General features: G+C 66.7%; 801 protein-coding genes, 11 tRNA genes, 1 other RNA gene, 9 pseudogenes and 2 riboswitches (2 of these 824 cut by a window edge). Of the genes and pseudogenes, 475 read left to right on the top strand and 347 right to left on the bottom strand.

What is annotated here, in order from left to right; translation table 11 throughout:
- From OG716_RS33310 to OG716_RS33295, 4 genes are all read right to left on the bottom strand, one after another.
- Positions 1–375: the 5' portion of an acetyl/propionyl/methylcrotonyl-CoA carboxylase subunit alpha gene (locus OG716_RS33310; RefSeq protein WP_405134376.1), read on the bottom strand. It extends 1,620 nt beyond the left edge of the window; only the first 375 of its 1,995 coding nucleotides appear in the window; it begins with the start codon at positions 373–375; the stop codon falls past the left edge of the window.
- Positions 376–383: 8 nt separating this feature from the next.
- On the bottom strand, positions 384–1,988 hold the full coding sequence (locus OG716_RS33305; RefSeq protein WP_327142622.1) for a carboxyl transferase domain-containing protein: 1,605 nt from the start codon (positions 1,986–1,988) through the stop codon (positions 384–386).
- Positions 1,985–3,133: an acyl-CoA dehydrogenase family protein gene (locus OG716_RS33300; RefSeq protein ID WP_355130768.1), complete on the bottom strand. Its 1,149-nt coding sequence runs from the start codon at positions 3,131–3,133 to the stop codon at positions 1,985–1,987. The genes OG716_RS33305 and OG716_RS33300 overlap by 4 nt, the downstream gene beginning before the upstream one ends.
- A gap of 79 nt (positions 3,134–3,212) precedes the next feature.
- Positions 3,213–4,928 carry an acyclic terpene utilization AtuA family protein gene (locus OG716_RS33295; protein WP_405134375.1) on the bottom strand — a complete coding sequence of 572 codons (1,716 nt, stop codon included), beginning with the start codon at positions 4,926–4,928 and terminating at the stop codon, positions 3,213–3,215.
- Between the two features lie 154 nt (positions 4,929–5,082).
- Here OG716_RS33295 and OG716_RS33290 point away from each other — a divergent pair, with 154 nt between their 5' ends.
- On the top strand, positions 5,083–5,238 hold the full coding sequence (locus OG716_RS33290) for a hypothetical protein (RefSeq protein WP_405134374.1): 156 nt from the start codon (positions 5,083–5,085) through the stop codon (positions 5,236–5,238).
- An 11-nt stretch (positions 5,239–5,249) separates the two neighbouring features.
- Here OG716_RS33290 and OG716_RS33285 read toward each other — a convergent pair whose 3' ends face one another.
- The 6 genes from OG716_RS33285 to thiO form a co-directional block, all read right to left on the bottom strand.
- On the bottom strand, positions 5,250–6,017 hold the full coding sequence (locus OG716_RS33285) for an adenylate/guanylate cyclase domain-containing protein (protein WP_405140084.1): 768 nt from the start codon (positions 6,015–6,017) through the stop codon (positions 5,250–5,252).
- Between the two features lie 567 nt (positions 6,018–6,584).
- A complete protein-coding gene (locus OG716_RS33280) occupies positions 6,585–7,343 on the bottom strand; it encodes an ABC transporter permease (protein ID WP_405134373.1) in 759 nt (252 codons plus the stop codon).
- A complete protein-coding gene (locus tag OG716_RS33275; RefSeq protein ID WP_405134372.1) occupies positions 7,343–8,287 on the bottom strand; it encodes an ABC transporter ATP-binding protein in 945 nt (314 codons plus the stop codon). Before OG716_RS33275 ends, OG716_RS33280 begins: the two co-directional genes overlap by 1 nt.
- Before the next feature lie 143 nt (positions 8,288–8,430).
- The gene (locus tag OG716_RS33270) at positions 8,431–9,195 is read right to left on the bottom strand and encodes a thiazole synthase (protein WP_405134371.1); all 765 of its coding nucleotides are present in this window, start codon (positions 9,193–9,195) and stop codon (positions 8,431–8,433) included.
- Entirely contained in the window at positions 9,188–9,400 is a 213-nt protein-coding gene (gene thiS / locus OG716_RS33265) for a sulfur carrier protein ThiS (protein ID WP_405134370.1), read from the bottom strand. The genes OG716_RS33270 and thiS overlap by 8 nt, the downstream gene beginning before the upstream one ends.
- A complete protein-coding gene (gene thiO / locus OG716_RS33260; RefSeq protein ID WP_405134369.1) occupies positions 9,397–10,515 on the bottom strand; it encodes a glycine oxidase ThiO in 1,119 nt (372 codons plus the stop codon). Before thiO ends, thiS begins: the two co-directional genes overlap by 4 nt.
- Before the next feature lie 137 nt (positions 10,516–10,652).
- Between thiO and thiE the strand changes: the two genes are divergently transcribed.
- A complete protein-coding gene (gene thiE / locus OG716_RS33255) occupies positions 10,653–11,357 on the top strand; it encodes a thiamine phosphate synthase (RefSeq protein ID WP_405134368.1) in 705 nt (234 codons plus the stop codon).
- Positions 11,358–11,457: 100 nt separating this feature from the next.
- Here the strand turns inward: thiE and OG716_RS33250 are convergent, their stop codons facing one another.
- Both OG716_RS33250 and OG716_RS33245 read right to left on the bottom strand, forming a co-directional pair.
- Positions 11,458–13,686 (bottom strand): molybdopterin-dependent oxidoreductase, encoded by a 2,229-nt coding sequence (locus tag OG716_RS33250; protein WP_405134367.1) that lies wholly within the window; start codon positions 13,684–13,686, stop codon positions 11,458–11,460.
- 3 nt (positions 13,687–13,689) lie between these two features.
- Positions 13,690–14,364 (bottom strand): NUDIX domain-containing protein, encoded by a 675-nt coding sequence (locus tag OG716_RS33245; RefSeq protein WP_405134366.1) that lies wholly within the window; start codon positions 14,362–14,364, stop codon positions 13,690–13,692.
- Between the two features lie 134 nt (positions 14,365–14,498).
- Here OG716_RS33245 and OG716_RS33240 point away from each other — a divergent pair, with 134 nt between their 5' ends.
- The 3 genes from OG716_RS33240 to OG716_RS33230 all read left to right on the top strand — a co-directional run bounded on the left by OG716_RS33240 (position 14,499) and on the right by OG716_RS33230 (position 19,274).
- Positions 14,499–15,830, top strand: coding sequence for a hypothetical protein (locus tag OG716_RS33240; protein ID WP_405134365.1), 1,332 nt, complete (start codon positions 14,499–14,501; stop codon positions 15,828–15,830).
- Positions 15,827–16,846: a glutamate ABC transporter substrate-binding protein gene (locus OG716_RS33235; RefSeq protein WP_405134364.1), complete on the top strand. Its 1,020-nt coding sequence runs from the start codon at positions 15,827–15,829 to the stop codon at positions 16,844–16,846. Before OG716_RS33240 ends, OG716_RS33235 begins: the two co-directional genes overlap by 4 nt.
- Before the next feature lie 127 nt (positions 16,847–16,973).
- Entirely contained in the window at positions 16,974–19,274 is a 2,301-nt protein-coding gene (locus OG716_RS33230) for a tetratricopeptide repeat protein (protein ID WP_405140082.1), read from the top strand.
- Positions 19,275–19,480: 206 nt separating this feature from the next.
- On the opposite strand, the gene OG716_RS33225 is transcribed toward OG716_RS33230, so the two are convergent.
- Complete coding sequence (locus tag OG716_RS33225; RefSeq protein ID WP_405134363.1) at positions 19,481–20,677, bottom strand: acetate kinase; 1,197 nt, start codon at positions 20,675–20,677, stop codon at positions 19,481–19,483.
- Positions 20,674–22,755, bottom strand: coding sequence for a phosphate acetyltransferase (gene pta / locus OG716_RS33220; protein ID WP_405134362.1), 2,082 nt, complete (start codon positions 22,753–22,755; stop codon positions 20,674–20,676). The genes OG716_RS33225 and pta overlap by 4 nt, the downstream gene beginning before the upstream one ends.
- Before the next feature lie 140 nt (positions 22,756–22,895).
- Here pta and OG716_RS33215 point away from each other — a divergent pair, with 140 nt between their 5' ends.
- The gene (locus tag OG716_RS33215) at positions 22,896–24,800 is read left to right on the top strand and encodes an ABC transporter ATP-binding protein/permease (RefSeq protein ID WP_405134361.1); all 1,905 of its coding nucleotides are present in this window, start codon (positions 22,896–22,898) and stop codon (positions 24,798–24,800) included.
- An 81-nt stretch (positions 24,801–24,881) separates the two neighbouring features.
- Here OG716_RS33215 and fgd read toward each other — a convergent pair whose 3' ends face one another.
- Positions 24,882–25,892 carry a glucose-6-phosphate dehydrogenase (coenzyme-F420) gene (gene fgd / locus OG716_RS33210; RefSeq protein WP_405134360.1) on the bottom strand — a complete coding sequence of 337 codons (1,011 nt, stop codon included), beginning with the start codon at positions 25,890–25,892 and terminating at the stop codon, positions 24,882–24,884.
- A gap of 298 nt (positions 25,893–26,190) precedes the next feature.
- Between fgd and OG716_RS33205 the strand changes: the two genes are divergently transcribed.
- The gene (locus OG716_RS33205; RefSeq protein WP_405140080.1) at positions 26,191–26,949 is read left to right on the top strand and encodes an HAD-IIA family hydrolase; all 759 of its coding nucleotides are present in this window, start codon (positions 26,191–26,193) and stop codon (positions 26,947–26,949) included.
- A 283-nt stretch (positions 26,950–27,232) separates the two neighbouring features.
- Here the strand turns inward: OG716_RS33205 and OG716_RS33200 are convergent, their stop codons facing one another.
- From OG716_RS33200 to OG716_RS33180, 5 genes are all read right to left on the bottom strand, one after another.
- Entirely contained in the window at positions 27,233–27,676 is a 444-nt protein-coding gene (locus OG716_RS33200) for a MarR family winged helix-turn-helix transcriptional regulator (RefSeq protein WP_405134359.1), read from the bottom strand.
- A gap of 46 nt (positions 27,677–27,722) precedes the next feature.
- Positions 27,723–28,367, bottom strand: a complete 645-nt coding sequence (locus OG716_RS33195; protein WP_405134358.1) for a type 1 glutamine amidotransferase family protein — start codon at positions 28,365–28,367, stop codon at positions 27,723–27,725.
- Between the two features lie 103 nt (positions 28,368–28,470).
- On the bottom strand, positions 28,471–29,685 hold the full coding sequence (locus OG716_RS33190) for an O-succinylhomoserine sulfhydrylase (protein ID WP_355130693.1): 1,215 nt from the start codon (positions 29,683–29,685) through the stop codon (positions 28,471–28,473).
- Between the two features lie 78 nt (positions 29,686–29,763).
- Positions 29,764–30,186: a rhodanese-like domain-containing protein gene (locus OG716_RS33185; RefSeq protein ID WP_327142644.1), complete on the bottom strand. Its 423-nt coding sequence runs from the start codon at positions 30,184–30,186 to the stop codon at positions 29,764–29,766.
- 14 nt (positions 30,187–30,200) lie between these two features.
- Positions 30,201–30,316: riboswitch (SAM riboswitch) on the bottom strand.
- Between the two features lie 180 nt (positions 30,317–30,496).
- Positions 30,497–30,931: a hypothetical protein gene (locus OG716_RS33180; RefSeq protein WP_405134357.1), complete on the bottom strand. Its 435-nt coding sequence runs from the start codon at positions 30,929–30,931 to the stop codon at positions 30,497–30,499.
- A gap of 285 nt (positions 30,932–31,216) precedes the next feature.
- On the opposite strand from OG716_RS33180, the gene OG716_RS33175 reads away from it, so the two are divergent.
- The 5 genes from OG716_RS33175 to OG716_RS33155 all read left to right on the top strand — a co-directional run bounded on the left by OG716_RS33175 (position 31,217) and on the right by OG716_RS33155 (position 36,156).
- A complete protein-coding gene (locus tag OG716_RS33175; RefSeq protein WP_405134356.1) occupies positions 31,217–32,674 on the top strand; it encodes an FAD-dependent oxidoreductase in 1,458 nt (485 codons plus the stop codon).
- Positions 32,675–32,750: 76 nt separating this feature from the next.
- Positions 32,751–33,617, top strand: a complete 867-nt coding sequence (locus OG716_RS33170) for an amidohydrolase family protein (RefSeq protein ID WP_405134355.1) — start codon at positions 32,751–32,753, stop codon at positions 33,615–33,617.
- A 189-nt stretch (positions 33,618–33,806) separates the two neighbouring features.
- Entirely contained in the window at positions 33,807–34,016 is a 210-nt protein-coding gene (locus OG716_RS33165; RefSeq protein ID WP_405134354.1) for a hypothetical protein, read from the top strand.
- Positions 34,017–34,161: 145 nt separating this feature from the next.
- The gene (locus OG716_RS33160; RefSeq protein ID WP_405134353.1) at positions 34,162–35,259 is read left to right on the top strand and encodes a CaiB/BaiF CoA transferase family protein; all 1,098 of its coding nucleotides are present in this window, start codon (positions 34,162–34,164) and stop codon (positions 35,257–35,259) included.
- A 246-nt stretch (positions 35,260–35,505) separates the two neighbouring features.
- Complete coding sequence (locus OG716_RS33155; protein ID WP_405134352.1) at positions 35,506–36,156, top strand: hypothetical protein; 651 nt, start codon at positions 35,506–35,508, stop codon at positions 36,154–36,156.
- A gap of 397 nt (positions 36,157–36,553) precedes the next feature.
- Here OG716_RS33155 and OG716_RS33150 read toward each other — a convergent pair whose 3' ends face one another.
- Positions 36,554–37,096 carry a YceI family protein gene (locus OG716_RS33150; protein ID WP_355130681.1) on the bottom strand — a complete coding sequence of 181 codons (543 nt, stop codon included), beginning with the start codon at positions 37,094–37,096 and terminating at the stop codon, positions 36,554–36,556.
- A gap of 101 nt (positions 37,097–37,197) precedes the next feature.
- Between OG716_RS33150 and OG716_RS33145 the strand changes: the two genes are divergently transcribed.
- The 3 genes from OG716_RS33145 to OG716_RS33135 all read left to right on the top strand — a co-directional run bounded on the left by OG716_RS33145 (position 37,198) and on the right by OG716_RS33135 (position 42,263).
- A complete protein-coding gene (locus OG716_RS33145; RefSeq protein ID WP_405134351.1) occupies positions 37,198–38,019 on the top strand; it encodes a helix-turn-helix transcriptional regulator in 822 nt (273 codons plus the stop codon).
- Positions 38,020–38,084: 65 nt separating this feature from the next.
- Positions 38,085–40,709, top strand: a complete 2,625-nt coding sequence (locus tag OG716_RS33140) for a LuxR C-terminal-related transcriptional regulator (protein ID WP_405134350.1) — start codon at positions 38,085–38,087, stop codon at positions 40,707–40,709.
- Between the two features lie 513 nt (positions 40,710–41,222).
- A complete protein-coding gene (locus tag OG716_RS33135) occupies positions 41,223–42,263 on the top strand; it encodes a hypothetical protein (protein WP_405134349.1) in 1,041 nt (346 codons plus the stop codon).
- Between the two features lie 295 nt (positions 42,264–42,558).
- Here the strand turns inward: OG716_RS33135 and OG716_RS33130 are convergent, their stop codons facing one another.
- A complete protein-coding gene (locus tag OG716_RS33130; RefSeq protein WP_405134348.1) occupies positions 42,559–43,119 on the bottom strand; it encodes a methylated-DNA--[protein]-cysteine S-methyltransferase in 561 nt (186 codons plus the stop codon).
- 53 nt (positions 43,120–43,172) lie between these two features.
- Entirely contained in the window at positions 43,173–43,475 is a 303-nt protein-coding gene (locus tag OG716_RS33125) for a hypothetical protein (protein ID WP_405134347.1), read from the bottom strand.
- Between the two features lie 61 nt (positions 43,476–43,536).
- On the opposite strand from OG716_RS33125, the gene OG716_RS33120 reads away from it, so the two are divergent.
- Positions 43,537–45,033, top strand: coding sequence for a PLP-dependent aminotransferase family protein (locus tag OG716_RS33120; protein WP_405134346.1), 1,497 nt, complete (start codon positions 43,537–43,539; stop codon positions 45,031–45,033).
- A gap of 250 nt (positions 45,034–45,283) precedes the next feature.
- On the opposite strand, the gene OG716_RS33115 is transcribed toward OG716_RS33120, so the two are convergent.
- Positions 45,284–46,573 (bottom strand): adenylosuccinate synthase, encoded by a 1,290-nt coding sequence (locus OG716_RS33115; protein WP_405134345.1) that lies wholly within the window; start codon positions 46,571–46,573, stop codon positions 45,284–45,286.
- A gap of 360 nt (positions 46,574–46,933) precedes the next feature.
- Between OG716_RS33115 and OG716_RS33110 the strand changes: the two genes are divergently transcribed.
- Together OG716_RS33110 and OG716_RS33105 are read left to right on the top strand one after the other, a co-directional pair.
- Positions 46,934–47,593, top strand: coding sequence for a hypothetical protein (locus tag OG716_RS33110; RefSeq protein ID WP_355130666.1), 660 nt, complete (start codon positions 46,934–46,936; stop codon positions 47,591–47,593).
- A gap of 41 nt (positions 47,594–47,634) precedes the next feature.
- Positions 47,635–48,417: a site-2 protease family protein gene (locus OG716_RS33105; protein ID WP_405134344.1), complete on the top strand. Its 783-nt coding sequence runs from the start codon at positions 47,635–47,637 to the stop codon at positions 48,415–48,417.
- On the opposite strand, the gene OG716_RS33100 is transcribed toward OG716_RS33105, so the two are convergent.
- A complete protein-coding gene (locus OG716_RS33100; protein WP_405140078.1) occupies positions 48,414–49,508 on the bottom strand; it encodes an FUSC family protein in 1,095 nt (364 codons plus the stop codon). The two genes, OG716_RS33105 and OG716_RS33100, sit on opposite strands and share 4 nt — an antisense overlap.
- Positions 49,509–49,569: 61 nt before the next feature.
- On the bottom strand, positions 49,570–50,004 hold the full coding sequence (locus tag OG716_RS33095; RefSeq protein ID WP_355130663.1) for a DUF3151 domain-containing protein: 435 nt from the start codon (positions 50,002–50,004) through the stop codon (positions 49,570–49,572).
- A gap of 2,346 nt (positions 50,005–52,350) precedes the next feature.
- On the opposite strand from OG716_RS33095, the gene OG716_RS33090 reads away from it, so the two are divergent.
- Both OG716_RS33090 and OG716_RS33085 read left to right on the top strand, forming a co-directional pair.
- Positions 52,351–52,836: a hypothetical protein gene (locus tag OG716_RS33090; protein WP_405134343.1), complete on the top strand. Its 486-nt coding sequence runs from the start codon at positions 52,351–52,353 to the stop codon at positions 52,834–52,836.
- Between the two features lie 243 nt (positions 52,837–53,079).
- Positions 53,080–54,156 (top strand): fused (3R)-hydroxyacyl-ACP dehydratase subunits HadA/HadB, encoded by a 1,077-nt coding sequence (locus OG716_RS33085; RefSeq protein ID WP_405134342.1) that lies wholly within the window; start codon positions 53,080–53,082, stop codon positions 54,154–54,156.
- A gap of 229 nt (positions 54,157–54,385) precedes the next feature.
- On the opposite strand, the gene OG716_RS33080 is transcribed toward OG716_RS33085, so the two are convergent.
- The gene (locus OG716_RS33080) at positions 54,386–55,852 is read right to left on the bottom strand and encodes a DUF4185 domain-containing protein (protein ID WP_405134341.1); all 1,467 of its coding nucleotides are present in this window, start codon (positions 55,850–55,852) and stop codon (positions 54,386–54,388) included.
- Positions 55,853–56,029: 177 nt separating this feature from the next.
- On the opposite strand from OG716_RS33080, the gene OG716_RS33075 reads away from it, so the two are divergent.
- Positions 56,030–56,308: a hypothetical protein gene (locus OG716_RS33075; RefSeq protein WP_405134340.1), complete on the top strand. Its 279-nt coding sequence runs from the start codon at positions 56,030–56,032 to the stop codon at positions 56,306–56,308.
- Positions 56,309–56,315: 7 nt separating this feature from the next.
- On the opposite strand, the gene OG716_RS33070 is transcribed toward OG716_RS33075, so the two are convergent.
- Together OG716_RS33070 and fbaA are read right to left on the bottom strand one after the other, a co-directional pair.
- On the bottom strand, positions 56,316–57,434 hold the full coding sequence (locus tag OG716_RS33070; RefSeq protein ID WP_405134339.1) for a BTAD domain-containing putative transcriptional regulator: 1,119 nt from the start codon (positions 57,432–57,434) through the stop codon (positions 56,316–56,318).
- Positions 57,435–57,555: 121 nt separating this feature from the next.
- Positions 57,556–58,593, bottom strand: a complete 1,038-nt coding sequence (gene fbaA / locus OG716_RS33065; RefSeq protein ID WP_355130653.1) for a class II fructose-bisphosphate aldolase — start codon at positions 58,591–58,593, stop codon at positions 57,556–57,558.
- Between the two features lie 174 nt (positions 58,594–58,767).
- Here fbaA and OG716_RS33060 point away from each other — a divergent pair, with 174 nt between their 5' ends.
- Together OG716_RS33060 and OG716_RS33055 are read left to right on the top strand one after the other, a co-directional pair.
- Entirely contained in the window at positions 58,768–59,457 is a 690-nt protein-coding gene (locus tag OG716_RS33060) for a VTT domain-containing protein (protein WP_327146308.1), read from the top strand.
- Positions 59,458–59,464: 7 nt separating this feature from the next.
- Positions 59,465–60,175 carry a DedA family protein gene (locus tag OG716_RS33055; RefSeq protein ID WP_355130651.1) on the top strand — a complete coding sequence of 237 codons (711 nt, stop codon included), beginning with the start codon at positions 59,465–59,467 and terminating at the stop codon, positions 60,173–60,175.
- A gap of 51 nt (positions 60,176–60,226) precedes the next feature.
- On the opposite strand, the gene OG716_RS33050 is transcribed toward OG716_RS33055, so the two are convergent.
- The 3 genes from OG716_RS33050 to OG716_RS33040 are packed head-to-tail and all read right to left on the bottom strand — an operon-like array spanning position 60,227 to position 62,469.
- Entirely contained in the window at positions 60,227–61,369 is a 1,143-nt protein-coding gene (locus OG716_RS33050; protein ID WP_405134338.1) for a glycoside hydrolase family 76 protein, read from the bottom strand.
- A 45-nt stretch (positions 61,370–61,414) separates the two neighbouring features.
- Positions 61,415–62,098 carry an RNA methyltransferase gene (locus OG716_RS33045; protein WP_355130647.1) on the bottom strand — a complete coding sequence of 228 codons (684 nt, stop codon included), beginning with the start codon at positions 62,096–62,098 and terminating at the stop codon, positions 61,415–61,417.
- 44 nt (positions 62,099–62,142) lie between these two features.
- Positions 62,143–62,469: a DUF4190 domain-containing protein gene (locus OG716_RS33040; RefSeq protein WP_355130645.1), complete on the bottom strand. Its 327-nt coding sequence runs from the start codon at positions 62,467–62,469 to the stop codon at positions 62,143–62,145.
- Positions 62,470–62,533: 64 nt separating this feature from the next.
- Here OG716_RS33040 and OG716_RS33035 point away from each other — a divergent pair, with 64 nt between their 5' ends.
- From OG716_RS33035 to OG716_RS33005, 7 genes and pseudogenes are all read left to right on the top strand, one after another.
- Positions 62,534–63,100 (top strand): histidine kinase dimerization/phosphoacceptor domain-containing protein, encoded by a 567-nt coding sequence (locus OG716_RS33035; RefSeq protein ID WP_405134337.1) that lies wholly within the window; start codon positions 62,534–62,536, stop codon positions 63,098–63,100.
- Positions 63,013–63,354 carry a sensor histidine kinase gene (locus OG716_RS33030; protein WP_405134336.1) on the top strand — a complete coding sequence of 114 codons (342 nt, stop codon included), beginning with the start codon at positions 63,013–63,015 and terminating at the stop codon, positions 63,352–63,354. Before OG716_RS33035 ends, OG716_RS33030 begins: the two co-directional genes overlap by 88 nt.
- A 193-nt stretch (positions 63,355–63,547) precedes the next feature.
- A pseudogene (locus OG716_RS33025) lies at positions 63,548–64,176 on the top strand (LuxR C-terminal-related transcriptional regulator).
- Positions 64,177–64,255: 79 nt separating this feature from the next.
- Positions 64,256–64,834 (top strand): Uma2 family endonuclease, encoded by a 579-nt coding sequence (locus OG716_RS33020; RefSeq protein WP_405134335.1) that lies wholly within the window; start codon positions 64,256–64,258, stop codon positions 64,832–64,834.
- Positions 64,835–65,005: 171 nt separating this feature from the next.
- A complete protein-coding gene (locus tag OG716_RS33015) occupies positions 65,006–65,452 on the top strand; it encodes a hypothetical protein (RefSeq protein WP_355130639.1) in 447 nt (148 codons plus the stop codon).
- 166 nt (positions 65,453–65,618) lie between these two features.
- The gene (locus tag OG716_RS33010; RefSeq protein WP_405134334.1) at positions 65,619–66,968 is read left to right on the top strand and encodes a purine-cytosine permease family protein; all 1,350 of its coding nucleotides are present in this window, start codon (positions 65,619–65,621) and stop codon (positions 66,966–66,968) included.
- Positions 66,955–68,076, top strand: a complete 1,122-nt coding sequence (locus OG716_RS33005) for a phosphotransferase enzyme family protein (protein WP_405134333.1) — start codon at positions 66,955–66,957, stop codon at positions 68,074–68,076. The genes OG716_RS33010 and OG716_RS33005 overlap by 14 nt, the downstream gene beginning before the upstream one ends.
- 232 nt (positions 68,077–68,308) lie before the next feature.
- Here the strand turns inward: OG716_RS33005 and OG716_RS33000 are convergent, their stop codons facing one another.
- The 7 genes from OG716_RS33000 to clpB all read right to left on the bottom strand — a co-directional run bounded on the left by OG716_RS33000 (position 68,309) and on the right by clpB (position 76,602).
- Complete coding sequence (locus tag OG716_RS33000) at positions 68,309–68,995, bottom strand: lysoplasmalogenase (protein WP_405134332.1); 687 nt, start codon at positions 68,993–68,995, stop codon at positions 68,309–68,311.
- Positions 68,996–69,009: 14 nt separating this feature from the next.
- Positions 69,010–70,068, bottom strand: coding sequence for a beta-ketoacyl-ACP synthase III (locus OG716_RS32995; protein ID WP_355130631.1), 1,059 nt, complete (start codon positions 70,066–70,068; stop codon positions 69,010–69,012).
- 86 nt (positions 70,069–70,154) lie between these two features.
- Positions 70,155–70,700 carry an orotate phosphoribosyltransferase gene (gene pyrE, locus OG716_RS32990; protein WP_297623653.1) on the bottom strand — a complete coding sequence of 182 codons (546 nt, stop codon included), beginning with the start codon at positions 70,698–70,700 and terminating at the stop codon, positions 70,155–70,157.
- Positions 70,701–70,708: 8 nt separating this feature from the next.
- A complete protein-coding gene (locus OG716_RS32985; RefSeq protein WP_405134331.1) occupies positions 70,709–71,509 on the bottom strand; it encodes an SDR family NAD(P)-dependent oxidoreductase in 801 nt (266 codons plus the stop codon).
- Between the two features lie 180 nt (positions 71,510–71,689).
- Positions 71,690–72,811, bottom strand: coding sequence for a hypothetical protein (locus tag OG716_RS32980; RefSeq protein ID WP_405134330.1), 1,122 nt, complete (start codon positions 72,809–72,811; stop codon positions 71,690–71,692).
- Between the two features lie 59 nt (positions 72,812–72,870).
- Positions 72,871–73,740, bottom strand: coding sequence for a DUF5666 domain-containing protein (locus OG716_RS32975; protein WP_405134329.1), 870 nt, complete (start codon positions 73,738–73,740; stop codon positions 72,871–72,873).
- 306 nt (positions 73,741–74,046) lie between these two features.
- Complete coding sequence (gene clpB, locus OG716_RS32970; protein WP_405134328.1) at positions 74,047–76,602, bottom strand: ATP-dependent chaperone ClpB; 2,556 nt, start codon at positions 76,600–76,602, stop codon at positions 74,047–74,049.
- Positions 76,603–76,880: 278 nt separating this feature from the next.
- Here clpB and OG716_RS32965 point away from each other — a divergent pair, with 278 nt between their 5' ends.
- From OG716_RS32965 to OG716_RS32955, 3 genes are all read left to right on the top strand, one after another.
- Entirely contained in the window at positions 76,881–77,858 is a 978-nt protein-coding gene (locus tag OG716_RS32965; RefSeq protein ID WP_405134327.1) for an NADP-dependent oxidoreductase, read from the top strand.
- A gap of 153 nt (positions 77,859–78,011) precedes the next feature.
- Entirely contained in the window at positions 78,012–79,172 is a 1,161-nt protein-coding gene (locus OG716_RS32960; RefSeq protein ID WP_327142682.1) for an FAD-binding oxidoreductase, read from the top strand.
- A gap of 70 nt (positions 79,173–79,242) precedes the next feature.
- Positions 79,243–80,028 (top strand): FAD-binding oxidoreductase, encoded by a 786-nt coding sequence (locus OG716_RS32955; RefSeq protein ID WP_405140076.1) that lies wholly within the window; start codon positions 79,243–79,245, stop codon positions 80,026–80,028.
- 102 nt (positions 80,029–80,130) lie between these two features.
- Here the strand turns inward: OG716_RS32955 and OG716_RS32950 are convergent, their stop codons facing one another.
- The 7 genes from OG716_RS32950 to OG716_RS32920 all read right to left on the bottom strand — a co-directional run bounded on the left by OG716_RS32950 (position 80,131) and on the right by OG716_RS32920 (position 88,030).
- Complete coding sequence (locus tag OG716_RS32950) at positions 80,131–81,300, bottom strand: globin domain-containing protein (protein ID WP_405134326.1); 1,170 nt, start codon at positions 81,298–81,300, stop codon at positions 80,131–80,133.
- Positions 81,301–81,826: 526 nt separating this feature from the next.
- Complete coding sequence (locus OG716_RS32945) at positions 81,827–82,219, bottom strand: heat shock protein transcriptional repressor HspR (protein WP_327142684.1); 393 nt, start codon at positions 82,217–82,219, stop codon at positions 81,827–81,829.
- A complete protein-coding gene (gene dnaJ / locus OG716_RS32940; RefSeq protein ID WP_355130617.1) occupies positions 82,219–83,403 on the bottom strand; it encodes a molecular chaperone DnaJ in 1,185 nt (394 codons plus the stop codon). The genes OG716_RS32945 and dnaJ overlap by 1 nt, the downstream gene beginning before the upstream one ends.
- An 84-nt stretch (positions 83,404–83,487) precedes the next feature.
- The gene (gene grpE / locus OG716_RS32935) at positions 83,488–84,096 is read right to left on the bottom strand and encodes a nucleotide exchange factor GrpE (protein ID WP_405134325.1); all 609 of its coding nucleotides are present in this window, start codon (positions 84,094–84,096) and stop codon (positions 83,488–83,490) included.
- The gene (dnaK, locus tag OG716_RS32930; protein WP_405134324.1) at positions 84,093–85,931 is read right to left on the bottom strand and encodes a molecular chaperone DnaK; all 1,839 of its coding nucleotides are present in this window, start codon (positions 85,929–85,931) and stop codon (positions 84,093–84,095) included. The genes grpE and dnaK overlap by 4 nt, the downstream gene beginning before the upstream one ends.
- 231 nt (positions 85,932–86,162) lie before the next feature.
- Positions 86,163–86,930: a DUF1707 domain-containing protein gene (locus OG716_RS32925; protein WP_405134323.1), complete on the bottom strand. Its 768-nt coding sequence runs from the start codon at positions 86,928–86,930 to the stop codon at positions 86,163–86,165.
- 8 nt (positions 86,931–86,938) lie between these two features.
- The gene (locus tag OG716_RS32920) at positions 86,939–88,030 is read right to left on the bottom strand and encodes a DUF1707 domain-containing protein (RefSeq protein WP_405134322.1); all 1,092 of its coding nucleotides are present in this window, start codon (positions 88,028–88,030) and stop codon (positions 86,939–86,941) included.
- 282 nt (positions 88,031–88,312) lie between these two features.
- Here OG716_RS32920 and OG716_RS32915 point away from each other — a divergent pair, with 282 nt between their 5' ends.
- Positions 88,313–88,906 (top strand): LLM class flavin-dependent oxidoreductase, encoded by a 594-nt coding sequence (locus OG716_RS32915; protein ID WP_405134321.1) that lies wholly within the window; start codon positions 88,313–88,315, stop codon positions 88,904–88,906.
- 105 nt (positions 88,907–89,011) lie between these two features.
- Here the strand turns inward: OG716_RS32915 and OG716_RS32910 are convergent, their stop codons facing one another.
- Entirely contained in the window at positions 89,012–89,524 is a 513-nt protein-coding gene (locus OG716_RS32910; protein ID WP_405134320.1) for a MarR family winged helix-turn-helix transcriptional regulator, read from the bottom strand.
- A gap of 113 nt (positions 89,525–89,637) precedes the next feature.
- On the opposite strand from OG716_RS32910, the gene OG716_RS32905 reads away from it, so the two are divergent.
- Positions 89,638–91,320, top strand: a complete 1,683-nt coding sequence (locus tag OG716_RS32905) for an MFS transporter (protein WP_405134319.1) — start codon at positions 89,638–89,640, stop codon at positions 91,318–91,320.
- A 117-nt stretch (positions 91,321–91,437) separates the two neighbouring features.
- Complete coding sequence (locus OG716_RS32900; protein WP_405134318.1) at positions 91,438–92,598, top strand: zinc-binding dehydrogenase; 1,161 nt, start codon at positions 91,438–91,440, stop codon at positions 92,596–92,598.
- Positions 92,599–92,748: 150 nt separating this feature from the next.
- Here the strand turns inward: OG716_RS32900 and OG716_RS32895 are convergent, their stop codons facing one another.
- From OG716_RS32895 to OG716_RS32885, 3 genes are all read right to left on the bottom strand, one after another.
- Positions 92,749–94,326, bottom strand: a complete 1,578-nt coding sequence (locus tag OG716_RS32895) for a dynamin family protein (RefSeq protein WP_405134317.1) — start codon at positions 94,324–94,326, stop codon at positions 92,749–92,751.
- 329 nt (positions 94,327–94,655) lie between these two features.
- A complete protein-coding gene (locus tag OG716_RS32890) occupies positions 94,656–96,494 on the bottom strand; it encodes a dynamin family protein (protein WP_405134316.1) in 1,839 nt (612 codons plus the stop codon).
- Positions 96,495–96,585: 91 nt separating this feature from the next.
- Positions 96,586–99,417, bottom strand: a complete 2,832-nt coding sequence (locus tag OG716_RS32885; protein ID WP_405134315.1) for an IniB N-terminal domain-containing protein — start codon at positions 99,415–99,417, stop codon at positions 96,586–96,588.
- 316 nt (positions 99,418–99,733) lie between these two features.
- Between OG716_RS32885 and OG716_RS32880 the strand changes: the two genes are divergently transcribed.
- The 6 genes from OG716_RS32880 to OG716_RS32855 all read left to right on the top strand — a co-directional run bounded on the left by OG716_RS32880 (position 99,734) and on the right by OG716_RS32855 (position 110,388).
- On the top strand, positions 99,734–101,506 hold the full coding sequence (locus tag OG716_RS32880) for an Hsp70 family protein (RefSeq protein WP_405134314.1): 1,773 nt from the start codon (positions 99,734–99,736) through the stop codon (positions 101,504–101,506).
- 14 nt (positions 101,507–101,520) lie between these two features.
- Positions 101,521–104,994: a LuxR C-terminal-related transcriptional regulator gene (locus tag OG716_RS32875; protein ID WP_405134313.1), complete on the top strand. Its 3,474-nt coding sequence runs from the start codon at positions 101,521–101,523 to the stop codon at positions 104,992–104,994.
- A gap of 46 nt (positions 104,995–105,040) precedes the next feature.
- Entirely contained in the window at positions 105,041–106,180 is a 1,140-nt protein-coding gene (locus OG716_RS32870) for a hypothetical protein (RefSeq protein ID WP_405134312.1), read from the top strand.
- Between the two features lie 104 nt (positions 106,181–106,284).
- Complete coding sequence (locus OG716_RS32865) at positions 106,285–107,643, top strand: S1 family peptidase (RefSeq protein ID WP_355130581.1); 1,359 nt, start codon at positions 106,285–106,287, stop codon at positions 107,641–107,643.
- A gap of 293 nt (positions 107,644–107,936) precedes the next feature.
- Positions 107,937–109,289, top strand: a complete 1,353-nt coding sequence (locus tag OG716_RS32860; protein ID WP_405134311.1) for a S1 family peptidase — start codon at positions 107,937–107,939, stop codon at positions 109,287–109,289.
- A 262-nt stretch (positions 109,290–109,551) separates the two neighbouring features.
- On the top strand, positions 109,552–110,388 hold the full coding sequence (locus OG716_RS32855; RefSeq protein WP_405134310.1) for an NRDE family protein: 837 nt from the start codon (positions 109,552–109,554) through the stop codon (positions 110,386–110,388).
- Between the two features lie 87 nt (positions 110,389–110,475).
- Here the strand turns inward: OG716_RS32855 and OG716_RS32850 are convergent, their stop codons facing one another.
- Entirely contained in the window at positions 110,476–111,213 is a 738-nt protein-coding gene (locus OG716_RS32850; RefSeq protein ID WP_355130575.1) for a hypothetical protein, read from the bottom strand.
- Between the two features lie 388 nt (positions 111,214–111,601).
- Between OG716_RS32850 and OG716_RS32845 the strand changes: the two genes are divergently transcribed.
- Positions 111,602–114,832 carry a (Fe-S)-binding protein gene (locus OG716_RS32845; RefSeq protein ID WP_405134309.1) on the top strand — a complete coding sequence of 1,077 codons (3,231 nt, stop codon included), beginning with the start codon at positions 111,602–111,604 and terminating at the stop codon, positions 114,830–114,832.
- A gap of 599 nt (positions 114,833–115,431) precedes the next feature.
- Complete coding sequence (locus OG716_RS32840) at positions 115,432–116,196, top strand: copper homeostasis protein CutC (protein WP_355124894.1); 765 nt, start codon at positions 115,432–115,434, stop codon at positions 116,194–116,196.
- A gap of 522 nt (positions 116,197–116,718) precedes the next feature.
- Here OG716_RS32840 and OG716_RS32835 read toward each other — a convergent pair.
- From OG716_RS32835 to OG716_RS32825, 3 genes and pseudogenes are all read right to left on the bottom strand, one after another.
- A pseudogene (locus tag OG716_RS32835) lies at positions 116,719–118,020 on the bottom strand (YibE/F family protein); the annotation flags it as partial.
- A 536-nt stretch (positions 118,021–118,556) separates the two neighbouring features.
- On the bottom strand, positions 118,557–119,816 hold the full coding sequence (locus OG716_RS32830) for a pyridoxal phosphate-dependent aminotransferase (protein WP_405140074.1): 1,260 nt from the start codon (positions 119,814–119,816) through the stop codon (positions 118,557–118,559).
- Between the two features lie 28 nt (positions 119,817–119,844).
- Positions 119,845–121,287, bottom strand: coding sequence for an XRE family transcriptional regulator (locus OG716_RS32825; protein WP_405134308.1), 1,443 nt, complete (start codon positions 121,285–121,287; stop codon positions 119,845–119,847).
- Between the two features lie 253 nt (positions 121,288–121,540).
- Here OG716_RS32825 and OG716_RS32820 point away from each other — a divergent pair, with 253 nt between their 5' ends.
- Positions 121,541–121,990 (top strand): hypothetical protein, encoded by a 450-nt coding sequence (locus OG716_RS32820; protein WP_355124896.1) that lies wholly within the window; start codon positions 121,541–121,543, stop codon positions 121,988–121,990.
- A gap of 187 nt (positions 121,991–122,177) precedes the next feature.
- Here OG716_RS32820 and OG716_RS32815 read toward each other — a convergent pair whose 3' ends face one another.
- Positions 122,178–123,551, bottom strand: a complete 1,374-nt coding sequence (locus OG716_RS32815) for an Hsp70 family protein (RefSeq protein WP_405134307.1) — start codon at positions 123,549–123,551, stop codon at positions 122,178–122,180.
- Between the two features lie 339 nt (positions 123,552–123,890).
- Between OG716_RS32815 and OG716_RS32810 the strand changes: the two genes are divergently transcribed.
- Positions 123,891–124,424 carry a YdcF family protein gene (locus OG716_RS32810; protein WP_405134306.1) on the top strand — a complete coding sequence of 178 codons (534 nt, stop codon included), beginning with the start codon at positions 123,891–123,893 and terminating at the stop codon, positions 124,422–124,424.
- Positions 124,425–124,434: 10 nt separating this feature from the next.
- On the opposite strand, the gene dcd is transcribed toward OG716_RS32810, so the two are convergent.
- Positions 124,435–125,007: a dCTP deaminase gene (dcd, locus tag OG716_RS32805; protein ID WP_355124902.1), complete on the bottom strand. Its 573-nt coding sequence runs from the start codon at positions 125,005–125,007 to the stop codon at positions 124,435–124,437.
- Between the two features lie 90 nt (positions 125,008–125,097).
- Positions 125,098–126,879, bottom strand: coding sequence for a cytochrome c oxidase subunit I (gene ctaD / locus OG716_RS32800; protein ID WP_355124904.1), 1,782 nt, complete (start codon positions 126,877–126,879; stop codon positions 125,098–125,100).
- Between the two features lie 332 nt (positions 126,880–127,211).
- Between ctaD and OG716_RS32795 the strand changes: the two genes are divergently transcribed.
- Positions 127,212–127,285: transfer RNA gene (locus OG716_RS32795), tRNA-Gly, on the top strand.
- Between the two features lie 68 nt (positions 127,286–127,353).
- Here OG716_RS32795 and OG716_RS32790 read toward each other — a convergent pair.
- The 3 genes from OG716_RS32790 to OG716_RS32780 form a co-directional block, all read right to left on the bottom strand.
- Positions 127,354–127,665 (bottom strand): hypothetical protein, encoded by a 312-nt coding sequence (locus tag OG716_RS32790; RefSeq protein ID WP_355124906.1) that lies wholly within the window; start codon positions 127,663–127,665, stop codon positions 127,354–127,356.
- A 70-nt stretch (positions 127,666–127,735) separates the two neighbouring features.
- Positions 127,736–128,032: a hypothetical protein gene (locus OG716_RS32785; protein WP_355124908.1), complete on the bottom strand. Its 297-nt coding sequence runs from the start codon at positions 128,030–128,032 to the stop codon at positions 127,736–127,738.
- Entirely contained in the window at positions 128,019–128,243 is a 225-nt protein-coding gene (locus OG716_RS32780) for a hypothetical protein (RefSeq protein WP_355124910.1), read from the bottom strand. The genes OG716_RS32785 and OG716_RS32780 overlap by 14 nt, the downstream gene beginning before the upstream one ends.
- 123 nt (positions 128,244–128,366) lie before the next feature.
- On the opposite strand from OG716_RS32780, the gene OG716_RS32775 reads away from it, so the two are divergent.
- Together OG716_RS32775 and OG716_RS32770 are read left to right on the top strand one after the other, a co-directional pair.
- Positions 128,367–129,146, top strand: a complete 780-nt coding sequence (locus OG716_RS32775; RefSeq protein ID WP_405134305.1) for an alpha/beta fold hydrolase — start codon at positions 128,367–128,369, stop codon at positions 129,144–129,146.
- 54 nt (positions 129,147–129,200) lie between these two features.
- Positions 129,201–129,959: a crotonase/enoyl-CoA hydratase family protein gene (locus OG716_RS32770; protein ID WP_405134304.1), complete on the top strand. Its 759-nt coding sequence runs from the start codon at positions 129,201–129,203 to the stop codon at positions 129,957–129,959.
- Positions 129,960–130,010: 51 nt separating this feature from the next.
- Here the strand turns inward: OG716_RS32770 and OG716_RS32765 are convergent, their stop codons facing one another.
- Positions 130,011–130,199: a hypothetical protein gene (locus tag OG716_RS32765; RefSeq protein ID WP_405134303.1), complete on the bottom strand. Its 189-nt coding sequence runs from the start codon at positions 130,197–130,199 to the stop codon at positions 130,011–130,013.
- Between the two features lie 98 nt (positions 130,200–130,297).
- Here OG716_RS32765 and OG716_RS32760 point away from each other — a divergent pair, with 98 nt between their 5' ends.
- From OG716_RS32760 to OG716_RS32750, 3 genes are all read left to right on the top strand, one after another.
- On the top strand, positions 130,298–130,546 hold the full coding sequence (locus OG716_RS32760) for a helix-turn-helix domain-containing protein (protein WP_405134302.1): 249 nt from the start codon (positions 130,298–130,300) through the stop codon (positions 130,544–130,546).
- A gap of 276 nt (positions 130,547–130,822) precedes the next feature.
- Positions 130,823–131,932, top strand: coding sequence for a DUF4185 domain-containing protein (locus OG716_RS32755; protein WP_405134301.1), 1,110 nt, complete (start codon positions 130,823–130,825; stop codon positions 131,930–131,932).
- Positions 131,933–132,072: 140 nt separating this feature from the next.
- A complete protein-coding gene (locus tag OG716_RS32750; protein WP_405134300.1) occupies positions 132,073–132,774 on the top strand; it encodes a class I SAM-dependent methyltransferase in 702 nt (233 codons plus the stop codon).
- 82 nt (positions 132,775–132,856) lie between these two features.
- Here OG716_RS32750 and OG716_RS32745 read toward each other — a convergent pair whose 3' ends face one another.
- Complete coding sequence (locus tag OG716_RS32745; protein ID WP_405134299.1) at positions 132,857–133,462, bottom strand: alpha/beta family hydrolase; 606 nt, start codon at positions 133,460–133,462, stop codon at positions 132,857–132,859.
- Positions 133,463–133,820: 358 nt separating this feature from the next.
- Here OG716_RS32745 and OG716_RS32740 point away from each other — a divergent pair, with 358 nt between their 5' ends.
- Positions 133,821–135,683 carry an acyl-CoA dehydrogenase gene (locus OG716_RS32740; RefSeq protein ID WP_405134298.1) on the top strand — a complete coding sequence of 621 codons (1,863 nt, stop codon included), beginning with the start codon at positions 133,821–133,823 and terminating at the stop codon, positions 135,681–135,683.
- A gap of 163 nt (positions 135,684–135,846) precedes the next feature.
- A complete protein-coding gene (locus OG716_RS32735; protein ID WP_405134297.1) occupies positions 135,847–136,248 on the top strand; it encodes a VOC family protein in 402 nt (133 codons plus the stop codon).
- 1 nt (position 136,249) lies between these two features.
- On the opposite strand, the gene OG716_RS32730 is transcribed toward OG716_RS32735, so the two are convergent.
- A complete protein-coding gene (locus OG716_RS32730) occupies positions 136,250–137,914 on the bottom strand; it encodes a VanW family protein (protein WP_405134296.1) in 1,665 nt (554 codons plus the stop codon).
- Positions 137,915–138,189: 275 nt separating this feature from the next.
- Here OG716_RS32730 and gnd point away from each other — a divergent pair, with 275 nt between their 5' ends.
- Entirely contained in the window at positions 138,190–139,218 is a 1,029-nt protein-coding gene (gene gnd / locus OG716_RS32725) for a phosphogluconate dehydrogenase (NAD(+)-dependent, decarboxylating) (RefSeq protein ID WP_405134295.1), read from the top strand.
- A gap of 166 nt (positions 139,219–139,384) precedes the next feature.
- Here gnd and OG716_RS32720 read toward each other — a convergent pair whose 3' ends face one another.
- The 3 genes from OG716_RS32720 to OG716_RS32710 form a co-directional block, all read right to left on the bottom strand.
- Positions 139,385–140,710, bottom strand: a complete 1,326-nt coding sequence (locus OG716_RS32720; protein WP_405134294.1) for a lipase family protein — start codon at positions 140,708–140,710, stop codon at positions 139,385–139,387.
- A gap of 2 nt (positions 140,711–140,712) precedes the next feature.
- The gene (locus OG716_RS32715; protein ID WP_405134293.1) at positions 140,713–142,017 is read right to left on the bottom strand and encodes a hypothetical protein; all 1,305 of its coding nucleotides are present in this window, start codon (positions 142,015–142,017) and stop codon (positions 140,713–140,715) included.
- 300 nt (positions 142,018–142,317) lie between these two features.
- Positions 142,318–143,655: a lipase family protein gene (locus OG716_RS32710; protein ID WP_405134292.1), complete on the bottom strand. Its 1,338-nt coding sequence runs from the start codon at positions 143,653–143,655 to the stop codon at positions 142,318–142,320.
- 190 nt (positions 143,656–143,845) lie between these two features.
- Between OG716_RS32710 and OG716_RS32705 the strand changes: the two genes are divergently transcribed.
- The 3 genes from OG716_RS32705 to OG716_RS32695 all read left to right on the top strand — a co-directional run bounded on the left by OG716_RS32705 (position 143,846) and on the right by OG716_RS32695 (position 147,376).
- Positions 143,846–145,009, top strand: coding sequence for a glycoside hydrolase family 3 N-terminal domain-containing protein (locus tag OG716_RS32705; RefSeq protein ID WP_405134291.1), 1,164 nt, complete (start codon positions 143,846–143,848; stop codon positions 145,007–145,009).
- A gap of 98 nt (positions 145,010–145,107) precedes the next feature.
- Positions 145,108–145,716 carry a TetR/AcrR family transcriptional regulator gene (locus tag OG716_RS32700; RefSeq protein WP_405134290.1) on the top strand — a complete coding sequence of 203 codons (609 nt, stop codon included), beginning with the start codon at positions 145,108–145,110 and terminating at the stop codon, positions 145,714–145,716.
- Between the two features lie 97 nt (positions 145,717–145,813).
- On the top strand, positions 145,814–147,376 hold the full coding sequence (locus OG716_RS32695; protein ID WP_405134289.1) for a DUF5685 family protein: 1,563 nt from the start codon (positions 145,814–145,816) through the stop codon (positions 147,374–147,376).
- A 299-nt stretch (positions 147,377–147,675) separates the two neighbouring features.
- Here OG716_RS32695 and OG716_RS32690 read toward each other — a convergent pair whose 3' ends face one another.
- Entirely contained in the window at positions 147,676–148,545 is an 870-nt protein-coding gene (locus OG716_RS32690; protein WP_405134288.1) for a MaoC family dehydratase, read from the bottom strand.
- A complete protein-coding gene (locus tag OG716_RS32685; protein WP_355124942.1) occupies positions 148,542–149,900 on the bottom strand; it encodes a 3-oxoacyl-ACP reductase in 1,359 nt (452 codons plus the stop codon). Before OG716_RS32685 ends, OG716_RS32690 begins: the two co-directional genes overlap by 4 nt.
- A gap of 192 nt (positions 149,901–150,092) precedes the next feature.
- On the opposite strand from OG716_RS32685, the gene OG716_RS32680 reads away from it, so the two are divergent.
- Complete coding sequence (locus tag OG716_RS32680; protein ID WP_405134287.1) at positions 150,093–151,436, top strand: acetyl-CoA C-acetyltransferase; 1,344 nt, start codon at positions 150,093–150,095, stop codon at positions 151,434–151,436.
- 130 nt (positions 151,437–151,566) lie between these two features.
- Here OG716_RS32680 and OG716_RS32675 read toward each other — a convergent pair whose 3' ends face one another.
- Together OG716_RS32675 and OG716_RS32670 are read right to left on the bottom strand one after the other, a co-directional pair.
- Positions 151,567–152,733: an ADP-ribosylglycohydrolase family protein gene (locus OG716_RS32675; RefSeq protein WP_405134286.1), complete on the bottom strand. Its 1,167-nt coding sequence runs from the start codon at positions 152,731–152,733 to the stop codon at positions 151,567–151,569.
- 6 nt (positions 152,734–152,739) lie between these two features.
- Complete coding sequence (locus OG716_RS32670; protein WP_355124948.1) at positions 152,740–153,180, bottom strand: hypothetical protein; 441 nt, start codon at positions 153,178–153,180, stop codon at positions 152,740–152,742.
- A 214-nt stretch (positions 153,181–153,394) separates the two neighbouring features.
- On the opposite strand from OG716_RS32670, the gene OG716_RS32665 reads away from it, so the two are divergent.
- From OG716_RS32665 to OG716_RS32650, 4 genes are all read left to right on the top strand, one after another.
- Positions 153,395–153,880: a universal stress protein gene (locus tag OG716_RS32665; protein ID WP_405134285.1), complete on the top strand. Its 486-nt coding sequence runs from the start codon at positions 153,395–153,397 to the stop codon at positions 153,878–153,880.
- Between the two features lie 108 nt (positions 153,881–153,988).
- Complete coding sequence (locus OG716_RS32660) at positions 153,989–155,080, top strand: isochorismate synthase MenF (protein WP_405134284.1); 1,092 nt, start codon at positions 153,989–153,991, stop codon at positions 155,078–155,080.
- 261 nt (positions 155,081–155,341) lie between these two features.
- Positions 155,342–155,512: a DUF2613 domain-containing protein gene (locus OG716_RS32655; RefSeq protein ID WP_297628719.1), complete on the top strand. Its 171-nt coding sequence runs from the start codon at positions 155,342–155,344 to the stop codon at positions 155,510–155,512.
- Between the two features lie 4 nt (positions 155,513–155,516).
- Positions 155,517–160,397: an alpha-(1->3)-arabinofuranosyltransferase gene (locus tag OG716_RS32650; RefSeq protein WP_405140072.1), complete on the top strand. Its 4,881-nt coding sequence runs from the start codon at positions 155,517–155,519 to the stop codon at positions 160,395–160,397.
- Positions 160,398–160,399: 2 nt separating this feature from the next.
- On the opposite strand, the gene OG716_RS32645 is transcribed toward OG716_RS32650, so the two are convergent.
- Complete coding sequence (locus OG716_RS32645; RefSeq protein WP_405134283.1) at positions 160,400–161,593, bottom strand: acyltransferase family protein; 1,194 nt, start codon at positions 161,591–161,593, stop codon at positions 160,400–160,402.
- Between the two features lie 188 nt (positions 161,594–161,781).
- Here OG716_RS32645 and OG716_RS32640 point away from each other — a divergent pair, with 188 nt between their 5' ends.
- The 3 genes from OG716_RS32640 (at position 161,782) to OG716_RS32630 (ending at position 166,933) form a co-directional block, all read left to right on the top strand.
- Positions 161,782–163,002, top strand: coding sequence for a DUF3068 domain-containing protein (locus OG716_RS32640; protein WP_405134282.1), 1,221 nt, complete (start codon positions 161,782–161,784; stop codon positions 163,000–163,002).
- A 364-nt stretch (positions 163,003–163,366) separates the two neighbouring features.
- Complete coding sequence (locus OG716_RS32635) at positions 163,367–164,797, top strand: polysaccharide biosynthesis protein (protein WP_405140070.1); 1,431 nt, start codon at positions 163,367–163,369, stop codon at positions 164,795–164,797.
- Between the two features lie 9 nt (positions 164,798–164,806).
- The gene (locus OG716_RS32630; RefSeq protein WP_405134281.1) at positions 164,807–166,933 is read left to right on the top strand and encodes a hypothetical protein; all 2,127 of its coding nucleotides are present in this window, start codon (positions 164,807–164,809) and stop codon (positions 166,931–166,933) included.
- A 61-nt stretch (positions 166,934–166,994) separates the two neighbouring features.
- Here OG716_RS32630 and OG716_RS32625 read toward each other — a convergent pair whose 3' ends face one another.
- A complete protein-coding gene (locus OG716_RS32625; RefSeq protein ID WP_405134280.1) occupies positions 166,995–168,173 on the bottom strand; it encodes a glycosyltransferase family 4 protein in 1,179 nt (392 codons plus the stop codon).
- Between the two features lie 328 nt (positions 168,174–168,501).
- Here OG716_RS32625 and OG716_RS32620 point away from each other — a divergent pair, with 328 nt between their 5' ends.
- Positions 168,502–169,326, top strand: coding sequence for a methyltransferase domain-containing protein (locus OG716_RS32620; RefSeq protein WP_405134279.1), 825 nt, complete (start codon positions 168,502–168,504; stop codon positions 169,324–169,326).
- On the opposite strand, the gene OG716_RS32615 is transcribed toward OG716_RS32620, so the two are convergent.
- Together OG716_RS32615 and OG716_RS32610 are read right to left on the bottom strand one after the other, a co-directional pair.
- Positions 169,288–169,590, bottom strand: coding sequence for a hypothetical protein (locus OG716_RS32615; protein WP_327142741.1), 303 nt, complete (start codon positions 169,588–169,590; stop codon positions 169,288–169,290). The genes OG716_RS32620 and OG716_RS32615 overlap by 39 nt on opposite strands.
- Positions 169,591–169,793: 203 nt before the next feature.
- Positions 169,794–169,997, bottom strand: coding sequence for a hypothetical protein (locus tag OG716_RS32610; RefSeq protein ID WP_355124966.1), 204 nt, complete (start codon positions 169,995–169,997; stop codon positions 169,794–169,796).
- 349 nt (positions 169,998–170,346) lie between these two features.
- Here OG716_RS32610 and OG716_RS32605 point away from each other — a divergent pair, with 349 nt between their 5' ends.
- Positions 170,347–171,780, top strand: a complete 1,434-nt coding sequence (locus OG716_RS32605; RefSeq protein ID WP_355124968.1) for an aldehyde dehydrogenase — start codon at positions 170,347–170,349, stop codon at positions 171,778–171,780.
- A 237-nt stretch (positions 171,781–172,017) separates the two neighbouring features.
- On the opposite strand, the gene OG716_RS32600 is transcribed toward OG716_RS32605, so the two are convergent.
- The 3 genes from OG716_RS32600 to OG716_RS32590 all read right to left on the bottom strand — a co-directional run bounded on the left by OG716_RS32600 (position 172,018) and on the right by OG716_RS32590 (position 176,832).
- The gene (locus OG716_RS32600) at positions 172,018–173,844 is read right to left on the bottom strand and encodes a phosphoenolpyruvate carboxykinase (GTP) (RefSeq protein WP_327142744.1); all 1,827 of its coding nucleotides are present in this window, start codon (positions 173,842–173,844) and stop codon (positions 172,018–172,020) included.
- Positions 173,845–174,066: 222 nt separating this feature from the next.
- Positions 174,067–175,620 (bottom strand): hypothetical protein, encoded by a 1,554-nt coding sequence (locus OG716_RS32595; protein ID WP_405134278.1) that lies wholly within the window; start codon positions 175,618–175,620, stop codon positions 174,067–174,069.
- Positions 175,621–176,115: 495 nt separating this feature from the next.
- Positions 176,116–176,832, bottom strand: coding sequence for a hypothetical protein (locus OG716_RS32590; protein ID WP_405134277.1), 717 nt, complete (start codon positions 176,830–176,832; stop codon positions 176,116–176,118).
- Between the two features lie 248 nt (positions 176,833–177,080).
- Between OG716_RS32590 and OG716_RS32585 the strand changes: the two genes are divergently transcribed.
- Genes OG716_RS32585 through OG716_RS32570 form a run of 4 tightly spaced genes read left to right on the top strand, consistent with a single transcriptional unit; the run spans position 177,081 to position 183,302 of the window.
- Entirely contained in the window at positions 177,081–178,499 is a 1,419-nt protein-coding gene (locus OG716_RS32585) for a lipase family protein (protein ID WP_405134276.1), read from the top strand.
- A 59-nt stretch (positions 178,500–178,558) separates the two neighbouring features.
- Entirely contained in the window at positions 178,559–179,461 is a 903-nt protein-coding gene (trmB, locus tag OG716_RS32580; RefSeq protein WP_405134275.1) for a tRNA (guanosine(46)-N7)-methyltransferase TrmB, read from the top strand.
- Positions 179,458–180,204 carry an NYN domain-containing protein gene (locus OG716_RS32575; protein WP_355124978.1) on the top strand — a complete coding sequence of 249 codons (747 nt, stop codon included), beginning with the start codon at positions 179,458–179,460 and terminating at the stop codon, positions 180,202–180,204. Before trmB ends, OG716_RS32575 begins: the two co-directional genes overlap by 4 nt.
- Positions 180,204–183,302, top strand: coding sequence for an MMPL family transporter (locus tag OG716_RS32570; protein ID WP_405134274.1), 3,099 nt, complete (start codon positions 180,204–180,206; stop codon positions 183,300–183,302). The genes OG716_RS32575 and OG716_RS32570 overlap by 1 nt, the downstream gene beginning before the upstream one ends.
- A gap of 88 nt (positions 183,303–183,390) precedes the next feature.
- Here OG716_RS32570 and OG716_RS32565 read toward each other — a convergent pair whose 3' ends face one another.
- A complete protein-coding gene (locus OG716_RS32565) occupies positions 183,391–185,028 on the bottom strand; it encodes a DUF2339 domain-containing protein (protein ID WP_405134273.1) in 1,638 nt (545 codons plus the stop codon).
- A gap of 759 nt (positions 185,029–185,787) precedes the next feature.
- On the opposite strand from OG716_RS32565, the gene OG716_RS32560 reads away from it, so the two are divergent.
- Both OG716_RS32560 and OG716_RS32555 read left to right on the top strand, forming a co-directional pair.
- The gene (locus OG716_RS32560; RefSeq protein ID WP_405134272.1) at positions 185,788–185,985 is read left to right on the top strand and encodes a type II toxin-antitoxin system VapB family antitoxin; all 198 of its coding nucleotides are present in this window, start codon (positions 185,788–185,790) and stop codon (positions 185,983–185,985) included.
- Complete coding sequence (locus tag OG716_RS32555; RefSeq protein WP_405134271.1) at positions 185,975–186,394, top strand: PIN domain nuclease; 420 nt, start codon at positions 185,975–185,977, stop codon at positions 186,392–186,394. Before OG716_RS32560 ends, OG716_RS32555 begins: the two co-directional genes overlap by 11 nt.
- Here OG716_RS32555 and OG716_RS32550 read toward each other — a convergent pair.
- The 5 genes from OG716_RS32550 to OG716_RS32530 all read right to left on the bottom strand — a co-directional run bounded on the left by OG716_RS32550 (position 186,382) and on the right by OG716_RS32530 (position 191,199).
- The gene (locus OG716_RS32550) at positions 186,382–187,203 is read right to left on the bottom strand and encodes an alpha/beta fold hydrolase (protein WP_405134270.1); all 822 of its coding nucleotides are present in this window, start codon (positions 187,201–187,203) and stop codon (positions 186,382–186,384) included. The genes OG716_RS32555 and OG716_RS32550 overlap by 13 nt on opposite strands.
- Before the next feature lie 57 nt (positions 187,204–187,260).
- Complete coding sequence (locus tag OG716_RS32545) at positions 187,261–187,923, bottom strand: DUF1707 domain-containing protein (RefSeq protein WP_405140068.1); 663 nt, start codon at positions 187,921–187,923, stop codon at positions 187,261–187,263.
- Between the two features lie 245 nt (positions 187,924–188,168).
- The gene (locus tag OG716_RS32540; protein ID WP_405134269.1) at positions 188,169–188,840 is read right to left on the bottom strand and encodes a response regulator; all 672 of its coding nucleotides are present in this window, start codon (positions 188,838–188,840) and stop codon (positions 188,169–188,171) included.
- A gap of 48 nt (positions 188,841–188,888) precedes the next feature.
- The gene (macS, locus tag OG716_RS32535) at positions 188,889–190,097 is read right to left on the bottom strand and encodes a MacS family sensor histidine kinase (protein WP_405134268.1); all 1,209 of its coding nucleotides are present in this window, start codon (positions 190,095–190,097) and stop codon (positions 188,889–188,891) included.
- Entirely contained in the window at positions 190,054–191,199 is a 1,146-nt protein-coding gene (locus OG716_RS32530; protein WP_405140066.1) for an AI-2E family transporter, read from the bottom strand. The genes macS and OG716_RS32530 overlap by 44 nt, the downstream gene beginning before the upstream one ends.
- Before the next feature lie 435 nt (positions 191,200–191,634).
- Here OG716_RS32530 and OG716_RS32525 point away from each other — a divergent pair, with 435 nt between their 5' ends.
- The 3 genes from OG716_RS32525 to OG716_RS32515 all read left to right on the top strand — a co-directional run bounded on the left by OG716_RS32525 (position 191,635) and on the right by OG716_RS32515 (position 194,752).
- The gene (locus tag OG716_RS32525) at positions 191,635–193,152 is read left to right on the top strand and encodes an adenylate/guanylate cyclase domain-containing protein (RefSeq protein WP_405140064.1); all 1,518 of its coding nucleotides are present in this window, start codon (positions 191,635–191,637) and stop codon (positions 193,150–193,152) included.
- 4 nt (positions 193,153–193,156) lie between these two features.
- A complete protein-coding gene (locus OG716_RS32520; RefSeq protein ID WP_405134267.1) occupies positions 193,157–194,293 on the top strand; it encodes a YbhN family protein in 1,137 nt (378 codons plus the stop codon).
- A 75-nt stretch (positions 194,294–194,368) separates the two neighbouring features.
- The gene (locus tag OG716_RS32515; RefSeq protein ID WP_405134266.1) at positions 194,369–194,752 is read left to right on the top strand and encodes a DUF3054 domain-containing protein; all 384 of its coding nucleotides are present in this window, start codon (positions 194,369–194,371) and stop codon (positions 194,750–194,752) included.
- On the opposite strand, the gene OG716_RS32510 is transcribed toward OG716_RS32515, so the two are convergent.
- The gene (locus OG716_RS32510; RefSeq protein ID WP_405134265.1) at positions 194,749–196,425 is read right to left on the bottom strand and encodes an NTF2-like N-terminal transpeptidase domain-containing protein; all 1,677 of its coding nucleotides are present in this window, start codon (positions 196,423–196,425) and stop codon (positions 194,749–194,751) included. The genes OG716_RS32515 and OG716_RS32510 overlap by 4 nt on opposite strands.
- Positions 196,426–196,763: 338 nt before the next feature.
- Between OG716_RS32510 and OG716_RS32505 the strand changes: the two genes are divergently transcribed.
- From OG716_RS32505 to OG716_RS32485, 5 genes are all read left to right on the top strand, one after another.
- Complete coding sequence (locus OG716_RS32505; protein WP_355124995.1) at positions 196,764–197,348, top strand: hypothetical protein; 585 nt, start codon at positions 196,764–196,766, stop codon at positions 197,346–197,348.
- Between the two features lie 78 nt (positions 197,349–197,426).
- Positions 197,427–197,906, top strand: a complete 480-nt coding sequence (aroQ, locus tag OG716_RS32500) for a type II 3-dehydroquinate dehydratase (RefSeq protein ID WP_405134264.1) — start codon at positions 197,427–197,429, stop codon at positions 197,904–197,906.
- A 202-nt stretch (positions 197,907–198,108) separates the two neighbouring features.
- Positions 198,109–199,038: an ABC transporter ATP-binding protein gene (locus OG716_RS32495; protein WP_405134263.1), complete on the top strand. Its 930-nt coding sequence runs from the start codon at positions 198,109–198,111 to the stop codon at positions 199,036–199,038.
- Positions 199,035–199,886 (top strand): ABC transporter permease, encoded by an 852-nt coding sequence (locus OG716_RS32490; protein ID WP_405134262.1) that lies wholly within the window; start codon positions 199,035–199,037, stop codon positions 199,884–199,886. Before OG716_RS32495 ends, OG716_RS32490 begins: the two co-directional genes overlap by 4 nt.
- Positions 199,876–200,112, top strand: a complete 237-nt coding sequence (locus OG716_RS32485) for a helix-turn-helix transcriptional regulator (RefSeq protein ID WP_355125002.1) — start codon at positions 199,876–199,878, stop codon at positions 200,110–200,112. Before OG716_RS32490 ends, OG716_RS32485 begins: the two co-directional genes overlap by 11 nt.
- Before the next feature lie 62 nt (positions 200,113–200,174).
- Here the strand turns inward: OG716_RS32485 and OG716_RS32480 are convergent, their stop codons facing one another.
- On the bottom strand, positions 200,175–201,296 hold the full coding sequence (locus OG716_RS32480; protein ID WP_405134261.1) for a glycerate kinase: 1,122 nt from the start codon (positions 201,294–201,296) through the stop codon (positions 200,175–200,177).
- A 97-nt stretch (positions 201,297–201,393) separates the two neighbouring features.
- Here OG716_RS32480 and OG716_RS32475 point away from each other — a divergent pair, with 97 nt between their 5' ends.
- Positions 201,394–201,726 (top strand): GNAT family N-acetyltransferase, encoded by a 333-nt coding sequence (locus tag OG716_RS32475; RefSeq protein WP_327142773.1) that lies wholly within the window; start codon positions 201,394–201,396, stop codon positions 201,724–201,726.
- Positions 201,727–201,761: 35 nt separating this feature from the next.
- Here the strand turns inward: OG716_RS32475 and OG716_RS32470 are convergent, their stop codons facing one another.
- The gene (locus tag OG716_RS32470; RefSeq protein ID WP_405134260.1) at positions 201,762–202,523 is read right to left on the bottom strand and encodes a lysophospholipid acyltransferase family protein; all 762 of its coding nucleotides are present in this window, start codon (positions 202,521–202,523) and stop codon (positions 201,762–201,764) included.
- 85 nt (positions 202,524–202,608) lie between these two features.
- Between OG716_RS32470 and OG716_RS32465 the strand changes: the two genes are divergently transcribed.
- From OG716_RS32465 to OG716_RS32455, 3 genes are all read left to right on the top strand, one after another.
- Positions 202,609–203,223: a YqgE/AlgH family protein gene (locus tag OG716_RS32465; RefSeq protein WP_405134259.1), complete on the top strand. Its 615-nt coding sequence runs from the start codon at positions 202,609–202,611 to the stop codon at positions 203,221–203,223.
- Between the two features lie 174 nt (positions 203,224–203,397).
- Positions 203,398–203,883, top strand: coding sequence for a sigma-70 family RNA polymerase sigma factor (locus tag OG716_RS32460; protein WP_405134258.1), 486 nt, complete (start codon positions 203,398–203,400; stop codon positions 203,881–203,883).
- A complete protein-coding gene (locus OG716_RS32455) occupies positions 203,880–204,593 on the top strand; it encodes a zf-HC2 domain-containing protein (protein WP_405134257.1) in 714 nt (237 codons plus the stop codon). Before OG716_RS32460 ends, OG716_RS32455 begins: the two co-directional genes overlap by 4 nt.
- Positions 204,594–204,757: 164 nt before the next feature.
- Here the strand turns inward: OG716_RS32455 and OG716_RS32450 are convergent, their stop codons facing one another.
- From OG716_RS32450 to OG716_RS32440, 3 genes are all read right to left on the bottom strand, one after another.
- The gene (locus OG716_RS32450; protein ID WP_405134256.1) at positions 204,758–205,528 is read right to left on the bottom strand and encodes an ABC transporter permease; all 771 of its coding nucleotides are present in this window, start codon (positions 205,526–205,528) and stop codon (positions 204,758–204,760) included.
- Complete coding sequence (locus OG716_RS32445; protein WP_405134255.1) at positions 205,525–206,484, bottom strand: ATP-binding cassette domain-containing protein; 960 nt, start codon at positions 206,482–206,484, stop codon at positions 205,525–205,527. The genes OG716_RS32450 and OG716_RS32445 overlap by 4 nt, the downstream gene beginning before the upstream one ends.
- Before the next feature lie 140 nt (positions 206,485–206,624).
- Positions 206,625–207,140 (bottom strand): EXLDI protein, encoded by a 516-nt coding sequence (locus OG716_RS32440; RefSeq protein WP_405134254.1) that lies wholly within the window; start codon positions 207,138–207,140, stop codon positions 206,625–206,627.
- Between the two features lie 187 nt (positions 207,141–207,327).
- Between OG716_RS32440 and OG716_RS32435 the strand changes: the two genes are divergently transcribed.
- Genes OG716_RS32435 through OG716_RS32420 form a run of 4 tightly spaced genes read left to right on the top strand, consistent with a single transcriptional unit; the run spans position 207,328 to position 211,962 of the window.
- Positions 207,328–209,148 (top strand): thiamine pyrophosphate-binding protein, encoded by a 1,821-nt coding sequence (locus OG716_RS32435; RefSeq protein ID WP_405134253.1) that lies wholly within the window; start codon positions 207,328–207,330, stop codon positions 209,146–209,148.
- A 2-nt stretch (positions 209,149–209,150) separates the two neighbouring features.
- Positions 209,151–209,810: an SRPBCC family protein gene (locus OG716_RS32430; RefSeq protein WP_355125024.1), complete on the top strand. Its 660-nt coding sequence runs from the start codon at positions 209,151–209,153 to the stop codon at positions 209,808–209,810.
- 11 nt (positions 209,811–209,821) lie between these two features.
- Positions 209,822–210,865 carry a 3-oxoacyl-ACP synthase III family protein gene (locus OG716_RS32425; protein ID WP_405134252.1) on the top strand — a complete coding sequence of 348 codons (1,044 nt, stop codon included), beginning with the start codon at positions 209,822–209,824 and terminating at the stop codon, positions 210,863–210,865.
- The gene (locus OG716_RS32420; RefSeq protein WP_405134251.1) at positions 210,862–211,962 is read left to right on the top strand and encodes an aminotransferase class I/II-fold pyridoxal phosphate-dependent enzyme; all 1,101 of its coding nucleotides are present in this window, start codon (positions 210,862–210,864) and stop codon (positions 211,960–211,962) included. Before OG716_RS32425 ends, OG716_RS32420 begins: the two co-directional genes overlap by 4 nt.
- Here OG716_RS32420 and OG716_RS32415 read toward each other — a convergent pair.
- Positions 211,916–212,884 carry a bile acid:sodium symporter family protein gene (locus OG716_RS32415; RefSeq protein ID WP_355125030.1) on the bottom strand — a complete coding sequence of 323 codons (969 nt, stop codon included), beginning with the start codon at positions 212,882–212,884 and terminating at the stop codon, positions 211,916–211,918. The two genes, OG716_RS32420 and OG716_RS32415, sit on opposite strands and share 47 nt — an antisense overlap.
- A gap of 140 nt (positions 212,885–213,024) precedes the next feature.
- On the opposite strand from OG716_RS32415, the gene OG716_RS32410 reads away from it, so the two are divergent.
- The 3 genes from OG716_RS32410 (at position 213,025) to OG716_RS32400 (ending at position 214,233) form a co-directional block, all read left to right on the top strand.
- Positions 213,025–213,420, top strand: coding sequence for a DUF4345 domain-containing protein (locus tag OG716_RS32410; RefSeq protein ID WP_405134250.1), 396 nt, complete (start codon positions 213,025–213,027; stop codon positions 213,418–213,420).
- Positions 213,421–213,493: 73 nt separating this feature from the next.
- Positions 213,494–213,790 carry a hypothetical protein gene (locus OG716_RS32405; RefSeq protein ID WP_405134249.1) on the top strand — a complete coding sequence of 99 codons (297 nt, stop codon included), beginning with the start codon at positions 213,494–213,496 and terminating at the stop codon, positions 213,788–213,790.
- A 14-nt stretch (positions 213,791–213,804) separates the two neighbouring features.
- Positions 213,805–214,233: a GNAT family N-acetyltransferase gene (locus OG716_RS32400; RefSeq protein ID WP_405134248.1), complete on the top strand. Its 429-nt coding sequence runs from the start codon at positions 213,805–213,807 to the stop codon at positions 214,231–214,233.
- Between the two features lie 7 nt (positions 214,234–214,240).
- Here the strand turns inward: OG716_RS32400 and OG716_RS32395 are convergent, their stop codons facing one another.
- Complete coding sequence (locus OG716_RS32395; RefSeq protein WP_355125044.1) at positions 214,241–214,651, bottom strand: SdpI family protein; 411 nt, start codon at positions 214,649–214,651, stop codon at positions 214,241–214,243.
- Between the two features lie 248 nt (positions 214,652–214,899).
- On the opposite strand from OG716_RS32395, the gene leuS reads away from it, so the two are divergent.
- Positions 214,900–217,803 carry a leucine--tRNA ligase gene (gene leuS, locus OG716_RS32390; RefSeq protein WP_405134247.1) on the top strand — a complete coding sequence of 968 codons (2,904 nt, stop codon included), beginning with the start codon at positions 214,900–214,902 and terminating at the stop codon, positions 217,801–217,803.
- Positions 217,804–218,019: 216 nt separating this feature from the next.
- On the opposite strand, the gene OG716_RS32385 is transcribed toward leuS, so the two are convergent.
- From OG716_RS32385 to OG716_RS32375, 3 genes are all read right to left on the bottom strand, one after another.
- Positions 218,020–218,817: a polysaccharide deacetylase family protein gene (locus OG716_RS32385; RefSeq protein WP_405134246.1), complete on the bottom strand. Its 798-nt coding sequence runs from the start codon at positions 218,815–218,817 to the stop codon at positions 218,020–218,022.
- 70 nt (positions 218,818–218,887) lie between these two features.
- Positions 218,888–219,697 (bottom strand): polysaccharide deacetylase family protein, encoded by an 810-nt coding sequence (locus OG716_RS32380; RefSeq protein ID WP_405134245.1) that lies wholly within the window; start codon positions 219,695–219,697, stop codon positions 218,888–218,890.
- A gap of 136 nt (positions 219,698–219,833) precedes the next feature.
- Positions 219,834–220,538 (bottom strand): SDR family oxidoreductase, encoded by a 705-nt coding sequence (locus OG716_RS32375; RefSeq protein ID WP_405134244.1) that lies wholly within the window; start codon positions 220,536–220,538, stop codon positions 219,834–219,836.
- 208 nt (positions 220,539–220,746) lie between these two features.
- Between OG716_RS32375 and OG716_RS32370 the strand changes: the two genes are divergently transcribed.
- Both OG716_RS32370 and OG716_RS32365 read left to right on the top strand, forming a co-directional pair.
- Entirely contained in the window at positions 220,747–222,087 is a 1,341-nt protein-coding gene (locus OG716_RS32370) for an MGH1-like glycoside hydrolase domain-containing protein (RefSeq protein ID WP_355125050.1), read from the top strand.
- 79 nt (positions 222,088–222,166) lie between these two features.
- Positions 222,167–222,895, top strand: a complete 729-nt coding sequence (locus tag OG716_RS32365) for a glycoside hydrolase family 25 protein (protein ID WP_405134243.1) — start codon at positions 222,167–222,169, stop codon at positions 222,893–222,895.
- Between the two features lie 36 nt (positions 222,896–222,931).
- Here the strand turns inward: OG716_RS32365 and OG716_RS32360 are convergent, their stop codons facing one another.
- The 3 genes from OG716_RS32360 to OG716_RS32350 all read right to left on the bottom strand — a co-directional run bounded on the left by OG716_RS32360 (position 222,932) and on the right by OG716_RS32350 (position 226,581).
- Entirely contained in the window at positions 222,932–223,657 is a 726-nt protein-coding gene (locus OG716_RS32360; protein WP_405134242.1) for an amino acid ABC transporter ATP-binding protein, read from the bottom strand.
- A complete protein-coding gene (locus tag OG716_RS32355) occupies positions 223,654–225,435 on the bottom strand; it encodes an ABC transporter substrate-binding protein/permease (RefSeq protein WP_405134241.1) in 1,782 nt (593 codons plus the stop codon). Before OG716_RS32355 ends, OG716_RS32360 begins: the two co-directional genes overlap by 4 nt.
- A gap of 351 nt (positions 225,436–225,786) precedes the next feature.
- Positions 225,787–226,581: an LLM class F420-dependent oxidoreductase gene (locus OG716_RS32350; RefSeq protein WP_405134240.1), complete on the bottom strand. Its 795-nt coding sequence runs from the start codon at positions 226,579–226,581 to the stop codon at positions 225,787–225,789.
- Between the two features lie 276 nt (positions 226,582–226,857).
- Between OG716_RS32350 and OG716_RS32345 the strand changes: the two genes are divergently transcribed.
- Positions 226,858–227,928, top strand: a complete 1,071-nt coding sequence (locus OG716_RS32345; protein ID WP_405134239.1) for an ABC transporter ATP-binding protein — start codon at positions 226,858–226,860, stop codon at positions 227,926–227,928.
- A 31-nt stretch (positions 227,929–227,959) separates the two neighbouring features.
- Here OG716_RS32345 and OG716_RS32340 read toward each other — a convergent pair whose 3' ends face one another.
- Positions 227,960–228,451, bottom strand: a complete 492-nt coding sequence (locus tag OG716_RS32340; protein WP_405134238.1) for a winged helix-turn-helix transcriptional regulator — start codon at positions 228,449–228,451, stop codon at positions 227,960–227,962.
- Positions 228,452–228,547: 96 nt separating this feature from the next.
- Between OG716_RS32340 and OG716_RS32335 the strand changes: the two genes are divergently transcribed.
- Together OG716_RS32335 and OG716_RS32330 are read left to right on the top strand one after the other, a co-directional pair.
- Entirely contained in the window at positions 228,548–229,717 is a 1,170-nt protein-coding gene (locus tag OG716_RS32335; protein WP_405134237.1) for a thiolase family protein, read from the top strand.
- 150 nt (positions 229,718–229,867) lie between these two features.
- On the top strand, positions 229,868–230,506 hold the full coding sequence (locus OG716_RS32330) for a Uma2 family endonuclease (protein ID WP_405134236.1): 639 nt from the start codon (positions 229,868–229,870) through the stop codon (positions 230,504–230,506).
- Position 230,507: 1 nt separating this feature from the next.
- On the opposite strand, the gene OG716_RS32325 is transcribed toward OG716_RS32330, so the two are convergent.
- Together OG716_RS32325 and OG716_RS32320 are read right to left on the bottom strand one after the other, a co-directional pair.
- Positions 230,508–230,843 carry a hypothetical protein gene (locus OG716_RS32325; protein WP_405134235.1) on the bottom strand — a complete coding sequence of 112 codons (336 nt, stop codon included), beginning with the start codon at positions 230,841–230,843 and terminating at the stop codon, positions 230,508–230,510.
- Positions 230,844–230,865: 22 nt separating this feature from the next.
- Positions 230,866–231,219, bottom strand: coding sequence for a hypothetical protein (locus OG716_RS32320; RefSeq protein ID WP_405134234.1), 354 nt, complete (start codon positions 231,217–231,219; stop codon positions 230,866–230,868).
- 573 nt (positions 231,220–231,792) lie between these two features.
- Here OG716_RS32320 and OG716_RS32315 point away from each other — a divergent pair.
- Complete coding sequence (locus OG716_RS32315; RefSeq protein ID WP_405134233.1) at positions 231,793–232,776, top strand: o-succinylbenzoate synthase; 984 nt, start codon at positions 231,793–231,795, stop codon at positions 232,774–232,776.
- 18 nt (positions 232,777–232,794) lie between these two features.
- Here the strand turns inward: OG716_RS32315 and OG716_RS32310 are convergent, their stop codons facing one another.
- Both OG716_RS32310 and OG716_RS32305 read right to left on the bottom strand, forming a co-directional pair.
- A complete protein-coding gene (locus OG716_RS32310) occupies positions 232,795–233,313 on the bottom strand; it encodes a TIGR04338 family metallohydrolase (RefSeq protein ID WP_405134232.1) in 519 nt (172 codons plus the stop codon).
- A gap of 39 nt (positions 233,314–233,352) precedes the next feature.
- Complete coding sequence (locus OG716_RS32305) at positions 233,353–234,180, bottom strand: DUF2786 domain-containing protein (RefSeq protein WP_405134231.1); 828 nt, start codon at positions 234,178–234,180, stop codon at positions 233,353–233,355.
- A gap of 215 nt (positions 234,181–234,395) precedes the next feature.
- On the opposite strand from OG716_RS32305, the gene OG716_RS32300 reads away from it, so the two are divergent.
- The 6 genes from OG716_RS32300 to OG716_RS32275 all read left to right on the top strand — a co-directional run bounded on the left by OG716_RS32300 (position 234,396) and on the right by OG716_RS32275 (position 241,057).
- On the top strand, positions 234,396–235,697 hold the full coding sequence (locus OG716_RS32300; RefSeq protein ID WP_405134230.1) for an ABC transporter substrate-binding protein: 1,302 nt from the start codon (positions 234,396–234,398) through the stop codon (positions 235,695–235,697).
- Positions 235,698–235,802: 105 nt separating this feature from the next.
- Positions 235,803–236,777: a carbohydrate ABC transporter permease gene (locus OG716_RS32295; protein WP_405140062.1), complete on the top strand. Its 975-nt coding sequence runs from the start codon at positions 235,803–235,805 to the stop codon at positions 236,775–236,777.
- On the top strand, positions 236,777–237,676 hold the full coding sequence (locus OG716_RS32290; RefSeq protein WP_405134229.1) for a carbohydrate ABC transporter permease: 900 nt from the start codon (positions 236,777–236,779) through the stop codon (positions 237,674–237,676). The genes OG716_RS32295 and OG716_RS32290 overlap by 1 nt, the downstream gene beginning before the upstream one ends.
- Before the next feature lie 109 nt (positions 237,677–237,785).
- Positions 237,786–240,005 carry a transglycosylase domain-containing protein gene (locus OG716_RS32285; protein ID WP_405134228.1) on the top strand — a complete coding sequence of 740 codons (2,220 nt, stop codon included), beginning with the start codon at positions 237,786–237,788 and terminating at the stop codon, positions 240,003–240,005.
- Positions 240,006–240,170: 165 nt separating this feature from the next.
- Positions 240,171–240,626 (top strand): GyrI-like domain-containing protein, encoded by a 456-nt coding sequence (locus tag OG716_RS32280; protein WP_355125079.1) that lies wholly within the window; start codon positions 240,171–240,173, stop codon positions 240,624–240,626.
- 5 nt (positions 240,627–240,631) lie between these two features.
- Complete coding sequence (locus tag OG716_RS32275) at positions 240,632–241,057, top strand: GyrI-like domain-containing protein (protein ID WP_355125081.1); 426 nt, start codon at positions 240,632–240,634, stop codon at positions 241,055–241,057.
- 281 nt (positions 241,058–241,338) lie between these two features.
- Here the strand turns inward: OG716_RS32275 and OG716_RS32270 are convergent, their stop codons facing one another.
- Both OG716_RS32270 and OG716_RS32265 read right to left on the bottom strand, forming a co-directional pair.
- On the bottom strand, positions 241,339–242,439 hold the full coding sequence (locus OG716_RS32270) for an inositol-3-phosphate synthase (RefSeq protein ID WP_355125083.1): 1,101 nt from the start codon (positions 242,437–242,439) through the stop codon (positions 241,339–241,341).
- Positions 242,432–242,989 carry a PadR family transcriptional regulator gene (locus tag OG716_RS32265; RefSeq protein WP_297623837.1) on the bottom strand — a complete coding sequence of 186 codons (558 nt, stop codon included), beginning with the start codon at positions 242,987–242,989 and terminating at the stop codon, positions 242,432–242,434. Before OG716_RS32265 ends, OG716_RS32270 begins: the two co-directional genes overlap by 8 nt.
- Positions 242,990–243,163: 174 nt before the next feature.
- On the opposite strand from OG716_RS32265, the gene OG716_RS32260 reads away from it, so the two are divergent.
- From OG716_RS32260 to OG716_RS32250, 3 genes are all read left to right on the top strand, one after another.
- The gene (locus OG716_RS32260) at positions 243,164–243,574 is read left to right on the top strand and encodes a DUF5318 domain-containing protein (protein WP_405134227.1); all 411 of its coding nucleotides are present in this window, start codon (positions 243,164–243,166) and stop codon (positions 243,572–243,574) included.
- 737 nt (positions 243,575–244,311) lie between these two features.
- The gene (locus tag OG716_RS32255; RefSeq protein WP_405140060.1) at positions 244,312–246,504 is read left to right on the top strand and encodes a transglycosylase domain-containing protein; all 2,193 of its coding nucleotides are present in this window, start codon (positions 244,312–244,314) and stop codon (positions 246,502–246,504) included.
- A gap of 72 nt (positions 246,505–246,576) precedes the next feature.
- Complete coding sequence (locus tag OG716_RS32250; RefSeq protein ID WP_405140058.1) at positions 246,577–248,154, top strand: glycosyltransferase family 87 protein; 1,578 nt, start codon at positions 246,577–246,579, stop codon at positions 248,152–248,154.
- Positions 248,155–248,221: 67 nt separating this feature from the next.
- On the opposite strand, the gene OG716_RS32245 is transcribed toward OG716_RS32250, so the two are convergent.
- Complete coding sequence (locus tag OG716_RS32245; RefSeq protein ID WP_405134226.1) at positions 248,222–249,661, bottom strand: TerD family protein; 1,440 nt, start codon at positions 249,659–249,661, stop codon at positions 248,222–248,224.
- 491 nt (positions 249,662–250,152) lie between these two features.
- Between OG716_RS32245 and OG716_RS32240 the strand changes: the two genes are divergently transcribed.
- The 6 genes from OG716_RS32240 to OG716_RS32215 all read left to right on the top strand — a co-directional run bounded on the left by OG716_RS32240 (position 250,153) and on the right by OG716_RS32215 (position 255,044).
- The gene (locus OG716_RS32240; protein WP_355125089.1) at positions 250,153–250,887 is read left to right on the top strand and encodes a hypothetical protein; all 735 of its coding nucleotides are present in this window, start codon (positions 250,153–250,155) and stop codon (positions 250,885–250,887) included.
- Positions 250,888–251,002: 115 nt separating this feature from the next.
- On the top strand, positions 251,003–252,004 hold the full coding sequence (dhaK, locus tag OG716_RS32235) for a dihydroxyacetone kinase subunit DhaK (protein WP_405134225.1): 1,002 nt from the start codon (positions 251,003–251,005) through the stop codon (positions 252,002–252,004).
- Positions 252,004–252,621, top strand: coding sequence for a dihydroxyacetone kinase subunit DhaL (dhaL, locus tag OG716_RS32230; RefSeq protein WP_405134224.1), 618 nt, complete (start codon positions 252,004–252,006; stop codon positions 252,619–252,621). The genes dhaK and dhaL overlap by 1 nt, the downstream gene beginning before the upstream one ends.
- Positions 252,618–253,358 (top strand): dihydroxyacetone kinase phosphoryl donor subunit DhaM, encoded by a 741-nt coding sequence (gene dhaM / locus OG716_RS32225; RefSeq protein ID WP_405134223.1) that lies wholly within the window; start codon positions 252,618–252,620, stop codon positions 253,356–253,358. Before dhaL ends, dhaM begins: the two co-directional genes overlap by 4 nt.
- A gap of 131 nt (positions 253,359–253,489) precedes the next feature.
- On the top strand, positions 253,490–254,242 hold the full coding sequence (locus OG716_RS32220) for an isocitrate lyase/phosphoenolpyruvate mutase family protein (protein WP_405134222.1): 753 nt from the start codon (positions 253,490–253,492) through the stop codon (positions 254,240–254,242).
- Between the two features lie 298 nt (positions 254,243–254,540).
- Positions 254,541–255,044 (top strand): hypothetical protein, encoded by a 504-nt coding sequence (locus OG716_RS32215; protein WP_405134221.1) that lies wholly within the window; start codon positions 254,541–254,543, stop codon positions 255,042–255,044.
- A 328-nt stretch (positions 255,045–255,372) separates the two neighbouring features.
- Here the strand turns inward: OG716_RS32215 and OG716_RS32210 are convergent, their stop codons facing one another.
- Positions 255,373–255,951 carry a TetR/AcrR family transcriptional regulator gene (locus OG716_RS32210; RefSeq protein ID WP_405134220.1) on the bottom strand — a complete coding sequence of 193 codons (579 nt, stop codon included), beginning with the start codon at positions 255,949–255,951 and terminating at the stop codon, positions 255,373–255,375.
- A 163-nt stretch (positions 255,952–256,114) separates the two neighbouring features.
- Here OG716_RS32210 and OG716_RS32205 point away from each other — a divergent pair, with 163 nt between their 5' ends.
- From OG716_RS32205 to OG716_RS32195, 3 genes are read left to right on the top strand one after another with little or no spacing between them, the layout of a single operon-like run.
- The gene (locus OG716_RS32205) at positions 256,115–256,534 is read left to right on the top strand and encodes a VOC family protein (RefSeq protein ID WP_405134219.1); all 420 of its coding nucleotides are present in this window, start codon (positions 256,115–256,117) and stop codon (positions 256,532–256,534) included.
- A gap of 38 nt (positions 256,535–256,572) precedes the next feature.
- Complete coding sequence (locus OG716_RS32200; protein WP_405134218.1) at positions 256,573–257,085, top strand: GNAT family N-acetyltransferase; 513 nt, start codon at positions 256,573–256,575, stop codon at positions 257,083–257,085.
- Positions 257,086–257,122: 37 nt separating this feature from the next.
- Complete coding sequence (locus OG716_RS32195; RefSeq protein WP_405134217.1) at positions 257,123–257,524, top strand: VOC family protein; 402 nt, start codon at positions 257,123–257,125, stop codon at positions 257,522–257,524.
- Between the two features lie 345 nt (positions 257,525–257,869).
- Here the strand turns inward: OG716_RS32195 and OG716_RS32190 are convergent, their stop codons facing one another.
- From OG716_RS32190 to OG716_RS32175, 4 genes are all read right to left on the bottom strand, one after another.
- Entirely contained in the window at positions 257,870–258,658 is a 789-nt protein-coding gene (locus OG716_RS32190; RefSeq protein ID WP_405140056.1) for an HAD family hydrolase, read from the bottom strand.
- Positions 258,659–258,714: 56 nt separating this feature from the next.
- The gene (locus tag OG716_RS32185; protein ID WP_405134216.1) at positions 258,715–261,198 is read right to left on the bottom strand and encodes a phosphoribosyltransferase; all 2,484 of its coding nucleotides are present in this window, start codon (positions 261,196–261,198) and stop codon (positions 258,715–258,717) included.
- On the bottom strand, positions 261,195–262,352 hold the full coding sequence (locus OG716_RS32180) for an HpcH/HpaI aldolase/citrate lyase family protein (protein ID WP_405140054.1): 1,158 nt from the start codon (positions 262,350–262,352) through the stop codon (positions 261,195–261,197). The genes OG716_RS32185 and OG716_RS32180 overlap by 4 nt, the downstream gene beginning before the upstream one ends.
- Positions 262,353–262,445: 93 nt before the next feature.
- A complete protein-coding gene (locus OG716_RS32175) occupies positions 262,446–263,648 on the bottom strand; it encodes a hypothetical protein (protein ID WP_405134215.1) in 1,203 nt (400 codons plus the stop codon).
- Between the two features lie 223 nt (positions 263,649–263,871).
- Here OG716_RS32175 and OG716_RS32170 point away from each other — a divergent pair, with 223 nt between their 5' ends.
- Both OG716_RS32170 and OG716_RS32165 read left to right on the top strand, forming a co-directional pair.
- Positions 263,872–264,447 (top strand): TerD family protein, encoded by a 576-nt coding sequence (locus tag OG716_RS32170; protein WP_405134214.1) that lies wholly within the window; start codon positions 263,872–263,874, stop codon positions 264,445–264,447.
- 183 nt (positions 264,448–264,630) lie between these two features.
- On the top strand, positions 264,631–265,740 hold the full coding sequence (locus tag OG716_RS32165; protein ID WP_405134213.1) for a DUF475 domain-containing protein: 1,110 nt from the start codon (positions 264,631–264,633) through the stop codon (positions 265,738–265,740).
- 21 nt (positions 265,741–265,761) lie between these two features.
- Here OG716_RS32165 and OG716_RS32160 read toward each other — a convergent pair whose 3' ends face one another.
- Both OG716_RS32160 and OG716_RS32155 read right to left on the bottom strand, forming a co-directional pair.
- A complete protein-coding gene (locus OG716_RS32160; RefSeq protein WP_405134212.1) occupies positions 265,762–266,724 on the bottom strand; it encodes a DUF389 domain-containing protein in 963 nt (320 codons plus the stop codon).
- 123 nt (positions 266,725–266,847) lie between these two features.
- Positions 266,848–267,909, bottom strand: a complete 1,062-nt coding sequence (locus OG716_RS32155; RefSeq protein WP_405134211.1) for an EamA family transporter — start codon at positions 267,907–267,909, stop codon at positions 266,848–266,850.
- 83 nt (positions 267,910–267,992) lie between these two features.
- On the opposite strand from OG716_RS32155, the gene OG716_RS32150 reads away from it, so the two are divergent.
- Positions 267,993–268,550 (top strand): CGNR zinc finger domain-containing protein, encoded by a 558-nt coding sequence (locus OG716_RS32150; RefSeq protein ID WP_405134210.1) that lies wholly within the window; start codon positions 267,993–267,995, stop codon positions 268,548–268,550.
- Here the strand turns inward: OG716_RS32150 and OG716_RS32145 are convergent.
- Entirely contained in the window at positions 268,547–269,881 is a 1,335-nt protein-coding gene (locus OG716_RS32145) for a hypothetical protein (RefSeq protein ID WP_405140052.1), read from the bottom strand. The two genes, OG716_RS32150 and OG716_RS32145, sit on opposite strands and share 4 nt — an antisense overlap.
- Before the next feature lie 283 nt (positions 269,882–270,164).
- Here OG716_RS32145 and rpsF point away from each other — a divergent pair, with 283 nt between their 5' ends.
- The 7 genes from rpsF (at position 270,165) to OG716_RS32110 (ending at position 275,801) form a co-directional block, all read left to right on the top strand.
- On the top strand, positions 270,165–270,455 hold the full coding sequence (gene rpsF / locus OG716_RS32140) for a 30S ribosomal protein S6 (protein ID WP_297614012.1): 291 nt from the start codon (positions 270,165–270,167) through the stop codon (positions 270,453–270,455).
- 107 nt (positions 270,456–270,562) lie between these two features.
- Positions 270,563–271,144, top strand: a complete 582-nt coding sequence (locus OG716_RS32135; protein WP_405134209.1) for a single-stranded DNA-binding protein — start codon at positions 270,563–270,565, stop codon at positions 271,142–271,144.
- Between the two features lie 54 nt (positions 271,145–271,198).
- Complete coding sequence (gene rpsR / locus OG716_RS32130; RefSeq protein WP_297614015.1) at positions 271,199–271,450, top strand: 30S ribosomal protein S18; 252 nt, start codon at positions 271,199–271,201, stop codon at positions 271,448–271,450.
- Between the two features lie 17 nt (positions 271,451–271,467).
- A complete protein-coding gene (rplI, locus tag OG716_RS32125; RefSeq protein ID WP_327142835.1) occupies positions 271,468–271,923 on the top strand; it encodes a 50S ribosomal protein L9 in 456 nt (151 codons plus the stop codon).
- Between the two features lie 624 nt (positions 271,924–272,547).
- Positions 272,548–273,942 (top strand): replicative DNA helicase, encoded by a 1,395-nt coding sequence (dnaB, locus tag OG716_RS32120; protein ID WP_405134208.1) that lies wholly within the window; start codon positions 272,548–272,550, stop codon positions 273,940–273,942.
- Between the two features lie 100 nt (positions 273,943–274,042).
- Positions 274,043–275,062: a GlxA family transcriptional regulator gene (locus tag OG716_RS32115; RefSeq protein WP_405134207.1), complete on the top strand. Its 1,020-nt coding sequence runs from the start codon at positions 274,043–274,045 to the stop codon at positions 275,060–275,062.
- Positions 275,063–275,183: 121 nt separating this feature from the next.
- A complete protein-coding gene (locus OG716_RS32110) occupies positions 275,184–275,801 on the top strand; it encodes an isochorismatase family protein (protein ID WP_405134206.1) in 618 nt (205 codons plus the stop codon).
- A 6-nt stretch (positions 275,802–275,807) separates the two neighbouring features.
- Here OG716_RS32110 and OG716_RS32105 read toward each other — a convergent pair whose 3' ends face one another.
- Positions 275,808–276,797: an alpha/beta hydrolase gene (locus tag OG716_RS32105; RefSeq protein ID WP_405134205.1), complete on the bottom strand. Its 990-nt coding sequence runs from the start codon at positions 276,795–276,797 to the stop codon at positions 275,808–275,810.
- 276 nt (positions 276,798–277,073) lie between these two features.
- Entirely contained in the window at positions 277,074–278,822 is a 1,749-nt protein-coding gene (locus tag OG716_RS32100; RefSeq protein ID WP_405134204.1) for a penicillin-binding transpeptidase domain-containing protein, read from the bottom strand.
- 119 nt (positions 278,823–278,941) lie between these two features.
- Here OG716_RS32100 and OG716_RS32095 point away from each other — a divergent pair, with 119 nt between their 5' ends.
- The 5 genes from OG716_RS32095 (at position 278,942) to OG716_RS32075 (ending at position 285,806) form a co-directional block, all read left to right on the top strand.
- The gene (locus OG716_RS32095; protein ID WP_405134203.1) at positions 278,942–280,849 is read left to right on the top strand and encodes a DUF6301 family protein; all 1,908 of its coding nucleotides are present in this window, start codon (positions 278,942–278,944) and stop codon (positions 280,847–280,849) included.
- A 22-nt stretch (positions 280,850–280,871) separates the two neighbouring features.
- Positions 280,872–281,510 (top strand): class I SAM-dependent methyltransferase, encoded by a 639-nt coding sequence (locus OG716_RS32090; protein WP_405134202.1) that lies wholly within the window; start codon positions 280,872–280,874, stop codon positions 281,508–281,510.
- A gap of 67 nt (positions 281,511–281,577) precedes the next feature.
- Positions 281,578–282,480, top strand: a complete 903-nt coding sequence (locus OG716_RS32085) for an NADP-dependent oxidoreductase (protein WP_405134201.1) — start codon at positions 281,578–281,580, stop codon at positions 282,478–282,480.
- A gap of 87 nt (positions 282,481–282,567) precedes the next feature.
- Complete coding sequence (locus tag OG716_RS32080) at positions 282,568–284,103, top strand: FAD-binding protein (RefSeq protein ID WP_405134200.1); 1,536 nt, start codon at positions 282,568–282,570, stop codon at positions 284,101–284,103.
- Between the two features lie 107 nt (positions 284,104–284,210).
- Entirely contained in the window at positions 284,211–285,806 is a 1,596-nt protein-coding gene (locus OG716_RS32075) for a phytoene desaturase family protein (RefSeq protein ID WP_405134199.1), read from the top strand.
- A gap of 6 nt (positions 285,807–285,812) precedes the next feature.
- Here the strand turns inward: OG716_RS32075 and OG716_RS32070 are convergent, their stop codons facing one another.
- Entirely contained in the window at positions 285,813–286,721 is a 909-nt protein-coding gene (locus tag OG716_RS32070) for a LysR family transcriptional regulator (RefSeq protein WP_405134198.1), read from the bottom strand.
- A 15-nt stretch (positions 286,722–286,736) separates the two neighbouring features.
- Positions 286,737–287,657, bottom strand: a complete 921-nt coding sequence (locus tag OG716_RS32065) for a LysR family transcriptional regulator (protein WP_297614043.1) — start codon at positions 287,655–287,657, stop codon at positions 286,737–286,739.
- A 278-nt stretch (positions 287,658–287,935) separates the two neighbouring features.
- Between OG716_RS32065 and OG716_RS32060 the strand changes: the two genes are divergently transcribed.
- Positions 287,936–289,399 (top strand): threonine/serine exporter ThrE family protein, encoded by a 1,464-nt coding sequence (locus OG716_RS32060; RefSeq protein ID WP_405134197.1) that lies wholly within the window; start codon positions 287,936–287,938, stop codon positions 289,397–289,399.
- Here OG716_RS32060 and OG716_RS32055 read toward each other — a convergent pair.
- On the bottom strand, positions 289,376–290,002 hold the full coding sequence (locus OG716_RS32055; protein ID WP_405134196.1) for a GDSL-type esterase/lipase family protein: 627 nt from the start codon (positions 290,000–290,002) through the stop codon (positions 289,376–289,378). The two genes, OG716_RS32060 and OG716_RS32055, sit on opposite strands and share 24 nt — an antisense overlap.
- Positions 290,003–290,196: 194 nt before the next feature.
- Between OG716_RS32055 and OG716_RS32050 the strand changes: the two genes are divergently transcribed.
- Complete coding sequence (locus OG716_RS32050; RefSeq protein ID WP_405134195.1) at positions 290,197–292,695, top strand: YbhN family protein; 2,499 nt, start codon at positions 290,197–290,199, stop codon at positions 292,693–292,695.
- 73 nt (positions 292,696–292,768) lie between these two features.
- On the opposite strand, the gene fadD5 is transcribed toward OG716_RS32050, so the two are convergent.
- Positions 292,769–294,328, bottom strand: coding sequence for a fatty-acid--CoA ligase FadD5 (fadD5, locus tag OG716_RS32045; RefSeq protein ID WP_405134194.1), 1,560 nt, complete (start codon positions 294,326–294,328; stop codon positions 292,769–292,771).
- Positions 294,329–294,729: 401 nt separating this feature from the next.
- On the opposite strand from fadD5, the gene OG716_RS32040 reads away from it, so the two are divergent.
- On the top strand, positions 294,730–295,701 hold the full coding sequence (locus tag OG716_RS32040; protein ID WP_405134193.1) for an NAD(P)H-dependent flavin oxidoreductase: 972 nt from the start codon (positions 294,730–294,732) through the stop codon (positions 295,699–295,701).
- 232 nt (positions 295,702–295,933) lie between these two features.
- Positions 295,934–296,107: a type II toxin-antitoxin system VapB family antitoxin gene (locus OG716_RS32035; protein ID WP_405134192.1), complete on the top strand. Its 174-nt coding sequence runs from the start codon at positions 295,934–295,936 to the stop codon at positions 296,105–296,107.
- Here the strand turns inward: OG716_RS32035 and OG716_RS32030 are convergent.
- Positions 296,080–297,057, bottom strand: coding sequence for an MBL fold metallo-hydrolase (locus tag OG716_RS32030; RefSeq protein WP_405134191.1), 978 nt, complete (start codon positions 297,055–297,057; stop codon positions 296,080–296,082). The genes OG716_RS32035 and OG716_RS32030 overlap by 28 nt on opposite strands.
- 119 nt (positions 297,058–297,176) lie before the next feature.
- Here OG716_RS32030 and OG716_RS32025 point away from each other — a divergent pair, with 119 nt between their 5' ends.
- From OG716_RS32025 to OG716_RS32015, 3 genes are read left to right on the top strand one after another with little or no spacing between them, the layout of a single operon-like run.
- A complete protein-coding gene (locus OG716_RS32025) occupies positions 297,177–299,918 on the top strand; it encodes an acyltransferase domain-containing protein (RefSeq protein WP_405134190.1) in 2,742 nt (913 codons plus the stop codon).
- Between the two features lie 30 nt (positions 299,919–299,948).
- Entirely contained in the window at positions 299,949–300,326 is a 378-nt protein-coding gene (locus OG716_RS32020) for a hypothetical protein (RefSeq protein WP_355125844.1), read from the top strand.
- Between the two features lie 26 nt (positions 300,327–300,352).
- The gene (locus OG716_RS32015) at positions 300,353–301,546 is read left to right on the top strand and encodes a cation:proton antiporter (RefSeq protein ID WP_405140050.1); all 1,194 of its coding nucleotides are present in this window, start codon (positions 300,353–300,355) and stop codon (positions 301,544–301,546) included.
- Here OG716_RS32015 and OG716_RS32010 read toward each other — a convergent pair.
- The 3 genes from OG716_RS32010 to OG716_RS32000 form a co-directional block, all read right to left on the bottom strand.
- Positions 301,543–301,935 carry an RNA-binding S4 domain-containing protein gene (locus tag OG716_RS32010; RefSeq protein ID WP_405134189.1) on the bottom strand — a complete coding sequence of 131 codons (393 nt, stop codon included), beginning with the start codon at positions 301,933–301,935 and terminating at the stop codon, positions 301,543–301,545. The two genes, OG716_RS32015 and OG716_RS32010, sit on opposite strands and share 4 nt — an antisense overlap.
- Before the next feature lie 16 nt (positions 301,936–301,951).
- Complete coding sequence (locus OG716_RS32005) at positions 301,952–302,548, bottom strand: NlpC/P60 family protein (RefSeq protein ID WP_327142861.1); 597 nt, start codon at positions 302,546–302,548, stop codon at positions 301,952–301,954.
- Between the two features lie 372 nt (positions 302,549–302,920).
- The gene (locus OG716_RS32000) at positions 302,921–303,172 is read right to left on the bottom strand and encodes a hypothetical protein (protein ID WP_327142862.1); all 252 of its coding nucleotides are present in this window, start codon (positions 303,170–303,172) and stop codon (positions 302,921–302,923) included.
- Between the two features lie 270 nt (positions 303,173–303,442).
- Here OG716_RS32000 and OG716_RS31995 point away from each other — a divergent pair, with 270 nt between their 5' ends.
- The 4 genes from OG716_RS31995 (at position 303,443) to OG716_RS31980 (ending at position 308,397) form a co-directional block, all read left to right on the top strand.
- Positions 303,443–304,627, top strand: a complete 1,185-nt coding sequence (locus OG716_RS31995; RefSeq protein ID WP_327142863.1) for an AAA family ATPase — start codon at positions 303,443–303,445, stop codon at positions 304,625–304,627.
- Positions 304,628–304,776: 149 nt separating this feature from the next.
- Positions 304,777–306,732, top strand: a complete 1,956-nt coding sequence (locus tag OG716_RS31990) for an acyl-CoA dehydrogenase family protein (RefSeq protein WP_405134188.1) — start codon at positions 304,777–304,779, stop codon at positions 306,730–306,732.
- A 254-nt stretch (positions 306,733–306,986) separates the two neighbouring features.
- Complete coding sequence (locus tag OG716_RS31985) at positions 306,987–307,982, top strand: alpha/beta fold hydrolase (protein WP_405134187.1); 996 nt, start codon at positions 306,987–306,989, stop codon at positions 307,980–307,982.
- A 124-nt stretch (positions 307,983–308,106) separates the two neighbouring features.
- Entirely contained in the window at positions 308,107–308,397 is a 291-nt protein-coding gene (locus OG716_RS31980) for a hypothetical protein (protein WP_327142866.1), read from the top strand.
- Between the two features lie 64 nt (positions 308,398–308,461).
- Here OG716_RS31980 and OG716_RS31975 read toward each other — a convergent pair whose 3' ends face one another.
- Positions 308,462–309,772, bottom strand: coding sequence for an acetyl-CoA acetyltransferase (locus OG716_RS31975; RefSeq protein ID WP_405140048.1), 1,311 nt, complete (start codon positions 309,770–309,772; stop codon positions 308,462–308,464).
- A 374-nt stretch (positions 309,773–310,146) separates the two neighbouring features.
- Between OG716_RS31975 and OG716_RS31970 the strand changes: the two genes are divergently transcribed.
- Genes OG716_RS31970 through OG716_RS31960 form a run of 3 tightly spaced genes read left to right on the top strand, consistent with a single transcriptional unit; the run spans position 310,147 to position 313,706 of the window.
- Positions 310,147–310,980 (top strand): hypothetical protein, encoded by an 834-nt coding sequence (locus OG716_RS31970; RefSeq protein WP_405134186.1) that lies wholly within the window; start codon positions 310,147–310,149, stop codon positions 310,978–310,980.
- A 48-nt stretch (positions 310,981–311,028) separates the two neighbouring features.
- Positions 311,029–312,957, top strand: coding sequence for a fumarate reductase/succinate dehydrogenase flavoprotein subunit (locus OG716_RS31965; RefSeq protein WP_405134185.1), 1,929 nt, complete (start codon positions 311,029–311,031; stop codon positions 312,955–312,957).
- Positions 312,958–312,959: 2 nt separating this feature from the next.
- Positions 312,960–313,706: a succinate dehydrogenase/fumarate reductase iron-sulfur subunit gene (locus tag OG716_RS31960; protein ID WP_405134184.1), complete on the top strand. Its 747-nt coding sequence runs from the start codon at positions 312,960–312,962 to the stop codon at positions 313,704–313,706.
- A 105-nt stretch (positions 313,707–313,811) separates the two neighbouring features.
- Here OG716_RS31960 and OG716_RS31955 read toward each other — a convergent pair whose 3' ends face one another.
- The 3 genes from OG716_RS31955 to OG716_RS31945 form a co-directional block, all read right to left on the bottom strand.
- Complete coding sequence (locus OG716_RS31955; RefSeq protein ID WP_405134183.1) at positions 313,812–313,967, bottom strand: hypothetical protein; 156 nt, start codon at positions 313,965–313,967, stop codon at positions 313,812–313,814.
- A 160-nt stretch (positions 313,968–314,127) separates the two neighbouring features.
- On the bottom strand, positions 314,128–314,334 hold the full coding sequence (locus OG716_RS31950) for a DUF397 domain-containing protein (protein ID WP_405134182.1): 207 nt from the start codon (positions 314,332–314,334) through the stop codon (positions 314,128–314,130).
- A 70-nt stretch (positions 314,335–314,404) separates the two neighbouring features.
- On the bottom strand, positions 314,405–315,292 hold the full coding sequence (locus OG716_RS31945; protein WP_405134181.1) for a helix-turn-helix domain-containing protein: 888 nt from the start codon (positions 315,290–315,292) through the stop codon (positions 314,405–314,407).
- A gap of 392 nt (positions 315,293–315,684) precedes the next feature.
- Here OG716_RS31945 and OG716_RS31940 point away from each other — a divergent pair, with 392 nt between their 5' ends.
- The 3 genes from OG716_RS31940 (at position 315,685) to OG716_RS31930 (ending at position 317,611) form a co-directional block, all read left to right on the top strand.
- A complete protein-coding gene (locus tag OG716_RS31940; protein WP_327142876.1) occupies positions 315,685–315,888 on the top strand; it encodes a hypothetical protein in 204 nt (67 codons plus the stop codon).
- 437 nt (positions 315,889–316,325) lie between these two features.
- Positions 316,326–316,748 (top strand): GNAT family N-acetyltransferase, encoded by a 423-nt coding sequence (locus OG716_RS31935; protein ID WP_405134180.1) that lies wholly within the window; start codon positions 316,326–316,328, stop codon positions 316,746–316,748.
- Complete coding sequence (locus tag OG716_RS31930) at positions 316,745–317,611, top strand: hypothetical protein (protein WP_405134179.1); 867 nt, start codon at positions 316,745–316,747, stop codon at positions 317,609–317,611. The genes OG716_RS31935 and OG716_RS31930 overlap by 4 nt, the downstream gene beginning before the upstream one ends.
- A gap of 9 nt (positions 317,612–317,620) precedes the next feature.
- Here OG716_RS31930 and OG716_RS31925 read toward each other — a convergent pair whose 3' ends face one another.
- Genes OG716_RS31925 through OG716_RS31910 form a run of 4 tightly spaced genes read right to left on the bottom strand, consistent with a single transcriptional unit; the run spans position 317,621 to position 322,430 of the window.
- The gene (locus OG716_RS31925) at positions 317,621–318,604 is read right to left on the bottom strand and encodes an SCO2521 family protein (RefSeq protein WP_405134178.1); all 984 of its coding nucleotides are present in this window, start codon (positions 318,602–318,604) and stop codon (positions 317,621–317,623) included.
- Positions 318,605–318,614: 10 nt separating this feature from the next.
- Complete coding sequence (locus OG716_RS31920) at positions 318,615–319,631, bottom strand: SCO2522 family protein (RefSeq protein ID WP_405134177.1); 1,017 nt, start codon at positions 319,629–319,631, stop codon at positions 318,615–318,617.
- Complete coding sequence (locus OG716_RS31915; protein ID WP_327142881.1) at positions 319,628–320,551, bottom strand: SCO2523 family variant P-loop protein; 924 nt, start codon at positions 320,549–320,551, stop codon at positions 319,628–319,630. Before OG716_RS31915 ends, OG716_RS31920 begins: the two co-directional genes overlap by 4 nt.
- Position 320,552: 1 nt before the next feature.
- The gene (locus OG716_RS31910; protein WP_355125189.1) at positions 320,553–322,430 is read right to left on the bottom strand and encodes an SCO2524 family protein; all 1,878 of its coding nucleotides are present in this window, start codon (positions 322,428–322,430) and stop codon (positions 320,553–320,555) included.
- A 287-nt stretch (positions 322,431–322,717) separates the two neighbouring features.
- On the opposite strand from OG716_RS31910, the gene OG716_RS31905 reads away from it, so the two are divergent.
- Genes OG716_RS31905 through OG716_RS31895 form a run of 3 tightly spaced genes read left to right on the top strand, consistent with a single transcriptional unit; the run spans position 322,718 to position 325,684 of the window.
- Positions 322,718–323,584, top strand: coding sequence for a carbohydrate ABC transporter permease (locus tag OG716_RS31905; protein ID WP_405134176.1), 867 nt, complete (start codon positions 322,718–322,720; stop codon positions 323,582–323,584).
- Entirely contained in the window at positions 323,574–324,407 is an 834-nt protein-coding gene (locus tag OG716_RS31900) for a carbohydrate ABC transporter permease (protein ID WP_405134175.1), read from the top strand. Before OG716_RS31905 ends, OG716_RS31900 begins: the two co-directional genes overlap by 11 nt.
- Positions 324,404–325,684, top strand: coding sequence for an ABC transporter substrate-binding protein (locus tag OG716_RS31895; RefSeq protein ID WP_405134174.1), 1,281 nt, complete (start codon positions 324,404–324,406; stop codon positions 325,682–325,684). Before OG716_RS31900 ends, OG716_RS31895 begins: the two co-directional genes overlap by 4 nt.
- 1 nt (position 325,685) lies before the next feature.
- Here the strand turns inward: OG716_RS31895 and OG716_RS31890 are convergent, their stop codons facing one another.
- Together OG716_RS31890 and OG716_RS31885 are read right to left on the bottom strand one after the other, a co-directional pair.
- Positions 325,686–326,663 carry a DNA-3-methyladenine glycosylase family protein gene (locus OG716_RS31890; RefSeq protein WP_405140046.1) on the bottom strand — a complete coding sequence of 326 codons (978 nt, stop codon included), beginning with the start codon at positions 326,661–326,663 and terminating at the stop codon, positions 325,686–325,688.
- Between the two features lie 59 nt (positions 326,664–326,722).
- Positions 326,723–329,707, bottom strand: coding sequence for an FAD-binding and (Fe-S)-binding domain-containing protein (locus tag OG716_RS31885; RefSeq protein ID WP_405134173.1), 2,985 nt, complete (start codon positions 329,705–329,707; stop codon positions 326,723–326,725).
- Positions 329,708–330,296: 589 nt separating this feature from the next.
- Here OG716_RS31885 and OG716_RS31880 point away from each other — a divergent pair.
- From OG716_RS31880 to OG716_RS31860, 5 genes are all read left to right on the top strand, one after another.
- A complete protein-coding gene (locus tag OG716_RS31880; protein ID WP_405134172.1) occupies positions 330,297–332,177 on the top strand; it encodes an ABC transporter ATP-binding protein in 1,881 nt (626 codons plus the stop codon).
- 125 nt (positions 332,178–332,302) lie between these two features.
- Complete coding sequence (locus OG716_RS31875) at positions 332,303–333,286, top strand: methyltransferase (protein WP_405134171.1); 984 nt, start codon at positions 332,303–332,305, stop codon at positions 333,284–333,286.
- A 257-nt stretch (positions 333,287–333,543) separates the two neighbouring features.
- Positions 333,544–334,032 carry a hypothetical protein gene (locus OG716_RS31870; RefSeq protein ID WP_405134170.1) on the top strand — a complete coding sequence of 163 codons (489 nt, stop codon included), beginning with the start codon at positions 333,544–333,546 and terminating at the stop codon, positions 334,030–334,032.
- A 21-nt stretch (positions 334,033–334,053) separates the two neighbouring features.
- Positions 334,054–335,124, top strand: coding sequence for a DNA polymerase IV (locus OG716_RS31865; RefSeq protein ID WP_405134169.1), 1,071 nt, complete (start codon positions 334,054–334,056; stop codon positions 335,122–335,124).
- Positions 335,125–335,233: 109 nt separating this feature from the next.
- Positions 335,234–336,016 carry an enoyl-CoA hydratase/isomerase family protein gene (locus tag OG716_RS31860; protein WP_405134168.1) on the top strand — a complete coding sequence of 261 codons (783 nt, stop codon included), beginning with the start codon at positions 335,234–335,236 and terminating at the stop codon, positions 336,014–336,016.
- 19 nt (positions 336,017–336,035) lie between these two features.
- Here the strand turns inward: OG716_RS31860 and OG716_RS31855 are convergent, their stop codons facing one another.
- A complete protein-coding gene (locus OG716_RS31855; RefSeq protein WP_405134167.1) occupies positions 336,036–336,857 on the bottom strand; it encodes an alpha/beta fold hydrolase in 822 nt (273 codons plus the stop codon).
- A gap of 154 nt (positions 336,858–337,011) precedes the next feature.
- Between OG716_RS31855 and OG716_RS31850 the strand changes: the two genes are divergently transcribed.
- Positions 337,012–338,004: an acryloyl-CoA reductase gene (locus OG716_RS31850; RefSeq protein ID WP_405134166.1), complete on the top strand. Its 993-nt coding sequence runs from the start codon at positions 337,012–337,014 to the stop codon at positions 338,002–338,004.
- Here the strand turns inward: OG716_RS31850 and OG716_RS31845 are convergent.
- Positions 338,001–338,702 carry an endonuclease/exonuclease/phosphatase family protein gene (locus OG716_RS31845; protein ID WP_405134165.1) on the bottom strand — a complete coding sequence of 234 codons (702 nt, stop codon included), beginning with the start codon at positions 338,700–338,702 and terminating at the stop codon, positions 338,001–338,003. The genes OG716_RS31850 and OG716_RS31845 overlap by 4 nt on opposite strands.
- A 103-nt stretch (positions 338,703–338,805) precedes the next feature.
- Complete coding sequence (gene lon, locus OG716_RS31840; RefSeq protein ID WP_405140044.1) at positions 338,806–341,214, bottom strand: endopeptidase La; 2,409 nt, start codon at positions 341,212–341,214, stop codon at positions 338,806–338,808.
- A gap of 227 nt (positions 341,215–341,441) precedes the next feature.
- Here lon and OG716_RS31835 point away from each other — a divergent pair, with 227 nt between their 5' ends.
- The 3 genes from OG716_RS31835 to OG716_RS31825 all read left to right on the top strand — a co-directional run bounded on the left by OG716_RS31835 (position 341,442) and on the right by OG716_RS31825 (position 343,876).
- Positions 341,442–341,909: a MarR family winged helix-turn-helix transcriptional regulator gene (locus OG716_RS31835; protein WP_405134164.1), complete on the top strand. Its 468-nt coding sequence runs from the start codon at positions 341,442–341,444 to the stop codon at positions 341,907–341,909.
- Between the two features lie 96 nt (positions 341,910–342,005).
- Entirely contained in the window at positions 342,006–343,316 is a 1,311-nt protein-coding gene (locus tag OG716_RS31830; protein ID WP_405134163.1) for an FAD-dependent oxidoreductase, read from the top strand.
- Between the two features lie 95 nt (positions 343,317–343,411).
- On the top strand, positions 343,412–343,876 hold the full coding sequence (locus OG716_RS31825; protein ID WP_405134162.1) for a hypothetical protein: 465 nt from the start codon (positions 343,412–343,414) through the stop codon (positions 343,874–343,876).
- A gap of 19 nt (positions 343,877–343,895) precedes the next feature.
- On the opposite strand, the gene OG716_RS31820 is transcribed toward OG716_RS31825, so the two are convergent.
- Entirely contained in the window at positions 343,896–344,366 is a 471-nt protein-coding gene (locus OG716_RS31820; protein ID WP_405140042.1) for a MarR family winged helix-turn-helix transcriptional regulator, read from the bottom strand.
- 131 nt (positions 344,367–344,497) lie between these two features.
- On the opposite strand from OG716_RS31820, the gene OG716_RS31815 reads away from it, so the two are divergent.
- The 4 genes from OG716_RS31815 (at position 344,498) to OG716_RS31800 (ending at position 348,290) form a co-directional block, all read left to right on the top strand.
- Positions 344,498–345,346, top strand: a complete 849-nt coding sequence (locus OG716_RS31815) for an alpha/beta hydrolase (RefSeq protein WP_355125223.1) — start codon at positions 344,498–344,500, stop codon at positions 345,344–345,346.
- On the top strand, positions 345,346–345,918 hold the full coding sequence (locus OG716_RS31810) for a TetR/AcrR family transcriptional regulator (RefSeq protein ID WP_405134161.1): 573 nt from the start codon (positions 345,346–345,348) through the stop codon (positions 345,916–345,918). Before OG716_RS31815 ends, OG716_RS31810 begins: the two co-directional genes overlap by 1 nt.
- 78 nt (positions 345,919–345,996) lie before the next feature.
- The gene (locus OG716_RS31805) at positions 345,997–346,857 is read left to right on the top strand and encodes an alpha/beta fold hydrolase (protein ID WP_405134160.1); all 861 of its coding nucleotides are present in this window, start codon (positions 345,997–345,999) and stop codon (positions 346,855–346,857) included.
- A gap of 425 nt (positions 346,858–347,282) precedes the next feature.
- A complete protein-coding gene (locus OG716_RS31800) occupies positions 347,283–348,290 on the top strand; it encodes a zinc-binding dehydrogenase (RefSeq protein ID WP_405134159.1) in 1,008 nt (335 codons plus the stop codon).
- A 64-nt stretch (positions 348,291–348,354) separates the two neighbouring features.
- Here OG716_RS31800 and OG716_RS31795 read toward each other — a convergent pair whose 3' ends face one another.
- A complete protein-coding gene (locus OG716_RS31795; protein ID WP_405134158.1) occupies positions 348,355–348,642 on the bottom strand; it encodes a hypothetical protein in 288 nt (95 codons plus the stop codon).
- A 341-nt stretch (positions 348,643–348,983) separates the two neighbouring features.
- Here OG716_RS31795 and OG716_RS31790 point away from each other — a divergent pair, with 341 nt between their 5' ends.
- The 6 genes from OG716_RS31790 (at position 348,984) to OG716_RS31765 (ending at position 354,982) form a co-directional block, all read left to right on the top strand.
- Positions 348,984–350,339 carry a hypothetical protein gene (locus OG716_RS31790; protein ID WP_405134157.1) on the top strand — a complete coding sequence of 452 codons (1,356 nt, stop codon included), beginning with the start codon at positions 348,984–348,986 and terminating at the stop codon, positions 350,337–350,339.
- A gap of 121 nt (positions 350,340–350,460) precedes the next feature.
- Positions 350,461–351,252 (top strand): TIGR03084 family metal-binding protein, encoded by a 792-nt coding sequence (locus OG716_RS31785; protein ID WP_405134156.1) that lies wholly within the window; start codon positions 350,461–350,463, stop codon positions 351,250–351,252.
- A gap of 355 nt (positions 351,253–351,607) precedes the next feature.
- Positions 351,608–352,426: a hypothetical protein gene (locus OG716_RS31780; RefSeq protein WP_405134155.1), complete on the top strand. Its 819-nt coding sequence runs from the start codon at positions 351,608–351,610 to the stop codon at positions 352,424–352,426.
- An 11-nt stretch (positions 352,427–352,437) separates the two neighbouring features.
- Positions 352,438–353,622 carry an L-2-hydroxyglutarate oxidase gene (gene lhgO, locus OG716_RS31775; protein ID WP_405134154.1) on the top strand — a complete coding sequence of 395 codons (1,185 nt, stop codon included), beginning with the start codon at positions 352,438–352,440 and terminating at the stop codon, positions 353,620–353,622.
- A gap of 126 nt (positions 353,623–353,748) precedes the next feature.
- Entirely contained in the window at positions 353,749–354,303 is a 555-nt protein-coding gene (locus OG716_RS31770) for an SRPBCC family protein (protein ID WP_405134153.1), read from the top strand.
- Between the two features lie 10 nt (positions 354,304–354,313).
- Positions 354,314–354,982 carry an RNase H family protein gene (locus tag OG716_RS31765; protein ID WP_405134152.1) on the top strand — a complete coding sequence of 223 codons (669 nt, stop codon included), beginning with the start codon at positions 354,314–354,316 and terminating at the stop codon, positions 354,980–354,982.
- A gap of 134 nt (positions 354,983–355,116) precedes the next feature.
- On the opposite strand, the gene OG716_RS31760 is transcribed toward OG716_RS31765, so the two are convergent.
- The 9 genes from OG716_RS31760 to OG716_RS31720 all read right to left on the bottom strand — a co-directional run bounded on the left by OG716_RS31760 (position 355,117) and on the right by OG716_RS31720 (position 364,845).
- Positions 355,117–356,043, bottom strand: a complete 927-nt coding sequence (locus OG716_RS31760) for a hypothetical protein (RefSeq protein ID WP_405134151.1) — start codon at positions 356,041–356,043, stop codon at positions 355,117–355,119.
- Between the two features lie 138 nt (positions 356,044–356,181).
- A complete protein-coding gene (locus OG716_RS31755; protein WP_405134150.1) occupies positions 356,182–357,354 on the bottom strand; it encodes an MlaD family protein in 1,173 nt (390 codons plus the stop codon).
- Positions 357,351–358,463, bottom strand: coding sequence for an MCE family protein (locus OG716_RS31750; protein WP_405134149.1), 1,113 nt, complete (start codon positions 358,461–358,463; stop codon positions 357,351–357,353). The genes OG716_RS31755 and OG716_RS31750 overlap by 4 nt, the downstream gene beginning before the upstream one ends.
- Positions 358,460–359,554 carry an MlaD family protein gene (locus tag OG716_RS31745; protein WP_405134148.1) on the bottom strand — a complete coding sequence of 365 codons (1,095 nt, stop codon included), beginning with the start codon at positions 359,552–359,554 and terminating at the stop codon, positions 358,460–358,462. Before OG716_RS31745 ends, OG716_RS31750 begins: the two co-directional genes overlap by 4 nt.
- Complete coding sequence (locus tag OG716_RS31740; protein ID WP_405134147.1) at positions 359,551–360,546, bottom strand: MCE family protein; 996 nt, start codon at positions 360,544–360,546, stop codon at positions 359,551–359,553. The genes OG716_RS31745 and OG716_RS31740 overlap by 4 nt, the downstream gene beginning before the upstream one ends.
- Positions 360,543–361,577: an MCE family protein gene (locus OG716_RS31735; RefSeq protein WP_405134146.1), complete on the bottom strand. Its 1,035-nt coding sequence runs from the start codon at positions 361,575–361,577 to the stop codon at positions 360,543–360,545. Before OG716_RS31735 ends, OG716_RS31740 begins: the two co-directional genes overlap by 4 nt.
- A complete protein-coding gene (locus OG716_RS31730) occupies positions 361,574–363,094 on the bottom strand; it encodes an MCE family protein (RefSeq protein ID WP_405134145.1) in 1,521 nt (506 codons plus the stop codon). Before OG716_RS31730 ends, OG716_RS31735 begins: the two co-directional genes overlap by 4 nt.
- A 12-nt stretch (positions 363,095–363,106) precedes the next feature.
- Positions 363,107–363,970, bottom strand: a complete 864-nt coding sequence (locus OG716_RS31725; RefSeq protein ID WP_327142917.1) for an ABC transporter permease — start codon at positions 363,968–363,970, stop codon at positions 363,107–363,109.
- Positions 363,971–363,975: 5 nt separating this feature from the next.
- Positions 363,976–364,845 (bottom strand): MlaE family ABC transporter permease, encoded by an 870-nt coding sequence (locus OG716_RS31720; RefSeq protein WP_405134144.1) that lies wholly within the window; start codon positions 364,843–364,845, stop codon positions 363,976–363,978.
- 454 nt (positions 364,846–365,299) lie between these two features.
- Here OG716_RS31720 and OG716_RS31715 point away from each other — a divergent pair, with 454 nt between their 5' ends.
- Positions 365,300–365,965, top strand: a complete 666-nt coding sequence (locus OG716_RS31715; RefSeq protein ID WP_355125260.1) for a serine protease — start codon at positions 365,300–365,302, stop codon at positions 365,963–365,965.
- A gap of 199 nt (positions 365,966–366,164) precedes the next feature.
- On the opposite strand, the gene OG716_RS31710 is transcribed toward OG716_RS31715, so the two are convergent.
- Positions 366,165–366,812, bottom strand: a complete 648-nt coding sequence (locus tag OG716_RS31710) for a hypothetical protein (protein ID WP_405134143.1) — start codon at positions 366,810–366,812, stop codon at positions 366,165–366,167.
- A gap of 136 nt (positions 366,813–366,948) precedes the next feature.
- On the opposite strand from OG716_RS31710, the gene OG716_RS31705 reads away from it, so the two are divergent.
- On the top strand, positions 366,949–368,331 hold the full coding sequence (locus OG716_RS31705; RefSeq protein ID WP_405134142.1) for a cytochrome P450: 1,383 nt from the start codon (positions 366,949–366,951) through the stop codon (positions 368,329–368,331).
- 296 nt (positions 368,332–368,627) lie between these two features.
- Entirely contained in the window at positions 368,628–369,524 is an 897-nt protein-coding gene (locus OG716_RS31700) for an Ig-like domain-containing protein (RefSeq protein ID WP_405134141.1), read from the top strand.
- Between the two features lie 244 nt (positions 369,525–369,768).
- Here OG716_RS31700 and OG716_RS31695 read toward each other — a convergent pair whose 3' ends face one another.
- Both OG716_RS31695 and OG716_RS31690 read right to left on the bottom strand, forming a co-directional pair.
- Entirely contained in the window at positions 369,769–371,007 is a 1,239-nt protein-coding gene (locus OG716_RS31695) for an FAD-dependent monooxygenase (RefSeq protein ID WP_405134140.1), read from the bottom strand.
- Positions 371,008–371,144: 137 nt separating this feature from the next.
- Positions 371,145–374,948, bottom strand: a complete 3,804-nt coding sequence (locus tag OG716_RS31690) for a BTAD domain-containing putative transcriptional regulator (RefSeq protein WP_405134139.1) — start codon at positions 374,946–374,948, stop codon at positions 371,145–371,147.
- A gap of 382 nt (positions 374,949–375,330) precedes the next feature.
- Between OG716_RS31690 and OG716_RS31685 the strand changes: the two genes are divergently transcribed.
- From OG716_RS31685 to OG716_RS31665, 5 genes are all read left to right on the top strand, one after another.
- The gene (locus OG716_RS31685) at positions 375,331–376,260 is read left to right on the top strand and encodes a carbohydrate ABC transporter permease (RefSeq protein ID WP_405134138.1); all 930 of its coding nucleotides are present in this window, start codon (positions 375,331–375,333) and stop codon (positions 376,258–376,260) included.
- 68 nt (positions 376,261–376,328) lie between these two features.
- Entirely contained in the window at positions 376,329–377,120 is a 792-nt protein-coding gene (locus OG716_RS31680) for a carbohydrate ABC transporter permease (protein WP_405140040.1), read from the top strand.
- Between the two features lie 49 nt (positions 377,121–377,169).
- Positions 377,170–378,489: an ABC transporter substrate-binding protein gene (locus tag OG716_RS31675; protein ID WP_405140038.1), complete on the top strand. Its 1,320-nt coding sequence runs from the start codon at positions 377,170–377,172 to the stop codon at positions 378,487–378,489.
- A gap of 21 nt (positions 378,490–378,510) precedes the next feature.
- Positions 378,511–379,590, top strand: a complete 1,080-nt coding sequence (locus tag OG716_RS31670; RefSeq protein WP_405134137.1) for an ABC transporter ATP-binding protein — start codon at positions 378,511–378,513, stop codon at positions 379,588–379,590.
- Between the two features lie 83 nt (positions 379,591–379,673).
- A complete protein-coding gene (locus tag OG716_RS31665; protein WP_405134136.1) occupies positions 379,674–381,161 on the top strand; it encodes a DUF222 domain-containing protein in 1,488 nt (495 codons plus the stop codon).
- 952 nt (positions 381,162–382,113) lie between these two features.
- Here the strand turns inward: OG716_RS31665 and OG716_RS31660 are convergent.
- From OG716_RS31660 to OG716_RS31645, 4 genes are all read right to left on the bottom strand, one after another.
- Positions 382,114–382,638, bottom strand: coding sequence for an AAA family ATPase (locus OG716_RS31660; RefSeq protein ID WP_405134135.1), 525 nt, complete (start codon positions 382,636–382,638; stop codon positions 382,114–382,116).
- Positions 382,635–384,617 carry a M13 family metallopeptidase gene (locus OG716_RS31655; RefSeq protein WP_405134134.1) on the bottom strand — a complete coding sequence of 661 codons (1,983 nt, stop codon included), beginning with the start codon at positions 384,615–384,617 and terminating at the stop codon, positions 382,635–382,637. Before OG716_RS31655 ends, OG716_RS31660 begins: the two co-directional genes overlap by 4 nt.
- Positions 384,618–384,832: 215 nt before the next feature.
- Positions 384,833–385,237, bottom strand: a complete 405-nt coding sequence (locus OG716_RS31650) for a DUF397 domain-containing protein (RefSeq protein WP_405134133.1) — start codon at positions 385,235–385,237, stop codon at positions 384,833–384,835.
- 7 nt (positions 385,238–385,244) lie between these two features.
- Positions 385,245–386,096 (bottom strand): Scr1 family TA system antitoxin-like transcriptional regulator, encoded by an 852-nt coding sequence (locus OG716_RS31645; RefSeq protein ID WP_405134132.1) that lies wholly within the window; start codon positions 386,094–386,096, stop codon positions 385,245–385,247.
- Between the two features lie 89 nt (positions 386,097–386,185).
- Between OG716_RS31645 and OG716_RS31640 the strand changes: the two genes are divergently transcribed.
- Positions 386,186–386,659, top strand: coding sequence for a hypothetical protein (locus OG716_RS31640; protein WP_405134131.1), 474 nt, complete (start codon positions 386,186–386,188; stop codon positions 386,657–386,659).
- 27 nt (positions 386,660–386,686) lie between these two features.
- Here the strand turns inward: OG716_RS31640 and OG716_RS31635 are convergent, their stop codons facing one another.
- Together OG716_RS31635 and OG716_RS31630 are read right to left on the bottom strand one after the other, a co-directional pair.
- Positions 386,687–387,190, bottom strand: a complete 504-nt coding sequence (locus tag OG716_RS31635) for a DUF4190 domain-containing protein (RefSeq protein WP_405134130.1) — start codon at positions 387,188–387,190, stop codon at positions 386,687–386,689.
- Between the two features lie 98 nt (positions 387,191–387,288).
- Positions 387,289–388,068: a pirin family protein gene (locus tag OG716_RS31630; protein WP_405134129.1), complete on the bottom strand. Its 780-nt coding sequence runs from the start codon at positions 388,066–388,068 to the stop codon at positions 387,289–387,291.
- Positions 388,069–388,294: 226 nt separating this feature from the next.
- On the opposite strand from OG716_RS31630, the gene OG716_RS31625 reads away from it, so the two are divergent.
- The 3 genes from OG716_RS31625 to OG716_RS31615 all read left to right on the top strand — a co-directional run bounded on the left by OG716_RS31625 (position 388,295) and on the right by OG716_RS31615 (position 391,990).
- Positions 388,295–388,765, top strand: a complete 471-nt coding sequence (locus tag OG716_RS31625; protein WP_327142934.1) for an NUDIX domain-containing protein — start codon at positions 388,295–388,297, stop codon at positions 388,763–388,765.
- 212 nt (positions 388,766–388,977) lie between these two features.
- A complete protein-coding gene (locus OG716_RS31620) occupies positions 388,978–390,306 on the top strand; it encodes an MFS transporter (protein ID WP_405134128.1) in 1,329 nt (442 codons plus the stop codon).
- Positions 390,307–390,382: 76 nt separating this feature from the next.
- The gene (locus tag OG716_RS31615) at positions 390,383–391,990 is read left to right on the top strand and encodes a DUF4185 domain-containing protein (protein WP_405134127.1); all 1,608 of its coding nucleotides are present in this window, start codon (positions 390,383–390,385) and stop codon (positions 391,988–391,990) included.
- Here the strand turns inward: OG716_RS31615 and OG716_RS31610 are convergent.
- From OG716_RS31610 to OG716_RS31600, 3 genes are all read right to left on the bottom strand, one after another.
- Entirely contained in the window at positions 391,968–392,840 is an 873-nt protein-coding gene (locus OG716_RS31610) for a biotin-dependent carboxyltransferase family protein (protein WP_405134126.1), read from the bottom strand. The genes OG716_RS31615 and OG716_RS31610 overlap by 23 nt on opposite strands.
- Before the next feature lie 118 nt (positions 392,841–392,958).
- Positions 392,959–393,684 (bottom strand): allophanate hydrolase subunit 1, encoded by a 726-nt coding sequence (locus OG716_RS31605; RefSeq protein ID WP_405134125.1) that lies wholly within the window; start codon positions 393,682–393,684, stop codon positions 392,959–392,961.
- A gap of 377 nt (positions 393,685–394,061) precedes the next feature.
- Entirely contained in the window at positions 394,062–394,814 is a 753-nt protein-coding gene (locus OG716_RS31600; RefSeq protein WP_405134124.1) for a LamB/YcsF family protein, read from the bottom strand.
- A gap of 78 nt (positions 394,815–394,892) precedes the next feature.
- Here OG716_RS31600 and OG716_RS31595 point away from each other — a divergent pair, with 78 nt between their 5' ends.
- Positions 394,893–395,720: a hypothetical protein gene (locus tag OG716_RS31595; RefSeq protein ID WP_405134123.1), complete on the top strand. Its 828-nt coding sequence runs from the start codon at positions 394,893–394,895 to the stop codon at positions 395,718–395,720.
- Positions 395,721–395,765: 45 nt separating this feature from the next.
- Here OG716_RS31595 and OG716_RS31590 read toward each other — a convergent pair whose 3' ends face one another.
- A complete protein-coding gene (locus OG716_RS31590) occupies positions 395,766–397,229 on the bottom strand; it encodes a CCA tRNA nucleotidyltransferase (protein WP_405134122.1) in 1,464 nt (487 codons plus the stop codon).
- Positions 397,230–397,383: 154 nt separating this feature from the next.
- Here OG716_RS31590 and OG716_RS31585 point away from each other — a divergent pair, with 154 nt between their 5' ends.
- The 8 genes from OG716_RS31585 to OG716_RS31550 all read left to right on the top strand — a co-directional run bounded on the left by OG716_RS31585 (position 397,384) and on the right by OG716_RS31550 (position 409,608).
- Positions 397,384–398,004, top strand: coding sequence for an NUDIX hydrolase (locus OG716_RS31585; RefSeq protein ID WP_405134121.1), 621 nt, complete (start codon positions 397,384–397,386; stop codon positions 398,002–398,004).
- Positions 398,001–400,535, top strand: a complete 2,535-nt coding sequence (locus tag OG716_RS31580; RefSeq protein WP_405134120.1) for a DUF6049 family protein — start codon at positions 398,001–398,003, stop codon at positions 400,533–400,535. The genes OG716_RS31585 and OG716_RS31580 overlap by 4 nt, the downstream gene beginning before the upstream one ends.
- Positions 400,536–401,086: 551 nt before the next feature.
- Positions 401,087–404,950, top strand: coding sequence for a murein biosynthesis integral membrane protein MurJ (gene murJ / locus OG716_RS31575; protein WP_405140036.1), 3,864 nt, complete (start codon positions 401,087–401,089; stop codon positions 404,948–404,950).
- 169 nt (positions 404,951–405,119) lie between these two features.
- Entirely contained in the window at positions 405,120–405,746 is a 627-nt protein-coding gene (sigM, locus tag OG716_RS31570; RefSeq protein ID WP_355125310.1) for an RNA polymerase sigma factor SigM, read from the top strand.
- A 106-nt stretch (positions 405,747–405,852) separates the two neighbouring features.
- Positions 405,853–406,776, top strand: a complete 924-nt coding sequence (locus OG716_RS31565) for a hypothetical protein (RefSeq protein ID WP_405134119.1) — start codon at positions 405,853–405,855, stop codon at positions 406,774–406,776.
- A 142-nt stretch (positions 406,777–406,918) separates the two neighbouring features.
- A complete protein-coding gene (gene trxB / locus OG716_RS31560; protein ID WP_405134118.1) occupies positions 406,919–407,917 on the top strand; it encodes a thioredoxin-disulfide reductase in 999 nt (332 codons plus the stop codon).
- Positions 407,918–407,928: 11 nt separating this feature from the next.
- Positions 407,929–408,267 carry a thioredoxin gene (gene trxA / locus OG716_RS31555; protein WP_355125316.1) on the top strand — a complete coding sequence of 113 codons (339 nt, stop codon included), beginning with the start codon at positions 407,929–407,931 and terminating at the stop codon, positions 408,265–408,267.
- Positions 408,268–408,411: 144 nt separating this feature from the next.
- Positions 408,412–409,608 carry an N-acetylmuramoyl-L-alanine amidase gene (locus OG716_RS31550; RefSeq protein ID WP_327142948.1) on the top strand — a complete coding sequence of 399 codons (1,197 nt, stop codon included), beginning with the start codon at positions 408,412–408,414 and terminating at the stop codon, positions 409,606–409,608.
- Between the two features lie 74 nt (positions 409,609–409,682).
- Here the strand turns inward: OG716_RS31550 and OG716_RS31545 are convergent, their stop codons facing one another.
- The 10 genes from OG716_RS31545 to rpmH all read right to left on the bottom strand — a co-directional run bounded on the left by OG716_RS31545 (position 409,683) and on the right by rpmH (position 417,209).
- A complete protein-coding gene (locus OG716_RS31545; protein WP_327142949.1) occupies positions 409,683–410,411 on the bottom strand; it encodes a GNAT family N-acetyltransferase in 729 nt (242 codons plus the stop codon).
- 217 nt (positions 410,412–410,628) lie between these two features.
- Positions 410,629–411,645: a ParB/RepB/Spo0J family partition protein gene (locus OG716_RS31540; RefSeq protein WP_355125319.1), complete on the bottom strand. Its 1,017-nt coding sequence runs from the start codon at positions 411,643–411,645 to the stop codon at positions 410,629–410,631.
- Positions 411,646–411,690: 45 nt separating this feature from the next.
- Positions 411,691–412,659, bottom strand: coding sequence for a ParA family protein (locus OG716_RS31535; RefSeq protein ID WP_405140034.1), 969 nt, complete (start codon positions 412,657–412,659; stop codon positions 411,691–411,693).
- 485 nt (positions 412,660–413,144) lie between these two features.
- Positions 413,145–413,567, bottom strand: a complete 423-nt coding sequence (locus OG716_RS31530) for a hypothetical protein (protein ID WP_405134117.1) — start codon at positions 413,565–413,567, stop codon at positions 413,145–413,147.
- A gap of 94 nt (positions 413,568–413,661) precedes the next feature.
- Entirely contained in the window at positions 413,662–414,381 is a 720-nt protein-coding gene (rsmG, locus tag OG716_RS31525; protein ID WP_405134116.1) for a 16S rRNA (guanine(527)-N(7))-methyltransferase RsmG, read from the bottom strand.
- 100 nt (positions 414,382–414,481) lie between these two features.
- On the bottom strand, positions 414,482–415,057 hold the full coding sequence (locus OG716_RS31520) for a protein jag (protein WP_327142953.1): 576 nt from the start codon (positions 415,055–415,057) through the stop codon (positions 414,482–414,484).
- A gap of 47 nt (positions 415,058–415,104) precedes the next feature.
- On the bottom strand, positions 415,105–416,199 hold the full coding sequence (gene yidC / locus OG716_RS31515; protein WP_355125323.1) for a membrane protein insertase YidC: 1,095 nt from the start codon (positions 416,197–416,199) through the stop codon (positions 415,105–415,107).
- 4 nt (positions 416,200–416,203) lie between these two features.
- On the bottom strand, positions 416,204–416,530 hold the full coding sequence (gene yidD / locus OG716_RS31510) for a membrane protein insertion efficiency factor YidD (protein ID WP_355125325.1): 327 nt from the start codon (positions 416,528–416,530) through the stop codon (positions 416,204–416,206).
- On the bottom strand, positions 416,527–416,931 hold the full coding sequence (gene rnpA, locus OG716_RS31505; RefSeq protein WP_405134115.1) for a ribonuclease P protein component: 405 nt from the start codon (positions 416,929–416,931) through the stop codon (positions 416,527–416,529). Before rnpA ends, yidD begins: the two co-directional genes overlap by 4 nt.
- Positions 416,932–417,065: 134 nt before the next feature.
- Entirely contained in the window at positions 417,066–417,209 is a 144-nt protein-coding gene (gene rpmH / locus OG716_RS31500; protein WP_297610748.1) for a 50S ribosomal protein L34, read from the bottom strand.
- A gap of 571 nt (positions 417,210–417,780) precedes the next feature.
- Here rpmH and dnaA point away from each other — a divergent pair.
- From dnaA to OG716_RS31435, 13 genes are all read left to right on the top strand, one after another.
- A complete protein-coding gene (dnaA, locus tag OG716_RS31495; protein WP_405134114.1) occupies positions 417,781–419,703 on the top strand; it encodes a chromosomal replication initiator protein DnaA in 1,923 nt (640 codons plus the stop codon).
- Positions 419,704–420,516: 813 nt separating this feature from the next.
- Complete coding sequence (gene dnaN, locus OG716_RS31490) at positions 420,517–421,686, top strand: DNA polymerase III subunit beta (protein WP_327142957.1); 1,170 nt, start codon at positions 420,517–420,519, stop codon at positions 421,684–421,686.
- A gap of 145 nt (positions 421,687–421,831) precedes the next feature.
- The gene (gene recF / locus OG716_RS31485) at positions 421,832–423,004 is read left to right on the top strand and encodes a DNA replication/repair protein RecF (protein ID WP_405134113.1); all 1,173 of its coding nucleotides are present in this window, start codon (positions 421,832–421,834) and stop codon (positions 423,002–423,004) included.
- Positions 423,005–423,153: 149 nt separating this feature from the next.
- Positions 423,154–423,756 carry a DUF721 family protein gene (locus OG716_RS31480; RefSeq protein ID WP_405134112.1) on the top strand — a complete coding sequence of 201 codons (603 nt, stop codon included), beginning with the start codon at positions 423,154–423,156 and terminating at the stop codon, positions 423,754–423,756.
- A 442-nt stretch (positions 423,757–424,198) separates the two neighbouring features.
- A complete protein-coding gene (gene gyrB / locus OG716_RS31475) occupies positions 424,199–426,232 on the top strand; it encodes a DNA topoisomerase (ATP-hydrolyzing) subunit B (RefSeq protein WP_355125336.1) in 2,034 nt (677 codons plus the stop codon).
- Positions 426,233–426,317: 85 nt separating this feature from the next.
- A complete protein-coding gene (gene gyrA / locus OG716_RS31470; RefSeq protein WP_405134111.1) occupies positions 426,318–428,831 on the top strand; it encodes a DNA gyrase subunit A in 2,514 nt (837 codons plus the stop codon).
- 161 nt (positions 428,832–428,992) lie between these two features.
- Positions 428,993–429,829, top strand: a complete 837-nt coding sequence (locus OG716_RS31465; protein WP_405134110.1) for a DUF3566 domain-containing protein — start codon at positions 428,993–428,995, stop codon at positions 429,827–429,829.
- A gap of 169 nt (positions 429,830–429,998) precedes the next feature.
- Positions 429,999–430,072: transfer RNA gene (locus tag OG716_RS31460), tRNA-Ile, on the top strand.
- Positions 430,073–430,101: 29 nt separating this feature from the next.
- Positions 430,102–430,209, top strand: a complete 108-nt coding sequence (locus tag OG716_RS31455) for a DLW-39 family protein (RefSeq protein ID WP_355125342.1) — start codon at positions 430,102–430,104, stop codon at positions 430,207–430,209.
- 39 nt (positions 430,210–430,248) lie between these two features.
- A tRNA-Ala gene (locus OG716_RS31450) sits at positions 430,249–430,321 on the top strand.
- A 67-nt stretch (positions 430,322–430,388) separates the two neighbouring features.
- The gene (locus OG716_RS31445) at positions 430,389–431,414 is read left to right on the top strand and encodes an adenylate/guanylate cyclase domain-containing protein (RefSeq protein WP_405134109.1); all 1,026 of its coding nucleotides are present in this window, start codon (positions 430,389–430,391) and stop codon (positions 431,412–431,414) included.
- Positions 431,415–431,927: 513 nt separating this feature from the next.
- Entirely contained in the window at positions 431,928–432,920 is a 993-nt protein-coding gene (locus tag OG716_RS31440) for an ATP-binding cassette domain-containing protein (protein WP_355125346.1), read from the top strand.
- Positions 432,917–433,762 (top strand): ABC transporter permease, encoded by an 846-nt coding sequence (locus tag OG716_RS31435; RefSeq protein ID WP_405134108.1) that lies wholly within the window; start codon positions 432,917–432,919, stop codon positions 433,760–433,762. The genes OG716_RS31440 and OG716_RS31435 overlap by 4 nt, the downstream gene beginning before the upstream one ends.
- Before the next feature lie 263 nt (positions 433,763–434,025).
- Here the strand turns inward: OG716_RS31435 and glmS are convergent, their stop codons facing one another.
- Positions 434,026–435,864: a glutamine--fructose-6-phosphate transaminase (isomerizing) gene (gene glmS / locus OG716_RS31430; protein ID WP_405134107.1), complete on the bottom strand. Its 1,839-nt coding sequence runs from the start codon at positions 435,862–435,864 to the stop codon at positions 434,026–434,028.
- Between the two features lie 56 nt (positions 435,865–435,920).
- Positions 435,921–436,190: a hypothetical protein gene (locus tag OG716_RS31425; RefSeq protein ID WP_355125350.1), complete on the bottom strand. Its 270-nt coding sequence runs from the start codon at positions 436,188–436,190 to the stop codon at positions 435,921–435,923.
- Positions 436,191–436,442: 252 nt separating this feature from the next.
- On the opposite strand from OG716_RS31425, the gene OG716_RS31420 reads away from it, so the two are divergent.
- Positions 436,443–436,970 carry a peptidylprolyl isomerase gene (locus OG716_RS31420; protein ID WP_355125352.1) on the top strand — a complete coding sequence of 176 codons (528 nt, stop codon included), beginning with the start codon at positions 436,443–436,445 and terminating at the stop codon, positions 436,968–436,970.
- 28 nt (positions 436,971–436,998) lie between these two features.
- Positions 436,999–437,868 carry a rhomboid family intramembrane serine protease gene (locus OG716_RS31415; RefSeq protein ID WP_405134106.1) on the top strand — a complete coding sequence of 290 codons (870 nt, stop codon included), beginning with the start codon at positions 436,999–437,001 and terminating at the stop codon, positions 437,866–437,868.
- A 40-nt stretch (positions 437,869–437,908) separates the two neighbouring features.
- Here the strand turns inward: OG716_RS31415 and OG716_RS31410 are convergent, their stop codons facing one another.
- Together OG716_RS31410 and crgA are read right to left on the bottom strand one after the other, a co-directional pair.
- The gene (locus OG716_RS31410; RefSeq protein ID WP_405134105.1) at positions 437,909–438,346 is read right to left on the bottom strand and encodes a PH domain-containing protein; all 438 of its coding nucleotides are present in this window, start codon (positions 438,344–438,346) and stop codon (positions 437,909–437,911) included.
- Positions 438,347–438,419: 73 nt separating this feature from the next.
- A complete protein-coding gene (gene crgA / locus OG716_RS31405) occupies positions 438,420–438,686 on the bottom strand; it encodes a cell division protein CrgA (protein ID WP_405134104.1) in 267 nt (88 codons plus the stop codon).
- 218 nt (positions 438,687–438,904) lie between these two features.
- On the opposite strand from crgA, the gene OG716_RS31400 reads away from it, so the two are divergent.
- From OG716_RS31400 to OG716_RS31390, 3 genes are read left to right on the top strand one after another with little or no spacing between them, the layout of a single operon-like run.
- Positions 438,905–439,543, top strand: a complete 639-nt coding sequence (locus tag OG716_RS31400) for an aminodeoxychorismate/anthranilate synthase component II (protein WP_405134103.1) — start codon at positions 438,905–438,907, stop codon at positions 439,541–439,543.
- A gap of 48 nt (positions 439,544–439,591) precedes the next feature.
- Positions 439,592–440,284 (top strand): RibD family protein, encoded by a 693-nt coding sequence (locus OG716_RS31395; RefSeq protein WP_405134102.1) that lies wholly within the window; start codon positions 439,592–439,594, stop codon positions 440,282–440,284.
- Complete coding sequence (locus OG716_RS31390; protein ID WP_405134101.1) at positions 440,274–440,732, top strand: dCMP deaminase; 459 nt, start codon at positions 440,274–440,276, stop codon at positions 440,730–440,732. Before OG716_RS31395 ends, OG716_RS31390 begins: the two co-directional genes overlap by 11 nt.
- A gap of 47 nt (positions 440,733–440,779) precedes the next feature.
- Here OG716_RS31390 and pknB read toward each other — a convergent pair whose 3' ends face one another.
- The 7 genes from pknB to OG716_RS31355 all read right to left on the bottom strand — a co-directional run bounded on the left by pknB (position 440,780) and on the right by OG716_RS31355 (position 450,881).
- Entirely contained in the window at positions 440,780–442,702 is a 1,923-nt protein-coding gene (gene pknB, locus OG716_RS31385; RefSeq protein WP_405134100.1) for a Stk1 family PASTA domain-containing Ser/Thr kinase, read from the bottom strand.
- Positions 442,699–444,300, bottom strand: coding sequence for a serine/threonine-protein kinase (locus OG716_RS31380; protein WP_405134099.1), 1,602 nt, complete (start codon positions 444,298–444,300; stop codon positions 442,699–442,701). Before OG716_RS31380 ends, pknB begins: the two co-directional genes overlap by 4 nt.
- Positions 444,301–444,334: 34 nt before the next feature.
- The gene (locus OG716_RS31375; RefSeq protein WP_355125367.1) at positions 444,335–445,804 is read right to left on the bottom strand and encodes a penicillin-binding protein 2; all 1,470 of its coding nucleotides are present in this window, start codon (positions 445,802–445,804) and stop codon (positions 444,335–444,337) included.
- Entirely contained in the window at positions 445,801–447,270 is a 1,470-nt protein-coding gene (locus OG716_RS31370; RefSeq protein ID WP_355125369.1) for an FtsW/RodA/SpoVE family cell cycle protein, read from the bottom strand. The genes OG716_RS31375 and OG716_RS31370 overlap by 4 nt, the downstream gene beginning before the upstream one ends.
- Positions 447,270–448,745: a PP2C family protein-serine/threonine phosphatase gene (locus OG716_RS31365; RefSeq protein ID WP_405134098.1), complete on the bottom strand. Its 1,476-nt coding sequence runs from the start codon at positions 448,743–448,745 to the stop codon at positions 447,270–447,272. The genes OG716_RS31370 and OG716_RS31365 overlap by 1 nt, the downstream gene beginning before the upstream one ends.
- A complete protein-coding gene (locus OG716_RS31360) occupies positions 448,742–449,209 on the bottom strand; it encodes an FHA domain-containing protein (protein ID WP_327142981.1) in 468 nt (155 codons plus the stop codon). Before OG716_RS31360 ends, OG716_RS31365 begins: the two co-directional genes overlap by 4 nt.
- 205 nt (positions 449,210–449,414) lie before the next feature.
- The gene (locus OG716_RS31355; RefSeq protein WP_405134097.1) at positions 449,415–450,881 is read right to left on the bottom strand and encodes an FhaA domain-containing protein; all 1,467 of its coding nucleotides are present in this window, start codon (positions 450,879–450,881) and stop codon (positions 449,415–449,417) included.
- 254 nt (positions 450,882–451,135) lie between these two features.
- Here OG716_RS31355 and OG716_RS31350 point away from each other — a divergent pair.
- Positions 451,136–451,218 (top strand) — tRNA-Leu (locus OG716_RS31350).
- 686 nt (positions 451,219–451,904) lie between these two features.
- Here the strand turns inward: OG716_RS31350 and OG716_RS31345 are convergent.
- Positions 451,905–453,002, bottom strand: coding sequence for a stage II sporulation protein M (locus tag OG716_RS31345; RefSeq protein ID WP_405134096.1), 1,098 nt, complete (start codon positions 453,000–453,002; stop codon positions 451,905–451,907).
- Between the two features lie 59 nt (positions 453,003–453,061).
- Between OG716_RS31345 and OG716_RS31340 the strand changes: the two genes are divergently transcribed.
- Complete coding sequence (locus tag OG716_RS31340; protein ID WP_405134095.1) at positions 453,062–453,841, top strand: RDD family protein; 780 nt, start codon at positions 453,062–453,064, stop codon at positions 453,839–453,841.
- Between the two features lie 51 nt (positions 453,842–453,892).
- Here OG716_RS31340 and OG716_RS31335 read toward each other — a convergent pair whose 3' ends face one another.
- From OG716_RS31335 to OG716_RS31315, 5 genes are read right to left on the bottom strand one after another with little or no spacing between them, the layout of a single operon-like run.
- Positions 453,893–455,188 (bottom strand): DUF58 domain-containing protein, encoded by a 1,296-nt coding sequence (locus OG716_RS31335; RefSeq protein WP_405134094.1) that lies wholly within the window; start codon positions 455,186–455,188, stop codon positions 453,893–453,895.
- Between the two features lie 3 nt (positions 455,189–455,191).
- Positions 455,192–456,217, bottom strand: a complete 1,026-nt coding sequence (locus OG716_RS31330) for an AAA family ATPase (RefSeq protein WP_405134093.1) — start codon at positions 456,215–456,217, stop codon at positions 455,192–455,194.
- Entirely contained in the window at positions 456,193–457,263 is a 1,071-nt protein-coding gene (locus OG716_RS31325; RefSeq protein ID WP_405134092.1) for a DUF4129 domain-containing protein, read from the bottom strand. The genes OG716_RS31330 and OG716_RS31325 overlap by 25 nt, the downstream gene beginning before the upstream one ends.
- Entirely contained in the window at positions 457,260–458,132 is an 873-nt protein-coding gene (locus tag OG716_RS31320; RefSeq protein WP_405134091.1) for a hypothetical protein, read from the bottom strand. Before OG716_RS31320 ends, OG716_RS31325 begins: the two co-directional genes overlap by 4 nt.
- Before the next feature lie 37 nt (positions 458,133–458,169).
- On the bottom strand, positions 458,170–458,766 hold the full coding sequence (locus tag OG716_RS31315) for a TetR/AcrR family transcriptional regulator (RefSeq protein ID WP_405134090.1): 597 nt from the start codon (positions 458,764–458,766) through the stop codon (positions 458,170–458,172).
- 79 nt (positions 458,767–458,845) lie between these two features.
- Between OG716_RS31315 and OG716_RS31310 the strand changes: the two genes are divergently transcribed.
- Positions 458,846–460,609 (top strand): MFS transporter, encoded by a 1,764-nt coding sequence (locus OG716_RS31310; RefSeq protein WP_405134089.1) that lies wholly within the window; start codon positions 458,846–458,848, stop codon positions 460,607–460,609.
- A gap of 126 nt (positions 460,610–460,735) precedes the next feature.
- Here OG716_RS31310 and OG716_RS31305 read toward each other — a convergent pair whose 3' ends face one another.
- Positions 460,736–462,553 carry a DUF4407 domain-containing protein gene (locus tag OG716_RS31305; RefSeq protein ID WP_405134088.1) on the bottom strand — a complete coding sequence of 606 codons (1,818 nt, stop codon included), beginning with the start codon at positions 462,551–462,553 and terminating at the stop codon, positions 460,736–460,738.
- Between the two features lie 849 nt (positions 462,554–463,402).
- Here OG716_RS31305 and gltB point away from each other — a divergent pair.
- Entirely contained in the window at positions 463,403–468,076 is a 4,674-nt protein-coding gene (gltB, locus tag OG716_RS31300) for a glutamate synthase large subunit (RefSeq protein ID WP_405134087.1), read from the top strand.
- Positions 468,077–468,213: 137 nt separating this feature from the next.
- Positions 468,214–469,683, top strand: coding sequence for a glutamate synthase subunit beta (locus OG716_RS31295; RefSeq protein ID WP_405134086.1), 1,470 nt, complete (start codon positions 468,214–468,216; stop codon positions 469,681–469,683).
- A gap of 172 nt (positions 469,684–469,855) precedes the next feature.
- Here the strand turns inward: OG716_RS31295 and OG716_RS31290 are convergent, their stop codons facing one another.
- Both OG716_RS31290 and OG716_RS31285 read right to left on the bottom strand, forming a co-directional pair.
- Positions 469,856–470,026: a hypothetical protein gene (locus OG716_RS31290; protein ID WP_405134085.1), complete on the bottom strand. Its 171-nt coding sequence runs from the start codon at positions 470,024–470,026 to the stop codon at positions 469,856–469,858.
- A 56-nt stretch (positions 470,027–470,082) separates the two neighbouring features.
- Positions 470,083–470,334, bottom strand: a pseudogene (locus OG716_RS31285) (glycosidase); the annotation flags it as partial.
- Between the two features lie 463 nt (positions 470,335–470,797).
- Between OG716_RS31285 and OG716_RS31280 the strand changes: the two are divergent.
- Positions 470,798–471,643 (top strand): cutinase family protein, encoded by an 846-nt coding sequence (locus tag OG716_RS31280; protein ID WP_405134084.1) that lies wholly within the window; start codon positions 470,798–470,800, stop codon positions 471,641–471,643.
- Between the two features lie 125 nt (positions 471,644–471,768).
- On the opposite strand, the gene OG716_RS31275 is transcribed toward OG716_RS31280, so the two are convergent.
- The 3 genes from OG716_RS31275 to lysX form a co-directional block, all read right to left on the bottom strand.
- A complete protein-coding gene (locus tag OG716_RS31275; RefSeq protein ID WP_405134083.1) occupies positions 471,769–472,089 on the bottom strand; it encodes a hypothetical protein in 321 nt (106 codons plus the stop codon).
- Positions 472,090–472,200: 111 nt separating this feature from the next.
- Positions 472,201–472,818 (bottom strand): histidine phosphatase family protein, encoded by a 618-nt coding sequence (locus OG716_RS31270; RefSeq protein WP_405134082.1) that lies wholly within the window; start codon positions 472,816–472,818, stop codon positions 472,201–472,203.
- 126 nt (positions 472,819–472,944) lie between these two features.
- A complete protein-coding gene (lysX, locus tag OG716_RS31265) occupies positions 472,945–476,274 on the bottom strand; it encodes a bifunctional lysylphosphatidylglycerol synthetase/lysine--tRNA ligase LysX (RefSeq protein ID WP_405134081.1) in 3,330 nt (1,109 codons plus the stop codon).
- Between the two features lie 131 nt (positions 476,275–476,405).
- On the opposite strand from lysX, the gene OG716_RS31260 reads away from it, so the two are divergent.
- A complete protein-coding gene (locus OG716_RS31260) occupies positions 476,406–476,633 on the top strand; it encodes an RNA-binding S4 domain-containing protein (protein ID WP_327142998.1) in 228 nt (75 codons plus the stop codon).
- A gap of 143 nt (positions 476,634–476,776) precedes the next feature.
- Here the strand turns inward: OG716_RS31260 and rraA are convergent, their stop codons facing one another.
- Together rraA and OG716_RS31250 are read right to left on the bottom strand one after the other, a co-directional pair.
- Positions 476,777–477,283, bottom strand: coding sequence for a ribonuclease E activity regulator RraA (gene rraA / locus OG716_RS31255; protein WP_405134080.1), 507 nt, complete (start codon positions 477,281–477,283; stop codon positions 476,777–476,779).
- Positions 477,284–477,287: 4 nt separating this feature from the next.
- Complete coding sequence (locus OG716_RS31250; RefSeq protein ID WP_405134079.1) at positions 477,288–477,794, bottom strand: nitroreductase/quinone reductase family protein; 507 nt, start codon at positions 477,792–477,794, stop codon at positions 477,288–477,290.
- A 317-nt stretch (positions 477,795–478,111) separates the two neighbouring features.
- Between OG716_RS31250 and OG716_RS31245 the strand changes: the two genes are divergently transcribed.
- Complete coding sequence (locus OG716_RS31245) at positions 478,112–478,468, top strand: hypothetical protein (protein ID WP_405134078.1); 357 nt, start codon at positions 478,112–478,114, stop codon at positions 478,466–478,468.
- On the opposite strand, the gene OG716_RS31240 is transcribed toward OG716_RS31245, so the two are convergent.
- From OG716_RS31240 to OG716_RS31205, 8 genes are all read right to left on the bottom strand, one after another.
- Positions 478,443–478,934 (bottom strand): DUF1707 domain-containing protein, encoded by a 492-nt coding sequence (locus OG716_RS31240; protein WP_405134077.1) that lies wholly within the window; start codon positions 478,932–478,934, stop codon positions 478,443–478,445. The genes OG716_RS31245 and OG716_RS31240 overlap by 26 nt on opposite strands.
- A gap of 102 nt (positions 478,935–479,036) precedes the next feature.
- Positions 479,037–479,417, bottom strand: coding sequence for a DUF5313 family protein (locus OG716_RS31235; RefSeq protein WP_405134076.1), 381 nt, complete (start codon positions 479,415–479,417; stop codon positions 479,037–479,039).
- Between the two features lie 94 nt (positions 479,418–479,511).
- Positions 479,512–479,973, bottom strand: a complete 462-nt coding sequence (locus OG716_RS31230) for an SRPBCC family protein (protein WP_405134075.1) — start codon at positions 479,971–479,973, stop codon at positions 479,512–479,514.
- A gap of 78 nt (positions 479,974–480,051) precedes the next feature.
- A complete protein-coding gene (locus OG716_RS31225; protein ID WP_405134074.1) occupies positions 480,052–481,020 on the bottom strand; it encodes a copper resistance D family protein in 969 nt (322 codons plus the stop codon).
- Positions 481,017–481,553, bottom strand: a complete 537-nt coding sequence (locus OG716_RS31220; RefSeq protein WP_405134073.1) for a copper resistance protein CopC — start codon at positions 481,551–481,553, stop codon at positions 481,017–481,019. The genes OG716_RS31225 and OG716_RS31220 overlap by 4 nt, the downstream gene beginning before the upstream one ends.
- A complete protein-coding gene (locus OG716_RS31215) occupies positions 481,550–482,200 on the bottom strand; it encodes a YcnI family protein (RefSeq protein WP_405134072.1) in 651 nt (216 codons plus the stop codon). Before OG716_RS31215 ends, OG716_RS31220 begins: the two co-directional genes overlap by 4 nt.
- A 47-nt stretch (positions 482,201–482,247) precedes the next feature.
- Positions 482,248–482,718 (bottom strand): hypothetical protein, encoded by a 471-nt coding sequence (locus OG716_RS31210; protein WP_405134071.1) that lies wholly within the window; start codon positions 482,716–482,718, stop codon positions 482,248–482,250.
- Positions 482,719–482,776: 58 nt separating this feature from the next.
- Positions 482,777–483,418 carry a DUF6474 family protein gene (locus tag OG716_RS31205; RefSeq protein WP_405134070.1) on the bottom strand — a complete coding sequence of 214 codons (642 nt, stop codon included), beginning with the start codon at positions 483,416–483,418 and terminating at the stop codon, positions 482,777–482,779.
- A 403-nt stretch (positions 483,419–483,821) separates the two neighbouring features.
- Here OG716_RS31205 and OG716_RS31200 point away from each other — a divergent pair, with 403 nt between their 5' ends.
- The 3 genes from OG716_RS31200 (at position 483,822) to OG716_RS31190 (ending at position 487,970) form a co-directional block, all read left to right on the top strand.
- Complete coding sequence (locus OG716_RS31200) at positions 483,822–485,471, top strand: TM0106 family RecB-like putative nuclease (protein ID WP_405134069.1); 1,650 nt, start codon at positions 483,822–483,824, stop codon at positions 485,469–485,471.
- Complete coding sequence (htpG, locus tag OG716_RS31195) at positions 485,468–487,420, top strand: molecular chaperone HtpG (protein ID WP_405134068.1); 1,953 nt, start codon at positions 485,468–485,470, stop codon at positions 487,418–487,420. The genes OG716_RS31200 and htpG overlap by 4 nt, the downstream gene beginning before the upstream one ends.
- Before the next feature lie 349 nt (positions 487,421–487,769).
- Positions 487,770–487,970, top strand: coding sequence for a cold-shock protein (locus OG716_RS31190; protein ID WP_405140032.1), 201 nt, complete (start codon positions 487,770–487,772; stop codon positions 487,968–487,970).
- A 230-nt stretch (positions 487,971–488,200) separates the two neighbouring features.
- Here OG716_RS31190 and OG716_RS31185 read toward each other — a convergent pair whose 3' ends face one another.
- Positions 488,201–488,968: an SDR family NAD(P)-dependent oxidoreductase gene (locus OG716_RS31185; RefSeq protein ID WP_297611074.1), complete on the bottom strand. Its 768-nt coding sequence runs from the start codon at positions 488,966–488,968 to the stop codon at positions 488,201–488,203.
- A 341-nt stretch (positions 488,969–489,309) separates the two neighbouring features.
- On the opposite strand from OG716_RS31185, the gene OG716_RS31180 reads away from it, so the two are divergent.
- Both OG716_RS31180 and OG716_RS31175 read left to right on the top strand, forming a co-directional pair.
- The gene (locus tag OG716_RS31180) at positions 489,310–490,221 is read left to right on the top strand and encodes an SDR family NAD(P)-dependent oxidoreductase (RefSeq protein WP_405134067.1); all 912 of its coding nucleotides are present in this window, start codon (positions 489,310–489,312) and stop codon (positions 490,219–490,221) included.
- Positions 490,222–490,249: 28 nt separating this feature from the next.
- Entirely contained in the window at positions 490,250–490,900 is a 651-nt protein-coding gene (locus OG716_RS31175; protein WP_405134066.1) for a TetR/AcrR family transcriptional regulator, read from the top strand.
- Position 490,901: 1 nt separating this feature from the next.
- Here the strand turns inward: OG716_RS31175 and OG716_RS31170 are convergent, their stop codons facing one another.
- The 4 genes from OG716_RS31170 to OG716_RS31155 all read right to left on the bottom strand — a co-directional run bounded on the left by OG716_RS31170 (position 490,902) and on the right by OG716_RS31155 (position 494,591).
- A complete protein-coding gene (locus OG716_RS31170) occupies positions 490,902–491,642 on the bottom strand; it encodes a TMEM165/GDT1 family protein (RefSeq protein WP_405134065.1) in 741 nt (246 codons plus the stop codon).
- A gap of 319 nt (positions 491,643–491,961) precedes the next feature.
- Entirely contained in the window at positions 491,962–492,498 is a 537-nt protein-coding gene (locus OG716_RS31165) for a peptidase (RefSeq protein WP_327143015.1), read from the bottom strand.
- Between the two features lie 568 nt (positions 492,499–493,066).
- The gene (locus tag OG716_RS31160; RefSeq protein ID WP_297611090.1) at positions 493,067–493,690 is read right to left on the bottom strand and encodes a superoxide dismutase; all 624 of its coding nucleotides are present in this window, start codon (positions 493,688–493,690) and stop codon (positions 493,067–493,069) included.
- 289 nt (positions 493,691–493,979) lie between these two features.
- The gene (locus tag OG716_RS31155; RefSeq protein WP_355125434.1) at positions 493,980–494,591 is read right to left on the bottom strand and encodes a hypothetical protein; all 612 of its coding nucleotides are present in this window, start codon (positions 494,589–494,591) and stop codon (positions 493,980–493,982) included.
- Between the two features lie 368 nt (positions 494,592–494,959).
- Here OG716_RS31155 and OG716_RS31150 point away from each other — a divergent pair, with 368 nt between their 5' ends.
- The 4 genes from OG716_RS31150 (at position 494,960) to OG716_RS31135 (ending at position 498,392) form a co-directional block, all read left to right on the top strand.
- Complete coding sequence (locus OG716_RS31150) at positions 494,960–495,331, top strand: rhodanese-like domain-containing protein (RefSeq protein ID WP_405134064.1); 372 nt, start codon at positions 494,960–494,962, stop codon at positions 495,329–495,331.
- Positions 495,332–495,363: 32 nt separating this feature from the next.
- The gene (locus OG716_RS31145) at positions 495,364–496,482 is read left to right on the top strand and encodes a DUF4328 domain-containing protein (RefSeq protein ID WP_405134063.1); all 1,119 of its coding nucleotides are present in this window, start codon (positions 495,364–495,366) and stop codon (positions 496,480–496,482) included.
- Positions 496,479–497,246, top strand: a complete 768-nt coding sequence (locus OG716_RS31140) for a glycerophosphodiester phosphodiesterase (protein ID WP_355125440.1) — start codon at positions 496,479–496,481, stop codon at positions 497,244–497,246. The genes OG716_RS31145 and OG716_RS31140 overlap by 4 nt, the downstream gene beginning before the upstream one ends.
- 231 nt (positions 497,247–497,477) lie before the next feature.
- The gene (locus OG716_RS31135) at positions 497,478–498,392 is read left to right on the top strand and encodes a DUF5926 family protein (RefSeq protein WP_405134062.1); all 915 of its coding nucleotides are present in this window, start codon (positions 497,478–497,480) and stop codon (positions 498,390–498,392) included.
- Positions 498,393–498,516: 124 nt separating this feature from the next.
- Here the strand turns inward: OG716_RS31135 and OG716_RS31130 are convergent, their stop codons facing one another.
- The 4 genes from OG716_RS31130 to OG716_RS31115 form a co-directional block, all read right to left on the bottom strand.
- Positions 498,517–499,065, bottom strand: a complete 549-nt coding sequence (locus OG716_RS31130) for a ferritin (RefSeq protein ID WP_405134061.1) — start codon at positions 499,063–499,065, stop codon at positions 498,517–498,519.
- Between the two features lie 92 nt (positions 499,066–499,157).
- On the bottom strand, positions 499,158–500,543 hold the full coding sequence (locus OG716_RS31125) for an LCP family protein (protein WP_405134060.1): 1,386 nt from the start codon (positions 500,541–500,543) through the stop codon (positions 499,158–499,160).
- A 49-nt stretch (positions 500,544–500,592) separates the two neighbouring features.
- Positions 500,593–501,387: a CPBP family intramembrane glutamic endopeptidase gene (locus tag OG716_RS31120; protein WP_405134059.1), complete on the bottom strand. Its 795-nt coding sequence runs from the start codon at positions 501,385–501,387 to the stop codon at positions 500,593–500,595.
- Between the two features lie 34 nt (positions 501,388–501,421).
- Positions 501,422–502,192: a DUF2470 domain-containing protein gene (locus OG716_RS31115; RefSeq protein ID WP_405134058.1), complete on the bottom strand. Its 771-nt coding sequence runs from the start codon at positions 502,190–502,192 to the stop codon at positions 501,422–501,424.
- An 83-nt stretch (positions 502,193–502,275) separates the two neighbouring features.
- Between OG716_RS31115 and OG716_RS31110 the strand changes: the two genes are divergently transcribed.
- The 3 genes from OG716_RS31110 to OG716_RS31100 all read left to right on the top strand — a co-directional run bounded on the left by OG716_RS31110 (position 502,276) and on the right by OG716_RS31100 (position 504,424).
- Entirely contained in the window at positions 502,276–502,701 is a 426-nt protein-coding gene (locus OG716_RS31110) for a hypothetical protein (protein WP_405134057.1), read from the top strand.
- Between the two features lie 146 nt (positions 502,702–502,847).
- Positions 502,848–503,765 carry a prephenate dehydratase gene (gene pheA / locus OG716_RS31105; protein ID WP_405134056.1) on the top strand — a complete coding sequence of 306 codons (918 nt, stop codon included), beginning with the start codon at positions 502,848–502,850 and terminating at the stop codon, positions 503,763–503,765.
- Positions 503,762–504,424, top strand: coding sequence for a histidine phosphatase family protein (locus tag OG716_RS31100; protein ID WP_405134055.1), 663 nt, complete (start codon positions 503,762–503,764; stop codon positions 504,422–504,424). The genes pheA and OG716_RS31100 overlap by 4 nt, the downstream gene beginning before the upstream one ends.
- Positions 504,425–504,610: 186 nt before the next feature.
- On the opposite strand, the gene OG716_RS31095 is transcribed toward OG716_RS31100, so the two are convergent.
- From OG716_RS31095 to OG716_RS31070, 6 genes are all read right to left on the bottom strand, one after another.
- Complete coding sequence (locus OG716_RS31095) at positions 504,611–505,438, bottom strand: ESX secretion-associated protein EspG (RefSeq protein WP_405134054.1); 828 nt, start codon at positions 505,436–505,438, stop codon at positions 504,611–504,613.
- A complete protein-coding gene (locus OG716_RS31090) occupies positions 505,435–506,622 on the bottom strand; it encodes a PPE domain-containing protein (RefSeq protein ID WP_405134053.1) in 1,188 nt (395 codons plus the stop codon). The genes OG716_RS31095 and OG716_RS31090 overlap by 4 nt, the downstream gene beginning before the upstream one ends.
- Before the next feature lie 15 nt (positions 506,623–506,637).
- Positions 506,638–506,949, bottom strand: coding sequence for a PE family protein (locus OG716_RS31085; RefSeq protein ID WP_355125458.1), 312 nt, complete (start codon positions 506,947–506,949; stop codon positions 506,638–506,640).
- A gap of 100 nt (positions 506,950–507,049) precedes the next feature.
- Positions 507,050–507,403 (bottom strand): metallopeptidase family protein, encoded by a 354-nt coding sequence (locus OG716_RS31080; RefSeq protein WP_327143042.1) that lies wholly within the window; start codon positions 507,401–507,403, stop codon positions 507,050–507,052.
- A 10-nt stretch (positions 507,404–507,413) separates the two neighbouring features.
- A complete protein-coding gene (locus OG716_RS31075; protein WP_405134052.1) occupies positions 507,414–508,457 on the bottom strand; it encodes a septum formation family protein in 1,044 nt (347 codons plus the stop codon).
- A gap of 412 nt (positions 508,458–508,869) precedes the next feature.
- Positions 508,870–510,459 (bottom strand): GMC family oxidoreductase, encoded by a 1,590-nt coding sequence (locus OG716_RS31070; protein WP_405134051.1) that lies wholly within the window; start codon positions 510,457–510,459, stop codon positions 508,870–508,872.
- A gap of 978 nt (positions 510,460–511,437) precedes the next feature.
- Here OG716_RS31070 and serS point away from each other — a divergent pair.
- From serS to OG716_RS31055, 3 genes are all read left to right on the top strand, one after another.
- Complete coding sequence (gene serS / locus OG716_RS31065; protein ID WP_355125464.1) at positions 511,438–512,700, top strand: serine--tRNA ligase; 1,263 nt, start codon at positions 511,438–511,440, stop codon at positions 512,698–512,700.
- A 206-nt stretch (positions 512,701–512,906) separates the two neighbouring features.
- The gene (locus tag OG716_RS31060) at positions 512,907–514,775 is read left to right on the top strand and encodes a putative bifunctional diguanylate cyclase/phosphodiesterase (protein WP_405134050.1); all 1,869 of its coding nucleotides are present in this window, start codon (positions 512,907–512,909) and stop codon (positions 514,773–514,775) included.
- Between the two features lie 147 nt (positions 514,776–514,922).
- Positions 514,923–516,365, top strand: a complete 1,443-nt coding sequence (locus OG716_RS31055; RefSeq protein WP_405134049.1) for an MFS transporter — start codon at positions 514,923–514,925, stop codon at positions 516,363–516,365.
- Here the strand turns inward: OG716_RS31055 and OG716_RS31050 are convergent.
- The 3 genes from OG716_RS31050 to OG716_RS31040 all read right to left on the bottom strand — a co-directional run bounded on the left by OG716_RS31050 (position 516,330) and on the right by OG716_RS31040 (position 517,775).
- The gene (locus OG716_RS31050) at positions 516,330–517,037 is read right to left on the bottom strand and encodes a hypothetical protein (protein WP_405134048.1); all 708 of its coding nucleotides are present in this window, start codon (positions 517,035–517,037) and stop codon (positions 516,330–516,332) included. The genes OG716_RS31055 and OG716_RS31050 overlap by 36 nt on opposite strands.
- 82 nt (positions 517,038–517,119) lie before the next feature.
- Complete coding sequence (locus OG716_RS31045) at positions 517,120–517,554, bottom strand: PIN domain-containing protein (protein WP_405134047.1); 435 nt, start codon at positions 517,552–517,554, stop codon at positions 517,120–517,122.
- Positions 517,551–517,775 carry a type II toxin-antitoxin system VapB family antitoxin gene (locus tag OG716_RS31040; protein WP_405134046.1) on the bottom strand — a complete coding sequence of 75 codons (225 nt, stop codon included), beginning with the start codon at positions 517,773–517,775 and terminating at the stop codon, positions 517,551–517,553. Before OG716_RS31040 ends, OG716_RS31045 begins: the two co-directional genes overlap by 4 nt.
- A gap of 62 nt (positions 517,776–517,837) precedes the next feature.
- Here OG716_RS31040 and OG716_RS31035 point away from each other — a divergent pair, with 62 nt between their 5' ends.
- The 3 genes from OG716_RS31035 (at position 517,838) to OG716_RS31025 (ending at position 520,422) form a co-directional block, all read left to right on the top strand.
- Positions 517,838–518,785: a DMT family transporter gene (locus OG716_RS31035; RefSeq protein WP_405134045.1), complete on the top strand. Its 948-nt coding sequence runs from the start codon at positions 517,838–517,840 to the stop codon at positions 518,783–518,785.
- 97 nt (positions 518,786–518,882) lie between these two features.
- Positions 518,883–519,914, top strand: a complete 1,032-nt coding sequence (locus tag OG716_RS31030) for a MauE/DoxX family redox-associated membrane protein (RefSeq protein WP_405134044.1) — start codon at positions 518,883–518,885, stop codon at positions 519,912–519,914.
- A 154-nt stretch (positions 519,915–520,068) separates the two neighbouring features.
- Positions 520,069–520,422 carry a calmodulin gene (locus tag OG716_RS31025; protein WP_405134043.1) on the top strand — a complete coding sequence of 118 codons (354 nt, stop codon included), beginning with the start codon at positions 520,069–520,071 and terminating at the stop codon, positions 520,420–520,422.
- 58 nt (positions 520,423–520,480) lie between these two features.
- Here the strand turns inward: OG716_RS31025 and OG716_RS31020 are convergent, their stop codons facing one another.
- Together OG716_RS31020 and OG716_RS31015 are read right to left on the bottom strand one after the other, a co-directional pair.
- Complete coding sequence (locus OG716_RS31020; RefSeq protein ID WP_405134042.1) at positions 520,481–522,031, bottom strand: Rieske 2Fe-2S domain-containing protein; 1,551 nt, start codon at positions 522,029–522,031, stop codon at positions 520,481–520,483.
- A 44-nt stretch (positions 522,032–522,075) separates the two neighbouring features.
- The gene (locus tag OG716_RS31015; RefSeq protein ID WP_405134041.1) at positions 522,076–522,654 is read right to left on the bottom strand and encodes a hypothetical protein; all 579 of its coding nucleotides are present in this window, start codon (positions 522,652–522,654) and stop codon (positions 522,076–522,078) included.
- 80 nt (positions 522,655–522,734) lie between these two features.
- Between OG716_RS31015 and OG716_RS31010 the strand changes: the two genes are divergently transcribed.
- On the top strand, positions 522,735–523,484 hold the full coding sequence (locus OG716_RS31010; protein ID WP_405134040.1) for a lysophospholipid acyltransferase family protein: 750 nt from the start codon (positions 522,735–522,737) through the stop codon (positions 523,482–523,484).
- Positions 523,485–523,628: 144 nt separating this feature from the next.
- Here the strand turns inward: OG716_RS31010 and OG716_RS31005 are convergent, their stop codons facing one another.
- Entirely contained in the window at positions 523,629–524,978 is a 1,350-nt protein-coding gene (locus tag OG716_RS31005) for an ammonium transporter (protein WP_405134039.1), read from the bottom strand.
- Between the two features lie 214 nt (positions 524,979–525,192).
- On the opposite strand from OG716_RS31005, the gene OG716_RS31000 reads away from it, so the two are divergent.
- The 6 genes from OG716_RS31000 (at position 525,193) to OG716_RS30975 (ending at position 532,552) form a co-directional block, all read left to right on the top strand.
- Positions 525,193–526,524: an FAD-dependent oxidoreductase gene (locus OG716_RS31000; RefSeq protein WP_405134038.1), complete on the top strand. Its 1,332-nt coding sequence runs from the start codon at positions 525,193–525,195 to the stop codon at positions 526,522–526,524.
- Between the two features lie 40 nt (positions 526,525–526,564).
- Positions 526,565–527,905: a type III glutamate--ammonia ligase gene (gene glnT / locus OG716_RS30995; protein WP_405134037.1), complete on the top strand. Its 1,341-nt coding sequence runs from the start codon at positions 526,565–526,567 to the stop codon at positions 527,903–527,905.
- A 34-nt stretch (positions 527,906–527,939) separates the two neighbouring features.
- Positions 527,940–528,848 (top strand): glutamine amidotransferase family protein, encoded by a 909-nt coding sequence (locus OG716_RS30990; protein ID WP_405134036.1) that lies wholly within the window; start codon positions 527,940–527,942, stop codon positions 528,846–528,848.
- Positions 528,833–529,528, top strand: a complete 696-nt coding sequence (locus tag OG716_RS30985) for a protein glxC (protein ID WP_405134035.1) — start codon at positions 528,833–528,835, stop codon at positions 529,526–529,528. The genes OG716_RS30990 and OG716_RS30985 overlap by 16 nt, the downstream gene beginning before the upstream one ends.
- 199 nt (positions 529,529–529,727) lie before the next feature.
- Positions 529,728–531,047 (top strand): FMN-binding glutamate synthase family protein, encoded by a 1,320-nt coding sequence (locus OG716_RS30980; RefSeq protein WP_405134034.1) that lies wholly within the window; start codon positions 529,728–529,730, stop codon positions 531,045–531,047.
- A gap of 224 nt (positions 531,048–531,271) precedes the next feature.
- On the top strand, positions 531,272–532,552 hold the full coding sequence (locus OG716_RS30975) for an allantoate amidohydrolase (RefSeq protein ID WP_405140030.1): 1,281 nt from the start codon (positions 531,272–531,274) through the stop codon (positions 532,550–532,552).
- Positions 532,553–532,623: 71 nt separating this feature from the next.
- Here OG716_RS30975 and OG716_RS30970 read toward each other — a convergent pair whose 3' ends face one another.
- The 5 genes from OG716_RS30970 to OG716_RS30950 form a co-directional block, all read right to left on the bottom strand.
- The gene (locus OG716_RS30970; RefSeq protein WP_327143061.1) at positions 532,624–533,283 is read right to left on the bottom strand and encodes an XRE family transcriptional regulator; all 660 of its coding nucleotides are present in this window, start codon (positions 533,281–533,283) and stop codon (positions 532,624–532,626) included.
- Between the two features lie 732 nt (positions 533,284–534,015).
- On the bottom strand, positions 534,016–535,698 hold the full coding sequence (locus OG716_RS30965; protein ID WP_405134033.1) for an ABC transporter family substrate-binding protein: 1,683 nt from the start codon (positions 535,696–535,698) through the stop codon (positions 534,016–534,018).
- Positions 535,699–535,741: 43 nt separating this feature from the next.
- Positions 535,742–537,607 (bottom strand): dipeptide ABC transporter ATP-binding protein, encoded by a 1,866-nt coding sequence (locus OG716_RS30960; protein ID WP_405134032.1) that lies wholly within the window; start codon positions 537,605–537,607, stop codon positions 535,742–535,744.
- On the bottom strand, positions 537,604–538,551 hold the full coding sequence (locus OG716_RS30955; protein ID WP_405134031.1) for an ABC transporter permease: 948 nt from the start codon (positions 538,549–538,551) through the stop codon (positions 537,604–537,606). The genes OG716_RS30960 and OG716_RS30955 overlap by 4 nt, the downstream gene beginning before the upstream one ends.
- The gene (locus OG716_RS30950; RefSeq protein ID WP_405134030.1) at positions 538,551–539,525 is read right to left on the bottom strand and encodes an ABC transporter permease; all 975 of its coding nucleotides are present in this window, start codon (positions 539,523–539,525) and stop codon (positions 538,551–538,553) included. Before OG716_RS30950 ends, OG716_RS30955 begins: the two co-directional genes overlap by 1 nt.
- A 233-nt stretch (positions 539,526–539,758) precedes the next feature.
- On the opposite strand from OG716_RS30950, the gene OG716_RS30945 reads away from it, so the two are divergent.
- The gene (locus tag OG716_RS30945) at positions 539,759–540,559 is read left to right on the top strand and encodes an HAD family hydrolase (protein ID WP_327146340.1); all 801 of its coding nucleotides are present in this window, start codon (positions 539,759–539,761) and stop codon (positions 540,557–540,559) included.
- A gap of 64 nt (positions 540,560–540,623) precedes the next feature.
- Here OG716_RS30945 and OG716_RS30940 read toward each other — a convergent pair whose 3' ends face one another.
- Complete coding sequence (locus OG716_RS30940) at positions 540,624–542,714, bottom strand: N-acetylmuramoyl-L-alanine amidase (protein WP_405134029.1); 2,091 nt, start codon at positions 542,712–542,714, stop codon at positions 540,624–540,626.
- A 316-nt stretch (positions 542,715–543,030) separates the two neighbouring features.
- Between OG716_RS30940 and OG716_RS30935 the strand changes: the two genes are divergently transcribed.
- Together OG716_RS30935 and OG716_RS30930 are read left to right on the top strand one after the other, a co-directional pair.
- Entirely contained in the window at positions 543,031–544,374 is a 1,344-nt protein-coding gene (locus tag OG716_RS30935; protein WP_405134028.1) for a SpoIID/LytB domain-containing protein, read from the top strand.
- Positions 544,375–545,071: 697 nt separating this feature from the next.
- Entirely contained in the window at positions 545,072–545,329 is a 258-nt protein-coding gene (locus tag OG716_RS30930; RefSeq protein WP_405140292.1) for a hypothetical protein, read from the top strand.
- Here OG716_RS30930 and OG716_RS30925 read toward each other — a convergent pair.
- Positions 545,252–545,509, bottom strand: a complete 258-nt coding sequence (locus tag OG716_RS30925; protein WP_366914468.1) for a helix-turn-helix transcriptional regulator — start codon at positions 545,507–545,509, stop codon at positions 545,252–545,254. The genes OG716_RS30930 and OG716_RS30925 overlap by 78 nt on opposite strands.
- A 119-nt stretch (positions 545,510–545,628) precedes the next feature.
- Here OG716_RS30925 and OG716_RS30920 point away from each other — a divergent pair, with 119 nt between their 5' ends.
- From OG716_RS30920 to OG716_RS30765, 32 genes are all read left to right on the top strand, one after another.
- A complete protein-coding gene (locus OG716_RS30920; protein WP_405134027.1) occupies positions 545,629–546,033 on the top strand; it encodes a hypothetical protein in 405 nt (134 codons plus the stop codon).
- The gene (locus OG716_RS30915; RefSeq protein ID WP_405134026.1) at positions 546,033–546,773 is read left to right on the top strand and encodes a hypothetical protein; all 741 of its coding nucleotides are present in this window, start codon (positions 546,033–546,035) and stop codon (positions 546,771–546,773) included. Before OG716_RS30920 ends, OG716_RS30915 begins: the two co-directional genes overlap by 1 nt.
- A gap of 1,061 nt (positions 546,774–547,834) precedes the next feature.
- Positions 547,835–548,599, top strand: a complete 765-nt coding sequence (locus tag OG716_RS30910; protein ID WP_405134025.1) for a PE-PPE domain-containing protein — start codon at positions 547,835–547,837, stop codon at positions 548,597–548,599.
- A gap of 148 nt (positions 548,600–548,747) precedes the next feature.
- A complete protein-coding gene (locus OG716_RS30905) occupies positions 548,748–548,882 on the top strand; it encodes a hypothetical protein (protein ID WP_405134024.1) in 135 nt (44 codons plus the stop codon).
- The gene (locus OG716_RS30900) at positions 548,879–549,322 is read left to right on the top strand and encodes a hypothetical protein (RefSeq protein ID WP_405134023.1); all 444 of its coding nucleotides are present in this window, start codon (positions 548,879–548,881) and stop codon (positions 549,320–549,322) included. Before OG716_RS30905 ends, OG716_RS30900 begins: the two co-directional genes overlap by 4 nt.
- A gap of 56 nt (positions 549,323–549,378) precedes the next feature.
- Positions 549,379–550,323: a hypothetical protein gene (locus tag OG716_RS30895; protein WP_405134022.1), complete on the top strand. Its 945-nt coding sequence runs from the start codon at positions 549,379–549,381 to the stop codon at positions 550,321–550,323.
- A 101-nt stretch (positions 550,324–550,424) separates the two neighbouring features.
- Complete coding sequence (locus OG716_RS30890; RefSeq protein ID WP_405134021.1) at positions 550,425–550,595, top strand: hypothetical protein; 171 nt, start codon at positions 550,425–550,427, stop codon at positions 550,593–550,595.
- A 35-nt stretch (positions 550,596–550,630) separates the two neighbouring features.
- Entirely contained in the window at positions 550,631–550,975 is a 345-nt protein-coding gene (locus tag OG716_RS30885) for a hypothetical protein (protein WP_405134020.1), read from the top strand.
- Between the two features lie 167 nt (positions 550,976–551,142).
- The gene (locus OG716_RS30880) at positions 551,143–551,436 is read left to right on the top strand and encodes a hypothetical protein (protein WP_405134019.1); all 294 of its coding nucleotides are present in this window, start codon (positions 551,143–551,145) and stop codon (positions 551,434–551,436) included.
- 110 nt (positions 551,437–551,546) lie between these two features.
- Positions 551,547–552,485, top strand: coding sequence for a DUF6301 family protein (locus OG716_RS30875; protein ID WP_405134018.1), 939 nt, complete (start codon positions 551,547–551,549; stop codon positions 552,483–552,485).
- 1,172 nt (positions 552,486–553,657) lie between these two features.
- A complete protein-coding gene (locus tag OG716_RS30870) occupies positions 553,658–555,670 on the top strand; it encodes a hypothetical protein (protein WP_405134017.1) in 2,013 nt (670 codons plus the stop codon).
- Between the two features lie 66 nt (positions 555,671–555,736).
- Positions 555,737–557,290: a hypothetical protein gene (locus tag OG716_RS30865; RefSeq protein WP_405134016.1), complete on the top strand. Its 1,554-nt coding sequence runs from the start codon at positions 555,737–555,739 to the stop codon at positions 557,288–557,290.
- 72 nt (positions 557,291–557,362) lie between these two features.
- Entirely contained in the window at positions 557,363–558,934 is a 1,572-nt protein-coding gene (locus OG716_RS30860) for a hypothetical protein (protein ID WP_405134015.1), read from the top strand.
- Between the two features lie 30 nt (positions 558,935–558,964).
- On the top strand, positions 558,965–560,539 hold the full coding sequence (locus OG716_RS30855) for a hypothetical protein (RefSeq protein ID WP_405134014.1): 1,575 nt from the start codon (positions 558,965–558,967) through the stop codon (positions 560,537–560,539).
- A gap of 77 nt (positions 560,540–560,616) precedes the next feature.
- Positions 560,617–560,946 (top strand): hypothetical protein, encoded by a 330-nt coding sequence (locus OG716_RS30850; protein WP_405134013.1) that lies wholly within the window; start codon positions 560,617–560,619, stop codon positions 560,944–560,946.
- A 50-nt stretch (positions 560,947–560,996) separates the two neighbouring features.
- The gene (locus OG716_RS30845) at positions 560,997–561,482 is read left to right on the top strand and encodes a hypothetical protein (protein WP_405134012.1); all 486 of its coding nucleotides are present in this window, start codon (positions 560,997–560,999) and stop codon (positions 561,480–561,482) included.
- Between the two features lie 63 nt (positions 561,483–561,545).
- A complete protein-coding gene (locus OG716_RS30840) occupies positions 561,546–562,052 on the top strand; it encodes a hypothetical protein (RefSeq protein WP_405134011.1) in 507 nt (168 codons plus the stop codon).
- 249 nt (positions 562,053–562,301) lie between these two features.
- Positions 562,302–564,068, top strand: coding sequence for a hypothetical protein (locus tag OG716_RS30835; RefSeq protein ID WP_405134010.1), 1,767 nt, complete (start codon positions 562,302–562,304; stop codon positions 564,066–564,068).
- A gap of 28 nt (positions 564,069–564,096) precedes the next feature.
- Positions 564,097–564,486 carry a hypothetical protein gene (locus OG716_RS30830; protein WP_405134009.1) on the top strand — a complete coding sequence of 130 codons (390 nt, stop codon included), beginning with the start codon at positions 564,097–564,099 and terminating at the stop codon, positions 564,484–564,486.
- A 46-nt stretch (positions 564,487–564,532) separates the two neighbouring features.
- Positions 564,533–565,429 carry a phage tail protein gene (locus tag OG716_RS30825; RefSeq protein ID WP_405134008.1) on the top strand — a complete coding sequence of 299 codons (897 nt, stop codon included), beginning with the start codon at positions 564,533–564,535 and terminating at the stop codon, positions 565,427–565,429.
- A gap of 5 nt (positions 565,430–565,434) precedes the next feature.
- The gene (locus OG716_RS30820) at positions 565,435–567,111 is read left to right on the top strand and encodes a phage tail protein (RefSeq protein ID WP_405134007.1); all 1,677 of its coding nucleotides are present in this window, start codon (positions 565,435–565,437) and stop codon (positions 567,109–567,111) included.
- Positions 567,112–567,132: 21 nt separating this feature from the next.
- Positions 567,133–567,564 carry a DUF2744 domain-containing protein gene (locus OG716_RS30815; RefSeq protein WP_405134006.1) on the top strand — a complete coding sequence of 144 codons (432 nt, stop codon included), beginning with the start codon at positions 567,133–567,135 and terminating at the stop codon, positions 567,562–567,564.
- Positions 567,561–569,072, top strand: a complete 1,512-nt coding sequence (locus OG716_RS30810; RefSeq protein ID WP_405134005.1) for a hypothetical protein — start codon at positions 567,561–567,563, stop codon at positions 569,070–569,072. Before OG716_RS30815 ends, OG716_RS30810 begins: the two co-directional genes overlap by 4 nt.
- Positions 569,073–569,086: 14 nt before the next feature.
- On the top strand, positions 569,087–570,358 hold the full coding sequence (locus OG716_RS30805) for a hypothetical protein (protein WP_405134004.1): 1,272 nt from the start codon (positions 569,087–569,089) through the stop codon (positions 570,356–570,358).
- A complete protein-coding gene (locus tag OG716_RS30800) occupies positions 570,358–570,954 on the top strand; it encodes a hypothetical protein (protein WP_405134003.1) in 597 nt (198 codons plus the stop codon). The genes OG716_RS30805 and OG716_RS30800 overlap by 1 nt, the downstream gene beginning before the upstream one ends.
- A 15-nt stretch (positions 570,955–570,969) precedes the next feature.
- Positions 570,970–571,242, top strand: a complete 273-nt coding sequence (locus OG716_RS30795; RefSeq protein ID WP_405134002.1) for a hypothetical protein — start codon at positions 570,970–570,972, stop codon at positions 571,240–571,242.
- Positions 571,239–572,072 carry a glycoside hydrolase family 25 protein gene (locus OG716_RS30790; RefSeq protein WP_405134001.1) on the top strand — a complete coding sequence of 278 codons (834 nt, stop codon included), beginning with the start codon at positions 571,239–571,241 and terminating at the stop codon, positions 572,070–572,072. The genes OG716_RS30795 and OG716_RS30790 overlap by 4 nt, the downstream gene beginning before the upstream one ends.
- On the top strand, positions 572,069–572,347 hold the full coding sequence (locus tag OG716_RS30785) for a hypothetical protein (protein WP_405134000.1): 279 nt from the start codon (positions 572,069–572,071) through the stop codon (positions 572,345–572,347). The genes OG716_RS30790 and OG716_RS30785 overlap by 4 nt, the downstream gene beginning before the upstream one ends.
- On the top strand, positions 572,347–572,745 hold the full coding sequence (locus OG716_RS30780) for a hypothetical protein (RefSeq protein WP_405133999.1): 399 nt from the start codon (positions 572,347–572,349) through the stop codon (positions 572,743–572,745). The genes OG716_RS30785 and OG716_RS30780 overlap by 1 nt, the downstream gene beginning before the upstream one ends.
- Entirely contained in the window at positions 572,742–573,077 is a 336-nt protein-coding gene (locus OG716_RS30775; protein ID WP_405133998.1) for a hypothetical protein, read from the top strand. The genes OG716_RS30780 and OG716_RS30775 overlap by 4 nt, the downstream gene beginning before the upstream one ends.
- Positions 573,078–573,159: 82 nt before the next feature.
- Positions 573,160–573,522, top strand: a complete 363-nt coding sequence (locus OG716_RS30770) for a hypothetical protein (RefSeq protein ID WP_405133997.1) — start codon at positions 573,160–573,162, stop codon at positions 573,520–573,522.
- 433 nt (positions 573,523–573,955) lie between these two features.
- Positions 573,956–574,573: a hypothetical protein gene (locus OG716_RS30765; RefSeq protein ID WP_405133996.1), complete on the top strand. Its 618-nt coding sequence runs from the start codon at positions 573,956–573,958 to the stop codon at positions 574,571–574,573.
- Between the two features lie 40 nt (positions 574,574–574,613).
- Here the strand turns inward: OG716_RS30765 and OG716_RS30760 are convergent, their stop codons facing one another.
- The 3 genes from OG716_RS30760 to OG716_RS30750 all read right to left on the bottom strand — a co-directional run bounded on the left by OG716_RS30760 (position 574,614) and on the right by OG716_RS30750 (position 576,401).
- Positions 574,614–575,348, bottom strand: a complete 735-nt coding sequence (locus OG716_RS30760; protein ID WP_405133995.1) for a helix-turn-helix domain-containing protein — start codon at positions 575,346–575,348, stop codon at positions 574,614–574,616.
- Between the two features lie 175 nt (positions 575,349–575,523).
- Positions 575,524–575,808, bottom strand: coding sequence for a hypothetical protein (locus tag OG716_RS30755; RefSeq protein WP_405133994.1), 285 nt, complete (start codon positions 575,806–575,808; stop codon positions 575,524–575,526).
- Positions 575,809–575,900: 92 nt separating this feature from the next.
- Positions 575,901–576,401: a MarR family winged helix-turn-helix transcriptional regulator gene (locus tag OG716_RS30750; protein ID WP_405133993.1), complete on the bottom strand. Its 501-nt coding sequence runs from the start codon at positions 576,399–576,401 to the stop codon at positions 575,901–575,903.
- A gap of 101 nt (positions 576,402–576,502) precedes the next feature.
- Between OG716_RS30750 and OG716_RS30745 the strand changes: the two genes are divergently transcribed.
- A complete protein-coding gene (locus OG716_RS30745) occupies positions 576,503–577,429 on the top strand; it encodes an EamA family transporter (protein WP_405133992.1) in 927 nt (308 codons plus the stop codon).
- A gap of 106 nt (positions 577,430–577,535) precedes the next feature.
- A complete protein-coding gene (locus tag OG716_RS30740; protein WP_405133991.1) occupies positions 577,536–578,174 on the top strand; it encodes an NAD(P)-dependent oxidoreductase in 639 nt (212 codons plus the stop codon).
- 105 nt (positions 578,175–578,279) lie between these two features.
- Here the strand turns inward: OG716_RS30740 and OG716_RS30735 are convergent, their stop codons facing one another.
- Positions 578,280–579,011 carry a S1 family peptidase gene (locus tag OG716_RS30735; protein ID WP_355125516.1) on the bottom strand — a complete coding sequence of 244 codons (732 nt, stop codon included), beginning with the start codon at positions 579,009–579,011 and terminating at the stop codon, positions 578,280–578,282.
- A gap of 258 nt (positions 579,012–579,269) precedes the next feature.
- Between OG716_RS30735 and OG716_RS30730 the strand changes: the two genes are divergently transcribed.
- Genes OG716_RS30730 through OG716_RS30720 form a run of 3 tightly spaced genes read left to right on the top strand, consistent with a single transcriptional unit; the run spans position 579,270 to position 580,596 of the window.
- Positions 579,270–580,025: a MerR family transcriptional regulator gene (locus OG716_RS30730; RefSeq protein WP_405133990.1), complete on the top strand. Its 756-nt coding sequence runs from the start codon at positions 579,270–579,272 to the stop codon at positions 580,023–580,025.
- A gap of 41 nt (positions 580,026–580,066) precedes the next feature.
- Complete coding sequence (locus tag OG716_RS30725) at positions 580,067–580,336, top strand: type II toxin-antitoxin system Phd/YefM family antitoxin (RefSeq protein ID WP_405133989.1); 270 nt, start codon at positions 580,067–580,069, stop codon at positions 580,334–580,336.
- Positions 580,333–580,596: a type II toxin-antitoxin system RelE/ParE family toxin gene (locus OG716_RS30720; RefSeq protein ID WP_405133988.1), complete on the top strand. Its 264-nt coding sequence runs from the start codon at positions 580,333–580,335 to the stop codon at positions 580,594–580,596. Before OG716_RS30725 ends, OG716_RS30720 begins: the two co-directional genes overlap by 4 nt.
- A gap of 95 nt (positions 580,597–580,691) precedes the next feature.
- Here the strand turns inward: OG716_RS30720 and OG716_RS30715 are convergent, their stop codons facing one another.
- On the bottom strand, positions 580,692–581,918 hold the full coding sequence (locus OG716_RS30715; RefSeq protein WP_405133987.1) for a hypothetical protein: 1,227 nt from the start codon (positions 581,916–581,918) through the stop codon (positions 580,692–580,694).
- Positions 581,919–582,190: 272 nt separating this feature from the next.
- Here OG716_RS30715 and glf point away from each other — a divergent pair, with 272 nt between their 5' ends.
- The 19 genes and pseudogenes from glf (at position 582,191) to OG716_RS30620 (ending at position 611,649) form a co-directional block, all read left to right on the top strand.
- Complete coding sequence (glf, locus tag OG716_RS30710) at positions 582,191–583,387, top strand: UDP-galactopyranose mutase (protein WP_405133986.1); 1,197 nt, start codon at positions 582,191–582,193, stop codon at positions 583,385–583,387.
- A gap of 23 nt (positions 583,388–583,410) precedes the next feature.
- Positions 583,411–585,354, top strand: a complete 1,944-nt coding sequence (locus tag OG716_RS30705; protein WP_405140028.1) for a glycosyltransferase — start codon at positions 583,411–583,413, stop codon at positions 585,352–585,354.
- Complete coding sequence (locus OG716_RS30700) at positions 585,351–585,929, top strand: phosphatase PAP2 family protein (protein ID WP_405133985.1); 579 nt, start codon at positions 585,351–585,353, stop codon at positions 585,927–585,929. Before OG716_RS30705 ends, OG716_RS30700 begins: the two co-directional genes overlap by 4 nt.
- A gap of 29 nt (positions 585,930–585,958) precedes the next feature.
- Positions 585,959–586,906, top strand: a complete 948-nt coding sequence (locus OG716_RS30695; protein WP_405133984.1) for a decaprenyl-phosphate phosphoribosyltransferase — start codon at positions 585,959–585,961, stop codon at positions 586,904–586,906.
- A 46-nt stretch (positions 586,907–586,952) separates the two neighbouring features.
- Positions 586,953–588,923 carry a flagellar motor control protein ZomB gene (gene zomB / locus OG716_RS30690; RefSeq protein ID WP_405140026.1) on the top strand — a complete coding sequence of 657 codons (1,971 nt, stop codon included), beginning with the start codon at positions 586,953–586,955 and terminating at the stop codon, positions 588,921–588,923.
- A gap of 306 nt (positions 588,924–589,229) precedes the next feature.
- Positions 589,230–590,279 (top strand): alpha/beta hydrolase, encoded by a 1,050-nt coding sequence (locus tag OG716_RS30685; protein ID WP_405140024.1) that lies wholly within the window; start codon positions 589,230–589,232, stop codon positions 590,277–590,279.
- 230 nt (positions 590,280–590,509) lie between these two features.
- Complete coding sequence (locus OG716_RS30680) at positions 590,510–591,595, top strand: alpha/beta hydrolase (RefSeq protein WP_405133983.1); 1,086 nt, start codon at positions 590,510–590,512, stop codon at positions 591,593–591,595.
- Positions 591,596–591,812: 217 nt separating this feature from the next.
- Positions 591,813–592,835 (top strand): alpha/beta hydrolase, encoded by a 1,023-nt coding sequence (locus tag OG716_RS30675; protein ID WP_405133982.1) that lies wholly within the window; start codon positions 591,813–591,815, stop codon positions 592,833–592,835.
- A gap of 190 nt (positions 592,836–593,025) precedes the next feature.
- Positions 593,026–594,003, top strand: coding sequence for an alpha/beta hydrolase (locus OG716_RS30670; protein ID WP_405133981.1), 978 nt, complete (start codon positions 593,026–593,028; stop codon positions 594,001–594,003).
- Between the two features lie 291 nt (positions 594,004–594,294).
- Positions 594,295–595,302, top strand: a complete 1,008-nt coding sequence (locus tag OG716_RS30665) for an alpha/beta hydrolase (RefSeq protein WP_405140022.1) — start codon at positions 594,295–594,297, stop codon at positions 595,300–595,302.
- Between the two features lie 90 nt (positions 595,303–595,392).
- A pseudogene (locus OG716_RS30660) lies at positions 595,393–596,730 on the top strand (alpha/beta hydrolase-fold protein); the annotation flags it as partial.
- Between the two features lie 326 nt (positions 596,731–597,056).
- The gene (locus tag OG716_RS30655) at positions 597,057–598,091 is read left to right on the top strand and encodes an alpha/beta hydrolase (RefSeq protein WP_405140020.1); all 1,035 of its coding nucleotides are present in this window, start codon (positions 597,057–597,059) and stop codon (positions 598,089–598,091) included.
- A 165-nt stretch (positions 598,092–598,256) separates the two neighbouring features.
- Positions 598,257–600,260 carry an alpha/beta hydrolase-fold protein gene (locus OG716_RS30650; protein WP_405133980.1) on the top strand — a complete coding sequence of 668 codons (2,004 nt, stop codon included), beginning with the start codon at positions 598,257–598,259 and terminating at the stop codon, positions 600,258–600,260.
- A gap of 217 nt (positions 600,261–600,477) precedes the next feature.
- Entirely contained in the window at positions 600,478–601,008 is a 531-nt protein-coding gene (locus OG716_RS30645) for a DUF732 domain-containing protein (protein ID WP_355125545.1), read from the top strand.
- On the top strand, positions 601,005–601,979 hold the full coding sequence (locus OG716_RS30640) for a cutinase family protein (protein WP_405133979.1): 975 nt from the start codon (positions 601,005–601,007) through the stop codon (positions 601,977–601,979). Before OG716_RS30645 ends, OG716_RS30640 begins: the two co-directional genes overlap by 4 nt.
- 495 nt (positions 601,980–602,474) lie before the next feature.
- A complete protein-coding gene (gene fadD32 / locus OG716_RS30635) occupies positions 602,475–604,397 on the top strand; it encodes a long-chain-fatty-acid--AMP ligase FadD32 (RefSeq protein ID WP_405133978.1) in 1,923 nt (640 codons plus the stop codon).
- A 136-nt stretch (positions 604,398–604,533) separates the two neighbouring features.
- A complete protein-coding gene (gene pks13, locus OG716_RS30630) occupies positions 604,534–609,753 on the top strand; it encodes a polyketide synthase Pks13 (protein WP_405133977.1) in 5,220 nt (1,739 codons plus the stop codon).
- A 56-nt stretch (positions 609,754–609,809) separates the two neighbouring features.
- Complete coding sequence (locus OG716_RS30625; RefSeq protein WP_405133976.1) at positions 609,810–611,354, top strand: acyl-CoA carboxylase subunit beta; 1,545 nt, start codon at positions 609,810–609,812, stop codon at positions 611,352–611,354.
- 94 nt (positions 611,355–611,448) lie between these two features.
- Positions 611,449–611,649, top strand: a complete 201-nt coding sequence (locus tag OG716_RS30620; protein ID WP_405133975.1) for a DUF5988 family protein — start codon at positions 611,449–611,451, stop codon at positions 611,647–611,649.
- Positions 611,650–611,668: 19 nt separating this feature from the next.
- On the opposite strand, the gene OG716_RS30615 is transcribed toward OG716_RS30620, so the two are convergent.
- From OG716_RS30615 to OG716_RS30605, 3 genes are all read right to left on the bottom strand, one after another.
- Complete coding sequence (locus OG716_RS30615; RefSeq protein WP_405133974.1) at positions 611,669–612,439, bottom strand: alpha/beta fold hydrolase; 771 nt, start codon at positions 612,437–612,439, stop codon at positions 611,669–611,671.
- A 165-nt stretch (positions 612,440–612,604) separates the two neighbouring features.
- The gene (locus tag OG716_RS30610; RefSeq protein ID WP_405133973.1) at positions 612,605–615,934 is read right to left on the bottom strand and encodes an arabinosyltransferase domain-containing protein; all 3,330 of its coding nucleotides are present in this window, start codon (positions 615,932–615,934) and stop codon (positions 612,605–612,607) included.
- Between the two features lie 294 nt (positions 615,935–616,228).
- The gene (locus OG716_RS30605; protein ID WP_405140018.1) at positions 616,229–619,492 is read right to left on the bottom strand and encodes an arabinosyltransferase domain-containing protein; all 3,264 of its coding nucleotides are present in this window, start codon (positions 619,490–619,492) and stop codon (positions 616,229–616,231) included.
- A gap of 340 nt (positions 619,493–619,832) precedes the next feature.
- Between OG716_RS30605 and OG716_RS30600 the strand changes: the two genes are divergently transcribed.
- Positions 619,833–621,371 carry a serine/threonine-protein kinase gene (locus OG716_RS30600; protein ID WP_405133972.1) on the top strand — a complete coding sequence of 513 codons (1,539 nt, stop codon included), beginning with the start codon at positions 619,833–619,835 and terminating at the stop codon, positions 621,369–621,371.
- 46 nt (positions 621,372–621,417) lie between these two features.
- Here the strand turns inward: OG716_RS30600 and OG716_RS30595 are convergent, their stop codons facing one another.
- Positions 621,418–623,385 carry a glycosyl transferase gene (locus OG716_RS30595; protein WP_405133971.1) on the bottom strand — a complete coding sequence of 656 codons (1,968 nt, stop codon included), beginning with the start codon at positions 623,383–623,385 and terminating at the stop codon, positions 621,418–621,420.
- Positions 623,386–623,590: 205 nt separating this feature from the next.
- Positions 623,591–625,549 carry a galactan 5-O-arabinofuranosyltransferase gene (locus tag OG716_RS30590; protein ID WP_405133970.1) on the bottom strand — a complete coding sequence of 653 codons (1,959 nt, stop codon included), beginning with the start codon at positions 625,547–625,549 and terminating at the stop codon, positions 623,591–623,593.
- A gap of 117 nt (positions 625,550–625,666) precedes the next feature.
- On the opposite strand from OG716_RS30590, the gene OG716_RS30585 reads away from it, so the two are divergent.
- Genes OG716_RS30585 through OG716_RS30575 form a run of 3 tightly spaced genes read left to right on the top strand, consistent with a single transcriptional unit; the run spans position 625,667 to position 626,341 of the window.
- Positions 625,667–625,885 (top strand): hypothetical protein, encoded by a 219-nt coding sequence (locus tag OG716_RS30585; RefSeq protein WP_405133969.1) that lies wholly within the window; start codon positions 625,667–625,669, stop codon positions 625,883–625,885.
- Complete coding sequence (locus tag OG716_RS30580; protein WP_405133968.1) at positions 625,882–626,181, top strand: hypothetical protein; 300 nt, start codon at positions 625,882–625,884, stop codon at positions 626,179–626,181. Before OG716_RS30585 ends, OG716_RS30580 begins: the two co-directional genes overlap by 4 nt.
- A 19-nt stretch (positions 626,182–626,200) precedes the next feature.
- Complete coding sequence (locus OG716_RS30575) at positions 626,201–626,341, top strand: hypothetical protein (protein ID WP_405133967.1); 141 nt, start codon at positions 626,201–626,203, stop codon at positions 626,339–626,341.
- A gap of 66 nt (positions 626,342–626,407) precedes the next feature.
- Here the strand turns inward: OG716_RS30575 and OG716_RS30570 are convergent, their stop codons facing one another.
- Together OG716_RS30570 and OG716_RS30565 are read right to left on the bottom strand one after the other, a co-directional pair.
- Entirely contained in the window at positions 626,408–627,169 is a 762-nt protein-coding gene (locus tag OG716_RS30570) for a decaprenylphospho-beta-D-erythro-pentofuranosid-2-ulose 2-reductase (RefSeq protein WP_405133966.1), read from the bottom strand.
- On the bottom strand, positions 627,166–628,644 hold the full coding sequence (locus OG716_RS30565) for an FAD-binding protein (RefSeq protein WP_405133965.1): 1,479 nt from the start codon (positions 628,642–628,644) through the stop codon (positions 627,166–627,168). Before OG716_RS30565 ends, OG716_RS30570 begins: the two co-directional genes overlap by 4 nt.
- An 86-nt stretch (positions 628,645–628,730) precedes the next feature.
- Here OG716_RS30565 and OG716_RS30560 point away from each other — a divergent pair, with 86 nt between their 5' ends.
- Positions 628,731–629,186 carry a GtrA family protein gene (locus OG716_RS30560; RefSeq protein WP_405133964.1) on the top strand — a complete coding sequence of 152 codons (456 nt, stop codon included), beginning with the start codon at positions 628,731–628,733 and terminating at the stop codon, positions 629,184–629,186.
- A 55-nt stretch (positions 629,187–629,241) separates the two neighbouring features.
- Here OG716_RS30560 and OG716_RS30555 read toward each other — a convergent pair whose 3' ends face one another.
- From OG716_RS30555 to OG716_RS30545, 3 genes are all read right to left on the bottom strand, one after another.
- Positions 629,242–629,865, bottom strand: a complete 624-nt coding sequence (locus tag OG716_RS30555; RefSeq protein ID WP_355125567.1) for a pyridoxamine 5'-phosphate oxidase family protein — start codon at positions 629,863–629,865, stop codon at positions 629,242–629,244.
- A 365-nt stretch (positions 629,866–630,230) separates the two neighbouring features.
- Positions 630,231–632,570 (bottom strand): molybdopterin-dependent oxidoreductase, encoded by a 2,340-nt coding sequence (locus tag OG716_RS30550; RefSeq protein ID WP_405133963.1) that lies wholly within the window; start codon positions 632,568–632,570, stop codon positions 630,231–630,233.
- A 458-nt stretch (positions 632,571–633,028) separates the two neighbouring features.
- Entirely contained in the window at positions 633,029–633,511 is a 483-nt protein-coding gene (locus OG716_RS30545; RefSeq protein WP_405133962.1) for a hypothetical protein, read from the bottom strand.
- A 351-nt stretch (positions 633,512–633,862) separates the two neighbouring features.
- Between OG716_RS30545 and OG716_RS30540 the strand changes: the two genes are divergently transcribed.
- Positions 633,863–634,447 carry a DUF4282 domain-containing protein gene (locus OG716_RS30540; protein ID WP_405133961.1) on the top strand — a complete coding sequence of 195 codons (585 nt, stop codon included), beginning with the start codon at positions 633,863–633,865 and terminating at the stop codon, positions 634,445–634,447.
- A gap of 40 nt (positions 634,448–634,487) precedes the next feature.
- Positions 634,488–635,360, top strand: a complete 873-nt coding sequence (locus OG716_RS30535; RefSeq protein ID WP_405133960.1) for a helix-turn-helix domain-containing protein — start codon at positions 634,488–634,490, stop codon at positions 635,358–635,360.
- A 157-nt stretch (positions 635,361–635,517) separates the two neighbouring features.
- Here OG716_RS30535 and OG716_RS30530 read toward each other — a convergent pair whose 3' ends face one another.
- The gene (locus OG716_RS30530) at positions 635,518–635,916 is read right to left on the bottom strand and encodes a MarR family transcriptional regulator (RefSeq protein WP_405133959.1); all 399 of its coding nucleotides are present in this window, start codon (positions 635,914–635,916) and stop codon (positions 635,518–635,520) included.
- Positions 635,917–636,003: 87 nt separating this feature from the next.
- Here OG716_RS30530 and OG716_RS30525 point away from each other — a divergent pair, with 87 nt between their 5' ends.
- Positions 636,004–637,473 (top strand): MFS transporter, encoded by a 1,470-nt coding sequence (locus OG716_RS30525; protein WP_405133958.1) that lies wholly within the window; start codon positions 636,004–636,006, stop codon positions 637,471–637,473.
- 117 nt (positions 637,474–637,590) lie between these two features.
- On the opposite strand, the gene OG716_RS30520 is transcribed toward OG716_RS30525, so the two are convergent.
- The 3 genes from OG716_RS30520 to rfbA all read right to left on the bottom strand — a co-directional run bounded on the left by OG716_RS30520 (position 637,591) and on the right by rfbA (position 641,565).
- A complete protein-coding gene (locus OG716_RS30520; protein WP_405133957.1) occupies positions 637,591–640,005 on the bottom strand; it encodes an MDR family MFS transporter in 2,415 nt (804 codons plus the stop codon).
- 118 nt (positions 640,006–640,123) lie between these two features.
- Positions 640,124–640,690, bottom strand: a complete 567-nt coding sequence (locus OG716_RS30515) for a dTDP-4-dehydrorhamnose 3,5-epimerase family protein (RefSeq protein WP_405140016.1) — start codon at positions 640,688–640,690, stop codon at positions 640,124–640,126.
- Positions 640,691–640,692: 2 nt separating this feature from the next.
- Positions 640,693–641,565 (bottom strand): glucose-1-phosphate thymidylyltransferase RfbA, encoded by an 873-nt coding sequence (gene rfbA / locus OG716_RS30510; RefSeq protein WP_405133956.1) that lies wholly within the window; start codon positions 641,563–641,565, stop codon positions 640,693–640,695.
- Between the two features lie 244 nt (positions 641,566–641,809).
- Here rfbA and OG716_RS30505 point away from each other — a divergent pair, with 244 nt between their 5' ends.
- Positions 641,810–642,805 carry an alpha/beta hydrolase gene (locus OG716_RS30505; RefSeq protein WP_405133955.1) on the top strand — a complete coding sequence of 332 codons (996 nt, stop codon included), beginning with the start codon at positions 641,810–641,812 and terminating at the stop codon, positions 642,803–642,805.
- Between the two features lie 80 nt (positions 642,806–642,885).
- Here the strand turns inward: OG716_RS30505 and OG716_RS30500 are convergent, their stop codons facing one another.
- On the bottom strand, positions 642,886–643,602 hold the full coding sequence (locus tag OG716_RS30500; protein ID WP_405133954.1) for a hypothetical protein: 717 nt from the start codon (positions 643,600–643,602) through the stop codon (positions 642,886–642,888).
- A 433-nt stretch (positions 643,603–644,035) separates the two neighbouring features.
- Here OG716_RS30500 and rfbB point away from each other — a divergent pair, with 433 nt between their 5' ends.
- Positions 644,036–645,040: a dTDP-glucose 4,6-dehydratase gene (rfbB, locus tag OG716_RS30495; protein WP_405133953.1), complete on the top strand. Its 1,005-nt coding sequence runs from the start codon at positions 644,036–644,038 to the stop codon at positions 645,038–645,040.
- A gap of 14 nt (positions 645,041–645,054) precedes the next feature.
- On the opposite strand, the gene OG716_RS30490 is transcribed toward rfbB, so the two are convergent.
- The 3 genes from OG716_RS30490 to OG716_RS30480 all read right to left on the bottom strand — a co-directional run bounded on the left by OG716_RS30490 (position 645,055) and on the right by OG716_RS30480 (position 649,004).
- On the bottom strand, positions 645,055–646,152 hold the full coding sequence (locus OG716_RS30490; RefSeq protein ID WP_405133952.1) for a hypothetical protein: 1,098 nt from the start codon (positions 646,150–646,152) through the stop codon (positions 645,055–645,057).
- A 21-nt stretch (positions 646,153–646,173) separates the two neighbouring features.
- Positions 646,174–647,922, bottom strand: coding sequence for a DUF2142 domain-containing protein (locus OG716_RS30485; protein WP_405133951.1), 1,749 nt, complete (start codon positions 647,920–647,922; stop codon positions 646,174–646,176).
- Between the two features lie 107 nt (positions 647,923–648,029).
- On the bottom strand, positions 648,030–649,004 hold the full coding sequence (locus tag OG716_RS30480) for a glycosyltransferase (RefSeq protein ID WP_405133950.1): 975 nt from the start codon (positions 649,002–649,004) through the stop codon (positions 648,030–648,032).
- Between the two features lie 79 nt (positions 649,005–649,083).
- Here OG716_RS30480 and OG716_RS30475 point away from each other — a divergent pair, with 79 nt between their 5' ends.
- Complete coding sequence (locus OG716_RS30475; protein WP_405133949.1) at positions 649,084–649,575, top strand: GtrA family protein; 492 nt, start codon at positions 649,084–649,086, stop codon at positions 649,573–649,575.
- A gap of 380 nt (positions 649,576–649,955) precedes the next feature.
- Positions 649,956–651,857, top strand: coding sequence for a glycosyltransferase (locus OG716_RS30470; RefSeq protein ID WP_405140014.1), 1,902 nt, complete (start codon positions 649,956–649,958; stop codon positions 651,855–651,857).
- Between the two features lie 350 nt (positions 651,858–652,207).
- Here the strand turns inward: OG716_RS30470 and OG716_RS30465 are convergent, their stop codons facing one another.
- A complete protein-coding gene (locus OG716_RS30465; RefSeq protein WP_405133948.1) occupies positions 652,208–652,798 on the bottom strand; it encodes a TetR/AcrR family transcriptional regulator in 591 nt (196 codons plus the stop codon).
- A 21-nt stretch (positions 652,799–652,819) separates the two neighbouring features.
- Between OG716_RS30465 and OG716_RS30460 the strand changes: the two genes are divergently transcribed.
- Together OG716_RS30460 and OG716_RS30455 are read left to right on the top strand one after the other, a co-directional pair.
- Positions 652,820–653,200: a hypothetical protein gene (locus tag OG716_RS30460; protein ID WP_405133947.1), complete on the top strand. Its 381-nt coding sequence runs from the start codon at positions 652,820–652,822 to the stop codon at positions 653,198–653,200.
- On the top strand, positions 653,197–653,748 hold the full coding sequence (locus OG716_RS30455) for a hypothetical protein (RefSeq protein WP_405133946.1): 552 nt from the start codon (positions 653,197–653,199) through the stop codon (positions 653,746–653,748). The genes OG716_RS30460 and OG716_RS30455 overlap by 4 nt, the downstream gene beginning before the upstream one ends.
- A gap of 186 nt (positions 653,749–653,934) precedes the next feature.
- On the opposite strand, the gene OG716_RS30450 is transcribed toward OG716_RS30455, so the two are convergent.
- Positions 653,935–654,783, bottom strand: a complete 849-nt coding sequence (locus OG716_RS30450; protein ID WP_355125598.1) for an NAD(P)-dependent oxidoreductase — start codon at positions 654,781–654,783, stop codon at positions 653,935–653,937.
- Positions 654,784–655,106: 323 nt separating this feature from the next.
- Between OG716_RS30450 and OG716_RS30445 the strand changes: the two genes are divergently transcribed.
- Both OG716_RS30445 and OG716_RS30440 read left to right on the top strand, forming a co-directional pair.
- Positions 655,107–656,291, top strand: coding sequence for a serine hydrolase domain-containing protein (locus OG716_RS30445; RefSeq protein WP_405133945.1), 1,185 nt, complete (start codon positions 655,107–655,109; stop codon positions 656,289–656,291).
- 11 nt (positions 656,292–656,302) lie between these two features.
- On the top strand, positions 656,303–657,832 hold the full coding sequence (locus OG716_RS30440) for an alpha/beta fold hydrolase (RefSeq protein WP_405133944.1): 1,530 nt from the start codon (positions 656,303–656,305) through the stop codon (positions 657,830–657,832).
- 222 nt (positions 657,833–658,054) lie between these two features.
- On the opposite strand, the gene rsgA is transcribed toward OG716_RS30440, so the two are convergent.
- The 5 genes from rsgA to OG716_RS30415 all read right to left on the bottom strand — a co-directional run bounded on the left by rsgA (position 658,055) and on the right by OG716_RS30415 (position 662,827).
- A complete protein-coding gene (gene rsgA, locus OG716_RS30435; RefSeq protein WP_405133943.1) occupies positions 658,055–659,200 on the bottom strand; it encodes a ribosome small subunit-dependent GTPase A in 1,146 nt (381 codons plus the stop codon).
- Between the two features lie 257 nt (positions 659,201–659,457).
- On the bottom strand, positions 659,458–660,435 hold the full coding sequence (locus OG716_RS30430) for a glycosyltransferase (RefSeq protein WP_405133942.1): 978 nt from the start codon (positions 660,433–660,435) through the stop codon (positions 659,458–659,460).
- On the bottom strand, positions 660,432–661,247 hold the full coding sequence (locus tag OG716_RS30425; protein WP_405133941.1) for an ABC transporter ATP-binding protein: 816 nt from the start codon (positions 661,245–661,247) through the stop codon (positions 660,432–660,434). The genes OG716_RS30430 and OG716_RS30425 overlap by 4 nt, the downstream gene beginning before the upstream one ends.
- A gap of 7 nt (positions 661,248–661,254) precedes the next feature.
- Positions 661,255–662,079, bottom strand: a complete 825-nt coding sequence (locus OG716_RS30420) for an ABC transporter permease (protein WP_405133940.1) — start codon at positions 662,077–662,079, stop codon at positions 661,255–661,257.
- Between the two features lie 163 nt (positions 662,080–662,242).
- A complete protein-coding gene (locus OG716_RS30415) occupies positions 662,243–662,827 on the bottom strand; it encodes a bacterial proteasome activator family protein (protein WP_405133939.1) in 585 nt (194 codons plus the stop codon).
- A 101-nt stretch (positions 662,828–662,928) separates the two neighbouring features.
- Between OG716_RS30415 and OG716_RS30410 the strand changes: the two genes are divergently transcribed.
- A complete protein-coding gene (locus tag OG716_RS30410) occupies positions 662,929–664,134 on the top strand; it encodes a cysteine desulfurase-like protein (protein ID WP_405133938.1) in 1,206 nt (401 codons plus the stop codon).
- Between the two features lie 16 nt (positions 664,135–664,150).
- Here the strand turns inward: OG716_RS30410 and OG716_RS30405 are convergent, their stop codons facing one another.
- Entirely contained in the window at positions 664,151–665,137 is a 987-nt protein-coding gene (locus tag OG716_RS30405) for an NAD(P)H-quinone oxidoreductase (protein WP_405133937.1), read from the bottom strand.
- Positions 665,138–665,456: 319 nt separating this feature from the next.
- Here OG716_RS30405 and OG716_RS30400 point away from each other — a divergent pair, with 319 nt between their 5' ends.
- The 4 genes from OG716_RS30400 (at position 665,457) to OG716_RS30385 (ending at position 668,532) form a co-directional block, all read left to right on the top strand.
- A complete protein-coding gene (locus OG716_RS30400; RefSeq protein WP_405133936.1) occupies positions 665,457–666,635 on the top strand; it encodes a lactate 2-monooxygenase in 1,179 nt (392 codons plus the stop codon).
- An 87-nt stretch (positions 666,636–666,722) separates the two neighbouring features.
- Positions 666,723–667,211: a MarR family winged helix-turn-helix transcriptional regulator gene (locus tag OG716_RS30395; RefSeq protein WP_405133935.1), complete on the top strand. Its 489-nt coding sequence runs from the start codon at positions 666,723–666,725 to the stop codon at positions 667,209–667,211.
- Between the two features lie 34 nt (positions 667,212–667,245).
- Positions 667,246–667,330, top strand: a tRNA-Ser gene (locus OG716_RS30390).
- A gap of 149 nt (positions 667,331–667,479) precedes the next feature.
- Positions 667,480–668,532, top strand: coding sequence for an alpha/beta hydrolase (locus OG716_RS30385; protein ID WP_405133934.1), 1,053 nt, complete (start codon positions 667,480–667,482; stop codon positions 668,530–668,532).
- A gap of 67 nt (positions 668,533–668,599) precedes the next feature.
- Here OG716_RS30385 and hisC read toward each other — a convergent pair whose 3' ends face one another.
- Positions 668,600–669,673, bottom strand: a complete 1,074-nt coding sequence (gene hisC / locus OG716_RS30380) for a histidinol-phosphate transaminase (RefSeq protein ID WP_405133933.1) — start codon at positions 669,671–669,673, stop codon at positions 668,600–668,602.
- A 123-nt stretch (positions 669,674–669,796) separates the two neighbouring features.
- Between hisC and OG716_RS30375 the strand changes: the two genes are divergently transcribed.
- The 3 genes from OG716_RS30375 (at position 669,797) to OG716_RS30365 (ending at position 670,795) form a co-directional block, all read left to right on the top strand.
- Positions 669,797–670,486, top strand: coding sequence for a dienelactone hydrolase family protein (locus OG716_RS30375; RefSeq protein ID WP_405133932.1), 690 nt, complete (start codon positions 669,797–669,799; stop codon positions 670,484–670,486).
- Positions 670,487–670,574: 88 nt separating this feature from the next.
- Positions 670,575–670,664: transfer RNA gene (locus OG716_RS30370), tRNA-Ser, on the top strand.
- A gap of 58 nt (positions 670,665–670,722) precedes the next feature.
- Positions 670,723–670,795 (top strand) — tRNA-Arg (locus tag OG716_RS30365).
- 191 nt (positions 670,796–670,986) lie between these two features.
- On the opposite strand, the gene OG716_RS30360 is transcribed toward OG716_RS30365, so the two are convergent.
- From OG716_RS30360 to OG716_RS30340, 5 genes are all read right to left on the bottom strand, one after another.
- Positions 670,987–671,502, bottom strand: coding sequence for a hypothetical protein (locus OG716_RS30360; RefSeq protein ID WP_405133931.1), 516 nt, complete (start codon positions 671,500–671,502; stop codon positions 670,987–670,989).
- A 269-nt stretch (positions 671,503–671,771) separates the two neighbouring features.
- Positions 671,772–672,491, bottom strand: a complete 720-nt coding sequence (locus OG716_RS30355) for a maleylpyruvate isomerase family mycothiol-dependent enzyme (protein ID WP_405133930.1) — start codon at positions 672,489–672,491, stop codon at positions 671,772–671,774.
- A 9-nt stretch (positions 672,492–672,500) separates the two neighbouring features.
- On the bottom strand, positions 672,501–673,226 hold the full coding sequence (locus OG716_RS30350; protein WP_405133929.1) for a DUF998 domain-containing protein: 726 nt from the start codon (positions 673,224–673,226) through the stop codon (positions 672,501–672,503).
- A gap of 110 nt (positions 673,227–673,336) precedes the next feature.
- On the bottom strand, positions 673,337–673,762 hold the full coding sequence (locus OG716_RS30345; protein ID WP_405133928.1) for a very short patch repair endonuclease: 426 nt from the start codon (positions 673,760–673,762) through the stop codon (positions 673,337–673,339).
- 77 nt (positions 673,763–673,839) lie between these two features.
- The gene (locus tag OG716_RS30340; protein WP_355125877.1) at positions 673,840–674,982 is read right to left on the bottom strand and encodes a DNA (cytosine-5-)-methyltransferase; all 1,143 of its coding nucleotides are present in this window, start codon (positions 674,980–674,982) and stop codon (positions 673,840–673,842) included.
- 440 nt (positions 674,983–675,422) lie between these two features.
- Here OG716_RS30340 and OG716_RS30335 point away from each other — a divergent pair, with 440 nt between their 5' ends.
- On the top strand, positions 675,423–676,025 hold the full coding sequence (locus tag OG716_RS30335) for a putative glycolipid-binding domain-containing protein (protein ID WP_405133927.1): 603 nt from the start codon (positions 675,423–675,425) through the stop codon (positions 676,023–676,025).
- A 72-nt stretch (positions 676,026–676,097) separates the two neighbouring features.
- Here the strand turns inward: OG716_RS30335 and OG716_RS30330 are convergent, their stop codons facing one another.
- A complete protein-coding gene (locus OG716_RS30330) occupies positions 676,098–677,048 on the bottom strand; it encodes a prephenate dehydrogenase (RefSeq protein ID WP_405133926.1) in 951 nt (316 codons plus the stop codon).
- A gap of 58 nt (positions 677,049–677,106) precedes the next feature.
- Here OG716_RS30330 and OG716_RS30325 point away from each other — a divergent pair, with 58 nt between their 5' ends.
- From OG716_RS30325 to OG716_RS30315, 3 genes are all read left to right on the top strand, one after another.
- Positions 677,107–677,646, top strand: coding sequence for a tRNA adenosine deaminase-associated protein (locus tag OG716_RS30325; RefSeq protein ID WP_297609877.1), 540 nt, complete (start codon positions 677,107–677,109; stop codon positions 677,644–677,646).
- A 125-nt stretch (positions 677,647–677,771) separates the two neighbouring features.
- The gene (locus tag OG716_RS30320; protein ID WP_405140012.1) at positions 677,772–678,209 is read left to right on the top strand and encodes a nucleoside deaminase; all 438 of its coding nucleotides are present in this window, start codon (positions 677,772–677,774) and stop codon (positions 678,207–678,209) included.
- Positions 678,210–678,263: 54 nt separating this feature from the next.
- Positions 678,264–678,351, top strand: a tRNA-Ser gene (locus OG716_RS30315).
- A 126-nt stretch (positions 678,352–678,477) separates the two neighbouring features.
- Here OG716_RS30315 and OG716_RS30310 read toward each other — a convergent pair.
- Positions 678,478–680,808, bottom strand: a complete 2,331-nt coding sequence (locus tag OG716_RS30310; RefSeq protein WP_405133925.1) for an MMPL family transporter — start codon at positions 680,806–680,808, stop codon at positions 678,478–678,480.
- Positions 680,809–681,030: 222 nt separating this feature from the next.
- Between OG716_RS30310 and OG716_RS30305 the strand changes: the two genes are divergently transcribed.
- The 5 genes from OG716_RS30305 (at position 681,031) to tgt (ending at position 687,456) form a co-directional block, all read left to right on the top strand.
- The gene (locus OG716_RS30305) at positions 681,031–681,618 is read left to right on the top strand and encodes a TetR/AcrR family transcriptional regulator (protein ID WP_405133924.1); all 588 of its coding nucleotides are present in this window, start codon (positions 681,031–681,033) and stop codon (positions 681,616–681,618) included.
- A 156-nt stretch (positions 681,619–681,774) separates the two neighbouring features.
- Positions 681,775–682,290: an Rrf2 family transcriptional regulator gene (locus tag OG716_RS30300; protein ID WP_327143164.1), complete on the top strand. Its 516-nt coding sequence runs from the start codon at positions 681,775–681,777 to the stop codon at positions 682,288–682,290.
- 76 nt (positions 682,291–682,366) lie between these two features.
- Entirely contained in the window at positions 682,367–684,100 is a 1,734-nt protein-coding gene (locus OG716_RS30295) for an ABC transporter ATP-binding protein (RefSeq protein WP_405133923.1), read from the top strand.
- Positions 684,097–686,040: an ABC transporter ATP-binding protein gene (locus OG716_RS30290; RefSeq protein ID WP_405133922.1), complete on the top strand. Its 1,944-nt coding sequence runs from the start codon at positions 684,097–684,099 to the stop codon at positions 686,038–686,040. Before OG716_RS30295 ends, OG716_RS30290 begins: the two co-directional genes overlap by 4 nt.
- A 165-nt stretch (positions 686,041–686,205) precedes the next feature.
- A complete protein-coding gene (gene tgt, locus OG716_RS30285; protein ID WP_405133921.1) occupies positions 686,206–687,456 on the top strand; it encodes a tRNA guanosine(34) transglycosylase Tgt in 1,251 nt (416 codons plus the stop codon).
- A gap of 48 nt (positions 687,457–687,504) precedes the next feature.
- Here tgt and OG716_RS30280 read toward each other — a convergent pair whose 3' ends face one another.
- Entirely contained in the window at positions 687,505–688,275 is a 771-nt protein-coding gene (locus OG716_RS30280; protein WP_405133920.1) for a queuosine precursor transporter, read from the bottom strand.
- Positions 688,276–688,339: 64 nt separating this feature from the next.
- Between OG716_RS30280 and OG716_RS30275 the strand changes: the two genes are divergently transcribed.
- Positions 688,340–688,945 carry a DUF4190 domain-containing protein gene (locus tag OG716_RS30275; protein WP_405133919.1) on the top strand — a complete coding sequence of 202 codons (606 nt, stop codon included), beginning with the start codon at positions 688,340–688,342 and terminating at the stop codon, positions 688,943–688,945.
- A gap of 102 nt (positions 688,946–689,047) precedes the next feature.
- On the opposite strand, the gene OG716_RS30270 is transcribed toward OG716_RS30275, so the two are convergent.
- The 3 genes from OG716_RS30270 to OG716_RS30260 all read right to left on the bottom strand — a co-directional run bounded on the left by OG716_RS30270 (position 689,048) and on the right by OG716_RS30260 (position 691,392).
- On the bottom strand, positions 689,048–689,824 hold the full coding sequence (locus OG716_RS30270) for an RDD family protein (protein WP_405133918.1): 777 nt from the start codon (positions 689,822–689,824) through the stop codon (positions 689,048–689,050).
- 52 nt (positions 689,825–689,876) lie between these two features.
- Complete coding sequence (gene gluQRS, locus OG716_RS30265; RefSeq protein WP_405133917.1) at positions 689,877–690,791, bottom strand: tRNA glutamyl-Q(34) synthetase GluQRS; 915 nt, start codon at positions 690,789–690,791, stop codon at positions 689,877–689,879.
- 106 nt (positions 690,792–690,897) lie between these two features.
- Positions 690,898–691,392 (bottom strand): DUF309 domain-containing protein, encoded by a 495-nt coding sequence (locus OG716_RS30260; RefSeq protein WP_405133916.1) that lies wholly within the window; start codon positions 691,390–691,392, stop codon positions 690,898–690,900.
- A 393-nt stretch (positions 691,393–691,785) separates the two neighbouring features.
- Between OG716_RS30260 and OG716_RS30255 the strand changes: the two genes are divergently transcribed.
- Positions 691,786–691,995 carry a DUF397 domain-containing protein gene (locus tag OG716_RS30255; RefSeq protein WP_327143173.1) on the top strand — a complete coding sequence of 70 codons (210 nt, stop codon included), beginning with the start codon at positions 691,786–691,788 and terminating at the stop codon, positions 691,993–691,995.
- A 95-nt stretch (positions 691,996–692,090) separates the two neighbouring features.
- Here the strand turns inward: OG716_RS30255 and OG716_RS30250 are convergent, their stop codons facing one another.
- The gene (locus OG716_RS30250) at positions 692,091–693,713 is read right to left on the bottom strand and encodes a cytochrome bc complex cytochrome b subunit (protein WP_405133915.1); all 1,623 of its coding nucleotides are present in this window, start codon (positions 693,711–693,713) and stop codon (positions 692,091–692,093) included.
- Positions 693,714–693,810: 97 nt separating this feature from the next.
- Here OG716_RS30250 and OG716_RS30245 point away from each other — a divergent pair, with 97 nt between their 5' ends.
- A complete protein-coding gene (locus tag OG716_RS30245) occupies positions 693,811–695,466 on the top strand; it encodes a hypothetical protein (RefSeq protein ID WP_405133914.1) in 1,656 nt (551 codons plus the stop codon).
- A gap of 195 nt (positions 695,467–695,661) precedes the next feature.
- On the opposite strand, the gene OG716_RS30240 is transcribed toward OG716_RS30245, so the two are convergent.
- Positions 695,662–695,746 (bottom strand) — tRNA-Ser (locus OG716_RS30240).
- A 74-nt stretch (positions 695,747–695,820) separates the two neighbouring features.
- Entirely contained in the window at positions 695,821–696,834 is a 1,014-nt protein-coding gene (locus OG716_RS30235; protein ID WP_405133913.1) for a hypothetical protein, read from the bottom strand.
- A 100-nt stretch (positions 696,835–696,934) separates the two neighbouring features.
- On the opposite strand from OG716_RS30235, the gene ffs reads away from it, so the two are divergent.
- Together ffs and OG716_RS30225 are read left to right on the top strand one after the other, a co-directional pair.
- Positions 696,935–697,029: signal recognition particle sRNA small type (gene ffs, locus OG716_RS30230), an RNA gene on the top strand.
- A 131-nt stretch (positions 697,030–697,160) separates the two neighbouring features.
- Positions 697,161–698,462 carry an aminotransferase class I/II-fold pyridoxal phosphate-dependent enzyme gene (locus OG716_RS30225; RefSeq protein WP_405133912.1) on the top strand — a complete coding sequence of 434 codons (1,302 nt, stop codon included), beginning with the start codon at positions 697,161–697,163 and terminating at the stop codon, positions 698,460–698,462.
- Between the two features lie 187 nt (positions 698,463–698,649).
- On the opposite strand, the gene OG716_RS30220 is transcribed toward OG716_RS30225, so the two are convergent.
- Positions 698,650–699,492 carry a methyltransferase domain-containing protein gene (locus OG716_RS30220; protein WP_405140010.1) on the bottom strand — a complete coding sequence of 281 codons (843 nt, stop codon included), beginning with the start codon at positions 699,490–699,492 and terminating at the stop codon, positions 698,650–698,652.
- Positions 699,493–699,600: 108 nt separating this feature from the next.
- On the opposite strand from OG716_RS30220, the gene OG716_RS30215 reads away from it, so the two are divergent.
- The 5 genes and pseudogenes from OG716_RS30215 (at position 699,601) to OG716_RS30195 (ending at position 702,330) form a co-directional block, all read left to right on the top strand.
- Positions 699,601–700,179, top strand: a complete 579-nt coding sequence (locus tag OG716_RS30215) for an HhH-GPD-type base excision DNA repair protein (protein ID WP_405133911.1) — start codon at positions 699,601–699,603, stop codon at positions 700,177–700,179.
- A 165-nt stretch (positions 700,180–700,344) separates the two neighbouring features.
- Positions 700,345–701,052: a hypothetical protein gene (locus OG716_RS30210; protein WP_405133910.1), complete on the top strand. Its 708-nt coding sequence runs from the start codon at positions 700,345–700,347 to the stop codon at positions 701,050–701,052.
- A gap of 117 nt (positions 701,053–701,169) precedes the next feature.
- Positions 701,170–701,313: a hypothetical protein gene (locus OG716_RS30205; RefSeq protein ID WP_405133909.1), complete on the top strand. Its 144-nt coding sequence runs from the start codon at positions 701,170–701,172 to the stop codon at positions 701,311–701,313.
- Between the two features lie 155 nt (positions 701,314–701,468).
- A pseudogene (locus OG716_RS30200) lies at positions 701,469–701,885 on the top strand (LLM class flavin-dependent oxidoreductase); the annotation flags it as partial.
- Positions 701,886–702,090: 205 nt separating this feature from the next.
- Positions 702,091–702,330: a hypothetical protein gene (locus OG716_RS30195; RefSeq protein WP_405133908.1), complete on the top strand. Its 240-nt coding sequence runs from the start codon at positions 702,091–702,093 to the stop codon at positions 702,328–702,330.
- Positions 702,331–702,462: 132 nt separating this feature from the next.
- On the opposite strand, the gene OG716_RS30190 is transcribed toward OG716_RS30195, so the two are convergent.
- A complete protein-coding gene (locus OG716_RS30190; protein ID WP_405133907.1) occupies positions 702,463–703,737 on the bottom strand; it encodes an ROK family protein in 1,275 nt (424 codons plus the stop codon).
- A gap of 486 nt (positions 703,738–704,223) precedes the next feature.
- On the opposite strand from OG716_RS30190, the gene OG716_RS30185 reads away from it, so the two are divergent.
- Positions 704,224–704,469: a HEAT repeat domain-containing protein gene (locus OG716_RS30185; protein WP_405140008.1), complete on the top strand. Its 246-nt coding sequence runs from the start codon at positions 704,224–704,226 to the stop codon at positions 704,467–704,469.
- Positions 704,470–704,526: 57 nt separating this feature from the next.
- Here OG716_RS30185 and OG716_RS30180 read toward each other — a convergent pair whose 3' ends face one another.
- Positions 704,527–706,113 (bottom strand): DUF2207 family protein, encoded by a 1,587-nt coding sequence (locus tag OG716_RS30180; protein ID WP_405133906.1) that lies wholly within the window; start codon positions 706,111–706,113, stop codon positions 704,527–704,529.
- A 355-nt stretch (positions 706,114–706,468) separates the two neighbouring features.
- On the opposite strand from OG716_RS30180, the gene OG716_RS30175 reads away from it, so the two are divergent.
- A complete protein-coding gene (locus OG716_RS30175) occupies positions 706,469–707,431 on the top strand; it encodes a neutral zinc metallopeptidase (RefSeq protein ID WP_405133905.1) in 963 nt (320 codons plus the stop codon).
- Positions 707,432–707,601: 170 nt separating this feature from the next.
- On the opposite strand, the gene OG716_RS30170 is transcribed toward OG716_RS30175, so the two are convergent.
- Both OG716_RS30170 and OG716_RS30165 read right to left on the bottom strand, forming a co-directional pair.
- Complete coding sequence (locus OG716_RS30170; protein WP_405133904.1) at positions 707,602–708,894, bottom strand: ammonium transporter; 1,293 nt, start codon at positions 708,892–708,894, stop codon at positions 707,602–707,604.
- Positions 708,895–708,999: 105 nt separating this feature from the next.
- Entirely contained in the window at positions 709,000–709,833 is an 834-nt protein-coding gene (locus OG716_RS30165; protein WP_355125701.1) for a hypothetical protein, read from the bottom strand.
- A 515-nt stretch (positions 709,834–710,348) separates the two neighbouring features.
- Between OG716_RS30165 and OG716_RS30160 the strand changes: the two are divergent.
- The 5 genes and pseudogenes from OG716_RS30160 to OG716_RS30140 form a co-directional block, all read left to right on the top strand.
- Positions 710,349–711,944: pseudogene (locus OG716_RS30160) on the top strand (DNA polymerase III subunit gamma and tau); the annotation flags it as partial.
- Positions 711,945–714,259: 2,315 nt separating this feature from the next.
- Positions 714,260–715,471, top strand: coding sequence for an acetyl-CoA C-acetyltransferase (locus OG716_RS30155; RefSeq protein ID WP_327143203.1), 1,212 nt, complete (start codon positions 714,260–714,262; stop codon positions 715,469–715,471).
- A 35-nt stretch (positions 715,472–715,506) separates the two neighbouring features.
- A complete protein-coding gene (locus OG716_RS30150; RefSeq protein WP_405133903.1) occupies positions 715,507–717,660 on the top strand; it encodes a 3-hydroxyacyl-CoA dehydrogenase NAD-binding domain-containing protein in 2,154 nt (717 codons plus the stop codon).
- 247 nt (positions 717,661–717,907) lie between these two features.
- Positions 717,908–721,528, top strand: a complete 3,621-nt coding sequence (locus tag OG716_RS30145; protein ID WP_405133902.1) for a protein kinase domain-containing protein — start codon at positions 717,908–717,910, stop codon at positions 721,526–721,528.
- 181 nt (positions 721,529–721,709) lie between these two features.
- A complete protein-coding gene (locus OG716_RS30140; protein ID WP_405133901.1) occupies positions 721,710–723,173 on the top strand; it encodes an alpha/beta hydrolase-fold protein in 1,464 nt (487 codons plus the stop codon).
- Positions 723,174–723,187: 14 nt separating this feature from the next.
- Here OG716_RS30140 and OG716_RS30135 read toward each other — a convergent pair whose 3' ends face one another.
- Entirely contained in the window at positions 723,188–724,504 is a 1,317-nt protein-coding gene (locus OG716_RS30135; RefSeq protein ID WP_405133900.1) for a class I SAM-dependent methyltransferase, read from the bottom strand.
- Positions 724,501–725,955: an FAD-binding oxidoreductase gene (locus tag OG716_RS30130; RefSeq protein WP_405140006.1), complete on the bottom strand. Its 1,455-nt coding sequence runs from the start codon at positions 725,953–725,955 to the stop codon at positions 724,501–724,503. Before OG716_RS30130 ends, OG716_RS30135 begins: the two co-directional genes overlap by 4 nt.
- A 323-nt stretch (positions 725,956–726,278) precedes the next feature.
- On the opposite strand from OG716_RS30130, the gene OG716_RS30125 reads away from it, so the two are divergent.
- Positions 726,279–726,713: an SRPBCC family protein gene (locus OG716_RS30125; RefSeq protein ID WP_405133899.1), complete on the top strand. Its 435-nt coding sequence runs from the start codon at positions 726,279–726,281 to the stop codon at positions 726,711–726,713.
- Positions 726,714–726,752: 39 nt separating this feature from the next.
- On the opposite strand, the gene OG716_RS30120 is transcribed toward OG716_RS30125, so the two are convergent.
- Together OG716_RS30120 and OG716_RS30115 are read right to left on the bottom strand one after the other, a co-directional pair.
- Positions 726,753–727,115: a VOC family protein gene (locus tag OG716_RS30120; RefSeq protein WP_405133898.1), complete on the bottom strand. Its 363-nt coding sequence runs from the start codon at positions 727,113–727,115 to the stop codon at positions 726,753–726,755.
- Positions 727,116–727,130: 15 nt separating this feature from the next.
- The gene (locus OG716_RS30115) at positions 727,131–727,991 is read right to left on the bottom strand and encodes a MerR family transcriptional regulator (RefSeq protein WP_405133897.1); all 861 of its coding nucleotides are present in this window, start codon (positions 727,989–727,991) and stop codon (positions 727,131–727,133) included.
- A gap of 116 nt (positions 727,992–728,107) precedes the next feature.
- Between OG716_RS30115 and OG716_RS30110 the strand changes: the two genes are divergently transcribed.
- Entirely contained in the window at positions 728,108–728,443 is a 336-nt protein-coding gene (locus OG716_RS30110; protein ID WP_327143211.1) for a YbaB/EbfC family nucleoid-associated protein, read from the top strand.
- A gap of 56 nt (positions 728,444–728,499) precedes the next feature.
- A complete protein-coding gene (gene recR, locus OG716_RS30105; RefSeq protein WP_327143212.1) occupies positions 728,500–729,108 on the top strand; it encodes a recombination mediator RecR in 609 nt (202 codons plus the stop codon).
- Positions 729,109–729,203: 95 nt separating this feature from the next.
- Here the strand turns inward: recR and OG716_RS30100 are convergent, their stop codons facing one another.
- The 3 genes from OG716_RS30100 to OG716_RS30090 form a co-directional block, all read right to left on the bottom strand.
- Entirely contained in the window at positions 729,204–729,395 is a 192-nt protein-coding gene (locus OG716_RS30100) for a hypothetical protein (protein WP_355125717.1), read from the bottom strand.
- A 211-nt stretch (positions 729,396–729,606) separates the two neighbouring features.
- Positions 729,607–730,248, bottom strand: coding sequence for a hypothetical protein (locus OG716_RS30095; protein WP_405133896.1), 642 nt, complete (start codon positions 730,246–730,248; stop codon positions 729,607–729,609).
- A gap of 76 nt (positions 730,249–730,324) precedes the next feature.
- Entirely contained in the window at positions 730,325–730,549 is a 225-nt protein-coding gene (locus OG716_RS30090) for a hypothetical protein (protein ID WP_405133895.1), read from the bottom strand.
- A 128-nt stretch (positions 730,550–730,677) separates the two neighbouring features.
- Here OG716_RS30090 and OG716_RS30085 point away from each other — a divergent pair, with 128 nt between their 5' ends.
- The 6 genes from OG716_RS30085 (at position 730,678) to OG716_RS30060 (ending at position 743,672) form a co-directional block, all read left to right on the top strand.
- On the top strand, positions 730,678–734,517 hold the full coding sequence (locus OG716_RS30085; RefSeq protein WP_405133894.1) for a transglutaminase family protein: 3,840 nt from the start codon (positions 730,678–730,680) through the stop codon (positions 734,515–734,517).
- A 23-nt stretch (positions 734,518–734,540) separates the two neighbouring features.
- Complete coding sequence (locus tag OG716_RS30080; protein WP_405133893.1) at positions 734,541–737,639, top strand: circularly permuted type 2 ATP-grasp protein; 3,099 nt, start codon at positions 734,541–734,543, stop codon at positions 737,637–737,639.
- A complete protein-coding gene (locus tag OG716_RS30075) occupies positions 737,636–738,517 on the top strand; it encodes a transglutaminase N-terminal domain-containing protein (protein ID WP_405133892.1) in 882 nt (293 codons plus the stop codon). The genes OG716_RS30080 and OG716_RS30075 overlap by 4 nt, the downstream gene beginning before the upstream one ends.
- Positions 738,518–738,520: 3 nt before the next feature.
- On the top strand, positions 738,521–739,543 hold the full coding sequence (locus OG716_RS30070; protein WP_405133891.1) for a putative zinc-binding metallopeptidase: 1,023 nt from the start codon (positions 738,521–738,523) through the stop codon (positions 739,541–739,543).
- Positions 739,544–739,718: 175 nt separating this feature from the next.
- Positions 739,719–741,521: a 2-isopropylmalate synthase gene (leuA, locus tag OG716_RS30065; RefSeq protein WP_405133890.1), complete on the top strand. Its 1,803-nt coding sequence runs from the start codon at positions 739,719–739,721 to the stop codon at positions 741,519–741,521.
- 330 nt (positions 741,522–741,851) lie between these two features.
- On the top strand, positions 741,852–743,672 hold the full coding sequence (locus OG716_RS30060) for an AAA family ATPase (protein WP_405133889.1): 1,821 nt from the start codon (positions 741,852–741,854) through the stop codon (positions 743,670–743,672).
- Positions 743,673–743,941: 269 nt separating this feature from the next.
- On the opposite strand, the gene OG716_RS30055 is transcribed toward OG716_RS30060, so the two are convergent.
- Positions 743,942–744,931 carry an LLM class F420-dependent oxidoreductase gene (locus tag OG716_RS30055; protein ID WP_405133888.1) on the bottom strand — a complete coding sequence of 330 codons (990 nt, stop codon included), beginning with the start codon at positions 744,929–744,931 and terminating at the stop codon, positions 743,942–743,944.
- A gap of 165 nt (positions 744,932–745,096) precedes the next feature.
- Positions 745,097–746,008, bottom strand: a complete 912-nt coding sequence (locus tag OG716_RS30050; RefSeq protein ID WP_405140004.1) for a LysR family transcriptional regulator — start codon at positions 746,006–746,008, stop codon at positions 745,097–745,099.
- A gap of 564 nt (positions 746,009–746,572) precedes the next feature.
- Between OG716_RS30050 and OG716_RS30045 the strand changes: the two genes are divergently transcribed.
- The 7 genes from OG716_RS30045 (at position 746,573) to OG716_RS30015 (ending at position 755,087) form a co-directional block, all read left to right on the top strand.
- Complete coding sequence (locus OG716_RS30045) at positions 746,573–747,529, top strand: EamA family transporter (RefSeq protein WP_405133887.1); 957 nt, start codon at positions 746,573–746,575, stop codon at positions 747,527–747,529.
- 115 nt (positions 747,530–747,644) lie between these two features.
- Positions 747,645–749,411 carry an FAD-dependent oxidoreductase gene (locus OG716_RS30040; protein ID WP_405133886.1) on the top strand — a complete coding sequence of 589 codons (1,767 nt, stop codon included), beginning with the start codon at positions 747,645–747,647 and terminating at the stop codon, positions 749,409–749,411.
- A 56-nt stretch (positions 749,412–749,467) separates the two neighbouring features.
- Complete coding sequence (locus OG716_RS30035) at positions 749,468–750,088, top strand: pyridoxamine 5'-phosphate oxidase family protein (protein ID WP_405133885.1); 621 nt, start codon at positions 749,468–749,470, stop codon at positions 750,086–750,088.
- A 152-nt stretch (positions 750,089–750,240) separates the two neighbouring features.
- Entirely contained in the window at positions 750,241–751,488 is a 1,248-nt protein-coding gene (locus OG716_RS30030; protein WP_355125741.1) for a MurT ligase domain-containing protein, read from the top strand.
- Positions 751,485–752,195 carry a glutamine amidotransferase gene (locus OG716_RS30025; RefSeq protein WP_355125743.1) on the top strand — a complete coding sequence of 237 codons (711 nt, stop codon included), beginning with the start codon at positions 751,485–751,487 and terminating at the stop codon, positions 752,193–752,195. The genes OG716_RS30030 and OG716_RS30025 overlap by 4 nt, the downstream gene beginning before the upstream one ends.
- A gap of 395 nt (positions 752,196–752,590) precedes the next feature.
- The gene (locus OG716_RS30020; RefSeq protein ID WP_405133884.1) at positions 752,591–754,219 is read left to right on the top strand and encodes a GMC oxidoreductase; all 1,629 of its coding nucleotides are present in this window, start codon (positions 752,591–752,593) and stop codon (positions 754,217–754,219) included.
- A gap of 85 nt (positions 754,220–754,304) precedes the next feature.
- A complete protein-coding gene (locus OG716_RS30015) occupies positions 754,305–755,087 on the top strand; it encodes an ion transporter (RefSeq protein ID WP_405133883.1) in 783 nt (260 codons plus the stop codon).
- A 39-nt stretch (positions 755,088–755,126) separates the two neighbouring features.
- Here OG716_RS30015 and OG716_RS30010 read toward each other — a convergent pair whose 3' ends face one another.
- From OG716_RS30010 to OG716_RS29995, 4 genes are all read right to left on the bottom strand, one after another.
- Entirely contained in the window at positions 755,127–756,332 is a 1,206-nt protein-coding gene (locus OG716_RS30010) for a low temperature requirement protein A (RefSeq protein ID WP_405133882.1), read from the bottom strand.
- Between the two features lie 227 nt (positions 756,333–756,559).
- On the bottom strand, positions 756,560–757,120 hold the full coding sequence (locus OG716_RS30005; RefSeq protein WP_355125751.1) for an SRPBCC family protein: 561 nt from the start codon (positions 757,118–757,120) through the stop codon (positions 756,560–756,562).
- A 170-nt stretch (positions 757,121–757,290) separates the two neighbouring features.
- Positions 757,291–757,485, bottom strand: coding sequence for a hypothetical protein (locus tag OG716_RS30000; protein ID WP_405133881.1), 195 nt, complete (start codon positions 757,483–757,485; stop codon positions 757,291–757,293).
- Positions 757,486–757,513: 28 nt separating this feature from the next.
- Positions 757,514–757,975: a MarR family winged helix-turn-helix transcriptional regulator gene (locus OG716_RS29995; RefSeq protein WP_405133880.1), complete on the bottom strand. Its 462-nt coding sequence runs from the start codon at positions 757,973–757,975 to the stop codon at positions 757,514–757,516.
- 101 nt (positions 757,976–758,076) lie between these two features.
- Here OG716_RS29995 and OG716_RS29990 point away from each other — a divergent pair.
- The 3 genes and pseudogenes from OG716_RS29990 to OG716_RS29980 form a co-directional block, all read left to right on the top strand.
- Positions 758,077–758,505 (top strand): annotated as a pseudogene (locus OG716_RS29990) (SgcJ/EcaC family oxidoreductase); the annotation flags it as partial.
- A gap of 109 nt (positions 758,506–758,614) precedes the next feature.
- Positions 758,615–759,880: an aspartate kinase gene (locus OG716_RS29985; RefSeq protein WP_405133879.1), complete on the top strand. Its 1,266-nt coding sequence runs from the start codon at positions 758,615–758,617 to the stop codon at positions 759,878–759,880.
- Between the two features lie 3 nt (positions 759,881–759,883).
- The gene (locus OG716_RS29980) at positions 759,884–760,918 is read left to right on the top strand and encodes an aspartate-semialdehyde dehydrogenase (RefSeq protein ID WP_355125759.1); all 1,035 of its coding nucleotides are present in this window, start codon (positions 759,884–759,886) and stop codon (positions 760,916–760,918) included.
- A 67-nt stretch (positions 760,919–760,985) separates the two neighbouring features.
- On the opposite strand, the gene OG716_RS29975 is transcribed toward OG716_RS29980, so the two are convergent.
- A complete protein-coding gene (locus OG716_RS29975; protein WP_355125761.1) occupies positions 760,986–761,207 on the bottom strand; it encodes a hypothetical protein in 222 nt (73 codons plus the stop codon).
- Between the two features lie 234 nt (positions 761,208–761,441).
- Between OG716_RS29975 and OG716_RS29970 the strand changes: the two genes are divergently transcribed.
- Positions 761,442–762,680, top strand: a complete 1,239-nt coding sequence (locus OG716_RS29970; RefSeq protein WP_405133878.1) for a helix-turn-helix domain-containing protein — start codon at positions 761,442–761,444, stop codon at positions 762,678–762,680.
- A 95-nt stretch (positions 762,681–762,775) separates the two neighbouring features.
- On the opposite strand, the gene OG716_RS29965 is transcribed toward OG716_RS29970, so the two are convergent.
- Positions 762,776–764,128: a serine hydrolase domain-containing protein gene (locus OG716_RS29965; protein WP_405133877.1), complete on the bottom strand. Its 1,353-nt coding sequence runs from the start codon at positions 764,126–764,128 to the stop codon at positions 762,776–762,778.
- A 528-nt stretch (positions 764,129–764,656) separates the two neighbouring features.
- Here OG716_RS29965 and OG716_RS29960 point away from each other — a divergent pair.
- The 6 genes from OG716_RS29960 to OG716_RS29935 all read left to right on the top strand — a co-directional run bounded on the left by OG716_RS29960 (position 764,657) and on the right by OG716_RS29935 (position 771,122).
- Complete coding sequence (locus OG716_RS29960; RefSeq protein WP_405133876.1) at positions 764,657–765,943, top strand: AAA family ATPase; 1,287 nt, start codon at positions 764,657–764,659, stop codon at positions 765,941–765,943.
- Positions 765,940–766,926 (top strand): tetratricopeptide repeat protein, encoded by a 987-nt coding sequence (locus OG716_RS29955; RefSeq protein ID WP_405133875.1) that lies wholly within the window; start codon positions 765,940–765,942, stop codon positions 766,924–766,926. The genes OG716_RS29960 and OG716_RS29955 overlap by 4 nt, the downstream gene beginning before the upstream one ends.
- 126 nt (positions 766,927–767,052) lie before the next feature.
- The gene (locus OG716_RS29950; protein WP_405133874.1) at positions 767,053–768,084 is read left to right on the top strand and encodes a tetratricopeptide repeat protein; all 1,032 of its coding nucleotides are present in this window, start codon (positions 767,053–767,055) and stop codon (positions 768,082–768,084) included.
- 53 nt (positions 768,085–768,137) lie between these two features.
- Positions 768,138–769,121 carry an Acg family FMN-binding oxidoreductase gene (locus tag OG716_RS29945; protein ID WP_405133873.1) on the top strand — a complete coding sequence of 328 codons (984 nt, stop codon included), beginning with the start codon at positions 768,138–768,140 and terminating at the stop codon, positions 769,119–769,121.
- An 88-nt stretch (positions 769,122–769,209) separates the two neighbouring features.
- Positions 769,210–769,638, top strand: coding sequence for a Fur family transcriptional regulator (locus OG716_RS29940; protein WP_405133872.1), 429 nt, complete (start codon positions 769,210–769,212; stop codon positions 769,636–769,638).
- A 20-nt stretch (positions 769,639–769,658) separates the two neighbouring features.
- The gene (locus OG716_RS29935) at positions 769,659–771,122 is read left to right on the top strand and encodes a catalase (protein ID WP_405133871.1); all 1,464 of its coding nucleotides are present in this window, start codon (positions 769,659–769,661) and stop codon (positions 771,120–771,122) included.
- A gap of 89 nt (positions 771,123–771,211) precedes the next feature.
- Here OG716_RS29935 and OG716_RS29930 read toward each other — a convergent pair whose 3' ends face one another.
- Positions 771,212–771,829, bottom strand: coding sequence for a TetR/AcrR family transcriptional regulator (locus OG716_RS29930; protein ID WP_405133870.1), 618 nt, complete (start codon positions 771,827–771,829; stop codon positions 771,212–771,214).
- A gap of 120 nt (positions 771,830–771,949) precedes the next feature.
- Here OG716_RS29930 and OG716_RS29925 point away from each other — a divergent pair, with 120 nt between their 5' ends.
- From OG716_RS29925 to OG716_RS29915, 3 genes are all read left to right on the top strand, one after another.
- Entirely contained in the window at positions 771,950–772,690 is a 741-nt protein-coding gene (locus OG716_RS29925) for an SDR family oxidoreductase (protein ID WP_405133869.1), read from the top strand.
- Between the two features lie 162 nt (positions 772,691–772,852).
- Complete coding sequence (locus OG716_RS29920) at positions 772,853–774,136, top strand: low temperature requirement protein A (protein ID WP_405133868.1); 1,284 nt, start codon at positions 772,853–772,855, stop codon at positions 774,134–774,136.
- Positions 774,133–774,633 carry a hypothetical protein gene (locus OG716_RS29915; RefSeq protein ID WP_405133867.1) on the top strand — a complete coding sequence of 167 codons (501 nt, stop codon included), beginning with the start codon at positions 774,133–774,135 and terminating at the stop codon, positions 774,631–774,633. The genes OG716_RS29920 and OG716_RS29915 overlap by 4 nt, the downstream gene beginning before the upstream one ends.
- A 114-nt stretch (positions 774,634–774,747) precedes the next feature.
- Here the strand turns inward: OG716_RS29915 and OG716_RS29910 are convergent, their stop codons facing one another.
- Both OG716_RS29910 and OG716_RS29905 read right to left on the bottom strand, forming a co-directional pair.
- On the bottom strand, positions 774,748–775,773 hold the full coding sequence (locus OG716_RS29910) for a phosphotransferase family protein (RefSeq protein WP_405133866.1): 1,026 nt from the start codon (positions 775,771–775,773) through the stop codon (positions 774,748–774,750).
- 2 nt (positions 775,774–775,775) lie between these two features.
- Entirely contained in the window at positions 775,776–776,891 is a 1,116-nt protein-coding gene (locus OG716_RS29905) for a hypothetical protein (RefSeq protein WP_405133865.1), read from the bottom strand.
- Between the two features lie 129 nt (positions 776,892–777,020).
- On the opposite strand from OG716_RS29905, the gene OG716_RS29900 reads away from it, so the two are divergent.
- Complete coding sequence (locus OG716_RS29900; protein ID WP_405133864.1) at positions 777,021–777,629, top strand: TetR/AcrR family transcriptional regulator; 609 nt, start codon at positions 777,021–777,023, stop codon at positions 777,627–777,629.
- A gap of 423 nt (positions 777,630–778,052) precedes the next feature.
- Here OG716_RS29900 and OG716_RS29895 read toward each other — a convergent pair whose 3' ends face one another.
- From OG716_RS29895 to OG716_RS29885, 3 genes are read right to left on the bottom strand one after another with little or no spacing between them, the layout of a single operon-like run.
- A complete protein-coding gene (locus tag OG716_RS29895; RefSeq protein ID WP_405133863.1) occupies positions 778,053–779,375 on the bottom strand; it encodes an LUD domain-containing protein in 1,323 nt (440 codons plus the stop codon).
- 18 nt (positions 779,376–779,393) lie between these two features.
- The gene (locus tag OG716_RS29890; protein ID WP_405133862.1) at positions 779,394–779,663 is read right to left on the bottom strand and encodes a hypothetical protein; all 270 of its coding nucleotides are present in this window, start codon (positions 779,661–779,663) and stop codon (positions 779,394–779,396) included.
- Complete coding sequence (locus tag OG716_RS29885) at positions 779,660–780,547, bottom strand: nitrate/nitrite transporter (protein WP_405133861.1); 888 nt, start codon at positions 780,545–780,547, stop codon at positions 779,660–779,662. Before OG716_RS29885 ends, OG716_RS29890 begins: the two co-directional genes overlap by 4 nt.
- 127 nt (positions 780,548–780,674) lie before the next feature.
- On the opposite strand from OG716_RS29885, the gene OG716_RS29880 reads away from it, so the two are divergent.
- Positions 780,675–782,294, top strand: coding sequence for a PKD domain-containing protein (locus tag OG716_RS29880; RefSeq protein WP_405133860.1), 1,620 nt, complete (start codon positions 780,675–780,677; stop codon positions 782,292–782,294).
- Positions 782,295–782,375: 81 nt separating this feature from the next.
- Here the strand turns inward: OG716_RS29880 and OG716_RS29875 are convergent, their stop codons facing one another.
- A complete protein-coding gene (locus OG716_RS29875; RefSeq protein ID WP_405133859.1) occupies positions 782,376–784,013 on the bottom strand; it encodes a GMC family oxidoreductase in 1,638 nt (545 codons plus the stop codon).
- Between the two features lie 294 nt (positions 784,014–784,307).
- Here OG716_RS29875 and OG716_RS29870 point away from each other — a divergent pair, with 294 nt between their 5' ends.
- Both OG716_RS29870 and OG716_RS29865 read left to right on the top strand, forming a co-directional pair.
- Complete coding sequence (locus OG716_RS29870; protein WP_405133858.1) at positions 784,308–785,540, top strand: cytochrome P450; 1,233 nt, start codon at positions 784,308–784,310, stop codon at positions 785,538–785,540.
- Between the two features lie 103 nt (positions 785,541–785,643).
- A complete protein-coding gene (locus OG716_RS29865; protein ID WP_405140002.1) occupies positions 785,644–786,108 on the top strand; it encodes a glutathione peroxidase in 465 nt (154 codons plus the stop codon).
- Positions 786,109–786,244: 136 nt separating this feature from the next.
- Here the strand turns inward: OG716_RS29865 and OG716_RS29860 are convergent, their stop codons facing one another.
- On the bottom strand, positions 786,245–787,597 hold the full coding sequence (locus OG716_RS29860; protein ID WP_405133857.1) for a cytochrome P450: 1,353 nt from the start codon (positions 787,595–787,597) through the stop codon (positions 786,245–786,247).
- Positions 787,598–787,639: 42 nt separating this feature from the next.
- Entirely contained in the window at positions 787,640–788,251 is a 612-nt protein-coding gene (locus tag OG716_RS29855; RefSeq protein WP_405140000.1) for a TetR/AcrR family transcriptional regulator, read from the bottom strand.
- Positions 788,252–788,369: 118 nt separating this feature from the next.
- Here OG716_RS29855 and OG716_RS29850 point away from each other — a divergent pair, with 118 nt between their 5' ends.
- Positions 788,370–789,023 (top strand): class I SAM-dependent methyltransferase, encoded by a 654-nt coding sequence (locus OG716_RS29850; RefSeq protein ID WP_405133856.1) that lies wholly within the window; start codon positions 788,370–788,372, stop codon positions 789,021–789,023.
- 153 nt (positions 789,024–789,176) lie between these two features.
- The gene (locus OG716_RS29845; RefSeq protein ID WP_405133855.1) at positions 789,177–790,685 is read left to right on the top strand and encodes a DUF222 domain-containing protein; all 1,509 of its coding nucleotides are present in this window, start codon (positions 789,177–789,179) and stop codon (positions 790,683–790,685) included.
- A gap of 526 nt (positions 790,686–791,211) precedes the next feature.
- Here the strand turns inward: OG716_RS29845 and OG716_RS29840 are convergent.
- From OG716_RS29840 to OG716_RS29810, 7 genes and pseudogenes are all read right to left on the bottom strand, one after another.
- Positions 791,212–792,282, bottom strand: coding sequence for a prenyltransferase (locus OG716_RS29840; protein ID WP_405133854.1), 1,071 nt, complete (start codon positions 792,280–792,282; stop codon positions 791,212–791,214).
- Positions 792,269–793,000 carry a class I SAM-dependent methyltransferase gene (locus OG716_RS29835; protein WP_355130038.1) on the bottom strand — a complete coding sequence of 244 codons (732 nt, stop codon included), beginning with the start codon at positions 792,998–793,000 and terminating at the stop codon, positions 792,269–792,271. Before OG716_RS29835 ends, OG716_RS29840 begins: the two co-directional genes overlap by 14 nt.
- The gene (locus tag OG716_RS29830; RefSeq protein WP_405133853.1) at positions 792,994–794,259 is read right to left on the bottom strand and encodes a glycosyltransferase family 4 protein; all 1,266 of its coding nucleotides are present in this window, start codon (positions 794,257–794,259) and stop codon (positions 792,994–792,996) included. The genes OG716_RS29835 and OG716_RS29830 overlap by 7 nt, the downstream gene beginning before the upstream one ends.
- A 119-nt stretch (positions 794,260–794,378) precedes the next feature.
- Entirely contained in the window at positions 794,379–795,236 is an 858-nt protein-coding gene (locus OG716_RS29825) for an LLM class F420-dependent oxidoreductase (RefSeq protein WP_405139998.1), read from the bottom strand.
- A gap of 17 nt (positions 795,237–795,253) precedes the next feature.
- On the bottom strand, positions 795,254–796,726 hold the full coding sequence (locus tag OG716_RS29820; protein WP_405133852.1) for an FAD-dependent oxidoreductase: 1,473 nt from the start codon (positions 796,724–796,726) through the stop codon (positions 795,254–795,256).
- A 31-nt stretch (positions 796,727–796,757) separates the two neighbouring features.
- A complete protein-coding gene (locus OG716_RS29815) occupies positions 796,758–797,117 on the bottom strand; it encodes a carboxymuconolactone decarboxylase family protein (RefSeq protein ID WP_355130044.1) in 360 nt (119 codons plus the stop codon).
- A 52-nt stretch (positions 797,118–797,169) separates the two neighbouring features.
- Positions 797,170–797,544 (bottom strand): annotated as a pseudogene (locus OG716_RS29810) (NAD(P)-dependent oxidoreductase); the annotation flags it as partial.
- 274 nt (positions 797,545–797,818) lie between these two features.
- Here OG716_RS29810 and OG716_RS29805 point away from each other — a divergent pair.
- The 9 genes from OG716_RS29805 to OG716_RS29765 all read left to right on the top strand — a co-directional run bounded on the left by OG716_RS29805 (position 797,819) and on the right by OG716_RS29765 (position 807,019).
- Positions 797,819–799,021, top strand: coding sequence for a cytochrome P450 (locus tag OG716_RS29805; protein ID WP_405133851.1), 1,203 nt, complete (start codon positions 797,819–797,821; stop codon positions 799,019–799,021).
- Positions 799,021–799,827, top strand: a complete 807-nt coding sequence (locus OG716_RS29800) for an SDR family oxidoreductase (protein WP_405133850.1) — start codon at positions 799,021–799,023, stop codon at positions 799,825–799,827. The genes OG716_RS29805 and OG716_RS29800 overlap by 1 nt, the downstream gene beginning before the upstream one ends.
- Positions 799,828–800,031, top strand: a complete 204-nt coding sequence (locus tag OG716_RS29795; protein WP_405133849.1) for a ferredoxin — start codon at positions 799,828–799,830, stop codon at positions 800,029–800,031. It begins immediately after the preceding gene.
- Positions 800,032–800,041: 10 nt separating this feature from the next.
- Entirely contained in the window at positions 800,042–800,590 is a 549-nt protein-coding gene (locus OG716_RS29790) for a nuclear transport factor 2 family protein (RefSeq protein WP_355130054.1), read from the top strand.
- A complete protein-coding gene (locus OG716_RS29785; RefSeq protein WP_405133848.1) occupies positions 800,584–801,840 on the top strand; it encodes a hypothetical protein in 1,257 nt (418 codons plus the stop codon). The genes OG716_RS29790 and OG716_RS29785 overlap by 7 nt, the downstream gene beginning before the upstream one ends.
- Positions 801,841–801,866: 26 nt before the next feature.
- Positions 801,867–803,471: an acyl-CoA synthetase gene (locus OG716_RS29780; protein WP_405133847.1), complete on the top strand. Its 1,605-nt coding sequence runs from the start codon at positions 801,867–801,869 to the stop codon at positions 803,469–803,471.
- 96 nt (positions 803,472–803,567) lie between these two features.
- A complete protein-coding gene (locus OG716_RS29775) occupies positions 803,568–804,278 on the top strand; it encodes an acetoacetate decarboxylase family protein (protein ID WP_405133846.1) in 711 nt (236 codons plus the stop codon).
- On the top strand, positions 804,275–805,045 hold the full coding sequence (locus OG716_RS29770) for an SDR family NAD(P)-dependent oxidoreductase (RefSeq protein ID WP_405133845.1): 771 nt from the start codon (positions 804,275–804,277) through the stop codon (positions 805,043–805,045). Before OG716_RS29775 ends, OG716_RS29770 begins: the two co-directional genes overlap by 4 nt.
- Positions 805,046–805,237: 192 nt before the next feature.
- Positions 805,238–807,019, top strand: coding sequence for an ABC transporter ATP-binding protein (locus tag OG716_RS29765; RefSeq protein WP_405133844.1), 1,782 nt, complete (start codon positions 805,238–805,240; stop codon positions 807,017–807,019).
- Positions 807,020–807,068: 49 nt separating this feature from the next.
- Here OG716_RS29765 and OG716_RS29760 read toward each other — a convergent pair whose 3' ends face one another.
- Positions 807,069–807,890 carry a crotonase/enoyl-CoA hydratase family protein gene (locus OG716_RS29760; RefSeq protein WP_405133843.1) on the bottom strand — a complete coding sequence of 274 codons (822 nt, stop codon included), beginning with the start codon at positions 807,888–807,890 and terminating at the stop codon, positions 807,069–807,071.
- 126 nt (positions 807,891–808,016) lie between these two features.
- Here OG716_RS29760 and OG716_RS29755 point away from each other — a divergent pair, with 126 nt between their 5' ends.
- A complete protein-coding gene (locus OG716_RS29755) occupies positions 808,017–809,621 on the top strand; it encodes a succinic semialdehyde dehydrogenase (protein WP_405133842.1) in 1,605 nt (534 codons plus the stop codon).
- A gap of 293 nt (positions 809,622–809,914) precedes the next feature.
- On the opposite strand, the gene OG716_RS29750 is transcribed toward OG716_RS29755, so the two are convergent.
- Positions 809,915–810,544, bottom strand: coding sequence for a YbhB/YbcL family Raf kinase inhibitor-like protein (locus tag OG716_RS29750; RefSeq protein WP_405133841.1), 630 nt, complete (start codon positions 810,542–810,544; stop codon positions 809,915–809,917).
- A gap of 121 nt (positions 810,545–810,665) precedes the next feature.
- On the opposite strand from OG716_RS29750, the gene OG716_RS29745 reads away from it, so the two are divergent.
- Positions 810,666–811,526 (top strand): helix-turn-helix transcriptional regulator, encoded by an 861-nt coding sequence (locus OG716_RS29745; RefSeq protein ID WP_405133840.1) that lies wholly within the window; start codon positions 810,666–810,668, stop codon positions 811,524–811,526.
- 63 nt (positions 811,527–811,589) lie between these two features.
- Here OG716_RS29745 and OG716_RS29740 read toward each other — a convergent pair.
- The 3 genes from OG716_RS29740 to OG716_RS29730 all read right to left on the bottom strand — a co-directional run bounded on the left by OG716_RS29740 (position 811,590) and on the right by OG716_RS29730 (position 813,872).
- Positions 811,590–811,663, bottom strand: a tRNA-Pro gene (locus OG716_RS29740).
- Between the two features lie 96 nt (positions 811,664–811,759).
- Positions 811,760–812,857 carry a hypothetical protein gene (locus OG716_RS29735; protein WP_405133839.1) on the bottom strand — a complete coding sequence of 366 codons (1,098 nt, stop codon included), beginning with the start codon at positions 812,855–812,857 and terminating at the stop codon, positions 811,760–811,762.
- A gap of 52 nt (positions 812,858–812,909) precedes the next feature.
- Positions 812,910–813,872, bottom strand: a complete 963-nt coding sequence (locus OG716_RS29730) for a metallophosphoesterase (protein WP_327143280.1) — start codon at positions 813,870–813,872, stop codon at positions 812,910–812,912.
- Positions 813,873–813,941: 69 nt separating this feature from the next.
- Here OG716_RS29730 and OG716_RS29725 point away from each other — a divergent pair, with 69 nt between their 5' ends.
- Positions 813,942–814,406 carry a GatB/YqeY domain-containing protein gene (locus OG716_RS29725; RefSeq protein ID WP_327143281.1) on the top strand — a complete coding sequence of 155 codons (465 nt, stop codon included), beginning with the start codon at positions 813,942–813,944 and terminating at the stop codon, positions 814,404–814,406.
- A gap of 286 nt (positions 814,407–814,692) precedes the next feature.
- Here the strand turns inward: OG716_RS29725 and OG716_RS29720 are convergent, their stop codons facing one another.
- Entirely contained in the window at positions 814,693–817,068 is a 2,376-nt protein-coding gene (locus tag OG716_RS29720; protein ID WP_405133838.1) for a penicillin-binding protein, read from the bottom strand.
- A 300-nt stretch (positions 817,069–817,368) separates the two neighbouring features.
- Here OG716_RS29720 and OG716_RS29715 point away from each other — a divergent pair, with 300 nt between their 5' ends.
- Positions 817,369–817,692, top strand: coding sequence for a WhiB family transcriptional regulator (locus tag OG716_RS29715; RefSeq protein WP_297628127.1), 324 nt, complete (start codon positions 817,369–817,371; stop codon positions 817,690–817,692).
- 131 nt (positions 817,693–817,823) lie between these two features.
- Here OG716_RS29715 and OG716_RS29710 read toward each other — a convergent pair whose 3' ends face one another.
- Both OG716_RS29710 and OG716_RS29705 read right to left on the bottom strand, forming a co-directional pair.
- Positions 817,824–818,993, bottom strand: a complete 1,170-nt coding sequence (locus OG716_RS29710) for an ArsA family ATPase (protein WP_355130078.1) — start codon at positions 818,991–818,993, stop codon at positions 817,824–817,826.
- Positions 818,994–818,995: 2 nt separating this feature from the next.
- Positions 818,996–820,018 carry an ArsA-related P-loop ATPase gene (locus OG716_RS29705; RefSeq protein ID WP_405133837.1) on the bottom strand — a complete coding sequence of 341 codons (1,023 nt, stop codon included), beginning with the start codon at positions 820,016–820,018 and terminating at the stop codon, positions 818,996–818,998.
- Positions 820,019–820,188: 170 nt separating this feature from the next.
- On the opposite strand from OG716_RS29705, the gene OG716_RS29700 reads away from it, so the two are divergent.
- From OG716_RS29700 to OG716_RS29690, 3 genes are all read left to right on the top strand, one after another.
- Positions 820,189–820,353, top strand: a complete 165-nt coding sequence (locus OG716_RS29700) for a DUF4177 domain-containing protein (protein WP_297628122.1) — start codon at positions 820,189–820,191, stop codon at positions 820,351–820,353.
- Positions 820,353–820,826 carry a RidA family protein gene (locus tag OG716_RS29695; RefSeq protein WP_405133836.1) on the top strand — a complete coding sequence of 158 codons (474 nt, stop codon included), beginning with the start codon at positions 820,353–820,355 and terminating at the stop codon, positions 820,824–820,826. Before OG716_RS29700 ends, OG716_RS29695 begins: the two co-directional genes overlap by 1 nt.
- A gap of 179 nt (positions 820,827–821,005) precedes the next feature.
- Positions 821,006–821,815: an MBL fold metallo-hydrolase gene (locus OG716_RS29690; protein ID WP_405133835.1), complete on the top strand. Its 810-nt coding sequence runs from the start codon at positions 821,006–821,008 to the stop codon at positions 821,813–821,815.
- A 230-nt stretch (positions 821,816–822,045) separates the two neighbouring features.
- On the opposite strand, the gene OG716_RS29685 is transcribed toward OG716_RS29690, so the two are convergent.
- Positions 822,046–822,720, bottom strand: a complete 675-nt coding sequence (locus OG716_RS29685) for a Crp/Fnr family transcriptional regulator (protein ID WP_019044571.1) — start codon at positions 822,718–822,720, stop codon at positions 822,046–822,048.
- Between the two features lie 283 nt (positions 822,721–823,003).
- Positions 823,004–823,246 carry a hypothetical protein gene (locus OG716_RS29680; RefSeq protein ID WP_327143288.1) on the bottom strand — a complete coding sequence of 81 codons (243 nt, stop codon included), beginning with the start codon at positions 823,244–823,246 and terminating at the stop codon, positions 823,004–823,006.
- Between the two features lie 226 nt (positions 823,247–823,472).
- On the opposite strand from OG716_RS29680, the gene nth reads away from it, so the two are divergent.
- From nth to OG716_RS29660, 4 genes are all read left to right on the top strand, one after another.
- Positions 823,473–824,252 carry an endonuclease III gene (gene nth / locus OG716_RS29675; RefSeq protein ID WP_405139996.1) on the top strand — a complete coding sequence of 260 codons (780 nt, stop codon included), beginning with the start codon at positions 823,473–823,475 and terminating at the stop codon, positions 824,250–824,252.
- A 257-nt stretch (positions 824,253–824,509) separates the two neighbouring features.
- Positions 824,510–825,106 (top strand): TlpA family protein disulfide reductase, encoded by a 597-nt coding sequence (locus OG716_RS29670; protein ID WP_405139994.1) that lies wholly within the window; start codon positions 824,510–824,512, stop codon positions 825,104–825,106.
- A gap of 171 nt (positions 825,107–825,277) precedes the next feature.
- Entirely contained in the window at positions 825,278–826,006 is a 729-nt protein-coding gene (locus tag OG716_RS29665; RefSeq protein WP_405133834.1) for an NUDIX hydrolase, read from the top strand.
- Positions 826,003–827,196, top strand: a complete 1,194-nt coding sequence (locus OG716_RS29660) for a MarP family serine protease (protein ID WP_405133832.1) — start codon at positions 826,003–826,005, stop codon at positions 827,194–827,196. The genes OG716_RS29665 and OG716_RS29660 overlap by 4 nt, the downstream gene beginning before the upstream one ends.
- Positions 827,197–827,259: 63 nt before the next feature.
- On the opposite strand, the gene OG716_RS29655 is transcribed toward OG716_RS29660, so the two are convergent.
- From OG716_RS29655 to acs, 4 genes are all read right to left on the bottom strand, one after another.
- Positions 827,260–828,219 carry an alpha/beta fold hydrolase gene (locus OG716_RS29655; RefSeq protein ID WP_405133831.1) on the bottom strand — a complete coding sequence of 320 codons (960 nt, stop codon included), beginning with the start codon at positions 828,217–828,219 and terminating at the stop codon, positions 827,260–827,262.
- 21 nt (positions 828,220–828,240) lie between these two features.
- On the bottom strand, positions 828,241–828,756 hold the full coding sequence (locus tag OG716_RS29650) for a phage holin family protein (protein ID WP_327143293.1): 516 nt from the start codon (positions 828,754–828,756) through the stop codon (positions 828,241–828,243).
- A 41-nt stretch (positions 828,757–828,797) separates the two neighbouring features.
- Positions 828,798–830,024: a Na+/H+ antiporter NhaA gene (gene nhaA, locus OG716_RS29645; protein WP_405133830.1), complete on the bottom strand. Its 1,227-nt coding sequence runs from the start codon at positions 830,022–830,024 to the stop codon at positions 828,798–828,800.
- A 602-nt stretch (positions 830,025–830,626) separates the two neighbouring features.
- Complete coding sequence (acs, locus tag OG716_RS29640) at positions 830,627–832,573, bottom strand: acetate--CoA ligase (protein WP_405133829.1); 1,947 nt, start codon at positions 832,571–832,573, stop codon at positions 830,627–830,629.
- A gap of 358 nt (positions 832,574–832,931) precedes the next feature.
- On the opposite strand from acs, the gene OG716_RS29635 reads away from it, so the two are divergent.
- The 5 genes from OG716_RS29635 to OG716_RS29615 all read left to right on the top strand — a co-directional run bounded on the left by OG716_RS29635 (position 832,932) and on the right by OG716_RS29615 (position 838,994).
- Positions 832,932–834,443 (top strand): ABC transporter substrate-binding protein, encoded by a 1,512-nt coding sequence (locus OG716_RS29635; protein WP_405139992.1) that lies wholly within the window; start codon positions 832,932–832,934, stop codon positions 834,441–834,443.
- Positions 834,444–834,489: 46 nt separating this feature from the next.
- On the top strand, positions 834,490–835,416 hold the full coding sequence (locus OG716_RS29630; RefSeq protein WP_405133828.1) for an ABC transporter permease: 927 nt from the start codon (positions 834,490–834,492) through the stop codon (positions 835,414–835,416).
- Between the two features lie 10 nt (positions 835,417–835,426).
- Positions 835,427–836,386 carry an ABC transporter permease gene (locus OG716_RS29625; protein ID WP_405133827.1) on the top strand — a complete coding sequence of 320 codons (960 nt, stop codon included), beginning with the start codon at positions 835,427–835,429 and terminating at the stop codon, positions 836,384–836,386.
- Entirely contained in the window at positions 836,383–838,053 is a 1,671-nt protein-coding gene (locus OG716_RS29620) for a dipeptide ABC transporter ATP-binding protein (protein ID WP_405133826.1), read from the top strand. The genes OG716_RS29625 and OG716_RS29620 overlap by 4 nt, the downstream gene beginning before the upstream one ends.
- Before the next feature lie 194 nt (positions 838,054–838,247).
- Positions 838,248–838,994, top strand: a complete 747-nt coding sequence (locus OG716_RS29615) for an oxidoreductase (RefSeq protein WP_405133825.1) — start codon at positions 838,248–838,250, stop codon at positions 838,992–838,994.
- A 417-nt stretch (positions 838,995–839,411) separates the two neighbouring features.
- Here OG716_RS29615 and OG716_RS29610 read toward each other — a convergent pair whose 3' ends face one another.
- Positions 839,412–840,221, bottom strand: coding sequence for an HAD-IB family hydrolase (locus OG716_RS29610; protein ID WP_327146363.1), 810 nt, complete (start codon positions 840,219–840,221; stop codon positions 839,412–839,414).
- A 374-nt stretch (positions 840,222–840,595) separates the two neighbouring features.
- On the opposite strand from OG716_RS29610, the gene ssd reads away from it, so the two are divergent.
- The 8 genes from ssd to OG716_RS29570 all read left to right on the top strand — a co-directional run bounded on the left by ssd (position 840,596) and on the right by OG716_RS29570 (position 846,692).
- Positions 840,596–841,753 (top strand): septum site-determining protein Ssd, encoded by a 1,158-nt coding sequence (gene ssd / locus OG716_RS29605; RefSeq protein ID WP_405133824.1) that lies wholly within the window; start codon positions 840,596–840,598, stop codon positions 841,751–841,753.
- A gap of 433 nt (positions 841,754–842,186) precedes the next feature.
- Positions 842,187–843,371: a TadA family conjugal transfer-associated ATPase gene (locus OG716_RS29600; RefSeq protein ID WP_355130106.1), complete on the top strand. Its 1,185-nt coding sequence runs from the start codon at positions 842,187–842,189 to the stop codon at positions 843,369–843,371.
- Positions 843,368–843,490 (top strand): hypothetical protein, encoded by a 123-nt coding sequence (locus OG716_RS29595; protein WP_405133823.1) that lies wholly within the window; start codon positions 843,368–843,370, stop codon positions 843,488–843,490. Before OG716_RS29600 ends, OG716_RS29595 begins: the two co-directional genes overlap by 4 nt.
- A gap of 763 nt (positions 843,491–844,253) precedes the next feature.
- Positions 844,254–845,066: a type II secretion system F family protein gene (locus tag OG716_RS29590; RefSeq protein ID WP_405133822.1), complete on the top strand. Its 813-nt coding sequence runs from the start codon at positions 844,254–844,256 to the stop codon at positions 845,064–845,066.
- Complete coding sequence (locus OG716_RS29585) at positions 845,063–845,659, top strand: type II secretion system F family protein (protein ID WP_405133821.1); 597 nt, start codon at positions 845,063–845,065, stop codon at positions 845,657–845,659. The genes OG716_RS29590 and OG716_RS29585 overlap by 4 nt, the downstream gene beginning before the upstream one ends.
- Positions 845,660–845,695: 36 nt before the next feature.
- A complete protein-coding gene (locus OG716_RS29580) occupies positions 845,696–845,929 on the top strand; it encodes a DUF4244 domain-containing protein (protein ID WP_405139990.1) in 234 nt (77 codons plus the stop codon).
- 56 nt (positions 845,930–845,985) lie between these two features.
- A complete protein-coding gene (locus tag OG716_RS29575; protein ID WP_405133820.1) occupies positions 845,986–846,300 on the top strand; it encodes a TadE family type IV pilus minor pilin in 315 nt (104 codons plus the stop codon).
- Positions 846,297–846,692 (top strand): Rv3654c family TadE-like protein, encoded by a 396-nt coding sequence (locus OG716_RS29570; protein ID WP_405133819.1) that lies wholly within the window; start codon positions 846,297–846,299, stop codon positions 846,690–846,692. The genes OG716_RS29575 and OG716_RS29570 overlap by 4 nt, the downstream gene beginning before the upstream one ends.
- Before the next feature lie 401 nt (positions 846,693–847,093).
- Here OG716_RS29570 and OG716_RS29565 read toward each other — a convergent pair whose 3' ends face one another.
- Entirely contained in the window at positions 847,094–849,490 is a 2,397-nt protein-coding gene (locus OG716_RS29565; protein WP_405133818.1) for a DEAD/DEAH box helicase, read from the bottom strand.
- 436 nt (positions 849,491–849,926) lie between these two features.
- Here OG716_RS29565 and OG716_RS29560 point away from each other — a divergent pair, with 436 nt between their 5' ends.
- The 5 genes from OG716_RS29560 (at position 849,927) to OG716_RS29540 (ending at position 855,378) form a co-directional block, all read left to right on the top strand.
- Positions 849,927–850,133, top strand: a complete 207-nt coding sequence (locus tag OG716_RS29560) for a cold-shock protein (protein ID WP_297626431.1) — start codon at positions 849,927–849,929, stop codon at positions 850,131–850,133.
- Between the two features lie 253 nt (positions 850,134–850,386).
- Positions 850,387–853,323: a type I DNA topoisomerase gene (gene topA, locus OG716_RS29555; protein ID WP_405133817.1), complete on the top strand. Its 2,937-nt coding sequence runs from the start codon at positions 850,387–850,389 to the stop codon at positions 853,321–853,323.
- 141 nt (positions 853,324–853,464) lie between these two features.
- On the top strand, positions 853,465–853,971 hold the full coding sequence (locus OG716_RS29550) for a DinB family protein (RefSeq protein WP_405133816.1): 507 nt from the start codon (positions 853,465–853,467) through the stop codon (positions 853,969–853,971).
- 21 nt (positions 853,972–853,992) lie between these two features.
- Positions 853,993–855,240, top strand: a complete 1,248-nt coding sequence (locus tag OG716_RS29545) for a DNA polymerase III subunit delta' (RefSeq protein WP_405133815.1) — start codon at positions 853,993–853,995, stop codon at positions 855,238–855,240.
- A 62-nt stretch (positions 855,241–855,302) separates the two neighbouring features.
- Positions 855,303–855,378: transfer RNA gene (locus tag OG716_RS29540), tRNA-Thr, on the top strand.
- 53 nt (positions 855,379–855,431) lie between these two features.
- Here OG716_RS29540 and OG716_RS29535 read toward each other — a convergent pair.
- On the bottom strand, positions 855,432–856,064 hold the full coding sequence (locus OG716_RS29535) for a TetR family transcriptional regulator (RefSeq protein WP_405133814.1): 633 nt from the start codon (positions 856,062–856,064) through the stop codon (positions 855,432–855,434).
- Positions 856,065–856,194: 130 nt separating this feature from the next.
- On the opposite strand from OG716_RS29535, the gene OG716_RS29530 reads away from it, so the two are divergent.
- Both OG716_RS29530 and OG716_RS29525 read left to right on the top strand, forming a co-directional pair.
- Entirely contained in the window at positions 856,195–856,635 is a 441-nt protein-coding gene (locus tag OG716_RS29530; RefSeq protein ID WP_405133813.1) for a hypothetical protein, read from the top strand.
- 215 nt (positions 856,636–856,850) lie between these two features.
- Positions 856,851–858,254 carry a pyridoxal-phosphate dependent enzyme gene (locus tag OG716_RS29525; protein ID WP_405133812.1) on the top strand — a complete coding sequence of 468 codons (1,404 nt, stop codon included), beginning with the start codon at positions 856,851–856,853 and terminating at the stop codon, positions 858,252–858,254.
- 44 nt (positions 858,255–858,298) lie between these two features.
- On the opposite strand, the gene OG716_RS29520 is transcribed toward OG716_RS29525, so the two are convergent.
- Together OG716_RS29520 and OG716_RS29515 are read right to left on the bottom strand one after the other, a co-directional pair.
- Positions 858,299–859,363 carry a diacylglycerol kinase gene (locus tag OG716_RS29520; protein WP_355130131.1) on the bottom strand — a complete coding sequence of 355 codons (1,065 nt, stop codon included), beginning with the start codon at positions 859,361–859,363 and terminating at the stop codon, positions 858,299–858,301.
- A 13-nt stretch (positions 859,364–859,376) separates the two neighbouring features.
- Positions 859,377–860,165 (bottom strand): SDR family oxidoreductase, encoded by a 789-nt coding sequence (locus OG716_RS29515; RefSeq protein ID WP_327143314.1) that lies wholly within the window; start codon positions 860,163–860,165, stop codon positions 859,377–859,379.
- A 116-nt stretch (positions 860,166–860,281) separates the two neighbouring features.
- Between OG716_RS29515 and OG716_RS29510 the strand changes: the two genes are divergently transcribed.
- Entirely contained in the window at positions 860,282–860,908 is a 627-nt protein-coding gene (locus OG716_RS29510; RefSeq protein WP_405133811.1) for a TetR family transcriptional regulator, read from the top strand.
- Between the two features lie 70 nt (positions 860,909–860,978).
- Here the strand turns inward: OG716_RS29510 and OG716_RS29505 are convergent, their stop codons facing one another.
- Entirely contained in the window at positions 860,979–861,935 is a 957-nt protein-coding gene (locus OG716_RS29505) for a hypothetical protein (RefSeq protein ID WP_405133810.1), read from the bottom strand.
- 191 nt (positions 861,936–862,126) lie between these two features.
- On the opposite strand from OG716_RS29505, the gene OG716_RS29500 reads away from it, so the two are divergent.
- Together OG716_RS29500 and OG716_RS29495 are read left to right on the top strand one after the other, a co-directional pair.
- A complete protein-coding gene (locus tag OG716_RS29500) occupies positions 862,127–862,567 on the top strand; it encodes a DUF2752 domain-containing protein (protein ID WP_405139988.1) in 441 nt (146 codons plus the stop codon).
- Between the two features lie 90 nt (positions 862,568–862,657).
- Positions 862,658–862,843, top strand: a complete 186-nt coding sequence (locus OG716_RS29495) for a hypothetical protein (RefSeq protein WP_405133809.1) — start codon at positions 862,658–862,660, stop codon at positions 862,841–862,843.
- 120 nt (positions 862,844–862,963) lie between these two features.
- Here the strand turns inward: OG716_RS29495 and OG716_RS29490 are convergent, their stop codons facing one another.
- Positions 862,964–864,277 (bottom strand): aminotransferase class V-fold PLP-dependent enzyme, encoded by a 1,314-nt coding sequence (locus OG716_RS29490; protein ID WP_405133808.1) that lies wholly within the window; start codon positions 864,275–864,277, stop codon positions 862,964–862,966.
- 52 nt (positions 864,278–864,329) lie between these two features.
- Positions 864,330–864,443, bottom strand: a riboswitch (SAM riboswitch).
- Positions 864,444–864,624: 181 nt separating this feature from the next.
- On the opposite strand from OG716_RS29490, the gene OG716_RS29485 reads away from it, so the two are divergent.
- Positions 864,625–865,281 (top strand): heme oxygenase (biliverdin-producing), encoded by a 657-nt coding sequence (locus OG716_RS29485; RefSeq protein ID WP_405133807.1) that lies wholly within the window; start codon positions 864,625–864,627, stop codon positions 865,279–865,281.
- A 128-nt stretch (positions 865,282–865,409) separates the two neighbouring features.
- Entirely contained in the window at positions 865,410–866,045 is a 636-nt protein-coding gene (locus tag OG716_RS29480) for a LysE family translocator (RefSeq protein WP_355130145.1), read from the top strand.
- A 33-nt stretch (positions 866,046–866,078) separates the two neighbouring features.
- On the opposite strand, the gene OG716_RS29475 is transcribed toward OG716_RS29480, so the two are convergent.
- The 3 genes from OG716_RS29475 to OG716_RS29465 all read right to left on the bottom strand — a co-directional run bounded on the left by OG716_RS29475 (position 866,079) and on the right by OG716_RS29465 (position 867,603).
- Entirely contained in the window at positions 866,079–866,543 is a 465-nt protein-coding gene (locus OG716_RS29475) for a flavin reductase family protein (protein WP_355130272.1), read from the bottom strand.
- A gap of 226 nt (positions 866,544–866,769) precedes the next feature.
- Entirely contained in the window at positions 866,770–867,243 is a 474-nt protein-coding gene (locus OG716_RS29470; protein WP_355130147.1) for a YbaK/EbsC family protein, read from the bottom strand.
- A 39-nt stretch (positions 867,244–867,282) separates the two neighbouring features.
- Positions 867,283–867,603, bottom strand: a complete 321-nt coding sequence (locus tag OG716_RS29465; protein ID WP_405133806.1) for a 2-oxo-4-hydroxy-4-carboxy-5-ureidoimidazoline decarboxylase — start codon at positions 867,601–867,603, stop codon at positions 867,283–867,285.
- Between the two features lie 144 nt (positions 867,604–867,747).
- On the opposite strand from OG716_RS29465, the gene OG716_RS29460 reads away from it, so the two are divergent.
- Positions 867,748–868,569, top strand: coding sequence for a crotonase/enoyl-CoA hydratase family protein (locus tag OG716_RS29460; RefSeq protein ID WP_405133805.1), 822 nt, complete (start codon positions 867,748–867,750; stop codon positions 868,567–868,569).
- Between the two features lie 219 nt (positions 868,570–868,788).
- On the top strand, positions 868,789–870,459 hold the full coding sequence (locus OG716_RS29455; RefSeq protein WP_405133804.1) for an MDR family MFS transporter: 1,671 nt from the start codon (positions 868,789–868,791) through the stop codon (positions 870,457–870,459).
- Positions 870,460–870,540: 81 nt separating this feature from the next.
- On the opposite strand, the gene ppa is transcribed toward OG716_RS29455, so the two are convergent.
- Positions 870,541–871,032: an inorganic diphosphatase gene (gene ppa, locus OG716_RS29450; RefSeq protein ID WP_405133803.1), complete on the bottom strand. Its 492-nt coding sequence runs from the start codon at positions 871,030–871,032 to the stop codon at positions 870,541–870,543.
- 175 nt (positions 871,033–871,207) lie between these two features.
- Here ppa and dacB point away from each other — a divergent pair, with 175 nt between their 5' ends.
- From dacB to OG716_RS29425, 5 genes are all read left to right on the top strand, one after another.
- A complete protein-coding gene (dacB, locus tag OG716_RS29445) occupies positions 871,208–872,641 on the top strand; it encodes a D-alanyl-D-alanine carboxypeptidase/D-alanyl-D-alanine-endopeptidase (RefSeq protein ID WP_405139986.1) in 1,434 nt (477 codons plus the stop codon).
- A gap of 13 nt (positions 872,642–872,654) precedes the next feature.
- The gene (locus tag OG716_RS29440; protein ID WP_405133802.1) at positions 872,655–873,785 is read left to right on the top strand and encodes a zinc-dependent metalloprotease; all 1,131 of its coding nucleotides are present in this window, start codon (positions 872,655–872,657) and stop codon (positions 873,783–873,785) included.
- Between the two features lie 226 nt (positions 873,786–874,011).
- A complete protein-coding gene (tilS, locus tag OG716_RS29435; RefSeq protein WP_405139984.1) occupies positions 874,012–874,974 on the top strand; it encodes a tRNA lysidine(34) synthetase TilS in 963 nt (320 codons plus the stop codon).
- 16 nt (positions 874,975–874,990) lie between these two features.
- Positions 874,991–875,545, top strand: a complete 555-nt coding sequence (hpt, locus tag OG716_RS29430; protein WP_327143328.1) for a hypoxanthine phosphoribosyltransferase — start codon at positions 874,991–874,993, stop codon at positions 875,543–875,545.
- A 405-nt stretch (positions 875,546–875,950) separates the two neighbouring features.
- Positions 875,951–876,841 carry a LysR family transcriptional regulator gene (locus tag OG716_RS29425; protein ID WP_405133801.1) on the top strand — a complete coding sequence of 297 codons (891 nt, stop codon included), beginning with the start codon at positions 875,951–875,953 and terminating at the stop codon, positions 876,839–876,841.
- Between the two features lie 232 nt (positions 876,842–877,073).
- Here the strand turns inward: OG716_RS29425 and OG716_RS29420 are convergent, their stop codons facing one another.
- Positions 877,074–878,732: an amidase gene (locus OG716_RS29420; protein WP_405133800.1), complete on the bottom strand. Its 1,659-nt coding sequence runs from the start codon at positions 878,730–878,732 to the stop codon at positions 877,074–877,076.
- Between the two features lie 759 nt (positions 878,733–879,491).
- Between OG716_RS29420 and OG716_RS29415 the strand changes: the two genes are divergently transcribed.
- From OG716_RS29415 to OG716_RS29405, 3 genes are read left to right on the top strand one after another with little or no spacing between them, the layout of a single operon-like run.
- On the top strand, positions 879,492–881,558 hold the full coding sequence (locus OG716_RS29415) for a serine/threonine-protein kinase (protein ID WP_405139982.1): 2,067 nt from the start codon (positions 879,492–879,494) through the stop codon (positions 881,556–881,558).
- Positions 881,555–884,086: a serine/threonine protein kinase gene (locus OG716_RS29410; protein WP_405133799.1), complete on the top strand. Its 2,532-nt coding sequence runs from the start codon at positions 881,555–881,557 to the stop codon at positions 884,084–884,086. Before OG716_RS29415 ends, OG716_RS29410 begins: the two co-directional genes overlap by 4 nt.
- Positions 884,087–884,105: 19 nt before the next feature.
- Complete coding sequence (locus OG716_RS29405; RefSeq protein ID WP_405133798.1) at positions 884,106–884,789, top strand: nucleoside/nucleotide kinase family protein; 684 nt, start codon at positions 884,106–884,108, stop codon at positions 884,787–884,789.
- Here the strand turns inward: OG716_RS29405 and OG716_RS29400 are convergent.
- On the bottom strand, positions 884,786–885,658 hold the full coding sequence (locus tag OG716_RS29400; protein ID WP_405133797.1) for a PfkB family carbohydrate kinase: 873 nt from the start codon (positions 885,656–885,658) through the stop codon (positions 884,786–884,788). The two genes, OG716_RS29405 and OG716_RS29400, sit on opposite strands and share 4 nt — an antisense overlap.
- 51 nt (positions 885,659–885,709) lie before the next feature.
- On the opposite strand from OG716_RS29400, the gene OG716_RS29395 reads away from it, so the two are divergent.
- Positions 885,710–887,113: a TerD family protein gene (locus OG716_RS29395; protein WP_405133796.1), complete on the top strand. Its 1,404-nt coding sequence runs from the start codon at positions 885,710–885,712 to the stop codon at positions 887,111–887,113.
- Between the two features lie 69 nt (positions 887,114–887,182).
- On the opposite strand, the gene OG716_RS29390 is transcribed toward OG716_RS29395, so the two are convergent.
- Both OG716_RS29390 and OG716_RS29385 read right to left on the bottom strand, forming a co-directional pair.
- A complete protein-coding gene (locus OG716_RS29390; RefSeq protein WP_405133795.1) occupies positions 887,183–888,022 on the bottom strand; it encodes an SDR family oxidoreductase in 840 nt (279 codons plus the stop codon).
- Positions 888,019–889,668, bottom strand: a complete 1,650-nt coding sequence (locus tag OG716_RS29385) for an aldehyde dehydrogenase family protein (protein ID WP_405133794.1) — start codon at positions 889,666–889,668, stop codon at positions 888,019–888,021. The genes OG716_RS29390 and OG716_RS29385 overlap by 4 nt, the downstream gene beginning before the upstream one ends.
- 174 nt (positions 889,669–889,842) lie before the next feature.
- Here OG716_RS29385 and OG716_RS29380 point away from each other — a divergent pair, with 174 nt between their 5' ends.
- Positions 889,843–891,087: a PucR family transcriptional regulator gene (locus OG716_RS29380; RefSeq protein ID WP_405133793.1), complete on the top strand. Its 1,245-nt coding sequence runs from the start codon at positions 889,843–889,845 to the stop codon at positions 891,085–891,087.
- A 6-nt stretch (positions 891,088–891,093) separates the two neighbouring features.
- Here OG716_RS29380 and OG716_RS29375 read toward each other — a convergent pair whose 3' ends face one another.
- Positions 891,094–891,369 carry a DUF2277 domain-containing protein gene (locus OG716_RS29375; protein WP_405133792.1) on the bottom strand — a complete coding sequence of 92 codons (276 nt, stop codon included), beginning with the start codon at positions 891,367–891,369 and terminating at the stop codon, positions 891,094–891,096.
- Positions 891,370–891,794: 425 nt separating this feature from the next.
- Here OG716_RS29375 and OG716_RS29370 point away from each other — a divergent pair, with 425 nt between their 5' ends.
- Positions 891,795–892,637 carry a DUF1266 domain-containing protein gene (locus OG716_RS29370; RefSeq protein ID WP_327143340.1) on the top strand — a complete coding sequence of 281 codons (843 nt, stop codon included), beginning with the start codon at positions 891,795–891,797 and terminating at the stop codon, positions 892,635–892,637.
- Positions 892,638–892,781: 144 nt separating this feature from the next.
- On the opposite strand, the gene OG716_RS29365 is transcribed toward OG716_RS29370, so the two are convergent.
- Positions 892,782–893,711, bottom strand: coding sequence for a hypothetical protein (locus OG716_RS29365; protein WP_355130179.1), 930 nt, complete (start codon positions 893,709–893,711; stop codon positions 892,782–892,784).
- Positions 893,712–894,016: 305 nt separating this feature from the next.
- Between OG716_RS29365 and ftsH the strand changes: the two genes are divergently transcribed.
- From ftsH to OG716_RS29255, 22 genes are all read left to right on the top strand, one after another.
- Positions 894,017–896,392 carry an ATP-dependent zinc metalloprotease FtsH gene (ftsH, locus tag OG716_RS29360; RefSeq protein WP_327143342.1) on the top strand — a complete coding sequence of 792 codons (2,376 nt, stop codon included), beginning with the start codon at positions 894,017–894,019 and terminating at the stop codon, positions 896,390–896,392.
- A gap of 134 nt (positions 896,393–896,526) precedes the next feature.
- Complete coding sequence (gene folE, locus OG716_RS29355) at positions 896,527–897,147, top strand: GTP cyclohydrolase I FolE (protein ID WP_327143343.1); 621 nt, start codon at positions 896,527–896,529, stop codon at positions 897,145–897,147.
- A gap of 269 nt (positions 897,148–897,416) precedes the next feature.
- Positions 897,417–898,313, top strand: a complete 897-nt coding sequence (folP, locus tag OG716_RS29350; protein WP_405139980.1) for a dihydropteroate synthase — start codon at positions 897,417–897,419, stop codon at positions 898,311–898,313.
- Positions 898,310–898,699, top strand: a complete 390-nt coding sequence (folB, locus tag OG716_RS29345) for a dihydroneopterin aldolase (protein ID WP_405133791.1) — start codon at positions 898,310–898,312, stop codon at positions 898,697–898,699. The genes folP and folB overlap by 4 nt, the downstream gene beginning before the upstream one ends.
- A 2-nt stretch (positions 898,700–898,701) precedes the next feature.
- Positions 898,702–899,238, top strand: coding sequence for a 2-amino-4-hydroxy-6-hydroxymethyldihydropteridine diphosphokinase (gene folK, locus OG716_RS29340; RefSeq protein WP_327143345.1), 537 nt, complete (start codon positions 898,702–898,704; stop codon positions 899,236–899,238).
- A complete protein-coding gene (locus OG716_RS29335; protein ID WP_355130185.1) occupies positions 899,235–899,705 on the top strand; it encodes a DUF3180 domain-containing protein in 471 nt (156 codons plus the stop codon). The genes folK and OG716_RS29335 overlap by 4 nt, the downstream gene beginning before the upstream one ends.
- A gap of 198 nt (positions 899,706–899,903) precedes the next feature.
- The gene (locus OG716_RS29330) at positions 899,904–901,025 is read left to right on the top strand and encodes a DUF6779 domain-containing protein (RefSeq protein WP_405133790.1); all 1,122 of its coding nucleotides are present in this window, start codon (positions 899,904–899,906) and stop codon (positions 901,023–901,025) included.
- A 114-nt stretch (positions 901,026–901,139) separates the two neighbouring features.
- A complete protein-coding gene (locus tag OG716_RS29325; RefSeq protein ID WP_405133789.1) occupies positions 901,140–902,144 on the top strand; it encodes a Rossmann-like and DUF2520 domain-containing protein in 1,005 nt (334 codons plus the stop codon).
- Positions 902,144–903,070, top strand: coding sequence for a pantoate--beta-alanine ligase (gene panC, locus OG716_RS29320; RefSeq protein ID WP_405133788.1), 927 nt, complete (start codon positions 902,144–902,146; stop codon positions 903,068–903,070). Before OG716_RS29325 ends, panC begins: the two co-directional genes overlap by 1 nt.
- 12 nt (positions 903,071–903,082) lie before the next feature.
- Positions 903,083–903,505 carry an aspartate 1-decarboxylase gene (gene panD / locus OG716_RS29315; RefSeq protein WP_327143350.1) on the top strand — a complete coding sequence of 141 codons (423 nt, stop codon included), beginning with the start codon at positions 903,083–903,085 and terminating at the stop codon, positions 903,503–903,505.
- A 20-nt stretch (positions 903,506–903,525) separates the two neighbouring features.
- Entirely contained in the window at positions 903,526–904,320 is a 795-nt protein-coding gene (locus tag OG716_RS29310; protein ID WP_355130193.1) for a type III pantothenate kinase, read from the top strand.
- Positions 904,321–904,533: 213 nt separating this feature from the next.
- Positions 904,534–905,154 (top strand): cysteine dioxygenase, encoded by a 621-nt coding sequence (locus OG716_RS29305; RefSeq protein ID WP_405133787.1) that lies wholly within the window; start codon positions 904,534–904,536, stop codon positions 905,152–905,154.
- Positions 905,154–905,585 carry a rhodanese-like domain-containing protein gene (locus OG716_RS29300; RefSeq protein WP_405133786.1) on the top strand — a complete coding sequence of 144 codons (432 nt, stop codon included), beginning with the start codon at positions 905,154–905,156 and terminating at the stop codon, positions 905,583–905,585. Before OG716_RS29305 ends, OG716_RS29300 begins: the two co-directional genes overlap by 1 nt.
- A gap of 159 nt (positions 905,586–905,744) precedes the next feature.
- Positions 905,745–907,211 (top strand): lysine--tRNA ligase, encoded by a 1,467-nt coding sequence (lysS, locus tag OG716_RS29295; RefSeq protein WP_405139978.1) that lies wholly within the window; start codon positions 905,745–905,747, stop codon positions 907,209–907,211.
- A 118-nt stretch (positions 907,212–907,329) separates the two neighbouring features.
- Positions 907,330–907,695 carry an Lsr2 family protein gene (locus OG716_RS29290; RefSeq protein ID WP_327143353.1) on the top strand — a complete coding sequence of 122 codons (366 nt, stop codon included), beginning with the start codon at positions 907,330–907,332 and terminating at the stop codon, positions 907,693–907,695.
- 196 nt (positions 907,696–907,891) lie between these two features.
- Complete coding sequence (locus tag OG716_RS29285) at positions 907,892–908,515, top strand: FHA domain-containing protein (RefSeq protein ID WP_297607717.1); 624 nt, start codon at positions 907,892–907,894, stop codon at positions 908,513–908,515.
- 191 nt (positions 908,516–908,706) lie between these two features.
- The gene (locus OG716_RS29280; protein WP_405133785.1) at positions 908,707–909,417 is read left to right on the top strand and encodes an anthrone oxygenase family protein; all 711 of its coding nucleotides are present in this window, start codon (positions 908,707–908,709) and stop codon (positions 909,415–909,417) included.
- Between the two features lie 171 nt (positions 909,418–909,588).
- Positions 909,589–910,545, top strand: a complete 957-nt coding sequence (locus OG716_RS29275; RefSeq protein ID WP_405133784.1) for an esterase/lipase family protein — start codon at positions 909,589–909,591, stop codon at positions 910,543–910,545.
- 249 nt (positions 910,546–910,794) lie between these two features.
- Positions 910,795–913,347, top strand: a complete 2,553-nt coding sequence (locus OG716_RS29270; RefSeq protein ID WP_355130201.1) for an ATP-dependent Clp protease ATP-binding subunit — start codon at positions 910,795–910,797, stop codon at positions 913,345–913,347.
- 171 nt (positions 913,348–913,518) lie between these two features.
- Complete coding sequence (locus OG716_RS29265; RefSeq protein ID WP_405133783.1) at positions 913,519–914,406, top strand: phytanoyl-CoA dioxygenase family protein; 888 nt, start codon at positions 913,519–913,521, stop codon at positions 914,404–914,406.
- A 16-nt stretch (positions 914,407–914,422) separates the two neighbouring features.
- Entirely contained in the window at positions 914,423–914,674 is a 252-nt protein-coding gene (locus OG716_RS29260; RefSeq protein ID WP_405133782.1) for a hypothetical protein, read from the top strand.
- Complete coding sequence (locus OG716_RS29255; RefSeq protein ID WP_405133781.1) at positions 914,652–915,020, top strand: hypothetical protein; 369 nt, start codon at positions 914,652–914,654, stop codon at positions 915,018–915,020. Before OG716_RS29260 ends, OG716_RS29255 begins: the two co-directional genes overlap by 23 nt.
- Positions 915,021–915,090: 70 nt before the next feature.
- Here OG716_RS29255 and OG716_RS29250 read toward each other — a convergent pair.
- Both OG716_RS29250 and OG716_RS29245 read right to left on the bottom strand, forming a co-directional pair.
- Positions 915,091–915,709 (bottom strand): annotated as a pseudogene (locus tag OG716_RS29250) (response regulator).
- Positions 915,710–915,827: 118 nt separating this feature from the next.
- Positions 915,828–917,045: a sensor histidine kinase gene (locus tag OG716_RS29245; protein ID WP_405133780.1), complete on the bottom strand. Its 1,218-nt coding sequence runs from the start codon at positions 917,043–917,045 to the stop codon at positions 915,828–915,830.
- Positions 917,046–917,170: 125 nt separating this feature from the next.
- Here OG716_RS29245 and OG716_RS29240 point away from each other — a divergent pair, with 125 nt between their 5' ends.
- The 4 genes from OG716_RS29240 (at position 917,171) to OG716_RS29225 (ending at position 919,968) form a co-directional block, all read left to right on the top strand.
- On the top strand, positions 917,171–918,067 hold the full coding sequence (locus OG716_RS29240) for an ABC transporter ATP-binding protein (protein ID WP_405133779.1): 897 nt from the start codon (positions 917,171–917,173) through the stop codon (positions 918,065–918,067).
- On the top strand, positions 918,064–918,912 hold the full coding sequence (locus OG716_RS29235; RefSeq protein WP_405133778.1) for an ABC transporter permease subunit: 849 nt from the start codon (positions 918,064–918,066) through the stop codon (positions 918,910–918,912). Before OG716_RS29240 ends, OG716_RS29235 begins: the two co-directional genes overlap by 4 nt.
- A gap of 69 nt (positions 918,913–918,981) precedes the next feature.
- Entirely contained in the window at positions 918,982–919,428 is a 447-nt protein-coding gene (locus OG716_RS29230; protein WP_405133777.1) for an SRPBCC domain-containing protein, read from the top strand.
- A 96-nt stretch (positions 919,429–919,524) separates the two neighbouring features.
- A complete protein-coding gene (locus OG716_RS29225) occupies positions 919,525–919,968 on the top strand; it encodes an OsmC family peroxiredoxin (protein WP_405133776.1) in 444 nt (147 codons plus the stop codon).
- 98 nt (positions 919,969–920,066) lie between these two features.
- Here OG716_RS29225 and OG716_RS29220 read toward each other — a convergent pair whose 3' ends face one another.
- Entirely contained in the window at positions 920,067–920,378 is a 312-nt protein-coding gene (locus tag OG716_RS29220; RefSeq protein ID WP_355130217.1) for an antibiotic biosynthesis monooxygenase, read from the bottom strand.
- 42 nt (positions 920,379–920,420) lie between these two features.
- Here OG716_RS29220 and OG716_RS29215 point away from each other — a divergent pair, with 42 nt between their 5' ends.
- From OG716_RS29215 to OG716_RS29205, 3 genes are all read left to right on the top strand, one after another.
- The gene (locus tag OG716_RS29215) at positions 920,421–921,164 is read left to right on the top strand and encodes an alpha/beta fold hydrolase (RefSeq protein WP_405133775.1); all 744 of its coding nucleotides are present in this window, start codon (positions 920,421–920,423) and stop codon (positions 921,162–921,164) included.
- 78 nt (positions 921,165–921,242) lie between these two features.
- On the top strand, positions 921,243–922,412 hold the full coding sequence (locus OG716_RS29210) for an acyl-CoA dehydrogenase family protein (RefSeq protein ID WP_405133774.1): 1,170 nt from the start codon (positions 921,243–921,245) through the stop codon (positions 922,410–922,412).
- Positions 922,413–922,627: 215 nt separating this feature from the next.
- Positions 922,628–922,746 carry the start of an enoyl-CoA hydratase/isomerase family protein gene (locus OG716_RS29205; RefSeq protein WP_405133773.1) on the top strand. 694 nt of this gene lie beyond the right edge of the window, so only the first 119 of its 813 coding nucleotides appear in the window; its start codon is at positions 922,628–922,630; its stop codon lies off the right edge, out of view.

The following is a 922,746-nucleotide window of genomic DNA, read 5'->3' as shown; positions in this document are numbered from 1 at the left end:
GTCGATCATCTTCTTGGACTCGACCTTGGAGCCCATCTGCTCGATGGCCTCGACCGGCGGCCCGATCCAGGTCAGGCCCGCGTCCAGGACTGCGCGCGCGAATTCGGCGTTCTCCGAAAGGAATCCGTAGCCGGGGTGAATGGCGTCGGCTCCCGCTGCCCGGGCGGCTTCGATGATCAGATCGCCGCGCAGGTAGGTCTCGGCCGGGGTGTTGCCCGGCAGCCGGATGGCCGCATCGGCTTCGGCCACATGCGGTGCGGCGGCATCGGCGTCCGAATACACCGCGGTGGTGGCGATTCCCATGCGACGGCAGGTGGCGAATACTCGGCGCGCGATCTCACCACGATTGGCGACCAGAACGTTCGTAATGTCCATAACCGCACTCACATTCGGAAGACGCCGAAGCCCTCGGCGCCCTTGATCGGGGCATTGTGGATGGCGGACAAGGCCATTCCCAATACCGTGCGGGTATCGCGGGGGTCGATGACGCCGTCGTCGTAGAGGCGGCCCGACATGAACATGGGTAGCGATTCGGCCTCGATCTGCGCCTCGATCATGGCGCGGATACCGGCATCGGCGGCCTCGTCGAACGGAATGCCGCGCGCCTCATTGGCGGCCCGGCCGACGATGGAGATGACACCGGCCAGCTGCGCACCGCCCATGACGGCGGATTTCGCACTGGGCCAGGCGAAGACGAAGCGCGGATCGTAGGCGCGACCGCACATGCCGTAGTGGCCCGCGCCGTAGGACGCGCCCATGAGCAGCGAAATATGCGGCACCTTGGAGTTGGACACCGCATTGATCATCATCGCGCCGTGCTTGATGATGCCCTTCTGCTCGTACTCCTTGCCGACCATGTAGCCGGTGGTGTTGTGCAGAAACAGCAGCGGGGTGTTCTTCTGATTGGCCAGCTGGATGAACTGCGCCGCCTTCTGCGCCTCCTCCGAGAAGAGCACGCCGCGGGCATTGGCCAGAATGCCGACCGGATAACCGTGCAGCTCAGCCCATCCCGTGACGAGGCTGGAGCCGTAGAGCGGCTTGAACTCGTCGAAATCGGAACCGTCCACCACGCGGGCGATGACCTCGCGGGGGTCGAACGGGATCTTGAGGTCGCCCGGCACGATGCCGACCAGCTCCTCCTGGCTGTACAGCGGTTCGATCACCTCGGTGATCGCGCGCGGGGCCGGGCCCTTCTTCTCCCAGTTCAACCGGCGGATGATCGAGCGACCGAGGCGAATCGCGTCCTGCTCGTCGACGGCCAGGTAGTCCGCCAAACCCGAGACGCGAGCGTGCATTTCGGCGCCGCCCAGCGATTCGTCGTCGGACTCCTCACCGGTGGCCATCTTCACCAGCGGCGGACCACCGAGGAATACCTTGGAGCGATCCTTGATCATCACGGTGTAGTCGGACATGCCGGGGATGTACGCGCCACCGGCGGTCGAATTGCCGAAAACCAGTGCGATGGTGGGGATTCCGGCCGCCGATAACCGGGTCAGGTCGCGGAACATCCGGCCGCCCGGGACGAAGACCTCTTTCTGCGTGGGCAGATCCGCGCCACCGGACTCCACCAGGCCGATGACCGGCAGGCGGTTCTCCAGCGCGATATCGTTCATGCGCAGGTTCTTCCGCAGCGTCCACGGATTCGAGGTGCCGCCGCGCACGGTCGGATCGGGCGCCACGATCATGCATTCGACGCCTTCGACAATGCCGATGCCCGCGATGACGCTGGCGCCGACATGGAAATCGCTGCCCCACGCGGCGAGCGGCGCCAGCTCCAGGAACGGCGAATCCTCATCGAGCAGCAGTTCGATGCGCTCGCGCGCGGTCAGCTTGCCGCGCTTGCGATGCCGCGCCATCTTGTCCGGCCCGCCGCCGGCGATGTTCTTCTCGTACTCGGCCTCGACCTCGTCGAGTTTGGCCGTCATCGCCTCGGCGGCGGCCTGATAGTCCGCCGACTTCGGGTCTACGGAGGTGCGCAGAATACTCAAGACTGGAACCCCAATCGCTTTGCCGCCAGGGCGGTCAGGATCTCGTTGGTGCCGCCGCCGATGCCGAGAATGCGCACGTCCCGGTACTGGCGCTCGACTTCGGACTCACGCATGTAGCCGAGCCCGCCGAACAGCTGCACGGCCTGGTGGGCCACCCATTCGGCCGTCTCCACCGCGGTGTTCTTGGCGAAGCACACCTCGGCGATCAGATCGGTCTCACCGCTCGCGGCCCGCTCGGCCACATGCCGGGAGTACACCCGGGCCACATCGATGCGGCGGGCCATCTCCGACAGCGTGTTCTGCACGGCCTGGCGGCTGATGAGCGGGCGGCCGAAGGTCTCGCGGTCGCGGCACCAGGCCAGGGTGAGGTCCAGGCAGCGCTGCGCGTGCGCGTAGGACTGGGTGGCCAGGCCGACCCGCTCGCTCACGAAAGCATTGGCGATCTGGGCGAATCCGGAGTTTTCCGGGCCGACCAGATTCGAGACCGGTACGCGCACATCCACATACGACAGTTCCGCCGTGTCGGAGCAGAGCCAGCCCATCTTGTCCAGCTTGCGGCTGACGGTGAATCCGGGCGTGCCCTTTTCCACCACGAGCAGCGAAACCCCTGCCGCGCCTTTGCCTCCCGTGCGCACGGCCGTCACCACATAGTCGGCGCGCACGCCGGAGGTGATGAAGGTCTTCGCGCCGTTGACAATGAACTCGTCGCCGTCGCGGACCGCACTGGTGGTGAGGTGCCCGACATCGGAGCCGCCGCCGGGCTCGGTAATGGCCAGCGAGCCGATCAGCTCGCCCGCGAGGGTCGGCTTCACCCAGCGCTCGATGTGCTCGGCATTGCCCGAGGCGATAATGTGCGGCACCGCGATACCGCAGGTGAACAGCGAGGCGAACAGGCCGCCCGAGCCACCGGCGTAGTGCATTTCCTCGCATACGATCGCCGCGTCGATGGGATCGCCGCTGGCACCGCCCGCGGACTCCGGGAACTGGATGCCGAGCAGGCCCAGCGCACCGGCCTTCTTGTGCAGCTCACGCGGGAGCAGACCGTCCCGCTCCCAGTCGTTCAGGTACGGCAGCACCTCGCGCTCGGTGAATCCGCGCACGGTGGCGCGCAATTCGCGCCGCTCGGGCGTCTCCCACTGGTTCACGTAGGTCATGCTGTGTCCTTTCGGCATGCTCGGGGGCCCTGCGTGGTTACGCAGGCTGCCTCCTTCGGGCCCTGACCGCTCATGCCAGAAGCTCCACAGGTATCTCGATGTGCCGGGCTCGCAGCCATTCCCCGAGCCCCTTGGCCTGCGGATCGAAGCGCGCCTGATAGGCCACACCCGCGCCGAGCAGGCCCTCGACAATGAAATTGATCGCGCGCAGATTCGGCAGTACGTGCCGGGTGATGGGCATTTTCGCGGTTTCCGGCAGCAGCAGGCGCAGCTCGTCGACGGTGAGCGCGTGCACCAGCCAGCGCCACTGCTCGTCGGTGCGCACCCAGACGCCGATATTGGCATTGCCGCCCTTGTCGCCACTGCGCGCCAGCGCGAGGGTGCCGAGCGGCACGCGGCGGGTCTCGCCCTGCGGAAGTAGCTGCGGCAGTGCCGGTTCCGGAACCTCGGCCAGTTCCAGGGTCTCCCCCGCCGGGGCGATGTCCACCGTGCTGCCGTCGGGCAGCGTCGCGAGGTGCGGAACGTCCTTCGCATCCACGTATCCGGGGCTGAACACGCCGTAGGGCGAGCCATTGCCGGGCAGTGTGGTCAGCGAGAAGCCCGCATAGCTGGCCAGCGCCAATTCCACTGCCACGGCGGAGAATCCGCGGCCGACCTTGTTCGGGTCCGGATCGCGCACCACGCAGCGCAGCAACGCGCTGGCCTGCTCCTCGGTCTCGGCATCGGGGCGGTCCAGGCGCGCGAGCGTCCAGTCCAGCTCCGCCGGGCGCACCGGCAGCCAGGCTTCCAGCTGCCGCTGCACCAGTTCGACCTTCGCCTCGATATCGAGGCCGGTGAGAATGAATTCCATCTCGTTGCGGAAACCGCCGATGGTGTTGAGCGACACCTTGGTTCGCGGCGGCGGCGCTTCACCCCGCACACCGCTGATGAGGACCCGATCCGGTCCCTCCTGCGTGAGCGCGATGCTGTCGAGCCGGGTGGTCACATCCGGTCCGGCGTAGCGCGCGCTCTGGATCTCGTACATGAGCTGCGCTTCCACCGTGTCCACGGTGACCGCGCCGCCGGTGCCCGCGTGCTTGGTGATCACCGTGCTGCCGTCACGGCGCACCTCGGCGATCGGGAAGCCCGGGCGCATCAGATCGGCGATCTCGGTGAAGAAGGCGAAATTGCCTCCGGTGGCCTGTGTTCCGCACTCGATGACGTGTCCGGCCACCACAGCTCCGGCCAGCGCGTCGTAATCCCTGCGCTGCCAGCCGAAGTGCGCGGCGGCGGGACCGACGACCAGGGCGGCGTCGGTGACACGCCCCGTCACCACAATGTCCGCGCCCGCGTTCAGGCATTCGGCGATGCCCCAGGCGCCCAGGTACGCATTGGCCGTCAGCGGCGCCCCCAACCCCAGCTCCGCGGCGCGCGGCAGCAGATCGTCACCGGACACGTACGCGACTTTCGGTGCCAGCCCGAGCTTTTCGGCGGCCTCCCGCACCCGCTGCGCCAGCCCCGCCGGGTTCAACCCACCGGCATTGGCCACAATGCGCACACCCGATTCGAGGGCCGACCCGAGGCTGTTCTCCAGCTGCCGCACAAAGGTCTTGGCATAACCCAGGTTCGCGTCCTTCATACGATCGCGCCCCAGGATCAGCATGGTGAGCTCGGCGAGATAGTCGCCGGTGAGCACATCCAGCTCCCCGCCCTCGAGCATCTCGCGCATAGCGCTCATCCGGTCCCCGTAGAAGCCGGAGCAGTTGCCGATCCGAATGAGCTCCGGATCATCGCCGAGCTGACTCATTACTGGGCCTCCCTGTGCACACCGCGTTCGCGCAGCCTCTTCGCCGCGGTCGCTTACAGGGTCACATCGCCCCAGAAAAAAATCAAGCCTGCGTGCTTGTTAATTGCCGATACCGCCGCACCCGGGAGCCGAGTCACCAGGCAAACTGGGTCGGGTGTCCTCAGATGTCAGCGTAATCGTGCTGCTTGCCCTGGCCGGGTTTCTGCTCGGCGGGGCCTATTCGACCTGGAAGACCCTGCGCCCGCTCGCCATCGCACTCGGCGTGGCCGGGATGCTGGCGGTGGCGGGCGCGATCCTCTACGTGATTTAGCTAATAATTAGCTACTCGGCGTCGAGCCGGAAGATGCGCAGATCCTCGGGCACGCCGCTGAGAGGAGCCGCGAAGAAGCTGCGGCGATAGGGCTTCACACCGAAGCCCAGCTCCTCGAGCGTCTCGTCGTGCAGGGAGTCCAGGGTGGCCGCCGACAGCATGGTGTTGCCGTTTCCACCGGCCTCCATGACCCGTGCGGCGATCGTGACGTCGAGGCCCAGCCAATCCCCGCCGATCTCGCGCGGGGTGCCCGTGTGCAGGCCCATCCGCATCTGCGGGCGGTAGCCGCCGACGGTCACGCCGGTCAGGTTCTCCTTGGCCGCCACCGCGGCCCGTACGGCCCGGTCGGCGGACGGGAAGACGGCCATCAGACCGTCGCCCATGCGCTTGATGACCGTGCCGCCGCGATCGGCGATGGGCGGCTCGATGGCCTTGGCGACCCGGCGCAGCAGCTCCAGGGTCTGTTCGTCGCCGGCGGTCAGGGACCAGCTGGAGAAGGCCACCAGATCGGTGAACATGATGGTGATCTCCTGCGTGCCGCGACCCTTGCCGACCCGTTCCAGCATGGCCTGCCAGACCTGCAGCGCACCCAGCCCCAATTCGCGTGCGGCGCTGGGCGAATCACCGACCAGCTTGTCCGCGGCGCGGGCCACCGCCCGCGCGCCGCCGGGACCGGACACCGACAGCGGATCGCCGAAGGCGGGATCACCGGGCAGGTTCTCGCGGGCCTTGCGGATCGCGCCGATGAGGTCGCCGCGCGCATTGGCGGCGGAGACCAGTCCCGACAGCTGACCGGGGAAACGGCGGCGACCGGGAGCGGCGTCGGATTCCTCGCTGTCGTCGACCGTTTCGGTCGGGACCAGCGGGATCACCAGGTCGGGGTCGATACGGGGGGCACGCGCATCACGCGCGCGAGCACCGTTCGCCTCACGCGACCGGTTGCGATCGGTGCCCAATCCTTCCGAACGGGAGGCGTCGGATGCGCGTTCGCCGTCGTCGGAGGGTCGCTCGCTCACGCCCAGAGCGTATCTCAGGGCTTGATCTCCGGATGGATGAATGATTGCCACCTGCACACCTTCCGATCGGTCTGAGCGGCCACATCGTTGGGCCCGCCGATGTATGGAGTGTTTTGGTTGCTGGAACGATGCTACCGACGCGTGGTTTGGATAGCCAGGCGAGTGGGTAGCGGAGCGATAGTTTTCACACACTGTTCTTCTGCGCACATGACTCTTCTGCGCACATGACTCTTCTGCGCACATGACATCGGCCCGATACGGAACCAGTCCGTATCGGGCCGATGATCGCCGCCGAACCGGGCAGTGGCCGGCGGCATCCCCGGGCAGGGTCTATGCGTCGCGCTTGTTCACCATGAACAATGCCGCGCCGAAAATGATCGCGACGAAGGCCGCGAAGTACAGCAGGCTCCCCCACGGGCCCCAGTGCCAATCGGTGCTACCGCCATCCGATACCGAATAGAAGTGCGATGCGTTGGCGAAGGGCATGAACGCGCCCACATTGCGGCCGAAACTGCCGAAAGCACTCAGCAGCGACTCGATCACGGTGGGCCACAGGATGATCAGCGAAATGGCGGCGGCCGTCTGCCGGACCAGGACGCCGATACCGACCGCGAGCAGCACGGCGAGGAAGGCGTAGATGGCCGGGCCGTAGATCGCCCGCGCATTGGCCGAGGTCGAGAGTTCCAGCGCGGAACCGCCGCTGGAACCGGTGATGATCTTGGCCAGGCCGAAGGCCAGCAGGGTCAGCACCCCGATGAGCACCGCGCCGTACACACCGATCATGAGCGCCTTGGTGGTGAGCACCTTGTCGCGCTTCGGGGTGGCCAGGAAGGTGGATTTGATGGTGCCGAAACGGTATTCACTGGTCACCGCCAGCGACGCCAGAATCATCAGCACCAGCACGCCGAAGCCGCTCACGCCGCCGACGACGTTCGTCACGCTCAGCGGCGGCGAGTCGGCCTTCGGGTTGCGATTGACCGCCGCGATCAGCGCGGCGAAGCCCAGGCCCAGCGCCACGATAATGGCCGAGCACCACCACGGTGACCGGGTCGAGGTGAGCTTGATACGTTCCGCTGCGAGCACGCCCATCAGAGCGCCCCTCCCATCACCTGGTCGAAACCTTCGCCGTGGTATTCCACCGCGCTGCCTGTCATCCGCATGAACGCCTCCTCCAGCGAGGCGCGCTGCGGCGACAGCTCGTAGAGCGTGATGTCGTTGGCGCCGGCCAGTTTTCCGACCGCGTCGGAGGTGACGCCGGTGACGATCAGGGCGGCGCCGGCGGCGTCCGCGCCCTCCTCGCGCACCGTCATACCGCCCGAGGTGAGCACGCTGCGCAACTGATCCAGCTGCGGACTACGCACGCGCACAGAGTGTTCCGAGGCGCGTTCGATGAAATCCTTGGTGGAGACGTCGGCCATGAGCTTGCCGCGGCCGATCACGATGAGCTGTTCGGCGGTCTGCGCCATTTCCGACAGCAGATGGCTCGACACCATCACGGTGCGGCCCTCGCTCGCCAGCCGCTGCATGAAACGCCGAATCCACAGAATGCCTTCGGGATCCAGGCCGTTCACCGGCTCGTCGAACAGCAGCACCTTCGGATCACCGAGCAGTGCGCCGGCCAGGCCGAGCCGCTGCGACATGCCGAGCGAGAAACCGCCCGCATTGCGATTGGCGACCTCCGAGAGACCGACCAGCCGCAGCACCTCCTCCACCCGGGAGGCGGGAATGTCATTGGATGCCGCCATCCAGCGCAGATGCGCACGCGCCGAACGGTTCGGATGCACCCACTTGGCATCGAGCAGCGCGCCGACCTCTTCCAGCGGGCGCTTCAGAGCTCGATACGGCTTACCGTTGACGAGCGCCGTACCGGACGTCGGTTCGTCCAACCCCAGAATCATCCGCATGGTGGTCGACTTGCCCGCCCCGTTCGGGCCGAGAAAGCCGGTCACCAGTCCCGGACGCACGGTGAACGTCAGATCCGACACCGCGACGGTCTGCCCGTAGTGTTTGGTCAGGCCCCTCAGTTCGATCATGACGCCCAGTCTTCCCGAAGATGCGGCCGGGCACTATCGACCCGAGGTCGCGCGTCGCATCCCCCTCGAGGATGACCTGGTCCCGAGCTCCCCCGAGGATCATCCCCCTGGAGGGGGAGCTGCTGCAACGCAATTTCGAACGGTCATACCGCGGGCGAGGACGCCTGGGCCCAGAAGCGCTTCGGAATGCGGCCCGCCTCCCTCGCGAGCAGGCCGCCCTGCACGGCATGGGCCATGGCGGCGGCCATCAGCGCGGGCCGGCGGGCCCGGGTGACGGCCGTGGCCAGCAGCACCGCGGAACAGCCCAGTTCCATGGCCAGCGCGGCATCGCTGGCGGTGCCGATGCCCGCGTCCAGAATGACCGGGACGCCCGCGGCGGCGACGATCATCTCGATATTGTGCGGATTGCCGATGCCCAGGCCGGTGCCGATGGGCGAGCCCAGCGGCATGACGGCGGCGCAGCCGATGTCCTCGAGCCGGCGGGCCAGCACCGGATCGTCGGTGGTGTAGGGCAGCACCGTGAAACCGTCGTCCACCAATTGCTCTGCGGCACTGACCAGTTCGATCGCGTCCGGGAGCAGGGTGCGCTCGTCGGCGATGACCTCGAGCTTCACCCAGTCGGTGTCGAGGGCCTCGCGGCCGAGCTGCGCGGTGAGCACGGCCTCGGCGGCTGTGCGGCAGCCCGCGGTATTGGGCAGCGGCGCGATATCCAACCGCTTCAGCAGATCCAGCACCCCGGTGCCGCCGGCGGCGTCCACCCGGCGCATGGCGACCGTGGTCAGTTCGGTGCCCGAGGCGATGAGCGCCTCCTCCAGCACCGTGAGGTTCTCGGCCCCGCCGGTACCCATGATCAGGCGGGAGCCGAACTCGCGGCCCGCGATCACCAGCGGTCCGATCGGGCTAGCCACCCTGCACCGCCGTCAAAACCTCGATCTCCCAGCCGCGTTCGACCTGCTGATCCCAATTCGATTTGGGGAACAGCGCGCCGTCCACCGCCACCGCGACACCCTGGGACGGCAGGTTCAGGTGTTCCAATAGCTCACGCACAGTGAGCGACTCGGCGAACGAGTGGTCCTCACCGTTCACGGTGACGCCGATCGGGATAGCGGTCATCGAATTCCTCCTGGAGAAATCGGGGCATCGGTGCGGGCAGGCCGGATATCGGCCAGGACGGTACGGGCGAAGCGACCGGGGTCGGCGGGCGCGGCCTCGGGCAGTTCGGTATCGGCGAGCAGGGCGAGCACCGCGTCGGCGGTGACGGGCGTACCCAGAATTCCATTGCGGCCGTGGCCGGTCGCGGCGATCACCCGATTGTCCAGGTATCCGATCAGGGGGACGCTGTCCGGTGATCCAGGACGGGAACCCGCTGCGGCTTCGGCGAATTCGTATTCGCCGATGCCCGGAAGAATCGCCTCGGCATCGGTGATGAGGTCGCGGACGCCGGCGACCGTCACGGCGGTGTCGAAGCCCTGCTCGTATTGGGTTGCGCCCAAGACGATTCCGTCAGCGCGCGGGACCAGGTAGATGGGGCGGCCGTGCACGCGCGCCCGGATCACGCCCTGCGGCGGAACGGGTGCGCTGGGCCGGCGGCGCAGGCGCAGGATCTCACCCTTCACCGGGCGCACCGGCAGGCCCGGCCACAGTGCCGCGGCGGCAGCGCCCGCGGCGAGCACGATCCGATCGTGCGGGAGATTCTCCAGGGCCGTCACCTGCTCGGCGCGAAATTCGACCCCGGCGGCGAGGGAGGCCTCGTGCAGGGCGGTCACCAGGGCGCGATTGTCCACGGCCGGTTCGGAAGTCGCCAGCAGTCCGGCGCGGACCGTGCGGGCCAGGCCGGGTTCGGCCGCACGGACACCGGCCCGATCCAGCAGTTGCAGTGCATGCCCGCGGGCATTGACCCAGTCGGCGATGGTGCGCAGATCAGCCGCGTCGGCGGCGTCGAGGGCGACGGTGAGGGTGCGGGTCGCGGTGAACAGATCCGCACCCGTGCGGGCTCGCAGACGGGCCGCGAAATCGGGCCAGCGGGCGAGCGAGGCGGCCCCGAATTCGAGGGCGCCGTCCTCACCCGGCCAGCCCTCGGAGAGCGGGGCGAGCATGCCGCCGGCGACCCAGGAGGCTCCCGTCCCCTGCGCCGGGTCCAGCAGGGTGACCGTCCAGCCCGATTCGGCGGCCCGCCAGGCCACCGAGAGCCCGATCACACCTCCGCCGACGACGGCCAGGGTCCGCATCTTGTTCCACCTCACTACCCGGACAAACCGGGAACTGCAATTGCATCTGTAAGCACAGCTGATGTAAACGCCTGTTCACGCGCAATAGACCGCGAGGCATTCCACATGCCCACGGTAGCGCGACTACGGTCTGAAACGTGCAGCCCTCCCACCCTGGCCGCCCTGCGGCACCGCGCGAACGTCTGGCCGACGCGCGCCTGTATTTGTGCACCGACGCGCGGCGGGAAAAGGGCGATCTGGCCGCCTTCGCCGATGCGGCCCTCGCGGGCGGTGTCGACATCATCCAGCTACGCGACAAGGGTTCGCCCGGGGAGCAGCAGTTCGGCTCCCTCGAGGCCAAGGCCGAACTCGGCGTCCTCGCCGAACTGAAGGCGGCCGCCCGCCGCCACGGGGCGCTCCTCGCCGTGAACGATCGCGCCGATATCGCCCTCGCCGCCGGCGCCGATGTACTGCACCTGGGCCAGGGCGATCTCCCGCCCTTCTACGCCCGCAGAATTCTCGGCCCGGATGTGGTGATCGGGCGCTCCACCCACAATCGCGCCCAGGCCGGGCTCGCGGGGGTCGACGAACATATCGACTACTTCGCCACCGGCCCGGTGTACGCGACTCCGACCAAGCCTGGACGCCAGCCCGCGGGGCTGGACCTCGTGCGCTCCACGGCCGAATCGCACACCACCCGCCCGTGGTTCGCCATCGGCGGCATCGACGATGTGCGACTGCCCGAGGTGCTCGCCGCCGGTGCGACCCGCATCGTGGTGGTGCGCGCCATTACCGCCGCCGCCAACCCCGAGGCCGCCGCCCGCGCCCTGAAACAGCGCATTCTGGACAACCTCGACCGCTGAGAGCCACCCCGTCGTCCCAGCATGGCTTCGGCCGGGACCGTGGTGGATCAGCCGCTCGCTGTGGATTCCGGCCGGAAGCACGCCGGAATGACGGGCGAATTCAGCCGGCCGGCAATGGGTCCAGGCGGATCGGGACGCCGTTGAGATTGGACATGCCCGCGAGGCGTTCGACATCCGCGATATCGGACGACATCAGGTCGTTGACATTGGCGCCGCCCGCGGCGTTCGCGCGCTGCCAGCCGCCGCTGTGCCCCCAGCCGTGCGGGATGGCCACCGTGCCCTCCGTCATATCCTCGGTGAGGCGGGCCGTCACTTCGATCGAACCGTGCGCGGAGCTGACCCGGCAGCGGACGCCCTCCGAGATACCGGCCACGGCAGCATCTTTCGGGTTGATGCGGGCCGCATGGGTGCGATCGCCGCGCATGAGCAGCTCGGAATTGTGCATCCAGGAGTTGTGGGATTTCAGCTCGCGCATGCCGATGACGCGCAGCGGATAGACCGGGTCTACCTCCGGGGTTTCGAGGCCGTGGAGTTCCGCGAGAATCTCCCCCGGGGCCAAGTTGACCCGTTTATCTTTGTGCTGCACCACTTCTCGTAGCACGCCGGTGGTGACGGCATCGGCGAGCACCACGCCGCGCGGGTGGCGGCGCAGCATGCGGAGGCTCAGGCCACCGCGGCGCAGGCCGAACAGATCGCCGTACGGACCCGTGCGAATGGCGAGGTCGGCCAGCACCTTCGGAGTGGGCCGGACATTGCGGCCGCCGGGCAGACCGCGCAGGCGGCTCAGCAGGCCACCGGCGGCCTCGGGGCCGATCACGAAGGGCTGCACGCCGATTCGGGTGGCAATATCGTCGATGATGCGCCATTCCTCGCGGGCCTCGCCGTACGGCTCCAGGACCCGCTCGGTGTACTGGGTGTACGGGGTGGGCGACAGCGCCGTGAAGGGCAGCGGAAGATCATCGCGCTCCAGGAACGTGGTGGCGGGCAGGATGTAGTCCGCCATTCGATTGGTCTCGTTCATGTAGAGGTCGATCGAGACGAACAGGTCGAGTTGCGCCAGGGCGGAGAACAATTCGCGGCCATTGGGGACCGAGGACACCGGATTGCCTGCCGAGGTGAACAGCGCGCGCAGCTGACCCGGGCCCGGAGTGGTGATCTCCTGGGCCATGACGGCGGCCGGGAAGGTGCCCAGCACATCTGGGAAATCGCCTATGCGGGAACGGTTCTTGCCGTAGCCGATGAGGCCGAGGCGGGCATTGAGCTTGGAGACGGCCACCAGTTCCTTTCCGAATACCGAGCCGCCGGGGGCATCCAGATTGCCGGTCACCAGGGCCAGCGCATCGATGAGGAAGGCGACCAGGGTGGCGTGGCGGCCCAGACAGGTGCCGGTGCGGCCGTAGACGGCGGCGCTGCCGGCGCGGGCCAGATCGCGGGCCAGCGCGCGCACCCGATCCGGTTCCAAGCCGGTCACGACGGCGGTCGCCTCCGGTGTGAATCGGCTGACGGCATCGCGTAATTCGCGCACCCCGGCGGCTTGGCGGCGCAGCGCCTGCACATCGGCCAGGCCCTCCGCGAAAATGACCTGCAGCAGCGCGGCGAGCAGCCAGGCATCACTGTCCGGCCGCACACCGACGTGCTCGAACAGGCGCGCGGTCTCCGTCCGGCGCGGATCGACGACCACGACCCGGCCGCCGCGCTTGGTGATCGCGGTGAGCTTCTCCCGGATTCGCGGCATGCTCATCGCACTGCCGTGTGAGACAACGGGATTCGCGCCGAGCATGAGCAGGAAATCGGTGCGCTCCAGATCCGGGACGGGCACCGAGGTGAGCGAGCCGTACAACAGCTCACTGGCGACGAAGCGATTGTTGATGTCCTGCGAGCCCGCCGAATACATATGCCGCAGACCGGCGGCCAGCTGAAAACCGACCAGCCACAGCGTATGTGAATAGGAGAACGACGACGGATTACCGAAATACCAACCGAGACTTTCCCGTCCGTGCGCGCTGATGATCGCGCGCAGCCGGGCGCCGATATCATCGAGCGCCTCCGCCCACGAGACGCGCTCGAAACCGGCGGTACCCGAGTCACCGCCCGCCGCAGTTGATGCACGGCCCGAATCGCCGGTGATCCGCCGCAGCGGATACAGCACCCGATCCGGATCGTTCTGAATCTCGGTGAACGCGATGCCCTTCGGGCACGCATTGCCCAGCGATAGCGGGTGCTCCTTATCGGCGCGCAACCGCACCAGTTTCCCGTCCTCGACGGTGGCGATCAGCCCGCAGAGCGGTTCGCAGATCCGGCAGTACGTGGGAATCTCACGCTGGGTCACGTCTCAAGACAACACCTGGGCGAGCGTGAGGAACAACACATTTCCGGCCATATCGGCCGCATCGGGGCTCGGCTCGGCCGCACCGATCCGCGCGGTGCGGGCATCGCCGTCGCCGCCCGAGCACAGCCACAGGAACTCCGCATCGGACAGTTCCAGGGTGCGTGGCAATGCGGCCGCCACCGCCGCCGGATCGTCCAGTCCGTCCAGGCTCACCCGGGTCGGGGTGGCGCGCAGCAGCGGCCAGGCGGCCGCGAAACCGGGATGCAGCGGCCGCGCGTCCACCTCGTCCTCCGGCACCCACGCCAATTCCGTGGATTCGAGATTGGCCTGGGTGCGCAATTGGGTGAGCGCGTCGGCGATGACCGTGGTGTACGTCCAGCCGCTGTCCGCGACGGCGGTGACCCGGGAGGCCCGCACCCGGATGGATCCGGCGGTGATGCCCGCCTCCTCCTCGGCCTCGCGGACCGCGGCGTGCACGGTGGTCTCGTGGCTGTCGCGCGCGCCGCCGGGCAGCGCCCAGGTGCCGCCCTGATGACTCCAGGCGGCCCGATGCTGCAGCAGCACCGCCGATCCCCCGTCCACGAGCGGTGCGCGCAGCAACAGTCCGGCAGCTCCGAAGCGTCCCCACTGACGGGTGCCATCGGGGCTCTCGGCCCAGCCGTCGCCGTCACCACGCATACTTCGCAATCCCATCCTCGGACCGCGCCGCGATGACTGCCGGGTGTTCCCGCGTCACGGCACAGGTACGTCCACAATAAGCTCATTCGACAGCATCAAGTCGATCGTCCGGTTTCGGTCAGTGGGAGGTGAACATGGCTCGCAACGAGGAGTTGCGGCTCGACGAGCTGTCGCCGCGGGCCGCCGCCGCCGCCGTCCGGGAGCGGTTCTCGAAGACCGATATGCGGACGTTCGCGCACTCCTCACCGGCGAAATTGATCGCGGTGGGGCTGGTGCTGCTGGGCATGTGCGTGGCCGCCGGGGTGGTCACCGCCACCGCGGTCAACCATCGCCAGCACGCGCTCGACGTGCTTTTGGATCAGTCCGAGCCGGATGCCTATTCGGCGCAGCGGCTCTACACCTCGCTGTCGGTGGCGGACGCTTCGGCCGGCACCGCGTTCATCTCCGGCGGGCTGGAACCGAAACCGGTGCGGGACAGGTACAACCAGGCCATCGGCGAGGCGGCGGCGGAGCTGGTGACGCAGTCCGATCGCAGCGGCGGGGATACCGACACCGATCTGCGCTCCGGGATAGCCACCGGATTGCCCGTATACAGCGGACTGGTGGAGACGGCCCGCACCGACAATCGCAACAGCCTGCCCGTCGGCGCGGCGTATCTGAGCGAGGCGTCCAACCTCATGCAGTCGACCATGCTGCCCATGGCGCAGGAACTGCAGGAGCATCGCTCGGCCGCCATCGCCGCGACCCAGCACCATCATGTGCAGCCGCCGTGGTCGGCGATCATCCTGCCGCTACTGGCGGTCGCGGCCCTGGTCACGGCGCAGCTGTTCCTGTTCCGGCGCTGGAATCGGGTGCTCAATCCGGGACTGCTGCTGGCCACCGCCATCATGGTGGCGCTGCTGGGCTGGACGGTGCTGGCGGGCGTCATCTCCGCGGTCTCCACCACCCATTCCCGCGACGACGGCAGCGTCCCCACCGCGGCGCTCACCGAGAGCCGCATTCTCGCGCAGCAGGCCCGCGCCGCCGAAACCCTGAAGCTGGTGCGCCGCGATACCAGCGCCGAATACGACAACACCTTCGACCAGGCCACCACTAAACTGAGCGGCATTCTGGCCGGTTATTCGAAGGACGCACCTGGCGCGAGCGAGGTGAAGACCGCGAGCGACGCCCTGAGTCATTGGCGCGCCGCGCATCAGCGCATGAACGACGCGCTCTCGCGCGGCGACTTCATCGGCGCGGGCGCGGTCGCCACCGGACCCGGCGCGAACGAGGCCACCGCCCAGGTGGACACCCTCGACCACGCACTCGGCGACGGCATCACCGACACCCGGAACACCCTGCGCACCAATGCCTCCCATGCCGCCCGCACCCTCGATCTGCTGGCGCCCGGCGCGCTGGTGCTGAGCACCGCGGCGGCCGTGCTGGTGGCAGCCGGACTGTGGCCGCGCCTGCGGGAGTACCGATGAGCCGGCGGCGCGCACCGTTCGACAGCCGCCGAGCTGCCCGGGCCACCTGGCGACCGGCGGTGGCCGTGCTGACCCTCTGCACGGTCGCACTGACCTCGGCCTGCGCCGACAGTTCCACTCCCGCAACGCAATTGCCGCGGATACCCAGCTATGTCGAACCGCCGATGCCCTCGGGCGCCACGGTCGCACCGGCCAATGCGGCCGCGCCACCGGCGCAGGTGAACTGCGGTGACCCGACCGCCAGCCTGCGGCCGACCGGCGCTCGGACCGGACCCGATCTCGACGCCATCCGCAATCGGGGGCGACTACTGGTCGGGCTCGATCCGGGCAGCAATCTGTTCAGCTTCCGCGATCCGACCACCGGGGCGCTGGCCGGATTCGATGTGGATATCGCCAGGGAGGTGGCGCGGGATCTGCTCGGCAATCCCGATCTCGTCGAATTCCGCATTCTCGGTTCCGCCGAGCGGGAACGCGCGCTGCAGGAGCACACCGTCGATGTCGTGGTGAAGACCATGACCATCAATTGCGACCGGCGGCAGCGGGTTACGTTCTCCACCTCCTATCTGCAGGCGCATCAGCGGGTGCTGACCGTGCGCGATTCCGGCATCACCGGGCTCGCGGATCTGGCGGGCAAACGGGTGTGCGTGGTGCCCGGCACCACCTCCATCGACCTGGTCCGCAGTCAGCAGCCCGCCGCCTCCATCGTCACCGTGCCCAGCTGGGCCGACTGCCTGGTGGTGCTGCAGCAGCGCCAGGCCGATGCCATCAGCACCGATGACACCCTGCTCGCCGGACTGTCCGAACAGGATCCGCAGACCGAGGTGGTCGGCCCCGACCTCAGCACCGAGCAGTACGGCATCGGCATCTCCAAGGGCTCCGACGATCTGGTCCGCGCCGTCAATGCGACGCTGGAGCGCATTCGCGGTGACGGCACCTGGAACCGCAGCTATCAGCGCTGGCTCGCCGGCGAACTCGGCGATGCCGCGATCCCGCCGCCGCCCAGGTATCAGGATTGATATGAGCGACCCGAACGATATCGGTGAGCCGACCCATTTCGCGCAGCACGCGGGTGCGGAGGCGCCGCCGACCCAGGCCACCGAGCGCATCGAGGAGGGGCACCCGGTCACCCAGGCCACCGAGAACATGAACGGCGCGCCGACCCGTTCCACCGAGCGGTTCGGCGAGGACGGCGCGGTCGCGCCGTCGGAGCCGGAAGCAGTTGCGGTGGAGGGCGTTTCCCCGGGTTCCGGTCTCGGCGGACCCGAACGCGAGGGCCGGACCCCGACTCGGCCGTCGCAGCGCACGGCGCGGATGTCGCGGCAGCGGCCGGTGGTACGGCGGCTCGGGGCCGGACTGGTCCCCATTCCGGCGGTCGCGCCGGTGGATCCGGAACAGGCGGTGCTCGTCGATCCGGAGGTGTCCGAGGGTCGCCGATTCTGCTGGCGCTGCGGCAAACCCGTGGGTCGGGCGACCGCGGCACATCCCGCGCACGCCGCGGGCACATGTGAAACCTGCGGTGCGCCTTATGATTTCCGGCCGTCACTGCATCAGGGTGATGTGGTGGCGGGCCAGTACGAGATCCAGGGCTGTATCGCACACGGCGGCCTGGGCTGGATCTATCTCGCCATCGACCGCAATGTCAGCGACCGGTGGGTGGTGCTCAAGGGCCTGCTGCACTCCGGCGATGCCGAGGCGCAGGCGGTGGCGGTCGCCGAACGACAGTTCCTGGCCGAGGTGGCGCATCCGAGCATTGTGAAGATCCACAATTTCGTGGAGCATCCGGGGCCGGACGGCTCCCCCATCGGCTACATCGTCATGGAGTACGTGGGCGGGCACTCGCTGCGCGATATGCTCGATCAGCATGTGCGGCCCGAGCGCATGCCGGTGGCCGAGGCCATTGCCTATGTGCTGGAAATCCTTCCGGCACTGGAGTATCTGCACTCCGGCGGGCTGGCCTACAACGATCTCAAACCCGACAATGTCATGGTCACCTCCGAGCGGGTGGAACTCATCGACCTGGGTGCGGTGGCGCAGTTCGAGGCGTACGGAAACCTGTACGGCACCAGGGGTTATCAGGCCCCGGAGGTCGCGCAGACCGGGCCGACCGCAGCCTCCGACATCTATACGGTGGGCCGCACGCTGGCCGTGCTCACGCTGAATCTGCCGATGGAGAAGGGCGCCTACGTCGACGGCATCCCGAACCCGCAGGATCAGCCGGTGCTGGCCCGGCACGAGTTCTTCCACCGGCTGCTGCTGCGCGCCACCGATCCGGACCCGGACCGCCGATTCGGATCGGCCCGGCTGCTCGGCAGTCAGCTCATGGGCGTGCTGCGGGAAATCCTCGCCGTCGAACTCGGCAATGAGCATCCGCAGCTGTCCACGCTGTTCAGCCCGCCCCGCACCAGTTTCGGGACCGGGGAGTTCGTCGCGCAGACCGACGGCATCATCGACGGCATCGCCCGCAGCACACTGCTGCGCCCGCGCGATGTGGTGGCCGCGCTGCCGGTGCCGATCATCGATCCCGCCGACCCGTCCGCACCGCTGCTGGCGGGCGCGGCGCATCCGGAACCCCGGCACGCGCTGGACGAACTGCGGCATTCGCGCCAGCGCGCGGCGTCCGAACCCGCCGGTGCGCCGGACACTTTCGAGATGGAGGTGACGCTGGCCGAGGCCCGCGCGCATCTCGATCTGTTCGAGCCCGCCGCCGCCCGCCTGGTGCTGGAACGCCTCACCGGCACCCCGGACGCCGCGGACTGGCGCACCGACTGGTATCTCGGCATGACCGAACTGCTGGAACAGGATTTCGAGCGCGCCTTCGCGCACTTCGACTCGGTGCTGCAGGCCGTTCCGGGCGAGATCGCACCCAAGCTGGCCCTGGCCGCGACCGCGGAACTCACACTCCAGCACTGGGATTCACCCGATCCGGAGGAGTGGCGCGCCTACGCCGAGAACTACTACGCCACCGTCTGGCGCACCGACCGGGGTGTGGTGAGCGCCGCCTTCGGCCTGGCCCGGCAACTCGCGGCCGCCGGTGATATCAGCGCGGCGGTGCACGCCCTCGACGAGGTGCCACCCGCCTCCCGGCACTATGCCGAAGCGCGCATGACCGCCGTGCTCATGCTGTTGACCTCGGCTCCCGTCGGGAAACTCGACGAAGGCACCCTGTATGTGGCCGCCGCCCGGGTGCAGGCGCTGCCCGCCGGTGAAAGCCGCGCGGCGCAGCTGCGAGTCCTGGTACTGGGCACCGCGCTGGGCTGGCTGCAGGCCGGTCGCATTCCGAAGACCTCGGATGCCGAGGTCTTCGGCGCACCGTTCACCGAACGAGAACTGCGGCGCGGCATAGAGACCGGCCTGCGCGGCATCGCCCGCTCCGCGCCCGGCCGTACGCACCGCTACGCGCTGGTGGATCTCGCCAATGCGGTGCGCGCCAAATCCTGGTTCTGACAGGGGGACCGGAAGGTTCCCGTGCCGCGCCGCGGTGACCCTCGGGGCAGCCGAGGTGTCCGGCGGTTCTGGCGAGGGAGGTCAGTTCCTACCGCAGCTGTGCGTGTGCGACACGGGTTCCGGTGGCGCCGGAGGAACCGGATCCGAGTGCCACTCTGTCAGCGGGATCGTGAGGATTGTATGAAGCTCAGAGGATTGTATGAAGCTCAGCCGACCAGGCGGGCGGCTGCGCGGGCGATGGCCAGTTCCTCGTTCGTCGGCACCACCAGCACCGCCACCTCGGCGCCCTCGGGTGAGATGTACCGGGCGGAGCGGTCTTTCGCGGTATTGCGCTCCGGATCGACCGTGATGCCGAAGCGCTCGAGGTCTGCCAGGGCCGCCGCGCGCACCTTCGCATCGTTCTCACCGACACCGGCGGTGAAGGTGATGGCGTCCACGCGGCCCAGTTCCACCAGGTACGCGCCGATATAGCGGCGCAGGCGATGGATGTAGACATCGAAGGCGAGTCGCGCTGCGGCATCACCGGTTTCGATGAGGCGGCCGAGTTCGCGGAAGTCGTTCACCCCCGAGAGGCCCTTGATACCGGATTGCCGGTTGAGCAGGGCGTCCACATCGTCGACATCCATGTCGGCGGTGCGGATCAGGTGGAAGATGATGCCGGGATCGAGATCGCCCGAGCGGGTGCCCATGACCAGGCCCTCGAGCGGAGTCAGGCCCATGGTGGTGTCGACGGCCTTACCGCCGCGAATGGCGGAGGCGGAAGCGCCGTTACCCAGGTGCAGCACAATCTGATTGAGCTCGCCGCGGTCGCGGCCGAGGAATTCCGCGACCTGACCCGAGACGTACTCGTGCGAGGTGCCGTGGAAGCCGTAGCGCCGCACACCATGCGCGGCAGCGACTTTCGCATCGATGGCATAGGTCTTGGCCGCGGCGGGCAGGCCGTGGAAGAACGCGGTGTCGAACACCGCCACCTGCGGCACGTCCGGCAGCAGCTTGCGGGCGCTCTCGATGCCGACCACATTGGCCGGATTATGCAGCGGCGCAAGGGAAGACAGGTCGGAGATCGCCTCCACCACCTCATCGGTGATGAGCGTCGGCTCGTAGAACACCTCGCCGCCGTGCACCACCCGGTGGCCGACCGCGCGCAGGCCCTCTTCGGCCAGATCATGCCCGCTCTCGGCGAAGATGTCGAATACCAGCCGGAGTCCGGCGGCGTGATCGCCCACTTCCCCGTCGTGCTCGAAAGTCTTTCCGTCACTCTGGTGTTCGATGGTGGGCGAGCCCGCGGCGACCGGTTCGCCGATGCGCTGCACCACACCGGAGGCGACGACATCAGCCGATTCCGGGTCCAGCAGCTGGTATTTGATGGACGAGGATCCCGAATTGATCACCAGGACCTTCACAGTGCCTCCTGCTGGGCCTGAATCGCGGTGATGGCAACGGTATTGACGATGTCGGCGACCAGCGCGCCGCGCGAGAGGTCGTTGACCGGCTTGCGCAGACCCTGCAGCACCGGGCCGATGGCCACCGCGCCCGCGCTGCGCTGCACCGCCTTGTAGGTGTTGTTGCCGGTATTGAGGTCCGGGAAGATGAAGACCGTCGCCTGCCCGGCCACCGCCGAATCCGGCAGTTTGGTGCGCGCCACGGTCGGTTCGATGGCGGCGTCGTACTGAATCGGGCCCTCCACCAGCAACTCCGGTGAGCGCTCGTGCACCAGCTTGGTCGCGGTGCGCACCTTCTCCACATCGGCGCCGGAGCCGGATTCACCGGTCGAGTACGACAGCATGGCCACCCGCGGCTCGATGCCGAACTGGGCGGCGGTCTTCGCCGAGGAGATGGCGATATCGGCCAGCTGATCCGAGGTCGGATCCGGCACCACCGCGCAGTCCCCGTAGGCCAGCACCCGGTCCGCCAGGCACATGAGGAACACGCTCGACACCGTGGAGACGCCGGGTGTGGTCTTGATGATCTCGAACGCCGGGCGAATGGTGTGCGCGGTGGTGTGCGCGGCGCCGGACACCATGCCGTCCGCGACGCCCATATGCACCATCATGGTGCCGAAATACGAGATATCGGCCAGGTATTCGCGGGCGCGGTCCACCGTCATACCCTTGTGCGCGCGCAGCCGGGTGTACTCCTCGGCGAATTCGTCACGCAGCGGACAGGTCAGCGGATCGAGCACCTCGGCGGCCTCGATATCCACCCCGAGTTCGGCGGCGCGATTACGCACGGCGGTCTCGTCACCGAGGATGGTGAGGTCGGCGATCTTGCGCTGCAGCACCCGGCCGGCGGCGCGCAGAATGCGGTCGTCGTCGCCCTCCGGCAGCACGATGCGCTTGCGGTCGGCGCGGGCGCGCTCGATCAGCTGGTACTCGAACATCTGCGGGGTGGTGACATCCGGGATGGGAATCTCGATCTGCTGCAACAACTCCCGGGCATTCACCCGCTCCTCCATGAGCGCGAGCGCGGTGTCCACCTTGCGGATGCTGGACAGCGACACCCGGCCCCGGGTGCGAGCGGCGGCCTTGGCGGTGGCGAAGGTGCCCAGCGCGGTCGAGAGGATCGGCAGCTTCGGCTTCAAACCCGCCATCAGGCGTGCGATGGACGGCGCGGGCTGCATATCGCCGTTCATGATGATGCCGGCCAGCGACGGAAAACCTTCCGCCTCATGGGCATTCACCAGCGCCAGCAATACGTCCGAACGATCGCCGGGCGTGATGACGGCGACGCCGTCGGTGAGCCGCTCCAGAATGTGCTCGATCGTCATGCCGCCGATGATCACGTCCAGCGCTTCGCGCTGCAGCAATTCCGGGTCGCCGCTGTACATTTCGCCGTCGATGGCATGGCACAGCTCGTCCATGGTGGGCGCCTGCAGCAGCGGCACCTCCGGCAGCGTCCAGGACGGCACCGCGGCCGCCTGGCGCAGCGCCTCGGTATCGGCCTCCAGCTGATCGGGTTCGCAGCGGTTGGCGATCACCGCGACCAGCTTGGCGTGCTCGGCCACCAGCTCGTTCCGGCACAGCTCCACCAGCTGCATCAGCTCCGCGGTCGTGCGTTCGGCGCCGCGCACCACGAGCAGTACCGGCGCACCGAGATTCACCGCGATGCGGGCATTGAAGCGCAGCTCGCTGGGGCTGGCGACATCGGTGTAATCGCTGCCGAGGATGAGCACGGCATCACACTGCTTGGCCATGGCGTGATAGCGCATGACGATCTCGCTGATCGCCCCGTCCGGATCCTCGTGCACCTGTTCATAGGTCACGCCGATGGACTGGTCGTAGTCGTCGTCCGCAGTGGAATGCTCGAGCAGCAACTCGAGGATGTAATCCCGCTCGGTCGCCGACCGCGTGATGGGGCGGAACACGCCCACGCGCGGGGTGGTGGCGGCCAGTGCCTGCAGCACCCCCAGCGCCACGGTCGATTTGCCCGTGTCGCCCTCGGGCGACGCGATGTACACACTCGAGACCGGTGCCGCAGTCATGAGCGAGAGCCTACCGACCGTTATGTGCGGATCCGCGCGTGCACGGGAGAACAAGTGCCGCGTGCCACACCGGAGACCGCGTTGCACGCCGTTAACCGGTTGACACGAGATTCCCAGCAACTGCCACTACGCTGCCGCGCATGGTAGGCGCTTCCGGTCTCGATTGGGGACACGAGCTTTTCAACAGCCTGTGGTGGATCGCGAAGGGATTCGTCATCACCTCGGCGATCTTCCTGGTGGCCGTCGCAGCGATCATCAGGTTCACCGGCTGGGGCCGGATGTTCTGGCGGATCACCGGCGACTACTTCAAGGGCCGCCAAAGCCTGCCCGGCTGGGGACTATTGGCGCTGGTGATGGTTTTCGCGGTGTACACCGTGCGTATCAACGTACTGCTCACCTACTGGTCCAATGACATGTACACCGCGCTGCAGCTCGGGGTACAGGCGCTGGTCGAGCACGACACCGCGGGCAACGACCACGCCAAAACCCTTTTCTGGCAAAGCATGATCGTGTTCGGCGTGCTCGCCTCCATCTACATCGTCATGGGCACCATGGTCGGCTACTGGGTGCAGAACGCCTTCCAGATCCACTGGTGGAAATGGCTGAACACGCAGAATCTCGATGACTGGCTGGGCGGCAAGGCCTACTACCGCAACCGATTCATCGACAGCACCATCGACAATGCCGACCAGCGTATTCAGCAAGACGTGCAGGACTTCGTGAACGGCTCGTTCGCGCTCAGTTTCGGCGGGAATGTGGGCCCGTACGGGGTGCCCGGCAACGGCGTGGTCGGCAGCGGGCTCACCGTGGTGTCGTTCACGCCGATCCTGTGGGGCCTGTCCCGCCCACTGAACGTCCTCGGTGTGCACGTGCCCCGGGACCTGGTCTTCTCGGCTGTCATTTGGATCGCGCTGTCCAGCGTCGTCGCCTTCAAGATCGGTAACCCACTGGTCAAGCTGAACTTCTGGTTCCAACGCCGCACGGCCGACTACCGCTTCGGGCTGGTGCGTTTGCGCGAGAACGCCGAGAACATCGCCTTCTACCACGGTGAGCGAGAAGAACGCGCCGGCCTCGACACTCGATTCGGAGCCGTCATCGAGAACACCTGGGCACGAATATTCCGGCTGGTGAAGTTCTACGGCTGGATCGGTGTCTCCAACCAAGCGACGGCCCTGTTCGTACCGCTGCTCGTAGGCCCGAGGGTACTGGCAGGAACTGCCACCCTCGGCACGTTGACCCAGGCGAGCAGGGCTTTCGATCAGCTGCAGACCGCGCTGTCGATGCCACAGAGCTCGTATGACGCATTCACCTACGTTCGGGCCACTCTGACTCGCCTCGACGGCCTGCGTGATGCCGACGAAAAGGCCCGGGAACTGCCGGTCATCGGCATCGGTGCGGTGCTCGACGGCCTCGAATTGAAAGACGTACAGGTCAGCAAGCCGGACGGAACGCCGCTCATCATCGACCTGTCCCTCCGGCTCACGCCCGGCGATGCCTTGGTCATCAAGGGCGATTCCGGTGTCGGAAAGACCACGCTGCTGCGCAGCATCGGCGAATTGTGGCCCTACACAGAGGGATCCGTACGCCGGCCCGTGGGAGACGACACCTTGTTCCTGTCCCAGCGGCCGTATCTGCCGCTCGGCAACTTGCGCACGGTCATCACCTACCCGGCCCCGGCCGACACGGTCGACGACACAGCCCTGCGGGAAACCCTGATCAAGGTTAATCTCGGCCACCTGGCGGACCGGCTCGACGAGGACGACAACTGGGGCAACACGCTCTCCCCCGGTGAGCAGCAGCGCATCGCGTTCGCGCGAATCCTGTTGCTGCAGCCCAAACTGGCCTTCCTCGACGAGGCCACCTCAGCCGTCGACGAGGGTCTGGAATACACGCTCTACCACTTGGTGCGAACCGAGGCGCCGAATACCGTGCTGGTCAGCGTCGCGCACCGCAGCACGGTGGACCGGCATCACAATCAGCGGCTCGACATCACCGGCGGCGGCGGATGGGAGCTCACGCCATTGGACGCACCGGTACCGGCCTGAAAGCCGTTCCGGCGCAGTGATACCCGGTACGGCGCGCGGTCGCGAGGCGACCGCGCGCCGGCCGTTTTACCGCTCGTGCGATCAGGCCAGGGCGCGCAGGCGGGGGCCCAGGTCGCGCTTGAACAGGTCCAGGAAGCGGAGCTGATCGTGGCCAGGGGCGTGGAAGACCAGGTGGTTGAGGCCCGCGTCCAGGTAGGGCTTGATGAGTTCGACGGCCTGGTCCGGATCGCTGGCCACGATCCAGCGCTTGGCGATCTGCTCGATCGGCAGCGCGTCGGCGGCGGCCTCCATCTCGATCGGATCGGTAATGGAGTGCTTCTGCTCGGGCGTCAGGGACAGCGGCGCCCAGAAGCGCGTATTCTCCAGCGCCAGTGCGGGATCGGTGTCATAGGAGATCTTGATCTCGATCATGCGGTCGATATCCTCGACCGTGCGGCCGACCTTCGCGGCGCCCTCGGCGACGGCGGGCATGAGCTTCTCGGTGTACAGGTCCATGCCCTTGCCCGAGGTGCAGATGAAACCGTCACCGGCGCGGCCGGCGTACCGGGCCACCAGTGGGCCGCCCGCGGCGATGTAGACCGGTATGCCGCCCTTGGGCACGTCGTAGATCGAGGCGCCGACGGTGTTGTAGTACTCGCCCTCGAAGTCGACGCGGTCACCCGTCCACAGGGCGCGCATGAGATCCACCGACTCGCGCAGCCGCGCGAAACGCTCCTTGAACTCCGGCCATTCACCCTTGTAGCCGGTGGCGATCTCATTGAGCGCCTCACCGGAACCCACACCCAGCATGATGCGATCCGGGTACAGGCAGCCCATGGTCGCGAACGCCTGCGCGATCACCGCCGGGTTGTAGCGGAAGGTCGGGGTCAGCACCGAGGTGCCCAGCTGAATGCGCTCGGTGCGCTCACCGGTCGCGGCCATCCAGGCCAGCGAGAACGGGGCGTGCCCGCCATTGTGCCGCCAGGGCTGGAAATGATCGCTCACCGTGGCGCTGTCGAGGCCGTGCTCCTCGGCCGCCACCGCGATCTCCACCAGTTCCCGGGGGCCGAACTGCTCCGCCGACGCCTTGTATCCGAGCTTGAGATCCTTCACCGCGCCACTCCTGTCGCCTTGCTGCGCTTGGTTTGTGCGGGCCAACCTCCCGCCGGTCACGCTGTTGATCGCTGCACGTGGCCCGTTTCGACCATAGTGTCCTGCTTCGGGCGCCTACCGCTGGGCTCACCTCCGGGTTCGCGGCCCGTCTCGTTCTGGACTGACGGAGCGGGGGAGGGAAGCGGAGGAGGGAAGAACGAGACTTCGGGGGCCGCGGACAGCCGTAGCGAAGCGGAGGCAAATTAGACTGAGCCCCGTGACCTCAAACGACGAACCGATCCTGTCCTATCTGACCGACATGGACGGCGTTCTCGTGCACGAGAACCACATGGTGCCCGGCGCCGACCAGTTCCTCGCCGAACTGCGTGACAATGAGATCCCGTTCCTGGTGTTGACCAACAACTCCATCTACACCGCGCGCGATCTGCAGGCCCGGCTGCAGCACACCGGTCTCGACATTCCGATCGAATCCATCTGGACCTCGGCGCTCGCCACCGCGACCTTCCTGCGCGATCAGCGGCCGAACGGAACCGCCTATGTCGTAGGCGAATCCGGGCTCACCACCGCGCTGCACGAAATCGGCTACGTACTCACCGACAGCGAACCGGACTACGTGGTGCTCGGCGAGACGCGCACCTACTCGTTCGAGGCCATCACCACCGCCATCCGGCTGATATCGGCGGGCGCGCGCTTCATCGCCACCAATCCGGACGCCACCGGCCCCTCCCGCGAGGGCATTCTGCCCGCCACCGGTTCGGTCGCCGCCCTGATCACCCGCGCCACCGGCAAAGAGCCCTACTACGTGGGCAAACCCAACCCGCTCATGATGCGTTCGGCGCTGCGCCGCATCGACGCGCACTCGCAGTCCACCGTCATGATCGGCGACCGCATGGACACCGATGTGATCTCCGGACTGGAAGCCGGGCTGCGCACCATCCTGGTCACCACCGGCATCTCCACCCACTCCACCGTCGAGCAGTACCCCTACCGCCCGACCGCCATCCTGCACTCCGTTGCAGACCTGGTCGGCAAGACCAAGGACCCGTTCGCACCCTGAGATCCGTCGTCATCCGCCGCGCCTGGGCCGGGATCCACAGCGGCCGTACGGATTTCGACCAAAGCATGCCGGGATGGCGGGTCCGCCTCCGCCCGCCGGACCCAGGGGATCTCCCTCCGCCCGCCGGACCCAGGAAATCCCCTCCGCCCGCCGGACCCAGGGAATCCCCCTCCACGGGCCCGACGGGGATCCATAGCCACCCGTCCGATCGGGGCGAACCATCTCCACCAGGCCGACCCGGGCGAACCATCTCCACGGCCTGACCGGGGGATTCGCTTCCGGTTCAGTCGGTTTCGAAGGAATCGAGCGCGGCCGACAAGGTCGTGAGCGATTCGACGATTCGGGTGAACTGTTCGACGCCCAGCTGGGCGGTGAGGCGGGCGGCCAATTTGGCGTGCTGCGGGCCGATGCGGCGCACCGCCTCGTGACCGGCCTCCGTGATGGCGACCAGTTTGGCGCGACGGTGCGCCGGGTTGGTGCGGTATTCGGCAAAACCCTTGTCCACCAGTAGATCCGCTATGCGCTGGACGCTCTGGCGGGTGATACCCATCTCGCGGGCAATGCCCGCGACCGGCAGCGGCTCGTGCAGTACCGCACCCAGGACCTGCCACCAGGCGGCGGTGATATCGGCCGGACGCGCCAATTCCTCTGCAATGGTGAGGAATTGGCCGTTGAGCTTGAACGAGGTGATGGCGGCGGTACTGAATAGCGCCTGCTCGGGATTCATTCCGCCTCCTGTCCGCCCGGACCGGGCGCTGCGGGGGAATTCTCCCTCACAGTGCCGCCGGATTCGCTGCCCGACTCTGTTCGTACTCGGCGAGCGCGAAGAAGGCAGCCGGCTCATTGTGCGCGTAGAGGCGGTACCACGCGTCGAGCACCTGCGGTTCGAAGATATCGAGGCGCTCGAAGATCGCACGGGCGAAGTCGACCGGCATGGTGCCGCTGGCGGTGATGAGATCACCGGCGGTCACCGCGGGTTCGTGGACGAAGCCGTCGCCGCCCGAATACCCGCTCATGGCAAGATATTCGGCCGCATTGCTGGTGTGCGGACGAGCATCCAGCATTCCGGCGGTCGCCAGCCCGAAGGTCGCGCCGCAGATGGCGGCCACCGGCACACCGGCGGCGAGGAATTCTCCCGCCTTGTCGGAGAAGGCCTTCAATTCGCCGGCCTCCCAGGTCGCCGACCCCGGCAGGATCAGCATGGCGCTGTCGGCGGGGTCTAATTCGTCGAGAGCGATATCGGGAGTCACCCGCAGGCCACCCATCGAAACGACGGCATCCGCGGTGGGGCCGACGGTCCGGATCTGCCAGGCGCCCGGTTCGCGATGCCACAGCGCGCGATTGATGTGCGCGGTGGTGTGCCCGACCTCCCAGTCGGAGAAGGTGTCGTAAACGGCCAGGTGCACTGCCTTCGCCATGACAGCATTCTGTCATAATTGACAGCATACTGTCAATGGATGCGACGTCCGGAAACGACAAAGGGCCGGAACCGTCGATGACGGTTCCGGCCCCGGTTGCCGATCAGCTCAGGGCGTTACCCAGATCGTTCAGCAGATCCTCGACATCCTCGAGACCGATCGAGATACGGACCACGCCATCCGTAATGCCGATGGCCGCACGGCCTTCCGGCCCCATCGCCCGATGGGTGGTGGTGGCGGGATGCGTGATCAGCGTCTTCGAATCGCCGAGGTTATTGGAGATGTCGATGATGCGCAGGCCGTTGAGCACCTCGAACGCCCGCTTCTTGGCCTCCTCCGGCAGCGCCTTCAGCTCGAAGGTCACCACCGTGCCGCCGCCGGACATCTGCTTCCTGGCCAGCTCGTACTGCGGATGGGACGGCAGGAACGGGTATTTCACCCACGACACCGCCGGATGCTGCTCCAGGAATTCGGCGATCCGCAGCGCGGACTCGGTGGACTGGCGCACGCGCAGCGGCATGGTCTCCAGACCCTTGAGCAGCGTCCAGGCATTGAACGGGCTCAGAGCCGGACCGGTATGGCGCATAAGGTTTTTCACCGGACCGTCGATGTACTCGTGCGAACCCAGAATCGCGCCGCCGAGCACCCGGCCCTGGCCGTCGATGTGCTTGGTGCCGGAGTACACCAGCACATCCGCGCCGAGATCGAAGCCCTTCTGCAGCAGCGGAGTGGCAAAGACGTTGTCCAGCACCACCTGTGCGCCCGCGGCATGCGCGAGATCGCAGACCGCGCGCACATCCACCAGCGTCTGCATGGGGTTGGACGGGGTCTCGAAGAAGACGGCCTGGGTCGGCACCGAGAGCGCCTCTTCCCACTGCGCCAGATCCTCGCCGTCGACGAAGACGGTCTCCACACCCCAGCGCGGCAGGATCTCATTGGCCACCACGAAGCAGGAACCGAAGAGACTGCGGGCGGCGACCAGGCGGTCACCCGCGCCGAGCAGCGCACCCAGTGCGGTGAAGACCGCGGACATGCCACTGGCGGTGGCGAAACACGCTTCGGCGCCGTCGAGCAGGCGCAAGCGCTCCTCGAACATGGCGACCGTCGGATTGCCGTAGCGCGAGTAGACGAAATGCTTGATATCGCCGGTGAACGCGGCCTCGGCGGCCTCGGCGCTCTCGTAGACGAAGCCCGAATTCAGGAACAGCGCCTCGGAGGTCTCATCGAAACCGGAGCGGCGCAAGCCACCTCGCACGCCGAGCGTGGACGGGCCGACGCCCTCGGGAAGCGGTCGCTCGAACGAACCACCGGTGATCATGACTGCCTCCAATCGATACAGCCCCATCGGCGCGCCCTCATGACTGCCTCCAATCGATACAGCCCCATCGGCGCGCCCTCATGACTGCCTCCACGGCAGCCCATCGGCGCGCCAGCCCTCGCTGCCGCGGTGTCCCTGCGCGTCGAGCGCGCCTTCGAAACCCTCGAGGACATTGAAGGCCGGTGCGAGCCCGATGCCCGTCGCCGCCGTCGCCGCACCGATGGAGCGCTGGCCGGAGCGACAGATGAAGATCACCGGCGCTTCCGAATCCGGCTCACGATCGGCGAGCGCCTGCTTCAACTGGTCCACGAACCGGGCATTGCGCGTGCCGGTGGCGTCGACCCATTCGATCAGCGCGGTCGGCCGCCCGATGCCACTGGTATCGGGGACGCCGACAAAGCGCCACTCGGCTTCGGTGCGCACATCCACCAGCACCGCATTCGGATTGTCCCGCAACAGTTCCCACGCCTGCTTCGGCGTCAGGTCACCCGCGTAACTCATATCGACCTCCTGTGAATCCGCACTTGCCGCACCGTTGCCCGATGCGCGGCCAGGTCGTCACCCGGAGCACCCCGCCGCGGAGGAGGGTTGCCGATCAGCGAGCCGGGGCTTCGCGCTGATACTCATGACCTGGGTTGAGATTGCCGAAAATCATGCCCCCCTGTCAAACTCTGTTTAATTTGCCTCCGCTCCGCTCCGGCGGGTTCGCGGGCCTGTTACCTGGGTCTTCCCTCCTCCGCTCCTCCGCTTCGCTCCCCCGCTCCGGCAGTCCAGACCCAGGCGGGCCGCGAACTTGGGGCTGGTGAGGACCTCAGGAATTGCAGACCAGCCAGGTCGTATCTGCGCGGGTGAAGTTCCAGGTGGCGGTCGTATCGTGGCTGTCGGCGCGGAAGGTGACCGCGGCGGTCGCGCGATCGCCGTCGATTTTCGGGTCGGCGAGCCCCACGATGTCGAGTTTCGGGCCGCCCTCGACCGCGGTTTTCAGCGGCGAGCGGTTGTCGTCGAAGCCCTTGCACACCACGGTCGGATCGAGTGCGCCACCCGCGCTGCGGGATTGGATGAAATTGCGAGCGGCGACGGCCAGCTGGCCGGAATCTGTGAGATTCTTCTCAGCCGGCGACATCAGGGTGGCGATCACGATCCCGATAACCACCAGCACCAGGATGCCGGCCGCCAACAGGAACGGAAGCATGCTCCTGGCCTCGGCCTGATCGATCGGAACCGCCTGGTCATCGACGTCGCTCATGGGTAGATCATGCCCGTCGCGCCGGAGCGCGCGATCCGCCGCACCGGTCAGCGAACGCGATGGGCATTCGTACAGTTCACCGCACCGGCGCGGGCGGGGTGTTCCTTCCACCGATAGAATCAGCACAATTTCCCTGAACGAGCGGGAATAGCGGTACCAGGCAGCAACGCTGCAGCTTCGGGGATCCAACGAAGGCACCCGGGGCGAGGGCGTCAACTTAGCCTAAGCTAAGAACGACGGCTGAGACTTGACGACAGATAGTTCCAACCAAAGGTGCGCGTGAGAATGACCGAACAGAGTGCAGCGACCGATACGCAGTCCGGGACGGTGTCCGACTCGCACCACGGTGCGGCGGCCCGCCCGCTCCGCATTGCGATCGTGGGCGCCGGTCCGGCCGGAATCTACGCCGCCGACGCGTTGATGAAGTCCGACGCCCCCACAGGTTTCGGCGGAGTGAGCATCGACCTCTACGAGCGGATGCCCGCACCGTTCGGTCTGATCCGCTACGGCGTCGCCCCCGACCACCCGCGCATCAAGGGCATCATCACCGCCCTGCACAAGGTGCTCGACAAGGAGCAGGTCCGCCTGCTCGGCAATATCGACTACGGCGTCGACATCACCCTGGAAGACCTGCAGCGCTTCTACGACGCGGTCATCTTCTCCACCGGCGCCAATGCCGACCGCGCGCTCGAGGTCCCGGGCATCGAGCTCGAGGGCAGCTTCGGCGCCGCCGACTTCGTCTCCTGGTACGACGGGCATCCGGATGTGCCGCGCACCTGGCCATTGGACGCCGAAAAGGTTGCCGTGCTGGGCGTCGGCAATGTGGCCCTGGATGTGGCGCGCGTGCTCGCCAAGACCGGCGACGAACTGCTCCCCACCGAGATCCCGCCGAACGTGTACGCGGGCCTGAAGGAGAACAAGGCGCTCGAGGTGCACGTCTTCGGACGTCGCGGCCCCGCGCAGGCCAAGTTCACCCCGCTCGAGCTACGCGAACTGGACCACTCCCCGACCATCGAGGTCATCGTCGACCCCGAGGACATCGACTACGACGAGGGTTCAGAGGCCGCACGCCGGCACTCGAAGCAGGTCGACATGATCTGCAACACCCTCGAGCAGTGGGCCATTCGCGATGTGGGCGACCGCCCGCACAAGCTGTTCCTGCACTTCTTCGAGAGCCCCGCCGAGATCCTCGGTGACGCCGACGGCAAGGTCATCGGCCTGCGCACCGAGCGCACCGCGCTCGACGGCACCGGAAACGTCAAGGGCTCCGGCACTTTCAAGGACTTCGACGTCCAGGCGGTGTACCGCGCGGTCGGCTACCTGTCGCAGAACATTCCGGCCCTGCCGTTCGACGACCAGGCCGGCACCGTCCCCAACGAGGCCGGGCGCGTCCTGCTCGACGAGGATGCCGACGGCGCGGCGCGCTTCATGCCGCAGACCTACGTCACCGGTTGGATCAAGCGCGGCCCGGTCGGCCTCATCGGCCACACCAAGGGCGACGCGAACGAGACCATCGCCTGCCTGCTCGACGACGCCGCCGGTTTCACCCCGGCTGCCGAGCCGGAGCTGGACGCGGTGACCTCGTTCCTCGAGAACAAGGGCGTCCCCTTCACCACCTGGGCCGGCTGGTACCGCCTGGACGCGCACGAGCGCGCCCTGGGCGAACCGGAAGGCCGCGAGCGGGTGAAGGTTGTCGAGCGCGAGGACATGATTCGCGCGAGCGAGCCGGACAAGGTTTCCTGATAGCCCTGACCTGGCTGAATCCGCCAGGTGGACAAGGTCTTCCGCACTTGTCACCGTTGTGAGGCATGCTGATCACGTGTTCGATGCCCATCTCCACATCTTCGACCCGCGGTTCCCGCTGGCCGAGAACGAGGGCTACCTGCCCGACCCGTACACCATTGCCGACTATCGGCGGCGCATGCAGCGCTTCGATATCGACAGTGGCGCGGTGGTCGCCGGTTCCTTCCAGGGCAACGAGCACACCTTTCTCCGGGCCGCCCTCGCCGAATTGGGCGAGGGCTGGGTCGGCGTCGCGAATCTGAGCGAGGACGCCACCGACGAGGAGATCATCGAGCTGGACCGCGCCGGCGTGCGCGCGATCCGGTTCAATTTCAAGCGCGCGGGCGGCGATATCGTCGGGCTCACCATGCTGGCGCTGCGGGCCTATGAGCTGGTCGGCTGGCATGTGGAGCTGTATATCGACGGGTCCATGCTCGGATCGCTGGAACCGGTCATCACCAAACTGCCGACGCTGTCCATCGACCACCTCGGCATGTCCGACGACTGCCTGCCGTACCTGCTGAATCTTGTCGATCGCGGGGCGAAGGTGAAAGCGTCCGGATTCGGCCGCGTCTCGATGAATGTGGGCGCCGCGCTGCGCCGGATTCACGCGGTGAATCCGGAGGCGCTCATGTTCGGCTCCGATCTGCCCGGCACCCGCGCCGGGCGGCCGTTCCTGGACCGGGATATCAAGGTGATCGCCGATGCGGTCGGTGCCGACCTGCACCGGGTGCTGGAAGACAATGCGCGCGCCTTCTACCGGCTGCCCGCCAAGGAACCCCGCTTCGCGGATCCGGCGCCGACGCTGCCGCTGTTCACCCCGCAATCGCCGACGCTGCGCCTGCACCGCTCCGAACTGCCCCCGCCGCCGGACACCATGCCGCTGCCCAAAATCGAGCGCTAGCGGCCGCCTCGCCACCCGGCATGCTCCGGTCCGGATCCACACCCGGGGGCTTGCCGCGGCAACACACCCTCGCGTTATTGTCATACCGTCAACACCGGTGTTGTGAGCCGGTGCGCACTGGATCGACGATGAACCGAGGTAGGTCGTGAGCACTCCGCCGGGCGGCCGTTCCTGGACCGGGATATCAAGGTGATCGCCGATGCGGTCGGTGCCGACCTGCACCGGGTGCTGGAAGACAATGCGCGCGCCTTCTACCGGCTGCCCGCCAAGGAACCCCGCTTCGCGGATCCGGCGCCGACGCTGCCGCTGTTCACCCCGCAATCGCCGACGCTGCGCCTGCACCGCTCCGAACTGCCCCCGCCGCCGGACACCATGCCGCTGCCCAAAATCGAGCGCTAGCGGCCGCCTCGCCACCCGGCATGCTCCGGTCCGGATCCACACCCGGGGGCTTGCCGCGGCAACACACCCTCGCGTTATTGTCATACCGTCAACACCGGTGTTGTGAGCCGGTGCGCACTGGATCGACGATGAACCGAGGTAGGTCGTGAGCACTCCATCCACCGCCAAGCAGGGCCCGCTCGCGGGCGTCCGGGTTGTTGAACTGGCCGGGATCGGCCCCGGTCCGCATGCGGCGCTGCTGCTCGCGGATCTCGGCGCGGACGTGGTCCGGGTGCAGCGGCCGAACCAGTTCCCCGGACTCATGGAGCGGCCGCAGTGGCGCGGCCGCACCATCGTCGAGGCGAATCTCAAGGATCCGGCCGATATCGAGAAGGTGCTCGGGCTCGTCGAGAAGGCCGATGTGCTCATCGAGGGCTTCCGGCCGGGCGTCACCGAGCGCATGGGCCTGGGTCCCGATGCGGCGCTCGCGCGCAATCCGCGCCTCGTCTACGGCCGCATGACCGGCTGGGGTCAGGACGGGCCGATGGCCGATCGCGCCGGGCACGACATCAACTACATCTCGCTGACCGGTGTGCTGAATGCCATCGGCCGCAAGGGCGAACGCCCGGTGCCGCCGCTGAACATGGTGGGCGACTTCGGCGGCGGCTCCATGTTCCTGGTCTTCGGCATTCTGGCCGCGCTGGTGGAACGGCAGAACTCCGGCAGGGGTCAGGTCATCGACTCCGCCATGATCGATGGGGCGCTTGCCCTTTCGCACATGATCTGGGGCATGAAGGGCATGGGCCTGTGGTCCGATGAGCGCGGCACCAACCTGCTCGACACCGGCATGGCCTTCTACGACACCTACGAGACCTCCGACGGCAAGTACATGGCGGTCGGCTGCATCGAACCGCAGTTCTACGCCGAGATGCTGAAGGGCCTGGAGATCGATCCGGAGGGCCTGCCCTACCAGATCGACCCCAACGGCCAGGACCAGCTGCGCAAGCTGTTCACCGAGAAGTTCAAGACCAAGACCCGCGACGAGTGGTGGGCCATCTTCGAGCACACCGACGCCTGCACCACCCCCGTGCTGACCTTCACCGAGGCGGAACAGAATCCGCACATCGTGGCCCGCTCGGGACTCATCGAGATCGACGGCGTCGTGCAGCACGCACCCGCGCCCCGCTTCTCCCGCACACCGGGCGGCATCCCGACCCCGCCGCCGAACGAGGGCACCCCGATCGAAAGCGTCTGGGCAGACTAGCTTTTCGAATCAAGTCACACCGAACACGCAGCGGCGGTACCCAATTGGGTATCGTCGCTGTGCATGCGAAGCCTGCTAACCCAGGCCCACCTCGTCATCCCGGAACGACGAGGGCGATAGCCGATTCGCATGATTCAGAGCAGGATTCGGCACAGATCACAGGCCCTGATCCGGCATTCAGCTTGAGTATCTGGATTGCCAACCGATAGCGTCGGAGCCCTCTGCAAAACTTACTCGGGGGTAATTTTGTTCTCACGTCGTTCGACGCTGCTCGCCGGTCGCACCGCGGCCGTTCTCTCCATGCCTGTCGCCGTCGCGGTCATGTGCGCCGGTATGGCACAGGCCGCACCGATCGATCGGGCGATCAGCGCGCCCGCCGCGGTATCCGCACCGCTGCCGGTGCAGCCGATTTCCGCCGCACCGATTGCCGCCGCACCGATTGCCGCCCAGCCGGTTCCGGCCGCGCCGGTCGACGCGCCCGGCCCGGATCCGGCGAAGGTCGGTAATGCCGCGCTGGGCGGGGCGGGGATCGGCGCACTCGCAGCGGGAGTCCCGGCAGGCGTTATCGGCGCTGCCGGAGGTGCCGTCGCGGGAGGCGTGGTCGGCGCGGGCGTCGGATTCCTCGTCGGCATCGGCGCGCCCGCGGCCGGGCTGCTGGCAACTGCCGCCGTCGGCTGCGCCACCACCGGCTGCCTGATCGATGTGCCGGTGTTCGTGGCCGGGCTGGCCGCCGAGGCCGCCGGTGCGGCGGGCGGCATTGCCGTCGGCGCGGCACTCGGCGCGGTCGCCGGCGGTGCGCTCGGCGCGGCCGCCCTGGGCCTGCCCGCCGCAGCGGTGGGCGCGGGCATCGGCGCCGCGGTGGGCGCCGGAGCCGGCGCGGCCGGAGTCACCCCGTAATCACCACGGCCGGGGTCACTCCGTAATCACAACCGGTAGCCATCCCCGGCCGAAGTCGGCTCCGGGCGAAGTCACCTCCGGGCGAAGTCACCTCCGGGCGAAGTCGTCGCCGGAGTCGCCTCCGGCCGAGGTCGTCACCGGGCGAAGTCGCCTCCGGCCGAGGTCGTCACCGGGCGAAGTCGCCTCCGGCCGAAGTCGTCACCGGGCGAAGTCGCCTCCGGCCGAAGTCGTCACCGGGCGAAGTCGCCTTCGGCCGAAGTCACCTCCGGGCCAAGTCGTCGCCGGAGCCGCCTCCGGCCGAGGTCGTCACCAACAGCCTGCGACCCCCGGACAGAATCCAGCGGCGGCACCCGAATGGGTGCCGCCGCTTGGCATTTCGCTGTTTACGCCGAAGGGATCAGGCGGACGGCTCGACGAGCTGGATGTCGAGCTCGATGGCGATCTTGTCGCCGAGCATGGCGGTGGGGAGGCCGGCGGCGATATTGAACTCGCTGCGCTTGATGGTGCCGGTGGCATTGAAGCCGGCGTGCTGCTTCTGGTCGCCGGGGTGGACCTGAACGCCGCCCCATTCGACGTCGAGGGTGACGGGCTTGGTCACATTGCCGAGGGTGACCTCGCCGGTGACCTCGAACTCGGCGGCGACGGCGACCGGCTCGGTGACCTTGAAGTGCAGCGTGCTCAGGTTCGCGGTGTCGAGGATGTCGGCGCTGCGGACGTGGCCGTCACGCTGCTCGTTGCCGGTGTCGAAGGAGTCGAGGTAGATGGTGGCCTCGATGACGGCCTTGCCGGCATCGTCGGCGACGAAGCTGGTCTCGAACTTGTTGAAACGGCCGCGGACCTTGGAGATTCCCAGGTGGCGGGCGGTGAAGTTGACCGAGGAGTGGGCGGTATCCAGGGTCCAGGAGCCGGGGGCGATCACGGTCTGCTCAGAAGTCGTCATACCGGAAGCCTAACCGGACTTCAGTCCGGATATCCACACCGTCCTGATCCTGGCATTGGCAGGGCGGGGCTAACGGGACCAGGACAGGGCACCATGGAGGAGTGTCCCGATCCGAATTCGCCGAGTTTCTCATTGCGCGGCGCGCGCAACTGCAGCCCGAAGAGGTCGGCCTGCCTTCCGGCCGGCGTCGTCGCACGCCAGGACTGCGCCGTGAGGAGGTCGCCGCGCTAGCCGGGGTGAGCGCAGACTATCTGGCCCGCCTCGAGCAGGGCCGGGATACCAATCCCTCCACCTCAGTCCTGGGCGCGCTCGCGGATGCGCTGCGGCTCAATGAAGTCGAACGGCATCACTTCGGCAGGCTCGCCCTGGGCATGGAGCAGAAGGAGACCTGCCCCACCGCCGGCCAGGCCGGCGAACAGGTCTCCGAGACGCTGCGCGCGGTCATCGACTCCATGCACCCCACACCGGCCTTCGTCCTCGGGCGCTGGATGGATCTGCTGGCCTGGAATCCGTCCTGGCGTGATTTCGCCGAACCTCTCGGCCTGTTCGACGAATCCGCAGGCGGCAATTTCGCGAACTATCTCTTCGCGCACCCCGACGCGCAGCGCTATTTCAGCAATTGGTCCGATGCCGCCGATATAGCCGCCTCCGCACTGCGCAATGCGCAGACCCGATTCACCGATGACCGCAGTCTCGAAGCGCGGATCACCGCCCTGCAGCGCTATGGGGAATTCGATCGCCGCTGGCGGGAACACCGGGTTATCGACCATCGCAGCCGGGTGCTGCTCATCGAACATCCGCTGCGCGGGCACGTCGAGGTGGAAATCGAAACCCTCGACCCGGCCGCCGACCTGAGCATCCAGGTGTGGCTGGTCGATCGCCGCAAGGTGCAGGCGCCCGGATTGCGGCTGGTCAACGAATAAATCTCGGCATTGTGGGCCCGTTCGTTCCCCCCGCTCACCAAGGGCGGGCGAACTACAGTTGACCTATGGCTCGGAATTGGCCGATGGTCGAACGCGAGAACGAGCTCGAAACGATCACGTCCGCGCTGACCGGCACTGATTTCGTCGGAGCGGTCCTCACCGGAGACGCGGGGGTCGGCAAAACCACGCTGGCCCGGCTGGCCACGGCCGCGGTGAACGGCAGTGCCGGGAATATTCGCTGGGTCGCGGGGACCGAATCCGCGCGCAGCATTCCGCTCGGTGTGTTCGCGCATATGGTCGGCGTGTACACCGCGCACGATCCGGTGACCTTCATGGCGGCCGCGCGGGAGGCGCTGCTCGCGGACGGGCACACCATCATCGGCGTCGACGACGCCCACCTGCTCGATCAGCTGTCCGCCACCCTGCTGCTGCAGCTCGCCATCGACAAGGCCGCGCACATTGTGGCGACCGTGCGCAGCGGGGTGCCGGTGCCGGATGCGGTGACCTCGCTGTGGAAGGACGGGCATCTGCTGCGCATCGATCTGTCGCCGTTCAGTCAGCGACAGAGCGTGGAGCTGGTCGAGAATATGCTCGGCGGGCAGCTGGAGGGCTTCACCGCCAATCTCATGTGGGAATCCTCCGGCGGGAACGCGCTGTTCCTGCGGCATCTGGTCGAGGGCGCGCTGGAGGCGGGCACGCTGCGGCAGGTCAAGGGCGTGTGGCAGTTGCGCGGGCGGGCGGCCGTCACCTCGGAATTGGCTGCGCTGCTGGAGGATCGGGTGGAGCAGCTGCCCGAATCGGTGCTGCGGGTGCTGGAGCTGCTCACCTTCTGTGAGCCGATCGACCTGGATGTGCTGGCCGAACTCGCCGGCGAGGAAGCCGTGGAGACCGCCGAATCACGCGGTGTCATAAGGATTGTCGAGCACGGCAGGCAACTGCTGGTGCGGTACAACCATCCGCTGTTCGGCGAGGTGATCCGGCGGCGGCTCGGCATCGCCTCGGCGCGACGATTGCGCGGGCGGCTGTACACGTCGCTGCGGGAACGGCCCATCAATTCCGCTCCCGACCGCATCCGGCTCGCCGAATTGGCTTTGGACAGTGACAAATCCGCCGATCTCGAGCTGTTCGAGGCCGCGGCCGCCGATGCCATCGGGTTGGCGAATCTGCCTCTGGGAGAACGGTTCGCGCGGGCTGCGGTGGAGCGGCGCGGTGGTGTCGAGGCCGCCGATCTGCTGGCGCGCGCACTGCTGTGGCAGGGGCATCGCATAGAGGCCGAGCGCACACTCGCGGTCTTCGATCCGGATCAGCTGAACGAGGTGCAGCTGGCCCGCTGGGGCAGTACCCGCGTCTCGAATCTGCTGTGGTCCATGGGCGATGCCGATCGCGCGGACGAAGTGCTGGACTCGGTGCGCAGCCGGGCGAAGCATCCCAAGATCGTGGCGACGCTGGACGGGCTCGCCTCCGCGTGCGCGGTCAATGAGAACAAGCTCGACGAGGCTTTCGCGCTGGCCGAACCCGTCATGGCCGCCGAGGACGCGCCGCCGTGGGCGGTCTGGTGGGCGGCCTTCGGCGGCGGACTCGCCCTGGCGCTCATGGGGCGTGGTGATGCCGCCCGGCAATACGCGCAGCGCGGGCATGCCATCGAATCGCATATCGACGGGCTCAATCGGTTCATGTCCGCGCACGCGGAAGTGCTGGCGCTCACCTTCACCGGGGATCTGGATGCCGCAAGGCGTTGTGCCAGTAGCCCTTACACCTATTCCTCGCCCGGCCAGTACCTCGCCTGGGGCATGACGAAGATCCTGCAGGGCACCGTCGATGTGGCGCAGGGCAGGTTCCCGCAGGGCATCGACAATCTCGAACAGGCGCTCGCCGCGCTCACCACCGAGGGCGCGGCCGCCTGGATGTTCCCCGCGAGACTTCGTCTGGCCGAGGCGTATTCGGCGGTGGGGCGCGCCGCCGACGCGTCCGAATCCATTGCGGCCGCCATCGAGCGCGGCGGGCGGCACAGTGCCGTGTACGAACCGATGCTGGAGATCGCCAAGGCCTGGCAGGCCGGCGCCGAGGGCACCGTGACCCCCGCGATCCGGCTGGCGCTCGGTGCGGCCGATGCGGCGGCGCGCTCACATCAGCACGCCATCGAGGCCATGGCGCTGCACACCGCGGCCCGCTTCGGTGATCATTCGGTGGCGGGCCGGCTCGCGGATCTGGCTGCTCGGGTGGATGGGCGGCTGGTGCAGGTCCAGTCCCGGCACGCGGTGGCGGTCGCGGCGCACGACGGGGCCGGGTTGGACACTGCCGCAGCCGAATTCGAGGAGATCGGGGTGCTGCTGTCGGCGGCCGACGCCGCCGCGCAGGCCGCGTCCGCACACGAGCGCGCGGGTGATCGCCGCCGGCTGCTGGAATCCGCGGCCACCGCCAACCGGCTCGCCGCCGCGTGCGGCGGGGCCAGTACGCCCGCGCTGCGGCAGTCCGCGCAGCCGTTGCCGCTCACTTCGCGGGAACGGGAGATCGCGAACCTGGTTGCCGCCGGGCTGTCCAATCGGCAGATCGCCGATCGGCTCACCGTCTCGGTACGCACCGTGGAGGGTCACCTCTATCGCGCCTGCATCAAGCTCGACGTCACCGATCGGGAGGCGCTGGCCGAGCTCATGCGTGGCAGGTCATCTGTGGGCAAACCGGAAAGCTGACCAGTACAGCGCCCGCGAAAAGCTTCTACCAGCGTTTGTGGGATTTGTCTCGCTGCATGACGTCATCGATCGGATCGATTGATTCCGATCTGGAATTACTGGTTTCTCATCAGCTACCATCCCCCGCGAAGGTGACCGAGCCCGGTCTCCGGGTGACGGTTCCAATCTGATGAGGGTGGTGTTTCGGCATGAGTCGTAGGCAGCGGATCTTGCGACTGAGCTTCCCATTCCCTCGCCCGGGCCAGAGTCCGGCAAGCCCCTCGGGAACGTATGGCGCGGACGCTTCGGCATCGCCGCAATCATCGGGTCCGCTCTGCGACCGGTGGCGGGTGCGGTTTCGACCCTGACTCCGGCGGCCGATCGCGACTCGCGCAGGCGAGGGGGTGCGAAGTTCCGGAGCCGGGTACAGCGGCGATCGGCGGCGCGCACCATCGAATCGGATGGGGCGGGAAGTCGATGTGCGCATTGATCAACAGATGTAGGTCCGATTACTGATGAGGGTGGTGATCCGGCGTGACTCGTCGGAATTTCGATAGGAAGACCGGCGCGGCACGGCGCGCGATGATGGTGGGCACGCTTCCGCTCGCCCTCGCCGTGGCGTGCTCGAGTGCCACCGAACCGCAGAGCGCCGCACCGTCGAGTAGCGCCAACGGCACCGTCACCGGGCCGTCGAGCACCTCGCAGACACCGGGCGGGGCACAGGCTCCTGGCGTCGCGCAGTCCCCTGGTGCGCAATCGCGCGGTGAGGGCTTAGCGCAGTCGCCCGGAAACGGTGCGACCGCACCACAATTCGCCAATCCGCGCACCGCGCAGCCTGGCGTGGCCGCACCCGCCACCAGTGCCGACCGCCTGGAATCCCGCCCCGGACCGATCCAGCCCGGCGTCACCACCGTGCCCCAGCCCGCCGCACCGGGCGCGAGCGGCGGCACCAGCGCGAATTACGCTGTCCCGCCGAACTTCCGCGCCATCCCCCAGCCCGAGGCCGCCCCCGCCATCAACTGGCAGGAACTGCACGCGCCCACCGTCGTCACCCCCGTGGCCCCCATCGCACCCCCGCCCCGCACCCTGCGCCTGGGCAACTTCACCACCACCGCCCCGGATCAACTCCCCGACAACATCCTGAACCCGGTGAACACCACCGCGGCCACCGCCGAAGCCGCCATCGCCACCGGCTTCAACTCCATCGGCATCAACCCCACCCGCTCCGACCGCATCGCCGGCGGCACTCTCGCCGGCGTAGCCGCGGGCGCCACCCTAGGCGCAATCGGCCTCGGAGTCCCCGGCGCGATCGCCGGTGCGGTACCTGGAGCAGCGGTCGGCGCCGTGGTCGGAGGATTGGTAGGAGCCGGACTCGGCACCATCGGAGCCACTGTCCTGCCCTGGACCGCACCGATCGACATCCCCGGCGGCACCATCGGCGGCGCACTGATCGGCGCAGGCGTCGGTGCAGCAGCAGGAGCCGCGATCGTCGGCATCCCCGCAGCCGTGGTCGGCGGCGTCGCCGTTGGTGCCGTGGGCGGCGCAGCCGGCGGCTTTGTCGGCGGAGCTTTCTAGCCACATACAGCGCAAACCAGAGCGCCTGTGCCATGCGGATCCGCATGGCACAGGCGCTCTTTCCTGCTGTCGGCTAGCCCCGCCATTCGAATGTACTTGGGGCGAGCGCTCTTTCATGATCAACAGGCTCTGACGGAGAGGCAGTGCGGGGTGTTGCCGCCGTCAGAGCCCTCTCGGTGGATTATGCGGAGTCACATGGCGCTGACTTGTCGGGCGTAGCTGATCTGGTGCATGACCATGGGGAAGGTTTTCTCGTCCCGAATCGTGGAATCCGCCGGGTGTTCGGCGGGCGAGATCAGAAGAGGGTGGGTTCGCCGAAGCCTGGGGTGCGCTCGATTTCGAGTAGGCGCTGTTTGGTGTCCAGGCCACCGGGAGCGGAGAAGCCGTGCAGGGCGTGGTCGGCGGCCAGCACGCGGTGACAGGGGATGATCAGGGGGATGGGGTTGCGGCCCAGGGATTGGCCTACGGCCTGGGCGCTACCGGGGGCGCCGATGCGGTGCGCGATATCGCCGTAGCTCAGGGTGTGGCCGGGGTCGATGGCGCGGGCCACGGCGTAGACGGCGCGGTCGAAATCGTTGAAAAGACTGGTATCCAGCGGGATCCAGTGCAGGTCGTCGAGATCACCGGCGAGGTGGGCGCGGATTTTCTCGATGACCGCGGCGATATCGGGAGTGGGCGCGGCTTCCCGGACATCGAAGGTGCGGTGGCGGCGCAGGATGTACGCGAGCGTGGCCGCGGGATCGGCCCCGGGGAGGGCGAAGCGCAGCACTCCGGCGGCGCTCCAGGCGAGGGCGCAGGTACCGATGGCGGTGTCGAAGAGCGCCGCCGAGGCGAGCGGGCGGTCGGGTTGCGACATAGAGCCAGTGTGCACCGAGGTACCGACAAGTCCAGTTATATCAGTCCAGTTCTCTAGAACTGGACCGACTCTCCACGGCACGGGATATTCGCGAGATCAGGGCGGGTCGGCGCACGGCGGCGAACACGGCGCACCGGACGTTCGGATTCGAGGACATCCTGATGCGCGGCCGCTGCGGAGAGGTCGGAGTATTGCCGTGCCCCTTCATATTCCGCGACCGACCAGTCTGACATCGGCGCATGCGGGCGGTACCGCTCCAGCAGCACGCCCCAGCGCTCGTCCGGCTTGGGAGCGAATCGGTAGACGATCCCGGCAAAAGCCGCGACTACCAGCAGGGAGGCGAGCATTGCGATCATCACCCCATAGTGGTCCGGTCTGGACTTGAAGAAAATATCCAGTACCCGGATACTGGCCTTTATGGCGATACGAGTGATCGGCGCGGCCAGCCTTACCCGCGACCTGGGCCGGTGGCGGCACGACGAACCCGGCGCCGCCCCGGCAACCGACAGCAGGCGCACCACCCGGCCCGCGTATGTCGCGCTGGCCGAGAGCGTCCGGCTGCTCATTCACGACGGCCGCGCGCCGCTGGGCGTGGCCCTCCCCAGCGAACGCGATCTGGCCACCAGCCTGCGCGTCAGCCGCACCACCGTCACCTCCGCGTACTCGCTGCTGCGCGAGCACGGTTATCTGATCAGCAGGCAGGGTTCGCGCAGCACGGTGGCGCTGCCGCCGACGGTGGTGCACGACGGCACCAAACCGGCGCGCAGCCTGCTCGCCATGATGGCGCAGCCGGAGCTGCCGACCATCGATATGACATATGCCGCCATGTCCGCTCCGGTGGAGATGATGGATGCGTACACCACTGCGCTGCAAGGACTTCCGACGTATCTCGGAACGCACGGCATGGACCCGGTCGGCATGCTCATGCTGCGCGAGGCGCTGGCCCGGCGGTACACCGAGCGCGGGCTGCCCACCGATCCCGATCAGATTCTGGTCACCCTCGGCGCGCAGCACGGATTGCGGCTACTGCTGAATGTGCTCACCACTCCGGCCGAGCGGGTGCTCATCGATCACCCCAGCTATCCCAATGCCATCGAGGCCATTCGCGATGTGGGCGCGCGGCCGGTGCCCGTGCCGCTGCGCCCGGACGGCTGGGATCTGGACGGAATCCGCAGTGCCGCAAGGCAAACCGCGGCGAGCATCGCGTACCTGGTGCCGGATTACCACAATCCCACCGGACTGCTGCTGTCCGCCGAGGGCCGCGCCGAGCTGGCGGCGATCGCCCGCGAAACCCGCATGACGGTGATCGTCGACGAATCGATGGTGGATCTGCACCTCACCGATGACGAAATCATGCCTCCGGTAGCGGCATTCGCACGCGGCTCGGAGATCGTGACCATCGGCTCGGCCTCGAAGTCCTTCTGGGGCGGCCTGCGCGTCGGCTGGGTGCGCGCCAGCCAATCCCTCATCACCAAACTCCTCGGCACCCGCTCCACCATGGACCTCGGCACGCCCGTCATGGACCAGCTGGCCACCGTCCACCTGCTCCAGCACGCCGACGAAATCCTCACCGTCCGAAGGCAACAGCTCCGCTCCCGCCGCGCGACCCTCCTGGACGCCCTGGCCGAGGACCTCCCCGACTGGCGCGTCTCCCCCGGCGCGGGTGGCATGTCCCTCTGGGCCCAACTCCCCGCCCCCGTCTCCACCGCCCTGGCCGCCACCGCCCCCAACCACGGCGTCCTCCTCGCCGCGGGCCCCCGCTTCGGCGTCCAAGGCGCCTTCGAACGCTTCCTCCGCCTCCCGTTCACCCACGAGGAAGCCGACATCCGAATCGGCGTCAAGTGCCTGGCAGCCGCCTACAACTCACTGACCCCCCACGCCATCGAACCCCTGACCCCGATGACCTGCTACTGATAAAGCCCGCACTCCCCACAGCCGAAAACCCAGCAGGACCCTCCCCGCACTCGCACATCGAGATCGGTTCACCGAGTGGGCTCTCACGGTGGCGACACGCCGTCGAGGCTCACCACCGGAGCCCACTCGTGAGACCGGAGACGGGAGGCCGCTGAATCGGGAGCGTTGCCGCGCCTGAAATGGGTCGCCCCCGCGGCGTTTTCACGCGGCGGGGGCGAAAAGCGTTCGGGGAGAGCTACTCCCGCGGGGCTTATCCCAAGATGTCGTGACGGACGATGGTCTGGTCGCGACCCGGGCCTACGCCGATGCAGGACATGCGGGCGCCGGACAGTTCCTCCAAGCGCAGGACGTAGGCCTGGGCGTTGGGGGGTAGTTCTTCGAAGGTGCGGGCGCCGGAGATGTCTTCCCACCAGCCGGGCATTTCCTCGTAGATGGGCTTGGCGTGGTGGAAATCGGTTTGCGTGGTGGGCATTTGCTCGACGCGCTCGCCGTCGACCTCGTAGGCCACGCAGATCGGGATGGTGTCCAGGCTGGAGAGGACGTCCAGCTTGGTGAGGAAGTAGTCGGTGATGCCGTTGACGCGGGTGGCGTAGCGGGCGATCACGGCGTCGAACCAGCCGGTGCGGCGGGCGCGGCCGGTGGTGACGCCGACCTCGCCGCCGGTCTTGGCCAGGTACACGCCGGACTCGTCGAAGAGTTCGGTCGGGAAGGGGCCGGAGCCGACGCGGGTGGTGTACGCCTTCAGGATGCCGAGCACGGTCTCGATCTTGTTGGGGCCGATGCCCGAACCGACCGCCGCGCCGCCCGAGGTCGGGTTGGAGGAGGTGACGTACGGGTAGGTGCCGTGGTCGACATCCAGCAGGGTGCCCTGCGAGCCTTCCAGCAGCACGATCTCGCCGCCCTCGATGGCCTGGTTCAGCAGCAGGCGGGTGTCGGCGATGCGGTGCTTGAAGCCTTCGGCCTTCTCGAGCACCTCGTCGACCACCTGCTGCGGGTCGAGCGCGCGGCGGTTGTAGATCTTCACCAGCACCTGGTTCTTGAATTCCAGTGCGGCCTCGACCTTCTGGGTGAGGATCTTCTCGTCCAGCACATCGGCCACGCGGACGCCGACGCGGGCGACCTTGTCCTGGTAGCAGGGGCCGATGCCGCGGCCGGTGGTGCCGATCTTCTTGTTGCCGAGGAAGCGTTCGGTGACCTTATCGATGGCCACGTGGTACGGCATGATCAGGTGCGCGTCGGCCGACAGCAGCAGGCGGGAGGTGTCCACGCCGCGCTGTTCCAGGCCCGCGAGTTCGTCGAGCAGCACGCCCGGATCGACCACCACGCCGTTGCCGATGACGTTGGTCACACCCGGGGTGAGGATGCCGGAGGGAATCAGGTGCAGTGCGAAGTTGTCGCCATTGGGCAGCACCACGGTGTGACCCGCGTTATTACCGCCCTGGTACCGCACTACCCACTGGACACGGCCACCGAGCAGATCGGTCGCTTTGCCCTTGCCCTCGTCGCCCCACTGGGCGCCGATCAGCACGATTGCCGGCATTAGGAGTCTCCTACGGGTTCGACGCGCAGCACCGGTGATGCTGCAGCTACCCGCCGTCAGAAGGCGGTGGCCGGACGCACAGTCTAATAGATGGCTCTGTTTGATTTGCCTCCGCTTCGCTACGGCGGGTTCGTGGCCCTGGGAGTCTCGTTCTTCCCACCCTCCGCTCCTCCGCTGCGCTCCCCCGCTCCACTCGGTCCAGAACGAGACGGGCCACGAACCATGGGGGTGAGGTGCGACGTGCGGGCGAGGCGAGGGCACTTCAACAGGGCTATTGTGACTGTGGAGGTGGACCCGCAGGGGTGCGCGAGAGTTCAGCGAGGCGATGGTGTTGTCAGGTCAGAGGAGGGTGTACGGCAGTTGAGTACCCATGTTCTCCGCTGCGACGGCGCACCGGTACCGATCGCTCTCGCCTCTCTCCCCCTCACCCAGACTTCGGCGATTCCGGACACCACGGTGCTGGACGAGCTGCTGCCCGTCATGGCCGCCGACAGTCTCCCCCGCTTGATCGTGCTCGGTGAGGACGCCGGCCTGGCCGCCGTGCTGACCCACCTGATGCGCACCGAGCGGCTCGGCGTCGAGATCGGTTACGTACCCGTGGACCGCACCTACGGCTCCCGGGCCTACGAGACCGGCACCGGCAGCGCCGCCGCCAAACGCGCGCTCGACGGCAAGCCGCAGGAGACCCCGCTGATTCGCGACGACACCGGCAAGGTGCTCATCGGCCGCGCCACCCTCGTCGCCGAGGACGGCGGCAAGCTGGAAGGCGAAGCGTACGTGGACGACACGCGGCTCTTCACCGGAAAGGTCGCCGCCCTGCTGGTCTCCCCCACACTGGAGCTGCCCGGCCTGCACGCGAGCGTGCACCGCGGATTGCGGAAGAAGCGCTGGGTGGAAGGCCGGGCCATGCAGCTCGGCACCCGCGGCGCCATCGTCACCCGCGACGGCATCACCACCGATAAGCCGGTGCGGCGCTCCACTTTCTACCGGCATCACGAACCGTGGTTGCTGGTCCGCTGACCTGCTCCCGGTGGCGCACCGGGTCTCATACAAGGAGTCCGATGAGCTCTCCCCGCGCGCTCGGCCGAACCCCGGGGGCCGTGCGGCCGAGCCCGATCTTCCTGCTGGTCATCGCGATTGCCGTGGCGGGCGGCGTGGTGGCGTGGATTTCCGATCTGCTCTCGCGCCAGGCCCAGTTCGGCGTTTTCGTCATGGTGGTGGCGGGCTGGATCGTCTCGCTCTGCCTGCACGAGTTCGCGCACGCGTATGTGGCGTGGCGGGCCGGGGACCGGGATGTGGAATTGCGTGGGTATCTCACGCTGAATCCGCTGAAATACAGTCATCCGCTGCTGTCGATCGGGTTGCCGATCCTATTCATCGCCATCGGCGGGTTCGCGCTGCCAGGTGGTGCGGTGTACGTGAATTCGGGGGCCTTCGACGCCCGGACGCAGCGGACCGTGAGCGGTGCGGGTCCGGCGGTCAATGCCGCGTGCGCGATCGCGCTGCTGATCATCGTGCGGCTGTGGGGCAGTTCGTCCTCGCACGCCGCGTTCTGGTTCGGCCTGAGTTACCTTGCGTTCCTGCAGATCATGGCGACCGTGCTGAATCTGATCCCGGTGCCCGGCACGGACGGTTACGGGATTCTGGAGCCGTCGCTGAGCTATGAGACGCGGCGGTCGATGGATCAGATCAAGCCGTACGGACTCTTGATCCTGATCGCGCTGCTGTTCGTGCCGCAGATCAATATCGCGTTCTTCGACGGCATTCGCGCGCTGTTCGGCCTGTCGGGCGTGCCGTCGATCTGGTCGAGCTGGGGCGGATCGCTGACGCGCTTCTGGACCTAATCGATCGGCGTCACATAGGGATTCGGCACGGTCGGCGGCAGCAGGGCGATGGACGAGAGCCTGCGCATACCGCACACCTGCATGAGATCGACCAGGATCGAACGGATCTGAGCGAACACCACGTGCGCGGAAATGCCCGCGCCCTCGACCATGTCCTTGGTGGCGCCCTTGGCGACCGTGCGCAGGACGCGGGTGGCCTCCGCGGCATCGGGTTGTTCGCCGGGATCGGCGAGGACCATTTCGCGGACCACCTCCACGGCTTTGCCGAGCTGCTCCACCTCGAGGGTCAGGCTCGGGTTGAGGACCTCGTCGTCACGCACGAGAGACAGTGCGCGGCGCAGCAATACACGGGTATTGCGGACGGCATTGTCGATCGGGTCCGCGGTGTCCTGAATGCGCTCCAGGCGGGCGCGCGAATTCCAGTACAGCGGTGAGATTCTGCTGATCTCCCGGCCGCCCGCGAGAGTGCTGCGCAGGGTGTCGAGGCGAGTCTGGGTGCCGCGCACCGCCTCCAGCGCCGCCTTGATCTTGTCGGCGTCGTGCTCCAGCAGTCCGTCCGCGGCATCGGTGAGCGCCTTGCCCATGACACCGAGGATGTCGGCCGCCTGCTGTCTGGCCCGGCGCACCGGATGCAGCGGGATCGCCGCCACCACGACAATGCCGACCATGCCGCCGACCAGGGCATCCACAATGCGGAAATGCGAAGCTCCGCTGTGCGGCGGGATCAGGGTGGCGACCAGCACCGCCGAGGACGCCGCCTGCATGGTGATGACCGGTCCGCCGTCCAGGAACACCGCCGCGCACATGGCGAAGATCACCAGCAGTGAGATCTGCCAGACGCCGGTGCCGAAGTAGGAGACGAACAGGTCGCCGATGCCGATGCCGACGGACACACCGGCGATCAACTCGACCGCCCGGCGCAGACGGGCGCCGAACGACACACCGATCGAGATCATGGCGGCCATGGGCGCGAAAAACGGTTGTGGGTGACCGATTACCTTATGTGCGATGAACCAGGCCAGGCCCGCCCCGACCGCGCACTGCACGATCGGCAGCAGCGAGAGACGAACCCGGGCGGCGGCGGTGCGCATGCGTGCCACACCGCTGTCCTTGGCGGCGTCGAAGGTGGTGCCCAGGCCACTGGTCAAAGTGTCAGTCGAGCCCGAGTTCGCCCGCGGCGCGCGGGTCGCAATCCTCGAGCAGGTCCAGGCAGCGGGCGTATTCGTCGTTCTCACCGATGGTGCGGGCGGCCTTGGCCAGCACCGCGACCGCACGCAGGAAACCCTGGTTGGGTTCGTGGCTCCACGGCACCGGGCCGAAGCCCTTCCAGCCATTGCGGCGCAACAGGTCCAGGCCGCGGTGGTAGCCGGTGCGGGCGAAGGCGTAGGCCGCCAGCGTGTCGGCGTTCACCTCGCCGGCGCCGGCGATGAGAGCGGCCTCGGCGAGGTACGCCCAGGCAATGGAGGCCGTCGGATGCGCGGCTGCGACCAGCACCGGATCCTGGTTCTCCAGCAGCGCTTCCTCCGCATCCGAGTTTTCCGGGAGGAGTACCGGTTGCGGTCCGAGCAGATCACCGAAGGACGTCATGCCGATCATTCTGCACCGACCATCGAAATGCTCAGTAGGCTGACCGTCGAATCACAGTTCCGCCGAAGCGAGGGGTAGCGCGTGTCCGACTCGAACGACGACCAGCAGCCACAGGACCCTGCCCGCCCGGCAGCCCCGGGCACGGGCGCCGAACAGGACACTCCCCAGGCGCCGGCCGGCAAGCAGCCGGCCGCTTCGTCGAACCCGGCACCGACCGCCGCCACCGAAATCATCCGCACCCGCGGCGTCGCCCCCTCCCCCCTGCCCCCGACCCCGCGGGGCAAATCCAACTTCGCCACCATCAAGTACGAACCGGCCGAAGGCCCCACCACCCGCATCCCCACCACCCCCCACGCGGGCACAACCCCGCCGAGCGGCCCGGGCCGGGGCGGCAACCCCGCCGCGCCGAGTAGTCCGGCCCCGCAAGGTGGTTCGACCCCGGGCGGCAACGCCGGGTCGGCGAGCGGTCCCACCCGGCAGGGCAGCCCCGACCCTCGGGGTGGCGCTGCCGCACAAGGTGGTTCGATTCCGCAGCGCGGCTCTGCCTCCCAGGGTGGCAACGCCGGGTCGGCGAGTAGCCCGGCGTTGCAGGGCGGCCCCGGCTCACAGGCTGATTCCGCGCGGCAAGGTAGCGGACCATCGCAGAGCGGCTTTGCCGCACAAGGTAGTTCGATCCCCCAGCGCGGCGCGACCCCGCAGGGTGGCAACGCAGGGTCGGCAAGCGGTCCCGCCCAGCAGGGCGGCCCCGGCTCACAGGGTGGCCCCGCAGCACAGGGTGATCCCGCGCGGCAGGACGGCGGTCCTTCGCAGAGTGGCTTTGCCGCACAGCGTGGCTCGGTTCCGCAGGGTGGCAACCCGGCGTCGGCGAGTGGTCCCACGTCGCAGGGCGGCCCGAGCTCGCAGGCTGATTCCGCACGGCAGGGTGGCCCGGCTTCGCGGAGTGACTCTGCCGCACAAGGTGGTTCGGCTTCGCAGGGCGGCTCGGCGGCGCAGCGGAGCAACCCCGCATCGGTAAATGGTCCGACGGCGCAGGGCGGCCAGGCTTCGCAGGGCGGCGGGCAGCAGGGGGCTTCGCAGGTTTTCGGGGCGCGGCAGGTTGGGCGGTCGACTCCGCCGGCGGGGCCGGGGAATCCGCCTCCGTCTGCGGATGTCACTACGCAGTTCAAAGTTGTTCAACGGCAGGATGCGCCGGCCGGATCGGCGCGCGGTGCGGGTGGGCAGGCGAATAGTGCCGCCGGACGGGCGGATAGCGCTGGCGTGGCCGGGAAGTCGGCGGCTGCGGCGGCGGGCGCGGCGGCTGGAGCAGCTGGGCGGGGTCCTTCGGATGCGCCCGGTGATGACCGAAAGCAAGCTGCGGGCGGTCAGTCCGATACCGCGGCCACCGGTTCCGGGGGGAATGCCGGTGATGGGCAGGGTGGCTCGCGTGGCGATGTCGCCGGCGCTGGGACGCAGGGCGGGCGTGATTCCAGCCAGGCGGGTGGCGCGGCGGGCGAGGTAGCTCAACCGGCTGCGGCGGCGCAGGGCGGTGCGTCAGGAGCGGGCGGGACCGGTGATGGTGCGCCGGGGTCCGGCGATGCGAAGGGCACGGGGCCGGACGGGGCTGCCGGCTCGGATGGCACGGGCGGGAATGCCGGGGGCGGTGCGGATTCGGGGGCGGCGGATTCGGAAACCGTTGCGCTGTCGAAGGTTCCGGATGGGTCCGGGGACGCCACTACACTGCTGCCGATTGTTACGGGCGAGCAGGCTACCGAGAAGATTCGGGTTTCGGGGCCGCAGGGGCGGGCGGTGAGCAAGCCGCCGGCGTCACCGCGCTTGAATGCGGGGCCGCGCAATGTCGGTCCGCGCGGGAATGCGCCGGAGCAGGTGGGTGGGGTCGAGGAGACGCGGCCTTCGCCGCCGCCGCGGCCGAATGCGCCGCGCCAACCGGCCAGTGCGCCTTCGCCTGCCGATATGCAGCCGACCATGCCCGCGCATCCGGTTCGCGGACCGCGTGCCGTTCCGCCGGGCCCGCAGCGGGTCGGGGCGGGCGCACCGCAGGGTCCGAACGGACCTCAGGGATCCGGCGGACCGCAGGGCCCCAGTGCACTGCAAGGCCCGAACGGACCTCAGGGTCCCGGCGCACCCCAAGGTCCGAACGGACCCAAGGGTGCTGGTCCAGTTCAAGGTCCGAATGGACCTCAGGGCCTCGGCGGACCTCAAAGTCCGAACGGACCTCAGAGCCCGGGTGGACCTCGAGGTCACGGTGGCGGCAAGGGCGCGCAGGGTCCCGGTGGCGGCCAGCAGGGCGCTGCGGGTGTTCAGGGGCCAGGACAGGACGCGACTCGGGTCATTGCCGCGCCGCAGCGGGTGCCTGCTGCCGGTGAAGCGGCTGAGCCCGCGGCGGCCGGTGGCGGGTCCAAGAAGCGGGTCTGGATTATCGCCGCGGCGGCCGTGGCGGTGCTCGTGGTGATCGGCGTGGTGATCGCGGTGGCGAAGGGTTCGTCCGACAATTCGCCGGACTCGCAGGTCACGGCGTCGATTTCGACGTACACGGCGGGGCTGGCGGCCGGTGATCTGGACAAGCTGCGCGGTATCACCTGCGGCACGCAGCACGACTTCTACCAGAATATTTCGGCGGATCAGTTCGCAGGGGTGTACCGAACGTCGAAGGAGCAGAAGAGCATTCCGGTGGTGAAGAGCGTGGACGCCGTCAAGATCACCGGAGATTCCGCGATCGCGCAGGCCACGGTGTACACCGAGGCGGATCCGGCAAAAACGTCATCGCGCACGTTCAACCTGCAGCACACCACCGACGGCTGGAAAGTCTGCGATCCAGCCAACACTCCACACTGATCTGCTAACGCTCCACATCGACCCGCAGATGTTCCCTGTGGGCGGGTGACGCATTCGCGCACCTGCGCGCGATGAACATCACAAACACCTGGTCAGCAGACCAACACGCCGGTAACATAGCGCGGATTGTCTGGGCCAGCCATGACGGCACGTCGGCGCATGCGCGGCTTCGGCCGTCGGCTGCGCTGACACCGATCCGCCACCGGCCCACCAGGTTTCGAACTTTGCAGGGAGCTGAACACCATGCCGGAGACGGCCGAGGCGCTAGCCGCCACCACCGCCACCGATCTGGTCGGACGGCACTTCCGCGTCCGCGATCACTATGACGTGGGCCGTGAGAAGGTCCGCGAATTCGCGCGCGCCGTACGAAATGATCACCCCGCCCATCACAGGGAAGACGACGCCCTCGCGATCGGCTACGCCGGTCTGATCGCCTCACCGACCTTCGCCTCGGTGATCGGCGCCGCCACCACCCGCGCACTGATCGGCACCGTGCTCACCGAGTACGACGTCTCGCAGTTCCTGCAGACCGATCAGACCTTCGAGTACCACCGCCCGATTCTGGCCGGTGACCTGCTGTCGGTGGATGTGGGCATCGAGCAGATCCGCTCCTACGGCGACAATGACTTCATCACCGTCAAGGTGACGCTGACCGACGCCGACGCCCTGCCGGTGCTGGTGGCGACCACCACCATCGTGGCCCGCCGCGGCGTGGAGATCGATCCGGCGAGCGCGGAGACGGTGATCGGAGTGGTCATGCACGGCCACGTCCCCGACGACTCCGGCGCCACCGATCCGGCCGGGCTCATCCTGCTCGCGCCGGAGGAGGTCACCGATTTCCGTGACCCCGCCCCGGCCCGCCCGGTGCACACCACACCCACCGCCGCGACCCTGGTGGCCGGGACCGAGCTGCCCGCCGCCAAGATGCCCGTCACCCGTGGCGATCTGGTGAACTACGCCGGAGTTTCCGGCGACCCCAACCCGATTCACTTCAGCGACGCCGCCGCCCGCCTGGTCGGCCTGCCGACCGTGGTGGCGCACGGCATGCTCACCATGGGCCTGACCGCGAGCTACCTGGTGTCCTGGCTGGGCGATCCGGCCGCCCTCTCCAAGTTCAGCGTGCGCTTCTCCGGCTTCGTCCCGGTCGAGCAGACCGCACCCACCTTCGTGGAGTTCACCGGCAAGGTGAAGTCCGTGAACGCCGAAACAGGTTCCGCCACCATCGTTCTCGGCGCCAACTCGGACGGCAAGAAGCTCTTCGGCCGAGCAATCGCCGACGTCCGACTGAGCCGCCTCCCCGAAACTTCAACGCACAGCTGAGAGCCGTTCACCGCAGGCACGCGTGCTTGCGGTCGGGTACTGAGCCGCCTCCCCGAAACTTCAACGCACAGCTGAGAGCCGTTCACCGCAGGCACGCGTGCTTGCGGTCGGGGTGCCGAAACCATTTCGGTCGTACCCGAGGAGTTACCCCGAACCTCCGAGATCAGTTGTCACGGTTGAGAAAGCGGCGGGCGCCACCTACTGCGCCGCCCGCCTGCTGCCGTTCGCCTCACTCCAGGGTGACGTGCATCAGGTAGACGTTGTAGTCGCTCCAGGTGGACATGGTGAAGTAGAGGTCTTTGCCGGTGGACCAGGGGTGGATGAAACCGCCGTAGAGTTCCGGGAATTGGAGGGCGCTGACGGTGGCGGTGCTGTCGGACCAGACGCCCTGGGGTGAATCCGATTCGCGCACAACGAGAGACGCCTTGGCGGTGTCCAGGTAGCTCATCTGCCAGACCTTGCGATCGGCGTCGTAGCGGACCGACAGTTCGCCGGCGGGTGCGTCGACAATCGGTGTGGCAGCGGCGTATCCGCCGACCGGCGTCCACTGGCCGTCGCGCCAGTACTGGTAGGCGGTGGTGTTGAGGACCTGGTCCTTGGGCACCCGGGCCAGCCCGACCGATCCGAGCCGGGTATTGGGCGTGCCGAACATGTAGACGAAATCGCCCTGCGGCACCATGGCCGCCACCTGGAAGTTGGAGACGCCGAAGATATTGTCCCACTTGGCGTGTGGGTCTTTTGTCCAGGTTTCGCCGTGATCGTCGGAGTAGGCGAGACCGCCGTAGTTGGTGTACCAGGTGCCCGGAATGCTGTTCCAGGTGCGAATGGACATATAGCTCATGTACTGCCGATCACCGATGGCGAAGCCCGAGGTCGGGATGGTGGTGATCTCGATATTGTCCATTTTGCGGCTGCTCAGCAGTTCGCTGGCGTGGCAGCGGTCGTCGGTGACCATGCGGTCGAAGACCACCCCGTCGGCGAGATTGCGATTGGTGCTGAAGGCCAGCAGATTACTGCGCCAGTCCTCACCCATACCGCCCGGCGGATGGAAGTCGCGGCCCACGGTGTCACCGAAGGCGACGGCGACTTCCCCGGGCGCGCTCTCCCACATGATGCCGAGGTCGGTGCCCTGCACCTGCCAGCGCTTATCGGTGCGATTGACCGAATCGGCTCCGGTCAGCTTGGCGACCTCGTGCACGTCCGACACCTGCGGCGCGGGCCGGGCCGGGGACTGCGCCGCGGCCTCGATGCTCGGGAACACCGGATCGGGGCCTGGCGGCACCGCGGGCGGATTCGGGTCGGGGAAGGCGAAATTGAACGGCTGCGGATGAATGATGAGCCGCGGAATCCCCAGCTGCTCAGCCGGACCGGGCGGCGGCACCGGCTGATCGGTGAGATCCGGGCACGGATTGATGCACGGATCCGTGGGCAGCTCCATTTTGACCCGCTTGGTGCTCTCCACCGCGGGCCCGGGATCCACCGTGACCACCGGATACGAGACCGGCACCTCCACGGTTTTGGGCACCAGCGATTCATGCGCTGGTTTCGGGTCGGTGTGGCACGCCCCGATACCGGGAATCGTCGCTACCGCACCGGGTTCCGCCGGAGCGGCCACGGCGATCGACGGGTTCGCGGACACCAGCACACCAGCCCCGAACACCACCGCTCCCACCGCGGCCAGCAGCCGCTCGGCCATGCACACAACCTCTCGCCAATTCGGGCCCACCGGACACATCCGGCCGCAGACCCTACCCGCCGCCCCCGGCGAACGACCGGCACTCGCCCAAGATCGATCGAATCGATATCCAGCGGATCGCCGCGCGGATAAATACGAACCGAAACCAACTGGGCAGCAGCGTAATACAGTGGGGTCGTGTACGTGGAGGACGTAACCCTGACCGGGCCGATCAGCGTGGAACTGGCCGAGGAACTCGCTCAGCTCACCAGCTGCCATACCTCGCACATCATTCTGACCTGCAAAGAACGCCGGCTGTTCGTCGGCATGCTGCCGCTGTGCCTCGACGATCTGGAGCTATGCGCGGGCGACACCATCACCGTCACCGTGAGCGGCGGCTACCGGCCACCCGATATGGAAGATCGGCAGGCGCTGCGGGAAACGGTGGATCTGCTGGCCAAAGCCGGGGCCGCCTGACCGCCCGTCAGCGCGTGGCTTGAAAGATGAAGACAGTAGCGCCGATCCGGATGGCGTCACCGTCGGCGAGCACCGCGGCACTCTCGATGGCCGCCTCGTTGATGTACACCCCGTTCGCCGAATGCAGATCCTTGATGAGCAATCCGGCCCGGCTGGGCGTGATGTGCGCGTGGTACCGGCTGGCCTTGGGATCGTCCAGCACCAGATCATTGTCGGTCATCCGGCCGATCTTCATACCGCCCACCGCAATGGGCAGCACCCGGCCCTCCGCGGTGAGCAACTGGCCCGCCCGCACCGCCCGCGGCATTTCGGTGACCGTCTCGGTCATGGCCTTGGCCAACCGCTCGACCTCGGCGATCTGCCCGGTCAGCAAGGGTTCCTGCCGCAGCACCTGCTGTTCCAGCGCCACCAGCGCCGGACCCGGATCGATGCCGAGCTCATCGGAGAGCACACCGCGCACCCGCCGGCAGGCCTCCAGTGCGTCGGCCTGCCGGCCCGATAGGTACAGCGCCGTGATCAGCTGCGCCCACAGCGGTTCCCGCAGCGGATGCGCATTGGTCATGGACACCAGCTCGCCGACCACCGATGAGGCTCGCCCACAGGCAATTTCGGCATCGACCCGGGCGGAAGCGACCAGCAGCCGCTCCTCATCCATTGCGGTGGCGAAACTTTCGGCGAAGGACAGCCCCGGCAGATCGTCCAGCGCGCGCCCGGTCCACTCGGCCAGGGCCGCCGCGTACAGCCGCGCCGCGCCCTCGTGATCGCCCGCATTGGCGGCCTCGGTACCGGACCGGCGAATGCTCTCGAAACGCCCGATATCGCAATCCTCATCGGGGATTTCGAGCCGGTACCCGGAAGATTCGGTGCGCAGCACGGCGGCCGGATCGATGCCCGCATTGCGGAGCGTCTTCCGGATATTCGAGACGAACACCTGCAGGCTGGCCTGATAGGAGTCCGGCGGTTCGTCGTTCCAGACGATATCGGCCAGGGCCTGCGAGGACACCGCCCGCCGCCGGTTCACCGTCAATGCCGCCAGCAGTGCGCGCGGCTTCGGGCCGCCGACCAGTACCGGCCGGCCGCCGACCAGCACTTGCACAGGTCCGAGGACCCGCACATCGAGAATCATTGCGCTGCACCTCGTATTACAAGCGAGCCGCCGCGGCGGCCGGTTCGGCCGGAGACCGAACGGCTACCGCGGCACGCTCTGCTCACCTGGCCGGAGTTTTCTCCGGCCTCGGGTTTCAACCTTACTTGGCGCTGATGGAGCGACCGGCCGACTTCAGGTCGTTGGCGGCCTCGAAAACGCGTGCGGCCATAGAGGACTCCGCCTTTTTGAGGTAGCTGCGCGGGTCGTAGACCTTCTTGTTGCCGACCTCACCGTCGATCTTCAGCACGCCGTCGTAGTTGGCGAACATATGCCCGGCCAGCGGGCGGGTGAAGGCGTACTGGGTGTCGGTGTCGACGTTCATCTTCACCACGCCGTAGCGCAGCGAATCCTCGATCTCCGACTTCAGCGAGCCGCTGCCGCCGTGGAAGACGAAGTCGAACGGCTGCGCGTCGGGGCCCAGACCCAGCTTGGCGGCCGCGACCCGCTGGCCCTCGGCCAGCACCTCGGGCTTGAGCACCACATTGCCGGGCTTGTACACACCGTGCACATTGCCGAAGGTGGCGGCGAGCAGGTACTTGCCGTTCTCGCCGGCGCCGAGCGCGTCGATGGTCTTCTGGAAATCCTCGGGGGAGGTGTAGAGCTTCTCGTTGATCTCGGCCTCTACGCCGTCCTCTTCACCGCCGACGACGCCGATCTCGACCTCGAGAATGATGTTGGCCGCGTGGCACTGCTTGAGCAGCTCCTTCGCGATCTCCAGGTTCTCGTCGATCGGAATCGCCGAACCGTCCCACATGTGCGACTGGAACAGCGGGTTCTGCCCGGCCTTCACACGCTCGGCCGAAATGGCAAGCAGCGGGCGGACGAAGGTGTCCAGCTTGTCCTTCGGGCAGTGGTCGGTGTGCAGCGCGATGGTGATGTCGTACTCAGCCGCGATCACATGCGCGAACTCGGCGAGCGCGACCGCGCCGGTCACCATGCTCTTCACACCCAGGCCGGAACCGAATTCGGCGCCGCCGGTGGAGAACTGGATGATGCCGTCACTGCCCGCGTCGGCGAAACCCTTGATCGCGGCATTGATCGTCTCGGACGAGGTGCAGTTGATCGCGGGGAACGCGAAGGAGTTCTCCTTGGCCCGAGCAATCATCTCGGCGTAGATCTCCGGAGTCGCGATGGGCACAATGACCTCCGTAGTGGTGTGCTGTGTACAACAAATTCTGTCAGGCGACACCCTAGGGCAGTCGTGTTTCGCCATAAGCGGTGCCCTGGAAGCGAACCACCTGAGAGCACGCTGTGCGACATTCTGTGGCAGACCGCATTCACCGGTAGGGTGGTCGCCGTGACCTTGCTGGCCTTGTCAGATGCCGTGACGACCAACGCCGCCCTGCCCGCGATTCTCGATCCCATGCATCTCCTAACGGATACCTGGATGAAGCACGCGGTGCTCCCGGCGATCTTGGTGATTGTTTTCATCGAGACAGGGCTGCTGTTCCCGATCCTGCCGGGCGACTCGCTGTTGTTCACTGGCGGTCTGCTGTCCGCGCAGTCGAATCCGCCGGTCAATTTCTGGGTGCTGCTGTTCTCGGTCATCGTGATCGCGTTTCTCGGCGACCAGTCCGGTTACTGGATAGGCAGGGCCATCGGCCCCGCGCTGTTCCAGAAGGAGGACAGTCGCTTCTTCAAGAAGCGGTATGTCACCGAGACCCACGAATTCTTCGAGAAGCACGGGCCGAAGACCATCATCCTGGCCCGCTTCGTGCCCATCGTGCGCACGTTCATGCCGGTGCTGGCCGGTGTCTCGAAGATGGAGTACCGCAAGTTCGTCACCTTCGACATCGTCGGCGCGATCCTCTGGGGTGGCGGCGTCACCGTGCTCGGCTACTTCCTGGGCAATGTCGAATTCATCCGTAAGAACGTTGAGGCCATCTTCCTGCTCATCGTGCTCGTCTCGATCCTGCCGGGCATCGTCACCGTGGTGAAGAACCTGCGCAATCGTGGCGCGGCGCCGGAGCTGGCCGCCACGTCGAACGAGCCGACGCACTGAGCCATCGGTGTCGACCACCCCACTAACCCTCGCGCTCAGCGGCTTCGGACCGCTCGAGACGGCCGGGCCGGTGCTGGTGTGGACTGTCGTCCTCACCTTCGTTTTCCTGGAGTGCGCGTTCATCATCGGGCTGTTCCTGCCCGGGGATTCGATGCTCATCACCGCCGGTGTCGTGCTGGCCTCGCAGGCCAGCGGCCAATTGCACATCTGGGCGCTGGCGGGCGGAACCATGATCGCCGCGGTCGCGGGCAATCAGGTCGGCTATGTGGTCGGACAGCGCACCGGGCATCACCTGGTGGCGCGCAAGAACGGCAAATACATCAATACCCGGAATCTCGGGCGGGTGGCCGAACTACTGCACCGGCACGGGTTCCTGGCCGTGCTGGTGGCGCGCTGGATTCCGTGGGTGCGCACGCTGTGCCCCATGGTCGCCGGGGCCGCGGAGATGGATCACCGCAAGTACACCATCGCCTCCACCATCGGCGCGATCATCTGGGCGCCGGTGCTGCTACTGGTCGGCTACTACGCCGGCAGCTTCCTGGAGCAGGTGTCCTGGCTGATGCCCGCCGTGATCGGGACGCTCGTGGTGGGCTTGATTCTGGGCACCCTGGTCGGCGTACGCCAGTACCGGGCCGAAATGTCACGGCCGGTCGAGGATTTCGACCTCGACAGCGAATGCGAAACCGTGCCGCCCGAGGTGCGGCGGAAGAATATCTGACGTTCCGCTGTTGATCCCGGCCGAAGGCATGCCGGGATGACGGGGTTCGAGTCAGAGTCCGGCAGCCGAGACGGTGTGCGCCGCCTCCATGAGCTTCCAGCCCGAAAGCTGAACGGACAGATCGCGTTCGGGGGTGCGCGAGGCGGAGACCGATCCCCCTTCGAAGCGCCCCGCACCCGATACCGCGGGTAGTCGGGCGGGTAATCGCCAGTCCGGGCCGAAGAGCGGATCGCCCTCCACCTCCAGGCGGTTCTCCCAGGCGGCCGTCGCGGAATCGCGCACTATGGCAGCCGCGGTGCGGCGCGCGTTGACCTGCGCGCTGTCCTCACCGGGCAGCATCACCGCCATGAGCGCCAGGTAGCGCACGAGAATGCCGTTGAACAGGCCGCCGTCCCCGCCACCGCCGCCGATGACCACACCGCCGCCGACCATATGCTCCTCGATCGCGGCGAGCAGGCGCACGGCCCGCTCGACATGCCGGGGCTCCCCGGTGTGCACGGCGAGTTCGGTTTCCAGGCCCAGCACCACGCCCTGGCAGTAGCTGTAGACGGGATGTTCGACCTCACCGGACGGCAGATGGACGCCGTCGAAGATGAGACCGGTTTCCTTGTCGCGCAGGGTGTTGTCGAGCCAGTCGGAGATCTCCTGGGCGCGGGCGTAGCGGCCGAGCCGGGCCATCGCAATACCGACCGGACCGTTCGCGGGGGCATTGAAGAAATCGGAGTTCTTGCGCCACGGCACCGCGCCGAACTCCGGCTCGAACCCGTTGTACAGCTCCTTGTCCAGCGCGATCAGCGCACCCCGGACCTCGGTGACCTGCTGGGTGCGCTCGGCACGCTCCAAAGAGATTGTCAGCCAGGCCATATCGTCGTAGTAGTTATTGGTCCAGCCGGAGAGATTGCGCATCCGCATACCGCGGGCGATCGACCAGATCCGGCGCTGCCGCACCGGTGTCGGCGCCCGATTCGCCGCATCCACCGCGCAGTCCACCAGATGCGCCTGCCACCAGTAGTGCCAGTTCGCGAAGCCGCGTTCGCGTTTGGTCGCGGGCCACCCCACCACCCCGAGCGCCGTTCCCGGCACCGCCCACAGCGTTCTCAGATGCCGCGAAACGATCGCCGACTCGGCCAGATCGGCACGCTCCGACCAGAGCGCAGCGGTCGGCTCGATATTGCGCCCGGTCCGCGAAGTCATAGGACAAATAGTGCCAGCCGCACGCCCGGTTTCGTGGCTGATTTGTTACCAGGCGTGTGACAGATCCGCATGCTCTCTGATCCAGGCATGCATGGCGATGCCCGCGGCCACACCCGCATTGATGCTCCGGGTGGAGCCGAACTGGGCGATCGACACGGTCAGGACGGCGGCGTCACGCGCGGCATCGGTGACGCCCGGGCCCTCCTGGCCGAAGAGCAGCAGGCAATCGCGAGGCAGCCGAGCGGTTTCCAGCGGGACCGAACCGGGAACATTGTCGACCGCGACCACGGTCAGGCCCTCGGCCGCGGCGAACTTCAGCAGTTCGGCGGTATCGGCGTGATGGTGGATGTGCTGGTAGCGGTCGGTGACCATGGCGCCGCGGCGGTTCCAGCGCTTGCGGCCGACAATGTGCACGGCGGCCGCGCCGAAGGCATTGGCGGTGCGCACGACCGTGCCGATATTCGCATCGTGACCGAAGTTCTCGATGGCCACGTGGAAGGGATGCCGGCGGCTGTCGATATCGGCGATGATGGCCTCGCGGGCCCAATAGCGGTAGGCGTCCACCACATTGCGGCGGTCGCCGTGTGCGAGCAATTCCGGGTCCAGGCGCGGATCGTCCGGCGGTTCGGTGCCGTACTCCTCGCGCCACGGCCCGACCCCGTGCGGATGCTCACCCCATTCGGTCGGACCGGGGGCGAGCGATTCGTCGGCAGTCGGGCTGGAACTCACCTGCGTCATCGTAATGACAGGTCAGGGCGCACCGACCCGGCCGGTCAGTGGCTGTTGATGATGGCGAACAGAATGATCCCGCCGTAGACCAGGATCGCCAGGCCGAGGATCACGGTCGCGACGATCCCGCAGATCATTCCGGCCAGCAGATTGCCGCTCCCACCCAGCATGCCGCCCGAAAGCTGCACCTCCCGGCGGGCCTTGGCGCCCATCACCCACGCGACCGGGCCGAGCAGCATGGGGACCAGGCACAGGAACCCGCCGACCAGGCTGATGATCCCGAGCACCATGACCGTCGTCGCCTGCGGATGGTCCGGCGGCCGGATGGGGTAACCGGGATAACCCTGGTAGCCGTAAGGCGGATAGCTCACAGCACCATGGTATTTCGCCCTATCCCGGAACGACGATTCATGCCGGAGCGCGACAAATCGCACGATGGTCGTGCTGGCCACACCCCGTATCGACGGGTCTGCTCGCTCGTGCTCGGTACCGTCTGCCAGCCACGATGAGATACGAGCGAAACGGCAGCCGTCCACACTATCGTGCTCGATATGCTGCACCGGTTGCTGGGGCAGTGGCTGCTCACGCCCACCGCCCGCGACCGCCGGCTGGTCGAACTGCAGGAGAGTCGACGATTCCGCGGTCGACGATTCCGCCGCCACCCTGCGCCGGTTGGAACGCGATCTGCACGACGGCACCCAGGCGCGACTGGTCAGCATTGCCATGATGCTCGGCCGCGCCGAGGAGCGGCTGACCACCGGCGGCGACGCCGGTGAACTCATCGCCCAGGCCCGCACCGGTTCCAAGGAGGCGCTGACCGAACTGCGCGAACTGGTGCGCGGCATCCACCGCCCGCACTGGATCTGGGACTGGAGGCCGCCCTGGAAACCCTGGCCGCCCGGTGCGCGATACCGGTGGAACTGCGGGTGCTGCTGCGCCCCAGCCCCGCCATCAAGGCCATCGCCTACTTCTGGGTGGCCGAACTGCTCACCAATGTGGTGAAACACGCTGGCGCGAAACGCATCTGGGTGGCGGTCCGGCCCACCGGCACGGACGCCCTGATGGTGAGCGTGCGCGACAACGGCCAGGGCGGTGCGCTGCAACCGGCGATCGGCGACGGCGAAACCGCTGTCGCGGGCGGGCTTTCGGGCCTGGCCGCCCGCGCCCGATCCGTCGACGGCACCCCGACGGTGGACAGCCCGAGCGGCGGCCCCACGGTCGTGACGCTGGTCCTGCCCCTGGCGGGCCCGCAGTGACAGCGACCGCACACGGCAGGGCGTTCGCTGCTCCTCTGGGAATGCCGGCCACTCGGCCGGCGTCAATGGAACGAGCGGACTGCCGCGCCGAGGCGATAGCCCGGCAGCGCGTTCGGGTCGCGGATGGCGCCCAACGTCCGAGTGCGGCATGAACGGCACCCCGAGCGGCGGCGGAAGCGGCGGGCCCGCGCGGCTGCGGGTGGTGATCGCCGAGGACAATGGGATTCTGCGCGATGGGCTGACCGCGCTGCTCACCGAGCGTGGTCAGGCGGTGGGTGATGCGGACGGGCTGGCGGCGGCCGTGGGTGAGCACCGTCCCGATGTGGCGGTGGTGGATGTGCGCATGCCGCCGAGCTTCACCGACGAGGGTTGCTGGCGGCCCTCGCGCTGCGCCGCGGTCATCCCGAGATCGGGGTGCTGGTCTTCTCGCAGTGGATCGAAACCCGCTATGCCACCGAACTTCTCGCCTCCGGAGCGGGCGGGGTGGGCTATCTGCTCAAGGATCGGGTGGCCGATATCGGTGATTTCGTGGATGCCCTGCAGCAGGTCGCGACCGGCGGCACCGCACTCGATCCGGAGGTGGTGAGCCGGCTGATGGGTGCGGCCCGGCAACAGGATTCGCTGGCCAGGCTCACACCGCGCGAGCGGGAGGTGCTGGAGCTGATGGCGCAGGGCCTGTCCAATTCCGCGCTGGCGCAGGCGCTCACGGTGACCGAACGAGCGGTGGAGAAGCACATGGGCAATATCTTCACCAAACTGGAGTTGCCGCCGTCGGATCTGCATCACCGGCGGGTGCTGGCGGTTCTGCGATTGAAGGGTTGAAACGTCGCTGCGGGGTTGCCGAGCGTGAAAGACTGACGGAATGCGTCGGTCGAGTCCTGCGGTAGCGCTGGCGGAAACAATGAAAGCTGTTGAGTCCTGGCCTGATCACCTGTTGACGCTGGCCGAATGGTCGGCGTTCCCCGAGGAACAGCGCGGGCGCTGCCGCGAACTGGTGGACGGGGTGCTGGTACTTGCGCCGCAACCGCCCCGCCATCAGCTGGCGGTGTGGCGGCTGGCGGCCCAGTTGGAACCCGCGCTACCCAGGCGGGTCGCGGCACTGGCCCGCATCGAATTGGTCATCGAGCAGGCGCATCCGGCGACCGTCCGAGTGCCGGACGTGCTGGTGGTGGGCGGTGCGGCGGGCGCGGCACATGCCACCCGGGTACTGCCCCCGGATGTATTGGCGGCCATCGAGATCGTCTCGCCGGGCTCGCGCCGCACCGATCGGGTCATGAAATTCGCGGAGTACGCGCAATGCGGTATCGAGCACTACTGGCTGCTCGATACCGAAGGGTCGGTGCGACTGTCCACGCACCGGCTGCGCGACGGCCGCTACGAACCGACCGGTGAGTACTCGGGACAGGTGACCCTCGAACTGGACGGCATCACCCTCCCCCTCGACCTGGACGCGCTTACCGCACTGCGCACAACGGCCTGAACCACACTCCACGCACCGGCCCGAACCACACTCCGCGCACCGGCCCGAACCACACTCCGCGCACCGGCCCGATCTGCACTTCGCGCACCGGCCTGACCTCGCCCGATCCGCTACGCGGACGGAAATTCGGGACTATTCTGGAGTCCCGGAAGCCGTGGTTGGAGGGTCTCGATGGACCACGCGCGTATTTTTCGCACTGTGCTCGGCGTGACGGCCGCATATGTCGTCTCACTCTGCATCTGGCTGGCCTGGCTCGAGCCACTGACTCCGCCCGGCACCGTACCGCTGCAGATAGTTGTGCTCGTCGGCCTGTTCGGCACGTTCCTCGGCCTCGGAATGCTGCTGGCGCAGCAGCCCTCTCGCCAGGATCGGCGGCTCAAACGCTACGGCCTGGAGGGCTGGGCGACCATCGAGGGCGTGCACCCGCTCAGTCGCACCGATCACTGCACCGAGCTCACCGCACTCGATCTGGAACTGGTGGTGCCGGGGTCGGAGACCTATCACGGCAGCATCGTCTTCGACGTCGAACCGGTGGTGCAGCCGAGAATCGCAGTGGGCGGCATACTTTCGATCCGCGTCGATCCGCGCAACCGCGACCGCATCATGCTGTGCCTGTGACAGCGACCGAGCGGTGGCGCTGAGGACGGTGTGGATCCCGGCCGAAAGCACGCCGGGATGACGAGCGGGACAGCGGGCGGGCCAGGGCCGGATGGCGGGCGGTGTCCCGCCCGCGAGGGCGGCTAGCTGCCCGTTTTGCCCGACCCGCCCCGTAGCATCACTGGTCATGACCACCGCTACACCGCCCGACCGCCAGGAAGCGCCGCTGCTGCTCGATACCGAGCCGCCGCGCACGCTGAGCTTCAGTGACCAGGCGGCCTTCTGGCTGAATCTCGGCGTCAGCCTCATCGGGTTCAGCGGTGCGGCCTACGTCCTGTTCCCCACCGGACATCCGCCGCTGCCGATCGCGGGCGCGTTGCTGGCCACCCTGGTGGGCACCGTGGCCGGTATCGCCATGGTCGCCGGCACCGGAGCGGTCGGCACCCGAACCGGCGCGCCCGCCATGGCGGTACTGCGCGGACTCTTCGGCACCAAGCTCTCCTACCTGCCGACGGCCGCCAATATCGTGCAGTGCATCGGCTGGGGCGTGTACGAACTCACCGTCATCGCGCTCGGTGTTTCGGCGCTCACCCACGATCATGTTCCGCACGCACTGGTGATCGTGGCAGGGGGCGTGCTCTCCACCGTCATGGCCATCTGGCCGTTGCGAGTTATGCACATCCTGCGCAAGTACGTGGCTGTGGCGGTAGGCATCGCGCTCATCTACTTCACGATTCAGCTACTGCGGCAACCGATTCCGGCGGTCACGGGCACCAGCTGGAGCGGATTCTTCCCGGCTGTGGACACCACGCTCGCGGTATCGGTATCATTCGTGCCGCTGGCCGCCGACTACACCCGGCACTCGCGCTCGGCGCGTACCGCTGCCGGAGCCACCGTGCTCGGCTACTCGGTGGCGCAGTTCTGGTGCTATCTGCTCGGCATTCTGGCCATTCTGCAGGCGGGCGGCGATGCCACCCGCATCTTCGACACCTTCCTCGGCGTCACGGCGGGCTGGGCCTTCTTCGCGGTGCTGGTGTTGCGGGAGGCTGATCAGTCCTTCGCGAACGTGTACTCGACCGCCATGTCCATCCAGAACCTGCTGCCACGGGTGGACCGCCGCCTGCTGACCCTCGGTGTCGGCGTGGTCGTCACGCTGCTGGCGCTGCCGGTGCACGACTTCAGCAGCTACGCCAATTTCCTCTACCTGATCGGGTCGGTCTTCGTGCCTCTGAGCGCGGTGCTGATCGTCGACTACTTCTTCGGCAGCGGACGCCACGGCTGGAATCTCGCTCAGGACGCTCCCACCCGCCCGCTCATGCTGCTGCCGTGGATCTGCGGATTCGTGGTCTATCAGCTCTGCAATCCGGGCTCCATCGACTGGTGGGTGAACTTCTGGACCAAGGTGCAGGATGGCATCGGCTTCCATCCCGGTTGGTGGTCCTCGGCCTCCCTGTTCTCCTGGCTGGTTGCCGCCGCGGTGACCGCCGTTCTTGTTGTGGCACAGCGGCGGAGGGCACCGGCCGATGGCAGGGTCTGATTCCGCAGCGGGTGAGCGTGTCTTCGGGATGGGGTCGGATCCGCTGGTCGCACCCGACTGGCCGCCGCTGACCCAGCCCGAGATCATGACCCTCCTCGATGCGGACGCCGTCATCGAATGGCGCAGTCCCCGACCACTTTCCGCCACCGCGCAGGTCCGCGCCGCCAGCGGCCTCGTGGTCATCGTCAAGCGGCTACCGCGGAGCCTACGTGACGCGGCAGCGCTCGCCGAGGAGCACGGCTTCATGAATCACCTGCGGGAGAACGGAATTCCGATCCCGCGAGTGCTACTCACCCGCGAAATGGGCGAATTCGTCTACGAGGTACAGGAACTGGGGATCGGCGACGATCTGTACCGGGGAACGTTCACCTGGTCGCCCTATCAATCCCTGGCGCAGGCCGAATCCGCCGGGCGCATGCTGGCCCGAGTGCACCTGGCCGCACTCGGATACGACGCTCCGGCGCGGCCGCCCCGCCCCCTGCTGGGGAGCTTCACGGTCTTCTCCTCCCTCGATCCGATCGCGGCCGTCGAAAAACTGGCCGCCGCCCGCCCCGCGCTCACCGCATTCCTGGACACACGCGACTGGCGCGCCGACGTGGAGCGCCTCCACCTCCCGTTCCACGCCCGCCTCCACCCGCTACTGGACGGCCTATCCCCCAGGTGGACCCACAATGACTGGCACGGCACCAACCTGCTCTGGCAGTACGAAACCCCCTCCACCGTCATAGATTTCGGCCTCTGCGACCGCACCACCGCCATCCACGACGTCGCCATCGCCCTCGAGCGCTGCGCCGTCGACTGGATCTCCCTGCGCAATGGCGGCCCCGCACGCATCCAAGTCGACCAGGTGGACGCCCTGCTCCACGGCTACGAATCGATCCGCCCCCTCACCAGCGCCGAATCCCGCGCCCTCCCAGCACTGCTCCCCCTGGTCCACGCCGAATACGAACTCTCCGAAATCGACTACTTCCTCAGCGTGATCCCCACCGGCAACCCCGCCAACGCCGAAATCGCCTACCACCACTACTTCCTCGGCCACACCGAGTGGTGGACGACCGAAGGCACAGCCCTCCTCACCCACCTCCGCCACCGCCCCGCAACCCGCTAACCCCACCAAACAGCCCCCCAGTCGCACAGCCCCTACCGGCGCTGTGCGACACCTACACGAGCCGTTCCGCACAGGTACGCGCTGCGCGATACGCACTCGCGCTGCCGGGTATGTACGCACACCGTCCAGTGGATGCGGGCGCTACCGAACAGTGCCCGTCTCAATCGAACAGCCTCATTAGACGCTGTTCGTGCGGGTACGCGCTGTTCGGTGCGGAGGAAGCCGGGCCCGCTCAGTGATGGGCGCGGGGGTCGGCGAGGAGGTATTGGGCGGCGGCGTAGGTGGTGAGGATGACGCCCTCGGTGATATGGCGGGAGCGGGTGCTGCGGGCGAAGATCTTGCGCAGCACTATGAGGCCGTCGGAGATGGTGAAGAGAAGAGCGCCGAGGCCGAGGCGGGTGCGGGGGTCGCGTCCCGGGATGTTCAGGCCTGCAATGCTTTTCGCGCCGGTGGCGAGGCCGGGGTCGCCTGCCAGGGTGGCGGCGGCGCCGAGAGTGGCTCCGTAGGCGGTGAGCGGGAGGGCGACCGTGGGGGCTTTGACGCGCATGAGGGCGGCGGCGCCCAGCCAGGCGGCGAGGCGAGGCGCGGCGATTTGGGGACGGGGGCGGGCGCCGCGACGCCACCACAGCCAGGAGTAGGCCGACTGCATGAGCGCGAAAGACGAAGCGCCCGCGATCAATCGGCGATCGTCGTCCGGTGCGATGAGCAGGATGTCGCCGACCGTCGCCGCGGCGAGGGCGCCGAGCAGCACGGTGCGGTCCGCCGGGTCGAGGCCGTCGTCATTGATGGCGACATCCGCCGCCAGCAGCGGCATCAGCAAAGGCTTTGCGGCCCACTGGAGTTTGTCGCGGCCGGTGACGGCGCCGAACACCGTCACGGCGGCGGCGCCGGCGAACGCGGCTCGGAATGGCCTGGGCATCAGCGGATCTCGGCTCAGAAGCTGGCTTCGGCCGGGGCGGGGGGCAGTACGGCGACCTGGCCGGCGTAGGACAGGCCCGCGCCGAAACCGAGCAGCAGTGCGAGCTGCCCGCCCTTGGCCTTACCGGTCACCAGCATCTCCTCGATGGCGAGGGGAACCGACGCCGCCGAGGTATTGCCGGTGTTCTCGATGTCATTGGCCATGGGCAGATCGTCTGGCAGCCCGAGGTTCTTGCGCATGAGCTCGTTGATCCGGGCATTGGCCTGATGCGGAACGAACACCTCGATGTCCTCCTTGGCCACACCCGACAGCTCGATGGCGCTGGAGAGCGCGCGCGGCAGCGTGACCGCGGCCCAGCGGAAAACCTTGGGGCCCTCCATATGCAGCGACATGCGCCCGATGGGCTCGACCTCGGGATCGGTACCCTGCATGGCCTGCGCCTTGTTCATGTACGCGAGGAAGTCCACGTCCTGGGAGATGGCCTCGGCGTTCTCGCCGTCGCTGCCCCACACCGTCGGGGAGATGCCGTTCTCCTCGCTCGGGCCGATCACAACCGCGCCTGCGCCGTCGCCGAAGATCATGGCGGTGCCGCGATCGGTCGGGTCGAGGCCGACGGTCATGGTCTCGGCGCCGATGACGAGAATGTATTCGGCCGAGCCCGAACGGATCATGTCCGTCGCCACCCCGAGGCCGTAGCAGAAGCCACCGCAGCCGGAGACCAGGTCGAAGGCCGGGATACCGTTCATGCCCAGGTCGGAAGCGACACTCGGCGCGCCGTGCGGGGTGAGTTTGAGCCAGCTGGAGGTGCACAGCACCAGGGCGCCGATCTTGGACCGATCGATGCCGGTGTTCTTCAGCGCGCGTTCGCCCGCCGCCACCGACATCGATCGAATCGTCTCGTCGCCACTGATCCAGCGCCGGTTGTGAATGCCGGTGCGGTCGAAGATCCACTCGGGAGTGGAGTCGAGCCGCTCGCACACCTCAGCATTGCTGACGATGCGCTCGGGGCGATAGGCACCGATGCCGAGCATCGCAACATTCTGATGACCCTTGTTGATTGCAATGCTCACCACAGGTGACTCACACGACCCTTCACAACAGCAGTTCGACAACGTTGTCGGACAGAAAACCAGCACTCAGGCTAACCCAGGGCACCGAATCAGCCCAGAGCCAGATCCTTCAGCCCGAGAATGGACCGATACTCCAGCCCTTCAGCCGCGATCACGCCATCGGCCCCGGTTTCCCGGTCCACGACAGTCGCAACACCGACCACAATGGCACCGGCGTCACGCAGTGCGCGCACCGCGGTGACCGGCGAGTTACCGGTGGTCGTGGTGTCCTCCACCACCAGTACGCGCTTGCCCACGATGTCGGGCCCCTCGATCTGCCGCTGCATGCCGTGCGTCTTGGCGGCCTTGCGGACCACGAACGCATTGACGGGCCGGCCCGGTGCGTGCAGCACCGCTGCCGCTACCGGATCCGCACCCATGGTGAGCCCGCCGACAGCCTCGAAATCCCAGTCCGCCACGAGCTCACGCAGCAGTTTGCCGATGAGCGGCGCCGCCTCGTGGTGCAGGGTGGCGCGCCGCAGGTCCACGTAGTAGTCGGCTTCCTTGCCCGAGGACAGGGTGACCTTGCCGTGCACGACAGCGAGTGCGCGCACCAGTTCGGCCAGTCTGTCCCGGTCGGTCGTCGTTACCTGCATTGCTGTGTCTATGTCCTTCCGCGTGCGTTGAAAAGGCCACGATTCAGGCGGGTCACCAGGGACCGCGGGATCAGTCCGGCGACCGCGGCGATCGCTTTGTACTGCGCGCCGGGCACGCTGATCACCCGGTTCTTCTCCAGATCGGCCAGTGAGCCCGCCACCACCTCGTCCACGGTCAGCCACAGGGGTCGCGGCAGCGAGCCCATATCGATTCCGGCCCGTTCGTGGAATTCGGTGCGGACGAACCCCGGGCACAATGCCTGCACCCGGACTCCGGTCCCGGCCAGCCCGCCTGCCAGCCCTTGCGAGAAGGATACGACGTACGCCTTGGAGGCCGAATAGGTCGAACCCCTACCGGGTATCAGACCGGCCATGCTGGCCAGATTCACCACCGTGCCGTCAGCGGCGTGCACCATGGACGGCACCGCCGCCCTGGTCAATTGCACGACCGTGGTGACGTTCACATCCAATTGCGCCTGCAGGGCGTCCGGCGCCAGCGTCCAGAACTCACCGGACAGATCGAATCCCGCATTGTTGACCAGGAATTGGACGCCCTCACCCAGCCGGGCGGCCACCCGATCCCGATCCGCCGCGAGCGCCAGGTCGGCGGGCAGCACCTGTGCGCGCGCCCCGAATCGCACCTCGACATCGTGGGCGAGTGTCGCGAGCCGCGCTTGGTCCCGCGCCACCAGCACCAGGTCGTAGCCGAGGGCCGCGAGCCGCAGCGCGTACGCCTGACCGATACCGGACGTCGGCCCGGTGACCAAGGCCACGGGGCGATGCGCACCGGGCAAACGCGCGGCGCTCATCGCGGCGTCATCTACATGAGCATCAGGAGAGCTCTCGGTCATCGACAACCCGTCACTCGCACGATATGGGCACGGTCGGCGATGACCGGGACTGCGGACCCATTGTGGTCCCTCGCGGCTCTCCGCGCGGCGAATACACGCACGAAAACGCCCCGGTCTTGCAGACCGGGGCGTGGCGACTCACCGGGGAGCGGGTCCCTGGAACGGCCGGAAGCCGGGATGGAAGGGGCCGCCGGGCGGGGCGCTGCGGCCCTGATCCTTGCGCCAGCCCTCTTCGGGCTCTTCGTCCGGAAGGTCTTCGGAGTCGTCCTCGTGCCAGCCGCCGGATTCGGCGTCGTGCCAGTCGTCGTCGCCGACCAGGGGGCGGCGGGGCCGGCCCTCGGCGTCCTCGTCGGACCACTCGCCCTCGGCCTCGGGCGCGGGTGGCCAGTTGCGGCGCGGGCGATTACGCGGATCCGGCACGACTTTCAGTGCGGGACGCCAGTTCTCGGACTCGGACTCGGATTCCTCGCCGGCGATATCGTTCAGCAGCGGGCTGTAATCGTCCTCGTCGTCCGGTTCTCCGGCACGCGCCGGGCGGGCGGCGGGGCGGTCGTAATCGCCGTCCTCGTCGTAACCGTCGTAGTCCTCGTCCTCCGGAACCGGATGCGAGCGACCGGGTTCCGGCAGTTCGTCGCGACCGCGCTCGGAGCTGATGACCGGCGGCAGCACGTGCAGCAGCCCGGACAGCCGCAGCACCGCGTCGATGGCCATCTCCCAGTCCTTGGACACGGAGGCCACATGCAGCATGCCGAGGGTCCAGTTTCCCTCACTCCACAGCTGCTGCACGGTATCGGGCAGCGATTCGATGAACGCCACCATGCGCTGGTCCACGGCATGCCTGGCGATATCCGGATTCGTGGCGAACACGACCCGATCACCAATGGCGCCGAGGAGTTCCAGATCGTGGTCCTTGGGCGGTGCGGCCGTCTTCAGGCGCAGGTCGATATCGATGTCCGAGCCGATCTGCCGGCGCACCGCGACCAGGGTGGCGGCATCCTCCAGATCGAAGAGCACGAACTTCTCGCCCTTGCGGTTGCCGGACACCACATCCACCGCGGACAGGTAGCCGAGCTTGGCGAGCGCACCGCGCCGCCAGGTGGAGGCCAGCGCCGGTTCCACCGAGACATAGGTGTAGCCCTGGGATTTCGCCCAGACCTGTCGCACATGTCCCGTGCGCTGCCGTTGCAGCCGATCGAAATAGAGCAGCACGATCGCACCCACCAGCGCGATCGCCGCCAACCCGAACCATATAGCCGTCATCGCCGCCTACCCTATCCAGCCGGGCGGGTGTGTGCCCGGTACGCCTGCACCCTTATAAGTCACCGAGGTCCACCCGGCAGCGATGTGCTGATGATGATCTTGGCCTGAACGGATCCGTCGGCGTTCTTGTCGCCCTGCACCATCACCATCTCGCCCACGGGTAGATCCGCCACCTTGGTACTGCTCAGCGAAATCACCTGCGTCCGTTCATCGGTGTGCACGGTCACCGTAGTGCCGGACAGGGAGGTCATGGTCAGGGTGGTGCCGTCATTGCTCGCGATGGTGCCCATATTCGCGCCGAGCTGGTCGATATCGCCGAGGCCGGGGATGGTCGGGACACCGCTCGGCGGCGACTGCGCGGAGGTGTTGCCGGGGAAGCCCGGGATCGCGAATCCGGTCGTTCGGGTGGTGGTGGCCGAAGCGGCACTGTCGGATGAATCCTTGTGCGCCAGTAGCACTCCCACCACCACGCCAACCAGTGCGACCAGCGCGAACGCGGCGATGCCGAGGCCGATCCAGAGGTTGGTCCGCGAGGGTGGTGGCGGTGGCCCAGGCTGCTGCGGGAACCCTGCCGGTTGATACCCGCCCCCGGGCCCACCGGGTCCGCCCGGATACCCGGGCGCGGCGTACTGGGCAGTCGGCCCGTAACTCATGCCTCCGGGGTTGCCCGGCGTCGGCCCGTAGCCGGACACCGGCGGATAGGCGGCGGTCGGCGGATACTCGCCACCGCCCTCGTAGCCACCCCACTGCGGGTCGTGCGGTGGCAGCACCCGGGTGGCCTCCGGCCCCTGCTGCTGCGCGAAATATTCGGTCGGCGAGACTTCCGAAGGCTGCCCCGCCTGCCCGGCGCCGGACCCGACCTTCTCGGTCGGACCATCCACCGGCTCAGGTTCGGGCCGCCGCGACCACGGATCGCTCGGACTAGTCATGACCTCCAGACTAGGGTGCGAAACCCACAACAGCCGCGAACTCGTGGGCTGTGAAATTTCTGGCTGTGCTTCGGGCGGGCGGGTGCTGTGTTTAATTTGCCCTCCGCTTCGCTCCGGGCGGGTCGTGGCCCTGTTACCCGGGTCTTCCCTCCTCCGCTCCTCCGCTTCGCTCCCCCGCTCCGTCAGTCCAGACCCGGGCGGGCCACGACCTTGGAGCAGATGTTGTTTGGGGGCTCGGCGTTTCGAGAGATGGGCCGTGGCCCCGAGGACTGGTGTCTCGGGGCCACGGGCTGTTGGGGGGCTGGGTCAGCGGCCGACGATGAGGGAGTCTCCGTCTGGGGTGACGTTGACCTTCACGGTGTCACCGTCCTGGACCTCGCCCGCGAGCAATTCCTTGGCGAGGGTGTCGCCGATGGACTGCTGGATGAGGCGGCGCAGTGGGCGGGCACCGTAGGCCGGGTCGTAGCCGCGGACCGCGAGCCAGAAGCGGGCCGAATCGGAGACCTCCAGAGTGAGCCGGCGCTGGGCGAGCCGCTTCTGGAGCTGGTTCAGCTGGATGCCGACGATCTCCTCCAGCTGCTCCTCGTCGAGCGGATGGAACATGACCACATCGTCGAGCCGGTTCAGGAACTCCGGCTTGAACGCCGCGCGCACGGCATTCATGACCATCTCGTGCGAGCCGCCCGCACCCAGGTTGGAGGTGAGGATGAGGATCGTGTTCCGGAAGTCGACCGTGCGACCCTGGCTGTCGGTGAGCCGGCCTTCGTCGAGCACCTGCAGCAGGATGTCGAAGACGTCCGGGTGCGCCTTCTCGATCTCGTCGAAGAGCACCACCGAGTACGGCCGCCGTCGCACCGCTTCGGTCAGCTGACCACCCTGGTCGTAGCCGACGTATCCGGGCGGGGCGCCGACCAGGCGAGCCACCGAATGCTTCTCGCTGTACTCGCTCATATCGATGCGGATCATGGCCCGCTCGTCGTCGAACAGGAAATCGGCCAGGGCCTTTGCCAATTCGGTCTTGCCGACGCCGGTGGGTCCGACGAACATGAACGATCCGGTCGGCCGATTCGGGTCGGCGACCCCGGCCCGGGCCCGGCGCACCGCATCGGAGACGGCCTGCACGGGCTCGGTCTGACCGATGACCCGGTGGCGCAGCTCGTCTTCCATGCGGAGCAGCTTCTGGGTCTCGCCCTCCAGCATGCGGCCCACGGGGATTCCGGTCCACGCCGACACCACCTCGGCGATATCGTCGGGCCCGACCTCCTCCTTGAGCATGACGTCACCGTCGGAGGCGCCCTTGGCCTTGGCCTCGGCCTCGCCGAGTTCCTTCTCCAGCTTGGGGATTCGCCCGTAGCGGAGTTCGGCGGCCTTGCCCAGATCGCCGTCACGCTCGGCGCGCTCGGATTCCCCGCGCAGTGCCTCCAGCTCCTCCTTGAGCCCACTCACCGAATCGATGGCCTGCTTCTCGTTCTGCCAGCGGGTCATCAATTGGTTGAGTTGCTCACGGTCGTCGGCCAATTCGGAACGCAGCTTCTCCAGGCGCTGCTTGGAGGCTTCGTCGGTCTCCTTGGCGAGCGCGACCTCCTCGATCTCGAGGCGCCGCACCGCCCGCTCGACCTGATCGATTTCCACCGGGCGGGAATCGATCTCCATGCGCAGCCGGGACGAGGCCTCGTCGATCAGATCGATGGCCTTGTCCGGCAGGAACCGGGAGGTGATGTAGCGGTCCGACAGCGTGGCCGCGGCGACCAGCGCGGAGTCGGTGATGCGGACGTGGTGGTGATTCTCGTAGCGCTCCTTGAGCCCGCGCAGAATGCCGACGGTGTCCTCCACCGAGGGTTCACCGACGAACACCTGCTGGAAGCGGCGTTCCAGGGCCGGATCCTTCTCGATGTGCTGGCGGAATTCGTCGAGCGTGGTCGCGCCGACGAGCCGCAGTTCGCCGCGCGCCAGCATGGGCTTGATCATATTGCCCGCGTCCATGGCGGATTCACCGGTCGCGCCCGCACCGACAATGGTGTGCAGCTCGTCGATGAACGTGATGATCTGTCCCGCACTGGATTTGATCTCTTCCAGCACGGCCTTGAGCCGCTCCTCGAATTCACCGCGGTACTTCGCGCCGGCGACCATGGCGCCGAGGTCCAGCGAGACGAGCTTCTTACCGCGCAGCGACTCCGGCACGTCACCGGCGATGATGCGCTGCGCGAGGCCCTCCACGATGGCGGTCTTGCCCACGCCGGGTTCTCCGATGAGCACCGGATTGTTCTTGGTGCGCCGCGACAGCACCTGCACGACGCGCCGAATCTCGGTGTCGCGCCCGATGACCGGGTCCAGTTTGCCCTCGCGGGCGGCGGCGGTCAGGTCGGTGGAGTACTTCTCCAGCGCCTGGTAGCTGCCCTCGGGATCGGCGGTGGTGACCCGGGTGTTGCCGCGCACGGTGGTGAACGCCTCACGCAGTGCGTCGGCGGTGGCCCCGTACTTCAGCAGCAGCTGCGAGACATCGGAGTCACCGGCGGCGAGGCCGACCATGAGGTGTTCGGTGGAGACGTATTCGTCGCCCATTTCGGTGGCGAGCCGCTGGGCGGCCGTGATGGCGGCGAGCGCCTCCCGGCCGAGTTGCGGCTGAGTGGTCGCTCCGGAGGCGCGGGGCAGCCGGTCGACAATGTCCTGGGCCTCGCGCCGGACCGTTGCGGGATCGACTGCGACGGCCTTCAACAGGGGTGCGGCGATGCCGTCGGTCTGATCCAGCAACGCCACCAGCAAGTGTGCCGGACGAATTTCCGGATTTCCCGCGGCGGAGGCCGCCTGCAGAGCGGCGGTCAGAGCCGCCTGAGTCTTGGTGGTGGGATTGAACGAGTCCACGTTCACCTTCCTGCTAGGCATTTATTCGATGCAGCACTTATTCGATGCAGCGCTTACTGGATCCAACGCGACAAGAGTTGAGTCTGTTCCGCTCAAGTCTGCAAAATTTTCGGCGCAACCGAAAGAGTCGAAGGTCATCGTTCACGCTACGCGCCACGACCAAGACCGAAAGGCCTGAATCGCGGAGTTCTCGGAGGTGAGCCGCTTACGATGGTCCGGGTTCGTTGACGCATCACCCGCTCACCGCAAGCTCGGACATCCGAACGAATGGAGCAGCAATGCGCGCGATCGTGGTTCGTGAGTTCGGCGGCCGTCCCGAGGCCACGGATATGCCCACCCCCGAGGCCGGGCCCGGCACCCTGAAGATCGAACTCGAGGCCGCGGGCGTCAACCCCTTCGACAAACGCATCATCGACGGTTTCCTGGATGGCAAACTGCCGCATGACTTTCCGCTCATCCCGGGCGTGGACGGCGCGGGCCGGGTGGTGGCCATGGGCGCGGGCGTGAACGATTTCGAGATCGGCGACCGGGTGGTCGGCAAATTCCTCATCCCGCCGGTCGGGCACGGCACCTTCGCCGAATTCATCGTGGTCCCGCGCGAGAGCACCCTCGCCAAGGTCCCGGACGAGATCACCTCGATCCAGGCCGCCGCACTGCCCACCGCGGGCCTGACCGCCCTCGATCTGATCAAGTCCGCCGCGGTCACCTCCGCGCAGCACGTGCTGATCGTCGGCGCGGCGGGCGGTGTCGGCTCCTTCCTGGTGCAGCTGGCCGCCCTGGCCGGCGCGCACGTCATTGCCACCGCCCGCCCCGACGACACCGATCGGATGATCCGGCTGGGCGCGACCGAGGTGGTCGACTACGGCCGCATCACTGTCACCGACTCCCCCACCCACCCGGAGGACTCGCAGCTTTCGGTCGCCGATTCGGTGCGCACCAGCAGTCCGGGCGGTGTGGATGTGCTGTTCGATCTGGTGAGCCCGCCCACGGTCTTCTCCGGCAATGCGAGCCTGGTCAAGACCGGCGGCACCGCCCTGTCCACCATCGGGTCCGCCGACGAGGCGGATCTGAAGGCGCGCGGCATCAAGGGCGGCAATTTCGAATCCACCGGGGGCGCAACAGAATTGCGGGAATTGCTGCGTCATGTGGGCAATGGCGATCTGGTGGTGCCGATCGACAACACGCCTCCACTGGAGGCGGCGCCCGATGTGATCGGCGCCTCAGGCGCGCGCGGCAAGACGGTGCTGGTCATCTGAACTGCGCGTTTCTTTTCCCCCGAGGCGGCTGTCAAATCGAGCAGCCTCCGCTATATCCGTGCGACCACCGTTTTTTCAGGGATACTTGACGCGGAGGACGGCCTGGAACCAGGTGCGTCCGGTGTAGTAGCAAGGAAAGGAAAGCTCGACGTCGTGGATGCGCGTTCAGCAGCGCTGGTCCGCGCAAACTTCCGGACAGTCGTCGCGGCCCCTCAGGGCGCCGAACGACTTATCAGCGCGTTCTACGGTCACCTCTTCGCGGAGATCCCCGCCCTGCGGGAACTGTTCCCCACGGCGATGGATATGCAGCCCAAGCGGCTGATGACGGCCATTCAGTACGTGCTCGACAATCTGGAGGACTGGGACCGCGCACAGCGTTTCCTGGAACAACTCGCGCGTGACCATCGCAAATATGGAGTAGAAGCAGCGCATTACGACATTGCCGGTCGTGCGCTGCTCTCCGCGTTCCGCTCCTACAACGGAGTGGCGAACTGGAGCCGGCAGCTGGAGGCGGGATGGCGGGACATCACCATTCTGATCTCGGCGTCGATGGCCATAGGAGCCAATTCCGATAAGTCGCAACCCTATTGGGAGGCGACGGTGGTCGGCCACCGCCGGGTGGTCGACGATCTGGCCATCGTGCGGCTGCAATCGGATACGCCGATCCCCTATCAGGCGGGCCAGTACGTACCGGTGGCGATTCCGCAGCGGCCGAAGATGTGGCGATACCTGTCCCCCGCCATTCCCACCAATCCGTACGGTGAGATCGAATTCCACGTCCGCAAGGTGCGCACCGGCTGGGTGAGCCCGGCCATCATCAATGAGACCAAGGTCGGCGATCGCTGGATGATCGCCTCCCCGCTGGGCGGTCTGCACGTGGATCTGCGCAGTCGCCGCGATGTGCTCATGATCAGCTCGGGCACCGGTATCGCGCCGATCCGCGCACAGCTGATCGAGATGGGCCGCCGCGGTATCAATCCGCGGGTGCACCTGTTCATGGGCGGGCGCTATCCCTGCGATCTGTACGACGTCGAGAACATGTGGCAGCTCTCGCAGAGCAATCCGTGGTTGACGGTGATTCCGGTCTGCGAGAACGAGACCAATCCGTGGTGGCATCCGTACGCGCCCGCCGATCCGCCGTTCGGTATGCACCGGCGGCTGATCGGTAATCTGGGTGCGGTGGTGGCCAGCTTCGGCGCATGGGCGGATCGGCAGATCCAGATCGCCGGTTCGGCGCGCATGATCGCCGATACCAAGCGGGCACTGCTCGCGGTGGGCACCCCGGAGTCGGCCATCGCCTGCGATCCGGTGTGAGCGGGCCCCGGCCGCCGATCGGGGCGAATATGGTTGCAGTGCAAGGTGTGTGGATGATCAGGAGAATGCGGTGACCCTCGGCCCGGACGATACCGGCCCCATCAGGATCGGCGAGACCGCCGAGTGGACGGCCACGGTGGTCGGCGCGCACCGCCTGCGCGAGGATCTCGCGGTGGTCCGGCTGATCGGCGAATTCGTACCCTTCGCGCCCGGCCAGTCGGTGGAGGTGCGCACGCCGCAGCACCCGAATATGGTGCGCCGCCTCTATCCCGCGCTGCCGCCCTCGCTCGACGGCAAGCTGGAATTCCACATCCGCACCGTCCCCGGCGGCTGGTGCAGCGGTTCCCTGGTCTCGGACACCCGGACCGGTGACGAATGGCGCATCAGCGCACCCGCCGGTTGGCTGGCCGTGGACGAGGCGGCCACCGAGGTGGTCATGCTCGCCGACAGTGTCGGACTGGCCCCCATGCGCGCACTACTGCTGGACATTTCGCGTCGCGAGACGCCGCCGCGCACCCATCTGTTCGTGGCCGGCAGATACCCTCGCGACCTCTACGCCGACGATATGCTGCACCTGATGGCCAATGAACTACCTTGGCTCACAGTGCTTCCCGTGGTGCTGGACGAAGACAATCCGGACTGGACCGACCACTGGTACGAAGCCTGCCGGGTGGATATCGGATTCGAGCCGGAGGAGTTGCTGCCCGGCACCCTGGCGGAGATCGTCACCCGCTTCGCACCGCTGGACCATCAGCACATCGTGGTGTGCGGCAATACCGCTGCCGTGCATTCGGCTGTGGAACGGCTCGTCGCTACCGGGACGGCTCCGGAAGCCATTCGCTACGAAGGGTTTTGAGCCGCTCGCACGGCCGTGAACGTTCGGTACCCGCACCGAACGTTTGGTACCCCGCACCGCTGCCCGAAGACCGACAGCGGCGCGGGGGCTTGGGGGCCCGCGTCAGAACAGCGGGTCGTGGCGGATGTTCTCGGTGGAGGTACCCGCCGCCATGAGACGGAACTTGGTGGTCTGCACCATCGAGGGCGACCCGACGATCTGCACGTCGCGATCCTCCCAGGACCCGAAACCGGCGACTATCTTGCCGATCTGGCCGACCCGGCGCGGTTGCAGACCCGGATGTTCCTGAGGCTCACTGGAATTGGTGAGCTGCCACCAGGGATTCTCATCGCTCTCGGTGACCGGGGTGACGGTGAGCCACTTGTTGGCCAGCGCGAGCTGACTGAGAATTTCGAGGTCGTAGAGGTCGCAGGGGTAGTGACCGCCCACGAACAGATCGACCTTCGGATTGGACCGGCGCTGCGTCATGGCCATGAGTTGTGCACGGAGCGGGGCGATTCCGGTGCCGCAGGCGATCATCAGCATTTTGCGGCGGGTATTGCGCGGGACGCCGAGTCCGCCGAGCGATGATCCGATCAGCCAGTGTTCGCCGACCTTGGTGTGGCCGACCATGGCCGGGCTGACCCAGCCGCCGGTGACGCCGCGCACATGGAATTCGATCTCGCCGCCGGCATTGGCGGGGATGGCCGGGGAGAGATACCGCCACATCCGCGGGCGGGACGGGATCTGCACACTCATGTACTGCCCGGCCGCGTACTGCATCGGCTGATCCAGCTTGAGGCGCACGATGGCGAGATTGCGCAGTACCTCACGATGTTCGATGACGGTGCCGGTCCACACCGGCGGGGCGCTTTCCTTCTCGGCCGCGCCCATCATGGTGCCGGCGATGACGCCGAGCCCCTCGTCCCAGGCGCTGTCGACCTCATCGGTCCACATCTCGGTACCCGCGTAGGCCTGCATGGCCGTCTTCAGGGATTTGCCCACGGCCGCATAGTGTTCGGGCACCACCCCGTATTTGCGGTGGTCGCGGCCGAGCTGAGCGAGGAAGGGCAGCAACTTGTCCGGCTCCTCCAGCCGGTCGACCACATAGGCGATCGCTTTCACCAACCTGTCGCGCTGGGCATCCAGCGCGGCGGGGAAGAAATCCCGCACTTGGGGATACTCCGTGAAGAGAATGGCGTAGAACGAACGAGCGAGCTTTTCAGGGCCACCGTCTTCCGCAGCAACCGACTTGAACGTCGTTCTAATCAATGCGACGGTCCGCGAATCCATTTGTGTCACAACCCCATTTCGCACTCGAACACAGCCCGGGCCGGTGAGTGCAGTGCTGCGGGACACTCGACAGCTGCCGTTGCTGAGCAAGTGTAGGCGAGGTTTGCCAGCAACGGAACGGGACGTTTCAACTATGTGCCTGTAATTCCCTAAAAACGAACAAGCAACAAGCAAACTGCCCGGAAAACAGACTGTTCAACTGGGAATCACCGTGGGACACGGGGTTTCACACGTCGAATCTGGGACATTCGTTTTGCAAGACTCAGAAAAGGAGCGATCCTCCCGCAACCTCGATGGCTACCGAAAGGCGTTGCGATATAAGGACAAAACTCTCAATCGGAAGATATTAGCAACCGGCCGGTCTGTATTTAATACTCCACCAGAGTTATCCACAATCTTTCACTTACACAAGGAAACTCAGCACATTGCCTGCAACAAAGAAAAACAGCGCCCCGATCACGGGACGCTGTTCCTTCTCTCCGGGGCCCGGGGACATGGTCCCCGGAAATCCCTCACACCGCACCGGTCAGGTGCGGCGGTGACGCGGTTGCCACACGACCAGCGCCGTACTGCGCTGCGGCGGACTCAGATCCGGGCGGTAGCCCGACCGGAGCCTGTCCACTTCGGCGCCCAGTTCGGCAACTCGCTGCTGCAGCTGCTCGACCTGATTGGTGAGTTCGATGATCCGTTTGATGCCCGCCAGGTTGACGCCCTCGTCCTGGGACAGCCGCTGCACCTCGCGGAGCAACTGCACATCCCGGTCCGAGTAGCGCCGGCCGCCGCCCGAAGTACGTTGCGGCGACACCAGACCCAGCCGGTCATAGGTACGCAGCGTCTGGGCGTGCATGCCCGCCAGCTGCGCAGCCACCGAGATCAGGAAGTACTGGGCCTCGGCGGCCTGTTTCGGATCGGGATTCATCACGCACCTGCCCAGCCGGCTCGTGGATCGAAACCACTGGTCTTCTCCGCCTCCGCATAGCGCCGCAGCGCCTCGGTGGCCTCGTCGTCCAGTTTCTGCGGAATCGCGACCTTGACGGTCACGAGCAGATCACCCGCGACGCCGTCGCGCTTGGGCACACCGCGTCCGCGCACGCGCAGGGTACGGCCGTCGGCGGTGCCCGGGGGCACCTTGACGCCGACGCGTCCCTCCAGCGTGGGCACGGAAACCGTTGTCCCCAGCACCAGTTCGCTGTAACTGACCGGCAGCACCAGGGTCAGGTCGTCGCCATTGCGGCCGAAGACCTTGTCCTGGCTGACGTGCACGGCGACGAAGAGGTCACCGGGCGGCGCACCGCGCAGTCCCGCTTCGCCCTGGCCCGCCAACCGGATTCGCTGACCATCACGCACCCCCGGGGGAATGCGCACGGTGATGGTCCGGGTCCGGTTCTGGATACCGCTGCCATGGCAGTCGACGCACGGGTCGTCGATGATCGACCCGGTGCCCCGGCAGTCCTCACACGGCTCGCTGAATCCGAACGCACCCTGATTCCGGCTGACCACTCCGGATCCGTTGCAGTGCGGGCAGACCCGCGGGCTGGTGCCCGGCTTGGCGCCACTGCCGTGGCAGGTGGTGCAGGCCGCCGGACTGGTCATGCGCAGCGGAACCGTCACACCCTGGGCGGCCTCGCGGAAGCCCAGTGTCGTCTCGGTTTCCACATCGCTGCCGCGCCGAGGGCGCGAGGAGGTGCGGGTCCCGCCGCGATTGAACAGTCCGCCGAGCAGATCGCCCAGCCCACCGTCGCCCGCGCCGGCTCCGGCCGTCTGCCCGCCGAAGATATCGCCCAGGTTGAAGTCGCCGGAGAATCCGCCGGGCTGGCCGTAGCCACCACCACCGCCGGGCGAGAAGCCGCCGCGGCCGAAACCGCCGTTGGCGAAGAGCTTTCGCGCCTCGTCGTACTCCTTGCGCTTCTCCGGATCGGACAGCACGGCATGCGCCTCGCTGACGACCTTGAACCGCTCCTCCGCCTTGGCGTCACCCGGGTTCTTGTCCGGATGCAGATCACGGGCGAGCTTGCGGTACGCCTTCTTGATCTCTTCCTGGGTCGCGCCGGAGGCGATACCCAGCTCCTTGTAGAAGTCCTTTTCGAGCCACTCCCGGTTCACCGGGCATCTCCTCCTTCCAGATTCCTCGAGGTCGGCATCCCGTATGGGACCGACGTGGTGGCCCCATACGGGGCCGCCACCGTATTAGGCGCCAGCGGCATCGGGGCCGGCGTTCGTCGAATCCGATGCGGCCGAGCCGTTCAGATCTGCCACCCCGTCGGTGACGCCGACCAGCGCGTGGCGCAGGACGCGGTCGCCGAAGCGGTAACCCTTGCGCATGACCATGCCGATCACCGGGTCGTGCCCGGAGCCCTCGTGCTGCACGGCCTCGTGCAGGGTCGGGTCGAAAGGCTCGCCCTCCGAACCGAAGTCCTCGAGGCCCTGCTTCTGCAGGGCGGTGACCAGTTTGTCGGCAACGGACTTGAGCGGTCCGTTGTCCAGGTCGCCGTGTGCGCGGGCGCGGTCGAGATCGTCGAGCACGGCCAGCAGTTCGCTGACGACCGTCGCCTTGGCATTGTCGATGGTGGCCTTGCGGTCCCGTTCGACGCGGCGGCGGTAGTTGGCGTATTCGGCGGTGAGCCGCTGCAGATCGTTGGTGCGCTCGGCGAGCTCGGCGGTGATGGTGTCGGCGAGCGAATCCTCGCTCATGGCAACATCATCCGCGGCCGAGGCCGAGGCGAATCCGTCCGCCGCGGCCGGGCCGCCCTCACCCGAGACCGTGATCGGTTCTTGTTCCGGGTTCGGGTTCGTCACTTCTTCTCCGGCTCCTCGACGACCTCGGCGTCGACGACGGTGTCATCGGCGTCGGGCGCGCTCGAGCCATTGCTCGAGGCGGCCTGATCCGCGGCACTGGCGTCGTAGATGGCCTGGCCCAGCGCCTGCGACTCGGTCGCGAGCTTCTCCACCGCGGTCTTGATGGCCGCGATATCGGTGCCCTCGAGCGCCTTGTTGGCCTCGGCGATAGCCTCCTCGACCTTGGTCTTGATTTCGGCCGGGACCTTGTCCTCGTTGTCCTTGATGAACTTCTCGGTCTGGTGCACCAGCGATTCGGCCTGGTTGCGGGTCTCGGCCTCTTCGCGACGGGCCTTGTCCTCCGAAGCGTGCGCCTCGGCGTCCTTGACCATGCGATCGATCTCCTCCTTGGACAGGCCGGAGCCGTCCTGGATCTTGATCGTGTTCTCCTTGCCGGTGCCCTTGTCCTTGGCCGTCACGTGCACGATGCCGTTGGCGTCGATGTCGAAGATGACCTCGATCTGCGGCACGCCACGCGGGGCCGGCGGGATGCCGGTCAGCTCGAAGGATCCGAGCAGCTTGTTGTGCGAAGCGATTTCGCGCTCACCCTGGAAGACCTGGATCTGCACGGACGGCTGATTGTCATCGGCCGTGGTGAAGGTCTCGGACCGCTTGGTCGGGATGGTGGTGTTGCGCTCGATGAGCTTGGTCATCACGCCACCCTTGGTCTCGATACCCAGCGACAGCGGGGTGACATCGAGCAGCAGGACGTCCTTGACCTCACCCTTGAGCACACCGGCCTGCAGGGCGGCGCCGACGGCGACGACCTCGTCCGGGTTCACGCCCTTATTGGGCTCACGGCCGCCGGTCAGTTCCTTGACCAGCTCCGAGACGGCGGGCATACGGGTCGAACCACCCACGAGCACAACGTGATCGATATCGGCGACGGCGATGCCGGCGTCCTTGATGACCGACTGGAACGGCTTGCGGGTGCGGTCCAGCAGATCGGAGGTGATCTTCTGGAACTCGGCGCGGGTCAGCTGCTCGTCGAGGAACAGCGGGTTCTTGTCCGCGTCGACCGTGATGTAGGGCAGGTTGATCGAGGTCGACTGCGAGGACGACAGTTCGATCTTGGCCTTCTCCGCGGCCTCACGCAGGCGCTGCATGGCCATCTTGTCCTTGGTCAGGTCGATGCCCGAGGACGCCTTGAACTTGTCGACCAGCCAGGTCACGATGCGCTCGTCCCAGTCGTCGCCACCGAGGTGGTTGTCGCCGGAGGTCGCACGGACCTCGACGACACCCTCACCGATGTCGAGCAGGGAGACGTCGAAGGTGCCGCCACCGAGGTCGAAGACCAGGATGGACTGTTCCTTGTCGCCCTTGTCCAGGCCGTACGCCAGCGCGGCCGCGGTGGGCTCGTTGACGATGCGCAGGACGTTCAGGCCCGCGATCTGGCCGGCCTCCTTGGTGGCCTGGCGCTGCGCGTCCTCGAAGTAGGCGGGGACGGTGATGACCGCGTCGGTGATCTCCTCACCGAGGTAGGCCTCGGCGTCGCGCTTCAGCTTCATCAGCGTGCGCGCGGAAATCTCCTGCGGCGTGTACTTCTTGCCGTCGATCTCCACGGACCAGTCCTCGCCCATGTGGCGCTTGACGGACCGGATGGTGCGGTCGACGTTGGTGACCGCCTGGTTCTTCGCGGGCTGACCCACGAGAACTTCGCCGTTCTTCGCGAAAGCGACGATCGACGGAGTAGTGCGCGAGCCCTCGGAGTTGGCGACGACTACCGGCTCACCGCCTTCGAGAACGGCGATGACCGAGTTCGTGGTCCCGAGGTCGATACCGACCGCACGAGCCATGGTGATTCCTCCTGATTGACGTACCGATGTGTCCTAGCGGCGGGATCTTGCCCCGAATCGGAGCAGGATCCTCAGCAACACTGAGCGTGGTCGGCTCAATCCTGCACCGGTTGTCCGTCTGGTGCAAGTTGAACTTGAGTCGGCCTCGCTCAACCTTGTCTGAACTGCACCAACGAGCGACTCATGACATCTATTCCAGGGAGCGCGGAAAATCTTCGAACAAAATCGAGATTACTGCGGCGGGTAGACGGCGATCGGCTCGCCCTGCGGCGAAACCTGCAGGTAGCCGGTCTTCGAGCCGTTCACGATATAGATGCTGATCTGCGGATCCTCGCCGGTCTTGTGCTCGATACCTATGTGCGTCACCGCACGGCCGGGCATGGACAGCGTCTGCGGCGCACCCGCGATCAGGCCCGCCAGCTTCGGCAGATCGATCGCGGCCAGGTCGATCGAATCAGTGCCGCTCATCCGAGTGGAGTCGGACATGGAGTCGAATCCGCCGTCATAGCGGATGCGGTCGGCGCGATCGGTCTGCCCGACCCGCCGATCCACCACCACATAGGCGGGAAACAGCGTGACCTCGTCGGCAATGGTGTCGCCGTAGTGATTCCGGTATGCCGCAATGAAACTCGCGAGACCGGCACCGGTGGTCGCGTCCGGCATGACCGGTTTCGACACGGTGACGCGGGCGAGGCAGCCGCCCAGCGCACCGGCCAGCAGCGCCACCGTCAGCGCACCGGCCGCGATCTTCCACCGCAGCGCGAGGTTTCGCCGTTGCGGTTGCAGCAGTGGGGTGCCGACCAGATTGCGGGGAATCTGCAGGTCCGCGATGAGCGAGTCCAGGTCCCCGAAGGTCCGGGCCCGCATGGCCGCCGCCATCCGCTGCGCATGCTCGGCCTCGGTCAATTCACCTTGGGCGCGGGCATTGTCGAGTAGTGCACAGGCATCCACACGATCGGAGTCGCGGGCGCGCATTCCCTGGTTCCGATTCTCGGCCATGTATCGCCCTATCCGCTGAACGGGGAAGATCGTGTGACGACGCCCGCGGGAGTCGCCTGGAGGTAGCCGCTCTCGCTCGCCTTGTTGCCCACGTAGATTCGCACGAACGGCGCGGATCCGCCGCCGCGCATCGACGGCACGTCCTCTGATCCGAACATGAGGTAGGTGACGGTGGCCTGATCGACCTTCAAAGTAGTGAGCGCTGTGCTGATCAACTGTTCGAGCACCGCCACATCGACTGTGCCCAAATCGAAGACGGGGGTGTCCACCTTGCGGGTGGTGGGCCCGCCTTTCAACTCGAAGCCGCCCCGGTAGTTGTATTCGACCTGACGGTTCGGCTGGCCCTGCACCTGCCGCTTCAGACTGCCGTAGCCGCCGAAAAGGTCGAGGTCGTCGACGATGACATCACCGAACTTGGCGCGATACAGGTCACGGAAGACGGTAAATCCTTCCGCGGTAATGAGATTCGGCATCGGCACCACCACCGGCTGGACCACGCCGAGCGGCGCGACCGGCGCACCCGCCGGAATATCCGGCGGCTGATCCACCGCCGCGAATCCGGCCGCGAACATCGCCGCGCACGCCGCGAGCACTGCCCAGCCGAAGACCTTGCGCCGCTGCGTCTTCGGCGGCTGTGCCACGGCGGGCGCATCGTCGGGCCGCTGCAGATCCGAGGTCAGGTCGGCCAGCTCACCCAAAGTCGTTGCTTCCCCGGCGAGTTCGATGAGCGCCCGATGATCGGCCTCGTTCAGCTGCCCGTCGGCCAGCGCCGCGTCCAGGAGCAGGGCCGTCGCCGCACGATCACTGTCCCGTGCCCGAGTCCGGGTCGGATACCGGCTCAGCTCCGCCGGTTTCGCGGGCGTGGCCGTCGGCGGCGCCTCGTTCCGCCCGGGTTGCAAATCCCCCACCAGCTGCGCGAGCTCCGCGATCGTCTGCGCGGCCTGAGCCCGCCGCGACCTCTGGTCGTACTCGTCCGCCCCCAGCTGCCCTTCCTCATAGGCGGCATCGAGGCGGGCGCGCGTATCCACCCGATCCACATCCCGAGCCCGCATTCGCCCGGCGCTCGCAAACCCCGACGCATCGGACGACCTCGCACTCACCCCCCGAAGAGTAGCGGCCCCTCCCTCGACTAGCCGGACGAAGCGGACATACCCAAGGGTTCTCCGGGTGCGGACCGGCAGGTGCACACCACTTCCGGGGCGCGGCGGCCGCTCGGTTCCACCCACCGAATGCGGCGGAGGAGGTGGGACTTCAATCGGGAGCTGCATCTAACGCCTTCACCAGCTGTCATAGCGGTCAGACACGCTGGCAAATCGGGCATTCCGGGCATCGCTCCCCGGGCAGCCGAAGATCCTCTCGGCGTCGCACGCGAAGGAGGCGGGATGGATATTCGATTCGGCATTTCGATCCCGCCCACCGCGGCGGCGCTGGAGGACGTCCTCGATATGGCGAAGGCCGCCGAGGACGAGGGGCTGGATCTGGTGGGGATTCAGGATCATCCGTATGCGGCGGAGTTCGGGGACACCTTCGCGGCGCTCGGGGCCTGTTTGAGCGCGACCACGCGGATCAGTGTCTATCCGGGGGTCGCGAATATGCCGCTGCGGCGGCCTTCGATGCTGGCCAAGCAGGCCGCCACGTTCGATCTGCTGAGCGGCGGGCGGTTCGAACTCGGGGTCGGGGCGGGCGCTTTCGAGGACGGTGTGGCCGCCATGGGCGGGCCGGCGCTCGCCGGGCGGGCGGCGCTGCGGGCGCTCGAGGAGGGGATCGAGATCATTCGCGCCGCCTGGAGACCCGGGCGGCTGGTCTCGGTGCAGGGCGATGAATACACGGTGCAGGGCATCGCGGGCGGGCCCGCGCCGGCGCACCGGATCGGCATCTGGATCGGGGCCATGGGGCCGCACGCCCTCGACCTGGTGGGCCGGGTTGCCGACGGATGGGTTGCACCGCTGCCGAATTGGCTGCCCTGGGAACGGTGAGGAACGAGTCGAGTACGTCGATGCGGGCCATGAGGGCTGTCCTTCCGGGTGAATTTTGCCTTCACCCGGTTGGACACCGGCCGCGGGCCGCTGCGACCGGCAACGTCAGCGACCTGCGTCACATCCAGAATCATCGGGTCGTTCGGTAGTGAATCCCGGATGGATGCCGGGCAGCAGACCACTTCCGGCCGCCGCCTTCTGCAGCAGAACCAGCAGTGTCGCCCGTTCCGCGGCATCGAGCTCCGAGGTGATCTCCCGCTCCAGCCCGGCAGCGATTTCCGCTCCGCGCGCGAGCATTTCGCGACCGGCGGGCAGCAGGTACACCGCGTGCGCACGCCTATCGGTCGGATGTTTGCGGCGTTCGGCGAGCCCGCGTTTCTCCAGATCGTCGACGAGCCCGACCATCACATTGCGGTGGATGCCGAGCGCTTCGGACAACTGCTGCTGTGAGCGCCCGCCACCGGCCTCGAGGATGCGCAGCATGCCGAACTGCTGCGGCTTGATGCCGAGCGGAGCCAGCAGGTCGGTGAACCGGTAGGCCGAATGCGTACCCAATTGCCCCAGCAGGAAGGGGATGGAGTCGGCGAGCAGCACGTGGCGCGGATCGGCGTCGGTCACGCCGGAATTCTACATGCGAGCACTGATCCTGATTGCCATCTTGTGTGATAATCACTTCAAGTGCATAGTTTGAAGAGTCGTATCACCGCCCACCCAGTCGAAGAGAGCTCGCCGTGGAATCCGACACCATCCCCACCACCCTCGATCCACGCCGGTGGATCGCCTTCGCCGTCGTGCTGGCCGCCGGGTTCATGGACCTGCTCGATGTGACCATCGTCAATGTCGCGGTGCCCAGCATCCAGAAGGATCTGGGCGCCGAGTACGCGCAGATCGAATGGATCATCGCCGCCTACGTCCTGGCCTTCGCGGCAGTGCTGATCACCGGCGGCCGCCTCGGTGACATCTACGGCCGCAAACGCATGTTCCTGCTCGGCATGACCGGATTCACGCTGGCTTCGGCCGCCGGCGGACTGGCCTCCGACCCGGCCATGCTCATCACCTCACGATTCGTGCAGGGCGCCATGGCCGGACTGATGGTGCCGCAGATCCTCGCCATCATTCGCGTCACCTTCCCGAAAGAGGAGCGCACCAAGGCGATTGCCATCTACAGCGGCGTCGGCGGTTCCGCCTCCGCGGTCGGCCTGGCACTGGGCGGACTGCTGGTGCAGTGGAATGTGCTCGATCTGGGCTGGCGGCCGATCTTCCTGGTGAACATCCCGATCGGCATTCTCGCGCTGGCCGCCGCCGCGGTCGTCATGCGGGATTCGCGCTCGCCGCAGCCGCCGCGCCTGGACATCATCGGGATGGTGCTGGCCGTGTCCGCGGTGGTACTGCTGGTGTACCCGCTCACCGAAGGTCGCCGACTGGATTGGCCCACTTGGACTTTCGTGCTGATCGGCGCGTCCGCGGTCACCTTCACGGCCTTCGTGCTCTACGAGCGGTGGCGCTCGCGCACCGTCGGCTCCCCGCTCATCGACCTCGAGCTGTTCCGGTCCCGGGCCTTCACCGCCGGCCTGGCGAGCTGGCTGCTGTTCTGGATCGGCTTCGGCGGGTTCTTCCTCATCTGGACCCTGTTCATGCAGGCCGGACTCGGCTGGTCACCCATGCGAGCCGGATTGACCTCGGTCTTCTTCGCGGTCGGTGCGGGCATCGGCGCCGGAACCTCGGTGAGTCTGCTGGCCCCGCGCTTCGGGCGCTGGGTGCTCATGGGCGGCGGGCTCGTCACGGCGGCCGGATTCGGGTTGTACGGCTGGATGGCCGCGCACTACGGTTCGGATTTCGCGTCCTGGCAGATGGTCCTGCCGCTCATCATCACCGGCACCGGATTCGGCATTGTGGTCGCGCCGACCATCGATATGCTGCTCGGCCAGATTCCCGATGGGGAGGCCGGAGCGGCCTCGGGGTTGCTCAATACCGGCCAGCAGCTGGGGATGGCGCTGGGCGTGGCGCTGGTCGGGATCGTGTTCTTCACACAGCTCGATCATGATTCCGGGCGCGGTGTGGACGCGGTCGCGGCGCAGACCCGCACGGAGTTGAGTGCGGCCGGGCTGCCCGGGCCCGCACAGGATCAGATACTCGCCAATTTCCGTGCCTGCGTGCAGGATCGGTCCGCCGAGGTCGATCCGTCGGTCGTGCCCGGCAGCTGCCGGAGCACCGGGGGCGACCCGGCCATGGACGTCACGCTGGCCCAGGCGGGCAAGGAGGCCACGGCCGTCAATTTCGCGCGCACCTTCGACCACACGCTGGAGTGGGGCATCGGCATCATGGTGCTGGTCTGCCTCGGATTCGCGGCACTGCCCAAGGACACCAAGCTGGAAGTCCACGAGTTGGTGGACGACGAATTGGTGCAGGTCTGATCTATCCACAACTGTCCACAGCCTCGGTGCACACCGGTGCTGTGGACAATTGTGCTTTCCACAGCACGCCGGGCGCGGAAGAATCCGACTGACAATGTCTTTCGACGGGAGTCAGCCATGCGCGCGGTCACGGTAACCAAGGGCGAATTCCGAGTACAGGAGCTGCCCGCTCCCACTCCCGGTCCCGGGCAGGTGCTGGTGAACGTACTGCGGTGCGGCATCTGCGGCTCCGACCTGCACGCCCGGGTGCACTGCGACGAACTCGCCGATATGGCCGCCGCCACCGGCTACCAGCACTTCATGCGCTCGGACCAGAGCGTGGTGATGGGGCACGAATTCTCCGGCGAGGTCGTAGATTACGGCTCGGGCACCCGGCGGCGATGGAAGCCGGGCACGCCGGTGGTGTCGCTGCCCATTCTGCGGACCGGACGCACACCCCACCTCACGGGGCTGTCCGTCGACGCGCCCGGCGGGTATGCCGAACAGGTGCTGGTGCAGGAATCGATGACCTTCCCGATTCCGAACGGGCTCTCCGCCGAGCATGCGGCGCTCACCGAACCGATGGCCGTCGCCTGGCACGCCGTGCGCAAGGGGCGTGTCGGCAAGGGGCAGACCGCGTTCGTCATCGGTTGCGGGCCTATCGGTCTCGCGGTCATCACCATGTTGAAGGCGTCCGGTGTCGCACTGGTCATCGCCAGCGATTTCTCCCCGCGCCGCCGGGAACTCGCCGCCGCCTGCGGAGCGGATGTGGTGGTCGACCCAGGCGTCGACTCACCCTGGACCGCCTCACCGAAGAAGTCGCGCATCACCGGTGCCGGCGACATTCTCAACCTCGGGTTCGACGCCATGGAGCGGCTGCGCCGGATTCCGAATCTGCCCTGGTGGTACGTATTCCGGGCCGCGCACACCCTCGACAAGGGGCCCGCCGGGCCGGTCATCTTCGAATGTGTCGGCGTGCCGGGCATGCTCGACCAGATCCTGACGGCCGCACCGCCGATGTCCCGCATCGTGGTGGTCGGCGTGTGTATGGAGTCGGATCGCATCCATCCGGCCACCGCCATCAACAAGGAAATCGAACTGCGCTTCGTCCTCGGCTACGACCCCGGCGAATTCCGCGACACCCTGCACATGATCGCCGACGGCAAAGTCGACCCCTCCCCCCTCATCACCGGCACCGTCGGCCTGGACGGCGTCGACCCCGCCTACACCACCCTCGCCTCCCCCGACCACCACGCCAAAATCCTCATCGACCCGGCCAGCACCGCCACCACCCTCTGACCGAGCCCACCGACCCACATATTTCCTCACCTGCCGCGCACGCAATCTGTGGCGATCTACTGCGCGACAACATAATTCGTGCGCACCGACTGACCTCGTGCGCGGGCGGGCGCGCCTCTGACTTCGACCGGGCTGGTGGGCGGGAACGCCTCAGTTGTGTGGCGGAGGGATTCGGGCGAAGGGGGTGGTGGGGGGCTCGTGGAGGATTTCCAGGAGGCCCTCGGCGCTGCGGGAGGCGGTCAGGCAGGCATTGACCATGGATTGGTCGGCCAGGGGGTGGCGGGCTCGGGTGCGCCATTTGTGGACTGCGGTCAGGGCCTGCTCGCGCTGCGTGTGGATATCGGTGTGCGGGGGCAGGCCGAGGCGGCGGTGGGGGGCCACGCCTATGCCGCCGATCAGGCGGTGCAGTTCCGCGAGATCAGTTGGGGTCAGGGGTAATTCGTCGGTGCGCAGATGGCCCAGCAACCGGAGTTCGGCGAAGCCGTGTACATCGGAGAGCAGGGTCTTCACCCGGGGCAGCAGGGCATCGGCCTCGGTACCGGGGTTGGCGACGAGGATGCGCGCCAGGGCGGTCAGTGCGGAGTGCGCCTTCAATTCCTCTGCACGCTGGGCGAATTGCACATCCAGGACGGTGCGGAGTTCATCGAGACCGCTGCGAGCGGTGAGTTCGGCTGCCAGCGAGGCGGAGTCGCGTACACCGAGGCGAATCAAAGTGACGGCCAGGCGAATACCGAACAAGCCGAAGCGCGCCGCCAGGTGGGCGCGCAAGTCCGGCGGTACCGGCAGCGGCAGATCCGGGCGGGCGAATCGGTCGGCCGACAGCAGGGCGGCGCTCACCTCGTCCACCGGCGCGGCGGCCAATGCCTCGAATGCCGCGTACTCGCGCTGCCGCAGGGTGGCCGCGGCGAAGGCCAGCAGACCCGCGACCGGAATCACCGACTGGCACAGCCCGGTTCGCTCCAATTCGCCCGCGAATCGCGAGGCCACATCGCGCGCGGAATGCAGTGCGTCGATGCGTCCCGCACCGATCTCATCCGCGCGCGACACCACGCCGATCACCCCGAGCGGTCCGCCGGCTCCGGTGCCGGCGCCGATCTGTTCGAGGAAATCCACGTCGGCGGTGTCGAGCCGGCGCAGCAGATAGACGACCGCATCCGCGCCGGGCAGAGCAACGCCGGTCCCGCCGGGAGTGAGCAGCCGCGAGGTGCGCGCCGATACGTCCCGCGACAGGGACGAGATTCCGGGAGTGTCGATAATCGTGGTCTGCGCCAATTCCGCGGACGGCCACTCCACCGCCAGGTGGTCGACCTCACGCGCACCACCCGCATTCCAGCGCAGCGCCGCCAGATCGAAGGTCAGCCCGTGCGCACCCGGCAGCCCCTCCGCGCTCCGGCCGCGGCGCACCACCACATCGGCGTGCGAGCCCTCCGGCGAATACGCGGTGACGCGCGGGGCCGCGCCGTGCCGGTACCAGGTCACCAGGCGCGTGCACTCGGTCGCGTCGGTAGGTGCGATATCCTGCCCCACCAGCGCATTCAACAGCGTCGACTTGCCCGCCTTGAGCTGGCCGGCCAGAGCGATCCGCAGCGGCTCGTCCAGCCGCCGCGCACATTCCTCGAGCTGCCCGCGCACGCGTCCGCGGTCGGCAAAGGACCGCCGGGCCGCCGCCAGCAGTCCCCGCGTCTCACCCCCCACCCCGTATCCGGGCCCGCCCACATCAAATCTCATAGCGCTCCAGACCCGAACCACACACCGCACACATCGCCAACCTTTCGCCCCAACCCCGCCCGGTGTTAGCAACACACCAGTTCCGGGAGTGTGCGACCCGGCAGATTCCCGTCATCCAGGCGCGCTTTCGGCCAGGATCCACAACCATGTGGCTGCACCGACCTGATGGATCCGGGCCAGAAACTGCCGGGATCGCGGGCGGCGCGTGCTGTGGCAGATCCGCGGCCGGCCAGCGGCCGTAGGCCAGAGCAGCGGTGCGGCAAGCCGGCCGCCATAGGCCGGGGCAGCGGTGCGGCAAGTCATGGCAGTGGTGCAGCAAGCCCGGTCGTTCAGGCGGGCGGCGGTAGGGCGGGCGGGCTCGGGGCGGGGGTGAGGGTGGCGGCGCGGCGGCGGAGGTCGGCTACGGCGTGCAGGCGGCGTTCCAGGAGGGCGGTGCGGTTGGCTCGGGCGGTGGATTCGAGGGTGGCGGCCTCCTGGGCGGCGCGGAGGGATTCGTCTAGGGAGCGGAGGGTGCGTTCGGCGATCGCGGTGAAGTGGTCGCGAAGCAGACGGTGGATGCGGTGCAGGCGGTCCTTGGTCTCCTTGGCGGTGTGGAAGGCGACGTCGTCCAGGTAGCGGCGCACGGCGAGCTTGGCATCGGCGCGGCGTTTGGCCAGGCGCGCCTGCTTGTCGTCGCGGAAGGCTTTGCTGCCGAGGAGCAGTCCGGCGCCCAGGGACAGCGGGTTGACCAGGGACAGGCCCGCGAGCGTGCCGACCAGGCCGGCCATGACCACGCCGCCGTACGATCCGCGCACGCCGACCAGAAGTTTGTGGCCGAGGCCGAGGTCCGGTTCCAGATCCGAGAGCGTGCAGGAGCCTGCGCGAGAAGCGTCGCCGTCCAAGGTTTCTCGCACATCGGGCAGGTCGACCGCGCCCAGTTCGGTGAAGTGGGCGGAGACCTGTTCGGCCAGCCGCACCGCCCGTGTGCGCGTCCACAGCAGATTGTCGCCGACAGCGGTGCCGACGGTGCCGGTCAGCCACTCCTCCATGCGCTCCCAGTGCCGCCCCGGATCATGCTCGTCGATCCAGTCCTCGGCGGTGCGGGAGATATTCCGCAGCCGATTGCGCAGGTCATGATCGACATCGCCGACCAGATCGGTGATTCCGTCGCCGAGCGTCTGCTGCCAGACGGAGGTCTTGCGATGCAATTGCTCGGCAGCTGTTCTCGCGGACTGCAATTCGCGAACCGCGGCGGCGCCGCGTTCCGGATCACGCAGCGCCACCAGTTCACTGCCGAGGGCGAGAGCCAAATGCTCTGTGGCGGAATTGATATCGAGTGCCACCGCGCGCCGCACCGCCGCCTGATCACGGGCGACCACATGATCCCGCAGGAAGCCGAAGACCCCGCCGAACCCGGATTCACGCCCGAGTTGCTCATCCTGCAGACGCAGCGCATGGGCGCGCAGCACCGAGGACACCGGCAGCATGGGCACATCGATTCCCGCACGGCTCAGGTGATTTCGATTCGCTTCGAACACCTGCCGCCAGTGCGGATACAGATCGATCTTGGTGAGCAGCACCGCGACGGCCGGGCACAGCTCTCGCACCTGTCGCAGGAATTCGACCTCCGGATCGGTGAGCTCGGTGGATGCGTCGGTGAGCACCAGCACCGCATCCGCCGTCGGCACCGCGCCGAGCACTCCCGCCACACCACTGCCGCCGTGCGCACCAAGCGCGGGTGTATCGACCACCACGATTCCATCGGCCAGCAGCCGATTCGGCACCTCGATCTCCAGGCGTAATACCGCCCGCCCCTGCGCATGCGGTGACCGCGCACCGACGGCGCCGATCTCCTCGACGGGCACCGCCAACCGGGAGACCTCCCCGTCCTGGGCGCCCGCGACCACCAGCTCCGCCCGCGCCGTCTCCCCGAACGCCAATACGGTTGTCACCGTGGTCGTCGCATCGTCGGCCACCGGGCAGATATCCAGATTGATCAGGGCGTTCACGAACTGGCTGCGCCCCTGATTCCCCAACCCGCACACCACGATCCGCCGCCGGGGGTCACGCACCCGCCCCGCCACCGTCTCCAGCTGCGCGACCAGATCCCCGCGCTCAGACCCCTCCGCCACCGCTATGGTTTCGGACAGTATCGACAGCAACGGATCAACCGCCACGATCCCGGTCATCGCAGTCCTCGCACATCTTTTCTCCGAGGCCGCATCCCGTCAGAGATGCGGCCTACCGCCAATACTCGCCCGGCACCGGGCTGCACCGCACTCACGAGTGCAGCATGTCCCCGATGATGTCCCCACCCGGATGCGTCCCCGGATCGATCCCGCCGTGCACCCCGCCATCCCCGAACAATCCCGCATCCGTACCCCCCGCATGCACCCCTTCTCCGAACGCATTCGAAACATCCAGCCCCGCCCAAGGATTCAACCCCGTCCCCACCCCGACCTCAGTTCCGCCCACACCATGCGCCCCCGCATCGATCCCACTCCCCACCTGAGCCCCCACCCCGCCCACACCCTGCGCACCGACATCCACACCGGTCCCCAACCCACCGGAAACCCCGGCCCCCAATTCATTCCCGGCATGCGCCCCCGCACCAACCGCAGAGTCAACCCCGCCCGTAAGCCCCGCCCCCACCTGCGAACCACCGTGCAGAGCGGAATCCACGCCGGAGTTGAGCCCCGCACCGACCCCACCGGCAGTCTGCGCGCCGACATCGATGCCACTGGTCAGCCCGGTCTCGAGACCAGCGCCAACCTGCGAACCACCGTGCAGCGCCGTATCCAAACCGGAGTTGAGCCCCGCACCGACACCGCCGGCGGTCTGCGCACCGATATCCACACCCGTCCCCAGCCCACCGGAAAGCCCAGCAGACAGGTCATTTCCGGCATGCAAGCCGGAACCGACGGCCGAATTGAGCCCCGCCCCGAGGCCACCGGCAGTCTGCGCACCTGCATCGATCCCGGTATTCAGACCGGCACCGAGCTGAGTTCCGCCCCCGACACCCGCGTTCGCTGCCCCGGAAAGCCCTGTCTCCAAACCACTTCCGATCTGCGCACCTGCCCCCGCACCGGTCGCCAAACCACCGGAAAGCCCCGTATTCAGCTCACTCCCGAGCTGGGCACCCAGACCGGTCGCACCGTTCACCGCACCATTCAGGCCGGTCTCCAAACCACCTCCGAGCCCCGCACCGGCGCCGACTGTGGAATCGATACCGCTGGAAAGCCCTGCGCCGAGGTCACTTCCGAGGTGCGCACCGAGATCGGTCGCACCATCGGCCGCACCATTCAGGCCGGTCTGCAGGCCGCCGCCAAGCCCCGCACCGGCCTGCGCACCCGCACCGATCGCAGAATCGATACCTCCGGAAAGCCCCGTGTTGAGCTCGCTCCCGAGCTGGGCACCGAGGCCGGTCGCGCCATTCACCGCACCATTCAGGCCGGTCTGCAGGCCGCCGCCAAGCCCCGCACCGGCCTGCGCACCCGCACCGATCGCAGAATCGATACCTCCGGAAAGCCCCGTGTTGAGCTCGCTCCCGAGCTGGGCACCGAGGCCGGTCGCGCCATTCACCGCACCATTCAGACCGGTCTCCAAACCACCTCCGAGCCCCGCACCGGCCTGCGCACCCGCACCGATCGCAGAATCGATACCTCCGGAAAGCCCCGTGTTGAGCTCGCTCCCGAGCTGGGCACCGAGGCCGGTCGCGCCATTCACCGCACCATTCAGACCGGTCTCCAAACCACCTCCGAGCCCCGCACCGGCCTGCGCACCCGCACCGATCGCAGAATCGATACCTCCGGAAAGCCCCGTGTTGAGCTCGCTCCCGAGCTGGGCACCGAGGCCGGTCGCGCCATTCACCGCACCATTCAGACCGGTCTCCAAACCACCTCCGAGCCCCGCACCGGCCTGCGCACCCGCACCGATCGCGGAATCGATACCTCCGGAAAGCCCCGTGTTGAGGTCACTTCCGAGGTGCGCGCCGAGGTCGGTCGCGCCGTTCAGTGCGCCGTTGAGGCCGGCCTGGAGGCCGCCGCCCGCGCCGAGGGCCGTGTTCAGGCCGCCGGAGAGGTTGGCTCCGAGGTCCGCGGCTGCGCCGGTGCCTGCGTTCACCGCACCGGCCAGGCCCGTTGCGAGGCTGCCTCCTACGCCAGCTGCGGTGGTTGCCGCGCCGGAGAGGGTCGCGCCGAGATCGGTGGCAGCGGCGGTGCCCGCATTGACTGCGCCGGAGAGGTTGGCTCCCAGGTCGGTGGCGGCGCCGAGGTTGACGGCTGCGCCGAGGGCGGAGGTGAGGTTGGTTTCGAGGCCGGCGGCGGTGTCGAGGGCGCCGGTGAGGCCGGTGGTGAGGGTGGCTCCGGCTTGGCCGAGGGCGTCGGCCGCGCCTTGGATTCCGGCGGTCAGGCCGGCTCCGGCGGAGAGGCCGCCGGTGAGGGCCGAGGTGAGGTCGGCGGCGGCTCGGGCGCCGAGGACGCCGGAGAGGTTGGCTTCCAGGCCGGTTGCGGCGTTGGCCGCACCGTCGAGGCCGGCGGAGAGGCCGGCGCCGAGGGTGGAGGCGGCACCGGCCAGGGCGCCGATTCCGGAGGAGAGGCCGAGTTCGAGGCCGGTGCCGGCGTCGCCGTTGAAGCAGACCTCGGTTCCGGTCGCAGTGGCCGTGCCGATGTTCACCGTGGCGCCGGTCGTCCCCGCCGCGACCGTGCCGGTGTTCACCCCTACCGCACCATTGAGACCCACGGCACCGTTCAGCCCGCTGGCACCGTTCAGCCCGGCGGCACCATTGAGCCCACCCGCACCATTCAACCCGGCGGCACCAGTGAGCCCACCGGACCCGTTCAGCCCGAGGCCCCCGTTCCCTCCGAGGTTCCCGTTGAGCCCGGCGCCGGTGTCGGCCCCGGCCCCGGCGGCGCAGATCGCGGACAGCTGCGAACCTCCCGCTACCAGGGCGGATTCGGCCACCATCGGCGCGACGGCGGTGATGTCCTCCGGTGTCACCGACCCGAGCCCGGCGTCGGCCAGCGACTGCGCGGGGTTGGTGCAGTAGTTCGCGGCGGCTTCGTGATCCCGCAGCAGGTTGAGGATGAACTCGAGAATTGCATTGGGGCTCATGGCGAATCGTCTCCTGGGTGGGCGGGTCCGGCTGACCCGCACTGTTCGAATTGCTTTTCACGCTAGGAACCCGACCCGTTACGCCGTAACGGGGTGAACTCCCCCCGTTTCGCGTGTCCCCTCGGTAGGGGGTTGCTGACGATTAGGGGAATTTCCCCGGAATCGCGCGGGAAACGGTAACGGCGGTCCCCCAGCAACCGACAGGTCCCATGGGTCATCCGGCCCGCACCAGAGCCTTTCGCACATTTCGGACGTAACAGCTTTCGGCCAGCACGCGAATCACCCGACGCGTGTTTCGATCGACAGGGGATCTCGAATGAGTCAGGGGATGGCGCTCGGCATTACTGTCGGGACGTCCAATACGGTTGCCGTGACGACTTCGGGGGGACAGCGCAGACTGCATATCCGGCCGAGCATGATCGGCGCGGAGCATGAACTTCCGGAAAGTTTCCTGTCCAGGGTCGGAGACCCGGTGGATATCCGGATGCGAGACGGATCCGCTGTGCGCGCAGCGGATCTCGTGGCCGCGGCGATCGGCCGGGCGGTGGACGATTCCGGCCTCGCCGCGGCCATGGTGGCCTGCTATCCGGCCTGGTGGTCACAACACACAGTGGAAGTACAGCGCGCGGCGCTCACCGCCGCCGGACTCGACAGTGTGGCCCTCGTACCGGAACCCGCCGCCGCCATGCGCTGGCTGCAGGAGGTGCACGAATCCACCCACGACGGCGCCATGATCGTGTACGACCTGGGTGCAACGGGTTTGACCGTTTCGGTGGCGCGCACCGGCGCACTGTCCGGTCTGCTCGGCGAGCCGGTGCGGTCGACCGCCGTGGCGGGCGCCGAATTCGACCTCCTGACCATGCGATACGCCCTGGGACTCGCCATGGGCGAAACAGATTTCGATCCCTTCGATCCGCTGGTCGAACAGGAACTCGCAGAACTGCGGGTGCGCTGCAAAACCGCGAAAGAAGCGCTCTCCAAACAAACGGCGACCGTGATTCCGGTCCGCATGCCCGGCCAGGACCCGATCGATGTCCGCCTGGTGCGTGATGAGGCCGAAGATCTCTACCGGGGCCCGCTGGTTGCCTCCATCGACCTGGTCCACGAGGCCGTGCGCCGCGCCGGACTGACCGCCGCCGAGGTGGACGGCATCCTGCTCACCGGCGGTGGGGCGGCCATCCCGCTGGTCACCGAATTGCTCTCCACCGAGTTCGGCGTCCCGGTGGCGGCCGCGGCCGACCCGGCTCACCTCAGTGCGCACGGCGCGGCATTGCTGGCCGCCGATCTGCTGGCCGACACCACCGACACCGAAGCGCATCCGGCCATCGCACCTCTGGTGCATCGCGATGATCACGACGGCGGCGGTGCCCGGACTCCTGCGGTCGAACGTGGAAATACCCAGCGCGACATGGCTACTCGACTCGATGACCCGCGCAGCATGCAGATCGCCGCGATCGACGATCGGTCCGGCGGCGCCGTCGAACCCGCTGGCGCCGTGAGCACAGGCGATGGCGCCGGAAGCACTGTGGCAGCGGCGATTCCACCGCTACCCGAGCTACCCGACGAGGCGCCGCGCACCGGTTTCGCACACTGGCGCAGAGTCGCGGTGATCGGCGCGGTGGCCATCGCGGTGGCCGCTCTCGCCACCGGAACCCTGGCCATGGGTACCGGTGCACAGTCCGCGCCCTCGAATTCCACTGCGCCGCAGGCGCCCACGACTTCGGTCGTCGCACCGAATCCGTCTGCTGCCCCGGTGAATGCCGGTGGGCAGGCGGCAAATACCGGCGGGCAGACGATACCGGTCACGCATGCGGGGGCTCCGGCACCCGCGGGCGCTCCCGCCCAGCCGGGCACGACGGCAGCGGCTCCGAACGCGGCGGCTCCGGCGACACCCGGAGCACCCGCGGCCCCGGCGGCACCGGAGCAGGCGAATTCTCCCGCGCCCCAAACAGTTCCGGCCGCACCCCAGCCGCAACTGCCGACTGTTCCGCAGCCCGTGATCACCCAGCCGACGGTCCAGGTCCCCGATCTGGGCCAGCTCGGTAAGGCAGTTCCCACGGTGCCGACCATTCCGCATATCGGTGGCTGAGAGTTGGTTCTCCCGTGATAGGCAATACCCCCGTCGCACTGGATTCCCTGCCGTGCACGCGAGAGATCTTCCGGGAGTTGGATTCCGATGATCCCGCTCCCCTGCTGTACCTGATTCGCGGGCGCTCCGGCACCGGCAAGTCAACCCTGCTCACCGCCATCCGCAATCGCCTCCGCGCCCGCGGCATCCAGCTGATCGAGGCCGCCGCAATCACCTCGGCAGACCCCGCATCGGCACGTCACGCCCCTCTTCGTCCCGGTGCCTCCGCCGAGCCGATCGCGGGCGCGCGGCAGCAGAGCCGCGCCGATTCCGGCACCCGAGCTGACGCGGTTGCAATGCAGCAGGCCCGCAGCGGTTCCGATACCCCGACCGACTCGGTCGCGGGAGCAATGCACCAAGCGCGCAGCGGTTCCGAAGTCCGGGCGGACTCGGTTACGGACGCAATACAGCAGGCCCGCAGCGGTTCCGAAGCCCCGGCGGACTCGATTGCGGACGCAACACAGCAGGCCCGCAGCGGTTCCGAAGTCCGGGCGGACTCGATTGCGGACGCAATACAGCAGGCCCGCAGCGGTTCCGAAGCCCCGGCGGACTCGGTTACGGACGCAACACAGCAGGCCCGCAGCGGTTCCGAAGCCCCGGCGGACTCGGTTACGGACGCAACACAGCAGGCCCGCAGCGGTTCTGGGGCGGCGGCCCGAACCCGGGTCGCCGTGGTGGTCGACGATGCGCACGGTTTGAGTCCGGCGGAGTTCGACAGGCTGTGTGCCGTCGCCGAATCCGGCGCCTGCACCGTCGTGATCGCGACGCTGCCCAGACCGCACGACGCCCGACTGCGAGCCCTGGCCGAGCTGGTGGCGCGGCGCGGGCGGGTGGTCGATCTGCGGGCCCTCGGTGCGACCGAGATCGCCCCCTTCGCACGCGAACTCGGCATGATGGTGCCGCGCGGCCTGGCGCAGCACATCCACCGCCAGACCGCCGGAATCCACGGCGGCGTGGTGGCGGCGCTGACCGCGGCCTGCGCCACCCGGTTGGACGCGGGTCTCACCGCGGTCGACGATGCCGTCGCCGCCTGGGCGCGCGGCCGGCTGGACGACGCCGATCCGGACCTGCTGGACACCTTCGTGGTGGCCGCCATCGGCGCGGGCCTGGATACCGCCGAACTCGCCGAGGTACTGGACGTAACCCCAACGGCCGCACAGGATCTGGTGGATCGCGCCCGCAGCAGCGCACTGGTCACCGATGCCGATCTCCTGCTGACCCCTGCCATCGCACCGCTGCGCACCCTGGTCGGCGACCGCCGGCTGCTCGCCGTGCAGCGCAGACTTCTGCGGGCCCGGCTGGACGCCGGCCTGCTGCGCGATCACACCGCCCTCCTGCTGGCCGAATCCGGCGTCCGCGACCCCCGCCTGGCCGAATTCCTCTGCGCCACAGCCGAGAAAGCGGGTGACGAAGCCGTCCGCCACTACGCCGCCGCGGCGACGGCCGGCGCCGATCTCGATGCCATCGCCCTGCGCTGGGCCGATGCCGCCGCCCGCACCGGCGACTGCGACACCGCCCTCCGCCTCGCCGAACCCGTCCTGGCTCGCCCGCATGCCGCGGCCGCGGAACTCGCTGCCGCGGTGCGTATCTGCGCTGGCGTCTGGACCCGCCGCGGTCTCGCCAATCGGGCCGCGCAGCTCTACACCTGGCTCGGCGCGGACCGAGTCGGCGCGGACTGGGCGGTAGCCGCCACCGTCCTGTATCTCGCGGGTCACGCGCCCACCGCCCGCGCCATGTCCACCTGCTCCGCAAACTGGCCGCCCACCGAAGCCACCGCCCGCACCGCCCTCATCGCCGAGGCCCTGTCCGGTTCAGTCGAAACCCTGCCACCCCCGGCATATTTCACAGCAGACCCCACCAACCGCACCCATTTGCCTCCCACCGACGCCACCCTGTTCGCTCCAGCGTCGCACCTGCCCGCCGCCGGATTCGGCGCAACGTCGCATCTGCCCGTCACCGTCAGCACCGGATTCGGCCGAGCGTCACACCTGCCCACCGCCGATACCACCGGATTCGGCCCAGCGTCAGACTCTTCCACCGCCGACGGATCCCGATTCGGCGCTGCGTCATATCTGCCCACCGCCGACGCATCCCGATTCGGCGCAACATCACACCCACACACCGCCGACGCCACCGGATTCGGCGCTGCGTCGAACCAACCCACCGCCGACGGCGCCCGAGGCGCGGCCGGTCGGGTGGCCGAAGGCGGGGAGTGTGCGCCGCTTACCGGATCTGCGCGATTGAGCGCGATGACGCACGGTCCGTCCGAACTCGCTCCGGTCCCAGCGCGTTTCACGACCCGCGCGGGTGAGGCGGGGCGGAGTGCGGCGGTTGCCGCCGCGTCCGCACTGATTCATGCGGCGCATTCGGGGGTGGCGCCCACGGAGAACGGCGGGGATCGATTCCTGCCGTGCTCGGCGGTGTCGATTGCCACACTGCTGTGCCTGTCCATGGGCGAACCCCGGCGGGCGGCGGACGCCTTGCGCGGCGCCGGCCACGATCCGCAGAGCCTGGTGCTCGGCGCGTGGGTCGCCATGCTGGGCGGGGACGAGCAGTCCGCGGCCACCATGGTCGCCGGACTGGACCTGGCCGCACTGGATTCCCGGGACCGGCTGCTGGCGCACGGCGTCATCATCGGATTGGCCAGGCGCAGCGGCGATCACACGGCCCTGACCCTGGCTTGGCAGCAGGCCTACCCGCTGTTCGACGAGGTGAGCGCGGACCTGCTGGCACTGCTGCCGATCGGCGAATTGTGGCTTGCCGGAATCCGATTGCGCGATGAGGGCCGGATGACAGCCCTGGTCGACGCGGCCGGAGAACTGCTGCGCGGCCTGGGCGATCCGCCCGCCTGGTCGAATGCCTTCCACTGGTACGCGATTCAGGCCGCCATCGCCCACGAGAGCCCGAACGACCTGGTGCCGCACGCGCATCGGCTCAAGGCCGCCGCCGAATCCGGCGATCCGCAGGCCGCCGCACTGGCGGACGCGGGCCGCACCTGGGTGCTGGTGCTGCGCGGTCAGGTGGAGCGCAGCCAGGTGGAGGCGGCGGTCGGCCGCCTGGCCGGACTCGGCCTGATCTGGGATGCCGCGCGCCTCGCCAGCGAGGCCGCCCTGGCCGCCGGCGACCCGGTCACCGCGACCGCCCTGCTCAAGCTGGCCCGGACCCTGCGCACCCGGGCGCGCCCGCCGGAGGTGCGCGCACCGGCTCCGGCCGCCCCGCCGCCACGCCCGGAACCGCGCACCGATACGGTCCTGAGTGAACGCGAGCGAGAGGTCGCGGAGCTCGTACTGCTCGGCCTGACCTACCGGGAAATCGGGGCTCGCCTCTATATCTCCGCGAAAACCGTCGAGCATCACGTCGCCCGGATACGGCGTCGGATCGGTGCGAGTTCGCGTTCGGAGTTATTGTCAATGCTCCGCGCCATGGGTCACGGTTCACTCCTCGTATGACCACGGCGCGGAGGAAATCCAGGACGCACCGAGTGAGGTAACCACGATGGCCACAGGGGTGGGCCTGCGGATAGCCGACGACGAATCCGTCGTGGCCGTCGTCACGGGCGATGACGCGACACTCCCGGTGCACTACATCGTGCGCGAGTCGATCCTGCACATGGCCGATGACGGTGATGCGGTGCTCGGCGGCGATCCGCCGGAGGGCCCGTCGAATTCGATCCGCGGATTCGTGAGCGCCGTCGGCGATCCGGCGGGTATGCCGGTCGACGAGGGCGAGGCGTACCGCGCCGAAGACCTGATGGCCACCGCCGCCTTCTGCCTGATCAATCTGGCCGCCGATCATCTGAACGGCCCGGCCGAGTTCTATGCCACCCATCCGACGGGGTGGCCGGAGGAGAACGTCCAGGCCCTGCGCGAGGCCCTGGACTATCTGGGCCTGAAGTCGGTGGTGCTGGTCAGCGAACGCGATCTGCCCCAGCCGGACGCCGACGACACCGGAAAGTCGTTCGCACACAATGCCGCTCGCGCCGCACTGGCCGCGGTGCTGGCGACCCCCGCCGGTCTGACCCCGCCCGATCCCACCGCGAGCACCCAGAATGCCGCCGACGTCACCGATATCCTGCCCGCGCTGTCCGCGCCCGAGCCGCTGGCGCAGGCGTATTCGGCGGCCTTCCCGGCGGCCACAACCGTCGATTCCGCGGTCGGTCCGATCACCGCCGAGCAGCCGATCGTGCAGCTGCCGAAGCAGCGCGCCAATCGCGGTCCGTACATGATCGCCGCGGCCACGGCCATTATCGGGTTGCTCCTGGGTGGCCTCGGAGTGGCGGCGGTGTTGCGTCCGGACGATTCCCCGCCGGGCCCGCCGCGCGGTGAGGTGGCCAATCAGCCGGCGGCGACCGCGGGCGCGGTACCGCCGCTGCTACCGCCGAGTCCCGGGCCGTCGGCGGCCGTGGTGCCGGCGCCCGCCGATTCGTATGACGTCCCGACCACGACGGATCCGCCCAGCACCACGGTCCCGCCGCCAACCACCACCGAACCACCACCGCCGACCACCACGGTTCGGCCCACCACACCACCCACTACGCGGGGCTATCCGCCGTATTACACGTACCCGCCGGTGCCCACCTGGCAGCTGCCGACGGCTCCGGTGTTCCAGGACCCCTGGCCACAGAGTCCGTACTGATTTAGTAGAGACCTTCTGTGGTTTGTACCCTAAAGTGGTGCGCTGACCGATGTTCCGCAAAGTAACCGGATTGTCGGTCTGCTGGTGCACTACGAAGGGACTCCATGCGCAAGTTCATGGCGCGCCGCGCCACGGTCCGAGCTGCAACCATCACGTTCGCTTCGACCGTCCTAGTCGGAACCTTGTTCGCATCGATTCCCGCCGGCGCCGAGCCGGCCGATCAACTCGCCGCCGACAAGCTGCCTGCCGAACTGGTGCAGGCGATTTCGCGCGATCTGAAGATGACGCCGTCCGAATATCTGGACCGCGCCGCCAAGGCTCAGCAATTGCGGGACTACGCAACGGAATTCCGCACTCAACGCCCCGACGAGTTCGCGGGCGCCTGGATGGGCACCGACGGTAAGCCGGTCCTCGCGGTCACCTCCCTCGACGCGGCCAAGGTGGTCGCCGCCGACGGTTACCAGACCCGGCTGGCCCCGATCAGCGCCGACAATCTCGAGGGTTCGGTGGATCAGCTGAACCACTGGATCACCAGCCTGCCGCGGGAAATCTCCGGCGCCATCAACTCGGTGGCAATCGATTTCCTCAACAGCCAACTGGTACTGAGTGTTGCGAACACTCCGGCCGGACATCTGCTGAATCTGCCGACCCTGATCGCGAATATCAAGGTGGTGCTGTCACCGGACAGCGGCGGCCCGGTCGAGCGGCGCCCGATGGGTGGTGACACCTATATCAGTGCCCCCACCTCGCTCAATGATTCGGCGTTGACGACCGTGGATGTCTGCTCGTTCGGATTCAACAGTGTCGATTCCTCCGGCAATGCGCTGAACATCAGTGCCGGGCACTGCAATCCGAATATCGGCAAGGACAATCAGCAGGCCGATGTCTACCTGCCGAATGTTCACAATCTGACCGCCAGCCCGCAGCTGGGCAGCTTCGTGCGCTCACAGCTGGGTGGCGGCAATGCCCTCGACTACTCGGTGATCAAGCTGAACGACTCCGCGGTGAAGGCGGGCATGGATCAGCCGTCGGTGCGCGGAGCCAACGGCACCACGCTCACCATTACCGGTGTGGCCGACCCGATCACCGGCGCGCCGGTCTGCAAGTCGGGCCAATCCTCCACGTTCACTTGTGGTTTCGTCGTGGCCGATCGGGTCGAAACGCAGCTGTACACCTCGGAGGGCCAGTCCAAGACGGTGCGCGGTTTCGCCAGCAGCGCCTGCACCCTCGGCGGTGACAGCGGTGGCGCGATCGTGTCGGGCACCATGGCGCTCGGCATCACCAGCGGCTCGAATGCCGCCGACGCGCCGAATTGCAACGAGGCCAATACCCAGCTGGCGCAGTACGGTGGAACCGCGAGCCTGGGCATTCCGATCCGCGCGATTCTCACCGATATCGACGCGAATTCCGGCGGCGGTCTCGGCAGCGGCATTCAGGTGCGTTCACGCTCCAACACGAACTGAATCTGAACTCTTCACAAACACAACAAAACAAACAAGTCAGGCCGCGAATCCCCCAGTGGTTCGCGGCCCGTCTCGTTCTGGACCGAGTGGAGCGGGGGAGCGAAGCGGAGGAGCGGAGGAGCGGAGGGAGGGAAGAACGAGACTCCCAGGGCCGCGAACCCGCCGGAGCGAAGCGGAGGCAAAAGACCCGGAGCGAAGCGGAGGCAAAAAGACACAGCGAAGCGGAGGGCAAATTGAACACCGCGCGCGGCAATAAGTAGGCATAACGGGCTGGAGCCCATATAGTCGGCGTCATGCTCCTGCCACGTATGCGCTATTCCTCGCTGCCCGTGGGCCGCAGGCCACGGTCCCTCGTCCGATCCGCCGCGATCGCAGCCGCCGCGCTGCTGGTCGCCGGACCGATGGCGGCAAGCGCACACGCAGACCCCGCCGCTCCCTCGGCTCCGGCCGGCCCGGCACTGCCCGCGGAACTGATCACCGCGATCACCCGCGACCTCAAGATCTCGCCCCAGGAATATCTGGACCGCGCGGCCCTCGGCCAGAAGGTGGCCGCCTTCTCCGCCACCGCGCAGCGCCAGTTCCCGCAGGTGTTCGCCGGCTCCTGGCTGGACGAGAACGGCAAGGCCGTCGTGGCACTGGCCAACGGCGACGGCATCGACGGCGCCCGCAAGGCCGTCTCGGACGCCGGTTTCACAGCCAAGGACGTCGCCAAGAGCGAGACCACACTGCGCGGCGAGAAGAACGCCTTCCAGAAGTGGCTGGAGGGTCAGCCCGATACGGTCGCCAAGGCCGTGCGCGGTGTGGCCATCAACACCATGAACAACAGCATCGCGGTGCGGGTCGACCAGGCCGGTCTGGCACTGCCCAGTTTCGTCGATCCGGCGCAGGTCATCGTGATGGCCGTGCCGCCGACGGGTGGCGAGGACGCCACTGTCCCGCAGGCCGATCCGGTCGCCGGAACGGGCGGCGGCCCCCTGGCCGCCGGCGACTCCTACGCCTCGGTGGCCGGCCGCATGTCGCTGCGCTGCTCGCTGGGCTTCAACGGTGACCTCAATGGCGCTGTCGTGAATATCACTGCGGGACACTGCGATCCGAACATCCCGGCGGCCGGTGGCGCGAACGCTCCCGGCGTGTACGAACTGGCCGCGGGCGATCACATCGGCAACCAGCTCGGCTCCTTCCAGAAGTCGATCCTGGCCGCGCAGGACTACTCGATCGTCTCGATCAACGATCAGTCCCGTGACCGCTTCAGCAACAACCTGGTTCGTGTCCCCGGCGCGGCGCCGGTCGCCATCACCGGTGTGGCCGATCCGGTTGTCGGCGCGCCCGTCTGCAAGTCGGGTTCGCGCACCGGCTTCAGCTGCGGCGTGGTGAACGCCGTCGACCAGACCGTCCAGGTCGGCGACCACCAGCAGACCGAGAGCTTCTCCGCCAATATCTGCGCCCTCCCCGGCGACAGCGGCGGCCCGATCGTCACCGGCACCCTGGCCCTGGGCATCTCCAGCGCGTCCTCGGTCGCCGACTACCCGATCTGCGAGATCCCCAACCTCATCGGCCTGATCACGGGCAATGCCCCGCAGCTGTTCGCGCAGCCGATCAGCACCGTGCTCTCCGACAACCCCGGATTGCGCGTCCGCACAAGCTGATTTGCCCTCCGCTTCGCTCCGGGCGGGTTCTTGGCCCTGTTACCCGGATCTTCCCTCCTCCGCTCCTCCGCTTCGCTCCCCCGCTCCGTCAGTCCAGACCCGGGCCGGCCACGAACTCGGAGTTGGCTGATCAGGAGTGAGCTGATATCGGCCCTCACCTCTGGTGGGGGCCGAATGTCTTTGGCGAACAGGCGGTGTTCAGGCAGGGTTTGGCATGACTGGGCCGTGTGCCAGGCCTCCGCTGATCAGTCATGCTGGATGTATGTGTTTGGTGTTGCTCGGGTGGCGGGCGCATCCGGAGTATCGGTTGATCGTCGCCGCCAATCGGGACGAGTTCTTCACGCGTCCAACGGAATCGCTGCGCTGGTGGGACGAGGTGCCCGGATTGCTGGCGGGGCGGGACCTGGGCGCCGCGGGCCCGGTGCCGGGCACCTGGCTGGGCCTGGCCCGGGAATCGCATCGATTCGCCACGGTGACCAATGTGCGCGGGGTGAACGAGAAGCGCGCCGAGGCACGCTCACGAGGCGCGCTGCTGCTGGATTTCCTGCGGGGCGAGGCGGATTCGGAGAAATTCGTGCGCGGCGTCGCGGCCGCCTCGGACGAATACAACGGTTTCAATCTCGTTGTGTCCGATCTGGAAACGCTGTGGTGGTACGGCAATCGCGGCGAGCAGGGTCCGCGCGAACTGACTCCCGGCTTCCACGGCCTGTCCAATGGCGCGCTCGCCGCATCCCTGGAGACCGGCGGTGAAATCCGCACCGGCACGGGCGCCCCGGCGTGGCCGAAGGTCCGGGAAGGGGTGCTGAGCTTGCGCAGGGTCGTCGAAAACGATCCCGGCGAGGTGTCGGCCTACCTCGGGGTGCTGGCGGACCGCACACGGGCCGCGGACGCGGAGCTACCGGACACCGGCATCGGCAAACTCGGTGAGCGCGTGGCCTCGTCGCGTTTCGTCAACCATCCGCTGCACGGAACCCGGTGCAGCACCGTGCTGCTGGTGCGCGAGGACGGGCGCTTCGAGATGACCGAGCGCACCTTCGCGCGCTTCGGCCGCCGCAAGGGCACGGTGTCCTTCCACGGCCGGCTCGAACTGCCCGACTGAGAAGACACGCCCGGGGATTACCCTGCCCCGGAAACACGACCGGCCCGCCCCGACGAAGCGGGCGGGCCGAACCGAGCGGTGGGCGAATTACTTACCGGAGGCCCACTGGGTGGTGCCATCGGGCGCCTGCATCGTGTTGATGAGGTCGATACCGGTGGCGAGCAGCGCCGGGCCACCCACGGCGATGGTGCCGAGGATGCCGCCGATGCCGGCGCCCGCGAGCAGGCCGGGGACGCAGGCGGCGACGATGGTGACGATGCAGCCGATGATCGCGCCGACGGCAGTGCCGACGAAGCCGCCGATGGCGGTGGCGATACCGAACTTGCTGGAGAAGTCATTCATCGCGCGCTGGTTTTCCATCGGCGAGGCGATGGGCTGGGCAGCGGCGACCGGAGCGACCGCGACCGGCTGGGTGCTGATCTGCGCATCGGCCGGCTTGGTCGGCACGACCTCGAGGACCTTGCCGTCCTCCTTGACGTCGGCCGTGGCCGGAACCTTGGTGCCCGCGACGTCGAACTGCAGCGGGAAGGAGATCACAGTCGCCCCCTGAACGTCCTTGACGTTCACGACCGTCTGCTTCGGGTCTTCGGGCGTAGCGCCATCCTGCTGAGTGAGCTCGAAGGTCCCGTTCTTCAACGTGGACACGACGGTCTTACCGTCCACCTGCTTGCCATCGACGATGTGGCTGTCGACGAGCTTGGTGGAGTACGAGATCCCCGCGGGCTGAGCCGGTGCCGGAGCATCGTCGGCATGGGCAACGGTCATCCCCGTGGTCATTGCGCCGATGACCAAGGCAGCCGCCGCAGTGGTGCTGCGAAACTTCATTCGGTTTTTCCAATCCTTCATCAGGTTCGATCCATCGTCCGCACCTTCGCCACGCGAGGCCCTGGCTTCCCTCGGGCCCTGCCACGCGCTAACGGCAAACACTCCCCGAGCATGTGAAGATGCGCACAGACGTCGGACGGAGTGATCTTAATCGAAGGTTTGCCGGTTAGCGAGATTCCTGCTGCCCCCAAGAACTGTGTCTTTACTGTGACGTTCGAAGTAAGCCTGCCCTTTGTTATGCGTGCGATTTGCCGGGATTTACGGTGTGGGAACACGCTGGACAGTTAAGTTACCGACGGGTAACTTACTGTTCGTTAGGATACGAGCCAACCGAGGCGGACCAGGCCGTCCCCGGAGCGCTTGTTGAACCGGTCAGAAAGGTCGCGACATGAATGCCCTGACAGTGACACTGGGCACGATTGGAGCGGTGCTCACCATCTTCTGTTGGGCATCGCTCATCGGTGGCGCGCGAAGTATCGTGCGCACCATCATGGTCGGCCAGTCCGCACCGGATCGGTGGCGGCCGTTCTTGCCGCGCCTGAAAACCATGCTGATCGAGTTCCTCGCGCATACGCGGATGAACAAGTTCCGCACGGTCGGCTGGGCGCACTGGCTGGTCATGATCGGCTTCCTCGCGGGCTTCATCCTCTGGTTCGAGGCCTACGGTCAGGTCTTCGACCCCGAATTCCACTGGCCCATCGTCGGCGCCTGGGGCATCTACCACCTGGTGGACGAGATCCTCGGCATCGGAACGGTCGTCGGCATCGTCACGCTGATCACCATCCGCCAGCTGAACCACCCGCGCCGGCCGGAGCGGCTCTCACGCTTCAGCGGTTCCAAGTTCGCGCCCGCCTACGTCATCGAGGCCATCGTCCTCATCGAGGGCCTGGGCATGATCTTCGTGAAGGCCGGCAAGATCGCCACCTACGGCGAATCCCACACCTGGAGTGATTTCTTCACCCAGGAGGTCGCCAAGTTGCTGCCCGCGAACGTCACCATGGTGTCGATCTTCGCGTTCATCAAGCTCATGTCCGGCGCCATGTTCCTGCTGCTCGTCGGCCGCAACATCACCTGGGGCGTTGCGTGGCACCGTTTCTCGGCGTTCTTCAATATCTACTTCAAGCGTGAGGCCGACGGCACCGTCGCGCTCGGCGCGCTGAAGCCCATGATGTCGCAGGGCAAGCCGATCGATATGGAGACCGCCGACCCCGACAACGACACCTTCGGTGTCGGCAAGTTCGAGGACTTCTCCTGGAAGGACATCCTCGACGTCACCACCTGCACCGAGTGTGGTCGCTGCCAATCCCAGTGCCCCGCTTGGAATACCGGCAAGCCGTTGTCGCCGAAGCTGCTGATCATGTCGCTGCGTGACCACGGCTACGCCAAGGCCCCGTACCTGCTGGCCGGTGGCCGCAAGGATATGAGCGGCGACGAGATCGGTCTCGTCGATGCCGAGGGCACGCCGAATGAGGTTGCGCTGTCGAAGATTTCGGCCGAGGCGCGGGCGGAGGCGGAGCGGCCGCTGGTCGGTGGTGCGGAGGTCAACGGCATCATCGATCCGGAAGTGTTGTGGTCGTGCACCAGTTGTGGTGCGTGTGTGGAGCAGTGCCCGGTCGATATCGAGCATGTCGATCACATTATCGATATGCGCCGCTACCAGGTGTTGATCGAGTCGGACTTCCCGTCCGAGCTGGCGGGGTTGTTCAAGAATTTGGAGAACAAGGGCAATCCGTGGGGGCAGAACTCCAAGGACCGCCTGAACTGGATTTCCGAGGTCGATTTCGAGATCCCGGTCTATGGCAAGGACGCTGATTCCTTCGACGGGTACGAGTACCTGTTCTGGGTCGGTTGCGCCGGTGCGTACGAAGACCGCGCGAAGAAGACCACCAAGGCCGTCGCGGAACTGCTTGCGACCGCGGGGGTGAAGTTCATGGTGCTGGGTCAGGAAGAGACCTGTACCGGTGACTCGGCGCGGCGGGCGGGTAACGAGTTCTTGTTCCAGCAGTTGGCGATGCAGAACATCGCGGTGCTGGATGGGGTGTTCGAGGGGGTGGAGGCGTCGAAGAAGAAGATCGTCGTCACCTGTGCGCATTGCTTCAACGCTTTGAACAACGAGTACCCGCAGGTGGGTGGCTCCTATGAGGTGGTGCACCACACGCAGTTGCTGAACCGGTTGGTGCGGAGCAAGAATTTGGTGCCGGTGTCGCCGGTCGCGAAGAACGTCACTTATCACGACCCGTGCTATCTGGGTCGGCACAACAAGATCTACGACGCCCCGCGTGAGTTGATGGAAGCCTCGGGTTCGACCTTGGTCGAGATGCCGCGGCATGGTGAGCGTTCCATGTGCTGTGGTGCCGGTGGTGCGCGGATGTGGATGGAAGAGAATCTGGGCAAGCGCATCAACGTCGACCGGGTCGATGAGGCCCTGGATACGTTGAAGGGTGGTAACGAGCCGTCGTTGATCGCGACCGGTTGCCCGTTCTGCCGGGTCATGCTGACCGATGGTGTGACCGCTCGTAAGGACGGTGGCGAGGTCGGTCAGGGTGTCGAGGTCGTGGATGTCGCGCAGTTGATGCTGGACTCGATCACCCGGGTCGAGGGTTCGGTGCTGACGGAGAATCTGAAGGTGGTGCAGCAGCCCAAGGTCGAGGAGCCGGAACCGGTTTCCGAACCCGAGCCGGTCGCCGAGGCCGTCGTCGAAGAGGCCGCGGCCGAGCCCAAGGCCGCTCCGGCCGCGGGCAAGGGCCTGGGCATGAAGGGTCCGGCGAAGGCACCCGGCGGCAAGGGTCTGGGCATGAAGGGCGGCCTCGAGGCCCCCGGTGCCAAGGGCGCCGCTCCGGCCGCCGAAACCGCCGCTCCGGCAGAAGCTTCCACCGAAGCCACTGCCGCCCCGGCCGCACCCGCCAAGGGCCTCGCCATGAAGGGCCCGGCCAAGGCACCCGGCGGCAAGGGCCTCGCAATGAAGGGCCCCGCGAAAGCTCCCGGCGCGAAGGCTGCCGCTCCGGCCGCACCCGCCGCTGAAACCGCCGCTCCCGCAGCGGCTTCCACCGAGGCCACCGCCGCACCCGCCGCACCCGTCAAGGGCCTGGCAATGAAGGGTCCGGCGAAAGCTCCCGGCAAGGGCCTCGCCATGAAGGGCTCCGGCAAGGCTCCGGGCGCCAAGCCCGCCGCCGCACCGGCCGCTGCGGAAGCCTCCGCGGCCGCAACCGCTCCGGCGGAAGCCGCTGCGGCACCGGCAGAATCGGCTCCGGCCACTCCGGCCCCCGACGCTCCGGCGGAATCGGGCACGGCTGCTCCGGCAGCGGCCGCCGAGGCCAAGCCGTCCATCGCCCCCAAGGGCCTGGCCATGAAGTCCGGCCTCAAGCGCCCCGGCCCGAAGGCCCCCGGCGCTAAGGCCCCGGCCGCCGAACCGGCAGCTCCCGCCGAACCGGCAGCGGCCGAACCGGCCCCCGAAGCTCCGGCTCCCACCGAGCCGTCCGCACCGGAGACCAACGGCACCAAGGAAAACGGCTCCGAAGGCAATGGCAGCAAGGACAGTGGCGCAGCCACCCCGCCGGCCGCCAAGCCGGGCGGCCTCGGCTTCAAGTCCGGCCTGAAGGCCCCGGGCAAGAAGAGCTGACCAGCCAGCACTGACACGGGCGCGCTACCCACCGGGTAGCGCGCCCGTCTCGTACTCCCCCGACCGCACAGCCCGCGTCGGGATCACACAGCACACGCAAGGACCGTGCCGTTCGGACACGCGCTGCGCCGTCGCGGCACGCGCTGTCCCACCGGCCCGGGCGACGGAGATCCTCCGGTACCTCGACCACACAGCCCGCATCGGGATCACACAGCACACGCAAGGACCGTGCCGTTCGGACACGCGCTGCGCCGTCGCGGCACGCGCTGTCCCACCGGCCCGGGCGACGGAGATCCTCCGGTACCTCGACCACACAGCCCGCATCGGATTCGCACCAACACACGCACGGGCTGTTCCATCCCGACACGCGCTGTGTCGTTGTGGTCCGCGTTGTTCCGCTGCACCGCTCGGCCTCGGGCAAAGCGTTGATTCGGGTGGAAGCGCGGCAGTGGTTCAGGCGCAGGGATTTACGTTCGCTCGATCGCGGGGGTGCGGGGTCGGGGAGATGGGGTGGGCCGAAGATGAATAGCGGGTTGCGAAGATCGAATCTGCTAATGCTTAGCAAACATTGGGGACGATCTTCGACCATACTTCGAGGTATGACGGAAGCGCGGGCGGTTCGGGTCGAGATCGGGGTGGAGTCGCTCGCGGGGGTGCGTATCGCGGACGCGGCGGGAGCGGCGCGGGTCGAATTGTGCACCGGGTTGTCGGTGGGTGGGCTGACGCCCAATGCGGCATTGGTGGAGGCAGCGGTGGGGGCCGCGGAGAATGTCCAGGTGCATGTGCTGATTCGGCCGCGGCCCGGGGACTTCCGGTACTCCGCCGAGGAGGTCGCGCTCATGCGCGCCGATATCGAGTTGGTGCGCCGACTGGGCGCGCACGGGGTGGTCATCGGCGTACTGGACGAACACGGGCATGTGGATGCCGAAGCGAATGCCGGGCTACTGGCCGCCGCCGAGGGCATGGAGGTCACCTGTCATCGCGCGTTCGATGTGTGCGCGGATCCGTACGACGGATTCGACCAACTGCTGGAACTCGGCTTCACCCGGCTACTGACTTCGGGCCGCCAGGTGTCGGTGCTCGACGGCGCGGCGCTCATCACCCGGCTGGTCACCCTGGCCGACGGCCGCATCGAGGTGATGGCCTGCGGTGGCCTGCGCGCCGACAATGCCCGCCGGGTGATCGAGCTGACCGGGGTCCGGGATCTGCATGCGGCCGTACGGATTCCGGTGCCCGCCCTGCCGCAGCCGGACAGCACCGAGGTGTCGTTCGAGGAGATCGGCGTGCCACGCGGCTCCGATCACTTCGCGACCGACGCCGACGGAGTCGCCGCGCTCTGTGAGGCGGCACGCCTCACCGTATAACCGTGCCGGACCACGGTGCGGCCGTTCCCGGCTCACCATGTGACCGCGTCCGGCTCACCGCGCAGGCATGCCCCTACTCACTGTGCAGGCAGGCCTACTCATAACGCAGGCCCTACTCACAGCGTGAACGTCACTCCAGCCTCACCGCATGGGAAAGGCACTCCAGCAAATGTGGTTGTCGCACAACCCTCATGGCTTGGAGTGCCGGCCGCGTGGTGGTTGCCGCGGCTTGGTGGGCCACGGGGAATTGGGCTCCGCCTGGTGCGGCGGCGTATTCGCCTGTTCCGCAGCGGCTCTCAGCGACCACGGCGCGGGCGGGTCGGCTTGCTCCTGCACTCGATCGACCGGTCCGGTCACCGGACGGAATGTCTGTGTCGGCGGCTGCTCACCTCGGTACGGCGGCGAACTCACCGCGGGGTTTTGTCGTGCACCCCGGGCTGTCGGAATCGGTTGTGAGTCTTCGGCCACCGGCACCTGCCGGGCCGCGCCGGTCCGTTCCGGACGGGGTGGGCGCGCGGATCGGCGCGGACGATTGGGACCCCCGGCGCGCGGGCGCACGGGCTGCTTGCCACCGAACGGCCGAGCCAGGATCACCGCGATGGCCGTGGTCAACGGCACGGACAGCGCGAGCGCGATACCGCCGACCGCGGAACGCGCGATCTCGATGCCGACGGCATCACCGGTGAGCACGTCCCGAATGGAGCGCCCGGCGACACTGAACAGCAGCAGCAGCGGGAGCGCGCCACCGGCGTAGGCGAGCACCAGGGTGTAGACGGTACTGGCGATGTGATCCCGGCCGACCCGCATGGCGGCCGCGAAAATGCCGCGCCGGGTGGCCTTCTCATCGAGCGCCGCCAACTCGAAAGCGGCCGAGGCCTGGGTGATGGTCACATCGTTGAGCACACCGAGCGAGCCGATGATGAAGCCCGCCAGCAGCAGCCCGGTAATGCTGACATGCTGCAGATACGTGGCGACATTGCTGTTCTGTTCCTCCGACAGGCCCGTCAGATGTGTCATCTTCAGTGCGAGCCAAGACAGTACGGCCGCCAGCACCATCGAGGTGAGGGTGCCGAGCAGCGCGGAACTGGTCCGCAGATTCACCCCGTGCGCGAGATACAGCACCGAATACAGAATGAGCGCGCCCGCCACCAGCGCCACCGGAATCGCCGGTTTCCCGTCCAGCAGCGCGGGCAACATGAAGATCACCAGGACGGCGAAGGCGAAGAGCAATCCGATCAGCGCCCGCAGCCCCCGCCAGCGCGCGACCACAATGATCACCAGCGCGAAGGCCCCGACAATGATACTGAGCGGCAACCCGCGCGAGTAGTCGTCGAACGAGTACATATTCGTCTGCGGAGGATCGCTCGGCTTGGCATCACCCGGCTTCGGGCTCTGCCGCACAATGCGCATGTGATCGCCGACCCGCAGATCCGGTTGCCCTGGGCCGGGGGCGATTTCGAAGAGCGTGAGACTGCCCTTGTCCGGCCCGGAGTCGATGGTGACAATGCTGCGCTGGCAGGTGTACCCGGTGGTGATGGGCGCCAGCGGCTTCTCATCGAACGGCTTGCCCTGCGACGGACTGCCGCACGCCCCGAGATTCTGCGAGATGACGGTGCCCGCTTCGGTCTGCAGCGCCCCGCCGCCCTGATTTTGCATCGGCAACGGGATATCCACATGCTGGCTGCTGGGCCACAGCCAGAATGCCCCGGCCACGACCATAATGCCGATGAATGTCAGCAGCCCGATGACCACACGCGCGGCGCTGGCGCCGATGGCGATGGGTCCGGAGTGGTCGTGATGGTGATGATGATGGTGATCGCTCACCCGCGCGAGCCTAAACGAGAACCGTTTCCGAAGCGCGAACGGTAGCCGGGAACCCTCACCAGAGCAGCAGGTGGATTCGAACAGACCGGAGACTTCACAACCGCAACAACTGATTTCGCAAGATCGGGGTAGCTCCTGGGGTACCCCCGAAACACAACCGGGCCGCCACTGCGAGCCCGGTTGCCAAGTCCCCCCGCACCAAAATCCCGGCAAAAGTTCCGGGGAGGCGGGTATGGGGGGCGGCGGAGAGCAGGGGGATGTCTCCGCCGCCCGGGGATCGGCGGCCCAGGGGGGGTAGGCCGGCCAATCCAGGGCTGGACGTCCCAGGGGGGGTAGGAGGTCCAGCCGGGGCACCTGAGTGCCAAGGCCTACTGTACACAAAAGACCGTTCTTTGCGCTAGCTAAGTCTCTAAAAACCCAACTTTTTCGTACTAGCGGTTTGTTTTCGACCGTGTCACACCCACGCCATTGGACAAACGCCCAGTTCGGCCGGATTCCACGCCCGGAAACCGGGGGCGCGACCCCCGAATCCCCTACTACTGCCGATAACTCGCGAGGAAATTGCCGAAGCGCTCGATCGCTACGGACAGATCCCGCGCCCACGGCAAAGTCACGATCCGCAGGTGGTCGTGATGCGGCCAGTTGAACCCGGTGCCCTGCACCATGAGGATCTTCTCCTGCAGCAGCAGATCCAGCACCAGCTTCGAATCATCGCGGATGGCATGCACTTCCGGATCCAGCCGCGGGAACGCGTACAGCGCGCCCTGGGGCTTCACACAGGAGACACCCGGAATCGTATTGAGCTTCTCCCACGCCACATCGCGCTGCTCCAGCAGTCGCCCGCCGGGCAGGATGAGATCCTCGATGCTCTGATGTCCGCCCAGCGCCACCTGAATGGCATGCTGCGCGGGCACATTCGGGCACAGCCGGGACGAGGCCAGCAGCGAGATGCCCTCCAGGAAGCCGGCGGCATGATCGGCCGGCCCGGTGATCACCAGCCAGCCGGAGCGATAACCCGCGACCCGGTACGCCTTCGACAAGCCGTTGAAGGTCAGGCACAGCAGATCGGGCGCCAGCGAGGCCAGCGAGATGTGCTTGGCATCGTCGTAGAGGATCTTGTCGTAGATCTCGTCGGCCAGCAGCAGCAGTTGATGCTTGCGCGCCAGATCCACGATCTGCTGCAGCACCTCCGCCGAGTACACCGCACCCGTCGGATTGTTCGGGTTGATCACCACGATGGCCTTGGTCTTATCGGTGATCTTGGCTTCCATATCGGCGATATCCGGCTGCCAGCCATTGGATTCGTCGCACAGATAGTGCACCGGCGTGCCGCCCGCGAGGCTGGTCATGGCCGTCCACAGCGGATAGTCCGGCGCGGGCAGCAGCACCTCGTCGCCATTGTCGAGCAGCGCCTGCATGGTGATGGTGATCAGCTCGGAGACGCCGTTGCCCAGGTACACGTCGTCGACGTCGAATTCCGGGAAGCCGGGCACCAGCTCGTAGCGGGTCACGATGGCCCGCCGGGCCGGCAGTATGCCCTTGGACTCCGAATATCCCTGCGCGTGCGGCAGCGCGGCGATCATGTCGCGCATGATCACATCCGGCGCCTCGAATCCGAAGGGCGCGGGATTGCCGATATTCAGCTTCAGGATGCGGTGGCCCTCCGCTTCCAGCCGGGCCGCGTGCGCGTGGACCGGACCCCGGATCTCGTAGACCACGTTCTGCAGCTTGGTGGACTGCTCCAGGACGCGCGGGGACCGATGCGGTAGGTGACTGGAAGGACTCACCCGTCCAATGGTGCCATCCGTGCGCAACCAGCTTTTTTCACCGCGCGCTATCGGGCGGCAGCATGCCCTTGGCGGCGGTGGTCCCGCAGAACTCCTCGATGCTCTCGTCCAGGTCGCGGGCCTGGACAGCCTCCCGGAACTCCGGGCGGGTGAGCCGCTGCCGCAGCCCGGTGAGCCGCTCCTCCAATTGCGCGATGCGCTTGTCCTCCTCGAGCCGCAGCACCGGCCGCAGTGCGTCGGCGGCGCCGTCGAGGCTGCCGTTGATCAGATGCGCGGCGGCGCTGTCCACCCGGGCCAGCGATTCCGCGCCGTAGGAGCGCTGTTCGGTGGGACCGTTCGAGTACAGCTCGATGGCGCGGTGGGTGGCCTCCAGCGCGGGCTGGGCCTGACCGAGGTGGATATAGGTCGCCCCGGCGTAGTAGTGGCTCTTGGGCTGATTGAAACCGAACACCCCGCCGACCTCGTCGTGCAGCGTGTCACTGGAACTGCCGTCGCGGGCAGTGTCCGCCGCGCGAATGCAGCGTTCCGCGTCCGCGACGCTGCCCAGCCGCGACCAGATGCGCGCCTCGATATTGTGCAGCCGCACCCGCGAGGTCGCCGATTCGGCGTACTGCTGCCCGCTCTGCGCCAGCAGCACCGCCCGCCGCGGCCGCTCCGACCAGTATTCGATGAGCGCCTGCATGCCGCGGGTCCACGCCCGTAATCCGTTGTGCTCACACAACTCCGCGTAAGCCCAAGCGGCCCTGGCCTGTTCACCGGCGGCATCGACATAGCCGAGATCGGTACTGGCATTGGCGAGCAGACCGGACAACGTGCCCGCGAGCAGGTACAGGTGACCGGTATCGGACGGTCGCTGATGGCCTTCCAGCAGGCGGTAGACGCGGCGGCGCACCCGCAGCATCTCCACCATCATCGGCACCGGCGGTACATGCACATACTCATTGGCTATGCGCGTGACGTCGGCGTCGAGCTGCTCCAGCACGGTTGCTCCCACATTGGTGCCCTCCGCCCTCCCGGCATGCTCGCTTGCTTCGTGGGCAGCCGCCATGATCAGATCCCTCTCCGAAATCGCCGCTAACGCATCGCCTCTCATCGCACCCGCATCGACGAGTGCCAGCAAATCCGCGTCGCTGGAATAACTGGCTTGCGCCGGAATGCCCTGCCCTGCTTGGGCACTGCCCTGCCCTGCTTGGGCACTGCCCTGCCCTGCTTGGGCACTGCCCTGCCCTGCTTGGGCACTGCCTTGCCCGACATGGGCACTGCCCTGGCGCGCGTCGAAACCGGGTACGGGGCGGTCGCTCGAGGGCTGGTCGATCAGATCCGCGAACCGCGCCCGCACCACATCGTCGGACCTGGCAAGAGATGTATCGAGGGCAGCCTGATTGACGGGACGGGGATGCACCCGATCCCCCCCGGCCTCCCACTTGGAGATCAGGCGTTCGTGCACACCCAGATGCGCCGCGAATTCCCGGATACTCATCCGTTTGGCATCGCGGAGCGCACGGGCCTCTCTACCTGACCACTGCCGGACCACGGTGTCATCCCTTCCGAACGAACTCCGATCTCCAGGGTACGAGTGGATCGTGACCTCGGCCACATGCGAGATCTAGCTGGTATCAGTCGCTTACGCGCTGGTAGCAGTGGCAGTAGTAGGGCAGCGCAAGGAGGGTGTGCGGGCCTTCCCACCCCGGCGGGCGCCCGCGACCCTGGAATGGAAGGCAAGGAGACAGGTGGTGAACGCCGACAAACTGAGAACGGTGCAGGACTGGGTAGCGTATTACCGGCACGAGTTCGGGCTACCGGTCGCCGAGCGCGGCGGGTTCGTCATGCTGCCCGTCACCGCCAAGGTCGGCATTGTGCACGTCCCCCTCACGCGGGCCGAAAAGCTGCGCGGCGCACTGCAACAGCACCGCCACACCGGTCCGATGCTGGCCCGGCAGATTCGCTGGAGCTTTCTCACCGAACCCGATTCCCGCCCCGGCGATCAGGTCATGAATGTGCTCGATCGCCTCGATATCGGCATACCCGCCATCGGCAGCGCCGTCATGCTCCCCACCGGACTCGGCCGCTGGACGCGCGAGGGCTGTCACTGGGTGGTGCCGCCCGCCAAAGACCTTCAACTCCCACCCCTGTCGATGCTCATCACGACAGCTCTGGCGGTGGGAAATGGAAGCGAGGACTGAACGCAGCCGGTCCTCGCACCGGCGCTGGCGGCGCCGGACCCACCGAGTCCGCCCCCTTTTCTGGCAGTCGACGGGGCGGACTCGGGGGGTAAATCTCGGCGGAATTCGACTGGCGCACCGGAAGATTCCGGGAACCGCACAATTACGACACAACGCCAGACAAGCTCAGTGCTCACCTCGGCGTGATTCAGCGGTGACTGATTCCCGGCTGAGCAGGGACGGCGGCAGGCGCGGGGAACAGCGGCGGCAGCGTGGGCACCACCACTGGCGGCAGGCCGGGGATGATCGTGAAGGTATTGGGGCCCGGCGCCGGCGGGGGCGCATCGGTGGTGGTCGTTTCCTGACGCTGCGGCGGCGCGGCCAGTTGTTCATTGGTCGCATCGGTGGTGGGCGCCACGCTGGTCGGCACGCTCGCCGACGACTGGGTGGTGGTGGGCGCGGCCGAACTGGTCGCGGCATCCGAACTCTGCGAATCATGTTCCAGGACTTGCGGCCCCCAGCCCAGGGAGACGCCGATGGCGGAGACCACCACGAGCGCGCCGACCGCTACGCCGGCCATGCTGATCTCCCGGCGGCGGCTGATCTTCTCCACCGCACCGGTACTGGTGAGCAGTGCCGTGGTCGCATCCGGCGGCAGGATGGACGAATTCTCGAACGCGGCCGCGAACGGCGCGGGCGCGGGCCGCGGCTGCACCGGGCGGGCCATGATGGCCGCGCCCCGGGAGGCGACCGTGCCCGGATTGGCGGGCACCAGCACCGGCACGCCCAGCCAACGCCGCAAAACCCGTGCCACCAGCGGAATCTGGGCGCAACCACCGATGACGGCGACGGCCTGCACCTGCTGCTCGGAGCGCTGGATGACATCCCGGGTCATACGCGCCGAGGATTCGACGGCCAGCATGATCAGGGCTTCGAAGTTCTCCTGGGACAGCAGCACCAGACCTTCGGTGGAAGGCAGTGCGACCGCGCTGTTCTCGGAGAGCTGCTCTTTGGCGGTGCGGCAGAGCGCATCCAGCGCGGCCAGACCCGAGGCGTCCGGCGGATGCGCGATGCGCCCGGAGGCGATCTGCTGTTCGCGGATCAGCGAATCCAGGTAGTCGCCACTGATATCGCTGGTGCGCTCGCTGAAGCACACCTGGCGGGTGGCGGTGTCGACCACGGTGACCGATAGGCCGGAGGCGCCGAGATCGTAGATCGCGACGGTGCCGAAACCCTGCAGGTCACCGGAGTATTCGAGAAACTCCAGTGCCGCAACGACATCCGGGACCAGCTCGTAATTGGTGAATTGGCGGCGCGCCAGCTCGGCGCGAATCGCGCGGGCGGTCTGCTCGTCGCGATAGGCCACGGCGGTGGCGCTGACGCGCGGATCCGCCGCCAGCACAGCGCCGATGGCGTCGGCGACCAGTTCCTCGGTGCGCCGTTCGCCGACCGGAATGGCCTGGAGATCGAAGGCATCGACCGGATTCGGGCGCAGTGCGCCGCGCTCGGCGGAATTCCCGGCATGTGGGCGTGCGACGCGCACTGCGCCGGCCCCCACCGACACTCCCAGTACCGAACTCATCTGCTGCCCATCTCGTTTCCACCCGCACGGAGTTTCCACGCTCACCGACCTGCGAGCGGGCCCACCCTGCCGCCTGCCGGCGTCGCGATACATTACGGTTGGGTCACTGTACCTGTCGTCGCCACCTTACGAGATAGCGAGCCGTACGTACACCCACTAGCCCGGACACTGGGCGGCATCATCACGCCACGTCCGAATCCCGGTGTGGCCCAGTCACGCTGACACGGTCCGGCAATAGGGTGGATGACCAGGTCTTCCATTCGGAATCAGCGCCGTGGGCGACGGGCCGGGCACAACGGTTGACTATGACATTCCCCAGCGCCGCCTAGCATCGGCGGAGTGCGCACACGCCGCCGGGCAGTGGCAGTCGCGGTCCTGCTGACCGTGGTGGCGGTGGTCGCCGCGCTGTGGCCGGTTTACGTGCGCCCGCAACTCGATATGCCGATGCGGGCCGACGCCATTCTGGTGCTCGGCGGGGCGCACGACGGCCGCGAAGAGCTGGGCCTGCGCCTGGCACACGAGGGTTTCGCGCCCCGGGTGCTCATCTCCGATCCGTATCGGAACAGCGGCCTGATCAATCGGATCTGCCACGGCGGCTACAGCTTCCGGGTCGAGTGCTTCGACCCGAATCCGCGCACCACCCGTGGCGAAGGCCGGTATCTGGCGCTGCGGGCCCGTCAAGAAGGCTGGCATCGTGTCATCGTGGTGACCTTCACGCCGCATATCTCCCGGGCCCGCTACATCCTCGGAAAGTGCTGGGGCGGCGAGGTTCTGATGCTGGATTCGCATCCGTCGATCGGTGTGCTGCGGTGGTCCTACCAGTACGTATACCAATCCGCGGGCTATGCGAAGGCCGTCTTCGAGGACTGCTGACGGCCTGAACTCAGCGCTCCAGCGGGAAATTCAGGTAGGCGCGCGACGGGGTCGGACCGCGCTGGTTCTGGTACTTGGAGCCGGCTGCCGCACTGCCGTACGGGTTCTCGGCCGGGCTGCTCAGCCGGAACAGGCAGAGCTGGCCGATCTTCATACCCGGCCACAGGGTGATCGGCAGATTCGCCACATTCGAGAGTTCGAGGGTGATGTGCCCGGTGAAGCCCGGATCGATGAATCCGGCGGTGGAGTGGGTGAGCAGGCCGAGGCGGCCGAGGCTGGACTTGCCCTCCAGGCGGCCGGCCAGATCGTCGGGCAGGCTGACCACCTCGAGGGTGGAGCCGAGCACGAACTCACCCGGATGCAGCACGAACGGCTCATCCTTGCCGGGTTCGACCAGCGTGGTCAGCTCGTCCTGCCGCTGCGCCGGATCGATATGGGTGTAGCGGGTGTTGTTGAAGACCCGGAACATGCCGTCCAGTCGCACGTCGATACTCGACGGCTGCACCAGCTTGTCGTCGAACGGGTCGAGCCCGAGACGCCCATTGGCGAGTTCCTTGCGGATGTCGCGATCGGAAAGCAGCACGCCAAGAGCGTAGTGGGTCCCCGATCGCGCCCCGACGCCCGGCCGCTCCCCGGGCGTGGAGCACCCGATCAGTGGTCGGTCACCGCGTCATCAGCTGTCGGTCACCACGTCCGCGGGGCCCGAGCCGCCGTCCTCGATCGCGGGGGCCGCCGCCACCGCCACCACCTCGTGTTTACGCAGCGACCAGCCCGCGTGCGCCTCGGCACGCATGCGCTCGACCATGTGCGGATAGTGCAGCTCGAATGCCGGACGCTCCGAACGGATTCGGGGTAGCTCGTAGAAGTTGTGCCGCGGTGGCGGGCAGGTGGTGGCCCACTCCAGCGAATTGCCGTAACCCCAGGGATCGTCCACGGTGACCACTTCGCCGTAGCGGTAGCTCTTGAAGACGTTCCACACGAACGTGATCATCGACAGCCCGAGCACAAACGAGCCGACCGTGGAAATGGTGTTCAGGGTGGTGAATCCGTCACTCGGCAGATAGTCCGCGTACCGGCGCGGCATGCCCTCGTTGCCCAGCCAGTGCTGCACCAGGAAGGTGAGGTGGAAGCCGAAGAACGTGGTCCAGAAGTGCAGCTTGCCCAGCCGCTCGTCCATCATGCGGCCGGTGATCTTCGGGAACCAGAAGTAGATGCCCGCGAAGGTGGCGAACACGATGGTCCCGAACAGCACGTAGTGGAAGTGCGCGACCACGAAATAGGTGTCGGAGACATGGAAGTCGACCGGCGGGCTGGCCAGGATGACACCGGACAGACCGCCGAACAGGAAGGTCACCAGGAAGCCGAGCGACCACAGCATCGGTGTTTCGAAGGTCAGTTGCCCGCGCCACATGGTGCCGATCCAGTTGAAGAACTTCACACCGGTCGGCACCGCGATCAAGAACGTCATGAACGAAAAGAACGGCAGCAGAACCGATCCCGTCGCGTACATGTGATGCGCCCACACCGCCACCGACAGCGCGCCGATCGACAGTGTCGCGTAGATCAGCGTCGTATAACCGAACAGCGGCTTGCGGCTGAACACCGGGAAGATCTCCGTCACGATCCCGAAGAACGGCAGCGCGACGATGTACACCTCGGGATGGCCGAAGTACCAGAACAAATGCTGATACAGAATGGCCCCGCCATTGGCCGGATCGTAGATGTGCGCACCCAGATGCCTGTCCACGGCCAGCGCCAGCACCGCCGCGGTGAGAATCGGAAAGGCCAGCAGCACAAGCACACTCGTCACCAGGATGTTCCAGGTGAAGATGGGCATCCGGAACATGGTCATGCCCGGGCAGCGCAGGCAGATCACCGTGGTGATCATATTGACGGCACCGAGAATGGTGCCGACGCCCGAGAGCGCCACACCCATGATCCACAGATCGGCGCCCACGCCCGGCGAGTGGATGATGTCGCTCAGCGGGGTGTACGCGGTCCAGCCGAAATCGGCGGCCCCACCCGGTGTGATGAATCCGGCCGTGGCCATGGTCGCGCCGAACAGATACAGCCAGTAGCTCAGTGCGTTAAGGCGCGGGAAGGCCACATCCGGTGCGCCGATCTGCAGCGGCAGCACCGCATTGGCGAATCCGAACACGATCGGCGTCGCATAGAACAGCAACATGATGGTGCCGTGCATGGTGAACAGCTGATTGAACTGCTCGGGTGAGAGGAACTGCAGCCCCGGCCGCGCCAGCTCCGCCCGCATGAGCAGCGCCATCAGGCCGCCGATCAGGAAGAACGACAGGGCCGTGAACAGGTACATGATCCCGAGCACCTTGGGATCGGTGGTCGTGATCGCCTTCCACAGGAAGGACCCCTTGGGCCCCATTCGGCGCGGATACGCCCGCGCGGCTTCGACTTGCGGGATATCCCGCGACGGCACCGTGGTCATGCGTCACCCCCGAGCAGGAAGCACCGACGCACGAGTCAGCAAACGGTCGGCGCAACCAAAGTTCCTGTGGTGGACAGGCTTTCGACCCTCGGGACAGTCTACGACCGGCTCCGTACAAAACCTCACGGTTCGCGGAAAGAACTCACGAAGATCGGCGCGCCGCCCCCGACACGGCGGAGGACTCACAGGGAAGATTCCCGGCCCGACTCCTCGACATACGCCGCACAGCCCCGGGACCAGGCGTAATGGTGAAAGAGTTGCGTCGCGTCAGCCCCGGTCTGATAGAGTCGCGATCGCGTTGAGGAGCACTGCTCAGGTAGTGTTCGAGCATTGCCGATGTAGTTCAATGGTAGAACTTCTGCTTCCCAAGCAGATGGCGCGGGTTCGATTCCCGTCATCGGCTCCATACGAAGAGGCCCTCCGGTCAGCGAAATGCTGTGGGGGGCCTTTTTCGTTGTGCCGCAGGCGGTTTCCCTACTTCATGCAGCTGGCGACGATATTGTTCGCGGCGGTGCGGGCCTTGTCGGCGTCGGCGGTGCTCATACCGAGCGATTCGGCATCGGTCCCGGCCCCGCTCTTGCTGTCGGTCTTCATCATCAGGCGCAGCCCGTCCTGCGAAATCCCCTGGTCGATAAACATCTTCGCGGCGCAGTCGGCCGCCTTCGCATCCAGGCCGCCCTTCTGCAGCGAGGCGGCGAGCTGATCGTGGGTGACTGCCGGCGCACTGTCGCCGCCGCTGCTACACGCGGCCAGCAGTGGCAGCGCGATAAGCGCGGCGGCGATCATCGAAATACGCACTGAATTCCTCAATTCTCACGAAGGACGTCTCACGAAGGACGGTTCGGCCGGAACGATCTCACAGATCCATGGCCGCGCGCAGCGCTGTGTCGATTCGCTCCGCGGTCTCGCTGTCCACCGCGTCGATCCGCTCGGCGAGCCAATCCCGGTAGATACGACCGAGATTGCCCGCGTGCACCCAGCCGTGGCCGGGAATCGGCACCGCGAGAATGTCGAGCGGATCGGCGTCCATCACCTCCGCGGCGATCAGCCACGGGCGCGCGGACTCATTGATGCCGTCACTGCTGATGAGAAGAATATTGCGCACCCGCGCGGAGCCGTGCGGGTGATAGACCCAGAGTTCACCCCTGCGCACGCAACTCCTTCTCGGCGGTGGCCAGTTCGCTTTCGTCGGCGGCGGCGAGCTGTATCGGATCCATGACCGGGCCGCAGCCGGTGCGCACTGCTTCGCGGCGCGCGGCGCGGGATATCCAGGCGGAGGGCGATATACCCGCGCGGGCCGCGGCCTGCTCGGCATAAGCCCAGGACGCCTCATCCAGAGAGAGAGTCACCTTACGGGTTGCCATACCTTTTATCGTACCCCCGGAATTCGGTGATTTCCCCGGTTCCACCAGCCCGTACCCGTGTTGGCAACCCGTCAACGACTGTTAGGGTGAGGTCGGCAACAGCATCTCGGCGGGGAGTCGGTCATGACCAAGTTGAACCATCACCGGTCCGGTAGCGGCGACCCGCTGGTCCTCGTCCACGGCGTCGGCAGTCGCTGGCAGGTATGGGAGCCGATCATCGGCACGCTCGCCGAATCCTTCGACGTGATCGCGGTGGATCTCCCCGGCTTCGGCCGTAGCGAGCCTCTGCCCAACACCACCGTCTCCACCCTCGCCGACGCGCTCGTCGACTTCCTCGCTGCCGAGGGCATCGAAAACCCGCACCTGGCAGGCAATTCCATGGGCGGCGGCATTGTCCTGGACCTCGCCGCGCGCGGACTGGCCCGCTCGGTCACCGCCTACTCCCCCATCGCCTTCTGGGATACCGCCGGCCGAATCTGGTGCCAGCAGTCGCTGGGCCGCGCCAAGACGCTCACCAAGGTGCTGGGTTCGGCGGTCCCGGCCATCCTCGGCAATCCGGCTGGCCGCACCACCTTCCTGAGCCTGATCTTCGGCAAGCCGTGGGCGGTGGACCCGCAGGTCTGCGTCGATACCGTCGAGGGCATGCTCGGCGCGCAGGGCTTCGATGCCGCGCTGGCCTCGTTCACCGGCTTCCGCCTCCCCGACCGGACGGCGCTGGAGAGCATCCCGATCACCATCGCGTGGGGCAGCCGTGACATTCTGCTCACGTACGCCACCCAGGCACGACGCGCCCGGGAGGTACTGCCCGGAGCTCGGCATGTCACGCTGCACGGCAGCGGCCACACGCCGTTCTACGACGATCCGGCGGGCTGCGCCCGGCTGCTGCTGGACCAGCTGGCATGAGAACCGGGTTCGGGGCCGCGCCCCGAACCCCCGATAGGCCCGTGAGGAAAGACCGTGAGCAATAACGTCTCCCTGCGTTTCGAAGGCAACCGCGCCTACGTCGCCCTCGATCGGCCGGACAAGCACAACGGCCTCACCATCGAGATGCTCCGCGAGCTGGCACAGGTCGCACGAATCATCGAGCGCCGCAAGGATATTCGCGCGGTCATCCTGTCGGGCAACGGTCCCAGCTTCTCCTCCGGGCTGGATATCGCCAAGGCCATGGGCGATCCGCTCGCCATCATCCGCGCGTTCGTGCCGCTGCCGTGGACCGGCACCAATGTCTTCCAGGAGGCGTGCTGGGCGTGGCGGCGGCTGCCGCAGCCGGTGATCGCCGTGGTGCACGGCCGCTGCTACGGCGGTGGCCTGCAATTGGCGCTCGCCGCCGACTTCCGTTTTGTCACACCGGATTCCGAATTCTCGGTGATGGAGGCCAAGCACGGCCTCATCCCGGATATGACCGGCGCGGCCACCCTGTCCCGTCTCATCGGCATCGATCAGGCGCTCCTGCTCACCATGACCGCCGATCCGGTCGACGCCGCCTACGCCGAGCGCATCGGCCTGGTCACCGAGGTGAGCGCCGACCCGCTGGCCGCCGCCGAAAAGCTCGCCGATCGCATTGCCGCCCGCCCGGCGCACGCGGTCGCGAGCGCCAAGAAGCTCTTCGACCGCACCTGGACGGCATCGGTGCGCCGCACGCTCGCCGTCGAACGCGCCACCCAGCTGCCGCTGATCATCCGGCAGGCGCTGAACAGAGGCTCGAAGTCCGAGTAGGCCACAGGTTTTCGGCCACCGGACTGCGGCGCCACTCGACTCCGGCGCGTGTCAGACCGCGGCGACGGCGGTGACGGTCTCGGCGATCACCGCATCGATCGGGGTGGCGGACAGTCCGAAGGTGCGCTCGGCGGCGGTGACCAGAGCCGCGCCGATCGGCGGAAATTCGGCGGGCCACCGGTTGTAGGGCGGCCAGGTGGTGTTGATGAGACTCGCGGCCCCGCGCGCCAATTCGGTCATGCGCTCGGAGTCGGTGGTGTCACCGACGGCCAGTTCGATACCGGGATGGTCGGGATTGGGCGCTGCAGCGCCTCGACCAGCGACCTACCCTGCGCGACTTGGCCGCCCACGCCCATGTGAGCACCCGCACCCGCCGTTTCCGCGAGGAGACGAGCGCCAGCCCGCTGCAGTGGCTGCTGCACCAGCGCATCGATCGGGCCCGGGAGCTGCTGGAGGCGACCGGACTGCCCATCGAGGAGGTGGCCCGGCGCGCGGGTCTGGGCACCGCCGAATCGCTGCGGCTGCATCTGGCGCGGCGCAATGGACTTTCGCCCAGCGCCTATCGGACGTCCTTCAGTCGCCGGTAACCGATTGTCGAGTGACTGTCCCGAAGACCGGGCACAGGACGTAGGGTGGCCTCGAATGTGCGACACAGTGCCCCTGATCGTGCGGCCGACCCCCGAATCGTGGTACCACTTTATGAACGTAAGCCAATTCACGGCAAACAATTCGATCGGGCGCCCCGTAAGCCCCAGTTCCGCTGTTAGCATTTTCACACTTTGCCAGCGAGTCGAACGCATTGTGCGGCCCGTCACATATGTTGTGGTCCGCTCATCTTCGGCGAGAACCGGAGGACCCACGCTTTGAACAAGACCGCCCCCCTCCTGCTGTCCGCCATCGCAGGTGCTACGGCCTTGATCCTTACCGTGACCGGACCAGCCGCGGCCAACCCCAATGCCATCAATCCCATCCCGGTGCTCAACGGCACCAACGGCCTGCCCAATCTCCCCGGGCGCACCAAGGCCGTCTTCCAGGTGACCGGGATGCAGAGCCCCAACAACACGCAGAACTACAACGTGCTGGGCACCGATCTCGGCATCATGTGGGACAACGGCAACGGGGAAATGCTCACCACCTTCGGTGATACGGCCGGACTCGGGTTCCCCAATCTCCTGGCCGGCAGCATGTGGGCCTGGCGGTCCAACATCCTGGTGCGCTCGCACACCCGGAACCCGGCCAACGGCATCTTCTTCGACAGCGTGGTGCGCGACGTCTTCGGCCAGGCCCGGGATCTCATTCCCAGCCCCAAGATTCCGTTCCTGGAGATCAGCCGCATCCCCACCGCCGCGATCTCGGTCGGCAATACCCAGTTCATGAGCCTCATGTCGGTGAAGAGCTGGGATGACGTGGGCCAGTGGACCACCAACTACTCCGGCCTCGCCGCCTCCGGCGACAATGGCGAGACCTGGGCCGAACTGCCCGCGACTCGCCGTCCCGACGACGGCGGCAATGGCAACTTCCAGATGAACTCGTTCGTAAAGAACGGCGGATTCGTCTACGAGTACGGCACCCCGTCCGGGCGCAACCATGCGGCATACGTCGCGCGCGTGCCGGAGGCCCAGATCGGCGATCTCGGCGCCTACGAATACTGGTGTGGCGACCAGTGGAAGAAGGGCGACGTCGACGGCGCCACCCCGGTGATCGGCGGCGGTGTCGCCGAAATGTCGGTGCAGTGGAACGACTATCTCGGGCAATACATCATGCTCACCACGGATCCGTGGAATTCGGTCGTCATGTACCGGGCGCCCAGTCCGGAGGGCCCGTGGAGTCCGCCCGAGGTGCTCATCGATACGCGCGAACTCCCGACCGCGTACGCGCCCTCGATCTTCCCGTACCAGACCGGCCGTGACCTGTACTTCCTCACGACCGTGCACAGCCAGTACAACGTGATTCTGATGCACACCACGCTGTAGCGCAGCGTCCGGCTCGGAAGCTCGGCCCCGAACACGCAAGCGTGTTCGGGGCCGAGGTCCGTAAGGGGCGATCGCCCGAAGACGAAGAGCTCACATCGCGACCGAATCCAGTGGTTGCGGCTGCTCATAGACTCGATGGCATGGATGCCGCCGCGTGGGACGAGTACTACAGCCGCACCGAATTGGTGTGGGGCGCACCGCCCGACGATACGGTCGTCGAGCAGGTGTTCGGCCTGGAGCGGCGGCTGCCGCCCGGCCCTTTCGGCGTCGGTGAGCAGCGGCCGGAATTGCCGCGCGTGCTGGACCTCGGCTGCGGGGAGGGCCGCAACGCCCTCTGGCTGGCAACGCACGGCTGGCAGGTGGATGCCGTCGACTATTCGCAGGCCGGCATCGACAAGGGCCGCACGGTGGCCGCCCGCCTGTCCCGTTCGGTGCGCGGCCGCATCCGCTGGCGCCACGCCGACGTGACCGAATTGGATCCGACCGAATTCCCCGGCCCCTACGAGCTCGTTCTGATGGCCTTCCTGCACCTGCCCGCGGACGATCGCCGGGCCCTGCTGCTGTGCGCCGCCGATCTGCTCGCGCCCGAGGGCACCCTGCTAGTCCTGGGCAATGACAGTCTCAATCTCACGGAAGGGTATGGCGGGGAACAGAATCCGGCCCTGCTCTTCACCCCGAACGATATCGCCGCCGAACTCGGCCCGGCCGGCGACGATATCCGCATCCGCGTGGCCGACCGCGTGCACCAGCCCACCGAGGAGCGCGACGCCATCAACGCGCTGGTCGTGGCCCACAAAACCGCCCCCGTCCCGCCCGGGGAACAGCCCGCGATCGAAGCCTGACCACCCAATCGACCGGGCAGCCGATATCCCGATCGCACAACCCTCGTGAGCTGTTCGATTCGGACTCGCGCTGTTCGACGGGTCAGGGAGCGGACCAGCGTTCGAGCCAGGGAGTGACGGTGGCGGCGATTTCTTCGAAGCCGGCGCGGTAGGAGTGCGCTTGCCCGGGGATGATGTGGACTTCCGCGGCGTCGGCGGGATCGGGGATGCCGAAAGGGTCTCGGGCGCCGTTGATTACGACTACCCCGATCGGGCTGGGGGCGAGCAGTTCCTCGCGCCGCGACTTCTCCGGCTTGCCGGGGGGATGCAGTGGGAACGACAGCGCGACCACCCCGCGCGCCTCGACCGTGCGCGCCGTCCGGCAGGCGACGCGGGCGCCATTGCTGCGCCCGCCCTGAATGAGCGGTACACCGCGAAACTTCTTGCGCAGCAGGGCGATGATCTCCACCCAGGCCGCGTCCTGAACATCGGCTCTGCCCGGCGCACGGCGACCCGCCACCCGGTACGGCTGCGTCACCAGGACCACCGCGCCGCCCAGCTCCAGCGCCGAATCACGCACCACGAGCAGATCTTTCGCATCGGTTCCGCCGCCGGATCCGTGGGTCAGCACCAGCAGGAACGCGGGCGGCTTCCGGCTCGGCCGCGCGATATCGACCTCCGCCGGTCCGGCACTCGTCTCGATGCGCACAGCACACGCTAACCAGCGATCCGGCCCACACCCGTGCGGCACACCGCCGCATGGTTCCGGTCGAGACCATCGTCGTCCGGCGGGCTCGATATCTGCGCCTGTTGGACGCTGTAAAGCACACCCTTGACGAGCACTTACGTGCTCACCGCCGATCCGCCCCGAATGTGCGCATGAGCGGCGCGGGTGCTTCTGGTCACATTGCGCGGGATCATCTTGGCGGGACCCTTACCCGTGGGTAACATGGCACTTAAGTTACCCGTCAGTAGAACTGCTGTTTTACGGTGTCTATCGAGGGCCTAACGGGCGGGAACGGGCAAACCGAACCGCACCCATCTCAACGGAGAGTGAGTCGACGACCATGGGTCACTACAAAGCCAACGTGCGCGACCTCGAGTTCAACCTCTTCGAGGTACTCGGCCTGGGCAGCCTGCTGGACAGCGGCGCCTACGGAGACCTCGACACCGATACCGCGCGCGAAATGCTCGCCGAGGTCAAGCGTCTGGCCGAGGGCCCGCTCGCTGACTCGTTCGTCGACGGCGACCGCAACCCGCCGACCTTCGATCCCGAGACGCACACCGTCACCCTCCCCGACTCCTTCAAGAAGTCCTACCGCGCCCTCGAAGACGGCGAGTGGGCCAAGGTCGGCGTCCGCGAGGAGCTCGGTGGCCTCGGCGCCCCCAGCGCCCTCACCTGGGCACTCGGCGAAATGATCCTCGGCGCCAACCCGCCGGCTCAGATGTACGCCGCCGGTGCGGGTTTCGCGCAGGTCTTCTACAACAACGGCACCGATGAGCAGAAGAAGTGGGCTCAGAAGATCGCCGACCGCAACTGGGGCGCCACCATGGTGCTGACCGAGCCCGACGCGGGCTCCGATGTCGGCGCCGGTCGCACCAAGGCCGTGCAGCAGGAAGACGGCACCTGGCACATCGAGGGCGTCAAGCGCTTCATCACCTCGGGCGACTCCGACGACCTGTTCGAGAACATCATGCACCTGGTGCTGGCTCGCCCCGAGGGCGCCGGACCGGGCACCAAGGGCCTGTCGCTGTTCTACGTGCCGAAGTTCCACTTCGATTTCGACACCGACACTCTCGGTGAGCGCAACGGCGTGTTCGTCACCAATGTCGAGCACAAGATGGGCATCAAGGTTTCTGCCACCTGTGAGGTCACCTTCGGCGGCCACGGCGTGCCCGCCAAGGGCTGGCTGGTGGGCGAGGTCCACAACGGCATCGCGCAGATGTTCGACGTCATCGAGAACGCTCGAATGATGGTGGGCACCAAGGCCATCGCCACCCTGTCGACCGGTTACCTGAATGCGCTGGAGTACGCCAAGATCCGCGTCCAGGGCGCCGACCTGACCCAGATGACCGATAAGGCCGCCCCGCGCGTCACCATCACGCACCACCCGGATGTGCGTCGCTCGCTGGCCACCCAGAAGGCTTACGCCGAGGGCCTGCGCGCCATCTACCTCTACACCGCCGCGCACCAGAACGAGGATGTCGCGCAGCTGGTTTCGGGCGCCGACAAGGAACTGGCGTTCCGCGTCAACGATCTGCTGCTGCCGATCGTCAAGGGTGTCGGCTCCGAGCGGGCCTACCAGTACCTGACCGAATCGCTGCAGACCTTCGGTGGCTCCGGCTTCCTGCAGGACTACCCGATCGAGCAGTACATCCGCGACGCCAAGATCGACTCGCTGTACGAGGGCACCACCGCCATCCAGGCGCAGGACTTCTTCTTCCGCAAGATCGCCCGCGACCGCGGTGTGGCGCTGGCGCACGTGGCCGGCCAGGTGCAGAAGTTCATCGAGCGTGAGGGTGGCAACGGCCGCCTGAAGGCCGAGCGCAAGCTGCTCGCCACCGCCCTCGAGGATGTGCAGGCCATGGCCGCCACCCTGACCGGGCACCTGATGGGCGCCCAGCAGGACCCGAAGGAGCTCTACAAGGTCGGCCTGGGCAGCGTCCGGTTCCTGATGTCGGTCGGCGATCTGCTCATCGGCTGGCAGCTGCTGCAGCAGGCCGAGGTCGCCATCAAGGCCCTGGACAGTGCCGTTACGAGCGACCCGCAAGCAGTCGCAAGCGGCGGCTCCAGCGCGGCGTTCTACACCGGCAAGATCGCGACCGCGCAGTTCTTCGCGCGCAATGTGCTGCCGGAGCTGACCGCCACTCGCACCGTGCTGTCGAACCTCGACAACGACATCATGGAGCTGGACGAGGCCGCGTTCTAAGAACGCGCACACCACTTTCCATACCGGAAAACACAGAGCGGCCCGGATTACCCGGGCCGCTCTGCTGTTTCCGGAGCAGCTCGGAAATTTGCCGGTTTCGTCGGGTAGATCACCACGAAATGCCCTGTGCCGTAGCCGCATTGCCGGAGTAATGTCCGAAGGTATGGGACTTTCGGTGGAACGTTTCGATCACATCGTCCTCAATTGCCGCGACGTCGCGGCCACCGCCGCCTGGTACGAACAGGTGCTCGGAATGCGGGTCGAGAAGTTCGGCCCGCGCGGCCGCACCGCACTGGCCTTCGGCACTCAGAAGATCAATCTGAGACCGCTCGGCGCACTCGATCTGGACCCGGAATGGACCACCGGCGCGGTCGAAGCGGCCGGGTCCGAAGACCTCTGCTTCATCACCACCGTCACGCCGGAACAGGTGCGCGCACACCTGATTTCGTGCGGTATCGAGATCACCAACGGGCCGGTGACCAAGATCGGCGCGCTCGGCGAGATGGTGTCGCACTACTGCCGCGACCTCGACGGGAATCTCATAGAGATCGCCGTCTATCCCTGATCTACTCGCATGTGACGACCGGAATGGGGTCGTACTTCACCGTGCGCGTATGACGGTAGATCTCTTTGCCGGTATCGGCCGCGCGGATCACCCGGGTATCGGAGGTGGTGAAGCCCGGTGCGCCGTCGGAGGGGATGCAGTTCTTGCCCTTGGGGAGGGCGACCGTCTTGGGTTCGGTCGGTTTGGTGCGATTACCGGTGATCGATTCGACCTCAACGGTTTTGGTGCTCCACATGCGGACCGTCAGCTCGGAGTCGCCCGCGAGGGTTTCGATGTAGACGCCGTAGGGGGTGTTGTTGCGGAATTTCAGGTCGATGGCGCCGTCGAAGACGGTGGCCTCGCGGGCGGCGGGATAGCGCGAGATGTAGTAACTGTGCTCGGTGTGGCCCGCATCCTCGAGACCGGCGAAATACGCGGCGTTGTAGAGCGTGGTGGCGAACTGGCTGATACCGCCGCCGACCGCCACATCGGGCCGGCCGTTATTGATGATGCCGGACTCCACATAGCCCTGTGCGACGCCACGGGTACCGGTGAAGTCATTGAGCGAGAAGGTATCTCCGGGCCGCACCAGCGCACCGTCCACCTTGCGCGCCACCGTGCGGATATTCACACCCGAGGGGCCGCTGAAGCCGCCGGTGGTGAACGAACCGATCACCTGGGCGACGCCGAGCTTCTCGGCATCCGCAGTGGTCAGCCCGGGTTGCGCCGGTTGGTAAACGACAGCTTTCGACCGGTCGCCGGGCGCAGCCAGCAGTGTGGGTAGCCCTTCGAAGGTCTTGTCCCAGTTGATGGTTTCGCCGACCACCGCGGGCACAACGGACGCGCGGCTGCCGGACAGCGCGAAGGTCGCGTCCTTCGGCTCCACCTCGGTGGATTTCAACTGCGGAGCGAGCGCGCCGGTCAGGGCCGCCCCGTCGTACGAGAGGGCCAGTCCGCCTTGGTCGTTCGGATGGAAGGAAAGCACGGCGGCGAGCTGCGCCGGCTCCAGCACGGCATTGCCGCCTTTGCCGGTGAAGGTGACCGGGGCGCGCACCGCGGGCTGCGCGATCTCGCGCATCGCCTGGTCGACGGCCTCCGCGCGCACTCGCGCGCGGGTCTCGGTGACGGGCAGATCCAGGACCGAACCGTCGGCCCAATGGTCCACCAGCACGGTGCGAGCGGCGGCCACATCGAGTACGCGCCCGGGCACGGGCCGCACCGGCGCCGGTCTGCCCTGGTCGAAGACGATGCCGCCTTCGACGGGCTGCCGGTCGTGTGCGCGCAGGGCGTTCAACTGCCGGTTCAGCGCGCCGTCCCCGATCATGGTGGCGGGCTCCACCTTTCGGGTACCGAAGAACGACCACACTCGGATGAAGGGGTTCACGGGCTGGCCGCCGATGCGATCCCAGGTCTCGTCCCAGTCCAGCGTCAGACCGGCGTCGTGCGGCACCAGATCGGTCCGGAAGTCACCGATCGTGACCGTGAGTGGTTGTACGGCACGCGGATTCAAGATCGTTTCCAGCCGGGTCTGCGCCTGCGACCGATCCTGTCCGCCGATATCGACTCCGGCAACCTGCACCCCGCGCGGCACATGTCCGGACGACAGCGACCAGTCCACAGCGAAGGCGATACCGCCTGCGGCAATCAGCACACCTGCAGCAATACCGACCCGGCTGGCTGTGAACACGAAGATCCTTCCAGATGAGGGAATAGCTACTTTCTCGCAACTTAGAATAAGGACAAAAAGAAGCTCCGTGCGGTTGCCGGGTCGGGGGTCTGGCAACAGCACGGAGCCACCCCGTCTATCGACGCCTGCTCATAGGCGTTACATACCTGACGCACAAGACCGGAAAAAATTCTCGGCAACCTCGACTGGGACAATCGAGACATAGCCACAGCGCCATGACACAGCCACGCAGAGCTCGGGGCAGACCGGGGCTCGGGACGACTCCAGGAGACGAGATGCAACTCGGAATGATCGGGCTCGGCCGGATGGGTGGCAATATCGTCCGCCGCATCGTCCGGGACGGACACACGGCCGTCGGCTTCGAGCGCCACAGCGCGCAGATCGACGGACTCACCGCCGAGCTCGGCGACAGCTTCGCCGGCACCACGGAGCTGCCCAAGTTCATCGCCATGCTGGAGGCCCCGCGCGCCGTATGGGTGATGATCCCGGCGGGGGCGACCGGCGCGGTCATCGACCAGCTCGCCGAACTGCTGGAACCCGGCGACATCATCATCGACGGCGGCAACAGCCGGTACCACGAGGACATCAAGCGCGCGAAGGCGTTGCAGCCCAAGGGCATTCACTATGTCGATATCGGCACCTCGGGCGGTGTCTTCGGCCTGGAGCGCGGTTTCTGCCTGATGATCGGCGGTGAGGACACCATCGTCGCCCACCTCGAACCGCTGCTGCAGTCCATCGCCCCCGGTGTCGCCGCCGCGCCGCGCACCCCCGGCCGCACCGGCGCACCGTCCACCGCCGAGGAGGGCTACCTGCACTGCGGCCCGGCCGGTGCCGGTCACTTCGTGAAGATGGTGCACAACGGCATCGAATACGGCGCCATGGCCGCGTATTCCGAGGGCATGAACATCCTGCACAAGGCGAATGTCGGCAATCAGCAGGACCTGGAGCATTCGGCCGAGGTCACGCCGCTGGAGAATCCCGAGTTCTATCGGTACGACATCGATATCCCCGAGGTCACCGAGGTGTGGCGGCGCGGTTCGGTGGTCGCCTCCTGGCTGCTCGACCTCACCGCCGCCGCCCTCTACGCCGATCCCAACCTGGATTCGTTCGGCGGCCGGGTCTCCGATTCCGGTGAGGGCCGCTGGACGGTCGACGCCGCCATCGACGAGGGCGTGCCCGCGCCGGTGCTGTCCGCGGCGCTGTTCCAGCGCTTCTCCTCGCGCGGTGAATCGCTCTACTCCGACAAGGTGCTCTCGGCCATGCGCCAGGCCTTCGGCGGGCACCACGAACTGCCGAAGCAGTAGTTCACGAGCAGTGGCTCCCGGCCTGAGACCGGGAGCCACTGTCTATTCGGTTCGCGCTCGGCGTCAGAAGCCGAGGGCCTGCGCTGCCATTTTCGCGACCGCGAGCGGTCCGAAGGTGAGCAGGTAGACCACGCCATCCACGATTGCCATCATCGGTGCACCACTCTCAGTCGAAATTGCTGTCGATCCAGTCGATGGTCTGCATGCCGAACAGGTCGACACCCCATCCGTACATATCGGTGATGAAGCGCTCCATGCTGCAGTCCGTGGGCGCGTAGGTGACATCGGTGCCCTGCGAGCGATAGGTATCGGCCAGGTCGCGAGAGTCCTTGGCGGGCACCAGCGACATGGGCGAATCATCCTTGGCGCAGGAGGAGATCATGATCTTCGACTTCGGTGTTCCATTGCGCCCCAGCACATTGTTCTGGAAGGCGCGCTGGAAATCCGGTTCGTCGGCGGGATTGCGCCCGGAGTTGAACAGCGCCTCCATCGGCACGAAGGGCAGGCCGAAGTAGGCCGGGACCTGGCACTGCGTGCGATAGAAATTCGCGAGCGCCTGTCCGGCCGGATTGAGCTTGGCGTTCACCTGCATCTCCGGGTACCACGGCTCGAGTCCGAGCAGGGTCGCCAGGGCGAAACCGGATCCGACCGAACCGCTGGTGACGCGCATGAAGTTGGCCGGATCGACCACCATGCCCTCGAGCACGGTCGATTTGATGTCCAGTTCCGGCGCGTACTTCGGGGCCATCTCGGCCGAGAAGGCCGCTCCGACACCGCCTCCGGCGATTCCGAACATGCCGATCTGGGTGTTGTCGCTCAGACCCGCCTCGGGCAGGCGCAAAGCCGCACGCGCGCCGTCCAATTGGGCGTGCCCGGCATAGCTGCCGACAAAGACGCCGTGCGGATTGCGATCCGCGTCATTGCCGACATCGGAGATCATCACCGCGTAGCCCTTGTCGAACATGAGTGCCAGCGGGCCCAGCGCGGACCACGACGAACCGTCCAGCGGCGCGCCACCGGTCCACTGGGTGCTCGGATGGCACGACCAGCCGACGCTGTCATTGGCCTCCTGATAGGAGATCAGGCGACGTTCCGAGGCGGGCTTGCCGTCCTTCGGGATCATCAGGATGCCGGTGCTGATGACCGGGGTGACACCGTCGGGCGCCGTGGTCACGTACATCAGTTTGTGGGCGTCGACGGTGCGCGGCTTCACCCCGAGGAACATCACGTCCACCGGCTTGGACTTCAGAATCGTGCCGGGTTGCTCCGCACCGGTGAGCGAAGGCTCCTGGTAGAAGGGATCATTCGCGAGCAGTGCCTCGAATTTCTCTTCCGGCGAGGCATTTTCGGCGGTGTCGAGGGTGCCGACCACAAAACCGTTGAAGATCCGGTCGGGTCCGGGCACCGGATTGACGGGATCGGCCGCCGCGGTGGCGATCCCGGTGAGCATGAGCGCCACGGCCAGCAGCGGCGCGGGCAATTTGAAACGCATGACTAACGTACCGCCGCTTCCACATTCGTCGAGTTGGTGTTCGAGGGGGCCGCATCCAACGGGGTCACCTGGAGGTCCCGCGCCGCGGACTCGAGCAGCTGCGGAATGTTCAGCAGCGGGCGATGCGATTCCATCTGCACCTCGTACGGCGTGTTCATGGTGGCCTCCAGTGCGGGCCAATTGTTCTCGACCTGATACCGGTACTTGGGCAGCAACTCGGTGGTGATGTAGTCCCAGCGTGAGTCCAGGACCGCCCAATTCCAGTCCGGCAGCGGCAGTGTCAGCAGGGCGCCGCGACCGTCGGCCCCGGTGAACGGGATGCGCACCGGGTGGAATTCGCGCGGCGGAGTGACGCCGGCGACGGACGGCGAACCGGCCGCACCGCTGGCATAGGTGATCGCCTCGCCGACATCGCCCTTGTAGGAACGCACTTCGTCCCACTGGCGGCCGATGGCCCACTGCTGTTCGCGGCGCAGCAGCACACCGTTGCCGGTGGCAATGCGGTCGCCGTCGCCGGAGGCGACATCACGCCAGGCGCCCAGAATGTCGTCGCCGAACAGGCCGGCGGCGCGGAACTCCTCCAGCGCCGGCAGCCCCGCGGTGACGTAGGCGTCGTGCATGGGCATCAGGTCCGAGAAGATGTTCTTCTGCATCACCAGGATCATCCCGATGATGTAGCGCACATCGTCGGGCGTGATGTTCGGACCGGCGGCGGCCAGTGCGCGCAGACCGCTGGGCAGCTGGGCCACCGCGGCCGGTCCGGCGGCCTGCTGCACCGCACCCATGACCGAGCGGGCCGATTCGGAAAGTCCCGGCAGGCCATAGATATCGGAGCCCATGAGCTCGAAATCGATGAGCCCGCCACCGAAGTCGGCGCCGACCTGGCCGCCCATTCCGGCCCACTGCAATTCGCGATGCGCGAGCTGCAGGTCCTCGTAGTAGCGGTAGGACTTGATCAGATTCTCGCGATTGGCCTGCACGCCGGTGCGCGGATTCCACGCGGCCAAATCGATTCCGGCCTTGCCGGTCGCGTCGACCAGCCAGTACTGGTACAGCAGGGCGGCATACCGCGCCGGCGAAATGCCTTGGGCGCGAGCCTCGTCCAGCAATCGGCCGAGCTCGTCGTGGTCATAGGGCAGGGCCGCATTGACGCCGCCCGGCGCCTGGGACGCATCCCGGTTGGTCAACGGCAGGTCGAGATAGCGGTCGACCTCGCTCGCGGTGGCGGGCCCGGCACTCGCGAGCCCGAGCCCGATCGCCACGGCCACGCCCAGCGCGGCCGTGCGCAACAACGCACTCATTCGCATTTTGATCCGGTTCTCCCTCGTTTTTCGCCGGACCGGATCGACCACCATGGGTAGCCAAAACGATGCTCGATGCCGAGGCACGACGGTTTTCGATGCCTTCACACCCGCCGGTACCGGACAGCGCCCCACCGCTCCGATCGACCAACAGGCAGACATACGCAGCTGACACCACCCGTCAGACGTATGGACGGCACGCTACTAGCAGTCGGGGGTGTGAAGGAAATTCTCAGATGTGTTGATCGCCACACGTTTGCTAGAAATAGCTGTTTACCTGGGGTTTACCTGAAAAACACCGGAGCGTCAGTCGAACTGACTGTCGAGCCAGTCGACGGTCTGCATGCCCATCAGGTCGGTGCCCCAGCCGTAGAGGTCGGTGAGCATCTTGACCATGCTGCAATCGGTCGGCGCATAGGTCACGTCGGTGCCCTGAGATCGATAGGACGTCACCAGATCCCGCGAATCCTGCGCCGGTACCAGAGACATGAACGAATCGTCCGCGACACAGGAGGTGATGAGCACCTTCGATTTCGGCGCTCCGGAGACACCCAGGATGTTGTCGTCGAAGGCGCGCTGGAAATCCGGCTCGTCGGCCGGGCTCTTACCGCTGGTGAACAGGGCGGAAAGCGGCAGCATCGGCGTTCCGAAATAGGCCGGCGACTGGCACTGGGTGCGGAAGAAGTCGGCGAGCGCGCGGCCGGCCGGATTCAACTTCGCATTGATGTTCATCTCCGGATACCACGGCTCCAGGCCGAGCAGCGTGGCCAGCGCGAATCCGGAGCCGACCGAACCGTCGGCGACCCGAATGAAGTTGCGCGGCTTCACCACCATGCCCTCGAGCACCGTCGACCGGATATCGAGTTCCGGGGCATACACCGGCTGCAGCTCCGCGGCCATGGCCGCACCCACACCACCACCGGCAATGCCGAACAGCGCGGTCGGAGCCTGCGGATTCAATTGCGCCGGAGCGTAGGACAGTGCGGCGCGCGCACCGTCGAGCTGCGCGTGCGCGGCGAACTTCCCGGCGAAAACACCGTGCGGATTCGGGTCGGCGTCATTGCCGACATCGGAGATCATCACCGCGTGACCCTTGCCGAACATCAGCGCCAGCGGTCCCAGCGCCGACTGCGAGGCGCCGTCGATCGGATCCCCGCCGGTCCACTGGGTGCTGGGGTGACAGGACCCGCCGACACTGTCATTGGCCTCCTGGTAAGAGATCAATTTCTTGTCCGCGTTGGGCTTTCCGTCCTGCGGGATCATCAGGATGCCGGTGCTGAGGACCGGGGTGACGCCGTCGATCCCGGTGGTCACGTACATGAGTTTGTAGGCCTCGACATGCGCGGGCTTGAAGCCCGTGTACAGCACACTGACCTGTTTGGCCTTGACCACGGTGCCGGGCTTTTCGCTACCGGTCAGCGACGGTTCCTGATAGAACGGATCGTCCGCGCGCAACCCCTCGAAAATCTCGCCCGGCGAGCCGAAGCCGCCGTCCCGGAGCGAGCCGACAACGAATCCGTTGAAGACCTGGCCGAGTCCCGGCGTCTGCGGCGGCGGGGGTTCTGCTGCGGCAGAAGGGATTCCGAGGACCAGCGCGGCCACCGCGACGATCGGAGCGGCGCCTGTCCAACGCGTGCGCGACATTCCACCAAAGAACATCGTGAATTCAGCCTTCCTCAATCTTTCGAGCGGGCAGGGTGATTGCTAGAACATAGCTGCAAAGTCAACAGTGTCGGCGACCGGCCGCCCACGCGGGGCACGCGACGCGCCGCAGACAGTCGCAACACGTGTCCGCGATAGGCAGTGGCCGCGACGGTCGCTACCGTCGGGGGTCATGCGCAACCTTCCGGTTCTCGTACTGGCTATGTCCGCCGTCGTGCTGACCGCATGTTCGGGCGGCAGCTCCGCCCCCTCGACCCAATCGTCATCGACCACAACGGGATCCAGCGGCAGCACCACACCGCCGTCCACCACGCCGGCGCCACAGGACTGCAATGCCGCGTATCTGGGGCAGTTCACGCAGCGCCAGAAGCTCGCACAGCTGCTCACCGTGGGTGTCACCGGCGAGGCCGATGCCGAGAATGTGGTGCGCACCGAGCAGGTCGGCGGCGTCTTCGTCGGCGGCTGGACCGATAAGGCGCTGCTGGCCCAGGACCAGATCGCGAAGGTGCAGGCCGCCTCGCGCATCCCGGTGATGGTCACCATCGACGAAGAGGGCGGCCGGGTTTCGCGGGTGAAGGACCTGATCGGCGCGGCGCCCTCCGCGCGCGAGATCGCGAAGACCATGAGCGTCGACGATTTCTACACCTTCAGCCTCGACCGCGCGAAAAAGCTGAAGGCACTGGGCGTCACCGTGGATTTCGCGCCCGATACCGATGTGAGCAGCCAGCCCGATGATTCGGTCATCGGCGACCGCTCCTTCTCCGATGATCCGAATGTGGTGGCGCAGTACGCGGGAACGTTCATTCGCGCGCTGCACGATGCCGGCGTGGGCACCGTCATGAAGCATTTCCCGGGTCACGGTTCGGGCTCCGGCGACTCGCACACCGGCGCGGTGCGCACCCCGCCGCTGGATCAGATGCAGACCTCGGATCTGGTGCCGTTCCGCAAGCTGATCGACTCCGGGTCGGCGGTCATGGTCGGGCACCTGGATGTGCCCGGGCTGACCGAGCCGAATGTCCCCGCCAGCATCAGCAAGGAGGCGATGGCGCTGCTGCGCCAGGGCACCGGGTACGGCGCGGACCCCTTCGACGGGGTGATCTTCACCGATGATCTGGGCGGTATGGCGGCCATCACGGCCCGTATGAGCATCGAGGACGCGGTCGAGGCCGCGCTGGTCGCGGGGGCCGACAATGCCCTGTGGATCACCACGGACGCGGTATCGAAGGTGCTGGACCGGCTGGTCGACGCGGTACAGAGTGGCCGCCTGCCGGGAAGCCAGGTGGATGCATCGGTGCTTCGCATGGCAAAGTTCAAGGGCACCGCTCCACACTGCTGAGCGCCACAGTGGCGAATCACCGGCAATTCGCACTCGCGGAACTTACCTTGGAGTAAGATAGGAGCTTCGACGTGTATTAGCACGGTCTAGGAGAGTGGATGGCAGGCGGAACGAAGCGGCTTCCACGCGCGGTACGTGAGCAACAGATGCTCGACGCCGCCGTGGAGGTCTTCTCGCGCAAGGGTTACCACGACACCTCCATGGATGCCATCGCCGCCGAGGCGAAGATCTCCAAGCCCATGCTGTACCTGTACTACGGCTCCAAGGACGAGCTCTTCCGGGCGTGCATCCACCGGGAGAGCATGCGGTTCATCGAGGCGGTGGCGGTAGCGGGCAACCCCAAGCTCACCCCGCACGAGCAGCTGCGGGCAGGCCTGGAGGCCTTCCTGTCCTATGTCGACCAGAATCGCCTGTCCTGGCAGGTCCTCTACCGGCAGGCACTCGGCCAGCAACCCTTCGCCTCGGAGATCTCCAACAGCCGGGACCGGGTCATAGAGCTCACCGCGAAACTGCTCGAGTCCAGCGCCAAGTACGCCGAACCCGGCACCAACTTCGAGGTCGTCTCGGTGGCGGTCATCGGCGCGGGCGAGGCCATCGCCGACCGGGTCGCCAGCGGCACCGTCGATATGGCCCAGGCCGTGGACCTGCTCGACACGCTTGCCTGGCGTGGTCTGTCCGGTAAGAAGAAGGAAATCCAGGAGGCGTAGCCCGCCTCGCCTTGCAACCCTTGTCAACGACTGCCACAGTCACTCGGATTGTGTTGTAGGACGGTCGGTTCGAAACGACCGGGGACGGGGACGCAGGTTGTTCGGGTTACTCACACCGTGTGCGCACGGTGCGGCGAAGTACGGCATCGAATCCACCGGCTGGCAAACCCAGATGTGCGGGCTCTGCCTGGGATTGCGGGACGGGCACGGTCAGCTGGCGCGGGCCGCGACCAATACCGATGCCATCGTGCTCGGCATGCTCACCGAGGCGCAGCAGCCGCAGCCCGCCGCCCGCACCACGGCGGGTCCGTGCCCACTGCGCGGTATGCGGCGCGCGAGCGTCGCCCCGGCCGATTCCCCCGGCGTCCAGCTCGCCGCCACCGCCTCACTGCTGTTGGGCGCGGCCAAGATTCGCGATCATCTCGACGATGGCGATACCGGCCGCATGCCGGGGCGACCGCTCGCCCGCGTCTCCGATCGGTGGCGCGGCCGAGCCCGGACCGCGGCGGCGCCGATCGGCTTGGATATCGAATCCCTCATCGCCGCAATCGAATCCCAGGGTCGACTGGAAGCCGCCGCCGCAAGTTGTCCACAATCATCCACAGCCGCCGGGCGCCGGGAACGGCTGGACAGCCTGACCGCGCCGACTCAGCTGTGCGCGGGAGAACTGTTCGCGCACACCGCGATTCTGGCGGGTCGGCCCGAGAACGCCGAGGCACTGCGCGAGGCCGGTTTGCACTTCGGCCGCATCGCGCACCTCGCCGATGCCATCGAGGACATCGAGGCGGACCGCGCGGCAGGCAGATTCAATCCACTCACAGCCACCGGTACAACTGTGGATGAAGCGCATGCCCTACTGCGCGAATCGAATTCACTCCTGAAGGCGGCACTGAAACGGGCCGCCCTGGAACGTGTAGCCACCGTCCGCTGGATGCTACTCGACCCGCTCAGCAGCGTAATCCGCAAGCTGGGCAAGGATTCCGGCGTAATCCACACCTGCACCACCCACACCTGCCGCACCACCCACACCGCGAAATCCGCTGCGCCCCTCCCCTATCCACACTATTCACCCAGCCTCAGTTATCCACAGGACCCAAACTATCCACAGGGCCCCGCGTACCCCCAAAGCCCTGGTCAACCTGGACCTGGCTATCCCCAACAACCCGGTTATCCACAAAGACCCGTCAGCCCGAACCCCGGCTACCCCGCCCCCGGCTATGACGGCCCCCCATACCCGAATCCGGTTTACCCGGCACCCGGCTACTCCGACCCCGCGTATTTCGGCGGCTCCGTGTATCCCGGTGGCCCGGGAGAGTCCGGTGCGCCCAACGGTCCGGGTGGTCCCAACGGTCCGGGTGGCCCCGGAGACCCTTGGGGTCCGGGTGGCCCCGGGGGCCCGCAAGGTCCCGGAGGTCCCGGCAGTCCTGGCTACCAGCCGCCGCAGCGGAACGGGCTGTGGCTCGGGCTCGGGGTTGTCTGCCTGCAGTACTGCACCTGCTATGCCTGCTGCGCGGAGCACACGAGCCCGTGCAGCGGCGAGCGCAAGAAGAGCTGGGTCGATCGCGGGTGCTGCGATAATTGCGACCCCGGCTGCGATGGTTGCTGCGACTGCTGCAACTGCTGTGATTGCGACTGCTGCGACTGCGATTGCGGCTGCTGAACGCAGCGGCCGCTGAACGTAAAAGCCGCGCGCCGATTCGCGGACCGGATGTAGAAACCCCTGCGTGGCGACATACGGTTGCGAATCGGTGCGCGGCTCTCGCCCCTCCCGTGGGGGCCACGCCGTCGAACGGCCCGACATTACCTGTGGTTGCCGGGCGCTGTGGTGGTTCGGGAACCACCGGATCAGCGCGACCCCTGGTCTTCAGTTGTACTGTCTCGAACTTGCCACGACCTGCTTACCCGTGTGGCCTCGGTGCGCCACCGTCGCGGCGGTGACGCCATGCTACGCCGAGCGGTTCAGCGAATGGTGGCGGTGAGGTGCGGGAAACCCTTCTTCGGGTTCTTGAGCGCCAGATCCCAGCCGCCTGCCACCTGGTCGGTGTAGACGTTGACCGTCGACGGCAGGAAGATCGGCTTACCGAATTTCACCGCGTAGGTGGTCTTTTCGGGGATCCGGCCCTCGATATTGCCGAGGATGTTCGCCGCCGACCACATGCCGTGCGCGATGGGCTTCGGGAATCCGAAGGCCTTGGCGCCCAGGGCGGAGGTGTGGATCGGATTGTGGTCACCGGAGGCCGCCGCGTACCGGGTGATCGTCTTCTGATCGACCCGGATGGTGCGGAACGGCGGCGGCGGCACCTCGTCCGGCTTGGGCTCGGGCTTGGGCCCGCCCGAGAGCGAGGTGCGCTGCTGGTGCAGGAAGGTGGTGACCTGCCGCCACACCAGCTCCCGGCCCACACTCACCTCGGTGACCGCGTCCACGAGCAGGCCCTTGGGGTGCTCGCGCAGGTTCTCGATATGGGTCTCGAAATCCAGTGGCTCGGCGACCGAGATCTCCCGGGTCCGCTCGATCACGTTCTCCGCGTGCACCGCGCCGACCGCCACGAACGGGAAGTCGCGAGCGACGACCAGCTGCATGGCGAGCGGGAAGCTGAGCACGAACGGGTAGGTCAGCGGCAGCGAATCGCTGAACCGCAGCCCGGTCGCCCGGCAGTACGCCGCCAGGTGATCGGGATCGACCTTGAAGCCCTCGAGCCGGACAGTCCGGTCGGGCACGGTGGACTTGCGGGCCGACAGCCCGGGCACCGGCACCGCGCCGAGCGCGGCCTTCACGAACAGACTGGTGTTCTTCGGCGCCTCGGTGAGCTTGATGGTCTGGCTCATCATGCTCCGATCAGGCTCTGGCCGCAGACGCGAACGATATTGCCGCTCACCGCATTCGACGCCGGGGAGGCGAAGTAGGCGATGGTCTCGGCGACGTCGACGGTCTGGCCGCCCTGCAGCAGCGAGCTCATCAGGCGGCCGGCCTCACGGGTGGCGAGCGGGATGGCGGCGGTCATGGCGGTCTCGATGAAGCCCGGCGCCACGGCGTTGATGGTGATGCCCTTCTCCGCCAGCTTCGGCGCCTCGGCGTTCACCATGCCGATGACACCGGCCTTGGAGGTGCCGTAGTTGGTCTGGCCGCGGTTGCCCGCGACACCGGCGATGGAGGACACGTCGATGACGCGGCCACCGGACTTGAGCGCGCCCGCGGCCACCAGGCCCTCGGTAATGCGGTGCGGCGCAGCCAGGTTCACATTGATGACCGAGTTCCAGCGGCCCTCGTCCATATTCGCGAGCAGCTTGTCGCGGGTGATGCCGGCATTGTGCACGATGATGTCGATGCCGCCGAAGCGCTCGGTGGCGAAGGCGGCCAGCTTCTCGGCGGCGTCGGGGGAGGTGACGTCGAGCGCGAGCGCGGTGCCGCCGACCTTGTTGGCGGTATCGGACAGCGCCTCACCGGCGGCCGGGATATCGGCCACGATGACGGTGGCGCCGTCGCGAGCGAACACCTCCGCGATCGTCGCGCCGATGCCGCGCGCGGCGCCGGTGACCACGGCGACCTTGCCCGCGAGGGGCTTGTCCCAGCTGGCCGGCGCGGTGGAGTCGTCCTTGCCGACGCGGAAGACCTGGCCGTCGACGAAGGCCGACTTGGCCGAAAGAATAAAGCGCAGCGTCGATTCCAGGCCGGTGGCGGTGGCGGCGGCCTCCGGGTGCAGGTACACCAGGTTGCCGGTGGAGCCGCGCAGCAGTTCCTTGGCGATCGAGCGGCTGAAGCCCTCGAGGGCGCGCTGCGCGATCTGCTCGTCGACGGTCGCGGTCAGCTCGGGCGTGGTGCCGATGACCAGGACGCGGCCGGACGCGCCGAGGCTGCGCAGGGCGGGCTGGTAGAACTCGAACAGCTGCTGCAGCTCCTCGATGCTGCGAATGCCGGTGGCGTCGAAGACCAGCGCGCCGAGCTTGACGCCCGGGGTGACGGAATCAGCGAAGTCGTAGTCCGACAGCAGGTTTCGCGCGGCGTCGGCGACGCGGCCCTTACCGCCCAGCAGCACCGCACCGGCGAGCGCGGGCTGACCGGCGACATAGCGGCGCAGGTTCTCCGGCTGCGGCAGGCCCAGCTTGCCCGCGAGGAACGCGCCGGGCGCGGAGTGGATGAACGATCCGTACAGGTTGGGAGCGCCCTTGCTCTTGCTGGCTGCCACTGTTCCTACCTTCTCTGTCTCGGGATTGTCCGTCTCGTACGTCCCGGCCCGGAGCGGTTTCGGCCACAGACGGGGGTACGGTGTCGACAAATGAACTTACTCCAGAGTAAGTTTAATGTAAACCGATCGCCGCCGGTCCCGCGGGATCGATGCGAGTACGGAAATCCACCCGACGAGACACTGGAGACTCGAGTGACCACCAAAGCCCGTTCGGCGAAGCCCGCGGCGCAGCCCGCGGACAGGACAGCCAAGACCGCCAAGCAGGCCAAGCCTGTTGCAATCCTCGGCGGCAACCGGATTCCGTTCGCCCGTTCCGACGGCAAGTACGCACACGCCTCCAACCAGGATATGTTCACCGCCGCGCTGAACGGCCTGGTCAGCCGGTTCGGGCTGCAGGGCGAACGCCTCGGCATGGTGGTCGGCGGCGCCGTCCTCAAGCGTGTCGGCGAGCACGGCATGATCCGCGAGAGCGTGCTCGGCTCCACCCTGTCTCCGTACACCCCGGCCCACGATCTGCAGCTCGCCTGCGGCACCGGCCTGCAGGCCATCCAGACCGTGGCCGACGGAATCGCGCTGGGCCGCTTCGAGGCCGGCATCGGCGGCGGCACCGACACCACCTCCGATGCGCCCATCGGCGTGAGCGAGAGCATGCGCGAGTGGATGCTCGACGCCAACCGCGCCAAGAACAACAAGGACTACGCCAAGCTGGTCGGCCGCCTGCGCCCGTCCATGGTCGGCATCGAGATCCCGCGCAATGCCGAACCGCGCACCGGACTTTCGATGGGCGAGCACGCCGCCATCACCGCCAAGGAATTCGGTATCGCCCGGGAGGCCCAGGACGAGCTGGCCTACCTGTCGCACCGGAATATGGCCGCCGCCTACGACCGTGGCTTCTTCGACGATCTCATCACCCCGTTCCTCGGACTGACCCGCGACGACAACCTGCGTCCCGGCTCGACCATCGAGAAGCTGTCGACCCTGAAGCCGGTCTTCGGCGTCAAGGCGGGCGATGCCACCATGACCGCGGGCAACTCCACGCCGCTGACCGACGGCGCCTCCGCGGTACTGCTCTCCAGCGACGAGTGGGCCGCCGCGCACAAGCTGTCGCCGCTGGCCTACCTGGTCGACTCCGAGGTCGCCGCGGTCGATTACATCCACGGACCGGACGGGCTGCTCATGGCCCCGACCTACGCGGTGCCGCGCATGCTGGCCCGTAACGGCCTGACGCTGCAGGACTTCGACTACTACGAGATCCACGAGGCCTTCGCCTCCGTGGTGCTGGCCACCCTGCAGGGCTGGGAGTCGGACCAGTACTGCAAGGAGCGTCTGGGCCTGGACGGCGCGCTGGGTTCCATCGACCGCGGCAAGCTGAACGTGAACGGCTCCTCGCTCGCGGCGGGCCACCCGTTCGCCGCGACCGGCGGCCGCATCATCGCCGCCACCGCCAAGCAGCTGGCCGAGAAGGGTGGCGGCCGCGCGCTGGTCTCCATCTGCGCCGCCGGCGGTCAGGGCGTTGTCGCCATCGTGGAGCGCTAGTCAGCACTTCGGCTCCCGTACAGGAGCTTTCGCGCCGCTAGACCGGTGTGGGTGATCGAGGGCGGTGCCCGGTTCAGGACGACGAACCGGTGCACCGCCCTCGTGTTTCAGGGGATGCCGCCCTCGTGTTTCAGGGGATCAGGTGCAGGGTGCGGGTGGCCAGTTCGGAGATGCGGGTGGCGGTATGACCGGCCACCGCACTGCGCAGAGTGTCCCCCAGCGGTGCGGTCCACTGCTCCGGGATACGGGCGGTGCCGGTGAGGATTCCGGCCACCGAGCCCGCTGTCGCGCCGTTCGAGTCGGCGTCCCAGCCCGATTCCAGGGTCAGCGTGACGGTGCTGGTGAAATCACCGGCACCCCAGAGCAATCCGGCGGCGATGAGGCAGGCGTTCCCGATCGCATGGAATGGGTTGTAGTGGCCGTCGCGGGTGCGAATCCGGTCCACCGCCTGCTCCCAGGTGCGACCCTGCGCACGGTCCTCGACGACCTTCGAAAGCTCCACCGCGAGACGGGACTTCGCGGGAATCACCGCACCCGCCCGCGCCAGCGCCTCGCCGGGATCACCGGCGGTGAAGGCCGCCGCGATCAGGGCCGCCGCCCACATGGCGGCCCACAGGCCGTTGCCGGTGTGCGATACCGAGGCATCACGCGCGGCCAGTGCGGCCGCGCGAATCGGTGCGCCCGGGCTGGTGTAACCGTAGATATCGGCGCGCATGAGCGCACCTGCCCACTCACGGTAGGGATTTCGATGCGTGGCGGTCTCCGGCGGGGCGAAACCGTCGATGAGATTGCGGTAGGCGACCCGTTCGGCGGTATAGGTCCGCAGGAAGGGCAGGCGTTCGAGCCAGAGCGCGCAGACGTCGTCGGCCATGAAATCCGCGCCGTACTGCTCCAGCAGATACAGGCCCAGCACGGTGTAGTCCAGGGGCTTGGTCTGCGCGCCGACTGCGCAGCGGCCCAGCCAGCCGCCGTGAATCCGGTCGAACAGTTCGGCGTGGGCCAGGTCGGCGAGCGGGAAGTGCGCTGCCGAATCACGCTGCGCGCCTGGACCATCGGCGTCGGACGGTTGATCGTCCCATTCGGTGAACGGCCAATCGGCCAGTCGCGGTGCGGATTCGATGCGGTCGAGCAATCGCCAGCACGCGGCTTCCAGCGGCCGGTCCGATTGCGCGAGGTCGTGCACCTCCTCGTCGAACTCCGCTACCGCATAACCGGATTCGATGCGCTGACACCATTCGTAGTAGAGCAGGGCGCGGGGATCGGCCTCATGGTGACCGAACGCTTCGATGGCAGGCACCGCAGGTCACAGCACCGCTCGGGCGGCGTCCAGCACCTCCGATAGCAGCGGTAGCGATTCATCGCGCTCAGGTGCGCGCGCCCACCAGCGCCCCTCATGGGTGTGACGGCCCAATCCCGTGGGCAGGATGACATTACTGCGGTGCGGTCCGATATCCACGCTGTTGCGCTCCAACTGTTCGAGGCATTCTTCGGAGGGGTAACCATCGAACATCGCCAGGAAGGTGCGGCGCGGCGGACGGTCGCGCACCAGCACCGGGCCGGGCACGCCGCGCAGCATCAATTCGTCGAGTAGCAAGGCGCCCAACGGTTCCGGGGTATTGAGGGCCGCGATCGTATCCACCAGCGGCAGTACCACGAACCCGGGTGTGGTCACGTGCACATGCGGCAACCCGAACAGGGAGCGATACACACTCGCCCATTCCTGTGGGGTCGTCAGCTCGTCCAACCGCACAATCCACCCCTCGTCCGGGCTCTGCTCCAACGACGGCGATGTCGGTTATCAGTGAAAACCGAGCCCGTGCATCCCACCACCGATTTGGGTGAATCGTTCGCAAACTGTGGAGTACTCGCGACGTGCCCGGCGTCGCCAAGTCAGTGTACGAGCAGAATCACCGGGTAGCCTCCCAGTAGAGACAGGCATTCCCACCAGGAGGTTTGTCATGCCCTGCGATCTGATGCTGATCGCCTACGACGGATCCGAGAATGCGCGCCGCGCGGTCGAATACGCCGGTCGCTTCCTCGCCGCCGACCGAGCCGTGGTGCTCACCGCCTGGGAGCCCATGGCGCGCCAGGCCGCCCGGCTCTCCGGACTGTCGGGGGTGGTGCAGCCCGAGTGGATGCCCGACGACGAGATCGAGGACATCGCCTTCGCGGACGCCAAGAACATCAACTCCGAGGGCGTGCGGCTGGCGAAACTCGCCGGACTCAATGCCGAGGCGCGGACCGTCGAGTGCACCACCACCATCTGGAACGGCATTGTCGAGGTGGCCGACGAGCTCGATGTGGACATCATCGTGGCGGGCACCCGCGGAGCTACCGGAATCCGGGCGCTGCTGCACTCCAGCGTGGCCGACTCGGTGCTCAAACATTGCCATCGGCCGGTGCTGATGGTGCCACCGGGACGTGAGCCGGAACCAAAACCTTGAGCGCACAACAACACTGGTCAGACGGTGTGGCGAAGACCATGCCGCGAGTCTGAGATCTGCGTCGCTCTGCGGTTTCGGCTCCGGCGGCGCGGACTATGGTCGGAAGCCATGGACGGATTTCTGCTCGCGACGCCCGCCGGCGTGGTACGCGCCACCGGAACCCGCATCGCCTTCGACGACGCGGGCGCCGCGGCGGCGGCGCTGCGGGCCGGTGACGTGGAGCTGATCGTCGGCGCGCTGCCGTTCGATCCGCGTCGCCGGACCGCGCTGAGCGCGCCCGCGCAGGCCGTCCGCACCGCGGGGCCATGGCGACCGGCCGCGCTGCCCGTACTGCCGCAGGTGCGGGTCGTCTCCGAAATGCCCAGTGCCGCAGAACATGTGGCACGAGTGACGAAACTCGTCGAACAGCTCAACGATCCCGGGCAGCCGCTGCGCAAGGTGGTACTGGCACGCTCCCTGCTCGCCGAGGCCGATGCGCCGCTGGAGCCGGAGGTGGTCGCCGCACACCTGGTGACCCGGCATCCGCGTGCGAATGTCTACGCCGTCGACCTCACACCCGCCGGACGGCCCGGCGATACGCTGCTCGGCGCCACGCCCGAGGTGCTGGTGGCACGGCACGGCCGCACCGTCACCCTGAAACCGCTGGCCGGCACGCTGCCGCGGCTCGCCGATCCCGACGCCGACGCCGCACAGGCGCGAGAACTGCTGGCCAGCAGCAAGAATCGCGATGAGCACGCCTATGTCATCGACTGGATCCGGGAACAGCTCACGCCGGTATGCGGTGAACTCGACATCCCCGACGGGCCCGAACTGCTGCAGACGCCCGAGGTATGGCATCTGGCCACACCCATCACGGCGGAACTGCGCGATCCCGAAATCACCGCCCTCGATCTGGCCGTCCTGCTGCACCCCACCCCCGCCGTCTGCGGTACCCCCACCGATCTCGCGCTCGACGCCATCGCAGACCTCGAAGGCGACCGCGGTTTCTACGGCGGCGCGGTCGGCTGGTGCGATGCCCGCGGCGACGGAGAATGGGTGGTCGCCATCCGCTGCGCCGAACTCTCCGCCGACGGCCGCTCACTGCGCGCCTTCGGCGGCGGCGGCATCGTCGCGGCCTCCGACCCGCAGGCCGAACTGGCCGAAACCACCGCCAAACTGCGCACCTTCCTCAACGGGTTGCAGTGCGCGGTGCCGGAGTAACAAACGGCCGTCGTTCGGCCACAAGTGGGTTCACGCCCCGAGCCGATCCCGCCCCGGCACTCCAGCATCACCCGCCCCAAGTTCGTGGCCCGGCTCGGTCTGGACTGAGTGGAGCGGGGGAGCGAAGCGGAGGAGCGGAGGGAGGGAAGACCGAGCTAACAGGGCCGCGAACCCGCCCGAAGCGAAGCGAAGGGCCAAAGACAGAGCCCACCTGCTAGGTTTGCTCGAGTTACGCATGCGTCGATGTATGGGAGTACCGCGATGAAGTTTGCCGTCCCTGGTGTAGCGAGCGCTGCCGGCGGAGCCTTGATCGGGCTGGCTGCGGTCCTGGTCATCACAATGGCTGCGTCGCAGGACAAGCGCCCGGACATCGACCGGAGCGGCGACGCCGGCTCATCGCTGCTCAACAACGTTGATTACGGCGCGCGCTGACCGGCTGACCTCCGATCCTGCCGCCGCGACCGGTCCGTTCGGAGACCGGTCGCCGAATATCGAACCGCTGGGCCGCCGCTGGCTGCTCGGCACCATTGTCGCCGCCTTCCTGCTGACCTTCCTGCAGGCACCGGGCCGCACCGTCGCCGACACCAAATACGACCTGGCCCAGAATCCGCTCGGCTTCCTCACCCGCGCCGCGCACCTGTGGAGTAGCCAGGCCCCGATGGGTCAGGTGCAGAACCAGGCCTACGGATACTTCTTCCCGCACGGCGCCTTCTTCTCCCTCGGCCATTTACTCGGCCTGCCCGCCTGGATCACCCAGCGCATCTGGTGGGCCCTGCTGCTGCTCGCCGGCTTCTGGGGCATCATCCGCCTCTGCGAGGCCCTCGGCATCGGCAGCCGCGGCTCCCGCCTCATCGCCGCCATCGCCTTCGCCCTCTCCCCCCGCGTCCTCACCACCCTCGGCTCCATCTCCTCCGAAACCCTCCCGATGATGTTGGCGCCCTGGGTCTTGCTCGCCCCGGCCGCGCTGGGCGCCGCAGTCACCCGCCGGCGCACCTCCGACCACGCTGAAAGCGATTCAGCGCCAAGCGGCCTCGCAGCAGCGGCACACCGAACGTGGAGCACGATCACCCGCGCCACGGACAGCGAGCGCGACGCGGCCCGCAGCGAAAATGGCTCAGCACCGAGCGGCCTCGCTGCCAGGGCACGCCGGATCCGGCACGACGTCATCGACCGGAAGCCGGACGCGAATGCTCAGCCCGACCGGCCACACCGTCCCGGCGCCCTGAACAGCATCGAAGCTGCCAACCAGTCGGCAGCTCTCGGAGGCGACTGGTCGCCGGACCGCCCGGACCCTGCAATACGGAAGCCGAGTGCGGCCGATATGAGCGGCGCACCGAGCCACGATTCCGCAGCTGATCCGGCGGCCGGTGCGGACGTCCCGGTGTCCGATGGTGGTCGGGCGCTGCGCTGGTGGCGCAAGTTCCTGGCCGGTGGGAGTGCGGGGTTGCGGGGGGCGGCTACTCCGGCCGGTAGCGCAATGGCGTTGGCGCTCATGGGGTCTGTGAATGCGGTGGCTACGGCGGCGGCTTTTTTGCCGGCTGCGCTGTGGTGGGTGTCGTATCGGCCCGATCGGGCGTGGTGGCGGTTTACACGGGCGTGGATTCCGATGTTGGTGCTGGCCACTTTCTGGTGGGTGGTGCCACTGCTGTTGCTGGGCAAGGTGAGTCCGCCGTTCCTGGACTTCATCGAATCGTCCGGGGTGACCACGCAGTGGGCGTCGCTCGGGGAGGTGCTGCGGGGGACCGACAGTTGGACGCCGTTCGTTTCACCGGAGCGAATCGCGGGTGCGGTGCTGGTGACGCAGCCCGCCGCGGTGCTGGCCACCGGGCTGCTGGCGGCCGCGGGTATCGCGGGGCTGGCCATGCGGTCCATGCCGAGCCGAGGGCGGCTCGTACTGATTCTGGGTGTGGGACTGGTGGGCATCTGCGCCGGTTACGCCGGGGATCTGGGCGGGCCGTTCGCGGAGCAGGTGCGGACCTTCCTCGACTCCGGCGGGGCGCCGCTGCGCAATGTGCACAAGCTGGAGCCGCTCATCCGGCTGCCGCTCGTGCTCGGGCTGGCGCATCTGCTGAGCCGGGTGCCACTGCCCGCCTCGGTGCCGATGCCGGTGTGGCGCAGGGCATTCGCGCATCCCGAACGCGACCGGATGGTGGCGGTCGGCGCGCTGATCCTGACGGCGCTGGCACTGTCGACGTCACTGGCCTGGACCGGGAAACTGGCGCCCAGCGGCGCGTACGAGAAGGTGCCGGGCTACTGGCAGCAGACGGCGGATTGGCTGGCGCACAACGCCTCCGACACCCGTGCACTGGTGGTGCCGGGAGCGCCATTCGCCAGCCAGATATGGGGCCTGACACGCGACGAACCGCTGCAGGCCCTGGCGAGCACGCCCTGGGCAGTCCGAGATTCGGTGCCGCTCAACCCACCCGGCGCGATTCGGGCGATGGATTCGGTGCAGCGGCTCATTGCCGACGGGCGGCCGTCGGCGGGGCTGGCGGCGACGCTCACCGATCAGGGCATCGGAATCCTGGTGCTGCGCAATGATCTCGACCCGGAGACCTCGCGTTCCACCCGCCCCATGCTCGCGCACCGTGCCATCGAAGGCTCACCGGGACTGAGCAAGATCGCGGAATTCGGCGATCCGATCGAGACCGGGCATGTGGACGGGCTGGTCGCGGACGCGGATCTGCGACCCCGCTATCCGGCCATCGAGATCTACCGCGTCGCGGGTAAGGCACTCGGCACACCGGCCGAACTGCGCAGCGGAGTCGGCGCGCCCGGTTCGTTCCCGGGCGCGTACACAGTTCCGCTGGACAGTGTGCCGGTGGTGCAGGGCGGGCCGGAGGCGCTGGAACGATTGCGCCGCAATCCCGCAACGCCCAGCGGGCCGACCCTGCTGGCCGCCGATGCGGCGCGAGCGGGCCTGCCGGCGGATGCGGTCACGATCACCGACACACCGATGGATCGGGAAACCGACTTCGGGCGCGTCGACAATCACAATTCGGCATTGCGCGCGCCGGGAGATCCCCGGCGCACCCACAATCTAGTGCCCGACTATCCGGTACCCGGTGCGCCGCTGGTGGAGGGCGAATGGTCCGGCGCGACCATCACGGTCTCCAGTTCCGCGGCCGATGCCACCCAGCTGGGCGGGGCCGCACCCGGCAGTTCCACCGCCGCGGTCGTCGACGGAGATCCGTCCACAGCCTGGATCAGCAATGGCACCGAACATGCACTGGGCCAATGGCTTCGACTGGATCTGGACAAGCCCGTCAACTCGGCCGTACTCCATGTGACCACCAGCGGCGCCGCCATCGGCAGCCCCGTGAAGTGGCTGGAGGTGGCTACCGCCAAAGGCACCGTCGCCGCGCGCATCAGCGAACCCGGGGTGCCGGTGCCGGTCGCACTGCCGCCCGGTAAGACCGACTGGGTCAAGATCACCGCCGCCAGCACCGAGAACGGCAGCAGCGGTGGGCAATTCGGTATCAGCGAACTGAGTCTCGACGATTACGCCGACCGGGATGATCCGGCCACCGTGGATATCCGGCATCGCACCGTCCTGCCGGCCACACCCGCCGGTGCGCAGGTGCAGGGCTGGGATCTGGGCCAGGAATTCCCCGGCCGCAGTTCCTGTTTCGACTCGCCCGATCGGGTGCGCTGCAGTAAGGCACTGGCACTGTCCGCCGAGGAGCCGGGCGTGTTCGAGCGCACCCTGAATGTGCCGCAACCCCTCACCGTGGCACCGGATCTGCTCGTGCGCGCACGCCCCGGACCGGCCCTGGAAAACCTGCTCACCGATCACGACCGTCCCGCCGCGCACGGTCAGGCCGATGTCGCCGACCCGCGCGGCTCCGCCCTCGCCGCCACCGACGGCGATCCGCGCACCAGTTGGACCGCGCCGGAAACCACGGTTCGCGAAAAAACCGGCGGCAAACCCACACTCACCATCGATCTGCCCGAGCCCACCCTGGTGACGGGCCTGGAAGTGGCGCCCGCCCTGGGCGACCTACCCGCCCACCCGACCGCCCTCTCGGTGAACCTCGGCGACGGTCCCCAGGTCCGCACCGTCGACCCCGCCTCCGGCGTCACCACCCGCATAGAACTGCACCCGCACGTCACCGACCGCATCGAACTCAGCATCCAGTCCTGGGACCCCGTACTCGACCAAACCGCACTGGGTTTCGCGCAGGAACAACCCCCCGGCCTAGCCGAAGTGACCGTCCTGGGCCCCGACTACCCCGCCCCCGCACCCCCCGACCGCCTCATCACCATCGACTGCGACCACGGCCCGACCCTCGCCGCCGCCGGCCGCCTCCTGCACACCACGATCACCGGCACCGCCGCCGAATTACGCTCCGGCGCACCGATTCCCGCCAAGATCTGCACCACCGACAGCACCGCACCCGGCGACAGCAGCACCGGACCACACGGCAATCACGTTCCGAACGGCGACTCCACCGATCCCAATGGCGACTCGAGCGGCACCGCAACCACATTCGATCTGCCGAACGGCCGCATCGACGTCACCGTCGCCCCGACCGATCTGTTCAGCGTCGATGAGCTGCGCTTGAACCGAACCGCATCAGCTGCGGACGCCCAGGCGACTGCCGCCGGTACAGCGGCACCCGGCAGCCCTGCGGCCCAGGCAGATCCAGCCGCCGGTGGAGCACCATCGAGCCGCGAGGCGAAAACCGCATCGGCAGGCGGCATCGCGGGTACCGCATCGGCTGGAGTGCATGCACCTGCGGGGACTCGGCTGCTGGTGCTGCCGCTGAGCACGAATGTCGGCTGGCGGGCGGTGACGGCCGATGGCCACGAGTTGAAGCCGGTGGTGATCGACGGGTGGCAGCAGGCGTGGCTGGTGCCGCCGGGGACCACGGGGCCGGTCACCGTCGAGTTCCCGGCCGATCGGTGGTATCGGGTTGCGATCTTCGGCGGATTGCTGCTCTTGATTCCCCTTGTGGTGCTGGCATTTCGGAGCGCCCGCAGGCCGGTCCGTGACGACGGGCCCGCGCCGCGGACGTGGCGCAGTCGTACCGTGGGCGCGGCCGGGCTGGCCGTCGCGGCGGGGCTGATCGCCGGTCCGACCGGAATCGTGCTCACCGCACTGGGATTGGTCGCGGCGTACTTCCGGCCGCGCGACTGGTCGCGTGCACTCGTCGCGATCGCCTTTGCGGGGACGGCGATTTCCGCTGCCGCGCTCTCCACCGGTCCGTGGCGTTCACCCGAGGGGTACATGGGCGCCTCGCTGTGGGTGCAGTTCCCCGCACTCGTAGCGATTGTGGCCCTGGGTCTTTCCGCGCTGCCGTCGCGCCGCGACTGAATTCAGCCGACGCGGCGGCGCATCCACTGCCGCACCGGCTCCTCGACGAGCGCGAAACTGGCGGCGGCCAGGGGCAGGGTGAACGCCAGGGTCAGCAGATAGACCAGCACGAAATGCCCGCGGAACGGAATGATGCCGAAGACCGGGAAGACGATCGACAGTACGGCCAGGTGCCAGATGAAGATGCCGTACGACCAGCGGCCGAGGGTGGCGGCGGTGCGGCTCTCCAGCCAGCGATGCCGAATATCGGGCCGTAGCACCAGCGGTGCCAGCAGGCTGAATCCGATGACCGCCCCCAGCAGCGTCTTCATGACGTACTGCCAGGGTTCCCCGTGCTTCAACCCCTCCGGACCACCCAGATCGGTCGCGGCCAGCAGCATGGCGGCCACCGCCAGCGGCCACATCAGCCGGCGATTACCGGCGATCCGCCGCCAGTGCGGCGCCTCGAGATCGGTGAGCTCGGCCAGCAGCATCCCCATGGCGAACCACGGCAGATATCCCGGCAGCCAGTTGTCGGCGTGAATGGCATCCGGCGTCGGGACCGGTATGAAATTCCAGCCGAGGAAGACGAGGGCCAGCCCGAGCACCGCGGGCACCCGCCACCGCGCGCGCGTCCCGCGCATCCACACCATGGCGAGGGCCAGCAGCGGCAGCACGACATAGAAGGCCACCTCCACCGACAGACTCCACATCTGAGTGAGCCCGTCGGTGAGGGTGTAGGGCACGAAGACCTGCGTCAATGCGAGGTTGGACAGCCACACCCGCAGTCCCGCGGTATGCGCCGCGTTCGGCAGCAGAATCAGTACCGTGCACACCACGACCCAGTAGGCGGGCAGGATGCGGGCGGCGCGATGCAGGAGATATCGACCCGCCGGAGGCGAAGCGCCGAGCCAGCGGGCGGCCGCGGCATGCGGACGCCACAGCAGGAATCCGGAGAGCACGAAGAAGACGGCGACCGCCATATCGAACCGCTCGAGCACCCGTCCGATCACCGGATAGCCGGCGGCGCCGGTCTGGAACGCCACATGGGTGAGCATGACGCCGAGGGCCGCGAGCGCCCGCATGCCTTCCAGCGCGGGCACGAAAATGCCGGGGCGGCGGACGGATCGGGCATCGAGGTCCGCACTCGCCTCGGGTGAGGCGGCCGCCCGGACCGGCGGAACCGGTTCGGAGGGCGGGTGCAGAGTCGCTGTCATCGTGTCCAGTTTGCCTTGTCGCATGGATGTGTGATCACCCCGTGTTTGACTTCCGGCCGTTTCGCGATATTTTCCCGCCTCGGCGAGACTCTTCCGGGCCCTGGACTGTTAGTGTCGGGGCTCACGAGTGCTGTGCGGCGACCACAGTACTAATCGGAATGACCTGTTCGACGACGAGGAGAACCTGCATGGCACTGAGTGCCGGTACCAGAAGGACGGTGGCCTGCCTGCTCGTGGGGCTGGGTGCATTGCTGCTCGTCGCCGCGATCATGATCCCCACCTACACGGTGAGCCGTCTCGCGAAAACCCCGCTTGACCTGGAGATCACGACCGTCGCGACCAATGTCCCAGGAGCGCCCAGCGAAGTCCTCGACTCCAAGTCGCTGACCTCGCCGACCGGTGCGGCCAAGGTCGACACCAACGTTCCGCTGTTCTCACAGCGCTTCCTCACCGTCGAAGATCCGTCGGACGCCTCGGAAATGACCATTCAGGCCGGTCAGACCCTGCGGCGCACGGATAAGCAGGGCGACACCGGACTGCTGACCGCCCTCGTCGACCGCGTCACCATCGATCGCAAGAACGGCATGCCCGTCGATGCCGTCGACGGCGGCCCCAACGGCTCGATCGCCGCGACCGTCGACAAGAAGGGTGCGGCAGTCATGGAACCGGTGCAGCACACCGGACTGCAGTACCGCTTCCCGATCGGCACCGAGAAGAAGACGTACCCGTACTTCGACGTCAATGTGCGCAAGACCTTCGACATCAATTTCGTCGAAGAGACCGAGATCAATGACATGAAGGTCTACCACTTCCAGCAGACCATCCCGGTCACCGATCTCTCCACCGTCGTCAACTCCCCCACCAACAAGCTCGCGCTGCCCGCCGAGAAGTGGGGCGTGGACGGCGGCGACACCCCGATCACCATGACCCGCTTCTACACCGACACGCGTGACGTGTGGGTGGAGCCGAAGACCGGCACGGTCATCAAGGGTGGCGAGCAGATCCACCAGTTCTACGCCCGCGATGCCGCCAAGCCCGAGGTCACCGTCCTCAACGCGCACCTGGTCTTCGATGAGAACACCATCGAATCGCAGATCTCCGTGGCCAAGACGAATATCGACAAGCTGTCGCTCTACGGCCGCACCCTGCCGATCGTGTTCGGCATCCTCGGCGCCATCGCCCTGATCGCCGGCCTGGTCATCGGCCTGCTCGGCGGCAATGGCAACGGCGGCACCCCCGTCCGCCGCGTCTCACCCGCCGCCGGTGGTCCGGCTCCCGGTGGTCCGGCGCCCGGCGCCACGTTCCCCTCGAGCCCCCCGCAGGGCCGAGTGGACCATTTCGCCGACGCCCCGACCCAGCAGATCGACATCAGCAAGACACAACAGATCGACATGGACAAGAATCCCTGATCGGATTCCGTCCCAGCGGCCCCGCACCTGCGAAAGGTGCGGGGCCGCTCCCGTTTCCAACCTCGGCGCGCATCCCCGCACTCCGCTGCCGGAGGTCCCACTCGACCGCACGGCCCGCATCCGAACCTCACAGCAACTACCAGGTGTGCGGCACGGACGCGGGCTGTGCGGTTACCCGAGGGTGAGGTGCCGGCGGGTCGGGTGCGGTGTTGTGACTCCGGCGAGGCAGTGCCTTTCGGGCGCGAGGTGGATGTGGAACGGGGTGGGAGGGAAGCGGCGGGAAGGGGGTGGGAGCATTGCGGGCGTGTCCGTTGTACGTCGTCTACCCGTGGTCGCGGACCTGACGTTGGTGACGGCCGGGGCGATGACGGCGAATGTGGCGGGGTATCTGCTGCAGTTGCTGGCCAGTCGGTGGCTGGGGGTCACGGGGTACAGCTCGTTCGCGAGTCTGCTCGCGGTGCAGCTGCTGTGCGCGGTGCCGGCCTTGGCTTTACAGAACGTGGTGGCGCGCGAGATCGTGCGCGGGGCGAGTACGGCGGCGGTGCGGGGGCTGGCGCTGCGATGCGCGGGACTGGTCGCGGTGGTGGCCGTGCCGCTGGTTCCCCTGGTGAGTGCGGTGCTGTCGGTAAGCTTCGCGGCCTCGGCCGCCGCGCTGTGCGCCGCGCCCGTGCTGGTACTGCTCTCCGGTGAGCAGGGGATATTGCAGGGGCGCAGCCGATTCCGCGAGTTGGCTATTGTGCTCGGCGGGGCCGGAATGGCGCGGGTGACACCGGCGGTGGTGGTGCTCGCGGCGGGCGGGGCGACTACGGCCGCACTCTGGGCCGCAGCGGCCGGAATCGCCGTCGCGGCACTCGGTGCCCGCCGGATGACGGACATCACCGAGACTCGCACTGCGGATTTCGTGCGGACCATCGCTCCCGCACCCAGCGGTGGAGCAACGTCCAGCACAGCGGTTTTCGACGGTGCAGCCACGTCCAACGCACCGGTACTCGACATTGCGGGTGCCTCCGGCTCACCAGTTCGCGAAAGTGTGCCGACCTCTGACTCCCCCGTCCTCGAGGGTGCGGGAGCTACTGGTGTGGCGGGTCTCGACGGTGGCGCGGCCGTTCTCGATCCGGCTGAGGCTCGAGGTCGGGTGGGTCTCGCGGGGCGGGTGCGGGGGTATGTAGGTGGAGTCAGCCCGGTGTTCCGGGCGGTGCAGGTGCAGGCGGCGCTGATGGCGCTGTCGTCGGCGGATTTGATTGTGTCGCGAATCGTGCTCAGCGAGAGCGATGCTGGGCGGTACGCACTGGGTGCCATTGCCGCGAAGATCGCGTTCTGGCTGCCGCAGGCGGTGGGGGTGGTGCTGTACCCGCGGATGGCGCAGCCGCAGCATTCCGCGCGGGCCGTGCGGTCGGCGCTCGCCGTATTGGTGGGGGTCGGGGCGGTGGCGGTGGCGGGTGCGGCGGTGGCGGCGCCGCTCGCGCCGATGCTCGCCGGGCACGACTACGCGCCGGTGCAGGGACTGCTGTGGATGTTCGCGCTCAATGGTGCATTGCTCGCGGTGCTGCAGGGTGCGCTGCTGTCCGCCATCGCGGCGGATCGGACGGCTCCGGCCGCCATCACCTGGCTGGGTCTGGCGGTGGGCGTGGGCGTCATGCTGACCTGCACGCATTCGGTGTCGAGCTTGATCATGGTCGCGACAGCCGCGTCCGCGGTCACCACCCTCGTCATTACGATCCTCGCCTTGCGCACCGCGCGGGAAGCGGGCGAAAGGGCTTCGAGCGTCCCCGGTTTCGGTGCGAGCGGCGCATAGGGTGCCGGTGTGAGTGTGCGGGGCCGCGAGCGGCGGTGGGCCGGGCTGGTGCCCGCCGGGTACAGCCTGGCGCTGGCGCTGCTGGTACTCGGGCCGCTGCTGGGCCCGGGATATCTGCTGCTCCGCGATGCCGTCAGCACCCCGCGCTCATACCTCACCGATTCGGCGCTGGGGCTCGGTGACGCCGCGCCGCGCGCCGTCCCCCAGGACGCGCTCATAGCCACCCTCTCCCCGTTCATCGACGGCGGCCTGATCGTCAAAGTCATCCTGCTGGCGGCACTTTGGCTCGCCGGCTGGGGCGCCGCCACCCTCGCCCGCGACCTGCTCCGCGTCTCCACCGCCCCCCAACTGGTGGCCGCCACCCTCGCCATCTGGAACCCCTACGTCGCCGAACGCCTCCTGCAGGGCCACTGGAGCCTCCTTACCGGCTACGCCGCCCTCCCCTGGATCGCCCTCCTGGCCACCCGATTACGCGCCGCCGCGGTCGTACCCGCGGCGGTCGGGGCGGCAATCGACGCAGCCAGGCCTGCCGGCCCGCCGATTGTGGTGCCAGGTGCGCCCGCCGTCACCGAATGTACCGATGCAGACTCGCGCACTAGGCCCCGATCCGCGACCTCGGGTGCGGCGCGGATCTGCGGTCTCTCTTCTCGCCGATGCGTCACCTGGGCTGCGCTCGGGGGATGGCTGGCGGCTGCGGGACTGACGCCGACCGGCTCATTGTTGGCCGGGTGTATGGCATTCCTGCTGGTCGGGCGGCGGAATTTGACTGGCGCAGTGGGGCTTTGGATCGTGGCGGCGGCGCCGTGGCTGGCGGCTACCGCACTCGCGGGAACGGGGGCCGAGCCATCGGATCCGGCGGGCGTGGCTGCCTTCGCGGCGCGGGCGGAGCCTTGGCTCGGGACACTGGGCAGCTTGGCGGGATTGGGCGGGATCTGGAACAGCACCGCTGTACCCGACTCCCGCACAACCTTTTTCGCGCTGATCGGCACGGTGCTGCTGCTCGGACTGGTCGCGACCGGCGTACACGCTGTCATTGGCAGGCGCCCGCTCTCGGCCGGCATAACAGCGAGGATCAGCCAGAGCGGCGATGGTGGTTCGCACACAGGCACATTCGGCTCCGGCGCGGAGGTGAGTATCGGCGAGTACAGCTCGGAGGCCGCGGGTCTGCGTACGTGTCGGGTACTGATCGCAATAGCGGTGGCGGCCGTGGTGCTACCGGCGCTCGGGGCGACGGGGTGGGGACTTTCGGCCGGGGAATTCCTGGTGACGAAGGTGCCGGGGGCGGGGCTGCTGCGGGATACGCAGAAATTCGTGGCGCTGGCCATGCCCGGATTCGCGCTGTGCGCGGCGGCCGGATGCCGGGCGGTGTCCGAACGGATTTCAGCGGGCCGGGCCGACACTTCAGACCCGATCGCCGAGGACAGCGCAATGGCGCACGGCGCGATCACCGAGGACAGCGCGGTGACGCGCGACCGGAATGCGGGTGCTCGAATCGGAGGGGTCGCGGCGGTTTTCATTGTGCTCATGCTGGTGGCGCTGCCGGATCTGGCCTGGGGTGTGGGCGGGGCACTCCGGCCGGTGCAGTATCCGGGGGGGTGGGAGCGGGTGGCCGGTATGGTCGAGGCGCCGGGGGATGTGGCGGTACTGCCGGGCGGGATGTTCCGGAAGTTCCGATATTCGGGTAGCGCACCGGTTTTGGATCCGGCGCCGCGACTGCTGCCGCGAGATGTGTTGCAGACGGGCGAACTTCCGGTGCAGGGTGCGACGGTGTCCGGGGAGGGTGTGCGGGCGCATACGGTCGAGCAATTGCTGCTGCGCGGTGGATCGGCGCGTGAGCTGGCCGATCTGGGCGTGGGGTGGGTGCTGGTCGAGCACCGCACTCCCGGTCCGCTGGGCGAATCGAAAACCACACTGTCCGAACTGAATTCGGTCTACAGCGATGCGGATCTACAGCTGTATCGGGTGCCGGGCAGCATTGCCGATCATGATGCGTCAGCGTCCTCGCGGCGTATTGCCGGGGCGGCGCATCTGCTGTGGGCCACCCTGCTCTGCGGCGGAATCCTTTCCGCGGCAGCACATATGGTCAGTCTTTCGGGAATCCCACAACGAATCCGACGAGAATCACGACCACGCTGATCACGACGATTATGGGAATAATCCACATATCTACGAGGCTACGACCCGCGGTAGTGCATTGCTATGGCTGCAGGACAGCGCTTCCGGCGACAAGTCCGGACATCCGCTCCCCGCGCGCCACCGCCGACAGCACGTCGAAGACCCCGTTTCCGGTTTGCTCCCAGGAGAATTCGCGCGCCCGCGCCCGGGCCTTCTCCCCCAGCACCGTCCGGGCCTCGGCATTGCCGAGCAGATCCCCCACGGCTTCGGTCAGCTGCGCCGCATCGTCCACGAGCACTCCGGTCACGCCGTCCACGATGGAATCGGTGAGCCCGCGAGAACTGCGGTAGCCGACCGTCGGCACACCGTGCTGCGCCGCCTCGATCACCGCCAGGCCCCAGCCCTCCTTGCGCGAGGGCAGCACATGCACCCAGGCGCGGGACAGCAGTTCGTGTTTGCGGTGCTCGTCGACGTGCCCGTGAAAAGTGACGGCGTCGGTGATGCCCAGCTCATCGGCGTGGGCGCGGAGGTTTCCGGCCCACCAGCCGCCGCCGATCACATCGAGGTGCAGTCCGGGAACGCGCCCGCGCAGCCCCGCGACAACCGCCATGGCGTCTTCGATCTGCTTGTGCGGCACCAGCCGGGACAGCACGACGATGCTCGGATGCCCGGTGCGGGTGCTGTCGTCTCCGGCGGTGACCTGCGCGGGCACGGCCTCGGCGCCATTGCGCACCACCGCGATTCGAGTTCCCTCGACGCCCAGCGCGGCCAATTCCTCCGCCGACGGCAGTGACACCGTCAAGTATTGATTCCCCCGGTGCACGCGCGGCGACAATCGGGACTCGATCCACCAGCCGATCCGCCCGACCAGTCGTCCCGCGACCGGCCACTGCTCCCGATGCCCGTGATGCACCAGCACCACCGTCGGCGCGGCCGCCGCGGCCTGCGCGAAGAAGGGAATCCCGTTCTGGGTGTCGATCACCGCATCCGGCCGCACCCCGCGCAACGGCCCGACCCCGAGCCGGCCCAGGGCGATCGCGGCCAGCGCCCGCGGATACACGGTGTACCGCCCGCCGCCCCGGCTGATATCGATCCCCTCGACATGCTCCCGCCGAGCCGCCCCCGCATACCGTGCGGTCCGCAGCGTCACCTTCACGCCCCGGGCCGCCAGCTGCGCCCCCACCTGCTCCAGATACCGCTCACTCCCCCCGCCCTGCGGATGCCCGGTGTCGCGCCAGCACAGCAGCAGCACTTCACGCACGGGACGATCTCCAGGGTCAATGGCAGGGGACAGCGAACAATGCGCTCCACCATATAGCGAGACCCCGGCCCGCGACCCCGGCACCGGTCAACCGACTTTGTACCGACCCGACGCCAGGGCATCAGATCGCACGCCTCCGCGGCCCACACGCCCTGCACGACCGGGTCATCACGTTCGGGATGCGCCGGACGATGCATCGCGAAGTCGGCGCCGTCGCGCGCGCGATCATTCGTTCGGCAAACCCAGCTCTGGGTCTGAGCCTGCGTGTCGGGGTGCGAGGTTCAGGTGACCGGGTCGCTGCACGTGTCACTGTGCGAGACTGCTCGGCGTGCTTCGAGCCGAGGGGACCCATTCCGGAAGACCGCGTTTTGCCCGGCGGGCCACGCTGCGGCGCTCGCTACGGCTGCTGGGGAGTTTCCGGTTCGAACAGACCGATCCCGGGCTGTTCTACGGCGGTGTGGCCACCGATACGGCCGATCTGGTGGCCGATTTCTATCGGGATCTGACGGGACGGTCGCTGCGCGGCACCATTGTGCTGGACGTGGGCGGCGGGCCCGGCTATTTCGCGGACGAATTCGAGCGCGCGGGGGCGCGGTATCTGCCGGTGGAACCGGATCCGTCGGAGATGCATGCGGCGGGGCTGCGTGTGGCCGGTGCGGTGCGCGGGTCGGGAATGGCGCTGCCGTTTCGCGACAATGCCGTAGATGTCTGCATTTCTTCGAATGTGGCCGAACATGTACCGCAGCCGTGGGTGATGGCCGAGGAAATGCTGCGTGTCATCAAACCCGGTGGGCTGATGGTCTTTTCGTACACCGTGTGGTCCGGCCCGTTCGGCGGGCACGAGACCGGGCCGTGGCACTATCTGGGCGGAGAGTTCGCGGCACGCCGGTACCGGCGGAAGCAGGGGCGGGAGCCGAAGAACCGATTCGGCACCTCATTGTTCGCGGTGAGCGCGGCCGAGGGGCTGCGCTGGGCACGCCAGACACCGGACGACGTGCAGGTGCTGGCCGTTTTCCCGCGCTATCACCCACGGTGGGCCTGGTGGGTGGTGCATGTTCCGGCGGTGCGTGAACTACTGGTCAGCAACCTGGTGGTGATTGCGACGAAACAGGACTCAGCGCTGCAGTCTGCCGCGTCGCCAGATTCTCCCTAATCCACCGGTGCATTCCGGTTCGCTCCAGGGTGACTCCTGGGTTGCGAGCCCGACCGTCTCCATGGCGGTGAGCCCGACCCGGCCGGCCAGCTCATTCACTGCGGCAACGGCTTCCGCTGCCTGCAACGCCGCAGCAGCCTGCTCGGTGGTGAGGGTGCGGCCCGGCAGGAAAGACACCACCCAGCCGCCGACCCCAACGCTTTTCGCCTGATGAGGAGTGAGATCACTTGTCATCAACGATCTGTCGACCACTTGCACCGCCATGACTCGGACTCCCCTGTGCGGTAACGGTTCATGAATCGAGCGAGCTATCTGCAATAGCTATAAAGCATGCTCGCTACAGGTGCCGAATGCAATAGTGCGTTTCACGAAAAGCGAACCGACAGGTTGGGATTCGATTTTCCCATATGCCAAGAGTTAGCCCCAGGTATGCGGAAGCGGTTGCGCGCCTTGCCCTCCGGTACCACTCAGAGGTCGGCGGCGACCAATCGCAGCACCGGCTGACCCTTGCGCGCCGCACCGCGCGTACTTTCGACGACCTCCACCTGCCAGCCCGGCGGCAACACCCGCTGCAACTGGCCGGCAGCCCGCTGCATCGGCGTACTCGCGGGCACCACAGGACTTTCGGTGAACTCGGGAAAAATGAAAGAGTCGATGTCCACAGCGGTCATGCCGTTCGCCTACCTCTCACCAATGGAACCCAGGACGTCTTGAACCAGTGCGTAGTGAACCCAGTGCGCGTCGAGCGAGTAACCGGCCTAGAGAGGAAAACAAAAGTGAGGCACGGCAACCAGAATAGCAGCAGCTAATTAATAGCAACCGGCCAGAACGGTCGGTCGAGCGGAGCCATGCAGAGCATAGGACACCATAAGGCAAACCGAATTGCGAACCGCGTTTCAGGAACGAGTTCAGGTGCCGACAAATAAACCGAAGAGTCGAATTTCAGTTCCATCCCGCTCAGTGGGACGCAGGCCCGAACAATCTTCCGGACAATGGGGAGCAAAACTGTAACGTGTTCTCATGGAGTACCAGAGTCTGTTCATCGGCGGCCGCTGGACCGCACCCGCCGGCACCGAGACCATCCCCGTCGTATCCCCGGCCACCCTCGAAACCGTCGGCAGCGTCCCCAAGCCCACCCACGCCGACGTCGACGCAGCGGTCGGGGCCGCCCGGCACGCCTTCGATCACGGCCCCTGGCCGACCACCCCGCCCGAGGAGCGCGCCGAAGTCCTCGCCCGCGCCTCCCAGCTGCTCGATCAGCGGTCGGAGGCCCTCGCCGCGGCGCTCTCGGCCGAGACCGGCGCCCCGACCATGGCCGCGGTCACGCTCAACACCTTCCCCGCCAAGGGCACGCTCGATTTCTATGCCGGGCTCGGAAAGGTCTTCCCCTGGAACGAATCCCGCACCGGCATCTTCGGCACCACCCGGGTGATGCGCGAACCCGTCGGCGTCGTCGCGGCCGTGATCGCCTGGAACGTGCCGCTGTTCCTGGCCATGAACAAACTCGCCCCCGCGCTGCTCGCAGGCTGCACGGTCATTCTCAAGCCGGCGCCGCTGACACCGCTCACCGCGAATCTGCTCGCCGATATCTTCGCCGAGGCCGGACTGCCCGAGGGCGTGCTCTCGGTGCTGCCCGCCGACGCCGAGGTCTCCGAGTACCTGGTCTCCCATCCCAGCGTCGACAAGGTCACCTTCACGGGCAGCTCCGCGGTCGGCCGGAAAATCGCGGCCATGGCGGGCAGTCAGCTCAAGCGCTGCTCCCTCGAGCTGGGCGGCAAATCGGCCGCAATTCTGTTGCCGGACATGGATATCGCCGATATGCCCAAGCTCGCCTTCGCGGGCCTGATGAACAGCGGCCAGGCCTGCGTGGCACAGACCCGCATCCTGGCGCCGCGCAGCCGGTACGAGGAGATCCTCGACGCGCTCGCCGAATCCACCCGCGCCTTCCCGCTCGGTCTGCCCACCGATCCGAATGCCCAACTGGGCCCGCTGATCTCGAAGGCGCAGCGCGAACGCGTCGAAGGCTATATCGCCAAGGGCAAGGACGAGGGCGCGCGCCTGCTCCTCGGCGGCGGCCGCCCCGACGACCTCCCCGGCTACTACGTCCAGCCGACCGTCTTCGCGGATGTCACGAATTCGATGACCATCGCCCGCGAGGAAATCTTCGGTCCGGTGCTCTCGGTCCTGCCCTACGACACCGAGGACGAGGCGGTCGCCATCGCCAACGACTCCGACTACGGCCTCGCAGGCTCGGTCTGGACCACCGATATCGAACACGGCGTCTCCATCGCCTCCCGAGTCCGCACCGGCACCTACGCCATCAACTGGTACGCCTTCGACCCCTGCGCACCCTTCGGCGGCTACAAGACCTCCGGAATCGGCCGCGAGAACGGCCCCGAGGGCCTGGACGCCTACTGCGAGCAGAAGTCCGTCCTCATGCCCATGGGGATGTAACTGTCCCGCCTCCCCGCACCTTCAGCGCCCGACCGAGTGCCGTACGGAATTCCGGACGCGTAGTGCGGTCAGGCTGATCACCGATTCTGGGGGTACCCCAGGAGTTACCCCGACCGTACGAAATCAGTTGTCACGCAAATACGAAAACGGCCCGCCCACACCGGTTCGGTGCGGGCGGGCGGTTTCATGTCAGGGGGTGTGGGGGCGGAGCCCCCACGAGTTGCGCTTGTTGCGCACTTATCCCAGACGCTCCTTGAGAGCTTCGAACTCGTCACGGATGCCGGAGGGCAGCTTGTCGCCGATGAATTCGAACCACTCCTCGATGAGCGGAATTTCCTTCTTCCACTCCTCGGAGTTGACCAGCAGCGCCTCGTCGACATCGGCGGCCACCACGTCCAGACCCTCGAGGTCGAGGTGCGCGGCGGTGGGGACATTGCCGATCGGGGTGGGCTCGGCCTGCGAGCTGCCCTCGATGCGGCCGACGATCCACTCCAGCACGCGGGAGTTCTCGCCGAATCCGGGCCACAGGAAACGGCCGTCCGCGCCACGGCGGAACCAGTTGACGTAGAAGATCTTCGGCAGCTTGTTGGCGTCGGCGTTCTTGCCGATATTGATCCAGTGGTTCAGGTAGTCGCCGACGTGGTAGCCCAGGAACGGGATCATGGCCATCGGATCGCGGCGGACGGTGCCGACCTTGCCCTCGGCGGCGGCGGTCTGCTCGGAGGAGAGCGTCGCGCCCATGAACACGCCGTGCTGCCAGTCGAAGGACTCGGTCACCAGCGGGACGGTGGTCTTGCGGCGGCCGCCGAACAGGATGGCCGAGATCGGCACGCCCTGCGGGTCGTCCCATTCGGGGGCGAGGGTGGGACACTGCGACATCGGGGTGCAGTAGCGCGAGTTCGGGTGCGCGGCAAGCGTCTCCGACTCCCGCTCGTACCAGTCGTTGCCCTTCCAGTCGATGAGGTGATCGGGCGAGCCCTCCAGGCCCTCCCACCACACATCGCCGTCATCGGTGAGCGCGACATTGGTGTAGACGGTATTGCCGGCGTCGATGGTGGCCATCGCGTTCGGGTTGGAGCTGTGGTTGGTGCCCGGCGCGACGCCGAAGAAACCGAACTCCGGGTTGACGGCGTACAGCTGACCGTCCGGGCCGAAGCGCATCCACGCGATGTCGTCGCCGAGGGTCTCGGCGCGCCAGCCCGGGATGGTGGGCTGCAGCATGGCGAGGTTGGTCTTGCCACAGGCCGACGGGAAGGCGGCGGCGATGTAGTACGCCTTGTTCTCCGGCGAGATCAGCTTGAGGATCAGCATGTGCTCGGCGAGCCAGCCCTCGTCGTGCGCCATCGCGGAGGCGATGCGCAGCGAGTAGCACTTCTTGCCCAGCAGCGCGTTGCCGCCGTAACCCGAACCGTAGGACCAGATCTCGCGGTCCTCGGGGAAGTGGGTGATGTACTTGGTGTCATTGCACGGCCACGGCACATCGGCCTGGCCCTCGGCGAGCGGGGCGCCGACCGAGTGCAGCGCCTTCACGAAGGGCTTGTCGGTGCCGAGCTTCTCCAGCGCGGCGGTGCCGGCGCGGGTCATGACGCGCATCGACACCACGACGTACTCGGAGTCGGTGAGCTCCACGCCGAGCTTGGGGTCCTCGGCGCCGAGCGGGCCCATGCAGAAGGGCACCACGTACATGGTGCGGCCCTTCATCGAGCCGCGGTACAGCTCGGTCATGGTGGCGCGCATCTCGGCGGGGTCGACCCAGTTGTTGGTCGGACCGGCGTCTGCTTCGTTGCGCGAACAGATGTAGGTGCGAGATTCGACGCGGGCGACGTCGGAGGGATCGGAGAGAGCGAGGTACGAGTTGGGCTTCTTCGCCTCGTTCAGCTTCTTGAAGGTGCCCGCGGCGACGAGCTGCTCGGAGAGCCGCACCGCCTCCGCCTCGGAACCATCCGACCAGACCACGCGGTCTGGCTGGGTGAGTTCTGCGACCTCCTGTACCCAGGCAAGCAGTTCCTTGTGCTCGGTGGGCGCGGTGCCATCGTGTAGACCAGGAATGGTCGCTGAGGTCATGAAACAACTCTCCTGAGATGGGTGGCCCGGGGTGCTCGCGACACCGAGTGCCACCAATTGCGGCAAGGCACCCACCAGTCTTGCCGATAGCACGTCCCGGCTGGACGGCGTACAAGGACCAAGCGGACGCCCAGGTTCCTGTCATAGAGGTTAACGCCATATATCGCGGCGCATGGAATCGGGTTGTCCAGTCGGTACCGGGTCGAAACCTTCAACCAGCGACTATGCGAAATCGAGTGCGCCAATGTCACGTTCGCATGCCGCCAGAAGCGCAGGTCGCCGTTGCGCCGCCTGCCGCAATTGCGCCTCCAATTCCCCTACCCGACGGTCTGTTTCGACCAGGTGTGCCGTCGCGGTGCGCACCACGTGATCGGTGAGCCGCTCCTCCGCCTCCACCAGTGCCGTCACCACCCGCTGCTCCGATTGCGCCTTCACGTTGACCAGCGCATCCGCCACCCACTGCCGCAAATGGGCGCGATCAGCGAGTTGCCTGCGCGCCCGCACCACCCACCCCGCCGCGGCCGCGCCGAGCAGCAGACTGACCGGCGCCAGCGCGTAATCCACCGCCTCCCACAGCGCCAGCGGCAGCACCACCAGCCGTCCCAGCCCGAACCCCGCCGAGGCCCCTAACGCGATCATCAGATGATCTTCGACACCCCCGCACCGCGGTTCGGGCCCCGAACCCACCCGCGGCCGCCGCTCCGACTCCGCGGACAACGCCCCCACCTGCGCCGACAGTGCCGCCCCGGGATTTCCCGCCAGTTCCGATGCGCGAACAGCCTTCTCGATCAGCTCCTCCAATTCGGCGAGCCGCTGACGGCTCACACGATCAACCTCCCGTGTGATCTTTTCCACCGAATTCTGCAAACCCTGCGGAAAGCCCCCCAGCCCGCTAGGCGGCAACCGCTCGATATCCGCCCGAGCCGCCGCATTCAACCCCCGAATCCGCACCCCGACCTCATGCAGCAGATCCACCCGAGCCAAATGCAACCGATTCCGCAGCACCCCCATCGCAGCCCCGCGCCCACCATCATTCACCGCCAACAATGTCGCCCGTTCAGCCCGCAACCCGGCAACATCCCCACCACCGCGCAACTTCTCCAGCTCCCGCTCGATCCGCTGCCGCGTCTCCGCAATCACCCGCGCCCGCACGATCTCCACCTGATCCTGTGCGGCCCCCGCTCCGGCCGCCGCCACCAGCCGCGCATGCAGCATCGCCACCCCCGACCGATCTGCCAGCGCCGCATTCTCATTCGCCCGCGCCACTATCGCCATGCGCGCCGAAACCGGAACGATCTCGGCCGGGCCACCTGCCGAGAGGAGAACCGCATCCCGCTCCAACACCTCCCGCCACTCTCGATGCACGTGAAACCCGTCGAGGGCGAACACGATCCGCGTCCCGTTCGCACGCAACGCCCGGACCACACCCAACATCTCTCGTCCGATGGGCGAACCCCCTTCCAGGAGAAGACAAGCCACCGGGACCAACCGGTCCGCACCGACTCCGGCAGCCCCGTCCACAGTCGGATGATCCGGTCGCCCGGTCGCGGTTCCGCCCCACTTGCCGTCGATATCTACCGGGAGCAACTCGACCCGAGGCGTCAACCGTGCCAGTTCGGTCCGCAACAGCACAGAATTCGTCTCGTCCCCACCGATCAGCGTCACCGACGCCGCCGCCACGCCCGCGTTGCTCCGCACGGCCAGCAGCAGCGCCAGACCATGCGGATTCCAGCGCATCACCACCGCTTCCGCCGCAGGTGGGAGTGCTGCCGGCAATGCTCCGCGCGGTTCCGGACCCGATGGCTCACGGGACACCACTTCCCAGGATCGAGGCGAAAGCTCGCCCGCTGCCATCGAAGACAATGCCGAACCCGGCGAGGCGAGTGGAGGTGACTGCTTCCGGTCAGCCGACTGTCCGGCCGCCGATCTACCGGTGTCCGGCGCCGATGAGATCGCACGAGGCGGCGGCAAATTCAGCTCGGATGACGACCATGACGTCGGTTCCGCCGTAGGTGGCCCGGGCGTCATCTCCAGCGATGCCGGTGCCGAAGGCTGCGAACTCAGCTCCGCGGGGGATGCGATCGATTCCGGCGACGGATCGAGGGATTCCGGCGACGCAATGACCAATTTTGTTGGTGGGAGGCGCAATCCGGACGGATGCAGGCCGGGGTCGTGCGGGCCGACGGGCAGCTCGACATGCCCCGGCTCCTCGGCCTGAGTGCCGGGTTTGCCTAGGGCTTGGCGGGGGCGGGGGTTCGATCCGACATCTGTTTATTCGTTGTCGGGGGCCGGATCGGCTTGGTGGGCGGGGGATTCGCGGGTCAGGCGGGTTGTGGCTTGTTGGTAGCGGCGGTGGAGTGCTTGGTGGAGGGGGTCTATGCCGCTGGCGGAGTGGAGGATTTGGAGGAGGGGGTGGGGGTGGAGGGTTGGGTTGTGGCGGAGGGCGGTGAGGGCGCAGGAGATGCCGTAGAGGTCCCAGCGGGTCAGGAGGGTGCGGCGGGCGGGGGTGTCTTCGGCGACGGCGGGGTCGGTGAAGAGGTCCGGGGTGAGGGTGAAGGCGGGGTCGGTCCGGGTGCGGTGGCGGTGGCGGTGCAGGGTGCGGAGGTCGGACTCGGTGAAAGTGCCTGCGCGGGTGTGGACGGCGAGGGAGGCGACGACGGGGAAGGTCGGGATGCCGAGGGCTGTGGTGTGGCGGTCGGCGGTCAGGGCGGCGTCGGACCAGCGGGTGCCGATGGTGTCGGCCTTGTTCAGGACCACAAGGGTGCGGTCCGGGGGGAGGGTGGCGAGGACGCTGCGATCGGCGGGGCCGAGGACGCCGGGGAGGATGTAGAGGAGGAGGTCGCCGTCGAGGACCGGGTCCGGTTGCCCGGGGACGTCGATCGGCGCCGTTTCTTCGGCGGATATGAGCGACAACGCATTTCGCACGGTGGATTTACCGGCGCGGGAGCGGCCGGTCACCTGGATGCGCGGTGGTCGCCCGGCCGACACGGGGGCAGCTTAGTCGCCGGGCGTTGTGGGCGCGGAGATTTCGGCGGAGTGGGTGGGGCGCGAATCACGCACTGTGGGATAGCAGTGGTGAGCTGCGGGTCTATCTGTGCGACAGCACAATTCGATGCAACTGCTCTTCACAGATACCGCAAACTCCCCTACTGTTCGAACCGATCGACTGTTCATTCGACAGCGGCACACGACGGCTCCCTCGGGTCCGACAGCCGGACTCACTCTGGGAGGTTGCGATGACCACGACTGCCGACGATGACCTAGGTATGACCGATTCACCTGCGGGACAGTTCGATCCAGCCCCCACGCGCGCCGCCGACCGGCCGACCGTGCGACAGCCTCGGACACCCGTACGCCGGAGCGCTTCGCAACGTCCGCTGCCGCCGAGCCGGGATCCGTTCCTCCGCCCGCCCAGCGGCTTCGCCGCGCACGCCCCCGGCACCCTGCTCCGCAGTCGCCCGGTGGAACTGGCGCTGTTCGGACTGGTATCCCAGCAGGTGACGGCATGGCAGCTGCTGTACCGCAGCAGTGATATGCACGGCCGGCCGGAGGTCGCGATCACCACGGTGCTGCTGCCGAAGGGCGCGGCGCCGGATGCGACTCGGCCGCTGCTGGTCTTCGGGTCGGCCATGGATGCGGTGACCGATCGCTGTGCGCCCTCGTACGCGCTGCGCAAGGGCGCGCTGTCGCCCGGGTCGATCACTCAGCTGGAGTGGCTGCTGGTCGCGAATGCGGTGCGGCGCGGCTGGGCGGTGACAATCGCCGATCACGAAGGCCCGCACGGTGGTTTCGGAGTGCCCCGCGCGCCCGGCTACCGCTCGCTGGACGGTGTGCGCGCGGCATTGCGGTTCGCTCCGCTGGGATTGCGCCCCGATACCAAGATCGCGGTGTGGGGTTATTCGGGCGGCGGTATGGCCAGCGCCTGGACCATCGAGATGGCTCCCGAGTACGCCCCCGAGCTGAATATCGTCGGCGCCGCACTGGGCGCGCCGGTCGGTGATCCCGGCGAGGTGTTCCTGCGTTTGAACGGTGGCGCGTTCGCGGGATTCCCGGCGATCGTCATCGCCGCACTGCATCGTGTGTATCCGGCCATGGCCGAGGTGGTCCGCGACGACTTCACCGAAGAGGGCCGCCGCCTGCTCGAGCGTGTGCAGACGCTCGGCCCGCTCGCCGCACTTCCGCTGCTGGTGGGCCGTCGCCTGGAGAACTACCTGAATCGCCCGCTCGACGACGTGCTGCCCCAGCTCGCGGAGATGTTCGACGACATCCGCCTCGGCAGCGCGGCTCCGGCCTGCCCCGTACTGGTGGTGCAGCCGATTCACGATCAGGTGATCGGGGTCGACGGAATCGATGGTCAGGTGCAGCGCTACCGGGAGGCGGGCGCGGCGGTCTGGTACATCCGGGATCGCCTGAGCGAGCACTTCTCGATGCTGCCGCTCTCCACCCCGTTGAGCCTGGATTGGCTGGCCGATCGCATCGCCGGGAAAACTCTCACGGAACCCACAACCAAGACCGTCTGGTCGGTAGCCCTCGAGCCGTCGCGCTGGCGCGGATTGGTGGAATTGGCAACTACCGCAATGCGTGTCACGTTCGGACTGGCGCTCGGGCAGGAGTACGAGCCGGTCGCCACCGAGGCGTCGGGCCTGGCAGCCTGAGTAATGGCACACCCCCGAACACCTAGTCGATTGCTGCGCTAACCATCCGATACTGGACAATGGACGCCGTGAACGACGCCGCGAACCACACTGCCGAGTCAGTCCCCGGGCCGCGGTCCGCCGACCTTGCCGGTGACGGCGATCACGCCGCCTGCGACGGTATCGATCGTGCCACCGGCGACGGTATCGACCGTGCCACCGGCGACGGTATCGACCGTGCCGCCCGCGACGGTATCGACCGTGCCGCCCGCGGCAATCGCCTCTACCCCCGGGTCACCAGCTTCCGCTCGCGCCGCGGTGCGCTCACGCCGCAGCAGCAGCAATCCTGGGAACGGATGTGGCCGCGCATCGGCCGCGACGTCTCCGACGAGAAGCTGGACGCCGACGCCTGGTTCGGCCGCAGCGCACCGCTGATCGTCGAGATCGGTTGCGGCACCGGCACAGCCACCGCGGCCATGGCGCAGGCCGAGCCGGAGTTCAACCTGATCGGCGTCGAGGTCTACAAGCCCGGCGTGGCACAGCTGGTGCAGCGCGTCGAGCGCGAGCAGATCGAGAACATTCGCATCCTGCGCGGCGACGCCGTGGATGTGCTCGAGCACATGGTTGCTCCAGAGTCGCTGACAGGTGTCCGAGTGTTCTTCCCGGACCCGTGGCCGAAGGCGCGCCACCACAAGCGCCGGCTGCTGCAGGCCGCGACCTTCACACTCATCGCGAGTCGCCTGCGTCCCGGCGGCGTGTTGCACGTCGCCACCGATCACGCGGATTATGCCGAATGGATTGCCGAGGTGGGAAAGGGAGAATCCCAGCTCATTGGCATGAATGAGGCAACGGGTGGGGATTCCGCAAGGTACCTTGAAACCGCACCGATCGGTTTCGAACGTCCGATTACCAAGTTCGAAGGAAAAGGACTCCGCGCGGGTAGCGCCATCACGGAGTTCATCTGGGGGAAGATCGAATCATGAGCGTCAGTGAGATGGCCCCGGAGGTCGCGGATGTTGCCGAAATAATGCACGGCACTGCATCGTCCGAACTAACGGGCGCCGTGGGCGTGGGTGGCACCAGCACCGATTTACGGCGCGTGCTGCTCGTCTGGGATGCGCCCAACCTGGATATGGGTCTCGGCGCAATTCTCGGCGGCCGCCCGACCGCCGCGTACCGACCACGTTTCGACGCCCTCGGCCGCTGGCTGCTGGCCCGCACCGCGGAACTATCCGTGGGCAGTCGCCAGCGCGTCGAACCCGAAGCGACCGTTTTCACCAATATCGCCCCGGGCACCGCGGATGTGGTGCGACCGTGGGTGGAGGCATTGCGCAATGTCGGCTACGCCGTCTTCGCAAAGCCCAAAATTGATGAAGACTCCGATGTCGACAGCGATATGCTCGGCCATATCCAGCTCCGCCGTCGCGGCGCGGGACTGGCTGGAATCATGGTCGCTTCCGCCGACGGCCAGGCATTTCGCGCACCGCTCGAAGAAATCGCCGCCAGCGGCGTGCCCGTTCAAGTGCTGGGATTCCGCGAGCACGCGAGCTGGGCGGTCACGTCGGATATTCTCGAGTTCATCGATCTCGAGGACATCCCGGGCGTGTTCCGTGAACCACTGCCCAGGGTCAGCCTCGATTCGCTGCCCGATGAGGGTGCATGGCTGCAGCCGTTCCGGCCGCTGACAGCACTGCTCACCTCCCGCCCCGCTCAAGGAGTCGCTTAGTGTTCACCCGCTGGGGCGACCTGGTCTATCGGCTGCGCTATTCCGTTCTCGGCATAGTGGTGGCTGCGCTGCTCTCGCTCGGTGCTTTCGGGTTCGGGTTGGAAGACCATCTCAGCTCCAGCGGATGGGACGATCCGACCTCCTCGTCGTCACAGGCTGCGGTGCTGCGTGATTCCGTCTACGGGCGTGACCACAGCGCGGATGTGCTCGTGCTGTACACCGCGCCCGACGGCAAGACGATCGACGATCCGGCGTTCAGCCAGGAGGTCGTCAGCAGCCTGAACGGCCTGACCACGAAGTATCCGGAGATCGACAAGGTCAACGGCGCGTACTGGAAAACCGATACCGGCCAGTGGATTCCGTCCCAGGCCGGTACCGCGGACAAGAAGCACGCCTTCGCGGCCATCGCCATCAAGGGCGATAACGACACCGATATGCTGCGCAACTACCGGAAGGTGAAGGACGCCTTCGCCATTCCGGGTGTGAAGGTCGAGGTCGCGGGCCTGCAGCCGGTCGCGGGCACGCTGAACGACACCATGCAGGCCGACCAGAAACGCATGGAGCTCATCGCCATTCCGGCGGTCGCGATCCTGCTGTTCTTCATCTTCGGCGGTGTGGTCGCCGCCGCGCTGCCGCTGATCGTCGGTGGTCTCACGGTGCTCGGCGCCAACGGCATCATCATGGCTCTGACGAAGGTGACCGACGTCAATTCCTTTGTCAGCGGCGTGGTGTCGATGATCGGTCTGGGCCTGGCCATCGACTACGGGCTCTTCATAGTCAGCCGATTCCGCGAGGAATTGGCGGAGGGCTATGACACCAAGGCGGCCGTGCGCCGCACGGTCATGACCGCCGGCCGCACCGTCATGTTCTCCGCGACCATGATCGTGGCGAGCCTCGGCGGCATGCTGCTGTTCCCGCAGGGCTTCCTGAAATCGATTGCCTACGCGACCATTGCGACGGTCGCGCTGGCGGCGCTGTCCTCGATCACGATCCTGCCCGCGCTGCTCGCCATTCTGGGGCCGCGGGTGGATGCGTTCGGGCTCAAGTGGTTCAACAAGACCAAGAGCAATGAGGAGATCGAGGCCGGTTTCTGGGGCAAACTCACCGCGTGGGTGATGAAGCATCCGCTGAAGGTCGCCATTCCGATCTGCGTCGGCCTGCTGCTGCTCATCATTCCGGTGAAAAACCTGGCTTTCGGCGGCATCAGCGAAACCTATCTGCCGCCGGACAATCCGACCCGTCTGGCGCAGCAGCACTTCGACGAGTACTTCCCGCTGCGCAAGTCCGCACCGGTGCAGCTGATCATTGTCACCAGCAATCCCAAGGACATCGGCAATATCCTGACCCAGGCCAACAAGGCTCCGGGTCTGGTCAAGAAGAGCACGTTCTCGATTCCGGCGACGCCGCCCAATGGTTCCGATGTGTGGACCACGGACGCGCAATTGGAGAGCGTCAACGACGCCGGGCCGACCATCGACTATCTGCGGTCCATGGATGTGCCGGACGACGCTCAGGTACTGGTCGGCGGACAGCCCGCCATCCAGCAGGACTCGATCAGCGCGCTGCTCGATCGCATGCCGCTGATGATCGGCCTGGTCGTGCTGATCACCACGATCCTGATGTTCCTGACCTTCGGATCACTGGTGCTGCCGATCAAGGCGGCGCTCATGAGCGCCCTGGGTCTTGGCTCCACACTCGGCATTCTGACCTGGATCTTCGTCGACGGTCACGGCGCGGGTCTGCTCAATTTCACGCCACAGCCGATCATGTCGCCGGTGCTGGTGCTGATCATCGCGGTGATCTACGGCCTCTCCACCGACTACGAGGTCTTCCTGCTGTCGCGAATGGTGGAGGCGCGCACCATGGGTGCGTCCACCACCGAGGCGGTGCGGGCCGGTACCGCGCAGACCGGGCGCATCATTACGGCCGCCGCGCTGATCCTGCTCACCGTGACCGGCGCGTTCGCGTTCTCCGACGTGGTGATGATGCAGTACATCGCGTACGGCATGATCGCGGCGCTGTTCATCGACGCCACCCTGCTGCGCATGCTGCTGGTGCCCGCCATCATGAAGCTGCTCGGCGACGACTGCTGGTGGGCTCCGGCCTGGATGAAGCGGATTCAGCAGAAGATCGGGCTGGGCGAGCCGATTCTGGACGATGAGCGGCCCGGCGGCGGCGAGGTGGTCGACCTGGTCAAGACCACGCCCATCACCGATCCGGTCACCATGCAGATGCCGGCGCTGTCCGAGGACGCCACCAGCCGGTTCCCGCGGAAACCGCGGCCCGCCAGGCTGATCGACAGTGAGGCGCCGACACAGCGCATCAACAAGACCGTGGCGCCGGATGCCGATACCAAGGCGAAGGATTCCGGTGCACCGTCGGGCAGTGGAAAGCCTTCCAGCCCTCCGCAATCCCTGCTCGGTGGTGCGGCGGGCGCGGGGCTGAATGTCTCGCTGACCAATCTCGGTTCGTCCGGCGGCCGCAGTGGTCCTGCCGATTTCAGTGCACCCGCGGGTGTGCCGGTGCGGGCCGATGCCGATTCGGCGAGCGGCCGGTCCGCCGGTAACGATGCCGGTGCGGAGCCCGAGACTACCGATTTCAGTGTGACGGAACGCCGTTCGGGTGCCGAGCTCGGCGGTGGGCTGCCGACCGATCTCCCGGTCCGGGCCGCTGTCCCCGTGGTGTCGAAGCCGGCGCCGGAGGCCGAGCCGGTTGCGCCGCAATCGGATCCGGAGCCTCCGGCCGCGCCTACCCCGCGGGTGGTCGGCGCGGAGCGGGTACTGCCGCCGCCGGAGGCGAAAATGCCGCCGCATCCGGCGACCCGGGCGCAGCTGTATCAGCCGCATGCTCCCGAGGAGGAGCAGCCTGCGGCCGATCCCACTGCCGAACAACCGCATCCGACCCATCACTCCGCCGAGGATCCGCCGAAGGCCGGCGGGCGCAGCAGCATCGAGCAGTGGATGTCGGATCTGCGCTCGGCTCGCCGCCGCACCGATAAGGACCAGGACAGTGTGGAGGACGACGAGGGCAAGCATCGAGGTGGTGACGGTCGCACGGTCAGTGTGAACGAACTGCTCCGGCGCCAGAACCGCGACTGATATCCACAGCCTGATATCGACACAGAGCCGCCCGGCCGAGTTATCCACTCGGCCGGGCGGTTTCGTTTGTGCGGGATGACCCCTCGGGCTAGTTGGGTTGTGCTCGGCCGCCCGCCTCCGCGAAGGCACGGGCGTAGCGGGTGCCCACCAGCAGCAACAGCACGCCGACCACCAGGAAGGCCGCCGCGCGCAGCAGGCCGTCGAGTGTCGCCAGGTCGAAGAGGAACAGTTTGGCCAGGGCGGCGGCGGTGACCAGCAGACCGGCGGCCAGGGCGACCTTCGCCTGCTGCGGCGTCCGGGACAGGCGGCGCAGGCCGAAGAGCAGGGCCGCCGTGGCGGCGGCCATCCACACCATGGTGGCAATGCCGTGGCCCGCGAGGAAACCGTCGGCGCCGCCGGTGATGATGATGCCGAGCGATACCGACAGCGCGGTCACCATGTACAGGCCGGCCAAACCGCCGACCACGATGACCGCTGTCGCATCGCTTTCCCGCTCCACGAATCCCAGCCGGCGTGCGCACCAGAACCCGACCGCGAGCACGGCCAGCGCCGATACGGCGCCCAGTGCGGTCGAAATCCCCAGGTGCGCTTCGGCATACGACTGGTGCGCCAGAGTGGACGGGCCCGCATCGGCCAGGAAGCCCAGGGTGCCGATCAGCCCGAAGACGCCGGCGATACCCGCGGCCATTCGCGAGCGCTGCTGCCCGGCCACCCCCAGGAATCCGAGCGCGACGAGATAGAGCGCCACCGGTACGGTCTGCACCCGGGTCGCGCCGAAGCACACCTCGAGCAATGCGAACGCGCCCGACACCGCGGCAACCGCCGCCAAATGTCCCGGAATGCGCACCCGCCCAGCCAGTTTCGACATCCACGGCAGCGCGGCCACCGTCAGCAATACCGCCGCGAAAACAGCGGACACCAGCACCCCGGTACGGCGCTCGAACATGGTCGGCGTCGCGAGCAGCGGCACCGTGGCCACCGCGAATGTCAGACTCGCGGTGATATCTCCGGCCCGGCGGCCTACCGCGAGCACCGAACCCACCAGACCCACCGCCGCCACCGCGATCGCAGCGGCGAGCACCTCGTAGCGATGCCCGCGCGTGGCATCCCCCAGCTCGGCCGCGGCCACCGCGATCAAGGTGGCCAGCACCGCCGGAAGTGTCCGCACTACATGCAGATAAGGCCAGTTACGCACCAATTGCACTGGTAGAGCGGCGATCTGCAACACAATCAGGAAGGCGAGCAACGCCAACTCGGTGGTCACCACCGGCGAAAGCAGCGCCGCCACCAGCACCACCAGCACCGCCAGCGCCTGCGACCGCCACCGCATGGCGAGCCCCACCCCGCCCGCCGCGATTCCCAGCGCAACCACATATCCGACCACCGGCGGCAACCACCCGTACATGGTCGTCATGGCGACAATATCCAGATATCCCCCGGCAATACCCGTGGCCGCCAACGCAATAGCCCCCACCTGTCCCCCGGCCCGCCCGTGCACCCGCATCCCCGAACCCACCAACACCCCCGAGAACACCGCCCCCGCAGCAACTCTCGGCACCGGCCCGAAAAACCCCGCCTGCGCCGCCAACACCAGCAACATCACCACCCCGATCAGCGTGACCCCCACCCCCGCCACCGCCAGCACCCGACTGATCACCCCTTCCCGCTGCCACCACGGCACCTTCGGTCCCCGCACCGCCTCCACCCGCCGCCGCTGCTGCGCCATAGGCGGCATAGGCGGCATGGGCGAATAACCAGGCCGCCCACCCATCCACCCGGCCCCCGCAGCCCCAAGCCCCTGCGCCCCCAACGGTGCTCCCGGTATCGAAGGCATATACGCAGGCATCGCCCCCGCAGGCGGTGGAGCCTGCACGCCGGCAGCCGGAGGACCCCATCCGCCACCGGCAGCAGGCGAAACCGGCACTCCGGCCGTGGCCTGCGGCATCGGCGGCACCGAGGTCCGCGCAGCTTGGGTGAACGCCGCAGTCTGCGTCGCGGAACCGGCACCCGGAGGCGGCACCGCGCCGGCCGGCGCGCTCTCGCCCGTCCGCGGACTCGAACCGCCCTGAGCGGCGGAGAGATCCGCAGCTCGCACTGGATGGCCCGGGATCACCGCACTCGGACCCAATGGCGGCTGCCCGGTGGTGCGTGAGTCAGGCATGACACCGCCCGCCACCGGCATTTCCGGGGCGGGCGGGGTGGATAGGTGGGGCGCGCGCGGGGCGCCGGAGCCGGCGACGAGCTGGCAGCGCAGGGCCTCGAGATCACAGCCGAGGGTGCCCATGTGCTCGCTGAGCGAGGTGAACTCAGTCGACAACCGTGCGATCAATCGCGGATCGATGGCGGTATTCATGTCAGCAATGCTGGCGACCGGCAGCTTCGTCAGGATGAGTAGAAACACCCGGTTCGGGTCTGGTTCCTACCTGTTCTCATGACGGTCGTTCGTTTTGATATCTGATAACCTCGAAAAAGATATCGTTTGGAGGTGACCGTGTCGCGGACTGTTCTCGATGTCGATGATGATCTGCTGGCTCAGGCAGCAAAGATCCTAGGCACCTCGAAGAAGGTCGCCACCGTCAATGCGGCGCTGGCTGATGTTGTACGGCGACGGCAGCGTGAAGAATTCGCCGAGTGGGTGAAGGCTGGCGGGCTCGCGGACGACACCGCGCCTGATGAGCGCTGATTCATATCTGATCGACAAGTCCGCGTTGGCACGGTGGGGAAAGCCGACTGTCGCACCGATCCTCGACGATCTCTCGGCGCGGGGTCTGTTGTCGATCTGCGGAGCCGTCGAGTACGAGGTGCTCTTCAGTGTGCGACGCGCCTCGGAGCTCGAGAGTATTCGGCAGCTGCTGCGTGGTTTCGACTGGCTGCCCATGCCCGATGAGGTGTGGGATCGGGTCAACGAGGTACAGGTTCAGCTGATCCATGCAGGGAATCACCGCGCCATATCATTGCCGGATCTGATCGTGGCCGCAGTAGCCGAGAGGCATCGGTGCACCGTGCTGCACTACGACGGGGACTTCGACATGATCGCGAAGATCACCGGACAACCTGTTCGATGGGTAGTTCCCGCTGGTCAGGCGGATTGAGCTTTTGCGGCGCGGGTGATGGTGGCGCGGATTTCGGTGGTGATGCGGGTGGGGGCCTCGAGCATGGGGACGTGGCCTACGCCGGGGAGGGGGTGGACTTCGATGGTGGGGGTGGGGGTCAGGGGTGGGTAGAGGTGGGGTGGGAGGACTCGGTCGAATTCGGGGAGGAGGATCGAGGTGGGGACCGAGAGGGTCGGCAGGGCGGTGAAACCTGTTGGGAGGGCGGGGTCTTCGGCCAGGTCGTCGAGAATGGCGCAGTGGGTGGGGGCGGCGGCCATGGCTCGGGCGAGGTGGGCGGGGACGGTTTCGGGACGGTGTGCCAGCAGGGGCAGCAGGAGGCTGCGGATCATGTTCGGCATGGCGGGCGGGGAGCCTGCGCCGAAGCCGATGAGCGGGCTCATACCGCGGAATTTGCGGACCAGGGCGTTGGAGGCGGCGGAATCGCGCCACAGGCCGGCCGGGGAGATGGCGGTGACACTGCGGGCGCGGCCGCGGGCCGCCAGTTCCAGGGCGATCCAGCCGCCGAGTGAGTTGCCCGCGATATGTGCTGTGCGCCAACCATTTTCGTCCAGCAGGGCTTCCGCCCAGTCGGCGAGGGAGGCGACGGTGGCGGGGCGCCGCGCCTGCGGGCCACCCCAGTGACCGGGCAGGGTGGGCACCAGAATGTCGTGGTCGGCGCGCAGATCGTCGATAACGGGTAGCCAGGACTGCCAGGTGAGCAGCACGCCGTGCAGGAGCAGCAGGGGCGCACCACGTCCGGTCCGTAGTAGTGGGTCCGGAACCGAGTCCGCTGTACCGCCTTCCGCCATGGGCGTGACGATACCTGCCGGAACCACTTGCCCCGGCGGCGGATTCGCCGCCGGGGCTCAGGCCCCGTTGAGGAATCGCTTCCAGTGCGTGCCGAAGGGGTGCTTGGCGGTGACCGACCCGAAACGGACGCTGCCGTGCACGATGATGTGCAGCGGTCCCATCGGCGGTCCGGTGCGCACCTTATTGTTGGCACTGGATCCGACCAGGTCGAGACCGTTCATATCGACGGTGGCCTCGGACGGCACGATCAGTTCGAGCGAACTGAAGAAGTCGTCGACCCGGATCTCCACCACCTGCGTCGCCATCGCCGCCTGGGTGAAGTCCAGGCTCACACCGGACATGAAGCTGTTGACCAGCAGCGTGCCCGGCACCTGCCAATTGCCGGTGCGTTTGACACCCGACATCCGCGAGCGAATCACATTCCCGGCGCCGACCGGATGCGCGAGCCGGACCCCGTACTGCGGCCGGGCGAACCCGTACTGCGGGCGGGGCGTGTAGACGAATTGCGGCGCTTTGGGCGCGGGCTGCCCGGCGAGCCGGATACCCGGCAGGTCGACCAGCACCGTATTCAGTTCACCACGGGTCTTGGCCGCGAGCGCGGTGTCCATACGCTCGGTGAATTCCCCCAGTGACAGCATGCCGAGACCGACCGCGCGCTGCAGCAGCCGTCCGACGTGTTCGCGTTCGATATCCGATACCCGCAGGTCACGGTCGCCGATAACGGCGGCCTCAACGCTGGAAATCGATTCAGGACCTCCCATAATTCGAGATTACGAGCCGGGAGTGGTCTGCGCATCAGGGCAATCCCTGATCTGCTGTCCCGCCTCCCCGGAACTTTGGCGCACGGCCTGGGAGCCGTTGACGGTTGGGGACGCGTGGTGCGGGTGGGAGCCGAACCGATTTTGGGGGTACCCGGGGAGTTACCCCGGCCTTGCGAAATCAGTTGTTGCGCTGGGACGATGCACTACTCGTCCAGGCCCTGTTCTATGGCATAGCGGGTGAGTTCCACGCGGTTCCCGAGCTGTAGTTTGCGGAGCGTGGATTGCACGTGGTTTTCCACGGTGCGGTGGCTGAGGTTGAGGCGGGTGGCGATCTGCTTGGCGGACAGGCCCTTCGCCACCATGCGGAGCACCTCGGTTTCGCGGTCGCTGAGGGCGGGGCGATGGGGTTCGTCACGATCGGGCGGGGTGTTGGCGATGCGCCGGTATTCGCCGAGCACCAGACCCGCCAGGCCCGGAGTGAATACGGCCTGGCCGGCGGCGGTTGCCCGGACGGCATCGACGAGTTCGGTGACGGAGGCGCTCTTCACCAGGTAGCCGATGGCGCCGGCCTTGATGGCATCGAGCACGTCATCGCGTTCGGCGGAGGCCGACAGCACCAGGACCCGGGTGTGCGGGGAAACGCGCAGCACCTCGGCGGTGGCGTCGGCGCCGTTGCCGTCGGGGAGCTGCATATCCATCAGCACGACCACCGGTTGTACGGCGGCGGCGCGGCGCGCGGCGGTGCCGACGCCGTCTGCGGTGGCCACCACATCGAATCCGGCCTCGGCCAGATCGCGGGCCACACCCTCACGCCAGATGGGGTGGTCATCGACCACCATGACCGAAACCGTGTTTCCCGCATCACCTTCGGACATCATCGCCTCCGATTCTGCTGTAGATACCGGCCGAAAGCACCCGAAATATCATTGCCGCGGCCGCCGCGGCACCCGGAATTCCCACTCGGCCCCGGAGCCATCCTCGCCCACAGCCTCGAAGAGTAGGTGCGCGGTACCGTCGAGGGCCGCGATACGGCCGATGATGGATCGCGAAACCCCCATCCGCCCTTGCTCTTCCGCCTCGGCTAGGCGTCCGGACGGAATTCCCGGGCCGTCATCGCGCACACTGACGATGAGTTCGTCACCGGTATCCTCCAGCAGCACATACGCTTTCGCACCCGGTCCGGCATGCTGAGCCACATTGGCCAGCGCGGACGCGACGGCCGCGGAGATCTCCCGGGCTTCGAACCGGCCGATGGGCACCGGCTCACCGGGTGTCGAGATGAGCACCGACGGCGTGGACTGGGCGGTCAGCAGCGGACGCAGATCCTGTTCGACACCACCGGCGTCCGCGCCGACCCCCTGCTCGGAGATGAGGACCCGCAGCGCGACCTCCTGCTCACCGGCGCGCTGCGCCAATTCGGCAGTGGGACCGCCGATTTCGCCGCCCCGGCGTTTGATATAGCTGAGCACCTGCAGCACGCCGTCGTGGACTTCCCGCGCCAGCCGCTCGCGCTCCTGCGCCGCCGCGGTCAGCCGTACGGCGCGTTGCAATTGCTCCTGCGCGCGGCGAGCGGTGTTGGCGGCCAGCCCGATTGCCAGTCCCACCGACACCAGCACCGGCGTGGTGGCATCGCGCCACAGGTCCAGATCCCACTGCGCGCGGGCGGTGACCATAACCGCCGCGATGAGCAGTCCGGAGGCGATACCGCCGAGCGGACCCCACAGAATGGCCGCGGACATCACGGCATTGGCGGCCCACAGCGTGGTCGGCAGCGCCTGATGGTTGTGATACCAGTCGTAGTTCGCGACCAGCCGGGTCGCGAAGATCAGCGCGATGACGATCAGATGATCGCCCACCACGACCGCGATCCGCACCCGCCGCACATTGTGAACACGCCACTGCGACAACAGCACCGCCGAGACCCCGGACCACACGGCCATCACCGCGATCAGCACCCAGCTGAGCCGCTGATTCGTGTAGTGCGGTGCGGACGCGATCTGCTGCCCCACCGCGTACAGCAGGGTGACCAGCCGGAATGCCTGCGCCGCCCGCCACAGTGGGCCGGTGGCGGCGTCGCGGGGATCGGGTTCAGTCCGCGGTATCACCGGAGCTCGCGGCGGGCTTGGATCCATCGGAGGAGCTCGCTGGTTCCGGCAGATCCCACCGGTCCGGATCGGGGGCATCCGGATCGGCGCTGTACATGGATTTATGTGGATCGTGCGGGTGCAGTTCCTGATACAGCTCATCCGGCGAATCGGCCAGCAGCGATCGGATGGCGGTATTGAGCACCGCCACGAACGGCACCGCGAGCAGACCGCCGGCAATCCCGGCGAGCACGATGCCGACGGCGATCGCCAGCACCACCGCGAGCGGATGAATGCGCACCGCGCGGCCCATCAGCAAGGGCTGCAGCACATGCCCTTCCAGCTGCATGACCGCGATGGTGATGCCGAGAACGATGAGCGCGGTGACAAAACCCTTGGTCATGAGCGCGATGAACACCGCGACCGAACCCGCCAGGAACGAGCCGATGATCGGAATGAACGCGCCGATGAACACCAGCGACGCCAGCGGAAGCGCCAGCGGGACATTCAAAATCGCCAGACCGGACCCGATGCCGAGCGCGTCGACACCCGCGACCATGACGGTGGCGCGCACGAATCCGGTCAGGCTGCCGAACCCGAGCCGCCCCGCCGTGCGCACCCGCTCCCGGTTCCGTGCCGGGATGACCTTGGTGATGAACTGCCAGATCTGGTCGCCGCCGTAGACGAAGAAGATGAGGATGAACAGCGTCAGGAACGCGCCGGTGAAGAATTCGCCGATCACGGTGGCGGTGGTCAGCGCACCGCTGGTGAGCGCGTTCTGATTCGATTCGACGGTCTTGACGATGGTGTCGCCCGCATTGCGAATCTGCTCATTGCTCATATGCGGCGGACCGTTGATGAGCCAGTCCTGAATATCGTGCACGCTGGTCTTGAACTGGTCGGACAGCTGCGGCACACCGGTGACGAACTGTTCCACGACAAAGGTCATGATCCCGGCCAGCAGTCCGAGACATCCGGCCAGCGCGACGAACACACCGAGCGATCGCGGAACCCCGAGCCGCTGCATCCAATCCACCAGCGGCGACAGCAGTGCCGCCCCGAGCAGCGCGATGGACAGCGGAATCATGACGGTCGCCAGCCGGTGTGCGAGATAGGCCAGCGCCAGCACCGCCGCGAAGATGATGAGCATCCGCCAGCACCACTCCGCGGTCTCCCGCACCAGCGGGTGCACCGCGTCCGCAGCGTCCCGCCGGCGCGCCGAACCGCCCTTCCCGGTACCACTCTTCCCGGTCCTACTGGGCACTGCCTGCGATCTACCGGGCTCTGCCTCCGCCTCGCTCACGTCGCCGAGCCTAACCCTTCCCTACCGCACTTTGCCTCCGCTGCACACCAGCGTCCCAAGGGTTCCGAAACGCGACACCTGATTTCGCGAGGTCGGGGTAACTCCCCGGGTACCCCCGAAAGAGGTTCGCCTTCCAACCGCACCACGCGTCGCCAACAGCCAACGGCTCCCAGGCCGGGCGCAAAAGGCACGGGGAGGCGGAACAGTGCGATCAAGTTTCGGGGAGGCGGGGGAGCTAGATTGGTGTCTGTGTCAGCGCCCTTGGAAGCGGTCAAACAGACCATGAGAACACGCTGGCCGCTGTACCTCGCATCGATGCTCGCGGCCAACGCGTTCGGTGCTGTCCTGGTGTGGGCGTTCATCCAGTACGGGCTGCCCGTGCCGGAGCGCGGATCCAATGCGACCCGGCAGACCGGGTTCCTGTTGCCCGCGCTGGTGTTCTTGATCGGCGGGCTGCTGAGCCTGACCGCTTCGGCGCTCATGTTGCGGCCGGTAATGCGCTGGCAGGTGCGCGGCGGGCCGCCGAGCCGCCAGGAGCAGATGGCCGCGCTGCACGCACCGCTGCGGCAGTCCATCGTGCACCTGGTGCTGTGGCTGGTGGGCGGCGCGGTGCTGGCCTCACTGATCATTGTGCGGGCCCCGGAGCTGGCGGCCGCGGTGATCGTCACCGAATGTATGGCCGCCACCATCGTTTTCGGCTTCACCTACATGCTCGGCGAGCGGATTCTGCGCCCGGTCGCGGCCGAGGCGCTGACCGTCGGCGCGTTCGATCACACCCTCACCGCCGGTGTCGGCACCCGCATGGCCATGACCTGGGGCATGGGCACCTTCGCCCCGGTGATCGCCATTGTGCTGCTGTGCGTCACCCAGATCTCCTCGCGCGTGCAGTTCTCCGCACAGTCGCTGGCGGTATCGATTCTGCTGCTGTGCGGTGTGGTGATCATGCAGGCGCTGGCCCTTTCCATGCTCACCGCGGCCAGTATTTCCGATCCGATTCGGCAGCTCAGCCAGGCCATCGATCGCGTGCAGGAAGGCGCGCGGGATGTGCAGGTGGAAGTGTTCGACGGTTCCGAAATCGGGCTGCTGCAGGTTGGCTTCAACCGAATGATGGGTGAGGCCGCAAAACGTCGAGAACTGCAGGAATTGTTCGGCCAGCATGTCGGTGAGGAGGTGGCGCGGCGGGCGCTGGAGTACGGCACCGAACTCGGTGGTGAAACCCGATTCGTGGCGGTGCTGTTCGTCGATATGGTCGGTTCCACCGCCACCGCGGCGGAACGTCCGCCGACCGAAGTGGTCAGTCTGCTCAACGAGTTCTTCCGCATCGTGGTCGATGTGATAGACCGCCACCACGGCCTGATCAATAAATTCATGGGTGATGCCGCGCTGGCCATTTTCGGTGCGCCCCTGGATCGCCCGGATGCCCCGACCGCCGCCCTCGCCGCCGCCCGCGAACTGCGCGAAGCCCTGCGTGACGTGCCCGGATTGGATATCGGCATGGGCGTTTCGGCGGGCTTGGCGGTGGCCGGAAATATCGGTGGCGCAAATCGATTCGAGTACACCGTGATCGGTGATCCGGTCAACGAGGCCTCCCGTCTGACCGAACTCGCGAAGGATCGCCCGGGCCGCGTCCTGACCTCCTCGAGTGCGCTGTATTTCGCCGATGAGAACGAACAGCGGCATTGGGAAACGGGCGAAGAGGTCCAACTGCGCGGCCGCCGGCGGAAAACCCGGTTGGCCTGGCCCAAAGAAAGTACCGACCCGACGGATGCAGACGAGGCGGTAGCCAGTTCGTTAGGGTGAGCATGTGACGGCCCATGGTGAGCTGGCCGGCGAACCTGCGCCGCCCGCGGAGAACTCGCGCCGCGGCAGGTTCTGGTGGGCCAAATGGGTGCTCGGGGCCGCGCTGCTGAGTCTGTTGATTTCAGAAGGCTTTTATCTATATCCCCGCCTGCACGAATCCTGGAAGAACCTCACCGAAATCCATTGGGAATGGGTCGCCGCCTGCATCGTGATGCAGGCGATTTCCATGAGTGGCTTCGGCGCCATCCAGAAGCAGCTGCTGCATGCCGGGGGCGTGGAGGTCAGCCACCGGAAGTCGGTATCGGTGGTGTACGGCTCCACCGGCATGTCGCTGACACTGCCCGCCGGGCAGGTGTTCTCGACCGCCTTCACCTATCGGCAGATGCGGCGCTGGGGCGCGAGTCCGATCGTGGCGTCCTGGCAGCTGGTCATGTCCGGGGTGGTGGCGGCCGCCGGCCTGACGCTGCTGGGTCTCTTCGGCGCGGTGCTGGCCGGGGATCGGGTCGGGCCCGCCAAGGTGATCTTCTCGCTGGGCGCGGTGGCGCTGCTGGTGTGGGCCCTGAACTATGTGGCCCGGCACCCGGGCACCGTCGAAGCGGTGGTGCATCGAATTCTGCGCCTGGTCAACAGGATTCGACATAGACCCGCGGAGGCCGGCGCCGAGAAGATCGGCGAGGTCCTGAATCAGCTGGAGTCGGTGGATCTGGGCCGCAAGGACGGCGCCTGGGTGGTGCTGTGGGCCCTGGTGCACCGGCTCGCCGACGTCGCCTGCCTCGGTTTCGCCTGCTACGCGGTGGGCGCGGACCCCCGCCTGGCAGGGCTCATGCTGGCCTTCGCGGCCGGAAAAGCGGTGGGCACCATCCCCTTCGCCCCGGGCGGCATCGTCTATGTGGACGCCACCCTGATCTACTCGCTCACGGCGGCCGCCGGTCTGCCCGCCGCCCAGGCCGTGGCCGCGGCCTTCCTCTACCGCCTGATCAGCTTCATTCTGGTGGCGATCATCGGCTGGATCGTCTTCCTCTTCCTTTTCCGCAAACCGCATGACGATGACGCGGCGTACGAGAAGGAATTCGAGGAGCGCGGCGCTCCCCTGATCGCCGAACCCCGGCGGCCGAATGCCCCGCCCGGCGAGGATTCCTGACCTCCGCGAGCGCGCTCCCACGTGAGATGAGTGTCCCTCGCAGCGGGATGTAGGACGACCGATAACCTGTGGCCCGTGAAGAAACTCACGCCGTTCGTCGCAGATGCCGTACTGGTGATCGTGTTCTGCGCAATCGGCCGGCACAATCACAATGAGCCGGTGCTCGCCGGAATGGCCCGCACGGTATGGCCTTTCGCCACCGGCCTGCTACTGGGCTGGGTGATCGCCATCGCGATCGCCGCCGGAGGTGAAGGAGCCAGCGCGGCAAAGCGTTTCGACGGCCGGCCGGTGTGGCCGACCGGTGTCGTCATCTGGCTGAGCACCCTCGTCGGCGGCATGCTGCTGCGCGTGGTGAGCGGTCAGGGCATCGCCTTCAGCTTCGTCCTGGTCGCCGCGACCGCGCTCGCGCTATTCCTGCTCGGCTGGCGCGCCGGCCTGAAAGCGCTGCGCTGGAACTAGTCCGGAACCGCGAGTGACTGCAGCAGGCGCGCCGCCATGCGTGCGGTGGAATCCCCGCTGTCCACATCGTCGATGTGAATGGCGAAGGCGAGATCACCCATGGTGGCGATGATCCAGCCATTGGTGCCCGCCTGAGCGGCGAACGCCTGCACGCCCTGATAACGATTGAGGCTGGCCAACTCCGGGGCCGCCGCGCCGTCGCGGAGCATGCCGCGCAGGCGATCGGTGACATCACCGGGGAGCGCGGGCAGATCGGCTTCGGTGGTGGCCGGGACGCCGATCTGGATCATCGGCTTGGGTACCTGGCCATTGGCTATGGCGGCCGCCGCGATGGCCATACCCCAGGGGCTGGCCAGCAGTGAGTCGGCGGCATTGCCGCGGCCGACCTGTTCGGCCGCGTTCTTGCCGGTGGGCAGGCGGCCGGTGGTCTCGTCCAGGCCGGGGATCTTGAAGTCGATGCCGACGCCGAGCATGCTGGCGGCATCGGCCGCATCGCCGACCGAGACGTCCTGCGGCGCTTTCTTCTTGGTGATGGCCGCCATATTCTTGAACAGCTCGATCATGCCGCCGACCGGGTACAGCCCGGTGAAGGCCACCGAACCGTGCTCACTGGCCTGGCTGTTCTGCGCGGCGGCGACGATCGCGCCACTGGAGGGCTGGATGGCCACGATGGAGGCGGGCGTACCGACGCTCACCACCGCGTCCTCGGCGGCGCGCTGCAGACGCTGGTCCATGGTACCGGGGATATCCGGTCCGGGCGGGCCCTGTTCGCCTGCGAGCTGGGTGACGAAGGCGCCGTCCGGATCGAAGAGCTGTACACCCCAACCTGAGCGCTGATCGTTATTGTTCTGCCACACCTTGTTCAGCGAGTCGAGCATCGGTGACCACACCCGGCGGTCGGCGGAGATCAACCTCGGCTGCTGTTCCATGACCACGCCGGGGATGGCCGCCATCTTGGGTTGCAGGATGGCGAAGTCGCCGTCGCGCAGGTTCACCGCGACCACGGGTTTGCCCTGCGAGGCCGACAGCTGTTGCAGCAGTGACGGTCCGGTGATGAGCGGCGCGACCGGGGCGATGGCATCGGCCAGCGCATTGCTGGAGGCGACCGGATCACCGGTTTTGGTGGGGTCGAGTTTGACCACATTGATGGTCTGCTGGGTCATGAGCGGCGCACCGACGATGTCATTGACGTGCGGCGCCGGCGTGGCATACGTGCGGACCAGCTTCACGGTGCGTTTGCTGTCCAGCTGCGGAATGATCAGCGCCGGATCCCATGAGATGCGCCAGCCCACACTGAGTTTGCGCACGGTGCCCTGCAGGTCGTACTTCCAGTTCTTATTGTCCCCGAAGTTCCAGGCCGCACTCATGCTGAACAGACCGGTATTGCCGTCGAGGCCGATGAACTGGGTCACCTGGTAGTCGGGTTTGCCCGGGTTCAGCCCGCTGAAGACTTGCTTCAACGTTGCGGACGCACCATTCGGGTAGGACGTCAGCTCAGCTGCGTCCTCATAGTTCTGTTTGTCGAGCAAGCTGGAGAATCGCTCGACAACAGCCTCCGCACCGGTCGCTCGCTCCCGGAAAGCACACGACCCCATCGCAATCGCGAGGGCGAGCACCCCCGCGAGCACGATCGCGCCACGGATCCGGAAGCGGCGGGATCCCCACACATCCATATCGCCCACTCTTCACTCTTGCCACATCAGCAACAGGACCACGGTACCGCGTTCAAATCACTCGCGGTGCCACCTTTCCACCAGGCGTGTATGTACCGAGATCCACCATAGTGCCGATTTCGGCCCGCAAGGACCAGTTACATGATCACCGGTCGGTTACGGGCCTGGCGTATTCGCGCCTCCGCGAACCGCTTAGTACGTACCCCGTGGCGTGCTTGCGCAACCGTCGTGATCACCCGCCCGAACCCCGTTCTCCGAGAGCGGAATCCATTCGCCCGGAATGAACGTAACGTTGTAATCAGAATTACAACTCGACACAGCAAGTGAGAGTGACCGCCATGAGACACGGACATCGTGGACGTGAGTTCGGACGCCCCGGAGGCTGGCAGCAAGCCGACCTGCCCGACGCCGCAGACGCTTCCGATTGGTTCGCTGGACGATTGCCAGCCGACTGGTTCACCGGACCCCCGACCCTCGAGATCGACCGCGACGAAATCGTCGTAGTCGGCGAACTTCCCCTGCCCACTCCCGAATCCGCCGAGGGTGAGGATGCGGCCGAAGTGCCGCAGGCCACCCGCGAGGGCCTGGTTTCCCGCTTCCGGGAATCCACCCGTGCGGCCCGCATGCAGATCGCCCAGGAGGCCCAGGCCCGCTACGGCCGCAATGTCGCCTGGGGCGTATCGGCCGGCGAGGACCGAATCCTGTTCACCCACCTGGCAGTTCCGGTCATGACCCGGCTCCGCCAGCCCGAACGCAAGGTTCTCGACACCCTCATCGACGCGGGGGTCGCCCGGTCCCGCTCCGACGCGCTCGCCTGGACCGTGAAACTCGCGGGCAAGCACGCCGAGGAGTGGCTCGACGAACTGCGCGGCGCCATGCGCAAGGTCGACGACCTGCGCTCCGAAGGACCGCGCGGGCTCTGAAACCCGCGCCCGCGGCTCGGGTCCACGGCGAGGGGCCTGGACCCGGGCCGCCGGCGGTTCAGCCGATACAGTGAGCGCATGGCTGCTTCCGCCGGTCCGATCCTGGTGCTCAACGGTCCGAACCTGAACATGCTCGGCACCCGACAGCCCGAGGTGTACGGGTCCGACACCCTCGACGATGTGATCGAGCTGTGCCGCAAGACGGCGGCGCGATTCGGCCGCGAGGTCGAGGCGTTCCAGTCCAATCACGAAGGCGCGCTGATCGACCGGATCCATGCGGCGCGCGGCGTCGAATCCGGGATCGTCATCAATCCGGGCGGCTTCACGCACACCTCGGTGGCGCTGCGCGATGCGCTGGTGATTCCGGAGGTGCCGATCGTGGAGGTGCACATCAGCAATGTGCATGCGCGCGAAGAGTTCCGGCACCACTCCTTCGTCTCGCCCATCGCCACCGCGGTCATCGCTGGCATGGGGATCCAGGGCTACGCGGCGGCGATCGAGTTTCTCGCTGTGTCCAATTTGTCTCCGCTCCGCTCCGGCGGTTCGCGGCCCTCGTAACCCGGGTCTTCCCTCCTCCGCTTCGCTCCCCCGCTCCCGTCAGTCCAGACCCGGGCGGGCCGCGAACACCACCGTGATCAGGTCCGGCTCGCTTCGAGCCGGACCTTTTCTTGCACTCTTCCGGGCAGCCGAATATCGCTTCCGCACCACGAGATGTAGTAGGTATGCTACATATCATCCGGCTTCTACTACGGAGGATGGTATGACCGTCGGCGAAGATATTGTTTTGGACGTCGAACAGCTGCGAATGCGATACGGCACGCGAGATGTGCTGCACGACGTCACCTTTCAGGCACACGCGGGCGAGGTGCTCGTGCTGCTCGGCCCGAACGGGGCGGGCAAGACCACGACCATCGAAATTCTCGAGGGCTTCCGCATGCGCTCGGCGGGACGGGTATCGGTGCTGGGCGCCGACCCCGCCCACGGGGACGAGGCCTGGCGCGCCCGGATCGGGGTGGTGCTGCAGTCCTGGCGCGATCACGGCAAGTGGCGGATCCGCGAACTACTCGACTACCTGGGCATGTTCTATGCGCCCTACTCCTCCGGCAGCATTCGGCGGCCGTGGGACACCGATGAACTCATCGCGGCGGTCGGTCTCACCGCGCATGCCGATGCGAAGGTCATGACGCTCTCCGGCGGGCAGCGCCGGCGGCTGGATGTGGCCATCGGCATTGTCGGGCGGCCGGAGCTGTTGTTCCTGGACGAGCCGACCGCCGGCTTCGATCCGCAGGCCCGGCGCGAATTCCACGATCTGGTGCACCGGCTCGCCGATGACGAGCACACCACCATCCTGCTCACCACCCACGATCTGGATGAGGCGGAGAAGCTGGCCGACCGCATTCTGGTGCTGGCTGGCGGGCGGATCATCGCCGACGGATCCGCCGATCAGCTCTCCCGGCGCATTGCCGGTGAGGCCGAGGTGAAGTGGACGCGGGACGGTCAGCGCTTCGTGCACACCACCACCGAGTCCACCGAGTTCGTCTACGAGCTGTTCCAGCAGCACGGCGCGGAGATCGAGGAGCTGGAGGTGCGGCGCGCCTCGCTCGAGGACACGTATATGACACTGGTGCAGCGCTTCGAGTCCGGCCGGGAGGAGAACGATGTGCACACGCTGGAGGAGGTAGTCCGATGAATCCCATCAGCATCGCGGTTAATGCCGGGTTCCGGCGCGGCTGGATCGAGCTGCGCCAGACACTCACCAGCGGCCAGGACCTGTTCATCCAATTCTTCTGGCCCGTCATGACTTTGGTCGCGCTGTTCCTCATGCGCAATGGCAGCTTCGCGGCCAGCGGGCTGAAGCTGGGTGCGCTGGCGCTGCCGGGCGTGCTCGGCATGCTGATCGCCTTCAACGGCATGTTCGGTATCTGCCAGGGCCTGACCACGGATCGCGAGGACGGCACGCTGTTGCGCGCCAAGGCTACTCCGAACGGCATGGTCGGCTATCTGATCGGCAAGATCGTCATGGTGTCCGGAATCGTGCTCTCCCAGCTGATCATGGTGCTGGCGGTGGGCGCGTTCATCATCGGCGGTGTGCGGCTGGACACCGCCGGCTCCTGGATGACCCTGATCTGGGTACTGGTGCTGGGCCTGCTGGCCGTGCTGCCGATCGGCGCGGTCCTGGGATCGATCTTCGAGAGCCCACGCGCCATCGGTTTCCTCTCGTTCCCCATCATGGGTCTGGTGGCGATCTCCGGAATCTTCTACCCGATGACGGCGCTGCCCGGCTGGCTGCAGGGCGTGGGTCAGGTCTTCCCGATCTACTGGCTTGGCCTGGGCATGCGCTCGGCCCTGCTGCCGGACAGCGCGGTGGCCGTTGAGCTCGGCCACTCCTGGCGGCATCTGGAAACCGTTGCGGTACTGGGCGTCTGGTCGATCGCCGGACTGCTGCTGGCACCGGTGGTGCTGCGCCGCATGGCGCGACGGGAATCCGGGTCGAGCGTGGCGGCCCGGCGCGAGAAGGCCATGGCACGTGCCTACTGAGGTCATTTTCAATCGGATCGCGATGCTGCGCGCCGAGCGCGGCATCTCCCGGCGGGAGCTGGCGGAAGCGCTCGGCGTGCACTATCAGACCATCGGCTACCTCGAACGCGGCGAATACAGCCCCAGCCTGCATCTGGCACTGCGGGTTTCGCGGTACTTCGAGGTTCCGGTCGAGGTGGTCTTCTCCACCGACCCCTTCCCCCGCATCGGCTCCGAAACGGCCTGACCCCCACGGTCCCACCGAACAGCCTGTGTCAGTGCAGAACAGCGCCGGCAGGGGTTGTGCGGTCAGAGGTGCTCGGCGGCAAGGCGTTCGCCGGTGCGCTCCACCAGGGCGGCGGCATCGGCCATGCAGCGCAGGGGATCCGGTTCCAGGTCGGTGAGGGCGTATGCGGCGGCGAATCCGGCGGCGTGCAACTGATCTGGAGTGAGTTGCAGGCGACCGGACACCGCTACCACCGGAATGCCCGCGCGGCGGGCGACGGTGGCGACTCCCGTGGGGGCTTTGCCGTGCAGGCTTTGCAGGTCGAGAGAGCCTTCACCGGTGACGATCAGGTCGGCTCCGGTGAGGTGGGCGGGGAAGTCGACGAGGTCGAGGACGACGTCGATGCCGGAGCGCGGGACTGCGCCGAGCACCGCCATGGCGCCGAAGCCGGTGCCGCCCGCGGCGCCCGCGCCGGGTTTGCCCGCCCATTCGGGGCCGATGAGTTGCGCCCAGATCGACAGGGCTGCTTCGAGAGTCGTGATCTCGGCGGGACCCGCACCCTTCTGCGGCGCATAGACAGCGGCCGCTCCGGTGGGGCCGAGCAGCGGATTGTCGACATCGCTTGCGAGAGTGATGCGGGTGTGTGTCAGTGCCGGATGCAGGCCGGTGCGATCGACACGCTCACCGTGACCGAGAACTATTTCAGGCCAGGACAATTCGACACCGGAGGCATCGCGGATGCGGAGCCCCAGAGCGTGCAGCATGCCCGCTCCGCCGTCGGTGGACGCACTGCCGCCGAGGCCGAGCACGATATCGCGGACCCCGCGATCCAGGGCGTCCGCGATGACCAGACCGAGTCCGTAGGTGCTCGCGCCCAGCGGATCGAGTACTCCGCCAGGGAGTTTCACCACGCCGACCACTGCCGCGAGTTCGATCACGGCGGTATCGCCCCGGCGAGCGTAGGCGGTGTCGATCTTCCTGCCGGTCGGGCCGAGAGCCTGCACCGGCACCCGCTCCCAGTCCGCCGCGAGGAAGGCGTCGACCGTCCCGTCACCGCCGTCCGCGACGGGCAGCTGCCGCACCTCGGTGCCGGGTGCGGCACGCACGATGCCCCGGGCGAGCGCGGCCGCGACTTCGGCGGCGGTCAGCGAGCCTTTGAATTTGTCCGGGGCGAGGATCACCCGGCGTGGTCCGGCATGTGTCACCTGCTCAGTCTCACCGATTTCCGCCCATGCGACACGCCCGGAACGCCGGAAACCAGATACGGACAAATTGCCTGGGCAAACCGGTTAGCGTCGCAGCATGCCGAGTGAGCCGCATGTGCCGGTCGAAATTCGCAAGAATGTCGAACTGGATCGCTTCGAGCTGTACGTGGACGGATACCTCGCGGGCGTCGCCGCCTATCAGGACACCGCCAACGAGCGCGCCTTCGTGCACACCGAGATCTATCCGCAGTTCGAAGGTCTGGGATACGGCCGCAAACTCGTACAGGGTGCGCTCGATCAGACCCGGGACGCGGGCTTCGGCATTCTGCCGATGTGCCCGATGGTGCACCATTTTGTCGAATCCCGGCCGGAGTACCTGGCATTGGTGCCGCAGTGGTCGCGGGAGCGCCTGAATCTGCCGCAGCAATAGGTATCTGCCGCAGCAATAGGCGGCCGGACAGTCCGTCAGTAGGCGGCGACCGCTCCGTCGAGCGCCGTCTGCAGTTCATCACGCACGATGCGGGTGATCTCGGCGGGTTTGGTGGGCAGCTCCGGCACCGGCATCCCGAAATAGAAGCTGGCCGATTTGGCCTCCTCCTTGGTGGGCTCCACCTTCGGATCGGGCCGCGGCCCGTAGCTCAAGCCCAGGCTCACCAGCACCGGATCGGCCCCGAGCTTCTTGGCCCGGAAGGCGATGTGCCCGATGCCGGTTCCGACGGTCTGCACGTGGGCCGGGTCCACGTCATTGCAGGTGCCCTCGGGGAAGACCGCCACCCCGTCGCCGCGCGCCATGCGCTCGGCACAGAGATCGATCATGCGCTGTCCGGCCGCGTTCACCGCGCGGAGTCCGTGGTCCTTACCGCGGAAAACGGGAATCCCGCCCATCATGTCGATGCGCCGGCGCAGTTCCGGTTCCAGGAACAGTTCGTCCTTGGCCAGCACCCGGGTTCGCCCGATGACCGGTCGCAGCACGCTCCCCCAGGCCGCGGCCGCGACTGTATAGGGGTCCAGCTGCGAGAGATGATTGACCGCGATGAGCAGCGGCCGGCGCTGGGAGATCAACTCACGCAGCCGTTCCCGCGCCCCCGGTGCGTACGAGATCCGCGGTCGATACCGCCGGCCCAGCAGCCAGTAGGCCGCACGAGCCTTCAACAGATTCTGTTGATGATCGAGATAGAAGTCGTACACCGCGTCATTGTTCTCGAGGATTACCTCGGGACGTTCCATGCCGTCACCCTAGCGGGGGCGGCGCAATTGAGCAGAGACGGAATTTAACAAGGCAAAGAGCCTGTCGCGGTGGAATGATGACTGAGTGGCACGCGCAGAAGAACACGGTGACCGTTCTCGACGCGAATTCCGGCATGAGGACCAGGTGGTACGCCCTGGGACTCTGCTGGTGTCGGCGACGGACCTGGTGGAACCCTCCTTCCGGCGCACCATTGTGTACATCATCGAGCACAATGACGCCGGCAGCCTGGGCGTGGTCCTGAACCGGCCGAGCGATACCGCCGTGCACGATGTGCTCCCCAATTGGGCCGAACTCGCGGCGCCGCCCCGCAAACTCTTTCTCGGCGGACCGGTGAAACGTGATGCCGCGCTGTGCCTGGCCACGGTGAAGGTCGGCACCTCGTTCGCCGGCCTCCCGGGTCTGCGCCGGGTGGACGGCCGGGTCGCGCTGGTCGACCTCGACTCCGACCCGGATCGCATTGCCCCACTCGTCGAGGGCATCCGCATTTTCGCCGGTTATGCCGGCTGGACCTTCGGGCAGCTCGAAGGTGAATTGGATCGCGGGGACTGGATCGTCCTGTCCGCACTGCCGACCGACCCGCTGGCGGGCCGCGCCGATCTGTGGGCGCAGGTCCTGCGCCGGCAGCCGCTGCCTTTGTCCCTGCTCGCCACACATCCGATCGAACTGGAACGCAACTAGCATCGTGGTCCTGGTATGAACCCCACACCATGCGGTACACAACGACTGATTTGGTGAGCTATGGGTAACTCCCCGGGTACCTCCGGAACGCAACCAGAGTCCGAACCGCCAGCCCGGTTCAGAAGTCTCGCCGTCCCTGCCGATCGGCAAGAGTCCCGGGGAGGCGGGGAAGCATTGCTCCGGGTGCTCTACGAGGAGCATGCGGCCACATTGTGGCGATACACGTACGGCCTGGTGGGAGACCCCGGCCGCGCGGAGGACATTGTGCAGGAAACGCTACTGCGGGCCTGGCAGCGGCCGAATGTGCTCGACCAGTCCACGAATTCGGCCCGGGCCTGGCTGTTCACGGTGGCCCGTAATCTGGCGGTGGACGAGCATCGCAGCGCCAGAAGCCGGCGCGAATTCCGTACGGACAATCCGCCGGAGGTGCCGACGCCGGATCAATCGGATAGGGCACTGGACGGTTGGCTGGTAGCCGACGCGCTAGCGCGATTGACCATCGATCATCGTGAGGTCATCGTCCGCGCCTACTACCGGGGCCTGTCCACCCACCAGATCTCGGCGGAATTGGATATCCCGGAGGGGACGGTGAAGTCCCGTATGCACTACGGCATGCGGGCACTGCGTTTGGTGCTACAGGAGATGGGGGTGACGAGATGACGGAGGGCCACGACCTCTGTGACGGCTACACCACGTGGGACGGGTCGTACGTGCTCGGCGCCCTGGCCCGCGACGAACGCCGCGAGTACGAGGACCACCTGGCGACCTGCGACCACTGCCGGACGGCCGTGTCGAAGCTGGCCGGTCTACCCGGACTGCTGGCGCTGGTGGACGAGGACACGGCGCTTTCCATTGCGGCGCAGGAGGATCCGCCGACCGCGGTGCCTCCGCCGCCCGAGCGCATGCTGCCGCAGCTGGCGGAGCAGGCCCGGAAGAGGGAGCGCCGCAAGCGATTGTGGTCGGTGGGCGGCGCGGTGATGGCGGCCGCGGCCACCGCCCTGATCGCGGTGCCGGTGACGGCCACCCTCGCCGAGCGTGACGTTCCGGCCATCGAGCAGGTGGTGGCCCAGGGGCCGCTGCAGGCTCAGGCGGAAACCCCGATCGTCGCCACCTACAAACTGCTCTCGGTGAACGGGCAGACGCGCGTGGACATGATCTGCAACTACCCACCGTCCAACGAGATCTACGCGTGGCAGCTGTCGCTGTGGGTGGTGCGCGCCGACGGGACCCAGTCGAAACTGGCGGAGTGGACGGCGAAGCCGGGCCAGGTGTTCACACCGGACGGCACCACCTCGGCCACGCCGGGTGATGTGAAATCGGTGGAGATCCGCAATGCCACCGGCAAGGTGCTGCTGGCGGCCGGGCTGTGATATTTGCCTCCGCTTCGCTCCGGCGGGGTCGCGGCCCTGTTACCCGGGCCTTCCCTCCTCCGCTCCTCCGCTTCGCTCCCCCGCTCCGTCGGTCCAGACCCGGGCGGGCCACGAACTTGGGGCGGATGTTGTTGCGGAGGAGGGACCTGGCAGGCCATGAAAGGTCAGCTGGTCTTACGCCGGAAAACTGATGTGGACCAGAAGTATCCGATGCCGCCGAGCACCAGGCACCAGGCGAGAGCGAGGATGCCGTTGTGGCCGATTTCGGTGCCCATCAGCAGTCCGCGCAGGGTTTCGGTGATGGGGGTGAACGGCTGGTATTCGGCGAACTGCTTCACACCGGCGGGCATGGTGTCGGTGGGCACCAGACCGCTGCCGAGGAAGGGCAGCAGCAGGATCGGCGTGGCCAGATTGCTCGCGCTCTCCGGATTCTGCGCGACCAGGCCGAAACCCGCGCCGAGCCAGTTCAGCGCGTATACGGTCAGGCCGATGAGCCCGAAGGCCGCCAGCCAGCCCAGCACGCCCGCATCGTGCGACCGGAAGCCGATGAGTACGGCCACCAGGGTCATGAGGCTCACGCCCGCCATGCCCTGGATCCAGGTGCCGACGACCTGACCGGTCAGCACCGACGACTGCGAAATATGCATGGTGCGAAAGCGATTGACGATGCCCTTGGTCATATCCGAGTTGATCGACACCGCGATGCCCGCGATCATGTACGACGGAATCATGAGCATCATGCCGGGTGTCAGGTACTGGATGTACTTGGCGCCGCCGGTCGCGCCCCGCAGTGCGCCGCCGAAGATATAGTTGAACATGAGCAGCATAACGATCGGCATGACCAGCACGCCGATGGTCATTCCTGGATACCGCTTGGCGTGCACCAGATTCCGGCGCAGCATCGTTTTCGAATCGGCGAACGCAGTGCTACTCATCGTGAGTTTTCCTTTTCGGGAGCGTGGCCACCGGTGAGGGCCAGGAAGACGTCGTCGAGATCAGGGGTGTGCACGGACAGGCCGGCGGGTTCGATACCGGCGGCGTCGAGGCGGTCGATCACCTCGCGCACCGAGCGCACGCCGCCGTCGCTCGGCACGGCCAGGGTGAGATCGCCGTTGACCTGAGCCGCATTGCCCAAAGCCCGTGCGGCATCGTCGAGTTCGGCGCGATCGTTGAAATCCAGGCGTACGTAGCCGCCGGGCACCAACCGCTTGAGCTGATCGGGCGTGCCCTCGGCGACCAGCCGGCCCTGGTGCAGCACCGCGATGCGGTCGGCCAGCTGATCGGCCTCCTCCAGGTACTGGGTGGTGAGGAAGACGGTCACACCGCCCGCGACCAGATCACGAATGATGTCCCACATGACCCGGCGGCTGCGCGGGTCGAGGCCGGTGGTGGGCTCATCGAGGAAGATGATGCGCGGCTCGCCGACCAGGGTCATGGCCAGATCGAGGCGGCGGGTCATACCGCCGGAATAACCGGACGCCACCTTGTCGCCCGCATCTACCAGATCGAACTTCTCCAGCAGATCCGCTGCGCGACGGCGGCTTTCACTACCCGGCAGATGGTGCAGGTCGCCCATGAGCAGCAGGTTCTCGCGGCCGGTGAGCAGTTCGTCGACGGCGGAGAACTGTCCGGTGACGCCGATGACCGAGCGCACGCCGTCCGGCTGGGACGCGAGATCGTAACCGCCGAGCCGCATTTCGCCGCCGTCCGCCTTGATCAGCGTGGACAGGATCTGCACGGTGGTGGTCTTGCCCGCGCCGTTCGGGCCGAGCAGCGAGTAGATGCTGCCTTCGGGAACGGTGAAGTCGATCCGGTCGAGCACGATGTGCTCCCCGAACGATTTGCACAGACCCGCAGCCGCGATGGCTGCCGGGCGATGGGCGGTGGTCATGGGGTCCCCTTCTCATCAATAGGTACGCATGAATGCATGGCTTACCCAAGCCGTGACCGCTGGGCTGCGATCAAAGCTGCTACGTGTTCAGTTATTCGACGGAATTACCTTGTGCAACGGGCCGTCCGGGCCGCCAGGGCTCAGATGTCGAGCACTTCGATGACGCGATGCTCGGTGATATCGACTACCCGGGCGAAGAGCCGATCGGGGATCTTGCCCTCCAGCTCGCCGACGGTGTCGACGACCTCGAAGAGGTAGTCACCCCAATCCTGTTCGCCCACACCGAGAAAGCGCCGCCACTGCTTCCAGTCCTTGAGAATGTTGGTATCGGCCGGGAATTCACTCCAGTAGGAGAAGTGGCTGTGCACCGCGTACGCGCCTTTGCGTGTGCGGTACACCCGAATGTCCTCGACGCGCTTGTCGCCGACCTGGTGCCACTCGGTCAGCAGTGCGCCGGAGAAGCGGATCTGCCGCACCCCGTCCTTGCCGACCTTCAGGACCACCTCGTCGTAGCCCTCGACGCGGTCCTCCTCGAGCTCGATGAAGCGCCGCAGTGCCGTCACGATCGCGCCCGACAGATTGCCCCCCACCAGCTCCTGCGCACGCTGAAACAGTTTGAGGTCGTCATCGGATACGTAGATCGTCTTGTTCGGCATGACCCAACTATACGTAGACGTATACATACATAGCAAGAGGGCCGGTCCGGTTTGCTTCGCCGCCACGGGGGAAAGGCGATCAGGAGGACTCGCGCCGGCCATCGAATTGAACCGGCAACCGCTCGCATTCGTATCCCCGAGTACAGACTCGGGAGTCCGGTGTCAGGCACCGAAGGGAGCCGCCTCCATGCACACACGCACACGCGTGGTGGATCACCTGGTCAAAGCCGTCTCCGAGCTGGGCGTGCGGCATATATTCGGCGTCGACGGCGCGAATATCGAGGATCTCTACGACGCGGCTTTCGATCATCGCGAGCTGGTCACCGCCGTGGTCGCCAAGCACGAATTCTCCGCCGCCACCATGGCAGACGGCTACGCCCGCTCCACCGCCGGCCTCGGCTTGGTCGCGGCCACCTCCGGCGGCGGGGCCATGAATCTGGTCGCCGGACTGGCCGAATCCTTCACCTCCCGCGTACCCGTGCTCGCGCTGGTCGGGCAGCCACCGACCGTTCTGGAGGGCAAGGGCGCCTTCCAGGACACGAGCGGGCAGGCCGGCGCCTTCGACGCGGTGCGGCTGTTCACGCCGATCTCGCACTACTGCGCCCGCGTCGAAGCACCCGCCGACCTGCCCGCTCACCTCACCCGCGCCATCCATGCCACCCAGCGCGGCGGTCCGGCGGTGCTGTTGCTGCCCAAGGATATTCAGCAGGCCGAACTCGTCGCGCCGGCCTTCGTCCCGCCCGCGCGCGCTTATCGCCGCGATATCGAGAGCCTGTGGAGGGTTGTGCATACCTTGCAGGCCGCCCGGGCCATCGGCAAGGTGGTGATCATCGGCGGCGATCAGGTCGCGCGCGATGGTGCGCGCGGCGAACTGGCACAGCTGGCCGCGGTGCTCGATGCCTCTGTCGGCGTGGCTCCGGACGCCAAGGATGTCTACCACCACGCCGACCCCGGATTCTGCGGCGTAGCGGGCAGTATGGGGCATCCGGAACTGATCGAGGCGCTGCACCGGGCCGGCCTCTGCCTGCTCATCGGCACCCGGATGCCGGTCACCGCCCGTGCCGGGCTGGAGGAGGCGCTGGCGGAGGTGCCGCTCGCCAGCATCGGCGGCGAGATCCCGTTCCTGGGCTCGATCCACGCACGCAGCACCGATCTGTCGCTCACGCTCACCGAGCTGATCGGCGAATTGACCGCTGCCACACCGATTCACCTGCGCGGGGGCAGCGACGAAGGGGTTGTGGACAACCCCCGGCATATCCGGTGCAGCCTGCGATCGGTACCGGATGACAGCACGGTTTCGGATCTATCCACAACTGGCACAGGTCTATCCACAGAGTCCGGCGACGCTGTGGTCACCCCTCTCCGGACCGCGCGCGACGAGCAGCCCGAGGATAAGCCCGCGCAAGGTCCCGGACTGCGGTACCGGGAGGTGGTCGAGGCGGTCAACGAGGCGCTGCCCGAGGGCGCGGATGTCTTCGCCGACGCCGGGAATACCGGTGCGGCGGTGGTGCATCACCTGCGGCTGCCGCGCGACGGCCGGTTCACGGTCGCCCTGGGGATGGGCGGGATGGGGTACGCGTTCGGGGCCGGTATCGGCTCGGCCTTCGCACGGTCGGAGCGCCCGGACGGGAGCATGCGGCGCACCTTCGTCATCGCCGGTGACGGTGCGTTCTTCATGCACGGCATGGAGATTCACACCGCCATCGAGCACAACCTGCCGATCACCTTCATCGTCTTCAACAACAACGCACATGCCATGTGCATAACTCGCGAACAGCTGTATTACGGGGATCGGTACAGCTTCAACAGATTTCGACCGGCGTATCCGGGCGCCGGTCTCGCGGCCATGTTCCCGGATCTGTGCACACACGCACCCATCACCAGCGCCGACCTCGCCGAATCACTTCGGCACTGCGTCGGCAGTCCAGGTCCGTCGTTCATCGCCGTCGACTGCGATCCCGACGAAATCCCACCTTTCACGCCGTTCCTGACGGCACCGCGGAGGTAATCGTGACCACCAGCGCCCTGCCAGCACTCAGCGATATCCCCGAGGGGGTGGTGCCCGGACTCTTGCGTATCGAGAACTCCGATCGCGAGGCCACCACGCCCGTCATCCTCGAAATGCTCCGGTCGGTGTACCCGCACGATCAGATCTTCGGCGACTACTGCCCGGTCCAGGCCTATATCGAGGCGCCTCCGCGCGAGCTGTACGAATATCTTTCGGACACCCGCTCATTGGAGGAGTGGACCTACAGCCTGCGCGGCTTCACCGAAACCGCGGAGCCGGGTTTGTGGGAGTCGTTCGACCGGCTGGGGCCCAATACCCGCATCTACACCCGCACGGTCGCCAATCCCGATGCCATGACGGTGGATTACCACTGTGCGTGGGATCAGAGCAAGCACCTGTGGATGATCTACCTGATGCGGGTGGTGGACGCGCAGGTGGTGTTCGACAAGCCCGGTTCGGTGGTGCTGTGGACCAACTGTCATCACCCGTTCTACGACCGGAATCCCTACCCGGACGCCGCACCCGAGGGCCGCAAGGTGTGGGTCGGCGACTTCTGGGAGATGTTCTCCGCCGGGCACCAGCTGGAAATGGACAACCTCAAGGCGATCGCCGAGTACCGCGCCGCACACGGGCTCCCGCTCACCCCCGACTGGATGAAGTAGGTAGGCGCACCATGGATTTCACGGACCCCACCCACCGGATCCCGCCCCCGGTCAGCCTGGTCGATGTGGCCAGCTATCTGCCCGGCGAGTCGGTCGGCACGGAATACTTCACCCAGTTCTCCCGCTCCGAGCGCATGGCCAAGAACGTCATGTTCCGCGCGCCCAAGGGCCGCCACCACGTCCACCGCGATACGCGGGTGCACGAGATGGCCGAGCAGGCGGTCGCACCCCTCATCGAACGCCATGGCGCACAGGAACTTTCGAAGATAGATATTCTCATCACCCATACCCAGCTGCCAGAGAATCCGGTGCTCGGCGCGGGTGGCGAGGTAGCGCGCCGTCTGAATATGAACCCCCGCTACGTCTTCGATGTGCACAACGGCGGATGCGCCGCCTTCGTGCACATGATGTGGCTGGCCCGCACCATCATGCAGAGTTCCGATGCGCGCACCGCGCTCATCGTCGCCACCCAGAACTGCGCGGGGCCCGTCTTCACCCAGTCCGAGATCCGTAAGCTCGCACAGGCCCCGGTGCCCGGGGACGGTTGCGGCGTCGGATTTCTCGTGAAGAACAACACCGCACCGATTCTCGATATCGAATGCCGCACCTATCCGGAATTCGCCGGGGATATGGCGTTCTCCACCGGTTCCGACCGCAAGTACTGGGAGCCCGGCGAGGGTCAGGGTTGCGTGAGCTTCACCGAATCCAAGGTGGCCAAGGTGTTCGCGCGCGGCAACCGGCTGGTGCCCGAGGTGGCGCACGAGGTGTGCAAGCGCATCGGTGTGAAGAGCAGCGATATCGACACGCTGGTGACCAATCAGCCCAACCGGCTCTTCCTGCGCAATTGGCACGATGCGCTGGAGCTGCCCGCCGAACGACATCCCGACACCTTCGATCAGTGCGGAAATCTGTTCGCCGCAGGCATTCCCGTCACCCTCGACACCGAGAACCGGGCGGGACGGCTGCGCAATGGTTCGGTCGTGCTGATGTCGGCCTTCGCGCATGCGGGAGATTTCGCGGGCGCGGCGGCCGTGCGCTGGGGCGCGGCACGATGAGTGCGTCGCTGGAGGCCTATCGCTTCGAGACGGTGCGCTTCGATCTCAGTCTGAGCGAGAACCCTTTTCCGCCACTGCCTTCGGTCATGCGTGCCCTCGACGACAGTCTGGCGAAGGCCAATCGCTATCCGGAATTCCTGCCGCGCGCCCTGCCCCGGATCATCGCGGACCATATCGGCGTGGACCCGGACCAGGTGGTGGTCGGATCGGGCGCGACGGGGGTGGCCATGCAGATCATGCAGACGCTGCCCGCGCCCGGTGCTCGATTCGTCTTCGCCACACCGACTTTCGACGGCTACCCGATCATGAGCGGGATGGTCGGGCTGCGCTCGCATCCGGTGGCGCTGGACTCGTCGGGGCGGCAGGATCTGTGGGCGATGGCGCGGGCGGTGGACGAGAACACCGGGCTGGTGGCGGTGTGCCGGCCGCACAATCCGACGGGCACCGTCGTCCCGGCCAGCGAGTTGAAGGCCTTCCTGTACTCGGTACCGGCCACGGTGCCGGTCATTCTCGACGAGGCGTATATCGAATTCCTCGGCGCGACAGACACACTCGACACCGTGGAGTTGGTGCGGCGGCACCCGAACGTGCTGGTGCTGCGCACCTTCTCGAAGGCATACGGGCTCGCCGGACTGCGCATCGGGTACGCCTTCGGCGCACCGGAACTGGTGCGGCGCGTGCACCGGCTGCAACTGCCGTTCGGGACGCCGTCGGCCGCCGTCGCGGCGGTGACCGCCTCCTATGCGGCGGAGGCCGAACTCGGGGAGCGCATCCTGCGCATCACCACCGAGCGGGAATTACTGCGGACAGCACTGCGGCGCAATGGCATTCGGGTGCCACGTAGCAGCGCGAACTTCCTCTACCTGCCCGGCCGCGAGGTCGCACCGGCACTCGCACGCGCCGGGATCGTGGCCAAACGCTATCCGGACGGCAGTGCGCGCATCGCGGTCGGCGATCCGACCGCCGGACGTGCGGTACTGAAGGCCCTGGCCGCCCGGCCGACCACAGGTGCGCGGCCACTGCGCCGGGACGACAGCCGGGTCCTGTCGCTCACGGTGCGCTCCGAGCCCAGCGTTGTGCGAGCGCCGCACAGGTGATCAGCTGGATCTGATGGAAGACCATGAGCGGCAGCACGATCAGGCCGATGGGATGGCCGGCGAACAGGACGGTCGCCATCGGTAGCCCGGTGGCCAGACTCTTCTTCGATCCGCAGAACACCACCACGATCCGATCGCCACGATCGAAGTGCACGGCCTTGCCGAGCGCCGAGGTCGCGGCGATCACCAGTGCCAGCAGCACGCAGCACACCAGGACCAGCAGCAGAATCCGCCACGGGGACATGGAATGCCAGATGCCCTCCACCATGCCCGCGCTGAAGGCGCTGTAGACCACCAGCAGGATTGATCCGCGATCCACCAGCTTGGTCGGCTCCGCATAGCGGGCCAGGAAACCCTTGACCTTCGGGCGGATCAGCTGGCCGAGGAAGAACGGAACCAGCAGCTGCAGCACGATATCGCCGATCGAGGACAGATCGACCTTCGCCTGACCGGTGGTGTTCATCAGCAGGATCACCAGGGCGGGCGTGAGGAAGACGCCGAGCAGATTGGAGAGCGTCGCGCTCACGATCGCGCCCGCCACATTGCCCTTGGCGATCGAGGTGAAGGCGATCGAGGACTGCACCGTGGACGGCACCAGGCACAGGAACAGCAGTCCGGTGTAGAGATCGTCGGTCAGTACGTGCGGCACCAGCACTCGCGCGGCAACACCGAGAATCGGGAAGAGCACGAAGGTGCAGGCGAGCACGGTGATGTGCAACCGCCAGTGCTTGAGACCGGTGACCGCCTCATGTGACGACAGCCGCGCGCCGTACAGCAGAAACAGCAATGCGATGGCAATCTTCGTCAGCCAGGTCACCACCGTCGCGGCCTCGCCTCGCGCCGGGAAGACGCTGGCCACAGCGACGGTGGCGAGAATCGACAGGATGAAGCCGTCGATGTAAAACTTGCTGAGAAATCGCACCGAACCAGGCTAATCACCCCATATTTCCTGGATTAACACCGCACCCGTACCTCGGCGATATTCATGTTGATCTGTGTTTCCAGACGCTGTACAAACAGACGACCGTCACACCATTCAACAGTCGTCCAATAGAGGTGCCGATGCGACGAATTCTACAGGTGTGGCTGGTGGCATTCGGGGTGGTCTGCGTGGGAATCGCGGTGGCGCACCTGCTCTTCGGGACGTCCACGATCATCGGCGGCGGGTCGGTCAATGCCACCATCGACTCCGATATGCGGTTCTACGCAATCCTTTTCCTCGCCTACGGTCTCGCACTGCTGTGGTGTGCGCGGGACGTCGAAACCAAGGGTCTTCCGATCAACCTGCTGGGCCTGATCTTCTTCGCCGGGGGCCTGGCCCGAGCGCTGGCCTGGATCGTGAGCGGTGAGCCGAATTGGTTCTACGTCTTGATGACTCCGGTGGAGCTCGTCATCCCGGTGCTGAACTGTCTCCTGGTTCGCGCGGTGTGCCGCCCGGCCGAGATCGCACGGGTGTAACCCACGAATGCATGGGTGCTAATGTCCCTACCTGTTTGCTGGATTGCACCCACCATCTCGGAAGGGAAGCTCCATGACACAGACCCATGCTGCTCACACCGATCACGATCATGAGCACGGCGCGAGTTGCGGACACGTTGCCATTCCACACGGCGACCATGTCGACTATGTGCACGACGGCCATCTGCACCGCGCGCACGACGGCCATTTCGACGAGTGCGAGCCCGCCGCGCACACCGCACACGACAGCCACGACCATCAGCACGGCGACGGATGCGGGCATGTATCGGTGCCGCACGGCGATCACGTCGACTACATCCACGACGGCCATCGGCACGCGGCCCACGACGGTCACTACGACGAGCACTGAGGCATGCTGGCCTCATGATCGAGGTCATCACCGTCGGCACCGAGCAGGAGCTGGCCGACGCCTACGCCGTCCGCATAAAGGTCTTCGTCGCGGAGCAGGGCGTGCCGGAGGAACTGGAACTCGACGAACTCGATGAGACGGCCGATCACTTCCTCGCCCGCCTCGACGGGCAGCCGGTCGGCGCGGGCCGCCTGATCGTCCGCGCGGACGTGGGCGTGCTCGGCCGGCTGGCGGTACTGGCCGAAACGCGGGGCTCCGGCCTCGGGGTGGCGCTGGTGCGAGCCATCGAGCAGCGGGTGCGCGAACGCGGGCTGATCGCGGTCGAACTACACGCGCAGACCCACGCGCAGGGCTTCTACGAACGACTCGGCTATCACGCCTACGGCGATATCGGTGATGACGCGGGTATCCCGCACATCTGGATGCGCAAGGACCTCGGGTAGCCGGAAATCAGTTGGCGGCGGGCGCGCAGGCATCGCGCAGCGAGCACGAACCGCAGGCGCTGCCGCAGCCGCCGACCTCGGGAGCGGGCGCATTGGCCGCGAGCGCATTGGCCGCGGCGGTGGCGCCGGCGCCGAGCGTGAAGACCGCGATGACCAGCGTCAGCACCGAAATGATGAGGGCGGGCAGACCACCCGCGACCACGGCGACTCCACCACCCGCGGCCAGCAGTACGCCCGCCACGAGGGAAGCCGGTGCGGCCACACGGTTCGCGAGGCGGTAGTTCTCCTCGGTCCGCACGGCTTCATCGGTATGAACACCGAAGATACGGTTCGGCGGAAGGGTGCCGGTGAGTCCGAGCACTCCGGTGACCACGGCCACCGCCGACAGGACAAACAGAATGACCGCTACAACCAACACTCTGTGTAATTTACCTACGCTTCGCTCCGGTGGGTTCGCGGCCCCTGGTCCCGGTTCTTCCCTCCCTCCGCTCCTCCGCTTCGCTCCCCCGCTCCACTCGGTCCAGAACCGGGACGGCCGCGAACTTGGGGCGGATGTCCGGGCGGCGTGCCGGGTCGGGTCGTGGACCCTTTTTGGGTGTGGGGGTACACACGCTTTAACCTGGTGAGCGACCTTAACGGGGATCGGCTAGGACAAGAGGGCAGGACGTGCAGGACACTCGCGCAACCGACACACCCACCGCTGACGGCATTGCAGGCAGCGCGGCGGCGGTGGGTGGGGCCAGCGATGTGCCCGCACACCGTTACAACGCGGAGCAGGCCGGACGCGTCGAGCAGAAGTGGCAGCAGGCCTGGCAGGAGCGCGGCACGTTCTACGCGCCCAATCCGGTCGGCCCGCTGCAGGGCGAGACCCCGGCCGACAAGCTGTTCGTGCAGGACATGTTCCCGTACCCCTCGGGCGCGGGCCTGCATGTCGGCCACCCGCTGGGCTATATCGCCACCGACGTCTACGCGCGCTTCCACCGCATGCGCGGCCGGAATGTGCTGCACGCCCTGGGTTATGACGCCTTCGGCCTGCCCGCCGAGCAGTACGCGGTGCAGACCGGCGCGCATCCGCGGGTGACCACCGAGTCGAATATCGCGAATATGCAGCGCCAGCTGGACCGGCTGGGCCTGGGCCACGACCGACGCCGCTCCTTCGCCACCACCGATCCCGAGTACTACAGGTGGACGCAGTGGATCTTCCTGCGCATCTACAACGCCTGGTACGACGAGGTGCTGGGCAGGGCGCGCCCGATCGCCGAGCTGATCACCGAATTCGAGGACGGCAAGCGCGTCGCCGCCGATGACGACCGCGCCTGGAACGAGCTGGCCCCGTCCGAGCGCAATGCCCTGATCGACTCGTATCGCCTGGTCTACCAGACCGATTCGATGGTCAACTGGTGCCCCGGCCTGGGCACCGTACTGTCCAATGAAGAGGTCACCGCCGACGGCCGCAGTGAGCGCGGCAATTTTCCGGTGTTTCGGAAGCGCCTGTGGCAGTGGATGATGCGCATCACCGCCTACTCCGATCGCCTGGTCGACGACCTGGATGATCTGGACTGGCCCGAGAACGTGAAGTCCATGCAGCGCAACTGGATCGGGCGTTCGCGCGGCGCGCAGGTGAAGTTCGAAGCGGGCTCGGACATCGTCGAGGTGTTCACCACCCGCCCCGACACCCTGTTCGGCGCCACCTACGTGGTGCTGGCCCCCGAGCACGAGCTGGTCGACCGGCTGACCGAGGCCACCTGGCCATCCGGCACCGATGTGCGCTGGACCTTCGGCGATGCGGAGACCCCGGCGGAAGCCGTTGCGGCATACCGCAAGTCCATTGCCGCCAAATCCGATCTGGAGCGGCAGGAGAGCAAGGAGAAGACCGGCGTCTTCCTGGGCTCCTACGCCACCAACCCGGTGAACGGCGCCCGCGTGCCGGTCTTCATCGCCGATTACGTGCTGAGCGGTTACGGCACCGGCGCCATCATGGCCGTGCCCGGCCACGATCCGCGGGACTGGGAGTTCGCCACCGCCTTCGGCCTGCCCATTACGGAAGTGGTTGCGGGCAGCGATATCTCGGAGGGCGCGTACTCCGGTGAGGGCACGCTGGTGAACTCCGGCTACCTGGACGGGCTGGAGATCGACGCCGCCAAAGCCAAGGTGATCGCCGAGCTGGAGGCCAACGGCCACGGTAAGGGCACCATCCAGTACAAGCTGCGCGACTGGCTGTTCGCCCGCCAGCGGTACTGGGGTGAACCGTTCCCCATCGTCTACGACGAGAACGGCGCGGCGCACGCCCTGCCCGAATCCATGCTGCCCGTGCAGCTGCCGGAGATGGAAGACTTCGCACCGGTCACCTTCGATCCGGACGATGCCGACTCCGAGCCGTCCCCGCCGCTGGCCAAGGCCACCGAATGGGTGCACGTCACCCTGGATCTGGGCGACGGCCCCAAGCAGTACCGCCGCGATACCAATGTCATGCCCAACTGGGCGGGCAGTTCCTGGTACCAGCTGCGCTATGCCGACCCGACCAACTCGGAGGCGTTCTGCGCCAAGGAGAACGAGCAGTACTGGCTGGGCCCGCGCACCGCCGAGCACGGTCCGAAGGACCCCGGCGGCGTCGATCTGTACATCGGCGGTGTGGAGCATGCGGTGCTGCATCTGCTGTACGCGCGCTTCTGGCAGAAGGTGCTGTTCGATCTGGGCGATGTGTCCAGCAGCGAGCCGTACCGGCGCCTGTTCAATCAGGGCTACATCCAGGGTTACGCCTATACCGACGAGCGTGGTGCGTACGTGCCCGCCGCCGAGATCGTGGAGCGGGACGGAAAGTACTTCTGGACAGACACTTCCGGCACCGAGATCGAGGTCTTCCAGGAATACGGCAAGATCGGCAAGTCGCTGAAGAACGCGGTCTCGCCGGACGAGATGTACGACGCTTACGGCGCGGACACCTTCCGCTTCTACGAAATGTCCATGGGCCCGCTGGACGCCTCGCGCCCGTGGTCCACCAAGGATGTTGTCGGCGCGCAGCGCTTCCTGCAGCGCGTATGGCGACTGGTGGTGGACGAGGAGACCGGCGCTGTTCGCGTCACCGACGCCGAGCCCTCGAACGAGGCACTGCGCCTGGTGCACAAGACCATTGCCGGGGTGGACGACGACTACGCCAACCTGCGGGACAATACCGCCGGCGCGAAGCTGATCGAGCTGACCAACTATCTGACCAAGAACTACGGCGACGGCGCACCGCGCGCCCTGGTCGAGCCGCTGGTTCTGATGCTGGCCCCGATGTCCCCGCACATCGCCGAGGAACTGTGGGAACGCCTGGGCCACACTGCCTCCCTGGCGCACGGCCCCTTCCCGATCGCGGATCCGGCACTGCTGGTGGCGGATTCGGTGGAGTACCCGATCCAGGTCAACGGCAAGGTCCGCAGCCGCATCAGCGTCCCCGCGGACGCCGATCAGGCAGCGGTGCAGGCCGCCGCCCTGGCCGACGAGAAGATCGCGGAACTGCTGGGCGGCAAGGACCCGCGCAAGATCATCGTGGTGCCCGGCCGCCTGGTGAACATCGTCAGTGCCTGATTTGCCTCCGCTCCGCTCCGGCGGGTGCTGAATTGTCTGCCTCCGCTTCGCTCCGGCGGGTGCTGAATTGTCTGCCTCCGCTTCGCTCCGGCGGGTTCGTGGCCCTGTTACCCGGGTCTTCCCTCCTCCGCTCCTCCGCTTCGCTCCCCCGCTCCGTCAGTCCAGACCCGGGCGGGCCACGAACTTGGAGCGGGGGGCGGCCGGGCTAGCTGTCGCTCAGGTCAGCACCAGGACGTCGTTGAGCGTGACTGTGGCGAGGTTGCGTTCGCGGATGATGTCGTTCAGTTGGTCGAAGATGTGGGTCACGGTCGGGCGATTGGCGTGGCCGATGACGATCGACTGGGCGCGGAACCACTGACGGGCGGCGGTGAGCAGCATGTCCTCATTGATCACGGTGAGGGTGTCGTTCAGATTTCCGTACCACATGGTCGGCACCACATAGCCGGAGTCGGCGGCGACCCGGTCGACGGCGGCATTGTGGTAGCCGAAGGGCGGGCGGTAGTACGGCGCGCCGTCGGTGCCGAAGTTATTGCGCAGGAACGTCTTCGTGCGTTCCAGCTGATCGGCGACGGCCCCGGCCGACAGCTTGGTCAGGTCCGGATGATCCCAGGTGTGATTGCCGAGCTGGATCTGACCGGAATCCACCAGTGGCCGCAGCGCATCCCGGTGGATCGACCAGGACGGGTAGTAGGCGGTCACGAAGAAGGTGAGCCGCACCCCGGTGCGCCGGGCGAATTCGATGAAGGCGCCGACGGTTTCGGCGCTGGCCCCGTCATCGATGGTGAGCGCGATATTGTTGCCGGCACCGGACAGTGCGCTGATGGTGCCGGGGCCGATCGCCGTCCGGGGCGCGAGCGGCGGAATTGCATTGCCGGGCACCAGCCCCAGCGGAACCAGGCCGGCGGCACCGGAACCGGAATCGAGGGGAGAGGGGTCACCGTGCGCTTCGCCACCGCCCAGCAGGGTGGCAGCAGTTCCCGCCGCCAGCAGCGTCAGCAGCCGTCGTCTGTCCATCATCGACCTTCTTCATTCACTCCGCCGCCGGTGGGCGTCGGAAATTCCACTTCCCCTGGGGATTACGCCATCACCGGGGCGGCGCCAGGACGTCGTCGAGGGTGACCATGGCGAGATTGCGTTCGCGGATGATGTCGACCATCTGGTCGTAGCAGTGTGTGACCGCGGGATGATTGGCGTGGCCGATGACGATCGCCTGCGCATTGAAATACTGCCGCGCACACTGGATCAGGTACTGGTCGGTGATCACACCGGAGTCCGACAGCGAGCCGTACCAGAGCACGGGAACGGTATAGCCGAGGTCCGCGGCGACCTTGTCGACGGCGGCATTGTGAAAGCCGTACGGCGGCCGATAGTAGGGCGTCCCGTCCACGCCGAAGGTATTGCGCAGGAACGTCTTCGCCCGCCCGAGCTGGTCGGCGACCCCGCTCGCGGAGAGCTTTGTCAGATCGGCGTGATTCCAGGTGTGATTGCCGAGCTGGATCTGACCCGAATCCACCAGCGGCCGCAGGGCATCGCGGTGAATGGACCAGGAGTCGTAATAGGCGGTCACGAAGAAGGTGAAACGCGCGCCGGTGCGCCGGGCGAATTCAATGTACGCGCCGACCACCTCGGGGCTCGCGCCGTCGTCGACGGTGAGCGCCATGGTGCTGCCCTTTCCGGGCAGCCCGGTAATTGTGCCGCGGCCGATCGGCGTTTTGGGCCCGCCCGGGGGTGGGAGCAGCAGCCGCGGCGGCGTCGATGGGACACCGGGCAATTGAACCGGTCCTCCACCTGCGGATCCGCTGTCCGGCGGATCACCCTGAGCTTCGCTGCCGCCGGTGAGCGCGACCGCGGTGCCCACCGCTAGCAGGGTGAGCAGCCGTCTTCTATCCATCATCTTCGGTTATATCGAGTTCCGATGAACCGAGCACTAATTCTGTGCGAAACGATCTGAATTCAGCCGAAACGTTCAGGCTGTTCTCAGTGTGCGATCAGACACAATGCGATCGGACACAAACAGCACCGCGCGATCTTCAACGCGGAATCGGCCGCAGCACGATTTCGGTGGGGTGTGCATCGCGAGGGGTTTCGATCGCATTCCGGACCGCCCACGCCACCGTTTCCGGAGTGAGGAACTCCTTCGGCTCGTATTCGCGGTCTTCACCGGCGACGAGTGCGCGCTGCATATCGGTGTCGATGCGGCCCGGGTGCACGGAGGTGACCCGCAGGTCCGTTTCCTCCTGGCGCAGCGCATCGCCGAAGGCACGCAGCGCGAACTTACCGGCCGCGTACACCCCCCAGCCGGGGCTCACCCGCAGTCCCGCTCCCGAATTGATCAGCACCACATGACCGTGGGCGGTGCGCAGCGCGGGCAGCAGCACCCGGGTCAGCTCCGATACCGCTATCAGGTTGGCTTCCAACGTATTCCGCCACTGAGCGACGGACGAATCGGCTATTGTTCCCAGGTCGGCGACCCCGGCATTGTGCACCAGTACGTCCAGCCGCTCGATCGATTCCGCCGCGCGGGCCACCGCCGGATAGTCGGTCAGTTCCACGGGCCAGCCGGTGGCATCGGGCAGTTCGCTCAGGATCGGCTTCAGCGCCTCCGGCGTGCGTGCGCCGAGCAGCAACCGGTGGGTGGGCGCCAGTTCCCGGGCGATGGCGGCGCCGAGGCCGCGGCTCGCTCCGGTGATCAGCGCGGTCGGTCGCTCGTTGCTGGTCTTCGCGGAAGTCGCCATGCGATCACCGTAACCGGGCGGGGGGAAACGGCGATGCTCCGGCTAGGGACAGCAGCGTTCGAATCACGAGAAGGCGAACACAGTGCAATCTGGCGATCCGGTGTCTGTACCGGAAATAGCGTCCCCCGGCCACCCCACAGCCTCCCCCGATCCCTCGATCCGGGACGCCCCCCGCGCATACCTGCAAGTTCCGTCGCAGAATAGGGCGATGACGCACCCGGGTTTCACGCCGACACAGCTCGCGGCCCGCGCGGCCTATCTGCTGCGCGGCAACGATCTGGGCACCATGACCAGCGCGGCCCCCAAGCTGTATCCGCACATGTGGAGCTGGGACGCCGCCTTCGTCGCGGTCGGGCTGGCTCCGCTGAGTGTGGAGCGCGCCACCCTCGAACTCGACACCCTGCTGTCGTCGCAGTGGCGCAACGGCATGATTCCGCACATCGTCTTCGCCAATGGCGTGGACGGCTACTTCCCGGGTCCCGCGCGGTGGGAGTGCCGCACGCTCGCGGCCGACGCGCCCGACGGTCCGGACACCTCCGGCATCACCCAGCCGCCGGTGCATGCCATTGCGGTGCAACGGATTCTGGACCATTCGCGCCGGCACGGGCGCTCGACCCGGGCGACCGCCGAGGAGTTCCTGCAGCGGCGCTGGCCGGATCTCATGCGCTGGCACCGCTGGCTGGCCTATGCGCGAGATCCCAAGCAGCACGGTCGAATCACGCTGTACCACGGCTGGGAATCCGGGATGGACAACTCGCCGCGCTGGGATCGCGCCTACGCCAATGTGATTCCCGGTGCGGACCTGCCGCCCTATGAGCGCGCCGATCTGCATGTGGTGGAGGATCCGACGCAGCGGCCCACCGACCGCGAGTACGACCGGTACATGTGGCTGGTCGAACAGATGCGCCGGGCCGGGTACGACGACTATCAACTGGCCTCGACCATGAGCTTCGCCGTCGAGGACGTCTTCGTCACCGCCATCTTCGCGCTGGCCTGCGATGTGCTCGCCAATATCGGCGAGGACTACAAACAGCCGCACGCCGATGTGCGCGAGCTCTACGAATGGGCCGACTACTTCCGGTCGGGGGTGATCGCCACCACCGACGCCCGCACCGGCGTCGCGCGCGATTTCGATCTGCGCGCCGATCGGTGGATCGATACCGAAACCCTCGCCTGCTTCGCACCCCTGCTCAGCGGCGGACTGACCCGCGATGCCGAACGCCGCCTGCTGCGCCTGTTCGAGGGCCCGCGCTGGTGCGGCCATCCGGATCTGCGCTATGCGCTGCCGCCGTCAACCTCACCGGTCTCCAAGGACTTTCGCCCGCGCGAGTACTGGCGCGGCCCGGTCTGGCCGGTGATGAGCTGGCTGTTCTCCTGGGTCTTCGCCCGCCGCGGCTGGGCGGAACGCTCGTTCATGCTGCGGGCGGAAGGGCTGCGGCAGGCCAGTGACGGCACCTTCGCCGAGTATTTCGAACCCTTCACCGGCGCACCGCTGGGCAGCATGCAGCAGTCCTGGACCGCGGCCTCGGTGCTCGATTGGCTCGGTTAGCTGAGATTCAGCTAACACTTGGACAACACGCGGGCGATTCCATAGGCAATGAGGGAAAGCCCACATAGCGTCCCCTGACATGGTTCGACGAAACAGGCTGGGCCTGGCCGCCTTCGCGGCGGCCAGCATTCTTGCAGCAATGTCGGCCGCTCCCGCAGCGGCCGATGCCGGCGGTCCCGATGTATCGTCCTGGCAGCACCTGAACGGCACCATGATCAATTGGTTCGCGGTGCGCGCCGCCGGCCATAACTTCGCCATGGTCAAGGCGACCGAGGGCCTCAACTACGTCAACCCCTACTTCATCCCGGACAGCGTGCTCATGCGCACGGCCGGCGTGGCACGCGGCACCTATCACTTCGCGCGCCCGGCCCTGCCGCCGGAACCGCAGGCCGCGCTCTACGCCGCGGTCGCGCTCGGCCAGAACGGGCCGCTGGATCTGCCGCCCGTGCTCGATATGGAGGACGCCGGCGGACTCTCGCCCGGCGGGCTCATCGACTGGACGCATCGGTACCTGAACACGGTGCAGGCGCTGACCGGTCGCACCCCGATCATCTACACCTATCCGCGCTTCTGGCAGACCGCCATGGGCGACTCCAATGAATTCACCAGGTACCCACTGTGGATCGCCGATTACCGCGGCAATGACGGTCCCGAGGTGCCGGGCGGCTGGCCCGCCTGGACGTTCTGGCAGTACACCGACTCCGGCAATGTCCCCGGCATCAACGGCGGCACCGACCTGAACTCCTACAGCGGAGCCCAGGGCGATTTCAGCCGCTTCGCGAATATGCCCAACCTCGGCAGCAGCTGATCCGCCGTTCCGGTTCGCGCCGGAACGGCGGGGCGGTCACAGCACCTGGGACAGGAACTGACGGAGGCGCGGCGTTTCGGCATTGTCGAAAAGCGCTTCCGGCGTTCCGGTTTCGACGACCTTGCCGTGGTCCATGAACACCACTTTGTCGGATACCGAACGGGCGAAGCCCATTTCGTGTGTCACGACAATCATCGACATGCCGCCCGCGGCCAGGTCGGCGATGAGCGCGAGCACACCCTTGACCAGCTCGGGGTCCAGCGCCGAGGTGGCTTCGTCGAAAAACATGACCTGCGGCTTCATGGCCAGCGCCCGCGCGATGGCCACGCGCTGCTGCTGACCGCCGGAGAGATTGGCGGGGCGGGCATCGGCCTTGCCCTCCAGCCCGACCGCCTCCAACTGCTCGATGGCCAGCGTGCGCGCCTGCTCCTTGGAGAGCCCGTGCAGTTTGCGCGGGCCGAGCTCGATATTCTCCGCGACCGTCTTGTGCGGAAACAGGTTGAAGTGCTGGAACACCATGCCGATCTGCCGGCGCAACTTGTCCGGATCGTCCTTCAGCACGGACTTGCCGTCGAGCAGGATGTCGCCCTTACTCGGCTCGTGCAGGCGGTTCAGCACTCGCAGCAGCGTCGATTTACCGGAGCCCGAGGGACCGATGACCGTGGTGGTCTTGCCCGCATCCACATGCACGTCCACACCGCGCAGCACCTCATTGCTGCCCAGCGTCACATGCAAGTCGGTGCCGGTGAGAGAGGCACTCATGCTCCACGCCCTTCCGTGGTCACGGTCTGCTCGACCGGTTCGGTCGCCTTCTCGGCCCGGCCGGTGCGCAACCGGCGGTCGATGTAGTTCACCAGGTGGGTCAGCGGCACCGTCAGGACCAGGTACATCAGACCGGCGGCCATCAGCGGCGACAGATTTCCGGTCTGCGCGTTGAGATCCCGGCCCACCGCGAACAGCTCCCGCTGGGTGGCGAGCAGGCCCAGGAAGTAGATGAGCGAGGAATCCTTGATGAGCGCGATGAACTGGTTCATGAGCGCGGGCAGCACCCGGCGCACACCCTGCGGAATCACCACCAGCGACATCGACTGCCGATAGCCGAAGCCGATGGCGCGGGCCGCCTCCAGCTGGCCCGCCTCCACCGATTGGATGCCGGAGCGGAAGATCTCGCCGATATAGGCGGACGACAGCAGTGCCAGCGCCACCACACCCAGCCAGTACGGGTTATTACCGGTGAGGTTCTTCACCACCGGGCCCACACCCAGGCCGATGATCAGAATGATCACCACTGCCGGCAGGCCGCGGAAGATATCGGTGTAGACGCGGGCGGGCCAGCGTAGCCAGCGGGTGCGGGAAATGCCCGCGACCGCCAGCAGCATGCCGATCACGGTGCCGAGCGCACCCGAAACCAGCGCCAGGATCAGAGTATTCGGCAGACCGGTCTTGATCAGGTCCGGAAAAGCCTTGCGGTACAGCGACCAATCGAAGAACGTGTCCTGCAATTGCGCGAGCGTGGATTTCGGCGCGACCGCGGCCTGGCCGGTGTGATCACCGGCGTGTCCGGCGGCGATCTTGTCGAAATCCGGGAGTTGCGGGGCGGCAACGGCTTTGGAGCCCGGCTTCCAGCCGGGCGGCAGTTCGCGCGGCACCCAGTTCTCGTACAGCTTCGCGTAGGTGCCGTCCGCGATCACCGCGTCCAGACCGGCATTGAGCGCATCGGTGAGCGGCTGGTTGCCCTTGCGCACCGCCCAGCCGGTGAAGTTGTTGAGGCTGAAGGTGTTCTGCACGATCGATACCGGATCGCCCGGCTTGATGGTGCCGATGGCCTGCTGCGACGGGGCCACCCAGGCATCGATCTGCCCGGTCTTCAGATTCGCGTAGGCGGTGTTGTAGTCGGGGAACTTCACCGGATCCAGGTGCAGTTCGTTCACCACGTACTCGTCCTGCACGGTGCCCTGCACCACGCCGATGCGGGTGCCGCGGTTCAGATCCGAGAAGCTTTTGACGGCACTGCCGTTCGGGGCGACCAGGGAGAAGTAGCCGAAGTCGTAACCATTGGTGAAATCGACCAGCTGGCGGCGGGCATCGGTGGTGGTGATGCTGGAGGACGCCGCGTCGAAGCGGCCATTGGCCACCTGCGCGAGCAGGCCCGCGAAGTCGGTGCCGGTGAACTCCACCTGCAGGCCGATCTTGGCGGCGGCCGCCTTCAGCAGCTCATTGTCGAAGCCGGTGTAGACGCCCTGCGAATTGACGCAGATGCTCGGTGGGGCGTCCGACAGGGTGCCGATGCTGAGCTTGCCCGGCGTGAGCAGTCCGAGCTTCTTCACATCGATGCGGTCGAGCAGTTCGGTCGTGGCCGTCGTGTACTTGTCCGAGGACGGGGACTGCTGCCCGCTCGCCAGATTGGTCGGCGCAGCACTGGCCGCCGATATCCCCGGCGGCGAGCACAGATCGGTGCCACTGGGCGCCGCGGCACTGGGCCCGGCACCGAGGGTGACGGCACCCAGGGTGACCAGCAACACCCCCGCGATCGACAGCATGCGAGGTCGACGGCCGTACCGTCGGGACCTGGCCGTGCGCAAGCAAACCATGACAAACCACCCTAGTGGGGGTCACCAGCAAATCCAGAGTTGCGGTCAGCTCGAGCTGTATTTTCTGCCTCCGCTTCGCTGCGGCGGGTGCTGTATTTTCTGCCTCCGCTTCGCTGCGGCGGGTGCTGTATTTTCTGCCTCCGCTTCGCTCCGGCGAGTGCTGTATTTTCTGCCTCCGCTTCGCTCCGGCGGGGTCGGGGCCCTGTTACCCGGTTCTTCCCTCCTTCCGCTCCTCCGCTTCGCTCCCCCGCTCCACTCAGTCCAGAACCGGGCGGGCCCCGACCTTGGAGTTCATGCCGCTCAGGCGATTCCCTCTACGGATTCCGGGTTGAACTGGTCGCGCCAGGCGATGGCTTCCTTGACCCCGGTCAGGTCGTAGTCAGGGCCGCCGGTGCCGACTGTGAACAAGGTCGCGCCCTGCGCCACGAAGTCGGCCGCCTTGTCTGCACCGGGCCAGTCCACAGACTTCTCGATGGTCGCCACATCGGTGCCGACCGCGGTGCAGTGGTCGGCCAGAATGCCGGACTTTCGCTTCAGGACTTCGAGATCGGCGAAGGTGTGCCAGATATCGGCGTACTGGGCGACCAGGCGCAGCGTCTTCTTCTCGCCGCCACCGCCGATGAGAATGGGGATATCGCGGACGGGCTGCGGGTTGAGCTTGGCCAGGCGGTCGGTAATGCGGGCCAGGTATTCCTTGAGCAGTTCGAGACGGCTTCCGGCAGTGCCGAATTCGTAGCCGTACTGGTCGTAGTCCTTCTCGAACCAGCCCGCGCCGATGCCGAGAATCAAGCGGCCGTCGCTGATCTGATCGACGGTGCGGGCCATATCGGCCAGCAGATCCGGATTGCGGTAGCCGCCACCGGTGACCAGCGCACCGAGCTGCACCCGTTCGGTCTGCTCGGCGACCGCGGCGAGCATGGTCCAGCACTCGAAGTGCGCGCCCTCGGGATCACCGTAGAGCGGATAGAAGTGGTCCCAATTGAAGACGATGTCCACCCCGGCGTCCTCAGCCCGGCGCACAGCGTCCCGAACGAGCCCGTACTTGGGCGCGTGCTGCGGCTGCAGTTGAACTCCGATACGAACCGATCGACTCATTGGTCGCTCCCTATTTTCTGCCGCCGCTTCGCAGCGGCGGGTTCGTGGCCCTGTTACCCGATTCTTCCCTCCCTCCACTCCTCCGCTTCGCTCCCCCCGCTCCACTCAGTCCAGAATCGGGCGGGCCACGAACTTCGGCCGAGTGTTTGCAGCCGCTTTGCGAACCGCGTGGCCGCCTGTCAGCTGATATCGTGCGCGGGACCCGGGCCGATGCCCCGGGACAACCCCTCTACTCGGATCGTCCGGCACGTTCCTGCCGGTGAAGGGATGTGCACCGTGGCTACGGTGACTTTCGACAAGGCCTCCCGTATGTACCCGGGCTCGGCCAAACCCGCTGTGGACGAACTGAATCTGGAGATCGCCGACGGCGAATTCCTGGTTCTCGTGGGCCCGTCCGGCTGTGGCAAATCCACCTCGCTGCGCATGCTCGCGGGCCTGGAGGAGGTGAGCGACGGTCGCATTCTCATCGGCGACCGGGACGTCACCCATGCCGAGCCCAAGGAACGCGATATCGCCATGGTGTTCCAGAACTACGCGCTCTACCCGCATATGAGCGTCGCCGAGAATATGGGCTTCGCGCTGAAGATGGCCAAGGTCGCCAAGGAGGAACGCCAGCAGCGGGTGCTGGAGGCGGCCAAACTGCTGGATCTGGAGCCGTACCTGGACCGGAAACCCAAGGCGCTCTCCGGCGGTCAGCGCCAGCGGGTCGCCATGGGCCGAGCCATCGTGCGCCAGCCGCAGGTGTTCCTCATGGACGAGCCGCTGTCCAATCTCGACGCCAAACTGCGGGTGCAGACCCGCACCCAGATCGCCCAGCTGCAGCGCCGGCTCGGCACCACCACCGTTTATGTCACGCACGACCAGGTCGAGGCCATGACCATGGGCGATCGGGTGGCCGTGCTCAAGGACGGGCTGCTGCAGCAGTGTGCCGCTCCGCGCGATCTGTACCGCGATCCGGCCAATCTGTTCGTGGCCGGATTCATGGGCTCGCCCGCGATGAACCTGTTCACGCTGCCGGTCGAGAACGGCGCGGTCACCGTCGGCGGCCACACCATCGAGTTGCCTCGCACGGTCGTCGACGCCGCCGGGCCGAAGGTCGTGGTCGGTGTGCGGCCCGAGCACCTGGAGCCGGTCGGCGACGGCAGCGGCATCGGCATGGAGATCGATGTGGTGGAGGAGCTCGGCTCCGACGCCTACATCTACGGCCGCACCCACGGTGACGGGGAAACCATTGTGGCGCGCGCTGATTGGCGCCACCCACCGGTCAAGGGCGCGAGCCTGAGCCTCACCACCGATCCCGAGCACATCTACTTCTTCGGCCCGGAAGACGGCCGCCGGCTGAACTGACGGCTCCCGCGGCACCGACCGGCGTCGCCCCTCACTTGCGGGGGCGGCGCCAGTTCTTATTGATCCGCACGCGCAGATTCTCCAGTGGCACTTCATGTCCCGAGGCGCTGCGGATTTCGACCCGCACCGGTTCTCCGGTGGAATCCTCGACCCGCTCCAGCGGCGGCACACCGCCCTGCAGGTAGGTGTCGCCCCACTGCCAGAGCGCGACCACGACCGGCAGCAGATCCACACCCATTGTGGTGAGGGCGTATTCGTGCCGGGTCCGCTTGCCTTCCTCCTGGTAGGGGCGCTTCTCCAGCAGTCCGGCATCGACCAGCTTGCGCAGCGCGCTGGAGGCCGCGGCATCGGTGATGCCCACGCGGGTGGCGAAGCCGTCGAACCGGGTGGTGCCGTAGTACGCCTCGCGCAGGATGAGGATCGCCGAGCGGGTGCCGACGATCTCCAGGGCCTTGGCGATCGAGCAGCCCTCGGGTTTCCACGCGCTCAGATCACCGAGCTTGCCTTCCAGCACTACGGACATGGCGTACATCATACACAGGCTGACTTGCCCTAACTATGGCCAGCTCGTACTCTGGCATTAGGGCAATGAAGCCAGCTACTCCGAAAAGGATCAGCAATGAGAGACGCAGTCATCGTCGAAGCGGTACGCACACCGGTCGGCAAGGGCAAGCCCAGCGGCGCACTGCACGGCGTACACCCCGCCGACCTGTTCGCGCACAGCCTGCGCGAAGTGGTCCGGCGCAGCGGCATCGATCCCGAACTCATCGACGATGTGATCGGCGGCGTGGTCACCGCCGTCGGCGAACAGGGCAGCAACCTCACCCGGCGGGCCGCACTCGCCGCCGGCTATCCGGAATCGGTGCCCGCCACCACCGTGGACCGCCAGTGCGGCAGCAGCCAGCAGGCCATCCACTTCGGGGCGCAGGGCGTGATCGCCGGGGCCTACGACATCGTGGTCGCGGGCGGCGTCGAATCCATGAGCCGGGTGCCGATGGGCGCGAACATGATCGGCGCGGCGGATATCGCCGGCGTCGGATTCGCCGAACGGTATCCCGAGGGCCTTGTCCCTCAGGGCATCAGCGCCGAACTCATTGCCGCGAAGTGGGGGCTCTCGCGCGGACAGCTGGACGAGTTCGCACTCGCCAGCCACGAAAAGGCCGCTCGCGCAACAAAGGACGGGGCCTTCGACGCCCAGCTCGCACCTCTCGGCGGGCTCACCACCGATGAGGGCATCCGCCTCGGCAGCACACTGGAGACGCTCGGCGCACTGCGACCCGCGTACTACAGCGAGGAAATGGCCGCCCGCTTCCCGCAGATCGGCTGGAACATCACCGCCGCCAATGCCAGTCAGATCAATGACGGCAGCTCCGCGGTACTCATCATGACCAGTGAACGCGCCGCCCAGCTCGGCCTGACCCCGCTCGCCCGGGTGCACAGCTTCGCCGTGGCCGGCGACGACCCGCTGCTCATGCTCACCGCCGTCATCCCCGCAACCCGGAAGGTCCTGCAGCGCAGCGGCCTCCAGCTCTCCGATATCGACCTCTTCGAAGTCAACGAGGCCTTCTCCTCGGTAGTCCTGGCCTGGGCCCACGACACCGGCGCCGACCTGTCCAAGGTGAACGTCAACGGCGGCGCCATAGCCATCGGCCACCCCCTCGGCGCCTCCGGCAGCCGCCTCGCCACCACCCTCGTCCACGCCATGCACGACCGCGGCGCCCGCTTCGGCCTGCAAACCATGTGCGAGGCAGGCGGTTTGGCCAACGCCACAATCTACGAACGCCTCTGACAGCCGGACACCGCCACTACGGCGGCGAGCAGGCCCGGAATCTGCGCCTCGGCGAACATCGGAAAGCCACAAACACAGTGGTCCAGGCACGCTCCCGCCGCAGTGGGCGACGTACGATAACGGGGAATCCCGAGCCGAAGGATGACCACCGTGTCGGAAGCGTTCGACTGGTCTTCACCGAAGACCTACAGCCAGCCCGTCGACATGGACAACTATCTGGAAATGCCCGAGGACGTGTCCCGGACGGTCGAGATCAAGGACGGGATGATCGTCTTCTGTGAATCGCCGTCCCCGAATCACAACATAATCTCCCGCAATATCGGACGAGCGCTGGCCGATGGCGAGGCGAAGCGAGCGAATCGGCAGCCGTGTCTGCGCGTGAACCGCGATATCGACATGCTGGTGTCGGAGGTCCCTTTCCATTACAAGCGGCCGGATGCCATCGTCTACCGGTGTATCGAGCAGCCCCGGAATCATTGGAAAACCAAACCGACGGTTGCCGACACGATTCTGGCCGTCGAGGTGGTATCGCCTACCACCGTCACGGCTGACACCATCGACAAACGGGCCGAATACGCCCGGTACGGCATCCAGCACTATTGGATTGTCCGGATGGCCAACGACGACGGCCCAGCAATCTCCATCGAGATGCTCACGCTCAATTCCGAAGGCAGATACGTGTCCAACGGACACCGGAATCGAACCGATAATTTCAGCGCGGCTCTCGACACCCTGGTTCCCTTCGAGACCAGGGTCACCTGGGAAGAGCTCGACGAGGGGCTCGACTAGTTCAGATCGACACTGCCACTATGGCGGTGAGCAGGCCCAGGACCCACGCCTCGACGAGCATCGGGAAGGCGAGTAATGCGGTGGTCCAGGAGCGTTGGCGCCACTGGACGGCGCGCAGTATCCAGAGCGGGACCAGCATGAGCGTCACGGCGATGCCGAACCAGCCGACGGCGTAAGCGACGGGGAGGTAGTGCGGGTCGCCCGACCCGCGCGCCAGCACCTGGTAGTCCGGCACGAAACCCGCTACCACCCAGGCCGATCCGCATGCCGCGATGTAGGTCAGCGTGGAGACAGCGAGATCCGCCCAGCGCATGGGCGGCCGCCACCACTCCGCCATCCCTCCAGCATGCGCCCGCGCCTCACCCGACGGCGTTGCCGACCAGAACGTGCCCGATCCCCCCGCACACCGCGATCACCGGCAGCGCCGCCGCAGTCCACCACCAGGCCCGCCGCCCCGTCATGGCCGCGACCGCAGCCAGCACCAGCGCCGCCCCCAAGGCCAGCGACATCCCGCCGCCCGCAATCAGCAACCCCCACAGGGCAGATCCGGCCGGCCGAATCGCCTCACACTGCACCGAGAAGTCCTTCTTCGCAGTGCACCGATTATGAATCAGCCCGAATGCCTTACCGAAAAGGTCGTACGCAAACAACGCCGCAATAGCCACATCCACCACGAACAACACAGTCGCCAGGAGCACGTCCTTGCGCGCCACCGATGGTCGCGACACCTCTGCGGGTGACGACATCGACCGGCCAGGTCCCGCAGCCACGGGATTCTGCTCCGGCACAATCTGATTCACCCCAGAGTCGCCAGGTGGCAGGGTGTGCTTGACCGTCTCGGCCGCATCCGCCCCATACGGCTGCACCCCACGGCCCGGTTCCTGTGGAGGTATGGGGCCACCGGACCCTCGTGAAACACCGGGACCCGGCGGATGTCCCGTCCCGCCCGGATGCCGCTGCGGCACCGGTTCCGCCGGTCCCCGCGACTGCCCCGGACCGCTCGGTCCCGGCGGACGTCCCGGACCGGGCGGCGGCTGCTGACGTCCGGGGATGCCCGGATTCCGTTGCGGCACCGGACCACCCGGCCCCTGCGGCGGCGCGGGCGGACGGGCGGGATTCGGGCGAGGGCCATCCGCCCCTGGCCGACGCGGTTCATTGGGCGGATACATAGGTGGACTCCCCCGGTCGATCGTCTTGTCCAGGCATTCTCACCGTGTCGCGAGCCCACCGCCACTCCGATTCCCGCGAGCAGGCGCGGATCGCATAGCTGAGTAGGGTGCTGAGGGATGAACGAGAGCGCTGGTGCCCCGGACTTCGATGCTGCGATCGTCTATGCGATTCCGATGCGGACTCGGTTTCGCGGGATCACCGTGCGCGAAGGGATGTTGATACCCGGGCCGCTCGGGTGGGGAGAGTTCTGTGCGTTTCCCGAGTACGACGATCGGGAGGCGGCCGCCTGGCTTGCTACAGCGGTGGAGCAGGTGACCATCGGGTGGCCTGAGCCGGTGCGGGATCGGGTGCCGGTGAACTGCATCGTTCCGGCCGTTGGACCGGAGCGGGCTCGGGAGGTCGTTGCCGCGTCGGGGTGCCGGACCGCGAAGGTGAAGGTTGCCGATCATCCGGGGTCGCTGGCGGAGGATATCGACAGGGTGGCGGCCACTCGGGAGGCGCTCGGGCCCGGCGGGGCGGTGCGGGTCGACGCCAATGGGCTGTGGGATGTGGAGACTGCGGTCGAGCACATCAAGCAGATCGACCGGGCCGCAGGTGGTTTGGAGTATGTCGAGCAGCCGTGCCGCACCATCGAGGAGCTGGCCGCCGTGCGCCGCCGGGTGAATGTGCGTATTGCCGCCGACGAATCGATTCGGCGCGCAGAGGATCCGATGCGGGTCGCGGTGGCGGGCGCAGCGGATGTCGCGGTGCTGAAATGCACACCGCTGGGCGGAGTCCGGCGGGCACTGCGGGTCGCCGAAGCCGCCGGATTGCCCTGCCTCGTCTCCTCGGCACTGGAAACCAGTGTCGGCCTCTCCGCCCAGATCGCCCTGGCCGCAACCCTTCCCGAACTCGACTTCGCATGCGGCCTGGACACCCTCTCCCTCTTCACCGGAGACCTGGTCCCCGACTCCCTGCGCCCGGTGGACGGCTACCTCCCGGTCCCGGCCACCCCGCCCACTCCCAGCCTCGAATTGCTGAAGCGCTACCGGCACCCGGACCCGGGCCGAACCGCCTGGTGGCACAGCCGCCTCACCCGTGTTCGCCGCCACCTGGAATAGAGCCGGCAATGGTGCGGGTCACGTAATTCGGACGCCACAGGAGTACATAGTGGTGCGCAGGAGAAGCGCGGCTTCGGGCCCGATGACGCCCTCCGCCAATTCCACATAGCGGCCGCAGAATTCCGGCCCGTGCGCCGCGGTTTCGGCGTGATCGGGGTCCAGATGATGCGCCAATTCGTGCAGGATCACCAATTCCCGCAGCGCCCACGCGCGGCCGTGCACATGCAGCGGAACAGCCAGAACAGCTCCGTCGGCCTCGTAGTGCGCCGCCTTCGCACCGGCCCGGGCGCGCACCAGAATCGGGGTTTCCGACCGTTCCCATTGTGCACGTACCCAATTCAATGCGAGCACCCGATTCACATAACTCTGCACCGATTCCACCGAGGCGAACTTTCGCTCGATCGGCAGTGTCACCTGTGAACCGAGTACCTCCACCGTGCGTGTCCCGAATTCATCGGCGCGCTCGAATACTCCGCGCACCAGCATTTCCGCGTCGTACACCTGAGCCCGTTGCGAATCACGCACCGCCGCGCCCATTTCCGGCCATCCGATGGTTGCCTGCCACCGGGTGAGCGCTCACTGCCCGCCGCGCGGCAATTGCCCGCGAGCGCCGTCCAATTCGGGGGCCGTGCCCAAACGCGCCGCCTTGCCCGCGCGGTCTCCGGCCCGGCGCGCGGCCGCCGAATAGCCCGCCGACGCCTGCGGCCCGCGCCAGGTGCCACGCGCCTCGGAGGTGCTGGTGTAGAAGTCGGTGAGCTCCAGCTCCTTGTTGCGCAATGCCAATGCCGTTCCGGTGGAAACGGTTTCGGTGCGCACCGCCTCGGCCTCGACCTCGGTCTTGATCTCGCCCAGCCGGCGTCCGATGCGCGCGGCGAAGGCCATCTGGAAATTCAGGCGCGCGGTGACCGCGGCTACCGGCGCCTGTACCCGGCGCTGCACGGTACGGCCCCACCGGGTTTCGGCGACCACCTTCTCGGTGGTGGCGGTCCGATAGGCCCCCGATTTGATGTACTGATCCGACGCCCGCACCATCTGCACCAGCAGGCTGCCGTAGAGCGCCTCGCAGGTGTCGATATCGGTGTCGAAACCGTAGGCGTAGACCATCGTCGAGGACCGCGCCACATCACAGCGCACATCATTGGCGGCCGCGATGGCCACGAACAATTGCACGTACGTGCGCAGGCCCTTCTTGCCGGGCTCGCCGATCGGCACCACACGCTGGATCGGCGTCGGCCGCCGCTCCCGGCCCGCGATATGCGCGCGCGCCACCGCCAGATCGACCGACGACCTGGTCGCGAGCTTCTGTGCGGCAGCGAGAAACGCCTCGGCCTCGTGCTCGTTGTCGGTGGATTCGGCTTGGCGCAGCAATCCACCGATACGCGTAAGTAGTTTGTCGGTGCCCAATTTGCCTCCGCTTCGCTTCGGCGGGTTCGCGGCCCTGGGAGTCTCGGTCTTCCCTCCTCCGCTCCTCCGCTTCGCTCCCCCGCTCCGTCAGTCCAGACCGAGACGGGCCGCGAACCACGAGGTAGCTCCGACGAACGTTAGCGCAACCATGTATCTTCCCTTGTGCAACCGGCTGAGTGTGCCGCCGCTCACGTCTCGACCCTGGAGTATCAAAGATGGTTTTGAAGAAGGTGTCGTCCCTACGATCGTCGCTGATTCCGCGCGCCGCGGTGGCTTTCACCTCCGCTGCGCTGCTGACCGCGACATTCGCCGCGGGCTGCTCGAGCGACTCGAGCACCAACGCCATCTCGCAGAACCTCACCGGACGTGGCCCGATCACCTATGTCGAGGGCAAGGACACCACCGAAACCGGTGCGGTCAAGCAGCTCATCGACCGGTGGAACAGCTCGCACCCGGACGAGAAGGTGACGTTCAAGGAGCAGTCGAACGACGCTTCCCAGCAGTACGACGATCTGGCGCAGCACATGCGCGCCAAACAGTCGGACTACGACGTGGTCGCGCTCGACGTGCCGTGGACCGCGGAGTTCGCCGCCAAGGGCTGGATCCAGCCGTTGAAGGACTCCTTCGCCATCGACACCTCGACCCTGCTGTCGCCGCCGGTCGCCAGCGCCACCTACAACGGCACGCTGTACGCCGCGCCGCGCAATACCAACGGCGGCCTGCTGTACTACCGCAAGGACCTGGTCCCCGAGCCGCCCAAGACCTGGACCGAACTGCTGGCCGACTGCGCCAAGGCCAAGGATGCCGGAATCGGCTGCTACTCCGGTCAGTTCGCGCCCTACGAGGGTCTGACCGTGAACACCGCCGAGCTCATCAACGCCTACGGCGGCAGCTTCGTCGGCCCGGACGGCAAGTCCCCCACCGTGAACAGCCCGCAGGCCCGCGCCGGGCTGCAGGTGCTCGTCGACGCCTACAAGAACGGTGACATCCCGAAGGAAGCGATTTCCTTCAAGGAGCCCGAGAGCCAGAACGCCTTCGCCACGGGCAAGCTCCTGTTCATGCGCAACTGGCCCTCCAGCTTCGGCGATATCGGCTCCGACGCCTCCGCGGTGAAAGACAAGTTCGGCGTCGCGCCGCTGCCCGGCAAGGACGGCATCGGCGCCTCCACCCTCGGTGGCTACAACGCGGCCATCAGCTCGTTCTCCAAGAACAAGGCCACCGCACTGGACTTCCTGCGCTACCTGATCAGCGAGGACGCACAGCACATCATCGCTCAGGGCGGGTTGCCGTCGGTTCGCGCTTCGGTCTACGACGATCCGGCGCTCATCGCCAAGATGCCGTACCTGCCCGCGCTGAAGGATTCCATCGCCTCGGCCGTGCCGCGTCCGGTCACCCCGTTCTACCCGGCGGTGTCGAAGGCCATCCAGGACAACGCATATGCTGCTCTGACCGGCACCAAATCCGTAGACGACGCCATTGTCGGAATGCAGAAGGGCATCGAGACCGCCGGTTCGTAGTCTCGACGCAGTGCGGATAACGCTCGAGTCCCGTAGGAGAAGAAAAAGGTGTCACGTCCTTCGGGAGCGACCGATGTCGCGACGCCCGACCTGCCTGGCAAGACCGTGAAATCCGCACCGCCGCAACCGAAGCGCCGATCCGCCCTGGGCGGATCGGCCAAGGCGTGGCTGTTCGTCACCCCGGTGCTGCTCGCACTGGCCGTCGTGATCGGCTATCCGGTCGCCCGGGCGCTGTGGATGTCCTTCCAGAAGGACCAGGGTCTCGACAAGTCCACCGGTATGTTCACCGAGGGCGGCAGCGCCGGGTTCGACAACTACACGCACTGGATTTTGCAGCAGTGCACCGACTCGCTCGGCCAGACGGTCGACTGCCCGACCGGCAATCTCGGTGCGTCGTTCTGGTCGGCCATCGCCATCACCCTGCTGTTCACCGTGGTCACGGTGACGCTCGAGGCCACCATCGGGCTCGGCATGGCCGTCATCATGGGCAAGACGTTCAAGGGCCGCGCCCTACTGCGCGCCGCCGTCCTCATCCCGTGGGCCATCCCCACCGCCGTCACCGCGCGGCTGTGGGAGTTCATGTTCCAGTACGACGGTGTGGTGAACCGGGTCCTCGGCACCCACATCCTGTGGACCGCCGACGAATGGCCCTCACGTTTCGCGGTCATCATCGCCGACGTGTGGAAGACCACCCCGTTCATGGCACTGCTGATTCTTGCGGGCCTGCAGGTCATTCCGGGCGATGTGTACGAGGCCGCCCGCGTGGACGGCGCCTCGGCCTGGCAGCGCTTCACCAATATCACGCTGCCGCTGCTGAAACCGGCACTGATGGTGGCGGTTCTGTTCCGCACCATGGACGCCCTGCGCCTGTACGACCTGCCGGCCATCATGACGCAGAACAGCCCGCACACCCGCACCATCTCCATGCTGGTGGTGGATCAGGTGCGCCAGGGCCCCAACAGCGCGTCGGCGCTGTCCATCATCACCTTCCTGCTCATCTTCGCCGTGGCGTTCCTGCTGGTGAAGGTATTGGGCGCCAATGCGGTTCGCACCCAGGAAGAACAGCGGGAGGCGCACTGATGAGCACCGATCTGGCCACCGAGACCGCGGCGAAGCCGAAAGCCCCTGCCGGGCAAGCAGTTCCGTGGACCAAACGACTCGCCTCCGGCCGCGTCTACCTTGGCGCGCTGATCGTCCTGGTCTGGGGCCTGGGACCGTTCTACTGGATGGTCGTCACCGCGCTGCGCGATCCGGTCTACACCTTCGACAACACGCCGTGGCCGACACACGTCACCTTCCAGAACTTCAGCAATGCCTTCGACACCAGCCGCGGCAACAACTTCGGGCGCGCGCTGCTCAACAGCGTGATCATCGGCTCGATCACCACGGCGGTCGCCCTGCTCATCGGTGTCATGGCCGCTTACGCATTGGCGCGACTCACCTTCCGCGGCAAGTACGTGGTCTCCGGGCTCATTCTGAGCGCGTCCATGTTCCCGGTCGTGGTGCTGGTGACGCCGCTGTTCCAGCTGTTCACCGATCTCGGCTGGATCGGCCACTACCAGGCCATGATCATCCCGAACATCTCGTTCGTGCTGCCCATGACCGTGTACATCCTGGCCTCGTTCTTCACCGAACTGCCCTGGGAGCTGGAGGAAGCCGCGCGCATCGACGGCGCCACCAAATTCCAGGCCTTCCGGCTGGTCATGCTGCCGCTGGCCGCGCCCGCCGTATTCACCACGGCGATCCTGGCTTTTATCGCCGCGGTCAACGAATACCTGCTGGCGAGCTTGCTCTCCAGCGACAAGACCGAACCGGTGACGGTCGCCGTCGCCCGGTTCTCCGGTAACGATCCCCTGGTCCAGCCCTACGCGGCGATCATGGCCGCGGGCACCATCGTCTCGATTCCGCTGGTGATCATGGTGCTGCTGTTCCAGCGCCGCATCATCTCCGGTCTCACCGCTGGCGGCGTCAAGAGCTGATCCCGCGTACACCCGGAATGACAGAGCGCGGCCCATGCGTCCATTAGCATGGGTCGCGCCGCGTCTGCGGCGCTGAAGTACGCAAGCTTTGTCGACGCTCCGGAAGGAGATGCTCGTGAGCTCGTCCCGTAAGCGGCGCCGTGAACAACCTGCGCCGTACGACACCCTGGCAGGGTGGAACGAGCTCCCGACCAGCCCCCTCCCCAAGCAGACCGGGCAGAGCAGCAAGCCGCGGCGACGCCCGAAACCAGCCGAAAAGTCCACGGCCGCACCACGTCCGGCGCGGCCGCGCACACCCAGAACGCGCGCTCAACGCATTCGGCAGGTGATCACCGCACTGTTCGTGATCTTCTTCGTCTTACCCACGCTGCTGCTGGGACTCGCGTACTGGAGCGCCGAGATCCCCGACCCGGCAGCGGTGCAGACCAATCAGATCGCCACCATCCTCGCCGCCGACGGCACCAGCGTCATCGCGAAGGTCGTTCCGCCGGAAGGCAATCGGATCCCGGTACCGCTGACCGACGTCCCCGAACCGGTGCGCCTGGCCATGCTCTCGGCCGAGGACCGCAACTTTTACAGCAATCCCGGCTTCTCCACCGCGGCCTTCGCCCGCGCCGCCCGGGACAATCTGCTCGGCAAGGAAGACGCCGGCGGCGGCTCCACGATTACCCAGCAGTATGTGAAGAACGCCTTCCTGAGTTCCGAACGGACACTGAGCCGCAAGATGCGCGAGCTCATCATCTCCGCGAAGATGTCCCGCGAATGGAGCAAGGACGACATTCTCGCCGCCTACCTCAACACCATCTACTACGGCCGCGGCGCGTACGGCATCTCCGCCGCCGCCAAGGCCTACTTCGGCAAACCGGTACCGGAACTGACCGTCGCCGAGGGTGCGGTGCTCGCCTCCGTGGTGCGCACCCCCTCGCTGCTGGACCCGGAGACCCATCTGGATCAGCTGCGTGCCCGCTGGACCTACGTGCTGGACGGCATGGTGACCATGGGCGCGCTCACCAAGAACGACCGCGCCGCAGTCCAATTCCCGGTCATCGTCCCCGCCACCCAGATGGACGACAGCATTCCGCGCGGTCCGGAAGGACTCATCCGCACCCAGGTGCTGCGCGAACTGCGCTCCTCCGGCATCAGCGAGCAGGAACTCAATACCGGTGCGCTGCAGATCATCACCACCATCGACGCCCGCGCACAGCAGGCCGCACTCAATGCCGTCGGCACTGTGATGGGCGGGCAGCCAGGTGAACTGCGCACCGCCGTGGTGTCGGTCGATCCGCGATCGGGCGCGGTGCGCGCCTACTACGGCGGCCCCGACGGCATCGGCATGGACTTCGCGCAGGCGCCGCTGCAAACCGGTTCCGCCTTCAAGACTTTCGCGGTGCTGGCGGCGCTGCAGCAGGGCATCACCATGTCCTACCCGCTCGACAGCGCGCCGGTCACCGTCAACGGCGAGAAGATCCAGAATGTCGGCGGCGAATCCTGCGGCACCTGCCCGCTCAGCGAGGCGTTCAAGCGATCGCTCAACACCAGCTTCTACCGGCTTACCCAGAGCCTGTTCGAGGGCCCGAAAGCCATTGCCAATGCCGCACATCAGGCCGGCATTCCGGACCAGATTCCCGGTGTCGCCGGTAAATCGCTGTCCGAGGACGGCGCGGCGCCGCTGCCCGCCATCGTGCTGGGCGCGTATTCGGTACGGCCGATCGATATGGCCTCGGCCTACGCCACCATCGGCGCGTCCGGCACGTACCGCGCGCCCTACTTCGTGCAGAAGGTGACCACCGGCGACGGCCGGGTGCTGCTCGATCGCGGGGCCGACCCGCAGAAGGGCGAACAGCGCATCCAGGCCGCGGTGGCCGACACCGTCTCGCAGGCCATGCTGCCGATCGCCGCCTATTCCAATAATCACAATCTCGCGGCCGGGCGACCCTCCGCCGCTAAGACCGGGACCACCCAACTGGGCGACACCGGACAGAACAAGGATGCCTGGATGGTCGGATTCACCCCCTCGCTCTCCACCGCCGTTTGGGTGGGAACCGAACAGTCGCAACCGATTCACACCGCGCGCGGATCGGCCATCTACGGCTCCGGCCTGCCCTCGGACATCTGGAAGCAGACCATGGACGGCGCGCTGGACGGCACCCCGATCGAGCAGTTCCCGAATTCGAATCCGCTGCCCGGCGCGCCGCCCGCCAGTGGAAATTACGACATTCTCAATCCCGCTCCGGGGCCGGCACAGGATCCGGTGGTGGTGATTCCACCCGCCCCGGCGCCACGGCAGGTGGAGATCTTCCCCGGCCTCAGCATCCCGGTTCCCGGTTAGCCACAGAGTTGTTGATCATGAATCGCGACTACCGGACCCATCCGCCCCCGGCCACGGATATTGTGGAATCGGCCACCGGTGCCATCGACTCCGGACATCGGTGGCAGGATGCGGGTTGGGAGCAGGGTGGGGTCGGAGACAGCACGAGACTTAGGGGCGACGCCGGTGGATTTCAATGTTGTTGAACGCCACGAAACGCTGGTGGCCGGAACGGTGCTACGCAGCCCGGCGCTGGCTGTCGAAGGGCCGCGCCGCGCCAAAGTAGAGGAAGCCTGGAAACAGAACCTCTCGCGCAGCCTGCCCGGACCACCCGCGACCGCATATGTCGATCACGCGCCCGAGATCGGCTCGTATCTGACCCATATCGTCGGCTACAAGTGCGAGACCCTGGACGACCTGCTGCCCGGCGATGTGCTGGCGCGCGTCCCCGCGGGTACCTTCGCGCTGTTCACCCGCACCGGCGAGAATCTGGGCGACACCATCGCCTCCGTCTGGCGCACGGTGTGGGATCTGGAGGCCTCGGGCACGCTGGTCCGCGCGTATACCGGGGATTTCGAACGGTATCCGGACCCCCGGACCGTAGAGGTTTTCGTCGCGCTGCACCCCGGCGCGGAGGGATAGAGGCCGTGGATTTCGAGATCATCACCCTGGACGCGTTCTTCATCGGCGGGCTCACCATCCCCCTCACCGGCCGGGAAGTCACCGCACGCGACCTCGATCTGGTCAACTTCACCTGGGACCGCTACCTGGCCCGCGAGAAGAAGGTGGAACGCGTCGCCGCCTACATCGGCCAGAACGACCATGCCGTAGCGGTACTCGGCTACGAACTGGCCGGACTCGACCAGCTCGACATCGGCGACGTCCTCACCCGAATCCCCACCGGGCGCTACGCCAAATTCGTGGTCTCCGACAAGCCCTACGACCTGCTCCGCACCGCCTGGGCCAAGGTCGCCAAGGCCGAAAACGCCGGAACCATCACCCGATCCCACACCGCGGAGATCGAGCGGTATACGGGGCCGACGTCGGTCGAGGTTTACGTCTCGCTCGACTGAATTTTCTGGCTCTGCTTCGCTGCGGGCGGGGGGCTGTGTTTGTTTTGCCCTCCGCTTCGCTCCGGGCGGGGTCGGGGCCCTGTTACCCCGTTCTTCCCTCCCTCCGCTCCTCCGCTTCGCTCCCCCGCTCCACTCAGTCCAGAACGGGGCGGGCCCCGACCTTGGGGCGGATGTTGTTGGGGGGCTGGGGTTTCTGAGGGCGAGGGTCGACGACGACAGCAAAAGCCCGGCCGGAGTTGAACTTCCGGCCGGGCTTCCCTCACCTGCGTGGTGCGTTGCTACTACTCGGCGCCGATGATGAACGCTTCGAGCTGCTCGCGGGCGATGTCGTCGGCCAGCTGCTTCGGCGGGGACTTCATCAGGTACGCGGAGGCCGGGATGACCGGTCCGCCGATACCGCGATCGAGGGCGATCTTGGCGGCGCGGACGGCGTCGATGATGATGCCGGCCGAGTTCGGGGAGTCCCACACCTCGAGCTTGTACTCCAGGTTCAGCGGCACGTCACCGAAGGCGCGGCCCTCGAGCCGCACATACGCCCACTTGCGGTCGTCCAGCCAGCCGACGTGATCGGACGGGCCGATGTGCACATTGCCCGCGCCCAGATCCTTCTTCAGGTTGCTGGTGACAGCCTGGGTCTTGGAGATCTTCTTGGACTCCAGGCGCTCGCGCTCGAGCATGTTCTTGAAGTCCATATTGCCGCCGACGTTCAGCTGCATGGTGCGGTCGAGCTGCACACCGCGGTCCTCGAACAGCTTGGCCATCACGCGATGCGTAATGGTCGCGCCGACCTGGGACTTGATGTCGTCACCGACGATCGGGATGCCCGCGTCGGTGAACTTCTTGGCCCACACCGGATCCGAGGCGATGAACACCGGCAGCGCGTTGACGAAGGCAGCGCCCGCGTCGATGGCGCACTGCGCGTAGAACTTGTCGGCCTCTTCCGAACCCACCGGCAGGTAGGAAACCAGCACGTCGACCTTGGCGGCCTTCAGTGCGGCAACCACATCGACCGGCTCGGCCTCGGAGAGCTCGATGGTCTCCGCGTAGTACTTGCCGATGCCGTCGAGGGTCGGGCCGCGCAGCACGGTCACATCGGACGGCGGCACATCGGAGATCTTGATGGTGTTGTTCTCGCTGGCGAAGATCGCGTCGGAGAGGTCGAAACCGACCTTCTTGGCGTCGACATCGAACGCGGCGACGAACTTCACATCGCGAACGTGGTAGCGACCGAACTTGACGTGCATCAGGCCGGGCACAGTCGCGGTCTCATCCGCGTCCTTGTAGTACTGCACGCCCTGAACCAGGGACGATGCGCAGTTACCCACACCTACGATGGCCACGCGAACTTCGATGGCGCCCTCAGCCGTGTTGATTTCACTCATGGCCGATATTTCCCTCTTTCTGTGGTGCCGCCTTCGTCGATTGCTCCGCAGCAATCAACTCGTTGAGCCAGCGCACTTCGCGCTCGCTTGATTCGAGACCGAGTTGATGGAGCTGGCGGGTGTAGCGATCCAGTTGCCCGCTGGCTCGTTTGATCGCTTCCCGCAGTCCTTCTCGGCGCTCCTCGACTTGCCTCCGGCGCCCCTCCAAGATCCGCATTCTCGCTTCCGCGGGGGTGCGGCTGAAGAAAGCCAGATGAACGCCGAAGCCGTCGTCGGTGTAGTTCTGTGGTCCCGTATCGGCCAGGAGCTCGGCGAACCGCTCCCGGCCGGTGTCAGTCAGCTGGTAGACCCGCCGCGCACGGCGTGTTGCCAACCCCTGCGGACTCTCCTCCGCAATGAGACCGTCGGCCTGCATACGCCGCAGGGCCGGGTAGAGCGACCCGTAGGAGAAAGCCCGGAAGGGGCCGAGCAGACCGGTCAATCGCTTGCGCAGCTCATAGCCGTGCATGGGCGATTCGAGGAGCAGCCCGAGGATTGCCAACTCGAGCACCGGGCCTCACCCCCTCCTGACTGTTCTTTTCAGACCTAACCGATGGATGCAGTTCCAAACTATATCGCGCCGATATAGTTTGCGTGCACTCCCGGAGCAGTCGGCGCCTGACGGAACCCTGAGAGTCACGCTGGGGCGTGCGGGGTCCGCTACCCCGCAAGTACTCTGGGACGCGTGCGAATACAGCGGCAGGTAGTGGACTATGCGCTTCGGCGCCGGTCGCTGCTGGCCGACGTCTATGCCGGACGCGTGGACGTGTCCGAAGTCTGTGACGCCAACCCGTATCTCCTGCGCGCGGCGAAGTTCCACGGACACGGGAGCGAGGTCACATGCCCTATCTGCCGGAAAGAGCAGCTGACTCTCGTATCGTGGGTCTACGGTGACGGGCTGGGCCCGGTAGCCGGCTCCGCCCGCACGCCGGAGGAGTTGATCCGGCTGGCCGAGTCTCGCGAGGAGTTCTCGGTGCATGTGGTCGAGGTATGCCGGACCTGCAGCTGGAATCATCTGGTGCAGTCCTATGTGGTGGGCCAGACCCCGGCGCCGGGGCGCCGCCGTACCGGCAACCGCCGCCGCGCGGCCGAGTGAAGGACCACGACGACTGCTGACTTGGCGGGCACACGTGTGCCCGCGCGGCCTTTCCGGCCGCATCGAGCAAGGACCGTACCGAGTAGTTATTGGAGAGCCAGGCTGTGACATCGCCCTATGACGACGGACCGCAAGGCGGCCGCCCCCAGCGTGGCGGTTCGCAACCCGGCCCCGGCGGCTACCCGCCGCCTCGACCGGGCGGGCCGCCGCCAGGCGCACGTCAGCCGCTGCCGCCGCGTCAGGGGCAGGGTCCTGTTCCCGGTCGTGGACCGGTGCCCGGTCCGGGCGGACTGCCGCCGCGCGCCCCGGGCGGGCAACCGCCGCGCGCACCCCTGCCGCCGCAGGGCGGACAGCCGCGCCGTCCCGGACCGCCGCCGCCGCGCGCCGGCTCCGATGCCACGCAGGTGGTGAACACCGGCTCCAGGCAGGCTGTGCCGGAACATCTTCAGCGCGCCGCCACCTCCGACCGCGCCGAGCGTGCCGCCGATCGCACTCCGCGAGTGGCGAATCGGGCGGCGGGAGGAGCAGGCGCCGGAACGCGTCCGCGCCCTGCCGACGACCGCACCCGCCAGCTGCCGGGTTCGGACTCCGGCGCGTCGCGGCGAGTACAGGGCGGCCCGCCGTCGGGTCCGCCGCCGCGGCGTCCCGGCGGTGAGGGTCCCGGTGGCGGTGGTGGAAGTCGCCGGCCGAAGAAGCGTTCGACGTGGAAGATCGTCCGGCGCGTCCTCTACATCTGCATGGCGCTGTTCATCGTGGCGCCGAGTACCGCGTTCCTGGTGGCCTATTCGACCGTGGACGTGCCGAAGCCCGGTGACCTGAAGACCAATCAGGTGGCCACCATCTTCAATGCCGACGGCACCACGGTGCTGTCCAAAGTCGTTCCGCCGGAAGGCAACCGGTCCGATGTGAGCATCGACCAGATTCCGCCGCACCTGCGCAATGCGGTGATCGCGGCCGAGGATCGCGACTTCTACACCAATCCGGGCTTCTCCATCTCCGGCTTCGCCCGTGCCGCACGCGACAATGTGATGGGCAAGGCCAGTGCCGGTGGTGGTTCCACGATCACCCAGCAGTATGTGAAGAACTCGATGGTCGGTGACGAACACTCACTGACCCGAAAGATGCACGAGCTGGTGATCTCGGCCAAGATGGCGCGGCAGTGGTCCAAGGACGACATTCTCACCGCGTACCTGAACACCATCTATTTCGGTCGTGGCGCGTACGGCATCAATGCGGCGGCCAAGGCGTACTTCGACAAGAAGGTCTCGGACCTGGATGTCGCCGAGAGCGCCATGCTGGCGGCCACGATTCAGCAGCCGTCCAATCTGGATCCGGAGAAGAATCCGAAGGGTGCGCAGCAGCGCTGGAACTATGTGCTCGACGGCATGGTGTCCGGCGGCAATCTGTCGGCCTCCGATCGCGCGGGTATGCAGTATCCGCAGGTGATTTCGGGCGCCAAGGCCGCGGGTGACAAGTCCCTCGACAGCGGCCCGGAAGGCTTGATCAAGACGCAGGTTCTCAAGGAGCTCGAGGCCGCGGGCATCAGCTCGCGGGAGCTGAACACCGAGGGTCTGCAGGTCACCACGACCATCGATGCGAAGGCACAGCAGGCGGCCATCGACTCGGTCAACAAGACCATGGACGGCGAACCCGATATCCTGCGCACCGCAGTGGTTTCGGTGGATCCGAAGACCGGCGCGGTGCGCGCCTACTACGGCGGTTCCGACGGTCAGGGCTTCGATTTCGCGAATGCCGGTCTGCCGCCGGGCTCTTCGTTCAAGGTGTTCGGCCTGGCCGAGAATCTGGAGATGGGCAAACCGCTCTCGACGATGTACGACTCCTCGCCCGTCACCGTGAACGGCATCAAGATCAGCAATGTCGCCAATGAGACCTGCGGTACCTGCACCATCGCCGAGGCGCTCAAGCGATCGCTGAACACCAGCTTCTACCGCATGGAGCTGGACATGCCGGGCAACGGCCCGCAGAAGATCGCCGATATGGCGCACAAGGTAGGCATCCCGGAAACCATTCCGGGCGTGGGCAAGTCGCTCACCGAAGCAGATGGCAGCGGCCCCAACAATGGCATCGTGCTGGGGCAGTACCAGGTGCGGGCCCTCGATATGGCGTCCGCGTACGCCACCTTCGCGGACTCGGGCGTCTATCACGCACCGCATCTGGTCCAGAAGGTGGTGACCTCCGACGGCACGGTGCTGCTGGACCGTGGCGACGTCGCGGGTGAGCAGCGGGTCGCAGCCGCCATCGCCGACAATGTCACGGACGCCATGAAGCCCATCGCGGCGTACTCCCGCAATCACAACCTGGCCAACGGCCGCGAATCCGCGACCAAGACCGGTACCAACCAGCTCGGCGACACCGATGAGAATCGCGACGCCTGGATGGTCGGCTACACCCCGGAGCTGTCGACGGCCGTATGGGTCGGCACCGAACAGGGTGTGAAGTTGCGCAATGCCAATGGCGGCCAGATCTACGGTTCCGGTCTGCCCGCCGATATCTGGAAGGGCACCATGGACGGTGCGCTGAAGGGTGTGCCGATCAGCAAGTTCCCCAAGCCCGCCCCGATCAACGGGCAGGCGGGTGTGCCCTCGTGGTCCGCGCCGTACACCGCGCCGTCGACGACGGAGGCGCCGGTGCTGCCGCCGGTGGTCACCCAGAGTCAGGTGGAGATCCTGCCCGGTATCACGATTCCGGTGCCCGGTCTGGCGCCGAACCCGCAGAACCAGCAGCGCTCACAGCCGCAGCAACAGCAGTCGCAGGATCCCGGCGCGGGTCCGCTGCCCGGGCAGCCTGTCGCACCGGGCGACGGCGGCGCCGCCGTGACCACCACGCCCAATGCGAACGGTTACGGAAACGGCGGTTACGGCAATGGTAATGGGAACGGCAACGGCAACGGGTCCCCGCGCAGTCGGTAGCCTCGAGCCGTGATCGAGGAAGTGGAGCACCGGCCGACCGCGAACGGCGAGTCGGCCGGTGGTGCATCGCAGCTGTCGTACGTCTCCCCCTCACCGCTCGCCGCGGATCTGCGGTCGGTGGACGACAGGGACAAGCCGAGCCGCACCGATACCCTGACCGCGCAGCTGTGCGATCTGATCGGCGGCCCGGTCGGCGATCACGCGGTGATCGGCCGCGCCCGGTTCTGGACGCCCATGCGGGTGCTCATGGCCTTCGCGGTGCTGTTCCTCGCGCTGAGCTGGTTCGGGAAGGCGGGCTGTATTCAGCAGCGTCCCGATGCCGACGGCGTGCTGGGATTGGATTGGAACAACGGGCGCCAGTACGTGGCCATGTGCTACTCGGACACGGTGCCGCTCTACGGCGCAGAGCATTTGAACGAGGGCGCCTTCCCGTACAAGAAGCAGTGGACCGATTTCAGCGCGGACGGTAAGCCGCAGGTCCGGTACATGGAGTATCCGGTGCTGTCGGGTCTCTACCAGTACGCGGCCATGGGAATCGCCAAGGCGTGGAAGCAATCTCCGCTCCCGGGCGCGCTCGAGGTGGTCGTCTACTTCAATGTGGTCGCGGTCGGCCTGGCCCTGGCATGGCTGGTGACGGTATGGGCCTCAGCGCAATTGGCGGGGCGGCGGGTGTGGGATGCCGGGCTGGTGGCGCTCTCACCCCTGGTGCTGGTGCACGCGTTCACCAATTTCGACACGCTCGCAACGGCTTTCGCGGCCGCCGGCCTGCTGGCCTGGGCGCGGCGCAGGCCGGTGCTGGCGGGCATGCTGCTCGGGCTCGGCGGCGCCACCAAGTTGTATCCGCTCTTACTGCTGGGTCCGATTCTCATTCTGTGCCTGCGGGCCGAGCGCCTGGGCGCGGACGATTCGCGCTGGGGCGGTCTGCGGCCGCTGCGGGCCGGCGGTGCGGCGGCGGCTGCGGCGGTGATCACCTGGCTGGCGGTGAACGCGCCGATCGCCGTCCTGTACGACCAGGGCTGGCGAGAGTTCTTCCGGCTCAATACCGATCGCCATGCCGACCCGGATTCGGTCTACAACGTGATCAGTTCGTTCACCGGCTGGCAGGGCTTCGACGGGGTGCTCAAATCCACGGATACACCGACGATTCTGAATCTGGTGTCGCTGCTGCTGTTCGTCATCGCGTGCGCGGGCATCGGCTGGATCGGTCTGACCGCCGCCCGCCGACCCCGCCTGGCGCAGTTGGCTTTTCTGGTGATCGCGGCCTTCCTGCTGACCAATAAGGTGTGGAGCCCGCAGTATTCGCTGTGGCTGGTGCCGATTGCCGTACTGGCGCTACCGCAGCGGCGAATCCTCTTGGCGTGGATGACCATCGACGCACTGGTGTGGGTACCGCGCATGTACTACTACCTGGGCACCGACCGTAAGGGCCTGCCCGAACAGTGGTTCACCACCACCGTCGCGCTGCGCGATCTCACGGTGATCGCCCTGTGCTTCTTGGTGATTCGGCAGATCTACCGGCCCGAACACGATCCGGTGCGCCGGGACGGCGCGGACGACCCCGGCGGTGGGCTGCTGGATCGCGCACCCGATCCGGAGCATCCGTGGCTGCCGCCGCTGCTGCGCCCGAGAACATTGGTCACCGCCACTTAGCCCCGCAGGACTCGGCCCCGCACTCATTCCGAGTGCGGGGCCGAGTTGTCTCTGGTGACTGCCGGACCTAGATCTTCAGGAAGCGGCCGAGCTGGGGTACCGCTTCGCCCGGATGCTTGGCCTGGAAACCTTCACCGATCGCTTCGAGCTTCCATTCCTGACTGCCGTTCGGGCGGTAGACCTTGGCCATGGCCATGGCGGTGAAGTTCGCGCCGCCGGGCAGGGTGAAGCGCGCCAGTTCGGCATTGTTGGTGCCGTCGACCAAGCGGCAGAAGGCATTCGCCAGCTGTTCGAAGGTGTGCCCCTTGTAGGAGGTCACAATGAACACCAGGGTGGTGACCTGCGCGGGAAGGCGGGTGAGGTCGACGAGGATGACCTCGTCGTCGCCATCGCCCTCACCGGTGAGATTGTCGCCCTGGTGGCGCACGGAGCCGTCCTTGGAGGCGAGGCTGCCGTAGTAGACGACATCCACCGGACTCGCGCCGGCGAACATCACCACCGAGGCGTCGAGATCGACGTCGGGAGCGCGATTTCCGAACATGCCGCCACGCTTGACCGGGTCCCAGCCGAGCCCCATCTTCACGTAGGTGAGGGCCGCGCCACCCTCTTTACGCAGGTTGATGCGTTGACCCTTGACCAGGCTGACGGCGTGGTTGTTCGGCAGATCGCGATCGGCGGCCGGTGCGGGGGACTGCCCCGGGCCGGATCCGTATCCGGGCGGGGGCGGATAGCCCTGCTGCGGATAGCCCTGTGGCGGAGGGGGATACCCCGGCCCCTGCGGCTGGGGCGGATATCCCGGTCCCTGGGGCGGATAGGCGCCGGGCGCCGAATAGCCCTCGTTGGGGTCGGCCGTCGGATAACCGACGGTGGGCGAGAATTCGGCCGGGGCGGGCGGCGGATAACCACCGGTCGGCGCGAACTGCGGGTTCGGCGGAGGCGGCGGAAAGCCCGCCGCGGGCGCGTATTGCGGGGCCGGCGCGGCGGCGGGCGCGGCGGACTGCGACTCGCTCACCTGCACACCGTGATCGGTGACCAGCGCACCGAATCCGCCCGCATAGCCCTGGCCGACCGCGCGCACCTTCCAACTGCCCTGCCGCCGATAGACTTCCAGCGCAATGACGATGGATTCGGCCTGCAGTCCCTCGATCCGGTACTCGAACAGGGTGTTTCCGCCGGTATCGGCGACCCTGGCGACAGCCGGGGCGATCCCGCCGAAATTGCTCCCGGGCTCGTCGAGGGTGACGACCGCGCGAATCTGCTCGATATCGGCGGGCACCGCGGCCAGCGAAATCACCAGGGCGGCGGGCTGACCGGGCGCACCGGGCTGCAACTTCACCCCGGGCCCGTTCGGCTGATTGAAGAACACGAAGTCGGCATCGGACCGAACCTTGCCGTGCTCGGTGACCAGGAGCGCGGACAGATCCGCGGGTGCGGCGATCTGCACGCTGATCACCACATCGTTGACATTCAAAGGACCGTTCTGGCCCTTCACCAATGCTGCGGCCAAGGTCGACCCTTCACTCGTCGGTGCTGACAGAGCCACTCTACGAGAAATCGCCAACCCGGTGGTGGTCGATGCGCAGCCGCTCACGACTGCCCGGGGGAATGTGCACGCTGAACTTGAAACCGCGCTGAGCTGGCGCAATGCGTTCGGCTGCCGAGCCGGTGCGGCCGTGGAGCCGCACGGTGCCGGCGGGAGCGCCGGGCACCTGGGAGCCTCGGTGAGGAAGCTGAGAGTCTGCGATGAGGGCCATTTCCGAATCCGATGAATCTCGTTGGGAGCGATAATGTTCCGGGCAAGAATTATGCCCACGGCACCGATCTGCACAAACCGTTATTCGCGTTCCTTCCAGAATAGCAACCAAACCATTGATGCCGCGAATTTGCTGACCCTCGAGTTCGACTTCAGATCGACTGAGTGCCTACACCAGTCAGGGCACGCCAAAAGTTTGCTGACATTACGGCTGTCCGCCGCCTGCCCATGGCAGTATCGATCGCGTGAGTAGCGGTGAGGTCGAGCCGGCGGAAGGGCACGAGAAGTATCTGCGCGCCTTCCGGCATCCAGCCGTGTCCAGAGCCCAGTTGGAGGATCTGCTCGATGCGGTAAATGGCTTCCTCGACACCATTACTCCCGGTGAAGGGGAATTCGTACCGCAGGGCGGCTGGGCGCCGGAATCGACGGCCATGGCCTTCCAGATCGGCCGTGCGGTCGAGCAGGTCCTCACCGAGCGGGAACAGGCCGAGCGGGAATTGCTGCACCGCCGTGAGATTCGAGATCGCCTGGTCGTAGCCCTGGACGCGGTGCTGGACTGCCTGCGCTCCCTGCCCGATCTTGCCGAGGCCGAGATCGCGCTGGGCACAACGGCAGTCAATGAAGGTTTCCAGGTATTCGACGACGGGTCCGTCCGCACCACCGTGACGCAGGAGATCGGCGCGGATATGGGCGCGCTGGAGGCCCGGCGGGTCGAACTCGACGAGCAGATGACGGCGGCGGTATCGGCCCGTACCGGATTGGTCGACGACACCGCGGACCTAGTGCGAGATCAACTGGGAGTGGCCGATGTCGGTATCCCGTGGGTGATTCTGGAGGCCACGCGCGGCGGCCTCGATGTGTCGGAGCCGTTCGAATTCGCCGCCCACCATCTGCCGGACTGCGAACTACGCGAACTCATGGTGCAGCTGGTCACCGATATCGAACTGGCACGCACGCTGGAGCACGAGACTTCCGAATAGGGCACCGCCGAATAGCGACGCCACTCCCGAATAGCCCGAAACAGGCACCGTCGGCGCGCCGGGGTGCGAGGCTGGCTGCAGCCGTGCGAACCGGGCCTTCCGAGGGGAGAATTCGGTGAAGAAGCTGATCAATGATCCGGCCGACGTGGTCGACGCCGCCCTCGCGGGTATGGCCGCCGCCCATCCCGAGCTGCGGGTCGATGCGAAACAACGGGTTGTGGTGCGCGCCGACGCGCCCGTCGCGGGCAAGGTGGGCCTGGTCTCCGGGGGCGGGTCCGGGCACGAACCGCTGCACGCCGGGTTCGTCGGCCGCGGCATGCTGGACGCCGCCTGTGCCGGGGAGATTTTCACCTCCCCGGTGCCGGACCAGATTCTGGCGGCCACCACCGCCGTGGATGCCGGGGCCGGGGTGCTGCACATCGTCAAGAACTACACGGGCGATGTGCTCAATTTCGAGATGGCCGCCGAACTCGCCGCGGCCGAGACCGGCGCGCAGGTGGCGTCGGTGGTGGTGAACGACGATGTGGCCGTGCAGGACAGCCTGTACACCGCAGGTCGCCGCGGTGTCGGCGCCACCCTGATCCTGGAGAAAATGGCCGGGGCCGCCGCCGAACAGGGCCGGCCGCTGACCGAGGTGGCGCGCATCGCCGAGCGGGTGAACAGCGAATCGCGCAGCATGGGCATGGCCTTGACCTCGGGCACGGTCCCCGCCGTCGGCCATCCGACCTTCGAATTGGGCGAAACCGAGATGGAGATCGGCGTCGGCATTCACGGTGAACCCGGACGGCGGCGGGTGCCGCTGGCTCCGGCACGGGAGATCGCCGCCATGCTCGTCGAGCCGATCCTCGCGGATCTGCCGTTCGCCCAGGGTGATCGGGTGCTCTGCTTTGTCAACGGCATGGGCGGCACCCCGCTCATCGAGCTGTACCTCATGTTCGACGAGGTGTCCCGCCTGCTGCGCGGTCACGGCGTGGAGATCGTCCGCTCGCTGGCGGGTTCGTACATCACCTCGCTGGATATGGCGGGCTGCTCGGTGACGCTGACCCGGCTCGACGAGGAGCTCACCGCGCTGTGGGATGCACCGGTCCGCACTCCGGCACTGCGATGGGGGATCTGATGACGGTGGATGCGGCGGCCTGGGTGCGCGGGTTCGCGGCCCTGGTCGATGCGCACGCCCACGAGCTGACGGCGCTCGACGCCGCCATCGGCGATGCCGACCATGGCACGAATATGCAACGCGGGATGTCGGCGGCCGTTGCGGCGCTGGATGATTCAGATGCGGGCGGGACGGCGGCCGAGGTGTGCAAGCAGACCGCCATGGTGCTCATTCGCACCGTCGGCGGCGCGAGTGGTCCGCTGTACGGCACGTTCTTCCTGCGGTTCGCCGGTGCGATTCAACCCGATACGGAGACAGCCGATTTCGCGCGCGCCTTTCGTGCCGGGCTCGACGGCGTGATTGCCCGGGGCAAAGCCGAACTCGGCGACAAGACCATGATCGATGCCCTCTCCCCCGCCGCGGATGCGCTCGACAAGCAGGTCGCGGCGGGTGCCGCCCCGGCCGAAGCGCTGGATGCGGCGGTCGCCGCCGCCGAATCCGGCAGGGACGCAACAACTTCCCTGCTCGCCCGCAAGGGCCGCGCGTCCTATCTCGGCGAACGCAGTGTCGGACACCAGGATCCGGGTGCGACCAGCGCCGCGCTGCTGGTGCTCGCCGCCCGGCAGGCCCTGCGATGATCGGCCTGGTCGTCGTCTCGCACAGCCGTCCCCTCGCCAGAGCGGCGGTCGCGCTGGCCACCGAGCTATTGCCCGCCCAGGCGGTGCGCGTCGAAATCGCCGCTGGCTCATACGACAACAGCCTCGGCACGGATGCGGTCGCCGTGGCCGAGGCCATTACCGCGGCCGACAGCGGTGACGGCGTCCTCGTCCTCATGGATCTCGGCAGCGCGGTGCTCTCCGCCGAAACGGCGGTCGATCTCCTGGAGACCCCGGTCCAGGTCCGTCTGTGCGCCGCGCCGTTCGTGGAGGGCCTGGTCGCCGCCCTGGCAATGGCGGGCAGCGGCGCAGACCTGGAGAAGGTGGCGCAGGAGGCCGAACACGCCCTGACCGCCAAGCGAACACAGCTCGGTGTGCTGACACGGCTGGATGATCCCGAAGGCGAATCCCCTGCGCCCTCCGATTCGATCGCACCGCCGACCACCACCGCACCCCGCACCGTGGCCGTCATCGAGGTGACGAACGAACACGGCCTGCACGCCCGCCCCGCCGCCGAACTGGTAGCGGCCCTGCGAGATTTCGATGCCGATGTCGAACTCCGCAATGCGACCACCGGCGCGGGCCCGGTCCCGGCGGACAGTCTGACCCGAGTGCTGACCCTCGGCCTGCTGTCCGGCCACCAATTGGAGGTATCGGCGCTCGGCCCGGAAGCGGCTGCGGCCATCGAGATCGTGCGCGCTTCGACCTCTGGACACTGAAGGACGCACCGGTCCAGGTGGATTCGCCTGGATCACGCAGGCCCTCGCCCGGAGCCCGGCCAATGACCGCCTCGAGGGCCGGTGACCTGACCTGCTTTCGCCTGCCGAGGGTCAGGGGCAAGATCGTGGGCATGACCCTGAAGGAGCAAGCAGTCACATTCCTCGGACTCCACCAGCCCGGCAATCCGGTGATTCTGCCGACGGTCTGGGATGCCTGGTCGGCGAAACTGGTGCAGGAGGCCGGTTTCTCGGCATTGACCGTCGGTAGCCACCCGCTCGCGAATTCCCTCGGTAAAGAAGACAAGGAGGGCATGACGTTCACCGAGGTGACCGCCCGCATTCGCGAGATCACCGCCGCCGTGACCATCCCCGTGTCAGTGGATATCGAATCCGGCTACGCCCAGAAGCCCGCCGACCTGATCAACGGGCTGCTCGACGCCGGCGCGGTCGGCCTCAATATCGAGGATTCCGTGCACAGCGAGGGCGGTCGCCTCCGCACCCCGCAAGAGCACGCCGACCTCGTCGCGGAGCTCCGCCAGGCCGCCGACACCACAGACGTCCACTTCGTGATCAATGCCCGCACCGACGTCTTCCTGCGTCAGGACACCGGCAACCCCGCCGAACGCCTCGAAAGCGCCCTCACCCGTTTACGTCTCGCCGCCGAAGCCGGCGCCGACGTTCTCTACCCGGTCGGCCGCCACGACCCCGAAACCCTCCGCACCCTCTGCACCGACCTCCCCCTCCCCATCAACGCCATCGGCATCCCCGCCGAAGCCAACCGCGCCGCCCTCGCCGAATCCGGCGTAGCCCGAGTAAGTTTCGGCCCCTTCCTCCAGAACGCCCTCACCGAACACGCCAACACCCTCATTGCCCCTTGGCGCTGAGCGACCGCCGGGCCCGCTATGGGCCCGGCTCTTTCGGCTCACCCGCCCCGCACCTACATAGCTGATGCCGCTTCCGGAAGTCGTGCCCGGAACTGGTCTTCACAACGACGCCCAGAGCGCAGCATCGAGCAGTCCGGTCATGTCACGTCCGGCGATTCGAACCATCCACACAACTGACCCGAAGCCCAACCGCCCGAGATCATCTCGCGTCGTTCCGGGACCATCGAAACGTCCGCTACTGCCGAATGCAGGATCACGCCTCCCGGGACGGGATCGTTCACCATGGCAAGCTCACGGTATGGACAGCGCGCTTACCTTCGACACCGGGCGGTTGGTGTTGCTGGATCGGGGCACCTACCGTTGGGTGAGCCTGAAGAGGTTCCGGATTGACTCAGTGCTGCCGGTCTCCGAGTTGCTGTCCGCGCTTGTCGCACATCCGCGTTACCGCGACCACTTCGCGTCTGCCTTCGAAACCCAAGACATCCACACGCTGCACGGACCGTACCGGGTGGAGTGCATCACGGCAGATACCTTCCGGTCTATCAACTCCTCGTCGGCACGGACCTTGTTGCAGGACTGGTCGGACAATGCTGGGGTGCCGGTGTCCCGGGAGGTTCAAGCCGAGTTGGACACGCAAGTGTTTCCGTTGTTGGAGGCACCGGAGTTGTTTCAACTGCCCGACCTTCGCCCTGATGCCCAGCATGACTGGGGTTGGGTTGTGGGCGTCGACGGCTTTCATGAACTAGTAGCGATCGATCAAGCGGATAGAGTGCTCACTCTTATCGTGGCAGCAGACGACTAGCGAAGACTTCCGCTCATGCCGCATACCGCGCTGTTGAGTTCGGCCACTTGGCTTCTCGGGAAGGCTACGACCGAGATCACCTTCGGCAACTAGTCGAATGGCTGTGGGCCACATGGGGTTGGCTGGAGAATCGGCCTGAGCGGTCAAAGATCGCACTGGGGCGGCATATTTTGCCGGTGAGGCGGGGTTTGTGACCGCTCAGGCCGATCGAGAACTCTGACCGTGGAAGGTCAACTGGCGGTGTTCAACCGGGGCCGGTCGAACGCACCCGATTGCCGAGTTGAGGATGCCTGGCGGTCAATCGTGCGATCGGCCCCGCACTACGTAGTCAGGGCAGGCAGCGTGTGAGCAGGGCGCGTATCTGGTCCTCGGTGGGGGGGACGGTGGTTGCCATGCCGCGCAAGGTGATTCCCTGTGCCGTGTCGGCGAGCAGGGTCGCGGTGCCGGGGTCGGTGTAGTGCGCGTACAGGGTGCGGGTGGCTTCGGTGAAACGATCGGCGATCGGCCGCAGTCCTGGACGGCGGATCGCGGCGACATAGAGTTCGAGCTGCACGGTGGTCACGGTGCGCTGCGGACCGAAGCAGTCCACCAGCGCCTTCGCGGTCAGGTCGATGACCTCGCCGATGCTCATGCCGGGGTTCGTCTGCGGGATCGCGGCCATGGTGGCGGCGTATTCGGCGACGCAGATTTCGAGGGCGGCCGCGAGCAGGTCTTCCTTGTCCTTGTAGTGGTAGGTCGTGCCGGCGATCGGGACGTCGGCGGCCTCGGCGACCGCGCGGTGGGTCAAGCCCTCCACGCCGCGCTCGCCGATCACCGCGATCGCGGCGCGGGCGATGCGATCGCGGCGCTCGGGATCGAACCGGCGCCGCCGCACGGGCCGCTCGGAATCGGGGGCCTGATCGGCCATTGTTTCCTCCAAAACCACTGTTCGAACGTGTCAGCCTCCCCATAGGGTACATATGTACCTAATGCGACGTGTGACACAACAAGGTCATTTCCGGCCGATCTTAAGGTACAAATGTACTTATCAGTCCGCGTGGCGGAGCCATCGATCGAAAGGAGCAGGCATAATGCCGTTCGCACCGTGTCTCGGCGTGAAGGACCCCGCCGTGAGCAAAGCGTTCTACGAGAAGCTCGGATTCACCGTCGACAGCGCGACCGCGACCGAGAATGACGACATCCACATGGTCCTGTTCGACGGCCAGTTCTGCGGAATGCTGTATCGGAACACACAATTGGAGAACTGGCTGCCGCCACTGAAAGGTAAGCCGATCGGGTTCACCGGCATGTTCTACCTCGAAGTCCAGGACTTCCAGGGCATGCTCGACACCTGCGCCGCGGTGACCGAGATCGTGCGCGGCCCGTCGGCCGATCACACCGGCACCCGCGAGTTCTACATCGCCGACCCCGACGGCTACATCCTGGGCATCAACGATGCCGCCTCGCGTCAGAACAGCGACCTGGTCGGCGGATACGCCACCGAATCCTGACCCGCGCCCACCACCCGGCCGACACCGAAAGTGCCCTAATGCCGGCCTCGCCCTTCACCTTCCGGCCCGCAACGGCCCGTGATCACCCGTTCCTGGAGCAGATGCTGCTGGAAGCGGCTGCCGCGTCGGGCGACATCCTGACTCCGGACACTCTCGCGAGCCAGGAACACACATTCCGGTACGTCGCGGAGTGGGGACGCGCGACCGACGTCGGCGTGATCGCCGTGGATGAGCTCGGGGTGCACGCGGGCGCGGCGTGGGCGCGGCTGTTCGACCGCGCCATGGGTTCACCGGCATTCCTGGGTGAGCAGATCCCCGAGATCACTATCGCGGTGGCACCGGATTTCCGTCGCCGCCAACTCGGCACGGCGCTGCTGACCGAGCTGGCCGATGCCGCCCGCGCGGCAGGGTTTCTCGCGCTGAGCCTGGGCGTGGAAACCGACAACACCGCCGCGCAACAGCTCTACCGCCGTGATGGCTGGGCCCTGCACCACACCGCCGGTGACTACACCATCCTCAGCAAAGACCTGCGGACCCCGCACTCCGGGTGAGCCGAAACATTCAGGGCGCGAAAGGAATACGACCCTCATGACTGCTACCAGCAGCACTCCCATCGCATCGGTGGCCTCCTACGCCATCTGGGCCGCGGACGGACGCGCTCTCGCCGAGTTCTACGCCGCGGCACTGGGCACGAGCATCGCCCAGGAATACCCCGACGAAACCGGAAACCCCGTCGCGTTCCTGCTCACCGTCGGCACCACCGCGTACGTGTTCTACACCGCGAAGGAATTCACCGCGCCGAACTGGCCCGCCGATGAGCTGCCCTTCCACCTGGACCTCACCTTCCCCGACCTGCGCGCCGGTGAACAACGACTCCTCGAACTCGGTGCCAGCAAACCCGACTTCCAACCCGGCGGCGACCAATGGACCGTGCTGCGCGACCCCTCCGGACAACCCTTCTGCATCAGCCAAGCAGCCCCCACCGCCTGACCGCGACGGCGATATGACGCCAGCCGAACGCGCGCTACTAGCCGCTGACCGCGCGGTTCGAAGCGACAGTGCGGCGCGGTGGAAGGTCGCCGGGGCGAGATCATCTCGTGCGGCCGCACCGGTACCGGTAGTTCGGTGCAGTGCCCACTAGGCCGGGGACATCCCGCCTGAGCGGTCAGAGATCGTGGTTGAACGGCAATTTTGCCGCCATGACGAGGTTTGTGACCGCTCAGGCCGATCGATGCCCGGATTAACCACTCCTGCAATAACACCCACGGGCGCTGAGGGCGGCAAGACTTGCGAAGACTCGCCCGCGATACCTCATGTCAACGAATTACGCGGCCATCAATCGACCAAGCGGTCGCTCGACCTCAGAAACCAGTCGAGGATTTCTTCTCCGGCTCGGATGCCGGCGGCGCTGGTGATGGTGAGGCTGGGGTGGGTCCAGGCGAGTTCTTCCAATTCGCCGTGGCGCGGACGGATCGCGGCGTCCGAGGCGCGCAGCATTTCAGCATCGAGTGCACCATCTCCTGCCGAGAGCAGCCGGGCGGCGGGGTCCAGATTACCCGAATCCTCCAGGCGTCGGCGAACTTCCGCGACCGTCCGGCTCTTACAGACCGAGATGGGCATCGTGTAGATCTTGCGGCCCTGCTGGGAGGCAGACCAGCCGCGTGGGCGGCACCAGGCGTCCCATTCGGCGAGGAAGTCGGCGGGTAGGGCTTCGAGATTCACCACCAGGTAGCAGAACAGGTTGTCGGCGACCCGATACTTCAAGACGAAGGAATCGTCAGTCCGCGAACGCAATTCGGCACCGACCTCGGCGAGAGATGCGCTGGTGGCACGAACGTCGGCGGCCAGGCTCGCGCGCCAGTGCGGGTCCGGCCGACCGTTGTCGAGAATATTGCCGCCGTTGGTGGTGACGGCGTATCGCCAGGGAGCACCGGGCAGCTGAATCCTGTTGAACTGCTCGATCGTTCGGGTGGTGGTCGGAACGACCACCGCAAGCTCGGTCAGTGCCTTCAGGCTATCGGCGGCATCGGCGGTCATATAGGACAGGGGTTCGCCGTCCAGGTGTTCCACACAGACCGTGGACAGTTCCGGTACCGGACCGAAAGCGTTGCGGGAGTAGATCATGGTGCGATCGAGATCGGTCGCGACCAGAGTTCGCCTCGGCGATCGATGGCCAACCACTACTGGTTCACATCCTTGATCAGTCCCATGCAGGCGTAGGCCAGATCGGGAACCACCTCGACCGGTACACCGCGGGTGGCGGCCAGCATTCTGATATGCGCGTGCTCGGGTGCGTCGGCATCGCGCACAAGCACTCGCCACGGGAGGCGGCGCAGCAGCACCCTGGTCGTCTCTCCCACACCGGGTTTCACGAAATTGACACTGGATATGCCGTACGCTTCGCGCACCTTCTCGACTGATGCCCATCCGACCCAGGTGGGTGTCCGATCGGATTGCTGAATCTCGGCGACCCGGCCGGCGACCCAGGGCCGAACCGTATCGAAGCACGAGCTGACCTCGTCCACCAGTCGCCCGGAGACGTCCGCGCCCGCCAGCTCCCGGTAGAACTTCGCACCGTGGAAGTCGCGCTGACCGATCAGCGCATCATTCAGCACTGTCCGTGACACCAGACCGGAAACAGTGGAATTCAAACAAGCCGAGGCGATGAGGAAGTCGTCACGCGTACCGTACGTGCGGACACAGCTGCCCGGATCGGCGAGTACGACGAGCTCGTCATTGAAACGAGCGCCGCCCGCGCGGTGGTAGGCATCGAGGGCCTCGCTGAGTTCCCTGGTGATCGCCCCCTTTCCGGTCCAGCCGTCCACGAACACGATGCTCGCCGGATCATGCTGCTGGGCAAGATAATCCAGTGCCACCGCGTCGATACCGCGATCCCGCACGATCGATACCGCATAGTGCGGCACGTCTATTCCGCGAGTACGCAGCCAACGGCGCATGAGCAGACCGATCGGCGTTCCGGCCCGTGCCAGCGACACCAGGACAATGTCCCGGCCACGTTCCGCGACAACCAATTCCGCAACGGTAGCCACCGCCAGCGCCAACCGCTGCGCGCTCTCCGCGAGCACCTTGTCGAACAGTTCGCGGTACGCGGCGTCGGGTTGATATTCCACGGGCAGCGACTCCGCATAGTGTGCGGTTCCGGCCTGGATGCGCCGTTCCCGGTCCACCACATCGGCTTCCAGATCCGCTGCCGACAGATCCTTCAGCAACCACGCCACCTCATCCGGTGCGTATGAGCCGAATTCCGGTCCGCGCAACGCCGACGGGAGTAGCAGCGCCCGCGACGCGCCGAGGTTCGAGCTGCTGGAACTGCCACGGACCGCCGCGCGAACCGACGCTAGTCGGCGCGGGTCGGCGCCCCGCAGCACGGCAAGCACAACATCGGCTCCGGCGGCAGTCAGGACATCCAGCAGTCCGCCGACGGCCGTCATCCGGTCGGTGTCGGCGGGTTCATCGGCGATCACCAGGATGATCGGGTCGGGTGCATACGGCTCCGGCCAGTGCGCGTTGTACAGGTAGCGGGGCGACTCTTCGCCGGATTCCGGTGCTGTGAAACGGAATCCACGACGTAGCGGATAGCCGGGTTCATCCAGTACGTAGGCCGGCGAGCGCGTGGTGGTCTGGTAGCGGGTGGGTACACCGCCATCCGCGAGTACGCCGGCCAGGCGCAGCGGAAGGTACATGAATTCTTCGTGCCCGAGCACGACCACCGGTCGCTGCGCGAATTCCCGCTCCGCAGCGCTGCGGTCCGCGCCATTCCCGGTCCCCCAGGGCAGCGAATCCAGTTCCTGCCGCAGCACGACGGCGGTGCTCGAAAGCGCGGTTTCGAATTCCTCGACTTCGGTGTGCAGAATTCCGTGCCGACCACCCTCGGGAACCGTTTCCGGCCAGGGTAGTTCGATGCGAGCGGTTCGGCCGCGTACGGCAGCGCTGGGATTGAGCTCCGGATCGGGAAGCGCCGCAACGGATTCGACCAGATCAGTGGGAAGAAGCGTCTCACCCGAGGCCAAGCACACCGTGTCGATGCGCACACCTAGTTCGCGAGCCCCCGCATCGAATGCCGCCCGATCGGCCTCGGTACGCATGTCCACCAGCGAGGCAAGTACGTAGTGCGGGCGCGGAGTAAACGCGTGCAGGGCTCTGATCGCATCGAGGGCTGTTGCGCCGGTTGAGATTTCATCGTCCACCAGCACCATCGGCAGCTCGTTGCGGAAGATCTCCGCAGGCATCGGCTGCAGCATGTGCGATGTGGCGTGCGAGTGCCCCTCCTCGAATCGGGTGAGCGTCTCGGCGGTCGGCACCACACGACGAGTCGAGTGCAGGTAGCACTCAGCCTGGATGCGCGCGGCCACGCAGTGGCCCAATCCGGTTGCGGTTTCCGCGAAGCCGAGCACGATGACCGGACCGTCGACTAAATCGCGGACTCGATCACCGAGCCGGTTTCCGGCCTCGATCACGCGGTGCGGATCCGTCGGCAGGTGCTTGCCGAGGACAGTGGAGACCAGGAGATGACCGCGCCGCGGATTGCGGCGCAGACCGGGTTCGAGCAACGTCGAGATATGCCACTTGTCGGCCGGTGGATAGGACTCGCAGTGCCGCAGTCCGAGTCCGAGTTCACGGGTCGCCCAGGGCGCGGAAGTCACGATGCCACCAGCACTTTCAGTAGATCCACGAAGGACGTCCCGGTATTGGTGACCCCGAATACCCGGGCGCGCAGCAGCGTTTGCCGGGCCCAGCTGCGATGCGGGCGCATCTCGTTCATCTTGTTGCGGTATTCGGAGGCGGCGACGCCGCCGACGTCCTCGCGCAGAATGTCGAGGGCATCGAGGTACTCCTCGTGTGTCACGACCGAAAGTGCGTGCACCACAGCCACATGCGAGGGATGGATGACCGTCTTGCCCTGAATGCCGTTGGCGCGGTCCAGCGTGATCTCCCGAAGCAGCCCGTCCAGATCACGGCTGACCAGGTACTGCCGGAACGGCACCGCATCGACCTCGGCGAAGGGCGAGGTGCGCAGCAGCGGGCGGAACATGCGCTCGTGGTCGGCGAAGTACTCCCACACCGGCCCGGTGATGGTGAATCCCGTTCCGTCCGTACGCCCGAGGTAGTTCACGATATCGGCGATGACGTCGGCGACCACCCGCACGTCGTAGATGGTGAGATCGCGATCGCGGCGAATACCGAAGGTGGAGCACATATCCGTGGCCCCGATGCGCACCGCGAGCACCTGTTCCCGGCGCGCGGAGAGCATCGATTGAATGCGGTGCAGTTCGGTATCGCGGGTCTGCCGGTGCACCAGCGAGGGTGATTCCAGCACCGGCATGCCGAAGAGCGTGCGGCCCAGGCGTTCCGAGGCGGCGTCGAGTGCGGCGAGGTAGTCCGGGCCGGAGACGCTGTCGAATTTGGGGAACACGAATCCGGTGAGCGCCACGGCCCCGGGTCCGAGGCATTCGATGATTTCGCCGACGCTGGCGGCATCGCGCACCCGCACGAACAGCAGCGGACACGGGTCCACACCCGCGCCCAGCTCCTCGATGGTGAGCGCGGCCTGCCTCTTCGCGAATTGCAGTTCGTGGTCGGCGACCGCGTCCTCGAGATCGATGACCATGGAGCACACGCCGCGTTCGGCCCGCCGCACGATGGTGGCGGTGAGATCGGGACGGGTCGCGGGCACGTACAGCGTCGCCCCGAGCGCCATGGACAGCAGGTCGCGGTCGGTGGAGCCGCCGAAGGGTTCGGGCAGCTGATGGAAGAGCAGTCGCAGCTCAGGTCCGGGGACCTGCCGGAAGTGCCGCATCGGGAACCGTTTTCGGAGCGATATGGGCGCGAATCCCGGATAAGTGGTGATAACTCCGGTCATCGGCCCTCGTTCCTCCTACTGTTCGGTCGGCTATCTATCGGTTTTGCGCATGCGGTCGACAACACCCGTCAGAAACCCGGAAATGGCATCCAGTTCGGATATGTAGGCCCAGTAGTCCGGATGTGGTCCGACCAGTCCGCCCGCCGCCCGTTCGAGGCGTTCGGCCTGGGCATCCAGGACCGAGCCCCACTGGGCGACAAGTCCGCTGTTCACCGCCAGCATCTGCGCGTCACGCAGTTTGAACCGGACGGTTTTGGCCTTCTCCTGCGGCTGCGCTCGCACCTCGCGCAGCAGGCTCAACCGGTCGGTGACGGCGTCGGCCTGCTCCTCGGCGGTGGCGAGGAGGCCGCGGGCGGATGTGGTCAACTCAAGGGTTTGCTCCGGGTCGTTGTTCTGCAGGGCGGCCCGGGCTTTCGACAGTTCCGCAGCAGCGGCGTCGATGGCTCGGTGGGCTTGGCGCTCATTGTTCGCCAAATCCGCGGAACTTGCAGCGTTGAACTCTCGGAGCAGCGCGGACCGCGCCGGCGCGAGGCGTTCGGTACGGGTCTGCACGGCCGATAACCGGGTCGCCGCGGAGGCGAGTGCGGTGCTCGCCGAATGCTGTTTGCCCGGTGCCTCTTCCAGGGCCCTTGACAGCGATCGGGTATGCGCCTCCAATTCGGTCGCCGCCTGCCGCACCACCCCCGCCCCACCACCGGCAACGGCTCCCTCGAGTGTGACGAGAGCCTCATCCACGGCCGCCGCAAACTGCCGCACCGAGGGGTACCCGGCGTACGGCGAGGCATCGGCGGCCTGCCGGGCCTGCTGCGCCGCGGACCGCACCTGCGCGACCAACTGCGGCACCGACGACAGCAGCGCGACCGAGTGCTCGAGGTGCGCCTGATTGGCGTGATAGAACTCGTCCACCCCGCGGGCGGCCTCGGCGAGCCGCCGCACCTGGGCGTCGATCTCGGGCTGCGGCACCGGGATTCCGTCACGTTCGGCCTGGTCCAAGCGCTCGTTCAAGGCCAGATAGGCGCCCGCCGCGTCATAGCAGCGCGCCCGCACCCGCTCCCACTGCGCGGTCATACCGCGCTCCGGCGCTATCTGCGCGGAGGCCGCGACGGCATTCTCGGCAATGCTCTGCCGGGTGTCCATGTCGAGGAAGGCAGCGGTCAGCGCCTGCCGGGCCTGCTGCACCCACGCCGTGTCCCTCGCCGGGGTCCGGAACCATCCACGCTTACGGCCTGCCACGCCCCGATGTTAGGTGGCCGTTCACATCCTGGGCGACTGTGACGATGAACCCGGTGACATGTCGTGAGACAGGGTTGTCCCCCGCGATGTCCTCGGTTTGTTCGTGCGCAGGGCAGGTGTGAGCTACTAGGGTCGTACTTGCGGACTCCGGCAATTCGGACATACCGCTGTAAAGCAGCTCTACCACAAGGCTTGAAAGCTTTCGAACGGAAGGGATTCCCGCATGGGTGTCAGTTTGTCCAAGGGCGGCAATGTTTCGCTGACCAAGCAGGCTCCGAACCTGACCGCCGTGGCCGTGGGGCTGGGCTGGGATGTGCGGACCACCACCGGGACCGATTTCGATCTGGACGCAAGCGCCATCGCGACCGGTGCCGACAAGAAGGTGTTGTCGGACAAGCACTTCATCTTCTTCAACAACCTGCAGTCCCCGGAGGGCACCATCGTGCACACCGGCGACAACCTCACCGGCGAGGGCGAGGGTGACGACGAGACCATCAATATCGATCTCGCGAACACCCCGCCGACCATCGAGTCCATCGTCTTCCCGGTCTCGATCTACGACGCCGATTCGCGCGCCCAGAGCTTCGGCCAGGTCCGCAATGCCTACATCCGGGTCGTCGACCGGGCCACCAATGCCGAGCTCGCCCGCTACGACCTCAGCGAGGACGCCTCCACCGAGACCGCCATGGTCTTCGGCGAGCTGTACCGCAGCGGGGCCGAGTGGAAGTTCCGCGCCATCGGCCAGGGCTACGCCTCCGGCCTGTCGGGCATCGCGCGCGACTTCGGCGTGAACGTCTAACCGAACAAAGTCTTCACGCATCAGGGGCTCGGGCACCCGAGCCCCTGCCCTGTGCGGGTGCTCGGCGTGGACGTCAGGCCCGAAGGCAGCAGCCTGCGTAACCACGTAGGGCCCGACCACGCCGAATGTTCGGCACTGCTCTGAAAATCGAATCGATACCGGCACTACGAAAGGCCCTCCGCGGTGCGTATTTTCGGCCTCTCCATGATCGTCTCGGTGGTGGCTCTCATAGCGGCATTCGTATACGGCGGTGTCACAGGACTGGCTCTGTGCGCCATCCTGGGTGTCCTCGAAGTGTCGCTGTCGTTCGACAATGCGGTCATCAATGCCAGTGTCCTGCAACGGATGAGCGAGTTCTGGCAGAAGATCTTCCTGACCGTCGGCGTGCTCATCGCCGTCTTCGGCATGCGCCTGGTGTTCCCGCTGGGCATCGTGTGGGTCACCGCCGGCCTGGATCCGAAGCGGGCCTTCGACCTGGCGCTGAACCCGCCGGCCGACGGCGCGCTCACCTTCGCCGACGGCAGCCCCTCCTACGAGAAGCTGCTCACCGACGCGCATCCGCAGATCGCGGCCTTCGGTGGCGCGTTCCTGCTGCTGCTGTTCCTGAACTTCATTCTGGAGGAGCACGAGGTCACCTGGCTCGGCTGGCTGGAGCGGCCATTGGCCAAACTCGGCAAGCTGGACATGCTTTCGGTGGTCCTGACCCTCGGCGCGATCGTCATCGCCGCGGAATTCATTGCGAACAGCGATGATCGGGGCACCGTGCTGCTGTCGGGCGTGCTGGGTGTGATCACCTACATCCTGGTGGACGGGCTCGGCTCGGTCTTCCACACCGAGGAGGAGGGCGAATCCTCCTCCGGGCCTTCCGAAGCCGTGAAGGTGGCGGGTAAGGCGGGCTTCTTCCTGTTCCTCTACCTGGAAGTGCTCGACGCCTCGTTCTCCTTCGACGGCGTGATCGGCGCGTTCGCCATCACCTCCGACCCGATCCTGATCGCCTTGGGCCTGGGCCTCATCGGCGCCATGTTCGTCCGCTCCATCACCGTATTCCTGGTCCGCAAGGGCACGCTGTCGGAGTACGTGTACCTGGAGCACGGCGCGCACTGGGCCATCGGCGCGCTGTCGATCATCCTGCTGATCTCGATCGGCGTGCACGTCAACGAGGTCGTCACCGGTCTGGTGGGTGTGGCGTTCATCGGAGCGGCGTTCATTACCAGCATCATTCGCAATCGCCGGGAAGGCGATGACGACGAGTCCAAGAGTGTGAGCACCAACGAGCCCACACCGGTCGGCTGATACCGGTTCACTGACACCGGCTCACAGCATGCGGCGCGGCGCGGCCAGATGCCTGGCCCGCCGCACCGATATGCGCGACCACACCGACTGCTGAATCGCGAGCGTGGCCCAGCCCGCCAAGGCCATACCGGCCACATTCAGCAGCAACTGCGCCACGCTCCCCCAGATGGTCGAGCCATTGCCGAAGGCCACTCCCAGCGCGATATTGCCCGCGGCGGGGACGGTGGTCACCGAGATGAAAACGCCTGCCAGGCCAACCGATTTCGACGAGGTCATGGACAGCACCCCGGCCGCGCCGGCGACCACCGCGACGATGAAGGACCACTTGTCGGGTGTGTAGATGAATGCGGTGCCGGGTCGGGGGCCGATCACATCGTCCAGAGTGACCCAGCCCAGCCCCCGGCCGATGAGCGTCAGCGCGATCGTGACCGCGATGGCGGCCAGGAAGCCCAGCACCAATGTGCGAATCGCGAGCTGCAGCAATACGAAACGCCTCCGCACCAGCGCCACGCCCAATGCGGCGATGGGGCCGAACTCGGGCCCGAGCACCATGGCGCCCACCGTCAGAATCTGTGAATCCGTAATGATCGCAATGCTCGCGATGACGGTGGCCAGAGTCAGGAAGCTCAAGAACGTCCAGTTGAGTTCGGTCTCGTCGTAGGACCGCTGGGTCACCTCCGCCCACACCACCGAGTCGGCGCTGCTGCCCGGCGCCCGCAGTTCTGCGTCGAATCCACTACGCGACATCCAGGTTGCGACCTGTTCGATCTCGATACTGCCCTCTTGGTGGACCTTCAAAATACGCAGCTTGTCCACCACGTCGTTGGCGGCCTCCCGCGCCACCTGCGCGGTGATCACATCGCCCGGCGGCCGAATCGCGGCGCCGCGGAAAACGGCGAGCCCGGTGACCGCCTCATCGCTCTCCAGGGCAGACAGGACAGCATCAGTCATGGCGCCGGGGGCCATGATCCGCAGGTGCAGCATGGCCACAGTCTGCCTCGCGCAGTGCCCGATTCGAAGTACGCCGAGCCAGCCGCGCACATCCGGAAGCTTGGTGCGGGACCCAGCCCGAAGCGCGGCACCGGAGAGGGTGCCGCGCTCGGTTGATCAGGCCCGCGCCAATTGCGGTAGCGCGTCGGGCACTGTGCGTTCGGGCTGCGCTGTGCGTTCAGGCTGCGCTGTGCGTTCAGGCTGCGCTGTGCGTTCAGGCTGCGCTGTGCGTTCAGGCTGCGCTGTGCGTTCAGGCTGCGCTGTGACCTCAGGCTGCGTCGTGGCTTCGAGCTGCGCGGCAGATTCGGCCTGAGCAGGTGCGGCCGGGGCCTTGCGGGAGGCGAGCACCATGCCGAGCACGCCGACTGCGAGTCCGGCAATGGTCAAGGGGTGCAGGGGTTGTGCGATGACGAGCCAGGCCAGCACCGCGGTGGTGACGGGGGTGGCGAAGAAGAGCTTCCCGACACGGGTCGCGTCCCAGCGCCGCAGCATGGCATTGAGCAGCAGGAACGCGCCCATGGAATTCATCAGCACCATCCAGGTCAGTGAAACCCCGAACCGGCCGGGATCGCTGATGTGGAAGTTGCCGCTCAGCAGGACGAGCACTGCGGCGAAGGGCACACTGGCCAGCTGGTGCACGGCGGTGGCGGCGCGGCTGTCCACGGTGGGGGTGAACTTCTTCTGGTACACCGTGCCGAGGCTCAGGCCGAGCAGGCCGATGACGCACAGCAGCAGGCCCATCCAGGAGAAGGCCGACTGATCACTGACGGCGAGGGCGACGCCGATGCCGCCGATGCCGAAGCCGATCCACTGCCGGCGGGTGATGTGCTCACCGAGGACACCCGAGAAGAGCGCGATGACAACGGGATTCAGGCCCTGCATCAGGGCGATCACCACGGCCGGGACATGCTCGCCCATGGCGGTGTAGAAGGCCCCGAACTGCACGATCTGCATGAGCAGTCCGGCGATGATCACATGCCGCAGTTCCCGGCCGCGCGGCCAGACCGCTTGCACCGCAAGGCCGTACAGCACCAGCAGCGGCCCGGCGAAGGTGTACCGGGCGAACAGCACCACCATCGGCGGGGCCGCGCCGACGCCGATGATTCCGACGATGAACGCGCTGCTCCACATGAGAACGAAGACGGGCTGTGCCACACCCTCCATGAGTCGATTCTTCATCGCTACCTCTCAAGTAACCCCTTGATGTGGTTACTACCTTCCACTCCTTTCGGTAACCAGTCAAGGGGGTTATTGTGGGAAGTATGTTCACCTTCGTCAGCGGCAACCTCGCACTGGATTTCATCGGGACGGTGCAATCCCGGCGCGCCGAGTTCACCGATCTCCTCGAGACCCCGGACGACCTGGCCGAATGGGCGGTCGGGGCCACCTTGCTGGACAACGCCCCGGCGGCCGATCCCGCCGCACTGGCCGATGCGACACGATTGCGGGAAGCCGCCTACCGACTGGCGCTGGCCGTCACCCACGGTGAACCGTTCGGCGCACCGGATCGGCAGCTCGTGAACGACCTCGCGCGGGGCACACTTCCGGAGCTCACGGTCGAGGCCGACGGCTCGGTAAAACGCAGCGGCACAATCGAAACCGCGCTCGCCGCCATCGCTCGCTCGGCCGTCGAACTGATCGGCGGCGCGGATCGAGGACGGATCAAGGAGTGCGGGCGCGCGGATTGCACCCGCCTGTACGTCGACACCTCACGCGCGGGTTCGCGGCGCTGGTGCGATATGACGGTGTGCGGAAACCGGGCCAAGAGCGCGGCATTCCGGGCCCGGAACACCGAAACCGACTCGCACGCAGCACATTAGAGCGCCGAATACGCGAGCACCGGCTGCGGCGGCTGTTCCAATTCCCTTGTCGTATCAATGATTCCGCGCGATTTCGCACACACGAAAACGAAGAAGAACACGACCAGCAGCATCGCGCGACCCCACACCCCGAACTGCACGACATTCTCCTGCAGATCAGCGGACCGCCCGGAGCCGAGCGCGTAGAAGTAGCGGAACACCCCGATGCCGATCGCCGCATCGGCCAGCAGGTACACCCCGATGAGCGACCACGGCACCTCCAGCAGCACCAGGAACGGGATCAGCCACAGCGTGTACTGCGGCGAATGCACCTTGTGCAGCAACAGGAATCCGCACAGCATGGCCCCGCTCACACCGACCCACGGATATACGCCGGTCAGCAGATAGCGCCGCCAGCCCAGCCACGCTGCCAGCACGAACGCCGCCAGAATCAGCAGCGGCGAGGCGGCCGACACCACGTTCTGGAAGGTGGCCTCACTCTGCCGCGAGTTGCCGAACAGCGGGCGCAGACCCCAGTACCACACGGAATTGGTGGTGATATCGGCCTGCCGCAGCTCCTGGAAGGTGATCGACGCCCGCCAGCCCTGGAAACCCGCCAGCGCGAACGGCAGGTTGATCAGCACCACCGTGACCACGGCCGTCGCCGCCACCGCCAGCGCGCCGCGCACATCGAAGTGCCGCGAGTGCACGCCCGGCGGCGTCTCACCTCGGCACTCGACGGTCGGCTCACCCACGAGAACGTGAAGTAGTAGCGGCAGCACGAAGATTCCCGGATACAGCTTCAGGCAGAACCCGATGCCGAGCAGCACCGCGGCCGCAATTCCCCGCGCCCGCAACGAATATCGGGTCATGGTGGTCACCACGTAGACCGCGCCGACCGCCGTGCACACCACCGGCAGCTCCCAATTGTGGAAGGCGTACAGGATCAGCGGCGGTCCGGCCGCCCACAGCAGTGCGGCCCGGCCGGCCAGCTTGCCCAGCATGTAGGCGGTCAGCAGTGCGAAAGGCGCCAGCAGCAGCGCCGAATGCAGCAGGAAGGCGGCGTCATTGTCGGCGCCGATCGCGCCCAGCCACATGAAAAGCCCACTGAGCACCGGGTATTCGACGGCGCCGCCGGTAAGCGCGCCACCCGGGGTGATGCCGCCGGAGAGATACGGGAAAACGTGCTCATTGATATCGCGGCCCAGCCAGAGGAACTGGATATCCGAATAACAGACGTGCGAATCCTTGATGGTGTCGAAGATCGTGCTGCGACCCGACTCGTCGAACGGAGCTCCCGCACACCGCGCCTTGTTGAAGTAGGCGACCAGTAGTGTGACGGCACACACCATTACCGAGATGATCGCCAGCCGAGAACGCTCCGCGTCCTCCCCGCGACCGGAGGCCGGCACCCGGCCCGCGCCGCGGCCGGCGACCGGCACAGTGGTGACGGGTCGGTTCGACATGGCCCCCACCCTAGGGGCCACGCCCGGTCAGCGGCTTCCTTTGGTCGGCGAGCAGGTGGATTTCGCTGCTCAGAGCAGGTCATGTAGCCTTGGCGGGTTGCTGACGCAACGAACCCTCCTGCCATGGATCGTCCATGGCCGTTTAAGCCCATAGGAGGTGATGAGGTCCGTGCGTCATTATGAAGTGATGGTTATCCTCGATCCGAGCCTGGACGAGCGCACCGTTGGCCCGAACCTGAACACCATGCTCGGCGTGGTTGGTCAGGAAGGCGGCAAGGTCGACAACGTCGACATCTGGGGCAAGCGTCGTCTCGCTTACGAGATCGCCAAGCAGGCCGAAGGCATCTACGCGGTGGTCAAGCTGACCGCCGAGTCGGCCACGGTCAGCGAACTCGATCGCCAGCTGGGACTGAACGAGTCGGTGCTGCGCACCAAGGTGCTGCGGCTCGGCAAGAAGTAGGTCCTGTCCTCCCGCATGTGCGCTCACACAGCGTCGGTCTGTATCTCTAGGCTGACTGCCAACAGGCGAGTGCACTGCGGACTGCACCGGATATAGCAGGAGGAACCATGGCAGCAGGCGACACGGTCATCACCGTCATCGGAAACTTGACGGCTGACCCCGAGCTTCGATTCACGCCCGCGGGAGCGGCCGTCGCGAACTTCACGGTCGCGTCGACTCCCCGTGTGTTCGACCGTAATACCAATGAATGGAAAGACGGCGAAGCGCTTTTCTTGCGCTGCAACATCTGGCGAGAAGCTGCGGAAAATGTTGCCGAGAGCCTGACCCGTGGATCTCGGGTGATCGTGAGTGGACGGCTGAAGCAGCGCTCCTATGAAACCCGCGAGGGTGAGAAGCGCACAGTCGTCGAGCTCGAGGTCGAAGAGGTCGGTCCGTCCCTGAAGTACGCGACCGCGAAGATCAACAAAACCACCCGTGGCGGTGGCGGCGGAGGTTTCGCGGGCGGCGGCGGCGCTCCCCAGGGGGGCGGCGGTCAGGGCGGCGGCGGAGGTTTCTCCGGCGGCGGTGCCAGCAGTGGCAGTGGCGGAGGTCGTGGCGGCCAGAGTGCCGGCGACGACCCGTGGGGCAGTGCGCCCGCGGCCGGCTCCTTCGGGGGCGGGCAGCAGATGGACGATGAACCGCCGTTCTAGACAACGGCATTCGCAGGGAGCCACCGGCTCCCCCAGGATTACGGAGTAAAACCCATGGCCAAAGCACCGGCACGCGAGAAGGTGCTGAAGAAGAAGGCTTGCGCCTTCTGCAAGGAAGCAAAGACCGGCAGCGTCAACATCGACTACAAGGACACCGCGCTGCTGCGCAAGTACGTGTCCGATCGCGGCAAGATCCGCGCACGTCGTGTGACCGGCAACTGCGTGCAGCACCAGCGCGACATTGCCGTAGCCGTCAAGAACTCCCGTGAGGTGGCTCTGCTGCCTTACGTGTCCACGGCTCGCTGAGAAGGGAAGACACAGCAATGAAGTTGATCCTGACTGCTGATGTTGACAACCTCGGTGCGCCCGGCGACACCGTTGAGGTCAAGGACGGTTACGGCCGTAACTTCCTGCTCCCCCGCGGACTGGCGATTTCCGCCACCCGTGGTGCCGAGAAGCAGGTTGCGGGCATCCGTCGTGCCCAGGACGCGCGCAAGGTGCGCGACCTGGATCACGCCAACGAGCTGAAGCAGGCCATCGAGGGCCTGACGGGCGTGGCGCTGTCGGTGAAGACCGCCGGCACCGGCAAGCTCTTCGGTTCGGTCACCACCGCCGACGTCGCGGCAGCCATCAAGGTTGCCGGCGGCCCGGTCGTCGACAAGCGCAGCATCGAGCTGCCGAAGGCTCACATCAAGAGCACCGGCAAGCACAATGTCGTGGTGCACCTGCACCCCGATGTGGCTGCCAAGTTCGACCTGCAGGTCAACGGCGCCGAGTAATTCGGCCCGAGAGCGGAGGCCTCCTTCGCACCTAGGTGCGTGGGTGGCCTCCGATTCTGTCTGTCCGGTATAGGTTTGCCAGGTATTGCCTATTTCGCCTCGCGAGTTCTGCTCGTGGGGCATCGCCATGCGCGCTTCGGAGTGTTCGCCCGGGGTGTGTATGACAAAGCAAACCAACCATTCGCATTGTGTAGCAGGTCACATGCCTGACGAATGCCGTTCACCCAACACGCCCGAAGGTGGACGTCCAGCGACACGCCGGACCAATTTGATCCACAGTTACGTTCACTGAGAAATGGCCCACTACCTGGGTGTTGGTGAACCCGGCCGATTGTTGTCCCCACGTTATGCACAGGGGGTGCACAACGGTTGGTGAACAACACCCACTTTGTCCACAGGTGTATCCACAGCTCGGTTTGGCGGGTGCCTGTCCGGTCGCCTAGGTTCGCATCATTGTCGTGACCACAGCCCCGGGGACGGCACGATTCCCGACATCCACCACCCGGCACCACCGGTTTGCCGATATCCGCCGGTAGCGACGCGTCGCTGCCCGAAAGTGTCGGTGCACAGGCGTAGAACGGTGAGGGATGTCGAATCCGGGCCGGACGAGAGAGGACGGTCGACATGGCAGTCGTCGACGATCGCGGCCACGATGAGCACGGACCTTCGGAGTACCGCGAAGCGCCCGGTGAGGATTTCGGCCGCCAGCCTCCGCACGATATGGCCGCGGAGCAGTCGGTGCTGGGCGGCATGCTGCTGTCCAAGGACGCCATCGCCGATGTCATCGAGGTGATCCGCCCCGGCGATTTCTACCGCCCCGCGCACCAGGCCATCTATGACGCCGTCCTGGACCTCTACGGTCGCGGCGAACCCGCCGACCCGGTGACCGTCTCCGCCACCCTCGACCGCCGCGGCGAACTCAAGCGCATCGGCGGACCCCCCTACCTCGTCACCCTGACCCAAACGGTCCCCACCGCGGCCAATGCCGGCTACTACGCCGAAATCGTTGCGGAGAAGGCGATCCTGCGCCGCCTGGTCGAAGCCGGCACCCGCATCGTCCAGTACGGCTACGCCGGCGCCGACGGCCAGGACGTGGCCGAAGTAGTAGACCGCGCCCAAGCCGAACTCTACGAGGTCACCGAACGCCGCTCCAGCGAAGACTTCCTCCCCCTGGAAGAACTCCTCCAGCCCACGATGGATGAAATCGACTCCATCGCCAGCCGCGGCGGCATCTCCCTCGGCGTCCCCACCGGCTTCACCGAACTCGACGAGTTGACGAACGGCCTGCACCCCGGCCAGATGATCATCGTCGCGGCTCGACCCGGTGTGGGCAAATCGACCCTGGGAATGGATTTCATGCGGAGTTGCTCGATCAAGAATGGCTTGGCGAGCGTTATCTTCTCCCTGGAAATGAGCCGCACGGAAATCGTCATGCGCCTACTATCGGCCGAGGCGAAAATCAAACTCGCCGACATGCGTTCGGGTCGCATGAGCGACGACGACTGGACACGGCTGGCCCGGCGCATGAGCGAAATCAGTGAGGCCCCGCTCTTCGTGGATGATTCACCGAACCTCACCATGATGGAGATCCGCGCCAAGGCCCGACGCCTCAAACAGCGCAATGACATCCGACTCATCGTGGTCGACTACCTGCAGCTCATGAGCTCGGGCAAGAAGGTCGAATCCCGCCAGCAAGAAGTCTCGGAATTCTCCCGAAGCCTTAAACTGATGGCGAAGGAATTGGAAGTTCCGGTTATTGCCATCAGTCAGTTGAACCGTGGTCCAGAACAGCGAACCGATAAGCGGCCGATGGTTTCCGATCTTCGCGAATCGGGCTCGCTCGAACAGGATGCGGACATGGTCATCCTCTTGCATCGCCCCGATGCATTCGAAAGAGATGACCCCCGCGGCGGCGAAGCCGACCTCATTGTCGGTAAACATCGAAATGGTCCTACTGCCACTATTACCGTGGCACATCAGCTGCACCTGAGCCGGTTCGTCGATATGGCTCGCGGCTGATTGCACGCGCCAGTCATGCGTGCCCCGGACTCCTGAGTTACCTCATCGGGTGACGCCGGACCGCCGTGTCCGAATATGACAGGGAATCGTCATTGCGGACATGTGGTGCCTTGGAGAGGATGGGGGCATGCCCACTCCGCATCGTGTTGTTATCGCGGTCTTTCCTGATGTCGATCTGCTCGATGTCACCGGCCCTGCTGAGGTGTTCGCGCTGGCGAACAGTGAGAGTGGGGGGCGGGAGCTGTATGAGGTTCGGTTGGCTGGGCCGGTGGCGAGGGCTGTTCGGACTTCGGCTGGGGTGCGGCTGCTGACTGATGTCGCCTTTGGTGAGGTCGGTGGGCGGGTGGACACGATGTTGGTGCCGGGGGCGGTTGATCTGACTGAAGACGGGCCCATTGCCCGCATTGATGCCGACGTAGTGGAGTGGGTGCGGGGTACTGCGCCGCATGCTCGGCGGGTGGCTTCGGTGTGTGTCGGTGCGCATGTGCTGGCGGCGGCGGGGCTGTTGGACGGGAAGACGGCGACTACGCATTGGTCGACGGCCGCCCAGTTGGCTGTCGAGCATCCTGCTGTGACTGTTGATCCGGATCCGATTTTTGTGCGAGCCGATCAGGGGCGGTTGTGGACCGGGGCGGGGATCAGCGCCTGTTTGGATTTGGCGCTGGCGCTGGTCGCGGAGGATCACGGTGAGGAGTTGGCGTTGGGGGTGGCCAGGCAGCTGGTCATGTACCTCAAGCGGCAGGGTGGGCAGAGTCAGTTCTCGGTGCCGATGAGCCGGCCTGCTTCCAGTCGGCGGGATATCGATGAACTGCGGCTGTGGATTGCCGAGCACCTCGACGAAGACTTGTCGGCGCCTGTGCTGGCCGCTCGAATGTGCCTGAGCGAGCGGCACTTTGCCCGGGTGTTCAAGCAGGAGACCGGCACCTCGTCCACCAACTATGTGGAAGCGGCGCGGGTGGAGGCTGCGCGCCGGCTTCTGGAAAGTACCGACCTTCGGCTGGACCAGGTTGCGGTGGTTTCGGGTTTCGGCGCTGCCGAGACGCTGCACCGCGCCTTCCAGCGGCAACTTGCCACCACCCCGGCCGCTTATCGGCGGCGCTTCCGAACTCAGCCCGCCTGAAGATTCCTGTCCCGCCGGGCATCCCGCCCTGAAATTTGCTGTCCCACCGGACATCCCGCACAAATATGCGCGCGCGATGTGGCTTTGCTCGACCCAAATTTTCCCTATGAGAGGACCCCTGATGAGCACCACCAACCCGTCGGCAACCCTGCGCGACGTGATCGGCCTGGACAATCAGCCACCGCGATTGAGCGAATCGGCATTGATTCTGATCGATTACCAGAACACCTATCGAACCGGCGTGATGGCGCTGGAGGGCGCCGAGGAGGCGCTCGCAGCAGGCGCTCGACTACTGGAACGCGCTCGGGCAGCGGGCATTCCGGTTATCCACATCCTCAACGACGGCGGTGTGGACACCCCGTACGATATTCGCGCGCAGATCGGGGCCATCAGCGACGAGGTCGCCCCGCTGCCCGGTGAACCCGTGGTGATCAAGGAGTTCCCCGACTCGTTCCACGCGACCGAGCTGCAGAAAGTGCTGCAGGACTTGGGCATTGCCCCGGACGGCGATCTGCTGCTGGCCGGTTTCATGACCCATATGTGCGTCACGTTCACCGCCCAGGGCGCGTTCAACCTCGGTTACCGGCCGACCGTCGTCGCCGAGACCACGGCGACGCGTGCGCTCACCGCGCCGGGCGGCAGCGTTCTGCCTGCCGCCGCCCTGCAGGCCGCGAGTCTGACGACGATCACCGACCTGTTCGGCACGGTGGTCCCGACCGTCGACGCCATTCCGAACTGACTGCGGTCAGCCGATACTGGCGGAGAGATCGGGAATCATCCGATACGCCTCGTCCTGCCAGTTGTTCCACGCGTGGATCCCGTATTCGGGGAACGAGTAGGTGACATTGCCGGCGCCGAGGGTGGCCATGCGGACCTGGAAGGCGCGGGTATTGGCCAGCGCCAGGGCCTCCAGGGCCATACCGTTCACGGTGCCCATATTCGGGCCGTCGTTGGCGGTGGGGCGGCCGCTGGCCGCGGCCACGTAAACGCGGGTGTTGTTGGCGACCAATCGCGGGGCGAAGACGAAGGGATCCATGCGCAGCCACTGCGGCCCCCACGGCGGAGCCATGGAGTCGACGTTGTAGCCGCCGGCGTCGATCATGGCCAGCCGGATGGCTTCGCGCATACCGGGAGCGGAGATATTGAGGTAGCCCGAGTACGAGCCGGCGAAGCTGAACTGGTCGGGGTGGTAGGCGGCGAGCGCGAGGGCCGCACTGCCACCCATCGACAGGCCGAAGACGCCGTTGCGAGTGGGATTGAAGCCCAGCCGATCTCGCAGGGCCGAGCGCAGGTCCTGGGTCAAGAAGGTTTCCCAGGTGTAGCGGTAGCTCTTACCGGGACCGCCCGAGAGTGCGTCGGTGGCACCGGATCCGGTGTTCGCCGATCCGGTTCCCGCTGGGATGCCGAAGAATTCGCTGGGTGCGTTCCAGTCGGTGTAGAAGCTGGACTGGCCGCCTACCGGCATGACCACATTGATATTCCAGCTCGCCAGGGTTTCGGCGACATTCGTCTCGATCTCCCAGCCGTTGAGGCCTTCACCGGCGCGCATACCGTCGAGTGCGTAGACCACACGGTTGGTATTGCCGTCCGCGGCACGCAGCACGCGAGTCTTGATGGGCCCCATGGTGGGTGAGTCGACCCAGAAGTCGAAGGCGGCCGGATTGAATGCCGCCGAGGCCTTCGCGCCGCCGAGGGCGACCATCCCCAGGGGCACGACCAGCGCCAATGCCACCATCAGCACCGTCCGCCGGAGCCAGCTCCCAGTGGACTCGGACGAATTCGATCTACCACGAAGCGATCTCAACGATCGGTTCCTCTCGTTCGAGCGGTCACAGCACCGCAGGACTGTCCGGAACCGGTCCCCGAACCGGTACGAGCGGGCGTGGGGACAGCGGCAGTTGCTGTCCTCACGCCCGCTCGAAGTACCTATCGCTCACGAACGAGAATTCGTTGCTAGAAAATAGCCAAAGTTATGTGATGCGGCACACGTCTCGCCGATTGCCGCCGACGCTCAATGTGCGCGCAGCATGCGACCCGCGGCATCGACCGCAGGCGTGGAACTACCTGCGTCATTGATGAATACCGCGAAGGCGAGATCGCCGGAGATCCCGACGAACCAGCCGTGCGCATGTTTGTCATCGATGAATTCCGCGGTGCCGGTCTTGCCGAGCAGGCCCGGAATGTCGGCCAGCTGCGTCGCGGTGCCGCCGGTAATCGTCTCTCGCATCATGGTTTTCACCTGATCCGCGATGGTCGGCGGCAGGGCGGGCGGCACCTTGCCGGGGACCCCGGGACGCCCCTGCACCAGTGCGGGATTCGGCGGCGACCCGTGGGCCAGTGCGGCGGCGACCATGGCCATACCGAAGGGACTCGCGGTGACCTGCCCCTGGCCGATGCCCTCCTCGACGCGGAGCGCGGCGGTATCGGCATCGGGAACCTTGCCGGTCACCGTGGTCAGGGCGGGTGTCGTGTAGTCGACGCCCAGGCCGAGCTGCATGGCCGCGGTGGTGAGCGCATCGGGAGCGAGATTCACCGCCAGCCGCCCCATGGTGGTGTTGCAGGATTTGGCGAAGGCGGTGTGCAGCGGGACCTGTCCGAGGTCGAAGTTGTTGTCATTGGGGATCTGCCGGCCCTCGATATTCTCGGTGCCGGGGCAGGCGAGCACGGTATCCGGGGTGACCGCACCCGATTGCAGGGCCGCGGAAACAGTGACCGTCTTGAAGGTCGACCCGGGCGGGTAGAGCCCGGTGAGAGCGAGCGGCCCCTGATCGTCGGCCGGGCCGTTCTGTGCGATGGCCAGCACGTTTCCGGTGGACGGCTGCAGCGCGACGATCGCCGCGGCCTGCGGGATCGGCACCAGCGCCGCCTCGGCGGCATGCTGCAGCGCCGGGTCCAGCGTGGTGTGAATATCGGTGACGGCCTTGGCATCCTGGCCGCCGACGCGCCGGGTGCTGCCGTCGGTGCCACGGGCGCGAACAGCCCAGCCGGCCGCGGCGTCGGCATCCTGCTGCCAGAGGTCGGAGAGCCCGGACCACACCGGCGAGGAGAGGGATTTATCGGTGGTGAGCAGGCGTGTCTGCGGCGCCAGCGTGACATTCGGCAGCGCGGCGAGCGCATCCTGAATGGGCGCGATATCCGCCGGTCGCAAGGTCACTGCGGTGATCGGTTTACCCTGCGCGCCAGCCAGTTCCGAGGTCAGCGAGGCGGCGGTGACATCGGGCGCCGCCGCATGCAGCAGTCCGGCCACGGCCGCGGTATCCGCGCCGGGCGCGAGATTCACCAGCGTGACGATCTGCTGGCTCATGAATTCGCCGCCGGTGCTGTCGAGCACCCGGGCCGCCGGCGCCGGGTCGACGGGCCCGTAGGACAGCGGCCCGATATCGAGCCCGGGCGCGACGGTGGCCGGATTCCAGTGCACCTTCCACCCGTCACCGGTGTCATCGAGCGTGCCGGTGGTGGAGTACGTCCACTCGTTGTGGCCGTCCTTGCCCAGTTTCCAATCGGCGGCGAGGGTGAAGGTGCCACCGGCGTCGGTCTTCTGAACATTGTTGACCTGGTATTTCACCTGCTTGCCGAGTGCGTCGTAGAGCCCGCCGAGACTGTCGGTGGCCTGCTTCGCATCGGTGGTCGAGCCGGCCGCGGCGGCGACGTCATCGCGGGTGAGCGCATCGGCGAAACCGTTCGCCGCCTGCTTCATTCGATCGGCCGTCGAGTCGCCGCTGGAGCAGGCCGTCAGGGCCAGTCCCGATGCGATAACCATTCCGAGGAGTCTCGTTCCCGTCCGCATCGTCCCGACGCTACCCGCCGCGGCAGGCCCGGGCACGGAACTGGGCGTGTGAACGTGTACCCCGCCGCGACGGGCAGAGCTAGGGTCGCGGGGTGGGTTTCGAGGTTCGGGTGGACAGTGCGGGCGCGGTCGGGATCGTCAAGGTCGCGGTGGGGTTCGGGTGGAGTTGGGATCCGACGGACGTCCGCAGTTTCGCGCGCCGGGTGGGCTGGCAGACACCGGAACCGGTGGGAACCATGCGGCGCGGCGCGGTCTTCTCGCGCACCGGGTTGCGGGTGTGGTGGGACTCCGCCATGTTCTGGGGCAGCGGGCGACGGCTGCAGTATGTGCGGGTGCCGGTCTCGGATTGCCCGGCGCCGGACGGCCTCACCAGCCCGGAACTGCTCGCCGAGGCCATGATCCGGGTGCGCGATGCCATCACGAAGGAACTCGGCGAACCCGAGCACGGCGCGGGACCGGAGGAGGGACCGGCCTGGATCCTGCCGAATCTGGTGGTGGGCCTGGCCCTCGGCCCCGACACCGTGGATCTCATGCTGGTGAACCCGGTGGATCAGCGGTTCTGGATGGACCGGCGGCACGACGGCGCCCGGCGGCGAACCGCAATGGGCGGGTGGGGACGGTTCGCGGAGGATCTGGCCGGCTATCTGGAGACGCTGCCGGCCGATGCCCGGGTGGTTGTCACCGGACCCGGCGGCCGGTACGTGCAGTTCGCGATCGAGGAGCGTGAACTGACCAGCGAGTTGAGCCGCAGCGAATTCATCGACCCCACTTGGCGATACGGCGACGATATCGGGAAATTGCTTACGGCACAGGGCTGGTCGCCCACCGAGGATTCGAACTGGTGGCGCAAGCTTCCCCGAAACGCCGGTCGCACCGCGATAAGTCATTTCGCCGCCGGCACCGTCGAAGCGCTGCGCACCCTGGACGTGCAGGCGGTCACGGATCTGGTGGTCGACGCCTGGGTGGAGGGCGGCGAGGATCTGCCCCTCGCGGCACTGGGCATTCCACCGCACCCGACCTCCCGATCGCAGCGCGCCGAATTCCTGCGCAGCAATGCCCCCTACGGCTTCGATATCGGCCCACTGCGTGTGGATATCCCGAGTGGAATCGATATCGTCCGTGCCGCAAGGGAATTCGTCTGGACCTGGACCCGCGCGGATATCGACGGTGTCGCCGAACGCTTCGGCTGGACGCTCGAGGGCGAACCCCGCCCGGCGGATCGCGTCGTGTGGGTCCGGACCGAACTGCGCATCGATGGCGCCCGCGCCCGATTCTGCTGTGACGGTGACCGTTTGGAGTCGATCTGCATCACCCTCAGCGACAGCATCGAATCGCAGCTGTACGAGGAGGGCCCGCCCGCCGAGGTGCGCGACCAATTGACCGCGGCCGTCGCCCGGGCCGTCGACGGCCTGCGCACCGAATTGGGTGCACCGGTGCACGGCACGCTGTGGCATACGCACGGCCCGGTCTGGTCGACCCGTCGACTGGTGCTCGGGGTGGCGGCGGTGGGCGATACCGTCGAGCTGTATCTGGTGAATCCCGCTGAGCGCGAACGACAGTTGATCCTCGAACAGCAGCAGACCGCGCGCCGGGCCGCCGAGCGCGAGTGGCGGCAGTTCTTCGACGATCTGTCGGCCATAGCCGCCGATCTGCCGGAGCAGGCAGAAGTGACCATCGATGCCGGTGATCGCGGCTGCACCACCTTCCTTCGTGATGCGGACGGCCTGCGGGTCACCCTGGATGCGGAGGCGGGCCTGGGCCTGCACCCGCGCACCACCGAGCTCATGCGCACGAACGGCTGGCAGCGTCCCGCGACCGGCCGCCCGGTCTGGCGGCACGGCCTCTACCGTCCCGCGCTCTTCCGGGACTTCCGCCGTTTCGTGGAGTTCGCGCTGTGGCCGCTGCGCACCCGCATGGGCCCGTACACCGTGTTGCGGGTGCACGCCCAGGGCGAAGAGCATGAACTGCGCACTCCGTCGACGGGCTCGACCGGCTTCTGACCGGCACCCCTAGAGTCGAGAGATGACCGAGATCGATGATGTCCTTGTCACCCGGGCCGGATACGACGCCGTCGCCGAGCTTTACACCAATCTGGTCGAGCGCCAACTGGATTCGAATCCGTTCGATCGAGCAATGCTCGACATTTTCGCCGCGTTGGTGGCCGAAACCGAGCCCGGTATGGTCGCGGAGGTCGGGTGCGGACCCGGCCGGGTGTCCGCCTATCTGAAGGCCGCGGGCCTCAATGTCTTCGGAATCGATCTGTCCCCCGAAATGATCCGCCAAGCCCAGGCCGCCCATCCCGATATCCGCTTCGAGGAGGGCTCCATGGAGCAGATGAGCCTAGACGATGCGGCGTTGAGCGGAATCGTCGCCTGGTACTCCATCATTCACACTCCGCCGGAGCGGGTGCCCACCGTGCTGACCGAGTTCGCGCGCGTCCTGCGCCCGGAGGGCCATGTCCTGTTCGCCTTCCAGGCCCCCGAGCAAGCGCAGGGTGTGGAGGCCTTCGATCACAAGGTCGCCCCCGGATACCGCTGGGCCCCCGATACTTTGGCGGAGACACTGGAGGAGACCGGGTTCCGGGTGACGGCTCGCATGCTGCGCGCACCGCGGCCGGATGATCGCGGCCCGCAGGGCTACGTGCTCGCCGTCCGGAATTGATCGGCCACCGATCGGCACCGCGTCCGGAATAGAAACCCGCTGCCCCGGCTTGCGAAGACCCATGGGTATGAAGGCGATCAGTCAGCGAGTCCTCGGCGGTCCGGAAGTGCTGGAGACGGTGGAGGTCGAGAAGCCGAGCCCGGCCCCCGGCCAGGTGCTGGTCCGGGTGGCCGCCACCTCGGTGAACGCGGCCGACTGGAAGCTGCGCGCGGGCATTGTCACCAAACTGGGCGCACCGCCGTTCACCCTGGGACTCGACGTATCCGGTGTGGTCGAAGAGGTCGGCGCGGACGTCACCGAGTTCGCGCCCGGCGACGAGGTGTACGGCGCGGTGCTGAGCCGCAATGGGGCCTACGCCGAATATGTGGTCACCCCGGCGGATTTCCTGGCGCCCAAACCCGCGACGCTCGACCATGTGCACGCCGCCGCCCTGCCGACCGCGGTACTCACCGCCTGGCAGGGACTCACCGAAGTCCAAGCGGGACAACGTGTTCTGGTGCATGCGGCAGCGGGCGGCGTGGGTCATCTGGCCGTGCAGATCGCCAAGGCGCGGGGTGCGCACGTGATCGGCACCGCCCGCGCGGCCAATCACGAATACCTGCTCGAGCTCGGCGCGGACGAGGTAATCGATTACACGACAACCGATTTCACCACCATCGCCGCCGTCGACCGGGTGATCGACCTGGTCGGCGGTGATTACACCGAACGCTCACTGACCGTGCTGCACCCCACCGGCCGCCTGATCGACGCCCAGGGCGAGGTGCCGCTGGACGACCCTCGCTATCACCGCCTCTACTTCCGGCCGTCCGGCGCCGATCTGCGCGCGGTGGCGGCGCTGGTCGACCGCGGGCAGCTGCGCAGCACGGTCGAGCGCGTCATGCCGCTGGCCGAGGTGGCCGCGGCACACGAGCTCAGCGCCTCCGGGCGGGTGCGCGGCAAGATCGTGCTGGTGCCCTGGGCTGCCGTCTGACCGCGGATTCCTGGCCATCGGGACATCTGGTGCATCGCCCCGTCGCTGCGCTTACCGTCGAGCAGAGGCGATAGCAGGGAGTAAGTGGTGGAGTACTGGGACGAAGAAGTCGATGTGCTGGTCGCCGGTTCCGGCGGCGGTGTGGCCGGGGCCTATACGGCCGCGCGCGAGGGTTTGACGGTGACGCTGGTGGAGGCGACCGACAAATTCGGTGGTACCACGTCGTATTCGGGTGGCGGCGGAATGTGGTTCCCCTGCAATCCGGTGCTGCGGCGGGCCGGTGTCGACGACACCCTCGAGGATGCGCTCACCTACTACCGCGCGGTGGTCGGCGATCGGACTCCGGCCGCGCTGCAGGAGGCGTATGTGCGCGGCGGTTCGGGGGCGATCGAATATTTCGAGAGCGATGAGAGCATCTCGTTCCAGATGTTCCCGTGGCCGGACTATTTCGGTAAGGCGCCCAAGGCGCGGCTGGACGGTAAGCGGCACATCATTCCCACGCCGCTGCGCGCGAGCGAACTGGGTGAGCTGAGCGAATCGATCCGCGGACCGCTCGCCACCGACCGGCACGGTGATCCGCAGCCGGACTATCTCATCGGCGGCCGGGCCCTGGTCGGGCGATTCCTGCTGGCAATGGCCAAGTACCCCAACGTTTCACTGCAGCTGCACACCGCACTGGTGGAGCTGGTGGTCGAGGGCGGTGCGGTGGTCGGCGCGATCGTCGAGCGCGAGGGCAATCGGATCGCCATCCGCACCCGTAAGGGAGTGCTGTTGGCGGCGGGCGGTTTCGAGGGCAATGACGAATTGCGCCGGCGCTACGGGGTGCCCGGCGTGGCCCGGGACACCATGGGGCCGTGGGGAAATGTCGGTAAGGCGCACGAGGCGGGCATGGCCGTCGGGGCCGATACCGATCTCATGGATCAGGCGTGGTGGTCGCCGGGGCTGATCCATCCGGACGGGCGCGCGGCCTTCGCGCTGTGGTTCACCGGCGGCATTTTCGTGAATCAGGCCGGGGTGCGGTTCGTCAACGAGTCCGCGCCGTACGACCGGCTGGGCCGCGACATCATCGACCGGATGAACGACGGCTCGGTATCCCTGCCGTTCTGGATGATCTACGACGACACCGAGGGTGCGGTCCCGCCGATCAAGGCCAGCAATGTGCCGATGGTGGAGACCGAGAAGTACGTCGAGGCGGGGCTCTGGCACACCGCCGATACGCTGGAGGAACTTGCCGGGAAGATCGGCGTGCCGGCGGATGCGCTGAGCGCGAGCGTGGCCCGCTTCAACGAGCAGGCCGCAGCCGGTGTTGACGCCGACTTCGGGCGCGGCGACGAGGCCTACGACCGCGCCTTCTCCAATGGCGAGTCCCCCCTCGCGCCCATTGTGAAGGGACCGTTCCACGCGGCCGCCTTCGGCATTTCCGATCTGGGCACCAAGGGCGGGTTGCGCACCGACACGGTGGGACGCGTCCTGAACGAGGCCGGTGAAACCATCCCGGGGCTGTACGCGGCGGGCAACACCATGGCCGCGCCGAGTGGCACCACGTATCCGGGCGGCGGCAACCCGATCGGGGCATCGGTGCTGTTCAGCCATCTGGCCGCACTGGATATGGCAAGCCGCTAGATCCATGGATCCGGGCCGGAAGCATGCCGGGCCCGGCGGGGCTGCCGGGCCGGGAGCGGTGGGCCGGGCTGCCGTGTTCTGGATGCGGAACTGGCTAGAGTCGAGCCATGAGTGCGGGCGACGGAGCAGCAGCGCGCGGGCCCGGGCGGGCGCGGTACGACGTGGTTGTGGTGGGCGGTGGCCACAATGGTTTGGTGGCCGCCGCCTATCTGGCGCGGGCCGGGCGTTCGGTGCTGGTGGTCGAGCGGGAGGATCACACCGGTGGTGCGGCGGTGTCCGCGCGGGTTTTTGCCGGGGTGGATGCGCGGCTGTCCCGATACTCGTATCTGGTGAGCCTGCTGCCGCAGCAGATCGTACGAGACCTGGGGCTGCGCTTCGAGACTCGGCGGCGGCGCATCTCCTCCTATACCCCGGTCGGTGCGGGCGGGCTGCTGGTGGACAACGGGTCCGAGGCGGAGACACGGGAGAGTTTCGCGCGGGTCACCGGCTCGGAGGCGGATTTCCTTGCCTGGCAACGGTTCTACGCACAGACCGCCGGACTTGCTCAGCGCGTCTTTCCCACTCTGACGGCACCGCTGCCGACACGGAACGAAATGCGCCGCACGGTAGACGATTCCGCGCTCTGGGACGCGATCTTCGAACGCCCCCTGGGTGAATGGGTCGACAAGACCTTCGCCGACGACACCGTGCGCGGCGTAGTCCTCACCGATGCGCTGATCGGCACCTTCACCCACGCCTACGATCCGTCGCTGCTGCAGAACCGCTGCTTCCTCTATCACGTGATCGGCGGCGGCACCGGCGACTGGGATGTGCCGATCGGCGGTATGGGCGCGCTGACGGATGCGCTCGCGGCCGCGGCCCGCGCGGCGGGGGCGGAGATCGTGACCGGTTGCGCGGTCACGCGCATCGAAACCGATGGCAGCACAGCGCAGGTGGACTTCACCACGGCATCCGGCGACACCGGTACGGTCGCGGCGGGTCGGGTACTGGCGAATGCGGCGCCGTACGAACTGGCGCGGCTGCTCGGCGAGACCGCGGAACGCCCGGAGGGTTCCCAGCTCAAGATCAATATGCTGCTGCGCCGCCTACCGCGCCTGCGGGACACCCGGGTCGATCCCGCCGCCGCCTTCGCAGGCACCTTCCACATTGCCGAATCCGGCTCCGAGCTCGAAAAGGCCTATCGCGAGGCCGCATCCGGCCGGTTGCCGTCCGCCCCGCCCGCGGAGATCTACTGCCACACCCTGACCGATCCCTCGATCCTCTCCCCCGAGCTTCTCGCGCAGGGTATGCACACCCTCACACTCTTCGGTTTACACACCCCCGCAAGGCTTTTCGCCGACGATCCGGACGGAACCAAGGCCGCTCTCGTCGAGGCCACACTCGCCCAACTGGATTCGGTTCTCGCCGAACCCATTCGCGACTGTCTGGCCCTGGATGCCGACGGCCGGCCCTGCCTGGAGGCGAAGTCCCCGGTCGATCTGGAGCGCGATATCGGCCTGCCCGGCGGCCACATCTTCCACCGCGATCTCGAATTCCCCTATCTCCCAGAGGAATCCGACAATTCCCCCGCTGCCCGCTGGGGCGTCGCCACCGCACACCGGAATATCCTGCTGTGTGGCGCGGGCGCGATCCGAGGCGGTGGTGTCAGCGGCATCGGCGGCCACAATGCCGCCATGGCGGTCCTCGAGTCCACCGGAAACTGAAGCGGCTCAGCCCTCCTGGGGGTTCGCGGCGCACACCTCGGCGCAGCAGCGGATGAAGTCGCGGACCATGGGATTGCCCTCGGAGGCGGCGGGCCAGGCCACCGCCACCCGGCTGGGACCGATGCCACGCACCGGGCGGTAGACGATGCCGGGGCGCGGGTAGTAGCGGGCCGAGGAGGCCGGGGTGAAGCTGATGCCGAAGCCGTTGGCGATGGCGGTGAGCCATTCATCGGTATTGCGGGCTATCGCCCCGATGACGGCGGTGGCGGCGGGGCGGGCGTCGGCGCCGATCCAGAAGTCGCGCCACCAGCCATTTTCCGGCGGAGAAGCGACAAAAGGCTCCTCCCACAGCTCCCGGAGTTCGATCTCCTCGGACCCGGCGAGGGGATGGTCGGCGGGCAGCGCCAGCCAGCGGGGTTCGGTGAAGAGCTCCTGCCTGCGGTAGTTGTCGTGGCCGGGGAAGGGCAGCCGGACCAGTGCGGCGTCGACATCACCCTCGGCGAGACCGGCGCTGGGGTCGGTCCAGCCGAACTGCCGCATATCGACCCGCCAGCCCGGATGCGCGCGCCGGAAGGCGGCGACGATCTCCGGCGTGAATTCGTTTGCGGCACTGGCGATGAAGCCGACCCGCAGCAGCTTGCCGGCCCGGCTGGCGCCGCTCTTGGTGGCGTGCAGCATCTGCTCCCAGCCCGCCAGTAGCACCGGTGCGTGTTCGGCGAAAACGCGGCCGGGTTCGGTGAGGGTCATACCGGTGCGGGTGCGGACGAACAGTTGCACGCCGAGCTGCTGCTCCAGCTGTTTGATCTGTTTGGTCACCGCGGGCTGGGACACATACAAACGCTGGGCAGCCCGGGTGACGTGCCCTTCCTCCGCGACGGCGACGAAGTAGCGCAGCAGCCGCGTGTCGATGTCCATACCTCAAGGTTATGGCTACGAGGTACGGCGGCCGTCGCCCGCCTGCTGCCCCATGATGTCGGTGCAGCACCTAATGAAGTACCGCACAATGGGATCCGCCTCGGAGGCGTCCGGCCACACCACCGCCACCCGGGTCTGCGCGATGCCGTGCACCGGCCGGAACACCACGCCCGGATAGGGATTGGTGCGGGAGGTGGAGGCGGGCGTGAAACTGACGCCGTATCCGCTGGCGATGGCCCGCAGCCATTCGTCGGTATTGCGGGCGATGGCGCCGATGATGGCGGTGTCCGCGGGACGGGAGTCCAGGCCCATCCAATAGTCACGCCACCAGCCGGTTTCCGCGGGCGAGGCGACATAGGGCTCGTCCCACAGCTCCCGGAAGGCGATATCGTCGCGTTCGGCGAGCGGATGATTGTCCGGCAGTGCGATCCAGCGCGGTTCGGTGAACAGCTCCCGCACGTGATAGCCGTCCTGGCCCGGGAAGGGTAGTCGGAGCAGGGCGACATCCACATCACCCTCGTCCAGTCCGGCGGTGGGGTCGGTCCAGCCGCCCTGGTGGATATCGACCTGCCAGTCCGGATGCAGCCGGTGGAAGACCTGGATGATCTCCGGAATGTGCGCGTCGGCCGCGCTGTTCACGCAGCCCAGCCGCAGCACGCGGGCCGCGCGACTGGCATCGCTCTTGGTATCGCGCAGAATGCGATCCCAGGCGCCCAGCAGTTCGGGCACCTGTGCGGCGAGCACCTTTCCGGCGGCGGTCAGCGTCCAGCCGGCCCGGGAGCGGATGAACAGTTCCACCCCCATCTGCTGTTCCAGCTGTTTGATCTGGGTGGCCAGCGCGGGCTGTGCGACATGCAGGCGCTGCGCCGCCAGCGGAGGGGACTCGGTCTCCGCGACCGCCAGGAAGTAACGCAGCAGTCGCGTGTCGATATCCATCGGTCTCTATTTTGCCCTCCACCGCACTCCGGGCGGGCTCGCGGCCCTGAAGTCCCAGTTGGGACCTTTGCGAGGAGTGCCGTGAAGTGCGGATGTTAGGGCTGATTCACCCGAAAGTCGGGATCGTCACGGTCGGGAGAATCCGGAGGCGCGGACGGAACTCGCGCAAATCCCATTGCAGCACCGACCGGTTGGTTGCGTGCGCGCTAGGGTGAATTTGCCACGAAGTTGCTGTCTGTCAGCACGCTGATTCGGCCACCGAGCGAGGCAGGAGGCGCGTGAACCCGACCGAACCCGAACACCATCAACCGCAGCACCGGCTCGCCCCGGCCCCGCGCCCGATGAGCGGCCGCCTCTACGGAGCGACCCGCCGTGCCGCCGGATCCATGGACCGCTGGCTGCGCCGCGTCAGCGCCAGCCCCCTCGATCTGGCCGCCGAGGACGCGCCCCAGCCCGTGGAGCCGCCCGTCTCCGCGGATCTGCTCGATCTGCTGCGGCATCTCGGCGTCGCGCTCATCTCCTCCGGCGAGACCACCAATCAGGTGCAGCGCATTCTCGACGATATGGCCCGGCGCTACGACGCCGACGAGGTGCACTTCTTCGTGCTGCCCACCGGAATCTTCGTGCGCGTGCACGATTCCCGGGGCACCGCCGTCGATCTGCTCGAGGCCAATGGGGACACGCTGCGGCTGGATCAGATCGCGGCGCTCTACAAGCTGATCGACGAGATCAAGCGCACCGTGCCGCCGCCTGCCCACGCCACGCTCGAACTCGCGAAGATCCTCGACTCACCGCCGCCCACCGCGGTCTGGCTCATGCTGCTGGGCAATGTGGTGCTGACCACGGGCCTGGGCCTGATGCTCAATCCGACGGCCAATGCCCTGCCCGGATATATCGTCATCGGCCTGGTGGTGCAGTTGCTGATCATGCTCGCGGACCGCATGCCGCTGCTGTCGCTGGGCCTGCCGGTGGTCGCCGGCGCCTCGGTCACGCTGCTGGCCTTCGGTTTTCCGCATGCGATCGGCGGCGGCAATCCACAGCAACTGCTGGTGCCGGGCGTCTCCTCACTGCTGCCGGGCGCGACGCTCACCAATGGTTCCATCGAGCTCGCCACCGGATCGATGGTGGCGGGCGCCAGTCGCACCATCTACGGCCTGAACAAACTGATCCTGCTGGCCTTCGGCGTACTCATCGGCCTGCAGGTGCTGGGACCCAATCCCTCGCTCGTCCCGGAGACCATGCACCAATTGGGCTGGTGGGCACCGTTTCTCGGCGTGCTGCTGATCGGCCTCGGACATTCGTGGCGAGCCAGCGCGCCCCCGAAATCGCTGCCCTGGCTACTGGTGGTGCTGTACGCGGCCTTCCTCGCGCAGAAGCTCGGGGTGCAGATCGGCGGCGGACTGCTCGGCTCGTTCCTGGGCGGCATGGTGGCGGTGCCCGCCGCATATCTGGTGCAGCGCAATCGGAATGCGCCGCCCACCCAGGTAGCGTTCCTGCCCGCCTTCTGGATGCTGGTGCCCGGCGGCATCGGTCTCACCGGGGTGTCGGAGCTGGTGACCCAATCCAATGCGAACGGGCTGCACGTACTGGTCACCACCACCCTCACGGTGCTGGCCATCGCCATGGGGGTGCTGGTCGGCTCCGGTCTGGCCACCAAGCGGCCGCCGCAGATCTCGCCGATGGTGGAGCAGTTCCTCGGTCCCGATACCGGGAAGCATTCAGCGAACCATCGCGAGCCCTGAGTCCGGATCGATCAGCCACAACAGCCAGTGCGGCGCGAGCAGGGCCGCGAATTCGTCGTAGCCGGGTGCGTCGGGGTGGTAGCCGTCGACGGCGGCGACCTCACGCATCCAGATCCGATTGTCCCGCAACGGCTGATGCGCACGCAGATACAGGACGCCGGCACTGTCGCACAGCGCCGTGAAGCGGGCGTCGAGATCCAGCAGGCGGTCGTTGTGGTCCTCGTCGACATTCGGCGGCGGTGCGACCACCATTGTCGTCCAGCCGTTTTCCCGGGCCCGGCGCAGGATCGCCGCGAGATTGTCCACCGAATCCCCGGGATCGACGCGCGGACGGCCGTTCTCGTACCGGCTGTCGTTGACGCCGGTGGAGATCACCAGCCGGCAGTCGGCGCCGGCGGGTAGTCGCGGCGTGCACTCGGCTTCCCAGCGGGCCCGGAGCTCGGTGCTGTTCTCGCGGCGAATGCCCAGGTTGTAATAGGTGAGCGGCTGCCCGGCGGCAACGGCGCGGGCCGCCAGACGGCCCGCCCAGCCCAAGCATTTCCGGTCCCCGACCCCCGCTACGAAAGATTCGCCGATAAAGCAGACACGGAGATCGGATACCACAGGTCAATACTCGCACGCAGGGAAAACAGACACGCCGGACGGGGACCGGCGGCGGCGTCGTGCCGCGACCGGCCCGCGACGGGTTACGGTAACCGGCGGATTGGAAAGTCGGCCGAAGGGCCGACCGCCGCAACCCACCCCGAGCCGACCATGGGACCACAGCCGTTCCCACGATCCGAAAGCGCGTATAGGACATGCGAGTCGACGGACGGGATATACCCGTCTCCGGCAGCCTGCTGCAGCCGCGGATCCGGCGGACCAGCGACATTCTGCGCGTCGTGCTGTCCGCGCTACTGACCGCTGTCGTCATTACCGGCTCGCTCATCACGCGGCCGCAGTGGGAGGCCCTGGAACGGTCGGTCTCCGACATCATCGGATTCCTGACGCCGGAACAGTCCAATCTGATCTATGTCGTGTACGGCATCGCGATTCTGGCGCTGCCGCAGGCCATTCTGGTCCGGTTGGTATGGGATCGCCAGTGGAAGCTGCTGGCGGGCTTCCTGTCCGCGGGTCTGATCGCCGTCCTGCTGTTCTCCATCACCGGCACCGGGTTCACCGCGCCGCGCTGGCATCTGTCCGAAGCACAGCAGGTCAATACGTTCCTCTCGCAGTTCCTCGACGATCCGCGCTGGATCGCCATGCTGGCGGCCGGGCTGACGGTGTCGAGCCCGTGGCTGCCGCCGACCTGGCGACGCTGGTGGTGGACGCTGCTGCTGGCGTTTGTGCCCATCCATCTGGTGGTCAGCCTCGTGGTGCCGGCGCGGGCACTGCTCGGCTTGGCGGTCGGCTGGCTGGTGGGTGCGGTCATCGTGCTGGTGGTCGGTACTCCGGCCTTGGAAGTCCCGCTCGACGCGGCCGTGCGAGTGCTGGCGCAGCGCGGTTTCCGGGTGACGGCGTTCAAGGTCGTGCGGCCCGCCGGGCGTGGTCCGCTGGTGCTGTCGGCCGCCACCACCCAGGTCGAACCGGCGCCGCACGAATCGGAGACCGCGGCGAGCGGCGAATCCAGAACCAAGGCAAGCAGATCGAAGACCAAGGCCCGCGAAGCCGTTGCCGCACTGGCCGACCCGCCCGCCGACGGTCCCGCGCAGACGCTGACCGTCGAGCTGTACGGGCAGAATCAACGCAGTCGCAGCGCATTACGGCAACTGCGCCGCTGGCTCACCATCCGCAGCAGCGAATATCCGACCCTGTTCGCCTCCATGCGGCGCGCGGTGGAGCACCGGGCACTCATGGGCATCGCCATCGGTGATCTGGGGCTGGGCAGCAATAAGCCGCTCACGGTGGCGGCGCTGGATCGCAAGTGGATGCTGTACGCGCACACCGTTCCTCGCGGGCGGCCCATGGTCGCCGAGGACGGCGAGCCGATGCTCACCAAGGTGTGGCAGGCGCTCGACACCCTGCACCAGGCACAGATCTCGCACGGTGATCTGCGGGCCGAGGATATTCGAATCGTCGAGGGGCAGGTGCGATTCGGCGGTTTCATGGCCTCCGAATTCGGCGCCTATCAGGTGCGATTCGAATCCGATATCGCGCAGCTGCTGCTGTCCACCGCGGCGCTGTTCGGCACCGAGCCCGCCGTGCGCACCGCCCTCGCGGTCATGGGCAAGCAGCCGGTGCTCAATGCCTCCCGGCGTTTGACCAAAACCGCACTGCCGGAACAGGTTCGCAAGGCGGTGCCCGATGCGGGCGAGCTGATGAAGGCGACCCGCGAGGAGGTGGCGTCGCAGACCGGTCAGGACAAGATCGAGGCCGCGAAAATCACCCGGTTCTCGCGCAATCAGATCATCCAGCTGGTGCTGCTCATCGGCCTGGTCTACGTGGCCTACCCGTATATCAGCGCCTCGCCGACCTTCTTCTCCGAACTGCGCAATGCCAATTGGGCCTGGGCCGCACTGGGACTCACGGTGTCCGCGCTGACCTATATCGGTGCGGCAATGGCACTGTGGGCGTGCGCCTCCGAGGCGGTGAAGTTCAGCAAGCTGCTGCTCATGCAGATCGCGAACACCTTTGCCGCGACCACCACCCCGGCGGGTGTGGGTGGTCTGGCGCTGAGTGTGCGGTTCCTGCAGAAGGGCGGGCTCGGTGCGGTGCGTGCCACCGCGGCGGTCGCGCTGCAGCAGACGGTACAGGTCATCGTGCACCTGGTGCTGCTGGTGTTCTTCAGTGTGGCGGCGGGCGCTTCGACGAATCTGTCGCACTTCGTACCGAGCGCGACGGTGCTGTATTTCGTGGCGGGCGCCCTGCTGGGTCTGCTCGGTGTGACCATGTTCGTGCCGACGGTGCGGCGCTGGATCCGGACCGAGGTGCGGCCGCAGCTCAAGGAGGTCGTCGCACAGCTGGGCGATCTGGCCCGGCGCCCGGCACGGCTGCTGATGATCGTGGGCGGTTCCGCGACAACAACTCTCGGCGGGGCGCTGGCGCTGTGGGCGAGCATCGAGGCGTTCGGCGGCAGTACCGGATTCGTGACGGTCACCATTGTCACCATGATCGGTGGCACGCTCGCCTCCGCCGCGCCGACACCCGGTGGCGTCGGCGCTGTCGAAGCGGCCCTCATCGGTGGTCTGGCGGCCTTCGGCGTCCCCGCCACCATCGCGGTTCCCGCCGTCCTGCTCTACCGGGTCCTGACCTGCTGGCTCCCGGTGTTCTGCGGCTGGCCGATCATGCGCTGGCTCACCGCCAACGACATGATTTGAGGAATTCTCCAACTCTCCGGGGCTTCCCCCCCGGACCCCAGGAGCATTCCCGGGGATTCGCCTCGACCCAGTCCTACTTGCGCAGTTCTACTTTGAGGACCTTGCCGCTGGCGTTGCGGGGGAGTTCGGGGACGATGACGAGGTCCTTGGGGTGCTTGTAGCGGGCCAGGGATTCATTGAGGAACGGGGTGAGTTCCTCGAGGGTGAGGTCGTCGACGCCCTCGACGAGTGCGACCACCGCGACCGGCACCTCGCCCCACTTCTCGTGCGCACGGCCGATGACCGCGGCCTCGTGGATCTTCGGATGGGCGAACAGGACGTTCTCCACCTCGGCGCAGTAGATGTTCTCACCGCCGGAGATGATCATGTCCTTCTTGCGGTCGACCACGTAGATGAAGCCCTCGGGATCCTCCCGGACCAGGTCACCGGAGTGGAACCAGCCGCCGTGGAAGGCTTCCGCGGTGGCCTCGGGCTTGTTCCAGTAGCCCTGCATCATGGTCGGGCCGCGGTAGACGATCTCGCCGACCGTGCCGGGTTCGACATCGTTCATCTCGTCGTCGACCACGCGGGCCTGGATGGTGGGAATGGGCTTACCGACCGAGCCGATCTTGGTCAGCGCGTCCCGGCCTTCGAGAACGCAGGTGATGGGCGACATTTCGGTCTGGCCGAAGACCGCAACGCTGAAGGCGTCCGGGAAGCAGTCGGACATGGCCTGCAGCACCGTATTCGACGCGGGGGCAGCACCCCAGCAGAGGGAGCGCAGGGCCAGCTTGCGCTCCCGGACGGTCGGCTCCTCACAGATGAGCTGCCACTGCACGGGGACACAGAACGCCGTGGTGGCCTGCTCGGCCTCGATGGCGTCCAGGTACTCGGTGGCATTGAACGCGCCCAGGGGATGCAGCACCGTCTTGCCGCCGAGCATGAAATACGGGGTGAGACTGCCCAATCCGGCGATGTGGAAGAGCGGGGAGGTGCAGAAGCCGATGGACTCCGGCGTGATCTCCATGGCCCGGATGCAGGTCAGCGCCTGTGCGTTCAGGTTCGCATGCGACAGCACCGCGCCCTTGGGAGTGCCGGTGGTGCCGGAGGTGTACATGATCAGCGCCGGGGTGTCCTCCGGAATATCCAGTGGCGCATGGGGTTCGCCCGCCTCGGCGAGGAAATCGTCGTAACCGACGGCACTCTCGCTGCTCTGGCCGTTGATGACCACACAGGTCGCCAGGTCCGGGGCCTGCGCCTGCACCGCGGCGGCGAGCGGCTGCAGCAGCGTATCGGTGACGATCGCCTTCGCCCCGGAGTCGCCCACGATATAGGCGACCTCCGGCGGCGTCAGCCGGAAGTTCACCGGCACCGCGATGGCGCCGAGCGCATTGATGCCGATGACCGCCTCGAGGTACTCGGTGTAGTTCAGGGCGAGAAGAAGTACGCGATCGCCGAACCCGACCCCTCGACGGGCCAGCGCGTCGGCGAACCGCTCCGAGCGCTCGTGCAGCCGCAGCCAGGTGGTGTCCACACCCTTGAACCGGAAGGCGACATTCGCCGGTCGCATCGTGGCGTGCGTGGCGATCTGGTTGACCCAGTGATTGCGCCGCGACCGGATGGGCTCGTCGAGTGGCTGGAAACCTGTGGTCATGCTCTAGTCCTTTCGACGTGAGCGGAGGCCCTACGTGGTTACGCGGGCTGCCGCCTCCGGGCCCTGACCGCTCACGTCGGGTACTCCTCTCGCACCGTCATGGGATGGCTCCGGCTGTTCCGGCGGCATCGACGGCTGATCGTTCGCGAGAATACCAACTAACTTTTCAGCGTGACAAGGGTTACAGAGAAGGTTCCGGCACTTTTTTGTCATCGTTTCAATCAGCAGATCAGGGCATGTGAACTGATCTTTGAGGCGGCGTAGACTGCGCCGGGTTATCCCCAGGTTCGAGATGAAACCGATGCCAGAAGTGCAAACTCCCACTCACATCGGGGTTGAACCGCCATATGCAACTATGCGAGTATCAAGCGGTTCGCGAGAGGCTAGAGAGGACAGCGCCGATGCTGCGTACCAGGTTCACCGAGACCTTCGGAGTCGAGCACCCGATCGTGCAGGGCGGCATGATGTGGGTCGGCCGCGCCGAGCTCGCCGCCGCGGTCTCCGAGGCGGGCGGTCTCGGCATCATCACCGCCCTGACCCAGCCGACGCCGGAGGATCTCCTGAAGGAGATCGAGAAGGCGCGCTCACTCACCGACAAGCCCTTCGGCGTGAACGTGACGATCCTGCCGTCGATCAATCCGCCGCCGTACCAGGAGTACATGCAGGCGATCATCGATTCCGGCGTGAAGATCGTCGAGACCGCCGGCTCCAATCCCGAACCCTTCCTGCCGTACTACAAGGCGGCCGGGATCAAGGTGCTGCACAAGTGCACCAGCGTCCGGCACGCCCTGAAGGCTCAGAAGATCGGCGTCGACGGCGTCAGCATCGACGGCTTCGAATGCGCCGGGCATCCCGGTGAGGACGACGTCCCCGGCCTGATCCTGATTCCGGCCGCGACCGCGGCGCTCGATATCCCGGTCATCGCCTCCGGCGGCATCGCCGATGCGCGCGGCCTGGTCGCGGCGCTGGCGCTGGGCGCGGACGGCGTCAATATGGGCACCCGCTTCATGTGCACCCAGGAATCGGCGATCCACCAGACGGTCAAGGAGCAGATCGTCGCCAATTCCGAGCGCGCCACCCAGCTCATCTTCCGCACCATGCACAACACCGCTCGCGTGGCGGACAACGAGATCAGCCGCAAGGTCGTCGAGATCGAGAAGGCCGGCGGCAAGTTCGAGGATGTGCGCGATCTGGTCGCCGGTGCGCGCGGCCGCCGCGTGTTCGAAGAGGGCGATCTGGACGCGGGCATCTGGTCCGCCGGCCAGGTTCAGGGCCTCATCAACGACATCCCGACCTGCGCGGAGCTGGTGTCCCGCATGGTCTCCGAGGCCGAGGCGCTGATCGGCTCGCGCCTGGCGGGCATGCTTGTCTAGGTGACAACAGATTTCGTGCGGACCGGCTTCTGGGGTACCCCCAGAAGCCGGTCCGCACCTCACCGATACCACGCGAATGGGACTTGCGGCGCTCTTGATCGGGCGCTGAAGTGGCGGGGAGGCGGTATGGCCCTTGGCAAATTTGCCTGGGGCTCTTTCCGTTTCGGGTGCCTCGAAGCAGCTGATCCGTCATGCTTCAAGGACACGACGGACGTGTGGCGGAGGTGCCGATATGGCAATCACTCGAATTTATCTCGATGACGACGCCCTGCGTCGGGTAATGGCGATTTCGGGCGTTCACACCGAACAGGACGCGGTGAACCTAGCACTGCGTTTCTTCAGTTCGCATGCGACAGCGGCGGATTACGAACACCCGTTTCACCCGCGGGCAGCCACGGCGTCGTAATCGTGGGAGGCGATGACCTCGATACCGCCGGGGAGCGCGTGTAGGCGCTGAATCGTGCGGAAGGCATCGTCCCGGTCGGCATCGAAGAGTTGGCCGGGCATGGGAGCTTTCTCCCGAATCAGCTTGATCTGCAACGTGTTCCATACGGCGTCACCGGCCAGCAGTACGCGCGTGCCATCGTCCACGGCGAGCAGCACGCCGATACTGCCGGGCGTATGACCGGCGAGATCCACCAGGATGACCGCGCCGTCGCCGAACAGGTCGTGGCTGCGCGGAAAAGTAAGTACCGGCGGACCGTCCAGTTCGATATTGCCGGTGCTGCGATTCCGCAATGGCGCGCGCACGACACCGATCGGCGCCTGCGGGCCGCTCATCGCCCACTCGTATTCGATGGCCGGAATTCGCAATTCCACCGAATCCGGAAGTTCCAGCAGACCGGAGACATGATCCCAGTGCAGATGTGTGGCCAGAACAAAGTCGAGTTGCGCACCGGTGAGATCACGGGCGGCCAAAGCATCATCCAGCCCGAGCACCGGTTTGTCCGGCGAGACGAGCAGCCCGACCGGGAAGGGCAGCCCCGGCAGCACCCGCCGGTGCACATCGGCGCACAGCGCCGGATCGACCAGGAACCGCGCCCGCGGATGTTCGACCAGGAACGCGCCCATGGCCATGGGCAGTTCGCGCAGACTGCGCACACCCTCGGCGACAATGGTGGTGGGCGCGGACATCCGGCCCTGGATCAGCGACCGGAACTTCACGGTATTGCGCGCCGGTGGCAGCTCCGCCGAATGCAGCCCCGCGAGAAATGCGGTATCGGGCTGCCGCGGCCGCACTAGCCTGCCGGGCGTCGCCGCGACGGCCGCACAGCAGCGCGCCAGGGTGGACAGGGCGCCGGGGCGACCCTCGGTCACGGAGGCGTGCTGCCCCTCGTTTGCAGAGTTCTCGCTCACCCGCGTCACGGTATGTCACAAGCTACCTGCGCGAAAGCTCTTCTGGGCGGGGGGAAATCTTGGCAGAATCGCCGGAGGTACTTCGGCGCGGACGACGCCGGACACGGGAGGGATTTCCTGTGCGGGAGAGTACGGCAGCATCCACCGATCGCACACCCCTTCTCCGGGTGTCGATCGTCGGTGTCGCGTACCGCGCGACAGGAACCGCCTTCGACCACGAGTGGTTCGGGATCACCGAACGCGAGGCCGCCGCCATGGACCCGCGCCGGCGAATGAATCTGGAACTGGCGGTCGAGGCGCTCGACGATTCCGGCCTCGGCTGCCTGGCTCGCGGCTCCCGCGCCGCCGTGGTGTTCGGCGGCGCAACGGGATTCGCGGCCGGTCCGACCAATAGTGCGCACCAGCTGTCCCGGGCGCTCGACCTGCACGGCCCCAGCCTCACGGTGGACAGTGACCGCGCCTCCCCGCTGGTGGCCGTCGATACGGCAGTGCGACTGCTGGCCGACAACGCGGTCCCGTTCGTCATCGCCGGTGGTGCGGATCTGACACTGCTGCCGGACCTTTCAGGCCTCACCGTGCCCCCGGACAGCGGCAGGTGCACGGTCCTGGTCCTCCAGCGGACCCTGGACGCAGCACGCACCGGAACCCGCAGCTACGCCGAAATCGCCGGAACGGGCCTGGGTTTCCCCGGATCCGGCGCCACCGACGCCCACATCGCCCTCCGCAACCACCCCACCCCCCACTCCCCCACCTTCCGGGGCGAAGAACCACCGATACTCATCCCGCTCTCCGCCCCCGACCCGGCCGCCCTCCACAGCCTGGCCCAAGACTTGGCACAAATCGTCACCACCTATCCCACCCTCCGCGAATTCGCCACCGCCGTAGCCCGACTCGTCCCCGACGAAGTCCGAGCCGCCCTCCTCGCCCACGACACCACCGACGCGGCAATCCAACTCCGCGCCCTCGCCCAGCACATCGCCGCGGCCATCAGCCCGAGCACGGTGTACAGCGCGAACTACCGCGCCACCACGCCTGCCCCGTCCGACCCCGGCACAGCCGAAGTGGGACACCTTCGACTCGACAACACACCCGGCCCAGGGGAAGCCCGCTGGGCGGACATCACAGCCAATTCGCTCGCGGCCGGCAGGGAGCCGTCGCCGCAGAACGGCTCCGGCACAACGACAGGCGCGGTGCGGCGGCCCGGTGCGGCCTTTGCGACGACTCGCGGCTCCGCTGGAACAGACGCGAGCGTCGCAGTGGCCCAGGGCAATTCATGCGGGGCGGGCGCCGGTGTCGTGCGGCGCTTTGTCGGGTCGGTGGTGTCGGCGGTAGCACGGCCTGCCGGAATCGGTGCGGTGGTGGGGGTTTCGGAGCAGCGGCGGGAGGGTGGGGTGCTGCTGCTGTTTTCGGGTGGGGGTGGGCATGCGCGGATGGGGCGGGGGTTGGCGGGGCGGTATCCGGTGTTCGCGGGGGCGTTGACGGAGGCGGCCGATGCGGTGGCGGAGGCGGGTGGGCCGCGAGTGTGGACCCCGCGCACCGGGTTCGGGCACGGGGAGGCGGGGGAGGATTTCGCGCAGCCGGCGTTGTTCGTGCTGCAGGTGGCATTGGCCGAGTTGCTCGAATCGTGGGGTGTTCGGGCGGATGCTGTTGCGGGGCACGGGGTGGGTGAGATCGCGGCGGCGGCGGTGAGCGGGGCGGTATCGCTGGGCGATGCGGCGCGGATCGTGGTGGCGCGGGGACGGCTGCTGTCGAAGATCGGGGATCACGGTGCGGCAGCGGTTTTGGAGGCGACGCCGGCCGAGGCGCTGCGGCTGCTGGAGCCCATGCGGGCGACCGTCGGGGTGGCCGCGATCGACGGGCCGCGCTCGGTCATCGTTTCGGGGGAACCGCGTTATATCGATGCGCTGGTGCGCCGCGCGCATCGGCGGGCCATCTTCGCGCAGCGCATCAATGCCGAAAGCGCGGTCGCCGGAACGATTGCGGTGCCGCACATACCCCAGGTGCGAGCCGTTGCGCCACAGTTGATTACGGAGCTCGCCGGAATCACGCCGCGGCGGCCGGAATGCGCCGTCTACTCGACGACCCGGCGGGGCGCGGTGATCGGCGGGCAGGCCGACCCAGGCATGGATGCCTTGTACTGGGGCGAGAATGCGGCAGGGCCGGTCGAATTGGGTGCGGCCCTGGAACAGGCTGCCGCCGACGGTTTTTCGACAGTGGTGGAGGTCGGGCCGCATCCGGTACTGGCGGCGATCGTGCGGGAGCAGGCGGCATTTCGGGAGTCCACGTATTCGGTGGCCTCGCGGGCGGATGAGGCCGCGAGTTTTCTGCGGACGATCGCGCGACTGCATCTCGACGGGCGGGCCGTCGACTGGACCGCACTGGGACCGCAGACCGCACCGCCGCCGCAAAGGCGTTGGCGGCGAAAACTTTCGGTCGACGGTGGGGCGGTGCAGCCGCCGGAGGTGCCGATTCGGGCCGAGGGCACGTACGTGGTCTCGGGCGGGCTCGGGAATTCGGGGGCGGTGGCGGTGCGGTGGCTGCTGGACGCGGGTGCGCGCGATGTGGTGGTGCTGACGCGTATGCCGCGCGCACTGCCGCCGCCGCTGGACGGCATGGACGACTGGATCGTGGTGATGCGCTGCGATGCGGCCGATCGGAAGGATCTGGCGACGGCGCTGCACGATATTCGGGAGTGCGGTTCGCCGATTCGCGGGGTGGTGCACGCGGGCCGGGAACCCGATCGTACGGCCGCGGTGAATCTGCTGGAGCTGACCGCGAGCGATCCGACCGACTTCACCATCGGGTTCTCCACCTCCGGCTGGCAGCCGCTGTCCCGCGTGTCGGGTGCGACCGGCCGGTGATGCGGCCATGATGACTGGATGGGCGAACCGATTGTGCAGGTGAAGTGGAAAGACGAACCGGACGAACACGACTATCCGGCAGCAGCCGACTATCTCGAATTGCTGGGCGCGCCGGATGTGGTGCAGACGGTCATCGAGGAATTGCGGTCCGCGAAGGTCGCGCACAAGAAGGCCAAGGACATTCTGCGGGCCTCCGGCCTGGACCTTGTGGACGCGTCCAACCCGTATGTGCGACGTGACCTGGCGAAGATCGCGGCGGGCAAGACCCTCTCCCCTATCCTGCTGGTGCGCGGTGACTTCCGGAAGGGCGTGCCGACGCAGATCGCCGACGGCTATCACCGGGTGTGCGCCATTCACTACACCGATGAGAATATCGAGATCCCGGTGAAAATCGCTGCGCTACCGTGACATTCGGACTTCTCGCACTCATCATCATGCTCGGGCTGGCCGGGCCGGTGCTGGCCTGGCGCTCGCAGTGGCACCTCCCGGTCATCCTCGGTGAGCTGCTGGCCGGAATCCTGTTCGGCACCACCGGTTTCGGGGTACTGAACCCGGCCGATCCGACCTTCACGTTCCTCGCCAATGTCGGATTCGCCGTGGTCATGTTCGTGGCGGGCACGCACGTGCCCATGCGCGATGCGACCATTCGCACGGCCCTGGGCAAGGGTGCGCTGCGCGCCGTGCTGGTCGGCCTGCTCGCGGTGATCGCCGGTCAGGCGGTGGCCGTGATCTTCGATACCGGACACGGAGCGCTCTACGCGGTGCTGATCGCGTCTTCCTCGGCCGCGCTGGTGCTCCCCATCCTCGATTCGCAAGGACTGACCGGGCCGGGTCCTTTCCAAAAACCGGTGCTGGAGTTGACCGCTCAGGTCGCCATCGCCGACGCCGCATGTGTGGTCGCACTGCCACTGGTGATCGATCCCGCCAATGCCGGACGAGCGGCGATCGGCGCGGTGGCGGTCTCCGCGGCCGCGGCCGCGGCGTACTTCGTGCTCCGGTACCTGAGCGCCTCGGGTATCCGGCGGCGCTATCACAAGATCTCCGAGCAGCGGCAGTTCGCGCTGGAGCTGCGGGTGAGCCTGGCCTTGCTGTTCGCGCTGTGCGCCCTGGCCACCAGCACGCACGTATCGGTCATGCTGGCGGGCTTCGCCCTCGGACTCGCGGTCGCCGCCGTCGGTGAACCGCGCCGGGTGGCCAAACAGCTGTTCGCACTCGGCGACGGATTCCTGACGCCGATGTTCTTCGTCTGGCTGGGCGCGCGCCTGAATCTCCGTGAGTTCGACCAGCATCCGTGGCTGATCCTGCTCGGCCTTGCGCTCGGCGGTGCGGCGGTGCTGACCCATATCGCCATGCGGCTCACCGGTCAGCCGATCATCTTCGGCACCATGGCCGCCGCGCAGATCGGGGTGCCGGTCGCCGCGGTGACGGTGGGCACCCAACTGCACGTGCTGAAACCCGGAGAGCCGGCGGCGCTCATGCTGGGCGCGCTCGTCTCGGTCGCGGCAACGGCGGTGGCGGCCAACCGTGCGGCGGTCCGGCAGATCGCGCAGCCGGGACCACCGGACTCGAAGCCGGCCGACAGCGACAGCGACGGGTCGCCCGATCAGAAGAGCAGCCCGGCCGGTTAGGGCTCGCGCCCGAGCAGCCGATCCGTTTCGCGGCGTTCACGTTTGGTGGGGCGGCCGGTGCCGCGATCGCGCTGCGGCAGGGTGGCGACCACCAGCGGGTCGGGCGGGGGCGGGCTCTTGTCGATCAGGCACAGCGCGGCGACGGCCGCGCCGACGCGTTTGGTGAGTAGGCGCTCGACAATGACAATGCGTTCTACTCCGCCGACGCGGACCCGGATCTCATCACCGTGCTTGAGCGAGTGGGCAGCCTTCACCGGCACACCGTTCACCCGCACATGCCCGGCGCGGCAAGCCGTGGCCGCCGCCGACCGGGTCTTGAAAAGACGAACAGCCCATACCCAAGAATCGACTCGGGCCTGGGCTGGTTCGCTCGGTAGAGCAGAGGTCACGCGTTGACGATACGGCTTACGCGCTGATGCGACGCGCGGTGACCACCATATTGGGGCGCAGCGTGGTGTAGGAGACGGGCGTACCGGTCTGCACTGCATTGAGCAGCTTGCCGTCACCGGCGTACATGCCGACGTGGCCGCCGCCGTTGGTGACAACGATATCGCCGGGCTGCAGGTCCTCGAAGGCTACGGGCGCGCCGACGTTGGACTGCTCGAAGCTGGTGCGCGGCAGCTCGACTCCGGCCTGCTTGTAGGCCCACTGAACCAGACCCGAGCAGTCGAAGCTGTACGGGCCGGTGGCACCCCAGGAGTACTGGGCGCCGACCTTGGACTGCGCGGCCTGAAGAGCGATCTGAGCCGGGGCGCTCGGCTGCTTCTGCTGCTGCGGGAACAGCTCCGGCAGCTGGAAGCCATTGGCGCCCGGGGCGGGATTGGCGCCGAGCTGCTGGATGGCAGCGCCCGGGTTCGCCTGAAAGTCCTTGACCGCCTGGTTGAACTGCTGAACCTGCGGTGCAAAATTGTCCGGCACATCGAAGTTCCCGATACCGGGGACGTCAATGGTGGCGGCCGAGGCGGTGATCGCCGGGAACGCGCCGGTTGTCGTTGCTGCCATGGCGCCCATCACAATGGCGCCCTTCACGGAATTCGGTACCCGAGATTCCCGCTGCAAACTATGTCTACCCACCGAGCTCGCATCTCCGATCTTGTGCTGCATCCCGATTCGAGGACGAATATGTTGCTCGACATCGTCTAGCCGGTAACGTCGCGGGCCGCCTCTCCGATGAAGCGACAGACTCCGCTAAGTCACGAAGAGATTACGATGGCCAGCGCCTGTTGTCCACCCCACACGCGGCGCGTGTCGCGACGCACCGCAAAACGCCCGGCGGACACGCGAAATCGCGTACCTGAAAATGGATCACGACTCGATATACCTGATCGACATCAGCGTTACCGAACTGCAAGCCGGATGATCTGCCGGGCTCTCTCAACCGCGCGCCTCGATCGTGCGCTCGAGGTCCTCGATGCGCCGCCGCGCGTCGGCGAGCTCGACCTCCAACTGCCCCAGCGCCATTACCAGCGGCCCGACCGCGAGGTCCGCGACCAACTGCGGATCGTCGTAACCGCGTTCGATGGCCACCAGAATGTTGTTGCGAATACGTGCCGCCACCACCGCCTCGGCGGGTACGTTCCAGGACTCGACCACCTCGGAGACGGTGGACGGGGCTTCCTCCGACATGAACCCTCCTGCCCTGGGCATCAGCGAACCAGTCATAAGCGTAGAGACCCCCGCCCGCACACGCCCGAAATGCACACCAGCCCAATGGTCGTGGGCCCGCCCGATCCCACGCCGAACGAACCCCGGACTACATCCGCCCCAAGGTCGCGGCCCGCCCGGGTCTGGACCGACGGAGCGGGGGAGCGAAGCGGAGGAGGGAAGACCCGGGTAACAGGGCCACGACCCCGCCGCAGCGCAGCGGAGGCAATCGGACAGAGCTACCGTCGTCGCGTGGACCCGGTAAGAAACCCGTACGCCCCTGGCGCCGGCCAGCGGCCGCCCGAACTCGCGGGCCGCGATCGGCAGCTGGACGCCTTCGACATCGTGCTGGAGCGCATTGCCCGCGCCCGCCCGGAACGCAGCGTCATGCTCACCGGTTTACGCGGCGTCGGGAAGACCGTGCTGCTCAATCAACTTCGCTCGGCGGCGCGCACGCGCGGCTGGGGTACCGGCAAACTCGAGGCACGCCCCGATCAGGAGCTGCGCCGGCCGCTCTCCTCGGCGCTGCACATGGCGGTGCGCTCGATCGCTGTGGCACATCGCAATCCGGATCAGGTGGACGATTTCCTCGGCATTCTCAAGGCTTTCGCGCTGCGCTCCACCGCCGACAAGGGCATGCGGGAGCGCTGGAATCCGGGTATCGATGTGCCCGCGGTGACCGGGCGGGCCGACTCCGGCGATATCGAGATCGATCTTGTCGAGCTGTTGATGGAGGCCGCGCAACTCGCCCGCGACGCCGGTGTGGGCATCGCGCTGTTCATCGACGAGTTGCAGGATCTGGGCCCGGCGGACATATCGGCCATCTGCGGGGCCTGCCACGAATTGAGCCAGGACGCCGCGCCTTTGATCGTGGTCGGCGCGGGGCTGCCGCATCTGCCGGCCGTGCTGTCGGCCTCCAAATCGTATTCGGAACGACTGTTCTCGTATCACCGCATCGATCGCCTCGATCGGGAATCCGCCGACCAGGCCCTCATAGCCCCGGCCGGGCGCGAGGATGTGAAGTACACCGAGGCCGCCCTGGACGCGCTCTACGACAAGGCCGACGGCTATCCGTACTTCGTCCAGGCCTACGGCAAGGCCACCTGGGACGCGGCCACCCAGAGCCCGATCACCGAGGAGGATGTGGACGTGGCCGCCCCCACCGCCGAGGAGGAGCTGGCGGTCGGATTCTTCGGCTCCCGGTACGAGCGGGCAACCCCGGCGGAGCGGGAGTACATGCGCGCCATGGCGGATCTGGCCGGAGACGACGGACCGGTCTCCACGGCCGCCGTCGCCCGGGAGCTCGACCGCAAACCGGCCTCGCTCTCCCCTGCTCGCGACGGCCTCATCAAGAAGGGCCTGATCTACTCCGCCGAGCGCGGCACGATCGGTTTCACGGTGCCGCATTTCGGCCGATATCTCCGAGGCGTCCAGTAGAAATCGCGGACGCGTGCAGTAGCGAGACATCAACTGTCCAACCAAGATCATTGTCTGACAAGCGGTTTCGATCTTTGCCAATGACTACCGGTGGGTAACAAAGGCTCCTACACTCGAATGTGATTCCCATCACGTCCGAGGAGGACCACATGGCGACTACCGCGAAAGTCGATGCCACCGAAGAACAGGCCCGGGCACTCGTCGAAGAGTCTCGCGAAACCACCTGGGCCAAACCCTCCTTCGCGAAGGAGATGTTCCTCGGCCGCTTCCGCCTGGACCTCATCCATCCGTTCCCGCAGCCCGGCGCGGCGGATCAGGCCAAGATGGACGCCTATCTGACGCGGCTGCATGCCTTCTGCGAGACCATCGACGGCCAGCGCATCGAGGCCGAGGGCCGCATTCCGGACGAATATGTGCGCGGGCTGGCCGAACTCGGCTGCTTCGGCCTCAAAATTCCGGAGGAGTACGGCGGCGTCGGCCTCACCCAGGTCGGTTACAACCGCGCGCTCATGCTGGTCGGCTCGGCGCACGCCAGCCTCGGCGTACTGCTCTCGGCGCACCAGTCCATCGGCGTCCCCGAACCGCTCAAGCTCGCGGGCACCCCGGAGCAGAAGCGAGAGTTCCTGCCGCGCTGCGCCAAAGGCGCGGTGAGCGCCTTCCTGCTCACCGAACCCGATGTGGGTTCCGATCCGGCGCGCATGGCCTCGACCGCCACCCCCACCGAGGACGGGGAGGCGTACGAGATCAACGGCGTGAAGCTGTGGACCACCAATGGCGTGGTCGCCGAACTGCTCGTGGTGATGGCGCGGGTGCCCAAGAGCGAAGGCCATCGCGGCGGCATCTCCGCCTTCATCGTGGAGGCGGACAGCCCGGGTATCACTGTGGAGCGCCGCAATTCGTTCATGGGCCTGCGCGGCATCGAGAACGGCGTCACCCGCATGTACAACGTGCGGGTGCCCAGACGGAATCTGGTCGGGCGCGAGGGCGACGGGCTCAAGATCGCGCTCACCACCTTGAACGCGGGCCGGCTCGCGATTCCGGCCATGTGCACGGCGGCGGCCAAGTGGTCGCTCAAGATCGCACGGGAGTGGAGCGGCACCCGCGTGCAGTGGGGCCGTCCGGTCGGTGAGCACGGGGCGGTGGCGTCCAAGCTGTCCTTCATCGCCGCAACGACTTTCGCGCTGGAAGCCGTGCTGGACCTGTCGGCCACCATGTGCGACGAGAACCGCAACGATATTCGCATCGAGGCGGCGCTTGCCAAGTTGTGGGCCTCCGAGATGGCCTGTCAGATCGCGGACGAGCTGGTGCAGATCCGCGGCGGGCGCGGTTACGAGACCGCCGCCTCACTGGCCGCGCGCGGCGAACGTGCCGTGGGCGCCGAGCAACTCGTGCGCGATCTGCGCATCAACCGCATCTTCGAGGGCTCCAGCGAGATCATGCGGCTGCTCGTCGCACGCGAGATGGCCGATGCGCATATGGCGGCGGCCGGGGCGCTGGTCGATCGCAATGCCGAACTCAAGGACAAGGCCAAGGCGGCGGTCGGCGCCGGTGGGTTCTATGCCAAGTGGTTCCCGCAGCTCACCGTGGGCAGCGGCACCGCGCCGACGGGCTTCGGCGAATTCGGCCCGCTCGCAAGGCATATGAGGTTCGTGGAGCGGATGTCGCGCAAGCAGGCGCGGGCGCTGATGTACGGAATGGCGCGCTGGCAGGCGAGACTCGAATACAAGCAGGGTTTCCTTGGCCGCATCGTCGATATCGGCGCGGAGCTGTTCGCCATGGCAGCGGCCTGCGTGAAGGCCCAATCCCTGCGCGTGGCAGGCGATCCCGACGGCGTGGCCGCCGAGGAGCTGGCCGATGTGTTCTGCCGGCAGTCCCGCATCCGGGTGCAGCAGTTGTTCGATGCCCTGTGGGACAACACCGATGACGCCGATACCGACGTCAGTCGCGGCATTCTCGACGGCCGCTACCGCTGGCTGGAGGGTGGTGCGCTCGATCCGAGCGAAGGCACGGGGCCGTGGATCTCCGAATGGCAGTTCGGACCCTCGACCGAGCAGAACCTACTGCGCACCTTCCTGCCGTCGACCAAGGCGTCGGCGGCCACGTAGTCGCGCCGGTTCGCCGTCGAGGTGAATCTGCCCCTGTCTAGCTATTCATCTAGACAGGGGCAGATTGCTGTCGGCGACTTCGCATACTTATCTACAGCTATCTAGCAGTATCGCTAGAGATCTGTAGATAGACCGATTGATGTCGATCACCTGCGTCAGTTGGACAACTTGTCCATAACGTCGGGTGTGAAGTGCTAACGCGGCGGCAATTCACATCGACAACCGGGCAAAAGGCGAACTCTTTAGGAGCCGTCATGTCCTTCGTCATCTGCAGCGCCGCCGATAACGACAGCCTTCATCGCACCGTCCCCGCGGACGACGGTGTCCCCATCGCGGTCCACGAGTTCGGCCCGGCCGACGCCCCGCTCACCGTGGTATTCGCACACGGGCACTGTCTGCGCACCGAATCGTGGGCACTGCTGCGGCAGCAGTTGCTGCCACTCTGGGGTGATGCCGTGCACATGGTCTTCTACGACCATCGCGGACACGGGGATTCGGGCATGGCCGATCCGGCGACCTACACCATCGATCAGCTGGCACAGGATCTGGACGCGGTACTGCGGACCGTCGCACCCACGGGTCCGATTGTGCTGGTGGGGCATTCGATGGGCGCTATGACCATCCTGGCCTATGCCCGGCTCCACCCGGGCGCCATCGGCCCCCGCATCGTGGGCGTCGGACTGCTCGCCGGGGCCGCCAACAGCGTCACCCGGGTGGGCCTGGGCCGCCTGCTGAACGGTCCGGCGGTGACCTCGCTGCGGGTCGCGGTACGCCGCGCACCGCGCGCCATGCAGGCGTCGAAGCATTTCACCCGGCATCTCTTCGAGCCGATGCTGCGGGAGGCCGCACTGGGCACGCGCAAGGTGAGCCCGCGCATGCTGGCGGTGGCCACGGCCATGCTCAACGAGACCTCGCTGCTGACCATGGCGAGCTTCCTGGAATCGCTCATGCGGTTCGACGAGATGGCCACCCTGCAGCGGCTGGGCACGATTCCGACGCTGGTGCTGGCCGGCTCGGCGGACGTGGTGATCCCGTTCGCGCATTCGGTGGTGCTGGCCTCCCAGCTGGACGACGCCGAACTGGTGCGCCTGGACGGCGCCGGGCACAGCGTCATCATGGAGCGTGCCGGGGAAGTAGCGGGAGCCATTGCGGCACTGGTGAATCGGGCCGTCGCGGCCCTGTCGGACCCCGATGCGGGCCCGTACGGGCAGGACCCGGATCGCGGTCCGGAGTACGCGATCGCGGGCTGAACGCCCCGCCGGGACAGGCCGCCGACCTGCGCATATATCGACCTGACGAGCGCAATCGGATATCTTCACGTACTGTGTTGTAGATCATAATGTGTGGTCTGTCACACGGCTCGAGGAGGTTTCGATGACACGCAGCGAGATTGCGGAACTCCGCTACGCGGTCGGTCAGCTCCGGCAGTGCGTCGGCGCGTTGCGTTCGCACTACGGTGAGGCCAGTGAGGTCCGCCGGTTGGAGAACGATCTGGAACGGCTCGTCATCGACGCCGATGAATTCGAGCAGGCCCCACCCGCTCAGGTGGCTCGCTCCGGCGAGCCGAACGTCATCTACGTTCCCGACAGCAAGTCGGACGAAGCGGCGTGGATGGGCGCGCAGGACGAGGGCTTGGGCTTCCACTCCCGTCCGCGCACCAAGTAGCGCAAAGCTGGACCTACCCGCTGCGATGACTCGCAGCGGGTACGCGTGTGCGCTGGGACCTCCGTCAGGAGCGGTGCCGGCCCAGGCGCCTGGGCGGGCGGGCGCCGTGGAAGCGGGCGCCGCGCGGCGTCGGCACATCCTGGACGGTGTAGGCGCTCTCGAAGACCGCGGCCATGGCCTGCGAGGGTCCGGTGGGCAGGGCCGCGAGGCCGTAACCGCCTTCGCGGCGGGCCAGTTCGTGCAGCAGGGTGGTGACCATGCGCAGGCCGGCCGCACCGCCCGGATCACCCAGCGCGATGGCGGCGCCGTGCACATTCAGGCTCGCGGCCGGATCGAACGTCCAGCCCTCGCGCTCCCACAGCCGGGTGAGCGCCAGGATCTCGACGGCGCTGGTCTCGTCGATCTCGACCACATCCAGATCGTCCAGGCCGAAACCGCTGCGGGCCAGGGATTTACCCACCGCCAGTCCGGCGGCGGGCACCGCGATATCCGGATCGCCGGTGGCACAGGCCCAGTCGACCAGATAGCCCATGGGCGCCAGGCCCAGATCGACCAGCCGGTCCTCGGCCACCACCAGGCAGGCCGAGGCGGCGAGGGTGCGGGTGCTGCTGTTGCCGACGGTGGTGACGCCGCCGGGCACAAACGGTTCCAGGGCGGCGAAGGCGCGGGCCGAGACATCGTCGCGCAGGCCCTCATCGCGGTCGACCAGTTGCACCACACCGGAATTCGAGTCGTCCGGAACGGCATTCACCACCACGGGCGCGGTTTCCGCGCCGAAGATGCCCTGCCGCCGGGCCCGCGCCGCGCGGCGATGACTGCCCGCGGCGTATTCGTCCGCCGCCGCCCGGGTGACCCCGTAGTGCTGGGCGAGCAGTTCGGCGTCCTTCAATTCCATTGGCCCGCGGGCGGCTTCGGCCGCACCCCAGACCGCGAGTTGCTCACCGGTGTCGACGCCCGCCGCTTCACCACCCGGTAGCCGGACGGAGGTGCGGGGACCACGCGGCAGCGGTCCGGCGCCGAGCGGGCCACGCAGGCCGCCGGTCGATGCTGGGCCGCAGGGATATTCGGCGCCGAGCGTCAGTACCACGTCGGCCGTACCGGTCTGCACCATCATGGCGGCGGTGATGAGGGCGCGCAGGCCCGCGCCCGGACCGCTGCCGATGGGGAATTCGCCGAGATCGGAGGGCAATCCGGCCAGCGGGACGGCCGCGCGCACCGAACCGTGGTCCGGAACGGCCGTGACGAGTTGCTCGATGCGATAGGGGTCTATACCCGAACGGCCCACCACGGCCGCCAATATCGTCGAGATCAGGCGCTGCGGCGCGACCGCCGCCAACGCACCTCCCGGCAGGCCGACGGGTGTGCGCATAGGCATCACGATCGCGGCTCTCCTCATCAACCGGCTCCCTTCACGCTCGCACCGGCTCGGTGTACTGCTCAGGGGCAAGGTCACCACAGTCTTGTTGCTGCCGTGTGACGGTCCGCGAACGGAACGGGGAGTCATTCGGGCTCCCAGCGTGCCCACGCCCCGAATCGGACCCGTTCGAGCCCGTCCCGCAACGATTGCCGTTTGTTCACTAAGCAAACGACAGGCCGCAGAATTTCTGAATTGTGGCGCAAATCACGCGATCACGAATTCACGGTTGCGAGCTCGAGTGATAGCTGTCCTGTCGTAGGGTGCTGACCATCACATTCGATGCCGGAGGTAACGATGACGTTCCACGGGGTAGAGCAGCGAGGCATCCAGCAGTGAGCGCCGCACCAGTCAAGGCACCTGAATCGAGCACGACCGGGGTATTCAGCAAGGGTCGCGCGGCCATCGCGGCGCGCACCCTACGGACCGATCGCTGGTGGGTTCCACCGCTGGTCACCGTGCTGGGCCTCGGTACCTTCGTCATCTACGCAACCATCAGATCCTTTGCGCGCGCAGCATATTGGGTGAACGACTACCACTATCTGACGCCGTTCTACTCACCCTGCCTGAGCGCATCCTGCGTAGCGGGCTCCAGTCACCTCGGCGCGCCCATCGGCCATCTGCCGATGTGGATTCCGCTGGGCTTCCTGGTGTTGCCCTTCCTGTTGCTGTTCCGGCTCACCTGCTACTACTACCGCAAGGCCTACTACCGGGCGGTGTGGTTCTCGCCGCCGGCGTGCGCGGTGGCCGAACCGCATGCGAAATACACCGGTGAGACCAAGCTTCCGCTGATCATCCAGAACGCACACCGCTACTTCTTCTTCGTGGCGACCATCATCGCGGTGATCAACACCTACGACGCGGCGATCTCCTTCCACGCCAAGGGCGGCGGCTTCGGCATCGGCCTGGGCTCCCTCATCATCACCGCGAACGCGCTGCTGCTGTGGGCGTACACGCTGTCGTGCCACTCCTGCCGGCACATCGCGGGCGGGCGGCTCAAGAATTTCTCGAAGCACCCGGTGCGCTACTGGTTCTGGACCAAGGTGTCCGCATTGAACACCCGGCACATGCTGCTGGCCTGGACCACCCTCGGCACGCTCGTCCTGACCGATTTCTACATCATGTTGGTCTCGAGCGGCACCATCACCGATCCGCGGCTCATCGGCTGATCGATCGGTTGATTCCAATCCTCAAGTCTGTCAGGAGTATTCGGTTCCATGCCTGAAGTCGAACGGCACAAGTACGACGTCGTGGTCATCGGTGCGGGCGGCGCCGGACTGCGCGCGGTCATCGAAGCCCGCGAACACGGCCTGTCGGTGGCGGTGGTGTGCAAGTCGCTGTTCGGCAAGGCGCACACCGTCATGGCCGAGGGCGGCTGCGCGGCCGCCATGGGCAATGCCAATGAGAAGGACAATTGGCAGACCCATTTCAAGGACACCATGCGCGGCGGCAAGTTCCTGAACAACTGGCGCATGGCGGAGTTGCACGCCCAGGAGGCCCCCGACCGGGTGTGGGAGCTGGAAACCTATGGGGCGCTGTTCGATCGGACCAAGGACGGACGGATCAGCCAGCGCAACTTCGGCGGGCACACCTACCCGCGCCTGGCGCACGTCGGTGACCGCACCGGGCTCGAGCTCATCCGCACCATGCAGCAGAAGATCGTTTCGCTGCAGCAGGAGGATTTCGCGGCCACCGGTGACTACGAGGCCCGCGTCAAGATCTTCGCCGAGTGCACCATCACCGAACTGCTCAAGGACGGCGACAAGATCTCCGGGGCGTTCGGCTACTGGCGCGAATCGGGGCGGTTCATCCTCTTCGAGACGCCCGCGGTGGTGCTGGCGACCGGCGGTATCGGCAAGTCCTACAAGGTGACCTCGAACTCCTGGGAGTACACCGGCGACGGCCACGCACTCGCACTGCGGGCGGGCGCCACGCTCATCAATATGGAGTTCCTGCAGTTCCATCCGACCGGCATGGTCTGGCCGCCCAGTGTGAAGGGCATCCTGGTCACCGAGGGCGTGCGCGGTGACGGCGGCATCCTCAAGAACTCCGACGGCCAGCGCTTCATGTTCGACTACATACCCCCGGTCTTCAAGGGGCAGTACGCCGAAACCGAGCAGGAGGCCGATCAGTGGTTGAAGGACAACGACTCCGCGCGCCGCACCCCTGATCTACTCCCCCGCGACGAGGTCGCCCGCGCCATCAACGAAGAGGTCAAGGCCGGACGCGGCACCGAGCACGGCGGCGTGTACCTGGATATCGCCTCACGCATGCCCGCCGCGGAGATCAAGAAGCGACTGCCGTCCATGCACCACCAGTTCTTGGAACTGGCGGATGTGGATATCACCAAGGAGCCCATGGAGGTCGGTCCGACCTGCCACTACGTCATGGGCGGTATCGAGGTCGACCCCGATACCGGTGCGGCGACGGTGCCCGGATTGTTCGCCGCCGGTGAGTGTTCCGGCGGTATGCACGGTTCGAACCGGCTCGGCGGCAACTCGCTCTCGGATCTGCTGGTGTTCGGGCGGCGCGCGGGTATGGGCGCGGCCACCTATGTGGAGCAGCTGCCTGGACGGCCCAAGGTTTCCGACACCGATATCGCCGCGGCGGCGAAAGCCACTGTGGCGCCGTTTGATTCGCCCACCAGCGGCACCGGCGAGAACCCGTACACCATGCACCTGGATCTGCAGCAGACCATGAACGATCTGGTCGGCATCATCCGCAAGGAGGGTGAGCTGAAGCAGGCCATCGAGAAGCTCTCGGAGATGCGCGACCGCTTCGACAGCGTCACCGTCGAGGGGCATCGGCAGTTCAATCCGGGCTGGCATCTGGCGCTGGATCTGCGAAATATGTTGCTGATCAGCGAATGTGTCGCCCAGGCCGCACTGCTGCGCACCGAGAGCCGCGGCGGTCACACCCGTGATGATCACCGCGGCATGGATCCGGCGTGGCGCAATAAGCTGCTGGTCTGCCGCATCGATCCGGACGAGGTCGGATTCTCGGTGCCCTCGGTGACGGTGACTCCGGAGGATCAGCTGCCCATGCGCGTCGATCTCCTGAAGCTGTTCGACCTGACGGAACTCGAAAAGTACTACAGCACTACCGACCTCGCGCCCGTGCGCGACGGCGCCGGAGAGGCGGAATAGCCATGGCTTACGACGCGAAGTTCAAGGTCTGGCGCGGCGATATCGAGGGCGGCGCGCTGGCCGACTTCACCGTGCAGGTGAACGAGGGCGAGGTGGTGCTCGATGTCATCCACCGGCTGCAGGCCACACAGACCCCGGATCTGGCGGTGCGCTGGAATTGCAAGGCCGGCAAGTGCGGTTCGTGTTCGGCGGAGGTGAACGGCCGCCCGCGACTGCTGTGTATGACGCGCATGAACACCTTCACGCCGGAGGACGTGATCACGGTGACGCCGCTGCGCGCCTTCCCGGTGATCCGCGATCTGGTCACCGATGTGTCCTTCAACTACCAGAAGGCCCGGGAGATACCGTCTTTCACGCCTCCGGTGGATCTGAAGCCGGGCGAGTACCGGATGCAGCAGCAGGATGTGGAGCGGTCACAGGAATTCCGCAAGTGCATCGAATGCTTCCTGTGCCAGAACACCTGTCACGTGGTGCGTGATCACGAGGAGAACAAGGAGTCCTTCGCCGGACCGCGCTATCTGATGCGGATCGCGGAATTGGAAATGCATCCGCTGGACGTGGGCGATCGGCGCGAGCTCGCGCAGGACGAGGCCGGGCTCGGTCTGTGCAATATCACCAAGTGCTGCACCGAGGTCTGCCCGGAGCACATCAAGATCACCGACAATGCGCTCATTCCGCTCAAGGAGCGGGTGGCCGATCAGAAGTACGATCCGCTGGTCTGGTTGGGCAACAAGCTCTTCCGGCGGTAGCGCTCGTCACCTCGTACGTCTTTGGCCGGGACCCACAGTTGCAGTGTGGGTCCCGGCCAAAAACGTACCGGGAGGACGGAGCGGTTCCACAAGCACGGAGCGGTACTACAGCATTGCGACGACGCCGAGCGCAACGGCGCCGACGAGCAAGCCCACCGCCAGCGCCGAGATCAGGGCTCCGGTGAGTACATACACGCCGATCGCCGATACCGCGAAGAGCAGCCCGACGATCAGTCGTTCCACCCAGTCGCCGGGATCCACTTTGCGGTACCGGGTTCGGGAATTTCTGAGCCCTCGGTCCACAGAATATTGGATACCCAAGCTTTGCCCTGGCAAACATGTTTTCGAGACATAACGGCGACCGATTCGTGATCTTCCGTCAAAGCGGGCGGTGAACAGTAGTTTCGCCGCCCGCCGCGGATCAACTGTCGAATGCGCCGCCATCGATACCGGATGTGAACGCCGCCCACTCCCCCGCACCGAATACCAGGGCGGGACCGTGCGGATTCTTGCTGTCCCGCACGCCGACCAGATCACCGGTCAGAAAAGCCACCTCGACGCACTCCTTGCCCGCTCCGCTGCGACTGCTCTTGAACCAGCGGGCCCCAGCGAATTCTTCGATGCTCATGCTCTGTCCTTTCGTGCCTGAGCGGAGCCCTGCGTGGTTACGCTCCGCTGCCGCCTCCGGGCCTGACCGCTCAGGCGGCATACTCCTTCGCCACCTGCCGCAGCAGGATTCTGCTGTCCTGGACATCCAGCGCACAGCGCTCCAGAGCATCCAGTGCCCGGCGATAACGCTGAACGTCGCCCTGTCTTTCGAGATAGAGATCGCCGGTGAACCCCTCCACGTAGACCACCGGGGGCTCCACCGGCTGCCCTTTGCTGTCGGTCCCGAACTCGAGAATCACGAACGGACCGGTCGAAAGTCCCAGGGGGACACCGGCTGCGAAGGGCAGAATGCGCAGGACGACATTGGGCCGAGTACTCAGGTCGGCCAAGTGCCGCACCTGCGCCGCCATCACCTTTGCACCTCCCACGGAACGCCGCAATACCGATTCGTGCAACACCATGGCGACCGTCGCTGGATGCGTGCGCCGGGTGATGAGCGCCTGCCGCTGCAACCGCAGCTGAACTCGCCGATCCAGTTCCGCCGCACCGTCGTTCGGGTATCCGAGACTGTTCAGGGCCCTTGCGTAGTCGGCGATCTGCAGCAGGCCCGGCACCAATTCCGATTGGTAGCAGGACAACTGCTGCGCGGATGCTTCCAGCCCCACGTAGATGTCGAAATTCTCCGGGATGAGGTCGCCGTAGGAGTGCCACCAGCTCTTGACGGCCGCCTGCTGCGCCAAACCCTTGAGCCCCTCGGCGATTTCGCCCGGTATGCCGTAGATGCGGCACAGCTCGTGGATGTCGATGGTGCGGATGCGATCCGCATTGCCCTTCTCCAAGCGCTGTAATGTGCTCGCGCCCCACTCCATGAGTTTCGCGGCCTCGGCGATGGTCAACCCGGCCTGAATTCGCCAGTCCCGCAGGTAGCGGCCGAGCTGGCGGCGCGGCAGGGTCGATGACGCAGGGCTCTCGGACACAGCGCACTCCGTTCTCGGGCGGGGAGGACCGGGTCGGCGGCAGCGGTGCACAGGGGTCTGAAACATCGTGCGTTAGGCTTGCGGTACACCGGCTCCCGCCCGGACCCACTCCCCGGACACACGTTTTATCGGCGGGGGGGTTCGTCCACTATGGAGAATCCTCCTCCCCCAGGTGGATTCACTGCTGGGAATTCGCGCAATTTTGCGTTCTCATCTTCGAAAAACGCCCGCCGGGCGTCTGCTCATGGTGTGCTGGATATGTGCCCGGAGTGGTGTTGCTAGGCCCCTTTCGTTTCCTGAATTCTCCGGGCACTTCAGGTATCCCATGCGGAACGAGGAGTCATGGCCGAAGTCGTCACCCCTTACCACCGGTCTCTCACGGAGGTCGGGACATGCAACTGACAACTCTCAATATGCACGTCGCCGGTTTGCTGCGTTGTCGCAGGGATCCGGGCGTCATGAGCATCGAACAGGCACACGCCGCAATGCAATTGCACCTCGACTGCACGGTGCAGACCTGCAAGGTGCGGCGGCGCGCTCGTGCGACGCTGGTCGAGGAGGGACGGTGCGTGCTCGACGAGCGCGCACTGCCATGACAACCGGCGCCGGCCGGTATGAGCGTGCGGTGCATCGCGCACTGTGGTGGATGCTCGATCTCCGCCGCACGCTCAACCGGTCGCGTTCGCGTGGCCAGGGTCGTTCGGGGAAGGCCCCTGGCCGCAATAGCAGCTGCCGCACCGCCTTTCGATCGCCGGCGCACCCTCCTCCGGTGCGCCCGGTGTAGCCCCGTCGCGTTGCGTCAGCGCGGTCCGGCCGCCCGCTCACAGACGGCGGGCGCCCGGACCGCACCCATACTGTGCCCGAACGACGTTTGAGTGGAGCCCTACGTGATTACGCTCCGCTGCCGCCTCCGGGCTTGACCACGCAAGCGGCCGACGACGCCTACCCTGGAATCCATCGCACCACGCCGGTGGAGGGGACATCGTTGTTAGCCTTCGGACAACCGCAGGTACCGCTTTTCCGGTCTGCGTCCATGGGGGATCTGGATGCCATTGCGGCCCTGGAGGTCGCGGAATTCGCGCACCTCGCCTATCCGTATTTCATTCTGCGCCAACTCTTCGAGCTGCACGGGCCGGAATGGACCGTCGCCGAGCACGAGGGCCGAGTCTGCGGATATGTGCTCGCCGCCCTCGGCGGTGGGGGCTCCGCATGGTTCATGGGATTCGCGGTCGCCGGTCACTGCCGCGGGCGCGGATACGGTCGCGCACTGCTGGAATCAGCGCTCGAACGCTGCCGCGCGGAACATATCGATCAGGTATTCGTGACGGTGCGCCCGGGCAACCGCGCCGCCTACCACCTGTACAAAGAGGTCGGATTCGTCTGGGCCGATCACGAAGTGGACTACTTCGGACCGGACGAGCCGCGAGATGTCCTGGTGCGCAAGCTTTACCATTGATCATGCTCGAAAAGAGCTCGCCCTCGTCACCGTTCGTCGCGGCCATGACCACTCGCGTCGAGCGGCATGCCGACGTCTACGCCGAGGACATCACCGGCTTCCTCGATCAGCCGCATCGGCTGCGGCGCACCGTGACCGAACGACCCCTGCTCGATACCTTCACCCGCCATGTGGAGGCGGTGGTCGGCACCTATGATCCGCCGGGCATCCGCCGCATCGGCGACAGTCTGGTCTTCGGGCATCTGTACGCCGAGGCCCTGACCCAATCCCCCGACGGCGCAGCGCAATCGGTGCCGGTGGTGAAACTGCTCGCCGCGTTGCTGGCAGCCGAGGTGGAGTTCCGGGGACCGCTGCGGCTGAGCCGCACGCAGAAGCGGCAGCTCGCCGAGAACTACGAACGATTGGGCCGGCGCCTGGTCGCGGTGGGCCTGCCCGCGCACGCCGCCCTGGCCTTCCGGCGGGCGAACGGCCTCTACCACGGTGACGAGGACACCGATGCCGAGGACCGCTGTGGTCTGGCCCTGTCGCGCGCACGGCGGCTGGCGCAGCCGGTCGCGTGGCGGCGCATCGGCGGACTCTTCCCGGATCTGTTGTGCGGCTACGGGTATCGCCCGTTCCGCATGCTGGGCTGGATCGTCGTGCAGTTGCTGGTATTCGTCGTCGCGATTGCGACGGTCTCGAATCAGGCGCTCTCCGTCACCGTGTACGAGGTGATGGTCAATTACGTGAATCCGCTCGGACCCGGAGACACCGAGAACCTGCGTGCCGGGGGACGCGCCTACTTCGTGATCGAGTGCTATCTCGGCACCGTCACGCTGTCGGTGTTCTTCGCACTGCTGGTGCGCCGCTGGTTCCGGCTGTGAGAGGTCGGCTCACCACTGCGCGGTACTGATCTTGGAGCTGCGCAGCGCTTCCAGCGTCGCGACGGCCAGCCGGTCGCGCAATTGCCCGACCTGCGCAGTCCACTGCCGGGAGAAACCGGGATCGGCCTCCAGGCGGGTCCACAGTTCGCGCAGCCGCGGCGGGGTGTGCGCGCCCGGCATCCACAGGTGCACAAGCTGTTCCAGCAGCGGGCTCAGCAGCGCCAGCGCATCCCGCTCGGGTCCGAGGCGACCGGCGTCGGCCAGCGCGGCATCGAGCGTGGTGAGCAGCCAGTCGTGCACCGCCAGATCCTCGCAGAAGCGTTGCACGCCTGCGAGATCCCGGACGGTCGGCACCATGATCCGCACCGAGCGGGTCGTCTCGTCTTCCAGCCGGAAGGCGAACAGGGTGCGATTGCGCACCTCGCCCTCCAGCCGCGGTGCCACCCGCGCGGCCCAGCGCAACCGGGTCGCGGTGGTGCGCAGCTGCGGGCGGCGATCGAGCCGGGCATCGGTGCGCACCTGGGTGAGCAGCCGCTCGCTGATCGAACCGAGGTCCAGGGTGGTCGAGCTGGAGGCCTCGAGAAAGCCCTCGCTGAGATCGACCGCGGCAGCGGTATCGTCGCCGATCCGGGGAATCAGTTCGACGGTGCCGAGCTGGGTCAGATAGTGCGACCACGGCCGCCGGGCCGAATCGGCGGCCCGCACCACCCGCACCGCGGACGAGCTCTGCGCCACCCGGCCGCCGACCAGCGCCGCATGCGAGGCGACGGTGCCGACCACGCGGCTCTCCGAGCGGGAGACGGTGGCGAGCTGACAGTCCACGCCGACCGCGGAGGTCGGCGAAATCGCCAGTGCCAGCGGGCGTTCCCGCGTGAGCACCCGCTGCCCGGGCAGCAGCGCGAGTAGCTCGGCCACCTCCGCCGACGGCAGCGCCACCGAGGCGGGCAGCAGCCCCGAGCGCACCTCCCCCAGCAGAACCAGCGGATCCGTCATGCCGTTCCCATCAGACGTCGCCGAGGAATACATGGTTGACCCGGTGCGTGACCCGTGCCGGCACATCGACGGGAATTCGTTCGGCCGCACCGCGTTCCGCCAGTTTGGCGTAGACCTCGTCATCGAGCTGGAGATGGTCCAGGATCACCCGCACGGCGTGCTCGATGCCGAGGTAGCTGTGCGGCAGCACCGAGAGCGTGCGGTAGGCGGCGAAGGGCGCGGCGGCCGGATTGAGCTGCACCACGGTCGGCATCTTCCACCAGTCCGCGGGCCACGGATCGGCCCAGGTCTGCGGCTTGGCCACCACCGCGCCGTCGTGCCGGATCATGCCCAGCCGCAACAGCTGCCAGATGGAGGCCAGGAACGGACAGGACCACTGGGTGCGCTCGACCGCGGTGCCCGACACCTGCTCGGTGTAGCGGCTCCACAGCTGCACATCCAGGAAGATCGAATGATTGCGCGCGGCGAATTCCACCGGCGGCCGATACGGGGCGACCCGCATGGCCTGCGCCGCATCATGTTCGGAGGAGCGGCGGCCATTGCACAGCCAGCCGGAGCTGGTGGTGGCCGGGCGGCGGCCGGTGGCCCCCAGATCCTCCGGCTCCGGCACGATGCGGGCCGCCATCATCTCGGCCAGCCGGATGGGTTCACCGATGGCCTCGCCGTCGATGAACACCGGGACCTCGGCGCAGCCCGCCTCTCGCGCCAGATAGTCGATGCGCACACCGCATTCGGTGGCGGCCTGCAGCAGCTTCTCCAGAATGGTCCGGGGATCGGTGTCGTGCCGGAAGTAGTCGTCCACCAGGAAGCAGGTGCTCACCCGCGCACCCGGCCCGAATTCCAGCCGGGCCGCCTGGGTGTGCGCCTCGACCAGCGGCGCGACCCGCCGCAGCTGGGCCTTGATGCGGTCCACACCATTGACCAGATCGTCCATGTAGAAGTGCCCGGCTTCGATGGACACATGCGAGAGCGGCTGACCGGCCACCCGGTTGCGTTCACCGGCCTCGCTGTAGTCGATGGAACTCACTGTCCCTCCAGCCTTTCCCAGAAAGCCTGAGTGTTGACCCGGGTGGCGAGTTCACGGAAAGCGGCCACGGTCTTCTCGTTCGCGATCCGGTCGGCAACATCGACATCCAGGATCACCTGCTCGCGCCACTGCAGCATCGGCTCGACCGGCGTCGCGCCGAGCATCAGGGTAGTGCCCAATCGATAGCGTACGGCCGCTCGGCTCAGGGTGTTGTTCTGTTCCTGCAGCCACGCCGCCTGCGCCGCCTGCAGGCCGGTGGACTCGTTCAATTCGGGCACCGCGGTCCGCACGTAGCGCACCGATTCCATCAGTCGCGCACCATCGTGTCCACAGGCCGCGCCGGTCTCCAGCAGCCCGTGCTCGCCGTGCACGAGACCGTTGGCGGCCACCAGGTGCTGGCGGGTCCAGCGGTGGAACACCAGCCACCGCACCGTGGACTGGGCCAGCTGCGGCATGGCGGTGGCGCGCAGCACCAGGGTGAGGGCGATGGAGCGGCCGGCGCTCAAATCGACGATGGTGACATCGAATTCCTGCTCACAGGTGGCGAGCAGTTCGGCGCAGCGGCGCACCATGGCCTCGTCGGCGAAGGCGAATTCCGCGCCGCCGGCATCGCCGGGGAAGAGCACCAGGCGACCGGAGGGATGCCGGGAGTGCCGCAGTTCGGGGCGGTCGGTTTCCGAGCGCACGCTCAGGCGGGCCGCGGAACCGTTGTCGCCCAGCATGTACGAGTGCAGTCCGGCATCACCGGTGATACCGCGGTCCGCCCGGCTGATCTCGAAGATCGCGCCCACGGTCGGCGAACCGAAATCGAAATCCAGATACGCGACCTTGAGGCCGTCCATGCTCAGCTGGTAGGCCATATTGGCGCTGGTCACCGAACGACCGGTGCCACCCTTGTCGGAGGCGGAGAAAACGAGCACGTCACACGCTCCTGGTGGCGTCGAAGCGGGCGTAGGCGAGTTCATCGAGCTCCAGCAGGGCCTGCGAAGCCAAACTCAGTGCGGTGCCGGGGCGTTCGTCTATGAGTATCCGCGCTCGTTCCAAGCGGCGCTGCGCCAGGGCCAGGGCGGTGCGCAGTGCGGAACTGTCCGTATCGCTGAGCTCCAGCAGCTGGCCGTTGAGCAGATGCTCGGCCTCGATCAGCAATTCCATGGCGCGCGCCACCATGCTGGGGAAGCGCAGCGGCGGCTCCCGGAACATGCGCGCGGCGGCGACCAGGCATTCGACCACGCGCTCGGTGAGATACCAGGAGGGCTCATGGTTTTCGTCGCCGCCGAAGAGCCGGCCCGGATCGTCCCAGAGACCGGTGACCCGGCCCTCGCGGAAGGCGCGGCGGTCCAGATGCTCCATGGTGTCCTGGGCGAGCTGCAGCAGTTTGTCGCGCACCTCCATGGTCCCGGAGAGGCGGGCAGCCTGCAGGATGCGCTTCAACAGCACTGTGGCGTAGTCGGATACGGTCCAGACCAGGAGCGGGCCGCCGTACACCTCATCGCTGCCGATGAGTCGCAGCCGCACACCCGGGGTGTGCATGGCGCGGGCCGGATCGTGCGCCGTCATGCGGCTGGTGATCCGGCCGCGCCGCGCCAGCTCGTCGAAAATCGGTGCGGCCCTGGTGAGATCGTCGTCATCGGCTTCCCGATTGAGCAGATCCTGCATGAGGACCGCCGACACCGTGAGGCTGAAATAGTCCGACTCCTCGCCGTCGGAGGTGCGCCAGGGAATGTCCTCGAGCGGCCAGCGGCCGGAGCCGAAGCGCGCCACCGCGGACCAGTAGCGCTGCGCCAGATCCCAGCGCAATTGCAGCGCCTCGGCCAGGCGGCGCTGCTCACTGTCGAGTAGGTCCAGCTCACGGGTGCGTGCAGAGGTCAGGTCATTGATTCCGTCCAGCGCCACCACGGTGAAGTGCAGGTAGGGGCGGGCGATGGCATACCCCGGCGCGCCGGCGATCGGCATATCGACAAAATCGATGAAGGCGGCATCCCGCACCAGACTCCAGCTCCAGCCGCATTCGAAGAGCAGATCCTCGTCGTAGAGGTCCACACCCGGCGTCTGGCTGAGCGTCAGGTCATTGCGCAGCCGGATGCGCACGCGCTCCAGGCGGCGGGAGACCGCGTCCACCACCGACGGGTCGGCCGCGCCGGTCTGATTGAGCATGGAGAGCATGGCGCGGCCCTCCGGCGACTCCGGGGTCACGGTATTCACCACGAAGCTGCGCACCAGGCCGACCATGGCGGCGGTCAGGCGGGTATTGATCCGGGTGTCGAGCCGGTCGATGCGGGCGGCGAGATCCCGTGCTTCCCTGCGGGTCTGCGTCATCAAGAAGCCCTGGAAACCGCGCAGGAACTTCAGCGCCGCCAGGCACAGGGTCAGCGACATGGAGTAGGAGTCGACGATATCGAGACCGCGCTGCTCGTCCGTGGGATCGATATCGTCCAGGCTGGTCAGATAGCTGCCCGCCGCGAAGACCGCCAGCTCCTGCTGCTCCCCCGTCTCGGTCTCGACGACCTCGGTATAGCGATCGATATAGTCCTCGAGCACCCGGACCAGCGTGGCTCCCACGCGCTGCGGATTGCCCATCGGTGAGAGCACCGCGCGAATATCGTCGGGGATATCGTCCGGCCGGTCCAGGCCGAAGCCGTCGATCTCGGTCGCCGGATACAGCAGGCACAGCAGCTGTTCGGCATCACTGATGGAATTGGAGCCGTCGCGCCCGCCCCACACCCATTCGCCGTCCCGGTAGCAGGCGGTGAGCAGCGACCGCCACACACCGAGAATCTGCTGTCGTGGCTGAATTCTCATCGACGCCGTCCCCTGCCGTTTCGTGGCCCGCCTCGCCGGTCGCAAAAACTATCATGCGCCGACGCTGTACACCTGGTGAAAGAGCCCGCTGAACCGATGCGAATTTCGAACGGTCGATCGGGCGAATCGGACAGTGCCCAAGGGTAACTCGGTCTCAGCGCACCGTCATGTGCGTGGCCGAACGGGGTGATCCGCGCGGCCAGGCGCCGGTGTTGTCACTGGGGGATCGGGCGAATCGGGCGCGTGGTCGCACACCGTGTGCGGGTCGACCGGTAGCGTCCCCGATCATGAACCGGACGGTTCGGCGCGTCGCCACCAGTTATGCCCTGCTGCTGCCGAGCCTGCTCGGCGTCGGCTGTTTTCTGCTGCTCCCGATCGGGGTGGTGCTGTGGCTGAGTCTGCACAGCTGGAATCTGCTGGGGCCCATGCGGTTCACCGGACCGGCGAACTGGCGGTCGGTGCTGGGTGATCGGCAATTCGGACATTCGCTGCTGGTCACGCTGGCGCTCACGGTGCTGGTGGTGCCCGCGCAGACCGCTCTCGGGTTCGGCGTAGCGGCACTGCTCGCGCGGCGCGGGCGCGGGTCGGCGGTGCTGCGGGTGGTCTACGCGCTGCCGTGGATGTGCGCGCCGGTGGCGGTGGGCGTGGTGTGGCAGTGGATCTTCGCGCCCACCGGCGGTGCGCTGAACGCGCTGCTGGGGCGGCGCATCGAATGGCTCAGCGATACCGCGCTCGCGCTGCCGGCGGTGGCAATGGTGATCGTCTGGATGAATGTCGGTTATGTGGCTTTGTTCTTCGTTGCCGGAATACGCGCCATCCCAGCGGAAATCCTCGACGCCGGTGCGCTGGACGGCGCCACCGGCTGGCGGCGGGTGCGCTGGCTGATCCTGCCGCTGCTGCGACCGACCATGTTCTTCGTACTGGCCACCGGAGTGCTGAGCGTCTTCCAGACCTTCGACACCGTGTACGCGCTCACCAGGGGCGGGCCCGGCCATCACACGGATGTGGTGGCCATGCGCATGTATTCGGAGGCCTTCGACGCGGCGCGCCCGGGGCGGGCGGCGGTCATGGCGGTGGTGGTGTTCGCGGTCATGTTCGTGATCACCCTGGCGCAGCATCGCTACTTCCGGGATCGGACCAGCTATGAGTACTGAACTCCGCAGGGCGGCAGGGCGTTCCGTCGCGGCGTATGCCGTACTCATCGCGGGGGCGCTGCTGACGGTCGCACCGCTGGTGCTCAGCGCGTTCACCGCGCTGAAGACCTCCGGGCAGTTCACGAACGAATCCGCCTTGACGCCACCGCGTCCGGTGACGCTGGACAATTTCCGGGCGGTGCTCGATCAGGGGCTCGGGCGGGCGCTCGCGGTGACCGCGCTCATGACGGTGTGCATCACCTTCGGACAGCTCGTGATCTCGATCCTGGCGGCATACGCGTTCGCGCGCACCAGTTTTCCCGGGCGGGAAGCGATCTTCTGGGTGTATCTCGGCACCATGATGGTGCCCAGCGCCGTCACCCTCATACCGCTGTATCTCATGTTCGCGAAGCTCGGCTGGCTCAATACCTTCTGGGCGCTGGTGCTGCCGTTCGTGTTCGGTTCGCCGTACGCCATCTTCCTGCTGCGGCAGTACTTCCGGTCCATACCCGGTGAGCTCGTCGATGCGGCGCGGATGGACGGGGCGAATACCCTCGATATCCTGGTGCATATCGTGGTGCCGATGAGCCGGCCGATTCTGGCCACCCTCACGGTGATCACCATTGTCTCGCAGTGGAACAACTTCATGTGGCCGCTGGTCGCCGCCAGCGGGACGAAGTGGCAGGTGCTCACCGTGGCCACCGCGAATATGCAGACCCGGTACAACTCGCAGTGGCCGATCGTCATGGCGGCGACCACGCTCGCCATCGCGCCACTGGTGGTGCTGTTCTTGATATTCCAGCGGCAGGTGCTGCGGTCCATCGCGTGGACGGGGCTCAAATGAGGGTCAAGGACTCCACCCGGGCGCTGCTCGGGATCGTGCTGGCCGCGCTGCTGCTGATTGCGGCCGCACTGTGGCTGGGGCGCGACAATGACGGGTCGGGGCGCACCGTGGTGCGACTGCGCATCTGGGATCAGAGCTTCGTCCCCGCGTACCGGGCCTCGCTCGACGAATTCGAGCGGGCCAATCCGGATATCGAGGTGCGAATCACGCTGGTGCCGTGGGATTCCTATCCGCAGAAGCTGCGGCTGGATGTGGCGGGCGGGACTGCCGACGATCTGTTCTGGACGGGGTTGTACGAGGACTATGCCGACAGCGGGCGCCTGGTGGATATCGGGGCGGCGCTGGGTGCGGACGCCGCGCGGGTGTGGGATCCGGCCGCTGTCTCGCAGTTCACGCGCAATGGAAAGCTCTGGGCGGTACCGCAATTCGCGGACGGCGGGACGGCGGTGTTCTACAACCGGGATCTGCTGCATGCGGCCGGAGTCGATCCCGCCGAGATCGCGGGGGCGCGGTGGAATCCCGATGACGCCACCGATACTTTCCGGCCGCTGCTGCGACGGCTGCACGCGGTGTCGCAGTGGCCGTACAACGCCGCCAAGGACTACCAGTCCATAGAACTGCCCTACCTGGGTTCCGCCGGGGGACAATTGCAGCAGGGTGAGCAGTTCGCCTTCGCAAGTCCGCAGGGGCAGACCGCGTTCGGTTATCTGGTGCGGCTGATCGCCGACGGGTTGTCGCCCTCGGCGGCGGATACCGATAATAGCGGCGACTTCGCCAAAAACGCTTTCCTGCAGGGCAAGATGGCGCTGTTTCAATCGGGCAGCTTCAATCTCGCGACCATTGCGCGGAGTGCCGGGTTCCACTGGGGGCTGGCGCTGATTCCGCAGGGACCGGTCGGGCGGCTGAGCACCGATAATTCCGTGGGTGTGGCGGCCAATGCGGCGTCGAAGCATCCGGCGGCCGTGCGGCGGGTGCTGGCCTGGCTGGGCAGTCCGGCGGGTGATCGGTATCTGGGGGTCGACGGGGCCACCATTCCGGCCGTCATCTCCGAACGGCAGGTGTACCAGGACTATTGGGCTCGGCACGGTGTCGATGTGTCGGCCTTCTTCGATGTGCTGCGCGATGGGCAGATCGCCGCCGGGGGCGGACCGGGCTTTCCGGCCGCGCTGAAAGCGATGGATCCGATTCTCGCCGAGATGTTCTCGGGTCGAATTCCGGTGGCCGCTGGACTGGAGCGGGCACAGGCCGCGGCGAATGACGCAGTCGCGCAGCAGTAGGTCAGATGCGGCTGTGGTCGGTGTACGGGGTGCGCGGGCCGAATTTGGGTTTGTGCGCGAAACCTGCGAGGCCGAGTAGCCGGACGGCCCGATAGCGGTGCGGGCGAAGCGGTTCCAGGTACTCGATCATGGCGTCGTCGTCGATGGGACGGCCGAGCAGGGTCCAGCCGACCGTGGCGGCGAGGTGGAAATCACCTACCGACAGGGCATCCGGATCGCCGAAGGCGCGCTGGGCGATTTCGGCCGCCGTCCATACGCCGATCCCCGGTACGGTGCGCAGTCGCTTTTCCGCATCAGCGGGACTCAAGGCCGCCGCTTCCTCCAGCTTGGGAGCGATACGGGCTGCCAGCACAATGGTTTTCGAACGTTGCGGCTCCACATTCGCGCGGTGGTAGACCCAGGACGGAATGTGCCGCCAGGTCTCCGCATCCGGCATCACCCGCAAGCCGTCGGGGGCCGGGCCGGGCGCCGCAGTCCCGTAGCGCCACACCAGTTTCCGCCAAGCCGCGTGCGCGGTGCGGGTGTGCACCTTCTGCTCCAGCACCGCCGGGACCACGGCCTCGAAGACCAGGCCGGTGCGCAGCATGCGCAGGCCCGGATTGCGACGGTGCGCCTCGGCGACCTTCGGATGCTCGGGGGAGAAGTCGGTGAGGTCCTCGTCCAGGCACAGCATGTGCGGGAGTCGCTCGAGGAATTCCGCCGAGCCGGGCCCCCACGCCTGGGCGTCGACGCCGCAGCGGTCGAGCTGCCGCAGGCGGTAGGTGACCGGTCCGGTCGGCATGCGAGAGGCGTGCCAGTGCGCGCCGTCCGGGGTCTCACGGTGACAGGGGTCGCCGAGCCCGCGCCGCAGCGGCGAGACGGTGGCGGCGAGATCGATCGGACGCTCGGACCGCACCGTGCGCGTCTGAGCGGTGGCGATCGGCGCGGTGGTCACCGGGACATTCTGCGCCCCGGCGCGGCGGTGCCGCCGCCAGCCCATGCCGGTGGTGACCCCGGCCATAGGCGCCGCCGGGGGAGCCTGCCCCGGCGGCAACGCCGTCATGGCTGGTCGCTGGGCTCCGACAGGAATTGGGCGAGGTGCCGGAAGGACTTGCCGGCCAGCTGCTCGGCCTGGGTGCGGCACGAGAATCCGTCGGCGATCAAGATTGAATCGGGCTTTGCCGCGCGCACAGCCGAGAGCAGTCCGTTCTCAGCGACGGCGACCGATACGTCATAGTGCCCGCGCTGCATTCCGAAGTTTCCGGCGAGCCCGCAACAGCCGGCGATCTCCTGCACCGAAGCACCGGTACGTTCCAGAATCCGCCGATCCGCCGCGAACCCGGAGACCGCGTGCTCATGGCAGTGCGGCTGCACCAGCACGGTCTGCCCGCTCCGATCCGGCGGCTCCCAGCCCGGCTGCGCCTCGAGGAACTCGGCCAGGGTGCGCACCGCCCCCGCGACCGCGTTCGCCCGCGGATCCTCCGGCAGCAGACGCGGCAGATCCTCGCGCAGCGCGGCCGTGCACGACGGCTCGAGCCCGACCACCACGCCGCCACCGCGCACATGCGCGTCCAGCGCATCCACGGTGTCCCGCAACCGCTTCCGTGCGCCGTCCAATTGCCCCGTGGTGATCCAGGTCAGTCCGCAACACACCCGCCGCTCCGGAATGCCGACGGAATATCCCAGTGATTCGATCAATTCCACGGCGGCCCAAGCGATCTCCGGATCGAATGCATCGGTGAAACTATCGATCCACAGCATGACACCGGTCGACAGGACGGCTGGAGCCGATGCCGAATCACTGGGCGAGACAGCGTCTGCCCCGATCGGCAGCTGCGCGTCCGTCCCGTCGGCGGAGTCGGAGCGGACAGCACGGACTGCGCCCGAACTGTCGGTGGGGAGCGAGCCGGCGTGACCTTCTGTGATCGGCGCCGCGATTGTGACGTCGGCGGTGGCGCGCAGGGCAGTTTCATTCGGCGGCGGTCCGGATCGCGCACGGTCGCGCCAGGAGCGGCGAAAGCTGCGGGCCGCCAGGGGAGGCACGGGTCGGCGGGAGTCGATTCCGGCGGCGCGCAGCCCTATTCGGCGTAGCGGACCGGTGGCGGCGAAGGTGTTGAGTACGCGGGGGAATCGGGTGGCGATGGCGAGCCACTGGGGGAGGCGGCCCAGGGAGTAGTGGTCGAGGGGGCGGGGGCGGCGGTGGTAGCGCCGGTGCAGGGTTTCGGATTTGTAGGTGGCCATGTCGACGCCGGCGGGGCAGTCGGATGCGCAGGCCTTGCAGGAGAGGCAGAGGTCCAGGGATTCGGCTACCGCGTCGGAGCGCCAGTCGAGTGCGCCGCGCACCACCTCCTGCAGGACTCGGGCGCGGGCTCGGGTGCTGTCCTTCTCGTCGGCGGTGGCCTGGTACGACGGGCACATGAAGCCGCCGGCGAGGCTGGTATCGGCGCGGCATTTGCCGACGCCGACACAGCGATGCACGGCGGTGCCGATATCGCCGTCGGCAAGGAAGGCGAAGCCGCCCGCAGCCGGGACCGGGCGCAGGTCGGCGAGGCGCAGGTCGGCGTCGAGGGGGTTCGGGCGGACGAGGACACCGGGATTCAATACGTCTTCGGGGTCGAAGAGCGCCTTGAAATCGGCGAAGGCCGCCAGGGCCGCGGGGGAGTACATGTACTGCAGCAGTTCCGAGCGGGCGCGGCCGTCGCCGTGCTCACCGGACAGGGAACCGCCGAAGCTCACCACCTGGCGGGCGGCATCCTCCAGGAAGGCCCGGAACCGTTGCGGGGCATCCTTGATCGGCAGATCCAGACGTACGTGGATACAACCGTCACCCATATGCCCGTAGAGCAGACCATCGACCCGGTGCTCGTGCATCAACCGCTCGAATTCGCGCAGGTACGCACCCAATCGCTCGGGAGGCACCGCCGCGTCCTCCCATCCCGGCCACGCCGGATTGCCGTCCGGCGTACGACCCGACAGACCGGCGCCGTCCGCGCGGATCACCCACAGCGCCTTTGCTTCTCGCTGGTCCAGCACCACACGGGTGTCGAGCGCATGCGCGGATTCGCACAGCAGTTCAGCTACCTCGCGGGCCTGCTCGGCGGTATCGCCGGCGATCTCCACGAACAGCCAGCCGCCGCCGCGCGGCAGGTCGGGCACTCTGCCGGTATGCGCGCGCACCACATTCACCAGTCGCGCGTCCATACCTTCGACCGCGATCGGCCGGACCGCCATGATTGCCGCGATATCGTCTGCGGCCGTGGGCATATCCGGATAACCGAGCACCACGAGCACGGTGGCCGGGGGTATCGGCACCAGATCGACCGTCGCCTCCAGTAGCAGGCCGCACGTGCCTTCGGTCCCGACAAATGCCTGCGCTGCCGACGAACCATGCTCCGGCAGTAGGTGTTCCAGCGCATATCCGGACGCCTGCCGCTCGAACCGCCCCAGTTCGGTGCGGATCAGCGCCAGGTTCGAGCGGGTGAACTCGGCCAGGCCCGGCACCACCGCCAATTCACTACCGAGCCGTCGCTGCGCACCTGTCCCATCGAGAATTCGCAGCTCTCGCACGGTATCCGAGGTGCGCCCCCAGGCAACCGCCCGCGGCCCGCAGGCATTGTTGCCGATCATCCCGCCGAGCGTGCACCGATTCTGCGTCGACGGATCCGGCCCGAACCGCAACCCGTGCGGCGCAACCTCCCGCTGCAAATTCCCCAGCACCACCCCCGGCTGCACCCGCGCCCACCGCTGCTCGGCATCCACCTCGACGATCGCATTCATATGCCTGCTGAAATCCAGCACCACCCCCGCCCCGATGGCATTGCCCGCCACCGAAGTCCCCGCTCCTCGCGCGGTAACCCCCAGTCCCTCGTCCCGCGCGAACGCCAGCGCCTCGGCCACATCCGCCTCGGTCCGCGGAAAAACCACCGCCGCCGGCACCACCCGATAGTTCGACGCATCCGACGAATACTCGGCCCGCCGCCGCTCCGAGGCATCGACCTCCCCGGCAAGCCGCCCGCGCAACCCCCGCACCACCGATTCGCTCACCCCGCCAGCCTAGGAGCCGAGCCGCCGCACCACCGCTCACCCGCGCCACCTACCGACCGGCAGTCCACCCCGCACCACGCCCGCCCGAGACCACACAGCGCATGCCCCAGCCGAATTACTCCACAGGGCATGTTCAGTCGGTAGAGAGGCTGTTCGGTGAGAATCGGGCCGCAACCACCCCCACCTGCGCCACCCACCGACCGGCAGTCCACCCCGCACCACGCCCGCCCGAGACCACACAGCGCATGCCCCAGCCGAATTACTCCACAGGGCATGTTCAGTCGATAGAGAGGCTGTTCGGTGAGAATCGGGCCGCAAACACCCCCACCTGCAACACCCACCGACCGGCAGTTCACCCTGCATGCCAGATCGAGGCCGCACACACTTGTCTCAGCAGCACAGCTCTGATCAGCCATGTTCGATCGGTCGACGGGCTGTTCGGTGCGAAATGAGCGACGCCGCTTCGACGCGATGGCCGATTCCGCTGTGAGCGGACAACCGGGGGTATCGGCTTGTCCTGAACCTTTGTTGAGGTCTTACTGTCGGTGGTCTGGGGTTCGATGAAGTCCAGTGTGGTGAGGAGTCCGGGATGAGTATGGAAGCCGTAGCGCGGGATCAGCTGTATCGGCGGATGAACGCGCACACGGAGCAGCGGCCGTTGCGCGCGGGGACGGCGCGGCGGATTCTCGCTTTCGCGCGTCCGCATCACCGGCGGCTGGTGGCCTTCCTGGTGTTCAGCGTCGGGTCGGCGCTGCTGGCCGTCGCGACACCGGTGCTGGCGGGGCAGGTCGTGAACGACATCGTCAAGGGGTCGGCCCCGCGCACGGTGATCATGCTCGCGTCGATCATCGCGCTGGTGGCGGTGCTGGACGCGGGTTTGGGCCTGGTCATTCGGCTGCTGTCGGCGCGGATCGGCGAAGGGTTGATCTTCGATCTGCGGACCTCGGTCTTCGATCACGTACAGAAGATGCCGATCGCGTTCTTCACCCGCACTCGGACGGGCGCACTGGTCAGCCGTCTCAACAATGATGTGATCGGGGCCCAGCGGGCCTTCAGCACCACACTGTCCGGAGTTGTCACGAATGTGGTGACGCTGGCGCTGACGCTGGCGGTCATGCTGCGGTTGTCCTGGCAGATCACGCTGCTGGCACTGGTGCTGCTGCCGGTGTTCGTCCTGCCCGCGCGCCGGATGGGCGACAAGCTCGCCGGGATCCAGCGCGAGGCCGCGGGGCTGAATGCGTCCATGAGCACCCAGATGACGGAACGGTTCTCCGCGCCGGGCGCGACGCTGGTCAAACTGTTCGGACGCCCGCATCAGGAGTCCGCCGAATTCGGCGAGCGGGCCGGGCGGGTACGCGATATCGGTGTGCGGACCGCCATGCTGCAGACCTACTTCGTCACCGCACTCACGCTGGTGTCGGCGCTGGCCCTGGCGCTGGTGTACGGACTGGGCGGGTACTTCGCACTGAAGGGGACCCTGGAACCCGGTGCGGTGGTGGCACTTTCACTGCTGCTGGCCCGGCTGTACTCACCGCTGACCGCGCTGGCCAGTGCCCGGTTGGATGTCATGTCGGCGCTGGTGAGCTTCGAGCGGGTCTTCGAGGTGCTGGACCTGAAGCCGCTGATCGAGGACGCGCCCGACGCCGTCGCGGTGCCGGACGGCCCGATCACGGTGGAGCTGGACCGGGTGAACTTCGGCTATCCGTCCGCCGACAAGGTATCGCTGGCCTCGCTCGAGGATGTGGCGACGCTGGACAACCGCGGCGGGGACGAGGTGCTGCACGAGGTGTCGCTGCGGGCCGAACCCGGGCAGCTGGTGGCACTGGTCGGCTCCTCCGGGGCCGGGAAATCGACCATCGCGCAATTGGTTTCGCGGTTGTACGACGTGGATTCCGGATCGGTGCGGCTCGGCGGCACCGATGTGCGCGAGCTGACCGGGCGCTCCATACAGGACACCGTCGGCCTGGTCACCCAGGACGGGCACCTGTTCCACGACAGCATTCGCACCAATCTGCTGCTCGCCCGTCCCGAGGCCACCGAGGTGGAACTGTGGGATGCCTTGGAGCGCGCCCGTTTACGTGATCTCATCGCCTCACTGCCCGACGGTCTGGACACCGTGGTGGGCGAACGCGGCTACCGGCTCTCCGGCGGCGAACGCCAGCGCCTCACCATTGCCCGGCTGCTGCTCAAGCAGCCGCGCGTGGTCATCCTCGACGAGGCCACCGCCTCGCTGGACTCCACCTCCGAGGCCGCGGTGCAGGAGGCGCTCGCCGAGGCGCTGCAGGGCCGCACCGCGCTGGTGATCGCACACCGGCTCTCGACCATCCGCAATGCCGACCAGATTCTGGTCCTGGAGCACGGCCGCATTGTGGAGCGCGGCACCCACACCGAGCTGCTGGCGGCCGACGGCCGCTACTCCGAGCTCTACCGCACCCAGTTCGCGGACGACAGCGAGACGGCCGCCGCCTGATCCGCTATCGACCCGTACGGCCGCTGCCTGTCGACCCGCACTGTCCGCTGTTACCGGTTCGGCGAGCTGTTGCCGAACCGGCAAATAAAGTTGGCGTATCGGAAAAAGTCGATAGCGTCGTAGGCATGGGAGCACATACACACGAGCACGCGCATCAGCACGGCAACCCCGCCTCCGAGGACGGCGCCGCATCCGCGCACGGCCACTCCCACGGCCACGGTCACTCGCACGGGCACACCCACGACGGCATCGACTGGACCACGCAGATCGCCAATCTGCGCCGGGAGGATGCGATGGCGGCCGCGGCGCAGGCGGCGATCGCCGAGCGGCTCATCGGCCTGCTGCCCGATACCGGCGACGTGCCGGCCGTCTTGGACATCGGCGCGGGCGCGGGCGGGCAGAGCGCGGCATTCGCACGGGCCCTCGCGGCCCGCGGCGGCGGCCGGCTGGTGATCGCCGACGCGGTACCGGAACTCATCGAAGCCGCGCGCACCACCGCGGAGGCGGCCCGGGGCGGCGACGATCGGGTGACCATCGAGACGGTCCAGGTGGATGCCGCCGATGATGCGGCGGTCGCGGCGGTCCCGCCCGCCGATCTGGTCTGGGCCTCCCGCATGGTGCACCACCTGCCCGATCAGCAGGCGGCCACCGATCGCCTGGCCCGCCTGGTCCGCCCCGGCGGCTGGCTGGCCCTGGCCGAGGGCGGCCTCACCACCCGTTGTCTCCCATGGGATCTCGGCATCGGCGCCCCCGGGCTGCAGGACCGGCTGGCCGCCGCCCGCGAAACGGGATTCGGCCGTATGCGCGCCGAGATCACCGGCGCCGTCCGCATGCCCTACGGCTGGAGCACCGCCCTGACCAACGCCGGGCTGAGCGCGGCCACCTCCTTCAGCGTCCTCACCGATCATCCGGCACCCGCCGGCCCCGAGGTCCGCGCCAGTGTCGCCGCCTGGCTGGACGCGCTGCGCGGTCATATCGACGAGCAGATCACCGCCGAGGATCGCGCCACCATCGACGCGCTGCTCGATCCTGACGCCGACAGTTTCATAGCGGCTCGCAATGACGTTTTCATGCTCGGCGCCACCACAATTCATCTCGGCCGCCGCTGACCGATTGCCGTACCGGCAACCTATCCGCAACGCCGCCAACGGTATTCGGTGAATGCGGTGCGGCGGCCGCGTTTGCACAGCCGCAGCGCACGTCTGCAAGTACACCGGTATTCACAGCAGCACGGTGTCTGAGCGACACCGTGCTGTGACCGTTCCGTTAAGCGCGAGGCGGTCGCAAATGTCCTGCTGTACGGCATAATTCGACTTCCCTGGCACAGCTTTCACATACCTTTTTTCAGGCCGGGGGAGGAGTTTCGGTGAGTCGTACGACGGAGCAGCGGCGGGTAACCGCCATCGGTTTCGATGATATTCAGCGCTTTGCTGAGGTCGCGCGCGCAGGCGCGGAAAAACGGGAGTCCCGCGCCCGCGAGATACCGCCCATGGAATTGCGGGTGACCAGCGAATTCCGCCGGACCGAGGAACAGTGGACGGTCCCGGAGAAACTGGTGGCGGAGTGCACCACCGGCAAGGTGGTCGTCGATTTCACGCAGGCGTACTGTTCCCGCCGCGAGATCGATATGCAGGTCAGGGCGGGTTCCGGCGCGATCGTGGTGATCGTGCCGCGCGGCTGGCGGATCGATCTGGAAGCCGTGGAGTTCGGCACCGGACATGTGGTGAATCGCGTCAATCTGCCGCGTTTCCCGGGCGCTCCGCTGATTCGGATCCAGGGCCACGTGGAGTCGGGTGTGCTGCGGGCCCGATATGCGCATCGTTCTCCGGCGGAGTGGTTGCGGCGCTCGCGCTGAGAGTTGCGGTATGACGGATAGGTGACGCGCTGGCTGCTGCACGTCGACCTGGACCAATTCCAGGCCGCGGTCGAATTCCGCCGGCATCCGGAGCTGCGGGGCCGTCCGGTCATCGTGGGCGGAAACGGCGATCCGGAAGAGCCGCGGAAAGTGGTCTCCTGCGCGTCGTACCCGGCGCGGGCACACGGTGTGCGGGCCGGAATGCCGCTGCGGGCGGCACTGCGCGCTTGTCCGGACGGCGTCTTTCTCCCGCAGGATCTGGCTACCTACGCGGAGGCGTCCGAGGAAATCATGGCGCTGCTGCGCACTTTCCCCGGACGGGTGGAAGTGCTCGGGTTAGACGAGGCCTTTCTGGCGGTGGACACCGACGATCCTGAGCAGCTCGCGCGCGAAATCCGCAGTGCCATCGAAGAATTGGTCCTGACATGCGCCGTCGGAATCGGGGACAACAAGACTCGGGCCAAACTCGCCACCGGCTTCGCCAAGGCGGTCGGAAAGTCCGGTGACGCCGCCGCCGAGCGGGATGCCGGAACGGGTATCTTCCGGCTCACGGCGGACAATTGGACCGAACTGATGGCGCACCGGCCCACCACCGCGCTGTGGGGCGTCGGTGCGCGCATCGCAAAACGTATGAGCGCCTTGGGGATAACGACCATCGCCGAGCTGGCGGCCGCGGATCGGGAACTGCTCGCCAAGGAATTCGGGCCCAATACCGGACCGTACCTGTGGGTCCTGGGCCACGGCGCGGGCGATACCGAGGTGGCCGAGCCGCGGGAACCGGTGGGGCACAGTCGATCCGAGACCTTTCCCGCCGATCTCACCGAGCGCGCCGAATTCGACGCCGCTGTCACCCGCCTGGCGACCCAGGTCGCCGGGGAGACCCTCGCCGGCGGGCGCAGCGTGGCGCGCATCGGCGTGACCGTCCGCACCAGCACCTTCTTCACCCGCACCAAACAGCGGAAACTCGCACAGGCCACCACCGATGTGGACGAGGTCGTGCAGACCGCACTGCGGGTACTGCACGGCTTCGAACTGGACCGGCCCATCCGGTTACTCGGCGTGCGCGTGGAATTCGGCCCGCCCGCCGAGTGACCGAGCGTCGAGCGCGGTGACCGAGCGTCGAGCGCGGTGACCGAGCGTCGAGCGGGAAGACCACGTTTGCAATGCTGGGACCAGGCATACGGACGGAAGGCACCCATCGATGACCAATTACGAGAACATCAGCTTCGAGCACAATGGCCCGATCGCCCGCATTACGCTGAACCGGCCGAAGGCCGCGAACGGCATCGACCAGGCGCTCGCCGACGAATTGGCACAGGCCGCCCTGTACTGCTCGGAGGATCCCGCCATCAAGGTGGTGGTACTCACCGGCGCCGGGAAATTCTTCTCCGCGGGCGGCGATCTGCGGGCCATGGCGGGCAGCGACGACACCGGTGCGTTCATCGCCAAGCTGGCGGGCACGCTGCACGAGGCGGTGTCCGCCCTGGCCCGCATGGACGCCCTGCTGATCGTCGCTGTGAACGGCACCGCGGCGGGCGCCGGCTTCAGTCTCGCGGTGGCCGGTGATCTGGTGGTCGCGAGCGAATCGGCCTCGTTCACCATGGCGTACACCAAGGTCGGGCTGAGTCCGGACGGCGGCGCGTCCTACTACCTGCCGCGTCTGATCGGCGTGCGCCGCACCCAGGACCTCATGCTCACCAACCGCGTGCTCAGCGCCGCCGAGGCGCTCGACTGGGGGCTGCTGCACCAGGTGGTGCCGGATGCGGATCTCGCCGACACCGTGGAGCAGCTGGCCCAGCAGTTCGCGCAGGGGCCGAAGGGTTCCAATGCGAATGTGAAGAAGCTGCTGCTGGTCTCGTCGCAGCACACCCTCGAGGAGCAGCTGGCCACCGAGGCCAATTTCATTACGCGCGCCGCCGAATCGGCCGACGGGGCCGAGGGCATCACCGCGTTCCTCGGTAAGCGTTCGCCGAAATTCGCCTGAGGAACGCGGCTCTCGCCGATTACTGCTCGATGAACTCGAGGATGTCGGAGTTCACCTGCGCCGCATGCGAAATGTAGAGGCCGTGCCCCGCTGTCGGGTACTCCTTCAGCACCGCATGCGGCGCGAGCTTGATCGCCTGGTAGCTGCTGACCTCGATCGGGATCGACTGATCGACCAATCCGTGCAGCAGCAGGAACGGGATGGTCAGGCCGGCGACATCCGGCCGGTGATCGGAGGCCAGCAGGTCCCGTTGCACCTGACGGGTGGCGTACGGGGAGGCCGACAGGCAGCGCTGTACCTCGAAGTCGATGACGGCCGCGGAGACATTGTTGCCGAGGTGGGTGGCGAAGTAGCCCTGTGCCCGGGCGGCGAACCACTTCGGGCGGTCGGCGTCCAGCTCCGCCATCGACGCCTCGAGCAGCTCGGGCGGTACGCCCGCCGGGTTGTCCCCGGTCTGCGTCATAAAGGGAATAGCGGGGGCCAGCAGGGCAATTCGCGATACCCGGCGCTCACCGTGCCTGGCCAGATAGCGCACCAGCTCGGCGCCGCCGGCCGAGTGACCGACCAGGGTGACATCGGTCAGGTCCAGGTGCTCGATGAGTGCGGCGATATCGTCGGCGCGGGTGTCGACGTCGTAGCCACCGGACGGACGATCCGAGCGGCCGTGGCCGCGGCGGTCCAGCAGAATGCAGCGGTAGCCGTGCTGGACGAGGAACGGCACCTGGTATTCCCACATATCCGCATTGAGGACCCAGCCGGCGGCGAAGACGATCGGCGCGCCGGTGCCGTAATCCTCGTAGGCGAGGGTGGTGCCGTCGGTGGTGGTCTGGAAGTAAGGCATATCTGCTGCGCTCCTTGGGCTTTCGCTCTCTGCCTGTTGCTTGCTGAGATCAACGATGCTCCGCCGCGGGAACGAAAGCGATTACGCGCGAGGTAAAGTCGCCGATTATTGCGGGAAGATCGCCCTGACCAGCGCCGGAGCCTATGCTCGGACCATGGAGTTCCAGGCGATGGTGGCACACAAGACGGACAGCGGGATCTCACTGCTCCACGAGACGGTCGGCGACGACTTCCTCGGGCCGGGGGACGTGACGATCAAGGTGCACTTCACGAGTGCCAACTACAAGGACGGACTGGCCATCACCCCCGGTGGGGGCGTGGTGCGCGAGTATCCGATCGTCCCGGGCATCGATATCACCGGTGAGGTTTTCGCCTCCGGCAACCCCGAATTCGCGGTCGGCGACCTGGTGGTCGCACACGGCTACGAGATCGGCACCGCCCGCAACGGCGGCTTCGCCGAATACGCGCGGGTGCCCGCCGAATGGGTCGTGAAACTCGACGGTCTCACCCCGCGCGAGGCGGCGACCCTGGGCACCGCCGGATTCACCGCCGCCCTGAGCGTGCAGGCGCTGCTCGACCACGGTCTCACCCCCGAAAGCGGTCCGGTGCTGGTCACCGGGGCGACGGGCGGCGTCGGCAGCGTGGCCGTCGATATTCTGAGCGGGCTCGGCTTCGAGGTCATCGCCTCCACCGGCAAGATCGGTGCGACCGAACTGCTCAACGCACTCGGTGCGAAGTCCGTGGTCGGGCGGCTGCCCGCCGAGGGCGAAAAGCTGCGCCCGCTCGGTAAGGCACAGTGGGCCGCCGCGGTGGACAGTGTCGGCGGATCCTCGCTCGCGCATATTCTCTCGGCCGTGAAATACGGTGGCGCGGTGGCGGTTTCCGGCCTCACCGGCGGCAGCGACCTGCCCACCACGGTACTGCCCTTCATTCTGCGCGGCGTCTCGCTGCTCGGCATCGACTCCGTGCAGCTGCCGATCTCGATCCGCCGCGAATTGTGGGCGCGGCTCGCCAAAGACCTGAAGCCCCAGCACCTTTCGCTGCTGGAAAACTATGCCCCGATCACCGAGGCCGAAGCGGTCCTGCATTCCGTGCTGGAGGGCACCCACTCCGGCCGCACCGTCCTCGGCGTCGCGGGCGAGTTCTAGCCGACAATCGCTCGCACGAGGTTGTGGTCGGAGGTACCGGCCACATCCTCGACGACCGCATCGTGGGCGGCGATGCCGCGGACCACCACGTGATCGATGAACTGGGATTTGGCGCCGTCGGTGCGCGGCCGCGTGGGTTGGGAGTCCGGCGCGAGGCCGGCGACGGTGAATGCCGCACCGAGCGCGGCGCCCACCGTCGCCCGGTCGGCATTGAAATCGCCCAGCAGCACGGCCGGTGCGGTGGCCGCCAGCGCGGCCAGATCGGCGAACTGCCCGTCGCGGCGGAAATCGCCCGTCACATGGGTGGCGACCACGAGCACCCCCTCCACCTCGACCGCGAGCGCACCCTTACCGGGATCGGTCGCGAAGGACGCGGCGGCGACCTCCTTACCCGGGCCGTCGACGATGAGTACGAGGTACTCGGCGCGCTCGGCGAGCACTGACGCGATGCGGCGCGGATTCGGTATCCGCGGATAGCGGAGGGTATGAAAAGTGCTGGTGGGCAGAGCCGCCCGTAGGCTCGCCAGCTGATCGCCACTGACCTCCTGCAATGCGACGACCCTTTCGGATCGCCGGGCCACCACGCCGGTGACAGCGGCGATTCGCTCGGCCTCCACCGGCCACTGCGCGGCAATCTCGTTGGCGTAGTTGTCGGCGTGGACCCTGTGCAGCACATTCCAGGTAGCGACAGTGATCATGAATAGTCACGTTACCGAGATACGAACGGACCGTGCGAGTTTCGTTTCACATGAAACACGCACGGTCCGTCGGTTATGCGGTTGAACTATGAGGCCAGGCCGGTCAGGCCGTGGCGCTCAGCGACCTGCCGTCCAGGGCCGGCTCGAGCACCGGTTCGATGGCGTAGGCCAGGATGTCTGCCACGTCGGCGACGGGACGGACGTCCAGGGCGGCCAGCACCTCGGCGGGGACTTCGTCGAGGTCCGGCTCATTGCGGGCCGGGATGAAGACGGTCTTCAAACCGGCACGCTGAGCGGCGAGCAGCTTCTGCTTCACGCCGCCGATGGGCAGCACCCGGCCGTTCAGGGTGACCTCACCGGTCATGCCGACGTCCGAACGGACCTGCCGGCCCAGGGCCAGCGACACCAGGGCGGTGACCATGGTGACACCCGCGGAGGGACCGTCCTTCGGGACCGCGCCCGCCGGGAAGTGGATGTGGATATTGCGATCCAGCATCTTCGGCTCGATGCCGATCTCCTCCAGGTGGGAGCGGACGTAGGTCAGGGCGATCTGCGCGGACTCCTTCATGACGTCACCCAGCTGACCGGTCAGGGTGAGCGAGCGCTCGCCCTCGGCGGCATTGGCCTCGATGTAGAGGACATCGCCACCGGCGCCGGTCACGGCCAGACCCGTTGCCACACCGGGGACCGCGGTGCGTTCCACCCCGTCGGGGGTGAAGCGCGGACGGCCCAGGTACTCCTTCAGGTCATCGAGTCCGATCACCAGCGGCGCGGGGCCGCTGTCGTAACCGAGCTCGGAACCGTAGCCCAAATCAGCTGTGAGCCCATCGCTCTCGCTGAGCGACTTCGCATCGGGCACGAAATCTCCGGCGATGACGATGCTTTCGGGAGCGTTCAGGTCAGCCGACTCCGACAGCTTGGTCGCCGCCTTGCGCAGCGCCTTGGCGATCAGCCGCTCCATCTGCCGCACACCGGCTTCCCGGGTGTAGTTGGCGGCGACCTCACGCAGCGCCTCGTTCGTGATCACGACCTCCTCGCCGGTCAGAGCATTGCGCTCCAACTGACGCGGGATCAGGAAGTCACGGGCGATGGCCACCTTGTCGTCCTCGGTGTAACCGTCGACGGTGATGATCTCCATGCGGTCCAGCAGCGGTCCGGGAATGGTGTCCATGACATTCGCGGTCGCGATGAACAGCACATCGGACAGGTCGAGATCCAGATCCAGGTAGTGATCGCGGAAGGTGTGGTTCTGCGCGGGGTCCAGGACCTCGAGCAGTGCCGCCGCCGGATCACCGCGGAAATCGGAGCCGACCTTGTCGATCTCGTCCAGCAGGACAACGGGATTCATCGAACCCGCCTCCTTCATGGCCCGGACGATGCGCCCCGGCAGCGCGCCGACGTAGGTGCGCCGGTGCCCGCGGATCTCGGCCTCGTCGCGCACGCCACCCAGGGCGACCCGGACGAACTTGCGGCCCAGGGCCCGCGCCACGGACTCACCCAGCGAGGTCTTACCCACACCGGGCGGGCCGACCAGCACCAGCACCGCGCCGGAACCGCGACCGCCCACGACCTCCAGGCCGCGTGCGGCCCGGCGGGCGCGCACCGCCAGGTACTCGACCATGCGGTCCTTGACCTCGTCCAGGCCGTGGTGATCGGCGTCCAGCACCGCGCGGGCCGCCGAGACATCGGTGCTGTCAGCGGTTTTCACGCTGAACGGCAACTCCAGGACGGTGTCCAGCCAGGTGCGGATCCAGCCCGATTCGGGGCTCTGATCGCTGGAACGCTCCAGGCGATCGACCTCTCGCAGGGCAGCCTCGCGAATATTGTCCGGCAGCTCCGCGGTCTCGACCCGGGTGCGGTAATCGTCCGCACCGTCGGGCTCACCCTCGCCCAGCTCCTTGCGAATAGCGTTGAGCTGCTGGCGAAGCAGGAATTCGCGCTGACTCTTCTCGACGCCCTCGCGCACTTCCTCGCTGATCTTCTCGCTGACCTCGGTCTCCGCGATGTGCGTCTTGGTCCAGCCGATCAGCTTGGTCAGACGGGTTGCGGTATCGAGGGTTTCGAGCAGTTCGCGCTTGTCCTCATTGGTCAGGTAGGTCGCCCAGCCGGCCGCGTCGGCAATGGCCGACGGATCGTTCAGCTGATTGACGGCGTCGATGACCTGCCACGCCTCACGGCGCTGCAGCACGGCCACGACAAGCTTCTTGTAATCGGCGGCAAGCTCTCTGGTGCGGCCGTCGGCCTCGGGGAGCTCGACCGGCTCGGCCTCGACCCAGAGCGCCGCGCCCGGACCGGTCACGCCGTGCCCGATCTTCGCGCGCCCCTCGGCCTTCAGCACCGCGGCGGGTGCGCCGCCGCGCATGCGGCCGACCTGTTCGATGGTGGCGACCACGCCGTAGGTGGCGTAGCCCTCGTCCAGGCGCGGCGCGACCAGCACCTGGTTGACCTTGCCCGCCCGCGCGGCATCGATGGCGGCCTGTGCGGACTCGTCCAGCTCGATCGGAACGACCATGCCGGGCAGCACGATCGGATCGGTCAGGAACAGGACCGGCAGGTTCTGTGAATCAGTCACGTCTTCGACCCTTCCAAGATTGAGCGTCTATCACTCAACTCAGGTTGAGCGTTACCTTGTCAACCTCACTACCCCTGGACTAATTCCGCACGCCCGTTCACCCCCAGCGAACGGTCGTTGTATCTTGATTGTCAAGCTAAATTCATACGAACAGGGAGCTCATCCGCATGTCCAGCGACATCGAGGCCCGGCTGGGAGCGGCCGTGCAGGCATATCAGGCATCGGTCGACGACTTCGACCGCGAGCTCGCCCGCCTGATGGGGGTGAACGAGACGGACCTGCGCTGCCTGGAAATCCTGATCGGCGGACAGGACGCGGCGCCCAGTACGCTCGCCGTCCGGCTCGGCCTGACCAGCGGGAGCGTCACCACCATGCTGGATCGGCTGGAGAAGCTCGACTACCTCAGCCGGCATCCACACCCCACCGACCGGCGCAAGACCCTGGTCCGGATCACACCGCGCGCGCTCGAACGCGCCCTCGGGCTGATGGCGCCCTTCCTCGACGACTCCCGCCACATCGTGGCGAAGTACACCCCCGAGCAGCTCGAACTGATCATCGGCTTCCTCGACGCCAGCCGGACCACCCAGAACGAGCACGTCCAGCGGCTACGGGCCATGCCCGATCAGAAAGCTTGACAATCAAGTGACTTGAAGTTCAAGATATATCTGTCGGCGCGGTCGAGATTCCCGCGATCGATATTCGAGAGTTTCAGGTTTCAGGAGGTCGTCACCATGCACGTCATCATCATCGGAGCCGGTACCGGCGGTATGTGCCTGGCGCACGGCCTCCGTCAGGCGAACGTTTCCGTCGCGGTCTACGAGCGCTACGGTTCTCGCAGGGACGGGCTGTACGGCTACCGCGTCGGCCTGGACGCCACCGGCGGGCGCGCGCTCGAGCAGTGCCTGCCGCCGAAGCTGTACGAAACCTTCGTCGCCACCTGCGCCCGGGCGCCGCGCTACTTCAACGTGCTGACCGAGAAGATGCGGACCACGGCCAGCATTACGCTCGGCGAGGCCGGCGACGGGGAGCGTTCGGTCTCCCGCTCCACCCTGCGCCAGGTGCTGTTCACCGGAATGGACGATGTCGTGACGTACGGCAAGGTGTACACGCACTACACCCAGCACCCCAATGGCACAGTCACCGCACACTTTTCGGACGGGACCAGCGCCGAGGGCGATGTGCTCGTCTCGGCGGAGGGCACCCGTTCGGCCATCCGGCAGCAGTACCTGCCGCATGCGGAGATCAAGGACTCCGGCATTACCGCGCTGGCCACGAAAACCCCACTGACACACGAGATTCGGGAGATACTCAGCACCGAGTTCGAACAGGGCATCAACCTCATCTTCGGCAGGGGCGGCATGATGGGCATGCTGCACGTCATGGAGTTTCCCTGGGACGAGAACGGTAAGCCCAAGGCGGGCAAGGACGCTGGGCTCCTCGATGTCTGGGATGGCTTGCAGTACGACAACACTCGCGACTACGTGAACCTCTCGGTGTGGAGTGCGCACGACCACTTCCCCGAAGGCGTCACCGAATTGCGTGGCCGGGAACTCGTGCAGGCGGTGCTGAGCGCGACCAGCGGCTGGGATCCCAAGTTGCGCCGCATGATCGAACTGTCCGATCCGGATGCCGCTTTCCCACTGCGGATTTCGACTTCGGTGCCGATCGACGCGTGGCAGCCGACCAATATCACGCTGCTCGGCGATGCCATTCACACCATGACGCCGGGTCAGGGCGTCGGCGCGAACACCGCGCTGCGCGATGCCGCACTGCTGTGCCGGAAGCTGGTCGCGGCGGCGCGCGGCGAGCAGGAGTTGATCGCCGCGATCGGCGAATACGAGGCCGAGATCGTGCCCTACGGCTTCGCCCGGGTCGCCGATTCACTCGACAACAATGGCACCAGCGCCGACGATCCGCTCTACAGCCCGATCATGGGCCGGTTCGCGCTCTTCGCCGCGCGCCGGTACTTCAGCCTGACCGCCAAGATCCCCGCCCTGCGCCGGAAATTCCTGGCCGACCTGCGGGACTACCGCGACGCGTGAACGGTGACGGGTGTGCCCGGAATATTGTTTCCATGGACATAGTTTCTATGTACAGTAAATATCGGACGCACTTCCGCCACACCCAGGAGTCAGCCATGACCACCGCACCCACACTCACCGGCCAGGACATCGCCGAGGCCGAAGGGGCGGTCACCGCCCTGCTCGAGGCGACGCTCGCCGCCAACGGATTCAGCACCACCAGCAAGGAATACGCCGTGCTGCGCGCACTGGCGACGCGCGGGCCGGTCGCCGTACCGGCCGAATTCCACGCCTATCTGGCCGGGCAGCGGCAACTCGGCATCGATGCGGCGGGCGCGGCCGCACTACTCGGCGGAATGGAAGCCAAGGGGTTCGTCGGCGGTGCCGCCGTGGACGGCCCCGGGCCGGTGGAGCTCACCGCCGCGGGGGCCGCCGAGCTGAAGACCCTGATGCAGACGGTCGGGCCGCTGACCCGGCCCATCTTCGGCGGATCCGATCCGGAGGAGCTTGCCACCGCGCATCGGGTGTTGGCTTCGGTCATCGAGCGGGCGAAGAAGCTCCGCGCGGGACAGGCGCTGTGAAAACGCCTTAACCACAAAGCTATTCGACACCCTCGGGCGCATCGAGGAGTTCCCGCAGCATGGCGGCGAGCTCCGCGGTGCGCCCGCTGTTGTTGCCGCCCAGGGGGGCGGTCAATCGATCCCGCAGGTTGTAGACGAGTTCTATTGTGCGCTCCGCGGTTTCGACACCCGAGTCGGTCAGGGACAGTTCGACCGCGCGCGGGTCGGCGGTGCTGGCGGTGCGCGTGAGCAGTCCGAGCCGTTCGAGAGCGCGCACCAGTTTCGAGATGTAGACGGCGTCGAGACCGGTGAGATCGGCCAGTCGCCGCTGGCTCGGACGGGTGCCGTCCCTGGTCAGGCCGTAGAGCGGGGCCAGCACCGAGTACTGGGCCTGGGTGAGTCCGTAGGGCGCGAGGGCGCGGTCGAGGGTGGCGCGCCAGCGGGTCGACAGCCGCCAGACCAGGTAGCCGACGTTCGCGCCCACTTCATCCTCGGTATCCGCGTTCTCCATGCCCGCCACGCCGGACAGTTTATATGGCAACTATCCGGCCCGGATCGATCGAAAATTGAGGGGTTGACGACGTTGGCTAAAGCGATTAGCTTTATGGCTATTGCAGTTAGCTTTAACGAGGAGAGAACAACATGACCGAGTACATCGACATCGACGGCGGCCGGATCGCTTACGACTCGATCGGCGAGGGACCGCTGGTGGTGCTCTCGCACGGCATCGGCGACAGCCGCAAGGCCTTCCGCTTCCTGGCACCGCAGCTCGCGGCGGCCGGGTACCGGGTGGTCAGCGCGGATCTGCGCGGACACGGCGAATCGAGCATGGACTGGCCGTCCGAGACCGGCAAGGAAGCCATCAGCCGGACCGACGTGGCGAACGATCTGCTCGGCCTCGTCGCCGGACTGAACAGCGGGCCCGCGATCCTGGTGGGGCACTCCATCTCCGGCGGGGCCGTGACCATCGCGGCGGCGAAGTCGCCCGAGCTGGTGCGGGCCATTGTCGAAATCAACCCGTTCACCCTGGAGCAGAAGGTGAATATCGGTGCGCTGATCACCAATTCGCGGCACCGCCGCGGCATGGTCCCGCTCATGGGCACCATGATCTTCAAGAGCATCAACCAGTGGTTGAAGTACCTCGACGTGGCCTACCCGACCAAGCCCGCCGACTACGACCAGTACATGGCCGACCTCGCCGCCAAGCTGCGCGAGCCGGGCCGCATGGCCGAATTCATGAAGACCGGTAAGTCGACCCCGGCCGATGCGCAGGCGCAGCTGCCGAACGTGACCCAGCCGGCGCTGATCATCATGGGCACCGCCGATCCGGACTTCCCGAGCCCCGAGGCCGAGGGCAAGGCCGTCATCGCCGCACTGCCCGCCGGGCTGGGCAGCCTGGGCCTGATCGAGAACGGCGGCCACTACCCTCATGCACAGCTGGCTGATCAGACCGCAGCCCTGATCCTGCCGTTCCTGAAGGAGCATGCGTAGTGCCTAGAGTCGGGCTCAGCAAGACCGATGTCGTCGCGGCGGGCGCCGCGCTCGCCGACGACGTGGGTTTCGCGAACCTGGCGCTGAGTCCCCTCGCACAGCGGCTCGGAGTCCGGACGCCCTCGCTCTACAAGCACATCGACGGACTGGCGGATCTGCAGCACGGGGTCGCCGCGCTCGCCATGAACGAACTCGATCAGCGCGTCCGCGATGCCATGCACGGGCGCTCGGGCAGTGCGGCGCTCGCGGCCTTCGCGGACGCCTTCCGGCACTACGTGGTGGAACATCCCGGGCGCTACGCCGCCACCGTCGGCGCGGTCTTCACCGGGCCGGACGACCCACTGCTGCAATCGAGTTCCCGCGTCATGGAATCCATTCAGGTGGTGCTGCGCGGTTACGGCATTCCCGAATCCGAGATGGTGCACGCGGTGCGCACGCTGCGCTGTACCTTCCACGGGTTCGCCAGCCTGCAGGCCGCCGACGGATTCCAGTGGAGTGACGACGCCGAGCACAGCTTCGACTGGATGATCCGCTTCCTCGACCGCGGTTTCAGCGACGCGGCCTCGGATTGATCGGCTGAAAAGCATAGACAGCAGCGGTTTTCGGCGGACCATGAGTACATCACCGGCAGTGTGGCCACGGGGAGCATCATGGAAAACTTCGAGTTCGACGGTATTCGCATCGCCTACCTACAGCACGGCGACGAGGGACCAGCGGTGGTGTTCCTGCACAATGCGGGGTCCTCACATCTGATCTGGACGCCGCAGATCACCGCTCTCGCAGGGCGATACCGGGTGTACGCGCTCGATCTGCCCGGCTACGGGAGCTCCGATCAGCCGGCCGACGGATTCACCCTGGAGCGCTACACCGAACTGGTGCGGCGATTCCTGCTCGCACATGAGCTCACCGACGCCGGCCTGGTCGGCAACTGCCTCGGTTCGGCCATCAGCCTCACCCTGGCGCGGCGCAATCCGGGACTGGTCCGCGCGGTCGTCGCGATCAATCCGCTGACCGAATCCACCGCCATGCACGGCGATCTGGGTGCACTGGCGCGCATCACCCGCGGCCTCCCCACCCTCGGCGCCCGCATCCTCGGCGGCTGGCACACCCCGAAGTGGTTCGCCCGCAGCACCATTCGCTCCTGGTTTTTCAGCGGCCGCGCCTATCGCGAATGCCCCTATGTCGCGCCGCTCTCCGCCGGCTTCCCGGCCCGCGCCCTGGTCGGCCTGGTCCGCGACCTGTCCGCCTTCACCGCACTGGACCACTGGCCCGATCGCGATCAGCTCCCCCCGATCTGCACCATCTGGGGCACCGAGAACCGCATCCTCTCCGCCGCCGCCGGCCGCACCCTCAACGCCCAGCTCCGCCCCGACCGCGCCGAATGGCTGGACCGCTCCGGCCACGTCCCCATGCTCGAACGCGCCCCTGAAGTGACCGCCATAGTCACCGGCTTCTTCGCAGAAGCCTTCGCTCCCGCCAGACCGACTGCGCAGGACTCAGCTCGAAGCTGAGCGCATCCATCTGGCAATTCGCCCCGTCATTCCGGCATGCTGTTGGCCGGAATCCATCTGGATCGGCCGAGCAGCCCGGGTGTGGATTCCGGCCAAAAGCGCGCCGGGATGACGGGTTGTCGGGCAGAGTCGACGGGCTGAGGACTCACTGCGGCTGCCGCACAGGTTGTTACCAACACCTACGAAATGGCTGACAATCCCGTGCGCGGCACAGAAATTCCTGCGCGGCAAGGCGAAGTAGTGCGGGGCAGGCTAAGTCGTGCGCTGGACGGCGAAGTCGTGCACAGCAGGCGCAGTCGTGCGGGGGGACGGCGGGTTGTTCGGGTGCGTGGTCAGGCCGGGGCGGGATATCGGGCGGGTGGTGCGGGGTGGCGGCCTAGCATGGCGGCGGGGCGGAATGTCCGATCCCAAGGCCATAGGAGTCGATGAATATGTTGGCGGCGCGACTACATCTGGGACCTGACCGCAGGCTGGAATTGGATGAGGTGCCGGTACCGGAACCCGGGGCCGATCATGTGCTGGTGAAGGTGGAGGCCGCCGGGGTTTGCCTGTCGGATGTGCATCTCATCGATGGGACGCTGTCGCCGCTGTTCTTGAAGGGCGATGTGGTCACGCTCGGGCATGAGGTCGCGGGGACCGTGCATCAGCTGGGGCCGGGGGTCACAGACGCGAAGGTCGGGGATCGGGTGCTGTTGCAGGCGGGGGAGTTGCGCAATGGCGCTACCTTCACGCGTGGGGTGGATTACGACGGCGGGTGGGCGGAGTACACGCTGGCCCGGGTCGACACGCTGGTGCCGATTCCGGATGAATTGCCGTTCGAGCAGGCGTGCTTCATTCCGGATGCGGTGTCCACGCCGTGGGCCGCCATCACCGCTACCGCCGAGGTGAAAGCCGGTGAGGCGGTGGGCGTCTGGGGTGTCGGCGGACTGGGTGCGCACGGGGTGCAGTTGCTGCGCCTGGTGGGTGCGGCGCCGATCATCGCGATCGATCCATTGCCGGCCGCGCGGGAACGCGCGCTCGAATTCGGTGCGGATTTCGCCTTCGATCCGGCCGATCCGGAACTGCGGGCGAAGGTGTGGGCGGCCTCGGGGACCGGGCTCGCCGCCGCGTTCGACTTCGCCGGGGTGGCCGCGGTGCGCGAGCAGGCGGCGATCTGCCTGGCGCCCAAGGGGCGGCTGGTGCTGGTCGGGCTGACCGATAAGCCGATCACCATCGCGCACGGGACGGCGTTCAGCTTCTTTCAGCAGCAATTGCGCGGGCACTACGGTTCGGCGCCGGAGCACGTCACCGAACTGGTGAAACTCCAAGGGCTGCAGCGGGTCGACTTCGCCCGGTCGGTCAGCGCGGTGGTGCCGCTGGCCGATGCCGCCAAGGCCGTGCACGCGCTGGATGCCAAGGAGGGCAATCCGATTCGCATCGTGCTGAAGCCCTGAGGATGGGTGGATCCCGGCCGAGAACATGCCGGGATGACGGGCATGTCGGCCGGGATGGCGGGCTTCAGGCCAGTCGGCGCTGAAAAGCGTTGGTGGGCTGGGCGGTTGACGGGTCGACGGTGTAGACCGTGAGGTCTGCCGAGGATTGGGTCAGGTTCAGGACCATGAAGCCGAGGTCGGTGAAATTCTCGTACAGCGACGGGGTGATCCTGGCCGGATCGGTGGCATGCGCGCCGGAATTGGTTTTGGCCGCTGCGCCGGAAGCCGAGCGCGAAGGAGAACGGCTGCTCGGCGTGCAGGGCGCGGGCGGCGTCGGCGACGGCCCACTGCGGCCGGGCGCCGGTCCCCGCATCGCCGGTGACGAGAATCCGCACTTCGGCGGTATCGGGGAAGGGCAGTTTGGTGATGGTCGGCGCGTGCGCGGGTTCGGCCCAGCCCCGGCCCGGCGGTCGCGACTACCGTCGCGATGCCGGCGGCGGTTGCGGCACCGGTCAGAAAGCCGTGGCGGTCCACAGCCATCCAGCTCTCCTCAGCTACTTTTATGGTCGACCGACCAGTATTCCCGGTGTCCGAAAACTCCGCACAATATGACACGTTCACCAAGGCCATCGACCTTTTGACAGCACCCTTCGCCGATGAGAGTGTTGGTTGTCCGTTATCTCACAATCTGCTCGGCCACAGGGGGACGCCACAATGACGACATTGGCCTCGGGTGCTTTCATCGACTGGGAGCAGCTGATCGGCCAGCCGAAACTCGTCGTCGATCTGGTGAGTTTCCCGATCTTCAGCGCCATCGCCGGTTGGCTGACCAACTGGACCGGCGTCCTGATGTTGTTCTGGCCGCTGTACTTTCGCGGATTCCGCGTCCCGGGCCTGGACATCCTCTACCCGTATCTGCCCCGCCGGGTACAGGTGCTGCCCACCTTCTCCGGCGATGGAAAACAGCTCGGCTTCCAAGGGTTCATTCCCGCGCGCGCCGAAAAGATGGCGAGCATTTGTGTGGATGTCGCCATTATGCGAATCGGCAGTCCCAAGGACTTCATCCACGAACTCGATCTGGACGGTATTTCCGACTACATCGCGGATGTCGGACGCAAACAGGTGCCGGCCATGGTCAACGAGATCATGAAAAGGGAGAACCCGGATCTGTGGGGCGCGGTGCCCGGGGCAGTCCGCAATGTGCTCTACCAGCGGGTGGAGCGCGAACTGCCGACGCTGGCCCGGCGCGCCTTCGAGGAGCTCGGCGACAATGTCGATCAGCTCATCGATATCAAGGGCTTCGTCATCGGGTACCTGCGGGAGAACCCGCACATTCTGAAGGACCTCACCACCACCATCGCCGCGCCCGAGCTCAAGTTCATGGTGAAGATCGGACTACTCGGCGCGCCGTTCGGCCTGCTGCTGGCGCTGTATATGCATGTGCACCAGAGCATTCCGGTGATCGGCTGGATTCCGAACTGGGCGGTCATCCTGACCGCCGCGGCCGCCATCGGCGTGACCGTGAACGTCATCGCCGTCAAAATGGTGTTCGAGCCCGGCGATCCGCAGCCGCGCTACAAGTACCTGTGGAAGCAGGCGCTGCTGGCCAAGCGGCAGCCGGAGGCCGCGGCCGATCTCGCACATCTGCTCGCCTACCAGGTGCTCACGCTGCCGAACCTGGCCAAGGAGCTGCTCGACGGCACCAATGGCGACAAGACCCGGCAGCTGCTGGAGCGGCTCATCTCCGCCGAGATCCACCGGCAGCTCGGTCCCACCCACACCTTCGTCCGAACCGTTTTCGGCGCACGGCAATTCGACAATCTGACCATCGGCGCGGCGGACGCGGCGGCGGGACTCGCCCCGACCCTGGTCGAGGACGAGGAATTCGCGGCCACCCAGGCCAAGAAGATCGACGAATTCGCCGCCCGCAAGCTCAAACAACTCACACCCGGCGAGTTCATGGAGATGTTCTACGCCTCGGTGGAACAGGATGCCTGGCTGCTCTACCTGCACGGCGCCCTGCTGGGCTTGGGTGTCGGCGCGGTGCACCTGGTGATTTTCGGCTGGTAGGAGCGCCTCGGAAAATACAAGCACGCACGCTTGCATTTTTTCCACCTCGCTGCGATGCTGACCGGCGACGGCATCCGCCATCGGCGTGCGTGCCTGTTCCACTCTGCGACAAGGACTTGCGATGGCCGACCTGGAAGCGCTGCTCGCCGACCTCACCGCCGAATGCGGTGAGCTGGATCGGCTCGTCGCCGATCTGGATCCCGCCGACTGGCAGCGAGACACCCCCGCGGCCGGCTGGACCATCGCACATCAGATCGGCCACCTCACCTGGACCGACCGTGTGGCGGCCATTGCCGCCGCCGATGCCGTGGCCTTCGACGCACTCGTGCAGGCCGCCCTGCCGAAGGCCCTGACCTTCGTGGACGAGGCCGCCGAGGAAGAGGCGAAGACCCCCGCGCCCGAACTACTCGCCGCCTGGCGTCACGATCGCGAAACGCTGGTGCGGGCACTGCGCACGGTGCCGGCCGGCGCCAAGCTCCCGTGGTTCGGCCCGCCCATGAGCGCGGCCTCCATGGTGACCGCGCGGCTGATGGAGACGTGGGCGCACGGCCAGGATGTGGCGGACACGCTCGGCGTCACCCGAGTACCGACCGACCGGTTGCGGAACATTGCCCACCTCGGTGTCCGGACCCGGAACTTCGCGTACATCACGCACGGCCGCAGCGCGCCCGAGCAGGAGTTCCGCGTGGAATTGACCGCACCCGACGGCAGCACGTGGGCCTGGGGGCCGGAGGACGCGCCGCAGCGAATCACCGGACCCGCCTTGGACTTCTGCCTCGCCGTCACCCAGCGTCGCCACCTGGACGATCTCGCGCTGCAGGTAGAAGGCGCGGACGCGCTCGAATGGCTGGGCCTGGCACAGGCTTTCGCCGGGCCGCCCGGAACAGGCCGGACGGCAGGTCAGTTCGACTGACCTGCCGTCTGGGCTTGGAGCGAGCGAGCGCCACCGTAGGTGCGCCGTGCCTGGTGCCGACCGGACGACATTGGCCGGAGGTTCCTCGATGGCAGTCGAGTTGGCGCTCGCCGCTATCCGCTAATTACCCAGCCTTCAGATGCCGGAAACATGCTTGTGCGTCGGCATTCGACTTTCTCATTTCGGACTCCTGAGTCTCACCTGCCGGTACAGTGCCTGTGATCCTGGTCTCGAGGGCGAGGGGTCCTGCCGCGTGCCGCCGTAACCTGGACGGGCGTACGACTTTCAATGGTGCGGGTCGTGGGCGTCGAAAGACGCAGGGGGACCAGGGGAGAGGGAAAGGAACGCACCAGTCATGTCGCATCAACTCGCGACGCAGGCCGCCCGGACGTCTCGGCGCGCAGCACAGGTGCTCCGCTTCAGCGCCATCGTCACCGCGGGCATGGCCAGCATCGGCCTGACCGTCGCCGCCGGATCCTATGTCGCCAATGAAATGGCCGGAACACAGAAGTCCGGCACCATGACCGCCACACCCAGCCTCGCACACGGGCAGTTCTCGCCACCGATCACCGGTGCCGGGGACCCGCTGCCCGGACCTGTCACGCCGACCGCCGATACCATCGGTCTCGCTTCATTTTTCACCTCGCACAAGGCGGAAACTGCTGGGCTGGAGCCGATTCCGGCTGCCAACCCGGGCAATTCCGCCGGCGCGCCGGCCGCCGGGCAGCGACCCAGCGCGCTGGCCGGTCAGATTCGGCTCGGCACTGCCTACGTGGGCGCGGCAATCGTTCCGGCGCAGCTCAATTCGGTATCGGTCACGCTGGACACCAATGTCTTCGCGACCGTCGCCGATCTGGTGCTGCACAGTCCGCTGGGTCAGCAGCTCGGCATCGGCTCGGATCCGTCTGCCAATACCCAGCTGCGCACCGATGTGGACACCCGGCGCGGTGAGGTCACCGTGACCTTCTCCGATCCGGCCCTCGGGCGCTACGGCGTGCGGTTCGCACCGCATACCGCGCCCGCACCGGCCGACTCGGAGACGGCGCCCGCCGAGCTCACCCCACCGGCCGCGACCGACCCGTCCACGCCGGTCGGCCAGACCACCGGCGGCCAGACCAGCGCCCGCACCGGCACGCTCACCTCCGACGGAGGCTCGCGCACCTCCACTGTGTGAGACTTTCCGGTGTGCACGACTATTGCGTGATCGGCGGCGGAATCGTCGGGGTGGCCACCGCGTATCGCCTGCTCGACCGGCATCCGGGCGCCAGCCTGCTGCTGGTCGAGAAGGCGGACGCGCTCGGCGTCCACCAGACCGGCCACAACAGCGGAGTCATCCACTCGGGGATCTACTACGAACCCGGCAGCCTGAAGGCGCGACTGTGCCGGGCCGGTGCACAGCAGACCAAGGAATTCGCGGCCGCACACGACATTCCGTTCCGAGTGTGCGGAAAACTGCTGGTGGCCACCGATTCCGCCGAACACGCCCGCATGGTGACGCTCTACGAGCGGTCGGTGACCAATGGCGTCGAGGTGGAGCTGCTCGACACCGCCGAACTGGTACGCCGGGAACCGCGGGTGACCGGGGTCGGCGCGCTGTACGTGCCGAGCACTGGGATCATCGACTACCAGCGCGTCACCGCAGCGCTGGCGGACGAGGTGCGCGCGGCCGGCGGCGAGATCGTGCTGGGCACGGAGATCACCGCCATCGACGAAACCGCCGACGCGGTAACGGTTTCCGGGCCCTCGGGTAGTTGGCGCGCGGCGCGGCTGGTGGTGTGCGGCGGGCTGCAGGCCGATCGCCTGGCACGACTGGCCGGGGTGGACACCGATCTGCGCATCGTGCCGTTCCGGGGCGAGTACTACCAGTTGCCGCCGGACCGCAGCGATCTGGTGCACACCCTCATCTACCCGATCCCGGATCCCGAATTGCCGTTCCTGGGCGTGCATTTGAGCCCGACCATCGATGGCGGACTCACCGTCGGGCCGAATGCCGTGCTGGGGTTGTCACGCGAAGGCTATCGCAAGGGCAGTGTGGATCTGCGGGATGCGCGGGAGGTTCTCGGATACCGCGGATTCCATCGGGTGGCGGCGGCCAATGTCCGCACCGGACTGCGCGAGATGCGCAATTCGGTGTTCAAGCGCGGTTATCTGGCCGAGTGCCGGCGCTACTGCCCGGAGTTGACGCGGCAGGATCTACTGCCGCGGGAGGCGGGCATCCGGGCGCAGGCGGTGCGGTGGGACGGGACGCTCGTGCACGATTTTCTCCTCGAACGAACTGCGCGCTCCGTGCATGTACTCAATGCTCCCTCTCCGGCTGCGACGTCGGCCCTGCCGATTGCCGCGCATATCGCCGCACAATTGGACGCTTGACCATTCTGTGAATTACCGCAATCCGGTTGTGGATGACGGTTACCCGGACTACATATCCGGGTATCCATTCATTAAATAGGACTGCTGTAGTACTTTTGTGGGCAGCCGTGGGACAGGGAGCAGCCTATGGGCCACATGAAATACGCGAGCGACGTCGGGGCACCGGTGGAGGTCGCGTTCACGTACACGGACAACCATCAGTTCGTGCCGGACTGGGCCTTCGCCGTCGCCGCCTTCGAACCACTCGGAGACAGCGATCACGGCGCGGGCACGGTCTTCGCAGCCACGCTGCGGGCAGGTCTCTGGCATCCCACGGTCGAGTGTGAGATCACCGGCTACCGCCGCAACGCGGTTATCGAGTACACGCTGCGCAGGCGCAGGACGGGGAAGTCAGCGCCCGCGCAGGGTGATGGAACGATCGAGAGCGGCGGCGGTGTGCAGGACACCGGCGCCTGCTGTTCACCCCTGTGCGTCATCACCCTGCGATTCGACCCGCTCGGCTACGGCCGGGCGGTGCTGACCTCGGAAATCGAGTACTGGACCCCGCGTGGGCTCACCGGCCGCCTGCTCTCCCGAATGCTGGCTGCCGCCGTACAATCAGCCGTGCGACGCACCGAATCGCAATTGCGAAGGGAGATAGAGGAATTCCACGGAACGGATCTTGTCGGCCGGATTGCGTAGGGTTGCGAGCATGATCATCGTGAGCACCGACGGATCGTGCCTGCGTAACCCGGGCGGGGCCATCGGCTGGGCGTGGGTCAATCACGCAGGCGGATCGGCCAGCGGCGGTGCGCCTTCGGGCACCAATCAGATCGCGGAGCTACGCGCCCTATTGGAGGCCATACGCGCGCACAGCAGCTCCGAACCACTGCTCATCGAGAGCGACTCGCTCTATGCGATCAAGTGCGCCTCCGAATGGATCAACAGCTGGCGCCGCAATGGGTGGAAGACCTCCACCGGTGGTCCGGTGAAGAACCTCGAGTTGATCCAGCAGATCGACAGTGCCATCTCCACGCGGCCCGGACCCGTGCGTTTCCGCTGGGTGCGCGGTCATGTCGGCAACTACTTCAATGAGCAGGCCGATCAGCTCTGCGGTCAGGCAGCCCGTGAGGTCGCCGCCTCCGGGAAAGGCACCGACCCCGTGGTGACGGCACCCGCGCCCATCCCCGGTGAGCCCGTCACCGAACCCATTCCGATTGAACCGACCACCGAACCCATTCCGGTGATCAGCCCTGTCGAAACGGTTTCGGCTGCTCCCGAAGTCGCGGCAAGTGGTGCGCCGCACCCCGCGCCCGCCACGCCGCGCCGGCGGGTCGCCGCGTCGAAAACTCCGGCACCCGACGCACTCACCCTGTTCTAGCGAGCAAGGGAGAGCTCTTGGGGGCTTGGCCCCAAACCCCCGGAAGATACGACGGGGGCCCTGTCGAAGAGAACCGCCCCAGGTGAGAGATCACCTAGGGCGGTTCTTTTCGGCTCGGACCATTCGGCCTCGGACTACTTGGGAGCTGCCGGGGTTGTCGGCGCCGGGGCCGGGGCGCCCGAGGGGGCCGGGGCGGTGGGCTGCCCGCTACCGGAGGGGGCGCCGCCGGGGACCAGTGGGTTCTGGGCATTGTTGCCCTGGGAGGGCAGGTTGTCGAAGTTGGCTACCTTCCACTTGCCGCCGTCCTTCTCCATCTCGGCGATCGCGCCGATGGTGAGGGAGTCGGGCTTTGCGGCAAGCTGGCTGGTGCGGTTCTGCGTCAGCACCACCATGACCTTCGCCTTATCGCTGTCACCGGAGACCCAGCCACAGTGAATCTCGTTCAGGGTGGACTTGACCTTGACGCTGACCATGGCGTCCCGGAGACCGTCGGTGGTGGAGTTGAACATCTTGGCGAAGTCGCCGGTGGAGAGGTTCTTCACGTTGGTGAAGTAGTCGTCCAGGTGGGCCGCGTCGTAATTGGTGACGGTGGTGCCGAAGTCACAGGCGGTGGCGGTGGCCGAATCACGCTCGGACAATTCGGTCTTGCGGTCATCGGCCTTGAGCCAGAACACCACGCCGGCGGCGACAGCCGCGATCAGCACGACGCCCGCGGCGATCAGTGCGAGGACCGGTACCGCCAGGCTGCCGCCGGGAATGCCGGAGCGCTTGGGCTTCTCGGCCTTCGCCGCGTCCTCGGCCGACTCCGCGGCAGGCGTGGCGTCAGCGGCACCCGGAACCTCGGCGGCGGGAGCTGTGTCCTCGACCTGGTCGGACTCGGCAGCCTTGTCGGGCTCGGCCTTCTTGGTCAGGTCCGTGGTCTCGGCCTTTTCGGCGGCGGGGGCAGCTGCCGTCTTCTCGGCATCAACCTTTCCCGTGTCGGCATCGCCCCCCGGTGTCACGGCGACGGCCTCGGCGGCCTCGTCATTGTTCTTCTTGTCCTGGGCGGCGTCATCCGACATTGGATCGATCCCCACGCTTTCCCGGCGCGCTGCGGACGCGCCAAATAGGTTCAGTCAGGCGAGTATGCCGAACCCGGCAATGAAACCGCCAGGTCGGATTTGTCTCACCGCGCCAGCGGTGGAGTTTGTCTGCACCGATCACTTGATCGGCGGCAGGGTGCGCTCATTCGGGTCGGCGCCGGCGGGCGGCAGCGCACCGTTGTCCGGGATATCCGGGCGAGGCGCATTGCCGGAGCCACGAATCTGCTGATCCGCAGGCGGATTGGTGCAGTAGCTGGCCCAGCGCGGCAGCGTGTTGTCGGTCGCGATCTCCGTGCGTACCTTAGCGGTGCTGTAGTCGCAGAATGGCCGCGGCCAGATGTCCACGACGGTGTAGAACTCATTGTCATGGGCGGGGACGCCCATGGCCGAGGTGCCCACCACGAGCGCCGGGAACAGCGCGCGCAGGGCGGGCAGTCGCAGCTGCGCGGCCTTGGTGACCGCCGCGAAATTGGTGAGCAGGCTGGACATCGGGTCGGCGGTCTTGTCGAGTACCGCCCCGAGCTGCTGGAACTGCGCCGGAGACTGCTCCAGCAGTTTCTGCAGCTCGGCATTGGCGTCGTTGAACTGCTGGAACAGTACGCCCGAATTGCGCGTCAGGGTACCCAGATCCGGCTGCGCCATCGAGGTGGTCGAGGTGATCGTCTGCAGATTCTTGATCAGGTTGACGGTCTGCGGGAGCAGATTGTCCAGTCCGGTGGTGGCCGTGCTGATGCCATCGATGAGCGAGCGCAGCTGGTCGGGGCCGCCGGAGAGCGCGGTGTCCAGCTCGGTCAGGATGGTGCTGAACTTGTCGGGATCCACCTGGGCGATCAGGGCACTGGAATTGTCGAGCACCGACCACACCGGAGTCGGCGTCTTCACCTTGTCCGGGTCGAACTTCACGGTCGCGCCATTGCCCAGATACGGGGCCTGGTCGGATTCGGGCCGGAAGTCCATGTACTGCTCACCCGCGCCGGAGAGCGAGCCCACCGATACCAGGGTGTCGGTGGGGATCTTGTACTTGGTGTCGATCTCGGCGGTGGCGGCGATGGCCGAACCGCTGTCGATCAGCTTGATAGCGGTGACCTTACCGATGCGGTAGCCGCGCAGGGTCACGTCATTGCCGGCCTGCAGACCGCCGGAGCGGTCGAGATTCACTGTCACCCGGTACGTTTCGCGCAGCGGATTCACGCGCATGACACTCACCGCCAGGTAGGCGGCGCCGACCAGCAGGATGAGCACGAGCGCACCGTTGGACACCAGATTCCGGTGCCGCTTCACCCAGTTCACTTGTGCACCCCGTTGATCCGTCCGTAAATGATCTGCAGCACCTGGACCAGGCTGCCGCCGAAGTCGTTGAGATCACGCAGATCAGGGAATTTGCTGTTGGCCGGATCGGTGAGCAGACCGATGTCGAGCATGGTGGCGGTCGCGGAGACGGCGAGCACATTGCCCTTGAAGGACGCATCGGCGGCAGGCCGGATCTCGTGCAACCCGTCGAGCATGGGTCCGAGATCCTGCGAGGTCTGCGAGAGCGCGTTCATGAGCTTGTGCACATTGTCGAGGAGACCGGCCAGCTGATCGGAGGTGGTGTTCGCGTAATCGCCGAGGGCGGCACTGGTTGTCGAGACCTTGGTGAGCAGATCGCCGATGGCCTGGTTGTTCTCCGCGATCGCGCCGATCATGCTCGGCAGCGTATTCGCCACCTGGCCGAGCTGATCGTGGTTCGCCTGCAGTGTGTCCGCGAGCGCGTCGAAGCCGGCGAGCACATTGTCCACGCGCTTGCTGTTGGCATTGAGATTGGTGATGACGCTGGTCATCTGGGTGAGCACCGAACTGAGCTGCTGACCGTGGCCGCCGACGATGGAGTCCAGTTCGGAGGTGAGCTTGGACAGGCTGGCAATGCCGCCGCCGTTGAACAGCATGGAGATCGAGAGCAGCAGATCCTCGACGGTGGCGCCGGCCGAGGTATTGGTCAGCGTGCCACCGTCTTTCAGCAGCGCCTGGCCGGTATCGCTCTTCGGCTTGGACACCGCCACGAAGACGTCGCCCAGCGGAGTCGCCTGGCGCAGTTCGGCGGTGGAGTTGGCCGGCAGCGAGATATCGGTGCGGATGGCCAGATCCACATTGGCCTTGAAATCCTTGGTCGTGATCTTGGTGACGACGCCGACGTCGGAACCGCCGATCTTGACCTTGGCCTGGTCCGGCAGATTCAGCGCATTGTCGAAAACCGCATGGACGGTATAGGTATCGCCGCCGACGCCGGGCTTGGGCAGCGGCAGTTTGTCCACGGTCAGGCCGCAACCGGAGGCGCCCAGCGTGGCGGTGACAGCGAGCGCCACCAATGCGCGGCGAGAGCGCCTGGCGAGCACGACATCTCGGACGAATCGACTACTCATTTGGTCAGTCCCAACATGGCCGCGGTCAGACCGAAGTCAGGTCCGAAATCTTCCATCTTCCCGGTGCGGCAGCCATCCGACCGCATCTGGATGCGCTCACAGAAGGTGCTGATGATCTCGCCGGAGAGCGCGGTGCCGATGATCCCGTGCAGCCGGACGAATTGTCCCTGCCGGTTGACCGCCCGATCCAGGTTCTGCATGAGCAGGGGCGCGACATCGACGACCTCGACCAGACCGGTTGCATTGGCGCGCAGCTGGTTCGTGACATTGGTGAGCCCGGTCAGGGTGCCGTTGAGTTGATCGGAGTACTGCGAGAACGCGCCACTGGTGTTGGCCAGGAAGCTGTTCAGCTGATCCAGCGTGGCCTGCAGGCCGGGCGCCTGATCGGCCAGCAGACCGGTCATCTGGGTGATATTGCTGCTGAAGTCGCGCACCGACTGGTCGTTATCGGCCAGCATGGTGGTCAACTCGTTCAGCTTGATGATGATGGTCGAAACGGCGTCCTTGTTGTCGACGCCGACCTTCAGCGCACCGGAGAGCGCATTGAGGGTGTCGCGCATCTTCTCGCCGTTGCCGTTCAGCATCGGGTACAGCACCCGGCCCGACAGCGGGCCGATGCCGTCCTGCCCCGGCGTCGGCTTGAGCGCCGCGGCGAAGGTGTCGATGGTCTTGATCATCGTGTCCAGCTCGACCGGGGTCCTGGTCTGCTGGATGGTCAGGTGCGAACCGTCCTTCAGCACGTCACCGCCGGTGTAGCGCGGCGTGAGCTCGATATGCCGGTCGGTCACGATGGAGGGCGAAATCAGCGCCGCGATCGCGTTTTTCGGGATCTTCACGCCCCCGTCCACGGTCATGTGCACTTCGACGTACTGACCCTTCGGCACGATCTTGTCGACCTTGCCGACGTCGAGGCCGAGCACGGTGATCGGGTTGCCCTCGAACATGCCCGCGATATTTTCGAAGTCGGCGGTGAAGTGCTGGGTCTGCCCGACCGCATCCTTCACCCCGAGCGGCACGATCGAGCAGCTGCCCACCGCGAGGGCGGCCGCACCGATCATGGCCACCTTGGTGATCCTGGCTGCGATTGTCATTTGTGGCACCCCTCGTTCACCTGCACGCCGCACAGCCAGTTGTCCGGGAATAGCCACGGCAGGGCGACGTCGCCGTAATTGCCGTTGCCCAAGACATTGTTGAACGTCCGCACCGACACCGGCATGATCGACAGCAGTCGGTCCAGGTTGTCCTTGTTCTTCTGCAGGCCGTCGGCCATGGTGTTGAGCTGTGCCAGCATCGGACCGAACTGGTTGTTGTTGTCCGCGCCGATCTGCTGCAACTGACGACTCAGGGTCGCGACATTGTCCAGCAGCGTACGCAGCAGGCCCTGGCGCTCCATCACCCGATTGGCGATGGCCTGACCCTGGGTGATCACCAGCAGCACACTGTTGCTGTTGTCCCCGAGAATCTTGGTGACCCGGTCCATGTCCTTGAGCAGCTTGTCGACCGAATCCTTGCGATCGTTCAGGGTTTTGGCCAGCGCACCGACGGAATCGAGCGCCTGCACCGTGAGCTGCGGGCTGTCACCCATCTGCTGGTTGATCAGATTCAGCGAATCCGCCAGCTTCTTGGTGTCGAGTTCCTCGAACTTCGGTGTGCCCTCCTGCACCACATCGGCCAGGTTGTAGGGAACGGCGGTATTGGACTTGGGGATTCGATTGCCCTTGAGCCCGGAACCGTCGCCGGGCACCAGATCGACGAAGCGCGCGCCCAGCAGGGTGGCCATCTTGATCGTCGCGTGCGCGTCCGGACCGAACTTCACCGAGTCCTTGACCGAGAGGGTGACCAGTACGTGGTCGCCCTCGAGCTCCGCGCCGGAGACGGTGCCGACCGAAACGCCGGAGATGGCCACCTTGTCACCGGTCTTGATGCCGGCGGTCTGCACGAATTCCGCCTTGATGCTGTTCTCGCCGATGCCGAGTGACCGGTACGCGGTGGAACCGAGCAGCAGCGCGACGATCAGACCGGCGCCGAACAGGCCGAGCCAGAAATTACGGTTGGCGCTGAAACGAGCTTTGAGTTTCGTCATGGACGGCACACCGCCGAGTGAGAGTTGCCGCCGATCTGGTCGAACAGACCGCGCGGGAAGAGGACTCCGTACAGCGAGACATCCAGGCTGCACAGGTAGGCATTGCCGTAGGCGCCGTTCTGGCTGAACTTGCCGAGATCGCTGAGGATGCCGGGCAGGTCTACCGCCGCCTGATCGAGCTTGGCGCCATTGGCGAGCAGCAGGGTCAGCGCGTTCGTGGTGGAGGACTGCGCCAGCAGCAGTTTCGGCTGGATCTGACTCATCATGGAGACCAGAGAGGTTGTCGCGTCGGCGATCTGCACGGTGGAGGTCTGCAGGGACTGCCCCTGTGCGTAGAGCCCGCCGATCAGCGAGCGGGTCTGGGTCACCAGGGTCTCGAGTTCATCACCGCGCTTGGCCAGACCCGACATCACGCCGGACAGGTTGGTGATGACATCGGAGAGGATGGCATCGCGCCGCTGGAAGTCGCTGGCCAGCGCCGCGGCCTGAGTGATGAAGCCGCTCAGCGAGACTCCGTCACCCTGCAGCGCCTGGATGAAGGTGTTGGAGAGATCGTTGACCTGCTGCGGCTGCAGCACCTGGAACAGCGGCTGGAAACCGTTGAGCAGCGCGGAGATATCGAAAGACGGCTCGGTGCGCTCCACCGGGATCGAACCGTTGTTCTTCAGCGGCGTGTGCGAGCCGCCCGGCTTGGTGTCCGGAGCCAGTGCGACATAGCGCTGGCCGATCAGGTTCTGATATCGGACCAGCGCCTTGGTATCGCCGAACAGCGTCTGATCCTTCTGCACGATGAAGGTCACCAGCGCCTGGTTCTTCTTGTCCAGGTCGATCTTCTCCACCTTGCCGACGCGCACGCCGGCCATGCGGACGTCATCGCCCGTCCGCAGGCCGAGCACATCGGTGAAGGTGGCGGAGTAGGTATTGGTGGGCCCGTTGACGGTGCGCGCCAACGTGTTCCAGATGACCGCGGTCACCAGGACGGCCACGATGGCGAAGATGCCGAACCCGATCAGCGGCTTGCGAATGCTCACTTAGCCGCCCCGCTTTCGGAAACTTGCAACGTTCCACCCCTCAGGATCGAGCTCAGCAGCAGGTATTCGGCCGCTGTCGGACGACGGCCCAGTATCGCGGTGATCGCATCGTCGCCGGTGAAGGCGATCGGCGCGGCCTGACGCGGTGCCGCTGCCGGCTGGGTGAGCGCGGCCGGAGCCGCCGGGGCGGCCGGATCGGCCGGGGCGGCGGGCGCGGCAGGATCAGCCGGGGCGGGCGCGGCCGGGAACAGGTTCGGGAACAGTCCCTGCAGTGGGGTGCCCGCGAACGGATTGCCCGGCTGCGCCGTCTTCGGATCCGGCAGCAGTGAATCAGTGGTGTTCAGGCCCGGAATAGTCGGGAAGCCCGGCGGCGCGGGAAGTTTCGGCAGGCCGGCCGCAGAATCGAGCGCCTTGGGGCGCATCGACTCCGGCAGGGTGCCGGGATCGGACACCAGCGGTGCGGTGGCACAGCTGGGTCCGGCGAGGTCGCCGTAGCGCGGGCAGTCGTCACGGGTGTACGGCTTGTACGGCGTGAAGGTGATGCCCATATTCCAGGCCATCTGCCGCTGCGGACCCCAGTTGAAGGTCGAGTTCAGCTTGTGGATCGAGGTATTCAGGTTCGCGATGGCCTGCGGAATGGAGGACGGGTCGTCCGAGAGCGCACCGAACAGGGCACTGGTGCCCGTGGTGACGTCCTTGCCCAGGTTGGGGTTTCGGGCGAACAGCGAATTCACCTTGTCCACGGTGCCGCTGGCCCCGGTGATGAGCGCGACCAGATCGGCGCGGCGATCGGAGATGGTCTGCGCCGTCTTCACCGAATCGGCCAGCACGCTCATCAGTTCCGGTGCGGACTGGTTGAGCGCGTGGAACGAATTGGAGAAATCAGTCAGCGTCGCACCGAGATCGGGGACCGCGCCGCGCACACCCTGCAGCCAGTCGTCGACCCGCTGAATGGTGGAGCCGGGCGCGCGGCCGCTGCCGTCGAGCGCGTAGGAGAGCGTGCCCAGCACCCGGCCGAACTGCACCGGATCGATCTTGGTGAAGATATTGCGCACCGTGGTGAGCGTGTCCTGTAGCGCGATGGTGCCTTCGGAGCGATCCTCGGCGATCTGCGAACCCTCCTTCAGATGCGCGGAATCGGCCCCGTTGTAGACGAGTTCGACGGAGGTGACGGCGAACAGGTTCGAGGGCACAACGCGCGCGGTCACATTCGCGGGGATGCCGGAGGTGTACTCCGGCTTCATCTCGATGTGCACCTCCTGCGCCGCGCCCTGGTCGGCCACGGACACATCCTTGACCGCACCGACGAGGATGCCGCGGAACTTCACGTCGGCATTGGAAGGCAGGCCGTCACCGGTGGTGCTGAGATTCGCGGTGACATTGACCTTCTCGACGAAGTAGCCCTTGTACCGCGCCATCAGGAAACCCAGGATGATCGCGAAGACGATGAGCCCGGAAACGCCGGCGATGAGCAACTGCCGCATGGTCGGGCCGCGCCCGCTCGGATCGATGATCATGGTGTTCGCCCCCTATCCCGAGATCCGGATTCCGGGGTTGACGCCCCAGATGGCCAAGGTGATGAACAGGTCCGCGAAGACCACCGCGATAATGCAGTACTTGATGGCGCGACCGGCCGCGACACCCACGCCCTCCGGGCCGCCCGAGGCGAAAAACCCGTAGTAGCACTGGATGAACGTGGTGATCGCGACGAAGATGATCGCCTTCAGCAGTGAGTACAGCACATCGACCGGTACCAGGAACTGATAGAAGTAGTGCTGGAATGTTCCGGACGCGGTGCCGCCGATCAACTGCACGGTCAGCGAGCAGGAGATGTACGCGAACGGCAGGGCCAGGCAGTACAGCGGCACGATCGCGATCATGGCCGCGATCATCCGGGTGCTCACCAGGTACGGAAGCGGCCGGATGGCAACCGATTCCAGTGCGTCGATCTCCTCGGAGATGCGCATGGCGCCCAGCTGTGCGGTGAACCGGCAGCCCGCCTGCGCCGCGAAGGCGAGGGTGGCCAGCATCGGGCCGAGCTCACGCGTGGTGGCGAATGCCGAGATGGCGCCGGTGAGCGGGCTCAGGCCGAGCAGGTTCAGCGAGGTGTAGCCCTGGATGGCGACGGTCATACCGCCGAATGCCGACAGGATGAGCACCACGCCGATGGTGCCGCCGCCGACGATGAGATTGCCGTTGCCCCAGGTGACATCGGACAGCAGTCGCCAGACTTCCTTGGGGTACTGCTTGAACGCCATCGGCATGGAGCCGAGTGAGCGCAGGAAGAAGAAGACCTGGTGACCGATGCGCGCAATGAAGTCGCGCGGCGACGTGGCGACGCCCTTGATCCGTTGGAACGGCCGCAGCAGCGGCGGAACATACGTTGCTGACACGACTCTCAGACCATCTGTGGTGGGAAGAGGGAGTTGTAGACCTGAGTGAGGATCAGGTTGACGCCGAAGAGCATGACGGCGGACATGACCACGGCGGTGTTCACCGAGTTGGCGACGCCACCGGGGCCGCCGCGGGCATTCAGGCCGGCGTCGCAGGCGATGATCGCCGCGAGCAGGCCGAAGATGAGCGACTTCAGCAGCGCCACAAAAAGATCAGTGGTGATCGCGAACGAGGCGAAGGTGCCGACGTAGGAGCCGGGGGTGCCGCCCTGGGCGAAGATATTGAAGACGTAGCCGGTCAGGAAGCCGACGAAAACCACGAAGCCGCACAGTAGTACGGAGACCAGCATGGCGGCGCCGAGGCGGGGGGCGACCAGGCGGCGCAGCGGGTCCACGCCCATGACGCGCATGGCGTCGATCTCTTCACGAATGGTGCGAGAGCCGAGATCGGCGCAAATGGCGGAGCCGACCGCGCCGGCGATCATCAGCGAGGTGACCAGTGGCGCACCCTGCTGAATGATGCCGAGGCCGTTGGCCGCACCGATGAAGGAGGTCGCTCCGACCTGTCCGGCGACCGAGCCGACCTGAATGGAGACGATGACACCGATCGGAATGGCAACCAGCAGTGTGGGTGCCGCCGCGACATTCGCCATGAAGGCGCACTGCCTGACGAACTCCGCGTAAGGGAAGCGTTTCCGGAAGATCGCCACGAACAGTTCGACAACGGCGGCGACTCCCATCGCCATCATCCGTCCGCCGGTCTCGAGCGACCGTTTGGGATGGTCCTCCCAATACCCCTTGGCCCAGCCGACGGCGGCATTAACCCTTGACTCCGTTGGGCTCCCCTGCCCGTCCAGACTCTTCGTCAACTGCACTCTGACTACCCCTCTCGACGCCGGGTTACCCGCCACCGGCGACTGTTTGCTTGACGCACCTTACTACGGAGTTAGGAAAAACACACCAGGCGTTGTGGTTCCGGTCATAGAGGCGGATCACTTTCTCTGAACGGTTGTGAACAGGCACATCACGGTTGGTTCACAACCCAAAGAACCAGGCAGACATCTAGAACTTGTTCTAATTTCTGAGTATGGGCAGAGACGTTTCGGTTGAAGTGAAGCCCCATTGGGTAAGAATTAATGGGAGAGAATTTATCGGAAATCCGGTCGAGTTATGCATAAATCCCATAACTGCATCCAACTCGGTATCACTGTGCAACGCGCGCAGGACACGGCTGCGCAACATGTGGCAGTACAAGCAGCCTTGCGGGACGAATACTGACAGGATGTGTTCCGCAGCTTTTTTCGAGCGGCTTCCGACGTCTGGAGGGACATGATCAGGAAACTCGCCGGTATGGCCGGCGTCTTCGCTTTTGCCGTGAGCACCGCGATGTTCGGCGCCGGGGCTGCGAACGCCGATCCCGCACCGGCAGTCATCGGTGGTGGCTCCGGCATCGTCATCGATGACATGTTCGAGTGCACCGTGACCACCATCGGTCACGACGGGGCCGGGCGGCTGGTCGGCATCACCGCGGGACACTGTGGTGACCCCGGGGCTCAGGTGTTCGCCGAAAAGGATCGCGGCGCAGGGCAGATCGGGAAGTTCGTGTACTCCAATCACGATCTGGATTACGCGGTCATCGAGTTCTTCCCGGATCGGGTCATTCCGGTGAATCGCATCGGCAATGTGGCTATCACCGGAATCGGCGGGCCGCCGAACTTCCCGATGATCGTGTGCAAAGAGGGACGGACCACCGGTAATACCTGTGGCCTCTCGTGGGGTGACGTCTTCGCGACCAATGTCGAGACGTGGAGTCAGATGTGTGTGGTGGAGGGCGATTCCGGGGCTCCGGTCGTTGTCGGCACCACCCTTGTCGGCATGGTGAACGCCTACCTGGCCCTCGCCTGCTTCGGCCCCGAGGTCGGGACGAATATGTCCTCGATCATGGGAGACCTGAACGGACGCGGCCAGATCGGCTCCGGATACAACCCTGTATAAATCGCCTCCGCTGTATTTTCTGCCTCCGCTTCGCTCCGGCGGGTTCGCGGCCCTGGGAGTCTCGTTCTTCCCTCCGCTTCGCTCCCCCGCTCCACTCAGTCCAGAACGAGACGGGCCGCGAACGCAGGGGCACTGCACAAGTGCGAGAAGCCCGGCCGGACAAGATGTCCGGCCGGGCTTCGCAGTTCTGGGAGCTGCCTCAGAGGGTGGCGACGCAGACGACGAGTTTGCGCTCGTCGTATACATAGCCCTGGTTGCCGACATTGCAGTCGTCGACGCTGTTGCTGTTCTTCAGGATCGAGAGCACCTTGACGCCGTCGGCCGCGCCGCGGGTGGTGCAGTCGATCCGCTTGGGGTCGTCACCGCTGCCCTTGGTGCCCAGATCGAGGCAGTCGCCGACGACCCAGTCGATGTCGAGGCAGATCGCGCCGGTCTCGACACCGGAGAGGGTCTCGTAGTACGCCTGGTCGACGTCGCTGGGGCACTGGGAATTGGTGGGCGCCTTGGCGACCACCTTGTAGTTGGAGTCCTTGCTTCCACAGGTGGCGTGCTTGATGGTGGCATTGTCGGTGGTGCCACCGAGTTTCACGCAGTCGCCGATGCTCGCCTGGAAGTCGGTATCGCCGCCGCGGTCGGCGGGCGGAGTGGAGGGTTTGCCGCTGGGGCCCGGCTTGCCGGTGGGCTTCGGCGTGGTGCCGGGCGCCTTGGTCGTGGAGATGGCCGAGTCCAGTCCGGGGGGAGCCGCTACCGGGCTGCCGGAAATGGTGGAACCGCAGGCTGCGAGCAGCAGGGCGGCGGCGGAGAGGGCCGGGACGGCGATCCGGGCGGAGATCTGCTGACGCAACACGAACTTGTCCTAAATTTGAGGTACACCAAGCTTTGAGTCTTGCCATGCATACACGACGTATCGGACACCGTCGACTCACAGCCCGCACACAGGGTTCGAGTCGAACCCGGGTAGTAGTGAATACGTATAGGAGAGCATGAGTACCGCCGCCCAACCGGTCGGTCCCGAGGCGCTGCACCAACCTCGGCTGGTGCTGCTGCATGCCCTGGCCGCGGGCGCCGATCTCGAGCGGTACTTCCGCCGCCGGGTCGAGCGGCACGGCGATCCCTTTCTGATGCGCTTCCCGTCCTTCGGGGCGGTCGTCTTCACCGGCACGCCCGAGGGTGCGCGCGAATTGTTCCGGGCGCCGGTCGAACTGCTGGCGCCGCCGCTGCCGAACCCCATCGAACCGATGGTAGGACCGGCCTCGCTCATTCTGGCGCGGGGCGAACGACATCGGCAGGAGCGCGCGGTGCTGGTGCCCGCGTTCCATCGGAATCGAATCAGCGCCTACGGCACAGTCATTCGCGATACCGCCCGAGACGAACTGGCGGGCGAGCGCACCGGGCGGGCCTGGCGGCCGGGCGAGCGCATCGATGCCCGGGATGCCGCGCGGGCCATGACATTACGGGTGATTCTGGCGGCGGTCTTCGGTATCGACGAACCCGAGCTGCTCGCCGAATACACGTCGGCCACAACGGAATTTCTGACTTCCTTCGGCACACCGCTGTTCGCGATACCGGCTTTGCGGCGCAATATGTTCGGATTGTCGGGCTGGGAGCGCTTCCAGACCGCGCGGGATCGACTCGACGGCTTGATCGATACCGAGGTCGCGCGCCGGCGCGCGGCCGAGAGCGGCGGCGCGGTCGCCGACCAGGATCTGCTCGGCATGCTGCTGCAGGCCCAGTACGAGGACGGCAGCGCCATGACCGACACCGACCTGCGCGAACAATTGCGCACCCTGCTGGTGGCCGGGCACGAAACCACGGCGACCGTGCTGGTGTGGGCGCTGTACCGGCTGCACCGGTCGCCGGAAACGCTCGCGCGATTGCGCGCCGAACTCGCTGCTGCCGGACCGGATCTCGATCCGATCGAGGTCGCGAAACTGCCGTATCTGGATGCGGTGTGCCAGGAGACGCTGCGCCTGCATCCACCGGTGCCGATCGTATTGCGCAGGCTCACCGGTGATTTCGTTTTCCGCGGCACCGCGCTGGTGGCGGGGGACACGATGGGGCTGTCGGTACAGCTGCTGCACACCGACCCCGAAGTGTGGAGCGAGCCACAGCGATTCCATCCCGAGCGGTTTCTCGAACGCCGCTACGGTCCGTTCGAGTTCGCACCGTTCGGCGGCGGGCACCGGCGCTGTGTCGGGGCGTCGCTGGCCGATTTCGAATTGCGGATCGTGCTGGCCACGGTGCTCGGTGCTGTGCGGTTGCGGCTGTCGCCACGCTTCGCGCGCCGCCGGGTGCCGTGGACCGTGCCGCACAATATTGCGACCGGTCCGCATGCGGCCATTACCTTCGAGACTCTCGAAGCCTGATGCGACTCCAGTGATTTGCCTCACATCCAGGTTTGAGTATGCGGGTACATCGCCGCCGGATACACCCGCGACCCGTTTCGGGAATCGCCGATGCGAACGGCGCTAATGCGCCAGCGATTCGCCCGTGGACAGTGGAGTGACCTGAACCACACCAGTGGGTCGGTATGAATAACTGCCACAAGCCAATTGGAATGCCTCTGCTCGCACGGTAGTAATGGATGCGGGGTTGGGACCTACAGCGGGCGGACTGCGCCCGCAATCTGCGTGTTGAACGAGGATCGAGAGGACCGAGAGCTGTGCGCATCACCCGGTACGGACTGATTTCCCTCGCCGTCATTGCGGCGACCGGAGCCGTGGTGGCAGCGCCCGCCTCAGCGACCCCGCTATGGCCGGGCGGCCCGGAGATTCCGGGTGTGCCCTCCGCTGTCATGCCGCAGCCGGCGCCCGGCGATCTGCCGACCGCGCCCGGCGCCAATTCGCCGCTGCCGCCGGCCAATTTCGCGGCCCCGAACATCAGCCCCGGCGACGGGGACGTGGTCGGCGTCGCGCAGCCGGTCATCATCAACTTCAAGGATCCGGTCAGCGATCACGCCGGTGCGGAGAAGGCGATCCGGATCACCTCGACCAACAAGGTGGACGGTCACTTCTACTGGATGGGCGATAAGCAGGTTCGCTGGCGCCCCGAGGACTTCTGGCCGTCGGGCACCAAGGTCACCGTCGAGGGCGGCGGCACCAAGGTCGCCTACGAGATCGGCGACGAGTTCATCGCGACCGCGGACGACAGCACCCACCAGATCGTGGTCACCCGCAATGGCGAGGTCGTGAAGACCATGCCCACCTCCATGGGCAAGACCGGGCACGAGACGCCCAACGGCACCTACATCGTCAGCGAGCGCAATCGCAAGATGATCATGGATTCCTCGACCTACGGTGTGCCGACGACCGATCCGCAGGGCTACAAGCTCGAGGTCGAGTACGCCACCCGCATGTCCAACAGCGGCATCTTCATTCACGCCGCTCCGTGGAGCGTCGCGCAGCAGGGCTACTCCAACAGCTCGCACGGCTGCCTCAATGTGAGCACGGACGATGCGAAGTGGTACTTCGACAATGTGAAGAAGGGTGATCCGGTGGTTGTGAAGAACACCAGCGGCGGCACCTTCAGCACCAGCGACGGCTGGGGCGACTGGAACTAGGGGAAGCCCTAGCCCAGCAAGAACTTTCGCAGGCCCCGCCCATTATGGGCGGGGCCTGCGGTTGTTTCGGGGGAGGTAGCTGGCCCAGCGGCCGGGCCACGTCTTCGACACGGCCCGCCGCGCACTTGTTCGGTGGTCCGCTCACCGGATTGCCGCAGATTCCTTGCGCGGCAGACCGGTAAGTGCGTGGCGGGACGGAGGGGTGCCGTGCGGTCGAGGCCGGCGGGCGGCATCGCGCCGACACTCAGGCGAGGTGCTGGGTGGTGGGGGCGTACTGCGCGAGCGTGATTCCGTTGGAGGCGTGGTTGAGGGGCTTCATGATGGAGCGCAGGGCCATGCCCTTCCAGGGGAGGCGGCGCATGACGCGCAGGGCCGTAGTCTGGATTTTGAGGCCGCGTTTGTCGGCGGCGACCATCTGGTTGGCGTTGTTCCAGCCGAGGGTGAGGTTCAGGTCGACATATTCGGTCATGCGGGTCTGGTAGTTGCCGAAGGCGATGGTGTGGTCGCCGTGGGCGGCATTCAGCTCTCCGGCAAGGACATACGCGCCAACCAGGGCCATGCTGGTGCCCTGGCCCGAGAGCGGGGACGGGCTGTAGGCGGCATCGCCGACCAGGGCGATACGGCCCCTGGACCAGCGCTCGAGGTGGATCTGGCTGACCGAGTCGAAGTAGAAGTCCGGTGATTGCGTCATGAGGCGCAACAGGTTCTGCGTCTCCCAGCCGGCATCGGCGAAGGCCTCGGCGACCACTCGCTGCTGGGCGGCGATATCACCGCGCTCGGGCAGGGCTTCCGGGGCCCGGAAGATGAACTGCGCCTTCGCCGAATGCTGCTGCGTGCTGTACACCTGCACGATCTGCCCGGGTGTCGGGTGCACCAGCTCCCAGTGGTCGAGGTTCAGGTAGTTGGGCACCGAGATCACGCAGGCGGCCATGCCGGTGTGCTTGGCGAACTGCGCCTCCGGGCCGAAGGTGCTGCGGCGCACCGTGGAATGCATGCCGTCGGCGCCGATCACCAGGTCGAACACGCGGGGTGCGGCGTGCCGGAAGCGCACCGAGACGCCGTCGGCCTCCTCGGTCAGATCGGCGATCGAGTCGCCGAACAGGTACTGCACGTCGTTCTTGGTGGCGTCGAACAGGATTCGGGCGAGATCGCCGCGCAGCACCTCGTCGTCGCGGGGGCCGCGCAGCCCGATCAGGTCCGGGCCGAGAGTGGCCAGGGTCTTGCCCGACGCGTCCACCCAGTCGCCGCCGCGCATGGCGGTGGAGGCGCGCTCGATCTCCGGCAGCAGGCCCATGCGGTCGACGACCTCCATTGCGGTGCCGCGAATGTCGACCTTGTAGCCGCCTTCGCGCAGGGCCGGGGCTTCCTCCACCACTGTCACGGCGAAGCCGTAGCGGTGCAGCCAGTAGGCGAGAGCGGGGCCCGCGACGCCGGCGCCGGAGATGAGGACGGTCTTGCTGGTGAACTGCCGCTTCGTTGTCATGAGAGAAGCATCTGCCGCACCCCTCACCAACCACTCACCATCGGCTCACCGCCGCTCACCGGCTGGTGAGCAGGGGCTATACGCCGATCCCTAGCTGTGAAAGCTAGAGCGCTCTCCGCGGATCCAGGGTGTGGCAGCTAAAGTTCGCAGCTGCCGACAAGGGCGAGCACCTGATCCGGTGACAATGCGACGCCGCGGCGGTAGGCGGCATCGAAAAGTAGTCCGCCCAGGGCCTTCCGGGCAGCAACCGCCACATCCACTGCTTCTGGAGCACCGGCAAGAGCGACACCGCGCAGAGCCTCGGCGGCACCCAGCAGGGTCGCCGCCAGTTCCGTGTCCCCGGCGGCAAGCGCCACACCGGCCACGCCCTCGACAGCACCCGCTGCCAATGGCGGCAGACTGCTCGCAAGCGCCAGTTCCAGCGCTTCGCGATGGCTCGAAAACCTCTGTGTCTGCGCTATTTCGGCGATCGCCAGCCAACCGAGACCGATCAGCGCGCGAACACGCGCCTCCACCGAGCCGATCGAATCACCGCCGGGCAGTGCCAGCGCCGCCTCGTACCGCGCCCGCGCCACGTCCTGATCAGTGCGGCGTGCGATGTCGCCCAATCCGCATAAAGCATTGGCGCGCATATCTGTTGCGCCGATAGACCGGGAGAGCTCAGCCGCGCGCTCATAGTCCGCTCGAGCGGCATCGCGCTCCTGCTCCGAATCCACATTGCGCGCATGGATATCGCCACGCCGATTCAGCAGGTCAGCAGCGTCGGCAACCATCCCCAGCTCCGTCCCGAGCGTGATGGCCTCATCGATCAGCGCCAGCGAACCCGCGCGATCACCCCGCAGATCGGCAACCGCGGCAAGCTTGTCCAACGTAGCCGCAATGGCCCACCGATCCCCGGTTCGCCGGAATCCGCCCAGCGCCGCAAGGAACTCCGGCTCCGCCTCGACCGCATGCCCCGACATGAACAACCCCAGCCCAGCCCCCAGCCGCTCGAACGCCCGAGGCCAATCGTCAGCCCCGAGTAACCCCTGCAACTCCTCCGGATCCCCCGGTATCAACCCACCCACCAGCGCCAACAAGAACACCACATGCGGCCGCCGCAGCGGCCCCGCCAGCTCAGCGATTCCCGCCGCCGCCCGCTCGATCGGCGTCGCCCCATCGATCGCCACAGAACGAGAACCTGATTCCGCAACGTATCGGTCGGCCTCCCCAGCACGGTCGCCACTCGCCGGGCGGTTTTCGACGGCATCGGCAGTAGAAGATGCGGGGGCATATACCGCCGCTTCACCAAGGGGCGTGGCACGTTCGTCTGCGGTGCGACCTCCGCCCATCGCGGGGGCAGGCTCCCCGTTTCGCGGGACGCGCTCGCTCTCGGCCCCGGTATCGGTGCCGGTTGGGGCCGGCTGCGCAGCGGATGGCGTGGCGAGCGCACCACCTCGCGCAGCAACCGCGACACACAGGGCGTAGTCCTCGGCGGAGACGGGTGGGCGCTGCGCTGCACGGACGCCGGCAGCGCAGCACGAACCATTGCCCGGCGCAGCGGTATCGGCGCCGGTCGGCGGGCAGATTGTCTCCTGTAGGCCGGCCGGTGGAGTATGCGGCGCTTCGATGTCGGCTGGGACGCGGGAATCGGGGGATCGCGGAGGGAGGTTCGAATACAGCTGGGCGAGGAGGTGATTCGCTAGCTCGGGAGCGTCGCCGGAGCGGCCGGTCAGCCACCAGTACCAGGATTGTGCGGCGATCAGCCGCAGGGCCAGTAGGGGATCGGTGTGGACGGACCAGTGCAGGGCGGCTTGGAGGTTGTCGTGATCGGCGGTGAGGTTGGAGAGCCAGGTGAGCTGGTCTGGGCCGCGTAGGGCTGGGTCGGCTTGTTCGGCCAGGGCGGTGTAGAACTCGGCGTGGGCTCGGAGAAGGGTTGTGTGGTCGCCGGATTCGGTGAGGTGGCGGAGGGCGAACTCGCGGATGGTCTCGAGCATGCGGTAGCGGCCGTCGACCACTGTCATCAGGGATTTATCGACCAGTGCTGGGAGCAGTTCGTCGGCTTCGGCCCAGTCGGCGTCGTACGACAGATGCGCCGGAGGTGCGGTCAGCCTGGCCGCGGGATGGCCGGTTGGATCGAGAGAGCCGCAGATTCGGGTGACTGCGGCGAGGGTGGCGCCGCCGGAGAAGACTGCGAAGCGTTGGGCCAGTTGTTGTTCGGGGGGATCGAGGAGGTCCCAGCTCCAGGCGACTACGGCCTGGAGGGTTTGGTGGCGGGGGTCGGCGGTGCGGTCGCCTCGGGACAGGAGGCGGAAGCGGTTGTCCAGGCGGGCGTCGATGTCGCCGAGGCCGAGGGTGCGCAGGCGGGCGGCGGCCAGTTCGATGGCCAGGGGGAGGCCGTCGAGGCGGGTGCAGATGCGGGATACGGCGGTGATGGTGCCGGCGTCGACGGTGAAGCCGGGGCGGGCCGCGGCGGCGCGGTCGGCGAAGAGGCGGACGGCGGGGCTGCGGAGTTGGCCGGCCAGGCGGGCTTCGGGGGCGGGGACCGGGAGTTGGGGGACGTGGAAGACGGTTTCGCCGGTGATGCTCAAGGGTTCTCGGCTGGTGGCCAGGATGCGCAGGGCGGGGCAGGAGAGCAGGAGGCGGTGGGCCAGGCGGGCGGTATCGAGCACCAGGTGTTCGCAATTGTCGAGGATGAGCAGCAGGGGACGGTCGGTGAGGAGGGCGAGCAGTTGGGCCTCGGGGTCGCGGTGGCCGGATTGGGTTGCGTCCCTTCCGCCCAGGGCCGCGATGACAGCGGGGGCGAGCTGTGCGCCGTCGGTGAGGGCGGCCAGTTCGACCAGGCAGCGGTCACCGCGGACTCCGGCGCCTGCCTCCAGCGCGAGCCGGGTTTTGCCGGTGCCACCCGGGCCGATCAGCGTCACCAGGCGTGACTGGGCCAGCAGCGGAATCAGCTGTGCCAGTTCCGATTCGCGGCCGACGAAGCTGGTGAACTGCGCGGGTAGCCGACGCAGGGCAGCGGTGGGCGCGGCATCGGCCCGCAGGATCGCGAGGTGTGCTTCGGCCAGCTCGGCGCCCGGATCGGCGCCCAGTTCATCGGCGAGCAGCAGCCGTCCCTGCTCGAACGATTCGAGCGCGTCCGCCTGTCGGCCCGCCGCGTACAGTGCGCGCATGAGCAAGGCGCGCAACCGCTCCCGCAGCGGATGCAGGGCGACCAGCTCCGGCAGTGTGGACACCACTGCGTGATGGTCGCCCAGCGTCAGGGCTGCTTCGGCGCGATCGGCCAGGACTTCCAGGCGGGCCTCGTTCAACCGCGCCGCCTGTACTTCGGCGAACGGAGAGTCCAAGACCTCCGCCAGAGCGGGACCTCGCCAGAGCGTCATCGCCGCATCGAGCAAGGTGACTGCGGCAGCGGCATCCCGATCGCGCAGCGCATTCCGCCCGTCCTCGGCCAACTTGGCGAAGCGGTGCACGTCCACCACCTGCGGATCTACCGCGAGCCGATACCCGGCAGATGAGGATTCAACGAATTCCTGCGCACCCGAGCCGGTGCCCTGCGCACCTGAGCTGACCTGCGCACCTGAGCTGACCTGCGCACCCGAGCCACCCTGCGCACCCGAGCCACCCTGCGCACCCGAGCCACCCTGCGCACCCGAGCCACCCTGCGCACCCGAGCCACCCTGCGCACCCGAGCCACCCTGCGCACCCGACTCGTCAAGCTGTGCGCCCGAGCCGTTCCGCAGCGCACGGCGCAGGCGGGATACCTGCGACTGCAGGGCATGTGCCGCATCGCCCGGCGGATCTTCACCGTAGAGGCCGTCGATCAATCGCTCGCGAGTGACGAGCCGCCCGGCGTCGAGGAGTAACAGGGCCAGCAGCGACCGCACCTGCGGGCCGCCTACAGCGATCGGGGTTCCATCGGCTCGCCGCACTTCAATGGATCCGAGTATCCCGAACTGCACGATGGTCAGTATGCCCGGAGCGCCGGGGCGTAGTTCTTCACCACAGGTGAGGTCGGTCCGACTAGCCGTCTCCGTGGATCCCGGCCAAAAGCATGCCGGGATGACAAGGCTGGTGGGATGGGTGCGGGGTGACGCCGGCTGCCATCGCGTGCGTGCGGGAGTGCAGTCGACATATCGAGGATGTCGCGTCCGAATTCTCCAGATTGTCGTCTCGGTGCCATTCCTCCCATGAAAGGCCATGTGCCGCCGTACGATTCGGCGCATGTCCGCGCCACCAGCGGGTGCGTCCGGTGAACAGTCGGTTGCGCCTGTGCGCCGACTATTCAACCGCCCAGCATCTAATCGTTACCGGCTAGTCGACCGCAACCGGCACGCTGCGCGGGTGAAGTCGAGTCCTGAACGAGTACTACCGCAGCCCCCGGGACGTGGCTGGCGCGGCAGACCCTGGCAGGACTATGCGCTCTTCACCGTGCTCGTCGCGCCAAACCTGGTGCTGTTGTCGGTTTTTGTGTACCGGCCGCTGATCGACAATATTCGCCTGTCGTTCTTCGACTGGAATATCTCCGATACCACCGCCACCTTCGTCGGCCTGGGCAACTATCGCGAGTGGTGGGGCCGCCACGATTCTTGGCAAATCGTAGGCAACACCGTGGTCTTCACGCTGGCCGCCGTCATCGGCAGTATGGTGCTGGGTTTGGCACTGGCTCTGCTGCTGGACCGGAAGCTGTTCGGCCGCAATGTGGTCCGGTCCGCGGTCTTCGCGCCGTTCGTCATCTCCGGCGCGGCCATCGGCGTGGCCTTCCGCTTCCTCTTCGATCCCAGCATCGGCATGGTGCAGGACCTGCTGCACAAGGTCGGGGTGCACAGCATTCCGGACTTCTACCAGGACCCGCACTGGGCCATGTTCATGATCACGGTCACCTACATCTGGAAGAACCTGGGCTATACGTTCGTCATCTATCTGGCGGCGCTGCAAGGGGTTCGGGCCGATCTGATGGAGGCGGCCGAGATCGACGGCGCGAGCCGGTGGACGACCTTCACCCGGGTGCTGCTGCCGCAATTGCGCCCCACCACGTTCTTCCTGTCCATCACCGTGCTGCTCAATTCGCTGCAGGTCTTCGACATCATCAATGTGATGACGCGCGGCGGGCCGCTCGGCACCGGCACCACCACCATGGTGTTCCAGGTCTATCAGGAATCGTTCCGGAATTTCCGGGCCGGATACGGCGCGACGGTCGCCACCATCATGTTCGTGGTGCTGCTGATCGTGACGCTCGTACAGGTGCGCATCATGGATCGGGGCGAACAGTGAAGCGGCTCGGGGCGACGACCAAGAATCTCGACAATGCCCGCTGGGCAACGATTTTCGGCTATGCCGCCATGGTGTGCGTGCTGATCGTCGTCGGCGTGCCGCTGTTCTACATCTTCATCACCTCGTTCAAGGCGCGGCCGGACATCTACACGAATCCGGCGGTGTACTGGCCGCACAGCTGGCATCCGGAGAATTACCGGGACGCCACCACGACCCTGCCGTTCACGACATTCCTGCGGAACTCGATCATCGTCACCGTCATCATCTCGGCGGTGAAGTTCGTGCTGGGCGTGCTCAGCGCGTACGGCCTGGTGTTCCTGCGGTTTCCGGGTAAGACGGTGCTGTTCCTGGTGATCATCGCGGCGCTCATGGTGCCGAATCAGATCACCGTCATCTCCAACTACGCGCTCATCGCGCAGCTGGGCTGGCGAAACACGCTGCAGGGCATCATCGTTCCGCTGTGCGGGGTCGCCTTCGGCACCTTCCTCATGCGCAACCACTTCCTGTCGCTGCCCGCCGAGGTCATCGAGGCCGCGCGCATGGACGGCGCCGGCTGGTGGCGACTGCTGACCCGGGTGGTGCTACCCATGTCCGGGCCGACCATGGTCGCGTTCGCCGTGGTCACGATGGTGAACGAGTGGAACGAATACCTGTGGCCGTTCCTCATGGCGGACGACTCCCGAGTCGCGACACTGCCGGTCGGGCTCACGCTGCTGCAGAACACCGAGAACCCCAGCGTCACCAATTGGGGTCCGGTCATGGCCGGAACCCTGCTCACCATGCTCCCCATTCTCATCGTTTTCCTCGCGCTACAGCGTCACATGATCAAGGGCCTCACCTCCGGTGCGGTCAAGGGTTAAGTCCCAGAAGGAGATTCCCGTGTCGGAAGCACGAACCTCTGCCGAATCCATGGCCCGCCGCGCCCTGTCGCGACGCGGGTTCCTGGGTCTCACCGGTGCGGCCGCCGCCGGGCTCGCGCTCACCGCCTGTGCCGGAACCGGCAGCAGCGGCAAGCAGGGCGGTGACTCGAACACCATCACCTTCTGGTCCAACCACCCCGGCACGTCCAAGGATCAGGAGAACGAGCTGATCAACAGGTTCCAGGCCAAGTACCCGGATCTGAAGGTCAAGCTGATCGACGCCGGCAAGAACTATGAAGAGGTGTCGCAGAAGTTCAATGCGGCGCTGTCCGGCGGGGACCTGCCGGATGTGGTTGTGCTGTCGGATGTCTGGTGGTTCAACTATGCGCTGAACGGCACCCTCGAGCCGCTGGACAGCCACTTCGGTTCCGCCGGTGTGAAACTCGACGACTACGTGGACACGCTGGCCGCGGACTACCTGTTCAACGGCAAGCATTACGCGCTGCCGTACGCCCGCTCGACCCAGATCTTCTACTACAACAAGGATGTCTGGTCCAAGGCCGGTCTGCCCGACCGCGGCCCGAACAGCTGGCCGGAATTCGACGAGTGGGGTCCGAAGATCCAGCAGGTCATGGGCGGTGACAAGTGGGCGCACGGCTGGGGCGACGCCGTGAACTACCTGGGCTGGACGTTCCAGGGTCCGATGTGGACCTTCGGCGGCGGTTACTCCGACGACTGGAAGCTGAAGTTCAACGACCCCAAGTCGATTGCCTCGGGGAAGTTCTTCAGCGACATGATCAATGTGAAGAAGTACGCGAGCATCCGCTCGCAGATCGTCACCGATTTCGGCACCGGTGTTGTCGGCTCGGCCATCGCATCGACAGGTGACCTGAAGGGCGTCAAGCAGAACGCCGCGGGCAAACTGGAATTCGGCACCGCGTTCCTCCCGCACCCGAGCGGCCCCGGCGCGACCACCGGTGGTGCGGGCCTGGCCATCCCGTCCCGCATCTCGGACGCGCGCAAGGAGAATGCGCTCAAATTCATCGAGTTCATCACCAATGCCACGAATACCTCGTACTTCTCGCAGGCCACCGGGTACATGCCGGTCCGCAAGTCGGCGCTGCAGGATCCGACCGAGCAGGACTTCCTGGCGAAGAACCCCAACTCCAAGACCGCCATCGACCAGCTGGCACTGACGAAGTCGCAGGACTTCGCCCGCGTCTTCGTGCCCGGCGGCGACCAGATCATCGGCACCGGCCTGGAGCAGATCGGCCTGCAGAACCGGGATGTGACAGCGGCTTTCGCGGATATCACCACCCAACTGCAGACCATCATCGACCGGCAGATCACCCCCAAGCTGCCCAAGTAATCAGTCAGGAGACCCGCCGGCATGGCGACTGTGCAGTTCGAGGGCGTGTCCCTCAGTTATCCGGGTGCGCCCGGCCCCGCGGTGGCAGACCTGAACCTGGATATCGCCGACGGCGAATTCCTGGTACTCGTCGGACCGTCCGGCTGCGGCAAATCCACCAGTCTGCGCATGCTGGCGGGCCTGGAAGCGGTGTCTTCCGGGCACATTCGCATCGGCGGTGTCGAGGTGACCGGGCTGCCGCCGCGCGCTCGGGACGTGGCCATGGTGTTCCAGAGCTATGCGCTCTACCCGAATATGACAGTCGCGGACAATATGGGATTCGCGCTGCGCAATGCCGGGATGAGCAAGGCCGACACCCTGGTTCGGGTCAAAGAGGCGGCGGCGATGCTGGAGCTCGAGGAGCTCCTGGACCGCAAGCCCGCCAAGCTGTCCGGCGGGCAGCGACAGCGAGTTGCCATGGGGCGAGCCATCGTTCGGCGCCCGCAGGTGTTCTGCATGGACGAACCGCTGTCGAATCTGGATGCCAAGCTTCGGGTGAGTACGCGGTCGCAGATCGCGGCGTTGCAGAAGCGGCTCGGAACGACCACGGTGTACGTCACGCATGATCAGGTCGAGGCTATGACCATGGGGCATCGGGTCGCGGTGCTGAAGGACGGCAAGTTACAGCAGATCGCCGCTCCGCGTGAGCTTTACGACGATCCGGTGAATACGTTTGTCGCCGGTTTCATCGGGTCGCCCGGGATGAATTTGCTCACCGCGCCGGTGCGGGACGGTGCTGCCGAGTTGAACGATTTGCGAATTCCGTTGCCGCACGGTGTGTCAGGGGATCGTGTCGTGGTGGGGATTCGCCCGGAATCGTGGGAGGTAACCACCGATCCGGAGAATTCACTGGCAGTCGAGGTCGAGTTGCTCGAGGAGTTGGGATCGGAGTCATTCCTCTATTCGCACGGTGTGAACGATGAATGGTCCAGTCGCACCGGCAGAATCGTCGCTCGAGTAGATCGTCGGTTCCAGGTTGCACTGGGTGATCGGTTGCGACTTGCTCCCAAGCGAGAAGAGGTGTTCTTTTTCGACGCGTTGAGCGAACTGCGAATTCGATAAAGGACAAATCGGAATTCTGAATAGCCTTATATCACAATATTTTTCGCCTGTTGGGGTCTGTTTTTCGGCGGTAGAATGGAGGCATGAATCCGGGGGGAGAATCCGCCATCGTATCGAGTGCACACGCACTCGATACCGCCGTGGAAAACCTCCTCGATGCCTCCCTCACACCCTTGCTGGACGAGGAATTCATCGCAGTGATGCGTGAAGTCGAGACCAGCATGCGCAAACTCGAAGCCGTCAAGCACCGGTTCGTCACCGAAACCTGCACCCGCTCCCTGGCCGCGCGTGCCGGATCGGCGTCCCCGATCAAATTCTTGGAACAAACCCTGCGATTGAGCCACGCTGATGCGGTCTCGCGGGTCAACGCCGCCAAACAGTTGAGCCCGCAACCAGCGCTCGGCGGGGACCTGGAACCGGAATTGGCGTATGTCGCCGAAGCCCAACGCGCCGGGGAGATCTCGGTCGATCATGTGCGGCGGATCGCGCAGGTCCTCAAGCGCATCCCGTGTGCCGCCGACCCCGGCCAAAAGGACCTGGCCCAAGATGTTTTGACCACCTACGCCCGCACCGACAGCCCGGACAAACTGCTCGATCTGGGTGAGGTCATCCTGGCGAACATCGACCCCGACGGCACCCTGACCCAGGACAAGGACCGTGAACGCATGCGCGGGCTCACCCTCGGGCGCAAGCGTGCGGACGGGATGTCGCCGTGGATCGGGGAGATCACCGAGCCGTTGCGGGAAATCCTCGAACCGTTGCTGGCCAAATTCGCCCGCCCCGGCATGTGCAACCCGGCCGATCCGCACAGCCCGAAGGTCGCCGACCGCACCCTCGACCGCCAGAAACTGAAAGCCGCCGCCGAACGCGATAACCGCAGTGCGGCGCAACGCAACCATGATGCCCTGTTGGCGGTGCTGCGGTTTCAGCTCGACCGCCCCAAACTCGGCTCCCACCGCGGTTTGCCCGTGGAAGCGATCATCGTCATGCGCCTGGAAGACCTCGAGCGGGGTGCGGGGATCGCGACCACCGCGACCGGGGGCACCCTGACCATCCCGCAAGCCCTGGAACTGGCCTCCGGAACCCGACCGTTGTTGGTGGTGTTGAACAAGGCCGGACTGCCCCTGTATTTGGGGCGCGGGCGAGACCGGTTGGCCACTCCCGCACAACGACTGGCGCTGATCGCCTCCGACAAGGGTTGCACCCGACCCGGGTGCAGTGCTCCTGCCTCGATCTCGGCCGCTCATCACGTCACCGGATGGGCCGAAGGCGGCCCCACCGACATCGACAACCTGACCTTGGCGTGCGATGGGTGCCACGCGATGATCCACGACGGGCCCGGGGGCTGGAAAACCATTGTCATGGGCGAGGATACCCAGTTCCCGGGCCGGACCGGGTGGATCGCCCCACCCCACATCGACCCCACCGGGGCCCCGCAGGTCAATCACCTGCACCACACCGGTGAACTGATGGCCGGTGCCCTGAACGAGATCCGGGCCCGGGAACGGTCGCAACGCGAGCGACGGCGGGCATGGCTCGATGCCCGCACAACCACCCCCACCCGCGAATAGCGGACCACACCCCCTCGTTGACACCGTCAGGCTGATCCTGACGGTGTCACAACCCGTTGCCCACCAAGGTTCCACGGGCACCTCGAGAGGCGAACGAGCAGAGCGGAACCTACACCGGATGGACCAGCAGCAGCCGTGGCTCGCGCCCCCGTGAGTCCACCCTCCACCCGGAACCCCACCCACACAGCAGGCTTCACACCGCAAACACCATCACATTGATCCTGCCGATGCGACACTCGTGCCGAATCACCCTGCACCCCCGTACCATCGCCCACCGACCACCCGAAACCTCGCGCTACCCCACCACCACCAGCGCCGATCCCGCGAACACCGCGAACACCACGAACACTGCCAGCCCGGGTCTTCCAGGCTCTTTCTCTTCGATCCCTTCTCTCCAGGCGGCCCTTGGTCTTTCGGGTCCTCGTCTTTTCGTGTTTTATCTCTGAAACCGGACCACAACCAGTCTTCCGGCTGGTACCGCAGCTCCCCTCGTCACCGCGGAAGGTCAACCGGGTACCCCACCCGACGCCACCAGCACGGCCATCCCGGGCCCTGCCCGCACCCAGAGACCCAACACCACCCCTCGACGCAACCAGCCCAGGTACACCGACCTGCCTCGGCCTCGAAACCCGTTGTGCTGTGAGAGACCCGCTGTGTCGTCGCCGGTTGCCGACGGTTCTATGCCGAAACAGTCGGTGCACCTGGGTTGGTTGCGTCCCGGACAGGGTTGATCAGCAAGAGGGTGCGGGCAAAGCCCGAGATGGCCGTGCTGGGCACGTGGGGAGCCGTACCCGGTTGACCTCCCGCAGTTGGGAGGGATACCTGCGGTACCAGCGGGGTCGACCGGCTGTGGTGACGTTCTCGAGAACAAAACACCTACCTATGCGGTGGTACGTGTCCGCTAGTGGCGGATCGGCTGACGCAGGCCGGCAATCGCCACCTGGGGGTCCCGCTAGGGCAGTGGGTGCGACTGCTCGAGGATTGCGTCCACCGTCTGGTCGACGGTGAGATCCGCACTGTCCAGCCATAATCCGAGGCGCGGGGTCGTGGTGCGCAATCCGGTGTCCAGGTCTGCGACGGTGAAGGGGCCGTACGCCTTCTTGGCCCGGCCGGCTTCTCGGGCGGCGACCGCGTCGGGGTGGGGGGCCAGGACCACTACATATCTTGGGCGCGTACGGATCTGGTCGACGAAGTACGGGAGGAAGTCGCCCAGCACCACGTCCTGGACGACAGCGGTGAAGCCCGCGTCGGCGTAGGCGTCGGCGGTCTGGGCGGCCAGCCGGTGGCGCAGGCGCAACTGTTCGAGCGCCTGCGCCGGTGGGTCCGGGCGCATGTCCTCGCGGCCGTTCACTACAAAACGGCGGAAGGCGTCACCGCGCACATGCGCTGAGCGGGGCAATCGCTCCGCCAGCGCCTGTGCGACAGTCGATTTCCCGGCGGCCTGGATGCCGGTGATCAGATAGACGGCTGCGGTCACCAGATCTTCACGCGCTCCGCGGGATCCAGATAGAGCTCGTCGCCCGGCTTCACATCGAAAGCCTCGTGGAAGCTGTCGAGGTTGCGGACGACGCCGTTGCAGCGGAACTCCGGCGGGGAGTGCGGGTCGACGGCCAGGCGGCGGATGGCCTCCTCGGGGCGAGCCTTGGTGCGCCAGACCTGCGCCCAGCCGAAGAAGACGCGCTGCAGGCCGGTGAGCCCGTCGAGGGTCGGGGAGTCCTTGCCCTCCAGGGAGATCCGGTACGCCTCCAGGGCGATGGTCAGTCCGCCCAGGTCGCCGATGTTCTCGCCGATGGTGAACTCGCCGTTGACCTTGTGGTCGTCCGACAGGTCCTTCGGGGAGAACTGGTTGTACTGATCGATGAGAGCCTTTGTGCGCTTACCGAATTCACTGCGATCGGTTTCGGTCCACCAGTCGATCATATTGCCGTCGCCGTCGTACTTCGAACCCTGATCGTCGAAGCCGTGGCCGATCTCGTGGCCGATGACCGCACCGATACCGCCGTAATTGGCGGCGTCGTCCGCATTCATATCGAAGAACGGAGGCTGCAGAATCGCTGCGGGGAAGACGATTTCGTTCATGCCGGGGTTGTAGTAGGCATTTACCGTCTGCGGCGTCATGAACCACTCGGCGCGATCCACCGGGCCGCCGAGCTTGTTCAGATCGCGATCGTTCTCGGCGGCGTACCCCTGGCGGTAGTTGCCCACCAGATCGGTCGGGTCGACAACGATCGCCGAGTAGTCGCGCCACTCGTCCGGATAGCCGATCTTCGGGGTGAACTTCTCCAGCTTGGTGAGCGCGGCCTGCCGGGTGTCGGCGCCCATCCACTCCAGATCGGAGATATTGCGGCGGTAGGCCTCCTGCAGGTTCTGCACCAGCTCGACCATGCGCGCCTTCGCGGCCGGCGGGAAGTGGCGCTCCACATACAGTTTGCCGACGGCCTCGCCCAGCAGATCCTGCACCAGGGACACGCCGCGCTTCCAGCGCTCGCGGTTCTCCGGGGCGCCGGTGAGGGTGCGGCCGTAGAAGTCGAAGCTCGCCTCGACCAGATCATCGGTCAGGTAGGAGGCGCGGGCCTTCACGACACGCCATGCCGCCCATGCCTTCCAGTCGTCCAGGGATTCCAGCGCCCAGGTCTGCGCGAAGGTACGCAGGTAGTCCGGCTGGCGCACCACCAATTCGGCGAAGAGCTCACTGCCGGAACGGTCGACACCCTCGGCAATGGCGGAAGTCCAGGCGGTCCAGTCGAATTCGGGGTGCTCGGCGGCCAGCGCGTCGAAAGTGGTGAGGTTGTAGCTCTTTTCGGCATCGCGGCGGCGCACCACATCCCAGTGCCCGGCGGCCAGCTTCTGCTCCAGGTCGAAGACGCGCTGCGCGTCGTAGTCCACGCCGGCCAGCTCGAACATGCGGCGGATGTGCGCGACGTACTTGTCGCGGATCTCGGCGTATTCGTCCTTGTGGTAGTACGACTCGTCCGGCAGGCCGATGCCGGACTGGCTGGTGTGCACCAGGTAACGGTTCGAATCCTTGTCGTCGGTGTCGACGTAGAAGGCGATCGGGCCACCGACGCCGTGGCGCTGCAGGCGGCCGATGAGGGCGGCGAATTCGCTGCGATCACGCACCTGGGCGATCGCGGCCAGCTCGTCCGCGATCGGGGTCAGACCGGCGGCCGCGATGGCGGCCTCGTCCATATAGCTGTTGTACAGGTCACCGACCTTGCGGCCCTCGCTGCCTGGCGCGGCATCGGAGGCAGCCGCCTCCTGGATGATCCGCTGCACGTCCAGCTCCGCCTGGTCGTAGAGCTTGCGGAACGCACCGTCCACCGCCCTGTCCGACGGTATGTCGTACTTATCCAGCCAATCACCATTGACGTGCGCGAACAGGTCGTCCTGCACCCGCACGCCCTCGTTACGGAAGGTCAGGTCGATACCGGAGGGATTGTTCAGCTGCGAAGTCACGCCGCTGAGTTTAATTGCCTCCGCTTCGCCCCGGCGGGTGCTGTGTCTGATTTGCGTCCGCTTCGCCCCGGCGGGTGCTGTGTCTGATTTGCCTCCGCTTCGCTCCGGCGGGTCGTGGCCCTGTTACCCGGTTCTTCCCTCCCTCCGCTCCTCCGCTTCGCTCCCCCGCTCCACTCAGTCCAGAACCGGGCGGGCCACGAACTTGGGGCGAGAATTCACGCGGTGAGTGCGATCCGGTCGAACTCGCCGTCGCGGACTCCGGCGGCGAAGGCGGCCCACTCACCGGGCGTGTAGACCAGCGAGGTCTCACCGTGAACCAGCGTGGCCCCGCCGTGGGGGGACGGGTACGCGACGAGAGTGGTGGAACCGGTATGGCGCCCCGGCACCGTGGCGAGGAAGGCCATCCAGTCGGCGGCGGTGACGGTGATGATGGGCTCGGCCTGGCCGCGATGCGCCGGGTTGCGCCGGAACTTGCTGTCACGGATCAGCACCGCATCACCATCGAAACGGACCTCTACACACTGATTTCCATTATTGGTCCGGGTAGAGGTGAACCAGTCGGTGGAATCCGGCCGATACTGCGCGGTATTTAACATGGGCAGCATTTTACCGTCTCGCATGTGTCTCCTACCCTTGCGAATAACTCTTGATCATGTCCAAAGATTCTGCACGACTGAGAGATTGGTCGAGTGCACGCACAAATGCAAAACCCAGATCGCGAATCTGATCCGGATCCTCCACCGGCCCACCGAAAACCGCACTCTCGGCCCAGCCGAAGGTGGGCAGCGATTCCGAGGTGAAATCCAGCAGATGGAAACTGGCGCCGCCGAGCATGGCGCCCCGCGGGGCGGCGAACGGAATCACGCGCACCGTCAGCGAATCCAGCTCGTCGAGCAGCATCGCCAGATGCTCCAGTTGCCCGCGCAGGACTTTCGGGCCGCCGATCTGCTGCAGCAGCGTCGCCTCACCGATGACGGCGGTGAGTTCCAGGTGATCGGCGTCGCGCAACCGCTCCTGCCGGCGCATGCGCACGGCCACAAGCTGTTCCACCTGCACCGGGCGGATCATGACATCGGCGCTGATGAGCGCCCGGGTGTACTCCTCGGTCTGCAGGAGGCCGGGGACCACGAGACTGTCGTAACTGCGGATGCTGTCCGCACCGAATTCCATACCGTAGTAGCGCTGCAGTTCGGGGCCGATGAGCGCGGAAGCCTTGGCCCACCAACCGCGTTCCTTGCTGGCGGCCAGGAGTTCGAGCAATTCCGCGTGTTCCTCGCCGTCCACCTCGAGCAGCGTCAGCACCGGTTCGATGGTGCTGGCCGTGAGGACCCTGCGGCCCTTTTCCACATGCGACCAATTGGCCGGCGTGAAGCCGACCCGTTTGGCGAAGGTCGCCGAATCGAAGCCGCGCTGCTCACGCAGCTCCCGTAGGCGGAGAACCAACTCCCACCGGGCGACGGTGGGCGAGACGGGTGCCATGCCTGCTGATGCTACGCCTGAAAGTCACCGGCGTGTGACTATTGTCATACTGATTGCGGGAGAATAGGGTCGGTAGCAGGAGGTTCGCCATGAGCGCGCTGGACCCGTCCTCGTACACCGCCACCCAGGAGGCGCTGACCCGTTGCCGGTGCTACCGCAAGGAGCACGGCCTCTACGGGATCGTCGACTCGGCGCTGGGCCGGATCATGCTCGAAATCGGTTCGGTCGGCGCCGTCACCATGCCCGCCGACTTCGGCGCGCGCGTGCGGGACCACCTGCAGGCCCGTAAACGCTGCGGCCCCGTCATCGGACATCCGAGGTCCGGTCGGTGGACCTTCCTGACCGGGCCGACCGACGACTCGTACCTCGATATCGCCCTGTTCTCCGACCTGTTCCGGGACTGCGCGGCAGTCGCGCTGCCCGGTAGCCACATCGTGCTGCCGTCGCCCACGGACGAGCACACCGGCTACCGATCCTGGGTTTGCCCGCCGGACAGTGACTTTCGGCCGGAACTCGCGGAGGTCGTCGCCGCCACCCGCGAGTGCCGGCCGGTGCAGCGCTGAGCGTGCCTGCCCGGCACGGACTCTCGGTCAGTTCGTGGGGGCCGGTGTCAGCGTGATGCTGTACTTGTTCTCGATCTTCTGATTCCAGTCCTGCTCACACTGATCGATCTTGGACTGGTCGTTCTTCGCATCCCGGACGCAGGACACGAAGTCGCTGCCGCCGTTGTCCTTGAAGAAGGTCCAGCCGATCACACCGACGACAATGCCGATGATCAGGCTCAGCAGGCCGAGAATGAGGCCGGTGAGGGCCATTCCGGAGCCGCCGCTGGTGCCCTTGCGCGCCTTCATCAGCGCGATCACGCCGAGGATGACGGCGAAGAGGCCGAACCCGATGCCGCCGAGCACCGTCCACGAGCTGAGCAGCGCGAGAATGCCCAGGATCATCGCGGTGATGGCCAGGCCCTTGCTCTTCGGGGACTCCTGCCAGTACTGCTGACCGCCGGGCGGCGGATAACTGCCGGGCGGCTGCCCGGGGTACTGGCCGTAATTGCCGGGGGGCGGGTTATTGCCCGGAGGCGGGTACTGCGACATGGGCGGGCCTTTCGTCGGTGCTGCTCCCGGTATCGCCGACAGGAGAACCGGCCGTTAACGCGCCCGGTTCGCCCGGAATCCTGGTCTTATACGAGATGCTATTGCCCGCCCAGACGCGCGTGCATCTCCCACACCAAAATTTCCGACGGCAGGCTCGCGGTCACCCGCTGCCCACCGCTGCGCGCCAGCCGCACCGCGTCACCCTCGTACAGCATCCCGACACCCTCCAGCTCGACCTCACCGCGCGCAATGAATACATGCAGGTAAGGGGCTTCCGGTAGGCGAACCTCCGGCGCCTCGCCGAGACCCGGCATCCGGGCCACGTGCAGTGCGGAATGACTGCTGCCGATGCCGATGGCCGTGCGATCGCGATAGCGCGGCAGGCCCGAGGCCACCGTCACCAGAGCGCCGCCGGCCAGCTCGTCGTCGATCTCCAGCTGCTGATAGCCGGGATCCAGGCCGGGCTCGTCCGGAACCACCCACATCTGGACGAAATGCACCGGCTCATCGTGTTCGGGGCCGGCGCTGAACCGCCACGAATCGTTCTTCTCCGAATGCAGGATGCCCGCACCCGCACTCATCCGCTGCGCGAGACCGGGATAGATCACCCCGTTGTGCCCGAGCGAATCCTGATGCACCAGGCTGCCGCTCAGTACCCAGGTGATGATCTCCATATCCCGATGCGGATGCGTTTCGAATCCCTCACCGGGCAGCACGATGTCTTCGTTGTTCACGAGCAATAAGCCGTGATGAGTGTTGTCGGGATCGTAATGTTCCCCGAAGGAGAACGAATGCTTCGAATCCAGCCACGCCACACGCGTTTTCATGCGGTCACCGCCACGATGGACATGGATCTGTGGTGTCGTGAGCGTGGACACCGCCGTACTCCTCTCACCGGCGCGCACCGATCAGAATCCAGAGTAGAGGCACATTCCGCGACCCGACCTGAACTCCCGGTAAATATTCTAACGTGAGAGCAACGCCGCTCTGCACGCCACCGACCAGGCACTTCGCTAATACGAGATAACGAGCACCCCGCCGACACGGTTCGGTCGGCGACCGTATCATGATGTGCCGCAGTGAAACCGGAGGGAGACCAGGGGGATGCGACCCGACGTACTCGCGGGCATCGAACGCGAACTCCGACAACAGGCCAATGCCGAGGGGATCAACCACTTCGTGGTGGCAGCGGCCGTGTTCCGGAATGGAAAACTACTGGTCGTGCGGCGTGTCGCGGACGATTATCACGGCGGCATGTACGAACTCCCGGGCGGCGGGGTCGAATCCGGGGAGAGCTTCGCCGAATGCGTCGAACGAGAACTCTTCGAGGAGACAGGCCTGCGTATCCAGCGCATCACGGACGTACTCGGCGGATTCGACTACGCCACCCGCACCAAATCGCGAGTGCGGAAATACAGCTTCGTGGTCGATACCGAACCCGGGGAAGTGTTGCTCGCCCCCGGCGAACACGATCAATTCCAGTGGATTGACGCCGACAGTCTGGACAACCTGCCCATGGCGGACGATATGCGCGCGGCCGTCTTCGCGCTCGTCACCACCCACCCCGCCAGGTGAGCGAACCCGAGACTCGACACGCACACGACAACACACCGGCGGATAGCTCGCAGTCCGCGACCGCACCGCGCACACCGCACCTCACAGGCGCACCGCATCCCGCAGACCCTCCGGACCTTGCAACCCCTCGGGACCTCGCGACCAAGCCAGACCTTGCGACCCCACCGGGGCTTGCAGTCCCACCGGACCTTGCGGCCGCACCGCGCAGGGGCGTGCGGAGCGCGCTGGCGTCGATACGCGGCGCCCTGGCGGAGAGTCCGGGTGCGCTGCGGCTGAGTACCGTGCGGCTTGCCGGGCAATTCGGCGATGGCATGTTCCAGGCGGCGCTGTCCGGGGCGATTCTGTTCAATCCCGAGCGGGAGACCGATCCGCTGGCCATCGCGGGTGGATTCGCGGCGCTGCTGCTGCCGTATTCGATCATCGGGCCGTATGCGGGGGCGCTGCTGGACCGCTGGGACCGGCGCACGGTCCTGCTCGTCGCCAATGTGCTGCGCGGCGTGCTCATCGCGCTGACCGCGGTGAGCCTGCTGAGCGGGTTGCGGGATACGCCGATCCTGCTGCTCGCGCTGTCCGTGGTCGGGGTGTCGCGATTCGTCGGGGCGGGCGTGTCGGCGTCGCTGCCGCGGGTGCTCGCACAGCAGCGGCTCGTGGCCATGAACTCGATTCTCGCGACCATCGCGTCCGCCTGCGCCATTCTCGGGGCGGGGGTGGCCTTCGGAATCATCACGGTGATCGGGGCGGGGGACTTCGCCTCCGCCGTGGCGGTCGCGCTCAGTGCCTGCGGATCGATCGCCGGGGCGTTTGCGGCGGCCGGATTCCGCCGCCACGCGCTCGGCCCGGATCCTGATGACCGCAGCGGTGAACCGAACCGGGAAAGCTCGCTGCGGGCGATTGCTGCGGGTTTGCGATCGGGGGCTACCGCGGCCTGGCGGTCGCGGGAGGTCACCACGGCCATGATCGGCATCGGCGCGCACCGCATGGTGTTCGGCGCCGACACGCTGCTGATGGTGCTGGTGCTCAGGCGCGGCGCGGGGACCGGGCATCACATCGCGAAATTCAGCGCGGCCATCACCGCGACCGGCGCCGGCATGCTGGCCGCGGCGGTGGTCGCGCCCGTGCTCATTCCTCGGCTCGGGCGGGCACGCACCATCGTGGTCGGGCTGATCACCGCCATCGTGGTGCAGATCACGCTGGTCACGCCCATAACCCTCGCCACCGGGACGGATGAGCGCCGCGCCGAACTGCTGCTGCTGGCGGCCGCCTTCCTGCTCGGACTGGCGGGACAGACCATCAAACTCACCGGCGACGCGGCCATGCAGATCGAGATCGACGACCTGCATCGCGGACAGGTATTCGCCTTGCAGGACACCATCTTCAATATCACCTATGTGCTGGCGCTGGCGGGCACCGCGCTGTGGATACCGGCGGACGGCCGGTCGCCGGCCGTGGTGATCGCCGCGGCCGGGGTGTACTGCTGTGGGATTGCCGCCATAGCGCTAATATCGGCTCGATCACAACCGGCCGACAACCGGTTTCGCTGAGCTCGGGCCACGGCCCGGCGGGTTACGGTGGGGGCCATTCGATCTCGCCCGGCCCGGACGAGGAGACACACACCGCATGGGATTCCGTCCGACCGATGTCCTGATCCTGTCGGGTGCGCTGACCGTGGGTGCGATCCTGCTGCCCGCGGCGCCCGCCGGTGCGATCGAGCCGTGGGCGCCGCCGCCCATGAACAGTTGCGGGGAAACGGGATTCGACCCGCTGGCGCGTGAAGCCCCGCCCGCTACCGAGCAGCCCCAGCCGCAACCCGATCCGACCATTCGCATCCAGGTTCCGGTACCGCAGATCACGACGGTGCCGGTGCCCGGACCCAAGCCGGACAAGACCCGTATCGAACCGGTGGCGCTGCCCGAGGATCCGTGCGCGGCGCCCTGCCCGGATGTCCGCAGCAGCCCCAAACCGGCGGAAACCACACCGCCGGAGGGGAATCCGACGGGTGAGCCCGCCACGCCCGCCGAACCCGACGTCTCCAGCAGCGGCGCACCGCCGGCCACCACCCCGAACGCCGGGGGCGACGCACCGCGACCGGCGCCGCAGATCGAACTGCAACCGGAGACCGAACCCATTCCGATTCCGGTGCCGGGCGGCGAACCGCCCGAACCGCAGGCCCCGCCGGCGGTGGATGTGCAGCCGCCCGCCGCCGCGCCCGTGGCCGCCGCGGTCACCCCGCGCGATGTGCAATCGGTGCGGCTGGTCAATCAGATCACCGGGCACGGGTCGGTCAATCGCACCGATAACCGCTGGTCGGTGGACGGCACCGATCTCGGCCTGATCTGGGAGAACAAGCCCGGCCAGGTCTCCGTCGTCTTCGGCGACACCTTCGGCAAGGGCTGGAGCCCGATCGGCGCGGGGACCGGCGATCAGGACTGGCGCAGCAACACCCTGGCCTACAGCAGCAATCACGATCTCTCCAACGGGCTGGTCCTCGATAATTTCGTGCAGGACAGCCGCTGCCACGCCGCCGAGATCCTGGACAGCCGCAAGATCAAGAACTTCGAGGTCACCACCATCCCCACCTCGGGCTTCGCCGTCGGCAACCGCCAGTACCTGACCTACATGTCCGTCAATCGGTGGAGCAAGATCCCCGGCATGTGGTGGACCAACAACGGCGGTATCGCCTGGTCCGACGACAATGGCAGCACCTGGACCAAATCCCAGTGGGCGCACTGGGACAACCTGTTCGGGCTCGGGCGCTTCCAGGTCGCGACCATGGTGCCGCACGGGGACTACGTGTACATGTTCGGAACGCCCAACGGGCGCATGGGCGTTATCGGGCTCGCCCGGGTGCCCGCCGCACAGGTGCTGAACAAGACCGCCTACCAGTACTGGACCAACGGCAACTGGGCCCCCGCCGACGGGGCCAACGAATTGCTCGCCACCCCAATCGTTTCCGGCACGGCCAGCGAACTGTCGCTGCGCTACGACCAGGACACCGGGCAGTGGCAGATGGTGTACCTGGACCTGCAGCGGCATCAGATCGTGCTGCGGACCGCCGCGGAACCGCAGGGGACCTGGACGGATCCGGTCAAGCTCGTCGATATCGAGGACTATCCGACGGCGTACGGCGGCTTCATGCACCCGTGGTCGACCGGTAAGGATCTGTACTTCACCATGTCGGCCTGGAACAGCTACAACGTGTATCTCATGCACGCGTCGCTGAAATGACGCGGCGGAAGCGCAGGGGCTGACCCGGGCGGGCCTGGGCCACCGCATCGACATCGGCGTCGAGCACCACGCCGATCACCGGATAGCCGCCGGTGATCGGGTGATCGGCCAGGAAGACCACGGGCTGACCGCTCGGCGGGACCTGGATGGAGCCCAGAGCCATACCCTCCGTGGGCAATTCGCCGGAAATGCCGCGTTGCAGGGGCGGGCCGGTGCGGCGGTCGAGGCGGGCGCCGACGCGGTCGGTATCGGAGGATACGGTCCATTCGCCCTCATACAGGGCCGGGGCGTTGGCGAACCAGTCGTCGCGCGGGCCAGGGAAGACCCGGATGGTGAGCCTGCCCGCGAGCGGTGCGGCGACCGGGGCCACGTCCACGATCGGATGGACGCGAGGCGGAAGGCCCACGGGCAGTACATCTCCCGGGCGAAGCGGCGCGGGGCCGATGCCGGACATGGTGTCGCGGCTGCGGGAACCCAGCACGGGTGGGACGTCTATTCCGCCGCGTACCGCTACGTAGCTTCGCAAACCGGACAAAGCCCAGCCGAGCCGAAGTCGCTGGCCCTCTTCGATTTCCAGCACGCTCGCCGCGCCGACCGGACGGCCGTCCACGGTCGCGGGTGCGGACGCGCCCGTCACCGCCACCGTGAGATGGCGTTGCGCGAGCAGTTCCAGGCCACCGAACAAAGCCTCGATTCCGGCTGCGCCCTCAGGGTTTCCGACCAGTCGGTTCGCCAACCGCAGGGAGGCGCGATCCGCCGCGCCCGCGATACCGACACCGGAATCGAACCAGCCGGGACGGCCCAGATCCTGAATGGTCGCCAGCGGGCCGACCCGCTCGACCCGGATCACGGAAGATCACCGCTGCCGGCGGGATGCGAGTGCCGGTGTGCGCCGCGGAGCGGCAGGCCGCCGCGCACGCTCACCCGGACCTGGTGAAACTCGCAGGCAGACAGGCCGATCCACATCCTCATCCCCGCTCCTCGACATCGACGAATCGCACGCGGGTGCCGGTGCGGATCGCGGCGGGCGGATCGCGATCGACATCCCACATGGAGATATCCGTGGTGCCGATGAGCTGCCAGCCGCCGGGACTGCGGCGCGGGTACACCGCCGAATAGCCGCCCGCCAAGGCGACCGCGCCGGGCGGAATAGCCGTGCGGGACTGGGTCCGGCGGGGGACCGTCAGGCGGGCGTCGGGGGATTCCAGATAGCCGAAGCCGGGGGCGAATCCCACGAAGGCGCAACGCCATACGATGCCGGTGTGCTCCGCGATCACCTCGGCCGGAGTCAGGCCGAGCAGGCGTGCGACATCGGGCAGATCCGCACCGTCGTAGCGGACGGGAATCTCGACGGGTTCGTCCCGGAAACCATTGCCGCCCACCGCGTCGTCCGGACGATCATCCGGCGACCAGTCCGGCAGCCGGCGAGCGCCCGCCGCCACCCGCGCCTCGGATTCCAGGCGGGCCAGCAGCGAATTCAATTGCTGCCGCACCGGTTCCGCAGCGGTAGGAGAGGAGAGTGTCACCAGTACGGTCGCCGCGGCGGGAAGCACATCCACCACCCCCGCGGGCCGCACACGCAGGGCAGCGGCCAGCCCCACCACCATGCCGCGCTGTGGCGGAATCACCAGCAGCGCACAATCACCCGCCGAGCGAACCTCGCCGGCGAGCGACTCGGGCGCCGAATCAGTCATAACGGGCCTCTCGCGCGAAGGCCTCCAATGTAATACCGGCCGCCCCCGAGGTGGTCCGGATACGGGAGACCGTCTGCACGGCGACCCGCAGCTGCGGTGCGGATAGCAGCCGACCGATCGGGGTCGGCAGATGCCTCTGATGCGAAGGCGTACAAGGCAATGCCGCTTGTGTCGAGGTTGGAGCCGATGCGGCGGGCAGGGCTTCCTCCACCATCGGGAAGCCACCGGCCGCGCTGCTGATCCCGCCGGTGGTGCGACCTCGCGGCTGAACGGCCGTGGCAACCCGCCGCTGCCGCTGGTATTCCTGGTGCGCAGCAGGCAAATCGAGCGCGGCAGGCAATGGGTCGGGTCGGTCCCCAGCGGTCATAGCGGGCCTCTCATGTGAAGGCCTGCAGGGGAATGCCGTCTGCTTCGAGGGCGGTGCGGATTCGGTGGGCCATTTCCACGGCGGCCGGGGAGTCGCCGTGGACGCAGATGCTGGCGGCGGAGACGGCTACGGTACCGCCGTCCAGGGTCAGGGCTTTGCCGGTGCGGGCTATCGAAAGGGCCTGGGCCACTGCTTCGTCCGCGTGCAGGACGGCGCCGGGGAGGGTGCGGGGGGCGAGCAGGCCGTCGGGGGTGTAGGCGCGGTCGGCGAAGCCCTCGCCGAGGAAGGGGGTACCGGCTGCTCGGGCGGCCTGCTCCATTTCGGTGGCGGCGGGGCCCAATAGGGCCAGGCGGGAATCGAATTCGCGGAGGGCCGCGACGATCGCGTCCGCGAGGGTGCGGTCCGCGGCGGCGGCGTGATAGAGCGCGCCGTGCGGTTTCACGTAGCGGACACGGTCCCCGGCGGCGCGGGCGAAGGCGTCGAGACTGCCTATTTGGTAGAGGGTTTCGTCGCGCAGCTCGGCGGCGGAAACGGCGAGGGCGCGGCGGCCGAAGCCCGGCAGGTCCCGGTAACCGATGTGCGCGCCGATGCGGACACCCCGCTCGACGGCGAGCGCGCAGGTGCGACGCATGATCGACGGATCGCCGGCGTGGAAACCGCACGCGATATTGGCGCTGGTGACCACCTCGAGCATGGCCGCATCGTCACCCATGCGGTACGCGCCGAAGCCCTCGCCCAGATCGCTGTTCAGGTCCACCGTCATGGGTCCGATTGTAGAAGTGACTCGAGTCACCTCGGAGAATCCGGAGATGTCATCGGTGGTCGGTACGCTCGAAAAATCATGGCCACCTATTTCGATCCGAAGGCCTGGTCACCTTTGCGGGCGGTAGACCTGGGCATGGACCTGGGAAAACGCCTGTTCGACCAGACCTGGGTCGATCAGTGGGCGAGCTTCACCACCGCCTGGATCGAACCCGTCACCGATTTCGGGGTCGGGACTGTCACCGCGCTCATGCCCGATGTGCTCATGACACTGCTGTCCGAGGGCATTCTCAGTCAGTTCGGCGGGCAGGAGGTGAGCGCCACCTTCCTCGGACACGATCTGCGGGCCACGCTGCACACGCTCAAAGCGCGGCGGCGGGGAGCGCATTTTCAGACCAAAACCGTTCTCACCGAGCTGTATTGGAATCAGCACCGGGTCGAGGAGCTGACCGTCATCGCACACGGGGTGCGGCTGGTGCCGGGGGTGCCGACCAAAGTGCGGGCACAGCAGCTCGACGTCACCGGGGTGATTTCGCTTGCGGCGCTGCTGGAATGGCTCAACACCTGGCAGCGGGACTGGGAACTGTCGCCCGCGGCGGACGGGCTCGTTCTGGCGCGGCATCGGCGCAGGCGGGTGCGGGCGCTGGTCGACGCCGATATCACCGACAATGTGCTGACCATCGCCGTGCGGAGTGCGCACTGGCGCGGGATGCGCGCGCCGCGGCGAATGACGATGCTGAAGCCGATTCCGCTGTCGGACCTACCCAGCCGGGCGCGGATCATCAGTACGCAGCGGGTCGGCGAGCACGTCTGCTTCGCCGCCGACCTACCCGGATTGGCCGGGTCGTTCGACCTGGCGCAGATCCGCTCGGCCATCGTCACCGGAACCACACTGATCATCTTCTGACCGCATTCGTCATCCTGGCGCGGGATTACGGGGGTTCGTCTGCGTTCAGGACCGGGATTGCCACCACTCGACCAGGGCTGCCTCCGCCTCCTCGCGGGGGAGGGGGCCGCGGTCGAGGCGGAGTTCCTTGAGGAATTTCCAGGCCTTGCCGACGTCGGGGCCGGGCTGGATGCCGAGCAATTCCATGATGGCGTTGCCGTCGAGGTCGGGGCGGACGCGGTCGAGGTCCTCCTGCTCCTGGAGGACGACGATGCGGGCTTCCAGGTCGTCGTAGGTGGAGCGCAGTTGGGCGGCGCGGCGCTTGTTGCGGGTGGTGCAGTCGGCGCGGACGAGTTTGTGCAGGCGGGGGAGGAGTTCGGCGCCGTCGGTGACGTAGCGGCGGACGGCCGAATCGGTCCACTGGCCCTTGCCGTAACCGTGGAAGCGCAGGTGCAGGTAGACCAGGCGCGCGACATCCTCGGTGAACTGCTTCGGATACTTCAAAGCGCGCATGCGCTTTCGCACCATTTTCGCGCCGACCACCTCGTGGTGGTGGAAGCTCACGCCGCCGCCGGGCTCGTTCTTCTTGGTGGGCGGCTTGCCGATGTCGTGCAGCAGGGCGGCCCAGCGCAGCACCAGGTCCGGATCGCCCTCCTCCTGGTCGATGGCCTGGCGCAGTACCGTCAGCGAATGCTCGTAGACGTCCTTGTGCTGGTGGTGCTCGTCGATCTCCAGCTTCATGGCGGGCAGTTCGGGCAGCACCCGCTCCGCCAGGCCGGTCTCGACCATGATGTCGATGCCCTCGGTCGGGTGATCACCGGCGATCAGCTTGTCCAGCTCGGTGTGCACCCGCTCGGCGGTGATGCGGTCGATCTCCGGGGCCATCTCGGCAATGGCGTCGCGCACGCGCGGGGCCAGCCGGAAACCCAGCTGCGAGACGAAACGGGCGCCCCGCAGCATGCGCAGCGGATCGTCCTGGAACGAATCCTGTGGCAGCGCAGGCGTATCGAGCACACCCTCGAGCAGATCCGCCATACCGTTCAGCGGATCCACGAACTCCAGCTCACCGAGTTCGCCGATGCGCACGGCCATGGCATTCACCCGGAAATCGCGGCGCACCAGATCGGCCTCGAGCGTATCGCCGAAGGTGACCTCCGGATTGCGGGAGACGCGGTCGTAATTGTCGGCGCGGAACGTGGTGATCTCCAGCTGCTGACCGTCCTTGGCGGCACTCACCGTGCCGAACGCCAGCCCGCCGGTATCCCACAGATGATCGGCCCAGCCGCGCATCAATTCCTGCACCGCCTCGGGCCGGGCATCGGTGGTGAAATCCAGATCGGTACCCAACCGGCCCAGCACGGCGTCACGCACCGTGCCACCCACCAGATACAGCTCGTGACCGTGCTGGGCGAACAACTCACCCAGCGGGGTCAGAACCTCCGACAGCCGTCCCACGGTGATCGCCGCCGAGGCCAGCAATCGGGTACGACGATCCACGCTGCTTGCTTCCTCGGACTTCGGCGAAACCACGAAATCCGAGCTTAGTGGACTAAGCAAGTCCTTATTATCCCGGCGCTGCTGCGAATCCTGCGGCCCGTATCAAAGGTAACGACTGATTTCGTACCGTCGGGGTAACTCACCGGGTACGGGCCAACTTAGCCAACTACCTGGCCGCCGGCCCGCGATGCGGCGTACCCAGCACCTAACTCCCGGCCAAAGGCGCGGAGAGGCGGAACAGCGTCGCGGGGAGGCGGGATATGCTGGCGCGGTGTCTCCGGCCGATCGCGCGAACAGTCGACGCCGCCAGCCCCGGCGCCGTGGTTCGGCCGGTAGTGCGGCGAAACCTCGCATGCGCACGGTGCGGGAGACCTCTGCCGGTGGGCTGGTTGTGGACGGGTTGGACGGGCCGCGTGAGAAGCGGTGTGCCGCACTGATCGGGCGGACCGATCGGCGTGGGCGATTGCTGTGGTCGCTACCCAAGGGGCATATCGAAGAGGGCGAAACCGCTGAGCAGACCGCTATCCGCGAGGTTGCCGAGGAGACCGGCATCAATGGCAGTGTGGTCGCCGAACTGGGCAGTATCGATTACTGGTTCGTGACCGAGGGCCGGCGGGTACACAAGACGGTGCACCACTATCTGATGCGATTTCTCGACGGCGAACTCTCCGATGCCGATGTCGAAGTCACCAAGGTGGCCTGGGTTCCCTTGAGCGAACTCGATTCCCGGCTCGCCTACGCTGACGAACGCAGGCTGGCGGAGGTCGCGAACCGGCTGATCGACCGGATGGAGAACGGCAGACAATGACGCGTGCGGGGTCTGGGCGTCCTGGGCAAGACACCGCGGCGCTGCACCGCTGGATCCTGTCGTTCGTCGCGGTGGTGGTCGCCGTGCTGACGGTATGTCCGTCCGCTGCGACGGCACAGCCGTCCGGCAGCGGCTCCGGCGCGGCGCCGACCGGACCGAAATTTCTGAAACTGTCCCTGGATTCGGTGACGCCCACGGCGATCACCGCCAGCAGCGACCCCTATTTCGTGGTGTCCGGCACCATCACCAATATCGGTGACCGGCCGGTCGACGATGTCAGTGTGCGCATTCAGCGCGCCGCCGCCGTCACCAACCCGAGCGGCCTGCGGTCGACGCTGCGACTGGACCAGAACAGCTTCGACGTCACCGGCGAATTCCAGGATGTCGCAGACCGTTTGGACACCGGACAGCGAAAGCAGTTCAGCCTCACGGTCGCACTGCGCTCGGCCCCCGAATTGCCCAGCGGGATCTCCTCGATCGACATCACCGCGCCCGGCATCTATCCGCTGCTGCTGAACGTCAACGGCGCGCCCAGCTACGGCGGTCAGGCGCGACTCGACGACGCGCGCTTCCTGCTGCCCGTGCTCGGCGTCCCCATCGCCACCCCGGACCCGATGAAACGCACTGTCACGCCGACGGTTCCGGCCGTCCCGGACGCGCCACCGGTCGCCACCACCATGCTGTGGCCGCTGGCCGACCGGCCGCGCCTGGTCGCCGGTGCGACGGGGTCCGTGCAGGGGTCCGCCATGCTCACCGATGACGATCTGGCGTCCTCGCTCGCCAGCGGGGGGCGGCTCGATCAATTGCTGTCCGCGCTGGAGACCGCGCTCAAACCCGATGGCGGGCACGACCGCAAACTCACCAGTGCGCTGTGCCTGGCCGTCGATCCGGACCTGCTGCTCACCGTCTCCGATATGACGGACGGCTACCGGGTGCTGGCCAGTCCGTCCGATCCGGACGGCACCACCCGGGCCGGCACCGGCGCGCACGCCGCCAAGGCCTGGCTGGACCGGCTGCGCACGCTGGCACCCACCATGTGCGTGGTCGCGCTGCCGTTCGCGCAGGTCGACCCCACCGCGCTGGCCGCCGCCGGGGACGAGACGCTCTCGGACCGAGCCCTCAACGCGCCTGCTGACCTGGTGGATTCGCTGCTGTCGGTGAAATCCGTGCGCGGCGTGGCACTGCCGGACTCCGGAACCCTCGACACCGACGGCGCGGGCCTGCTCGCGCACCACGGCTACACCACCGCCGTGCTCGCCGACAATGCCGTGGCGCCCTCCGACGGGCGCAGCAATATCTCCAGCGCCAAAAGCCCGGGCGGCGCAAGCGAATCGGTGAATCCGGACATGGTGCTCCTGTCGGGGGTCACCCTGCCCACCGTCGGCGGCGATGCCGCGGGCGGCCCCGAAATGCATGCCGCCACCTTCGATATCTGGTCGGCCACCGCACTCGCCGCCATCGGCTCGCATCCGCCGACCCCGCCGTTCACCCCGGACCGAATCCGCTACGACGTCACCAACGACTCCCGCGCGGCCCGGCTGCAGGACGCGCTCGGCGCGGTCGCCTGGACCGCGCTGAACCCGGAGGCCGGACGGCCGCGCTCCGCGGTGCTCATGCCGCCGCAGCAGTGGGGCGCCAACCGGGACGAGGCCACCGCGGTGCTCGGACAGCTCGACCTGCTCTTCCGCAATAATCTGGCCGCACCGCGCTCCTTCACCGAACTGCTGGCGCAGCAACCGGATCCGCAGCCCTACGACCTGGACTATCTGCCCGCCGCCGCGGACGAGGCGGTGCCCGACCACTTCGCCGAACCGGTTCGGCAGCAGGCGCACAACATCACCGAGCTGATGGGCGCCCTGGTCGACCAGCCGCAGCAGGAGCTCACCCCGCGCACCTTCCTCACCCCGCTGCGCGACGACCTCATCCGGGTGCTGACCATGTCGGACCGGCGCGCCGGCGCCGCCGCGGCCGATACCACCGCGCAGCGCCGTCTCGACCAGACCACCCGCACCATCGACGACCTGTTCCATTCGGTGACCGTGCTGCCGCCGGGCGGCGTCTACACCCTCGCCTCCGAACAGAGCCCGCTGCTGCTGGTCGCCCGCAACGATCTGCCGGTCGCCATCCGCATCAAATTCCGCATCGACGCGCCGACCGAGACAAATATCAAAGACATCGGCGAACAACAGCTTCCGGCCAAGGGCACCCGGTCCTTCCAGATCCCGACCGAGGTGTCCGACAGCCGAAACCTGGTGATACCCATCGCCCTTACCACACCCGACGGGACACCGCTCGGCAATGCGGTATCGGTATCCGTGCGGTCCAACGCCTACGGTCGAGTGTTGGCAATAATTACCGCAAGCGCCGGAGCACTGCTGCTCCTGCTGGCGGGTCGCCGGCTCTGGCACCGCTTCCGCGGGCAGTCGGATCCGGCGGACGAAGGCTTCGATCCGGAGAAGCGACGCCGGGTGAACAAGTACCTGCGCGCACGGAAACGCAAGCTGCGAGACGAGAACCAGGAGGCCCGGTGAGCGAGTACGGCGGACCGCGCTCGACCGGCCGACCCGAGGGCACCGACGGGCCGCGCTCCCACGGCGCCGACGGACCGCCCGCACGGGGCACCGAGGGCCCGCACGCACGCCGGGCACCGTCGGCGCCGTGGGAGCGCGGTGCGCCCGCACCGCAGGGGGGACCGCGTCCGGCACCCCAGGGTCCGCGACCCGTGCCGCAAACTCCGCGCCCGGCACCACCGGGTCCGCGTCCGGTACCGCCAGGTCCGCGCAGTGGTGGCTTTCCGCCGGTGCCGCAGGTGAATACGCCCGGAGGGCCCGGCCGTCCACTACCCGGTCAACCGTCCGGTCCGCTGCCGGTGCGGGGACCACGCCCCGGCGAATCCGGGCCCATCATGGCGCGGCCGCCCGCACCCGGACAGCCGCCGCGCCAGCCCCAGCCGCCGCGCCCGGCCGGACCGCCGCGCGGAAACGCCTACGTACCCGAGGAAGACCGCTACCACTGGGGACACGGCAACCCTGATCAGAACCGGGCACCCGGCATCGGGCCGCGGCCCACCCCGCGCGACGGCATGCGCTATCCGGAGTCGAATCCGGTACCGCGGCACTCGCAACCACTGCCCAGGCAGGCGCGCGGCGGACCGACCACACGGGAACAGCGGCAGGTCGAGAAGGCCGAGAACTCGAACGCCCGACTGGTCCGGGACTCCGGATCCATCGCCATCGCGACCCTGGTCAGCCGCATCACCGGCTTCGGTAAACAGCTACTGCTGCTGACCGTGCTCGGACCGGCCATCGCCAGTGCCTTCACCGTCGCCAGCACCATCCCGACCATGATCTCCGAGCTGCTGCTCGGCGCGGTCCTCACCGCCATCGTGGTGCCCACCCTGGTGCGCGCGGAGAAAGAGGACCCCGACGGCGGCAGCGCCTTCGTCCGGCGGCTGTTCACCGCCGCGCTCACCGTGCTCGGCATCGGCACCACTCTGGTCCTGATACTCACGCCCGTCCTGACCACCCACGTCTTCCTCTCGAACGACGGCAAGGTCAATACCGCGCTCACCACCGCACTGACCTTCCTGCTGCTGCCCGCCGTGCTCTTCTACGGCACCTCGGCGCTGCTGATGGCCATCCTGAATACGCACGGGGTGTTCAAACCCGGCGCATGGGCGCCGGTGCTGAACAATCTCGTCGTACTCGCCGTGCTCATCACCTACCGGCTCACACCGGGTGAGATCAGCCTGGATCCCGTCCGCATGGGCAATCCGAAACTGCTGGTCCTCGGCGTCGGCGTGACCGTCGGCGTCGCGGTGCAGGTGATCAGCCTGCTACCCGCCATCCGGCGCGAAGGCATCGACCTGCGACCCCTGTGGGGCGTGGACGCGCGACTCAAGCAGTTCGCGGGCATGGGCGGGGCCATCATCCTGTACGTCCTGATCAGCCAGATCGGCTGGACCTTCGCCACCCGCATCTCCTCACACGTCGATGTCGCCGGTCCCGCCATCTACCAAAATGCCTGGCTGCTACTGCAATTGCCGTACGGCGTGCTCGGCGTGACGCTGCTGACCGCGATCATGCCGCGACTGAGCCGCAATGCCGCCGCCGACGACACACCGGCCGTGGTCGACGATCTCGGCACCGCCACCCGGCTCACCATGATCGCGCTCATCCCGGTCGTCACCTTCCTGACCTTCGCCGGACCGCAGATCGGCCGGGCCCTCTACGGCTACGGGCACTTCGGATCCGGACAGGCCGGGCGGCTCGGCGAGGCCGTCTCCTGGTCGGCCTTCACGCTGATCCCGTACGCGCTGGTGCTGATCCACCTGCGCGTCTTCTACGCCCGCGAACAGGCCTGGACGCCGACCTGGATCATTCTCGGCATCACCAGCGTGAAGATCGCGCTGTCGGCGCTCGCGCCGATGGTCGTCGACGAGCGCCACGTGGTGATCGCGCTCGGTGTCGCCAACGGGCTCGGCTTCGTCTCGGGCGCCGTGATCGGCGGCTGGCTGCTGCATCGCAGCCTCGGCGATCTGCGCATGGCCAATGTCGGGCACACCATCACCCGGGTGGTGGGGGCCTCCCTGGCCGCCGGCGTGGTCATGTGGACCGCCGACAAGGTCATGGGGCTGCACCGGCTTTCGGAGTCGTTCGGCGGTATCGGATCGCTGGTGCGGGTGGCCCTCACCGCGATCATCATGTTCGGTGTCGCCTTCGGCCTCATGCGGCTGGCGGGTATCCCCGAAATCGTCGCCATCACGGTGGCCGTCTCGCGGCGCCTCGGCTTCACGGCTCCCGCACCGGAGATGGATCTCGACGGCGGGCCGATCGACGCGACCACGCTGCTCCCCAAGCCGGATCTGCGCGCCGCGCCGTACTACTACCGGTTCGATCCGTACCTCGACGCGCAGACAATGGTGCTGCCTGTTATCCGACCCGATGCGGTTGACATCACCGGCAAGGGTGAGTTCCCGTACCCTGTTCGGCAGAGAAGCGCAAGCGCCGCATCCGGCGTTCCAGACGACTACAGCAGGCCGGATGAGGGCTCTCGCGCGGCCTCGGACGACGGTGTCTACCAGGCACCGGGTTCGGCCCAGACACATCGGTCTCCGACATACCAGGGCGAAGGAGGAACGAGGGTGAGCGACGACGCGGTGAGCGGCGTCCCGGCCGCCGAATCCACAGCGGCAGCGGGCGGTGGGCTCTCCACGGATGCGCCCCCGACTCCGGACGAAAAGATCGGAAAGCAGAGCGGCAAAGCCGATTCCGCCTACCGATCCACCGGACGTGGCGACCGAGGCGAACCGGACGAACTACCGGACGAAGGTGGCGCAGGCCCCGAAACCGGTGTCTACGAGGCGATCTCGCCTCAGATGCCGCCCATGCGGGTGGAGGCCACCAAGCGCATCCAGCGCGGCCCCAAACTGCTGCCCGGCGCCTCCGTCGCGGGCGGGCGCTACCGGCTGCTCGCCGGCCACGGCGGCGCGCGCGGCCTGAAATTCTGGCAGGCGCTGGACGTGAAGCTCGACCGCGAGGTCGCGCTCACCTTCGTCGACGCCGACCAGCAGGACGCCGAGAACTCCGGACACGATGGGCCCCAGGCGATCCTGTCGCGCACCCTGCGACTCGGGCGGATCAACTCGCCCGGCCTCGCTCGCGTGCTCGACGTGGTCCGCGGATCCTCCGGCGGCATCGTCGTCGCCGAATGGACGCCCGGCCGCTCGCTCAAGGAGATGGCCGATACCGTGCCGTCCCCGATAGGAGCGGCGCGCGCCATCCGGGCGCTCGCGGCGGCGGCCGAACTGGCCCACCGCGGCGGCGGCTCGCTGTCCATCGATCACCCGGATCGGGTGCGCATCAGCGCCTCCGGTGACGCGGTGCTCGCCTTCCCCGGAACCCTCGGCGATTCGGACGCGCAATCGGACGTCCGCGGGCTCGGGGCCATGCTGTACGCGCTCATCACGGCGCACTGGCCGATTCGCGTCGGCGGCGTCACCGGCACCGCGGCGACCATCGGCGGACTGCCGCTGGCCGATTTCGGGCCGGACGGAACTCCGGTGGAGCCCAGGACCATTCGGCCCGAGGTGCCCTTCGAGATCTCCGCGGTCGCGGTGCGCTCGCTGGAATCCAACAAGGGTGTGCGCACCGCCGCCACGGTTCAGCACGTGCTGGAGCAGGCGTCGGTCGTCGACCAGAAGACCGATCTCATTCCGGTGCTCAGACTCGGCCAGCGGCCGCCCTCGGCGCCGGACGAGACCCTCGCCGATCCGGAACTGCTCGCCGCCGAGAAGGAACGCTCGCAGCGAATGATGTGGATCCTGGTCGGGCTCGGCGTGCTGGCCGCGCTGGTGGTCGGCGTCATCATCTGGTGGCTGCTGAGCGTGTTCGCGCCAGGCAGTTCCGAAGCGCCGCTGAACGAGCAGCGCAATATCGGGCTCACCACATCCAGCCCGATACCCACCTCGCCGGGTGCTCCGGCGCCGACCGGCGCCGCGGCGCAGGGTGTTCCGGTACCGGTCACCGGCGCCATGGTGTTCTCGCCCGAGGGCACCCCGGACGGTGTGGGCAGCGTCGGGGCCGTGCTGGACAACAACCCCGTCACGGTGTGGCGGACCGATGCGTACTTCCAGCAGTTCCCCGCCCTCAAGAAGGGGGTGGGGATCATGACGACGCTCGGCAGCCCCAGCAAGCTCACCAAGGTGATCATCGATTCGCCGACACCGGGCACCGTGGTCGAGATCCGCACCTCGCCCACGGCGTCGCCGACGCTCGATCAGACCCAGCTCATCGGGTCGGCGACGCTCGGCAACGGGACCACCGAGATCGCGGTGCAGGCCGACCAGCCTGCCCGCTACGTGCTGGTGTGGATCACCGCGCTGGCGCAGAACGGCGGTCAGTACCAGACCTCTATCGGCGAAGTCCGCTACGAGGCCGCACCGTAGTTCCGAGGCCGTGCCGTGATCTCCGGCCTCGGAACTGGGTGTCCGGTTCGCCCGAAAAAGCCCGCTAGCTGCGCTTTTATTGCGCAAACCATTGCTGCCGAATCGTTATCTTCGTTATGATCTTGCGTACTCTCTGCTGGTTTCAGGAGTTGCAGGTTCAGGAGTTGCATTGTCAACTGCGAAGAATTACGAGGTAGCGACCGAGCCGACCACTCGGCCCACAGCGACGGCTGTCCGGACCCGGAAACCCCGGGTCGCCGAGGCCACCGATCGCGATCTCCTAGCCGCCCACGCCACCGGCGAGCGGCACGCCTTCGCCGAACTATTACGGCGCCATCGCGATCACCTCTGGCAGACCGCCCTGCGCGCGTCCTACACGCCCGAGGACGCCGCCGACTCGCTGCAGGACGCCCTGCTGTCCGTCCATCGCGGCGCGGGCGCCTTCCGCGGCGATGCCGAGGTCCGCAGCTGGTTGCACCGCATTGTGGTGAACGCGTGTCTCGATCGCATCCGTCGCAACAAACTGCGGTGCACGGTACCGTTACCGGACGAGTCGTTGCTCGAACCCCTTTATGCCCGCGACGATTTCGCGAGCCTGGAGGCAAGTCTTGTCATCGACGCAGCATTGTTCACGCTGCCCGCCGAACAGCGCACCGCACTCGTCGCCGTGGAGCTCGAAGGACTGTCGATCGCGGAAGCCGCAGCGCTGCTCGGAGTTCCGGCCGGAACCATCAAGAGCCGGTGCGCCCGCGGCCGGCGACGACTCGAAGAACATCTGCACGCGATGAACACCTGAATCCGCCGCGAAGCACGCAGGATAGCGGGAACCGGATCGCACTCCGGTGCGTCAAAAACTAAGACAGGTCTGCGAATTCCCATATCGGGTCCGATCTGGAGGGGCGATGAACGAGGACTACGCAGGAGGACCGGTGGCAGCGGGGACGATTCCCCGGCCGCCCTATTCCTCCGAGCTGCTCGCCGATCTGCACGCCGGGAACGTCCCGGCGGATCTGTCCGCCCAGCTGTGGACGCAGGTCCGCCGCGATCCGGACGCCATGCGCTACCTGCGCTCGCTCGATCAGGTGAACAACCGCCTGCGCGACCTCGGCCGCGACGAGCACATCGCGCACCCCATGCCCACCGCCATCACCGCACGCCTGGAACGAATGATCGACAATCTCGCCGCCACCGACCTCGACACCGGCGATCGAGTGGCCACCGTGCACCGCCTCCCGGTGCCCCGCCAATCCACCCATCCCGCACCGCCTTCCACCGCACCCATGCCGGTATTGAACGGTTCGGCCATCTTCGACACCGGGCGGCTGGACCCCCGCGAACTCGACGACCTCGTGCCCGAGGAGCCCGCCGAGTCGGAGTTCGATCTCCCGCCCGGGCCCGCCCCGGCGACCGAACGGTTCTCCAATCGGCTGCGCTGGCTCACCGCGGCCGCGGCCACCGCCGCCATCACGGCGGGCGCCGTGGTGGCCATGGACGCGGTACAGGGCCACCACGGGACGCCCGCCGCCGCCCAACCCGCCGGCGCGGTCCCGCTGGCGGCGGACCTTCCTTCCACTGTGGTACTTGCCGCCATGGGCCACCACGACATCAGTGGGCCGCTCGCCGCCGGCACCGCGCTATCGAGCTGTCTCGGGGCCGCCGGCCTCAACCGCTCGGTCCTCGGGTCGCGTAGCGTCGTCTACGGCGGCAAACAGGCCGTACTCGTACTGCTCGCGGGCCCGCACGCGCCGCAGATCACAGCCGCCGTGCTCGACAACGGCTGCGGACCGGGGAACCCGCAGGTACTGGCCAGCACCGATATCGGCTGACGGCCGGCCGCAGCTCCCATTCACACCTGTGGATGGGGGCGCCATCGCCTACCCCCGGCCCCCGGGAACAACAGCGTTTACGCTGTGGTTGACCGACATGCCTGTTTCACGTGCCTGTTTCACAACTGCCTCGGAGGACCCTTTGAGTACCGCTGTTCGCGACCTGATCATCGTCGGTTCCGGACCGGCCGGATACACCGCGGCTGTGTACGCGGCGCGTGCGGAACTCCAGCCGATCCTCTTCGAAGGCACCCAGTTCGGCGGCGCCCTCATGACCACCACCGAGGTCGAGAACTTCCCCGGCTTCCGCGGCGGCATCATGGGCCCGGATCTGATGGAGGAGATGCGCGAGCAGGCCAAGCGTTTCGGCACGGACATCCGCACCGAAGATGTGGACGAGCTCGACCTGTCCGGTCCGATCAAGAAGGTCACCGTCGGCGATGACGTGTTCGAGGCCTACGCCGTGATCCTCGCCATGGGTTCGGCGGCCCGCTACCTGAACATCCCCGGTGAGCAGGAACTACTCGGCCGCGGCGTCAGCGCCTGCGCGACCTGCGACGGCTTCTTCTTCAAGGGCCAGGACATCGTGGTGGTCGGCGGCGGCGACTCGGCCATGGAGGAGGCCACCTTCCTCACCAAGTTCGCCTCCAGCGTCACCATCATCCACCGCCGCGAAGAGTTCCGGGCTTCCCGCATCATGCTGGAGCGGGCCAAGGCCAACGAGAAGATCCGCTTCCTGCTGAACTCCGAAGTGACTGCGGTGCACGGTGATTCGGCTGTCACCAGCCTGAGCATTCGGGACACCCGCACCGGCGAGACCTCAGAGCTGCCCGCCACCGGCCTGTTCGTCGCCATCGGCCACGACCCGCGCAGCGAACTGGTGCGCGGCCAGGTCGACCTGGACGGCGAGGGCTATGTCCAGGTCGACGGCCAGTCCACCTACACCTCGCTGCCCGGCGTCTTCGCCGCCGGCGACCTCGTAGATCACACCTACCGGCAGGCCATCACCGCCGCCGGAACCGGTTGCCGCGCGGCCATCGACGCCGAGCGCTGGCTCGCGGACCAGGGCGACATCACCAGCAACACACTTGATCACGCCGGTCACTCGGTGGAATCGAACACCGCGGTCATCAGTAACTAGAAGGAGTCACCATGTCGGACGCCAAGACCACCGCCACGAAGACCGTCACCGACGCCACCTTCGCCCAGGACGTGCTGGCCAGCGACAAGCCCGTCCTGGTCGACTTCTGGGCCACCTGGTGCGGCCCGTGCAAGATGGTCGCCCCGGTGCTCGAGGAGATCGCCGCCACCCACTCCGACAGCCTGACCATCGCCAAGGTCGACGCGGACGCGAATCCGGAGGCCTCGAAGGACTACGGCATTCTGTCGTTGCCTACCATGGTGCTGTTCCAAGGGGGCAAGGAGATCAAGCGGATCGTCGGCGCAAAGGGCAAAGCGGCCCTTCTGCGCGAACTCGAGGGTGTTATCTGACGACGCGCCGTACGATGCCTGCACTCGACAGTTGCCGAAATCCGGTCCGGGTCTGAGACAATCGACCGACGCTCCGGTCGTGCAAAGGTGTGAATCTTTGCACGAGTGGGTACCCGGGTTGGCGGAAGGAAAGGGCTCTTACGCATGCACCGACTTCGTCACGGCGATACTGGACCAGCCGTAGCTGAGGTTCGGAGCACCCTCGCAAGTCTCGGATTCCTGCACTCCCACCTGAATGCCGAGCACGGCAACGGGAATGGCGAGTACTGGAAGAACGTAGAAGTCGTCTTCGACCACGACCTCGACTCCGCGGTCCGCGGCTTTCAGCAGCATCGCGGCCTGCTCGTCGACGGCGTGGTCGGACCGGCTACGTACCGGGCCCTCAAGGAAGCCTCCTACCGGCTCGGCGCCCGCACGCTGATCTATCAGCTGTCGGCGCCGCTGTACGGCGACGATGTCGCCACCCTGCAGCGCCGTCTGCAGGACCTCGGTTTCTATGTCGGCCGGGTGGACGGATTCTTCGGGCCGCATACGCACGAGGGGCTCACCTCCTTCCAGCGCGAGATCGGCCTGGCCGGTGACGGCATCTGCGGTCCGGACACGCTCCGGTCCCTGGAATTGCTGGGAGCCCGTGTCACAGGCGGTAATCCGCATCGCATCGCCGAGGAAGAAGTGGTGCACCGGGCCGGGCCGCAGCTCACCGGTAAGCGCATCGTCATCGATCCGGGCCTGGGCGGACCCGATAAGGGCGCACCGGTGCCCAGCGAATTCGGCGACGTGTACGAATCGGAGATCCTCTGGGATCTGGCCAGCCGGCTCGAGGGCCGCATGGCCGCCACCGGTATGGAGACGTTCCTGTCCCGGCCGTGGGGCGCGAACCCCTCCGATGCCGAAAGAGCCGAGACCTCCAATACTTTCGACGCTGATCTGATGATCTCGCTGCGCTGCGCGGGCAATCCGAGCACCTCGGCCAGCGGTGTGGCGAGCTTCCACTTCGGCAATTCGCACGGGTCCACCTCGATGATCGGGCAGGTGCTCGCCGGTTTCATCCAGCGCGAGATCGTCGCCCGGACCTCACTGCAGGACTGCCGCACCCACGCCCGCACCTGGGATCTGCTGCGCCTGACCAAGATGCCGACCGTGCAGGTCGATATCGGCTATCTGACAAGCGATTACGATTCGACGGTGCTCACCAATCCGCGCATGCGGGATGTGATCGCCGAGGCCATCCTCATCTCGGTGAAGCGGCTGTACCTGCTCGGCCAGGACGACCAGCCGACCGGTACGTACACCTTCGCCGAACTGCTCGCCGAGGAAATGGCCGCGGCCGAGCGCATCTGAGCCCTGCTTCGAACCGAAAAACCCCGTCCTCCCGAATTACCCGGGACGACGGGGTTTTCTGCTGTCCGTACCGATCAGAGGGTGATCAGGCGGTTCGGCATGGTCATGGCCGCGGTCGCGAGCAGCTGATCCAGCGCGCGCTCCACGTCTTCCTTCCACAGGTGGTCGCTGTCCAGCTCCAGCCGCAGGCGCGGGAATCGGTGATGCGCGGCAACCACTTTGAAACCGACCTCCTCCAGGAAATCGGCATCGATCATGCAGGTCTCCGGCGTGCACACGGACGACGGCGACGGTTTGGAGGACGTACGCGGGGACGCGGGGGCGATCCGCTCCATGAACATCATGGACCCGAGATCCGCCATCGAGGTGGACGACGGATCCGAGCGAATCCCGAAGGACTCGATGGCCCGCACACCACGACGCACCAGATCGCCCACCACGGCCTGAATAAGCTGCTGGGCTACATCATTCGTCTGATACGGGAATTCGGCGCCCAGCGTGGTCAGCAGGACCGCGTCCGGGCTCACGGGGGAGGTGGGGAACAGTCCCGCGCGCGGTGAGGAGCTCGGCGGCGAATACAGCGCGCAGCCGGCCGGCTGACCGTCGATCAGCGCGATCTGCCCACACGAACCCCACTCCAAGAGCACAGTGGACAGCCAGGCCTCCTTTTCGAAGACCGGGTCACTGAATTCCCGGGAGTCCGCAGCCACCGCCGGATCGAGCTCCCAGAACACACACCGCCGGGCATGCGCCGGAAGTTTGTCGAGTCCGCCGAGGGTTAGTGCGGTAACGCTGGTCGACACCGCTCTGCTCAGCCTCCAGCTGTCCGATTCATCCACACTCACGCCGCATCAATATCTGCTCGCCAAAAAGAATAAGCGATCAAAGCAACACGCCTCTCCGGGCCTAGAAAACTCCGGCGTCACTGTGACGTTTCAGCCCCCACCCTCGGGTAGGGACCCCGAACCTCGAAATCTTCGCTCCGAGACTCGGGTGTGGGGGTAGGGCCCCGATTTTCCGCTACGGCTTGGACTGCTCCATCATGCTGACGATCCGCTCCAGATCATCGATGGAACCGAACTCGACCGTGATCTTGCCCTTGCGCTTACCGAGCGCCACCGTGACCCGGGTGTCGAAGGATTCCGACAACCGCTCGGCCACATCCTGCAGACCCGGCATCTGAATCGGTTTGCGCTTGGCCGCCGGGGGAGTGGCCGCGGCATCCGGGTTCCGATTGGCCAGCGTGACAGCCTCTTCGGTGGCCCGGACCGACATACCCTCGGCCACGATCCGTGCGGCGAGTACCTCCTGCGCTTCGGCTCCGGCCTCCAGTGCGAGCACCGCGCGCGCGTGCCCGGCGGAAAGTACGCCCGCCGCCACCCGCCGCTGCACCGGAATCGGAAGTTTCAGCAGGCGAATCATATTCGTCACGACCGGTCGGGAACGGCCGATTCGCGAAGCCAGTTCCTCATGGGTGACGCCGAACTCCTCCAGCAGCTGCTGATAGGCGGCCGCCTCCTCCAGCGGATTCAACTGCACGCGATGGATGTTCTCCAGCAACGCATCCCGCAGCAGCGACTCGTCCGCGGTCTCCCGGACGATGGCCGGAATGGCGGGCAGGCCCGCCTCCTGGCTTGCGCGCCAACGCCGCTCGCCCATGATGAGCTGATACTTCGGGGTCGGCAGGCTCTCCACCTGACGCACCACGATCGGCTGCATGAGGCCGAACTCCTTGATGGAGTGCACCAGTTCGGCGAGCGCCTCGTCCTCGAAAACCTGACGCGGCTGCTTCGGATTCGGCACGATCTGATCGTGCGGAATCTCCCGGTACACCGCACCCGCATCGGCCGCCTCGGCGCCCTCGACCGGATCCGGAACCCGGTGCAGGAAGGCCGAAGCCGGCTGCGGTCCGATCGGGTCCAGTCCGATGACGACATTGGCGGCAGCGCTGCCGAGGCCACCCGGTGTCGCTGCGGGTCCGGTAGGGATAAGCGCGGCGAGACCGCGTCCCAGTCCACCCTTCTTCGCCTGGCTCATCGGTCTACTGACCCCTCTCGTTGTTCACCGCAGCCGAAATTTTCATTACACACCCGATCCCGTATCGGGTAGCAATGCGGGCTCCGGACTCGCCGACCGGAGTGCCATCTCACGTCCCGCATCGAGGTAGCTCATGGCGCCTCGCGAACCCGGGTCGTAGTCGAGCACCGTCATGCCGTAGCCCGGAGCCTCGGAAACCTTCACGCTGCGGGGGATGACCGCCTTCAGGACCGTGTCACCGAAGTGGTTGCGCACCTCCTCCGCGACCTGATCGGCGAGCTTGGTGCGGCCGTCGTACATGGTGAGAACAACGGTGGAGACATGTAATTCGGGGTTGAGATGCGACTGCACCAGACCGATATTGCGCATCAGCTGACCCACACCCTCCAGCGCGTAGTACTCGCACTGGATGGGGATCAACACCTCCTTCGCCGCGACGAGCGCATTGACGGTGAGCAGTCCGAGCGACGGCGGGCAGTCGATCATGACATAGTCGATGTCGTATCCGGCGAGATTGGCTTCCTGAATGGCGGCCTTCAACCGGCCCTCGCGGGCGACCATCGAGACCAGTTCGATCTCCGCGCCCGCCAGATCGATGGTGGCGGGAATGCACATGAGCCGCTCATTGTGCGGGCTCTGCTGGATGGCGTCCCGCACCGTGCACTCACCGATGAGCAGTTCGTAGCTCGACGGAATACCGGAGTGGTGCGGGATGCCGAGCGCGGTGCTGGCATTGCCCTGCGGATCGAGATCGACCACCAGCACCCGCATGCCCTGGATCGCCAGTGCGGCGGCCAGATTCACGGCGGTGGTGGTCTTGCCGACGCCGCCCTTCTGATTGGCGATGGTGATGACCCGCTGCTCCTTGGGGCGCTGCACCTCAGAGTTCTTGCTGGGATGCAAGACCTGGCTGGCGCGCGACGCCTCGGCGGCAATGGGGGTCTCGGTGGGGGAGATGTTCCCGAACGGGGTGCGGCTGAACTCCTCCGCGTCGAAGGTCCCGGTATCGAGCATGCCGGGCACTCGGGACGTTGTTTCCCGTGAAACATTCGCCGGACCGTTGGACATACAGGCTCCTAACCCCGAGAACTCAAAGACACGTGGCCGAGCGTGGCAGCAGGATCGGCAGCGGGCTCACTACGCCACGCTGCGTTGTCACCGAGATGGTGCGAGGTTCGAGCTGCGATACCCATTCGAAGCCGTTCCCGACTGTCGTGCAGTCGATTTGGAGCCGCTGCCGGGCATCGCAGTCTGCGCTCACACTCGACGTTCACTAGCTTGCCAGTACGGGACACAATACGGAAGTTGAACGGCAATGAACTCCATCCGACACGCTGAATCGGCCGGGACAATCAGCAGATTTCAGACTCGGGCCGCGCCGGGCGGGGCGCGGCGCATGTTTCCCGTGAAACAACAGCGGCGCCGGGGATGGAAAGCACGAAGCGGGCGAGACGGCAGGACTGCCGCCTCGCCCGCTTCAGCTCGGGCCGGGGGTGGAGCTACTTCGCCGAGAGGCTGCTGAGCAGACCGCTGAGGGGATTGCTCCCGGAGGACCCGGTGCCAGCCGGAGTAGTGGGCTGGTTCGTCACTGTGACGGTAGTGGTCTTGCTGCTGATCAGTTCCTGCGTCGCTTTGATTTCGTGCGAGCCGGTGGTCGACGGCGTCCACTGGATGGTGGCCGTGCTGCCACTCGGGTAGACCTTGCCGATCTCGGTGCCGTTGTCGGTGAAGTCGACCTGGAAGAGGGCGGAGGTGACCGTGACGCTCGCGGTGATCGTGTAGGCCTGCCCGACATAGAGTGTGGTGCCCGAGACGCTGAGGTCCGTCACCAGCGCGCTCGCCTCAGGCGCGGCGACCAATGCGGCCGTCGCCAGTGCGCCGAGCAGCGTGGCGCCGAGGCCGGTCCGCCGTGAGATCTTCATGAAAACTCCTGTGCTCCCTAACCCACTGCCTGTGGGTCAACGGGACAGTACCGAGCCACCGGCCTGCGCACAGCTATTTTGAAGTATCTATATTTCAATTATTCCGGCCACGGGACTTGCGGCGCTCACTCCGGGGGAGACGCTCGGCGCTGATCACCATCGTGGGCGTCTCCAGCACACCCACGCCGCACTCGAGCACCTCGGCGTGACCCGCGCCCGCCTTCGTGAGGTCGGCGCGATCGCGCTCCAATTCCTCGATCGCGCTGATGCCCTTGAGCGCCAGCATTCGTCCGTGATCGTGGATCAGCGGCATGGACCAACCGGCCAGCCGCGCCAGGGGAGCGACCGCGCGGGAGGTGACCACATCCGCGCCGCCGGCTTCCTTCTTCACCCCCGCCTGCTCGGCCCGGCCGCGGACGACGGTGATGCCGAGTCCGGTGGCCTCGATGAACTCGGCCAGGAAAACGGTGCGGCGAAGCAGCGGCTCCACCAAGGTGATTCGAAGATCCGGGCGGGCGATGGCGAGGGGGATGCCCGGCAGCCCCGCGCCGCTGCCGACATCGACCACGGTCGCGCCCTGCGGGATGAGTTCACCGATCACCGCGCAATTGAGGATGTGCCGATCCCACAGCCGGGGCACCTCGCGCGGGCCGATCAGGCCGCGCTCCACGCCCGCACCCGCGAGGGCGGTGTAGTAGCGGCGGGCCAACTCCAGCCGGTTCCCGAAGACCACCGTCGCAGCGGCGGGCGGTTCCGGATCGGTTGGCATTGCTGCCTGATCGGTCATCTCGGTGCCAGGTTCCACGTGAAACATCCTTCCGAACTGATGACGAACAATCGGGACCGGGGGTGCGAAGACAAGCGTAGGGCCCCCGGTCCGATCGACGCGGGGGCCCTACCTCGAGGTGTGCGTGTCAGGCGGGGAGGACGACAACCCGTCGGCTCGGCTCCACGCCTTCGCTCTCGCTCACGACGCCGTCGACGGCGGCCACCGCGTCGTGCACGATCTTGCGCTCGAACGGAGTCATGGGGGTGAGCGCCTCCCGCTCCCCGGACTCCAGCACGCGCTTGGCCGCCTCGGCGCCGAGTGCGCTCAGCTCCGCGCGACGACCGGCCCGCCAGCCCGCGACGTCCAGCATGAGACGGCTGCGCACACCGGTCGCCTGCTGCACGGCCAGCCGGGTCAGTTCCTGTAGCGCGTCCAGCACCTCGCCGCGACGGCCGACCAGCTTGTCCAGATCCTTGCCGCCGTCGATGCTCACGATGGCGCGATCGCCCTCGACGTCGAGATCGATATCGCCGTCGAAGTCGAGGACATCCAGCAACTGCTCCAGGTAGTCGCCCGCGATCTCACCCTCTTCGATGAGTGCTTCCTCGGCATCCACCACGGTCTCGGCCGGCGCCTCCGCCGCTGCCTCATCAACAGATCCAGCCGGTGCCGCCGTCGCAGCAGTCACAGTGGGGTCCCCTCCGTCTGTTTCAACAGTCATTGTTGTTCCTTCATCTGGAGTTGTCGGCGCAAGGCGCCACGAGAAGATCAGCGGCGCCGCTTCTGGTTGGCGCGACCGCGGTTGCCGGACCGCTTCTTGGCCTGGTTCGAGTTCGGCTTCGCCTGACCGGAGTTGGGCTTGGAGCCGTTCTGCGTGGCCTGCGGCGCATCGGATTTCGCCATATCGACCCCGGCGGAATCGACCACGGGCGCGTCCTCCACCGACTTCTTACGCGTATCGACCGGCTTGGCACCCGGCTTCGGCGCATTCTGCGCGCGACGCTCCAGGGCGACGGTCTTCTTCTCTTCGTCTTCCTTCTCCATACGACCGAAGACGAGATGCTGCTGCGCGTAGGTCCAGATGTTGTTGGAGACCCAGTAGAGCAGGATGGCGATCGGCAGGAACGGACCACCGACGATCACGCCGAGCGGGAACACGTACAGCGCCAGCTTGTTCATCATGGCGGCCTGCGGGTTGGCGGCGGCCGCCTCGCTCTGCCGCTGCACCGAAGCGCGCGCATTGAAGTGCGTCGCCAGGCCGGCGATGATCATCAGCGGGATGGAGACGGCGGCGATGGCCACCTTGCTGGGCACGCCGCCGTACTCGGCGAACGACTGCAGCACATTCGCCTTCTCGGTCATGAAGCCCGAGAGGGGAGCGCCGAAAAGCCGTGCGGTCAGGAAGGACTGGACGTCGCCGGGGCTGAAGATGTAGTTCGCGGTATGCGCGTTCTCGTACGGCGTCATGCCGACCTGACCGATACCGTGCCCGGTGCGGTTGAACGAGCGCAGCACATGGAACAGGCCGAGGAAGACCGGCACCTGCAGCAGCACGGGCAGGCAGCCCATGAGCGGGTTGAAGCCGTGGTCCTTCTGCAGCTTCTGCATCTCGATCGTCATCTGCTGACGGTCGTTCTTGTACTTCTTCTGCAGTTCCTTGATCTGCGGCTGCAGCTCCTGCATCTGCTTCGTGGTGCGGACCTGCTTCACGAACGGCTTGAACAGCACCAACCGCAGCGTGAACACGAGGAACACCACGGAGAGCGCCCAGGCAAATCCATTGTCCTTGCCCAGCACGAACCCGAAGGCCTGGTGCCAGAACCACAGAATGGCCGACACCGGGTAGTAGATGAAATCGAGCACGGCGTTATGTACTCCCGTCGTTCGTATCGCCGGTCACCGCGGACGATGACCCTTCATAGGCTGCTGCCGCGTGCCGGTGCCGTGAAGCACGTTCCGGTACGGGGTCCCACCCACCAGGGTGCCAGGGCGCACATTTCGCAAGACGCACGGCTGCCAGTCCGAGTCCGATGAACAGACCACGCGTGCGCAGTGCGGTGACCGCGTACTCACTACACGTGGGAGTGAACCGGCATGTGGGCATGCGGGTGGGGGAGATGTAGGTCCGATACAGCTCGATGAGGAATATCAGAGCTTTGGCCGGTAAGCGGGCCGCCGCGCGCAGCGCGTTCATGACTCGCTTGATTCAGTGGGAGCCGCAGTATCGGCCAGGGTGCCGAGTTTGCGCAGTCCACCACGAATCTGCCGTTCGAGATCGGCGGAGGAGGCGGCCGCGGCGCCCGGCAGGGCGCGCAGCACGATATCCGTGCCGTCGGGTAATTCCGCCGCGACAGCCGCACAGATATGACGCAGGCGGCGGGCCACCCGGTGGCGAACCACCGCGTTACCCACCGCCTTGCTGACGATCAACCCGAAACGCGGACCGCCCACCCTGATGGATGGTTGCGGCCCGCCGGACTGATCGTCGTGTAGCAGTACGTGCACAACGAGATCCCGCTTCCCGATCCGCCGGCCCTGGCGCACCGTCCGGGAAAAGTCGGTACGCCGGTGCAGCCGATACGGCTCAGGCAGCACCGATGCGTCCGGCGGAGTGCGGGCGGAGAAGAGAACGGAGGTCGTTCATAGAGCCGTGCATGGGACCCCACGGCGAGCCGTGCATCAGCCGCCACGGCGAGCCGTCAATAAGCCGCCGCATCCGGGGTTCCGAATCAGGCAGTCAGCTTGTCGCGGCCCTTGCCACGACGAGCCGACACGATGGCGCGGCCCGCACGGGTCCGCATCCGGAGACGGAAGCCGTGGACGCGCGCCCGACGACGGTTGTTCGGCTGGAACGTCCGCTTGCCCTTGGCCACGGTCAACACTCCTCATAGGTGGGGGCGTCGGTTGACGCCCGAAGTTTTTCGGTGAAACGGTGTTGCAACGCGACGAATCAGATCCATCGGTGCAAATACCCTTGTCGGCACGGGCAGCACACAGCCGCCACCGCACCATAGGGTGACTGTAGAAGGGTACTGATCTGCTGGACGAGGGTCAAACTCGGGGGGAGTGACGGTTGTCCCGCCCCTGTCGCGGGCTCGAACACCGGCGCCGGCGGGGTTGAACGCCGGTGTCCCCGGGGGTGAACACCGGGTTCGTGCCGAGAGGTCCGTTTCGTGTACGGTCCATTGCAGACGTCACCCGACCTAGCGTGTAGTTGCCAGCTGATTGCTGAAGAACCGCAGGTCTACGTCCGTTTGGGGGGATTCGACGGGATGCGACACGCATCCCCAGGTTGTCCACATCTGTGGATAATTGTGTGGAAACACCCTTGGAGTGGCATATTCGTGTGGCTGACGGTCCTCGTCGACGCCCGGTTACCTGGGGGAACCGAGCAGTCGCCGCCCGTCTGCTCCAATCGACCTTGCTCCGGGGAGGACTACGTTCGTGGACGACGAGCAGAATGTGCTGACAGCTGTCTGGCCCGAGGTGATCGCCGAACTCGCGAGCGGCTCGGCCGACGGTGAGATCCAGCCGGTCAGCAAGGCGCACAAAGCCTGGCTCGGCATCATCGAACCGATCACCTTCGCCCAGGGATTCGCCCTGCTCTCGGTACCCGGGACCATGGCGCAGGAGGTGGTGGAACGCGATCTGCGCGAGCCCATTCTGCGGTCCCTGGCCCGGCGTGGACTTCAGGTCGAGGGTCTCGGCGTGCGGATCCGGGCACAGCAGAATTCCCCGGTCGACCGGTCGCCGAACGCACCCCGCCATGCCCGCATGACCTCCCGCCCGGAACGCCCCCGCGAGCCGGATCGGGCACCGATGGGCTACCAGCCGGCACCCCCCGCGCAGCCGCCCGCCGAGCGTCCGCAGCAGCACTACCAGGAGCGGCCGGAGTATTCACAGCCCCGCTACGCACCCGCACAGGACTACCCCTCGGAGTACGGCGAGCGCGAACCTTATCCACCTGTGGAATTCGGGCAGCCACAGATGGCCGAACAGTTGCCGGCCCCGCAACCGGAGCCGCAGCAGCCGCCGCGGCGACGCGAGAACCACCGTGCACCCGCCATGCCGCCGGGGCAGGAATCGCTGTTCTCTCCCGAGCCCGCCCCCCAGTTCCCCGAGCCCCAGCAATTCCCCGAGCCCCAGCAGTTCCCGGAACCGCAGCAGTTCAAAGAGCCACAGGCCCAGCCCGCGCCGATGCCTGAGCCCATGTCCGCGCAGCCCACGCGGCGGCCGGTGGACGAGGATCGTGATGACGAGCCGGTGGTGAATGCCCGCAACTCGTGGCCGACGTATTTCAACAAGTCGCCCGAGCGGGAAGCGCCGCAGCCGTCCTCTGCCAACAGCCTGAACGCGAAGTACACCTTCGAGACCTTCGTCATCGGCGCCTCGAACCGGTTCGCGCATGCGGCCGCGGTCGCCATCGCGGAGGCTCCGGCGCGCGCCTACAACCCGCTGTTCGTTTGGGGCGCTTCGGGTTTGGGCAAAACGCATCTGCTGCACGCGGCGGGTCACTATGCCCAGCGGCTGTTTCCCGGTATGCGGGTGAAGTACGTATCCACCGAGGAATTCACCAACGACTTCATCAACTCGCTGCGTGACGACCGGAAGGTGGCGTTCAAACGCCGCTACCGCGAGACCGACATCCTGCTGGTGGACGATATCCAGTTCATCGAGGGTAAAGAAGGTATCCAGGAGGAGTTCTTCCACACCTTCAACACCCTCCACAACGCCAACAAGCAGATCGTGGTGTCCTCGGACCGGCCACCCAAGCAGCTGGCCACCCTGGAGGAACGACTGCGCACCCGTTTCGAATGGGGCCTCATCACCGATGTGCAGCCGCCGGAGCTGGAGACGCGGATCGCGATCCTGCGTAAGAAGGCCCGGATGGACCGCCTCGATGTGCCGCACGACGTGATGGAGCTCATCGCCACCCGGGTCGAGCGCAATATCCGTGAGCTGGAGGGCGCGCTCATCCGGGTGACGGCATTCGCCTCGCTCAACGGGCAGCCGCTGGATCTGTCGCTGGCCGAGGTGGTGCTGCGCGATCTCATGCCCGATGCCGCGACCATGGAGATCACGGCGTCCACGATCATGGCCGTGACCGCGGAGTACTTCAATACGACCCTCGAGGAACTGACAGGTCCGGGTAAGGCCCGGCCGCTGGCGCAGGCCCGGCAGATAGCCATGTACCTGTGCCGCGAGCTGACCGACCTATCCCTACCCAAAATCGGCCAGGCCTTCGGCCGCGACCACACGACGGTCATGTACGCCGACAAGAAGGTGCGCAAGGAGATGACCGAGCGCCGCCGGGTGTACGACCAGGTTCAGGAACTCACAGCCCGAATTAAACAGCGTTCGCGCTGATCCACAACTAACAGACCCCCACGTCCTCTGACGTGGGGGTCTGTTGTTTTCCGGGTTGTGGATTCCTCGAGTAAACGTTGTGGATTCCTCGAGGAAACTCCTAGTTGTCCACCGGTTCGCTCACAGGGCTCTACTAACAGGGGTGCACAACCAGTAGTGCACAGTTCCCACAGGTTTCTTCATCCTCGAGGTCTGACCTGCGCGGATGGGAGTTGTGCCCTGTGGATTCCTCGAGGAGTCCCATGGGAGTCCTCGAGGAAACTGCCAGTTGTCCACCGTTTCGCCCCCATGTGCGCAGGTGGCCCGGAAACCGTGGAGCAACTCGAGGATGACTCGAGGATGAATGTGGAAACTGGTGATGACTCCACAGCCATCGGCTGTTCATCCTCGAGACACCCTCGAGACATCCACACGCCGCCACACCCTCCGAGCTGCGGAAAGGGGGGAAGTCCACAGATTCCACACCGCCTACTACTACTTCATTTCTCTCTAATTAGATTTCTCTTCTAAAACAGGTGTGTGGAAAGTCGGGCTGGAGCGAACGGTTCGCCGAGATCGGTTCCCGGCTTCATGAACAAGCAGAGACGCCTGGACGAGAAGAGTTCGGTCGCGCGGGACGAACCGCCGAGTCTCGAAGCGGCGAAGGGCAGTCGGACGAAATCGGACAGTCGGACCCTCCGACCCGGCGCGCGCAGATCGCGGGTACGGTTTGATGTCGGCCCCCTGTGCGAGACTGCATGGGTTCCAGGGGGAAGTAGCCCCTGAAGAATTCAGATCACTACTGATCGAGACTGGGAGAGGACAGACCGGGCGATGGAGCTTGCAAGCATGAAGTTTCGGGTCGCTCGCGAGGACTTCGCCGAATCCGTAGCTTGGGTGGCCCGCAGCCTGCCGTCGCGGCCTCCGGTGCCTGTGCTCGGCGGTGTGCTCCTCGTGGCCGATGAAGATGGTCTTACCGTGTCCGGCTTCGACTACGAGGTCTCCGCGCAGATGCGGGTGGCCGCCGAGGTCGCCGGACCGGGGCAGGTGCTGGTCTCGGGCCGTCTCCTGGCCGATATCACCAAATCGCTTCCCAACAAGCCGGTCGATGTGTCGGTGGACGGCACCCGGGTGCTGATCGCCTGCGGCAGTGCGAAGTTCTCGCTGCCGACCATGCCGGTCGAGGATTATCCCCAGCTTCCCGAACTTCCTCCCCAGACCGGTGAGCTCACCGTGGATCTGTTCTCCGAGGCCGTCGGTCAGGTCGCCGTCGCCGCGGGTCGCGATGACACGCTGCCCATGCTCACCGGCATCCGGGTCGAGATCGAGGGCCCGAAGGTGGTGCTCGCCGCCACCGACCGCTTCCGGCTGGCCGTGCGCGAGCTGGAGTGGAATCCGGGTCGCGCCGATGTGGAGACCGCGGTGCTGGTCCCGGCCCGCACGCTGTCCGAGGCCGGTAAGACGCTCGGTTCCTCCGACAAGCCGGTGCAGCTGGCGTTCGGCACCGGTTCCGACGGCCTGCTGGGCATTGTGAACGGCGGTCGCCGCACCACCACGCGCCTGCTCGATGCCGAATTCCCCAAGTTCCGGCAATTGCTCCCCAAGGAGCACACCTCCATCGCCACGCTCTCGGTGAGTCAGCTGGTCGAGGCCATCAAGCGTGTGGCCCTGGTGGCCGAGCGCGGCGCCCAGGTGCGGATGGAGTTCTCCGAGGAGGGTCTGCTGCTCTCCGCCGGCGGTGACGATGCCGGTCGCGCCGAGGAGTGGCTGGAGGCCGACTTCCGCGGTGAATCGCTGACCATCGCCTTCAACCCGGGCTACCTGGTGGACGGCCTGGGCGCGCTGCGCACCGACAAGGTGACCTTCGGTTTCACCACCCCCAGCCGTCCGGCCGTCTTCGTGCCGACGCCGGAGGAGGATCCGGCGCAACTGGATTCGGGTGCGTTCGCGGCGCTGGCCAGCAATTACATCTACCTGTTGATGCCGGTGCGACTGCCGGGCTGATGTCAGCGCGGGCGGTGGCACTGTGCACACTGTTGATAAACCTGTGAAAAGCTCGGCGCCCGGAGGTGTTTCACCTCTCGGTGCCGGGTTTTTGCACTGCGTGGGGTAGTTGTCCCCAGGTCGAAGGGAACGGTGGACTGACCGGATGTACGTGCGCACCCTGTCGCTGCGCGATTTCCGGTCCTGGGAGGCCGCCGAGCTCGAATTACCGCCGGGCCGAACGGTTTTCCTGGGTTCCAACGGCAATGGCAAAACGAATCTGATCGAGGCCGTGGGCTATCTGTCCACCCTCGGTTCCCACCGGGTGTCGGCCGATGCCCCGCTCATCCGGCTGGGTGCGCAACGCGCCCGGATCGGTGCGACCGTGGTGAATACCGGTCGTGAGTTGCGGGTGGATATGGAGCTCAATCAGGGCTCCGCGAATCGGGCGCAGATCAATCGTTCGCCGGTGCGGCGGCCGCGCGAGATCCTGGGGATCCTGCAGACGGTGTTGTTCGCGCCGGAGGATCTGGCGCTGGTGCGCGGCGACCCGTCCGAGCGCCGTCGTTTCCTGGACGAGCTCGCCACGGCGCAGTTGCCGCGACTGGCCGGGGTGCGCGCGGATTACGACAAGGTGCTGCGGCAGCGTTCGGCCCTGTTGAAAACCGCTGGGCGGCAGGCGCGTTCCGGGTCGCGCGGTACGGACCTGAGCACCCTCGACGTGTGGGACGGGCACCTGGCGGCGCACGGCGCGGTGCTGCTGGCGCATCGGCTGCAACTGGTGCACGAACTTTATCCACACCTTGCACAGGCCTATGGATCGATCGCGCCGGAGTCGCGACCTGCGTCGATCGCCTACCGGAGTGGTTATCTGCCTGTGGAATTCCAGGATCCCGCGCGGACGCCGGAGCCCGGGGACGATGAGGCGCTGGAGGCGATCCTGCTGCGCGAGTTGGCGAGTGCGCGTCAGCGGGAACTGGAACGCGGGGTGTGCCTGGTCGGTCCGCACCGTGACGATGTGGAGCTGATGCTGGGATCCGCCCCGGCGAAGGGTTTCTCCAGTCACGGCGAATCCTGGTCGTTCGCACTGGCTTTGCGGCTCGGTGCGTTCGAGCTGCTGCGTACCGGAGGCACCGATCCGGTGCTGATTCTCGATGATGTGTTCGCCGAACTGGATCGCCGTCGCCGGGCCGCGCTGGCGGCCGTGGCCGCCGGGGCCGAGCAGGTATTGATCACGGCCGCGGTGCCGGAGGATGTGCCGGCGGAGCTGGCGGCGACGCCGCTGCGGGTGGAGACCACCGGGGAAGCCGATCAGCGGGTGTCGCGAATCGTGGAGTAGGCCGATCGGCTGGTGGCGCGAGTGCGACATCACGGCCTCGCCGAGCGTGTCTGTCGGCGGGATGCGGCAGAATCGCCGGGAACGCACGGATGATCTCCACAGCAGGGTGATCGCCGAGCCCACCACCTCGCGGACGAAGGGATGAGCGCATGGCCGAGCAGTCGCCAGCCGCCGATCCGCACCGCCCGGCCGCCGCCGGGGCGGGTACGCCGGCCGCCGCCGGTCCCGAATCCGAGCTGCGCGGTGTGGATTTGGCCCGCCGGGCGCTGGAGGAAGCGCGTGCCGCCGCCCGGGCCGCCGGTAAGTCGGTGGGCCAGGGCCGGGCGTCGCCGCGGACCGGCGGGGTGCGAGCGCTGCGCGGCCGCCGCCGCGGCTGGTCCGGTTCCGGGCCCGATGAGCGTGATCCGCAATTGCTCGGCGCACTGACCGGAAAGCTGGCCAAGGGGCGCGGCTGGTCCGGCAAGGTCGCCGAGGGCATGGTGTTCGGTCAGTGGGCGAAGGTGGTGGGGGAGGACATCGCCTCCCACGCGCAGCCGGTTTCGCTGGAGAACAATGTGCTGAGCATCCAGGCGGAGTCGACCGCGTGGGCGACGCAGTTGCGAATGTTCCAATCGCAGATTCTGGCCAAGATCGCCGCCGCGGTGGGCCACGGGATCGTCACGCAGTTGCGCATCAACGGCCCGACCGCGCCGAGTTGGCGCAAGGGTGAGCGTCACGTGAAGGGACGCGGCCCGCGCGATACGTACGGGTAACCGCCCGGAATCGCTTGTGCGGCAACCCCGCTGTCCTGGTCAGCCGACCGTTTCACGTGGAACATCGCCGAAAACGGCGGGCCCGGCAAACTGTGCGCGACGCCTCATCGACTCGATCTTCGCGCACTTCGTCGCTAACCCGCCCGGCAGTCCGCCCGGCAGCCCGCTGAAGCTCCCAGGACCCCCGTCACCCATGACCGGACATATTGCTGGTCGATTTCACGCACGTACGGCGCACACAGGGGTGTCATAGGTGCATTCTGTGTCGGTCGTACCAGTAGGATGTAGGAGTAACTAGCGGCGATACCTCCCGGCGCGTTCGGCGACAGCTCGCGCGTGGACCCGTAACCCTCGAGCAGACATGCCCTGGGGCCCCACGTGTGCTCACCGTTCGGCGCTCGGAGGATCAGCAAGTAAGGAGAGCTACCGACCAGTGGCTGCCATGGACTCCAACGCAGACGGCTCGACCAAACCTAAGTCGGGCACATACGGTGCCGACTCCATCACCGTCCTCGAGGGCCTCGAAGCCGTTCGTAAACGGCCGGGTATGTACATCGGCTCCACGGGTGAGCGCGGTCTGCACCACCTGATCTGGGAGGTCGTCGACAACTCGGTCGACGAGGCGATGGCGGGGCACGCCACGCGCGTCGATGTGACCATGCTGGCCGACGGCGGTGTCGAGGTCGTGGACGACGGCCGCGGTATCCCGGTCGCCATGCATGCGCAGGGGGTGCCCACCATCGAGGTGGTCATGACCCAGCTGCACGCGGGCGGCAAGTTCGACTCCGACTCCTATGCGATCTCCGGTGGTCTGCACGGTGTCGGCATCTCGGTGGTGAACGCGCTGTCGACCCGCTTGGAAGCGGATATCGACGTCGACGGCTACCACTGGACCCAGGAGTACAAGGATTCCAAGCCGGGCAAGCTGGTGCAGGGTGAGGCCACCAGGCGCACCGGTACCACCATCCGGTTCTGGGCCGATCCGAATATCTTCGAGACCACCGTCTACAACTTCGAGACGGTCGCGCGCCGGCTGCAGGAGATGGCGTTCCTGAACAAGGGACTGACCATCACCCTCACCGATCAGCGGGTGGCCGAGAGCGATGTCACCGACGATGTGGTGAGCGATACCGCCGAGGCGCCCAAGCATCTCGATGAGAACGCCCCGGTCGCGACGCCGAAGGTGAAGACGCGGACCTACCACTACCCGGGTGGGCTCGAGGATTACGTCAAGCACATCAACCGCACCAAGACGCCGATCCACAATTCGATCGTGGCGTTCACGGGCAAGGGCACCGGCCACGAGCTCGAGGTCGCGATGCAGTGGAACTCGGGTTACTCCGAGTCTGTGCACACCTTCGCCAACACCATCAATACCCACGAGGGCGGCACGCACGAAGAGGGCTTCCGCTCGGCGCTCACCACGGTGGTGAACAAGTACGCGAAGGATAAGAAGCTTCTCAAGGAGAAGGACGACAACCTCACCGGTGACGATATCCGTGAGGGCCTGGCCGCCATTGTCTCCGTGAAGGTCTCCGAGCCGCAGTTCGAGGGCCAGACCAAGACCAAGCTCGGCAATACCGAGGTGAAGTCGTTCGTGCAGCGCGCCTGCAACGAGCACCTGGCGCACTGGTTCGAGGCCAATCCGGCCGATGCGAAGACGATTGTCACCAAGGCGGTTTCGTCGGCGCAGGCCCGGGTCGCGGCGCGTAAGGCGCGAGAGCTGGTGCGGCGCAAGTCCGCCACCGATCTGGGCGGTCTGCCCGGCAAGCTGGCCGACTGCCGCTCCAAGGATCCGGTGAAGTCCGAGATCTACATCGTGGAGGGCGACTCCGCCGGTGGTTCGGCGAAGTCCGGTCGTGACTCGATGTACCAGGCGATCCTGCCGCTGCGCGGCAAGATCATCAATGTCGAGAAGTCGCGAATCGACAAGGTGCTCAAGAACAACGAGGTCCAGGCGATCATCACCGCCTTCGGCACCGGTATCCACGACGAGTTCGATATCGCCAAGCTGCGCTATCACAAGATCGTGCTGATGGCCGACGCCGACGTGGACGGCCAGCACATCTCGACGCTGCTGCTCACGCTGCTGTTCCGCTTCATGCGGCCGCTGGTCGAGCAGGGTCACGTGTATCTGGCGCAGCCGCCGCTGTACAAGCTCAAGTGGCAGCGCACCGAGCCGGAGTTCGCGTACTCCGACCGGGAGCGCGACGGTCTGCTCGAGGCCGGTCTCGCGGCGGGCAAGCGGATCAACAAGGACGACGGCATCCAGCGCTACAAAGGTCTGGGCGAGATGAACCCGAAGGAGCTGTGGGAGACCACGATGGATCCTTCGGTGCGCGTGCTGCGCCTCGTCACGCTCGACGATGCCGCCGCTGCCGACGAGCTGTTCTCCATCCTCATGGGTGAGGACGTGGAAGCTCGGCGCAGCTTCATCACTCGCAATGCCAAGGACGTTCGGTTCCTCGACGTATAGCGGAGCCAGGGGTTAGGGGTTCGATTCCCCTAGCCCCCACCTGCGTCGAGCACCCTCCCAAAAGACTTCCTACGGAGACCAATTCATGACTGAGACTTCGCTTCCGCCCTCGGGTGGCGACCGCATCGAGCCGGTCGATATCCAGCAGGAGATGCAGAACTCCTACATCGACTACGCCATGAGCGTGATCGTCGGGCGCGCGCTGCCCGAGGTGCGCGACGGTATGAAGCCGGTGCACCGCCGGATCCTGTACGCGATGTACGACAACGGCTACCGCCCCGATCGCAGCTATGTGAAGTCCGCGCGCCCGGTCGCCGACACCATGGGTAACTACCACCCGCACGGTGATACGGCCATCTACGACACCCTCGTGCGCATGGCGCAGCCGTGGTCGCTGCGCTATCCGCTGGTGGACGGTCAGGGCAACTTCGGTTCGCGCGGCAACGACGGCGCGGCCGCCATGCGCTACACGGAGTGCCGCCTGACTCCGCTGGCCATGGAGATGCTGCGCGAGATCGACCACGAGACGGTCGATTTCACCCCGAACTACGACGGTAAGACGCAGGAGCCGGTCGTGCTCCCGGCGCGGGTGCCGGCGCTGCTGATGAACGGCTCCAACGGTATTGCCGTCGGTATGGCGACCAATATTCCGCCGCACAATCTGACCGAGCTGTCCGAGGCCATCTTCTGGGCGCTGGACAATCACCTCGCGGACGAGGAGACCACCCTCGAAGCGTGCATCGAGCGGGTGAAGGGTCCGGACTTCCCGACCTACGGTCTGATCGTCGGCACCTCTGGCATCAATGACGCGTACCGCACCGGGCGCGGCTCGATCAAGATGCGCGGTGTGGTCGAGATCGAGGAGGACGCCCGCGGGCGCACCACGATCGTCATCACCGAACTGCCGTACCAGGTCAATACCGACAATTTCATCAATGCCATCGCCGAGCAGGTGAAGGACGGCAAGATCGCGGGTGTCTCCGACATCCACGACGAGTCTTCGGACCGTGTCGGCATGCGCATCGTGGTCACCGTCAAGCGCGACGCGATCGCGAAGGTGGTGCTGAACAACCTCTACAAGCACACCCAGCTGCAGACCTCGTTCGGCGCGAACATGCTGTCGATCGTGGACGGGGTGCCGCGCACGCTGCGCCTCGATCAGATGATCCGGCTGTATGTGAATCACCAGTTGGAAGTCATCGTCCGGCGCACCAAGTACCTGCTGCGCAAGGCCGAGGAGCGGGCCCACATCCTGCGCGGCCTGGTCAAGGCGCTCGATCAGCTGGACGCCGTGATCGCCCTGATCCGCCGTTCGGCCGATACCGACACCGCGCGTACCGGTTTGATGCAGTTGCTGGAGATCGACGAGATCCAGGCGACCGCCATCCTGGATATGCAGCTGCGCCGCCTGTCCGCCCTGGAGCGTCAGAAGCTCGTCGACGAATTGGCGAAGATCGAGCTCGAGATCGCCGATCTCAAGGACATTCTGGAGAAGCCGGAGCGCCAGCGCGCCATCGTGCGCGACGAGCTGACGGAGATCGTCGACAAGTACGGCGACGACCGGCGCACCAAGATCATCGCCTCCGACGGCGACGTGACGGATGAGGACCTCATCGCCCGCGAGGACGTGGTCGTCACCATCACCGAGACCGGGTACGCCAAGCGCACCAAGACCGATCTGTACCGCTCGCAGAAGCGCGGCGGCAAGGGCGTGCAGGGCGCGGGTCTCAAGCAGGACGATCTGGTCCGGCACTTCTTCATCACCTCCACGCACGACTGGCTGCTGTTCTTCACGAACAAGGGCCGGGTCTACCGCGCCAAGGCGTACGAGCTGCCCGAGGCCAGCCGTACCGCCCGCGGTCAGCACGTGGCGAACCTGCTGGCCTTCCAGCCGGACGAGAAGATCGCCCAGGTCATTCAGCTGACCACCTACGAGGACGCCCCGCACCTGGTGCTGGCGACCCGCAACGGCCTGGTCAAGAAGTCCCGTCTGACCGACTTCGACTCCAACCGCACCGGCGGCATCGTCGCGGTCAATCTGCGCGATGGTGACGAATTGGTCGGCGCGGCGCTGTGTTCGGCCGATGACGATCTGCTGCTGGTGTCGGCGCACGGCCAGTCGATCCGCTTCTCCGCCAATGACGAGGTGCTGCGCCCGATGGGCCGCGCCACCTCCGGCGTGCAGGGCATGCGGTTCAATCAGGCCGATGAACTGTTGTCGCTCAACGTGGTTCGCGAGGGCGATCAGAACTACCTGCTTGTCGCGACGGCCGGTGGGTACTCCAAGCGCACGGCGATCGAGGAGTACACCGCGCAGGGTCGTGGTGGAAAGGGCGTATTGACCATTCAATACGACGAGAAACGTGGCAGTCTGGTCGGTGCGCTCATCGTCGACGACGAGGATGAGCTGTACGCCATTACATCCGGCGGCGGTGTTATCCGGACTGTGGCCAAGCAGGTTCGCAAGGCTGGACGCCAGACCAAGGGTGTGCGATTGATGAACCTCGGTGAGGGCGATACCTTGCTTGCGATCGCGCGTAACGCGGACGAGCCCGACCAGGTTGCCGAAGATGACAACAGTGGTTCGGCGAAGCAGTAGTTTCACCCCAGCAGCGGCGGCACAACGGATCGAAGGATTCACCATTGACCAATCAGCCGAATGACCAGCGTGGTCATGCCAATGGCGTGACCGAGAGAATCGCTCCGTCTCCGATTCCGCCGCGGCCTATTCCGCGACCGGGTTCGGGAAACGAGGGCGGCGTGCCGCAATCCAATGAGGGACCGGACAACTCCGGCGAATACGCGCCGGAGGGCTCCGGCCGAATGAGCGATCCGACGGAGGTGACCGCCCCCGAAGGCGTGGACGGTCAGTCCGGTGGTTCGCCCTATCAGGACGGCGGGTGGTCGCAGCTGCCGCAGCGGGAACCGCAGTCCAACCTGTACCGCCCGGGTCAGGCTCCCACCACCGGCAGGCCCGGCAGTGTGGGTCTGAACGCCGGCGTCTCCAATGCGCGCACCACCGCCGATCTGGCGGCCAAGGCGGCACGCAAGGAGGCCGCCATGGTGAAGTCCGTCGGCATCGACGGACCCACCCGCAGCATCGCCCGTCCGGAACTGGTGAAGGATCTGCCGGATCTGTCGGAGATGCGGCATCCGCTGCCCCCGCCGGAGCCGATTCCACCGTCCGGCCCGGTATCGCCGTCCGCTCCGGCGGCGGTCGCCGCCGCCGCCGCGACGGGGGAGCCGTTGCGAGCCACCGTGCAGGTGCGCCATATCGACCCGTGGTCCACATTGAAGGTGTCGCTGGTCATCAGCGTCGCGCTGTTCTTCGTGTGGATGCTGGCGGTCGGCCTGCTGTACCTGGTGCTCGAGGGCATGGGTGTGTGGGGCCGGCTCAACAGCACCTTCACCGACATGGTGTCGGACAGCTCCTCCTCGGGGCTGATCGACGCCGGCACGGTGTTCGGCTACGCGAGTGTCATCGGTCTCATCAATGTGGTGTTGCTGACAGCGCTTTCGACGGTCGGCGTGTTCGTCTACAACCAGTGCACCGATCTGGTCGGCGGCATTCAGGTGACCCTGTCCGATCCGGACTAGAGACACCGCTCGATCCGGACTGGCGACCCTGTCCGACCCGGATTCGAGGTATGTCGAAACGGCTGGTCCCGCCTGTGATTTCAGGCCGGTGACCAGCCGTTTTGCTTATCCGCGTGACCTTCGGGTAATCTTCAGCCTCGGTTCGAGTCACAGACTCGGGCCCGGATGAGGGCCTATAGCTCAGGCGGTTAGAGCGCTTCGCTGATAACGAAGAGGTCGGAGGTTCAAGTCCTCCTAGGCCCACTCCTGAACATCACAGTAGGGTGGGATTCATGAAATTTCTCCTGACGATCGGCATTGTCGCCGCAGTGATCTTCGGAATCAGCAAGCTGCGCCAGCGAAGCGATGCGGACCTCTGGCACGAGGTCACCACTCGCTGATCCTCTTCGGGATCCTGTGGAGACACAGCATCCCGGCCGGGGGCCTTAGCTCAATTGGCAGAGCACTGCCTTTGCAAGGCAGGGGTTAGGGGTTCGATTCCCCTAGGCTCCACTCGTTAATTCTCACAGCCCTTCGTGGCTGTCTTATTCCGAGCACACGCGCCCCGTAAGGTGGCTGCATGGCTTCCCCGGAGATCTCCAAGCTGGTCCAATCGGTGGTGGAGCCGTTCCTGCTGAACGGGCAGCGCAAATACAATCGGCGCGAGGTCACCGCGCTCACCAAGGTGCCCTCCTCGCTGACGCGGCGCCTGTGGGTTTCTCTCGGTTTTCCGGCCGATCCGGACGATTCGGCTGTCGAGTACACCGATGCCGATATCGATGCGGCCAAAACCTTCAGCAAGCTGAATGTGCTTGCCTCCGCGGATATTCACCGGCAGACGACCGCCGCGCGCACCCTGGGCCGCTCCATGGCCCGGCTGGCCGAATGGCAGGTCGATCTGGTGACCGAGGAGATCCTGGATCGCATCGCGAAGAACACCGCCGAGGATCCGGCGTCCGATCACGAGCAGGTGGCGCGCGCCGCGACGGAAGAGGTGGTGGCCGAGCTCGAGGCGCTCATGTCCTATGCGTGGCGGCGGCATCTGGATGCGGCGCTGTCGCGGTCGCTGGAGGAGGGCGCGGTCGCGGGGGACACCATGCGGGTGCTGGCCGTCGGCTTCGCCGATATGGTCGGCTACACCCGCCTGACCCGGCACCTGGATCCCGAGGAGCTCTCCTCGCTGCTGGAGGCGTTCGAGACGGCCACCAGCAATGCCATTACGGCGCATGGTGGTTGGGTCATCAAGAATGTCGGCGACGAAGTCATGTTCGCGGCCAATACCGCGAAGGACGGTGCCCGCATCGCCCTGGCCATCCAGGAGGCCGCCACCGCTTCACACGGCGTCACCCAGGAGCTGCGGGTCGGCCTCGCCTACGGCGATGTGCTGCAACGCTTCGGCGACCTCTACGGCTCGGTGGTGAACGTGGCCGCCCGCCTCACCGGTGTGGCCCGTCCGGGCACCGTACTCATCGATGACAGTGCGGCACAGTCGATTGCCGGCGACCCGCAATTCGATCTCCGCCACTTGCGGACCGTCCGAGTGAAGGGCATCAACCGCCTGCACGGGCACGTATTGCGTCGCAACGAAATTCGCCCGCTGGTCTGAGTAGCCGGTGATCTGGCCTTCTCGTTGATCTAGGCGACAACTGATCTGGTTCCGGTCGGGGTAACTCCCCGGGTACGGGCTGACTCGACCACCACCAAACCGCCGGTCGCCAACGTGACTGAGGCGGAACCTGAGTCTGGCCAAAAGGTTCGGGGAGGCGGTGCAGACATGGGGGCGGGCCTCGGCGAAGGGGGGGAGTTAGCCGAGGCCCGCGTAAGGTCGGCCCGGGGGGGAGGGGCCGACGCGATCGATCCTACGCGACACCGGCTGATTGCGTGGAAATCGGGGCATCGCGTTCGAAGATTTTTTGCGGGGAAAAGTGTCGTACCCGCGTGCGAACATATGTTCGCACGGGAGCTGCCGACTTCGGGACTCCGGCGGGATGCGGTCGTTAATGTGTGGCCTCCGCCGCTGTGCCGGGGCATACTTGCCCTGAATGTCCGGTCTTGTTCAGCAGCATCTGTGCAGCTCAGAGCCCCTGCGGCTGCCAACTCGCGAGACATCAGGAGAATCATGCCCGACGCAATCGTCGCCGAGGGTCTGGTCAAGAAATACGGCAAACTGGTCGCACTTGACGGACTCGATCTTGTTGTGCCGGAAGGCACCGTCACCGCACTGCTCGGTCCCAACGGCGCGGGCAAGACCACCACCGTGCGCGTACTCACTACGTTGCTGGTGCCCGATGCCGGGCGGGCAACCGTTGCGGGCGTGGATGTTCTGCGCGAACCGCAGCGGCTGCGCGCGCGCATCGGCGCGTCCGGTCAGTACGCGGCCGTGGACGAATACCTCACGGGCTTCGAGAATCTCGAGATGGTCGGCCGCCTCTATCACATGGGCGTGCAGCGCAGTAAGGAGCGCGCGCGCGAGCTGCTGGACCGCTTCCGGCTCTCCGATGCCGCCGATCGTCCGGTGAAGGGCTATTCGGGCGGTATGCGCAGACGCCTCGATCTGGCGGGCGCGCTGGTGGCGAATCCGCCGGTGCTGTTCCTGGACGAACCGACCACCGGTCTGGATCCCCGTGCGCGCCTGGATCTCTGGGATGTCATCGACGAATTGGTCGCCGGCGGCACCACGCTCCTGCTGACCACGCAGTACATGGAGGAGGCGGACAGGCTCGCCGATTCCATCGCGGTCATCGACCACGGCAAGGTCATCGCCGAGGGCACCTCCGATGAGCTGAAGGCGCTCGTGGGTGGCGATCGGATCGAGCTTGTGGTCGACCATGCGGACAATCTGGGCATTGCCCAGCGGGCGCTGGAAGGCTTGGCGCAGGGCGAGATTCGGCTCGAGCCCAGTATGCGGCGCATTATCGTACCGGTGAACGACGGCTCACAGGCGCTGGTGGATGCCATCGGGCTACTCGCCAAACATGAAGTGGTCATTCATGATGTCGGCTTGCGCAGGCCCTCGCTGGATGATGTGTTCCTTTCGCTGACGGGGCACGAGGCCGACGATCTGATCAATGGCGCCAAGTCCGCCGAGCAGGCCGCGGGCGGTGCCCGATGAGCGCCGCACTCCAGACCACAGTCGACAATCCTTCGCTCGCAGCGCGTTTGGCGATGGTGTTCACCGACAGCGTCACCATCACCAAGCGCAATGTCATCAAGATCCGGCGCGTGCCCGATGTGCTGATCTTCTCGACGCTGTCGCCGATCATGTTCGTGCTGCTGTTCGCATACGTCTTCGGTTCGGCGATTCAGTTGCAGGGCACGTCATATCGCGAATTCCTGATCGCCGGCATCTTCGCGCAGACCGTGGTCTTCGGCGCCACCTTCACCGGCCTCAGCCTCGCGGAGGATATGCAGAAGGGCATTATCGACCGCTTCCGATCGCTGCCCATGGCGCCGTCGGCGGTGCTCATCGGGCGCACGCTCGCCGATGTGTGCATCAATCTGGTGAGCCTGGTGGTCATGTCGCTGACCGGTCTCGCGGTGGGCTGGCGCATTCGCGGTTCGTTCCTCGACGCCGTGCTCGCCTACGTGCTGCTGCTGCTCTTCGCCTACGCCGTCTCATGGATCATGGCGGTGGTCGGCCTGCTGGTGCGCGCGCCGGAGGTCTACAACAATGCCAGCTTCATGGTGATCTTCCCGCTGACCTTCATCGCCAATACCTTCGTGCCCACCGCCACCCTGCCCACCGTGCTACGGGTGATCGCGGAGTGGAATCCGGTCTCGGCGGTGACGCAGGCCAGCCGAGATCTGTTCGGCAATACCAGTCCGATGGGGCCGAGTACCGATGTGTGGCCGATGCAGCATCCGGTGGCGACGACGCTGATGTGGGTCGTGGTGATTCTCGCCGTATTCGTGCCGCTGGCGCTGGCTCAGTACAAGCGTTCCGTGAGTCGCTGACTCGGGAGGATGCCGAATTACCTTCTCAGCGCGCGGATTCCGTGATCGGAGAAGGGCTGGAGCCGTTGCGGGAGTATCCGAGACGCGGCGGCTCCGCGGCGGGGACCGGCGGCTGGGGTCGCCGGCTCACGAAAAACGCAATGGCGCCGCCGGCGATAGCAAGCACAGCCGCCACGATGATTCGACTACGAAAACGCCCCAGCTCCATCCGACCACTTTGACACAGCAATGGATTTCGCGCACCCGAGTGCGCGTCCGGGGGGTTACTCGACGGTAACGCTCTTGGCGAGGTTGCGGGGCTTGTCAACATCCCGGTCCAGGGCGACGGCCATGTGATAGGCCAGCAGCTGGAGCGGGATGGTCAGGATGATGGGGTCCAGTTCCCGCGCGACCGCGGGGACCCGGATGACCGCATCGGCCAGGCCGGCGGGCAGATCGGTATTGGTGATGGCAATCACCGGTCCGCCGCGAGCCTTGATCTGCTCGATGGTGGTGATGTTCTTCGCGAGCAGTTCGTCACCGGGGATCAGGACCACGCTCGGCATGTCCGGATCGATGAGGGCGAGCGGGCCGTGCTTGAGTTCGGAACCCTGGTACGCCTCGGCGTGGATATAGGAGATCTCCTTGAGCTTCTGCGCACCCTCGCGGGCCACCGGCCAGCCGCGCACCCGGCCGACGAAGAACATGCTGCGCGCCTTGGCGTAGCGGTTCGCGATCTCGGCGATCTCGGCGTCCTGGTCGAGCACCGATTCGATGGCCTCCGGCAGCGCGCGCAGACCGGTGACGATGCGCTCGCCCCCGGCGGCCGACAGGTCGCGCACGCGGCCCAGCAGCAGCGCCAGCATGGCGAAGGAGACGGTCATATTGGTGAGCGCCTTGGTGGAGGCCACCGAGACCTCGGGCCCGGCGTGCAGGAACATGCCGGCCCCGCACTCACGGGCGATGGCGCTGCCCACGGCGTTCACCGCGCCGATGACCCGGCCGCCCTTGCGCTGCAGCTCCTGCACCGCGGCGAGGGTGTCCAGGGTCTCGCCGGACTGGCTGATGGCGATGTACAGCGCGTCCGGATCGACAACCGGATTGCGGTAGCGGAATTCGGAGGCGGGTTCGGCGGTCGCGGGGATGCGCGCCAGTTCCTCGATCAGCTGGGCGCCCAGCTGCCCCGCGTAATAGGCGGACCCGCAGCCGAGGAAGACCACCTTGCGAATGCCGCGCAGTTCCCGCGCGTCCATGTTCAGCCCGCCGAGAATCGCGGTGGCGAAGCGTTCGTCGAGCCGGCCGCGCAGCGCCCGGCGGACCGCGTCGGGCTGTTCGGCCATTTCCTTGCGCATGAAGTCCGGATAGCCGCCGAGCGCGTAGTCCTCGGCCGCCATATCGATGGTGGTGGGCGTTTTGTCGGTGCGGCTGGCATCCAGTCCCAGTGTGCTGGTGCGGAATTCGCCTGCCTTCACAGTGGCCAATTCGCCGTCGTCGAGGAAGACAACGCGCTGGGTGTGGTGCACCAGTGCCGCCACATCGGAGGCCACGAACATCTCGCCGTCGCCGACGCCGAGCACGATGGGGCTGCCGTTGCGGGCGACGACGAGTTCGTCGGGACGGCGCGAATCCAGCACCAGCAGACCGAAAGTGCCTTCGACACTGTGCAGTGCGGTGCGGACGGCGTCCTCGAGCGACTCCGTATCGTCGAGGCAGGCGGCGATGAGATGCGCGATGGCCTCGGTATCGGTGTCGGAGAGGAATTCCACGCCGTCGGCGGTCAGTGCGGCGCGCAGTTGTTCGGCGTTCTCCACGATGCCGTTGTGCACCACGGCGATCCGCCCGCTGCCGTCGGTGTGCGGATGCGCATTGGCGTCACTGGGTTCACCGTGGGTGGCCCAGCGGGTGTGTGCGATGCCCACGGTGCCGCGCAGCCGCGCGCCCTCCGCGTCGACGCGATTGCGCAGATCCTGCACGCGGCCCTGGGTTTTGGTGATCCGCAGCCGGCCGCGGTGCGGCACGGCCAGTCCGGCGGAGTCGTAGCCCCGGTATTCGAGGCGGTGCAGGCCCTCCAGCAGGACCGGCACGGACTCACGGTGCCCGATGTATCCGACGATTCCACACATTGCGCGAAGCTCTCCTCTGTCCGTAGACGGTGTCGCTTATCCCGTAGACGTGTCGCTCATCCGTAGACGATGCGGCGCAGTTGCCGTTCGGTGAATTCGGGGGCGGCCACCCGGTACTGCGCCAGTTCGCTCGCGATGCGCTGCCAGATTTCGGCATTGCGCACCTGGCGGCGTTGCAGTTCGGCGTGTCTGCGGCGCACGAACTGCTCGGCCGTTTCGTCGAAATATCCGACGACATCGGCGACCACCCGCGCCGCGATGGCGTCGGGCAGCCCCGTGGAGGCCGCCACATGGCGCACCAGATCGACCGGAACCCCGTCAGTCACGCCCTGAGCCTGCCTCATACATTGTTGTTTCGCCAACATTTGTGCCCGAATTCGGGCATAGAAGCGTGGCATTCGCTACACGGGATCTAGTGCCGGTAGGGGTAACTCGCCGGGCACGGGCAAACTCACTCACCACATTGCCGCCTGCCGCCTACGTAACCCTCGGGGCACTCGAGTCCGGCCGGAAATTTCGGAGTGGCGGAACAGCCTGCCGCTGGGCTCCGGGGGCGGGGGCACCCCTAGGCTGGCCGGGTGACCTCACCGAATCAGACTGCTGTTGCGACGCTGCACACCAATCAGGGCGACATCAAGATCGCGCTCTTCGGTAACCACGCCCCCGCGACGGTCCGCAATTTCATCGGCCTGGCCGACGGCACCGCGCCCTATACGACCGCGAACGCCTCCGGCACCACCGAGGGCCCGTTCTACGACGGGTCGATCTTCCACCGCATCATCGACGGCTTCATGATCCAGGGCGGCGACCCGACCGGCACCGGACGCGGCGGCCCGGGGTACGAGTTCAAGGACGAGTTCCACCCGGACCTGCGTTTCGATCGCGGCTACCTGCTGGCCATGGCCAATGCCGGACCGGCCACCAACGGCTCGCAGTTCTTCATCACGGTCGGCCCGCAGTCGCACCTGAACCGCAAGCACACGATTTTCGGCGAGGTGGTGGACCCGGATTCGCGCAAGATCGTCGATGCGATCGCGAATGCCGCCACCGACCGCAACGATCGGCCCAAGGACGAGATCAAGATCTCCGGGATCACGCTCTCCTGAATCCGGCCTACCCCGAAGAGAATTCGCCATGAATCCGCAGCAGCCCGCACCGACCTGCTACCGCCATCCCGACCGCCCCACCGGTCTGGCCTGCACCAGGTGCGGGCGCCCGTCCTGCCCGGAGTGCCTGACCCCGGCCGCGGTCGGGCAGCACTGCGTGGAGTGCGTGCAGCAGGGCCGCCAGGATGTACGGCCGGTCCGCAATCAGGCCGGGTCGGTACAGTCCAGGCGCCCGGAACCGTATGTCACCTGGTCACTCATCGCGGTGAATGTACTGGTCTTCGCGATCACCGCATTCCAGGCGCACAGCGTGATGGACAACCAGCGCTCGGATCTGTTCGTGGACTGGATGCTGGTGCCGGCGCTGGTCGGGCACGGGCAGTGGGTGCGGGTGATCGGCTCGGCATTCCTGCACTACGGTCCGATCCACCTGCTGGCGAACATGTTCGCGCTGTACGTGCTCGGCCCCTACTGCGAAATCGCGCTGGGCCGGGCCCGGTACCTGTCGGTGTACGCGGTCTCGCTGCTGGGCGGTTCGGCGGCGGTGACCGTGCTGTCTAATCCGCTGACGGCCTCGGCGGGCGCCTCGGGCGCGATCTTCGGATTGTTCGGCGCGGTGGCCGTGGTGATGCTGCGGACGCGGCAGAACCTCACCCAGATCATGGTGCTGCTGGTGATCAACCTGATCATCACCTTCTCGGTGCCAGGCATCTCCGTCTGGGCGCATCTGGGCGGCCTGCTGGCCGGTACCGTCGCGGCCGGCGGCATCCTGTATCTGCCGCGCTGGTTGCGTGCGAGTACACCCGCCCTGGCCATGCGGATCGGCTGGATCGCGGTGGCGGTGGTGGGTGTGATCGCGGTGGCTGTCACCGTGCTGGGCGCGCCGACGCTGTACTGACGGCGTGCGGTGATACTGACGTGCGGTGTGCGGTGATCCGCTACGGATTCACGAGGTAGCCGCGCAGCGTGTCGAGCACGTTCTCTGGCCGCGTGCCGAGGTCCCAGCGCCCGAAGATGAGCAGCTTCTCCTCGCCCTGGTGATCCACATCCATTTCCAGCATGGGCATGCGACGACCGAGACGGCGATAGCTCACCACGCGGGCGCGCAGCACCTGCTGGGGTGTGTAGTACTGCGGCCCGGTGAGGCCGCGCACCACGATGCGCGGCACCGGGCCGGGCTCCACGGACAACCGTGGTCGCTGCCGGAATCCCATCCAGGCCAGGAACAGCAGGCCGAGGGCGGCGAGGCCGATGAGCAGCCGCCCAGGACCGTCGTTCGATACGACAACGGCGACGGCGAGCACGATGCCGCCGATGCCGCAAACGGCCAGCGCGGCCGGGGGTGTGGACCAGGAGAGCTGGGGCTCAGCAGTCACTTTCCCCACTTTCTCCTCGAGTTGTCCACAAGCTCATCCACAGGTGTGCATGAATAACAGTGGTGTAAGGAACTCATCGCCAGCGCATGGTCATGATCAGGCCCACGACCATGAGGCCGAACCCGATCAGGAAGTTCCACGCGCCCAGATCGCTCATCCAGCTGATGTGCTCGGCTGCCAGGTAATACACCAGCAACCACACCAGGCCCGCGAGCATGAAGCCCAGCATGATGGCGACGTACCAGACCGGCGACGGGCCGGCCGACTTCACCTTCACAGGCGTGCGGCTGGCCGGGTTGATCGTGTAGTCGGTCTTCTTCCGGACCTTCGACTTGGGCATGACGTCCTCAGTTTCGGCGTGCGAGTCTGGGCTAGGTTATCCCAGGTCATTTGTGGCTTGGGAACGCGACGACTGATTTCGCACGGGTCGGGGTAACTCCCCGGGTACCCCCAAAATAGTCTTCGCACCCAACCGCTGGCACGCGTGCCCCACGGTCGACGGCACTATAGCCGGGCGCTGAAGTTCCGGGGAGGCGGTGCAGACACTAGTCTCGAATCATGCGTGTATTGGTCGTCGACAACTACGACAGCTTCGTGTTCAACCTGGTCCAGTATCTAGGACAGCTGGGTGCCGAGGCAGTCGTCTGGCGTAATGACGATCCGCAATTGGCTGATCTCGATGCCGTCGTGCAGGAGTTCGACGGAATTCTGATCAGTCCCGGCCCGGGCACGCCGGAGCGCGCGGGGGTCAGCATCGAACTCGTCAAGGCTTGCGCCCGGCACGAGCGGCCGCTGCTCGGGGTCTGCCTGGGCCATCAGGCGATCGGCGTGGCGTTCGGCGCCACCGTGACCCGCGCCCCGGAACTGCTGCACGGCAAGACCAGCGAGGTCTTCCACATCGGCGCGGGCGTACTGGCCGGTCTGCCCGATCCGTTCACGGCCACCCGCTACCACTCCCTGACCGTGCTCGAGGAGACCATGCCGCCGGAGCTGGAGGTGCTGGGCCGCACCGAATCCGGCATCGTCATGGCCATGCGGCATCGCACCCTGCCGATCCAGGGGGTGCAGTTCCATCCCGAATCGGTGCTCACCCAGGGCGGGCACCGCATGCTGGCGAACTGGCTGGGCGTCTGCGGCGAGCGGCCCGCCGAGGCGCTCGTGAAGGCCCTCGAGGCGGAGGTCGCGGCGCTGGTATGACGGCATACCGAATGAGCGGGGCATGACCGCCAACCCGATGGGCGCGGCATGACGACCGGTCGAGGGCGACCGCATGTGCTGCTGTCGGTGGCCGTCAGCATCGACGGCTATATCGACGATGCCGGATCGGATCGGCTGCTGCTGTCCAATGCGGCCGATTTCGATCGGGTCGATGCGCTGCGCGCCGCCTCCGACGCGATTCTGATCGGCGCGCAGACGTTGCGCAGCGACAATCCGCGGCTGCTGGTCAACAATCCGGACCGGCGGTTGCAGCGGCTCGCGGCCGGGCAGCCCGAATATCCGCTGCGGGTGATCGTCACCGCGGCCGGGGATCTCGATCCGGCGCTGCGGTTCTGGCAGCACGGCGGCGAAAGGCTGGTCTACACCACCGATTCCGGTGCGGCGCGGATCGGTGACCGCCTGGACGGTCTCTCGGAGGTCGTATCCCTAGGTGCGGCGGTCGATTTCGCGACCTTGCTGGAGGATCTCGGCAAACGCGATATCGCCCGCCTGATGGTGGAGGGCGGCGGCGCGATCCACACCGCCTTCCTGGCGGAAGGTCTGGTCGACGAGATCCTGATGGCGATCGCGCCGCTGGTGATCGGTGATCCGGCCGCCCCCCGCTTCCTGGGGACGATTGTGGATAGTTCTCGACACCGCATGCAGCTGGCCGAGGTCAGCCGGATCGGTGATATCGCCCTGCTGCGCTACCTGCCGAAGGAGGATTCGAGTGCCGGATGAAACACGGGGGGATCGGGGCTGGATGCGGCATGCGATCGGCCTGGCGCGCCTGTGCCCGCCCAGCGACACCGCCTTCTCCGTCGGCGCGGTGATCGTCGGCGCGGACGGTGTCGAGATCATGCACGGCTGGTCCCGGGAGACCGATGACAAGGTGCACGCCGAGGAATCCGCGCTGAACAAGCTCGGCAACGACCCGCGCCTGCCGCACGCCACCCTCTACAGCACCCTGGAGCCCTGTTCGCAGCGCGGCAGCAAGGATCGCGCGCCGTGCACGGATCGCATTCTGGCGGCGGGCATTCGGCGCGTGGTCATCGCCTGGCGCGAACCCGGCACCTTTGTGGACAACTGCCAGGGTGTGGAGAAACTCCGCGAACACGGCATCGAGGTCGTCGAATTGTCCGATCTCGCAGACGAAGCCATGTCCATGAACCGGCACCTGCAGCTATGAAAAAAGGGGGTGCGCGGGAATCCCGCACACCCCCAAGGCTTATCGACTCACGGCGGGCCGAGCAGTGACGCGCCGACGGTAATGGTCACCGTCTGATTCTTGGCGATGGACGATCCGGCGGACGGCTGCTGGGCGATGATGCGGCCGACCCCGCTGGGATCCAGCGTGCTCTGCGTGTTCTGACTGATCTGGCCGTTCCAGCCGCGCTGCCGCAGCGCGTCGGCGGCCTGCCCGGGGGAGAGGCCGATGAGGCTGGGCATGGGGATCTGATCACCGGAGGCGACCTGCACGGTCACCGTCGAACCCTTGTCGGCCTGGGTGCCGGCGGCCGGATCGGTGCTGATCACGGTGCCCTTGGCCTGATTGCTCGGCACCTCCTGAATGGTGACCTTGAAACCCGAGCTGTCGGTCAGATTCGGTTGTGCCACATCGATGGACTGGCCGACCACATCCGGGACGCGGACCTTGTCCGGGCCGGAGCCGAGGCTGATGGTGACCTGTCCGCCGGTGTCGATCTTCTGCGCCTCGACCGGATTCTGGCTGGTGACCTTGTCCTTATCGTCGACACTGGAGGCTTCCCGGCGCACATCCGGATTGAGCCGCAGCCCAACGGAATTGAGCTGCTGTTCGGCCTGCTGCTGGGTCAATCCGGCCAGCCGCGGCACCGCCACCTGCGACGGTCCGCTGGAGACCTGCAGGGTGATCGTGCTGCCCTTGTCGATGCGGGAGCCGCCGAGGGGCTGGGTGGCGATCACATTGTCCTGCGCGACTTTCGGGTCCGGTTTGTTCTGAATCGCGACGCTGAAGCCGAGCTTCTCCAGATCCCGCTGTGCGAGTTGGTAATTCTGGTTCGAGAGCTCGGGCACCGCCACCTGGTCGGCATGGCTGCCGGGGCCGACGAACGCCCAGAACAGCACGCCGCCGACGGCGAGCACGGCGACGACGACCGCCGCGATGAGCCCGTTCCGGCGGCCGCCGCCACCTCCGCCACCGCGGCCGGCCTCGACGAGTTCCTGTTCGGTGGTGTCGTCGCGGCGCTCGACCGTGCGGTAGCTGCGCGGCGGCGGCAGATCGTCGTCGAGGAAATTATTGCGATCCTCGTCGTTCATGACCATGGGCGCGGTGGGCTTCTGCCCGCCCAGCACCCGGATCAGATCGGCGCGCATTTCGGCGGCGGTCTGATACCGGTTGGCCGGGTTCTTGCTCATGGCCTTGAGCACGACGGAGTCGAGTTCGCGCGGCACGCCGGGGTGCACGTGCGAGGGCAGCCGCGGGTCTTCGCGCACATGCTGGTACGCCACGGCGACGGGCGAATCACCGGTGAAAGGTGGTTCGCCGGTGAGGATTTCGAAGAGCACACAGCCGACGGAGTACACGTCGGAGCGCGCGTCCACCTGCTCGCCGCGGGCCTGCTCGGGGGAGAGGTACTGGGCGGTGCCGATGACGGCGGCGGTCTGCGTCATGGGGTTGGAGCTGTCGGCCAGCGCGCGTGCGATGCCGAAGTCCATCACCTTCACGGCGCCCGCGCGGTTGATCATGATGTTGGCGGGCTTCATATCCCGGTGCACGATGCCGTTGCGGTGCGAGAAGTCCAGCGCCGCACACACATCCGCGATGACCTCCATGGCGCGGCGCGGCGCCATCGGGCCCTTGCCGCGCACGATGTCGCGCAGGGTGTCGCCGTCGACGTACTCCATCACGATGTAAGGCAGTGGGCCGCCGTCGATCTCGGCCTCACCGGTGTCGTAGACGGCGACGATCGCGGGATGGTTCAGGGCCGCCGCGTTCTGCGCCTCACGCTTGAAACGCAGATAGAAGGTGGGGTCCCGGGCCAGGTCGGCGCGCAGCACCTTGATCGCCACATCGCGGCCGAGGCGTAGATCGCGCGCCTTGTGTACCTCGGACATGCCACCGAAGCCGATGATCTCGCCCAGCTCGTAGCGGGACGAGAGATTCTTCGGGGTCGTCATGACTGTCCTTGGGGGATGACTGGAGCACTGCTGTCCGACGTTCCTGCGTATCCACCGGCTCCGGGTACCGCCTGCCCGTACTCATCGTGTCCGTTGCCGTATCCGTGGGCACCGGGAACCGCTGGCCATGATGGTATGTCCCAGGTGGGGCGGGGGTAACGACTGGTGGTCGGCCAGGCCGGCCGGGTGGTCGTGTTCTGCGGTGTCGTCGTCTGCGGCGTGGTCGTGTTCTGCGGTGTCGTCGGCGCCGGTGTGGTCGTGGGCGCGTCCGTCGTGGTCGGCGGATCGTCGGTCGTCACGACGGGCGGCGGCACCGGCCGCTCCCGGGTGGTCGTGGTCGGCGGTGGTGTTGTCGTGGTGATGACCGGCGGCGGTGCGACCACCACGCTGGTGCGGGTGTTCGGCGTCGACTCCGGCGGCGATCCGCTGAGCAGCACGAAAGCGGCTGCGCCGCCGAGGATCAGCGCACCGACACCGAGTCCGGCCATGGCCTTCTGGCTGTTGGTGAAGCGCCCGCCACCGTCCCCGCCGGTCGCCGCCGGAGCCAGGGTGACCGGTCCGGCGGGCGGGCGCGGACCCGACATCATGACGGTGGCGCCGTCGCCGGGCTGCTGCTGCCGCATCTGCTGCGACGGGGTGGAATAGCGCATGGTGGGCTGGTCGCCGCGGCCGCCGGGAATCATGACGGTCGGTCCGTCGGGCGGCATGATGCGGGCGGCCCCGCTGGTCATGGCGGTGGTCGCCATACCGCCGGTGGGCGGGGGCCGTCTACCAGATCGCACGGCGGCCACCGCGTCGGCGAATTCGCCGCCGGTGGCGAACCGCTGCTGCGGATCCTTCGCCATGGTGACTTCGATGAGTTCGCGCACGTTCGGCGGCAGATCGGCCGGCAGCGGCGGCGGCGTTTCGCGCACATGCTTCATGGCCACGGTGAGCGCGCCGTCACCGGTGAACGGCCGCTCGCCGGCGAGCGCCTCGTAGCCGACCACGCCGAGCGCGTACACGTCGGAGGCGGAGGTGGCGTCCTCGCCGGTGGCCTGCTCCGGCGCGATGTACTGGGCGGTGCCCATGACCATGCCGGTCTTGGTGACCGGCGAGGCGTCGACCACCTTGGCGATGCCGAAGTCGGTGATCTTCACCTGACCCGTCGGCGTCACAAGTATGTTGCCGGGCTTCACATCCCGGTGCACCACGCCCGCGGCGTGTGCGACCTGCAGTGCGCGCCCGGTCTGCTCGAGCATGTCCAGACCCTGCTGGATCGAAAGCCGGCCGAGCCGGCTCAGCACCGCGTTGAGCGGTTCGCCCTGTACGAGTTCCATGACCAGATAGGCGGTTTCGCCGCCCGAGGGATCCATGGTCTCGCCGTAGTCGTAGATGCCTGCGATGCCGGGGTGATTGAGCTGCGCGGTGGTCCGGGCCTCGGTGCGGAAGCGATGGCGGAAGGTGGGGTCGGCGGAGAATTCCGCCTTGAGCACCTTCACCGCGACCCGGCGATCGAGTCGTGTGTCGAGAGCTTCCCAGACCTGGCCCATTCCACCGGTGGCGATCAGCCGATGCAGCCGGTAGCGGTCCGCGATCAATGCACCGTTGTTCAGCATTTCCGACCCTGTCTACCTTGCGCGTTCATGTCGTTCAGCTCCCCAGCCCGGCGTTGAGCACCGCGCGGGCGACCGGCGCTGCCACCGACCCACCGGTGGCGGCCAGTGCCCGGTCGCCGCCGTTCTCGACGATCACCGCGATCGCGATCTTCGGGTTCTGCGCCGGTGCGAAGGCGATGTACCAGGCGTGCGGAGGGGTGTTGCGCGGATCGGTGCCGTGTTCGGCCGTGCCCGTCTTGGACGCGATCGTGTACGCGCTCTGTCCCCCTCCCGTGGTGTTCTTCTCCGATTCGATCATCATGTTGGTGAGCTGGGTGGCCACCGGTGCGCTGATCGCCTGCCCGACCGACATCGGCTTGATGGTCTCCAATGTGCTCAGATCGGGGGCTTGCAGCTGGTCCACCAGATGCGGCTGCATGCGGACGCCGCCATTGGCGACGGTCGCCGCGATGACCGCGTTGTCGAGCGGGGTGAGCGCCACATCGCGCTGCCCGATACTGCTCTGGGCGAGTGCCGGTGCGTCGGGAATGGTGCCGACGGTGCTGTCCGCCCACGGCATCGGAATATTGGGGTGCTGGCCGACGCCGAAGGCCGCGGCCTCGTCCTTGAGTTTCGCGGCCCCCACCTTCATACCGACCTCTGCGAAAGCGGTGTTACACGACAGCTTGAACGCGTCGGCCATGGATACGGTGGCCGCGTCGCCCGCACCGCAGTGCGTGCCGTTGTAGTTCTCCAGCGTGGTTGTGGTGTCCGGCAGGGTGATTCGCGGCGCCGCTGTGAACTGGTCGGTCGTCTGCGCGATATTGCCGGACAGCGCGGCGGCCGCGGTGATCACCTTGAACGTGGAGCCCGGCGGATACGTCTGCGAGACAGCACGATTCAGCATGGGCTGGCGCGGATCCGCCTGCAGCGTCTCCCAGGCCTGCGAGGACGCGGCCCCGTCGTGCCCGGAGAGCAGATTGGGATCGTAGGACGGGGTGGACACCATGGTCAGAATGCGCCCGGTGCTCGGCTCGATCGCCACCACGGATCCGGTGTAGCCCTTGGCCGTCAGCTGGTCGTAGGCGACCTTCTGCATGGCCGGGTTCAACGTGGTGATCACATTGCCGCCGCGCGGATCCCGGCCGGAGATCATATCGATGAGCCGCCGCCCGAACAGCTGATTGTCGGAGCCGTTGAGCACCGAATCCTCGGCGTGCTCGAGTCCGGTGCTGCCGTACTGCATGGAGTAGAAACCGGTCGCCGGCGCGTAGGCCAGCGGATCGGTCGGGTAGGTGCGCAGGTACTTGTAGCGATCGTCGGTGGAGACCGAACTCGCGAGCACGGTGCCCTGTGCGGAGATCTGGCCGCGCTGACGCGCGTACTCGTCCAGCAGCACCCGCACATTGCGCGGATCGTTGCGCAGACTGTCGGCCTTGATCACCTGCACATAGGTGGCATTGGCCAGCAGAGCCACGATCATCAGCATGACCGCCATGGCCACGCGGCGCAGCGGTGTGTTCACGCGGTGCCCCCCTTCGGTCGCCGCAGCAGTTCGGTGGGCGCGTCGGTGATGGACTCCTGCGGCTTCTTCCGGACCGGGGCCGGCGCCCGCGCCGCATCGGACACCTTGATCAGCAGCGCCACCAGCGCGTAGTTGGCCAGCAGCGACGAGCCGCCGTAGGACATGAACGGTGTCGTGAGGCCGGTCAGCGGAATCAGCTTGGTGACACCGCCGACCACCACGAAGACCTGGATGGCGATGGTGAAGGCCAGCCCCGCCGCGAGCAGTTTGCCGAAGCTGTCGCGCACCGCGAGCGCGGTGCGGATGCCGCGAATCACGAACACGCAGAACAGCATCAGCACGGCGGAGAGCCCGATCAGGCCGAGCTCCTCACCGATCGCGGAGATGATGAAGTCGGTTTTGGCGAACGGCACCTGTGACGGCCGCCCGCTGCCCAGCCCGGTCCCGGCGAGACCGCCGGTGGCCAGCCCGAACAGCGACTGCGAAATCTGATACCCGGTGTTGTTGTAGTCCGCGAACGGGTGCAGCCAGGTCTCCACGCGCACCCGCACATGCCCGAAGGCGTTGTAGGCGAAGACGAATCCGATGGCCAGCAGCACCGTGCCGACCGCCACCCAGCCGACCCGCTCGGTCGCGATGTAGAGCATGCACAGCACCGTGCAGAAGATGAGCAGCGAGGTGCCGAGGTCCTTCTCGACCACCAGCACGCCGACGCAGACGATCCAGACCAGCAGGATCGGACCCATATCCCGGGCGCGCGGCAGTTCCAGCCGGAACACGTGCCTGCCCGCGGCGGTGAACAGATCACGCTTGGCGACCAGCACCCCCGCGAAGAAGATGATCAGCAGGATCTTCGCGAACTCACCGGGCTGAACACTGAAGCCGGGCAGTCGAATCCAAATCTTGGCACCGTTCACCTGGGAGAACCGGTCCGGCAGCACGGCCGGGAGGGCCAGCGCGGCCAGCCCGACCAGGCCGAGGGTGTAGGCGTAGCGGGCCAGCGTGCGGTAGTCCCGCAGCAGAATCAACAGGCCCGTGAAAACCACCATCCCCAACCCCGTCCACAGCACCTGCTGGTTGGCATCGGGGGAGGGGATGGGCTGCGAAGCGAGGAAGGCGTCCTGCTTCTCGGCCAGGTCGAGTCGATGGATCAGCACCAGCCCGAGCCCGTTCAGCAGGGCCACGATCGGTAGTAGGAGAGGGTCGGCGAAGGGTGCGTACCGGCGTACCGCCAAATGCGCCACCCCGAACAGGGCCAGGTAGGCGGCGCCGAGTTTGGCGATCTCCCACGTGATCTCCTGTTCCTGACTGGCCTCGACCAGCACCAGCGACACCGTCGTCACCACTGCCGCCAGACCGAGCAGCAGCAGTTCCACGTTCCGCCGGGTGGACGGCGGAGGCGCGGGAGCGAATCCGCCCGGTGGACTGGGAAAGGCCCCAGCGGACGGTGGTGCCGGTGCGGACATCAGTCCGCCACCCTGCAGTTCTGCCCCGGCGTCTGCGGCGCGATCGTGGTGGACGGAACCGGTGCACGCGGTTCCAGCTGATGATTGTCACCGGAGCCCGCCGGAGCGCCGGGCACGGTGGTGGTCGGCGGGGCCGCCGCGGTGGTGGTGGCCGGAGGGGCGTTCGGATCGACCGGCGGGGTGACGACGGGCGGCACCACCGGCTGCTGCTTCTCGCACGGCGGCAGCAGATCGTTGCGGGTCAGGCTCTGCAACTGCTTGATGGCGTCGTCGCGGGAGCCCGGCGGCAGACCCTTGTCGACCGAATCACGCCCGGTCGGCTTCAGATCGGTGAGCTGCAGACTGCGGCAGCCCGACGGGAAATCCCCACCGGGAGACGTCATCTGGAGATCGCCGCTGCGGGTGACGCAGGCGTTCTGATCCACATCGCGGATCGAGTAGCCCAGCACCGAACCCGGCAGCCCGCGCAGCACCACGACCTTGTCGTGATCGGCGCCGACGTAGTAGTTGCCGCGAATCATGTTGTAGCCCACCGTGAGCCCGGCGCCGATGGCGATGAGCAGGGCGAGCGACAGCCCGATCCAGCGCAGTTTGTGGCTCTTCTTCGGCGGTTCCGGCTCCGGCGCCTGGACGGCCCGGCGCGGTGCGGCCCGCGGCGGGCGCATGGCGGCGGCCCGGCCGGCGGCGGTGTTCGGCGGGGGAGTGTCCTCGTCCTCACCGGAGGCGGCGCCGGCCACGATGGGGTGGCTCTGGCCGTAATCCAGATCGATGACATCGGCGACGACGACGGTCACATTGTCGGGACCGCCACTGCGCAGCGCCAATTCGATGAGCCGGTCGGCGGATTCGTCGGTGCTGCCCTCGCGCATGGTGTTGGCGATGGTCTCGTCGCTGACCACATCCGACAGACCGTCGGAGCACAGCAGATACCGATCGCCGGCGCGGGCCTCCCGCATCACCAGCGTGGGCTCGATCTCATTACCGGTGAGCGCCCGCATGATCAGCGACCGCTGCGGGTGGGTGTGCGCCTGCTCCGGGGTGATCCGGCCCTCGTCGACCAGCGACTGCACGAAGGTGTCGTCGCGGGTGATCTGGGTGAGTTCACCATTGCGGAGCATGTAGCCGCGGGAGTCACCGATATGGGCCAGGCCGAGTTTGCGGCCGGCGAACAGGATGGCGGTGAGCGTGGTGCCCATGCCGTCGAGTTCCGGTTCCTCCTCGACCTGATCGGCGATGGAGGCATTGCCTTCGTGCACAGCACGATCCAGCTTGCCGAGCAGATCGTCACCGGGCTCGTCATCGTCGAGATGCGCCAGCGCGGCGATCATCAACTGCGAGGCGACTTCACCGGCGGCGTGGCCGCCCATGCCGTCCGCGAGGGCGAGCAGGCGCGCACCCGCGTAGACGGAATCCTCGTTGTTGGCTCTGACGAGACCACGGTCGCTGCGCGCTGCATAGCGGAGAACAAGAGTCACGATCGCAGCTCGATCACAGTCTTCCCGACACGGACAGGGGTGCCGAGTGGAACTCGCACCGGGGTGGTGACCTTCGACCGGTCGAGGTAGGTCCCATTGGTGGAACCGAGATCCTCGACATACCAGTCCTCCCCGCGCGGCGAGAGTCGCGCATGACGGGTGGAGGCGTAGTCGTCGGTGAGGACCAGTGTGGAATCGTCCGCGCGCCCGATCAGCACCGGCTGTGTGCCGAGTGAGATGCGGGTGCCGGCGAGTGAACCCTGAGTCACCACGAGATATTTGGCGCCCTTCTGGCCTCGGCGCAAGGATGGGAGCACCGCGGAGCCGCCTTGGGCCCGAGGTGCGACCCGAATGCCGGAGGCCGCGTAGATATCACTGCGCAAGGTCCGGAGCACGGCCCACACGAACAGCCACAACAACAGCAGGAACCCCGCACGGGTGAGTTGCAGGATCAATCCCTGCACGGTGCTCCACCTCCTGTTCGACCGTGTCGTACGTACGGGCTGTCGATACGGAAAAAGCTCCGCGGACCCGCAACCGGTTGCTGGTCAGCGCGGCCCAGCGCCACCGTGAGTATTGGCAGCATCATAGGGCCGTAGACCGGTTGCGATCACGATACGACCGAGGAATCTCGAGCCATATCGTGACCTGCTTCGCGAGCTTACGGGATCAGACGATCCGGATCAGGATCTCGGAATGCCCGGCGCGGATGACATCCCCGTCGGCGAGCTGCCAATCCTGTACGGGAGAGCCGTTGACCAGCGTCCCATTGGTGGAACCCAGATCCGAGAGCATCGCGGTCTGGCCGTCCCATCGAACTTCGATGTGGCGCCGCGAAACTCCGGTATCGGGCAGGCGGAAGTGCGCGTCCTGCCCGCGGCCGATGATATTGCTGCCCTCGCGCAACTGGTATGTGCGGCCGGAGCCGTCGTCCAGCTGCAGGGTGGCGGAGTAGCCCGAGGCGGCCGCGCGGCCGGCCGGTGCCGCATACCCGGCCTGCTGGCCGTAGCCCGGCTGCTGGGCGTAACCCTGCTCGTCGGCATAGCCCTGCTCGTATCCGGCGGGCTGCTGGCCGTACGCGGGGTCGGCATAGCCGGGCTGCTGGCCGTAGGCCTGCTCCGGCTGCTGCCCGTAGGCCTGATCGGCATAGCCGGGCTGCTGGGCATAGCCCTGCTGCTGCCCGTAGCCCGGCTGCTCGTACGCCTGCTGGCCGTAGCCCGGCTCGGCATAACCCGGCTGGCCGCCCTCGGCGTAGCCCTGGCCGTAGCCGGGCTCGGCATAGCCCTGCTCGTATCCGGCCGGCTGCTGCCCATACGCCTGGTCGGCATAGCCGGGCTGCTGCCCGTAGGCCTGATCGGCGTACCCGGGCTGCTGCCCGTAGCCCGGCTCGGCGTAACCACCCTGCGGGGCCGCGCCGTAGCCGGCACCGCCCGGCTGGTTGTAGTCGTAGCCGTTCTGGTACTCGCCGTAACCCTGCTGCTCGGGCGCGGCATAACCGGGCTGATCGGGGTACTGCGACTGCGCCGGCACACCGCCGCGGCCGTATTCGCCGTAGCCCTGCGGAGCCGGGCGGCTCGCGGGCGGGGGCGCGTACCCGCGGGAACGTGGATCGGACTCCGCGGGCTCACGACTCGGGTCGTAGCCTGAGTTCTGCGTCATGGGGCCAGCTCCTGGTTGCGGGTTGGGTCGTGGTGTGCGTTCAGGTGCCGGCGCCGGACCCGCCCGGCGCTCGGCGGTTCCGCCGACGGCGTCCGGGTCCACACGGCCGCGTGTCCTGAACTGTCCGGTGTGCAGCGTAGGGGATGCCTCGAACTCCACGTGCACTTCGCCGTACGTCTGCCAGCCTTGTTCACGGATGTAGTCCTGTAAGTGTTTGGCGAAAGCCCGCACTGCGAGGTCGTGGTCGGCCTGTCCCTCGCCCTGGACGAGCTGCCCCAGGTCCGACTCGTTGATGGTGATGACGTAGCTGTTCGGAGCCAGCAGATGTCCGCTGCCGAGGTCCTGGATATGGTCCGCCGCCTCGCGCTGCAACGCGGCTTCGACCTCCTGCGGAACCACGCTGCCACCGAAGGCGCGGGCGAAGACGTCACCGACAGCACCCTGGAGGCGGCGTTCGAATCGCGAAACGATCCCCATCGCCCCTCCTCTCGGGTCAGGACGCTCCCTCGAGTGAAGCGTGCGGCGTGTCTGGTCTCCTGGCAACGTGGGCGGCACGCGGACATGGCGTGTCACCGCGGGGACACGGTGATTGCATGATATCCACCATCGTCCACACCTGTAACTCCCGGAAACGGGTCAGGGTTCCCGTGCGGGCATCCGCCGCCCCCAGCGCCGGTTACCTGGTGATTTCGTTTTGGCACACGGGCCGTGATAAGTTCTTCGAGTCGCTCGGGCGAGTGGCGGAATGGCAGACGCGCTGGCTTCAGGTGCCAGTATCCGAAAGGATGTGGGGGTTCAAGTCCCCCTTCGCCCACAAACAGTAGGCCCGATCCGGATTCCGGATCGGGCCTACTGTCATTTCCGCACTGACCTGTCATTTCCGCACCCCTCGGAGGCTTGCGTGTAGCTTGCCGAACCCGCAGGTCAGAACAGGTGTGACGAAGATCGCAACCACGGTGTGAACTCCTCGGCCGAGGCGTTGCCGGATGGCCTCCGACGGTCCGCGGAGGGGTGTAAATCGATTGCCGGAAGGTGCCACATCAGGTATCTGCCCGATTTTCTCCGACCATTGCCTGACGGGCATTAAGTCAAAACAGAGTTAAACAAACTTGCAGTTTGTTTCCCCTGAAGCGACTGCTCGGCAATGGTGCTGAGCAGGTGAGAAACACCAGCTTAACGCGGGTTGAACCGCTTGTGATGAGTATTGGCCGGACTAATCGGCAAACCATTCGACAGGGGTTCTCGCGGTGCACGTGCAACGGGTCGAATCGAGTGCGTCAACGGTACCGCGCGGGTGGTTTCATTAGCCTCCGCAGACCGCCGGCAACGTAGAAGCTGGACATTAGCGGACTGCTCGAGTTGCCTTCGCGCAAAGGGTATTTCGCCTGTTCGCGTTATACGTCCAGTGAGCAAGTCGGAGGTTGCGTAGCCATAACGTTTGTGTAGAGTCGACGGTAACGCTGGCCGCAGCTGAGCCGGACTCGCTGCGGCCAGTGGAAATCACTTCCGGGCCGTTGCCAACAGCGTCGAACTCGCCGCTCCCGCAACCGGATCCGGGTCGCCCCCGAGCGAATTGCCCGGGGTGTGCGCGGGATTGCCTGACATGTGCTCGGTTCCACTCGGCGAATGCTCCGCCGCCTCCGCGGTCTCCTGTTCGAGCACTGCGCGCCGTCCCAGACCGAACACATAGGCCAGGAAACCGAGTTCGGCGAGCGCCCCGATTCCGATCCGCACCGCGGTCGGCAGGCCGCTGGGTGTGACAAATCCTTCGATGAATCCCGAGATCAGCAGCACCACGACCAGGCCCAGGGCAATCGCGGCGGTGGCGCGGCCCTGCCGGGCCAGGGCCTGCGGCCGGGATTCCCGGCCCGGATCGATCAGTGTCCAGCCCAGTTTCAGGCCCGCGCCGCCGGCCACGAAAATGGCGGTCAGCTCCAGCATTCCGTGCGGCAGGATGTAGCCGAAGAAGGCGTCCAGGCGCCCGGCGTCCGACATCAGACCTGCGCTGATGCCCACATTGAGGGCATTCATGGCCATGACGTACACCGCGGGCAGGATGAGTATCCCGGTGAACAGCGACATGGCCGCCACCGTCGCGTTATTGGTCCACACCTGCGCCGCGAAAGCGTCGTGCGGATGCGCGTAGTAATAGGTCTCGAAATCGCCACCGGGCCGGGTCAGTGTGTCCGTATCGGTATCGAGGCCCAGAGCGCGCCGCGCGGATTCGGAGTTCGCGACCCACGCGCCGACCGCCGCCGAGGCGACCACGAAGACCGTGGCCACCGTCACCCACCACGGCCAGGCCCGGTAGACGGCCGCCGGGAAGCGGTGGGTGAAGAAGCGGCCGATCTCGCGCAGGGTGTCGATGCGGGCGCCAAGCACCCGGCCGCGGGCCCGGGTGAGGATCGCGGACAGGCCCGCCACCAGTTCCGCCTCGGCGGATCCGGATTGCAGCCGGGCCAGCTGCTGTGAGGTGAGCCGGTACAGCAGCACCAGTTCGTCGGATTCGGCGCCGGTGAGCTTCTTGCGGCGGGTTGCCAGCGCGTCCAGGCGATCCCAGGAAGGTTTGTGCAGGAACGTATACGCGTCCAGGTCCATCGGTTGCCTTCCTGTGCCTTCGCTCGGAAGAATGCTAGTCGCCCCCCACCAGGAGTGACATGGCCCTTTTCACCACCGGCGAAGCAGTCGCCGTCGAACTGCCGATCGCGCGCATCCCCACGCGGGCCGCGGCGTTCCTGCTCGACCTGTGCGTTCAGCTGATCCTCGGGCTGGTGCTGGTGCCCGGCAGTCAGGTGCTGCTGTCCCGGTGGGGCGCGGATTCGGCCTGGCGCGATACCGCCCTGGTGGTGACCGTGGTCGCGGTGCTGATCGGCTATCCGGTGCTGGGCGAAACGCTTACGCGCGGAAGGTCGCTCGGCAAGATGGCACTGGGTCTGCGAGTGGTGCGCGGCGACGGCGGGCCGATCGACTTCCGGCACGCGGTCACTCGGGGTCTGTCCGGCATCGTGGACTTCTGGATGCTGGGCACCGGTCTCATCGCCGTGGTGGTGTCGCTGTGCTCACCGAATGCCCGCCGCATCGGTGATGCCCTCGCCGGAACGGTGGTGGTGCACGATCGCAGCCGCCTGCCGTTCGCGGCGCTGGTCGTCCCGCCGCCGTGGTTGCAGGGCTGGGCGCGGCAACTCGAACTCTCCGGCCTCTCCGACGAATTGGCGCTCGCCGTGCGCCGCTACCTGATCCGCTTCGGCACCCTGACCCCCGTCGTCCAGGACCAGCTGGGCCGCACCCTGGTCCTCACGGTCTGCGCCCGCCTGCACACCCCGCCCCCCAACGGCTATCCGCCCCTGATGATCCTGGGCGCCGTCCTGTCCGAACGCCAGCGCCGCGCGTTCCCGCCGCCCCCCGCCCGGCCGGCATACGCCCGCGCCGTCGCCTGAACACCACTCCTCTCGACGCAACGCGGGTCGGTTCGATAGGGACGGGCGGCTTTACATCGAGCCGGTTTGCTTGAGCTCCAGATATTCATCCGCGAGGGCGCTGGGCAGCCGGTCCGGGGATTCGGTGATGACGCGGACGCCGATGCGGCGCAGGGTTTCCCGGGCTACGGCGTGTTCGGTGAGGATGTTCTCGGCGGCGGCCGCGGTGTAGAGGTCGTCGAGGGTGGAGCGGTGGGCTGCCGCGGCGGCCACGTCCGGATCGGTGACGGAGACGATGAGTACGCGGTGGCGCCGGGACAGGACGGGGAGGACGGGGAGCAGGCCCTCCTGCACGGTGGCCGCGTCCAGGTGCGTGAACCACACCACCAGGCTGCGGCGGCGGGCGCGCTGCAGGGTGGTGCGGAGCAGTCCCTGGTAGTCGGTGTCGACCAGCTGCGGTGTGATTCCGGCGAGGGCGTGCATGAGCTTGAGCTGCAGGCGTTTTCCGCCGATGCCGCGCACCTCGGCGCGCAGGGTGCGGTCGTAGGCCAGCAGGTCCACCGAATCGCCGCCCGCGGCCGCGAGACCGCCGAGCAGTAGCGCGGCCTCGATGGTGGCGTCCAGGCGGGTGCCGTCGCCGACACGGCCCGCGCTCACACGGCCGGTGTCGAGCAGCATGACCACGTGCCGATTGCGCTCCGGCCGCCAGGTGCGCACCAGTACGTCATCGGCCCGGGCGGTGGCCCGCCAGTCGATGGTGCGGACATCGTCACCGGCCACGTACTCACGGAAGGAATCGAATTCGGTGCCCTGGCCGCGCCTATTCGTGGTGTTGCGCCCCTCGAGGTGTTGCAGCTGTGCGACTTTGGAGACGAGCAGCTTCTCGCTGCGGAACGGCGGCAGGGCGCGCAGCCGGGCCGGGACGTCCCGGCGCAGCTGCCGTCCGGCCAGGCCGAGCGGGCCGAGCAGGCGCACGGTGACCGGACCGGCGATCCGGTCGCCCCGATATTCGGGGGTCAGCTCGGTGTGCAGCCGAATCCTGGTGTTGGACGGCAGATTCAGCGGGTGCGCGTGATTGCGGGGCTGGGCGCTGGCGGGCCAGTCGTCCCAGAGCGTGCCGCGCAGGGTGCGATCACCGGTATTCAGGGCGATCAGCTCCACCTCGATGCCGCGCCCGGTGCGGACGGTGGTGAGCGCGGCCCGCGAAAACTGCAGCGCCCCCGGCGAACCCAGCAGCAGCAGATCCGCCAGCACCAGCGCCCCGAGCAGTGCGGTCGCCAGCAGTACGCCCGCCCAGGACGGCAGCACGAAGGTGACGAAGAGTGCGGCGACGCCCGCCGCGACGGCCAGCCGGCCGGTGACGACCACCGGCTACACCGGCACGGGGACGGACATCAGCAGGGACGCCATCACCCCTTCGGCGGTCACGCCCTCGATCTCGTGCTCGGGCCGCAGCTGCAGCCGGTGCCGGAGCACCGCTGTCGCCACGGCTTTCACGTCATCGGGGGTGACATAGCCGCGGCCGTTCAACCAGGCGAAGGCCCGGGCGGCGGCCATGAGCGCGGTCGCGCCGCGGGTGGACGCACCGTGCGCGACGGCGGGGGAGGTACGGGTCGCCCGGCACAGATCGACCGTGTAGGCCAGCACCTCGGGGCTGAGCGTCACCTGGGCGACGGCCCGGCGGGCGGCGGCGATATGTGCCGGACCGGCGACCGGGCGCAGCCCCGCGGCGGCCAGATCACGCGGATCGAAACCGGCGGCGTGCCGCTGCAGAATGCGGAATTCGTCGTCGCGCCCGGGCAATCGGATATCGACCTTGAACAGGAACCGGTCCAGCTGCGCCTCCGGCAGCGGATAGGTGCCCTCTTGCTCGATGGGGTTCTGGGTGGCGACCACCACGAACGGATCGGGCAGCGGCCGCGGCACGCCGTCCACCGAAACCTGGCGCTCCTCCATGGATTCCAGCAGCGCGGACTGGGTTTTCGGTGGGGTGCGGTTGATTTCGTCGGCGAGCAGCAGATTGGTGAAGACCGGTCCGCGCCGGAAGGTGAACTCCGCCGAGTGCGGATCGTAGATCTGCGAACCGGTGACATCACCGGGCATCAGGTCCGGGGTGAACTGGATGCGGGCGTGCTCCAGGTCCAGCGCGGTGGCCAGCGCCCGTACCAGCAGCGTCTTGGCCACGCCCGGAACACCTTCCAGCAGGACGTGACCGTGGCACAGCAGCGCCAGGACCAGGTACATGACCGCCTGGTCGTTGCCGACCACGGCCTTGCCGATCTCGGCGCGCAGGGCCAGCAGCGCCTGCTGGGCCTGTTCGGCGTTCACCGCGTGGTTGGTATCCACGACAACCGCCGTGGGCTCTGATCCGGTCACAAGACCTCCGCTTCGATCCATTCGAGTTGTGCGGCCACGACTTCCAGCGTGGCCCGGTCCGGGACCGGGTCGTACAGTGCGCCGCGCATCAGCGCCGGGTCGGAGCCGGTGCGCGCGGACAGGGCCGCGGTCACCAGTTCGGGCGGGGTGGCAGCGGTGACGCCGAGCGCGGGCCGCAACCGCCGCAGGGTGGCCGCGCGCAATCCGGCCGCCACATGGTCGTGGTCGCGGGATTTGCGGTACAGCCCGGCCTGTCCCGCGAGCAGTTCACTGGCGGGCGCCTCCACCGGCCGGGGTTCGCGCACCACGGTGCCGCGCCGCCGGCCCCGCCACCAGAGCACGGTGATCCAGGCGATCAGGAATTGCAGTCCGCCGAAGGCCGCCCAGTCGGGCAGGCGCTGGAAGATGGAATCGTCGCCGCTGCCGAAGTCCGGCGGCTTCACCTTGGGCGGGTGGTGCGGCGCGGTGGTCGGCGGGGGTGCGGTGGTCGGCTGCTGCGTGTCGTGCGGTGTCGACGGCGGCATGCTCAGGTGGGTGACCAAATAGATGAGGAAGAGCACGGCCAGTATTCCGGCCAGCACCGCCCAGAATCGCCAATCCCGCAGGAGCGCGGGCAGTTCCAGCGGTTCGCGGCTCTTCTTCCGCCGGGCCGTCTTCGGTTTGCGGGTCCGGCGCTGCTCGGCGATCTCGGCGGGCGCCAGCTTGGGCGGCGGGGCCACGGAGTAGCGGTCGGCCTGTTCCAGTCGCCGGTATTCGGCCTCGGCCGCCGGGCGGCCGCCGTATACGACCTCGTCGAAACTGTGTGCGGCCGAGGGGAGTTCGGTGGCCTCGCCGGGCAGTACGGCGGTGGCGGCCTGTGCGGTTTCGCGGGCGGTGCGGGCGCGCTGCACCTCGAGGATGCCGCGCTGCTCCAGCCCGCGGGTGACGGCGCGGTACCGCTCCCGCAGCGCGGTGCCGAAATCGGCCCGGCGGGCCGCTTCCTCGGCGGCGGCCAGGTGTGCGGCCGCGGGTCCGAGCGCGGGTTCCGGTGGGGCCGGGCGGTATTCGCCGGTGCGCGGACCGGTCACGGCCGGACCGCCCCGGGAACGCGGATGTCCCAGGCTTCACGGCGGCAGCGCCGATCCACATAGGTGACGACCTGGGCCGCCGACTCCACCATTTCCCCGAAGGCCACCATGATCAGCGCGACGGTCACGATCAGCACGGTCACCGTCCAGCGGTGTGTGCCGGAGAAGCCGGAGATGAACTGCGGCAGTGCCAGCAGCGGCACCACCAGCACCAGCAGCAGCCCGCGCAGCGATATGAGCAGCCCGACGATCTGCCAGTCCGAACCGGACATCAGCAGTTTGGTGCGCAGCGTCGCGATCCGGAAGGTGGCCGATTCATCGAAAATGGCCGGGACCGTGGTGAATCGGCGTGCGCGCAACCACAGCAGCCAGATCACGGCGAACGGGAAGGTGATGAGCAGGGGAGCGCCCAGCGCCAGCACACCGATGCCGATGAGCGTGTACATCACCTGATATCCGAGCAGCGGCCCGGCTTCGGAGGCCAGCTGATGCAGCGCACCCCGCCAGGACAGCGGCTGCCGGTGCACCACCGCGAGCCCGATCGGCACGGTGACACCGCGTACGAACATGCGCAGCGCCCAGGCCGCCACCAGTCCGGTCAGCAGTGCGCCCCAGAAGGTTCCGCCGTCCGAATCATCGGTGGCTACGGAGACCAGCACCGTCACGGCGAGGGTGACGACCGCGGCCACGGCCACCGCCGTGCCGAGCAGTACGGCAAGGGTTTTGATGCGCGTCTGGATCAGTGCGAAGGGCAGATCCAGGAGTTCCCGGAACTGCATGGGGCGAATCGGGACCGCCGCCGGTTCGGTGTGCGGTTCCCCCACCGAGCCGGCCGGCGGACCGACAGGATCGGTGGCGGCTGGCAACACGGGGCCGAGTCTATAGGGACGGCCTCGTCCGGTCGCTCTATGTTTTCGCGAGCAGGCGGGCGACCAGCTGCCGGTACAACTCCGGGTCCACGGGCCGCATACCGAGCAGTGCGCGCAGGTAGACGCCGTCGCCGACGAGCCGGACGATCTCGGCGTGCACCGGATCGTGGATTTCGTTGTCCAGTGCGACCTTCCAGCCGCCCATCATTTCCGCGAGCGCGCGATCGGTCTCCTCCGCGGGAGCGTCGTCCGCGGCGCCGGTGGTGCCGTGTGAGCCGTCGACCGTGCGCATGGTGGCCAGGATGGACCGGTGCAGCGCGAGGTCCAGCACATCGGCGTCATTGTCGGGCTGCGGGGTCTGCAGATACCACTCGGCGACGGAGTGACCCTCGTCCACGGCGTGGCGCAATTGCTGATCGGCGCGTTCGCCGAGCCGGCGCACCAGCCCGGCGAGCAGCGCGTCCTTGCTCTTGAAGTGGTAGAGCAGTCCGCCTTTGGAGACGCCTGCGGCCGCGGCGACGCTTTCCAGCGTCACCTGGGACATGCCTTTGTCGAGCAGGAGAGATTCGAGGGCGTCGAGAATCCGATTGCGGGTGCCGACGGGATCGCGTGCGGTCGTCCGAGAGGTTGTCACAGCCATAGACTGTACCGTCTGGACGGTAAGTCTGTTACTGTACCGTCCAGACGGTTTCCCTCCGGAAGAGAAAGTTCCCATGCCCACCCACATCCCCGCCCGGTCCGACTCCGGATCCGAGGCGGACCCCCGCACCACCCCGCCCACGCCGACCGCCCCGCTCGGCGCCCCGGCTTCCGCCGCCGCGCACCCCGGCAATCCCGCCGAGGGCTCGCCCACGCCGACCACGAACTCGGCTGTGCGCACAGCGAACTCCGCGGCAGGTGGCGCCGATTCCGGATCGGGCGCCGGCTCGCCTCGCCGCCCTCACGATTCACGTGCTCGCCGGGGCAATGCCGTTTCCGGTCGCGCGACCCTGCGCGACTGGGCGGGGCTCGGTGTTCTCGCGCTGGCACTGCTGCTGGTCTCGGTCGACGCCACGGTGCTGGATCTGGCCGTGCCCGCCATCAGCAGCGATCTGGCGCCCACCACTCCACAGCTGCTGTGGATCATCGACGTCTACTCGTTCGTGCTCGCCGGTCTGCTGATCACCATGGGCACGCTCGGTGACCGCATCGGGCGCAGGCGACTGCTGCTCATCGGCGCGGCCGCCTTCGGGCTGGCGTCCGCGGTCGCGGCTTTCGCGGTGAACCCCGAAATGCTCATTGCCGCACGGGTTCTGCAGGGTCTGGCCGGTGCGACGCTGATGCCGTCGACGCTCGGCCTGATCCGGTCCATGTTCACCGATGCCCGGCAGCGCACCATCGCCATCTCGGTCTGGGGCGCCATGGCGGGTTCGGGTGCGGCCATGGGCCCGCTGCTGGGCGGCTGGCTGCTCGAACACTTCTGGTGGGGTTCGGTCTTCCTGGTGAACCTGCCGGTCATGGCCCTGCTGCTGGTGCTCGGACCGTTCCTGGTGCCGGAGTCGCGGGACCCGAATCCGGGCCGTTTCGACCTGGCGAGTGCCGCGCTGTCCATGCTGGCGCTGATCCCGATCGTGTACGCGGTCAAGGAATTCGCGGCACACGGGCCGAGCCTGAATCAGCTCGTCGCGGCGGGCGTCGGTGTGCTTGCGGGTGTGCTGTTCGTGCGCAGGCAGCGCTCGCTGGCAGCGCCGCTGATCGATCTGACGCTGTTCCGCATTCCGCCGTTCCGGGCGGCGGTGCTGGCCAATCTGCTGTCGATCTTCGCGCTGGCCGGTGTGCTGTTCTTCGGATCGCAGTATCTGCAGCTGGTACTGGGCCGCGCGCCCTTGCAGGCGGGTCTGCTGCTGATCCCCGGCACTGTCGGCAGCATGGCCGGTTCACTCGGCGCGGCCTGGCTGGTGCAGCACTGGCCTCCGGTGCGGGTGCTGGCCGGTTCCCTGGTCACCGCCGCCGTGGGCGCCTCGCTCTTCTGGTTGCTGCGCGCCGATCCGTCGGCCTCGGTGCTGCCGTTCATGGTGGGCTTCCTGCTGATCGGCCTGGGAGTCGGTGTGGCGCTGACCCTCTCGTCCGACATGATCGTCAGCACCGCACCCGTCGAACGCGCCGGCAATGCGGCCGCCATCTCGGAGACCGCACTGGAAACCGGTGTGGCCCTGGGTGTGGCGGTGCTCGGCAGTGGTGTCATGGCGGCCTTCCGGCACGGGCTGGATGAATCCACGGTCCCGGCCGCGCACACCGGCGCGGCGCGCGAATCCCTGGGCGGCGCGGTCGAAACCGCACGCGGCCTGCCGGCGGCGGAGGCCACGTCACTGCTGAACTCGGCGCACACCGCCTTCGTCGACGGCATCCACCTGGCCGCCACCGGCACCACCCTGATCCTGCTGGTGACCGCGGTCGTCACCTACCGGGCCGCGACGAGCAGGACGCGCAAGGCGTAGATCCCGGCCGAAACCATGGCGGGGTGACGGGGCGGCCTCGTGAATATGGCTGTGGCCCGGGTGGTTCCGTGTTCAACGTGAAACATGCCGGGCCACAGCTGTCTCGGCGACGATGCCGAAGGAGTCCTATTTCTTGTCGGCGCCCGGCGGAAGTTCACGCGGGCCGCGGTATTCGAGCTCCGGGGCGCGGTGGCCAGGGAGGGCGTGCTGCTGCTGGGTAGCGGGCAGCTGATAGCTCGGATCGACGATCTGACCCGGCGGCAGCGCACCGTAATTCGAGTACTGCGAATACGGCTGCTGGTACGGCTGATCCACCACATTCGAGGCGACATGCTGGGCGTACTGCTGCTGCGCGCCCGGCGGCAGCTGGTAGCCGTACTGCGGCTGGGCGTACATCTGCTGCTGTTGCGCGGAATCCTCGAAGTTCGAGGTCACCTTGCGGGTGCGCCGCAGCGTGAAGGTGATCTCCTCGGCCTCTTCGAACGCCTGCCGCACGGTGCGCAGCGGATGTGTGGCGGTATCGAGGGCATTGGCAACGAACGACGGCACCAGCGGCCGGATCCAGCGGGCCGCGGTATCGGTGAACGGCACCGTGCCGATGATCGGAAGTTCCAGTCCGCCACCCTTGTCGGCGGGCGCGGGCTGCGGGGCCGGGGCGGCCGGTGCGAGCGCACCCGCGGCGCCCACCGGCGCCAGCGTTCCCGGTGCGAGGTGGGCGGGCAGGTTCGGTGTCACGATCCCGTCCTGAGACACGGAGCCGTCCTTTCGGTGACCGGCCGGCAGTTCATGCTGTGCGGCACGGTCGAATTCGTCGATGGCGCGCTGTTGCGCCGGTTCGGTGATGCCGATCTCGAAGCCGCCGATGGAGGCGATGATGCGCTTGCGCTGGCGCTCCCGATCGATGGCGGTATCGGCGTGCAGCGCCAATTTGGCCGCGGTGAGCTGCTGTTCGGCCCGCAGCGTTTCGGCCTCGACCCGGGTCTCGGCCTGTTTGAGCGCGATGGCGGTGGCGGCGGCCTGCTCCACCCGGTCGGTGGCGGTGCGGGTGGCGAGCTCGCGATCGAACGCGGTCTCCCCGCGCCACCAGCGCAGGAGCAGTGGCAGCAGCGCCAGCACCACCAGTAGCAGCGCGGTGGCCAGGCGCAATGCCAGCGGCCCGGCATGGCCGGTGGTGTAGTCGTTCATGGCGACCCACCGGGCCCCGAGCCCGCGATCGCCGTCGGTATAGGCGGCGGTGCGAGCGGCGCCGAGCGCCCTGTCCTTATCGGTGATCGCCGCGTCCAGCCCGCCGATCCTGGCCTGGGCCGCGGTGAGCTGGGCGTGTGCGTCGTCGGCCACCTGATTGGCGGTGCGCTCCTCGGGGCCGCGCCCCGGATCACCGGTGATCCGGGTCTGCGGGCAGTCCGGTGTCGGACGGTATTCGCAGCGCGCGGTCACCAGGGCGACGTCGTAGTCGTTCTGCGCCTTGGCTATCTGCTGATCGAGGGTGGCACGGTCGGTGCGCGCCTGGTCGAGATCGGTGCGGGCGGTGACCACGGCGGGCGCGGATTCCACTCCGCGCCGGGCGGTTTCGTCGAGCAGCCGGTTCACGCTGCCGCCGAACAGTACGGTGCAGGCCGATTCGGCGACGAAGATGCCGACCACGGCGGCAACACCGATGCGCGCGGCGAATTCGGCTCGTACCCGCGGGGTTTCGGTTCTTCCCGGAGTGGCCGCGGTGGCCAGCGCGCGAGAGATCGCCCCCACCAACAGGGTTGCGATCAGGGCGATGACGACGACCGCGAACAGCGGCCAGTGCGCGGCGCCGGTGGCCAGCGCGATCACGACGGCCGAGGTGACGGCGAACAGCGCCACCACGGCTCCGGTCACCGCATAGGCGGTGCGCTCGTGGCGTTCGGTGACCCCCGCGTGCGCGCCACCGAGCCAAGTGAGCAGAACGGTCATGAGAGCTCACATCCTCGACACAGTGTTATCTCAGCGTGACAGGAGGGTGGCGATTCCACCGAGTGGGGCGGCGGGGATGTGGTCAGGCTCACATCGGCGCGTTTCCAGCGTGCGACGTGGTGTTGATCACGCTGGTACCGGGCGAGATATCGGCATCCACAGTGACTTATCGCATATTCACAGTTAGCTGATCGAGTGCTGAATCCCACAGTTTGTAAAGATTCCGTACGGTCGGAACGTTGCAATGGCTTGTCGCCCGGAGTGCCGCGACTTTCACCGCACACCGCCGGGAAGTTAGCCGCCCCACGTCCGGTTTGCCGGATGCCCCTGCGGGGAAACCTCTTTCATTGCAGGTGGGAGGCCGTTCCGGAGCTGCGCCGGGGCGGATGTCCCTTTCCTTCGCGCGCGCGGAGATCAGTGGGCAAGTCAACTGAAACACCCGCGCATGCCTGCTTTACACTGGACAACGCGCAGGTAGTGGAGGATCGATGAAGAAGCCCAGCTAGAAGCTGGTATTAGTCCAACCTAAGTTGGTTGGACCCGAGTCCTGACTTATCGTTTGCTCTTACGCCGGATGCGACAAGTTCGGCATATCGCCCCACACAGCCAGAGACCCGATCGGTGCTCAGCGTAGTGGGCGAGATTGGCGCGGCAGGTAGCTAACACGTAAGCGTTCGGTTACCGCCGAGCACCCACTACGAACTCGGAGCGGGTGAACAACTGGAGAGTTGACTGCACGGGACGACCATCAGCGCCGCTGGTCTCCGAAACGTCCGGGCGCAGTCCGACCGGAGGCGTTCGACGAAGGCCGCAATTCTTCGAAGGCCTGTTTTTTGTGAAGGCAGAGGCATGACGCAACTTCCCGGCCACAGGTCCCCTACTGGCGGTGCCAGCTATGGATACGGACCCCGCGGGCTCTATGACCCGGCGAATGAACACGACGCCTGCGGCGTCGCATTCGTCGTCGATATGCACGGCCGTCGTAGCCGCGACATCGTCGACAAGGCTATTACCGCCCTGCTGAACCTGGAGCACCGAGGTGCAGCCGGCGCCGAACCCAATTCGGGTGACGGCGCGGGCATCCTGATCCAGCTCCCGGACAAGTTCTTCCGCGCTGTGGCCGACTTCGAGCTTCCCGCCGAGGGCGCCTACGCCACCGGTATCGCCTTCCTGCCGCAGGCCCGCCGCGAGGCCGCCCGTGCCGGATACCGCGTCGAGAAGATCGTGCGCGAAGAAGGGCTCGAGGTCCTCGGGTGGCGCGAGGTTCCCATCGACGAATCGTCGCTGGGCGCTCTCTCACGCGACGCGATGCCTACCTTCCGGCAGATCTTCATCGCCTCGCCCAAGGGCGGCAGCGAGCAGCTCGAGGGCATGGACCTGGAGCGGCGCGCCTATGTCGTCCGCAAGCGCATCGAGCACGAGCTCGGCAGCGCGGGCGCCGGCGAGGGCGCGACCGGCAAGGAATCGGTGTACTTCCCGAGCCTGTCCGGTCAGACCTTCGTCTACAAGGGCATGTTCACCACCCCGCAGCTGCGGGCGTTCTACCTGGATCTGCAGGACGACCGGGTCGAGTCCGCACTCGGCATCGTGCACTCCCGCTTCTCCACCAACACCTTCCCGTCGTGGCCGCTGGCGCACCCCTTCCGGCGCGTCGCCCACAACGGCGAGATCAATACCGTCTCCGGTAACGAGAACTGGATGCGGGCCCGCGAGGCGCTGCTGAAGTCGAACTCCTTCGGCACCGACAGCGAGGGCAACAACCGCCTGGAGAAGATCTTCCCGGTCTGCACCCCCGGCGCGTCCGACACCGCGCGCTTCGACGAGGTGCTGGAACTGCTGCACCTGGGCGGCCGCAGCCTGCCGCACGCCATGCTCATGATGATCCCCGAGGCGTGGGAACGGCACGAGTCCATGGACCCGGCCCAGCGCGCCTTCTACCGCTACCACTCGTTCCTCATGGAGCCGTGGGACGGCCCGGCCTCGGTGTGCTTCACCGACGGCAAGGTCGTCGGCGCGGTGCTGGACCGAAACGGTCTGCGCCCCGGCCGGATCTGGGTCACCGACGACGGTCTGGTCGTCATGGCCTCCGAGGTCGGCGTGCTCGATATCGATCCGGCGCGCGTGGTCCAGAAGACCCGCCTGCAGCCCGGCCGCATGTTCCTGGTGGACACCGAGCAGGGTCGCATCATCAGCGATGACGAGGTCAAGTCGACGCTCGCCGCCGAGGCGCCCTACCAGGAGTGGCTGGACAACGGCCCGACCAAGCTGTCGGACCTGCAGGACCGCCCGCACGAGCACATGTCGCACGACCGCGTGCTGATCCGCCAGCAGATCTTCGGATACTCCACCGAGGAGCTGAACCTGCTGATCTCGCCGATGGCGCAGACCGGTGGCGAGGCGCTCGGCTCGATGGGCACCGACACTCCGATCGCGGTGCTGTCCTCGCGTCCGCGAGTGCTGTTCGACTACTTCTCGCAGCTGTTCGCGCAGGTCACCAACCCGCCGCTGGACGCGCTGCGCGAGGAGGTCGTCACCTCGCTGCGCAGCATGATCGGGCCCGAGGACGATCTGCTCAATCCCGGGCAGCAGTCCTGTCGTCAGATCACGCTGACCCAGCCGATTCTGGACAATGACGAGCTGTCCAAGCTCGTGCACATCAATGACGACGGCTCGCGTCCCGACCTGCGTTCGGTCGTGGTGCACGGCCTGTACCCGGTCGCCGAGGGCGGCCAGGGTCTGCGCAATGCCATTGCGGCAGTGCAGATGCAGGTGTCCGCGGCCATCGACGGCGGCGCGCGCATCATCATCCTGTCCGACCGCGAGTCCAACGAGAAGCTGGCGCCGATCCCGTCGCTGCTGCTCACCGCGGCCGTGCACCACCACCTGGTGCAGGAGCGCACCCGCACCCAGGTCGGCCTGGTCGTGGAGGCCGGTGACGCCCGCGAGGTGCACCATATGGCCCTGCTGGTCGGCTTCGGTGCGGCGGCGATCAACCCGTACATGGCCTTCGAGTCCATCGAGGACATGCTCGAGCGCGGTCAGCTGCTCATGCCGGGCAGCACCGGCGATCACGGCGCCGACTTCAAGAAGGCCGTCGCCAACTACAACAAGGCCGCCGGCAAGGGTGTGCTGAAGGTGATGTCCAAGATGGGCATCTCCACCATCGCCTCCTACCGCGGCGCGCAGCTGTTCCAGGTTGTCGGCCTGTCGCAGGAGCTGGTGGACGAGTACTTCACCGGTCTGCGCTCGCCGCTGGACGGCATCGGCCTGGACGGCATCGCCGCCGAGGTCGCGGCGCGGCACCGAATCGCGTTCCTGGAGAACCGCAATGAGCGCGCGCACCGCGAGCTCGAGGTCGGCGGCGAATACCAGTGGCGGCGCGAGGGCGAGTACCACCTGTTCAACCCGGACACGGTGTTCAAGCTGCAGCACGCGACCCGCTCGGGCCAGTACAAGGTCTTCAAGGAGTACACCAGGCTCGTCGACGATCAGTCGGAGCGCTTGGCCTCGCTGCGCGGCCTGTTCAAGTTCAAGTCCAAGTCGCGCAACCCGATCCCGATCGACGAGGTCGAGCCGGTATCCGCGATCGTGAAGCGCTTCTCCACCGGTGCGATGAGCTACGGCTCCATCTCCTCGGAGGCGCACGAGACCCTCGCGGTCGCCATGAACCGCCTCGGCGGTCGCTCCAATTCCGGTGAGGGCGGCGAACATCCGGCCCGCTTCGAGCCGGAGGAGAACGGCGACTGGCGCCGGTCCGCGATCAAGCAGGTGGCCTCGGGTCGCTTCGGTGTGACCGCGCACTACCTGACCAACTGCACCGATATCCAGATCAAGATGGCGCAGGGCGCGAAGCCCGGCGAGGGCGGCCAGCTGCCCGCGCACAAGGTGTACCCGTGGGTCGCCGAGGTCCGGCACTCCACGCCCGGCGTGGGCCTGATCTCCCCGCCGCCGCACCACGACATCTACTCGATCGAGGATCTGGCGCAGCTGATCCACGACCTGAAGAACGCGAACCCGCAGGCTCGGATTCACGTGAAACTTGTCGCGGAGCCCGGCGTCGGCACCGTCGCCGCGGGTGTATCCAAGGCGCACGCCGATGTGGTGCTCATCTCCGGCCACGACGGCGGCACCGGCGCCTCGCCGCTGACCTCGCTGAAGCACGCGGGCGGTCCCTGGGAGCTCGGCCTGGCCGAAACCCAGCAGACGCTGCTGCTCAACGGTCTGCGCGACCGCATCGTTGTGCAGGTGGACGGTCAGATGAAGACCGGCCGCGACGTCATGATCGCCGCGCTGCTCGGTGCGGAGGAGTTCGGTTTCGCGACCGCTCCGCTGGTGGTCTCGGGCTGCATCATGATGCGCGTATGCCACCTCGACACCTGCCCGGTCGGCGTCGCCACCCAGAATCCGGTGCTGCGCGAGCGTTTCACAGGTAAGCCGGAGTTCGTCGAGAACTTCATGAACTACATCGCCGAAGAGGTGCGCGAGCTGCTCGCCTCGCTGGGTCTGCGGACGCTGGACGAGGCCATCGGCCGCGTCGATCTGCTCGACACCACCGCGGCCAAGGAGCATTGGAAGGCCGCCAAGCTGGATCTGTCGCCCATCCTCGACGATGTCGAGACGGCGTTCATGCAGCAGGACCGCCGCAATACCAAGGGCCAGGACCACGGTCTGGACAAGGCGCTGGACAACCAGCTCATCGCGCAGGCCGCGGATGCGCTGGAGCGCGGTAAGCCGGTCAAGTTCGACACCAAGATCACCAATGTGAACCGGACCGTCGGCACCATGCTCGGCCACGAGGTGACCAAGCTCTACGGCGGAGTCGGCCTGCCCGACAACACCATCGACATCACCTTCACCGGTTCCGCTGGTAACTCGTTCGGTGCGTTCGTGCCCGCCGGCATCACGCTGCGGGTCGTCGGCGACGCCAATGACTATGTCGGCAAGGGTCTTTCGGGTGGCCGCCTGACCGTGCGGCCGTCCCTGGACGTGCCCGCCGAGTTCGTGGCGGAGCGGAACATCATCGCGGGCAACGTGATCCTGTTCGGCGCCACCAGCGGCCAGGCCTTCATCCGCGGTGTCGTGGGTGAGCGGTTCGCCGTGCGCAACTCGGGCGCCACCGCGGTGGTCGAGGGCGTGGGCGATCACGGCTGCGAGTACATGACCGGTGGCCGCGTGGTCATCCTCGGCGAGACCGGCCGCAATTTCGGCGCCGGTATGTCGGGCGGTACCGCGTACATCTACAACCCGAACAACACCTTCGAGAAGAACCTGAACACCGAAATGGTGGATCTGGAAGGACTCACGGCGGACGAGTCCGCGGCGCTGCGCGACATCATCGCCCAGCACCGCGACGAGACCGGTTCGGCTGTCGCGGACCGCATCCTGATCGACTGGTCGCAGCAGGTCAATCACTTCGTGAAGGTGATGCCGCGCGATTACAAGAAGGTCCTGCTGGCCATCTCGGAAGCTGAAAAAGACGGCCGGGACGTCAGCGCGGCGATCATGGAGGCCGCTCGTGGCTGATCATGTGGCACGCATGGGTAGGTCAGCGCGGCACAGTGACTCTTCAAGGCCGCACGTGGCTGACCTGATCTATCGCCTCGAGCGATACGCCGGAGTTGTTGGATGCGCCGAGTTCGGCGCGAAAATCGGAGTCGTAAATGGGTGACGCACAGGGATTCCTGAAGCACACGAGTCGGGAACTGCCGAAGCGCCGTCCGGTCGAGCTGCGCCTGCTGGACTGGAAAGAGGTCTATGAGGAGAAGTTCTCCCACGAGACCCTCCAGAAGCAGGCCAGCCGCTGTATGGATTGCGGTATCCCCTTCTGCCACAACGGTTGTCCGCTCGGGAACCTGATTCCCGAATGGAACGACCTGGTCTACAAGGGCGCCTGGAAGGAATCGTTCGAGCGGCTGCACGCCACGAACAACTTCCCGGAGTTCACCGGCCGCCTGTGCCCCGCACCGTGCGAGTCGTCCTGCGTCCTGGGCATCAACCAGGATCCGGTGACGATCAAGCAGGTCGAGGTCGAGATCATCGAGAACGGTTTCGACGAGGGCTGGGTCACCCCGGTGTACCCGACCCGCCTGACCGGCAAGAAGATCGCCGTCGTCGGTTCCGGTCCCGCCGGTCTGGCCGCCGCTCAGCAGCTGACCCGGGCCGGCCACACCGTGACCGTGTTCGAGCGCGACGACCGCATCGGCGGCCTGCTGCGCTACGGCATCCCGGAATTCAAGATGGAGAAGCGCTTCATCGATCGCCGGCTCGCGCAGATGGAAGCCGAAGGCACCATCTTCAAGACCGGTGTGAACGTGGGCGTCGACATCACCGCCGACCAACTGCGTGAGCGTTATGACGCGGTGGTGCTGGCCGGTGGCGCCACTATCGCCCGCGATCTGCCGGTTCCGGGTCGCGATCTGGACGGCATCCATCAGGCGATGGAGTTCCTGCCGCTGGCCAACCGCGTCCAGCTGGGCGATCCGGTCGCCGATGAGGAAGGCCTGCCGCGCATCAATGCCCGCGGCAAGAAGGTCATCATCATCGGTGGCGGTGACACCGGCGCGGACTGCCTGGGCACCTCGCACCGGCAGGGCGCCGCATCGGTGCACCAGTTCGAGATCATGCCCCGTCCGCCGGAGGAGCGCGCCGGCTCCACCCCGTGGCCGACCTACCCGCTCATGTACCGGGTGGCCTCGGCGCACGAGGAGGGCGGCGAGCGCGTGTTCTCCGTCAATACCGAGCGTTTTGTCGGTGTCGACGGCAAGCTGACCGGCCTGCAGGCGCACGAGGTCTCCATGGTGAACGGCCGCTTCGAGAAGGTCGAGGGCACAGACTTCACCCTCGAGGCCGATCTGGTGCTGCTGGCCATGGGCTTTGTCGGACCGCAGAAGAACGGCCTGCTCGAGGGTCTGGGCGTCGGTTACGACCAGCGCGGAAACGTCAAGCGCGACAACGGCTGGGCCACCACCGTCCCCGGCGTCTTCGCCGCCGGTGATATGGGCCGCGGCCAGTCGCTCATCGTGTGGGCCATTGCCGAGGGCCGCTCCTGCGCGTCCGCGGTGGACAAGTTCCTCGAGGGCGATACCGCACTGCCGTCCCCGATCCGCCCGACGGATGTGGCGCAGCGCTGATCCGCTGAGCCGAGACTCGAAGCGCCCGTGGAGCTTACGCTCCACGGGCGCTTTGCTGTCCACGGTCGAGCCGCAGTCATCCCGGCGCGCTTTCGGCCGGGATGCCACCCGGTCCGCTGCACTGCCGCAGGCGTGGATCCCGGCCGAGGACATGCCGGGATGACAGAAGTGTTCAGCCGCAGGTGATTTCGAGGCGGTAGTCGCCGGTGGTGTTGGTGGCGGCGGTGATTCGCCAGCCGCCGGTGACCTGCTGCCGGGCGGTTCGGGTGATGTTGGCGCCGGTGAGGGCGGGGTGAAGAGCGGGCAGTAGACGCCGTCGGGAGTATTCACCGCGACACCCCACGCGTCCTGGTGCATATCGAGCAGGACGTAGATGTCGTGTGCCCGCGCCCAGGAAACGGCCTGGGCGATGTGATCGAGATAGTTCTGATCGATATGGCCGCGGGCGGGTTCGAGTGCGGACCAGCTGATTATGAGACGCACCACATTCGACCCGAGCGCCGCGATGCGGAGGAAGTCGTCTTCGGTCAGTGTGGTGGTGGCGCGCAGGTCGGGCCATTCCTGGTAGTACTGCCCGACGCTGTTGACATTGACGCCGCGCAGCAGCACGGTGCGGCCGGTGTCATCGGCTATGCGGGCGCCCTGTCCCATGACCGCGTGCAGGGGTCGTACCTGGTCCGCGGTGGTATCGGTGAGTGGGGTGGCGTGGACGGCGGGGGTGCTGCCGGCGAGCGGTATTGCCAAGGTGGCGAGGGTGTCAGTACCCGGTGGCGCAATGTGAAATATGTTCTGGTCATTTGACCAGGAGACGCTAGCGGTCCACCGGGAATCCGCGCGCGGAAACTGAAATCGGACAAGATGTGATCGCCGCGTAGCGCTTCCGGAATCGTCCCTTTATTGTTGACGGCGTTGTGTCGCTGATCTCTGTCGAGCGGTCTGTTTTGCACATCTCATACGGGGCGGTTACTTCGGTTAACCCCCAGTGCACTCGATCGTCATCCAGCGCAGACACCATGAACGGGAATCGGGACGGCCGTCTCGGGCAGGCGTGAACTGGAGCAGTATGCGGTTGAAGAGAATTGTCGCGGCTGCGGGCGCAGCTGCGAGTGTGCTTATGTCGGGAATCGTGATCGGCAGCGGTCCTGTTACGGCTGATCCGGGATGCCCGGTCCTTTATACGGTAGCCATTCCGGGGACCTGGGAAACCGGCCACGACAAGACGCCCCAGCCCGGAATGCTGTCCGGGGTTACCAACGGGCTACCCGGCGAGGTCGACTATGTGACCTACGCCGCCACCGCGTTCCCCTGGGAAGGCGATGTCTACGGCGCCTCCAAGAAGGAAGCGACCGACAATGCCCGCGGCCTGGTCCAGGCCATGGGCGCGCGCTGCCCCGGCACCAAGATCGCCATCACCGGCTACAGCCAGGGCGCTGACGCCGCGGGTGATCTGGCCGCCGAGATCGGCTCCGGCGTCGGCGTGGTGCCGCCGGACCGCATCGCGGCCGTCGCGCTGATCTCCGATCCGCGTCGTTCCCCTGCCGATGCCCAGGTCGGTCCGTTCGCGCCCGGCGCGGGTGCGGGTGGCGCCCGGGTCGGTGGCTTCGGTTTCGTCTCCGATCGCGTGCGCACCGTCTGTGCCATAGGTGACCTGTACTGCTCCACCGAGCAGACCGACTTCATCAGCCGGTTCGCCGGATTCCTGGCGCAGACCTCGGATCCGAACCCCGCGAACCTCTGGCGCTACCAGCTCGAGGTCGGCTCGATCATCAATGATCTGATGGCACAGGGCGGTATCCCCACCCTGCAGTCACAGCTCAGCGAGGGCGCCAACGAGGAGCGGGCCGCGCAGTTCGAGCAGTTCTTCAAGACCGGCCGGCACACCAGCTATGGCTTCTACCAGGTCGGCGGCGGTCAGACCGCCATCACCTGGATGCACAACTGGATCGCGAGCTCGGTGTAATCACCGCTCGCGCAACGAGGTTGGAAAGGCCGCTCCCGAACGGGGGCGGCCTTTCGCCGCTGAATAGGTTGGAGTACTGCGCAATTCAGGCCCCGGCACTGAGTTCACGCATATCGCCGGGTGGGTTAGCCGAAGGAACCGGTGCTCGGCGGGGTCCAGACCGGCGGCTGGTTCTGGTCGTCGCCGCCCTGCCAGTTACCCGGGTTCCCGCCCTGCCAGTTGCCATCGTGATCGTGGTCGTGACGGTGGTCGCGATCGCCACCGTGGCCCTGCCAGTCCTGATCGACCTGCTGGGCGACGACGGGCGAGGAGTCCGGGGTCGCCGCGGAGGCGGTGGCGGGGAGAGCGAAGAGCGCGAGCGGCACGACGGCCAGGGCGCCGGCGGCGGCGAGGCGCATTCCCCGGCGACGCTTGCGGGGGGCGGTCGAGCTCATGGAAGAAGGCATCGGAAATCCTTTCGCAGAAACCGAGCCGCTGTCCGCGACCCGTGTCCCCCATACAAGTCCCCGGCTCTGGGAGCCCGATGCGACGACTCTGGGAGTCGTCTGTGCGGCCGTTCAGTCCCGTCCGGCGCGATTGCGCGGCAGCAGATCCCAGACGTGTGCGTTCTCGTTCACCGTGGCGGCCGTGCGGCGGCCGGTGCGGGAGTACAGAATCCGCGTGATCGAGCAGTAGTCGATCGGGAAGGTCAGCGGGCGCTCGAGCCCCAAAACGTCCTGGAGCAGCACGTTTATCACGCCGCCGTGGGCGAAGACGACCACCGTGTCGGCCGGGTCGGCGGTGGCCGCAATGCTCGCGATACTGTCGAGGACCCGCGCGGTGAAGGCGGGCCCGTCGATCTGGTCGGGCAGGTAACCGGCCTTGATGCGGTCGTACACGTCCTTGAAATCGCGCTGGGCGTCCTCGATCGGGATATACGCGGGGAGATCACGGTCGTACTCGGCGAGGCCGTCCAGGACCGCGATATCCAGGCCGAGCTTATCGGCGGTGGGCCGGGCGGTTTCGCGGGCGCGCAGCTGCGGACTGCTGACCACCCGGGCGATCCGGTGCTGCGCCAGCGCGGCCGGAACCCGGGCCGCCTGCTCTATGCCGACCTCGGTGAGATCGGGGTCGGCTGGACCCGAGACCCCCTGGACGCGGGCGGGCTGGGCGTGGCGGACGAGGATCAACTGCACCTCCTCCACTCTGCCGCACCGCCTCGCACCGCTCCGGGGTGGGTCCGAACACACCGGAGCCGCCGGCTCCCGGGGCGGGAGGTCGGCGGCGCCGGTGGTTCAGGCTGCCGGATACGGGTTTTCTTCCTATCCGGTTCGGGGTTTCACCAGCGGGAACGGCAGCGTCTCGCGAATGCTGCGCCCGGTGAGGAGCATGATCACCCGGTCCACGCCCACGCCGAGACCACCGGTCGGCGGCATGGCGTGCTCGAGGGCCTGCAGGAAGTCCTCGTCGAGTTCCATGGCCTCCGGATCGCCGCCCGCGGCCAGCATGGACTGTTCGGTGAGCCGTTTGCGCTGCTCCACCGGATCGGTCAATTCGCTGTAGGCCGTGCCCAATTCGACGCCCCAGGCCACCAGATCCCACCGTTCGGTGACACCCGCGATATGGCGGTGCGCCCGGGTCAGCGGGGAGACGGAGGTGGGGAAGTCGATATAGAAGGTCGGCTCCTGGGTCTCCGACTCGACCAGGTGCTCGTACATCTCGAGCACGAGTTGCCCGGCGTCCCAGCCCAATTGCCAGGGCACCCCGGCCTTGTCGCAGAGCACCCGCAGCCGGTCCTCGTCGGTGTCCGGGGTGATGGTCTCGCCGAGCTTGTCCGAGACCGCGCCGTGCACCGTCTTCACCGGCCAGTCGCCGGAGATGTCGACCTCGGTGAGCGCGCCGTCCTCGCCCGGTCGCAGGGCCACCATCTTGCCGTTGGCCGCGATCGCCGCCTCCTGGATGAGCTGGCGGCAGGCGTGCATCATGCGTTCGTAATCACTGTGCGCCTCATAGGCTTCCAGGATGGTGAACTCGGGATTGTGGCTGTAGTCCACGCCCTCGTTGCGGAAGACGCGGCCGAGTTCGAACACCTTCTCCATACCGCCCACGCACAGTTTCTTGAGGTACAGCTCGGGGGCGATGCGCAGGTACAGGTCGAGGTCGTAGGCATTGATGTGGGTGGTGAACGGGGTGGCATTGGCGCCGCCGTGTACCTGCTGCAGGACCGGGGTCTCCACCTCCATGAAGCCCCACCCGTGCAGGGTGTCGCGCAGTGAGCGCACCACGGCGCTGCGCTTGACCATCACCTCGCGGATATCGGTATTGATGGCCATATCGACGTAGCGCTGCCGCACCCGGGCCTCGGGGTCGGCGAGGCCCTTCCACTTGTCGGGCAGCGGGTGCAGGCATTTGCCGAGCATCCGCCAGTCCGCGGCGAGCAGCGATAGCTCGCCGCTGCGGCTGCGGCCGATCTGCCCGCTCATCTCGATGAGATCGCCGAGATCGAAGAACTGGTCGAAGTCGGCGCTGCGATTCGCGCCGACCCGGCCGCGATCGATGACCAGCTGGATCTCCCCGGACCAGTCGCGCAGCAGGGCGAAGGTGACGCCGCCGTAATCGCGAATCCGCAAGAGCCGCCCGCAGACTCGCACCGTGGTGCCCATCGGGGAATTGCGCGCGGCGGTCACCGTATGGGTGGGCGGATAGGCGACCGGATAGGCGTCGACGCCGGAATCCTCGAGCTTCTTGAGCTTGTCCATACGTACCCGCACCTGTTCGGGGCGGCGCGGTCCGGACTCCTCCAGATCCTCCGGCGGGAGGTCGGGCAGGCTGCCGTCGGCGTGCAGGCCGGTCATGGTCGGCGGCACCGAGGACCGCAGACCGGTGTGCGCGGACACGTCCGGCTCCTTGCCGATGCGCGGCAGGAAGCCTTCGGCGAGCGCACTGGCGATGGCGACGCGCGGCAGATGCCGGCGTTCCTCGAAGAGCGAGAAGCGCGGCACCCAATCCGGCTGGTATTTCACATTGGAGCGGTAGAGCGCTTCGAGCTGATACCAGCGCGAGAAGAACATGAGCACGCCGCGCCACAGCCGCAGTACGGGTCCGGCGCCGATGCGGCCGCCCTCCTCGAAGACCGCACGGAAGACCGCGAAGTTCAACGAGATTCGGGTGATGCCGTACTGCTCGGAGCCGAGCGCCAGCTTGGAGATCATCAATTCCATGACGCCGTTGGGGCTTTGGCGATCACGGCGCATGACATCCAGGGAGACGCCGGTGCGACCCCACGGCACCAGCGACAGCAGGCCGAGCACGCGGTCGTCGGCGTCGACGGCCTCGACCAGCAGGCAGTCGCCGTCGAGCGGATCGCCGAGACGATCCAGCGCCATGGAGAAGCCGCGTTCGGTCTCGGTGTCGCGCCAGGCGTCGGCGCGGCGCAGCACCTCGCGCATCTCCTCCGGCTCGAGCTCCTTGTGCCGGCGCACGCGCACGGTGATGCCCTGTTTGGCGAGCCGGTTCACGGCCTGCCGGACCTGCTTCATGTCCGGTCCGGCGAGCGAGAAGGTGCGGGTCTCCAGAATGGCCTCGTCGCCGAGCCGCAGTGCCGACAGTCCGGCGCGCCGGTAGGCGGTGGCGCCCAGTTCGCTCGCGCCCATGACGGCCGGGGCCCAGCCGTACTGGTCGGCCAGCCGCAACCAGGCGTCGATGGCGTGCGGCCACGATTCCTTCTGGCCGATGGGATCACCGGAGGCCAGGCAGACGCCCAATTCGACGCGATAGGTCAGGGCGGCCTGCCCGTTGGGTGCGAACACCACGGCCTTGTCGCGGCGGGTGGCGAAGTAGCCGAGCGAATCCTCGACGTCGGAGCGTTCGAGCAGTCCGCGCAGCGCGGATTCGTCGAGTCCGGTGAGGGCGTTCGAGGCGCGCTGCGAACGGAACAGCACCGCCACCGCCGCCAGCAGCGCGACCGCGCCGAACAGGCCGAGCAGCAGGTTCACCAGGTGCGGCGGATGCCCGTCGAAGTCGTCATTGCTGACCAGGATGGCGCCGGTCACCCGGGAGACCGCCCACAGCGGGCGCTGTTCGTCGGCGGGCAGGCTGCCGGGGAACAGCTGCACCAGACCCCAGCCGGCCACGCAGCCGAGCGCCAGCCCACCGGCGAGCACCCCGACCGCGCGCACGATCGCACCGCTGCGCACCCGCGTGTAGAACTCGAACCAGGCCGCGATCAGCACCGCGATCACCGACAGGTGCACGACCAGCGCGACGAGCGCGTTGAGGTCGCCCTCGGAGGCGAAGTCCAGGGCATTGGCGATCGAGAACACCGCCATATAGCCGCACAGCAGCCACCAGGCGATGCGCTTGCGGCTCGCGGTGGCGCCGGCCAGCAGACCCACTACCAGCGCCCACACCAGCGAGGTGTCGGGCGAATCGAAGTAGTAGGTGTCGAGATAGTGCCGTAGCGACTGGGTCAGGAAGCGCAGACCGGGCGAAATGCTCCACAGTGCGCAAAGGAGGGCGTAGACGCCCAGAATCGTCCCAGCGACATGTGGAACCTCACGGAGACGGCCGTGTCCGCGGTGCGGCACCTCAGGCGACCGCGTCTCCGGTCTGTATGCGATGTCCTGGTGTTGCCGGTCCTGCGTCGAAGTCACCGCACCAGTGTGTATGTTGCCGTCGCCCATGTGCACTCGGAACCCGGTTCGTGTCTTGTTGTCATCGTGTGCCGTTGGGTAACGAGGGCGGCGTTTGGCGGTCCCGGAGGCCGCGGGTGAGGATGTACCTCATGTCGGATCCAGTCGAAGTGCCGATCGAAGACGATGTCATTCGACTCGGCCAATTCTTGAAACTGGCGAACCTCATCGATTCCGGAGCGGAAGCGAAGACGGTCATCGCCGAGGGACTGGTGCGGGTAAATGACGAGGTAGAGCTACGCCGCGGACGCCAATTGTTCGCCGGGGACGTGGTGCTGCTCGCCGGGCGCAAGGTCCGGGTGGCGGGTCGCCGGCGGTAGCACTGCCGCGAGCCCGGCCCTCGCCGTCCACCGCCGGCGGTGAAGCGAGGACCGGAGCCGCTGAGAATCTCCCCAGAGTCTCTCGAGAAGCAGTTCTCAGCATGCAGGAAATGCCGTTTTCGGGGCTTTTCCGGAACCTGCGATCAGTCTTCCGCGCGGACCACGATTCCGTCGTGATCGCTGTAGAGCACGTCGCCCGGGACGAAGGTCACACCGCCGAATTCGACGGGCACATCCCGCTCGCCGGATCCGGTCTGGGTGCTCTTGCGCGGGTTGGTGCCGAGCGCCTTGACGCCGATATCGAGGGTGCGCAGGATCGCCGAATCCCGCACCGCGCCATTGACGATGACTCCGGCCCAGCCGTTGTCCACGCCGCGGCCCGCGATGATGTCGCCGACCAGTGCGGTGTGAATGCTCGCGCCGCCGTCCACGACCAGTACGCGGCCATTGCCCGGCTCGCCGAGCGTCTGCTTGACCAGGAGATTGTCCTGGAAACAGCGGATGGTCACGATGCGTCCGGAGAAGGCGGGCCGGCCGCCGAACTGAAGGAACTGGGTGTCGCAGCTGCGGATCCCGGGCCCGATCTCATCGGCCAGGTCTGCGGTCGCGACCACCTCTGCTTGGTTCTGAACACTGCCTGATTCGGTCACTCGCCTATCTTGTCAGGGCGAAAATGCGCAAATCACGCGCGGTGCGATTGCGGTAGGCGGTGTACGCCTGGGTGGTCTCCTCGAAGCGCGCGAAGATCTCCTGCTGCTTCACCTCGTCCTGGACCAGGGCGGCCCGCACCGGAATGCGCTCGCCCGCGATGACGATCTCGGCGGCCGGATTCGCGAGCAGGTTCCCGGTCCACGCGGGGTGGTGCTCCTGCCCGAAATTACTGCCGATCACATACAGCGTGTCGCCGTCGTGCACGTACAGCAGCGGGGTGGTGCGCGGCTGCCCGGATTTGCGCCCGGTGGTGGTGAGCAGGATGACCGGTGCGCCGATCGGCCCGAGCACCGTGTATTTGCCGCTGGTGCGCCGCAGCACTTTCCGGTCCAGGGGCGTCAGCTTGCGAATCACCAGCGAGCCCAGCTTCGTTGCGGCGAACGGGCTGGCGATGCGGGACAGAAGATTGGTGCGCGAACCCCAGATGCGGTCCGGAAACTGCTGACTCATGCCGGGAACTTTAGTGTGCGCATCGGCCGCGCGAACCCCGGAAACCTCGGCGGGGGACTCCGGAAACCCCGTGCGGCGTGCATATTCCGATGCATCTGTGCTGCACACGCGCGCATACTGGACGCATCGGCCCACCGGAGGAGGACCGGAAGTCATTGGTTCGTGCGGAGGGGCATGGGTTGGAACCGGCGATCGAGTCGGACATAGTCGGCGCGGTGCTGACGGCTGTCTCGGCCCGCTTCGCGGCGGCCTGGGATACAGCGGGGTAGCCGCCCCCACTGGTCGAATACCTCCCGGCCGCACCGGAATTGCGCCGTTTGTGCCTGATCGAGCTCATCAAGGTCGATCTGGAGTACCGGTGGATCCACTACGACTTCCCGAAGCGGCTGGCCGACTACCGCGCCGAATACGACGAATTGCGTTCCGGCCCTTCGCCGCCCGATCTGGCCTACGAGGAGTTCCACGCGCTGCTCCGCTCCGGCAGATCCCCCGGCGTCGGTGCCCCTCGCCATCGGCCCGATCAATGGCTGTGCCTGGCCGGGGTGCTCGGATTCCTCGGCGACTATTGGCTTTTCCGGCAATTGGAGGCGGATCTGCGCGCTTTCGAGCGCGCGGTCACCCACCCGCCTGGATTTCCGCTCAGCGCTGTCAGCGCAGCAGCAGTAACCAGGTGAACAGGAGCAGCCAGGTGCCGCCGGTCGCGATCCCGCCGATGGCGAACGCCCTGTCATCGCGTTTCGCATCGACGGCGAGGGCCGCCACGCCGAGTGCGACCGCCGGAATTGCCGTGATGCCGCAGATGAATCCGAATATGCCGAGCACGAATGCGGTGATGCCCATACCGTTCCACTGCTGCCGCACCCGCTGTCCGTAGAACACCGGCACATTCGCGGGAACGCCTCGCATCGGCGGCATGGCGGACAGCGGTCGCGGGGGTGGCATCGGCCGCAGTACGGGTAATCCCGTCAGCACGGTATCCAGGTCGCCGAAAGTGCGGGCATTCAATGCCAGCCCGATGCGTTCGGAGAGTTCGTCGGCGGTGATTCTGCCTTCTTGAAAACTCTGTTTGAGGCCCTCGATCGTCTGTTCCCGATCGGCATCGCTCGCTCGCAGATACGCGGCATTCCAGTGCGGTTCCATATGGTTCTCCGTCGAACCCCAAGCGGTGGAAGTCTTCTCATCGAGACTATTCCTCCCGCCGGGCGCGCCGCCGCAATCGAGACGGGGACCACAGGGCGGGATTCAGCCTCGGCCGTGCCGCTGTTCGTAGGCCTGCCGATCGCCGGATTCGCGGGCGCGCTTGGCCGTTTCGGCCAGGGCCGGATCGAAGCCGTGCTTGATCAGTTTGTTGCGCCGGAACACATAGGTGAGCGCCACGGTGAAGTAGATGAGCGGCAGGTAGAGCAGCGCCATCATGGCCAGGCGCATCCACAGCGGTCCCGGGACGAGCAGGAAGAGGCAGAGCACCGGGATCATCGGCAGGAGCATGCGGAGCAGATAGCGGCGGGTGGCGCCGGGGCCGATCAGATCATCGCGCACCCAGTCAGACATGGGCGGCGGGAGCGTGCGGCCGCAGATATAGCCGATCCGCTGCAAGAAGGACGGCGTGGCGGGTTCGGGCATATGCCCAGCATCCCCGCAGGGAATGGGCCGGACAACGTCGGGGGGTCGGCGGCTTTGACGACCCCGGGCGGTCAGGCCACGGTGCGAACGGCGATCAGGCTTCGGTGCGAGCGAGGTGGAAGGCGGTTACCTGGGTGACCAGATTGTGTGTGGAGCCCTTCACGGCGAGTTTCACGAACGGCTCGATGGTCCGGCCGAGCAGTTTTCCGGCCAGGCCGCCGGGCACCCGGTAATCGACGATGGCGTCGATGGTGCAGGATTCCTCGCCCTTGTCATGGAAAAGGAAGGTGGATTCGATTTCGAAACCCTTGATGGACTGCACGGCAATGGCGAGGCCGGGTTCGTGCCGCACGATCTTGATGGTCGAATGCAGCGATACGGGGCCCAGGCCGATGGTGCCGTCGAAGGTGGCGCCGACGCCTTCGGTTTGCTCGGTGAGCGGTTCGAAGGCCTTGATCTCACTGATGAATCGGGGCAGATTCCGGTAATCGTTGACGTAGGCGAAGGCCGATTCGGCCGACGCGGCGCATTCCGCGACGATCTTGACTTCGGTCATGCGCACGACAGTAACTCGTTCCAATTCAATGCGCAGATCATGAGGTGAGGGCCACATTCCGGCCCCCATGCCCGATTCCTACGCGGTGACCGCCAGCGTCGCCGCGAGACCGAACACCACCGCCATCAGCAGCACTTCGAAAATCGCACGGCGCAAAGAGGATTCCGCGTCCATGCGGTGCTCGGTCGCGAGCGGCACCCAGGTGCGCCGCCACCACCAGCCGATGGCCAGCAACGCGACCAGGATCACGGTCTTCGCCAGCAGGATCCGGCCGTACCCGGTGGTGACGAACGGGGTGAGACCGCCGAGGCGAACCAGTCCGTTCACCACACCGGTCACGGTCACGATCCCCGCCAGCGGCAGCGCCCAGCGCGAATAGCGGGGCAGCAGCACCGCCCATTCGCCGCGGGTGCGGACGGTCAGGGCCAGGGCCAGCAGCACACCGAACCAGGCGGACGCGGCCAGCGCGTGCACGGCTCCCAGCACCGAACCGAATGTCTGCTGCGACATATGTCCGGTGATGGGGCGCAGCGCGAGGGTCACCGCGGTGAACACCAGCACCAGATCGGCGGTGACCCGGTCCGGATTGCGAAAACCGAAGGCGCTGTAGACCGCTACCGCACCACTGCCGATGAGCAGCGCGATACCGATCTGGCCGCCGCTGACCGTGGTGAGGTAGTCACCGAACTGCCCGGCGCCCAGGTGCGCGGCCGGAATGCCCTGAACCTCGGCCGCTTCCAGCACCAGCAAGGTGAATTCCGCGGCCGCCCATACTCCGGCCAGCACGGTGAGCAGTCGCCACTGCGGCGTCAGTCGCGCGGACAGTCGCGGCAGCGCGGCCAGACCCAGCACCGCGGCGCCCGCGCAGTCGGCCAGCACCCGCACGGGTGCCTCCGCCTGCACGGGATCGCTCGCGGCCAGTACCCACGCCAGAGCCGCACCGTCGAGACCGAGCGGAACGATCAGCAGCAGAAACCAGCGCAGTGAGCTCCTGCCGCCGCTCGTCCCGCGCTCCCGGCGACGATCGGTGCGGTCCGATCGATTCACTTGCGCTGCTTGCCCCGTCCGCCCAGGAGTGCGAAGGCCAGCCCGCCGCCGAACAGCACCACCGCGCCGACGATGAACACCCACAGCGGTACCCCGCCGTCGGAGCCGCCGCCGGATTTGGCCGAGGAGTCCGCCTTCGGGCCCGGGGTTCCGGTGCCCGCCTTGGTAAGGGTGAAGGTGCGGGTGCCGCTGACCGGATGCCCGTCCGCGGAGGTGACCCGGTACGCGATCTTGTAATCGCCGACCGGACCCAGCTCGCCGACCTGGATGCTGATCGTCTGGTTCTCCACCTTCGGCTGGCCCTTGGACCACAGATTGCCGTCCGGGCCGGTGACCGTCATCGACGGGTAGCTGGTCTGCAGATCCTCGTTGAAGGTGACGCTGGCGGTCGCCGGCGAGGTGTCGATATGCGCGCCGTTCTCCGGGCTGGAACCGACCGGCACCGAATGTGCGCTCGCCACACCGCTGCCCAGCAGGGCGAACCCGGTGACGAGCAGACCGGCGACCAGACCGGCGAGGACTCTGCGGGTCATGATTTGCGACCGCGGATCACGCTGCCCAGCCCGAGTGCCGCACCCAGTGCGCCGAGGGCCAGGCCGACGCCGCCGAGCCAGCGCGCGGTGGTGTCGGTGTCCTTGTCCGAGGCGGTGGCGGCGACCGCGCCGTCGCCGTCATCGTCGCCGCCCTTGCCGACCGCCAGGGTCAGGGTCGGGGCGGGGTGCTCCGGCTCGCTGCCGTCCGCATTGTTCTTCTGATCCCAGACCACGACACTGCCGTCGGTGTAGGTCTGGGTGGCGGGGAAGCTGACCGTCTCCTGCTTGGGCAGGGCGACCGAGAGCACGAACCGCTGGAACTGACCCGGAGCGATACCCGGATTGCCCGGATTGGCGGTCCAGGTGGCGGTGACGGCCTCGCCCTTGTCGTTCTTGTCGATCTTCTCGGTCCAGCCGACCAGCGGTTCGGTACTGGCGCTCTTCAGATTCGGCAGGGCGACACTGAGTTTCGTGGTGGAGGCGGTGACCGATTCGGTCGGCACCTTGAAGGTGGCGACCGAATAGCCGCCCTGCGTCGCGCCCGGCGCGTCGACGGTGACGTGTGCGGAGGCGACGCCCGCGCTCAGCAGGGTGAGGCCGGCGGCGGCGACGGTGGTGCCGAAGGCACGCGAAGGAGAGATGTGCATGAGTGAATGGCCTCTTCTGGCAAAGGGTTACGGGTGAGGGGGAGTTGTCACACCGCAACCGGCGGGGCGCGCGAACCGTTCGCGCCCAGGGCGAGCAACTGCTTCGCCGCCGCCACGACCGGGGCCCAGCGCCCGGCCGGAGAGTGCACCGGCCGCCCGGCAGGCCGGGTCAGGACCGCCCGAAGGGTCTGCGACACAAGCAGATACAGCCGCTCGGCCACCAGAATCAGAACGGCGAAGACGAGCGCGGCCGTGGTGTGCGCCGCCGTCATAGCACCGGTACCCAGGAAATCCATTGCCCCCGCGGCATGCCCGTGCTGTGTCAGGCCGCCCAGCGCCACATGGCAGACGGGCTGACCCAGCACCAGCAGCGCGGGCAGGGCGACGGGGGAGTGCAGTGTCGCGGCCAGCGCGCTGATGGTTCCGGCCGCGAGCAACAGCAGCGCCAGCCCCGTCGACCCCGGATAGCCGCCACCCGCCACCCCGTGCGCCGCCACCGCCAGCACCGCCATGGTCACGCCCGCGAGACAACCACGGACAGTGCTGGATTCGGCGCGGCGGTGCATGGGATACGGCTCAGTTCACGCCGAGACGCGCGAGCACATCGGCTTCGATGCCGGAGAGCTCGTTGGAGATCGACGCGTGCACGGCACGGCGCCGCTGCACCGGCATCTGCGCGGCCGTGCGAATCGCGGCCGACAGGCTCTCGAGACGGTCGCGCGAGGCGGCCACGAACTGCTTGGTGTCGACGTCCTGCGGATTCTTGCGCTCGAGCTCGGCGAGCGTGCTCTCCACATTCACCTGCCGCGCCTGCAGTTTCGCACCGGGACCGGCGAATTCGCCGAGCTGATTCACCCCGATGCCGAGCTGCTGCGCCCGCCGGGTGTCGAGCTGCCCGCGCACGAACGTGGCCCCGCGATAGGCGATCGGCGCCAGCACCGGCAGCAGAATCCGCGCCACACCCAGGTACTTACGCACCTGCGCGGCACTGAACAGATCCCGATCGGCCTTGGCTGCGATCTTCAGCGCGGCCTTCTCCTCGGCCTGCAACTTGGAGATCTCCGCCTTCGCGACCTTCCGCTGCGTCCGCGCCTCGCCGCGATGCCGCTTCCGCTCGTTGCGCGCCCCGAGCTTGGCCTCCATACCGGCCTTGTGCTTCAGCGCCTTGGCCTCGGCCCGCCGTCCGGCCTTCTTCTTGCGCTTGGTGAACAACCCCATAGATGGCCTCCGTCATGCTGGTTCGCCATGGCAGCACAGGGCCGGGGGAAGTGCCTGTCCGCCCATGAAACACAGTTTGCGCTCACCCTAACGGGTGCCATTCCGGAACGGCGACCGCCGTGCCTGTTTCCGCCTCCCCGGAACTTTTGCCGCCAGGGACGGGAAGACCGCCGTCGCGGACCGGCGGTTGGCAAGGTGGCCACAGTCGGAGGTGGCTGGGGAGTTACCCGCATCTCACGAAATCAGTTGGTCGCGACCTGGGCTGCGGATCTCTTGTGGGGGTCCGGGGGCATGGCCCCCGGTCTCCACTTTTCGGGGGGTTCGGGGGCGGAGCCCCGTAATGAATCCGCGCTGTGACGGGGCGACGGGTTCTGCTGTCACAGGGTGAGTTCATACTTCAACCGTGTATTCGGGCATCGGTGACCATGGCGAGCGGGCCGCGTTTCTGGACGCGCGGGCCCTGATCGGCTGCCGGCACCGGCTGCTGCTGGACTCCAGCCATCCGCAGGTGCTGACCGGAGTGATCGAGGACGCCGGTGTGCAGCAGCGGCGGGAGGCGGCGGCCGCGCATCGGATTCAGGTGCGGGACACGCTGGTCGGAGCCAATCCGGACCTGTGGACGGTGATCGAGCCGGGCCAGTCCGCGGGCCACCGCGCCGAGGCGACCATGCGCGCCATGGAGGCCGGGGCGGAACGCATCTGGGGCGGACTGCTGCCGCAGGAATCCGATACCGGCCGCCGCGGCGGCTGCGAAATCCTCTGGCGCGATGCCGATCGCGGCGGGTACATCCCCATCGTGGTGGTCAATCACAAGGTGACCGATCCGCGCCAGCCCGATCCGGCCGACTTCCATCCGATGACGAGCAGCCTCTACGACTGGCGCCCGAAGTCCGATCGCAATGTGCGCACCCGTCCCCAGCCGCGTGATCAGCAGCGCCTCGCGCACCTGTATCGCATGCTGCAGCGGCACGGCCTGGCCAGCCCGTCCCTGGCGGGCGGCGCCATCGGTTATGCCTTCGACCGCATCCTCATTCACGACTTGGGCGCCGTGCTCGACGATTACGACCGCCGCTACGCCGACCGCATCGCGGTGGTGCGCGGTGAGCTGCCGACCATTCCGTCCAAGGTGCCCGAGTGCCGTCAGTGCCCGTGGTTCACCCGCGCCCCTGAGGAGGGTGCGCAGAGCTGTGAGAAATGGCTGGTCGCGCATCGCGATGTGAGCCTGGTGGCCCCGGGCGCCCGGTCCGAGGTGCTGCGCCGCCACGGCGTCGACACCATCGATGATCTGGCCGCCTGGACCGGCGACGCCCCGGACGACTGGCATTTCGAGCTGTTCACCGAAACCGTTGTCACCGCCCGCGCCTGGGCCACCGGCGCACCGCTGGTCCGCCGGGTGGAGCGGGTGCGGGTGCAGCGCGCCGACGTCGAGGTGGACGTGGACCTGGAGAGCTATCAGGAGCACGGCGCCTACCTGTGGGGCACGCTGCTGGACGGCGTCTACCGCCCGTTCGTCACCTGGGACCCGCTACCCACCGAGGACGAGGGCCGCTCCTTCGCCGAGTTCTGGACCTGGCTCATGCAGGTCCGCGCCGACGCCGCCGCGACGGGCAGAACCTTTGCCGCCTACTGCTATTCGCGCACCGCCGAGGACAAGTGGCTGTACGAGTCGGCGCGCCGCTTTGCCGGTATGCCAGGCATCCCCACCGAACGCGAGATCCAGAAGTTCGTCGACGGCCCGCAGTGGGTGGACATGTTCCAGGCCGTCTCCGAGCAGTTCATCTGCCCGAACGGCAAGGGCCTCAAGAAGATCGCCCCGGTCGCGGGCTTCTCCTGGCGTGACCCGGAGGCCGGCGGCGAGGCGTCCATGAGCTGGTACCGGCTGGGCGTCGGCTACGACGGCAGCGAACCGGACATGTCGCAGCGCACCCGCATCCTCGAGTACAACGAGGATGATGTGCAGGCCACGAAGGTATTGCGGGACTGGATGACGAACCGGGCAGATGCCGAGGTTCCCGGCATCGCCGATTTCGCGGGACGTAATATCGCGTCGTGACCGATCACGTTGAAGAGCTCGAATTCCAGGCCGAAACTCATCAGCTGCTCGAGTTGATGATCCACTCGGTTTATTCGAACAAAGACACTTTCCTGCGAGAGCTGATCTCGAACGCCTCCGATGCGCTGGACAAGCTGCGCATGGAGTCCTACCGCGACAAGGACCTGGTCGCGGACACCTCCGACCTGCACATCGAGTTGGCGGTCGACAGTGCCGAGCGTGTGCTCACCATCCGCGACAACGGCATCGGCATGTCCCGGGCCGAAGTGGTGGATCTGATCGGCACGCTGGCCAAGTCCGGCACCGCCGCCATGCGGGAGCAGTTGCTGGAGAACAAGTCCGACACCGCCGCCGAGGAGCTCATCGGCCAGTTCGGCATCGGCTTCTACTCGACCTTCATGGTGGCCGACAAGGTCGCGCTGACCACCCGCAAGGCCGGCGAGACCACCGGCACCCGCTGGGAATCGGCCGCGGGCAGCTCCACCTACACCATCGAGGAATTGACCGACGCCCCCCAGGGCACCACCGTCACACTGCACCTGAAGCCGGTCGACGACGACGACCACATGTTCGACTACACGATGGAGTGGAAGCTCCGCGAAATCGTGAAGAAGTACTCCGACTTCATCGCCTGGCCGATCCGCATGGATGTGGAGCGCACCGTCACCGAGGGTGAGGGCGAGGACAAGACCGAGAAGACCCTCGTCGAAACCCAGACCCTGAACTCGCAGAAGGCGCTGTGGACCCGCCCCAAGAGCGAGGTCACCGAGGACGAGTACAAGGAGTTCTACAAGCACGTCTCGCACGCCTGGGACGACCCGCTGGAAACCATCGCCATGAAGGCGGAGGGCACCTTCGAGTATCAGGCGCTGCTGTTCCTGCCCTCGACCGCGCCGTTCGACCTGTTCACCCGGGAGCACAAGCGCGGCGTGCAGCTGTATGTGCGGCGGGTGTTCATCATGGACAACTGCGAAGAGCTGATGCCCGAGTACCTGCGCTTCGTCAAGGGCGTGGTGGACGCACAGGACCTGTCGCTCAATGTCTCTCGCGAGATCCTGCAGCAGGACCGGCAGCTCAAGATGATCCGCAAGCGCCTGGTGAAGAAGGTGCTGTCCACGATCAAGGAGCTGCAGGGCGCCGAGGACAAGTCGAAGTACCAGACCCTCTGGCGGGAATTCGGCCGAGTTCTGAAGGAGGGCATGCTCTCCGATCAGGACAATCGCGAATCCATTCTGGCCGTCTCGTCTTTCGTGTCCACACATGCGACCGACGAGCTCACCACGCTGGCCGAGTACGTATCGCGGATGCCGGAGACCCAGACCGGGATCTACTACATGACCGGCGAATCCCGCGAGCAGATCGAGAACTCCCCGCATATCGAGGCATTCCGGGCCAAGGGCCTGGAGGTGCTGGTGCTGACCGATCCGGTCGACGAGATGTGGGTCGGTTCGGTGCCGGAGTTCGAGGGCAAACCGCTGCAGTCCATTGCCAAGGGTGAGATCGATCTGGAATCGGAGGAGGAGAAGAAGGCCTCCGAGCAGCTGCGTGAACAGCAGGACAAGGATTACGCCGATCTGCTCGGCTGGCTGCGGCAGACCCTGGACGACACCGTGAAGGAGGTCCGCCTGACCTCCCGCCTGACCACCTCCCCGGCCTGCATCGTCGGAGATGTGTTCGATTTCACTCCGCTGCTGGAGCGCATGTACCGCGCCTCCGGTCAGCAGCTGCCGGACTCCAAGCGCATCCTGGAGCTGAATCCGGCACATCCGCTGGTCACCGGTTTGCGTGAAGCGTTCGCCAAGGTCGCGGACGAGGCCGACAAGCCCGCCGAACTCGCCCAGACCGCCGAACTGCTCTACGGCACAGCGGTTCTCGCCGAGGGCGGTGTGCTCGCGGATCCGGCGCACTTCGCCCGTATCCTGGCCGATCGGCTGGCCCGAACGCTCTGACCTGCACGACATCTCGTCCCTGTCGCACCCCCGGTGGCTCGATCACCGGGGGTGCAACTGTGCGGCAGCGGTTTTCGGTCATGCCCGATCTCGCGCGGATGTGACGCCGGTAATTTTTTCGATGGTTCTGGGAACTCCCCCCGGCCGGGTGTGCGTTGTACTGCTTGGTCGTAAGTTTTTCGTGTTCGTGTCTTACATGCTCGCGCTGAACATCGTGCGGGCGCTTCTCTTGCCAGGCAAGCTGCAAGTGGCCTGCCGATCGTTTCGAGCGACCTGCAAGCAGTCGCTACGGATTCGACCCGGTCGCCGTGACCGCGGCGGCCGATGCAACATTCAGCAGGAGAAAGTTATGGTTCAGGGCACCGTCAAGTGGTTCAACGCGGAGAAGGGCTACGGCTTCATCGCCCGCGAGGACGGCCCCGATGTGTTCGTTCACTACTCTGAAATCGAAGGCAACGGCTACCGCCAGCTCGAAGAGGGCCAGGCCGTGAGCTTCGAAATCACCGAGGGCAAGAAAGGTCCGCAGGCAGCGGCCGTTCGCCCGGAGTAAAACTCCCGGATATGCGCTGATCAACCCGCGCACTCCGAACTCGTGAAACACCAAGACCCGCACCGGATTCCGGTGCGGGTCTTGTTCTCCAGTCGTGACAACTGATCTCGGAAGGTCCCGGTAACTCCCCGGGTACCCCCGAAATCGGTTGCGCACCTAGCCGTTCCTACGCGTAACCGGCTGGCGACGGCACTCGGCCGTGCGCTGAAGTTCCGGGGAGGCGGGGGAGCTTAGCGTGGCGCCATGCGGAGGGCGCCGTCCATGCGGATGGTCTCGCCGTTGAGGTAGTCGTGCTCGGTGATGTACTGCGCGAGCTGCGCGTACTCGTCCGGGCGTCCCAGGCGGGACGGGAACGGCACACCGGACTCGAGGCCCTTGCGGTACTCCTCGGTGACACCGGCGAGCATCGGGGTGTCGATGATGCCGGGGGCGATGGTGTTGACGCGAATGCCGAACTGCGCCAGGTCACGTGCGGCCGGAATGGTCATGCCGGCGACGCCGCCCTTGGAGGCGGAGTAGGCGATCTGCCCGATCTGGCCCTCGAACGCCGCGACCGACGCGGTGTTGATGACCACGCCGCGCTGGCCGTACTCGTCGACCGGCTCGGTCTTGGAGATGGCGTCGGCGGCCAGGCGCATGACATTGAAGGATCCGAGCAGGTTCACGGTGATGACCGTGCGGAACAGCTCGAGGTCGTGCGGGCCGTTCTTGGACAGGATGCGACCCGCCCAGCCGACACCGGCGCAGTTGACGACGATACGCAGCGGCACACCGGATTCGACGACCGTGGCGACCGCGGCGGCCACCTCGTCACCACTGGTGACATCGGTCGGGATCAGGGTGACACCGGCGGGGACACTGTCGCCCGCGCGCTCGATCGACTGTGCCAGGTCGAACCCGAACACGGTGGCACCGGCGTCGGCGAAGCGCTTGGCGGTGGCCGCGCCCAGGCCGGACGCACCTCCGGTGACGATGGCGGCGGAGCCGGAAATCTCCACGGTGATTGGTCCTCTCGACTGTGGAGCGCCCTCTCACTGGCCCTCCGTCAACAAGCACTGTATATATCTGCCTCCGCTTCGCTCCGGCGGGGTTCGCGGCCCTGTTACCCGGTTCTTCCCTCCTTCCGCTCCTCCGCTTCGCTCCCCCGCTCCACTCAGTCCAGAACCGGGCGGGCCACGAACTTGGGGCGGATGCATTTCGGGCGCTCGACCTTGGTCCACTCAGTCCAGAGTGGGGACGAACGCGAAGCTCGGGGTGTTTGCGAAGGGGGCGGGGGTCTTTGTGGGTCAGACTTTGCGGTTTGCGAACACATGTGTTCGTTGAGTGCTAATCTCGTCCTATGAACGCCAGCACGGCCCGACGCCAGCGCCGTGGTCTCCTAGGCCCGGCCCAGTCGGTGGCCGGCAAACGCATCCTGATCACCGGTGCCGCTCGCGGCATCGGTGCGGCCCTCGCCCGGCAGCTGCATGCCCGAGGTGCCCGGGTGGCACTACTGGGCATCGAAGAGGCCCTCCTGGCCGAGGTCGCCGCGGACTGCGGCGACGCACCCTGGCGCTACTGCGATATCGGTGATCAGGACCAGGTGGAGCGAGTGGTCAACTCGCTCACCGCGGAACTGGGCGGTCTCGACGCCGTGGTTGCCAATGCCGGTATCGCCCGCCAGCTTTCCCTGCTCGGCGGCGAGCCGGACGTGCTCGAGGAAACCCTCACCGTCAATGTGCTCGGCGTCTACTACACGCTGCGCGCCGCCGGCCCGCACATCGCGCACCCCGGCGGTTATGTGCTGCTGGTGTCCTCCCTGGCCGCCGCCATTCACCTACCCCTGGCGGGTGCGTACAGCGCTTCCAAGGCCGCCGTGGAGGCCCTCGGCGACACCCTGCGCATAGAACTGCGGCACACCGGCGCGAAGGTCGGTATGGCCTATTTCGCCGAACTCGACACCGATATGACCAGCCGCGGCTTCGGCACCGATGCCGCGCGAGACATCCTCGGCCGCAATACCGTTTCCGGCACCGCACCGCTAGGTCCGGCCATCGACGCCATGGAACGCGCCCTGGCCCGGCGCTCCCGCAAGGTGTTCTCGCCGTACTGGGTCGGCCTGATCCTGAGCTTCCGCGGCGTCGGACAGCGTGTTGTCGACTACGCTCTGCGCCACGGGGTCGAGACCGGCTTGGAAGTTGCCCGGACCGAGCGGGTGGCATTCACCACCGAGCAACCGGCGCGCCCCCGCAGAATGGGAAAGCTCGCCTGAACCGCTACGGCCCAACGGAGTTCACCGCATGACCGATTCGGCAGTAACCGCTCGCCAGTTGCCTCGCGGCCGGCACGGTCTCCCCCGCGAGATGGTGGTCGCCGCGCAGCGCGACCGCATTCTGCTGGCCATGGCCGAGGCCATGACCGAGAACGGTTATGTCGGAACACCGGTCGCGGCGGTCATCAAGCGCGCCGGTGTTTCGCGTGAAACCTTCTACGAGCAATTCCGTTCCAAGGAAGATTGTTTCGAGGCCGCCTTCGAGCGCGCCGTGGAACTCATGCTGACCGGCATCTTCGCCGCGACGGGCGCCGAATTCGACGGCGAGACCCAGACCGAGCGCATCGAACGGGTACTCGGCTCCTACCTGGACGCCCTCGCCGCCGAACCCGCGTTCGCGCGGGTATTCCTCGTCGAGGTCTACGCGGTCGGCCCGGAGGCCATCGCCCGCCGCACCCAACTGCAGGAAACCTTCGTCGCGGTCGTCGCCGATATTTTGGACGCCGATACAGAAGAGCAGCGTTTCGCCTGTCAGACCCTGGTGGCCGCACTGAGCGCCATGGTCACCAATCGCATTGCCGTCGGTGATGTGGAGGGCCTGCGCGCCCTGCGTGACCCGCTGCTGAACCTGGTGCGCCGCAGTGGCGGCCTGTTCGGCGCCGTGCCCCTCGCCGACTGAACTATGCGGTCCGCTCCTCGATAGTGCGGTCCGGGAGATCCTCGCTGTCCGGTCGCGCCGGAATGGGCGTGCCGGCCCGCCGGCGCAGCAGCAGCACCACTCCGGCGATCGCGGGCAGGACCAGTGCCACTGCCGCCGCGCCCGGTGTCCCCAGTCCGGGGGCCAGTACGTCGAGCAGCGTCGCCGCGCCGAAGTACAGGAACAGCAGGCCCGAGCACAGCGCGATCAGCCGTTCCGGCACATGCTTGCCGACCGTCACGCCGATCAGAATCGCGAGCCCGCCGGCGGCGACCATGCCGAGCACCGAGCCGATCCACACCGCTACCCAGCCGTTCTTGGTGGCCAGGGCCATGGTGGCGAACATGGTGCGGTCGCCGAGTTCGGCGAGCAGGAAGGCGGACAGCACCACCAGGAAGGCCGACCGCGACTTGGTCTGCGGCGGCGCGGTTTCGGCCTCGGCCTCGTCATCCGCGCCGGACAGGATTTCGTGAAGTGTCCACAGGCCGACACCGATCAGGGTGGCCGCGGCGAACAGTGAGATGACGGTGGTGGGCAGCGCCGCACCCAGGAAGTGGCCGACGCCGACGGCGATCAGGTTCACCAGCACACTCGCCACGCTGATCGCGCTCAGCACCACCCACCAGCGGTAGCGCAGCGCGAATGTCAGGGCCATGAGTTGCGATTTGTCGCCCAGCTCGGCGAGGAACAGTGCGCCGAAGCTCAGCAAAATCGTGGTGATCACAGTGTCGGCTCCCAGGTCTCCGGCCTGTCGGCATGAATGCGGGGGCGCTTCAGCCGACACCCGAACCAAAAATCGGTTTGGTTTGTCTTGGCCGAAGGTCTCGCCCACCGGAAACTTCCACCGGTTCACGCAGCCGGACCCGAGCAGGATCAGTATGTCGACTACGCAATTGGGGGCTACTCCCCTTCGCTGCCGCCGATACTACCCCGGCAAATCCGGCATCGCCAAACCGATGTCATCGAAATCGCAATGCGCGCAATAAGTTTGGAGACGCTGCCGCAAGGTTTCGGGTGCCCTTACACGTCCGGCAGGTGTGCCCTCACGCGGCCAGCAGCATGGCCAGAACCGCGGTGTCGGGATCGCTGATCGGATCCACTCCCACCCTGCTCACCATGGATGTCACGGACCCGTCGGTATCCGTTTCCACCCAGGCCGCCCGATGTTCCAGACCCAGATGCGGCAGCCCCGGCAGGAGCAGGGTGCCGGAGGCCGCGCCCGAGCACTCGGGCAGCGACGGCCGCGTTTCGCGCGGCGGATGTAGCAGGATCAAGGCCGGTGGCACATGTGCGGCAAACCTTCCGGGCAGCAGCGCGGACGCGCCCAATACGGTGCCCTCGGCAATGACCAATCCGACCATCCCCGGCTCGGGATCCTCCGGCAGCTCCTCCCGGGCCCCGAACACCGTTGTGGTCGCCAGCAGCCCCGGCAGACTCGCCACCCGCACGGCCAGCACCAGTAGCTGTGCCCATTCCTTCGTGGAATCCGGCCACCGACCGGAAATGACGAACCCGCGAAGCGCGCCGCCCGACTCCTGTGTTGATGAAACGAAGGGCAATACACCGATCTGCTCGCTCATCGCGTGCCTCCCGATATGACGATCCCGGGGCGGCTCTGCCCGTCCTAGTACTCGAGTTTGTACCTATCCAGGACTGGCACACAAGTACCAAAGAGTGCTAGCACCCGGCGTGTCCGTCGAACACCCACCAGGGAAAACGCAAAAAGCCCGCGAACCAACATGGTTCGCGGGCTTTTCGACAAACTGGCCGGAGCTTCAGGGCGCTTGCGTCCCCAAGCTGGCCAGAGTCCCAGTGATGTGTCCCTGACCCTGCCGGAGCTTGCGGGGTTGCGTTCCCGACCTCGCCGGAGCTTGCGGGGTTGCGTTCCCGACCTCGCCGGAGCTTCAGGGGTTGCGTCCCCGACCCCGCCGGAGCTTCAGGGGCTGCGTCCCCGAAACTCCGTCCGCGGTCAGGGGCGGTTACTCCCGTACCCCGGTCGAGGGTCCAGGGGCTGCGTCCCCGGCCCCTCGGTCAGGGGGTGTGGGGCACAGCCCCACGACATCCCTTCCGGGGGTTCGGGGGCATGCCCCCGATTCCTCCCCCTTCGGGGGTGTGGGGGCATCAGCCCCCACGTCAGTCCTACGGCTGTCAGCCGAAGATCAGACCCTTGCCCTGCTGGGTCGCACGGGCGAAGCGGTCCTGCACGTCGGCCCAGTTGACGACGTTCCAGAACGCGGTCACGTAGTCGGCCTTGACGTTCTTGTACTGCAGGTAGAAGGCGTGCTCCCACATGTCGACCTGCAGCAGCGGGATGATGCCCAGCGGCACATTGGCCTGCTGGTCGTACAGCTGGAAGGTGAGCAGCTTCTGGCCCAGGGTGTCGTACCCGAGCACGGCCCAGCCGGAGCCCTGCAGGCCGTTGGCGGCAGCGGTGAACTGCGCGCGGAACTTGTCGAACGACCCGAACTGGTCGTCGATGGCGGCCTCGAGCTCGCCGACCGGCTTGTCGCCACCGTTGGGGGAGAGGTTCTTCCACCAGATGGAGTGGTTGGCGTGGCCACCCAGGTGGAACGCCAGGTTCTTCTCGTTCAGGAAGATGGCGGCATGGTCGCCCGACTCACGGGCGGCTTCCAGCTTGCCCAATGCGGCGTTCGCGCCCGCGACGTAGGCGGCGTGGTGCTTGGAGTGGTGGATCTCGTTGATCTGCCCGGAGATGTGGGGCTCCAGGGCGCTGTAGTCGTAATCCAGTTCTGGCAGCGTGTACTCAGCCACGATGTCCCTTCCTCAGTGTGTCGGGGCTGTGTGCCCGGGGCCTTTGCCTAGGCGCACCCAACCATCATTCGTACACCCGCTCCCGTGCAACCGGGCTGCGTGCCCCTACATTCCGGTGCTCACGACACTTTCCCAACCATTGGAACAGTGGTGATCACAACTGGAGCCGGGCCGGTACAGGCATACCTCGACGGCCGTCGCTGAAACTGAGGGGTGACGGCCGTGGGGGCCGCGGCCCCCACGAATTCACGCTTATTTCACAACGGATTTCACAGTGCGGGCACGATATTCACAGTGGCGGCACGATATTCGGTCGCATGGTGCGCGGGTCGCCGGCGTCGTGTGCCTGCCACCAGCGCACACCACCCGCGATGAAGTCGGACAGCGGAATCTCCGTGCCCTTCTTGTCCTGCACGGTGATGCCCTCGAACCACACTCGAACATCGAGTTCGCGTGGATCGACGCCCTCTTCCTGCGAGATTTCGAGCATGTGAGCCGCGGGCCGATCGTTCAGGACGGTGTCGAAGCTGAGCAGTTTGCGCCACTGCGTCCACGCGTTGTCGTCGAGGTCGAAGAATTCCCAGCCGTGCAGTCCGCCGCCGCCGAAGCTGTTGACGGCGTCGTGCAGCCCGTCCAGTTCGAGCGGCAGTACCACCGGGTCGAGGTCGTCCCAGCGCTGGCGGCGCAGCGAGGCGGCGACGCGGCTGATCCCGGTGAGGGACAGGTACACATCACAATCTGCCGGCGGTGGCCCGTCGACGGGAAGTGTCAGGACGTCGAGTTCCAGCCGAAACTTTCCGGCCGCCGCGTCGACGTCGATTCCGAGGCATGTCGCCTCGGACAGTGCGGTGTTGAGTCCGGTGATGTCCAGTCCGTCGAGTAGCCCCCTGCTCACAGTCATAGCGCCAGGCTACCGATCTTGCCTGGCTGAGCCCAGGAATTCCGTTTTTATGTATGTATGTCGTTTTTTTCCGGGGCGCGCGGAACCGATCGCTGACCGGGGCCGTCCTACTAGATGTCGGGTCGACCGCTCCGAGCGGTGGAGGGGACTTTTCGGATCGGTTGACCGGACTTTCCGGGTCTTTCCGTCACTTCTCAACCTGTGGATCAGGTTGTGGATTATGTGGATAACTACATCGAGCCCCCGCGTAGCGCCCCTGCTTCGGGGCGTGTGACGGGGTACCGTCCGGCAGAACGAACCGCCAGTTCTGGACGCTTCGCCGGGACAGAACTCCACGGCCTTTCGGCGCCCGTGGCAGGATCGAAACCGTGAGCAGTTCCGATGTCCCCTCGGTCCCCATCGACGCCGTGCCTGCGGAATTCGATGCTGCGCGGCCGTGGGCGCCCGGCACACCCGCTCCCGCCCTGCTCCTCGACGTCCGCGAGGACGATGAGTGGGCGCTCGGGCACGCGCCCGGCGCCCTGCACATCCCCATGGTCGATGTGCCCGCCCGCATCGACGAATTGGATTACGACGCCGAGATATACGTGGTCTGCCGCCAGGGCGGCCGTTCGCTCCCGGTGGTGCAGTACCTGACGCATGTCGGTTTCGACGCTTTCAGTGTCACCGGTGGCATGGTGGCGTGGCAGCTTGCCGGACGACCGCTCACCGGCGACGGTGACGAAGCGAAGATCTACTAGCGACGATCGACCAGCGCAGAATGATGGAGCGAATGAACGGGGGACACGTGGCAGATCCGCGATCCGCGGTGGTACAGCCGTGCGCCCGCTGCGGCGCCCGCTGGGCGGTGCAGGGTAAACCACTGCACTGGTGCCCGCGCTGCCATGGCGTACTGCTCTCACCCGCGGCGGTGGACGCGCCGCCCGCGCGCCGCAACTACCGCTGGGTGGCGCGCCCGCCGGGCCGCAAATCCGCTCCGCCGCAGCCGTCCCGGCGGCCCGTCGCACCGGAGACGCCGCGCTACACGCAGATTCCGCGCTGGGGGTTGCAGGATCGGCTGCCGCAGGAATCGGTGGCGCCGCGCACCCGCTTCGAGACCCTGATCGCCCGATTGCCGCTGCTGCTGATCACCACCGCCATCGTCTACGGGGTGGCCGCGCTCGCCGAACTCGGCCGCTACGGGATTCTGCTGCGCAATCGCACCCGCCTGATCCAGCCCGCGCTGCTGTGGATATCCGATGGGGCGGTGACGGTTTCCGCCATCGCGGCCGCGCTGGCGGCGCTGGTGACGGCGGTGGCGCTGGTCGGCTGGCTGGCACAGACCCGCCGCACCGCGTATGCCGGTGTGGGACGGCGGGATCCGCGGCCGCGCTTCGAACTGTTCCTGGGCTGCCTGGTCCCGGTGGTGAATCTGGTGTGGGCGGGCGTGTTCCTCACCGAGGCCGTGCGCGAGGGCGACGACGATCCGCGACTGCTGCGGGCCGTCCGCATCTGGTGGGCCGCCTGGGTTTTCAATGCGGTGCTGGTGACCGCGGCGGTGCTGTACCGGTTCACGAGTTCGCTGCAGGCGCGTGCCGACGGCGTGATGGTCACCGTATGGGCCGATCTGGCCGCGGCCGGCGTCGCGGTGCTGACACTGTGGCTGGTGCGCGCCTTCGCCGGTGTGGACCTGCGTGGGCGTCCCGCGAGGATCACGCGCTGGCTGCCCGCGACCACTCCGGCCACCTCGGTCATCGAACCGGTGCACCCGGCCGGGGCCGAGGGCGCCGGGCGGCGCGCGCCGAACGACGCTGTCGGGAATGATGAGGCGACCGTTCAGAATCCGGAGACCGCGACAGCGTCCGCCGACGGGGCGCCGGAACCCGAGCACGAGGAGGTATTGGCGAAGTGAGCCCGGCCAATCGCGCACCGTTCGTGGTGGCGCACCGGGGGGCGTCGGCAGCGCGACCCGAACACACCCTCGCCGCATACGAACTCGCGTTGCAGGAGGGCGCCGACGGGGTCGAATGCGATGTGCGCCTGACCAAGGACGGGCAGCTGGTCTGCGTGCACGACCGCACTGTGGACCGCACCTCCAACGGTGCCGGCGCGGTCAGCGAGATGACCCTCGAGGAGCTCAAGGCCCTGGATTTCGGTGCGGACGGGGAACCGGCCGCGGTCCTGACCCTGGCCGAACTCATCGAACTGGTGCTGGACTGGAAGAGCCGTCCCACCAAGCTGTTCATCGAGACCAAGCATCCGGTCCGCTTCGGCGCCCTCGTCGAAACCACCCTGCTCAGTGAGCTGCAGCGCTACGGCATCGCCGCCCCGGCCTCCGCCGATCACTCACGCGCCGTGGTGATCTCCTTCGCCGCGACCGCGGTCTGGCGCATTCGCCGCGCCGCGCCGCTGCTGCCCACCGTCCTGCTGGGCGAGTCCTCCCTCTACCTCTCCGGCGGCGCGGCAACCACCGTGGGCGCCACCGCGATCGGCCCCTCCGTCCGCACCCTGCGCGAACACCCCGACCTGGTCGACAAGGCCGCCGCCGCGGGCCGCGCCACCTACGTCTGGACCGTCGACGATCCGGAGGACGTCCGCCTCTGCGCCGACCTCGGCGTCAGCTGGGTCGCCACCAACCACCCGGGCCGCACCAAGGGCCTGCTCCCGGCGGCCTGACCGGCCCGCATCGAGCCGCCGGACCCGGCAAACGGGTGGGGTGCTGGGTTCCGAAATTCCCACTGCCGCAATATCCCTCGGGCTCGCGGTCGCCCGATGCCGGCGCCGGGCGCGGTGCAACCCTGATTCGGCGTCGGGAATTCGTTCTCGATGAGGGCGACCGGTCGGTGGCCCGCAAACGGCCAGCGCCGTCGGTGGCCGGTCCCGGCGCACCCTGTAGTTTTGCCAGCTATGGGTAAGAGCAAGCGCAACAGTCCCAAGCCGGACAGCAACCGGGCGGAGAAGCTGGCCGCGCGCCGGGCCGAGCAGGAGCAGGCGTCGCAGACGATTACGCGGCCGTTCGAGGGTCTGGCTGCCGAATGTGATCTCGTCGCGCTACGGGAGTTCGTACCGTCGGCGACCGCCACGCTGAAGCTGTCGCCGAGCATTGCCGCCGAGCGTGCCGTCACCCTCGCCACGGTGCTGCCGGGTGCGGTGGCCGCGCTGGTGCGGGCCGGCGAAGAGCCGATCGGTTTCGTCGGCACGCAGGTGCAGTTCCATTCGGGCAATCCGGCCGCCGATCTCGCGACCGCGATTCTGTGGACGCAGTCGGCCGAGCCGGGCGAATCGCTCGCGGGCGCGACTGTCGAAGGCGCGCCGAGCCTTTCGGACGTGCTCGACAATGCGGCCCTGGATCTGACCGTGCATCAGGACTTCAACTGGTGGGTGCCCGAGGGCGTCACCCCGGACAGGCAGGTGGCCGCCACCATCGAGCAGGCCAATCTGGCCATCATGCCGTCGGCCCGCCTGAACCTGGGCGCGGATGCCGTCGGTGCGGCCTGGTGGGTCGACGCCGGTGAGAAGGCGCACCTGCGCTGGGTCCGCCCGGAGGACGAGGACCAGCTCATGCTGGCACTGGCGCGGCTGCACGCGGCCGGTGAACTGCACCTGGGTGAGGGTTCGCGCTTCGCGGGCTCGTTCCGCACGCACGGCCTGCTGGTCCCGGTCTTCGACCTCGATCCGGAACGGCACGCGGTCGAATGGGAGCCGGCGGCAAAGGAATTCGGCGCTCGTCTGGCGGCTGCCCTGAAGAACGACGAGCCGATGAGCTCGGAGGAGCGGCGTTCGCGCGACGGTCTGCGTTCGCGTCAGGTCACGCTGCGCTGATCGTGCGGTACGCGGGCCGTTTGCCGAGGGTTTCCCCTCCGGCTAACGGCCCGGAGCCTTTTCGACAGCTCAGCAAAAAGGCCCGGTCCTCCGTACGGGACCGGGCCTTTGCGTCAAGCCGGAATTACAGCGCGCCGCCGGCGGTGTGCGGCGAGCCCGAAGCATCCTTCGGAGAACTCATTTCGCGAGAAACGAAATTCTCCAGATCGAACATATTGGCACTGGCCCGCTCGGCGACGGTGAGGAGGGTTTTCATGGTCGCGACCTCCTCGACCTGCTCCTTGAGGAACCACTGCATGAACTGCTCGCCCTGGTAGTCGCCCTCTTCGCGGGCGGTCTTGGCGAGCGCCACGATCTGCTCGGTGACCGCCTGCTCCTGAGTCAGGGCCAGGGCGATGGGCTCACGGGCATTCTCGAATTGCGATGTGGCGGGATCGACATTCGCCACCTCGACGATGAAGTCCTGGTCGAGCAGGTACTGCGCGATCATCAGCGCGTGATTGCGCTCTTCGACAGCCTGCTTGTAGAAATACTTGGCCAGGACCGGCAGATCAGCGTGATCGAACCACAATGCAATGGCCACATACTGGTGCTCGGCATTGAATTCGTTGCGAATCTGATCCTGCAGCAGGGCGTGGAACTTGCTGCTCTTGGTTTGGGTTCGGCTGGACATGGGGAAGACATTAGCCCTGGTCAGAATGCGTGTCATCCAAGTACAACCTTATTGAGTGCAGCCTTATTGAGGCAAGTATTGCCTAATCTTCTTTAATTGCCGGTTGTCGTCACCAGGTCCGCCGGAATCGGTTTGTCGCTGGCCAGCGCCTCGAAGAACTGACTGGCCCGCGTCTTGTCCCACAGCAATACATTGCCGCTGCCGTCCACATCCTCGAACCCGCCGACCGGCACCGTGGTTGCTATCGGATCGCCGGCCAGCGCCTTGCCCAGCAGTGCCAGATCCCAGACATGCGTGCCCTTGTCCACCTGCAGGGCCTTCGTGGTGCCCTGCAGCAGCGGCCACGCCCGGAACGGGTTGATCAGCGTGGTCGGACTCGCCGCCTTCTTCAGTAGCGCGTTCAGGAATTTCCGCTGGTTGAGCATGCGATTGAGATCGGAGAGGGCGGTCGCGCGGCTGCGCACGAAACCGAGCGCCTGGCTGCCGTTGAGTTTCTGGCAGCCCGCGGGCAGGTCCACTCCGGCGAGCGGATCCTGCATGGGCTGGTCCAGGCACATATCGATACCGCCGACGGCGTCCACGATGCTCGCGAATCCACCGAAGCCGACTTCGGCGTAGTGGTCGATGTGCACACCGGTCGCGCCCTCCACGGTCTGTACCAGCAGCTGCGCGCCGCCGAAGGCGAAGGACGCGTTGAGCTTGTCCTTCCCGTGGCCGGGAATGCTCACATAGGAGTCGCGCGGCAGGCTGACCAGTGTCGGACGCCCGGATTTGGGCATATGCACGAGCAGGATGGTGTCGGTGCGCGCGCTCCCGACATCGCCGCCGGTGGCCAAGGCCTGCTCCTGCTCCGGTGTGAGCCCGGTGCGACTGTCGGAACCGACCAGAAGCCAATTCGTCCCGGGCGTGTCGCCGATCCGGCCGGAGTAGCCGGCCAGCGCGTCGGTCCGATTCAGATTCTGTTCGACGTAGACCGCCGCGGCGATCGGCAGCAGCAGCAGAATAACCAGCAGCGCGAGAATCCAGCGGAACCAGTGCCGCTTGCGTTTCGGCTTGGGCCCGCGTGGCGGACGATCGCCGCTGCCGCCGCGTTTGGTGGGCAGCGCGGGCGGCGGCGGTGTCGGCGGCTTCTCGCGGAAGGGCACCGGCTGCTGGGTCGGCGCATGCGACATGGCCGCAGGCTCGCCGTATCGATCGCGTTGCGGCGGAACCGGATTGCGCGGCGGTGCTCCCGCACCGCGCGGAGGCCCGCCCGGATCACGCGTCGGCGGCAGCTGATTCCGGTGCGGCGGAGGCTGATTGCGCGGCGGCCCGCCCGGGTTGCGCGGGGGCGGCGGGTTGCGTGGATTGTTCACGATCGGCGGCGCCTCCGACCATGCCAGTGGCGGGCCGGGTTCATTGCGCCGAATGACCCGGGTGGGGTCCACACCGGGCCGTGGTGGCCCCTGGTGGGGGCGTTTGGGGTCATCGCCGTTCATCATCGAAAGACTACTGATCCAACCCGCCTCAGGGTTCATCTCGATCGCATTACGGCAGCCAGGAGACGTGTCCACGCAGCAGCGAGTACCCGAGATAGGCGATCGTATCGATGAGCGCGTGTGCCAGCAGCAGTGGCCAGAGCCGATTCGTGCGCTGCCAGTAGCGCCCGAATATGAGTCCCATCACCAGGTTCCCGATCCCGCCGCCGATGCCCTGGTAGAGGTGATAGCTGCCACGCAGCAGCGCCGACGCCAGCAGCGACCGGTCCTCGGACCACCCCAGGGCCCGCAATCGAGTGATCAGATACGCGACCACCAGCACTTCCTCGGCGGCCGAATTGGCCCACGCCGACAGCACCAGCACCGGTAGCCGCCACCAGTGATCCAGCGATCCGGGCACGATGGTGACGCTCATTCCGAGGGCATGCGCCACCAGATACAGGCAGAGCCCCGGTATTCCGATCACCGCCGCCAGGACCAGCCCCGGCAGCACATCCGGTCGCCGGTGCAGTCGGGCCAGGCCGATCAGCTTCGGTCCGATTCCGCTGCGCCACAACAGGTAGAGCCCCAGCGCCGCCCACCCGAGTAGTCGAGCCACGCTCAGTAATTGGAAGAGCAGGTCGATGGTCGACTGCGCTGCCCGCGACGGATTCAGGGCCACGGTCTGACCGCCGACCCCGCCGGGTGAGAGCGCACTCTCCAGCAGTGACAGCGCCGCGCTGGCTCCGCTCAATCCGAAGGTGATGACCAGCACCACCGCGATCTCCAGCCGGATCGCCCGCCGCTCCTGTTCGGAATTGACCGGAGCGGGCCAGTGGGGTTCAGACTCGGCAGCCGAATTCATGGACGCCAATCTATGTGCGCCGGCCGCACTTTGATCAGATGCGGTTGATGCCCTGTTCAAACGGGTTGCCCGCCAAGGTCTGTACCGCGCGGCTGAGCGATTCGACATCATGCGCGGGAGTGGCGAAGGGTACGCGGATATCGTGATCGGCCTCGACGGCTTCGACCCGGAGGGTGACGCCGTAGCGGTCGATGGCGAGCGGGTGGATGAGCGCCCCGCGCCGCAGGTGGGCCGGGAGATGCCGGGCCAGGCGGTCGATGACATCGGCGTGATCGGCGTGCAGGTGCTGCAGCCAGGCGCCTTCCATGGCACAGAACGGATCGGGCTGGGCCTGCCGGAGTTGTTCGCGGGATACCGAATCCGCGCCGGAGGTGTCGGCGACGACCGCGGAGTCCACGACCAGGCGCAGCAGCGTCGAGGTGTAGCCGATATCGAGCAGGGCGGGGTGCGGATGGTCCTCGGCCACGGCGGAGGCGAGCGCGCGCTGGGTATTGCCCGGTACGGCGTGCACCCACCCGCGCAGCCATACCAGCGAGCGCACGGGTTCGCGCAGCGGTAGCGGGGCGTGGTCGGTGAGTTCCAGGACGGCGGGCGAGCCGGTGGTGCCGCAGCCGCCGACCAGGAGGGCGGCGACCGAGCTCGACGGCACCGCGAGCACGGTGTCCCCGCACTGCCGCAGCAGATGCACCGAGGTGGGGACCGGGTCGAGGCCGGGCAGGGCCAGCATGGCGCTCTCGGCGTGGGCGCACGCGCTGTGCACGCGTTCGGCGGTTTCGGGCGCTACGACCGGTGCCGTATGTGGCATGCCAACCTCCAAATGAATTAGGTAAACCTAAGCTAAGTCAGAGTGTGATCTTGCGCAAGCTGTTCACTCGCTACCGTTGACCCGTGCCGCACGATTCCGCCCCCGCCTCCGAACCGGTCCTGATGCAACTGAGCGTCCCCGCAAAACCGGGCGTCCAGGGCATTACCGACGGTCTCGTCCGTCCGATCACCGCCGATCCGGGCCCTGCCGAAATCCTCGATCTCGCCGCCGACGACGAGCTCGTGTCCGAATTTCTCGTCCGAATCGCCCATAGCGACACGGGTTTCATCGCCCGCACCGACTCCGGCGACCGCGCCGTGGCGCTCATCGCCGCAACGGTGGCCGCCCTCATCGGCGACGACATTCGCGCCGCCCTGACCGAACCCGACATCGCCTTCCTGACCGGCCTGAAACCACCCGCCGTGGAAGCACTTCGCACCGTCCTGCTCGCCATCGAAACCGATAACCCGGACACCGTCTCGGGCGCGTTGGCCGCCCTTACTTCCTGACGGCAACCTCCGAGTTCGCGGCCCGTCTCGTTCTGGACTGAGTGGAGCGGGGGAGCGAAGCGGAGGAGCGGAGGGAGGGAAGAACGAGACGCCCGGGGCCGCGAACCCGCCGGAGCGAAGCGGAGGCAGAAGATACAGTCGTACTCGTGCCGCGTATCGCCTATTTCGGGCCGTCGGGAACCTTCACCGAGATGGCCCTCGCAAAACTCGAGTCCACCGGAGCCTTCCGTGGGCCTGTCGAGCGTGTCCCCGCGCCGAGTCAGGGCGCGACCATCGAACTGGTGCGGGCCGGGCAGGTCGAGGGCGCCGTGGTGCCGATCGAGAGTTCGGTGGAGGGATCGATCGCGCCGACGCTGGACGCGCTGGCGCTCGGGCCGCGGTTGCAGATCATCGCCGAGACCGAACTGGATGTGGCCTTCACGATTGTCGGGCGCCCCGGCATCGAACTGACGGACGTGCGCAGCATGGCGGCCTATCCGGTCGCGGCCGCCCAGGTGCGAATGTGGTTGGCGCACCGGCTGCCCGACGTGGAGATGTACACCTCGGCGTCGAATGCCGCCGCGGCGGAGGATGTCGCGGCCGGGCACGCCGATGCCGCCGTCTCGACCGCGCTGGCGGGGGAGCGGATGGGGCTGGCGGTGCTGGCTTCCGGTGTGGCGGACCACGATCAGGCGGTGACCAGGTTCGTCCTGGTCGCGCCGCCGCAGCCCGCGCCGCCGCGCACCGGTGCGGATCGGACGTCGTTCGTGCTGGAGCTGGTCAACGAGCCCGGTTCGCTGATGCGGGCCTTCGCCGAATTCGCCACCCGCGGCATCGATCTCACGCGTATCGAATCGCGGCCCACCCGCACGGGTATGGGCACCTATCGTTTTTATCTGGACTGTGTCGGCCATATCGACGACACCGCGGTGGCCGAGGCGCTGAAAGCGTTGCACCGCACCGCCGCCCGGATCCGCTTCCTCGGATCCTGGCCGGCGGCATCGGCGATCGGCACTCCGCCGCCCGCCGACGAACCCGCGGCGGCCTGGCTGGCCGATCTGAAGAAAGGGGTGGCCGACCTGTGACCGGCAAATTGATTCTGGTGCGGCACGGGGAGACCGAAGGCAATGTCGCCAAGCTGCTCGACACCCAGCTGCCGGGACTGCCGCTGACCGAACGCGGTGTGGCGCAGGCGAAAACCTTCGGCGCCACGCTCACGACCCCGCCGCAGCGACTGTTCTGCTCGGAGGCCCTGCGCGCCCGCCAGACCGGCGGCTATATCGAGGCCGCCACCGGCACTCCGCTCGAGGTGCTGGAGGGGCTGCAGGAGGTGCAGGTGGGTGAGCTGGAGGGCCTGAACACCCAGGCCGCGCACGAGCAGTTCCAGGATGTCTACCACGCCTGGCATTTCGGCGATCTGAGCCTGCGGGTGCCCGGCGGTGAATCCGGCATGGAGGTGCTCGACCGCTACGTCCCGATCCTCGAGCGCCTGCGCGACGACTACCTGACCGACCCGGAAGCCCCCGATATCATCCTGGTCAGCCACGGCGCCGCCATGCGCCTGATCTCCCGCGAACTGGCCTCCGTCCCAAGACGTTTCGCCGCCAACAACCACCTCGACAACACCGAAACCATCGAACTGGTCCCCACGACAGGTGGTGGCTGGGAATGCACCCGCTGGGGCACCTACACCCCACCCTTCGGCGAAGACGCCGCCCCCACCGGCGACGACCCCATGGGCTGACGCAGATCCGCCCGTAGAAACCTGGGCCAGACGCCCCCGGTCATCCGGTCCGCTCTCACGCCCCGTCATCCCGGCATGCTTTCGGCCGGGGTTCATCGCGACCCACAGACCACTGGTGTGGATCCCGGCCGAAAGCGCCGGGATGACGAGGGGAAGAGAAGTCGCGCTCGGGTGAACTGGAGCGGTTCAGCTGAGGTGGGGTGTCGGGAACTCTTGTCGCAGGGGTAGTTCCGCGATCAGGTCTTGTAGCGCGGTGCGCAGGCGGGCCGGTGTGCCGGTCGCCAGGGATGTCCACAGGGTGCCGTCGTCGGCGCGGCTGGCGGTGGCGAGGAAGCGGCCGTGCCGGGTGTTGAAGACGGCGATGTGGTTGTCCGCGGTGTCGCGGGTGCCGTCGCCGTAGATGACGCCGGCGATCTCGGCGTGTGAGTGCACCTGAACCAGGGCGGCGGCAAGGGTTTTCGCGTCGCGGGGCGGGTTGCCCACCCGGGCGAGCCGGTGTGCGGTGGCGGTGGAGTCCCCGGCCTCGTCGAAGATCGGCGCCAATTCCGCGGTGGGAGCGTTCATGCCGTCGAGGGCGAGGGGCTCGGCCGGCCCCAGGGCGGCCATGAGCGTGCCCGCGAGATCATGCCCCGCCTCGTCGAGCACATACGACTGCGGCCCGCGCAGCGCGATCACTTCGATATCGTCGCCCTTGGCCACACAGCACCGGTTGACCTGCCCGTCCACGTACCAGCGCAGCGCCACCACCCAGTGCGGCCGGTACAGCACGCGCAGCCGCTCGGCCAGCTCCGGATGCACCTCGCCACCGTCGAGCAGTTCGCGCTCGGCCAGCGTTGCCGCGGCCGCCGCCATGGCCGCATCGTGTGCGGTGGCATTGTCGTAGCGCCCCATGGCGTCGAGCACCACCGGCAGCTCGTCCAGCGCCAATGTTTCCTGGAGATACTGCATTTCGTCCAGAGACAGCGTGACCGCCCGCAGCACGGACGGCCCCCGGCCCGCGCCGAGCACGGTCACCGATGGTCCTCGTGATCGCCGCCGATAACGGCGGGTGCGATGGCCCGCCCGTCGGCGAAATGCTCCACCGAGCGCCCGTAGTCGTTGCCGCCGTGCGTCTCGTCCTCAGCACCGCCGCCCCGATTGCCGAGCAGCGGGCTCGAGGCGGGCCGCACGGGCGCACCGCCCGACGCATTCGGCGCCACCGCAACGGGTTCCGCGATCGGCGCGGCCACCGGTGCGACATTTGTTGCCCCACCCCCGATTCCGGCGCCCGCACCCCAGCCCTCGGGGAGTTTCAGTGTGCCGCCTCCGTTTCCGATGCGCACACTGGAACCGCCACCACCCCCGAACGACACCGCACTGGTGCTGAGCCCCGCCCCGCCCACGCCCGCAGCAGCCACTCCGGCCTCGGCGACGGACGGCAGATGCGTGCCCGCCCCCTGCGTAAGTCCGTTGGCCACCGCGGTAATCGCACTGCTCGCCACATTGCCCGCACCGGTCGCCCCCGTGGTGACCACGGTCCCGGCAACCTGCGCCGCCTGACTCATGGCACTGAGCACCGCGGGATTATCGGCGAGCCCGGCCGCCGCGGCCAGCGCCGCCTGAACGGGATCACCGGACCCGTCCCCGAAAGCATTGGCGCCATTGGCCGATCCGGCCCCCATGGCGATCGGCGGAGGCATGAAGAACTCACCGGGCGTACTGACCAGCACGGTGGTGGCAGCCTCGTACGTCTCCATTACCAGCGCCGCCCGAATATCGAGAGCCAGCTTGGCGGCCTCGGCTGCCTCGGCGGTGCCATTGAGCGCGCCACCGGTGGAATGCGCCGCCACCCGCGCGGCCTCGACGGCCGCGATCTCGGGCAGGCTCGGCATGATGATCGAGGCCACGGTGTACGCGGTCACATTGGCGGCGGCCTTGGCGGCCATGACCGCGGCCTGCACGCTCTGCTGTTCGGACCAGAGGGTGAAGCCGGTGAGCCGGGCCAGCACATTGAGCCCGTTCACGCCCTGCAGTCCGACGCCGACCTCGGCCATGACCCGGGCCACGGTGGTGGTGGCATCGACCCAGGCGGCGGTGAGCCCGCCCCAGGCGGTGCCCGCGGCGGCGATCGGAACGGCGTGCGCGCCCGCGTTCAAGGTGACGGAGTTCAGTTCTGCCATGCGGGGCAGCCAGAACACCCCGGTGATTCCCAGCGTCATTCGAAGTGTTCCCCTCTACACCTGGATGGCGGCGATACCGGCGGCGCGCACCGCGTCCTGCACCAGATACTCGGCGAGCTGGCTGCGCAGGGTGGCGGCGGCGTGATGCAGTTCGAGGACGGCCTGGGCGGTTGCCCGATCGTGGCTCAGTGCAGCCTGATTGAAGTGTGCGGCCGCCAGGAAGGACACTTCCTCGGCGCCGGACGGTATGACGTGGGTGGCCGGCGCGGTGACGGTGGAGGCCAGTGAGAGCCGCTCGGCGAGCAGGTCCAACTCCAGCGCAGCAGCGAGAACCACCTCGGGCTGCACGAGGACATGACCGACCATGAGCGAACTCCCTTCCCGAAGACTTTCCCCCGATGTCGAGTTTCACCCCGACATCAAGATTGGACGCACCGGTTAGCTGATCGGTTCCCGGGGTCTCGGATCAGCCCCATCCCAGCTGATGAAGGCGGTCGTCGTCAATCCCGAAGTAGTGCGCGATCTCGTGAATCACTGTGACGGCCACCTCATGCACCACCTCTTCCTCGCTGGTGCACATGCCGAGGATGGCCTCGCGATAGATGGTGATGGTGTCCGGTAATGCGCCCCCGTAGTGGCTGAAGTCCCGATTGGTCAGCGCGATCCCGTGATAGAGACCGAGCAGATGCGGGTCCTCGGCGCTGCGGGCTTCGATGAGAACCACCACATTGTCGATGGCCTCGGCGAACTCACGCGGAATCAGGTCCAGTGCGTCGCCGACCAGCTCTTCGAACCGGTCGGCCGACATGGAGACCGGCATGGCTACCCGATCACCGCGGCTGCGGGATGACCGGCGGGGCCGCGCCCGGTAACGGCGGCGGTGTGTAGCGGCCGTTGTTCGGCGGCGGCACGGGCGCCTGGCCGTCGATGAGCAGATCGCCGCGGGCCGAACCGGTGATGGTCGCGAAACCCTCCTGATCCGCGCCCTTACCGACCATGCAGTTGAGACTCTGGCTGCCGGCCAGCCAGCTGCGGGCGTCCAGGAAGTCCCAGAACAGGGTCAGCGTCTTGTTGCGCAGGGCGTCGGGGGAGCCGAGGTAGTCGGTGGAGTCCTTGCCGCACTGGTCCTCCATGACCTTGTCCTGGTCGTCCTTGGAGGGTGGGCCGCCGGGGAAGCGCGCGCCGAGATCCACGGTGGAGACGATCTCGAAGGCGTGCGGCTGCGCGCAGTCGACCGGATCGGTGGGCAGATTGCGGGCGATGCCGACGCAGGTGCCCACGTCGAAGATCTTGGACTGGTTGATATTCCGCACGCTGCCGGTGATCGGATGGGTGGCGGTGCCCGCGCTGCCGGTGATCTGCAGGCCGCAGCGCAGCGTGCGCTCGCCCGCCTTCCATCCGGCCTCGCCCGGATTGATCAGGCCGACCACGAACTTGCCGCGCGGATCGAACTTGCCGCCGAGATACCCCTGTGCGGCGCTGACGCAGTGCTCATCGCGCAGCTCCGAGAAGCGCAGCGAATCGGGAAAGCGTGAGCCCGGCCCGAATTCGACGCCCGGATACTTGCTCAGGTCGATATCGGCGGTGACCTCGAACAGATGCTTGCTGCCGCAGTCCACCTTCACCAGATCGCTGGCATTGCCCTTGGTCCAGCTCAGGCAGTCGCCCTGTTTGGCGGTGCCGAAGGCCGCACCCGCGACCGCACCGGTGGGCTGGGTGCGGCCCGGCGTATGCGCCTCCACCCGGTGCGAGTCGAAGCCGGAGATGACCATGGTGATGAGCGCCGCCACCACCGCGCCGATCGCCACGGCGAGCAGCCCCCAGCGCAGCGTCGGCGCGGAGAGCGGACCGTCCTTGTCGAGCTTGGAGCTCAACCGGCCCAGCGGCCCCGGCAGTCGCGACCGCCTGGAGCTTTCCGGCGGGGGATCGTCGGCGCTCCCTCGCCGGGAGCCGGAGCGTGACCGCGTCTGCCGTCCCCGAGATGGCCAACCTGACTGTTCCACAGGTGGCCACTCGGGCTGTTCTGGAGGCAACTGTTCGTCGGACATCGCGCTCCATCATGCAGGGTTTAATTTGCCTCCGCTACGCGCTGTGCCTAATTTGCCCTCCGCTTCGCGCTGTGTCTAATTTGCCCTCCGCTTCGCTCCGGGCGGGTTCGTGGCCCTGGGGGTCTCGTTCTTCCCTCCCTCCGCTTCGCTCCTCCGCTCCACTCAGTCCAGAACGAGACGGGCCACGAACTTTGAGTGGATGTCGCTGAGAGTTACCCCGACTGGATGTCGCTGAGAGTTACTCCGAGATGATGTCGGCCGCTTTCTCGCCGATCAGCACGGCGGGCGCGTGCGTGTGGCCGCGCGTGATGATCGGCATGACCGAGGTGTCGGCGATCCGCAGGCCCTCCACCCCGCGCACCCGCAGCTCCGGATCCACCACGCCGGTGTGGTCGGTACTCATTCGGCACGTTCCCACCGGGTGGTACAGCGTGTGCGAATGGTGTTCGAGGCACCGCCGCAGCACATCCTCGATGGCCGTATCCGACGGCAGCACCGGTTGCATGAGCTCCCCGATGTGCTCCTTCAGCGCCGGCTGCGCGGCGATTTCGAGGCAGGTTCGCAGTCCGTTGAGCAGTGCGGTGCGGTCGGAGAATTCGGCGCAGTAATTGGGATCGATGAGCGGTGCGGCGAACGGATCGTCCGAGGCCAGGGTGATGCTGCCGGTCGAGAGCGGCTTGAGCAGAATCGCGGCGAAGGTGAGCGCGTGCCCGTCCGGATCGCCGAGTCCCTCTCCGATATACGGCGCGGGCGCGAAGATCAGTTCCAGATCCGGCAGCCCGACATCGGGGTGGCTGCGCACGAATCCGTACGCCTCACCGACATTGGAGGTGAGCTGCCCGCGTCGCCGCACGAAGTAGTTGGCGAGTTCGGCGATGCTCTTGTCCGCACCGTAGAGGCTGCCCGCCTTGGTCCGGTAGACGATGGGCGCGGCGAGGTGATCGCGCAGATTCCGCCCGACCTCCGAATTGTGGTGCAGCACAGGGATTCCGTGCGATTGCAGCTGATCGGCGTCGCCGATGCCGGAGAGCATGAGCAGCTGCGGCGTATTGATCGCCCCGCCCGACAGCACGACTTCCCGCTTGGCGTGCAGCTGTTTGATCTCCTCGCCGACCCGGTATTCGACGCCGACGGCGCGCTTGCCCTCGAACAGCACGCGGGTGACGTGCGCATCGGTGACGATGGTGAGGTCCTGGTGCTTCTGCAGCGCCGGCCGCAGATAGGCGTCGGCGGTGCTCCAGCGCGCCCCGCGCTTCTGATTCACCATGGTCTCGGTGAATCCTTGCGGCGCATCGAGATTGGCGCGTTCCACCGGATACCCGGCCTCGGCGGCGGCGTTCAGGTACTGCTGGGTGAGCGGCCGCGGGCTGCGCTGCCGGGAGATGTGCAGCGGCCCGTCGACGCCTTCCCCAGCCTCGGTCGCGCCCTCCACGGTTTCCATGCGCTGGAAGTACGGCAGCACCTGCTCGAACGACCAGCCGGGTCCGCCGTATTCGGCCCATTCGTCGTAGTCGGCGGCGAAGCCGCGCACCCACATCATGGCGTTCATGGAGGAGGAGCCGCCCAGCATTTTGCCGCGCGGCCAGTACACCTGGCGGTCGGCGAGCTCGGGTTGCGGTGTGGTGCGGTAGTTCCAGTCGTTGTCGCCCTCGAAGAGGTTCGCGAATCCGGCCGGAATGTGGATGAATTTGTCGCGGTCGGTGCTGCCGGCCTCGATGACGGCAACGCTGACGCCGTGTTTTTCGCTCAGCCGCGCGGCCACTGCCGCCCCGGCGGAACCGGCGCCGACGACAATGAAATCGACTGTGCTCGGCATGTATTGGGGCATGGAGACTCCTCGGGAGAACTGGCGAGGGCCACGCGCACGGGCGCAGACGCGCTTCCGGCCGTGTCCATGCGCCCCACTCTGGTCGATCCCGCCCATGGTGTCCCGTCAAACGAGCGAATCCGGTGAAACTGGGGAGAAATCCTTCCCCAGAGTTCCCGGCTCCCAGAGTTCCCGGCTCCCAGAGTTCCCGGCTCCCAGAGTTCCCGGCTCCCAGAGTTCCCGGCTCCCAGAGTTCCCGGCTCCCAGAGTTCCCGGCTCCCAGAGTTCCCGGCTCCCAGAGTTCCCGGCTCCCAGAGTTCCCGGTCCCCAGAGTTCCCGGCTCCCAGAGTTCCCGGCTCCCAGAGTTCCCGGTCCCCAGAGTTCCCGGTCCCCAGAGTTCCCGGCTCCCAGAGTTCCCGGCTCCCAGAGTTCCCGGTCCCCAGAGTTCCCGGCTCCCAGAGTTCCCGGCTCCCAGAGTTCCCGGCTCCCAGAGTTCCCGGCTCCCAGAGTTCCCGGCTCCCAGAGTTCCCGGTCCCCAGAGTTCCCGGCTCCCAGAGTTCCCGGCTCCCAGAGTTCCCGGCTCCCAGAGTTCCCGGTCCCCAGAGTTCCCGGCTCCCAGAGTTCCCGGCTCCCAGAGTTCCCGGTCCCCAGAGTTCCCGGTCCCCAGAGTTCCCGGCTCCCAGAGTTCCCGGCTCCCAGAGTTCCCGGTCCCCAGAGTTCCCGGCTCCCAGAGTTCCCGGTCCCCAGAGTTCCCGGCTCCCAGAGTTCCCGGTCCCCAGAGGCATCGCCCCCAGAGTCCCCGGCCCCCAGAGGCATCCGCCCCAAGTTCGGGGCCCGCCCCGTTCTGGACTGAGTGGAGCGGGGGAGCGAAGCGGAGGAGCGGAGGGAGGGAAGAACGGGGTAACAGGGCCCCGAACCCGCCGGAGCGAAGCGGAGGCAAATAAACCCAGCGAGCGGAGGCAAAAAAAATACAGTTCCCCCGCCCACTAGGCTGTTTCTATGATCGACCTTCGATTCCTGCGGGAGAACCCGGACGTGGTCCGCGCGTCGCAGCGGGCTCGCGGCGAGGACCCGGCCCTGGTGGACGCCCTGCTCGCGGCGGATGTGGCGCGCCGCGCGGCCGTCGCCAATGCCGACGGCCTGCGCGCCGAACACAAGGCACTCGGCAAGAAGGTCGGCAAGGCATCTCCCGAGGAGCGCCCGGCGCTGCTGGCCCAGGGCCAGGAGTACTCGGCGAAAGTCAAGGAGGCGGAGGCCGCGGAGAACGCCGCCGACGCCGTCCTGGACGCCGCGCAGCGCGCCCTGTCGAATGTGGTGCAGGAGGGTGCGCCCGCCGGCGGCGAGGACGATTACATCGTGCTCGACCACATCGGCACTCCCCGGGAATTCGATTTCCAGCCCAAGGATCACCTGGAGTTGGGTGAATCGCTGGGCATCATCGATATGGAACGCGGCGCGAAAGTATCGGGTGCGCGTTTCTATTTCCTGACCGGTTACGGCGCACTGCTGCAGCTGGGTTTGCTGCAGCTGGCCGCGCAGAAGGCCACCGCGAACGGTTTCACCATGATGATTCCACCGGTGCTGGTGCGCCCGGAGATCATGGCGGGCACCGGTTTCCTGGGCCAGCATTCGGCCGAGATCTATCACCTCGAAGAGGACGACCTGTATCTGGTCGGCACCTCGGAAGTGCCGCTGGCGGGCTATCACTCGGGCGAGATCCTGGATCTCGCCGAGGGCGCCAAGCGCTATGCGGGCTGGTCGAGCTGTTTCCGTCGCGAGGCGGGCAGCTACGGCAAGGACACCCGCGGCATTATTCGCGTGCACCAGTTCGACAAGGTGGAGATGTTCGTCTACACCCGGCCGGAGGACGCCGATGCCGAGCATCAGCGCCTGCTGGCCTGGGAGCAGGAGATGCTCGCCGCCGTCGAGGTGCCGTATCGCGTGATCGATGTGGCCGCCGGTGATCTGGGCAGCTCGGCCGCGCGCAAATTCGATTGCGAGGCCTGGGTTCCGACCCAGCAGACCTACCGCGAGCTCACCTCGACCTCGAATTGCACAACATTCCAGGCCCGCCGCCTGAATGTCCGCTACCGGGACGAGAACAACAAACCGCAGACCGCCGCGACCCTGAACGGCACCCTGGCCACCACCCGCTGGATCGTCGCGATTCTGGAGAATCATCAGCAGGCCGACGGCAGCGTCCGCGTCCCCGCCGCTCTGGTGCCGTTCGTGGGTACCGAAGTGCTGAAGCCGATCCGCTGAATGCCGCGGATCGGCGGCGCTCAAAGTTCGCGGCCCGTCCCGATTCTGGACTGAGTGGAGCGGCGGAGCGAAGCGGGGGAGCGGAGGGAGGGAAGAATCGGGACCTCGGGGGCCGCGAACAGCCGAAGCGCAGCGAAGGCGAGTTGAACAGTGCAGGTGAGTCAAACAGTGCGGCAAAAATCAACACAGCGTTTAGGCTAGGCAGCGTGCGAGGAATCGGGTCTCGCGGCGATACCCGAACACGGGTGCGGGCGGCATCGGCGCTGGCGACAGCAATGGTCATGGCTCGGACCACCGGGGCGTTCTACGTCATGGGTGGGGTGCTTGGTCTGGTTATCACAGCCGTCGCCCCGGGTGATGAGGGAAATCGGCCGCTCGTCGGCAGTGCTGCTTTTGTTGCGCTTTTGCTCGGTCTCAGTCTGCTGATCTGGGGTCCGCGACTGCCGCATTCGGTCCATCACGTGTATGTGGCGATTGCGACGGTGCTGGTGACCGTTGCGGTGCACTGGTTCCCGAATACGGTCGGCGCGATCAGTTTGGCGGCGTTCTATGTCTTCGTGGCCACCGATGCGGCGATATTCTTCGCCTGGAAATGGCTGGGCGCGCATATAGCTTTCGCGGTGGTGTGCTGCCTGTGGGTGGTGCCTTCGCGCGGGTTGCCGTGGTGGTCGGGCCTGATTCCGGCGGGTATCACGGTCGGAATCGGCATTGTGGTCGGCATTCTCACGCGCATGGCCTCGGACGCGGATATCGATGTGCTGACGGGTCTGTTGAACAGGCGTGGTTTCGATCGCGCGCTGGCCAATGCCATCGGGCATGCCACCCGCACCGGGCAGAGCCTGTCGCTGGTACTGGTCGACCTGGATCGTTTCCAGAAGATCAATGATCATCTGGGTCATCGCGCCGGTGACGCGGTGCTGCAGCGGGTGGGCGATACCTGGCAGAAATTGCTGACGCCGGAGCAGCGCCTGGCGCGTTACGGAGGTGACGCTTTCGCGGTGCTGCTGCCGAATTCGACCGAGCAGGCGGCGATTCTGCTGACCGAGCAGCTGCGCGCGGCGGTGACCACCGGATGTTCGGCGGGTGTGACCTCCTGGCAGCCGGGCGAATCCGGTTCGCTGCTGGTCAGCCGCGCCGATGTGGGTCTGTACCGGGCCAAGCAGGCCGGTCGCAATCGCACGGTGCTCGAGTCCTCGCGGCAGTTGCCGCTGGCGGTGGAGCTACGCGAGGCCATCGATCAGGGCACCCTGGACGTGCAGTACCAGCCGATCGTGAGCCTCTCCGATGGCGCGACCCGGGCGGTCGGGGTCGAGGCGCTGCTGCGCTGGTCCTCGCACGCACAACCGGATGTGACCACCGAGGGCCTGATCCGGGTGGCCGAGGAATACGACCTCATCTCCGATCTGGACGAGTTGGTACTACGCCGGGCCTGCGCGGACGCGACCCGCCTGCAGGAGACCTTCGCCCAGCTGGATCTGACGCTGAATGTGAATGTGAGCGGCCTGGAATTGGCCGAAACCGAGTACGCGGACCGGGTTTCCGGCATTCTCGCCGATACCGGCTGGTCGGCGAATCAGCTGGTCCTGGAGGTCACCGAGAGCGAGATCGCCGCCGAGTCGGAGACCGCCATCGCGAATCTGCACAAGCTCCGCGAGACCGGTGTGCGCATTGCCATCGACGATTTCGGTACCGGCTATTCGTCTTTGAGCCGGCTGGCCACCCTGCCCAGCGACATTCTGAAGGTGGACCAATCCTTCGTGGCCGCCATCCGCTCCGACTCCCCGGCTCCGCCGCTGCTCGGAGTCATTGCGGCACTGAGCAAATCGCTGGATCTGCAGGTGATCGCCGAGGGGGTCGAGACCGAATACCAGGCGGCGGTGCTGACCGAGCTCGGTTTCGCGCTCGCCCAGGGCTACCACTACAGCGATTCGCATCCGGTGTCCGAACTCATCAATGATCTGAACGACCGCCACGGCCTCGTCGGCGCGACGGTCCCCGATCACGAGCCGAACACCAATGGCTGGATTCCGCTCGACAATCCGTTTGACCCAGGCGTGCCCGGCGCGCAGAGTTGACCCATGCGCATGCTGATCTACGCCTGTTGATCCCGGCTCTCCTCCCGGGCTAGCCGCGCCGCCGCTTCAGGGCGGGCCGCAGCTCGAGCAAGTCATGGTGTCGCTCCGCCCCGGCTCCGTCTCCGAGGTCGCCCCGGCATCGATCCCGTGCGCGGCCTCACCGTGCGTGCGGTGCTGTTCGCCTGCACCGCGGACCTGATCCCGCTCTATGCCCTCTACGCCATGCTCTTCGCCGATCACGGCCTGAGCACGGCCCAGATCTCCTCGCTGCTGGCCATCTGGTCGGCCACCTCCTTCGTACTGGAGATCCCCTCCGGCGCCTGGGCCGATACCGTCTCCCGCCGCGCCCTGCTGATCGGGTCGGCTGCGCTGCTGGTCGCGGCCTTCTCGTGCTGGACCCTCTTCCCGTCCTACGCCGGTTTCGCCCTGGGCTTCGTCCTCTGGGGCGCCTCCGGTTCGCTCCGCTCCGGCACCTTCGAAGCCCTCCTCTACGACGATCTCGCCGCCCGCTCCGCCACCGCGTCCTATCCCCGCATCACCGGCTACGTGCGCGCCGCCGCGGAATCCGGTGCGCTGGTGGGCATCCTCGCAGCGGCCCCGCTGTACGCCTGGGGTGGCTACCCCCTGATCGGCTGGTCGAGCGTCGCCATCGCCGCGGTGCACACCTGCACCGCCGCAGCGCTGCCCGCGGCTCCGAAGACCGTGTCCGCCAGAGAGATCGAAGACCTGGCAGATGCCTGCCTATCCGACGACGGTGCACTCCCGCCCGCCGCGAGCTCACCACTCCGGTCCGGTGGGGGCCCGTCTCTCGCTTCCGATGGGGGCGAGCCGCTCCGGTCCGCTGCGGGTCCGCCCCTATCATCCGGCCGGGCTGAGGCGCCTCAGACCGGAGGGGACCCCGCTGACTCGCGGGCGGGTGTTCGGTATCTGCGGATGCTGCGATTGGGCCTGCGAGAGTCGCTGCGGGTCCGCATGATTCGCCGAGGTCTGCTGCTCGCCGCCATGCTGAACGGCATTACCGCCTTCGACGAGTACTTCGCGCTGCTGGCGGGCAATGCCGGTGTTGCACCGTCGATTACGCCGCTGCTGGTCGGTCTGACGGTGGCGGGTGGGCTGGCCGGTACCGCCCTGGCCGGTCGCACCGAGAGTATGCGCCCGCGCACGATGGCCGCCGCCCTCTTCCTGGGCGGTGTGCTCTTCATCGGCGGCGCGCTGCTGGCCGGACTCGCCGCCGACCACCCCGATGCCGTGTATGTCCTGACCGGCGTGGGCTTTTCGGCGATCGGCGTGGCCTACGGAATCGACTACAACGCCGAGGTGGTGGCGGCCGCCCGCCTGCAAGACGCGATCGAAGGCCCGGCTCGTGCCACGGTGACCTCCGTCGGCGGTTTCCTCACCGAGCTGTTGGCCTTGGCCGTATTCGGCTTTGTCGGCCTGGCTTCGGTGTGGCTGCCGATCCCGCCGACGGTTGCGCTGCTGGGCGTCCCGCTACTGGTCATCGCCGCCCTGGTTCCGTCCTGGTTGCCTGTCCGGCGCGATGAAGCGGCGGCCGGATCACACGACGGAGGGCCGATCGAGGCTGGACCATAGCGTGCGGCCCTGGGCGGCGAAGCGCTGTGCCAGTTCCCGGCAGGCGTCGCTCTCACCCATCGAATTGTGCACGCAGAACCGCCCTTCGGCGACGGTCAGCAGCTTCACATTCACGAGGCGTATTTCGGAGAGCGGTCCGGCCACCAGGGCGGGCACTTCGGGATCGGTCAGCCCTGCCATCGCGATCATGGTGTTGTTGTCGTCCAGATACGTGCCCGCGACCGTCTCGGGAATTCGGGCATCGGCGAGTTCGATGGTGATGAGCCCGTCCTGTGCGATGGCGTCGGGAACCGCGAATCCGTACTGGGCCACCAGATTCGCGACGGTCATGACCGTCTGGCCGAGCCACGACATGGCCGTCGCCACGGTGTCGCTGTCGGCGGGGAGGTCACCGGAGAGGGCGTAAACCTCGACTTCGTACCCGTTGGTCGGCGCCGCGCCGTTCCACGCCATGGGATCGGCCAACCCGCTGCTGGCCACCAGCAGCCCGTCCGCGCGCCGGGCGACGGTGAGGGCCTGCCGCAGGGCGGGCCAGCTGGGTCCGTCGATGAACGCGGGATTTATCAGATTGCCGACCATATCCCGGTCGACCGTTCCCCAGGAGTTCCAGGCCTCGTCGAGGACCCGATAGGTTTCGGCATCGTGCACATCCCCGAGGGCGGATTCGCTCACGCCCAGACCGTAACGGACAAACCTCCTACCCCCCTAACCTCGATCCCGTAATCCATTCCACCCCAACAACTCCCAACCGGCGTTACGAGCCGTCGGCGGACTCGTACGGCCCATCGTGCACATTGAGTTGCCGGAGCTCGGTCGCCAGCTGCGCTGCCGTCACGAAGTCGGAGTCATCGTGGATGACGGCTAGGCCGTGATGGGCGGCTGTCGCACTGATTTGCAGATCGATGGCAGACAGGCACTGGTGGTTGCCGGTTTCCGCTGCGCGCCACTGCAACCCGGCGATCCAGGATCCCGCCGACTTCGGAACGTTGACGTCTCTGTAGAGCGCATCGAACATCGCGCAGTAGTCGGCGTACTCCTTCCGGTTTCGGGCCGACCGGAGAAATTCGATTCGCTGCGGATAGCAGGAATGCACCTCGCCCGCGACGACCGGGTCCCGCCACAGATCGGAGAGTTTTGGATCACGCAGAATGCGCCAGAGCGCCGAGGAATCGAGCAGGTATCCGATCACTGCGGACGCTGCTCCTTGTCTGCCTGGTGCGCGGCTTCGGCGCCTTCCAGGTCCCAGCCCTGGGCCAGTTGGAAATAGCGATCGTAAGCAGTCGCTCGGGACAACCGGTCGTTGTACTCCCGCAGTGCAGCCGCGACGGCGGCCGTCTTCGTTCGGTGTCCGCCGAGCTTCTTTGCCTGTTCGAGAGCTTCATCATCAATCTCGATATGAGTCAGCGACATCTCGCCTCCTGTACATAAATGATGCGACTGCCTTGTCAATATTGTACATAGTCGGTGTTGGGGTGGAGAATCAATCGGTGATGTGGCGGCGGGTGGGGTTGGGGCTGGGGGGTTGTATCGGCGCGGGGGTGGCGGTGCAGTCGCGGGTCAATGGGGTGCTGGGGGAGCGGCTGCAGGATGGGGTGGCGGCGGCGGTGATCAGTTTCGGGGTCGGCTTGCTGTTGGTGGGGGTCGGGTGTTTGAGCAGTGGGCGGTTGCGGGCGGGGGTCGGCCGGGCCTGGGGGGCGGTGCGGGCAGGGGAGCTGCGATGGTGGCAGCTGCTCGGTGGGGTGTGCGGGGCATTTTTTGTTGCGTGCCAGGGGCTTACGGTGGCGGCGATCGGGGTTACCGCGTTCACGGTGGCGGTGGTGGCGGGGCAGTTGACGAGCAGTTTGGTGGTGGATCGGCTGGGTATGGGGCCTCGGGGGCGGACGCCGGTGACGCTATTGCGTTCCGGGGGAGCGGGATTGGCGTTGGTCGCGGTGGTCGGCCGGACCGGCGGGGACGGTGGTCTGTCGGCGCCGGAGGCATTGCGAGGTGGTCCGCAGGCGCTGCTGATTCTGCTGCCGTTGATCGCGGGGGTGGGGACGGCGTGGCAGCAGGCGGTGAACGGCAGGGTCGGCGCGGTGGGTGGTCCGCAGTCGGCGACGCTCGCCAATTTTGTGACCGGTTGTGCGGCGCTGCTGCTGGTCGAGGCCGCGGTGATCGCCGGGAGTGGTTGGCCGCGCGGATTTCCCAGTGAGCCGTGGCTGTATCTCGGTGGTGCGATCGGAGTGGTATTCATCGCGCTGGCGGTTGTGGTGGTGCGCTGGATCGGAGTGCTGCTGCTCGGGCTCACCTCGGTGGCCGGTCAGCTGCTGATGTCGCTGCTGCTCGATGTGGTCGCACCGACCGGGGCCGGAGTTTCCGCGCTGGCGGTGGTCGGGTGTGTGCTCACCTTCGTGGCGGTAGCGGTGGCCGCGCGGACTTGACCGAACGGTCGGTGTGCTTCTCCCGCCCTGAGCATCTTCGAAAACTGTTCGTGCCATTATGGTTTGGGCTACTCCCGCGCTGTGTCATCGTGCGAATATGACGATCGAATACGGAGTGTGGGGGCTACGGCTGGCGCTCGGTGTGGTGTTCGGGCTGTCGGCGGCGGGGAAGTTCGCCGATCTCGCGGGCACGCGCACGGCGGTGGGGGAGTTCGGGATTCCGCTGCGCTGGGTACCTGCCATCGCATGGGGGCTGCCGGTGGCGGAGGCGGCAGTCGCCGCGGGACTACTGCCACCATGGACGGCCGCCCCCGCCGCGTTGGTGGCAGTCTTGCTGCTCCTGGTGTTCTCGGGCGCGGTGGCGCGACTGCTGCGACAGGGGAGGCATCCGTCGTGTTCGTGCTTCGGAGCGGCGAGCTCGGCACCCATCGGCGCGCGAACACTGGTGCGCAATGGCGTCCTGCTGCTGCTCTCGGTAGCCGCAGTGGTTGGTGCGCTGCGGTATTCGCATATCCCCGAGGTCCTGCCGGTGGATCGCGCCGTGGGAATGGCGGTGGTCGCCGTATTCGCCGCCGCGCTGGCATGGCTGTGGGGCGAGGTCCGGGCATTGCGCCGGCGCTTGGATCAGCAGGCGCTGTCGACGCTGGGCGCGGAGGGCTTGCCGGTGGGCGCGGTGGCGCCGGAGTTCGAATTGCTGAATATGTCGGGCGGCCGGACGAACCTGGAATCCCTGCTGTCCTCCGGTCGTGCCCTGCTCCTGGTATTCGTCCATCCCGGCTGTGAGATGTGTGCCGCGCTGGCTCGCGAATTGCCGCGCTGGCAGGCGCGTTCGGCGGATGCGCTGACCATCGCGGTGCTGGGTAACGGCGAGGTCGAGCCGCATGCGGTGTGGGCGCGGGAGCAGGGGCTCGGCGATATCCCCATGCTGGTGCAGCAGGGCAATGAGGCGGCCCTGCGGTATCGGGTGCGGGGTACCCCGTCCGGGGTGCTGATCACCGCCGAGGGGAAGGTCGCGGCGCCGGTGGCGCGGGGAGCAATGGCGGTGCGGGATCTGATCGGCCTGGCCAAACCGACTGGAATGCAACGAGCATCCGCACGAAACGGGCAGTCAGTTTCGCATGCGGGGTAAGTACTCGAGTCGAGGACGTTTAGCTCGCGACATACAGTCCGGTCTCCTAATTCCCCTGTCGTGCAAACGATTCGGGAGAATTAGCTGCTTCGGGACACTTACCATCTAGAGGCAGGTGCTTTTCGTTTCGATCGCTCGGCCGAGAGGAAATGTCATGGCCTACTTCGCATTTACCGATTACTCCGGCAAAGAATTCGTCTTCAAACTGACCAATGATCAGCGTATCGCCGAGGCCCGCCGCATCCTGTCCGGGGAGGAGACGATGTCGACGCATGTGATGGGCAAGATCCGCAAGCGCCCGGAACCCTACAACCCGGGCTGGTCCTTCGCATACGACCCCGACACCATCACCTTCTTCACCATGGCGATCGAGGTGTGCGACTCCAGCATTCAGTACACCGAGGATTATCTCGACGAGGCCTGTGGCGCCTTCCTGCCCGGCTGCTTCTGGTGTCCGTGGTCATCACGGCTCACCCGGGAACTGCAGGATTCCGAGGTCCAGGGCTGACCCGCTGAGGGTCACGCTTCCGGCCGGTACTCGCGCAGGTACCGGCCGGAGGGTCGTCTCAGTTCGCGGTGTCGAGTTTCCGCGAGCGCAGCTCATGCCCCTTGGAGGTCTTGCACCGCCCGGATTCCAGATCCCACTGCCACCCGTGCAGATTGCAGGTGAGCGTATTGCCCTCCACCACACCGAATTTCGACAGATCGGCCTTCAGATGCGGGCAGCGCCGCTGAATTTCCCAGCCGTCGAGTTCCGTCGAGGCCGAATCGTCGTGCGCCTCGGAGAACCAGCCGTCGGCGTACGCGATGCGCTCATCGGTGAGGCATTTGAAGAAGGTGTAGAGGAATTCGTTGTATCCGCCGATGCGCCAGGTGGTGAAGCGGGTCGACAGGAAGATGGTGTTGACCCAGTCGGGCTCGTTATCGCGCAGCACGGTGCGCACCAGCTGCGGATCGATGCGGAATCCGTAGCGCTGCTTGCCTTCTCCCTCGATCGGCGCCCGCACAATGCGCTTGGGGAAGTCCAGCACCACGGTCTCGTCACCCATGACCAGCGCGACCGTATAGCCGATGCCGTCGCAGATGAGGTCGCTCTGCGCCATGATCGGCTCGAACAGCTCCCGCAACTGCGGCAGTAGCGGCCCGTCTCCTGTTGCCCAGGAAGCCTTTTCGGCGGCGAGCACGGGCGCCATACGCTCCGCCATAGCGGCGATATAGGCGGCCTTGTCGCCGTAGACGATATCCGGATCGACCGGATGCGTCAGCGCCGACAGTTCCTTACCGCGCAGATCGGCGGTCGAGCCGGGCAGCATGAGCAGCCCGCCCTCATTGCCGTGAATCCGCATCTGCTCCAGGAACACGATCTGATCGGGGAAGATATTGCCTTCGTCGCCGCGATCGTCATTGAGGTAGCGCAGTTCGTCGTCGAGGAAGACCGGCGGCCCGGCGGACGGCACCACCCAGGTGGCCCCGACCTGTTCGATATAGGACCGGCACCGGTCCATACCGCGCTGCCGCTTCTGCTTGCCGAAGTTGGACTTGGTCTTGGCCGGAATGTCATAGACCATCGGATACCAGATGGCCCCGGAGTACTGCAGCAGGTGGATATCCACATGCCCGAACGAATCGTGCAGCACATCCATATCGACGGGCCGGGCGTCGTTCATGTTGAAGCACACGGTCTCACCGTCGGCGATGACGATGCCGGAGTCGCCGATGGGCCCGTCGGCGGGCGCGCGCAGCGCGATGATCATGAGGTCGAGCTCGCCGCCCGGACCGGTGATCGTGTGCTTGACCGAATCCTCGGTCTCGAAGAACTTGTGGAAGCCCAGCGCTTCGAGCTCGCGCTTGAGATCCGGCACCGGATAGTCCGGCAGCAGGACGGTGGCGTCCTTATTGACCTTGTCCGCCAAATGCTTCGCGTCGAAGTGATCGCGGTGCAGGTGCGATACGTACAGGAAATCGCAGTTGCCGAGGTCGTCCCAGTCCAACTGCGTATTGTCCGGGAACGGGAACCAGGACGCGAAATACGCCGGGTTGACCCAGGGATCGCACAGGATCGTCCCCGCTGCGGTTCGAATATGGAATCCGGCGTGTCCGACGCTGGTGATCTGCACGAGCTGCTTCCTCCTCGACCGTTACCAGCCACCCAGCGTACTGGCTACTCCGAGACGTCGCCGATGCAGTAACCCTCGGTGCCGGACTTCAGGGTGAATGTCCGGTTTTGCGTGCTTCCGGCACGGTCCGTGACGGATGCGGTGACGCTGATATAGCCGTCACGGAGTGATTCGGACTTCATCGAATCCTCCGCGAAGGACTTCAGGCGGGGGAGACCGGCCTGATTCACCGCGAGCGGCGGGGCGGTGAGGGTGCCGGTGCCGTCCGGATCCCAGGTGCGCGGGGTCGCGCCGCAGACCAGCGGGTATCCGCTCTCCTGATCAGCCGGATCCGGAATCCCGGTCAGCCGCGACAGATAGCGCCGCACCGTACTGACGGCAGCGACGGATTCGGGGTCGGGCGTAGCGGCGGCGGAGGTGCTCGGCGGCGCGGGGGCGACCGTCACCGTGGTGGTCGCGGCGGTGGTCGTCACCGCGGGTTTGTCGGATTTCGTGCTGTAATCGGTGCCCTCGATACCGACATTCGAATCGCAACCGGCGCCGAGGCAGGCGATCGCCACCGCGGCACTTCCGATCAGTCCTCTGCGGAGCGTTTCACGCAGTCCTGTTCGGGTGTTTTCCACTCGGACGAACCTCTTTCGTGTCTTCGGGTGTTGCCTGGGTCACTGGTACTCGCCGGCGTTGCGACTACGCTAGCGGAATTGTGGAACCCGTCTACTTCCCGATCATCGGGCTGGCTCGCACCGTCTTCGCGCTGCAGGGTCTGAAGTTCACTGTCACTGGCGACGAAAATATCCCGGCGAACGGTGGTGCGGTCATCGCGATCAACCACACCGGGTACATGGACTTCACGTATGCGGGCCTGCCTGCGCGTACGACGAAGCGCTATGTCCGTTTCATGGCGAAGAAGGAGGTTTTCGACAATGCTGTCTCGGGCCCGGTCATGCGGGCGCTCAAGCACATTCCGGTCGATCGTGCCGCCGGGGCGGACTCGTATCACGAGGCCGTGAATCGGCTGCGCTCCGGCGAGCTGGTCGGCGTCTACCCCGAGGCCACCATCAGCCGCAGCTTCGAGTTGAAGGAATTCAAGTCGGGCGCGGCACGCATGGCGATCGAGGCGAATGTCCCGATCATCCCGATGGTCATCTGGGGTGCGCAGCGGGTGTGGACCAAGGGCTATCCGAAGCGCCTGGGTCGCACCAATACTCCGATCTCCATCGAGGTCGGCGCGCCCATCCCGCCGTCGGAGCCGGCCTCCGCGCTGACGGAGCAGCTGCACGCCAGCATGTCGGCGATGCTGCTGAACGTGCAGAAGGACTACGTGCACGAACCGGGCGCGTACTGGGTCCCCGCCCGGCTGGGCGGCAGCGCGCCGACCCTCGAGGAGGCGAATGCCCTCGACGTCGCCGAGGCCGAGGAGAAGGCCGCCCGTCGCGCGCAGAGCAGCGAATAGCACGCGGTAATAGTTCGAACTGAAAGAGGTGGCGGCGCGCGGGTCCGGACGATCCGTTGCGCTGCCACCTCTTTCAGTGGAACGCGGCCCCTTCCCGCCCTTGATGAGGAGGGTGAAGATCGGGAGGAGCCGCGGGCTTCCGGGTTATTCGACCGCGACCGCCGCCTTGCTGGTCATGGCCTCTGCGGCCGTAACCGCGTCCGCCGGTTCGGTTTTGGCGGCCGGCATGCTGACATGGTCGAGCACATAGGCGGTTTCGCTGTGCACGGCCAGGTCCAGGCCCATGGCCTCGCTCTCCGCATCCGCCCGGATGCCGCCGAAGCGCTCCATGACCTTGGCGATGCCGAGCGTCACCACGAAGGTGTAGGCGAGCACCGCGAGCACGGCGACCGTCTGCCGCCACAGCTGATCCAGTCCGCCGCCGTAGAACAGTCCGGCAACGGCATTGGGCGCCGATCCGTCGGCCAGCAGCCCGATGAGCAGGGTGCCGATAATGCCGCCGGTCAGGTGGATGCCGACCACATCGAGCGAATCATCCAGTCCGAAGCGGTATTTCAGCGAGACGGCGAAGCAGCACGCCACACCGCAGACCGCGCCGACGATGAGCGCGCCCACGGGCGAGACCGCACCGCAGGCGGGGGTGATGCCGACCAGCGCCGCGATCAGGCCGGACGCGCCGCCGAGCGAGGTGGCATGCCCCTCCTTGAACTTCTCCACGACCAGCCAGCCGCAGATGCCCGCGCAGGAGGCGGCGAGGGTATTGAGCACCACCACGGACGCGGGGTTGCCCGAGGACAGTGCCGAGCCGCCGTTGAATCCGAACCAGCCGCAGAACAGAATGCCCGCACCCAGCATGGTCAGTGGAATGCTGTGCGGCCGAGGCGAATTCGGGAACACCTTGCGCTTGCCGAGTACCAGCGCCAGTGCGAGCCCGGCGATGCCGGCATTGATGTGCACCGCCGTGCCGCCGGCGAAGTCGATGGCCTTGAGCTTATTGGCGATCCAGCCGCCGTGTACCGAGCCGTCCTTGCTGTCGAAGGCGAAAACCCAATGTGCGACCGGGAAATACACCAGCAGCGCCCAGATCCCGGCAAAGGTCATCCAGGAGCCGAACTTCATGCGGTCGGCCACCGCGCCCGCGATCAGCGCGACGGTCAGTGCGGCGAACAGCAATTGGAAGGCCGAGAAGATGGCCGGTGGTAGGCCGGGGGTGGCGGGTGCGTCGAGGAGTTTCGACGATCCGAAGTACTCCAGTGGATCACCCAGCAGGCCGAGGCCGCCGAGCGAGTTTCCGAAGGAGGCCGAGTAGCCGACGATGATCCACAGCACGCCCACTACCGCGAGTGCGCCGAAGACCATCATGGCCATGTTCAGAGTGTTCTTGACGCTGACCATGCCGCCGTAGAACAGCGCCAGTCCCGCCACCATGATCGACACGAGGGCGAAGGCGGCGAGCATCCACGCGGTATCTGCCGCGGCTACTGCTTGTTCCATATTTCACCTGACTTAGAAACGGATTCCATACCAACGGATGTCCTGAGGGGAATCACCGTTGCATGGGAGTAGACCATCGTGGATGTTGCGCCGTGGTACGTGACTGTGAAAGCTGCGTAAACCGGCATGCTTCGGCGCGGCTCGTATGGTTTCATGACAATCAACAGTGATTCACTGTAGAAGACATAAACAATGCTGAGCCGAGGGATGCCATATGACCGACACCGCCGAGTTCCTGATCATCGGAGGCGGCCTGGAAGGGCTGGCCATCGCCTGGTCCCTGGCCGAGCGCGGTGCCACCGATATCGTGCTGCTGGAACGGAATTCGCTCTGCTCGGGCATGACCGGCAAGTCCAGCGGCGTGGTCCGCTGCCACTACGGCGCGCCCTCGCTGGCGGCCATGTCCTGGTGGTCGGTGCCGTTCTTCGAGAACGCGACCGAGATCCTCGGGGACGATCTGGGTTTCCGGCAGTGCGGGTACGCGGTCGGCGTCGGCGCGGACAATCTGGACCCGCTGAAGGCGAATGTGGCCATGCAGCAGGCGCTGGGCATCGAGGTGGATCTGCTCGCCCACGACGATATGGCCGCCCTGTGGCCCGGCCTGCGGGTGGACGATTTCGCCGCCTTCGCCTACGAACCCCGTGGTGGGCGGGGTGAGGCGTATCTGACCGGTATGGCGTTCGCCGCGGCGGCACGCGCACGGGGTGTGCGGATTCGCCAGCAGACGCCGGTGGTCGAGCTGCTCACCGCGGCGGGCCGCGACGGTGCATCTGCGGCGGGCCGCGATGGTGCATCTGCGGCGGGCCGCGACGGTGCATCTGCGGCGGGCCGCGACGGTGCATCTGCGGCGGGCCGCGACGGTGCATCTGCGGCGGGCCGCGACGGTGCAATTGCGGCGGGCCGCGTGATCGGCGCGAAACTGGCCGACGGCACCGAGCTGCACGCGGGCACCGTGGTGCTGGCCGCCGGGCCGTGGACACCGGCCCTCGCCGCGACCGCCGGTGTGGACGTCCCGGTGCGGGCCCAGCGCGCCCAGCTGATCATGATCGATCAGGGCGAACCGCTCCCGCAGGTCCCGGTGCTCTCGGATCTGGTGAGCCTGCAGTACCTGTGCCGGGAACCCAATGGTGAACTGCTGGCGGGCAATAGCGATCACGCCGTCCCCGAGTACCTCGATCCGGACGATTTCGTGAATCGCGCCGACGACTCCACCGTCGAAAAGGTGGTCGGCAGACTGGAACACCGGCTGCCGCAGATGCCAGATCCGCGCATTACCGGCAGTTATGTCGGCGCGTACGACGTCACCCCCGACTACAACCCGATCATCGGCCCCGCGCCGGCGCCGGGTCTGTTCCTGGCCACCGGATTCTCCGGCCACGGCTTCAAGATTTCCCCGGCGGTCGGCCGGCTGGTCGCGGATCTGCTGCTGCACAACGGAACCGAGCTCCCGAATGTCGACGCCGCCGACTTCCGCTACGAGCGTTTCGCCGAAGGCCGCCCCCTGCTGAGTCCGCACCCGTATGTGGGCGCGGGCGAAATGCGCTGAACCTCAACCTCATCCGAACCCCGCTGCTTCAGGAGCCGATATGGCGACAGATACCACCGCCACCGTCACGCCGATCACCACCCACCGCACCCTGTCCGAACAGGCGCGTGCCACCGGCACCACCTTCATCCTGGCCGTCTTCACCACGCTGTCCGGCAAGCCGTGCGCGAAACTCGTTCCGGTCCAGGCGGTCGGCCAGCTCGAGGCGGACGGTGTCGGCTTCGCCGGCTATGCGGCCGGCATGATGGGCCAGCAGCCGCGCGATTCGGATCTGGTCGCGATTCCGGACGCGTCCACCTTCATTCCGATTCCCTTCGTTCGTCCCGGCCTGGCCATGGTGCACTGCACGCCGCATGTGGAGGGCAAGCCGTGGCCGTTCGCGCCGCGGGTCATCCTGCAGCGCACCCTCGCTCGCGCCGCCGAACTCGGATACACCGTGAAGGTCGGCGCCGAGATCGAATACTTCCTGGTGGACAAGGGGCCGAACGGCCTGATCCCCGCCGATACCGCCGATGTGAGCCTGCAACCGTGTTACGACGCCCGCGATGTGACGCGCATGTACGACCATCTGGCCGAGGTGTCGGAGGCCATGAACACGCTCGGCTGGGGCAACTACGCCAGCGATCACGAGGACGGCAACGGGCAGTTCGAGCAGAATTTCGACTATGCCGAAGCCATGATCACCGCGGACCGGGTGATCACCGCCCGCTATCTGCTCTCGGTGATCGCCGAAAAGCGCGGTATGAAAGCGACTTTCATGCCGAAGCCATTCACTGACCGCACCGGCACGGGCATGCATATGCACCTGTCGCTGTGGTCGGGCGAGCATCCGCTCTTCCCGGATGCCGATGACCCGCGCGGCCTCGGATTGTCTTCCACCGCATACGGTTTCCTCGCAGGCATGCTCGACCACGCCTGTGCCCTGCAGGGAGTGATCGCCCCGACCGTCAACTCCTACAAGCGAACCGGCGCGACCAGCACCGCCAGCGGCGCGACCTGGTCCCCGCGCTACGCCACCTACGGCGGCAATGACCGCACCCACTATCTGCGCGTACCCGATCAGCATCGGGTGGAACTGCGCGGCGCGGACGGCTCCGCCAACCCGTACCTGGCCATGGCCGCCGCCATCGCCGCCGGACTCGACGGCATAGACCGCGAACTCGACCCCGGCACACCCGGCGAACAGCGCGGCGACATGCTGCCGATGACCCTCATCCACGCCATGGACGCCATGGAATCGGACCCGGTGGTCACCGCCGCCCTCGATGTGGCCGGCCCCGGCGTCGCCGCCTACTTCGCCGAACGCAAGCGCGAAGAGTTCTTCACCTGGCACAACACGGTTTCCGACTGGGAGATCGACCAGTACCTCACGGCCTTCTGACCGGCCCTCGACCTCGAAAGGAAGGTGATCATCGATGTGCGGAATCGTCGGCCTGCACCTGCGCGACCCCGCTCTCTATCCACAGCTGGGCGCGCTGCTCACCGGCATGCTGGACCAAATGTGTGACCGCGGACCGGATTCGGCCGGTATGGCCGTCTACGGCGACCCGGTGTGGTCGCCCGCCGGCACGGTCACGGTGTCCCTGCTCGACAGCCTCTTGCCCGCACCGGAGCTCGCCGAACAGCTCACTGCCGCAATGGGTCTGCCGGTGACCGCCCTGGATCTGGCTCCGACGATCGTGCTGCACGCCGAAATCCCGGAGAGTGATTCCGAGGCTCTGGTGCAGGCGGTCCGAACCGTCGCCCCGACCGCCCGCGTCATCGGATTCGGCCCCGGCCTCGCGGTCCTCAAAGGCATCGGCAATCCCACCGCCCTGGCGAACGGCTTCGGCCTCCCGCAGGCGCAGGGCTGGCAGGGTGTCGCGCATACCCGCATGGCCACCGAATCCGCCGTCACCGCCGAGGGTTCCCATCCGTTCTCGGTCGGCCCCGGACAGTGCCTGGTGCACAACGGATCCTTCAGCAATCACATGAGCATCAAGCACGAATTGCAGCGCGCCGGAGTCGAATTCGACAGCGAGAACGATACCGAGGTGGGTGCGCGCTTCGTCGCGCAGCAGCTCGCGCAGGGCGCTGACCTGGAGAAGGCGCTGCTACTGCTCAATGAGGTCTTCGACGGCTTCTACACCCTGCTCGTCTCCACCAGCGACTCCTTCGCGGTGGTCCGCGATGCCATCGCCTGTAAGCCCGCCATCATCGCGGAAACCGATCGCTGGGTGGCCATGGCGTCGGAGTACCGCGCCCTCGCCGATCTCCCCGGCGTGGAACAGGCCCGAATCTTCGAACCCGAACCGGAAGAGGTGTACGTATGGCGGCGATCGTGAGTGAGCGCACCGTGCTCGATGTGGCCGAGTCCGGCACCCGCGCAGTGAATTCCGCGCTCGCGGCAGCGGATGTTCCGGCGGCGGTGACGCTGGCGAATCCGCGCGGCGCTCATGCCCTGGCCTGCGGCCTGGACCGCGATATCGACGTCACCGTCGAGGGCCATGTCGGGTACTTCTGCGCCGGAATGAATCAGCACGCCACCGTGACCATCGACGGCAGCGCCGGTGTCGGCGTCGCCGAGAACATGATGTCCGGCACGGTCCGGGTGCGCGGCGATGCGTCGCAGTCCGCGGGTGCGACCGCGCACGGCGGACTGCTCGTCATCGAGGGCAATGCCGGTGCGCGCTGCGGTATTTCGATGAAGGGCGTGGATATCGTCGTCGGCGGCAATATCGGTCATATGAGCGCCTTCATGGGCCAGGCCGGTCGCCTGGTCGTCCTCGGCGATGCCGGTGAGGCACTGGGCGATTCCCTCTACGAGGCCCGAATCTACGTGCGCGGCACCGTCGCCTCCCTCGGCGCGGACTGCGTCCGAAAAACCATGCGCCCCGGACACCTCGCCGAACTCCGCGACCTGCTCACCACCGCCGGCTTCGACGCCGACCCGGCCGAGTTCACCCGCTACGGCTCCGCCCGCACCCTCTACCACTTCCACGTAGACAACGCCGCCGCCTACTGACCACCCCGCCCAGCCCCCAGAACATCCCGCATCCGCCCACCCCGCGCCCCACCGAACAGCCCGCACCCAGCCGAACAGCACGTATCAGCTCGGAACAGCGTCTATGCGGGCTGTTCGATTCAGGCGGAGGCTGTGCGGTCCCGACCGCTTTCCTGTGGCGGCGGCGCCCCTCCGAACTTCTCGACAGGAGTCCGAATCCATGACTCGCCCGAATCCCGCGCTCCGCGAATCCGCGACGTTCGATCGTCGCGCCATTGCCGAGATCCAGCGCGCTGCTGATACCGGTATCTACGATATTCGCGGCTGGGGTGCGAAACGCCCACTGCCGCACTTCGATGATCTGCTGTTCCTGGGCGCGTCCATGTCGCGCTATCCGCTCGAGGGGTATCGGGAACGCTGCGACACCGATGTGGTGCTCGGCGACCGGCATGCGAAACATCCACTGCACCTGGATATTCCGATCACCATCGCGGGTATGAGCTTCGGCGCGCTGTCGGGCCAGGCCAAGGAGGCGCTCGGCCGGGGCGCGAGCCTCGCCGGAACGTCCACCACCACCGGTGACGGCGGTATGACCACCGAGGAGCGCGGGCAGTCCAAACATCTGGTGTACCAGTATCTTCCGTCCCGATACGGCATGAACCCCGATGATCTGCGCAAGGCCGATGCCATCGAGATCGTGCTCGGCCAGGGCGCGAAGCCGGGCGGCGGCGGCATGCTGCTGGGGCAGAAGATCAGCGCGCGGGTGGCCGGAATGCGCACGCTGCCCGAGGGTATCGATCAGCGCAGCGCCTGCCGCCATCCGGACTGGACCGGTCCGGACGATCTGGCCATCAAGATTCTCGAACTGCGGGAGATCACCCAGTGGGAGAAGCCGATCTACATCAAGATCGGCGCGACCCGCACCTACTATGACATCAAGCTCGCGGTGAAGGCGGGCGCGGATGTGGTCGTGGTCGACGGCATGCAGGGCGGAACCGCCGCCACCCAGGACGTTTTCATCGAAAACGTCGGCATACCCACCCTGGCCGCCATCCCCCAGGCCGTTCAGGCGTTGCAGGAGTTGGGTGTGCACCGCAAGGTCCAGCTCATCATCTCCGGCGGCATTCGCACCGGCGCCGATGTCGCCAAGGCCATGGCCCTCGGCGCGGATGCCGTGGCTATCGGCACCGCGGCCCTGATCGCGTTGGGCGACAACAGCCCCCGCTTCGCCGCGCAATACGAGGCGCTCGGCTCCGCCCCCGGCTTCTACGACGATTTCCAGGACGGCCGCGACCCCGCCGGCATCTCCACCCAAGACCCCGAACTGGCCAACAACCTCGACCCCGTCGAAGGCGGCCGCCGCCTCGCCAACTACCTCCGAGTCCTCACCATGGAAGCCCAAACCCTCGCCCGAGCCTGCGGCAAATCCCACCTCCACAACCTCGAACCCGAAGATCTCGTCGCCCTCACCGTCGAAGCCGCCGCCATGGCCCGCGTCCCCCTGGCGGGAACCACGTGGATCCCCGGAGCTCTCGCATGAACGTGCCGGACGCCTCGAAGTCGCAGCCCGACGCCCGGAAGTCGCAGCCCGACGTCCCGAAGCCGTTGCCCGCCAGCGCAACAGCACCCTCCGGCGGACCGGCGCGATCGGATGCCGAGCCGCTATTGCCGGGCGTCGGCCCGGCATCGTCCGGCAGTGGCGCGGCGCGGTCAGCTGGGTCGGCGGACTCGTTCGATATTCGGACCACATCGGCTGCCGAGCGTATGAGCCGTGCTGACGGCCGGGCGGTAGCCGACCCGCACGCTGCGGCAGCGGCATTCGATTCGCTGTGGGAGGAGATTCTCGCGGTGGGGCGGGATGGCGGCACCGGGGGGTATCGGCGTTATGCCTGGTCCGATGCGGATCTCACACTGCGTGAATGGTTTCGGGGGTGTGCGGGGGCGCGGTCCATGGACCTGGAGGAGGACCGGAACGGGAATCTCTGGGCGTGGTGGTTGCCGCGCGATTGGGTGGGTGATCCGAAGGGGGCCTTTGTCACCGGCTCACACCTGGATTCGGTGCCGGACGGCGGAGCGTTCGATGGTCCGCTGGGGATAGTCGCGGCCTTCGCGGCGGTGGATCTGCTCCGGGCGCGGGGTATCGAGCCGTCGATTCCCATTGCGGTGGTCGCCTTCTCGGATGAGGAGGGGGCGCGCTTCGGGGTGGCCTGCATCGGTTCACAGTTGGCGACCGGTGCGCTGGCTCCGGAGCGTGCGCTGGGTCTGCGCGATATCGACGGAATCACCCTGGCAGAGGCCCTGACTCGGGTCGGCCGCCGCCCGGACCGACTGGGCGTGGACACTACCCTTACCGAGCGCGTCGGCGTCTTCATCGAGCTGCATATCGAGCAGGGCCGCGCCCTCGATCTGGTCGACAGCCCGCTGGCGCTGGCCTCGTCGATATGGCCGCACGGTCGCTGGGAATTCGATTTCACCGGCGAGGCCAATCACGCCGGCGCGACTCGGCTGGTCGATCGCCACGACCCCATGCTGGCTTTCGCCTCCACCGTGCATACGGCTCGTGCCGAGGCGGTAGCCCGTTCGGCCGTAGCGACTTTCGGCAAGGTGCTGGTCTCCCCGAACGGCACCAATGCGATTCCTTTGCGGGTCCGCGCCTGGCTGGATGCGCGCGCCGCCGACCAATCGACCTTGGAGCTGATGGTCTCGCGAATCACCGCCGCCGCCCGTGGTCACGCCACCGTCGACGGTATCGATCTACAGGTGGTGGCCGAATCCATCACTCCCATAGTCGAATTCCCGCCCGAGCCGCGACGGCGCCTCGCACAGACCCTCGCGCATCTCGGCGATATCCCCGTAATCCCCACGGCCGCAGGCCATGACGCGGGCATCCTCTCCGACAGTGTGCCCACCGCCATGCTCTTCGTCCGCAACCCCACCGGCGTCTCGCATTCTCCGGCCGAGTATGCCGATCCGGTGGACTGCCATGTGGGCGCGGCGGCTCTGGCGGATGTGATGGCGGCCTGGGTTGCGGCAGAACCGGCCTGAGCGGTCAGACATCGACCCGAGACGGCATTTATTGCCGCCCTGCCGCGGTCTTTGACCGCTCAGGCCGGGAGCTACTCCTCGCTGTGATTGTCCGGGTACGCGGTGATAGCCAGGAATCGAATGGGCAGTCGCACGAGATCATTCGGCCCGTGCGGCCCTTCCCCGTCCAGCAGCAGCGCATCGCCGGGCCGGAGCGTGTACTCGGAATCACCGTGCCCGTAGACCATGACTCCTTCGAGCATGTAGAGCAGTTCCGTCCCCGCATGCTGGAACAGCGGAAATGTCTCACTGGCCTCGGTGAGCGTGACGAGCACCGGCTCCAGCCGCTTGTGCTGTCCCCGCAGTGCGCCGAGCAATTCGTAATGATGCCCCACCCGTGTACCGCGCCCGACGATCCGCGCACCGTTCCCAGCGGGGGTGAACACCGCCTCTCGCGCGGTATCCGCCCCTCGGAACAGTGAGGTCACCGGCACATCCAACCCCGAAGCCAGCCGCGCCAAAGTCGAGAGGCTGCACGAGGTCTGCGCATTCTCGATCTTCGAGAGCATGGCCTTGGATATCCCCACCTTGGCCGCCATATCCCCCACCGACAACCCGCTGGCCAACCGCAGCGCCCGCACCTGTTTCCCGATGATCCGCTCGAGATCCACCCCCGTAGGCGTATCAGCGGAAATCTCCCGCTGCACCGGGGCGGGATCCCCGTTGTCACGGTGTTCAACGCGGCCTGTCATACGCCGATCCTATCCCGAGTTTCCTACCAGTTGACGATGACTACCGCACCCGAATCGCCCCCGCTCAACTGGGGTCGGACCCCCGAACAGCCGCCAGCCACACCGCCGCAGCGGCAGCGACCACAGTCGCCCCGGCAAACGCCGCAAGCCCGCCCCCCGCCACATAAACCCAGAGCAACCCCGCAACCGGCCCCGCCACCGCGGACTGCGCATCCAACAGCACCCGCCGCCCGACCCGCGACACCTTCACCGCAATCTCTGCCGCCCCCTCATCCGGCCGACTCGGATTATCGATAAGCCGTCCCACCGGCTCACTACTCCGCAACCGCCCCGAAGGAAACACCCGCACCCCCGCGACAGTCACCGTCCGCCCAGCCAATTCCGCATTCGACTGTGGCAACCCCACCAGCGAACCATCGAAATACACCGGCAACCACCGAGTCCGCCCCCCGGTAGTGAACTCCAACCACGACCGACTGACCAGCCGATGCTGCTGCCGCACCCTGCGGACCCCCACATCCCGACAGGCATTCCCGGACTTGGGCAACCCCACAGGCAGATACCCGAGCGCCCCCGCAAACTGAAATGCGCTGTACCCCAGGATGATCAACGCCACCGTCCCGAGCATCGCCACCTGCTCCGGATCGCCGAACGGCGCCCAAGCGAGGCAAATCGCCAGGGCGCCGATCGTCACGACTGCCGGATAGGTCAGGGGATGACCTGTCCGAGGGGTCACTTCAAGAAGCCGATTTTCGTGTAGTCGATGGTCGCCAGACCGGCCGCGCCGTAGTTCGCGATATCGGCGCGGATGCCGATATTGGCGGGCGTCTGCATGAGCGGCAGGGAGTGGCCCTCCTCGAAGATCTTCTTGTCGACCTGATTGGCCAGATCGATGGCCTTCTGCGGGTCGAGTTCGGAGACGGTCTGCTCGATGAGGTCGTTGAGCTCCGGGGAGCCGATACGGCCGTAGTTGCCCTGCACGTCATCGGGGTGGTAGCCCCAGATCTGGTCGATGCTGCCGATCGGGAACAGATCGCCGACCCAACTCCACTGGGCCACATCGAAATCGCCGGGCTTGATGACCTTGGGGAAGAAATCCTGGCCCGGCTTGGTGTCGATGGTGAGCTTCACTCCGATCCGATCGAGGTTCTGCTGGATGATCTGCGCGATCTGCACCCAGGTGGGGTCGTTGTACATGACATCGCGGATCTCCAGCTTGCGGCCGTCCTTCTCGCGGGTGCCGCCGCCGGCCGGGACCTTCCAGCCGATCGCGTCCAATTCCTTTGCTGCGGCGTCGGGATCGAAACCGAGTGAGTTGTCCTGATAGCCCTTCTGGTTTTTCAGGTAGATGTGATTGTTCAGCGGCTTGGGATCGGTGACGACGCCGTTCTGCATGGCCGTCGCAATGCCCTGCCGGTCGATGGCCTTGCCGATGGCCACCCGCAGGTTCGGGTCGGCCAGGATGGAACCGGGCGCGCCATTGAAGGTGAGATGCGACCACTGGGTGCTGTTCGAGCGCCGGATGGTGACGCCCGCCGTGCTCTGCGCGGTCTTGATATCGTCGCGGGTGCCCAGGCCGGCGACGTCGAGTTCATTGTTCTGCAGGGCCGGAACCCAGGCCTTGCTGTCGAGGATGCTGAAGGTGATGGTGTCCAGTTTTGGAGTCGGGCCCCACCATTTCGGATTGTGGCCCAGCACGATTCGGCCTTGTCCGCGGTCCGTCGACTGCACGGTGAACGGTCCGGAGGTGAGGGAGATGGCGTTCACGAGGCTCTTGTTGAAGGCGTCCGGCGTGCCCGTCACCGACTTCGGGAACAGGACGCTATTGCCCGCGAACTGGCCCTTCCACTCACCGAAGTGCTTGGAGAACGTCAGGACCGCCTGCCGGTCGTCGGCGCCGCGCTCGACCTTCTCGACCCGGTCGAACCCCTGATTGTTGGCGATCAGGAAGCCCTTGTCGCGGCCGCTGAGCGCCTGGGCCTGGGAACTGATGTCCTCCCAGGTGATCGGCGAGCCATCGGACCACACGGCCTTGGGATTGATGGTGTAGGTGACCTGCTGCGGGTTCTCATTGGTCAGCTCTACATTGGTGAAATAGTCGGTATCCACCGAAAGATTGCCCGCCGCATCGGAATTGAAAGCGCGCGGCATTATCGACCGTTCCACGCCCATGATCTCGGCATCATTTCCGTCGACGCTCAGCGTGTTCCAGTTCGACGGGAACGCGGAGATGGCGAGCCGCAGGTTGCCGCCGTCCTTCAGGTCGGCGACATCGTGTGGGTTGATATCGCTGGTCGCGCCCAGGTCGGCCGAGACCGCGGCGGAGTTGTCGTCACCACCACCACAGCCGGTCGCCACCAATGCCACGGCCACCAGTGGGGCCGCGAGACGTATGCCAATCGAGCGAATCCTCACCGGCTGCTCCTTTCGTCGGAGTATTGCTGAAACACAATTCTTCCTATCCCGTGACGATCGGCACGGGAACGGCATCGATGAGCGCACGGGTGTACTCGTGCCGAGGGTTCTCGAAAACCTGCTCCGCAGAGCCGTATTCGACGAGCTTCCCCTGATACATGACCGCTATGTCGTGCGCGAGGTTGCGGACAACCGACAGATCGTGGGACACGAACAGGTACGAGAGCCCGCGCTCGGCCTGGAGATTGCGCAGCAGATTCAGCACACCGGCTTGAATCGACACATCCAGCGAGGAGACCGGTTCGTCCAGCACCAGAATCTCCGGATCCAGTGCGAGCGCCCGCGCGATATTGATGCGCTGCTTCTGCCCGCCGGAGAAATCGGCCGGATAGCGGTCGGCGTGCTCGGGTCGCAGGCCCACCAGATTCAGCAATTCCTTGACGCGACGCTGGATTTCGTCGCGCGGTCGGCCGTCGATACGCAGCGGTTGCGATACCGCGTCGAAGACCGGGAGCCGTGGGTCCAGGGATGCGGACGGATCCTGGAAGACGATCTGCAGTTTGCGCCGGATCTCCCGGCGCCGGTCGCGGGTGAGGGTCGCGACATCGCTGCCGAGCACCTCGATGCTTCCGCTCTCCGGTGCCACCAGGTCCATGATCTGGGTCAGCGTTGTCGATTTCCCGGAGCCGGACTCGCCGACGAGGGCCAGTGTGCGACCTGCCCGCACCTCGAAGCTGACCCCGTCCACCGCCTTCACCTCGCCGGTGCGGCGCCGGAACACCACCCCGGAGGTGATCGGGAAGGTCTTCTTCAGATCTGAAACCCGCAGTACCACACGGGTATCGGACTCCACGACCACTTCCGGCGGGGACACTTCGCGCCGATAGGCGGCGAAAAGCTCCGCGCTGCCTACCTCCGCGGTGCGAATGCACGCGGCCCGATGCCCGGGCTCGGTGTCCTGCAGCGGTGGTTCCGCCGCATGGCAATCCTCGATGGCGATCGGGCAGCGCGGCGCGAAGGTGCAGCCCGGCGGCAAGGCGTGCATGGCCGGAGGTGCGCCGACAATCGGCACCAGTGGAGCTCGCGCCGGACCGTCCAGACGCGGAATGGAACCCAGCAGCCCGACCGTGTACGGCATCCGCGGTGCATGGAAAAGCTCTGCGGCACGCGCAGTTTCGACAACTCGCCCGGCGTACATGACGGCAATGCGATCGGCGAGCGTGGCCGCGATCCCCATGTCGTGGGTGATCATGATGACGCCCGCGCCGGTGATATCGCGCGCCTTGCGCAGCAGATTCAGGATCTGCGCCTGTACCGTCACATCCAGTGCGGTGGTGGGCTCATCACAGATGATGAGTTCGGGATCATTGGCAATGGCCATGGCGATGACCACACGCTGTCGCATACCGCCGGAGAATTCGTGCGGAAAAGCCTTGGCGCGCACCGCTGGATCCGGAATGCCCACCAGATCCAGCAGCTCCACCGCCCGTGCCGCGGCCTCGTGCTTGCTCATCTTCCGGTGTGCCAGTAGCGCTTCGGCGATCTGATCGCCCACTCGATAGACCGGCGTCAGCGCCGACAGCGGGTCCTGGAACACCATGGAGATCTTGCTGCCGCGCAGGGTCGACAGCCGCCTGTCGCCCATCCCGAGCAATTCCTGCCCGCGCAGGCGAATGGAACCGCGCACCCGCGCCTGGTCCGGCAGCAGTCCCATGACCGCGAGGGACGACACCGACTTGCCGGAACCGGATTCGCCGACAATGGCCAGCACCTCACCGTCCTGCACGGTGTAACTCACCCCGCGCACGGCATCGATGCGGCCCTCCTCTCCTGGAAAGCTCACGTGCAGATCGGAGACCTCGAGCAGGGGCGCGGTGGTCGTGCTGGTGCGAACCGTCTTGTCCGTCATGCTTTTACCTTCCCGATCCCCGCCGTGCCGCGATCCTTCCGCCGCGCCCGCGCCCGCGCCGAACTCGGATCGAACGCGTCCCGCAGACCGTCCCCGACGAGATTGGCGCACAGCACCGTCAGGACCAGGAACCCGCCGGCGGGGAGGAACAGCCACGGAAAGGTGAGCGCGGATTGCGTCCCCGAGGCGATCAGCGTGCCCAGTGAGGTGTCCGGCGCTTGCACACCGAATCCCAGGTAGCTGAGGCCGGTTTCGGCCATGATCGCCGAACCGACCGCCAGCGTGGTGTCGATGATCAGAATCGAAGCGATGTTGGGAAGGATGTGGGTGGTGATCACGGTCCAGGTGGAGGCGCCCATATACCTTGCCGCCCGGACGAATTCACGATCACGGAGGCTCAGGGTCAGACCGCGCACCAGCCGCGCACTGATCATCCAGCTGAATCCGGCCAGCAGCACGATCAGCAGCAGGATGGATCCGCTGCCCTTGGTGCGCGGTGCGAACAGCGCGACAATAATGAAGCTCGGCACCACCAGCAGCAGGTCGACGATCCACATGATCGCCATATCCGCCCGCCCGCCCAGCAGACCCGCCACCGAACCGGCCAGCGCCGCGATGATGGTCGAGAAGAAGGCGACACAGAACCCGATGATCAGCGACTTCTGCAGGCCGTGCAGTGTCTGGGCGAGTACGTCCTGGCCGATCTGATTGGTGCCGAACAGATGTCGTGCACTCGGAGGCTTCTGCAGCGCCGTGTAGTCGAGTTGCTGGTAGTCGTATTTCAACAGCGGCGGCAGCGCGAAGGCGAGGATCAGCATGAGCAGCAGGATCACCGCGCCGATCACCGCGGCCTTATTGCGCAGAAAGCGCCGCATCACCAGTTTGCGGCGACCGGCGGCCGCGATGTCGGGCACGCCTTGAACGATGATCTCGGCTTCGGTCATCAGACACGCACCCTGGGGTCGAGAATGGCGTACACGATGTCGGAGAGCAGGCCCGACAGCAGGATCACCAGCGCGGCGAATGCGGTGATGGTCACCACCGGATACAGGTCCTGCGCATTGATCGAATCGACCAGCCACTCACCGACGCCGTGCCACCCGAAGATCTTCTCGGTGAAGGTAGCGCCGGTAATGAGACCGCCGAAGCTGTAGGCGAACAGCGTCGCCATCGGAATGAGCGCGGTGCGCAGGCCGTGCCTGTACAGGGCGCGATTGCGCGTGAGGCCCTTCGCCCGCGCGGTCCGGATGAAATCGCTCTGCAGTACGTCGAGCATCGCATTGCGCTGATAGCGGCTGTATCCCGCCGCCGCACCCAGGACGAGGCCGAGTGTCGGGATCACCATGTGCTGGAAGCGATCGACGATCTGATTCCACAGCCCGTGCACCGCCGTCGCCGAAGTCTCACCGGTGTAGTAGAAGATCTGCTGCCCGGTGAGGGTATTGACCTCGAGCGCACCGTATTTCAACAGTGTCGCGAGCAGGAAGACGGGCGCGCTGAGGATCAGCAGCGATACCGTGCTGGTGAAGTAGTCGCTGAACTTGTACTGCCGGATCGCTCCCGCCGCACCGATCAGCACACCGAGTACGGTGCCGAGCACCGATCCGATGAGCAGCAGGCGCAGACTGACGGCGATACGCCGCGGCAGCTCCTGGCTCACGGGCTGCCCCGCCAGGGTCTTGCCGAAATCGCCGTGCACCACACCGCCGACCCAGTGCAGATAGCGCTGCGGGATCGGAGCGTCGAGATTCAGTTCAGCACGCTTGGCGTCGATCACCGACTGCGGCGGCCGCGGATTGCGCTGTTCCAGGCTGTTCAGCGGATGGAACGTGAGTGATGCCAGACTGAAGGTCAGGAAGGACGCGAGCGCCAGCAAGACGACATAGTTCAGCGCGCGTCGCAGTAGAAAACCGGCCATCAGTCCCTCTCGGGTCGAGTTCTAGCCCAGATCATAGGGATACCTGTGGATAACTGTGCGTTGCGCGCACCGGGTGGCGGGTTACAACGGCGGCATCGGGCGGGTAACGGGTATGGCTGCGGGCAGGTAACAGGTGCAGCCGATGACGGGCAATTCGTGCACCGCGGCCATTTCGGGCGCGGCTTTCAGGCAGGATGGACTAGGTGACTCTCTTCCACCTGCCCAAACCAAAGATGGTCGCCACCGATGTCGACGGCACACTCATCGACAACGGCGAGCAGGTGAGCCCGCGCACCAAAGCCGCGATCGACGCCCTCATCGCGGACGGCGTGCCGTTCGTGCTCGCCACCGGCCGCCCACCGCGCTGGATCGATCCGGTCGTCGACGGACTCGGCTACGCGCCGCTGTGCGTCTGCGGGAACGGGGCGGTCATCTACGACAGCGCCACCGACCGCATTCTGGCCAGCCGCACACTCGATGTGGAGACGCTCTCGTGGGCCGCGGATCTGGCCGAGCGCCTGCTCCCGGGCTGCGGGCTGGCCGCGGAACGCGTCGGCGCCACCGCACACGATGCCGCGACCCCGCAATTCGTCAGCTCGCCCGAGTACGAGCACGCGTGGCTGAATCCGGATGACACCGAGGTCTCGCGGGCCGAGGTGATCGCCGCGCCCGCCATCAAGATGCTCATCCGGCTGCCCGGCGCCTCCAGCGGGGATATGCGCGCGCTGCTCGAGCCCGCCCTGTCCGGGCGCGCCGATCTCACCTATTCGACGGACAACGGGCTGATCGAACTCTCCGCGCCCGGAGTCACCAAGGCGACGGGGCTGGCCTCCGTGGCGCAGCGGCTCGGTGTGCAGCACACCGCGCTGATCGCCTTCGGGGATATGCCGAATGACGTGCCCATGCTCAAGATGGCGGGTCACGGCGTGGCCATGGGCAATGCGCATCCGGAAGCGATCGCCGCCGCCGACGAGGTTGCCGCCGCCAATCACGAGGACGGCGTGGCGCGCGTCCTGGAACGCTGGTGGTCGTAACAGCCTGATGGCAGAGAAGGCCGGTGCGAATCATCGCACCGGCCTTCTCGTCCGTCACTGAAAGCTACGGCCCCGCAGCGGGTTCCGGACCCGACGCCGGAATGGGCGCGGCCTGCTGCTCATGATTCAGCACCGCCGGAATCGGCGCGGGAAGCAGATCCTGACCACCTGTGAAGTTCTTCATCACCGTGGTCACGAGCCCTGTCAGCTGACTGAAAATCAGTGAGCCGTTCTGGAAGTCGGTTCGCACCCCGTCCTCAACCGGGTACTCCCCGGTGGTCGGCAACCCCAGAACGCCTGTGCCCGCGCCCAATTGCAGGAAGCGCTCCAGGATCTTGCCGACCACCGCGAAGACCTTGCCGTCCGGCGCCGAATACAGATTGCCGTTCACGAACTCGGCGTACTGCCCGCCGTCCGGAGTCGGCTTCGGCTCCGACTTCGCCTGTCCGAGTGGGCCGTTGGGACCACCGGAAGCGTCGTAGTACTTCGCCACCGGGCTCTTGTCGAGCATGCCCAGCAGCCTGGTGGTCAGATCCGCGAGCGATGCCAGATCCGCCTGATTGCTGTTCCCCGGCGCGGGATTCCCGGCATTCTGCTGCGGCCCGACGCGGGTGGGCTTGGTCGCCGGAGCGCTTGTCTTCCCCGCGACCGTCTCGGCTATCGAGCGCAGCCGGTCCATCAGGTCATAGGCGGCATCGCCCGGGCAGGTGGTATTACCGACATCGCGGTGCGCGAAGATATTCGGCAGTTTCACCGCCTGGCCGAGGGGATAGCGGGTGTAATCGCTGCCCTCCGAATACATGGTGGTGGAACCCTCCGGATCCACCCCCGCGATCTTCGAACGCCAGCCGATGAATTTGCCCATCGCCTGAATGGCATCCTCGGTCGGCGGTTCCGTCTCGTGATCGCCCATGAATGCCACACCGGCGGTATTGATATTGAATCCGCCCGCATGCGCGCCCTCGACCGGACGATCGAGCCCGCCGTAACGACCCTCGAAGATCTGGCCGTACTTGTCGACGAGTGCGTTGTAGCCGATATCGCACCAGCCCAGCGTCTTTGCGTGATAGTTGTAAATGGAACGCACAATGCCCGCGGATTCCGAAGGCGTGTAATCGTTTCGGCCCGCGGTGTGGTGCACCGTAATGGCATTCACCGCATCGTCATACGTCGGTTCCTCGCAGCGCAGCGATTCATCCGCACCCCATTGCGCGCGGCTGATCACCTTCGGCCCGCCGCCCGGCAGCGCGGCCGCCACCTGGGTGAGATTCTCATCGGCCGCCCCGCGACCCGGATCGATGAGGACCGCCGCGAGTTTCTCCAGATTGATCTGGGCGGGATCACCGGAGTGATCGGTGAATGGCGCGGGCTCCGGTCGAGCGGGCACCACCTGCGCGTCCGGCGCCGGCGCATTGGGAACCGGCTGTGCTGCGGGCGCATTCGGCGCATCCACCGCCTGCGCGGCATTCTTGCGTGTCACCAGGATCTGCACGGATTTGGTATTGCCGACATAAATCGGTTCGGTGCCGGTGCGACCCGGCTTCTTGCCCGGCGTGTCGACGGGCTCGGTCGGATACCACGGTCCCCAGCCGCCGTCGGCGCGCTTGGCCCGGATGAGAGCGGTGGTGCCGAGCAGCTGCGGCGCGGTGAGCGCGACCATGCTGAACGGCGTGTCGCGGGTGAGTTCCTTGACCTGTGCGCCGACCTTGTCCACCAGGTCACCGGGCACCGCATCGGGTGCGAGCGCGGGGGTGCGGGGATCGGCCTTGATCTCGGGAATCGCGGGGGTTTCCGGCGCCGCGGCGGGCACTTCCGCATTCGGTGCGGCGGGATCGGCGGGCGCGGGTTCGCTGTTCGGAGCGGCAGGCGCCGCAGACGCTGGGACCTCGGGTCCGGGTCCGGCGATGTATCCCGGTGCGGGGGAGAAGGGTCCGACGTGGGAGCCCGGTTTGACCGGTTGTCCCAGTCTCGGCAGCTGGATCTCGCTGGGTAGTCGAACACCCGGCGGCAGCGGCAATCCCTGCGGAATGGGGATCGACTTGGGCAGCGGCAGCATGCGCAGATCGGACAGGTGCAGATCCGGCAGATTGAGCCCCGTCAGCTCCCGGAGCGGCAGCACCAGATCGGGTGCGGTGGCGAGTGCGACCTCGGCCATTTCCGCTGGTATTGCTGCCAGGTTGCTTTCATCGGTGTTCCGGACGCCAGGGGGATCGCTGAGCGCCAAAATGCCGAACGGCGCAGTGATCGCCAGGATCGTGGCAACCGGGAGGACAAACGAGTGTTTCCTTCTGCGGTACGGCACGAGCAGCTCCCATTCCAGTTAAACCGTTGCGGATCGCCGGTGCCGAGGTTGCTTCTCGACGAACCAACGATCACACTAGTCCCAACTGTCACAATCCCTGAACGTGTGGTTGAGGATTAGCTTCGGGTAACTTGAATGTAGCTTCGGCTATCGACAGAACGGGTATGACATGCCGAACGGCCACCTACGCCAGCGGCGCAGACGCCAGCGTCTCGTCGCTTTGTCAGTCGCCGCCACCACCCTCGGCGGTACCGGCGCAGGCCTGATCTGGGCCTGGCCGAACAATGAGTACGAGTTCACCGCCAGCCCCGGTCACGGGCGCGGTCTGAGCCAGAATGGCGCGTTCGATCGCGCCGTCGGCGGTTCGACCGCCGAAACGATTCTGGCCCACTATTACCCCGGCGCGAGTATCGCCGCCATCGGATCCACGCCGGTCCGAGTCCGCCTCATGGGACTGGACGGCAAGAACCTCGACGTCGAATCGGAAACCGGACTCTATGTCGCCGGCCGCCGTGTCGTCCCCGGCCAGGCCGCACATCTCACCCCCACCGCCACCGGCGCGGACGTCACCATCACCCAGGGCTGCGACGGCGCGGTGCTGTGGCGGGGCTCCACCGACGACCCCTACGCCTACCCCCTGGAAACCGGCACCGACCGCCCCGCCGCCGAACACCTGGAACTCTGCGAGGGCCCCAACTACCGCGGCGTCCTGGGCGTGGCGCTGGACGGCGACGCCCCCCGCGTCATCAACGAGGTCGACATCGAGGACTACCTCCTCGGCGTGGTCCCCGCCGAAATGGTCCCCGACTGGGCCAACCAGGGCGGCGCGGAAGCCCTACGCGCACAAGCGATCGCGGCCCGCTCCTACGCCCTCGCCGACCAGCGCTACTCCTACGCCCAAACTTGCGACACCACCGACTGCCAGGCCTACCCCGGCACGGACAAGGAAGACGACCGCACCGCCACCGCCGTCCACTCCACCGCCGGCCAGGTCCTGACCCACGACAACCACATCCTCCGCGCCGAATACTCCGCCGCCCCCGACGCCGGCACCCCCACCCTCGACGACCTGACAGTCGGCCCCGCCCTGAGCGAATTCCAATCCGCCCCAACCCTTCTCGACCCCACGGCCCCAGACCTCACCACCGCTGACGCCCCTACCTCCGCAGATCCGGCAACCCCTGCGAGCCCGGCAACCCCCGCAGATCCGGCAACTCCCGCGGACCCGGTGACCCCCGCCGACCCCCAGGCCTCGGCCCCCACAGGCGCAGACCCCAACGCGCCCACCGTCTCCGACCCCGCCGCCCCCGCGAAACCGGCCCCGGCAAAGCCCAACCCCCGTACGCAAGTCGGCGTCCCCCTCCTCCCGGACCTCCTCCGAATCCTCCGCGAGGCCGCCCAGCAGCCCCCGCCCACCCCCGGCTCAACCCCGAAGCCGGGCACGGCTGCCCCCGGCACGGCATCCGCCCCCACGCCGCCTCTCATCACCGCTCCCTACTCGAACCAGCGCTGATGTCACTGACTTCATCACCTTCGCGGTGATCGGCCGCCGCCAATTTCATTCCGGCTGGATACGCGCCCGGTGATACCAATCCACTCGAGTGCGGGATGCGGTGTGAATTGTCACGTGTTTCAGTCGAATCCGAGTGGTCTCGTGATTGTGTGCGAAGCGGAAGGGCCACGTCGGCGGCGTGGACCCTTCCACTTACTGTCCGATATGTCCGAATGTGGCACATAAGCGCAAGTCTCATCCGGAGTGTGTCTATTCGCGAAGTGGCAGAACGGATTTGCAATCCGCGGGGATTGTTCTCCGTATTGGAGGTTGTGGGGCAACCGATCAGATCGCCTGAAAGTAGCCAGATGTCAACAGATGTGGCGAGTGCCCAATTCAATTCGATTGGGTAGCAGCCTAACTGGGCAGTAGGTCTGATGGTCTAGCTATACTCCGCCCGTCGGCATTGCCACGATCGGTGGCGCCCGACAACCTTTGTCGTTGGGCATTGCAGGACAGGTGGATTGAACATGGGATGACGGTGTCTGTCCCGAGGGTGGGACGGGAAGCTCGCAGATTGCCGTCCGGCGGGGGAGTTGGAGGTCGCATTGCGATTGTCGTCGACTTGCCGGTGGTCTCTGAGGTCAGGGGGAAAGTATGCGGCCCAATGGGGCCTTGATGCGACCCAATGGGTCTTGATGTAGGGGAACTTTCTACGATGCATACGGGACATGACGTCGAATTCGCGGCATGGTTCGCTCAGATCTTCAAAGACGAAGCCATGCAGATCGTGGGCCGCCGACTCGGGGCAGAGGTTGCGGAGCGAATCAAGTGGGGAGTGTCGACTGCTCAGGATTTGGTGCGAATGTCGTTGGAGCTGAAGCTGGAGCTGTCCGACCTACTGCCGCGGTCGCTTCAGGAACTCGATGGCTTGGGCGATGAGCTCTTGCGGCGAGGTGTTGAGGGCGTCGCATAGAGCGAACAGCTGACGGATGTCGGGGGAGCGTTCCCCGTTCTCGAATCGTTGAATAGTGCTCGGCGCCACACCTGATGTGTCGGCGAGCTGTTGCCGAGTCAGGCCGCACCGAGCGCGTGCGGCCCTGAGCTCGTTTCCTATCGCCCGGTCAATGTCGTCACTCGGGTGCTCCAGTCCCATGCGGACCATTGTGAAGTCCAAACGGCGTTATGGCAAACATCGATGCGAACTTGAGACTGCGTCCAGCCTTGCTGGGTAACGATCCGATAAAGGTACGTTTAGCGTTGCAATAGGTCCGTATGGACCATATGGTACTCCGTATGGATGATCTAGATAGATGGACGGCCGTCCGTGTCGAAACGGCCATGACACGGGCCGGCGTTTGCTCGGATGACCTGGCGGCCCAGATACGGCTGACCAGGGCCGAATTGGCAGGCAGACTCGCTGCGACCAGCTCATTCGAGATCGGTGAGCTGATTCGGATCGCTGCCGCGTTGAACCGCGATGTCGTCGACCTGCTGCCCACTCGGGACTGCATCGATCTTCGGTTGCCCCATGGGGAGAACAGTGCACCGGGGAAGGTCGCGCTGCTCGAAATCATCAGCAGCGATCCGGCGATCGAAATCGACCACCATGAGCGACCGGATTTTGAGGTTGCCGGGTGTGTGCTGAGTGTCCGAACCGGCAACCGGGGGATCATCTGATGCGTCGTGAGGACGATTCCATTCAGCTATACCTCGACCATGCCGCGGTCCGTGATCTCGCGCAGCAACTTCGTGAGATCCCCAGTCTGGCTGAGGATTTGGAAGATACCGTCGCGTGCCGGACTCGTCTCGGCGATCCGAACCTCCGCCTCAATGCCCGTTCCAGCGATCAGCCGCTTCCGTTCAGCCCGGCGGCAGCGAAGGTTCGCGACCGACTCCACTCGATCTTGGTGTCGTGGGTGCGCCTGGTATGCGAACAGCGTGGTCTCGAATACTCGGGCGACCCGTCCACCGCCGGGTTGGCGCGCTGGCTCGACCGAAACCTGATCGCACTGGCCATGACCGAGGGCGTCGAGACGGCTCCTGCCGAGATCCGCTCCGTCATAGAGGCCGCCCTTCTCATTATCTGCCCGCCGCTCGCGCCGATCGTGGTCGATGTGAATCAGATCGAGGCCGCACGACGTGTCCGTCTCAATGCGTCCGGAATCGTCACGTTGGCAAAGGAATTGGGTGAACCGTTCCGAACCGTCACCGTTCGCCGAATCCAAGTGCTGCGTGATGCGGGGAAGATCAGTCCCACCCCCGGACCATGGGCGATGAGTTGGCCGGAACAGTACGTGGTCGGCGAGGTCCTGGACGCGCACCTGGCGCACCCCATCCGTAAACGAAAGACGGCATCCATGTCGCAGGGAAGCCGGCAGCCGCTGCTCCGCATCGAGCAGTCGATCGCACTCTCATGAATTTCACCTTGTCCGAGTTGATCGAAATGGCATGGCACAGCGCCCCTGCCGTTCCACCGACGGTCGATCAAGCGCACGAAATCATGCGCCTGCACCGCGAGTGCGTTGTGAGTCACTGCCCTCGGAAGTTGTCGGCCTTCGAAGCATTGACCGACGCCGGCCACATCGTCCCCGACTCCTCGCGGAGGTACTGATGCTCGAAGTGTGAAGTGCGAGAGTGGAACAGCGAAGACCGTGCCCATCGGTGGGCACGGTCTTCTTGCATGTTGAGGGCCACCACCGAAAACGCTTGCCTACCTGCATGTTTCAAGAATCTTCAGAGTGAGTGTTGACATTCCGGCTCGCTTAAGTGAAGATTTGTGCAGCGCCACAGTTGCGCCTTCATCCCGAACTTCAGGGAAACAAGCCTCTCGGCAAAGCTTTTCAACTTCTTCCATCACGACTGCACGTCCCAGCCCCGACCTCATTCGCAGGTCAGGGGCATTTTTATGACCCCATGCGGCACGCCCCCGAAACCTCCTTGCAGGTACGAAGCGGGCTCAGAGCTTGCCGCATGCCCACCCCCTAGCGCGCCGGCCTCCCGCAGGTGGTCCGCGGTTGCAGAAGCCGTCGCCGCGCAGGGGTGCCGCGGTCTCGTCCCCGATGCTCGCGCATCGGGGACGAGACCCGGACTTACAGTCACCCAAGAGGTTTCGGCTCTTGCCGAGCCACAGTCCCGCCCCGCCCGCCTGGTCTCCCGCTCCTGTTCCCCGCTCTGCGGTTGCAGGCTCGGCGGATGACGGGGCGTTCGACGGTCCCACCCGTTCCGTTCCCTTCGGTACGGGTGGGACCGTCCCTTCGACTCATGCGGCACGCCCCCGGAAAACCTCCACCGGTTCCCACGCGGGTTGAGCGTCTGCCGCATGTCCACCCCTAGTGCACCGGCCTCCCGTCGGTGGTCCGCGGTCGCAGAAGCCGTTGCTGCGCAGGGGTATTCAGGTCCCGCCCCCGGGAACCCTCGAACCCGGGGGCGGGACCACCGGCGTCCGCGATGCCGTCACTGCAACCCGAAAGGCAATTGTGTGATCACCGTACTGACGTGCCGCGGTACCGGAGAACCGCTGGGTTCGCCGGAGAACCTGCTCGTGTCCGTGACAAGCAGGCTCGACCCCACCAAGTACGAGATCGGACCCGACGTCGACTATCCCGCCAGCATCGGCCCGGCCAATCCGCAGAATTCGGCGGCCGGCTGCTCGGAACAGCAATCGATCGACCAGGGCATGCGCGCTCTGGTCGCGGCGATTCACCGGTCTCCCAACAAGGTCGGTCTTCTCGGCTACAGCCTGGGCGCCGAGGTGGTCACACGCTTTTTGGAAGCCAAGGCTCGCGGTGAATACCCAGACTGCGAAGTCGCCTGGGCTGCCAATGTCGCCAATCCCCTGCGGGTTGCTGGTGATTCGATCGATCCGAACCCGGTCGGGTTCGGTATCAACGGCCAGCACGGGCTGTGGCCGGGGGAGATCCCGGCTTGGGAGGTCGCCAATCCGAATGACGGCATCACCTCCTGTCCCGTGGATTCGCCGCTGCGCACTCTCGCCGACACCGTGACGGCGTTCAGCTTCGCCGAACTCGGTGGCTGGACCGCTGCTCTAACCGATCGGCTTCGCCGAAACCGCTGGCAGCCGGACAGTTTCGGGTGGTGGATGCATCCGGCGCGGACCTGGAATCTGTGGTCACAGGCGGCCGCGCTGATGGCGGGCTACCTGCAGGGCGGGCAGCACAACCGTGCCTACTGCACGGAGGGGTACTGCGATCGGCTGGCCGCAATCCTCAATGCCCACCCGTGACCCGCACCAGTCCCTACGAAAGGAGGTGATTCACCCATGCTTCAAGTCGCTCAAGACATCTTGACTCTGCTCGGCGATCTGCTGCCGCTCATTCTGCCGCTGTTCGGCCTGTGAGCCGACCTCCGCTCCTCTACTTCCGGAGATCACCATGACGGATTCGACAACGCCGCCCACAACCACCGCCGCTGAGCCTCAGGCCGCGCAGCCCGAGCCATCGGGACCGATGACGGGCGTGCTCGCCGCAACCGTCGAGGTCCTCCTGGCACCGGAGGGTGCGGCATGACCAGCCCATACGCCGGGGAGTTCCCGGACTTCGAGCAGTTCATGATCGGTCTGCTCACACCTTTCGCGCAGACCGTGAATTTCTTGCCCGCTCTGGCGAGCCAGATCACGCTGCCCTTGATCTGGGTTCGCACCACGGGCGGCACGCTCGATGCCAATGCGATCACTTACAAGGCGCACGTGCAGGCGGTCGTTTTCCACAGCACCAGGCAGCAGGCGCAGACCATGGCGATCCAGGTTCGCGATGCCTTCCTGAACGCCCCGGCCTCCACACGCGTCAACGGCGTGCTGATCGACTACGTGGAGGAAATCTCCTCTACCGAACCACGTTTCAGCGCCCCGAATCTGCGCCGCAGCCGGGGCACGAGCGAATTCCCGGACCTCGACCCGCTGAACCAGATGGTCGAACTCGCTTTCGCCATCGACGCCCGCCGTCAGTAGACGGCTTTTCACCCCTTGTCCAGCCCGGTTCGCCGGGCGCATGAATGGAGATTGTCTTGGCTCCCATCTCGTCCACTCCGTTGACCACGCTGAAGGCCGCCCAGCGTCAGCTGCTGCTGAAGCCGCTGGATGCCGCGGTATTCCTGGCCCCGTGGCCGACCGCGACCCCGGTGACTCCGGGCAGCATGACCGACGCCACCGGCAACCTGCTCCCACTGCCGGCCGCGTACCAGTCCGTCGGCCTGATCGACAAGAAGTCGGGTGTGTCCTTCGCTCGCGCCGTGACCGCCGCTCCGATCGAGGCTTACGGCGAGATGCAGCCGGTCCGGGACGACATCACCAGCGATGTCACCTCGCTGGAGTTCGAGCCGCAGCAGATCAGCCTGCTGAACCTGGCGCTGACCACCAACACCAATCTGTCTTCGGTGCAGGCGAATTCGGCTAACGGTGAGGTCGGCTTCTGGCAGCCCGCGACCCCGCAGATCAACTACTACTCGGCGGTCGTGATCGGCAAGGATGGCACCGACGCCAACCCGACCTACATCTTCAAGATCATGCCGAAGGTCGCGGTCACCAAGTGGGGCGGTGAGCAGTGGACCCCCACCAACCTGATGTCGGAGAAGCTGACGCTGACCGCATTCAAGGATGACGCTCTGGGCTATGCGGTCGCCCACGGCTTCGGAGGCATCGGCTGGCAGAAGCTGCTTTCCACGACCGGCTTCAAGTACACCGCCACCACCGTCACCATCGCGCCGATGACCGTGACCCACGGTACGACCTCGGTCTCGCCGCTGGTTGTGACCGACCAGTTCGGTGGCATCGTGCCGATCGCCAACTGTGGCTTCACTCCTGCGGGCGGCTCCGGCCTGACGGTCAACGCGGCCGGTTACGTGATCGCCACCGCAGGCGCGACCCTGGGTGCCGCCACGATCAGTGTCGTCTACACCCCGACCGGTGGCTCCCCGCTGGCTCCGGTGAACGCCAACATCAACGTCATCTAGTCGACGGTCCACGAACGTGGTCGCGTGCCGTGCGTCTCCGGTCACGGCACGCGGCCACACCTTTTCCCTGTCCACATCCGGAGAGAAAGCGGGGTTATCCCGTGTCCTTTATCCCCACCAAGTTCCCGGTGACCATGGTCGCCGACACCCACGAGTACCAGGTGTTCGACGCCTCGGCATTCGGTGACGCCATGTTCGCTCACGGCCACCACGTCAAGGAAGACGCCGAGCCGGCCGTCGCCGCGCCCAAGCCCGCCAAGCGCGCCAAGTAAATCCGTTCCACCAGTGCGAAACCGGAGAACCCCTGATGGCAGCACCCCGCAAAACATCCATGGTCGCCAAGACGCCCGGCGGTGACGAAGGCCGCTTCTACGAGATCCAGCGCGAACTCGCCTCCAAGCGCCGCGGCCCGTACCACCTGACCGCCGACGTCGCGATCCAGCCCCTGACCCGCCGCCAGGCGCGCCTACTGGCCGAGATCGACGACGAAGAAGAACAGCTACGAATCCTCCTGGGTGACGCCTACGACGCAGTAGACGACCTGTTCGCCGACCGCCCCATCGACGAATGGGTCGCATTCCAGAACGATCTGTACGCCCACTTCTACGGCGAAGGCGCCATGGAGCTGCCGGGGGGATCCGAGGGCTCGTAGAGTTCTGGGACAAGTTCGGTGCCGCGCTCGACTACGACCTCCTCGAACGCGGCATCGACATCCGAGACTGCTTCGGGCCCATAGACTCCCGCACCCGCAACTGGCTCACCATCTGGCGCTTCAAAGACCGCCTCCCCCGCGGATCCCACTACAAAACGGCTCTGGCAATGGACCTCGAACTAGCCGAATACTGGCTAGCCATAGAGGAATCCGACGACTCCGCCGAAGAGGTCGAAGAGCCACCCACCCCCGAGGGCTACACCCTCGACACCTACCTCCTCCTCTCGATCATCGACGGCCTCCAGGGCGTCCAAGCCGCCGTAATCGCCGCCGCCGGCGCAGACCCACCCCAGGTAAAACCCATGCCCCGCCCCCAAACCGCCCTCGACGTCGTCCGCGAGCAACGCCGCCTAGCCACCATGAACAGCATCGTCGACATCTTCAAACCTCAAGTTGGCTGAGCTAAGCCCTATCGGTCATATTGGTCTACGTAGACCGCCGGGAGCTGGTGCGGTACCCCTAGAGATCATGTGATCAACGATTCGCACGTCGTAGGAAGTAGTATCCGAGCATGCAAGCCGATATTGACGGAGCCATCCGCATCGCCAGCATGGCCGACGAGTACGACTGGCAGTGGACTTCAGGCAGTGCTGAACAATTTTGTCGAGCCGCGCAGTTCCAGATGGATCGGCGGAATCCCGAAGTTGCGATCCTCCAAACTTCACTTAAAGTGAGTCCGCCGATTGGGCTCGTGATGAGCAATCGGGAATTCCTCGCCCAGGAAGGCGAACCCGATCAGTCCGTAGTTCAAATTTCGGTACGTGTAACTGATACCGGTGATGAGTCGGACCCGCGCTTGCATGTGTCACTCGTCGACCTGTTTTCTGAATTGTCAAAATCCTTCATCGCCGAGTGGGGCTCACCGACACGGACGAGTCCTGGAGAACTTGCTGAAATCGGTTGGGAATTGGGCGAAGTCACGATGATGCTCTCTAGCTCGGACAGCAGCATTCAATTGGATCTAGTAAACCCTGTCTACTTGAACTGGTGGGATGCTGTTGCTGAAGACGACGAGGATAGCGATGAGGACGACGGGGCCGACGAGGATGACGAGACATCAGGTCAGAATTCACCTCGAAGCACTTCGCTCACCTGGGGTGATCGGCGCAACGCGCTAACCGCCGCAGTTACACGATTGCCGAATGGTGCGGAGCTTGTCTTGACGACGCCAGGAGGACACTCTATCGCATTTACAATGGATGAGTGTCAACTCATTTCCCAGGTGGCAGTTGACTGTGGCCGATGTGATCAGAAAAGTTACAATGAAACTTGGTTTACAACTAACGGTTGGAAATTGAGCCCCGGTACTCCCCAACCGCGCTGGGAACGGTCGATTTCCTGGCCAGCTGCGTACCGCGAGTACGAGGCCATTGTCGATGCTGCGATCCTTGTGCTACGTGACCCGCTGCAGATAGAGAATCCAGAGGATCTCACTGTAGAGGTACTCTAGGGCAGTTTCGCAATGAAATTGGTAGAATTCTAATCGTGATGTTATCCATCTTCCAGAAATGGATCTATGTCTTCCCATTGATGCGCGCCTACGCGTTCAGTGACGAGTTGGATTTGTCGTAATAGCCTCGGTGCCCTTTCGATATGCTGGCAAATTCTCTTTGCCTCCGCAGCTCTAGCAGGAGTGGGCGACCGGCCGACAGCATGTTCGGCCGGTTCATCGTCCAGATGCTTGTAAGTTGACCAGATCTCGTGTGGGGCGGGCATTTCGCCGTGTCCATGCACTGCCGACAAATCCAATGTCTGCCACGGTCCCATATGCGTGGGCAGAGCGGCTCGTTGATCAATAAATGGAAATGATCAATAGTTGCCATTCTGCGAGCTGAATTGTCGAACACGCTCACAAGAACCATTGTGAAGCAATCTCTAGCGCTCGATATCGTCTCCACCATCTGCGAGCCTGACCGCACGCGGTTGATGTCTCAGCGGTGCAACTTTCTGCAGTCCCCTACTTCGGGGCCAGTATTTCGCTATGCCCAAATGTGTTGTAACAGGGACAGTCGAGACGCACCAGTATGTGTGCTGCGCTAGTGATATATCGCTATAAGGCATTGGGTAGGCGCGTGCCTGGCCTTTGGTAGGGCTTCCTCTATGAAGCTGCTCGGTGGGCCAAACCGAATCCAAAACCGCGAATGCATAATGTCGGCGAAATGCTTCGGTAGTTATTTCGTGTCGGTTTCGAAAATCCTGCCTATCGCGGTCTTCAGTCAAGCCACGGCATTCGCAATACTGTTCCGCTCTGGAATTAATGCGGCGATGGATAGTGATCTCTGTGGCTTTTGCAGTTCAACAAACTTACCGCCATCTACAACGTTTGTGGCAGGCATAGTGCTGCGCTGAAGTGACCGGAATCGTTCAATTATGGCGGCACAAATCTAATTAGGAAAGCCCTATTCCGTTGAAGTCTTTCTGGATCGTTTCATCTTGATAGAACTTCTAGAGCGGGATTCTTTGCGGAGATAGACGCGGCGACTCGTAGTCATTGGATACTCCATCGCTCAATGATATGCAGCTGTTTCGCGGAGAAGATCAGTTACTGAATTAGCGAAAGAGTGCTGCGTGACAAACCCTCGCGATCTTATTGCTCATACAAGAGAATCTCAGAATGTACGCTTGCGCCGGCCGGATGTACGTGACGTCAACAGACTGGTACGGGCAAATGACAGCCGGCTGCTCGCCCCGCCGAATCAGAAAAACGCTGATCAGCAGGCTCGGAAATTTGGCACGACTACAGCGGACCTGCTGAAACCTCCCGGTTACAAGAAGAATATTGAAGCCATTGCCAATGGCATGCTTCCTCAGAAACTGCAGAGGGATCGGAAGGAGTGGACTAGGCCGGAGTTTAATAAATGGTTGCAGGCCGCTTTGCCAAGCAACTCAAATATCGGAAAAGTCCAAAGCCTGTTCATAGCAATGGCGAATCTCCGTGATGATAAGAATAAGTCTAGGCACACTGAAGTATTTGCCGAAGAGGTCGCAAAGCGTATCTTGATGCGGATGGGTGCGGATATTCTTCCTTTGAGGAAGAAAGGTTCTGGAGCTCTTGATCTTGTAGCCGTTCTTGACGGCAAATTGATAGTCATTGAAGCAAAGGGCGGTGGTAGCCCTCTTGAGTGGGCATACGCCCAAGACGATGCGGGTGATTGGCACTGGGTGCAGCAAGGCTCGCTCGTATACCTTCGGTATAAACTGCGAGAGCACGCTGAAATCCTGAAGTTGCTCAAGACCTTCAAGAAGGGCAAGTATAAAGATCTTGCTGAGCGTCTCGAAAACGGAACGGCAACTGTTGAGTACTCTAAGGTTCATGCTCAATACGAGGGGAAGCTCGGTAACCGAAAACTGGGTGATGTAACCTTCACGAGATTCGACCTCGGCGTAGAGCAAACTGGACTAGTCTCTAAACCCCCGCCAGGCTCAAAAAAGAAGCCAAGTACCGGCAGCAGGAAAAATGGTACTTATAACCCTCCAATGTCCGACGCTGAAAAGAGCAAATGGGAGGCGCGACGGAAGTCGGTACCGGTCCCGGGGCGAGGCGCTGGATGGACTGGCAGGGTCGCGATCGTAACGGGCGGTGCTGCTGGTTTGTTTGTCGCGGCCGCCGGCGCCGCCGGAGCGACGACGCCAGGAGATGGGCCGCAGGCCCCCGATCAGATCGGTGAAACAGGCCCTCCTCAAGGGGGCGAACGATCCCCCGACAGCGATATTCTGTCGTCGTTGAAGGCGAAAGCGAGTGAGTTTGGGCGAATGTTGTCTTCGTTCAAAGACCATGTGTTGAATGGTTTGAACGCGTTGGCGACTATGGTGACTGATGCGGCTTCGAAGGTTTCGGATTTTGTTTCCGGGGTTATTGATTCGACGGGGGCGCAGGGGTTTATTGATGAGGCTTCGAAGCTTTGGGCTGAGGGGCAGGATCTTATCAATTTTGCGATGTTGTTGTCGCCGGTGGGGACTGTGGCTGAGGCTCTTACGGTGGCTATCACGGTTATTCAGACGTTGGTGGATCATTGGGATCAGATTCGGGCTGGGTTTGATTGGGCTTTGAAGAATGTGTTGATTCCGGTGGCGGATTTCTTCAAGACTGCGTTCAAGGTTTATATCACTCCGTATCGGGTGGTGTTCGATCTCGTTATGGCCGGGTTCAACGGGATGGGCGGGGTTGTGGGGAGCGCGGTCAGCACTGTGCAGTCGGTGGTCGCGGGGATCGTGATGGCGATCGGTGGGATTTTCCAGAAGCTGGAGATTCATATTCCCAGCCTGTGGGGCTTCGGTGGCGGCGACTTCGGGTTGAAGCCTATTGGTGACGCGATGGTGAATTGGGCGTCGGCGCGTATGGCCGATGGTGGAGTGGTGCGGGCGCCGGGTGCCGGCGGTTCGGTGCGGTCGTCGGGGATTCATGTGATGGCGGTGATTGATCAGTCGGTGGTGCGTGCTGCGCAGGACGAGCGGCGGAAGGTCGGGTATGCCTATCGGCCGCCGTTCCTGCATGACGGTGCGATGGCGCGGTCGTCTGCCGGCGCGGGTTCGCGCACGATCGATTTGCGGGTGCCGGATGTGGATTCGGCGTTCGCGCAGATCAAGTTGTTGCAGGCACGGCATGACATGCGGCTCGAATCCGCCGGCGTGTAGCCACTATTCAGGAGATCGGAAGGGTTGGAAACGATGAGTTCGCATAGTCCGGACGGCGGAGATGCGTTGGCCGGGTTCGACATCGAGATTCATCCGGTCTCGCTGGAGGGCCTAGAGGATTCGAAGGGCAAGCAGTCCAAACAGCCTGCGGCTGAGGAGGATACGCATCACGGTAAGCCCAAGCCGGACAAGTCGGAGCCTGCTGCGCACCATCCCTCGCACCCGCAGCACCAGCCGAAGCCGCACGGGTCGAAGCCGGAGCATCCGCATGGGTCGAAGCCGCAGCCGGACAAGCCTTCTCACGGGTCCAAGCCCGAGCATCATCCTAAGGGCACGCATCCGACGCACCATGCGCCGAAGCATTCGGTCAAGCCGAACCACAAGCCCAAGCGCGGGATCAACCCGAGGCTGAAGGGTGGTGCCGGGTTGGCCGGCGGCCTGGCGATGGGTGCGATGGGCTCGGGTCTGGACTGGCGACAGGCCGCGAAGGATCCGAAGGCCGCGCTGCAGGGCTTGAAAGGTACTGCGCTGCAGGCGGGTAAGGACAAGCTCGCCGGGATGATGGATCCCGCGAACCTGCCCGACACGATGTCGCAGTTCAAGGATGCCGCCACCAGCGCGAGAGACAAAGCGTCGCAGCTGAAGAACGGGCTCAAGGGCGGCAAAGTCGATGTCAAAGGTCTGAAGGACGAAGAGAACGCCCTGAAGGACAAGGGGACCGCGCTCAAGGATGACCTCAAGGCGATCAAAGACCATGAGAGCGCTGGCAAGAAGATGGTCACCAAGGTCGGTGGTGTGGCCAAGAATCTGCGCAACCTGACCAAGGCGATCAGCATCGGATCCACGGTGCAGAAGATCGTCGGCGGTGTGTCGAAGGCGTGGGGTGTGATCCAGCAGGCCCTCAACGCAGTATGGGACGCATCGCCGGTGGGTTGGGTAACCCTCGCCATCGGTGCCGCGGTCATCGCGATCACGCTCGTTGTGACGCACTGGGATGACGTCAAGTCAGCGTTCAGCGTCGTGAAGAAGGACGTGCTCGATCCCGTCGGCGACTTCTTCTCAAAGGTCTTCGCCGAGGTGCTGCGGCCGTTCACACACATCTCTGACGGTGTGTCGGGGGCATTCAGTTCGCTGTGCTCGACCGTGCAGGGTGTGTTCAAGAAGCTGGTCCACCAGGCCGCCGTCATCGTCAAGGGCGTCGCCGACGCGATCCACCACATCCCCTTCTCCGGGGGCATCGGCGACCTCGCCGACACCATGTCGAATTGGGCTGACCAACATATGGCCAACGGTGGCCTGGTGCGCGGTTCGGGCGGAGCTCGAATGTCCGCTGCGGCATCGCACGGTGAGTACGTCGTCGCGTCCAGCCCACGTGATCGGGCCGTGCTGGCGATCAACAGCGATCACCTGCGCGTGGCGGGTCGTGACCTAGGCATGTCCGCGTTGAGCCGGAGCCCGCACATCGCTCCCACGCGTGGAGTACAGCGATTCGGCACGGCGACACAGCATGTCGACCTCACCACCACGATCACCCTCGACCGCCGCACCGACGACTCCTTCGCGCGCGCCAGATCTCTGCACGCGCAACGCGAACTCACCTATGCCGGCGGCCTGCGGTAGGCCCACCCATTCACAGAATTCGGGAGTTGTTGGACGATGAGCAGTCAAGGGGACGCGCAGTTCGACGCCGCGTTGCGGGCGGCCCTGGCCGCCAGCGACCCACTCGACGACGGCAAAGGCGATGGCGCCAAGGACAAGGGCGGGAAGAACAAACCCGGCAGCAGCCACCCGTCCGAGCCCGAGCACGCGGACGATTCTCCGCCGAGTCATTCGCACGCGCCGCATCACGACAAGCCCACTCCGCCAACCCATCACGACAAGCCTTCGCACGTCGATCGACCGGCGGGTACGCATCCGACGATGCACGCCCCGAAGCATTCGGTCGACCACAAGCACCAGGGCACGCCGAAGAACCATCGAGCCAAGCCCAAGCGCAACTTCGGTAAGAAGCTGAAGGCCGGCGCGGGCTTGGCAGGCGGCCTGGCGATGGGCGCGATGAGCTCGGGGGTGGACTGGAGACAGGCCGCCCAAGACCCCAAGGCCGCGCTGCAGGGCCTGAAAGGTGCTGCGGTTCAGGCGGGTAAGGACAAACTCGCCGGGATGATGGATCCGGCGAACCTGCCGGACACGCTGTCGCAGGCCCAGGACGCCGCGGCCGGTGCGAAGGACAGGATCACGGGCAAGGGTAAGCCCGATGCGCACGGCGGCGACGCCAAAACCACCGCCGCTGAGACGAAGTCGCTGAAGGACCGGACGAAAGTCCTCGGGGACGACACCAAGAATCACGGGGAGTACGACAAGACCCACCAGACGATGACCGACCACGCCGGTAAGTCATCGAAGGGTTTCACCGATCTCACCAAGGCGCACAAGGATTCCGCAGGCTCCCAGAAGAACGTCGAGGGCGCGACGAAGAATTGGGGCGGGTCGCAGGAGAAACTTAACCAGTCGATGGGTAGGTCGACGCTGGGGAAGATCGCGCAGGCAATCCAGACCATGATCGAAGTGATCGTCGTCGTGATCGCCAACTGGGACACCGTGCAGAAGGGCTTCGACGCGGTGAAGAAGGCGGTTCTCGAGCCGGTCGGGAACTTCTTCAAGAGTGTGTTCGCCGACTGCCTCGCGCCGTTCAAGGGCGTTATCGAAGAGGTGAAGGGCGTTTTCTCCGGCTTGGGGTCCAGCATCGCGGGCATCTTCAACGGTGTTGTCCACCAGGTGGCGGTGATCGTTTCCGCGATCGGCTCGGTGGTGCAGAAGATCAATATCAATTTTCCGAGCTGGCTCAGCGGTGCAAGCATCGGCCTGAGCGCACTCGGCGACGCCATGGTGCAGTGGGCCGGTGCGCACATGGCGGACGGCGGCCTGGTGCGTGGTCCCGGTGGTCCACGCGAGGACCGGGTGCCGATCATGGCGTCCAACGGTGAGTTCGTCATCAACGCCGCCTCGACCGAGCGGCATCGCGCCGTATTGGAAGCGATCAACAGCGACACCCTCGGTGTCAGCGGCCGCGACGCGCAAGTTGTTGCTTCGCTGGGCCTTTCCCGGCTCAAGCCGGCGCAGGCGCTGCCTGGTTCGGCATCCACCCAGCACGTCGATCGCTCGACGACGATCAACCTCACCACCACTCAGCACGAATACACCTACGCCCGTGCGAAAGCCATGGCCGCACAACGGGAATTCACCTATGCGGCCGGGTGGCGATAGTCGCGGCGACGCGGGAAGAAGGAGTAGGCGATGGCGGAATCCATGCCGGACGACGACGATCTCGACGACATCGACACGGAGGAATCGGATTTCGACGACGATGACGCCGACGGCGGTGACGCTGACGACGACGGCGGCCCCGACGACGGTGGTGCCGACGAGGGCGAGTCTGACGGGGGCGATGCCGGCGACGATGACTCGGACGGCGACGGCGACGACGCTGACTCCGATGACGACGGCGACGATGCTGACTCCGACGGCGACGGCGACGACGATTCTCTCTCGGACACAGCCCTTTTGGCAGCGACGATGCCGATGGGAATGGCGGCCCGGAAGCAGCAACCGCAAGGTGCGGTCCCGAGTCACCCGGGCGGCAAACCCGACGCCGCAGCCCACCAGCCCGGACCGGGCGAGAAGCCGTCCGCGGGTCACCCGGCCGGACAGGCTCCAGGCGGAAAGCACCCCGCGTCCGGACAACCCGAGGCGTCACATCCGCACCCCGGCCAGCACGCTCCGAAGTCGCCTTCCGGAAAGGACAAGCCCAACGGAAAAGGCAACGGCGGCAAGGGCGGCAACCCGCTAGCGGCCGCGCAGAAGGAGCTCGCCACCGCGCAGAAGGCGCACGACGCGCTGCAGCAGCCGCACGACAAGGCAACGAAGACGCTGGTCGATTCGGCGAAGACCTTGGCGACCGGCCTGAAGCCCCTCACCGACGCGATCAAGAAGTCGACCCCCGAGCACAAGAACGCCAAGAAGGAACACGACGACCACGAAAAGCTGCAGGGCGATCTCGACAAGGCCCTGACCGGAGGCGGTCTGGGCTTCATCATGAAGCTGGTCGACCAGCTGAAGCCGCAGATCGACAAGATCTCGGACTTCCTGAACAGACTGAAGACCTCGCTGATCAAAGCCTTCGAGAAGGCTCTCAAACCTGTCGCGGACTTCTTCGAGCGGGTCTGGTCCAAAGTGGCGGTCCCTGCCTTCCAGAAGGCGGTGCAGGTGGTGTCGGGCGCATTCAACGCGGCCGGCGATGTCCTGCGCCCGGTGTTCGCCAGCCTGAAGCGTGCATGTGCCACGGTGGTCAGGGCCGTCGGCGAGGTGCTGAAGGACCTGGACTTCACGGTCCCCAGCTGGGTCGGCGGCGGAGCGAGCCTGGGCCTGGGCAAGATCGGCGACACCCTCATCGAATGGTCCACCAAGATGCGCAACGGCGGCATGGTGCACGGCCCCGGCGGACCCCGCGAGGACAAAGTCCCTGTGATGATGTCCAACGGCGAATTCGTCGTCAACGCCGTCTCCGCAGCCAAACATCTGAACCTGTTGCGGGTCATCAACAACGAGGCCAACGGAACCCGATCTACCCTCGACTCCGGCTACGCCGCCACCGCGAAATCCCTTCCCGGGTCCGCCAGCTCGGATGCCCGCGCACTGACCAGATCCGACCGCCCTCAACTGGTGATCGCCAAGCCGCTCGGCCTAGCCGGCGACCACCTCGACCGCTCGCTGAAAGTCAACATCAGCGCCCCCGAGATCGACCACGCTTACGCTCGAGACTCCGCCGCCATCACGCGGAAGTCTCTAACCTACTCCGCCGGCAGGCGCTGAAGCTCTTGCGACCGACAGTCGCCGCCCCGCGGAACTATTCTGACGGTGGAGAACCCACGAAAATCGGAGTAGAGACGATGATCGGCAACCTGATTTACGCTCACCTTTCAGGTATCGAAGAGCGTATCCGTGGAATGCCCGAGGAAAAGAACATCCCCACCGATTGCTTCAACGAGCTTCTCGATCAATATCTGGACAGCGGGTGGCAGCGTACCTACGAGTACAACGGCCCTGATGCTTGGATAGACTATGGCCGCGTCCATCTGAAAAGCGATAAACGCCTTCTTCGCTTCCGCTGGAGCAACGATGACCAGGGCAGTGTTGCCGGCCCTCGGGGCAATATTTCGGATATCGTCCGGTACGTCCGCGACAACTGCGGTGAGCGCCCTTCTTGTCCCCCTATGTAGTCATATACGTTGGGTATTCTGCCCACTCAACTAGCTCTGGAGTCGTGTCAGTGGAGAACATGCAGCTTGCGGCGGGGCTGGCCGGCGAGATGGTTGCTCATGCGGTGCAGTGGGTTTCGGAGGGGGCGGCGGGTCCGTTCCTGGCCTACGTGGCCCACGGCGATTCGTCCGTGACGCTGGTTGATCTGGTCGAGGGCGATGCGGAGTCGCCGCTTGATTTCGGTCGTGGACTCATGAAGGTCAGGTCGGCCGCTCGTGGCGTCATCGTGTACGACGGCATGATCTCGCGCGGTGACGGCGATCAGTACGATGCCCTGATCGGGGAAGTCTACGAATTCGAGTACGGCAAAGGCACTTTCGACGTGATGGTGCCCTACCGCCCTGGCAGTGAGTCGCAGTCTTTCGGTGTCTACACGCTCATCCTCGAGGACCAGTCCCGCGAACCGGTGAACGAGGAGACTCTCGCAGCCTTCCTCGAGGGCACCCGCAGCGATCCCGACGCTGGGGAGTTCTGGCGTCAGCACCAGCTGCGGTAGCGATCCGAGTACGGCTGATGCCTTGTATGAGAAGAGGGACCCGGGATGGGTAGCTACCGTAAGTTGAGCAAGGCGCGGCTGCGTCAGCGGGAGCAGGATCAGCAGGATCCGGCGTGGCTGGCGTGGTTGGCGGAGATGGACGGCGCGCTCGAGACGTTCTTTGCCGTCGATGTGCCGGGGATGCCGACGGATCCGTTCACAGCGGCGGGTTTGGCGCATGCGGAGCAGGCCTTGATGGCCATGTTCGAGTCGGCTGATCCTCTGTTGGAGCCGGAGAACGCTGCGGTGGCGGATCGGTTCCAGCGGTACGTGGGCGAGACGTTCGTCCGTAGCTTCGAAAGCCGATGGATGAACGTGCGTATCTCCGAGAACCGCGATACGGACGTCTTCTTCGGCCGACGTGGATTTGAACCGGTGGTCATAAGGCCGTTCCAGGATTCGTTTGTTGATGTGGTGTCGATGGTTCTGACGGCGGCGCACATCCGTACGGGCGAGGAGTGGACGTGGATCTACGGTAATTCCGTGGAAGACCATGCGGAATGGCTGTCCAGGGGGCGTCCGCCTCTGTAGGGCCGGCCATTCGTCAATCGTAATTTCTCGGCACCAGCATCCCGACAACTTCGTCGGGATGGCGTCGAATGATCCTGAAGAATTCTAAGTTCAACTGACGTGCGAGTCTCGATTGTCCAGGTGGGCAATCATGTGGGCCGTACGCTATTTCTCCGAGCTCAATAGCCAGCCGATTTTCGACGTCTAGTCGCGGCGGCTGCTTCTTCGTGTAATTCGCGATCAACTTGAGTTCGCGACATCTCCAATTTCGTGAAATTCTCAATCGTTTCCGGCGCGCCGGATTTAATGATGGAGTTCGGGAACGTGAGCGACAGCAAATCCTGGCTAAATGAAGATCCGGCCGAGGGGCGTGATCTATCTGCAAATCAAGAAGTCAAATATCAGAGTTATTTGGAGAAAACGAAACCTGCGGGCGAGGTGCACAAGGACAGGCGATCATGGCTGCGGAAGAATAAAAGCTTAAGTTATTCCTCGCTGTATGGAGACGATTTTCGGGATGGCTTGGCCATCACTCGTGGCTGGACGCGTGATAAGGGTTGGGGCGTAGAAGACCGGGTCTTGACTCCCAAAGGAGAACGATTCTACGACGCCGGCAAACGGGGTAGCGACCGTGTTGGTCATGAAACGAAATATGGCCGGGTCGGCGCGGGCCGGACGCTGGGTCGGAAGCGCAAGCCTGGTCAGCTCGACAAGGATGAAGCAGAAGTCAGGGCCGGTCGGAAGGTCCATTGGCATGTAACCGATATGTCGAAGGTCGACTCGAAAGTTCTGGCCAGGCTTCAGGCGTTGTCGAAGAAGTACCCCGGCCGTTTCACCTACCAGGAGGTAAGTGAAGCCGAAAAAAACCTCGCTATGGCTCTCGGCAAACAAATGCGAGCGCATAGGCATGGAAACGGTAAACCGAAAGCATCAACGTACTATGCTGCGCAAAAGAAGCTGGCCGAAACGCACGCCGACACGATAGCGAAGCTGAAGAAGCACGGTCCCGGTGGCACGCTTGCGAGTGATATGGGCGGTGGAAAGGCCCTCGCCAACGAGGTAAAGGCCAGAACCAAGGCGCTGCAGGATAAGAATTCGGCGACCAGGGATGATCTCAAGGCGCTGCAGGATCATGAGACCGCTCACAAGAAGACAGCCACGAATGTGGGGAAGTCTCCGAAGAGTTTCACGGATCTGACGAAGGCGGTCAAGGACTCTTCGGGGGCGCAGAAGGATCTGCAGGGTCCGACGAAGTCTTGGATGAGCACGCACGGCAAGTTGAATGTGTCGATGTTGAAGTCGCCTATGGCTTTGATTGTGGCGGGCATCCTCGGAGTGATCGCTGTGGTGGCGATCATCATCACGCATTGGGACACGATCCAGCGGGCTTTCGAGACCGCGAAGAAGGTTGTGCTCGATCCGGTGGGCGACTTCTTCAGCAAGGTGTTCGCCTCGGCGACAGCGGGATTCAAGTCGGTGACCGATGGGATCTCGGAGTCGTTCAGTTCGCTGGGCTCCGGTATCGAGGGTGTCTTCAATGCGGTGGTCCGGCAGGTCGCGGTGATCGTGAATGCGATCGGGTCGGTGCTGCAGAAGCTCAATGTCCAGGTTCCCAGCTGGCTCGGCGGTGGCAGCATCGGCTTCGGCGGGATCGGCGATGCGATGGTGAACTGGGCGTCTACGCGCATGGCGACCGGTGGCGTGGTGCGTGGTCCCGGTGGTCCGCGCGCGGATCAGGTGCCGATCATGGCGTCCAACGGTGAATTCGTGGTGAATGCCGCTTCGACGGCGCGGCATGCCTCGTTGCTGGAAGCGATCAACAGCGACACGCTCCACATCAGCGGCCGCGACCTGCAGGTGCTGGCGGTACGGAGTGCCTCCTTCGGAGTGCCGTCGCTGGCGCTTCCCGCGGCGGCCAACGGTCATCATTTCGATCACTCGACCACGATCAATCTCACCACCCATCACCTCGACAAAGCCCACTCCCGTGCGAAAACCCTTGCGGTGCAACGGGAAGTCGCGGCCTCCTGGCAATGAGCAATCAACATGAGAACGGTGTACACGCATGATTTACTCGGCAACCCTGCCCGCGCAGGCCGCCGGCGGTGCCGCCGTGGTGGCTGTGGCTGGTGCGTACAAGCCCGCGTTCTACAGCGGTGACACCGTCACCGACGTGGGGGTCGTAGCACCCGCGAGCTTTCCCGCCGTGACCGGTGCGGCCACCAACAATGTGACGCTCTCGGTCCGTCAACTACGTGGTGGCGTGGTGCAACAGACGTTCGCGTCTCTCACATTCTCTGCCGGCACGAACCTCATTGCCGAAATCCCTGTGGATATCCCGATTTCGGCCCAGCCGGTGCTGCTGCCCGACGACGTGATCGATGTGCAGATGCTGCAGAACGGCTCGGGCGTGGCCGTCGGCCCGGGGCTCATCGTGTCGGTATACGTCAGCTGAAGAAATTACGTAAGTCATTGCAGTACAACAGAAGTGAGGTGAGACGGTGGGACCGAGTCCTGCACGGATAACGATCACCGGCGTCGATGGTTCGACGTGGACGATCAGTGGACAAGGCCGGGGACAGGAAGGCGTCGAGCTCGGGACATCACCGAGCGGGCTCTACGATGCGCCGGTCACGACCATCTGGAATGCGACCGCCTTCCAGACCGGTTCGACTTATGGCGGCTACAGCACCAACCAGCGCGATGTGGTGTTCGGCGTCAACATCTTCAAGGTTCCCGGGCGTTCCTGGGAATCGGTCGACAGTGCCTGGCGCAAAGCCTGGGCATACGACACGGACTCCGTCATGACGGTGACGACGGACTACGGATCCCGTTCGCTCTCACTGCGATTGACGCAGCAGCCCGATTTCAAGCCGGCCAAGGATCCCCATCTGAATGCCCTGGGACAGGTCACGATGACCTGCACGGCGGGTAACCCGTGGTGGATCGAGAACGATGTCACCAGCACGTGGATCTCACCCACCGCCACTACGAACGGCACCTCTTGCTCGGGGACGGTGACGATCTCGAACCCGACAGATCAGCCGATGTACCTGCTGTGGGTGTGTTCGGCGCCGGGCCAGTGGACCCTTCCCGACTTTTCCTGGGGCAGTGACTATTACGGCCGAGCGGTCGCGGACGCGAATCGCGCCATCACGCTGCCGGCGACCGCGGCAGGTCAGGATCTGGTCGTGGACACCGATCCCTCGCAGGAGATGATCGTCGCGGCCGACGGGTCCCAGATCTGGGCGCTGATGGGCGGCGTGAGCTTCGAGTATGTGATTCCGCCGTACACCCCGTCGACCGTGCTGCCGGTGAAGGTGACCGGTGCGCCGGTGGGTGCGTCGGTCATGGTGGTGCAGCCGCGTAACTGGTCTCGGCCGTGGGGGCTGCAGTGACGACGGTGAACGATCTGCCGGGTATCTATACGAAGGCGCAGTCGGCGCGGGCGGAGCGTAAGGCCCGTCGTGCGATGCCCCCGCTCATCCGGCTGTGGGACGGCAATTGGCAGCTGCGCGGGATCTGTGGGGCGGAGATCAGCGGTCAGTTCACCTGGCTGCTCAATGAAACCGGCACGGGTGTGCTCGTGCTGCCGTTCGAGTACTACTTAGCGAATTGGGCTGTCTCACAGTCCAGGTCGACGCAGAACGTCCATATCACCATCGACAAGGACGGCGCACGGTGGGACGGCCGGATGTCGCAGGCCGTCATCAAACAGGATGAGCACGGCGTCACCACGGTGGAGTTGACCTTCCTGCACTCCTACGAAGAGCTGAAACACATCTGCATCTGGTCGAATCCGTTTCTACCGGCCGCGATTCAGATCCCACAGAACTTCGTGCTCGCGGGTCCGTCGATCTCGATGCTCAAGCTGGCGTTGTTCCTCAACGTCATGCGGCTGGAGATGTCGCTGTGGGCGTTGCCGGACGATCCACTGGATATCGGCCAGTGGTTCAATCTCGATCAGTCGAACTGGTCGATCGTGGTCGCACCGGAGAATGTGCTCGCGGATTCATCGATCTGGACCGTGCTCGATTCTCGGTTCAAGATGTTCCACGATCTGGCCAAGGACACCCTCGACACCGCGGAGTTGATGATCACCACCCGGCGCTGGCTGGTCGGTGACCCGCCTCCGTGGCCGGGCGCGAACCTGCGCAGTGGCGCGCTCGTGGTCGACATCGTCGACAAGAGCGGTTTCAGCAGCGGCACCAGCCAGGGCGGCAGCGTCCTCGACGGCTTGGTCTACACGGCCGAGGTCTATGCCAACGACATGCTAGAGCAGACCGCGAATACGCTGCCGGACCCGAACAACCCTGCCGCATACCAGAATCCGGGCTGGCTGGGCACCCTGCCCAATGCCCCCTGGGTGATCTACCGGCCCGAACTGCACACCGGCGTGCAGACTTCGGCCTTCACCATCACGCCCTTCACCGATGTGCAGATCCTCACCGGTGGTCACTCACCCGATATGGTCAACCAAGGGGTGGAAGCGGCCCTCGAGGCGGCGGGCGCGGCCATCGGCATGCTCGCCGCGGCGGTCACCGCCGGGCTCGGAATCGCGATCGACACGGTGGCGCTGGGCTCGCAGTTCGCCAGGGACTTCGTCTATCCGGGATTCAAGGACACGCTGCTGGCCTGGGTGTCCTACAAGGATGCGGTCCGGGCCTCCGAGGCCGGCTGGTCGCACTACTACGAACGCTTCCAGGATGGTGCCGATGAGGCATACAGCCTGAGCTCGCTCACCTCGTTGAGCGCCGCGATGTGGGCGACGAGATCCTTCTTCACCCACGAGTTGACCGTCGCTGACGGTCAGCCCTATTACATCGGCGATCAAGGCCAGGGCCATTTCTTCCTCGGTGATCGGGTCGGCAGCACCGTCAACGGCATGCCTGCCGGCGAGATCTTCGTCGACCGGATCACCCAGTTGGACCTCGCCTGGCAGCGCGGCACCACCCCGGCCTGGCAGATCACCATCGGCACCAATCAGGAAGTGGAAGAGCCGCTGGTCAAGGCCATGCGGAAGATCGACGACATCAAATCGACGATCCACGACATCAACACCAACATCACGTTCAGCTAAGTCGATCGGAGAGGGAATCGGATGTCCATTCCACAACAGCATGAATGTGACCCCACCAAACCGGACGAAGCGTTCGCCTGGGCTCTGGTGGGGTTGCCCGGCCCGAAACACGCACCGATGATCGTGCACCCCATGGTGTTGCGCCAGTGGTCACAGCACCTGTGGGACTTGGGATTTCGGCATGATCCCGAAGCACAGACCAAGGAATACCATCCGCCGGTCCGCGGCCATCACCATTGGCTGAACGGGTCCGGGCAATGGAAGCCCAAGGGCACCCCCCGGCCGGCCCGGATCACCGCACCGGATGTCACGGTGCTGACGCCACATGAGCGGGCCGATCTCGTCGAACAGCTGCACCACCACGGTGATCTCGATCATCTGGTGCGCCGCAACGAGATCGAGGCGGCGCCGGCCGCAGCATCGGTGGTGCAGGCCGAGGCGCCGCCGCAATGACCTCACCCGATAAGGCCGCACCCACGGGATCCTTCGAGCTCTCCACCGACGGGTCCAACGGCCTGGCGGGGCTCACCGACGGCCGGACCGCGGCGTTCAGCAGTGATCCGAATGCCGTTCAGAACTACACGAACCAAACGTTCCAGGCCATGACCAGCGGGGCGGTCAACAATCTCGCGCAGCGATCGAGCACCAGTCTGAACAGCTTCGTCGGGTCGGCGATCGATGAGATGCTGGCCGGGCTGTGCCGGGCACTGGCGGGGATCGACGTGCTGGGTATCGAGCCCTTCGCCTTCCTGGACGGATGGGCGAATGACCTTGACGCACAGGCGAAGCAGGCAATATCCACGGCATCGACCGCCCAGGCGGCGGCGAACTCCGCCATCACGACGCTTCAGACGCAACAGCAGCAGTCGTCGACAGGCGGCAACGTGGTGAGTCTGCCGTCGTTTCCCCCCGACCTGTCGGGCAGTCTCGGTCCAGCGTGGAACCTGGGCGGTGAGACCGCAACTGCCCCCTGGGCGACCGACAAGAAAGGTGACGTGTACCTCGCTTCCCCGTCCAGTGGTGCGGTGACAGGTCGCCGGTACGCGCTCAACCAAGCCGTCATGGCCACCGACGACCACCAGGCCACCACCGTGGCCACATGGACCGATCCGAACAGTCAGACGTATACCGGATTGATCGTGCGGGCGGCCGGCGACATGAGTAGCTTCGTGTACTTTCTGGTGTATCAGAGCTCGGCCGACCTCGGATACGGCACCTGGAACGCTGCAACGGGCACATGGACTTTCACCGACTGGGGCACCGCCCCCGTCACATTGCAGGTCGGCGCCACAGTGACATTGGCGGCATCGGGGAATACCTATATCGGATCGATCAATGGCACCGGCGTGGTGTCACACTCCGATCTGCTGGGACAGGCGACAGTCGGGAAGCCGAACCGCAGTGTCGGCTTGATCAGCAAGCAGAATGTCGACGGCTGGGGCAACGTCTCGATCGGTTGGGCCGCAGGCAGTTTCAATGCCACTGACACCAGCCAGCCGACAACTCTCGGCACAGGATGGTCGCTTTTCATGGGTTCCAATACGCCGGTTGGCTATCCGAATTCCTCGGACGGGCTGATCCATCCCCTGTCGAAGGTTTTCGACACCCAGCGTCAGCTCGCCAACGTCACGCTCGTCGATCTCGGCGCGGGATCGATTCAGATTCAAAAGGCGGGCTGGTATGCCCTGTCCTTCGCCTGCGAATTCGTTTCGACGTACCCGACCGAAGGCGCCGTGGGCTTCCTGCTCACTCCGGCGGGTGGGACGCAAACCATGGCTCGAATCGGTGCGGCGGTCAACTCGACGACCGTGGTCGCTACCGCGTCGAACCTGATCTATTGCCAGGTCGGAGACCAGATCCAGCCAGGGGTTGTCGGCTCCGGCTCCGGTAGCGGCCAGATTCAAGGTTACGGCGGTGGATTCATTACCTATTTCGAAGGTGCGCTGGTCAGCGGCGCATGATCTGAGGAGCCGCGATGACATCACCCGATAGATCCGTGCCCACCGGATCGTTCCAACTGCCCACGGAAGGCTCCAACGGCCTCGCGGGGCTCACTGACGGCCGGTCCGCCGCATTCAGTAATGATCCGAATACCGTTCAGAACTACACGCATCAGACATTCCAGGCGATGACGTCGGGTGCGGTCAACAGTCTCGCGCAGCGGTCCAGCGCCAGCCTCAACAACTACGTCGGCGGCGCGATCGACGAGATGCTCGCCGGATTGTGCCGGGCACTTGCGGGGATCGACGTGCTGGGCGTCGAGCCGTTCGCGTTCCTGGACGGATGGGCGAGCAACCTCGACGCCCAGGCGCAGCAGGCGGTGGCGGGCGTCGGCGCGATCTCGAAGGGTATTACCGGACCCATCACCGGAACCGCGTCGTCCAACCCCTCCGATGTGCTGCCCGCCATGACCGCTCTGCAGACGCGATTTCAGCAGATCCTGCTGCAGGGCAACGCGATTGTCTTCACCACCCCGCAGAACTACACACCGTCCAAAGGCATCCTGTCGATCGACATCATCCTCATCGGCGCCGGTGGCGGTGGCGCCGGTGGAATGTGGAATTTGGCGGGCGCGGGCCGAAGTGCGGGCGGCGGTGGCGGTGGCGGTGGCGAAGTGCACACCTCGATCCCGGCGTCATTGCTCCCCACCGACGGCAACGGCAATTTCCTGCCGATCGCCATCACCGTGGGTCCGGGCGGCGCCGCCGGAGCGCCCGGTGGGCAGTGGGGCTTCCCCGGTGCGGCAACATCTTTCGGACCCTGGCTGGCCGCGGGCGGCGGCCAGGGCGGTGGAGTGGCACAGGGCACCTCCGGGCCGGGTGGTGTGGCCGGAACCGGGATGATTCCCGGTGGGACCGGTGGACACGGCGGGCCCGCTGGTATCGGCGATGTCTACCCGAGCGCGGGCAACGGCGGCAATTCCATCTCGGCGTATGCGCTCTACGGAGGTGGTGGCGGAGGCGGTGGCGGCGCGGGCTTTACCGGTGGCCAGGGCGGAAACGGTGGCCAGGGCGGTATTTCGCCCGGAGGCGCGGCCGGGTCACCAGGCCAGACCGGGACCGCGCCATCGTCCATCGTCGCGACCGGCGGCGGCGGTGGCGGCGGTGCCCTGACCGGTTCCGACTCCGGGGGCAATGGCGCGTTTCCCGCCGGTGGCGGTGGCGGCGGCGGTGGTAATGCCACCGCCGCCGGCTACGCCGGAAACGGCGGTGCCGGAATCGCTTACGTTATCGAGCGGACCAGCTGATGTTCGTGACCAACCTGGTGGTGTTCACGACATCGGGCGTCTGGTCACCGCCGCCGAAGCTGTTCGCCATCGATCTGATTCTGCGCGGCGCCGGTGGTGGCGGCGGTGCCAACGGCGGTGGTGGTGGCGGACAAGCCGTCGTATCCGCCCGCCGCGTTCCCGCCGCAATGTTGACCGGACCTGTACAGGTGACGATCGGACAGCCGGGAACCGTCGGAAATGATGGTGGCGCAACCAGTTTCGGGGCACTGCTGACCGCTGTGGGCGGTCTGAGCGCAAACAACGGCGGTGCCGGCGGCGGTACCAGCTTTCAGCGCGGTGGGTCCGGCGGAACGAACGGTAACCCGGGCGAGTCGGTTTCCGGTGATGTCATCTCGCTGCTGACCGGGGGCGGCGGTGGAGCCGGGTCCGGCGCGGGCGGCGGCTCGTCCGGGTTGGTTCCCGCTGACACCGGCAATCCTGCCTTCTGGCAGGTCCTGCAGTCCGGTGGCGGCGGAAGCTCCGGTAAGCCTGGGGGATATCCCGCAGGCGGGGGCGGTTCCGGTGCGACGGGCGCCGCCGGTGTAGCCACGGTCATCCATTATCTGTTCTCGTAAAGAAGGCACAAACACATGAAAACAGCGACGCAGACATCTATTTCGCCGAGTGGCTTCGCCGGCCCTGCCCAGCACTACGCACTGTCGGAACCGCTGTGCGGCAACACCCACGTGATCGTCTGGACACAGGACGCGTTCGGTCAGCAGGCCGCCGAGGCGGTTATCGTCGCGGCCCGGATGGACGGGTCGGCGATCACGCTGACTCGGTTGCCCGGCTCGTTCGTGCATGCGGATCCCACTCCGGAAGCGGCCCTGGAATTGGCCGGCTATCAGGTGGTGCGGGGATGACCATCTTCGGCATCGATATCTCGAACAACAACGGTTCGGACATCGATCTGGCCGAGGTAGTCCGAGAAGGCTTTTCGTTCGTGTTCGCGAAGGTGTCCGAGGGAGTCGACTTCGTCGACGCGACCTGGCCCGGCTATCGCGATACTGCGCACGCGAACGGTCTTGTCGTCGCTGGCTACCACTATCTGCGCGGCGACTGCGATCCCGATGCCCAGGCGGAGCTGTTCGTCGACCGCCTCGGCGATGCTGCCGCGATGATCGACTTCGAGGCCAATTCCGGTGGTATGAACATATTTTGGGCGTTCGTGAACGCGGTGAACAAGCGCGGCAGGCGAATCGATCTCTCGTACATTCCACGCTGGTACTGGCTGCAGATCGGCAGCCCGGACCTGTCTCAGGTACCGGGGTTGATCCAGTCCAGCTATGTCGGCGGCACCGGGTGCGCCGCCGATCTGTATCCGGGTGACATCTCGCCGAACTGGAACGGTTTCGGCGGCAAGGCCGTCGATCTGCTGCAGTTCACCGACGCCGCTCTGGTCGCCGGACACACCGTCGACGCCAACGCATTTCGCGGCAGTGTCGACGATCTACGTCACCTGCTCGGGATGACGCCACCTACCACTCAGGGAGATCTCATGGCACTGAACGACTCTCAGCAAGCCGACCTGTATCAGAAGGTCCAGGACATTTGGGGGCAGCTGCTCGGTCCGGACGGCCAGGGATGGCCCCAGTTGGGCCTGAACCCGGAGGGTAAGAATTTGACTCTGGTCGACGCCGTCGCCAAGCTCGGCAGCGAAGTCCGTACCGAGCTACCGAAAGCGGCTTCGTGAGTGCCGGTGACGTGGTTGCCCGCAATGCGAAGACAGTGGTTTCCGCCATCGGCGGAGTGATCAATGGGCTCGCCGTGGCGGCGGTGCTGTTCCAGTACGCTCCCGCGGGAGTGGCCGGTTATGGGGCGGCAGTGCTTTCGGCCCTCGAAATCCTGCGCAGCGCCAATGTGTGGATCGTCAAGAACGAGTCCGCATTCGCCGCAGCTGCGGACGCGTGTAGCGAGCTCGTCTCGGATATCGAACATCCCCAGCTCGCGGGGGCCGGAGCCGCCTGATGCCACTCGTCGAGACCACGGTGCTCAGCGCCGCGACCTTCCTCGGCGGCACCGGTGCTTCCGCGTTCTTCGCCTGGCTGCGCACCCGAATTCGAGCGCCCGCGGAGAACCTGCGCAACGAGGTGGCAGTGGCCAAGGATGTCAACGACATCGCGCTGGCCACGCTCGCCCGGGTGTCGCAGGAACTGCGGGCCGTCACCCATCGCCTGGATGCGGTAGAGGTCGCACAGGAAGCATCGATCCGTGAATTAGACAGGGTCACAGTGCTTTTCCGGGAGGCGCTGGTGGTGTTGCGCGGCGTCATAGAGGCCGCGCGCGCCAGCCGCGTCCCCGAGCTGCACCTGTCACCGGAGTTGATGGCCGAGGTCCAACACATCAAGAAAGGTAAGGAGACATGACCGCACCCGCAGATCCCGGATTTCTGGGATATCAGCCGACGATCGAACCCCTCAAACTGACCACAGGTGCGAGCTTCGTACAGACCATTCAGCCCTCCGGCGGAGTCTTGTTCCCCACGGGCACCACCGTGAAGATCGTCTTCACCGCCTCCGGCGGCGCGGTGCTGGATACATGGTCCGCCACGGTCACCACGACCACGGCAACCTGGACCGTGCCGAACGTGACCGCCGACGCCATTCCGGCGAACACGCGCTACACCATGCTGGTCACCTATCCCTTCACACCGGCTGTCACATACGCCTGGTACGAGGGCGTTGTCCTCCGCACCTAGCGGACAGCGAACGACATTCTGTCGCAGCAACAGTCGCGCCATCGTGCGTCGACGAACATCCACCATCTCTGAAGGAGTTGTCATGACCATTGCCGTCAACGCCACCAAGACCGCCCTCTGCAACGCTTACGCCGGGATCGCCGGCAGCAATGTCGCCTACGTGTCGGTCCACTTCGCGGACCCCGGCTCCACCGGCCTCAACGAAGCCAGCGGCGGAACGCCTGCCTATGCGCGCCAGCCCACCACCTGGGGGGCAGTGACCAACGGCCAGGTCTCGGGCTCCCAGGTCGTGATCAACCTGCCTGCGAACACTTACGTCTACGCAGGTCTGTGGAAGTCGGCCACCGGTGGTTCGGCAGATTTCATCGACAAGGTCGCCATCTCCTCCACCACGATGGGCGGCCAGGGTCAGCTGCTGATCACCCCGACCTTCACCGTCAGCTGAACCCGGCACGTCCGGAATCCTTTCACCCGCAACAGAATCGGAGGGCGCCGTGACAGCACCAGGACAGGTGATCACTGCGACACCACCCGCAGCGCCGACAGCGCTACCTGCTGTCCCGGCGCCACCGACCACTACGGTCGCGCCACCGACGGCACCGATCAGGATCATCGACGGAACCCTGGTACCGGTCATCCCCCCCTACCTGACCTCGTACTTCGGTGGCACAGGAACTCTGACCGCGGCATTCACGGCTTCGGTGGCACAACCGGGAAGCGGTACGGGCTTCGGCGCATTGTCGGCTGCGGTACTCCTCTCGCAGCCCTGCACGGCGAATTTCGGTGGCACCGGCTCGAGCGCCATGGCTGTCGCTTCCGGCGCCGGTGCCCGTGTGGTTGTCTCGGCATCGTTCGCTACCGAGGGTCTGCTTCGTCTCGTGGATGCGGCTTTCGGTGGCTCGTGCAGCCTGTCGGCCGTGGTCGTACCGCATCTCACCGCATCCGCGTCCTTCTGGGGCGCAGGGGTGCCTTTCGGTATCACCCCCGTCCCTGTCGCTGCAGCCTTCGCCGGTGCTGGTGCCGAGAACGCCGTCACCGGGCAAATTCCGCAATGGACCGGAACCGGAGCGCTGAGTTGCCCTGCCGTCGTTGGGCTGCGACCCTCCGGCATGACGAAGAGCGGCACCGGGACTTCGACAGCTTCGTGGGTTCAGATGACGGGCTGGACGCCCGACACCGCCAATTACCCGGGGTCCGCGGTCAATTCGAATGCTCTTGTCAGCCAGGGCGCGAAGACAGCCGCGACGGTATCGAGCAGCGTCGCATTTTCTACGGGCACGCTCGGCAATTCGATAGCCATCCGCTTGAAAAAGAACGGCGTACTGATCGGCACCGCCGGAACCGCGAGCAGTTCGAGTCCGGCGACGGTCTCGGCAACCACGCAGATCAGCGTCAACGACCTGATCACCGTCGAGGTCACAGACACCAATCAGTTCGGAAGCTCCTACCCCGCCACTATCACGGCGGGTAGCAGTACCTACGTCCGAATAGCATGACGTCGGCGGGTATGCGATCCAGACCGGCTCGCATACCCGCTCAGGCAATGGGCGCCCGCTGTACCAGGCGGCAGTGCCACCAGGGGCGGCTCGGGTACTCGGGGGAATAGATGCGCAGATTCATTTCGTGTACCCGGCGGTCCAGGTGGTTGCGGATCAGGATGTGATCGTTCTCCGGGCCTGCGGGGGAGGGGCCGCTGTTCCACAGTTCGTCCCATTCCGCGGCCTTTTGGCACCTTCTGATGGTGTTCGCGCTCTGCCTGTCCGTTCCAGGGTTCGGCGCGAGCATGCGCAGATTGTGGACGACTCGGCGAGCCTCCTTGTGCCACTCCACCATTACGTCGTGGGCGGCGGGATTCAGGAGCATCCATTCCACGAAGCTCGCGCCGGCGCGCAGGCCGGGGAAGGTCTGTTCGTGGCTGGCATTGGTGGCGACGATGGTGAACGCGGGCAGGATATAGAAACTGGCCGGGCCGGGGAGGCTTTGGAGATCGGCTAGGTCGGCGGCGGTGGGCTCTGGGGTTCCGGCGCGGGAGCGGGGATCGTCCAGGAGGCCGGGAAAGCTGAGGCCGAGGATGTGTTTTCGGTAGAGCGAGGGCACATCCAACTCGTTCAGCAGCACCTGCATGGTGTTGACCGTCGTCGGGCGGGTGCCCAGTTCCACCTTCTCGATGAGGGAGGCCGAGATGTTGGCTCGTTTGGCGAGTTCGGTTCGGGTGAGGTGGGCGTCCAGACGGCGTTGGCGAATGTAGTCGCCGAATGGGTTGTTGGACAACGGCTCTCACCTTTCTCAGGGAAAATTGTATTGGGGTCTGTATCCGGGTATCCCACGGATTGTGTGGCCGGACTTTGTTGAACTCGCATCTCGTTATCACGGATAATAGAACATATGTTCGAACAATAGCTGAAATGGTGCCGCGACCTGCCGATGTGGGTGTGGCGCCGTTGCGCTAGGGGTGGAAGGCGGTCTTGTGGACTGGATGGATGAGTGTGTCGGCCGGCGGGTCGGGCAGGCGCTGGCCAAAGCGGGGGTGAGCAGGGCGGATCTTGCTCGTCGCCTCGAGATGTCCGATCGGTGGATCGCTGATCGGATGTCGGCGCCGGCCTCGTTCGAGCTCGGTGAATTGATCCTGCTCGCCGCGGCACTCGACCATGAAGTCCTCGACCTGCTCCCGGACGCGCGGTGTTCGCTGCGGCACGGCTGTGAGGTCTGTCGGACTGAACGCTGAACTCACGCAGCGCAATTCAAAGGCGGCACTCCCAAATGGGGAGTGCCGCCTTTATTGTTGTCCGATTTGTCGCATTTATTTCGATCATTTCGGCTGTTTCAGGTGAGGGAGGTGTCGCCCAGGGATTCGGCCAGGTGGCGAAGGAGGGCTTGTAGGTGCTTGCGGTCGGTGGGGGTCAGGGCGGCGAGTAGGCGTTGTTCGTTGGCTGTGTGGAGGGGGAGGAGGCGGTCGACTAGTTCGCGGCCTTCGGGGGTGAGGTTGACGCGGATGGCTCGGCGGTCGGTGGGGTCGGGGATGCGGGCTACCAGGCCCTTGGTGGTGAGGCGGTCTATGCGGTTGGTGATGGCGCCGGAGGTGAGCATGGCGGCCTTGTTCAATGCGCCTGCGGTGAGGCCGGTTTCGCCGGCGGAGCGGCGGAGGGTGGCCAGGACGTCGAATTCCCAGCGTTCGAGGTTGTGGGTGCGGAAGAAGGCGATCAGTTCGCGGTCCAGGACTTGGGCCAGGCGGGTGATGCGGGCGACGATCTCCATGGGGGAGACGTCCACGTCGGGGCGGACTTCTCGCCAGGCGGCGGTGATCTGGTCTACGGCGTCGGGCACGCGGGCTCCTGTCGGGAAATAATCTCAACATTAAGATACTTGACGTTGAGGTATCTGCATGGTTTTATCTTAACGTTGAGATTATCAATGAGGAGCTAATGATGAACATCAGCACCCGCTCCGGGGGATACGCCGGGACACTTGCTCTGACCGGGCTCGCGCCGCTGGTGTGGGGTTCCACCTACGCCGTCACCACCGAGTTCCTGCCGCCGGATCGGCCGATGTTCACGGCGCTCATGCGGACGCTGCCCGCGGGGCTGCTGTTGCTGGCCCTCACGCGGAAGGCGCCGCACGGCGAATGGGTCTGGAAGGCAGGCATTCTCGGCGCGCTGAACATGGGAGCGTTCATGCCGCTGCTGTTCCTCGCCGCGTATCGGCTGCCGGGTGGCGTGGCGGCGGTGCTCAGTTCCGCGTGGCCGCTGTTCGCGTTGCTGTTGGCGGCCATTGTGCTCAATGAGCGGTTGACGGTCCGGAAACTGCTTGCGGCAGTGATCGGTATCGGCGGGGTCGGGCTGGTGGTGCTGCGGGCGTCCGCCGCGCTCGACACGCTGGGGGTGATCGCCGGGCTCGGTGCCGCGGCCTCCATGTCGGCCGGTGTCATCATGACTAAACGCTGGGGTCGGCCGGAAGGCATTACGCCACTTGCTATGACGGGGTGGCAGCTCACCGCGGGCGGGCTGATGCTGGTGCCGATCGCACTCGGCATCGAGGGTGCGCCGCCGGCGCTGGACGGGCGGGCCATCGGGGGTTACCTCTACCTCGGGCTCATCGGCACCGCGCTGGCCTACGCCATCTGGTTCCGTGGCCTGGCACGCGCCAATGCCACCTCGGTCGCCTTCCTCGGACTGTTGAGCCCGCTGTCGGCCGCCATTATCGGCTGGGCCGCGCTGGGCCAGTCGCTGACGCCGCTGCAGGTGCTCGGCATGGCAATTGCCCTGGGCGGCACACTACTCGGGCAGCTCGCGACCGCGCCGCGTAAGACAGCGCCCGCGCCGGAGACAGCGGTGGCCGCGTCCACCGCGGTCTGACGCGCCCAACACCCGACGCCCCGACGCCCGTGCTCGGCCTGCGACTAATCCGCTGCCGAATTTGGTGGCAGCAGCGTTCGCCATTCCTCGAAGGAGACCAGAAGCCATGCGTATCACCGTTTTCGGAGCAACGGGCGACGTCGGCAGCCGGGTGATCACCGAAGCCCTGTGGCGCGGACATGACGTGCGAGCAATCTCGCGTGACCCGAGCCGGGTTCGCGGACTGCCCGACACCGTGGAGGTGCGCGCGGCCGATGCCTCGGATGCCGATCAAGTCGCGGCCGCGGTCGCGGGAAGCGATCTCGTGATCAGTGCGACGCGACCGGCGCCAGGCCAAGAGCATGAGCTCGCCCAGGTTGCTGCCGCACTATTGGAAGCATTGGCGGACAGTGAGATTCGGCTGCTGGTGGTCGGCGGCGCGGGCAGCTTCCTCGTTCCGGGCACCGGCGCGATACTCAGCGAGCAACCGGGCTTCCCCGCCGAGCTCCTGCCGATCGCCGATGCCTGCAATCAACAGCTGGCGGTGTTCCAGGAGTCCGAGCACGCGGTCGACTGGGCCTATCTCAGCCCGGCCACGCTGCTGGAGCCGGGCGTGCGCACCGGCGTTTTCCGGCTCGGCACCGACGAACTTCTCGCCGATCATGAAGGCAATTCCGCCATTTCGATGGAGGACCTCGCCATCGTGCTGCTCGACGAGGCGGAGCAACCCAAGCATCACCGGGCCCGTTTCACCGCTGCCTACTGACCGCTCGATTCGCCGCATCCGGCGGATCGAGACCCACGCCGAACGAAAAGTGGCGCGGGCTCCGAAAACTCCGGAGCCCGCGCCACTTTCAGGTCAAAGTGAGGTTCAGAACGGGTGGAACCCCGCACCCACGCCACCGTGCCGGTCGATATCCGCCAGCACCATCGTCATGGTCGTGGACAGCTCCGGCGCGTGGATCAGATCCCCGGCGCCGGTGCAGGCCGGCAACTGGATATCGATCGGCCCGGCGTCGAAATCCGTACCGGCGACGACCATTCCGACCAGGCGATCGCCCAGGATCACCGGCGCGCCGGAGTCACCGTGATTGGCGCACACCTGGCTGCGGAACCAATTGCGGTTGGTCTCCCACACCGGTCCACAGGTGTAACCGGTGGTGCGGCCGTTCTTGCACGCCATATCACCGATATTCGGCGGCGCCCCGATGCTGTTGATCACCGATTGCGCGACCTGCTTGGTCGGAGCGACCCGGCTGGCATCGAAATCGATGACGGACCAGTCGTTTCCGGCGCTCTTGTTGGCGATCACGCCGATGCCGCCGCTGTGCGTGTACTCGGCGGCAATGCGCGCGCCGACCTCGCCGCAGTGCCCGGCGGTAATGCCGACCAGCTTGCCGTCGCGGTCGTAGCCGATGGTGGTGAGCGTGCAATCGGCGAGAGTTGTCGGATCGTCGAGCTGTTCGACGTAGATGCCCGAGCCGCCACCGAGTGTCACCACGGGCGCCGCGTCTGCGGTTCCGGTGAGCAGGAAGGTGGAACTCAGGGCAGTCGCGACAACGGCCGCCCAGGACAGAACTCGGGCGCGGCCCGTAACGAACATGGTGTTCCCCATCCCCCGGAAAAGAATCGAGCGGCGCGCTGAAAGCCGGTTCCGCCAACGCGCGTGTGGATCGTGTCACGGGCTGTCGCACCGAAGCAAGTCGATTGACCAGTGACGGATTCGATGACCCATTCGCCGGTCCGGGCGACCAGCTGCGCGCGCGACGACCAGCGCATAATGAATAAGCCTTGACCTTGACGCTACGTCAACTTGCATGCTGAATTCATCGAGGTCGAACAAAGCGGGAAAGGACCGAACGTGGCAACCGAATGGTCGATCCAGGACCTGGCCAAAGCCGCCGGAACCACCAGCCGCACGCTGCGGCATTACGGTGAGCTCGGGCTGCTGGCGCCCACCCGGATCGGCGGCAACGGTTACCGCTATTACGACCAGAACTCGCTCGTACGGCTGCAGCGCATCCTTCTGCTGCGCGAACTCGGTCTGGGCCTCCCGGCCATCGCCGAAGTTCTTGCGGGACAAAAGGACACCGCCGCCGCCCTGCGCACACATCTGGAATTGCTGAAACACGAGCAGGACCGGATCGCGCGGCAGATCGCCTCGGTGCACACCACATTGCACAAGACGGAAGCGGGTGAATCACTCATGGCCGATGAGGTTTTCGACGGATTCGACAACAGTCAGTACAAAGACGAGGTCATCGAAAGATGGGGAAAGGACGCCTGGGACAGCGGCGACCGCTGGTGGCGCACCATGAGCGAGGCCGATAAGAAGGCCCACTTCCAGGCCCACCTCGATATCGCCGCCGACTACGGCCGAGCACACGCCGCCGGACTCGCGGTCGGCGCCGACGAGGTGCAGGCCATCGTCCAGCGCCACTACGACTGGGTGACGCTCGGCTGGCAGGGCACATGCCCGCCTGCGCAGTATTTCAAGAACCTCGGCGAAATGTACGTCGCCGACCCGCGCTTCGCGGCCAACTACGACAAGCACGGTGTCGGCACCACCGAGTTCGTTCGCGACGCCATGAACGCGTACGCCGACACCCGGCTGTAAATCAATGTCGATGTGTACACATCAAGGTGTACACTTCGACTATGACCGACACGATCAATGTCCGCCAGCTACGCGAAACCCTGTCGGCACGCTTGGATGCGGCCGAAGCGGGGGAGTACACGGTCATTACTCGCGACGGGCACCCGGCCGCGGCATTGGTGCCGATCGACGTATTCAAGACGATCGAGGACGCAGAGGACGAGCTGCTTGCCCGCAGGGCGGATGAGGCATGGGAGGCGGAAAAGGATCAGCCGCGCGTGGCGATGGCCGAACTGATCGCCGACATGTTCGGGGAGCGGGAAGCAGGGTGAAATACGGCTTCGAGTTCCTGCCCTCGGCGGCGCGGGCGCTGCGGGCGATTCCGCAGCCGCAAGCTCTGCGCATCCTCACCGAATTATCGAAGCTCGGTGACGACCCCTACTCCACCACCGCTGATGTGCGAAAACTTGTTGGGCGGGAAGGCTATCGACTCCGGGTGGGCGACTACCGGTTGATATATCGGATCGAGGACGGTCGCGTCGTGATCCTGGTAGTGCATGTGGGGCATCGGCGTGACATCTACGACCGGTGATCCGGGATGCCATCAGATGGTGGCCGGCTTCATCGATTGGCAACGCAGAACGGCCCGAGCTTCAAGCTCGGGCCGTTGGCGTGTGGGCTATCGAATCAGGCTGCGCCGCACATGGATTGCATGACGCCGCGGAGGATCGGCATGCCGTAGGTGGTCGGGGCGAAGGCGAGGGTCTGGGCCATGGTCAGGGGGGTGGTGATGGTGGAGGCCACGCCGGTGAAGCCGGCGATGATGTTGCCCGCGGTCATGAGGAGGCTGGCGGTGTCCAGGGTCAGGGTGATCATGTCGAAGGCGTTCTCCACCTTCACATCCGACAGCGGAACCGTGTCCAGGCCCTTGCCCTCGTAGATGTCGAAGCCCAGGTTGGCCAGGAACGTGAGCGGGCCGTAGTCCAACGCGTTCACCAGGGGGCCGAGCTGTTCGATACGGCGCATCAGCACCGAGTGCGCGACTCTGTTGTCATGCAGGAAGCCTTGCAGCGCATCGGCATTCGCATTGACGGCGGCCGGATCGACCGGGAGCCCGGCGGTGCGGGTGAGGAAGTTGCGGGTGCGCTCGACCAGGTCGGAGGTCTTGAGTTCGGCCAGCGGGGTGCAGGTGCCGTCGGCCTTGGTCAGCTGGTTCGCCAGATCCACGAGCGGCTGCGGCACCGCCACATGCTCGTCCGGCAGCGGCTCCAATTGCAGCTTCGCGTATGCGGTGGGGGCGGTGCAGGTGCGGGCCAGCTGCGCCTGGATGGAACGGGCCAGTGACTTCACGCCGTTGAACATCGCGCCGACGATCGGCTTGAGAATGAAACCGGCGGTCGGGATGAGGCTGAAGGCCAACTGCGTCGGGATCTTCACGATGCGGGTGCCGAGAATGAACACCTCGACCACATCGGACACGGTGATCGTGGACAGCGAGACGGTCTGGTCGATGCGGCCGGTGCGGATCGCATCCAGGTCGTTGACCAGGTAGGACACGATCGGGTCGTCGAGGAATTCGAGCCGGTCGCCCTGCCCTGTCGGATCGATCGGCAGTCCGCGCCGGTGCACGTGGACCTGCGCGATGGTCTGGCGGAAATCGTTGACCTGCTGATCGAACGCGGCCTGCTGACCTGCCGGAACAACCGTGCGAACGGCGGTCGCGGCATTGGTGACAATGTCGTCGAAGGTTGCCGCGCCGTTGCCACATAGGCCGGCCGGGTCGGCTACCTGGGTACTGGCGAGGGTGCTTTCGTCGGCGTGCGCAGGGGCTGCGGTGGGAATGAGGGCGACGGTGCTGAGCACCGCCGCGAGCGTGAGTGCGCCCACGAGGGGCGCGAAATGGGTTAACCGCATGGTGGGAGGTCGTCTTCCGGTCGGCGGGGAGGCACGGCCGCATAACTGCGCACGGCAGCGATCTGGACGTATGTTCAGCTCGTTGCGTTATGGAATACAGTTCTGATTACGGGTCTGTCCCCTGTTTGGTTAACGCTGAGCGAAATCCTGGACGACAGCTCCCTCGCACGGGGGATGACGACCGCCGGTTCCGTCCGTAACCTGGACCCCCGAAAATCCCACCTACCGGAGCCCACGCGCGCCGATATCTTCTTCCACTACGCTGGGCTCCCGTGACCGTCGCATCCCCCTTCGATCTCATCGTCGTCGGCTCCGGCTTCTTCGGGCTGACCATCGCCGAACGCACCGCCAACCTGCTGGGTAAGCGGGTCCTGGTGGTCGACCGCCGCTACCACCTCGGTGGTAACGCGTACTCGGAGGCGGAGCCAGAGACCGGCATCGAAATCCACAAGTACGGTGCTCACCTTTTCCACACCTCGAACAAACGGGTGTGGGACTACGTGAACCAGTTCACCGAATTCACCAACTACCAGCACCGCGTCTACGCGCTGCATAAGGGTCAGGCCTACCAGTTCCCCATGGGACTCGGCCTCATCTCCCAGTTCTTCGGCCGCTACTTCACGCCGGAGGAAGCACGCGCGCTGATTGCCGAGCAGTCCGCCGAGATCGACACCAAGGACGCTGCCAATCTCGAGGAGAAGGCGGTGTCCCTGATCGGCCGCCCGCTCTACGAGGCGTTCATCCGTGACTACACCGCAAAGCAGTGGCAGACCGACCCACGGGAGCTGCCCGCAGGCAATATCACCCGCCTGCCGGTGCGCTACAACTTCGACAATCGGTACTTCAATGACACCTACGAGGGTCTGCCCAAGGACGGGTACACCGCGTGGCTGACCAAGATGGCCGAGAGCGAGCTCATCGAGGTCCGTGTCGACACCGACTGGTTCGACGTCCGCGATGAGCTCCGGGCGCAGAACCCGGACGCGCCCGTCATCTACACCGGCCCGCTGGACGCCTATTTCGATTACAGCGAGGGCGAACTCGGATGGCGCACCATCGATTTCGAGACCGAGGTCTTGGAAACCGGTGACTTCCAGGGCACCTCGGTCATGAACTACAACGACGCGGACGCGCCCTACACCCGCATCATCGAGCCGCGCCACTTCCACCCCGAGCGCGACTACCCGAACGACAAGACCGTCATCATGCGCGAGTTCTCCCGCTTCGCTCAGACCGGCGACGAACCGTACTACCCCGTCAACACCCCCGACGACCGCGCCAAGCTGCTCGCCTACCGCGAGCTCGCCAAGGCCGAAACCGCTTCGGCCAAGGTCCTTTTCGGTGGCCGCCTCGGCACCTACCAGTACCTGGACATGCATATGGCCATCGGCGCCGCGCTCAGCATGTTCGACAATGTGCTGCGCCCGCACCTGGAGTCCGGCGCCGCGCTGGTGGACACCGCCGAATGACCGCACAAGCCACGCTGGAAGACATGACGCCAGAAGAGTCTCACGGAGCGACCCGCGCCAAGTCCCTCCTGCAGCGCATCATCCTGCCCCGGCCGGGCGAACCCCTCGACGTACGCAAGCTGTACCTCGAGGAGTCCGATACCAACGCCAAACGCGCGCACGCCACCTCGCGCACCTCGCTGTCCATCGGCGCGGAGTCCGAGGTGTCGTTCTGCACCTACTTCAATGCGGTCCCGGCCAGCTACTGGCGGCGCTGGAGCGTATTGCAGTCGATGGTGCTGCGGCTGGAACTCGCCGGCCACGGGCGCGTGGACGTGTACCGGTCCAAGGCCGACGGCTCGCGAATTCACGTGCAGGGCAACGAGTTCAGTGCGCCGGGCGAGGCACAGGACACTCTGGTCGAGTTCGAGGTGGATCTGGGCCCGTTCGAGGACGGCGGCTGGATCTGGTTCGACATCACCACCGACAGCGCGGTGCAGCTGCGCAGCGGCGGCTGGTACGCGCCGATCGAGGCGCCGGGTGAGGGCAGCATCGCCATCGGCATGCCGACCTTCAACCGCCCTGCCGATGCGGTGAAAACCATTACCGCCCTGGGTAGCGACCCGCTGGTGCTGGAGAAGATCAAGGCCGTCATCATCCCCGACCAGGGCACTCGCAAGGTCGTGGACGAGCCGGGCTTCGCCGAAGCCGCACTGCCGCTGGGTGATCGCCTGGCCATCCACAACCAGCCCAATCTGGGTGGGTCCGGTGGATACAGCCGGGTCATGTACGAGGCGCTGAAGACGACCGATGCCGAGTTCATCGTCTACATGGACGATGACATCGAGATCGAACCCGACAGCATCCTGCGCGCACTCGCGTTCTCGCGCTTCGCCAAATCGCCCATCCTCACCGGTGGTCAGATGCTGAATCTGCAGGAGCGCTCGCATCTGCACACCATGGGCGAGATCGTGGACCGCTCCATCTTCATGTGGACCGCGCCCGCGAATGTCGAGTACGACCACGACTTCTCGAAGAATCCGCTCAGCGACCGCGACAACTCCAAGCTGCTGCACCGTCGCATCGATGTGGACTTCAACGGCTGGTGGACCTGCGTCATCCCGCGTCAGGTGGCCGAGGAGATCGGGCAGCCGCTGCCGCTGTTCCTCAAGTGGGACGACGTCGAATATGGTTTGCGCGCAAGGGATCACGGCTATCCGACCGTCACCCTGCCGGGTGCGGCCGTCTGGCACATGGCCTGGAGCGACAAGGACGACGCCATCGACTGGCAGGCGTACTTCCACCTGCGCAACCGCCTGGTGGTCGCCTCCCTGCACCTGCCCAACGACGGCCGGCCCATGGTGGTCAACACCATCAAGGCGACGCTGAAACACCTGCTCTGCCTGGAGTATTCGACGGTGGCCATCCAGAACGAGGCCATTCGCGACTACCTGGCCGGACCGGACGAGCTCTTCGAGCTGCTGCCGACCGCGCTCGGCAAGGTGCACGCCATGCGCAAACAGTTCCCGGACGCCGTGGTGCTGCCGTCCTCCACCGAACTGCCGCTGCCCAGCCACGCCGAGGTGGGCGCGGTCGGCGAACCGTCGAACCCGCTCTCGAAGATCGCGCGGCTCGGCAGGGGTGTGGTGCACAACTTCCGCAAGGCCAACACCAAGCACCACGACGTCCCGCAGCTGAATGTGCCGACGCTGGATGCCCGCTGGTACCTGCTGTCACAGGTGGACGGCGTCACCGTCACCACCGCCGACGGCCGCGGTGTGGTCTACCGCAAGCGGGATCCGCGCAAGGCCGCCGAACTCTTCCGTGAGGCGCTGCGGTTGCGCAGGGAGCTGGCCGAGCGATTCCCCGAGGTGCGCGAGCAGTATCGTGCGGCGCATTCACATCTCACGAGCAAGGCCGCGTGGGAGAACACGTTTGGAATAAGCACCGTCGGGATCACGAGCGACTCTGGGAATGAGAGCAAATGACCGCCAGTCAGTCGGCCACCGAGCCTGATCGTGGATTGCACGTCGTCCCCGAGACCGCCGTGACCACCCCGCCGGCCGAGGTGAAGATCCTCAATCTGGTGCAGGGCACCATCGGCCGGAATCCGGCCGTGGTCAAGGTCGCTCGCGGAATGTCGCATTTCGGCGATCATTCACTCGGCTGGGTCGGCATCGCCGCGGTGGGAGCGCTCGTCGACAAACCGCGCCGCCGGGAGTGGGCCGGGGTCGCGGTCGGCGCGTTCGGGGCGCACGCCGCCTCCGTCGTGATCAAGAGAATCGTCCGCCGACCGCGCCCGAATGATCCATCGGTGCAGGTCAACGTGTCGACACCGGGCAAGCTCAGTTTCCCGTCCTCGCATGCGACCTCCACGACGGCGGCGGCGGTGTTGCTCGGCAGGCTCACCGGGTTACCCTTGCCCGCGGTGCTCGTCCCGCCGATGCTGCTTTCCCGGGTCGTCCTCGGGGTTCACTACCCATCCGACGTGCTCGCCGGTTCCGCGCTGGGCGCCGCATCAGCCGCTGTTGTGCTTGCCGCCGAAAAGAGACTCGCGAAGTGACCGCGCAGGAAGAAAGAGCCGTTGTTGACATGAGCGAAGAGCCGACCGGCGTTGACCTGGACGAAGGTGTCACCAAGGGCCCGCCGAAGACCCTGATGGGTGGTCTGGTGAAGGCCGTGCGCCCACGCCAGTGGGTCAAGAACGTGCTGGTGCTGGCGGCGCCGCTGGCCGCGGGCAAGGACGCGGCTGGGCATCTCGTGGTCAACGACATGCAGGTGCTCGGGCACGTGGGCATCGCCTTCGTGGCGTTCTGCCTAGCGGCCTCGGGCATCTACCTGGTCAATGACGCTCTGGATGTGGAGGCCGACCGGGCCCACCCGACCAAGCGTTACCGGCCGATCGCCGCCGGCGTGGTTCCGGTGAATCTCGCCTACATGCTGTCGGTCGTACTGCTGGTGGTGTCGATCACCCTCTCGTTCGTGGCGTCCTGGCATCTGGCCGTGGTGATGGCCGTGTACATCGGCATCCAGCTGGCCTACTGCTTCGGCCTCAAGCACCAGGCCGTGCTCGATATCTGCATCGTCTCCTCCGGCTTCCTGCTGCGTGCGGTCGCCGGCGGTGCTGCCGCCGATATCAAGCTGTCCCAGTGGTTCCTGCTCATCATGGCTTTCGGCTCGCTGTTCATGGCGGCCGGAAAGCGCTACGCCGAGTTGAAGATCGCGCTCGACACCGGCGCCAAGATTCGCAAGTCGCTGCAGTACTACACGGCCACCTACCTGCGTTTCGTCTGGACCCTCTCGGCCACCGCGGTGGTGGTCTTCTATGGGCTGTGGGCGTTCGAACAGGGCCGGATCAAGGACACCGACTGGTTCGCGATCTCGATGGTGCCCTTCACCATCGCGGTGCTGCGCTACGCGGTGGACGTCGACGGCGGTGAAGCCGGTGAACCCGAAGAGATCGCCCTGGGGGACCGGATCCTCCAGTTCCTCGCAATAGCCTGGATCGGAGCGGTAGGTGTCGCTGTCTATCTCACCTGACGTGGTAGAGGGAGAAGAGCGAGGGGAGGGCGCACCGACGGCACAGTTGCCGGTCGGCAGCGCCCATCGGCGTGCGGCAGATGTGTCCGCGCGCCGTTTCTCGCGACTATCTCGCACCGTCTTCATCGGTGGGATCGTGCTGACCGCGACCCTTTTCGCAGTCGGCGCCTGGCAGCGGCGATGGATCGCCGACGACGGGCTGATCGTGCTGCGCACGGTGCGAAACCTGCTGGCGGGCAACGGCCCGGTGTTCAACGAGGGCGAACGCGTCGAGACCAATACCAGCGCGGCCTGGACCTACGTCGTCTGGTTCTTCAGCTGGCTGACCCAGCTGCGGCTGGAGTACGTGGTGCTCGGCATCGCGCTCACGCTGTCGGTGCTGGCGATCGTCTTCGCCATGCTCGGTTCGGCAAGGCTCTGGGGCGGAACGAAATCCGCGCTCCTGGTCCCGGCCGGTGCACTGGTCTACATCGCCATGCCGCCTGCCCGTGACTACGCCACCTCCGGTCTGGAGAACTGCCTGGTCATCTGCTGGCTGGCAGTGCTGTGGTGGCTGCTGGTCCGCTGGAGTCAGGCCGAACGGGTGCGCCTGCCAGGCTTTTTCGGCCTGGTGTTCTTCGCCGGACTGGCCCCGCTGATCCGGCCGGAGATGACGCTCGTCGGCGGCCCGGCACTGCTCGTGATCTTTTGCGCGCCACTGCCGCGGACCAGGTTGCGGCCGATCGTCTTCCGCTCCGGCATCGTGCTGGTCGCCGGGCTGGCGCCGGTCGCCTACCAGATCTGGCGCATGGGCTATTACGGTCTGCCGTACCCGAATACGGCCGTCGCCAAGGATGCGGCGGGTGCGAAGTGGCATCAGGGCTTCATCTATCTGTGGAACTTCGTCGGCCCGTATTGGCTGTGGCTGCCACTGCTGCTGCTCGTGATCGCCGCGGTGTTCGCGGTACGGTCCGGCCGCGCCGTCGGCTCGCTCGGCCGCCATGCCTCGGATGACGAGGTCTCCGGGGATTCGGACAAGCGCTGGCGCACTCGGATTCACCGGCTCAGCGTTTGGCTGCACACTCCCGCCGCCGTCGTCACGCTCATGGTCGGCAGCGGTGTGGTGCTCATCGTCTACGAGCTCCGCGTCGGCGGCGACTTCATGCACGGCCGAATGCTGCTGCCGCAGCTGTTCTGCCTCATGCTGCCGGTGGCCGTGCTGCCGGTGCGGGTGCCGCAGAACATCTTCAGTGGAGAGCGGGGCGGGCGCCGCATGGATTGGGCGCTCGCGGTGGTGCTGGCGGGCTTCGTCGGCACCGCGGGCTGGGCGCTGTTCGCGGCCAATACGACGGCCATCACGACCGGCACCAAGATCGCCTCCAACGGCATCGTGGACGAGCGAATCTACTACGTGCTCAACACCGGTCACGATCACCCGATCCTGGCTGAGGATTATCTGGACTATCCGCGTATGCGCGCCATGGTTCAGGACATCTCGGATACGCCGGACGGCGGCCTGCTGCTCAATTCGCCGTCCTTCATGTTCTGGTACGTCGCACCGCCGCCGTCGCCCATCCCGGACGGTGGCGCCGGGCATACCGTCTTCTTCCTGAATCTCGGTATGACCAGCATGAACGTGCCGCTGAACGTGCGGGTCATCGATCAGATGGGCCTGGCGTATCCGCTTGCGGCGCATACCGACCGGCTCACCGACGGCCGTATCGGGCACGACAAGAACCTGTACCCGGACTGGGTCGTGGTGGATGCGGGCATGGTCGACAAGCATCCGTGGCTGCCCTGGTACATGGACGATAAGTGGGTGCAGCAGGCGCGAGTCGCGCTGTCCTGCCCGCAGACCCAGGATCTGCTGGCGTCCTCACGGTCGCCGCTGACCTTCGATCGGTTCCGGCATAATGTGATGCAGTCACTGGACTTCTCGCAGTACCGGATCGATCGGGTGCCGAAGTACGAGATCCAGCGGTGCGGGTTGGTCGATCCGTATCCGTCGGCTCCGGCAGTCCCGGTGCCACCCAAGTAGCGAGACGGTCTGTCCCCGGGACAATTCCGGGCAAATTTATCGAATCACCCACGGCGGCGATCCTTTAACACAGGGTCGCCGCCGTTGTGTCCGATTCGCAACCGGATAACGCACTCCCATCTCGGTTTGGTAACACCCCGGGGGTCGTTTAGCGATAGCATCCCTGGGTAGCCCGTCGCGGTCCATCTCGTATGTGTCGCAACGGTTGTCGCAATACACGGCCCGCGCCCTGGCATGGGCAGCCGGTCGTGCCGACGAAAGGCCGAACGAGACGTGCGAGGCTTGACGGTGGGTGGGGCGCAGGAGATTCGGGCCCGGGGCACAGGCGCCGGGCGCGGATGGTTGCGAAGATCAGCAGTGGGTCTGGCCGTGGCGGCCTTGCTACCGTTCGGTGCGTCGGTGGCAGCAGGTGGTCTCGGGTCCGGTGTCGCGCATGCCGCCTTCAATCCCGCGGGCATGGACTTCTATGTCGATTCGACCATGGGGCCCATCAAATCCCGGGTGTTCCGGGCGGCGGACGGCAATACCGACCGGGTGGTCTATCTGCTCGACGGTATGCGCGCCCGCGACGACGACAGCGGCTGGGAAATCGAGACCGGTGCGGCGCAGACCCTGATGGCCGCGAACATCAATGTGGTCATGCCGGTCGGCGGCATGTCCAGCTTCTATGCCGACTGGGCCTCGCCGAGCACCTTCCTCGGCATCCCCGCGGGCACGCTCGCGGGCTCGGGTTCCGGTGCCACCGAGGCGCTCGCGGGCGGGCCGGGCAAGACCTCCGCCTATATGTGGGAGACGTTCCTGACCCAGAACCTGCGTGATGCGCTGCGGGATCGCCTGGGCTTCAATGTGACTCACAACGGCGTTGTGGGTCTGTCCATGAGCGGCAGCGCCGCGATGGTGCTGGCGGCCTTCTATCCGAATCAGTTCTCGTACGCCGCATCGCTTTCCGGTGCGCTGAATTTGTCCATGCCGGGTATGCGGGATGCCGTCCGGGTCGCCATGCTGGATGCCGGCGGTTACAACATCGACGCGCTCGCCAAGGCCAAGGACGTGAAATGGCAGCATCTCGATCCGTTCACCTTCGCGCCGAAATTGAAGGCCAACAACACGCGCCTGTTCATTTCGGCGGGTAGTGGATTGCCGTCGTCGGCCGATGCCATCAATGCCTCCACCGTCGAGGGCATGGGTATCGAGGCCATCGCGCTGGTGGGCACCAAATCCTTCCAGGCTCGGCTCTCCGGTCTCGGCGCGAGCAATGTCACCTACGATTACCCGGCCGTCGGTGTGCACAACTGGAAAAACTGGGAGTCCGAGCTGAATCGGCTGACCCCTGATATGTCGGCGCACATTGGCTGACATAGTTGCCGGGTCACACCCGCAGGGGCGGCGCGGTATTCGTACCGCGTGCCTTTTGTGTCCCTTTTTGTATCAACTACCTGGTCCGGGCCACAAATGCTCGTACTAGTGGTCCCAATCACATATGTCTCTTTCCGATAACGCTCCGTTAGCCGTAGAACGATAGGCTCCCCGAGACGCCCGCCGTGGCCCCGAGCACGCGGTTGAAACGAACGAACACGAAAGGCCTGATGATGCGAGGTGCGCAGGATAGACGTCGGAGATCGAGCGGCGGCTGGGTTAGGAAGTCTGTCCTCGGCATGGCCTTGGCGCTACTGCTCCCGTTCGGGGCGTCGGTGGCAGGTGTGGCAGGGTCCGCGAACGCAGCCTTCGATCCGACCGCCATGGATTTCTGGGTCGATTCCTCCACCGGTATGGGCCCGATCAAGTCGCGTATCTTCCGGGCGGCGGACGGTAACACCGATCGCGTCGTCTACGCACTCGACGGTATGCGCGCTCGCGACGACATCAGCGGCTGGGAAAGCGACACCGATGTGGCGCGCGCACTGACCGCCGCGAACATCAATGTGGTCATGCCGGTCGGCGGCATGTCCAGCTTCTACGCCGACTGGGCCGCGCCCAGCACCGTCCTCGGCATTCCCGCCGGTACCGGTTCGTCCTCGGGTTCGTCCTCAGGGTCGGCCTCGGGTTCCGGTGAGCTGCAGATGATGTCCGGCGGTCCGGGCAAGAGCTACCGCTACACCTGGGAAACCTTCCTGACCAAGGACCTGCGCAATGCGCTCAGTGCCCGCCTCGGCTTCAACCCGAATCGCAATGGCGTCTTCGGCCTGTCCATGGGCGGTTCAGCGGCCCTGACCCTGGCCGCGTACCACCCGGATCAGTTCAGCTTCGCGGGTTCGTTCTCCGGCTATCTGAACATCTCCGCCCCTGGTATGCGGGAGGCCATGCGCCTCGCGATGGCCGACGCCGGCGGCTTCAACGTCGACTCGATGGCCCTGCCGTGGAGCCCGCAGTGGCTGCGCATGGACCCGTTCGTATTCGCGCCGCGGCTGAAGGCCAACAACACCCGGCTGTGGATCTCCGCCGCCAGTGCCATTCCCGGCCCGGGCGATGTGACATCGGTGATGTCGGTTATCCAGGGCATGCCACTGGAGGCGCTCGCGCTGGCCAATACTCGCGCCTTCCAGGTGCGCATGGCCGCCATCGGCGCCAACAATGTCGACTACGACTTCCCTGCGTCCGGTGTGCACAACTGGGCGAACTGGGCGGCCGAGGTCTACCGCATGATTCCGGACCTGTCCTCGAATATCGGCTAGCCCCTGAGCAGCAGTGATAAGGCCCCAGCCCCTCAGGGCGGGGGCCTTTTTCGTCGGTCTCGGTCCGGACTCGGGTAATCGGACTCGCAAACACGCCGGGCCGATGAGCGGACATTCGCCCCGTATCGAAGAAGATCAATCGAAGAAGACTGGTGTGCAAGCTCGGTTCTGCTCCAACGAGAGGGCTAGGTCGATGCGGGTTAGAGGCTTCAAAAGAATGGTCCTGGGCGTCGCCGCGACGCTCGTCCTGCCACTTGCTCTCACGGTGGCCGGAACCGGGCCTGCTACAGCGGCGTTCAACCCGGCGGCCTTCGACTTCTGGGTGGACTCACCGGTCATGGGTCCGATCAAGACGCGCGTCCTGCGTGCGGCGGACGGCAATACCGACCGGGTCGTCTATGCCCTCGATGGTCAGCGCGCCACCGAGATCTTGAACGGCTGGGAGAACGACACCAATGTCGCGGACGTCCTGGCCAGCTGGAATATCAATGTGGTCATGCCCGTCGGCGGTGAGTCCAGTTTCTATGCCGACTGGAATTCCCCGAGTTCGTTCTTCGGGGTCCCGGCGGGCGCGGGTTCGTCCGCGGCCAATACCGGTTCGGGCGCCACCGAGGCGCTCGGCGCCGGGCCCGGCAAGAGCTACCGGTACGACTGGGAAACCTTCCTGACGAACCAGTTGCGCTGGGCGCTGCGAGATCGCCTGGGGTTCAACCCCAATCGCAATGGCGTCTTCGGCCTGTCCATGGGCGGCAGTGCGGCGCTGACCCTGGCCGCCTATCACCCGGATCAGTTCAGTTATGCCGGTTCCTTTTCCGGCTACCTGAACATCTCCGCACCGGGTATGCGGGAGGCGATTCGGGTCGCCATGATCGACGCCGGTGGTTACAACGTGGATTCCATGGCCCCGCCCTGGGGTGACCGCTGGCTGCGCATGGATCCGTTCGTCTTCGCCCCCACCTTGGTCGGGAACAACACCCGGCTCTGGGTCGCGGCGGGCAGCGGTCTGCCCATGCAGCAGGATCTCGATATCCCACTCGGCGCGGCCACGGATCGCATCGTGCGGGGTTCGCCGCTGGAGGCATTGGCGCTGGCCAATACTCGCGCCTTCCAGGTGCGCATGGACACGCTGGGCGCCCGGAACGTCACGTATTCGTTCCCGCCCGTCGGTCTGCACGCCTGGACCAACTGGCAGGACGAGGCGTATCGCATGATTCCGGACATGTCGGCAAATATCGGGTAAAGCGACCGAATGCGAAGGCCCCCGCCCGATCCGGCGGGGGCCTTCGCATATCGGGCTTATCACAATTCGGCGTCCGAGGTGTTTTTCGAGCGATCGGCTCCGGATAAGGGCCTATAGAGAAGCGAGAGCGGCGACAGCTTCTGCATTTCAGTGGTGGTCAACGGTGACCACACTCGGAAAGGCGACACAGATGCGTTTCTCGATGCGTTCACTCCGCAGGGCCGGAGCCGGTCTGGCATTCGCCATGGTGTTGCCGTGGGCGGTGGCGGTAGGCGGGGGAGCGGCCCCGGCGGCAGCCGGATTCGATCCGGCCGGATCCGACTTCTGGGTCGATTCGAGTATGGGCCCGATCAAGTCGCGCATCTTCCGCGCACAGGACGGCAATACCCAGCGGGTGGTGTATGCGCTGGACGGTTTGCGGGCGCGTAATGACCTGTCCGGCTGGGAGATCGACACCGATGTCGAGCGGGCGCTCACCGCGTGGAACATCAATGTGGTCATGCCGGTCGGCGGCCAGTCCAGTTTCTACTCCGACTGGGTGGCGCCCAGCAATACCAATGGGCAACCCGCGCCGTATGCCTGGGAAACCTTTCTGACCCGGGATCTGCGAAATGCGCTGGCCGAGCGGCTGGGCTTCAATCCGAACGGGAACGGTGTGTTCGGATTGTCCATGGGCGGTAGCGCGGCCCTGGTGCTCGCAGCGTATCACCCGGATCAGTTCCGTTATGCCGCATCGTATTCCGGTTATCTCAATATCTCCGCGCCCGGTATGCGCGAAGCGCTGCGGATGGCGCTGCTCGATGCCGGCGGCTTCAACATCGACTCCATGTGGGGACCGCCATGGAGTGAATTGTGGCTTCGCAACGATCCTTTCGTGTTCGCACCACTGCTGCGGGCCAATGGCACCCGGCTGTGGATCTCCTCGGGTAACGGCCAACCGGGCCCACGGGATGCGGTGAACTCCGCACTGGATGCCTTCAACCTGACGAATGCGGCCGGGCTGGAGACCATCGCACTCGCGAATACCCGTGCCTTCCAAGCGCGTATGGACTCGCTCGGTCCCGGCAATGCCGTCTTCGACTACACCCCGAACGGTGTGCACAGCTGGGGTTACTGGGCGGATCAGGTCTACAACATGCTTCCGGATCTGAGTGCGAACATCGGCTGACCGTAAGGGATTCTGCTGTTGCCGCGACATCACTGATGTTTCGCGATAAGGTCACCGCACGATTACGGTCGAAATTCAGCGTCACCTTGCCAACCGTGTGGAAGGTCGAATACCCTCCAGCGAGCGCATGTGACCAGACCGTGGTAGCGCATCGTTCACTTCGAAGGTCGGGATTCGTGGTGAACGCTGATCATGCACGCCTGCAACGGCATTGCCGTGCGCGCTGCGTGACAACAACTGAACTTATGCAGTAGAGAAGGAGCAGTATCCATGCGTTTCGGCAGGTCCGCCATGCCGGGTGGAGTCCGGTCAGGACGTAGTGCTCACCGTGGCTGGGGCGCACGACTTCTGGCTACAGGCGCTGCGGCACTGGCTATCCCGACCGCCGCGGCAGTGGCGGCTCCGACTATCGCCATCGCCGCTCCGATTGCCGGTCCGGTGCATCGCACCCCCGCCGGCGGTTACGACGAGCTGATGGTTCCGTCCAGTATGGGCCCGGTCAAGGTGCAGGTGCAGTGGGCGAAGAACGGTGGCGACAAGGCCATCTATCTGCTCGACGGCCTGCGCGCCCGCGATGACAAGAATGCCTGGTCGTTCGAGACGAACGCCCAGCAGCAGTTCGAGAACGACGATGTCACCCTGGTGATGCCGGTCGGCGGTCAGTCCAGCTGGTACGCGGACTGGGTCTCGGCGAGCAATACCAATGGCCAGAAATTCACCTACAAGTGGGAAACGTTCCTTACCAAGGAACTCCCTGATTTCCTTGCGGGCTACGGCGTTTCGCGCACCAACAACGCGGTGGTCGGTCTCTCGATGAGTGGCCCGGCCGCGCTGCGCATGGCCGCCTACCACCGTGATCAGTTCAAGCAGGCCTGTTCCTTCTCCGGTCCGCTGGACTGGAACGCACCGGGTATGCGTGAGGCCATGCGCGTCATGATGCTCGACGCCGGTCGCTTCAATGTGGACTCCATGGCCGCGCCGTGGAGCCCGGCCTGGCTGCGCATGGACCCGTCGGTGTTCGCACCGCAGCTCAAGGGTCTGCCGATGTATATCTCGGCGGCCAGCGGTCTGCCGAGTGGCACCGACGCGCAGGCGGGCGCCTTCAACACCATGAACGCCATGGGTATCGAGGCCATCGCGATGGTCACCACGCACCTGTTCCAGGCCCGGATGAATCAGCTGGGCTTCAAGAACAACGTGACCTACGACTACCCGGCGATCGGTGTGCACAACTGGAAGAACTGGGAGGCCGAGCTGTGGAAAGCCCGCCCGAGCATCCTGGCAGCACTGAATTCCTGATGTCGTAGGCCTCGCCTGCGGGACACACGAAAAGGACCGGTCACCCCCTCGGGGTGGCCGGTTCTTCGCTCTGTCAGGGTTCGGAAGCCGATGGGGCGGAAGCGAACTAGGGTGGCACCTGTGGCAAGAGGTAGACGACGGAGACCCAGGTGGGGTGGGCTCGTGGCGCTTACGGCGGCTACGACGGTACTGCTGGGGGGTGGAACGGCATTCGCGGACCCGGGTGCGGCGCAGGTGCCGACGAAGTCCGCCATTCGGAATGTGGTGTGGCTGAACGACAGACGGGTCGCCCTGTGGATCGATTCACCGTCCATGGGCACGCAGATCCAGGTGCAGCTGCTGCTCGCGCGGGAATGGAACAGCAGACCGGATATGAAATTTCCGGCACTGTTCATGCTCGACGGCTTGCGGGCCACCGATCAGGAGAACGGCTGGACCAAAGACGCTGGCGCGCAGGCTTTCTACGCCGATAAAGACGTGACGGTCGTATTGCCGGTGGGCGGGCAGGCCGGTTTCTATACCGACTGGCTGCGACCGGACAACGGCAAGAACTACAAGTGGGAAACCTTTCTCACCAAGGAATTACCGCCACTGCTGGACAAGGACTGGCGCACCACGAACGTGCGCGGACTGGCGGGATTGTCCATGGGCGGCAGCGCGGCCATGACGCTCGCGGCGCGTAATCCAGGGTTCGTCCGCTACGCGGCTTCATACTCCGGACTGCTCGCCACCACGACTCTCGGTATGCCGCAGGCGATCAAGTACGCCATGCACGACGCGGGCGGCTTCAATTCCGATGCCATGTGGGGTCCGGCCACCGATGCGGAGTGGGACGCCCACGATCCGTACGCGATAGCCGAGAAGCTCAGGGGCGTGAGCCTCTATGTCTCGAGCGGCAGCGGCCTGACCGGACGGTTCGACATCCCCGCCGGAATTCCCGGTGTGAGCACCAATTTCACCGGGATGGCGCTGGAGAGTCTCGCGCGATTCTCCTCGACGCAGTTCGTGGCCAAGCTCGATAAGCTCAGCATTCCGGTGCAGGTGAATTACCGTCCGTCCGGCACGCATTCCTGGCCGTACTGGGATTTCGAGATGCGCCAGTCCTGGTCGCAGGCGGCGGCCGCATTGGGGGTCGATACCGGCAAACCGGACTGTGCGGCCGGCGGCGCGATACTGCCTGTGGCGCAGGGGAAGACATGGCTGGGAGATTGCCTGACCCCGGAGATTCCGCTGACCGGTGGCGCGGCCCAGGATTTCCGCGGTGGCCGGGTGCTGTGGTCGCAGGCCGGCGGCGCGCATGCGGTGGGGGGAATGATCGGCGGCGCGTATGAAGGAGCGGCGGGACCCACTGGGGCGCTCGGATTTCCGATTAGCGACGAAACTCCCATTCCGGGCGGAGTGCAACAGAACTTCCAACACGGATCGATCGTCTTTCACGACGGGAAAGCCGAAATACGTGCTAGTTGACTGAGATACACGCCAGCTGACTGGGATACCAGCCAGTTACCCTCCAGGCACCGCTAAAGTGCTCCTGTCCGTGACGCCGGTCACGTTTGGTGTCGTTCCCCCCTTGTGTGGTTCAGGAGCACATTCTGATGGCAGTCCAGGGTGCGTCATGCCCGCGTTCGGTTCGGAAAACTGTTTCGGCACACCGGATACCCGCCGCGCGGGGCGTCCGGGTGCCCGGCTGGCGCCGCCTGGTCGCGGCCGCGGTCGCGGCGGCCGCATTACCGGGAGTGGCTGTGCTGCCTGGAATGTCGGGACTTCCCGGCATTTCGGGAGTAGCGCAGGCCGCACCGGTGTCCGGTCCGCTACATCGCGCACCCGCCGCCACGGCGGAGCCCGCGGCTCCGGCGGCGCCGCCCGTCGCACCTGCGGCCGCACCCGCACCGGCAGCCGCGCCTGCGGACGCACCCGCGCCCGCCGCCGAACCCGCGCCGCCGCCGCGTCCGCGCTTCGAAGAGCTCATGGTTCCCTCCAGCATGGGGCCGATCAAGGTACAGGTGCAGTGGGCCGCCCGCGGCGGTGACGCCGCCCTGTACCTGCTCGACGGTCTGCGCGCGCGGGACGACTTCAACGCCTGGTCCTTCGAGACCAATGCCATGCAGCTCTTCGCCGATGACAATGTGACGCTGGTGATGCCGGTCGGCGGGCAATCCAGTTTCTACACCGATTGGCGTGCGCCCTCGAGCACCAACGGTCAGAAGTTCACCTATCGCTGGGAGACCTTCCTGACCCAGGAGCTGCCCGCCTTCCTGGAACCACTCGGGGTGTCCCGCAGCAAGAACGCGATCGCCGGACTCTCCATGGGCGGTTCGTCGGCACTGGCTCTCGCCGCCTACCACCGCGATATGTTCAAGCACGCCTCGTCCTTCTCCGGCTACCTGAACATCTCCGCGCCCGGTATGCGCGAGGCGATCCGGATCGCCATGCTGGATGCCGGTCGCTTCAATGTGGATTCGATGGCGTGGCCGTGGAGCCCGCAGTGGCTGCGGATGGATCCCTTCGTCTTCGCACCGCAATTGCGCGGCCTGCCCATGTACATCTCGGCGTCCTGGGGCGCACTGGGTGCGCACGACAATCCGGAGGCGGGGGCGTTCAACACCGTCAACGCGGTGGCGCTGGAGGCGCTCTCGATGGTCAACACCATCGCGTTCATGGGGCGGATGAATCAGCTCGGCATCGGTGCGCACTACAGCCTGCCGACCAAGGGCACCCATTCGTGGGGCTACTGGCAGGACCAGCTGACGAGTGCGCGTCCGGAGATCCTGGCCGCGCTCGGCGCATAGCCGGTGACATTCCCGGAAAAGGAAACCGGTCGTTTGCTGTAGTGCACCCGTTTCCCGCGCGTCGCACCCCTGGAATTGGACTTTCAGGGGTACAACACTTGTGTGGTTGGAGTGGTTCGTGGGACGAAGCGGGCGCGCCGTCGCTGGGCGGCATGTGCTGCGGCAGTGGTATTTCCGCTGGCCGCGGGCACTTTCGCGGGAGTAGGCGGTTTTGCGGGCATAGCCCCCGCGGCCGCCGAACCCGATACGTCCGGCGCTGCGGCGACGGTCCAGAAGGCAGTGTGGCTGGGTGATCGCCGGGTGGCGCTGTGGGTGAACTCGCCCGCCTCCGGATCCCCGATCGAAGTGCAGCTGCTGCTGGCCCGGGACTGGCGTTCGCGCCCGGATGCGAAATTCCCGACCATGTACATGCTCGACGGTCTGCGCGCCACCGATGACGAGAACGGCTGGACGAAGGATGCGGGCGCGGCCGGCTTCTTCGCCGACAAGAACGTCACCGTGGTGCTGCCCGTCGGCGGTCAGTCCAGCTTCTACGCCGACTGGCTGCAACCGGATCAGGGCCACAACTACAAGTGGGAAACCTTCCTCACCAAGGAACTGCCCCCACTGCTCGAGAGTCAGTGGCGCGCCACGGATGTGCGTGCGGTATCCGGACTTTCGATGGGCGGCACGGCCGCCATGATGCTGGCCGCGCGCAATCCCGGCTGGGTCCGGCACGCGGCCTCCTACTCCGGCTTCCTCACCCTGACCACGCTCGGCATGCCGCAGATGGTCAATTTCGCCATGAAGGACGCGGGCGGATTCGATTCGAACGATATGTTCGGGCCGCCGACCAGTCCGGAATGGAAGGCACACGATCCGTACGAGCTGGCCGACAAGCTCAAGGGCATCGGCCTCTATGTCTCCAGCGGCAGCGGCACCGCGGGCGCGACCGATCCGCCCGGCGATATCCCCGGCCTCACCACGAATTACGCGGGTATGGGCCTGGAAGTGCTGTCGCGGTTGAGCTCTCAGAACTTCGTCACCAAACTCGGCAAGCTGAATATTCCGGTGCAGGTCAGCTACCGCCCCTCGGGCACGCACACCTGGCCGTACTGGGATTTCGAAATGCGGCAGTCCTGGCCGAATACGGCGGCCGCGCTCGGAGTGGACAACACCCCCAGCGGCTGCAAGCTCGGCGGCGCGATCGCCGGTGCGGCACAGGTCAACACCTGGCTCGGCGACTGCCTGACGCCGGAGTATCCGGTGACCGGCGGTGTGACGCAGGACTTCCGGGGCGGTCAGGTGGCATACTCGCCCGGCACCGGAGCGCAAGCGGTCGGCGGCGCGATCGGCGGTACTTTCGCAGGGCTCAATGGCGCGGCCGGCGGCATCGGCTTCCCGACCGCCGGAGACCAGGGACTGCCGGACGGCCGCGGGCGCTTCCAGCCGTTCCAGAACGGCCTGATCTATTGGACACCGCAGACCGGCGCCCAGATGGTGCGCGGCGCGATCCTCGACGAGTGGAGTAAAGGCGGCTTCGAACGCGGTCCGGCCGGCTACCCGAACGGACCCGAAACACGCACCCCGAACAAGGACGGCGTGGTGCAGAGCTTCGAGAACGGGCCCATCTACTTCAGCGCCAAGACCGGTGCGCACCAGCTGCAGGGCCTGATTCTTGGCAAGTACGCCCAAATCGGTTTCGAGAACAGTCCTTTCGGCTTCCCGACCGCCGCCGAACAGCCGGTGCGTGATCTCGGCCGCTTCGTGAGCTTCGAGGGCGGCAATATCTATTGGAGTCCGCTGTCCGGCGCCTTCGGCGTGCGCTCGGGTCCGATCATGGACGCCTGGGGCGCACAGGGTTTCGAGAACGGCGGGCTCGGCTTCCCGATCAGTGACGAGGCCGCCACGCCCACCGGCGCGCAGCAGACCTTCCAGGGCGGCTCGATCATCCTGCGCGACGGCAAGGCGCAGGCCTTCACGCTGGACGGCAGGCCGATAGCTCTGCCGGGCGCACCCGATCCCGCGCCCGCGCCGGCGCCCGCGCCCGCCGCAGCCCCGGCACCTGCGGCTGCCCCCGCCCCCGCGCCTGTGCCGGTCGCCGCCCCGGACCCCCAACCGGCCGCTCCACCCGAGGAGATTTCGCCCCCGCTGATTCCGGCGCTGGGCCCGGAAGTCCGCCCCAACTGATTCCGCCTGCCCGACTTCGCCCCGACCGATCTCTCCCGGGCCGGCTCACCCCATGTTCGGGGCCCGCCCGGTTCTGGACTGAGCGGAGCGGGGGAGCGGAGCGAGGGAAGAACCGGGTAACAGGGCCCCGAACCCGCCGGAGCGAAGCGGAGGCAAATAAACACAGCTAGCCTGGGGGCGACCTTGTGGACCCCAGACAGATCAAGGAAGCGAATAAATGCATCGGACCCGTGGAAAGGTTTTCGGCGTCGTTGTTGCTCTCGCCGCCGCCGGACTGCTTGCCGCCTGTGGCAACAACGATTCGACCGCGACGAGCACGCCCACGCTGGCTCCGACCACGAGCAAGACGTCTGCGGCTCCCACCACGACGGCCGGCGGCGACAGCAGCCCGACCGATCAGGCCGCGCCGCAAACCTCTTCGGACGCCACGACGCCCGAGCGCCCGGCGCCGGTGCCGAGCCAGTTCCTCACCACGCCGAGCGGCACGCCCCCACTCACCGACCGTGACAAGACCTTCCTCGACGAGCTGAAGAAGCAGGGCATCACGCCCGCCGCCTCCGATATCGCGCTCACCGCAGGAAACCTGGTGTGCCAGGGCAAGTCCCAGGGCGCGACCGACGATCAGATCCTCACCTACGTCACCGCGATCGCCGGCTCCGATCCGTCCTTCGACCAGTCGAAGATGTCGGTCGAACAGGCGGGCAAGATCTACGTCGACGTCGCGACGAAGAGTTACTGCAACAAGTGACGACGCGACGCCGCTCCGGACGCCGGTCCAAGCCGGCGGGTTGCCTGCTGCTCATCGCCGCGATCGTGATCGTGATCATCGTGGCGCTGCTGCTCTGGTACCTGCTGGCGGGCCGGCTGCGGTTGCCGGGTCCCAAGCCGCCCGGGCCCAAGGAGCCGACCTCGCAGTCGGCCAATTGCCCGGACGTGCTCATGCTGGGCGTCCCGGGTACCTGGGAGTCGAGCAGCACCGACGATCCGTACAACCCGACCGCGAATCCGGCGTCGCTCATGCTGAACATCACCAATCCGGTGCGGGCGCAGTTCCCGAACAGCCGGGTCGAGGTCTACACGGTTCCCTACGTGGCGCAGTTCTCGAACCCGATCGCGCTGCCGCCGGATGGTCAGCAGTCCTACAACAACAGTCGTTCCGAGGGCACTCAGCGTGCCAATGAGAAGCTCACCGCGACCTATCACGACTGCCCGCTCACCAGCTATGTGATCGCGGGCTTCTCGCAGGGCGCGGTGATCGCCGGTGATGTGGCCGCGCAGATCGGTGCGGGCAAGGGACCGGTGCCCGCGAACAAGGTGCTGGGCGTGACCGTCATCGCCGACGGGCGTCGCGATCAGGGGCCGGGACAGGCCATCGAGATCGGGCAGCCGCCGGCCGGTGTGGGCGCGGAGGTCGCGTTGCGGGGGCTGAACGTGCCGGGCATCACCATGACCGGTCCGCGAGACGGCTTCGGCGACTTGGCGAATCGGACATTCACCATCTGTGCGCAGGGTGATCTCATCTGTGATTCCCCCAAGCAGGCACTCAACCCGCTCAATATCCTCGGCAGTGTCGGCACCCTCGTGAAGGCGGCGGGCAACCCTGTCCACAGCCTCTACAACGGCTTTGTCGTGGACGACAGCGGCACCACAGCAACTCAGTGGACGGTCAGCTGGGCCGATGGCCTGATTGAGAAGGCTCCGCATCCCGCGCACTCGTGAATTCCGACCGAGCCCCTAGTTTCGGGGTCTCGTTGTAGAGTGCTGCGAGGTTGTGGCCCCGGTTCGCTCGGTGTCCCAGCACCATCCGGACAGCCAGGAGCAGGTGTTCATGACAGCAGTCGCCGCACCCGCTCCGGGTGGTCGGCACATCCACCCGGACCACCCCCGGGAACCCCGGGTGCGGCAACTCACATCCTCGTCCCCCAGCGGGAGGGCTGCCCACCCAAAGCACCACATTCGCACCGGTGATCCCGTGGAAGCGAGTCTGGTGAGCTGGGATATGTTTAGCCGCTCCGGAGCATGGCAGGGTGGCTCCTCTGTAACATGACCCTGGTTTGAGTACATCTAGCCAATAGACGGTCACCGCGCAGACCGCAACAGAATTCTGCAGGTCGGCTTCGCGAGAAGCTTCCCGCGGGCGAAGAGTCGGGGCCTCACAGGTAACAGCGGCATCGTCGCCGCCCATGCCGCGTGTGCCTCGGAGGAGAAGAAGGAATGGACGAGACTTTCGACGATTACCTCGACGAAACGGGGAACATCACGATTCCCGAGGGGCGCACCCTCGTCGACTACGTCGAGAAGCACACCCACGGGAATGACGCCGATGATCTGGCTTACCGGTACATCGACTACTCACGCGAGAGCGACGGGGTCTACCAGGACCTCACGTGGAGTCAATTCGGCGTTCGGCTGCGCGCGGTAGCTGCACGACTTCAGCAGGTGACCAAGCGGGGTGATCGTGTCGCGATCCTGGCCCCGCAGGGCCTGGATTACGTCATCTCCTTCTTTGCCGCGATCTATGCGGGCACCATCTCGGTGCCCCTGTTCGATCCGGACGAGCCGGGCCACACCGATCGCCTGCACGCGGTGCTCGGTGACTGCGCGCCCGCGGCGATCCTGACGGCCAGCTCCTCCGCCGCTGGTGTTCGCCAGTTCTTCCGCGGGCTGCCGGCGGCGCAGCGGCCTCGCATCATCGCGGTGGACGCGATTCCCGACAGTGTCGGAGAGTCGTGGATCCGCCCCGATATCGCGGTCGACGATATCGCGTATCTGCAGTACACGTCGGGTTCGACACGCACCCCGGCGGGTGTCGAGATCACCCACCGCGGCGTCGGCACCAATGTGCTGCAGATGGTGAATGCGCTGGATCTGAACTGGAATTCGCGCGGCGTCACCTGGCTGCCGCTCTACCACGACATGGGTCTGCTGACGGTGATCCTGCCCGCCGTGGGCGGTAAGTACATCACCATCATGTCGCCGTCCGCGTTCGTGCGGCGGCCCTCGCGCTGGATCCAGGAACTGGCGGCCGTCTCCGACGGCGCCGGAACCTTCGCGGCCGCACCGAACTTCGCGTTCGAGCACGCCGCCGCGCGTGCCGTGCCGAAGAACGGCGAGTCGCTGGACCTCTCGAACGTGATCGGCCTGATCAACGGCTCGGAGCCGGTGACAACGGGTTCGATGAAGAAGTTCAACGAGGCGTTCGCGCCGTACGGTCTGCCCAAGACCGCGATCAAGCCCTGCTACGGCATGGCCGAGGCGACGCTGTTCGTCTCCGCCACCCGGCACGAGGACGAGGCGAAGGTCATCTACGTCGACCGCGTCGAGCTCAATGCCGGTCGCATCGTGAAGGTCGAGCAGGGCACGCCGGATTCCATCGCCCAGGTCTCCTGCGGCTATGTGGCGCTCTCGCAGTGGGGCGCCATCGTGGACCCCGAATCGGTCGATGCCCCCGAGGGCGCGACCGAACTGCCCGAGGGCCGGGTCGGCGAGATCTGGTTGCACGGCAACAATATCGGCATCGGCTACTGGGGTCGGGCCGAGGAGACCCAGAAGACCTTCCGCAACCGGATCGTCAACCGGGTCGCGGACGGCAGTCACGCCGAGGGTGTTCCGGCCGATGGCAATTGGCTGCGCACCGGCGATTACGGCGTGTACGTCGACGGCGAGCTCTATATCACCGGCCGCGTCAAGGATCTGGTGATCGTGGACGGCCGCAATCACTACCCGCAGGATCTGGAGTACTCCGCAGAGGAGGCCTCGAAGTCGCTGCGTCCCGGCTTCATCGCCGCGTTCTCGGTTCCGGCCAATCAGCTGCCCGCGGAAGTCTTCGAGTCGGACAGCCATTCGGGTCTGAAGTACGACGCGGACAACGGCTCCGAACAGCTGGTCATCGTGGCCGAGCGTGGCCCCGGCGCCGGTAAGGCCGATCCGGGTCCGATCACGGACGCGGTGCGTGGCGCGCTCTCGGCACGGCACGGTGTCACCGCACGGGACATCCTGCTCGTGACCGCGGGTTCGATCCCGCGCACCTCGAGCGGCAAGATCGCCCGTGCCGCCTGCAAGATGGCGTACCTGGACGGCACGCTGCGTGGTGGTTACACGCAGCAGGCCTTCCCCGATGCTCCTGACAAGGAGTGAGTCGGAGCATCTAACGTGGAGTGGCGCGGTCCGAACAGGTCCGCGCCATTCATGCATGAAGCGCCGCTCTCCACCGGAACGGCGAGAATCTCAATACTGCCGCGCACCGTACGCAGACAGGTAACTTGAGGAACTGATGGCTGAGAACGAGGGCACGTCCCCCACCCCGATGACCGATAACGCTCCCGCGGCGTCCGACGCCGTCGCGAAACCGGAACCCACCGGCGCGAACATGTCCGTGGGCGAGCTGCGGGAGTGGCTGCGCCGCTGGGTCTCCGACGCGACCGGACAGGCGCTCGAGCAGATCACCGTGGACCGGCCGATGGAAGAATTCGGCCTGGCCTCGCGGGATGCGCTCGCGCTCGGCGGCGATATCGAGGATCTGACGGGGATCGTCCTCAACGCGACCATCGTGTACCAGCACCCGACGATCGCTTCGCTGGCGGAGCGAATCATCAACGGGGAACCTGATCTTCCGGCCGAATCGGCCGATGATTCGTTCTATACCGCGGGATTCACGCCAGGCGAGGCGCATGACATCGCCATTGTCGGCTTGGCCACGCGTTTGCCGGGTGCGGGCGATACGCCCGAATCCACCTGGGACTTCCTGATCAATCGCGGTGACGGCATCCGTGATCTACCGGAGGGCCGCTGGTCCGAGTTCATGAGCGACCCGCGGGCGGCCGAGGCCATCGCGAACGCGAACACCAAGGGCGGTTACCTCGATCAAGAGGTGATCAAGGGCTTCGACGCCGAATTCTTCGCGACCTCGCCGGTCGAGGTCGAGCGCATGGATCCGCAGCAGCGGCTCATCATGGAGCTCACCTGGGAAGCGTTGGAGCACGCCAGAATTCCGGCGAACACGCTGAAGGGCGAGCCGGTCGGCGTATTCGTCGGCTCGGCGGGCAATGAATTCATGCTGATCGCGGCGCTGGGCGTCGGCAGCACGGAAGGCGACGAGAAGACGCCGCTGTCCGCCGAGGCGTACGGCATCATGGGCAGCGTTTCGGCCATCATCCCGAACCGCACCTCCTACTTCTTCGATTTCCGCGGTCCGTCCGTGTCCATCGATACCGCATGCTCGTCCTCGCTGGTTGCCGTGCACGATGCGGTGCGCGCACTGCGTACCGGCGATGCCGATCTGGCGCTGGCCGGTGGCGTGAACATGCTGCTCGCGCCGATGGCGACGCTCGGTTTCGACGCCAATGGTGGTGTGGCCAAGGACGGTCACATCAAGGCGTTCTCCGCGGACGGCGACGGCATGGTCCGTGCGGAGGGCGGCGCGCTGGTGGTGCTCAAGCGCCTGGCCGACGCCGAACGCGACGGCGACAAGATCTACGCCGTCGTCAAGGGCTCCGCTGTCAACAACGACGGCCGCTCCAACGGCATGCTCGCGCCGAACCCCGATGCCCAGGCCGAGGTGCTGCGCCGCGCCTACCGAGATGCCGGAATCGCGCCGTCCACCGTGGATTACATCGAGGCGCACGGCACCGGCACGCTGATCGGCGACCCGATCGAAGCGGACGCGCTGGCGCGTGTGGTCGGCCGCGGTCGTGAGGACGACAAGCCCGCCCTGCTCGGTTCAGCCAAGACCAACTTCGGCCATCTCGAGGGTGGCGCGGGTGCGGCCGCGCTTGCCAAGGTCGTTATGGCGTTGCAGCACAACGTTATTCCGCCGAACCTCGGCTTCTCGGCACCGAATCCGTATATTCCCTGGGACACCGCGCACCTGCAGGTTGTCGCCGAGCCCACCGAATTCCCGCGCTACAGCGGCACCGCCACCATCGGTGTATCCGGATTCGGTTTCGGTGGCACCAATGCGCACGTGGTCATTCAGGAGTACGTGCCCACGCCGGTCGCCCCGGAGGCTGTCGAAGCGAGCGCCGACCTCGATGACGAGGATACCGATGTGCTGGCCGAGGCCGAGCGCATTGTCACCGAGTCCGCACCGGAAGTTGTTGCACCGGAACCGGAATGGGTGAATCGTGAAGAGCCGCTGCCGCTGATCCTCCCGGTCTCGGCCTACCTGCCGTCGCGCCGCAAGCGTGCTGCGAAGGATCTGGCCGATTGGATGGAATCGGAAGCGGGACAGGCGACTCCGCTCGCCGATGTCGCGCGTTCGCTGGCCAAGCGCAATCATGGCCGTTCGCGCGGTGTGGTCATCGCAAAGACGCATGAAGAGGCCATCGCCGGTCTGCGTGCCATTGCCGAGGGCAAGCCGGGCACCGGCGTCTTCACCGCCGACTCCCCTTCCGCGCGCGGCGCGCTGTGGGTGATGGCCGGTTTCGGTGCGCAGCACCGGAAGATGGGCAAGCAGCTCTACAACGAGAATTCGATCTTCCGCAAGACCGTCGATCAGGTCGACGAGTACGTCATGGACGAGGCCGGGTACTCGGTCCGGGAGATCATCCTGGACGACGAGCAGGACTGGGATATCGGTACCGGCCAGGTCGGCACCTTCACCATCCAGCTGGGCCTGAACGCGATCCTGCGTGCGCACGGCGCACAGCCGGAGGGCGTGGTCGGCCATTCGCAGGGTGAGGTCGCGGGCGCGTACATTTCGGGCGGCCTGAACCTGGAGGACGCGGTGCGCGTCATCTGCGCGCGCTCGCGGCTCATGGCCGAGGGCGAGGCCATGATCACCGATGATCAGGTCCGCAATATGGCCCTGGTCGAGTACTCCACGGAGGCCATCCAGGAAGCCCTGGTGGACTTCCCGGACCTCGAGGTCGCCATCTACGCCGCGCCCACCAATACCGTGATCGGCGGCCCGCCGGATCAGGTGCACGCCATCGTGGCGCGCGCCGAGGCCGAGGGCAAGTTCGCGCGCGTGCTGCAGACCCGCGGCGCCGGCCACACCTCGCAGATGGATCCGCTGCTCGGCGAATTGGCTGCCGAGCTGGCCGGTTTGGAGCCGACGGTCCTCAAGCACGATCTGTACTCGACCGTCCGCAAGGACGGCGTGTTCCGCGCGGGTCACGCCGCGGTGCACGATGTGGACTACTGGGTCACCAATATGCGTGGCGCGGTGTACTTCACCAATGCCATTGCGCGGGCGGTGAATACCGGTATCACCACCTACCTGGAGCTGGCGCCGAACTCGGTGGCGCTCATGCAGGTCATGGGCACCACCTTCGCGGCCGGTGTGCACAATGCGGCGCTGATTCCGACGCTCAAGCGCAAGGAAGACGAATCCGCCGCGGTCATCTCGGCGCTGGCGCAGCTGTATGTGCAGGGCCACCGGGTGGACCTGTCCTCGCTGCTGCCCGACGGTGATTACGCACAGGTGCCGCGCACCGCGTTCCTGCGTAAGCAGTACTGGCCCAAGGTTTCGCTGTCCGCCGACTCCGGCAGCAGCCGGGCGCCGGGCGCGCATGTGGCGCTGCCGGACGGCCGCCACGTGTGGGAGGTACAGGCGAATCTTGTCACCGACCTCGGCGCGCTGGTGAATGCCGCTGCCGCACAGGTGCTTTCGGATGTCACGCTGGGCGCGTCCGTCGCGCACGGTGCGGTTCCGGCCGGCGGCACCCTCACCACCACGCTGACCCCGCACCCGGGTGGCGCGTCGGTATCCGTGCACGCGAAGGAAGGCAATGCCTTCCGCGCGCTGTTCGACGCCGTGGTCACCTCCGGTGCACCCCTGCCGGAATCCGTTGTGGCACAGCCGGTTGCGGCCATCGTCGCGGCTCCGGCCGCTGCCGAGCCGGCCGAGGTGCTCGGTGATCGCTGGAATCCCGAGGGCAGTCAGACCATCGAACAGCGCCTGGCGCTCATCGTCGCGGAGTCCATGGGCTACGCGGTCGAGGATCTGCCGATGGAGATCCCGCTCATGGAGCTGGGCCTCGATTCGCTGATGGCCATGCGCATCAAGAACCGCGTCGAATACGAATTCGACATCCCGCAGCTGCAGATCCAGGCGGTGCGCGATGCCAGCCTGCTCGAGGTCGGCAAGGTGCTGCGCTACGCCATCGAGAACCGTGCGCAGCTGGCGGAACTGGCCGCGCGCCAGGCCGCGGGCGAGGACATCTCGGTCGGCGGCGATATCGTCGCCGCGGCGCGCGCCGCCATGGCGGCGGGCACCGATCCGCTGGCGGCACTGCCCGGGGTGACCGAGAACGCGGTGCCGACGCTGGCCGATCGCCTGGATGTCGAGAACAGCGATGTGGTGGCGGAAGCCACCGAGATCGTGACGGAAGCTGAAGCCTCCGAATCGAATTCGCCGACCACCGAGGCAGACTTCGAGGACGCCCCGCCGCCGGCCGAGACCGATAAGGACAATGTTCCACCGCGTAATGCGCCGGAGCGCCTCGCCTTCGCCACCTGGGCGCTGGTGACCGGAAAGTCGGCGGGCGGCATCTTCAACCCGCTGCCCACACTGGACGACGCCACTTTCGACAAGCTGGTGGCGCGCCTGTCTGAGCGAGCGAAGGCACAGCTCGATCCCGCGGAGCTTCGTGCCTGCGAGACCATCGAGCAGATCTCGGACATCGTCGCGCAGTACCAGGAGAACGGTGACGATGTAGAGGGATTCGTGCGCACCCTGCGTGCGAAGGAAGCGGGCTCGAATGCCATCCCGGTCTTCGTGTTCCATCCGTCGGGCGGCAATACCCTCGTTTACGAACCGCTGCTGAAGCGGCTTCCGGCGGGGACTCCGATGTACGGCTTCGAACGCGTGGACGGTTCGATCGAAGAGCGTGCACGTCAGTACATTCCGGAGATTCGCAAGCGGCAGCCCGAGGGCCCGTACGTGTTCTACGGCTGGTCGCTCGGTGCGGTGTTCTCACTGACGGTCGCGCAGATCATGCGGGCCGAGGGCGCGGACGTGCGTTTGGTCGGCCTGATCGATCTGGCTGTTCCCACTGAGCCGGAAAGCAACGATCCGCAGGAGCGGGTCGAGCGGATGAAGCGCTTCCAGGGTTTCGCGCAGAAGACCTACGGCTTCAACGGTGAGCTGGATCAGGAACAGTTGGAAGAGCTGGCCGCTGCCTCCGATCAGGAGCAGATCGAGATCGTCTTCGAACTCATCAAGTTCGCCGGGGTCAAGATTCCGGGTGGTGTGCTCGAGCATCAGCGCACCTCGTGGATCGAAAGCCGTGAACTCCAGGCGGTGACCCCGTCGCGCTACGAAGGCGACGTGGTTCTCTACCTGGCCGATCGCTACCACGACGGAATGATCGAACTGGAACCGCGATTCGGCGAGCGCAAGCCGAATGGTGGCTGGGACGAGCACATTCCGAATCTGGAGGTCGTCCACATCCCGGGCGATCACCTGCAGATCATCGACGAGCCCCGCATCGGAGTCATCGGCGCCGACCTCACCAAGAAATTGTCCGAGATCGACACGCTTGCGAAATAGCCCCACTGCGAAACGGGTTCTGCGAAAGTAGGTTTCTGCCGAAGGGGAGGAGTCCAGTGAGCACTACCGCCGAGAAACTCGCAGACTTGCGACTGAAGCTGGAAGTCGCGAGAGAACCGGCGGGAGATGCGGGGGTCGCGAAGCGAGCCAAGAAGGGCATCCCTTCGGCTCGCGACCGCATCAAGATGCTGCTGGATCCGGGCACCTTCGTGGAAATCGGTGCGCTGGTGCGGAACCCGGGCGATAAGACGGCCCTCTACGGCGATGGCGTGGTCACCGGCCACGGCCTCGTCGAGGGGCGTCCGGTCGCGGTGTTCTCCCACGACCAGACCGTGTACGGCGGTTCGGTCGGGGAGGCCTTCGGGCGCAAGGTCGCCGGCATCATGGAGTTCGCGGCGAAGGTCGGCTGCCCCGTTGTCGGCATCAATGATTCCGGCGGCGCGCGGGTGCAGGAGGCGGTGACCTCACTGGCCTGGTACGCCGAACTGGGTCGTCGCCAGGAGCCGCTTTCCGGTCTGGTGCCGCAGATTTCGATGATCCTGGGCAAGTGCGCGGGCGGTGCGGTGTACGCCCCCATCAATACCGATGTCGTGGTGGCCACCGAAGAGGCCTATATGTTCGTCACCGGTCCCAAGGTGATTCGCGAGGTCACCGGTGAGGATGTCAGCCTCGAAGAGCTGGGCGGCGCGCACAGTCAAGCGCTGTACGGCAATATCCACCATGTCGCCAAAGATGAACTCGCAGCTTTCACTTGGGTTCGCGACTACCTCGGCTATCTGCCGTCCAGCTGCTCGGAGCTGCCGCCCATCGTGAACCCCGGCCTGGAGCCGGAGATCACCGATTCGGATCGCGAGCTGATCGCCCTCGTCCCCGATGCCGACAATGCCGGCTACGACATGTACGAGGTCCTGATCCGCATCTTCGATGACGGCGACTTCCACGAATTCGGCCAGTCCGCGGGCAAGAACGTCATCTGCGGCTTCGCCCGGGTGGACGGCCGCACCGTCGGCGTCGTGGCGAACCAGCCCCTGGTCTACGCCGGAGCCCTGGACGCCCGCGCCTCCGATAAGGCCGCGCACTTCGTCAGACTCTGCGACGCCTACGAAATCCCCCTGGTCTTCGTGGTCGACACCCCCGGCTTCCTACCCGGTGTCGAACAGGAGAAGATCGGCGTCATCAAACGCGGCGGCCGCTTCATCTTCTCCTTCGTGGAAGCCACCGTCCCGAAGGTGACGGTGGTGATCCGCAAGTCCTACGGCGGCGGCTATGCCGTCATGGGCTCCAAACAACTCGGCGCCGACGTCAACCTGGCCTGGCCCACCGCCCGCATCGCCGTCATGGGCGCCGAGAGCGCCGTAAGCCTCATCGGCGCAAAGTCTCTGGAGGCGGCCCCCGAAGCCGACCGAGCCGCCATGCGCCAGCAGATGATCGCCTTCTACAACGCCACCGTCGCCACCCCCTGGGTAGCAGCCGAACGCGGCTACATAGACGCGGTCATAGACCCCGCCACCACCCGCCTGGAAATCCGCAAGGCCCTCCACCTCCTCCGCGCCAAATCCGTCCCCCGCAACCCCCGCAAACACCACCTGCTGCCCCTCTGACACCTGTTCCGGCTGTTTCAGTCGAGGTGAAACACGGCTCGCCGATTGCTCGGAATCGGTCGGTCGGGTGGGGTGGATGTGAGAGCCTTCAGCTATGAGTAGCTCACCTAAGGCATTGCTCGAAGGCGGACCTGACGGGCTGGAGCAGCGGATTGTGCCTATTACGCCGCCGGGGATCGAACTGCGGGTGGCGCACGGTGGGGGGTACGAAAGGTTCAAGGTGACGCTGCGGTGGGAGGACACACCGGAGGGCAGTTTGCCGGTCTACGAATGGGTTTCTCACACCGAACACTGAGATATTCGCAGTGCGATGACTAGGCCGGAGCGGCGCGACGGATGGGTAGTCGCGTCGGAACCGGGTCATGCGAGAGGAAGCCGCCGATCTGGGGGTAGATCTCGTTCGGCTTCTCCATGACCAGCAGGTGTGAGGTGCCGGGAACGATGGCGAGCTGGGAATCGGGGATCGCCCGGTAGAGGGCGAGGGTGTGTTCCAGGGAGACCGAATCGTCGTCGCTCGCCATGACGAGCGTGGGCGTCGAAATCGAATGCAGGTCCTCGGGGGTGAGGTCGGGCTGCGTCTCCCACATTTCGGCCAGTTTGCGCGCGACGATCGGGAAATGGTCTTCCCCGTCGGGGGATACCTCGCCGTAATTCGCGGCCAGGTAGCGCAGTGTCTCCGGATCTTCGAAACCGTCGAGCACGCCGGGCAGAATGCCGTCGTAGTGGAAGTTTCCACTGATCAGCACGAGTTTGCGAACCAGGTCCGGGCGGCGCAGCGCGACCAGCAGCGCGACATTCGCGCCATCGCCGTGGCCGATCAGATGTGCGGGTTCGCCGACCACCTTCTCCAGGAAGGCGATGGTGTCCTCGGCCATTACGTCGTAGGACAGCGGACCTTCGACATCGGGGGTGTGCCCGTGCCCGCGGCGATCGGTCTTGTACACCCGGAAGCGCCCGACCAGGGAGGGCATGGCCGGTGCGAACATTCGCGCATCGACGAAGGAGCCGTGCAGCAGCACCACCGATTCGCCGTCACCGTGGACGTCGTACCAGGTTGCTACGTCGCCGAGTTGAATGTTCACCATGACACCAGTCTCCCGGTTGACGTGGGTCACACCCACAACGGGTGGCAGGAACCGTGCGGCCGGGAAGACCGGAACCGCGCGGCCGGGAAGAAACGGCAGCGGCCGCCGGCATGATGCCGGCGGCCGCCACAGTTTTGATCAGTGCCTGGAACAGTCGATCAGTGCCTAGAACACCCGGAGCCTGCCGGGCGACCAGAACCCGGACCGGTTGGCCGTGCCGGTGTCCAGCTCGGCCGCCTTGGCCGGGTAGTACGGCTCGTACTTCTCCAGCGAACCCCAGTCCCGTCCCCAGTTGTCCTTCAGATACGTCGGGATGGTCTTGGAGTCGGCCAGCATTTCGGTGAAGCCCAGCGGTCCGCCGTTCTCCTCGGCCTGCCAGGTGTCGGTGGAGCTGACCGCGAGCGGCCGGTCCGGCAGGATGCGGTAGTTCGGGACCTCGGCCACGCCGTAGCGGTGGTCGAAGGGCCGCTGGCACGGGAATTGCAGGCCGACCGCCCAGTCCTCCAGGATCGGCTGCTCGGAACCGAGGAAGCTGTTGAGCGACTGCACCTTCGGCACCCGCGGCGGGGTGAAGGCCAGCCACTGATCGCCGATGAGAATCGGGTCGATGGCGTGGATGCGGATGACATCGGTGCCGCTGGGCAGCGCGTCCATCGGGACCCGCAGATTGCGCCAGGACGGCGCCGGGCCGATATCGAACGGCCGGTAGTTGCCGGGCAGTTCGGAGACGCTGCCGTCCGGGTTCTGATGCCCGTACTCGACCAGCAGGGTCTGGCCGTAGGTCATATTGCCGGTCTCGTCGTAGGACATGATGCGGCCCGCCGCCGAGATGACGATGAGCGGTGAATCAGGCGACCGCGCAGGCAGTTTGTACCAGCTGGAGATGAGGGTGGCGGGCTGCTGCACGCCGTCCTGCCAGCTGCCCATGACCGGTGTGGTGGCCGGGTCCAGGCCGTACGGCAGTGCCACGGTCGAGCCGTTGACGCCCTCGGCGCCCTTGCCGCCGCCGGTGCCGGCGTTCTGGCCCTTCTCGAAGGCGGGCCCGACGGTCTGATTGGAGGTATTGCCGGTGCCCGGCTTCACCTCGACGCTGTCGGCGTCGATCTTGTCGGGAACACCGTTGGGGGAGAAGCCGACCGGATCGGCGCCGGACAGCGGATCGCCGTTCAGCGGCGGATGCGCCGGATCGATGACCGGCTGCAGATTGCCGCCGTTCGGATTCGGTTCCACCAGAACATCATTGGCGAGACCGCAGCTCTTCCCGGAGAGTGCGTCGAAGTTGGACCGCGCCAGCGAGTACGCCGGGTACTGCGCGACCGCACCCTTGACCAGCGAGAGCACTTCGAACGCCACCATGAGTGCGGCGACGACGGTCAGCGGGATGGCGGCGAAACGGCGAACCCGCTTGCCGCGCTGGGTCTTTCCGTTCTCCATGGGCTTGGCATAGCCCTCGCGCAGCGACTGCCATCCGACCACCGCCAGCGCCAGCCCGAACAGCAGCAGGATGAGCGTATTGGCCTCGTGCCCGTGCAGCGAGACGCGCTTGTCGTACCACGGCACGCCGTAGCTGGACACGTACCAGTAGCCGTTGATGCCGGAGAACGCGAGCGCGAGCGTGAACATGAGCCCGGCGAGGAAGACCGACCGGTTCTTGCGCGACCGCAAGGCCGTGGCCGACACCGCGACCGCGGTCACCGCCGCCAGCGCACCCGCGATGCCCGCATAGGACCCGAAGTGGTGTGTCCACTTGGTCGGGTTGAACATCATGAAGAAGATGGTTCCGAACACCACGCCCAGCAGTCGCCAGGTCGGCCCGGAGGCGATGCCCGGCACCTGCCGTCGCCGCAGCAGCACCAGCAGCGTGGTGATGAGGCACAGGATCATGACGAGGAAGGCGAACCGCCGTGACAGCGAACCGTCCACGGTTTCCACGAACAGGTAGTAGTAGCGCAGGTAGTCCTCGTACCAGGCCAAGTTGGGCCCGATGTTCTGGCGGACCCGGTTGGCTTCCATGATCCCGGCGTAGGTCTGATCGCCGAAAACGACCGACACCACGAGGAATCCGGCCGCGGCTATCGGCGCCAGCAGCGCGACGTCACCGAACTGTTTGCGCCGCCGCACCACGATCTTGACCAGCGGGCGGATACCGGCGAGCAGCGCCGCCACACACATGAGGCCGGTCGGGGCCGCCGCCAGCGTGAACGCCGCGACCAGCACCGCGACCGCCGCGGGCAGCAATCGTGAAGTGGCAATGGCCCTTTCGATGGAGACCCAGGTCAGCAGCGCGCCCAGCGCGACGATGGGCTCCGAGCGCAGGCCGTTGTTGTAGGGCAGCCAGAAGGCCAGGAACACCAGGCCGCCGGTCCACAGCGCCACCTTGGAGGTCGCGACCCCGCGCCCGAGCCGGGGCACCACCTCGCGGCTGATGACCAGCCAGCAGAGAATGCCGCACAGCAGCGCGGGAATTCGCACCCACGGGCTCGCGGTGGAGATTTCGGCGAAGGCCTGGATCACGTAGTAGTACCAGCCGAACGGCGCCTCCGGCACGCCGAACCAGCGGAAGTAGTTGGCGATGTAGCCCGCGTGCGGAGCGACCCGCACCATGGTGAGGATGTAGCCGTCGTCGGAGGTGTTGGCGCCCACGAAATGCCACAGTGTCAGCGTGCCGATAATGCCGCCGTCCGCCCAGGTCGGCTTCAGCCAGTGCCGCGGGAAGATGCGCCGGTGCCCGCGCCCGTCACTGGTGTCGAGCGCGGCGAGCGCGCCCATGGCCAGCAGCGTGAGCAGTGCGGCCGCGACCATGGCGACCCACTTGAGCACGGTCGGGCTGGAGGAGAACCGCGAGTCCACGTTCATGTGGAACGAAAGGCCCTGCGGTACGCCGCCTTTCATATCGGTGTAGACGCCGACCACCTGCGGCCGCAGATCGCCGAGCAGCTGCCCGTCGACCGGCGCGGTGACCATTTCGCGGCCGCCGTCCGCGGTGGTCTTCTCCACGCTGTGGGTGAGCCCGTCGAATTTCGCGTAGGTGCGTTTGTCGTCGGAGGTGATGACGATCTGCGAGCAGTCGCTCATCTCGGATCGCTGCGCCGACGCCACGACGGCATTGCGATCGAGCACGTCGACGGTCTCGCCGGACACCCGGACGAACAGCCCCTCCAGATCCGCGCCCTTGCCCTGTGGCGGCGCGGTGGCCAGCAGGATGCCGCCGCGCGGATCCAACTGCTGCACCGCACTACACGGAATGGTGGCCGAAAGATCGAGCGGCACCTGCGACATCAGCGGTGCGTCGACATTGCCCAGCGTCCCGCCCTGCGGCCAGTTCACCGCCGCCGTGGTCTGCACGACGGGCAGGAACGGCGTCGCCAGGGCGAACAGCGCTCCCAGCACACCGGCGACGATCGCGATCAACTTCGCGGTGCGATAGTCACGCGGCGTCGCCGTCGCAGTGGGCGGCGTTGGCGGTTTGCTCAGGACAGCGGAGGCGTCGGGCACGATTGCAGATCGTATAGGCTCCCCCGCCTCCGCTGCCCCGCCTCCCCGAACCTTTAGCGCGTGGTCTGGGAGCCATTGACTGTAGGGGACGCGTGCCGCCGCTCAGGGACCGAGCCGATTTCGGGGGTACCCCCGGAGTTACCCCGAACTTGCGAGATCAGTTCCGCCTCTCCGAACCTTTGGCGCGCAGGTGGGAGCCGCAATAGTCCCATTCGCGTGCTTGCGGTCAGGTGCCACACCGGTTTCGGGGGTACCCCGGGAGTTACCCGGATCTTGCGAGATCAGGCGTCGCCTTTACCGAGCCCGGATCGGCGCATCCTTCGCGAGACCCGAACGGGTCTGCACTGTCACCGACAACTGTGCGGGCTTGGCGTCCGGGGCGTACGGGCTGTACTTCTCCAGCGACCCCCAGTCCCGTCCCCAGTCGTGGTTCAGGTACGACGGAATGCTCTCCGACTTCAGCAGCAGCCCTGTCCATCCGAGCGGTCCGCCGCCGATATCGTCCTGCCACGCGTTCGAGGCGTCCGCGCCGACCCGGTCGGGCAGGATGCGCCAGTCCGGCACCTCGGCGACGCCGTCGTGGTGATCGAACGGCCGCTGGCAGGGGAAGGCGAGTCCGACGTGCCAGTCCTCGAGCACCGGATCGGTATGGCCGACAAGGCTGTTCAGCGATTCCAGCCGGGGCAGCCGGGGCGGGGTGACGGCCAGCCACTGCTTGGGCGTGATGTCCGGGTCATTGGCGACCAGTCGAACGCTGTTGGCGCCCAAGGGAATCTGGTCCAGCGGGACCCGCAGATTGCGCCAGGACGGGTTCGGCCCGATATCGGTGGGCCGGATGCGGCCCACATTCGTCATGCTGCCGTCGGCGGCGCGGGTGCCGTATTCGACGAACAGGTCTTGACCGTAGGTTTCCACACCGTCCTTGGTGAAGGAGCGGATGCGGCCGGCCGCGGTCACGATGAGCACCTTGTAGGCGGGATCATTGCGCACGCTGTCGGACAGATCGACCTTGTACCAGTTGGTGGTCAGCTTGGCCGGATTCTGCTCGTCGGCGGTGTAACTGCCCAGCACCGGTGTGCGCGCCGGGTCCAGTCCGAACGGCAGGGCGACGGTGCTGCCGTTGAGGCCGGCCTGTGCGTCGGTGCCGCCGCCGGTGCCCGCTCCGGTGGTGTTCGTGGTCTTGTTGCTGGAGTTCTTGCCCACCGAGTTGGCCCCGCCGCTGACCGTCTCCTCCGCATCGGCGGTGAGGTCGGTGGCGACGCCGTTGGCGGTGAATCCGGTGTTGTCCGCGGACAATCCGTCGGCGGCCGCGCCGGTCCACGGTTGCAGCAGGGAGTCGGCGGTATTCGTCTCCACCAGCACGTCATTGGCGAGTGCGCACGAATCCCCGGTCATCGCATCGAAATTCGATTTGGCGATGGAGTAGGCCGGGTACTGGGTGACGGCCGCCTTGGCGAGCGAGGCGACCTCGAAGAGCACCAGCAGCGCCGCCGCGATGGTGAGCGGCATGCTCGCGAACTTATCGAAGGCGCGCACCGGCTTCGGATGGGTGAACGGTTCCCGATAGTGCTGGTACGCGGCAATGAGCAGGCACAGGATGGCCAGCCCCAGGAACAGCGTGGACAGACCCTTGCCCGCGATGAGCGGCGCCTTGTCGAACCACGGCACGCCGTAGCTGGACACATACCACCAGCCGTTGGGCCCGGTGAAGGTGATGGCCAGCAGGAAGAACACCGCCGCCGTGAACAGCGTGCGATTGCGTGGTGAGCGAATCCCGTTGACGCCCACCGCGACCGCGGCCAGCGCGGCCACCGATCCGGCGAGTCCGGCGTACACGCCGAAGTGGTGCGTCCACTTGGTGGGCGTGAACATCATCAGGAACAGCGACATGAAGACGATGCCGAGTATGCGCGCCGCCGGCCCGCGCGCGGTGCCCGGAATGCGACCGTTCTTGCGCAGCATGACCATGACGCAGACGAGCAGGCACAGCAGCATGGCGAGAATGCCGAACCGCCGGGCGAGCGAGCCGTCGGGGGAGAGCATGAGCAGCGAATCCCAGCGGGTGCGCTCGTCGAACCACGCCACATTCGGGCCGATGAGGGTGCGAACCCGCGTCGCCTCCAGAACCGAGGCGAGCGTCTGATCGCCGAAAACGACCACCAGCACCAGGGTTCCGGCCGCGATGCCCGGCGCGAAGAGCGCGCCGTAGCGCAGCAGCGCCGAACCCGTGCCCTTGGCCTGCTTCAGGATCGCCAGCAGCACCGGCCGTGATCCGGCGATGAGCGCGGCGAGGCAGATGAGCCCGGTCGGACCGGCCGCCAGCGAGAACGCCGCGATGAGCACGGCGATCGCGGCGGGCAGCAGTCGCCCGGTGGCAATGGCGCGTTCGATGGAGCACCAGGTCAGCACCGCACCCGCGGCAATGAGCGGTTCGGGCCGCAGGCCGTTGTCGTACGGCATCCAGGCCGCCAGAAAGACCAGTGCCGCAGTCCATACCGCGACATTGTCGCGCCGCACCCGGGCGCCGAGCCGGGGCAGTATCTCCCGGCTGATCACCAGCCAGCAGACGATTCCGGCCAGCAGCGACGGCAGTCGTATCCACGGGCTGGAGTCGCTGATCCGGGTCATCCAGGACAGCACCTCGTACGGCCAGCCGAACGGCGCCTCGGCCACGCCGAACCAGCGGTAGTAGTTGGCCATGTAGCCCGAAACCTTCGAGGCCCGGGCCATATTCAGGATGTAGCCGTCATCGGAGGTGTTCGCGCCGATGAAGTGCCACACCACCAGCGTCCCCAGCACCGCCGCATCGGCGAGGCGGAAACGCCACCAGTGCGCGGGCAGGAACCGCCGTGCGCGCCGCCCGTCCCGATTGTCGAGCAGGTGCAGCATGTACATGGCGAGCAGCGTGCAGAGCACCGCGCCGATGGTCGCGCCGCGTTTGATCCAGCTCGGGCTGGAGGTGAAGCGCGCGTCGATATCGGCCGTCGCCACGGCGGTCCCGATCTGCTGCCGGTTCAGATCGGTGAACATGCCGACCACCTGCGGCCGGGTATCGCCGTTCACCTTGCCCGCGAACGGAGTTCCGTCCTGCCGGGTGACGCCGCTGAGCTGCACCTGGGTCGCGGTCGCATCCGAGTGCAGGACCAGCGATCCGCAACTCTGGACATCGGCGACCGGAACCGACAGCAAGGGGATGAGGCGCAGCAGCACCGACAGCGTGCGCCCCTTCTCGGGCACATCCTCGACCTTGATGACCAGACCCTTGCTCACCGCCTGCCCCGAAGCTGCCGGGACGGTGGAGAAGAGCGTGCCGCTGGGCAGATCCGCCAGCACCTGGCAGGGCAGATTCACGTCCAGGGTCAGCGGCACGTACGACACCAGCGGCGCGGCGATGTTCGGCGTATCCCCCTGCGGCCAGTGCAGGGTGGGCCGGTCCTGATTTACCGGCAGAATCGGCGTCAACACCGCCAGCAGAATTCCGAGAATTCCGGATACCACGGCAATGAGTCGGATTCGCTGAAACGCTCGGGTGTCTTCGCGCACGGTGTCCGATGCTATCCACCCTCGTCCCGGACATCCCCCGCGACTCGACCGCGCCGGTTCGCGGCGGTTCCGGTGTCCGAACGCGGGACCCGTCATTCCGGCATGCCGGACTCGCCATTCCGGCACGCTTTCGGCCGGAATCCGGCGGGCCGACTGCCGATTCGAGGTGTGGATCCCGGCCGAAAGCGCGCCGGGATGACGGGGTTGTGCGTGCTCGGATGACGGGGTTGTGCGTGCTTGAAGGGTTGGCCGGGTGCTGGATTTCGTACTTGTGCCGCGCCTGCCCGGGCATCCGGTCGATAATGTTGTTGGGCGACTGTAGTTCCCGGGCGCCCTCGACGTAGGTGTGGCGGTCATGACCGAACTGCGACCGGGCGAGGTAATCGCCGGATATGTCATTCAGCGGCGCATCGGGGCGGGCGGTTCGGGAACCGTCTATGTCGCCCGGCACCCCCGGCTACCCCGCCTGGCCGCACTCAAGGTGTTCAGCCGCGACGGTGTGAACGCCGATGCCGAGGAGTGGCGGCGCTTCGAACGCGAAGCCGATATCACCGCTCGCTTCGATCATCCGAATATCGTTGCGGTGTACGACCGCGGGCTCGACGAGGGCAGGCTTTGGATCGCCATGCAGTTCGTGGAGGGCGCCGATGCGGATGTACTGCGCGGCACCGCCCCGGATCGCGCGCTGCGGATCGCGAGCGGAGTCTCCTCGGCCCTGGACTATTCGCACGGCAAAGGTGTGCTGCACCGTGATGTGAAGGCCTCGAACATTCTGCTGTCCCCGGCCGAGGACGGGCGGGTGGAGCGAGCCCTGCTGACGGACTTCGGCATTGCGCGCCTGCGGGACGAGTCGACCAGTCTCACGCGCACCGGAAGTGTCACCGCGACCTTCGCCTTCGCCTCGCCGGAACAGGTCTCCGGCGCCCCGCTGGATCCGCGCACGGATCAATACTCGCTGGCCTGCACGCTTTTCGTACTGCTCACCGGGCATCGGCCGTTCATGGCGAAGGATCTCGGGGGCTGGGTGATCGCACACACCCAGATTCCGCCGCTGCGGGTGACACAGGTCCGTCCGGACCTGCCCCGGAGTCTGGATTCGGTCTTCGATCGGGCGCTGGCCAAGAATCCGGCGCAAAGGTTCGCCGGCTGTGCCGATTTCGTCGATGCGGCCTGGGAGGCGATGTCGGGTCCGGCGACCGTCGAGCACGTCCCGTACTTCACCGGGCCGCGGCCGATCACCACGCCGCCGGTGGACCCGGCGCGGCGCGCGGTGACCGTGCGCGCGCAGGGATCTTTCGACCCGTATCTGCCGGCGCCGGAACCGGTCCCGGCGCCGGCGCCTCCGGTGCGGAACGAAGGCCGCGGGCGGGTGATCGCGGCGGTGCTCGCCGGTGCGGCCGCCGTGGTGCTGGCCGGAGGCGGCTTCGTGGTGGCCTACGAGCTGGAGAGTCACGGCAGTTCCGGTGCGCCGGTGTCCGCTCCGGTGCAGACCATGGCCGCCGGGCCGGCCGCCGCGTCCGTGCTGACGGCGACCTCCGCCGTCGCGGTCGCGCCCGCCCCGCTGCCAGCGGGCAGTATTCCGGCGGGTTTCCTGGGCACCTGGATGGGGACCAGCGATCAGAACTCCGACGACTACCGGCTCACGGTCCGCCAGGGCGACGTGAACCAGGTGGTCGAGACCTCCACGATCTACCGCGGCGGAAACCTGGTCTGCGCCTTCGACTATCGGCTGGTCGGTGTCACGGCCGCCGATATCACCGTCGGCAACGGCGTGACCACGAGCGGCGGCTCACAGTGTTCGCCGCAGGCCACGCAGGTGCTGCGACTGTCCGGCGGACAGATCGTCCGGGATCTCGATGTCAGCGGCCACGTGACCTATACCCGCGTGAACTGAACACCCGGCACCCGCGTGAGCTGAATCCGGCACCGCGCGAACCGAATCAGGCCGAGACCAGTCCGCGCACGTCCCACAGCCAGACGCCGTCCACCTGCTGTGCGGGGAAGCCGAGCAGCTGATCCACGGTGAACCGCAGCGCATCACCGTTATCGGTCGGCGGCAGCACCACCACATCGGCCTGCCAGTATCGCAGATCCGCGAGCGCCTGGGCGCGGGCGGCATCGTCGATCACCGGCACCTTGTTGGCCTGCTGCGCCCGGATGAGCAGACTGGCCGTGGGCCGGTCGTCGGGACCGTAGCGGCCCTTCTTCTCGGTCCCGGTGGGACCGACGAAATAGCCTCCGGCAAGCGGGAATTGGAAGTCGGCGTCGGTCTGCCAGCGCAGGGCGCGGGCGTCCGGCGGGGTGGGCGGCGGTGCGATGACCACCGAACCGTGCGAAACATACTGGCGCACAGTGCCGTCCGCGAAGAAGGCGGGCGTCGCCGGGCGCTGCACCACCGGCAGGATGGTCGGGGTGAGCGGCAGCAGTGCCAGCGTCATCGCGCCGAACCAGGCCAGCGGCCGCCAATCCACGGCGGAGATGCGCCAGTAGTCCAGTGCGCGTTGGGTTCCCATGGCCAGAATGACGGCGATGGCCGGAATGGCGGCCATGGTGAACCGCGACTCCAGCACCGAATTCAGCAGCGGCACATTCTCGAGGTGCTTCCACGGCAGCGAGATTCCGGTGTTGTGCTTTCCGATCATCAGGTTCGCGCCCAGCGACAGCACCGTGAAGGACACGATGATGAGGGCCGCGGCCCGCACCACGCGTTCGCGCCACAGGAATACCGCGGCCACGGCGACGAGTAGCAGCAGCGGCCAGCCGAAGTAGGAGTTCTCCTCGGTCGGATTGATGGCCACGTTCTGCCCGTGCTGGAACATGCCGCCCAGCGATTCGGACGGGAACTGGAACAGCGCTTTGAGATCGTTGTTCATCGGCCCGTGGTCGATGGACCGGTAGGACTGCGGCCCGAAGAACTGCCACCACAGCGGAATCTCGGTGAGCGCCACCGTGATCACGCCCGCCAGCAGCAGGGTCGGGGTGAGGGTGCGCAGCGCGCGCAGCCCGGTGCGCGGGGCGTGCAGATAGTAGATGACCGCGTACAGGCCGAAGGCCAGCGCGAAGATGAGCAGCGGCTCCTCGCCGAGCGCGATCTGCAGCGAGATCAGCAGGCCGAGCACGAAGCTGTGTTTGATTTGCCCTCCGCTTCGCTGCGGGCGGGTTCGTGGCGCTGGAGTCTCGTTCTTCCCTCCTTCCCCTCCTCCGCTTCGCTCCCCCGCTCCACTCGGTCCAGAACGAGACGCGCCACGAACCTTGGGGGTGTTCGCGCTGCGTGTGATCCGGATTAGCTGCAGGGCGATCAGCGGAAGCAGTGCCAGCAGTACGAAATTCGGGTGCGCGTTGGCGTGCGAGATCATGGCCGGCGCGAAGCCGCAGAACACACCGCCCACGGCCGCAGCGAATTTGGAGGTGACCAGCTCCCGCGAGAACAGCCAGTACCAGGCGAAGGCGGTGCCGAACAGACCCAGCGTGAGCACCAGGACGAAGGTGACGGTCGGTCCGAACAGCAGGGTGACGGGGGTCAGCGGCACGCCGACGCCGAACATGGCGGTATTGGCCATCATGTTCACGCCGTCGGGATAGTTCTGCAGCCCGGTGCCGAGCGGATTCTGCAGATGCGCGACCTTGTGCGCCGTGACCGCGAAGAACCACTCCCACATGGTCTGGTCCTGGCCGCTCTTGATCAGATAGCCGCGATCGGTGTGCAGCCACTGTCCGGAGAGCACCAGCACGGCGAGGGAGAGGTAGCCGGTAGCGACGAACAGGTCGGCGCGAGCCAGTCGCAGGAGGCCCGCGACACGCTGTTGCCGGGTGCGCACCGGGGCAACCGTTTTCGGTACCGTTCGGTCGAGAACTGCGACCGCCGAGCCGTCTTCGTTGGTGCGGTCCGTATCCCACCCCTGTGCCACGCGATAACTCCTCTTGCCTCTCAATCAGCGGCCCACGCTACCGGGTTCGACTGAGATTGCACTGGCAACTGGATGAGTTATCCCCAGATATGGGGCTTCATCCACAGGTTTAGGCCCATATCTGGGGATAAGTGACCCTTGTCTCGAGGTCTTATCGAGATGAGCAGTGAGCTGCACCACAATTCGAGTGCAGCTCACATAACTCTCAGCGCTGGGCCACCACGAGGGTGAAAGGCCCGATATCGGTCACCCGGAAGTGCGGGTCATCGAACAACGCTCTGGGGAATGCCACGGTGTAGCGCTTCACGTTCGGATCGTTCGGATACACGTCCTCGGCGAGCCGCAGCGTGTACTCGTTCCCGGATTTGCGGAACAGGAAGGCATCCGGGGCCCGCCACGGGCAGTGCGCCAGCGCGTCGATCAACTCCTGCGGCGACTTCAGGGTGCTCCACCGCTTGATCTCCGCCGCGCGCGGCTTGAAATCTGCCAGCGGATTCGCGTAATGCGAAGTGAGCGCCTGGAATCCGAAGTACGGGTAGATGGACAGGAAGCTGGTGTCCGCCGTGAGCACCACACTCTGATCCGGCGCCCGGCCGGTCTGCTCCCGGAGCGCCGCATCGATTTCCGCGTAGTGCGAGACGGCGGAAGGCGGCCGCGCATCCGCTCGCGCGCCATTGCCATCGGTATCGGTGTAGGCCGTATTGATCTCCGTCGCCAGCACATTCGGAATGCCCTGACTGAACGCCACCGCACCCGCCAGCGCCACCGCGGCACCGGCGAGCCGCACCCGCGACGGCTCGTTCAGCACCTGGTAGGCGGCCCGCAGACCCTCTGCGAAGCCGAACGCCCCGGCCGCCACCAGCAGGCTGTAGAGAATGGGCTCCAGCCGGAAGGACAGCAGCGTGGTGCCCGCGGCGGTCGCCGCCATCGACAGCAGGCACCACAGATAGAGGGTGACCACGCCGATCGCGAGTGCCTGTGCGCGCCGCGAACTTCCGGCCCGCAGCACCAGCCAGATCGTCCCGAGTAGGCAGAACGCGCCGAGCAGGGAGAAATCGAACATGGGTAGCGGCAGCTGCGAACCGGGTTCGGGCAGATAGTGCAGTGCGGTACCGGAACTGGCGGTGCCGCCGGTGAGCATCTTCCACAGGTATGGCAGCCATACGGTCAGGGCCAGCAGTCCGGAGAGCACTCCGATGCCGATCAGCCGCAGCAGGATCGGCCACACCGCCTGCCAGATCCCCGGCACCGCACCCTGCTTGGAGCGTCGCGTCATGCCCCGTTCGCGCAGTGCGAGTCCGGCGGCGACCACACCCATCAGACCGACCGCGAACACGGCCACCAGGAAGTACAGCGTGTAGAAGGTCGCGGCGACGCCCAGGAACAGTCCGGTCCCCAGCACCGCGCCCCAGCCTCCGGCGGTCGACGCCGCGGGTTCGGCGGGCCGGTACAGGGCGCCCCACGCCAGCACCAGGACCGGCGCGATCAGCAGCACCAGCGGTGCGCTGTACGCCTCGGGCGAACCGTAGGCGAGTGTCACCGCGGTGGTGGCGGTCGCGACCGCCACGGCCCAATCGGCGCGAATCAGCTTGGACCACAGGACGAGTGCGAGCACCGCCGCCACCGCGATGCCGATGATCGCGAACGGTTTGAACGCCGCCCACCCCGTCATCCCCAGCAGATTCGCGAAGCGCCCGCCCATCCAGAACCAGCCGCCCGGATAGTAGGACGGCAGATCCGCGTAGTTCATATCCCGCAGTGCCGCACTGTCGGTCAGCCGCGTCAGGAACTGCGTCCGGAACTCCTGATCCACCGACAGCCCGAGCAGATACAGCTTGGTGGCGGCGAGCGGCATACCCAGCGTCACCGTCACGAACGTCGAAATCCCCACCCAGGACAGCAGTTTCGCCACCCACGGCCACTTGTCCATCCGCAGCAGCACAATCGCCGCCACCAGCAGCGCCAGTGCGACAACCTGCCCCACGGTGGTCAGCGCCCGAGTCACATTGGAGGAGTTGAACGCCGGCCAGTGCACGGTCGAAAACGCCACCAGCCCGATACCCGCCACCGCAACGGCAACCACCCCGGCCAGCACGCCCTCCCCGAGCGCACCCCCGGCCCGCCGCCCCAGCATCGCCCCCCGGCCGCCCGACTCCTCGCTCATTCCCACTCCGCCTCCGGGTTCGCTTCCATGGACCGCGCTTACCGAAGCGAAGCCTAACGAGCTTGTCGAGCGTACGAATAGCCGTACTGCCGATACGATCACGGGTAGTATTCGGCTATGAGGACCACAGAGAAACTCACGGTCACTGTTGCAAAGCCAGTCGCTGGGGCAGCCCGGGCCGAGGCAGAGCGCAGTGGTGAAACCCTCTCGGCATTGACCAATGCTGCACTGCGCGAGTATCTGATCCGCCGCGCCGTCGCCGATGAGCCCGATACAGACCCGGAATGGCTAGAGGCAGCCGCCCTGACGATGATCGAGGATGAGGCCGCTCGTTGAGGCGCGGCGAGCTCTGGCGAGTTCTGGTGCTCGGCCGGGTGGAGCGCATCGTCCTCATTGTCGGACATGACACGGTCACCGAGTCTCGCACCGACATCCTGTGTGTGCAGGTGCAAGACTTCGCCGGTAAGGAATCGCTGCTCTCGGTGCGAGTGAGCGCTCCGGTCTCAGGTTTCGCGCGCGCGGTTACCGTGGGCCCGATCCCCAAAACCAGCTTCGTCGAACAGTTGGGTGTTCTCGACGACGTGACGATGGAGCAGGTCGATACCGCTCTGCGAGCCACCCTCGATCTCTAGCATCGTCTGGTGACGGTCGATGCCGACAAAGACCGCCGGGCTCGGTGCGATATGGGATCCGTCGAAGAATCCGGATGCCCTGCTCGGCATCACCGGCGAATGGCCAGCAGAGCAACTCCGTATCCGCGAGGCCGAGTTCGCGCCGGAGAACTTCCTATGACGTGATCCGTAAACCAGCGAAGAGCGGTGGCCGGATTCGGCCACCGCTCTTTGCTGATTTATCGGTCTAGACGGGGAGCTTGCGGAAGATCGGGCGCGGGATGTGGCGCAGGATCATCATGATGTAGCGGAAAGTGCCGGGGGCCCAGACGATTTCCTTGCCCTTTTCCGACGCCGCGACAGCCAGGGCCGCCACTTCTTCCTTGTCCACCGTGAGGGGGGCTTCCTTCACGTGGGCGGACATGCGGGTGCGGACCTGACCCGGGCGGATCACGGTGACGCGGGTGCCGTGCGGGCGCAGGGCCTCGCCGAGGCCCAGGTAGAAGCCGTCCAGGCCGGCCTTGGTGGAGCCGTAGACGAAGTTGGAGCGGCGCACGCGCTCACCGGCGACCGAGCTCATGGCGATGATGCGGCCGTGGCCCTGCGCCTTCATCTTCTCGCCGATCAGCACGCCGACCGAGACGGCGGCGGTGTAGTTCAGCTCGCAGGCGATGACCGCCTTGCGCTGGTCCTGCCACAGCTCCTCGGCGTCGCCGAGCATGCCGAACGCGACAATGGCGATATCGACATCGCCGTGTCCCCACGCCTGGTCGATGACCTTGGGGTGCGAGTCCATTTCCAGCGCGTCGAAGTCGATGATCTCGACCTCGGAGGCGCCGGCCGCCTTCATGGTGGCGACCGCGTCCTCGCGCAGCGGATCACCGGGCAGCGCGGCCAGGATGATGCGCGCCGGACCCTTCTTCAGGTACTCCGAGCAGATCGCGAGACCGATCTCGGAAGTGCCGCCGAGCAGCAGAATGGACTGCGGATTGCCTACCGCGTTGATCACTGAAGCTCCAGCCTTCGGGCCATATCGGACATGAAAACGCCTGTGGGATCGACACTTCGGCGGATCTTGATCCACTCGTCGATCCGGGGGTACATCTTGTGGAAGGTCTCCGCGGTGGTCCGGGAATCCTTCGCGGTGTAGAGTCGGCCGCCGAATTCGGTGACGCGCCGGTCGAGATCGGTGACGAGCTCATTGAGACCGGCCCGGATCGGGAAGTCTACGCAGATGTTCCAGCCCGGCATCGGGAAGCTCAACGGAGCCGGGTTACCCGCGCCGAACAGCTTGAAAACGTTCAGCGCCGAATAGTGCCCGGACGCCTGAATATCGATGATGATCTTCTTGAACTCATCGACGGCCTCGGTCGGCACCACGAACTGGTACTGCAGGAATCCGGCCGGACCGTAGGCCCGGTTCCACTCCGCGATCATGTCCAGCGGGTGGTAGAACTGCGTCAGATTCTGGATCTTGCCGGTGTAGTTGCCGCCCATGGCGTAGTACGCCTCGCCGACCGAGCCGAGGGTCAGCCGGTTGGCGGTGAAGCTCGGGAAGATATTCGGCACCGTAAGCAGCTGCGGCGCATCGAACTTCAGCGGATTGCGCTGCTTCTTGGCGGGCAGCTCGTCCAGCTTGGCCAGGCGGCCGCGAGTAATGGTGGCGCGCCCCAGCTTCGGCAGCGGGTTCATGACGTCGAACCACGCGCTGGAGTAGGTGTAGTTGGCCTCGCTGCCATCGCTGTGCGCCGCGATGGTCTCGTCCAGCGTGCTGGTCTTCACGCCGTCATTGATGAAGTACGCCGTCTCCGTCGCCACCATCTCGATGGTCGCGCGCAGCACGATGCCGGTCAGCCCATTGCCGCCGACGGTGGCCCAGAACAGCTTCGCGTTCTTCTTCGGCCCGATGGTCTGCACCTTGCCGTCGGCAGTGAGCAGGTCGATGGACCGCACGTGATTGCCGAAAGAACCCTCGCTGTGATGGTTCTTACCGTGAATATCGGAGGCGATGGCGCCGCCGATGGTGACCTGGCGGGTACCGGGTAGGACCGGAACCCAGAGCCCGAACGGCAGGGCCGCCTTCATCAACTGGTCGAGGCTGACACCGCCGTCCACATCGACCAGGCGGGAATCGCGGTCGATGCGGTGGATGCGGTTCAGCGCCGGCATATTGATGACGAGGCCGCCGGAGTTCTGCGCGTGGTCGCCGTACGAGCGGCCGAGGCCGCGCGCGATGACACCTCGGCGCAGATGCGCGGGCTTGGCGTCGTTGTCCTCCGCGACCAGGGCGACCGCCTTGGCGATCAGCTCCGGATCATTGGTCGACAGGACTTCCGACGTGGTGGCTGCGGTGCGACCCCATCCGGTCAGGCGGCGGGTCTGCGTAGGCAGTTCATAGGAACCGTTCGACGCTGAGTCCGCACCAGCGCTCGCCGATGCGGTATCGGGAGCGGCCGTGGTGGTGGTCTGAGCTTTCGTGGACATCGGGATAGAGGCTACAGGCGCTGGGTTGGCTACACGAGCCGTCTCGAGGGTTGTGTCCTCGGTCGCGACCGATACCCTCATGCTTTGTGACCGCGGAACCCCATCTGCCCCTCCCTCCCGAGCTGCCCCTCATCGACGAACCGGGTGGCACGGACGTCGATCTGAAGACCCAGATCATCCGGTTCGGGCTGACCGGCGGCCTCTCCGCGATCGTGGACTTCGGCCTCTACACCCTGCTGTTCAAGGTGTTCGGGCTGCCGCTGCCGGTGGCGAAGTCGATCAGCTTCATCGCCGGCACCACCACGGCGTATCTGATCAATCGGCGCTGGACCTTCAAGGCCGAGCCCAATCGCAACCGCTTCATCGCGGTCATCCTGCTGTACGCGGTGACCTTCGCGCTGCAGGTCGGCATCAATCAGCTCTGCTACTACGCCCTGCCCGATCAGTGGTGGCGGATCGCACTGGCCTTCTGCATCGCGCAGGGCACCGCCACCGTGATCAATTTCATCGTGCAGCGCATGGTGATCTTCAAGATCAACTGACCGCATGGGACCGGCCCGCCGATGGCGGGCCGGTGCTGTCTCGGGGGTCGGTGCGTCAGTAGTCGACGAGGGCCTCGGCCTCGGCCTCGGCTTTCGCGCGGAAGTAGTCGCCGCCCTTGGCCCGGGTGTTGTCGGTGCCCCACTCGCGATCCTCGCGCTGGGCGGGGACCAGGTGCGGAATGTGCTTGCGGCAGTGGATATAGGCCTCCTCCACATCCACCACCACCCAGCGCTCCGGCTGACGGCCGCGCGCATCGGGCGGGAGATCGGGGACGCAGCGGCGCATGAGGGCGTCGTCGACGATCCGGGCCGTGCCGTTGATGTGCAGGCCGATCAGGTCGTACACGAAGTCGATGAGCAGGATCCCGATATGCGGATTCTCCAGCATGTTTCCGAGGCTGGCGTGCACGCCGTTGCCGCGATACTCCGGATACGTGATCGTGGAATCGTCTATGACGTGCAGGAATCCGGGCTTCCCTGCTCGAAAGCTGTTGTCGCACTCACCGTGTTTATCGGAGGTCGCGATGAAGGCCATGTCCATCCGGCGCAGGAAATCGATCATCTGGGTATTGAGTCGATTTCGCACTTGATCGGAATAGAAACGCTCCGCACGATCTCGGGTGCCGTAGCGTTCCTGCAGTTCCCGCTCGCCGTCGCTGCCGTTTCTGGTACCGGACATCACGGGCCCCCTTTGGTAGCTGAATACCGGATGGAAGAGGCTCGGCCACGAACTTCGGCCGTACGAAATCCTATACGGTTTAACTATTTTCATGTGGCGAATGACTGAACCGGCATGTATGCCCTGTTCGGGCGGGTCGACGGAAGCCGGAGAATCCTTCTTGGGCGAGGATCCTCCCGAATGAAAGTGTCCACAAGCGGTTTGCGCCGCTTAGCTGCGAGGATGCTGGACTGGGCCCGAGGGGATCGATGGTCGAGATCCCCAGGGCGCGCAGTGTTTTCGCAATCCTGTTTTGTCCCTATTGCAGGGAATTGTCCGGTTATTGCCGAGCGTCATCCCCCTTGCATGAACCGCCCGGTCAGTTTTCAGGCGGGTGTCAGGGTGACCGGTACGCCATTGAAGACCGCATTGCCCGACGGTGCGTCCACCAGCGAATCATCGGTCAGCACATTGGCATTCACGCCCGCGTGCGTGCGCGCCACCGTCTGCTCACTGCCGGAGTGGCCCCAGCCGTGCGGCAGGCTCACCACCCCCGGCATGATGTCGTCGGTCGGCTCCAGATCCACCGTGAGCGTGCCCGCCGCCGACTTCACCACGGCATGCCCGTCCAGCCCCAGCCGCGCCACATCCTCGGGATGAATGTGCAGCGTGCACCGATTGGACCCGCCCATCAACGGCCCGACATTGTGCAGCCAGCTGTTGTTGGAGCGCAGCTGCCGCCGCCCGACCAGCACCATCTCCGGCCCCGCCGCCGCCAGCCGTTCCCGCAGTCGCGCAACATCATCCAGCAGCGCCTGCGGTGCGAGCTCCACCGTCTTCGACGCCGTCCGCAGAATTCCGGGCAGGCTCGGCCGCAACGCCCCCAGATCGATCCCGTGCGGATTGTCCAGCAGCACTTGCAAATTCAGGCCGCCCGGCAGTCGGTCCCCGTCGCCGCCGGCTGTGTTCCCCGCGTCATCTGCCAGCGGCTTCCCCTCGTCATCCCGGCGTGCTCGTGGCCCGGATCCACCAGTGGATCCCACCCATCCGTCCGCCGGAGTGATGCGATCAGGATTCCATTCGCCATAGGCCCCCAGCCGCAGCATCAGGTCGATGCGCTGTTCGGTGGTGTTCGCGCCGATCAGTTCCGCCCGGCGGTCCGACAGCCCCGCCTTGTGCAGCATTCCGGCGATGATGAATTCATCCACCGCCGTAAGCGGATCGACATCGTCCTGCGGTTCCTGCCCGCTGACGGCCAGCGCCAGGCGCGCCAGGATCTCCGATTCGGCGAGGGCGCCGCCGAGCGGGACCAGCGGCCGGGAGTACCGCGCGTAGTTGCGCACCGCGAACTGCAGCAGCGCGAAGTCGTAGTGCGGGGACTGCAGAATGCGCGGCGGCGGCAGGATGACATCGGCGTGCCGGGTGGTCTCGTTGAGGTACCGGTCGACGCTCACCATGAAGTCGAGCCCGGCGAAGGCCGTGTCGAGGCGGGTGCCGCTGGGCGCCGAGAGCACCGGATTGCCGGCGACGGTCACCATGGCGCGGATCCGGCCCTCGCCCTCGGTGAGGATCTCGTCGGCGAGTGTGGCCACCGGGAATTCGCCCATGGCCTCGGGCAGTTCGCGTACCCGGCTGGTCCAGCGGCCGAGGCGGAACGGGCGGGTGCGCACGATGCCGAGCGTGGCGCCGGTCGCGAACATCGCGCCGCCGGGGGAGTCGAGATTGCCGGTCAGCACATTGACCACATCCACCAGCCACTGTGTGAGCGTGCCGAACTCCGCGGTGCAGGTGCCGATTCGCGCGTAGACGGCCGCGGTAGGCGCGGCGGCCAGCTCACGCGCCAGCCGCAGCACGGTCTCGACGGGCACTCCGGTGCGCTCGGCCACCACGGCGGCCGTGAAAGGCGCTGCCGCCTCGCGTACCTCCTCGAGCCCCTGCACCTCGATGCGCACGGAGGTGAGATTCTCCGCGAAAAGTGTGTTCACGATTCCGAACAGCAGGTAGGCGTCACTGCCGGGCCGGATGAACAGATGCTCGCTAGCGAGCTTGGCGGTGCGAGTACGGCGCGGATCCACCACCACGAACCGTCCGCCCCGTTTCTTCAGCGCCTTCAAGCGGCCCGGGAAATCGGGTGCGGTGCACAGTGATCCATTGGATTCGAGCGGGTTCGCACCGAGCATGAGCAGATAGTCGGTGCGATCCAGATCGGGCACGGCCACCGTGAGCGGATCGCCGAACAGCAGCCCGGAGGACACCTGCTTGGGCATCTGGTCGGCGGTGCTGGCGGAGAACAGGCTCCGGGTGGCGAGCGCGCGAATGAGGATCGGTACGTACAGCGCCCCGGCGACGGTATGGGCATTGGGATTTCCCAGGTACAACCCGACCGACTGGTTTCCGTACGCGGCGGTGAGCTGCGGCAGCCGCTCGCGAATGACGCCGAAGGCCTCGTCCCAGCTCGCCTCCCGCCAGGTGTCGGTGGCCCGGTCGCGAATCATGGGTGCGGTGAGGCGGTCCGGATCCTCGTCGAGATGTCCGAGCGTCGCGCCCTTGGGGCACAGGAAGCCGCGGCTGAACGGGTCCGCCTGATCGCCGCGAACGGCAGTGACATGGTCGGCGGCATCCAGGGTGAGCTCGAGTCCGCACACCGCCTCACAGAGCGGGCAGGTGCGCGGCAGCGTCCGCGCGGCGGGTACGGCGTCATCCGCCGTGTTCGTGACGTGGGTCATACCCCATCATCGCTCCCCGAGGACAAGTGAAACAAGAACACCTCGATCCCCCCACGACACCGGCTCCCCGACAACATCCGCTCCAAGGTCGTGGCCCGCCCGGTTCTGGACTGAGTGGAGCGGGGGAGCGCAGCGAAAGACCGAAGCATCCGAACAACATCCGCTCCAAGGTCGTGGCCCGCCCGGTTCTGGACTGAGTGGAGCGGGGGAGCGCAGCGAAAGACCGAAGCATCCGAACAACATCCGCCCCAAGGTCGTGGCCCGCCCGGTTCTGGACTGAGTGGAGCGGGGGAGCGCAGCGGAGGAGCGGAGGGAGGGAAGAACCGGGTAACAGGGCCACGACCCCGCCCGGAGCGAAGCGGAGGGCAAATCAAACACAGCAAACCGCGGATGCCGGGGAGCATCCGCGGTTTCGGGGTTCTGGGCTATTCGCTAGCGGGAAGAGCGCCTGAATCGCTTCAAGAGGCGATACGGGCTACCTGCGGTCGCACGCCCTTGGCGGCGGCGCGAACTGCGGCGGAGATCGCCACCACCGGCGGGATCCAGCGCGCCTCGTGCGGAGCGACGCTCCAGCAGGCCGAGCCGTCGAACAGCTGGGTCGGCGGCAGCGGGATGCCCGCACCATCGGTGTGCACGACCGCACCGGCCGCACGCAATGCCTCGAGGGCCAGGGCGGCCTTGCGAAGCCCGGTGACCAGGTGGATCTCGCGGCGCTCGGCGCCCGGGATCTCGATGATCGGTCCGGTCAGGTCATTGGCCCGAAGGAAGCGCCGTACGAAGGCGGCGGTGTCGCCGGTGACTTCGATGCCCGACAGATTTTCGTCGGTGATCAGGCTGATTCCATTGGCCGTTTCGGCGACCGTCCATCCACGCTCGGTGTATTCCTGCGTGGAGGCGGCCAGTGCTGCCGCCATGACGGAAGACGAAAACGTCGTGCGCACTGGTTTCTCCATTCCCCGGTAGATCTGCGTCCTGCTCTGTGCGAGGTATCGGAACCTCATGCCCGTTGCGTTACAAGCTCATTTTCTGGAGTCACTGTTCGAGCCTCCAAAAGAGACGCCTCGCCGTTGGAGCTGTCATCGAAGCGCCACTGTCACATCTGCGACATATCGGACCTCGGGCGCTGCTGCCTGCGAAGACGGCGTCAAGGGCGGTATCGGTCCGGGCGGGCCGATTCTTACCGCGAAAGCCGGGAAGTGTTCTAGAACACACTGTTTCGAGCTGTCCCGGTGCGGGGATTGCGATGAGACTTCGCTTGGTCGAAAAGATCTGCGGGAGAGGAGATCGTCGGCATGGCCGATCAATCGAACGGGAACGCAGCGGAGCTGGCCGCGCTCGAGGCCGAGGAGTTCGAGGTCGGGCGGTGGGCGGCCCTGAAGGAATCCGCGACCCGGCGCCGGAACCGGCGGCTCGAAGCGGAGGCCGCGATCGACGAGCAGCCGGTCGAACCCTTCACCAGCCCAAGCGCTTTCGGATCCTGGAGCGTGGAGGCGGCGAAGTCGCTGCTGGACCTGCAGTTCAAGCGCTCGGCCACCCGCACCCTGCTGCCGCTGGCCTATCTACTGGGCCTGGCAGGCGCTTTCGCCATTCCGGTCGTGGGAACCGTGTTGCTGTGGCGTGTTTCGGCATGGCTGGGCGTGGTTTTCGCGGTGGTGTTCGCGATCCCGCTGGCCCTGACGATCGCCGCGGTGGTGCGACTGCTGCTGGAGTTCGTGCTCAATGCTTCGCGGCTGGCCACCCGGGTGGAACACATCTCCGAGTTGGCCGATGACCTGTTCCAGGCGCTGTCGGATGTGGCCGAACCGGTCAATCAATTGTCGGAAGACGTTCGGGCCGTGCAGTTCTGGCGCTATCGAGGGCGGTCCTCGCGCAAATAATTGTGCGACAATGCGAGCGCATAACTCGTAAGGGGGAGGGATGGCACTACCACAGGGGATCACCGGATCCACCATGCCGCGGCGGCAATTGGGTCGTAACCTGCGTGACCTGCGTAATCGCGCGCGGATGACGACCCGGGTGGCAGCGCAGCGGCTGGAATGGTCCGAGGCCAAGATCTGGCGCATCGAAACCGGGCAGACTTCGTTGCGCAGCCTGGATGTCGAGGCCATGTGCCGCATCTACGGCGCTCCCGAGGAGGCTATCGAGCCGCTCACCGCCCTCGCCCGGGAAACCAAGGCCCGCGGCTGGTGGACCGAATTCGGCGATGTGATCGACGAGGGGTACGAGGTCTACATCGGCCTGGAGGAGGCCGCCGCCCGGCTCACCACCTACGAAAATGAGTTGGTGCCAGGGCTTTTGCAAACCGAGGCGTATATGCGCGCGGTGCTGGCCGGCGCCTATCCGGGCATCTCCGCCGAGCAGATGGACCGCCGCGTACGGGTCCGCACCGCCCGGCAATCGCTGCTCACCCGTGCTGAATCACCACTGCGGGTGGATGTGGTGATCTCCGAGGCGGTGCTCTGGCATCGCATCGGCGGTGACGAGGTGACCATCGGCCAGCTGGAGCGCCTGCGCAAACTCGGCGAACTGTCGAATGTGCGGCTGCGCCTGCTGCCCGCGGACTGCGGCTACCACCACGGCATGGATGCCGGGCGTTTCGTACTGCTCGAATTTCCCACTGCCGCAAACGAAAACACCGAACCGCCGGTGGTCTACGTCGAATCCCTCACCGGAGCCTCGTATCTGGACAAGGAGCCCGATGTGGAGCGCTACCGCGAAGCCTTCGCGGCCTCGGCTTCCATTGCGGTGGACGCACTTCCGATGATCGACACGATCCGCGCCGCAGTCTGAGCGCTACGCCGGGTGATTTGACGGCCAGGCCGTGCGAACCGCCCCGTCATGCGTTGCATGACGGGGCGGACTGCGCGATGACCGTTCCGGTCGGCGCGTGGTGACCGGAACGATCGGCGCGTGTGACCGGAACGGTCATCGCGTGTGACCGGAACGGTCAGTGCAGCGACTGCTTCAGCACTTCGCGGTGCGTCGGCGCGGCGGCGGAATGTAGTTCACGCCCCTTGTCGGTGAGGCAGACGAAGATGGCTCGCCGGTCCTCGGTGCAGAGGGTGCGGTTGACGAGTCCGTCGCGTTCCAGCCTGGCCACGGCGCGGCTGAGCGCGCTCTGGCTGAGGTGGATGTCATTGGCGAGATCGCTCATCTTGTAGGTCTCGCCGCCGGCGTCGATGAGCCGGTCCAGGGTTTCGAATTCGCTGAGCCCGAGGTGGTGGCGGCCTTGCAGTTCCTTCTCGAGGGCGCAGGAGGTCGTCGCGTGCCTGGTCAGCAGATCGCGCCATTGGGCAACCAGGGCGTCGGGGACGACCTGCTCGACAGGCGCTGTCGGCTTCGGCATGCCCGAGATTCTAGCCTTCGGCCGCAACCCATGCAATCGCATTAAATGTGTAGACAATAAATGCACACGCATGTACCGTCCTCTCTCGTGACTTCCACAGACACTCGCCCCGCAGTGAGCACCGCGGCCGACTCCTCCACGCAGTGGACACCTCGGCTCTGGGGCATGCTCATCACCCTGTGCATCGTCCTGTTCCTCGACGGCCTCGATGTGTCGATGATCGGCGTCGCGCTCCCGTCCATCGGCACCGAACTCCACCTCGGAACCTCCACCCTGCAGTGGCTGGTCTCCGGTTATGTCCTCGGCTACGGCGGCCTGCTGCTGCTCGGCGGCCGCACCGCCGACCTGCTCGGCCGGCGCAAGGTCTTCCTGATCGCACTGGCCGTCTTCGCCATCGCGTCCCTGGGCGGCGGACTGGTCAGCTCCGCCGCGCTGCTGATCCTCACCCGTTTCGTCAAGGGCCTGGCCGCCGCGTTCACCGCGCCGACCGGACTGTCCATCATCACAACGAATTTCGCCGAAGGGCCCGCCCGCAACAAGGCGCTGTCCATCTACACCGTGTTCGGCGCCGGCGGCTACTCCATGGGCCTGCTGTTCGGCGGTCTGATGACCGGCTTCGGCTGGCGCTGGACCTTCCTGCTGCCCTTCCCGATCGCGATCGCCGCACTGATCGCGGCCCTCTACCTGGTGCCCAAGGACAAGCCCGCCGAAGAGGGCGGTCACGATCTGCTGGGCGCGCTGCTGTCCACCGCGGGCATGCTGCTGCTGGTCTACACCGTGGTCTCGGCGCCGCAGGCCGGCTGGGCCTCGGCCCGCACCGTCCTGTCGTTCGTGGCGGTCGCCGCCCTGTTCGCCGGTTTCGTGGTGGTCGAGAAGCGGGTGCGCTACCCGCTTGTCCGCCTGGGCATTCTGAAGAAGCCGACCCTGTGGCGGGCCAGCCTGGCCATCATCGCGGTCGCCGGATCGTTCTTCAGCTGGCAGTTCATCACCACGCTGTACCTGCAGGACACGCTCGGCTGGACGCCGCTGCACCTGTCGCTGGCACTGCTGCCGGTCGGTGTGCTGGTCGTCGCCTCGGCCTTCATTTCCGACAAGCTGGTCGACCGCTTCGGCACCGGCCCGATCATCGCGGTCACCATGGTGATCATGGCCCTCGGCTACCTGATGTACCTGCGCCTGGACACCTCGCCCGCCTACCTGACGGTCCTGCTGCCCGCCGTCCTGCTGGTCGGCATCGGCTGGGTCGGCTTCCCCGCCATCAATATTCAGGCCACCAGCGGTATCGACGATGACGAGCAGGGCCTGGCGGCCGGCGTACTGCAGACCTCCATGCAGGTCGGCGCCGCCATCGTGCTCGCGGTGACCACCGCGATCATCTCCTCCGGTTCGCATACCGGCACCAGCCCGGCCGAGGCGCTCGACAACTACCGCCCCGGCCTCCAATTCGCCGCCGGCGTCGCCATTGCCGGCGCCCTGGTAGCCCTCACCGCCTTCCTCCCCAAACGCCGCGCCCGCAAGGAAGCAGCAAAGGAAACCGAGGTCGCACTGGTCGGCTGAGACCCCCGCCGGGCCGCGCTCGCCGCTCACACGGGCGACGGCCACTCCGAGAAAAGCGCTGGGGCGCACCGCATTCACGCGGTGCGCCCCAGCTGCGTCTGCCTGACTATCGAGGAGTTACTGCGGTCGGTGGCCGTTCACGGTCTCGGCATATCCATCGGAGAAGCCCGCCTGTACGTCCCCCGCCGCGGACCTGCCGCGGGTCAGGAAGGCGGCGGCAATGCCGCCGAGCAGTACGAACACCAGGGTTGTGAGCATCGCGGTCCGCACGGCGGCGACAAAAGCTGTGATGGCGCCACCGTATGCGTCGGAGATAGCGTTGGTGAGCACGGTGCCGGAGGCCGCCGCTCCGATCATCGCGCCGAGTTGGCGGGCGGCGAGGTGGACACCCGCACCGGTGCCCGCCCCGGGGGCCGGCAGGGCGCGGGTTGCCATGGCGGCCAGGGATGCCCAGGTGCAGGCGATCGCGAGTCCGGCCACGGCGCCCGGCACCGCGAAGGCCAGCGACGGCGCTCTGGCTGAAATCAGCGCCACGAACCCGAGTACCGCCGCACCGTAGAAAGCGAACCCGACTGCGGGGACCACCACCGGATGCGCCCGGTCGGAGATCGAGCCGGCAATCGGAGCGCAGATGGCGGCCACGACCGCCGCCGGCGCCAGGACCAGCGCGGACTTCAGGGATGAGAAGCCTTGCACCTCTTGCAGATAGAAGAACAACGGCAAAGTCGTCGAGGCGAGCGCGGCGCACGCCGCCATGGCTGCCAGATTCGACAGCACCACATTGCGGTTCCGGAACACCTGCGCCGCGACCAGGCTTTCGGCACTTGTGCGGGCCTGGACGAGCATGAACAGTCCGAGCAGCACTGCACCGGCCAGCACCGGTCCGAGGACTCGGGGATCGCCCCAACCTCGGTTGGTCCCTTCGCTCAAGCCGAATGTCAGCAGCCCGAGCGCCACTGCGGAGAGGAGCAGACCGATCGGATCGGTCCGGCGCCGCTGGGCCGGCAGGGCCGGCACCAGCACGGCGGCCAGCGCCAGTGCGATCAGGCCGATCGGGATGCCGGCCACGAAGATCGCCCGCCAGCTCCACCGCTCGATCAGCAGTGCGCCTGCGACCGGGCCGAGCAGGGTGGCCAGGCCGGCGGCGCCGGCCCACAGGCCCAGGGCCGCGCCACGACGGTCCGCCGGGAAGGTACGGATGATGACGGCCAATGTCTGCGGAAGCATCAGTCCCGCGCTCAGCCCCTGGATGGCATATCCCGCGATAATCCACCACATGCTCGCTGCCGGGAAACATCCCGCCGAGGACAGGATCAGCCCGGCAAGTCCGATGAGGTAGATGTTCTTGGGGCCGAATCGATCTCCGAGCCGACCGCCGACGAGCAACGGAACCGTGAAGGCGAGCAGATTGCCGAGGGTCAGCCAGTCCATCGTGTCGCTGCCGGCATTCAAATCGGAGAAGATCTCCGAATACCCCGATACCAGGCCGCTCGAGCTGAATCCGACCAGAAAGCAACCGAGTACCAGGGCCCATACCGCACCCCACGGGCTACGGCGAGCTGTTCCGGCGTCGTACAGCGGCGGCGCCGAGTTGCCGACGAACTGTGCGGCGGGGAAGTCGGCCGGAACGAAACCGGAGACCGGCGGCTGCGGGCGGTACTGAATGGTCGGAGCCCCCGGCGGATAGGGAATGCCCGATTGTCCCTGCACCACCACCGCCGCTGCCGCCGCCGCGAATTCTCCTGCGCTGCGGAACCTTTCAGCCGGATGCTTCGCCATTGCCCGGGCGACGACCGTGTTCAGCCGCGGCGGTACATCGGGTCGCCCGATCGGCGGCACGGGTTTCACGAGATGACCGGTCACCACCTGCCCCGGGTCGGTGCCGGCGAACGGCGCGTGCCCGGTGAGCAGCGCGAACAGGGTGCAGGCGAGGGAGTACTGATCCGAGCGGGCATCGACCGGATCACCGGAGAGTTGCTCGGGAGCGGCGTACGCCAGGGTGGCGACGAAGGTTCCGCTGGAGGTGAGCTGGGTGTTCGAGGCCAGTAGGCGGCCGATGCCGAAGTCGGTGAGCACCGCGCGTTCCATTCGCCCGGCCTCGGCTGTCGTCAGCAGAATATTGGCGGGCTTCACATCCCGGTGCAGAATGCCCTGGCCGTGGGCATAGTCGAGGGCGGACGCCACCTCCCCGATGATCCGCACCGCCCGCTCGACGGTCAGGGTGCGCGGATCCAGCCGAGTGGTATCGGTGCCCTGGATGTACTGCATGGCCAGCCACGGCTGCCCGTCCTCGATGCCCCGGTCCAGCACCGAGACGATGCCCGGATGATCCAGGCGCGCAACCAGTGTGGCCTCGCGTTCGAAGCGGGCCCGCAGCTCCGGATCCGCCGCGACATCCTGGTTCAGCAATTTGAGTGCGATCAGGCGCGGCAGACGGGGATGCTGTGCCGCGTACACGGTTCCCATCCCGCCCCGGCCGAGCACTCCCTGTATTTCGTATCCGGCGAATATCCCACCGGGCATAGCGTTCATCAGGCCCTCCCGCCCCGCGGTCCGCCTCGCGCAGCGCGGACACGTCGCGCCGTACCCTACCGGCAGATTCGGCCGCGCACAGCGTGCGCCGACCGCGCTCAGCGCCCGGGACCGGGTGTCAGTGCGGGAATTTCAGTTCTGCCAGACGCGGAGCCGCGGCGTCCTTGGGGGAGCGGGTGAAGGTCATCGGATCACCGTTGCGATCCACCGCGGGCCATTCGATGCCCAGCTCCGGGTCGAAAGCGTCCAGGTCCCGGTCGAATTCGGGGGCGTACTCCAGTGAGCACAGGTAGATGACGGTGGAATCGTCTTCCAGGGACAGCAGTGCGTGGCCGAGCCCCTCGGCGAGGAATATCGATTTGCGCTCGACATCGTCGATGACAACGCTGTCCCACTGCCGGAACGTGGGTGAGCCGGGGCGCAGATCCACCACGACGTCCAGGAAGGCCCCGCGCACGCAGGTCACGTATTTGGCCTGGCCGGGTGGGGTTTCGGTGTAGTGGATACCGCGCAGCACACCGGCGGCCGAGGTGGAGGTGTTGACCTGGAGCAGGTCGAAGGGGCGCCCGACCGTCTTCTCGAACTCCGAGGATTTGAAGGTCTCGGCGAACACCCCGCGATCGTCACCGTGCAGGCTGGGGGTGAACTCCCAGGCGCCCGGAATCGACAGTTCCCGAATCCGCATGCTCATTCGTCTCGTCCCTGTTCCAGCAGGCCCAGCAGGTAGGCGCCGTATCCGGAGCGCACCAGCGGTTCGGCTGCCGCCCGCAACTGTTCGTCGTCGATGAATCGCATCCGCCAGGCCACTTCCTCGGGCACGCCGATCTTCAGGCCCTGCCGTTCTTCGATGGTGCGCACGTAATTGGCCGCGGCCAGCAGCGAATCGAAGGTGCCGGTGTCGAGCCAGGCGGTGCCGCGGTGCAGCACCTCGACATTCAACCGGCCCTGTTCGAGGTAAGCGCGGTTGATGTCGGTGATCTCGTATTCGCCGCGGTCGGAGGGCTTCAGTTCGCGCGCGATCGCGAGGACGTCGTTGTCGTAGAAGTACAGCCCGGGAATCGCATAGCTGGAGCGCGGCGTCTTCGGCTTCTCCTCGATGGAAATGGCCTTGCCGTCGGCGAATTCGACCACGCCGTACGCGGTCGGGTCCGAGACCCGGTACGCGAAGACCGCACCGCCGTCGACCTCGGCGTAGCGGCGCAGATTGGTGCCCAGGCCCGGGCCGTGGAAGATGTTGTCGCCCAGCACCAGTGCCGCGGGCTCGGTGCCGATGTGGTCCGCGCCGAGCACGAAGGCCCGCGCCAGCCCGTCCGGTTCCGGCTGCACGACATAGCTGAGGTTGAGCCCGAACTGGCTGCCGTCGCCCAGCAATCGGTGGAAGGCCGCCGAATCCTCGGGGGTGGTGATGACCAGGATGTCCCGGATGCCCGCCAGCATGAGGGTGGACAGCGGGTAGTACACCATCGGTTTGTCGTAGACGGGGACAAGTTGTTTGCTCACCCCGCGCGTTATCGGGTGCAAACGCGACCCGGTGCCGCCCGCCAGGATGATTCCACGCATGTCACAAGAGTCTGCCAGTTCGATCGCGAGCGAGAGCGGGGAGGTTCCGAGTCGACGGCGAAACGATCACATGCGTTTACGGCTATACCGATCCGGCGATATCTGTTGCGTAGGTCACGTTCCCATGGTGTTCTGAAACAACGCTATGTGAGATGTCAGCGCCGACTCTCCCGCACCGGGTGCCGAGCCCTCCTTCGGTCACCGGACGAACGGCTCGGCGCGCCAACAACGAAGTAGGTGCGCAATGGCGACGACCCGCAACGTCCACTCCGCCGATCCGGTGATCAATCCCGACAGTGTCAGCGTCTACGCGCGCACCCTCGAGGCCGCCTGCCGAGCCACCATCCGTCCCGCCGGGGAAATGATGACGCTCAGCGCGGGCGCCATGCCGGTGGTCAGCGGAGTCATCAACACCCTCGCCAAACTACGCCCCGCCCCGCGCGGTGTGGAACGGGAGCAGGTGCGGCTCAACGGCTTCCGCATGGAGATCGTGCGGCCCGCCGGAGCGCGCAGCTCGATGAGCGAGGGCGTCGTCATGTACATGCACGGCGGCGGCTTCTTCCTCTGCGGATTGGACACGCATCGGCCCGTGGTGGCCGCCATCGCCCGCCGCACGGGCATGCCGGTGGTGAGCGTCGAGTACCGGCAGCTGCCCGACACCGATATCTCGGGTTCGGTCACCGACTGCCTGACCGCCTACAAGTGGCTGCTCGGACACGGCGTGCCCGCCTCGCGCATCGTCTTCGCGGGCGACTCCGCCGGTGGCTATATGACTTTCGCGACTGCACTGCGCGCTCGTGATGCCGGACTGCCGGTGCCCGCCGGCCTGGTCGGCCTGTGTCCCGCGCTGAATCTGGATTGCACCGAGAAGCGCGCGCATCCCAACTACCACCGTGATTCGCTGATTCCGCTGTCCGCCTTGGAATCGGTGGTCAAACTCGGGGCCGAGGTGGACGGGCGGCTGGATCCGCAGCTCTCGCCGGTCAACAATGTGCTCGCCGGGTTGCCGCCCGCACTGCTGATCGTCGCCGAGGACGAGGTGCTGCGGCATGACAGCGAACTCATGGCGCAGCGGCTGGCCGCCTCGGGAGTGCCTGCCACCCTGGAGATCTGGCGCGGGCAGGTGCACGCTTTCATGGCGATCTTCCCGAGCATGCCCGAGAGCCGGGCGGCGCTGGCGCACGTGGCCCAATTCGTCCGTGCCCGAATCGAATCCGCGCAGGTTGCCCGCACTGCCTGAGACGGCTCGGACGGCCTGAAACGACGAATCCCCTGCCCCGGGTGACCCGGGGCAGGGGATTGCTTTACGCAGCAGTCGAATTACTTGGCGGGGGCCGGGGTAATCGAGGGCTCGGTGGTGGTGGTGAAGTACTGGACCGCGGCCAGGATGGCGACGGGGGCCGTCACGAACAGCTGGCCCGCGATGGTGCCGAGGAAGCCGATGGCAGCCATGCCGCCGAGGCAGCCGATCACGGCGGCCGGGACGAACGGACCGAACATGCCGACGATGGTGGCCGCGGCTACGGTCGCGCCGGCGATGCCGCCGAGGACGCAACCGAGGGCCGCGCCGCCGATGCCGCCGACGAGGGTGCCGATCGTGGCGCCGGTGCCGATGGTGTCCTTCATACGGTTGAAGGCGGCCTGCTCACGGTCGTAGTCGGACTTCCACGGAGCCTGGTTCTCGTACGGCAGGGCGACAGGCTTGTAGACCGCGTGGTCCATGTCGAACTGCGGGGTCAGGGTCGCGACGTTGTCCTTGATCTCCGCGGCGATCGGGAACTGGAAGTCATCGACGCGGAAGTTCAGATCGGTGCCGGCGATGGTGGCACCGTTGGCGGCCTTGATCTTGAACTGGCCGTTCTCGACGACCATGGAGCCACCGTCGGTCTTGATGATGGTGTTGGTGTCGGAGGTGGTCGCGGTGTAGTTGATCGGCGCGTTGGCGTCGGCAGCGGGCGCGGCGTTCACGGTACCGGCGGTGACGCCCATGGCAGCGATCAGCAGCGCCGACGTGGCGGCGAATTTCCTCATCAGCATTTGTTGCAAACCTCATCGGAATAGCTCGGGGGGACACGGAAATACAAATCGAGGACAGCTAACGTGCGGTGAACCCATCGTGACTGTTCGTTCAAATTCCGTTCACCTCGGTGATCACGCGGTTCGTCAGCTTTTGGAAATCCGCTGCGTACGTATGGTTTTCGGGCCCGCTACCCGCCCCCCAGATTGTTACTATGCGGTCTGTTTGTGGCGAAGGTCACATCAAATGCTTGGAAACCGGAATGCTCCGGACGCGTAATTCTCGAAGAGTCCACGAAATGGCAACTCATCGGCTGGAAGTGCGAATATTCTCGAGCTGACTTGTTTCCTTCTTGTGTCCGATTCCGCTCACGAGAAACCCGCAGCCGGTGTACGTCCCGCAACATGGAGTCCGCGCGGCAGCGGCAGGCGTAGGCGACGTAGGGTTTTCGGTGTGCGAGTGCTCGTAACCGGAGGCGCCGGCTTCATCGGCGCGAACTTCGTTCATCAGACCGTGACCCGTCGTCCCGGCGTCCATGTCACCGTGCTGGACAAACTCACCTATGCGGGCAATCGCGCCTCACTGGCCGCCGTTGCCGACCGGATCGAGTTCGTACAGGGCGACATTGCCGATCCCGCGCTGGTCGACCGGCTTGTCGGCGGTGTGGACGCGGTGGTGCATTTCGCCGCCGAATCGCACAATGACAATTCGCTCGCCGACCCCTGGCCATTTGTCCAGACCAATATCGTCGGTACGTATTCGCTACTGCAGGCGGTGCGCCGGCACGAGGTGCGCTACCACCACATCTCCACCGATGAGGTGTACGGCGATCTCGCACTGGACGATCCGACGGCGTTCACCGAGGTCACACCCTATAACCCGTCGAGTCCGTACTCGGCGAGCAAAGCCTCCAGCGATATGCTGGTTCGGGCCTGGGTGCGCTCCTTCGGGGTGCAGGCCACACTTTCCAACTGCTCCAACAACTATGGCCCGTACCAGCACGTCGAGAAATTCATCCCACGCCAGATCACCAATCTCATCGACGGTGTCCGTCCCCGGCTCTATGGCACCGGACATCAAGTGCGGGACTGGATCCACGTCGACGACCACAACAGCGCCGTATGGGAAATTCTGCAGCGCGGCCGAATCGGGCAGACGTACCTCATCGGCGCCGAGGGCGAACGCGACAACAAATCCGTTGTGGAGCTGATTCTGGAAGCCTTCGGCCGTGATCGTGACGACTTCGATCACGTCACCGATCGTCCCGGTCACGATCTCCGCTATGCCATCGATTCGACGCTGCTGCGCACCGAACTCGGCTGGAAGCCCGAATATTCGGACTTCCGTACCGGTTTGGCCGCGACCGTACGGTGGTACCGCGACAATGAGGCCTGGTGGCGCCCGCAGAAAGACACCACCGAAACGGCCTACGCGGCTGCGGGAGAGAAAGTCCTGTAGCCCCGGGAAAGGGCTCACTCAGGACGGGTGAGCCCACCCCAATCGCGCCGATACGCCGCCCAATCCGCTGGCGTCGCTGCGAAATCCACGTACAATGCCACCCCGAATGTCCGGCGGTCGAGTGCGGTGCGCCCCAAACCCAAACGGACACCGCGTACCGCACTCGCCACCGTCTCCGCCGCACCGTGGTGACCGAGATCGTCGGCCCAGAAGGCGGGCACCCCCAGCAGCAGATCCACCTGTGGCGGCGTGACCTGCAGCGCCAGCCGGGTCTGCTGTGCGACATAGCCGCCGTAGAGCGAGCCCGTCGGCATGGCGGTGTCGTAGGACATCATCGCGATCTGGTCCACGCGCCGCGCCACCGACGCGAAATAGGCTTGTGACCACCACTTTCCGTGATCGGCCAGCGCCAGGCCCAGCAGATGCAAACCCGGCAGCGGATCGATCACCGGCGCGGACACCGACAGCAGGGCCTCGCGGGCGGCTGTCACGGGACGCACCCGATCCAGCAGCGTCAGGAATCCGGCCGCACCCGAGCGCACCGGCTCCAGATCGAAATGGATGCCGTCGAATCCGAGATCCAGCACCTGGTTCGCGGCGGTGACCATACGGTCGCGAGTCGCGGCATCGTCGAGGTTCAGACCGTCGAATTCCGGGGCCAGCACATCGCCGAGCCAGGACTGCACCCGGATCCCGGGCAGCAGCCGATGCACCGTCTCGACGAACCAGCGGGCCTGTGGATACAGCTCCGGCGGCAGGGTGCCGTCATGCGCGAGCGGGCCGGTGTGGACGTAGAGGTCCTTGATTCCGGTGCCGGACAACAGGACTCCGAGCTGGGCGATATCGGCCTCGGTCTTGCGGCCGTCCACCCAGGCGTGCCCCAGCCACACCGCGTCCCGGCCGCGCGTGCGCGCCGATGCGGCGGGCGTGCCCGCATCCTGTAGCCGCAGATAGGCGGCCGCGGCTCCGATCGGTGTCAGCAGTGTGCACACGATCAGCAGCAGCGTCACCGAAATGCGCCGCCATCGCCACCGCCTGTGCCGGTGAGACCGGCCGTGCCATGCGGCACGGGTGGCCGCGACGCGGCGTCGTAGCCACCCCTGTGTACTCACCTCCGCACACTACCGAGCGGGTCAGCCCCAGACGATGGTCGAATACTTGATCACCGCGGCGGCGAGCGCGACGGTGACGGCCACGACCACCGTGATGGCCGGACCCCTGGTCGGGATCCTGCCCGCGGAAGTGGTGAGGCGCAAAGGCATCCAGCGCAGCAGCACGGCCAGGAACAGCAGCGCCAGCGGCACGAAGTAGCGGCCCTGGACGCCGTCGATGATGAAGTAGCCGACCGGTGTGAAGGACATGTACAGGGTCACGTAGATCATCGCGACGCTGGCGAGCATGGTGAGCAGCACCAGCCAGGTGCGCAGCCGGTCACCGGTCAGGCGGTCGGCGATGCCGAGGCTCACCACGAAGGCCAGCAGGCTCGCGCAGATGGTGAGCGCGGGGACGTCGATGTACGCGAAGCCGAGCTGACCGAAGAACTGGCTGAACCAATTCTGGTCGCGGCGGGCGACGCTGTCGCCGAACACCCGCAGGAAATGCCCTGGGTCGCTGAGGATTCCGTGCAGCTGGTCGCCGGGGCGGACGCTGCCCCACTGCTCCTGCGGGCGCATGAGGCTCATACCGTCACCGGTCGGTGCGGCGATCTTCATCCAGACGGCGAAGGCCACCGCACCGAGGCCCGCACCGGCCCACGGCAGGATGCGCTGCCAGACGGCCGGACGGTCGGCGCTGCCGAAACCGAAGCGCTGCGCGGGAATCAGCACGATGAGCATGGCCAGCAGCACATAGGTGGGCTTGCAGACCGGCAGCAGGATCGCCGCGGCCAGTGCCGCAACGGTTTCCGGCCGGGACAGGCGCTCGCCGAGGAACAGGCTCTTCACGATGAGCGCCGAAACCAGCAGTGCCAGTGCGTTGGTCACCGTATCGGCGGTGACCGTGCCCGCCTGGAACACCGCGATCGGCAGCACCGCCACCGTCAGCGCCAGCCACTGGATCCGGTGCCCGCGCAGGGCGCGCACCGCGAACGCGACGATCACGAGGTAGGCGATCAGCCCGGCCCAGCGGGTCGCCAGCACCATGCCGCCGACATTGAGGTCGAAGGCCTCGGCCAGCCGAATGCCCGCCGCGGCAGGCAGATACGGGACGAGGGAGTAGGCGGCGGTATTGGTGAACCACACCTGCTTGGTCTGGGCCGAGACCGCCTTGTCGCCGAGCACCTCGTAGCCGTGCGGATCCTCGACCATCGGATCCTGCTCGTCGGGACTGTTGTTCACGTAATCGTTGTGCGCGTAGCCCATGAGAGCGTCCACGCTCGCGGGTACGTCGCCGCCCCACGCGGGACCGCGGTCGTCATGAATCTTCTCCGGCAGGAATCCGCCGTGCGCCACCTGGTAGGCCCGCCCGAACTGGGTGATCTCGTCGTGTCCCCAGAACGGCGGCGTCAGTACCGAGAACACCGCGCCGAATACGCCGGCCAGCAGCAGGAACACCAAAGTCGCGGTGCCGAAACGCTGTTCGATCCGGGCCGCGACCCGCTTCATGCCCGTGGGCTGCTCGGGAACCGCTGCCGGCGCGACCTTCGTCGGCTGCGCGACGCCGGGTGCATCCGCGCGGTCGGCCGTAATCAGCTCGGCGGGCGTCTGCGGAACGAGGGCCGCGGGGACGAGCGGGGTGGTGCTGACGACCTCGGCCGCACCGTTCGACGCGACCGAGTCATCGCTGGGCGTGCTGTCCGGCTGCGCCGCTTCGGTTTCGGCCGCACCGATGCCGTTCGGCGCATCGGGTTCGCTCTTGCCGTTGTCGCTCACTTCGGTTGCCACGATGTCCGATTCTGCTGGACGGGGGGTGGCAGGTGTGGCAGGCGGGGGTGTTGTTTCCGCGGTCGGGTCCTCTCCGGGTCGCGTGGCGTCCGGTTCGGTCCGGATCGTCATCGCCGGGTACCGCCCGCGTGCTCACCGGCGCATTCGTCCGCCCCGACGGCCGAATAGCGCAGGTACATCAGCCGCGCGGCCTCGTGCCGGGACCGGCGGATGCCGTCCAGCACCAGTCCGGCGGTCCAGGCGAGACTGCCCAGCAGCATCAGCGTGAAGCCCAGGAACAGCGTCGGAAAGCGCGGGACCGAATGGATTTCGTAGAACTGGATCACTATCGGCGTGATCAGGATGATCGAGATGATCCAGGCCAGGGTGCCGAACAGGCCGTAGAAGGCGACCGGGCGTTCGTGCCGGGCCAGGCCGATGATCAGCCGCAGGATCTTGAAGCCGTCGTGATAGGTGCGCAGCTTGGATTCGCTGCCCTCCGGCCGATCCTTGAAGCCGACCGGCACGGCCGTCTGCGGCACTCGCAGATGCAGCGTATGCACCGTCAGCTCGGTCTCGATCTCGAATTCGCGCGATACGGCGGGGAAGCTCTTCACGAAACGCCGTGAGAAGACCCGGTATCCGCTCAGCATGTCCTCGACGTTCTCGCCGAACACCTGCGCGACCACGCCATTGAGCACCTTGTTGCCGGTCGCGTGGCCGGGCCGGTACGCCGACTCGCCCGCTAGTTCGCGGCGCACACCCAGGACATGGTCGTACGGTCCCGACAGCAGCGCCTCGATCAACCGCGGTGCGGCGGAGGCGTCGTAGGTGTCGTCGCCGTCGATCATCAAATAGACGTCGGCTTCGATATCGGCGAAGGCGCGGCGCACCACATTGCCTTTGCCCTTGCGATATTCGTGACGGACGATCGCGCCGGCCTCGCGCGCCCGCTCCGCGGTCGCGTCGGTGCTCAGGTTGTCGTAGACGTATACGACAATTCCCGGCACGGCAGCCTTGAGGTCGGTGACGACCTGTGCGACCGAGGCCTCTTCGTTGTGGCACGGAACCACTGCGGCAATTCGGAGCTCGGTGGGGTCCACCCGGTCAATCCTCGATGTGATCGGAAGGCGAATACGAACACGGGGAGGGTACCCGAGATCGCTGCGGTACCGTCGCCGAGTGTCCAGCAGTGAGTCGGTAGCCGTGGAGAACGGCCGGGAGTCCTTCGTCGGCAAGGTGCGTGCGGCACTGAGACAGGGCAGCGCATTCCTGGTTGTCGGCGCGCTCGGATTCGTGGTGGACGCGGGCACCTACAACCTGCTGGTGTTCTGGGGCGGGGAGGGCGTGCTGTTCCATCAGCCGCTGCTCGCCAAGATCATCGCCATCCTGGTGGCCACCGTCGTCACCTATTTCGGCAACAAATGGTGGACATTCGCGCACAAGAAGGGCGGCAGCCCGACCCGCGAATATGTCCTCTACGCGCTGTTCAATGTTGTCGCCATCGGCCTGCAACTGAGCTGCCTCGGGTTCTCCCGCTACGTACTGCACCTGTCTAGTCCGTTGGCGGACAACATCTCCGGCACCCTCATCGGGCAGATCGTGGCAGTGGTCTTCCGCTACTGGGCATATGACAAATTCGTCTTCACCGGCGCGCGCGACCAAAACGACTGAACCACACAGCTTTCTGACCCGCACAACCCTTCGAATCACTTGCCTCGAGTTCGTGGCCCGCCCGGGTCTGGACTGACGGAGCGGGGGAGCGAAGCGGAGGAGCGGAGGAGGGAAGACCCGGGTAACAGGGCCACGAACCCGCCCGGAGCGAAGCGGAGGGCAAATCAAACACAGCAGCGAAGCGGAGGAGCGGAGGAGGGAAGACCCGGGTAACAGGGCCACGAACCCGCCCGGAGCGAAGCGGAGGCCAAATAAACACAGCAGCGAAGCGGCGGCAAAGTGTTATTGATATTGTCGGCGCGCCGAGCGGTGACAGTGGGTAGGCATCCCACGTCGTATGTTGCCGGTGTCTATTTTTTCGAGGGATGTCGAGGGATTTCATGGATGCGTCGGCTGGACAAGCCGTGACCGAAATCAGTGACCCGCAGACTGCCGGGGCCCCCGCGACTTTGCGCGCGGAGCACGTGGCTCCTGAGCGGCTGGTGCTGGCGCGCGGCCTGTTCACCGGACCTGCGCAGCGGATCAGCGATGAGCTGTACGCGGTCGTGAAGGGCGGCAAGGCACACCGCGAACGCTTCAGCCTGCGGCTGGAGAAGGGCGCGACGGCACACACCAATACCTACTTCGGGAGATTCGCCGCCAGCTACTGGCAGCGCTGGACCACCGTCACGGCGGTCCAGGTCGCCATGACCCTCGAGGTCGCGGGCCGCACCAAGGTGCGCCTGGCGGCGTCCGATATCGCCGGTCACCGGCGTGTTGTCGCCACCGCCGAAACCCGGGAGACCGGGCGGCTGGTGCTCAGCACGGCGCTCGATATGTTCATCGACGGCGGCGCGCTGTGGCTGGAGATCGACGCCATCGGCGGCGAGGTCACCATTACCGACCTGGAGTGGACCGCCCCCGCGCCGGAGACCGTGCGCCCGGTCGCCATTGCCATCTGCACGTTCAACCGCGCACCGGACTGCGCCGCCACCATGGCGGCGCTGGCCTCGGACGCGACCGTGCTGTCGTCCATCGATGCCGTGTACGTGGTCGATCAGGGCACCGATCTGGTGCAGGATCAGCCGGTGTTCGCCGAGACGGCACCCAAATTGGGTGACAAGCTGCGCTATATCCGGCAGCCGAATCTCGGTGGCGCGGGCGGTTTCACGCGCGGGCTGTACGAGGTGTCCGGCGCCAATCAGCACGCCGACGTCATCCTCATGGACGACGACATCCTGTGCGAACCGGAAACGGTGCTGCGGCTCAACGCCTTTGCGAACATGACCGTGGAGCCCACGCTGGTGGGCGCGCAGATGCTGTTCCTCTACAACCCCGACTACCTGAATGTCGGGGCGGAGGAGACGGATCTGGGCAGGCTGCGGCACGGGCAGAAGGTGTCCAAGGCGCTGCGCAACACCAGCATGCTCAAGAAGCATCAGGAACGCCGCGTGGACGCCGGCTACCAGGCCTGGTGGACCTGCCTCATCCCCGCCGAAGTGGTGGCCGAGATCGGCCTGCCGGTGCCCATCTTCTTCCAGTGGGACGACGTCGAATACGGTCTGCGCGCTCGCGAGCACGGCTTCGTCACCGTCACGCTGCCGAATGCGGCCGTGTGGCACGCCGACTTCTACTGGAAGGACTTCGACGACTGGGCGCGCTATTTCTCCTCGCGCAACTCGCTCATCGTGTCCTCCCTGCACACCGATCTGGACCCGAAAGCCGTTACCCGGCAACTCTTCCGGGAAATCGGCGAATACCTGGTCGGCATGCAGTACGGCCTGGCGCACACCACCCTGCAGGGCATCGAGGATTACCTGCGCGGCCCGAAGGCACTGCAGGACGGCGGTATTGCGGCCCTGGCCGCCGCCCGCGGTTCGCGCGGCGACTACCCGGAGACCGTCAAGCATCCGGCGGCCACCGCACCCGTCGTCAACGCCCACGTACATCAGCGCCGCGCCGGCGGTGAACCCAGCCGCCCCCTGCTGATCCTGTTCAAGCGCGCCCTGAACCAGTGGACCGGCCGCACCATCCACGGCGTCGTCGGCGTCACCCGCGAGGACGCGCACTGGTGGCACGTGGGCCTGTTCGACCACGTGGTCGTCACCGATGCCTCACAGTCCGGTGTACGAGTTCGCCGGCGCGACAAGGAAACCGCCCGCCGCCTGCTTGTGCGCGCCTACCGCGTCCTCAAGCAACTCCGCACCGAACTCCCGGCCCTGCAACAGCAGTGGCGCAATGCCATGCCGGAACTCACCAGCCGCGAGAACTGGGAACGCCTCTACGGCATCGACCCCAAGTGAACTGACCTGAACGACCGAGCGGCCGCACCCACCAGGGTGCGGCCGCTTCGTCATTGCCGCCGAGTTTCCGGAACGAACAGCCTGTGTGGCAATGACACCGAACAGCCTGTGTGGCAATGACTCCGAACAGCGTGTGTGGCAATGACTCCGAACGGCCTGTGCGGCAATGACTCCGAACAGCGTGTGTGGCAATGACTCCGAACGGCCTGTGCGGCAATGACTCCGAACAGCCTGTGCGGCAATGACTCCGAACGGCCTGTGCGGCAATGCCGCAGCCCTCCTACGGGGCGATATGGGCTGTTCGGCCGATTGCCGGTGGTCGGCCGACTGGCCGGTCGTGACGAGGCTGTTCAAACGTGGGCGGTGAGCAGGGCGCGGGTGGCGGCGGCGAGGTCGGCCTCCAGCCACTCCGGTAGTTCCTTCGACTGGGCATGGCGGCGCAGCGCGGAGTAGGGGAGATCCACGACCGCGCGGGTGACGGCGTCTATTTCGCGTTCGCCGGCCGCGCCGTAGATGCCGCGGGCGATGCGGTTCAGCAGTTGGAAGAGCGGAGCGTTCATCTCCGCGCGGCGTTCGCGGAACTGCGCGTCGGGGCCGCCGTCCAGCAGATCGCCGAGGCGCAGGTTCAGCATGAGGCGGGCATCGTCGGGGAATTCGCGGCCGAAAGCGAGGGCGGCGCTGGTGATGACGACGGCCGCCTCGATCGGATCAGCCACTTCGGTGGCGGTCAGCACCCCGGCTTGGAAGCGTTCCAGCGCGCGCAGCCAGGTCGCGCTGAGCACCCCGTCCCGATTACCGAAGCGGTGGTAGAGAGTGCCGACGGGCGCGCCACTGGCCTCGGCGATGGCGGCCACACCTGCCGCGCGCGGACCCTCGCGCAGCACCAGGGTGCGGGCTGCGTCGAGGATCACGTCGGTGCTGTGCTTCCGGGGAGGTGCCATGAACTAGTACAGTCCTTCTATATGGAGCGTTTGCCCTATATCGATCAGCATTCCACATCTATCGCCGCCGATCGCACCCGGGCCTGGGCTGCCCTACTGCGCACGACCTGCAAGAACCCGGATGATCTCAGCACACTCCCACCCGGTTTCACGCTCGACGAGGCCGACCCGCCCGCCCGATTGTCCGCGATAGGCCGCCACCCCTTCTCCCGCTACCGCCTCACCTTCACCCTGGACGAGATCGACCCGCACACCACCCGCCTGACCGCCCTGACTCACGCCGCGTTTCCCGGGCTGCACGGTGGGATCTACAAAGCCCTGGTGATCGGCACCGGCCTACACCGCCTGGTTGTCCGAGAAATGTTGCACCGCATAGCCGGAGCAGCGGAGGAGCGGTCATGACCGGGCCACGGTCGTGGATGCCCGGCCGATACTGGGGTGTCACGGCCGCCGAAGTCGGCATGGAATTGCCTTGTGACAGTGAACTTTCCGGCCGGACGGTGGTATGCGACCGAGTCGTCGATATCGCCGCCCCGCCAGAACTGGTATTCGCCTGGGTATGCCAGCTGCGCGCAGCCCCGTACAGCTACGACCTACTGGACAACTTCGGCCACCGCAGCCCCGTAATCCGCGACCCGAAGCTCACCGAACTCGTTGCGGGCCAGCATTTCATGAAGCTGTTCGCGCTCACCGGATACACCCCGGGCGCACAGATCACCCTCCGCGCCTCCGGTGTGGCCGTCACCTACGCCGTACACCCCGTCCCCGCCGCAGGCGCCAGTCGCCTGCACGCCCGAGTCCACTTCCGCGGCCCCCGATACCTTGTGGCCCCACTGGTATTCGGCGACTACCTCATGATGCGCAAACAACTCCTCACCCTGAAGAACCTGGCCGAGCGTGAAGCGCACCCCGCTCCGCCCGCAGACGCCGAACAGCCCGTGCCGCACTGACATCGAACAGCCCGCGTACCAGCCGCGCAGTCCCAATACGGGTTGTTCGGTTGCGACACGGACTGTGCGGCCGATAGCAGCGGCGCGCCGCACCCGCGCTGCATCGCGCAACCTGTGTGGCCGTCGCGCAGCGGCCGCACAGGCTGTGCGGTCAGTGGGCGGGTTGTGTGGTCGGAGGGAGGGCGGTCAGAGGAAAAGGTCGGTGGTGAGGGGGCCGTCGCCGGGGACTACGCGGTACTTGTCGAGGTCTGTGATGCCGTGGGCGGCAAGGACATCGTCGTCGAGGAAGAAATTGCCGGTGGTGTCCTTGGCCGGGGAGGTCAGGACCAGGTAGGCGGCGTCGGCGTAGATGTCGGGGGTGCGGGAGGAGGCGATCATGTCGTCGCCGCCGAGCAGGTTGCGGACGGCGGCGGTCGCGATGGTGGTGCGCGGCCAGAGTGAGTTCACGCCGATGCCGTATTTGCGCAGCTCTTCCGCCAAACCCAGTGTGGTCAGCGACATTCCGTACTTGGCGATGGTGTAGCCGAGTGAGGCGCCTGCCCACTTCGGGTCCAGGTTGAGCGGTGGCGACAGGGTGAGGATGTGCGGATTCCGGCCGGACTGCGCCGAATCCTTGAGTGCCGGAATGCTCAGCTTGGACAGGAGGAAACTGCCGCGGGCATTGATGTCCTGCATGAGGTCGTACTTCTTCATGGGCAGGAATTCGGTGGGGGACAGGTCGATTGCCGATGCGTTGTTCACCACCAGGTCGATGCCGCCGAACCGCTCGATCGTCTGCTGGACCGCCTCGGCGACCGCGCCGTCATCGCGCACATCGCCGACGTACTTCAGTACCGAGCCCCCGGCCTGCTCCAGCTCGGCCGCCGCGGTGTGGATGGTGCCGGGCAGTTTCGGGTTCGGCGTATCGGTCTTGGCGATGAGGGTGATATTCGCCCCGTCCGCCGCTGCCCGGCGGGCGATCTCCAGGCCGATCCCGCGACTTCCGCCGGACATGATCATGGTCCGGCCCGCCAGCGGCTTCCGCGCTTCCGTCATGGTCAGCTCCTGTCTCCTGCTTCGCCCCGGTTCCGATAATCCGCGCGTCCATGCGCAGGCGGAGCGAAACCCCTGATTCGGACACTAGGGGAGATGCGAGTGTTATGCAACGAGTTGCATAACACTCGCCGAGTGAATTCTTGCCCGGGGCCCGGCCCCCGGGCTTCATGGACTAGCGCTCGTCGAGGTGGGGCTATCCCTACCCTGCGGCACCTGCCAGCGGTATCGGCGATTCGGGCGTGAGCCGGATCGGCGGGGTGGGCTTGCGTTCCTAGGCTCGAGGGGGCTGGAGAAACTGGCCTGAACAGGAGGAACGCCTTCTTATGAGCACACCTCGGGTGCGCCGGAGTCGCATTGCACTGGCCGGCGTCGGCCTTGCCGTGGTGCTCGCCTCGGCGGGCTGCACGAGTGCGGGAACGGCCTCGGAGCCCAGCAGTCCGGACCGGAACCGGGCCATTGCGGACGCGATGAACGCGGCGGTCAAGGCCGGATTTCCGGGCATTCAGGTGGTGATCACCCGGCCGGACGGGCAGCGCACCCTGACCGCGGGTGCGGGTGATATCGCGACCGGCGCACCCATCGCCGACGATTCGCGAGTCCGCATCGGCAGCAATACCAAGACTTTCGTCTCGGTGGTGGTGTTGCAGCTGGTCGCCGAGGGCAAGATCGAACTGGATGCCCCCGTCGAGCGCTATCTGCCGGGCGTGGTGCAGGGCAATGGCAATGACGGCAATCGCATCAGCGTGCGGCAGTTGCTGCAGCACACCAGCGGCCTGCCCGACTACCTCGCGAGCGGCGATCCCTCCCGCACGCCGGATCCGAATTCGCCGCAGCTGAAGGTGGATACGGAGGCCATGCGCACGAAGCACTTCGAAGCAGCCGATCTGGTGCGCATCGCCATGTCCATGCCGCCGCAATTCACCCCCGGCGCGAAAGCGGTGTATACCAACACCAATTACGTGCTGCTCGGCATGCTCATCGAACGCATGACCGGCCGTCCCGCCGGAGACGAGATCACCAGCCGCATCATCGACCGGCTCGGCCTGCACGACACCTACTACCCGGCCTCGGGTGAATCCGTGATCCGCGGCGCCCACCCCGAGGGCTATCACGTAATCGACGGCAAGCGAGTCGATTTCACCGACCTCGATCCGTCCTGGGGCGGCACGGCCGGCGCCATGATCTCCACCGGAGCCGATATCAACCGCTTCTTCACCGCACTGCTGAAGGGCGATCTGCTGCCCGCCGCCCAACTGGCGCAGATGAAGCAGACCGTGCCCTTCGACCGAATGCCCGGCGCCGGTTACGGATTGGGGCTCGTTCACCAGTCCAGCCCGTGCGGCAAAGAGGTCTGGGGACACGGCGGCAGCATTCCGGGCTTCGAAACCCGCAATGGCGTCGCGACCGGCGGCGCGGCCGTCACGGTCACCGTGAACCAGCTGCCGACCGATGAGGCGACCTCCGCCGCCGTCACCAAGGTGCTCGATACCGCGCTCTGTGAAGGATGAGAGAACCAGCCATGCGCCGCAAATACACCATCGCCTTCGCCGCCTTGACCGCCGTCGCCGCCGTCGCCGCGGCCACCGCGGTGACCAGCACCGTGATCACCGATCGGGCGAGCGCCGACCCGTCCCCGACCGCCGGCCTGGACCGCTTCTACAGTCAGCGCCCGGAATGGAAACCCTGCGACAACCCGAGACTGGACGAGGCCAGGGCCCAGTGCGCCGATATCACCGTGCCACTGAATTACGCAGAGCCACAAGGTAAGACGATCACCGTCGCGATCTCCCGCATCGCTGCCACCGACCCGGCGCAACGGCACGGCGTCATGCTCTCCAATTCCGGTGGTCCCGGCGGTCCGGGCCTGGACTTCATGGTGGATGTCGGCGCGGCCATGACCCCCGACGTCCGCGCCCGCTACGACCTCATCGGCATGGACCCGCGCGGTGTCGGCCGCTCGACCCCCGTGAACTGCAAGTGGCCCCGCGGCTTCGGCCTGCAATCGGCGGGCATCGACGCCAGGGCTTACACCGAAACCGTTGCGACACAATCGGATCTCGCACTGCGCTGCGCCACCACCGAGGGCGATTGGCTGCGCCACGTCACAACCCGCAATACCGCCCGCGATATGGACGTCATTCGCGGCGCACTCGGCGAGGAGAAGGTCAGCTACTACGGCACCTCGTACGGCACCTACCTCGGCTCGGTCTTCACCCAGATGTTCCCCCAGCGCAGCGATCGCATCGTGCTGGACAGCGCGGTCGATCCCGCGCGCTACGGCGCGGTCCAGATGACCCAGGACATGGGCCCCGCGAACGAAGCCGCCCTCGACGACTGGGCGGACTGGACCGCCGCGCACAATGGCGACTACCGGCTCGGCAGCACCCGGGATCAAGTGCGTGCCACCGTGGTCGATCTGATACGCCGCGCGGCCGAAAAACCGCTCCGGGTCGGTGAATTCGACGTCGATCAGCACGATCTGCCCATGCTGCTGTTCGCCGGACTGGACGATCCGCGGCAGCATAAGCAGGTCGCGGAACAGGTGCGACTGCTCGCCGACGCCGCCGACGGCCGCGCGGTACAGCCCGACGAAGGCACCACCAGAGCCCTCGCCTACATGGTGCGCGCCCTCCCGTCGGACGGTTCGGCGCAAATGGCGATCATGTGCGGTGACGTCGCCGTCCCCCGCGATCCGGCCTGGTACTGGCGCAATATCGAAGCCGCCCGCGCCACCCAGCCGGTCTTCGGCGCCTTCACCAACAACATCACCCCGTGCGCATTCTGGGCGCCCCCCATCGAAGCGCCCACGGTGGTGAACAATTCGATCCCCGCCCTGATCGTGCAATCCACCGGGGACACCCGCACCACCTACGCGAACGCCGAAGGCATGCACCGCGCCCTGACCGCCTCCCGCATGGTCACCCTCGACAACGTAGCCATCCACTGGATCTTCGGCCGCTACCCCAACACCTGTGTCTACTCCGCCGTCAACACCTACCTCAAAGACGGCACCCTCCCCTCCACCGACCTCACCTGCCAAAAGGACTAACCTCCTGGTGATCACTCGTCCAACCCGCACAGCGCCCATTCGGCACTCGCTTTCACGAGATGCCCGCGGCCTCGAGCCGTTCGGCACAGCGGCAGAGCACCCAGGTGACATCGAGGTGGTCGAGGGAGTCTCGAGGGTGGGGTGGATTCGTCGAGTGGGCTCTGGTGGCGGGAGTTGGCGGCGTGTCGCCACCACCGGAGCCCAGTGATCGATTGACCAGTTCTAGCGGCCGAATTGGCTGCGATCCTTATACATTCGGCGCTGGTCCTTGTTGATTTGTTTCCAGGCGCGCTGGCGTTCGGCGCGCAGGCGGCTGTCGGAGCGGGCGGCCATCCAATCGTTTTCGCGGATCAGTTTGCGGTAGCTGTCCAGCCGCCGCCGGGGGAGGGCGCCCGCTTCGATTGCCGCCAGCACCGCGCACCCCGGCTCCTGGTTGTGGGAGCAGTCGGCGAAACGGCAACTGGCAGCCAAGGATTCGATATCGCTGAAGGTCCGCCCCAGGCCCTCGGCGGCTTCCCGGAGCCCGATCGAACGCAGGCCCGGGGTATCGATGAGGGTCCCGCCGGTGGGGAGTGGGCGCAGTTCGCGGTGCACCGTGGTGTGCCGGCCGCGCTTATCACCTTCGCGAACCTCGTTGGTGGCGAACACTTCCGCGCCCAGGAGGGCATTGGCGAGTGTGGATTTGCCCGCGCCGGAGGGGCCGAGGAGGGCGACAGTGCCGTCCAGGACGGCGATGAGCGACTCCATGCCGAGACCGGTGGCGGCACTCACCGCGAGCACCGTGGCGCCGGGTGCGACGGCGCGCACCTCGTCGAGCGAAAGATCCGGAGCCAGTTCGGCTTTCGTCACCACGACCACCGGTTGCGCACCGGATTCCCAGGCCAGGGCGAGCATGCGCTCGATGCGCCCGAGATCCACATCCCCGTCACCGGGCGTGCAGATCAGCACGACGTCCACATTCGCGGCGAGGACCTGATCGGCCGCGCGGCCGCGGGAATCGGAGTGCCCCGACACCGCGGCCCGCATGATCGCGGTGCGCCGCGGCAGCAATTGCCGCACCACCGCATTGTTCAGCATCCCGCGCGTGGCGGGCAGCTGCCCCGAATCACTGCCCAGGGCGACCCAGTCGCCCGTGCACAGGCCGCTGACCTCGGAATCCGGGCGCGGGCAGCGAGCCCGCACGATAACGGCGGCAGCCTGATCGGGCAGCCGGGTACCGGAAATGGGCACGGCCACATCGCATTCGCTGCGATCCATGCGGAGCACCCGCGCAGGAATCAGCGAATTGCCGAGCAGCGGAAGGTATTCGGCGGCCACGGAGGCGGTCCAGCCATAGGGGGCGAGCAGGTCGAAATCGACCACAGACATGATGGGAGAGTCCTTCGACGGGCCGAGCCCGTTCGAGGACTCAGCGCGGGAAATTCGAGGTGGGTACGCGCGGCGCGCCGGTTCGATCGAACGAACCTCGCGCGGGCACGACAATCCGTGCTGCAGTCACGTATTCCACCCCCTCAACTCTCCCCAGGCGATCACCGAGGCGATCACGCGCCGAACAAGAACGGGACAACCCTGTCAGGCTGCCCGTATCGGCGCAATCGATTTTCCTACCAGCGCTTTTGCCGCCGTCAGGACGGCGTCTTGCCCGGCGCGCCGGCCTCGGGCTTGCGGAACTGCTCGCGCCGCCCGAGCCGCTGCAGACGCAGCCACTCCATGAATCCCTGCGGATCCTTCTGCTGCATCAGGAAGTACCACCCGAAGCGAGCCAGCTCCTGCGGCAACAGCTTTCGCATACCCGGCTGCGACATGAGGTACCCGCGATTGCGGTAGGTGAAGTAGCGCTTCACCGGATCGTCCGGATACTGCGTGTGCATCCGCCCACCCAGAATCGGCTTGAACTCCTCCGACCCGTTCGGATGCAGGTAGGCGGTCTGCAGACAGGTGCCGAACGGCAGTCCGGAACGCACCAGCCGGCGGTGCACCTCCACCTCGTCGCCGCGCACGAACAGCCGCAGATCGGGCACGCCGATAATGTCCACGGCCTGCGCGGACACCAGCGCGCCATTGAAGAGCGAGGCGATGCCCGGCAGGAAATCCTCGTCGCCGAGCTCGGACCGCAGCCGCCGCCACACCACGCCGCGGCGCAGCGGGAAGGCCAGCTTGTCCGGATCGTCTATATCGGCGACCACCGGCGACACCTCGACCAGCTGATGCCGCTTGGCGCAATCGAACAGCGTCGCAAGCACTTCCGGCCCGTCCGGGCGGCCGTCGTCATCGGCCAGCCACACCCAGTCCGCGCCCATGCTCAGCGCGTGCAGCATGCCGAGCGCGAAACCGCCCGCGCCGCCGAGATTGTGCTCCGAACCCAGATAGGTGGATTCGATGGGCTGATTGCGCACGAGATCGCCGACCTCGGACTCGTTGCCGTTGTCGATGACGATGAGATGGTCGACCGGCCGCGTCTGGGTGGAGAGCACCTTCAGCGATTCGGCCAGCAGTTCCCGGCGCTTATGGGTGACGACAATGGCGACGATGCGGGCATCGTCCGCGAAGTTGGGGGTGGTCTGGTCCACCGGGCTCGATGGTCGCTCGCTGGGCTCGCTCATGCGGGATTCCGTTCCGGTTCACGTTCCAAATCCCGCAGCACCTGTGCCACGTGATCGCCCGCCTCCGGGCCTTCGTACGCGCGGACTACTTCTTCGATGCCGCCATGCATGCGTACCTGTCCATGATCGATCCACATAGCCGAATCGCACAGCTGGGCCAGAAATTCGTTGGAATGGCTGGCGAAAACCAGCAGACCGGACCGAGAGACCAATTCCTGCAGGCGAATACGCGCCTTCTTCATGAATTCCGCGTCGACCGCGCCGATGCCCTCGTCGAGCAGCAGGATCTCCGGGTCGATGGAGGTGACCACGCCCATGGCCAGCCGCACCCGCATACCCGTGGAGTAGGTGCGCAGCGGCATTGTCAAATAGTCGCCCAATTCCGTGAATTCGGCGATTTCGTCGATCTTGGCGAGCATCTGTTTCCGCGACTGTCCGAGGAACAGGCCGCGAATGATGATGTTGTCGTAACCCGAGACCTCCGGGTCCATACCGACTCCGAGATCGAAGACCGGAGCCACCCGCCCGCGAATCCGCGCGGTACCGCGGGTCGGTTCGTAGATGCCCGAAAGCAGCCGCAGCAGTGTGGATTTGCCCGCGCCATTGTGGCCGACCAGACCGACGCGATCGCCTTCCTTCAGCGACAGCGTGATATCGCGCAGCGCCTCGACCACCACCACATCGGATTGGTTGCGCCCGATGGCGCCACCGGCCGACCCCAGCACCGCCTTCTTCAGCGATCGGGATTTGGCGTCGAAGATCGGGAACTCGACCCAGGCGTTCTGGGTTTCGATACTCACATTGTCGGTCATGAAGCCTTCACACCCAGTAGGGGACGCGGGAACGGAACTTCTTCATAGCCAGTATCGCGATGATCCAGCCCACGACGGTGATGGCCACCACGATCAGCCAGCTGTGCAGGTGGATCGGATCACCCAGCAGGGGTGCGCGCACGATTTCCAGGTAGTGGAAGGTGGGGATGATTTCCGCCAGTTTCGCACGATCGCTGGCCTGGCCGTTGAGGGCCGAGGGCTTCCACATGACCGGAGTCAGCACGAACAGCATCATCGTGGTGCTACCCAGGATCGGCGCGAGATCGCGGTACCGGGTGCTGAAGATACCGAACACGATCGTCACCCAGAGCGCGTTCATGAACAGCAGCAGCAGTCCGGGAATCGCCAGCAGCACCGACCAGTGCAGATGCCGCCAGATGCTGAATGCGAGCAGCATCACCACATAGATGATCAGGTTGTGCGCGAAGAAGAGAAACTGCCGCCACACCAAGCGGTACACATGCACGCTCAGCGCCGACGGCAGCTGTTTGATCAGTCCCTCGTTGGCGATGAAGACATCCGAGCCCTCGAGAATGCTGGCATTGATCACATTCCAGACGATCAAGCCGACTGTCACATAGGGCAGATACGAGCTCAGCGACTGCCCGAACAGGGTGGCGTACAGCAACCCCATCGCGGCGGCCTGCAAACCGGTGGCGATGGTGATCCAGAACGGACCGAGCACCGAGCGGCGATAGCGCTGCTTGATGTCCTGCCAGCCGAGCGCGAGCCATAGCTCACGCTGGGCGAATCCGTCGCGGAAGTCCTTCCGGGCTCGGCTGAAGGACTGAGAGTCCGACACTAGCGGCACCGGTTCATTGTCCAGGCGCGCTTCGATCGTCGCCGAGTCGGGGGGAGCAGCAGCAGGCACAGCACCCGACCCTATCTAATAGCCCGGGCTTTGCGGCGAGAACCTACCGCCGACCCCGGGGGAGCTGCGTCACTGTGGCGCGAATCCGGCGGAATCCGATGGCTCAGAGGTACTGGCCGCCGCCCGGTGATCCGTGGCCGCGGGGATCGGCGGTGGTCGAGCCCGGGGGCAGCTGCCGCATTTGTTCCAGTTGGGCGCGAGCCGCCATCTGCTGTGCGAACAGGGCGGTCTGGATGCCGTGGAAGAGACCTTCGAGCCAGCCGACCAGCTGCGCCTGGGCAATTCGCAATTCCGCGTCGGAGGGAATGACGTCATCGCTGAAGGGCAGGGCGAGGCGCTCGAGCTCTTCGCGGAGTTCGGGGGCGAGGCCCTGTTCGAGTTCGCGAATGGAGGTGCGGTGGATGTCACGCAGGCGGGTGCGGCTGGCGTCGTCCAGTGGTGCGTGCCGGACTTCCTCCAGCAGCTGTTTGATCATGGTGCCGATGCGCATGACCTTTGCGGGCTGTTCCACCATGTCGGCCAACGACTCTTCCTGCTCGACCGATTCGTCGGAATTAGCCGCACCGACAACCTGTCCGGTGAACTCGGTGGCCTCGCCGCCCACCTGCACGGCAGCGGGAATCATCAGCGGCTTGCCCTCGGGGCCGAACACGACAATGGATTCCGGCGCCCCATCCGATTGCGTCATGCCTCCATCATGTCCCGTCACCGCCGACGGCGCTAAGCGGCACCCACCCAAACCACACACACCGTTACGCCGACTTGCCCTCTGCCTTTAGAGTGGCCAGCATGACTTACGACGTCGCGCGGGTTCGGGGCCTCATACCTGGCCTGGGCGACGGCTGGATCCACCTGGACCCGCAATCAGGCATGCTGGTTCCGGATTCGGTATCGCGCGCCGTATCAACGGGTTTCCGGACCTCCGCCTTCACGCATACCAATCGGCACGGCGCGGCCAAGCGCAGCGCCGCCATTCTGGAGGCCGCCCGCGAGGCGGTCGCGGATCTGGTCGGCGGCGATCCGGCGGGCGTGGTGCTCGGCCCGGATCGGGCGGTACTGCTCGCCTGGCTGGCCGAATCGCTCAGCTCCCGGCTGGGTCTGGGCACCGGGATCGTGCTGTCGCGCCTGGATGACGAGGCGAATGTCGCGCCCTGGCTGCGCATCGCGAATCGCTATGGCGCACATGTGCGCTGGGCCGAGGTGGAGATCGAGACCTGCGAAATGCCGGCCTGGCAGTTCGAGGAACTCATCGGCCCCACCGCCCGATTGGTGGCATTGACGGCCGCCTCGCCCATCGTCGGCTCCGCACCCGCCGTGCGGGTGGCCGCCGATCGGGTGCACGAGGTCGGCGGTCTGCTGGTCGCCGACTGCTTCGGCGCGGCGCCCTACGCGCTCATCGATATCGATGAACTCAATGCCGATGTGATCGCGCTGAGCGCACCCGCCTGGGGTGGCCCGCAGATCGGCGCGCTGGTCTTCCGCGATCCCGCGTTCCTGGACCGCATTCCGTCCATGTCGCTGAATCCGTATGCCAAGGGGGCCGAACGCCTCGAGGTCGGCGGCCACCAGTACGCGCTGCTGGCGGGGCTCGCCACCTCCGTCGACTTCCTGGCCGGACTCGACGAGCGCGCCACCGGCACCCGCCGCGAACGCCTCGAAATGTCCATCACCTCACTGCAGGACTATCACGATCAGCTCTTCGAACATCTGATGTCGGTCCTCGACCAGATCCCGAATCTGACCGTGATCGGCCGGGCCTCCACCCGCATTCCGACGGTGAGTTTCACCATCTCCGGAATGCAGGCCGAGAAGGTCTCCGCCAAGCTGGCCGACGCGCGCATAGGCACGCTCAGCGGATCGCACGGCGGCAGCCGGCTGCTCGATGCGCTCGGCGTCAATGACGAGGGCGGGGCCGTCACCATCGGCCTCGCGCCCTACACCACCAAATTCGAGATCGATCAGCTCGGCCGCGCGCTCACCGCGCTCGATACCTGACCAGCTCGATACCCAGCTATTCGATCCGCAGAATGACTTTGCCGACCGTATCGGCGGAGTCCAGCAGCCGGTGCGCCTGTGCCGCATCGGAAATGGGCAGCTCGGCCGAAACCACCGGAACCACGGTGCCCTCGGCGATCAGCGGCCACAGGTGCTTGCGCAGCTCGGCGATGATCTCGCCCTTCGAGCCGGGGCCGTGCGCCGGGCGGCGGCGCAGATTGGTGGCATGAATGGTGCCGCGTTTGCCCAGCAGCGCAGCGAGATTCAGTTCGGCCTTCACCCCGCCCTGCATACCGATGATGACCAACTGCCCGTCCTCGGCGAGCGCCTCCACATTGCGTTCCAGGTAGGCCGCGCCCATATTGTCGAAAATGATGTCCGCGCCGGGGTATTCGCTCTGGAGCACGGTCACGAAATCCTGCTCGCGGTAATTGATAAGCACCGTCGCGCCCAGTTCCCGGCAGCGCTCCAGTTTCGCATCGGATCCGGCGGTCACCGCGACCCGGGCGCCCAGCGCCCGGCCCACCTGAATGGCGTGCGTGCCGATTCCGCTACCGCCGCCGTGAATCAGCAGCAAATTCCCGCTGTGCAGCCCCGCCCGCATCACCAGATTCGACCAGACCGTGGCAGCGACCTCCGGAAGCGCCGCTGCCGCAGCCACATCCAGGCCCTCGGGCACCGGCAGCACCTGGGTTTCCGGCACCAGCACCCGCTCGGCATAGCCACCGCCGGAGAGCAGCGCGCAGACCTGATCGCCCCGCTGCCAATCCCGCACCCCGGGGCCGACCGCCGCGATCACACCGGAACATTCCAGGCCGAGCGTCTCGCTCGCACCGGGCGGCGGGGGATAGAAGCCCTGACGCTGCATCAGATCCGCGCGGTTCACCCCCGCGGCCGTCACCTCGATCACTACTTCGCCCGGTCCGGGCGCGGGCAGGTCCGGCACCTGCGCCCATTTCATGACATCGGGCTCACCGAATCCGTCGAGTGTCACCGCATACATGAAACCGAGCGTACGGCTCGTTCCGAACGATTACTGTCAGGCCAGGCTCGGCGGGGACACAGCATCCTGTCAGCTTCTCCGGTCATCGTGGAGTGACCACTTCGAAAAGGGAGAAACCATGATCGGCATACTGACCGCCGTGGGCGCGCTGACCATCTTCACCGCAATGGCGATTTCCGGCTTTGTCGCGGCCGAGTCGCCGCGCGCGCTGGTGCGTGTCCGCAACCGCTGAACCGCATCGATTCCGACGTAGGTTACGCACCGGGAAAGAACTTCCGACCCCGCCCGGACCCTGGGTGTTGGTACTAGCGTTTGCCGAATGAGCAGTTTCGTCGATTTCCAGAACGAGATCTACCTTTCCGGACTCGCAGGCATCGTCCCTTCGCTACCGATGACGGCGGCGGGACTCGAAGCCCGCGCCCGGGAAGAACTGGAACCGGCGGCCTTCGCCTATGTGGCGGGCAGCGCCTCGGCCGAACGCACCGCGGCAGCCAATCTGCACGCCTTCGAGAAATACCGGCTCATGCCCCGCATGCTGCGCGGCACCAGCGGGCCCGGCGCCCGCGATCTGTCGGTGGAGGTGCTCGGAACCCATTTGGCCGCACCCGTTCTCACCGCGCCCATCGGTGTCCTCGGCCTGCTGCACGAGCGCGGCGAGACCGTGGTCGCCGAGGTCACCCGGGAACTCGGCATCGGCATGGTGCTCTCCACCGCGGGCTCCTCCACCATCGAAGAGGCTGGCGCCCTGGCCGGTGACTGGTGGTATCAGCTGTACTGGCCCAACGATCCGGAATTGGCCCGCTCCTTTGTCGAGCGCGCCGAAAAGGCCGGCGCCAAAGCCATTGTCGTCACCATCGATACGCCCGCTCTGGGTTGGCGGCCACGGGATCTGGCGCTGGGACACCTGCCGTTCCTGCACGGCAAGGGCATGGCCAATTACCTGTCCGATCCGGTCTTTCGCGCGAAACTCGCGGCGCCGCCGGAGCAGAGCGAGGAGGCCATGCGGGCGGCCGTCCTCACCTGGCTCGGGCTTTTCGGCAATCACGGCCTGCGGCCCGCCGATATCGCGCGACTGCGGGACTGGACCGAATTGCCCATTGCCGTCAAGGGTGTCGTGCACCCCGATGACGCGCGCCAATGTGTGGACGCGGGCGCGGATGCGGTGATCGTGAGCAATCACGGCGGCCGTCAGGTCGACGGCGCCATCGCCGCGCTCGACGCCCTGCCGACCATTGTCGCGACGGTCGGTGATCGCGCCGATGTGCTCTTCGATTCCGGCATCCGCACCGGCTCCGACATCATGATCGCGCTCTCGCTCGGCGCCAAGGCCGTCCTGTACGGCCGCCCCTGGGCCTACGGTCTGGGCCTGGCCGGCCGGGACGGCGTCCGCCACGCCCTGCGCACCCTGCTCGCGGATTTCGATGCGGCCATGGGACTTTCGGGCTGCACCACCCTCGACGACCTGAGCCGCACCATGATCTCCTCCTATCGGATCTGAAACCCGGTGACACGCGGCCCCGATGGGAATGTGTCGTCATGGGGCCGTGCGCAGCCACGGCGCGGTACCGGCCAATACAATGAAACCGTGGCAGTCGGAACCGAGGGCCCGGCGGTCGAACCGAAATGGCTCACGCCGCAGCAGCAACGCGCGTGGCGGGCCTATATGGAAGGCTCCCAGCGCCTGATGGCCGACCTCAATCGGCAATTGCAGCGCGACAGCGCACTCTCTTTCGCGGACTATCGCATTCTCGTGAAACTCTCCGAGGCGCCCGGCCGGTCCCTGCGCATGAGCGATCTCGCCGATGGCGTGTTCTCCTCCCGCAGCCGCCTCACCCACCAGATCCGCCGCCTCGAAGGTCAGCGCGTGGTCCGGCGGATACCCGCCGAGGACGACGGCCGCGGTGTACTGGCCCAGCTCACCGATGAGGGCATGCGCCGGCTGCGGGCCGCCGCACCCGGTCACGTGGCCGCCGTCCGCCGCTACTTCGTCGAACTGTTCACACCGCAGCAACTCGCCGCGGTGGCCGCGGCCATGGAACTGGTCAACCTCGCGTCCGACCAACGCTCCGACTAGCCCCGGCGGGCGCATCCGCTACCATCAGTGCCCTGGAAGCGTGGCAGAGTGGCCGAATGCATCCGCCTTGAAAGCGGACGTCGTGAGAGCGACCGGGGGTTCAAATCCCTCCGCTTCCGCTGGAAAACCAGAGGTGGGCACCGGCTTTCGAGCCGGTGCCCACCTCTGTAAGCAGGGCTTTCCCGTTGAGTGTGGCGCGACTCACCGTTGGCGGAGACTCGCGCGGAGGGTCACCTCGTCGCTGTCGCCTTCTGGCAGGATCGCTGCTGTGGATCGCCGCCGTCGAGTACGGCGTCGCCTTGCCGGCGCCTTGGCCAGCGCCGCACTGTTCGCCGGTGCGGCGGTGCTGTCGCCTTCGCTCGCCCTCGCGCAGCCGCCGGTCGACTCCGGCTCCAATGAGGAGTCGCCGCCCGCGGTCGATCCCGTACATCCGATGCACGCGGCCATCTCGCACGTCGAGAATGTGGGTGACCGCCTGCTGCGCGTCTCGGTCGTCTCACCCGCCATGGGCCGCGTCGTGGATGTCCAGGTGCTGGTCCCCGCCGACCGCGGCACCCCTCGCCCCACGCTCTACATGCTCGACGGCCGCAGCGCCGCACCCGATGTGAACAACTGGGCCGTCAAAGGCGGCGCCCTGAACTTCTTCGCCGACAAGTACGTGAATGTGGTCTTCACCCTCGGCGGGCCCGCCAGCTACTACACCGACTGGCTGCACGCCGATCCCAAGCTCGGCACCAACCGCTGGGAAACCTTCCTCACCCGGGAATTGCCGCCGCTGCTCGATGCGCGCTTCGAAGGCAATGGCATGAACGGCCTTACGGGTGTCTCGATGGGCGCTGAGGCCGCGATGATGCTCGCCGTGCGTCATCCGGACCTCTACCGGGCGATCGGGGCGCACAGCGGCTGCTACGCAATGAGTTCCGACTTCGGCCAGGCCCAGGCGCGCGCGGTGATCGGCACCTTCGGCGGAGATCCGGACAATATGTTCGGGCCGTCCGACAATCCGCAGTGGGCCGAACACGATGTGGTCAATCACGCGGAAGCGTTGCGCGGCAAGGCCATCTACCTGTCCTCCGGCAGCGGTATCCCCGGGGAGCACGACGGTCCCGGGAATCCGGACGCGCGCAGCGCCATTCTGTTCGGCGGACCGCTCGAGGCAGGGGCGGATATGTGCACCCGCCAGCTCTCCGATCGCCTCGGGCAGCTCGGCATCCCGGCGGTGGTGGACCGCCGCCTCACCGGGACGCACTCGTGGCCCTACTGGGCCGACGAATTACCGCGCTCCTGGCAGACCCTCGCCGACGGACTCGGAATCGGCTGAGGCGCGAAATCGACTGTGGCCCAGCCGGGAAGCGGACCGTGGCCGGGTACCGGTAGCGGGCGGTGGCTCAGCCCAGGAAGCGGGCGACGGTCTCCGGCGCGGTGGCGAAGCTCAGGAACAGATCGTTCTCGTGCGGGTCGCCCGCGGTGACCCGCACCCCGTCGGCGCCGTAGGGGCGGATGAGCACGCCCGCCTCGGCACTCGCCTCGCCGTACTCGGCGCTGCGGGCGCCCAGCGGCAGCCAGACGAAGTTCGACGAACTGACCGGCACCTGGTAGCCCGCCGCGAGCAGCGCGTCCCGTATGCGATCACGTTCCGCCACAACGGCATCCGTGCGCTCCAGCAGTTCGTGCCGCGCCTCCAGGGACGCGATGGCCGCCGCCTGCGCCACCCGGTTCACGCTGAACGGGATATGCACCTTCATGAGCGCGGTGATGACCTCCGGAGCGCCGACCGCGTAACCGACGCGGAGTCCGGCCAGCCCGTACGCCTTCGAGAAGGTACGCAGCACAAGCACATTCGGGCGATCGCGGCCCAGCTCGACACCGTTGGGCTGATCGTCGAGGCGCATGTACTCGTAGTAGGCCTCGTCCAGCACCACCAGTACGTCCGCGGGCACGGCATCCAGGAAGCGGGTGATGGCCGCCGCCCCGAGCGCGGTACCGGTCGGATTGTTCGGATTGCAGACGATGACCACGCGGGTATTCGGCGTCACTGCCGCCGCGAGGGCGTCCAGATCGTGGGCGTACTCGCCGTCCAGCGGCACCTGCACGGCCTTGGCCCCGGCCACCTGGGCGACGATCGGGTACGCCTCGAAAGAGCGCCAGGCGAAAAGCACCTCATCTGTGGGCGCCAGGCAGGTGATCTGCACCAGCTCCTGGCAGATCGCGACACTGCCGCACCCGGCCGCCACGTTCGCCACCTCGACGCCGTGGAATTCCGCGATGGCGGTGCGCAATTCGAGCGCCGAATTATCCGGATACCGGTTCACCTGCTCCGCGGCCTCGGCAATGGCCTTGGCTACCGAAGGTAGCGGCGGGAAGGTGGTCTCATTGCTGGCCAGCTTCACCACGCCGGGCTGGGTGCGGCCGGCCACGTAGGCCGGGATGACATCGAGGTCCGGACGGATGTGCGCGCTCACAGCTCCAGCCTATGTCCCGGCCCGTCGAGCCCCTTCGGTGGTGCCGTACCCGGAAAATCTCCGGGGCGGCGGCCTCCCGCAAACATTAATCCCGAAGTTACCTTGCGCAACTACTCTGGCTGCATGGCGGGCATTTTCCGAGATCTTGCGCCTGTGCACGAGAAGACAAAGGTTCCTCTCATAGTGATCGAACCGGACGGTCACGCACGCGGCGGCATCGTGGTGTTGCACGAATCACGCGAATTCACCGACCCACTGCTGGAACTCATGCGGTCACTGGCCGACGACGGCTGGACCGTGGTCGCCCCCGACCTGTTCCACCGAGCCAACGGCGTGGTTCCCGACAAAGTGTTCGGCGCGGATCTTTTCGAAGACTTCGACGCCTGTTTCGACTGGCTGACCGGCCGCGGCGTCTTCCGCGACTGCGTCGGCGTGCTCGGCTTCGACTCCGCGGGCACCGCGGCGGCCCTGGTGGCCACCGATCGCCGGATCGGTGCGGCGGTCAGCGTGGCCGCGCCCGGCATCGACACCGCGCTCACCCCACAGGCCGTCGCGCTCATCGCCGCCGCCCCGAATCTGCAGGCGCCCTGGCTGGGCCTGTTCGGTGCGGACGATCCGCGCACCCCGCCCGACCATATCGACCGCCTGCGTGATGCCGCGGCCCGCGCCGTTGTCGCCACCCTGGTGGTCAGTTACCCCGGGCTGCACCACCGTCCAGACCACCCCGGCTTCGAACCGGCCGACCTCGACGACGCCTTCACCCTCGACGCGCGCACCCGGATCTTCGATTGGTTCGACAGTCACCTACGTTGACCAGCCGTTTTGTCTAATGGTCGACTGCTGTGTAATCTTTCATCCCGGCGGTTCGAAAGGACCGGCGCCCTCGTAAGAGAAGGCTCCAGGAGGCGTGCCAGAGCGGCCGAATGGGACTCACTGCTAATGAGTTGTCCCTTCACGGGGACCGGAGGTTCAAATCCTCTCGCCTCCGCCAAGCCCGGTTCACCGGGCTGCAAGACCCCGGTTCGCTGGGTACATAAATGAATAGCCATGCGCCCGTAGCTCAACGGATAGAGCATCTGACTACGGATCAGAAGGTTAGGGGTTCGAATCCCTTCGGGCGCACACAAAGACAGAAGCCCCTCCGCTCGGTGCGGAGGGGCTTCTGACGTTTCCGGCCTGTATAAATCGGGCGTCCCCGGCCATGTTCGAGTCGGGCGTCCCCGACTCGATCAGGCTGTGCTGTATTTCGGCAGTGCCTCCTTCCGGTGGCCGAATTCGGTTCGGCTGCCGGAAGAATCATTCATCCCGAGGGATCAGGGCAGGACCTGCGGAATCACCTGCGGGGCGAGCGCGCCGACGAGCATGCCGACCAGGGCCAGCTGCAGCGCGGGGCCGACGGCGCAGAGCGGGATGAGGGGAATGCCGATAATGGTGACGGCGCAGACGACGGCTCCGGTCACGCCGCCGATGATGCCGCCCAGGGCCGCACCGTTGGCCAGCGGATCATGGTTGGCCGCATCCGGATTGGTGGCGATGTTCTGCGGACCCGGCGCGCTCACGGCCTCGGCCTCGGCAGCGACGGACTGAGCGACATCGGGGGCGGCGGGCTGAGCGATGGCGGGGGCGGCGGGCTGGGCGATGGCGGCCGCGGGCTGAATCGCGATCGGGGCTTCCGGAGTCACGGCCATCTGGACGACGGCGGCCGACTGCGGGGCGAGATCGGGGGCAGTGGCGGAAGCCGTTCCCGCGCTCGCGAAGGTCGCGGCGACGGCGAGCGGCAATGCCGCAATGAGAGCCTTGCGACCGAAATTGGACATGGTCTTGCGCATGATTTTTCCTTAACCCCCGCCGCACGCTCAAATTAGCTGGCGTGCAGAACGTTTCGCGTTGCGAATGACAACGATCAAGTTCTATATGATCGCGGTCGCCGAATCAAGTCCGGGTCCCATTATTCGTATCCGCCGCAATTGTGTTCGACGACACCGTAACTCGGTGCTATTTCCACCGACCGGGGTCGGCATAAGAAGAAAGCCTGTCCGCTCGGTGCGGACAGGCTTTCCGATTCAGGGACTGCGGCACAGGCGAATCCGCGCGCCGCTCACTTCCAGGCGGCGAGATCCGGGAGATCGCCGGTGAGATCGCCACCGGGGGAACGGCCGACGAGCCAGGCGGCAAGCGCGGTGGCCGGGCCGGTGATCGTGGCGCCCGGCGTGCCGACGGCGCCGGACCAGCCGGTATCGGTGGCCGTGACGGTGAAACCGGGGCCCTGCTCCTTGGCGGCGAGATCGGCAACGGCCTGGGGCAGCAGGCGATCCACGAAGGCGCTGCTCCAATCCGCCGGGGTGTAACCGGTATTCAGATCCACATGGTGAATCTCCACCTCCACCAGGCGCATCCACACCACGCGGGTGGCGGCCATCTCGCCGCCCTGGCGATTGCGGACGACGGCCTGCCAGCTCTCCTGCGGCATCACCCGGGCCAGCGCCAGCCAGCGTTCGGAGGCGGCCGTGAGGTCCTCCAGCTGCTCGTGCAGGGCGCGCGGCGCACCCGTCTCGATATCGGCGTCACGCAGGAACGCGCTTGCGTACTGCGGGGTTTCGATGCCGGTGCGGGCCCACAGCAGCAGATTGACGAGACTGTCGGCATTGCGGGACAGATGTGCCAGCACATGGCCGCGGCTCCATCCGGGCAGTAGCGAGGGCTCCACCACATCGGCGTCGTGCAGGGCCGAGACGGCGCCGAGCAGGCGGGCGGTCGCGGCGGCGACAGTATCGAGCTGCGTGGGGATCGCGGTGAGTTCCGGTGCGTCGCTGGTCACCACTCGACCCTACCCAGCGGTGCCGCGATCGCGTTCGGCCACAACGATTTGCACCGCGAGCACGATCAGCCACAGCGACATGGCGCCCACCTGGATGCGCTGCGCGATTCCGAGACCGTAATTGCCGGGCAGATTGTCGGCGATCATCATCCACGCCGTCACCACCGCACCGACGATCAGAATCCACAGCCCGGTGTGCCGCAGAATCGGCCAGCGCCGGTATTTGAACGCCGCCACACTGAACGCGACCATCGCGATATAGATGGAGAACACCGCCAGCGTGCTGGTGAGCGCGTGGATCTGATGCAACTGCGGGAACAGCCCGGTATCGGAATACACGTGCTTGTTCGGATCCGGTTGCGAGAGCGAGAATTGCGCATCCGCGATGGTCGAGATGCCGAAACACATGAGCGCAATCCAGCCGATGTTCGAATACCGGCGGCGCGAGAACAACAGCAGCCCGCTGATGCCGGCCACCGCCAGCATGGTGCCCGAGACGGTATCGCCGGTGGTGAACACCCAGCGGAACGGTGCGCCCTTCTCGGCGAGCTGACTCAGGAAGGTATTGGTCGGATCGCTGGGGATGGGTAGCAGGAACTCCAGCACCCAGGAGGAGTAGCCCAGCCCCGCGAGAGCGATCAGGAGGGCGATCAACCAGCGGAGCATCCGCTTCCAGCGCGGCGTCGGCGGCGACTCGTCCGGAGTCGCTGCCGCCTGTTGCTGCTCTGTTGGCATCATCGCCGTACTCGCTTTCGCCGGCCTCGCTCGCTCTCGCAGTGCAGCTGTCCGGACTGGTCGGACGGTCCGGTGATCAGTCCATTGTCGCGCATCAGCTCGGTCGATTCTCACGCTGTCCGCATCAAACTTCGCATCACCAGGTCGGCAGCCGAATCGGGCGATTCGTGCTCCCAGACCCGCACCACCGTCCAGCCCGCCTGCGCCAATCGCGCATCGGTGTCCCGATCCCGTGCCACATTCCCGGCCAATTTCTCTGCCCACCACTGCGCATTGTTCTTCGGCGCGGTGGCGTGTTCGGGGCAGCTGTGCCAGAAGCACCCGTCCACGTACACCGCCACCTTCCGCCGCGGAAAAATGATGTCGGCCCGCCTGCGCAGCTTCGGCAGGGGCGCCCTATCGATGAAGAACCGCGCACCCCGCCTGTGCAATTCCCGGCGCAGCGCCAATTCCGGCGCGGTATTCACCCTGCGCTGCTTCGCCATCCGGGCACTGGTCGCCGCATCGGTCGCGGGGCGCTGGGCGGAGGAGGTCACAATTACGGCTTACCACCGTGTCGGTGGACGGGGCATTGCCGCCGGTGGGAGTAGCTTCGGGACCCGGTGGGAGGACGTCAGGCGGCTTCGCGCGGAAAGCCGCCCATGCGGTCGAGGTGGTTCTCCATATCCTCGATGAAGCCCGGCGGAAATCGCAGCGTGCCCATGCTGGTGCGGCGCAGGAATCCGGCGGTGGCGCGGGCGGACAGCAGGCGGACATCGTCGAGGAACCAGCGCAGATCCTCGTACGGCGCGTGAACGGGCCAGGTGGACACCGGAACTCGGTAGACCACGCCGTCGCGCCCCCAGGCGGCGGCGGGCCAGGCGCGGCGGGTGTGCGGTTCGCCCTCCTCGAAGGGGTCGTCGACGGCCTCGGCCAGCCGGCCGCCGACCCAGGACGCCATGCGCACGCTCACCGCATTGCCGACCAGCTTCCAGCGATGGCCCGGCCGCACCCCCGGAACATCGAGAGCCGGTGTGGTCCAATCCCGATCGAAGCCCTGCAGGCGTTCGGCATCGGTGATGCCGGGCGTGACGATCTCACCGGAGGGCAGGCGCACCGCCGGGGGACTGGCAATGCCCAGGGCCGAACCGCCCTTCACGGTCGGCACCGCGTTCACCGCCCAGCCCAGGCCGCGGGTGCCCTCGGTCCAGTAGAAGCCGCACGGATCGTGCTCGGGATCGCCGACCGTGCGCGGTCCGGCATCGGCGCCGAAGAGCACCGGGCGCGGATCCTCGGTGCGCGAGGCCAGCATGAGCACCCGCTGGCGGCGCTGTGGCAGCCCGAATGCCTGCGCGTCGACCACCCGGTATGCCCACAGGTAGCCGAGCTCCTCCAGCGCGCTCGTAATGTGCCGCATCGCCGCACCGCCGCCCAGCTGCAGCATGAACGGCACGTTCTCCATCAGCAGCCAGCGCGGGCCGCGTTTGCGGCGCACCAGCCGGAACACCTCGTCCACCAAACCCGAACGGGCACCGGTGATTCCGGCCGTCCGGCCCGCCTGCGACAGGTCCTGGCACGGGAACCCGGCCGCGACCAACTCCGTCCCCGCGGGCAGTGACCGCAAGCGCTTCACATCCGAATGCAACTCGACGTCGGGAAAGTGCGCCGCCAGCACCCCCTGCGCGCCCGCATCGATCTCACACAGCAACTCGCTGCGCCACCCGTGCGCCGAAAGTCCGAGCTCCAGCCCGCCGATCCCGGCGAACAGCCCGACCATCCGCGCGCCAGTCACACCGATTCCTTTCAACCACGAGTTCCCCAAACACCCGCGACTACGTTACTCGAGTCCCGCGAACCCACCCACGTTCAACACCGGGCATAACCGGCGAGCTAGCACGCCGAGCCCCGCCGACCGGGCAATCACGCCCGCGACACGCCGATAAACCTGACAGCGGCCCGCGCGGCCCACAGTGCTTCCGCCCGCAACGGAACTGCTCACGCGAAGATCGCGGTGAGCACCTGGGCGGTGACCGCGCGACGGGGTCGCCGACCAGGAAGAAGGTGGCAGCGCAGGACGGTAAGGACCGGCCGCCTGATGACCCGGGCACTGTGATGACATCGCCCCGGAGGCGCGTCGGCTGGTGCCTGCCCGCGCAGTTGCGGGCGCGTGGCCGCGTGGGTCGCGGGGCCGGAACGCGCTGCACGTACGGTTATAGCGTGACGGAGAGCGGGAGCGAGGACTCTAGACCGGCGGTGTCGAAATGGCCGTCGATACTGACCTGGCGTGCGCACAATTCGTCGCGCATGGAGTCGGCGCGGGTGGTGCTCAGCGGCAACCGGATTCGCGCGGCCGGGCGCATCATTGCCGGTGAGTGTGCGGATCATCCGGCGTTCAGCGCGTCATACGACCTGGTCACCGATGAGAACGGGGTGACGCGGCGGCTGTCGCTGCGCAGCACCCTGGCCACCGGGGAACGGCACGCCTCCATCGCCCGGGACGAAGAGAACTACTGGCTGATCGATGCCGGCGGGACCCATGTGCGCTCCACCTTCGGCGGCGCCCTCGACGTCGACGTGGTGCTGAGCCCCTTCTTCAACACCCTGCCCATCCGCCGCTACGGCCTGGCGCACGCCAGCGGGGACGTCACCGTCCCGGTCGTCTACGTCCGCCTCCCCGACCTGCTCGTGCAGGAGGCCAGCGTCACCTACAGCAGCGGAGCCGACGGCATCCACGTCCTCTCCCCGGTCTCCACCGCCACCGTCACGGTCGACGACGACGGCTTCCTCCTCGACTACCCGGGCCTGGCCGAACGCATCTGAATCAGGCCCCGGCATCCCGGCCGAAATCGCCTCGCGCGGACGGGGCTGGGCGTCGAGGAATGCCGGGAGTGGTCAGTCCAGGGACTCGATTACTCCGCCGCGGCGTCCGGCGTCGGCGAGCCGGGCGAGCCAATCCTGGTCTCCCGGGCGGATTTCGGTGATGGCCCAGCGTTCGTTGTCGTCGAAGTCGACTCGGGCGTCGTGACCGGCGTCGGCGAGTTGGCCGATGGTGCCGCCCGATCGGAGCGTGTCGCGAGCGCCCTCGAGGACGCGCAGGGCGTCTTCCAGGACCTCCAGCAGAGCTGCCGAATTGGGGTCGCAGATGGCGCGGACCAGATCGGGTGCGGTGGCGGCGACGCGGGTGCCGTCGCGGAAGGAGCCCGCCGCCAGGCCGAGCGCCAGCGGTCCGCCGCCGCCGCCCTGGATGGCGAGGGCCTCCGCGAAGACGTGCGGCAGATGCGAGATGCGCGCGACCGCGCGATCGTGCTCCTCGCTGAGCACGGGCACCACCACGGATCCGCAGTCCAGCGCGAGCCGCGCCACCCGCTCCCAGGCGCCCGCGTGCGTCCCCGGATCCACGCTGACCGCCCAGGCGGCCCGCTGGAACAGGTCGGGAGTGGATGCGGCCCAACCGGACTCGCTGGTCCCCGCCATCGGATGCCCGCCCACGTACCGCCCGCCGAGCTCGTGCCGCCGCACGGCCGCCGCGACCGGGGCCTTCACACTCACCACATCGGTGAGCGCGCAGTCCGGTGCGAAGGACTTCACGTCCGACAGGATGGTGTCCAGGGCGGGCATGGGCACCCCGACCACAATCAGCGCGTCGGTCTCGGCGGCACGCCGCAGCACCGGTTCGATTGCGCTGGTCACATCGAAGTCGTCGGCCCGTGCGGCCTCGGCGCCAGCCTCCGACCGGTTGTATCCCCACACGTCGTAACCGGCCGCCGCGGCGGCGCGCAGCACCGATCCGCCGATCAACCCGGCGCCGAGGACACAGACAGCTGTTTGCGAATGGCCGCTCATGCCATCAGATTCGCATACGACTTCAACATTTGCCCCGAAGCGGACTACCGTTGCGCCCATGGCAGCACAGCGCTCGAGCACGAACAGGGCGGCGTCGGATGAGTACGACGACGTGGAAGGGTTCGCAGTGGCGGTTGTCCGCGAAGAAGCCGACTGGAAATGCACTCCGCTGAGTGCGGAGGCCCTCTCCAGTCTGTCCGCGGCCGAGGCCGAATTGCGTGAGCTGCGAGCTTCCGGCGCCGTTTTCGGTCTGCTCGATATCGACGACGAGTTCTTCATCATCCTCCGTCCGGGCCCGACCGGCAGCAGAATCCTCCTCTCGGATGCGACTGCCGCCGTCGACTACGACATCGCCGCCGATGTGCTCGAGGAATTGAACGTCGAGATTCCGGATATCGATCCGGACGATCTCGACGACGTCGAGCCCTGGGAAGAGGGTGACCTGGGCGTTCTTTCCGACCTCGGTCTCCCCGAACCGGTCCTCAGCGTCATCCTGGCCGAAACCGACCTCTATCCCGACGAACAGCTCGGCATGATCGCCCAGCGACTCGGCTTCGCCAATGAGTTCTCGGCGGTGCTCGACAAACTCCCGCGCTGATCCCGGCCGGGATGAGCCGTCACAACGCGTCCACCGGCGCTACCGGGCCCTCGCGGCCGGGTAGCGCCGTATCGCTGTCCGGGGCAGTCTCCGGCGCGGACTCCGCGCCGCTCTCCGATGAGGCGATGATCCGTGCGGCCATCGAAGCCGCACAGCTGGCCGACCCCCGCGACGTCCCCGTCGGCGCGGTGGTCTTCGACGGCTCCGGCCGCGAACTGGCCCGCGCCGCCAATGCCCGCGAGGCCCTCGGCGATCCGACCGCACACGCCGAGGTCCTCGCCCTGCGCGCGGCGGCCCGGGTCATGGGCGACGGCTGGCGCCTGGAACACGCGACCCTCGCCGTCACCCTGGAACCGTGCACCATGTGTGCCGGCGCCCTGGTCCTGTCCCGCGTGGGCAAACTCGTCTTCGGCGCCTGGGAACCGAAAACCGGTGCCGTCGGCTCACTCTGGGACGTGGTCCGTGACCGACGTCTCAATCACCGCCCCCAGGTCCGCGGCGGTGTCCTCGAATCCGACTGCGCCGCACTCCTCGACACTTTCTTCCGCACCCAGCGCCCCTGACCCCCTCCCCAGCCGATTTCGGGATTGGGCGGGTGCTGCGGTAATGTCACCGGCGGTGGCGTGTCCGAGCGGCCTAAGGAGCACGCCTCGAAAGCGTGTGAGGGGTAACCCCCCTCCGAGGGTTCAAATCCCTCCGCCACCGCTGAGAAGCCCCGCAACAGGGAAACCTGTTGCGGGGCTTTTTCTTTGGAGCATCCGCAGCTTCGGAGCACCCGAGAACGCACTCGGCCCCCACTCGAATCGAGTGGGGGCCGAGCGCTGTGACAGGTCAGACTGCGGCCGGTTCCTTGTCCAGCACCGGGGCGGAGCCCTTGAGGGCTGCGAGCTTGGTGCCCTCGACGTCGATGTCGGGGAGGATGCGGTCGAGCCACTTGGGGATCCACCAGGCCCACTTGCCGAGCAGGACCAGCAGGGACGGGATCAGGACCATGCGGACCACGAAGGCGTCGAGCAGGACGCCCGCGGCCATGGCGAAGCCCATGGACTTGGCCACCACGTTCGGGTCCAGCATGAAGGCGCTGAAGACCGAGATCATGATGACGGCGGCGGAGGTCACGACGCGGGCGCCGTGGTGGTAGCCGCTGATCATGGCCTGCTTGGCGGATTTGCCGTGCACGTATTCCTCACGCATACGGGTCACCAGGAAGACCTGGTAATCCATGGCGAGACCGAATACCAAGCCGATCAACATGATTGGCAGGAACGACACCAGCGGATGCGGATCGACCAGGCCGAACTTGCCCTCCTGGAAGATGAGCACCGTCGCGCCGAAGGTCGCCGCCATGGAGAGCAGGAAGCCGAGCGCGGCGGTCAGCGGTACCAGGATCGACCGGAACACCAGCACCAGCAGCAGGAAGGCCGCGCCCGCCACGATCGCCAGGTAGGGCACGATCTTGCTGAGCAGGCCCGCCGAGACATCGGCGTAGATGGCGGTCGTGCCGGTGATGCCGTATTCCATGCCGTAGCGGTTGTTGAATTCCGATTCGGCATTGCGGGCGTTCTTGACCAGATCCTTGGTGACCTTGTCGTTCGGCCCGGCCTTGGGCACACCGGTGAAGAGTGCGGCCTCGCCGTCCTTGCTGGTCTGTGCGACGGTCAGGTAGTCCATACCGTCGGCGTGGGCCACCTTGTCGCGCAGCGCATTCAGGGCTTCCGTGCGCTGATCGGCCGGCGTCTTGCTCATATCGACGGCGAACATCAGGGTGCCGTTGGAACCCTCGCCGAAGCCGGCGGTCTGCAGTTCGTACGCCTTGTAGAGGTAGGTGTCCTTCGGCATCGAATCGCCGCCGGGCAGGCCCAGCTGCATACCGGCCGCGGGTGCGGCCAGCAGACCGAGCAGGACCACCGAGATCGCGAGGGTCAGTGCGGGCGCCTTGCCGATGAGATTGGCGAAGCGCATGCCGTTGGTGACGGAGCTCTCGTCCTCGGGATCGTGCCGTGCGACACCGGGCAGTTTCGGCTTGAACAGGAAGCGGCCGAAGGCGCCCATGAGCGCGGGCATCAGGGTGATGGCCACCAGCACGGCCATGAAGGCCGCGACAGCACCGAAAATACCCATGTAGGTGAGGAAGCTGACGCCGACGAAGCTCAGTCCGGCCAGCGCGATGATGACCGTCAGACCCGCGAAGATGACCGCGGATCCGGCGGTGCCGACCGCGGTGCCCGCCGCCTCTTCCGGCGAATTCGACACTGTCAGTTCATGTTTGTATCGCGAGACGATGAACATGGCGTAGTCGATGGACAGCGCCAGGCCGATCATCGAGGCCAGCACCGGCGTGAAGGTCGGCACGGTCAGCCAGTGGGTGCCGAACATGATGATGGAGATGGCGGTGCCCACGCCGACGAGCGCGGTGAGAATCGGCACGAACGCCGCGACGACCGCGCCGAAGCCGACCATCATGACGACCAGCGCCACCGCGATGCCGATCATTTCCGAGCTGCCCGAGGAGCCGCCCGGATCCTGTGCGATGGAACCGCTCATCTCGACCGTGAATCCGGCGGCGCGCGCGTCATCGCCGATGCCGTACGCGGCGGTCCGGTTGTCGGCGGTGATATCCGCGAACTTCGCGATATTGAACTTCGCCTTGACCATGGCGACCGAATCGGGCGCGGTCTTGTTCAGCACGTTCAGCGGCGCGCTACTGCAGGACCCGGAGAAGTCCGGGGAGTTGCGCACGGCCGGGTCGGCGGACAGGCAGTCGATCTTGGACGCGTCACCGATCTTCTTGGTGAGGTCGATCGGGTCGGCCGCCGGGACGGACTTGTCGATGATGTCGAGCCCGTTGAGCTTGTCGACGAACGCCCGAAGGGTCTGCGCGTTCTTCGGGTCGGTGAGCTTCTCACCGGCCGGTGCGCCGATCACGTAGGTGCCGGTGACCGCATTGGGGTCGAAATCGTTCGAGGCGCCCGGGAAGTGCTTGTCGAGGATTTCGGTCGCCCGCTCGGACGGCAGCCCGGGCATGGTGAAACTGTCTTGGAAGGGTTTGGCGAGTGAGCCGCCGACGCCGCCGATGAGGATCAGCGAGATCAGCCAGACACCGATAATGAGCCATTTTCGGCGGAAGGCGAACTTTCCCCACCGATAGAGGTAAACGGACACGGGACTCTCCTGGCGATGGTTTCGGGGCGATGGTTGTTTTGAAACTCCACAAGTGCGTGTGAGCGCGTAGACAGCCCTGCCGCGGGAGCTTTCAGCTCCTCGCCTTCACGTCATACTTCTGCCTACCGTGCGGTAGGTAGACTACCCAGGGAATAAGCGGAGGAACAACCTCGACTTGATCGGCGTGACTCGCGCTGCGAGGCGTGGTGAGAGGATGGACCCATGGTGGGCCGAGGTGCTGCAGGAACTGTTGTCGCAGGTAGAAGCACGAAAGACGCGATCCGAGACGCCGCGATTCAGTTATTTACCAGCAAAGGCTTTGAACAGAGCAGCCTACGCGAGGTTGCCGATGCGGTGGGAATCACAAAAGCCTCGCTCTACTATCACTATGCCTCGAAGGTCGATCTGCTCGTGGCAATAATCGAGCCGATGTTCGACGACCTGCGTTCGACGGTGGAGAGCCTCGACGAAATTCCGCATTCGCCGCAGACCGTGCGCGAGGTGCTGACCGATCACCTGCGCTCCATTCTGGGTCATCGGGCCGCGGGAACGCTATGCATGCGTGACACGGTCGCCATAGTCAATGCGCTCGGCGATCGATATCCGGACCTGATCCAGCTGAGCCGCCGCATGAATACCTGGCTCGCGGGCCCGGGCGCCAGCGATGAGGAAATACTGCGCGCGGCCGCCGCCATGCAGGTGCTGGGCGCGGCACTGATGTCCAAGGAAAGTGTGCCCAATGCCCCCGAAGAGCTGATCGAGAGTGTCCTGCTGAATGCCGCACTGGGCGTGCTGAATCCGGGGCGATAGTATTACCCGGTTTCGCCGCGTTTTGCGAAGGTGCCAACTGATTTCGTGAGGGCCGGGTAACTCGCCCGAAATCGGTTTGGCACACGACCGCAGGCACGCGTGCATGATTGTTCACGGCACCCGAGCCGTGCGCAGAAGTTCCGGGGAGGCGGCTCAGTGCACATCACCGCGAAGGTCGATTACGCGGTGCGCACCCTCGTGGAAATCGCTAAGGCGCAATCGGATTCGGTCAAGGCCGATGCCATCTCGAGTGCGCAGGACATTCCGCCGAAGGTGCTCGAGTCGGTGGTGGCGGATCTGCGGCGCGGAAAACTCGTCACCAGTCGCCGCGGCCCCGACGGCGGATACCGCCTGGCTCGCCCGGCCGGCGAGATCAGCATCGCCGATGTGATTCGCGCCGTGGAGGGTCCGCTCGCCTCGGTGCGCGGGCAACGCCCCGAGGATGTGGAGTACGCCGGCGCCGCGGAACCGCTGCAGCGGGTGTGGATCGGCCTGCGCGTGAATATCCGCGCGGTGCTCGAGCGGGTGACGGTCGCCGATATCGCCAATGATCTACTGCCGTCCTTCCTGGACGAGCTGCTGCACGATCCGGACGCCTGGACACGGCGCTCGCGCGGCACCGGCGGCCCGGTCTCCACCCAGTGGCAGGACCTGGACCAACCGAACATCTGATGTGACCTGGGCGATGTCGGACGGGCCGAAAAACCTCGCGCCCGTCCTCCCGCGATGGCGGTAACCTGCCAACATCATGTTGATTCGACTTCTGCGCACCTTCCTGGCGCCCTACCGCAAGCAGCTGGCGGGGGTGGTCGTGCTTCAGCTGATCTCGGTCATCGCCATGCTCTACCTGCCGACCCTCAACGCCGACATCATCGACAACGGCGTCACCAAGGGGGATATCGGCTACATCTGGAGCACCGGCCTGATGATGCTCGCCGTGACCGGCGTGCAGATCGTCGCCCAGTCCGTCTCCGTATATCTGGGCGCGCAGGCGGCCATGGGCGCGGGCCGCGATATGCGTGCGGGTCTGCTGCACCGGGTCGGCGGCTTCTCCGCCCGCGAGGTGGGCGTGTTCGGCGCTCCCTCGCTGATCACCCGCAATACCAATGACGTGCAGCAGGTGCAGCTGCTGGTGCTGATGAGCGCGACCATCCTGGTGATGGCCCCGATCATGTGCGTGGGCGGCATTGTGATGGCGCTGCGTGAGGGCGCCGGGCTGTCCTGGCTGCTGCTCATCGCCGTGCCGGCGCTGGCGCTGGCGATGGGTTTCATCATCACCCGCATGGTGCCCGGCTTCCGGCGCATGCAGACGCGTATCGATGCGGTGAACCGCGTTCTGCGCGAACAGATCACGGGTATCCGCGTGGTCCGCGCCTTCGTGCGCGAGCGGCAGGAGACCTGGCGCTTCGGTGTCGCCAACAAGGATCTGACCGAGCAGTCGCTGTATGTCGGCCGCTATATGGCGATGATGTTCCCGCTGGTCATGCTCATCTCGAATGTGACCATGGTGGGCGTGATCTGGTTCGGCGGCCACGAGATCAATGACGGGACGCTGCAGATCGGTTCGCTGACCGCGATGCTGGCGTACATCATGCAGATCCTGACGGCGGTCATGATGGCCTCCTTCCTTGCCATGATGGCGCCGCGCGCCGCGGTATCGGCCGAGCGCATCGGCGGCGTGCTGGAGACCGAGTCCTCGGTGCAGCCGCCGCAGCATCCCCAGCCGTTCCAGGGTGATCCCGGGATCGTCGATTTCGCCTTCGCGGAATTCAAGTTCCCGGGCGCGGAAAAGGCTGTGCTGCGGTCGATTCGGTTCCAGGTGCGGCCCGGCACCACCACCGCGATCGTCGGTGCGACGGGTGCGGGCAAGACCACGCTGATCAATCTGATTCCCCGGCTCATCGATGTCACCGACGGCGCGGTGCTGGTGGGCGGCACCGACGTGCGGAATATCGATCTGGAGCTGCTGCGCGATCAGATCGGCCTGGTCCCGCAGAAGGGCTACCTGTTCTCCGGCACCATCGCCTCGAATCTGCGCTACGGCAAGCCGGACGCGACGGATGAGGAACTGTGGCACGCCCTGGAGATAGCGCAGGCCGCCGACTTCGTCCGGGAAATGGGGCAGGGGCTGGAAACCCCTGTCGCACAGGGCGGTACGACCGTATCGGGTGGTCAGCGACAGCGGCTGGCCATTGCCCGAGCGGTGGTGCGCAGGCCGCGCATCTACCTGTTCGACGACTGCTTCTCCGCGCTCGACGTCTCGACCGATGTGCGGGTGCGGGACGCGCTGCGCCCGGAAACTCGTGATGCGGCGGTAATCATTGTGGCGCAGCGGATTTCGACCATCCGCGAGGCCGATCAGATCGTGGTGCTGGAAGACGGCGCCATGGCGGGCATCGGCACGCACGAACAACTCCTGCAGGACTGCAACGAGTACAAGGAAATTGTCGAGTCGCAGTTCAGTGCGGAGGAGGTCCGATGAGGCCCGGAGCAGTCAATCCCGGTGCGCCGGATGCCAAAGCGAAATCCTTCGGCCCGTCGCTGAAGCGCCTGCTGCACCGGCTCGCGCCCGAACGCCTATACCTATCCATTGTTTTCGTGCTGGCCGTGGCCTCGGTGGTGCTCAATACGCTGGGCCCGCAGATTCTCGGTAATGCCACCAACCTCATCTTCGACGGTGTGGTCGGCAAACAGCTGCCCGCGGGCATGAGCAAGGACCAGGCGGTCGAGCAGCTGCGCGCCGGCGGCGACTCCACCTTCGCCGACATGCTCGCCAGCATGAACGTGATTCCCGGTACGGGCGTGGACTTCTCGGCCGTCGGCCATGTGCTGTCCATCGTGCTGGCGCTCTACATCAGCGCCGCGGTATTCGGCTGGCTGCAGGCGTTCCTGCTGAATGTCGTCATCAACCGGACCATCAAGCGGCTGCGCAATGAGATCGAGGAGAAGATCCATCGCCTGCCGCTGAGCTATTTCGATTCGTCGCCGCGCGGTGACGTGCTCTCCCGCGTCACCAATGACGTCGACAATATGGCGCAGTCGCTGAACCAGACCATGAGCCAGCTGCTCATCTCCGCGCTGTCGGTGATCGGCATCCTGATCATGATGTTCTGGATCTCGCCGCTGCTGGCGGTGATCGCACTGCTCACCGTGCCGCTGGCGATCATTGTCACCGCGACGATCGCCAAGCGTTCCAAACCGCACTTCGTGGATCAGTGGAAGCTGACCGGCCAGGTCAATGCCCAGGTCGAGGAGGCCTTCACCGGGCACGAGGTGGTGAGTGCCTTCGGCCGCGTGCGCGAGGTCGGCGAGCGTTTCGACGAGACCAACGGCAAGCTCTACAACGCGTCGTTCAAGTCGCAGTTCATCTCCGGCCTGATCATGCCCGCCATCATGTTCCTCGGAAACCTGAACTACGTGCTGATCGCCGTGGTCGGTGGTTTGCGGGTGGCGTCCGGCAATCTGTCCCTCGGTGAGGTGCAGGCGTTCATCCAGTACTCGCGTGGTTTCACCCAGCCGCTCACCCAGATCGGCTCGATGATCAATCTGCTGCAGTCCGGCGTGGCCTCGGCCGAGCGGATCTTCGAGATTCTCGATGCCGACGAGCAGGTGCCCGATCCGCAGGTCGAGGATTCGCGGCCGCTGGATCGCGGGCGGGTGGCCTTCGAGAACGTCTCCTTCCGCTACGCGCCGGAGACCCCGATCATCGACGATCTGTCGCTGGTCGCGGAGCCCGGGCATGTGGTGGCCATCGTCGGGCCGACCGGTGCGGGCAAGACCACGCTGGTCAATCTGCTCATGCGTTTCTACGAGGTGGATTCCGGCGCGATCACCATCGACGAGGTGGATATCACCCGAATCTCGCGTGATCGCCTGCGTTCTCGCATCGGCATGGTGCTGCAGGACACCTGGCTCTTCGGCGGCACCATTCGGGAGAACATCGCCTACGGCAATCCGAATGCCTCCGAGGACGACATCATCGCCGCCGCGCGGGCCGCGTACGTGGACCGGTTCGTGCACGCGCTGCCGAACGGCTACGAGACCATGATCGATGAGGAGGGCTCCGGCGTCAGCGCCGGTGAGAAGCAGCTCATCACCATCGCGCGCGCCTTCCTGGCCAAGCCGTCCATCCTGATCCTGGACGAGGCCACCAGCTCGGTCGATACCCGCACCGAACTGCTGGTGCAGCACGCCATGGCGGCGCTGCGCCGGGACCGCACGAGTTTTGTTATCGCACACCGTCTTTCGACGATCCGCGATGCCGATCTGATCGTGGTCATGGAGAAGGGCAAGATCGTCGAGACCGGTACACACGAGCGCCTGCTCGCCCACCGCGGCGCCTACTACAGCCTCTACCGGGCGCAATTCGCCGCCGCCATCGAAGAAGAAGAAGACGAATCGGTCTCGCTCGGCAAATCCTGACAATAGGCAGTAAAGGTGACAACTGATTTCGTGGGGTAGGGGTAACTCCCCCGGGTACCCCCGAAATCGGTTGGGCACCCAACCGGCAGCACGCGTGCATGACTGCCGACGGCACCCGAGCCGTGCGCTCGAGGTCCGGGGAGGCGAGAGTGCGAGGATGGGCGGGTGTCTTCGCCCGAGTTCTCCTTCAAGGTCGGTACCCGTCTGGAAGGCCACCACGGCCGGTCCGGGCTGATCAGCACCCCGCACGGGGAGATCGCCACCCCGGCGTTCATCCCCGTCGGGACCAAGGCAACCGTGAAAGCGGTGCTGCCGGAGACCATGAAGGAACTGGGTTCGCAGGCGCTGCTGTCCAATGCCTATCACCTGTATCTGCAGCCGGGTTCCGACGTCATCGACGAGGCGGGCGGCCTGTCGAAGTTCATGAACTGGCCCGGGCCGACCTTCACCGACAGCGGCGGCTTCCAGGTCATGTCGCTGGGCGTGGGTTTCAAGAAGGTGCTCGCCATGGAGTCCGTGGGCGTGCAGAACGATCAGGTGATCGCCAAGGGTAAGGAGCGCCTCGCCCATGTGGACGATGACGGCGTCACCTTCCGCTCCCATCTGGACGGCTCGAAGCACCGCTTCACCCCCGAGGTGTCCATGGGCATTCAGCATCAGCTCGGCGCGGACATCATGTTCGCGTTCGACGAGCTGACCACGCTCATGAATACCCGTGGCTATCAGGAGGAGTCGCTCGAGCGCACCCGGCGCTGGGCGCAACGCTGCATCGACGAGCACGAACGCCTGACCGTCGCGCGTGCGCACCGCCCGTATCAGGCGCTGTTCGGCGTCATCCAGGGCGCGCAGTACGAAGACCTGCGCCGCAAGGCATGTCGTGATCTGGAAGCGCTGCGCGGCAGTGCCGGAACGGAATTCGACGGTTACGGCATCGGCGGCGCGCTCGAGAAGCACAATCTGGGCACCATCGTCGGGTGGTGCTGTGATGAACTGCCGGAACACAAGCCGCGCCATATGCTCGGCATCAGCGAGCCGGAGGATATGTTCACCGCGGTCGAGAACGGCGCGGACACCTTCGACTGCGTGAACCCGTCGCGGGTGGCGCGCAATGGCGCCATCTACGTGGAGCCGGGCCGATTCAATATCAATACCGCGCGCTTCAAACGCGATTTCACGCCGATCGACGAGACCTGCGACTGCTACACCTGCGCCAACTACACCCGCGCCTACCTGCATCACCTGTTCAAGGCCAAGGAGATGCTGGCCTCCACGCTGTGCACAATCCACAACGAGCGCTTCACCGTTCGCCTGGTGGACCGCATTCGGGAGAGCATCGACGGCGGGTACTTCCAGGACTACAAAACCGAATTCCTCGGCCAGTGGCGCGGCCGCCTCAAAGCCCCCGAAGACGTCTGAGAGCCGGGATCCACAGCAGCGCAGCAGATCCCGGCCGATGCCGTCGTTCTACTCGAAGATCGCCGCTCGCTCACGCGGTGCGTAGGTGGGTTCGCGCTTCTTGAGGAATGCGATGCAGCGGTAGCTGATCGGCAGGATCATCATCTCGACGCCGGTCTTCCAGACGAAGCCGACGATCACATAGTTGATGTAATCGCCCCAGGTGCTGATGCCGATGGCCGTCGCGGCGATGGAGCAGAACACCAGCGTGTCGCCGATCTCGCCGGCCACGGTGGAACCGAGCAGCCGTGCCCACAGGTGCTTCTCCTTGGTGCGCTCCTTGATGAGCACCAGGGTCACCGAGTTGAGGAACTGTCCGACGACGTACCCGGACACTCCGGCGAGCGCCAGCTGCGGTGTCTTGCTCAGCGCCACGCGGAACGAGTCGGTGCTGTCGCCGAGCGAGCCGGCGGGCATCTCGATGGCGATCCAGAAGCAGGCGATCATCAGCACCAACATGGCGAAGCCGTAGTAGACGGCCCGGCGGGTGGCGCGGAAGCCGTAGACCTCGCTGAGGATGTCGCCGATCACGTACGCGAGCGGGAACAGGAAGAACGCACCGTCCAGGGTCAGCGGCAGGATGGTGACCGGGCCGACGGACAGGTGGTTGTGGGTGAAGAATTGCACGCCCTTGGTGGCGCAGATATTGGAGATCAGCAGAACCGCCGTGAAGATCACGACCACCTGCGTGTAGTAGCCCCCCGCGGCCGTCGCAAATGCTGCGTGCTCCGGCGCGGGGCTTCCAGATCGGTCCGAATCGACCGTTTTCGTATCGCTCACGCGGAGAAGTATCCCCGGAATGATCGATGGGTATGGGCTGGTGGGGTGCCTTAGGCTGAACCTCATGACGCAATCCGGGGATTCCGACGAGTGGTGGAAGCAGTACGGGGGTGAGGGCGCCGCGCCCGAGACCCCGTCTTCCGCGCCGCACCAGGCGACGCCGCCACCGTTCGGGTACTCCTCCGCTCCGAATCCACAGCAATCGCCGCTGACTCCGCAGTCGCAGTCGCAGTATCCGAATTATCCTCCGCCGCAGCCGAATCCGGCCGCCGGCTATCAACAGCCGGGTTCCGGCGGTTATCCACAGGCCACACCGGGCGGCTATCCACAGCCCCCTCAGGCGCCGGGACAACCTCCGTACGGTTATCAGCCCGGATATCAGCCGTACGGTTATCAACAGCCGTCGTCGAATACCAACGGTCTGGCCATTGCCGCGCTGATCGTCTCGATCGTCGGCGTGCCGCTGGCCTTCTTCTGCTTCCTGCTGCCGATCGCGCCCCTGATCGGGCTGATTCTCGGCGTGGTCGCGCTGAACCAGGTGAAGAATTCCGGTCAGCAGGGACGCGGGCTGGCGCTGGGCGGTATCTGGATCGGCGCGGCCGGTATCGCGATCAGCATCCTGCTCCTCGCGCTCTTCATCGGCGGGATCGTGAGCGCGCCCTCCACCTGAGCCGAATTCACCGCCCCGGCAAGCGAATTCGCCGTCCGGGCAAAACAAAGCGGGTGCGCCTCCGGTGAGGAGGCGCACCCGCTTCTATTGTTCGGGGCAGCGTCAGTTGGTCTTGATGACCTGGGTGCCGCCGGCGAACTTGTCGTGCCAGCCCTGCTTGTTCGGGTCCTGCTCGATGGTGACCGCGATATAGATCGCGAGGCCGATGCTGACCAGGGTGCCGAGGCACGGGATGAACTGGATCGCGACGAACAGGTTGCGCTTGGCCGAGGTGACCGGATCCAGCGGTGCGCCGCCGGGGCCGAGGACCCGCAGGCCGAGGATCTTCTTGCCGAGGGTCTGGCCGCCCTGCTGCGTCTCCATGAAGACGAAGTAGCCGAAGGTGATGAGCGGCAACAGAATGTCCCACACCAGCACGATCGAGCTGGGCAGCAGGACGTACACGATCGCGCCCACGATGCCGAAGATCAGACCGTCGATGAAGCGGGCCGCGAAGCGCAGCCACAGGTCACCGGGCTGCGAGCCGCCGCCCCCGCCGCCGAACCCGGGAGGCTGCTGGCCGTACGGCTGGTACGGCTGCTGGCCGGGGTAGCTCGGCTGCTGGCCGAACTGCGGCTGCTGGTTGTAGGGATCGGACTGGCCGAACTGCGGCGGCTGCTGGCCGTAGCCCGGCTGCTGCGGCTGACCGTAGGGATCGGACGGCGGCTGCTGGCCGTACGGCTGCTGCGGCTGCTGTCCGTACGGATCCGACGGGGGCTGCTGCCCGTACGGCTGCTGGGGCTGCTGGCCGTACGGCTGCTGCTGGCCCTGCGGGTACGGCTGCCCATACGGCTGGCCGCCCTGCGGATACTGGTTGGGGTCGTACCCACCGCTTGTCATTTGTCTGTGCCGTCCTCGTCGAATTCGTTCGGGGTCTGGTCGAGTGCGTACGTTACGGACCCGAACTGGGTTGCAACAAGCCGTTCGGGTCGAGTGTCCACGGTTCTTGGGGCAGCCGCTCGGGGCGAAATTGCGTGAGCAGCTGCGCAATTGTGGTTGCGGTGGGATAACCCAATGAGGTTGCGAGCGCGTTCAATATTTGGTCGGGGGTCTCGCCGAGTGCGATTCTATCGCGCAGGGTGACCGCGCCGTCGCGTTTGGCAAGCCGTTGCCCGGCGGTATTGAGCACCAGCGGTACATGTGCGTACTGCGGTATCGGCAGCCCGAGCAGGGTGGCGAGATAGACCTGACGTGGGGTGGAAGCCAGCAGATCGTCGCCGCGCACCACCTGATCGATGCCCTGGTCGGCGTCGTCCACGACGACGGCCAGGTTGTAGGCGGGCGAACCGTCGCCGCGCCGGAGCACCAGATCGTCGACGGCGCCGCGGTAGCTGCCGAGCAACTCGTCGGTGATGACCAGTTCGGTGATATCGGCCCGCAGTCGTAATGCCGCTGGTCGGCCCGCGGCGCGTTGTTCCGCTCGTTCGGCGTCGGTGAGCGCGCGGCAGGTGCCCGGATAGGCGCCCATCGGTCCGTGCGGCGCGGTCACCGCCTGCTGTATTTCCCTGCGGGTGCAGAAGCATTCGTAGGTGCGCCCGGCCGCGGTCAGCTCGGCGATGGCAGCGTCGTAGAGCGGCAGGCGCTGCGACTGCCACACCACCGGCGGCTCCCAGTCCAGTCCGAGCGCGGCGAGATCCGCCGACTGTCGTTCCGCCGCACCGGGTTTCACTCGATCCAGATCCTCCATCCGGAGCCGGAAACCGCGTCCGGTGGAGCGTGCGAACAGCCATGCCAGCACTGCCGTGCGGAGATTCCCCAGGTGCAGGTCACCTGAGGGACTGGGTGCGAATCTTCCGAATCCGGACACGGTCGTCCATGCTAGGCGCAACCTTCGCAAACTTCGCGGCACTTACGGTCCTTCGCACTCTTGCGGGTGCACACAAACGATGCGAAATAGCAGTTGCCGTGTGTATTCAGCGAAGCCGCAGGCGGGGGCTCAGGTCGTCGTCCGTTAGCGGCTTTTCCTGGTCCAGAGCAGCGAGTATCGCGTTCGCGCGGGCGATGAGACCGGGGGTGTCGATATCGTACGGGGGCGGTCCGAAGGCGGTGAGACGGTGAATCGCGCGTTCCAGAAGTGTGCGAGCGCCCTTGGAATTTCCGCGTTGAATGTGGGTCAGGCCAACGGCGTACTGGGCCAGTCCCTGCCACAGCATCCGCTCGGCGAACGGCCCCTGCTTCCAGGCCGCCTCCAACACCTCGTGGGCGTTGAAGGGGAGACCGTCGTCGAGTAGGCGCTGTGCGTAGTCGAGGGTCTCGTCGGGCTCCAGCTGGAGATCATCGGGGATGCGTGGCACCCCGATACTGCCGAAGGGCAGGGGGCGGCCGAAGCGATCACGCGGCCGGGCATTCCGCGCCCGCCCGTCGTCGTCGCGGTCGCGAGCGCTCTCGTCCTGCGTGGGGTCGGCCATGAAGTCCATCTTCCCGGATGCCGCGCTCGGCGTCCGACCAGGAGTTAGCCAAAAGGTCCGCAAACAAACCGACAACTTTATTGCGATCTTTATCATTCATGCGTTTCGAGAGGCGGCTATCTTTAGGCTAATAATTAGCTGGCTATCCTTGCTATGTATTTGCTGATTGAAAACGAAAGAATGCGATCTCCTAATGACGAACCCTGCTAGGGTTTAGCCCGGGAACGGCCAGCGGGGGTGCATTCCCATCGTGAAGTGCAGAGAGCAGGTTGTACGGAGAGGTTGCGTGCAACCTCGGGAGTACAAGGGATTCGCGAATCTCCATGGATCCCATTGCCACCAAGATCGATGCCAGCAAGAACTCACGCTTGACGAAACGAAGGAGCTAGAACCGTGAATGCGGATTACACAGGCGCCGTCTGGCGCAAGAGCAAACATAGCGGACCCAATGGCAACTGCGTAGAGGTGGCTTTTCTCGTAGATGGCAATGTCGGGGTTCGTGACAGCAAGGAACGCGGCCACGGGCCGAGCCTGGCTTTCACTCCGGGTGAGTGGGACGCATTCCTCGCCGGTGTTTCGGACGGCGAGTTCAACCGGGCCTGAGCAGGCCGGCTGAACCGAGAAAACAAAGCCCCGAGTCGTCGACTCGGGGCTTTTTCGCACGTGGTGGTTGTAGCTCGCCTGTGCGGCAGCGGGTTTCAGTGGTCCTCGCTTCCATTCCCCCCGTGCTGCACCCGCCGCAGCACCGCCAGTTGCGCGTGCTCGGCCTCGTGCTCCACGGCCGCGTTCGTATCCCGCTCCTCGGCCGGATCGGCGCGGAAGAAGCCGCCGGTGCCCGGCCGCCCGGCAATGCCGAGCTGGTTCATCTTCCGCGGCACCGTCGCACCCTGGTATTCGAGCGGAACCGGATGCCCGTGCGCGTCCACCGGTCCCAGCGGTTGATGCAGCTCGATGTACTCACCGTGCGGAAGTCGCCGCACCACACCGGTTTCGACGCCGTGCTCGAGCACCGCGCGGTCACCTCGCTGCAGGCCCAGGCAGAGCCGGTAGGCGGCGAAGTAGGCCAGCGGGGGCGCGATCAGCAGCCCGATGCGGAAGATCCACGTGGTGGCATTGAGCGAGATGTGGAAGTTCAGCGCGATGATGTCATTGACGCAGGCCAGCGTGAGCACCAGATAAAAGGTCAGCGACATGGCGCCGATCGCGGTGCGCACCGGCACATCTCGCGGTCGCTGCAGTAGATTGTGCCGGGCGCGATCGCCGGTCAGGCGTTTCTCGATCCACGGATAGCCGATGAGCAGGCCGAAGATGACCGGCATGGCGATCGCGACGGAGAAGGCGCCGGGCACCATATGGCCGAACAGGTGCAGCTCCCAGGCCGGGAAGAGGCGCAGGAAGCCGTCGGTCCACATCATGTAGAAGTCCGGCTGGGTGCCGGCGGAGACCTGAGAGGGGTTGTAGGGCCCCAGATTCCAGATCGGATTGATCTGCAGCAGCCCGCCCATGAGGGCCAGCACCGCCAGCGTGAAGGCGAAGAACGCGCCCTGGTCCAGGGAGAACACCGGCACGATGCGGGTGCCGACCACATTGCGCTCACTGCGCCCGGGGCCCGGATACTGCGTGTGCTTCTGGTACCAGACCAGGGCGATATGAGCGGCGATGAGCGCCAGCATGATTCCGGGGATCAGCAGCACGTGCGCGATGTACAGGCGCGGAATGATGATGGTGCCCGGGAAGTCACCGCCGAACATGAGCCACTGCAGCCAGGTGCCGATGACGGGCGCGCTCATGGTGATGCCCGCGAAGGCGGCCCGCAGTCCGGTGCCGGAGAGCAGATCGTCGGGCAGCGAGTAACCGAAAAAGCCCTCGAACATGGCCAGGATCAGCAGCACCGAGCCGATCACCCAGTTGGCCTCGCGGGGTTTGCGGAATGCGCCGGTGAAGAAGACGCGGCACAGGTGGATGATCATGGAGGCGCTGAAAAGTAGTGCGGCCCAATGATGTACCTGGCGCACGAACAGTCCGCCGCGGACGTCGAAGGAGATGCCGAGCGACGATTCGTAGGCGCGCGACATGGTGACGCCGCGCAGCGGCTGATAGTCGCCGTTGTAGACCACGTCCTTCATGGACGGATCGAAGTACAAGGTCAAATACACGCCGGAGAGCAGCAGAATGATGAAGCTGTAGAGCGCGATTTCACCGAGCAGGAACGACCAATGGGTCGGAAAGACTTTATTGATGGACCTTTTGAGGAATGCGGCGGCTTGATACCGCTCATCCGCTGCGTCGGCCTGTTCGGCCAGACGATTACGAGTTGCCATTTGCGGTCACCCGCCCCCGAAGAGATGGTAAGGCTTCTACTACACACGGTAGCACCCAGACGGGTTGGCCTGTAGCGGCTTTCGATAGGCTCCGGGAGTGAATTCCCTGGCGCCCCGGGACGCCACCATGTATTGGTTGTCCGCCCGCACCCGCAACGACCTCTTCCTGCTCTACTGCTTCGCGGACACCGGCAGGTCCACGGCTCGCCTCCGGGCGGAAGTGGCCGTCCGGGTTGCCGGTATTCCGGATTTGCTGGTGCGCGTGCTGGATGCTCCTGCAAACATTGCGTATCCGATTTGGGCGAATTGTGAATTCACACCGGACCAGTTCATCGACCACGAGTTGCCGGACGCCACCTGGGCCGACGTGACGAGCGCCCTGGGTGACCTGCTCGGCACCGGAGTCCGCGCCGCGCACCGCCCCTGGCGGTTGCACACCTTCCGGGGCGTCACCGGCGCACCGGGCTTCGCTCCCGGCGAGCCCGCTCTCGTAGTGGTCCTGCAACTTTCACACGCCCTGGCCGACGGCCGCCGCGCCGCCGCCCTCGCCCGCGCGCTGTTCGACGAGCCCGCCACCACCGATTCCGAGTCCGCGTCGGGCGGTGAGCTCGAGATCTCCTCTGCACCGGGCGGATTCGACGCGGCCTCGCTCGCGCGGGCCGCGCCGGCAGGCATCGGTGCTGCGGTGGCAGGCATCAGCGGTGCGCTGGAGGGCGTGGCGCGGCGGGCCGTGCGCCGGGTCGTTCCCAGCGGCGCGATCGCGGGTGTGCCGATCGACGGCTGGACGGCGACCGCCGCGGCGCTGCCGGTCGTGCCTATCGATATGGCGCGCACCGTGATTCGCGGGGTGGCCGCATTTCGTGCGGAGCGGCGGCTGGCCGACCTCGCCGCGGCCGGTGCGGTGTCGCCGCCCCCGCCGGGCGCACCGCCGAATCTCTTGAACGGCGGGGGCTCGTCCCCGAGTGCGCACGCGGTGCGCATGCTCGTCCACGATGCCGAGGCCCTGCGGGTCCCCGGCTACACCGTGACCGTGGTGGCGGCGACCGCCATCTCGCTTGCCCTGCAGCGCTATCTCGCGCAGCGCACCGAGTCCGTCGGCGTGCGAACTGAGTCCGTCGGCGTGCGAACTGAGTCCGTCGGCGAGCGAACTGAGTCCGTCGGCGAGCGAACCGAGTCCGTCGGCGAGCGAACTGAGTCCGTCGATGGGCGCACTGAGCCTGCTGAGACGCTGCTGGCCCAGATTCCGATGGCGGTTGCTGCGTCGGGCCGGGCCCGCAACAGCTACTCCGATCTCTCCGTGGATCTGGCGGTGCACGAACCGATGCTGTCGCGCCGCGCGGACCTGATCGCGGCCGAGCTGGCGGTTCGCAGGGAGCGCGCGCAACATCCACTGCAGGAGGCTCGCTCGCGGGTAGCCGACGCCATGCCCGCCCGGGTGCTGCACGGTGACGTGACTCACTATCCGATCGGGTCTCTCCCCGAACGAGTTTCGGGTCACACGGTGCTGTCCAGCGTCCACCGCGGCCCGGCCGACCTGTCCTTCGGCGCCGGCCGGGTGCGCTTCACCGCGGGCTTCCCGGGCCTCGGCTCGGTCATGCACCTGACCCACGGCGTCCACGGCCTCGGCGACACCGTGACGATCTCCGTGCACGCCGACCCGGCAGTGCTGCCAGACCTCGACGACTACGCCGATCTGCTGAATGTGGCGCTGTCAGAGGTCACTTCCTCGCTACGAGAGTCCGCGAGCCCGTGAACTGCTCAAAGGTCGCGGCCGTCCCGGTTCTGGACTGAGTGGAGCGGGGGAGCGCAGCGGAGGAGCGGAGGGAGGGAAGCGGAGGAGCGGAGGGAGGGAAGAACCGGGACCAGGGGCCGCGACCCCGCCGCAGCGAAGCGGAGGCCGAAAATACCGAGCCCCGCCCGGACTGAGTCCGGGCGGGGCCTTCGTGAGCGGAGGATAGGGGATTTGAACCCCTGAGGGCGTTAACCCAACCCGCGTTCCAGGCGAGCGCCATAGGCCACTAGGCGAATCCTCCGTCGAGCAATATACCGGCTGCCCCCCCGCCGAAAGCAAATCGCGGACTTCCGCGGTCGTTTCCGGCCGGCCCGATTACTTCTTCTTCAGCCCGTCGAGGACCTTCTGCACCTGCTGCTTGGCGACCGTGGCGACATCGTCCTTGGAGACCGGTTCGCCGGAGGCGCGGTTGAGGCTGATCTGGACCTTGACCGAGACATTGCTGTCCTTGACCGCGACCGTGTAGTCCACATCGTTGAACGAGGAGTAGTCGCGGGTCTCGGCGTGCCAGTAGCCCGCGGAGCCGATGCCGGTGACGTCACCCGAGGTGCGGCCGGAGCCGGTGGTGCCGGTGTCGTACTGCTTCCACGAGTCGTACTGCGGGCCGCCGTACGCACCGGTGAACTCCACATCGAGGGCGATGCGCGCGGTATTGGTCTGGTACTTGTCGGTGGCGGAGGCGCTGTAGTAATCGGCATTGCAGCTGGCGCGGCCGCCGGTGTAGTCGCTCGCCTTGGTTTCGGAGTGCTCCGGAGTGCTCTTCTGGGTGCTCGACCACTTGGCGAGCGCGGTCGGGTCGATCAGGCTGCAGGAGTTGGTGACCGTGTCCATGGAGTAGTTGCCGTCCATGTTCTTCTTCTTGTCGTCACCCAGCGGACTGATCGGCTTGTCCTTGCTGGTGAGCGCCAGGGCGCCGATGCCGATGCCGACGATCACGACCAGGCCGACCACACCGCCGATGATCCACGGCGTCTTGTTGCCGCCGCCGGGCGGACGCGGGGGAGTCCCGTAGTTGTAGCCGCCGTTCATCGGGGCCGGGCCGGGCTGCTGCTGCATATAAGGCTGCTGGCCGGGGTAGTTGTTCACCGGCGGCGGCATCTGCTGATGTGGCTGTGACATCTGCGGCGGCAGCTGCTGCTGCGGCGGAAAGGGCTGTGCCTGCGGCGTATACGGCATCCCCGCGGTGCCGTAGTTGAGCATGGTCGGATCGGCGCCGGTGACCGGCTGACCCGCCTCGGCTCCGGTGGGCGGGGTAGCCCACCACTGCGCGGTTTCCTGGTGGTTGGCGGGGTCCTGAGGGCCGCCCGGTCCTGGGTTGTTGCTTGTCACTACTGGTTTCCCCTCCGGTAACGAGCGGGTGCCCCCGCGATGTCGGTTGGATCGTAACGACCCCGTGCGGCAAGAGCATCGCTGAGCCGCTACACTGGCCGACGGATCCAGCGCGGCGCGCATCCTGTGAACTCCCCCAGGGCCGGAAGGCAGCAAGGGTCAATGGGCTCTGCCGGGTGCGCTGGGTCCTCTCTAATTTCTCCAGGTGTGCGGGCTGATATTTAGCTCCCCAGGGTGAGGTCCTACCAAGTAACGTGATCGCTGGGTCCGCCGCCATGCGCGCGGGACCCGCATACATTGCCCCTAGCCCCTGGAAAGGCTGTCTGATGCCCCGGCAAACGCAGATCGGTTTGATGAGCCATGCGGAGCTCGTGTCCGAACACGAATCGCAGACCGCGAACTACGCGAAGCTCCGGACCGAGAAGCTGACGCTGGACATTACGCGCGGAAAACCCGCGCCCGAGCAGCTGGATCTGTCACTGGATCTGCTCACGCTGCCGGGCGATGGCGATTACCGCGACGGCAATGGCACCGATGTGCGCAATTACGGTGGCCTGCACGGCTTGCCGGAGCTGCGTGCCATCTTCGGCGAGCTGCTCGGCATTCCGGTCTCGAACCTGCTGGCCGGCAACAATGCCAGCCTGGAGCTCATGCACGACGTGATCGTGTTCTCCATGCTGCACGGCGCGGTCGATTCGGAGCGGCGCTGGGTGGACGAGCCCGTCCTCAAGTTCCTTTGTCCCGCACCGGGTTACGATCGGCACTTCGCCATCACCGAAGCGCTCGGCTTCGAGATGATCCCGATCCCGATGGGCCACGACGGCCCGGACGTGCACGCCATCGCGGAGCTGGTGGCCTCGGACGCGAGCATCAAGGGCATCTGGGCGGTGCCGAACTACTCGAACCCGACCGGTGTCACCTTCTCCGAAGCCGTGACGCGGGAACTGGTTTCGATGCCGACCGCCGCACCGGACTTCCGCTTGTTCTGGGACAACGCCTACGCCGTGCATCCGCTGACCGATACCGCCGATCCGGTGCTCGATGTGCTGGGTCTGGCCGCCGCGGCCGGAAACCCCAACCGCCCCTACGTTTTCGCCTCCACCTCGAAGATCACCTTCGCGGGTTCGGGCGTGAGCTTCTTCGGGTCCGCCACCGCCAATCTGGAGTGGTACCTGAGCCATGCGGGCAAGAAGAGCATCGGCCCGGACAAGGTGAACCAGCTGCGCCATCTGCGCTTCTTCAAGGATGCCGAGGGTGTGCGCACCCATATGCAGAAGCATCGCGCCATCCTGGAGCCGAAATTCAAACTCGTGCTGCGGATTCTGGAGGACCGGCTGGGCGCATCCAAGGTGGCGTCCTGGACCGAGCCCAAGGGCGGCTACTTCATCAGCCTGGATGTGCTGGAGGGCACCGCGACCCGCGTGGTCGCACTGGCCAAGGAGGCGGGCATCGCCCTGACCCCGGCCGGTTCGTCCTACCCGTACGGAAAGGACCTGGAGGACAAGAATATTCGCCTCGCCCCCAGCTTCCCGTCCCTCGGTGAACTGGAAAAGGCCATGGACGGCGTCGCCACCTGCGTCCTGCTGGCAGCGACCGAGAAGCTCATTTCCGCCTCCTCGAACCTTTAGCGCACGGCTCGGGCGCCGCGACGGTTGGCAACGCGTGCCGGCGGTCAGGTGCGAATCGCGTTTCGGTCGTATCTGATGAGTTACCCGCAACTCACGAAATCAGTTGTCGCGAAACGTAGTTGCAGGAACGAGTCATAGAAAGTAGAAGGCCCGCACCGGATCGGTGCGGGCCTTGTTCGTTCGTTTCTCAGCCAGCTTTGTGTGCCAAGACCGCGAAGATGGTGACCGAAAGGTGGATATCGCCGGTTGCCGCACCGGCTTCCAGGTCGGCGATGAGTTGATCGCGCTGCGGGACGGTGATGGAGCCGCGGGCGACGGACATGTCCGCGATGCGGGCGACCAGTGCGCCGGCGCCGATGCCGCCGTCCTGGATGAGGGCGTGCGAGCCGATATCGTCCACGACCAGTCCGGCCTGGGTGAGCTGTCCGGCCAGTCGCCGTCCGGCGAAGGGGTTGGTGGTGCGGGCGATCATGGTCTCGATGACCTCGTGCACCACGTTCCGGTCACCCGGGTGGACGACGGCGGTGCCCCAGTCGCTGTCCAGGACGACCACTCGCCCGCCCGGCTTCAGCACGCGGGCGATCTCCGCGGCGGCGCGGGCCGGGCTGGTCAGGTGCTGGAAGACGCGTTCACACAGGGCGACGTCGAAGGTGTCGCTGCCGAAGGGCAGGCCGTAGGCGTCCCCGGAGGCGAACTTCGCGGCCGAACCGGTCTGCGCGGCGCGGCGTTCGGCGGCGGCACGCAGACCGGGGTCGGGTTCGACGCCGATCGCGGTGCCGTCCGGTCCGACCAGATCGGCGAAGGTGAAGACCTCGGACCCGGTGCCGGACCCGATGTCGACGGCGCTTTCGCCGGACTGAGTGGCCAGCGCTTCGTGCGCCCAGTTCCGCAGCCGCCGGATTCCCGGTAGCGCGGCCTGCAGATCTTGGACATCGACCAGTTGATCCTGGCCGTCGCTGTCGAATCGGTCCGGACGTAAGCCGGCCCCGGTGCCATCGTGCGGCTCGGTTCCCACTGTAGAAATAGCCATGGTGTCGGGCATGCCGCCGAGCCTAGTCGTGACCGGCGTCACCGCAAGGCAGGGCCGCGGTGGCCGGGCGATCGGTCCGGATTCCGGGCGGGATGGGATGATCTGACGATGGTGAGCCGCAAACTGTGCCTCGCGCAGGACCCCGAGGCGGACAAGCTGTTGTCGGACGACGACTTCGCTCTGCTGACCGGCATGCTGCTGGACCAGCAGTTTCCCATGGAGCACGCCTTCCGCGGCCCGCAGAAGCTGGCCGATCGGATGGGCGGCTTCGATATCCGGCGGATCGCCGATACCGATCCGGCGGAATTCGAGGAGCTGGCCTCCACCCCGCCCGCCATCCACCGCTACGGCCGTTCGATGGGCCGCCGGGTGCAGGAGCTGGCGCACTTCATCGTCGAGAACTACGATGGCAAGACCTCGGGCCTGTGGACCCTGGGTGATCCGGACGGCAAGGAAATCCTGAAGCGCCTCAAAGCGCTGCCCGGCTTCGGTGATCAGAAGGCCCGAATCTTCCTGGCCCTGCTGGGCAAACAGGGCGGCCTCACCGCCGGCGGCTGGCGCGAGGCCGCGGGCGCCTACGGCGAGGACGGCTCCCGGCGCTCCGTCGCGGACGTGACCGACGCCGAAACCCTCACGCAGGTACGGGAATTCAAGAAGCAGGCGAAGGCTGCCGCCAAGAAGGCCTGACGCGTCCGGAACCGTTCCGCGAGAAGCGATTACATGCCGGGTAGTGGATATGATTACGCCCGCCCGCCAGAATCAAGGTGGTTTTTAACCTCCAGCGAAATCGCTGGTTGCTTGATGCTTGCCGCTATCAGTTCGTTTCAGGCAGTGGCGAGGAAGCAGTACCAAATGAAGATGAGGGAATTAACCGGGATCGCGGCACTTGCGATCGCGGCATCAGTCGCACCGTTGGCGACGGCCGGAGCAGCTCCGGCTGCACCGGACAACGGTGTAATCAATTACTCGGCAACGAATTCCGACAAGAACACGGTGATCTCCACCGACGCGGGTTCGCTGGCCGTCGAGAACGGTGTGTTCAAGATCGAGGCCGCCAATGGGACGACGGTCGCCGGCGCCGAATTGAGCTTCCGGGTAGACGATTTCGTCTTCCCGATCGCCGCGGAGATCAAGGACAACGTCGCGACGCTGACCCCGCAGTTCGACGTGGACCACGCTGTCTACCAGCCCGTCGACCTGCCGTTCCAGGACACCGCGCCGTGGAAGACCCCGTACGACCGTGAGCAGGCCGCCTGGAACCGCCTCAAGGACACCATCGCGACCGGCGCCACCATCGGCACCCTCGTCGGTGGCATCAGTGGCGCGGCCATCGGTTGCGTCATCGGTGGCGTTGTCGGCGCCGGTGCTGCCGCTGCCGCGATCGTCGGCCTGTTCGGCCCGATCGTTCCCGCCGCCGTGCTCGGCTGCCTCGGTGGCATGGCTGCCATCGGCTTCCTGGGCACCCTTGCCGGTCAGCTGCTCGTGACCGCTCCGGTCGCCATCCTGGCTGCCGTGCAGTACTTCACGACGATCAACGCGCCGTTCAACGGGGCCAAGTAGACAGACACGCGATTCGGAGCGCGTCCGGCGCACCGAATTCCGGCGAACCCGCTCGACCACCATGGTCGGGCGGGTTCGCCCGTTTTGGGATCGTGGTGAATTCAAACCTGTTGGGGAGTGAGCCCGGTGGTGGAGTGTGGTGATGTGGTGCTGCGGCCGCTCGCGCTCACCGCCGCGCTGCCGTACCTCGCCGCCGTCGCGCCCACCCTGCGTGCGCGGCTCGGCCTCCCGCGCCCCGCCAATCGCTACGCCAGCGCCTGAGGAGAGCCATGCCGGAACATCCGATACGCAAGCAGATTCACCTCGCCGCGCACTTCCTGGGCGTCAACCACAACACGGTCTGGTCCGATCCCGGCTCGGGCAGTCAGATCGACTTCGACTCCGCCACCTGCTCGATCGCACCGGCCGAGAACCGGGAGACGGTGGAAGCGTACCGTGCGGCCTTCCGGCCCTCGGCCCGCTACGCCCGCCCCTATCCGGTGGTGTCGGCGGATGTGGTGGTGGCAGAGGATGATGCGACGGCTCAGCGACTGGCCTCCAGTTACGGCCACTGGGTGTACAGCATTCGCAGCGGCGCCGGTGCGGCCGAATACCTCGACCCCGCCGCCGCACCGCCGCTCACCGGTCCGCAGCGCCGCCTGGTCGACGACCGCGTCACCACCCAGTTCGTAGGTTCGGCCGCCTCGGTCGCGGAGCGGCTGCGCGCACTGCAACGGCTCACCGGCGCAGACGAACTCGTGATCACCAGCGTCACCCACGATCACGAGGATCGACTGAACTCGCACCGCCTGCTCGCCCGCGAATGGGGACTGTCGCACATTCGCGCGGCCTGAGATCTCTCCGCCGCTCGCCGAGGAAGGGGACTCCGCAGGCGAGTGGAGGGAGAAGCCGCATCTGCGCCGATGGGCCGACCGTAGACGCGGCACAGGATCGGGCGCGGGCCGTCGACCGCCCGGACCCGATCCGCTATATCCGGCGAGGGTTATCCCGTTGTGCCGGTCACGAAATTGTCATGATGCGGCCCGTTGAATACCTCCCATGAAGAAAACACTCACCATCGCCGCCCTCGCTCTCGCCGCCGCCGGTCTGGGCACCGGACTGGCCAATGCCGAGACGCTGCAGGTCGATGGCAGCTACGCCTCCGCCGCAGGCTGCGATGCGGACGGCTCCAACGGCAGCTTCCACGCCAACGGTGTACAGCTGCGCGGCGAAGACGGCTGGCAGTACCGCTGCGACCAGGGCAGCGACGGCCAGTGGTACATGACCATCTTCCGCTGACCTGAAACACGCTGTGGGTTGAAGCATGAAAAAGGCCCGGCCGATAATCCGGCCGGGCTTTTCCGAATTCAGGACCGCGTCACCCCGGCATGCTTGTGGCGGGGATCCAGACTCTCAGGCGTACAAGGACTTTCAGCGCCCGGTGCGGGTGGCGCGGCGCATGGCCGAGACCGGATCGGCGTAGAAGACGCTGAGCGAGGTCACGGCGGCGGCGAACTCCTGCACCCGGCCGCCGAAGCGGCTGATCCGCAGATCGGCGGCGTGCAGCGTGGTGCTCTCGGCGAAAGCCTTTGCCACCCGGTTCATTCCGGGGCGGTAGCCGGTGAAGGCCTGGCCGCCCAGCACCACTCGATCCGGATTGAACATATCCCGCACCAGTGCCGCGGTGCGGCCGAGGATTTCGGCGCGCTCGAGCAGCAGATCACGCGCCGCGACCGAACCGCCGTCGGCGGCGCGGTACAGATCGGTGATCACCGGGCGGCGCGGGGCCTCCGGCTTGGGCAGTACGCCCTGGCGCACCGCACGCTCCAGGAAGAAGCGCTCACCGATGGTGGCCTCCAAGCAGCCGCGCCGGCCGCAGGTGCAATCGGCATCCGAGCCGGTCGGCAGGTGCGCGATGGAGCCGGGGCCATTGGCGGGGGTGTGCACCCGATCATGCAGTGTCACCGCGATACCCGCGGTTTCGCGAGCGTAGATGTAGAGGCTGCTGCCCGGGCGCGGTCCCTCGCCCGGCTCCCGGCCGGCGAGCAGCAGTTCGGAGGCCGCCATCGCCTCGACATGCGCCGAGACCGACACCGGCAGATCGAGAATGCTGCTGAAGACGGCGGCGACGGGCGCGGCCTGCCAGCCGAGCCGCGGGTGATCGACGACCCCGGCCGCCGGATCCACCCGGCCGGCCAGCGCCACACCGGTCCACAGCGGGCGGCGGCGTGGCAGTCGATCCAGGAAGGCCTTGGCGCTGCGCGCCACTATGGTGAGCGCCGCGTCCTGACCTGTTTGGGGAGTGGCGATTTCGAGTCCGCCGAGAATCTTGCCGGACAGATCCGCGGCCACGATGCGGGTGAGGGTGGAGCCGATGTGCACACCCACGGTGACAAACGAATCGGTATCGACCTCGAAGGGCACGCGGGGTCGGCCGACCGCGCCGGAGACGGTGAGATCGGCGCGCTCGCGCAGCAGTCCGACCGAAAGCAGTGCCGACACTTGGCGATTCACGGTGGCAATGCTGAGTCCGGTGGACTGTGCGGCGATATCGCGGAAGATCGGACCGCGGGCGGCGGCGCGCAGTACGGCGGCCGCCGGGTTATCGGTGATGCGCAGCTCCGGCGGCACCGCGGGCCGGGCCGGAGCCAGGCGCGCGGTGGTGACGGAAGCGGAATGGGTGCGTTCGAGCGTGGGGCTGGTCATTTCGAAGTCCTCGCTGCAGTCCCGCGTACAGCCGACGGGACGGATGCCTAGATGAAAAATTCAGCGGGGGCAGCGAGGATGCCCGGACTCGAGTGAATCGGGGAATCAGTACTCGGCTGCGCGACGGCAGGGACAACACAGTTCCCGCTGCAGTGGCAGCCGTACACCCAGCGCAACGGTCACATACGTGACGTGCGCGGCATGGGGACGACTTGCAGACATGCATTCAAGCTAACACTGCACTCGAGCTGAACGGAATCCATCTGTCCACATCTCGAGAAATGAGTGGCAGCTCACTCGATACCACTCCACTCCTCGGTACATACCCGCACACGCATTCCGATCAGCGTGATTACAAGTCACAGCCCAGGTCGGCGGGGTGGCGCAATAGCCGAAATCCCGCGCATCTCGGCTCCTTACCGCACTCGCCCGGCTCGGCAATGCCGAGGACACCCCCACACTGTCCGCAGCACTGCGTGATTCGGCCTGGCAGGTCCGCGCGAAGGCGCAGCCCGGGGCCTGCCCTCGGCGGGCCCCGATCTGGCCGCAAAACCGCTACAGGCCGCCCTCGCCGACGTTCATCCGGACGTCCGCAAGGCCGCCGTCCTCACCCTCAGCAGCTGGCCCGAATCCGCAACCGCCCGCGTCACTCTGGAATCGGCCCTGGAAGACACCGAGGCCGACGTTCGCGCCTACGCCCGCCGCGCCCTGGCGGTCCACGCTGGAACCTGACCGAGCCGCCCGTCGTCCCGGCATGCTTTCGGCCGGGATCCACACCGGCCGAAGGACTTAGTTGAACAGATGCTCCAACTCCGTAATGAAGTAGGGGAAGTGGGCGGCGAAGCGGTGTAGGTCGCGGTCGCCTTCGAAGCCGCCGAACCAGTAGAGGCCGGGGGTGCCGTCGGCGGTGGGGTCCAGTTCGCGGAAGGTGCGCACCCACTGATCGGTGCGCCGCCCGGCCACCATGAAGGGCAGGGCGCGGGAGAACACCATCTCCTGATCCGGTGCGGGAATCTGCTGTGGCACAACCGCATCCAGACCGCGCAGCATCGCCTGCACCCGGCCGGTCAGCTCCCGGCCCAGTGCCGTGCGGGACGGGAGATAGCGGGGGAGCAGCAGGGCGGCCACGCCGGCGAGCGCGAGCGCCACACCGATCAGCGCATGTCCCGGGCCCAGAGCCAGTCCGATGGTGGTGGCCACGCCGGCGAGGATCAGCGCGACGCCCAGCCAGAATTCGAAACCGCGCCGGGTGCGATCGATGAAAGCCCCACGCGCCGTGGCATCGTCGATGAGCGCCTTGCGCACCGCGGTCGCGGGCACCTTGCCGCTGAGCTCCGACAGCAGCACCGAATCCGTGCCCACGGGCAGCAGCACCGAGTACACCGTCCGCTCGTAAGCGGTCAGCTGCTCATCCGCCGGGTTCATCCGAGTGATCCGCCAGGCCGAATCACCCACGGCCGCAATCCAGACATAGCTGCGAACCGCCAGGTCCACCACGGTCGCCGCCATATCGGGGGCGTCCACATGGCCGTCCACCAGCAGTCCGGCGGTCCCGGGCAGTACCGCGTCCGGTGAGGTGAACTCCACCCGATTGCCCTCGCGCAGCAGCGGATCGAGCGTTTCGGATCCGCCCGGCGTCGTGCGCCGCGCCCACACCACATATCCGGCGGCGGCCGCCAGCGCGGCCAGCAGCACCGCGAACGCCGCCAGCACCGGACCGGTCACCGAAAACGGGCCCGGCGCATTGTCATCGGCGATATCGGCGTTCGCCTTCACCGTGCCCGCCGGTACCTGCAGCGTCACATCGATGACATCGCCCTTGTGCAGGCCGGTCTTGTCGAGATGCGCGACGCCGTCCGGCTCGACCCGAATATCCGCGCAGTCCTCCGGCTTTCCGGGCGGGCCGATGGTGCACTTGGTGACGCCCATCCGGAAATCGGGACTGGTCACGGTGACGCTGATGGACGCCACATCGGTATTCAGCACGCCGGTCCAGTGGAACAGCTGCGCACCGGTGGTCTCGGTGACCGTGTTGTGCACCGTGTACTTGAACGTCACCTGCCCCGGCCGGGCATCGAGGGTGAACCGGTCGTCCGCGACCGCCGCGTCGCCGTCGCCGTCGGCCTTGATATCGGTGACCTGGAAATTGCGCTGCACCGCATCGGTGACCTGCACCCGCAGCGGCAGCACCTGCCGGAATTCGCTGCCCACAGGCACTTCCACGGTTTCGGTGACGCGCAGCAGACCGTCGTCACCGAGGTCGACATCGGCGGTGATCCGCACACCGTCGCTGGGCTGCGCATGGGCGGCAGGCGCGATTACTCCTGCCAGAGCGAGCAGCAGCGCGACGAGAGCGCCCCCCCGAAAAATCTGCATGGAAGGCTACTTTAGACAGCTTGCTATTCTTCCTCAGCGGCTGTCGGATATCGCAGAGAACGAGGGGGTGCGGGGGATGACTCGCCCACCGTCCGGATACGGACCGATTCCCCCCGGGGGTTGGCCGCCTCAACCCGACCCGCGACGCCCGCAGCAACCCGGATATCCAGGACAACACGGACAGCCGCCGGGCCAGCCGATGCAGCCGTCCGGACCCACCGCACCGCCCACTGGATTTCCGGCACAGCCCGGCTATCCACAGCAGCGTCCGGTTTATCCACAGCGACAAGGTTTTCCGCCGCAGCAGGGCTACGGTCCGCCGCCCGGATACCGTCCGCCCGGCTACGGCCAGTCGATGCCACCCGCCTACCGGCAGCCCCTGCCGCCGCCCACCGCGGGCTTCCAGATCGGCATGCCGCCACCGCAGCGCCCGGCGCCGCCGCGCCGCGGCCGCTGGGGCGCACTGGTTGTCATCTTCGTACTGCTGGTGACCGCCGCCCTGGTGCGCACCGCCGTCTCCCACGGCCTGAACCACCTCGGCGCCGGTAGCCCCGGTGACAAGGTGCAGACCACCTATACGAACTCACCCGACGACAACGCCGGTGTCCCCAAGACCTCGGACAATCCGCTGGTCACCGATGACAGCTACACGCTCATCCCCGAACGCTGTAACTACTCGCCGTGGGGCACCCAGGTCGACACCGCCCGCAAGTTCTTCGAAACGGCCGCAAGCTGTCTCGCCGAAGCCTGGAAGCCGCTCTTCGACGACATCAAGCTGCCGTTCGTACCGCCCAAACTGAACGTCTCGGCGACCACCAGTGGCATCACCACCCTGTGCACCGGCAACAGCACCAACTTCGCCGCCTTCTACTGCTCGGCCGACCAGACCATCTACATGCCGGTCAGCCAGCTGCAGACCGATATCTACAAGGACAACTGGGTGGTCTACCTGTCGGTGTTCGCGCACGAATACGGACATCACGTACAGGCGGAATCCGGCATCCTGGGCAAGGTGCATCAGGAGCGCCGTGACGCGGGAGCGACCAGCGCCACCGGGCTCGAGCTCTCGCGCCGAACCGAATTGCAGGCCAACTGCTTCGACGGCATGTTCCTTGCGTCCTCGAACAACGGCGGCTCACTGACCTCCGCGCAGGCCGGTGTGGCCCGCAACGATATGTTCCACCGCGGCGACGCTCCCGGCGATATGCGCGACCACGGGACCTCGAACAGCGGCGGGACCTGGTGGGCGCTCGGCTACGACAAAAACCGTACGGCGCAATGCAATACATTCGGCGCGGCCGCGAACAAGGTGAATTGACCTGAGCATCGAGAACGGCCGGGGTGGCGAATGATTCGCCACCCCGGCCCTGGTCGTACAACTCAGTGCCCGAACGCAACTCAGTGCCCGAACGCAACTCAGTGCCCGAACGCAACTCAGTGCCCGAACGCAACTCAGTGCCCGAACGCAACTCAGTGCCCGAACACGATTCAGTGCCCGAACGGTCCGTCTCCGAGGCGGCGCGGTGCGCCGTGCCCGTGCACGCCCTCGGCGTACGCGGTCTCCGCGTGCAGTGCGAAGTCGATGCCGCCGATCTCGTCCTCGCGGCTGATCCGGAAACCGATGGTCTTGTCGATCAGCTTGCCCAGCGCGAAGGTCACCCCGAAGGCGAACGCCGCCACCACGATCACGCCCACCGCCTGCTTGCCCAGCTGCCCGAGCCCGCCGCCGTAGAGCAGGCCCTGCGGGCCGTTGTCACCGGTCATCGCCCGATTGGCCAGGAAGCCGATGAGCAGGGTGCCGACAATGCCGCCGACGAAGTGCACGCCGACCACATCGAGCGAATCGTCGTAGCCGCCCTTGAACTTCCAGCCCACCGCGAACGAACACACCAGGCCCGCAACCAGACCCACGATCAGCGCGCCCATGGTGTTGGTATAGCCGCAGGACGGGGTGATGGCGACCAGACCGGCCACCGCGCCCGAGGCCGCACCGAAGGTGGTCGGCTTACCGTCGCGAATCTGCTCGACGATCAGCCAGCCCAGCATGCCGAGGCAGCCCGCGACCAGTGTGTTCAGGAAGACCGCCGCCGCGGTGCCGTTCGCGGCCAGCGCCGAACCGGCATTGAAGCCGAACCAGCCGAACCACAGCAGGCCCGCGCCCAGCAGCACGAAGGGCAGATTGTGCGGGCGCATGGCATCCATCTTGAAGCCGACCCGCGGACCCAGCACCAGCGCCAGGGCGAGCGCCGAAGCGCCCGAGGCGATCTCGACCACCAGACCGCCCGCGAAGTCCAGGGTGCCCAGCGAGGCCAGCCAGCCGTCCGGAGTCCACACCCAGTGTGCGATGGGGGCGTACACGATGAGCGCCCAGACCGGTACGAAGATCATCCACGCCGAGAACTTGGCGCGATCGGCGATGGCGCCGCTGACGAGGGCGACGGTGAGAATGGCGAAGGTCAGCTGGAAGGTGACGAACAGCAGCTCCGGAATTCCGCTCGCGGCATGCACGGTCTTCGGGTCGATTCCCGAAAGTCCGATATGTCCGAGATTTCCGATTAGACCGCCGCCCGCATCATCTCCGAAGGCGAGGCTGTATCCCGCAACCAGCCACGCCACCGTCACCAGCGGAATGGAAATGAAGCTCATCATGAGCATATTGAGCACACCGCTGGAGCGCACCATGCCGCCGTAGAAGATGGCCAGCCCCGGTGTCATGAGCAGCACCATGGCCGTGGCTGCGAGCAGCCAGGCCGTGGCCGCCGGGTCGATGGTCGTGGTCATGGAGTAACTCCCTTCGCGCGTTATCGCGTTGCAGGGAAGTTACCGAATCCTCACGTTTCGGCGCTGTTACGAAAATGAGGAATCGGATACCTGTCCGTAACAGCCTCAGCTATTGCGTTCCCGGCCTTTGCGGGCAAGTACGCGCATTCCACGCGGTCCCGGCACTGGCAGATCCTCCTCGAGCGCCATCCACTCGGCCGTCGTCAGCCATCGCTGCTGTGCCCGCGCGTCGGCTGTGTCATTGAACACCCGCCGCCCGCGATCGTCGCGCAGCTCGTACGCCAGCACCGACCAGCGCGGCGGCCGGCCGTTCTCCGCCACTTGATCTCGCAGATATGCCGTGACCAGTGCGCCGAGCGTATTCACCGGCCGCAGCGAAACCCGATTGCCGTACCGCGCGGCATGGAAACGCCTTCCGGCGCACAGGGATCGGGGTGTCGCGCTGTAGGCGATCCAGCCGGCGCGCTGCGCCCGCTCGATCAGCCACAGATGTTTGACCGCGGCGGGCGGGATATCGCCGACCCGATCGCGGATGAGGTCGAAGACCGGTTCCGACAGCAGGATGTCGCGCCGGGTCGGCCCGGTGCCGTGCGCGGTCCAGTATTCGTCGGTGAGCTTGGCCAGCACCCGGCCGAAATCCTCGACGCTGCGCTGTGCGCGGCGGCCCAGGCGTTCGATGCGCTCGGCCTCGGCGCGCATATCGTTCTGCACGATGAGGGTCTGGATGGCCGCCAGCGTCGGCACCTGGCCGCGCTGTAGCAGCTCCAGAATGGCGCCCGCTGTGGCCGGATCGGCCGCTGCCGATACCGGTAGCGAAGCGCGCTTGATGTCGTAGTTCTCTGGGCTGATGGCTCGACTGAGCAATCCGACCGCGGCGAGATCGCCGGCGAATTCGGTGCTGGAGAGCCAGGCTTCTGCAATGTCGTCGTGCGACGGCACGGGGAGTTCCTCCGGAAAATTTGGTTGTGCCCCGGTCGGGATGAGGGACCGGCCGGGGCCACCAACCTGATGAAGGTTTGGCTACCGAAGTTGCCGAGTTCCACGGTAGCCAAACGATTGCGATCTTGCTGCATCGGTTGATGTGATCGTTATGTCCGGTCTGCCGAGTTGAAACCGAATGCGCATCCGTAAACGGTGATCTTGGGTGAAGGCCGCGTCCGGCTATCGCCTCAGGAGGACGCGCTAAGAATTTGCCCGCTTGGACAACCAATACCGAGTTCAGTCCGGTCGGTATCGAACAGGCGCGCGGATTGCATGTGACATGGATCACAGAAGAATTAGGTTTGGCTGGCCCGCCTCATGGTAGTGGCCCGCCCGGATCTGGCCTGACGGAGCGTGGGAGCGAAGCGGAGGAGCGGAGGAGGGAAGATCCGGGTAACAGGGCCGCGAACCCGCCGCAGCGAAGCGGAGGCAATGAAACAGAGTGTCGGAGGTACTCGGTACCCTCAGAAGCCGTGGCTCTGTACCGGAAGTACCGACCGGCAACGTTCGCTGAAGTGGTGGGGCAGGAGCACGTCACCGAGCCCCTGAGTACCGCGCTCGACACCGGGCGGATCAGTCATGCCTACCTGTTCTCCGGACCGCGCGGATGTGGCAAGACCTCCTCCGCGCGCATCCTGGCGCGCTCGCTCAACTGTGTGGAGGGTCCGACCTCCACGCCGTGCGGGGTCTGCCACTCCTGTGTCGCGCTGGGCCCCGGCGGGTCCGGCAATCTCGATGTCATCGAGCTCGACGCGGCCAGCCACGGTGGTGTCGACGACACCCGGGAACTGCGCGATCGCGCCTTCTACGCCCCGGCCGAATCCCGGTACCGCGTCTTCATCGTCGATGAGGCGCACATGGTGACCACTGCGGGCTTCAACGCGCTGCTCAAGATCGTCGAAGAGCCGCCCGCCCACCTGATCTTCGTCTTCGCCACCACCGAGCCGGAGAAGGTCCTCCCGACCATTCGCTCCCGCACGCACCACTACCCGTTCCGGCTGCTGCCGCCCGCCACCATGCGCGGGCTGCTCGGCAAGATCTGCGACCAGGAAAACGTCCAGGTCGAAGAGTCCGTGTACCCCTTGGTGATTCGGGCCGGCGGCGGCTCCCCGCGCGACAGCCTCAGCGTCCTCGACCAGCTGCTCGCGGGCGCGGGTCCCGAAGGCGTCACCTACCCCCGGGCCGTCTCGCTGCTCGGCGTCACCGACGTGGCACTGATCGATAACGCGGTCGAGGCCCTCGCGACCTCCGACGGCGCGGCCTTGTTCGGCACGATCGACCATGTCGTCGAGGCCGGCCACGACCCCCGCCGCTTCGCCACCGACCTGCTCGAACGCCTCCGCGACCTCATCCTCATGCGCGCCGTCCCGGACGCCGTCGAACGCAATCTCGTCACCGGCCCCGGCGACGTCCTCGACCGCATGCACGACCAGGCCCAGCGCATCGGCCCCGCCACCCTCACCCGATACGCCGAACTCCTGCACGAGGGCCTCGGCGATATGCGCGGCGCCACCGCCCCCCGCCTCCTCCTCGAGGTCGTCGCGGCCCGCATGCTCCTCCCCGCCGCCACCGACACCGAGGTAGCCACCCTCCAACGCCTGGAAACCCTCGAACGCCGCATGGCAGGCGGCGCCCTCCCCGCCGGCAACTCGACCCCCGCCGCCCGCCCGGCTGCGCCCCCGGCCTCCCAAGCTCCCTCGCCCGCACCGCCTTCCGGCGAGCCCCGCCGCCGAGGCGCGGAAGCCCTCGCCGCCCTCCGCGGCAATCGCGGTGAAACCCCCACTGCCCCAACCCCTCCCCAGCAGTCAGCTATGCCGAGCCAGGCTCCGCGGACGGCCTCACCTGCCGCCGCGCCGCGCCAGGACCCGCAGGCATCCCAATCCGCGCCGGCTCGCCCCGCGGTGGACTCGCCCGCCGCACAGGCCGTGCAGCCCCCGCGGGCCGTCCGGCCCGCGACGGCTGCGGCACAACCTTCGGCCCAGCCCGTCACGGCGCCGTCGGCGGCTCCGCAAGCGGTCAGGCCCATCGTGCCTGCTCAGGACGAGTCCGCTCAGCCCGCCGCGCCCGCGTCGAAGCCCGAGGTGGCCAGTGGTGCGAGCGCGGCAGCAGGCGCTGCTGCGACTGTGCCACAGGGTGATTCGCCGCAGCCTGCCCAACAGGTCGCGGTTCGTCCGCCCGAAATGAGTGCCGCCCGCGTCCCGGTCGGCGACGCCGCCCCGGCGAGCATCGCCACCCCGTCCGCGGAAACGCTTGCCCAGCAGCCTGTTTCCGTGCCGCCCGCCGAGGTCGTGGTGCAGGCCGCAATGGCCGAGGGCGCCGCACAGGAACCGGGGTCCGCCGCCCCGAGCACGCGCACGGCCGATTCCGCCGATGCGACGCAGGCCGCCGATTCCGCTGTGCAGGCCACCAGGCCTCCGGCCGAAACTTCTGCGCAGCAGTCTGTTTCCAGGCCGCCCGCCGAGGTCGTGGTGCAGGCCGCAATGGCCGAGGGCGCCGCACAGGAACCGGGGTCCGCCGCCCCGAGCACGCGCACGGCCGATTCCGCCGATGCGACGCAGGCCGCCGATTCCGCTGTGCAGGCCACCAGGCCTCCGGCCGAAATTTCTGCCCAGCAGTCTGTTTCCAGGCCGCTCGCCGACATTGTGGCGCCGGTCGCGACGGCCGAGAGCGTCACGCGGAGCACCCGCACGGCTGATCCCGCCGATTCGGCGCATATCGCCGGGTCCGCTGTACAGGCAGAAGCCCCTGCGCAGCAGCCTGTTTTCGTGCCGCCCGCGACTGTGGTTGCTCGAGCAGCGCTCGCCGATGATGCGTCGGCGCTTTCCGCTCGTGCGCAGGAAGTGAAATCGACTGCGGAGGAGTCTGATTCGGCCGCCGAGGCGGTGCCGGATGCAGGGCGCGGTTTGGCGATGACAGTTGTCGATGTTTCGGTGGATCCGGTTCAGACAGCGCTGGGGGTGGAGCCCGCCGAGGTGACGCGGGGCTCCGGGGCCGCTGAGGACGAAGCTCCGGGGTTCGCGTTCTCGGTCCAGGCTGATGGCGGTCCCGCGTTCGAAGATGTGCCGTTGTTCGATGCAGCCGATATTGCGCAGGCGCAAGACAGTGCCGCCTCGGCGGCTGTGTCGCAGGTGGAGCAGCCAGTGGGAGCCGAGCCCGTCGCAGTCGTGAATTCCGCTGCGGCCGGTACTGATTCGGGCGCTGAGACTTTCGATATGGCGCCGGTGCTGGACTCCGAGCCGGTGAGTGCGGCTGACACCGGTGCTGAGGCGGCGGTTTCCGCGCCGGTGGAAGAGGTTGCGCCGGTTGTGGATGCGCCCGCGGCGCCGGAGGTTGTGCCTGCGGGGCTTGACGGTGATGAGCTGCTGCGGGAGATCGAGGGGGCCTGGGCCGATATTCGGGCCAAGGTGCGGGAGTTCGGGGCCACGGTGCAGGCGATGCTGTCCGGGGCTTCGGTGTCTCGGATCGATGGGCAGCTGATTGTTTTCGCGCATCCCAATGAAATGTTGGCGCAGCGGCTGGCGCAGCCGCAGAACGTGCAGGCGGTGCGGTCGGCGGTACAGGCCGTGCTCGGGCGCGATCATGACGTGAAGTGGGAGGTCGGGGGTGCGGGTGCGCCCGCGGCCGCGAAGAGTGCGGGGAAGGGGCCGGCCGCGGGCGGGGATACCGCACCGAAGAAGGCGGCGGCGAAGTTCTCGCGGCCCAGCCAGTCCAAGAGCGCGACGGCGAGTGCCGGTGCGGCGACGGTCGTCACGGATGGGACGGACTGGGGCAACGGCCCTACCGGAGGTGGCGCAGTTGCGACGGCCGCGGTGAGCCCGCTCCCGGTGGTGGAGGTGTCGGCCCCCGCCGAACCGCGGGTCTTCGAGCGTCCCGCCGCGCCCAGGAATACCCCGCCGGAAGACGATATTCCGCTGCCGGACGGCCCGGACCTTCCGGACGACCCGGGGCCCGCGGACTACTCGCCAGTAGGTTATGACAGCGTCCCACCTGCTATTACGCCGGAGGACGAGCGCGAGATGATGGCGGAGGCAGCCGTGCCGGTGCCCCCGGAGGAGCGCCGCGACCCTGATGATGTGGCCTTGGAACTCCTGCGCGCCGAATTGGGGGCCACTCCGCTGGAGGGTTGACAGTTGCCCTGTGAGACGCATTAAGTTAACCGGAGTTCGCATTGGGCGGTACTATGATCGGGTGGCCGTGAGTATCGGTTCGGCGAAGTTCTAAGGTATGCCCAGGCGTACGGGTTACCTGCGAGCGCGTCGGTCGGCTCGTGAGGCTGTTTGTACAGCGTCAGACGGTTGGTCGAGAGGCTGACCGGCGAGGTTATGGCTACGTGCTGACCGCACAACGCGGTGTCGGCGCACCTTAAGGAAGGAAAAACTCCGATATGACCACAGAGGCCTACATTTACGAGGCCATCCGCACCCCGCGCGGCCGCAACAAGAAGGGGTCGCTGCACTCGGTCAAGCCGATCGATCTGACCACCGGTCTGGTCGAAGAGCTGCGGAAGCGCTTCCCGAATCTCGATGAGGATCGGATCTCGGACATCATCCTGGGTGTCGTCTCCCCCGTGGGTGACCAGGGCGCCGATATCGCCCGCACCACGGTGCTCACCGCCAAGCTGCCCGACACCGTCGGCGGCATTCAGATCAACCGCTTCTGCGCCTCCGGCCTCGAGGCCGTGAACCTGGCTGCCCAGAAGGTCCGCTCCGGCTTCGATGACCTGGTCATCGCCGGCGGCGTCGAGTCCATGTCCCGCGTGCCGATGGGCTCCGACGGCGGCGCCATGTTTATGGACCCGGCCACCAGCTTCGACTCCTACATTGTCCCGCAAGGCATTTCGGCCGACCTCATCGCCACCATCGAGGGCTTCACCCGCGATGACGTCGATGCCTACGCCGTCCGCTCGCAGGACCGCGCCGCCGACGCCTGGAAGAACGGTTACTTCAACGGCTCCGTCGTTCCGGTCAAGGACATCAACGGCCTGACCGTGCTGGACAACGACGAGCACATGCGTCCCGGCACCACCGCCGCCGACCTGGGCAAGCTGAACCCGGCCTTCGCCGGCATCGGCGAGATGGGCGGCTTCGACGCCGTCGCCATGCAGCGCTACACCTACGTCGAGGCCATCAACCACGTGCACCACGGTGGTAACTCCTCCGGCATCGTCGACGGCGCCGCGCTGGTGCTCGTCGGCTCCGAAGAGGCCGGCGCCGCTTCGGGTCTGACCCCGCGTGCCCGCGTCGTCGCGACCGCCACCTCGGGTGCGGACGCCACCATCATGCTGACCGGCCCGACCCCGGCCGCCTTCAAGGCGCTCGCCAAGGCCGGCCTGACGGTCGATGACATCGACCTGTTCGAGATCAACGAGGCCTTCGCCTCCGTCGTCCTGAAGTTCCAGAAGGACCTGGCGATCCCGGACGAGAAGCTGAACGTCAACGGCGGCGCGATCGCGATGGGCCACCCGCTGGGTGCCACCGGCGCCATGATCACCGGCACCATGGTCGACGAGCTGCACCGTCGCAACGCCCGTTACGCACTGGTCACCCTGTGCATCGGCGGCGGCATGGGCGTCGCCACCATCATCGAGCGCGTCTAACGCCCACCGACTTTTCTCGAGGAGAACCAAACACAATGACTGAGAACATGATCGGCTGGGAAAAGGACGCCGACGGCATCGTCGTGCTGACCATGGACGACCCCAACCAGGGCGCCAATACGATGAACCAGCTGTACAAGGACTCCATGAAGGCGACCGTCGATCGCCTGGAGGCCGAGAAGGACGACATCACCGGTGTTGTCATCACCTCCGCGAAGAAGACCTTCTTCGCCGGCGGTGACCTCAAGAACATGATGAAGACCACGCCGGAGAACGCGGCGGACATCATGGCGGAGCTCACCAGCATCAAGGGCGACCTGCGTCGTCTCGAGCAGCTGGGCAAGCCGGTCGTCTCCGCGATCAACGGCGCTGCCCTCGGCGGCGGCCTGGAGATCACCCTCGCGACCCACTACCGCATTGCCGCCGACGTCAAGGGCGTGCAGCTGGGCCTGCCCGAGGTTTCCCTCGGCCTGCTCCCGGCCGGTGGCGGCGTCACCCGCATCACCCGCATGCTGGGCATTGCCAACGGCCTCATGGGTGTTCTGTTGCAGGGCAACAAGTTCACCCCGGCCAAGGCCAAGGCCACCGGCATCATCAACGAGGTTGTCGGCTCGATCGAAGAGCTGATCCCGGCCGCCAAGGCGTGGATCAAGGCCAACCCGGACAAGGGCGTGCAGCCCTGGGATGTCAAGGGCTACAAGATCCCCGGCGGCACCCCGTCCACCCCGGCGCTCGCCGCCAACCTGCCGGCCTTCCCGGCCAACCTGCGCAAGCAGATCAAGGGTCAGAACATGCCGGCGCCGCGCGCCATCATGTCGGCCGCGGTCGAGGGCGCCCAGGTCGATTTCGACAATGCCTCGCTGATCGAGTCGCGCTACTTCGTCTCGCTGCTGACCGGCCCGGTCGCGAAGAACATGATCCAGGCGTTCTTCTTCGATCTCCAGTCGATCAACAACGGCGGTTCGCGTCCCAAGGACGTGCCGAAGCGTGAGATCAAGAAGATCGGCGTCGTCGGCGCGGGCATGATGGGCGCGGGCATCGCGTACGTCTCCGCCAAGGCCGGTTACACCGTTGTGCTCAAGGACGTCACCATCGAGGCGGCCGAGCGCGGCAAGAACTACTCCGAGAAGATCGAGGCGAAGGCGCTCTCGCGTGGCAAGACCACCGAGGAGAAGTCCAAGGAGCTGCTGGCCCGGATCACCCCGACCGCCGATGCCGCCGATTTCGCCGGCGTCGACTTCGTGATCGAGGCCGTCTTCGAGAAGCCCGAGCTCAAGAACGCGGTCTTCCAGGAGATCGAGGACATCGTCGATCCCGACGCGCTGCTGGGCTCGAACACCTCGACCCTGCCGATCACCCTGCTGGCCAATGGTGTGAAGCGGTCCGAGGACTTCATCGGCATCCACTTCTTCTCCCCCGTGGACAAGATGCCGCTGGTCGAGATCATCCGCGGCGAGAAGACCTCGGACGAGGCGCTGGCCCGGGTGTACGACTACACCCTCGCGATCCGCAAGACCCCGATCGTGGTCAACGACAGCCGCGGCTTCTTCACCTCGCGCGTGATCGGCACGTTCATCAATGAAGCGATCATGATGCTTCAGGAGAACATCGATCCGGCGACCATCGAGCAGGCCGGTCTGCAGGCCGGTTACCCGGCGGCGCCGCTGAAGCTGAGCGATGAGCTCAACTTCGAGACGATGAACAAGATCTTCAAGGAGACCAAGGCCGCCGCCGAGGCCGAGGGCAAGGTCATCTCGGCCGCCTCGCTCGCGTCGGGCAATGTCATCGACACGATGATCGACAAGTTCGATCGCAAGGGCAAGCTCGGCGGCGCCGGCTTCTACAACTATGTCGACGGCAAGACCGCCGGCATCTGGGAGGGCCTGCGCGAGGCCTTCGGTTCCAAGCGTGAACTGCCCGAGGGCGTTTCGCTGCAGGACCTGAAGGACCGCATGCTGTTCATCGAGGCCATCGAGACCCAGAAGTGCTTCGACGAGGGTGTGCTGACCACCACCGCCGACGCCAATATCGGCTCGATCTTCGGTATCGGTTACCCGGCCTGGACCGGTGGCGTGCACCAGTTCGTCGTCGGCTACCCGGGCGGCACCGCCGGCTTCGTGGCTCGCGCCGATGAGCTGGCCGCCAAGTTCGGTGAGCGCTTCGAGGTTCCGGCTTCGCTGCGTAAGTAGTACGAGCGCTGTCACCGCCCCCCAGGGGGCGGTGACACGCCTTGATTCGAGCCGGGCCCGGGTTGCGGAATCGCGATCCGGGCCTTGTCGTTTGTATAGGTATGGGCGTGAGCAGCTGGGAGCGTGGCGTGCGGGCGATTACCGCACACTTCGGTGCGTCTCGCGCTACGTTTGGAATATGCGCGGGTAGCACACCGGAATCGCCCGCGGGCTCGGGGCGCACTCGTAATGGCGGGAGGTGGGCGAGATGAAACCACAGCCGCAGCCGGAAGGCTCTCGGGGCGACTCTACTCGCCCCGAATCTGCCACGCAGGCATACGTTCCCATCAGCATTGTCGATGAACTCGAGGCCATGGGGCTGGTCGCGGCCGAGGAGGTCGGGCGCGGCGGGTTCGGGGTGGTTTTCCGGTGTACACAGGCCGTTCTGGACCGCATTGTCGCGGTGAAGGTGCTCTCGACCGAGATCGACGACGAGAGCCGGGAGCGCTTCCTGCGCGAGGAGCACGCCATGGGGCGGCTCTCCGGGCATCCGAATATCGTCGACATCCTGCAGGTCGACGTGACCGCGAGCGGCCGGCCCTACATTGTGATGCCGTATGCGACGCACGGGTCGCTGGAACAGCTGGTGCGCGACAATGGCCCGCTCACCTGGTCCGATTCCCTGCGGGTCGGGGTGAAGCTGGCGGGGGCCATCGAGACCGCGCACCGCGCCGAGGTTCTGCACCGGGATGTGAAACCCGCCAATGTGTTGTTGAGCCGATACGGCGAACCGCAGCTCACCGACTTCGGAATCGCTCGCATCCCAGGCGGTTTCCGCACTTCCACAAGTTTGATCACCGGATCGCCCGCCTTCACCGCGCCCGAGGTCCTCAAGGGTGACGAGCCGACGGTGCGCTCGGATGTGTACGGTCTCGGCTCCACCCTGTTCGCCCTGCTGACCGGCCATGCCGCCTACGAGAGGCAGGCGGGGGAGAAGGTGATCGCGCAGTTCCTGCGCATTACCAGCCAGCCGGTACCGGATCTGCGGGAGCTGGAGATTCCACCGGCCGTGGCGGCCGCCATCGAGGCGGCCATGTCGCCCGATCCGCGCGACCGGCCCGAGACGGCGGTGGAATTCGGGGAACTGCTGCGTACGGCCCAGGCCGAGAACGGGCAGGTGCCCGACGAAATGGCGCTGCTGGACGGCGCGGTGGAGATCGAATCCATCGATGGTGCGGAATCCGGTGCCACCCAGCAGTATTCGCGGCAACGCCCGGGACCGGTGGTGAGCTCCCCGCGCAATCGCTCACTGATACTGGGGCAGGGGACGCCGAGCGGCAAGTTCCCGCTCCTGGGCGGAGTGAGTACGCCGACCGGAAATACGCTGCCGCCCACGGCAACTACAAAATTCCGCCCGCCGACACCCGCGCGCGAGCCGGTATCGCGGCCGCGCCTGCTGGAACCGCTGCGGGCCGGGGGACGGCGGCGGCTCGCAATCATCCACGGCCCGGCGGGATTCGGTAAGAGCACCCTGGCGGCACAGTGGTGCGCCGAGCTCACCGATCGCGGAGTCGCGGTGGCCTGGATCGGCATCGATCGCGACGACGACAATGAGGTGTGGCTGCTGGCCCACATCATCGCGGCCATTCGCCGGGTGCGGCCGGAGCTCGGGGCCGGGCTGGAGCAGGTGCTGGAGGAGCGCCCGGCCGAGGCGGTGCCCTATGCGGTGTCCGCGCTCATCGACGAGGTGCATGCCGGGGGCAAATCCGTTGTCGTGGTGGTGGACGACTGGCATCGTGTCACCGATACCGGTGCGCATCGCGTGATGGATTCGCTGCTCGACAATGGTTGCCACCATTTGCGTTTTGTCGTCACCAGCCGGGAGCGGGCCGGATTGCCGCTGAGCCGCTTGCAGGTGGCGGACGAATTGGTCGAAATCGGTTGTGAGCAGCTGAGTCTCACCGAGGAGGAGACCCGGCAGATCCTGGTGGATCGCACCGGCCTGCAGCTCACCGACCGGCAGATCGAGCAGATATACAGCGCCACCGACGGCTGGCCCGCCGCCATCCAACTGGCCGGGCTCTCGCTGCGCGCCCGGGAATCGGACGCGGACAAGCTGATCTCCCGAATATCCGGTGACAACAAGGCGATTCGCGAATACCTCGCCGAGAACGTGCTGGACAGCCTGGAACCGCGCATGCTCGACTTCCTCACCGGGATCTCGGTGCCGGAGCGAGTGAACGCCTCACTGGCGGAGGCGCTGACCGGAATCGCCGAGGCCGCCGATCTGCTCGATCAGGCCGAACAGCGGGAGTTGTTCCTGCACCGGCTCTCCGAGGATTCCGCCTGGTATCGCATGCAGCCCATGGTGGCGGAGCATCTGCGGGCCCGCTTGGAGCGCGCCCACCCCGGTCAGGTGAAAGCGCTGCACCGCAAGGCTTCCCGCTGGTTCGCCGAACATCAGCTGCTGCGCCAGTCGGTCGATCACGCGCTGGCCGCCACCGATTTCAAGTTCGCCCTGGATCTGGTCGAGAACGGCGGCATGGATCTGATCGACCGCTCCCGGCTGGCGACTCTGTTCGGAACGGTATCGAAACTTCCTGTGCAGCAGGTGACTTCGCGCAGCAAGCTATTGATGGCGCTGGCGCGGGCCAATGTGAATCTGCAGCAGTCCGGCGCCGCGCGCACCGCACTGGGCAGGCTCTCCAGCATGCTGGCGCGCAGCTCGCCCACCGATGCGGAGGCGGTGAATCAGCGCTGCCAGGCGGCGGTGCTGGCCGCCGCCGATCAGGTGGCGCGGGATCGCACCGACGGTGTGCTGGACAAGCTCACCGACTGTCTGGAGCTGGCCGACGAGCTCCCGGCCTGGACGGTCTCCACCGCCGCGAATCTGGTGTCGTTCGTGCGGCTCTGCGATTTCGACTTCGACGGTGCGCGCGGTATGCAGGAGTGGGCCGAGCCCTATCACCAGCGTTCCGCCGATCCGCTGGGCGAGGTGTTCGGCCTGTGCGGTCAGGGTGATGCCGCCTATGAGCAGCTCGATATCGCGACCGCCACAGCATGTTTCGAGCAGGCATGGCAGACGGCACGGGATCGCTCCGGCCCGCGCTCGGACTCGGTGCGGGTGGCGGCGGCACTGCTGGGCGAATTGGCTTATCGCCGTGGCGATCTGGAGAGCGCGGAGCGACTGCTGGATCAGAGTCATCAGCTGGTCACCCATGTCGGGCCGGTCGACTTCCTGGTGAGCATCTTCGTGATCGGCGCGCGGGTGAAGGCGGCGCACGGTGATCTCGATACCGCCGCCGCCCGGCTGGACGAGGGTGCGCGGATCGCAGTGGATCGCAAGCTCGTCCGCCTCGCCGCGCACATCCGGGCCGAACGGCTGCGGCTGGGCCTGCCGTCCGATCAATTGACCGCCGGTCTGATCACCGACCCCATGGTCCGTTCCGTCCGGCATCTCACGGGTGCGTCCGCGCTGGCCTCCGAGGCCGAGGAGATCGCCGTCATCCGCGCTCTGCTGGCCCGCCACTATCGCGGGGACGACCTCGGCGGCACCGATCCGCTCGCACCCCTCGGCACGGACGACACCGCCGTCAAACGGGCTCGTGTGCTGCATGCCCGGATACGCGAGAAGAATCGCCCCCGGGCCGAACTCGACGCGGCGCTGCTGCTCACCGAATGCCTGTCCGCTTCCGGATGGGTCGGTGAGTCCATAGGCGTGCTGACGCCCGTGGTGATCCGCTGTGCCGAACTGGGCTGGACGCGTCCGCTGCTGGACGCCGGGCCGGGTGTACTGGGCATCCTGCGCACCATGCGCAGCCAACTCTCGCTGGTCGATACCGGTGACGATCCGGAGCTGCCCCGCGCCTTCCTCGACGCCCTACTCTGAGCACGCTCATCCCGGCTCTCAGCAAGGCCCTCGTCATCCCGGCGTGCTTGTGGCCGGGATCCACAGTTACGTGATCGATCCCCCTCGAAACACCCCTGAATTACGAGTGTTCATACGGTCGCCAGGCTTCATTGAGGTCGTTCACAGGGTTTCTCGAGGAAAGTCATCGACAATCGCCGACGTGGTATCCACCCGAGTGCTGTCGCAGAACCCACCCCTGGCTCCGCCTCCAGCGCCGCACGCGCCGGTGAATACAGGGCATCAGGGGTTCGAGTTCCATCACGGGCTTTCGCTGCTGAACGGCTGGGTCCCGCAGGTAGCGGCGTTCCTGGCGGTATTCGCTCTGATCGTGGCGCTGGTGCGGTTCAACCGGCGCTGGTGGCTGGTGGGATTGCCGATCTGTCTGGCCGTCGGGGTGGCCGTCGCCTGGGGCTCCTGGATGTACATGAATGACGAAGGGCTGGCGTCGGATCCGGCTCCGATGCTGCTGTGGGTCTGCATCGGCATGATCGCGGCGGCACTCGGCGCGATCATGGTGGGTTTCCGCCGCGGTCCGTGGTGGCAGACGGTCGCCGCGGTGCTGGCGGTGCCGTTCGCGCTTGTGAACGCGCTGATCGTGCTGGACCAGTGGGTCGGTTACTACCCGACGGTGCAGTCGGCGTGGGCCGCGGTGACCGCCGAGCCGCTGCCGCATCAGACGAGCCTGGCCTCGCTCGCGAGTCTGCGGAATACGAATGTCGGCACGGGTCGCATTGTCCCGGTGGATATTCCGGAGACCGGCAGCCACTTCAAGCACCGTACCGAGTACGTCTACCTGCCGCCGGCCTGGTTCGCCGGTGACAAGCCGCCCGCACTCCCGGTGATCATGATGATCGGCGGTGAGTTCAACACCCCCAAGGACTGGGTGAACAGCGGCCAGATCATGCCCGCGGTGGACGATTTCGCGGCGAACAACAACGGTCAGGCGCCGGTACTCGTCTTCGTCGACTCGGGCGGCAGTTTCAACAATGACACCGAATGCGTGAACGGCACCCGCGGCGATACGGCCGATCACCTGACCAAGGATGTGCCCGACTATGTGGAGTCGACCTTCCGCGTCTCCAACGATCCGGCCGAGTGGGCGGCGGTCGGCTGGTCCATGGGCGGCACCTGCGCGGTGGATCTCGCGGTCATGCACCCGGAGCTGCTGAACACCTTCGTCGATATAGCCGGTGACCTGGGCCCGACCGCGGGCACCAAGGAGCAGACCATTCGTCGCCTGTACGGCGGAAATGCCGATGCCTGGGCACAATTCGATCCGCAGACGGTCATGGCCGAGCACGGGCCGTACTCCGATATGGCCGGCGTCTTCGACGATCTGACCCCGCCGAAGCGGCAGGCGGAGATGTACCAGAAGTACGCCCAGATGCGCGGCCCCGCCAAGGATGACGACAATGCCGGACTGGGCGGGCACGACGGCGTCATGGACACCGGTGAGGTCGGCGCGGCGGACACCCTCTGCGGCGACGGTCGCAAGGTGAATATGACGTGCTGGGTGAACACCGCGGAGGGTGGTCACACCTGGCAGTTCGCGTCGTCCGCCTTCACCTCGGCACTGCCGTGGCTGACGGCTCGCCTCGGACTGCCGGTGCAGAACCAGTCCTGAGCGAAACAGGCTGCTCAGGCCTTCCACCACGGCCGCAGCGGCACCGTCCAGGCCTGATCGTCACCGAGCTTCACGCCCAGCACCTGATGCAGCTGCACCACATTCTTCTCGAAGCCGAGCTGACAGCCGGCCATGTACAGCCCCCACACCTTGGCGGTGCCCTCGCCGACCTCGTCGACGCAGGCTTCCCAGTTCTTCACCAGGTTGTCGCACCATTCGGCGAGGGTGAGCGCGTAGTGCTGGCGCAGGTTCTCCTCGTGCAGCACCTCGAGTCCCACGTTCTGGATCTCGGAGATGATGCGCCCGGAGCCCGCGAGCTCACCGTCGGGGAACACGTAGCGGTCGATGAAGTCGCCCGCCCGGGTGGTGTGCTTATTGTCCGGCCGGGTGATGGTGTGGTTGAGGAAGGTGCCGCCGACCCGGAGCTTGGACTGCATGTACTCGAAGTAGGCGGGGTAGTTCTGCACCCCGATGTGCTCGGTGAGGCCGATGGAGGAGACGGCGTCGAATTCGTCCTCGGCCACATCGCGGTAGTCGGAGTGGCGCACCTCGGCGAGCTCGGACAGGCCCTCCTCGGCGATCTTCTGCTGCGCCCATTCGGCCTGTTCGGCCGAGAGCGTGGCGCCGATTACCTTGATCCCGCGCTTGGCCGCGTACCGCACCATGCCGCCCCAGCCGCAGCCGATGTCGAGCAGCCGGTCGCCGGGCTTCAGGTTCAGCTTGTCGAAGACCAGCCGGTACTTGTTCTCCTGCGCCTGCTCGAGGGTCCAGGACTCGTCCTCGTACACCGCGCAGGTGTAGGTCATGGAGGTGCCGAGTACGTGCTCGTAGAAGGTGTTCGAGACGTCGTAGTGGTGGTGGATCGCCTCGGCGTCGCGAGTCTTGCTGTGCCGCAGGCCTTCCAACGCGATGCGGCGCCAGCGCGGCAGCGTCTCCTGCGGCGGCGGGGCCACCGGCTTGAGCAGCTCCCAGCCGAGCGAGCGCGCGATGGCGACCAGCTGCATGGCGGTGGGCCGGCGGAACTTCAAGCCCGCCATGGCCTTCAGGAGTTCGTACGGATCGCCGGCGTGCACGCCGTGCGCGATCATGTCGCCGGAGATGTAGGCGCGGGCCATACCCAGATCACCGGGTGCGTTGGCCACGTAGTTCACGCCGCGGGGGTGGATGATCTCCAGGCCGAACTCCGAGTCCTCGGGACCGGTGCTGCTGCCGTCGTACGCGGTGAAGCGAATCGGCACCGGGCCGTCGATGAGGGTCTCGAAGATCTCGGCAATGGTGAGCTTCGTTCCGAGCTCGGCGAATACGTCGGAACGATCCTTGAACGTGGTCACTTGCGTTGCACCGCCTTCGAATACAGATCCAGTAAACGAGAATCCGGGTCGTAGGTTCGTTTGAGATTCCGGTACGTGTCGCCGCCGTAGTAGAGGTCGGCGAACTCGTCCAGTTCGTAGTAGGAGTCCGAGTACAGCGACTTGTGGCCGTCGAGGGCGGACACCTCGTGCTCGATGGCGCGATTGGCCGCGCCCTCCGGCTGCCCCGCGGTGGTCGGCACGGCAGACCAGAAGCCGATGTTCACATAGGTGCGATCGGGTTCCAGCGGATAGAGCGGCCAGGGGCGTTCCGGACCACCCTCCGCGAGCGGAATATTGGCAGGGCCCCGTAAACGCAACGGGCACAACCAGATCGGCTCGATCGGGATCTCGCGCAGGAACCAGTGCAGGAATTCCGCGGTGCGCTCGATGGGTACCTCGATGTCCTGCACCACCCGTTCGCGCGGCAGATTGCCCTGGCGGGCCTCGAGCCGGTCGCCGATGCCGTACTTCTGGTCGAGTGCGATGAGCTTCCAGTAGAAGCTGCTGCGCCGGTACTGCTTCGGCCAGATCTTCCGGATCTTCGGGTTCTGGGCGCCGAACGCGCGCGAGCACCAGAACCAGTCGGTGTCCCAGCGCCACAGATAATCCGCGATGGTGAGCCGGTCGCGTTTGGGCTCGGCGGAATCGTGCTGGATGGACCGGTAGAAGATGCCCTGATCGGTGTAATCGCTGACCGGGCCGGTTTCGGCGGTCTGCCGGCCCAGCACCAGATAGCTCTCGTCGGCGGTGAATACCGCGCCGTCGAGGTAGTCGACCTGCTCGCCGGCGTACGAGCGGTCCGCGATGATCTGCGCCATGGTTGTTTCCAGCTCCCGCAGATCATGAAACCGTATGTGCCGCAGCGCCACATACGGTTCGACCACTTCGAGCTGGATTTTCAGGCGGGTGGAGTAGCCCAGCGTCCCGTAGGAGTTCGGGAACCCCCGGAACAGATCGGCGTACTTCCCGTCGGGGGTGGCGGTGACGATCTCGCCCGCCCCGGTGAGCACGTCGATCTCCAGCACCGACTCGTGCGGCAGGCCGTTGCGGAAGGAGGTGGACTCGATCCCCAGTCCGGTCACCGCCCCGCCGAGGGTGATGGTCTTGAGCTGTGGCACCACCAGCGGCGCCAGGCCGTACTGCAGGGTGACGGCGACCAGATCCTCGTAGGTGGTCATGCCCGCCACATCGGCGGTCCGCGCCTGCGGATCCACCGCTATGACCTGCGTCAATCCGGAAACATCCAGGCCCGGCGCAGTGCTCTTCGCGCGCGCCCGGAACAGATTGGAGGTCTTTTTGGCCAGGCGAACGTTCGCATCGGGCGGAATGGCACGATACGACGCGAGCAGTCGATCGACCCCAGCCTGATGCGCTGCGAACCCTGATTCCTGCGCGGCCGTTGCGCGGCCGGCCTTCCCCAACAGACTCACTGCCACCCCCGGAACGCTAGCCTGCACGGACCGCTCAGGCCAGCAGGAGCACACCGGCGGGCCGGTTTTTCACGCACAGTTTTCCTAGGTCGCGACGGTTGCTACCAGCTTCACCCCAAGTCTATTCCCGCCCGCCCCGTGATTATTCTTACTTCAGCTAACAATCGTTGCCCGGGGTGACAACTGATCTGGTTCCGACCGGGGTAACTCCTGAGGCACCTCAAAATAGGTGCCCCACGCCACCGGTCCTACGCGTCTAGAATTCCGTACGGCTCCCAGCTGGGCGCTAAAGTCCCGGAGGGGCAGAACAAAAGGAGCACATGGTGGGACAGGTCAGCGCCTCCAGTTCGGTCGTCGTAACGGCAGATCCGACGCGCACTCTCGATGCGATCGCGGATTACGAGTCGGTGCGGCCTCGCATTCTCTCCTCGCACTACCGGGACTACAAGGTGGTGGAGGGCGGTAAAGGCGCGGGCACCGTGGTGGATTGGACGCTGGATGCCACCGAGAAGCGTTCGCGCAATGTGCACGCGACCATCTCGGTCTCCGATTCCATGGTGACGGAACGGGATTCGAACTCCACCATGGTCACCACCTGGACGGTCACCCCGCAGGGTGAGGGCTCGCTGGTCACCACCCGCACCAGCTGGAAGGGCGCCGGCGGTATCGGCGGCATCTTCGAGGGCATCTTCGCGCCGCTCGGCCTGAAGAAGATTCAGGCCGAGGTGCTCGAAAACCTCAAGGAAGCACTCGCCTGAGTCCGTGACCAAGACGGTCGACCGACGAGCCGGCATCGTTTAACCGGCCGCTTTCTCCACAGCGATATCGAACAGGTTGCCCTCGGGGTCGGCGAAGGTCGACCACCGCACTCCGTACTCGTCGAAATCGGCGATGTGCTTGGCGCCGAGGGCAACCGCACGTTCGTGTGACTGGGGCAGATCGTCCGCGGTCAGATCCAGATGCACCACATTCTTACCCGGCGTCTTGTCCGGGACCTGGACGAACATGAGTGTCGGAGTGAATCCGGTGCTCTCGCCGACCGTGGCGAAGTGCTCGTTGCCGCCCGGATCGACGGTGCGCTCCAGCAGCTGCGCCCAGAATCCGGCCAGTTCGGCGGCATTCGCGCTGTCGACGGTGATGTTGGCGATCTTCAATGCCATAGCGGTGTCTCCTGTTCAGAGCCGGCCGATGGGCCAGCAGATTTCGGTGAGGTAGTCGGCCGGTTCGGCATCGCCGGGACCGACCAGGTAGAGCTCGCGAATGGGTTCCGCGAGCGCGGTGTCGTGTTCGGCCACATGGGTGCCGAGTGCGCCGTAGGTGCGGTCGAAGTCGGTGAACGGGCCGTGGTGGACGGCGACGGCGAAGCGGCGGGCGGGCATATCGACCACCGTGCTGATGATTCCGGCACTGCCGCCGAGCGTCCCGGTGGTGCCGCCGAGTGTCGCGAAACGCTCCCGGTCCGCCGGTGCGATCGGCACGAAGGCCACCACCTCGCCGAAGTCCTCCTCGAAGAACTCCAGCGCATAGGTCGCCCCGCCGGGTCCGTCCGGCTGTACGCCCGCGGTCTCCAGCGCCTGGTACAGCGCGGGGAAGGCGCTCTCGCACCACACGTCGATCGCGTCCCGGGTCACCTTCTCGGTGATGGCGAGCGCGGGATAGCTTGGGAGGGAACGATATTCGATCCGCAACCGAACCTCGCTCGGCGGCAGCAGCAGTGCGCGCAGCGAGGCCACCACATCGCGGGTACGCAGCAGCTCCGCCTCCATGCGCGCCAGATGCGCCCGCAGCGCGGCATCGCGTGCCTCCCGATCCGGTGCGGCCAGTACCGCTTTGATCTCCGGCACCGGCATGTTCAGCTCGCGCAGCCGCCGGATCAGATGCGCCTGCTCCACCTGATCGGTCGAATAGAAGCGGTAGCCGGAGCTGATATCCACCGCGGTCGGCTCCAGGAGCTCGATCTCGTGGTAGTACCGCAGCGCCTTCACGCTGAGATGGCTGAGCCGGGAGAACTCCCCGATCGGGACCGTCGCTGTCATGCCTTCAGCGAACACTCTCCTACCGGGGGAGAGTCAAGACTCGCCGCGCACGGCGACGACTAGGCTGGTGCCGATCGCTTACTAGAGAAGCGCAGGCCCCGCAGAGAGGACGCACCGTGCAACCCGGTGGAGAGTTCGATATCCAGCAGTTGATGGCCCAGGCCCAGCAGATGCAGCAGGCCGTGATGGCCGCACAGCAGGAGATCGCGGAGTCCGAGGTGGACGGCGAGGCGGGCGGTGGCCTGGTGCGCGCCAGGATTCGCGCCACCGGCGAGGTGCTGTCGCTGACAATCGACCCGAAGGTGGTCGATCCGGAGGATGTCGAGACGCTGCAGGACCTGGTCATCGGCGCACTCAATGACGCCATGGACAATGCGCAGCAGCTGGCCGCCGATCGGCTGGGCCCGCTGGCCGGCGGTCTCGGCGGCGGCGGCGCACTTCCCGGCTTCTGATTCGGGCAGCCGGGTTCTGATCGACGTCGGGGCAAGCCACAGAGAGGTGTGAAGGCGTGTACGAGGGTCCGGTTCAGGATCTCATCGACGAGCTGGGCAAGCTGCCGGGCGTCGGGCCGAAGAGCGCACAGCGCATTGCTTTTCATTTCCTCGCGGTGGAGCCGCCCGAGATCGACCGCCTGCAGGCGGCGCTGCAGAAGGTGCGCGACGGCGTGCGGTTCTGCGCCGTCTGCGGCACCGTCTCCGATGGGGAGCTGTGCCGTATCTGCGCCGATCCGCGTCGCGACCGCACCATGATCTGCGTGGTCGAGGAGCCCAAGGACGTGCAGGCCATCGAGCGCACCCGCGAATTCCGCGGCCGCTATCACGTACTCGGCGGCGCGCTCGATCCACTGTCGGGTGTGGGCCCGGATCAATTGCGCATCCGGGAACTGTTGACGCGCATCGGCAATCAGGACGACGGCGTCGATGTCAGCGAGGTCATCATCGCTACCGACCCCAATACCGAGGGCGAGGCGACAGCCACCTACCTGGTGCGCATGCTCCGGGATTTCCCCGGCCTCAGCGTCACCCGGCTCGCCTCCGGTCTGCCCATGGGCGGCGACCTCGAATTCGCCGACGAATTAACCCTCGGCCGAGCACTTTCCGGCCGCCGAGTTCTCTAGGCGCCGGACGTCCGGGGGTTTGGGGGGCGGAGCCCCCAGGTGTTCCCCGCCTTGGGGTTTCAGGGGCGTAGCCCCTGAGAGCTATCGAGAGTTGATCACGTCCACACGGGCGGTGCGAGTGCCGCCGGGTGCGGGCACGGGATGTGCTGGCTGTTGCGAGGTACGTCGGCGCCCGCGCCGGTGGCGTGCAATGCGACCACCGCGGCCAGGGCGGCGGCGATTCCGGCCAGGACGGCCAGACTCTTACGCAACCTCGGGGTGGTGGCTTTTCGTCGGCGTAGCTTCATACGTTCTCTCCTCGCTCCGGGTGAGTTACGAGAACAAGCAGCGTGAGACTTCATGCGGCACGAGACAGCGTGCTACCGCATCGGTGCGTTGTTGCATTAGTGAAAGGCTAGCGTTCCTACACCCGTGCAGACTGGACGGTACGGGTGTAGGAATCCGAATCGAGATGCGGTTGTTACTGCATTGTTCGCGTCCGCTATTGCTCGCGTCCGCTCAGAAGGTGAGGCGCTGCCAATCGAGGACGCCGAAGTTCGAGCGATCATCCAGGGTCCAGGACCAGATCAGGTCGGCGACGGTGTGCGGATCATCGATGCGCACGGTGAAATGCCGGTCCGGCGAACCGTCCCGGTATTCGACGTCGTAGCGCCCGTCTTCATGCCGGTAGATCTGGATATAGAACTGTTCGGCACTCTCGACGATCAGGTACGGGCCGGGCGCACTCAGCTCCGGCACCCACCGATGCGCCAGTGCGCTTGTGAGATAAGGAAATTCGCCCGCGCCGCCGTGTGAGACCGTGACCGGTACGGAATCGGCCGGATCGATGATCCAGGCCAGCTGCGGATCGTAGACGGCGTACCCGCGCGGCGTCGCCAGCTCGAACAGCAGGGCGCGCACATGCCCGATGGCGTCATAGGGGCTGGACACGAACAGTGCGGCGCCGATCGCGCCGTCGACGGCGTCGGCGCTCAGGAACCGATCGTCTTCGGGCAGCTCCGCATTGCGCTTGTCGAGCTCGGCGGCCATCTCGGCGACCGGGTTCGCAGCGGGTGCACCGTCCTGCGCGGTCAGATACGCATCGACGTCGGCGGGCGTCGCGGCAGCGCCGGAGGGCAGCAGAACGTAGTCGTAGCTCACCTGACCAGGCTAGTAGCCGACCGGGGAGGGGCCGCAGCGAGCCCGGCGCCGGACCCGAAACCCGGTGGTGCGCCGGTCAACCCGCCAGGGGGCGGCGTGCCATACCGGGCCTGACCAGGTCTTGCGCGCATTCGCAGCCACCCGCAACATCGGAGCAGTCGGCGCGGAAGGGGTGGCGTAGCCGATCGGTATCGGCGCACGCCCAATCCGTGCACTCGGCGGAACCGTCGGCATGCGCGATCAGTGTCCCGTGACAGTGATCGAGGACCGATACGCAGAGCGAGCAGGTTGCGTGGCTCATAAAACCTCCTTCGATCGTCGCTGTAAATCCAAGCACTCGGGTGTGACAACTGTGGGAGGTCGCCGCGTGTCGTCCGATCTGTCGGGAATAAGCCCGCGTGTCAGGGCACTGGCGTGGTGAACTTGATTATGGGGATTCGTGTTTCCCTCGAACATCGCACGACGTATACCTTCGACCGCCCCGTGCAGATTCATCCGCACGTGGTTCGTTTGCGGCCTGCGCCGCATACGCGCACGGCCATCGAGGCGTACTCCATGCGGGTCGAGCCTGCTGATCACTGGGTCAACTGGCAGCAGGACGCCTTCGGGAATTTCCTTGCGCGCCTGGTCTTCCACGAACCCGCGACCGAACTCTCGGTGGTGATCGGCCTGGTCGCCGATATGGCCACGATCAATCCGTTCGACTTCTTCATCGAGGAGTACGCCGAGCACTTCCCGTTCACCTACGCGCCGGAGCTGGCCGCCGATCTGGAGCCGTATCTGCGGCCGGTGGACGAGCATCAAACCGGTTCCGGGCCGGGCGAATCGGTGCGCGACTGGGTGCGGCGGAACACACCGCGCGATCGGCCGCGCACCATCGAATTCCTGATCGCCCTGAATCAGGCGCTGCGCCAGGACGTCGACTACACCATCCGGCTGGAACCGGGCGTGCAGACGCCCGATCACACGTTGCGCGCCGCGCTCGGCTCGTGCCGGGATTCGGCCTGGCTGCTGGTGTCCATCCTGCGTGAGTTCGGGCTGGCCGCCCGCTTCGTCTCGGGCTACCTCATCCAACTGGCACAGGATGTTCCGTCGCTGGACGGGCCTTCGGGACCGCCCGCCGATTTCACCGATCTGCACGCCTGGACCGAGGTGTATCTGCCCGGTGCGGGCTGGATCGGATTGGATCCCACCTCCGGACTCTTCGCTGGAGAAGGTCATATCCCGCTCGCCGCGACCCCGCACCCAGTGTCCTCCGCGCCGATCACCGGCGCCACCGATCCGGTCAATGCCACGCTCGATTTCTCCAATACCGTGCGGCGGATCCACGAGGATCCACGAGTCACGCTGCCCTACAGTGATATCCAGTGGAATCGGATCACCGCCACCGGCGCGGCCATCGATTCGCGCACCAAGGCGGCAGGCATCGGACTCACCATGGGTGGTGAGCCCACCTTCGTCTCCATCGACGATCAGACCGGTGCGGAATGGACCACCGACGCGGACGGCCCGCACAAGCGCCAGCGCGCCGCCGACCTCGCACAGCGCCTGCGCCGCATCTACGCCCCGCGTGGCCTCGTGCAATACCGCCAGGGCAAGTGGTATCCGGGAGAACCCCTGCCGCGCTGGGAAATCGCCACCCTCTGGCGCGCCGATGGCGAAGCACTCTGGCTCAACCCCGAACTCCTCGCCGACCCCTGGCTGCCCACCGCCGCCCCACCGCTAGGCCGCTCTCCCGCCGCGCCCCAGGACATTGCCCGCGAGCGGCCGGACGATACCGGCGGAGAGCAGCGCAAAGACGTTGGCGGCGAACAGTATGAGAGCGCAGGTCATCAGCAACCGGGGGAGGCGGAGGGCGAGCGAGCCGAAGGCGGCGAGCAGCGCGGCGATATCGGTGGTGAGCAGCGCGGGGACCCCGGCGAGCCGGGTACAGGACAGCCCGTGGTCGGTGGGAGCCGCGAAAGTTCCTCGAATGCGGCGCATTCCGCCTCGACGGTGAGTCAGCAGCAGCGGGCGAGTGCCGCGGTCGGGGAGGATGCCGCGGTTTCCGGGCTGCCGTGGCAGGCGGATGCGGCTGCGGCGCGTCTGCTGTTGAGCGAGGTTGCGGACGGGCTGGGGTTGCCGCATACGCAGATTCGGCCGGCGTTCGAGGATCCGCTGTTGCGGATGGCGGCGAAAGCGCGTGCGCCGGAAGGCGAACCGGTCGAGTCGGGGGAGGATCTCGCGCCCGAGCAGGATTCGGTGCAGGCGCGCAAGGAATTGCTGGCTCGGCTCGATACCGCGGTCACCGAGCCCGTCGCGTATGTGCTGCCGCTGTATCGGCGTGCGGACGAATCCGGGTGGGCGAGTTCGGACTGGCGGCTGCGGCGCGGTCGAATCATGTTGACGGAGGGCGATTCTCCGGCGGGTCTGCGATTGCCGTTGAACGCCATTTCCTGGCATGAGCCGCCGATCCCGTTCGAGGTGGACCCGGTGGTACCGCGCCCGCAGCCGCTCGCCGCGTATGAACCGCCCGCCGTGATCGAACCTGCCGACCGGGCGCCGATCACCGCGCTGGTGGTCGAGGTGCGAGACGGCCGGCTGTGCGTATTCCTGCCGCCCGTCGAGGAATTGGAAGCCTTCTTCGATCTGGTGTGCCGGGTGGAGGCGGCCGTGGTCGCGGTGGGTCAGCCGATCGTGCTGGAAGGCTATGCGCCGCCGGTCGACACCCGGCTGCACAGCCTGTCCATCACGCCGGATCCGGGCGTGATCGAGGTCAACATCCAGCCGACCGGCAGCTTCGCAGAGCAGTCCCGTCTTCTCGAAACCCTGTACGAGCAGGCGAGATTGGCGCGTCTGAGCACCGAGACCTTCGATATCGACGGCACGCACAGCGGCACCGGCGGCGGCAATCACATCACGCTGGGCGGTCGCACCCCGGCACAGTCACCGCTGCTGCGCCGCCCCGATCTGCTGGTCTCCATGCTCACCTATTGGCAGCGCCACCCGGCGCTGTCCTATCTGTTCTCCGGTCGCTTCATCGGCCCGACCTCGCAGGCGCCGCGGGCGGACGAATCGCGTCCGGACGCCCTGTACGACCTGGAGATAGCGTTCGCGGAGATCGCTCGGCTGTCACAGCGCAACACCGCTGGAAGCGGTTCGGCCACAGCTGGATTCGGCTCGGTCACCGGCGGCTCGATGGTGGCTGGCGGTTCGGCCGCCGGCGGCGCAGGGACGGGCGAGCACGGGTCGATCACCGGTACGCACGGCTCGATCGCAGGTGCGCGCGGCTCGGGCGGCGGCGGTGAAAGTGCCGCCGCCCCATGGATGGTGGATCGCGCCCTGCGGCATCTGCTGACCGATCTCACCGGCAATACCCACCGCGCCGAATTCTGCATCGACAAGCTGTACAGCCCGGACTCGGCGCGCGGGCGGCTCGGATTGGTGGAATTGCGCGGCTTCGAGATGCCGCCGCATTTCCGCATGGCCATGGTGCAGTCGCTGCTGGTGCGGGCGCTGGTGCTGCGGTTCTGGGAGCAGCCGTATACCGCGCCGTTACTGCGGCACGGGGCGAATCTGCACGGCCGATACCTGCTGCCGCACTTCCTGATCGCCGATATGTCCGAGGTCGCGGCCGATCTGCGCGCGCACGGCATCGATTTCGATATCAGCTGGCTGGATCCGTTCACCGAATTCCGTTTCCCGCGCATCGGCACGGTGGTACACGGGGGTATGGAGCTGGAATTGCGCGGCGCCATCGAACCGTGGAACACGCTGGGGGAGCAGACCACGCTCTCCGGCACCGCGCGCTATGTGGACTCCTCGGTGGAGCGCCTGCAGCTGCGGGTCGTCGGCGGCGATCGCGGCCGATACCTGATCACCTGCAATGGTTTTCCGGTACCGCTGCTGGCCACCGACAAGGCGGATGTGCAGGTGGCGGGCGTGCGCTTCCGGGCCTGGCAGCCGCCGAACTCGCTGCACCCGTCGATCACGGTGGATGCGCCGCTGGTCTTCGATGTGATCGATCTGGAGGCGGGGGTATCCCTGGGCGGGTGCACCTATTACGTATCGCATCCCGGCGGCATGTTCTATCCGTCGCCGCCGGTGAACGCGATGGTGGCGCAATCTCGGCGCAATCGTCGGTTCGAACCGAACGGCCACACTCCCGGCCCGGTCGATATCGCGGATCTGCGCGCCAAATCGGCCGTCCAGGCCACCGATGTCGGTGCGCCTGGGATCCTCGATCTACGCCGGGCACGCACGGTGTGGGGCATGACCGGCGACCGGTAGGCACACCCTGGGAAGTGGTAGCGGTGACAGTGTTCGACACGACGCCACCCGATGACGCCACGGCCGGCGGGCCCCACGGCTGGGGCGCCCCGGCCGGTGCGGGGGTGGCCGGCGAGTATGCGAAATACCGTGCGGCGGCGGCCGATACCGGTGCTTTCGACGCCTGCGGGCTGCCCACCGACGGCTACTACGACGAACTGGTGAACGGCGGCGGACGGCTGCGCCCGATCTGGTCCGAACTCTCCACCGACTTCCTGGAGCAGGGCCGCGACGGGCTGCACGCACTCGATTCCCGGGTACGGCGGCTGATCGAGGACGACGGAATCACCTACACCGAGCTCGGCGCCACCGCGAACGAGCCCGCCGCACCGCGACTCTGGCGGCTCGACCCGATTCCGCTGCTGCTGTCCGCCGAGGACTGGACCACCCTGGAGGCGGGCGTGGCACAGCGCTCGCGACTGCTGGATGCCGTGCTGACCGATGTGTACGGAGCGCGCCGCACCCTCACCGCGGGACTGCTCCCGCCGCAGGTGGTATTCGGGTGCGGCGGGTATATGCGTGCCGCGCACGGGATTTCGCTGCCCGGACGGCATCAGCTGTTTCTGCACGCCTGCGATGTCAGTCGCTGGAGCGATGGGCAGTTCCGGGTGCTGTCGGACTGGGCGCAGGCGCCCTCCGGCGCGGGTTATGCGATCGCGGATCGGCGCGTGGTGGCCTCGGCCATTCCGGAGGCCTTCGAACTGGCCAGTCCGCTGCCGATCACGCCGTTCGTGCGCGCCATGCGGCTCATGCTCGTGGAGGCCGCGCCGCATGCTGCCGACGAGGAACCGGTGGTCGTGGTGCTGAGCCCGGGGCCGCAGTCCGAAACCGCCTTCGATCAGGCATATCTCGCGTCGGTACTGGGTTTCCCGCTGGTGGAGAACGCCGATCTGGTGGTGCGGGACGGACGGCTGTGGATGCGTTCGCTCGGTACGCTCAAACAGGTCGATGTGGTGCTGCGCCGGGTGGACGCCGAATTCTCCGATCCGCTGGATCTGCGGCCGGATTCGCGCCTGGGCGTGGTGGGTCTGGTGGAGGTGCTGCGCCGGGGCGCGGTCACGGTGGTGAATACGCTCGGCAGCGGACTGCTGGAGAGCCCCGCTCTCGCCGCGTTCCTGCCGCAACTCTCGCGTGCCCTGCTGGATGAGGAGCTGAAACTCTCGAGCGTCGAAACCTACTGGGGTGGAGACGATTCCGCGCGCTCGCAGCTCATCGCCCAATTGCCGCGCCTGATTCTGCGCTCCACCGTCGACGGCACCACGGTTTTCGGGCACCTGCTCACGGCGGCACAGCGCGCCGAGTGGCGAGCCCGCATCAACGCCGAAGGCTGGAAGTGGGTGGGCCGCGAGCCCGCCCGCTTCTCGGTGGCTCCCGCCGTCTCCGGTTCCGGGGATCTGCACGCGGCCCCCGTCGCCGTCCGGCTCTTCTCGCTGGCCGGCCGGGTCGGATACCGCGTCATGGCAGGCGGACTCGGCCAACTGCATCAGCGCACCGGCCCCGACGGCATGATCGGCGAAGCGGCCGCCAAGGACATCTGGGTCCGCGCCCTGCCCGCCGACGTCCCCGCCGTCGAGGTCCCGGAGGAGCGCGAACGCCGTGCCCCCGCCGCCCCCGCCCTGGACGTCATCAGCTCTCCCCGTGTGCTCAACGACCTGTTCTGGATGGGCCGCTACAGCGAACGCGCCGAGTCCACCGTCCGTCTCCTCAGCGCCACCCACGACCGCTACCAGGACTACCGCTACCGCCCCTGGATGGAAGGCGCCGAAGCCATGCCCATCCTGGTGGCCGCCCTCGGCCACATGACCGGCACCACCCCACCCCTCCCCAGAACCTCCGCCGCCCAGCAGCATTCGGGCGCCTGTGAACCCGACTCGGCTGCGCGGCAAACGGATTCGCCCCAGCAGGACGACACCGGTCAATCCCCGCCCGCCGGCGGGCAGCCGGATGCTGCGCCCGTCGTGAGGGGACAGCACCAAGGCCCATCCGGGCAATCGCAGACCTCCGGTGCACAGCGGCAGGGTTCGGGTGGGCAATCGCAGAGCTCCGGTGGGCAGCGGCAGGGTGCAGGTGGGCAATCGCAAGGCTCGGGTGGGCAGTCGCAGGGTTCGGGTGGGCAATCGCAGAGCTCCGGTGGGCAGCGGCAGGGTGCAGGTGGGCAATCGCAAGGCGTGAGTGGGCAATCGCAAGGTGCGGGTGGGCAGCAGCAGGGCTCGGGTGGGTTCCGGCCGAGCCGGCGGGAGTATTCCGATCAGCCGACGGTGCCGATCGCGTTGCCGGGGGCTTCGCGGCGGGATCATGCGTATCTGGTGTCGTTGACGGTGGATCGGGAGTTGTCGGGGTCGCTGGCCTATGCGGTGGAGCGGTACGGGCAGGCGGCGCGGGCGGTGCGCGATCAGCTTTCGCCGGATACCTGGATGGTGCTCGGGTCGGTGGATCGGGCGCTGTCGGAATACCGTGGGGCGCGGGGGGATCGGGGAGCGGCGCTGTCGGCGGTGCATTCGCGCGCACTGGCGGCGCTGCTGTCGCTGTCGGGCATCGACGCGGAATCGACTGTGCGCGATACCGGCTGGCATGTGATGGATATCGGCCGGCGGATCGAGCGGGGACTCGCGCTGTCCTCGCTGCTCGCGGCGGCGCTCACCGATAGCTATCCGGAGCCGATCGGCCGGGTGGTCGTCGACGCGGTGCTGCAGGCGACCGTGTCCGCGGTGAGTTATCGCCGCCGCCACCGGGATTCGGTGCGATTATCCGCTGTTGCGGGCTTGCTGCTGTTCGATTCGAGCAATCCGCGCTCGCTCGCCTATCAGCTGGAGCGTCTCGAAGCCGATTTCCTGGCGCTGCCCGCGGCCTCCGGATCCTCACGCCCGCAACGCCTGCTGACCGATGCTCAGCGCATGCTGCGCCGGGTCGATCCCGCCGATCTGGAGATCGTCGACGCCACCGGCTGCTACACCGAACTCGCCGAACTGCTCGACGGTGTTCACCTGCGGCTGCGCAAGATATCCGAATCCTTCGAGACCACAAGGCTTTCGGTGCCACGTGAAACACAGCCGCTGTGGGGCACCACCCGGGTGGTGGGGTGAGGGTGCGCCGCTATCGGGTATTACATCGCACGATCTACGTGTACTCGGACGTGGTCTCCAGTTCGTACGGACGCGCCTATCTGACGCCCCGTGAATTCCCTGGTCAGCGCCTGCGGTCGCACGATGTCCGGATCGATCCGGTGCCTTCGGACCGTTCGGTCGGCGCGGATGTGTACGGCAATACCACCCTGTATTTCCATGTCACCGCCGAACATCGCCGCCTGGAGGTGACCGGTGAATCGATGGTGGAGGTGACCAGCCGGCTCCCGCCGCCGGACTCCGTCTCGTGGGAGCAGGCCCGCCCCGGCATCGAAAACGGCCCGCTCGCGGTGGAATTCACCATGGATCTGAATCCGCCGGAGCTCAATCCCGAGATCGCCGCCTATGCCGCCGAATCGTTCCCGCCGGGTCGCCCGCTACTCGAGGCGGTCACCGAGCTGACGGCCCGCATCTACACCGACTTCACCTACAAATCCGGTTCCACCACCGTGAGCACCCGCGTCGCCGATGTCTTCATCGCCCGCAAGGGCGTCTGCCAGGATTTCGCCCGCCTCGCCCTCGCCTGCCTGCGCTCGCAGGGCCTGGCCGCCCGCTACGTCTCCGGCTATCTCGCCACCAACCCGCCACCCGGCAAGCCCCGCCTGATCGGCGCGGACGCCACGCACGCCTGGGCGACGGTATGGCTGCCCGCCGGTTCCGGCGACGGCCACTGGATCGATTTCGACCCCACCAACAATAAATTCGCCGACGAGCGCTACGTGACCCTGGCCTGGGGCCGCGACTACGCAGACGTGCCGCCGGTGCGCGGCATCATCTACACCGACGCGAAGGAGAGCACCATTACCGTGTCCGTCGACGTCGCTCCAGTCGAGGTGTGAGTTATGCGTGATTTCAACTGCCCCCGATGCGGCCAGCGCCTGGCCTTCGAGAACTCGCTGTGCCTGAGTTGCCGCAGCCCACTCGGTTTCAGTCTGGCCGAGCGAACGCTCCTGGTGCTGGCGAGTGAATCCGCTCCCGCGAACGGCGGCACCGTGGCTGCCTCGGAGTTCCGATTGTGCTCCAACCAGCATGTTGCGCAATGTAATTGGCTGGTCAAGGCCGGGCCCGGCACGGTGCTGTGCGAATCCTGCCGCCTCACCCGCACCCGCCCCGCCGATCAGGACGACAAATGGCTGGCGGCGTTCGCCGAGGCCGAGACCGCCAAGCGCCGCCTGGTCCTGGAGCTCACCGAACTCGGCCTGCCCATTGTGGACCGGGTCGCCGATCCGGAGTTCGGCCTCGCCTTCGACCTGCTGGCCAGTGCCGAGGAACCGGTCATGACCGGCCACGACAATGGCGTCATCACCCTCGATCTGGCCGAGAGCGACGATGTGCACCGCGAGCAACTCCGCATCGAGATGGACGAGCCGTACCGCACCCTGCTCGGTCACTTCCGCCACGAGATCGGCCACTACTACTTCCCGGTCCTGGTCGCAGGCGCCGACCTGGATCGCTCCCGCGCTCTCTTCGGCGACCCCTTCGCCGACTATCAGGAGGCCCTGGACCGGCACTACTCCGAGGGTCCGCCGCGGGGTTGGGAGTCCAGTCACGTCTCCTCATACGCCACCATGCATCCGGCCGAGGACTGGGCCGAAACCTTCGCCCACTACCTGCACATCCGGGACACCCTCGATACCGCCGCGGCTTTCGGTTTCGCTCCGGCGGGCGCGACCCTGGACCGTCCGCAGCTGGGCGAGGCCGGTTTCGACCGCATCATCGAACTGTGGCTGCCGCTGACCTGGGCGCTGAATATGGTCAACCGGTCCATGGGACACCCCGATCTGTATCCGTTCGTGCTGGCCGGGCCGGTGCTCGACAAGATGCGATTCATCCATGAACTCTGCGCGCGTCCGGTAGATAGCTAGCCGGGCTTCCGGGCACTCATTGCCGCCCTGTAAACTCGTGATCATCATGCAGCGGGCAAGCCTTCTCCTCGGCCGCCGCGACGGGGTCTGATACGGACCGGCGCCCGTCGCGGGTGTTAGTCGTGCCGGTCTACCCCAACCCTGGGATCCAGCCACACTCTCGGAGATAATCGCCATGTCACCCGCTGATGCTTTCGTTTCCGGCTCTCGCACGATCAATGTGCCGAGCAAGCCCGCTCCTGCCGACCAGCCTGCCTGGAATACGCAGAAGAACTCCTCCATGCCGACCTTCCGGTACCGGCCGTTCGCCGAGGAGGTCGAGCCGATCACGCTGCCCGACCGCACCTGGCCGAACAAGATCATCGACCGCGCGCCGTCCTGGTGCGCCGTGGATCTGCGCGACGGCAATCAGGCGCTGATCGACCCGATGAGCCCGGCGCGCAAGCGGCGCATGTTCGATCTGCTGGTCCGCATGGGCTACAAGGAGATCGAGGTCGGGTTCCCCGCGGCCAGCCAGACCGATTTCGACTTCGTCCGCGAGATCATCGAGGACGGCGCGATTCCGGACGATGTCACCATTCAGGTGCTGACGCAGTCCCGGGCCGAGCTGATCGAGCGCACCTTCGAGGCGTGCGCCGGTGCGCCGCAGGCCATCGTGCACTTCTACAACTCGACCTCGATCCTGCAGCGCCGCGTGGTCTTCCGCGCGGACCGCGAGGCCGTGAAGAAGATCGCCACCGACGCCGCGTCGCTGTGCCTGGAGATCGAGAAGAAGTACCCGGACACCAACTGGCGCTACGAGTACAGCCCGGAGTCCTACACCGGCACCGAGCTGGATTACGCACTGGACGTGTGTGATTCGGTCTCCGCGATCATCGCGCCGACTCCCGAGAAGCCGCTGATCATCAACCTGCCGGCGACCGTGGAGATGGCAACCCCGAACGTCTACGCCGATTCCATCGAGTGGATGAGCCGCAATCTGGCTCGCCGCGATTCCATCGTGCTGTCGCTGCATCCGCACAATGACCGCGGCACCGCCGTGGCCGCCGCCGAACTGGGTTACCAGGCCGGCGCGGATCGCATCGAGGGCTGCCTGTTCGGCAATGGTGAGCGCACCGGCAATGTCTGCCTGGTGACGCTGGGGATGAATCTGTTCTCGCGCGGTGTGGATCCGCAGATCGACTTCAGCAATATCGACGAGATCCGCCGCACGGTCGAATACTGCAACCAGCTGCCGGTGGCCGAGCGCCACCCATACGGCGGCGACCTGGTCTACACCGCGTTCTCCGGATCGCACCAGGACGCCATCAACAAGGGCCTGGACGCCATGAAGACCGCCGCCGACGCCGCGGATTCCGATGTGGCCGATATGACCTGGGCGGTCCCGTACCTGCCCATCGATCCGAAGGATGTCGGCCGCACGTACGAGGCTGTCATCCGGGTCAATTCGCAGTCCGGCAAGGGCGGCGTCGCCTACATCATGAAGACCGATCACGGGCTGGTGCTGCCGCGCCGCCTGCAGATCGAATTCTCGCAGGCCGTGCAGAAGATCACCGACGGTGAGGGCGGCGAGGTCACCCCGAAGGAGATGTGGGATGTCTTCTCCGAGGAGTACCTGACCCCGATCCTGCCGCTGGAGCGCATCCGCCAGAAGGTCACCGCCTCCGAATTGGACGGCGGCGTCGATCACATCGAGGCCGTGGTCAAGGTGGACGGGGTCGAACAGGCCATCTCCGGTGAGGGCAATGGCCCGCTCGCCTCGTTCGTGGATGCGCTGGCGACCATCGGATACGACGTGCGGGTACTGGACTACAGCGAGCACGCCATGTCCTCCGGTGACGACGCCCAGGCCGCGGCCTACGTCGAATGCGCGATCGGCGACAAGGTGACCTGGGGCGTGGGCATCGCCACCTCGATCACCACCGCTTCTCTGCGGGCTGTCGTTTCCGCAGTGAACCGTGCGGCTCGCGAGGGCTGACCCCGCCTCCCCGAACCTTTAGCGCCCGCCTCCCCGAACCTTTAGCGCACGGCTGAGTGCCGTCAAGGGTTGGGAACGCGTGCTTGCGGTTGGGTGCCCAGCAGATTGTGGACGTACCCGACGAGTTACCCGGACCTCACGAAATCAGTTGTCACGTTCGCGAGGTCCGGGCAGGGTTTGCTGCTGTGCCCGATGAACTCCCGGTTGCGGTGCAGTTGCCTGGGGGTGCAAAGGTTTACCAGGCCAGGGTGTGCGGCGGTTGGCAATGCTAGCGTTGGATTGCATTAGCGCCGAGCTCTCTGTTCGAGCTGTCGAGCAGATGGGGGACACGTGACCACGAACGATCAGAATTCGAAGTCGAAGCCCGCGCCGGGCACGACCGGGGATGGCGACGACGTCAAGGACGACGCCGCATCCGCCGGGGCTGCGCCGGAGCCGGGTACGGGCGCCGCGGAGTCGCCGGGCGAGGGTGAGCAGCCGGGGTCGGGGTTCTTCCCGCCGGTTCCCGACTCGATCGAGCAGACCACCGCCTTCCAGGCCGAGGGCGGGCAGTTCGCGCAGTCGTACGGCCAGGGGCAGCCGCACCCGTTCGCGCCGCAGGGCCCCGGTGACGGGCCGAATCCCTTTGCGCCCGGCGGGTTCCCGCCGGCGGGGCCGTACGGTGCTCCGGGTCCGTTCGCGGGCGGTCCGAACGGACCGTTCGAGGGGCAGGGTCCGTTCGCCGGACCAGGACTCAACGGTCCGGGTGGGCCGTACCAGCAGGGGTTCCAGAACTCCGGCAATCATCAGATGCCGGATGCCGGGCAGTTCGCGCCGCCGCCGAATCCCGGTGCGCCGGGTGCGTTTCCGCCGCCCGAGGGCACCTACGGCGAGGTCCGCGACAACACTCCGTACGGCGAGATCCGGCAGGAAATCGGCAGCGACGGCATGGTTCGCCGAGTGTTTCCCGATCAGCCCGCGCCGCCGGAGCCGGGTGCGCCCGGTCAGTTCGGTGGACCGGGGCAGCAGTTCGCACCGGGCAATGATCAGCCGGGCGGGCCGATCTACAGCTGGTCCCCGCCGCCCGCACAGCAGCAGCCGCCGATGCAGCAGGGCGGACAGCCGCCGATGCCGCCGGGCGGTTATCCGCCGCAGGGCTGGAACGGTCAGCCGCCGCAGGGCTTTCCGATGCAGCAGGGCGGTTTTCAGCAGCCGCCGCCTCCGGGGCATTCGGTCAATGATCTGAACCTGTTGAAGCGGGCGCGCCGGGCGCCGCGCAGCGGGTGGCGCCGAGCCGTGCACAAGGCCTCCGGCGGTGTGATCAACCCGGGTGAGTCGCCCGCGGATGTGGTGCACGCGCAGCTGGTGGATCGGGTCAATCAGCCGGTGCGCGGTGACTACCGCATTGCGATCCTGTCGCTCAAGGGCGGTGTCGGAAAGACCACCACCACAGTCGGTCTCGGTTCCACCTTCGCTTCCGAGCGCGGTGACCGGGTCATTGCCATCGACGCCAATCCCGACCTGGGCACCCTCGCCCACCGGGTGCCACGGCAGACCCGCTCCACGGTGCGGAACCTGCTGGAGGACAACCACATCTCCCGCTACTCCGATGTGCGCGCCCACACCTCGCAGGCGCCCAGCCGCCTGGAAGTGCTTGCCAGTGAGCAGGATCCGGCGGTTTCGGAGGCGTTCAGCGAGGCCGACTACCGCAAGGCCATCGGCATCCTGCAGCAGTTCTACAACATCATCCTCACCGACTGCGGTACCGGACTGATGCATTCGGCCATGTCGGGCGTGCTCGATATGGCGAGCTCGCTGGTGCTGGTGACCTCGCCCGCCATCGACGGCGCACGCAGCGCCTCGGCCACCCTGGACTGGCTCGATCACCACGGCTACCACAAGCTGGTGGAACGAACCGTGGTGGTGGTGAACGCTTCTCGCAAGGGTTCCTCGACCGTGGACCTGGATCAGCTCCGCAAGCTCTTCCTGGACCGCACCCGCGCCGTCCAGGTGGTGCCCTTCGACGATCACCTCGCCGAAGGCGCGGAGATCGATCTCGAATTGGTGGGCAAACCCACTCGCCAAGCCCTCCTCGAACTGGCCGCCATGGTCGCCGACGACTTCGGCTACCACGCCAGCCGACAGGGTCCGCCCCCGCACCAGCAGCGCTGACCCGAACCCCCGCAACACAACCAACGCCCCGCAGCTGCGGGGCGTTGGTTGTTCAGCACGCACCATCCGACCCCGGCGCATACTCCCCTCCGTCATCCCGGCATGTACTTCACTCCGTCATTCCGGCATGCGCCGGCCGGGATCCACACCCGCAGCTGCCAAGTAGGTGTGCCGCGCGGGAAATCGCATCGAACAGCCCGTGTCTCGGCCGGACAGCCGCTATCGGGGCTGTGCGGCGGGGCACGGGCTGTGTGGTCGTGCGGGGTGGGTCAGGCGTGGACGAGGGGGGAGAGGGCGCGGCCGGCCAGTTCTACGGTGCCGGGCTCGTGGCCGCCGGTGACGAGGTTGACGATGAGGCCGTCGATGCCGTGGTCGAGGACTCGGGTTTGGAACTGTTCGGCGACCTCGTCGGGCGTGCCGACGAATTGGCGGTCGGCGGGGGACTGGCGCAGAGCCTCGGCGGGCAGCGAGGACAGGTCGGCAATGCCTTGGCGGGCAAGCAGATCGGCTTGGATCTTGCGGGCGCGGTCGCCGTCCTCATCGACGATGACGAAGGCCAGGAAGCTGGTTTCCAGCGTCTTCGGATCGCGGCCGGCCTCGTCGAGGCGGGCGTGCAGGGCCTTGAGTTTGCGGGGGATCTCGGAGGCGTTGCAGATGATATTGAGGTGGTCGGCGAAGCGGGCGGCCAGGGCGAAGGTCTTCTTCTCGCCGCCACCGCCGAGCATGATCGGCAGGTCGTCGCGGACGCGGGGCTCGTTCATGGCGTCCTTGGTGTGGTACCACTTGCCGTCGAAGGTGGAATGCTCGCCGCGCAGCATCGGCGTGATGATTTCGAGGGCTTCCTCGAGGCGTTCGAAACGCTCGGTGAAGGTGCCGAATTCGAAGCCGTAGGCCTGGTGCTCCAGCTCGAACCAGCCCGCGCCGATGCCGAGCACGGCCCGGCCGCGGCTCACCACGTCCAGGGTGGTGACGGTCTTGGCGGTGAGTGCCGGATTGCGGTAGGTATTGCCGGTCACCAAGGCGGACAACTGGATTCGCTCGGTGGAGGCCGCCAGACCGGACAGCGCGGTGTACGCCTCCAGCATGGGCTCGCTGGGCGCGCCGATCAGTGGCAGCTGATAGAAGTGGTCCATGACGAAGGCGGCGTCGAATCCCGCGGCCTCCGCCTCGCGCGCCTGCGCGACAACCGCCGGGAACAGGTCGCGCCCCGGCACTCCGTAGCTGAAGTTGGGCATTTGGTATCCGAGACGAATGCTCATGCGGTCAACGCTATGACCTGGAGTGCACTCCAAGTCAAGAGCTGCGGCGGTATGGCGCGGCGGGTGGTGTGGCCGGCGGTGCTGCCGCGCGCGGGCGGGTGCCGGAGCTACGGCTCGCCTGCGCCGCCGCGGCGGCCTGTCGCAGCGAATGATCCAGTCGCGCAGTTACCTTTGCTGATCGTCCGGCCCTGTGGCCCTGCGGGCGGCGGCCTGGAATGCGGCGAGGACGGTGGCCACCGCGGGACGCTTCTCGGCGTGCGGGCGGGTGGCCAGGTCGTAGAGGCGGGCGGCGCGGACTCCGGCCAGGCGGAGCATGACCACGTCCGGGTGGCGTACCGCGTGCCGGGGCATGAGGGCGATGCCGTAGCCCGAGGCGACCAGCGCTTCGATTACCGTGAAGTCGTTGAGCCGCTGAGCAATTCGCGGTTGTACGCCGGTGACGGTGGCAATGGAGCGCAGCACGTCGTCGACCGGGAATCCGCCGCGCACACTCAGCCAGGTCTCGTCGGCGAGTTCGGCGGGCACCACCGCGCCGTGCCCGGCCAGTCGATGATTCGGCCCGACCACCACGTCGATCGGCTCCCGCATGAGCACCCGCGAGGCCACCCGTGGCCCGCCGATCGATGCCGCCCGTTCGTCACGATGGGTGAGCACCACGTCGTAATCGGCCAGCAATCGCGGTACTTCGACCGCCGGCACATCCTCGTCCCGAGCCACCATCTCCACTCCGCTGCCCGCCAATTCGGCCAGCACCCGCGGCAGCAATAGCGCAGCCCCCGACGGGAACAGCGCCACCCGCACCTCCCCCCGCGGCGACCCGCGATAGGACGCCATCTCCGCCGCCGCCTTGTCCATGGCCGCCAGCACCTCATCCGCCCGCACCACCAGCGCCCGCCCCGCATCGGTCAACCGCACCCGCCGCCCATCCGGCTCCAGCAGCGCCACCCCCGCCTCCCGCGCCAGCACCTTCAACTGCTGCGACACCGCCGACGGCGTCATCGACAAGGCCGCCGCCACCGCCGCCACCGTCCCCCGATCCGCCAACTCCCGCAGAACCCGTAACCGCTCGATCGCCATCCCCGCTCCGCCGCGACTCTGGGCGAGCTCCGAATCATCCACGCGCACTGCGCCTTCCGATCCCTTGCTGGATCCTCTGCTCGCGTCGGGTGGGTGGGAAGGGCTGCCGGTAACGGCACCCGAAGCCGGGCCACCTGGCAGCGTGCCGGTATCGGAAGACTCGCTGTCGGTCTCAGCGTGGGACGTGTCATGCTCGTCGTTGCCGACGAGGGCCGCCTCACCGCGCCCGGGGCTTGTGCGCGCGCTGGATGCTCTTGGCCTGCGGGCGGTGTCCGCTCTGCCGACGTCGGTGGTCGCGCCGTGAGTGCTGTGGTCGGCGGGCGCCGGGGTGATTCGGCGGGGCCGGGCAGGGGTGCGCGGGGCGGGGTCGGGAATCGCCTGGGTGGTTGTGGCGGGGTCGGGTGGGAGGGCTGCGGTGGGTGGTTGGATGCGGCGTGGGGGTGGGACGGTGCGGGGTGGGTGGGGTGTGGGGTCTTCGGGGTGGGGCATGGGTAAGTTTTACTACATTGTTGGTGTGGATATATTCGATTGTTCTTACCTATTGGTGGCCTCACTATTCGGGGTATGACCAATCGTGATCGGGTGCTCGGGCTGGGCGTTGTGGTGCTGTGGGGACTGAATTTTCTGGCTATTCGGGTGGGGCTCGACCACTTTCCGCCGTTCTTCTTCGCGGGGTTGCGGTTCGCGGTGATCGCGGTGCCGGTGCTGATTTTCGTGCCGCGGCCGCAGGTGCCGTGGCGGTGGCTGCTGCTGTACGGCGTGGGATTCGGGATTCTGCAATTCGCATTCCTGTTCACGGCCATGCGGGAGGGCATGCTGACGGGGCTGTCGTCGCTGGTGTTGCAGTCGTCGGCGCCGTTCACGGTGCTGCTGGGCGCGGTGTTCCTGCGGGAGCGGCTGCGCGGCATCCAGCTGGCCGGTATCGCGGTCGCCCTGGCGGGGATGGGGGTGATCGGCTGGGACCGGTCGCACCATGCCGCGCTGCTGCCGGTGCTGCTGACCCTGGCGGCCGGGCTGGGCTGGGCGTTCGGCAATCTCGGATCACGGTTGGCCGCAGCCGAATCCGCGGGGCCTGCGGTGAATCCGCTGCATCTCACGCTGTGGATGGCGGTGGTGCCGCCGCTGCCGATGTTCGCGCTCTCGGCGCTCACCGAGGGCCCGGCCACCGGTTGGCACGATCTGGCCGCCTCCTTCTCGATGAGCGGCTGGCCGGCCTTCGCCGCACTGGCCTACATCGTGCTGCTCGGCACGATCGCGGGCTCGGGGTTGTGGACGTATCTGATGAGCCGCTACCCGGCGAGCACGGTGGCGCCGCTGTCGCTGGGCGTGCCGGTGGTGGGCATCGCGGCCTCCTGGGCGTTCCTGCACGAGACGCCGTCGGCGCTGTCGCTTGTGGGTGCGGCGATTGTCATCGCAGGCGCGTTCACAGCAACCTCGGCCGGGCGTCGAACGGTCTCGACTCCCAGCTCGGAGCCCCGGTCGGTGCCGGTGGAACCCGCCCCCCGGCTCGTCGAGGCCTAGCGAACGGTCGGCATCCTCGCAAAATCCGCAGACTCGCGGTACGAAAAAACCGACCCTACGGACCCGCTGCCGGTTCCTGCTGCCTAGGATTCCCCCCAGGCGTGGGAGGTAGGGAATGGCTGGACAGCGTATGTCCGTCACACGGCGAACGGTGCTGCGTGGCGCCGTCGCGGCCGGTGCGTTGGCCGGGGCGGCCGCAACACTGCGCCCCACCGCCGCGGTCGCCGATCCGGGTCGTCGAGTGGTGGTGCTCGGCGGCGGTGTCGCCGGCCTGACCGCCGCGCACGAACTGGCCGAGCGCGGCTTCGACGTGACCGTGTACGAGCGTCGCGCGCTGGGCGGGAAAGCGCGCAGCATCGCGGTGCCCGGCACCGGCCGCGACGGCCGCCCGGAACTGTGGGGCGAGCACGGCTTCCGCTTCTTCCCCGGCTTCTACAAGCACATCCCCGACACCATGCGGCGAATCCCGTTCGCGGGCAATGCGAACGGTGTGTGGGACAACCTGGTCGCGGCTCCCGAGGCGCGTTTCTCCCGGCAGAACGCCCCGGACACCATCATTCCGATGGGCCGAGCCGGGAAACCGTGGGCCACCCCGGACGATTTCCGGGAGACCGTCGGTTCGGCCATCAGTACCAGCACCAAGATGACCGACACCGATGCCCTGTACTTCGCCAACCGCCTGCTGGTCTTCAATACCAGCTGCGATGCCCGCCGCTACGGGCAGTGGGACAAGGTGCCGTGGCGCGAATACGTCGGCGCGGGAAGGCGTTCCACCGAATTCCGGATGCTGCTCTCGCGCACGCTGACCACCCTGCTGGTGGCCGCCAAGGATGATCTGGCCAGCACGCTCACCATCGGAAATATGGGTGAGCAGTTCCTCGGCAATCCGCTCGAGGTCGGCAATGACGGCGCCCTGGACCGGCTGCTGAACGGCGCCACCAATGAGGCCTGGATCAATCCGTGGGTGGCGCGGCTGCGCGATCTCGGCGTGAAGTTCGTGAGCGGTGAGGTGCGTGGCCTCGAGGTCGCGGACGGTCGTATTTCCGCCGCGCGCATCGTCGACGCCTCGGGCGCGGCGCAGCAGGTCGAGGCAGACTACTTCGTGACCGCGCTCTCCACCGAGGTGGCCCGCACCCTGTGGACGCCCGAAATCCTCGCGCTGCGACCGGATTTGGCCGGTATGAGCCAGCTCATGGTGGATTGGATGACCGGCATCCAGTTCTTCATGCGCACCCAGACCGATATCGCGCGCGGTCACGTCGCCTATGTGGATTCCCCGTGGTCGCTGACTTCCATTGCGCAGAACCAGTTCTGGAATCGCACCCCGCTGACCGGCTTCGGCGACGGATCGGTGCGGGACTGTCTGTCGGTCGACATCTCCGACTGGAACACCCCGGGCATGCTGTACGGCAAACCTGCCAAAGAGTGCTCGCCAGACGAGATTTCGCGTGAGGTGTGGGCGCAGCTCAAGGCGCATCTCAATGACGAGCACGTGCTGCTGCGCGATGAGGACCTGCACTCCTGGTTCCTGGACACCGGCATCACCTGGGATGCGGCGCAGCACCGCAACGCCAATGCCGACCCGCTGCTGATCAATACCGCGGGATCGTGGGCGCTGCGCCCGGTATCGCATACCGCCGGTCTCGAAAACCTGTTCCTGGCAGGCGATTACGTGCGCACCAATGTCGACCTGGCCACCATGGAGGGCGCCTCGGAGGCGGCGCGCACCGCGGTCAACGCGCTACTGGACGTGAGCGGTTCGAATGCCCCGCGCTGTCGGCTGTTCACTCTGTACCGGGCCACCGAGTTGGAACCGTTCCGGCAGCTGGACATCGGGCGGTACGCGGCGGGGCAGTCGAACCTGTTCGACGCACCGCTCTAGCGAGATTCCGCACAAACCGCTGGCACCGCACGGTGGCGCAAGCGTTCAATCGAGTCATGAGCGAGATCACCGATCCGGCTGAACTGCGGGAACTGCTGGGCGTGCCGACTCCCCGCGCCATCGCCAAGGAGCGGGTCGCACTGCACCCGCGCGACCGGGAGTGGATCGCGAACTCCCCGTTCGTGGTGCTGTCCACCAGTGACGCGGACGGCAACTGCGACGCCTCGCCCAAGGGTGATCCGGCCGGTTTCGTGCGTGTGCTGGACGATACGACCATTGCCATTCCGGAGCGCCCGGGCAATCGCCGTGCGGACGGCTACCTCAATATTCTGGCCAATCCGCATGTGGGCGTGATCTTCCTGATTCCGGGGCGCGGTGAGACGCTGCGGGTCAACGGCCGCGCGCGCCTGGTACGCGACGCACCGTACTTCGACGACATGGTGGTGCGCGGGCATCGGCCCATCCTCGCCATCGAGGTGGCGGTCGAGCAGATCTTCCTGCACTGCGCCAAGGCATTCCTGCGCAGCGGGCTGTGGAAGCCGGAGCAGTGGCCGGCCGACACCCTGCCCTCGCAGGCGCGACTGGTCAAGGAATTGCAGCCGAACAGCACCGAGACGCTGGAGCAATTGGAGAAGCACTACTCGCACACGTACGAGGAGTTGCTCTACAAATCCTGAGCGCTGCCCTGCGCAAGTCCCGAGCGCCGCCCTGTTAGTCCTGAGGGCGGCGCGCCGACGGTACGCCGTGGAACGCCGGGTGCGGCGCAGCTCACGCCGAATCTGGCGATACCGCCTGCGCAGCAACCGGGTCGCACCAATAAACTCGCGGCGTGGCAGACATCTCGGTACGCGGCAAGCTGGCGTTGCGCGCAGCAACGGCGGCCTCATGGGCTTCGCAGCAGGCCGGGCGCGGTAAGGGATCGATGATCGGCGGCCTGATCGCGCTGAAGATCGACCCGACGATCATGACCCAGCTGGGTCGTGGCCGCCGCACGGTGCTGGTGACCGGCACCAATGGCAAGTCCACCACCACGCGCATGACCACCGCCGCGCTGCAGACGCTCGGTGCGGTCGCGACGCAGGCGGACGGCGCGAATATGGATGCCGGAATCGTGGCCGCGCTCACCGCGAATCGGACCGCGGAGCTGGCGGCGATCGAGGTGGACGAGCTGCATCTGCCGCATGTGGCCGATGCGCTGGATCCGGCCGTTGTCGTACTGCTCAATCTTTCCCGGGACCAGCTGGACCGGGTCGGTGAGATCAATATGATCGAACGCCGCCTGCGCGCCGGTATGGCCCGGCATCCGGACACCGTGCTCATCGCCAACTGCGACGACGTGCTGGTGACCTCGATCGCCTACGACCATCCCAATGTGGTGTGGGTGTCGGCGGGCAGCGGCTGGTCGGTGGACGCCACGAGTTGCCCGCGCAGTGGTGAGCCCATCATGTGGGAGGGCGCGCACTGGTACAGCACCGGAACGGATTTCAAGCGCCCCGAGCCGCAGTGGACGGTGGACGAGCACACGCTGTACGGGCCCGGCGGGCTGGAATTGCCGCTCACGCTTGCCCTTCCGGGCCGCGCCAACCGTGGCAACGCCGCCCAGGCGGTGGCCGCGGCCGTGGCGATGGGCGCTGATGCCGCCGCCGCGGCGAAGGCCACCGGGACCGTGGACGAGATCGCGGGGCGCTATCGCACCGTCGAGGTCGACGGCCGCACCGCACGCCTGCTGCTGGCCAAGAATCCGGCCGGCTGGCAGGAGGCGCTGTCCATGATCGACCCTGCCGCAACGGGTTTGGTGATCGCCGTGAATGGTCAGGTGCCCGACGGCGAGGATCTGTCCTGGCTGTGGGATGTGCGTTTCGAGCACTTCGAGGGCACCCAGGTGGTCGCCGCCGGCGAGCGCGCCACCGATCTCGCGGTGCGCCTGACCTACGCCGGGGTGGAGCACACCACGGTCGCGGATCCCTTGCGCGCCATCGCATCCTGTCCGCCGGGGCAGGTGGAAGTACTCGCCAATTACACGGCATTCCGTGACCTGAACCGCGATCTCGAAGTGAAGGCGAAGGCCCGCGCATGAGTGAATCGACCGTACGCATCGGCCTGGTGCTGCCGGATGTCATGGGCACCTACGGCGACGGCGGCAATGCGCTGGTGCTGCGCCAGCGCCTGCGCATGCGCGGGCACGACGCCGAGATCGTCGAAATCACGCTGGCCGACCCGGTTCCCGACTCGCTGGACCTCTACACCCTCGGCGGCGCGGAGGATTCCGCGCAGCGCCTGGCCACCCGCCACCTGCAGAAGTACCCCGGCATGCAGCAGGCCGCCCAGCGTGGTGCGCCGATTCTCGCCATCTGCGCCGCCATCCAGGTGCTCGGCCACTGGTACGAAACCTCCTCGGGTGAGCGCGTGGACGGCGTCGGCCTCTTCGACGTCACCACCTCCCCCCAGGACAAGCGCGCCATCGGCGAGGTGGCCACCCAGCCCCTGCTCCCCGGCCTCACCCAACCCCTCACCGGCTTCGAAAACCACCGCGGCGGAACCAAACTCGGCGGCGACGCCACCGCTCTCGCCCGCGTCACCAAGGGTGTGGGCAACGGCGTCGGCGACGGCTCGGAGGGCGTAGTCCAGGGCTCCGTCCTCGGCACCTACATGCACGGCCCCGCCCTGGCCCGCAACCCCGAACTCGCCGACTACCTCCTGGCCCGCGCCCTCGGCGTCGATTCCCTTCCCCCCCTTGCCCTCCCGGAAGTAGACCAACTCCGCCGCGAGCGCCTCCGCGCCTGACGGATCGCCTGGGAAGTCTTTCCTCGTCACCCCCGGACGCCATCCCTCGTCATCCCGGCGCACTTTTGGCCGGGATCCACACTGACTGCGCTCCTACGGTTTTCGGTGGATCCCGGCCAAAAGCATGCCGGATGACGGGTGACTTCCCGCCCGGTCGTTCTCCGGCCAGGTCCGCCTGGACGGAAAAGCCCGTGTCTGAACTGCGCAGATCGTATGCGCGCTGTGCCGTTCCGACACGGGCTGCGTCGTTTCTGACGGTGGTTGCCTAGCACGGTTCGCCCGCGACACACAGCAGACACGCATGACCGGTCGGTCTGGTGTTGCCGAATGTGTTGTTGTCAAGGCGACCGGCCGGTAGTGTCGCGCGCGGCCTACTTGATGAGGGAGGTGGCCGCTTGCGCAGGCGCGCCGTGTTGAAAGCTGCCGGATTGGCGGCTTTGCTGGCGGGCGCGGGATCGGGTGCCGCTGTGCGCGGCGCCGGTGTCGCGTCGGCAAATCCGTTGTGGAACGCACTGTTTCAGGCGTGGGTGCCCGAGATCTTCGCGCCACTGGCGGATCCGCCGGAGCACTCCGAGGCCATTGTCATCGGGTCCGGCTTCGGGGCGGCCGTGACGGCGCTGCGACTGGCCGAGGCCGGGGTGCAGAACACGGTGCTGGAGCGCGGCTCGCGGTGGCCGAACGATCCCTCGCGGGAGATCTTCACCGGCGACGATCTGCCGGACGGGCGCGGCTTCTGGCATCGCACCAGCTTCACCGGCGTCACCAAGGTGCCCATGCCGTTCAGTGATTTCGGCGGCGTCCTGGACGTCACCGAATTCGCTGGCATCGACGTGTGGCGCGGTGCGGCGGTCGGCGGCGGGTCGATCGTCTTCACCGGCGCGATGGTGGCCCCGCCGAAGCATCTGTTCGACTCGGTATTCGGCGGCATCGTCGACTACGGCGAACTCGACCGCGTCTACTACCCGCGCGTGCGGGACATGCTGCGGCTGAGCACCATGCCGCCCGATATCTACAACTCGGTGCCGTTCACCCACTCCCGGGTATGGGACCAGCAGGTCCGGGCCGCGGGTTATGAACCGCAGGCCAATGATTCGATCTTCAACTGGGATGTGCTGCGCGCCGAACTGGCGGGCAATTCGCGTGCCTCGGCGACCGCCGCACGCAGCAATCTCGGCAATTCCAATGGCGCCAAGTTCGATCTGAACCAGAACTATCTGCGCTACGCCGAAGGCACCGGACGCTCGGCGATCTTCCCCGGGCACCGGGTGGACGCCATCGCCCAGGACGCCAATGGCAAATACGTTGTCTCGGTGACCAAGCTGGCGCCCACCGGCCAGGTGCTCGCCACCCGCACCCTCACCTGCGACCGCCTATTCCTGGGCGCGGGCTCGGTCGGTACCTCCGAACTGCTGGTGCGGGCCCAGGCCACCGGCGCGCTGCCGCGGCTGAACGAGCACATCGGCGACGGCTGGGGCACCAATGGTGATGTGGTGCTCGCCCGCGCGGAGAGCTCACTGGCGGGTGTCGGCAGCGGTGTGCCCAGCGCCAGCCGCATCGCCGATGAATCCGGTATGCCCCTGACCCTCGAAAATTGGTATGTGCCAGGCATTCCGGTGGATACCGGCGCCATCGCCTCGCTCGGTATCGCGCTGGATCCGACCCGCGCCCGATTCGGCTACGACGCCGCCCGCGATACGGTCGGCCTGTCCTGGCCGCGCGGCGCACAGGACGCGGTCGTCGGCGCCTGCCGCGCGGTCGATCACCGGATCGCCGAGCGCGCCGGCTCGATCGTCGATTACACCCCGATCGGCTACGACGCCAATGCGGCCTTCACCGCACACCCGCTCGGCGGCGCGGTGCTCGGGCAGGCGACCGATGCGAACGGGCGCGTGATCGGCCATCCGGGTCTCTACGTCATGGACGGCGCCGCCATCCCCGGCAGCACGGCCACGGTGAACCCGTCGCTCACGATCACCGCACTGGCGGAACGCAATATCGAAGCGATCATTCGCGCGGGCCGATAGCTGGACCGCGGGCTGCGGTGTTGCCGGGCGGTTTCAGCTGGGCCAATTACGCTGGCGGAGGCCATTCGATGAGGAAGGGGTCCGCGTGATCGAGGTCAGTGAACCGGAGGCGGAGGAATTCCCGCACAAGCCGCCCGCCCTGTGGACGGATCTCTTCATGCTCGCCCTGGCGGTGGTGTCGGTCGCGCTGGTCACCTGGGTGACGTTCTTCCCGGTGGCCGAGGACACCTACCGGACGATCCGGTACATCGACTACAGCATCTGCGCGATCTTCGCGATCGAGTTCCTGTGGCGCTGGCGGCACGAGGGCTGGAGTTGGACGTTCCCGTTCATCTACTGGTACGAGGTGCTGGGCATGATCCCGGTGACCAGCCCGTTCTTCCGCGGCTTCCGTTTGCTGCGGGTGGTGGCGATCGTGGTCCGGGTGGCCCGGGTGGCCGATCGCGCCTTCGGTGACCGGGTCACGGCGGCGGTGGTGAACCGGTTCGTCGGCACCATCGTCGATATCGTCAAGCGCCCTGTCACCATCGCCGTCCTGGACGAGGTCGGCGATGTGCTGCGCACCGGCCACTACACCCAGAACATCGCGAATGCGCTGGAGGAGAACCGGACCGAGATCAATCAGATGATGCTGGATCTCATTCAGCGCGATCCCCAGCTGGGCCGGGTGCGGTACTTCCCGTTCCACGAGGAGATCATTCACGGCATCACCGATGCCAGCTTCCGCATCATCTTGCAGGTGCTCGCTGATCCCCGGACCGACGAGTTGGTAGCTGATGCGTTGCGGGAGAACGTGAATCAGATGCGCGCCGCGGTACACGCCGGAGTGCGGGTGCCGGAGTCGGTGAACAACCGGCTCCCGCGGTGACTCTCGGTCCTCGGACGATTCGCCGTATCGATGGGAGGCTCAGCCTCCGTGCCTGATGCGCTCCCGCTTTTGCGCGTACGCCACCACCTCCCAGAGGATGAGCGCGAGCAAAACCACGCACAGCATCCCCAGTGACCCCAGCGCCGGCAGCGCGGTGGCGGGCCAGATGAGCGCCAGCAGCGCCACAGCCGCCACCAGACGCGGTATGAGCACTTTGTGTGTCGCGGAGTACCGGAAACCCACCAGGGCGATCAGATAGGCCACCACGCCGCCGTAGAGGGCGTACAGCGGTATGCCGTACAGCGCATCGCTCAGTGAATGTCCCTGTGCCCCGCCCACATAGCCGAGCACCTTCTTCAAACCTAGGGACATGGCGACGATTCCGGCGATCATCGGAAAGTGCCAGTACGTGTAGCAACCGCGCGCGATCTGCACCCGCCGCTCTCCGGTGGCGTGCTCGAGCTCATGCTCGACCACCAGCGACGCCACATCGAAGTACGCCCACCACAGCAGCCCCGAAACCGCCAGCCCCAGCATCGATCCCAGCGTGATCGCCCAGGAGATGGGCAGTCCGGCCACGCCCACGCCGATGGAGACGATGGATTCGCCCAGCGCGATAATGATGATCAGCCCGTACCGCTCGGCGAAATGCTTGGCGGAGTTGAGCCGCCACTCGTTGCCGGAGAACGCCGTCCACAGCATGTCCCAGGCGAGCGCGCCCAGCCACAGTCCGATCTGTGCGCCGCCGTTGTAGTGCGCGCCGAGCAGCAGCAGTGCGCCGCCGACGGTGAGAGATCCACTCGCCCAGCGCACCACCTGTCCGCGCAGCTGCTCGTCCTCGGCGCTGGCCAGCCAGAACACCCACAGGTGAATCAGTCGCGCCACCAGATAGGCGATGACGAAGACCAGCGGCCCGTACCAGCCGCCCGGAAGATCGTGGAACGCTTCGGGAATGGTGAGCGCGATCAGGAACGACGCGCCCATGGCCACGAACATGGCGACCCGGGCAATGCCCTCATCGGCCTTGACCACATTGCCGAGCCACGAGTAGCCGATCCACATCCACCACAGCAGCATGAGAATGACCAGTGCCCGCAGCAGATTCACCGCGGTGGTCTCATGGGCGGCGAGATCGGTGACCATGGTGAAGGCGAAGACGATCACCAGGTCGAAGAACAATTCGAGTTGAGTGACCGAGCCGTCCTCGGCCACGATGGTCATTCGGGATCGTTTCGCACCGGGCATGGCGGACATATTGCAGGGTCCGGGGCGCGAAAGACAGTGTCAGCGACGCGTGTTCGCGCTCGGCATGATCACTACCGCGGCGATGTGGCATCAGGGTCACGTGACACGAAGCTCGGTGTCATACGGAGCCGAGCAGCAAGGTGTCATACGGGCCGAGCAGTTCGGCGTCATGCGAGCCGAGCAGCGGCGTCACGCAGCAAAGCCAGCCATCGGCGTCGCACGAATTATCAGGCGGTCCCGAAGCCCGGTTCGAAGCTGCCGCCGTAGTGCAGTGGCGGCGTGTAGGGCGCGGGCTCGTAGCCGGCCTGCTCGGCGTAGGGCTGTTCGTCGGCCTCGGCGAGTCCCTCGATGCCGGTGACGGTCTCGACGAAGGCGATGAAATTCTCGATGGTGGTCTCGCCCTCGCGGCGCGCGCTGCGCTTGAGCAGCATGCCCGGCGCGGGAATCGGCAGGTAGACCTCGGTGTGGTACCAGATCTCGGTATAGCCGTCCTCGGTCTCTGCGAGGTCGAACCAGCCCTGGCCGCCGGCCCCGGCGCTGCTCTCGGACACCTTCCAGGCGACCCGGTCCTCGGTGCAGGTGTACTCCACGACCTGCCGGTCGGGCCGTCCCATCAGATTCGCCGAGACGTACACCTTCTTCGGGCGGCCCAGGGTGTCGCGAGTGGCGACGCGGACGTCCTGATGTGCGGGGGACCAGTCGGGGAGTTGCTCGACCATGAGCAACGCCTCCATCACTTGATCGGGATCGATGTCGATGATGAAGCGGTGATCAGTCTTAGTGCGCATACCTACCCTCCAGCTTGGGCACCGATTGTGACCAGCGTCGCTCGCGGAGTCAACTGTGTCGCATACCGATCGGTCCTGTCCGCTCGGCCGTATTTGCGAATGTCACTGGCGGGCAACGTAATCGGAACGTACTCGTGAGTAAGTTCCGCTTCACTATTTAGTGACGGCTGTCACATGGTGATTCGCTCCTCGGGAATCGCGCGTTCGACCGCCACGCGGCGCTCTGCTCCGCGGTGAAATGCCCGGCAGCGTGAGCCGTTCGACGATCGGCCGATCGAGCGCGAGACAGCGGCTTCCGGTCGCGGTTCCAGCTGTGCGAGATAGCCGGTGCGGAAGCTGGTGATGTGCTCGACCGTGTCACTCATCGGTTCGGCGATGGTCTCGCGGGTGCGCTCAGGCGTTTTCCCGCAGGATTGCGGTGACGTGCAGCGAGGTCTCGTGCAACCGGTTGAAGATGTCGAGCAACAGGTGCAGTTGCTCCTCGGTGTAGTCGGCCGTGATCTTGCCGAATTCGCGCGCCAAAACCTCGTAGTGCGGGGCGATTTCGTCGATGCGGTCCTGGACGGCGGTAATGATCACCCGCCGCCGGTCCTGCTCATCGTGTTCCCGGCGCACGTAGCCGGCTTTCGATAGCCGGTCGATCATCCGGGTGATCGCGCCCGTGGTGAGCCCGGTGCGCTGCGCGAGTTCGCCCGCGGTGGCCGCGCCGCCCATTCGCAGCAGATTGAGGCAGCGCAGGTCCGTCACGTGCAGGCCGAGGCGATCGGCCATGGCGCCGTGCAGCATGACCGCATCGGTGGCGCTGCGCTGGGCGGCGAGGGTGAGGTCGGCCGCCAACTCCTGTTTCTTCGTCATCGCTTGACAGCATAGTCTTACCCGAGCATTATCTTACTCAATCAACTACTGATTGATTCAAGGGATATGTCACGACGACCACGCAGCGCACCGACGAAGCCGCCATCCGAGACCTGTTCGACAGCACGATCAGCGCCTGGGAGGCCGGTGACGCGCAGGCGTACGCCGCAGCCTTCGCGCCCGATGCCGACTATGTGACGTGGTTCGGCCAGCACCTGAAGGGCCGCGAGGCCATCGAGGCCTCGCATGCGCCACTGTTTGCCAAATACCTGAAGGGGACGCGCACCGACGGCGAGATCACCTCGCTGCGCTTCGTCACGCCGGATGCGGCCGTGGTGCACGGCAGGGGCGCGGTCGTGAAGGGCAAGCGCCGCCGCAATCGTTTCAATACCAAGGTCAACGTCTATGTCGTGGTGCGGACCGACGGCGAATGGTCGTTCGCGGCGTTCCACAACACGAAATACAGCTGGTTGTTCAATACCCTTATCGCCGGGCACGATTCGGCTCCGGCGCAGGCCGAGGCGGCTTAGCTGGCGGGCTGCTGGACGCCGCAGCCGGGAGGTGGCCGGAAATCTCGTGGCCTGGGTCGGTAATGTTGTGGGTCGATAGCAGCATTGTCGATCTTGGAGGATTTCCGTAGTGGCTCTCGTCGTACAGAAGTACGGAGGATCCTCGGTCGCCACCGCCGAGCGCATCCGTCGCGTCGCCGAGCGCATTGTCGAGACCAAGAAGCAGGGCCACGACGTGGTCGTGGTCTGCTCGGCCATGGGTGACACCACCGATGAGCTGATGGATCTGGCACAGCAGGTTTCCCCCGCGCCGCCCGCACGTGAAATGGACATGCTGCTCACCTCGGGTGAGCGCATCTCCAATTCGCTGGTGGCCATGGCCATTCACTCGCTCGGCGCGGAGGCCCGCTCGTTCACCGGTTCGCAGGCCGGCGTGATCACGACCGGCAGGCACGGGAACGCGAAGATCATCGATGTGGCTCCGGGGAGAGTGCAGAACGCGCTCGCCGAGGGCACCATCGTGCTGGTCGCGGGTTTCCAGGGTGTCAGTCAGGACAGTAAGGACGTCACCACGCTGGGCCGTGGCGGCTCCGATACCACCGCCGTCGCCCTGGCCGCGGCCTTGAACGCCGACGTCTGCGAGATCTACACCGATGTGGACGGCGTCTTCAGCGCCGATCCGCGCATTGTCGCCGACGCGCAGAAGCTCGACACCATTTGCTACGAGGAAATGCTCGAGCTGGCCGCCTGTGGCGCCAAAGTTCTGATGCTGCGCTGCGTCGAGTACGCGCGCCGCTACAACGTGCCGGTCCATGTGCGCTCGTCGTACACGGACAAAGAGGGCACCATGATTTCCGGATCGATGGAGGACATCCCGTTGGAGCAGGCAATTCTCACGGGCGTCGCGCACGACCGCAGCGAAGCCAAGGTGACCGTCGTCGGCATTCCGGACGAGCCGGGCTACGCCGCCAAGGTCTTCCGAGCCGTTGCCGATGCCGAGATCAATATCGACATGGTGCTGCAGAACGTCTCGAAGGTGGAGACGGGCAAGACCGACATCACCTTCACCCTGCCCAAGCTGGACGGACCGCGCGCCGTGGAACTGCTCAGCAAGCAGCAGGGCGAGATCGGCTTCTCCCGGGTGGTCTACGACGATCACGTCGGCAAGGTGTCGCTGGTCGGCGCGGGCATGAAGTCGCACCCGGGCGTCACCGCCACGTTCTGCGAGGCGCTCGCCGAGGCGCGCATCAATATCGATCTCATCTCCACCTCGGAGATCCGAATCTCGGTGCTGGTCAAGGACAATGACCTGGACGAGGCCGTGCAGGTGCTGCACAGGGCCTTCGATCTGGGCGGGTCCGAGGTGGCAGTCGTACACGGCGGAACGGGGCGCTAGATCATGGGTGTGCGTGTAGGTGTTGTCGGCGCGACCGGGCAGGTCGGCGCCGTCATGCGAAAGCTGCTGGAAGAGCGCAACTTCCCGGCCGACGAGGTGCGATTCTTCGCGTCCGCGCGTTCGGCCGGTAAGAAGCTGCCGTTCCGCGGCGGCGAGATCGTGGTCGAGGACACCGAGACCGCCGATCCGACCGGACTGGATATCGCGCTGTTCTCGGCCGGGGCCACCATGTCCCGGGTGCAGGCGCCGCGCTTCGCCGCCGCCGGGGTCACCGTCATCGACAATTCGTCGGCCTGGCGCAAGGACCCCGAGGTGCCGCTGGTGGTCTCCGAGGTGAACCCGGAGGCGACCCGCAACCTGGTCAAGGGCATTATCGCCAACCCGAACTGCACCACCATGGCCGCCATGCCGGTGCTGAAGGTGCTGCACGACGAGGCCGGCCTGCGCCGCCTCATCGTCTCCAGCTACCAGGCCGTCTCCGGCAGTGGCCTGGCCGGTGTCGAGGAGCTGGTCTCCCAGCTGCGCGCGGTGATCGGCGATGCCGAGAAGCTGGTGCACGACGGTTCCGCCGTGGACTTCCCGGCTCCGGTCAAATACGTTGCTCCCATTGCCTTCGACGTGATCCCGCTCGCGGGTGCGCTGGTCGATGACGGCTCCGAGGAGACCGACGAGGATCAGAAGCTGCGCAATGAGTCGCGCAAGATTCTGGGCCTGCCCGATCTGCTGGTGAGCGGCACCTGCGTGCGCGTTCCGGTGCTCACCGGCCACTCGCTCTCCATCAATGCCGAATTCGATCGGCCGATTTCGGTGGAGACCGCCAAGAAGCTGCTGTCCAGCGCACCCGGCGTACAGCTGGTGGAGGTGCCGACCCCGCTCGCGGCGGCCGGTATCGACGACTCTCTTGTCGGCCGCATCCGCCAGGATCCGGGCGTTCCGGACGGCCGGGGGCTGGCGCTGTTCATCTCGGGCGACAACCTTCGCAAGGGCGCTGCCCTCAATACGATTCAGATCGCCGAGGTTCTGCTCGCCGACCGCTGAGTAGCCCAAAGCACATCGGGCCGTTCGATCAACTCGGATCGGGCGGCCCGATTTTTTTCTGTCATTTTCAGTCTTCCCAGAGTTCGGCACAGGGGAGTGGCCGAAGTTCGCATACTGCGGAACCATCGATCGTGACCGTCGCACTATCCACAGTCACTTCAATGCCATGCGGGCGCAGATGCGCCGCGAGTCGTTCGGCAATTGTGCTCCCGGCGCGATAGTCGAGCACCATGCCGCCCGGAAAGCGCAGGCGCACATGAACTTCGCGCGTTTCGGGTGCGATGGTCATGGGGCACCTCTTGTCGTCGGATTTGGTGCGACGTCTCACTGATCAACGTTAAACACAGAAAAATTGCGGTGCAATAAGAAAAATACATGTTCCATACTGTGCGCCGTAAGCTCGCCCGGTCTGGAATCCTTGTCCGCAGATCGCATCGGGAAGGAGAAGGGCATGGTAGGCATCGGCGAAACAAGCGGGCGGTGACGACCGGGAAAGCCGATCAGGCAGAAGGAGTTTGACCCGGTGGCCGAAAGTACCCTAGGGGCACGGGTAGCGGAGTTGCGCCGGCGGCGGGGACTATCGCAGAAAGAACTGGGCGCCGCCATCAGGCGTTCGGAAAGTTGGGTGTCGCAGGTCGAACGGGATGTACTGCCGGTCGAAAGACTATCGGTACTCCAGCGACTGGCCGACGTCCTCGGCGTAGCAGTGCGAGACCTGAGACCCGAGGCGGCCGAACCGATGGCCGCCGACCGCGGTGACGGACATCGTGCCGGATCCGCCGTTTTCGACAAACTGCGATTACTGCTCACCGGGCATCCCGCCTTGGAGCAACTACTCGGTGACGAGGCCGATCGCGAGTCGGCCGATGAGTTACCGGCACTACAGGAACGAGTGGATCTGGCCTGGCAGCTGGCGCACGAGTCACGGCTCGTGGAAGTCGGCAGCAGTCTGCTGGAATTGATCCCGGATCTCGAACACGCGGCGCGGAGCACCTCCGTGAAGCGGCCGGAGGTGCTGACACTGCTGTCACGCGCCTATCAGGTGGCCGCCACCGCATTCACCCGGCAGGAGGAGGTCGACGCGGCCTGGGTCGCGGCGGACAGAGCGCTGACGGCGGCGGAGGAATCCGGTGACGCGCTCAGCGTGGTGGCCGGAACCTATCGCATGGCACAGGCTTTCCTGCGCCTGCAACGGCTCGAACAGGCGCAGCAGGCGGCTCGCGTGTCGGTGACGGCACTCGCGCCACAGGTCCTCGACAACGAGCTGGTGCGTCCGGAAGTGTTGTCGCTCTACGGTTCTCTCCAGCTCATGCTGGCGGTGATCGCGGCGACGGACGGAAATCGGACGGCGGCCCGCACGGGTCTGGCCGCGGCGCGCAGAGCCGCGGAGCGACTGGGCGAGGGCCGCAATGATTTCGACACCGAATTCGGTCCGACCAGTGTGGCCGTGCACGCGGTCGCGGTGGCGGTCGAATTGGGTGATGCCGGTGAGGCTCTCGATACCGCGGGCACCGTGGACGCCTCGGTGCTCTCACCGGAACGGCAGGCTCGCTTCCTGGTCGATGTGGCCCGCGCACACGCGCAGCGCCGCCAGGCCGCCGAAGCATTGGAGGCGCTGCTCAATGCCGAGCGACTGGCTCCGGAGCTGGTACATCACGACCATCGGTCCCGGGAGGTGGTGCGGGATCTCCTGCAGTTCGCCGGCCGTCGACCGGCCGATGAACTGCGCGAGCTCGCGGCCCGCGCGGCCGTGACGCCTTGAGTCGGTCGCTGTTCGATTGAGTGACAATGCCGTCACTCCCCGACAGGCACCGTGGGTTCGGGGACCCACGGATGCCGGTGCGCAGCAGTGCGGAATCAGCGGATACCCGGAGTGCGGGGATCCGAGCCGAGGCATGCCAGCAGCAGACAGCCCGGCGGCTCATCGCTGAACGGCGGCGCCAGCGGAGTATTCAAGCAGGACAGCACACTACAGCCGGGATAGGCGTCCGGGCCGAGGCCGAAGACCGCCAGCGCGATATCGGTGTCGAAGTACTTGGAGGGGTCCAGCCGCAGCGGTGATTCCACATACGGACCCGGATCCGGTATCGGAGTGTCCTGGAATGCGGCGAAGAGGCGACGGAAGAATTCGTGCGAGACCTCGCCCGCGTACTGCAGAATTCCGCTGAGGCCCTGCGTGGTGTGGGTGCCGAAGACACCGGTCCACACCACCATGAGATCCAGGCTGGGTATGACGAACACATGCTGCAGCCCGAGGCCGGACATGGAATAGGTGTCGGCGGGCAGGAATTCGGGATTCTCCGCACAGCCCGGCCCGAGCCAGAACAGGTACCCGTAGCACTGGTTGGTCGCCGAGGGCGTGGTGGCTTTCTGCAGGTACTCGCGGGAAACGACCTGTCTGCCCTGCCATTCGCCGTGCTCGGCGGTCAGCATGCCGAGTCTGGCGAGATCGACCGGGGGAATCATGAGATGCGCGTATCCGTAGGTGTGCCCGGAGCGGTCCTTCGCCCAGTAGTAGTCGCCGCGCTGAATACCGAGGGGATCGAAGAGTTCCCGCTGGGCGAACTCCTGCAGGGGTTCGCCGACGGCCAGTTCGATCACGTAGGAGAGCACGTCCACATTGCGCTGGCTGTACTGGAATTCGGTGCCCGGCGGATTGTCGAACGGGACGCCCATCGCCTGCACCGCACTGAACGGATCGATGGGGACGACCCCGGTGATGCCCTCGGTGACCAGGCCGATGCGCAACCCCGAGGTCTCGGTGAGCAGATCCCGCACCGTGATCGCCCGGTGCTGCGGATCGCCGATTCCGGCGGGAAGATAGCGGTCGATGGGGGCGTCGATATCGAGTTTGCCCTGATCCCAGGCAATTCCGGCGAGTAGCGACACCACACTCTTGGTGACGCTCCAGACATTCCACGGGACGCGATCGGTGGTGTTGTTCGTCGGGCCTTCACCGATCAGGCAATTGTGCCGGAAAATCTGCACATTCAACCGATTTCGGTCGGCGGCGAACTGGAGTGCGTCGGCCACCCGCGCGCTGTCCAGTCCCGTCTGTTCCGGGGCCGCGCGTTCGAATTCCCGCCCGGCCGGTTCATTGCAACGCAATTGGTCCGGCGTCGCGTGTGCGACACTGGAACTGAAAACTACGCTGCCTATCGCCAATGCCACCGCTGCCGCGCTGGCCAACCCCCTGCGCTTGCGAAACATATATTTCAGGCTAGCTCCACAGCCCGGCTACCTGCGTGGAATTCGCGTTCACCGCGTGGCGAATTACCGCGCGCCATAGGCGAACACGCCGAAATGGTTATCGTGGCGCGAATTCGCAATTCCCATGAACAGCGCTGTGCCCCCATGCACAGCGCTGTGCCCATGAACAGCGCTGTGCCATGAACAGCGCTGTGCCTGAACAGCACTGTGCCTGAACAGCAAAACGCCGCCAGGCGGGGGGATGCCTGGCGGCGGTCGCTCGCGGCGCTGCCGCGAAGTGACGTCGACACCCAACAAGCGCCTCTCGGCGGGTGGTCGCTCGTAGCGACGGAGGGTGAGGCCCGGGGCTGTTAACGATGCCGACAGTGGTGATCAACCGACCAGGTTGTGGTTCTATTCCAGCGCAACCGCTGTGACGTGCGTAACCTAGGCGCTTTCGGGGCCGCTCATCGGGAAATGAGCGGTGCGCGCTGTCGGCGTGAGCGTTTAGCATTCGGCACAACAGTCCGTACTTTGTCTGGGGGAGCATTGACCGACGATCCGGTGATCACCGAACTCCTGACCGTGCTCGCGCAGCATCCGGAGTTGCTCCCCCTCCGCACCCGGGTGATCGAGCTGCTCGCCGACCGCGGCCGCTACGCCGAGGCCCTGACGCACTGCGCCACCGCGCTCGGGCAGGACCCCGGCAATGCGGCGACCATGGCGCTCCTGCAGCGCTGCACCGCGGCCCTGGCCGCCGGCGCGGCAGCGGCGCCGCAGCTCACGCCGCCGGCGGAACCCGCGGCCGCCGCGCCGGTCGAACCGGCCGATCCGCCGAAGTCCGCGCGCGGCAACGGTTTCGACTGGGATGCGGCGGAACGTGAGGTCGGCGACATTATCAAACCGGCCTTCGTGGACGACGACAGCGAACCGCTGGTGGTCACCGAGGGCGATGTCGGCATGTTCGAGAAGCCGAAGGTGGCGCTCTCCGATGTGGGCGGTATGGAGGACGTCAAGAAGCAGCTGGACCTGTCGCTGCTGGGCCCGCTGCGCAATCCGGAACTGGCGCGCGCGTTCGGCACCAGCGCGCGCGGTGGCCTGCTGCTGTACGGGCCGCCCGGCTGCGGCAAGACCTTCATCGCCGCCGCGGTGGCGGGGGAGCTGGGCGCGAACTTCTATCCGATCGAGATCGCCGAGATCCTCGATATCCATTTGGGTGCGAGTGAACGCAACCTGCATCAGATCTTCGAGGTTGCGCGCCGCAATGCGCCGTGTGTGCTGTTCATCGACGAGATCGACGCGCTCGGCTACAAGCGCAGCCAGATGTCCGGTTCGGCGGGGCTGCGCACCGTGGTGAATCAGCTGCTCACCGAAATGGATTCGGCCACCGGCAATAACGAGGGCGTCTACATCCTCGGTGCCACCAATCATCCGTGGGATATCGATGTCGCGCTGCGCCGGCCCGGCCGCTTCGACCGCATGGTGCTGGTGACCCTGCCCGATCCGGAGGCCCGGGTCTCGATCCTGCGTCACCATCTGAAGGACCGCCCCATCGAGGGCATCGATCTCAAGGCCATCGCCAAGCGCACCGAATCCTTCTCGGGCGCGGACCTCGCGCACGTCTGCACCTCCGCCACCCAGCTCGCCATGGCGGACTCGCTGCGCACCGGCACGGTGCGCCCGGTCCGCATGGCCGATATCGATCAGGCGCTCACCCAGATCCGCCCCAGCACCGGCGCCTGGTTCGAATCCGCCCGCAATGTGGTCGAATTCGCCAATAACGACGGCACCTACGATGAGCTCGCCGCCTATATGAAGCGCATGAAGGTGCGGTGAGCGCGGAGCTCGACCGCGCCCGAATCCTCGTCGACCTCAACCGTTTCGAGGCCGCCCGGGAGGAGCTGGCCCGGGCGCTGGCCGCGACGCCGGACGATGCCGAGGCGCTGACGCTGCTGGCGGTGGCGAGTCTCGGCCTGCGCGATCGTCGCGAGGCGGTCGCGCAGAGTACGGCGGCCCTGCGCGCGAATCCGGAATCCCAGTGGGCTTTGCGGGTATTGGCCCTGTCGAGTGTCGGATTGGCGGAGTCCGTTCGCGTAACAGACCGCGTGCAATGGCGCACCCTGCGCGAGCAAGCACGCGATGCGGCCCGGCGCGCTACGCAACTGGGTCCGCACGAACCGCAGAATTATCGAGTGCTGGCCATAGTTCTGGAGTCCGCGGACCGCGATGCGGCGGTGCGCGCCCTGGCCCGCGCCATCGAACTCGCACCCGAGAATGCGGCCCTGCGGGTGCTGCACGCGGGCATGCTGCGCCGCACTCCCGGCGACACCAGGAAACAGTCGGAAGCGGCAGCGCGGGAGGCGCTTCGCATCGACCCGGAGAATGTCGACGCCCTGGAAGAGTTGGCGCTCAACGATATGATCTCCGGCCGGGTCCGCCCCGCCCGGCGCACTCTGCTCCGCGTCGCCGAATTGGACCCGTCTCGCGGCGACAGTGTTCGTGCGCGGCTGGCCACGCTCCGCAGCGGCGTGGTGTTCAGAATCGCGGCAACGCTGCTCCGCCGCTCCCGGACGTGGCCGGATCGCCCGGTCCGCCCGCCTCGCCCGCTCCCGCGGCGCCGCACCGTCTTCGCGGTCACGGTCGGCGGCTTCTTCACCATCCGCCTATTGCTGTACGCCGCAGGCTGTTCCCCCGACTCCACCCCGGAAGCCCCCGTCCCGCCCCCGACGTTCATGCCCACATTCGACCCGTGGCCGACGCTCGGCAGCCCCTGGTTCACACTGCCGCCCGAGCCGGCCCCGCCTTCGGCGCATCCCTGAATTCAGGTGTACCGCCGCATTATTCGTTCCGTGAGATTTTTGGGGGATAGACGCCGGTAGACCGCGATGACCATTGTGGTAACGGCTGAACGATCGAGGTTTTGCTCGTGGAAAGGTTTTCGGGGGATGGACGGCAGCAGAATTGCGAAGGCTCGCGTTTTGATGGAATTGGGCCGGTTCGCGGGGGCGCGGGAGCTGCTGGGGGAGGTGCTGGCCGGGGATCCGGAAAACGCGGTGGCGCTTGCGGATATGGCCGAGGTGGCGTTTCGGCTGCGGGAGTACGGGCGGGCGCTGGAGTTCAGTGCGGCGGCGCTGCGGCGGACTCCGGAGGACACCTTCGTCTGGCGGGTGCGGGCGCTGGCGGAGCTGGCCTTGGCGCGGGACGCGAGCTTGGGGCCGGTGGTGGTGCGTGAGCATCGGGCCGCCGCGGTGGCTGCGGCATGGCGGGCAGTGGAGATCGACCCCGAAAATGCCGACAATCTGCGCATTCTCGCTGCCACGCTGCGGGACGAGGAGCCGGTGGCGGCCCTGCAGAAGCTGGCCGCGGCGCTGGAGGTCGATCCCGACAATGTGGGGGTATACCTGTTGCGCGGGCTGATTCTGCGTCGGAATCTGCGCGGGCCCGATTCGCTGCGGCTGGCCGAGGAGGCTTTTCGCGCGGTACTGCGCCTGGATCCGGAGAATGCGGAGGCGCTGTACGAGCTGGCGCTCATCGATCTGGAACGCGGCAATCGCGCTGCGGGAGAAGAACAATTGCGACGGGTGGCGCGATTGGATCCGGAGTACGGCGACGCCGTCCGCGAGAATCTGGAATGGCTTGCCAGAGAGGACGATCGCCTCGCGGCTGCCGCCCGGGCGACCGCCGAAACCACCCGTCCGGCCGGGCGCGACTACGGTCCGTCATCCACGGTTGCGGCGCGGCCGGCCGGTAAACCGGGCCGGGGGCGCAGGTACGGCTGGGCGATCGCGGCCCTGGTGTTCCTCATCGTCCGGCTGGCCGCGGCCGGTGTCGCCCATGATTCGGGGAGCCGATCCACCACGCCGTCCCGGCTCCCGTCGAATTATCTGCAATCCCAGATTCGCATCCCGTCTTTTCCGAACTGGCCCCGGCAGACCTTTCAGGTGCCGCCGATATCACAGCCGAAACCGAGCTCCTGACAATTGCCGTATGTTCGCTATGGAGAGTTTCGGAAGAACGGAACGTTGTACCCATGGCAGAAAAACAGCTCGACATGGAGATATTCGAATCCGCGATCGCTCTGGCGGTGCGCGCGCCCTCGGTGCACAACACGCAGCCGTGGCGCTGGCGCCTCGCCGGAGGCGGTATCGACCTGCACGCCGACCGAACCCGTCAGCTGAATGTGTCCGACCCCACCCAGCGTGAATTGCTCTTGAGTTGCGGGGCTGCGCTGCATCATCTGCGAGTGGCGTTGGCCGTGCACGGTATGGCCGCCGATGTCACCCATCTGCCGGACCCGGCGGATCCGGATCACCTCGCGCACATCGCGGTCACCCCGCAGGGGCCCACCGGCGCCGATATCGATCTGGCCGCCGCCGTCCTGCACCGCCAGTCGGATCGGCGGCGCTACGGTTCCCGCCCGGTCCACAGCCGTCACCTGCGTCAGGTCGCCGTCGGCGCCGCGGGCTTCGGCGCGGTGGCCCGCGAGGTTCCGCCCACACTGCGCGCGACCCTGGCCCGCACCACCCGCGTCGCCGCCGATCGGCACGCCGCAGACCTCGACTACCTCGGCGAACTGTCCGCCTGGAGTGGCCGGACCGGTGCGAATGACGGTGTCCCCGCGCGCAATTCCGCGTACATTCCGCCCTCCGGCGAGATTCGGCAGCGGAAATTCGTGCAGCCCATGCTCACCGATCCGGCCCCGGCCCCGGACGCCTCGGAGTGGCTGGTCCTGTGCACCCCCGCCGACGACCGCCGCGCCCAACTGCGCGCCGGTGAAGCGGCCAGCGCGCTGCTGCTGACCGCGACGGAACTCGGCCTGTCCACCTGCCTGCAGACCGAGCCGATCGAAATGCCGGATCTGCGCGCCGCCATCCGTGCCGAGGTGCTTTTCGACTGCGCGTATCCGCAATCCCTCGTGCGCCTGGGCTGGCCCTCGCCGACCGCCGCGCCGCTCCCGCTGGCCCCGCGCCGCGAGCCCGCCGATGTGATCGACGGCTACACCGCGGCCTACTGACGAACCTTTCATCTACACCCGCCGAACCCTCCACCGGTACCCGCGCCTTTTCTTGACTTATTCCAGAAACGGGGGCAGTGTGGAGCACATGCACTCCGGTTATGACGCTCGGGAGCGGCTGCGGGCAGTGGGCCTGCGGGTCACCGCTCCCCGGGTCGCGGTACTGGATGCGGTCGCCTTGGCCTCGCATTCCGATACCGACGGGGTGGCTGCGAAGGTGCGGGAGACGCTCGGATCGGTCTCCACCCAGGCCGTGTACGACGTGTTGAAGGCCTGTGTGGGCGCCGGACTGCTGCGGCGGATCGAGCCCGCGGGCTCACCGGCGCTGTACGAGGCGCGCACCGGGGACAACCACCACCATCTGGTGTGCAGGAAGTGCGGGACAGTCGTCGATATCGACTGTGTCGCCGGCGCGGCGCCCTGTCTGGAACCCGATCGAGCCCACGGTTTCACCATTGATGAAGCCGAGGTCGTGTTCTGGGGGCTGTGCCCCGAATGTGGCCCACAGTCGTCCTAACACCTCGAGGAGGCTTTCGAATGACCAAGCCGACCACCACCAATACCGGCACCCCGGTCGTGAGTGACAACGAATCGCTCACCGCCGGCACCCAGGGCCCGATCCTGCTGCACGACCACTATCTGATCGAGAAGCTGGCCCAGTTCAACCGGGAACGCGTCCCGGAGCGCATCGTGCATGCCAAGGGCGCGGGCGCATTCGGCGAACTGGTGGTCACCAATGACGTCAGCCGCTTCACCAAGGCGAAGCTGTTCCAGCCCGGCGCCCGCACCGAATCGCTGGTGCGGTTCTCCACTGTCGCCGGTGAGCAGGGCAGCCCCGACACCTGGCGTGACCCGCGCGGATTCGCGATGAAGTTCTACACCGAGGACGGCAATTACGACCTCGTCGGCAATAACACCCCGGTCTTCTTCATCAAGGATCCGATCAAGTTCCCGGACTTCATCCGATCCCAGAAACGCCTGCCCGGCAACGGACTTCGCGATCACAATATGCAGTGGGACTTCTGGACCCTGCGCCCGGAGACCGCGCACCAGGTGACCTGGCTGATGGGCGATCGCGGTGTGCCCAAGTCCTACCGGCATATGAACGGGTACGGCTCGCACACCTACCAGTGGATAAACGCTGCGGGCGAACGTTTCTGGGTGAAGTACCACTTCAAGACCGACCAGGGTGTGGAGAGCCTGACCCAGGCCGAGGCGGATACCCGCGCGGGCACCGATCCAGACTTCCATCGCCAGGATCTGTGGGAGTCCATCGAGCGCGGCGACTTCCCGAGCTGGACGGTGAACGTACAGGTCATGCCGGTCGCGGACGCCGAGGGCTACCGCTTCAATCCGTTCGATCTGACAAAGGTGTGGTCGCACAAGGACTACCCGCTGATCGAGGTCGGCAAGTGGACGCTCAACCGCAATCCGGGCAATTACTTCGTCGAGATCGAGCAGGCCGCCTTCGAACCGTCGAATGTGGTTCCGGGCATCGGTTTCTCGCCCGACAAGATGCTGCTGGGCCGCGTGTTCGCCTATGCCGACGCACACCGCTACCGCATCGGCACCAACTACGCGCAGCTGCCGCCGAACCGGGCCAAGGCCGCGGGGGTGAACTCCTACTCCAAGGAGGGCGCCATGCGGTACGAGTACAACGGCGCGGATGTGCCTGTGTACGCACCGAATTCGTACGGCGGACCGCATGCGGACCCGTCGCTGGCGCCCGATGGCGGCCTGTGGGACTTCGAGCCCACCATGGTGCACGCCGGATACATCGAGCACGCCGAGGACGGCGATTTCACGCAGCCGGGCACGCTGGTACGCGAGGTGCTGAACGATGATCAGCGAGATCGCCTGGTGGGCAATGTGGTCGGGCATGTGCTCGGCGGGGTGCAGGAACCGGTGCTGAGCCGTGTCTTCGAGTACTGGAAGAACATCGATTCCGAGATCGGCAAGCGCATCGAAGAGGGTGTGCGCGCCGGGCTCAACGGCAAGTGAGCCGCAGCTAGTCGAAAGTCACGGGCCCGCATGGTGATTCGTCGCCATGCGGGCCTTCCTGTGCGCTACGTGCCATTGATGCGTGCACGCTACGCGCCATTGATGATCGAGTCGGTGAGGCGATCGGCGGTAGCGCGGTCGAGTGGGGCGTGGCCGAGTATGAAGCGGTACCAGAAGACGCCGTAGAACTGATCCACCATGAGATCGAGATCGGCCCCGGCGGGCAGTTCGCCACGCTGCTGTCCGCGAATGAGTATGTCGTGCACGGCCGTTCGTCGCTGTGCGGTGAAAGCGCGCATGAGTTCGGCCAGGTGCGGATCGCGTGCGGCCTCTCGGGCCACGGTGCGCAGTGCGGGGCCGGTCGGTTTCCGCTGTGCGCCCGTGAAGGTGGCCTCGACGACGGTGCGCAGATCCTCCCGCATCGATCCGCTGTCGGGTGCCGGAACGTCGATCGTGGCTCGCTCGAGCAGTGCGTCGAGCAGCAGTGCGCCCTTCGACGGCCACCACCGGTAGACGGTCTGCTTCCCGACCTCCGCCGCCTTGGCGATGGCGTCGATGGTGATGGGTGCGCCGTCCGATTCGGCGAGCAGTCGCAGGGCGGTATCCAGGATGGCCTGGTGCGTTGCCTCATTGCGCCGCCTGCCCGTGTGCGGCCGCTCCGGATTGGGCTGTGCCCCGGTCGATTTCACGGCCCCGGTCGATTTCACGCTCTACCTCCTGTGATCCAACTCACTGCTTTGTCGAGACTAAAAGTCTCGATAGCACTGTTATCAAGACTGTAGGTCTCGTAAGGATAGAGCGGGACAACAGCGAGAGAGGCGTCAGACATGACCACCAATGATTCAGCCACGGTGCAGCGCGTCGTCGTCATGGGCGGCAGCTCCGGTATCGGCGAGGCCACCGCGACCGCTTTCGCCGCCGGCAATGCCGAGGTCGTGATCACCGGCCGCACCCAGGACAAGATCGATGCGGCCCTGGCCCGGATCGGCGGCAAGAGCACCGGCTTCCGCATGGACGCCACCGATCAGGCCGATATCGAGGCCTTCTTCGCGCAGTCCGGCCCGATCGACCACCTGGTCATCGCGGTCAGCGGGGCGGCGGGCAGCGGTCCCTTCGCGGAACTGAACCTCGATGATCTGGCCGCGGGCTTCGATCAGAAGTTCTGGGCCCAGGTCCGCATCCTCAAAGCCGCACTGCCGCAACTGAACCCGACCGGCTCGGTCACCCTGATCACCGCCGGTTCGTCCCGCGCCGCCTTCCCCGGCACGGTCGGCCTGGCCGCGATCAACGGCGCCCTCGACGCTATGGTCCCGCCGCTGGCCGTGGAGCTCGCCCCGGTGCGCGTCAATGCCGTCTCGCCCGGCGTCATCGACACCCCGTGGTGGGATCGTGTCCCCGCGGCCCAGCGTCAGGCCCTCTTCGTCGGCATGGTCGCCACCACCCCGGTCGGCCGCGTCGGCCGCCCCGAGGACATCGCCCGCGCCGTCCACATGCTCGCCACCAACGGCTTCATCACCGGCGTGGTCCTGGACGCCAACGGCGGCACCAACCTCCCCACCGGCCGCTGATCGCCCCTGAGCGGCCGCGGACCTGGTCACCTCTGACGAGTGGCCAGGTCGCCCGGCATTCTCCGGCCGGGTCTGCCCGGTGTTCTGCGGCTAGGTCGCCCGGCGGTCTCACGCCAGGTCACTCGGCCTGTCGCAGACCGGATCGCACAGTAGTTTGATGGCATGCTCGACCCCCAGCCGCCGAAGCTGCCCGCGCCGGCCGACTCGCCCTCCCGATGCGATTCGGTACCGGCCATGCTTGCAAATCCCACCGCCACTGTGGTTTCCGAGGACCGTGCTGGCGTCTCGGTCCCCGCCTCCGGTGTGGATTTCGTCGCGGGCTCGGATTCCGCTGTGGCGGTGGAGGTTACCGTGCCGCGGCGGGCGACCTGGTTCGAGTGTTTCGGGGATCTGGTGTTCGTGGCTGCTATCGGGCAGGTGACGCATCGGGTGGGGGCGCATCCGGATGATGGGTCGGTGGCCGCGGCGGCGGGGTTGTTCGTGCCGCTGTGGTGGGCGTGGGTTTTGTATGCGGTGCATGCGAATCGGGCCGATCGGGATTCGAATCCGCATCGGCTGCTGACCACCGCCGGGTTGGCGGGGGTCGTGGGCATGGCGGTGTTCGCGGGCGGGGTCGGGCGCGGGTCGGATGCCGATGCGGGGTTCGTGATCGCGTATCTGGTGGCGCGGGCCGGTGTGGCGGCGCTGTACGGGTGGGATTCGCGCCGGGATGTGGCGCTGCGGCCGGTATTCCGTTCCTTCACACTGGGTTCGGCGGCGAGCGCCGTATTGTGGCTCGGCGGACTGGTTTTCGAGGCCGGGCCGCTGCGCTACGGCATCTGGGCGGCCGCCATGCTCTTCGAATTGGCGCTGCCGCTGCTGGCGGGCCGGCGACTCGCGCGGGTCTCGCAGGAGACCGAACATCTGCAGGAGCGCTTCGGGCTCTTCACGATCATCGTGCTCGGCGAATCGGTGCTCGGTTTCACCAATGGCCTGGCGGCGGCCCGCACCGCGAGCTGGGCCGGGGTGACGGCGGTGGCCGCCTTCGCGCTCACCGCCGGGCTGTGGTGGTCGTACTTCAATGGCGGCAAAATGCGGCCGAACGCGCACGCCCAGCTGGCCCGGACCGGAAAGCTGCTGCACATCTACGTTTTCGGGCATCTGCCGCTGCTGCTGGGCCTGGCCCTGACCGGTGCGTCGATGGGTATCGCGGTGTCCGCGTGCATTGTCGGCGGCGTGGCGGTCTATCTGCTCTCGGTGGCGATGATTCGCTCCGCCTTCACCGGTTTCGGGGAGGGTGTGGTCGTGATCCGGGTGCTCACCGCGGCGCTCGCCCTGGCCTCGCTCCCGCTCGCGACCCATGTTCCGGTGGCGGCATTGCTGACCGTGCTGGCGGTGCTGCTTGCCGTCTCGGTCATGGTGGAAGCCCCGTTCCATCGCCGTCGAATGGCCATCGCCGCAGCGTGATTCAGCGCTTCCCGCGCAGCTCCGGATCGAGTCCGTCGAGGATGCAGCCGATCTGGATATCGAACTGCTTGCGCTGCGCCTGCGCTGAAAAGGTCCACCTGCCCGATCGGCTCGTTGTTCGAATTCCATCGATAGCCGCGCAAGCGCTGCTGAAGCTCGTCGCCTGGTCAGACAGGCACTGGGATGACAGAAAAGATGCTATCGACCTCGCTACGATGCTCGACTGGTACAACGCAGGACGACACCTCAACCTTTTATACGAGGAGTACACCGAATTACTCGTCGGATACGACTACGACACAGCGCTCGCAAGTGCACATCGGCTCGGGTACGACATGGCAAGCCCTTTGGATAATTCTGCGCGGGCCGGGGTCCGAAGCCTATTCACCGATCCGAGCCGTCTGGAGCGACTGGCGAATGACATGAACGGCGCCTTCGATCGGCAGTTCCTGCGAGTATCAGCGATGTTCCGAGGTATCTCCGGCGAGTCGACGTGAAACAAAAGATCCGCTAGTCGTTATGAACCAAGAACTCCAACCCCCTGGGTGTCAGGTCTGGGGGTTGAGTTCTTCGAGTCAATTGCTTCTCAGTGAGAGGGTCGGTCTCGTGTATCAGGGCAGTAGCTGCTCGATTCGGGCTGTGCAGAATCCGGTGATGTTCATTTCCGGCGGCAGTTGGATGCGATTGGCCATGCGCAGCAGGGGGACTGACAGCAGCACGGCTGCGAGGATCTCGTTGAAGCGGAGGTTGCGGACCGGCATTCCGGTGCGCTTCTCGTAGTACGCGATGGTCTCCTCGCGGGTCGGCGTACCGGCCAGCGGCGCATGACCCTCGAATTCGCTACTGGCCCAGTCCAGGAACAGCAGCCAGCCCAGATCGGCCTCGTGATCGCCGAGATACGCGATCTCCCAATCCAGCACGCCACTGACCTGGAAGTCGTTGTCGTACAGAATATTCGACATGCGGGCATCGCCCCAGCAGAGTGTGGCGTGCTCCGGCACGTAGCTGTTGTCCCGCAGGTAGGCCAGCGCCCGCTCATAGGTCTCGGGCAGTGCTCCCTCGGTGGCCCAGCGCAGTGCCGAATCCAGATAGTTGACGATCTGCTCGACCGGCCCGCTGCCGTGCTTCGGCATCGCCAGGAAATCGAGATCCAGTGCGCGCCAATCCAGCCGGTGAATATCGGCGATGGTATCGACGCACCCCCACCACATGCGCTCGCGCTGCTCTGGCGTGGCCTCGAAGTAATTGCCCGCCGAATGGTACGAGGGGTAATCACTGGGCGCCTGGCCCGCGAGCCGGTTCATCACGAAGTACGGACTGCCGAGGGTTTCGCCCTCCCGGTCCAGCCACAGCGGTGTGGCGACCGGAATATCCGTAGCCGCCAGCCGCTTCATGACCAGCACCTGCCGCAGCAGGTCGTAGTCGGGGAACAGCGACATCTCCGGCGGTCGCCGGAAAACCAGGGGCAGCGCGCCGCTTTCGTCTTCGAGCTCGAAAAGGAAGGTCTCGGTGGCGAATCCGCGATCGGTGCGATTGAAATTGCGAACTCGGGCCGCGCCGGAGACCGGGAAGTTCTGGTGCACAGCGGGTTCCAGTGCCGCTGCCAGCCGCTCTGCTGACAGTCGCTCGGTGCTCAAGGTCAGTACCCCTTGTATCCGTAGCGCTCGTTGCGGCCCATGAAGACCATTTCGACCAGCCCGTAGCCGACCTTTCCCTCGGTTTCGATCTTGCAGAAGGTCTCGCTGAGCATGCTGGCCTGCTTCAGGTCAGCCGTATCGGTGAGGTCGGCGACAAAGCTGTCGCTCCAGTCCTCGCCCTTCCACAGCCCCGAGGCGTACCCGCGGTAGAAGTCGTAACCGGCGATGCCGGGCCAGAAGTCGCCGACCGGGGTGATGGTGAATTCCCGGGTCTTGCCGAGCGCGTCGACGATAGTGAAGGTGCCGCCGCTGACAATGCGGAAGTCGTCGCGGAAGGTCAGATCGTGGCCGGCGTCGCGGACCGGCTGCGGCTCGGTATCGGCGCCGAGCGGCGAGAGAATATTGCCCTCGAAGTGCCAGCGGGCGCCCTCGGGCGTCTCGCGCTGCGCGAAATGCACCAGCTCATCCTCGAATTGGAAGATGCCCATGTAGTAGAGGACGCCGTCCGGGATCTCGTTCGGCTGCAGTGTTCCGGCGCCCTCGTTGATGGCGCCGCCGCCACCGCCGTGCCGGGTGCCCCAGGAGTGATCGCGGCCGAACCACCAGTCCGCGGGATCGATCTCGATGCGCTCGCCGTCGTACTCCAGCCAGCCGGAGACGCGGCCGTTCTGGTAGTACCGCCGGGCATCCTCGCGGACGCGGCCGCGGGTGCGGAAGAAGGCGGGCTCCTGCTCGTAAGCCGGGAACTGTGCGTCGAATTCGAGCTGCAGCTTGATGCCGTGCTCATTGTCGGCGAGGGTGGCGCGCACCTTCTGCAGCGGTTCGATGATCTCGTAGGTGAAAGGCCCGACCTGCCAGGAGCCGATCCCGTCGTAGCGGGCGTCGATCTGCCGGGACATGCGGATGGTGTGCGCCTTGTCGCCGATGGTGATCATGGCGTAGGCGTCGATCAGGTTCCGGTTGGGGTAGCGCGCCATGCCGGTCATCACGCTCACCCGGCGGGTTTTGTCGAAGCCGTACATGACCACCCGCTCGGTCCAGCGCAGATCGCTCTGCTGGACGTGGTCGAAGGTGGTGGGCAGCTGGTGGCAGAGCAGTTCGTCCTGGGGTGTGAGCATCGGCGGGTGCCTCTCGGTGCATGTGGCCGCGGCCACATAATTAGAATACGAGGTGCAGCGTATTTGAAACCTGTTCTGGATGTAACCTCATCCGCAGATTTTCTTTTCGACCCCGACGGGAGAGTTCCGGTGAGCGCACCCCCAGGCACGCGTCTCGGTCCGGGCCGCCCACGTGACCCGCAGCTGGACGCGCAAGTGCTCGGCGCGACACTGGAACTGCTGGTGGGGGAGGGTTATCAGGCCACCACGATTGCGGCGGTGGCCCGGCGGGCAGGTGTGGTCACCACCTCGATCTATCGGCGCTGGCCGAGTAAGCGGGCCCTGGTCGAGGATGCCATCTTCGGTCTGGAGGCGTTCGAGCACCCGGTCCCGAGCGGTGATCTGCGCGCGGATCTGCTGGCGTGGACCCGCCTGTTCCTGGCCGCGTCAGCGCATCCGGCCGCGCGCTCGGCCATACCGGGTCTGCTCTCGGAGTATCACGACGATCACGACAGCTACCGCCGCCTGCTGGATCGCGGCGAACTGCCCACCCGGGAGGTGCTGCGGGAGCTGCTGGCCGGTGCGGTGGCCGACGGCCAGGCCGCCCCCGATTGCGACAGCGACGCCGTCTTCGAACTATTGCGCGGCGCGACCCTGTTCCGGGCGCTCACGCACGGCACCGACGGTGCCGGGGATTTCTGCCGCCAGATCGCCGATGCCCTGCTCGCGGTGGCGGCGACGCCCGCGGCGCGCTCCTGAGCGCGGCCCGGTCAGTGAATGAGGCCGAACCAGTAGATCAGGCAGGCCAATACGAGGACGACCACTGTTTCCATCGTCTGATCCAATCTCCCTGGCGCACTTACTACCTATCATGCCAGTAGCTCGCGCAGGAAGAACCCGCCGGACCCGACACCCCTCGTGGACGGGTCCGGCGGGATCTTCCCCGTCCTGTCGCCCCCTTCGCGGCAGGACAGCCTTTCCTATGTGAACCAGCTGGTTGGATTGCTGGAGCACGATCCGGCACCCCTCGTGGCCGGACCGTGCCCCGGCGTTCCCGCCCCGCCGGTTGTGGTCTGTGTGCCGGAACTGCTCCGGCGTTGTGACAAACAATGCTCGGCCGCGCTTGGCACGGCCTTAAAAAGATCTTGCAGAGTGAAAATCGCTGGTAGTTGCGCTTTTTCGCTACTCCGGTTCGACCAGGATCAGTACCAGCCGACGCGGCCCGGGCCCGCTTGGGACTCGAATCCCCTTGCCGCCCGCGGTGGTCGGCGGCCCGCTGAACCAGGTGAGCGGGCGATCCGGATCCAGCACGGCGATCACCTCCGGAATGGCCGAGGCGACCTGCTCGGCCCGGACCACGCAGATGTGGCAGTCCGGCAGCAGCGTCGGCGCTCTGCGGCCCTGGCCCGATCCGCCGTCCAGTACCACGGTGGCCGAATCCGCCACGGCGGCAGCACAACTGGTGACCACGGCGTCGATTCGATCCAGCTCCAGCGGGGTCAGCTCGGGTTCGTCGGCGACCACCCGATTGCCAGGGGCCGCCGACCATTCGGCGAGCCAGGATGCGGGCACGCCGTCCGGAGCGACGACACTGTGCGCACCGTGCCGGGTCAGTGCCCCCGTCACGGTCGCCGGTAGTTCGTCGGCTGTCACCCGATGTATCTCTGCGCCATGGTGTTTCGAGCGTTCGACGAACAGTGACAGCACGGCGGTTCGATCATGCGGCTCGATGCCCGGCGCATGCCGCAGATACTCGCGCGGGACGGCCGTCGCGTGGCGGTCGGTGAGCAGGGCCGCCCGGACCAGCTCCTCGGCGAGCGCGCGGGTGCGGACATTGTCGACCAGGACGAGATGGAACTCGCGCGGTCCGTCGCCGTCGATGACTCCGGTCCAGGTGGAGATGCAGCGCGGCATGCGTTCGCCGCCACCGGCAAGGAGTTCCAGGACCACCTCGAGGTCGCGCCAGGTCGGCACGATCCGGTCGATGCCGGCCACCGAGATGAGGGTCCGCGGCAGTGTCAGGCACATGCGGCCGGTGCCGCCGGATTCCACGAGCATTACCGTGCCGCTCTCGGACACAACAAAATTCGCGCCGGTGACGGCGACCTTCGCGCGCAGTAGTCTCTCGCGCAGCACCGGATCGGTGCCCTCGGCAGCAGCGAGATCGTTTCCGCACGTGGTGATTCCGGCGGCGGCGAGGGCATCGCCGAGTCCGATCTCCGTGGTGAGCGCGGAATCGGCCCGGATGATCTCGGACTCGCCGGTGCCCTGAACGAGCTCCAGCACGATCCGGTTCGCGGCGGCGGCGTCGGATGCCCGGTGCACCACTCCGCCCGCCGCTCGCACCATCGATTCCAATTGCAGCAGATAGGAATCCAGGTGGCGCAGCACCTGATGTTCGATCGCGGACGCGCTGTCGCGCAGCTGCTCGCGGTCGGGTCGTTCGGCGGCGAGGGGCTGGCGTTTCCTGCGGTTGGTGCGGCTGGCTGAGAGTGCAGTGCGCATGCGGCTCCTTCGGAGACGTCAGGTGCGGATCTCGCGGCCCACCTTCAGGGTGTAGGCCAATGCCGCGGCAGCGGTGAGAGCGAGCAGCAGGTATCCGATCGTGTAGTTGCCCCGGGAGGTGTAGACCAATCCCATGATCAGCGGCGGGAAATAACCGCCGAGTCCGCCGGCCGCGCCGACCAGGCCGGTCACCGTGCCGACCTTCGCCGGATCGACGAGCTCGGCGATGAGTGCGAATACGCCACCTGTGCCGAGTCCGAGGAAGAAGGCCATCAGCACCATGCTCACGCCGGCCGGAACTCCTGTGGCGGATCGAAACTCAGTACCACCGCCATGACGGCCGCGCCGCCGAACGAGGTGGTCAGCACATTGACCGGGCCGACCCTGTCGGAGAGGATGCCGCCCAGCGGTCGCGCGAGCACGCCCGCGATGGAGAACCCGGCGGTGCGCAATCCCGCATCGGACTGCGCGAATTCGTAGACATTGCGCAGCACGGTGGGCAGATAGGTGGAGAAGGCCACGAACCCGCCGAATGCCACCGCGTAGAGCAGCGCGCCCTGCCAGGTGGCCTTGAGCTTCAGCGCGTCCCGGATCCGTGGCAGCGCGGGTTCCGTCGCGGGGGTCCACTTCGGTGAGTTGCGGCTGAACATCAGCATGATCACGCCCACGATCGCCAGCGCGACCGCCATCAGCACATGGGTTTGTGCGCGGCCGAGGTGATCGACCAGGCGCGGGGTGAGCAGCGCCGACAATGCGGTGCCGCCCATGCCCGCACCGAACACGCCGGTGGCGAAGCCGCGCCGGGACGGTTCGTACCAGGCGTTCACGAAGGGCACGCCGACCGCGAACGAGGTGCCCGCGATACCCAGGAAGAAGCCCCAGAAGATCAGCGCGCCATAGGAATTCGACCAGCCGACGAACAGGGCGGGGATGATCGAGACGAAGCAGATGACGGCGAACATGAGCCGCCCGCCGAACTTGTCGGCGAGCACACCCGCCGGAATTCGGCCGAGCGATCCGACCAGTACGGGGGTGGCCACCAGCATGGAGGTCTGACCGGGCGAGAGGCCCAAATCGTCTGTGTAGCTGCTTGATAGCGGACCAATGAGGTTCCAGGCACAGAAAGTCAGCGCGAAAGCCAGTGTAGCGAGCGTCAGATTTCTCGCATTCATACCGTTTGTCTAGCAGAAACGCCGCTTGAAGTGACTAAATTAGGCCAATTCGGCGCGCCTGGTTGGCAGTGGGCGGGGGGCCCGCACTATGGCTGCTGTCAAGTTGCGGAATGCTCAGGAGGCACATGTGAAATTGTGGCGATCTCGCTGGTGGCGGGCGGCGCTGCTGCCCGCATTAGTGGGTGCGACCGCGGTGTCGGGGCCGATGGCCCAGGCCGATGCCAATTCCGATTACCCACTGATCATCGATGTCAGTACGCCGGCGGACGGGCAGTGCGCCGGCACGAAGGGAGCCGAACATACTGGGCTGCACGGCACCACGGCCGTGTACATCCCGCCGGGCGTGCCGGCCCACTCCGATGTGGAGTGGCGAATCCTGGGTGGCGGGCAGCCGATTCGCAGCGGCATCGCACCGGTCAACAGCGACGTGGTGACGGTGGGATTCGATATCCCGCAGGACGAGCTACCCGCGGACGGCCGGCTTCGCGTGGATGCCCGCTCCCGGATTCCCGGTGGTGCGGTCAGCGGCTACGGCAAGCCGTGGAATCTGCGCGTGAGCCGGGATTGCCGTCCGTTGCACGTGGTTTCGGTCGGTGATTCGGTGACCTGGGGACAGGGGCTGGATCTGGATCGCAAGTTCGGTGACCTCACCACCGAAACGCTCGGCGCGCAGACCGGCCGGGTCACCCGGCTACACGACTATTCGGTCTCCGGGGCGGCGCTGGACGCACCGGGTCTGCACGCCGACAACGCACACTGTCCGGCCGCGAATGCCGGCGGCGGTGAACTACCCGATGTGTTCTGCCAATTGGAGGAAGCGGGCGGCGAGGCCCGAGACCGCGGCTATCAGGTGGACCTGGTCCTGCTGGACGGCTGCATCAATGATCTGGATCCGATCTTCGGCATCCCCGTCGGACTCACGCCGGGCAGTCAGGATCTGACCGCCGCGGTGCGCCGCGAATGCGGGGGTGCGGGAGCCGAACCGGTCAATCCGGCCGCGAATGTGCCGTACTTCAGCAGCAGCAAGCTTGGTTACGGCGGCCGGGGCATGCAGGACGCCATCGAGAAGGCCCATGCGCTGCCCGGCAGTCCGAAAGTGCTGGTGTCCAACTACTTCTACGGAGATGCCGCGCCGGGCACCCCGCAGGGTGTGCAGCAGCGCTGGTCGGAATTCGTACGGACCTCGGCGGAGGCGTTCCGCACGGCCGCGGATCGCGCCAATACCGCCGCCGGGGAGACCTTCGCGGTGGCCGCGGACGGCCTGTTCGGTCAGGACGGCGGAGCGGCCGGCAATGATTCCAAGCTGTGGATGAATCCGCTGGGCGACGAGGAGATCTCGCTGCGGCTGCTGGCCTGCCCACCGCACAGTGATCAGGCGCCGCAGTGCGGGAAGGCGGTGGCCGGGCACGCCGATGTCGAAGGCGCGCGGCAGTACGCGAAAACCTTCCTGCTGAATCCGAGAGTCCGCGAATGGTTCGGCGGCGGTGGGCCTCTCGGTGACGGCTTCACCGTCTCCCGCACCGCCGGTCCGTCCGGGTCCACGGTGGATTTCGACGCCACCCCGGCGGGCGGTGCGATTCGCCAGTACGAGTGGTACTTCGGCGATGGGGCGCACCTGACCACGAACGGTCCGGCCACCTCGCACGCCTACGCCGATTCCGGGCCGAACCTGCCGCGCCTGGTGGTCACGGATATGACCGGTCGCCGCAGCATGTACGAGCTGAACGAACCGATCGTCATCGGCTGAGGTTCTTCTCGGCCGGGTGACAACAGCACTCCGCCCCGGGACCTGAGGGGTCGGGTCCCGGGGCGGAGTGCTGTCAACGCTTTACGCGCCGATGAACTCGACGGCCTTCTCGCCGATCATGTAGCTCGGGGCATTGGTATTGCCGCCGGTGATGCTGGGCATGATCGAGGCGTCGGCCACGCGCAGGCCCTCGATGCCGTGCACCTTGAGCGTCGGGTCGACGACCGCGCGCTCGTCCACGCCCATACGGCAGGTGCCGACCGGGTGGTAGATGGAGTGCACGCGATTGGGGAGCTCCGCGCGCAGTGCGTTCTCGTCCTGCAGTGCGGGTCCGGGGGCGAGCTCCTCGGTCCAGTCATCGGCAATGCTCTTGTGCGCCATGATCTCCCGGATCATCCGAATGCCCTCGATGAGGAATTCGGTGTCCCGCGGGTCGCTCAGGTAGCCCGGGTCGATGAGCGGGGAGGCGAACGGGTCGCTGGAGGCCAGCGTCATCTCGCCGCGGCTCTTCGGGTAGATGAGGCTCGGGAAGATGGTGAAGCCGGGACGGCGATCGACCAGGTGCAGCTTGTCCTCGTCCTGGTTGGGGATCGGGTAGCTCCACGGCAGGGTGTGGATCTGCAGGTCCGGGTAGTCGCCCTCGGCGAACTTGGTCTTGACGAAGCCGCACGCCTCGAACACGGTGCGTCCCATCCAGGAGCTGCCCGGACGGAGCATCTCCTGCATGATGCCGCTGGCGAAGTGGGTCGGAATGCCGCGGTGGATGGCCTTCTTCGAGATGAAGGTCATCGGCACGAAGAGATGATCGTGCAGGTTCTGCCCGACGGGCAGATCGGCCACCACGTCGATGCCGTGTTCGCGCAGGTGCGCGGCCGGGCCGATGCCCGAGAGCATGAGCAGCTGTGGCGAGCCGATGACGCCACCGGAGACGATGACCTCCTTGGCGGCGCGCACGATGCGGCGGGTGCCGTTCTTCTCGGCGATCTCGACGCCGGTGGCGCGGCCGTTCTCGATGACGACCCGGGTGGCGTGCACATGGGTGAGCACGGTCAGGTTCGAGTTCGGCATATCGGTGATGTAGCCGCGCGAAGAGCTGTACCGCAGACCGTCTTTGACGCTCTGCTGGAAGATCGAGATGCCTTCCTGCGATTCGCCGTTGTAATCCTCGATGATCGGCGCGCCGGTGACGGCGGAGGCGGCGACCATGAACTGCTGGGCGATCGGCGTCAGGTTCTGCTGCCGGGTGACCTCGATGGGTCCGCCCGTGCCGCGCAGTTCGGTCGCGCCGTCCTGCCAGTTCTCCAGGCGCTTGTAGGCGGGGACGACCTCGTCGTAGCTCCACCCGGTATTGCCCTCGGCGGCCCAAGAGTCGTAGTTGGCCTTGTTGCCGCGCACGTAGAGCATGCCGTTGACCGAGCTGGATCCGCCGAGCACCTTGCCGCGCGTCATGGGGATCAGGCGGTCGTTGGCGTGCTTCTGCGGGGTGGAGAACTGCTTCCACGTCACGCGCTTCTTCAGCTGCGGGACGGTGTGCACCATGCTGATCGCGCCGGGCATGGTGACCAAGCGGGTGTTGTCCTTGCGGCCGGCCTCCAACAGGATCACGCTGGCGCCGCGCTCGGCGAGACGTCCTGCCACGATGGCGCCCGCACTACCAGCGCCGACGACTACGTAGTCGGCTGCCGTTGCGGCGTCCGCGGAGCGCGGAGAAGCGGTCATGTTCGTTACCTCATCCTCGAGTGTGCCTGGGGTCACTGTAGAACAGGTTCTAGTCTGCCCGCACGGTGGACATGATGTCCAGTCATAAGATCGACTTCAAGGGGTAGGGGGTCCCGAGTGAGTCGCGAGCGGTCATGTTCTAGAAATGCCCAGCGGTAACTGTATGGGCGGAGGGCGGCCGAGGCGCGATCACGCCATCGAAACCGGGGTTACCGTGCCGGGTGACGTGGTTCAATCGTCGTGAAACACGTTCCAGTTTCGAGATCATAGCGGCTAGCTGCCGTAGGAGGAACAGTGTCTGTTCCGTCATTACCGGCCGGATTCGATTTCACCGATCCGGGACTCTGGGCCGATCGCAGTCCCGTCGAGGAGTTCGCCGCGCTCCGGCGCACGGCGCCCGTCTGGTGGAATGCGCAGACTCCCGAACAGGCCGCGCCGTTCGAGGACGGCGGCTTCTGGGCAATTACCCGGCACGAGGACGTCAAGGAGATATCCCGCAGACCGGAGATCTGGTCGTCGCACGAAAAGGGCGCGATCATCCGAATGCCTGCCGATTCGCTACCGGAACAGCTGGAGCTGTCACGAAATGCGTTGCTGATCAATATGGATCCGCCGAAACACACCAAGATTCGGCGGATCATCTCGCAGGGATTCACCCCGCGCGCGGTGGAAGCCCTGCGCAAGACGCTCACCATGCGCGCGAAAGCCATTGTCGCCGAGGCGAAGGCCGCCGGCGGTGGCGATTTCGTGCAGCAGGTGGCGTCCGAACTGCCGCTGCAGGCCATCGCCGAGTTGCTCGGAGTGCCGCAGGACGATCGGCACAAGCTCTTCACCTGGTCCAATCAGCTGCTGAGCTATGACGATCCCGAGTTCGCCGGCGCGAATATGACCGCCAATGCCGAACTGCTCGGATACGCCTACAACCTGGCCGAACAGCGGCGCGCCTGTCCGGCCGCGGATATCGTGACGCAGCTGGTGACCGCCGATGTCGACGGTGAGGCGCTGGGCAGCGACGAATTCGGCTTCTTCGTCATCCTGCTCTCGGTGGCGGGAAATGAAACCACTCGCAATGCCATCACGCACGGCATGAAGGCATTCGTGGACAATCCGGGGCAGTGGCAGCTGTATCGGGAGCGGCGGCCGCGGACCGCGCCGGACGAAATCGTGCGCTGGGCGACACCGGTGACGTCTTTCCAGCGAACCGCGCTGTGCGACACCGAAATCGGCGGGCAGAAGATTCGCGAAGGCGATCGGGCGGGGTTGTTCTACAGCTCCGCCAACTTCGACGACGAGGTATTCACCGATCCGTTCTCGTTCGACGTACTGCGCGACCCCAATCCGCATGTCGGGTTCGGCGGCACCGGCACGCACTTCTGCGTCGGCGCGAATCTGGCGCGACTCGAGATCGACCTCATGTTCAATGCGATTGCCGATGCCATGCCCGATCTCGCCGAGGTGGCGCCGCCGGAGCGATTGCGGGCGGGCTGGATCAACGGCATCAAGCACTGGCAGGTCCGATACGCCTGAACCGGATGTCCGTATTCGTGCACCCGGGCGTGACGTGGGTGAACGGTGGCGTCCACGAACTCGTTCTATATTCGTGGACGTGACCTCACTTCGCGAAATCCCGCTGCAGACGCTCACCGACAAGCCCACCACGCTGGCTGAACTGGCCGGAGACAAGGTGGTGCTGCTGGTCAATGTCGCCTCCAAATGCGGCCTCACCCCGCAGTACACCGGCCTGGTGGAACTGCAGCAGACCTACGGCGCGCGCGGCTTCAGCGTGGTCGGCGCCCCGTGCAACCAGTTCATGGGCCAGGAGCCCGGCACCTCCGAGGAGATCGCCGAATTCTGCTCCACCACGTACGGGGTCGACTTCCCGCTGCTGGAGAAGCTCGAGGTGAACGGCGAGGGCGCGCACCCGCTGTACCGGGAGCTGACCCAGGTGGCCGACGCCGAGGGCGCCGCCGGCGATGTCCAGTGGAACTTCGAGAAGTTCCTCATCGGCCGTGACGGCACGGTGCTCGCCCGCATCCGCCCCCGCACCGAGCCCACCGACGAGTCGGTAACCAGCGCAATCGAAGCCGCGCTCTAGTCATTGAGGTGTGGATCCCGGCCAAAAGCGCGCCGGGAGGCCGAGACGAAGTGCGCCGGGATGACGAGCCCCGTCATCGCGGACGGCGGCCCCCCGCCATCCCGGCATGCTTTTGGCCGGGATCCACACCTACCGGCTACATGCGCCGTCGCCGGTAGCGGACCGCGCAGGGCTGCTGCAGTTGCACGACCATCTTGGAGTGGTCGTTGCGGTAGGTGTCCGACGGCTGGGCGAGCTCGAATTCCCAGTCGCGCAAGAGGATCGAGAAGATCGCCTTCAGTTGCATGAGGGCGAAGGCTGCTCCCACACAGCGGTGGCGCCCCGCGCCGAAGGGGATCCAGGTCCAGCGGTTCAACAGGTCGGCCTGATTCGGGTCGAGGTAGCGGCCGGGGTCGAAACGGCCGGGTTCGGGGAAGTCCTCCGGAATGCGGTTGGAGACAGCGGGTGTCGCGGCCACCAGGTCGCCGGGGGCGATGGTGTGGCCGCAGACGTCGAATTCGTCGCGGGCCACGCGCATCAGCACGATGAGCGGCGGGTGCAGGCGCAGTACCTCCTTGAGCACCGCCTCCAGCTGTGGAATCTGGCGTAGCGCATGGAAACTCACGTCCGCGCCGTCGGCGTAGAGCTCGTCCAGTTCGGTGACGACGCGCCGCATCACCTCCGGATTGCGGAGCAGTTCGATGATCGTCCAGGCGGCGGTGCCCGAGGTGGTGTGATGCCCCGCGAACATCATGGAGATGAAGACGCCGGTGATCTCGCTGGGTGAGAAGCGGGGGTTGCCCTGCTCGTCCTGGATCGAGACCAGCACATCCAGCATGTCCCGATCGTCTTTGCCGGTGGGCGGATTCGCGAGCCGGCCCGCCATGATGTGCCGCACCAGCTTCACCAGTTGCCAGCGGGCTTCATCGCGGCGGCGGAAGCTTTCGATGGGTGCGTCCGGGTCGACGTAGCAGTAGGCGTCGGTCCCGCGCTCCAGCTCGTGATAGAGGTATGCGAAGCGCTTGTCGAGCTCTTCACGGAATTTGACGCCGATGAGGCAGGCCGACGAGGTATAGATGGTCAGCTCGGCGAAAAATTCGAGCAGATCGATTTCGCCTGTGGTGCCACATGATTCGAGCATGCGGTGCACTTCGCGGGCGATCGTGGTGGCATGACCGCGCATCTGATCGGCGCGCAGCGCCTGATTGTGCAGCATTTCTTTACGGCGCTCCGGCGGGGCGTCGAAGACCACGCCGGCACCGAAGATGGGCTTCATGAACGGGTAGGCGGCGGCCTGATCCAGGTCCTCATCGCTCGCGCGGAAGAAGAATTCATTGGCCTGCGCACCGGTCAGCAGAATGACATCGCGCTGGGCCAGCCGGAAGGCGCCGATATCACCGCATTCGGCGCGGACCCGCGTCATGAGGGCGATGGGGTCGGTGCGGAATTCCTCGAGGTGGCCGTGCTCGTGTTCGCCGCCCGATACCTGCCGTGGTCTGGTCGGCGTCATCGGAAACCTCCCGCAGTGCAGCAGACAGCTGTCTGGACGGTACTACGGGAGTGGGTGCCCGGCAGCCGAATCCGCGGATTCCGGAAGACCTCGGTCGCGCAGCGCGAGCAGCGCGGATTTCTCCAGGCGGTCGGCGATTTCGGCATACGAGGCGTACCCCATACCGGCGCGCACCAGTGCGCCCGCGTACAGCAGTTCGAGCGTCTCCACGAGGTCCAGATCCGCCTCCGCGCCGAGGGCGCCGATGAGCCGCTGGCGAATCTCGCTGCCGATACGCAACCGCAGATGCGCCACATCCGGATCGGTGCCCAGCAGCGCACTCGTCACCGCGCCCGCGAGCGCCGGTTCGTCGGCCACGAGCATGGCGGTCTGCCGCAGCACCGCGAGCACCCGCTCATTGCTGTCGAGGCCCTCGTTGCCGGGTGCGGGCGTGGCGGCCAGTCGCCGCCAGAACAGCTCCGCGACCAGATGCTCCTTCGAGGAGAAATAGGTGTACGCGGTGGCGGTGCCGACTCCGGCGGAGGCCGCGACCATGCGCACCGTCAGCCCCGCGAAACCCTCTCTGGACAGCACTTCCATCGCCGCCGTCGTGAGCCGATCGACGGTGTCGGCCTGCTTCTCGGTGAGCCGGCGGCGGGTGGCCTCCATGCTCACCGTGGGACGTTCGGAAAGGGAATCAGACACGTGTCCGGATGCTACTATGGGCCCGGTCTCCGGGCAACTCGCCGATGTGCAATGTGCATCAATGCGTGCGCCCCAGAAAGGTTTTCGTATGACGCAGGCCGAGATTTCCGCCGACACCCGCGCTTTGTTCGAACTCGCCGAGCGAACCACCGGATTCATGCCGCCGGAAGAGGGTCGCGCACTCTACGAAGCCGCGCTCATGTACGCGGGCGACGGCACCATTCTGGAGATCGGCACCTACTGCGGCAAGTCAGCCATCTACCTGGGTGCGGCCGCGCGCGAAACCGGAGCGACGGTCTTCACCGTCGATCACCACGGCGGCTCGGAGGAACACCAACCGGGCTGGGAGTACCACGACACCAGTCTGGTCGACCCCGAGACCGGAGTCTTCGACACCGTAACCGCATTCCGCCGCAGCATAGTTCGCGCAGGCCTGGCCGAAACCGTGATCGCGGTCATCGGCACCTCCGCCGCCGCGGCCCGCATCTGGCGCACACCCCTGCGCCTGCTGTTCATCGACGGCGGCCACACCGAGGAAGCCGCACAGCGCGACTACGACAACTGGGCCCACTGGGTCGCAGGCGGCGGCCTCCTGGCCATCCACGACGTCTTCCCCGACCCCGCCGACGGCGGCCGGGCGCCGTACAACATCTACCGCCGAGCAATGGACAGCGGAAAGTTTCGCGAGCTTTCCGTGACGGGTTCACTGCGGATTCTTCAGCGCAATGCCGCGTGCAATTGAACAAGGCAAAAGAGACAAGACAAAGACGCCTGGACAAGATAGAGCAAGACATAAGAACGCAAGACGAAAGCTAAAACCCGAATATTCTGAATAGGCTTATATCACAACGGAATTCGCCTTTCCGGGTCTGATTTCCGGGAGTAGAATAGAGGCATGGAATCAGGGGGAGAAACCGCAATCGCGGCCAGTGCATCAGCACTGGCCGCTGCGGTCGAATCCCTCGCCAACCTGTCGTTGATTCCGGTGCCGGACACCGACATCGTGGCGTTGATGCAGCAGATCGAAACCTGCACTCGCCGGTTGGCGTCGGTGCAACGGGATCTGATCGTGCAAGCCTGCGCCCGGTCATTGCCCGCTCTCAACGGTTCGGGTAGCCCGGCCCTGTATTTGCAATCGGTGCTGCATATCTCGCACGGGGATGCGATCAACCGGTGGCGTGCCGCTGAGGATCTCGCGGTGTGGCATCGCGTCGGTGACGAGCCCGACCCGGCCCCGGTGCTGCCGTGCTCGGCCCAAGCCCTCGACGAGGGTGCGATCTCCCTCGATCACGTGCGAGTCATCCGGCAGGTCATGAACCGGTTGCCCGGCAAGGTCGCTCCCGAAGCCCGCGCCTACGCCGAGAAGCAACTCGCCTTGCAGGCGCGTGCCTTGGATCCGACGCATTTGCCGAGGATCGGGGAGATGATCCTGGGTTTCCTGGACCCGGACGGCAAGCTGACCGAGGACGCGGATCGGCAGAACCAGCGCAGTGCGGTTCTGAGCCCGCAACGCTACGACCTGATGTCCACCCTCACCGTCGAGCTCACCCCCGATGCCCGTGCGGCATTCGATGCTGTCATGGCCAAGCTGGCCCGTCCCGGTATGTGCAACCCGGCGGACAAGGAAAGCCCGTGGGCCGAGGATGAGGACAACCCGGTGCCCCGGGATGTGCTGGAGGCGTGCGCGGCCCGTGACGAGCGCAGCAAGGCCCAACGCCAGCACGATGCGTTGCTGGCGGTGTTGCACCCGGACTTCAACCCCACCAAGCTGGGTTCCCACCGTGGGCTGCCGGTCTCCACGATCATGACCATCGACATCGAGGACGTCGAACGCGCTGCGGGGGTGGCCACCACCGCCACCGGTGGGCAGGTCCCGGTCGAGAACGCCCTCCGGTTGATGGCCCGCCACTGCAAGACGTTCGTGCTCGTGAAGGACAAGCACGGTATGCCGTTGCATATCGGGGAAATCCGGTTGGCGAATCCGGCGCAACGGTTGGCGTTGATCGCCACCGAACGTGGGTGCACTCGCCCGGGGTGCTCGGCTCCGGCGAGTATGGCCGCGGCCCATCATGTGACCGAGTTCAGCAAGGGCGGCCCGACCGATATCGAGAACCTGACCTTGGCGTGTGATCAGTGCCACGGCCTGGTCAAAGACGGGCCACGCGGGTGGAAAACGATCAAACTCGGTGCGGATTCGGACTTTCCGGGCCGGACCGCGTGGATCGCCCCGGCGCATGTGGACCCGACCCGAACTCCGCAGGTCAACCACCTGCATCACCCGGGGGAGTTGTTGACCGAGGTTCCGCCGTCGGTGCGGCCTCGCAGGGTGTGTCGTGCCTCGGGATTGTCGCCGGTGCGGTACCGGGTGCTCGGCCGGGCCGTCACACCCCTACCGCGACAATAGGTTCTCCCGCCTCTGGTGTCACCGGCAGGTTGTTCCTGTCGGTGCTGGAGGTCGTTGCCGCATCGGCTTTCGGGCCGGTTCGCTCGCCGAACAATGACAACCCCACCGCGACAACAGGTTTCCCCGCCCCGGACGCGTACCCGCAGGGCGGCAACACCACCGAGGGCCACCACCGAATCTGCCGCCCACCGGACCACACCACCACACCACCACGCCAGACCGCGAGTCTTCCCTGCCCCTGCCCCTGCCCCTGCCGCTGCCCCTGCCCCTGCCGCTGCCGTTGTCGCTGCCCCCTGTCGGCCTGATCCCGCTCCTGCTGTAGGCCGTTGCCCGGCGTGGCCTTCCGGGTTCTTGTTCTTCGATCCCTTGTTTCCAGGCGTCCTTGTCTTTCGGCTCTTGTCTTTTCGTGTGGTCCGGTTTCAGAGACAAACACGAAGAACGAAGACTCGGATGACATGGGCTGAGAGGGCGAGACGCGGAAAGGTGAAGGTTCGGCGAGTGAGGGCGGGGAGGAGAGGGTGGGGTGTCAGGGGGTGCTGGGTTCGGGGCAGGTGCAGGTTGTTGGGGTGGGGAGGTGGGGGAGGAGGGTGCGGAAGATGTTGTGGGCGGGGGTGGTTCGGGTTAGGGCGTCGGCGGCTAGGAGGGTGGCGGCGGCGGTCCAGGTGGTGCGTTCTTCGGGCCAGCGTTTGCCGTCGGTGAAGACGAGCCCGGTCCAGTAGGAGCCGTCGGACTCGCGGAGATGTTGCATGTTGGTGAAGAGGTGAAGGGCTCGAGAGGTGTCGCCTATGGCATCCAGGGTCAGGACCAGTTCGCAGGTTTCTGCGCCGGTTACCCAGGGTTGGTCGGAGACGCAGCGGATGCCCAGGTCGGGGACTACGAAGGTGGGCCAGTGGGTGTCGATTCGGGCTTGGGCGGCTCGGCCTCGGATCGCGCCGGAGAGGACGGGGTAGTACCAGTCCATGGAGTAGCGGGCCTTGTCGAGGAAGGCTTCGGGGTGGTCGCGGAGGGCGTGGCCCAGTCGGAGGGCGGCTACCTCCCACTCGGGTTGGGGGTCGCCGAGTTGGTCGGCCAGGGCGAGGGCACAGCGGAGGCTGTGGAAGATGCTGGAGCAACCGGTGAGGAGGGCTTCGCCGGAAGAGCCCTGGGGGCCTGCGGACCAATGGATTTCGCCGAAGCGGCCCTGTTGGAGCGAGAGGACGAAGTTGACGGCGTCGCGGACCACCGGCCACATTTCGCGGGCGAAGACGTAATCGCCCGTGCTGGTGGAGTAGTGCAGCACGCCGGTGGCGATGTAGGCGCAGAAGTTGGTGTCGCTGTGCTCGTTCTCGATGACGCCGTCGCGGAACTGGCTGGGCCAGGAACCTTCGGCGCGCTGGGTTTTCGCGCTCCAGAGGTAGGCGGCGCGGGCTTCGTCCAGCAGCCCGGCCGCCGTCAATGCCATGGCGTTTTCGATGTGGTCCCAGGGGTCGGTGTGGCCGCCGGTGAACCAGGGCAGCGCGCCGTCGGATTCCTGTGTGGCGGCGATGGATTCGGCGCTCTGCAGGAACTGGCGGGCGGTCAGGACACCGGGGACGCGGGGTAGGTCAGCGCCGGGCACTGCGAACCGCCGGTTTCGCGAAGTACAGGGCGACGCTCTTGCCGATGAACGGATCGAGCAGTCGTTCGGTGACGCGGGTGAGCTGCGGCGCGGACATCATGTCCCACACCAGCATTCGGTGATAGGTGCTCACCAGCGGGTTCTTCTCGTCCTTTACACCGACCGCGCATTTCAGCCACCAGTACGGGGAGTGCAGCGCATGTGCGTGGGCCCTGTGGATGAATCGCATACCCTGCGCCGCGACCTTGTCGCGGAGTTCGTCGGCGCGGTAGATACGGACGTGTCCGCCCTCGTTGGCGTGGTATTCGTCCGACAGTGCCCAGCAGATCCGTTCCGGCAACCACCGCGGCACCGTGATCGCCAGTGCCCCGCCGGGTTTGACCACGCGCACCAATTCGGCGATGGCCGCCTCGTCCTGGGGCACGTGCTCGAGGATCTCGGAGGCGATCACCACATCGAATTCCCCGTCCCCGTAGGGCAGATCCAGTGCGTCGCCGCGCACCGTCTCGGCCTTGGCGTACCCGGGCGCCTCGCCGACCTCGGCCATGGCCTGGAACATGACGTCCACATCGGCCAGGTCCGAACCGTTCTGGTCGAACGCCACAATGTCCGCACCGCGCCGATACGCCTCGAACGAATGCCGGCCGGCCCCGCACCCCACATCGATGACGCGGGTGCCGGGGCCGATGCCCAGGCGATCGAAGTCGACGGTCAGCATTGGTGCGCCTCCTGGCGGATCGGGGTGATTGCCGGACGGGAGCCGTGCCGGGTTATAGCTTGTTCGTAGACGGAGACCGTTTGGGCGGCAACGGCTTCCCAACTGAAGACCTCGAGAGCGCGTCGCCGCCCGGCCGCGCTCAGGTGACGCAGGCGTTCGGGGGAGTCGAGCAGTTCGCCGAGTACCCGGGTCAGCTCCGCGACATTGCCGGGTTCGACCAGCTCCGCGCAGCCGCCGACCACCTCGGGCAGGGCGCCCGCGCGGCTGGCGACGAGAGGTGTGCCGCTGGCCATGGCCTCCACGGCGGGCAGGGAAAAGCCTTCGTACAGCGAGGGGATGCAGGCGATTTCGGCGGAGCTGAGCAGCTGGGCCAGTTCCTCGTCGCCGAGTCCGCTGACGGCGGTGACGATATCGGCGATGCCGAGTTCGGCGATGAGCTTCTCGGTGGGGCCTTCCGGCTCCAGTTTCGCGACCAACCGCACGTCCAGAGCATGCGTATTACGCAGCTGGGCAACGGCATTCAGCAGGTGCGAGATGCCCTTCAACGGCTTGTCCGCGCTGGCAACGGCGACAATGCGCCCGGGCACCCGCGGTGACGCCCGCGGCCGGAACAGTTCGGTGTCCACACCCAGCGGCACCGTGCGCAGCTGTTCCGGCAACACCCCGAAGTCCGCGGCGATATCGTTCGCCGAGGACGACGATACGGTGATCAGCTCCGGAATCTGCCGGGCCACCCGCTGCTGCATGCCGAGAAATCCATACCACCTGCGCAGGAAGGGTTTTCGCCGCCACGTCGCGGCGGCCAGATCGACCTCCCGGTCCCGGGTGATCGGATGGTGGATGGTCGCGACCAGCGGCAGATGCCGCGCGATATCCAGCAGCCCGTAGCCGAGGCACTGATTGTCGTGCACCACATCGAATTCCGCCGCCCGCGCGCGCAGGAGTCTCGCGGCGCGCAGGCTGAAGGTGCGTGGCTCCGGGAAGCCCGCCGTCCACATGGTGGCGACCTCGAGCAGGTCGATGCCGTCGCGGATCTCGCTGGGCCGGGGGGTGCGGAACGGGTCCTCGTCCCGGTACAGATCCAGGCTCGGGACCTCGGTGAGTCGCACCCGGGGGTCGAGATGTTCCGGATAGGGCTGCCCGGAGAACACCTCGACCGCATGCCCCAGTTCCGCCAGGCCCGCGCTGAGATAGCGGACGTAGACCCCTTGTCCTCCACAGTGGGTTTTGCTGCGGTAGGACAGCAGGGCAATACGCACGTCACGGCCTTTCGTAGGGCGCAGCGAAATTTACTGGGGGAGTGTGAATTTCAGAAGTCGCGCCGGCCGCCCGGCAACTGGGCCGGACGGCTCGGGAATCAGCGGACCAGGCCGAGCGATCAGCGGAGCAGGCCGAGCGGCTCGAGTTTGCCCGCCAGCCGCTCCAGATACGCCAGGACCTCGGCCTCCGGCTTGTCCGGCATGCCGTAGAGCACGTCGGTGACACCGGCCTCGGACCAGGCGGCCAGCTTCTCCGCATCGGGCTTGAAGTCCAGTGCGACCACGCGCGGTGCGCCCTCGCGTCCGGCTTCCTCCCAGTGCTTCATGAGCAGTGCGGTGGAGGCGAAGACATCCGATTCGGTGGGCGTGGTGATCCACCCGTCGGCCGACTTGGCGATCCACTTGAAGGTCTTGTCGGTGCCGCCCGCCCCGATGAGCAGCGGCACATGTGCCTGCACCGGCTTCGGCCACGCCCAGCTGGGACCGAAGGAGACGAAGTCACCGGAGTAGCTGGCCTCCTCCTGCGTCCACAGCGCCCGCATGGCTTCGATGTACTCGCGCAGTACGGTGCGCCGCTTGTTGCCGGGCACCCCGTGATCGGTGAGTTCGTCGGTGTTCCAGCCGAATCCGGCGCCGAGCGTGACGCGCCCGCCGGAGAGGTGATCGAGCGTGGCGATCGTCTTCGCGAGGGTGATCGGATCACTCTCGGTGGGCAGCGCCACCGCCGTGGACAATTCGATGCGGGAGGTCACCGCGGCGATGGTTCCCAGCGTCACCCACGGATCGAGCGTGCGGGTATAGCGATCGTCGGGCAGTTCGGCGGTGCCGGTGCCGGGATGGAACGCCTCGCGCTTGATCGGGATGTGGGTGTGCTCGGGCACGAAGAACGAGGCGAAGCCCTGCTCCTCGGCCGCCTTGGCGGCGACCGCGGGGGTGATGCCGCGGTCACTGGTGAATTGAACGATGCCGAATCGCATATGCGTCATCCCCTCTCTCAGTTGGATTTGGCGGCGGCGATGCCCGCGCGCCTGCCGTAGAAACTTCCGTCACCCAGCGAGCAACCGCTGGCATAACCGCCCGCGCAGATGCCCGAGGTGACGCGACCCGCCGCGAACAGTCCGGGGATCGGCTCGCCGGACACGTGCAGCACCCGCGAATCCAGATCCGTGCGCAGCCCGCCGAGGGTGAATCCGCCGGTGTAGCCGCACAGGTCGTACGCGCCCAGCGGAGTGCCGATGGGCTTCACCCACTCCGGCTTCTTGTGCAGGAACGGGTCTTCGCCGTTCTCGGCATGCTTGTTGTAGAGGTCGATGGTCGATTTCAGGGTGTCGGCCGGGAGCCCCATTTCGCTCTCCAGCTCGGCGACGGTCTCCGCGACCCACGTCGGCGCGATGCGCAGGAAAGACATGGATGACTTGGTCTCGAACGCCTCCTCCAGAGCCGTCTCGTCGATGATGAGATACGCCTGATTGTCCTGGTCCTGCAGCACCGCCTGGCCCAGTCGGCCGGGGTAGGTGTCCTCGGTGACGAACCGCTGCCCGCGGCCGTTCACCAGAATGCCGCGCACCACCACCTGCGGGTCCGCGACCAGGGCGACCTCGGTGGCGTCCATATGCGCCAGATCCGCGCCCAGCGCCTGCGCGACCCGGATGCCGATGCCGTCGTGCTCCTCGACGGTCGCGGCGGGCCGCCCGGCGATCTTGGGCGCGAACCGCTCGACCATTTCGTGCTGGTACGCGAAGCTGCCGGTGGCCAGCACCACGCCGCGCTCGGCCCGGACGAACAGTTCCTTGCCGTATCGCTTGGCCGCCACCCCGACCACCCGGCCGGCGTCGTCGACCACGAGCCGCTGCAGCCGCACATCGAATTCCCGGCGGACGCCGAGCTTTTCGGCGGTATGGGCGAGCGGCTCCATCAGCATGTAGCCGCCGCCCTTCTCACCCAGCTTCTTGTCCTTGGTCCAGGCGAGGTGCCCACGCGGCACGGGGTCGGCGATGGTGTTGAACGGTGCGGCGTTCTCGCCGCCGGAGAACATCAGGCCCTGGTCGGCCGGCGGCTCGTAGCCGGGCTCGCCCCAGAACTCCTCCTTGAACGGAACACCCTGCGAGACAAGCCAATCGAAGTGCTCGACGCTGCCCTGGCAGTAATCGTGGATCTTGTTCTTGTCCACGCCCGGTCCGAGTGCGGCGGTCAGGAACTTCTCCATGTTCTCGGGAGTGTCCTCGAATCCGAGCGCCCGCTGCAGTGCCGTACCGCCACCGAGGTAGATGAAACCGCCGGACAGGGCGGCCGCGCCGCCCCAGCCGCCGGTGCGTTCCAGCACGAGCACATCGGCGCCCGCGCCGGCCGCCTCGATGGCGGCGCACACCCCGGCAATGCCGTATCCGACGACGACCACATCGGCCTCGAAGTCCCAGGAGTCGACCTCGCTGGACCGGAGCGGTCGTACGGTGGCGGTTTCAGCCATGTTCTGTTCAATTCCTAACGGGGGAGGGGAATTACTGCTTCTTGTGCTGTTTGACGGCCTTGCCGACCACGCCGTCCAGGGTGGTGCCCGCGGGCCAGCCCACGTAGTGGCACAGGAACAGCGCGATCTCCCTCAGCTGCTCCTCGTCCAGTTCCTCATTGCGCAGGGCCGCGCCGACCTGGATCTCGGCAATATCGAACAGGCCCTGTGCGGTGACCGCGCCGAGCAGCAGCAGCCGCCGGTCGCGAATGGAAAGCCCTGGGCGCGACCAGATATCGGCGAAGAGATGATCGGCGGTGACCGCGAAGTGTTCGCCGGGGCCGTCCTGGAATTCCCAGCCGTACACCTCGCTCATCTTCTTCAGTCCGCGTTCTCTGCGCTCGTCGGTCATGAGTTCCCCACCATTCCTGTCGTATCGATATGAGCTGTTGCCATGCGTGAAATCACCACTGCTCCCTCGCGATCGCGCCGCGCCCGACACCCAGCCCGTCGCCGAGTCCGCCGAGCGCCTGATCGGCCAGGGGCAGTTCCACACCCAACCGTTGCCCGAGTTCGAGCGCGAGCGACAGATCCTTCTCACCGAGATCGCGCACATGGGTGAGAATCGGGAACCAGAAATCGTCCTCGGCCACCGCCGCGGTGGTGTCGCGCAGCATGATCGCGCCCGGACCGCCGGTGTGCTTGTCGGAGTGCCGGACCACCTTGCCCAGCTCACGAATATCGAGCCCGGCCGCTTCGGCCAGCCGCTGCGCCTCCGACGCCGCCGTGCCCAGGCCGATGAAGCCGACGGAGCGTTCGACACCGGTCATTCGCGGACCACCGATCCGTTGCCGTCAGGGCTGAGATTGCTCGGGCTCAACGGTAGCTCCCATGCTGTCCGGACACGTGTACGGACTATAAGTTCGGAGCTCGGAAACGCGCAAGAACATGTTTCAGTTTGGGAGACTGTTTCTCAGGTTAGATTCGTCGATCCGTTGCCAGCAGCCCGCCGCGCTAGTACCGTGCAGACACGTGTCCAGTCAGTTGTACTGATGGCGGGACGGCGTCCGCCGGAGCCGGCGAACGTGTTATGGAATACGAGGTGCAGAGACGATGACCGCAGCCTCCCTCGAGCCGCTGCTGTTCGACCCCTACGACTACGGCATCCATGAGGATCCGTACCCCATCTACCAGCGGCTGCGCACCGAAGCGCCGGTGTATCACAATCCGGGGCTGGACTTCTGGACGCTGTCGCGGCATGCCGATGTGGGCGCCGGATTCCGCGACAATGTGCGGCTCTCCAGCGCCAACGGGGTATCGCTGGATCCGGCAGCCTGGGGGCCGCACGCCCACCACACCATGTCCTTCCTGGCCATGGACGATCCGCGGCATCTGCGCCTGCGCAAACTCGTCTACCAGGGCTTCACCCCGCGCCGGGTGACCGAGATGAGCGATCGCATTCGCGAGATCACGCTGCAGCATCTCGAACCCGCGCTGGCGAGTAGGAGTTTCGACTGGATCGACGATGTCGCGGGCAAACTCCCCATGGACGTCATCTCCGAACTGCTCGGTGTGCCCGATGCCGACCGCGCCGAATTGCGCAGGCTCGCCGATCTGCTGCTGCATCGTGAGGAGGGCGTGCTCGATGTACCCGTCCCCGCCATGGAGGCGGCACTGAGCCTGTTCGGCTACTACACCGATATGGTCGCCGCCCGCCGCAAACAGCCCGCGGATGATCTGACCTCCGCACTGCTGGAGGCCGAAGCCGACGGCGATCGGCTCACCGATCAGGAGATCATCGGCTTCATGTTCCTGATGGTGGTCGCCGGAAACGAGACCACCACAAAACTGCTGGGCAATGCCCTGTACTGGGCGGGAGTGAACCCCGAGCAGTACGCCAAGGCGGCCGAGCATCCCGACCTCGTCGGCGACTGGGTGGAGGAGACGCTGCGCTACGACGCGTCCAGCCAGATCCTGGCGCGCACCGCGGCCGAGGATCTCGAGTACTACGGGCAGACCATCCCGCAGGGCTCGAAGGTGTTGCTGCTCATCGGATCCGCCAATCGCGATACCGCGGCATTCCACGATCCGGACCGCTATGACATCGAACGGGCCGACAAGGGCGGGCTGATCAGCTTCGGGCGCGGCGTGCACTTCTGCCTGGGCGCGCATCTGGCACGGCTGGAGGCCGGAATCGTGCTGCGGGAGTTCACCGATCGGGTGCGCTCCTACGGATTGGAGGCGGGCAGCGAGCGCGTGCATTCGGTGAATGTGCGCGGCTTCGCGAAACTGCCGGTGACAGTGGAGGTTCGGTAATGCCGCGGTTCGCACCACATCCCGCCCGCAGGCCGGTTCTCATTGCCGGCGCTTCCTCGGGCATCGGGGCCGCCACCGCGATCGCGCTGGCCGAGCTGGGATATCCGGTAGCGCTGGGCGCCCGGCGTGTGGAGATCTGCGAGACCCTGGCCGAGAAGATTCGCGCCGACGGGGGCGAGGCCTTCGCCCATCGGCTCGATGTCTCCGATACCGCGTCCGTCGACGAATTCGTGGTCGCCGCCGAAAACGCGCTCGGACCGATCGAAATCGCGGTCTACGGCGCGGGTGATCTGGAATTCGGGCAGGGCTGGGACGTGCACCCCGAACTGTTCGACTCGCAGGTGCAGGTGCACCTGGTGGGTGCGCAGCGCCTCGCGCACCGGGTCGTACCCGGCATGATCGCAAGGCAGCGCGGGGATTTCGTCGTCATCGGCTCGGACTGCGCCGATCGGCCGCGACCGGGAATGGGCGCGTACAACGCCGCCAAGATGGGCGTCGAGGCCCTCGCCCGGCAAATGCGCATGGAACTGGAGGGCACCGGTGTGCGCTCGTCCATCGTGCGCCCGGGCCAGACCCAGACCGGTATGGGTATGACGGCCACCCCCGAGGTGGTCGGGCCGCTGCTCGAGGACTGGGTGAAGTGGGGCTTCGCCCGGCACTCCTACTTCCTGCGGGCCTCCGATATCGCCGCCGCGATCGTCGCCGTGGTCTCGACGCCGCGCGGGGCACACCTGGTGCTCGTCGAGGTGCAACCGGAAGCGCCGCTGAAAACCCCTGCACCGAAAAAGGATTCAGAAGGAGAGTAGATGCGCCTCGTGGTCGATCTCGACCTCTGCCAAGGGCATGCCGTCTGCCAGGACGAAGCCCCCGCACTCTTCCAGGTACCCAAACACGGGCAGGTCGACCTACTCCGCGCCGATCCCGGTGACGACCTGGACGCGGCTCGTGCCGCCGTCCGCTACTGCCCCACCCAGGCGCTCTCGCTCCGCGAAGACGATCCCACAGACTGAAGGAACGACCATGGCTTGGTCCCGTGACGAACTCGACGACACGATCGCCAAATGGGTGCAGGAGAACCAGCGCTGCGAAGCGCTCGGCGACTGGAAACCCTTGGCGGACTTTTATACCGAAGATGCCACCTACGGCTGGAACTACGGGCCCACCCAGGAGTTCATGGCCGTCGGCCGCGACGAGATCCGTGATATCGCACTCGGACAGGAGATGTTCGGCCTCGAGGGCTGGACCTACCCGTACCAGGAATTCGTGGTGGACGAGCGCAGCGGCAGCGTCATCGGATTCTGGAAACAGATCAATGAGAAGCACCGGGCGGACGGACGGCCATACAGCCCGGAGGGGATCGGCGGCAGCTGGTTCCGCTACGCCGGCAACGGCCAGTGGTCCTGGCAGCGCGACTTCTTCGACTTCGGCAATGTGACAGCGCTTTTCGTGGAGATGATCCAGAACGGAGCGCTCTCGGGCGGCATGCAGAAGCGGATCGAGCGGTCCGTCTCGGGGGAGCCGCTCGCCGGGTGGTATCCGGTCGGAGAGGGTCCGGCGCCACTGTGGTGAACAGCAGATACAGCTCGCTGTCCCGCAGCGAGCTCGCCGTACTGGTGCCGGAGCTGCTGCTGTGCGGGCACCTCATCGACCGATCCGGAATGGCGCATGCCATAGGCGCTTTCGGCCGCGAGGGCATGACCGAGGTGGCCATCGAGGAATGGCGGCTGGCCAGCCCGGTGTACACGCGGCGCATGCAGCGGGCGCTGGGCATCACCGGTGACGGTGTGGACGTCATCTTCAAGGGCTTCCAGCTCGATATCGGCGCGCCACCGCAATTCATGGACTTCCGATACCGGGTCCAGGACCACGACCACGGGGAATTCCACCTCGACCACTGCGGTGCGCTCGCGGATGTGGAACCCATGGGCGAGGCCTATGTGGTCGGCATGTGTCACGACATCGAAGATCCGACCTTCGATGCGACGGCGCTGGCCACCAATCCGTATGCGCAGGTGCGGCCGGTCCATCGGCCGCCGCGGCAGCCGGCGGACCGGAAACCGGTGTGCGCGTGGACGGTAACGATCGATAAGGATCATGAGCCGTTCGTGCCTTCCGCGGATGCGCTGGTGCTGAACGAATCCGCGGCAGCGCGCGTGGAACTGGGCGGTATCGATACGGAAGACGAAGGGCGGGCGGACTATTCGGGACCGCTCCTGAATGATATCCGGTTCGACGACTTCTCCCGTTCGGCGCTCATCCGGATCGCCGATGAGGTGTGCCTGCAACACCATCTGCTCACCCTCGGATTCCGCCGTGCCCTCGCGGCGCGCACCGATGCTGCCCGCGCCCTCGATATCGCGCGCAAGCAGTTCACCGGAATTGCCGGGCTCACCTCCGAGCGGCTGCGCAATGCGCTGAAACTCGGCGATGATCCGGCCTCGCTGGCGAAGGTCCTGCGCCTGCACCCCGCATTGAATCCGGCGGCCTATGTGGCCGCCGAGGTCAGCAGCGAAACCTATGGCGGGGAACGGGTGGTCGAGCTGCGACTCGATCGTGACTGCGGTGCGTGCACCGACGGCGCCTGGCCTGAGCTGCTCGACGCCGATCATCTGGAGCCGCTGAACGCACTGGTGCGCGGGGTGAATCCGCGTTTCCGCGCGGAGGTCCGGGTGGCCGGCGATCGGGCGCTGACCATCGAGATCGGGCTCGCCGCAACACCTTTCCCGGAAGCCTCCGAGGTCGCCATCACCCGCTTCAGCACCGGCGCGGCCTTCGATTTCACCGATCGGGGCGCGTCGCTTCCGCTCATTGTCCTGTAGCCAGCTGTCCCAAGAAAGCGAACGCCATGGTGTGCAATTTCGCCGACCTGTACGAACACTCCGCCGACGCGGTGCCCGACCGGATAGCCGTCATCGAGGGCGACCGCCGGCGCACCTTCCGGGAATTGGATGAGCGCGCCAATCGACTGGCGCATCACCTGGCCGTCGCCGGGGCCGGACCGGGCACTCATATCGGCTTCCATATGCACAACAGCATCGAGACTCTCGAAACACTGCTGGGCTGCTTCAAGATTCGCGCCGTACCCATCAATATCAACTATCGGTATCAGGCCGAGGAACTGCGCTACGTCTACGACAATGCCGACCTGGAAATGGTTGTGCATCACCGTTGTTACGCGCCGCTGATCGAAGAGGTGCGGCCGCAGCTGCCCAAACTGCGGCACACCCTGGTCGTGGAAGACGATCAGGGCGGCGCGGGATTGCCGACACAGTCGCTGTCCTATGAGACGGCGCTCGAAAATGCCACTGCGGAACGCGATTTCGAGACGCGCAGTCCCGACGACCTGTTCATCATGTACACCGGCGGCACCACCGGCCTGCCCAAGGGCGTCATGTGGCGGCAGGAGGACATGTGGCGAGTCCTCGGCGGCGGCATCGATTTCTACAGCGGCGAACCCGTGGCCGACGAGTATCAGCAGTCCCGGCTGGGCGCGGAGAATCCGCCTATGCGCTGGTTCGTCCTGCCGCCGCTCATCCACGCCGCCGCCATGATGCCGACCTTCACCGCACTGTGGTCCGGCAATACGGTGCTGTTCGAACCACGCTTCGATCCGGCCCGCATCTGGCAGGTGGTGGCGCGGGAGCAGCCGAATATCCTGGTCATCACCGGTGATGCGATCGCCCGGCCGCTGGTGGACGCCTATCGGGCCGCGCCGGTCGACGCCTCCTCGCTCTTCTCCATCGGCTCCGGGGCCGCGCAGCTGACACAGCAGGTGAAGAACGAACTGCTGGAACTGTTTCCGAGCACGCTGGTCAGCGAATCCATCGGATCCTCCGAAACCGGTTTCGGCGGTATCGGTTTCGCGCAGAAGGATGATGATCCGGGTCGCGGGCCGCGGGTCAATACCGGTCGTGGCGCGGTCGTCGTGGACGAGACCGGCCATCCGATCGCGCCGGGCGGCGAGGGCTGGCTGGCCAAAACCGGCAATGTGCCGATCGGCTACTACAAGGATCAGGCCAAGACCGACAAGCTGTTTCACACCGTGGACGGCCGGCGCATGGTGGTCACCGACGACCGCGCCCGCGTCGAGGAGGACGGGGCCATCACCCTCATCGGCCGCGGGAACATGGTGATCAATACCGGTGGCGAGAAGGTCTTCCCCGAGGAGGTCGAATCCGTCGTCAAGGCCCACGAATCGGTGTACGACGCCGTGGTGATCGGCATCGCGCACGAGCGCTGGGGGCAGCAGGTGGGTGCGATCGTCTCGGCCAACAGTGCCGTCGACTTCCCGGCACTGGAGCGGCATGTGCGCGCGCACCTCGCCGCCTACAAGCTGCCGCGCCGCATCTGGGTCGTCGATACGGTGTCCCGCACGCCGAGCGGCAAACCGGACTACCGCTGGGCCAAGGGGTACGCCGCGGCCCGCGAAGCCGATCACGAGGTGCGATAACCGGTTATGGAATGGAATGCCACGTCGGACACCGATCAGCAGTATACCTTGGCCGAATCCATGGCGAACATCACAAGAACCTGTTCTAATTTGGACATGGTGGAGGCGCATACGGTACTCGGTGAGCAAGTCCGCATGCCGGTCGAAATCCGCCATGCCGATGCCAGCTCCGCGCTCTTCCTGGTGCATGCCGGCGCGGCGCGCGCACTGCTCGCCCCGGCCGGCCTGGAACCGATCACCGTGCTCGGGCGGGCCGTCCTGTCCCTCGCCTTCGTGCGATACATCGACGGAGACCTGGGGCCGTACCACGAATTCGCCTTCTCGCTCATGGCGAAACAGCCGGGACACAAGGGCAGCACCGGGGCCTACATCCACTGGCTGCCGGTCAATCAGAGCTTCACCTGTGAAGCCGGACAATCGATTTGGGGCTTCCCCAAGCTGATGGCGGATATCGACATCACCCCCGTGCGCGGCGGCCATCGCTGCGAGGTGCGGGTGGACGGACAACTCGTCATCGCGCTGCGGGTGGCCGACGGGCTGCCCATGCCCGGCGGTGCGGGCGGCGCGTCCATCGACGCGTACACCTTCCGCAACGGCATGCTGCGGCGCACACCCTGGCTCATGAATCCGAGCCGGGTGCGCGGGCGGCCCGGCGGTGTCCGCGTCGAACTCGGCGACCACCCCGTCTCCGATCAGCTGCGTGCCCTCGGCCTGCCCAGGGGTGCGCTGTTCGCCAGCCGGATCGGAGCGCTCGCAATGACTTTCGACAATGCCGCGACGGTGTTGCAGACCAGGGGGAACCGATGACACAGACCGCGCTCGTCACCGGCGCCGCGAGCGGTATGGGCAAGATCGTCGCGCAGCGCCTCGCCGCCGCCGGGTGGAAGGTCGCGGCCGTCGATCTCAATCCCGACGGGCTGGCCGAGACCGCGCGGCGGTCGCCCAATATGTCCACCTATACCTGCGATGTCTCCGATCCGGAGCAGGTGCGCGCGGTGGTGGACAAGGTGCGCGGTGAACTCGGCACCATCGACCGGCTGGTGCACGCCGCCGGAATGTGCCATGTGCACGCCTCCGCGCTGGATCATGATGTGGCACAGATCAAGAAGATGATCGACGTCAACTACATCGGCACCGTCAACCTGTGTCAGGCCGTCATCCCGGCCATGAAGCAGGCGGGGACCGGCACCGTCGTGCTGTTCGCGTCCGTGGCGGGCTGGCTGCCCTCACCCGGTATGGCCGGCTACTCGGCCTCCAAATTCGCGGTCATCGGATTCATCGACAGCCTCGCCTACGAACTGCAGGGCAGCGGTGTGCGGCTGCTCGGCCTGTGCCCGCCCATGGTGGAAACCGCCTTCCTGGACAAGGTCCGGGAAGAGAACGCCTCGGTACTCGGCGGAGAAGGCGGTATGAGTCCCGAAGGCGTCATCGACGCACTGGAGAAGGCTCTCGCCAAACCGAAGAACCCGCTGTTCGTCTTCCCCGGGCAGGCCTATCCCACCTACCTCATGCGGCGCTTCCTGCCCGGCGTCATGCGCCGGATAGTCGGCCGCATGGTCAAGCCGACGGATTGAACCGTCGTGCGGATACCGGCTCGTGCTCCGACCGGTATCCGTCCCGGCGCTGGGCAATCGGGGCTCTACGGTTGCCCAGCGCCGACCCCTCCTCCTGCAACTACCTAGCGAATAATCGCTGGCCCGAACTCGTCCCCGCGAGGCACGATAGCTCTTCTGCACTGCTCGAACATCCAATTCGAGAGGGGACGGATGAGCTCGCGCGCGCCCGCGATCAGACTGGTATTGCGCTATTACGGCCGGGAAATGGCCCGGCGAAAGTTATTGACCGCCATCGGCATGCTGGGACCCGCACTAGGCGCCACCTGCCAAAATTATGTCGCACCACTGCTTGTCGCGGTGCTCATCGGCCGCGTCGCCGCGACCGGTGACTCCGGCCTCGCCACGGTGGGACCGTACGTGCTCGGCTTCGCCGCCGCGATCCTCGTGGCGGAGGTGCTGTGGCGCATAGGAATACACTGCCTCAACCGACTCGATGCCTACGGTATCGAGAGCCTGTACATCATCGCCATGGACGAATTGCTGGCCAAGGACGCGGCGTTCTTCCACAACAACTTCGCCGGATCGCTCACCAAGCGGGCGCTGAGCTTCGCCACTCGCTTCGAGCAGTTCGTCGACACCTTCGCCTTCGAGATCTTCGCCGCCGTAGTGCCGCTCGGGTTCGCCTCGGTGGTGCTGTGGCGCTACGACCCGCTGCTGGTCGTGGTGCTCATCGGCCTGCTAGTGCTGACCGGGCTGGTCATCGCGCCGCTGATCGCGCGGCGGCAGGCGCGGGTGGACGAGCGCGAGGCCGCCATCGCGCTGGTGTCCGGTCATGTGGCCGACAGCCTGGCCAATATGCAGGTCGTGCGCGCCTTCGCGGCCGAACGGCAGGAGGCGGCCGAGCATCGGCGGCGGGTCGCCGAACAGCGGCGGAAGTCGTTGCGCTCCTGGGATTATGCGAACCTGCGGATCGACACCGTGGTGACACCGCTGGTGGTGATCGCCAATGTGGCCGGACTGCTGATCGTGCTCGGGCTGCGCGGCGGGCACGCCTCGGTCGCGGCCATCATGGTGGCCTTCACGTACTACTGGAACGCGACGGCGATCATGTTCCGCTTCAACCAGATCTACCGGCGGCTGGAGAGCACGCTCACCGAATCGGCGCAGTTCACCGAACTGCTGCTGAAGCCGGCCACCGTGCTGGATCCGCAGGAACCGGAAGCGTTGCAGCCCAAGGGTTCCGATGTGCGGTTCGATCGGGTGCACTTCACGCACGCGGGCGCCGCACCGCTGTTCACGGGATTGGATCTGCAGGTCCCGAGCGGACACAAGCTGGGCTTGGTCGGCCGCTCCGGCGGCGGCAAGACCACGATCACCCAGCTGCTGCTGCGCCTGATGGATATCAACGACGGCAGCATTCGCATCGGCGGGCAGGATATTTCACGGCTGCGGCAGGCCGATCTGCGCAGTCAGCTCGCGTATGTGCCGCAGGATCCGGCCATGTTCCACCGCAGCCTGCGGGAGAACATCCTGTTCGCGCGGCCCGGCGCCACCGATGCCGATATCCGCCGCGCCGCGGACGCCGCGCACGTCACCGAATTCGCGGACAACCTGCCGCAGGGCATGGAGACGCTGCTCGGTGAACGCGGTGTGAAACTGTCCGGCGGGCAACGACAGCGGGTCGCGCTGGCGCGGGCCATTCTGCGCGACGCACCGATCCTGCTGCTCGACGAGGCCACCAGCGCCCTCGACTCCGAAAGCGAAAAGCTTGTGCAGCAAGCGCTCTGGGAATTGATGGAAGGGCGTACGGCGCTGGTGGTCGCGCACCGATTGAGCACCGTCGCCGGTATGGATCGGCTGGTGGTGCTCGATCGCGGGCGAATCATCGAGGAAGGCACCCACGAGCAACTGCTGCACGCGGAAGGGATGTACGCGCAGCTGTGGCGTCATCAATCGGGTGGCTTCCTCGACGAGGAGATCCTCGCCCGCTGACGACGGTCCGGCGGGTGCAGGGCCGCACCGGACCATCGCAGTGTTGGGGTTACCTGCCCTGGAAGTTGGGCTTACGCTTCTCGGCGAAGGCGCGTGGGCCCTCCTTGGCATCGTCACTGCGGAAGACCGGCAAGCCGACCTTGGCATCGATCTGGAAGGCGTCCAACTCGTGCATACCCTCGGTGTCACGAATGACCTTGAGGATCGCCTGCACGGCCAGCGGGCCGTTGTTGTTGATCAGCTCGGCGATCTCCAGGGCCTTGTCCAGCGCGGCGCCGTCCGGGACCACGTGGCCGATGAGACCGAAGTTCAGCGCCTCGGTGGCGGTGATGTGGCGGCCGGTCAGCAGCAGCTCCGCGGCGATGGTGTACGGGATCTGGCGGGGCAGGCGCACGGCCGAGCCGCCCATCGGGAACAGGCTCCACTTCGCCTCGGAGATACCGAATTTGGCGCTCTCACCGGCAATGCGAATATCGGTGCCCTGCAGGATCTCGGTGCCGCCGGCAATGGCCGGGCCCTCGACCGCGGCGATCAGCGGCTTGCTGAGGCGGTAGCCCTTGAGCAGACCCGGCATGCGGGTCGGATCGAAGGCGCTGCCCTCGGCCATGCCGTCGCTGGGATTGCGCTTGTTCATGGCCTTGAGGTCCGCGCCCGCGCAGAACGAGCCGCCCGCACCGGTGAGGATGCAGGAGCGGATCTCCGGATCGCTGTCCACGCGCTCCCACGCCTCGGTCATGATGGCCAGCATCTCGCCGGTCAGCGCATTCCGGGACTTCGGGCGGTTCATGGTGACGATGAGCGTCGCGCCTCGCTTCTCCACGAGAGCATGAGGCTCGGTATTGCTACTTGTTTCAGCAGTGGCTGTCGTCATCGCCGACCTTTCTTTCCGCAGATTCCGGGACGAAACTACCCCGCGCCGTTGTCATGAACAATAACGTGTTCTAGTTTGAGACATGGTGACCGCCGTCACGGGGCGGCAAGTTATGGAGAGAACGCCATGAGCACAACGAGTACGCAGAGCGGCTCGCGCGCAAAGCTGCCGCCGCGCGTCACGGAATCGCTGGTCAACCGGCTCACCGCCATGGTGACGGCCGGTAAGGCGGGCGAAGCGCGCGAGCCCTACGAAATGATCGAGGTCTACACCGGCGACGCGGTCGGCCTGCTGCCGCAGTCCTCGCCTGAGGACGTCAAGACCGCTGTCGACATCACCCGCGCCGCCCAGGTCGAGTGGGCCCGTCGCCCGCTCAAGCAGCGGCTCGAAGTCTTCGAACGCGCGCACGAGCTCATCCTCTCCGAGATCGAGACCATTGCGGACCTGATTCAGATCGGGTGCGGCAAGGCGCGGCGCATGGCCATCGAAGAGGCCTGCGACACCCCCATGGTCATCGCGCACTACCTCAAGACCGCCGAGAAGACGCTGCGGTCCAAGAAGCGCAGCGGGCCCATGCCGATCATCACCACTTCCACCGAGGAGCACCGGCCCAAGGGTGTTGTCGCGGTCATCGCGCCGTGGAACTTCCCCTTCGCCATCTCGATGTCCGATTCCATGCCGGCGCTCATGGCGGGCAACGGCCTGGTTCTCAAGCCGGACAACAAGACCGCGCTGTGCACGCTGTTCGGTATCGAACTGCTGCACAAGGCCGGCCTGCCGCGCGGGCTGGTGCAGATCGTGTGCGGCGGTGGCCCCGATGTCGGCCCGACGCTCATCGACAATGTCGACTTCGTCATGTTCACCGGGTCCACCAATACCGGGCGCACCATCGGTGAGCAGGCCGGGCGCAATCTCATCGGCTGCTCGCTGGAACTCGGCGGCAAGAACCCGATGATCGTGCTCGACGACGTCAACCTCGACGAATGCATCCCCAGCGCCACCTTCGCCGTCTTCGGCAATACCGGGCAGGCCTGTATGCACATCGAGCGAATCTATGTGCAGGAGAAGGTGTACGACGAGTTCGTGCGCCGATTCGTCACCGCCGCAGAGGAATTGGGCGCCAAGATGGGCGCCACCTACGACTTCGATCCCGAAATGGGTTCGCTCGTCTCCGTCGAGCATATGCAGCGCGTCGCCGCGCACGTCGACGAAGCCCGCGACAAGGGCGCGAACGTGCTGACCGGCGGCAAGCCCCGCCCGGATATCGGCCCGGCGTTCTTCGAGCCGACCGTGCTCACCGGCGTCACCAAGGATATGGCGCACGCCACCATGGAAACCTTCGGACCCGTTGTCGCCGTGTACAAGTTCGGTACCGACGACGAGGCCATCCGCCTCGCCAACGACACCGCCTACGGTCTCAATGCCAGCGTCTGGGCCGGGGACTTCGACCGCGCGGGCCGCATTGCCGCCAAGATCGAATCCGGGGCCATCAATATCAACGACGGATTCGTCACCACCTATGCCGCCAAGGGCACGCCCTCGGGCGGGGTCAAGAGCTCCGGCGTCGGCACCCGGCACGGTGCGGCCGGCATTCTCAAGTACACCGACACCATCAATGTGGGCGTGCAGAAGAAGCAGATCCTCGCCGCTCGTTCGGGCATGCCCTACGAGAAGCAGCTCAAGAGCACGCTCATGACGCTGCGGCTCATGAAGCGCCTGCACCTGGGCTGAAATCCCTTGTAGCGCAGAGACCCCGGGCCAGTTGCAGGCCGGGGTCTCTGCGCTGTCAGCGGCGCAGAGACCACACGAATACTCGGCCGCGGGATGCGATATGAGTTCGATCGGGATCGCCTGACGGTCTCCCAGGCGGGTCCCGCGAGTGATGTGGCCACGCTGCACGGGCCGTCAATGTGGCGCCCGCCGCAGTGCATACCGGCACTGCGGCGGGGCGTCTGTCATGCAGGCCGGGGTGTTCGCGTGCCGGCGACGCCCGGCCTGTGGGAAAGCTGTTGCGGGCGTGCTGATCAGGGGCGCTGGGCGGTCAGGGTCAGGCGGCCGTAAGCGATGATGTGGCTGTTCATGCTGAAGGACGTCACCGTGGGGGAGGTGGTCGCGGGCAGGCCCAGGCTCGGGGTGTCCAGGGCCAGCACGGTGATCTGGTAGTTGTGGGCCTTGTCGCCGCTGGGCGGGCACGGGCCGACGTAGCCGGTCGCGCCCGCGTCATTGGCTCCGGCGACCGCGGGGCTGCCCTCGGTGAAATCGGTTGCGGTGGCGGGGATGTCCCACTCCATCCAGTGCCAGAAGCCGGCGCCGCTCGGGGCATCGGGATCGAACATGGTCACCGCGAAGCTCTTCGCCGTCGCCGGAGCTCCCGACCAGTGCAGCCTCGGTGCGTGATTGGCCGCGGTGCAACCGAATGCGGCGGCGAAGCCGTCGGCCGGGAACGTCCCGCCGGACGGGCCGTCGGGGCTCGTCACGGTGAACTGGGCCGCTGCCGCGGGCACCGCCGAGCGGACCTGGACGTAGTCGGCGGGGTGCGCCGGTGCGGCGGCGGTGGTCGCGGGGGTGGACTGCGTGTCGTTCCCGCAGGCCGCGGCCAGCAGCAGGCCGGCCGTGGCACCGGTGATGGACAGGGTGCGTGCGGTGCGGTTCATGGCGTCCCTCCTCGAACTGTGTTTCAAGAACTGAGACAATCATCTTGAAATATGGGAATACGGGGAAGGCTGCGCGCATCCTGGTATCCGGCGTGCCACCCGATCGGCAAGGATGGACATCGTGGACAAAGCGGACTCCGGAGTCGAGCTCGGCTCCTTCCTGCGTGCGATGCGCGAACGCCTCACCCCCGAAGCGGCCGGGCTGCCCGGTTCCGGAAAGCGCCGCACGCCCGGGCTGCGCCGCCAGGAGGTCGCGGAGCTCGCCGCGGTGAGCATCGACTGGTACATCCGCCTCGAACAGGGCCGGGTCGGCACCCCCGGTGCCGCGGTTCTGGATGCGATCGCGATCGCGCTGCAGCTCTCCGACTCCGAGCGCGCCCATCTGCACCTGATCGCCCGAGGCGCACAACCGCCCTCACGCAGCGCACCCGCACCGCTGAGCCCGACCATGCAGGCCATCCTCGACGGCATGCCGCTGCTGCCCGCCTACGCCATGGACTTCCGCTACGACGTGCTGGCCCGGAATGCCGCGGCCGCAGCACTATTCGGCGAGGACTTCGGCCCCGGCCTCAATACCGCCCGCCTCATCTTCCTCGACCCCGTCACCCTGGCCGGCCAACTCGACTGGCCCCAGGTGGCCCGGGAAACCGTCGGCAATCTGCGCCGCACCCTGGCCCGCCACCCCGACGACACCGGCCTGCGCACCCTCATCGACGAACTGCGCACCGCCAGCCCGGAATTCGCCGCCTGGTGGAACGACCACGACGTCCACGACCGCCGGCACGGCCGCAAACGCATCAGCCACCCCCGGCACGGCGTCCTCACCGTCCACTACGACACCTTCATCTCCCCCGACGGCTCCGACCACTGCCTCTTCGTCCTCACCCCCGCCGACCCCACCACCGAAACCGCCCTCGCCACCCTCATCACCGACCGCGCCCAGCGCCTCGGCACCCGCAGCCTCCGCCCCACCGCAAGCTGACCCGAACAGCAGAAAGGCCCCCGGCCAATGGCCGGGGGCCTTTCATGTGTCTCAACCAACACGTCGGGGTGACAGGATTTGAACCTGCGACCTCTTCGTCCCGAACGAAGCGCGCTACCAAGCTGCGCCACACCCCGTGAGGCGAACGTGGAGTAGCTTAACTTATTGGTGCGGGGGATACTAAATCTGCTGGTCAGGTGGTATAAAACGGGCGGAAATCGGGGGCGTGGGGGCTACATCGGGCGGATGCTGGCGAGGATCTTCTTGGCGAAGGTGGCGTCTACGGAGTTGGCTACGCCGGTGTCGGCGGCGATGGTGAAGACGAAGGCGCCGTCATTGCCGCCGGGGAAGGCGAAGGTGTAAACGGAGTAGGTCGAGGCGCAGCCGGCGGCGGGGGCGGGGGCGGAACCCTTTGTCTCCATGTAGATGCCCTGCAGTTGACCGTCGGTACTGGTGAACGATTCGGAGGGGCCGGGGGTTGCGCCGGTGGAGGTGGACCAGCCGATGCGGCCCATGCGGGTGCCGATGTCGGCGGCCGCCTTGGCGGGATCGGTTTCCGTCGACTGGCTCAGAAATACGTTGGTGCGCACGTAGTTCGGGCAGTATTCGAGGCCGTCCTGGGCCAGACCCGCGATGGGGACCGAATCGTTGCCACTCGAGAAGGTGGTCTGGCCGCTGGTATCGACCTTCCAGGTTGTCGGAATGTCGTATGCCGCACCGTTATCCGGAATCGCCACCACCTGATAGCCGGGAATGACCGGAGCCGGAGTGGTGCCGCTACCGGAGGTAGTCTTCGGTGCGGACGACGGTTTACTGCCCGATGGGGCGGCGGAATTGCTCGGGGTGAGCGCACTGATCAGCGACGGCGTCGTGGTCGACTTCGCCGACGGCTCGCTCGAATTGTGGTTCACCAGAACAACTGTGATGACAGCGCCGATGATCACCACGAGCAGCAGGCCGATGCCCGCGATCAGCCGGCCTTTGCGGCCACCGCCACCGGGTGGGGGAGGCCCGTACCCCGGCTGCGGTCCGTACGGCGGTGGCGGCGACGTCTGATATGGCGTGGGCCCCGACTGATACGGCGACTGCTGATAGGGCTGACTCTGGTACGGCTGATTCTGATAGGGCTGACTCGGGTGGGGCTGACCCGGATAAGGCTGTGCCTGATACGGATCGGGCCCGGGCTGCGGGCTGTACGGCCCACCCGTATAGGGCGTCGTAGGCTGCGGATTCGACTGCCACGGCGAATCCGGTTCGGGCGCACCCTGCCACCAGTTCGGATCCGGACCCCGTGTTGTCGGATCCTCGTTCGGTTCGTTACCACTGGTCACGGTTGTCCCCTGACTGACGACTACATACCGCGACGTATATCGCGGCAAGCGCCTAACGCGCGACAGCCTCCGACGCGGTACGCCCGCGACCCGACTTCGTGACCGGCTTCTTCGGCGGCGCACCGACAAGGGTCACCAGCGTCGCCTCCGGGCGGCAGCAGAACCGGTACGGCGCCCACGGCGAGGTGCCCAGGCCGGCCGAAACATGAAGCTGCGTATGCGAACCCCACTGCGACGGACCCTTCACCCGCGACCGGTCGATACCGCAATTGGTCACCAGCGCACCGAAACCCGGCACACACAGCTGACCGCCGTGCGTATGACCGGCCATGACCAGGTCGTAGCCGTCCGCGGCGAAACGATCCAGCACCCGCGGCTCCGGTGAATGCGTCAGCCCGATGCTCAAGTCCGCCAACGGATTCGGCGCACCTGCCACGGTGTCGTAGCGATCGCGCTTCAGATGCGGATCATCTACGCCCGCGGTAGAGATCTTGACCCCGGAGACCTCGATATCGCGGCGCACATGCGTCAGATCCAGCCAGCCGCGCTCGGTGAACGCCGCCCGCATGTCCTGCCACGGCAGCGGGTCGCCGAAAACGCGCTTGTGATCCTTCTTGAAGTACTTCAGCGGATTCTTCGGCACCGGCGCGAAATAGTCGTTCGAGCCGAACACGAAAATGCCCGGACGCGCCAGCAGCCCGCCCAGCGCCTGCACCACCGCGGGCACCGACTTCAGATGCGAGAGATTGTCGCCGGTATTGACCACCAGATCCGGCTCCAGCCGATCCAGCTCCCGCAGCCAGGCCTGTTTCAACTGCTGGCCGGGCATCATGTGCAGGTCGGAGATGTGCAATACCCGCAGCGACGGCTTGCCCGGCTCCAGCACCGGTAGCGTCGCCTCACGCAGCGTGAAGGCATTGCGCTCGATCAGCGTGGCGTATCCGACTCCGGCGACCGCGGCCCCTGCGGCTCCCAGTGCGGTACGGCGAAGGGTGGCGGTCGAGATAACGGGCATTTGCCCAGAATAGGCGACCCACGGAAAATGCGTACAGGCTCGCAGGTGATGAACGGTAGCGTGGCGGCCATGTCGGAACTCAAATCGAAGCTGCGTGCCGATCTCACCACGGCCATGAAGGCCAAGGACACGCTGCGCCTCAACACCGTGCGCAGTCTGCTCGCCGCCGTCCAGACCGCCGAGGTCGCGGGCACGGCGGCGAAGGAACTCACCGACGCCGAAGTGATCGCCGTGCTGTCGAAGGAATCGAAGAAGCGCAACGAATCCGCGGTCATCTACGAGCAGAACGGCCGCGGTGAACTCGCCGCCACCGAACGCGCCGAAGAGGCCATCATCGACGAATACCTGCCGACCCCGCTCACCGACGCCGAGGTCGCCGACATTGCCGACACCGCCATCGCCGATGTGGCCGAGCAGCTCGGGGAGCGGCCGCACATGAAGCAGATGGGCCAGGTCATGAAGATCGCCACCGCCCTCGCCGCGGGCCGCGCCGACGGCTCCCGCGTCTCGGCCGCCGTGAAAGCGCGCCTCTGACGCCAGGCTTCGCCCGGCGACTGAACAACACGAGGCCCCTCGCCGTACAGGCGAGGGGCCTCGCGCTTCCACTGAGCAGGCAAGCGTGAGTCGGCGCGGCGGGCTGGCACAGGCCCTATCTCGCAGGCCGTATCGGGGTTGCGCAGGCTCTCTGCGGGCTGCGTGATCTGGTGGGACGGGCTGTGGCGAAGCCGGCAGTGGGGATGCGGGGTGTGGAACATGACGACGGCCCCGCACCGAATCGGTGTGGGGCCGTGGTCAGTTGGTGCGGTCGATCGGGATTCGGCTAGCGCGGAATCGGGATCGGAATGGGGATCGGTGGGAGCCGGGGCAGTCCGGGGATCTGGGGGAGACCCGGGATGGTCGGCGCCGCGGGGTCGCTGGGCGGCGGCGCGGGGCGCTGACTGCCGTCGCTCACGGAGATCGTGATCACCGAACCCGGAATCGCCGAACCATCCGGCGAGCAACTCAGCACCGAGCCCTTGTTCGGGCCGGGCGCCGAGGACACCGACACCTGGAAGCCCGCCGCGATCAGCGTCGAGGTGGCCTCGGCCTGCTGCTGGCCGATGACATCCGGGATCTGTGAATTATTGGAACCTCGCACGTACTTGTCGTCGACCGGTGGCAGACCCAGCGGGGGGAACTTGCCGAGCACGTTCTTCATCGCGCTCAGCCAGGTACGCGCCGGTTCGTTACCGCCGTACAGGTTTCCGCTTCCACAGTTGCGCAGTGGGTACGAGCAGATCTCGCCCGGCGTCGGGCTGTCACCGTAGATGTAGGTCGCGCCGGAGAACGAGCCGCTGAAGGCCAGGAAGGCCGACGAGCGGTGCGTCTCGGTGGTTCCGGTCTTGGACGACAGCGGCAGGTTCCAGCCGATCGATCCGGCGGACCCGGCCGCGGTACCGCCGGCGATCACGTCATGGCTCATCGCATTGGCGAGCGTATTCGCCAATCCGGGATCCACCACCTGCTCACAGGCCTGCTGCGTGAGCGGGACCTGCTTGCCACTGCGATCCACCACCTCCTTGATCGGAGTGGGCGGGCACCAGCGGCCGCTGGACGACAGCGTCGCCGCGACATTCGACAGTTCCAGAGCGTTCACGGCGAACGGGCCGAGCGTGAACGAACCGAGGTTCTGCTCCTTGACCATGTCGGCCAGGCTCTGGTTGCCGTGCCCGGAGGTGCCGGGCTGTGCGTAGGACCGCATGCCCAGGCGCACGGCCATATCCACCGTCGGGGTCACGCCCACCGCCTGAATCAGCTTGACGAAGGCGGTGTTCGGCGAGGTGGCCAGGGCTTCGGTCACCGACATCGGCGACTTGTAGTTGCCGGCGTTCTTGACGCAGTACGTTTCGGCCGGGCAGCCGGGCGTGCCGCTGTTACCCATGCCTTTCGCCTGGATATTCGCGGGCACATCCAGCTGCGCGCTGATGCCCAGGCCCTTTTCCATTGCCGCAGCCGTGGTGAAGAGCTTGAAAATCGAGCCCGCACCGTCACCGACGAGCGAATACGGCTGCGGCTGAACGGTTTGATGCGCATTTCCGTCCAGCCCGTACGTGCGACTCGAGGCCATGGCGAGCACCGGATGCGAATCCTGGCCCGGGGCCACGATATTCGTGACCGAGGCGATGTCGTCCAGATTCGGATCGGCGTTCTGCGAGGCCGCGGCCTTCACCGCGTTCTGCACATCCGGATCGAGGGTGGTCCGAATCAGGTAGCCGCCCTTGTCGATCTGGTCGCGGCTGATGCCCGCATTGGCCAGATACTGCAGCGCGTAATCGCAGAAGAACCCGCGATCATTGGCCGCGATGCAGCCGCGCGGCAGCCCCTTCGGCTCGGGCAGCACGCCCAGCGGCTGGGTCTTGGCCGCGCGGAATTCGTCGGCGCGGCTCGGGATGTTCCCGATCAGCGTGTCCAGCACGGTGTTCCGGCGCTCCAGCACACCCGTGGGGTTGGTGTACGGGTTCAGCTTGGAGCTGGACTGCACCATGCCGGCCAACATCGCCGACTGCACGATGGTCAGATCCTTGGCGTCCACCCCGAAATAGGTCTGGGCGGCGTCCTGGATGCCGTAGGAGGAGTTGCCGAACGGCACCAGGTTCAGATAGCGGGTGAGGATCTCGTCCTTGGTGAGCTGCTTGTCCAGCGTCAGCGCCATCCGGATCTCGCGGATCTTGCGGGCTGGAGTCGTTTCGATGGCGGCGCGGCGTTCGGCGTCGGTCTTGGCCACCACCAGCAGCAGGTAGTTCTTCACATACTGCTGGTCGATGGTGGAGCCGCCCTGCTGCACTTCACCGCCGGAGGTATTGGTCAGGAAGGCCCGGAAGGTGCCCTGCCAGTCCACACCTCCGTGTTCGGCGAAGCGTTTGTCCTCGACGGAGACCAGCGACAGCTTCATATCGTTGGAGATCTTGTCGCTCGGGACTTCGAAGCGCCGCTGCTCGTACAGCCATGCGAACGGCGTACCGCTGGCATCGACCATGGTCGAGACCGCGGGCACCGCGCCCTCGACCAGTTCGGCGGAGACATTGTCGACGGCGTCGGCGGCTCGGTTCGAGATATAGCCGAAGCCGCCGGCGAGTGGGAACAGCAGCCCAGCGAGAAGGACAGCGGCCAGGATGCAGCTGCCGGCCAGTCTCGCGAGCGTTCGTGTGATCGGCACGAGCCCTAGCCTAATTGCCCTTTGCGGCGGCCGGTGCCCGCCCGGCTCTGGTGTCCCTCAGTCGCAATAGTGCCGACTGCCCGGTTTTTGGTGACGAATGCATGGACGGACGTACCAGAAAATCTCGGCACGGTCTTGCGCTTGGCGCACTTGATTACCTAGATTGAGAACCCAGTGTGATAGAGCTAACACTCAAAGTGGAATGTGGTGCAGAACGCAGTGGGGTTGGGTAGCTGCGCTTTGTACACGCGATTCTGGAGCGCCGTGACCCGGTGTTCGGACTGCAAAGGGGCATACCAAATGCACATGACTACCCCGATTGCTCGATTGGACGTGGAGCAGGCCGAAGCGAGAATCGCCTGGGTTTCCCAGGCCCGATGCAAGGAAGTAGATCCCGATCAGCTGTTCGTGCGTGGCGCAGCGCAGCGCAAAGCGGCAACCATCTGCCGGCACTGCCCGGTACTGATGGAGTGCGGGGCCGATGCCCTGGACAACCGTGTGGAGTTCGGTGTGTGGGGCGGCATGACCGAGCGGCAGCGCCGAGCGCTGCTCAAGCAGCACCCCGAGGTGACATCCTGGGCCGACTTCTTCCAGGTCCAGCGGACGCAGAAAGTAGCTATGTAGTCCTGATCCCCCATAAGCAGAACGGACCGAGCCCGCAACTGCGGGCTCGATCCGTGTCCGGGGTAATAACGGGCAGAACAGGCAAATCCTCCGGTGCTGATCAGGGGGGTTGCGCGATCATCGCGTTCGGCTCAGGCCGAACGCTTATCGCCGGCCTCGGCCAGCTCATTGCCCACGGCCCGTAGCGCCTCGACATCCGCGACCTCGAACGGCAGTGCCGTCACGGCCGCGATCGGCACGCTCGGATGCGCGCCGGTGAACCGTTGCAGCAGGTGCTGTTCCCGCTTGGCGGTGGTCGCCCGCTGGGCGTGAATGCGCAGGACCGCCGCGGCCAAAGCCGCCGGTGTCTCAGATGCGCCATTCACCGCGGCCGCCGGAGCCAGCCGATCCGCGGCCACCTGGGCCTGCTCGGCCGACAGCGAGGTCAGCAGTACCGGATGCGTGCGGTTGAGCACCAGACCGGCCAGGGGCATCTTGTCCGTCGAGAGCCGGTCCACGAAGAACGACGCCTCGCGCAGCGCGTCCGGTTCGGCCGCCGCCACCACGATGAAGTGCGTGCCCGGCCGCGACAGCATGGCGTAGGTGCGATCCGCGCGATCCTGGAAGCCGCCGAACATCGATTCCAGCGACTGCAGGAATAGCGAGGCGTCCTTGAGCAGCTGACCGCCCACAATGGTCGACACGCCACGCAGCGCCAGACTCATCGCGCCGGCCACCAGTTTGCCCACCCCGCGGCCCGGGGCCATGATCACGCGGATCATTTTCCCGTTCAGAAAATTGCCGAGACGCTTCGGCGCGTCGAGGAAGTCGAGGGCGTTCCGCGAAGGCGGAGTGTCGACCACGATGAGGTCCCACTCGCGCTTGCTCGCCAGCTGGCCCAGCTTCTCCATGGCCATGTACTCCGAGGTGCCGCCGAAGGAGGACGCGACGGTCTGATAGATCGGATTGGCGAAAATCTGCTCCGCCTTCTCCGGGCTGGTGTGCTCGAGCACCATATCGTCGAAGGTGCGGCGCATATTCAGCATCATGGCGAACAGCTCGCCCTTGACGCCGTCGCCCAATTCGACCTTCTGCGGGGTGTTTCCGAGGTCGCTGACGCCCAGCGACTGCGCCAGCCGGCGCGCCGGGTCGATGGTCAGCACCACGACCTTGCGGCCCGCCTCGGCCGCCCGCAGTGCGATGGCCGCGGCCGTGGTGGTCTTGCCGACGCCACCGGAACCGCAGCACACCACAATTCGTGCGGACGGGTCGGCGATCAGCTTGGAAATATTCAGGGGGACGGTGGTGGCCGGAACGATCATGGTCAGCGAACTCCCTGTGCGGTCAAGTGTTCGGCCAGCTCGTAGAGCCCGCCCAGGTCCATGCCGTCGGCGAGCGACGGCAGGTACAGCCGCGAGATATCGACCTTCGCGAGATCGGCGGCGTTCTCGTCCTGGGCGTGCAGGCGGGCGGAATGCTCCACGGTTTCGGCGACCAGACCCTGGAAGTCGGCCTCCGACAGGGTGATTCCGGCCTCGGCCAGGCCGGCGCGCAGGGCGTCGGTGTCGAGGTCGCCCGCGGCGGCCCGCTCGCGCAGGGGCTTGGGCAGGAAGCCCTCGCTGGCGCGGTTCACGATGACCGTGCCGACATTGAGGTCATTGGCCTTCAGCTCGGCGAGTGCGTCGGCGGTCTCCTGGACCGGCAGCGCCTCCAGCAGGGTGACCAGGTGGATCATCGTCTGGGGCGAGTGCAGCAGCTTCGAGACGCTCTCGGCCTGCGAGGCAATCGGGCCGCCGCCGGCGATTTCGGCCATGGCCTGGGTCACGTCCAGGAAGCTGGCGATGCGGCCGGTCGGCGGGGCATCGATGACGATTTCGTCGTACGCCGGCTTGCCGGTGCTCTTGTCGACCCGCACCGCGCACTCTTTGATCTTGCCGGTGAGGATGACGTCCCGCAGGCCCGGCGCGATGGTGGTGACGAATTCGATGGCGCCGACCCGGCGCATGGCCCGGCCCGCGAAGCCGAGGTTGTAGAACATGTCGAGGTACTCGAGGAAGGCGTGCTCCACATCCAGGGCCAGCGCCAGCACTTCACCGCCACCGTCCGCGGCGGCGATGCGAGTCTCGGTGGGCGGCAACGGCGGCAGATCGAAGAGCTGGGCGATGGACTGCCTGCCCTCGACCTCGACCAGCAGTACGCGGCGGCCCCCCGCCGCGAGTGCCAGTGCCAATGCGGCCGCGACCGTGGATTTCCCGGTGCCGCCCTTTCCGGATACGTAATGCAGACGGGCTTTGTCTGCCCGCTCCGGCCAACCTGCTTCGACCCCCGGCTCAACCGAAACGGGCACTGCTATCGGTACTCCCACGCTCGCGAGCCTATAACTCGTTCCTGGTTCATGCCCAGAAGAGACACCAACTGTCTGATACACCACTCTGAAATCTTTGCTTTCCCGATATCGGGTGCGCCAGAGCAGGGTCCGGAGTATGGGACGTCGTGGTCCGGGGCTAATCTCACGACATGAGTGATCTGACCGCCTGGGAGTACGCGACCGTGCCGCTGCTGACGCACGCCACCAAGGCAATCCTGGACCAGTGGGGTTCCGATGGCTGGGAACTCGTCTCCGTGCTGCCCGGCCCGACCGGTGAACAGCACGTCGCCTACCTGAAGCGACCGAAGAACTGATGGCCGCCGCCACCGCCTGGGCGGAGAACCTCGAAAAGCTCGGGCTCACCGTGCCTGCCGTGGCCGCACCCGTGGCCGCGTACATCCCGGCCGTGCGCACCGGCAATCTCGTCTACACCTCCGGTCAGCTGCCGTTCGTGAACGGGCAGCTGACGGTCACCGGCAAGGTCGGCGCGGAGATCTCCACCGCGCAGGCCGCCGAGGCCGCACAGCTGTGCGCGCTCAATGCGCTTGCCGCCGTGCATGATCTGGTCGGGCTCGACAATGTGGTGCGGATCGTGAAGGTCGTCGGATTCGTCGCCTCCGCACCGGGTTACAGCGATCAGCCGCTGGTCATCAACGGCGCGTCGGAGTTCCTCGGCGAGGTCTTCGGCGATGCGGGCGTGCACGCGCGCTCCGCTGTCGGCGTCTCCGAACTGCCGAAGAACACCCCCGTCGAGGTCGAACTCATCGCGGAAGTTCGCTCCGTCTAATTTGCCTTCGCTTCGCTCCGGCGGGTTCGCGGCCCTGTTACCCGGTTCCCTCCCTCCGCTTCGCGGCATCGCTCCGCTCAGTCCAGAACCGGGCGGGCCGCGAACTCGGGGCGGGTGAGGGATGGAATCGCGGCGAGGTGAATAGTGGTGGGACGGAGGGGATTCGGTTAGGAAGTGATATGACGCTCACTCACCCCGCATATGAGCAATTACGGCAAGTGACTCCGTCCGCCGCCGTTCTGCTGGCCGACAATCCCAGCGGAATGACGTTGCAGGGCACCAACACCTGGCTGCTGCGCGCGCCGCGCAGCGCGGACTACATCGTGGTGGACCCCGGTCCCAAGGATCGCAAGCACACCGAGGCGATCGTGCGCGAGACCGGCGGCAATATCGCGCTCACCCTCATCACGCACCATCACCACGATCACACCGGCGGCATCGGCCGTCTGGTCAAGGCGACCGGAACGCCGGTGCGTGCCGTGGATCCCGAATTCCTGCACGGCTCGGAAGTTGTTCTGACGGACGGTGAGGTCATCGAGGCAGCAGGGCTGCGGATCACCGTGCTGGCAACGCCCGGGCACACCCAGGATTCGGTGAGCTTCCTGCTCGACGGCCCCGACGACGGTGATGCCGCGCTGCTCACCGGCGACACCGTGCTCGGTTTCGGCACCACGGTGCTCGAATCCCGCGACGGCGCGCTTGCCGACTACCTCGAGTCCTTGAAGCGGCTCGCCGAGGCGGCCCCGGCGCGAGTACTGCTGCCCGCACACGGCCCCGACCACGTCGATGCGCTTCCGGTCATCAACTTCTACATCAAGCACCGCGAGGAGCGCCTGAACCAGGTTCGCGCGGCTCTCGCGGAGCTGGGCCCGAATGCGAAGGCCCTGCAGATCGTCGCCAAGGTTTACGCAGATGTGGACAAGCGCCTCTGGCCCGCTGCCCACAGCTCGGTCAATGCCCAACTGGCCTATCTGCGCGCCGAGAAGTAGTCCGTTCGAACACACGTAAGGACCGGGTCGTCACTGTCAGTGACGACCCGGTCCTTACGAGTCTCTGTTCCCTTGTGCAGAGCTTGGGGATTGCTTTCGCGAGGTCGGGGTAACTCCCCAGTCACCCCAAAACTCCGCCACCGTCGCTGACCGCCGGTCCGCAACGCCAATCTCCCCGCACCCGACGACCGGCAAAAGTCCCGGGGAGGCGGGGGAGCGGCGAGGGAGCCCTACCGCGCGCGGCGGGCCAGGCGCTCCGAGTCGGAGATGAGGACGCTCTTGCCCTCCAGTCGCAGCCAGCCGCGGTGCGCGAAGTCGGCCAGGGCCTTGTTCACGGTTTCGCGGGAAGCTCCGACCAGCTGGGCGATCTCCTCCTGGGTCAGGTCGTGGGTCACGCGCAGCGCGCCCGCTTCCTGGGTCCCGAAACGCTGAGCCAGCTGCAGCAGCGCCTTGGCAACACGACCGGGCACATCGGTGAAGATGAGATCGGCCAGGTTGTTGTTGGTGCGGCGCAGGCGGCGGGCAAGCACCCGCAGCAACTGCTCGGCGATCTCCGGGCGCTGATCGATCCACGCCTTGAGCGCGTCCCGATCCATGGTGACCGCGCGAACCTCGGTGACGGTGGTGGCCGTCGAGGTGCGCGGACCCGGGTCGAAGATCGACAGCTCGCCGAACATGTCCGACGGGCCCATGATCGTCAGCAGATTCTCGCGACCATCAGGGGAACGTCGGCCGATCTTCACCTTGCCGGAGGTAATGATGTAGAGCCGGTCTCCCGGTTCACCCTCGTTGAAGATGACATGACCGCGCGGAAAGTCCACGGGCTGAAGTTGTTTGGCGAGAGCCGCCACCGCGGTGGGCTCGACGCCTTGGAAGATGCCTGCTCTGGCGAGGGCCTCGTCCACGAATGTGCTCCTTATGGGAAATGGCTCTGTTCTGGACCGAAGCATTCGGCCGACAGTGCAGTCTACTTTGCAATACGTCCGGGTAGTGATAGACACCACGCAGCACGCTCATTCTCCGACACGCGGAGTCCGATTACGCGACACGCACGGACGGTCTCGCGACACGCTAGCTGCAATTTCGCGACACGCCAGTATCGGCAACCCACAGGAGATCGAAATCCGTGCTGATCGGTGCGATTTTCCGCACCCGTGTCGAACACGGCGAACGGCACGGCGAAGCGGCTCAACTGGCCTGCGCGACGTCCATACCCTTGGCGGCCGTCCGGGCGCGCCGCGGGCGGGCGGCGGCAGCGGGCAAGCCCAGCTTGGTGAGGTCACTGACCTCGGCATTCGTCGCTCGATCCAAGTACTGCTGAACCTCAGGGTCCGGTTCGAGCAGCTTGCGCAGCCTGTTCTCGACCCGTTCCATCACCAGTGCGAACAGCATCAGCGCTATCGGAAACAGCACCACAGCGAGTCCTTGCATAGGGAGGAGTAAACACGGCGAAGGTCTCAGATGGAACACGGCGTCCACTCAGCCCGGTTGTCGCGGCAGGCTGGTTCCGTAAGGTGGACGGGTGCGTGTCTCCACATCCAGCGCGGCCGCAAATGGGGCCGAATCGGGCGGTACTGCCGTGCCCACCAGCGAGAAGGCGGCGCCGAGTGCGGGCGACAAAGCGCCGAAAACCGGCAAAGCGACACCCGTTTCGGGCGTGGCGGCCCCGGCTCGCGGCGCAGCTGTGCCCGCTGGCGGGAAAGCGAAATCACGTTCCAAGGAGACGCGCACCGGTCTGGTGCGGCGCGCCCGGCGCATGAATCGCACGCTCGCGGAGGCCTTCCCGGACGCGCACTGCGAACTCGACTTCACCACGCCCCTCGAATTGGCCGTGGCCACAATCCTTTCCGCCCAGTGCACGGACGTGCGGGTCAACCTGACCACGCCGGCGCTGTTCGCCAGGTACCGCAGCGCCCGCGATTACGCCGAGGCCAATCGAGCCGAGCTGGAGGAGTACATCCGGCCCACCGGCTTCTATCGCAACAAGACCAGTTCGCTCATCGGCCTGGGGCAGGGCCTGGTCGAGCGCTACGACGGGGAACTGCCGCACACGCTGAAGCAGCTGGTGGAGCTGCCGGGCATCGGGCGCAAGACCGCCAATGTCATTCTCGGCAATGCCTTCGGTGTGCCCGGAATCACTGTCGACACCCACTTCGGCCGGCTCGTCCGCCGCTGGGGGTGGACCGACGAAGAGGATCCGGTGAAGGTCGAGCACATCGTCGGCGACCTCATCGAGCGCAAAGAGTGGACCATGCTCTCGCACCGGGTGATCTTTCACGGCCGGCGCGTCTGCCATGCCCGCAAGCCGGCGTGCGGCGCCTGCATCCTGGCCAAGGACTGCCCCTCGTACGGTGTCGGCCCGACCGTCCCGGCCACCGCCGCGGCCCTGATCAAGGGGCCGGAAACCGAACATCTACTCGAACTGGTCGGCCTGTGAGGGCTGCGCCTTCCGGCAAGCACGGCGTTCCCCAGGGCACGGCCCCGGCTGCGGACGTGCATCGTGGGCACGGCTCGATCGTCCTCGATCGGCACAGCCGGAACGCGCTCGAACGGCACGGCGGAGACAGCCTTGACCGGTACGGGCTTGTCGGGCACAGCCGGTTCGAGCGGTATCGGAACAGCCTTGGACCGCATGGTTCAAGTGAGGTCGGCCAGCCTGCTCGCGGCCGTCGGCAGGTCCGGCGCCGAGGTGTCCTGGCCGCGGTGATTGCTGTACTCGCGCTGGCGGCGGCGTCTTGTTCGAGCGGTGGTGACACGTCGAGCGGCGGTGCGCCGGTTCCGGCGGGCAATCCCGTCGCTGCGGCGGATCGCGCGCAGGCGGCTCTCGCTGATTGCCCCAACCCCACCGGAGCGCCGGTGGCCGAAGGACCGCTGCGTGGGCTCACGCTGAACTGTCTCGCCGATGGCCGCCCGGTCGATCTGACCGTCGCGCTGGCCGGAAAACCGGCGCTGCTCAATCTGTGGGCCTACTGGTGTGGCCCGTGCGCGGAGGAACTGCCGCTGCTGCAACAGTTCTCGGATCGGGCCGCCGGTGCGGTCACCGTGCTCACCGTGCACAGTGATCCCGGCACGTCGAAGGGGCTTTCCCGGCTGACCGGGCTGGGTGTTCACCTGCCCGGCGTGGAGGATCCGGATACCAGGGTGCGCACTGCGGTCGGTGCTCCCGCGGTGCTGCCGATCTCCGTTCTGCTCCGGGCCGACGGGACCGTCGCCAAGCTGATCATCCGCCCGTTCAAGAGCGTCGACGACATCTCCGCCACCGTCGCCGCCGAACTGGGTGTGCAGGCATGAGCGGAGCCGGCCCGGAAGTGGTGTTGTGAGTCACGGGGTATCGATCGGTGCGTTGCCGGTGCGGCCCGGCCGCGCGGCCGTTACGATCTGCGTCGGTCCAGGGCTGCGCCGGAATTTCGTGTGCTGCTGCATGATTGCCGGTATTGCTATCGCAGGTTCGGGAGTGTGGGCATGAGACTCGAGGTGCCTGCGGGCTCGGTACCGGAATGGTTGCGTGGTGTCGCGGAACACGACCCGGAGGATCCCACCGGGACCAATCCGGTGTTGAGCCGAACCACCATGCGCCGCTTCGTCTCCGCCGCGGTGCGTTCGCGGGATGCCTCGGTGCTGGTGCTGTTCGGCGGGTCGGTGCAGTCCGATCCGCAGGCGCGGGGCGGTCTGCCCGCGGATGCGGATGTGCTGCTCACCCAGCGCGCCGCGACTCTGCGGCAGCACAGCGGCCAGGTGGCCTTCCCCGGTGGCGGGGTGGAGCCGCAGGACACCGGCCCAATCAGTACCGCGCTGCGGGAGGCCCAGGAGGAAACCGGCCTGGACCCGCAGAGTGTGGAGCCGATCCGGGTGCTCCCCAAGATTTTCGTACCGCCCTCGCGGTTCGATGTGACGCCGATCGTGGCCTACTGGCGCACGCCCGGCGAGGTGGGTGTGGTGAGTGAGACCGAGGCATCGCGCGTGGTGCGGGTGCCGGTCGCGGATCTCATCGATCCCGCCAACCGGTTCGTGGTGCGGCATCCGCTCGGGTACATGGGCCCGGCCTTCTCGGTGGACGGGATGCTGGTGTGGGGATTCACCGCGGGCGTGCTGGCCGGGCTACTAGCGGTGTCCGGCTGGGAACATGAATGGGACCATCACGATGTGCGTGATCTGCAGGCCTCCTTGGCCGCGGTAGGGATGACGTTATGAGCTCCTCGGCCTGGCTCGACCTCGGAATCGTGATTTTGGCGCTGCTCGCGGCCACCTCCGGGTGGCGGCAGGGTGCGGTCGCCTCCGCGCTGGCCTTCCTAGGCGTGGTGCTGGGCGCGGTCGCGGGCATTCTGATCGCGCCGCACATCCTCATTCATCTGAGTGAGGGTCGTTCGCGGGTGATCGTCGGCGTGCTGCTGATCGTCGTGCTGGTGATCATCGGCGAGGTGGCGGGCATGGTGCTCGGCCGCGCCGCGCGCGGCGGTATGCGTGATCCGTTCACCCGCAGCCTGGACAGCGTGGTGGGCGCGGGCCTGCAGATGGCGGCCGTGCTGGCCACCGCGTGGCTGCTGGCGCTGCCGCTCGCGAACTCGTCGCAGCCGGGAATCGCGGCCGCCGTCAAGAACTCTCAGGTGCTGGTCAATGTGGACCGGGTCGCGCCGGACTGGCTGCGCCGGGTGCCGAACGAGTTCTCGAATCTGCTGAACACCTCCGGGCTGCCGGATGTGATCGGCCCGTTCGGCCGGGTGCCGATCGCCGCGGTGGAGCCGCCCGATCCGAGCGTGCTGCAGCTGCCGGTCGCGCAGTCGCTGCAGGGCAGTGTGCTGCGGGTGCGCGGTATCGCGCCGAGTTGCCAACGGCAGCTGGAGGGTTCGGGCTTCGTGGTCGCGCCCGAGCGCATCATGACGAATGCGCACGTGGTCGCGGGCACCGCGAGTGTCAGCGTGGATACCGCGCGCGGCCCGCTCACCGCCAGTGTGGTGCTGTTCGATCCGTCCAAGGATGTGGCCATCCTCGCGGTGCCGGGGCTGACCGCGCCGGTGATTCCGCTGGCTCCGAAGGCCGCCAATTCCGGTGAGAGCGCCATCGTGCTCGGCTATCCGGGCGGCGGTCGTTACACCGCCAGCGCCGCCCGCGTGCGCGAGACCCTGGATCTGAAGGGCCCGAACATCTATCGCGACAACAATGTGCAGCGCGAGGTGTACACGGTGCGCGGCAAGGTGCAGCCGGGCAACTCCGGAGGTCCGCTGGTGGATACCGACGGCAATATCCTCGGCGTGGTCTTCGGTGCGGCCGTCACCGACGATGACACCGGCTACGTGCTGACCCTCGACGAGGTGCGCCCGGAAGTGGAACAGGCGGCAGGGGTTTCGGCCCCGGTCGGAACCAGCAACTGCGTCCTGAGCTGACGATGGTGTGAACGACTGTGCCCCCATGACGAGGTCATGGGGGCACAGTCGTGAAAAGGGGCTTCAGCTCAGGAGTTTGGCGAGCTCGGCGGTGACCGCCTCCGGATTCTCCTGGTGCGCATAGTGACCCGCGTCCGGGATGGCCACCACGCGCCGATCGGGGGACAGCTCTTGCCCGCGCCGGATGGTGCTTGCCAGGATGTACCGGTCGCGATCGCCGTAGAGCGACAGCACCGGGATGCGCACCGGCTCCCGCATGGTCTGCATGAAACGCGCGCCGTCGGGCCGCCACTGGCTGCGGAAGGCCCAGCGCTGGTATTCCAGGGCACAGTGCGCCACACCCGGAATCCGGATGGCCAGGCGCATGCGCTGGGCGGTGTCCGCGAATTCGGGAGTGGCGGACCAGTGTTCACCGGCCCGCTGCCGCAGCAGGCGTTCCACCTCGGCGCCGTCGTCGGCGGTGAGCAGGTTCTCCGGAATACGCGGCAGCTGATACCGCAGGAAGTCCGGCAGCCACTGCTTGCGCTGCTTGCGATCCCGCAGGATGGAGCTCTTGAGCGCCGCCGGATGCGGTGAGCTGACCAGTCCGATGGAGGTCACCAGGCGCGGGTGCAGGACCGCGGTGGCCCAGCACACCAGACCGCCTTCGGCATGGCCGACGAGGGTGGCCTCGGTATGCCCGAGGGCGCGGATCAGGCCGGCGATATCACCGGCGAGCGTCCAGCCGTCGTAGCCGCGCGGCGGTTTGTCGCTGTCACCGTAACCGCGCAGATCCACGGCGACGGCCCGGTAGCCGCGCGCGGCCAGCCCGGTCAGTTGATGCCGCCACGACCACCAGAAGTCGCCGAAGCTGTGCAGCAGCACCACCAGCGGCGTATCCGGGTCGCCGTAGGCCGACGACCCGCTCACGGCCGGATCGGCCTCTACGACATGGAAGCGAATGCCGTTGGCATGCACATCCCGATGGGTCCACGGTCCGTCGTAGCGGACGGTGGACGGGTCCGGGGGCGAATTCGACGACACGCCGGGAGCGTAATCGACCGACTAGGCGCGGTGCCTGCCGAGTTCGGTCGTGGCGTCGACCGAATTCTCGGAAGCGGCCCCGAAGCCACTGGGCAACAGGGTCTTCGCCTCCTTCAGCGATTCGATGGTCTTCTCCGGCGCGCGCAGCTTGCGCACCTTGAGATAACCGAAGAGGGCGAGCAGACCCGTCGTCACCAGCATCAGCAGGAAGACGATGAGGAACGCCAGCCAGCGGTAGACCCACACGTCCAGCAGCTCGGCCAGGAAGAAGAAAAAGAAGAACGAGCTGAACAGCAGTACGGTCAGCGCCCCGATGAAGAAGACGCTGCCCTGCAGGCCCTTCTTGACCTCACCGGTCACCTCGGCCTTGGCGAGTGCCACCTCGGCCCGCACCAGTGTCGACATCTGCTCGGTCGCATCGCGGACCAGACTGCCGATGCTCGCCGATTCGTGAGTATCGACATCGGACAGCGGAATCGAGGTGATGGTGCGGGTGCGGTTCCCGTCCCGCCCGTTACCGCCCTGTGTGAAGCTCAATTGCTCGACCCTTCTCCATGTCCCGGAACTGCCCGGCGAAGTCACTCTTGTCCTAGCAGTTCCCGCTCGTCACGGCGCGCCTGATGGGCGCGGCCACGACGCAACAGTAGCGCCGAACCCAGCAGGGAAGCCGCCAATGACGTCAGCAACACCGCTGCTTTCGCCAGTTCGACCTCCGCGCCGTCGCCGACGTCCGTGAGTGCGAGTTCTGCCACCAAGAGGCTAACGGTGAACCCGATCGCACCCAGTACCGACAGGGCGAACATGTCCCGATAACCGAGATCGTCGGGTCGCTGGGCGATGCCGAGACGTACCGCGAGCCAAGAGAACCCGAAGATGCCGACCGTTTTACCCACCAGCAGACCGGCGATGATGGCCAGCGACACGCGGTCGGTGAACAGCTGCGAGAACACCTTCGTATCCAGCGGCACCCCCGAGGCGAAGAGCGCGAACAGTGGTACGCACAGGATGGCGGAGATGGGCTGGAAGAAGTGCTCGAGCTTGGCGGCGGGGACGCAGTGCTCGTCCTCGTCCGCGTCGGGGCGGACCCGGGTGAGCAGGCCGAGGGCCACACCGGCCAGGGTCGGATGGATGCCCGCCTCGTGCAGCGAGTACCAGGCCAGCAGGGCCAGCGGGATGTAGAGGAACGGGGTGCCGATCCGCTTCCACTGGCTCAGCGCCCAGACCGCGCAGCACGCGATGGCGAGCAGCAGCCACAGCATTTTGAGCGTGGTGGTGAACAGGACGGCGATCAGGATGATGGCGATGAGATCGTCCACCACCGCGAGACTCAGCAGGAAGACGCGGGCGCCGGCGGGGATACGGGAGCCGGTGAGCGCGAGCACGGCCAGCGCGAAGGCGATATCGGTGGCGACGGGCACCGCCCAGCCGCGGTCCATACCGTCTACGCCCCAGCCGATGCCGACCGCGATCAGGGCGGGCACGACAACACCGCCGACGGCCGCGAGAATGGGCAGCGTCGCGCGTTTCGGGTCGGCGAGTTCGCCGACCACGAGTTCGCGTTTGAGTTCCAGTCCGGCGACGAAGAAGAAGACGGCGAGCAGACCGTCCTTGGTCCAGTCGGCCAGGGTGAGGTTCAGATGCAGTGCGGGGATGTCGAGATGAGCGTCGATCATCGTCGTATAGCTCGCGCCCCACGGCGAGTTGACCCACAGCACCGCGGTCGCCGCCGCAATGAGAAGCAGTGCGCCACCGAAGGTTTCGGTCCGTAGATAGCGGGCGAGTTCGGAACGCATCTGGGAGGTCAAAGGTGAACCTTTCGGGCCGGACGGTCGACTGAACGAGCGGCGTGCGACTCCACCGGACGTGATCGACGCAAACCGCATGCCGACCAGACTTCCCGGCGCACCTTACGCAATCCTAACGGGTAGCACCTCGCAAATCCGACAGGGTTGCGCTGGGTGCACCCTGAGCAGTGGCAACACGCCCCGGCGGGAGCGCGTGTCCGCGAATGTCGCATCCCTCCGAACGCGAATTTCATGCTTGCGCTGGAGGTCTGCGATGGGCGCGCAACGTTGTAGCACCTGCCGTGCACAGCGCACGGTGAATACGCCGCGATCGGGATTCGGCAGCGGGCAAGGCGGTGTCATGACATCGGCTACGCGAGCCGGAGCGGCGCACGGCTGTGGGGCTGCCGGGCACAGAGGTAGGAGTTCACCGCAGGACATGCTCGGTCGTCGCGCGACAGGGTAGGAGCTGGGCGACACAGTACGAGCCGGGCAATGTGGTCGGGCCGGAGCGCGGTCAGGGGGTGGGGAATGCGTCGGCCCCCGCGATGGCTGGTCGCGGGGGCCGAATGCGTTGTACGAGTGCGCTTTACCAGTGCGCTGTACGTACTGCCTGTTGCGGGCTACGACTTGCCGGCGCGGATGGCCTCGAAGACGTTGGGGTCCACCAGGGTTGAGGTGTCGCCGAGTTCGCGGCCCTCGGCGACGTCGCGGAGGAGGCGGCGCATGATCTTGCCCGAGCGGGTTTTGGGCAGTTCCGGGACCACGTGGATCTCGCGGGGGCGGGCGATGGGGGAGATCTCGCGAGAGACCTCGGCCTTGAGCTCGGCCACCAGATCCGCGCCGGTGCCGGTGGCCTCGGCGGTCAGAATGACGAAGGCGACGATGCCCTGACCGGTGGTCTCGTCCGACGCGCCGACAACCGCGGCCTCGGCGACGCCGGAGTGCCCGACCAGCGCCGATTCCACCTCGGCGGTGGAGATGCGGTGGCCGGAGACATTCATGACGTCATCGACGCGGCCCAGGACCCACAGGTCGCCGTCCTTGTCCAGCTTGGCGCCGTCGCCGGCGAAGTACCAGCCCTGGTCGCCGTAGCGCGCCCAGTAGGTCTCCTTGTAGCGCTCGTTGTCGCCCCAGATGCCGCGCAGCATGGACGGCCACGGCGCATCGAGCACCAGGTAGCCGTTCGCCTCGGTTTCGCCGAGTACGACCGGCTTGCCCTCCTCGTCGACGACCTTCGAGGAGATGCCCGGCAGCGGAGTCATGGCGGCGCCGGGTTTGGCGGCGGTGACGCCGGGCAGCGGGGAGATCATAATGGAACCGGTCTCGGTCTGCCACCAGGTGTCCACGATGGGAGTCTTGTTGGCGCCCACCACTTCCCGGTACCAGCGCCAGGCCTCCGGATTGATCGGCTCACCCACGGAACCGAGCAGTCGCAGGCTCGACAGATCGTGCGATTCGGGGATCTCGCGACCCCACTTCATGAACGTGCGCACCAGCGTGGGCGCGGTGTAATAGATTGTGACGCCGTATTTTTCGATGATCTGCCAGTGCCGGTGCTCATCGGGGAAATTCGGGGTGCCCTCGTAGACGACCTGGGTGGCGCGGTTGGACAGCGGCCCGTAGACGATGTACGAGTGCCCGGTCACCCAGCCGATATCGGCTGTGCACCAGTACACATCGTTGCCCGGCTTGTGGTCGAACACGTAGTTGTGGGTGTACGAGGTCTGCGTCAGGTAGCCGCCGGTGGTGTGCAGAATGCCCTTGGGCTTGCCGGTGGTGCCGGAGGTGTAGAGGATGAACAGCGGGTGCTCGGCATCGAAGGCCTGCGCCTCGTGCTCGGGCGAGGCGTTTGCGACGGTCTCGTGCCACCACACGTCGCGGCCCTGCACCATCGGGGTGTCGATGCCGGTGCGGTTCACGACCAGCACATGCTCGACGCTCGAATCACCTTCTGCGAGAGCCTCGTCCACGGCGTTCTTGAGCGGTGCGGGCTTACCGCGCCGCCACTGGCCGTCGGTGGTGATGATCAGGCGGGCCGCGGCGTCGTCGGCGCGCTGGCGCAGTGCGGTGGGGGAGAAGCCGGCGAAGACCACCGAATGGGTCAGGCCCAGGCGCGCACACGCCAGCATGGACACGATGGCCTCGGGGACCATCGGCATGTAGATGGCGACGCGGTCACCGGCCACCAGGCCCAGCGAGGTCAGGTAGTTGGCGGCGCGGGACACCTCGGCCAGCAGATCGGCGTAGGTGAGGTCGCGGGAATCGCCGGGCTCGCCCTCCCAGTGGATGGCGACCTGGTCGCCGTGCCCGTCGAGCACGTGCCGGTCCACGCAGTTGTAGGCGACGTTCAGCTTGCCGTCGACGAACCAGCGGGCGAAGGGTGCGTCGTCCCAGTCCAGGACGCGAGTCCACGGCTGTTCCCAGTGCAATCGCTGCGCCTGCTCGGCCCAGAAGCCCTCGCGGTCCGCCGCGGCTCGGTCGTAGAGAGAGGCATCGGCGTTCGCGGAGGCGGCGAAGTCAGCGCTCGGTGGATACGCATCCGGATGGTCGGCGGTGGTTTCGGTCATCTCTCTCTTCTTCTCTCGCGCGTACAGGTCACGGGGTGACCGCGGCCACGTTCGACCCTAACCGACTGTGACCTGCGCGGGGCCCGGCAGCCACGATCGGTCCCACTCGGCGGATACGCCGATTTCCGTCCTGACGGCGCGCTCTCCCTGCGGAAAGCCCCGCCGGCGGCTAGGGTCTGCACCTAACTTTGCAGGGTTCTCATGACCGAATCGTGATCGTGGTATTCATGGATCGAACGGGGTGCCGGTGGACCTGACGAACGCGGCGGCCCGCCGGGCGACCGCCATTCTGATAGCGGTGTTCGCGCTGCTCGCCGCGCTGCTGTCCGGGTGCACGGTCACCCCGGTGTACGGCGACATGATCGCGGTGAACGGCACCGAGCCGCAGAATCCGCTGATTCCGTCCAATACCAATGAGAACGGCGGCGGCCGGATCGTGGACCGGCTGTTCGCGGGGTTGCGCTATATCGACGCCGGCGGCGCCCTGCACGACGAGGTCGCGCAGTCCATCGACACCACCGATCAGCAGCACTATCGGATCCGGTTGCAGCCGGGCTGGACCTTCAGCGACGGAACACCGGTCACCGCACACTCTTTCGTGGACGCCTGGAATTTCGGCGCTCTGGTCACCAATGCCCAGCTGCAGAGCTACACCTACGGCCCGATCGTCGGATTCGCCGATGTGCAGGCGGATCCGCCACGCGCACAGACCATGTCGGGGCTGAAGGTGCTCGACGATCTGACCTTCACCGTGGACCTCACCGCGCCGACCATCGACTTCCGCACCCGGCTCGCGTACGCGCCGTTCTATCCACTGCCCGCGTCCGCCTTCCGCGATATGAAGGCGTTCGGCCAGCATCCGATCGGGAACGGGCCCTACCGCTTCGCGAACGGCGATGCCTGGCAGCACGACGTGCAGTTGAGCCTGGTGCCGAACGAGAGCTACAAGGGTGGCCGGCCGCCCCGCAACACGGGCCTGACCTTCGTGTTCTACTCCAACTTCGACGCCGCCTACTCGGATCTGCTGGCCGACAATCTGGATGTGCTCGACACCGTGCCCGACAGTGCGCTCCCGGTGTACAAGAAGGATCTCGGCGACCGCGCCATCGAGGCGCCGACCGCGCAGAATCAGTGGATCGGCATGCAGGGCAACCTGGCCCACTTCACCGGTGAGGAGGGCAGGCTGCGCCGGGAGGCCATCTCCATGGCCGTCGACCGCGCCCAGATCGGGCAGAAGATCTTCCACGGCACCCGGGTTCCGGCGCGCGACTTCACCTCGCAGGATCTGCCGGGGTTCAATGGCACACTGCCCGGTTCCGAAGTGCTGCAGTACAACCCGGACCAGGCCCGGCGAGTGTGGGCGCAGGCCAACGACATCGCGCCCTGGAGCGGGAAATTCGAGATCGCCTACAACTCCGACGGCGGTCACCAGTCCTGGATCGACGCGCTGGCCAACAGCATTCGCAACACTCTCGGCATCGACGCTGTCGGCGCGCCCTATCCGACCTTCAAACAGCTGCGCGATCAGGTGGTGCACCGCACCATCGGCAAGGCGTTCCGGTACGGCTGGCAGGGCGACTATCCGACCATGCTGCAGTTCCTGGAGCCGTCATTCCTGTCCACCTCCGATTCCAATGACTCGGACTATCGCAATCCGCGGTTCGACGCCCTGATCGCGGCGGCCGAGGCGGCGCCGGATGAGCAGGCGTCCTGGCAGCTGGTCGGGCAGGCGCAGCAGGTGCTGCTGCACGATCTGCCGGTCATCCCGATCTTCGACTACGTCAATGCCGCCGGGTACTCCAAACGCGTCACCAAGGTCGTCCAGACCTGGAACGGCCTGCCCGACTTCGAGAACATCGAACTGAAATGAGCGGCGCCGCAGAGTTTTTCGCGTGCTGCGGTAGGGAGGTAAGCGCATGGCCTGGTACACAGCGCGGCGACTGCTGCAGATGATCCCGGTGTTCTTCGGGGCCACGCTGCTCATCTACTTCCTGATCTGGAAGGTCACCGGCGGATCCGTCGCCGCGCTGGCCGGACAGCGCACGCTCACGCCCGCCCTGGAAGCGCAGCTCAAGGCGCAGTACGGGCTCGATCATTCGTTCTGGTGGCAGTACCTGCACTATCTGAAGGGGATCTTCACTCTCGACTTCGGCACGTCCTATTCCGGGCGGCCGGTGAAAGAGGTGCTGGCGCACGCCTTCCCGATCACCTTCCGGCTGGCGATCCTGGCGGTGCTGTTCGAGGCCGTCTTCGGCGTCGGATTCGGCGTCATCGCCGGACTGCGCAAGGGCGGCTGGTTCGACTCCACCATGCTGGTGGTCAGCCTCATCGTCATTGCCGTGCCGATCTTCGTGATCGGGTTCCTCGCCCAGTTCCTGTTCGGGGTGACCTGGCATATCGCGCCGGTCACCGTCGGCTCCGATGTGAGCTTCTCGCGGCTCATCATGCCGGCGCTGGTGCTGGGCTCGCTGTCCTTCGCGTATGTGCTGCGGCTGACCCGGAACTCGGTGGCGGAGAACAAGGCCGCCGATTTCGTGCGCACCGCCACCGCCAAGGGACTGCCGCGCCGGCGCGTGGTGGTCGTGCACATTCTGCGGAACTCGCTCATCCCGGTGGTGACCTTCCTGGGCGCCGATCTCGGGGCGCTCATGGGCGGCGCGATCGTCACCGAGGGCATCTTCAATATCCCCGGCGTCGGCGGCACCCTCTACCAGGCGGTGGTGCGCGGTGAAGCGCCCACGGTGGTGTCGTTCGTGACCGCGCTCATCGTGATCTTCCTGCTCTCCAACCTGATCGTGGACCTGCTCTACGCGGTCCTCGACCCTCGGATCCGCTATGCCTGAGGAGCGTGAGATGTCCGAAACACCTGCGCCGCAGGCTGATCCGCGACCCGGACAGCAGCGCTGGGTCGCACCGCCCGACGAAGTCGAAGTCGTCGTCACCGACAAGGTCGAGGTGGTCGGCGCGCCCGCCGGATTCTGGGGCTCGGCCTGGCGGGAACTGCGGCGCAAACCGCTGTTCCTGGTGGCGGTGGCCCTGATCGTGCTGGTACTGCTGGTCGCGGCGTTCCCGGGGCTGTTCACCGGGCAGAATCCGCGCTACTGCGTCGTCGATTTCAGCCTCGCGCCGCCCAATCACGATCACTGGTTCGGCTACGACCTGCAGGGCTGCGATATCTACGCGCGCACCATCTACGGCGCCCGCGCCTCCGTACTCACCGGCATCGGGGCCACCATCCTGTTCCTCGGCATCGGCGGCACCGTCGGCGCGCTCGCGGGATTCTATGGGGGAGTGCTGGATTCGGTGATCTCGCGGCTCGCCGAGATCGTGTACGCACTGCCGCTCATGCTGGCCGCCATCGTCATCATGCAGCTGGCGAAGCATCGGACCATCTGGGTGGTCATCGCCATTCTGGCCGCCTTCACCTGGCCGCAGGTGGCGCGCATCGCCCGCGGCTCCGTGCTGTCGGCCAAGAACAGCGATTACGTCCAGGCGGCAACGGCCTTGGGCGTCAACCGATTCCGGATTCTGCTGCGGCACGTCATCCCGAATGCGCTGGGGCCGGTCATCGTGGTGACCACCATCTCGCTCGGCGTCTTCATCGTCACCGAGGCCACCCTGTCGTTCCTGGGTGTCGGACTGCCGCCGACCGAAGTGTCCTGGGGCGCGGACATTGCCGCCGGACAGCGGCAGTTGCGCGCCGGATCGCTCATTCTCTTCTACCCGGCGACCGCACTGGCCCTGACCGTTCTGGGCTTCATCATGCTCGGCGACACCCTGCGCGATGCGCTCGACCCGAAGGAACGGCGATGAGCGAGCCGCTGCTCGAAATCCGGGATCTGCACATCGCTTTCGGCTCCGGCGAGCGTCGGGTCGATGCCGTGCGCGGGGTCGATCTGACCGTGTATCCGGGCCAGACCGTGGCGATCGTGGGGGAGTCCGGCTCCGGGAAATCCACCACCGCGCACGCCATCATCGGACTGCTGCCCGGTGCGGGGCGGGTCGAATCGGGAAGCATTCGCTTCGACGGCAAGGACCTGACCCAGGCCTCCGAACGCGAACTGGTCGCGGTGCGCGGCAACGGGATCGGGTTCGTACCGCAGGATCCGATGTCCAATCTGGATCCGGTGTGGAAGGTGGGCTTCCAGATCAAGGAGACGCTCGCCGCCAATGGCATCGCCCGGGGCAGCGCCGCCCGGCAGCGCGCCGCGGAACTGCTTGCCGAGGCCGGGATTCCGGACGCCGAGCGGCGGATCAACCAGTACCCGCACGAGTATTCGGGCGGTATGCGGCAGCGGGCGCTCATTGCCATCGGACTGTCCGCGCGGCCGAAATTGCTCATCGCCGATGAGCCCACCTCCGCGCTCGATGTGACCGTGCAGCGGCAGATCCTCGACCATATCGACGGTCTCACCCGCGAATTGGGGACCGCGGTACTGCTCATCACCCACGATCTGGGGCTCGCCGCCGAGCGCGCCGAACATCTTGTTGTCATGTATCGCGGGAAGGTCGTGGAATCCGGTCCGGCACTGGAGATCCTGCGCGATCCGCAGCACGAGTACACGCGCCGGCTGGTGGATGCCGCACCCTCCCTTGCCTCGCAACGACTCTCGGCGGTGCAGTACCGGGCGCGGATTCGGGAACTCGCCGTGGATGTCGCCGATGCCGAGGCGGAAGGTGAACTGCCGGACTGCATCCTGGTCTCGGAGGGTCTCACCAAACGTTTCCGAATCCGTGGTTCGGCACCCTGGAAGCACACCGAACTTGTTGCCGTCGACAATGTTTCGTTCCGGCTGCGGCGCGGGACCACCACCGCGCTGGTCGGCGAATCCGGTTCGGGCAAGACCACTGTCGCCCAAATGGTGCTGGGCCTGACCGCGCCGACCGGCGGTTCCGTCACCTTCGACGGCGATGATGTTGTGCACCTCGTCAAGCGCACCCCATTGGCTTTCCGGCGGCGGGTGCAGCCGATCTTCCAGAACCCCTACGGTTCCCTCGATCCCACCTACTCCATTCACCGCACCATTGCCGAACCGCTGCGCACCCATCACATCGGCAGCCGCGAAGAACGCGACCGTCGTGTCAGCGAACTGCTCGACCTGGTGGCCCTCCCGTCGAGTGTGGCGAGCCGCTATCCGGGCGAGCTCTCCGGCGGCCAGCGGCAGCGCGTAGCCATCGCGCGCGCCCTCGCCCTGGAACCCGAACTCGTGGTCTGCGACGAAGCCGTCTCCGCCCTCGACGTTCTGGTCCAAGCCCAGATCCTGGAACTGCTCAACCAGCTCCAGGGCGAACTCGGCCTCTCCTACCTCTTCATCACCCACGACCTCGCCGTGGTCCGCCAGATCGCCGACAATGTCGTGGTCATGCAGCAGGGCAAGGTCGTCGAAGCCGCCACCACCACCGAGGTCTTCGACAACCCGCAGTCCGACTACACCCAGCGCCTGCTGGACGCCATCCCCGGCCGCGACCTGCTGGTCTGACTCGACTCGCAATTCGCCGCGCACCCGGTGGCTCGCCCACTCGAGAGGCGCACCGGGGGCACTGGATCCGCCGGTCCGCCGATCGCGACAGCGTGGGCCTTCCGGGTCGGTGCCATGCCGTCCGGTCGGCGACCGCTGTGTCCCGGGCGAGGCTGCGGCCGGTCACACATCGGCCGCCAGTAGCCTGGTCTTTCGTGACCGATCCGCTACAGCCACTCGTCGAACTGCCCGGTGTGCAAGATGCCGCCGACAAGGCCCGGGACGCGCTCGCCGGGGTGCATCGCCACCAGGCGAATCGACGCGGCTGGCCGACCACCGCCGCCGAGGCCGCGGTCCGGGCGGCGCGCTCGTCGGCGGCCATCGAGGGCGGCAGCATCGAGCTGCCCGCGGACGGCAATGTGGAGGACCCGATCCTCGCCGGTGCACTGCGCGTCGGACAGGCGCTGGACGGTGACGCGCTGCGGACCTTCGTCGGGGTGTGGGAGCGGGCACCGCTGCAGGCGCTGGCGCGACTGCATCTGCTCGCGGCCGCCGATATGGTCGAGGACGAGCAGCAGCTGGGCCGCCCGCGCAATGTTCCGGGCGTAGCCGAACGACTCGACCTGCTCGCGCAGACGGTGCTCACCAGCAAGGCCCCCGCCCCCGTCATCGCGGCCATCGTGCACGGTGAACTGCTGTCCCTACGGCCCTTCGGCACCGGTGACGGGATCGTCGCGCGGGCGGCCTCGCGACTGGTTGCGGCGTCCAGTGGGCTGGACCCGCACAGCCTGGGCGTGCCCGAAGTCTTCTGGCTGCGGAGGCGACAGGCCTATCTCGATGCGGCCGCCGGATTCGGCATGGGCACCGCGGACGGTGTCGGCGGCTGGGTGATCTTCACCTGCGGCGCACTCGAAGACGGTGCGCGCGAGGCCCGTTCGATCGCGGACGCGGCGAGCGGATAGCCCCCTGCACGTCAATGCGGGCGGTGTAGCCGCTGTTGCGACTTCACCGCCCGCATAGCACGGATCGCCTGGTTACCAAGCGTGCTTCTCGGGTTGTGTTCCGGCCTCGGCGAGCTCTCCGGGTTCCGATGCGGATCATCCCCGCAGATTTGCGAGGCCATTACCGACCGGACCGCAGATAACGCAGGCCCACAACGCTCATGCCCTGTCGCGGCGTGCTCCGCGTGGGTGCCGGGTGTCCGTGCTGGGAAGGATGGGACGGGAGACCGAATCTTCTCTTCCGATTCCGATCTTGGCCTTCCTTACTTCCGTGCATCCATTGTTACCCTGTGACGGCCCTCACATCAAGTGCTGAGAAAACTTTCCAATACCCGGCGTGTCCGGCCGTTTTGTGCTGGGGCGTGTCTGGGTGTGATCTCATCTGCGCCGGCGGAGCAGCCGGTAGCTCACCGCGCCCGCGGCCACCGCGCTCAGGGCGACCACGGCACTGGCCGCCACGGTGGTCGTCGACGGTTGCGGAATGCGCGCCCACAGCGACACCGGATTGGAGAAGGTGAGAATCGGCCAGCCGCGGGCGACCGCCTCCTTGCGCAGACCGCGATCCGGATTCGCCGCCGTGGGATGCCCGACGACGCTCAGCATCGGCAGATCGGTCACCGAGTCCGAGTAGGCATAACACCGCGACAGGTCGTATCCGTATGTGGCGGCGAGCTTTTCGATCGCCTCCACCTTGCCCTCGCCGTAGCAGTAGAACTCGACTTCGCCTGTGTACTTGTTGTTTTCGACCACCATGCGGGTCGCGGCATAGTGGTCGGCGCCCAGCGCGACCGCGATGGGCGCGACCACCTCCGCGCCGGAGGCCGACACGATGACCACATCGTGGCCCCGAATGCGGTGGTCGGCAATGAGATCCGCCGCCTCGGCGTAGATGAGCGGATCCACGATGTCGTGCAGGGTCTCGGCGACGATCGAGCGCACCTGATCCACATCCCAGCCCGCGCACATGCGGGTCAGGTTCTCCCGCATGCGCTCCATCTGATCGTGGTCGGCGCCGGAGAGCAGGAACAGGAAATGCGCGTAGCTGCTCTCCAATACTGCTCGTCGGCTGAGCAGGCCCTGGTCCAGGAAGGGCTTGCTGAACACGAAGGCACTCGACCTCGCGATCACCGTCTTGTCGAGATCGAAGAAGGCGGCGACTCGTCCGCGCTCGGCTGTCACAGCGACCAGCTTATGTTTCGGAGGCGGCGGGCGGGCGGTGCGGTCCGCTCGGTGCGGGATTTTGCGGTGCTTGCCGGAGTTAGCCAGTCGGAAGCGGGGCCGTGGCAGCGGGAAAAAGACTCGCCCGGCGGACTTGCAAACGCTCCAGGCCTTGGGTGTAGTATTGGCGGTGCCTGGACTTAGTCCAGGCAGCGTTCAGCCCGACCCCCCGGGGCTGAACCCGACGACCCCAGCCTCCTCCCCCCCCCGGCTGGGGTCGTCCTCTATTTACGGACTGTTATGTCCCAGTGGATCACCCGGCTTTTTATCCACAGGCCGCGTGTTATCCACAATCGCTATTGAGGCTCTTTCGGCGCTTGCTCGTTTGGGTGACGCTGACCTGCATGAACTCTCAAGCCGATGCTTCATTCCGAGCCCTCGCCCTGGTGTCGGATCACAGACTGCGAGACGAGGTCCGGCGCATTGCGGCGGCCGCCGACCGTCCACTGGATGAACGAACTCCGCCACTCGGCCGGCACGCGTGGACAGCGGCCTCGGTGGTCGTGCTCGACTCCGCTGCCGCACGTTGCTGCGCATCCGCCGACTCCCCACGCCGCACCGGAATTCTGCTGGTGACCGACGGGGAGCCGGATTTGCTCGACTGGCGGGCGGCCGCCGAAATCGGTGCCGAGCAGGTGCTTCCGCTGCCGGCCGAGGCGGATGCCCTGATCGCCGCCTTCGCCGCCCACGACCAGCGCGGCAGCGGCGGCGGGGCGGTGGTCGCCATTGCCGGCGCCGTCGGCGGCGCGGGCGCCTCCACCCTGGCAACCGCCGTGGCACTCGCCGCCGCCGAACGCTTCCGCGATCACACGCTGCTGGTGGATGCCGCTCCGCACGGCGGTGGTCTCGACCTGCTCCTCGGACTGGAGAGGACCACCGGTCTGCGCTGGCCCGACCTCGTCATCGAAGACGGCCGCGTCTCCGCCGCGGCCCTGCACGCCGCCCTCCCCGCCGCCGCGGGCGTGGCCGTTCTCTCCTGCGGAAGAGGGCCTGCCGCAACAGAACTCAGCCCCGTCGCCCTGCATGCCGTGGTCGAGGCGGGCCGCGCCGCCGGCGATCTGGTGGTCTGCGACTTGTCCACCGAACGCGGCCCGCATACCGACCGGCTCTTCGACACCGCCGACCTGATAGTCCTCATCACCCCCGCCCGCCTGCGCGCCACCGCCGCGGCCGAATCCGTAGCTGCTCACCTCATCAGCCGAAATCCCCATGTGCGCTTGATTATCCGAGGCCCCTCCCCGGGCGGCCTCCGGGCCCGAGAAATCTCCGAGACCCTGGCCCTCCCCGTCCTGTCCGCAGTCCCATCCCACCCCGCCCTCTCCCAATCCCTCGAACGCGGCCCCCTCATCCTTCCGCGCCGGGGCCCCCTCCGTACGGCGGCCGAATCCGTCCTCACGGCCCTGGTCTCGAACACTCACCGCGCCAGCGCCCCGTCAACTCCCCGTAATCCCCTGCCGTCCAGACGAATCAGCACCCCCGCCCTCACCGGGACGTACCGATGACCCGGACCCACCGGCCCGAGCTCGAAGGCCTCGGCGGCGAACCGCGCCTGCGCGGAACGCCTGCCTCAGCAGCCCAGTACTCAGCAGACCATCTCTCCCGTTGCTCTCGACCGCCCACCGATCTGCTCGTGCGGCAAGCACGTGAATGCACCCTGGATACGATCGCAGGTCGTGCTGTGTTCGGGCGGGCTCCGCAGCCGCAGAAGTGCGTGAATACGCGACGGGCGCATCGGTTGCCGGTCGGCCCGCGTGCGGGTAGGCCCCTGGTGGATCGCTGGCTGTTCGGGCCATCTGCGGGCGGGCAGCAGGTGTGGCGGTCGCTGGTTGGGGAGCCTGCCGGTAGGTCCCGGGTGCGGCGCTTACCGGTTGGCAGGGGCGCGCGAGTGGCGCGGGCGCGGCGGATGCCGATCAGCGGGTATTCGGGGGTGTCGCGATGAGTGCGCTGGTGACGGCGGATCTGCTGGATCGGGTGCGGGAGCGGTTGGCGGAGGGGGCGGTCGAGCCGGATCCGGCACAGGTGGCCGCGGCTATTCGGGCCGAAGCCGGTGGGGTGCTGGGGGATACGGATCTGCTGCGGGCGCTGCGGCTGCTGCAGACGGAGATGACCGGGGCGGGAGTGCTGGAGCCGCTGCTACACGATCCGGAGGTGGCCGATGTGCTGGTCACCGCACCGGATGCGGTGTGGGTGGATCGGGGGCACGGGCTGCGACGGGCCTCGGTGCGATTTCCGGACGAGGCTGCGGTGCGGCGTTTGGCGCAGCGGCTGGCCCTGTCGGCGGGGCGCCGGCTCGACGATGCGCAACCGTGGGTGGACGGCCGGCTGACCGGAACGGAAGCGGCCCTGGGTAATTCGTTCGGTGTCCGGTTGCATGCGGTGCTGTCGCCCATCGCGCACGGCGGCACCTGTCTCTCACTGCGGGTACTGCGCCCGGCCTCGCAGGGGTTGGATGCGCTGGCCGCCGCGGGCGCGGTCACCGCCGAGGCGAAAGCCCTGCTGGAGCGCATAATTCGCGCGCGCCTCGCCTTCCTGGTGGTCGGCGGCACCGGCGCGGGCAAAACCACCCTGCTCTCCGGCCTGCTCGCCAAGGTCGATGCCGCCGAACGCATTATCTGCGTCGAGGACGCCGCGGAGCTGGCCCCGCCCCACCCGCACGTGGTCCGCCTGGTCGCCCGCCCCGCCAATGTCGAAGGTGCAGGCGAGGTGACAGTCCGGGACCTGGTCCGCCAGGCCCTCCGCATGCGCCCCGACCGCATAGTCGTGGGCGAGGTGCGCGGCGCCGAAGTCGCAGACCTGCTGACCGCACTGAATACCGGCCACGACGGCGGCGCGGGCACGGTGCACGCGAACTCACCCCGCGAGGTCCCCGCCCGCCTCGAAGCCCTGGCCGCCCTGGGCGGTATGAGCCGCGATGCCCTGCACAGCCAACTCGCCGCCGCCATCCAGGTGGTCCTGCACGTCCACCGCCGCCCCGACGGCACTCGCACCCTCCGCGAAATAGGTCTGGTCACCTCCACCGCCGGCCGAGTCCACATCACCCCCGCCTGGTCCGCCGACCCCCGCCCCACCCCCGCGTCCGCCGCCCTGACCGACCTCCTCGACGAAAGAACCACCCCATGACCACGACGTCCGCCGCCACCTCGCTCACCAACTTCCTCAGCGAGGCGCAACCCAATGCCGTCATGCCTGCCGTCGCCTCGCTCGCCGGTCTCCTCCATGAAGGGCGCCCAGCGACGTGACGTCGGCCGCCGCTTCGCTCGTCGGTCCCCCCGATAAAGGCACCCCGATTGCCGTGCCGTCCGCCGTCGCCTCGCTCGTCCCTCTTCTCAACGAACGGGAAGTTTCGCGACTACTGCGTCCGTCGCAGCCTCCCTACCCGCTGCCATCACGAAAGGAGATCCCGTGGTCGCCGCGTCCGAAGTTGCTACGGCTGCGGCGAAAGCAGTTGGGCGACGGCCGCATTCCGGCACTGATGATCGCCGCGTCGGTCGCGGCTCGTGCTCACTCTTCGACGAAAGGACACCTTGATGACTGCCGCATTTCCAGCTGACTCCGGTTCGGCGGAGGTGGCTCGATCTCCGCTCGCTGCCGCGGGGGAGGCGGGAGCTGATGACGGTCTTCCGCCGCTGCCGGTTCGGCCCGGTGGCGGACGGCTCGATGACGCACTGCCGCTGCATGTTTTCACTCCCTGTCAGCAGAGTCGATCGAGTGCCTCGCCCACCGGGCTGGTCTGTGTTTGTCCGATCAGCGACTCCTGCGGGCGGCCTGTCGGCGAGGGGAGCGGTCGATGACTGCGTCGTCGGGGCCGGAGCCTCGGCCTGCCGTGCCGGAGGTGAGAAGGCCGGGCTGTTGCGCTGAGGATCAGTGTTCCGGGCGGGATCAGCGGTGCGGCAAGTTGTTTCAGTGGCGTCACAGTCAGCCGCCAGGGCTACGTCATGGGTGGCGCAGTGGTTGTGTGTCGCGGCGGGAGGGTCCGCCGCGAGCAGCCGAGAGCGGTGACCGATGACTTCGATTGTCGGGCACTGGGGTTCGATACTCGGCTGTCTCGCGCTCGCACTGGTGGTGGTTCCCGATCCGGCGGGCCGTCGCAGGTTCGCCCGACTGTTTCGGTGCGCGAGGAAGATTCGACAGCCGGGGGTGGGCCGGGCAGTTCGGCTGGCCGTGGTGGCGGGACTGCCTGCGGCGCTCGTGGTCGGCGTCGGTCCGCTGTTTGCCGCGATTTTGGTGGTGGGGACGCTGGGACTGCGCCGGCGGCGGGCGGGGCGGGAACGTGTGAGAGGGGAGGAGAGTGCGCAGCTGCTGGAGGGGTTGGAGACGGTGATCGGCGAGCTGCGGATCGGTGCGCATCCGAGTGCGGCCGCGGAAGTCGCCGCGTACGAGACCGTTGGTCCGGTGGCGCACGCGTTTGCGGTGAGCGCCGCGCGCAGCCGTCTGGGGGGATCGGGGGCCGATGCGTTTCGTCGCTCGGAAACCGCGATCCCGCAGGAGCTGGCCCGCATCGGCGAAGCCTGGCAGGTGGCCGATCGGCACGGGCTGGCACTCGCGGAGCTGCTCACGGCGACCCGGCTGGACCTATTGGGCCGCAAGCGCTTCCGCGACCGCACCCGAGCCGCGCTCGCGGGTGCCCGCGCGACCGCCGCTGTGCTCGCCCTGCTGCCCCTGCTCGGTATCGCACTCGGTCAACTGATGGGAGCAGCTCCGGTGCACGTGCTCTTCCTGTCTCCGGCCGGCGCCTATCTCCTTCCGCTCGGAGCGGCCCTCACCTGCGCCGGTCTGCTCTGGACCGACGCCATCACCGCAAAGGCGCTGCGATGAACAGCCTTTCGTGGTCGCTGCTGTTCACCGCGCTCGCGCTGGTGCTGCTGCCGGGGCGTATTGCCGCTGCACAGCGATTGCGCGGCCTACGGGAGCGAGATCCTGAGGTGCGTGCCAAGTCCGTTCGGGCCGCACCTGATCCGCTGGGTGTGGCGGGCACCTTGGACCTGTTCGCGGCCTGCCTGCGCGCGGGCCTGCCCGCGGCGGCAGCGGCGGGCGCCGTGGCGCCGGGCGCCCCGGAACCACTGACCTCGGTGTTGCGACGAGCAGCGGATCTGCTTGCGCTGGGGGCGGATCCGGTGACGGCGTGGGAGCAGGCCACCGCCGGGTGCGGTGACGACGGAGTGGCCGCACTCGCGCGCATGGCCCGCCGGTCGGCGCGTTCGGGGGCCGGGTTGGCCTCCGCGGTAACCGAATTGGCCGAGCAGCGCAGGGGAGCGGTCGAGGATGTGGCCGCCGCACGGGCCGAACGCGCCGGCGTCCTGATCGGCGGGCCTCTCGGTCTGTGCTTTCTGCCGGCCTTCGTATGCCTGGGGATCGTGCCGGTGGTTATCGGCCTGGCCGGCCATGTCCTGGGCGGAGGCCTGCTGTGAACGGCAACTGTGCCGATGCGGATCGGCCGCATCGGAGTGAGGAGAGGAGAGATCGTGCGATCTTCGGTGCGAAGCCTGAGCTGGGGCCTGCGCGAGCGATTGCTCCTCGTCGCGGTCGGCGAGGAGGGCATGAGTACGGCCGAGTACGCCATCGGGACGATCGCGGCCGCGGCGTTCGGCGCCGTGTTGTACGCGGTGGTGACCGGCGACAGCATCGTCAACGCCCTGACCAAGATCATCGACAAGGCATTGAAGACCTCGACCGGCTGAGCGCAGGCTCGCCCGCCGCACTGTCCCGGCCGCCTTTTCGCGGCGGCGACCGGGGCATGGCGACCGTCGAGGCCGCCATCGCCCTGGCAGCCCTGGTCGCCGTGCTGGTCCTCTGCATAGGCGCATTGCTCGCGGTATCGGCACAGGTGCGCTGTGTTGATGCCGCGCGCGAGGCGGCCCGCCTCACAGCCCGCGGCGACAGTGCCGGGGCCGCAGCGGCTGCCCGGCGAATGGCGCCCCCGAGTGCCGTGATCACTGTCCGCACGGACGGCGAGCTGGTGGTGGCCTCGGTGAGCGTCCGATCCCCACTGCTACCGCTGACCTTGCGCGCGGAGGCCGTGTCGGCGCGGGAACCCGGCGAGCCGCGATGAGGCGCCGCGGTCGTTGTGGCGGGCCCCGCGCGCGGGACGCGGGCGATGAGTCAGGGGGAGTGACGGTGGTCGCATGTGTGGCGTTGCTCGCTTTGCTGACCCTCACGGTGCTGGTGGCACAGGTCGGGGTGGCGGTGGCGGGCCGTCACCGCGCGCAGTCCGCGGCGGACCTCGCCGCACTGGCCGCGGCCGCCGGGCTGGACCGTGGCACGGCGGCGGGTTGCACGCGAGCGGAGGAGATCGCGCGCCGAATGGGAGTGCGGATTGTCGGGTGCACCGTGGCGGAGTGGGATGTGACGATCACGGTCGAAGCGCGAATGGCGCTCGGTCCACTGGGTACGCGATCGGTGCGCGCTATGGCCCGGGCCGGACCTATCGGAGAGGACGTGTAGTACTCGCGGCAGTAGTAGTAGCCGCAATAGCGAGGACTACTTGCCCAATGCAACTATCTCGTACTGAGCGGTTGGTTAGAGAATGGATGGCGCGCACCACACTGCGTGTCGATCAATGTCGATATTGGATGAAAGTGGTAGGCGAATAGTTTTCTCCGCCCATGACTTTCCTATTCGTTCCAAAACGTGGAATCGACTAAATGCACTGGTAAATGCATGATCGACATTATCGAACGGGGCAACTGCGCAGTTAACCGGATCACATCCCTCTTTATTCGACTATCAGGTGCGCTGTGCATGACTCGTTACGAGTCGTGCGCCACGCTGCCTCGTACCCCTCACGTCCTGGTACCGGCAGGTCGGCCGGATGGCGTTCCGGCCTCGCTCCGGCGACGCCCCGATCACGGTTCGGTGTGGTCCCCGTCACCATCGCCGAGGGCTGCCAGCACTGCGGTCAGCAGGCGCGCCGCACCCGTCTTGTCCAGCGGATTATTGCCGTTTCCGCACTTCGGAGACTGTACGCAGGACGGGCAGCCACTACCGCAGCCACAGGATTCGATGGCCGCCAGCGTCGCCGTCAGCCACTGACGCAGCCGTGCGAACCCGCGTTCGGCGAAACCCGCGCCCCCGGGATGCCCGTCGTAGACGAATACGGTGGGCAGCCCGGTATCGGGATGTTCCGCGGTCGATACCCCGCCGATATCCCAGCGATCGCAGGTCGCGACCAGCGGCAGCATGCCGATGGCGGCGTGTTCGGCCGCGTGCAGCGCCCCCGCCGCCTGCCTGGGGTCGATTCCGGCACGCGACAGCAGGTCCGGCGTGACTGTATAGAGGACAGCCCGGGTCGGCAGGATCTGTGCGGGCAGCTCCAGTGGCACCATGTCCAGGACCTCACCGCTGGGCAGCCGGCGCAGGTATCCGATCACCTGCCGAGTCACCAGCACCTGCGCCAAAGCAATGGTGACCTGGCCATATGTCTCGTATTCGGTCATCTCCTCGACCTCGACGGTCGTCACGGCCCGGGCGCTGGTGGTCCAGCCCGGAGTCTCGGCGTGCACGAGCGCGACGCCTTCCTCCAGGTCCAGCTCATCGACCACATAACTCTCGCCCTGATGCAGGTGGACGGCCCCCTCGTGCAGGGTGGCCGGCGCCCGTCCGGCATCTGTGGTGCCGAGCATGCGCCCGCTCTCCCCGTCGACCACCGCGATCGCACTGCCGATGCCGCCGCGCACGTCCACCGCATCGTGGGGATGGGCGTCGGCGGTGACGAACCAGCGTGCGGTCCCATCCCTTCCGACCCCCGCCCGCCGCCGGATCAGACCCTGTCGGGCCAGGTCGGAGAGCAATTCCCAAGCCCGGTACTCGAGCACCTCGGCATCGGTGAGCGGCTGTTCCATGGCCGCGCACAGCAGGTGCGGGCCGAGCACATAGGGATTGTGCGGATCGGTGATGGTGGCCTCGACGGGCCGCCCGAGCAGCGCCTCCGGATGATGCACGAGATAGGTGTCCAGCGGGTCGTCACGGGCGATGAGCAGCACCAATGACCCCTGGGTGCGCCGCCCGGCCCGCCCGGCCTGCTGCCAGAACGAGGCGACCGTGCCCGGATATCCCGCGACCACCACAGCATCAAGCCCCGCGATGTCCACGCCCAGCTCGAGGGCATTGGTGGTGGCCACACCCAGCAGCGACCCCTCCGACAGCGCCGCTTCGAGCGCCCGCCGATCTTCCGCCAGATAACCGGCCCGGTAGGCCGCGATCCGTTCCGGCAGCGTGGCGTCGACGTCGGCGAGCAGCCGCCGGGTATCCATGGCAATGGCTTCGGCCCCACGCCGGGACCGCACGAAGGTGAGCGTGCGCGCCCCCTCGGTCACCAGGTCGGCCATGATCTCGGCGGCCTCCGCCCCGGCCGATCTCCGCACGGCCGCACCGTTTTCCCCGGTCACACCCCCGCCGATGAGCGGCGGCTCCCACAGCGCCACCGTCCGAGAGCCCTGCGGCGACCCGTCCTCGGTGACCGCGACGCAGGGTGCGCCGATGAGCCGGGAGGCCGTCGCCGCCGGTTCGGCGGTGGTGGCCGAGCACAGGATGAACACCGGGTCGGCCCCGTATCGCGCCGCCAGCCGCCGCAGCCGCCGCAGTACCAGCGCCACGTGCGACCCGAATACGCCCCGGTAGGTATGGCATTCGTCGACCACCACGTACTTCAGCTGCCGCAGCAGCCGGGCCCAGCGCTGATGTGATCGCAGCATTCCGACGTGCAGCATGTCCGGATTGGTGAAGACCCAGCGGGAATTGGCCCGCACCCACTGCCTTATTTCGGTGGGCGTATCGCCGTCATAAGGCGCGGGATGAATGCCGCGCAGCGGATCGTGGCTGGTCAGCTCGGTGGCCATCCGCAGTTGATCGGCCCCGAGCGCTTTGGTGGGCGCCAGATAGAGGGCCGTGGCCCGGGGGTCCTGCTGCAGCGCGGTAAGTACGGGCAGCTGGTAGGCGAGCGATTTGCCGGAGGCGGTGCCCGTGGAAACGACGACGTGACGTCCCCCCGCGGCCAGGTCGGCGGCCTGCGTCTGATGAATCCACGGTGCTTCCACCCCCACAGCACGCACCGCGGCTATTACTTCGGAAGACGCCCATTCGGGCCAATTCGTGACCTGAGCCGCACGTGGCGGCAACTCTGCGACGTGGGTGAGACGGGTGTCGCCAGCTCCTGCCCCGGTAAGGACACGATTCAGCAACGATTGGCCATAGCTGGTGTCGTGGGGGCTTCCCAGAACGCTCGCGGGGTTCGCCGGAATCATGGTCAGGCCGCCTTGCTGGGCGTGTGGGGTGCGAAACGTGTGTATGTCTGGTCCTCTACCTGCCATTTCACTACAGAGTAGCGTCCTGTGTCGCAGGGGGTTTGCCGGATGCTCGCTCTGTTATCCGGAAGCAAACCTACTTCGAGTACGGATTTGGGCATTATGCCCCTCACCTGCGCATTCGCAAGATCAACTTTTTTGCAAATTGTGGGTAACTCAGCTGTTGAATTGCTCGCGGACATGGTTCACTGGTTCCTGGTCGCAAGCTTCTGTGTTCGAGGGAACGGATCTAAAGTCCAAACCATCAAGCAGGATCGATGTTGCGAACGGTGTACTGATGGCTTTCCTGCAGGGGGAACAGAGTACAGCGGTCTCAACGGACCCGGTGGACGAACCTACTTGTCTACCGTTCCGGTATGGAAAGAGAAGGAACAGAATGGCACAGGGAACTGTGAAGTGGTTCAACGCGGAGAAGGGGTTCGGCTTCATCGCGCCCGAGGACGGGTCCGCTGACGTCTTCGTCCACTACTCCGAGATCCAGGGTTCGGGCTTCCGCACCCTCGAAGAGAACCAGAAGGTCGAGTTCGAGGTCGGCCAGGGCACCAAGGGCCCGCAGGCCACCGGTGTTCGCGCGCTCGCCTGAGCGGGCTCACCCATCTAGGTATCCGTCCCCCATCGCCACACGGCGGTGGGGGACGAGCCATATCCGGACCCACTACACTCGATCACAACCCGGGGCCATATCGTCGCTGCGACCGAGGCCGAGCCTCTGAACACGGTATAAACGTTGCTGGCAGCGATAATCAGTAATCGCAGCCACTTTGCCCCAGCCGCGTATCGCGCGCCGTGACATGACAACGACGCAGCGCGGATCGACAGGAAAGGTGTGTTCGCCGGTGGCAACACGAGACCGCGGTGCAGCGCCGAACTCCAAGGCAGCGCCCGACCAGGGTCGGCCCCTGCGTCGTCTCGTCATCGTCGAGTCGCCGACAAAGGCCCGGAAAATCGCGCCCTACCTGGGCCGCGGCTATGTAGTCGAGGCGTCGGTCGGGCATATTCGGGATCTGCCGCGAGGTGCGGCGGATGTGCCTGCCAAATACAAGGGCGAGCAGTGGGCCCGACTCGGCGTCGACGTCGACCATGACTTCGAGGCCATATATGTGGTCAGCCCGGATAAGAAGGCCAAGGTCGCAGAGCTGAAAAGCCTGCTCGCCGACGCCGACGAACTTTATCTCGCCACTGACCCCGACCGCGAGGGCGAAGCCATCGCGTGGCATCTGCTGGAGACCCTGAAGCCCAAGGTCCCGGTCAGACGCATGGTGTTCCACGAGATCACCGAGCCGGCCATCCTCGCCGCGGCCGCCGACACGCGCGACCTCGATAAGGATTTGGTCGACGCTCAGGAGACGCGCCGCATCCTCGATCGGCTCTACGGTTACGAAGTTTCACCGGTGCTGTGGAAGAAGGTCATGCCGCGCTTGTCGGCGGGCCGGGTGCAGTCTGTGGCGACGCGCGTCATCGTGCAGCGGGAGCGGGAGCGCATGGCGTTCCGTTCCGCCGAGTACTGGGATATTGCGGCCAAGCTGGACGCGGGCGATCAGGGCGAGGGCAATCCGCGGGTCTTCGGCGCCCGTCTTGTCACCGTCTCGGGTGCACGCGTGGCGACCGGTCGCGATTTCGGCGCCGATGGGCAGCTGAAGTCCTCGGGTGTCACGGTGCTGGACGCCGGTTACGCGCAGCGGCTGGCGGAATCGCTGCAGGGCGAGGCGCTGACGGTCAGTTCGGTCGAGTCCAAGCCGTATACCCGCAAGCCGTATGCGCCGTTCATGACCTCGACGCTGCAGCAGGAGGCCGCGCGCAAGTTGCGCTTCACCTCCGAGCGCACCATGCGGGTCGCGCAGCGGCTGTATGAAAACGGCTACATCACCTACATGCGTACCGACTCGACCACGCTGTCGGAGTCGGCCATCCAGTCGGCGCGGGCCCAGGCCACGCAGCTGTACGGCGCGGAGTATGTGAGCCCGACGCCGCGGCAGTACACCCGCAAGGTGAAGAACGCGCAGGAGGCACACGAGGCGATTCGTCCCTCCGGTGATGTCTTCATCACCCCGGGGCAGTTGCATTCGCGGGTCGACAATGACGAATTCCGGCTCTACGAGCTGATCTGGCAGCGCACGGTGGCCTCGCAGATGGTCGATGCGCGCGGCACCACGCTGACCGTTCGCATCACCGGTGTCGCGAATACCGGTGAGGAGTGCGTGTTTTCGTCGTCCGGTCGCACGCTCACCTTCGCGGGCTTCCTGAAGGCGTACGTGGAGAGTGTCGACGAGGAGGCGGGCGGCCAGTCCGATGACGCCGAATCCCGGCTGCCGGCGCTGACCGAGGGCCAGGCGGTGACGGCCATCGAGCTGGCGCCGGACGGGCACACCACCAATCCGCCGCCGCGTTTCACGGAAGCGTCGCTGATCAAGACGTTGGAAGAGCTCGGTATCGGGCGTCCTTCCACCTACGCGTCGATCATCAAGACGATTCTCGATCGCGGGTATGTGTACAAGCGCGGTAGTGCGCTGGTGCCGTCGTGGGTGGCGTTCGCGGTGATCGGCCTGCTGGAGTCGCACTTCGGCCGGCTGGTGGACTTCGACTTCACCGCGGCCATGGAGGACGATCTCGACGCCATCGCCGGTGGTCGCGCCCAACGCGGAAACTGGTTGTCCAGCTTCTACTTCGGCGGTGACGACGGCGCCGACGGTTCGGTGGCACGCTCCGGCGGCCTGAAGAAGATGGTGAGCGAGCGGCTCGACGGTATCGATGCCCGCGAGGTCAACTCGATCAAGCTTTTCGCCGATGAAGAAGGCCGCGATGTGGTTGTCCGGGTCGGCAAGTTCGGTCCGTATCTGGAGCGCATGGTCATCAATCCTGATGACCCAGAGGGCGATTCGATCTCGCAGCGCGCCAATCTGCCCGATGATCTGCCGCCGGACGAGCTGACACTCGATGTCGCGGAGAAGCTGTTCTCGACTCCGCAGGAGGGTCGCTCGCTCGGCATCGATCTGGTCAGCGGGCACGAAATCGTCGCCAAGGAAGGACGTTTCGGTCCGTATGTGACCGAGGTGCTGCCGGAACCGGCCGCGGAGCCCGAGGCCAAGAAGGGTGCGAAGAAGGCGGTCGCGCCGAAGCCGCGCACCGGATCGCTGTTCAAATCCATGGATTTGGAAAGCATTACGCTCGATGATGCGCTGAAGTTGTTGTCGCTGCCGCGTGTTGTGGGTGTCGATCCGGCCTCCAATGAGGAGATCACCGCGCAGAACGGCCGCTATGGGCCGTATCTGAAGAAGGGCACCGATTCGCGGTCGCTGACCGGTGAGGATCAGATCTTCACGGTCACGCTGGAGGAGGCGCTCAAGATCTACGCCGAGCCCAAGCGGCGCGGCGGGCAGTCGGCCAGTGCGCCGCCGCTGCGTGAGCTGGGTGTGGATCCGGTCTCGGAGAAGCCGATGGTGATCAAGGACGGCCGCTTCGGGCCGTACGTCACCGACGGTGAGACCAATGCCAGCCTGCGCAAGGACGATGCGGTGGAGTCCATCACCGACGCGCGTGCCTCGGAGCTGCTGGCGGATCGGCGGGCGCGCGGGCCGGTGAAGAAGGTCGCGAAGAAGACCGCTGCCAAGAAGGCGCCCGCGAAGAAGGCCGCGGCCAAGAAGACCGCGGCGAAGGCTACGGCGTCGAAGACCACGGTGGTGAAGAAGGCGGCGGCGAAGAAGGCCGCGGCCAAGACCGCGGACGGGGTCACCACCAAGAAGGCCGCGGCGAAAAAAGCTTCCGCTTCCAAGTAGTCCGCGGGCCGATAGTTCTGACCGGAAATCACCCGCCTCGTGCGGGTGATTTCCGCTGTCAAGGGTTCTCGTCAACCAGCCCGATTGTCGGTGCCCTGCCGTAGCGTGTGTCCCGAATACGCACCAGCGGAGGGACATTCGATGACCGTCGACCACGAGCGTGAACAGCTGATCAGTATCCTGGCGAGTCAGCGGGATATCTTCCGGATCACCCTGCGCGGGATCGAAGAGGATGACGCGCGGGAGCGGAGTACGGTCAGCGAGCTCACGCTCGGCGGTCTGCTACATCACGTGATCAATGTTGAGCGGCACTGGACCACGGTCCTCGTCGAGTGTGATCCGAACTCCGAATTCGATGTCTCCGGAATGGATTCCGAGTACAAGCTCGGTCCGGACGAGACGGTCGAGGGGCTGCTCGCCGAGTGGGATGTGCTCGCCGAGCAGACCGCGAAGCTGATTCGTGAGCTGCCCAACCTGGACGATTCGATCCCCACCCCGACCGCTCCCTGGGCGCCCGAGCGGGAGTGGCTGACCGCGCGCTACATCATCCTGCACATCCTGCGCGAGATCGCCCACCACTCCGGCCACGCCGACATCATTCGCGAATCCTTCGACGGCGCGAGCACGACGCACCAGCGCGCGGTCTGACAGGGGACCGGCAGGGCAGTCATGTCGGTGGGCGACAGTAGTCTGTACCGCGTGGCAGGAGTCTTCGATCGACTGGTGGGACAGGATACGGTCGAGTCCGCGCTGACGGATGCGGCGGTGGCGGCGCGGGGTGGCGAGCTGGTGTCGTCGTCGGCCATGACGCATTCGTGGTTGTTCACCGGGCCGCCCGGGTCGGGGCGTTCGGTGGCGGCGCTGTGTTTCGCGGCGGCGTTGCAGTGCACCGATGCGGGGACTCCGGGGTGCGGTCGGTGTCATGCGTGCACGACCACCATGGCCGGAACGCATGGCGATGTGCGTCGCGTGGTGCCGGAGGGGTTGAGCATCGGCACCAAGGAGATGCGCGAGATCGTGCAGGTGGCGTCGCGGCGGCCCAGCACCGGCCGCTGGCAGGTGGTGGTGGTCGAAGATGCCGACCGTTTGACCGAAGCGGCCGGAAACGTGCTGCTCAAGGTGGTGGAAGAGCCGCCGGCCCGTACCGTCTTCCTGCTGTGCGCGCCTTCGGTTGATCCGGAGGATATTTCGATCACGCTGCGTTCCCGGTGCAGGCATGTGCATTTGGCGACGCCGTCGGTGGATTCGATCGCGAAGGTGCTGCGCGAGCGGGACGGGCTCGCCACCGATACCGCGGCCTGGGCGGCCTCGGTCAGTGGTGGTCATGTCGGCCGGGCGCGCCGATTGGCCACCGACGATCAGGCCAGGGCTCAGCGCAAACGGGCCCTGGCCCTGGTCGCCGCGACCACACGTCCGGGTATGGCCTACTCCGCCGCCGAAGAATTGGTGAAGTCCGCCGATGACGAGGCCAAGCAGATGAGCGCGGTCCGCGACGACAAGGAGCGGGACGCGCTGGCGATGGCGCTCGGCGCCGGCGGTACCGGTAAGGGCGCGGCGGGGGCGACCCGCGGTTCGGCCGGTGCGCTCAAGGATTTGGAGAAGCGGCAGAAGTCCCGCGCCACCCGGACCGGTCGTGATGCGCTGGACCGGGCGCTCATCGATGTGGCCGGACTGTACCGGGATGCCCTGGCCGTAGGATTCGGCGCCGCGACCGTGGACTCGAAAGCTGGTGTCACGCTCACACATCCCGATATGGCCGACCAGATTCGAGAATTGGCGACCGACGTCCGCCCCGAGGGCCTGCTGCGCTCGATCCAGGCGATACTCGATTGCCGCGAGGCCCTGGAAACGAATGTGAAGCCCCGCTTCGCCGTCGCCGCCATGGTCGCCGGCCTGATCGCGGCCCGCTCCGCGTGACCGTCACCACCGATTTTCGCGATCCGGCACCGAGACGATAGACTCGCACCGCCGGAAGGCACGCCGCCTTAGCTCAGTCGGTAGAGCGCTTCACTCGTAATGAAAAGGTCGCGAGTTCGATTCTCGCAGGCGGCTCCAGGAGAGGCCCTCGATGCAGCAGCATCGGGGGCCTTTTTGTGTGGTGGTCAGGGTCAGTGGGCGGGGTTTGCGGTGAGGTCGAGGCTGGCGGGGATGGCGGTGAAGGCGCTGCGGAGGCGGTCGGTGAGGGTGGGGCGGCCGCCGGCGCCGTCGGTGCGGACCCATTGGCGGCCGGCGACGCTCCAGGCGGCGGTGGTCAGTTCGGCCAGGACGTGTAGGCGGAGGTCATCGGGGTCGAGGCCGAGTTTGCTTGCGAGAGAGGCGATCATGTCGATGCGGACGCCGGAGCGGTAGTACTCCACATTGGCCTGCAGGGCCGGCGCGGTGAGGATCAGCCGGCGGGTGGCGAGGTAGCGGTGGTCCCAGTCGGGGTCGAGGGATTCGGCGGTGGTGATCAGGGCGTCGCGGAGGCCGTTGATGACCGGTCCGGAATAGTCTCGATCTCCCAGTGTCACAAGGTAATTCGACCAGAGTTCGGTCTCGGCCTCGACGGCCACCGCTTCCTTGGAGGGGAATGCGCGGAAGAAGGTGCTGCGCGATACCTCGGCCTCGTCGACCAGTTCTTCGATGGTGGTCGCGTCGAAACCCTTCTCGGTGAACAGGCGTAGCGCCGCGTCGGCGAGCGCGCGGCGGGTGCGGAGCCGCTTGCGTTCGCGCAGAGGGACGGAGCGATCGACGGTTGCCATATCAGGATCGTAGCCGAACCGGTTCTCAGGAACGAAAAACACTGAGTATTTATTGGGACTTGCGCACGAATGAAACTGGGTGTCATAATATGAATCACCACGAACGCCCCGCCTGATGAAGGAGCTAGACATGACCACGACCGCCCCCACCCTGAACCCCGCGATCATCGGCCAGGTCGAGAAGCACCACACCGCCATCCTGACCCGCGCGCTGGCGGGCACCTCGCTCGACGAGAAGCAGTGGATCACCCTGAATCAGGCGCTGGCCGCCGGTGCGCCGGTCGAGCGGGCGGAGCACATCGCCCGTGTCGCCGGGATGACCCAGTGGACGCCCGCATCGGTCGAGGCCGCACTGGTTGCGCTGGTGAGCTCAGGTCAGGTGGCCGAGCTGCCGGGCATTCGAATCGAGGTCACCGATTCCGGCCGGGCATTGGTCGCCCAGATCCGCAGCGAAACCGGCGCCATTGTCGAGCGGGCATACGGCACAGTCTCGGCCGAGGAGCGCGCCATTGCGGCTCGGGTGCTTGTCACCATCACCGCGGGGCTGGCCGACGAATTGGCCCATGTGTGAGAGTTTCCGGCTTGTGTTCGCGGTGACTCGAAATCTGTTCGCGGCAGTTGGGTTTCGCGAGTCTGACGGAGCCGCGCACCGGCGGATGGCCCGGAGCCGGTGGCGTCCGGGCATCGAATAACGGTGTGGGAGGTCGAGCAGGACGATCATCCCGAATACCTTCGACTACGCCGGGAGCTGTGGATCGCGCTCGGCGAGACAGGCAGGGCTGCCACATGACCACCGTCTCCTCGCACGCCGCGGGCGTGTATGACTCGCTCGCCGATGCCGTCGGCAATACGCCGCTGGTCCGGCTCAACCGTGTCACCGACGACATCACCGCGACCGTCTATGCGAAGCTCGAGTACTTGAATCCCGGTGGGAGCGTGAAAGATCGCGCCGCTCGCGCCATGCTGCTGGCCGCGGAGGAATCCGGTGAACTGGGTGCGGGCGGGACCGTGGTGGAGGCCAGTTCGGGCAATACCGGGTTGGGCCTGGCCGCGCTGGCTGCCGCGCGCGGATATCGGACCATCGTGGTGGTGCCGGATCGGGTGAGCCGGGAGAAGGTCGCGCTGCTGCGCGCGCACGGCGCCGAGGTGCATCTGACGCCGGGGCTGCGGCCCGTCGATCATCCGGAGCATTTGCGCAGTGTCGCCCTGCGGCTGACGGCGGAGATTCCGGGTGCGTGGTTCGCCGGGCAGTACGACAATCCCGCCAATCCCGCTGCCCACCGCGCCACCACGGGTCCGGAGATCTGGGCGCAAACCGGCGGGCGGATAACGCATTTCGTGGCGGGTATCGGTACCGGCGGCACCATCACCGGCACCGGCGAGTACCTGAAGGAGGCGTCCGGCGATGCGGTGCGGGTGATCGGGGCTGATCCGGAGAGCTCGGTGTACGGCGGCGGCGACGGTCGTATCTGGTACGTCGAGGCGGTCGGGCACTTCGTGCATCCGGAGACGGAGACCGATCTGTGGCCGGATTCGTACCATCCGGAGGTGGTGGATCGGATCGAGCGGATTCCCGACATCGAGGCGATTCGGGTGCTGCACCGGCTGGCCAAGGAGGAGGGGCTGCTGCTGGGCGGTTCGTCCGGGACGGCGATTGCGGCGGCGCTGCGCCTGGCGCGGGAGCTGGGGCCGGAGGATGTGGTCGTGGTCGTCGCGCCGGACTCCGGGCGCGCCTACCTGTCCAAGTACTACAGCGATGAGTGGCTGGGGGCCTTGGGATTTCCGCTGACGGCGGCTGTCGAAGGGCGGACGGTCGGTGATCTGGCCGCGCTCGCCGATCCGGCCGATCCGGTGGTGGTTCCCTCCGGGGCGACCGTCGCCGAGGCGTGGCGGCTGCTCGGTTCGGGCTCTGCCCTGCCGGTGGTCTTGCAGCGCAAGGGATCCGGATCGGCGGTGATCGCCGAGGTGCTCGGTTCCGTTACCGCTGCGAACCTCGCTGATGCCCGCGGTGACGATCCGGTGAGTGCGCATCTCGCCGCACCGTTGCCCACGATCGGTACCACCGAATCGCTGGACGGCGCCGTCGCACGGCTCACCGCGCACAGCGGGCCGGTGCTGGTGGTGCGGGAGGGCCGTGTCCTTGCGCTCGTCGACGCGGCGCAGATCAAGGCCCAATACGAAGAGAGTTGAGGCACCGTCACCGCGTCCGATCGGACGCGGTGACGGCATGCTCGTTACGAGACCAGGCCGCGGCCGGTGGTCAGGGGGAGATCGGTGGCGGTGAGCAGGCCGGGGCGGGCCTGAACCACAGCGGGGACGGCGCTGACCAGGCGAGCCGCCGTGCCGACGACGCCTGCCTCGGCGTGGTCGCCATTGCTGTAGAGCTGCAGGTCGAGCAGGTAGTCGGGTTCGCCCTTGATTTCGACTCGGTAGCAACCCTTTCCGGCGGGCTGCGGCCATTCGGGGGCGAGATCGGGGTGCAGGCGGGTGACGTGTTCGAGGGTGAGGATTTCGCGGTCCCCGCGAACGCCGTGCACCTGGAAGCGCAGGGCGGCCGCGGTACCCACGGCGATGGTGCGCTTGCCGACGATGAGCTCTTCGGTGGCGGGAAGCCGTTCGAAATGCTGTGTGACGGAGTCGAGTTCGATATCGAGGGCATCCGCGAGCTGGCGGATGACACTGCCCCAGGCGAGGGTGAGAATGCCCGGTTGCAACAGCATGGGCAGCTCGTCCAGCGCGCTGCCGAAGCCCATGATGTCGAACACGACCTTGGGGTTGTCGTAGGTGGAGTAGTCCATGATCTCCGAGCAGATGACCTTGTCGATGCGCTCGGAGCCGCTCGAAAGCAGCAGCGGCAGCCAGTCATTGGCCCAGCCGGGGTCGATACCGTTCACCCACAGCGAGGCATTGCCCTCGATGGCGGCTTCGATGATCGGGTTGATCGCCTCATCCGGCAGTGTGCCGTAAGGGAATTGGAGGAAGACCGGACTGCTGGAGACCACATTGATGCCGGCGCGGAGGAAGGTCTTCAGGTCCTCCACCGCTTCCATCAGGCGGTCGTCGGCCATGGCGGTGTGGATGATGCAGTCCGGCTTCAGATCGAGGAGAGCCTGGGCGTCATTGGTTGCGAGAACACCGGTTTCGAGGTCGAGGCCCGCGAGTTCGCCGGCATCCCTACCGGCCTTGGCGTCGCTGGACACCCAGACACCGACGAGTTCGAGCTCCGGCCGGGCGATGATGGAACGCAGGGCGCGGTGGCCGACATTGCCTGTGCTCCACTGGACTACGCGATATTTCACAGCTGGCTCCGGTTCACAGGTCGGGGAGGCCGAGTTCGAGATTGGGCGCTTCGATGCCGCCGTCGACCTCGAGGATCTTGCCGGTGATGTAGCCGCCGGCCGGTGAGCAGAGGAAGACGATCGCGGCGGCGATTTCCCACGGTTCGCCGAGGCGGCGCAGCGGGGTGGCGCCCTCCATGCGGGCCTTGATCTCCGGTTGCTGCGCAACAACTTCCAGTGCGGAGGTGAGAACCGAGCCGACCGCGATGGCATTGACCCGGATGCGCGGGGACAGATCGGTGGCGGCCATACGGGTCCAGTGCGCGAGCGCCGCCTTGGCGGTGCCGTAGGCGAGGAAGCCGCGCCCGGGGGCCCGGCCCATCATCGAGGAGATGCTGACGACGGAGCCGCCGCCGGTCTTCAGCATGTGCGGGACCGCGGCCTGGGTGAGCGCGTGTGCGGTGGACACATTGAAGCGGAAGGCGTCCTCGAGGAAGTCGGGGGACGTGGTGGTGAAGGTATTGGGCATGGTGCCGCCGACATTGTTGACGACGATATCGATGCGGCCGAGTTCGGCCGCTGCGGTTTCGGCGAAGGCGGTGACGGTGGACAGGTCCGACAGGTCGCAGGGGACCGTGACGGCGCGGCGGCCCAGGGCGCGGATCTTGCCGGCGACCTCGTCGAGTTGTTCGGGGGTGCGGGCGGCGAGCGCGACATCGGCGCCCGCTTCGGCCAGGGCCAGGGCGGTTGCGGCGCCGATGCCGCGGCCGGCGCCGGTGACGACGGCGACGCGGCCGTCCAGTCGGAAGGTATCCAGGATCATCACTCAGAGCTTTAAGAAATGATGCTTAACTGTCAAGGACGAGTTCTTTACGGGCTGGTGGGCGGCTACTCTGCACCTGTGACGACGCGTGTTTTTGGACCGAGGGAGGGATTCGCGTGGCGGTGACCGAGGCGCGGGAGCGGATCATCCTGGCGGCCGAGCGCCTGATCGCCGAGCGCGGGCAGGCGGTGCCGCTGCGCGATATCGCGGCCGCCGCCGGGCAGCGGAACAATTCGGCCATCCAGTATCACTTCGGGTCACGCGACGGGCTGATCGAAGCCGTGGTCGAGCTGCGGATGGCGACCCTCGAGGTGCGGCGGCTGGAATTGCTCGCCGAGCAGGTGGGTTCGGGCGCGGGGGTGCACGCGCTGCTGGAGGCGCTGGTGGTGCCCATGTTCGAGCTCAGTGAACGGCACGGCAGCAATCACTACGCGCGGTTCCTGGAACAGATCCACACCCATCCGGCCGTCACCGATGCCTCCAACCTGGACAGCGAACAGCGCACCTCGGTCCGGGTGATCATGCAGCGCCTCGGCGACGAGATGACCGAATTTCCGCCCCGCCTGCGCGTGCACCGGTTACGCGCGCTGCCCACCATGCTTTTCGCGCTCCTGGCCGATCATGAGCGTGCCGTGGAGGCGGGTCGCGTCGCCGCCGGTGCGGTCAGTGCCTGGGCGGAGACCATCGACATGCTGGCGGGCGCGCTCACCGCTCCAGCCAGCGAGCGTGCGCCGATCCGGTGAAATCGGCTCCGGCATAACAGCATCGGCCCGGCTCTGTCCGAGCCGGGCCGATCGCTGAAAATCTCTGGGCCTACTGCTGATAGCCGGACGGCGGATGATTCTGCTGCTGCGGCTGCTGAAAACCCAGCTGCGGCTGGCCGTATTCGTACGGCTCCTGATAACCGCCGGGCTGACCCGGGTACCCCTGCTGCCCGGGCGGCGTCGGCAACTGGGTGTGCGCCGCCGGGGCTGCGTAGTTCGCCTGTGGCGCATAGCCGACCGGCTGTCCGGAAAAGCCCTGCTGCGCTGGGGCATTGGAGTACCCCTGCAGCACGGGCGCATTGCCGTATCCCTGCTGGGCAGGCGCGTTCGTGTACGCCTCCGGCGCGGGCGCCCTGCCGTAACTCTGTTGCGGCGGCTGTCCTGAGAACCCCTGCTGGACAGGCTGGGCCGCGTAGCCCGGCTGCGTGGTCGGACCGGGCTGACTCGGGAAGTCCGCCGGAGCGGGCTGGCTTCCGAAGCCCTGCTGGGCATTCCAAGCGGAATAGCCCTGGTACTCGGCCTGCGCGGGCTGTGCGGACAAGCCTGGCTGACCCGAGAAGTTGGGTTGTGCCGACTGGGCGGCGTAGACGGGCCGGCCGGAGAAGTCGGCTGGTGCGGGCGGAGCTGAGAAGTTGTGCGGGGTAAGCGGGGCGGCGTAGGGCTGCGGAGCGGATAAGCCGGACAGGCTCGATTGCGCGGGCTGGGCCGAGAAGCTTTGTGCGGCGGGCTGGGGCGAGAAGTCTTGTGGGGCAGGCTGGGCGGGGTAGCCCCGGGGTGGGAGGCTCGGGTCGAACTGGGTCGGCTCCGGGGTGGCGGGTGGGGTGTCCTTCTTTTTGAAGACGAAGTAGACGCCTACCGAGATGAGGAGTAGGACCAGGACGCCTAGGAGGCCGAACATGTGGCCGATGACGCGGCCGCCGACCTTGGCGAGAATGATGATGGCGAGTGCGCCGGCGGCGGCGGAGGCGCGGGCGATTGTGCTGCTGCCTGGTTGATTCTGGCTCATGAGATGGAATTCCCCCGATCGAAAACTGTTGCGGGGGCAGCATACCCACGGTTCTGGACGAGTGTCCGTGTCCGTTCGGCCAGCTCACCATCCAAATGGGTCATATCGGACAAAGCTGTCCGGGGGGTGCGAAGTCGGCTGCGATCTGGCAGATTGCGGTGGCCGCGACTACCGTTGTTCGCGTGCACACCATGCCCCCGACCGAGGTCGAACCCGCCCCCCGCCCCAGATGGCTGGGTATGGGTTTGCCGCTGCTGTCCGGGGGTGCGGTCGCGGGAGGGCTGGCGCTGCTGCATTTCCGGGATCCGCATGTGCAGGGGGCGTACGGGTTCTGCCCGTTCAAGGAGTTGACGGGGTACTGGTGCCCCGGGTGCGGCGGGTTGCGCGGGCTGCACAATCTCACCGAGGGGCATGTGGTCGATGCCCTGCACAGCAATGTGCTGATTCTGCCGCTGCTGCTGGGTTTCCTCGGCTGGCTGGTTACCGCGCTGGTGTTCGGCTGGCAGGGGAAGCCGATACCGCGGATCCCGAAGGTACTGCCGAAGCCGGCGCTCTGGGCGGCGCTGGCGCTGCTTCTCCTATATACGGTGCTGCGCAATACGCCGTGGGGAACATGGCTGGCCCCGGTGTAATTCGCCCGGTCGATCCGCGGGGGCCGGTCTCCGGGCGGGGTCCGGCGTGCCTGTTCGCGTAATTCCCGCCGATCAGGGCATGCTCTGGATATGAGTGATTCTCTGAAAGACCGTGTGCGAGCGAAGCTGATCCGCCAGCTCGCGGAGGACGGGCCGGACCAGGAACGCGATGACGGACGCCAGCTTTCGGTCCAGGACGACCTGGATCTGCTGAACGCCGTCTCCGATGACGACCCGTTCGTCGAGGAACTCGCCGAGCGCTACCTGGTGCCGTAAACCAACTTTCGGGACTGCCTCAACTCGCGGGACAGGGCTACGCCCCCGACCCCTGAGATTTCGAGGGCGCCCGGCCCCGATAGGCGGGCGCCCTCCAGCGTCGGTCGATTCGAGCGCTGATCAGATGGCGCAGGGGGCTCCGCCCTCGGCGCTGCTGCCGAAGGGGCGGGTTTCGGGGGTGGGATTCCAGTGGCCTTCGGTTTTGGCGTAGGTCCAGGTGGGGCCGTTTTCGACGAGGGTGGAGAGGGCGTCGATCAGGCGGTCCACGGCCGCGGCGGTGCTGCCGAGGCCGATGCTGGCGCGCAGGGCCGCGTCGACGCCGAGGCGGGCGAGCAGGGGGTGGGCGCAGAAGCGGCCGTCGCGGACGCCGATGCCGTGTTCGGCGGAGAGGTACGCGGCCACCTGGCCGGGTTCGAAACCGTCGACGGTGAAGGCGACAATGCCGACGGCATCGGTGCTGTCCCGCCAGATGCGCAGGAAGTTCACGCCCGGAACGGTTTTCAGGCCGTAGCGCAGGCGGTGCGTGAGGTACTGCTCGTGTTCGCGGACGGTGGTCTCGTCGAGTTCGGCGAGGGCGTCGCAGGCGGCGGCCAGCGCGGCCACACCCAGCACATTGGGGGAGCCGGCTTCGTGCCGCTGCGGTGCGGGGGCCCATTCGACGCCGTCGGCGGTCACCGAGCGGACCGCGCCGCCGCCCGCGAGGTACGGCTCGGCGGCATCGAGCCAGTCCCGCCGCCCGACCAGCACGCCCGCGCCGAACGGCGCGTACGCCTTGTGCCCGGAGAAGGCCAGGTAGTCGATGCCACTGGTCTGCAGATCGATGCGCCGGTGCGGTGCCAGCTGGGCGGCGTCCACCAGGATCCGAGTGCCGCACTGGTGCGCGATCCAGGCCAGCCGCTCCAGCGGCAGCAGTTCGCCGGTGACGTTCGATGCTCCGGTAATGGCAAGCAGCGCAGCGGGTTTGGTGCACAGTTCGGCGACCACGCGCTGAATGGTCTCCTCGATGGTGTCCGCGACCGGCACCACCCGGCGACCGCCTCGGGTCCACGGCAGGAAGTTGGCGTGGTGTTCCACGTCGAGCACCACGGTGTCGCCGGGCACGCAGGCGGCGAGCAGATTCAGCGAATCGGTGGTGTTGCGGGTGAAGACCACAACCTGGTCGTCGGCGGCATTGAGGAATCGGGCGACCGAGCCGCGGGCGCCTTCGTAGCAGTCGGTGGAGACGCGGGAGGCGTAACCGGCGCCGCGGTGCACGCTGGCGTAGAACGGCAGCAGCTGCTGCACCCGGTCGGCGACCTGCGTCAATGCCGGTGCGCTGGCGGCATAGTCGAAGTTGGCGTACGTGGTGGTCCCACCCTGCACGAGGGGTACCCGCAGATCGCAACCGGAGACGGAGGCGAGAGCGGCACAGGACTGGTCGGCAAATGCAGTCATCACGAAATCCCATTCGGGCAAGGGACGCGCGATCAGAAAAAGAGTGATCGAGAGTCCGCGCTTGCCGCGCCCGGTCGGGCGGCGGCCCGGTCGTCACCTGGAGCACCCCACCGCGGAGGAGGGTTGCCGACCAGCTAGCCAGGGCTTGACGCTGGTACTCATGACCTGATTCGGAAGGCTCGCAGATGTGCCGGGGTCCTGTCAACCTCTTCGGAAAAATCATCCGAAAGTTGGAGTGGGTGGGCCGCAAAGTTCGAATCGCGCGATCGTTGCTGACGCGTATCGTCAAGGGGGAAGTTAGGGTAGCCAAAGGTGGGCGCCCCCGGTTCGAAACGAGGAGCTCGACCATGCTGGATACCGCGCCGTTCTCGACGCTCATTCGTTCCGCGACCGAGCAGCAGCACGCCGAGGCCGAACACTCCACTTTCATGAGCGATCTGCTGCAGGGGAAGCTCGGCGTCGAGGCCTTCTACCGCTACACCTCGCAACTCTGGTTCGTTTACGACGCCCTCGAAAAGCATTCCGCCGCACTGGCTTCCGACCCGATCGCCGGGCCGTTCGTCAAGCCGGAGCTGAATCGCCTGGCGGCCCTCGAAATCGACCTCGCCCACCTCGGCGGCGCGAAGTGGCGCGATGAACTGGTGGCCCTGCCGTCCACCGCCGCCTACGCAGCCCGCATCGACGAGTGCGCGCGCACCTGGCCGGCCGGTTATGTGGTGCACCACTACACCCGCTACCTGGGCGATCTCTCGGGCGGACAGGTCATTCGCGGCACTGCGGAGAAGCTGTGGGACCTGCCCAAGAAGGGTGACGGCGTCCGCTTCTACGTCTTCGGCGACATCTCCAACCCGGCCGCGTTCAAGCGCGAATACCGGGAAAACCTGGACGCGCTGCCGATCGCCGGTCCGGAGGTCGAGCCGGTGCTCGACGAAGCTCGTCTCGCGTTCTCGATGAACACCGATGTGTTCCGCGAACTGGGCGCGGAATTCAGCGCGCGGAACTGAATCTCTGCTGCTCGGGGGAGCCGCCGGCCATTCCCTCCGGATAGGGTCGGCGGCTTTCTATTTGTCTCTCCCGCAGGGGCTCCGGCCCGCCCTTGCGCCGGAGTGCCGGGGTGCGTTGCGATAGAGGTGTGAGTTTCCCTCTGCTGCTGAGCTTTATCGGGCTGTGCGTACTGCTGGCCCTCACTCCCGGCCCGGATACCTTTCTGGTGCTGCGCTTCACGATGGCCGGGCGCCGCCCCGGTATCGCCGCGGCGGTCGGATCGTCGTTCGGCGGGCTGGTCTGGGCGGTGGTGGTCGCGGCGGGTGTCGCGGCGCTGCTGGAACAGTCGGCGACGGCCTATCGCAGCTTGAAGGTGATCGGCGGAATCTACCTGCTGTACTTGGGCGTTCGCGCCCTGCTCGAACACCGGCGCGGCCAGGCGGCGGGCGCCCCGGAACTCACCGCGGACGGGGTTCAGTCGCAGCGGGTATCCGTTCGCTCGGCATTCGCTGCGGGATTGCTGTCCTGCATTTTCAACCCGAAGGTCGGGCTGTTCTATCTCGCGGTGCTCCCGCAGTTCCTGTCCCAGGTGACCTTCGCGAACACGCTCGGCCTCGGCGCCATCGAATGCACCATTGCCGCAATCGAAATGGTGCTGCTGGCGGTCGCCGCCTCGCGCGCGGTGGCGCTGCTGCGCAAGCCCAAGGTGCGAGATCGGCTGGAACAGGTGAGCGCGGCCATCCTGGCGGCGCTGGGCCTCGGCACGGTGGCCTCGGCGGCCTGAGCGCATGCGACCTGGGCGCAATAGCGCGCTGGCTCAGTCGGCGATCTCGGCGCGGTGGTAGACGCCGTTGTAATAGACCAGCGGCCCGACGGCGGGTGCGTCCTCGGTGTTGTCGTGCACGCGCGTGACCAATCCGACCACAAGCGTGTGATCGCCGATGGGAATGAGCTGATGCACGGTGGCCCGCACCCAGATCGGAGTGCCGTGCAGGACCGGTTCGCTGCTCGGCAGGGTGGTCCACAGCGACCGATCGGTGAAGCGCTCCTCGGCGCTGCGGCTGAATCGCTGGGCCAGATGCTTCTGATGTTCGCCGAGGAAGTGCACAACCACCGAATCGGCGTTCGACAGGGCGGTGAGGCTGGAGGAGGTCGCGGCGATATTGAAGGAGATGAGCGGCGGCTCCGCCGAGAGGGAGGCGAAGGAGGTGGCGGTGAAACCGACCGGACCGGCCTCGGAATGCAGGGTGACGATGGTGACGCCGGCGGGATAGTGCCGCATGGCGGCCCGGTACTGCTGGGCGGTGATGCCGCTCAGGTCGTCGGGCGCTTGGAAGTCGGCGCCGTGCGTGAATAGCTCGGTGCCGGGCGGCGGAGAATCGGTCACATTCCGAACCTACGTCGTCCGGGGGCTGGATATTCCGGGGAGTGTGAAATATCGCGCGGGGGTGCGAAGTGTTGCGCGGATTTGGGATCCCCCGAAACGACGCTAGGGGGTGGGGTGCGGATCAGTCCACGTCTATGGCGAGACCTGCGGTGATTCGTACTAATTCTCCAAAAGTCGTGCGGAACATCGTATTCGGATGCCCACCCGCCGCCCACAGCTCCGAATGCCGGGCCAGTGCGGTGTCGATGAAGGTGGGCAGATTGATCGGGTGCCCGACCGGGGCGACGCCGCCGACCGGCTGCCCGGTCACCTGCCGCACCATGGCGGCGGGTGCGCGGGTGAGGGTGCCTTCCAGGCGCTGACCGGTGTGATCGAGGTCGACCTGGTGTGCGCCGGAGACCAGCAGCAGCACCGGATCGTCGTCGAGCAGGAAGACCAGGGATTTGGTGATGGCCCCGATATCCACGCCGAGGGCGTGGGCGGCATCCGCGGCGGTGTGGGTGGGTTGCGGCTGAGTGAGAATCACCCCGTGATGGCCGCGGGCGATGAGCGTGTCGGAGACTTTGGAAGCGACCGGCGGCAGGGACCTGCGCATGGCACCAGAGTAGAGCGATTGCGGTGGATGTGCGGGGTATCAGTATTCGGGGTAGCCCTCTTCGGGGCCGAGCATCCGCGTGAGCCGGGCGCGGGTGATGCGCACGAGCTCGGTGACGGTGCGCTCCGAAATGGTTTCGTGCGCACACGAATCGAAGGCGCTGTCGAGTTCGACGGGGGAGAGGGCGTGCAGTTCCCCGTCGGCGGCGGTGAGCAGCGCGTCGTATCCGGGGTAGGGCCGGCCGTCGGCGATCTTGGCCGCCCAGGTGATGCTGCAGCAGCATTCGTACAGGGCGTGCACCGCGCGGTGCCGGGGAAGCGTATTGAATCGGTCGAGACCGATTCCATGATGCATCAACATCGTGTCTCCACACTGGGGAGTGCAGCTGGCGGACTGTTCAATCGTCCCGTTCGGCACCACCGGTAAACCAGTGCGACGCAGCAGATTTAGCACAGGATTAACACCGCCCGCCCGGACCGCCCGTACCCCCGATACGCTGGACCGATGACCGATTGGAAGGCTTTCGAGGTCGAAAGCAAGGACCACATCGCGACCGTGACGCTGACCGGTCCCGGCAAGGGCAATGCCATGGGCCCGGACTTCTGGCGCGAGCTGCCGCTCATCTTCGGTGAACTCGACGCCGATCCGGAGGTGCGGGCCATTGTGCTCACGGGCGCGGGCAAGCACTTCTCCTATGGGCTGGACCTACCCGCCATGGCTCCGACGTTCGGCGCGCTGCTCGCCGATCGGGCCCTTGCCGGGCCCCGGACCGGGTTCCTGCGGGAGGTGCGCGTCATGCAGGCCGCGGTGACCGCGGTCGCCGATTCGCACAAGCCGGTCATCGCGGCGGTCGCGGGCTGGTGCATCGGCGGCGGACTGGATCTGATCGCGGCCGCGGATATTCGGTTGGCCAGTGCGGACGCGAAATTCAGCCTGCGCGAGGCGAAGGTGGCGATCGTCGCCGATATCGGGTCGCTGCACCGGCTGCCGGGGATCATCGGCGAGGGGCATCTGCGCGAGCTCGCGTATACCGGCAAGGACATCGACGCCGCGCGCGCCGAGAAGATCGGCCTGATCAACGACGTCTACGCCGATCGGGAGGCCACGCTGGACGCGGCCTACGCGCTGGCGCGGGAAATCGCCGCGAACCCGCCGCTGGTGGTGCAGGGCATCAAGGATGTGCTGGATCAGCCCAAGGTGGGCAAGGTCGCCGACGGCCTGCGCTACGTCTCGGCCTGGAATGCCGCATTCCTGCCCTCGGAGGATCTGACCGAGGCCATTCAGTCGGTCTTCGAGAAGCGCGAGCCACGCTTCCAGGGGAAATGACGACTCTCGTAACCTTTCAGGGGCTGTGCCCCTGAAACCCCGTCCGAGGTCCGGTGCTGCGCTCCGGGTCCGGCAAACACGTTGCTAACGCGGGTCGCCGAGACCGCTTGCGCCGCAAGCGGTCTCGAGTGGTCTCCGAGCCCTGACGCCGGGCCGGAAAAAGGACTGCCAACCTCCGGTTCGACGCCTATCGTGGTGCGAGGGACCGGGAGGTTGACCATGGCGACATCCGAGGTGACGGAATCGACGGGTGAAGGTGGGTTCACCCACCGGCAGATTCTGGTGATACTCAGCGGGCTGCTGCTCGGCATATTGCTGGCCGCGCTCGACCAGACCATTGTTTCCACGGCGATCCGCACCATCGCCGATGATCTGAACGGCTATTCGCTGCAGGCCTGGGCGACCACCGCGTACCTGATCACGGCCACGCTGGCCACGCCGCTCTACGGCAAACTCTCGGATATGTACGGGCGCAAGCCCTTCTATCTCGCCGCCATCACCATCTTCCTGATCGGCTCGCTGCTGAGCGCGTTCTCGCAGTCGATGTACGAACTGGCCGCGTTCCGGGCGCTGCAGGGGCTGGGCGCGGGCGGGCTGATGTCGCTGGCGCTCACCATCGTCGGCGATATCGTCAGTCCGCGCGAAAGGGCCAAGTACCAGGGCTATTTCCTGGCGGTGTTCGGCACCTCCAGTGTGGTCGGGCCGGTGCTCGGCGGGCTGTTCGCCGGGCAGGACAGCATTCTCGGCATTGCGGGCTGGCGCTGGGTATTCCTGGTGAATGTGCCGATCGGGCTGTTCACCCTGGTGGTGGTGACCCGCGCCCTGCACCTGCCGGTGCGGGAGCGATCGCCGGACCGGGTGGACTACTGGGGTGCGGCGGTACTGGCCATCGCGCTCACACCGCTGCTCATCGTGGCCCAGCAGGGGCGCGAATGGGGTTGGGGCAGTGTGCGATCGGTGCTCTGCTATGCGGTCGGCGTGGTCGGCGTGATCGTCTTCGTCTGGGTGGAGCGAATGCTCGGGGACGCCGCGTTGATTCCGCTGCGCATCTTCCGGAACCGCACCTTCGCGCTCGGCGTGGTCATCTCGTTCGTGGTGGGCGCGGGCATGTTCGGCGGAATTCTGCTGCTGCCACAGTATTTACAGGCGGTGCGCGGAGCCGGCCCGATGATCGGCGGCCTGCAGATGATGCCCATGGTGCTGGGCATGATGGTCGGCTCGGTGGTCTCCGGGCAGCTGATCTCGCGGACCGGCCGCTATCGCGCGTACACGCTGATCGGCGCGGGCATGATCACCCTCGGCCTGTTCCTGCTGCACTATCTGCGTGCCGATACCGCGTACTGGATCGTGGTGCTGTTCATGCTGTGCGTGGGATTCGGGCTGGGCAATCTCATGCAGCCGCTCATCATCGCACTGCAGAATGCCTTGCCGCCCAAGGATATGGGCGTCTCGACGGCCGCGGCCACCTTCTTCCGGCAGATCGGCGGCACGCTGGGCGCGGCGGTATTCCTGTCGGTGCTGTTCACCCGGCTGGCACCGAATATCCGCACCGAACTCGTTGCGGCAGGACATGATCAGAAGTTCCAGCAGGCGCTGCTCAACGGCAGAAACGACGGCAATCCGGCGGATATGGCGCTCGCGCAGGGCCTGCTCAATCACGACACCTCGGCCGCGCAGCACGTGCTGGCCGACAGTTCGGTGATTCAGCGCTTGAATCCGGTGCTGGCCAAGCCTTTCCAGGTCGGCTTCGCGGAATCGCTGTCCACGGTCTTTCTGACCACCTCGGCGGTGGCGCTGGTGGCGCTGGTGCTGGTCGCGTTCTGGAAAGAGGTGCCGCTGCGCACCACCGTGGGCGACGCCCCGGCCGAACCGGCCGCCGGCATCGGCTGATCACCCGAAAACAGCAGTGGTGCCCGAAAACAGCAGTGGGTGGCGCGTTTCCGCGCCACCCACTTCGTACAACAGGCGAAATCAGTGCTCGCCCTGGTCCTTCAGCCGCTGGACCGCCTCGACGTACAGGCTTTCGGCCTTTTCACGGCCTTCCCAGCCTTCGACCTTGACCCACTTGCCGGGCTCCAGGTCCTTGTAACGCTCGAAGAAGTGCGCGATCTCCTTGCGCTGGAACTCCGGGATGTCCTCGACGTCCTGGATGTGGTCCCAGCGCTTGTCGCCGGCGGGCACCGCCACGACCTTCTCGTCGCCGCCGGCCTCGTCGCTCATGATCAGCACGCCGACCGGGCGGGACTCTACGAGAACACCGGGGAACACGGGCTCGGGGAGCAGCACCATGCAGTCCAGCGGATCACCGTCGGAGCCGAGGGTGTTCTCGATGTAGCCGTAGTCGGCCGGGTACATCATCGGGGTGTAGAGGTAGCGGTCCAAACGAATCCGACCGGTCTTGTGGTCTACCTCGTACTTATTGCGCTGACCCCGGGGGATCTCGATGAGGACGTCGAACTCCACGTCATCTCCTTCTTCGGTGCGGGTATGGCTGCCGACTCGCCAGCTCGTTCGGGGGAACGACTGCGCAACGAGGATAGTGTGGTGCCCGGGTACGTGGGTCCGGCAGGGACGCTCGGGCCTATCCCCATCACAGGTATCAGGGAGACAGCGGCAGGTGGCTCGGAACAAGCAGAACATCGGTGGGCTGGAAGCCAAGCGGCGTCGCAGAACCTGGATCGTAGTGGCATCCGCCCTGGTCGTTGTGGTGGGTGTGGCTGCCGGGGTGATCGTGACGCTGAAACCGTGGACGGAGGAATTCCGGCACGGAGGTTTGACGATCGCCGCGCAGCCCTCGCCGGTCAAGCCCTTGCCGCAGGTCGCTCCGGCGCCCGCGACAGCACCGGCTCCGGGCGCGAAAGGCCTGGCTGCGGCCCTCGCGCCGGTGGTCGGCAATCCGGATCTGGGCGTCTTCGCCGGATCGGTCTCCGATGCCGGCAGCGGGAACGTGCTGTGGACCGCCGATCCCGGCAAGCCGATGATTCCGGCCTCCACCGCCAAGGTGCTCACCGCCGCCGCGGCGCTGCTGGCGCTACCGCCCGACCACCGGGTGACCACGCAGGTCGTCGCCGGTACGACGCCCGGTGAGATCGTGCTCGTCGGCGGCGGCGACCCCACGCTGACCGCGCAGCCGGACGGCAAGGGCTACTACACCAACGGTGCGCGACTGTCGGATCTGGTGACGCAGCTGAAGAATTCCGGTCATCGGGCCGACAGCATCGCGGTCGACACCTCGGCCTTCACCGGATCCGCGATGGCACAGGGCTGGGATCCGGCGGATATCGCGGGCGGTTCCATCGCACCCATCGATTCGGTCATGATCGACGGCGGCCGGCAGAGCGCGCTGAAGGATTACTCCCCGCGCAGTGCCACACCGGGTTTGGACGCCGGTCGGCAGCTCGCCACCGAACTCGGTATCGATCCCGGCAAGGTGCATCTGGGCACGGCGCCTGCGGGTGCGGCGAAGCTCGCCTCCGTGCAGTCCGCGCCGCTGCGGGATCGGTTGCGGGACATGATGGTTGACTCCGACGATGTGCTCGCCGAGGCGATCGGCCGCGAAATCGCCCTCGCCACCGGCTCGGAGGCCTCGTTCACCGGAGCGGTGAACGCCATGGCCACGACCCTGCGCGCCGCCGGATTCGATACCACCGGCCTCACCCTGCACGATGCCAGCGGGCTCTCGGTGGACGACACCATTCCGCCGCGGCTGCTGGACCGCATCGTCACCGTGGCCGCGCTGCCGAACAATGGTGGCGGACAGTCGAATTCCTCCGGCGTCAGTGCCGCGGGCACGGCCGGCGACCCACTCGCGACCCTGCTGGACTACCTGCCCGTCGCCGGCGCCACCGGCACGCTGTCGGACCGCTACACGGGCCAGGATCGGGTGGGCGCGGGCTGGGTTCGAGCCAAGACCGGAACTCTGGACGTGGCAAGCGCGTTGGTGGGGTATGTGCTGGACCACGATGGGCGCGTACTCACCTTCGCGTTGATGTCGAACCAGCGGCTGCCCGAACAGAGCCGCCCGGCATTGGACGCCATCGCGACCACACTGCGCAATTGTGGCTGCTCCTGACGGGTGGATGACTATGACCGGACCCGAATTCCCTGCCGCCCGGCCGGGCGCTGATGATCGTGGAGAGGCGTTGGTGAGCACCGGAATTCGCGAACTGCCCCGCCCCGCCAAATCCGGGCTGGCCGGTTCCGTCGATTGGAGTCTGGCCGCCCGCACCGGCACCCTGCTGGTGCCGTCGGGGCCGAAAACCTCCAGGTACTCCGCCGAACAGGCGGTCGTCGAGCTGGCCGCGGCCTCCCGGCGGGCCGAGGGCCCGGTGCGCGAGGTGAGCCGATTGCTCGACAGCTCCGCGATACCCGAGGCCCGCATCGTGGACCGGCCGGGCTGGATCGCCGCCGCCGCCGAATCCATGGCGCAGCTCACCGGCACCGGCGTCGAATCCGGTGCGAAGGGCAGATTCGCCGGTAAGCCGGCCGGACTGCAGGCCGGGGCCATGCTGGCCTTCCTGTCCACCGCCATACTCGGGCAGTACGACCCGTTCAGCGGGCCCGACGGCACCTTGCTGCTGGTCGCGCCCAACATCATGGCCGTGGAACGCGCACTCGGTGTGCCGCCCAGCGACTTCCGGCTCTGGGTGTGCCTGCACGAGGTCACGCACCGGGTGCAGTTCTCCTCCGCGCCCTGGCTGGCCGACTACATGCAGCGCAATGTCGAACTGCTCGGCGAGGCCGGGGACGAGCCGATGGCCGATGTGCTCGGCCGCCTGGCCGAGGCCGTCCGGGATCGCCGCCGCGGGATCGAGGATCCGGCCGGCGGCATGGTCGGACTGCTGCGCGCCACCCAGGCCGAACCACAGCGCGAGGCCCTGGATCGGTTGCTCATGCTCGGCACCCTGCTCGAGGGTCACGCCGACCACATCATGGATGCCGTCGGCCCGGCCGTGGTCCCGTCGGTCACCCGCATTCGCTCGGCCTTCGACCAGCGCCGCAAACGGCCCGGTAATCCGCTGCAGCGACTACTGCGCGCGCTGCTGGGCATGGATGCCAAAGTGGCGCAATACGTTCGGGGCAAGGCCTTCGTCGACGAGGTGGTGGACACCGTCGGCATGGAACGCTTCAACACCATCTGGACCGACGCCGAAACCCTCCCGCGCACCGACGAGATCGGCGAACCACACCGCTGGGTCACCCGCGTCCTGGGCTGAGCCACCCTCGTCATCTCGGCACGCTTTTGGCCGGGATATACAGGTCCGCGGCTGCCGCTGTGCATAGATTCCGGCCGAAAGCATGCCGGAATGACGGGAGACTCCGGCCGTGCCGGTGCCGAGTCGGCTGATCATGCTTGTGCCGGGCCGATGAGTGGTCTGGGCGTGCGACGATCGGGGCGTGAACTCTCGTCCTCGGCTGCCTGAGACGCGTGCGGCGCTGGAAATGCGTCATGCCGTGCGGGAATGGCTGAGCCGGTACGCCCCGGTGGGAGTGGTGGCGATCGGACTGTCGGGCGGGGGCGACTCGCTGGCGTTGACCGCTGCCGCCGTGGCGGAGGCCGAGGCCGTGGATGCCCTTGTCGTGGATCACCGGTTGCAGGACGGATCGGGCGCTGTGGCGGCGGAGGCTGCCGCGGCAGCGCTGCGTCTGGGCTGCCGCACGGCACGGGTGCTTGCCGTCGAGGTCGGGAGTGCCGGTGGCATCGAGGCGGCGGCCCGGCGGGCGCGCTATGCGGCGCTGGACGAGGCTCGGGACGGGCTACCCGTACTGCTCGGGCACACCCTCGACGATCAGGCCGAAACCGTGCTGCTCGGATTGGCGCGCGGGTCCGGCGGCCGCTCGATCCAGGGCATGACGGAGTTCGCCGAACCGTGGGGCCGGCCGCTGCTGGGCGTGCGGCGCGAGGTGACCCGGCAGCTGTGCGCGGATCTCGGGCTGACGCCCTGGGAGGACCCGCACAACAGTGCGCCGGAGTTCACCCGGGTCCGGTTGCGCGCCGAGGTGCTGCCGCTGCTGGAGGAGGTGCTCGGCGGGGGAGTGGCGGCCGCGCTGGCGCGCACCGCGGCCCAGCTGCGGGAGGACGGCGCGGCCCTGGATTCGGTCGCCGAGAATTTGCTGAAAGCGGCCCGTGATGGCAGTGGGCTCGAGCTCGAGACGCTCACCACTGCCGAGCCCGCGCTGCGGCGGCGCGTCATTCGCGCCTGGCTGCTGGGCGGCGGCGCAAAATCATTGACCGACAGCAATTTACGAGCGGTGGAGGCGCTGGTCACCGACTGGCATGGGCAGGGCGGGGTCGCGGTGTCCGGTTCGGCCACCGGGACCAGGTTGGTTGCCGCGCGTGAACATGGCAGGCTCATACTGGGCTCGGACCACGGCGAATCTGATCGGGGTCGACATCATCACTGAAGGGAAACCAGCGGACGTGTACGGGGATGACATCGCGTCAGTGCTGATCAGCGAAGACCAGATCGCGGAAAAGATCGACGAGCTGGCCGCCTTGGTCGCCAAGCGTTATCCCGCCGATTCGCCCGAGGGGGATCTGCTGCTGGTGGGTGTGCTCAAGGGCGCCATCTTCTTCATGACGGATCTGGCCAAGAAGCTGACCGTGCCCACCCAGATGGAATTCATGGCGGTCTCGTCCTACGGGTCCTCCACCTCGTCCTCGGGCGTGGTGCGGATCATGAAGGATCTGGACAAGGACATCGCCGGGCGCAATGTGCTGATCGTCGAGGACATCATCGACTCCGGTCTGACGCTGTCCTGGCTGCTGCGCAATCTCTCCAGCCGCAATCCGGCCTCGCTCGAGGTCGTGACGCTGCTGCGCAAGCCCGACGCGCTGCGCACCCAGGTGGACGTGATGGCGGTCGGTTTCGATATCCCGAACGAGTTCGTGGTCGGGTACGGCCTCGACTACGCCGAGCGGTACCGCGATCTGCCCTACATCGGCACCCTGGACCCGAAGGTCTACGGGGGCTAGAAACTCTCCACGGCGCCGCTTCCGGCGCCTGGAATCGATCTTCGCGGCTGAGCCGCCTGCCTTTCCGGCGGGCGGCTTTTGCCTTGATGTGAGGAAACTCACTGCCGCTCGAGGGTTACCGCGCGGACGTTAGCCAGGGCCTGTTGCTGGATGTCGGCGGTGGAGTCGCGCCGGTCGGCGGGGGTGTGTAGCGTGGTTTGTGTTACTGCTGGTCACATGTCCGCATGGATTCCGGAGCCGCCCACAAGGCGCAATGGCCAGGAGTTCGCGGTGCCGGTTACCGGAAAGTTTCGGGCTGGACCTATGCTGTCTGTAACAAACCTGACGGCTGTTTTCCGCTTCTCATTCAAACTTTTGGGTCGGATACCGCTGGCAATTCAAGACCGATTCTGATAGCAAGGGGCTATGGACCCGCATTTGCGCGACCTGCGGTATTTCGTCGCCGTCGCTGAGGAACTGCATTTCACCAACGCCGCCCAGCGGTTGCACATCGCACAGCCGACACTGTCCCGGCAGATTCGGCAGCTGGAGCGTCAGCTCGACGTGGTCCTGTTCGACCGCAATCAGCGCAGTGTGGCACTGACTGTCGCAGGCAAAGAACTGCTCGAGGGCGCCCGGCGCATCCTCGAGCTCTGGGAGGTCACCAACGTCGCCCTGCAGGAGGCCGGTGAGGTGCTGCGCGTAGGCATCCAGTCCTCCATCGGGCGTGGGTTGATCACGGATCTGGAGAGCGCCAGCGGGCATCGGCTCGCCCTGCACTCCGCGTCCTGGACCGACCCGTCCAGTGGCCTGGCGGGCCGCCAGGCGGATCTGGCGCTCATGTGGCTGCCCGTACCCGACACCGGCCGCTACCGCTGGCAGGTGCTGCGTACCGAGCCACGGTGGGTGCTGCTGCCGGAGAACCACGCACTGGCCAACAACGAGACCATAGAATTCGCGGATCTCGCCGACGAAGCCTTCGTCGCGATGCCCGCCGAAGCCGGTGCGGCCCGCGACTTCTGGCTCGGCGCCGACGCCCGCGGCGGTCGCCAGGCCAAGATCGGCGCGGAAGCGGCCACCGCCGAGGAGCGCCTCGAGGCGGTCTCCCTCGGACTCGGTGTCTGCCTGCTCGCCGAGAACAATGTGCCGATGTACCGCTGGCCCGGCCTGACCGCACGACCCGTCACCGGACTGGCACCGTGCGAACTAGCCGTCGCCTGGCGTGCCGACGATGATCGACCGACCATCCTCGAGTTCGCGGCCCGCGTGCTCGACGGCGGTTTCGCCGATCGGGAGCCGGTCGTCGCCGCACAGTAGCGACCGAGCCCGAGCGGGCGACGGCAGTGAGTCGGAGGCAATGCCGTCACCGTGAGGGCGACAGCGAAAGAGGCAGTCCCGCCTGAACCGGCGGGGCTGCCTCTTTCGTCTGCAAGTCCTGTCATCCCGTCGCGTTTCGGCCGGGATATATGGCGAACCAGTGGGATCCGGTGGATCCCGGCTGAAGGCATGCCGGGATGACGAAGGAGCTGTGCGCCAGGGCCGTGATCAGTCAGGGTGCGGTGCGCCGCCACGGTTGTGCGGCTTCCAGTTGGGCCGCCAGCTCGAGCAGTGTGCCCTCGCTTCCGGGCGGGCCCGCCAGCTGCGCCGCCAGCGGTGTCCCGGTGCGCGGGTGCACACCCATCGGCACCGAAATGGCGGGCCAGCCGACCAGGTTCCACAGCGGTGTGAACGGTGAGAACCGTACGCTGGCAACAACATTGGCCAGCCACGGCCGGGAATGCCAGCGGCGGGCCCGGGGCGGCGGCCCGGCGAGTGCCGGGGTGATGACCACGTCGTAGCGCTCGAAGTAATCGAGCAGCCGCGCCTCCACCCGATCCACCTGGGCCGGGCGCAGGAAGCCGGATTTCAGCACCAGCCTGCCCAGCGCCACATGGGTGCGGGTGCGACGCTGCAGCAGTTCCGGATGCGGGACGACGGCGGCCTCGCGCGCGGCATTGGCCAGCCAGCGCAGCGCGAGCGCGAAAGTCGCACCCTGATAGGGGAGTTCGGCCACACCGATGGTGTGCCCGGCGAGCGACGCGGCGGAGGCGGCGCGATCGGCCGCCGCGATCCAGGCGCGATCCACCCGGGACAGCGCTATGGGCGGCGCGGTGGCCAGGCCGATGCGCAGCGTCTTGGGCGAACCCAGTTCGGCGAGTGCGGGACGGTCGGCGAGCACCGACAGCATCAGCGCCGCATCCGCGACAGTTGTTGCCAGCACGCCGTTTTCGGTCATGCCGCCCCAGGAATCCACGCCGACGTCGGCGGGCACCAGGCCGCGGCCGGGCTTCATGCCGACCACACCGCAGCAGGCGGCGGGAATGCGCACCGAACCCAGGCCGTCATTGCCGTGCGCGACGGCGAGCATGCCGGAGCCGACCGCGGCGCCGGAACCGCCCGAGGAACCGCCCGCGCTGAAACGGGGATTCCAGGGGCTGCGGGTAATGCGGGTCGGGGTGTCGGTGACGCCCCAGAGGCCGAATTCGGGAACCGTGGTGAGGCCGACGATGACCGCGCCGGCCGACCGTAGTCGGCGCACGATCACATGATCGGCGGCCGCGGGCGCGTCCGTGCCCGCCCGCGAACCGCCCCGGGTCACCTCACCCCGCACATCGATATTGTTCTTCACCGCGACCGGCACCCCGGCCAGCGGCAGCACATCCAGATCCGGGCGCTCGGCCAGCGCCCGCGCCTCGGCGCGGGCGGCATCCTCGCGAACCAGGCTGAAGGCGTTCAGTTTCCGATCCAGCGCGTGAATACGGCCCAGGGCCTGTTCGACCATCTGTTCGGCGGTCACCGAACCGTTCTGCACGGCGGCGGCGATACCGATCGCGGTGGTGGCGTCCAGCGGTGGAAGGGCGTCCAGGGCGATATCGGCGTCCGACTCCGCGGGGTCCGGCGCGACCGAATCCGGGAGGGCCGGTGCGACCGAGTCATCGGGGGCTGTGTAGACCGAATCCGCCGGGAGTGCTGCAGCGCGGGCCGGGGAATCGAGGATTTCGGGGGCCGGGGCGAGGGGGTCGGCGGGGAGGGGGGAGGTCGAGCCGGTGTCGCTGTCTGCGGTCGGTTGCGCTTCGAGATCGATGTTCTTATCGGTCTTATCGTTCGCATTCACTGCTGCCTCGCTCACCGCGGTGAGCCCCGCTAGCGCGGTGCCCTCGTCGTACATGCTGGTGTTCCCCCGTCGCCTCGAGTTCGAAATCGGGTGATCCGCTGTTCAGCCGCAAGTTATCATTCCGGCAATTGCTCGGGGATGATGATGTCGGGTGTGGCGGATTATTATCCGTACTCGAGCCAGAGGGATGCGGACATGGCTTCAGGTTCCGAGCAGCGCTCCGGCCGTCACTCGGCCGGAACGGAATTCAGTGTGATCGCCGCCTTCACCGCGGCCTGGGGCGCCGGAGCCGCGCCGCCGGAGATCGCCGACTTCCTGCCCGATGCCAGCGCCCTGCGCCGCGCCGCGCTGCTGGACCTGATCCAGGTGGATATGCGGCATCGCTGGCTGCGCCGACCGGGCGCTACGCCCGATCGGCCGCGGAAGCGGCTCACCGAATATTGTGCGGAGTTCCCCGAACTCGCACCGGCGGATCTGCCCGCCGGGCTGGTGTACGAGGAATTCGTCATCCGCCGGCACAGCGGCGCCCGCGTGGACCCGCGCGACTGCCTGCGCGAATATCCGGACCAGGCATCCGAGCTGCGGGAACTGCTCAATGCCGATGCCGATGACGAGGACCAGAGCACCCGGCGGGCGGCGTTGGAGGACTCCACCCGGGCGGGGCTCGGTGAATCCCCGACCGGGGAGGCGACGGCGGCGGGCGGGGACGAGCCCACCCGTGCGGGCGCACCGTCCGAGGAATTCACGCGGGCCGCGCAGGTGCTCGACGAGCTCACCCGCGCCGCCGGGGACGCCTTCGGCGAATCCACCTTCATCGGCGGCCCGCTCGATGAATCCAGCCGGGGCACAGACGCATTCGGCGAATCCACGCACGCCGGGACTTCGCTCGACGGGGACAGCACGCGGGTCCCGGAAGCCGGTGAACTCACCCAGCACACCGACGCCGCGCAGCCGACCCTCCAGCCGGAGGACGGCACCCGGGCCACCGGCGGCGGTCTCAGCACACCCGAAACCGGGGAACTGCTCGACCGCATCGAAATCGGCCAGAGCATAGACGATTTCGATCTGCTCACCCAGCTGGGCAGCGGCGCCTTCGCGCGGGTGTTCCTGGCGCGGCAGCGGTCACTGCAACGGCTGGTGGCGGTGAAGGTCTCGGCCGATCACGGGACCGAACCGCAGACGCTCGCGCAGCTCGATCACGACTACATCGTGCGGGTGTTCGATCAGCGGATCATCTCCGGTATCCGCACCGAATCCGGGCGGCGGCTGCGGCTGCTGTACATGCAGTTCCTGCCCGGCGGCACCCTGCTCAGCGTGCTGCGCTGGGTGCGCGTCACCCCGAACGCCGAACGCAGCGGGCAATTGCTGCTCGACGCGGTCGACGCCGCCATGGAGGAGAAGGGCGAGATCCGCCCCACCGATTCCAGTGTGCGCGCCGAGCTCGCCGGGCTGGATTGGCCGGAAACCGTTGCCTGGCTGGGCCGTAGGCTTGCCGAAGCGCTCGACTACGCCGACGGGCACGGGGTGCTGCACCGCGATGTGAAGCCCGCCAATGTGCTGCTCTCCGCCGAAGCCGTGCCGAAACTGGCCGATTTCAATATCAGCTTCAGCCGTAATCTCGACGATGCCAGCCCGGTGGCCTACTTCGGCGGATCGCTGTCCTACATGTCGCCGGAACAGCTGGAGGCCTGCCACCCGGGTCGCGCCCGCGCCGCCGCCGACCTGGACACCCGCGCCGATATCTTCTCGCTCGGCGTGGTGCTGTGGGAATTGCTCACCGGCGCAAAACCATTCGACGATTCCACCGCCGGACCCGGCGACCACGGCGACCGCACCACCCTGGAGGCCATGCTGGACCGCAGGCGCGGCGGAGTCGACGCGGCCGCGCTGGAACGGGTACCCGGGAACTGCTCGGCCGCGCTGCGCCGGGTCCTGCTCACCTGCCTCGCGCCCGATCGCGAGGACCGCTGGAGCAGCGGCGCGCTGCTCGCCGCCCAGCTGGAGATGTGCCTGGACGAACGCGCCCGCAATCTGGTCGACCCGCCGCCGCACAGTTGGCGGATGCGGTTGCGGCCGTGGCTGATTCCGCTGGTGACCATTGCCGTCGCGGTCCCGAACCTGATCGCCACCGTGTACAACATCATGCACAACAACACGCTGATCATCGACCGCCTCCCGGCCGACGCCCAGCACACGTTCACCCTCGTCACCGCGACCGTGAACGGGCTGTTCTATCCGATCGGTATCGCGCTGATCATCTATCTGTGCCGGTATGTGATCTCGGTACCGCGCGGGCTGCGCAAGGGCCGCGTCTACGATCCGGAGACGCTGCGGCGGGCCCGCGCCGATGTACTGCTGTGCGGGGAACGCATTTCGTTCGTGGTGTTCTCCGCGTGGGTGCTGGCGGGCGTCACCTTTCCGATTGCCCTGCGCCTGGCCACCGGTGAGATACCGACCCGCGGCATGGTGCACTTCGTGGTGTCGATCGTGGTGTGCGGGGCCATGGCCGTCGCGTATCCGTTCTTCCTGGTCACCTTCTATCTGGTGCGCTGCATCTATCCGATCTTCCTGCGGCACGGCGATATCAGCGCCGAGGATGCCGTCTGGCTGCGCCGGCTGGGCCGCCGCTGCACCACGTATCTGGCGGTGGCGGCCTCGGTGCCGCTGCTTGCCGTAGCGGGCGTGACCTTCCTGCCGCCCACCGACATTCCGCTCGTGATCGTCGCGGTGCGAGTGCTCAGCGTCGGCGGAATCGTGGCATTCGTGGGCGTGTATGTGTTGTTCCGGGCCCTCGAGGCCGATCTGCAGGCGCTGGAGCGTGTGGTGGCGCCGGGGCATCGGGTGCATCATGCCGGGGAACCGACGGGTGCCGGATCGTGAAGGAGTCTCCGGGACTGGCGGTCTCGCGTTTCGCCGCGGACTGGGAGTCCACGCTGCGCGGTGATCGCGAGGAGCCGCCGCGACTGGAAGGGTATGTGCCCGAAGGCCGGGAACTGCGGCTGGACGTTCTCACCACACTGGTGCGCATCGATATGCGGCAGCGGTGGCGGCGAGCGGGCCTGGAGAAGCGAATCGCGGAGTACCGCAGGGAATTTCCCGAAGTCAGCGACAGTCCGGAGTTCGCCGATCTGGTGTGCGAGGAATACCTGGTCCGCAGCCGCTACCGGCCCCTCGACATCGAAACCTTCAGCGCCGAATACCCGGAGGTCGCGGGGGAGATCCACCGCCGCTTCGCCGATGCCGACGGTGCCGCCCCGGCCCCGGCGCCCACCCTCCCCGCGGGCATCGAAATCGGCCGCCGCCTGGACGATTTCGACCTGCTCACGGATCTGGGCGGCGCCGAGAACAGCCGCATGTTCCTGGCCCGCCAGCTCTCCATGCAGCGCCTCGTCGCCGTCCGCGTGGAACCCGGCGGCGACAGCGACGCCCCCACCGTCGCCCAACTCGACCACCACTACATAGTCCGCGTCTTCGATCAGCGTCTCATCGCCGACGGCAGCACCGGAAAACCCCTGCGCCTGTTGTACATGCAGTACCTCCCCGGCGGCACCGCCGAAGGCGTCCTCACCCTCCTGCGCGCCCGACGGGCAGCCGCGGTCTCCGGCCCAGCGGTATCCGGCGCTGCGAACGCGCCCGGAGTCGCGGAAAGTTCGGGCGCCGAATCGTATTCCGGGAGTCCCGAGCAGTTCGATCGCGTCGAAGCTGCCCTTGCCGCCGGGGCCCCGGAAAGTTCGGGCGCCGAATCGTATTCCGGGAGTCCTGAGCAGTTCGATCGCGTCGAAGCTGCCCTTGCCGCCGGGGCCGCCGATGGGACCGGGACTGTCGGGGACGCCGGAGCGGGTGCAGACGAGGCACATTCGGCGGGCGCACACATTCAGGCCGCGGGGGATATCGGCGCGGTGGCGAAGGGTACGGCGTTCGGGGGAGCGCTGCTGCTGCGGGCGGTGGATGCGGCGATGGAGGAGCGGGGCGAGATTCGGCCGGCGGATTCCCGGGTGCGGCGGGATATTTCGGCATTGAGCTGGCCGGAGACGGTGGCGTGGGTGGGGCGGCGGCTGGCGGAGGCGCTCGATCATGCCGAGCGGCACGGGGTGCAGCATCACGATATTCGGCCCGGCAATGTGCTTTTCACGGCGGAGGGCGTGCCGAAGCTGGCGGATTTCGCGCTCGGGGCGCTGTATTGGAATACCGGGCTGCCCGGTGCCGCGGGTGTGACGGCGGATGATCCGGCCGGGCTGCGCTGGCGCTCGCCGGAGGCGCTCGCGGCCCGGCTCGATCCCACCGCGACATTGCCCGACGCTCGGAGCGATATCTATTCGCTCGCTGTACTGCTGTGGGAAATGCTTACCGGCACAGCGCCTTTCGATGATCCGGCACCGGATGGCGCGCCGGGGCACGAGGTGGTGACCGGCATGCTGGCCCGGCGGCGGGCGGGGGTGCCGGAGTCCGCGCTTGCCGCGCTGCCCGCGGACACCCCGGCCGCACTCCGGCGCGTACTGCTGGAATGCCTGCATCCCGAACCCGAGAGCCGCTGGCAGAACGGCGCGGACCTGGCCGGACAGCTGGACCTGTGCCTGGACGCCCGCGCCCGCGATCTGGTGGACCCACCGCCGAAGAGCCTGCGCGTCCGGGCCCGGCGCTGGCCGGTGCCCATTGCGGCCGTCTGCGTCGGACTGCCGAACGCACTGGCGAGCATGTACAACATCCGGCTCAATCAGAGTCTCATCGTGGACCGCATGCCGATCGCGGACCAGCACCGCTTCGAGACGGTCGCGCTGGTGAACAATGCCATCGCCTTTCCGCTCGCCGCGCTGCTGCTCTTCTGGCTGGCCCGGCGGCCGCTCACCGTGTCCTACCGGCTGTCGCACGGCCGCCGGTACAGCGCCGCCGAACTGGCGCGGGCCCGCTCCGACACCCTGCTGATCGGCGAGCGGGCGGTATGGGTGCCGTTCGCGGCCTGGATGATCGCGGGCGTGGTGTGGCCGCTGGCGCTGTCGGCCGCGGGGGCGCATCTGCCGCGGCACACCTTCGCGCATTTCCTCGCGGCCCAACTGGTCTGTGCGGCTATCGCTTTGGCGTATCCGTACTTCCTGATCACGGTGTATTCGGTGCGCTCGCTGTATCCGCAACTGCTGGCGCGCGGTGCGGTGGGCACGGCCGACCGGCGGCAACTCGCGGCGCTGGCCCGGCGCAGCAGTGTGTATCTGGCCGCGGCGGCCTCGGTGCCGCTGCTCGGCGTGGCCACCGCGACCTTCGTCTCGCCGGTCGATCTGGAACTGGTGATCGTGCCCGTGCGGTGGTTGAGCGTAGGCGGCATCCTGGCCTTCGTGGTCTCCTACCGGCTGTTCCGGGTGCTGGAGGAGGACCTGGAGGCACTGGTGCGCGCCATACCCCGGGGCGCCCGGTGATTACGTAAGGTTGGCCCCCGTGAACCGCGGCAGTGTCGAAACTTCCCTGGCGGAACTCGCGGCGCGTATCCGGCGGCGGGCGGACGGTCATTCCGGCCGATTCGTCCTCGGGATCGCCGGACCGCCTGGTGCGGGCAAATCCACTCTTGCCCGTGGCGTTCGCGATGAACTCAATCTGGCGGAGGGTGCGGCGATCGCCGAAGTCGCGCCCATGGACGGCTTTCACCTCACCAATGCGCAATTGGTCGCGCTCGGGGAAATGAGCCGCAAGGGCGAACCCGACACCTTCGACGCCGGGGCATACGTCGACCTGCTGCGCACACTGCGCGGCGCGCCTCTCGGCAGCCCGGTGCCCTGGCCCACCTACAGCCGTGAAATCCACGAACCCGTCCCCGGCGGAGTCGTTTTCGACCGGCAGACCATCGCCATCACCGAGGGCAACTATCTGCTGCTCGACGATGACATCAGCCCCGGCTGGTCCGCCGTCCGGCCGCTGCTCGACGAGACCTGGTACCTGGACGTCCCGCGCCCGATCATCGAACAGCGCTTGCTGCGCAGGCATATTCGCGGCGGCCGCACCCCGGAGGCCGCGAAAATCAAAGTCGCGCAGAGTGATCTGGTCAATGCCCGGCTCGTCGAGGGCACCCGGCTGCGTGCCGATCTGGTGCTGCGCAAATCCGGCCGGGCCTACCGCATCGTCTAGCGGCGCATCCAGGCCCGCGTGCCGGCCGAAGCGCAGGACAGCGTCGCCACCTCCGCCGCGTGCCGCAGTGCGAGCGGGAAAGGCTCAGCCGCGGTGAGGAAGTGACAGAAAGCGCCGTGCAGAATATCGCCCGCGCCGAGCGTATCCACCGCCGCGGTCGCCGGCACCGCGATCGTGCCGCGTTCACCCGGCATCGAGTACGTGATCGGTTGCGCGCCATGGGTGATCGCGACCTGCGGCACGCCCACACCGTGCAGGTGGCCGACCACCGCATCATCCGAATCCGGCTGCACACCAGGCGGTGTGAAGGCCGCTGAACAGATGGCGATATCGACCAGCGGTAGTAGTTCGCTGTGCACCTCGCGCCATCGTCCGGCGTCCAGCACCACCGGTACGCCCGCCCGCCGCGCCGCCGCCGCGAGACGCAGTGCGGGCTCGGCATAGTGGCCGTCCAGCAGCACCACCGACGCACGATGCAGATGTTCGGCGGCGGTGCTGTCGAACGGGGCATGCACCCGGGACCCGTCCAGCGACACGATGGTGCGGGTGGCCGCGGCGGTGGCGACAATGATCGAGGACACCGGCGGCTGCTGATCACCGTCCGGCGTGAGATCGGTGATCCCCACCCCGTGCTGCTGCAGATCACCGCGAATCAGTTCCGCCAGTGGATGTTTGCCGAGCGCCGTCACCAGCGTGGGCACCCGGCCGGACAGGAACGCGTACGCCACCGCCGCATTGGCGGCCGGCCCGCCCGCGCCGAGGAACAGCTCATCGGCCTGGGTCTTGCTGTCCTCGGCCGGATACCGCGGCACGGCATAGGCGAGATCGAGCGTCGACAGTCCGGCGAATACCGCTCCGTTGTTGTTCATTCGCCGACGATACGGGGCTACCGTTGAGGAAACGGGGAGATAAGGCAGACAATGGAATTGACCAAGGGCGCGAATGCGCCGATCGATACCGACGAGGTCGTCGTCGAGGTCACCGCGTCGGCGCCGGTGGATGTGGCGGCACTGCTGCTCACCGCCGCGGGAAAAGTCCGCTCCGACAATGATTTCATCTTCTACAACCAGCCGAACGGGCCGGGCGTCACCGCGCAACCGCCCAATACCATCCGGATCGCCACCCGCCAGGTGCCCGCCGATATCGACAAGGTGGTGGTCACCGCGAGTCTGGACGGTTCCGGGCCCGCCAACTGGGGCACCGCCGGGCGGCTGAGCGTCGCACTCATCGATCCGCGCCGCCACACCACCCTGGCCACCTTCACCCCCGCCGATCTGACCACCGAGACCGCCTTGATCGCGGTGGAACTGTACCGGCGGCAGGGTGTCTGGAAGGTGCGCGCGGTCGGCCAGGGTTATGCCGATGGGCTCGCGGGCATTGCCACCGACTTCGGGATCACCGTCGACGATGCGCCACCACCCGCGCCGCAGGCCGCACCCGTGCCGCCGATGGTCCCGCAGCCGATGCCGCCGACCGCCTCGCCGCCGTATCGCCCGGCCGCGCCCTACCAGCCGCCGGTGTACACACAGCCCGCGCCGTACGGGTCACCGCAGACTTATCCACAGCCTGCGACTTATCCACAACCAGCGCCCCCACCACTGGTTTCCCACCAACAGTCGCCGACTTATCCACAGCCTCCGGGTTATCCACAGCCGTCGGCCTTTCCGCCGATCGGAACACCGCCGCCCGGCGGACCGCCGCCGGTCCCCGCACCGCCACCGAGATTCGGCGAGTCGACGGTGAACCTGGACAAGGGCCGGGTCTCCCTGAGCAAGGGCGAAACCGTCTCACTGACCAAACAGGGCGCACCGTCGCTCACCCGGGTGCGCATGGCGCTCGGCTGGGACCCGGCACGGCGCGGCAAATCCATCGATCTGGACGCCTCCGTGGTCGCCTACAACAAACGCGCCAAGGATCTCGGCAAGGTCTGGTTCGTCAAACTCACGGGCTTCAAAGGGGCCATTCGGCATTCGGGCGATAACCTCACCGGCGCCGGTAAAGGCGATGACGAGGTGATCTCGGTGGACCTGTCCGCGCTGCCGCCCGATGTGTATGCGCTGGTATTCACCGTCAACTCGTACTCCGGCCAGAAATTCGACGAGATCAAGAGCGCCTTCTGCCGGCTGGTGGACGACAACTCCGGCGCCGAACTGGTGCGTTTCGAATTGTCCCGCGGCGAGGCGCGCACCGGCCTGTTCATGTGCATGCTCACCCGGAGCACACAGGGCTGGAATATGACCGCCCTCGGCGAATACGGCGACGGCGCGACGGTCAGCAAAATGGTTGATCCGGGCAAGCGATTCGTCCTGGCCACCGTGCACTGACCCGGCATGCGAAATACGCGGGCCGCGAACGGATTTCCCCGTTCGCGGCCCGATCGTAGTGTGCGAGTGTCAGTTACCGATCCCGCGCACCCGCGACTCGTACGCCTTGCGGGCATCGGAATCGACATCGTCGAGGAAGGCGCTCTGCGCACCCAGCGCCCGTCCGATGGCATCGCCGACCGACTGCGGCAGCAGCCCGACCACCTGGGAGATGATCCCGGCCACCGCGGTCACCCGCGCCTTGGCCTTCGGCTCCACGATCAGCTTGGCGATCGCGTCCGCGATCTCCTCCGGCTCGGCCGGGCGCAGCAGCTTGGGAGCCGTGACACCCGATCCCAGTTCGGTATTGGTGAGCGTCGGCAGCACCGAGGAGAACTGCAATCCGGTGCCCCGGTACTCCTCCCGCACCGTATCGGTGAAGCCGAGCACCGCGTGCTTGCTCGCGTTGTAGGTGGCCAGACCCGGAATATGGGTCTCACCCGCCAGTGACGCGATATTGATGACATGCCCGCGCCCGCGCGGCAGCATGCGCGTGAGCGCCAGCTTGGAACCGAGAATCACGCCGTACACATTGATATCGAGAATGCGCCGGGTGACCTGATCGGATTCGTCCACCACGCGCCCGGTCGGCATGATCCCGGCATTGTTGATGAGCACATCGATCGGCCCGAGCTGCTTCTCGACCTCGTCGAGGAACGCCTCGAAGGACTGCTGATCGGTGACATCGAGGCGGCCGTACACCTCGAAACCCTGTGCCGCACCGGACTCTTTGACGCTGACCTCGTCGATATCGCCGATGGCGATCTTCGCACCCAGCGCCTGCAACGCCTTGCCGGTGGCCAGGCCGATACCGCGCGCACCGCCGGTGATCACCACGACCTTGCCGGTGATCGAACTGAAGTCGGTCACTTGGTCCCCTTCACGGTGTCGAAAACCGCCTGCACGCTCAACCGGCGCAGCCCGCGCGCACCCGCGGCCCGCATGGCCGCCAGCGAGAACGCCAGCTTGGTCGGCGAATACGGGAACCACAGCAGCTCTTTGGTCTGCGTGGGCAGGATCGGCTTGGTGATGGCCTGCTGCCGGCAGTACTTGCGCACGCCGTTCGCGCCACCCCAGCGCGCACCCACACCGGACAGCCCCCAGCCGCCCATGGGCAGCGCGAAGCTGAACATATTGGAGAACACGTCGTTGATGTTCACCGCGCCCGCATTCAGCTGGCGCGCAATGCGTTCCGCGCGATCCTTGTCACCGCTCCACACCGAGGCGGAGAGACCGAAGATCGAATCATTGGCCATACGAATGGCTTCCGCCTCATCGGCGACCTTCATGACCGGAATCGTCGGGCCGAAGGTCTCCTCGGTCATACAGGTCATGGAGTGATCCACATCGGCCAGCACGGTCGGCTCGAACAGCGTGCCCACACCGGTGCGCTTACCACCGGTGAGCAGCCGCGCACCCTGCTTCACGGCCTCCTCGACATGCCGCTGCACGATATTCGCCTGCGCCTCGTTGGCCAGTGCGCCCATGTCGTACTTGGGTTCCCGGCCGTCGACGCCCTGGCGGACCTCCTTGACGGCGGCGGTCAGCTTCTTCAGGAATTCGTCGTAGACCGGGGCCTCGACGTACACCCGCTCCACCGAGATACACACCTGACCGGCATTGAACAGCCCGCCGAAGGCGATACCGTGCGCGGCCCGATCCAGATCGGCGTCGGCCAGCACAATGGCCGGATCCTTACCGCCCAGCTCCAGGCTGTACGGAATCATGCGCTCGGTGCAGGCCGCGGCGATCTTGCGACCGGTCGGCGTGGAGCCGGTGAACTGCACGTAGTCGGCAGTGCCGACCACGGCCGCACCGGTCTCGCCCGCACCGGTGACCACCTCGAGCACCGGCGGCGCGCCGATCTCACGCCAGGCCCGCGCCAGCTCCATCGCCGAAAGCGGTGTCACCTCAGAGGGTTTCAGAATGACGGCCGCGCCCGCCGCCAGCGCCGGGATCACATCGATGACCGGCATGGCCAGCGGGAAGTTCCACGGTGTGATGACACCGACGACCGGATACGGCCGGAACACCCGGGTCAGCGATTTCACCCGCGCCAGCGGGCTGTGCGGTGAAGGATGTTCGTCCGCAAGGAATTTCGCGGCCCGGCGGGCGTAGTAGCCGGTGAGGTCGATGGAGAACGCCGGATCGATGAGGGCGTCGATTCGCGCCTTACCGGTCTCCGACTGCAGTACGTCCGCCAGGTGATCGGTGTTGTCGACGAACCAGTCCTGCAATTTCAGCAGCCACTCCTTGCGGCCGTCGGCCCCGATGGCCTCCCATTCCGGCTGATGCAGGCGCAACTGCGCGACCTTCGCGGCGACCGTCTCGGCCGAATCGATCGGCACCGTGCCCGCGAGCTCACCGGTCGCGGGATTGCGGACCTCGAACTCGGTCGGCGCGGCAGGCTGCGGGGCAGTCGCGGCGGCCGGTTTCGGCGCGGTCTTGGTACCGGCGGGCTTACGCGCCGCGGTCTTGCGGACGGTGCCCGTCTCGGCGGATTCGGTATTGGTCACGATGTGCTCTCCCACGTGCGCTGCATTGCGAACCGGATCGGCTCTGTGAACTGTGCGACAACTCACTGAACTATGATCGTGACACAATTTCCGTGGCACATTCTTGGCCTGGGGAGTCAAGGATTCCGTGCGGTTTTGTACTTTCGGCACAAATTTGGAGGTCCACTCGTGGTTATGGCCGAGACCAGCCCGGTCGTGCGGCAGTGGATCGCCGACTTCGTCGCGGAAACCCTGCGCACCGAAACCCTCGAGCAGGTGATCACCCAGCTCGACAATGTCATCATCGCGCGCATCCCGGAACTGCGCGACCGGGATATGCGCCGCGATCTCGCCGCCAGCACCCGCGCCCACGCCTTCGAAGTGCTGAGCGGGCTCACCCAGGACCGCTTCGACTACCCGGTGCCGGAACAGGCGCACGCCTTCGCCCGCACCATCGCCCGCCGCGGTCACGATGTGCGCCTGCTGCTGCGCGTCTACCACGTCGGCCAGGAGGCTCTGCTCGACTATATGACCGATGTCGTCCTCGGTCAGGAGCAATTGCCGCAGGATATCGAAAGAGCTGTACTGCTAAGGCTTTTCGACCGCTCCACCCGCTGGATCAGTACTTCGGTGGAAACCCTCACCGACACCTACATGCAGGAGCGGGAGAGCGGACTGCGCGCCGCCCTCAACCAGCGCGCCGAAATCGTGCGCGCCCTGCTCGATGTCGGCGACCTCGATGTCGAACTCGCTTCGGCGCGGCTCGGATACCGGCTCGCACAACGGCATCTCGCACTGGTGCTCTGGACCGAGGAACGCCCCGGCCTGGCCCCGCCCGACGGCGTCGACGATGTGGCGGGGCTGCTGGATCGCGTGGCGACCCGGTGCGCGCTCGCGCTGGGCAACGGCAGCGTCCTGGCCGTCCCGTCCGGGGCCTCCGCGCTCTGGGCCTGGATCGGCCTGGACGACGACCTCCCGGACCCCGTACTGGCCGACTGGCCGGTGGACGCGCCCGTCCGGGTGGCAGTCGGAATGCCCGCGGCGAACGTCACCGGATTCCGCGGCAGCCACCGCGAGGCGATCGCGGCCCGGCAGGTCGCCGAACGCGCCCGGCCGGACCTGCCGCGAGTCCTGCACTATCCGGAGATCGAAGTGGCCTACCTGGCCGGAACCGACGAGGCTGCCATGCGGGCGCTCATCGAACGGGAATTGGGCGCGCTCGCGGCGCCCGACGCGCACTCCGCACGCCTGCGCGAAACGCTGCACGCCTATTTGCGCGCGCGGCGCAGTCCGGATGCGGCCGCGAAAATGCTGGGCGTGCACAAGAACACCGTGCGCTACCGCATTCAGCGCACCGAGGAACTTCTCGGGCGCTCGCTCGACCAGCGCGGCCCGCGTCTGGAAATCGCGCTCGACTGCGTGGCCGTCTACGGCGTCTAGCGGGGGTTAACTCGCATCCTCGTCGAGGGCGGCGCTCCGGGCGGCGATCCGGCGCAGCGGCGGCTCGGACTGCGGCGGCGCCTGGCGATCGGGCAACTCCGCCAGCAACTGGGTGGTGGCTGCCGCAATGGCCTCCACCGCCTTGTCGACCGCTGGTTTCGTCGCCGTGGTCAAACCCGAGACGCCACTGACCTTGCGCACGAATTCCTGCGCCGCCGCGTAGATTTCCTGCTCCGTAGCGGCTGGCTCCAGCCCACGCAGGATGGTGATATTTCTACACATGGCCCAGAGAGTAGTCCGGATTCCATTGCATGACAGGGCAAGAATTCAGCCCACCCAAAGTTCGCACTCCGCCCCCAACCGAGCGAAGCGAAAGACCGAAGCACCCGAACAACATCCGCCCCAAGGTCGTGGCCCGCCCGGTTCTGGACTGAGCGGAGCGGGGGAGCGAAGCGAAAGACCGAAGCATCCGAACAACATCCACCCCAAGGTCGTGGCCCGCCCGGTTCTGGACTGAGCGGAGCGGGGGAGCGAAGCGGAGGAGCGGAGGGAGGGAAGAACCGGGTAACAGGGCCACGACCCGCCGGAGCGAAGCGGAGGCAAATTTGACACAGCACCCGCCGGAGCGAAGCGGAGGCAAAATTAGACACAGCACCCGCCGGAGCGAAGCGGAGGCAAATAGTGCTGAGCTGAGACACAATCGAGGTATGCCCGCCCGCGACGTGCCCACGCTGACGACCTTCCCCTACCCGGAGCTCGACCAGCGCGAGGACGACCATTGGTCGGGCGCGCAGGTCTCCGACGACGAATTGCGCGCTCTGGCGCTGGGCGGTTTCTACTCCGCCCGCTGGGACGCCTTCCACGATGCCCTGCTGCTCGGCCCCGAACGCGAACATCCCCTCGGCGACCGCCGCGAACTCGCCATCGATACGCTCACCGGCGCCTGGGGCATCACCGATGGCACCGAGGCCATGGCATCCATGGAGCAACTGCTGGAGGGCATGCACTCGCCGCTCTACTCGCTGGTGCATCCACTCGTCATGGCCGGCATCAACTCCCCTGAACGTGATCGCTTCGGCGAGCGCGCCGACCGGCATCGCGCCTTCCTGCGTCAGGTCGGCTCGTTCCGCGGGATGGAGAATCCGGAAGCCCTGGTCCGCGATTACGACATCTGGTCCCAGGCCATCAAACTCGGCCTCACCGAACATCTGGTCCGGCCGCTGCCCACCGATATCCAAGCCTGGGATCTCGCCCGCGTGGTCGCCGTGAGCCGCATGGCCTATACGGCCGGGTATCTGGAAGCGAATGTCGCCTGGGACTACCTCATGCGCGCCCTGCCGCTCGCCCAGCGCAAATACCGCAACTGGCGGCAATTCGGCGACGCCTACCTCGCCGGCTGGACCTACTGGCAGGCCTGCGAAGACCTCGCCGAACTCAAATCCGGCGGCGTGGACCGCCGCATGGAACTGCTCCGCCTCTGGATGCGCCCGACCAGCCCCTGGCGCCGCATCGAACTGCAGGCGGAGGAAGTGCCGGAGCCGGAGGACTAGACCGCTACGCGGCCGACCGCCTGAGACCCCCGGGGGCCGAATCCCTTTGTCCCCTCGGGGCTTTGGGGGCTTGGCCCCCCGAACTGTGCTTCGGGGGTCTCCGGGGCGAAGCCCCTGAGTTTCCGCACGCCCGAAGGCGTGTACTCAATCCGGGAGGGATCGGAGAATTCCGCGGCCGTAGCGCTGGAATTGCGCATCGTCGACCATGGCGAGGGAATGTCGTTCCACCAGCAGTTCCCACTCCGAATAAAGCTTCTGCACACCGGGATCGGCGGGACCGGCCGCCCCGTCCGCGGATTCGCGCTGGATCGCGAAATTCAGCGCACCGGTGACACGTTCGATATCGGCATGATCCGCGGCGGTGAAATGCCAGGTCAGATTGCCGTCATTGACCTCGACGCCGAATTCGCCCGGCACCGCCACCGTGGTGGACGCCTCGTCCGCGGTGCGCGCCCACAGCAGCGCCGCGATGGGTAGCTCGTGCGCGAAACGCTTACTCGCACCGAGCGAGACGAAAATCATCCGGGTGGTGGTGATGGCAAGCAGCCCGGCGCCTTTCGCCGCGGGCGGCTGTGCACTGACGATCGCCGATTCCAGCACGAACTCGTCGGGGGTGACGTAGCGGTGCAGGGCGGCGACGGCCGTTTTGGCATCCCGCTTGGGCGTCATGCGCCGCACCGCGCGGTCCACATCGGCGCGGGTCGGGCCGCCGCGACCCCAGGACGGAGTGGGCGGAGTCAGATCGGGAGCGGCCACATCGAGGCGCTGCGTGCCCAGGATCTGATTGTTGATCCGCTGCACGATGACGGTCGCGGCGGGCACATCGTGCTCGGCGATGAGAACTGGAAGCGGCGTCCGGTCGGCCGGGACGCCGGTGAGAACCGGGGTGGGATAGCGGAGATAGATCTCGATCACGACCGCATCATCCGCGCGGCGATTCAACCGCACCTTGAGAAGCTCGGCGACCGGGACGTCGAGTACTCGCTCGCCGTCCGTTCCGGGGCGCAGCACCGTCAGACGCCCGTTGCCGTGCCGCACAATCGCTGTGGGTGTCCGTAGCTCGACTATGTCCATACCCCCTGCGCTCTGTTGTGTCGTCGCTCACGATTGGACGACCATGCCATCATTGTGACCACTCGGTCCGACACCAGGGGGTGATCGATCCGACGTGTTGCCGCAGTCGGTCGGGGAACCACCTGCGTTCTTTAGCCGTTTACCTGTTGAACTGCACTAGCTGGCGAACTGCGCGATGTATCGACTAGACCGTACGCGGTAACGTGGCATGTCCGCATCCGTTCGTCGGAACGGGCGCGCCACGAACGCATCGCAGGCAAACCGGATACACCCCCCGGAAAGGACTGGCCGTCGGCCGACGCTCTATGAACCGCAAGACTGTGTTCCGCAACCTGGCCATAGTCGCGGGCTTCCTGCTCGTGATCTACCTGGTCAGCTACTTCAGCAACGACACGCGCGGCTGGAAGAGCGTCGACACGTCGGTGGCGCTCTCTCAGCTTCAAGATAAGTCCAACGTCGACTCGGTTCAGATCGACGATAAAGAGCAGCAGCTGCGCATCACGCTGAAGAACGGCAATGATGCCACCGGCGGTGACAAGAAGATCATCGCGAAGTATCCCGGCGGCGGTGAGATCTCTCAACAGGTCTTCCAAGCCGCACAGAATTCGGGTGCGAAGGTCAACACTTCCGTCAAACAGGATTCCTGGCTGAGCCAGATTCTCCTGTTCATGCTGCCCATGGTGATTTTGCTGGGCTTGTTCATCTTCGTGATGTCCCGCATGCAGGGCGGTGGCCGCGGCGGCATGATGGGCTTCGGTAAATCGAAGGCCAAACAGCTGTCGAAAGATATGCCCAAGACCACCTTCGGTGATGTCGCGGGCGCCGACGAGGCCGTCGAAGAGCTCTACGAAATCAAGGACTTCCTGCAGCAGCCGGCCCGCTACCAGGCCCTCGGCGCGAAAATCCCGAAGGGTGTGCTGCTGTACGGCCCGCCCGGCACCGGTAAGACCCTGTTGGCCCGTGCGGTCGCGGGTGAGGCCGGTGTCCCGTTCTTCACCATCTCCGGTTCGGACTTCGTCGAGATGTTCGTCGGTGTCGGCGCCTCCCGGGTGCGCGACCTGTTCGAGCAGGCCAAGCAGAACGCCCCCTGCATTATTTTCGTCGACGAGATCGACGCGGTCGGCCGCCAGCGCGGCGCCGGCCTCGGCGGTGGCCACGACGAGCGTGAGCAGACGCTGAACCAGTTGCTGGTCGAGATGGACGGCTTCGGCGAGCGCACCGGGGTCATCATCATCGCCGCGACCAACCGGCCCGACATCCTGGACCCGGCGCTGCTGCGTCCGGGCCGCTTCGATCGTCAGATCCCGGTCAGCAATCCGGATCTCGCGGGTCGCCGCGCGATTCTGCGGGTGCACTCGGCCGGTAAGCCGGTCGCGCCCGATGCCGATCTGGACGGTCTGGCCAAGCGCACGGTCGGCATGTCCGGCGCTGATCTGGCGAACGTGCTCAACGAGGCCGCGCTGTTGACGGCCCGCGAGCACGGGACCGTCATCACCGGTGCGTCGCTCGAGGAGTCGGTGGATCGCGTGATCGGCGGCCCGCGCCGCAAATCCCGCATCATCAGCGAGCACGAGAAGAAGATCACCGCGTACCACGAGGCCGGGCACACCCTGGCCGCGTGGGCGATGCCCGATATCGAGCCGGTCTACAAGGTCACCATCCTGGCCCGCGGTCGCACCGGCGGCCACGCCATGACGGTGCCCGAGGACGACAAGGGCCTGATGACGCGCTCGGAGATGATCGCCCGCCTGGTCATGGCCATGGGTGGACGTGCGGCCGAGGAACTGGTGTTCCACGAGCCGACCACCGGTGCGTCCTCGGATATCGACCAGGCCACCAAGATCGCGAAGGCGATGGTCACCGAGTACGGCATGAGCGCCCGCCTCGGTGCGGTGCGCTACGGCGAGGAGCAGGGCGACCCGTTCCTGGGCCGTTCCATGGGCACCAACTCGAACTATTCGCACGAGGTGGCCCGCGAGATCGACGAGGAGGTGCGCAACCTCATCGAGGCCGCGCACACCGAGGCGTGGGCGGTGCTCAACGATTACCGCGATGAGCTCGATGCCCTCGCCACCGCACTGCTCGAGCGCGAGACCCTGCACCGCAAGGATCTCGAGGTGGTGCTCGCCACCATCGAAAAGCGGCCGCGCATTACCGCTTTCAACGATTTCGGTGGTCGTACCCCCTCGGACCGCCCGCCGGTGAAGACCCCGCGCGAGCTGGCCACCGAACGCGGCGAGCCGTGGCCGGAGGAGCCGGTGCGTCCGGTCGTTCCGGTCGGGCAGCCCGCAAACGGTTATCCGGCGGATCCGAGTTATCCCGCCGCACAACCGCAGTACGGCGGCTATCCGGCCGCGCCCGCACCGGTGGGTTATCCGCTGCCGCAGCAACCGCGGCACGGTGGCACGCACGGTTCGCGTCCGGATTACGGCGCCCCGGCCGGTTGGTCGGCGCCGGGCTGGCCTCCGCAGGAGGACGACCCGCAGGCGCAGCAGGGTGGCGGCGCGCAGCAGCCACGGCAGGCGTACGGCGGCTGGGCTCCGGCCGGCGGGCAGCGGTATCAGCCCGGGCAGCCGGGGTACTCGCAGCCGGGATACGGCCAGCCGGAGTATCCGTCCGGGCAGCAGCCTGCTGCCGAGGACGAGAACAGCGAATGGGACGGACCGAACGGGCGTCGCTGATCGCGGCCCCGATACGATCCGAAGGTTCGGGTCAGGCCCGTTTGCGGGCGGAATGTAATCCGCCCGCAAACGGGTTGTACAGCCGCGAACACGCCGCGCTCGCAGGTGCGGCAATTCAATACAGGAGGTGTCGATTGTCGGCCAACAGCCGTGTCGTCTCCGGCCCGATCGCACTCGATACCGGCCGGCCGTTCGATCAGGCGCGGGCAGAGGCTGCCGTTCGCGAACTGCTGATCGCGGTGGGCGAGAATCCGGATCGGCCCGGATTGGCGGAGACCCCCGCGCGCGTCGCGCGGGCGTACAGCGAGATGTTCGCCGGTCTCTACACCGAACCGGACTCGGTGCTCAACACCACGTTCGACGAGGGGCATCAGGAACTGGTGCTGGTGCGCGACATCCCCATGTTCTCCACGTGTGAGCACCATCTGGTGGCCTTCCACGGGGTGGCGCACGTCGGCTACATCCCGGGTGCGCACGGCCGGGTGACCGGCCTGTCCAAGCTGGCCCGCCTGGTGGATCTCTACGCCAAGCGGCCCCAGGTACAGGAGCGGCTCACCAGTCAGGTCGCCGATGCCATCATGCGCAAGCTGGATCCGCGCGGCGCGATCGTCGTGATCGAGGCCGAGCATCTGTGCATGGCCATGCGCGGTATTCGCAAGCCCGGCGCCAGCACCACCACCTCGGCGGTGCGCGGCCTGCTGCAGACCAATGCGTCCTCGCGCTCCGAGGCCCTGGACCTCATTCTGCGGAAGTGAGAGGTGGCTGTGTCTAATTTGCCTCCGCTTCGCTCCGGCGGGTCGTGGCCCTGTTACCCGGTTCTTCCCTCCCTCCGCTCCTCCGCTTCGCTCCCCCGCTCCACTCAGTCCAGAACCGGGCGGGCCCCGACCTCGGAGCGGATGTCGTTCGGGCGATTCGCTTTTGGGGGGCTGTCTGCTGGAGGGCGGGTCGCGAACCTGATGTGGAGTCGGGAGGTGTTGTGACAACACGCCTTCTGACGCCGCGCGGGGGTCGCTCCTGTGTGGTGATGGGGGTAGTGAACGTCACCGCGGATTCGTTCTCCGACGGCGGCCGCTACCTGGATGTGGGTGCGGCCGTCGCGCACGGCCGGCGGCTCTACGACATGGGCGCGGACATCATCGATGTCGGCGGTGAATCCACCCGGCCCGGCGCCACCCGTGTCGATCCGGACACCGAGGCCGGTCGTGTGACTCCGGTGATTCGCGAGCTGGTTTCGCTCGGGGTGCCCACCAGTGTGGACACCATGCGCGCCCGGGTGGCCGAGGCCGCGGTCGAGGCCGGGGCGTCCGTGGTGAACGACGTCTCCGGTGGCCGCGCCGATGCCGATATGGCGAAAGTTGTTGCCGCGGCCGGTGTTCCGTGGATTCTCATGCACTGGCGGGCGGGGGCGAACTATCACCACACGGGTGCCGCCGACCACTACGACAGTGTGGTCGACGAGGTGCTCGCGGAATTGCGCGCCCAGGTCGATCTGGCCGTCGCGGCCGGGGTCGATCCGGGCAGGCTGGTGCTGGATCCGGGCCTGGGTTTCGCCAAGAACGCCGGCCACAATTGGGAATTGCTCGGTGCGCTACCGCAATTCGTGGCGACCGGCCTGCCGATCCTGATCGGCGCCTCACGCAAACGCTTCCTGGGATCGCTGCTGGCCGATGCCGATACGCCGCGTCCGCCCGACGGCCGGGAGGTCGCCACCGCCACCATTTCCGCCCTGACCGCCGAGCACGGCGGCTGGGGCGTGCGGGTGCACGATGTACGCGCCTCGCTGGATGCGATCGCGGTCGAAGACGCCTGGCGTAGTGCGGCCCGGCGGGCGGCGGCGCGCACTCCGGTGGACAGATGGACATGGACGAATCCCCGCTCCGCGTCCGGCGGGCCGGGAAGTGCACAGGGAGAACAGCTTTGAGCACAGACCGGATCGAACTGCGCGGCTTGCGCGTCTTCGGCCACCATGGCGTCTTCGACTTCGAGAAGCGGGACGGCCAGGAGTTCCTGGTGGACGTGACGCTCTGGACGGACTTCACGGCCGCCGTGAAATCCGATGACGTCGCCGATACCGTGCACTACGGCGAGCTGGCCGATCAGGTGGTGCGGATCGTCTCGGGCGAACCGCGGGACCTGATCGAGACGGTGGTGTCCGAGATCGCCGACGAGGTGATGAACGACCCGCGAATTCAGGCTGTGGAAGTGGTGCTGCACAAGCCTTCCGCACCGATTCCGCATACCTTCGAGGATGTCCGGGTGGTCACGTCCCGTCGCCGGACGGGGCTCGAGCAAGGCGTGGAGGAGTAGCGGTGAGCCGGGTAGTCCTGTCGATCGGATCGAACCTCGGTGATCGGCTCGCGCATCTGCGCAGCGTGATCGAGGCGCTGCGGCCGCGGCTGCTCGCGGTGTCCTCGGTGTATTCGACGCCGCCGTGGGGCGGGGTGCCGCAGCAGGACTATCTGAATGCCGTGCTGATCGCGGAGGATCCGAATCTGGAGCCCAGTGATTGGCTGCGGGTCGGCCAGGAGCTGGAGCAGGCCGCCGAGCGGGTGCGTGAAGTCCGCTGGGGCGCGCGCACTCTCGATGTGGATATCGTCTGGGCCGCGCAGCACCGCCGCGACGGAGAGGTGCCCTGCCGCAGCGCCGACCCGACCCTCACGCTGCCGCACCCGCAGGCGCAGCATCGCGCCTTCGTGCTGGTGCCGTGGCTGGAGGTGGAGCCGGAGGCCGCACTGGAGGTGACCGCCGGTGTCCCGCAATTGCTGCGCGAACTGCTCGCCGCACTCGATGCCGCCGAGGTCGACGGTGTGCGCCGCACCGAGCACACGCTGGGCTGGCCCGCGTGAAGCCGACTCGCATTCTGGATCTGTGTGCGAATGTGGCGCTGGCGGCCGTGGTCGCCTGGATCGCGACCAATGTGGCGTATTCGAGCTTTCCGCCCATCTCGGTCTTCTCGGGGGCGTCGCTGCTGCCGGTGGCCGTGCTGGAGGTGGTGCTGGCGTTCGTGATTCGGTCCCGGGTGGAGAACCGGGGGATCGGGCCGGGGCCGGGGCAGTTGCATCCGATCACGGCGGCGCGGGCGGTGGCGCTGGCGAAGGCCTCGGTACAGGTGGGTTCGCTGGTGGGCGGTATCTGGCTGGGTTTCCTGATCTGGCTGCTGCCGCAGCGGCCGGAAATGCGGGCCGCGGCCTCGGACACGCCCGGTGCGGTCGTCGGTCTGATCGCGGGTCTGGTGCTGGTCGCGGCGGCGCTGTGGCTGGAATATTGCTGTCGAGCGCCGATCGATCCGCCCGATGAGGCAGCTACCTCATAGTTAACATATTGCCGAGGATGATCGGCAAGGTTGAAGCCGTACCGACTAGTTCAAGCTATGTTGGTGGACATGGTTTCACCCTCCCGGAGCAGCTCTTCCCGTCGACGACGGGAGGACGCGGGAAAATTCTTCACCGGCGTTCTGCTTCTTCTCGGTCTGGTTGCCAGTGTTTTCCTGGTCTTCAGCGACAACGTCCACATGATCCGTGTGGGCCTGGTTGCGGCGCTCTGGGCGGCCGCCATCGGAGCCCTCGCCGCGACCCGTTATCGCAGGGAGTCGGCCACGGACAAGGCAAAAGTGGGTGACCTCCAGAAGGTCTACCAACTCCAGCTGGAACGTGAGGTTGCTGCGCGCCGCGAGTACGAGCTCGGCGTCGAGACCCGGGTCCGCCGCGAAGTGGGCGCGGACTCGGAGGAGATGGCCGCGCTGCGCGTCGAATTGACCGTATTGCGCGAGAGCCTGCAGCGACTCTTCGACGGCGACCTGCCCTACGAGCGGCCCGCCCTGCGTGCGGATGCCGTCCGGGTCCAGGAATTGCCCAGTGCGGACAATAAGATCCCCGGTCCGTCGGCGAACGGTAACTGGGAGAACACCCGCGACTGGGATCCGTGGTCGACGCCCGCCGATCCGGTGGAGCAGGACCCGCGCAGCCGCATCACCCCGGTCTTCGACGCCGATCATCCCGAGCCCCCGGCCTTCGCCAGCCCCTTCGACGATCCGGTGACGGCGGAGACCTCCATCGTCACTCCGGAGGCGCTGGAGCGCATGCGCATCCCGCATCATCCGGCCGACCGCACTCGCGATTACGAACCCCCGCACGACTTCGAGCACCTGCGGCCGTTCGAGGACGACCTCGCCGGCGCCGCGGCGAAAGCCGAAGCCGAACAGGACGATTCGCGGGAGGACACCGACGCCGCCCGCACGGCCGCCGATGCGCTGCGCGCCGGTTCCGGTGGGCAGCGTCCGGACAATGCGAGTGCGGCCACGGAAAAGCGGACCGAACCGCTCACCACCCTGGGTCAGCCGGCGCAGGTCGCGTGGTTCGAGACCGATCTCGGCGCGGGTGGCAGTGCCCCGGTGCCGCCGACCGGACCGCCGCCGAATGCCGCCGCGCAGCCGGACTCCGAACCGCAGCCCGCGGCCGCCGAGTCCCAGCCCGCGCCCGCCAGATTGGCGCAGCCCACACCGCCCGCTGCGCCCATCGGCACCGCGAGCGCGCGGCGCCGCCGCCGTTCCGACGACGATGCGGGCAGTGATGCCACGCGCCGCCTGTCGGTCGCGGAGATCATGGCCAATCTGCGTTCCGAGGGTGATCGGTAGGGGTGCTGTAAGACATCCCACACACGGTGGCCCCGGCGTATCGGGGCCGATATTCTCGGGCCGTAACGTCCGGTACCCGCCATGCGGGACTGGAACGACTTCGAGAGGACAAGGGTGACCTCGGACAAGGATGTCTGCGGAACCGATCTTGCGCCTGCACGGTTGACGGTGGGAATCGTCTCGGCGGGACGCGTCGGCTCCGTCCTGGGTGCGGCGCTCGAGCGCGCCGGTCATGTGGTTTTCGGCGTTTCCGCTATTTCGGACGCGTCGATTCGCCGTGCCGAGACCCGGCTACCGGACTCCCGGATCCTGCCCGCCGAGGAGGTGGCCGCGCGCAGCGAACTGCTGCTGCTGGCGGTGCCGGACAGTGAATTGGCCGGTCTGGTGGCGGGTTTGGCGGCTGCGCGGGCGGTGCGGCCGGGCACCATCGTGGTGCACACCTCGGGTGCGAACGGCGTCGGAATTCTCGCGCCGCTCACCGCCTTGGGGGCGCTGCCGCTGGCGATTCATCCGGCCATGACGTTCACCGGGCATGACGAGGATGCGGCTCGCCTGGCGAACGCCTGCTTCGGCGTCACCGCCGCGGATGACATCGGCTATGCCATCGCACAGGCGCTGGTGATCGAAATGGGCGGCGAGCCGGTGCGGGTCTCGGAGGAGAACCGCACGCTCTATCACGCGGCGCTGGCGCATGGCAGCAACCATCTGGTGACCCTCGTGGTGGATGCTGTCGAGGCGCTGCGTGCCGCTCTGGCGGGCCCCGGCCTGCTCGGTCAGCAGGTGATCGACGATCAGCCCAACGGGCTTGCCGAAAGAATGCTGGCCCCGCTCGCCTCGGCGGCGCTGGACAATGCGCTGCGGCGTGGTCCGGCCGCGCTGACCGGTCCGGTGGCGCGCGGCGATGTGCCCGCGGTGGCGGCGCATCTGACGGCGCTGGAATCCCTGGATCCCCGGCTGGCAGCGGGCTATCGCGCCCTGTCATTGCGTTCGGCGGAACGCGCGCGCAGCAATCCCGCCCTTTTCGATCTGCTGGAAGGACCTCGGCTGGGCGGTCAAGCCCGGAGGCGGCAGCGCAGCGTAACCACGGAGGGCTCCGAGCAGCCGAAGGAAGGTAACTGATGGACCCGAAACTGCGTGGTGCGTACAAGCGCGGCGAGCTGACCGTGCTGCACGATCCGGCGGTGGTCACCTCGGTTGCCAAGGCCTTGCGGTCGGTGGGTCGTACGGTCGCGCTCGTCCCGACCATGGGCGCACTGCACGAGGGGCACCTGGAGCTGGTGCGGCGGGCTAAGCGCACCAATCAGGTTGTCATTGTGTCGATCTTCGTGAATCCCCTGCAATTCGGGGCCGGCGAGGATCTGGACAAGTACCCGCGCACGCTGGACGCCGATGTGGCGCTGCTGCGCGCCGAGGGTGTGGAGCTGGTCTTCGCGCCGAGCGCCGCCGAGATGTACCCGGAGGGCCCGCGCACCACGGTGCACCCGGGCCCGATCGGTGACGAGCTCGAGGGCGCGGTCCGTCCCGGTCATTTCGCGGGCATGCTGACCGTGGTGGCCAAGCTGTTCCAGATCTGCCGTCCGGTCGAGGCGTTCTTCGGTGAGAAGGACTATCAGCAGCTGGCGCTCATCCGGCAGATGGTGCGGGACCTGAACTTCGATCTGAAGATCGTCGCGGTGCCGACCGTGCGCGAGCGGGACGGCCTGGCGCTCTCCTCGCGCAATCGCTTCCTGGATCCGGTGCAGCGCGAGCTGGCCACCACCCTGTCGGCGGCGCTGGCCGCCGGCCGTCATGCCGCCGGGCTGGGCCCGGAAGCCGTTCTGACAGCGGCGAATTCGGTGCTCGCGGCCGCACCGGACATCGATCTCGACTACCTGGAGCTGCGTGGCTCCGACCTGGGCGCGGTACAGGCCAGCGGCAATGCGCGCCTGCTGGTCGCGGCCCGGATCGGCGGCACCCGCCTGATCGACAATCTGCCCGTCACCCTCGGTACGCCGATCGACGGCAATCCGACCACCCCCGAACAGCCCGCTGCGGCAACCCGTTAGGAGGCAACGCCGATGTTGCGCACCATGATGAAGTCCAAGATCCACCGCGCCACGGTGACCCACGCCGACCTGCACTATGTCGGATCGGTGACGGTCGACCAGGACCTGCTGGACGCCGCCGATCTGCTGGAGGGCGAGCAGGTCTGCATTGTCGACATCACCAACGGCGCCCGCCTGGAGACCTACATCATCGCGGGGGAGCGCGGTAGTGGTGTCATCGGAATCAACGGCGCCGCAGCACATCTCGTCAATCCGGGTGATCTGGTGATTCTCATCGCCTACGCCATGATGGACGAGGCCGAGCTGAAGGCGTACGCGCCGCGCGTGGTGTTCGTCGACGACCGCAACCGGCAGGTGGAACTGGGCAGCGATCCGGCGCACGCGCCGGAGGGCTCGGATCTGATCTCGCCGCGTTCCCTGACCTTCGCGAACTGACTCCAGGGCCGGGCGCACCCATGCTGCTGACCATCGATGTCCGCAATACCAGTATCGAGCTGGGGCTGTTCTCCGGCAGCGGTGAGCACTCGAAGCTGGTGCGGCACTGGCGGACCCACACCAACCCCCTGCTGACGGCCGATGAATTCGCGCTGCAGGTGCGGGGTCTGATCGGCGCGGACGCCGATCAGGTGGTGGGCGTTTCGGCGCTGTCCACGGTGCCGCCGGTACTGCGCGAGCTACGCGAGATGCTGGGCCGCTATTGGGAGCACGTGCCGCACATTGTGGTGGAACCCGGTGTGCGCACCGGTATTCCGCTGCTGGTGGACAATCCCAAGGAGGTGGGCGCGGATCGCATTGTGAATTGTCTTGCCGCCTATCACCGTTTCCAGCGCCCGGCGATCGTGGTGGATTTCGGTACCGCCATCTGTGTGGATCTGGTGTCGGCCAAGGGTGAGTTCCTCGGCGGCATCATTGCCCCCGGTGTGGAGATTTCCACCGAGGCGCTGGTGGAACGCAGCGCCCTGCGCCGCGCCGAGTTGGCCCGCCCGCGGTCGGTGGTGGGCAAGAACAGCATGGAGTGCATGCAGTCCGGCGCGGTTTTCGGATTCGCCGGCATGGTCGACGGTCTCATCGACCGCATTCGCGATGAATTCGATATTTTCTCCGGAAGTGATCACGCGGTAGTCGCGACGGGTGCGACGGCGCCGTTGATCGTCCCGGAGTCGGAGACCATCGACCACCACGAACCGCATCTGACGCTCGAGGGTCTGCGCCTGGTCTACGAGCGCAACCAGCAGCGCCGGCTGCGCTGAGGCGGGGTGGGCGGAAAGAATGCAGACCTCATGGTTTGTGACGCAGTCCTCTGCGGCGGGTGCTATTGCTCCGCGGCGATGGCCTGCTAAGCTCGCCCACGTGTATTCCCGTGTGAGCACCCAGGAGTGTTGTCGAGGCTGATTCGCCTCGGCTTTGTCGAGGTTGCGTTTTCAAGCCCTCGACCGTAAAACACACTTCTTGGAGTTTCGCCCATGCGATCTTCTTTGCTTCCGATCCCTGTCGCCGATTCGGCGTCCACCCTCGCTCGTACTTCGCGGCTGCTGCCCGAGGTGACCGAGCGGGCTACCGCTTCCGCGCTGCCCACCCGGCTCCGTCCCGCTGACCTGCTGCGTCTGACCGACGAGGGCGCCGAGGACACGCTGGCCGGCCGCTACGATCATCTCCTTCCCGCCGATGGCCTCTGGCCCGTCGAAAAGCGCTGGGCGGTAAGGCTTCTCGCCGACGATGAGGTCGATCTGTGGTTGATCAGCTGGGTGCCGGACGCACGCACCGAATTGCACGATCACGCCGGTTCACTGGGTGCGCTGACCGTGCTCGCCGGCGCGCTGTCGGAATTCCGCTGGAATGGAACGGAACTGCGCCGCCGCACTTTGACGGCCGGTGACCAGGCGTCCTTCCCGCTGGGCTGGGTGCACGATGTGGTGCGTGCCCCGGAAGCGGAGGCCGGAATCTCCGGTCCGCTGGATCCGACATTGAGCGTGCATGCCTATTCGCCGCCGCTGACGGCCATGTCCTATTACGAGGTCACCGGTCACGGGACCCTGCGGCGCACTCGTTCCGTCCTCACCGACCAGCCCGAAGGCGAACTCTGATGACCCACTTGACGATCGACGGCATGCTCGCCGAGGCGCGCGAGCGGCTGCGACGGCTGTATCCGGTGGAAATACCCCAGGCCATTGCCCGCGGCGCGCTGCTGGTGGATATTCGCCCGCAGGCGCAGCGATTGCGGGAGGGCACCCTGCCGGGCGCCTTGGTGATCGAGCGAAATGTCCTGGAATGGCGGCTGGATCCGACCAGTTCGGCGCGTTTGGCGCTGGCCGACGACCACGAGCGGGAGTGGATTATCGTCTGCTCCGAGGGATATACGTCCAGTTTGGCGGCTTCCTCGCTGCAGCAGTTGGGACTGCGCCGCGCCACCGATCTGGTGGGTGGATATCAGGCATTGAAAGCGGCCGGACTGCTCATGGTCGCGGCCACCGCACCGCACTTCGAGCGTGAGGTCGCGACACTCGCCTGGCTCTGATTGCGGTTTGCCCGGGTGTGGGAAGAAAAGGGTTTCCGCCGCAAGATAGGCTAGAGCCCCGTGAGCACCCCCACCCCCTCTTCTCCCGTTGGCACCACGTCATCCGCAGGTCAAAAGCGCACTGCGGCTCCGCTCGTGGAACAGGATGTCCCGGAGCAGATGCGGATTCGCCGCGAGAAGCGGGAGCGGTTGCTGGCCGAGGGACGCGAGCCCTATCCGGTAGTGGTCGGGCGGACGCACAGCCTCGCCGAAATTCGTGCCGCATACCCGGATCTGCCCGCCGATACACAGACCGGTCAGCAGGCCGGAGTTGCGGGTCGCATTATTTTTCAGCGCAATAGCGGCAAGTTGTGTTTCGCCACTCTGCAGGAGGGTGACGGCACCAAGCTGCAGGCGATGATCAGCCTCAATGGCGTCGGTGCCGAATCGCTGGCGGCCTGGAAGTCCGATGTCGATCTGGGTGATTTCGTATTCGTGCACGGCGAGGTGATCGCTTCGCGCACAGGCGAATTGAGCATCATGGCGGACGGCTGGGAGATGGCGTCCAAGGCGCTGCGCCCGCTGCCGGTGGCGCACAAGGAGATGAACGAGGAATCGCGCGTCCGGCAGCGCTACGTCGATCTCATCATCCGCCCGGAGGCCCGGGAGATGGCCCGTACGCGGGTCCAGGCGGTCCGTGCGCTGCGGAATGCGTTGGAGCGCAGGGGTTTCCTGGAGGTGGAGACCCCGATGCTGCAGACCATCCACGGCGGCGCCGCCGCGCGCCCGTTCGTCACGCACTCCAATGCGCTCGATCTGGAGCTGTTCCTGCGGATCGCGCCGGAGTTGTTCCTGAAGCGCTGTGTGGTGGGCGGCATCGAGAAGGTCTTCGAGATCAACCGGAACTTCCGGAACGAGGGCGCGGACTCCACTCATTCGCCCGAGTTCGCAATGCTGGAAACCTACGAGGCGTACGGCACCTACGACGATTCCGCGAAGATGATGCGGGAATTGATCCAGGAAGTCGCGGAGGAGGTCTACGGCACGCTGCTGGTGACACTGGCGGACGGAACCGAATACGATCTGTCGGGCGAGTGGACCACCGTCGAGATGTACCCGTCGCTGTCGGAGTCGATCGGTGTGGAGGTCACGCCGGAAACTTCCGTACAGGAATTGCTGGCACTCGCTGATCGCGTCGGTCTGGAAATTCCGCAGGACAAGGGCTACGGTCACGGCAAACTGGTCGAGGAACTCTGGGAGCATGTCTACGGCGACAAGCTGTACGCCCCGACTTTCGTGCGCGACTTCCCGGTGGAGACCTCTCCGTTGACACGTCAGCATCGGAGCAAGCCCGGGGTTACCGAGAAGTGGGACCTGTACGTGCGCGGCTTCGAACTCGCTACCGGATATTCGGAACTGGTCGATCCGGTCATCCAGCGCGAGCGTTTCGAGGATCAAGCGCGTTTGGCTGCCGCGGGTGACGACGAGGCCATGCGGCTGGACGAGGACTTCCTTGCCGCGATGGAGCACGGTATGCCTCCGACGACCGGAACGGGTATGGGAATCGACCGGTTGCTGATGGCCCTGACTGGCTTGGGAATCCGAGAAACGATACTCTTTCCAATTGTGCGTCCGGCAGCTCGTTAGAGTTCGCTGGATTGCATTGTCGGTACCCGTTCTGGGACTATCGAATTTAGCGGTATTCTAGTTTTGGGTAATCGGCCTAACTATGCGGGTCGCACGATTTCGAGAGGACGTTCATCTCATGGCAAAGAAGGTCACCGTTAGCCTGATCGACGATGTCGACGGTGAGTCCATCGCGGACGAGACCATCGAGTTCGCAATCGATGGCGTCTCGTACGAGATCGACCTGTCGACGACTAATGCGTCCAAGCTGCGGGACGGTCTGGAGGTTTGGGTCTCGAACGCGCGTCGCGTGAGCGGCCGGCGCCGCACCAAGACCGCGCTTGCCGGCGCGACCACGAGCCCGAAGAGCCGGGTCTCGATCGACCGTGAACAAAGTGCGGCGATTCGCGAATGGGCGCGCCGGAATGGGCACAAGGTGTCGGCGCGTGGTCGTATCTCCGCGGACATCACGGAGGCTTACAACAAGGCCGCGTCGAAGAACTAGTTTTTTGCGACTGCCGCTCGGGTGTTTCGTGCGAGCCCGGGCGGCAGTGGTGTATTTATACGCTTTGCGTATAACTGGCGCGGATGCCGGTTGCCCATATCCGTGACACGATCTTGCTCGCGCCGACACGGCACGGCACCATTGAACCTGTGCGAACGATGTCACTGGCTGGGCGTAGAGACGAGGTATCGGCGCAGTGACCGCATTTCACGGTTCCTTCCTGCGGGTCAAGGATCATGAGGGCAGTCAGCACGAGTTGATGCTGACTCCCGATCAGCCGCGCATCACCATCGGCCGCTCACCGCAGGCCGATCTGTCCCTGGCCTGGGATGTCGAGGTGTCGCGACTGCACGCGACCGCCGAATATCTGGGCGCACACTGGACCATCGTCGACGACGGTCTCTCTCGCAACGGCACTTTCATCAACGGTGATCGCCTGGTGGGGCGGCATCGGCTGCAGCCCGGCGATGTCATCCGCATGGGCACCTCGCGGGTCACCTTCCACGATTTCAGCGGCGCCGCAGGCGATGTCACGCAGACCTCCACCGGTGGCCTGCCCACACTGCGCTCGCTCACCGAAACCCAGCGGACCGTGCTCATCGCGCTGTGCCGCCCCCTGCGCGGCAATGACGGCTTCGCCTCGCCCGCCTCCAATCAGCAGATCGCCGCCGAGCTGTTCCTCAGCGTGGATGCCATCAAGACCCATCTGCGCACGCTCTTCGCCAAATTCGGCGTCGAGGATCTCCCGCAGAACCAGAAACGGGTCCGCCTCGCGAATCTGGCCATGCAGAGCGGCGTCATCTCCGAACGAGACCTCTGACCCGTCCCCGTCGTATCTCTGACCCGTCCCGGTCATCCCGGCATGCTCTCGGCCGGGATTCACACGTGTGAGACGACCGCTCATGTCCGCGAGCTTTTGAACGATGTTGTGTCCCGCCGCCCGGCGGTTGACTGGAAGTCGTTGCTCCCCCGGGGAATCCGGGGTGAGGAAGATCCAGTCAGGAGACTCCGATGTTTGCATTTCGCACGATTGCCCTGGTGGCGGCGACGCTGGCGACCGGCCTGGTCGCGGGAGTGTTCTACGCCTACGCGATTTCGGTCATGCCGGCCCTGCACCGCACCGACGACCGCTCCATGATCGACGTGATGCAGAAGATCAATGTGGTCATCGTCAACCCGTGGTTCATGTTCAGCTTCATGGGAGCCGTGGCATTCACCGTGCTGGCCGCGGCGCTGCACCTGGGCAAGGATTCCCGCACCACGCTGATCTGGATCGCAGTCGCCTTGGCGCTCAATGTGATTGCCTTCCTGATCACCTCCGGCCTGAACGTGCCGCTCAACAATCAGCTGGCCGCCGCGGGTGACCCGGCGCAGATCGGTGATCCGGCCGCCGTCCGGTCGCAGTTCGAATCCTCCTGGGTGGCTTGGAATATCGTCCGCGCCGTCCTGCACACCCTGGCTTTCCTGGTGCTGATCGGCGGATTGTTCGTGGCGGGCATGCAGCACGGCAAGGCGAATGCGGCGGCGCTTCCGGCCGGCGGCGCGGTGGCGAGCGGGTTCGGCGGCCAGCCGGTGCGCGGCGGCTTCGCGGCCCCCATCGCCCAGGTTCCGGCACCGGGTTTCGCTCCGGCGCAGCCGCGGTCCGGTGCCGCGCAACCGCAATTCGCTTCGGCTCGACCGCAGTTCGCTCCGGCCTGGCGGCCGGCTCCGGGGCAGCGATAGCCGAACAGGCTTCCGGCGGGGACCGATTCGGTCCCCGCCGGTTTTTCCGGGCCACGGGCGCTGTGCCACAGCGCCTGTGCAACAGGTTTCAGAACTTACCGGCCAGTAAGCCCCTCGCCAGAAGTGAATTCCGAATAGCTTGTCGGAACACGTTCTAATTTGGGAGGGCTTATGCGTCGTGCGCTGCTGCGCCGGTCGCCGGGATCGCTACTGATCTCGGCGGTCCTGGCCGTGTTGGGGGTGGTATCGAGTGGTACCGCACGCGCCGACTATCCGGTGAACTACAACTTCTTCGCGGGCATCCCGTACGAGCTGACCAATCCCGGCGGCGCACTGCCCGGGGCCAATGACTGGTCCTGTAAACCCACTGCCGCGCACCCGGATCCGGTGGTGCTCATCCACGGCACCGCCGGCGGCGCACAGACCAACTGGGGCGCCTACGCCCCGCTGCTGGCCAACGAGGGCTACTGCGTCTACGCGCTCACCTACGGCAGCCTCGACGTCCCGTGGCCGCTGTCGGCGCTCGGCGGTATGAAGCCCATCCCGTCCAGTGCCGCGCAACTCGGCGCCTTCGTGGACCGCGTGCTGGCCTCGACCGGCGCCGCCAAGGTCGACTTCATCGCTCACTCGCAGGGCAATACCGTCGGGAACTACTACATCAAGCGGGGCGGCGGCGAGGGCAAGGTCGACAAGTTCGTCGCCATCGCACCCCCGTGGCTGGGAATCTTCGGTGACCAGATGAACGTGCTGCGGGCTTTCGGCAAGCAGCTCGGCGCGGATGCGAACACCGTGGACGGCATGATCAGCGCCGGCGTCTGCCAGGCCTGCCCGGAGATGCTGGGCGATTCCCAGTTCATCAAGGACCTGAACGCGGACGGCGTGTACGACCCGAGCGTCAGCTACACCAATGTGGCCTCGAACTACGACGAGGGTGTGTTCCCGTCGGTTGCGCTGGTTCCTGCCCCGAATGCCGTCAATATCCTGGTTCAGAGCGACTGCCCGGTCGACTTCTCCGACCATTTGGCGATCGCCGGCAGCCCTCGCGTCGCCGCTGACGCCCTCAATGCGCTCGACCCGGCGCATCCGCGGGCGGTTCCGTGCGAGTTCATCCCGCCCTTCACCGGGTGATCCTTCGTTTGTTCGCTGTGGGCGTAGCCGAGATGGAAACGTTCCCGGCTACAGGCCCGTTATGAGGGAATGAGTCGTACTGTCGCCGGTTCGCAATAGGGTGGACGGACGACGTGCGTGACCCCCGCCAACTAGAGTGGAGGCGGGGGATGCAACCCCAGGGCTTCATGGCAGGCTGGCGACCAGAAGGGCAGCACAGGGTCTGAAGCGCCGGATGCCGTAGCAAGCGGAGCAGGAAGTGAGGGAGCGATGTTCGAGAGGTTCACCGACCGCGCGCGGCGGGTCGTTGTCCTGGCCCAAGAAGAGGCCCGGATGCTCAACCACAACTACATCGGCACCGAGCACATCCTGCTGGGCCTGATCCACGAGGGTGAGGGCGTCGCGGCGAAGTCGCTGGAATCCCTTGGTATCTCGCTGGAGGGTGTGCGATCGCAGGTCGAGGAGATCATCGGGCAGGGCCAGCAGGCGCCGTCCGGTCACATCCCCTTCACCCCGCGTGCCAAGAAGGTTCTCGAGCTGTCACTGCGCGAAGCGCTGCAGCTCGGCCACAACTACATCGGCACCGAGCACATTCTGCTCGGCCTGATTCGTGAAGGCGAAGGCGTCGCGGCTCAGGTGCTGGTCAAGCTGGGCGCGGATCTGAATCGCGTGCGCCAGCAGGTTATTCAGCTGCTCTCGGGGTACCAGGGCAAGGAGCCGGTCGAAGGTTCGGGTTCGCGCAGTGAGTCGGGCACTCCGTCCACCTCGCTGGTGCTCGACCAGTTCGGCCGCAACCTCACCCAGGCCGCGCTCGAAGGCAAGCTCGACCCGGTCATCGGCCGCTCGAAGGAGATCGAGCGCGTCATGCAGGTGCTGTCTCGCCGCACCAAGAACAACCCGGTGCTGATCGGCGAGCCCGGTGTCGGTAAGACCGCCGTGGTCGAGGGCCTGGCTCAGGCCATCGTCAACGGCGAGGTGCCGGAAACGCTGAAGGACAAGCAGCTGTACACCCTCGACCTGGGTTCCCTGGTCGCGGGCAGCCGCTACCGCGGTGATTTCGAGGAGCGCCTGAAGAAGGTGCTCAAGGAGATCAATACCCGCGGCGACATCATCCTGTTCATCGACGAGCTGCACACCCTGGTGGGTGCGGGCGCGGCCGAGGGCGCTATCGACGCGGCCTCGATCCTCAAGCCCAAGCTGGCTCGCGGTGAGCTGCAGACCATCGGCGCCACCACTCTCGACGAGTACCGCAAGTACATCGAGAAGGATGCCGCGCTGGAGCGTCGTTTCCAGCCGGTGCAGGTGGGCGAGCCGACGGTCGAGCACACCATCAATATCCTCAAGGGTCTGCGCGACCGCTACGAGGCGCACCACCGGGTTTCCATCACCGATGGCGCTCTCGTTGCCGCGGCCACGCTGGCCGATCGGTACATCAACGATCGGTTCCTGCCGGACAAGGCGATCGACCTCATCGATGAGGCGGGCGCGCGCATGCGCATCCGCCGGATGACCGCACCGCCGGACCTGCGCGAATTCGACGACAAGATCGCCGATGCCCGTCGCGAGAAGGAAAGCGCCATCGACGCGCAGGACTTCGAGAAGGCAGCCCGCCTGCGCGATAAGGAGAAGCAGCTCGTCGCCAAGCGTGCCGAGCGCGAAAAGCAGTGGCGTTCCGGTGATCTGGACGTCGTGGCCGAGGTCGACGACGAGCAGATCGCGGAGGTGCTGGCCAACTGGACCGGTATCCCCGTCTTCAAGCTCACCGAGGAGGAGACCACCCGGCTGCTCCGTATGGAAGATGAGCTGCACAAGCGGATCATCGGCCAGGAGGACGCGGTCAAGGCCGTCTCCAAGGCGATTCGCCGTACTCGTGCCGGCCTGAAGGATCCCAAGCGCCCGTCGGGCTCGTTCATCTTCGCCGGTCCGTCCGGTGTGGGTAAGACCGAGCTGTCGAAGGCACTGGCGAACTTCCTGTTCGGCGACGACGACGCGCTCATCCAGATCGATATGGGCGAGTTCCACGACCGCTTCACCGCTTCGCGTCTGTTCGGTGCCCCTCCGGGCTACGTCGGATACGAAGAGGGCGGCCAGCTCACCGAGAAGGTGCGCCGGAAGCCGTTCTCGGTGGTGCTGTTCGACGAGATCGAGAAGGCCCACCAGGAGATCTACAACACCCTGTTGCAGGTCCTCGAGGATGGTCGCCTGACCGATGGTCAGGGTCGTACGGTCGACTTCAAGAACACCGTGCTGATCTTCACCTCGAACCTCGGTACCTCGGATATCTCGAAGGCTGTGGGCCTGGGCTTCGCTCAGAGCAATGCCGAGGGTTCGAACTACGAGCGGATGAAGCTCAAGGTCAACGACGAGCTGAAGAAGCACTTCCGCCCGGAGTTCCTGAACCGCATCGACGACGTGATCGTGTTCCACCAGCTCACCGCACCGCAGATCGTGCAGATGGTGGATCTGATGATCGGCCGCGTCGCCAACCAGCTGCGCAACAAGGATATGGCGATCGAGATGACCGATCAGGCCAAGAGCCTGCTCGCGAAGCGCGGATTCGACCCCGTGCTCGGCGCCCGTCCGCTGCGTCGCACCATCCAGCGCGAGATCGAAGATCAGCTGTCGGAGAAGATTCTCTTCGGCGAGCTGAGCGCCGGTCAGAGCGTTCTGGTGGATGTCGAAGGCTGGGACGGCGAAGGCCAGGGCGAGAACGCCAAGTTCACCTTCCACGCGAAGGCGAAGCTCACCAAGAAGAGCGACGCTGTGGAAGATGAGCCGGTTGTTGTCGCCGCCGGTGAGGCAGCTGCCGCCTCCGGCGAGTAAAAGCATCAGCCCGAAAGCCCCTCTCACAGTCTGTGAGAGGGGCTTTCGCGTGTCCGGAGCCCGATTGCCGCGCGGGGCACCCAGATTGGGTGACGATTCGATCCTCGAATATTGGGTGGCGATCTGATGCCCGAATAGTCGATCCTCGGTGGAGTCGAACGAAGGGATCGCATGCTTACCGACCATCAGGTGGAAGCCTTCATCACCGATGGCTTCGTGAAAGTCGAGGGCGCTTTTCCGCGCGAGACGGCCGAACGCGCTCGCGAAATCCTCTGGCGCGCCACCGGATGCGACCCGAAAGACCCTGCCACCTGGACGCAACCGGTGATCCGCCTGGCCGACCATGCGGAGGAACCTTTCGCCCAGGCAGTCAATGCCCCCGCCCTCCTGGAAGCCTTCGACCAACTGGTCGGTCCCGGCCGCTGGCTTCCGCGAAACAGCCTCGGCGGCTTCCCCATCCGCTTCCCGAGTCCCGAAGCGCCGGGTGATGACGGCTGGCATATCGATGCGAGCTTCCCCGGCGACGGCCCGGCCGGCGACTACATCCAGTGGCGTATCAATCTGCGGTCGAAGGGCCGAGCCCTGCTGATGCTCTTCCTCTTCTCCGATATCGACGCCGATGATGCCCCCACCCGGATTCGTGTGGGCTCGCACCTACGCCTGCCGAACGTCCTGGCTCCGTACGGCGGACCGGGCGTCAGCATGTCCGCGCCCGATCTCATCGAGACCTACAACGCCACAGCCGATCTGCCTCAGGCCCTGGCCACCGGCCGAGCCGGCGACGTCTACCTCTGCCATCCATTCCTCGTCCACGCCGCTCAGCCGCATCGCGGCCGCAATCCTCGCTTTCTCGCGCAACCTCCACTCCTGCTCCGCGAACCATGCGTCTTCGATCGCTCGGACGATGCGTATTCGCCTGTGGAACAGGCCATTCGGCGCGGACTGGACGTTCAGTCCGTCCGTTGGGCCCGCACGAAAATCGGAGGCGGGGAGGGGGTCGGGCGTACGGTGGGTGAGGTTCGCGAGAGTCGTTTCGGGGGTTCATATGACAAATTCTGATCTGACGCTTATTGCTGTGCTGCTTGATCGTTCGGGGTCGATGCAGTCGATCAAGACCGATACCGAGGGCGGGTTCGACGCCTATATCGACCAGCAGCGGGAGGTTCCGAAGCGGATCGAGGTGACCCTGGCTCAGTTCGATACCGAATATGAGCTGGTGTACGCGAATCGGCCGCTGGCGCAGGTGCCGCCGCTGCGGTTGCGGGCCCCGGGGCATGACAGCGCTGTACGACGCGGTGGGGCGATTGATCACCGATGTGGGGAGTGAGCTGGCGGCGCGGGACGAGGCGGAGCGGCCGGGAACGGTCATTCTGGTGGTGCTCACCGACGGGCACGAGAACTCCAGCAGGGAGTGGTCGCATGCCGCGGTGAAGGCGCTGATCACCCAGCAGCAGGACATCTACCACTGGAACTTCCTGTTCCTCGGGGCCAATATCGACGCCGTGGCCATCGGTACCGATATGGGCTTCTCGGCGCGCCGGTCGATCACGTACGCCGCTGCCCCGCAGGGTGTTTCCGGTGTGTTCCGCGCGGCCTCGGCCTACTCGGCCCGGCTGCAGGCGCCGCGCGCCCCGGGGTGCAGTTGCCCCGCAGGATGCCGGTTTCACCGATGACGAGCGTTCCCAGTCGAATCCGGGTCGCTGAAAAAGCTCGATACCGTTTACCACCCTCGGCTGGTTGACGCTATTGCCAACCGGGTCGGACGAGGCCTGATTCGTACGCCAGCACCACCAGTTGTGTCCGGTCGCGCGCACCGAGTTTGAGCAGAATGCGGCTGACGTGAGTCCGCGCGGTAGCGGGGCTCAGGTAAAGGCGCTGGGCGATTTCGGCATTGGTGAGGCCCTCGGCGACGAGGGCCATGACCTCGCGTTCGCGCTCGGTGAGTTCGGGCGACGAGCCGCCGCGTGACGCTGGGGGAGAGCAGGGCGTCACCGTCGGCCACCACACGCACGGCCTTCACCAGATCGGCGGGTTCGGTGTGCTTCACCAGGAATCCGGTGGCCCCGGCGCGCATGGCCTCGAAGACGTACTCGTCGAGTTCGAAGGTGGTCAGCACCACCACCCGTACCTCGGAAAGTTCAGGGGCCGCGGCGATTTCGCGGGTGGCGGCCAGCCCGTCCAGCACCGGCATGCGAATATCCATGAGCACCACATCCGGGCCGAGTTCCCGGGCCAGCCGCACCGCCTCTTCGCCATTGGCGGCCTCGCCGACTACCTCGATATCGTCCTGCGCGTCCAGCAGTGCCGCGAATCCGGCGCGTACCAGCGCCTGATCATCGGCGATCACGACCCGAATACTCACGAAACCTCCTCTCGCACGGCCGCTGCGCAGCCGCCGGTTCGATATGCCTCTCCTGCGCAACCGGTTTCGGCTGTGCCATCGAGGTGAGCCGTCCGAATTCCCGCGATCATCGGGCAGCCTAGGCGGCCGGTTCGGGGCGGGCCAGGTGAATCGGCAGCCGGGCCTCGACCCGGAAACCGCCGCCGACCTTGGGCTCGGCCAGCAGTCGCCCGCCGAGTGCGCTCGCCCGTTCGGTCATTCCGATAATGCCGTGCCCGCCGCCGGACACCCCGGTCGCCGCGCGCTCCGGCCTGGTGTTCTCGACGCACAGTTGCAGCCGGTCGACCGAATACCGCACCGAGACAAGCACACTCGCGCCGGGTGCGTGGCGCACCACATTGGTGAGAGATTCCTGCACTATGCGCGCGGCAGCGACATCCACCACCGAGGGCAGGCGCTTCACCGGCCCGGTCACAATGGTGCGCACCTGCAGCCCGGCGGCGCGGGCGGGCTGGGTGAGCCCGTCCAGATCGCTGATGCCGATGGTCGGTGTGGTGGGTGCGGCCACACTGCTGGTCCCGGACCGGATGGAGCGCAGCAGGGCGTGCACCTCGCCGAGCGCCTCCTTGCTGGCGGTTTTGATGGCGGCCAGCGCGGTCGCGGCCTGCTCGGGCCGCCGGTCGATGAGTTCCAGCGCCACCGAGGACTGCACATTGATGAGCGAGAGGCTGTGCGCGAGCACATCGTGCAGTTCGCGGGCGATGGTGAGCCGCTCCTCGCTGGCGCGTTGTTCGCGCTCGGCCTGTTCCCGGGCGCGTTCGGCGGCTTCGCGCTCGTGCTGTGCGTGTTCGCTGCGCTCGACTTCCGCCTCGCGTTCCTTTCGCGCCAGCACGGCCGCGCGTGCCTGCCGGATGCCCTCGGCAATGGCGACGAGCACGATCAGCCAGGCGAGCAGCCCGAATTCCTGCCAGGCATCGGTGCTGTAGCCGCGCCATCCCGGCGCCGGCCACACCATCAGCAGATATCCGAGTGGCACGAAAGAATATGTGTACCAGCGTGATCCGATGATGCCCGCGGTGAGGAAGGAAATCACCAGCGAGAAGAAGACCGGTCCGTATCCGTAACCGATGAGCAGGTAGGCGGCGGTGATCGCCAGCGTTCCGTAGAACACCGGATACGGATACCGTCGCCGCAGCGTCAGCAGCAGCGGTCCACCGGCCAGCAGTGCATATCCGAGCAGGTCGAGCTGTCGCATCTGAGGTTGGTGCGCGTTGGCGAGCGTGCCCGCGCCGAGCTGTATCGCGGCCACCACCAGTGCGAGCAGCACATCCCGCCACCGTGCCGCACGAGTCTCCATAGCTGAACGGTAGCGCCGTAGCGGCCTTCGCGGCACTGTCTCGGCGGTAAATACGTCGAGATACGTACGCCGGATCACGCTGTGCGGCGGATGTTTCCCCGCAGTTCGCGGCGGATTCTTGAAGTATGAACGAAGCGATCGTCGAGACCGGCCGGTTGACCAAACGCTACGGCTCCCACACCGCCGTGGATGCCGTGAGCATGACTGTCCGCCGTGGTGAGATCTACGGCTTCCTCGGCCCGAACGGCGCCGGCAAGACCACCACACTGCGCATGCTGGTGGGCCTCATCCGGCCCTGCAGCGGCACCGCGAAAGTACTCGGCGAGCGCCTCGGTGCTCCCGAAAACCTGCGCCGCATAGGCGTTCTCATCGAAGGCCCCGGTTTCTACCCGTACCTGTCCGGTCGCGACAATCTGCGCGTGCTGGCCAAGTATCGCGGCGCCGGTCGCGAGGAGGTGGAGCAGGTGCTGGCCCGGGTCGGCCTGGCCGACCGCGGCACTGACAGATTCCGCACCTACTCACTCGGTATGAAGCAGCGTCTCGGTGTCGGTGCGGCTCTGCTCGGCCACCCTGACCTGCTGATTCTCGATGAACCCACCAATGGCCTGGATCCGGCGGGCATGGCGGAGATGCGGGAACTCATTATCGGACTCGCCGCCGACGGGCACACCGTCGTGCTGTCCAGTCACCTGCTCAGTGAAGTGCAGGAGATCTGTGACCGTGTCGGCGTGATCTCCGGCGGACGCCTGCTCGCCGAGTCCACGGTGCGCGAATTACGCGGTGCGGCATCGCTTTTCCTGCGTGCCGAACCCCTCGAACTGGCCTTCCCCGCGGTCCGCGCGGTGGTCGGGGATCAGTCCGCACTGCTGACCGCCACCGGCATCAGAGTTGCTGCCGGTGTGGCAATGGCGCCCGCGGTGGCACGTGCGGTGATCGGCGCGGGCGCGGATCTACTGGAACTGCGCAGCGACGAAAAGTCTTTGGAAGAAGTGTTTTTCGAGATGACGGAGACGGCGAAATGACCGACCTGCTGGCAAGCATCCGGGCCGAAGTACTGCGACTGCGCAAGTGGCCCGCCTTCTGGATCGTGCTCGGCACCTGGATCCTGCTGAACCTGACCTTCGCCTATCTGTTCAACTATCTGGCCTACACCTCCGGCACCAGCACCCGGATGTCCAACGGTCAGCCCCGTGATCTGCTGCTGCAGCAGATGCTCCCGGCCGCGGTGCCGGAGGTCTTCACCCAGGGCATGGCCATGTTCGGCGGCGCGCTCATGCTGGTGCTCGGCGCACTGGCCGTCGGCAGCGGTTACGGCTGGGGCACCTGGAAAACCGTTCTCAGCCAAGGCCCTTCGCGGTCGGCGGCCGTCGGTGGCGTCGTGCTGAGCCTGGCGGCGACGGTGGTCGCGCTGGTGCTGGTCGCGTTCGTCGTGGATACCGGAGTGGCGGCGCTCATCGCCTCGACGCAGGGGCAGTCCCTGGCACTGCCGTCGGTGGGCCGGATACTGCTCGGAATCGTCTCGGGCACAGCCATTCTGGGTATGTGGACACTGGCCGGCGCGCTGATCGGCGCGATCGCTCGCGGTCCGGCCCTGGCTGTCGGCCTCGGCCTGGTGTGGGTGCTGGTGGTGGAGAACCTGCTGCGCGGCGTAGCCGGAATCTTCACTCCCATCAGGGCTCTCACCGATCACCTGCCCGGTACGGCCGCCGGATCTCTGGCCGGTTCGCTGCGCACGACCACCGGCCCGGCCACCCCGGGTGTGCTGGACATCCTCACCCGCGACCAGTCCCTGCTGATCCTCGCCGCCTACACCGCGCTCTTCGTGGCGGGCACGATCTGGCTGATCCACCGCCGGGACATGGTCTGAGCGGCACGCGCACTACGCCGCCGCTGTCCATGGCAGCGGCGGCATAGTGCTGGCGTATCGTGCTCCGCCATGGACGTTGCGCCGATCCGGCCTCCCGATCTCTCCCAGCGGCCGTTCTTCCTGGTCGCCGAGCGCATCATGGCGGCCTCGCCCTACGAGCTGTACCGCATGTGCACCAGCCAGTTGAGCCTCTGGTTCGCCGATCCGGGTTCGGTGCTGTCCCGGCCCGCGGTGAACGAGCCGTTCTTCTTCACCGCGGGCGGCGGCCATCCGCACTACGGCCGCTTCCTGCGGCTGGAGCCCGAGCGCCTGGTGGAACTGACGTGGGTGACCGGGGCGGGCGGCACCGAAGGCGCGGAAACAGTTCTCACCGTGGAACTTTCGCCCCATGGCGCTGGCACCGCCGTGCTGCTCACCCACGCCGGCTTTCCCAATGCCGAATCCCGCGACCGCCACGAACAGTCCTGGCCCGCAGTGCTCGCACAACTCGACCAGCGCGCCGCCGCCGCGGTCTGACCGGAGTACGTTCGACGCGTCGGGCTTTCGGGGGTTCGGGGGCGAAGCCACTGAGAGCCCCGAGAGTTGGTCAACCCATTCATCGAAAGGACAGTGATGCCTACACGTACCGCGCGCACCGCTTGGACCGGCGGGCTGCAGGACGGCTCCGGTCAGGTCGAGCTGGTGAGCTCCGGCGTCGGCAAGTACGACGTCTCCTTCCCGAAGCGTGCCGCCGACAATGCCGACGGCACCACCAGCCCCGAAGAGCTGATCGCGGCCGCGCACTCCTCCTGCTACGCCATGGCGCTCTCGGGTCAGGTCGGCGCGGCCGGCGGCACCGTGCAGAGCCTGGACGTCACCGCAGACGTCACCCTGAGCCCGGATCCGGTCGGCGGTTTTCGCATCTCCAAGATCAAGCTGACCGTGGTCGGCCGCGCCTCGGGCATCGATGAGGCCGGCTTCCTCGAGGCCGCCGCGGGTGCGAAGGCGGGCTGCCCGATCTCCAAGGCGCTCGCGGGCGTCGACGATATCGAACTGGACGCGACCTTCGAGTCCTGATCTCGGGCAGAGTTTTTCGATTCACTGCGACAGGCAGTGCCGGTGACGCACCGGCACTGCCTGTTCCGTGCGTTCGTGAAGTAGTGCGACCCGGTTGATCAGGCCTTGCTCTGCACATCGAGGACAACCTCGAACTCGAGCAGCGAGGCGCCGGTCGAGACCGGCTGCCGGTTCTCGCCGCCCGCGTGCGCGCTGCGGGCCGGGCCGTCGCGCCACGCCTCGAAGGAGTCGTTGGAATCCCAATGGGTGACAACGAAGTAGCGGTTGTCGCCGGAGACCGGGCGAAGCAGCTGGAAGCCGAGGAACCCGGGGGAGTTCTCGACCGCGTGCGCGCGTTGCGCGAAACGCTTCTCCAGCTCGGGGCCGGAGCCCTCGGGAACCTCGATTGCATTGATCTTCACGACTGCCATGCGCCCGAATGTACTACGCGAATCGGACGTATCGTCGAAGCGATGTTTAATGACGAAGGTGGCACAGGCGTACCGATCCTGCTGCTGCACGGGCTGATGGGCAGCGCTCGCACCTGGCGAGGTCAGCTGGAGTGGCTGCGCGAGTTCGGGCATGTCCACACGTTCGACGCGGCCGGGCACGGCCGCCCCGCACCGGACGAACCGACCACGGAGGCGTTTGTCGCGGACCTCGCGGCGGCCACCGCGCGGATCACCGAACCCATGGTGGTGATCGGGCATTCGATGGGCGGACTGCACGCGTGGATGTTCACCGCCGCGCATCCGGATCGGGTGCGCGCGCTCGTGGTCGAGGATATGGCCCCGGACTTCCAGGGCCGCACCGCCGAACACTGGGCCGCGGTGATCGGGGCCTGGCCGCAGCCGTTCCCGAATGACGCTGCGGTACTGGAGTTCTTCGGCCCGGTGGCTGGCCGCTACTTCCTCGACTCGTTCACGCACGGCCCGGACGGCTATCGGCTGCACGGGGAGGTGTCCACCTTCCGTGATATCTCGGAGGAGTGGGGCACCCGGGATTTCTGGGCCCAGTGGAAGTCGATCACCGCCCCAGCCCTGCTGATCGAGGGTGAATACACCATCACCCCGCCCGGTCAGATGCGGCGGATGGCCGAGCTGCATCCCGATGCCCGGCATGTCGTGATCGCTCAGGCGGGCCACCTCGTGCACGACGATCAACCAGCCGCCTATCGGGCCGAAGTCGAAGATTTCCTGCGCCGGACACTTGTTTGATGGCGGGTGCCTTCAGTCTCGGAACCGGCGCATCGTATGCTCGGCTCGCACGCAACCCGGAATGAATGGTGACCAACGATGATCGACTTCACGATTCCCGCCGAACTCGCCGCCGAACGCGATCGGGTACGCCAATTCGTCATCGACAAGATCGTCCCCTACGAGCGTGATCCGCGGCTGACCGCGCACGGCCCCACCGACGAACTCCGCCAGGAGCTGGTCGAATTGGCACGCGCCGAAAAGCTGCTGACCGTGCAGGCGCCCCTCGCACTCGGCGGCCGCGGCCTGAGCCATATCGAGCAGGCCGTGCTCTACGAGGCGGCCGGCTGGTCCACCCTCGGCCCGGTCGCCATGAACTGCGCCGCACCCGACGAGGGCAATATGTTCCTGCTCTCCAAGGTCGCGAATCAGGAGCAGACCGAGCGCTTCCTGCAACCGGTCATCGACGGCCACCAGCGTTCGGTCTTCGCCATGACCGAACCGGACGGCGCGGGCAGCGACCCGAACCAGCTCACCACCGCCGCCACCTTCGACGGCGAGAACTTCACCATCAACGGCCGCAAATGGCTGATCACCGGCGCCGACGGCGCGAAGACGTGGATCATCATGGCGCGCTTGGCCGATAACCCGCACCTGCCCGCGGGCCCGACCCTCTTCCTGTGCGACGGCGACGCACCCGGCATCGTCATCGAACGCATCATGAACACCATGGACCGCAATTACGTCGGCGGCCATGCGGTGGTGCGCTTCGAAAACCTGGTGCTGCCCAGGGAATCCGTGCTCGGCGAGACCGGCCAGGCGCTGCGGTACGCCCAATTGCGGCTCGCCCCGGCCCGTCTCACGCACTGCATGCGCTGGCTGGGCGCGGCCGAGCGGGCGCAGTCCATCGCCATCGACTACGCCAAGACCCGCACCGCCTTCGGCAAGCCGATCGGCGAGCACCAGGGCGTGTCGTTCATGCTGGCGGACAATGAGATCGCGCTGCACCAGTGCCGCCTCACCATCTGGCACGCCTGCTGGCTGATGGATCAGGGCGAGAAGGCCCGGCACGAGAGCTCCATCGCCAAATCGTTCGTCTCCGAGGAACTGTTCAAGGTCACCGACCGCTGTGTGCAGGTGCTCGGCGGTATCGGCATCAGCGATGAAACCGTGGTGGAGATGATCTTCCGCGATATGCGCGCCTTCCGTCTCTACGACGGCCCGACCGAGGTGCACAAGTACGCGATCGGCCGCCAGATACTGCGTTAATTTGCCTCCGCTCCGCTCCGGCGGGTGCTGTGTCTATTTGCCTCCGCTCCGCTCCGGCGGGTTCGCGGCCCTGTTACCCCGTTCTTCCCTCCCTGCGCTCGCCGCTGCGCGGCATTGCTCCGCTCAGTCCAGAACGGGGCGGGCCGCGAACTCGAAGCTGGTGCGGGGGGTGTAATCGGGCGGGGCGGGGTGGCGATTGCGTTTAGGATTCGGTCATGAGTTCGGAACTGCATGTGGACGTGTCCGACGGGGTCGCTGTGCTCACGCTCAACCGGCCTGCTCAGCAGAACGCGCTCACGCCGAAGATGGCGGCGGCACTCGGTGCGGCGCTCCG

The organism is Nocardia sp. NBC_01388, from assembly GCF_045040085.1.
In the GTDB taxonomy this organism is placed as follows: domain Bacteria; phylum Actinomycetota; class Actinomycetes; order Mycobacteriales; family Mycobacteriaceae; genus Nocardia.
The sequence above is the reverse complement of the archived record's forward strand: the minus strand, read 5'-3'. Positions and strand labels throughout refer to the sequence as shown.

Excerpts from the sequence above, each read along its gene's own strand:
- OG716_RS33195 (WP_405134358.1), bottom strand. The coding sequence starts at position 28,367 with ATGGCGAAGGCAGTGCACCTGGCCGTTTACGACACCTTCTCCGACTGG.
- OG716_RS32040 (WP_405134193.1), top strand. The coding sequence starts at position 294,730 with ATGCTGCGTACCAGGTTCACCGAGACCTTCGGAGTCGAGCACCCGATC.
- OG716_RS30070 (WP_405133891.1), top strand. The coding sequence starts at position 738,521 with ATGCGTGATTTCAACTGCCCCCGATGCGGCCAGCGCCTGGCCTTCGAG.
- OG716_RS31890 (WP_405140046.1), bottom strand. The coding sequence starts at position 326,663 with ATGGGCTGGCGGCGGCACCGCCGCGCCGGGGCGCAGAATGTCCCGGTG.
- OG716_RS31565 (WP_405134119.1), top strand. The coding sequence starts at position 405,853 with ATGAACGAGGACTACGCAGGAGGACCGGTGGCAGCGGGGACGATTCCC.
- OG716_RS31675 (WP_405140038.1), top strand. The coding sequence starts at position 377,170 with ATGGCCCGCCGCGCCCTGTCGCGACGCGGGTTCCTGGGTCTCACCGGT.
- OG716_RS32160 (WP_405134212.1), bottom strand. The coding sequence starts at position 266,724 with ATGCTGCACCTGCGGATCATGGCCCCCGGCGCCATGACTGATGCTGTC.
- OG716_RS29290 (WP_327143353.1), top strand. The coding sequence starts at position 907,330 with ATGGCAAAGAAGGTCACCGTTAGCCTGATCGACGATGTCGACGGTGAG.
- OG716_RS33205 (WP_405140080.1), top strand. The coding sequence starts at position 26,191 with ATGGACGGCGTTCTCGTGCACGAGAACCACATGGTGCCCGGCGCCGAC.
- OG716_RS30800 (WP_405134003.1), top strand. The coding sequence starts at position 570,358 with ATGTTCGTGACCAACCTGGTGGTGTTCACGACATCGGGCGTCTGGTCA.
- OG716_RS33095 (WP_355130663.1), bottom strand. The coding sequence starts at position 50,004 with ATGACGTCCTTCGGTGATCTGCTCGGACCGCAACCGGTACTCCTCCCG.
- OG716_RS29860 (WP_405133857.1), bottom strand. The coding sequence starts at position 787,597 with ATGACGCCGACCAGACCACGGCAGGTATCGGGCGGCGAACACGAGCAC.
- OG716_RS30400 (WP_405133936.1), top strand. The coding sequence starts at position 665,457 with ATGAGCAGTTTCGTCGATTTCCAGAACGAGATCTACCTTTCCGGACTC.
- OG716_RS29240 (WP_405133779.1), top strand. The coding sequence starts at position 917,171 with ATGAACGAAGCGATCGTCGAGACCGGCCGGTTGACCAAACGCTACGGC.
- OG716_RS30920 (WP_405134027.1), top strand. The coding sequence starts at position 545,629 with ATGGACCATATGGTACTCCGTATGGATGATCTAGATAGATGGACGGCC.
- OG716_RS29845 (WP_405133855.1), top strand. The coding sequence starts at position 789,177 with ATGGAATCAGGGGGAGAAACCGCAATCGCGGCCAGTGCATCAGCACTG.
- OG716_RS32400 (WP_405134248.1), top strand. The coding sequence starts at position 213,805 with ATGATCGAGGTCATCACCGTCGGCACCGAGCAGGAGCTGGCCGACGCC.
- OG716_RS30590 (WP_405133970.1), bottom strand. The coding sequence starts at position 625,549 with ATGAGCGAGGAGTCGGGCGGCCGGGGGGCGATGCTGGGGCGGCGGGCC.
- OG716_RS29270 (WP_355130201.1), top strand. The coding sequence starts at position 910,795 with ATGTTCGAGAGGTTCACCGACCGCGCGCGGCGGGTCGTTGTCCTGGCC.
- OG716_RS29515 (WP_327143314.1), bottom strand. The coding sequence starts at position 860,165 with ATGATCCTGGATACCTTCCGACTGGACGGCCGCGTCGCCGTCGTCACC.
- OG716_RS30555 (WP_355125567.1), bottom strand. The coding sequence starts at position 629,865 with ATGTCCGGTACCAGAAACGGCAGCGACGGCGAGCGGGAACTGCAGGAA.
- OG716_RS33215 (WP_405134361.1), top strand. The coding sequence starts at position 22,896 with ATGGTAGGCGCTTCCGGTCTCGATTGGGGACACGAGCTTTTCAACAGC.
- OG716_RS32925 (WP_405134323.1), bottom strand. The coding sequence starts at position 86,930 with ATGGCCGAGAATCGGAACCAGGGAATGCGCGCCCGCGACTCCGATCGT.
- dhaM (WP_405134223.1), top strand. The coding sequence starts at position 252,618 with ATGATCGGCCTGGTCGTCGTCTCGCACAGCCGTCCCCTCGCCAGAGCG.
- OG716_RS32035 (WP_405134192.1), top strand. The coding sequence starts at position 295,934 with ATGGCAATCACTCGAATTTATCTCGATGACGACGCCCTGCGTCGGGTA.
- OG716_RS33080 (WP_405134341.1), bottom strand. The coding sequence starts at position 55,852 with ATGGCCGAGCGGCTGCTGGCCGCGGTGGGAGCGGTGGTGTTCGGGGCT.
- OG716_RS32645 (WP_405134283.1), bottom strand. The coding sequence starts at position 161,593 with ATGACAGCGACTCTGCACCCGCCCTCCGAACCGGTTCCGCCGGTCCGG.
- OG716_RS33280 (WP_405134373.1), bottom strand. The coding sequence starts at position 7,343 with ATGGGCGTGCTCGCAGCGGAACGTATCAAGCTCACCTCGACCCGGTCA.
- OG716_RS29230 (WP_405133777.1), top strand. The coding sequence starts at position 918,982 with ATGGACGTTGCGCCGATCCGGCCTCCCGATCTCTCCCAGCGGCCGTTC.
- OG716_RS31355 (WP_405134097.1), bottom strand. The coding sequence starts at position 450,881 with ATGGGGATCGTTTCGCGATTCGAACGCCGCCTCCAGGGTGCTGTCGGT.
- OG716_RS29715 (WP_297628127.1), top strand. The coding sequence starts at position 817,369 with ATGCACATGACTACCCCGATTGCTCGATTGGACGTGGAGCAGGCCGAA.
- OG716_RS33100 (WP_405140078.1), bottom strand. The coding sequence starts at position 49,508 with ATGCGCACCGCCGCCGCCCGGGTTCGTCTCTCGCTGCTGCCGATCGTG.
- OG716_RS31815 (WP_355125223.1), top strand. The coding sequence starts at position 344,498 with ATGACCGAGTACATCGACATCGACGGCGGCCGGATCGCTTACGACTCG.
- OG716_RS33295 (WP_405134375.1), bottom strand. The coding sequence starts at position 4,928 with ATGAGTCAGCTCGGCGATGATCCGGAGCTCATTCGGATCGGCAACTGC.
- OG716_RS29245 (WP_405133780.1), bottom strand. The coding sequence starts at position 917,045 with ATGGAGACTCGTGCGGCACGGTGGCGGGATGTGCTGCTCGCACTGGTG.
- OG716_RS31080 (WP_327143042.1), bottom strand. The coding sequence starts at position 507,403 with ATGCCGGTCTCCATGTCGGCCGACCGGTTCGAAGAGCTGGTCGGCGAC.
- OG716_RS29215 (WP_405133775.1), top strand. The coding sequence starts at position 920,421 with ATGTTTAATGACGAAGGTGGCACAGGCGTACCGATCCTGCTGCTGCAC.
- OG716_RS29475 (WP_355130272.1), bottom strand. The coding sequence starts at position 866,543 with ATGCGGCACTATCCCGCCGGCGTCACCATCGTCACCCTGCATTCCGAG.
- OG716_RS30340 (WP_355125877.1), bottom strand. The coding sequence starts at position 674,982 with ATGGTCGGGCTGTTCGCCGGGATCGGCGGGCTGGAGCTCGGACTTTCG.
- OG716_RS29710 (WP_355130078.1), bottom strand. The coding sequence starts at position 818,993 with ATGATCGTTCCGGCCACCACCGTCCCCCTGAATATTTCCAAGCTGATC.
- OG716_RS29575 (WP_405133820.1), top strand. The coding sequence starts at position 845,986 with ATGGCGACCGTCGAGGCCGCCATCGCCCTGGCAGCCCTGGTCGCCGTG.
- OG716_RS30900 (WP_405134023.1), top strand. The coding sequence starts at position 548,879 with ATGACCAGCCCATACGCCGGGGAGTTCCCGGACTTCGAGCAGTTCATG.
- OG716_RS33035 (WP_405134337.1), top strand. The coding sequence starts at position 62,534 with ATGGTCGTGCTGGCCACACCCCGTATCGACGGGTCTGCTCGCTCGTGC.
- OG716_RS30005 (WP_355125751.1), bottom strand. The coding sequence starts at position 757,120 with ATGCGCACTAAGACTGATCACCGCTTCATCATCGACATCGATCCCGAT.
- OG716_RS30470 (WP_405140014.1), top strand. The coding sequence starts at position 649,956 with ATGGATGCGTCGGCTGGACAAGCCGTGACCGAAATCAGTGACCCGCAG.
- OG716_RS32475 (WP_327142773.1), top strand. The coding sequence starts at position 201,394 with ATGCCGAGTGAGCCGCATGTGCCGGTCGAAATTCGCAAGAATGTCGAA.
- OG716_RS30980 (WP_405134034.1), top strand. The coding sequence starts at position 529,728 with ATGACTCGCCCGAATCCCGCGCTCCGCGAATCCGCGACGTTCGATCGT.
- OG716_RS32425 (WP_405134252.1), top strand. The coding sequence starts at position 209,822 with ATGGATTTCACGGACCCCACCCACCGGATCCCGCCCCCGGTCAGCCTG.
- rfbA (WP_405133956.1), bottom strand. The coding sequence starts at position 641,565 with ATGCGTGGAATCATCCTGGCGGGCGGCACCGGGTCGCGTTTGCACCCG.
- OG716_RS29490 (WP_405133808.1), bottom strand. The coding sequence starts at position 864,277 with ATGACTGCATTTGCCGACCAGTCCTGTGCCGCTCTCGCCTCCGTCTCC.
- OG716_RS29805 (WP_405133851.1), top strand. The coding sequence starts at position 797,819 with ATGACCGCAGCCTCCCTCGAGCCGCTGCTGTTCGACCCCTACGACTAC.
- thiS (WP_405134370.1), bottom strand. The coding sequence starts at position 9,400 with ATGACCGCTATCCCGATCGGCGTCACCGTGAACGGTGAGGACCACTCG.
- OG716_RS31875 (WP_405134171.1), top strand. The coding sequence starts at position 332,303 with ATGGGAGCACATACACACGAGCACGCGCATCAGCACGGCAACCCCGCC.
- OG716_RS31835 (WP_405134164.1), top strand. The coding sequence starts at position 341,442 with ATGTCCAGCGACATCGAGGCCCGGCTGGGAGCGGCCGTGCAGGCATAT.
- OG716_RS32050 (WP_405134195.1), top strand. The coding sequence starts at position 290,197 with ATGCGAGTCGACGGACGGGATATACCCGTCTCCGGCAGCCTGCTGCAG.
- ssd (WP_405133824.1), top strand. The coding sequence starts at position 840,596 with ATGAACTCTCAAGCCGATGCTTCATTCCGAGCCCTCGCCCTGGTGTCG.
- OG716_RS32585 (WP_405134276.1), top strand. The coding sequence starts at position 177,081 with ATGACCACGACTGCCGACGATGACCTAGGTATGACCGATTCACCTGCG.
- OG716_RS32300 (WP_405134230.1), top strand. The coding sequence starts at position 234,396 with ATGGTTTTGAAGAAGGTGTCGTCCCTACGATCGTCGCTGATTCCGCGC.
- OG716_RS31415 (WP_405134106.1), top strand. The coding sequence starts at position 436,999 with ATGAATCCGCAGCAGCCCGCACCGACCTGCTACCGCCATCCCGACCGC.
- OG716_RS31260 (WP_327142998.1), top strand. The coding sequence starts at position 476,406 with ATGTCGGATCCAGTCGAAGTGCCGATCGAAGACGATGTCATTCGACTC.
- OG716_RS29730 (WP_327143280.1), bottom strand. The coding sequence starts at position 813,872 with ATGCCCGTTATCTCGACCGCCACCCTTCGCCGTACCGCACTGGGAGCC.
- OG716_RS29800 (WP_405133850.1), top strand. The coding sequence starts at position 799,021 with ATGCCGCGGTTCGCACCACATCCCGCCCGCAGGCCGGTTCTCATTGCC.
- OG716_RS29600 (WP_355130106.1), top strand. The coding sequence starts at position 842,187 with ATGAGTGCGCTGGTGACGGCGGATCTGCTGGATCGGGTGCGGGAGCGG.
- OG716_RS32000 (WP_327142862.1), bottom strand. The coding sequence starts at position 303,172 with ATGTCGGAGGAAGCCCCGTCCACCGTCTCCGAGGTGGTCGAGTCCTGG.
- OG716_RS31445 (WP_405134109.1), top strand. The coding sequence starts at position 430,389 with ATGGCTTCCCCGGAGATCTCCAAGCTGGTCCAATCGGTGGTGGAGCCG.
- OG716_RS31440 (WP_355125346.1), top strand. The coding sequence starts at position 431,928 with ATGCCCGACGCAATCGTCGCCGAGGGTCTGGTCAAGAAATACGGCAAA.
- ctaD (WP_355124904.1), bottom strand. The coding sequence starts at position 126,879 with ATGACCACGGTGCCGTCGCGGGATATCCCGCAAGTCGAAGCCGCGCGG.
- OG716_RS33000 (WP_405134332.1), bottom strand. The coding sequence starts at position 68,995 with ATGCCCAGGCCATTCCGAGCCGCGTTCGCCGGCGCCGCCGCCGTGACG.
- OG716_RS31790 (WP_405134157.1), top strand. The coding sequence starts at position 348,984 with ATGACGACATTGGCCTCGGGTGCTTTCATCGACTGGGAGCAGCTGATC.
- OG716_RS32340 (WP_405134238.1), bottom strand. The coding sequence starts at position 228,451 with ATGTCCGTAGTGCTGGAAGGCAAGCTCGGTGATCTGAGCGCGTGGAAA.
- OG716_RS32965 (WP_405134327.1), top strand. The coding sequence starts at position 76,881 with ATGCGCGCGATCGTGGTTCGTGAGTTCGGCGGCCGTCCCGAGGCCACG.
- OG716_RS32450 (WP_405134256.1), bottom strand. The coding sequence starts at position 205,528 with ATGAGTAGCACTGCGTTCGCCGATTCGAAAACGATGCTGCGCCGGAAT.
- OG716_RS30960 (WP_405134032.1), bottom strand. The coding sequence starts at position 537,607 with ATGACGGACAAGACGGTTCGCACCAGCACGACCACCGCGCCCCTGCTC.
- OG716_RS31665 (WP_405134136.1), top strand. The coding sequence starts at position 379,674 with ATGAATCCGGGGGGAGAATCCGCCATCGTATCGAGTGCACACGCACTC.
- OG716_RS33050 (WP_405134338.1), bottom strand. The coding sequence starts at position 61,369 with ATGACTTCGCGGACCGGGCGCAATATCGAGCCGACCGCTGCGCTCTGG.
- OG716_RS29585 (WP_405133821.1), top strand. The coding sequence starts at position 845,063 with ATGAACAGCCTTTCGTGGTCGCTGCTGTTCACCGCGCTCGCGCTGGTG.
- OG716_RS30500 (WP_405133954.1), bottom strand. The coding sequence starts at position 643,602 with ATGCTGATGAGGAAATTCGCCGCCACGTCGGCGCTGCTGATCGCTGCC.
- leuA (WP_405133890.1), top strand. The coding sequence starts at position 739,719 with ATGTCACCCGCTGATGCTTTCGTTTCCGGCTCTCGCACGATCAATGTG.
- OG716_RS30120 (WP_405133898.1), bottom strand. The coding sequence starts at position 727,115 with ATGGCATTGAAGATCGCCAACATCACCGTCGACAGCGCGAATGCCGCC.
- OG716_RS29365 (WP_355130179.1), bottom strand. The coding sequence starts at position 893,711 with ATGGACATAGTCGAGCTACGGACACCCACAGCGATTGTGCGGCACGGC.
- OG716_RS31180 (WP_405134067.1), top strand. The coding sequence starts at position 489,310 with ATGAACGCCAGCACGGCCCGACGCCAGCGCCGTGGTCTCCTAGGCCCG.
- OG716_RS30350 (WP_405133929.1), bottom strand. The coding sequence starts at position 673,226 with ATGCCAACAGAGCAGCAACAGGCGGCAGCGACTCCGGACGAGTCGCCG.
- OG716_RS31025 (WP_405134043.1), top strand. The coding sequence starts at position 520,069 with ATGGCCTACTTCGCATTTACCGATTACTCCGGCAAAGAATTCGTCTTC.
- OG716_RS29300 (WP_405133786.1), top strand. The coding sequence starts at position 905,154 with ATGACCCACTTGACGATCGACGGCATGCTCGCCGAGGCGCGCGAGCGG.
- OG716_RS32495 (WP_405134263.1), top strand. The coding sequence starts at position 198,109 with ATGACCGTCGGCGAAGATATTGTTTTGGACGTCGAACAGCTGCGAATG.
- OG716_RS29765 (WP_405133844.1), top strand. The coding sequence starts at position 805,238 with ATGAGCTCGCGCGCGCCCGCGATCAGACTGGTATTGCGCTATTACGGC.
- OG716_RS32105 (WP_405134205.1), bottom strand. The coding sequence starts at position 276,797 with ATGGTGGCATTGGCGCTGGTCGTGCCCCTGGGGATGGTCGCCCTCGGC.
- OG716_RS29595 (WP_405133823.1), top strand. The coding sequence starts at position 843,368 with ATGACCACGACGTCCGCCGCCACCTCGCTCACCAACTTCCTCAGCGAG.
- OG716_RS29495 (WP_405133809.1), top strand. The coding sequence starts at position 862,658 with ATGAGTGATTCTCTGAAAGACCGTGTGCGAGCGAAGCTGATCCGCCAG.
- OG716_RS32195 (WP_405134217.1), top strand. The coding sequence starts at position 257,123 with ATGACTGCTACCAGCAGCACTCCCATCGCATCGGTGGCCTCCTACGCC.
- OG716_RS29975 (WP_355125761.1), bottom strand. The coding sequence starts at position 761,207 with ATGACCATCGCACCCGAAACGCGCGAAGTTCATGTGCGCCTGCGCTTT.
- OG716_RS31085 (WP_355125458.1), bottom strand. The coding sequence starts at position 506,949 with ATGGTCGGTCATGTCCTCGTGCAGCCCGAGGTGGTTCTCGCTGCTGCG.
- OG716_RS30905 (WP_405134024.1), top strand. The coding sequence starts at position 548,748 with ATGACGGATTCGACAACGCCGCCCACAACCACCGCCGCTGAGCCTCAG.
- OG716_RS32900 (WP_405134318.1), top strand. The coding sequence starts at position 91,438 with ATGCGCGCGGTCACGGTAACCAAGGGCGAATTCCGAGTACAGGAGCTG.
- OG716_RS31900 (WP_405134175.1), top strand. The coding sequence starts at position 323,574 with ATGAGTACTGAACTCCGCAGGGCGGCAGGGCGTTCCGTCGCGGCGTAT.
- OG716_RS33150 (WP_355130681.1), bottom strand. The coding sequence starts at position 37,096 with ATGACGACTTCTGAGCAGACCGTGATCGCCCCCGGCTCCTGGACCCTG.
- OG716_RS33130 (WP_405134348.1), bottom strand. The coding sequence starts at position 43,119 with ATGTCGCAACCCGACCGCCCGCTCGCCTCGGCGGCGCTCTTCGACACC.
- OG716_RS29790 (WP_355130054.1), top strand. The coding sequence starts at position 800,042 with ATGGCTTGGTCCCGTGACGAACTCGACGACACGATCGCCAAATGGGTG.
- OG716_RS33085 (WP_405134342.1), top strand. The coding sequence starts at position 53,080 with ATGCCGGAGACGGCCGAGGCGCTAGCCGCCACCACCGCCACCGATCTG.
- OG716_RS32255 (WP_405140060.1), top strand. The coding sequence starts at position 244,312 with ATGGCGCTGTTCATCGTGGCGCCGAGTACCGCGTTCCTGGTGGCCTAT.
- OG716_RS29465 (WP_405133806.1), bottom strand. The coding sequence starts at position 867,603 with ATGTTGATGCATCATGGAATCGGTCTCGACCGATTCAATACGCTTCCC.
- OG716_RS29950 (WP_405133874.1), top strand. The coding sequence starts at position 767,053 with ATGGACGGCAGCAGAATTGCGAAGGCTCGCGTTTTGATGGAATTGGGC.
- OG716_RS31115 (WP_405134058.1), bottom strand. The coding sequence starts at position 502,192 with ATGCCACATACGGCACCGGTCGTAGCGCCCGAAACCGCCGAACGCGTG.
- OG716_RS30970 (WP_327143061.1), bottom strand. The coding sequence starts at position 533,283 with ATGACAGGCCGCGTTGAACACCGTGACAACGGGGATCCCGCCCCGGTG.
- OG716_RS30615 (WP_405133974.1), bottom strand. The coding sequence starts at position 612,439 with ATGGTGAACATTCAACTCGGCGACGTAGCAACCTGGTACGACGTCCAC.
- OG716_RS30600 (WP_405133972.1), top strand. The coding sequence starts at position 619,833 with ATGACCGAACTGCGACCGGGCGAGGTAATCGCCGGATATGTCATTCAG.
- OG716_RS32750 (WP_405134300.1), top strand. The coding sequence starts at position 132,073 with ATGGATGCCGCCGCGTGGGACGAGTACTACAGCCGCACCGAATTGGTG.
- OG716_RS32610 (WP_355124966.1), bottom strand. The coding sequence starts at position 169,997 with ATGACCGCTGTGGACATCGACTCTTTCATTTTTCCCGAGTTCACCGAA.
- OG716_RS30775 (WP_405133998.1), top strand. The coding sequence starts at position 572,742 with ATGACCGCACCCGCAGATCCCGGATTTCTGGGATATCAGCCGACGATC.
- OG716_RS31975 (WP_405140048.1), bottom strand. The coding sequence starts at position 309,772 with ATGCCTATGCGCACACCCGTCGGCCTGCCGGGAGGTGCGTTGGCGGCG.
- OG716_RS31800 (WP_405134159.1), top strand. The coding sequence starts at position 347,283 with ATGAATATGTTGGCGGCGCGACTACATCTGGGACCTGACCGCAGGCTG.
- OG716_RS32440 (WP_405134254.1), bottom strand. The coding sequence starts at position 207,140 with ATGCCGAACAAGACGATCTACGTATCCGATGACGACCTCAAACTGTTT.
- OG716_RS31205 (WP_405134070.1), bottom strand. The coding sequence starts at position 483,418 with ATGGGGTTGTTCACCAAGCGCAAGAAGAAGGCCGGACGGCGGGCCGAG.
- OG716_RS32075 (WP_405134199.1), top strand. The coding sequence starts at position 284,211 with ATGAGTGCGGGCGACGGAGCAGCAGCGCGCGGGCCCGGGCGGGCGCGG.
- OG716_RS31040 (WP_405134046.1), bottom strand. The coding sequence starts at position 517,775 with ATGTCGCTGACTCATATCGAGATTGATGATGAAGCTCTCGAACAGGCA.
- OG716_RS30220 (WP_405140010.1), bottom strand. The coding sequence starts at position 699,492 with ATGGCTATTTCTACAGTGGGAACCGAGCCGCACGATGGCACCGGGGCC.
- OG716_RS30565 (WP_405133965.1), bottom strand. The coding sequence starts at position 628,644 with ATGTCCACGAAAGCTCAGACCACCACCACGGCCGCTCCCGATACCGCA.
- OG716_RS30535 (WP_405133960.1), top strand. The coding sequence starts at position 634,488 with ATGGCACTACCACAGGGGATCACCGGATCCACCATGCCGCGGCGGCAA.
- OG716_RS32370 (WP_355125050.1), top strand. The coding sequence starts at position 220,747 with ATGACGCACCCGGGTTTCACGCCGACACAGCTCGCGGCCCGCGCGGCC.
- OG716_RS31580 (WP_405134120.1), top strand. The coding sequence starts at position 398,001 with ATGACGCGTGCGGGGTCTGGGCGTCCTGGGCAAGACACCGCGGCGCTG.
- OG716_RS32735 (WP_405134297.1), top strand. The coding sequence starts at position 135,847 with ATGGGACTTTCGGTGGAACGTTTCGATCACATCGTCCTCAATTGCCGC.
- OG716_RS32575 (WP_355124978.1), top strand. The coding sequence starts at position 179,458 with ATGAGCGTCAGTGAGATGGCCCCGGAGGTCGCGGATGTTGCCGAAATA.
- OG716_RS31345 (WP_405134096.1), bottom strand. The coding sequence starts at position 453,002 with ATGGACCTGGACGCGTATACGTTCCTGCACAAACCTTCCTGGGATCGC.
- OG716_RS31935 (WP_405134180.1), top strand. The coding sequence starts at position 316,326 with ATGGGGGATCTGGATGCCATTGCGGCCCTGGAGGTCGCGGAATTCGCG.
- OG716_RS32690 (WP_405134288.1), bottom strand. The coding sequence starts at position 148,545 with ATGATGAGCCAGACCATCAAGCTCACCGAGGCGCCGAAGAACACCAGT.
- panC (WP_405133788.1), top strand. The coding sequence starts at position 902,144 with ATGGACCCGAAACTGCGTGGTGCGTACAAGCGCGGCGAGCTGACCGTG.
- OG716_RS30000 (WP_405133881.1), bottom strand. The coding sequence starts at position 757,485 with ATGAGTGACACGGTCGAGCACATCACCAGCTTCCGCACCGGCTATCTC.
- OG716_RS29225 (WP_405133776.1), top strand. The coding sequence starts at position 919,525 with ATGCCTACACGTACCGCGCGCACCGCTTGGACCGGCGGGCTGCAGGAC.
- OG716_RS31705 (WP_405134142.1), top strand. The coding sequence starts at position 366,949 with ATGAGTACCGCCGCCCAACCGGTCGGTCCCGAGGCGCTGCACCAACCT.
- OG716_RS30155 (WP_327143203.1), top strand. The coding sequence starts at position 714,260 with ATGACCACAGAGGCCTACATTTACGAGGCCATCCGCACCCCGCGCGGC.
- OG716_RS32455 (WP_405134257.1), top strand. The coding sequence starts at position 203,880 with ATGACGGAGGGCCACGACCTCTGTGACGGCTACACCACGTGGGACGGG.
- fadD5 (WP_405134194.1), bottom strand. The coding sequence starts at position 294,328 with ATGACCACAGGTTTCCAGCCACTCGACGAGCCCATCCGGTCGCGGCGC.
- OG716_RS30950 (WP_405134030.1), bottom strand. The coding sequence starts at position 539,525 with ATGGCCGGTTTTCTACTGCGACGCGCGCTGAACTATGTCGTCTTGCTG.
- OG716_RS33015 (WP_355130639.1), top strand. The coding sequence starts at position 65,006 with ATGGACCACGCGCGTATTTTTCGCACTGTGCTCGGCGTGACGGCCGCA.
- OG716_RS31855 (WP_405134167.1), bottom strand. The coding sequence starts at position 336,857 with ATGCCTTACTTCCAGACCACCACCGACGGCACCACCCTCGCCTACGAG.
- macS (WP_405134268.1), bottom strand. The coding sequence starts at position 190,097 with ATGGATCCAAGCCCGCCGCGAGCTCCGGTGATACCGCGGACTGAACCC.
- trxA (WP_355125316.1), top strand. The coding sequence starts at position 407,929 with ATGTCGGACGCCAAGACCACCGCCACGAAGACCGTCACCGACGCCACC.
- OG716_RS30175 (WP_405133905.1), top strand. The coding sequence starts at position 706,469 with ATGCCACCCGCCTACCGGCAGCCCCTGCCGCCGCCCACCGCGGGCTTC.
- OG716_RS32385 (WP_405134246.1), bottom strand. The coding sequence starts at position 218,817 with ATGGACAGACGACGGCTGCTGACGCTGCTGGCGGCGGGAACTGCTGCC.
- OG716_RS29700 (WP_297628122.1), top strand. The coding sequence starts at position 820,189 with ATGAGTGATCTGACCGCCTGGGAGTACGCGACCGTGCCGCTGCTGACG.
- OG716_RS31905 (WP_405134176.1), top strand. The coding sequence starts at position 322,718 with ATGAACCGGACGGTTCGGCGCGTCGCCACCAGTTATGCCCTGCTGCTG.
- OG716_RS32845 (WP_405134309.1), top strand. The coding sequence starts at position 111,602 with ATGAATGCCCTGACAGTGACACTGGGCACGATTGGAGCGGTGCTCACC.
- OG716_RS33235 (WP_405134364.1), top strand. The coding sequence starts at position 15,827 with ATGAGCCGGCGGCGCGCACCGTTCGACAGCCGCCGAGCTGCCCGGGCC.
- OG716_RS30810 (WP_405134005.1), top strand. The coding sequence starts at position 567,561 with ATGACCTCACCCGATAAGGCCGCACCCACGGGATCCTTCGAGCTCTCC.
- OG716_RS29235 (WP_405133778.1), top strand. The coding sequence starts at position 918,064 with ATGACCGACCTGCTGGCAAGCATCCGGGCCGAAGTACTGCGACTGCGC.
- OG716_RS32555 (WP_405134271.1), top strand. The coding sequence starts at position 185,975 with ATGAGCGCTGATTCATATCTGATCGACAAGTCCGCGTTGGCACGGTGG.
- OG716_RS31695 (WP_405134140.1), bottom strand. The coding sequence starts at position 371,007 with ATGACAACGAAGCGGCAGTTCACCAGCAAGACCGTCCTCATCTCCGGC.
- ftsH (WP_327143342.1), top strand. The coding sequence starts at position 894,017 with ATGAACCGCAAGACTGTGTTCCGCAACCTGGCCATAGTCGCGGGCTTC.
- OG716_RS32565 (WP_405134273.1), bottom strand. The coding sequence starts at position 185,028 with ATGGCGCAGCAGCGGCGGCGGGTGGAGGCGGTGCGGGGACCGAAGGTG.
- OG716_RS30645 (WP_355125545.1), top strand. The coding sequence starts at position 600,478 with ATGCATCGGACCCGTGGAAAGGTTTTCGGCGTCGTTGTTGCTCTCGCC.
- OG716_RS33010 (WP_405134334.1), top strand. The coding sequence starts at position 65,619 with ATGACCACCGCTACACCGCCCGACCGCCAGGAAGCGCCGCTGCTGCTC.
- acs (WP_405133829.1), bottom strand. The coding sequence starts at position 832,573 with ATGACCGAAACCACCGCCGACCATCCGGATGCGTATCCACCGAGCGCT.
- OG716_RS32705 (WP_405134291.1), top strand. The coding sequence starts at position 143,846 with ATGCGCAACCTTCCGGTTCTCGTACTGGCTATGTCCGCCGTCGTGCTG.
- rsgA (WP_405133943.1), bottom strand. The coding sequence starts at position 659,200 with ATGTCTGTGGTCGATTTCGACCTGCTCGCCCCCTATGGCTGGACCGCC.
- OG716_RS33115 (WP_405134345.1), bottom strand. The coding sequence starts at position 46,573 with ATGCCGGCAATCGTGCTGATCGGCGCCCAGTGGGGCGACGAGGGCAAG.
- OG716_RS29630 (WP_405133828.1), top strand. The coding sequence starts at position 834,490 with ATGGCCTGGTACACAGCGCGGCGACTGCTGCAGATGATCCCGGTGTTC.
- OG716_RS30010 (WP_405133882.1), bottom strand. The coding sequence starts at position 756,332 with ATGCCCGGTGCGAAACGATCCCGAATGACCATCGTGGCCGAGGACGGC.
- OG716_RS29530 (WP_405133813.1), top strand. The coding sequence starts at position 856,195 with ATGACCACGACCGCCCCCACCCTGAACCCCGCGATCATCGGCCAGGTC.
- OG716_RS32090 (WP_405134202.1), top strand. The coding sequence starts at position 280,872 with ATGACCGAGATCGATGATGTCCTTGTCACCCGGGCCGGATACGACGCC.
- OG716_RS29535 (WP_405133814.1), bottom strand. The coding sequence starts at position 856,064 with ATGGCAACCGTCGATCGCTCCGTCCCTCTGCGCGAACGCAAGCGGCTC.
- OG716_RS32410 (WP_405134250.1), top strand. The coding sequence starts at position 213,025 with ATGCGACGAATTCTACAGGTGTGGCTGGTGGCATTCGGGGTGGTCTGC.
- OG716_RS32950 (WP_405134326.1), bottom strand. The coding sequence starts at position 81,300 with ATGGATTCGCGGACCGTCGCATTGATTAGAACGACGTTCAAGTCGGTT.
- OG716_RS31785 (WP_405134156.1), top strand. The coding sequence starts at position 350,461 with ATGGCCGACCTGGAAGCGCTGCTCGCCGACCTCACCGCCGAATGCGGT.
- OG716_RS29680 (WP_327143288.1), bottom strand. The coding sequence starts at position 823,246 with ATGCAAGGACTCGCTGTGGTGCTGTTTCCGATAGCGCTGATGCTGTTC.
- OG716_RS29500 (WP_405139988.1), top strand. The coding sequence starts at position 862,127 with ATGCCCCCGACCGAGGTCGAACCCGCCCCCCGCCCCAGATGGCTGGGT.
- panD (WP_327143350.1), top strand. The coding sequence starts at position 903,083 with ATGTTGCGCACCATGATGAAGTCCAAGATCCACCGCGCCACGGTGACC.
- OG716_RS32145 (WP_405140052.1), bottom strand. The coding sequence starts at position 269,881 with ATGGTGTGTGCCGTCACACTACTGGTCGCCTACTTCAACAAGGCGCGG.
- OG716_RS29945 (WP_405133873.1), top strand. The coding sequence starts at position 768,138 with ATGGCAGAAAAACAGCTCGACATGGAGATATTCGAATCCGCGATCGCT.
- OG716_RS32890 (WP_405134316.1), bottom strand. The coding sequence starts at position 96,494 with ATGACCGGGATCGTGGCGGTTGATCCGTTGCTGTCGATACTGTCCGAA.
- OG716_RS32215 (WP_405134221.1), top strand. The coding sequence starts at position 254,541 with ATGGACAGCGCGCTTACCTTCGACACCGGGCGGTTGGTGTTGCTGGAT.
- OG716_RS31965 (WP_405134185.1), top strand. The coding sequence starts at position 311,029 with ATGCCTGAAGTCGAACGGCACAAGTACGACGTCGTGGTCATCGGTGCG.
- OG716_RS32850 (WP_355130575.1), bottom strand. The coding sequence starts at position 111,213 with ATGAAGTTTCGCAGCACCACTGCGGCGGCTGCCTTGGTCATCGGCGCA.
- OG716_RS31175 (WP_405134066.1), top strand. The coding sequence starts at position 490,250 with ATGACCGATTCGGCAGTAACCGCTCGCCAGTTGCCTCGCGGCCGGCAC.
- OG716_RS30115 (WP_405133897.1), bottom strand. The coding sequence starts at position 727,991 with ATGACAGCGACGGTCCCGATCGGGGAGTTCTCCCGGCTCAGCCATCTC.
- OG716_RS32070 (WP_405134198.1), bottom strand. The coding sequence starts at position 286,721 with ATGGACATCGACACGCGGCTGCTGCGCTACTTCGTCGCCGTCGCGGAG.
- OG716_RS33240 (WP_405134365.1), top strand. The coding sequence starts at position 14,499 with ATGGCTCGCAACGAGGAGTTGCGGCTCGACGAGCTGTCGCCGCGGGCC.
- OG716_RS30515 (WP_405140016.1), bottom strand. The coding sequence starts at position 640,690 with ATGCGGATTCGGGAACTGTCGATTCCGGGCGCCTGGGAGTTCACCCCC.
- OG716_RS31540 (WP_355125319.1), bottom strand. The coding sequence starts at position 411,645 with ATGAGCCAGGCGAAGAAGGGTGGACTGGGACGCGGTCTCGCCGCGCTT.
- OG716_RS31520 (WP_327142953.1), bottom strand. The coding sequence starts at position 415,057 with ATGACTGTTGAAACAGACGGAGGGGACCCCACTGTGACTGCTGCGACG.
- OG716_RS29525 (WP_405133812.1), top strand. The coding sequence starts at position 856,851 with ATGACCACCGTCTCCTCGCACGCCGCGGGCGTGTATGACTCGCTCGCC.
- OG716_RS30465 (WP_405133948.1), bottom strand. The coding sequence starts at position 652,798 with ATGGCACCTCCCCGGAAGCACAGCACCGACGTGATCCTCGACGCAGCC.
- OG716_RS32605 (WP_355124968.1), top strand. The coding sequence starts at position 170,347 with ATGGAGTACCAGAGTCTGTTCATCGGCGGCCGCTGGACCGCACCCGCC.
- gyrB (WP_355125336.1), top strand. The coding sequence starts at position 424,199 with ATGGACTCCAACGCAGACGGCTCGACCAAACCTAAGTCGGGCACATAC.
- OG716_RS33070 (WP_405134339.1), bottom strand. The coding sequence starts at position 57,434 with ATGATTCTCGATGTGCGGGTCCTCGGACCTGTGCAAGTGCTGGTCGGC.
- OG716_RS30330 (WP_405133926.1), bottom strand. The coding sequence starts at position 677,048 with ATGAGCGGCCATTCGCAAACAGCTGTCTGTGTCCTCGGCGCCGGGTTG.
- OG716_RS31480 (WP_405134112.1), top strand. The coding sequence starts at position 423,154 with ATGGCCGAGCAGTCGCCAGCCGCCGATCCGCACCGCCCGGCCGCCGCC.
- dnaB (WP_405134208.1), top strand. The coding sequence starts at position 272,548 with ATGGCAGTCGTCGACGATCGCGGCCACGATGAGCACGGACCTTCGGAG.
- OG716_RS31940 (WP_327142876.1), top strand. The coding sequence starts at position 315,685 with ATGCAACTGACAACTCTCAATATGCACGTCGCCGGTTTGCTGCGTTGT.
- OG716_RS32100 (WP_405134204.1), bottom strand. The coding sequence starts at position 278,822 with ATGGTTATCGCATCGGGACTGGCCCTGACGGCCTGCTCCAGCGGCGAC.
- OG716_RS30700 (WP_405133985.1), top strand. The coding sequence starts at position 585,351 with ATGACCGCCAGTCAGTCGGCCACCGAGCCTGATCGTGGATTGCACGTC.
- OG716_RS31640 (WP_405134131.1), top strand. The coding sequence starts at position 386,186 with ATGAGCGCGCTGGACCCGTCCTCGTACACCGCCACCCAGGAGGCGCTG.
- OG716_RS31535 (WP_405140034.1), bottom strand. The coding sequence starts at position 412,659 with ATGCTCGATACCGGGACCTTCGACGCGGAGGAGTTCAGCCGCACCCCG.
- OG716_RS31370 (WP_355125369.1), bottom strand. The coding sequence starts at position 447,270 with ATGTCCGCACCGGCACCACCGTCCGCTGGGGCCTTTCCCAGTCCACCG.
- OG716_RS32975 (WP_405134329.1), bottom strand. The coding sequence starts at position 73,740 with ATGACTAGTCCGAGCGATCCGTGGTCGCGGCGGCCCGAACCTGAGCCG.
- OG716_RS29875 (WP_405133859.1), bottom strand. The coding sequence starts at position 784,013 with ATGACCGCTTCTCCGCGCTCCGCGGACGCCGCAACGGCAGCCGACTAC.
- OG716_RS30430 (WP_405133942.1), bottom strand. The coding sequence starts at position 660,435 with ATGAGCGAGCCCAGCGAGCGACCATCGAGCCCGGTGGACCAGACCACC.
- OG716_RS29210 (WP_405133774.1), top strand. The coding sequence starts at position 921,243 with ATGATCGACTTCACGATTCCCGCCGAACTCGCCGCCGAACGCGATCGG.
- OG716_RS31765 (WP_405134152.1), top strand. The coding sequence starts at position 354,314 with ATGATCATCGTGAGCACCGACGGATCGTGCCTGCGTAACCCGGGCGGG.
- OG716_RS29635 (WP_405139992.1), top strand. The coding sequence starts at position 832,932 with ATGATCGCGGTGAACGGCACCGAGCCGCAGAATCCGCTGATTCCGTCC.
- OG716_RS32420 (WP_405134251.1), top strand. The coding sequence starts at position 210,862 with ATGAGTGCGTCGCTGGAGGCCTATCGCTTCGAGACGGTGCGCTTCGAT.
- OG716_RS30985 (WP_405134035.1), top strand. The coding sequence starts at position 528,833 with ATGGCGGCGATCGTGAGTGAGCGCACCGTGCTCGATGTGGCCGAGTCC.
- OG716_RS30090 (WP_405133895.1), bottom strand. The coding sequence starts at position 730,549 with ATGAGCCACGCAACCTGCTCGCTCTGCGTATCGGTCCTCGATCACTGT.
- OG716_RS31030 (WP_405134044.1), top strand. The coding sequence starts at position 518,883 with ATGACGATCGAATACGGAGTGTGGGGGCTACGGCTGGCGCTCGGTGTG.
- OG716_RS30305 (WP_405133924.1), top strand. The coding sequence starts at position 681,031 with ATGGTGGGCCGAGGTGCTGCAGGAACTGTTGTCGCAGGTAGAAGCACG.
- OG716_RS31820 (WP_405140042.1), bottom strand. The coding sequence starts at position 344,366 with ATGGAGAACGCGGATACCGAGGATGAAGTGGGCGCGAACGTCGGCTAC.
- OG716_RS32840 (WP_355124894.1), top strand. The coding sequence starts at position 115,432 with ATGACGGAAGCGCGGGCGGTTCGGGTCGAGATCGGGGTGGAGTCGCTC.
- yidD (WP_355125325.1), bottom strand. The coding sequence starts at position 416,530 with ATGAACGCGCTGCGCGCGGCGGCCCGCTTACCGGCCAAAGCTCTGATA.
- OG716_RS32200 (WP_405134218.1), top strand. The coding sequence starts at position 256,573 with ATGCCGGCCTCGCCCTTCACCTTCCGGCCCGCAACGGCCCGTGATCAC.
- OG716_RS31990 (WP_405134188.1), top strand. The coding sequence starts at position 304,777 with ATGGCGACTACCGCGAAAGTCGATGCCACCGAAGAACAGGCCCGGGCA.
- OG716_RS29760 (WP_405133843.1), bottom strand. The coding sequence starts at position 807,890 with ATGACGACAGCCACTGCTGAAACAAGTAGCAATACCGAGCCTCATGCT.
- OG716_RS32335 (WP_405134237.1), top strand. The coding sequence starts at position 228,548 with ATGAGAGACGCAGTCATCGTCGAAGCGGTACGCACACCGGTCGGCAAG.
- OG716_RS30035 (WP_405133885.1), top strand. The coding sequence starts at position 749,468 with ATGAGCGAGATCACCGATCCGGCTGAACTGCGGGAACTGCTGGGCGTG.
- OG716_RS31980 (WP_327142866.1), top strand. The coding sequence starts at position 308,107 with ATGACACGCAGCGAGATTGCGGAACTCCGCTACGCGGTCGGTCAGCTC.
- OG716_RS31280 (WP_405134084.1), top strand. The coding sequence starts at position 470,798 with ATGTCGGGAATCGTGATCGGCAGCGGTCCTGTTACGGCTGATCCGGGA.
- OG716_RS29505 (WP_405133810.1), bottom strand. The coding sequence starts at position 861,935 with ATGAGCCAGAATCAACCAGGCAGCAGCACAATCGCCCGCGCCTCCGCC.
- OG716_RS33125 (WP_405134347.1), bottom strand. The coding sequence starts at position 43,475 with ATGATCGCAATGCTCGCCTCCCTGCTGGTAGTCGCGGCTTTTGCCGGG.
- OG716_RS29965 (WP_405133877.1), bottom strand. The coding sequence starts at position 764,128 with ATGTTTCGCAAGCGCAGGGGGTTGGCCAGCGCGGCAGCGGTGGCATTG.
- OG716_RS32325 (WP_405134235.1), bottom strand. The coding sequence starts at position 230,843 with ATGGCGGAGTGGTGGCGGCCGCCCATGCGCTGGGCGGATCTCGCTGTC.
- OG716_RS29905 (WP_405133865.1), bottom strand. The coding sequence starts at position 776,891 with ATGCTCACACCCCAGGACGAACTGCTCTGCCACCAGCTGCCCACCACC.
- OG716_RS29560 (WP_297626431.1), top strand. The coding sequence starts at position 849,927 with ATGGCACAGGGAACTGTGAAGTGGTTCAACGCGGAGAAGGGGTTCGGC.
- OG716_RS30415 (WP_405133939.1), bottom strand. The coding sequence starts at position 662,827 with ATGACGCAATCGGATGGGGCGCCGGAATCCATTGTCGTGTTCGGCCCC.
- OG716_RS32490 (WP_405134262.1), top strand. The coding sequence starts at position 199,035 with ATGAATCCCATCAGCATCGCGGTTAATGCCGGGTTCCGGCGCGGCTGG.
- OG716_RS30460 (WP_405133947.1), top strand. The coding sequence starts at position 652,820 with ATGGAGCGTTTGCCCTATATCGATCAGCATTCCACATCTATCGCCGCC.
- OG716_RS32285 (WP_405134228.1), top strand. The coding sequence starts at position 237,786 with ATGCTCGTGAGCTCGTCCCGTAAGCGGCGCCGTGAACAACCTGCGCCG.
- OG716_RS31165 (WP_327143015.1), bottom strand. The coding sequence starts at position 492,498 with ATGAGCGAGCAGATCGGTGTATTGCCCTTCGTTTCATCAACACAGGAG.
- OG716_RS29815 (WP_355130044.1), bottom strand. The coding sequence starts at position 797,117 with ATGACCGACGAGCGCAGAGAACGCGGACTGAAGAAGATGAGCGAGGTG.
- OG716_RS31130 (WP_405134061.1), bottom strand. The coding sequence starts at position 499,065 with ATGTCCAGCCGAACCCAAACCAAGAGCAGCAAGTTCCACGCCCTGCTG.
- OG716_RS30295 (WP_405133923.1), top strand. The coding sequence starts at position 682,367 with ATGTTGATTCGACTTCTGCGCACCTTCCTGGCGCCCTACCGCAAGCAG.
- OG716_RS29695 (WP_405133836.1), top strand. The coding sequence starts at position 820,353 with ATGGCCGCCGCCACCGCCTGGGCGGAGAACCTCGAAAAGCTCGGGCTC.
- OG716_RS29825 (WP_405139998.1), bottom strand. The coding sequence starts at position 795,236 with ATGCGATTCGGCATCGTTCAATTCACCAGTGACCGCGGCATCACCCCC.
- OG716_RS30805 (WP_405134004.1), top strand. The coding sequence starts at position 569,087 with ATGACATCACCCGATAGATCCGTGCCCACCGGATCGTTCCAACTGCCC.
- OG716_RS29935 (WP_405133871.1), top strand. The coding sequence starts at position 769,659 with ATGACCAAGCCGACCACCACCAATACCGGCACCCCGGTCGTGAGTGAC.
- OG716_RS32790 (WP_355124906.1), bottom strand. The coding sequence starts at position 127,665 with ATGATCGCCGCCGCGCTTATCGCGCTGCCACTGCTGGCCGCGTGTAGC.
- pyrE (WP_297623653.1), bottom strand. The coding sequence starts at position 70,700 with ATGCAGGTAACGACGACCGACCGGGACAGACTGGCCGAACTGGTGCGC.
- OG716_RS30695 (WP_405133984.1), top strand. The coding sequence starts at position 585,959 with ATGAGCGAAGAGCCGACCGGCGTTGACCTGGACGAAGGTGTCACCAAG.
- OG716_RS31745 (WP_405134148.1), bottom strand. The coding sequence starts at position 359,554 with ATGACAATCGCAGCCAGGATCACCAAGGTGGCCATGATCGGTGCGGCC.
- rplI (WP_327142835.1), top strand. The coding sequence starts at position 271,468 with ATGAAGTTGATCCTGACTGCTGATGTTGACAACCTCGGTGCGCCCGGC.
- OG716_RS30930 (WP_405140292.1), top strand. The coding sequence starts at position 545,072 with ATGCATACGGGACATGACGTCGAATTCGCGGCATGGTTCGCTCAGATC.
- OG716_RS33230 (WP_405140082.1), top strand. The coding sequence starts at position 16,974 with ATGAACGGCGCGCCGACCCGTTCCACCGAGCGGTTCGGCGAGGACGGC.
- OG716_RS32655 (WP_297628719.1), top strand. The coding sequence starts at position 155,342 with ATGAAGTTTGCCGTCCCTGGTGTAGCGAGCGCTGCCGGCGGAGCCTTG.
- OG716_RS32115 (WP_405134207.1), top strand. The coding sequence starts at position 274,043 with ATGTGGTGCCTTGGAGAGGATGGGGGCATGCCCACTCCGCATCGTGTT.
- OG716_RS30770 (WP_405133997.1), top strand. The coding sequence starts at position 573,160 with ATGACCATTGCCGTCAACGCCACCAAGACCGCCCTCTGCAACGCTTAC.
- OG716_RS31530 (WP_405134117.1), bottom strand. The coding sequence starts at position 413,567 with ATGAAGATCTCACGGCGGACCGGCCTCGGCGCCACGCTGCTCGGCGCA.
- OG716_RS32190 (WP_405140056.1), bottom strand. The coding sequence starts at position 258,658 with ATGATCTACTCCCGCAACGCTTTCGGTCCGGTACCGGAACTGTCCACG.
- OG716_RS29220 (WP_355130217.1), bottom strand. The coding sequence starts at position 920,378 with ATGGCAGTCGTGAAGATCAATGCAATCGAGGTTCCCGAGGGCTCCGGC.
- OG716_RS31090 (WP_405134053.1), bottom strand. The coding sequence starts at position 506,622 with ATGACGCTGGGAATCACCGGGGTGTTCTGGCTGCCCCGCATGGCAGAA.
- OG716_RS31845 (WP_405134165.1), bottom strand. The coding sequence starts at position 338,702 with ATGATCACTGTCGCTACCTGGAATGTGCTGCACAGGGTCCACGCCGAC.
- OG716_RS30665 (WP_405140022.1), top strand. The coding sequence starts at position 594,295 with ATGCCGGGTGGAGTCCGGTCAGGACGTAGTGCTCACCGTGGCTGGGGC.
- OG716_RS29455 (WP_405133804.1), top strand. The coding sequence starts at position 868,789 with ATGGCGACATCCGAGGTGACGGAATCGACGGGTGAAGGTGGGTTCACC.
- OG716_RS32220 (WP_405134222.1), top strand. The coding sequence starts at position 253,490 with ATGACCCTGAAGGAGCAAGCAGTCACATTCCTCGGACTCCACCAGCCC.
- OG716_RS32150 (WP_405134210.1), top strand. The coding sequence starts at position 267,993 with ATGTTCACCTTCGTCAGCGGCAACCTCGCACTGGATTTCATCGGGACG.
- rpsR (WP_297614015.1), top strand. The coding sequence starts at position 271,199 with ATGGCCAAAGCACCGGCACGCGAGAAGGTGCTGAAGAAGAAGGCTTGC.
- OG716_RS31805 (WP_405134160.1), top strand. The coding sequence starts at position 345,997 with ATGGAAAACTTCGAGTTCGACGGTATTCGCATCGCCTACCTACAGCAC.
- OG716_RS32380 (WP_405134245.1), bottom strand. The coding sequence starts at position 219,697 with ATGATGGATAGAAGACGGCTGCTCACCCTGCTAGCGGTGGGCACCGCG.
- OG716_RS32775 (WP_405134305.1), top strand. The coding sequence starts at position 128,367 with ATGACCAAGTTGAACCATCACCGGTCCGGTAGCGGCGACCCGCTGGTC.
- OG716_RS31615 (WP_405134127.1), top strand. The coding sequence starts at position 390,383 with ATGGGATTCCGTCCGACCGATGTCCTGATCCTGTCGGGTGCGCTGACC.
- OG716_RS31860 (WP_405134168.1), top strand. The coding sequence starts at position 335,234 with ATGACCAATTACGAGAACATCAGCTTCGAGCACAATGGCCCGATCGCC.
- OG716_RS31230 (WP_405134075.1), bottom strand. The coding sequence starts at position 479,973 with ATGACCGAAGTCAAGATCGTCGCGGAATGCGCCGCGTCGGCCGAATCG.
- OG716_RS32855 (WP_405134310.1), top strand. The coding sequence starts at position 109,552 with ATGTGTTTGGTGTTGCTCGGGTGGCGGGCGCATCCGGAGTATCGGTTG.
- OG716_RS32435 (WP_405134253.1), top strand. The coding sequence starts at position 207,328 with ATGCACACACGCACACGCGTGGTGGATCACCTGGTCAAAGCCGTCTCC.
- OG716_RS30505 (WP_405133955.1), top strand. The coding sequence starts at position 641,810 with ATGGCGACGACCCGCAACGTCCACTCCGCCGATCCGGTGATCAATCCC.
- OG716_RS29835 (WP_355130038.1), bottom strand. The coding sequence starts at position 793,000 with ATGCTGACCGTCGACTTCGATCGCCTGGGCATCGGCCCCGGCACCCGC.
- OG716_RS30975 (WP_405140030.1), top strand. The coding sequence starts at position 531,272 with ATGAGCCGTGCTGACGGCCGGGCGGTAGCCGACCCGCACGCTGCGGCA.
- OG716_RS30210 (WP_405133910.1), top strand. The coding sequence starts at position 700,345 with ATGAAGATGAGGGAATTAACCGGGATCGCGGCACTTGCGATCGCGGCA.
- OG716_RS29565 (WP_405133818.1), bottom strand. The coding sequence starts at position 849,490 with ATGATTCCGGCGAACCCCGCGAGCGTTCTGGGAAGCCCCCACGACACC.
- OG716_RS30520 (WP_405133957.1), bottom strand. The coding sequence starts at position 640,005 with ATGAACGCTATGCCCGGTGGGATATTCGCCGGATACGAAATACAGGGA.
- OG716_RS30915 (WP_405134026.1), top strand. The coding sequence starts at position 546,033 with ATGCGTCGTGAGGACGATTCCATTCAGCTATACCTCGACCATGCCGCG.
- fadD32 (WP_405133978.1), top strand. The coding sequence starts at position 602,475 with ATGGACGAGACTTTCGACGATTACCTCGACGAAACGGGGAACATCACG.
- OG716_RS31380 (WP_405134099.1), bottom strand. The coding sequence starts at position 444,300 with ATGCTGAACAACGGTGCATTGATCGCGGACCGCTACCGGCTGCATCGG.
- OG716_RS32980 (WP_405134330.1), bottom strand. The coding sequence starts at position 72,811 with ATGACGGCTATATGGTTCGGGTTGGCGGCGATCGCGCTGGTGGGTGCG.
- OG716_RS31635 (WP_405134130.1), bottom strand. The coding sequence starts at position 387,190 with ATGTCGCAGTACCCGCCTCCGGGCAATAACCCGCCCCCCGGCAATTAC.
- OG716_RS30440 (WP_405133944.1), top strand. The coding sequence starts at position 656,303 with ATGCGCCGCAAATACACCATCGCCTTCGCCGCCTTGACCGCCGTCGCC.
- OG716_RS32985 (WP_405134331.1), bottom strand. The coding sequence starts at position 71,509 with ATGAGCGCCGCGCGTTTGCCCGGTGCGCATCGCCCCGTGGCCTTGGTC.
- OG716_RS32780 (WP_355124910.1), bottom strand. The coding sequence starts at position 128,243 with ATGGCAACCCGTAAGGTGACTCTCTCTCTGGATGAGGCGTCCTGGGCT.
- OG716_RS29820 (WP_405133852.1), bottom strand. The coding sequence starts at position 796,726 with ATGGCTGAAACCGCCACCGTACGACCGCTCCGGTCCAGCGAGGTCGAC.
- OG716_RS30945 (WP_327146340.1), top strand. The coding sequence starts at position 539,759 with ATGGTCGCCACCGATGTCGACGGCACACTCATCGACAACGGCGAGCAG.
- OG716_RS31910 (WP_355125189.1), bottom strand. The coding sequence starts at position 322,430 with ATGAGAATTCAGCCACGACAGCAGATTCTCGGTGTGTGGCGGTCGCTG.
- OG716_RS30055 (WP_405133888.1), bottom strand. The coding sequence starts at position 744,931 with ATGAGCATTCGTCTCGGATACCAAATGCCCAACTTCAGCTACGGAGTG.
- tilS (WP_405139984.1), top strand. The coding sequence starts at position 874,012 with ATGCGTCATGCCGTGCGGGAATGGCTGAGCCGGTACGCCCCGGTGGGA.
- OG716_RS31155 (WP_355125434.1), bottom strand. The coding sequence starts at position 494,591 with ATGACTGTGAGCAGGGGGCTACTCGACGGACTGGACATCACCGGACTC.
- OG716_RS30540 (WP_405133961.1), top strand. The coding sequence starts at position 633,863 with ATGGCCGATCAATCGAACGGGAACGCAGCGGAGCTGGCCGCGCTCGAG.
- OG716_RS32405 (WP_405134249.1), top strand. The coding sequence starts at position 213,494 with ATGACACAGACCCATGCTGCTCACACCGATCACGATCATGAGCACGGC.
- OG716_RS31960 (WP_405134184.1), top strand. The coding sequence starts at position 312,960 with ATGGCTTACGACGCGAAGTTCAAGGTCTGGCGCGGCGATATCGAGGGC.
- OG716_RS29920 (WP_405133868.1), top strand. The coding sequence starts at position 772,853 with ATGCTCGACCCCCAGCCGCCGAAGCTGCCCGCGCCGGCCGACTCGCCC.
- OG716_RS30875 (WP_405134018.1), top strand. The coding sequence starts at position 551,547 with ATGCAAGCCGATATTGACGGAGCCATCCGCATCGCCAGCATGGCCGAC.
- OG716_RS30260 (WP_405133916.1), bottom strand. The coding sequence starts at position 691,392 with ATGGCCGACCCCACGCAGGACGAGAGCGCTCGCGACCGCGACGACGAC.
- dnaN (WP_327142957.1), top strand. The coding sequence starts at position 420,517 with ATGGAGCTTGCAAGCATGAAGTTTCGGGTCGCTCGCGAGGACTTCGCC.
- OG716_RS30250 (WP_405133915.1), bottom strand. The coding sequence starts at position 693,713 with ATGGCAACTCGTAATCGTCTGGCCGAACAGGCCGACGCAGCGGATGAG.
- OG716_RS30100 (WP_355125717.1), bottom strand. The coding sequence starts at position 729,395 with ATGAAGCTACGCCGACGAAAAGCCACCACCCCGAGGTTGCGTAAGAGT.
- OG716_RS33180 (WP_405134357.1), bottom strand. The coding sequence starts at position 30,931 with ATGAGCGACGTCGATGACCAGGCGGTTCCGATCGATCAGGCCGAGGCC.
- OG716_RS29370 (WP_327143340.1), top strand. The coding sequence starts at position 891,795 with ATGCCCGCCCGCGACGTGCCCACGCTGACGACCTTCCCCTACCCGGAG.
- OG716_RS30375 (WP_405133932.1), top strand. The coding sequence starts at position 669,797 with ATGGCGGGCATTTTCCGAGATCTTGCGCCTGTGCACGAGAAGACAAAG.
- OG716_RS30190 (WP_405133907.1), bottom strand. The coding sequence starts at position 703,737 with ATGACCAGCCCCACGCTCGAACGCACCCATTCCGCTTCCGTCACCACC.
- OG716_RS29310 (WP_355130193.1), top strand. The coding sequence starts at position 903,526 with ATGCTGCTGACCATCGATGTCCGCAATACCAGTATCGAGCTGGGGCTG.
- OG716_RS29305 (WP_405133787.1), top strand. The coding sequence starts at position 904,534 with ATGCGATCTTCTTTGCTTCCGATCCCTGTCGCCGATTCGGCGTCCACC.
- OG716_RS31750 (WP_405134149.1), bottom strand. The coding sequence starts at position 358,463 with ATGAGTAGTCGATTCGTCCGAGATGTCGTGCTCGCCAGGCGCTCTCGC.
- OG716_RS31895 (WP_405134174.1), top strand. The coding sequence starts at position 324,404 with ATGAGGGTCAAGGACTCCACCCGGGCGCTGCTCGGGATCGTGCTGGCC.
- OG716_RS32365 (WP_405134243.1), top strand. The coding sequence starts at position 222,167 with ATGGTTCGACGAAACAGGCTGGGCCTGGCCGCCTTCGCGGCGGCCAGC.
- OG716_RS33120 (WP_405134346.1), top strand. The coding sequence starts at position 43,537 with ATGGCGATACGAGTGATCGGCGCGGCCAGCCTTACCCGCGACCTGGGC.
- OG716_RS29380 (WP_405133793.1), top strand. The coding sequence starts at position 889,843 with ATGGCCGAGACCAGCCCGGTCGTGCGGCAGTGGATCGCCGACTTCGTC.
- OG716_RS29330 (WP_405133790.1), top strand. The coding sequence starts at position 899,904 with ATGATCCGTGTGGGCCTGGTTGCGGCGCTCTGGGCGGCCGCCATCGGA.
- OG716_RS31220 (WP_405134073.1), bottom strand. The coding sequence starts at position 481,553 with ATGACCCGCAGAGTCCTCGCCGGTCTGGTCGCCGGTCTGCTCGTCACC.
- OG716_RS30405 (WP_405133937.1), bottom strand. The coding sequence starts at position 665,137 with ATGTATGCGGTGACACTCGACGGATTCGGTGAGCCCGATGTCATGAAA.
- OG716_RS32505 (WP_355124995.1), top strand. The coding sequence starts at position 196,764 with ATGAGACACGGACATCGTGGACGTGAGTTCGGACGCCCCGGAGGCTGG.
- OG716_RS32660 (WP_405134284.1), top strand. The coding sequence starts at position 153,989 with ATGGACGGATTTCTGCTCGCGACGCCCGCCGGCGTGGTACGCGCCACC.
- OG716_RS30725 (WP_405133989.1), top strand. The coding sequence starts at position 580,067 with ATGACCGACACGATCAATGTCCGCCAGCTACGCGAAACCCTGTCGGCA.
- folP (WP_405139980.1), top strand. The coding sequence starts at position 897,417 with ATGGGGGTAGTGAACGTCACCGCGGATTCGTTCTCCGACGGCGGCCGC.
- OG716_RS31625 (WP_327142934.1), top strand. The coding sequence starts at position 388,295 with ATGCGACCCGACGTACTCGCGGGCATCGAACGCGAACTCCGACAACAG.
- OG716_RS30850 (WP_405134013.1), top strand. The coding sequence starts at position 560,617 with ATGATCGGCAACCTGATTTACGCTCACCTTTCAGGTATCGAAGAGCGT.
- OG716_RS33005 (WP_405134333.1), top strand. The coding sequence starts at position 66,955 with ATGGCAGGGTCTGATTCCGCAGCGGGTGAGCGTGTCTTCGGGATGGGG.
- OG716_RS31670 (WP_405134137.1), top strand. The coding sequence starts at position 378,511 with ATGGCGACTGTGCAGTTCGAGGGCGTGTCCCTCAGTTATCCGGGTGCG.
- OG716_RS31650 (WP_405134133.1), bottom strand. The coding sequence starts at position 385,237 with ATGCGAGACGGTAAAATGCTGCCCATGTTAAATACCGCGCAGTATCGG.
- OG716_RS31120 (WP_405134059.1), bottom strand. The coding sequence starts at position 501,387 with ATGAATTCGGCTGCCGAGTCTGAACCCCACTGGCCCGCTCCGGTCAAT.
- dnaK (WP_405134324.1), bottom strand. The coding sequence starts at position 85,931 with ATGGCTCGTGCGGTCGGTATCGACCTCGGGACCACGAACTCGGTCATC.
- OG716_RS29485 (WP_405133807.1), top strand. The coding sequence starts at position 864,625 with ATGCTGGATACCGCGCCGTTCTCGACGCTCATTCGTTCCGCGACCGAG.
- OG716_RS33140 (WP_405134350.1), top strand. The coding sequence starts at position 38,085 with ATGGCTCGGAATTGGCCGATGGTCGAACGCGAGAACGAGCTCGAAACG.
- OG716_RS31830 (WP_405134163.1), top strand. The coding sequence starts at position 342,006 with ATGCACGTCATCATCATCGGAGCCGGTACCGGCGGTATGTGCCTGGCG.
- OG716_RS30225 (WP_405133912.1), top strand. The coding sequence starts at position 697,161 with ATGCCCCGGCAAACGCAGATCGGTTTGATGAGCCATGCGGAGCTCGTG.
- OG716_RS31145 (WP_405134063.1), top strand. The coding sequence starts at position 495,364 with ATGAACGGGGGACACGTGGCAGATCCGCGATCCGCGGTGGTACAGCCG.
- OG716_RS32600 (WP_327142744.1), bottom strand. The coding sequence starts at position 173,844 with ATGACCTCAGCGACCATTCCTGGTCTACACGATGGCACCGCGCCCACC.
- OG716_RS32525 (WP_405140064.1), top strand. The coding sequence starts at position 191,635 with ATGAGAACACGCTGGCCGCTGTACCTCGCATCGATGCTCGCGGCCAAC.
- OG716_RS32880 (WP_405134314.1), top strand. The coding sequence starts at position 99,734 with ATGAGTCAGGGGATGGCGCTCGGCATTACTGTCGGGACGTCCAATACG.
- OG716_RS32765 (WP_405134303.1), bottom strand. The coding sequence starts at position 130,199 with ATGACCGAATTGGCGCGCGGGGCCGCGAGTCTCATCAACACCACCTGG.
- dhaL (WP_405134224.1), top strand. The coding sequence starts at position 252,004 with ATGACGGTGGATGCGGCGGCCTGGGTGCGCGGGTTCGCGGCCCTGGTC.
- OG716_RS31310 (WP_405134089.1), top strand. The coding sequence starts at position 458,846 with ATGCCCACCCACATCCCCGCCCGGTCCGACTCCGGATCCGAGGCGGAC.
- OG716_RS31585 (WP_405134121.1), top strand. The coding sequence starts at position 397,384 with ATGCGGCGTACCCAGCACCTAACTCCCGGCCAAAGGCGCGGAGAGGCG.
- OG716_RS32135 (WP_405134209.1), top strand. The coding sequence starts at position 270,563 with ATGGCAGCAGGCGACACGGTCATCACCGTCATCGGAAACTTGACGGCT.
- OG716_RS30450 (WP_355125598.1), bottom strand. The coding sequence starts at position 654,783 with ATGACGGAAGCGCGGAAGCCGCTGGCGGGCCGGACCATGATCATGTCC.
- pks13 (WP_405133977.1), top strand. The coding sequence starts at position 604,534 with ATGGCTGAGAACGAGGGCACGTCCCCCACCCCGATGACCGATAACGCT.
- OG716_RS32635 (WP_405140070.1), top strand. The coding sequence starts at position 163,367 with ATGACGGCGAATGTGGCGGGGTATCTGCTGCAGTTGCTGGCCAGTCGG.
- OG716_RS29550 (WP_405133816.1), top strand. The coding sequence starts at position 853,465 with ATGACCGTCGACCACGAGCGTGAACAGCTGATCAGTATCCTGGCGAGT.
- OG716_RS29725 (WP_327143281.1), top strand. The coding sequence starts at position 813,942 with ATGTCGGAACTCAAATCGAAGCTGCGTGCCGATCTCACCACGGCCATG.
- OG716_RS32170 (WP_405134214.1), top strand. The coding sequence starts at position 263,872 with ATGGGTGTCAGTTTGTCCAAGGGCGGCAATGTTTCGCTGACCAAGCAG.
- lon (WP_405140044.1), bottom strand. The coding sequence starts at position 341,214 with ATGGTCGTTCCGATCGAGCTGGACGAGTCCGCACAGGCCGCCATCGAT.
- OG716_RS29440 (WP_405133802.1), top strand. The coding sequence starts at position 872,655 with ATGACCGGACCCGAATTCCCTGCCGCCCGGCCGGGCGCTGATGATCGT.
- OG716_RS29400 (WP_405133797.1), bottom strand. The coding sequence starts at position 885,658 with ATGAACAACAACGGAGCGGTATTCGCCGGACTGTCGACGCTCGATCTC.
- OG716_RS30795 (WP_405134002.1), top strand. The coding sequence starts at position 570,970 with ATGAAAACAGCGACGCAGACATCTATTTCGCCGAGTGGCTTCGCCGGC.
- OG716_RS31295 (WP_405134086.1), top strand. The coding sequence starts at position 468,214 with ATGGGTGACGCACAGGGATTCCTGAAGCACACGAGTCGGGAACTGCCG.
- OG716_RS32540 (WP_405134269.1), bottom strand. The coding sequence starts at position 188,840 with ATGTCCGAAGGTGATGCGGGAAACACGGTTTCGGTCATGGTGGTCGAT.
- glmS (WP_405134107.1), bottom strand. The coding sequence starts at position 435,864 with ATGTGTGGAATCGTCGGATACATCGGGCACCGTGAGTCCGTGCCGGTC.
- OG716_RS31135 (WP_405134062.1), top strand. The coding sequence starts at position 497,478 with ATGGGTAAGAGCAAGCGCAACAGTCCCAAGCCGGACAGCAACCGGGCG.
- OG716_RS32510 (WP_405134265.1), bottom strand. The coding sequence starts at position 196,425 with ATGGATGTGTGGGGATCCCGCCGCTTCCGGATCCGTGGCGCGATCGTG.
- OG716_RS30780 (WP_405133999.1), top strand. The coding sequence starts at position 572,347 with ATGCCACTCGTCGAGACCACGGTGCTCAGCGCCGCGACCTTCCTCGGC.
- OG716_RS31550 (WP_327142948.1), top strand. The coding sequence starts at position 408,412 with ATGCACCGACTTCGTCACGGCGATACTGGACCAGCCGTAGCTGAGGTT.
- OG716_RS30575 (WP_405133967.1), top strand. The coding sequence starts at position 626,201 with ATGCCGACAAAGACCGCCGGGCTCGGTGCGATATGGGATCCGTCGAAG.
- OG716_RS32290 (WP_405134229.1), top strand. The coding sequence starts at position 236,777 with ATGAGCACCGATCTGGCCACCGAGACCGCGGCGAAGCCGAAAGCCCCT.
- OG716_RS29275 (WP_405133784.1), top strand. The coding sequence starts at position 909,589 with ATGCGTCGTGCGCTGCTGCGCCGGTCGCCGGGATCGCTACTGATCTCG.
- OG716_RS30360 (WP_405133931.1), bottom strand. The coding sequence starts at position 671,502 with ATGCGCAAGACCATGTCCAATTTCGGTCGCAAGGCTCTCATTGCGGCA.
- OG716_RS32065 (WP_297614043.1), bottom strand. The coding sequence starts at position 287,657 with ATGGATATCGACACGCGACTGCTGCGTTACTTCCTGGCGGTCGCGGAG.
- OG716_RS31795 (WP_405134158.1), bottom strand. The coding sequence starts at position 348,642 with ATGCGGGGACCGGCGCCCGGCCGCAGTGGGCCGTCGCCGACGCCGCCC.
- OG716_RS29395 (WP_405133796.1), top strand. The coding sequence starts at position 885,710 with ATGGAATTGACCAAGGGCGCGAATGCGCCGATCGATACCGACGAGGTC.
- OG716_RS32640 (WP_405134282.1), top strand. The coding sequence starts at position 161,782 with ATGGCACTGAGTGCCGGTACCAGAAGGACGGTGGCCTGCCTGCTCGTG.
- OG716_RS32110 (WP_405134206.1), top strand. The coding sequence starts at position 275,184 with ATGAGCACCACCAACCCGTCGGCAACCCTGCGCGACGTGATCGGCCTG.
- OG716_RS32860 (WP_405134311.1), top strand. The coding sequence starts at position 107,937 with ATGCTCCTGCCACGTATGCGCTATTCCTCGCTGCCCGTGGGCCGCAGG.
- OG716_RS30045 (WP_405133887.1), top strand. The coding sequence starts at position 746,573 with ATGACCAATCGTGATCGGGTGCTCGGGCTGGGCGTTGTGGTGCTGTGG.
- OG716_RS31600 (WP_405134124.1), bottom strand. The coding sequence starts at position 394,814 with ATGACGGTGGACCTGAACAGCGATCTGGGCGAGGGCTTCGGCGCGTAC.
- OG716_RS32915 (WP_405134321.1), top strand. The coding sequence starts at position 88,313 with ATGGATATTCGATTCGGCATTTCGATCCCGCCCACCGCGGCGGCGCTG.
- OG716_RS33175 (WP_405134356.1), top strand. The coding sequence starts at position 31,217 with ATGACCGAACAGAGTGCAGCGACCGATACGCAGTCCGGGACGGTGTCC.
- OG716_RS29265 (WP_405133783.1), top strand. The coding sequence starts at position 913,519 with ATGCTTACCGACCATCAGGTGGAAGCCTTCATCACCGATGGCTTCGTG.
- OG716_RS30025 (WP_355125743.1), top strand. The coding sequence starts at position 751,485 with ATGAGTGAATCGACCGTACGCATCGGCCTGGTGCTGCCGGATGTCATG.
- OG716_RS31400 (WP_405134103.1), top strand. The coding sequence starts at position 438,905 with ATGCGTGTATTGGTCGTCGACAACTACGACAGCTTCGTGTTCAACCTG.
- OG716_RS32815 (WP_405134307.1), bottom strand. The coding sequence starts at position 123,551 with ATGAGTTCGGTACTGGGAGTGTCGGTGGGGGCCGGCGCAGTGCGCGTC.
- OG716_RS30735 (WP_355125516.1), bottom strand. The coding sequence starts at position 579,011 with ATGTTCGTTACGGGCCGCGCCCGAGTTCTGTCCTGGGCGGCCGTTGTC.
- OG716_RS31760 (WP_405134151.1), bottom strand. The coding sequence starts at position 356,043 with ATGTCGGATGACGCCGCCCAGGACAAGAAGAACAATGACGAGGCCGCC.
- OG716_RS31330 (WP_405134093.1), bottom strand. The coding sequence starts at position 456,217 with ATGGATCGAAGCGGAGGTCTTGTGACCGGATCAGAGCCCACGGCGGTT.
- OG716_RS30745 (WP_405133992.1), top strand. The coding sequence starts at position 576,503 with ATGAACATCAGCACCCGCTCCGGGGGATACGCCGGGACACTTGCTCTG.
- OG716_RS31235 (WP_405134076.1), bottom strand. The coding sequence starts at position 479,417 with ATGCCCGAACCCGCCACGCCGTCCTTCTTGCAGCGGATCGGCTATATC.
- OG716_RS30715 (WP_405133987.1), bottom strand. The coding sequence starts at position 581,918 with ATGCGGTTAACCCATTTCGCGCCCCTCGTGGGCGCACTCACGCTCGCG.
- OG716_RS32205 (WP_405134219.1), top strand. The coding sequence starts at position 256,115 with ATGCCGTTCGCACCGTGTCTCGGCGTGAAGGACCCCGCCGTGAGCAAA.
- OG716_RS32945 (WP_327142684.1), bottom strand. The coding sequence starts at position 82,219 with ATGAATCCCGATCCGAAACAGGCCGCCGAGGCCCAGTACTTCCTGATC.
- OG716_RS29570 (WP_405133819.1), top strand. The coding sequence starts at position 846,297 with ATGAGGCGCCGCGGTCGTTGTGGCGGGCCCCGCGCGCGGGACGCGGGC.
- OG716_RS30585 (WP_405133969.1), top strand. The coding sequence starts at position 625,667 with ATGAGGACCACAGAGAAACTCACGGTCACTGTTGCAAAGCCAGTCGCT.
- OG716_RS29850 (WP_405133856.1), top strand. The coding sequence starts at position 788,370 with ATGACGCAGGCCGAGATTTCCGCCGACACCCGCGCTTTGTTCGAACTC.
- OG716_RS31275 (WP_405134083.1), bottom strand. The coding sequence starts at position 472,089 with ATGCCTTCTTCCATGAGCTCGACCGCCCCCCGCAAGCGTCGCCGGGGA.
- OG716_RS30180 (WP_405133906.1), bottom strand. The coding sequence starts at position 706,113 with ATGCAGATTTTTCGGGGGGGCGCTCTCGTCGCGCTGCTGCTCGCTCTG.
- OG716_RS30050 (WP_405140004.1), bottom strand. The coding sequence starts at position 746,008 with ATGGCGATCGAGCGGTTACGGGTTCTGCGGGAGTTGGCGGATCGGGGG.
- OG716_RS29280 (WP_405133785.1), top strand. The coding sequence starts at position 908,707 with ATGTTTGCATTTCGCACGATTGCCCTGGTGGCGGCGACGCTGGCGACC.
- OG716_RS31715 (WP_355125260.1), top strand. The coding sequence starts at position 365,300 with ATGATCAGGAAACTCGCCGGTATGGCCGGCGTCTTCGCTTTTGCCGTG.
- lysS (WP_405139978.1), top strand. The coding sequence starts at position 905,745 with ATGCGGATTCGCCGCGAGAAGCGGGAGCGGTTGCTGGCCGAGGGACGC.
- OG716_RS29425 (WP_405133801.1), top strand. The coding sequence starts at position 875,951 with ATGGACCCGCATTTGCGCGACCTGCGGTATTTCGTCGCCGTCGCTGAG.
- OG716_RS30680 (WP_405133983.1), top strand. The coding sequence starts at position 590,510 with ATGATGCGAGGTGCGCAGGATAGACGTCGGAGATCGAGCGGCGGCTGG.
- recF (WP_405134113.1), top strand. The coding sequence starts at position 421,832 with ATGTACGTGCGCACCCTGTCGCTGCGCGATTTCCGGTCCTGGGAGGCC.
- OG716_RS32360 (WP_405134242.1), bottom strand. The coding sequence starts at position 223,657 with ATGAGTGCCTCTCTCACCGGCACCGACTTGCATGTGACGCTGGGCAGC.
- OG716_RS31730 (WP_405134145.1), bottom strand. The coding sequence starts at position 363,094 with ATGATCATCGATCCGAGCGGGCGCGGCCCGACCATGCGGCAGTTGCTC.
- OG716_RS30675 (WP_405133982.1), top strand. The coding sequence starts at position 591,813 with ATGGTCCTGGGCGTCGCCGCGACGCTCGTCCTGCCACTTGCTCTCACG.
- OG716_RS31595 (WP_405134123.1), top strand. The coding sequence starts at position 394,893 with ATGGCCACCTATTTCGATCCGAAGGCCTGGTCACCTTTGCGGGCGGTA.
- OG716_RS32445 (WP_405134255.1), bottom strand. The coding sequence starts at position 206,484 with ATGACCACCGCCCATCGCCCGGCAGCCATCGCGGCTGCGGGTCTGTGC.
- OG716_RS30925 (WP_366914468.1), bottom strand. The coding sequence starts at position 545,509 with ATGGGACTGGAGCACCCGAGTGACGACATTGACCGGGCGATAGGAAAC.
- OG716_RS30705 (WP_405140028.1), top strand. The coding sequence starts at position 583,411 with ATGACGCCAGAAGAGTCTCACGGAGCGACCCGCGCCAAGTCCCTCCTG.
- OG716_RS31070 (WP_405134051.1), bottom strand. The coding sequence starts at position 510,459 with ATGCCCCAATACATGCCGAGCACAGTCGATTTCATTGTCGTCGGCGCC.
- OG716_RS30885 (WP_405134020.1), top strand. The coding sequence starts at position 550,631 with ATGGCAGCACCCCGCAAAACATCCATGGTCGCCAAGACGCCCGGCGGT.
- OG716_RS32615 (WP_327142741.1), bottom strand. The coding sequence starts at position 169,590 with ATGGCGGTGCAAGTGGTCGACAGATCGTTGATGACAAGTGATCTCACT.
- OG716_RS30880 (WP_405134019.1), top strand. The coding sequence starts at position 551,143 with ATGGACCTCGAACTAGCCGAATACTGGCTAGCCATAGAGGAATCCGAC.
- OG716_RS32270 (WP_355125083.1), bottom strand. The coding sequence starts at position 242,439 with ATGAGTGAAATCAACACGGCTGAGGGCGCCATCGAAGTTCGCGTGGCC.
- OG716_RS29995 (WP_405133880.1), bottom strand. The coding sequence starts at position 757,975 with ATGACGAAGAAACAGGAGTTGGCGGCCGACCTCACCCTCGCCGCCCAG.
- OG716_RS32865 (WP_355130581.1), top strand. The coding sequence starts at position 106,285 with ATGCGCAAGTTCATGGCGCGCCGCGCCACGGTCCGAGCTGCAACCATC.
- OG716_RS29460 (WP_405133805.1), top strand. The coding sequence starts at position 867,748 with ATGACCGATTGGAAGGCTTTCGAGGTCGAAAGCAAGGACCACATCGCG.
- OG716_RS31190 (WP_405140032.1), top strand. The coding sequence starts at position 487,770 with ATGGTTCAGGGCACCGTCAAGTGGTTCAACGCGGAGAAGGGCTACGGC.
- OG716_RS30655 (WP_405140020.1), top strand. The coding sequence starts at position 597,057 with ATGTCGGGACTTCCCGGCATTTCGGGAGTAGCGCAGGCCGCACCGGTG.
- OG716_RS33275 (WP_405134372.1), bottom strand. The coding sequence starts at position 8,287 with ATGATCGAACTGAGGGGCCTGACCAAACACTACGGGCAGACCGTCGCG.
- OG716_RS32015 (WP_405140050.1), top strand. The coding sequence starts at position 300,353 with ATGCTCGGGCTGGCCGGGCCGGTGCTGGCCTGGCGCTCGCAGTGGCAC.
- OG716_RS32885 (WP_405134315.1), bottom strand. The coding sequence starts at position 99,417 with ATGAGCCCCAATGCAATTCTCGAGTTCATCCTCAACCTGCTGCGGGAT.
- OG716_RS29780 (WP_405133847.1), top strand. The coding sequence starts at position 801,867 with ATGGTGTGCAATTTCGCCGACCTGTACGAACACTCCGCCGACGCGGTG.
- OG716_RS29980 (WP_355125759.1), top strand. The coding sequence starts at position 759,884 with ATGGGTGTGCGTGTAGGTGTTGTCGGCGCGACCGGGCAGGTCGGCGCC.
- OG716_RS29770 (WP_405133845.1), top strand. The coding sequence starts at position 804,275 with ATGACACAGACCGCGCTCGTCACCGGCGCCGCGAGCGGTATGGGCAAG.
- OG716_RS32895 (WP_405134317.1), bottom strand. The coding sequence starts at position 94,326 with ATGAGATTTGATGTGGGCGGGCCCGGATACGGGGTGGGGGGTGAGACG.
- OG716_RS29620 (WP_405133826.1), top strand. The coding sequence starts at position 836,383 with ATGAGCGAGCCGCTGCTCGAAATCCGGGATCTGCACATCGCTTTCGGC.
- OG716_RS29470 (WP_355130147.1), bottom strand. The coding sequence starts at position 867,243 with ATGCGCAGGTCCCTGCCGCCGGTCGCTTCCAAAGTCTCCGACACGCTC.
- OG716_RS32375 (WP_405134244.1), bottom strand. The coding sequence starts at position 220,538 with ATGGCGACTTCCGCGAAGACCAGCAACGAGCGACCGACCGCGCTGATC.
- OG716_RS29665 (WP_405133834.1), top strand. The coding sequence starts at position 825,278 with ATGAGACTCGAGGTGCCTGCGGGCTCGGTACCGGAATGGTTGCGTGGT.
- OG716_RS30170 (WP_405133904.1), bottom strand. The coding sequence starts at position 708,894 with ATGACCACGACCATCGACCCGGCGGCCACGGCCTGGCTGCTCGCAGCC.
- OG716_RS30620 (WP_405133975.1), top strand. The coding sequence starts at position 611,449 with ATGAGTAGCTCACCTAAGGCATTGCTCGAAGGCGGACCTGACGGGCTG.
- OG716_RS30410 (WP_405133938.1), top strand. The coding sequence starts at position 662,929 with ATGACTTACGACGTCGCGCGGGTTCGGGGCCTCATACCTGGCCTGGGC.
- OG716_RS29420 (WP_405133800.1), bottom strand. The coding sequence starts at position 878,732 with ATGTACGACGAGGGCACCGCGCTAGCGGGGCTCACCGCGGTGAGCGAG.
- OG716_RS32210 (WP_405134220.1), bottom strand. The coding sequence starts at position 255,951 with ATGGCCGATCAGGCCCCCGATTCCGAGCGGCCCGTGCGGCGGCGCCGG.
- OG716_RS31740 (WP_405134147.1), bottom strand. The coding sequence starts at position 360,546 with ATGACGAAACTCAAAGCTCGTTTCAGCGCCAACCGTAATTTCTGGCTC.
- OG716_RS32155 (WP_405134211.1), bottom strand. The coding sequence starts at position 267,909 with ATGAAGAATCGACTCATGGAGGGTGTGGCACAGCCCGTCTTCGTTCTC.
- OG716_RS33190 (WP_355130693.1), bottom strand. The coding sequence starts at position 29,685 with ATGATCACCGGTGGTTCGTTCGAGCGACCGCTTCCCGAGGGCGTCGGC.
- OG716_RS30320 (WP_405140012.1), top strand. The coding sequence starts at position 677,772 with ATGATCCGTGCGGCCATCGAAGCCGCACAGCTGGCCGACCCCCGCGAC.
- OG716_RS31780 (WP_405134155.1), top strand. The coding sequence starts at position 351,608 with ATGTCGCATCAACTCGCGACGCAGGCCGCCCGGACGTCTCGGCGCGCA.
- OG716_RS30935 (WP_405134028.1), top strand. The coding sequence starts at position 543,031 with ATGCCGAACGGCCACCTACGCCAGCGGCGCAGACGCCAGCGTCTCGTC.
- OG716_RS31435 (WP_405134108.1), top strand. The coding sequence starts at position 432,917 with ATGAGCGCCGCACTCCAGACCACAGTCGACAATCCTTCGCTCGCAGCG.
- OG716_RS31680 (WP_405140040.1), top strand. The coding sequence starts at position 376,329 with ATGGTGTGCGTGCTGATCGTCGTCGGCGTGCCGCTGTTCTACATCTTC.
- OG716_RS32740 (WP_405134298.1), top strand. The coding sequence starts at position 133,821 with ATGGGTCACTACAAAGCCAACGTGCGCGACCTCGAGTTCAACCTCTTC.
- OG716_RS31455 (WP_355125342.1), top strand. The coding sequence starts at position 430,102 with ATGAAATTTCTCCTGACGATCGGCATTGTCGCCGCAGTGATCTTCGGA.
- OG716_RS32710 (WP_405134292.1), bottom strand. The coding sequence starts at position 143,655 with ATGTCGCGCACGCGTTGGACAGGCGCCGCTCCGATCGTCGCGGTGGCC.
- OG716_RS30940 (WP_405134029.1), bottom strand. The coding sequence starts at position 542,714 with ATGGCCGAGGTCGCACTCGCCACCGCACCCGATCTGGTGCTGCCGCTC.
- OG716_RS31000 (WP_405134038.1), top strand. The coding sequence starts at position 525,193 with ATGACCGACACCGCCGAGTTCCTGATCATCGGAGGCGGCCTGGAAGGG.
- OG716_RS30270 (WP_405133918.1), bottom strand. The coding sequence starts at position 689,824 with ATGACAAGCGGTGGGTACGACCCCAACCAGTATCCGCAGGGCGGCCAG.
- OG716_RS30145 (WP_405133902.1), top strand. The coding sequence starts at position 717,908 with ATGAAACCACAGCCGCAGCCGGAAGGCTCTCGGGGCGACTCTACTCGC.
- OG716_RS32315 (WP_405134233.1), top strand. The coding sequence starts at position 231,793 with ATGAACGAGAGCGCTGGTGCCCCGGACTTCGATGCTGCGATCGTCTAT.
- OG716_RS32355 (WP_405134241.1), bottom strand. The coding sequence starts at position 225,435 with ATGCTGTCGATCGCGGGGGTGTTGCTGGTCACCCTGGGTGCCGTCACC.
- OG716_RS30085 (WP_405133894.1), top strand. The coding sequence starts at position 730,678 with ATGGGGATTCGTGTTTCCCTCGAACATCGCACGACGTATACCTTCGAC.
- pta (WP_405134362.1), bottom strand. The coding sequence starts at position 22,755 with ATGACTGCGGCACCGGTCTCGAGTGTGTACATCGCGTCGCCCGAGGGC.
- OG716_RS30670 (WP_405133981.1), top strand. The coding sequence starts at position 593,026 with ATGCGTTTCTCGATGCGTTCACTCCGCAGGGCCGGAGCCGGTCTGGCA.
- OG716_RS32825 (WP_405134308.1), bottom strand. The coding sequence starts at position 121,287 with ATGAGTATCCGGGAATTCGCGGCGCATCTGGGTGTGCACGAACGCCTG.
- OG716_RS31770 (WP_405134153.1), top strand. The coding sequence starts at position 353,749 with ATGGGCCACATGAAATACGCGAGCGACGTCGGGGCACCGGTGGAGGTC.
- OG716_RS32550 (WP_405134270.1), bottom strand. The coding sequence starts at position 187,203 with ATGGCGGAAGGCGGTACAGCGGACTCGGTTCCGGACCCACTACTACGG.
- OG716_RS30740 (WP_405133991.1), top strand. The coding sequence starts at position 577,536 with ATGCGTATCACCGTTTTCGGAGCAACGGGCGACGTCGGCAGCCGGGTG.
- OG716_RS29795 (WP_405133849.1), top strand. The coding sequence starts at position 799,828 with ATGCGCCTCGTGGTCGATCTCGACCTCTGCCAAGGGCATGCCGTCTGC.
- OG716_RS30040 (WP_405133886.1), top strand. The coding sequence starts at position 747,645 with ATGGCTGGACAGCGTATGTCCGTCACACGGCGAACGGTGCTGCGTGGC.
- OG716_RS33185 (WP_327142644.1), bottom strand. The coding sequence starts at position 30,186 with ATGAGTTACGCGGGTGACCTGACGCCGAAGCAGGCGTGGGAACTGTTG.
- OG716_RS31305 (WP_405134088.1), bottom strand. The coding sequence starts at position 462,553 with ATGACCGTTCTGCTCACTTGGCTCGGTGGCGCGCACGCGGGGGTCACC.
- OG716_RS32530 (WP_405140066.1), bottom strand. The coding sequence starts at position 191,199 with ATGCTCATCATCTTCGCGGCGGTGCTGGCGCTGGCCTATCTCGCACAC.
- OG716_RS29625 (WP_405133827.1), top strand. The coding sequence starts at position 835,427 with ATGTCCGAAACACCTGCGCCGCAGGCTGATCCGCGACCCGGACAGCAG.
- OG716_RS31125 (WP_405134060.1), bottom strand. The coding sequence starts at position 500,543 with ATGAACGGCGATGACCCCAAACGCCCCCACCAGGGGCCACCACGGCCC.
- thiO (WP_405134369.1), bottom strand. The coding sequence starts at position 10,515 with ATGCGGACCCTGGCCGTCGTCGGCGGAGGTGTGATCGGGCTCTCGGTG.
- OG716_RS29660 (WP_405133832.1), top strand. The coding sequence starts at position 826,003 with ATGAGCTCCTCGGCCTGGCTCGACCTCGGAATCGTGATTTTGGCGCTG.
- OG716_RS30455 (WP_405133946.1), top strand. The coding sequence starts at position 653,197 with ATGACCGGGCCACGGTCGTGGATGCCCGGCCGATACTGGGGTGTCACG.
- OG716_RS31215 (WP_405134072.1), bottom strand. The coding sequence starts at position 482,200 with ATGCACATCTCTCCTTCGCGTGCCTTCGGCACCACCGTCGCCGCCGCC.
- trmB (WP_405134275.1), top strand. The coding sequence starts at position 178,559 with ATGGACGCCGTGAACGACGCCGCGAACCACACTGCCGAGTCAGTCCCC.
- OG716_RS31250 (WP_405134079.1), bottom strand. The coding sequence starts at position 477,794 with ATGAGTCAGCAGTTTCCGGACCGCATCTGGGGTTCGCGCACCAATCTT.
- OG716_RS29755 (WP_405133842.1), top strand. The coding sequence starts at position 808,017 with ATGAGCACAACGAGTACGCAGAGCGGCTCGCGCGCAAAGCTGCCGCCG.
- OG716_RS29690 (WP_405133835.1), top strand. The coding sequence starts at position 821,006 with ATGACGCTCACTCACCCCGCATATGAGCAATTACGGCAAGTGACTCCG.
- OG716_RS29590 (WP_405133822.1), top strand. The coding sequence starts at position 844,254 with ATGACTTCGATTGTCGGGCACTGGGGTTCGATACTCGGCTGTCTCGCG.
- OG716_RS31605 (WP_405134125.1), bottom strand. The coding sequence starts at position 393,684 with ATGACTGATTCGGCGCCCGAGTCGCTCGCCGGCGAGGTTCGCTCGGCG.
- OG716_RS30955 (WP_405134031.1), bottom strand. The coding sequence starts at position 538,551 with ATGACCGAAGCCGAGATCATCGTTCAAGGCGTGCCCGACATCGCGGCC.
- OG716_RS31240 (WP_405134077.1), bottom strand. The coding sequence starts at position 478,934 with ATGGAACCGCACTGGAATGCCGCGTATCTGCGAGCGAGCGATGCCGAT.
- murJ (WP_405140036.1), top strand. The coding sequence starts at position 401,087 with ATGCGCTATCCGGAGTCGAATCCGGTACCGCGGCACTCGCAACCACTG.
- OG716_RS29940 (WP_405133872.1), top strand. The coding sequence starts at position 769,210 with ATGCACTCCGGTTATGACGCTCGGGAGCGGCTGCGGGCAGTGGGCCTG.
- OG716_RS31950 (WP_405134182.1), bottom strand. The coding sequence starts at position 314,334 with ATGAGCATCGAAGAATTCGCTGGGGCCCGCTGGTTCAAGAGCAGTCGC.
- OG716_RS31395 (WP_405134102.1), top strand. The coding sequence starts at position 439,592 with ATGACGACCGGTCGAGGGCGACCGCATGTGCTGCTGTCGGTGGCCGTC.
- OG716_RS33020 (WP_405134335.1), top strand. The coding sequence starts at position 64,256 with ATGAAAGCTGTTGAGTCCTGGCCTGATCACCTGTTGACGCTGGCCGAA.
- OG716_RS32180 (WP_405140054.1), bottom strand. The coding sequence starts at position 262,352 with ATGCGGCACTTCCGGCAGGTCCCCGGACCTGAGCTGCGACTGCTCTTC.
- serS (WP_355125464.1), top strand. The coding sequence starts at position 511,438 with ATGATCGACCTTCGATTCCTGCGGGAGAACCCGGACGTGGTCCGCGCG.
- OG716_RS31925 (WP_405134178.1), bottom strand. The coding sequence starts at position 318,604 with ATGACGGATCCGCTGGTTCTGCTGGGGGAGGTGCGCTCGGGGCTGCTG.
- OG716_RS31645 (WP_405134132.1), bottom strand. The coding sequence starts at position 386,096 with ATGGCACCCGTCTCGCCCACCGTCGCCCGGTGGGAGTTGGTTCTCCGC.
- OG716_RS30290 (WP_405133922.1), top strand. The coding sequence starts at position 684,097 with ATGAGGCCCGGAGCAGTCAATCCCGGTGCGCCGGATGCCAAAGCGAAA.
- rsmG (WP_405134116.1), bottom strand. The coding sequence starts at position 414,381 with ATGTTTCACGTGGAACCTGGCACCGAGATGACCGATCAGGCAGCAATG.
- OG716_RS30425 (WP_405133941.1), bottom strand. The coding sequence starts at position 661,247 with ATGACCGACAATGTGAGTATCGAAACCCAGAACGCCTGGGTCGAGTTC.
- OG716_RS29925 (WP_405133869.1), top strand. The coding sequence starts at position 771,950 with ATGACCACCAATGATTCAGCCACGGTGCAGCGCGTCGTCGTCATGGGC.
- OG716_RS32470 (WP_405134260.1), bottom strand. The coding sequence starts at position 202,523 with ATGGAACGTCCCGAGGTAATCCTCGAGAACAATGACGCGGTGTACGAC.
- OG716_RS29885 (WP_405133861.1), bottom strand. The coding sequence starts at position 780,547 with ATGAATGCGAGAAATCTGACGCTCGCTACACTGGCTTTCGCGCTGACT.
- aroQ (WP_405134264.1), top strand. The coding sequence starts at position 197,427 with ATGGCTGCTTCCGCCGGTCCGATCCTGGTGCTCAACGGTCCGAACCTG.
- gnd (WP_405134295.1), top strand. The coding sequence starts at position 138,190 with ATGCAACTCGGAATGATCGGGCTCGGCCGGATGGGTGGCAATATCGTC.
- OG716_RS30855 (WP_405134014.1), top strand. The coding sequence starts at position 558,965 with ATGGCGGAATCCATGCCGGACGACGACGATCTCGACGACATCGACACG.
- OG716_RS32720 (WP_405134294.1), bottom strand. The coding sequence starts at position 140,710 with ATGCGTTTCAAATTGCCCGCGCCGCTGCTGGCCGTGGCGCTCATGCTC.
- OG716_RS30150 (WP_405133903.1), top strand. The coding sequence starts at position 715,507 with ATGACTGAGAACATGATCGGCTGGGAAAAGGACGCCGACGGCATCGTC.
- OG716_RS32350 (WP_405134240.1), bottom strand. The coding sequence starts at position 226,581 with ATGAGTCGATCGGTTCGTATCGGAGTTCAACTGCAGCCGCAGCACGCG.
- OG716_RS30275 (WP_405133919.1), top strand. The coding sequence starts at position 688,340 with ATGACGCAATCCGGGGATTCCGACGAGTGGTGGAAGCAGTACGGGGGT.
- OG716_RS31340 (WP_405134095.1), top strand. The coding sequence starts at position 453,062 with ATGGCCCTTTTCACCACCGGCGAAGCAGTCGCCGTCGAACTGCCGATC.
- OG716_RS32700 (WP_405134290.1), top strand. The coding sequence starts at position 145,108 with ATGGCAGGCGGAACGAAGCGGCTTCCACGCGCGGTACGTGAGCAACAG.
- OG716_RS32715 (WP_405134293.1), bottom strand. The coding sequence starts at position 142,017 with ATGCGAATGAGTGCGTTGTTGCGCACGGCCGCGCTGGGCGTGGCCGTG.
- OG716_RS33200 (WP_405134359.1), bottom strand. The coding sequence starts at position 27,676 with ATGAATCCCGAGCAGGCGCTATTCAGTACCGCCGCCATCACCTCGTTC.
- OG716_RS30990 (WP_405134036.1), top strand. The coding sequence starts at position 527,940 with ATGTGCGGAATCGTCGGCCTGCACCTGCGCGACCCCGCTCTCTATCCA.
- crgA (WP_405134104.1), bottom strand. The coding sequence starts at position 438,686 with ATGCCCAAGTCGAAGGTCCGGAAGAAGACCGACTACACGATCAACCCG.
- OG716_RS29375 (WP_405133792.1), bottom strand. The coding sequence starts at position 891,369 with ATGTGTAGAAATATCACCATCCTGCGTGGGCTGGAGCCAGCCGCTACG.
- OG716_RS29895 (WP_405133863.1), bottom strand. The coding sequence starts at position 779,375 with ATGCGCACTGCACTCTCAGCCAGCCGCACCAACCGCAGGAAACGCCAG.
- OG716_RS29775 (WP_405133846.1), top strand. The coding sequence starts at position 803,568 with ATGGTGGAGGCGCATACGGTACTCGGTGAGCAAGTCCGCATGCCGGTC.
- OG716_RS30830 (WP_405134009.1), top strand. The coding sequence starts at position 564,097 with ATGATTTACTCGGCAACCCTGCCCGCGCAGGCCGCCGGCGGTGCCGCC.
- OG716_RS29750 (WP_405133841.1), bottom strand. The coding sequence starts at position 810,544 with ATGAACCGCACCGCACGCACCCTGTCCATCACCGGTGCCACGGCCGGC.
- OG716_RS30195 (WP_405133908.1), top strand. The coding sequence starts at position 702,091 with ATGAAGAAAACACTCACCATCGCCGCCCTCGCTCTCGCCGCCGCCGGT.
- OG716_RS30325 (WP_297609877.1), top strand. The coding sequence starts at position 677,107 with ATGGCAGCACAGCGCTCGAGCACGAACAGGGCGGCGTCGGATGAGTAC.
- OG716_RS31825 (WP_405134162.1), top strand. The coding sequence starts at position 343,412 with ATGACCACCGCACCCACACTCACCGGCCAGGACATCGCCGAGGCCGAA.
- OG716_RS32085 (WP_405134201.1), top strand. The coding sequence starts at position 281,578 with ATGAAGGCGATCAGTCAGCGAGTCCTCGGCGGTCCGGAAGTGCTGGAG.
- OG716_RS30215 (WP_405133911.1), top strand. The coding sequence starts at position 699,601 with ATGGTGAGCCGCAAACTGTGCCTCGCGCAGGACCCCGAGGCGGACAAG.
- OG716_RS30445 (WP_405133945.1), top strand. The coding sequence starts at position 655,107 with ATGAGCACACCTCGGGTGCGCCGGAGTCGCATTGCACTGGCCGGCGTC.
- OG716_RS30815 (WP_405134006.1), top strand. The coding sequence starts at position 567,133 with ATGTCCATTCCACAACAGCATGAATGTGACCCCACCAAACCGGACGAA.
- OG716_RS30550 (WP_405133963.1), bottom strand. The coding sequence starts at position 632,570 with ATGACCCACGTCACGAACACGGCGGATGACGCCGTACCCGCCGCGCGG.
- OG716_RS33105 (WP_405134344.1), top strand. The coding sequence starts at position 47,635 with ATGAGCTCTCCCCGCGCGCTCGGCCGAACCCCGGGGGCCGTGCGGCCG.
- OG716_RS29545 (WP_405133815.1), top strand. The coding sequence starts at position 853,993 with ATGTCGGTGGGCGACAGTAGTCTGTACCGCGTGGCAGGAGTCTTCGAT.
- OG716_RS31985 (WP_405134187.1), top strand. The coding sequence starts at position 306,987 with ATGTCCTTCGTCATCTGCAGCGCCGCCGATAACGACAGCCTTCATCGC.
- OG716_RS31005 (WP_405134039.1), bottom strand. The coding sequence starts at position 524,978 with ATGGAACAAGCAGTAGCCGCGGCAGATACCGCGTGGATGCTCGCCGCC.
- OG716_RS31880 (WP_405134172.1), top strand. The coding sequence starts at position 330,297 with ATGAGTATGGAAGCCGTAGCGCGGGATCAGCTGTATCGGCGGATGAAC.
- OG716_RS32310 (WP_405134232.1), bottom strand. The coding sequence starts at position 233,313 with ATGGGCGCGGCGGTGCGTGATTCGCAACGGGCTCAGGTGTACGACGCG.
- OG716_RS32665 (WP_405134285.1), top strand. The coding sequence starts at position 153,395 with ATGCCCTGCGATCTGATGCTGATCGCCTACGACGGATCCGAGAATGCG.
- OG716_RS32005 (WP_327142861.1), bottom strand. The coding sequence starts at position 302,548 with ATGGCAGCAACGACAACCGGCGCGTTCCCGGCGATCACCGCCTCGGCC.
- gltB (WP_405134087.1), top strand. The coding sequence starts at position 463,403 with ATGACGCAACTTCCCGGCCACAGGTCCCCTACTGGCGGTGCCAGCTAT.
- OG716_RS30790 (WP_405134001.1), top strand. The coding sequence starts at position 571,239 with ATGACCATCTTCGGCATCGATATCTCGAACAACAACGGTTCGGACATC.
- pknB (WP_405134100.1), bottom strand. The coding sequence starts at position 442,702 with ATGACGACCCCGAAGAATCTCTCGTCCCGCTACGAGCTGGGCGAGATC.
- OG716_RS32870 (WP_405134312.1), top strand. The coding sequence starts at position 105,041 with ATGGCCACAGGGGTGGGCCTGCGGATAGCCGACGACGAATCCGTCGTG.
- OG716_RS30530 (WP_405133959.1), bottom strand. The coding sequence starts at position 635,916 with ATGCCGAAGCCGACAGCGCCTGTCGAGCAGGTCGTCCCCGACGCCCTG.
- glnT (WP_405134037.1), top strand. The coding sequence starts at position 526,565 with ATGGCGACAGATACCACCGCCACCGTCACGCCGATCACCACCCACCGC.
- OG716_RS31850 (WP_405134166.1), top strand. The coding sequence starts at position 337,012 with ATGGAGTTCCAGGCGATGGTGGCACACAAGACGGACAGCGGGATCTCA.
- OG716_RS33245 (WP_405134366.1), bottom strand. The coding sequence starts at position 14,364 with ATGCGTGGTGACGGCGACGGCTGGGCCGAGAGCCCCGATGGCACCCGT.
- gyrA (WP_405134111.1), top strand. The coding sequence starts at position 426,318 with ATGACTGAGACTTCGCTTCCGCCCTCGGGTGGCGACCGCATCGAGCCG.